A 922,746-nucleotide genomic window follows, 5' to 3' on the forward strand; every position below is an offset into this window, starting at 1 on the left:
CTCATAGCAGCCCTGCCCGGCGGATGTCCGCCTCGTTTGCGAACCGCGCGCTGCCATAGAGACGCCGGCGGCCGGAGCGACCCAGCAGCGTGTAAGCGCCAAGCGCCGGCGCACCAAACGCGAGCACGAGGCCGAACAGCGCGGCGCCAGCAAGCCGCCGCCCCTGCCCTGGCAGGCGTCCGTCGTACCAGGCCAGTGCAGCATCCGGCCAGGCATGAAACCCGGCATGAAGCGGATTGGCATGCTGGCTCGCGACGAAGAAAAACGACGCCGGCCAGAGGGCGAGGATCAGACCGGCAGCAGCAGTGGCCACAATCGCGAGCGTGACCAGCGCGCGCACCGCGTGATACCCGCCCCCCCTGGTGGTTGACCGTACCGTTCCGGTTGACTTTCCGATGTCCATGACCTGCTCTCCTTTCACCGGAAATCCGCCTGATGGCGATGCAGCGGATCGAACCAGACTTCCGTCATCGACCATCGCCGGCCGGTCTGCTCACCTGACCCGTCGAAAAGAGCCGTAGCCTCCATGTGCGCCACCACATCGATCGTCATGAAGAGCAGCCGGCGCAGTGCCGCGTCATCCCACGTCGAAGCTTCCGGATGTTCCTTCGCCATCAGCGCGAACCGCTCGATCGCGACCGGGGCGCTCGATGCGTGATAGCTCGTGATCGAACCCGAATGGCCCGTGGTCAGGAGTTTCAGAAAGTCGTACGCCTCGCTGCCGCGCAGTTCGGCGAGCAACACGCGGTCGGGACGCATGCGCATCGTGCTGGCGATCAGGTCCGCGGGCGTCACCCGCGCCTGAGCGTGACCACCCTTGCTGTAGATCAGGTGCACGCAGTTGTCGATGTGGCGGATGAAGAGTTCGCGCACATCCTCGATCGTCACGATGCGCTCGGTGGCCGGAATGTACCGGCACAGCGTCTTCATGAAGCTCGTCTTGCCCGAGCCGGTGTTGCCCACGATCGCGAGGTTCAGCCGCCCGCGCACCGCCCGCTCGAAGAAGGCCGGGAAATCACGCGCTTCGAGGTACCTGGCGAGTTCGCGATCGAGAGGCCGTAGCGCCGGCATCGCCTCATCAAGTCCAGCCGGGCGGCGCCACGTGGTGTGCGCGAACAGGCCCTCGCCTGCATACGTATCGAGCGTTTTCTCGCGCGAAGAGGGACGGCGGATCGTCACCGACACGGTACGCGGAGGTACCACCGGCGGGATCACGATCTGGATGCGCGCATCACCTGGCAGCAGCGCGGAGAGCTTCGCCTCCCGTGGCCGGTAGCGCCAGTTGCCGGGCAGCTGCGCGAACCACGCCGCGTCCGCCACGAGGTCGACGAGCGCGGTCTGGAAGCCCACGTCCGCGAGCTGCGTGCGCGCCTTCGCCACGTGCCGCGCTACCTCGTCCGGGCGGTCCCCGAGCACGGCAAGCGAATAATGGTATTCGCCCAGGACGAAATCGCCATTGATCAGGTCGTTCAGCGCCTGGTCCATCGCCTCGACCTGTGACACCGCGACGTCCTCGCCGGCAATCAGCTGGTTGCGCTGTCGCTCAAGCGCTTCCTTTGCCGTGGGACGGTCAAGGATCGTGAAGCTCTGCGTCTCGATGTACTCGAAGTCGCCGTAGAGCAGACCGTCGAGCATCCCGGGCTCCGTTTCTTCGGGGTAGTCCTTCAGGTCGAGCAGCGCCGCGTAGCGCGTTGCGCCCGGCATGCGGATCTCGACCTTCTCGGTGCGGAAGAAAAGTCTCGACGTCGGCAGTGCCTCGGCAATGCGGCCAGACGGCACCGGTACGGGCTCCCAGGCGGCGTTGACGAGGTAACCGAGGAACTCCAGTGCCGCCGAGAAACGCACGGGCCGCTGCGTGTGGTGGATCTGCTTCGCGTCGCGAACCTGGTTCCTGTAGACGCCAAGGGCCACCGGATCCCACGGTTTCAGGCCCGATTCGACCTGCGCGGCGAGTTCCGCCATCACCTTCAGCGCCTCATACTCGTCCCGCCTGATATCGTCGGCGGTGCGACGGGCTGCGTGACTGAAGATGCGCCCCAGACGTGTGCGGTGCGGCCGGTAGACGACCGTCAGGTACAGCTCGTTGGCCATCATCCGGTAGCCCGCAAAGCTCGCGTAGTACCGTGTGGCAAGCTCCTGGCAGAACGGGTTGCCGTAAGGCGTGGCGAAGTGGTCAGTCACGCGCCGGCGGAGCCGATGGGACCAGAGTCCCACATGGCCACCCGGCAGGCTGCGCACGAGCTGGTTGAACCCTTCGTGACGCACCACGATGTCACCTGGATCGGCCGCCTCGAAGGCAATGCCGGCGATCTTCCACACGCGCAGATAGTCGCCTTCCCGCGTGCGGATCACGTGGTCGGTCACGTGCGATGAGAACGGCACGAAGTCCGCGAGCACGACCTCGCGTTCGGCCACATCGATGAGGTGCGGTTGCGCAGCCATGTCAGCCCCTCCTTTTGACGCGAACCGGCACGTAGGCGTGCGCGCCCCACAAGCGGCGATTACGCTGGCGAAACGCCATACGAACGCACAGCACACACTGCGCAAGCCGCTGGTCGTCGTGCCGCGTGACCGAACGCATCGTCACGAACACCGGAACGAGGAGCAGCACGATGCCGACGCCCACCGGCGGGCTTGCGAGCAGCGCCCAGATCGCGGGAATCAGGATGCTGCCGCCCATCATCAGGAACGGCACAAGCGGCACGCCCCACAGCATCGCGGGTCGTGTGCAGCCCTTGAAGACGGGATCCCTGAGCTGGTCCATGTGCGCCTCCGGATCAGCTCGTCGGGATCAGCATCGCTGCGATCACCGTGGCGCAGCCCACGAACAGGCCGCCGATGAACACGTTGGCGATATCGCCAAAGCGCGCGTGCTGGAACATCATCTTGAAGCCCGCCCAGATGATTGAGATCGAGCACACCACTGCACCCACGCTGAGTAATGTGGTCTGGATCGTTGTCAGCAGGGTGTTGACCTGAGAGAGCTGCGCATATGCCGGCGTCACCGTCAGTGCCAGCAGGGGCGCAATCGCGAGCCCGCGCCGGACGGCTCGCGCCGACCCACGCATCCACGTCTCCCGTGGAATATTTCTCCATTTGATTTGTAGTCCTGATTTCATGGGCTGCTCCTGTTACACACATGGGTCTCGCTTGGTCAGAAGACGACCGCGCTTTCCTGCGCCATGTCGCCGGGTAGACCAGTCTGGCGATTTCGTCTGCGGCCCGTGGTCGAAGGCGTTCCATCCGGGATGCGCGACGGACCGGAACGCGCGCCCTGCGGACTGGACGGAATGACGCGAATGGGCGGGACGTCGGCGGCAGTCGCCGGAACCACCGGATCAGGGAGCGCAGCTTCGGCGACGACCCTCTGCACATAGCCCGTGCGAAATCCCGTGGAAAAGTCGCCGCTCGCGTAGCACGACAGCCCCGCGCGCAATGCGTCCTGCGCTCCTGCATACTCGTGCCGCGCGCGCTCGAAGCAGCCCTGGAGGATGGCCGCGCCGGCGGCGAGATTGCGGCACGGATCGAAGACGGTCTCCGGCGTCAGGCCGAACCGGATCCAGTTCGCCCGGTTTACCTGCGCGAGACCTGCGCTGTAATCCCACCCGGCCGCCTCCAGCTCGCGCGCCGTCGCAACGGCCTCGTTGAGGTTCGCTGGCTGGCGCTCGAGGCGGCCATGGACAACCCCGATCGAGTACGGGTTGAAACCCGACTCGACCCGCACGATGGCTGCCATCGTGGCGGGTGCCACGGCCGGCGCGCACTGCTGTGTCAGGGCCAGGAATGCGGTGAGTGGAATCATCCGCCACCTCCCTGACCGCCCGAGCTTTCGTACTCCCGCTCCAGAAAGAGACGTGCGGACTGGGTCGGCTCGTACGGGATAGCGGTACTGCCGGCTCCGTAGAACTCAGTGATCGTGCGGTCTGCGCCTCCCGCGTCCCACCACACCCGCGTGTACAGGGCGCCGTCGATTTCGACATTGATTGCGCCGCGCGCATTGCATAGCAGTTCACTCTGCTCAGGGCCGCCCCAGTACAGCAGGTCCTCGCGGCAGTACCCGGTGCCCGCAAAGATGTTCACCGCCGACGTCTCCTGCGAGCCACCTGCACCGAAGTCACACGCCGGAAAAGGATCGCCATGGCGCAAGGCTGCCCACAGCCTCTCGATCGGCGGGACACACTCGCCATACTGCTCAGGGCCACCCGGATTCGAGAGACACAGGATCACCTGGCAACCCCAGTCGTCGGCATGGGCAGTGCCAGGCGCCAGGATTGATGCACCGACGAATGCGGCGAGGACAATCAACCAGCGGCGCAACACCCGCAGCAGCCCGCGGCCGGCGATGGCAATGTCGAATGAGATGGCTGCGTCATGCATCGCACACCTCTGCACGACGAAGGGCAGGCATTGCACCGTTCCCGATTGCATCGAGCCGGCGAGCGAGGACCTCCAGACAGGCGACTACTGTCCGCGAGGATTCGGCTACCCGGACATCCTGCGCGGCTGGCCGGCCGCGCGGCACTGAGGAACCCGCGGCGCGCCCGACAGCTGTCAGGCAGGGCAGCCAGGCGTATCCGTGGGGAAAAGCCTGGTCTGCGATCAGCCATTCACGCAGCGTCGTTTCCATCACCTTCACCCACGCTTCTTCCATCGGTCCAGGGATTGCGACGACGGGCAGAAGCCCGACAAAGTGCAGTGCCGGATTCAGTCGCGCCCGGATGTTGCGGATCCCGTACGTGCCGTTGATCATTTCCGAGGCGCAGTCGACGCATTCCGGCGACATCGCTATGGGGCTCAGTACCGCGTCCACCAGCGCCTCTGCACAGACAGCGCGCAGGTCGGGCAGCACGGGAGTATCGATCAGGCACACGTCGAACCGCGGCGCCACCACGCATAGCAGATGACGAAGGTTCGCGTAGTAGCGGGTGCGGGCGGGATCGTCACGCGAGCGCAGACCTTCGACGGCGTCGCCGCTGAGCACGCGAACGCAGCCGCCGGGTGCGGGTCGGGCGCGCCAGGGCGGGTCCGGCACCGGGTTGCCGGACCCGATCGCATCATGCTGCCCGCCGGCGAGCATCTGTGCGCAGCGCGGCGGCTCGGCAAGGTCCAGTACCAGCACGCGCCAGTGATTGACGCGATGCAGGTGACGGGCAAGCAGGCAGGTCAGCATCGTCCTGCCCGAGTTACTCTTTGCCGAAATGATCAGAAGCGATTTCATGGTTCATCGTCCTCAGCGGCGCCCGCTGTCGATGAACCTGCGAAGAAAAAGGAACCCGCGGCGCCGGAGAGGCTGACCGCAGGCTCAACGGGGGATCATTGCATCAGCGCCAGAAAGCAGAAAAGCCTGCAGATGCAGGCTTTTTGCGAATGCGTCACGGCACACCACGTCGTCGCACAGACATCGAACTGCGGGGCCGCTAACGCGTACTCGGTCGTGCGGGGCACGTTGACCGGATCAGATTGTTGGCTTCAATCTAGATCAGCCCAAGACGCAATGCAAGCGCCCGGGAGAGCGTCTCCGCCTATCCATCTACCCACGTGTTCCATGGAGTTCTCTCGTGTTCCCAAAAAAATTTCACATCTTGGAGCTTCGACACCGACACCCGCCAGCGGAACGACGCCGCACAGTAAAATGCCGGCCGCCCGGGGCATTATCGCCCGAAAACAGGCTCGTGCGTTTCATGTTTCTTCGCCGGGAGGTAGCCCGCTGGCACCAACTTCCTTCATCCTGCCGGCAAGGGCTTGCGCGAGCGCTAAACGCGCTGCCGCGAGTTCCAGGTCGAAGCGTTGCGCCGGCCGCCGGGCTATGCGAAGCCGTCGGCAAACAACCTCGCGATCGGCATGCCACAGATAGACCATCCTCAGTATTTCCCGATGCGACGGATGCAACGTCTGCCATGCTTTCGTCACCAGCGCCGCATCGATCGGATCATAGGCACCGCGTGACACGTTTCCCCAGTTCTCAAGTCGACGGGCGAGGGGCGCCTCGGCGAGGTCGCGGCTCATGGCAACAACTCCGCATCGTCCCGGTGTTCCGGCTCCGGTGCCCGGTAACGCGCCGGATTCGCGAGAAACTGCCCGATGTCAGTTGCGCGCCAACCTACCATCCGGCCCCCCAGTGATATTGCCGACGGAAACGTGCCGACCCGCATGCGCCGGTATATGGTTGAGCGTGATAGCCCCGTCTTCGCTTCGACCTGCCGGCGGCGCAATATCGCCCGAGATTCGTTGTCTTCGACGGACATGACTTCCCTCCTGTGTTTTCTTTCCGGCCCGGATGGCCGGACCACACAGGGCATTCAAGCAGCGATTGCGTCCGACGGCCAAACCCGTCTTATCGTCGGGAGGCACCGTCGTGAAAGCCTGACCGGTCACCATGTGAGACGAACCCCAGTCGGTATCTTTAAGAGTTACTAAACGATTCAGGATAGGTGCATTACGAAGGAGAAACGACGATGATCGGTGGCGATCCGGGACAATAGCTCGAAAGCTACGTTGCGCAGCTCGTCGAGTCCGGGCGATACGGCTCAAAGTGAGGTGGGTCGCGAAGGCGTGTGTCCATCCGGGATCGCCAGACGTAGCCCGCCTCGCTCGACGCCTCGATACCCGCGGCCTGGCCGATGCAGACGGCGGCCGGACAAATCCGGCCGACGAAGTAGTCGACAGGCTTGACTTTTCCGCCTCACTGGCGCCGGCCGAACGGGCAAGCGTGCCAAGACATCAGCGGATCGACAGGGACGCCAGAACTTCGTCCTCATACCAGCGCCCAAGTGTTGCCTGACGACACGCTGTGTTATTGCATCGTAACGCCATGCAGCGTAAACGTCGATTCGCTTCGAAAGTAGTAGTCGTACCTAAGGGCCGCCGACGGATTCCCGCCCACGACACCAACACGCTGCCTGCTCCGACCTGTGGACTCGCCCCCACCTGTATGAATCGTCCGTAAGATCATTGTTGCCACCCGTTCGTACTGGACGTAGAACTGCGCTGCCCGTAACCGGTCCCGTTCCGGAGCCACGCGGTCCTCTCCCGTCACGCCGTTGAGAAAGAGCGACGCCGTATGAAGGCTCTGGACGGTGGCCGCCGCGGAAACGGCCCCACGAAGTACAACCCATTCGCGCTGCAGTTGGCCTGCCCTGCTCTACATGGTACCGTTTCGCTCATGACGAACCCCGGTGCTTTCGCCAGCAAGGGCTGCGGACTACGGGGACCATTCAAGCAAGTGGATCAAGCGACGGGCAAACCCGTCTTACCGTCAGAGCGCCCCGTCAGGATCGGGGTCGCGTGTGATGACGACTATCAGCTTCTTTTAGCCAGTCAGGCCGAATCGCAGAAGCGTACGTCTGTCCGCTGCGCGACGCTTCTCCATTGGGCTGGCCTTTTAGGTTTAATCGTTTGTCGATCGCATGCGCGACCACAGACGACTTGGGAGGATTGTTCTCGTCATAGCTCGACCAGAACGTGTGCATGATATCGAACATCCCGGACAGAATTTCGGTGATGAACGGTAGGTGAATTGTGATTCCGTCGGACTGCTCCGACGGCCCCGCGCTCGTGTACAGGCAAGCTTTCCACACTGGAATTATCGCACGTAGAGAGTCAATTTCCTCCTCCAGCCCTTCCTCGGTTGCGTGATGCAACGCTACCGTGCGCAGCAGCGCCTTCCCCATCTCAGCTAACTGTCGATCCTTTTCTCGCAACCGCTCGGTTAGCCGGCGGACATCGGCCTCGGCCCGGTCCACGCGCCGCTGCAATGTGTTGAAGGTAGCCCTTGAGACGATTCCGTCGCAAGCGCCTGGTGCCTGGCACGCGTTATGTGAGTGATCCATGATCGTCCTCATTGGCTGCAGCGTTATGCCGCATCACTCTCTGCCCCCCGACGGGTCCGCTCAAAACTTTCCCGCATGACCAGATGGGCCATCTCCTTCATCGACGGGCTTGGGCCTGTTGTGCAATGACGCGCCCTGCGTTTTTCTTGTTCGGTGACGCTTTGGTCCCACCGACGTAAAATCGGCTTATCTTCACAAACTCAGTAGGCGAGAGTTTAATCCGTCACTCCTAGCATCGGGGCGATGCCATTTTGCATTGACTTTTCCAAAATACCATGCTAAAGAGGGCGAAATATGTATGATTTGGATGCTCTCAAGAAATTTGACCTGATTATCGACGCACGAAGCCCGCGCGAATTTGCCGAAGACCATCTGCCTGGGGCCATAAACCTTCCGGTCGTCTTCGACGATGAGTATGCGGAAGTCGGTACTACTCATCGCACCAATCCGATGCGCGCGTATCAGATCGGTGTCGCCTACTCCCTAAAGAACATCGCCCGGCACCTCGAGCTTCCGTTTTTTCGGAGCGATCGACGAATGTCAGTCCTGGTTTATTGCTTCCGTGGTGGGAAGCGAAGCAAACTTTGGACAGACGCTCTGGAAACCATCGGCTACAAGGTCGACAGGCTGCCGACTGGTTGGAAAGGATATCGAAATTGGGTGCGTCAGACTCTCGAAGAGGTCCCCGCGCACTTGCAGTTCAATGTGCTCTCTGGCCCCACCGGATGCGGAAAAACTCGACTGCTACTCGCGCTACGGACGGCAGGTGCACAGGTCATCGATCTAGAGGACCTTGCCTCGCACCGCGGCTCGATCATTGGGGCAATTCCAGGGCGAGCCCAACCAAGCCAGAAATTTTTTGACAGCCTTTTGCTTGCCGAGATAAGTCGTCTGGACTCGGCAAAGCAGATCTGGATCGAAAGTGAAAGCAAGCGAATCGGTCACGTCCAATTGCCGACTGCGCTGTTCCATAGAATGCATGGCGGACGTTTATTCGCCGTCGAGACCCCGATGCGCGAAAGAATTGCAATGTGGCGTCGCGAGTATCCCCACTTCGAAAGAGACCCCACGGGCCTAGTCACACAACTTGGCCACCTAAAAGCACTCGTAAGCGGGGCGACACTACAGAAGTGGGCGTCGATGGCTGAACGCCGCGAGATCGAAGCTCTCTTCGAGAGCATCATGGTCGACTATTACGACCCTGCGTACACTCGCTCGACGAAGAAAAATTATTTGCATACGGAGCACGCCATCAAGATCCAACTTGAAACGCTTGACTCATCGTATCTCGCAAACGTCGCAAGACGTTTGATTTCTGAGAGTGACGCTCTGACGTCGCCTCCGCCTGAGTAAGACCTTCGTTCGTCGATTCATTATCGAAAACCAGAACGGCGAGAGAAGCGTCAACCAAAGCATTTGAAAGTAGCCACCCGGCAAAGTGGTTCGTTGCGCGGTGAGACTCTGATATGGCGTTTCACCGTCCTGATGGTGAGCATTATGGAAGCCGTTGTTCACGAGTAGGCAGTTCGACAACCAAAAGTCAACATCCCACGACGTAAGCGCAGTGCGCGAAATGTCAGCATCGAATCCGTAGTGCTGCATGTACCCGACTGCCTCAACGACAAACACGCTCACAACAGCGTATCCGATGTAGAAAAGCGCAATCTTCCATTGCAGAAGCGCGGCGAAGCCCAGCAACAATATTGCGAAAAGTGCATTTCGAAAAAGGCTATACGGTACCTTTCCCCCCGGATGGGAACGCCGCGAAAACGACGAGAGCAACCCCGCTGCATAGGAGCGTCCAACATGACACCATACCGTCGTGCCCAATGAAGCAGTCGAACCGAATTGCGGATTTCCAACATGTCGATGATGCAATTGGTGCGCAACCCGGTAATGCGGATAGCCGGCAATGACGAATGCCAGGTCACTAACGTGCTGCCATATTCTGGCTGGTCGGTGCGTAAGCTCATGCAGGTGTGCCATTGCGGTAGCGCTTAACACTCCGCACGCGACACCAAGTCCGACCAGTTCCACCCATGATGCAGTTGACGCACGGTACGCACCGATTCCGAGTGCCAAGGCCCAAGAGAAAGCAAACCAGCCAGGTACCTGATCTTCATCTGTTTTCTCGATGGCTTGTCCCGACTTGGGAGCTCCTCGCCCTATCGTTGCGTCCAGCGCGGGAACAACGAACAGGACCACAGCCACAAATGCCCAAGGGCGTCCGACAAAGAACAGGGCGCCTGCAGCCGTGGGTAAAGTGAGCGAGAGCCAAAACGCTCTACCCGAGTTACGCCAGAAGGTCATTCACTTCCGCGAACTTAACCGCTTCTGAGATGTGCGAAACACCAATCTTGTCCTTTATTTTTCTATAGTTTACGTAGACGGTCTGAACGGAGATGTCCATCTCGCGAGCAATGTCTTCCGCAGTAAATCCACTTCTAAGGTACCCCACTACACGGAGATCCATTTCAGTAATACCATGCGCCTCAAGGACCTCGCGTCTAGCCATTCGGATGGACCAATCGAGCAATTCCATGGCAAGCGCTCTGAAATACAATCGGTGCGCGGTCAGTCTATTTTCCCCGACAGCCTGGCTATCGTCTGATCCGATGTACAGAACACCCATACGCTCTGTGGCGCTGGCGTGGACCGGCACCACGATCCCGCTTCTGAAGCCGTGTTTGCTTGCCGCGACGAGCATTTCGCGCTGGCCTTGTGTTTCGGCGACAATCTCGGACCCCGTTATTGGAGCGGTGTTACTTCGCGCATACTCTAGAAACGGGTCAGTCATGTACCATTTATTGGCGTTATACATCTGACACCATTCCGGGCGGCAGCCAATGAGAAAGCGATGCGTCGCACGGATAGCCGTTGTCGCGCTGGGATGGAGTGAAACGAACACGTACGACTCACCGCCAAGCGCTGTGACGATTGATTTGACGCAACTTGCCAGTTCAGAGTCGTCCTTGGCGACCATGAGCTCCTCGAAGAGACTGCCAACTTCAGGGGGCGCCTGTTGGGCAATCATTTCCTCAACCTCCTCAACCCCTTCAGGCGCTTGCGTAGCTATTCGGCCACGCGATTTTCTACGAGGTGACGCCGAACTTCGTAATACAACGGAGCCAGTTCCTCCGAATACGGGTCCGCGTCTGCAAATCGGTGTAGATCGCCTAACGCAGAAATCGGCAGCACTTGAACAGATGCTGTTTGATCCCTTTCAATAAGCCGCCGTTCAAGCGAAAAACCGCGCGCCGTTTGGAAAAGGCTGAGCACGACGTGTTCCCCACCGAGATTGAGCCCGCGCTCAAAAACAAGACTCTTCATCATCGGCTCCGGCAGGGCGATTGCGATGACCACACGAAGAGCAGGCGATCCCTTCGGGATCGATTATCGAGACGCTCGTGATAAAGTCTTCAGATCCACAAGCGAGACATTCGACAATCAAACCGTCATACTCGGTGCCGCAGCACTGGCAAGTTAGGCGGTGAATCTCCCCCGCAGCGAGCACTTCCCAACAGTCTTCCATCGGGACGCCGCACTTAGGGCAAACAAAACCTAGTTCGGATATTACATTTGTCATGTTCGAAAGCTTTATGAAACAATTCGCGTTCCGACAAGTAATGACTTAGCTTAGCACTGTCCTATTTCGTCTGCGCAATCAGCCACAATTTGCCGGTGGTTCCCAATCAACTGGAGCGCCACCTCACTGCAACAGCACCGAACCAAGTCTGGAAGGAGTGGTATCACCTGTCTCGCGAAGACCGAGGGCTGGTGTACCGTCAAATTCTCGTAGCGAAATTTGCAATGCCAGATGAACTACACGAATCACCCTAGAATGGGAGCAAGGTACAGCGAAAGGAAAGCTCAATGCCTTTACGAATCAAGCTCGTGAGGCCGCCTGGCGCGTGCCCTTACCATTCACTATGGTTCCAACCGTACTGGAGAACCGGGGCGCCTTTGTCTGACTAGCAAGCAATTGCGTGCCTCGATGGCGTCCCGCATAAAATACCTGGCAGTACGACGCACGGTACGTTTATTGCACGGATGACAACATCGCACTCGGAGTACCAGAATAAGCCACTTCATCCTGGCCCGCGCCGTCCCGCCTCCATGCGGTTAGCGATCCATGCGTCAATCTCGCTTTCCAGCCATGCTACTCTGCCGCCGCCAATCTCCACCGGCCGTGGAAATTTCCCGACCGCCAGATACCGGTATAAAGTGCTTGCACCGAGGCCAACGCGGGTACGTACCTCGCGAAGGCGAATCAGGCGCACTCTCGCGCCAGCGCGTTCGACAATCTGTTCGTCCATTGTCCTGGCCCTCCCGACTACGTCCGGATAACCCCGGACATCGCCAATCTAGCTTGTCGCAGAAGGCGCTGCAAACTTGCGATGAGGAACAGGATTGCGGAAATCCGGAGCCACACTCCGAAGGCGATTTCCCCTGGATTCCCTGCTGTTCCCACTCTCCAGGGACGACGGGGCAATCCTCCCACCGGCAAGCCACCAGAGAGCGAAACTTCGCGATTTGCCCGAAACTAATCCTTGCGGCCCGTGAGAGATGCGTGCGCCAGGAAACCCTACCTGTTCGCAGCGGCCGCGCCGACAAGGCCTCAGACAATCCGCGCACGACATCAGGCTGCTTTCGCTTTCGGGCTGCAGTAAGCCACCCAGTCATCCATCATCTGCCTGCGTCGCTGGAACATGTCCCCTCGACGATAGGCGGCCTCAACCTTGTCGTCCACCGCGTGAGCGAGCGCCATTTCGGCCATTTCGTTGGGGTACGTTGTACATTCGGCGGCCCAGTCGCGGAAGGTCGAACGAAAGCCGTGCACGGTGAGGTCGGCGCGCTGCATGCGGCGAAGGACGATAAGCATTGCCATGTTCGACAGCGGCTTGCCCTTCTTCGCGCCCGGAAAGACCAGTTCTCCGTCCGTCTCATCAAGCAGGCGGCGAACCAGCGCAAGAGCCGACGCGGACAGCGGAACCCGATGCGGGCGCTCAGCCTTCATCCGCTCCGCAGGGATTGTCCACGTCGCGGCATCGAGATCGAACTCGCTGCGTATCGCGCCGATCACTTCGTTGGTCCTGCCCGCAGTGAGAATCACGAGTTCCAGCGCGCGTGCTGCGAGACCATCCTGAGCCTTGAGAGCCTTCATGAATGCGGGCGCTTCGCCGAAGGGCAACGCGGGATGGTGCCGAACCTTGCGCACCCTGATGCGCGCAGGCAGGATTTTGTCGAGATGGCCTTTCCATCGTGCCGGGTTCTCTCCCTCCCGATACCTGTGCGCGGTTGCCCAGTCAAGCACCGACTCGATGCGCCCCCTCACGCGACTGGCCGTCTCGGGCTTCGCCTCCCAGATGGGTTCGAGAACACTCACGACGAGCGTTGTATCGATATCGCGCACGGAAAGCTGGCCGAAAAATGGAGAAGCGTAAGTGGCCAGGGTGTTCTCCCATTGCGTCACGTGCTTTTCATTTTTCCACCCTGCACGGTTGGCCTTGATGAATGCCTTGGTGCACTCATCAAACGTCTTGTTATGTGCGGCCATCGCAAGCTGCTGCGCGCGTTCGGCACGGCGCGCCTCGATCGGATCGACACCTTCGAAAAGCATCTTCCGGTAGCGGGCTGCGAGCTCGCGTGCATCGGCAAGCGAGACGACATGCAGTGGCCCCAGGCCCATCTCACGCAACCGGCCCTTGCGCCTGAAGCGGTAGACCCATGAGCGCGTACGCGCCACCGACACCTGAAGGTACAGACCACCGCCATCGCAGTAATGGCCAGGCTGCTTCAGACGCGCGACGCCGAGCGCGGAAAGACGGTGGATGGAGCGTGAAATCGTGCTCATGACTGCCTCCTTTCTACCCATACTACTACCCATACTTTTGTTTGCGATTGGGTGGTATGGAGCGGGAAGGTCCGGCACAAGAAAAAACCCCGGAAGGCCCATGCGGCGGCCTTCCGGGGTTTGGCCCGGGACATTGCGAGATGCCCCGGGAGGTGCTCCTGGCGGAGACGGAGGGATTCGAACCCTCGATCCAGGTTTTGGCCCAGATGCTCCCTTAGCAGGGGAGTGCCTTCGACCTCTCGGCCACGTCTCCCAAACTTTCTGTCGCACAGGGAGTCAGTGCGACGAAGCCAAGATCATAGCGGGCCGGGCCGATAAGGTCAATGTCTGACGAACATTATTTGTGCCAACGTGGCGTCTCATCACGCAATTCATTCACATGAACGCCACAAAACAGACGGGACGCTCCAGAGCGCCCCGTTTTTCCCGCCATTTATGCCTGATCGAGTTCGAAGGCCTTATGCAGCGCGCGTACCGCGAGCTCCATGTACTTTTCGTCGATCAACACCGAAATCTTGATCTCCGAGGTCGAGATCATCTGAATGTTGATGCCCTCTTCCGACAGCGTGCGGAACATCTTGCTGGCGATGCCGACGTGCGAGCGCATCCCGACGCCGACCACCGACACCTTCGACACCTTCGGGTCGCCCAGCACCTGCTCGGCCTGGACGTGCGCCTTTACCGTGCCGGTGAGGATTTCCATTGCACGCGCATAGTCGCCGCGGCCAACCGTGAACGTGAATGCCGTCTTGCCCTCGACGCTCTGGTTCTGGATGATCATGTCGACATCGATATTCGCGTCCGCCACCGGGCCGAGAATCTGATACGCGATGCCCGGCTTGTCGGGCACGCCCATCACGGCGATACGAGCTTCGTCGCGCTGGAACGCGATACCCGAGATGACTGCTTTTTCCATGGTCTCGTCTTCTTCAAAAGTAATCAGGGTGCCCGACTTCATTTCTTCGTCGAGTGGCATCAGCGGATCGGTCAGGCTCGACAGCACGCGCGTTTTCACCTGATATTTGCCGGCGAATTCCACCGAGCGGATCTGCAGCACCTTCGAACCCAGGCTGGCCATTTCCAGCATTTCTTCGAACGTCACGCGGTCGAGCCGGCGCGCTTCTTCAACGACGCGCGGGTCCGTCGTGTACACACCGTCGACGTCCGTGTAGATGAGGCACTCGTCGGCCTTCAGCGCGGCCGCGACCGCGACTGCCGACGTGTCCGAGCCGCCGCGGCCGAGCGTCGTGATGTGGCCGTCCGGGTCAATGCCCTGGAAGCCGGTGATCACGACCACCTTGCCGGCTGCGAGGTCTTGCATGACGCGCTCGCCGTCGATGTCGCTGATGCGCGCTTTCGTAAACGCGCTATCGGTCTTGACCGGCACCTGCCAGCCTGCGTAGCTGACCGCTTCGACGCCGGCTTCCTGCAGCGCGATCGCGAGCAGACCCGAGCTGACCTGCTCGCCGGTGGCGGCGATCATGTCGAGTTCACGCGGGCTCGGTTGAGTCGTGATTTCTTTCGCGAGGCCAAGCAGGCGATTGGTTTCGCCGGACATTGCCGACGGCACGACGACCATCTGATGGCCGGCCTTGTGCCATTTCGCGACGCGCCTGGCGACGTTCTTGATGCGCTCGACCGAGCCCATCGAGGTGCCGCCGTATTTGTGTACGATGAGTGCCATTGTCGTTCTGAACTGGAAGAGAAACCGCGCTGGCGCGCTGGAGACGACCGCACAGAAAGCACAGGGGCGCAACGTCTCGTGAACGGCGGCAAAGTGTGTGGCGGCGTAGATGCAGCACGCGTGCAGCACGCGCGGATTTGCCCGGGATGAAATCGCAAATGGCTGATCGGAATTGAACGGCGACGACGGATCACGCACGCCTGCCGGCACTAACGACCGATAGCGACAAAAGCGACGGCGAAATCGGGTCGGGCAAACAAGCTAAAGTACCTGATTAGTCGCAAAAAGACAAGACGCAACGAGCGCTCAAATGCGTCGAATCAGGCCTGCAATGGCCTGTTTTATCGTTGATTTGCGCCCTGTTTCACGCTTTCGACATCTGCACGCACGGCTTGCGCGACTGTCCGACCGACGCTCAGGCGATCAGCAGATCCTCGCGCCAGACGATTTTCACGCACGCTTCGCGCTCCGGAGATGCGTCGCGCACAGTCCCGCGATTCACGCCGATCAGTGGCACGAACAGCAGTTCATCGCCAACGTAAAGCAATGGCACGTCGCGCTTCCATGCGGGAATGCCGCGCTCCTGAAACAGCTTCTTCAGCGTGCGGCTGGGCGTGTTCGGCACACCGATGCGCATGCGTTCTCCGCCGCGGCGAGCCCGCACGCTTAGAGATGCTCGTTGCAGGACGCTGACGGGAACCATGTCGCATGCTTCGTTACGTGGCGCTGCGTGCGCTGCGTCGGCTACGTCGGAAGCAGCGGCTGCATCCACCGTCGCGAACACGAACGTGCCGCGCCATTGCGGCAAATGCCAGATCTCTTGCCCTTGCCACGCGAGTTCACTGATCTCGCGCTCGACGAGCGCGGTTTCGTCGGCGGGTTCGCTGCTATCGCCGGCTTCCCAGTAGACGAGGCCGCGATAGCTGCGCAACGCATGCCCCGCATGATCGATGCGGAGCCGATGTCCGTCCTGCCCCGCAGCCACTTCGCGCAACTGCCGCAGTGCATCCGCGACACGCGCGCTCGATGCCGCGACGAAGCCGAGCGTACGCATCCAGTAGCGCAGCAGATTCAGCGCGCGATCGTCGTCGAGAGCGAGCAGCGCGTCGTGCGCGAGGGCGCGTCCTTCATCGCGCGACGCGCTTTCCATGTCGGCGCGCGCGAGCGTGTCGAGCAATCGCTGCGCCGATGCCGAATGCGCGGCCGTGCGCGCGAGCGCATCGCGAAAGCCCGGGAAGTGCACCGCGAGCACCGGCATCACCTGATGACGCAAGGCGTTGCGCGCATAACGCGTGTCCGCGTTCGATTCGTCGTCGATCCAGCGCAGCTTGCGCGCGCTCGCATAGTGTTCGAGCTGCGCGCGCAGCAGATGCAAAAGCGGCCGCACACGTGTCGTCGACGCACCTGTCGGCAGCGTGCCGGGCGCCATCGCCGCGAGACCCGCGAGCCCCGCGCCGCGCAGCAGTTGCAGCAGCACGGTCTCGGCCTGATCGTCCGCATGCTGCGCAAGCCATAGCGTGCCAATGCCGTGCGTTGCGCACATCGCTTCGAGCGCACGATAACGCGCGTCGCGTGCCGCGGCCTCGATGCTCAGGCCCGGCGCGCGCGAAACATCCACGCGTCGCGCGTCGAATTCGACGCCACGTTCGCGCGCGAAAGCCTCGCAGTGCGCGAGCCACGTATCGGCATGTGGACTCAAACCATGATGCACGTGCAGCGCGATACAGCGCGACGCACCCGCGACGCGCACCGCCGCATCGAGGAGCACGCTCGAATCGACGCCGCCGCTGAATGCGACCGCAATGCGCGCGTTCGAATCGAGCCCGGACAGCGCGGCGCCGAGCGCCTCGATCACGAGGCGCTCGGCGGATGAGTCGGCGGTGGTGGTCACGTCGTTAGCGCGGAAAGCGCCGGTGGACGAAAGAGACAGGCCAACGCGCGGGCTTATGCGCCCGGCGTCGTTTCCTTGAATTTGCCGTACGCCATCAGCCGTTCGAAACGGCGTTCGCGCAGGTCGTTGGTGCTCATACCCTGGAACTGGCGCAGCGAATCGGCGAGCGCACGGCGCAGCATCGCCGCCATGCCCTTCGGATCGCGATGCGCGCCGCCGAGCGGCTCGTTGACGATCTTGTCTATCAGACCGAGCGCCTTCAGACGATGCGCGGTCAGGCCGAGCGCCTCCGCTGCTTCCGGTGCCTTGGCGGCGCTTTTCCACAGGATCGATGCGCAGCCTTCCGGCGAGATCACCGAGTAGGTCGAGAACTGCAACATCAGCACGCTGTCGCCCACCGCGATAGCGAGTGCGCCGCCCGAGCCGCCCTCGCCGATGATCGTCGCGATCAGCGGCGTCTTCAGCTCGGCCATCACGTACAGGTTGCGGCCGATCGCTTCGGACTGGCCGCGCTCTTCCGCGCCGATGCCCGGGTACGCGCCCGGCGTGTCGATGAACGTGAAGATCGGCAGGCCGAACTTCTCGGCGAGGCGCATCAGCCGCTCGGCCTTGCGATAGCCTTCCGGACGCGGCATGCCGAAGTTGCGCAGCGCGCGCTCCTTGGTGTCGCGGCCCTTCTGATGACCGATCACCATGCACGCCTGGCCGTTGAACCGCGCGAGACCGCCGACGATCGACAGATCGTCCGCGAAGTTGCGGTCGCCATGCAGTTCATGGAAATCGGTAAACAGCTCGCTCACGTAGTCGAACGTGTACGGACGCTGCGGATGACGGGCGATTTGCGAAACCTGCCACGGTGTGAGGTTCGCATACAGATCTTTGGTGAGCTGCTGGCTCTTCTTGGACAGCCGCTCGATCTCTTCCGAAATATCGACGGCCGAGTCGTCCTGCACGAAGCGCAATTCTTCGATCTTCGCTTCGAGTTCAGCGATCGGCTGTTCGAAATCCAGAAACGTGGTCTTCATTGGTTGTAATCCTTGGACTTACCGGGCAGCGCGTATTCTAACCGCGTGTGCCGATGTCAAAACCATTTCTCAACTATCGATATCATATACGCGATAGTTTTTGAAACGGCTTCGTTTCCTGTTCTTCTTTAGTAGTCGACCGGTAACGGATCGAGACTACGCCACATGTACCAGGTCGCCACCGTGCGCCACGGCTCCCAGTTCGCGGCAACCTCGCGCGCTTCGCTGCGCGTGACGGGTTCGCCGCTGAAATAGTTGACGCTGATCGCGCGGATCAGGCCGAGGTCGTCGAGCGGTAGCACGTCGGGACGCGACAGGTTGAAAATCAGGAACATCTCCGCGGTCCAGCGGCCGATGCCGCGAATCTGCGTGAGTTCGGCGATCACCGCCTCGTCGTCCATCGACGTCCACTTGCCGACGTGCAACGCGCCCGACACGAAATGCCTCGCGAGATCGAGCACGTACTCGGCCTTGCGTTTCGACAAACCGCACGCGGTCAGCTTCTCGAGACCGAGCTTGATGAACTGCTGCGGCACGAGCTTCGGACACGCGACTTCGACCCTCGCCCACACGGCCTGCGCCGAGGCGACCGAGATCTGCTGGCCGACCACCGAGCGCGCAAGCGTGACGAAAGGATCGCCACGACTCAGCAAATGCACGGGGCCGAACTTCGGAATCAGCTTCTTCAAAATGCGATCGCGCTTGACGAGATCCGCGCACGCCTTGTCCCAATACGCGGGACGCGTGACTTCAGGCGCGAGACCGCCGATCTGCACCGGCACCGCGACTTCGTTCGCGAGCGATGCGACACCGGCCGCTTCGCCGCCCGCGCTGGCCGTGCTCGCCGAGGTGGCCGAGGTGGCCGACACGCGCGTCTTGCGCACGACTTCGCCCGCGTTCGTATCGCGCGCGAGTTCCTGCACGTCGCCGGCGAGCTCGGCCGCGAGTTTGGCCGGCAACGCACCGTTGCCCTTCGCACGCGACGTCGTTTTCGCGCGTTTCGCAGGCGCGTGCGCAGCTTCAGTGGCCGCGCCATTGAGCGAGCGTTTGACTGCGCTCTTCTTTGCCGCGGTCGAGTCGGCTTTCGCCGCCGCCCCGCCCGCTTTCGAGGGCGCTTTGTCTACCGCGCCGCCGCCCGCACGAGTCGACTGAGCTGCGGCAGCCGATGCTGCGGCAGCCGACGCTGCGACAGCCGATGCCGCGGCTGCCGCACTGGTTTGAGACGCCGCGCGTTTAGCCGGCGTCTTCGTGGCCGTTGCCATCCTGCCTCCTGCCTGGCGAGTCGTTCAGAGGGAAGTACGAGGTGCGCTCACACGCGCCGCCACTCGGTCAGCCCGCCGGGTTTGTCTTCAAGGGCAACGCCGGCATCGAGCAATTCGGCCCGGATCCGGTCTGCTGCCGCATAGTCCTTTGCCTGCTTGGCGGCGATACGCGCGGCGATCTTCGCTTCGATCGCGGCGGGCTCGAGCGCGCCTTCGGCTGCAGCACCCGCTGCCTGCTGCAGGTATGCACGCGGTTCGCGTCCGAGCAGCCCGAGCACCGCGCCAAGCGCGCGCAATTGACGGGCCAGCGCGGGGTCGCGCGTGCGGTTCACTTCGGTGGCCAGCTCGAACAGCACCGACACGGCCACCGGCGTGTTGAAGTCGTCGTTCATTGCCGCCTGGAAACGCTGCGCGTGCGCTTCGTTCCAGTCGAGCACGGCGCTATCGGGCGTCACGTCTTTCAACGCCGTGTACAAACGCGCGAGTGCATTGCGCGCGTCGTCGATATGTACGTCGCTGTAGTTCAACGGCGAGCGGTAATGCGCGCGCGCGATGAAGAAACGCACCACCTCTGCATCGTACTGCGCGAGCACTTCGCGAATCGTAAAAAAATTGTTCAACGACTTCGACATCTTCTCATTGTCGATCTGTACGTAGCCGTTGTGCATCCAGTAATTGACGAATGTTTGTCCGGTCGCGGCCTCACTTTGCGCGATCTCGTTTTCGTGGTGCGGAAACTGCAGATCCTGGCCGCCGCCGTGAATGTCGAACTGTTCACCGAGCAGCGTGCAGCCCATCGCCGAGCACTCGATGTGCCAGCCGGGACGACCGCGCCCGTACTTCGAATCCCAGCCGCTGTCGGCCGGTTCCTCGGGCTTCGCCTGCTTCCACAGCACGAAGTCGAGCGGGTCCTGTTTCGCGTCGTTGGCCGCGACGCGTTCGCCAGCGCGCAGGTCTTCGAGCGACTTGCCCGACAGCTTGCCGTAGCCTGCGAATTTGCGTACCGCGTAGTTGACGTCGCCGTCGCTCGCCTGGTAGGCGTAGCCGTTTTTCTCGAGCGTCTCGATCATGCCGAGCATCTGCGGAATGAAGTCGGTCGCGCGCGGCTCGATGTCCGGACGCTCGATGCCGAGCGCGTCCGCGTCTTCATGCAGCGCGGCGATGAAGCGATCGGTCAGCGATTTGATGGTTTCACCGTTCTCGACTGCACGCTTGATGATCTTGTCGTCGATATCGGTAATGTTGCGCACGTAAGTCACGTTGTAGCCAAGCGCACGCAACCAGCGCTGCACGATGTCGAACACGACCATCACCCGCGCATGACCGACGTGACAATAGTCGTACACGGTCATCCCGCAGACGTACATCCGCACGACACCTTCGCGCAGCGGCACGAAAGTCTGTTTGTCACGCGCGAGCGTGTTGTAAATGCGCAGAGATTCCATAGAGAGCGGTGCGTGGGCCGAAAGAAGTCCGCATTGTGCTTCATGCGCGCCGCGACCCGCGAAACGAACAGGATAACGGGTGCATCGCATACAGCTGAAACCGGCGCACCTCGTGCGGCGATCAGGCTGCAGACGAGGCTGCGAACCGGGCGGAGACGGCCACGAGTGGCGAAAAGACAGTCGGCGGTTCGACGGAACGCGCAGACCTTTTGTTAGAATGGCTCGGAGTATAACATCCAGACCTAAGCCTATGAAACACTCCAGCGGCCGCGCGCACAGCGCTGCGACCCTCGCCGCGACTGCGTTTGGCAACGTTGTCGGTGGCGTTACTTTCGAAGCGGCGCGTGCCCTCGCGTGGCGCGTCACCGTCGTTGCCGCACTTGCCGCGGTGCCGGTCGCGAGCGCTTACGCGCAGAAGACCGCGGTGATGCCGCAAGGCCCCGCCGTGCGTGACAATACGCCGGAAATCGACGCGTCGATCGCGCAGAAAAACTGGCAAGCCGCGCTGACCCAACTCGATGCGCGCGTCGCCGCGAATCCGCGCGACGCACAAGCGAAGTTCAAACGCGCAAACGTGCTCGTGCACCTGAATCGCGACGACGAAGCGATCACAGCGTTCACCGAACTCACGCAGCTGTATCCCGAGTTGCCCGAGCCGTACAACAACCTCGCCACACTCTTCGCGAGACAAGGCCGTCTGACCGAAGCGCGCGCAGCGCTCGAGATGGCCACCCAGGTCAATCCGAACTACGGCCTCGCGTTCGAGAACCTCGGTGACCTCTATCTGCGCCTCGCCGACGCCGCGTACCGTCGCGCGGAGAGCCTCGGCAAGGCGAGCCCGAGGACCGCGCAGCGTCTCGCGGATATCCAGAAGGTCGTGTCGCCGGCAACGCCCCCTGCCGCGGCGTCACAGCCTGCCGCCGAGCAGACGACCGTGCCCGCCGCGCACCCCACGTCGAACATCACGGACAGCCCGAGCTTCCAGTTCGGCGGCCCGAATGGCTCGCTCGCCATGCCGCCGTACATGGCGCCGTCGCGCTGAGCGCCGGGCTCGTTGCCTGCCGCAAGTTTTCTCCAACCCCGAGGACTTTCATGAAATGGTTGATGTTGGCGCTCGGCAGCGCCGCCCTGATCGCAAACGCACCCGCCTTTGCGCAGTCCGGTTCGCAGGCCGCTCATCCTTCCGTGCTGCTGAAGACGTCGGAGGGTGACATCCGCGTCGAGCTGTATCCCGAGAAAGCGCCAAAGACGGTCGCCAATTTCCTCGACTACGTGAAAGCCGGCCAATATAGCGGCACGATCTTCCATCGCGTGATTCCGGGCTTCATGATCCAGGGCGGCGGCTATACGCAGAGCTTCGTCGAGAAGCCGACGCGCGCGCCGATTCCGCTCGAGAGCCGCACCGGTCTGAAGAACACCGCTGGCACGATCGCGATGGCGCGCACCAGCGACCCGAATTCGGCCACCGCGCAGTTCTTCATCAACACGGTGGACAATGCCAATCTCGACTACCCGAATCCGGACGGCAACGGCTACGCGGTATTCGGCAAGGTCACGAGCGGCATGGACGTCGTGAAACGCATCGAAGCCACGCCCACCACCACGCGCGGCCCGATGAGCGATGTGCCGCAGAAGCCGGTCGTGATCCAGTCGGCGACGGTGGTGAGCAAGTAAAAACGAACGGGCAAGCAAACCCGCGCGGCCGAACCCCGGCCCCAACCAACGCCCCGGCGCGGCCGGTCGTCAGCACATGACGACGCGCCGCGCCTTTAATCCACCTGTTCATCAAAGGATTCCATCATGGTTGAACTGCATACGAACCACGGCCTCATCAAACTCGAGCTGAATGCCGAAAAGGCGCCGAAGTCGGTCGAGAACTTCCTGAACTACGTGAAGGCCGGCCACTACGACAACACGGTGTTTCACCGCGTGATCGACGGCTTCATGATCCAGGGCGGCGGCTTCGAACCCGGCATGAAGCAGAAGCCGACGGCCGAGCCGATCACCAACGAGGCGAACAACGGTCTGAAGAACGAGAACGGCTCGATCGCGATGGCGCGTACCAACGACCCTCATTCGGCGACCGCGCAATTCTTCATCAACGTGAACGACAACGACTTCCTGAACCACTCGTCGCCGACGCCGCAAGGCTGGGGCTATGCGGTGTTCGGCAAGGTCGTCGAAGGCATGGACGTGGTCGAGAAGATCAAGAAGGTCAAGACCGGTTCGAAGGGCTTCCATCAGGACGTGCCGGTCGATGATGTCGTGATCGAAAAAGCTGTCGTCGTCGGCTAAACCGTGAGTGAGTCGCGCCTCATGCGGGCGTCGACTCCTTTGAACTGAAATCAGGCACCTTCAATGCTGCAAGAGACGCCGCTGCGAAGCGTCGCCGCGGGCGTACCAGGCGAGGGCCGACGCCCGCACGCCGCGCGCCCTTTTTTCTTCCTCTCCGATCTGCATCTGAGCGAGGCGGTTCCGCGCACGGTCGCCGCGTTCGAGCATTTCATCCGCGTGAGCGCGGAAGCGGCCGACTCGGTGTTCATCCTCGGCGACCTGTTCGAGTACTGGGTCGGCGACGACATGCTGAGCGAGCCGTTCGTCGCCCATATTGCGGCGCTGCTGCACACGCTGTCCGAGCGCGGCATCGCGCTTTACATCATGCACGGCAACCGCGACTTTCTGCTGGGCAAGCGCTTCATGAAAGCGGCCGGCGCGATCTGGCTGCCCGATCCGTTCGTGATTACCGCGTTCGGCACGCGCATTGCGCTCGCCCATGGCGATGGTCTGTGCACCGCGGATCGCGGCTATCAGTTGTTCAGGTGTTTCGCGCGCAATCGACTCGCGCAGATTCTGTTTCTCGCGTGGCCGTTTCGTTGGCGTCGCAAGCTCGCCGAGAACATGCGCTCGAAGAGCGAGCATGGCCGCACGCGGCCGATGCCGATCAAGTATGACGTGACCCCGCAAGGTGTCGCCGCGCTGTTCAGGAAATCGAAGACCGCGACGATCATTCATGGGCATACCCATCTGCCCGCGCGGCATCGCGAGCCGGGCGGCACGCGCTGGGTTCTGCCCGACTGGGATCTCGATCACGGGGAGCGCCGGGGCGGCTATCTGAAGATCGATGCCGACGGGATTCGAGCGTTGCCGCTGGATTGACCTCGTGGATACGGCGTGCGCTTCGCGCTGCCGAGGCGCCGATACCTAGCGCTCCCCCGCCAGCCCCTCCACCTTCCCCGCGATCGCCGCCGATAGCCGCCGCAAATCGAGCAACGCCGCATCCGCGCCTTGCAGACCTTCGAGGCTCGTGCCGAGCCGCTCGAGCGCATCGACGATTTCATCGATACGTCGCGCCTGAGTAGCCGCATGGTCGATCAGACCGTGAATCGCGAGCGAAACCGGATCGTCCGCGTTGGGCGTGATGCCGTATGCGCAAAACGCGCTGATTTCGCTGCCGCGCTTCGCATCATGCGCGGCGTTGTTCGCATTCGGATTTGCACCGTTCGCACCGTTCGCAGCCGCCGCGGCCGGCACGATGATCCGCGCCGGATTGCCGAGCGCCGTGCCACGCGCGGGCACCGGCTTCGTCACGACCGCGTTCGATCCGATCTTCGCGTCCGCGCCGACGGTGAAGCCGCCGAGCACCTTCGCGCCCGCACCGACGATCACACCACGCTCGAGCGTCGGATGCCGCTTCGCGCCGCGCGTGAGCGACGTGCCACCGAGCGTCACACCCTGGTAGATCGTGCAGTCGTCGCCGATCTGCGCGGTCTCGCCGATCACGACGCCCATGCCGTGATCGATGAACACGCGCCGCCCGACGCTCGCGCCCGGATGAATCTCGATGCCGGTCATGAAGCGCGCCATCTGGGACACGAAACGCGCGAGCCAGCGGCGCTTCGCGCGCCAGCACGCGTGAGCGATCCGATGCAGCGCGAGCGCGTGCAGCCCCGGATAACACGTGAGCACTTCCCATGCGCTGCGGGCGGCGGGATCGCGCTCGCGGATGGTGGCGATATCTTCGCGAAGTCTCGTGAACATGGCAGGGACTGTATTGTTGGGGGAAAACCGTCTGCGTGAGCGAATCCGCGCGGTTTGCGCATGCGCGGGACTCTGCGTTTCGCGCCATAGCCAACGGCATCGCTGCCGCTTAGCACGGCGGCAGCTTTGCTTCTAACGTTTCGTGGATTGTAGGGCGATTGCGCGAAACCTGCCGGAAGTCCCCGTCACCTGCAAGGTTGTCGTCAGACGAAGGCGGCGCATCAGGTGCGCCGTCACGGGCTGGTCAACGGACCGTCAGCCGGTCCGTCTGGTCTTGAGCAGGATGTGCTTGGCGATGCCGCGCACGATGTTGACCTCCTCGCGCTCGAGGCCCGAGCGCGCGAAGAGCCGCCGCAGCCGTGACATCAGCTTCTTCGGATTGGCCGGATCGAGAAACTCGAGCGCGACCAGTGCGCTTTCCAGATGCGCGAACATGCTCTCGATCTCGTCGCTAGCCGCCATCTGCGCGCGTGGAGCGGCGGATTCGGCCGGCGCCGCGTGTGCTCCCGCGGTGGGTGCGCCGTCGCTCGCTTCGTCGGCGCCGAGGTACGCGGTGCGTAGCTCGTAGGCGAGCACCTGCACCGCCTGCGCGAGATTGAGCGAGCTATAGGCCGGATTGGCCGGAATATGCGCGATCGCGCTGCATCGCTCGACGTCCTCGTTCGACAAGCCCGTGCGTTCGTTGCCGAACACCAGCGCGATCTCGCCGTGCATCGCCTCTGCGTGCGCGGCGGCGGCAGCCGCGCGCGGCGTCCATTGCGGCGGACCGTATTCGCGCAGCCGCGCGGTCAGCGCAATCGACCAGTGCACGCCAGTCAGTGCATCGGCGAGCGACGGCACCACGTGCACGGAGGCGAGTACGTCGTCGGCGCCGCTCGCCATCGCGATCGCTTCGGGGTCGTTCTGCACGTTCGGCACGCGCGGCGACACGAGCACGAGCCGCGAAAAGCCCATCGTTTTCAGCGCGCGCGCCGCGGCGCCGACATTGCCCGGATGGCTGGGCTCGACCAGCACGAAACGCGTCGACGTGAAGCCGCCGCGCAAATCGGCCACGGCGGGGTCGGAGGAATGGTGGGTGTGATCCACGATGAAACTCGGCTGGCTAGGACTCAAGACGCGTATGGTAGCGCCAACGGGCACCTATGCCGAATCAGACGCACGCGCGAGCCACGCGCGCGGACGAGGGTGCACCATCGGACCGGCACTGGCGGGCGCCTGTGCGGTACATCAGCCGCACGTGAGCGAGCATGCGCGAGGGCGCCCGGACTCAGGTAAAATACCGCTTTTCGCGTCCGGCGCCGACGTTTGCTGAAGCTTGCGTCGAACCGGTCGCACCGTTCTTATTCAATTCGTCTCCGTCGACGGAATGCTCTCCGGTTTGATAGCCGGTCTGCCCGTTCCGTGCTGTTTTTGCGTCGTTGCGGCGCCCGTCAGCGCAGTTTCGCGCTTATTTACCGGCCGGCAGCCGTGCTGCCCCGGAACAAGGATCAGTTTATGCATCCCATGCTCAATATCGCTGTGAAGGCCGCGCGCCGCGCAGCTCAGATCATCAACCGCGCATCGCTCGATCTCGACCTGATTCAGGTCAGCAAAAAGCAGCACAACGATTTCGTCACGGAGGTCGACAAAGCGTCCGAAGCGGCGATCATCGAAACGCTGAAGACCGCTTATCCCGATCACGCCATCCTCGCCGAAGAGTCGGGCAAGTCGGACCACGATTCCGAATACCAGTGGATCATCGATCCGCTCGACGGCACCACCAACTTCATCCACGGCTTCCCTTACTACTGCGTGTCGATCGCGCTCGCGCACAAGGGCGTCGTCACGCAGGCCGTCGTCTACGATCCGACCCGCAACGATCTGTTCACCGCATCGCGCGGCCGTGGCGCGTTTCTCAACGATCGCCGCATCCGCGTCGCCAAGCGTGACCGCCTGGCCGACTGCCTGATCGGCACCGGCTTTCCGTTCCGCGCGCAGGACAGCCTCGAATCGTACGGCCGTCAGTTCGCCGAGATGACCGAAGCCTGCGCCGGCCTGCGCCGTCCGGGCGCCGCCGCGCTCGATCTGGCCAACGTCGCGGCCGGCCACATGGACGGCTTCTTCGAGCAGGGCCTGAACGCATGGGACGTCGCGGCGGGCAGCCTGCTGATCACCGAAGCCGGCGGCCTGGTCGGCAACTACACCGGTGATTCGGAGTTCCTGCACGTCGGCGAAGTCGTCGCGGGCAACCCGAAGGTCTACGCGCAGATGATTCCGATCCTGTCGCGCTACAGCCGCACGCGCCAGCAGTCGGCGTAAGGTGCGCCGCCGCGGCCGGTCCGCGGCAACGCATAACGGTTGCAGAGAAAAGCGGCCTCGGCCGCTTTTCTGTTGGCGGCGCTCCAGTGTGCGGAGTGTCGTGCTAAAAAGCGGGAAGTCATTCGGGGCGGTATTCCGGCGGGACCGTTCCCTGCTCCATGCCGCTTTGACCCTGCCCGACTTTCGCCCCGGGCGCAGCCTCCAATCTGCCCCATGAAAAAAGGCTTCCATACGATCATCGCGGCACAGTTCATTTCGTCGCTGGCCGACAATGCGCTGTTGATCGCCGCCATCGCCCTGCTTTCCGTGATGCGCTCGGCCGCGTGGGTTACGCCGCTGCTGCAGATTTTTTTCACGATCTCGTACGTGCTGCTCGCGCCGTTCGTCGGCGCGTTCGCCGATTCGATGCAGAAGCGTCACGTGATGTTCATCTCCAACGCGCTGAAAGCGAGCGGCTGCCTGATGATGATTCTGGGCGTTCATCCGATGATCGCCTACGGCGTGGTCGGCTTCGGCGCAGCCGCGTATTCGCCCGCCAAGTACGGCATCCTCACCGAGCTGCTGCCCGCCGGAAAGCTCGTGCAGGCGAACGCGTGGCTCGAATCGGCGACGGTGCTGTCGACGATCGCCGGCACGATGCTCGGCGGTGCGCTGATCAGCACCGTCGTCGAGCATTTCATCACGCGTGCGCATATGCCGCTGATCCGCTCGGCCGCCGATCTCGCGATGGGCGCGGTCATGCTCACCTACGCGATCGCCGCCGCGATCAACATCTTCATTCCGGACACTGGCGCGCGCTATCCGAACCGGCTGACCGAGCCGAATAAGCTGGTCGGCGATTTCCATCACTGCTTCCGGGTGCTGTGGGCCGACAAGCTCGCGCAGATCGCGCTGTGGGTGACCACGCTGATGTGGGGCGCCGCCGTGACGATGCAACTGCTGGTGCTCAAATGGGCGAACGTGAACCTTGGGCTGTCGTTGTCGAAGGCGGCGGTGATGCAAGGCGTGACCGGCTTCGGCATCGCGATCGGCGCGGCGGGCGCGGCCGCGCTGATTCCATTGCGCCACTCGCTGAAGGTGTTGCCGGTCGGCGTGCTGACGGGCGCGGTGGCGATCGCGATGGCCTTCTACAACAAGGACCTGTTCCCGGCGGGCGCGGGCCTGCGCTTCGGCACGCACGTCGCGCCCTACTACATTCTGCTGGCCTATCCGCTGATGATCGTGCTCGGTGCGTTGTCGGGCTTTTTCATCGTGCCGATGAATGCGATCCTGCAGCATCGCGGCGCGACGCTGCTGTCGGCCGGTCACTCGATCGCCGTGCAGAATTTCAACCAGAACCTCGCGGTGCTGCTGATGCTCGGCGTGTACGCGCTGCTGCTCACGGCGAAGATACCCGCGCAGTGGATCATCGTCGTGTTCGGCACCTTCATCACGCTGCTGATGTGGCTCGCGAAACGCCGCAGCGCGGCGAACGAACGCAGGGTGGACATGCGGGCGATGATCGAGGAATGAATGCACCACGGTGCTCCAGCAATGACAGCGCGAGGCTCGGCTCGACGGCCGTAACCCGCCGCGACGGCGTGCAACCCCCGCTTTGATCGAATAGGTCATGCTGACATTCAGCTCTTGTGTTGGGCATCGTCCGTTCGCCCAGGGTCCGCTCGCCGCGCCGGCGGGTTAAACTCACGCCCTGAGCATCTACCGCAAGAAGACACGAAGGATGGGTATTCAAACCGCAGCGGCCAACGACGTCGCACAACACACGCCGATGATGCAGCAGTACCTGCGCATCAAGGCGGAGCATCCGGGCACGCTGGTGTTCTACCGGATGGGCGACTTCTACGAACTCTTTTTCGACGACGCCGAAAAAGCCGCGCGCCTGCTCGATCTGACGCTCACGCAGCGCGGCGCGTCGGCGGGCAATCCGATCAAGATGGCCGGCGTGCCGCATCACGCTGTCGAACAGTATCTGGCCAAGCTCGTGAAGCTCGGCGAATCGGTCGCGATCTGCGAACAGATAGGCGACCCGGCCACCTCGAAAGGCCCGGTCGAGCGCAAGGTCATGCGCGTGGTTACGCCTGGCACGCTGACCGACGCCGCGCTGCTGTCCGACAAGAGTGACGTCTATCTGCTCGCGCTGGGCGTCGCGCACAATCGCCGCGGTGTCGCCACGAGCGTCGGTCTCGCGTGGCTCAATCTCGCGAGCGGCGCGCTGCGCCTCGCCGAAGTCGCGCCCGATCAGGTCGCCGCCGCGCTGGAGCGCATCCGTCCCGCGGAAATTCTGGTCGCCGACGCCACCGCCGATTCGACCAGCTGGACACCGCCTGTCAACGCCAGCGCGCTCAAGCGTGTACCGGCCTGGCACTTCGATATCACCTCGGGCACGAAGCGCCTGTGCGACCAGCTCGAAGTCGCGAGCCTCGACGGCTTCGGCGCGCATTCGCTCGGCTGCGCGTGCGGCGCGGCCGGCGCGTTGCTGCTGTATGCGGCGTCCACGCAGGGCCAGCAACTGCGCCATGTGCGCAGCCTGAAGGTCGAATACGAATCCGAATACATCGGCCTCGATCCGGCCACGCGCCGCAACCTCGAACTCACGGAGACACTGCGCGGCACCGAATCGCCGACGCTGTGCTCGCTGCTCGACACCTGCTGCACGACGATGGGCAGCCGCCTGCTGCGGCACTGGCTGCATCATCCGCCGCGCGATTCGGCGGTGGCTCAGGCGCGTCAGCAGGCGATCGGCGCGTTGCTCGATGCGCCGCCGGGCGCCGACCTCGATACATTGCGCAGCGCATTGCGGCAGATTTCGGACATCGAACGGATCACCGGACGTCTCGCGCTGCTGTCGGCGCGGCCGCGCGATCTGTCGAGCCTGCGCGATACCTTCATCGCGCTGCCTGCATTGCGCGCGCAGCTCGCGGCGGTGGCCTCGAACGCGGATTCGCTCGCGCGTATCGACGCGGCGCTCGAACCGCCGCACGCGTGCGCCGATTTGCTGAAGCTCGCGGTCGCGCAAGAGCCGGCCGCGATGGTGCGCGACGGCGGCGTCATCGCGCGTGGTTATGACGCCGAGCTCGACGAACTGCGCGATATTTCGGAGAACTGCGGACAGTTCCTGATCGATCTCGAAACACGCGAACGCGCGCGCACCGGCATCAGCAATCTGCGCGTCGAGTACAACAAGGTGCACGGCTTCTATATCGAAGTCACGCGCGGCCAGACCGACAAGGTGCCGGACGACTATCGCCGTCGGCAAACGCTGAAGAATGCCGAGCGCTATATCACGCCCGAGCTGAAGACCTTCGAGGACAAAGCGCTGTCCGCGCAGGAACGCGCGCTCGCGCGCGAACGCGCACTGTACGACGCGTTGTTGCAATCGTTGCTGCCGTTCATTCCCGACTGTCAGCGCGTTGCGCTCGCGCTCGCCGAACTCGATCTTCTGGCCGCGCTCGGCGAACGCGCTCGCGCGCTCGACTGGGTTGCGCCGACGTTCTCGGCGAACGCGGGTATCGACATCGAGCAAGGTCGTCATCCGGTGGTCGAGGCGCAGGTCGAGCAGTTCATCGCCAACGATTGCTCACTCGCGACCGAGCGCATGCTGCTGTTGATCACCGGTCCCAACATGGGCGGTAAGTCGACTTTCATGCGCCAGACCGCGCTGATCGCGCTGCTCGCTTACGTGGGCAGCTATGTACCAGCGCGACGCGCGGCCTTCGGACCGATCGACCGCATCTTCACGCGCATCGGCGCGGCCGACGACCTCGCCGGCGGCCGCTCGACCTTCATGGTGGAGATGACCGAAGCCGCCGCGATCCTCAACGACGCGACACCGCAAAGCCTCGTGCTGATGGACGAGATCGGCCGCGGCACGTCGACGTTCGACGGCCTCGCGCTGGCGTGGGCGATCGCGCGCCACCTGCTCGCCCACAACGGCTGCTACACGCTGTTCGCGACGCACTATTTCGAGCTGACGCAACTACCCGCGGAGTTTCCGCACGCGGCCAACGTGCATCTCTCGGCAGTCGAGCACGGGCACGGCATCGTGTTCCTGCACGCGGTCAACGAAGGGCCCGCCAATCAGAGCTACGGTCTGCAGGTCGCGCAACTGGCCGGCGTGCCGAACGCGGTGATCCGCGCGGCACGCAAGCATCTCGCGCATCTGGAGCAGCAATCGGCCGCGCAGCCCGCGCCGCAACTCGATCTGTTCGCGACGCAGCCTGCCATGCTCGCCGAAGATGCGGACGACGACCATGAGGCGGCGGGCGACGCAACGCCTGCGTCGCCCGCGATGCAGACACTCGTCGAGCGTCTGCGCGGCATCGATCCGAACGATCTGCGGCCGCGCGAAGCGCTCGATCTGCTGTACGAACTGCATGAACTGGCCGTCGCGCCGGATGCGGACCACTGACACGCCGGGACACCCGCCGCGCCCGCGCCGGCTTCGCGCGGCGCTGCGCCACGTGCTCGCACCGGCAGGCGGCATCGTCGTGCTCGTGGCAGTGTGCGCATGGACCGCGCCGGCGCACGCCGAGGCCTCGCGCTTCGCGTTCGCGGTGATTTCCGGCACGATGCACAGCCCCGCCGACGAAGCCGCCACGCAACGGCTGCTCGAGGCGATCGGCCGCGAGCGCGACGTGCGCTTCGTCGTCTACGACGGCAATCTGAAGGGGCCAAAGGAAGTTTGCCGCGACGCGCTGTTCGAGCGCCGCCACGCGTTGCTCGACAGCTCGCGCACTGCCCTCTTCTTTATCCCCGGCCAGCATGACTGGGTCGATTGCGGCACGGCGGAAGGCGGCGGCTTCGATCCGGTCGAGCGGCTCGACCAGTTGCGGCAAACGCTGTTCGCCGATCCAACGTCGATGGGGCAGAACCCGATCGCGTTGACGCGCGAGAGCGAGGTGTCGCGCTTCCGCCCGTTCCGTGAAAACGTGCGCTGGGTGGTCAACGAAAAAACGAACGACAAAGCGGACACCAAAGCCGGCGACATCGTCTTCATCGGCCTGAACGCGCCGGGTCCGAACAACCACTACCTGAGCGCGGGCGGCCGCAACGGCGAGTTCGAAGATCGCGTGATCGCCAACGCATTCTGGCTCGAGCACGCGGCCGAATACGCGAAGCGCCGCGACGCGCGCGCGATCGTCGTGTTCATTCAAGGCGACTTCGACCCGGAGCGCTACGAGCGACCCGAACGGTTCGCCTGGCTGCACTTCGCACATAGCTCGCGCCGCGACGGCTTTCTGGAATTCAAGCGCAGTCTGGTCAAGCTCGCGCAGATTTTCCCCGGACCCGTGGTCGTCATTCATGCAGACGACGACCGGCCGGCCGGCGGTTTCGTCATCGATCAGCCGCTACGCAACGACAAGGGGATGGTCGTGACGAACCTCACGCGCATTGCGCTCGCGCCGCATGATCGTCTCAACCAATGGATTCAGATAGAAGCGGATTTCGGCAGGAAGCCGCCGTTCAGGGTCAGCGTGCGCGACGTGCCGAAGCAGATGCCGCTGCCCACCACGCCGCCGGTCTTGCCGCCCGCATCGCCGCGCGACGAATCCGGCGCGTCGATGCCGATTGCGCCGGAGATGCCGAATGTGGAAGGTTTCGGGCCGGCGTCGGAATTGCCGCCCGTATTGCAGAGACCTGGAGAGTCGCAGGAGCAGCAGCCGCGCATCCCGTCCGACCAGGGCGGCAGCGACTATGGGCCCGCTATCTCGATGCCGCCGGGGTCGATACTGCCAGCCTCGCCTGCGTTGCCCGCATCGGTGCCGTCTGCCCCCGCGACGACACCGCGCATGCCCGCAAGCTCAGTGCAGGGTCGGTTTTGACCTGTCTTCTTCGTCCTCGTCTTCATCGTCGTCGAGAACTTCGAGGCCGTCCGCGCCATGCGCGTGCTCGTGCTGAATTTCGTCTTCAGTTGCCGGACGCACGTCTTTGACGGTCAACGCGAAACGCAGCGCCATGCCGGCGAGGGGATGATTGCCGTCGAGCACGACCTTGTCTTCCGCGACGTCGGTCACCACGTACACCAGCGCATCGATTTCCTCGTCGCCATCTTCGGGGGTGCCTTCGAATTGCATGCCGACTTCGAGCGGTTCCGGGAAGCGATCGCGCGGCTCGATCTTCACAAGCTCGGGATCGTATTCGCCGAACGCGTCTTGCGGCTCGAGCTGGATCTGGGTCTCGAAGCCAGCCTCGTGGCCGTCGAGCTCTTCCTCGATCTTGGGGAACGTGCCATCATAGCCGCCGTGAAGATAGACCATCGGCTCTTCGCTTTCCTCGATCAGATTGCCCTGCGCATCCGACAGTTTGTAGGCGACCGACACGACGGTGTTCTTTGCGATTTTCATTCGATTCTCCAAAATACAACTCACATTATACGATGCCCAGGCGGCCCACTCACCTCCCGGCCGATGCAGGTTCGGCAAGCAATTCGCCGTCTACTGCAAAGCCGGCCACGCGGCCCATTCTTCCGCCCTCGCCCGACGTTCCGACCGCACTTCTCGGCCATCTGAGCCCGTCGCAATTCATGCGCCGCTACTGGCAGAAAAAGCCGTTGCTGATCCGTCAGGCGATTCCGGACATCGAAGCGCCGCTGTCGCGCGACGAGTTGTTCGAGCTGGCCGATCGGGACGACGTCGAAGCGCGCCTGATCACGCACTTCCGCAACAAATGGCAGCTGGAGCACGGGCCGTTCGCGCCCGACGAACTGCCGTCCGTCAAACAGCGCGCATGGACACTGCTCGTGCAGGGCGTGGATCTGCACGACGACCGCGCGCGCGCGTTGCTCGACCGTTTCCGTTTCGTGCCGGACGCGCGTCTCGACGACCTGATGATTTCGTATGCGACCGATAGCGGCGGCGTCGGCCCGCACTTCGATTCCTACGATGTGTTTCTTTTGCAAGTAAAAGGCAAGCGCCGCTGGCGCATTAGCGCGCAGAAAGATCTGACGCTGCAGCCCGGCTTGCCGTTGAAGGTTTTACAGCACTTCGAGCACGAACAGGAGTGGCTACTCGAGCCCGGCGACATGCTGTACCTGCCGCCGCACATCGCGCACGACGGCATCGCCGAGGGCGAATGCATGACCTGCTCGATCGGTTTTCGCGCGCCCTCCGAAAGCGAGCTGACCGCGCAGTTCCTCTACCACCTGGCCGAGCGCGGAGAGGCCACGGGCAAGGCGGGCGCCCTTTATCGCGACCCACGGCAGGCCGCCGTCGAACAGCCGGCCGAGTTGCCCGCGGCGCTCGTCGAACGGGTGGGCGCGATGCTTGCTCAAGTGCGATGGAATGAGCAGGACATTGCGTCGTTCCTTGGCACGTACCTCAGCGAACCCAAGCCGAGTGTCGTCTTCGATCCGCCGCAACGGCCGCTCAACGAAGCCCGTTTCATCGGCGCGGCGTCGAGATCCGGTCTACGGCTCGATCGCAAGACTAACCTGTTGTATGAACGACGTTTTTTCTTCGTAAATGGAGAAGAAATATCGTGGATCGGCGCGAAAAAATGGCTGTTTGAACTCGCAAATCTGCGGTGCATGAGTGCGATACGCTTTGTAACACTATCGCACGATTCATCGGTGACAGCACTGCTACACGAGTGGTATTGTGCGGGCTGGATACAGGTAGGCGAGATTGCGTAACTCTGCCCGCCTGTTATACCGTACGGTGAAATTTTGTATGAGAAAGACAACGTATTGACCCGCATTTATCGACTGTCAGTACGAAAGTGCATATAATTTCCGCCCAAGCCGTAGGGAAGATTCCAGCTCGTCAAAAGAGCATCTCCACCAGCGGCCCAGGTCGGTGTTGGAGCACATTACCGGTTTTATTTTGCGCTGTTGCTTACCTTTAAACCATAAAAGGACGTGATCATGAAGAAATCCCTCCTCGTAGCATCCCTGTTGGCAGTTGTGGCACTCGCTGCATGCAACAAGAGCAACGATCAGGCTGCTGCACCGTCGGAAGCTGCGTCCGCACCGGCGGCAGCATCGCCTGCTGAAGCAGCATCGCCGGCAATGGCAGCATCGCCGGCCGAAGCAGCATCGCCGGCCGAAGCAGCATCGCCGGCAATGGCAGCATCGCCGGCTGAAGCAGCATCGCCGGCAGCAGGCGCAAGCCAGTAAGCCGCAACGGTTCGGCGCTGTAGCGGCGCTCCCGCTACAGCGCCTGCGCATGAAACGTTTGGAGGCTGGCCGGAAACGGCGCGGGCCGCAAACGGGAAAAGAAAAACGCCACGGATTCACATCCGTGGCGTTTTGTCATTCAGGGCCGCTTTCCGCTGCGGAGCTCGTCGCATGTGTGGAACACATCCCCTATCGAACCGGCGCCGCTGGCCCAGCGCTCTCCTCAAAGAACTCACGCACCACGTCGATCTCGCGGGTGCGCTTGAACGGCGGCAGACTCTGCCAGATGCGGCGGCCATAAGGTTTATCCACGAGACGTGTATCGCAGATCATCAGCACGCCCCGATCGGTCTCCGCGCGAATCAGCCGGCCGGCGCCCTGCTTCAGCGTGATGACGGCCTGCGGCAGCTGATGCACGGCGAACGGGCTCAAGCCCTTCTTCGTCAGCGCGTCGAGCCGCGCGGCCAGCACGGGATCGTCCGGCGGCGCAAACGGCAGCTTGTCGATCACGACCAGCGACAGCGCGTCGCCGCGCACGTCCACCCCTTCCCAGAAGCTCTGACTGCCGACCAGGATCGCATTGCCGTAGGCGCGAAAGCGGTCGAGCAGTTCGGTGCGGCTCGCATCGCCCTGCACGAGCAGCGGATAGTCCCAGCCGCGCGACTCGATCGCGTCGCGCAGCTTCGCCGAGATACGATCCACCGCGCGCAGCGTCGTGCACAGCATGAAGACGCCGCCGCCCGAGGCTTCGATCGCGGGCAATGCGGCATCGAACACGGCGTCGGTGAACATCGGCGATGACGGCTGTGGCAGATTGCGCGGTACGTACAGAAGCCCTTGCGATGGATAGTCGAATGGGCTCGGCAATGTCATCGAGCGCTTCGAGTTCAAGCCCATCTGCGCCGCATAGTGCGTGAAGTCGCCGCGCACCGACAGCGTCGCCGATGTGAAGATCCACGCGCGCGGCACGCCGGCGCGCTGCTTCGCGAAAATCGGCGCGACCGACAACGGCGTTTCGTGCAGCTGCACCGTGTGCGAGAACACCTCGATCCAGCGCACCTTTTCATTCGGATCGGCGCGCTCCGCGCTGGCGTCACCCTCGCGGGTCGCAACCGCGTCGCGTTCTGCACTCGTGGGTGGCGTGGTCCAGCCGCTCAGCACGTCCTGCAACTCGCGCGCGCGACGCAAACACGCGCCGAGCGATTCGGCTCGCTCGGCCTGGCCCGCCAACGCCGAGGTCAACGCGTCGAGTTCGGCCTCGAGCGTCTCGAGCGCGGCGAACAGCGGGTGATCGTCGGGCAGCTGGCCGATCGACAGACGCACCGAGTCTTCCTTGAACGCGAGCCGCACGTCGCGCGCGGCGCGCTCGAGCGTCGCGCCGAGCTTGACCCAATCGACCGCATCGCGTGCGTGACCGAGGCCCTCGGCGACCGAATCGCGTGCGAGTTCGAGAAACTGCGCGGTCGATAGCGTCTCGCCGAAAAACAGCGTCGCGGTTTCGGGCAGCTGGTGCGCTTCGTCGAAGATGACCGTATTCGCAGTCGGCAGCAGCTCCGCCATGCCGGTATCGCGCAGCATGATGTCGGCGAAAAACAGATGGTGGTTGACCACCACGATATCGGCCTGCTGCGCTTCGCGGCGCGCCTGCATCACGAAGCAGTCCTTGTAGTGGGGACACTCCTGGCCGAGACAGTTGTCGCGCGTCGACGTGACCATCGACCACACCTGCGCCGTTTCCGGCACGCTCGCGAGTTCGGCCTTGTCGCCGGTGCGCGTGATCTTCGCGAAGCGCACGATGTCCTGCAGATACGAGGTCTCCTGGCGCGACGGCAGACGGCCGTTGTCCGCGGTGCGTTGCAGGTAGTAATGGCACAGGTAGTTCGCGCGGCCCTTCAGCATCGCGACCGACACCGGCACCGCGAGCGCGTCGCGCACGGTCGGAATGTCGCGCTGGAACAGCTGATCCTGCAGATGCTTGGTGCCGGTCGAGACGATCACCTTGCCGCCCCACAGCATGGCCGGCACGAGGTACGCATAGGTCTTGCCGGTGCCGGTACCCGCCTCTACGATCAACGTATTCTCACCACCGTCGACGCCATCGGCTTGCGCGTTGCTCCCGGTCGACTCAGAGACGGCTTCAGCGCCGGCCTGCTGCAGGCGCCGCGCCGGGCGCTTCTGCGTCTCGAACATCGCGGGCTCGGGCATCGCGCGGCCCGACGCCTCCATCGCCGCGGCAACCGCGCGCGCCATCTCGATCTGCGACGCACGCGGCCGATAACCGTCGATCTGCCGTGCGAGCAGACCGTTGTCGGCGAAGATGTCGTCGAGCTCGCTCGCGCGGCGCCGATTCAGCGACACACCTGGCACCGGTGCTGCCGCGCGCGGCGCGGGCGTGCCCGAAGCAGATGCGTTGTCCGGCGCGGCCCGGGATGAAGTGTCATGCGATGAATTCAAGGCAAGCGTTCCTGCTAAGTCCGGCTCGCGCGCTGCGCGCCCGGCGCCTGCCAGGCCGCGAACTCAGGCGCGCGCGTCCGGTTCGAGCTGCAATTGCAGCAAGATGATGGTGTCCTTGACTTTAAGTTTGCGCTTTTTCAGGCGCTGCAACTCGAAGTCGTCGATGCCGGGTTCATCCGACATCCGGTCGATCAACCGGTCGAGTCCACTGTGCTCCGATTCCAGTTGCAGAATGCGGTCGCGAAGTGTGTTTGCGTCGATGACGTGATGACGATCGCGCATGCTCGCCTCCTCTGGTCGGCGGCACGAACCGCGTGCGCGCGGTCCGATGCCTGAGGTTGCTGTCCGCCTCAAAACGCATTACGACGACTACGGCGGCCCTGGCCACGACGGCCCCACGGCTTACTCTACGATACAGCCACTACAGCACGCTTACTGTTGCTCTTGTTGCTGCTTTTGCTGCTCTTCGAGCTGTTGCTGCTTCAGCTCGTCCTGACGCTTCTGCTCGGCCTTCTCGGCGGCCTGCTTTTGACGTGCTTCGACATCGAGCTTGTGCTGCGCGGCCTCGGCCTGCTTCCGCTCGAAAGTCTCCTGTTTCTGCTGGCGCTCCGCGGCCTTTTGCGCGCCCTGCCGATGCGCTTCCTCCAGCTTGCGCTGGTAGTCGCTCTGCTTCTGGTCGTAGGCCTTCTGATTGGCCGCCGCCTGCGCAGGCGTGACACCACGCTGCGCCTGATCGAGCGCGTGCTGGCGCTGCTTCTCCTCGTAGGCCTGCGCATTGGCTTCGTGCTGCGGAGCCGCGGCGTTACGCTGCGCCTGATCGAGCGCGTGCTGACGTTGCTTCTCCGCGTAGGCCTGCGCATTGGCTTCGCGCTGCGGCGCCTCGGCGTTGTGCTGCGCCTGATCGAGCGCGTGCTGACGCTGCTTTTCCTGATACGCCTGCTCGTTGCGCGCGTCTTCGGCGGCACGTTGCGGCGCTTCCGCCTCGTTTTGCGCGCGTCGCAACGCGGTGCGTTCGTCGCGTTCACGGGCGCGCTGCGCACGCTGCTCGGCGTCGAGCGCGAGCTGTTCCTTGCGGATGTCCGCCTGCACGCTGCGCATCGCGTCGCGCGCGCGGTTCAGACAGTGATTGACGAAGAAGCGGCTGTAGCAGTTGTGTTGCGCGACAGCGAATTGATAGTTGTTGTCGTCGGTGCGCTGATTGAGCACCTGTTGCCGCTCGTCGAACGACTTGTCCAGCACGGCTACGTCACTTGCGCTTTGAGGGCCGTCGGCGGTTGCGGCGGCTTGCGCGCCCGAGGCCGCGACGGGCGCCGTACCTTGCGCCGGCGTCGTGCTTTGCGCCGCGGCCGACACCGGCACGACGAGCGCTGCGGCGATCACGCACGACGCGGCAGCCGTTAAAGCCGACCGACCGAACGAGCGCAAAGAAACCAGCGGCAATTGAGACGAACCCGGCAGTAAACCCGGCAGTGAACCTGACGCCAGCGAAGAGACCAGGCGGTTGAGGGACAAGGAGATTGGCAACGTCGTAGAGGGTCAACGGAACATGCCCGAAATTCTAACACCCCACGGTTGAGCCCTTTGGCATTTATGGCAAAATGCCCCGCTCTAGCAACCTGGTCGCGGCGCACGCCGGGCCTGTCCCGATTTGCCGCCCGCGCGCGGCCCATCACTGAGTCCGCAGGAACACCAAGACCTTATGACGGAAACCGTAGCACTCAAGATCATCCAGCGCATCGCCACCGAACTGTCCGTCCAGCCGCGCCAGGTCGCGGCCGCAGTGGAACTTCTCGACGAAGGCGCGACCGTTCCGTTCATCGCCCGTTATCGCAAGGAAGTGACCGGCAATCTCGACGACACGCAACTGCGCAATCTCGAGGAGCGCCTGCTCTATTTGCGCGAGCTGGAAGACCGGCGCGCGGCGATCATCGCGAGCATCGACGAACAGGGCAAGCTCACCGACGAGCTGCGCGGCGCGATCGAAGGCGCCGACAGCAAACAGGTGCTCGAAGACCTCTATCTGCCATACAAACCGAAGCGCCGCACGCGCGCGCAGATCGCGCGCGAAGCCGGCTTGCAGCCGCTCGCCGACGCGCTGCTCGGCAATCCACTGCTCGATCCGCAAGCCGAAGCCGCGGCGTACGTGGACGCGGACAAAGGCGTCGCCGATGTGAAGGCCGCGCTCGACGGCGCGCGCGACATCCTCTCCGAACAATTCGGCGAGACCGCCGAACTGCTCGGCAAGCTGCGCGACTATCTGTTCAACCAGGGCGTGGTGTCGTCGAAGGTCGTGGAAGGCAAGGAAACCGCGGAAGAGGAGAAATTCCGCGACTACTACGACTACGCCGAAACGATCCGCACGGTGCCGTCGCATCGCGCGCTCGCACTGTTCCGCGGCCGCAATGCCGGCGTGCTGATGATCAAGCTCGGCCTCGGCGAAGAGCTCGACGCGCAGGTGCCGCACCCGGGCGAAGCGCTGATCGCGCGGCACTTCGGCATCGCCAATCAGAACCGCCCCGCCGACAAGTGGCTCTCAGACGTGTGCCGCTGGTGCTGGCGCGTGAAGGTGCAGCCGCACCTCGAAAACGAGCTGCTGACCAATCTGCGCGACGAAGCCGAACACGAAGCGATCCGCGTGTTCGCGCGCAATCTGAAGGACCTGCTGCTCGCGGCGCCGGCTGGTCCGAAGGCCGTGATCGGTCTGGATCCGGGCTTGCGTACCGGCGTGAAGGTGGCGGTGGTCGACCGCACCGGCAAGGTGCTCGCGACCGACACGATCTACCCGCACGAGCCGCGCCGCGACTGGGACGGCTCGCTCGCGAAGCTCGCGCGAATCGCCGCGCAAACGCAGGCCGAGCTGATCAGCATCGGCAACGGCACCGCGTCGCGTGAGACGGACAAGCTCGCGAGCGAACTGATCGCGCGTCACCCGGAGCTGAAGCTGCAGAAGATCGTCGTGTCCGAAGCCGGCGCGTCGGTGTACTCGGCGTCCGAGCTTGCCGCGAAGGAATTCCCCGCCATGGACGTGTCGCTGCGCGGCGCGGTGTCGATCGCGCGACGTCTGCAGGACCCGCTCGCCGAGCTCGTCAAGATCGAGCCGAAGGCGATCGGCGTCGGCCAGTATCAGCACGACGTGAACCAGCGCGAACTCGCGCGCTCGCTCGACGCGGTCGTCGAAGACTGCGTGAATGCGGTCGGCGTCGATGCGAACACGGCGTCGGTCGCGCTGCTCGCGCGGGTGTCGGGTTTAAACGCAACGCTCGCGCGCAACATCGTCGACTATCGCGATGCGAACGGGCCGTTCCCGTCGCGCGAGCATCTACGCAAGGTGCCGCGTCTCGGCGACAAGACCTTCGAGCAGGCTGCCGGCTTCCTGCGCATCAATAACGGCGAGAATCCGCTCGACCGTTCGTCGGTGCACCCGGAAGCGTATCCGGTCGTCCAGCGCATCCTCGCGAAGATCAGTAAGCAGGTCGGCGAAGTGCTCGGCAATCGCGATGCGTTGCGGGGACTGTCACCCACCGAATTCGTCGACGAGCGTTTCGGTCTTCCAACCGTGCGCGACATCCTGGTCGAACTCGAGAAGCCGGGCCGCGATCCGCGTCCCGAGTTCAAGACCGCGACGTTCCGCGAAGGTGTCGAGAAGGTCAGCGATCTGATCCCGGGCATGGTGCTCGAAGGCGTCGTGACGAACGTCGCGGCGTTCGGCGCGTTCATCGACGTCGGTGTGCATCAGGATGGCCTCGTGCACGTGTCGGCGATGTCGACGAAGTTCGTGAAGGACCCGCATGAGGTCGTGAAAGCCGGTCAGATCGTCAAGGTCAAGGTGCTCGAAGTCGACGTGAAGCGCCAGCGTATCGCACTGACGATGCGTCTCGACGACGAACCCGGTGCAGCGGCCGCGCGCAGCGGCGGCGGTGCGCAGCAGGATCGCGGTGGCTCGGGCGGCAGCTTCAATCGCGGCGGAGCGGGACGCGGTGCGCCGCAACGCTCGCGCGAACCGGAGCCGGGCGGCGCGATGGCGGCTGCGTTTGCGAAGCTCAAGCAGAAGTGAGCGTCACGGACCGGAGCACGTCGTCGCACGCGCTCCGGTCCGTGACATGACTGCGTCGCGCGCTCAACCGCTTGCACGCGCGCATGAACAAAAAGCCCACGCATTGCGTGGGCTTTTTGTTTGCGCTCCCGCACGTCACGCGCGAGCCGTCAAATCTCGATCTTCGTTCCCAGTTCCACGACCCGGTTAGCCGGGATGCTGAAGAAGTCGGTCGGCTTCGCGGCGTTCTGATGCATCCACGCGAACACACGCTCGCGCCATACCGACATGCCCGGCAATTGCGTCGGCACCACCGTTTCGCGCGCGAGGAAGAATGACGTGTCCATTATTTCGAAGGTCATGTCGTGCGTGCGGCCGACGTCGAGCAGCACCGCCTTCACGTCGGGCGTTTCGTTAAAGCCGTAGGCTGCCTTCACCAGCCACAGGCCACCGTTCATGTCCTTCACGGTCACGCGATCGGCGTCCTTCACGTACGGAATGTCGCGCGTGACGAAGGTCAGAAAGATCGTGCGCTCGTGCAGCACCTTGTTGTGTTTCAGATTGTGCAGCAGGCTCACCGGCACCAGCGAATCGCTGCCGGTCAGATAGATCGCGGTGCCCGACACGCGATGCGGCGGATGCGCGAGCAGGCCTTGCAGGAACGGCATCAGCGGAATGCCGTCGGCGGCCGTGCGTTCCTTCACGATCATCCTGCCCTTGAACCACGTCATCAGCAGGAAGAACAGCAGGCCGCCGATGCACAGCGGCAACCAGCCGCCCTCTTCGACCTTCAGCAGGTTCGCGCCGAAAAAGCCCAGGTCGACCATCATGAACACGCCGATGATGAGCCCAACCAGCAGTTTGTTCCAGTTCCACACCTTCACCATCACGACGCAGGCAAGGATCGTCGTGATTACCATCGTTGCCGTCACCGCGATACCGTACGCGGCCGCCAGATTGTCCGAGCTCTTGAACGCGATCACGATGCACAGGATGATGAACAGCAGCATCCAGTTCACGACCGGCACATAGATCTGCCCGATCGCGAGTTCGGACGTGTGCAGGACCTTCATGCGCGGCACGTAGCCGAGCTGGATCGCCTGGCTCGTCAGCGAGTACGCGCCCGAAATCACCGCCTGCGACGCGATCACCGTCGCGACCGTCGACAGCACGACGAGCGGCAACAACGCCCAGTCCGGCGCGAGCAGGAAGAACGGATTTTCGATCGCCTTTGGGTCGTGCATCAGCAGCGCGCCCTGGCCGAAGTAGTTCAGCACGAGCGAAGGCATCACGAGCACGTACCACGCCATGCGGATCGGCTGCGCGCCGAAGTGGCCCATGTCCGCGTACAGCGCCTCCGCGCCGGTCAGCACCAGCACGACCGAGCCGAGCACCACGTAGGCCTGCAGCACGTGCGCGGCCATGAACGTGTACGCGTAGTAGGGATTGAGCGCCTGGATCACATTCGGCGACTGCATGATGTGCCACAGGCCGAGCACGGCGAGCACGAGGAACCAAAGCGTCATGATCGGCCCGAACAGACGGCCGACCGTGGCCGTGCCGTGCCGCTGGATCCAGAACAGCACGATCAGGATCACGACGGTCAGCGGAATCACCAGATGCGCCAGATGCGGCGCGGCGATCTGGAGACCTTCGACCGCCGAGATCACCGAGATTGCCGGCGTGATCACCGCGTCGCCGTAAAACATGCAGGCGCCGAAGATGCCGAGCATCATCAGAAGGCCGGCCATTTTCGATTTCTGATCGACCGAGCGCATCGCCAGCGCCATCAGCGCGAGGACGCCGCCCTCGCCGTTGTTGTCGGCGCGCATCACGAACAGCACGTACTTGACGCCGACCACGATCACGATCGCCCAGAACAGCAGCGAAATAACCCCAAGGATCGACTGATCGGTCAACGGGATGCCGTGCGACGGACTGAAGGCTTCCTTCAGCGCGTACAACGGGCTCGTACCGATGTCGCCGAACACCACTCCGATCGCGGCAATCGCAAGGGAAGGCAGTGGCTGTTTGTGTACGTGATTGTTATCTGTCATGGACGCGAGGAAATCCGTTCCCGGGCGGAAAAAACGACCGCTATTTTAAACTGCCCATCCGGTACCGCCCGGCTTGTTGTGGATACGCCACGTGGATGTCCGCGCAGTGTAGCACTGCGATATGGACGCGCCTGTCGCGGTGCGGACGTCCTGGCGCCGCGCGTGACGCATAAAAAAACGGAGCCCGACTGGGCTCCGTTTTCTGACACCGCGATGACGCGCGAGATCCGATGCGACAAAGCGTGAGGCGCGCGGCTTCGCGTCAATTGTCCGACGCCTCATCGGCCTGGGCGATGCCGCGCTTGATCCACGCGCCGAGGTTATGCGGACGCACCGTGTCCCACTCCTCGAACGGCTGATGAATCCACGGGTTGGTCGGCAGATACTGCACGTGGTAATCGGGCTTCACCTTCGAGCAACCCTTGTACCACAGCACGGCCGAGCGCACCGCGGTGATGGCCGGATAGCGTTCCTTCAGATGCTGCTGCACGCGCGCGAGCGTGACGCCCGAATCGACGAGGTCGTCGACGAGCAGCACGTTACCGTGCAGTTCGCCGCGCGTCATCGTGATGTATTGCGCGATGTCGAGTTCGCCCTGCTGCGTGCCCGCTGCCTCGCGATAAGAGCTCGTTGCCAGAATCGCCAACGGCAGATCGTAGATGCGCGACAGCTGGTCGCCGACGCGCAGACCGCCGCGCGCGAGGCACAGGATCTTGTCGAACTTCCAGCCCGATTCGTGCACGGCAAGTGCGAGCACCTCGATCAGCCGGTGATATTCGTCCCAGCCGACCCACAGGTTCTTGTCGTCGTTGCGCGGATCTTTCATCGCGATCATGGGTACACCTTGCATCGCTTAGACCTTGAACGGATGACGCAGCAGAATCGTTTCGTCGCGGTCCGGACCGGTGGAGACCATGTCGATCGGAATGCCCGCGACTTCCTGCACGCGCGTCAGGTACGCACGCGCGTTGGCGGGCAGCTTGTCCCACTCCTTGATGCCGACCGTGCTTTCCTTCCATCCCGCAAAGGTTTCGTAGACCGGTACGCAGCGCGCGACTTCCGTCGCGCCGCGCGGCAGCAGATCGACGTTGTGGCCGTCGATCGTGTAGCCGACGCACAGCTTCACTTCGTCGAGACCGTCGAGCACGTCGAGCTTGGTCATGCACAGCCCCGTCACACCGTTGATCTGGATCGAGCGACGCAGCGCGGAGACGTCGAGCCAGCCGGTGCGGCGCGGACGGCCGGTGACCGAGCCGAATTCCTTGCCGACGGTGGCGAGTTCGAGGCCGATCGGGTCCTGGCGCGAGGCATTGTCCGCATCGTACAGTTCGCTCGGGAACGGGCCCGAACCGACACGCGTGCAGTACGCCTTCGTGATGCCGACGATGTAGTTGAGCTTCTGCGGACCGACGCCCGCGCCCGCCGTCGCGGCACCCGCGACGCAGTTGCTCGAGGTGACGAACGGATAGGTGCCATGGTCGATGTCGAGCAGCGTACCCTGCGCGCCTTCGAACAGCAGATTGCCGCCGTTCGCGTTGACGTCGTAGAGACGGCGCGACACGTCGGTGACCATCGGCTTCAGTCGGTCGGCGTAGCTCAGCATCGTGTCGAGCGTTTGCTGGAAGTCGACCGCGGCGGCGCCGAGGTACTGCGTGAGCACGAAGTTGTGATAGTCGAGGTTTTCGCGCAGACGCTCGGCGAAGGCTGGCGCGTCGAACAGGTCCTGCACGCGCAGGCCGCGGCGCGCGACCTTGTCTTCGTAGGCCGGGCCGATGCCGCGGCCGGTCGTGCCGATCTTGCTCGCGCCGCGGCGCGCTTCGCGGCCCTGGTCGATCGCGATGTGGTACGGCAGGATCAGCGTGGTGGCTTCGGAAATGAACAGGCGCTTCTGGACGTCGATGCCGGCGGCTTCGAGTTCGCCGATTTCCTTGAACAGCGCTTCCGGCGACAACACGACGCCATTGCCGATGTAGCACGCGACGCCGGGATGCATGATGCCCGACGGAATCAGACGCAAGATGGTTTTCTTGCCGCCGATGATAAGCGTGTGACCGGCATTGTGACCGCCCTGGAAGCGAACGACGCCCTGAGCGTGGTCCGTCAGCCAGTCGACGATCTTGCCCTTGCCCTCATCACCCCATTGGGTACCCACGACGACGACGTTGCGCCCGGGGTTCACATTCACTGCGCTGGCAGACATGTTGTTTCGTAAGCTGGTTAAAAACGTATTTTACCTAGGTTCGCGGAAGCTTCCGGAATTTTTCCGTTTCCGCTCAACGGTATGCACGTTATGTTGAGTATTGGGAGGGATGCGCGGCCGCGAAGAGTCGCTCGACCGCGCGCGATTCGGGCGGTGGTTGCGCCGCCCTCGGGCGAACGTCGGGGGACGGGTCCCCGGCAGCGTAGATCGGAACGCGCGGCTCAAGCGCGCGGTTCAACCACCCATGCGCCATTGCGCTCGACCAGCACCCGGTCGAACGCGAATTCATCGAGATCGTGCTTGTGGCCAGGCAGCGCCTGGATGACCACTTCACCGCCATCGCGCAATGCCGCGACCGCCACGCGCAACGCTTCGTCGTGCCGCCACGGCGCGAGGATCGCGCTGCTGCGCGCTTCCACCGGCGAGATCCGCGCGACTTCGCGCAGATCCAGCGAAAAGCCGGTTGCCGCGCGAGCGCGGCCATAGGCCTGACCGACGTGGTCGTAACGGCCGCCGCGCGCGACCGCGTTCGGCACGCCGTCCACGTAAGCGGAGAACATCACGCCGCTGTGGTACGCGTAGCCGCGCAGATCGGCGAGGTCGATCATCACTTCGGCGCCGTCGACCTGGCTCGCGAGGAACGCGAGGTCGTCGAGCGCGCGGGCGATCGCCGGTGAATTCGGCAGACGCGCGCGGGCCTCTTCGAGCACCGACGCGTCGCCGTACAGCGTCGGCAGCGCGCGCAGCGCATCGCGAATCACCGGCGAGAATTGCGCGGTCATCTCGACCAGACGCGGCACGTCCTTGCCGGCCAGCGCGTCGTAGAGCGCCTGGCCGAGTTCTTCGGCGGCCGGCTCGGCTTCGATCAGCGCCGCCAGCACGCCCGCGTGACACAAGTCCAGACGCACCTTCGCGAGGCCGGCGAGACGCAGCGAGTCGAGCATCAGCTGCTGGATTTCGAGGTCCGCTTCGAGCCCCGCGTGGCCGTAGATTTCCGCACCGATCTGGATCTGCTCACGGGTCGCATGCAGGCCGCGCGGGCGCGTATGCGCGACGTTGCCCGCATAGCAAAGACGCGTGACGCCCTGGCGGTTCAGCAGATGCGCGTCGATGCGCGCGACCTGCGGCGTGATGTCGGCGCGCAGACCGAGCGTGCGGCCCGACAGCTGATCGACGAGCTTGAAGGTGCGCAGATTCAGATCGTGCCCACCGCCCGTCAGCAGCGACTCGAGGTATTCGAGCAGCGGCGGCATCACCATCTCGTAGCCGTACGAGCGGAAACGGTCCAGCAAATGACGCCGCAATTCTTCGATCTTGCGGGCCTCCGACGGCAGCACGTCGGCGATATTCTCAGGAAGCAACCAGGTCGACATCGATACAGTCCTACGGCGTTGAACACGGCGTCTTGCAGCGCCGATGATGAGTGTGAATGACGTAGAGCGGCTTGATTCTGGCGGCTGACACAGACGCCCGGGCGGCGCTTTGCGGCACGCGCGCGACGCGCGGCGGCGTGGCCGGTCAGTACGCGTTTTGCTCGGGCCGGCAAAACACGCCGCAACACGCGGCGTTCGTCAGACAAGCAAGCCGGCTTCAGGTCGCGATGAACAGTAGAACCAGCCCGAGCAACATCACGATGAGCCCTCCGACACGAATCTGATGCGGCGGTCGTTCCGCTATTTTACGGAACGTGTCGCGCCAGGCGGTTGGAAAAACGAACGGAAACATCCCCTCGATAATCAGCATCAGCGCGATCGCGAGCAATAACGAACCAGCTATGTCCATGCGAGTGAAGCGGCCGCGATGCGGATGCCGCGGCCTTCGGTAATCAGCGTTTGCGCGCAGCAGGCGCGGAAGCGTCCGGGGCGACGCCGCCGGTCGGGCTACGCATGAAGCGGAAGAACTCGCTACTGGAGTCGACCACGATCAGGTCGCCCGGCTTGAAGGTCTTCCGGTACGCCTGCATGCTTTGATAAAACTGGTAGAACTGCGGATCCTTGCCGAACGCTTCGGCAGCGATCTCCGCGGCCTTTGCATCGCCTTCGCCGCGAATGCCCTGCGCCTGCGCGAGGCCGTCGGCGAGCACCGCCTGCTGCTTCGCGAGCGCGTCCGCGCGGATCTGGTTCGCTTCGGCGGCGCCCTTCGCTCGCTCGTCCGCCGCGACCTGCTGGCGCGCGGCGATCATGCGCTTGAATACCGAGTCGGCCACCGCGGCCGGGAAATCGACGCGCGTGAGTTGCACATCCACGACCGATACGCCGAGCGATGCCGCGCCCTTGTCCATCGCACCGCGGGCCTCTTCGGCGACCGCCGGTTGTTTGGCGAGCGCGTCGGACAGCGTGAACTTGCCGAACGCGTCGCCGAGCGCGCCGCGCGACAGCAGCGCGAGCCGGTCGGGCAGACTCTGCGGATCTCCCTTCGTTTCGGCGATCAGCTTCAGCGGATCGGTCACCCGGAACTTGATCACCGGGTTGACCAGCAGATCGGCTTTGTCGGACGTCACGTAATGATCTTCGTCGGGTGCGTCGAGCGACTGGATGCGATTGTCGACGAACACGACCGTTTGCAGCGGCGGCGGCAGCTTCACGTGCAGCCCCGGGCCGAGCAGCGTGGGCGTCGCGTCGCCGCGCGCGGACAACACAGCCATATGCCGTTGATCGACGACGAACACCATCGACGATGCCGCGAACAGCACGATGACGACCGCGACGACGAGCGCAATGATTCGGTTCATATTCTTGTGCGCTCCTTATTGAACGTCGTCTTCGCGCATGCGATTGCGGAACGCTTCGCGCGAGCGCAGCGACGCGGCGCTCGGCCGGCTCGCTGGCGCAGGCGCGGAAGCAGCGGGTGCGGATGCGCCATCGGCGGCGGAGCCTGCCGCGGCACCGGTCTCAGCGGCCGACGCGGCCGACGCGGCCGACGGCGCGGCCGCACTCGCCGCTTGCGGCGCGCCCGCGACAGCAGGACCCGAAGCGGCGGCGCCCGCCGCCGCGGCCTGGCGTTCGCGGTTCTGCTCGACGAGCCTGTCGAGCGGCAGATACAGCACGTTGTTGCCGTTCTTCGCGTCGACGAACACCTTGGTCGCGTTCGCGTAAATCTGCTGCATGGTTTCCATGTACAGGCGGAAGCGCACGACGGCCGGCGCCTTCGCGTATTGGGCGTAGACCTGGTTGAAGCGCTCGGCCTCGGCCTGCGCCTGCGCGACCGTGGTCTGGCTATAGGTTTTGGCTTCCTGGACCTGACGATCGACGTCGGCCTGCGCGCGCGGCAGAAGATCGGCCGCATAAGCCTGCGCATCGCGTTTCGCGCGTTCGTTTTCGTCGTGCACCTTCGCAGCGTCGGCGAACGCCGGTTGCACCTGCTCGGGCACCTGCACGCTCTGGATCGTCACGCCCGTGACTGCCAGACCGGACTGGTACTGATCGAGCGATTGCTGGATCGCCGCGATCAGCTGCTGGCGCAAAGTTTCGTGATCCTGATCGAGGATATCGCTAGTGCTCTGCGCGCCGACGATGCCGCGCACCGCCGCCTGCGCGGCGTGCATCACGCTCTGATCGGGATCGACGCTGCGAAACAGAAAGTCGTTGGGATTGCGCACCTGGTACTGCACGGCGAAGCGCACGTCGACGATGTCGCCGTCGTGCGTGAGCATTGACGCGTCCTTCACGTTCGCGAGACGCACCACATTGCTACGGCCGATCTCGACCTGGCGGATCTGCCCGACATTGACGAACTCGTGGGACTCGAACGGAAACGGCAGACGCCAGTGCACGCCCGGCGCCGCGGTATAGCGATACTTGCCGAACTGCAGCACGACGGCCGCCTGGCCATCCTGCACGACGAACACGCCGCTGCCGAGATAGATCGCGATCAGCACGCCGATCACGATGCCGACGCCGATGCGCGCGCCACGGCCGTTGTCAGGACGGCCACCGCCGACACCGCCGCCCCGGCGCCCGAAAATCCGGGACAGACGGCGATTGAAATCACGCCACATTTCGTCGAGATCGGGCGGACCTTCACCGTCGCGTGCCGGTCGCTTCGGATCGTTCGGCCGTTGCCGGTCGCCGTTGCCGTCGCCCCGGCCCCAACGCGGATCGTTCAGTGAAAGCAAGGCGCGCATACGCAGCCAGATACTCCGCTCGTTGTAATCGTTCACCTGTGTTCGTTCACCAGAGTAGACAGCGGGTCAGTGCAATTGGAACGGGTCAGTGCCCGAGTTCTGGAACCTTGTGGTCGTCGCGCAGTTGCGCCGCGCGGTCATCTTGCGACGCATCGAACGGCATGTCGGCAAGCGGTTCGGCTGTAGCGATTTCGGCGATGGCAGCGCGCAATGCATCCAGCCCCTGCCCGGTGCGCGCGCTCAAAAAGACGCGCGAAATATTACCATACTCGTCCCGCTCGACCGCGTCGCCACGGGCTGCCAGCTCTGGCACCGCGTCGATCTTGTTGAACACGAGCACCTGACGGATCGTGTCCGCGCCGATCGCGTGCAACACCTCGTTGACCTGATCGATCTGGTCGAGCCGCACCGCGCTCGATGCATCGACGACATGCAGCAGCAGGTCCGCGTGAATGGTTTCCTCGAGCGTCGCGCGGAACGCGGCGACGAGCTGGTGCGGCAGCTCGCGGATGAAACCGACGGTATCGGACACCACCACCTGCCCCGCTTCGTCGCCCAGATACACGCGCCGCGAGGTGGTATCGAGCGTGGCGAACAACTGGTCGGCGGCATACGCCTGCGCCTTGGTCAGCGCGTTGAAAAGCGTCGATTTGCCGGCGTTCGTGTAGCCGACGAGCGACACCGACATCGTCTGGTTGCGATCCCGCGCCCGGCGTTGCGTGCCATGCTGGCGGCGCAGCTTGTCGAGGCGGATCTTGAGCGCCTTGATGCGCTCGCCGATCAGCCGGCGGTCGGTTTCGAGCTGCGTCTCGCCTGGACCGCGCAATCCGATACCGCCCTTCTGACGTTCGAGGTGGGTCCACGCGCGAATCAGCCGGGTCGACAGATATTGCAGCTGCGCGAGTTCGACCTGCAGCTTGCCTTCGTGGCTGCGCGCGCGCTGCGCGAAAATATCGAGGATCAGACTGGTGCGATCGACCACGCGCCGATTAAGCGCCCGCTCCAGATTGCGCTGCTGCGCAGGCGCCAGAGCATGGTTGAAGATCACGAGTTCGATGTCGTTTGCTTCGCACGCAAGGCGCAATTCTTCGGCCTTGCCGCTGCCGACGAACATCTTCGCGTCGGGACTGGAACGGCGTCCGGTGAGGGTGACCAGGGGGTTCGCGCCCGCGCTTTGCGCGAGCAGGCTGAGTTCTTCGAGACTGGCTTCGAAATCGATCTTGCCGAAGTCGATGCCAACGAGCGCTGCATTGATCAAATTGGAGGGTATCAAAATGACGCGGCCGGGAGTGATCGCCAACGGGCGACAGTGTGCCGGCCGCGGCGAGGGTTAGGACTGTTCGGAATCCGGGTGGAAATTCACCGGACGGGCAGGCACGACCGTCGAAATGGCGTGCTTGTAGACCATCTGGGTGACCGTATTCCGGAGCAACACGACGTACTGGTCGAACGATTCGATGTTCCCTTGAAGCTTGATGCCGTTGACCAGGTAGATCGACACCGGCACATGCTCTTTACGCAGTGCGTTCAAAAACGGGTCTTGTAACAATTGCCCTTTGTTGCTCATAGCAAACTCCGTATTTTTTTGCAGGTTGACTGAATTGACGGCGAAGAAAAAGAGATCCGCCGCCAACCGCTACACTATAGCTGATTTTCATTTCGACGCGCGGGCCCGGGACTCCCGGCCAAACCCAGCATACACGCGGGTTTCAGCCCAGGTTTAAGACCAGCTTCAGCTTGCTTCAGCCTTTGTCCGCGTAAGGGTTCGTCGACGATCTGAACTCTATTCGCAATGGAGTCCCCGTCAGCTTGAAAGTTTCCCGGAAGCGATTTTCGAGGTACCGCTTATACGTGTCGGTGATCGCGTCGAGCGCATTGCCGTGAATCACGATAATCGGCGGATTCTGTCCGCCCTGGTGTGCGTAACGCAGCTTCGGACGCACTGGACCGCGACGGCGCGGCTGCTGGAATTCGACCGCCTCGATCAGCGCGCGCGTCAGCTTCGGCGTCGGCAGCTTCGACATCGCGGCCGTGTACGCGTCGTCGACCGAACGCATCAGCGGCCCGATTCCGGTTTTTTCCGCGGCGGAAATGAAATGGAATTTGGCGAAGTCCAGAAATTTTAGTTTGCGTTCGAGGTCGGCTTTGGTGCGCTCGCGCACATGCGGATCGAGACCGTCCCATTTGTTCACGCCAACCACCAACGCGCGGCCCTGCTCGACGACGAAGCCAGCGATGTGCGCATCCTGATCCGAGATGTCCTGACGCGCGTCGAGCAGCAGGATCACGACGTTCGCATCGGAGATCGACTGCAGCGTCTTCACGACCGAGAACTTTTCGATCGCCTCGAACACCTTGCCGCGGCGGCGCAGGCCGGCCGTGTCGATCAGCGTATACGGCTTGCCGTTGCGCTCGAAATCGACGTAGATCGAGTCGCGCGTAGTGCCGGGCATGTCGAACGCGATCACGCGCTCTTCGCCGACCAGCGCATTGATCAGCGTCGACTTACCAACGTTCGGCCGGCCGACGATGGCGATCTTCACGCCGCGCGCTTCCTTGTCTTCCTCGTTCTCTTCCGGCTGACCGGCATACGCGACTTCGAGCGCCTCGTTGATCATGTCGGTGACGCCGTCGCCGTGCGCGGCCGAAATCGCGCGCGGATCGCCGAGACCGAGTTCGTAGAAGTCGGCCGCGACGTTGGCGTACTTCATGCCCTCGGCCTTGTTCACAACGAGGAAGATCGGCCGGCCGACCTTGCGCAGATAGTCGGCGATCGACTTGTCCTGCGGCGCGAGACCGTTGCGCCCATCGACGATGAACACGACGACGTCCGACTCCTCGACCGCCTGGCGGGTCTGGCGCGCCATCTCGTGCAGGATGCCGTCTTTCGCGACCGGCTCGAAGCCGCCGGTGTCGACGACCAGATACGGCCGCTCGCCGGCGCGTCCTTCGCCGTAATGGCGATCGCGCGTGAGACCGGGCAGGTCGGCAACCAGCGCATCACGCGAACGCGTAAGGCGGTTGAACAGCGTGGATTTCCCCACATTGGGGCGCCCAACGAGGGCAATAACGGGTTTCATCTGATGTTGTTCACGGTGAAACGCGGGATCGCAACCGATCGCGCGCGTAGCGACGCCAGGCGGCCGCCACGGGGTGGCGTTCTGACGAAATTATCACGAATTCAGCCTGCTCCGGATGCGCGATCGATATGCGCATCCAGGCGGACGGGCGTGGGCTGCACAGACGCCGCCGGGGGCGCCTGCTTCAGACCGGGCTGCTCGACGGCTGACGCGCTCGTGTTCGAGGGCGTCTTTAATTTGCAAGGCCGTCGACGAAGCGCACGCGCCGCCTTGCATGCCGGCGGCCACAGCCTCGATCCGACTTGCCGGACCAGCCCGTCCGGCGATTTTTTCTATTGAGCCTGCCCGATCACGCGACGGGCAGCATGGCAACCCGACGCAGGAGCCGCACGCCAAAGCCGGCGCAGACTTCAATTAAAAAGCGCGCGGCCGGCAAAGCCGGCCTGCGCGCCCGACATCATTTATAGCGATCAGCGCGGACGATAGCCGAACAGGCCGCCGTCGCGCGTCTGTACGACCAGCGTGTCGCCAGCCAGCACCGGCGCCGCGGTAATCGCGCTGCCGTCGGTCTTCACTCGTGCGACAAGCGTGCCGTCGACGGTCGACAGGAAATGCACGAAGCCCTTGTAGTCGCCGAACACGGCCGCGCGGCCGAGCAGCGTCGGCACGCTCAGGTCGCGGTTCTTCAGCGTGTCGTTCTTCCACAGCACCGAGCCGTTGCTCACGTCGAATGCGGACACGACCGACCAGTCGTCGGCGGCGACCACGCTGCGCTCATCCTGCGCGAGGCCGCTCGTGCTCGAGAACGGCTTGCCCCACAGCGCGCGGCCCGAGTTGGCGTCGAAACAGCCAATCTGGCCCTGGAACGTCACCGCGCAGGTCTCCGAACCCACCAGCGTGGGCGGGCCGGTCACGTCGTTGATACGCTCGACCTCGGTCACGCCCTTCGGATATGACACCGGCGTTTGCCAGTAGGCGTCGCCCGTCTGCAAGTTGATCGCGGCGAACGAGCCGCCCGGGAAGCCGGCCAGCACGGCCGCGTCACCTGCGAACGTCATGCCCGACGACACGCGCAGGTTCAGCGGCACGGCGCGGTTGCGGAAGTTCCACTTCTGCTCGCCGGTTTGCGCGTTGAACGCGACGATCTGGCCGTCGATCGTGCGCACGATCACGAGGCCGTTGCCGACGAGCGGCGGCGTAATGATCTCGCCCGGCGCCTTCGCGGTCCACAGCTGCTTGCCGTCCGCGCCTAGCACGTACACGTCGCCCTTCAAGCCACCGACCGCGGTGAGCGTACCATCGCTGCCGACGCCCGCCGACAGATCATCGTGCAACTTGACGCGCCACACGTCCTTGCCCGTTTGCGCGTCGATCTTGGCGACCGTGCCATTCGTGCCGGCAGCATACACGGCATTGCCGACCGCAACCGGCGAGAACAGGTAGCGGCCCGCCTTGCCGACGCTCGCCGACCAGGACTGCTGCACGTCGAGCACGGGTTTGAACTCGGTGAGCGGCGTCGGCACACGGCGCTCGTCTTTCGTGGATGAGCAAGCCGCCAGCGTGAGAACGGTCATCGCACAGATAACGGGCACGGCGTAACGTTTCAGCAGATTCATCGGTGGACGAAGCATTCGGGAAATTGGATTAAAGGAGACCGCCTTGCGGTCGTGGCTCGCGGCGCGCCGCGCGGGACGCTCAGCCGCCAAGCGCATCCAGCTTGAACTGGATCAGCTGGCGCGCCGAACTGTCGCTGTTCGACAGCGAGTCGAGCGCGAGCTTGTAGGCCGCGCGCGCGTCGTCGCGCTTGCCCTGGGCGGCGAGCAGGTCGCCGCGGCGGTCCGCCACGACGCCCTTGAAGGCATCGGATTGTGGCTCGGCCAGGAGCGCGAGGCCCTGGTCGTATGCCTTGTCGTCGAGCAGCAGCGATGCCATGCGCAGCTTCGCGATCTGCTTGAACTCGTCGTCCTTCGCGTGATCGATCGTCCATTGCAGCTGCGCTTTCGCGCCGGCTTCGTCGCCAGCGGCGTACAGCGCCTTGGCGGCGCCCAGCGCGGTCATCTGCGCGTAGGCAGTGCGGCCGAACTTGTCTTCCATGTCGGCGGCGACGCGCGCAATCTGCGCCTTATCGCCCGATGCCTCGGCTTGCTGAACCTGGTCATACAGCACCGCGGCTTCCGCGGCCTGACGACGCTGCCAGAAATTCCAGCCGTTCCAGCCCGCGCCTGCCAGCAACACCACCAGCACGATCCACGTGGTCGCATTGCCCCACTGCGTCCACCATGCCTTCAGACTTTCAATCGATTCTTGTTCGTCGTGGTAACTCATTGCCCGGCGATTTCCTCATTCTTGCTACGTGTGCGTGTCGAGCCAGCCGGCCCAACGACATCGCGATCAGTCGTCGCCGTCTTCGGCGGATGCAACCATCGCATTGATTAGATATTCGGTCAAGTCTTCGGCGGGCACGTTCTGTTGCTCGTTCTTACCGCCGTGGGCTTGCGTATCGCGCAGCGGTTTCACGCCGACCGTGCCGTTGGCGATCTCATCTTCGCCGAGCACGACCGCGAACGCGGCGCCGCTCGCGTCGGCGCGCTTCATCTGCGACTTGAAGCTTGCCGACTGACCGTCCGCGCTGCAATGCAGGATCACGTCGAGACCGGTATCGCGCAGACGCTCGGCGATGATGAACGCCTGCTCGCGCGCGGTGTCGCCCTGATGGACCACGTACACGTCGCAACCTTCGTCTTCCGGCACGAGGTGTTCCTCCTTCAGCAACTCGAGAATCCGCTCGACACCCATCGCCCAGCCGCACGCAGCCGTCGGCTTGCCGCCGAGCTGTTCGATCAGCGGATCGTAGCGGCCACCCGCCGCGACCGTGCCTTGCGCGCCGAGTTTGTCGGTCACCCACTCGAACACGGTCAGATTGTAGTAATCGAGACCGCGCACGAGACGCGGATTGATCGTGAACGGAAGGTTGTTCGCCTTCAGCAGACGCTGCAGAGCTTCGAAGTGCGCGCGCGATTCTTCCCCAAGAAAATCGATCAGGTTCGGCGCGTTCCGCGCGAGTTCCTGCAGCGCAGGATTCTTCGTATCGAGCACGCGCAGCGGGTTCGTATAGAGACGGCGCTTCGCGTCTTCGTCGAGCACGTCAATGTGCTTTTCGAGATACGCGATCAGTTCGACACGATGCGCGGCGCGCTCTTCAGCGAGGCCCAACGAGTTGATTTCGAGCTTGATGCCAGTCAGGCCGAGGTCGTCCCACAGACGCTGGCACATCATGATGATTTCCGCGTCCGCATCCGGACCCGCGAAACCGAGCGCCTCGACACCGACCTGGTGGAACTGGCGATAACGGCCGCGCTGCGGACGCTCGTGACGGAACATCGGACCGATATACCACAGACGCTTCGGGCCATCGTACAGCATGTTGTGTTCGATCGACGCGCGCACCACGGCCGCCGTGTTTTCCGGGCGCATCGTCAGGTTTTCGCCGTTCAATGCGTCGGTGAAGCTGTACATCTCTTTTTCGACGATGTCGGTCACTTCGCCGATACCGCGTGTGAACAGCTGCGTATGCTCGACGATCGGCGTGCGGATATTCTGGTATCCGTACGAACGCAGCATCGACTTGACGGTGGTTTCGAAAAATTCCCAGAGCCCGGCTTCCTGCGGAAGGATGTCGTTCATGCCCTTCACGCCAGACAGCTTCTCGAGCTTTTTCTTCTGTTCAGTCATCTGTGTTTCGATAGCCGGTATTTAGTTGAGCGCGTCGGCGCGGCCATAGCGGCGCTCGACGTAGTCGCTCACGATTTGCTGGAATTCTTGCGCGATGTTCTCGCCGCGCAGCGTCTTCACCTTTTCGCCGTCGACGAACACCGGCGCGGCCGGATTCTCGCCCGAGCCCGGCAGGCTGATGCCGATATTCGCCTGCTTCGATTCGCCCGGACCATTGACGATGCAGCCCATCACCGCGACGTGCATCTGCTCGACGCCGGGATACTGGTCGCGCCACACCGGCATCTGCTGACGAAGGTAGGTCTGGATCTGCGACGCGAGTTCCTGGAACAGCGTGCTCGTGGTGCGGCCGCAGCCGGGGCACGCGATCACCATCGGCGTGAACGACCGGAGGCCCATGGTCTGCAGAATTTCCTGACCGACGATCACTTCGCCTGTGCGCGACGCGCCCGGTTCCGGCGTCAGCGAAATACGGATCGTATCGCCGATGCCCTGCTGCAGCAGAACCGACAGCGCCGCAGTCGACGCGACGATGCCCTTCGAGCCCATGCCCGCTTCGGTCAGGCCAAGATGCAGCGCGAAATCGCAACGGCGCGCGAGTTCGCGGTACACGGCAATCAGATCCTGCACGCCGCTGACCTTGCACGACAGGATGATCTGGTCGCGCCCGAGGCCGAGTTCGACCGCACGTTCCGCCGAGCCGATCGCCGACTGGATCAGCGCTTCGTACATCACGCTTTGCGCTTCCCACGGAGTGGCGCGCGAGCCGTTTTCGTCCATCATCTTCGCGAGCAGGTCCTGGTCGAGGCTGCCCCAGTTCACGCCGATGCGCACCGGCTTGTCGTATTTGACCGCCGTCTCGATCATCTGCGCGAACTGCGTGTCGCGCTTCGCGCCGTGCCCGACGTTGCCCGGATTGATCCGGTACTTCGACAGCGATTCCGCGCAGCCCGGATAGTCGCGCAGCAGCAGGTGGCCGTTGTAATGGAAGTCGCCGATGAGCGGCACCATCACGCCCATGCGGTCGAGTTGCTCACGGATCGCCGGAACGGCCGCCGCCGCTTCCGGCGTATTCACGGTGATACGCACCAGTTCGGACCCGGCTTGCGCCAGTTCCTTGATCTGGATAGCGGTGCCGATCGCGTCGGCGGTGTCGGTGTTGGTCATCGACTGCACGCGCACCGGCGCATCGCCGCCGACGGTCACGAGCTGGCCGCCCCATCGGACGTTGACCGCATGCGACTTGCGCCGCATCGCGGGGCCGCCGAACACCGGCTCGTCTGAAACGATCTTGCTACAGGATTGGGATTGAGCTTCGGTTTGCATCGAAAAACCCATTTACGCCGCACGCGCTATGCAAAAACGCAGCGCCTGAATTGAAAAAGCGCCGCGGACCGGTTGACCGCGGCGCGTACCGTATCTGTCAAGGCAGCGCAAAGCGCGCCACGTTGCCCTTGGCTGTCGCATATTTCGACGGATCGACCGGCTGGCCGTCGAGCGTCACCGACTCGAGACCCGCCTTGTTGCCGACCGTGACCTTGAACGGACCGACACCCGTCACTTCCTTCGGATCGCCGGCATGCACGAGGCCGGAGAACAGTTCCTTGCCGTTCTTGTCACGCACGCTGAACCAGCTGTCCTGCGTCACGCGCAGCGCGACGACCGCCTCGCCGAGCGCTGGCGTGACCGCCGGTGCCGACGCGTTCGCCACGACCGCCGGTGCATTTGCGCTCTCCATGGCGGCCTGTGCCTGAGCCTGCGAGCCGGCCTTCGGTGCCGCGGCCGTCGGTGCCGGCGTTGCCGCTGTATTCGCTGCCGGGGCCGAGCCCGGCGCGGTGCCAGTGGCAAGCGGAGCCGGCATCGGCGTTGCCGACGCAGACACCGCATTATCCGCGCTCGCCGCGTTGTCAGCCGTGGCCGCCGCGTCCGGCGCCGATGCCCCTTCCGCCGCCGTCGCCGGACCCTGAGCGACCGCGCCCGAAGCCGCCGTGTCGCTGATAGTCGAACTATTCGCGCTTGCCTTCAGGCGCGCGAGCCACGCGGACGAATCACCGCCGTTAGTGCGCCACATCCCGAGTGCGATGACCGCGACGACGATCGCGGCAATGCCCCACAGCCACGAACGGCTCTTATGCCCGCTGTCGCCGAGCGACAGCGAAACCTTGCCGCGCGGCAGATCCTTGCCCGATGACGCCGGCATCGACAGATTCGGCGCCGGCACGCCCTTCTCGCGACGCAGCGCCGCCGTAAAAGGCGCCGGATCGGCGCCCAGCATTTTCGCGTAGCTGCGCACGACGCCGAGTGCAAACGTCGTGTCCGGCAGATGGCTGACGTCGCCCGCCTCGAGCGCGCTCAGCTTGACGACCGACACCTTCAGCCGCGCCGACACGTCCTCGATAGTCCAGCCTTTCGACTCGCGCAACTGGGTCAAGCGCGCGCCAACCGCTGCCAACGAATCAAGGGCCGGCTGCACGACAGGCTGGACCACCGCCCTTGCAACGGGTGCCGGATGGCCATCGCTCGTGTCTGTCTCGTGCGGCTGCGGGTGCTGCGGCTCACTCATCCCAAATCCTTTCGCGTCGATTCTTTTAATCGTGCGACCGGACGGGCTCGAGCGTCACGTCCAAATCGCAGACCGTTTATAACAAAATGTGCGGCTTTGTGTACCGCTCCCGATCGATTCTGCAAACTTTCTTTTAATCGCCGGTGGCATGGGAGCTTTTTTGCGCTCGCGGTGCTTTCCGCCGAACGCCGACGCCCTGCCACCCCTCGCGATTACACGGCGCGAACCTCGATCACCTTCGCCGCCTTCCCGGTGCGCTCAGCAAGACGCGTGCGGTCTTTCACCGCGCCGGCCAGCTGACCGCAGGCAGCATCGATATCGTCGCCGCGGGTCTTGCGCACAGTGGTGACCACGCCAGCGTCCATCAACACCTGCGCAAACCGCTTGATCTGTTCCGGCTTCGAACGGATAAGGCCCGATTCGGGGAACGGATTGAACGGAATCAGATTGAACTTGCACGGCACGTTACGCGTGACGGCGAGCAACTCGCGCGCGTGCGCCTCGCTGTCGTTCACGCCATCGAGCATGCAGTATTCGAACGTAATGAAATCTCGCGGCGCGACTTTCAGATAGCGCTCGCACGCCGCCATCAGCTCGTGCAGCGGATACTTTTTGTTGAGCGGCACCAGCACGTCGCGCAGCGCGTCGTTCGAGGCATGCAGCGACACTGCGAGCGCCACGGGCAGATCCGCGCCGAGCCGGTCCATCATCGGTACGACGCCCGAAGTGGACAACGTGACGCGCCGGCGCGACAGGCCGTACGCATTGTCGTCGAGCATCAGGCGCATGGCCGGCACGACCGCGTCGTAATTGAGCAGCGGCTCGCCCATCCCCATCATCACGACGTTCGTGACGACGCGCTCGCCCTTGCCGTCGCCCCCCATCGCGCGGCCGCCGGCATCACCACGTGACGCGCGCAGCACAAACTCAGCCATGCGTAACTGGCCGATGATTTCGCCGGTGGTGAGATTGCGGGAGAACCCCTGCTTGCCGGTCGAGCAGAACCGGCAGTTGACCGCACACCCAGCCTGTGACGACACACACAGCGTGCCGCGCGTTTCTTCGGGGATGTAGACGGTTTCAACGGCGTTGCCGTTTCCGACGTCGATCAGCCACTTGCGTGTGCCGTCCGACGAAACGTGGTCGCTGACGACGCCCGGCATCGTGATCGCGGCGCGCCCTTTGAGCTTTTCGCGCAAGGACTTCGCGAGATCGGTCATGCCGTCGAAGTCGGCAGCGTTGTATTGATGAATCCAGCGCTGCAATTGCTTGGCGCGAAACGGTTTCTCGCCCAGGCTGTCGCAATAGGCGACGAGCCCTTGGGCGTCGAGGTCGAGAAGGTTGACGGAGGGACTGCTCGTCATATCGAATCCTGCCATTTCATTGCGAGACTACGTTCATGCAACAAGCTGCATGAACGCCGTGCCCGTTCGCGCCCATTCCTGCTGCTTTTACCTTACTACTTTGCCGTGCAACGCGCGCGATTCATGCGATAAAACAATTCGGCTGCACGAAACGCGCCAGGCGGACACGGCTTGCGACCGAGGCCAGTGCCTGACCTCAGCGCGAGGCGCTCAACGCGAGTAGACGTTGACTTGGGGGAAGAAGAATGCGATTTCAATCGCGGCCGTTTCCGATGCGTCCGAGCCGTGCACCGCGTTGGCGTCGATGCTGTCCGCGAAGTCGGCACGGATCGTGCCCTTTTCTGCCTTCTTCGGGTCAGTCGCACCCATCAGATCACGGTGTTTCAGGATCGCGTTTTCGCCTTCCAGCGCCTGCACGACCACCGGACCCGAGATCATGAATTCGACGAGGTCCTTGAAGAACGGACGTGCTGCGTGCACGGCGTAGAACTTCTCGGCGTCAGCACGCGACAGATGAACCATGCGCGATGCCACGATCTTCAGACCAGCGTTTTCAAAACGGGTATAGATCTGGCCGATCACGTTCTTGGCCACTGCGTCCGGCTTGATAATCGACAGGGTGCGCTCGATCGCCATAAAAACTCCAAAAAATTAAGAAGTTACAGATTCAAATGAATCCGCTATTGTAGCATGTTCCCCGTGCGCCATTGCGATTGAACCCTTACAGCACTGAAAGAATCAAAGCAAAGGGCGCGAAATACTGGTAGCGTAGGCCATGTGGGCGACTGGAGGTATTGAAACTCCGTGCTGCCGCGCTAATCTTACGGATGAACGGTGCGCCCGCCGGCGCTTCGCAAATTGCCGTATCACCATCACGAAACACGCTTCCGAGGTAAGGAGAGATCATGAACGAACATCCGTATATGTTTGGCCGCAACGGCGCGGTCAGCACGGTCGAAACACGCAACCGCGTGCTACGGAATACCTACTGGCTGCTCGCGCTGTCCATGATTCCGACCGTGCTCGGCGCGTGGGTGGGTCTTGCCACCGGCTTCTCACTGTTCGCCGCCACCAGCCCCGCCATGAGCATGCTGGCATTCTTCGCGATCGCCTTCGGCTTCATGTTCGCGATCCAGCGCACCAAGGACAGCGCCGTCGGCGTCTTCGTACTGCTCGGCTTCACGTTCTTCATGGGGCTGATGCTGTCGCGCATTCTCGCGTTCGTGCTCGGCTTCTCGAACGGCCCGTCGCTGATCATGCTCGCTTTTGGTGGCACCGGTGTGATCTTCGCGGCCATGGCGACCATCGCCACGGTCAGCAAACGCGACTTCTCGGGCCTCGGCAAGTGGCTCTTCATGGGCGTGATCGTGATCCTGCTGGCTTCGGTCGCGAACGTGTTCCTGCAACTGCCGGCGCTGATGCTGACGGTTTCAGTCATGGCAATCGTGATCTTTTCCGCCTACATCATGTTCGACGTGCAGCGCGTCGTGAACGGCGGCGAGACGAATTACATCACGGCGACGCTGGCGATCTACCTGGATCTGTACAACGTGTTCGTCAATCTGCTTGCGCTGCTCGGCATTTTTGGCGGCAACCGCAATTAAGTTTGCCCGGCCGTGCGGCGTGCCCCACGCCGCACTCGACGCTCAAATTAGAAGCCCATAACGATTGCTCGTTATGGGCTTCTTCATTACCTGACCACCCGGCGCATGGCGTGCAGCGCGACCGGACGCCAACCGGGTGCCACAGTCACACCGTCAACCACGCGAAACCTTCGCTCTGCGACGCAACCACCACCTCCGTGGGAGCCGCGTCAAGCACGCCCGCCAGCGCCGCCTGCGCAAGTTCCGGCAGATTGTTCTGCTGGCTCAGATGCGCTGCGACCAGATGCCGCAAGCGCGAGCGGTCGAGCGACGCCAGGATTTCAGCTGCCGCGTGATTGTTCAGATGCCCGTGATTGCCGCCGATACGCGCCTTCAGCGACGGCGGATAACGACTGCCCGCGAGCATCTGCACGTCATGATTGCATTCGAGCACGAGCGCGTCGCAGCCACTCAGCACCGCGCTGATATGCGGCGTGGACGTGCCCACGTCGGTGAGCACGCCAAGCCGGCTCGCGCCGTTCGAGAACACGTATTGGAGCGGTTCGCGGGCGTCGTGCGGAACGGTATAAGGGAGAACGCTGAGCTCTCCGATCGATACCGCCTCGTCGCCCCACAGCACCTGCAGGTCAACATCGGCTTCGTCGGCGCCCACCGCGCGCGCGGTGCCCCAGCTCATGTACAGCGGAATCGACCACTTGCGCGCCAGCGTCAATGCGCTGCCGATGTGATCGCTATGTTCATGCGTAATCAGGATCGCGTCGAGGTGCTCGGCACTCGCGCGGAGCCGCGTCAGACGCCGCTCGACTTCGCGCGCGGAAAAACCGCAATCGAGCAGCACACGCGTGGTGACCGCACCGCTGCGCGCCTCCACCAGCAGCGCATTGCCTTCACTGCCGCTGCCGAGACTTGCGAAGCGCACGACCCGCCTTAGTTCAGTTGCGCGTGCAGCAGCGACACGATGCGCTGCGCGTCCGACGACGTGTCGATCTGCCCATTCGCGTCGACGACCGCGACCTGCGTCACCGCGTCGCCCTTCGCGCGCACGTTGACGAGGAATTCCTGGCCCGGCTTGCGCGTCGAATTGCCGCTGTAGAACAGTTTGCCGAACAGGCCTTCCTTCTTCAGTTCCTGCATCGAATCCGCGTAGCGCACGTAGTAGATGCCCTTCTCGCGATCGCGGTTATCGACCGTAAAGTTGGTGCGATCGAGCGCGAGGCCCACACGCAGCCAGGCACGGTCGAACGACTCCTGCAGATCGAGCGTCGACGCACCCGCGTTCTGCTCGATCGTGGTCGGCGCGGCGGCGGTGCGCGCGTCGGTCAGCAGCTGCTTCGATTGTGCTTCAGTCAGGCCGAACTTCTGCATCAGCTTGGCGAGAAACAGCGCCTCGAGCGCCGGATCACGCGGACGCTCTTCCCAGCGCGAAGACGTCTTGTCCTGCCCGGTCATCACCTCTTCCATCGCGCTGTGCGTGATCGAGATATCGGTCGCGCTGTCCGGACCGCGCGATACCAGCGTGCGGAAACTGTCGCGGGTGCCCGACGAATAGGCGAAGTCGATGACCTTGCCGATCGTGCGGCGGAACCAGTCGTCCGGAATGTTCGCGCGGTTTTCCGCCCAGTCGGTCGTCATGATGCCGGTGGCCGGCGCATCGGTCTTCAGCACGAAGCCGTTTTCCTGCCAGAACTCCTGCAGCTGCGGCCAGAGCTGTTCCGGGGAACGGCCGTCTACCACCAGCCAGCGACGGTCGCCGTCGCGCTCGATATGCATGCCGAGCGGATCCTGCGCGTTCGGCTGACCTTCGGTCGCGTTGCCGGCCGCCGTGACAGCGCGCGTCGGCGTGCCACCAAGCGCCAGATTGGCCGGCGGTGCCACATAGCGCTGGTCGTTCGGCGACGTGCTCAGATCGCTCGGCACGGCGAGCGGCGGCGCGCTCGAGGTCGCCTTGTAGTTGACGCGGTCGGAAGCGAACCAGTCGTTCAGCGTGTCACAGCCGGCGAGCGTCGACAGGGCAAGCGCCAGCGCCGCCATGCGGGTTGCGTGGAGGGAAAGTGCGGAACGTTTCATGAGGTCCTTCGTGATGCTGGAACGCGATGCCTCGTTCGATCTGCCGGGAACGTGGGCTGAAGCGACGTCGGTTAATGAAATGCCGGTGGCGGTCTTGCGTGGGCAGCGGGACGGTCGGCCCGTTCAGCCGAGCAGGCCCGCTTCGCGCAGCGCGCCGCGCACCACTTCGTGGTATTGCGCGTCGAGCGGCGTGAGCGGCAGGCGGATGCCGCCCTGCACACGCCCCAGTTGCTGCAGCGCCCACTTCGCCGGAATCGGATTCGCTTCGGCAAACAGGTACTTGTGCAGTGACAGGAGTTTCAGATGAATGTCGCGCGCGGTCTTCACGTCCGCGGCGAGCGCGGCCTTGCACAGTTCGCTCATTGCGCGCGGCGCGACGTTCGCGGTGACCGAAATATTGCCGTGACCGCCGAGCAGCATCAGCGCGATCGCGGTGGGGTCGTCGCCGCTATAGATGCCGAAATGCGCCGGCGCCGACTTGATCAGATGCGCGGCGCGGTCGATGTTGCCCGTGGCCTCCTTCACGCCAACGATGCCCGGCACCTGTGCGCAGCGCAGGATGGTCTCGTTGCTCATGTCGGCGACGGTGCGGCCCGGCACGTTGTACAGAATCACTGGCAGATCGACGGTTTCGGCGATCTTCGCGAAATGGCGGTAGATGCCTTCCTGGGTCGGCTTGTTGTAGTACGGCACGACCTGCAGCGTGGCATCCGCGCCGACGTCCTTCGCGTGTTGCGTGAGTTCGATCGCCTCAGCGGTGGAATTGGCACCCGCGCCCGCGATGACAGGAATGCGTCCAGCGGTATGCTCGACCGCGGTCTTGACCATCAGCACGTGTTCTTCGACCGACAGCGTGGCCGACTCGCCGCTCGTGCCGACCACGACGAGCGCATTCGTGCCTTCCTCGACGTGCCAGTCGATCAGTTTGCGAAACGCCGGCAGATCGAGGCTGCCGTCTTCGAGCATCGGAGTGATGATGGCAGGAATGCTGCCGCGGATCTGAACGCCGTCCTGGTGACCGCTGTGGTTGCCGTTAGTCATGAAACGCCATGAATATGATCAGGTAAACCGCGATTGTAGCGGATTAGCCAGCCAACTCGTAACAAGGTGGCGCTGTTGCCCGTGCGGGATCATGCGCCCGGGCCGTTTCCCGAACCGCGCAGATGCGCTGAATGTAGGCCGGACGCGGCTCGGCGAGAAATCCGTCCTGAAATGCGATCACCCGCAGGTGGCCCCGCACGGTGTCGAGCAGTTCGCCAGGCGCGAGCAAAAACGCCGGATTGGAGGGTTTGCCGACGCTTTCGTTTCCTTGCGCGAAGGTCTCGTAAACCAGTACGCCGCCGGGCGCGAGCGCGCGCAGCAACTGCGGAAAAAGCGGCCGGTGCAGGTAGTTGGTGACCACGACGGCGGCGAACGCCGCATCGGCCGGTAGCGGCCACGTCGCGCCTTCGAGATCGGCCACGAGAGGTGTGACGAGCGGCGCGTCGCGCAGCAGGTCGAGAGCAGCCGCGTCGCGATCGATCGCGGTGACCGGATGGCCGAGCGACGCAAAAAAGCGCGCATGCCGCCCGGCCCCCGACGCGACGTCGAGCACCGCGCCGCCCGGCGCGATCAGGTGCGCCCAGTGACGCACCCAGCGCGACGGTTCACCGAGGCCATGCAAGCCACTGGTAACGGGCGTGCTCATCGCTGCACCGCGGTGCGTCGGGTGCGCATCAGTTGTACGACAGCCCCATCGCCTCACGGACGTCGCGCATCGTTTCGGTCGCGAACCGGCGTGCCTTGTCGCAGCCATCGGCGACGATCGCGCGCAACAGCGACGGGTCGTCCATGTACTTCTGCGCGCGCTCGAGCATCGGCTGCTGCTCGCGCAGAATCCCTTCGACGACCGGCTGCTTGCAATCGAGGCAACCGATGCCTGCCGAGCGGCAGCCCTTCTGCACCCACTCGTGGGTCGCTTCGTCGGTATAGACCTGATGCAACTGCCACACCGGGCACTTGTCGGGATCCCCCGGATCGGTGCGGCGCACGCGCGCGGGGTCGGTCGGCATCGTACGGACCTTCTTCGTGATGGTTTCCGCGTCTTCGCGCAGGCCGATCGTGTTGCCGTACGACTTCGACATCTTCTGGCCGTCGAGACCCGGCATGCGCGACGCCTCGGTCAGCATCGCCTGCGGCTCGACGAGGATGATCTTGCGCGAACCTTCGAGATAGCCGAACAGACGCTCGCGATCGCTCATCGACAGGCTTTGCGATTCCTGCAGCATCGCCCGCGCGCGTTCGAGCGCTTCGTCGTCGCCTTCCTGCTGATACGCGTTGCGCAACTCGTGATACAGCTTCGAGCGCTTGCCGCCGAGCTTCTTCGCGGCTTCGTTCGCCTTCTCCTCGAAGCCCGGCTCACGGCCGTACAGGTAGTTGAAACGACGGGCGATTTCGCGCGTCATCTCGACGTGCGGCACCTGGTCTTCACCGACCGGCACGAGCGAGCCGCGATACAGCAGAATGTCCGCCGCCATCAGCACCGGATAGCCGAGGAAGCCGTAGGTGGACAGGTCCTTGTCCTTCAGCTTTTCCATCTGCTCCTTGTAGGTCGGCACGCGTTCGAGCCAGCCGAGCGGCGTGCTCATGCCGAGCAGCAGCGCCAGCTCGGCATGCTCGGGCACCTTGCTCTGGATGAACAGCGTCGCCTGCGCCGGATCGATGCCGGAAGCGAGCCAGTCGATCAGCACGTCCCACACGTTCTTTTCGATCACTTCGGGCGTTTCGTAGTGCGTCGTCAGTGCGTGCCAGTCGACCACGCAGAAGAAGCAGGGGTATTCGGACTGCAGCCGCACCCAGTTTTTCAGCACGCCGTGATAGTGGCCGAGGTGCAACGACCCGGTGGGCCGCATACCGGAGAAGATACGGTCTGGGAACATGGTTATTTAGAAAAGCGAAACAAGTGGAGTCAGAATTGCGGTGATCGCGCTATACCCGAGCGTCACGAGTGGCCTCAACCAGAAACGCGTGAGCGTACCCGTCATCACCAGCGCCATCACGATGAAAAAGCCGTACGGCTCGAGCCGCGACAACGCGATCGATTGCTTCGGCGGCAACAGGGCCATCACCACGCGGCCGCCATCGAGCGGCGGCAGTGGAAACAGGTTCAGCACGCCGAGCACGAGATTGACGCCGACGCCCGCGCCCGCCATGCGCGTGAAAAACGGTTCGTTGACATTGAGCCCCGCGAGCGCAACGCCGAACACGCCCCAGAACAGCGCCTGGATGAAATTGCACACGGGCCCGGCCGCCGCGACCCATAGGCTGCCCCAGCGCGGGTTGCGCAGATTGCCGAACGCGACCGGCACCGGCTTCGCATAGCCGAACACGAACGCGCCGCTCGTTGCGAAGTACAGCAGCAGCGGAATGGCGATCGTGCCGAGCGGATCGATGTGCCGCATCGGGTTCAGCGACACGCGGCCGAGCACGTACGCGGTGTTGTCGCCGAGCCAGCGCGCGACGTAGCCATGCGCAGCCTCGTGCAGCGTAATCGCGAAGATCACCGGCAGCGCGTACACCGCAATCGTCTGTATCAGGGAAGAATCCATAGCTCGCTATTGTAACAATGCGCTCGCGCGTGTCTGTCCGCTTTCGCTCACGACGCTCACGCCGTTTCCTCGAGACCGAACGGCGCGAGCGAGCCGCGCCCTGCCCGCACCAGCACCGGCTCCAAGCCGGTCAGATCGATCACTGTCGACGGCTCGCACACGCACGCGCCGCCGTCGATCACCAGATCGAGCTGCTTTTCGAGCCGCGCGCGGATTTCCTCGGGGTCGTTCAGCGGCTCGGTTTCGCCGGGCATGATCAGTGTCGAGCCGAGCAGCGGCTGGCCGAGCTCCTCGAGAATCGCGAGCGTGATCGCGTGATCCGGCACGCGCAGGCCGATCGTCTTGCGCGACGGATGCGACACGCGCCGCGGCACTTCCTTGGTGGCCTGCAGCACGAACACGTACGGACCCGGGGTCACCGACTTAAGCAGCCTGTACTGCCAGTTGTCCACCATAGCAAAATTGGCGAGCTCCGACAGATCACGCACGAGCAGCGACAGTAGTTGCTTTTCGTCGAGTCCGCGGATGCGCCGCAGACGTTCGACCGCATCCTTGTCGTCGAGACGGCAGGCGAGCGCGTAAGTCGAATCGGTCGGCAAGGCGACCACGCCGCCGCCGTTGATGATCTGCACGGCCTGCTTGACGAGACGCGGTTGCGGATTGTCGGGGTGAAGTCGAAAGTATTGGGACATGGAGACTCACGATGGCGGCAGACGAACTGCGGCGGATGGGCTGCGGCGAGCAGAGCGCGTGCCGCATCCAGCCGGCCCCCGCGCGCGCCGTGCCGCTCCGGCACGGCGCGCGGTCACAGCCAGCGTTCCCAAACGGGCTTCAGATCGGCGGGTAGCGGCGGCAGTGCACCGAGTTCGATGCGGCCTTCGCCAGGCGCATGGAAGTCGGAACCGCGCGAGGCCTCGAAGCCATAGCGACGCGCGACGTCCGCATATTCGCGGTACTGGTCGGGCGTGTGGCTGCCGGTCACGACCTCGATCGCCTCGCCGCCGAGGTCGATGAATTCGCCAAAGAACGCGTCGAATTCAAGTTGCGAATATGCGTAACGACCGGGATGCGCGACGATCGCGACGCCGCCCGCGGCCTGGATCCAGCCGAGTGCGTCGGCGAGCCTGGCCCAGCGGTGCGCGACGTAAGCCGGCTTGCCGTCGCCGAGATAGCGGTCGAACACTTCCTGGGTGTTTGCGCAGTGGCGGTGCTCGACCAGGAAGCGCGCGAAATGCGTGCGCGACATCATTTCGGGATTCGATACGTAATGCAGCGCGCCCTCGTACGCGTCTGGAATGCCGAGCGTGGCCAGTTGCTCGCCGATTGCTTCGGCGCGCGCGGCGCGGCCGTCGCGCGTGCGGGCGAGACCGTCGATCAGGATCTGGCTGCCCGGATCGATGCCGAGTCCGACGATATGCACGGTGCGCCCCGCCCACGTGACGGAAATCTCGACGCCGCTCAGGTAATCCATGCCGAGAGCCTCGGCCGCGGTGCGCGCCTCGTGCTGGCCGCCCACTTCGTCGTGATCGGTGAGCGCCCACAGCGTCACGCCGTTAGCGTGCGCGCGGCGCGCGACGTCGGCCGGCGCGAACTGGCCGTCGGAAACGGTGGAGTGGCAGTGAAGATCGGCGTTCATCGTGGTCCTGGAAGGGTTCTGCGGTCATTTTACTGCAATGCAGTAAGGGGCCGCAGGGGTATCTCGCGACGCCAGTGCCGGTTGCCGGCGTGCCGCGAGGTCAAGACCAGTCAGCGCCGATCCCGCGACCTCCGGGCGACCCACGAGCGCCGTTTCAAACGACGCTTCAGGCGCGGTGTCAGGTGCAGAACCCCTCGATCAACGCGGCGATCTGCTCCGGCTGGTCGTGATGCAGCATGTGCCCCGCGCCGTCGATGATCTTCTCGCGCCAATCGGGAAACGCCTGGAAACGCGCCTTGAATTCGTCGACCGGAATGTCGCCGGCGATCTGCGCGAGCGTCGGCGAGCCGGCGGCCTCGACGTGCAGCACCTTCGCGCTGACCTTACGCCACACCGCCATCACCTCGTCGAGGCGATACAGCGTCGGGCCGCGGACCTTGTGCGCCGGATCGGCGAGCAGCATGAAGCGCCCTTCGCCATCCGGCTTCGACCAGTGCTGCGCGAGAAACTGCGCACGCCGCGGATCGAGGCGCGGATTGGTTTTGATCAGGCGCGCGGCGACCTCGTCGAGCGACGCGTAGCGCTTGAGCTGCGGTGGATCGCGCAATTCGTCGAGCCAGTTGAGCAGGCGCTTCGGCGCCTGCGCCGAATGCGATCGCGCGAGCCCGAAGCCTTCCAGATCGACCACGCGCCGTACCCGCTGCGGCCGCACGCCCGCATACAGGCACACGACGTTCGCGCCCATGCTGTGACCGACGAGGTTCACCTGGCCGTCGGGCGCGTAGTGGTCGATCAGCGCGTCGAGATCGCCGAGATAGTCCTGCACCCAGTAGCTGCCGCCGCCGCGCTCGGCGACCGGCCAGTCGGACAGACCGAAGCCGCGCATGTCGGGCGCAATCACCTGCCAGTCGCCACCGAGCGCGTCGACGACGAACTGGAACGACGCGCCGACGTCCATCCAGCCGTGCAGCATGAACAGTATCCGCGCATCGGGATGGCCCCAGCGCCGCACGTGCAGCCGGACGCCGCGCGCGGCAACGAACTCAGAGCGGGATGTATTCATGAACGGCGCACCCGTAAAAAAGAATGGTCGTTCGATTATAGGAACAGCGGCGCAAGAAGTGGTAACGGTTTATTGACGCGATGCTCGGTCGTCCGTTGCCTGCATGGCTTGCTGCGCATCCTGACTCGCGAGCGCGGCGAGTTCGGCATCGTCGAAACCAGCGTCGCGGCGCGCTTCGAAATTGAACGGGCCACGCAGTTTCGGCGCGTGATACTGGTCGGCGAGACGCAGATAGGTGTGGTGCGGATCGAGGCCGTCCGCGTCGCACAGGTGACGAAACCAGCGGTTGCCGATCAGCACGTGGCCGATTTCATCGCGCAGGATCACGTCGAGAATCGTCGCCGACGAGTGATCGCCGGCCTGCTGCAAACGCGCGCGGATCGGCGGCGACGCGTCGAGGCCGCGCGCTTCGAGCGTACGCGGCACGAGCGCCATGCGCGCGAGCACGTCGCCACGGGTGCGCTCGCACATGTCCCATAGGCCGCCGTGCGCCGGGAAGTCGCCGTACGCGTGGCCATATTCGGCGAGACGCGCGGCGAGCAGCGAGTAGTGATACGCCTCTTCGGCGGCGACTTTGAGCCAGTCGGTATAGAACCCGGCGGGCATGCCGGGGAAACGCCAGATGGCGTCGAGCGCCAGATTGATCGCATTGAACTCGATGTGCGCGAGCGCGTGGAGCAGCACCGCGCGGCCCTGCGGCGACTGCATGCTGCGTCGACCGAGTTGGCGCGGTTCGACCAGTTCGGGCCGTTCGGGGCGGCCCGGCAGGCCAGCGGGCTCGGCGAGATCGAGGCCGGAGTCACAGAGCGCGCGACCGTCGAGTACCGCAGCGTACAACTCGCGGGCCGCCGCGGCCTTCGCGGCCGGATCCCGCTCGCGCAACGCGGCGAGCGCGGCGCGGCGCGCGCACGGCGGCTCGTCGTGAGAATTCGATGCGGGAGAAGCGACAGAAACGGGCGAAGCGGCGGACGTCATGACAAACAGATCGGCGTTGGAGGCGGTAAAGACGACGGACAGACGGCGGCTGAGCCGCGCGCGAGCGGCCAAGCGGCTCATGCACACAACCGTTTACAATACCCGATTCGACCAACCGGCGCGCTTTCGGGCACGCCCGTCAGTTGGCGACGCAAGACCGCCAACCTCGCACCGCACCGGCTGCGCGCCGCCCCGCGCATGCGTGGCAACCGATCAGACCATCATCGTGCACAGGATCGGAGTCACCGAAGGCCCGGCTCTGACCAACAAGGAGACATTGTGACGATTTACAAGCTGGGCGAAGCCGCCCCGATCATTCATGAAAGCGTGTTCGTCGCGGATTCGGCGAACATCATCGGCAACGTAACGCTCGAGGAGAACGCGAGCGTGTGGTTCGGCGCGACACTGCGCGGCGACAACGAGCCGATCACGATCGGCGCCGGCAGCAACGTGCAGGAAAGCGCGGTGCTGCACACCGACCCCGGCTATCCGCTGACGGTCGAGTCGAACGTGACGATCGGCCATCAGGCGATGCTGCACGGCTGCACGATCAAGGAAGGCGCGTTGATCGGAATTCAGGCGGTGGTCTTGAATGGCGCGGTGATCGGCCGCAACTGTCTGGTCGGAGCGGGCGCCATCGTCACCGAGGGCAAGGTGTTTCCCGACAATACGCTGATCCTCGGCGCGCCCGCGAAGGCGGTGCGCGAACTGACGGAAGCGGATATCGCCAACATGCAGCGCGGCGCGGCAAGCTATGCCGGGCGCCGCGAGTATTTCAAGGCGCGGCTCGTACGCATCGGCTAGACGGCCGGCGCGCGGTGCGCAAAGGCGCGGCGTCATGCCGCGTCATTCCAGCGAGGAAAAGTTGTGAGCGACCAGTTGCAAAAATTCATGTTCAGCGCGGCGCCGGTGCGCGGCGAGATCGTTTCCCTGCGCAATACCTGGCAGGACGTGCTGACGCGCCGCGATTATCCGGCGCCCGTGCGAACGATTCTGGGCGAAATGATGGCCGCGTGCGCGCTGCTGTCGGCGAACCTGAAGTTCGACGGCACGCTCGTCATGCAGATTTTCGGCGATGGCCCGGTCAAGATGCTGGTCGTGCAGTGCAGCTCGAACCTGACGATGCGCGCCACCGCGAAGCTGTCCGGCGAAGCCGCCCATACGATCGACGACACGACCTCGCTCATCGATCTGGTGAACGCGAGCGGCTACGGCCGCTGCGTGATCACGCTCGACCCGGCCGCCAAGCAGCCCGGCCAGCAGCCGTACCAGAGTATCGTGCCGCTGTCGGGCGTGGACGGAGCGCTGAAGTCGATCGCCGAGGTGCTCGAGCACTATATGCATCACTCCGAGCAGCTCGACACGCGCATGTGGCTCGCGGCGAACACCGAGCGCGCGGTCGGCATGCTGCTGCAGAAACTGCCGGGCGACGGCGGCATCGTCCCGCATCCGGGCGAGCTCGACGCAGATACGTGGGAACGCGTGTGCACGCTCGGCGGCACGCTGTCGCACGACGAGCTGCTGAAGGAAGAACCTGAGACGGTGTTCCGACGCCTGTTCTGGCAGGAAAACGTCCAGCATTTCGAGCCGGTTACCGCGCGCTTCGAATGCACGTGCTCGCGCGAAAAAGTCGGCGCGATGCTGAAGATGCTTGGCCGCGATGAAGTCGACAGCGTGATCGAGGAACGCGGCCACGTCGAGATTCACTGCGAGTTTTGTAATCAGCGCTACGAGTTCGACCCGGTCGACGTCGCGCAACTTTTCGTGGCCGGCGGACTCTCACAGGGTGTGACGCCGGCAGCCGCGCAGCGGCACTAGACCGCGCTTTCGCCGAAGCGGAGTACGTGCCCGTGAACTGATCGGGCTCTTCAACGCAAGTCCTGACCGCGCCGCCCCATGCCTCGTCACGGCTCGGGCGGCGCGTTGCTTTTGAGCGCGGCGTTGATACTTTGGCAGGATGCATGCGGCGCTGCGCGTTGGAAGACGCTTGCTCGAGCCTCGGACCGATGGAGATTCGACCATGAAGCACACGCTTTCGGTGATCCTTGCCGTCCTCACGGGCAGCGCGGTGCTGGCCGGCTGCTCGATCGATCCGCGTGGTCCAGCGCCGATTCTGAGCCGTCTGCCGCCCGATCAGGCCGAAGCCATCAGTGATACGCAGACGCTGACACCGGAGGAACGCGCGCGCTATGACGCGATCGAGCAACAGGTCATGTTCGAACAGAATCAGACAATGGCCGCGGACGCCGCCGCGCAAGCCTGGTCGCGCTATTACTCGCGTTCGCCGCCCGTGAGGTTTTCCGCGGGCTTCTCGAGCGGCGGCTGGGGACGTGGCTGGGGAACCGGGATCGGCGTCGGGTTCGGGCCGTATTGGGGCTGGTAGGGCGAACACGGCAGCATAAAAACAAAAAAGCGCGGTTCAAGATGAACCGCGCTTTTTTTGCGCCTTCCTGCGAGGCCGATGCGAAATATCGAACCTCAGTGCACCGGCTTCTTCTCCTTCGCAGCCGGTGCCTTCCCGCCATGCTTGCGATCCGGCTTCGCGCGCGACTCCGGATTCGGCACCACATGCAGCGGCGCGGCCGACACCTCACCGCGCGTCGAGGTGTTCGCCGACGGCGTATTCGCCAACGGCAACGGCTGGTTCGGCGACACGAACTGCACGAACACTTCGCCGTCCTTGACCATGCCCATTTCGTAGCGCGCCCGCTCTTCGACCGCGGCCGTGCCATTCTGCAGGTCCTGCACTTCGCCCTGGATGCGCTCGTTGCGCAGCTTCGCGTCGGCATTCTTCTGCAGTTGCTGCGCGAGTTGTCCCTGCAACTCATGCACGCGCAGCCAGCCGCCGTGCCCCCACCAGAGCGGGTACTGGATCAACGCCAGCAGAACGATCAGGACAGCAGTGACAAGCCGCATGAAGTAAGCACAATAAATACGCGCCGCCCTGCGCTATACGCAGGGCGGCGAGGTCAATCAGAAACGAAGGATAACCGGCTCATCGATCGGCGTGAACAATCTGGCGAAGACCGCTTAGCGCAGATTGTAGAAGGCCGACTTGCCCGGGTAGCTCGCGATATCGCCGAGATCTTCCTCGATACGCAGCAGCTGGTTGTACTTCGAGATGCGGTCGGAACGCGACAGCGAACCTGTCTTGATCTGGCCGGCGTTCAGACCGACTGCGATGTCCGCGATCGTCGAGTCTTCAGTTTCGCCCGAACGGTGCGAAATCACCGCCGTGTAGCCCGCGCGCTTGGCCATTTCGATCGCCGCGAAGGTTTCCGTCAGCGTGCCGATCTGGTTGATCTTGATCAGGATCGAGTTCGCGATGCCCTTCTCGATGCCTTCCTTCAGGATGCGCGTGTTCGTCACGAACAGGTCGTCGCCGACCAGCTGGACCTTGTTGCCGAGCTTGTCGGTCAGCGTCTTCCAGCCTTCCCAGTCGCCCTCGTGCATGCCGTCTTCGATCGACACGATCGGGAACTTGTCGGCGAGGTTCGCGAGGTAGTCCGCGAATTCCGTCGACGACAGCTGCAGGCCTTCGCCCGCGAGCTGGTACTTGCCGTCGTGGTAGAACTCGCTGGCCGCGCAGTCGAGCGCGAGCAGCACGTCTTCACCGGCGCGGTAGCCTGCTTTCTCGATGGCTTGCAAAATAGTGGACAGGCATTCCTCGTTGCTGCCGAAGTTCGGTGCGAAGCCGCCTTCGTCGCCGACTGCCGTGCTCATGCCGCGGTCCGACAGGATCTTCTTCAGCGCGTGGAACACTTCGGCGCCGCAGCGCAGTGCTTCGCGGAAGCTCGGCTGGCTGACCGGCACGATCATGAATTCCTGGATGTCCAGGCTGTTGTTCGCATGCGCGCCGCCGTTGACGATGTTCATCATCGGCACCGGCAGTTGCATGGCGCCCGAGCCGCCGAAGTAGCGGTACAGTGGCAGACCGGCCTCCTCGGCCGCGGCCTTCGCGACGGCCATCGACACGGCCAGCATCGCGTTCGCGCCGAGGCGCGACTTGTTGTCGGTGCCATCGAGCTCGAGCAGCGTCTTGTCGAGGAACGCCTGCTCGGAAGCGTCGAGACCCATGATCGCTTCGGAGATTTCCGTGTTGATGTGCTCGACGGCCTTCAGCACACCCTTGCCGCCGTAGCGGCCGGCTTCGCCGTCGCGCAGTTCGATCGCTTCGCGCGAGCCGGTCGACGCGCCTGACGGCACGGCCGCGCGCCCCATCGTGCCTGACTCGAGCAGCACGTCGCATTCGACGGTGGGGTTGCCTCGCGAATCGAGAATCTCTCGACCGATGATGTCTACGATAGCACTCATGGTTTCCTCAAAGGATGACGTTGAATTCTTTACTGTGACCTTGCATCGCGCTGTCGAACCGGAATTGGCGCTTTAGCGCCTACTCCGGTCCCATGCAAAGCGCCTGCCGGTCTCCCCGACAGACAGCTCGCGCGCCGATACGTTCGACGACCATTATGCGAAAACGCCGCGGGTCGATTATCGAGGGCAATCGTGACACGCGGCGCACACCTGAATCAGTTGAAATCGCTTTCGAGGAACGGCCCGCGCTTGACGGCCCGGTCGAGCGTGACGAGCGTCTCGAGCAGGTCGGCCATGCGATTGAGCGGCACCGCGTTCGGCCCGTCCGACTTCGCTTGCGCCGGATTCGGGTGCGTTTCCATGAACAGACCAGCGACGCCGACCGCGACCGCGGCGCGCGCGAGCACCGGCACGAATTCGCGCTGGCCGCCCGAGCTCGTGCCCTGACCGCCCGGCAACTGCACCGAATGCGTCGCGTCGAACACGACCGGCGCGTTGGTCTCGCGCATGATCGCGAGCGAACGCATGTCCGACACGAGGTTGTTATAGCCGAACGACACGCCGCGCTCGCACGCCATGAAACGGTCTTCGGACAGACCCGCTTCACGCGCGGCGTCGCGCGCCTTGTCGATCACGTTCTTCATGTCGTGCGGCGCGAGAAATTGGCCCTTCTTGATGTTGACCGGCTTGCCCGAGCGCGCGCACGCGTGGATGAAGTCGGTCTGACGGCACAGGAACGCGGGCGTTTGCAGCACGTCGACGACCGACGCCACCTGCTCGATCTCGTGTTCGGCGTGCACGTCGGTCAGCACCGGCAGACCGAGCTGGCGCTTCACTTCCGACAGGATGCGCAGACCTTCGTCCATGCCCAGACCGCGAAACGACTTGCCGCTGCTGCGATTGGCCTTGTCGTACGACGATTTGTAGATGAACGGAATGTCCAGCTTCGCGCAGATTTCCTTCAGGCGGCCGGCCGTGTCGATCGTCATCTGTTCGGATTCGACGACACAGGTGCCGGCGATCAGGAAAAACGGCTTGTCGAGCCCGATTTCGAAATCGCCCAGTTTCATGCTTTCTCCTCGACCCTCGACTGCTGATGCGCGAGCGCCGCTTCGACGAACGACTTGAACAGCGGATGACCGTCACGCGGCGTGGACGTGAATTCCGGGTGGAACTGCACGCCGACGAACCACGGGTGCATGCTGCGCGGCAATTCCATCATTTCCGGCAGATCCTCGCTCGGCGTACGGGCGCTAATGATGAGGCCGCCGCCTTCGAGTTGGGGCACGAAACGGTTATTCACCTCATAACGGTGACGATGACGCTCGTTCACATCCGTGCCGTAGATCTCTTCGGCGAGCGTGCCGGGTTTGATCGGGCAGCGCTGCGAGCCGAGGCGCATCGTGCCGCCGAGGTCCGATTCTTCCGTGCGTTTCTCGACGCGGCCTTCGCGGTCGTACCATTCGGTGATCAGCGCAACCACGCGGTTCTTCGTTTCCTGATCGAACTCGGTGCTGTTCGCGTCCTTCAGGCCGACGACGTCGCGCGCGAATTCGATGACGGCGAGCTGCATGCCGAGGCAGATGCCGAGATACGGCACCTTCGCTTCGCGCGCATGGCGGATCGCGGCGATCTTGCCTTCGGTGCCGCGACGGCCGAAGCCGCCCGGCACGAGCACCGCGTCGAGATGCTTGAGGCTCTCGACGCCTTGCGTTTCGATCTCTTCGGAGTCGATGTACTCGATGTTCACGCGCGTCGACGTATGCATCGACGCATGACGCAGCGCTTCGATCAGCGACTTGTACGACTCGGTCAGATCGACGTACTTGCCGACCATGCCGATCGTCACTTCGTGCTTCGGGTTCTGCAGCTTCTCGACGAGGTCCGACCACATGGACAGGTCCGCCGCCTTCGGCGTGAGCTTCAGCTCTTCGCAGATGATCGCGTCGAGACCCTGGTCGTGCAGCATCTGCGGAATCTTGTAGATGCTGTCCGCGTCCCACACGGAAATCACCGCGTCTTCGGGCACGTTCGAGAACAGCGAGATCTTCGCGCGCTCGTCGTCCGGAATGCGGCGGTCGGCACGGCACAGCAGCACGTGCGGCGAAATGCCGATTTCGCGCAGCTTCTGCACGCTGTGCTGGGTGGGCTTGGTTTTGAGTTCGCCGGCCGTGGCGACCCAGGGCACCAGCGTCAGGTGCACGAAGCACGCGCTGTTGCGGCCGAGGCGCAGGCTCATCTGGCGCGCGGCTTCGAGGAACGGCAGCGATTCGATGTCACCCACCGTGCCACCCACTTCGACGATGGCGACATCCGGCTCGCCGCACGTCGCAGACGCTGCGCCGCGCTCGACGAATGCCTGGATTTCGTTCGTGATGTGCGGGATGACCTGCACGGTCTTGCCGAGATAATCGCCGCGGCGTTCCTTGCGGATTACCGACTCGTAAATCTGGCCCGTGGTGAAGTTGTTGGCCTTGCGCATCTTCGTGCTGATGAAGCGCTCGTAGTGGCCGAGGTCGAGGTCGGTTTCCGCTCCGTCTTCAGTCACGAACACTTCGCCGTGCTGAAACGGGCTCATCGTGCCGGGGTCGACGTTGATGTAGGGATCGAGTTTGAGGAGGGTGACTTTAAGACCGCGCGATTCGAGGATCGCGGCGAGGGAAGCGGCGGCAATACCCTTGCCGAGGGAAGATACTACGCCGCCGGTGACGAAAACATATTTGGTCATCGCTGGATGCTCGCGGGAAAAACGGATTATACCGTAAAGGATGGTCCCGACCCAGCAAAAAACGGCCGACCCACGCGTGCCGAGGCCGCCTCGCGTGGCAGCCGGCGCAGCGGTTTGGGGCCCGCTTCGTGCGCGCAGCACGTCAGGCGGTTCGCTCCAGCTCACGCAGCATGCGTTGCACCGCGCGCGCGGTTTCGATCGGCTTTTCCATCGGATACAGATGGCTGCCCTCGATCCACTCGACATGCCCGCCGGTCACGCGTCGCGTCGCGTCGAGCCCGGACTGGCGGATTTCCTTCGAGCGTGTCCCGGCGATGAACCCGACCGGCACCGGCGCGCCGCGCGCGAGCCGCGCGCCGAGCGTATGCGGCAGCGTCCGGTAGATCTGGTATTCGATGCGACGATCGAACGCGAGCACCCGGGTGCCGTCGGGCGAACTCTGCGGAATGCCGAAGTCGATGTAGTCGGACAGCATGCGCTCGTCCCAGCGCGCGAACGCGGGCTTCGAATGGAAGTGCCGCCATGCTTCGTCACGGCTCGTCCATTGCGTGCGCCGCTTGCGCGTCGCGGCGGCGGGCGACAGCCGCTCGTCGAGCCCGGTCCATTGCGACACGCGCAGCATGCTGCTGCGCCAGCCGGCGATCACCGGCGAGTCGAGCATCACGACGCCCCTCACCCACTGCGGCTTTTTCAGCGCCGCCATCAGCGACAGATAACCGCCGAGCGAATGCCCGACGAGCCACACCGGCTGCTCGTACTTGCGGGCGATATCGTCAAGCAGTTGCTCGACCAGATGGGGCCAGTCCTGCGTGACCGGAAAGCGCGGATCATGGCCGATCCGCTCGATCGAGCGCACGTCGTAGTCGTCGGAGAGCTCGGCGAAGATCGTCCGGTAAGTCGAGGCCGGAAAGCCGTTCGCATGCGAGAAATGGATGATGTTTTTCAACTGCGGCGATCTCCGTTGTGTTTTTCACGCGTGGGCGGTGCTTTGCCTGTGCCGCTGCTTATATCGCTGCTTGCGCCTGTTGTCTGCGCTGTTGCGCTCATCGGGCCGCGACGCGCTCAGGGCTCCATCCAGTAGCGGCGCTGCGTGTCCCGATAACGCTCGAGCGTTATCGCGGCGCCCTCCTCACCGCGCGCGCCCGGATCGACGTCGACCCTCACGGCGCCATCGCGATCGCTGCGCCCGAGTTCGATATGGCGCGCCGCGTAGCGCGCGAACACGCCCGCATTCGGATGATGGAAGCGATTCTCGTAGCCTACCTGAAATAACGCGATGGACGGATCGATAGAGTCGAGGAACGGCTCGGTCGACGACGTTTTGCTGCCATGATGCGGCACCATCAACACTTGCGCGCGCAGCATAGCGGGATCGCGCGCGAGCAGCGCGCGTTCGGTCGGCGCTTCGATGTCGGCGGTCAGCAGGGCCGTGAAACGCGGTGCTATCGCACCGACGAACGCCGCCGCCTGGCTCGCGTTGGTGGGCGGCAACGTGCTGACCCTCAACACGCAGCAATGCTCGTTCGCCTTGCCCGTGAGTGCCCCGACGTCAGGCCACAGCACGGCGAACTCAACACCATCCCACTGCCAGCGCTGCCCTGCCACGCACGGCAGCGTCTGCGTGCCATGCTGTTTTGCCTTCGGCCACAGCGGATTGTCCGGCTCCAGAGCAGCCACCAGCTGACGCACCTCGATCGCATCGAAAACGGCAGGGGCGCCGCCCGCATGATCCGAATCGGCGTGACTGATCATCAGCGTATCGAGCGTCGTCACGCCTTGCGCCCGCAGGAACGGCACCACCACGCGCTCGCCAGCGTGGCTCGATTCCGGACCGGGACCCGCATCGAACAGCAACGCGTGATGCGCGGTCTGCACGAGCACCGACGAGCCCTGCCCGACATCGAGCGCAGTCAGACGGAACGCGCCTGATGGCTCGGCGAGTGCGCCGCTTGCGCTGGGCATCAGCAGCGGCAGCCACGACAGCGGCGCCGCCCAGCGCAGTGGCCAGCCGCGCGGCGCGAGACACCACAGCACACCGAGCGCCGCCGCGGCCAGCGCCCACGCATGCGGCTGCGGCAGCCACCACAGCGTCCAGCGCGGTCCCGACGCCAGTTGCAGGCCGGCCGCGAGACCATCGAGCAGCGTGTGCGCGGCGCGCCACGCGAACGCATCGAGCGGCGCGGGCAATGCGACGCCCGCGAGCACCGTCGGCGTGACGAGCAGGCTCACCCAGGGAATCGCGAACGCGTTCGCGAGCGGACCGGCGAGCGGAATTTGCGCGAACCAGTAGGCGGTCAGCGGCGCCAGCGCGACCGTCACCGCGAACTGCGCGTGAGCGGCGCTGCGCAACCGTTCGGCGAGCACGCGCAGACGCCGGATCGATACGGGACGCGCCGCGCTGCCCTCCTCGTCTTCATGATGACGGGACGCCAGTGGAACCCGCACGCGCGGCCGCCCCGACATCGCGAACAGGATCGCGCCGACTGCGCAAAACGACAGCCAGAATCCGGCCGACACGACCGCCCACGGATCGACCAGCAGCACGAGCCCGAGCGCCCACGCGAGCACCGTGGAGCGCGCTAGCTGCCGGCCGCCGACGAACGCCAGCGCGACGAGCGCGGCCATCCAAAGTGCGCGTTGCGCTGGCACGTTGAAGCCCGCGAGCGCGGCATGCAGTGCGGCGAACATCGCACCCGCCGTCACGCCGACGAGCTGCGCGGGCAAGCGCAGCGGCCAGTTGCGGCCGAGCCACCCCGAACGTCTCCAGATTGCCGCCGCGAGCCAGCCGGTCAGCCCCGCGACCAAGCCGAGATGCAAGCCCGAAATCGCCACCAGATGACTCGTGCCGGTGCCGCGCATCAATTGCCAGTCGGCGGGGCTCACTTCGTCCTGCGCGCCGATCGCGAGCGCGACGACGATGCCGCGATGCGGCGCATCGGCAAGCACCGTGTCGATACGCGCACGCAACCCGGCGCGCCAGCGGTCGACCAGCACGGCGAGCCCGCGCGCGTGACCGGTCAGGCGCCGCGCATGGTCCGGCACGCTCACGTAGCCGGTCGCGCGGACGTTGCGCGCGAGCAGACTCGCCTCTGCATCGCGCACGCCGAAATTCGCGTTGCCGTGCGGGCGCTTCAGGCGCACGGTCAGACGCCAGCGTTCGCCCGGTTCGAGCCGCGGCGCCGTGGCGCCGCGCGCGATCCAGGCTAGCTGGATCACGCGCGGGAAAGCGGCGAGCCGCGCACCGTTCGTATCGACGTCGAACAGGAAGCGCGCGCCTTTGTCGTCACGCGTCGGCAATCCCTTGATCGTGCCGACCACCTCGATATCGCGCCCTTCCCACTCGTGCGGCAGGCTCACCGCGAGCCGCGTTTGCGCGCGCACGGCCGCGTAGCCGAAGCCGACGCAGATCGCCGCGCACCACACCGCGCCCCAACCGGCCACCCGCCGCATGCGAGCGTCGCGCCATACGCGGGGAGCGAGCTGGTGCGAGAAGCCCCGCTCGTATTCGCGCTGGAGCGCCGCACCGGCCGCACCTGTCACACCTGTCACACCTGTCACACCCGCGGCCGCAGCCGCTGCGCCGCCACGCAAACCCCACACCGCAACGCCGGCCGCCGTGCAGCCGACCAGTATCAACGCGCACCATGCGCCTGTACCCGGCAACACCGCCTGTCGCTGCAGCCAGACCACCCCCAACGCAAATCCACACCAGACCGCCCGCATCCGCCCTCCGTACCCGCTGGCGCCGGGCCTCGTCACCGCGCCAGTGAACGGGCAGCAGCGAGCCCGCCGGGCGTGGGGATCGCCCGACGCGAACCCTTTCGATCAACGGAATCGATTATGCAGAGGAAAGCGCCAGTCGCGGCAGCGCGGCGAGCGCGTTAGCCGTTGTGCCAAGGGCGGCTGCGTCGGAAGTGACACCGCGCAGTCGTGCGAGGCTCGCGCCGATCGCCGGAATCTGCTCGGGTGAATTGCGCTGCCTGTACATCCACGACGGTGCGATATCCGGCGCGTCGGTCTCGACGACCAGCGCATCGAACGGCAGCTGTTCGGCGAGTCGCCGGATCTGCCGGGCGCGCTCGAACGTGAGGTTGCCGCCGAACCCAAGATGCATGCCCTGATCGATGTACGCCTGCGCCTGCTGGAAACTGCCATTGAACGCGTGCGCGATGCCGCGATGAATCTGATGCCGGCGCAGCCCTTTGATGACCTGATCCTGCGATTTGCGCACATGGCAGATGACCGGCAAATCGAATTCGCGCGCGAGCTGCAACTGGCCGTTGTAGAAAAACTGCTGGCGCGCATCGTCGAGGCCGTCGACGAAATAGTCGAGCCCGATCTCGCCGATGCCGACGAAGCGCGGATCGTCGAGACTCGCCTCGATCTCCATGCGCAACAGGTCGAGGTCGGCATCGACGGCGTGCGGCGTGAACAGCGGATGAATGCCGAGCGCGTACGCGCCGCCGTCGACGCGATGCGCGAGCTCGCGCACCGCCGCGAAGTTCCGTGGCCCGATCGCCGGAATCACGATGCGCGACACCCCCGCATGGCGCGCGGACGCCGCAACCGCATCACGGTCGGCGTCGAACTCCGAAGCGTCGAGATGGCAGTGCGTGTCGATCCACATGAGTTATCTCGCTGGCAAGAGGACGGACCGTGCCGGCCCGCACTCAGACCGGCACTGGCGGCTCTTCGTGCAGCACGCCGTCGCGCAACCGCATGATGCGATCACAGCGGCCCGCCAGCTCCGGGTCGTGCGTGACGATCACGAAGCTCGTCTCGAGCGTGCGCGACAGTTCGAGCATCAGGTTGAAGACCGTGTCGGCGGTGCCGCCGTCAAGGTTACCGGTCGGCTCGTCGGCGAGCACGCAGGCGGGCTTCGTGACGAGCGCACGCGCGATCGCGACACGCTGACGCTCGCCGCCCGACAGCTCGCCCGGCCGATGCTTCGCGCGATGCCCCATGCCGACGCGCTCCAGCACCGCCATGGCCTCGCGGCGCGCGACTTCGGTCGTCTCGCGACGAATCCGCAGCGGCATCGCGACGTTATCGAGCGCGGAAAACTCCGGCAGCAGATGGTGAAACTGATACACGAAACCGAGCGCGCGATTGCGCAGGTCGTTGCGCTCGCGCTCGGAGAGCTTCGTGAACGGCTTGCCGAGCACCGACACGTGGCCCGCGCTCGGGTCGTCGAGACCGCCGAGCACGTGCAGCAGCGTGCTCTTGCCGGAGCCCGACGCGCCGACGATCGCGAGCTTCTCGCCGCGCCGCACGGCGAGTTGCGCATTGTTGAGCACCTGCACGTTCAGCCCGCCCTGCACGAACGCTTTGGAAATGCCGGTGGCTTCGAGCACGAACGGATGCGACGCGGAGTCCTGAGCGGTCATGGATGAATCGGTTGAGGGATGGACGAGGCGGTCATTCATAGCGCAGCGCCTCCGCCGGACGGACCTTCGCGCCGCGCCAGCTCGGATAGAGCGTCGCGAGCGCCGACAGCACGAACGCGATGAGGCCGATGCGCGCGACGTCCGCCGGAACCAGCTCGGACGGCAGCTCGCTGATGAAGTACACCGACGGCGGCAGGAATTGCACGCCGAGCAGATGCTCGATCATCGGCACGAGCCACGGAATGCTCCACGCGATCAGGCAGCCGAGCGCGACGCCGGTCGCCGTGCCGATGAAGCCGATCGTCACGCCCTGCACGACGAAGATCTTCATGATCGAGCCGGGCTGCGCGCCGAGCGTGCGCAGGATCGCGATATCGGCCTGCTTGTTGGTCACCGTCATCACCAGCGACGACACCAGATTGAACGCGGCCACCGCAATGATCAGCGTCAGGATGATGAACATCATGCGCTTCTCGATCTGCACCGCCGAGAACCAGGTCTTGTTCTGCTGGGTCCAGTCGCGGATGTACAGATCGCCCGACAGCGTGCGCGCGAGCTGATGCGCGACTTCCGGCGCGCGCTGCATGTCGGTGAGGCGTAGCCGCACGCCGGTCGGCGCGGGCAGCCGGAATAGCGCCTCTGCGTCCTTGATGTTGATCAGCGCGAGCGTGCTGTCGTATTCGTAATGGCCCGACTCGAAGATGCCGACCACCGTGAACTGCTTCAGGCGCGGCAGCATGCCCGCCGGCGTGATCGTGCCTTCGGGTGCGACGAGCGTGATCTTGTCGTTCAGCTGCACGCCGAGATTGGCCGCGAGATCGGCGCCGAGCACGATGCCGAAGCCGCCGGGCACGAGGTCGGCCAGCTTGCCGCCTTTCATTTCCTTGCCGATGTCGGACACTTCAGGCTCGAGCGTCGGCTCGATGCCACGCAACGCGACGCCGCTCACCGCGTCCTGGCGCGTCAGCAGCGCCTGGGCCTCGACGTAGGGCGCCGCGCCGATCACCTCCTTGTTCTGGCGCGCCTCCTTCGCGGTCAGCTGCCAGTCGGGCATCGAACCGGTCGGCGAAAAGATCTCGACGTGCGCGAGCACCGACAGCATGCGGTCGCGCACCTCTTTCTGAAAGCCGTTCATCACCGACAACACGACGATCAGCGCCGCGACGCCAAGCGCGATGCCCGACATCGACACCAGCGCGATGAACGAAATGAAGCCGTTACCGGTCGTGCGTTTGCCGGCGCGTGTGTAGCGCCAGCCAATCTGCCATTCGTAGGGAAATTTCAAGCGAATCCTTTTGTGCGTTCTTCGACTGTATGTCGGGACCGGCGGACATCGACGTCCGCCGTGCGGCCCGAGCGTCGTGATCGTTGGGCTCGCGGCGGCGCGGATCGTTCCTCGCGCGCCCGGCCGCGGTGCGGCTCTGCCGGCGCATAGAGGCGCGGCGCCGCGGTGCGCCACCCTGCCGGGTCCGGCGATCAAGCGCGAAGTTTGCCACACAATGCCGCCGGCTCGCGCAAAGGACGTGCCTCGGCCGCGCCATCGACGAACCGGCCGCGCTTCGTCGAAATACTCGCACCGTTTGCCCTACAATGCGCAGCATCATGCCTGCCGACCGCCTCCATCTTCTGCTGCCCTTCGCGCTGCCTGCCGCGGCCGACGCCTCCACCGCGCTTCACGACATCCAGTGCCCCGCTCTCGACAGGCTGATCGCGCGCGCGACGCTGATCGAACGCGTGATCGGCGAGGATTTTCAGCGCACGCTGCCGCACGAGCGCTGGGTCGCGCGACAATTCGGCGCGCTGCCCGACGGCGCCTCGGCCGCCGCCGACGAAGCCCCGCTCGCGCCCTACATGCTGCGCGCCGACGGCGGCGAACCCGGCAACGCGACGTGGGCCTGCGTGCAGCCGGTACACGTGCACATCGCGCACGACCATCTGGTGCTGATCGACCCGGCGTCGCTCAATCTGTCGGACGCCGAAGCGAGCACGCTGCTCGCGCTTGCGCGTCCGCTGATCGAGGAACTCGGCGTGCGCATCGAGGCGCCCAAGCCAATCCGCTGGTATCTGTCGAGCGACGCTTTCGGCTCGCTCGCGGGCGCGTCGCCGTTGCGCGCGAGCGGCCGCAACATCGAGATCTGGTTGCCGCACGAAGCGCATTCCGGCGAACGCTCTCGCGCGTGGATGAAGCTGCAGAATGAAGTGCAGATGGCGTGGTTCGAGCATCCGGTCAACGAAGCGCGGGAGGCGCGCGGGCTGCCGGCCGTCAACTCGATCTGGTTTCACGCGCAAGGCGCCGCGCGGAGCGTGCGCAGTCCGTTCGCGCAGGTGCTGTCCGATGCCGCCGCAACGCGCGGTCTCGCGCTCAGCGCGGGCGTCGCGACAGGCGCGCCGCCGGCGTCGTATCGCGAACTGGCCGCGGCGCTGCGCGGTACCACCAACGGCAGCGGCGCAACGCTCGTCGAACTCGACCCCTTCTCCGCGCCCTACATCGAACAGGACTGGGCGCGCTGGAACCAGGCATTCGCCGCGCTGCAGACCGACTGGTTCGCGCCCGCGCTCGCGGCATTGCAGTCGGGCGAACTCGCCGAGCTCGGCCTTACGCTGTGCGGCGACACCGGCTCGGTGACGCTGACGGTCACGCGCGGCGATCTGCGCAAATTCTGGCGGCGGCGCGTGCTGGCCTCGCTTTTCATCGAATGATCCACGGCCCTTCCGCATGACCCGAATCGTTACACGCCCCTGTTCCCCCGTCGACGCCGAAGTGTTGACCCGCTGCGGCCTGCATCCGGTGCTCGCGCGCCTGTACGCAGCGCGCGGCGTGTGCCTGCCCGAGGACGTCGAAACCGGCCTCGCGCGGCTCGTGCCGCCCGCCGAACTGAAGGGCTGCGACGCGGCCGCCGCGCTGCTCGCCGACGCGCTCCAGCAGCAGCGCCGCATGCTGGTCGTCGCCGACTACGACTGCGACGGCGCGACCGCCTGCGCGGTCGCGGTGCGCGGGCTGCGCATGTTCGGCGCGCGCATCGACTACCTGGTGCCGAACCGCATGGAGCACGGCTACGGGCTCACGCCGGACATCGTCGAGCTGGCGGCGCGTAGCGCGGCCGGCAAGCCCGATCTGTTGATCACCGTCGACAACGGCATCGCAAGCGTCGACGGCGTCGCGGCGGCCAACGCCCTCGGCATCGACGTGCTCGTCACCGACCACCACCTGCCCGGCGACGAACTGCCCGCCGCGCGCGCAATCGTCAATCCGAACCAGCCGGGCTGCACATTCCCGAGCAAGTGCCTCGCCGGCGTCGGCGTGATGTTCTACGTGCTGCTCGCGCTGCGCGCCGAACTGCGCCGCCGTGGGGCGTTCGGCGACGCGCTGCCCGAGCCGCGCCTCGACGGCCTGCTCGATCTGGTCGCACTCGGCACCGTCGCCGATGTCGTGAAGCTCGACGGCAACAACCGCGTGCTGGTCGCGCAAGGTCTGCAGCGCATCCGCCGCGGCCGCATGCAGCCTGGCATCGCCGCGCTGTTTCGCGCCGCCGCGCGCGACGCGCGCAACGCCTCCGGCTTCGACCTCGGCTTCGCGCTGGGACCGCGCCTGAACGCGGCGGGTCGGCTGTCGGACATGTCGCTCGGCATCGAATGCCTGACCACCGACGACGTCGGCCGCGCATGGGAACTCGCGCAGCAGCTCGACACGATGAACCGCGAGCGCCGCGAAATCGAGGCCGGCATGCAGCAGCAGGCGCTGGACGACCTGTCGACGGTCGATCCCGACGGCGCGACCACGATCACGTTGTTCAATCCGGGCTGGCATCAGGGCGTGATCGGCATCGTCGCGGGACGGCTGAAAGAGAAGTTCCACCGCCCGTCGTTCACGTTCGCGCCGGCCGACGGTACCGGCGTGCTCGTCAAGGGCTCGGGGCGCTCGATCGCGGGCTTCCATCTGCGCGACGCGCTCGATCTGATCTCGAAGCGCGAGCCGGACCTGATCGTCAAATTCGGCGGCCACGCGATGGCCGCGGGCCTGACGATCGCCGCCGCCGACGTGCCGCGCTTCACCGCCGCGTTCGAGGCGGTCGGCCGCGAATGGCTGTCCGCGGGGGCGCTCGCACGCACGATCGAAACCGACGGCGAGCTCGAAGACGCGTACTTCACGCCGCAATTCGTCGAGATGCTCGACGCGGCCGTCTGGGGCCAGGGTTTTCCGGCGCCGGTGTTCTCCGGCGAATTCGAGGTCGCCTCGCAGGCGTTGGTGAAGGACAAGCACCTGAAGCTGCAACTGCTGCGCGGCCGCCAGCGCTTCAACGCGATCTGGTTCAATCACACCGACACGCTGCCCGCGCGCACCACCGTCGCCTACCGGCTCGCGAGCGATACATGGAACGGCGTGTCGCGCGTGCAACTGATCGTCGAGCACGCGGTGAGCTGAAATCTTCCGCAAAATCAATCGCGAACACGCGCTGGGTCGCCCGCGAGGCTCCGGCGCGGCGTGCCGATCGGCTATAATTTCTGCTTTTTACGCAGAATAGAAGATCGACATGGAAGCGGAACGTCTCAACGCGATCGAAGCCTCTCTGGCCGACCTGCGCAAGCGCGCGGACGACCTACGGGGGTATCTTTGACTACGACGACAAAGCACTGCGTCTAATCGAAGTCAACCGGGAACTCGAAGACCCGGACGTCTGGAACGACTCGAAGCACGCCCAGGCGCTCGGTAAGGAAAAGAAGCTGCTCGACGACACGGTCGGCAAGCTCACGTCGATCACGAACGACGTGCGCGACGCTCAAGACCTGTTCGCGATGGCACGCGAAGAAGCCGACGACGACACGCTGCTCGCCTGCGAGGGTGACGCCCAGGCCATCGAGGCACGCGTCGCCGACATGGAATTCCGCCGGATGTTCGCTAATCCGGCCGATCCCAACAACGCCTTTCTCGACATCCAGGCCGGCGCCGGCGGCACCGAGGCGTGCGACTGGGCGTCGATGCTGCTGCGCCAGTATCTGCGTTATTGCGAGCGCAAGGGCTTCAAGACCGAAGTGCTCGAGCAGACCGAAGGCGACGTCGCCGGCATCAAGAACGCTACGATCAAGATCGAAGGCGAATACGCGTACGGCTTCCTGCGTACCGAAACCGGCGTGCACCGGCTCGTGCGCAAGTCGCCGTTCGACTCGTCGGGCGGTCGTCACACGTCGTTCTCGTCGGTGTTCGTGTACCCGGAAATCGACGACTCGATCGAAGTCGACATCAACCCGGCCGACCTGCGCATCGACACGTACCGTGCTTCGGGCGCGGGCGGTCAGCACATCAACAAGACCGACTCCGCGGTGCGTATCACGCACATGCCGTCGGGCATCGTCGTGCAGTGCCAGAACGACCGCTCGCAGCACCGCAACCGCGCCGAAGCAATGGCGATGCTGAAATCGCGCCTGTACGAAGCGGAAATCCGCAAGCGTCAGGCCGAGCAGGACAAGCTGGAAGCCGGCAAGACCGATGTGGGTTGGGGCCATCAGATCCGTTCGTACGTGCTCGACAACAGCCGCATCAAGGATCTGCGCACCAACGTCGAAATCAGCAATACGAAGAGCGTGCTCGACGGTGACCTCGATCCGTTCATCAGCGCGAGCCTGAAACAGGGCGTCTAGGCGCGCACGGCGCGGCCCCGTTCACCGATCGGGACCGCGCCTTCTTCGTTGCTGCTTTTGCGTTGCCTCCACGCTATTTATTCGCCGTTTTTCCAGTACCGCCTGAGGTTTTTACACTGACTGGCTTCCCGCCAGCGGAGCACTCCGCGGCGGGCCACCGAATACCAAATCATCATGACTGAACCGACCCAGCCGACTGTCGTGCCCGAAGCGGACGACAACAAGATCATCGCCGAGCGCCGCGAAAAGTTGCGCGAACTGCGTGAGCGAGGCGTCGCCTATCCGAACGATTTCCGTCCCACGCACCACGCCGAAGATCTGCAGGCGCAGTACGAGCACGCCGACAAGGAATCGCTCGAAGCGCATCCGCTCGAAGTCGCGATCGCTGGCCGGATGATGCTGAAACGCGTGATGGGCAAGGCAAGTTTCGCAACCGTACGCGACGGCTCGGGTCAGATCCAGTTCTTCGTCACACCGGCCGACGTCGGCCAGGAGACCTACGACGCGTTCAAGAAGTGGGACATGGGCGACATCGTCGCCGCGCGCGGCGTGCTGTTTCGCACCAACAAGGGCGAGCTATCGGTGCGCTGCACGGAGCTGCGTCTGCTGTCGAAGTCGCTGCGTCCGCTGCCGGACAAGTTCCACGGTCTCGCCGACCAGGAAATGAAGTACCGCCAGCGCTATGTCGATCTGATCGTCACGCCGGAAACGCGCCGCACGTTCGTCGCGCGCACGAAGGCGATTTCGTCGATCCGCAAGTACATGGCCGACGCGAACTTCATGGAAGTCGAAACACCGATGCTGCACCCGATTCCGGGCGGCGCGGCGGCCAAGCCGTTCTCGACGCACCACAACGCGCTCGACATGCAGATGTTCCTGCGCATCGCGCCGGAGCTGTACCTGAAGCGGCTGGTGGTGGGCGGCTTCGAGCGCGTGTTCGAGATCAATCGTAATTTCCGCAACGAGGGCGTATCCGTACGCCACAACCCGGAATTCACGATGATCGAGTTCTACGCGGCCTACACCGATTACAAGTGGCTGATGGACTTCACCGAGCAGCTGATTCGCCAGGCGGCGATCGATGCGCTCGGCATGGCCACCATCACTTATCAGGGCCGCGAGCTCGATCTGTCGAAGCCGTTCCATCGGCTCACGATCACGCAGGCGATCCAGAAATACGCGCCGCAATACACGAACGAGCAGCTCGCCGACGGCACGTTCCTGCGCGCCGAGCTGAAGAAGTTCGGCGTCGATGCGTCGCAGCCGCAGTTCCTCAACGCGGGCGTCGGTTCGCTGCAACTGGCGCTGTTCGAAGAGACCGCCGAGTCGCAACTGTGGGAGCCGACCTACATCATCGACTACCCGATCGAGGTGTCGCCGCTCGCGCGTGCGTCGGACAAGGTGGCAGGCATCACCGAGCGTTTCGAGCTGTTCATCACCGGCCGCGAAATCGCCAACGGGTTCTCGGAGCTCAACGATCCGGAAGATCAGGCCGCGCGCTTCAAGAAGCAGGTCGACCAGAAAGACGCCGGCGACGAGGAAGCGATGTTCTACGACGCCGACTACATCCGCGCGCTCGAGTACGGCATGCCGCCGGCGGGCGGCTGCGGTATCGGCATCGATCGTCTGGTCATGATGCTGACCGATAGCCCGAGCATCCGCGACGTGATTCTGTTCCCGCATTTGCGTCGCGAAGACTGAGCGACGCTGGGCGCGAGCGCTCGTTGTGCTTCGCGCAATGCGATGGTTTGAAGAGCGCCCGGTTGATGCCGGGCGTTTTCTTATGCGCGCGCTTTCGCTTTGCGGGACCGTTTTCTGCTTCTCCTCGTTTGTAACCAGCGGTAAAAGCTGCTCGTTCGCGCGCAAGTCGCCGCGGACTCAATGGTCTTAGAAGTTTGTTGACACCAAAGCGCACCGCGTGAAGGGCGCCTACCCACGCCCGAGGGCGCCACCTGAGCGGTTACAAATAGAAACGCTGCCCGGATCGAATTGCCCGACACTCAGTCTCACAAGAAGTCGGCTCTGTCAGAAACGGAGGCCCTACATGGACAACCCTACTCATCAACCCACGCAGCCACGTCGTCTTCATCCCTTGATCGCGGTGGCCGCCGGCGCGGTGCTCGTCGCGAGTCTCGTCGCTACCGCGGCGATCACCGGCGTGTTCCCGAAGGCGTCGGGCAACGGCGCACAGAACGATCAGACGCAGGCCGCGCAGGTCAGCACACAAGCGCCGGGCGTCGTCGATTCGGCCGCGCCGGTCAAGCCATCTGCGCAACAGCGGCAGGATCAGGATCAGCAAGCGGCGCCGGCCGCCCCTGCCGCCGCTCCGACCCAGCAGCAATACGCGCAGCAACAGCAAGCACAGGCCGCGCCGCAGTATGCGCCACAGCCCGAGCCGCAAGCGGCGCCGCAGTATGCGCAGCAGCCGGCGCCGCATGCCGCTTATTGCTCGACTTGCGGCACCGTCGTCGCGATCTCGGCGGTTCGGCATGAAGGACATGGCACCGGCATTGGCGCGGTCGGCGGTGCGGTGGCCGGGGGCGTCGTCGGTAATCAATTCGGCGCCGGCGGCGGGCGTACCGCGATGACGCTGCTCGGCGCGCTGGGCGGCGGGTTCGCCGGCAACTCGGTCGAAAAACATCTGCGCAGCACGACGTCGTATTCGGTGCGCGTGCACATGGAAGACGGCAAGACGCGCTACTTCACCTATAGCGAGCCGCCGCCGTTCCGCGACGGCGAGCGCGTGCGCGTTCAGAACGGCGGCCTCGTCGCCGACTGAGCTCGGCGCCCAACGTTCGTCGACGCACCATGAAAAAAGGCGATTCCATCGGAATCGCCTTTTCTTTGGAGTTCAATGCACCCGTTCGAACACGCGTTCAATAATCCGCGTCTTCGATCCATGCCGCCTGAATCGCTTCGAGAATCTTTTCGCTCGAACGGTTCGGATCGTCGTCGAAGCCTTCGAGCTCGGTCACCCAGCGGTGCAGGTCGGTGAAACGCACCTGCTGTGGATCGACGTCCTGATGCTTGTCCGTCAGAGCCATCGCGATGTCTTGCGTATCGGTCCACTTCATGGCGGCACCCTCCTGTTAGTGATTTTCCTTCGCGTGATTGATCGAGTAACGCGGAATTTCGACGACCAGATCCTGCTCGTCCGGCATGACCGCCTGACACGACAGGCGCGAAGCCGGTTCCAGCCCCCATGCCTTGTCCAACAGATCGTCCTCGTCTTCCTCGGATGGCGTCAAGGCGGCGAAACCCTCACGCACGATTACGTGGCACGTCGTGCACGCGCACGACTTCTCGCACGCATGCTCGATTTCGATACCGTTATCGAGCAGGTTGTCGCAGATACTCTTGCCGGGAACGGCGTCGATCACCGCGCCTTCCGGGCACAGTTCGACGTGAGGCAGCAAAACGATTTGAGGCATACAGTTTCCGTTTGGGTCTGAGGCACGGCGGCTGCCAGCAATGCCGCGTGCAGGCTCCGTACAATTTTACTGGCGCCACGCGGACTTTTTAAGTCCGCGCGGGCGCGATCGGTGGTTCGTGGGGGGCGCAGTTCGTGCGTGGCCTGAGCGCAAGTCGCGTGCACGTTGCTGTCGCTACGCTCGCCCGTTCAGATCTCGTCGAGCTTGCGGCCCGACAGCGCGCGGCGAATTCCCTTGTTCATGCGGCGCGCGGCGAATTCGTCGGTGCCTTCGGCGAGCGCCTTCGTCGCGGCTTCGATGGTGCCGACGTCTTCGCCTGGCGCGACGTTGCGCAGCGCGGCGAGCAGCGCGTCGAGTTCGGCGCGTTCGCTGTCGTCGAGCAACTCGGCGTCGGCGGCGAGCGCCGCGTCGGTCGCTTCGACGAGACGCTGCGCTTCGACCTGCGCCTCGCGCAGAGCGCGCGCCCGCATGTCGATTTCAGCCGTCGAAAAGCTGTCTTCGAGCATGCGCGCGATGTCGTCGTCGGCGAGGCCATACGAAGGCTTCACGACGACCGATGCCTCCACGCCCGACGCCAGCTCGCGCGCAAACACCGACAGCAGGCCGTCGGCGTCGACCTGATAGGTCACGCGAATGCGCGCGGCGCCGGCGGCCATCGGCGGAATGCCCCGCAGCTCGAAGCGCGCGAGCGAACGGCAATCGCTGACGAGCTCGCGCTCGCCTTGGACGACGTGAATCGCCATCGCGGTCTGGCCGTCCTTGAAGGTCGTGAAATCCTGCGCGCGCGCGACTGGAATCGTCGAGTTGCGCGGAATGATCTTTTCGGTGAGGCCACCCATCGTCTCGACGCCGAGCGACAGCGGAATCACGTCGAGCAGTAGCCATTCGTCGCCTTCCGCCCCGCGGTTGCCGGCCAGCAGATCGGCCTGGATCGCGGCGCCGAGTGCGACGACCTGATCCGGATCGAGATTGACGAGCGGCGGCTGGCCGAAGAACGCCTCGACTGCGCGGCGGATCACCGGCATACGCGTCGCGCCGCCGACCAGCACGACGCCCTTGATTTCCTTCGTGGTGACCTTCGCGTCGCGCAGCGCCTTTTTTGTCGGGCCCAGCGTGCGTTGCACCAGCGCGGCCGTGATGGTCTCGAAAGTGGCTTCGTCGATCGTCAGATCGAGCGCGGTGCCGTTGGCAAGCGTGAGCTCGAGGGTAGTGTGCGACGCGCTCGACAGCGCCTCCTTGGCCTCGCGCACGCTATCGAGCAGCAGGCGCACGTCGTGCGGCGCGAGCGTCTGCGACGCGATGCCGGCCTGTTCGAGCACATGGCGATATAGCGCATGGTCGAAGTCGTCGCCGCCGAGCGCGGAATCGCCGCCCGCCGCGAGCACTTCGAAAACGCCCTTGGTGAGCTTCAGGATCGACAGGTCGAAGGTGCCGCCGCCGAGGTCGTAGACCGCGTACAAACCTTCCGCGCCGTTGTCGAGACCGTAGGCGATCGCCGCAGCGGTCGGTTCGTTGAGCAGACGCAGCACGTTCAGCCCCGCGAGGCGCGCGGCGTCCTTGGTCGCCTGGCGCTGCGCTTCGTCGAAGTACGCGGGCACCGTGATTACCGCGCCGACGAGCTCGTCGCCGAGCGTGTCTTCGGCGCGCTGGCGCAGCGTCGCGAGAATTTCAGCCGATACCTCGACCGGGCTCTTCACGCCGTCGACGGTGCGGATCTGCACCATGCCGGGTGCATCGACGAAGTCGTACGGCGCGTTTTCGGCGCCCTCCACCTCGGCCTTGCCGCGGCCCATGAAGCGCTTGACCGACACGATCGTGTTGCGCGGGTCGGTCGCGGCTTCGGCCTTCGCCCGGCGGCCGATGCGACGGCCGCCCTGCTCCAGGTAACGCACCACCGACGGCAGCAGCACGTGCCCGTCTTCGTCGGGCAGCACATCAGGCACGCCGCTGCGCACGGCGGCGACGAGGGAGTTCGTGGTGCCGAGATCGATACCGACCGCCAGACGCCGCTGGTGAGGCGCCGGCGCCATGCCGGGTTCGGAGATTTGCAGTAAGGCCATCTGGATCTTCTCGGGGACGTTGTGCCCCGTCCTGAATGTTCGCGTTGCTGGGGTGATGCCGCGGCTCGCGGCCGCTCTGGTTTTTTGTTTGTCGCTTACTACGTCGCTGCCTACTGTTGCTGCTTGCCCGCGCCGCGCTTTTGCGCGCGTCGCGCGAAACCGCGCTAGCCTTCGAGCCGCTCGATCTGGGCATCGATTTCCGACGCGACGCGCTCGATGAACATCAGCTGCCGCACCGCCTCGCCCGCCGCCTGATTCGCGCCGTGATCGAGCGATGCGCCGAGCTTGTCGAAGCGCCGACGCTCCTCGTCGCGCAACTCGATGAGCAGCGCGTCGAGCGCGTCGACGTTCTTCGCCGCGGCCGCGTCCTCGATGTTCTCGCGCCACTCCATCTGCTGCATCAGGAACCCGGGCTCCATCGCCGTGTTGTTCTCCGCGCCGACATTGATGCCGCGCAACGACAGCAGGTAGGTCGCGCGCTTGAGCGGATCGCGCAGCGTCTGATAGGCCTCGTTCGCGCGCGTCGCCCACTGCATCGCGATGCGCTTTTGCGCATCGCCGGCCGCCGCGAAGCGATCCGGATGCACCTGCGCCTGCACGGTGCGGTACGCGTGATCGAGCGTGCTCGCGTCGAGCGCGAATTGCGCCGGCAGACCAAACAGATCGAAGTGGCTGTCGTTCAGCGAGGCCATCGGATTAAAGTCCGTTGATGAAAACTGGTATGGAGACGTCGGGCCTTGTCAGGCGTGACCGGTTCAGTGGAGCGCGGATCAAACTAAAAAGGCGGCCCGCGCCGCCTTTTATCCGCCGCACGCGGAAGGTAACGAATCTAGACGCGGAACGACTCGCCGCAGCCGCATTCGTCTTTCACGTTCGGGTTGTTGAACCTGAAGCCTTCGTTCAGCCCTTCGCGCGCGAAGTCGAGCTCCGTGCCGTCGATATACGCGAGACTCTTCGGGTCGACGACGACCTTCACGCCGCCCGTCTCGAACACCTGGTCTTCCGGCGCGAGTTCGTCCACGTACTCGAGCTTGTAGGCGAGGCCCGAGCAACCGGTGGTGCGCACGCCGACGCGCAACCCGATGCCCTTACCGCGGCGGGTCAGATACCTCTGGACGTGCTGTGCTGCCTTTTCGGTCAACGTAATTGCCATAACGTTTCTCAGTTGCCAGAGTGCGCGGCGCGCGTGTTCGCGCCGCGCTCCCCGGTTGCTTCTTTCTTACCCTGTTGCTCAGGCGGCCTTGCCGTCTTCGACAACCGCTGCTTCGCCGTGGCGCTGCTTGTAGTCGGCGACCGCTGCCTTGATCGCGTCTTCCGCGAGGATCGAGCAATGGATCTTCACCGGCGGCAGTGCCAGTTCTTCGGCGATCTGCGTGTTCTTGATCGACATCGCCTGGTCGAGCGTCTTGCCCTTCACCCATTCGGTGACGAGCGAGCTCGATGCGATGGCCGAGCCGCAGCCGTAGGTCTTGAACTTCGCGTCTTCGATGATGCCGTCCGCGCCGACGCGGATCTGCAGCTTCATCACGTCGCCGCAGGCCGGCGCGCCGACCATGCCGGTACCGACCGTGTCGTCGTCCTTCGCGAAGGAACCGACGTTGCGCGGGTTTTCGTAGTGGTCGAGGACCTTGTCGCTATAAGCCATGATTACACTCCTTGATTCGTTTCAACCTGCAATGCGATGAACGTTCGATGTCCGCTTCGTCCAGCCGGCGCGTCAGTGCGCGGCCCACTGGATGGTCGACAGATCGATCCCGTCCTTGTGCATTTCCCACAGCGGCGACAGATCGCGCAGCTTGGAAATCTTCGACTTCAGCAGGTTGATCACGTAGTCGATTTCCTGCTCGGTCGTGAAGCGTCCCACCGTGAAGCGGATCGAGCTGTGCGCGAGTTCGTCGTTGCGGCCAAGCGCGCGCAGCACGTACGACGGCTCCAGCGACGCCGATGTGCACGCCGAGCCCGACGACACCGCGACGTCCTTCACCGCCATGATCAGCGATTCGCCTTCGACGAAATTGAAGCTGATGTTCAGGTTGTGCGGCACACGCTTTTCCATGTCGCCGTTCACATACACTTCCTCGATTTGCGACAGGCCTTTCAGCAGCCGGTCACGCAGCATGCGGATGCGCTCGTTTTCGGTCGCCATCTCTTCACGCGCGATACGGAACGCTTCACCCATGCCGACGATCTGGTGCGTGGCGAGCGTGCCCGAACGCATGCCGCGCTCGTGACCGCCGCCGTGCATCTGCGCCTCGATACGGATACGCGGCTTGCGACGCACGTAAAGCGCGCCGATGCCCTTCGGGCCGTAGGTCTTGTGCGCCGAGAACGACATCAGGTCGACCTTCAGCTTCTGCAGATCGATCTGGATCTTGCCGCTGGCCTGCGCCGCGTCGACGTGGAAAATGATGCCCTTCTCGCGCGTGATCTCGCCAATCGCCTCGATGTCCTGGATGACGCCGATCTCGTTGTTGACCGACATCACCGACACCAGAATCGTGTCCGGGCGCAGCGCCGCCTTGAACGCGTCGAGGTCGATCAGACCGTCGTCCTTGACATCCAGATAGGTGACTTCGAAACCTTCGCGCTCGAGCTCGCGGGTGGTGTCCAGCACCGCCTTGTGCTCGGTCTTCACCGTGATGATGTGCTTGCCCTTGCTCTTGTAGAAGTGCGCGGCACCTTTCAGAGCGAGGTTGTCCGACTCCGTCGCACCCGAGGTCCAGATGATCTCGCGTGGATCGGCGTTCACGAGCGCGGCCACCTGCTCGCGCGCTTCCTCGACTGCGCGCTCGGCGGTCCAGCCATAAGCGTGACTACGCGACGCGGGATTGCCGAACTGCTCGCGCAGATACGGGATCATCTTGTCCACCACACGCGGATCGATCGGCGTCGTGGCGCTGTAGTCCATGTAGATAGGCAGATGGAGAGAGTCGTTATTCATCAATTGCTCCGGGGACGTCAAGTGCTCTGGCTTCTGGGTTCGATATGGGCCTGCGGCGAGGGTTTTCTATTGCGTGCCGCGCTTCACGAACCGGCCATGTTGAAAACGGAATTGGGACCCTTGGGCGCCACGCGCACGGGTTCGACCGCCGGCGCGTCGTTGCGCCTGTCGCGCAGCACCGCCGGCGTGCCTTCGCGCGAACGCTGCTGATCCGCCAGATCCTTCAGCGAAACCGAATCGAGGTATTCGACCATTTTCTGGTTCAGCGTGGACCACAGCTCATGCGTCATGCAGTGGCCGTCGTGCTGCTTGGTGCCTTCGCATGTGCCCTTACCGCCGCACTGGGTGGCGTCGAGCGGTTCGTCGACCGCGATGATGATGTCGGCCACCGTCACCTCTTCGGCACGGCGCGCGAGATTGTAGCCACCGCCCGGTCCGCGCACGGATTCGACGATTTCATGACGGCGCAGCTTGCCAAACAGCTGCTCGAGATACGACAGGGAGATGTGTTGGCGCTGGCTGATACCCGCAAGCGTCACCGGGCCCTGCTCCTGGCGCAGCGCCAAGTCGATCATCGCCGTGACGGCGAAACGGCCTTTCGTGGTGAGTCTCATATGATGTGGGAACCGCAATTCTCGACAAGTTTGGTCAAGTATAAATACATGAGCGATTTAGTCAAGTATGGGTGGTAAATTTTGTGTCATTCGCTTAATTGATCGCCATACGTCGACGCCGCGCCCCCCACCCGTGTGGTGCGTCTGCGTTCTTCGCCCGATGCCTACGCGAGCAACTGCGGGCGCAGCGCGGCGATCAGCCCGCGGCAGGCTGCTTCGCACTGATCGAGCACCAACTCGAAGCCTTCCGCGCCGCCGAAATACGGATCGACAACCTCTCGCGCGCCGCTCCAGCGGCCATCCGACTCAGGCACGAACTCCATCAGCAGACGGATCTTGTCGCGCTGTGCGGGCGGGCACAGTTGACGCAACGCGGCGACGTTTCGGTCGTCCATGGCAATCAGCAGATCGAAGCGCTCGAAGTCCGCGACCGTGATCTGGCGGCCGCGCAGCGCGTCGAGCGCATAGCCGCGCTGGCGGGCCGCGTGTTGCGCACGTTCGTCGGGCGCCGCGCCGATGTGCCAATCGCCGGTGCCGGCCGAATCGATCAGGATGCAGTCCGCAAGCTTCACCTCGTCGACCAGATGACGCATCACGCCCTCCGCCGTCGGTGAACGGCAGATATTCCCGAGGCAAACGAAACAGATGGACACAGTTTTCATCAGGGATTTTCGACGCTCGAGACGCCGCGCGTGAGGTCGTCAGACAGTCAGCGGACTGCGCCGCGATTATACAAATCTCGACAGATTCGCGCCGAGCGGGGCGCAGCCAGCAAGATCAGCGGCTTCGGAGCGTCGCGGTCCGCCGCGCCGGCTTACGATGCCTCGGCGAGCGGCGTCGCCGTGGCGGCACGCATCGGCTTGGCCGGCAATGCCGACGCCGTGTCGATCATGCCGTACGACACCGCGCGTGCGAGTTCGGCGGTCAGATGGTTGGCGTCGAGCGGCATCTGCGAAGCGCGCGAAGCGGTTTGGCCGTTGACGTGCAGAAACGCGAGCACCGCGAGCGGTACAACGATGGCTAGGGGCCAGTACACCGATATTGTCTTTTTCATGATGTGTTTTTCAATTAGGGGCGCATGAGCTTATGACGCACTATGCCCTAACGAAATGCTATAGAAATTCACAATCGGGAAAAACCCGCCCGCGCGAGATAGATCGTTGCTTGATACGAAACAGTCAATTGAGACCTCTTTCGGGAACCATTGGCGCATCGCTGGCACACAAAAGTAAAGCTTACAAACGCATACAAAGCCGCCGCGACGGACGGCGACAATGACGGTCTTATTCTTACCCTTACATTTCTTTGCACCACAAAATGAAACGCATTGCATCTCTCGTTGGCCTGATGGCCGCCGCGCTGCTCGCCGGCTGCGCGGCCTATCCGGACGGCACGCCGATGTACGGCAACGGCTACGGCGCCTATAGCGGCTACAACGGTTATGACGTTTCCGCATACGCGCCGGGTGCCGCGGTCGTGCCGCAAACCAATGTGTACCTGGGCTACGGCGATTACGGTCCGGGACGCTACTACGGCCCGGCGCCGGGCTCCGGCTATCGCGGCTATCCGGATCGCGGTCATCCGAACGACAACGACTGGCACCACGGCGATCACGGCAACGGTCATGGCAACAATGGCGGCGGCCCTGGACAACCGCACGGCGGCCCGCCGCCGCAGGGCGCAGCGGGCGGTCCGCACGGCCCTGGTGGCGCCAATGGCGGCCCGCACCCCGGCGCGGGCGGCCCGCCGCCGGGCCAGCCGCAAGCCGGCAACGGCGGTGGACGAGGCAACGATTTGGGGAGAAATGCGCCCGCGCGTCAGCCGGGGCAGATGACCGAACATTGAAGACGGAGCGGCGCTGAAGCATCCCGCCGGCTTCTTCGCCCATTTCGACGGCTGCGCGAGCGCGCAGCCGTCAAATCAATCCCAATGCCGCCCGCTCAGCCAATATGGCTACGCTGCGCGGCATACAACTCGCGGAACGTACGACCCACCGGCGCCGGCATGTCGCGCGTATCGGTCCAGCCCGCGCCGCCGAGCGGCAGTTTGGCGATCGACCGATTGCGCCCACCCATGCGCTCCAGCACGCGCACGGCGAGTTTGGTAAAGAGCGCATAGGCATCGGGATGCAGCGCGAGCCAGCCCCACAGCGCCAACCCGGCGCGCTCCGTCCACGGCCGCAGGTGTCGCTCCATCTGCTTTTCGCGCAGCTTGCGCAACAGATCGGACAGCGGGATACCGACCGGGCACACGCTATTGCATTCGCCGCATAACGTCGCCGCTTGCGGCAGGTCGAGCGCCTTGTCGATGCCGACATAGCTCGGCGTCAGCACCGACCCCATCGGCCCCGGATAGACCCAGCCATATGCGTGCCCGCCGACCTTCTGATACACCGGGCAATGGTTCATGCACGCGCCGCAGCGGATGCAGCGAAGCATCTCCTGGAAGTCGCCGCCGATCAGCCCTGTGCGGCCACCGTCGACGAGCACCACGTACATATGCTCGGGCCCATCCTGATCGCCCGCGCCACGCGGCCCGGTCAGCATCGAAAAATAGTTCGAGGTGGCCTGACCGGTTGCCGAACGCGGCAGCAGGCGCATAGCCGTCGCGAGATCCTCGAGCGTCGGCAGCACCTTCTCGATGCCGGTGACAGCGACATGCACGCGCGGCATCACCGTGCACATACCTTCGTTGCCCTCGTTGGTCACGACCGCGACCGAGCCCGTTTCCGCGATGATGAAATTGCCGCCCGTCACGCCCATGTCCGCGCTCAGAAAATGCGGCCGCAGCATCTCGCGCGCCTCACGCGTCATGTCGGGAATCTCGGTAAGCCGCGGCCGGCCGTGCGTCTTCGCGAACAGGTCGGCGATCTCGTCCTTATCCTTGTGAACGACCGGCGCGATGATGTGGCTTGGCGGCTCGTTGTCGTTGATCTGCAGGATGTATTCGCCAAGGTCGGTTTCGATCGACTGCACGCCCATCTGCCCGAGCACTTCGTTCAGACGCATTTCCTCGGTGACCATCGACTTGGTCTTGATCACCTTCTTCACGTCGTGCTTGCGCGCAATGTCGCCGACGAGCCGCGCGGCCTCCTGCGTGGTCTCCGCGAACAGCACCGTCACGCCGCGCCGGGTCGCCTCGCGCTCGAAGGTTTCGAGCCACACGTCGAGATTCTCGAGCGCGCGATCACGGCGCTCCTTGAGCGCGGCCCGCGTCGCGGGGAAATCGATCGCGGTCATCGCGCTCGCGCGCGCCGACACGAACTTCGTGGACAGCTTGGTCAGGTTCTGCTGCAGGCGCTGGTCGGCGAGTTTCTGACCGGCGCGAGCCTTGAACTGCATCGATTGGACTTGCATGGCGGCCCTGATGAGATCGGATTGAAACGCGCGGCGCATTCGCGCCCGACGCAATGCGTGACAGACAAGATAAACGTGACGCGAACAATGGCGGTGTTCGCCGCGCGGGGATTACACGTCGCCGGCCAGCACCTGTGCGATATGCAGCACGCGCGTTGTCGAGTCGCCGTTGCGGCGCAGCCGCCCTTCGATATTCAATATGCAGCCCAGGTCGCCGAGCACCACCGCACCGGCGCCGCTCGCGGCGATGTTCGCGCACTTTTCGTCGACGATCGCGGTCGAGATATCGCCGTATTTGACCGCGAAAGTGCCGCCGAAGCCGCAGCAATGCTCGCAGCCTTTCATCTCGGTGACCGCGACGCCGACCTGCGCGAGCAGTTCGCGCGGCTGTTCCTTGACGCCCAGTTCGCGCAAGCCCGAACACGAGTCGTGATAAGTCACCTGTCCCGCGAACTCGCCCGGTTGCAACTGCACCTTCGCGACGTTGACGAGGAAATCCGTCAGCTCGAACACCTTGCCGCGCAGGCGGCCGAAACGGTTCATCAGTTCGGGATCGTCGCGGAACAGGTCGCCGTAGTGCGCGCGGATCATGCCGCCGCACGAGCCCGACGGCACCACCACATAGTCGAACTGTTCGAACTCGCGCAGCGTTTTCTCGGCAAGGTCGCGCGCGAGGCGGCGGTCTCCCGAGTTATACGCAGGTTGCCCGCAACAGGTTTGCGCGGGCGGCACTACGACCTCGAAACCGGCGCCTTCGATCAGCTTGATGACGGAGAAACCGATCTCGGGACGCATCAGGTCAATCAGGCAAGTGATGAACAATCCGACTCGCATGAGCCCTCCTTGCGGGGAAACGTCCCTGATTATCCGCTGTTTGCCGGTGCAATACCAACGGCCGGAAGGCATAGGAAGCACGCCGCGCCGGATTGGAAGCGCGCCTCGAAGCGTTCGCTTTTTTCACAATACGAGATACAATCAGTTTTTCGCTGTTTGACGCATCCACCGATTCTCATATGAGCGATACGAACCCGGATCCCAAAACTTCGATCCAGGTGATCGAACGCATGATGCGCCTGCTCGACGCACTGGCGGCGCATAGCGACCCGGTCAGCCTGAAAGAACTGGCCATCCGCACGGAGCTGCATCCATCCACCGCGCACCGCATCCTGAACGATATGGTGATGTGCCGGCTGGTCGACCGTTCAGACCCCGGCACCTACCGTCTTGGCATGCGCCTGCTCGAACTGGGCAATCTCGTCAAGGCGCGCCTGTCGGTGCGCGACGCGGCGCTCACGCCGATGCGCGAGCTGCACCGCGAGACCGGGCAGACCGTGAACCTGTCGGTGCGTCAGGGCGACGAAATCGTCTATATCGAACGCGCGTATTCGGAGCGCTCGGGCATGCAGGTGGTGCGGGCGATCGGCGGGCGCGCCCCGCTTCATCTGACCTCGGTCGGCAAGCTGTTCCTCGCGGCCGACGAAGCCACCCGCGTGCGTGCCTACGCAACACGCACCGGTCTGTCGGGCCACACGCAGAACAGCATCACCGATCTCGCGAAACTCGAGCGCGAGCTGTCGCATGTGCGCCAGCAGGCCTGCGCGCGCGACAACGAGGAACTGGAGCTGGGCGTGCGCTGCATCGCCGCCGGCATCTACGACGATACCGGCAAGCTGGTCGCGGGACTGTCGCTGTCGGCGCCGGCCGATCGTTTGCAGGATTCATGGCTCGGGCAGTTGAGCCAGACCGCGTTGATGATTTCGGAATCGCTCGGCTACCGGCCGCAGCCACAGCAGGACCATGCGCACGGCGGGCACGGCTCACATGGCTCGCACGGCCAGCATTAGTGAAGGGGGCGGCCGCCCAACCGCCGTTGCACCCTTTGCCCTCCCGCCGGCGCCATGAAAAAAGCCTCGCATCCGCGAGGCTTTTTCTTTGCACGTCAGCTGCAGCCGGACTGACTACCACCGGCTGAGTATGCGTTGCGGCTTCAGGTACCCGGACCGCCGGCATCGGCGCTCGTGATACGCGGCTGGTCGCCGCCGTTGTCGAGCCACGTACGCAGACGCGTCGCGTCCGCGAAACGCGAGTACTTGCCCGACGAATCGAGCAGCACCAGGATCATCGGCCGGCCGTGGATGGTCGCCTGCATCACGAGACACTCGCCCGCTTCGTTGATGAAGCCGGTCTTCTGCAGACCGATGTCCCACGTCGGGTTGCGCACCAGCGCGTTCGTGCTGTTGTACGCGAGCGTGCGCTTGCCGGTGTACACCTCATAGCTGTGATCGGTCGAGAACTTGCGGATCAACGGGTACTGATACGCCGCGTTGACCATCTTCACGAGATCGCGCGCGCTCGACACGTTCATGCTCGTCAGACCGGTCGGGTTCTCGAAGTGCGTGTCGTTCATGCCGAGCTGCCTCGCCTTCGCGTTCATCGCCGCGAGGAACGCCGGACGGCCGCCCGGGTAGTAGCGCGACAGCGCCGCCGCCGCGCGGTTTTCCGACGCCATCAGTGCGATGTGCAGCATGTCCTCGCGCGACAGCACCGAGCCCACCGACAGACGCGAACCGGTGTTCTTCTCGTAGTCGCGGTCTTCGTCGGTGACTTCGATCTGATCGGTCATCGGCTCTTTCGAATCGAGCACCACCATCGCCGTCATCAGCTTGCTGATCGATGCGATCGGTACCACCGCGCGCGAGTTCTTGTCGAACAGCGTCTCGCCGCTGTTCTGGTCGATCACATAGGCGACGCTCGAGCGCAGCATCAGCGCGTCCGGCGTCTCGTGCAGACCAAACGCCTGGCCGACGCTCGGCTGGCGCGGCTCGTACGCGACGCGTCGCATCACCGAACGGTGTCGGCCGTTTGCCGTGAACGTGACGCGCTTGCGTTTGACGCCGGCGTGCGGGGCATCTTCATCCGCCGCAGCGGCTTTCACGGCCTCACCCTTGCCGGCTTTCGCCGCATGGCTCGACACCTTTGCGGTGGCGGCCGCCTGCGCAGGCTTCCTGGCAGTGTTAGCGTGTTTGGAAGTTTTTGCGGATGCAGCAGACGTAGCTGCGAAAGTGCTGACAGGCGTAGCGAACGCCGCTGCGACGGCCAGCGAGACGGCCACCGATAGAGCGGTGCTGCGCGCCGCGCCGTGGAGCACTTTTAGCGACGAAAACATGTCGGTTTTCATGGGTGTTCGATAGGGAGCGGCGAGAGGTTTCCGCAAGTGTAGTAAAGCAACGAAAAATTAGCAATTTGAAGCACTTATACGCGCTCCTTAAACCGGCTTGTCAGCTCCGATCGCGAAAACACGAATAAGTGCCGCGCCTCGATCGAAAAAAACGATCGTCGTGAGCAAGCCTCGCCATCGCCGCCCGGCCCAATCGAGCAGATCATTGCAGGATAACGGCAATTTTGAGACAACCTTGATCCGGGGAAATACTGTCAGAGCACAGGCCGAAACTACTGCGCCGCGCCATGAAGGCGTTGCGAGCGTGCGACGGACTTTTTTAAGTAAGTGTCTGACGAAAGTCGCTAACGCGCGTTCGACCGCCATCGTTCTTTAACGTTCCTTGTCATCTTGTGGTTTACATCGAATTGATGATGATCGGTTTTTCAAGGGCGAATTGCTGCCACACGGAAAAATAATCTCCCGACGGCCTGCTGAACGGTTGGTTTATGTCGCACCAGCACGGTGCAACGAGCAATCGTTCCGCGTCATATTAATGACATGCCTACTGTATAACCTATTGTTTTGTCGGCGTTTTCTTAACATTGTGCGATGCACAAAAACCGCTTGACATTCCTTGTAGGCATCCTAAAATGGGAACCATTGCTGCGATGCACAATACATCGCGGTCCGGGGAGACGATGAACCTGCGTCTCGCCACCCACCCAATGCGGTCCGCACAGACCGGCCGCAATCCAGGAGCGTAAACCATGACTCTGCTGACCCCTGAGCAATTCGCCGCAGCCCAGAAAGCCAACTTCGAAACCCTGTTCGGCCTGACGACCAAAGCATTTGAAGGTGTCGAAAAGCTGGTCGAGCTGAACCTGCAAGTTGTGAAGTCGACGCTCGCCGAAAGCCAGGAAAATGCCCAACGCGCGCTGTCCGTGAAGGACGCGCAGGAACTGCTGGCACTGCAAGCAAGCCTCGCGCAGCCGGTGGCTGAAAAGGCGCTGTCGTATGGCCGCCATGTGTACGAAATCGTTTCGGCAACGCAGGGGGAATTCACCCGCGTCGCGGAAGCGCAATTCGAAGAGCAAAACCGCAAGGTTCAGGCGCTCGTCGAAAACGTCGCCAAGAACGCACCGGCCGGTTCGGAAACCGCTGTCGCCGTGATGAAGTCGGCTATCACCGCCGCCAACACCACGTACGAAACGGTCCACAAGGCAACCCGCCAGGCTGTCGAAATCGCCGAAAGCAACTTCAACGCAGCTGCAACGGCCGCTTCGAAGGCAGCTTCGCAAGCCGCTGCGCAAGCATCGCGCGCCGCCGCCAAGAAGGCCGTCTAAGCTTCCACGCGTCAACACGCCAGGCTTTATGCCTCGCGTCGTCTTTCACGCCGGCCCAGCCTATGCGCTGCGCCGGCGTTATCGCAAGCAACAGCGTCGTGCCGTTGCCGCTTATACGGTTTGATGAGCCGAACGCTCCGATACGTTGCAATGGCGTATCGTTTGCCCGGCCGCCAAGCCGGGATTTTTTTGCCCGCCACTGGCCGCCACGAAAACAGAAACGGCGCGCTCCGCCATGGAGCGCGCCGTTTTTCTTTGCCGTACGGCTCGACCGGCTTTGCCGCGCCCGCATGTCGTCATGCAGGCGCGGTGCACCGCGTTACTTCTTCTTGACGGGTGGCAGATCGGTACAGACGCCTTCATACAACTCGGCCGCCATGCCGATCGATTCGCCGAGCGTCGGATGCGGATGGATCGTCTTGCCGATATCCGTTGCGTCCGCGCCCATCTCGATCGCGAGACAGACTTCGCTGATCAGGTCGCCCGCGTTCAGACCGACGATACCGCCGCCGATCACGCGATGCGTTTCCTCATCGAACAGCAGCTTCGTGAAGCCCTCGTCGCGACCGTTGGCGATCGCGCGACCCGATGCGGCCCACGGAAACACCGCCTTGCCGAACTTGACGCCTTCGGCTTTCAGCTGGTCTTCCGTCTTGCCGGCCCAAGCCACTTCCGGATCGGTGTAGGCCACCGACGGAATCTGCAGCGCGTCGAAGTACGCCTTCTCGCCATGCGCGGCTTCCGCCGCCACGTGGCCTTCGTGCACGGCCTTGTGCGCGAGCATCGGCTGACCGACGATGTCGCCGATCGCGAAGATGTGCGGCACATTCGTGCGCTGTTGCCTGTCGACTTCGATGAAGCCGCGATCCGTCACCGCGACACCGGCCTTTTCCGCGCCGATCCGCTTGCCATTCGGCGAGCGGCCGACGGCCACCAGCACGAGGTCGTAGCGTTGCGGCTCGGCCGGCGCCTGCTCGCCCTCGAACGACACGTAGATGCCGTCGTCCTTCGCTTCGGCGGCGATGGTCTTGGTCTTCAGCATCACGTTCGCGAAACGCTTGCTGTTGTACTTCTCCCAGACCTTGACCAGATCGCGGTCCGCGCCGGCCATCAGGACGTCGAGCATTTCGACCACGTCGATGTTCGCGCCGAGCGTCGAGTACACGGTTGCCATTTCGAGACCGATGATGCCGCCGCCGATCACGAGCATGCGCTGCGGAATCTGGCGCAGTTCGAGCGCGCCGGTCGAATCGACGACCCGCGGATCTTCCGGAATGAACGTCAGCTTCACCGCTTCCGAGCCCGCTGCGATGATCGCCTGCTTGAACCTGACGACCTTCTTGCCGCCCTCGGTCTGCACTTCCATGTGGTTCGGATCGACGAACGCACCCGTACCGACCACCACTTCGACCTTGCGCGCCTTCGCCATGCCGGCGAGACCGCCGGTCAGCTTCCTGACCACGCCGGACTTGAAATCGCGCAGCTTGTCGAGATCGATCTGCGGCTTGCCGAACGTGATGCCGTGGGCGGCAAGATCAGCCGCTTCGTCGATGACGAGCGCAGTGTGCAGCAGCGCCTTCGACGGGATGCAGCCGACGTTCAGACACACGCCGCCGAGCGTCGGATAGCGCTCGACCAGCACGGTCTTCATGCCGAGGTCGGCGGAGCGGAACGCGGCCGAATAACCGCCGGGGCCCGAACCGAGCACGAGCATGTCGCACTCGATGTCGGCGCTGCCCGAATAGCTGCCGGCTTGCGCAGCCGCTGCGGCGGCCTTCGGCGCCGCAGCGGCAGGCGCCGGCGCGGGAGCCGCCTTCTCGGGCGCTTTCGGCTCCGCAGCGGCCGCAGCCGCGCCGCCCGCCGTTGCCTCGACGAGCGCGATGACCGTGCCCTGCGAGACCTTGTCGCCCGGCTTGATACGCACTTCCTTGACGGTGCCGGCGGTATCGCTCGGCACTTCCATCGACGCCTTGTCGGATTCGAGCGTCAGCAGCGACTGCTCTTTTTCGATGGTGTCGCCCGGCTTGATGTTGACTTCGATGACGTCGACGTCCTTGAAGTCACCGATGTCCGGCACTTTTACTTCGACGAGACTCATGGTGTCCCCTTCTCTTATTGATCGATGATGAGCGCGCCTTCGCGCACAGCGCACGTGAGCGCGAACGCGCGGACGGCGCGACGCGGATCGGTCGAAACCATCCGCGCCCGCGCCGGCGGACCTCACCAGCCGGTCAAAGAATCACACGCCGGAAATCGGCAAGAATCGAACCGAGGTATGCGTTGAAGCGCGCGGCTTCCGCTCCGTCGATCACGCGATGGTCGTACGACAGCGACAGCGGCATGGTCAGGCGCGGCTCGAACAGCTTGCCGTCCCACACCGGCTTCATCGCGCTGCGCGACAGGCCGAGAATCGCGACTTCAGGCGCATTGATGATCGGCGTGAAGTGCGTGCCGCCGATACCGCCCAGCGACGAGATCGAGAAGCAGCCGCCCTGCATCTGGTCCGGCTTCAGCTTGCCCTCGCGCGCGGCCTTCGACAGGTCGGCCATTTCCTTCGCGATGTCGACGAGGCCCTTCTTGTCCGCGTCGCGAATCACCGGCACCATGAGGCCGTTCGGCGTGTCAGCGGCAAAACCAATGTGGTAGTACTGCTTGAACACCAGGTTGTCGCCGTCGAGGCTCGCGTTGAAGGTCGGGAATTTCTTCAGGGCCGCCACGCAGGCCTTGATCACGAACGCGAGCATCGTGAACTTGACGCCCGCCTTCTCGTGTTCCTTGTTCAGCTTGACGCGCAGCGCTTCGAGCTCGGTGATGTCCGCCTCGTCGTTGTTCGTGACGTGCGGGATCATGACCCAGTTGCGATGCAGGTTCGCGCCCGAGATCTTCTTGATGCGCGACAAAGGCTTCGGATCGATCGGACCGAACTTCGTGAAGTCGACCTTCGGCCACGGCAGCAGATTCAGCTCGCCACCGCCGGCGGCCGGCGCAGCCGCACCAGCCGGCGCCGCGCGCTGGCCCGTCATCACGCCCTTCACGAACGCCGTCACGTCGGCCTGCGTAATGCGGCCCTTTGGACCCGTGCCCTTCACCTGGCCGACATCGACGCCGAGTTCGCGCGCGAACTTGCGCACCGACGGCGACGCATGGCTCGGATGACGCGAGCCGCCTTCTCCAGCCGGGATCAGCGGCGCCTGCGCGAGCGCGGACGGCGCGGCCGGTGCCGGGGTCGGCGTGGCCGGCGCGTCGAACGGCTTTTCAGTCGGCGCCTTCGCGGCCGGTGCCGGGGCGGGTGCCGGGGCAGCGCCGCCTTCCGCTTCGATCACGACGATGACCGAGCCTTCCGACACGGTATCGCCAACCTTGACCTTCACTTCCTTGACGACACCGGCGGCCGAGCTGGGCACATCCATCGTCGCCTTGTCGGATTCGAGCGTGACGAGCGACTGTTCCTTCTCGACACGATCGCCGACCTTCACCGCGATCTCGATCACGGGGACGTCTTTGTAGTCGCCGATATCCGGCACCTTGATTTCCTGCACGCCGCCTGCCGCCGCGGGTGCGGGCGCCGCAGCGGGAGCTGCCGCCGGCGCAGGAGCAGGAGCCGGTGCGGCAGCCGGCGCGGGCGCCGCGGCAGCGGCGTTGGCGCCTTCGAGCACGATGATCAGCGTGCCTTCGGACACCGCATCGCCGACCTTGACCTTCACTTCCTTGACGACGCCGTCGGCCGAGCTCGGCACGTCCATCGTCGCCTTGTCGGATTCCAGCGTCACGAGCGATTGCTCTTTTTCGACGGTGTCACCCGCCTTCACCAGCACCTCGATCACAGGGACGTCCTTGTAATCGCCGATGTCCGGCACCTTGACTTCGATCGCTTGACTCATTGTTAGTGTCTCCTGGGCCGCGCACGCCGCCGGCCCCTCGCGATGAGGAGCAAGCGCGTGCATCGTGGCACACGGGTGATGCGTTAGACGGTCATCGGGTTGGGTTTGGCGGGATCAAGGTTGTACTTCTTGAGCGCCTCGGCGACCACCTTGCGTTCGATCGTGCCTTCGTCCGCCAGCGCGTTCAGCGCGGCGACCGTGACCCAGTAGCGATCGACTTCGAAGAAGTGACGCAGCTTCTCGCGCGTGTCCGAACGGCCGTAGCCGTCGGTGCCCAGCACGACGAACTTCTGCGGCACGAACGCGCGGATCTGCTCGGTCAGCGCGCGCACGTAGTCGGTCGATGCGATGACCGGACCCGGCGCATCCTTCAACAGCTTCTCGACGTGCGACAGCTTCTTCTCTTCGGTCGGGTGCAACAGGTTCCAGCGCTGCACTTCGTGACCTTCGCGCGCGAGCTCCGTGAAGCTCGGCACGCTCCACAGGTCGGCGTTGACGCCCCAGTCGTTTTTCAGCAGGTCGGCCGCGGCGATCACTTCGTTGAAGATCGTGCCCGCGCCCATCAGCTGCACGTGCGGCGCCTTTTTATCGGCTGCGGTCTTGCTGAACGCGTACATGCCCTTGATGATGTCGGCCGCCACGGTCTCGCCCTGCGGGATCGCCGGGTGCTCGTAGTTCTCGTTCATCACGGTGACGTAGTAGTAGACGTCTTCCTGGTCGGCGACCATGCGGCGCAGACCGTCCTGCACGATGACCGCGAGTTCGTAGCCGAACGTCGGGTCGTAGCTGATGCAGTTCGGCACCGAAGCCGCCCACATCAGCGAGTGGCCGTCTTCGTGTTGCAGGCCTTCGCCGTTCAGCGTCGTGCGGCCCGCCGTGCCGCCCAGCAGGAAGCCGCGCGAGCGCATGTCGCCAGCGGCCCATGCGAGGTCGCCGATGCGCTGGAAGCCGAACATCGAGTAGAAGATGTAGAACGGGATCATGATCTCGCCGTGCGTCGAGTACGACGTCGCGGCCGCGATCCAGTCGGCCATGCCGCCGGCTTCGTTGATGCCCTCCTGCAGGATCTGACCGGTCTCCGACTCACGGTAGAACATCAGCTGGTCGGAATCTTCCGGCACGTACTTCTGGCCGTCCTGATTCCAGATACCGATCTGACGGAACAGTCCTTCCATGCCGAACGTACGCGATTCATCCGGCACGATCGGCACGACGCGCTTGCCGAGCGCCTTGTCCTTCAGCAGGATGTTCAGGATCCGCACGAACGCCATCGTCGTGGAGATCTCGCGGCCTTCGCCCGTGCCCTTCAACAGCGGCTCGAATGCCGACAGTTCCGGCACCGGCAGCGACTCGGCCTTCTGACGACGCGCCGGGAGATAGCCGCCCAGGTCCATGCGCTTCTGGCGCATGTATTCGAGTTCCTTCGAGCCTTCCTCGAACGTCAGGTACGGCACATCGACGATCTGCTCGTCCGTGATCGGCAGACGGAACTGGTCGCGGAACTTCTTCAGCTGCTCCACCTGCATCTTCTTCTGCTGGTGGGTGATGTTCATCGCCTGGCCGGCTTCGCCCATACCGTAGCCCTTGATCGTCTTCGCGAGGATGACGGTCGGCTGGCCCTTCGAATTCGTCGCTTCCGTGAACGCCGCGTAGATCTTGTGCGGATCATGGCCGCCGCGGTTCAGATTCCAGATGTCGTCGTCGGACCAGTCGGCGACCAGCGCCTTCAGTTCCGGCGTGTTGAAGAAGTGTTCGCGCACGAACGCGCCCGACTCCGACTTGTACGTCTGGTACTCGCCGTCGACGACTTCCATCATGCGGCGCATCAGCGCGCCCGACTTGTCGCGCGCGAACAGCGCGTCCCAGCGGCTGCCCCAGATGACCTTGATCACGTTCCAGCCGGCGCCGCGGAATTCGCTTTCGAGTTCCTGGATGATCTTGCCGTTGCCACGCACCGGACCGTCGAGACGCTGCAGGTTGCAGTTGATCACGAACACGAGGTTGTCCAGACGCTCGCGACCGGCCATGCCGATCGCGCCGAGCGATTCCGGCTCGTCCGTTTCGCCGTCGCCGAGGAAGGCCCAGACCTTGCGGCCGTCGGTCTTCGCGATGCCGCGCGCCTGCAGGTACTTCATGAAGCGCGCCTGGTAGATCGCCATGATCGGGCCCAGGCCCATCGACACGGTCGGGAATTGCCAGAAGTCCGGCATCAGCCACGGATGCGGATACGACGAGATGCCCTCGCCGCCGACTTCCTGGCGGAAGTTGTCGAGCTGCTTGTCGGTCAGGCGACCGAGCAGGAACGCGCGCGAGTAGACACCCGGCGACGAGTGGCCCTGCACGAACACGAGGTCACCGCCGTGCTCGGCCGACGGTGCGTGCCAGAAGTGGTTGTAGCCGACGTCGTACAGCGTGGCGGCCGATGCGAACGACGCGATGTGGCCGCCGACGTTGGTTTCCTTGCCGGCGCGCAGCACCATCGCCATCGCGTTCCAGCGGGTGTACGAGCGGATACGGTGTTCGATGTCCTGGTCGCCGGGGTTCTTGGCCTGGCGCGCGACCGGAATCGTGTTGATGTAAGGAGTGTTAGCAGAGAACGGCAGATGTTCGCCGTGCACGCGTGCGAATTCGATCTGTTTTTCGATCAGGTAGTGGGCACGGTCAGGGCCTACTGCAGAAATCACGCCATCCAGCGCTTCCAGCCATTCGCCGGTTTCCTGGGGATCGTCGTCTTTATCGGCGGCGACATATTTCATGACTTCGTCGGGTACAGCGGACATGCTCGTCTCCTGGGTATGGGGAACGCACTTTGAACAGACGACGCGGACGCAGGAACGGCCGCGGCAGCTCCGGCCGATTGTAATAAGGGTCCCGACGTCAGCGCAACCAAATTTTCAAATTACGAGATCAATTCTCATAATGCGGAAAATTGCTGCAACGCAACCTGGTTTGACTGCCGATCGACTGATCCGCCGGCTAGTTTGCACCGATTAACTGCACTTTCCGTGCTTTTTTGCGCCATTTGTCGGGGACGTGCTGAGCTACAATGCCACGCATGTTGACCGAACGGCTCTTCTCTCGCTCGGCGCGCACCGCGGGTTCGCCGGCGGATTCGTCGCCGTCCTCGCGCTGGCACCACGGACCCTGGTGGTCCAATTCCTATTTGCTGACGCCGCTCCTGTCGATCCTGGTGTTCCTCGTCGTCATGAGCCTGATTCTGTGGAGTCTGAACCGGCGCGAGCAGCAACAGCAGGAAGACACGCTGTACCGCAACGTCGCGTGGGCGCAGCAGCAGATCCGCCTGTCGATGACGGGCGCGCAAGAGCAGATCCAGGCACTCGCGCGCGACCTCGCCGCCGGCCATGCCGACGAGCATTCGTTCCAGGTGAGCACCACGGACATCATGCAGGGGCATCCTGAGATCCTCTACATGAACTGGTACACGGGCCAGCAGCAGCCGCGCTGGCCCAACGCCGCGCCGCCGGTGCTCGGCCAGCGGCTCGCGCGTCCGAACGACGCGCAGATGGACGAAGCTGTCAAGGCCGGCTTCGCCGAGGCGCGCAACACGCGCCGCCAGGTGTACTCGCCGCTCATCTACGACGACCTCGGCGACGGCTTCATCACGCTGCAAACGCCGATCTTCCGCGACCGCGATTTCCTCGGCACCATCGCCGCGGTGTTCTCGGTGGAAGGCATTCTGAAGCGCGACATCCCGCCCGAGCTGTCGGCCAAATACAAGATCTCGATCATCGACGCGAACAACCGCGAGTTGACCACCACGTCGACCCGCCCGCGCCTGCCGCGCGACATGTTCTACGACCTGCCGCTCGACCCGCCGGGCCAGGGCATTTCGGTGCGCGTGTACGCGTTCCCGCAGATCACCAACTTCACGAACAACACGCTGGTGTGGCTGGTGGCCGGCCTCTCCTGCTTCGTACTGTGGAGCCTGTGGAGTCTGTGGAAGCACACGCGCCAGCGCTTCGAGGCGCAGCAGGCGCTCTACGCGGAAGCGTTTTTCCGCCGCGCGATGGAAAACTCGGTGCTGATCGGCATGCGCGTGCTCGACATGCACGGCCGCATCACGCACGTGAACCCGGCGTTCTGCCGCATGACCGGTTGGGACGAAAGCGACCTCGTCGGCAAGAGCGCGCCGTTCGCCTACTGGCCGCGCGACGCGTACCCCGAGATGCAGCGTCAGCTCGACATGACGCTGCGCGGCAAGGCGCCCTCGTCCGGCTTCGAGCTGCGCGTGCGGCGCAAGGACAGCTCGACGTTCCACGCGCGGCTCTACGTGTCGCCGCTGATCGACAGCTCGGGCCGCCAGACCGGCTGGATGTCGTCGATGACCGACATCACCGAGCCGAAGCGCGCGCGCGAAGAGCTCGCCGCCGCCCACGAACGTTTCACGACCGTGCTCGAAAGCCTCGATGCGGCGGTGTCCGTGCTCGCCGCCGACGAAGCCGAGCTGCTGTTCGCGAACCGCTATTACCGGCATCTATTCGGCATCCGCCCGGACGGCCACCTCGAACTCGCGGGCGGCGGCTTCGACGCCTCGCAGGCGTCGTCCGATTCGATCGACATGGTCGACACCTTCGTCGGCCTGCCCGCCGCCGCGCTGACTGAAAGCGCCGCCGACGCGCAGGAAATCTACATCCCCGGCATCCAGAAGTGGTTCGAGGTGCGACGCCAGTACATCCAGTGGGTCGACGGCCATCTCGCGCAGATGCAGATCGCGACCGACATCACGACCCGCAAGCGCGCGCAGGAACTCGCGCGCCAGCAGGACGAAAAGCTGCAGTTCACGAGCCGCCTGATGACGATGGGTGAAATGGCCTCGTCGCTCGCGCACGAACTGAACCAGCCGCTCGCCGCCATCAATAACTATTGCTCCGGAACCGTCGCACTGGTTAAATCCGGTCGAACGACGCCCGACAATCTGCTGCCGGTGCTCGAAAAGACCGCGCAGCAGGCGGTGCGCGCCGGCATGATCATCAAGCGTATCCGCGAGTTCGTGAAGCGCAGCGAGCCGAAGCGGCAGGCCACGCGGGTCGCGGATATCGTCGCGGACGCGGTGGGTCTCGCCGAAATCGAGGCAAGGAAGCGGCGCATTCGCATCGTTACCGATCTGCGCTCGCGGCTGCCGGTGATCTACGTCGATCCGGTGCTGATCGAGCAGGTGCTCGTGAACCTGCTGAAGAACGGCGTCGAAGCGATGGCCGAAGCGCGCCCGAACGCGGTCGACCCAGTCATCCGCGTGGTCGTGCGACTGGAGAGCGGCTTCGTCTGCATCAGCGTCGTCGACCAGGGGCCCGGCGTCGACGAAGCGACCGCCGAGCGTCTGTTCGAACCGTTTTACAGCACCAAGTCCGATGGCATGGGCATGGGGCTGAACATTTGCCGTTCGATTATCGAATCGCACCGCGGCCGTCTGTGGGTGGTCAACAACGTCGAATCCGACGGCCACATCACGGGCGCCACGTTCCATTGCAGTCTGCCCATTGGGGAGCCTGACGGCCCGAGCAACGGCGGGTCCGAGGCGCCGATACCACAAACCGTTACGGGAGAGCTATGAACAGCCCAGTCACCACACAGGAAACCGTCTTTGTCGTCGACGACGACGAGGCCGTGCGAGATTCGCTGCGCTGGCTGCTGGAGGCGAACGGCTACCGCGTTCAATGCTTCTCGAGCGCCGAGCAGTTCATCGACGCATGGCAGCCGCATCAGCATCCGGGCCAGATCGCGTGTCTGATCCTCGACGTGCGGATGTCCGGCATGAGCGGGCTCGAGTTGCAGGAACGCCTGATCGCCGACAACGCGTCGCTGCCGATCATTTTCGTGACGGGCCACGGCGACGTGCCGATGGCGGTGTCGACGATGAAAAAAGGCGCGATGGACTTCATCGAAAAGCCGTTCGACGAAGCCGAACTGCGCAAGCTCGTCGAGCGCATGCTCGACAAGGCACGCAGCGAAAGCACCAGCGTCCAGCAGCAGCGCGCCGCGGCCGAGCGCCTCGGCAAGTTGACCGCGCGCGAGCATCAGGTGCTCGAGCGGATCATCGCGGGCCGCCTGAACAAGCAGATCGCCGACGACCTCGGCATCAGCATCAAGACGGTCGAAGCGCATCGCGCGAACATCATGGAAAAGCTGAACGTCAACACGGTCGCCGATCTGCTGCGACTCGCGCTGTCGAACAAGCCGCAAACGGCGCAGTAACAGAGGCACGGGCGGCCTTTCGTTCGGAGGGGCCGTTGGTACGTGGCCGCCATCCGTGGCGGTTGCGTCGCCGGTTCGCGACGGCCTGACCGACGCCGAGTCCGGCGTGCGGGTGGCGTGCGAGCGGCCTGCCCCGCCGCTCGCAGTGCGCTTCCTGGCCGCCACAGGACCGCCGCCTCACCTCCCGGACGCTCCCACGCGCGCCGCGCGCCCCGAATCCACTGCGAAAGCGCGCTGCCGCGCCGGTATAATGTCGGACTTCGCGGCGGCGCCTTGCCCGAACCGGCAGCGCGCCTGTCGCAGGGCGACGGGGCTCCGTCAGCCAGCCGAAGCACGCCGTCGCGCGCCCCTCCGCGCGAGCGCTTCGCCCGCCTGCCAAACCGTCTGTCCCGACCTGATTCCCGATCCCAATCTCGACCCAACGTTCGACCGACCATGACTGCCAAACTGATCGACGGCCTCGCCCTCTCCAAGACCCTGCGCGCCGACGTCGCGGCGCGCGCCGCCGCCCTGACCGCCCGCGGCCATCAGCCGGGCCTCGCCGTGATTCTGGTCGGCGACAATCCGGCCAGCGAAGTGTATGTGCGCAACAAGGTGAAGGCCTGCCACGACAACGGTCTCGGCTCGTCGTTCGACCGCTATCCGGCCGATCTGCCCGAAGCCGACCTGCTCGCGCGCATCGACGAGCTGAATCGCGATCCGGCCATCCACGGCATTCTCGTGCAGTTGCCGCTGCCGAAGCACATCGACAGCCACAAGGTGATCGAGGCGATCGCGCCCGAGAAGGACGTCGACGGTTTCCACGTCGCCAATGCGGGCGCGCTGATGACGGGTCAGCCGCTGTTCCGTCCGTGCACGCCGTACGGCGTGATGAAGATGTTCGCGGCCTACGGCATCGATCTGAAGGGCGCGAACGCGGTCGTGATCGGCCGCTCGAACATCGTCGGCAAGCCGATGGCGCTGCTGCTGCTCGAAGCTGGCGCGACCGTCACGATCTGCCACAGCAAGACGCGCGATCTGGCCGCGCACACGCGCAACGCCGACGTCGTGGTCGCCGCAACCGGTCTGCGCAACATCCTGACCGCGGACATGGTGAAGCCGGGCGCGACCGTGATCGACGTCGGCATGAATCGCGACGACGCCGGCAAGCTGTGCGGCGACGTCGACTTCGCGGGTGTCAAGGAAGTGGCCGGCCATATCACGCCGGTGCCGGGCGGCGTCGGCCCGATGACGATCACGATGCTGCTCGTCAACACGATCGAAGCGGCCGAGCGCGAGGCGGACGCGGCCAAGGCGTAACCGCCGGGCGGTGAGCGCGAGGCGGAGTGAGGCGACTCATCCGTCTCGTCCACCGGGTCATCACCCGCCCTTCTCTCTCGCAGAACCACCGCCTCCTTACCGCGTCGCCGGATCCCGCGGCCCACGCCCCGTCCCAACGCGCGCCCAACGCGCCGCAACATCTGTTAATTTGTCAGCCGATGGATTGGAATCGGCGCCCCCGCCCCAATAATGTCCGTAGCCGGTGCCGCCATGCGCCGTGCGCCGGGCGTCGAGCGACCCAGCACGAGACGGCACGCGCGAGCGCCGCACCGCCCCCTTCACCCGCGTCAGACAGGAAGCCTTATGTCCACTACCGCCACGCATCAAGACAACCCGCTCCTCGATTTTTCCGATCTGCCGCGCTTTGGCTCCATCCGACCCGAACACGTGACGCCCGCCCTCGACGTGCTGCTCGCCGACGCGGCGGCCGCCGTCGAGCGTGCCGCGTTGCCGGCCACGCCCGCGTCGTGGGCCGACGTCGTCGAACCGGTCGAGCGCGCCACCGAGCCGCTGTCGCGCGCGTGGAGCGTGATCGGTCATCTCAATGCCGTCGCCGATACGCCCGAGCTACGCGCCGTGTACGGCGAGAACCTGCCGCGCGTGACCGAGTTCTGGTCGAGCGTCGGCCAGAATCTCGCGCTCTACGAGAAGTACAAGGCACTGAACGCCAGCGACGAATTCGCATCGCTGAACGGCGAACGCAAGAAGATCCTCAGCAACGCGCTGCGTGATTTCCGTCTGTCGGGCGCCGAGTTGCCGGAAGACCAGAAGCCGCGTTTCGCCGAATTGCAGGAGCGCCAAGCGGCGCTGTCGAAGGCGTTTTCGGATCACGTGCTCGATGCGACCAACGCGTATGCGTACATCGTCGATGCGGGCAACGAAACGCAACTGGCGGGACTGCCCGAAGACGTGATCGAAGCCGCGAAGGAAGCCGCCGAGCGAGACGGCAAGACTGGCTACAAGTTCACGCTGCACTTCCCGTCTTATTTCCCGGTCATGCAGTACTCGGAAAACCGTCCGATGCGCGAAGCGATGTATCGCGCCTATGTGACGCGCGCGTCCGAGCTCGGCGCGCAATACGGCAACGGCAAGACCGAGTGGGACAACACCCAGGTGCTCGCCGACGAACTGAAGCTGCGCGCCGAAGAAGCGCAGATGCTCGGCTACGGCAACTTCGCCGAAGTGTCGCTCGCGCCGAAGATGGCCGAATCGCCGGCGCAGGTAATGGCCTTCCTCGAAGACCTCGCGACGCGCGCGCGTCCGCATGCCGAGCAGGACTGGAAAGAGCTGCGCGAATTTGCCGCGAGCGAACTCGGCATGACCGATCTGCAGCCGTGGGACATGACGTTCGCCGCCGAGCGCCTGCGCCAGAAGCGCTATTCGTTCTCGGAAAACGAAGTGAAGCAGTACTTCCCGGAAGACGCGGTGTTCAAGGGCCTGTTCAAGGTCACCGAGACGCTGTTTGGCGTGCGCATCCGCCGCGACGAAGCGGCCGTCTGGCATCCGGACGTGCGCTTCTTCCGCGTCGAGAATCAGGACGGCGGCCTCGTCGCGCAGTTCTATCTCGACCTGTATGCACGCGAAGGCAAGCGCGGCGGCGCCTGGATGGACGACGCACGCGGCCGTCACAAGCTCGCGCACGGCGCGGTGCAAACACCGGTCGCGTATCTGACCTGTAATTTCTCGGCGCCGGTCGGCGGCAAGCCCGCCTGCTTCACGCACGACGAAGTGATCACGCTGTTCCATGAGTTCGGCCACGGCTTGCATCACATGCTCACGCGCGTCGATGAGCTCGGCGTGTCGGGCATCAACGGCGTCGAATGGGATGCGGTCGAGCTGCCTTCGCAGTTCATGGAGAACTTCTGCTGGGAGTGGGACGTGCTGTCCGACATGACCTCGCACGTCGATACCGCGAAGCCGCTGCCGCGCGAGCTGTTCGACAAGATGCTCGCCGCGAAGAACTTCCAGAGCGGCCTCGGCACGCTGCGGCAGATCGTGTTCTCGATGTTCGACATGCAACTGCATACCGGCTTCGACGCGAACGGCGCGAAGAGCGCCAACGAACTCGCGCGCGAAATCAACGAACGCTTCCACGTCGTGCCGCAAGCGCCGTTCTCGCGCTGGCCGAATACGTTCAGCCATATTTTCGCGGGCGGTTACGCGGCCGGCTACTACAGCTACAAGTGGGCCGAAGTGCTGTCGGCCGACGCGTACGCGGCGTTCGAGGAAGCCGCGCAAGCCGCGGGCAGCGTGCTCGATCAGTCGACCGGCATGCGTTATCGTCGCGAGATTCTCGAAGTGGGCGGCAGCCGTCCGGCGATGGAATCGTTCAAGGCGTTCCGTGGCCGCGAGCCGAATATCGATGCGCTGCTACGGCATAACGGCATGGCGCCGGATGCCGCGCACTGAGCGATTGAAACGTCGCGATGATCGTTCGTTCGGCCTGGATGCGATGGCGCTGAATGAACGATGCCGGTAGAAAAACCGGCGGTCTGCTCGCGTAGGCCGCCGGTTTGTCATTGATGCGCGAGATATGTCGCTACGCGCGATGCAGCTTGAAATCGACCTGCTCAGGCCGCCCTTCGAGCGATAACGACACGCTCGCGGCCGGCGCGCGGCCGACCACCCTGCCCCGGCTCACCACCACGAGCCGCGCGGCGCGCAGACGGATCGCCTCGAGCTCGTCGCGCGCATCGAGCACGACGAGATTGGCCGCGCATCCGGGCGCGATGCCATAGTCTTCCAGACCGAGAATGCGCGCCGCGTTCACGGTCACCGCGTCGAAACAGGCGTGCATGCCGTCGACGCTGGTCATCTGCGCAACATGCAGGCCCATCTGCGCGACTTCGAGCATGTCGGCCGAACCGAGGCTGTACCACGGGTCCATCACGCAGTCGTGGCCGAACGCGACCGCGATGCCCGCGGCCAGCATCTCCGGCACCCGCGTCATGCCGCGCCGTTTCGGGTACGTGTCGCTGCGGCCTTGCAGCGTGATGTTGATCAGCGGATTCGCGATCGCCGCGACGCCCGACTCGCGCATCAACGGCAACAGCTTGCTCACGTAGTAGTTGTCCATCGAATGCATCGACGTCAGGTGCGAACCGGCGACACGTCCGTGCAGGCCGAGCCGGTGCGTTTCGGCCGCGAGCGTTTCGATGTGGCGCGATAGCGGATCGTCCGATTCGTCGCAATGCATATCGACGCGCAAGCCCTTTTCGGCCGCGTACTCGCACAGCATGCGCACCGACTGCGCGCCGTCGGCCATCGTCCGCTCGAAATGCGGAATGCCGCCGACCACGTCGACGCCCATGTCGATCGCGCGCTTCAGATTATCGAACGCGCCGGCGCTGCGCAGCAGACCGTCTTGCGGGAAGGCGACCAATTGCAGATCGAGATACGGCGCGACGCGGCGCTTCACTTCGAGCAATGCCTCGACCGCGAGCAGACGCGGATCGCACACGTCGACGTGGCTGCGGATCGCGAGCAGGCCGCGCGCGACCGCCCAATCGCAATACTGCATCGCGCGTTCGATCAACGCTTGCTGCGTGAGCTCGGGCTTCAGCTCGCCCCATAGCGCGATGCCTTCGAGCAGCGTGCCCGACGCGTTCACGCGCGGCAAACCGTACGACAGCGTCGCGTCCATATGGAAATGCGGGTCGACGAACGGCGGCGTGACGAGCGAACCGGCCGCGTCGATTTCGTCGCGCGCGCTCGCGGCCAGGTTCGGCTCGATGGCGACGATACGGCCCGCGTCGATGCCGATGTCGATTGGGGACTGGTGATGCGGGGACAGCTGGGCGGCACTGCGCGGCAGCGTCGCGTGGCGGATGATCAGATCCATGTTCGCTCCGGTTGATCGCGTTCGGACTCGCTACGATTCTATCGGCGCCAGAAAAATTCGGGCACCGATGCGTACCGGCGCGCAGGCCGAAATCCGTACCGGCTGCGCGCGATGCGACGCGCCTATACTCGCCGTTTCGGCCATGCATTGACGGAGCGTACAGATGAAAACGATCGGCGTGATCGGCGGAATGAGCTGGGAGTCGTCCACCGAGTATTACCGGCTGCTGAACCGCCACGCGAAGGCGCGGCTCGGCGGCCATCACAACGCGCGCAGTCTTCTGCTGACCGTCGATTTCGCGTCGATCGAGGCGAACCAGCGCGCCGGCGACTGGCACGCGCTCGGCGAACAGATGGCCGACGCCGCGCGCCAGCTCGAACGCGGCGGCGCCGACCTCGTGATTCTTGCGACGAACACGATGCATCGCGTGTGCGAATCGATCGAGCAGGCGATCACGGTACCGTTCCTGCACATCGCCGATCCGACCGGCGCGGCGCTGCGCGCGGCGGGCGTCGAGCGGGTGGGCCTGCTCGGCACGCGCTACACGATGGAGCAGACATTCTATATGGGCCGGCTGCGCGAGCGCTATGGACTCGACACGCTCGTGCCTGATGAGGACGAGCGCGCGGACGTGCACCGCATCATTTACGACGAGCTATGCCACGGTAACGTGGCCGACGCGTCGCGCAAGGTTTATCAACGCGTGATCGAGCATCTGGCCGCGCGTGGCGCGCAGGCGGTGATACTCGGCTGCACCGAGATCACGCTGCTGATCAAGCCCGAAGATTCGGTGCTGCCGGTGTTCGATACCACTGCGTTGCATGCGCAGGCGGCGGTGGAGTGGGCGATCGGGGCGGAGTGAAAATGGGCGCGGGGCTCTGGTTTTGCGCCGGAAGGAAAACAGATTCGCCTCCCTTTGGCAGTGAGAGAAGGCGCGAGTCGAAAGCGATAGATCGATACTGAGAACGTCCCGTGCATAGACGTCGGACCGCACGGAACTGTCCGCAACTGGCAACAAGCCGATTATTCGCTCAGAACACGCTGGATCTCGTCGAGAAAAGAGGCGGTTGTGTAGCCCCAGCCTTCGGGACGAAACCCCCTCCTGAACACCTGTTTGAAAGTGGCGTCCAGGTCACTCGGATGTTCGCTCCTGAACGAGTCAATTTCGCGAACCAAATTTTCATAATCGTAAGGGCTGTCTTTCTTGTAACACGCGACAATTTCTTGCACGTTCTCCCCGAACAGGTCGAAGTCCTGGCCGAAATACACATTAAAAATATGCTCCATTGCTGGATAGCGCTCGGAGTAACTCATTGATTTCTCATTCAAGGTAGGCGGTAAGGACGTAATATGGCATGCCGTTATAGGTTTCGTATTTCAGGACGACGAACACCTGGTTCATGCGCGTGAATGTGCCTGTTTCCCGCGTCACTCCATATCCAATGTCGCCTGAGACGACTTTGGTTACCATGATCGTCGCGCTTCGAGTCGAAGACTGCGCCCACGTCCTGATTCTTCCAGCATTGGCATCCACTGCTTCAGAAATGGCACGTTCGGCCTGCTCGAGATTTGTAAATGACGACACGATGTCTCGCCCGGACTCGCGTTTCAGCCGCTCCCTGAGCCATGCTTCGTTCTTACCAACATGCTTCTGGAGCGTGTGCCCTCCGAGCCTTGGATTGAGCGCTTTCGCCTCGTGCATTTGCAGATGGATCCGGCCCATCGTAACGCTGGCCGCACGTGCAGCCTTGATCGAGCCAGCAAAGCCGAACGGCACGGCCATATCGATAGACAGGCCGATCTGGTCTGCCATGTCAGGGCTGACCCGCATCGCCTCTGCCAGCTTCGCCGTGCCCTGCTGAGTCAGGCTGGCGGTATCGCGCCCTGTCCAGACCTGACGCAGGCCCGCCGCGGCCGTGTCCGAACCATGCGCCCCGAACACTACACACCCGGCCTTGCTTGCCATCGTCGGTTCGGGCAACACGCACAGCGCTGCCGCTCCGGCCATTTCAAGCACCCCGCCGACAACCTGCAAACCGCCCCACAGACGGTTGGAAAGCATTTCGGTCGGGCTAATCGACTGGCGAGCCAGTACGGCCGACAGTTGCGGGGCGCTCAGCACCACGCGCACGCTGTCTGAATCCTGTTCATATGACATCTGAAACCTACTCTTGGTCGTTGGGACGACCACGCTAACCGTCGGCTTAGAGATCGGATATGGGCGATGGATGATTCTTGCGTCCCATCGGTCAACGAAGATTCGGATACTGACTCGCGCTCGGCGAACGGATGGCCAACGCCGCGCGCCAACTCGAACGCAGCGGCGCCGATCTCACGATCTTCGCATCGAGCCGGAAGATCCAGTGCTGCCCGGCTTCGATACCGCCGCGTTGCATGACGAGGCGGCGGTGCAGTGGGCGATTGGAGGAGAGAGACGATGGGCTCGAGGCCTCGATCCCGCGCGAATCGTGTTGCATCTATTCACGCGCACAGCATACGCAGCAAGCGCCACAAGCAAAACGTAGCGCCGAAAGTCAAAAAGCCCGCATGGCTTGCGCGATGCGGGCTTTCAACAATGCTTTGGTTGCGGGGGTAGGATTTGAACCTACGACCTTCGGGTTATGAGCCCGACGAGCTGCCAGACTGCTCCACCCCGCGTCAGAGAAAAAAGAGTATATCGGATCGCTGACACAACGTCAAATGTTGGCGCGAAATACATATCGAGTGCGGTCGAGCAAGCGGCACATTCGCGCGGCGCGATGCGTCGCACGCGCTACGAAACATCGCAACGGCAAGTTGCACACTCCCCGCTCGCGCACGCGATAAGATGCGGGACTACCGCGAATCGGAGCAACTGGCCGGGACTTCATTCATCGAGCCTCGCCCGCGCGAACGCAACAACGCAAGAAGCTATCTTCATCGTTGAGCGGAACTTGATATGACGTATCCACCCGATGCAATTCTTGCTGCGCTGCCCGTGAAAATCTCTTTGCTCAAGTTGCGCAGGCATCGGCACCCATGCACGAGGAATCAACACGGCATTTAAATTTTTCTGCTGGGAGCACGGTCGCTCATGCTCATGCGTATTGCGCCGTGAGTCGTCCCTTCGTGCTTCCAATCGATCATCTATTTGCGTAAGCGGGGATACGCGTTCACGCGATACACCATTTCTTTCAATCAAGACTGTTCATCTTGCTGCGCGCGGTGTGCGGCTTTCCTGCTCGGATGAACGCATCTTCCTGCGGCGGCTGTTGCTTTATTTGCGCGACCACGGTCAACGCCGCTCACCGGATTTGCGGACGGCAAATTTAAAGACATAAAAACGATTGGCGAGCTTTGCAACTGGCTATGCCCGGAGGAAGCTGTGGGCCTGAAGTAACATCGGCTATAACCGCCCTGCCGATAGTGGCCACATCAGTGTGACCGCCATGACACTTCTATCTTTGGTCTTGCATCCTTCCAGGCGTGTCATCTCAGGTTCCCGGTATCGCGGCGCTTCGAAGGTCGCGGCTTCGCGCGCGAAGGGTTGAGCAACGCAATCGACCACGTCTTTAGCACGCTGCAACTGCATTGCGCAATGGCGAATTACCGGCCCGACAATCTGCGCAGCGCGCGACTCCTCGAGCCGCTCGGCTTTGAAAACGAAGCCCTCGCGCGTGCGTCTCTGAAGATCGACGGCGCGTGAGCCGATCATGTGCTGACATCGCGAATCAACTCGCGCGACTGACGCCGATAGCCATGCAAGCGCCGCAGCGCGCCGCGCGGCCCTTGCTGCGCGACCACCGCCACCGCCTGAAACGCGACCGGCGCAAACACCAGCCCGAGCAAGGTCGCCGTCACGACGCCGCCGAACACGCCCGTACCGATCGACCGGCGGCTTTCCGCACCGCCGCCGCTCGCCAGCACCAGCGGCACGACGCCCAGCAGGAACGCCGACGACGTCATCACGATCGGGCGAAATCGCGCGCCCGCCGCGCGTATCACCGCGCGCGTCAGCGGCACGCCGCGTAGGCTCAGGTCGCGCGCGAATTGCACGATCAGAATCGCGTTTTTCGCGGACAAGCCGATCACTGTGATCATCCCAACCTTGAAGTAGACGTCGTTCGGCATGCCGCGCATCAGCATCGCCGCAATGGCGCCGACTACGCCAAGCGGTACGACCATCAACACCGCGAGCGGAATCGTCCAGCTTTCGTATAGCGCGGCCAGCGCCATGAACACCGCCAGCAGCGACAGTCCGAGCAGCAACGGCGTCAGCCGCGCCGCCGCACGTTCTTCGCGCGCCGCATCGACCCAGTCGAACGCGATGCCCGCAGGCAAGCTCGCCGCGAGCCGCTCCATCGCCTCCATCGCCGCCCCCGAACTGACACCGTTCGCCGCACGGCCGTTCAGATCGAGCGACGGATAGCCGTTGTAGCGCGTCAATGCGACTGGCCCGATGGTCCAGCGGCGCGTCGCAACCGACGACAGCGGCACCATCGCGCCCGACTGGTTCGGCACCGACAACGCCAGCAGATCGGTTTCCGTCATCCGCGTCGACGCATCGCCCGCCACCAGGACGCGGCGCATCCGGCCACCCGCCGGAAAATCGTCGACGTAGTACGAGCCAAAGGTGCTGCCGAGCACGTCCGCAATCCGGTCGAACGATACGCCGAGCGCGTACGCCTTCGCGCGGTCCACGTCGAGTTCGATACGCGGCGCGTCGGGCAGATCCTCGAAATGAATCGACGCCAGCGACGGATCGGCCTTCGCGCGCTCGGCAAGCTGGTCGCGGGCGGCCTTCAACGCGTCACGGCCCAAGCCGCCGCGATCTTCGAGCCGGAACGTGAAGCCGTCCGAATGCCCGACGCCCGGCACCGACGGCGGCAATTGCGCCTGCACGTTGCCGTCGAGAATCCGGCTGAACGACCGGTTCAACGTGTCGCGCAGCGTCATCGCATCAACGCCGCGCTGGCCCCAGTCTTTCAGCGTGACGAATGACATCGCTACGTTCTGTCCGCTGCCCTCGAAACTCCAGCCGATCACGCTTGTCACATTCGCCACCGCCGTTTGCATGCGCAAAATCGACTCGGTTTTTTCGACGACGGCGAGCGTGCGCGCCTGCGTCGCGCCGGCCGGCAACTGGATCATCACCTGCAACTGGCCCTGGTCTTCGACGGGCAGGAAGCCGCCCGGCATCCGCCAGTACAACGCGCCGCACAGCAGCAGCAATACGGCATACACCGCGAGCAGCGGGCCGACCCTGCGCATCGCGGCGGCCGTCATGGCCCGGTAGGCGCGCGACGCGCGATCAAAGCCCTGTTCGAAACGCGTCGAGAGGCGGGCCGCAACGCCACGCAAACCGCGTCGCGCGTCACGCTGACGGACCGATTGCGCAGGCGCGCTCAGCAGGTTCGCGCACAACGCGGGCGTCAACGAAAGCGCCATGAAAGACGACACCAGCATCGACGCAATCATCGCGACCGCGAATTGCCGGTAAATCCCACCGACGCCGCCAGGAAAGAACGCCATCGGCACGAACACGGCGGTCAGCACCGCCGTCACGCCGACGATCGCACCGCCGATCTGTTTCATCGCTTTCAATGTCGCGTCGCGCGGCGCCATGCCCTCTTCGTCCATCACGCGATGCACGCTCTCGACCACCACGATCGCGTCGTCGACCAGAATGCCGATCGCCAGCACGAGGCCGAACATCGTGAACACATTGATCGACAAGCCGAATGCGTACATCGTGACAAACGCACCCATCAGCGTGACCGGAATCACCACTGTCGGCACCAGCGCGTAGCGCAGATCGCGCAGGAACAGCCACATCACGAGAAACACCAGCAAGATCGCCTCGGCCAGCGTGATCAGCACTTCGCGAATCGCAACGTTGACGAAGCGTGCGCTATCGAACGGCACCTGAACCGCGACGCCCGGCGGCAAACGGTTCGCCAGTTCCGCGAGCCGCGCCCGAATCGCGTCCGATGTTTCGAGCGCGTTGCCGCGCGGCCCGAGTTGAATCCCGACCGTCGCCGACGGCTTGCCGTTCAGGCGCGACCAGAACGTATAGTTGTCGCGGCCGATCTCGACCCGCGCGACGTCGGCAAGCCGCACGGCCGAGCCGTCGGGGTGCGCTTTCAGCACGATCTGGCCGAATTCCTCCGGCGACAGCAACTGCCCTTTGACGTTCACCGACGCGCTCAGCTGCTGGCCGTCCACCAGCGGCGCGTCGCCGAGTGTGCCTGCCGCGACGCTCGCGTTTTGCGCGGCAATCGCGGCGTTGACGTCGGACGCGGCGAGGCCGAATTCGCGCAGCTTCATCGGATCGAGCCAGACGCGCAACGCTTCGTCGGCGTCCCACAGTTGCGCGGAACCGACGCCCGGCGCGCGCTTCAGTTCGCGCATGATGTCGCGGCTGAGGATGTCGCTCAGTTGCGCGGAATCGCGCGTGCCATCGGTGGATGTCAGCGCGACCAGCATCAGGAACGTGTTGGCGGCCTTGAAAACGCTGATACCCTGCTGCACCACCTGTTGCGGCAAACGCGGCTCGACCTGCTTGAGCCGGTTCTGTACGTCCATCATCGCGATATCGGGGTTGGTGCCGGGCGCGAAGGTCGCCGCGATTTCAAGGTTGCCGAGGCCGTCGCTGGCGGTTTCGTAGTAAAGCATCCCGTCGGCACCGTCGAGACTTTCTTCGATGATGCTGCCAACGTTCGCATCCACGGCTTCCGTCGATGCACCCGGATAGACGGCATCGATCACGATACGCGGCGGCGCGAGTCGTGGATATTGCGCGACCGGCAGTTGCGTCAACGCGAGCGCGCCCGCGATGATTACCGCAAGCGCCAGAATCCACGCAAAGACCGGTCGGTCGATAAAAAAGGCGGCCAAGGCATGCTCACGCGTGTGGGTTCGGTGCGAGCGCGACCGGCGAAGCGAACACCGGCGCATCGGCGAAACGGGCCATATGGAATGCATCGACCAGCTTGCCGTCGCGCATCGCGAACGCTGGCGAGCGTCCTTCCTCGACGAAACCGAAGCGCTGGTACAGAGCGATCGCGCGGTGGTTGTCGACGAACACGGTCAACTCCAGCCGACGCAGGCCGAGCAGCGTATCCGCGCACTCGACGGCCGCCGCGAGCAGCGCCGTGCCGACGCCGCGCCCGACGTAATCGTCATGCACGCAGAGACCGATTCCCGCGCAATGCGCCATCCGGTGCATGCGCGGCAACACGTCGATCATCCCGACCACGCGACCGCCCGCCTCCGCGCACAGTCCGAGCGTGTTCGCGGGCATTTTTTCGAGCCAGCTCCCGACCGTCGCGTTCGAGCGATACGGCGTCTGCAACGTGCCATGCCGCGCGCCGGGGCAGTTCATCAACGAAGTGATCGCGTCGAGGTCGGACACTTCGCGGGCGCGGATAACCACATGCGCCGTGTCGGGTTTCAACGAGACGTTCATACGGCCGCCTCGATTTCCGCTTGCAGATGACCCATCGGCGCGCGTAAGCGGCCCATGAACACCGAGTCGATCAGCCTGCCGTCGCGCAGCACGGCGCCGCGAAGGGTCGCTTCGTGCGAAAAACCGAACTTGCGATACAGCGCAATCGCGCGATGGTTGTCGGCGAACACGTTCAGCTCGAGACGGCGCAGCCCGTACCAGTTGTCGGCGGCATCGATCAGTTCGGCCATCAGCCGCGTGCCGACGCCCTTGCCCTGCCAGTCGTCGTGCACGCTGATACCGAGCCAGCCGCTATGCGCGCGACGCAGCGCGCCCGGATGCAGATCGGCCGCGCCGACCAGCGTATCGCCCACCAGCGCTGCAATCGCCATCGACGGCGCCGCGAGCTTCGCGAGCCAGCCTTGAGTCTGCTGCAAGGTCGGATACGGACGCATCGGGTTCTGGCGCATCACACCGGGGCATGAACGCAGCGCGTGGAATTGCGCGGCGTCGTCCGGATGCAGCGGCCTGATGCCGATCTCGAACGGTTCGGCCCCGAACCGTGTCGTGCTCTCAAATATTGTCGTTGGTTCTGTCATTGTTATGGCGTTCAGTCTGTCATCGGAAACTCACTCACAGCGTCAGTTCGAACGAGCGTGCCAGCAAGCCGGGTAATTTCCAGCCGCCGGTCTGCCGCTCGCCCTCCGTTCCATCGTTCAGCAGCAGTTCCGGCTGGGCGTCGAGACGTTCGAGTTCGCTCGACAGCAAACGGTACAGGCTGTCGTCGAAACGCATCGCGTCGACCGGCGCGACGATCTGGCCGCGTTCGACCCAGAACGTCGCGAAACGCGTCATGCCGGTCAACCGGCAATTCATCCGGTCAGAAAAATTCACGTACCAGAGATTGCCGACATACAGCCCGGTATCGAGTGCGGCAAGGATATCGGCGGCGTCGAGGTCGCCGCCAGCCATCGCCAGCGACTCGGGCGTTTCGCTGGCGAGCGCGCCGTTCGGCGTCATTCCGTATTCGCGCGCGCTACGGGCGTTGGTCAGTTGCCCGGCATTGCGGCCGTCGTGAATCAACGGCACGCTGTCGCGCTGATAACCGTCTTCGTTGAAGCGCGGCGTGATATTCAGGCTCAGGTCTTCGGTCATCGACACGCGCGGATCGAGCGCGGCTTCGCCCCTGTGCAGCCGGTAAAACGGACTGCGCGCGGTGGCGTTCGCGCGCGCGGAAAACCCGCCCCACGACGCCGTGCCGACCAGTTCCTGCATCGCCGACGGCGCCAGATACGTGCGATACCGCCCCGGCGACAACGCGCGCGGCGTGTGTCCAAGCACCGGCAAACGTGCGGCGGCCTGTTCTACCTTCGCGGCGAACACGCTGTCGTCCCAGTGGTCGCCGGTGTACGTGCTTTTGATCGCACGGCCGCTCGGGTCGTACAACGACCAGCTAAAGCTGAAGTTGCTGACTTCGTACCAGCCGCGACTGCCGCGCGACGACGAGAAGCCGCGCACCATCGAGCCACCTGCATAGAAGCCGACGAAATCGAGTCCGCGCGCGCTTTCGGTGGCGATCCGCAACAGTGCGTCGGGCGCGGGCAGCTTGCCGCTGCGGCGCGTCGATTGGGTCCATTGGGTGGCGTCGTACAACAGATGCGGGTCGTCGGGCGCATCGCGCAAGCCGTCGCGCAAGGTATTCAGCGCATCGGCGATATCGCGCAGGTCCGTCGCTGGATCGCCGCATACCGTGAAGCTCGAATACGCCTGCCTGGCGCCGTCGATCAGGCGGACGGTCAGTTTGCCTTGCGACACCTGGCCGATCTGCCGAACCTTGCCACCGTTGAAGCGGATAAAGTCGGATTGCTCCGCCGACAGCCGCGTCAACGCCACTTCGTCGCCGCTGAGCAACGTGTCGATCGCATCGGCGAGCAGCGCGAAATGCGCGTGCCAATCCGGCGACTGCGCGTTCGAGGCGAAATCGAAGCCGCTCGATGCATTGATTGCATGGGTTGTAGTCATCGCGCGCCTCCGAATACATCGACATGCGTGAACACGCACGGCGGCGACGCATGGCCGACGCGCACCAGCTGCACCGGTTCGCCTTTGCCGCACATCGACGTGCCGAACACTTCGCGCGTGCCGGCATTGCCGACCGCGCTCAGGCTGCGCCAGAAATTCGCGGATATGCCGCGATAATTCGGTTGCTTGACGATTTGCGTGAGCTTGCCGTTTTCGATCAACTGGCCGAACTCGCAGCCGAATTGAAACTTGTTGCGGTGATCGTCGATCGACCACGACGTATTGGTGCGCATCAGGATGCCGTGTTCGATGCCGGAAATCATTTCGCTCAGCGTGCTGGTTCCCGGTTCGATATTCAGGTTCGCCATCCGGTCGATCGGCGCGCGATTCCAGCTCGACGCACGCGAATTCGCGACGCCCGCCATCTTTGCGCGCTGTTGCGACAGCGCGCCACCGAGCGGACGTTCGAGCACGCCATCGCGAATCAGATACTGTTTGCGCGCTTCAGTGCCGTCGTCGTCGAATGCGTACGACGCGGCTTCTTCGCGCAACGACGGATCGAATGTCACGTTGAGCAGTTCGGAGCCGTAACGGTAAGTGCCGAACATCTCCGGCTTCACGAAACTCCATCCGGCGAAGTTGCGTTCGTCGCCGAGAATCCGGTCGAGTTCGAGCGGATGCCCGATCGATTCGTGAATCTGCAACATCATCTGATCGGGCATCAGCAGCAGGTCGCGCGGACCAGCCGGACAGTTCGGCGCGGCCAGCAAGGTCAGCGCGTCGGTGGCGAGCCGCACGCCTGCGCCGTCGAACGCGTAGCGGTCCAGCACTTCGACGCCGCCTTGCGCGAGCGTGCCGTAATTGCCGCCGAGCGTGCGCACCTGCGTGTCGCCGTTCGCGTGCGCCGCGACGCTCATTTCCGGCATCACGAGGCAAAAGCGCTGGTCGATTCGCGCGCCGTCGCTGGTCAGATAAACCTGTTCGGTGCGCGTGATCTGCACGGATGCCGTGCGCTCGACGATCCGGTCGTCGATTTTCGCGGCGGCGCATTCGTGCGCGAGACGCGCGAGCCATTCGCCGCGCGTCGGCAGCGGCTGGTCGGCATTGGGCGAGACATACGCGCCGCTGAGCGCTTCGCGCGACACCGCGCGATGGTCGATCAGCGATGCGCCGGCGCTCGCCAGCGCACGTTGCGTCGCGATATCGAGCGCAGCCTGCAAGCCCGCGATGGACAGATCCGTGCTCGCCGCATAGCCCGCGCCCGCGCCGGCCCACGCGGTCAGCATGGCGCCGCGTTCGCGCTGCGTGCGCAGCGGTTGCGCGACGTCGTTGCGCACTTCGTGGTCGTCGATCTGCTCATCGCAAATCCGTAAGGACCAGAACGCCGCGGTGCTCTTCAACGCACGGGCGGCCTGCGTCCAGCGCGATTCACTCATTGCAGCACCTCGGGTTCGTCGTGCTCCGGCGCGATCATCGACGCGGCGAGCAACGACTGCGTATAAGGATGTGACGGCGCATGCAGCACGTCGAGCGTGTCTCCCGCCTCGACCACGCGACCGTTCTTCATCACGATCACGCGATGCGCCATCGCACGCATCACCGCCAGATCATGGGTGATCAATAGATAGCTTAACCGGTACTTCTTCTGCAAGCCCGCCAACAACTTAAGCACCTGTTGCTGGATCGACACATCGAGCGCGCTGGTCGGTTCGTCGAGAATCAGCACTTCCGGTTCGACCACCAACGCACGCGCGATCGCTATGCGCTGCCGCTGCCCGCCGGAAAACTCGTGCGGATAGCGCAGCATCGATTCTTGCGGCATGCCCACTTCTTCGAGCATCGTCCCCACCCGCGCGCGGCGCGTGCGCGCGTCGATTTCCGGCCGGTGCACCTCGATCCATTCCCCGACGATCTGCTCGACCGTCATGCGCGGCGATAGCGACCCGAATGGGTCCTGAAACACCACCTGCATCCGCGAGTACAACGCGCGGCGCGAGTTCGCGCCACGCAAAGCCGACAACGGCGCGCCGTCGATATGGATATGACCGGCGGCGGGCCGTTGCAGACCGAGCAGCGTCGCCGCCAGCGTCGATTTTCCGGAGCCCGATTCGCCGACCACGCCGAGCGTCTCACCGCGACGCAGCGTCAGATCGACGTCGTGCACTGCGCGAAACGTCGAACCGCTGAACAGCGAGCGCCAGCCTTTCGCGGCCGTCCGGTAATCGACCGCGAGGCCTTGCACCTCGAGCACCCGACGCGCGTGCGGTTCGATCGGCTCGATCTCGCGCTGCGGTTCGCTGTCGACCAAGCGCTGCGTGTAAGGATGCTGCGGCGCTGCGAACAGCGCCTGGGTCGTATTGGTTTCGACCAGCACACCCTTTTCCATTACCGCCACGCGTTGGGCGAAGCGGCGCACGAGATTCAGGTCGTGCGTGATCAGCAGCACCGCCATGCCGCGATCGGCAGCTTCCTGTTCCTGCAACTCGATCAGCAGATCGACGATCTGCTGACGCACGGTGACGTCGAGCGCGGTAGTGGGTTCGTCGGCGAGCAGCAGGCGCGGACGGCACGCGAGCGCCATCGCGATCATCGCGCGCTGGCGTTGTCCGCCGGATAGTTGATGCGGGTAGCTGTCGATCCGCCGTTCCGGCTCGGAAATGCCGGTACGGCGCAGCAGTTCGATGCCGCGGGCGCGCGCCGCGTTCGACCACAAACCCTCGTGCAAACGCAGGCTTTCGGCGATCTGCTGACCGATCGTGAACAGCGGATTGAGCGCGGTCATCGGCTCCTGAAACACCATCGCGACGTCGGCGCCGCGAATCCCGCGCATCTGCTGCTCGGTTTTCTGCAATAGATCGACGCCGTCGAGACGGATCTGGCCGCTGGTCTGCGCATGTTCGACGAGGCGCAGGATCGACAGCGCCGTGACGCTCTTGCCCGAACCGGATTCGCCGACCAGCGCAACCCGCTCGCCGCGCCCGATCGTCAGATTCAGTTCGCGAACCGCGACCTTGTCGCCGAAACGGATCGAGAACGTGTCGATTTCCAGCAAAGGCTTGTGCAACGTTGCGTCGCCCATCACTTCCTCCCGCCGAACGCCGACCCGCGCGAACGCGTGTCGAGCGCATTGCGCAACGCGTCGCCCATGAACGTCAGCAGCAGCAACGTGATCACCAGCGCGGCAAACGCAGATACCGAAATCCACCATGCGTCGAGGTTGTTCTTGCCCTCCTGAAGCAGTTCGCCCAGGCTCGGCGTGGGCGGTGCGACACCCAGCCCCAGAAAGTCCAGACTCGTCAGCGACAGAATCGCGGCGCTCATCCGGAACGGCAGGAAGGTGATCACCGGCGTCATGCTGTTCGGCAGCAGATGACGCCAGATGATCTGCCAGTTGCTCAAACCCATCGTGCGCGCGGCGCGAACGTAATCGAGCGAACGGTTGCGCAGGAATTCGGCGCGCACATAGTCGGACAACACCAGCCAGCCGAACATCGACAGCAGGATAAACAGCAGCCACAAACTCGGCTCGAAGATCGACGCGAAGATGATCAGCAGATACAGGTCCGGCATCGAACTCCATACTTCGATCAGGCGCTGCCCGATCAGGTCGGTGCGGCCGCCGTAAAAGCCTTGCAACGCACCCGCCAGCACGCCCAGCACGATACCCGACACCGTCAGCGCAAGCGCCATCAACACCGACAGCCTGAAGCCGTACAGCAATCGCGACAGCACGTCGCGGCCGTATTGATCGGTGCCGAGCCAGTTGGCCGCGGACGGCGACGCCGGAAACGGCCGGGTCGCGAAGTAATCGATCGTGTCGTAGTGGTAGTGATTCGGCGGGTAGATCGCGAAGTTGCCTTTCTCCGTCAACTGCTTGCGGATAAACGGATCGAGATAGTTCGCGCGGGTCGGAAAATCGCCGCCGAACAGCGTTTCCGGATAGTCCTTCACGATCGGAAAATAGTCATGGCCGTCGTAACGGACCATCAGCGGCCGGTCATTCGCGAGCACTTCGCCGAGCAGGCTCAGCACGAACAGCGTCACGAACACGATCAGGCTCCAGTAACCGAGCTTCTGCCGGCGGAAACGCTGCCATACGCGTCGCCCGGGTGACAGGGACACCGGCAACGCGCCGGGCGGCAGCTTATCGGTCCAGGCTGTTGAACTGGATGCGGGGGTCGACGAGGACATAGCAGACGTCAGCAATGAGTTTGGTCACGAGACCAATCAGCGTGAACAGGAACAGCGAACCCAGCACGACCGGATAGTCGCGGCGGATCACCGAGTCATAAGACAGTTGGCCCATGCCGTCGAGCGAAAACAGCGTTTCGATCAGCAGGTTGCCGTTCAGGAAGGCGCCGATAAACGCAGCGGGCAACCCGGTCAGCAGCGGAATCGCGGCGTTGCGCAATACGTGCTTCCACAGCACGTCACGCTTGGGCGCGCCTTTCGCCCGCGCGGTCAGCACGTATTGACGACCAATCTCTTCGAGAAACGTATTCTTGGTCAGGATCGTGACGATCGCGAAGTTGCCAACCACCGACGCCGTCACCGGCAACACGATGTGCCATAGATAATCGAGCACCTTGCCGAACGCGCTGAGTTCGTCGAAGTTATCGGACGTGAGGCCGCGCATCGGGAAGACCTGCCAGAACGTGCCGCCGCCAAACAGCATCAGCAGCAGCACGCCGAACACGAAGCCTGGAATCGCGTAGCCGGTCAGCACCATCACGCTGGTGGCGGTATCGAAGCGCGAGCCATTGCGCACCGCTTTCGCAATCCCGAGCGGCACCGACACGATGTAGGTCAGCACGACCGTCCATAACCCGAGCGTGATCGACACGGGCAGTTTCGAGCGGATCACCGCCCACACGCTCTGATGGTGATAGTAGGACTGGCCGAGATCGAAACGCGCGTAGTCCCTCAGCATCTTCAGATAGCGCGTCAGCGGCGGTTTGTCGAAGCCGAACTGCTTCCTGATCTGCTCGATCTGCTGCGGATCGACGCCCTGGCTGCCGTGATACGCGCTGCCGCCGCCTCCGCCTTCGCCGCCGCGCTGCTGGCCGTGACGCAACTGCGTCATCATCTGTTCGACCGGGCCGCCCGGCACGAACTGCGTCACGAAGAAAGTCAGCGTAACGACGCCGATCAGCGTCGGGATCATCAGCAGCAGACGTTTGATGATGTAGATAAACATAAGCCCCTCACTTCGCCTCGGCGGTATTGGCCGCAGCGGACGGCGGCTTGCGATACCAGTAGCTGACGATCCAGTCCTCGCCCTGGAAACTGACCGGCGTCACCGACGGGTAGCCGAGCGCGCTTTTGTACGCGATCCGCGTATCCGGCGCGAAATATTCGGGCACCAGGTAATAGCCGTTGATCAGCACGCGGTCGAGCGCATGGGTCGCGGTTTCGAGTTCGTTCAGCGTGCTCGCGCGCATCACCGCGCGCACCAGCGCATCGACCGCCGGCGACCTCACGCCCGGATAGTTCTCCGAGCCGACCTGCGATGCCGATGCGCTGCTGAAACGACGCTCCAGTTCTGAACCGGGAATCGTCACGCGCAGATAGACGAACGTCGTCATATCGAACTCGAAGTTGTCGATCCGCTTCTGATACAACGCACTATCTATCTCGCGCATATGCGCGTCGATGCCGAGCAGTTGCAGGTTGCGCATATACGCCAGCAGTACGCGATCCATGCCAGGCTGATCGTCGATGATTTCGATCGACATCGGGTTGCCGTGCGCGTCGCGCAACTGGCCGGCGCGCACCGTCCAACCCGCTTCGGCGAGCAGGCCGCGCGCTTCGCGCAGGTTCTCGCGCAACGTGTGCGGCGCAATCGTGTCGGCCTGCCTGACCATTGGACCGAACACGGCCGCCGGCAAACTCGCGCGATACGGGTCGAGCAGCGCGAGTTCGGCATCGGTCGGCACGCCTTGCGCGGCGAACGGGCTATCGTCGAAGTAGCTGTTGGTGCGCCGGTACTGGCCGTAGAAGGTCATCCGGTTCAGCCAGTCGTAGTCGAACGCGAGTGCAAGGGCATGCCGCACCCGCACATCCGAAAACATCGGCCTGCGCGTGTTGAACATCAGCCCCTGCATCTGCGCGCCGTGATCCGGAAAGAGTCTGCGCTGCAACGCGCCGTTCTCGAAGTTCTTGCCGATATAACGGCGCGCCCATTGCATCGAACTGTATTCGACCATCACGTCGGTATCGAGCGCTTTCAGCGACTCGAGCTGCGTGTAATGATCGTGATAGAGCTTGAACGCGACGCGCGCGAAATGGTACATGCCGCGCCGCGACGGCAAATTTGCGGCCCAGTAAGCCGGATTGCGACGGTAGACGATCTGCGTGTCGTTCTTGCGCTGCTCGATCAGATACGGGCCGCTCGACACCGGCGGCACGTTGGTCAACTGATCGAACGCGATGCGCGTGCCGTTGGCTTGCATTGCCCACTTGCGCGAGAAAACCGGCAGGTCGCCTGCGATCAACGGCGCGTCGCGTTCCACGTGCCTGAAGTCGAAGCGCACCCGCGACGGGTCGAGCACCGTGGCGCGGCTGATCACCGCGAACTGCGAGTTGAACACCGGCGATGCCTGCGGGCTGGTCAGCGTATCGAACGAATACTTGACGTCGTCGGCGGTGATCGGATCGCCGTTCGAAAAGCGCGCTCGCGGGTCGATATGAAACACCGCTGATTTGCCATCCGGCGCCACCTCGACGTCGTCGGCGATCAATGCGTATTCCGACGCGAGTTCGTCCCAGCTGCGCTGCATCAGCGTATCGAACATCAGATGCAGGATGTCCGGCGCCGGCGCACCACGTGTCAGGAAAGGATTCAGCGAATCGTAGCTTTGCGCTTCGTCGTAGTTCTGGAAAACCAGCGTGCCGTCGGTCGGCGCATTCGGGTCGGCGTAATCGAAATGCGTGAACCCGGACGGATACTTCGGCGCGTCGTATTGCGCGATCGACGCCCTCGCGAACGCGGGCGCCGTCGTCAACGGCACGACCAGCAGGCCCGCGACGAGCGTCACCGCAACCTGCGCCGCGAGCATCTTAACGACGCGCGCGCGCGGGCCTCGAAACCTGTCGGTTGTCATCATGCGTGTCTGGACGCAATCGGCTCGTAGCCGATGCGCGATGCTTCGAAACCGCGCGGGCGGCGGCGGGTAGCCACCGCTCGCGCGGTTCCGGGTTGAAGGCCGGATGGGTAAATTGCGAAGGCCGGAAGTTCGCGTCGAAGCTGAGCTTATTCGTCGTCGTTACTCGTCGTGGTTACTCGTCGTCGGACGGTGTGGTCTTGAACGAGAACTGAACTTCGCCGACATACGGCTCGGCATTCTTCTCGCACTTGTACGCCTTGCCTGCGGCAATCACGGCTTCGTTGAACACCGACGTCGGCGGCGTGACGCGCATGATCTTCACGTCGCTGACATTGCCGTCCGTACCGATCGTCAGATGCGCGATCACGTCCGCCGAAATACCGTCCGTCAATGCCTTGCGCGGAATCACCGGCTGCACCGACTGGCAATGACCGCGGCCGTCCACCACGCCATGCAGCGCGGGCGGCGCCGGCGGCGCGGCCGGTGCCGGAGCGGGTGCCGGCGCAGGCGTCGGCGAGGCGATCGCCGGAGCGTTCGGAGCCGGATTCGCCGTGGGCTGGATCACCGGCTGCGGCGTCGGTCGCGGCGGCGGCGGCGTCGGGGTCGGCTTCGGTATTTCGTGCTTCGGCTGCGCTTTGGGCGGCGCCGGCGGCGGCTCCAGCTTCTTCACCTCGGGCGGCGGCGGTGGCGGAGGCGGCGGCGCAATCTGCACGCGCATCTCCTTCGGCGGCGGAGGCGGCGGCGGCTGGAACTTCATGTGCGACACGCCCAGAATCACCAGCGCCTCGACCAGCACCGCAACGCCGATCGCCAGCTTCATGGGCATGCGACCGTGATGCGCCGGCGTCGTCGATGCCCAGAGTGCACCGTCAAGGCGGTTTTGCGGATCTTTCATGTCGATGGCCGGTGAACTCATGTCGTCGGGTTCGTGGCCAATGCAACCGAACTGATGCCCGCCGCGCGCACCAGGTCCATCACCTTGACGATATTCTTGTAGCTCGTGCCTTCGTCGCCGGCAATCGCGACATCTACTTTCTTCGAGTCGTGAACCAGACCTTGCAGACGCGCGGTCAGTTCGTCAGGCGTCACGGGCTTCGAATCCAGATAGATTTCATCCGTCTTCGTCACGCCGATCGATACCTTGATGGTCTGCTGCAACTGCTCGGCGGTGCTCGATTGCGGCAGGTCGAGCTTGATGCCTGCGCCCTGGATCATCTTCAGCGTCGCGAGCATGAAAAACACCAGCAGGAACATCATGATGTCGATCATCGGGATGATCTCAATGCGCGCTTTCTCTTCACCGCCGAGGTAATGGCTGCGATGGTTTCGCATGGTCCGTCTCCTTGAGTGCCGGCGTCAGACTGCGAAGCGCGATACGAGCAGCGACTTGATGAGGTCGAACTGGTTGACCGTCATCCGGATACGCTTGTTGAAGTAGTTCAGGAAGATCACGCAGATGATCGCGATGGTCAGGCCGCACGCAGTGGCCGTCAGCGCGTGACCGATGCCGCCCGTCACACCGTTCGGGTTCGCGGTGCCGCTGGTGCCGAGCACGTTGAACGATTCGACCATGCCGATGATCGTGCCAAGTAGACCCAGCAACGGGCCGAGCGTCACGGCCGTATCGAGAATCCACAGGTTACGGTCGAGACGCGGCAACTGGAACATGATCGTTTCCTCGATCTCGCGTTCGACCACGGCTTCGCTCTTGCCCTTCACTTTCATCGCCGACTTCACGAGTTCGCCTTGCACGGTCTGCTTGTAGTGCTCGGCCACTTTGGCGGCATCGTCGGGATTGGCTGCATCGACGAGTTTCAGGTCATGTTCGAGGGTCCTGCCGGCACGCACGGCACGCGAGAAGAACATGAATCGTTCGATGATGATCGCGATGCCGAGCAGGAAGATGAACGCGAGGAGAGGGATCAGACCCATCGACTGGATCGAGTAGTTAATGAGGGTATTCAGCACTGCGGACTCCGGTTAGTACAGGCTCAAGCGGCCGTTGAATAACGGTAGGTTTCGAGATGCCGGCTGCCTTGTGAGTCGCCGGCTAAAGGCCCGCCATCTATGCAAAGCCCGTACCAGGTCAGGCGACTGGTTTCTCCGTAACGAACGTCGCCAGTCCTTACACGGGACGCTTTGCCTTTTATTTCATGGACTTGCCGAGCGCGACAAAGATCTCGCATGCCCGCGGCTTGCGTGGCGCTCGCGCACGCATATAGCAAAACAAATTGATTTTTGTAATTAGAGTAAGTCCGTTTTCCAAGACTGATTCTGCCAAAGCCTTTAATTCTCTATTGCAGAAATGGTGCGAAAAGTCGCACTTGAAGCGTTTTGGTGCAATCTCAGAATGCCTATAGACAATTTCATTACATATACCTTTCATATTACTTTCGATTTAGTATGGCGATAGGCACCAATTGAAGACCAGCTACCACCCACAAATGCCTACGCGTAGCGCGAAGCAACCTTACAGAATCGCTTTCTTACACTTATTACCGTTCATTTCAACGGCACATTAATCGCCCAGAATTAGGGAATTTAATTGCCATGGATCATTTTTTATTTAATGCACCAATTCTGTAATTAAGCATTCTTACGGTGCGTAAGCTGCACCAAATGGTAATTAAAATAAGCCGTCTAACTTTATTTTTTTCTAATGGAAACTTTCCTGCGTTCTGTTACGCGCGAGGAATGCCTTATTTCCAGGCACTACCCGCGCGACACAATTTTTCGTAACTCTGAATTCCTAAGCAAATCAATCGCTTCGATGCATTTGCGGAGGCCGCTCAAGGCCTTTCCGACGGTCCGCGACCTCACACATGGCATATCTCGTGCTCTTGCTGCGCTCGCTTCAAGACCAAGGCGCGCGCGTCCGACACGATCGGCGACGCACCCTGGACGGGATGTGCGGGACGGCGCGGGGATGCGCCGGACAGCGAAGAACTCGCTGACGTCAACGCACTGCATCGCACGCGCAACTCGCGCCTGCGTTTGCGTGATCGTTCAACGGAAGTGGCCTTAACAACAAGAAGGAGCGCAAGTGAAACAAAAGCGATTGGCCTCAGCCATCAAAAGAATCATCGGAGCCGAGCTGGTGTTGACAGCGGCGTTCGTCCCGCTGGCACACGCACAAAGCCAACCTGATACAGCGGCCGTTCCGACGGCCGCAAGCACGCCAGCGGCGACTCCCCCCGCCGTCAGCAAGCTCGAAAAAGTAGAAGTCACCGGTTCGCTGATCCGCACATCGGACAAGACCGGCAACGTCGAAGTCCAGACCGTTACAGCAAGGGATATCCAGCAAAGCGGCTACACGACCGTGGCCGACTTCCTGCGCGGCATGTCTGCCAACTCCGCGTCCAGTTGGGGTTCCACCACGATGAACGGCACGGCGCCGGGCGGCTCGGGGATCGCATTGCGCGGTCTGTCCGAGAAGTACACGCTGGTGCTGGTCGACGGCCAACGCGTCGCGAACTACGCACAGGCGGTGAACTTCACCGACACGTTCTTCGACGTCAACACGATCCCGCTGAACATCGTCGATCACATCGAAATCGTGAAGACGGGCGCCGTGTCCGCATACGGTTCCGACGCGATTGCCGGCGTGGTCAACATCATCACGAAAAAGAACTTCCAGGGTCTTCAGGTCGACGGGCAGCTCGGCAAGGCACAGCATCCGGGTAACGCTCAGGGCAACTTCAGCGTGCTCGGCGGCTTCGGCGACCTGAACTCGGATCGTTTCAACGTGACGGCAGCCGCCAGCTACTATCGCGATTCCGGTTCGACGCTCGACCAGCGCGACATGACCAAAAACGAAGACTTCAGCCAGTACCCAGGTGGGTCGGCGGGTCCTCTGGGTCCGAACCAGCAGTCATTCTGGCAACTGCCGGACGGCTCGACCGCCGCGTTGAGCCCATGCCCTCCGGGCAGCACTAACGCGGCGGGCGCATCGTGCGTGTACAAGAACGCGAACACGTACTCGCTGATTCCACAGACGACGCGTCTGAACGCGAAGGTGCGTGGCACCTTCAAGATCAACGACGACATACAGGCTTACGCCGACTTGTGGGCGAGCCGCAACGAGACGGTCCAGTACTTCGGCAGCCCGGCCATCAGCAGCGTGTCGAACGTGTTCAATCCAGTGACCGGCTCGGTGTCGCAACTCGACCGCACGGTGTCGGCGCTGAATCCGTACAACCCGTACGGTGTCGATACGCCGATCAACCTGACCTTCCCGGGCATTGCGCAGCGCGCAGACACGGCATCGACGTTCTGGAAGGCCTCGACGGGCGTGAAAGGTTCGTTCACCACGCCGAAGGCCGGCGACTGGGACTGGTCGGTGGACTATGGTCATTCGCAGAGCACGGTCGACACGACGTACTCGAACATGATCAACACGGCCGCGCTTGAAAACCTCCTCGGCCCGAACGGCGGCTACAACTTCGCGAACCCGGCATCGACGCCGAACGGTCTGAACGGCCTGTTCCAGAACGACTACCAGCAGGCGATCTCGAAGCTCGACAGCGTGACGGCGAAGACCTCGACCGGCAATCTGTTCAACCTGCCGGCTGGCCCGGTCGGCATCGGTTTCGGTACGGAATTCCGTCACGAAAGCTCGCTGATCAACCCGCGCACGTACTCGTCGCAAGGGATCGTCGTGCCGGCGAACGTTCAGTCCGTCGACGGCGAACGCAACATCGCGGCTGTGTATTACCAGATCGATATTCCGATCATCCACAACCTGACGTTCACGCAAGCGGGCCGCTACGACCACTATAGCGACTTCGGCGGCGCGTTCTCGCCGAACTTCGCACTGCGCTTCCAACCGGTCCAGATGCTGACGACGTACGCGTCGTACAGCCGTGGTTTCCGCGCGCCGACGCTGATCGAAAACTCGCAGGCAACCTACCTGGCTCACCAGAACCTCGTCGATCCGAACGACCCGAGCGGCGTGCCGACCAAGCACTTCACGACGGAACAGATCAACGGCAATCCGAACCTCCAACCGGAGCACACCAAGAACTACAACATCGGCTTCCAACTGTCGCCGGATGCGTCGACCGATATCGGTGCAGCGTTCTACAAGATTCATATCGACGGCGTGATCGGTACCGACGATCCGAATGCCGTGCTGGATGCCAACGACCCGTCGAGGGTCGTGCGCAATCCTGACGGCACGATCCGCTACATCTCGCAACAGTTCATCAACCTCGGCTCGCTGGATACCGACGGCTTCGACATGAACTTCCGCAAGTCGGTCGGCACGAAGTACGGCACGTTCACGCTGTCGGGCGACTGGGCGTACGTGTGGCACTTCAAGCTGAACAGCCCGGGCGCTGCAACGCAAGACTTTGCGGGTAACAACCTCGCGCTGCTGCAACCGTTCGGTGCGTCGAATCCCCGCTGGAAGGGCAACACGAGCCTGACGTGGGATTACCGCAAGATGACCACGACGCTGAGCTGGCAGTACACGGGTCCGTACACCAACGCAGTGGCAGCCGAGTTCGGCGACGGTGGCACGGGTTCGGTGGCGTCGTATAGCCAGTTCAACCTGATGATGACGTATCGCGGCTTCAAGAACTGGACGATCTATGGTGGCATCCAGAACATCTTCGACAGGACGCCGCCGTTCGACGTGGAGTGGCAATCAACGCCGGACATCACCGGCTACGACCAGTCGCTGTACACGAATCTGGGCCGCTTCTTCCAGATCGGTGCGACCTACCGCTTCTGATCGTCGCAGCGGGCTTTATCGCAGGACCGTAGGTCTCCTCTTGCCTCTTCTTCGTTGTTGAAGAGGATTGGCGGCGGTGCCTCGCGCACCGCCAGCTTTTTTGCTATTCGGATGCCACTTGAAATACGCAATGAAACCGATTCACGCCACTCGGGCGGCGTTGGCCGCGTCGGCGCTCGCCCTTCTCTCTCCCGCCCACGCCGTGACGATCCCGCCCGGCGTCACGCTCGCAGCCACCCAGGAACTCACGCGGCAAACACCCGTCGAGGCAGAATCGATCGACCCCGCGCATATCGAATCCTGGGCCGCTAATACCATCGGCCTCGACCTGTTCGAAGGCTTGACGCGAATCGCCGCCGACGGTGCGGTCGTGCCGGGCGTCGCGCAATCGTGGAGCCGCAGCGCGCCCGATACATGGATCTTCAAGCTGCGCCACGACGCGCGCTGGAGTAACGGCGAGCCGGTCACGGCCGCCGATTTCGTCTATTCATGGCAACGCGTGGTCGATCCGAAGACCGGCTCGAAATACACGATCCTGGTCGAGTTCGTGAAGAACGCGAAGGCGATTCTGGCGGGCAAGGCGCCGCTCGCGAGTCTCGGCGTGCGCGCGGTCGATCCGTACACGGTAGAGGTCAAGACCGAAGACCCGACCGCGTTCTTTCCCCAACTGACCGCAATGTCGACGATGGCGCCGGTGAACCGCGCGACGGTCGCGAAGTACGGCGACGAATGGACCCGTCCCGGCCACATGGTCAGCGACGGTGCGTATGCGTTGAGCGACTGGCAACCGGGCAACCGTCTCGTGATGGTGAAGAACGACAAGTACTGGGATGCGAGCAAGGTCGCGATCACGAAAGTCACCTATCTGCCGATCGAAAGCGACGAAACGGCAATGCGGATGTATCAGGCCGGCCAGTTTGATTACACATATTCGATTCCGTCCGGCATCTATAACCAGGTCAGCAAGCAGTTCGGCTCCGAACTGAAGACCGGGATGTTTATCGCCACCTACTACTACTCGCTGAACAACGCCGACCCGGCCTTCAGGGACAAGCGCGTGCGCGAGGCGCTGTCCATGGTGATCGACCGCAACCTGCTGACGTCCAAACTGACCGCAAGCGGCGAGTTGCCGCTGTACGGCCTGATTGCAAAAGGCACGCAAGGCGCGGCGCAATTCCAGCCCGACTGGGCCGCGTGGCCGATGGCGAAGCGCATCGAAACCGCGCGAGACCTGCTGAAACAGGCGGGCTATTCCGCTGCAAAGCCGTTGACGTTCACGCTGACATACAACACCAACGACCTGCACAAGAAGGTCGCGCTATTCACGACGTCGGAATGGCGCACCAAGCTCGGCGTCAACGTAAAGCTCGAAAACGTCGAGAACCGCGTGCTGCTGAAAATGCGCCACGACGGCAAGGTGCAGGCGTCGCGCGACGGCTGGTTCGTCGACTACAACGACGCGATGTCGTTCTTCGATCTGATCCGCTGCAACAGCGTGCAGAACGACCAGCACTACTGCAATCCGAAGGTCGATGCGTTGATCGATCAGGCGAACCAGCAGATGGACGAAGCGAAGCGCACCGCGATGCTAACGCAGGCGCACGACATCGCGATGAACGACTATCCGCTGATTCCGATGTTCCAGTACTCGGCGGTGCGGCTCGTGAAATCGTATGTGGGCGGCTATTCGCCGACCAACTACGTCGATCAGCGGCAGTCGCAGGACATGTACATCATCAAGCACTGAGCGCAAGGAGCCTTGCCATGCTGGCTTATACATTGCGCCGCGCGTTATGGGCGATCCCGACGATTCTCGCCGTGATCACCGCGTGCTACCTGCTGCTGCACCTGACGCCCGGCGGCCCGTTCGATTCGGAGAAGCATCTGTCGGCGGCCGTGCTTGCCAATCTCGACGCGAAATACCACATCGATCAGCCGCTGTGGAAGCAGTATTTGCTGTACATCGACTCGCTGCTGCACGGCGATCTCGGCGCGTCGTTCCGTTACACGGACTGGTCGGTCAGCGAACTGGTGTGGAAAGCCCTACCGGTCAGCCTCGGCGTCGGCGGCATTTCGGTGCCGATCGCGCTGGTGATCGGTGTGGCGCTCGGCACGGTTGCGGCGGTGCGCCGCAATGGCGTGATCGACTATGGCGTGATGTTGCTCGGCAATCTGGGCGGTGTGGTGCCGCCATTCATCCTCGGCCCCGTGCTGGTGTGGGTCTTCGCGATCCTGATCAAGCGCGGCGAGCATGGTCTGCTGCCCGCTGGCGGTTGGGGTGACGGCGACTGGCACTACCGCGTATTGCCGATCGTACTGCTCGTGATCATCAACGTATCGACGATTGCGCGCGTGATGCGCGGCAGCATGATCGAAGTGCTGTCCGGCAATTTCATTCGGACCGCGCGCGCGAAAGGTCTGGCCGGCCGCACCATCGTCTTGCGTCATGCGCTGAAACCGGCGCTGATGCCGGTCGTATCGCTACTCGGCTCGCTGTGCATTTCGTCGATCACCGCCGCGGTCGTCACCGAATCCGTATTCGCGCTGCCCGGTCTCGGGCAACTGGTCGTGAACGGCGCGATCAATCGCGACTACACGCTGGTGCTCGGTCTGGTCGCATTGATTACGGCATTCGCGGTCCTGTTCAATCTGCTGGTCGATCTTGCTTACGCATGGCTCGATCCGCGCATCCGGTACTGACATGAAGATTCGTCGATTCAACCTGGCCGCGCGTGCGTTCGTCGCGCCGCCGGCCGATGCGGCGTCCGCAGGCGGCTGTATGTCCGGCGGCATCGTCACGAAGGCTTCGCGCGGACCGTTCGCGATTGCCGGTATGCGCTTTTTGCGTAATCGCGCGGCATTTGCAAGTCTCGTAATCCTGCTGCTGATCGTCGTCGCATGCTTTGCGGGGCCGCTGTCTCTGCCCAACAATCCGGTCGACAGCGACTGGGGATCGATCAGTCTGCCGCCGTCGTGGCTCGGCATGCATCTGTTCGGTACCGACGAACTCGGTCGCGACCTGCTCGCGCGCACGCTGGTGGGCGGGCGCGTATCGCTCGAAGTCGGGTTGCTCGGCACGCTGGTGTCCGGACTGATCGGCGTCGCGTGGGGCGCGACAGCCGGCTTCATGGGCGGACGCGTCGATGCCGTTATGATGCGCGTCGTCGACGTGATGTACGCGATTCCGTACATGCTGATCGCGATCATGATGATGACGCTGTTCGGCCGCGCATTCTATCTGGTCGTGCTGACCATCAGCGCGTTTTCGTGGCTCGATATGGCGCGCGTGGTGCGCGGTCAGACGCTGTCGCTGCGTTCGCGCGAATTCGTCGACGCGGCGCGTGCGACTGGCGTCAGCACCCGCGCCATCATCGCGCGGCATATCGTGCCGAACCTGATCGGCGTGGTGGTGGTGTATGCCACGGTCACAGTGCCGTCGATCGTGCTGACGGAATCGGTGCTGTCGTTTCTCGGACTCGGCGTCCAGGAGCCGATGACGAGTTGGGGCGTGCTGATCGAAGACGGTGCCCAAAAACTCGAATCGATGCCGTGGCTGCTGCTCTGCCCAGCCGTCATGCTGTGCGTGACGCTTTATTGCGTGAACTTCGTCGGCGACGGTCTGCGCGACGCTCTCGACCCCAAGGATCATTGACATGGCGCTACTCGAAGTGAAGGACCTGAGTGTGCGCTTCACGCGCCGCGAAGGACCGCCGGTCGATGCGGTCCAACGCGTGTCGTTTTCGCTCGACGCGGGCAGCACGCTGGGCATCGTCGGCGAATCGGGGTCGGGCAAGAGTCAGACCGTGATGGCGCTGCTCGGTTTGCTGTCGTCGAACGGCAGCGTGTCGGGCACCGCACTGTATCGTGGCGAAGACGGCGGCGATCTGCTGACGATGAACAACGCAGCGCTGAACAGGATTCGCGGCAACCGGATCGGCATGGTGTTTCAGGACCCGATGACGGCGCTCAATCCGTTTTTGACCATTGAACGGCAGATGACGGAATCGCTGCAATTGCACAAGAAGCTGTCGCGTCGCGAAGCGCGTCGGCGTGCCATCGAGGTGCTCGACACGGTGCGGATTCCCGATGCCGCACGCCGCATCGGCATGTATCCGCATGAGTTTTCCGGTGGTATGCGGCAGCGCGTGATGATTGCGATGGCGTTGCTGTCCGAACCGGAAATTTTGATTGCAGACGAACCGACTACCGCGCTCGACGTCACCGTTCAGGCGCAAATCATCGAATTGCTGCGCGAACTGAATCGCGAGCGCGGCACGGCAATCGTCCTCATCACGCACGACATGGGCGTGGTCGCCGGTTTGTGCGATACCGTGATGGTGATGTACGCAGGGCGCACGGTCGAGCAGGCAGACGCGCGCGCGCTGTTCGCCGCGCCGACCCATCCGTACACGATTGGCCTGCTGAACGCGCTGCCGCGCATCACCGACGACGACGACCGCCCGTTGCAAACCATTCCGGGCAATCCGCCTTTGCCGGGGCAAATCGGCGCGGGCTGCGCGTTCGCACCGCGTTGTTCGTTTGCAGACGATACTTGCCGCACCACAGTGCCCTCGCTCGACGCGCGTAGCGATCTGGCGGGTGCATTGCGCGCGTGCCACCGTCCGGTTCCAGCCATTCTGGGGGCCGTTCGATGAACCAGCATTCCGCTTGCAACAGTACCGAACCGCTGCTGTCGGTGAACGAACTGAAGGTGCATTTCAGCGTGCCGCGCGGCAAATTACCGTGGTCCGGCAAGGCCACGCTGCGCGCTGTCGACGGCGTGTCGTTCGATGTACGGCGCGGCGAAACCGTCGGGCTGGTGGGTGAATCCGGTTGCGGCAAGTCCACGCTCGCGCGCGCGATCGTCGGTCTTGCGCCTGCGTCGGGCGGCAGCGTCAAGCTTCATGGCGTCGAAACCGTGCAAGGCGCGAAGCGCGATCTCGGCATCTTGCGGCGCGACGTGCAGATGATCTTTCAGGACCCGCTGGCGTCGCTCGATCCGCGCATGACGATCGAGCAGATCGTCGCGGAGCCGTTGATCACGCATCGGCCCGATGTCGCGCGCGCCGATGTGCGCGCTCGCGTGCTGACCATCCTCGAACGCGTCGGCCTGAATGCGCAGCATCTGCGGCGCTATCCGCATGAGTTTTCGGGCGGGCAATGTCAGCGCGTCGGAATTGCACGGGCATTGATCAGCGAGCCGCAACTCGTGATCTGCGATGAACCGGTGTCCGCGCTCGACGTGTCGATTCAAGCGCAAATCGTTAATCTATTGCGCGACTTGCAACGCGAACTGTCGTTGTCGCTGCTGTTCGTCGCGCACGATCTGGCCGTGGTGAAAGCAATCAGCCATCGCGTGATGGTGATGTATATGGGGCGCGTGATAGAGTTCGGCGAAAAACGCGCGGTGTACGCGGCACCTGCGCATCCCTATACCCGTGCATTGCTGTCGGCCGTACCGGTTCCCGACCCGACCGTCGAGCGCGCGCGACGGCATCTGCTGCTTCAAGGCGAGATTCCGTCGCCCTTGCAACCGCCGTCGGGATGCGCGTTCCGCACGCGCTGCCCCGCCGCGATCGACGCATGCGGCGATGCGCAACCGCAAGCGGTTTCCCGGCAAGGTGATGGACGGCGGGTTGCGTGCATCCGGGTTCCCGTTCCTACCGAATAGCGCCTGTTTCATGGGCGCGAGTTCAACAACCGGGACAGCGGCGAAAGCCCACGCTCGACCGGCCCGAACTGATGGCCTGGTGATGGGCCAAAAGCAAAAAGCCCGTTCAAGTTCCCATGAACGGGCTTTGTCTGGCGGAGTGGACGGGACTCGAACCCGCGCCCCCCGGCGTGACAGGCCGTATCATATAGGCTGCGACGCCGGACTGGCATGGCGTGTGACTCCCGAGTAACGGAACACCACTCGTGAAATGGTATATCGATACGTATATCAGGACCACATCAAGTCAAATATTTATTGAAAATCAACAGCTTGTGCAACCGATGAAAATCGCCACCTGGAACGTCAACTCCCTCAAAGTCCGCCAGCAACACGTCATCGACTGGCTCGCGAGCAGCGGCACCGACGTGCTGTGCCTGCAGGAACTGAAGCTTCCCGACGAAAAGTTTCCGCGCGCCGAACTCGAGGCGGTCGGCTATCGAAGCTGGTACGCGGGTCAGAAAACCTATAACGGTGTCGGCATTCTGGTGCGCGAAGGTTTGAACGTCGACGAAAGCAGCATCGTGCGCAACATCCCCGGTTTCGAGGACCCGCAGCAGCGCGTGATCGCGGCAACCATCGACGGCGTGCGCATCATCTCCGCGTATTTCCCCAACGGCCAGGCGCCCGGCACCGACAAGTTCGCGTACAAGCTGCGCTGGCTCGACGCGCTGCACGACTGGCTCGCAACAGAGATGACGCTGCATCCGAAGCTCGCCTTGCTCGGCGACTACAACATCGCGCCCGACGATCGCGACGTGCACGATCCGAAGGCATGGGAAGGTCAGAATCTGGTGTCGCCCGAGGAACGCGCGGCGTTCGTGCGGCTGATCGGCCTCGGCCTGCTCGACGCGTTCCGCCAGTTCGAGCAGCAGGAAAAAATCTATTCGTGGTGGGACTACCGGATGATGGCGTTCCGTCGCAACGCGGGACTGCGCATCGATCACATCCTGCTGTCGAAGGCATTGGCCGACATCTGCTCGGCGTGCGACATCGACAAGGTGCCGCGCAAGTGGGAGCAGCCGTCGGATCACGCGCCAGTGTTCGCGCAGCTGGGCTGATCCGGAATACGGCGACGAAACGAGGCAGCGCTGCCTCGCGTCCCTATTGCTTCAAGCGCCGCCCAGCACACCCCACAAGAACCCGAACACCATCGCATCATGCTCGGCCTGCTCCAGCTCATCGGAGCCGCCGTGGCCGCCTTCCGTATTCTCCCGATACCACACGTGCTGCGCGCCCAGCGCCTGCATGCGCGCGGCCATTTTGCGCGCATGGCCGGGATGCACGCGATCGTCGGCGGTCGACGTCGTGAATAGCACCGGCGGATACGCGACACCCGCCGCGAGGTTGTGATACGGCGAATACGCGGCGAGCGCACGCGCTTCATCGGGTTCGTCGGGGTCGCCGTACTCGTCGATCCACGAGGCGCCCGCATGCAGCAGGTGATAGCGGCTCATATCGAGCAACGGCACCTCGCAGACGACCGCGCCGAATAGCTGCGGCCGCTGCACCATGCAGGCGGCCACGAGCAAACCGCCGTTGCTGCCGCCCTGAATGCCGAGCTGCGCGGCGCTCGTCACGCCGGTCGCGATCAGCGCCTCGGCGACCGCGATGAAATCATCGAACGCACGCTGGCGATGCTCGCCTTGCGCCGCCGTGTGCCAGCGCGTACCGAACTCGCCGCCGCCGCGAATATGCGCGACCACGTACACGCCGCCGCGTTCGAGCCAGCCGATGCCCTGCCCCGTCAGATAGCTCGGCAGCAGCGGAATCGCGAAGCCGCCGTAGCCGCTCAGCAGACATGGGCGCGGCGGGCTTTCATCGCCCGGCGATGACTGCGCTTCCTTCGGCCCAATCACCGTGTAGGGTACGCGCGTGCCATCGGCCGATACCGCATGTCCGCGCGTCACCGCAACGCGCGTCGCGTCGAACTGCGTCGGCCAACGATCGAGCAACTCCCATTCGCCAGGCTCCTCGAACGCGAGATCGGAGAGCCAGTAGGCGGGCGGTTGCAGATAATCGTCGGTGTCGACGAACACTTCGTCGTTCAGTGTCGACTCGACCGGCGACACGTCGACCTGCGCATCGCCGCGCGACGCGAACACGCGCTCACGCCACTGCCAGGTGCCGTCCTCGCGCTGCGACGGCGTCCAGATCAGCGTCTTGCCGCGCACGTCGTCGAGATACGACACGATCAGATGATGGCGCGTATGCGACCACTCGCAGGCCGAGGTAAGCGGCGTCGGCGTGAAGAGCGGCGTCACGTCGCGCTCGCCGCGCAGAAACGCGTCCTCGCGAATCGCGAGCAGCGCGCCACCCGGATAGCGTGCGAGATTGCCGTCCCACTCGCACTCCCAATCGAGCCGCGGCTCGAGCAACAGCCAGCCCTGCCACGCCCCCACCGCGACGTGCGACGGCACTTCGTAACGATGCCAGGCGTCGCTAGCGTCGTCGAGGTAATACGTGTGCGAATCGAAAAAATCGACGCTGCTCGTCACCGTATGCCGGCGATCGACCGGATCGTAATGCGCCTCCACGCCGATGTCGCCAAACTCGCCGCGAAACACGACGGGCGCATCGGCGAGCGCCGTACCGCGGGTCCAGCGCCGCACGTCGCGCGGATAACCGGAGCGCGTCAGCGTCTTGCGCCCATTGTCCCAGCCGACGTACAGCGTATCGTGATCGATCCACGACACCGTGTGCTTGCCCGCCTTCGCAATCGCGAAGCCATCGTCGACGAAACGCCGCGCGTCGAGATCGAACTCGCGCACGACGAGCGCATCCGAACCGCCCGGCGACATCGTGATCAGCGCGCGGTCGCCGTCCGGATAAAGGATATCGAGATCGACGCAGACCCACGGCGTGCCGTCGGCTGCGCCGAGCGCGTCGAAGTCGAGCAGGTTCTGCCACACCGGCGCGCCGTTGCGCCATGCGGCCCACACGGTGCGTCGCCAGATACCGCGCGGATTGCGCTCGTCCTGCCACAAATCGTAGGCCCAGTCCTTCCAGCGATCCGGAATCACCGGACGCTCGCGCGGCAGATAGGCATCGGCGAGCCGCCGTCTGAGCGAGTCGAACGACTCGCCGCTGCACCACGCCACGCGGGTGCGCGCATTCTGCGCGTCGACCCATGCGAGTGCGTCAGCGTCGTACAGCTCTTCGAGCGACAGGAAAGGATCGGGGGAAAGCGGCCACCCGAACGGGGCGGGAGAAGCTGAAGAAGCTGGCATCGTCGGCTGTTGGATCGGAACAGCGTTGATTATGCCTCGTGCGCGGTGGTTGACGGTTTGCCGCGGGGGTTTGCCGCGGGGCGCGATGCAACAACGACGAAGGCGGCCTGAGCCGCCCCCGCCTGCCATGCAGCATCGCTCAGAACGAGCGTGTCAAGGCTCCAGATTGAGCTCCTGAATCTTGCGCGTAATCGTATTGCGCCCGATGCCGAGCCGCTCGGCCGCCTCGACCTTGCGGCCGCGCGTGAAGTCGAGCGCCTCGCGGATCACGGCCGCTTCGAAGCGGCGCGCGAGTTCGTCCATCACGTCGGCCGCGTTTTCGCGCAGCATGCGCGCGACTTCGGTGCGCAAGCCACCTTCCCATGCGCTCAGCGCGGTGGCGACCGACGCACCGGCCGCCCCACCCGGATGCACGAGCGCGCCGCCGTTCGTGGCAGCGAGCGGCACGCCGCCCGCGATTCCCGCATGGGTCGCCACGGTGCCATCCGTCGTCGCGCCGGCAGCGGCGCCCCCACCAGGCTCGCTCCCGGCGCCGTGCGCGGGACCGAGATCGGGCGGCAGATCCTTGGTTTCGATCGTCTGCGCGGGCGCCATCACCGTGAGCCAGTTCGCGAGGTTCTCGAGTTGCCGCACGTTGCCCGGAAACGGCAGCGACGCGAGATACGCGACCGCCTCCTCGGACACGCGCTTCGGTTCGACGCCGAGATCGCGCGCACTCTTTTGCAGGAAATGCCGCGTCAGCAGCGGGATATCCTCGTTGCGCTCGCGCAACGCGGGCAAGCGCAGACGGATCACGTTCAGACGGTGATACAGGTCCTCGCGAAACAGTCCCTGCCGCACGCGCGATTCGAGATTCTGGTGCGTCGCCGCGATCACCCGCACATTCGCGCGCAACGGATTGTGGCCGCCCACGCGATAGAACTGCCCGTCCGACAGCACGCGCAACAAACGCGTCTGCAGATCGAACGGCATGTCGCCGATTTCGTCGAGAAACAGCGTGCCGTTCTCGGCCTGCTCGAAGCGTCCCTGGCGCATCGCCTGCGCGCCGGTGAACGCCCCGCGCTCATGACCGAACAGTTCGGACTCCAGCAAATCCTTCGGAATCGCGGCCGTGTTCAACGCGATGAAGGGGCCGTTCGCGCGTGGGCTATGTCGGTGCAACGCACGCGCGACCAGTTCCTTCCCGGTGCCTGATTCGCCGGTAATGAGCACGGTGGCCGCCGAATGCGACAGGCGGCCGATCGCGCGAAACATGTCCTGCATCGCGGGCGCCTGGCCGAGCATCTCGGGCGCTTCGGCGACGCGGTCGTCCCACGTCTGCTCGCCGCGCATGCTTTCGTCGACCGCGCGGCGAATCAGCTCGACGGCCTTGTCGACGTCGAACGGCTTCGCCAGATACTCGAACGCGCCGCCCTGGAATGCGGCGACCGCGCTATCGAGATCCGAGAACGCGGTCATGATGATGACCGGCAAGCCCGGCACCTTGTCGCGTACGGTTTGCAGCAACTCCAGCCCGGAGCCGCCAGGCATGCGGATATCGGAGACCAGCACCTGCGGGCTGTCGTGATCGAGCGCGGCCGACGCTTCGCGCACGTTCGCGAAGCTGCGCGTCGCGAAGTTCTCGCGCGCCAGCGCTTTCTCGAGCACCCAGCGAATTGATTGATCGTCGTCTACTATCCAGATCGGCTTCATATAGGTCGGTCAGAAGTCTTGAGGTGCTTGTGTTATCTAGAGATCGAGCGGCAGCAGAATCTGAAACTCGGTATGGCCCGGCCGGCTGTCCACCTCGATCAGACCTTCGTGCTGCTGCACGAAGGTCTGCGCTAGCGTGAGACCGAGACCGCTGCCGTCCTCGCGCCCCGACACGAGCGGATAGAAAATGCGGTCGCGAATCTCTTCGGGAATGCCTGGGCCGTTGTCGATGATATGCAAGTCCAATGCCAGCTTGCACAGGCGTTTTGAAATCGTGACCTTGCGCGCGATGCGCGTGCGCAATTCGATGCGCGCATCGCCCTGCGAGATCCGCTCGCGCAACGCCTCGGCCGCATTGCGCACGATGTTCAGCAGCGCCTGGATCAGTTGCTCCTTGTCGCCGCGCAGATCCGGCACGCTGACGTCGTAGTCGCGCTCGATCGTCAGGCCGCGCGGAAACTCCGCGAGAATCACCTGACGCACGCGCTCGCACACCTCGTGAACATTCACGTCGCCGACGATATGCGGATGCCGGTGCGGTTCGAGCAAGCGGTCGACCAGCGTCTGCAGACGGTCCGACTCCTTGATGATGACCTGGGTGTACTCGCGCAACTCGTCGCGCTGACGTTCGCCGAGTTCGAACTCGAGCAGTTGCGCGGCGCCGCGAATCCCGCCCAGCGGATTCTTGATTTCGTGCGCGAGATTGCGGATCAGATGCTTGTTGACGGCCGTCAGGTCGTTGATGCGCTCTTCGCGGTCGGTGCGCAGATGCCGCTCGTTCTCGAACAGTTCGAGCGACACGTAGTCCTGCGCGCTTTCCAGAAAACCGACGATCGCATGCACGTGCAGCGGCTCATGGCCGGGACGCTCGAGCACGGCGTCCAGATGCGTCGCGTGAAAACGGTGCGCGGCGATCGCGGTGATCGTCGCGACCAGTTCGTCCGCGTTCGAGAAGATGTCCGGCCACGCCATCTGCGTGAGTTGCTTGCGAGACAACTCCAGCATCGACTCCGCCGACGGATTCGCGAACGCGACGCGCAGCGTGCGCTTCTCGAGCACCAGCAAGACGGTCGGCAGCGCCTCGAAGCCTGGCAGCAAGCCAGAACTCACGAGCTGCATGTCGTCCGACAGCGTCTGTTCGTGTCCTTTCCTTGCCTTGATCAGATTCTTGAGAACCATCTTGCAGTCTGGCCGGTAGGAGATGGTGATAAATCAGGAGTGCTGCTTTATTGTGCTTCACCGAATGCCGTGTTGCCCGCGCGCGGCCGGCCATGCGTGCGGCCTAACGAAAAAGGGACGGCGCCGCCGTCCCTTCGTGACCGATCGCGAGCGTCGGGCAAAGCGCTTCGCCGGGTGAAGGGCGAAGCGCCATGGCCGCTTACAGCGAGTAATACATTTCGAATTCGATCGGGTGCACCGACTGACGATAACGCTGCAGTTCCGTCGTCTTCAGTTCGATGTACGCGTCGAGCATCGCATCCGTGAACACGCCGCCGCGCGTCAGGAACTCGCGGTCCGCGTCGAGCGAGTCGAGAGCCTGGTCGAGGCCCGCGCACACGGTCGGGATCTTTGCATCCTCTTCCGGCGGCAGGTCGTACAGGTTCTTGTCGGCGGCTTCGCCCGGGTGAATCTTGTTCTGTACGCCGTCCAGACCCGCCATCATCAGCGCGGAGAAGCACAGGTACGGATTCGCCAGCGGATCCGGGAAGCGCGTTTCGATACGGCGGCCCTTCGGGTTCGACACGTGCGGAATTCGGATCGATGCCGAACGGTTGCGAGCCGAGTAAGCGAGCTTGACCGGCGCTTCGAAGTGCGGCACGAGACGCTTGTACGAATTCGTACCCGGGTTCGTGATCGCGTTCAGCGCGCGAGCGTGCTTGATGATGCCGCCGATGTAGAACAGCGCGAATTCCGACAGACCTGCGTAACCATTGCCCGCGAACAGGTTCTGGCCGTCCTTCCAGATCGACTGGTGAACGTGCATGCCCGAACCGTTATCGCCGACGACCGGCTTCGGCATGAACGTTGCCGTCTTGCCGTACGTGTGCGCGACGTTTTGGATGATGTACTTCAGTTGCTGCGTCCAGTCGGCGCGCTGCACCAGCGTCGAGAACTTCGTGCCGATTTCATTCTGGCCCATGCCCCCCACTTCGTGGTGATGCACTTCGACCGGAATGCCGATCTGTTCGAGCAGCAGACATATTTCCGAACGGATGTCCTGGAACGAATCGACCGGCGCGACCGGGAAGTAGCCGCCCTTGGTGCCCGGACGGTGGCCGGTGTTGCCGCCTTCGAATTCCTTCGCCGACGACCACGGTGCTTCTTCCGAACCGATCTTCACGAAGCAGCCCGACTGATCCGTGTTCCACTGGACCGAGTCGAAAATGAAGAATTCCGGTTCCGGACCGAAGTACGCGGTGTCGCCAAGGCCCGAGCTCTTCAGGTACGCTTCGGCGCGCTTCGCGAGCGAGCGCGGGTCGCGCTCGTAGCCCTTGCCGTCAGCCGGTTCGACGACGTCACAGGTCAGCACGAGGGTCGATTCTTCGTAGAACGGGTCGATGAAGGCCGTGTTCGCGTCCGGGACCAGCAACATATCCGATGCTTCGATGCCCTTCCAGCCGGCAATCGACGAACCGTCAAACGCATGGCCGCTTTCGAACTTGTCTTCATCGAATGCCGACACCGGCACCGAAACGTGTTGTTCTTTGCCGCGCGTGTCGGTGAAACGGAAGTCGACAAACTTGACGTCTTCGTCCTTGACGAGTTGAATGACGTCGGCCACGGATTTACTCATAACCTATCTCCTGATTAACAATTTCGGCGGATTCAGCCGCCGCCCAATCTAGCTGACCCATCCCGGCACGTCCACTTATATGGCGTCGCGGGCGGAAAATTCTGCCGGGATAAATCGATCGGCACCAATAAAGCAGATAGTGTGCCACCTCTGGACCTCGGATGGGCCAATCCGGCGCACACCATTGCGCCGCTGACGTTTGCCGGCCACGCACGAGGCGAGAGCAGCCTCGCAAACAAACGTGCAGGCATCGCAACGCACCAATCTCGCACATTCACCGCTTTGGAAACGACGATCACTACCATTTTGGTGCATGCAGCAGGAAATGCACCATATTTGCGCATCGAGGTTGGGACGGCGCCCGCGACTGCCTGGCGCCGTCCAGTCTACACAGGTCTGTGCGCTGCCTGCAGCGCGCTAGAATGATCATTTGGTCCGAAGGAGATTGACGCTCATGAGCACGCTCGAACAGCTTTACGCGAAGGCGGACGCCCGCCGCACCGAGAACCAACTGCCCTACGCGGGCGCGGTATCGCCGGCCGAGGCGTTCGAACTGCTGGAACTCGATCCGCGCACGCGTCTCGTCGACGTGCGTACCCGCGCCGAGCTCGACTGGGTGGGCCGGCCGGTGATCGGTGATGGCCAATACGCGCATGTCGAATGGACGCGCTATCCGGGCGCGGTGCCCAATCAGGAGTTCGTGCAGCAACTCGCGCAGGTCGCCTCGCCCGACACGCCGGTGCTGTTCCTGTGCCGCAGCGCCGCGCGCTCGAAGCTCGCCGCGATCGCCGCGACCCAGGCCGGCTTCACGAAGGCGTATGACCTGCTGGAAGGCTTCGAAGGCGACAAGGACGGCCAGGGGCATCGGAAGACGGTGTCGGGATGGTGTTTTCGCGGCTTGCCGTGGATCGGAGCCTGATGACGCGTGGCGCACTGCCCGCATCGGCGGAAGCCCGTGGCGCGGCGCTGAAGCACGCCGATTGAAACGGTTCGCGCCGACCACGCATTGATTGCATCGTCGGCGCGGGTTGTGACACTGCGATGTCGCGGTTCGCGCCAACCTAACCCTCAGGCGCGGACCGCTTGTTTCGTCGAGCGCCGCGCGCGCGGCGCTCCATTGTGTTCAGGGCGCGGCCGAAATCCCGAACACGTGCAACTTGCCCGCGCTGACCTGTTTCGGCAGCGTGACGCTCGCCACGAGCTTGCCCGGCGGCATCGCGATAGTCTGCCCCACCGCCACCGCGTTATCGAGCGGGCCGCCAGACAAGACGAAGCTCGCGCCACCGAAGGAGAACGGTTTGCCCGGCACCGCGCCCGCCGCCGTCAAGACCTGCGACGAGTAGCTGAACAGCGAGCCGTCGAAGTCCGCACCCAGACCATCGGTATTCGGTGCTGCCGTCGCTGCCGATGCCGGGGTTGTTGAATGCGTCGGCCACATTCCGCGCGAGCGGCACGCCATACGAAGGGGGTGCGTCCGCCGCGCTCGTCCCCCACCGGGAGGGAGACGAACCCATCACGAAGTTCAGCGTGGCGCCGTTGGCGAGCGCCTCGATGTCGAGCCACGAACCATGGTGGGCCGCACCGTTGACGCTCAGGCTCTGCACATACTTCGCGCTGGGCGCACCGGGCGCATGGATACGCAGCGTCTTGCCGTTGCCCAGATGAACGGTGATCGACGCAAACTGCGGACTGCCGATCGCGAGACCGCCGACACCCGGTATCTCCGGATAAAGACCCAACGCCCCCCACACGTACCATCCCGACACCGCGCCGAGGTCGTCATTGCCGGGCAAACCGTTCGGCCCTGTGCCGAAGGCGCTCGCCATGATCTGCTGGACCACGTTCTGCGTGCCCGACGGCGAACCCGCCCAGTTATATAGCCACGGCACCTCGAAGGTCGGTTCGTCGCCCATATAGAAATTGGGCAGACTCATCCCCTCGTTCAACACCGTAAAGAACGCGTTCAGGCGCGACACCGCCGCCGTGTTGCCGCCCACTTGCGCAAACGGTCCGACCGGGTTGAACGGCACCATCCACGTGTACTGCCCGGCATTGCCTTCGACATAGTTGTTGGTGCTGCTCTGCGTCTGGGCAATCCAGCTTCCGTCCGAGTTGCGCGCGGCGATCAGAGGCGGCGGCAGCGACGTGTTGAGCAGGTTCTGCCAATAGGCCGAGCGGCTCAGCAGCATCTTCTGGATCGTTGAATTGCCCAGTTGGCCGGCAAACTGCGAAATGGCGAAATCGCTGCTCGCGTATTCGAGCGTCGACGATGCCTGCCCCCATTCGCCATTCGTGATGTAGCCGAACTGCAGATAACTGGCGCGGCCGCCGTTCGTGGTCACGCCATTGCACGCCGTTCCGGGAACGTTGGCCATCTTGATCATGTGCTTCAGCGCGCCCGAGGTATCGAACGCTCGCGCGCCGAATGCATAGGCGCCCGCCACGATCAGCGAGCCGGCGTCGCCGGGCATCACGCCATCCTCGACGTTGTCGTTGACCCAATGCGGAATCGCGCCGCACTGATCCGCATCGTTGACTAGCGACTGCGCCATATCGCTGGTTTTCTGAGGAAACAGCGTGGCTTTGAGCGCAATCAGCGAGCGATAGATGTCCCAGCCCGAAAAGCTGGTGTACTGCGCCGCGTGGCCCGCGCTAACCGTATGGACCTGCTGGTCGAAGCCGATATATTGGCCGTTGGAATCGCTGAATACGCTCGGCGCCCACAGCGCGTGATAGAACGCCGTATAAAACTTCGTCAAGCGCGGACGTGTCCTGACTGCTCACCTGAATCGTATTGAGGGCCCGCTCAGCTTCACGGCTTACCCGTGGCCGCTGCCGCCGCTGCTGCTGCCGCCGCTTCAGGCTCGACGATATCGCCACCGAGCAGATGCACTCCCTCTCGCAGTTTCACGAACGCCGCGGCGACGGCTTCCGGTTCACCCTTCACACCCAGATCGATGTGATGCCGCGCATACACGCCGCCGCGCTCCGCATCCCCGACGCTCGGCAGGCTGAACACCCGCACGCCCGGAAAATCGCGCTCGATTTTCTCCATCAGCGGCGTCACGCGCGACTCCGGCAACTCGAACACCAGCAGCGATTTTTCAGCGTGCGGCGTCGTGTGATGCAGATGCGCGTACTGCGTGTCGAGCACCCACTCGATCATCGGCCAGGCCATCACCGGGAAACCCGGCACGAAATGGTGTTGGCGGATCGAAAAGCCCGGAATCTTGTTGTAGCCGTTCGGAATGATGTCGGCGCCCTGCGGGTACGTGCCCATATTCAGGCGATGCCGGTTCTCGGGCGAGTTCAGATCGAGCGGCGCCGGCGAGTTCGCCGGATACATGTCGCGGATACGCTCCTGGATCAGCTTCGCGGCTTCCGGATGCAGCTCGAGCGGCACGCCGAGCGCGGCCGCCGCGCACTGGCGCGTGTGGTCGTCCGGTGTCGCACCGATACCGCCCGTCGAGAACACGATGTCGCCCGACGCGAACGTGCGCCGCAGCGTCGCCGTGATGCGCTCCGGATCGTCGCCGATGTACTCCGCCCAGCCGAGCGACAGCCCGCGCCCGCGGAGCAACTCGATGACCTTCGGCAGATGCTTGTCGACGCGTCTGCCCGACAGGATTTCATCGCCGATGATGATGACGCCAAATGCCATTGCCGCCTCTTTCGTTTGATCAATAGGGAACCGGCGCGACCTCGCGCGCGCCACCAGGCGCTTCCGCCCGCATGCGCTGCAGCGCGCGCAGGCAGTAGTTGCCGAACCATAGCGCCGAGAACACGAGGATGAACGCGTAAATCCAGATCGTCACCGTCGTGATCACCGGGAACAGCACAATCAGCCATACCGACGACGCCCACAACAGCGTCGGCAGCGAACCTAGCAGGCCGCTCACGATACCGATCAGCAGCAACGGCAGCCGGTGGCGCCGCACCAGTTCGCGCCGCTCGTCGCGCGTCGCATGCAACGAGAGCGCGTCGTAGGTCATCACGCGATACGTGAGCCATCCCCACAGCAGCGGCGGAATCAACGCGAAGAACGGCGGCACGAGCCACAGCGGCAACGTGACGATCAGCAGCGCCAGACACAGCAGCGTGGTCCAAAGCGCCTGACCGAGGCTACCGTACCACGTTCCGCCGTGGCGCATCTCCAGCCCGGTGAACTGGCGGGCCGCGAGAAAGCGGATCACGGCCGGCATCGACAGCATGGCGATCAGCAGCAGCACCGTGACGACGATCAGCGGGATCGCCATCGCAATCACGATGAACGGCGCGATGACCGCGTGCAGCGTCGAAAAACCGAGCACGTCGAACAGATGATAAAGCGTGGCGGTGAAGGACCAATCGTCGAGCCAGGTGCGCGTCGCGCCGGTCAGCGTCTGCCAGAAGAACCACAGGAGTACGCCCCAGCCGACCGTCGCGACGATAAACGGTTTGAAGGTCAGCCAGAGCATGCGCGGATGCAACGCGCTTGCGAGTGCGCGCCCAAACGAGCGCAACAGATCATTCATGCGAGCCAGTGCCTGCGAACGAAACGATGGACGGGAGAATCGCGCCGCGCCCGGGCCAGGCATGCTGGGGCACTGGAGGGTGCGCTCGAACGTGCACAGCATAAACCAAGGGAGGCGCCGCCGGCGGAAGTGAGCAGCACGGCGGAGTGCGCGCTCGAATGGATCCGCAGTGGACTCAGAACGGACTTTGAACCGACTCAAACGGCAGCGGTGTCGTTGCCGGGTGCGCGGCGCTTCGATACGAGGCGATGCGCGATGCGCACGAAGGCGAACCAGTGCTGCGCCCAGAATCCATCGCCATAGCGGCGGCCTTCGAGCTGATCGCTGATACCGGTCGGCTCCGTGTCGCGGCTCCACGACACGCTGCGGAACAACATGTCCCACCACGGGAACAGCACGCCGAAATTGCAACCGTAATTGAGCCCTTCATGACCGTACCCGATCGCGTGGTGACGGCGGTGGAACGCCGGGCTGACGAGCAGCCGCTCGCCGAGCCAGCCGTAATACAGGCGGATGTTCGCGTGCTGCACGCTTTGCGCGAGATTCGTGATCGCAACCAGCACGACGAACTGCGACGGCGGCACACCGATTGCGAGCGCGATCATCGCGAAGAACGACGCCTGCAGCAGATCGTCGAGCAGATGGTTGCGATCGTCGGACCACAGCGACATCTGCCGCTGACTATGGTGTACCGCATGCAGTTCCCACCACACGCCGAAGCGGTGCTGCCAGCGGTGATACCAGTAGCCGGCGAAATCGAGTACGAGCAGATACATGACGAACGTGACGAGCGGCTGCGTGGTCACGCCGGGCCACAGGTTGTCGAAGTTCAGGTTCGCGATGCCGTGCAGCCGCAGCCAGCCTTGCACGTTGTCGAAGAACGGTTGCAGCGCGAAGAAAAAGAACAGGTTCAGAATGCCGAGCTTGGCGATCCACGTGTACAGCACGTCGACGCGCACGGCCTTGCGGTTCTCCCATTGCTCGACCGGGCGCAGCGCCTCGAGCGGACGCAGGATCGCGTACATCGCGAGCACCTCGAGCACACCGACGATGAGCCAGTACAGGCTGTCGTAGGTGTCCTCGTCGTAGTCCATCAGATCGAACCGGAACAGCAGCGGCTGCACCACGTCGACGTACAGCCACGTCTGCGCGGCTGAAACGAAGCTGTCGAGTGAGGAGAAAATCAGATGGAACATAATGCTGGCCTGTTACTTCATCCTTGGTGGCTCGTGGCGTCCTGGCTCTGCCCTGTTGCCCTCAGGCACTGTCGGGCGCCCTCAGGCCCCTCAAGCGCCGTTCGGCGCCGTCACCGGCGCGCGGTCGAAGAAATAGATGCCGTGCGGCGAGCGGCCCACCGCAATGGTCTGGATCAGCTTGCGCGTGTTGAGATCGATGATGCCAACGTGCTTCGCGAAGCGGAAGGTCACCCACAGATAGCGTTTGTCGGCGGAAAGTTCCATATCGTCCGGTCCCGGCATCAGGCCGGTGATGTCGCCGACGTTGGTGAGCGTGTCTTCGTCGATGATGCTGATCGTGCTAGCGACGCGGTTCGACACCGCGACATGCTTGCCGTCGGCGAGCGAGCGGAAATTGTGAGCGCCCTTGCCCGTGTGAATCGTCTTGACGACCTTCTGGTTGCGCCAGTCCACCACGGCGACGCAGTCCTCGCCGGTCATGCCGACGAGCAGGTACTTTTCCCCCGGCGTCATCCACAGACCCGCGGGCACCTTGCCGACCTTCATCTTCCATTTGACGGTTTGCGTGGGCAGGTCGATGGCGGCGAGCTCGCCCGAGATCTGCAGCGAGACGAACACCGTCTTGCTGTCATTCGAGAACGCCATGTGGCTCGGCATCACCGCGAGCGGCAGCCGTGAAGCCAGCGTCATCTGGTTTTTCTGGTTGTCGTAGTGATAGATGTCGCGTCGATCGAGCCGCAGTCCCGTAGTGACGAGCCACTTGCGATCAGGCGAAAAACCGATCTGATAGGGATCTTCGATGTTCTCGACCCAGCGCTGTAACTGCCCCGTTTTCGGATCGACGAACATCAGGCTGTTCGACACCGAATTGGCGACGATCAGCGAGGAATTGTCCGGCGTGGCCATCAGGTGATGCGGTTCCTTGCCCGTGGGCACGGTGCCGATGACCTGGCGGCTGTTCTCGTCGATCAGGCTCAGCGTGGCCTCGCCGGAATTGAGCACGATCACGTTATTGGCGTGCGCCGCCGGAGAAAAAAAGCCTGCGGCGGCGACCAGCACCGCGGTCGCGGCGAACGTGGCACTCAAGCCGGGAAGAAAAAATTTACGCATGAAAACTCGCTTCGGAGAACAACGGTCATTGTAGAACGTTTGCCGGTCCGGACGGTTGACGTAAGTCACTGGCGACGACCGAAAAATGACGGGTGCGATGAAGCGCGGCCGCGTGCGGGAGGTTTCGTCCGCCACGTCCGGTTTGATGCTCGCGCCGTGGGTTTTCGAGTGAGGAATCAATGTGCTCTCCCTGTCAGGGTCAATCATGCATCAGCCACACGTTAAAATCGCGCAAATGATTAGCGGGAACAATAAGAATACTCCTCTTTCCTTATCAATAAAAACCTAGCCGTATTAATATATTTTTTAGCCCGATTGAATTTCGGAGTTGGCTGATATCTGAATTGCACGCGGACATCGGAGAATTCTCCATACGCGCCGCCCCGGTAGCGCCTCCCCCATGAATCCCGAGCGCACATCGCCGGCCTGACGCGCGCTCGGCCAGATAACGCAAGCCTTACCAATGACCGGCGTTTTTGTATTTTCAATATTTTCAAACCCACCAGGCAATAACTTCACGTCAAAGTCGGAATAAGCGCTGCGTGCCACTAAGCACAATAATGCGGAGGATTTTTAATTGATGAACAAGAATATTTCGATAATTCGCCATACCACGTCTCAAATAAAAGTCGCAGCGCCGCGAACTGCCTGCCTGCAAACACACCGTGCTTCCGCGCGCCAGAAAAGCATCGCCCGGGCGGTTCGAAGTACCGCGGGTGTTGCAATAGCGGCGGCGGCCCTTTACGTCACGGAAGCGACAGGCGCCGGCGTCGATTCCGTCGAGGTAGGCACGGCCAGCGCGCCCGGCGACATCGCGGTCGCGATAGGTGCACAGGCCACCGCAAGCGGCAACTCATCGCTGGCGGTCGGCTCGCAGGCGAACGCGCAAAACGACGGCACGATCGCGGTAGGGGCGAACGCCACGGCGCACGGCGATAGCGCCGTCGCCATGGGCCTCTCCTCTTCCGCACAAGGCGAAGGCGCGAGCGCCTTCGGGCCTTATGCGAATGCGCAAGCGGAACGCGCGACCGCGGTCGGTCTGAACGCGTCGGCGCTTGGCGTCGACTCGGTCGCAGCGGGCTCCGGTTCAATAGCGGCGCACTCGGCCGCCTCCGCGTTTGGCTCCCTGTCCACGGCAACCAGCGTCGGATCGACCGCGCTCGGCTATGTCGCTCAGGCCGGAGGCGCCAGCTCGCTCGCCGCCGGAGCATGGGCCTCGGCGCTCGCGGACTCGAGCGTCGCGCTTGGCAGTAATGCCGTCGTCAGCGGCGTCGGCGCCATCGCCCTCGGCGTTGCCGCGCAGGCACGCGGCGCCTACGCCAGCGCAATCGGCTTCGGCGCAACGGCCGCGGGAGCCGGCGCGACCGCGCTCGGCAGCAACGCAAACGCGAGCGCCGACAATAGCGTCGCGCTAGGCGCCAACGCCAGCACCACGACGGACCTGTCGCAAAGCGCGTTTGTGCCCGTGGGAACGGGCGCCACCCCGATCGCGGCCTCCAGCGCGACGGGCGAAGTCTCGCTCGGCTCGGCGAACAATGAGCGTCGCCTGACCAACGTCGCCGCGGGCGCCGCGCCCACCGACGCGGTCAACGTGAGCCAGTTGAGCGCGGTCGACAACAAGGTCGATGCACTCGCTCAAAGCAGCGCGCTGCATTACTTCAGCGCTGCTGACCCGGCTGACGGCTCCAACGAGGCGCTCGCAGACGGCACGCACGCGCTTGCCGTGGGCAGCAACGCCAGCGCTATGGGCAGCAACGCAACCGCATTCGGCACCAGCGCCAGCGCCAGCGCAACCGACTCGACCGCGATCGGCGCGGGCGCCGTCGCCGGCACGGCCGACGCGACCTCGCTGGGCGCGTCAGCGTCGGCCTACGGCTCCGGTGCGACGGCGCTCGGCTCGAACGCCACGGCGAGCGGCGCCGGCGCCCTCGCGCTCGGCTCCGGTGCCAGTGCAGCCGCCGACAACGCACTTTCGCTCGGATCTAACTCGAGCGCGCTAGTTGCAAACTCCGTCGCGCTCGGCCAGGGCTCGATCGCCGATCGCGCGGGTACCGTGTCGGTCGGTTCAACGGGCAACGAGCGCCAGATCACCAACGTCGCGGCTGGCACCGCCGACACCGATGCGGTCAACGTCGCCCAGCTGAAAGCGGTGAGCGACCAGAGCAGCGCGACCGCAGCGAAGCTCGACGGCGCGGTCATGTACGACACGAACGCCGACGGCAGCATCAACCGGAACAGCGTTACGCTCGGCGGCGATACCACAGAGGGCACCGTCATCCACAACGTCGCAGACGGCGTACAGGCGTCCGACGCGGTCAACCTCGGTCAGCTGAACGCGGCGCTCGAAGGCGCGATCAATAACGCGACCATCGGCTCGGCCGACGCGTTGTTCAGCGCGGCAGGCGATAGCGCGACTGAGAGCGCGCAGGCGTCCGGCGCGCACGCGATTGCGGCCGGGGCGAACGCGCGGGCGAGCGGCGTCAATACGGTCGCCGAGGGTGCGAACGCAGAGGCGGCCGGCACGAACGCGATTGCCGTCGGAGCGAATGCACAAGCAAGCGGCACCAACGCGGCAAGCATCGGAGCGAACGCCATCGCCAGCGGCAACAACGCGACGGCGGTCGGTGCCGCGGCCAGCGCGAGCGCCGACAACGCGGTGGCGTTAGGCCAGGGCTCCATCGCCGACCGAGCGAACACGGTATCGGTTGGCGCGGCGGGCCAGGAACGCCAGATCGCCAACGTCGCGGCCGGCGTGCGAGGCACCGACGGGGTCAACGTCAATCAGTTGCAGCAAAGCGTGAGCGGCGCGATCAGCGCGTCGAATCGCTATACCGACGACCAGATCCGCTCAGCCCGTCGGGACAGCTACGGGGGCACGGCATCGGCGCTCGCGATGGCAGCTTTGCCGCAAGCGGTCCTGCCGGGACACGGCATGGTCGCCATGGCGGGTGGCACGTACGGTGGTCAATCTGCGCTCGCAATCAGCGTGTCGCAGTTGTCGGACACCGGCAAATGGATCTACAAGGTCCAAGGCAGCACCGACTCTCGCCGACAGTTCGGCGCATCGATCGGCGCGGGGATGCATTGGTGAAATCAGCTCGTGCGAACGTATCGGACCGAGTCCGGCCGCGACGGTGCTCAGAGGACGCTCGGTGTACCCCGCGCGCACCGGTGCGCGGGCCCGCTCATCGGCCGCGGTGCACACCCAGTGTCCAGCGTCCGCGAGCGAGCGCCCTGGCTTTAGCGCTGCATCGACTCCCACACCTTGTGCAGGCGCTTCACCGAAACCGGCATCGGGGTGCGCAACTCCTGCGCAAACAGCGAGATGCGCAATTCTTCGAGCAGCCAGCGGAATTCCGCAAGCCGCGGATCCACGACGCCGCCGCGCTGCGACACCGCGCGCTGATAGTGCTGCAGCAGCGGCTGGAATTCGGCGAACTGGCGCGCGTCGCGTATGGCGTCCGCGCGCAGCTTGTCGATACGCAGCGCCATCCCCTTCAGATAACGCGGGAAATGTGCGAGTTGGGCATACGGCGTATCGACGACAAAACGCTTGCCGATCAGCGCATCGAGCTGATTCTGCAGATCGGTGTACGCGGCCGCGAATGGCTTCGCCTGCAGGAGCTTCTTCGTCAGGCTCGTGTATTCGCCAAGAATCTGACCGACCAGCCGCGAAATTTCCTGCGCGAGCAACGTGAGGCGGCTACGCCCTTCGTCGCGGCGGACATGGAAGCTCGCATGGTCGTCGGGCAGCGGATTCTGCAGACACGCGCGGTCGAGTGCGGTGTCGATCAGCTGATCGCGCAGTTCCTCCTGCGTGCCGCGCGGCATGAACTGCATGGCCATTTCGCGCAGGCCCGGCAGATTCTTCTCCAGATACTTGATCGGCTCCTTCAACTGCAGCGCGAAGAGCCGACGCAAGCCCGCCCGATGAATCCGCGCGGCTTCTTCCGGCGAATCGAACACCTCGACGTCGCAATGGGTGCCACGGTCCACGAGCGCCGGGTAGCCAAACAGCGTCTGACCACCACGGCGAATTTCGAGCAACTCGGGCAACTTGCCGAAATTCCACGTGGTCAGGTTTTCATAGAGCGCGGTGGCTGGTGCGCCTTCGGGTGTCGCGGGTTGCGGCGCGGCAGCGCCCTTGCCGCGCAACGCGCCACTCTGAGCCAAATCTGGAGAGCGTGCAGGTGCCGCAACACCACCGCCGCCCGCGTCGGCCAAGGCGGCGCCCGCCGCGCCCGAAACGAGCTTCTGGAAATGCTGCTGCGCCTGAGCGCCGAGCTCGGCGCGCAGTTGCGACAAATTGCGCCCCATCGCGAGCTGCCGGCCATGTTCGTCGATGACCTTGAAGTTCATGAACAGATGCGCGGGCAGCGTCTCGAGCTTGAAGTCGGACTGCTTCATCGCGACCTGGGTCTGCTCGCGCAGGTCGGCGATCAGCGCCTCGAGCAAGCCTCCTCCTCCGAAGCGCTGTGCGCCGTGCCGTTCGGCGAAGCCCGCCGCGTACTCGGGGAGCGGCACGCAATGCCGACGCAGCTTTTGCGGCAGCGACTTCAGCAGCATCTGCGCCTTCTCTTTCAGCATCCCGGGCACGAGCCACTCACAGCGGCGCGCGTCGACCTGGTTCAGCGCGTACAGCGGCACTGCGAGCGTCACGCCGTCGCGCGGCGTGCCCGGCTCGAAGTGATAGGTCAGCGCCATCTCGATGCCCGCCATCGTCAGCCGCTTAGGGAACAGATCCGTCGTGACACCCGCCGCCTCGTGCCGCATCAGATCGTCTCGGGACAAATACAACAGCCGCAGCTTGTCCTCCGCCTGGCCGCTCTTTTCGACCTCGTCGCGATACCAGCGCTCGAACGCGGCGCCGGTATGGATGCCGTCCGGCAGCGCCTGATCGTAGAACGCGTAGATCAATTCGTCGTCGACCAGCACGTCCTGGCGGCGCGACTTGTGCTCGAGCTGCTCGATGTCGGCGAGCAGCTTGCGGTTGTGCGCGAAGAACGTAAGCTTCGTGTCGAACTCCCCTTCAACAAGCGCACCGCGAATGAACAGCTCGCGCGCCCGCGCCGGGTCCTGCTTGCCGAAGGCGACGCGCCGCCGGTGATAGATCGGCAGGCCGTACAGCATCGCGCGCTCGAACGCGGACACCTGCGCCGCGCGCTTTTCCCAATGCGGCTCGGACAACGACTTCTTGAGCAGATGCGCGCCGACCTTCTCGACCCACTCCGGCTCGATTTTCGCGATACAGCGCGCGTACAGACGGCTCGTTTCGACGAGTTCGGCGGCCATCACCCACTTGCCTGCCTTTTTCACGAGCGCCGAGCCGGGCCACAAATAGAACTTGATGCCGCGCGCGCCGAGGTAGTACGGCTCGTCGTCGGCTTTCAGGCCGATGTTGCCGAGCAGACCGGTCAGCAGCGCCAGATGGATCTGCTCGAATGTTGCCTCCGCTTCGTTCAGCCGCCAGCCGTGCTCGCGCACCACCGTCAGCAGCTGCGAGTGGACGTCGCGCCATTCGCGCAGCCGCAGTTGCGACAGGAAGTTCTTGCGGCACTCGTCCTGCAGCTGCCGGTTCGATTTCTTGTGCGCGATCGCTTCGTCGAACCAGTTCCAGATCTTCAGCCACTGCAGGAATTCGGAGCGCTCGTCGGCGAACCGGCGATGCGCCTGGTCCGCCTGCTCCTGCGCTTCGATCGGGCGATCGCGCGGGTCCTGCACGGACAGCGCACTCGCGATGATCAGCACTTCCTTCAGCGCCTGCTGGTCGCGCGCGGCGAGGATCATGCGGCCGACGCGCGGATCGAGCGGCAGTCGCGCGAGTTCGCGGCCGAGCGGCGTCAGGTGGGTGTCGTCGTCGACGGCGCCGAGCTCGTTGAGCAACTGGTATCCATCGGAAATCGCACGGCCCGGCGGCGGTTCGATAAACGGGAAGGTTTCGATCGCCGTCAGATGCAGCGACTTCATGCGCAGAATCACCGAAGCAAGCGACGAGCGCAGAATTTCCGGATCGGTGAAGCGCACGCGGCCCTGGAAGTCGCTGTCCTCATACAGACGAATGCAGATGCCATCGGCGACCCGGCCGCAACGCCCCGCGCGCTGGTTCGCGGCGGCCTGCGAAATCGACTCGACCTGCAATTGCTCGACCTTGTTGCGATACGAGTAGCGCTTCACGCGCGCAAGGCCGGTGTCGACCACGTAGCGGATGCCGGGTACCGTCAGCGAAGTTTCGGCGACGTTGGTCGCGAGCACGATGCGGCGCGCGTTCGACGGGCGGAACACGCGCTCCTGCTCGGCGGCCGAGAGCCGCGCGAACAGCGGCAGGATCTCCGTGTGGGGCGGATGATGTTTGCGCAGCGCCTCGGCGGCGTCGCGAATCTCGCGCTCGCCGGGCAGGAATACCAGTACGTCGCCGGGGCCTTCGCGGCACAGTTCGTCGACAGCGTCGACGATCGCCTCCATCAGATCACGATCAGTCTCGCGCTGCGTCTTCGGGCGCTCGCGGCCAGACGAGGTTGCACCCGAGGTCCCTTGCGCCGCCTTGACCGCCGGGCTGTCCTCGACGACCGGACGGTAACGTACCTCGACCGGATACATCCGGCCGCTCACTTCGATCACCGGCGCGGGTTTGTCGTCGCTGCCGAAATGACGCGCAAAACGGTCGGCGTCGATTGTCGCCGAGGTGACGATCAGCTTCAGGTCGGGACGCTTGGGAAGAATCTCCTTCAGGTAGCCGAGCAGAAAATCGATGTTGAGGCTGCGCTCGTGTGCTTCGTCGATGATCAGCGTGTCGTAGGCATTCAGCAGCGGATCGGTCTGCGTTTCCGCAAGCAGAATGCCGTCGGTCATCAGCTTGACCGATGCGCCCGGCGCGAGGTTGTCGTTGAAGCGCACCTTGTATCCGACCACTTCGCCGAACGGCGTGCCGAGTTCCTCGGCGATACGGCGCCCGGTCGCCGACGCGGCGATCCGGCGCGGCTGCGTATGGCCGATCAGACCATTGCCGCCGGCACCGAGACCACGGCCAAGCGCGAGGCAGATTTTCGGCAACTGCGTGGTCTTGCCCGAGCCGGTTTCGCCCGACACGATCACGACCTGATTCTCCGCGATCGCCCGCGCGATCTCGTCGCGACGACCGGAGACAGGAAGCGCTTCGGGGAACGTGACCGGTGGAATCGGATTCGGCTCGACGACCCGCAACAGCCGCGCTTCGCGCGGCGCGCGAGGTTGTTCCTTGCGCAGCTCGCCCGATTGTTTGTCGCGCGATCCGTGACGTTGCTCGCCGCGGGTCGATCCGCGTTGCTCGCTACGTGGCCCGCGATCTCCCTGTTCGTTGCGAGACCCACGACGCTGTTCAACGCGAGGCGTGTCCGAGCGCGCGTCGCGGATTTCATTGCGCGGCTCGCTTTGCCGCGCATCACCTCCCTCGTCGAGAGCCTGCTGGCCATGCTCACCGCGAGGCGCGGCCGAAGGCGTATTGCGGCGCTCGCCTTGCGGCCCACCCCTCTGCCCGCTTTGCGGCCCATCGCTCTGCTGCTCACGGGCCGCGTTATGAAGCGCAGTACGGAATTGGCCAAGCTGCTCGCTCAACGAAGCGCCACGTTGCTCGCCACGAGCCCCACCGCCCCGCTTCGCACCAGACGTGTCATCCGATTCATCGCGGGATTCACCGCGCCGTTCGTCATGCGCGCCAGCGTGCTCTTCGCGACCTTTTCGACCTTCACCGCCCCCTTCAGGCGGCACCTTTCGCGCAGACGCGCCCGCCCCCCGACGCGCGTCACGCGCCTGATCGGGTTTCGCATCCTGCGCTGGGCGGCGCATCGTGTCGCCGGGGTTGGCCGGCTCGCCGGCCGACGCCGGTTTCTCGTTCGCCCCAGCGGGACTTTTGGGTACATTCGACATGGGGGCGCATTATAATCCCCGGCATGAATTCCCAAACCGACCTCGTCCCCGCGCCCGCGAGCGTCCCGGCCCCCGCCGACTCGCCGGAAACCCTCGCCCAGCACGCGCAATTCGTCGACTGGATGCGTTCCGTCGCCCCGTATATCCACGCGTTCCGAAACAAGACATTCGTCGTGGGTTTCGGCGGCGAAGTGGTGCATCAGGGGCTGCTGAATGCGCTCGTGTCCGACATCGCGCTGCTGCAGGCAATGGGCATCCAGATCGTGCTCGTGCATGGCTCGCGCCCGCAGGTCGAGGAGCAGATGAGCCTGCACGGCGTCGAATCGGAGTTTTCACACGGCATGCGCATCACCGACGCGCGCGCGCTCGAGTCCGCGAAGGAGGCGGCCGGCGAAGTGCGTCTCGACATCGAAGCCGCGATCAGCCAGGGTCTGCCGAACACGCCAATGGCGCACGCGCACATCAGCGTCGTATCGGGCAACTTCGTGACGGCGCGCCCCGTCGGCATTCTGGACGGCGTCGACTTCCAGCACACGGGCCTCGTGCGCAAGATCGACGCGGATTCGATCCGACACTCGCTTGCGAGCCGCAAGCTCGTGCTGCTGTCGCCGCTCGGCTTCTCGCCCACCGGTGAGGCATTCAATCTGTCGATGGAAGACGTGGCCTCGGCCGCGGCGATCGCGCTGCGCGCCGACAAGATCGTGTTCCTGACCGAAACGCCGGGCCTGATGGAAACCGGCGAAAGCGGCACCGAGCTGATCCGAGAACTGTCGCTCGACGACGCCTACAAGCTGCACGAAAGCGGCGAAGTGACCGGCGACGCCGCGTTCTACCTGAAGCATTCGATCCGCGCCTGCCGCGGCGGCGTGCCGCGTGCGCACATCATCCCGTACGCGCTCGACGGCAGCCTGCTGCTCGAACTGTTCCTGCACGATGGCGTCGGCACGATGATTTCGTACGAGAACCTCGAAAGCCTGCGCGAAGCAACGCCGGACGACGTCGGCGGCATTCTCGCGCTGATCGAGCCGCTCGAAACAGACGGCACGCTGGTACGGCGCGGCCGTCACCAGATCGAACGCGATATCGACCATTTCTCGGTGATCGAGCACGACGGCGTGCTGTTCGGCTGCGCGGCGCTGTATCCGTATCCGCAGGAGCGCATCGGCGAAATGGCGTGCCTGACCGTCGCGCCCGAAGCTCAAGGCACCGGCGACGGCGAGCGCCTGCTCAAGCGCATCGAACAGCGCGCGCGGGCACGCGGCCTCACGCGCATTTTCGTGCTCACCACGCGCACCGAACACTGGTTCCTGAAGCGCGGCTTCGTCAAGGTTACGGTCGACGACTTGCCCGAAGACCGCCGCCGACTCTATAACTGGCAGCGCAAATCGCTCGTGCTGATGAAACAGCTTTGAGTACTTCGTGATCGCCCCCATCTGATCCGAACCGGCGTCTGCCCGCCCCACATCGATGACAGGAGAAGCACAGCATGACTCGTATGGTTCAATGCGCGAAGCTCGGCAAGGAAGCCGAAGGCCTCGATTTCCCGCCGCTGCCGGGCGAACTCGGCAAGCGGATCTACGAAAGTATCTCGAAGGAAGCCTGGCAGAGCTGGTTGAAGCAGCAGACCATGTTGATCAACGAAAACCGCCTGAACATGGCCGATCCGCGCGCGCGGCAGTATCTGATGAAGCAGACCGAAAAGTTCTTCTTCGGCGAAGGCGCGGATACCGCGTCGGGCTACGTGCCGCCGTCGGCCTGAGCTTGCATCGTCGAGGACGACACGACACAACGCGTCGCCCAACCCGAGCAAACACACGCCTGAAAGTCCGCGCCGCGAGCGCGGATTTTTTTCGCGCCAACATCGGCCGCGCATCGCGCCCGCCGCTCGCATCGTCTTCGCCTCAAAAAGCGCTCGCCAATGTTCTAAGCGGTCTGTTTTTCAGGGCCGTTCCGACCCCGCCAGATCTCCCGTCCCGCAACGGATCGAGTCACATTGGCGGCCCTGCCTCGCAGCACCGATTTGCATGATCCTCTGGCATCGTGCTAACATGTGCCCTCGTTTCAGCCGCAATTCACCTTCATTCGTGTTCTTTCAAGTTGGTTCATCGTGTGTTTTTCCGCGCACGCGCCATCCTGAATTGAACTGTTTTTAAACAAGAAGGCTCGTCGGTCGTTTCCCCGCCTAAAGCGGAAAATTCAAGACCGGCCTTTTTCGTTTCAAGCCTTCAGTGGCGCATGGGTCAGTTTCCCGCCAGCCCCGCGTCCCTCATGCATCTGCCCCCCTTCCACGGCCACGCAGGTGCAACAGTCAGCACAATCTAGTCGAGTGTTTTTTCGCGAACTTACCGCGAGGCACGGGCGTTTGCTTCTTTTCGCCATCCGTTGCGCCGCCGGATAACCGGTGCCGCGAATAGCCTCGCCTTGCTCACGAAATTACACTTCCCAGCAACCGTGGCGGAACGCATCACGAGTTTCGTCGCAGTCATTGGAGTTTCAACCTTGACCGCTCCCAGCAACGGCTTCTGGCGACATCACAAACCGGAACAGCGTCTTTCCCTCGACGACATCACCGTCGTCGATCACTCCCTCCTGAAACGGGCCGTCGGCGCCATGGCGCTCGGCAACGCGATGGAATGGTTCGATTTCGGCGTGTACAGCTACATCGCGGTCACGCTCGGCAAGGTGTTCTTCCCCTCGTCGAGCCCTTCGGCGCAACTCATTGCGACCTTCGGCACGTTTGCCGCGGCGTTTCTCGTGCGGCCGATCGGCGGCATGGTATTCGGGCCGCTCGGTGACCGCATCGGCCGTCAGCGCGTGCTGGCAATGACGATGATCATGATGGCCGCGGGCACCTTCGCGATCGGCCTGATCCCCAACTACGCGACGATCGGCATTCTCGCGCCGGCGCTGTTGCTGCTTGCGCGCCTCGTGCAGGGCTTCTCGACCGGCGGCGAATACGGCGGCGCCGCGACCTTCATCGCCGAATTCTCGACCGACAAGCGCCGCGGCTTCATGGGCAGCTTTCTCGAGTTCGGCACGTTGATCGGCTACGTGCTCGGCGCGGGCACAGTCGCGCTGCTGACGGCGACGCTGTCGAACGACGCGCTGCTGTCCTGGGGCTGGCGCGTACCATTCCTGATCGCCGGACCGCTCGGCCTGGTGGGTTTGTACATCCGCATGAAGCTCGAGGAAACGCCCGCGTTCAAGAAACAGGCCGAAGAGCGCGAAGCCGAGGACCGCGCGCTGCCCAGCCAGTCGTTGCGCCAGCTGCTCGTGCAGCAGTGGAAGCCGCTGCTGCTGTGTGTCGGCCTCGTGCTGATTTTCAACGTGACCGACTATATGGCGCTGTCGTATCTGCCGAGCTATCTGTCCGCCACGCTGCACTTCAACGAAACGCACGGTCTGTTCCTCGTGCTGCTCGTGATGATCCTGATGATGCCGATGACGCTCGCCGCCGGCCGTCTGTCCGATGCGATCGGCCGCAAGCCCGTGATGCTGCTCGGCTGCGTCGGTCTGTTCGCGCTGTCGATTCCCGCGCTGCTGCTGATCCGGATGGGCACGGTGCTGCCGGTGTTCGGCGGCCTGATGATTCTCGGCGTGCTGCTGTCATGCTTCACCGGTGTGATGCCGTCGGCGCTGCCGGCGCTGTTCCCGACCCGGATCCGCTACGGCGCGCTCGCGATCGGCTTCAATATCTCGGTGTCGCTGTTCGGCGGCACGACGCCGCTCGTGACCGCATGGCTCGTCGACCGGACCGGCAATCTGATGATGCCCGCCTACTACCTGATGGGCGCATCGCTGATCGGCATCGTGTCGGTACTCGCGCTGCGCGAAACGGCGCGCAAGCCGCTGCTCGGCTCGGGTCCATGCGTCGCGACGCGCGCTGAAGCGCACGCGGTGCTGCGCGATGAGCGCGAGGCCGAGGAGATGGATGAACGGTTCGCGGCGGCTGCGACCGCGCGTGCCTGACCTGCGCAGTCATCACGTCAGGCGTAGTTTCTGAAGCGGGCCGGCGACATTCGCCGGCCCGCTTTTTTACGTCAGCAGCGAATCGAACGTCGCGCCAACCTGCGCGCCTTCGACGGTCAGCATGCCCGCGCACACCGGCAGCCTGAAGCGCCGCGGCCCCGCGCTGCCAGGATTGACGTACAGCACGCCGTCGCGCTCGGCGATCGACGGCTTGTGCGAGTGGCCACTCACCACGACGCGAATGCCATCGTGCTGCGGCACGCAGCCCAGCTCGGCGATGTCGTGCACGACCAGAATCGTCACCTGCTGGATCGTCAGCCGCGCATGCGTCGGTAGAGACGCGGCCCAGTCACCGGTATCGTTGTTGCCGCGCACCGCGGTCAGCGGCGCGATCCGCGCGAGCGCGTCGAGCACGTCCGGGTTGCAGATATCGCCCGCGTGAATGATCGCGTCGCAGCCGTCGAGATAGCGCAACGCTTCGGGACGCACGAGGTTGTGCGTATCCGAGATGAGCCCGATGCGGGTAGCGGTCGAAGGTGAGCGATGTGAAGCCATGCGCAGTCTCACTCCGTCTGCGGCTGCGCCAACTCTCGCGCCGCCGCCTGAGCACGGCGCTGCCCAGCCAGCATGCGCCGCGTCAACCCCTGCACGACGACCGACACCACCGCCGCGCACGCAAACGCCGTCGCCACACCGTACTGCGGCAGCAGCATCGCCGTCACCGCGAAGAACGCCGCGAACGAGCCGCGCCCGACCACCATGCCGCGCATCAGCAGCGCCACGAAGTCCGCGCCATGCGCACGCTGCGCCGACACCGCGAGCACGATGCCGAGCAGCGGAAACACCGACACCACGCCACTCCACGCGGCGCCCATCGATGCCGAGGCAGCCGTCACCGCGAGCGTCAGCAATGCGCCCGCGAGCATCCGCACGGCCAGATCCGCACGCCCGACGCGCGCCGCCGGCACATGGCCCGTCGCGCGCGGCAAGCAGCTCTGCGACACCGCGACGGCCGCGCACGCCGCCGCCAGCGCCCACCCAAGCGAGCCGGGCATCCGCACGATCAGCAGTCCCGCGCCGAGCCAGCCGGCCATGCCCGCGACCAGTGCGAGCGGCCAGTCGAAGCGTCGGCAGCTCCATCCATAAGCAAGATTGAATGCCTCGGATGCGGCGATCGCCGCAACCGACGCCGCCGACGCCTGCGCCGCGAACGCCGGCCCGCGCTCGACTGCGAGCAGCAGCATGATCGGTCCGGCGACGACCGGCAGTCCCGCGAGCCATCCCGCGACCGACGGCCCCCAGACGCGCGCGGCCGCCGTCAGCGCGGCGAGAAAGGCCGGCACCAGCACGAGCTTCAGCGCGAGCAGCATGCTCAGGCCTCCAGCACGTGTTCGATGCGACGGTCCGGTACGAACCACCATGCGGCGGCGAGCGCGTACAGCACGGCCGACGCCCACGGCACGACGAACGCGAGCCCGATGCCGGTCAGGTAAATGACGACGGAGACCTTGCCCTTGAAGTCGTTGCCGAGCGCTTTGGCCAACGTCGAGTCGTGTCCATGCTGAGAAATCAGCGTGCGCGTCAGGATGAAATACGCGATCGCCGCCATGAACAGCACGATGCCGTACATCGCGGTCGGCCACGCGGCCAGATGGTTTTCGCCGACCCAGTGCGTCACGGCCGGCAAGAGGGATAGCCAGAACAGCAGATGCAGGTTCGCCCACAAGACCTTGCCGTTGACCTTCTGCACCGCATGGAACATGTGATGGTGATTGTTCCAGTAAATGCCGACGTAGACGAAGCTCAGCACGTATGCGCAGAACACCGGTACGACCGGGCGCAGCGCCGCGAGATCGTGGCCTTCGGGCACCTTCAGCTCGAGCACCATGATCGTGATGATGATGGCGATTACGCCATCGCTGAAGGCTTCGACGCGTCCCTTGCCCATGCGAGTCCCGAAGATCGATGCGGTGGGGCGCACAGCCCGCCTTCGCCTTGCGCGCGGGCCGCGCCGCTGCCGATTATCGGTGATGGTGTGAGGATTTGTCGATGCGCGAGAGCCGGCCGCGCGGATGGCTCGATCCGCCGCGGCTCACGGATAATGGACGGCGAGCCACACACTCGGCTCGGTGTCGCTCGTCCATGCGACGCGGTGGCGGCAATGCGCCTCGATCAGCACGTGATCGCCGGGCTTCATCGGATGCGGCTGGGGGTCGTTGTCGAATTCGAGCATCGCCGCGCCGGTGAGCAGCACGACCCATTCGGCGCGCGGGCTGTCGTACCAGAAACCGGGCGGACTCGCCTGCCCGGTCGAGACGATCCGCTCGATCGTCACGCCGCCCCGCTCGACGAGCGCGTCGACCTGCTCCTCGGGTGTCGTCCCCAACTGTGCGACGGCGTCGAACAGGTTGCCGCTGTTACGTGCGGGTTTGAGCGAGCTTGTCATCAGCGTGTCGCGCCAGCGTCAAGACAGTTCATTGCATCGGCTTGAGCCCATCGAGCAGCGTCGGCACCAGTTCGCAGATGGTCGGATGCACGTGCATCGCGTATTGCAAAGTCGGATACGGCGCGCCTGCCGTCATGATGTCGACGAACGTATGGATCGCCTCGTCGCCCTCGATGCCGTGAATTGCCGCGCCGAGTATCTGTTTGCTGTTCGCATCGACGAGCGCCTTCATGAAGCCGTCGGTTTCGCCACGCTCGCGCGCACGGCCCACGCGCGACATCGGCATCGTCGCGATCAGCGCTTCGCGGCCGCTGTTGCGCACCTCCTGCTCGGACATGCCGACGCGCGCGAGCGGCGGATCGACGAACACCGCATACGTCATGATCCGCGTGTCGACGCTGCGCGCGCCGCCGTCGAGCAGGTTCGCCGCGACGATCTGATAGTCGTCGTAGGACGTATGCGTGAACGCGCCGCGGCCGTTCACGTCGCCGATCGCCCACACGCCCGGCACGCTGGTGCGCAGCTGGCCGTCGACGATGATCGTGCCGTGCCGGTCGGTCTCGATGCCGGCGACGTCGAGGCCGAGGTCGTCGGTGTTCGGCCTGCGGCCGGTGGCCAACAGCAGATGCGACGCCTCCATGGCCGGGATGTTCTGCTCGAAGCCGATGCACACGTCGTTCGCGCGATGCGCATGCGGCTCGACGCGCGTCGGCTGCACGCCGAAATGAAACTCGACGCCCTCGCGCGCGAGCACCTTCTGCACCGACTCCGCGAAATCGGCATCCTCGCGGTTCAACACGCGCTCGCCGCGCACCAGCACGCTGACGCGGCTCCCGAAGCGGCGAAACACCTGCGCGAATTCGAGCGCGATATAACTGCCGCCGACGATCACCAGATGATCGGGCAACGCGGTCAGTTCGAGCAGCGTCGAGTTCGTGTAGTACGGAATCCGCTGGATGCCTTCGAGCGGCGGCACGACGGCGCGCGTGCCGGTGTTGATGAAGATTTCGAACGCGCTGAGCTCGTCCAGCAATTCCCCGTCGCGCCCGCAGATAGCGAGCGTGCGCGCGCCGGTGAAGCGTGCGTGGCCGTTGATCACCGTGATGTTTTCCGTGCCGCGCAGCCATTTTTCGACGCCGCTGCGCGACTCTCCGATGATCCGGTCCTTGCGCGCCTTCACGGCCGCCAGATCGACGCCGACCGAACCCACCTGCACGCCGAGCTCCGCCGCATGGCGCGCCACGTGCGCCGCGCGGGCGCTCGCCACATAGGATTTGGTCGGCGTGCAGCCGACGTTCACGCAAGTGCCGCCGAACTCCGCGCGTTCGATCACCGCGGTGCGGCGCCCGCTTTGAGCGAGGCGCACGGCGAGCGGCGAACCGCCTTGTCCGGTACCGATCACGACTGCATCGAAGTGCTGTGCCATGGCAACTCTCCCCGGCTGGGTGCAGGTCGTAGCATCTTACGCTCAGTGCCACGCGCTGCCATGTCATGTCTGATTGTGCGGGCGCTTTGGCGACGGCCCGTCTTCCCACGCGCCGCGCGCGAGGCGGCGCCAATCAGTTTGGATTACTGCGTAGGCTGCGCGGGAAATCTCAGGCGTGGCAATGAACCGCGCAAATCAACTCGCGCGAACGTTGCAGTGCGGCCTGCGCGCCGCGCGCCGCGAACACCCAGCCGACCTGGCCGAGATTGAAGTCCTGCGACACCATCACCTGCATCAGCGCGACCATCGGCAGTACGACCGCTGGCCGGTAAAGCTGGTTTCTGATCAACTCTGACATCACGACCCCCAAACGCGGGGCGCCGCTTCGGCACCGCGCACCAATAATGTTTCGATGGGGGAATTTTAGGGAGTGCGTCGCCGCCGATAAATAGCGGCAACGCGAAGTCACTTGTTCGGCAATCTGAACAATCGCGTCAGGACGCCTTCGCCATGCCGATCAGCTGCGCGTCGTACAGCGTGCGCGCATACGCGCTCGCGCCGACCGGCCGGCTGTACAGATAGCCCTGCTGCTTGTCGCAATCGATCGCGCGCAGGAACGCCGCCTGCTCGGCGGTCTCGACGCCCTCGGCGGTGACGTTCATGCCGAGCGAGTGCGCCATCGCGACGACCGCCTGGGTGATCGCGACCGAATCGCGATGATCGGGCAGCCCCGCGACGAACGACCGGTCGATTTTCAGGTTATGCAGCGGAAAGCGCTTCAGGTACGACAGCGACGAATAACCGGTGCCGAAATCGTCGACCGAGACGCGCACGCCCATTGCGTTCAGCGCGCTCAGCATCGGCAGCACGGTATCGCTGTCGCTCATCAGCAACCGCTCGGTGATCTCGAGTTCGAGCGCGGCCGGTTCGAGCCTGGACTGCGCAAGACAACGTTCGATGCGCTCGAGCAGCCCGTCGTTGAACTGCCGCGGCGACAGATTGACCGCGACGGTCAGATGCGGCGCGAGCGAGCGCCGCCACTGCGCGACCTGCTGGCAGGCGTGCTCGAGCACCCAGTCGCCGATCTCGACGATCAGCCCGGCATCCTCGGCGACCGGAATGAATTCGCCCGGCGACACGTTGCCCAGCTCGCTGTTGTACCAGCGCAGCAGCGCTTCCGCACCGATCGTGCGGCCGCTCTGGCTATCGACGATCGGCTGGTACACGAGGCTCAGCTCGTTGGCCGCGAGCGCGCGCCGCAGCGACTGTTCGATCGTGAAACGCCGCTGCAGATGCTGGTTCAGCTCGGCGGTGAAGAACTGGAAGTTGTTGCGGCCGCGCTGCTTCGCGTGATACATCGCCGAATCGGCGTTGCGCATCAGCGTCGCGACGTCCTGGCCGTCTTCGGGAAACAGGCTGATGCCGATCGACGCGCCCAGGTAGTACTCGTTGCCCGCCACCGCGAACGGCACCGCGATCATGTCCAGAATGCGGTGCGCGAGGCCGATCAGCTCGCCGGTATTGCCGTACGCACTGGCGACGATCACGAACTCGTCGCCGCCGACGCGCGCCAGCGTGTCGCCGCGCCCGACGCAGGCCGACAGCCGTTCGGCGACGCTGCACAGCAACGCGTCGCCGGCTTCGTGACCGGCGGTGTCGTTGACCTTCTTGAAGCCGTCGAGATCGACGAACAGCACGGCGACGCTGGTGAGCTCGCCGTCATGGTCGCCGGCCGCGCGCGGCGCGAACAGGTCGCGCATCCGCTCGGTCAGGTAGGCGCGGTTGTAGAGGCCGGTCAGCGAATCGCGCGTGGCGAGGTACTTCAGCTGAAGCTGCGCCTCGCGCACCGGCCCGATGTCGGAAAACGAAATCAGCACGGAGTCCGGCTCGCTGTCGCCGGGCCGCAGGATCGGCACGACGTTCTGCGTGATCCACACGACTTCGCCGCCGATCAGTTCGAGGCCGACCGTCACGCCGAGCATCGGCTTGCCGGTCGCAAAGACCTCCGAGACTGGACGGTTGACTTCGCCGATGACCGAGCCGTCCTCGCCGAACGCGCGTGTCATCACGGTCCGCATGCTGCTGCCGACGACCTCCGGTGTCACGTGCAGCATGCGCTGCGCACTCGGATTGCAGGCGAGCACGATGCCGGTGCGCGACTGCACGACGATGCCCTCGCTGAGATGATCGACGACCAGCCGGTGACGCTCCTCACTATGCGCGAGGCGCTGCGCCATCGCGTCCTGATGGACTGCGAGGCCCACGCTGCTGCCGATGTCGCGCAGCATCGCCTCTTCCTCGGGGGTCGAACAGCGGGTGGCGCGGTAGTAGACGGCGAACGCGCCGAGCACGATGCCCGCGTCGTTTTCGAAGGGCACGGACCAGCATGCGCGCAAGCCGTGCGGCAACGCGAAATCGCGGAAGTTTTCCCACAGCGGATCGGATTCGATGTCGTCGACGATCACCAGACGCCGCTCGAACATCGCCGTGCCGCACGAGCCGACGCGCGGACCGATCGCCGCGCCCTCGATCGCGGCGCTGTACGCGGGCGGCAGCGACGGCGCGCCGCCGACGCGCACATGCACGCCGTCCGGGTCGAGCAGCAGGATCGAGCAACACGCGCCGTCGCCGAGCAGCGCCTCGGCGCGACGGCAGACTTCGTCGAGCAGTTCGGGCAGCGGCGTGTTGCGGGTGATCAGCCGCAACACGCTGCGCTCGGACGCGAGTACCTCCTCGGCCCGTTCCGGCCGATAGCGGCCGCCCTCCGGCGCAGCTGTCGTCGTGCCACGTGATGTTGCTTCGCAAAGCATAGTTGCGCCCCCCCAACCCAACATCGGCAAGTTAGTGTACGCGGCACACCCGGGTTTACGCTAAGTCCAGCGTGAAAATCTGCCATGCATCGCGTGCGGACGGCTCCGGTGTGGCGTGCCAGCATCGGTTGATGCCGGTACGACGGGCGACGGCAGTGCTGGCGCAGTCTGTTCGTGGCCCGCAGGCGCCGCAGCGGCTCGACGCTGGGCCGGCAGTTGCGCGACGACCGGGTAGTCGGCCGCAGGGCCCGCGCGCACGTTGGACCCGCTGTTCGTTATAGGCCTGTGACTGCGCGCTGGCCGCGCCGGGTAAAGTCAGAAGGCCCGCTGCCATGCAAAGACCGATCACGAGTCGTCGTTGCATTCGTTCTCCCTCTTTCAATGGCCGCCTTTGACCACCCCGGCCCAAGTGCCCCCACTTCCAATATATAGACGTTGCGCCTACTTCATGACACGCGAAGGTGCGCGAGCGCCGACCTGGGCCGGCAGCCCGCGCGGCAACATCTGGTAACGACCCGCCCGAATTCCCGCATTGTTCGGACGTCCGCGAGGCGCGCGACCGGTCGATCATCGGCGGCATGATCAACCGATGCACCGCCCGGACCCTGATGACCCTCTTCCGCCCCCTCCTGATCGCCGGACTGCTGCTCGCGCATCCGTACGCCAACGCTGCGAGCTTCGATTGCCAGCGCGGCCGCTCGCCGGCCGAGCGCATGATTTGCGGCGACGCCGCCCTGTCGACGCTCGACGACACGTTGGGCCAACTCTACTGGAAGGCACGTCGGCGAGTCGCCCAGCGCCGCGCGTTCATCGACGACAGCGACAGCAAGTGGGGCTGGCGCGAAGCGAACTGCCGCGACGCCGCGTGTCTGCGGACGTGGTACGCGACGCGTATCGACGAATTGCAGCGACTGCTGGCGAGCCTGCCGAGCGGCGCGCGGCACGCGGCGTCCGTGGATGCGGATGCGCACTCCGACCCGTCGACGCTGCAATGCACGGCCGCGCAGCCCGACCTTGTGGTGAACGAGCAGTGTGCGAGCGTGATCGGGCAGTCCAGCAAGCGGTGGAAGTATCAGCCGCGCGATGCCGACTGGTTCTGCGGCGTGGCCACGCTCGAGGCGGCGGACATGGCGCCATCGCAATCACAACCGCAGGTGCAGGCGAGCGTCGGGCAATGAGACGGCGGAACGCGCTGACTACGACAACAATCAGCCCGTGCGCCGGATCAATTGCGCGCCGGCGGCAGTTGCGCCGGGACGCTCAGCCGGCGGCCGACGGCTCGCCGCCCTCGCTCGTGCCGAACAGCTCCGCGCAAAGCTGCGCGCCGATTTCACTCAGCGACGCGGCCCCGGTGCCATCGTCGTGGAACATCGTATCGACGAGACCGCTTCCCGAGAGCGCTGTCAATTGCCGCCGCAAGCTGCTCATCGGCACGCCGGCCTGCTTCGACAGCTTCGCGAGCGACCACGCGCGCCAGGGTGTCTCGCGATGCGCGCGCCATAGCTGCGCGAGTATCGCGGCGAGTTGCGGGTCGATGTCGTCGTCATCCATGTCGGTCTACCTGTCGTGATGTGTCGTTTTGCATCGCCGTAGCGCCTGTCACGCCATCGCCGTAGCCAGCTCACCGAGCGTCTTCAACGCCGCTTCGGCCTGCGCGGTCCACGGATAGCTGTAGTTGAGCCGGATGAAGTGCCGGAAATCGTTGCGCGTCGAAAACATCATCCCCGGCCCGACCGTGATCCCGCGTTCGAGCGCCGCCTGATAAAGCCGCATCGAATCGATCGCAACGGGCAACTCGACCCACAGTACGTAGCCGCCCCGCGGCGTCGACACGCGCGTGCCGACCGGGAAAAAGCGCAGCACCAGCGCGCTCATGATGCTCGCCTGCTGCCGGTACACGCGGCGCAGGTGCCGCAGATGACGGTCGTAGCCGTCCTGACGCAAATAATCGGCGACCGCGATCTGGGGCACCGACGGCGTCGTCAGCGTATTCAGGAACTTGAGCTTCTCGACCTGCGCGCGATAGCGCCCCGGCAGCGCCCAGCCGATCCGGTACGACGCCGTCAGGCTTTTCGAAAACGACGCACAGTGCAGCACGAGCCCCTGGGTGTCGAAGGTCTTCAGCGTCGACGGCCGCGTGTCGCCGAAATACAGCTCCTGGTAGACATCGTTCTCGATCGCCGGAATCTCGTGCGCGGCCAGCAGTTCGACCAGTTGCCGCTTGCGCTCGTCGGACATGCAGAAACCGAGCGGATTCTGGAAATTCGGCATCACCATGCACGCGGCGATTTTCTGCCGCGCGATCGCCTTCGCGAGCGCGTCGATGTCGATGCCGTCGACCGGATGCGTCGCCACCTCGATCGCGCGCATGCCGAGGCGCTCGATGGCGTGCAGCATCGCGTAGTAGGTCGGCGACTCGACCGCGACGGTGTCGCCCGGCTTGGCGACCGCCTGCAGGCTCAGGTTGATCGCCTCGGTCGCGCCGAGCGTGATCACGATTTCGCCCGGATCGACCGGCAGACCGTTTTCCGCATAGCGCCGCGCGATCTGCCGGATCAGCTCGGGGTTGCCCGGCGGCAGATCGTCGATCAGATTCCAGCTCGCGTGCCGCCGCGCGATCGCGTTGGCGTACTGGTTGATGCGCCGCCACGGGAACAGCGACGGATCGGGATACGGCGAGCCGAACGGCACGGCGTCGTGCGCGCGGATGCTGCGTAGCGTCGACAGCACGAGCCGGCTCACATCGACCGTCGCGGGCACCGGCGGCGGCGCGGACTCGCGACCCGCGCGGGCCGCGGCGGGCGCCGGCGCGAGCGCCCGCGCGGCCGCGTCGCGCACGAAATAGCCCGACTGCGGCCGGCTCTCGACGATGCCGCGGCTCTCCAGCAGCGCATACGCGTGCAGCACCGTCTTGATGCTGACGCCGTGCTGCTGGCTCGCCTGACGCACCGACGCAACCCGCTCGCCGGCCGCGAACACGCCGCGGCGCACGGCTTCGGTGATTTCGTCGGCGAGTTTTTCGTAGAGCTTCATGCGATTCGGGTGGATTCGGGCGGCCTCAGGCATCGTCGCGCAACTGTACTCCTATTCTTTCCGATTTTCTGTATCCAACGTGGTTTGTGGAACACAGTACGCTCTCCAGCATTGGGCTGCAAAGCCTGTCGAATCTGTCCACCGCCACGTCATGAAGAACGAAACACAAGCCGAAGCCCGCATCGAGCCGTACAAGCACCCCGCCGCTGGCTGGGGCGCGCTGAAGTATGTCGCCATCAATCTGGTCAAGGAAAAGGTCGCGGGCCGCAACTACCGCACGCTGCTCAAGCAGAACCAGCCTGACGGCTTCGACTGCCCCGGCTGCGCGTGGCCGGATCGCGAGCACGCGTCGACATTCGAGTTCTGCGAAAACGGCGTGAAGGCCGTGGCCGCCGAGGCCACCGGCAAGCGCGTGACGCCCGCGTTCTTCGAGCGGCACAGCGTCACGGAGCTGATGACGCAATCCGACTTCGAACTCGAGCAGCACGGCCGCCTGACCGATCCGCTCGTCTACGACGCCGCGCGCGACCGCTATGTGCCGATCGGCTGGGACGACGCGTTCGCGCTGATCGCGAGCCATCTGAAGCGTCTCGACGATCCTGACCGCGCCGCGTTCTATACCTCGGGCCGCGCGAGCAACGAAGCCGCCTTCCTGTACCAGCTGTTCGTGCGCATGTACGGCACCAACAATTTTCCCGATTGCTCGAACATGTGCCACGAGGCGACGAGCCGTGGCCTGCCGCACACGGTCGGCATCGGCAAGGGCACGGTCACGCTCGATGACTTCGAACACGCGGATACGCTGCTGATCTTCGGCCAGAATCCGGCCACCAACCATCCGCGCATGCTCGGCGAGCTGCGCGAATGCGCGAAGCGCGGCGCCACGATCGTGTCGATCAATCCGCTGAAGGAGCGCGGCCTCGAACGCTTCGCGAGCCCGCAGCATCCGGTCGAAATGCTGACGATGGGCAGCACGAAAATCAGCTCGGTATTCATCCGTCCGAAGGTCGGCGGCGATTTCGCGCTGATCAAGGGCGTTGCCAAACGCGTGCTCGAACTGGATGACGAAGCGCTCGTGTCGGGCCTCGAGCGCGTGCTCGACTTCGGCTTCATCGCCCAGCACACAGTCGGCTTCGCTGCCTTCGCCGACGATCTGCGCGCCGAGCGCTGGGACACGATCGTCGCCGAGGCAGGCGTGCCGCTCGATGAGGTGCTGAAGCTCGCCGATATCTACGTGAAGGGCCGCGCGGTGATTTCGACCTGGGGCATGGGTCTCACGCAGCACAAGAACTCGGTCGAGACGGTACAGCTGCTGTCGAATCTGATGATGATGCGCGGCAATATCGGTCGGCGCGGCGCGGGGCTGTGCCCGGTGCGCGGCCACTCGAACGTGCAGGGCGACCGCACGGTCGGTATCGAGGAAAAGCCTGCTGAAGCGTTTCTCGACAAGCTTGGCGCAGCCTACGACTTCGCGCCGCCGCGCGAGCACGGACTCGACGTCGTCAACACGATTCAGGCGATGCTCGACGGCAAGGTGAAGGTGTTCATCGGGCTGGGCGGCAATTTCTCGATCGCGACGCCGGACACGCCGCGCACGTGGGACGCGATGCGCGCATGCGATCTGACCGTGCACGTGACGACGAAGCTCAATCGCAGCCACCTCGTGCATGGCCGCGACGCGCTGATCCTGCCGACGCTCGGACGCACCGAGATCGATGTTCAGAACGGCGTGGCGCAAGGCGTCAGCGTCGAGGATTCGATGAGCATGGTGCACATCTCGTATGGGATGAACAAGCCGGCGTCGGACAATCTGCTTTCCGAAGTGGCGATCGTCGCGCGCATGGCGCATGCGACTTTGGGCAGCGGCAAGGTGGACTGGCTCGCCCATGCGGCCGACTACGCGCTGATTCGCGACGGCATCGCGAAGGTGATCGACGGTTTCGACGACTACAACGAGCGTCTGAAGAAGCCGGGCGGCTTCCATCTCGGCGTCGCATCGCGCGATCGCATCTGGAAAACGCCGAGCGGCAAGGCACAGTTCATCGTCCACGCGATCGCGCTCGACACGCCGATTCATCAGGCGAAGAAGCAACATGGCGAACGCCTGATGACGTTGATGACCACCCGCTCACATGATCAGTACAACACGACGATTTACGGTCTCGACGATCGCTATCGCGGCGTGTACGGACAGCGGCGCGTGCTGTTCGCCAACAAGGACGATCTCGCGATGCTCGGGTTCGCGGCTGGTCAGCGCGTCGATATCACGAGCGTGTGGGCCGATGGCATCGAGCGACGCGTGGACGGTTTTCTGCTCGTCGAGTACGACATTCCGCGCGGCTGCCTCGGCGCTTATTATCCGGAGACGAATCCGCTGGTGCCGCTCTCCTCGGTCGCAGATGGCGCGGGTACGCCGACGTCGAAATCGATTCCGGTGTTGTTGACGGCGTCGATGGTGGAGGATGCCGCGGAACTGGCGGCTTGAAGTCAGCTCTGCTTGTCGCGCCTGCCGCGCCTGCCGCGCGGCGTACCTCACACGGTCTTCTTCGCCAGATCGCGATGCGTCAGATACAGACGTAGATCGAATTCGATCTGGTGGTAACCCGGCTGCATGAACTCGCACAGACGATAGAACGCTTTGTTGTGATCGTTCTCCTTCAGATGAGCGAGTTCGTGCACGACGATCATCTTCAGAAACTCCGGCGCCGCGGCCTTGAATAACGACGCGATGCGGATTTCCTTCTTCGCTTTCAGCTTGCTGCCCTGCACCCGCGAAATGCTCGTGTGCAGGCCGAGCGCGTGACGCATCACGTCGAGTTTGCCGTCGTAAGTGACCTTGTCGATCTGCTCGGCGTTGCGCAGGTGTTCGCGTTTGAGTTCCGCGCAGTACTCGTAGAGCGCGCGGTCGGTTTGCACCTCGTGCGTGCTCGGGTACTTCTGCGCGACGTAGGAGCCGAGCTGATCGGCGGCGATCAGCTTTCTCACCTTGTCTTGCAGAGGTGCGGGGTAGCCGGTGAGGTATTTGAGGGGGGACATGAAGGCGGAGTGAGGTTGGCGGGGGTGATGTTACGCATGGTCCGGCCTGGCGACAAGTTTGATCCTTTCCGGACGACTTAAGGCGCGTAGGCGTGCATGTTGTCGATGATTTCACCGCCTGATTCAACGCCTCCATCGTCGTGCAAGATGGCGTTGTCGTCACCGCGCAATTGATTCGCTCGCTTCATCGCATCAATCACCCTGCATGCTTGACGTCGAGCGACTACAAGAAATCCGACTTCGCTGAGGCGGTACGGCTTACGGCAGAGGGAACTGATCCGGCCTCACGCACAAACGCTGCTTCACTTCGGGGTGATATATCGAGAGGATGCCAAGCGCACAGCCCCGAGGCGGTTGGCGACATTCTCTGTCAGTTCATCACCTGGAATGGCGTCAAGCCGCCTATGGCGCAAATATCGGAGGAGAAGTAAGCGCGTAGATTGATGACGCGACGTAGGCTGCGCATGTCGTGCCCGAACTTGATGTGTTCGCGCTTCCATCGTGACGCGGATGCCTGATCCAGGGAATCGGCTCGCTCGCACGCGGGCCGCTCATTTGTGTGGAACGTTCACGCCCGTAATCCAATCAGGGCGCCGGCTTTGTGCTCACACTCGAGGCGGCGAATAGCGCCGGCTAAACGCTTGTGAACTCTAGTGGTGGATGACGCGTCGCAAATGCCGACACGTTCACCGGTGCGCAAATGTGCGACGTGTGGCTGCGTCCTCATGGAGCGAGTGCACCGCAACCTGTCCCGGTCACATTGAATGAGTCTGGCGGGAACGACGCGTTAGCTACCTCAGAAAATTCCCGCCTAACTACCTCCCCGCACAGCTTCAGTATGGGATCGAGGCCCTCGTCGTGCGTTACGTATTTTCGAGGCCCGATTCTGCTTGCTGGCGAGCATTTGGAGAGCGATGTCGACGGCCCGTCGATATGTGTGGAGGCGAAAAAACGGATGCAGGCTGATGTTCGATGGTGTCGACCTGCCATTCGGAGTTAGCGGTCTTCATTCGCCTGTGAGTGATCCTATAGCAGCCGTCGGACGTCCTCGCCTTCCAGCCAAGCTGCCGTCTGCAGCAGACCTGCGCGTCGCGCCCGCTCGATCAGTTCGTCACCTTCCCAATGTGGATGGCGCTTGCGCGCACGCAATTCGCGGAACGCCCCGGCTGCACGCTTTTCGTTCAGGTCGATCAGGTCGCGCACAAACGAGTCCGGGTGAATGACCTCGATCGCGAGGTCGTCACGCAAATGGTCAACGGCAAAATCCTTCAGGTTGAATGTCACGATTGCATCGGCGCGCGTTGCAATGGCCGTCATCGCAACATGCCGGTCCTTCGGGTCGACGGGCAGCACTGCCTGGGAATCTGGTGGCACGTTCTGGACGAGCGCGTCCGGGAACGCCCGATCCATCGCGGCGCACGCTATCGATTCGTGCGGCCGCGTCGCCCGTCGTACCGCGCTCGTCAAGTCGCGAGACGAGGTTGGCCATCCAATCCGCATGGATGCGATCCGACCACCTTGGGTTGTAAAAACCGTGGTCGGCGAGCGTCAGCAATACATCGCGGGTGAACATCGGGAACAGCACGCATGCGTCCAGGACCACGGTAAAACGGTCAAAGGCCAGCCTCACAGGTCGTAACCACCCATCGCTTCACTTTGCGCCACCATCTCATCCATTGCCGCCTTACGTTCCACCTGCATGGTCGCCTTGTACGCAAGAACGTCATCCATACGGACACGGCGGTGTCGCCCAACCTTGCGGAATGGCAAATCGCCCGCCTCGAGTCGGGCAATCAGATACGGACGCGACACGCCGAGCATGTCGGCGGCCTGCCCCGTAGTGAGTTCGCTGTCGGCCGGATAAAGCAGGAAGGTCTGCTGGCTAGCCATCATCGCGAGCACTTTGGACAGGATGCGCAGCGTCGCCGGCGGCACATCAATGCGCGCGATGTCGCCGTCCTCCCCCTCCTCTACCAATGCCACCCGCGCCGCGCGAGCACGATCCAGTGCTTCGCCCATCAGATGGCTGGCGCTCGCAAGCAGCGCGACCTGGTCGTCGGTCAGCTCGATGCGATCGGGGGTGGCAGTGATCATGGAAGGCTCCTAATTGCGTCTTTAATCATACGCCGAATGATGCACTAACGCAATAAACGAATCAAACGAAATAAAGTAAACGACAAGCTAAAATCCCGCCGGTGCAGTTCACGAAAGAGCTTCAGATATCCAAGAATCCCTGCACGACTCTCAAACCGCTGGCGGGCGGCAATCCATACGTACTCATTTCCGTTCCGGAACGCGCACTGATCGAACTGGCGCGTCATATCGGCAAAGGACAATCGTTGGAGGAAGCGATCAACCTGATGCCTTCCCTGAGAAATGTCCGGTCGCCGCCCTCGAGCAATTCATGACGCACTGCAAGCGCTGGTTCGCGACCCGGGCAAGACCAGAAACTATCGGTGGGGCGCAGACCTGCAACGATACGTGGACCGACCTGGCGCCGGGACACGTTGGTCCAACGTGAACAAAGACGGCGAACGTCTTACGCTAAATCCAAAATGAAGAAGCCGATCCCTACCAGCTGACCGTCGACCCCGTCGTCGATTTCACGAGCGGGTATCAAGGCGGCAAGTGGTCGGCCCTGTGGGAAGATTTCTACTGCGACTGGCGTGGTTACTGGTTTAATCAGCGCATCGAGCCGCCAAGCTGGATTATTGGTGACGAAGTTATTGCGACTGGTGCGAAAGGGATCCTGTTCAGGTCACGTCTGTCGCCGGAAGGAGTGAACCTGCTCCTTTACGTGGATGAATTGGAGCCGGCGGATCGACTTGAAGTGCACGATCCACAGGGTTCGCTTCCCCGGGACCAGCGGTCCTGGACGTAGAAACCCCTGCCCGTGCTCATCATCGATGAACTTCGCCCTCAAACCGCTGCATCCGCCTCACGATGAAGAACTTCCACGACCTGATCGCCGCCAAGTACGAGCGAGCGACGTCGATCCTGACATCGAATCTCGACTTCAGCGAAATGGGGCGCCGCGTTCCCCGACTACCCCATCCTCGGCGGTTGCCAAATCGGGCAAAAAACCGCATTCTTGAAGCCGTTCGAATCTGCGCATTCTGCGCGTTTCTCCTGGCTCCTTTACGCCGCCCCGTGACACTCGGCGTGAAGCGGGCACAGCCCGCACGCGAAGGCGGCATCGAAGCCAGGTTGCCGCTCGACAGCGCTTCGCGCCGGTCGGGTGCCGGGAGACGGCAGCTCAAGAGCGCTCCGGGCTTCCCTCGGGAGCGTCTGAAGTAACAGAATTTTGGACGGCTGCGCATCGGAGTTCCTGCATGGCTCACGATCTGATTCCTTCGAACGCGACGATCAGGGCGATCACGCGCGGATATGCTCCGCAGCGCCTTTCGGAGACAGGCCCGCAAGCGGAAACCCACCACGACCTCGCGCGCTATTCTTCAGGCGTCACTTGGCATCGGAAAGGCAGGGCCTGATGGACGGCAAGTTGATGGGCCTGGCGCTCAATGCCCCGCGAAAGAGGCCGCAGACGCTCAAGCGCTATGGCCTTGCCTTGGCGTTGGCGGGCCTGGCGCTCGTCATCCGCGGGGCGCTTCCAGCGCCGGAAGGCACGGCCATCTACCAGCTTCCGCTCGCGGCGGTGGTCCTGAGCGGATGGTTCGGCGGTCGCGGGCCTGGGCTGGTCGCGTTGCTGGCCTGCGTGGCGGGCATCCTGTACTGGTTCATCCCGCCTGCCGATTCGTTCCACCTGCCGCCGGAATACACGCTGGGCTTCGTCATATTCATCGGCCTGGGTGCGTTGCTCGTCGAATTCAGCGGCGCACGGCGGCGCGTCGAGCTCGCTCTCCAGGCGAGCGATGAGCGATTCCGCGTGCTGGCGGAATCATCGCTGACCGGCATCTACCTTACGTACATGGAGCGCTTCTCGTACGTGAACCCGGCCTTTGCGAAGATGTTCGGGTACACGGCCGATGAAATCGTGAACGGGCTCGGTACACGCGATCTGGCCTGCCCCACCGACCGCCCGCTCGTGGAGGAGAACATGCGTCGGCGCCTGGATGGCGAGGTCGACGAGCTTCGCTACGAGTTCCGCGGGTTGCGCAAGGACGGCTCGGAATTTCCGGTCGAAGTTTATGGCCGCCGCATCACTTACGGCGGCAGGATCGGTGTGCTGGGTACGCTCATTGACAATACCGAGCGCAAGCACGCGGAACACGAGCTGCGCGAAAGCGAGCAACGCTACCGAACCCTGTTCGAGAAGGCCTACGACCCGATATTCCTCGAGAACGATCGCGACGAGATCCTCGAGGTCAACGAGCGAGCCTGCACGCTCCTCGGCTACTCGCGCGATGAATTGCTGAAGATGACGGTATCCGACCTGCAGGCACCGGAAGTCCGCGGCCTCTCCGGGCAGGTCGTTCGCGATGAGATCGCCCAGCATGGCAACGCGACCTTCCAGGCTGTCGACCTGCACCGCAGCGGACGCCGGATCCCGGTCGAGGTGACGAATTCCGGCATATCCGATCGCGGCGAGAACCTCATCCTCTCCGTTGTGCGCGACATCACCGAACGCAAGCGCGCCGAGGAAAACCTGCGCGCGAGCGAAGCGCGCTTTCGCACGTTCGTCGACCATGCGACCGACGCGTTCTTCCTCCACGATGAGCGGCTGACGGTGGTCGACGTCAACCGCCAGGCGTGCTTGAGCCTCGGCTACAGCCGGGACGAGCTGATCGGGATGCAGCCGAGCGCTTTCGACGTCGGTCTCGACGAGACCTCGATCATCCGCTTGGGGGAGCGCGTCGCCGCCGGCGAAACCGTCACCTTCGAGACGCTGCACCGACGCAAGGACGGTGTCGCGTTCCCGGTCGAAATCCGCGTCCGCCGGTTCCAGCAGGGCGACGACCTCTATCGCCTGTCGCTCGCCCGCGACATCAGCGAGCGCAAGCTGGCAGAGAAGGCGCTGCGGGCAAAGGACGACGCGCTGCAGGCGGCGCGCACCGAGCTCGCTCGAGTGTCGCGGCTGACGACGCTCGGCGAGCTGACGGCGTCGATCGCTCACGAGGTCAACCAGCCGCTGGGAGCGATGGCCATGAGCGCCGGCGCATGCGCGCGCTGGCTCGCGGCCGAGCCGCCCGCCACGGCGAGGGCGCGGGCGTCGTTGGACAACATCGTCGCCGACGCCAAGCGGGCGGGCGAGGTCATCGCGCGGATTCGCGCGCTCACGAAGCGTGAGGATCCACGCAAGGATCGGCTGGACGTCAACCAGAACGTCCTGGAGGTGCTCGCGCTCACGGCACAGGAGTTGCGCAGCCGCGACGTCGTCGTTCGCACCCGGCTCGAGGCAGAGCTGCCTCCGGTCGTCGGCGACCAGGTCCAGCTGCAGCAGGTGCTTCTCAATCTGATCGTGAACTCGATCGACGCGATGAGCGACATCCACGACCGTCCGCGCCGGTTGACCATTGTTTCGCGGCGAGACGGCGACAAGGCCGTGGTGGTCGAGGTCCGCGATGCGGGTACCGGGCTCGACCCCGGACGCGCCGAACACGTCTTCGAGGCGTTCTACACGACGAAGACGGAAGGCCTGGGCATCGGCTTGTCGATCAGCCGCTCGATCGTGGAGGCGCACGGCGGGCGGCTGTGGGCGAGCGCGAACAAGCCTCACGGGGCGGTTTTCCAGTTCTGGCTGCCGGTAACCGAGGATGGATACTCATGAACGCCATGTCGAACGCTCTACCCGAATACGTGCGAGCCTCGGTCCCGAGGCCGCCCGGCGATCGCCAGCCTTGGTACAAGAACACGGCGCCGTCGTACGCGGGCATCTTCCTGTGGGTCGGGTTCTACCTGCAGCTCGCAAATGGAACGATCAGCCAGATGGGCCTGGGCCTTGCGGTTGTCGCACTGATCGCCGCGGGCTTGCTTTGCTTCGGCCTTTACTACTACGCGCCGGCAATGCTGGGAATGCAGACCGGGCGGCCGTTGTACATCGTCGGCACTTCTACGTTCGGGACACGCGGCGGGTACCTGGTGCCCGGTCTGCTGATGGGTCTGTTGCAGCTTGGCTGGTTTGCCGTCGCTACCTACGTGGCGACCGATTTCATCATGAAGGGCTTGCACCAGACGTCCGCGGTCCTGTTCACCGTCGTGGCCGTGCTGTGGGCCTATGGCTTCGCGTTCGTCGCGATCAAAGGGATTTCCTACGTGGCGCGAGCGGCGCAGTTCCTGAACTGGGTGCCACTCGTCATGATCGTCATCGTCGCCGTCGCCACCGTCGGCGGCGTGCCGAACTTCCATCCGAAGGAGCATCATCCCTGGCGCGGGTTTGCTGCCGTGCTCGAAATCGTGATCGGCTTTTCCGCCGCCGCCGGAGCTGCAGGGGCAGACTTCGGAATGAACAACCGCGATCGACGGGATATCGTGCGCGGCGGGCTCGTCGGAATCGCACTCGCGATCGTCGTCGCCGGCGCATTGCCTTTGCTGTCGATTGCGGGAATGCATGGCAGAGGCGGCACCAGCTATGACTACGCTGACGCAATCGCCAGCGTGGGAGACGTCGCACCGATCATGTTCTTCCTTTTCGCGGCCGCGACCGTCGTGCCCACGTGCTTCTGCGCGTTCATCGCTTCCAATAGCTTCGCGACGATGCTGCCGCGAATCCCGAAGACGGCCTCGACGCTGGTCGGTGTCACGATCGGCGCGCTGCTGGCCGTCACGCACGCAGCGCAGAATCTCATCGGCTTTTTCGTCATCGTGGGCGCTTCGTTCGGGCCGATTTGCGGCGCGATGGCCGCCGACTACCTGCTCGCGGGCAAGCGCTGGTCCGGTCCGCGTGCGGGCATCAACTGGGCCGGGTACATCGCCTGGGCGCTCGGGTTCATCGTCGGAATTCTCAACCACATTCCCGGTGTGCCCGCAGCCTTGGTCGCTGCCGTTCATCCCGCGGGGCTCTACGCCTTCGTCGTCGGTTTCGCAGTCTATTGGGCGTTGGCCAAGGCCGGGCTTCGGCCTGCGGTGGTACCGGAGTTTCAATGCGCCGGAAACGTGGAAAGCGCAGCTCTTGTGGCCGAGAAGGGACCGTCATGACCGAGGAGCGCGCAGTCGTCTTCGTCGAATATTTCAGCCAGGCTGCCGGGCTGGCGCAGCTATACCAAGGTACGGCCACGTGCCGCCGGAATTGGACTTGCGTAGTGATCCTGCACCTTGCGCTGCCTGCAGCAAGGTTCGCGCGGCAGGTCCACGGCAGGCAGGTCGGCATACAAGGCCAACGGCACGCCGGTGCGCGACGTGCTGCAGCGCTGCACCCGAAGCATGGTCACGCCAGCCTCGACGCTCGCCGCCCCGCGTATCAGTGAGAGCACCCCATCGGACTCACCTGATGAACTCGCCGCTCCACCGGTCACGGCCGCTCCAGAACGGACACTGCGGACAGATTTCGCCTTCCGGATAGTCGATGCCTTCCTCCTGCGGGGGCACCCGATGATGCGATCGACGGCGACGACCGAGCGCGCATCATGCTGTTCAATGAACCGGACGACTGCCTCGGTGATTTCCGGATCGGTTCTCGCATCGGACGTTTCACAGAACCACCGCTCAACAGGATCAGAATCCGCGCCTTCGTACGCGACAACGCCGAGCGCAACCTTTGTCGCCCGCCTGTCATCGGGCCCATAGAAGGCCACCGTTGCGACCGGGTAGCCGCAGAAGCCCTTGCGGCTTTTTTTCGCGAGCCTGTCCCGGTACCACTGCGCTTTCAATGTCATGTCGCCTCCGTGCCTCCGCGCGACTGGCCGATGCGACTACGGCATCAGCGGTAATCGGGGGCGCTTCAGAAAACGGAAAATAAAGCACGTTAGCGACGGACGAACGTCGCCAGACGACCCGCTTCGGCCGTTGGACGCCTCACCATGTAGACGGCAGCTTCCGAGGCGCAACGGTCATCCGTGCCTCCGCGGCTGCCGGCAGGCTCTCGGCCTTTACCTTCGGTCGCGGATCGCAAAGATCGGGTCTCACGGCTTTGTCCGGTGGCGTTGGCGAGCCGGAAAATTGTCGAGAGATGGGCCACGCTGAAGGCACCCGCATGAAGTCTGATGGAGGTGCGGAGGGGCACGAACCAGGAGCGCCTCTGCAGCGAACCCTCCGCGGCACGGTTCGGGTCGGCCTTGGCCACGGCGCCGAAGCCGCGTCGGTGGCGCGCCAGGCCCCACCCATTCGACGGCACAGTCCGAGCAGCGTGCAGGTTCTCGCCGCGGCCCTCCGACCCAATCCCGATGGCGCCAGGTCGCCGAGGTGTATCCTGACGAGACGCTTGCGGCGGTAGAACGTTGCAGCCCATAGCGATGCCGTCGCACCACTTGCTTTTCGAGCGCACTCGGCCCGTTCAGGCGGACGGATGCTAACGTCCTCTTAACTCAAGAGTAGGCAGCAGTCTGACGGCAGAGTGCGACAGATAAACGCCTACGTATGGTTCCGGCGCGATGCGTAACAGCTTTCAATTCTTGTGGGACGATGGTGAACGCGTCTTCTCTCGAGGGCGGCGCCCGGGCGATGGCGATGGCAACAACCTCCTGATTGCGCGGCCCGCCGCCGAACATCCACCACTCGGCATCCTCGAACGCCTCGCGCACGAATTCGGATTGAAGGACGAACTCGATGGCGGGTGGGCAGTGCGGCCACTGGAGCTGGTGCGCGAAGGCGGCCGGACTCTGCTGGTGCTCGAGGATCCGGGCGGTGAGCCGCTCGCGCAGTTGCTCGGCGCGCCCATGGAGGTGGGACGTGTGGTGCGGCTCGCTGTGGGCATCGCCGCGGCGCTCGGCAAGCTGCACCAGCGCGGCCTCGTCCATAAGGACCTCAAGCCGGCCCATATCCTGGTGAACTGCGCGGACGGCCAGGCGCGGCTCACCGGCTTCGGCATCGCCTCGCGGCTGCCGCGCGAACGACAGGCGCCCGAGGCGCCCGAGACCATCGCCGGCACGCTCGCCTACATGGCGCCCGAGCAGACCGGCCGGATGAACCGCTCGATCGATTCGCGCAGCGACCTCTATTCGTTTGGCGTCACGCTCTATCAGATGCTCACCGGCACGCTGCCGTTTACGGCCGCCGACCCCATGGAATGGGTGCACTGCCATATCGCCAGGAAGCCGGTGCCGCCTGGCGAGCGGTTGGAGACGGTCCCCGCTCCGCTCTCCCAGATTGTTATGAAGCTGCTCGCCAAGACGGCTGAGGCGCGCTACCAGACCGCGGCCGGCGTCGAGCGCGACCTGCAGCACTGCCTGGCCGATTGGGAGCGTCAGCACCGCATCGATGACTTCCCGCTGGGCGAACACGACACCCCCGACCGGCTGCTGATCCCCGAGAAGCTGTATGGGAGAGCGCGCGAGATCGAAACCCTGCTCGCGTCCTTCGACCGCGTCGTCAAAGGCGGCGCCCCGGAGTTGATACTGGTGTCCGGCTATTCCGGGATCGGCAAATCCGCACTCGTCCATGAGCTGCACAAGGTGTTGGTGCCACCGCGCGGGCTCTTCGCCTCCGGCAAGTTCGACCAGTACAAGCGCGACATTCCCTATTCGACGCTGGTGCAGGCGTTTCAAGGCCTGGTGCGGCCGCTTCTCGGCAAGCGCGATACCGACCTGGCGCGCTGGCGCGACGCGTTGCTGGAAGCGCTGGGCCCGAATGCACGGCTCATGACCGACCTCATCGCCGAACTAAAGCTCATCATCGGCGACCCGCCGCCGGTCCCGGAGCTCGAGCCACAGCAGGCGCAACGCCGTTTCCAGCAGGTGTTCCGCCGCTTCATCAGTGTATTTGCCCGACCGGACCATCCGCTCGCGCTCTTTCTCGACGATCTGCAGTGGCTCGACGCGGCGACGCTCGACCTGCTCGAGGATCTGCTGACCCGGTCGGATCTGCAACACCTGATGCTGATCGGCGCTTACCGGGACAATGAGGTCGATGCCAAGCATCCGCTGATGCGCAAGCTTGAATCAATCAAAAACGCAGGCGCGAAGATCGACGAAATCGCGCTTGCGCCGCTCGCCCGTGCGCACATAGAGCAGTTGATCGCGGATGCCCTTCACGGCGAGTCGAAACGCGCCGCGCCGCTGGCGCAGCTCGTGCATCTAAAGACCGCGGGCAATCCGTTCTTCGCGATTCAGTTTCTCTACACGCTCGCCGAAGAGGGCTTGCTCCGCTTCGATCACGACGCAGCACGCTGGGTCTGGCATCTCGATCGCATTTACGCCAAGGGTTACACCGAGAATGTCGTCGACCTCATGGTTGGCAAGGTGACCCGCCTGCCGGCCGACACGCAGCGGGCGTTGCAGCAGCTCGCGTGCCTCGGCAACGTTGCCGCGACCGCGATGCTTTCCTCCGTTCTCGCGATCCCGGAGGAGCAGGTGCATGTAGCTCTATGGCCGGCAGTCCGTCAGCAATTGGTCGAGCGCCTGGAGGGCTCCTACAAGTTTGTTCACGACCGGATTCAGGAAGCCGCCTATTCGCTGATCCCGAAAGCCTCGCGCGCCGCGGCGCATTTGCTGATCGGCCGGTTGCTGCTGACGCACACGCCGCCGGAACAGCGGGAGGAGGCGATCTTCGAGATCGTGGGTCAGCTCAGCCGAGGCGCGGCCTTGATCACGTCGCGCGACGAGCGGGAGCAACTGGCCGAGTTCAACCTGCTCGCCGCCCGGCGCGCCAAAAGGTCGACAGCCTATGCCTCGGCGCTCACCTATCTCAACACCGGTGCGGCGCTGTTGGCGGAGGATAGCTGGGAGCGCCGGCGCGATCTGACCTTTGCGCTGGAGCTGAACCGGGCCGAATGCGAATTTTTGACCGGCCAGTTGCCGGTCGCAGAGGAGCGATTGGCGGCGCTGTCCAATCGCGCCACGACAACGGTCGAACAAGCCAGCGTCGCGTGCTTGCACATCGACGTCTTCACGACCCTCGATCAGAGCGGCCGGGCGGCCGCCGTTGGTCTCAACTACCTCCGGCAGGTCGGTATCAATTGGTCACCCCATCCGACGGACGAGGAAACACAACACGAATATGAGCTGATCTGGTCGCAACTTGGTAGCCGCCCGATTGAGGCGCTCCTCGACTTGCCCTTGATGAGCGACCCGGCATCGCTGGCCACCGTCGATGTATTAATCAAGTTCTGGGTGGCAGCCATGTTGACGGATGCAAACCTGGCTTCCCTGTCGATTTGCAAGGCGGTCAGTTTGAGCCTCGAGCGCGGCAACTGTGATGCTTCATGTTTCGCCTATGTCGTACTGGGCAGGATCGCGGGACCGCGTTTCAACGACGATAGAGCCGGATTTCAATTCGGTCAACTCGGCTACGAGCTCGTCGAACGACGCGAGCTCAGGCGCTTCGAGGCGAGCACGTATGTTTGCTTCGCGGGCTTCGTCCTGCGCTGGATGAAACACGTGCGGGCTTGCTTTGATCTACTGCGTCGCGCTTTCGAAGCAGCAAACCGGAACGGCGATCTCACATACGCGGCTTACGCAAGGAACCATCTGAACACGAACCTTCTGTTCGCTGGCGAGCGGCTATCTGAGGTGCAAGCCGAAGTCGAAGATGGCCTCGCCTTCGCCGAGAAGGCGCGGTTCGGCCTCGTCATTGACATCATCGCAGCGCAGCTCGCATTGATCCGGATGCTGCGCGGCTCGAAGTTGAAATTCGGCTGCTTTGATAACGAGCATTTCAATGAGCTTGAGTTCGAGCGCCATCTGGCGGCTAACGAGGCGCTGGCGCTTCCCGAATGCTGGTATTGGGTTCGAAAACTGCAGGCTCGCTTCTTTGCGGGCGACTATGCGACCGCCATGGCCGCCGCAGAGAAAGCGCAGGGGCTGCTCTGGACTTCATCCTCGTACTTCGAGGAAGTCGAATATCACTTTTACGCCGCGCTGACTCGAGCCGCCGCTAACGATTCCGCAGAAGCGGACGAACGACAGCAGCAACTCGCCGCCCTCGCCGCGCATCACACGCGACTGCTGCTTTGGGCGAAGAATTGTCCGGACAATTTCGAGAACCGCGCGGCACTGGTGGGCGCAGAGATCGCTCGCATCAAGGGCCGCGACGCCGATGCGATGCGTCTCTACGAAGAGGCGATTCGCTCCGCGCGAGCGAACGGTTTCGTAAACAACGAAGCGCTCGCCAATGAGCTTGCGTCCCGCTTCTACGCAACGAGAGGATTCGAGAGGTTCGCGGACGTTTGTCTGCGGGCCGCCCACTCCTGCTACCTGCGTTGGGGCGCCGACGGCAAAGTGCGGCAACTTGAGGAGATGCATCCGCGCCTTAGGACGGAAACCCTCGCGCCCGGCCCAACGAGCACGATCGCGACCCCAGTCGAACACCTCGACCTTGCGACCGTAACCAAGGTATCGCAGGCCGTCTCGGGTGACATCGTCCTGGAAAACCTGATCCATACCCTAATGCGCACGGCGATTGAGCAGGCGGGTGCCGAGCGCGGCCTGTTGATTTTGTCGGACGGCGGCGGACAGCGGATAGCAGCGCAAGCGTCGACCGGCGGCGAGACTGTCCTCGTGCAGCTGCGCGACGAGCCCGTGAGCGCGGCGTCACTGCCGGAGTCGGTCCTCTACTATGTCGTGCGCACCCGGGAGAGCGTCATTCTCGACGATGCCGTGGCCGAGCCCCCGTTTGCGACCGATCCTTACATCCGTCAGCATCGTGCCCGTTCGATTCTCTGCCTGCCCCTGATGAATCAGGCCAGGCTGACCGGCGCGCTCTACCTCGAAAACAGTCTGACTGTCCGCGTGTTCAGCCCGGCCCGGATCGCCGTGCTGAAGCTGGTGGCCTCGCAGGCCGCGATCTCGCTGGAGAATGCCCGTTTGTACCGCGACCTCGCGGAACGCGAAGCGAAGATCCGGCGCCTCGTCGACGCCAATATCATCGGCATCGTCGTCTGGAATGCCGGAGGTGACATTCTTGAGGCCAATGACGCATTTCTTCGCATCGTGGAATACGACCGCGAGGATCTCGCCTCAGGTCGCGTGCGCTGGACGGACTTGACACCGCCGGAATGGCGTGAAAGCACCGAACGAGCCCTGGCAGCGGTCGGGGAAACGGGGCGCGCCCAGCCTTACGAGAAGGAGTACATCAGGAAGGACGGCAGCCGCGTGCCCGTCATGATCGGTGGGGCCAGTATCGAAGCAGGTGGCAAGGAAGGTGTCTCGTTCGTGCTCGACCTGACCGAGCGCAAGCGCGCCGAGGAAGAAGCGCGCGAAAGCGAACGGCGCTACCGCGAAGTGCAGACGGAGCTGGCGCACGCAAACCGCGTGGCCACAATGGGCCAGCTCACGGCCTCGATCGCCCATGAGGTCAACCAGCCGATCGCCGCGATGGTCACCAGCGCCCAGGCGGCGCTGCGCTGGCTCGCCGCCCAGCCTCCTGACATGGAGAAAGTCCGGCAGGGCCTCGGCCGTATCGTCAACGACGGCAATCGGGCGGGGGACGTAATCGGCCGGATTCGTGAGCTGATCAGGAAGGCGCCACCACGGAAGGAACGGATGGACCTCAACGAGGCGATCCGCGAGGTGATCGAGCTCACGCGTGGCGAAGCAACGAAGCGCGGCGCCTCGGTGCAGACGCAACTCGCGGGGGGCTTGCCGCATATCGAAGGCGACCGAGTGCAACTGCAACAAGTCCTCCTCAATCTGCTTATCAACGCGATCGAGGCGATGAGCGGGGTCAACGATGGCGCACGAGAATTGATAGTCACCACTGGGACAGCCGACGCTGGCTGCGTGCTCGTGGCAGTGCTCGATTCGGGGCCGGGCTTTGCCGCGGACAGAGCCGAACACGTTTTCGCCCCGTTCTACACCACGAAGTCCGCCGGTTTGGGGATGGGACTGTCAATCTGCCGTTCGATCATCGAAGCGCACGGCGGCCGATTGTGGGCGAGCGCGAACGTGCCGCGCGGCGCTGTCTTTCAGTTCACCGTGCCGGTTTATCCAGAACCTTCATCGTGATTGCACGCAGCACGAGCACTTTTCTGGCGGTTGCGGTCCGCGAGCCGGCTGAGCCGGCGATGCGGCAGCTAGGGTCGATCGGCCAGCGTCCGCTGTCTGGCTCGAAGCCGACGTTGCAATGTCCGCCGCGGCGCGCCTACGAGTGTCTCAAGATGGCCGACTCCGAATATCTCACCGCCCGTCGATGCCATCTTGTGTCGCAAGAATTTGACGGCGATCTGGCAATTGGCCGCGGGCGTCGAAGCGGGTCATAAGCCCGCGATCCGGATGAGTCCCACGGAGATCGTAGCGTTTGCAGACGGCACCGATCAGTTGCTGGCCGGCAAGCGAGCTTTCCGGCCAGCGGCATTTTCGCTGTTCGAAACGTCGAAGGACGCTCAATCGTTTGCCCGGAGCGCGGTCGGGCGCGACTTACTACCGATCGTGCGAATCGTCGACGGGTGTGGCACCGCCTACCTGCGGGCGCTGGCGCAGCGAGTTACGCCCGAGTCAGGCGCCGACTACGTGATCTCGACCGTGCTCCGTGCGAAGGGACTGGAATGGAAACGGGTGAAAGTAGCCAATGATTTTCGCTTCAGGACCGTTGACGGGCGCCTGACGCTGGACGAGGACGAGATGCGCCTGCTTTACGTGGCCGTCACGCGCACAGCATGTGCTGGACATCTCCGAGCTACGCGAGAGCTTTTACGGTTGTTCAACTCGCGTCGGTGACTGCGCAGGCCTGCTCCGTGCCAGTATGGCTTTCAACGCCGATGCTTTGCGCTGCTGGCGGTGGACGCCGACGCCGCCCCTCAAGGCAATACCGTGGTTGGACGACATCTGCTTGGGGACGCTTCAGAAAACGGAAAACAGGCACGGTAGCGACAGAACGATCTGTCGCAAATCGACCCACTTCGGACCTCGGAGCCGGCGGGAAGTCAACGGCAGCTTTGAAGGGTACAACGGCCATGTGCGCGGTCTCGTCGCACGGCAAGTGCTCGGCGCGCTCATGACGCTAAAGTACCTCGCCGCCGCTCCATCCATCAACCATTAGAAATGCTGTCTCATACCTGCGTACGACGCGCTTACCGTGACGGCTCCCGTCACATCGCCGCCAAGACTCGAACACTCGCCCATGGACGCCTCTATGCATCCGAAAGTATGAGCGCGTTGTGCCCACGGAGGACTGCAGCGACCGTTCGTAAGATGGTTTTATTTTCGTCGTCCGTCTACCTTGATTCCATGGAGTTTGAGATTTCATTTCGCATCTGCATCCAGTGAAGTTCACGATGAGCAGGAGCGGAAGGAGAGTTGGTCCAGCTGCGTCGAGACGATCGGATGTCGGCGGTAGCGACCAGCGTCTTCTACGCGGCCGGCGTCGAATGTGGCTACCTAATCTGTCGCACTACTGCACAAGGAATTCCTCGCTACTTACTCAGGTAAACGAACAACAGAGTCTGACACAACGCACCCAATGGAATCAGTTGCTTAGCGAGGCCGTAATCACGTCCCGATGAAATACAGTTTCCACACAAAACGCAGCTCGACCCGATTCGCGCAGAGATCTTGCGACAGGAGGGTTTGACACAAGCGGTGGCGCTACAAGGGGGACATGGGCGCCGACACTTTCACCCACTGCCGATCCCGCACGCCACTCAACAAGCAGGAAATCGTTACAACCGCAAACCTTCAGAAACGTAACAATGTGCCGTAAGCACATATGCAAACGTTTGCTTAACGCTTCACCGAACCTTGGAGCATTCCTTGGAGTTCCGTCCGGATATATGCGGCTCCCCTGGCGCCGCGCTCGGAAATCGCCTTGCGCCGATGAGCAAAGCGAGGTGTCATTCAGCGATCTGCGCACCATCGCCGCACCGGTGCATGAGTTTACGTCGCTTTGCGAACGTTGGCAGTCGTGCCCACGACCGTATGCGCCAGCCCCAAGTCGGCGTCCACGTCAATACGGCACGTCGCGCCGAAGCGCCAGGTCTTGGTCTGATGCATCTCAGGGCCGCGCTCGCCGCCCTTGTTCGTCGTCGAACACGGCGTGGCAATCAGCATCGCATCAACCGCCGTGCCTTCCTATAGGCGTCAGGGCTCAGTGGCGTGTGCTCATTTATGCGCATCAACGCTCCGACGGCAAACGGCGGGGTGGCCCTTCGCCCAGGCTTGCGCGTGCGGTGCAATCAGCGCCATCAATTCTTTCCACGCGCGAGGTGCGCCTTATCTCGTCGAGAAGCGCGCTTGTGCGTGCTGTGCGTCGATTGGTCAGGTCAGCATTCGGGTCGGTTTGTCTCACACGTCCTTTCGTGCCCGGCATGCGCCGGCTCCAACATCAAAGTCCAGGCGAGCTTTGGACTCTATCTATCGCTGTCCCACTCCATCGCCAAAAGGAAGGTGTCTATGAAAAAACCGAATCAAGACGCGACTCAAACGATAACGGAATACGCAGCGGCAGAAATCGGTCGGGGCGACGAGGGAGGCGCCCTGTTCGACGTGTTGTCGTCCCTAAAAAGCAACATGTCGCGCCGCAACTTCCTGCAGGGACTCGGAGCGCTTGCTCTGACGGGATGCGGCGCCGGCTCGGGGTCCGACAGCGATACGGGAGCAGCGAGTGCAGCGCGCAGCCAGCAGGCAGTCGCAAACGCACAGGCAATCGTAAACGGACCGTCTGGAAGCAGTTCATTCGTCCATCCCGGGCTGCTCCATACGCAAGCCGATCTGAACCGGATGGCCCAGAAGGTGGCAGCCAAGGCTTCGCCGTGGATCGACACCTGGAACCTGATGCTCACAAGCCCTTACGCCAGCACGTCATGGAAGCCCAGTCCCCAAGCGGTCATTTATAATGCCATGCCCGGCTACGCGGACAATTGCGGGTATCTGTACAACGACGTCGCCGCCGCCTATGCCAACGCGTTGCGCTGGAAGATTGCCGGAGACACGACGGCCGCCAATACGGCGGTGGCCATCATGAACGCCTGGGCGTCGACGCTGACGCAAATCGCCGTGTCCAACGGTAACTACGGCGGCTTCTTGCGGGCGGGGCTCCAGGGTTACGAGTTCGCCAACGCCGCAGAATTGATGCGTGACTACCCGGGCTGGGCGCCGGCGGACTTCGCGGCGTTCCAGAACATGATGCTCAACGTGTTTTATCCGTTGAACGGAGGTGTCGCCAGCGGGACTGGCGCGGCCCTCGCCGTCTACGCAAGCTGGGATCTCCTCGCCACCGCAATGGTTCTAGCGGTAGGTGTCCTCTGCGACAACCAGACGATCTTCAACCAGGCGATCAGCTACTTCCAGCAAGGCCTTGGCAACGGCGCCATCGAGAATCTGGTCGTTCACCTTCATCCTGGCTATCTGGGCCAGACCCAGGAGGCTGGGCGCGACCAGGGACACGATACACTCAGCATTGCCGTGTTAGGTCCCATCTGCGAAATGGCGTGGAACCAGGGCACCGACCTGTACGGCTACGACAACAACCGGGCCTTGGCTGCCAGCGAATACGTCGCGAAGGGCAACCTCATCCAGTCAGGCACGACCTACTATTCCGTGCCGTTCGCTCCCTATTACTGCCCTACCAACAGTGCGTACGACACCGTCTTTTCGACCTCAGCTCAGGGCAACCTCCGGCCGGAATGGGCGCTGATTTACAACCATTATGTCAACCGGAAAGGCATTGCCGCTCCATACTGTCAGAAGTTTGCGACCTCGCACTCGCCGGAAGGCGGACTTGGCACTGGCGGCAATTCTGATCAGTTGGGCTATGGCACCTTGACCTTCCAGCGCGACCCGATTGCTCAAGGGACACCGCCCTCGGGCCTGACCGCGCCGACGATTGCCGGCCAGATCGTCCTGTCCTGGTGGGGAACCGCCTATGCGACCAGCTACAACGTCTACCGGAGCACGACGTCCGGCGGCCCCTACACGCTTGCCGGGAGCGGTATTTCCGATCTTCTGACGTATACCGACGCCAACCTGCCCGCAGGCGCTTACTACTATGTGGTGACCGCGATCACGCCGTCCGGCGAAACGACGCAGTCAAGCGAAGCGATGGGCGTGAGTGGCACGCTGCTATACACCAACCTGACTTTCGACCAGGGGAGCGGCACCACCGCCTCCGATGCGACGGGCAATGGCAATAACGGCACGCTGCTCGGCGGCGCAACATGGGCGGCCGGCAAGCACAACACCGCCGTGCAGCTCAACGGGAGCGGCGCCTATGTCACCCTGCCGGCCGGCTTCATCTCAGGCATCAACGACTTCACCATCGCGGCCTGGGTGTACTGGAATGGCTCCTCGAATTGGCAGCGTATTTTCGACTTTGGCAACAACAGCACTCGTTACATGTTTTTGACACCGCGAAGCGATAGCGGCAAGGTGCGGTTTGCGATTACGGACAGCGGCGGTGGGAATGCCGAGCAACGTATCGACGGCACTGCGGCGCTGCCGATGTCGCAATGGGTGCATGTCGCGGTGACGCTGTCCGGTGCGACTGGCACGTTGTACGTCAATGGAGCCGTTGTCGGAACCAATACCTCGATGTCACTTTCGCCGTTCCAATTGCGAGGTACGACGAACAACTGGCTGGGACGTTCACAATTTAATGACCCGTATTTCAGCGGTCTGATCGACGACTTCCGTGTCTATAACGGCGCCATGAGCGCCAGCGACATCGCCACGCTCGCCTCGTCCTGAGGTAGGTAGCATCGCACCGGCTTTTCGCGAGCCGGTGCGATCGGCTTCAGGAAAATGGCCAATTGGGGCAGACCACGGGCGCCAGTGTCGGCGTGGTGTACGGACCGCGAGTGCCTGATGCCAACGGGCTCAGCACAGCACAGATGAGCGCTGCGTCGTCGTTCGTTGGCTATGACTGCGGCCGGAACAGGGGTGTGCGCGCTGCGCGCAGTGCAACGCATGCTGCGCTGCGCTGGCAGATCACGCCGTGGCACCGGCAGACGCGGCAGGGGGCTTTGCCAGCCGGGTGAGTTGTGGCCGTCGCCACGCTCGCCGCATACCGGCAATGGGCCGCTTTCGAGGGGTAGCGGACGTACGAATGTCCTCGTGCGAGACCGGGCGAACGGCGCTTCCTGGCCGCACCCGGCCGGATGGCGACCGTCTCAGTTCGCCCCCACTCCGGGCCAAACTCCAGCGGCGAAATGAAACTACCTTCCGCAGCGAGACGAGTAAGCACCTCGCGACGGCCGTCCGCAACACGACGCCCGCGTAAGGCATGATCGGGAATCGGGCTACCTGGTTCTAACTCGCTGGCAATCAATCATTAGACGCCGATGGGCCAGCCTGCCGAGGCAGCTTCCTGGCCACGTTCCAGGGCAACAGTTCGTCGATGTGGTTAATGGGATGGTCAGCGATATGGGTCAGGACGTATTCAAGGTAGGCGCGCGGGTTGATCCCGTTGAGCTTGCATGTGCCGATCAGACCGTACATCGCGGCTGCCCGCTCGCCTCCGCTGTCGGAGCCGGCGAACAGGAAGTTCTTGCGGCCCAGACTCACACAGCGCAGCGCGTTTTCGGCCAAGGCGTTGCTGATCTCAGCACGACCCTCTTCGCAGTACAGCGCGAGCGCGTCCCACTGGTTGAGCGAGTAACGGATCGCTTTGGCCAGTTCGGATTTCTTCGACAGCGTTGCGAGCTTGTCCGTCATCCACGTCTTGATGGTCGCGAGCAGCGGCACGCTTTTCTCCTGCCGCAGGCACAGCCGTTCAGCAGCGGGTTTGCCACGGATGTCCGCCTCGATGCCGTAAAGTCCACCGATCAGTTCGAGCACCTCTCGGGTCGCCTCGGTAGGCGTTCGGGCATGCACGTCGTAGAGGTACCGTCTCGCGTGGTCCCAGCATGCAGCTTCACGGATCTTGCCGCTCTCGTACAGTTCGTTGAAGCCACTGTAGGCGTCGGCTTGCAGGATGCCCTCGAATCCAGCGAGATGGGTCTGGGGGTGGATGCCTTTGCGGTCGGGCGAGTAAGCAAACCACACCGCGGCCGGTTCGGTCGAGCCCGAACGGGTGTCATCGCGCACATACACCCACAGTCGCCCGGTCCTTGTCTTCTTCTTGCCCGGCTCGAGCACCGGGATCGGCGTGTCATCCGCGTGCAGCTTCGACGGTGCCATCGTGTGGCGGCGAAGCGCCTCGGTCAGCGGCACGCAAAGGGCCTCGCACTGGCCGACCCAGCGTCCCATGCTGGCCGGATCCAGCTTCACGCCGTCGCGCGCGGCAATCTGCGACTGCCGGTACAACGGCGCGTGGTCAGCGTACTTCGAGACGAGGATGTCGGCCAGCAGGCTCGGATGGGCAATGCTGCGCGTGATCGGCAGGCCGGGCATGGACGGCTGCGAGAAGTGGTGGCCGCACGGACAGACCGTCTTGCGCCGGATCGTGCGAATCACCTTGAACATTGCCGCGACGCGGGCGAGCTGCTCGGACACGTCTTCTCCGAGCGGCTGCATGGCGCTGCCGCACTTCGGGCAGGTCGCGTCGGCGTCGAGTACGCGTTCTTCGCGTGGCAGATGCGGCAGCAGCGCTTCTTTCGGCGATGCGTCGCCCACAGGCGTGCTCGCGCTTGATTCGTGGGCGCGTCGCACATCAGCGACACCACGCTCACCGGTCAAGTCCTCGAGCGCGGTTTCGAGCCGCGCGACCTCCCGGTCCAACTGCTCGGACTTGCGGCCGAACTGCATGCGCTTGAGCTTGTCGATCTGCGCCTTGAGCTGCCCGATCTCCAGATCGCGCTCAGCAAGCTGGGCACGGGCCTCGACCAGCAAGGCCCGCAGAGTTTCAACATCGTCAGGAAGTTCGGCGCCGTTCGACATGCGGCGCAGTTTACGAGCCTTCCTCGCGGTTTACAACATCGACAGCGCAGCCGTACGACGCGGCTGCCGCCAATCGATGCCTTCGAGCAACATCGACAGTTGCGCCGCCGTCAGATGGACCTTGCCGCCATCGGCGTGTGGCCAGACGAAGCGACCATGCTCAAGCCGTTTCGCGAGAAGCCAGAGCCCGTCCTCGCTCGCCCACAGAACCTTCACGAGATCGCCAAGCCGCACGATATTCAACATACCGATCGCAAATTGTTACGATCGCATACCGCTGGCATCCCGCCTACGGCCAGGAATACAGGCTGGTCCGCCGTACCGGGCGCCGCGGCAATCAGATGGTTCACCTCGACGTTCCGCAACAGATCTCCCGCGAGCTGCCAGCCTGGATGCTCGATGCGTCGATATGCTCGGCAATGTCGCTCGGCGAACCGCAAGTGAGCGCCGAAGCGCTGGCCTTCCTGTACCGCGTCCTGTCTGATCGAAAGCGCCACTCCGTCGAAGGAGGATCATCGAAACCTCTGTCAACGGAGGGCCATTCCGATGAGACGACCGCAAAGAGAACCCGGCGTACAACTTCCGCTGGAACTGCATCGAGATCCAACCTTCAACGCAGCCATAGTTGGGAATCGACGGGAGGAAGTGATCGACGCGCTCGCGGCACTTCTGCTGGAAGCGCTGGGCAGACCCGTGAACACAAACGACTCAGGAGATCGCGATGAGCCAGAAGATTTCCGCTGAGCACCTCTGCCGCGGTGCAGTCGTTTATGTCCGGCAGTCAACCATGAGCCAGGTAGTGGAGCACACGGAGAGCCAGAATCGTCAGTACGCGCTCGCCGAATCTGCGCGAGCCATGGGCTTTGCTTCAGTAACAACCATCGACGATGATCTTGGACGTTCAGGGTCCGGCAGTGTCGAGCGGCCCGGATTCCAGAAGCTGGTCGCGTCAGTGTGCGCAGGATCCGTCGGCGCCGTGTACTGTCTCGAGGCTGCACGACTCGCGCGCAACGGCCGCGATTGGCACCATCTCATTGATCTTTGCGCACTGGTCGGCACGGTCGTGGTTGATCACGACGGTATTTATGACCCGAGGCTGGTCAACGATCGACTCCTGCTTGGACTCAAAGGAACGATGTCGGAGTACGAACTCAGTCTGCTGCGACAGCGCGGCATTGCCGCCCGTGATTCGAAGGCCCGGCGTGGGGAATTGCGCTTCGCGCTACCTCCCGGCTACTGCTGGAACGAGCTTGGGCAGATAGAGATGGATCCAGACGAACGGGTTGCCGAGTCCATCAGGGTGCTATTCCGTAAGTTCCGCGAACTTGGCAGTGCCCGTCAGGTGCTGCTATGGGCCATACAATCCGACGTGAAGCTGCCCGTAACGCGGCACGGCCCCGCCGGCATCCGGATCGAATGGAGCCGGCCTGCATATCATACGGTTGTCCAGATCCTGGAACATCCGGTTTATGCTGGGGCGTATGTGTTTGGAAGGACGACCCAACGCACTGCCGTCGTCGACGGACGGGCTCGCAAGACTGAAGGCCACTCCAAACCGATGAAGGACTGGAGCGTCCTGTTGCGAGACCATCACCCTGGGTATATCACGTGGGATCAGTTCGAGGAGCATCAAAGGATGATTGCCGAGAACACACACATGAAGAAGCGGGCTTCCCGCCGATCTGCTCGTGGCGGACGCGCATTGCTGACTGGCCTGGCGCGATGTGGCCGATGCGGTCGAATGATGCGGGTGAACTACGGCATGAGAGCCGGTCACGCGCATCGCTATTACTGCCGCGGCGACGAGGCACATGTCGGAGCGATTCTCTGTATCGGAATCGGTGGAGTACGTGTCGACAAGGCGGTGGCGGCCGCGATTATCGAAGCCGTTTCGGAGCATGCAGTGGAAGCAGCCATTCGTGCTGCACAGCAAACATCGCGCGCAGATGACGATGTGCGTCGCGCGTTGGCCTGCGAGATCGAGGAAGCGCGCTACGACGCATCTCTCGCCGCACGCCGGTATGAGGTTGTCGATCCGATGAGGCGGTTGGTTGCGCGCGAGCTTGAAGCGCGCTGGAATGCGGCCCTCGAGCGTGTCGCTCACCTCGAAGAGCGCGCAGCGCTTCTGGACCGCGAGGTCGCAAGTCGGCCCGCGATCGACCAGGCACAGCTGATGACGCTCGCACACGATCTCCCAGCGACGTGGAATGCACCGGGCACTGACATGCGGACAAAGCAGCGGCTGACCCGTATTCTCATTCATGAAGTCGTGATTGATCTGGACGACATCACGAATGAAGCGGTCGCAACCGTTCACTGGACGGGTGGTCGGCACACTGAGCTACGCGTCGCACGGGTAAATGTTGGTCGATATCCATCCAGCCAACACTTCAGTGCTGTTGAGGTCATGCGCAAGCTCGGTGGGCAGTGGCCGGACAGGGAGCTTGCGGTGACCATGAACCGCATGCGATGCAAATCGCCAGACGGCAAGACCTGGACCACGGTCCGTGTTACCGAACTGCGCGAACGGCTAGGAATTGCGCCATTCGATCCAAGGGCATCGCATGCGGAGACGATCAGCGTGGAAGAGGCCTCACGACGACTGGGAATCTACGGGAGCTCGATCCACCGCCTGATACGTGAGGGAATACTGCCGGCGACCCAGCTCATGCCCTCGGCGCCCTGGCAGGTTCCTGTTGCTGCACTCGATTCCGAAGCCGTCAGGGAAGGTGTACGGGCTATCAAGGAACGGCGCCCACCTCACTTCAAGGCCCGACAGGAAGCAGATAAGTCACTCAAACTGCCCGGCTTTTAACCAAAGGATGCACTATGTCACGAGACTCCCCCGGCGTCCCCGGAAGATGAACACGTTGCCATCCAGCGGATTCTCCTCGAGCGCCGTCTGCACCCTCGCCGCCAGCCCCTGGAACCCGCAGCGCTTATGTGGTGCACCACATAAGCGATGTTATGCGGAGTTGCCGGTTATGCGCAGGCGAGATGAATTTCTGTTCCACAAGCTGGGGGAGATCGCTGTTTAGGGAACTTGCTTACTTTGCATAACGGGAGCCTTCTGAGGGCGCCGCCATGCTGGCGGTCGAAGGAGGTTTGGCTATGACTGCCCTGAACAATTCTTACGCGGCACAAATGCACGCCCTGACTCCTGGTGCGCTCGGATCGTACCTCGATGAGTTCGCCTCGGAACTCGCACGCAAGGGTTATGCACCAGTGACTATTTCCGGGTACGCCGCATCGATCGCGCATTTTGGAGGCTGGATTGAACGCCGCCATATTGCTGTTGAAGCGATCGATGACCAATGCGTAAAGGCTTTTGCCGCCCATCGATGTCGGTGTCCGGGCGCACGCCAACATCAGTCAGTCTCTCGCAAGTATGTTGCACGTGTTGCGCTATTCATCGGGTATTTGCGGCAGCGAGGCATACTCAGCCAGATCGGAGATCCCGTTCGCCCTGAACCGCCCGCTGCCCTCGGCGAATTCTGCAACTGGCTGCTCCATCATCGTGGCCTGTCCCCACGGACCATTGACCGGCATAACCGTTTGATCAGCAAGCTGCTGCCGGCGTTGGGCACCGACACGACGCGATGGGACGCTGCAATCGTACGTGATGTCACCACTGCAGAAGTGAAGCGCAACAAGATTCCCAATGCCAAGTGTGTCATCTCGGCTTTGAGGATGTATCTGCGGTTTCTCGCATCGGTCAGTCTATGCCGCCCAGCTCTGGACCTCGCGGTACCGACAGTTGCACACTGGCGGCTGTCGGCGCTCCCCAGGTATCTGGCGGAGGACGATATTCAACGTATCGTCGACTCATGCGATCTCGAAAGAGATACCGGTGTACGAGACCATGCAATTCTGCTTCTCCTGGCCCGTCTCGGTTTGCGTGGAGGTGACATCGTAAATCTACGTCTTGACGATATCGACTGGCGCTCGGCGCAGCTTCAGCTCAGGGGTAAAAGCCGTCGGGAAGTCCGGCTCCCGTTACCACAAGATGCGGGCGATGCATTGCTTGAGTATCTTGTGCGAGTTCGGCCTCCGACTCCTGTCGATCAGGTGTTCCTCTGCATGAATGCGCCGTGGCGACCATTCGCGACCTCTGCGACCGTGTGTTCGATCGTCGGCTTTGCGTTATGCCGTGCCGGCATTGGCGAACCTCCATCGAAGGGTGCGAATCTTCTTCGGCATTCTGTCGCGACATCAATGCTACGGGGAGGTGCCACCCTGGACGCTATCGGGACGGTCCTCCGGCATCGATCATCCCAGACAACAGCCCACTACGCGAAGGTCGACGTGGTGTTGTTACGCGAGATCGCGCAGCCTTGGCCTGGGGGTGTGTCATGCTAGCTACCGCCGTCAGCCGTTATGTCGAACTGCATCATGCTATGGGCTTCAAGTTTCATGCACAAAGTGGGCTCCTGCGAGGCTTCGCGGCATTCGCCGATGCACGCCAGGACGGATTTATTCGAACGCAAAGCGTTATCGATTGGGCGGGACAGGCGCCATCTGGCGCACAACGTCGAAATCGTCTGCTCACCGTACGACGATTCGCATTGGCCATGCAGGCAGAGGATCCACGCCACGAATGCCCGCCAGGTGATGTATTTGGCCGCGAGTCCCCCAAGCGGGGTATCCGGCACATATATTCCCGCTCCGATCTGTCTACACTGCTGGCAGCAGCGGCACAACTTGAACCTGCTAGATCGCTGCGCCCGGCAACGTACGTCACATTGTTCGCGCTACTCGCGGCAACAGGACTGAGAATCTCGGAGGCGCTCGCGCTGACGATCGACGACTTTACTGATGATGGGCTCGTCATCCGGGCGACCAAGTTCAGCAAGAACCGGCTGGTGCCGCTTCATGAGACCACCGATCTGGCATTACGCGCCTATCTTGCGAGACGTGCGCGAGTCGGCGCCTGCGATTCGAACTTCTTTGTCTCGGCTAATGGGCATCGCCTCTGCTACGACACAGTTATGTCTGTGTTTCTAAAGCTTGTCCGTTCAAGCGGACTACGCGAAGGTCCCGGCAAACCAGGACCGCGGATTCACGATTTACGCCACACATTTGCTGTGCGATCGCTGGAACAGTGCACCGGGGACCGACGCTCCATAGGACGACATGTGCTTGCCCTCAGCACATACCTGGGCCATGCCCACGTGGCAGACACGTACTGGTATCTACAGGCTACGCCGATCTTGACGGCACAGATTGCCGCCGCCGGCGAAGTCCTGTTCTCGGGAGATCGACTGTGACCAAGCTCGCACACCATCTCGGATGCTTTCTGCGCGAGCATCTACCGCGCGAGCGCGGGGCCAGCGCAAACACGTGCGATGCGTACGCATATGCCTTCCAGCTGCTGGTCTGTTTTGCGGCAAAGCGTATGCATACCCAGCCGTCCTTGCTGGAGATTGATCAGGTTGACGCTCCACTGATTCTCGCATTTCTGGAGCATCTGGAGAGTGAGCGACGATGCTCGTCAAGGACCAGGAACGCACGTCTCGCCGCGATCAAATCGTTCTTCCGCTATCTCGAATATCATGATGTTTCTTGCCTCGACCAGGCAAGGCGCATTCATGCAATCCCTCAGAAGAGAACCGACGAGACGCTCGTTGACTACCTGACTATGCCCGAGATGCAGTCGATCCTGGATGCCCCGGATTCGACGACTTCAATGGGTATTCGTGATCGTGCCATGTTGCATCTTGCCTTCGCGGCGGGCCTCCGAGTTTCAGAGCTGGTTCAGTTGCGGCTCGACCAGTTGGAGCTTTCGCCGCAGGCTGCGGTTCACGTCTATGGCAAAGGGAGGCGTGAACGTGTGCTCCCGTTATGGAAGCAAACCGCTACGGCAATACGTGCATGGCTCGCCGTGCGAGAGCAGGTGAGCGATCCAGAACTGTTTCTGAATGCACGCGGCGGTGCCATGACACGCGCCGGCTTCGAATACATCCTGGCCAAACATGCGAAGGCTGCCGTAGTACTCCAGCCATCGCTTGCGGCGAAACGCATCTCGCCACATGTGCTGCGACATTCCTGCGCGATGCATACCCTGCAGGCAACACACGATGTCCGAAGGGTTGCTCTCTGGCTCGGGCACGCCAGAGTTCAGAGCACGGAGATTTATCTACGCGCAGACCCGACAGAGAAACTGGAGGCGCTCGCCGCGACCGGAATTCCGAACCTTCGACGAGGTTGTTTCCGTCCGCCTGACGCTCTGATCGAGATGCTCAGAACGAAGCACTAGCCCATTATACGCAGCGTCACCCAGCCCACGGCCCCTTCTGACCCGTGTACTGCCGGCCAACTGCGCATAACCGGCAACTCCGCATAACAGCGCATGTCAGTGACGCCCGCCACCAGCCAGACGCGTGTACCCGTGGGTAGAGAGATCACGATCGCACGCTCCCCAGGACGACGCGTAGCGTGTCGGCGTCGACAACGCCGTCGACCTTGACTACCACGTCACCGAACCGGATCTCGATCGTCCCGGCTCGTGCAGTCCGGTTGCAGACGTCCCTTGCATCCGGTGGCATCGCCACGCGCGCCGGCAGCGTTTCATGAACCACCGCCACGGGAATCAGGGACATCGTTTCGGCCTGCAATTGCGCGCGATACCGACGCCGCCATGTGAACAGCATGTTCGCATTGATGCCATTCTCCCGCGCCAGCTTCGCGACCGACACACCGGGCTCACAGGCCGCGGCTGCAAGTCGGCGTCGAAACTCCGGATCATGGTTCGGGCGTCCCTTGCGGCTACCCGGCTTGACTTCCGACTCTGTCACAGTGATGTCCATCAAATCGAAAATGATGGGCACTACTTTGATGTCGGTCCTCGTCGCCGTCTACGACGGCCGTCGTGAGGTGCTTACACATCAACTACGCGCACGGAATTGGTGTCCGTCACGTAGTCATCGAGGGCTTCAGGGAGGAGAAAGCTTTGCGTACGATTGTCGCCTTGAACGAACCGTTTCATCTTGCTCATCCTTCGCTATCGGATGGCAAATTGTAGTGCTCCAAAATGCGTTTTGACACGATCTGGGCCATGAAGAGACACTCACGAGGCGCCACCGACTCGACACTCTATAGCGGCCGATCCACCCAGGAAGCGGTCTTACAGGTGTCCGTCGATCAATGCACTGACATCACGAGCGTGAATGCGGTACCGATGCGCTCTGTCCGAGCGCGGAAAGAGCGAAACTGCCAGCGCCGAAGCAGGTCTGAAACGGCCCGCGTACGTCAAGCCTATCTGCGACCTCTTCGTTTGCGGGAGCAAGAGACATCCCAGCGCCCGGTTGATCGATCGATTCCACAAGCTCCCGATGGGGCGACGCTAGCAGTCGGCTAGGGATAACGGCGACGGTGCGCCGCGATGACGCTTTCGTCTCCACGCTCGAACCGTACGAGTCCAACTGCGTGGTCTCATCCGCAGTTCGATCAGGCGGCGCAGCCTTGAGGCTGCCGCAAAGTGTCGTCACGACTATCAGGACGGCCTTCGTCAGCCTGTTCACGCCTGCCCCCGACGTTGCTTCGCCTTTCATCGTTCAACCTCCATCGTCCGACGGCGATACACACGACCTGCCTCGACAAATCCCTGCGGTGTTAGCTGAAAGCGCCGAGTGGAGCGGTAGCCGACCTACTCGACGCGCCCCCGCCTCTTGCCGCAACCGGAATTCTGGTCTGGCGGAAACATCCATCGGCGAGTGCAGCAACAGCAACAGCAGCATCAGCGCGATTTCATGGCCGCTGAAGCGGCGGCGCAACCTCGTAAGCGGCTTGGACGGGATGCTCATCGACATGGCTGGCTCGTGCGTGATCGTCATCGGGGCGAGTCTCCACCTCAGAAATTCAGCCCGATCGCGACCGCTTGTGTATCGATGAGAACGGGTGAATGAAGTGCGCGGTGAGTTTACGTCCAGTACTTGAAACTGGTCACGCTTCGCTCGTAGCCAGTCATGCCACGGCGCTCGCGTCGAATGCGCACGGGAGAGTTGTATTCTTCTAGCATTTGCGTGGCGGGGCGGCCTTGCGTCGGGACATGCGCCTTCCATTCGGAACGGTCGGCGACGGGAACAGCAGGCGAGGGCTCGGCGTTCTCTGGACTCTCTGCGGCCAGGCATTCGAGCGGCAATTGCGCATTCGCACCGACGACGAGAATGGCCTGCATCAGACCGGGCGTTCGAGACGCACACATTGCGGCTATTGCCACAATACACGCGGCAACGACATAGCTTGCCCGAATGCGAGGTAGTCTGATCGTGTGCATCTTGCGTTCTCCATCACGCGCGAAAGAAAGTCACACAGCGCGTTTTTAATTGACCAACGACGATAAATGTCTGACGGTTCAGGTTGTATTGCGTACATCAGAAAGGCCCGAAGCCAAACAAATCCGCGCAACGCGATTGAGCGCTTCGCTGGCGGGCACGCTCCCGAAACTGCTATCGAGCGTTTCCCTCAGGTGCGACGTCATAAAGTCGACGAAGGTTTTGATCTTCGCGTCGATATGATGTCTACATGAATAGACGACGAACACTCTCGTGCGTTGAAGACGACACTCAGGGAATAACTGAATGAGCTTTCCATTCCGGATGTCGTCAATCACGCAATGGACCGGCAATGCCGCGATGCCTGCGCCTGCCAGCGCCGCGAGACGGGTCGCCTCGGTGTCGTTGATGACGAACTGGCTGCCCGCTTCAGGTTCCGCGGACCTGACGAGGCTCAACCCGATGGGATGGTCGTCGGGTTTGGCGTTGAAGGGGATCGGCGTCAGCGCATGATCTTCGAGGTCGCTCGCTCTTTCGATCCGATGCGTCTGAAGAAAAGCGGGCGCGGCCACTAGCACACGTTCGCATTGCCAGATCAGCTTGCATACGTTGCGCGAGTCGGGCAGCGTCGGCGCGGACACGATGGAGACGTCCACCTCGTCTGCGATCAGGTTCGCCATACGCGGCAGGAACTTGAGATGCACTGAAACGGCAGGAAAACGCCTGCGATAGTCGATGATCGAGTGCGTCAACTGTCCGAGGCCGAGATCGGTTACGCAGTGAACGCGGAGTTTTCCGCGCGCGCGGGTGTGGGCGTCGCGTGCTTCGGCTTCGGCATCGTCGAGGTCGGCCAGGATCCTCTTGCACTTCTGGTAGTAGCGCTTGCCGGGTTCCGTCAGCGATACCCGACGTGTCGTGCGTTGCAGGAGCCGCGCCTGCAGCTGGTCTTCGAGTGACAGGACAGCACGCGATACGTTCCCCTTGCTGCAACTCATATGCTCCGCAACGACGCTGAAGCTTCCCGCCTCGACTACTCGGGAGAAGATGCGCATGCTCATGAACTTGTCCATGGAACCGTTCACCTCGTGCTGTCTGATTCGGGTCGCTCTTCAGCGCAATGAGACTTTCCCGCTTGGAAGAACGATAGACCGAGGCGAACGATTGAACCATCCCTACATTGGGATCGTCGCTTAATCCATGTGGTCAGCCGGCGATACGTTGGTATAGGTGTCGATCTTGCTGCGCAGACTGTCGCCAGCCAGCGGCATTTCGCCGGCTCGGTAGCCTGTCGCGTCGAACAGATCCAGTCATGGCAGAGAGAGGATATCAATGCCACCGTGCCTTTCCGACCATGCGGCGCGTTTATCAACCGAGGATCAAACATGACTGTCAAACACTACGTCATTGCCTTGCAACAGGCGTTCGTGACTGGAGAAGGGCTCGCAGAAGTCGGCGCGGTCGTTTCGTCGCATAGCGAGCGTTGCGGAACAGCGGGCTCGCGTCGACGCGGAGCGCAACGACCTTGTCGCGGAGCGCAGCCAATTCACCGACACATTTCCGGCTATGGCGCACGTTATGACCACCGGAATGTCCGCTTATCAGTGCGCCAGATGGCAGCTCAGGGTGGCGTGCTGCCGATCGGCGACGACAGTAGCACCTGCAACGCGGCGCCTTCGGGCGCTGTTTCACGTCCTGCAAGGGAATACAGCTTGAGCGATCGCTGATCGAGCAGCTACTGGGCCGCTGCTGTGAGCTTTAACCCGGGCCGCAAAGCTTGCGGCGGCTCTTGCTGACCTTTGCGCTGGTCGGATACCTGCTCGATGCCCTTCTTTACAACTTCTTCAAGAAACGTCAGGCGAGCCCGATAGTAGTCAGCACGCAGTTGCGCATCCAGCACCTGCTTCTCAGCCTGAAACAACTCCATGCGCAGATCGTTCAGCGCACGTTCAGCCTGCTTCTCTGGAGTAGGGGCGTGAGGCGAAGTCCAGTTAGCAATCCACCGCAGCATGGTGAAACCCTCTCAACGCCGCAGGTTGGTCTTGGCGAGCTCGATCACTTCGTCGCCGCGGCCGTTGATGATGGCCTTGAGCATGTAGAGGCTAAAGCCTTTGGCCTGTTCGAGCTTGACCGCCGGCGGCATCACCAGTTCCTGTTTGGCGGTCACAACGTCGACGAGCACCGGACCATTGTGCGCAAATGCCTTGCGCAGCGCCGGCTCGACATCCTCGGACTGCTCGACACGCAGACCGAGCACGCCCATCGCATTGGCCATCGCGGCGAAGTCGGGGTTCTTCAGGTCGGTAGCCGTATCCAGATAGCCGCTCGCCTTCATTTCCATCGCGACAAAGCCTAATGACGCGTTGTCATAGACAATGACTTTTACCGGCAGGCCGAGCTGAACGAGCGAAATGAAATCGCCCATCAGCATTGAGAAGCCGCCGTCACCAGACAATGAGATGACCTGGCGCCCCGGAAACGCGGCTTGTGCGCCGAGCGCTTGCGGCATCGCATTGGCCATCGATCCGTGGTTGAACGAGCCGATCAGGCGGCGCTTGCCATTCATGCCGAGATAGCGTGCGGCCCAGACAGTGGGCGTGCCCACGTCGGCAGTAAAGATCGCGTCCTGGGTGGCCAATTCGCTGATGAGCCGGGTCAGGTACTGCGGATGAGTCGGCCGCCCCGGCGCCGACGGCAGGGCGAGATCGTCAAGGTCCTGGCGCGCATTCGCGTAGTGCTTAAGCGTTGCGTCGAGGAAACGCCGGTTCGTCTTCGGCTGCAGTTTGGGCAGCAACGCGTCGAGCGTCTCTGCAACGCCGCCGACGATACCCAGATCGAGTTGCGCGCGGCGGCCCAGTGCGTCCGGATTGACGTCGATCTGCACGATCTTCGCCTGGCTCGGGTAAAAGTGCCGATACGGAAAATCCGTACCGAGCATCACCAGCACATCGCAGTTCAGCATCGCCTGATAGCCCGAACTGAAGCCGATGAACCCGGTCATCCCGACATCGAACGGGTTGTCCCATTCCACGTGCTCCTTGCCGCGCAGCGCGTGTACAACGGGCGCCCCCAGTTTATCGGCTAGTGCGACAACCTGGTCGTGGGCGTCCGCGCAGCCGCTGCCGCACAACAGCGTGATCGCCTCGTGGCGGTCGAGCACTTCTGCGAGGCGCTCGAGTCCTGCTTCGTCGGGCAGCACCCGGGCACGCATCGGCGGCGCCCAGTGCGCGGTTGGAACCGCTGCCTCCTGCAACGCGACGTCGCCAGGAATCACGATCACGGCCACACCGCGCTTGAGGATCGCCGCGCGCATTGCGCGGTGCAGGACCTGCGGCATCTGCGCGGGGTTGGTAACCAGCTCGACGAAATGGCTGCATTCCTTGAACAGTTCCTGTGGATGCGTTTCCTGGAAGTAGTTCAGACCGATTTCCGATGACGGAATATGCGCTGCGATGGCCAATACCGGTACGTGGTTGCGGTGCGCATCGAACAGGCCGTTGATCAGATGGAGGTTGCCCGGCCCGCAACTGCCCGCGCACACCGCGAGTTCGCCGGTGGCTGCGGCGTCCGCGCCAGCGGCGAACGCCGCGACTTCCTCGTGGCGTACGTGAAGCCACTGAATGCTCTTCATGCGGCGCAGGGCGTCGCTCAGACCATTGAGACTGTCACCGGTTACGCCCCAGATACGCTTCACACCGGCCTGTTCCAACGTCTTTGCCAGTTGGTCCGCTACGGTAGTTTTCGCCATGATGTTTCCCTGTTGTCGGTTGACGCCTGGAGCGGTATCGGGCAATGCAGGTTGAAGTCCAATATTTTAAGCGTGGGTGATTTCGATATCTTTCGGTAAATAACAGGATGCTTGGGAAACACTGATTTATCGGGCTCGGTCGTCATCGCTGACGGTCATTTCGGTGAAGCACTTCCCACAACACACGGCAGTAATATTCGGCCAATAGTTCACACGCTTCTGAACGTCTTCCTTCATCTCGCCGCATTCATCGCAGCGATCCAGGACACTGACCTGCAGCGGTCGGGAGCGCCACTGTTCGAGCGCCTTCATGTCAGCAGCCCTCGTGTTGATCTGCGGCGCCGATGGCGATGATGTTCGCGGCCATCTCCGCAGTTCTGCCGACGTTGGATCATCTCGGCGCAGCTCGAGCAATCTCTTTCGTTCGTGCTCATCGTGGCCCTCACTGGATACCGAAGGTGGCTAAGGTCAACAGTCCGGCGATACTCGTTCTTGTTCAGCCAGGGGACGAACGTGTAGCGTCGTACGCGTTGCTAGCGATATGAATCCGGTTATGCAGAACGTTTAACATGGCGCCCCTCAAATGAAATCGCAAAGTCCATGGAATCAAGATAAATGGACGACCCGAAGAAAGCCATTCTACGAACGGTCGCTGCAATCCTCCGTTGGCATAGCGCACTCATACATTTGGATAACTCGAGGCATCCGTGAATCTTGTGTTCGAGCCTTGGCCCCTTGGCGGTGATGTAACGTCAGCCGTTGCCCGTCAGACAATCATACGCAAGGATGAGACAGCAATTCCTAAGCAGGAGCAATTCCTGCCGTTCGTAGAATGGTCTTTTCTGTCTTGGGAGGTTAGTTTGATTCCATGGTCGCTGCCTTCGCGCAGCACACCTGCAAGGGCACCGTCTTCTTTGGTCAACGGTTTCGTCGGTCCTTCGGTCGGAGACCGTTGCGCTGGACCTGGTCTCCAAAGGCAACGGGGCGAAGGCTGTCAATCGATTTATCAGGTCGGGTTCGTCCAGGCTGCGCCCTTTGGCTTACGCCCGGAGTCTGGCAGAGCAAACGGAGATCGATTCGTGAGCACAGAAGACACAACTTGCACCGGAACGGACGTCAATCTGCCCGGTCAGCCCCGGTTACGCGAAGTGGCTACGCAGGTTGCTTATCAGGCGGCCAAACAGGCGCGCGATGACGGACTCACTGAACAGAAGCCGGGCGATGCAAAAATCGAGAAACTCATCGCGGCCAAGATTTGGCAGCCCGTGTATCAGGACCTTCGCTCCGCCTCGAACGTCGACGGCAATGTCGGCTCGCCCGATACCCAGTCATGATAGCGACCATACTTGATGCATTGCTGCCCGTCGCAGTCGCCATATGCCTGGGCTGGCTCGCAGGCAGATTGCGACTACTCGCTCACGACAACGCGCGAGTCCTCGCTGTGTTTGTCATTCGCTTTGCACTGCCGCTAGCGCTGTTTGAAGGTGCCGTCGAAACAACGCCTTCTAAGCTGGGAAACATTCCGTTGGTGGTGACACTCGCAGTTGGCTTGATGAGTATATTCCTGCTGGCACTCATGGTCGGCAAGTTTGCATTCAGGCACGACCTCAAAACGGCTTCCATTCAGGCGCTTGTTTGCGCCTTCCCCGACATGGCGTACTTCGGCGCGCCGATACTACTGGCCGTCTTTGGTCCCGAGGGCTTCATCCCGGTATTACTGGGCAACCTTGTAACGAGCCTGCTCATGTTGCCGCTGACGATTGTGCTTATCCAGGTGGCCGACACCAGCAGCGCAGCAAACGGGTCTCGAGGCATAGCATCGATTCTCCTGCACAGCATTGGAGCGGCGGTCACCAATCCGATGGTTTGGCTTCCTGTGTCCGGCGCAATCCTGTCTTTTCTGCATGTCCATCTGCCGCACCCGGTGATGGCGTCTGTCTCGATGGTTGCGAAATCGGCGGGAGGAACATCACTGTTCGCCTTGGGGCTCATGCTGTACGGAGAACCGTTCCGCATCAATGCGAACGTCTCAGTTAATCTGCTTCTGAAAAACTTCGCTCAACCGGTGGTCATGGGTGTCGCGGCATTGACGTCAGGACTCGGCGGAGCTCCCGCGCATCAGGCAATCATCACAGGTGCAGTTCCGACGGCAACCGCCGCAGCTATGTTTGCCCTGAAAAGCAAGACGTACGCTGCCAACGCTACTGCGACCATCCTCATCAGCACCATTCTCGGCATCGTTACGCAGGCAGCAATCATCGCATTCCTGCACTAATCCTTGACGCTCAACCAACCGTGCCCTCAGTGCGGTGGTAAGTTGGGAGCCCCAGGTGGCAAATACAAAAGAACGTAGAAGGAACGCTGTTGCGGATCGGCGACTACGAACCGGTCTGCCATAACTCACTCTGCGAACGACCGCGTCGGGTAATTTTCAAGTGCAGTTGCGGGTCGCGTGCCGCCAATTGCCCTCAGGCAGGGACCGGCCAGGAAGCGCCGGTCGCCTGTATCGCCAGGCAGACTCTCGGGTGAGCATTTTGCACCAGCAAGCGGCCGTTCGCTCGCCGACCTCATCCACGCAACCGCGGGCATCCGCAGTCCGCGCGGCCGCCTGGTCGCCTCGTCCTCTCACGTGCACTGACATGGACCCGACCGGCCCGCTCAGTGATGGTCGAAAAGCGCGAGTTGACCGCTCTTGTACATCTGCCGGACCTTCGTACGAAACGACGCCTTCGGCGACTTCTGGCACTCGGCAACAAGCGCGCCGATTGGTGTCGCAGTATCCTCCACCATCGTGTCAGTTTCCGTTACGCCGAGCTTGTCCACTCCCGCCACGTAGTAGACGACAGCGGGTCGGTAAGCTTCATCCACCGCCACGAAGTCCTCGCATTTCATTTTCAGCGGATTCATTTTTGTCGGGGCTTGCGCCCATGCCGGCATCACGATGACGGCTCCCAGAAGACAGGTGGCAGTCACAAAGCGCTTCATGTAACACTCCCAGACTCATGCGGGGGACGGCAAAGAAAGCCACCCGCTATTGATGACCCTCGGAAAGAACGAGGGAACTGACCGATTCGGCGATTCCGCAAGGTCTGCGTGCAGCGTGCGGAATTTCCTTCAAGCAGGATCGGCGCTGTCGGGAGTAAAGACAATTGGACTTTGGTATAGCTTGACCCTGACGGGGTCAAGGAATTTCCCCCCAACCAACTCATCTACTGCCGAATCCATCGTACGCAAACCGCGGACACGCTGTGCACGCCGCGCGGCCCACATTGCCGCGGGCATCGTTCGCTGCGGCACAAAACGATGTGCGCGGTTCAGAGAGTCGCCACGTCGTGCAGTACGCAGGCCAGAATCATCGCTTCCGCATTGATGGGCGTTGGGCGTGAGATCGGCTTGTAGACGGCGTCGCCGGGATTGATCGCTTGCCCGCTCATCGCGCAGAAGCCCGGCATGCGCGCGCGCCATGCGCCAGACCTGGTCGCCGAAACAGCCGCGCGTCGCATCGCGCCACGCAATCGTGGCCGTCGACGGCGTCGGCCGGTCGATCAGCGTCACCGCGGCGGTAAAGCATCCGTCGGCGCCGTGCGCCTTCTGACAGCGCTGCTCGGCCCCTTCCACAGCGGCCAACAGGCGCGAAGGCGTCCCCAGCAGACAGATGGTCTGCGCCCACGGATCCATCACGTTTGCGTTTGCCAGCATGTCGAAACTCCTTGCGAAAGCGATCGGGTTAGCATTGCTTCTGGACTTTGGGACGCGGCGAAGGGCAGCGCGCGCCGTTCTCTCCTGCGGTCCTAGCTGTCTCATCCTCGATGTCAGGCTGAAAGGCGAGAGCGGGCTGGCCTTCCAGCAGGCGATGGCGCGCGAGGCATTACATATGCCGGTGCTTTTTATATCTTTCGGCATCCCAACCGGTCGTCGGCTCTTCGATTGTGTAAGGAACTGACCGGGCCTGGTGCAGTTCGCGTCGCCTGGACAGATATCGACGCCCGGAGGCACGCAATCTTCGGAGGCGTCGAGCGCGACAAGAGTAAGAATTCGAGCAGCAGCAGAGGCAGGCAGGCAGGCAGGCAGGCGCGCCGGGCTGATCGAGCGGATACCGTTGCACTACAGAACCTGAAAGGCGGTGAATGCGCCGCCCACGAACACTTGCTGGGAGAAGATCTGCCAAAGCCCGCCCACTCGCACGCCAATCATGCACATGTATTGGAGTGGATTTGCGCCAACGCCCGGCTCCGGGTAGCCATTTGGAAAGCCGGCGATGTTGCTGTGCCCTGCGCCATAGACCATGAAAGGGGCGGCGCCTGCATGATTCGCGAAATCGCCGGCGCCAACGTTAGCATTCATTCCGCAGAGCTGCTGGGCCATGGTAGTGCCGACGTGCGGGTTCGGATGCCCCGGAATGCTGGGCGAAATATGAGCGCCATAGATCACCCCTCCCACGTCCTTCATGCAAAAACTGCAGCCGGTGAACTGTGTGGTGACCATCACGTCGGAGCCATCGAGACGTATACCGTCGATGGCGCCAAAGCTGGCAGCGCCCGGCGGTGGCCCCGGAATTACCACGATTCCTCTACCGGGGACGGCGGTCCAGTGCACGGCGCGCACGCTTGCTGCTGAAAAGCCGTACGCGCCTGCAGGAACCGGAACCCCCGCGACAGGCACGAACATGTAGCGATCCTGGGCCGCGTCGTAGGTGAAGTAAAAGTTCACGAGATTGCGGTCTAGCGCATCTGGCGCATAGCCCGTCGAACCGCGAACCATAATCTTGTTGTCTGTGAGAAACTGCAGTGGCGCGGCCGGGATAACGGTCGTCAGCAGATTTCTGCTGCCGTGGTCGCGCGCATGATGTGCATCCTCTACTATCCTGGCTTTCTGCAACAGGCGGCGATACTCAGCTGCCAACAATCCGGCACCGAGCGTCGTGGCCCGATTTGCGAGCGCATTGTTTCCAATGGCATGCCACAGGAGATAAATGACGCGTCGCATTTCGCGCTGGGCCTCGTTACCCGCGTTGTGCAGATTCTTCATCGACATCCCGTTTGAGAAATTCACGTAGCCGGCCTGGTGCGCGTTGGCCGGGGGATAGTGGTTCTGAATATAGGAACTGGCCAGAGCGTGCGCGCAGGCCTTCTCGGCGAAGGTCCCGATTGCCGAGGTTTGAATGAATCCAAGCGTGTCGTTGATCCTGACAGTCACGTCTTTCATGGCTATTCCCAAAGTGTCGTGTGCCGCAGCAATGGTCTCGCACCGATCCGTCCGCTCTCATGCATCTTTGACGCGAGTGGCGTAACAGCCCGACTCCTCTTGAACCCAAAAACCACAAGATCGTTGATATCAACTTCCCATCTCGACCTGGTTTTCGCGTCCAGATCGCTCGGGCAGAGGATGAGTAATCCGGGACGCATATCGCCACCCTCGCGGATCCTCGTGTAATTTTGCGTGCCTGGACGCCACGGTGATTCAAACCACGTGAACGAAATCCAGGTGCTTGTCCAGGATGTGAAGATGATCGCTCGGCGTCTGGATATCTTCTGTCACGGCGATCATCATCCCGTCCCTCCCCTCTCGCTTGAGGTTTTCGCGAACGGCGTCATTGTCACTGGCGGTAATGTTCACCTTCGACGACCGCTTGATCCCGATGGTGGGATTGCGCTTGCCGGTATGAAACGCAAAAGTGCACAGATCGGAGGTTGGGCTGGGGGTGAAGACTTTCCCCTTTCGCGCCTGGAAAGCCTGCTGGTTGACCAGATCCCCGCTGTGTTTGTTTTTGATGATGACGTCAGCGTTGTGGTAGTCGAGCACATAGGTCGCCACATCGGCGCATCCCAGCGCATTCTGAATCTGACTGATGTTGTGATATTCCTTACTTCCCACGTTCCAGCCGGCGATATAGAGCTCGTAGACCCTGTCACCACCGATCAACGCGACGGCGCGCGCGAACAATGTGTTTGTGCTGCCGCGCCAGCCCTGGGTTTTGTGGACGCCCACGAGCCGGTCGACGAGTACGCAGATAATCGCAGAACAGGTCGACATCGTGGGAAATGCGAGCGCTGTACCCTCTCCCGTCTGATCATCGTGAATCGACATCACGGTCCTGGTAACCGGCATGACATTCTCCTGAATTCCCCCTGCTGTCTTCGGTATCTGACCGGCCGGTAATCTCACGTAGCCCGGGCCACTGGCGCTCCCGCAGATGCCACGGCCTGCTCCCGTCACTCATGCCACGCCTCCAAGACATGCTGAAGCAGCCCCTGTCAGGCCGGCATCGCCGCGGGGCCGCTCGCTGCGTCAATCCGACTTCTCTTCCTCCTCGATCCAGGCTTTAGTGGGTCTGGTCCGGTTATCCGTCGCCACTACACCCACGCATTTGAACTTGCTGTTCTCACGTTCGAGGCAATTCTGCAGATTTTCGGCGTCCGTCGTCTTCGCATCGACCAGCATGCCGGGCGGGATGCAGCCATTCAGATCCTGAACCACGGGTTTCAGGGCTTCGTAGATGAGGCTGTAGCGGTTTCCCTTTTTCAAGGCCACGAAATTTTGCGGGCCCAACAGAAAGTCCTTCGCCTTCTGTGATTGCAGGGACATGTTGTGCAGCGCGGCGTGCAGGCTGGCTGCCTGAAAACAGTACGTGACGAACTGCGAGCAACTGATTCCCTTGCGACTGGAAAGCTTCACGCCCGTGATCCCGCGGTGCCAGGCTCGCACCGCGCGGACCAAAGAGTCGGCAGTCCAGGCTTCATTGGTCTGGCATTCATCTCCGCGCCGTCCGAAGGGAACGGTCGCCTTCACGACCTGTTGTTTCGTTTCGGCATATTTCACCATCCCAACCACCATGGGATCGTCGCTGCGCGTGGCCCATCTTGCGGCGAACCACGCTGCCGCCTCGGCCACGGCGGAGTTCCCGTAACGATAGACGAAGTACTTGATGTCGTCGTCGGTGACCGCTAGCGCGCCGACGGACTGCTGCACGACTCCCTGCAGGTTCCCGACGTCCTTGCTGTGGATGACGGTTTTTCCCTTGGCGTCAGCCACCCAGATCAGCGCATGCTTCGCTTCGTCGGTACTGTCGTCGTACTCGATAATGATGTCGCCGGGGGAAAAGTCCATATCTCGATCGGCTGATCAGAGCGGCCGTTGCTGTTGCGGAATGTGTGCCTGAACTGGGTACCTGAATTGCAGAGGCACCGTCATCGTATGCAGAGATCGGCCTTGACCAGAATCGCCGGGTTGATCCCGCCACTCTGGACGATCTGAACCACGATTGCACGCCCTCGCCCCGCCTCCGACGAATATTCAACGGGCTCCTCCACGACGACCCCTTCGCTAGCATCGATACTGTGACGAAAGCGCACCGCCTTGCCTTCCTTGGTGGTGGTCACCTTGAATTTTCCGTCACCGATATCTGTCACGGAATGGGTAATCTGAAATCCTGAGCATGGCGCAACCGTCCACGGTTTCGTGCCATAGACGAAGACCTGGTATAGAACCATTTCACCCGGGCCGGTTAGTGCGATCTCGGCAGGAAAGCCGTGCTCATCGTTGCTTTGTCCCAGGTATGTATCCACCTTGCTGGAAACATGAAAACCTCGATTGGCGAAACAGCCTGTGGCCTTTATCGGCGCGGATATGAGCTCGTTGCTATACACCCCCGCGAGATGCAAAAGATTGCCATCGGCAGATTCCCAAACCATCTTCACATCCATTCCGCATTTATCCTTCATCACCGTAAGCGGCACAAAGTGATCAAAACTGTAGTTGCAGGGATAACTGAAGACTGTCTTTGGAATGGTGATGGTTAGCCCAAGTTTGTTGGGTGTAGACATGTCCGCCCCTTCCGCTGAGTAGCACACGGGCCGCACTTAAGCCCGGATAAAAGGATAGGTAAACTGCACCGCCCAATCAACAAGATCAGACGTTTGGGTCTCGTCGACTCCCAAGCCGCCAGAGACGCATTTTTCCCGTTCCTATCGCTGCTCCTTCGCGACACTCTCCTCCAGGCCGCGCTTAACCTTCGCCACGTTGATCCTTCCCGCGCCCGGCGTATCGACAAGCGGCATATACGATGCAGGCGTGTGCAGCAAGCAGGCCTGCATCTCGTCGATCACGATCCGATCGCTTGAGTCGTACCCCATGCCCTCCAGCTGGCGCGTCAGCCCCTCCCCTCAACGCGCCAGCGAATTCTCGTTGCTGCGAAAGATCAACGGCCGCTCGGCCACGGGTTTGGGATGGCGCGCCACCTGCACCGCTTGCACGACTTGTCCGTGATGCGCCGACTTGGCGCAGACCGGATCGGCCGCGGCCGGGTCGCCGGTCAACATCCAGGCCTGGCAGCGGCAACCGCCGTGATCGCCATGCCGTTCGTCACAGTCGCGACATGGCTCGCGCATCCAGCCTTCGCCGCGAAACGCGTTGAACGCGTCGCTTTCATACCAGATCTGCCGGAGCGACATGTCACGCAGGTTGGGCAACGCAAGCCCCGGCAGCGAGCGCGCCGCATGACACGGCAGCGCGGTTCCATCCGGCGCGACACCGAGAAACACCGAGCCCCAGCCGTTCATGCACGCCTTCGGACGCTGCTCGAAATAGTCGGGGACGACGAACAGGATCCGGCAGCGCTCGCCAACCAGCTTGCGATAGCGGTTCACCGTGTCCTCCGCTTCGGCAACCTGCTCCGCGGTCGGCATCAACTGGTCGCGGTTGAGCATGGCCCAGCCGTAGTACTGCGTGTTGGCGAGTTCGAGGTAGTCGGCGCCGAGATCGAGCGCCATCTCGATGATCTGCCCGACATGCGGCAGGTTGAACCGATGCAGAACGCAGTTGAGCACCATCGGATAATCGTGCGACTTGATCAGCCGCGCGACCGCGCGCTTAAGCTCGAACGTGCGCGTGCTCGTCACGAAGTCGTTGAGCTCGTGCGTCGAGTCCTGCAACGACAGCTGGATATGGTCGAGTCCCGCGAGTTTGAGCCGCTCGATGCGCGCCGCGGTCAAGCCGATACGAGGTGATCAGGTTCGTATACAACTGGTTGCTAGTTTCGTGAATGTCGCCGGCGTCCTGCGAGCCGCACAGTCACGAAACTAGTGTCGTGAGTTGGAAGTTCGTTGCATTAATGTCCTGTACTGTCAGCGATGACGAAGTGCTGCTTAAAGAGCCGCTCGGACTCACGTAATCCTTCTTCGGTGAAGATGACAGACTTCGTTTTATTAACCGGGTCGCCAATGAGGCCTCGTTCGTAGAGCCGATTCAGCACATCCCAGTCGAAGCCCTTCCATGCCCGGTTGTGATCGTGCAGGGTCAGGTAAAGAAGTGCGAGGGCGACTTCGTCGATCGCGTCGGTATTGATGTTCATCGCGCGCGTCCTTCGACCTTCTGGACCCGCACGCAAAACCGTTCAAGGCTGGTCAGGATCTCATCGGCCGACTTGCTCCAGGCGAAGGGATGGGGATTTGCGTTGTAGCCTTCAAGGTAATGGCGGATGGCGTCTTCGAGTTGGCGGGTCGAACGATGCGTGCCGCGTCGAAGGTACTTCTCTGTGAGCGTGGCGAACCATCGTTCAACCTGATTGAGCCACGACGCCGAGGTCGGCGTGAAATGAACATGGAAGCGAGGATGGCGAGCGAACCACGCCTTGATCGAGGGCGTCTTATGCGTGCCGTAATTATCCATCACCAGATGCACATCCAGCGACTGTGGAACGTTGGCTTCGATCGTGCGCAGGAACTGCAGAAATTCGCTGCTGCGATGGCGTCGGTGCAACTCCCCGATCACTTCACCGGTGGCGATGTCCAATGCCGCGAACAGCGTGGTCGTGCCGTGACGCATGTAATCATGGGTGCGCCGCTCGGGAATGCCCGGTGCCAACGGCAGGATGGGCTGCGTGCGGTCCAGCGCCTGGATCTGGCTCTTCTCGTCCACGCACAACACCATGGCCTTGAGCGGCGGATCGAGGTAAAGCCCGACGATATCGCGAACCTTGTCGACAAACAGCGGATCGCTGGAAAGTTTGAAGGTCTCCTGCCGGTGCGGCTGCAACCCGAAAGCTCGCCAGATCCGGGTCACTGCCGTTTGCGAGAGGTTCATCTCGCGCGCCATCGTACGCGTGCTCCAGTGCGTGGCCACCGCAGGGACAGACTCGAGCGTCTTCGCGATCACTGCGTCGACGCGCGAATCATCGATCGTTCGGGGCGCGCCCGGGCGCGGCGCGTCGAGCAATCCATCCAGACGGTCTGCAACGAAGCGCGCGCGCCACTTGCAAACAGTCTGCTGACTTACACGCTGTGCCTTTGCGACCATCCGGTTGTCCATGCCATCGGCACAGGCCAGCACGATGCGCGCTCGCAAAGCCAACGCCTGCGCTGTCTTGCGTCGCATCGTCAACGCCTTAAGCTGTTCGTGCTCCGATTCGCTCAGCACAAGCTCCGCCTTAGGTCTTCCGCTCATCGCCACGTCCTCATACCAGTGCTACACAAGACACTTTAGTACGCAGCGAACATATTTCAATGAATTTTTAACTCACGACACTAGCAACCAGTTGCTTATATCTATTGGTCGGGGCGAGAGGATTTGAACCTCCGACCACCTGCACCCCATACTGTCGCTCGAACTTACACCGATTCGGAGTCAGCCTGCCACGCCACCAATACGAATTATCTTTGCGCCCGCCTTCAGCTTGTCTAGATAGTCCGCCCACAACTGCATCATCACTCGGCGCTCCCTGATGAACTTAGTCCGGTTATACGCCGAGCCAAGATTGTCCGGTACGGCATGTGCGAGTTGGTGCTCGATCACCTCTGGTTTCTGCTCCAGTTCCTCGTGCAGGATGGTACGGGCCATCGCGCGAAAACCGTGGCCGGTAATTTCCGTTCGGGTGTCGTAACCCAGTCGTCTGAGTGCGGCATTTATCGCCGCTTCGCTCATCGGACGCAACGTCGAACGAGCGCCGGGAAAAACAAAACGCCCTTTACCGGTCAGTGCCTGCAACTCTCGCAGGAGAGCCACAGCTTGGGTTGCAAGTGGCACCAAATGTTGAGTCCGCGTCTTTGTCACTAGATAGCGCCACTCCCCCTTATCCAGGTCGAATTGCACCCACTCGGCCCGGCGAAGCTCGCCAGGCCGCACGAACAGCATCGGCGCAAGCTTGAGCGCGCAGAGCACGGGAAACGTCCCCGAGAAGCCATCGAAGGCCCTGAGCATTTCCGCCACCTTCGCGGGTTCGGTCAGCGCAGCAAAGTGCTTTTCTATTGGAGGCGGAATCGCCCCGATCAGGTCTTTTGCCGGATCGCTTTTTTGCCTTGCCTTCCTTGATCGCATATCGGAAAACGTGGCTGATTTCACTGCGTACCCGGTGCGCTGAATATCGCGCACCCCTACTATCGATCCGCTTGAGCACCACCAGAATCTCGGGCGCGTCGACCTCGGTGATAGGACGCTTGCCCAGCCAGGGGAATACGTCATTTTGCAGACGGGCGAGTGTCTTTTCGTGCTGACCGATCTGCACAACCGACTTGCGCTCCTCCAGCCAGTCGCGGGCTACACCCTCAAATGAATTGTTGGCGTTGAGCCTTGCGGCGCGCTTATCAGCCTTTTTAAGTCGCTCGGGTCGATCCCGGCCGCCAGTTGTTCACGCGCCGCACTTCGCTTCCTGCGCGCTGCCGCGAGCGATACGTCAGGGTACACACCTAGCGCTAAACGTCGTTCTCTACCACCGAATCGGTATTTGAGGCGCCAGTATTTCCCTCCCGACGGCGCAATCTCCAGATACATCCCGCCACCGTCAGTCAGTCGATAGGCCCTCTCGCGAGGGGCTGCGCTACGCACAGCAATGTCAGTCAGGGGCATGAAGACCTCCTGGGGGCATTTTTCGCAAGGACGTCGGCTACTCACCAACATTCCCCCTAAGATGTCCCCACATGCCCCCGGATGTCAATGGAACTCCGCGAATTTTCTGGAAAACAAAAAACCCTCGAAGCATTGCTGCATCAAGGGTTCAAGGAATTTACAGGAATCAGGTGGAATACTTCTTGGTGCCGGGGACCGGACTTGAACCGGCAAGCCCGAAGGCGGCGGATTTTAAGTCCGCTATGTTTACCAATTTCATCACCCCGGCAGAGGTGGCAATCGCGCGTGGTCGCGAATTCTACCATCGCCTCGCAGCAGCCCCAAAAAAGCGCCCGACACCCGCATTCATCCCAAAGTCACAAACGTTGCCGATAATCCGCTCACGAAAACGATTACAGCGGGCCGAAAACCGATGACGCCGACGATCAAGGATGTCGCCGCCCACGCGGGCTTTTCCATCGCCACGGTATCGCGCGCGATCAACGCGCCGCACACCGTGAACCCCGTCACGCTCGACAAGGTACGTCAGTCGATCGACGCGCTGAACTTCCGCCCGAGCCCGCTCGGCCGGCAATTGCGCGGCGAGCGCACGCGCCTCGTCGGTGTCGTTCTGCCGACGCTCGCGAACCCGGTGTTCGCCGAATGCCTGCAAGGCATCGACGATCTCGCGTCAGCGCAAGGCTATCGGCTGATGCTGATGACCACGCAGTACGACGTGGACCGTGAACGTCACGCAATCGAAACGCTGCGCGAGCATCGCGTCGAAGGACTGATCCTGACCGTCGCCGATGCCGACACCCATCCGCTGCTCGACGAACTCGACCGCGACGGCCTGCTATACGTGCTGATGCACAACGACACGGTGCGCCGCCCATCGGTGTCGGTCGACAATCGCCTCGCCGCCTACGACGGCGTGCGCCGGCTCATCGCGCACGGCCATCGCCGCATTCTGATGCTGGCCGGCTCGTTCGCGGCCTCGGATCGCGCGCGTCAGCGTCATCTCGGCTACACGCAGGCGATGCAGCAGGCCGGCCTCACGGCCGCGCCCGCGCTCGAAGTCGATTTCAACGCCGACGAACTCGCGCCGTCCGTGCTCGCGCACCTGACGCACGGCGCAAACCGTCCGACCGCCCTCTTCTGCAGCAACGATCTGCTCGCGATGGTCGTGATGCGCGGCCTGCGCCGCGCGCGTCTGAGGATTCCGCAGGACATGTCGATTCTCGGCTTCGACGGCCTCGCAATGGGCGAACTGCTGTCGCCGGCGCTCGCGAGCATCTGCGCGCCGAATCGCGAAATCGGCTGTGCGGCGTGGCAGCGCTTGCTCGCACGCATCGGCGGCGTGCGCGACGAGCGCGCGTTCTGCACAACCTCCCGCGCGTTGACGCTGCCGCATAGCTTGCGCGAAGGCGCGACGATCGCGGCGCCCGGCTCGCACGCGAATCTCGACGAAGCGTCGCCGACCCACGTCCCGAACGCTGCGGCCGCCATCGAAAAGCCGCTCGCATAAGAAGCCCAATGAAGGCACGCGCATACGCGCGCCCTAGCTGTCATCCCCAACCCTCGCAACCCATCCGACACAGGGAGACCCGCAGTGCCCCGCTCAACCTCACGCTTCGCATCCTCGCTCATACCGCTGTGGCAAAAACTCTCGCACGCCGCCGCGACTGCACTGCCGGCGAGCCTGCTCGTCGCCGGCGCGGCGCTCGTCGCGCTCGCGCCGCAAGCCGCGCGCGCCGACGAAACCGCGATCTGCTACAACTGCCCGCCCGAATGGGCCGACTGGGCGAGCCAGATCAAGGCGATCCAGCAAAAGACCGGCATTCGCGTGCCGTTCGACAACAAGAACTCAGGACAATCGATCGCGCAGCTGATGGCCGAGCAGAAAAGTCCGGTCGCCGACGTCGTGTATCTCGGCGTATCGTCGGCGTTCCAGGCCAAGGACAAGGGCGTGATCCAGCCGTACAAGCCCGCGCACTGGGACGACATTCCCGCCGCCCTGAAAGACCCGCAAGGCTACTGGTTCACGATCCACTCGGGCACGCTCGGCTTCTTCGTCAACAAGGACGCGCTCGAAGGCAAGCCGGTGCCGCGCTCGTGGGCCGATCTGCTGAAGCCCGAATACAAAGGCATGATCGGTTATCTCGATCCGTCGAGCGCGTTCGTCGGCTATGCGGGCGCGGTCGCGGTGAACCAGGCGCTCGGCGGCACGCTCGACAACTTCGAGCCGGGTCTCGACTGGTTCAGAAAGCTCAAGGCGAACGCGCCGATCGTGCCGAAGCAAACCGCGTACGCGCGCGTGCTGTCCGGCGAAATTCCGATCCTGCTCGACTACGACTTCGACGCGTACCGCGCGAAGTATAAGGATCACGCGAACGTCGAGTTCGTGATTCCGCAGGAAGGCACGATCTCGGTGCCGTACGTGATGAGCCTCGTGAAAGGCGCGCCGCACGAAGCGAACGGCAAGAAGGTGCTCGATTTCGTACTGTCCGACGAAGGCCAGAAGCTGTGGGCGCAGGCGTATCTGCGGCCGGTGCGCGCGAGCGCGATGAGCGCCGAGACGGCTGCGCAGTTCCTGCCAGCGAGCGAATACGCGCGAGCGAAGCCGGTCGACTTCGCGAAGATGGCCGACAAGCAGTCGAGCTTCGGCGAGCGCTATCTACAGGTGATGCATTGAACGAAGTCACGTTCCCGCTGCGCTGGCGCATCGCGTTGCTCGCGCCCGCGCTCGCGGTCTTCATCGCGTTCTGGCTGCTGCCAATGGTCGCGCTCGCGCAGCTCTCCGGCGGCGGCCATGCGTTCGCGACGTATCGCGCAATGCTGACGAATGCGCGTTACATGTCGAGCCTTGGCGCGACCGTCGTGCTGGCGGCGGCGGTCACGGCGGCCACGCTGGTGCTGTCGGTGATCGCGGGGCTGCTGCTCGCGCGTCGAGAGTTCGCCGGCAAGCGCACGCTGCTCGCGCTGCTGACGTTTCCGCTCGCGTTTCCGGGTGTCGTCGTGGGCTTCATGGTCATCATGCTCGCGGGACGTCAAGGGTTGATCGGCGCGCTGTCGCTGAAACTCGCGGGCGATCGCTGGGTGTTCGCGTATTCGATGAGCGGCCTGTTTCTGGGCTATCTGTACTTCTCGATTCCGCGCGTGATCGTCACCGTGATGGCTTCGGCGACCAAGCTCGATGCATCGCTCGAAGAGGCCGCGCGCTCGCTCGGCGCATCGCCGTGGCGCATCATGCGCGACATCGTGTTGCCGGCGCTGTCGCCCGGACTGATCGCGGCGGGCGCCGTGTGCTTCGCGACCGCGATGGGCGCGTTCGGCACGGCGTTCACGCTCGCCACCGACATCGACGTGCTGCCGATGACCATCTATACCGCGTTCACGCTGAACGCGAACATGGTGACGGCCGCGGGCCTGTCGATCGTGCTGGGCATCGTCACGTGGGCAGTGCTGGCGATCGCGCGCAGCGCGAGCGGTTCGGGCGTGGCGGCGAGCGCGTGAACGGCGCGTCGCCGCAGCCACGCGTTCGCGAACGCAACGACTACCTACCTATGAACTCAATCACCGCCCCTTCGCCGTCTTCGCAACCGGCAGCGGGACCGCGCGCGCGACGCGCGTGGCCTTCCACGCGAACATGGCTCGCCGCGGGTCAATGGTTCGTCACACTACTGCTGTGCGCATTCCTGATCGTGCCGGTCGTCATGTCGATCGTCGCCGGGCTGACGGTCAACTACTTCAAGGGCGTGTCGAGCGGACTCACGCTGCGTTGGCTCGTCGAAGTGTGGACCCAGTATCACGACTCGGTGTGGCTATCGCTCGAAGTGGCCGCGGCGACACTCGTCGTCACGCTGCTGACCGGCGTGCCCGCAGGCTATGTGCTCGCGCGCAGCAAGACGCGCTTCGCACGCATCGTCGAAGAGTTTCTGGTGCTGCCGATCGCGCTGCCCGGCCTCGCATCGGCACTCGCGCTGCTGGTGATCTACGGCGGCTTCACGGCGTTTCGGATGAGCGCGGCGTTCATCGTCGTCGGGCATGTGGTGTTCACGCTGCCGTTCATGGTGCGCGCGGTCGCGGCGGTCTGCGCGAGCAGCGATCTGCGCACGCTCGAAGAAGGCGCGGCGAGCCTCGGCGCGAGCTTCTTCACGCGCTTCGTCACGATCGTGCTGCCGAACGCGCGGCCAGGCATCGTCGCGGGCGCGCTCGCGGTGCTCACGCTGTCGATCGGCGAATTCAACCTCACGTGGATGCTGCACACGCCCGACACGAAGACGCTGCCGGTCGGCCTCGCCGACACCTACGCGTCGATGCGCATCGAGATCGGCAGCGCGTACACGATCCTGTTCTTCATCATGACGATGCCGCTGCTCGTCGCGATGCAATGGCTCGGCGTCGATGCGACCGGCCAGCGCAGCGCGTCGAAGAAGCGCGGCGCCGCCTCTTCCGCGAAGCCCATCGACACGCCATGAAACTGACCTCGGTTCCCATCACGCTCACGCAGTGCGCCAAAACGTTTCGCGGCACGCGCGTGCTCGAACCGATCGACCTGACCATCGGCGCGGGCGAAACCCTCGTGCTGCTCGGACCGTCGGGCTGCGGCAAGACGACGACGCTGCGCCTGATCGCGGGCCTCGAAACACCTGACGCGGGCGGACGCATCGCATTCGGCGACGACGACGTGACTACGCTGCCGATCGAAAAACGCGCGGTCGGCATGGTGTTCCAGAGCTACGCGCTGTTTCCGAACCTGACCGTGCGCGGCAACATCGGCTACGGTCCGAAGATCAAGCGCGTGCCGGCCGCAGTCGCGCGACAACGCGTCGACGAACTGCTCGGCATGATGCGGCTCATCGCGCACGCCGACAAACCGATCGATCAACTGTCGGGCGGCCAGCGTCAACGGGTGGCGCTCGCCCGCGCACTCGCGGTGCAGCCGCGCGTGCTGCTGCTCGACGAACCGCTGACCGCGCTCGACGCGCGTCTGCGCGACGCATTGCGCAGCGAGATGAACGCGCTGTTGCGCGAACTCGGCATCACGACCGTCTACGTGACGCACGATCAGGCCGAAGCGATGGAGCTCGGCGATCGCATCGTCGTGATGAGCGCGGGACGCATCGAGCAGATCGGTTCGCCGCGCGACATCTACTATCGTCCGGCCAATCGCACGGTCGCGCAGTTCGTCGGCACGATCAACCGTGTCGCGGGCGAGCCGCGCGACGGCATGCTCGCGACGAGCGGCGGCGCCGTGCCGTTGCCCGCGCATGCGTCGAACGCACGCGGTGCGCACGAAATCTTCTTTCGCCCCGAGGATGCCCGGCTCACCGACCCCGCGCTCGCGCAGCTGCGCGGCCAGATCGAAAGCACCGCGTTCCTCGGCGAACGCACGCGTCTGACGATTGGCGGTGCCGCGCCCGAGCCGCTCTTCGTCGACGTCGCGGGCCGCATCGAGCTTGCGCGCGGCACGCCAGTCGGCATCTCGATCGAACCGGACGCACTGATTGCGCTATCGTAGGTAAAAACAGCGCCGCATCCTGGCGCCCGACACGAAGCAACCCGAAGGACCTCTGTCATGCTGCTGGCTCAAATTAGCGACCTGCATATCAAGCAACCCGGCGCACTCGCGTATCGCCGCGTCGATACCGCCCCCTACCTCGCGCGCTGCGTCGACGCGCTCAACGCGCTCACACCGCGCCCCGACGCGGTGCTGATCACCGGCGACCTCGTCGATCAGGGCGACCCCCAGCAGTACGCGCGCCTGAAAACACTGCTCGCGCCGCTCGCGATCCCCTACTTCCTGATGGTCGGCAATCACGACGAACGCGACGCGCTGCGCGCGGCGTTTCCCGAGCGCGAGGAATTGCTGAGCGGCGGCGAGTTCGTGCAGTACGCGCTCGACGTCGGCCCGCTGCGCGTGATCGCGCTCGATTCGCTGGTGCCCGGTTCGAGCGCCGGCATGCTGTGCGACACGCGGCTCGCGTGGCTCGAGCGGCAGCTCGATGCGGCGCGCTGCAAGCCGGTCGTGGTCGCGCTGCATCACCCGCCGTTCGCGTGCGGCATCGGGCATATGGACGAGATCCGGCTCGACCGGGCGGCGTCGCACAAGCTCGCGGCGTTGATCGCACAGCATCCCAACGTCGAGCGCGTGCTCTGCGGGCACGTGCATCGGTCGATGTTCGTGCGCTTCGGCGGCACGATCGCGAGCGCGATTCCAGCGCCCGCGCACCAGGTGGCGCTCGATTTTCGCGAGGACGGACCGTCGGCGTTCGTGATGGAGCCGCCCGCGTATGCGCTCCATTACTACGATCCGGCGACGGGCATCGTCACGCATCATGCGTATGTCGACGCGGCCGACGGCCCGTATCCGTTCTACGACGCTGGCGCGTTGATCGACTGAACCACCGGACACACTTCGCAACCGCCTGACACCGGATGCGCGGGCGAGCCTCGCGCGGCCGTCAGCACGAACCCCGCCGCTCCGGTATGATCGGCACGCTTGAGGACCGCGCATGGGCCGGTCCGTCGATCCGCCCCTGTCATGTCCACTTCCGACGCTTCCACTTCCGCTTCCTCCGCCCGGTCGCTGCGCGGCGTGTTGCTGCTGCTCGCGACGATCGCCGGTGTCTCGGTCGCAAACATCTATTTCAACCAGCCGCTGCTCGATAACTTCCGCCAGTCGTTTCCGGGCAGCGCGTCATGGGTCGGCGCGGTGCCGGCCGTCACGCAGCTCGGCTACGCCGCCGGCATGCTGTTGCTCGCGCCGCTCGGCGATCGCTTCGACCGGCGTCTGCTGATCCTGCTGCAGATCGCCGGCATGTGCGTCGCGCTCGTCATTGCGGCGTCGGCACCGACGCTCGCGGTGCTGATCGTCACGAGTCTCGCGATCGGCGTGCTCGCGACGATCGCGCAACAGGCGGTGCCGTTTGCGGCCGAACTCGCGCCGCCGTCCGAGCGCGGCCACGCGGTCGGCACCGTGATGAGCGGCCTGCTGCTCGGCATCCTGCTCGCCCGGACCGCGGCGGGCATCGTCGCCGAATACTTCGGCTGGCGCGCGGTGTTTGGCGCATCCGTCGTCGCGCTGCTCGCACTCGCGGTCGTCATCATTTTGCGTTTGCCGAAGAGTCAGCCGACCTCGACGTTGCCGTACGGCAAGCTGCTCGTGTCGATGTGGCACCTGGTCACCGAGCATCGCGCGCTGCGCGAGGCGTCGCTGACCGGTGCGGCGTTGTTCGGCGCGTTCAGCATTTTCTGGTCGGTGCTCGCGCTGCTGCTCGCGGGCGCGCCGTTTCATCTCGGGCCGCAGGCGGCAGGGCTGTTCGGTATCGTCGGCGCGGCCGGCGCGCTGGCCGCGCCGCTCGCCGGCAAGTTCGCCGACCGGCGTGGACCGCGCGCGATCATCACCGTGTCGCTCGTGCTGGTCGTGATCGCGTTCGTGATCTTCGGTGCGTCGGCGAAGAGCATCGCGGGCCTCGTGGTCGGCGTGATCATTCTCGACATCGGCGTGCAGGCCGCGCAGATTTCGAATCAGTCGCGCATCTACGCCTTGAAGCCCGATGCGCGCAGCCGCGTGAATACCGTGTACATGGTCGCGTATTTCATCGGCGGGGCGCTGGGCTCGGGTGTCGGCGCGATCGTGTGGCCGGTGTTCGGGTGGGTCGGCGTGACTATCGCGGGGATCGCGTTTGCCGGGCTCGGCGCGTGGAATCATTTGCGGTTGCCGGCGCGAGCTGGGCATTGATATCAGCCGGAGAATCGTCTGTAATGAACGACACGTGGCTCGATCTCGCTCGGTTCATCCGCGAAATGCGCACTCCCGCCGGGCTGCCTCTCGACGACAAGCTGACCCGTGACATGGATCTGTATCACGATCTGGATTGGGAGCCGGCGAAAATCGTCGAGGTGATGCAGGCATGGGCTGGGCGCTTCCATGTGGACCTGCGCGATTTCGACGTCGCTTACCACGTTCCATCCGCCAACATGCGAAAGCGCGACATCGTTGTGGCCGCGTTGAAGTCCCCGTTCAGTTCCAGCGCGCGAGAATTGCTCGGCGGACGTTCGCTTACCCTTGGGATGCTCGAAGAAGCGATGAAGCGCGGAGTGTGGAAACAGGACTAGAAACGCCAACTACGGTCGAGTCGTTACACCCCGCCACCCCGCCCCAACGCATACTCATGCAGCGCATCGAGCACGCGATCGAACTCGAACGATTTGTCGTAAAAGTGCCGCACGCCATACTGCTCGCAGCGCTCGCGGTACGCGGGCAACGCGTGATTGGTCAGCACCGCCGCGAACATCGAATCGATCAGCCCCTCGCGCTGCAGATACGCGAGCACCGGCACGCCCGAGCCCTGCTTCAGCTGCAAATCGACGATCACCGCGTCGAACGCTTCGTCGCCGAGCAGCGCGATCGCCTGATCGGCGGAATCGGCATAAGCGGCCACGCGCAGCAGGCCCGACGCATCGATCGCCTCCACGAGGCTGCGGCGGATCAGCGGCGAATCCTCGATCAGCAGCACGCGCAACGGCGCGCGGCTGGCTGACTCGGTAGCGGGGTTCGGTTCGCTGTTCATCGGAATATCTCGATCGTCCGTCATTCGATCAGGCCATTCTTGATCGCGTAATACGTGAGGTCCGCGTTGTTCGCGAGACGCATCTTCTCGAGCACCCGCGCGCGATACGTGCTCACCGTTTTGACCGATAGATGCAGCTCTTCAGCAATCTCGGTCGGCAACTGGCCGGCCGCGAGCTTGCAGAAGATCTGGAATTCGCGCTCCGACAGCGCTTCATGCGGACGCCCGGCGGCAGGCTTGTCGAGATTGTCGGCAAGCGTATCGGCGACCGCCTCCGACAGATAGCGATGCCCGCGCGCGACCGAGCGGATCGCGCGCACGATTTCTTCCGGCTCGCAGTCTTTGTTCAGATAGCCGTTCGCGCCCGCGCGCAGCAGATTGATCGCGTACTGGCTCTCGGGATAGCCCGATAGAATCAGCACGCCCTGCTCGGGACGCACCTGCTTGATCACACGCAACGTGTCGATGCCGTTCTTGTCCGGCATCGCGATGTCGAGCAGCACGACGTCGAATGCCTGCTCGCGCACGAGGCCGATCGCTTCCTCGCCGGTGGCGGCCTCGGCGGCGACGCACATGTCCGGCTCGTCGGCGACGAACTGTCTGAATCCACCTCGAACGATCGCATGATCGTCAGCTATCAGCACTCGAATCATCGGTTGGGTTCCGTGCAAAGGGAGTCGCTCCGATGCGGACATTGTAATGATCCGGGGCCACGGCCGGACGCGGAATGCGAGGGCGGCTTCGCACCGCAGCTGCCGGCATTCCCGAGTTCGCCCGCGACCCGGTCCGTCGACGCTTCCTTGTCGCCTGGTGCGCTACTCGCGCCCCGCGAGCAGATCCGCCATATCGTCGGCATGCTCTTCTTCGACCGCGAGAATCTCCTCGAACAGCCGGCGCGTGGTCACGTCCTTCTCGCCAAGATACCGTACGATCTCGCGGTACGTGTCGATCGCGATGCGCTCCGCGATCAGGTTCTCGCGAATCATATCGGTCAGATCGGTGCCTTCCTTGTATTCCGAATGCGCGCGTGCCTTGATGCCGTCCGGCGCGAAATCCGGTTCGCCGCCAAGCTGCACGATGCGCTCGGCGATGCGATCGGCGTGCTCCTGCTCCTCGGTTGCGTGCTCGGCAAATTCCCTCGCGACCGCTTCGGAATTGATGCCCTTCGCCATGAAGTAATGGCGCTTGTAGCGCAGCGTGCAGACGATCTCGGTGGCGAGCGCGTCGTTGAGCAGCTTGAGCACCGTCTCGCGATTCGCACCATAGCTCTGCGTGACCGGACCATCCGACATATGCTTGCGCGCGTCCTCGCGGATCTTCTTGATGTCCATCACGAACGTGTCGCCAGATTGCTTCGCCATCGAACTTCTCCTTTATCCGGTATTGGCTGAATCGCGCCTCAGCACGAATCGCGCCTGATGCGCCCAGGGTGGAATGACGGCGCGCTTCGAACGCGGGCGCCTCAATCGGGGATTCAAACGCCGCGCGTTCACGCGCCTTGTTGACTACCTGTTCCTACATTGCGTACTTCGCTGCCTACCGCATGTTGCGTTCATCCGGCTCGCGCGGCTAGGTTCGAAACACGCCGAGCAGCAACGTGACCACGAACACGACGAGGAAGATGTAGAACAGGATCTTCGCGATTTCGGCCGCGCCGGCCGCGATGCCGGTGAAGCCGAACACGGCTGCGATGATCGCAATCACGAAGAAGACGATGGCATAGTGAAGCATGGCATTTCTCCCTTTTGTTGGCCTTCCAATCGACTACCAGCAAATCGCTCGCCTGCTGTGAGGGCGCGGCTTGCCGCCACTGCGATGGCCGCGCTAATCGATCATTTTCTTCGTCACGACGAAGCCCAGCACGAGGAACACCACGCACAGCACGACAAAGACGAAGAACAGGAACTTCGCGATCGCCGCCGCGCCGGCCGCGATGCCGGTGAAGCCGAGAAGACCGGCGATCACCGCGACGATCGCGAAGAACAGTGCCCACTTCAACATGATGGCTTCCTCCCGAAACATTGCATGAACGATCGGGTCCATGCTATCGATGCGCGGCGCCGCGCGCATTCCGACGCTCGCCGTTTTTCGTGTGAGAATCCGCTTACATTGGATTACGACGACATTACGCGCGCGGCTTCGCGCGATGCCGATGTCGATGCCGCTGCCGATGCCCTCTTTCTGGAGCCGAAAGTGTCGAATCTGCAGAACCCGCCGGAACAACCTGGCGCGCGCGCCACGGCGCGGCTCGCCGAGTGGATGCGCAATCGCAGCTGGGCGATCGCGATGACGGTGGCGATCGTGATCACGGTGGGAGGCCTCGTGATTCTGGAGACCGCGCGTCAGCGCATCACCGCCGAGTATGAGACCGCGCTTGAAGCGCGCGACGTCACCGTGCGACTGAGCACACTCGCGAGCGAGCTGTCGCGCCTCACCGCGCAACAAAACCAGTTTCTTCTGACGAAGGACGACGCATCCGCCCACGCGTTCTGCGCGAGCGCCGCGCGCATCCGCGACACCACCCAGCAGTTGGACCACTTCTATCGCGGCGGCCGCGCGGACAGCGCGGAACTCGCGAGCTTCACGCAGATTCTCGCGCTGATCGACGCGCGCATCGGCGCGGGCGCCGCCGCGATGCAGCACGCCGCGCCGCATCCGCTCGATCTCAGCGCATGCGGGAGCGCGAGCGACGTCAACCCGGCGGACGCGTCGTTGATCGACAGTACGCTCGCGCTGCTGCGCGACAACGAGGAGCGCCGCGCTCAGCACGCGCTGGCCGCGAGCCGCGCCGACCAGCGGCTGTCGACGCTGTGCGCGGCGGGTCTGTCGGCGCTGAACATCGTGCTGTTCATTCTGCTGTTTCGCAATCTCGGCATCCAGATCGACCGGCAGGCGCGCGCGCAGCGTCAGTTGATCACTCAGCAGGAGGAACTCGACCAACTCGTCAACGAGCGCACGCGGCAGCTCGAAGCGCTCGGCTGGCATCTGCAGGCGGTCAGCGAAAACGAAAAGACCCAGCTCGCGCGCGAGTTGCACGACGAACTCGGCGCGATTCTGACCGCATGCCGGATGGACGTCACATGGGCGCGCCGCAAGCTGAAGGACAGCGAGCCGGACATCGCCGACAAGCTGCAGCGCGCGCTCGCCAATCTCGACCAGGGCATCGCGTTGAAGCGGCGCATCATCGAGGACATGCGGCCGACCGTGCTGGCCAATTTCGGGCTCGTTACCGCGCTGCGCACGCTCGCCGACGAAGCCGCGCAACGCAACAACTGGACGCTCGAGCTGCACCTGCCCGCCGACGATATCCAGCTCGACGAGCAGACCGAAATCGCGCTGTTTCGGGTCGCGCAGGAATCGCTGACGAACGCCGCCAAGTACGCGCGGGCCTCGAAGGTCGGTATCGCATTGCGGGTCGGCGACGGCGAGGTCGCGCTGCATATCGCGGACAACGGCGTCGGCATCATGCCGGCCGACCTGAAGCGCACACATACGCACGGCCTGCTCGGCATGCGTCAGCGCGTGGCCGCGCATGGCGGGCGCTTCGACATCCGCCGTGGCGCGCAAAACGGCACCGACATCGACGTCGTGATGCCGAGCGCGAGCGCCGCGACGCCTTCGGTCGATCAGCCGCTGACGTCGCCCGCCACGCCGCCCACTTCGTCGCAAAGCCCCGTCTGACAGATGCTCGCCGCAGCGCCCCCAAGCCGTTGTAGGAGTGCGCCGACGCAAACACCGGAGCACGCCTACGACAAAATCGCGGCACGGCCGACAGCGCCGCCCCCCGCCCTTTTTTTACCATGCAATCAGACCGGTTCGAAACCGGATCGAGACCTGATCGACTGGCATGGCCCCGGTCGGACGACATCAACCGATGCATTCTCGACAAGGAGAAGTTTCATGACTCGACTGATCGCTTTGCTTGTGCTCGCAGGAACTGCCATGCTTGTCACCGGCTGCAACACGATGGCGGGCGCCGGCGAAGATATTTCGAAGGGCGGCCACGCCATCACGAACGAGGCGGAAAAGGCGAAATAAGCCGGCACATGGCAGCAGGATTTGCAAAGCCCGTCGCGGGATGCCGCTGCGGGCTTTTTTTTCGTGAATGATTGCGTGCTGGCTGGCACTCGACGCGACGCGTTTTCAGAACGCGATGAAACGGCACGGCGACCGCACCCTCGCGGATCGCCGTGCCGCCCCCCGGGCGCGCGGTGTATCGTTCGTGCTGCCCCCTCTTACGCGGTCCCTGCATGTCTTACCAACGTCGCGACCGGCATCGTGCCGCGACGGCCGGCGATTGCCGGCATCGATGGGCCCAACGTGCTGTCGTATGTCGACGTGCTGCGCGGTGCGCCGGTCGGCGCGCGCGTCGCCGTGATCGGCGCGGGCCTCGGCAAGACGTCGGGCTGGGTGCATCGCGCGACGCTCGCGCGCAACGGGGTGCAAATGCTCGGCGGCGTCGAGTATCGGGAGATCAGCGCGCGCGGTCTCAGAATCGCGCGTGACGGTGCCGACGCATGGCTCGACGTCGATACGATCGTCGTGTGCGCGGGGCAGGAGTCGTTGCGCGAGCTGTTGCCGTCGACGGTCGATGGCAACCACGACAGCGGCGGCCCGCGTTTTCATGTGATCGGCGGCGCGAAGCTCGCGACCGAGCTCGATGCGAAGCGCGCGATCCGCGAGGGCGCGGAGCTGGCGGCAAGGCTTTGACAGCGGGCGCGCGGTTCGACGAGAACCGCGCCGCTATCAGGCGCTGCGCTTCTTCCGATAATCGAACCAGAAAGACAGGCCGACGCTGATCAGAATCATGATCGTCGCGATTACCGTCGAGCGGGTGACCGGCTCGCCGAGCAGCAGCGCGCCCAGCGCGACCGCGACGACCGGATTCACGTACATGCAGCTGCTCGCGATGATCGGGCTCGTGTGGCGAATCAGATAACCGTAGGCGACGTACGCCGCCATCGTCCCAATCAACATCAGATACAGGAACGCGACGAGAGGCAGAAAATGCAGCTCGAACATCCGCTCGCCCGACGCCCACGCGACCAGCGTCGACATCGCGCCGCCGAGGCCGATCTGCAGCGAGGTCGACAGAAACAGGTCCGCCGGCAGCTTCAGCTGCCCGGCCAGATGCGCGCCGCCGGCCCAGAACAGCGCGCCGCACAGAATCGCGAGACTGCCGCCCGTCGAGCCCGGCGTGCTGTCGCCGTGACTCAGAATCACGATGCCGGCGAGCCCGAGCCCGACCGCGAACCATTCGCCGCGGCCGATCTTGCGTCCGGCGACGGCCGCGATCACGGTCGCGAACAGCGGCACGGTCGCGACCATCACGGCCGCGGTGCCGGTGCCGACCGTGCGCATGCCGTAGGCGAGCATGCCGCTCGACAGACCCACCAGCATGGTGCCGACGAGGCCCGCGTTGCGGATTTCGGCGAAGCTCGGCCAGATCGGCTTGCGGCGCGCGGCGAACACGAACAGACCGATGCCGGCGAACAGGTTGCGCAAGCCCGACATCAGCAGCGGCGGGAACGAGCCGAGCGCGACGTGCACGCCGAGGTACGTCGAGCCCCACACCAGATAAACGACGGCAAGCGCGAGCGCGATCCGCCCGTTGCGCGACTGCGGCAGACGCAGCGGCCAGCCGCGCGGAGAAAAAGCTGAACGTTGCAGCGACATGCTTCAGTCCGCCGTCGCCACTCGACCCGCGCGATGCGCTCGATGCCCGCGAGGCGCCGAGCCTGCGTCGATACCTTTCGGGCGGGATGGTGGGCACCGCATCGGCGATGCGGTCGGACGGGCGAGGCTGGCGGACATGTCGGTGGAACGGTAAGACGATGGGCGGCGCCGGAAGCGCCAGAAACGGCGGTGGCGGCGGCGTCGGTCAAAACGACACGATGCAACGCGGCCGCGCTGCGCGGCGGCAAGGTTGGCAAAGCCGCGGCGCGCACCGCATTATGCAGTAAGCGCCGAGAACACCACGCGAGGAATCGTAACTTTTGGGTTTCCTGCAACAGAAAAGCCGGGGACGCATCCCCGGCTTGCGGTCAGTGTCGGATCCGTTCGATGCGCGGCCGCGCATCGGCAGGATCGCCAGGCACCCTCGGCGCCGACTCAGTTGCCCATCGCGCCCGATGCCTCGTGCTTCATCGCGTCGCCGCCCTTTTTCATCGAGTCGTGCTTCATCGTGTCCTTTTTCGTGCCGTCCTTCGACATGCTGTCTTTGGACATCGAATCTTTCGACATCGCATTCTTCGACATCTCATCGTTGGACATCGCGCCGCTCGCCTGCGCGAAGGCCGCGCCGCCGCTTGCCAGCATCAACAACGCGATCGTGGTAACTGCAATCTTCTTCATGGGATGACTCCTTGGTGGTGGATGAATCGAAGCCGGCGAGAGCCGGCGTGCTTCCGAAGCCGCTGCCGCAAGCGCGCGTGCGCCCGCATGCGTCAGGAGCCTCCGAACCAGTTGTAGCCCTGGTCGACCCAATAGCCGCCGGGATACGTGTTGGTAACGAATATTTCGACGATGTGCTTCGGATTCTTGTAGCCGAGCTTGGTCGGCATGCGCAGCTTCATCGGATAGCCGTATTTCGCGGGCAGCCGTTCGCCGTCGTAGGAAAACGTCAGCAGCGTTTGCGGATGCAAAGCGGTCGGCATGTCGATGCTTTCGAAGTAGTCGTCCGCGCATTTGAAGCCAACGTACTTCGCCGTCGTGTCCGCGCCGACGCGCCGCAGAAAATCGCCGAATGGCGTGCCGCCCCAGCGGCCGATCGCGCTCCAGCCTTCGACGCAGATATGTCGCGTGATCTGCTCGGCATGTGGCAGCGCGTACAGTTCGGGCAACATCCACACGCGCTGGCCGGTCACGAGGCCGCTCAGCTTCAATTGATAATCTGAGCCGTCGACGTGCGGCACGTCGTCGATGCCGTAGTACGCGTTGAATGGAAACGGCCGCGTGATCTGCGCTTCGGTGTAGGTCGGCGCGAGCTGCTTCGGATCGAACAGCGCGGCCTGCGCGCGATCGTTCAGCCGCGACACGGCGGTGAGAAAACGGTTCACGGAAGCGTCGTCGGTCAGCGAGCAGCCGGTCAGCATCGACAGGCCGCCGAGCGTCAAGAGCTGCTTGCCGAACAGGCGTCGCGACGGCATCGCCAGTTCGCGCTTCGCATCGAGCAGGATCGACGCGCGGTCGAGCTTGTGGCTCACACGATGTGTGGATGGGTCCGCTGGTTTCTCTATCGGCTTGTTCATGATTCGGTATCCGTTTGGAATTCGCGTTGCGATTTCATGAGCGTGAGCATGCGCGTGGGTAGCCGCGGGCTCAACGTCCGCGCAACATCGCGAGCAACGAGCGCGGCACGAGCGCGACCATCGCCAGATGCACGGCGAGAAACGCGGCCAGCAGCGACATCGCGCTGAAGTGCACGATGCGCGCGTTGTCGTAGCCGCCCATCAGTTCGCGCAGCAGCGGAAACTGCACCGACTTCCAGATCGCGAGCCCCGATAGCACGAGCACGATCAGATCGGCGATCGCGAACAGGTAGGCGAATTTCTGCACCGCGTTGTAGACGCGTAGATCGCCATGCGACAGCTTCCCGCGCAACGCGGCGATGAAATCGCGCAGTACCGCGCGCGGCGTCAGCGGCAGGAACTTGCGCACGAAACGCCCGCTCGCGAGATTCAGCGCGATATACATGAGACCGTTGAACACCAGCAGCCACATCGCCGCGAAGTGCCATTGCAGCGCGCCGCCGAGCCAGCCGCCCAGCGTGATCGCGGTCGGGAAGCTGAACGCCGGGAAGATCGGCGACGCGTCGTAGATGCGCCAGCCCGACAGCATCATCACGATCGCCGCGAGCGCATTCAGCCAATGCGTGATGCGCAGCCACAGCGGATGAATGACGCCGCGCTTCGGCGCGGTGGGCGCGGCGGGTGCGCTGGGGCGCAAGGCGTGGGGTGTGGACATGGGGCTCTCCTCGAGCAGCGGTAGTGAATGCGGCGCGCGCGAGGTCGATCAACGGCACGCGGGAAGGTCGGTCGCTTGCAGCACGTCGCCGCTCGCGTCGCTTTCGACGAACGCGACCACGCCGAAGCGGCCGGCGGCGTTGGCGCCCGGATCGGCTTGCGCATCGACGCTCGCAGCGTGTACATCGATGTCCTGATGAATCCGCGCTTGACCGGAGACGAGTGGCACGGGCCCGAACCAGGCGCGCACGACGCGCTCGTGATGCAGCGTCGCGCCGCGGTTTTCGCCCGCGCCGACTTGCGTCGTCAGCGCGTTCTCGTAGATCGCGAGATAGGCGCTCAACGCACCCGTGGCGGCGGCTGCCGTCGTGCTGAACTGCGCATCGACATCGAACGCGCCGGGCGCACGCGGGCTCAGCGCAAGTGCGACGCTCGCCTGGGCGGGTTCGGCGACGAGCTCGTCGATGCGGCGCTCGAAACTGTCGCGTTGCGACCAGTCGCGCAGCTCGCGGCCCGCGACGAACACTTCCGGCGTATAGAGCGTGTGCGCGCCCGCGAGACGCGTCAGCGTTTGCTGACGTTCAGTGAAGCGATGCTGGGAAAAGCGGTCGGTCCAGCCGAGGCTGTTCCAGTAGTCGACGTGCAGCGCGAGCGGCACGATGCCGTGCGCCGCGCCGTCGCTTTTCCATTGACTGAGCCAGCGGTCGGCGGGCGGGCAGCTATCGCAGCCCTCGCTGCTGTAGAGCTCGACGAGCGCGACGCGGTGCGCGGGGCTGTGCGTGGTGCATAGGGGCCCGGCCGCGTCGGCCGCACTGATGCCAGAACCGCTCAGCAGAAAAAGCGCGAGGCCGACGGCGGGCGTCGAAAAAGTCGTAAAGCGCTGAAGTATCGAGCGATTGTGCGCGGTCGACATGACGTGCTCCGATCGTAATCTGCACGTTTGTCGAGCCGCGCGGCCGGTTATGACAAGCCTCTTTTAATTTTTTTTCCGGCGCGGGATGAGCCAGCCAAAGCTCGCCCGCGACTCAGTCGTAACTGACCACCACCGTCACGCGCGTGTCCGTATCGGTGCGCTTCGCGTTCAGCGACAGCACGCCGCCCGCGCGATCGACCGCGTAGTGGCCGTCGCGGGCCGTCGCGACGCGCCCGGTGCCATCGACGAAACGCGCCGCCACCAGATCGCGCGACTGCGTGCCGCCGTTCACTTCGAGCGCGACATCGGCCCCGCTGACGACGCCCGGCGGCGCGCTGAACGTCACCGTGCGCGAGAAGCGCTGACCCGCCACGCTCGCGCTACCGACGGCGACGCCAGGGGGCGCCGTATCCACGCTGATCTGTATCGGCGGTGCAACGATCATCCCCACGAACCGGATCACGCCGCCCGTCACCGTCGATGCCGCCGGCGCCGCCAGCGGCGCGGCGAGCAATGCCACCACCGCGACTGTGCGACCGAACGTTCGCCACCGCCTGCTTTCCGCTTTCATGTGCACCTCTTTGTCAATCGGCGCGAGTCGCCTCGCGCCATTCACGCGCCATCCCGCGAATCGCTTCGCTGGAGTGCGGCCTTCGCTGCACTTTGTTTAACGGCAATCCTTTGACTGGCTTGAACGCAATGCGGACCACACCGCTTTCTTCTCGCACCGCACAAAAACGGTCAATCGACGGGCGCGACGTCGCAAACGGGGCTGCGTGAGACAGCGTGCTAACATCAAACTTTCGTCTCGCTGCTGCCGCGCGGCCTCACGCTTTGTCGCCCGGCACCTCTCGATCGCTGTTCCCCAACACCTGGTCGTTTTGCCCGTGACTTCTCTGCGTCGTCCGACTTTCCGTGCTCTCGCCCGCTCGCGCCCATGCCGCGCAGGCGAGTGCGCGCGCGCGCGCGTCGCGTCGCACGGCCCCGGCGAGACGTCCCGAACGGTCCCGCTTCACGCCGCCCGGCGCCCTCGCTGACGCAGCCCGCCAATTCCCAGGGCCGCGTCGCCGGGCACCGGGCTCTCCCATTCGTCCACTCATCCGCCGACCACCCCATGGGTCGTTGCATGCGGCCATCCATGACCGCCTTATCCGGAGTCCTGATGATGAAGAAGATCAAAACCTGCTACCTGACCGAACTCGACGTGACCCGCCTCGAGAAATACGCGGCCACCGACGCCAAGTTGCAGCACATGCTCGACGATGTGCTCGAACGCGCGGTGATCGTCGACTCGCACGAGATCCCCGCCGACGTCGTCACGATGAACTCGCAAGCGACGCTGAGCGACACAGCGAGCGGCGAACAGATGACGTGGACCGTCGTCTATCCGCCCAACGCCGATTTCGCGCAAGGGCGCCTGAACGTGTTCTCGCCGGCTGGCCTCGCGCTGCTCGGCGCGCGCCGCGGCGAGAGCATCCGCTTCACGCCACCCAGCGGCGATCAGAAAGTGCTCAAGCTCGACAAAATCCTGTATCAGCCTGAAGCCGCCGACGATTTTTCACTGTAAGGCGGCCGTTCCCTCGCTGTAAGTTGCCCTGTCTGATGCGGTCTCGATTCAAGCATAGGAGATGTCTGGGGTTTCATCCGGACCAGTTTTTTTGAATCATTCAGACAGGTTGCCAAACCGCGGGCGGGCGGTGTATCGTGTGCGCTGCTAACGCGGGGGTCCTGCGTAGCGCGGAGCTGGAGGTCCGTGTTGCGTGGGTGAGAAATACCCTTTGAACCTGATCTGGATAATGCCAGCGCAGGGAAGCGTACGGATTTCGCTCCAGCCTCAAGGGCCTCACCTCTGCGCGATTTCCGACTACTTCCATCTCGGTCTCCTGCTTAGCCGCCCCACTTTGTACGGAGACTTATATGAACGCCAACCCGAAGTTTATTTCCGCCGAAGCCCACGTGGACGAGGCCGCCGTCGCGCCGTTGCCGAATTCGCGCAAGGTCTACGTGACCGGCTCGCGCCCCGACATCCGCGTGCCGATGCGCGAAATCTCGCAGGCCGACACGCCCGACAGCTTCGGCGGCGAAAAGAATCCGCCGATCTACGTGTACGACACGTCGGGCGCCTACTCCGACCCGGACGCCAGGATCGACATCCGCGCGGGTCTGCCCGCGCTGCGCGAGGCGTGGATCGAGGAGCGCGGCGACACCGAGCCGCTGACCGGTCTGTCGAGCAGCTTCAGCCGCGAGCGCGCCGCCGATCCGGCCACCGCGCAGCTGCGTTTTCCGGGACTGCATCGCACGCCGCGCCGTGCAATTGCCGGCAGGAACGTGACGCAGATGCACTACGCGAAGCAAGGCCTCATCACGCCGGAAATGGAATACATCGCGATTCGCGAAAACCAGCGCCGTGCCGAGTACCTCGAGACCCTGAAGACGAGCGGCCCGAACGGCGCGAAGCTTGCCGCGATGATGGGCCGTCAGCACCCCGGCCAGGCATTCGGCGCGAGCGCGTTCGGTCCGAACGGCCTCACCGAAATCACCGCGGAATTCGTGCGCGAGGAAATCGCGCGCGGCCGCGCGATCATCCCGAACAACATCAATCACCCGGAAAGCGAGCCGATGATCATCGGCCGCAACTTCCTCGTGAAGGTCAATGCGAACATCGGCAACTCGGCGGTGACATCGTCGATCGGCGAGGAAGTCGACAAGATGACGTGGGCGATCCGCTGGGGCGGCGACACGGTGATGGATCTGTCGACCGGCAAGCACATTCATGAAACGCGCGAATGGATCATCCGCAACAGCCCGGTGCCGATCGGCACGGTGCCGATCTATCAGGCGCTCGAAAAGGTCAACGGCAAGGCTGAAGACCTCAGCTGGGAAATCTTCCGCGACACGCTGATCGAGCAGGCCGAGCAAGGTGTCGACTACTTCACGATCCACGCGGGCGTGCGTCTGCAATATGTGCCGCTCACGGCGAACCGGATGACCGGCATCGTGTCGCGCGGCGGCTCGATCATGGCGAAGTGGTGTCTCGCGCATCACAAGGAAAGCTTCCTGTACGAGCATTTCGAAGATATCTGCGAAATCATGAAGGCCTACGACGTGGCCTTCTCGCTCGGCGACGGCCTGCGTCCCGGCTCGATCTACGACGCGAACGACGAAGCGCAACTGGGCGAGCTGAAGACGCTCGGCGAACTCACGCAGATCGCGTGGAAGCACGACGTGCAAGTGATGATCGAAGGTCCGGGCCATGTGCCGATGCAGCTGATCAAGGAGAACATGGACTTGCAGCTCGACTGGTGCGACGAAGCGCCGTTCTACACGCTCGGGCCGCTGACCACCGACATCGCGCCGGGCTACGACCACATCACGTCGGGCATTGGCGCCGCGATGATCGGCTGGTTCGGCACCGCGATGCTGTGCTACGTGACGCCGAAGGAACACCTCGGTCTGCCGAACAAGGACGACGTGAAGACCGGCATCATCACGTACAAGCTCGCCGCGCATGCCGCCGATCTCGCGAAGGGTCATCCGGGTGCGCAGGTGCGCGACAACGCGCTGTCGAAGGCGCGCTTCGAATTCCGCTGGGAAGACCAGTTCAATCTCGGTCTCGACCCGGACAAGGCGCGCGAATTCCACGACGAAACGCTGCCGAAGGATTCGGCCAAGGTCGCGCATTTCTGCTCGATGTGCGGCCCGCACTTCTGCTCGATGAAGATCACCCAGGACGTACGCGAGTTCGCCGCGCAACAAGGCGTCACCGACGACGAAGCGCTGAAGAAAGGCATGGAAGTAAAGTCGATCGAGTTCATGAAGCAAGGCGCGGAGATTTATCAACGGCAGTAAGCGGGTTGCGCGATTCGCGCGAACCAGCCCTGCAGTATCGAAGCCCGCCGGCATGGCGGGCTTTTCTATTCCGCCGCATCGAGCAGGCACGTTGCGTGCTCAGAGAAGGAAACATCTGTTTCCAACAACGAGCGGAGTCAGCATCATGAAATCGATCCGTCATCTCGGTACTCGTCTTGGTACGGTCGCAGCCGCCCTTTCACTTGTCGCGGGTCTCGCGGCATGCGGCGACATGTCTCCACGTACACGCGACACCGCGATCGGCGCGGGTGTCGGCGGCGCCGCTGGCGCGGCGATCGGTGGCAGCGGCTTGTCGACGTTGGGCGGCGCGGCGGTAGGCGGCGTCATCGGTAACCAGGTCGGCAAGTGAGCGGCAAGTGAGCGTTGCGTCCGATGACGCGTCTAACGATTCATACAGGAGAGCAAACGATTTTTTCGGACCACGATCCGGACTGCCGAGGGCGGCGGATGCGGTGCGCCCTCGTCCCGACAACGCGCGTGGAAATTGGCTGAAATATGGGGTTGCGGTTTTGCCACAGCGCTGCCGCAGCAAGAGCGTAAGCTCCTCATAACGACGTCGCGCAAGGCGGCATCGGTTCATCGAGGAGCGCGCCATGAAGTCCCGCGTCGTCACCCATCTTTGCGTGGTGCGCCTCTCGACGCCACGCGATTCGTCCAGTTTTTCCGCGAGATTCGCGCGTCCCGCCACCGCGATTTGCGTGGTCGCCTCGAGTCTCTTTTTTGCAGGCTGCTATTATCCCGCCGGCTACTATCCCGCCGGCTATTACCCGTCGTACTATTCGACCGCGCCCGCGACCACAGCCGACCAAACCGCGCCGGCGACCGATCAACAGCAGCCACCTCAAGCCCAGGCGCAAATGCAGGTCGCACCGCAAGACATGCCGCCCGGTTATGCGGTCCCCGCGCCCGTGTATGCGGCGCCGCCGGTTTACCCCGCCTACTATCCGCCGCCGGCTTATCCTTATCCCGCTTATTACGGCTACCCCGCCTACTACGGACCGTCGATTGCGATCGGCATTGGCGGTTATTGGGGCGGGCATTGGGGCGGTCATGGGGGCGGTCATGGGGGCGGCCACTCGCATTGACCTGTCCTCTTTCGTCGCGGAGCGCGCGCGCCGGCACTTCAACTGCCGGCGCGCGCGCTTCTTCATGAGTCGTTTTTCCGCACGTATCGCCCTCCGCCGCGCATACCCCGCCCGTACTTTCCCGGCTTGACGCGCCGGTAAGGCGCTCTATCCTTGGAAGGTTTCATGCAGCACCCGCTTAAATCGGGCGACGCCGCTTTGTCGAGGCCACTTGCGAGCGGCCGCCGTGTCAGAGCGACGCGCCGTCATGCGCAATCCCCCGCGTCGAATTACACAACAACGAAGGAGACGTGATGTTTCATCAACTACTCACTCCGGTTGGCAATTCGCTTTTTCCGTCGTTCATCGTCGCCGCGCTGCCGATCATCGCCGTGCTCGCGCTGCTCGGCTGGGCGCGCAGGCCCGCGTGGCAAGCGTCGCTCGCGGGACTGATCATCGGTTTGATCGTGGCGATTTTCGTCTGGCAGTTTCCGGTCGGGCTCGCATTCAACTCGGTCGCGGCTGGCGTCGTGTTCGCGATCTGGCCAGTGATGTGGATCGTGTTCACCGCGATCCTGCTGTACAACATCGCGCAGCGCTCGGGACGCTTCGAGGCCTTCCGCCTGTGGATGATCGACAACCTGCCGAACGACCGGCGCATCGTGCTCGTCGTGGTCGGCTTTTCGTTCGGCGCGCTGCTCGAGGGCATTTCGGGTTTCGGCACGCCGGTCGCGATCACGAGCTCGCTGCTGATCATGCTCGGCTTTCCGACGCTCGAAGCGCTGACCTTCACGCTGATCTTCAACACCGCGCCGGTCGCGTTCGGCGCGCTCGGCGTGCCGATCACGGTGCTCGGCGCGGTCACCCATCTGCCGTCCGATGTGCTCGGCAAGATGGTCGGGCGGCAATTGCCTTTCTTCGCGGTCCTGCTGCCCTTCTATGTGATCGCCGTGTACGCGGGCTTTCGCAACATGCTGCGGATCTGGCCGGTGCTGCTGGTCGCGGGCCTGAGCTTCGCGCTGACCCAGTTCGTCGTCTCGAACTTCATCAACTACAGCCTGACCGACGTGCTGTCGTCGCTGGTTTCGCTGATCCTCACCGTTGCGTTCCTGCGCGTCTGGAAGCCCGCCGTCGATCCGAAATTCGCGGTCAACGTCGATCGCATCAGCGAGGTGCGCGGCAAGATCGGCGGCGCACAGGGCTGGTATCCGTGGATCATCGTGTCGGTCGTCGTGATCATCTGGACGATCGCGAGGATCTTCACGATCGGCGACATCAAGGTGTCGTGGCCCGGTCTCGACAAGGCCGTGTTCATCACGCTCTACAACACGCCGTACGGCGCGGTCTGGGACTTCCAGCCGCTCGCGACCGGTACCGCGATCCTCGTCGCCGCGCTCATCACGGCGTTCGTCGTACGGCTCTCGCCCGCCGAGTTCGGCAAGGCGATCTCCGATACGTGGGTGCAAACGCGCATCGCGATCCTGACCGTGGCAACGATCGTCGGCCTCGCTTACCTGATGAACTACTCGGGACTCACCTACACGCTCGGTCTCGGCGTTGCGTCGGTCGGGCCGCTGTTTCCGCTCGTGTCGGCGTTCCTCGGCTGGGTGGCGGTGTTCCTGTCGGGCAGCGATACGTCGGGCAATGCGCTGTTCGGCAATCTGCAGGTGGTCGCGGCCAACCAGCTCAATCTGAATCCGGTGCTGATGGCGGCGACCAACTCGTCGGGCGGCGTGATGGGCAAGATGATCTCGCCGCAGAACATCGCGACCGGCGTCGCGACCACCGAGTTGAAGGGCAAGGAAGGCGTCGTGTTCGCCAAGACCTTCAAACATTCGATTCTGCTGACGGTGCTGCTTGGCGTGCTCGTCTGGGCGCAGCAGAACGTCCTGCCATGGATGATTCCGCATTGAGGTCGCGCCAGTAACGGTGCAATGCAATTCACATCTTTTCGGACGGCCGCCCGCGCATCGCGGGCGCCGTTTCCGATCCCATCCCCACTGCCGTTCCGCCGATCGCAATTTTTCTCACATATCGGCGAGAATTGCTCGTTTGGCGCGCGCCCTCGCAGCGCTTACCATCTACCTCATCGGACGCGGCCGTCTCCCGGATCTTGCCGTTTCATCCTGTACTGAAACGATTCGCGCGATCGCACTGTTACGATGAGCTGGCGTCCCGACTCAACTGCGCGCGGCGCCATTCCAATGAAAACCAGAAACCTGCTGCAACTGCTGATCCTCGCTGCCCTGTGGGGCGCATCGTTCCTGTTCATCCGCGTCGGCGTGACCGACTTCGGCGTCGCGCCGCTGATGGCGCTGCGCGTCGGCATCGGCGCCCTCTTTCTCGCGATCGTGCTGATCGCGCGACGGCCGCTGCAACAGTCCGCCACCGTGTTGCGCACGCACGCAGCGCCGCTGCTCGTGGTCGGTATCGTCAATTCGGCGGCGCCATTCTGCCTGTTCGCGTATGCCGAGCTGACACTGTCGGCGGGCGTCACGTCGGTGATCAATGCGTGCGCGCCGCTGTGGGGCGCGCTGGTCGGCTTCCTGTGGCTGCGCGACCGGCTCAGCGCACTGCGCACGCTCGGTCTCGTGGTCGGCTTTCTCGGCGTGCTGATGCTCGTGTGGGATCAGATCGCGGCGCCGGCCGGCTCGGCCGCCTCGCCGCTGAGCGTCGCGCTCGCGGCCGGCGCCGCGCTCGGCGCCACGCTGCTCTACGGCATCGCCGCCAACTACACCAAGCGTCACCTGACTGGTGTCGACGCGCTGACCGTCGCGACCGGCACGATGATCGGCGCGACGATCGTGCTGCTGCCGCTCGCGGTCATCTACTGGCCCGCCGCGCCGATCTCGCTGCGCGCGTGGGGCGCGGTGATCGCGCTCGGCGTAGCCTGTACCGGCATCGCGTACATGCTTTTCTTCCATCTGATCGCGGTCGCCGGGCCGACGCGCGCGATCACCGTGACCTTCGTGATTCCGATCTTTGGCATTCTGTGGGGCGCGTTGTTTCTCGGCGAGACGGTGTCGCCCGGCATGCTCGAAGGGTGCGCGGTGATTCTGGTCGGCACCGCGTTGGCGACCGGCGTAGTCAAGCGCTTGCCGTGGATGGGGACGCGGCGCGCGGATACCTGAGCGCACGGAGTCAATCGGCAACCGCGCCGGGTCGCGGCTTGCCGATCCGGTCACGTTACATCGGCTCACGCGCGCGCCGTTCGCGCGTCAAATGCATAGTCAAAAAAAACCGCCCGGATTTCTCCGGGCGGTTTCGTCGAACCGGCGGCGTCGGCCGCGAGGCTCTCGTATCAGTGCAGCTGGTCGGCCATCAGGCTCATGATCTGCTTGGCCTGCGAGCTTTCGTCGAGTTGCCCCTTGTCGTCGACCACGGCCACGCGGGTCTGGTTCGGCGTCACCGCGCGCACGTTCACGCGATACTGCCTGGCGACCTTCTCCTTCTTGCCGTGGAAGACCTGGCTCCAGAAGCCCTGCTCGGCCGATGACATATCCTTCGGATCGACGTAGCGCACGAAGTAGAGGCCGCGGCTCATGTCGCGATCGTCGACCGTGAAATTGCTGCGATCGAGCGCGAGGCCCACGCGCAGCCACGCGCGGTCATACGGCTCGGCGAGCGTGAGTTCGGTCGATGAGAGCTGCGCCGACGTGTTGTTGGCCGAATCCGCGTCTGGCATAGGCGGTTGCGCCGCGAGCGCGACGTTCTGCGCGACAACGGCGGCCGTCGCCGCGTTCGGCGCGATCTGCGTGCTCGCGGGCGACAGCTCGGCGTTCTGCGTGCCACCCGCGTTGCTACCCGAATCGGCCCGCGCGAGCGAGACCATCAGGCGCTTCAGATATTCCTGCTCGAGCGCCGGGTCGTTCGGCTTGGGTTGCCACTGGGTCGACTCGTTGTTCGTACCGGTGATCGCCTCACGCATGCCTTTCTGGCTGACGAACACATAGGTGCCGCCGTTCGGCGCCGCTTCCAGACGCGTGCGGAACTTGTTGCGCTCCGAACTCACGTAGCTGTTGCCCATCGCCTTCGACAGCGTGTTGCGGATAAAGCCGTCGTTGATCTGCGCGTGGGTTTCGTTCCAGTCGGTTTCCATCACGCCCTTGTCGCGCTGGTCGACGACGAGCAGGAAGCCCTGCTCCTGCCAGAAGCGGCGGATTTGCGGCCAGGCCTGATCGGGCGTTTTGTTGTCGATCACGAGCCAGCTCTCGGTGCCGTCGCGCTGGATGTGGATGCCCTGGACGGGCGGCACGACCGCGACCGCGTCGCCGGCCGGCGCCTGTGCCTGCACCTGTTTCAGCATGGACAGCGAGGTTTCGCCGCCCTGCGGCGGCAGCGAACGCTGATCGGCCGTCTCGTCGATCATGTTCGGCGGTACGGCAAGCGATACCTGCTTCGAACGGGAGTCGCTCCTATAGTCGATTTTGGTCGGCGACGAGGTGCCGCAGCCGGCGACCAGCCCGCCTGCCATGAGCATTACTGCAAACCGCTTGGTGAGACGAAAATCAGTCATGTTCAGGGAATCCTTCCGCTACGCCACGGCAAGTTTCCGTGGATCAACCCAACATTTTACCGGTCCCGGCGAGGCCTGTGCAAAAACTGGGGTTTGCCCGCGAATCGCCACATGCCACGGCTACGAAGCGACCACGGGAAAAAAGTCCGCGCCCGTCATGCTATTTGCCTTCTTATGAGGTAAATTTAACACTCAATAACACTTTCGGGTTGACCTTGGGAGTATTCCCAAGTCTTTGCCGGAGGCCCGCCGAATAAGGGCTTCCGGTCTGCATGCGGCTTGTTTTTAAACATGGCGCGCGGTCCTGTCCGCCGCGATGTGCAAAGACCAGAAAAAGCCAGCGCCAGGTTAATCGAGTTATCTCAATAAAAAATCCGGCGCCAAACGAGGAAGGCCTCATGTCCCAGTCCTGTCTCAATCCATCCGCGATCGCCTCGGCGATCGCCGTCGTCGCGTGCTGCGCGAGCTTCGGCGCGCATGCCGAATTGGGCGGCACGATGCCGAGCCAGGCGGTGTCGGGCGCGAGCGCGCCGCGCACGCTGCTCAATGGCGCACTGCGCGAGCGCACGTGGACCGACGCTGGCAATACGACCATCAACGAATACGCGACCAGCACCGGCCTGATCGTCGCCTACGCGTGGCAAGGCCCGACGATGCCGGATCTGCACGCGCTACTCGGCAAATACGGCGACTCGTACAAGACAGGCGCCGCGGCGGCGGCCGGCAGCGGCAATCTGCATTCGTCGCGGGTCACGCGCGCCGACGTGATCGTCGAGTCCGGCGGACCGATGCGCGGCTACGTCGGCCGCGCGTGGCTGCCGGCGGCTTTGCCCGCCGGCGTGACCTCCGACGACATCCAGTAACGCGTGCGCCCCGCACGCGTCGCTCGCGCCCCCTTCACGCCTGAGTTCCACCCGACGGATCGCCACGCCATGAAATCCGCCTTGCGTTTCCATGCCCTGCTTCTGATCGTCTGCGCGGCCCTCGTCGGCTGCGGCGGCGGAGGCGGCAGTTCCTCGTCCAGCTCGTCCGGCTCGGGCTCGACGCCGTCCGCGACCGCGCCGACCTCGTCGACCAGTTCCACGAGCGCGTCGAACACGACGCAGAGCGCGAACGTGCCGCAATCGACCACGCCCAACGTGCAGCTGGTCACGGTCGGCGTATCGCCCGGCGGTACGCGCAACATGCTGACGACGAGCGTCACCGTCTGCCAGGCCGGCACCAGCAACTGCGCGACAATCGACGACATCCAGGTCGACACCGGCTCGAACGGCCTGCGCATCCTCGCATCGGCGCTGCCGACGACCCTGTCGCTGCCGACCATCGCCGCGGGCGGCGGCGTGAGCGCCGAATGCGCGGTGTTCGGCAGCGGTTATGCGTGGGGCTCGATCCGGAACGCGGACGTACGCATGGCTGGCCAACAGGCGTCATCGATTCCGATCCAGGTAATCGCCGACAGTGCGCTGCCCGCCGCACCCACCGACTGCGCGAACTCCGGCGCGTCGCTGCTGACGGTGTCGAGCCTGCACTCGAACGGGATCCTCGGCGTGGGCCTGTTCCCGGTCGACTGCGGCAACGGCTGCTCGAACTCCGCATTGCCGCGCTGGTACTACAGCTGCACGGCGAGCGGCTGCACCGCAACCGCGCAGCCGCTCGCACAGCAGGTGACCAACCCGGTCAGCAGCTTCCCGCTCGACAACAACGGCGTCGTGATCGACCTGCCGGCCGTCGCCGATGCGGGCGCGGCCAGCGTGTCGGGCTCGTTGATCTTCGGCATCGGCACCCAGTCGAACAACACGCTGACGAGCCCGAACGTCCTGAAGGCGAACGCCGTGACCGGCTACGTGACGACGAACTCGGACGGTCAGACCTATGCGGTCAGCTATCTAGACAGCGGCTCGAACGGCCTGTTCTTCCACTCGACGCAGTTCCCGTTGTGCGGCTTCTGGTACTGCCCGACTTCGACGCAGTCGGCGAGCGCGTCGATCACCGGCATCGATGGCGTGTCGAGCACGGTGTCATTCGACATAGCCAATTCGAGCACGCTGTTCTCATCGTCGAACAACGCGTTCGACAATCTCGCCGGCAATTCGAGTCAGGGCTTCGGCTGGGGCTTGCCGTTCTTTTACGGCAAACGCATTTACACGGCGATTGCGGCGCGCAATACGTCGGCCGGCCAGGGGCCGTATTACGCGTTCTGAGGTTGATTGGGTTGGATGCGCAGCGATGGCGCGAGACGCGGACGGAACTCAGCCCGCCGCGCTGGCCGGTTGCGCGGCCGGCGCGGCCAGCTTTGCCGGCGCGAGCCAGCGGAATACGTCCAGCTCTTCGCCGTGGAACGTGCACTCGGCGGCGGCCGGCGTGCTGACCCTCTTCGGCTCGGCCTGCTTCGCGGCCACGTTGACGTCCGTCGCCGCTTGCGATGCCGATGCCGCGAGCGGCGCGGAGACCGCCACCTCCGACGCGCTTAGCCGGTGCTCGATCGTCCCCTCCACCACGACGCGCGAGCCGCGAATCGCGGCCCCGCGATGCGTGACCCGCAGCGTATCCGACGACATCCCCGACGACGCCTCGGCCAGCTTGCTGCGCATCAATTGTTCGCATGCGCCCGAGTTGCGGGTACCGATCGTGCAGGCCGCCAGCAGCGCCGCGGCGCTCGCGACACAGGCGATAGAGAGAAGGCGAATCTTCATCGATGTTCCGTTGTTCCAGGCCTCGGTCATTGTAGCTTACGACCCCATCGCCCGGCTTAGCGGCCGCCTGCCGCTTGACCTTGACGCGGCGCATCGGCATTGTGTTGACCGGTCGCGCCCTCGATGGCGCAGCCGGCAGCCCGGTTGCCCACATTGCGCGGCGAATTCAAAACGACTCTACCCCCGGTAACGATCTCGGCTTCTTCATGCTCAGCCTCGTCCTGCTCGCGATCGTCGCCTACGCCGCGACCAATATCGACAACCTGTTCGTGCTGCTCGGCTTTCTGACCGAAACGGGCGTGGAGCGGCGCCGTGTGGTCGCGGGACAGTACGCGGGCTCTTTGATCCTCGTCGCCGCGGCGCTCGTGCTCGCGGCCTTGCTCACGCGCCTGCCGGCCGGTTATGTGGGCCTGCTCGGCTTGCTGCCGATCGTCGTGGGCCTGCACAAGGCCTGGCAGCGCTTCGGTCCCGGCCACGCGCGGCGCAACGCCAGCGAAGATAGCGAGGACAGCCACGCAAGCGCCCCGCCATCCGTTCGCGGCTCATCGAGCTGGACCGTCGCGAGCGTCGCCATCGCCAACGGCTCGGACAACCTCGCCGTCTACGTGCCGCTATACGCGAGTCGTACACCCGCCGAGAACGCGCTGGTTTCGCTCGTGTTCGTCGTGATGATCGGGCTCTGGTGCGCGGGCGCGGCATGGCTGGTCGACCACCCGTTGCTCGGCGCGCCGATCCGGCGCTACGGCTCGGCGCTGCTGCCGCTGATCCTGCTCGCGATAGGCGTATCGGTGATGGTGAACAGCGATACGTTGCGACTTTTGTCCGGCGCGTGATCAACGCGGGGCGTCGACGAAGACTGCGCGGCACGCAACGGCTTCAGCTTGCCGCCTTCAGCGTCGTAGTCTTCGTCTGCCGATCCTGCTTCGCCAGTCTCAATTCGCCGGCTGGGTCGGTTGCACGTAAGTACGCACGCCCGCCAGCGGCGCGCCATAGCCGCCCGCGCTCGCGTTGTTCGGCAAGCCGTTGACCAGTTGCGCACGCGGATCGGTCGGATTCAGATTCAGCTCGCCCGCCTGCTGGTTGCCATGCGTCGGATACTCGCTGCCGCGCGCCGCCTGCGGCATCAGACCTGTACTGTTCTGCGGCGCGTTCATGTCGTTCTGCGCGCTGAGCCCCTGCGCGCCGACCTGCCCGGCGAACCCACATGCCAACGCCGCGCACGCGCAGATCCTCGCGAGGCCGGATATCTTCGCTACCCTTTTCATGTTCACCTCCTGCTCTGTGAATTGACGACGCCTCGTGAGCTCACCCCTGAATCGAGTGCCGCGCGAGCGTCCCACGGCACCTTCCATGCGAGCGGCCGCTCGCCCCCTTCTGCAGCCGAGCAGGCCGCGGCCCACTCCACCTCGGCCCTTGACGCTTTCTCAATAATATGTTCCCATTGCGCACTATGTACCGCGCCCAGACCTCCCTATCGCTACTACTAGCCCGCTCTACCGGGCTAGGTCTGCTGCTGCGCGCGTCCGCTTCTCTCTGATACACCGAAGCATCGCTTGAATCCCCAGTAACTGACCCAGCCCCGGTTTCCGACCGGCGGCCCAGTATCGCGTTTTCGTCGTCCGGTCGACACCCATTCCACGGTCTCTCCCCCGGATGATGAAAATGTTGAAAAACCCTGCTACCAAGTACCGTTCGTTCAAGCCGATCAATTTGACGGATCGCCAGTGGCCGTCGCGCACCATCACGCGCGCGCCGATCTGGATGAGCACCGATCTGCGCGACGGCAACCAGGCGCTGTTCGAGCCGATGAACGCCGAGCGCAAGATGCGCATGTTCAAGACGCTGGTGCAGATCGGCTTCAAGGAAATCGAAGTCGCGTTTCCGTCGGCATCGCAGACCGATTTCAGCTTCGTGCGCGAGTTGATCGAGGGCGGCCATATTCCCGACGACGTGACGATCGAAGTGCTCACGCAGGCGCGCGACGATCTGATCGAGCGTACTTTCGAATCGTTGCGCGGCGCCCCGCGCGCGATCGTCCATCTGTACAACGCGACCGCGCCGGAATTCCGCAAGATCGTGTTCGGCCTCGAAAAGAGCGGCGTGATCGAACTCGCGCAGAAGGCCGCGCGCACGATGAAACGCCTCGCCGACGCGCAACCGGACACGCACTTCACGCTGCAATACAGCCCGGAAGTGTTCAGCGGCACCGAACTCGAATTCGCGAAGGAAGTCTGCGACGCGGTGTTCGACATCTGGCAACCGACGCCCGAGCACAAGGCGATCGTCAATCTGCCGGCCACCGTCGAAATGGCCACGCCGAACGTCTACGCCGACCAGATCGAATGGATGCACCGCAATCTCGCGCGTCGCGACTCGCTGATCGTCTCCGTCCACCCGCATAACGACCGCGGCACGGCCGTCGCGGCCGCGGAGCTCGCGGTGATGGCGGGCGCGGATCGCGTCGAAGGTTGTCTGTTCGGCAACGGCGAGCGCACCGGCAACGTCGACCTCGTCACGCTCGCGTTGAACCTGTACACGCAGGGCGTCGACCCCGAGCTCGATTTCTCGAACATCAACGAAGTCGCGCGCACGGCCGAGGAATGCACGCAGTTGCCGGTGCATCCGCGTCATCCGTATGTCGGCGATCTCGTCTTCACCGCGTTCTCGGGCTCGCACCAGGACGCGATCAAGAAGGGCTTCGCCGCGCAGAAGCCGGACGCGATCTGGGAAGTGCCGTACATGCCGATCGATCCGAGCGACCTCGGCCGAACCTACGACTCCGTGATTCGCGTGAACAGCCAGTCGGGCAAGGGCGGTATCGCGTACCTGCTCGAGCAGGGCTACGGCGTCGTGTTGCCGCGCCGTCTGCAGGTCGACTTCAGCTCGGCTGTGCAGCGCTTCACCGACCAGAGCGGCCAGGAAGTCACGCCCGCGCAGATCTGGGAGCTGTTCCAGCAGGAATACGTGCGCACAGCCGAGCCGGTCCGCTATATCAGCCACAGCCTGTCCGAGCATGACGGCCGCGAGCACATCAAGCTCAACGTCGAAATCAACGGCACGCCGCGCGTGCTGGGCGGCGCCGGCAACGGCCCGCTCGACGCGCTGATGCACGCCTTCGACGTGCCCGTGCGCATCCAGCACTACGAGGAACGCGCGCTCACGCAGGGCGCCGATGCGCGCGCGATCGCGATCGCCGAAATGGCCGGCACCGATGTGGCCGGCAGCGCGTTCGGCGTCGGTGTCGATGCGAACCTGATCACCGCGTCGATCCGCGCGGTGATCAGCGGCGTGAACCGCGCGTATGCACGCGTGAACACGGATGCCCAGGAGCGCTTCTTCGACGCCGCGCTGAGCGACGCGACGGTGTGAGGCCAGCGTCTGCCGCGTCGAACGTGCGGCACGCCGCAGGTTCGACGGGCTGACGACAACCAAGAAGGGGCGTTTCGACGCCCCTTCTTTTTTAATGTGGATTTATCCGCGTCAACGTCGGCCGACGGTCAATGAAACACGTCCCGGCCGAAGTACTTCAGCGAAATCCGCTGATACGTACCGTCTTTTCTCATGCCGGCGAGCGCGTCGTCGATCGCCAGGCGCAGCTTCGGATTGCCCTTGCGGATCAGTACGGCCGACTTGTCGCTGCTATCGGGCGACGTATCGACCGCGACGACCTTGATCCTCGCCTCGGGCTCGCGCTTCCTGTAGTCGAGAAACGACAATGAATCGTTGACGGTCGCGTCGACGCGGCCCGCGAGGAGCAGCTCGATCGATTCGTCGAAGCCCTGCGCCGGAATCACCTGCGCGCCGTGCGCGGCCGCGATCCTGCCGACGTTGCTGGTCAGCGTATTGGCCGATTTGCGGCCCTTCAGGTCGTCGAAAGATTTGATCGTCGTGTTGTCCGATGCGACGATCAGCACCGCGTGCGACGTGATGTACGGGTCCGAGTAATCGTATTTGAGCTTGCGCTCGTCGGTGATCGCGACCTCGTTGATCACCGCGTCGTAGCGATTGACGTCGAGACCGGCGATCAGTCCTTGCCATTTGCCTTCGATGAATTGCGGCTTGACGCCGAGACGCTGCGCGATCGCGCTCCCAAGCTCGACGTCGAAGCCGGTCAGCTTGCCCGGCGTCGTCGTGGTAGGTGAACGGGGCGTACGTACCTTCGGTGCCGATCCGGAACACGCCCGATGCCTTGATCCGCGCGAGATCGTCGGCACTAGCCGGATGCGCGAGTGCTGCCTGCAACAGCGCAATCATCGCAAGTGAACGAATCGGCTTCATCGGACGGCTCCGTCTGAGTGCCTGCGCAGGTGGCGGACTGCCGCGTTTGGCGGGGAGTGCCGGCGTGCGGCCGGCTGTGTGGGCCGACTGTAGCAAACCGTCCGCGATTTTCAAAGCGCTTCGCGCGCGGTGCGTCGATCCGCACAGGTTAGCCGCTGCGCTCTTCCGTCAAGCATATGGCGCAGGCAAAAAGGCCCCGCAAGCGCTCATGCTTTCACGAGCCTTTGCGGAGCCTTTTCGCGGAGCTTTCGGTGTGGGTCGGCGTGTCGGCGCGCCGCTCAGTACGTCTCCAGATGCAGCCGCCCTTCCCGCTTCAGCTTCGCCCACAACGCTTCCCAATCGATCTGATGCTGCTCGCCGATATCCTTGAGCGCCTGCAGCACACCGTCCTCCATGCCCTTGAGGCCGCACACGTAGATATAGGTGTTGTCGTCCTTCAGCAGGTTCGCGACGTCGGCCGAACGTTCGCGCATTGCGTCCTGCACGTAGCGCTTCGCCTGTCCCGGGGTGCGCGAAAACGCGAGCGTGGTGTCGATGAAATCCTTCGGCAGATTCGTCAGCGGTCCAAAGTACGGCAGCTCCTCCTTGGTACGCGCGCCGAAGAACAGCATCAGCTTGCCGGTCGCGCCTTTGAGGCGCTTGCGGCGGCGATACTCGGTCATCGCGCGCATCGGCGCGGAACCGGTGCCCGTGCAGATCATCAGCAGATGCGAGTTCGGATGATTCGGCATCAGGAAGGTGCTGCCGAACGGACCGATCACGTTGACCACGTCGCCCTTCTTCAGATCGCACAGATAGTTCGAGCACACGCCGTCGATCGCGTCGCCGTGCTGCTGCGACACCCGCTTCACCGTCAGCGACACGTTGTTATAGCCGGGCCGCTCGCCATCGCGCGGACTCGCGATCGAGTACTGGCGCGCGTGATGCACGCGGCCGTCGGCGGCAGCTCCCGGCGGCAGAATGCCGATCGACTGGCCTTCGAGCACCGGAAACGGCATCGAGCCGAAATCGAGCACGATGTGATGGATGTCGCTCGACGTCGCGCTGTCGGTGAGCCGGTAGTTGCCGACCACCGTCGCGGTGGTCGGCGCCTTATGCGTGTAGAGATTCACGTACGGCTTCGCGGCCGACCACGGCGGCACGACCGCGCCGCGCACGGTATCCACTTCGATGCCGTCCGCTTCGGCGGCGCTGTCGCCCGCGGTGGACGCGGCCACCGGTTCTTCAGCCGGCACCGCCATCGTGTTCTGCTCCGGCAACACGTCCCACGTAAACTGCTCGTCGATCGAATACGCGTCGGCCTTCAGCACGGTGCGCCAGTTGTCGATCGCGCCGGTCGGGCACGGCGGCACGCAGGCCATGCAGCCGTTGCAGACATCGGCCTTCACGACGTAGTTGTTGTCGTCGTGCGTGATCGCATCGACCGGACAGGTCTCTTCGCAGGTATTGCAGCGAATGCAGATCTCCGGATCGATCAGATGCTGCCGCAGAACTTCGACCGATACTGGCCCGTTCATGACTTCCTCGCCTGCTTCAGTTGAAGCGCACGTATTCGAAATCGACCGGCTGACGGTTCACGCCCATCGCGGGCGGCGCGATCCAGTTCGCGAACTTGCCCGGCTCGGCGACGCGGCCCATCAGCGAGGCGACGAACGCGCGGTCTTCAGGCGTGGCGAGCCAGTTCGCTTCGTTGGCGGCCCATTCGGCTTCGCTGAGCACGCGGCCGTCCGGCGACACCCGCGTGCCGGCGAACGTGCCGATCTGCCGGTTGAACGCCTTGTGCGGCACCGTCATGCGAAAGTCGACGCCGGCCTTCTCGAGCACCTTGTTCCAGCGCCCAACGCCGGCAACCGAGTCCTTGATGTAATCGTCGCGCAGCACTTCGTTCATCGCGTTGAGCATCGGCACTTCGCGCTCGACGAGCTTGCCGTCCTGCACGTCGAGCAGCTTGTAAGCATGCTCGTTCAGGCGATGATCGTCGTCGCGCTTGCCTTCCTCGTAGCGGCCCTTCAGACCCGAGCTATAGAACGTCGCCGCGTTCGACGAATGATCGGCGCCGAACAGGTCGATCGTGACCGAGTAATGGAAGTTCAGATAGCGCTGGATGGTCGGCAGATCGATCACGCCGGCCGCGCGGATCTTCGCGACGTCGTCGGTGCCGAGTTCGTTCATCACCTGAGCGGTGCGCTGGATCACGCGCGACACGCCCGATTCGCCGACGAACATATGATGCGCTTCCTCGGTCAGCATGAACTTCGTCGTGCGCGCGAGCGGATCGAAGCCCGACTCCGCGAGCGCCGACAACTGGAACTTGCCGTCGCGGTCGGTGAAGTACGTGAACATGTAGAACGCGAGCCAGTCCGGCGTTTTCTCGTTGAACGCGCCGAGAATGCGCGGGTTGTCCTCGTCGCCGGAGCGGCGGCCGAGCAAGGCTTCGGCTTCCTCTCGACCGTCGCGGCCGAAGTAGCGATGCAGCAGGTACACCATCGCCCACAAGTGGCGGCCTTCCTCGACGTTGACCTGGAACAGGTTGCGCAGATCGTACAGGGACGGCGCGGTCAAACCGAGGTGACGCTGCTGCTCGACCGAGGCCGGTTCCGTATCGCCCTGCGTGACGATGATGCGGCGCAGGTTCGCGCGATGCTCGCCGGGCACGTCCTGCCACGCGGCTTCGCCCTTGTGCTCGCCGAAGTGGATCGTGCGATCCTGCTCGCCCGGCGTGAGGAAAATGCCCCAGCGGTACTCGGGCATCTTCACGTAGTCGAAGTGCGCCCAGCCGCCCGCATCGACGCTGACCGCGGTGCGCAGATACACGTCGTACCCGTGCGAGCCTTCCGGGCCCATGTCGCCCCACCATGACAGAAAGTTCGGCTGCCATTGTTCGAGTGCGCGTTGCAGCGCGCGGTCGTCGGCGAGGTTGACGTTGTTCGGAATCTTTTCGCTGTAGTTGATCGAGGACATGGTCGGTTCCCTGGGTCAATTCCCTGTTCGGAAGCTGCAGTGGCGAGAGGCGCGTATCGGCAGGCGGCGTCGTTTAGTCGGAGTGAGCGCGGCGCATCTCACACGCGCGACACATCGAATTGCGCCTTGCTGCCCTTGCCGTACACCTTGAGCGCACCCTTCTCGCCCACTGCGTTCGGCCGGTTGAAGATCCAGTTCTGCCAGGCGGTGAGACGGCCGAAAATGCGCGTCTCCATCGTCTCCGGCCCATTGAAGCGCAGATTCGCTTCGAGGCCGGTCAAGGCATCGGGCGACATCGCCGCGCGTTCTTCGAGCGCGATGCGGATTTCGTCGGCCCAATCGATATCGTCAGGCGACGCGGTGACGAGACCGAGGCGCTCCGCGTCGAGCGCCTTGACCGGCTGGCCGATCAGCGCGCGCGCCGCGTCGAGCGGCTCGGCTTCCTCGTAGAAGCGCCGCGCGAGCCGCGACTGATGCGTCACCATCGGATACAGGCCGAAGTTGACTTCCGACAGCGTGATCGCCGGCTCCCCGTCCTCGTTGTCGGGCAGCGCGGCCATGTAGATGCGATCGGCGGCGAACGCGAGTTCCGCGAACGTGCCGGCGAAGCATGAACCCGGCTCGATCAGCGTGAAGATGGAGCGCGACGACACGTCGAGGCGCGCGAGCGTGCGGCGCAGCATGCCGATCGTTTCGCGCACGAACCAGTGATCCCGGTGCTGCAGCAGCGTCGCATCGACCGCGAGCAGGTGGCGCGCGTCGCCTTCGGTCTTGAACACCCAGGTGCCGATGTCGAGCGCGTTGGTGCGCATCGAGAGGATCGCGTCGTCGAGTTCGCGGGCGAATTGCAGCGGCCACCAGTTGGCGCCGGCCGCGGCGATCGCGGCGATGCCGGTCGGTTGCTCGGTCTGTGGCGCGCGCGCGGTGAAGGTCGCCACACGTTTCGCGCGATCGATCGTGACGTCGACCGTCTGATAGCTGAGGCCAGCTTCGCGATCCGTGCGTTCGATGCGCGTGAGCGCGACGCCCGGCGCTCCGGCCGGACGATCGCTGTGCGCGCCGAGTTCGAGCGCGCGCGCCTGAATGGCCTGCTCGAACTGGTTCGGCTTCACGACTTCGTCGACGAGACGCCAGGCCTTCGCGCGTTCGCCGCGCACGCCCTCGACCACCGTGCAGAAGATATCCGCGCGATCGTGGCGCACCTTGCGCTTATCGGTCACGCGCGTGAGTCCGCCGGTGCCGGGCAGCACGCCGAGCAGCGGCACTTCCGGCAGCGACACCGAAGAGGAACGATCGTCGATCAGATAGATTTCATCGCAGGCGAGCGCGAGTTCATAGCCGCCGCCCGCGCACGCGCCGTTCACCGCGGCGAGAAACTTGAGCCCCGAATGGCGCGACGAATCTTCGAGCCCGTTGCGGGTTTCGTTCGTGAATTTGCAGAAGTTGACCTTCCACGCGTGCGATGACAGCCCCAGCATGAAGATATTCGCGCCCGAGCAGAACACCCGGTCCTTCAGGCTCGTCACCACCACCGTGCGGACTTCCGGATGCTCGAAGCGAATGCGCTGAATCGCGTCGTGCAGCTCGATGTCGACGCCGAGATCATACGAATTGAGCTTCAGCTTGTAGCCGCCGCGAATGCCGCCGTCCTCGGCGATGTCGACGCCGAGCGTCGCGACCGGACCGTTGAAGCTGAGCTTCCAATGCTTGTACTGCGACGGCTCGGTGCGATAGTCGACCGGCGCGGCCTGAGCAATGGCGGTGGGTGCTGTGGACATGGGGCGTCTCCTGACTGGACGATGCAATCTGTTTTTTGAACAATAGTGCATCGTCGTACCAGCGTAAAGCACTTTAGTGCATTTTTACGGGGAAACCCTGGCGCCCGCGATCGGTCAGTTCACGCGCGCCTCGTCGGGGACTTCCGCCGCGAGCCGCGCGGCGAGACGGTCGCGCAACTGCAGGTACGCATCGGCGAGCGTCTTTTCGCTGGTGTCGAACGACATGTCCGCGCGTCCGTACAGCTCGGCGCGCCCGGCGAGGATGCGCTTCAGGTCGTCCATCGCCTCGCGGTTGCCGGACATCGGCCGCAGATCGCCTTGCGCGACGACGCGGCGCATATGTTCCTCGGGCGTCGCCTGCAACCACACGGTGAAGCAGTGCGACAGCAGCACGTTGAACGTGCCCGCTTCCGACACGAGCCCGCCCGGCGACGCGATCACCGCGTGCGGATGCTCGTGGATCACCGCCTCGAGCGCGCGTTGCTCGTAGCGTCGATACGCGCTCGCGCCGTACAGCGAATGAATCTCCGACGGCGGACAGCCCGCGAGCTGTTCGATCACGCGCGTGAGCTCGATGAACGGCACCTTGCGCTCCTGCGCGAGCATGCGCCCGAGCGTCGACTTACCCGCGCCGCGCAGGCCGATCAGCGCGATGCGGTCCTTGCGGTGTGGGTCGCGCGGCGCCTGCGCGAACATCTCGGCGAGCGCGATGCGCGCGCGCTGCAGTGCCGCCTGGTCGCGCCCCCGCAGCAACTCGCGGATCAGCAGCCATTCGACGGACGCGGTGGTTTCGTCGCCGATCACCTCGGCGAGCGAGCAGTTCAGCGTGGCCGCGAGCTGCCGCAGCACCAGCACCGACGCATTGCCGACGCCCGATTCGAGGTTCGCCAGATGCCGCTCCGACAAACCGGTTTCGGCCGCCAGCGTCTTGCGCGTCATGCCGCGGCGCGCGCGCAGCAAACGCACACGCTCGCCCATCGCGGTCAGGAACGGATCGCGTTCTTCGCGCTCGCCGCCACGTTCGGCCGTGCGTTCACCCGCGCGCCCGGTGCGTTCGGCGCGGGCCGCGCCGTCGTCGGTTTCGTCCAACGGTGCGGGAGGGTACTTTTGATTCATGTTTTGCGACCTCGTGACTACGATACATGTACTATAGTGCTTGACACGCACCAAGTGAACGGTTTAATTTTCGCCAAAAGCTGATCCAATCACAAACACAGTCGCGCGCCGCCTTGGCATTCCGGCCGCGTCACGGAGACGGCGCCGCAATACGCATGCACCCAAGTTCCGGTGGCCGGCGATCCGGCGGCCGGCGACCCGGCGGCCGGCCTGCGTGAGCGCGCTTCTGGAGGCTCGCATGTCCCCACAGGAATTCCAGCGCCTGATCGCAGGCGTCACTGTGCAACTCGCCGGGCGGCCGCTCGACGCCGCGCTCGCGGACTGGCTGAACGACACCTGGCCCGCCAGCAGCCCCACCTTTCACGAACTCGCGAACGCATGCCGCAGCGGCGTCGCCGAAGGCTGGCTGTGCAACCGCGAGGCCGGCGGCATCCGCTACGGCCGCATCTTCAAGGCGCTGCCCGACACGCACGGCTTTTCCGTCGACGTCGTCGACATGCAGGACATTGCCGGGCCGCACCACGTCCATCCGCACGGCGAGATCGATCTGATCATGCCCGTCACCGACGGCGCGACGTTCGACGGCCATCCGGCCGGCTGGTGCGTGTACGGCCCCGGCTCGGCGCATCGTCCGACCGTCGCGAACGGCCGGGCGCTGGTGCTGTATCTGCTGCCGCAAGGGGCGATCGAATTCACGCGCGCGTGAGCCGCGAACAGATCACGATCACACAAGAGCCGGACCGTGTCCACGGATGGAGGAGACATATGGAAGCCCTGCTGGAAACGAGCGCACGCGAGCCGGTTGCGCCGCCGCCCCCGCTGTTCAACTTCGCGAGGCATCTGTTCCAGTTGAACGAAGCGCGCGCGGGCAAAGTCGCCTATATCGACGACGACGGCGCGACGACCTACGGCGAACTCGAACAGCGCGCGCGGCGCTGCGCCAGCGCACTACGTGCGCTCGGCGTGCATCCCGAGGAACGCGTGCTGCTCGTGATGCTCGACACCGTATCGCTGCCGGTCGCATTTCTCGGCGCGCTTTACGCCGGTATCGTGCCGGTCGTCGCGAACACCTTGCTGAGCGCCGCCGACTATACGTACATGCTGACGCACAGCCACGCGCGAGCGGTGATCGTATCGGAACCGTTGCTACCTAACGTGACGGAGGCGCTGAGCAGCATCGACGACGACGGCTGCCAACCGATCGTCTCGCAGCCTCACGCCTGCACCGAAGCGCCGCTCGGGGCGCCCCGCTTCGAAACGCTGGTCGACACCGCGCTACCCGCCGTCAAAGGCTGTGCAAGCAACGCGGACGACATCGCGTTCTGGCTCTATTCGTCGGGCTCGACCGGCAAGCCGAAAGGCACCGTCCATACGCACGCGAATCTGTACTGGACCGCCGAGCTGTATGCGAAGCCGGTGCTCGGCATCGTCGAGAGCGACGTGGTGTTTTCGGCGGCGAAACTGTTCTTTGCATATGGGCTCGGCAACGCGCTGACGTTTCCGCTGTCGGTCGGCGCGACCGCGATCCTGATGGCCGAGCGTCCGACCGCCGAGGCGATTTTCGCGCGCCTCGTCCGGCACCGCCCGACCGTGTTCTACGGCGTGCCGACCTTGTACGCGAACATGCTGGTGTCGCCCAACCTGCCCGCGCGCGCCGACGTCGCGATCCGCGTGTGCGCGTCGGCCGGCGAGGCGTTGCCACGCGACGTCGGCGAACGCTTCACCGCGCACTTCGGCGTCGAGATTCTCGATGGCATCGGCTCGACGGAAATGCTGCACATCTTCATGTCGAATCGCGCGGGCGAAGTCGAATACGGCACGACCGGGCGCCCCGTGCCGGGCTACGAAGTCGAGTTGCGCGACGAAGCCGGGCGGCCGGTGCCCGATGGCGAAGTCGGCGATCTGTTCATCAAGGGGCCGAGCGCGGCGCTGATGTACTGGAGCAATCGCGAGAAAACGCGCGCGACGTTTCTCGGCGAATGGATCAGAAGCGGCGACAAATATCGGCGTCTCACGAACGGCTGCTATGTCTACGCGGGCCGCAGCGACGACATGCTGAAAGTGAGCGGCCAATATGTGTCGCCGGTCGAGGTCGAGATGGTGCTCGTCGCGCATCCGGCGGTGCTCGAAGCGGCGGTGGTCGGTGTCGAGCATGGCGGGCTCGTGAAAACGCGCGCGTTCGTCGTGCTCAAGCGCGACTTCATGCCGTCCGACCTGCTCGCTGAGGAACTGAAGACCTTCGTCAAGGAACGGCTCGCGCCGCACAAGTACCCGCGCGATATCGTGTTCACCGACGATCTGCCGAAGACCGCCACCGGCAAGATTCAACGCTTCAAGCTACGCGAACAGTCATAGGTGATTCATTGATGCAGAACCGAGGTACCGCCCCTGCCACTTCCTCCGCGAGTGCCGCCAGCCGCCTTGCCGAACTGCCGGCGAGCGCGTCGCATGGACCGCTGCGCATCGAGTACCGCTGGGTCAACGAGCAGGCGAATGCTCAGCAGGACGATTCGCCGATCGCGGTATTCCTGCACGAAGGTCTCGGCTCGATCGCGATGTGGCGCGACTGGCCGCAGACGTTGTGCGCGCGACTCGGCATGCGCGGGCTCGTCTATTCGCGGCCAGGCTACGGACTCTCGACAGCGCGTGCGCCTGACGACAAATGGCCGGTCGATTTCATGACCGCCCAGGCGCGCGACATCCTCCCCACCCTGCTCGACGCGCTCGATATCGACCTGCGCCAACGCCAACGCATGTGGGTGATCGGTCATAGCGACGGCGGCTCGATCGCGCTGCTGTATGCGGCGCTGTACCCCGATGCGCTCGCGGGCGCGGTCGTGATCGCGCCGCACGTATTCGTCGAAGACATCTCGGTGCAAAGCATCGCCCAAACGAAGCAGCTTTACGAAACCACCGATCTGCGCGCGAAGCTCGCCCGCTATCACGCGGACGTCGATTCCGCGTTCTACGGCTGGAACGATATCTGGCTCGACCCTGCGTTCAGGCGGTGGTCGATCGTCGAGGCGCTCGCGCCGATCCGTCGACCACTGCTCGCGATCCAGGGCCACGACGACAACTACGGCACGATGGCGCAGATCGACACGATCGCCGCGCGCGTGCCGCACGCGCAACTCGTGAAGCTCGACGCATGCGGACACTCGCCGCATCGCGACGCGCCCGCCGCACTCAACGACGCCATCGCGGCATTCGTGCGCGCACAACGATAAGCGGCGCCCGTCTGTTACCGATACTTCATAAAAATTACACGGATCGCCGATTATGCTGCTGCATCGCTGACCTCGGCACATCGATTGCGAGGCATCCCTTCCCCGCCCGGAGACAGTGCCATGTCCTTCGTGTCGAAGCCGAGTCGTGCGCCCCGTCGCAAACGTTTGACGGGTGCCATCGCGGTGATCGCGCTGTGCGCGCTAGCGGGAGCGTGCAGCGACGACGCCCCGCCCGCCAGCACGAATACGATCAGTTCAACCGAATCATTCCGCCGCTGATCCCGGCGACCCATCGATCGCCCCGCCGCCGGCCGACTCCGCGCCGCCGACGCTGACGATCCAGACACCGGCGGCACCCGCATCCGAAGCCGGCACGGCGCTGTCCGCCACCTCGCCGCCGCTGGCCAGCCCCGTCATCCATACCGTCGATTGAGAATCGCGCCGCGCGCGGCGGCTAGCCTGCCTTCGCGCGTCCGACGCAGCATCGCCGTTTCAGTACCGCAATTTGTCGTCCCCGTGCCTTTCTCCTCCACCGAAGATCAAAGCCACCACCGCCCCAACCATGACCTCAAACAATCGTCGTGATTTTCTGCGCTCGGCCGCGCAAGCCGCCGGTTCCTTCACCGCGTTGAGCATGCTGCCGCCGGGCATCCGCAATGCGCTCGCGATTCCGGCCAACAACCGGACCGGCACGATCCGCGACGTCGAGCACATCGTCGTGCTGATGCAGGAGAACCGTTCGTTCGACCACTACTTCGGCACCCTCAAAGGCGTGCGCGGCTTCGGCGACACGCGCGCGATCAACCTCGCGAACGGCCAGCCGGTGTGGTATCAGCCGCAAACCGCCGACGCCAGCGGTGCCAGCTACGTGCTGCCGTTCCGTCCGGGCGCGCCGAACCTCGGCCTGCAATTCCTGCAGGATCTCGCGCACGACTGGGGCTCCACGCACGCCGCATGGAACGGCGGCCGCAACGATCAGTGGGTACCGTCGAAAGGCGCGACCACGATGGCCTACCTGACGCGCGACGACATCCCGTTCCACTATCAGCTCGCCGACGCATTCACGATCTGCGACGCCTACCACTGCTCGCTGATGGGTCCGACCGATCCGAACCGCTACTACATGTGGAGCGGCTGGGTCGGCAACGACGGCAGCGGCGGCGGTCCCGTGATCGACAATTCGGAACTCGGCTACGGCTGGTCGACCTTCCCCGAAGTGCTGCAGAACGCGGGCATCTCGTGGAAGATCTATCAGGACATCGGCACCGGGCTCGACGCGAACGATTCGTGGGGCTGGACGAAGAACGCGTACATCGGCAACTACGGTGACAACTCGCTGCTGTATTTCAATCAGTACCGCAACGCGCAGCCGGGCAACCCGCTATACGACAACGCGCGGACCGGCACCAACGCGGCCAACGGCGACGGCTACTTCGACATTCTGAAGCGCGACGTGCAGAACGGCACGCTGCCGCAGGTGTCGTGGATCGTCGCGCCCGAAGCGTACAGCGAGCATCCGAACTGGCCGACCAACTACGGCGCGTGGTACATCGATCAGGTGCTGCAGATCCTCACGTCGAACCCGGACGTGTGGAGCAAGACCGTGCTGCTGATCAACTACGACGAAAACGACGGCTTCTTCGATCACATCGCCGCACCGTTCGCGGCCGCGTCGAGCGCGAACGGTCTGTCGACCGTCGACATCACGCACGAAATCTATGCGGGCGACGCGAAGAACGTCGCCGGGCCGTACGGGCTCGGACCGCGCGTGCCGATGCTGGTGGTCTCGCCGTGGTCCAAAGGCGGCTACGTGTGCTCGGAAGTGTTCGACCATACGTCGGTGATCCGCTTCATCGAAAAGCGCTTCGGCCAGCAGCACAATCTCGGCGAATCGAACATCACGCCGTGGCGTCGCGCGGTGTGCGGCGATCTGACCTCCGCGTTCAACTTCGCGAATCCGAACGCGTCGGTGCCGTCGCTGCCGGGCACGAGCGGCTACGTGCCGCCCGACCAGAACCGTCACCCGGACTACGTGCCGCAACCGCCGACGGTGCAGACGGTGCCGAAGCAGGAAGCGGGCGTGCGCCCGGCGCGCGCGTTGCCGTACGAACTGTTCGTGCGCGTCGACGAAGGCTCGAACGGCAAGCTGACGATGCGCTTCGTCAACACGGGCCGCGCGGGCGCGGTGTTCCTCGTGTACGCGGCCAATAGCGCCGACGCGCCGCGCAGCTATACCGTCGAAGCGGGCAAGCATCTGCAGGACGCGCTGCTGCTCAACGCCGACGGCAGCTACGACTTCAGCGTGCACGGGCCGAACGGCTTCCTGCGCCGCTTCGCGGGCCAGGTGGTCGCACGGAACTGGTGGAAAGGTTCGGACACCGCACGGCCGGCCGTCGCCGACGGCTACGATGTCGCGAACGGCAATCTGCAACTGCGGCTCGAAAACGTCGGCAGCGCGCGTTGCCAGTTCACGATCGTCAACGCGTACGACGCGAGCCATGTGATCAAGCATTCGGTACGCGGCGGCGACACCGACAATCTGTACCTCGATCTGCGCAAAGCATACGGCTGGTACGATCTCGCGATCACCGTCGATACGGACCCGACGTTCGCGCGCCGCATCGCCGGTCATGTCGAGACGGCAAACAACAGCATGAGCGATCCGGCGCTGGGCGGCTGAGCGTCGTCGCTGTAACCCAACGCTGCAAAAGCAACGGCCGCTGGCTCTTCGAGCACAGCGGCCGTTTTTCATCCAGCTCTCGAACGCAAGCCCGCCATCGCGCGCGCGTCTACGATTCGAAATCGAGCCCGCCGATCAACGTAACCGGCTCACCCTGCGTGTGCGTGGAGAAATCGAGTTCGCGCGCCTGGGTCCACGCATTGAGCTTGCGCGGCAGCGCGGCCAGATATCTGGCGAAACGCGTCGCGCCCTGCTCGCCCATCAGCCTTTCTATTTCGTCGCTGTCCCAGGTCAGATACAGATTCAACGGATGCGGGTAATGACCGAGCTCATCGAGCGGCGTGGCGTGAATCCGCACGCGGGTGGGCTGACCCTGTTCGCCATGCGGCAACACGTCGGTGTGCACGGTCTTGGCGATACACGCGGCGATCGCCTCGGCAATGCGCGGCGCGAACTCCTGGTCGAAACGCATTGCACTCTCGGGGCGCATCCAATCTCTCCGCTGTGATTCCCATCGTGGGTTGGTCATCGTAGCAGACTCAGTTTTTCGCCGGTGAGATCGCGTCCGGACCGTGCGTCACCGCCTCGCGCAGCGTCTTGCGGATCACCTTGCCGGTGGCCGTCATCGGCAGGCTTTCGAGGAAGCGAATCTCGCGCGGATATTCGTGCGCGGCCAGACGCGTCTTCACGTGCTGCTGGATCTCGCGCACGAGTGCATCGTCGCCGACGAAACCCGCTTTCAGCACGACGAACGCCATCACGATTTCGGTGCGCTCGCGATCGGGGGCGCCGACCACGGCCGCCATCGCGACGGCCGGATGACGCAGCAGCGAATCCTCGATCGACGCCGGTCCAATCCGGTAACCGGCGCTCGTGATCACGTCGTCGCCACGACCGACGAAGCGAATGAAGCCGTCCGCGTCGCGCGTGCCGAGATCGCCGGTCAGCAGAAACCTGCCGCGGAATTTGTCGTTGGTGGCCGCAACGTTGCGCCAGTAGCCGAGAAACATCACCGGATCGGGCGCGGCCACCGCGATATCGCCGATCGCGCCGGGCGGCAGTTCGTTGCCGGCGGCATCGACGATCGCGACATGGTGCCCCGGCACCGCGCGCCCGATCGCGCCGAAGCGCGGCTCGAACAGCGCCGCGCACGACGACACCACGACGTTGCACTCGGTCTGCCCGTAGAACTCGTTGATCGTCGTGCCGAGTGCGTCGCGCCCAGAGCCGATCAGTTCCTCGCCCAGCGATTCGCCGCCGCTCGCGACCGATTGCAACGCGAGACGCAGATGAGCGGGCCGCTCGACGCCGCGCATCATCTTCAGCGCGGTCGGCGGTAGAAACGCATGGGAGACCGCGTGACGCGCGAGCAGATCGAACGCGGCGTGGCCGTCGAATTTCGCAAAACGGCGCGCCAGCACCGCGACACCGTGATGCCACGATGGCAGCAGCACGTCGAACAGACCGCCGATCCACGCCCAGTCCGCGGGCGTCCACATCAGCGTCGCGCGCGCGGGAAAGCCCTGCTGCGACATCTCGACGCCGGGCAGGTGCCCGAGCAAAGCGCGATGCCCGTGCAACGCGCCCTTCGGTTTTCCGGTCGTGCCCGACGTATAGATGATGATCGCCGGATCGTCCGCGGCGGTGTCGGCCGGCGTGAACTCGGCGCAAGCGCCATTCAACGCCTGCCAGAACGACCGCACGGGCGCGTCCGATGCTTCGTCATCCTGCTCGATATCGACACTGAACACGTGTCGCAACTCGGGCAGCGCGCCGCGAATTTCGTCGATCTTTTGCACGCCGGCGTGATCGGTGATCAGCGCGACCGCAGCGCTGTCGCCGAGCCGATGCTCGATCGCGTCCACGCCGAACAGCGCGAACAGCGGCACCGCGACCATGCCGGCCTTGTAAGCCGCGAGATGCGCGATGGCCGTTTCGATCGATTGCGACAGAAAGATGCCGATGCGCTCGCCGCGCCGCGCGCCCGCCGCGAGCAGCGCATTGGCGAAGCGGTCGGACAGGGCTTTCAGTTCGTCGAACGTATAGCGGGTCGCGCGGCCGTCGGCGTCTTCGTAGATTAGCGCGAGACGCCCCGAGCCATCGGCCCACTTGTCGCATGTGTCGACGCCGATGTTGTAGCGCGGTGGAATACGCCACGCGAATCTGGCCGTGAGCGAATCGTAAGTCTCGCCGTCGAGGTTCATCGGGTCTCCTGGATATCGTCGTTGTCGCTGCATGGCGTGATGCATGGTCCGTCGCTTGCTGCCTCTGCGCGCATGGCCGGTGTTCCGCAGTTTAGCCCACGACCTTGCGCACTCAGTTGATGCATTGCCGTGCGCAACTGAATTCGCCAGATACGACATAGTCCCGCTCATAATCGCCGACTCGTTGCGCTGAACTCAATGTTTTGCGACAACTCCTTGCGATTCAAGCCCTTTACATCTGACCTGTGCCGTGCCCGTCCAGGATCGTTACACAGGTTCGGCGCGCATGTTGCGCCGCACGATCGCTACCGGATGACATATGCGCAAGGCAAGGTTTGCATCGTTCTGGCATGGCCCGGAACTTTCTCCCTACGAGATCGCCTGTCTGAATTCGTTTCACGCTGTACGGCAGCGAGGTCGCGCTCTATAGCTACGAGCCGATCGACACTCTGCCGCCCGGCGTGATCGCGAAGGACGCGACCACGATACTGCCGCGCGACTCGCTGAACGACTTCCCGATTCACGGCGTGCCGTCGATGCAGCATTTCACCGACTATTTCCGCTTCGTGATGTTCACGAAGACCGATGAGATCTGGGTCGATACCGACATGCTGCTGCTACGCGATTTCGATCTCAACGTCAAGGGCGATCTGATCGGCCGGGAAACCCAGTCGAGCATCTGTAATGCGATTCTGAGGCTCGATCTGGATCAGCCGCGCTTGCACGAGGCGATCGAACGGGTCGAAGCGATGAAAGGCCGGGCACTGAAGTGGGGCGACACCGGCCCGCGTCTGCTGACCGCCATCTACGGCGTGAAGGCCGGTCTTCCCGAAAGCCTGTTCTATCCGGTGCACTTCAACGATTACTACAAGGTGTTCCTGCCGCGCTATTTCGACGAGTGCGCGGCGCTCTGTTCCAATGCGTACACGCTACCGGGTGGTCAAGATGGGCCTGTTCAAGCGCATCGGCCCCCCGTTGGGTCGCTCCTGCACCACGTGTTCGAGCAAACCGGCGCCAACACGCTGTTTCGCGAGTTTTATCCGGCGAGCGTGATGCAGGCGATGATCGACAACGCGGTGGAGAAAGTCGGTAGCGACGAAGGCGTGCGCAAGCTGCTGCGGGTCGGCGTGCCGATGGTCACGACGGCCATCGCGCGCAGACTTGGCGCCTGAGTTCGCAGCTTCAGTTCGCGCCGCCCCTGCCCGAGCCCTGCGCCTGCTCCAGCACGAAGTCGATGAACGTCGCCGCCGCGCGCGTGTGATGCCGATTCGGCATGTACAGCATGTACATGTGCGTGCCGAAGATGCTGAGCCGCCAGGCATCGAGCGCGGTCAGCACGGCGCCGAGCTTCAGATCGTCCTGCACCACGTAGTCGGGCACGAGTCCGACACCGAGACCGGCCAGGACCGCCTGGCGCAAAAATAGAAAGTTTTCCGAAATAATCGTCGGTTCGAGCAGGACTTCATGACGCTCGTCGCGCAAATACGCGGCGAGCCGCAACTGCTTGCCGATCACGGCCGCGGTAATCAGCGGCGCGGTGCGCAGGTCGTCGAGCGTCGCGGGCATGCCGTGTGTCCGCGCGAATTCGGGGGATGCGCAGGCCACGTACCGGACTGTCCCCATATCCCGCGCGACGAGGTTTTGCGGCGGCTCCGACATCACGCGCACCGCAATGTCGATCTCGTCGCGCATCAGATCCTCGACACGGTTCTCGAACATCACATCGAGCACGATACCCGGATACAGCCGCTTGAACGCGATCAGCCAGCCGGACATCACGAGCTGGCCATAGCCGCTCGGCACGCTGAGCCGCACGCGCCCCTGCAGGCTCTGGCCCAGTGTCGTCACCGACTCGCGCGCGGCCAGCAGCGCGTTGCGGATCGTGCGGCCGTGCTCGTAGAGCCGCAGACCGATCTCGGTCGGCTCGACGCGACGCGTGGTGCGTCGCACCAATTGCAGGCCGACCGAACGCTCGAGCTGATTCAGGTGATAGCTGACGTTCGCGCGGCTCATCTTGAGCCGGCGTGCCGCTTCGCTCAGATTGCCGGCGTCGAGGATGTCGACGAGCAGGGTCAGCGAGTTGACGTCCATCGCCCAGCCTTTGTCAAAATAATTTTGACAGTCTGTCAATCAACGGTGTCATTGTCAATGAACGTTGACCACTCCAGAATGGGACGATCCGGCGCGCCTCGCCATCCTCAAACGGAGACACCTACCGATGACCCTTTCCTCCTCAGCCGACGTCGTCACGCGCGAATTGCACGGCAAGGTCCTGCTCGTCACGATCGACCACGCGCCGGTCAACGCGCTATCGGCCGACGTGCGGCGCGGCCTGCTGGCCGCGATCGAAGCCGCCGACGCCGACCGCGCGGTCGAAGCCGTGCTGATCGTCGGCGCGGGGCGCAACTTCATCGCCGGTGCCGATCTTCGCGAGTTCGGCAAGCCGCCGGTGCCGCCTTCGCTGCCGGACGTGTGCAATCGCATCGAGGCATGCACGAAACCCGTGATTGCCGCGCTGCATGGCGCCGCGCTCGGCGGCGGGCTCGAAGTGGCGCTCGCCGCGCATTACCGGATCGCCGTCGACGGCGCGAAGCTCGGCCTGCCCGAAGTGCAGCTGGGTCTGCTGCCTGGCGCGGGCGGCACGCAACGCACGCCGCGTCTGATCGGCGCGCCGGCGGCGCTCGACCTGATGCTGAGCGGCCGTCACGCGAGCGCGAAGGAGGCGCTCGCGCTCGGCCTCGTCGACCGTCTCGGCGACAGCGGCGACATCCTCGCCGAAGGGCTCGCCTACGCGCACGAGCTGCTCGCCGCGCACGCGCCGGTACGCCGCACGCGCGACGCCGCCGCATTGATCGATCGCGCCGCGAGCCGCGCCGCCGTCGCGAAAGCGCGTGACGAAACCGCGAAGAAAGCGCGCGGCCTGTTCTCGCCGCTGAAAATCGTCGATGCCGTCGAAGCCGCGATCGAACAGCCCTTCGAGGAGGGCTTGAAGCTCGAACGCAAGCTGTTCCTGCAATGCCTCGACAGCCCGCAGCGCGCCGGCCTGGTTCACGCATTCTTCGCCGAGCGCGAAGTGCTGAAGGCGCCCGAAACGCGCGACGCGAAACCGCGCGCGCTCGAGGCGATCGGCGTGATCGGCGGCGGGACGATGGGCGCGGGCATTGCGGTCGCAGTGCTCGACGCGGGGCTGCCCGTCACGCTGATCGAACGCGACGAAGCGGCGCTCGCGCGTGGCCGCGCGCACATCGACAAGGTCTACGACGGGCTGATCGCCAGGGGCCGCCTCACCGCTGAGAAGAAAGCCGCGACCATGGCGCGCTGGAGCGGCAGCACGTCGTACGATGCGCTTGCTCACGCCGACCTCGTGATCGAAGCCGTGTTCGAAGATCTCGACGTCAAAAAGGCCGTATTCGCCGAGCTCGATCGCGTCTGCAAGTCTGGCGCGGTGCTCGCGACCAACACGTCGTATCTGGACATCGACACGATCGCAGCCAGCATCTCGCGCCCCGCCGACGTAATCGGCCTGCACTTCTTCTCGCCCGCCAACATCATGAAGCTGCTCGAAGTCGTGGTGCCGAAGCAGGTCAGCGCCGACGTCGTCGCGACCGCGTTCGAGTTCGCGAAGAAGCTGCGCAAGACGCCGGTGCGCGCCGGCGTGTGCGACGGCTTCATCGGCAATCGCCTGCTTGCCGTGTACCGCGCCGCCGCGGACGCGCTGATGGAAGACGGTGCATCGCCGTATCAGATCGACGCGGCGGTGCGGGCGTTCGGCTTGCCGATGGGCCCGTTTCAGGTGGTCGATCTCGCGGGCGGCGACATCGGCTGGGCGGCGCGCCAACGCCGCGCGGCCACGCGCGACCCGAACGCGCGCTACGTGCAGATCGCCGACCGCCTGTGCGAGCGCGGCTGGTTCGGCCAGAAGACCGGCCGCGGATTCTATCTGTACCCCGAAGGATCGCGCGGCGCCATGCCCGATCCCGAAGTCGAGGCGATCATCGACGCCGAGCGTGCGCGCGCGGGCATCACGCCGCGCAGCTTCACCGACGAGCAGATCATGCGCCGCTATCTGGCCGCGATGATCAACGAAGGCGCGAACGTCGTCCACGAAGGTATCGCGCTGCGCCCGCTCGACGTCGACGTGACCCTGCTGTACGGCTACGGCTTTCCGCGCTACCGCGGCGGTCCGATGAAATACGCGGATAGCGTGGGCCTGCCGACGATTCTCGCCGACATCCGCGAGTTCGCTAAGGAAGACCCGCTGTTCTGGCGGCCGTCGCCGCTGCTCGTCGAACTGGTCGAGCGCGGCGCGGATTTCGCGAGCCTGAACACGACGGCCTGAACCACCACGAATACTGACGGAACGACTGCGATGGATCTGAACTTCACTTCCGAGGAAGAAGCGTTTCGCGCCAGCGTGCTGGCGTTTCTGCGCGACAAGCTCCCGCGACGTCTCGCCGGCAAGGTGCACGGCGGGCGGCGTCTGACGCGCGACGACATGGCCGAGTGGCACGCGATTCTGAACGCGCAAGGCTGGCTCGCGAATCACTGGCCGAAAGAGTACGGCGGCCCGGGTTGGAGCGCAGTGCAGAAATTCATCTTCGAAAACGAATGCGCACTCGCCGGCGCGCCACGCGTCGTGCCGTTCGGCGTCAACATGCTCGGGCCGGTGCTGATCAAGTACGGCAGCGAGGCGCAGAAGCGTCACTGGCTGCCGCGCATTCTCGATGGTTCCGACTGGTGGTGCCAGGGCTATTCGGAGCCCGGCGCGGGCTCCGATCTCGCGTCGGTCAAGACGACGGCAGTGCGCGGCAAGGACGCGCAGGGCGAGCACTACCTCGTCAATGGCCAGAAGACGTGGACCACACTCGGTCATTACGCGAACATGATCTTCTGCCTCGTGCGCACCGCGACCGACGTGCGCAAACAGGAAGGCATCAGCTTTCTGCTGATCGACATGAGCACGCCGGGCGTCGAAGTCCGGCCGATCATCACGCTCGACGGCGAGCACGAGGTCAATGAAGTGTTCTTCACCGACGTGCGCGTGCCGGTCGGAAATCTCGTCGGCGAAGAAAACAAGGGCTGGACCTACGCGAAATATCTGCTTACGTACGAGCGCACCAATATCGCCGGCGTCGGCTTTTCCGTCGCCGCCTTCAACCGTCTGCGCAAGATCGCCGCGACACAGCTGCGCAACGGCCGGCCGCTCGCCGAGGATCCGGCGTTCGCGGCACGCATGGCGCGCGTCGAGATCGATCTCGAGAACATGAAGACGACCAATCTTCGGGTGATCGCGGCCGTGGCAGGCGGCGGCGTGCCCGGTGCCGAGAGTTCGATGCTCAAGATTCGCGGCACGGAGATCCGTCAGGAGATCTCGTCGCTGACGCGGCGTGCGATGGGCGCTTATGCGCAGCCGTTCGTCGAGCAAGCGCTGCACGAAGGCTTCGACGGCGTGCCGGTCGGCCCCGACGAAGCCGCGAGTGCCGCGTCGCAGTACTTCAATAATCGCAAGCTGTCGATCTTCGGCGGCTCGAACGAAATCCAGAAGAACATCATTTCCAAAATGATCCTCGGACTGTAAGAGGCGCACGTCATGAATTTCCAGCACACCGAAGATCGCCGCATGCTGGCGGATACGCTGAATCGGTTTATCAGCGAGCAGTACGGCTTCGCGACGCGCGATGAAATCGCACGCTCGACGCAAGGCTTCAGCACCGAATTGTGGGCACGCTTCGCGGAGCTTGGCGTGATCGGCGCACTGTTCGACGAAGCGAGCGGCGGTTTTGGCGGCGGCGGGTTCGATATTTCCGTGGTGTTCGAGAGCATCGGCCGCGGGCTCGTCGTCGAACCGTTTCTCGATACGCTGGTCGTCGGCCGGGCGATCGCTCGCAGCGGCAGCGACGTGCAGAATGCGGCGCTGGGTTCGTTGATCGACGGCTCGCGGATCGTTGCGCTCGCGCATGGTGAACCGGACAGTCATTACGAGCTTGCCCGGGTCGCGACGACGCGCGCGCGCCGCAGCGTAAATGGCAACAGCGGCGTGTGGACGTTGCACGGCGCAAAGGCCGTCGTTCAGCATGGCGAGCATGCTCAGGCGTTCCTCGTCTCGGCACGCACGAGCGGCGAGGACGATGCCGAAGCCGGCATCACGCTGTTTCTGGTGCCGAGGGACGCGACGGGTGTGAGCGTGCGCGGCTACCGCAAGATCGACGGAGGACGCGCGGCCGAAGTGACGTTCGACGACGTCACGCTCCGCGACGACACCGTGCTCGGCTCAGTGGATCACGGCTTTGCGACGCTCGAATATGCGGTGAGTTGCGGCGTGCTCGCGCTGTGCGCGGAAGCGGTCGGCGCAATGGACGTCGCGAAAGACTACACGCTCGACTATCTGCGCACGCGCCAGCAGTTCGGCGTGCCGATCGGCAGCTTCCAGGCGTTGCAGCATCGCATGGCCGATTTGCTGCTTGAAATCGAGCAGGCGCGCTCGGCGGTGATCAACGCGGCGGCGGCGCTCGACGGCGAACGAAACGCGCGCGAGCGCGCGGTGTCGGCGGCGAAGTACAGCATCGGCCGGATCGGCACGCGAGTCGCGGAGGAATGCATCCAGTTGCACGGCGGGATCGGTATGACGTGGGAACTGCCGCTCGCGCATTACGCGAAGCGGCTCGTGATGATCGATCATCAGCTTGGGGATGAGGATCATCATCTGGAGCGGTTTGTGGCGTTGGGGGCTCAAGGGCGGTGATTCGTGTGCGCTTGCGAATGCGAACGCGTGCCGGTGACAAGTCTGCCAGATTGCACTCGCCTATTCTTGAGGAGCTGAACGTGCCAAACGAATCAAAAAAAAGTTGAGCGATGCCGGATGGACTGCATTGCGGATGCGCGAGGGCGCTGTCCTTCGCTACGACAACGACGTAGCGAACAATTGCACCTTCGGGATAGGCACGCCTGCGTACTTTGGCCGATGCACCAATGACGAAATGCGGCGGCCGGTGACCTTGGCAGATGTCAACGCTCAACTCGCAACAAGGGTTCGTGCCGCGGAAGGTTCGGTCAAAAGCCGAGTTACGGATCATGAGCTAACGCAGCGGCGGTTCGACGCTCTCGTGAGCTATACCTATAACACGGGCGCAACCGGCGCCCGACAGGCGTTAGCGGTAGCAAATCGTGGGCAGAACGATGAAGTCGCAATCGAAATGGCACGCAACGTCTATGTACATCCTCGCGATGCCCACGGGCGACGGCTACCGGCAGTGCGAATGCCAGGCTTGGTAAATCGCTGCCGCGAAGAAGCGGCGCCGTTCCTGATGCAGGGCCGGCAATGAGACGGCTGTGTGTCGCGCTTGCGCTTGTTAGCAGTTCGGCACTGGCCGCCGCATCCACTCCAGCCGACGTCATCGCAACCCGCAGTGGACTGCCCGCCAGTGAGGTCGACGCGGCCCTGTCGCATTGCGACGCGAATCAGATGAGCATGAATCTGTGCGCGTGGCACGATCAGATCGTCGCGGAGCAGAAGCTGGAGCAGCTCGTCAAGGGCAAGGCCGCGGTGTCGGCGAGTTGCAAAGCGGCGATCGAGAAGAGGCTCACCGCGTGGAAAACGCGCCGTGACGCCAACTGCAAAAAATCGGCTTCGCGAGAATGGGGCGGCGGGTCGATGCTGCCCACGGCGGTCGCGATGTGCAAGACAGCCGAAACCGAGCGCATGAGCAAAGCAATCGAGGCTTCGGGATGCAGATGAGCGTGGGCGAAGCGTTGACAGCGGGAAACGCTGCCCCGCGCGACGGGCAAGAAAAAAGGACTTACGGCTTTCACCGTAAGTCCTTTTGATCTTTTTGGTCGGGGCGAGAGGATTTGAACCTCCGACCACCTGCACCCCATGCAAGTTTTTGTCGGTTCCACGGACTTCCAACGTCTTCCGGAATATGCCTTCAACCCATTGATTTTATAATGAATTATTAGAACACCTTGTCCCACAATTTCCACTACGATGCCCTGCAAGCCCCCGAATCTGTGGGGGCAATTGTGGGGGCAAAATTTGCCCACGGGAGAATGCAATGGGCACGCTCGCCACGAGGGAATTGCAAGCGCTAACGCCGGCAGACAATGGACGACGTCTCGCTGACGGACACGGTGTCTTTGGCGTGGTCCGCGCAGGGGCAAAGGGCATCTCCGTCCAATTTTCGCTGCGCTATCGAGCAGGCGGCCGGGTACGCGAACTCCGCCTCGGCACATTCCCGAAGTCGAGCCTTCGCCAAATCAGGGATGCCCGTGACAGTGCGCGCGCACGCATTAGTTGCGGAGAAGATCCGCTGGAACACAAACGCATCGAAAAGCTGAAAAAGCTAGCCGAGACGGGCGCAGAAGTCCGTAGCCTCGAGGGCAAGCTCGCACGGAAGACGTTCAGACAGCGATTCAATGAGTGGGCCTACTCCGCTCTGCAGAAGCGGGCCGACAAGGGGCAAGAAATCCGTCGCGCATTCGAAAAGGATGTGCTACCAGTGCTCGGCGACATGGCGATGGAAGACGTGCGTCGCGCTCACATCATGTCGTCACTTGATGCGATCATCGCGCGAGGCGCCAACCGCCTCGCCAACCGGACGCTCACAGATCTCAAGCAGTTCATGAAATGGTGCCAAGCGCGAGAATACGTTTCCGTCGATCCCCTGCTTATGGTCTTAAAGAAGGATGTCGGTGGTACAGACGGTGAACGGGAGCGAACGCTCTCGGATCATGAGATCAGTGCCCTACCGAACGCCCTTGAGTCCGCGAATTTGCCCAAAACGACAAAGCATGTGTTGATGCTGATCCTGGCAACCAACGCGCGTGTGGGCGAGGTCCTCAAGACACGCAAACGCGACGTCAACCTTGAACTGCGAATTTGGCGCGTGCCATTTGAGAACGCGAAGAACGGGGACGCTCACATCGTATTTCTGTCCGACTTCGCCGCGAAGCTCATGGGTGCACTCATCCAGCTGTCCGACAGCAAGGAATGGCTGCTGCCCGCCTACCGCCGCGAAGACAAACCCGAAACGCACATCGGCCTCAAAAGCATCACCAAGCAGGTGTCGGATCGCCAGTTGGTGTTCTATGAACGTGACGCACACGCCAACCGAACCGCTAAAACTAACTCTCTCGTTCTCGGCGACGAGAAATGGACGCCGCACGACCTGCGCCGAACAGCCGCTACCTTGATGCAGTCGATCGGCATATTACCCGCTGTGATCGACAAATGTATGAACCATCGCGAGCAGAACCGCATGAAACGCATCTATCAGCGGTATCCGTATACGGTCGAGAAACGCGCCGCATGACAACTGCTGGGTGCGCGGCTGGAAAAGTTGACGGGGCAAGGTGCACCCACCGAGCAAACTCAAGGGGACGCGTCGGCCGAAATTAGAGAGCACGCCACACCGGCCGGAGCGATCGACGTCGCGACGGTGGAATAATCGACGGCAATCTGCCCGGCGCGTTCTTGATATGTCCACTCGATCGTCAATCGGTGACGGGGACCCTTGTGTATACGGCTTCTCCGGCCGGTCGGGAGTGACGATACCGTCAGCCATACCGAAAAATCCAGTCGGCAGTTTTCAGCTCTGGACAGACTGCAACAGAGAATCCACGCGCACTTTCGTTCAAACATCGCGAACACAGGGCATCCGAATGCCGACTTCTTCAGGAATACCGTCTTCGATACCGTCAGGCACTTTCCAGCGCGATCCTGGCAAAGCTTGAAGAAGCCATGATCCCAACTGCGGCCATGTTACCGACCGGAAACGATGCAAACCGTGCTGCAACCCCGGCGAGCGCAGCGCAGCGGCCGCTCGACCGGAAGATGCTGCGCAACCACGACTGGCAAGTGTCTCAATCTTCAGCAGGCGCGATCAAACTCATGTCAAGGGCAATTGTGCGTATCGCGAAACCCCGCATCGGGGAGCCCGCGCGATTCTCAGAGCCGATCAGGACACGCTAGCACGCGTCGGGCTGAGTCGGAGTTCGCCTCCATGGCGGGCCGTCGTCCCGGCGCGCTCCACGTCGGCTTTCAAGGTACAACGGCCATTCGTCTACTCGCACAGGGAGACTGGAGTTCGGCCACAGCTGTCGTTCGTGTGTCGACGCGGACGTGCCTGCTTACCGCTGCTCACCGGTCGTTCATCGAGGAGCGGCGGCGAACAGCCGCTACCGAGTTCAACGAACGCGTACTTTCGACCCCATCCGGTCACTGGATCCCTCGCCCCTTCAATGGCAGCTTCCAGGGGCGGATTCAACCGGTCGATGCAATAGTTCGATGGAACCGTTCAGCCGGCGTTTCGTAATCCAACGTCTTCCTTGGACGCTCGTTCAGCCTTCGAGCCACGGCGTTGAGTTTGGCCTGTGAGTAGACCGACAGATCGATGCCTTTCGGGAAGTATTGTCTTAACAGGCCGTTGGTATTTTCATTCGAGCCACGTTGCCAGGGGTGTTTCGGATCGCAGAAATACACGGCAATGTCGGTGGCGATGGTGAACCGTTTATGGTCCGTCCTCGTGCCGATTCCTTTGCAGACTGTCGAGCTGGTTTGTCTTTCTTCGATGGGTATAACGCGTACTTGACAGAGCCAACGCTAAAATCAACGCCCTTCTTCCGTGCATGTTCAACGATTTCATCCAGCGTATATCCCTTCTTCCTCACCGCACCGATTACCAGACGCATCTCTTTCATCGCATCGGTAATAGAGACGCGCTGCTCGGCCTCTGGCTTGACCGGCAGTGATTCCAGAGTGCGGACAAGCTCATCCCATTGCGCCCGGGTATAGCTTTTCGCAACTGGCATGGCTCGCTCCGTCGTGCTCTCTTTATCCCATCTTGTTCACTCGGGAAGACCTCGTCAACACCTGTTTTTGGCCGGATTTTCGCTATCGGAACGTCATGGAATCAGACGGATCGCGTTGGAATAAAAGAAATATTTTGGACACGTCTGGCACGAGCAACGGACCGGGCCGATGTCCGGAAAGACGTAGCGAAGGGATTCCGGGCAAACTTCACGACGGCGCAGGCGCAGAACGATCACAGGCAACAGGCTGAATCGTTCTGGCCATCAGGATTCACACAATGGAACTGCGAGCCGATAGAGACACGATAGTCTCGCAGACTATATCCCTTACTCTACGAACTCCCGATAGCCCTGCCTGCATATCTTTGGGAAAGACCGGCGAGATTTTAGGAGATCAACAGCCGCCCGAAGCTGAATCGACGTTGCCGATTCAGCGCGTGCGATTACCGACTCCAGCCGCGGCCCTCGCAGACATCTGACATTCAGGTAGCGGCAGTGGACCGGATCACTACGCAGAAATCCGCCTGCCCAGTATGCAGACTCGTTCAATCGACATCCCGCACCATGAGATACGGTGTGCGGTCGAGCAAAGGAAGAACAGCGGATTCATGGGGTGCATCCCGCGGACGCATCTGGCCGCCTTACGGAAATTCCCGGCCAACCTCGCTGAAAGCGCTTGGCCGGAAGATAAAAACGGACATTGAAACGAGGTATGGCAGGATAGGCTTGCGCCGGTTTTTGGCGCCCAGGGGGCCAACGCTTGAATTCCAGAGGGTCGTCCGCGCTGCCTCCGCATCGTCATCGTGGTCGTACGCGTCGTATTCGTCGCCGACGCACTGAACTGGATGTCCAACACTGGGCCTACGCAGAACACGACAATAGGATATGGAATGAAGCTCTGACATCAATCAAAATTTTGCTCATTTCTTTTATGTCTAGGTGAGTAGCCCATGGGAATCGCACCCACAGACCCTCTCAGGTAGGGTCGAGAACTGGCGCGCGCACTGTAGGGCTTTCGCGGTCGACAAGCAGGCTCTTTCGTTGAGCGTGCCGATGGCTTACTGGGCCGACCGCGCCTTCAACGCAAAGCTCGCGAGAACGTGGAATGCGGCGGCATCGAGCGTCCACTTGCGGCATCCGGCACGCTTCGTCGTGCTGGCGACACTGCCGATGCTCAACCCTCACGGCGCGATCGACGAACTCGAACGCGCCGCCGGATTGCCCGGCGTCCGCGGCGTCTACATGGACACCAACATCAACAATCGCGGCCTCGACGACCCGCTGTTCGAACCGGTCTTTGCGCGGATCGAGCAACTGGATTTGCCGGTTTTTCTGCATCCGCAGCAGACTGTCGGCGGCGCACGGTTGGGCGACTTCTATCTGAGCAACCTGCTCGGCAATCCGTTCGACACGGCGATTGCCGGCTCGCACCTGATACTCGGCGGTGTGATGGATCGCCATCCCCGCTTGCGCATTACGCCGCCGCACGCCGGCGGCGCGTTACCGATCCTGATGGGCCGCATCGACGCGGGCCGGACGGTTCGTCCGGAAACGCGAAGACTGGCGCAAAAAACCGAGCAGCTATCTGCGCCGCTTCAGCTACGACACGGTCTCGCATTCAGGCCCTGCGCTGGACTTTCTGATTCAGAACATCGGTATCGACAGACTGCTGCTCGGCAGCGACTACTGCTTCGACATGGGTTATGAGCAACCGGTCACGTTTCTCGATCGTCTTGCACTGCCACCGGAGCAAAAGAACCTGATTCTCGGCGGCAATGCGGCGCAACTCCTGAGCATCTAGCGCACCCCACCCTCTCCAACCATGCAGGTCATTTGCTCGATCACAGAGGCAAGAATCATGGCGGTGGCATTAGCCGGGGGAGTGGGTCGCACTCTCGGCTTGTAGATCGAATCCTCGCGACGGACGACCGCGCCGCTCACCGCACAGCGCCCTTTCACGCGGGCGCGGCAACTGATCCACACCTGATCGACGTAGCGGCACCGCGTCGCGTCCTGCCAAAGCACGGCAATCGACGTGTCGGAAAGGCGCTCGATCACTTCGACCTGAATGTGCGACGACGGCGCATAAGTGGCGCGGCGAGACGCCGGCCGCGCAAGGTATGCGTCGCCCAGGCCCTCGCTCCGATATCCGGGCAGAAGCGCATGGATCACGTGGTCCCATACGGACGCCCCAATGTCGTTTATCGTGGCGTTTGTCTTTTCGCACGAAGCACAACGCGCTTCGTGACGGATGCCGTTCGCGCGATGCGTGTGAGGCATGAGCGCAATCGCTTCTGTTTCCATATGCCGTTCCTCGATGGGGTGAGAGGCAAACCAGGCGCCGACATCATTGCGCGGGTGAGGCGTCGTAATTGACCGGCACCCAGTCATACGCACTGCCATATTTCCTGATGTGCCCCAATCCGGGAAAAGCGATATGCGCGGCGCCGACGAGATAATGTTTGTCCGCGGCGAGCTTGAGCGCGTAGCGGCGCGAGCGCCGCGCCGCTACCGCGTCGGAGTCGTACTCGACGGACGCCGCAGGGTTGCGCAACTGGATCGCCGCGACATGAATGACATCGCCCCACACAAGCAGATCTTTGGAATCGCTCTCTACGAGATATGCCGTATGGCCCGGCGTATGGCCGGGAAGCGCAGCGGCCCGAATCCCGGGATCGAGTTCGAGGTCCCCGCTGAAGGGCTTGAAGCGGCCGGCCGCCACATAGGGGGCGACGGATGCGATTGCCGCATCGAAAAATGTGCTGAGAAAAGCGGGCCTTTCGTTTTGTTCGCCGGATTCAGCCAATAGTCCGCTTCGGTCCGGCTGGTCCGCACAACCGCATTCGGAAACACCATCGCACCGTTGGCGACGATGCCACCAACATGGTCTTTATGCAGATGCGTGAGCAATACCTCGTCGATCTGCCCGGGCTGATAGCCCGCGGCGCGCAGATTAGCCAGCAGGCGTCCGCAGCAGTCGCCATAGAGCACGCCCGCGCCGGTGTCGATAAGAATCAGCTTCGAACCGGTATTGATCAGAAAGGCGTTGATCGATCCTTGAACCGGTGCCTGCAAAAAATCGCGCGCGAGGTCACGTTCGACTTCAGCCTTCGGTACACCTTCAATTACCGTGTCGATCGGAAACGGATGCGTGCCGTCGAGCAATGCGGTCACTTCGAACTGACCGACCATCATCCGATAAAAACCTGGGCCCTGCGTTTTGACCTGCGGCGCAGCGGCAAACGCACTGTTCGGCCCCACCCCCGCTACGATGCTCAGTATCACGATGCACCACGCACCGACATTCGTGGATAATCCGCGCCGAATCAGCTTCATTACTTTGTTCCTCGTGGTTGGCTCCAGCATGGAAAAAGCATACGACGGCACGTTCGAAACCGTTGCTAATTTTTATTAATAGTCCTGAGCCAACGCGGTGATCAATGGCCGGCGGCAAGCACAACTGCTGATGCCGCGCTAGAGTGCGATATCGCAAGAGTCAGAAACCTAGGGAAATGCTGATTAATGTGCCGCCCGCGCGGCTTGCAGATGAAGCGGCGTCGAATTTTACGGATAACGAATCGAATCGGCGCTCATTTCGATGAATCTGGCTCGTAAACGAGCTTCTCTGCTCGCCTTTTTCACACGCAAGACGGATTGCTCCCATGAACCGATCGCAACAGATTTCGCGCAATCACCAGATTCGCCAGAGCGAACAGGCTGAACAGTTGCGCGGTGTTCTTCGCCAGGCCCTTGTATCGGGTCTTGTGATGGTGAAACAGGTTCTTGACGATATGGAACGGATGCTCGACCCGCGCCCGGATCTGCGCCTTGGTTCGTTCAACCGCGATCACCAGGTCCTTCAGCGGGCCTTCCGACATCGCCTTGATCTTTCCGCGCTTGACCGCGACGTGCCACTTCACTGCCTTGCCCTGCATTTCGTCGCGCTTGTCTACGCCAATGTAGCCCGCGTCGGCGAACGCTTCCTCCTCATGGCCGTGCAGCAGCAGATGGGCTTGCGACACATCCGACACGTTAGCCGCCGTGCCGACCACACTGTGGATCAGGCCCGACTCGGCGTCCACGCCAACGTGGGCTTTCATCCCGAAGTGCCATTCGTTGCCCTTCTTCGTTTGATGCATCTCCGGGTCACGGCTCTTCTCAGTGTTTTTGGTCGACGGTGGCGCTTCGATGATCGTCGCATCCACCAGCGTGCCTTCCTTCATCAGCAGTCCACGCTCACACAGCGAGATACCAATCTCGTCGAACAGCTTCCGTGTCAGTTCGTGCTCGGTCAGCAGACGCCGGAATTTCAACAGCGTGGTCGCATCCGGCACGTTCTCGACTGCCAGATCAATGCCGGCGAAAGCACGCAGTGCGACGCTGTCATACAGTGCGTCTTCCAGTCCTTCGTCCGACAGCCCGTACCACTGTTGCAGGAAGTAGATCCGCAACATCCGCTCCAGGCCAATCGGCGGACGGCCTCGCGCGCCCTTCGGGTAATGCGGCTCAATTGCCGCCAGCAAGCGCTGCCAAGGCACAATCTTCTCCATCTCCGCCAGGAAGCGTTGGCGCCTCGTCACGCGCTTCTTGCCTGCAATTTCCGCTTCCGCGAAGCCGATCTGCCTCTTCATCGTCGGGGGTCCGTTCCGTGAGTTGCCTTCTATAACGTCCTCGGCCACGTCAACGATGACAGCCAAGCCGCATTAATCAGTGTTTCCCTAGACTGAATCATTGAATGGACACTGCACCACGAACATGAAAATAGCCATTGCCGGCGGTTCAATAGCAGGACTCGCATGCGCGTTGACGCTGACGTGCACGGGTCACGACGTGCACGTCTACGAGCGTGCCACGGCGCCGCTTCGCGGTCGCGGCGGCGGCGTCGTGGTGTTGCGGCAAATGCTACGGTTTCTCGAACAGCACGGCCATCGGGTCCGCGCCATGTTGTCGGTACCCACGCACCGCCGGCGCTGGATCGATCGGAACGGTAACGTGATTCGCGAGGACCCCGAATTGCTGCCGTTTTCTTCCTGGGACGCCGTCTACCGGTCGCTATGCAGCATGCTGCCGCCCACCGCCATTCTCTACGGGCACACCGTCGAGAGTGTCGCTGAAGTTGCGGACAGCGTCGATATCCGATTCGCAGATGGCGCGGCACCGGTTCGCGCCGACATCCTGATCGCCGCGGACGGCACCGGTTCGCGGCTTCGCTCGATGCTGTTTCCCGATAGCGCTTCGTCGTATGCGGGCTACATCGCGTGGCGCGGCGTGGTGGATGAAAGCACGTTCAACCGCGCCGACATCGCGGATCTGGTCGAGAACATGACGCTCTTCCATGCGGCAAGCGAACTGTTCATGACGTTCCTGATTCCCGCGCTGGACGGCTCCCTCGAACCGGGCACGCGCCGCTTCAATTGGCTCTGGTACAGGAACGAAACCCATGCGGCGTCAATCGGGGCGTTTCTCACCGGCCGCGACGGTCTGCGTCACCATGCGTCGGTGGCGCCCGGCGAACTGTCGGAGCGATCGCTGGCGCACCTGCATCAGGCGGCGCTGGAGCGCCTTCCACGCACGCTGTCGCAACTGGTGGCCGCAACCGGAGCCCCCTTCCTGCAGGCGATCTCCGATGCGCTGAGTCCGTCGTTCGCCAAAGGCCGCATCGCGTTGGTCGGCGACGCCGCGTGCACGCTGCGGCCCCATACCGGCTCGGGCACGTCGAAAGCCGCCGATGACGCCGTGAGCCTCGCGCAAGCGCTCGCGGAGCCGGGTCCTGATGTCGCCCGGATACTCGCGGAGTGGGCCACGGTTCGACGTGCAGCCGTCGAACCCCTGCTTCTCAAGGGGCCGCGGCTCGCTCAATCGTTCGGCCTTGGTTCGCCATAATGCACGCACCGCCATTGCAGCAGACGCCTTCGCATAAGGCGTTGAGCATGCGCACCGCGTCCGACATCGGACTGAAATAGTCGACGTCCACAATCGCCGACTACAGGCACGCCTTGTTCATCGTTCGATTCCGCCAGTCATGTCGTCGACGCGAAAATAAACACGCTCGTTCGCCCCCGAAATACCGAAAGCTAAACAAAAATTAATATTTGACCTCGATTATTTTCGAGATAATTGCGCATCCCGCCGATTATCACCATCTGCTGATCTTGGCAACGCGAACCGGCAAGCGGCTGTAGCGAGACGAACAGAGGTGACGGATCATGCTTGACCATTCAGAAGCTTTCACTGCGACGGCATTCCGGCACAAGGACTCGCTGGGATGCGTTTCGAATCAACTGCACAAAGACCTTGAACTCGATACGGGCGAATTCGCGTTTTATCGCAAATGCAGGCGTCGCGAACAAACCAGCGAGGTAGCGACGCCCGCCTCGGATCGCGGGTTCCTGATCGGTGTTTCGCTGACAGCCGGCCATCGTAGGCGAATCATCTCGGGCAGTCGGTCGGCATTGCACGACTTCGAGAAGGACTCGGTCTACATTCGCAATTTCGAAGAGGACTACCGCGCGGACTTGCACGGCGCATTCGATTTCGTGCTGGTGGAACTCTCGCGCGCCTTTATCACGAATACCTGCTACGAGCGCAGCGGGTCCGCCATCGCGGGCTTCTCATCGCTGCCGGGCCGCAAAGACCCGATCTTCGGTCATCTGGCACAGGTATTGGCGCTCACGCTCGACAGCCCGGATAACGTCAGTCCGCTCTTCGTCGAGCAACTGGGCGTGACCATCGGCACGCATCTGATCGACCGGTATGGCAACGCGCCGGCTCAATCGAACAAGAAGAGCCGGCGGTTGTCGAGCCTGCATGAAACGCGCGCCAAAGATATGCTCCTCGCGAAGGCACAAGGGAGCGTTTCGCTCGAAAAAATCGCGAGCGCGTGCAATCTGTCGCGCAGCTACTTCATCCGCGCATTTCGCGAGACCACGGATCGCACGCCGCATCAATGGCTGTTGGAGCAGCGCATCGATCGCGCCCGGGATCTGCTGCGGCATTCCGACGGATCGTTGTCGGATATCGCGATTGCATGCGGCTTCTCGGATCAAAGCCACTTCACGCGAACCTTCTCGCAATTGGTCGGTATGCCCCCGGGTACCTGGCGCCGCCACGCACGCAACTGAATCGCGTGGCTCCCAAGTTCTGCTGCAAAGTTTTTTGATCAGACATTAGGCAAGCAGGGCGTGGCACGCCCTTCCCGCGGCACCGGACTTTCCTACAAAGCATCGCACTAACGTGCAAGACGCGCGGCCGTCGCCACGGTATGTTCGCTCATGCCCGAACCCGGCATCCGCGAATGCCTTCCCGCCCCTGGCATTCTTTCGTATCTGGCTCATTCTGAATCTGATAACGCGATGATCGAAATCGGCAGCTTTCTGATCGATCTGGAAATGCGCACTTTGCGGCAAAACGGCGAAGTCGTGCATGTCGGATCCCGCGCGTTCGACATTCTTGCCGTGGTCGCTTCCGCCGGTGGGCGCCTCGTCACGAAAGACGAGCTGATGAATGCAGTCTGGCCCGACACCGTTGTCGAAGAGAACAACGTACAGGTGCATCTCTCCGCACTGCGAAAGATACTCGGCCCGGACCGCGATCTGATTCTTACTGTACCGGGCCGCGGTTATCAGCTTCTCCAGCGGCAGAAGAGTGCCGCTTTCAACGAATCCGGTTCGCAGGCGGCCGGCGGAGGCGGTCTGCCGGCATCCAGCTCCGTGCTGCTGGGGCGTGACGCCTCGGTCGGCCTGATCCGCGCGATGCTGGCGCAAACGCATGTGCTCACGCTGGTCGGCGCCGGCGGCATCGGCAAAACAAGTCTCGCCATCGAAGCGGCTCGCCATACCTCGCCCGACTTTGCCGAACCCGTCTGTTTCATCGAACTGGCCGCGTTGAGTACGCCAGAGGCAGTGCTTGGCGCCATCGCCGAAAGCTTGGGAATAAACCTGTCCGGCCCGCATCCGGACATTGCGCAGGTGGCGTCCGCGCTTGGCCGGCGACGTAAGCTGCTGGTGCTCGATAACGCGGAGCATGTCATCAGCGCGGTAGCGCAAATCGTCGATGCGCTCGTTCTCGGCAACGACATGCTGCGCATACTGGTCACGAGCAGAGAATCGCTTCGCATCATGCCCGAGATGGTGTTCAAAGTTGATCCGCTGGCTGTGCCGCTGCCTCATTCCACCGATGTGGAGATTCTGCGGTGTTCTGCGGTAAGCCTGTTCCTCCAGCGTGCTAATTCGCTGCAAGGAACCGTATGCGCCGACAGCGCGGAAATCCGGCTCGTCGGCGAGATTTGCCGCCGGCTGGACGGCATTCCACTGGCGATCGAACTCGCGGCGGCCCGCGTCGTGGCACTCGGCGTCGAAGGCGTTTATCGCCGGCTCGACGACCGCATGGCGATACTCGGAGGTGGTTACCGGACCGCGCTGCCGCGCCATCAGACCTTGCGCGCGACGTTCGACTGGAGTTTCGCCATACTCGACCTGGCCACTCAGGCGCTCTTCCGGCGTCTCGCGGTCTTCAGCGGCAGTTTCACTTTCGAGGCGATGTGCGCGATCGCGTGCGACGAGGAGCACTCGATGGCGAACGCGATCGGCGGCATCACGGAGCTGGTAGCGAAGTCACTGGTCAACGTGGAGTTCGAGGGGCCGGTGGCGAAATACCGCCTATCCGAATCGACCCGCGCGTATGCCAGGGAAAAACTGCAGGCCGAAGGCGAGTTGCAGGAAATGACCTCGCGCAATGCGCGCTATCTCTCCTGCCTCTTTCAGGCGCAAACGGGCGGCGAATTGCGCAGCGACAACAGCAATCAGCCCGATCTCCAACAGACGCTCGACGATGCGCGCGTTGCCTTCGACTGGGCCTTCTCCCCCGATGGAGATCCGCGAGTCGGTGTCGAACTGGCGTCGAACCTGGTCAGTGCGCTGCTCCATTCAGGCCTGATCGAGGAGTGCTGCACGCGCGCCGCGCAAGCCGTCGAGGCACTCGACCGCCTGCCCCCTGGATCGGTGGACGCCGCACGCGAAATGCGCGTGCGCGCGGCGCTGGCGTCGGCCTTGCCCTATGTGCGCGGTCCGGTTTCACGGCCGGCGGAACTGTGGCGTGACGTCCTCGCGCTCGCGGTCGAGTCCGACGACAACACCTTTCGCATTCACGCGCTATGGGGCCTGTGGAACACGATGTTCTCCTTCGGCGACATCAATCAATCGATGACCTTCGCGAAGCAGTTTCACCAACTGGCAATGCAGCAAGGCACGCCGTGGCAGAAGATCGTCGCCGACCAGATCATCGCGATTTCGCAGCACTATCTCGGCCAGCACACGGAGGCGAAGCGAGGCCTGATGAGCGCCAGGCAGCGCCTTGCGCAGCTGCGCGGCGAAGCGCTGCGCGAGGGCCGCTTTGCCGTCGACCCGGTCGTCTTTTGCAGCGGCGTGCTTGCCCGGATCGCATGGCTCCAGGGCGACCCAGATGAGGCGACGGCGCTGGTCGATACGCTCGTCGACTCGGTTCGCTCGGAGACGATGGAACCTTCACTCACGCACGTGCTGGGTGCCGCCGTGATTCCGCTTGCGCTCATGTCCGGCGATTTACGGCGCGGCTCGCACTACATCGACATCATGCGATCTCAAGCCGCGCTCCACGGCTTCGCAATCTGGCTGGACTATTGCGACTGCCTGGCGGCCTACCGCGACATTCTCGACGGACGTACGGAACAGGCGTTGCCGGTCCTCGAAGCCAAGCTCGACGCGCTGATGTCACGCGGTTTCCGGCGCATGATCACGCCGTTTATCGTCGCGCACGCCGAGGCGTTGATCAAACAGAAGCGCGTGCCGGAGGCGGAGAACCGGCTCGGCGAAGCGCTGGATTTTTGCCAGAACAACGGCGAACTGTTCTTTCTGCCGGAGGTCTGGCGAGCACTGGGTGTCGCGGCACACGCCGAAGCGGAACTGCACGCTCGAACGAGCGAGACTCGCGCCAGTGGAATCGCCATCGCGTCCTGCCGATTTTCCAATGCGATCCAGCTTGCCCGCCAGCAGGACGCGAAAATGTGGCAGCTGCGCGCGTCCATGGGTATGGCGCGTCTTCTGGACGTGCAAGGTCGGTCGGAAGAAGCCGCTGAACTGCTGGCTCCGCTGGCAGACGAACTGGAAAGCGCTTCCTGCACGTCCGACATGCAGGCACTGCTCGAACTGCTCGCGTACCTGCGCGCGCGCCGTGGCCCGCGGCGCTCGTCGACCGCCGCCGGACGCGCGAACCGCGCCGTCGGCGTACTGCTTTACGACTGAATGAACGCCAGCAGATCCGCATTCACGCGGTCCGCGTGCGTCGTGCACAGACCATGCGAGGCGCCTTCGTAAATCTTCAGCTCGGCGTTCGGCAGGAGCTTCGCCGAACGCATTCCGGAAATTTCGAGCGGCACCATCTGATCATCGTCGCCCTGCAACACGAGCGCCGGCACCGTGACCTGCTTGAGGTCGCCGGTGAAATCCGTTTCCGAGAATGCCTTGATGCAATCGTACGAGGCTTTGATCGAGCCTTGCATTCCGGCCAGCCAGAACGCGTCGATCGTGCCTTGCGACACCTGCGCATCCGGACGATTGAAGCCGTAGAGCGGCAACGCCACGTCCTTGAAGAACTGCGAGCGGTTATTGCGCACGCCCTCGCGCATGCCGTCGAATATCGACATCGGCAGGCCGCCCGGATTCGCTTCCGTCTTCAGCAGGAACGGCGGCGCCGAAGCGATCAGCACGGCCTTGGCGACACGCTTCGCGCCATGGCGAGCGATATAGCGCACCACTTCGCCGCCCCCCATCGAATGGCCGACCATCACGACATTGTTCAGATCGAGCGTGTCGATCAGAACGGCGAGATCGTCCGCAAAGGTGTTCATGTCGTTGCCGTTCCACGGCTGCGACGAACGTCCGTGACCGCGGCGGTCATGCGCAATCACGCGATAGCCGCGCTCCGCGAGAAACACCATCTGCGCGTCCCATGCATCCGCGTTGAGCGGCCACCCATGGGAGAAGAGAACCGCTTGGCCCGCACCCCAATCCTTGTAATAGATTTGCGTGCCGTCCCGGGTGGTGAAAGATGCCATTGCGATTGCTCCATTCAATGTGGTTTGTCGGCATACACCGTTGTGCCATGCGCCATACGAGTACTCGGGTAAAAGGACGGATATGCCTACGCGGCAGCCGCCGTCAGCCGGCTCAGGTACCCATGGATCTGACTCACCACCGCAGCGCCGTCGCCCACGGCTGCTGCCACGCGCTTCGCGGACTCCGAGCGCACGTCGCCAACTGCGAACATGCCTGGCACGCTGGTTTCGAGCGGGTAGCGCGCGCTTGCTTCAGGCGAGCCATGTTCGCTGAGCGCGAATCCGGTGACGACAAACCCGCGGTTATCAAGCTCCACGCCGCTCGAGTTGAGCCAATCCGTCTTCGGATCCGCGCCGATAAAGAGAAACAGATGGCGCGTGGCGATCGCCTCATCGGTCTGTTCGTTTTCCTTACGGATATGAATCTTGACGAGTCCGGCTTCATCGCCTTCGAGCGCGCTTAGCGCGCAGCGCGTGCACAGCGTGACGTTGGGCAGCGAACCGATACGGTCGATCAGGTATTTCGACATACTCGCGTTCAGGTCGTTGCCGCGAATCAGCACCCGAATGCTGCGAGCAAAATTCGCCAGAAAGACGACCGCCTGTCCCGCCGAGTTGCCCCCGCCCATCAGCACGATATCCTGCCCCCTCACCAGCTTGGCCTCGATCGTCGATGCCCAGTAGTAGGTACCCCGCCCTTCGAAGCGCTGGAAATCCGGCACCGCCGGCTTTCGATAGGCGGCGCCGCTCGCCACGACGATGGTCCTGGCGCTGATGCGCTGACCGTCGAGCAGCGACAGCAGGAAGATGCCATCTTGCCGCCGCACGTCCATGACCTTGCCGGGAATCGCCAGATGCGCGCCGAACTTCAACGCCTGCTGGAACGCTCGCGCCGCGAGCGCCTGGCCGGAAATGCCGGTGGGAAAGCCGAGGTAATTCTCGATCCGGGAACTGGCGCCCGCCTGGCCGCCTGGCGCGCGCTGGTCGAACACCGCGACCGACAAACCTTCCGTGGCGGCATAGACGGATGCAGCCAGCCCGGCTGGCCCGGCGCCGACAATTGCGACGTCGTAGGTATGCGATTGCTCGAAGATCGGCACGAGTCCGAGGCATGAAGCAAGCTGCGCCTCGTCAGGCGCGCGCAGCACATAACCGTTGGGGCAGAACACCAGTGGGAAATCGGCCGGGCCGGTGGTCATGCCGCCCAGCAGCGTGATCGCCTCGGGATCGCTGCGCGCGTCGATCACCGTGGCCGGGTACGCATTGCGGCGCAGGAACCCTTGCAGTCCGACGAGCCGCGCGTCGTCGCCATTGCCGACGATGATCGGGCCGAGCCCTTGCTCGATCAGTCCGAGCCGCCGCAATATCAGCGCGCGCATGATGTGCTCGCCCAGTTGCGCGTCGGCAACGATCAACGCGCGCAGGCGGTCCGGTTCGATCACGAGCGTTTCCACATCCGTCAACGCGACGCCGTCGATCAACGCGGGCTTACCGGATAGTTGCGCCATCTCCGCCATGAAGTGCCCGTCTTGATGTTCGGTGACGAGCGTCGAGCGTCCGAAGCTGTCGCGCGAATAGATGCGCACACGCCCATGCAGCAGCACGAACAGGCCCAGTGCAACCTGCCCGGTCTCGAAGATCAGCTCGCCCGCCTTGAACGACATCGGCCGTGCGAAGCGTCGCAGGCTTTGAATCTCCGCCGCGGACAGACGTGGAAACATCTGATGCTGACGGTACTCCAGCGAAGAAAAGGGAATCTCGAGTTCCGACGGCGCCACGGCGTCGGAAGATAAGTCCGGTGTGCTCATAACATGGCCTCCTCTGGCACGTCGTCGTGATGACGGTATGGCAACGAATGGCATTTGGCATGAAGGCGCATATCGGCGCCGATGCCGACTCGGGTCTGGTGCATAGCCTGGTGGGTACATCGGCCAACGTATCGGACGTATCGCAAGCCCATGCTTTGTTGCACGGGCATGAGCAGGAAGCGTTCGGCGATTCCGGCTACACGAACGTTGAAAAGCGCGACGAGATGCACGGCAATCCTGTGCAGTGGCGTGTGGCTGTGAAGCGCGGAAAATCAAGGCAATGCGTGACGGTGCGCTGAAGGATCTGCTGATCCAGGTCGAGCGAACCAAGGCGCAGATTCGCGCATGGGTCGAGCATCCGTTTCATGTCGTCAAGAATCTGTTCCGCCATCGCAAGGTCCGCTACAAAGGTCTAGCCAAGAACACGGCGCAACTGTTCAGTCTGTTCGCCTTGGCCAATCTGGTGATCGCGAAGAACCGACTGCGCTCGACACATGGGGAAAGTCCGTCATGTGTATGAAAAACGCGAGCAGTTGGCCCGTATTCGAGCAAAACTCATCCCGTTCACAACAAAAATTCGTTCGCCGTTCTGACGCTTTCAAACTGACTCGTCGACAACGGTGGCGGCGAACCCATTGATCAGCGTTTCCCTTGAGTAGCCAATAGAGGAGCCCGACGCCGAAGCCGACTCCCAGCGAAATGATGTAACCCATGCTGTCCGTCCTTTGAATAACAATCTGTCAATTTGACCAGTCACATCCCAACACCAGTCCGCAGAAATTCAGACGGCGATAATTCGGATCCCACCGGTCCAGCACATCGGCATTCACCGTCCCGAATGTCGTGGCAGGACGATGCTCCATGCCGCGCGCGTAAGCTTCGATCAGCTTCTTCTTGAAGCCCGATTCGCGGGGATAGGCTTGCACGATTTCGTCCCGCTGCTGCGCGGTAAATTCGTCGTAACGGGCCCCCCGAATATCCATCTGCACGCCGGCGCTGACCATTGCGATCAAGGGCGACAAATGTTCCGGAATGCCAGGTGTCGTGTGCAATGCGATCGCCACCCAGACTTCATCGATCCGCTGATCGGCGACGGCGTACTGCCGCAGGAATTCGCGCGCCGCGTTCGCGCTGTCCACCTCGAACCGGTATGGCGAGTCTTGATACTTCGCGTTCAGCCCGGCGTTGTGAAACATCGCGCCGACATACAGCAGGTCGGCGTCGAAGGCCAGATTCTCGCGATACCCGGTCAGCGCACCGAACAGAAATGTCCTGAGCGCGTGGTGAAACATCAACTCGGACTCCGTGCCTCGCGTCAGATCAGTCGCCGCGCGGGCCATGGCACCGTCGGGAATATCAACGCCGGCAATGGTTTTCTTCATGTCAACTCCTCCGTGTCAGACATCCTTGCTCCGGCGCGCCTGCGCACGCGTGCCGGCCTGGCCTCGCAGCCGGGCGCGGGCCCATTCGAAGTCTTTGGCAGATCCTGTCCACGGCAGCGTAACGAATAAAACCTATAAAGACTTTGGCGGATTCTTAAAAAGACTTAAGCGACACAACGGTTATGCGAAATCCGTCAAATCGCCAGTTCATGGATGTGCTTCACGGCCATTGGATCAGCGCGTCCTTGCCGATCGGGTCGTCGAACGAATCGACGAGGACATCGGCGCCGGCCGCACGCGCCGCCTTGACCGCCTGATCGATATCGGTGACCAGATAGCCGGTTCGCTCATTGCCGAACGGATACGGAATCGGCGTTTCGAAGCCGAACACCGACAGCATGCCGACCGGCGTTTGCACGTACTGCGACGCGGTCTTGCTCGGCGTGGGCGTCACCGTGAAGCCTGACCTACGATCAGGGCAAGGAAATGGCGCGACATACCGAACTCACTGCCGCCACCGGCGTGCGCGTGTACTTCTGCGACCCGCACAGTCCGTGCCAACGCGGCACCTGCGAGAACACCAACGGGTTGCTGCGTCAGTACCTGCCCAAAGGTACGGATTTGTCCGTGTGCAGCCAGGATGAACTTGACGCCATCGCTGACAGCATGAATAGCAGGCCACGTGCTACGCACGCATTTCACTCGCCTCTGGAGGTCTTCGCACGCATGCTCGAAGCCGCTTCACTGCCTCCGCCTGCGTTTCATTAACCCCGTTGCGCTTCACCCTTGAAACCGCCATGGGAGGACATGCCGCACTCGCTTGAAGTGCGAGAAAAACTGAGATCCAGTCTATCGACGGTTTTGCCCAGAGTCCTTGTTGAACTCCTTAATCGTTCTTAAAAAATAACAACCAGGAAATTCGCGGCACGGCGCGTGGCGAACGGTCGCTCAGAACATTTCATATTTTCTGCAGGACTTTATTTGTGCGACGTTCCTACACTTCAGGTGCCGGATTCGGAAACACCCGTTTCACCGGCTGACAACTCAAAAGGAAAAGCCATGAAAGACGAACTGAAAGCAGCAGCACATCGCGCGGCGCCGCTAAAAACACCGAGTCGCCTGACGGAAGACGCGACACGCGACATCGCCCGGCCGTGAGCTTGCCGTAATCGTCGTTGTCCATTGACAGGTAGGTCTGGCGACCAAATGCATTCTTGTTCGAATTGCTGAAGGCACCCGTTCCCAAACTGACACCGCTCTCAATCCGGAATTCCATCCGGGTGCCACCGCCGAGATCCTCCACGCCGCGCAACCCGAATGAAGTGGCCCACGTGCCACTGTCGTTGAACGCATAGATATGTCCGGCATTACTTCCGTTTGCCGCGGGGTAGTGCGACGCATAGAGCAGCCCCGCATCCAGCACACCATAGAGCGTGACGCTGGATTGCGCATAAGCGACCCCGCCGCAAAGTAATGCGCCGCCAGGCAGCGCGCAAAGATACGGTATCTTCCGAATAGAAAAAGAGCACGGCACGATATTTGTCTCCATTTGTATTTATTTTCGATCGCGAAAAGCCTCAGCGATTAGGAAAGCGTTTGTCCGATTCGCGCTGCACAGCCATGCGTTCGGCAATCAGCCGATGCAGCAAGCGCGACCGTGCATATAACAGGGTGCCGCGCCGCAATAACCGAAAGGATTTAACCACAGTTACCGCGGCTAGTAGAGCGCTACCCAACGGCATGCCGTGCCGTAAGCTGGCGGACGGTACGGCCACGGTGGTGGGGTATGGGAGCAGCAGATCAGAAAACCCCTTTTAGCTTTGAAATTATATAAATCTGCGAAGGTGCCTTTGAGACGTATCTAATTTCAAGTCTTACTACACAGGATGGTTAAATGAACTGTAGCGGCTTCGGGCTCAGTGCGCCCCGCTCTTGCGCCCAATAGCAAGCTCGATGGAAGCGAGCAGAACTTCTTCCTCAAAGGGTTTGCGCAGGAAACTGACCGCGCCGTGCTCCATCGCCCGCCGCACCGTCTCGTCGTCGCCATGTGCGGACATGAACACGACGGGGATATGCCGGTGTTCCGCGTTCAGTTGCCGCTGCACTTCGAGACCCTGCATGCCTTGCATTCTAATGTCGAGCAAAACACACAAAGCATCGTCGACCATCCGGGAGGCAAGGAATTCCTCTCCCGATGAAAATGTCACAGTCGCGTAACCCACTGCTTTAAGAAGGTTTCCGACGCCACTTCGTACCGAGGCATCATCGTCGACGATGCAAACAAAGCTCATAGCTGCCAATACTCCAGTTGCGCCGACGTAGTAGCAGAGAAAAATATCCGGCGCGATATTTACTGCATCAGGATGCTCATCGCGTCCGGCGTATCACTTCCCACATCTGGGCGAGATCGATGAGCGTCTTCGCCTGCATCTTGCTCATCACCCGCCGCTTGTGAACCTTGACCGTGACCTCCTGCGTGCCGAGTTCATGCGCCATCTGCTTGATCATCATGCCTTTCACCGCCAGTTCGAACACGTCCATCTCGCGGGGCGTAAGCGAGGCGGCACGCTGTATGACGTCTGCGTTGAACGCACGCTCGGCGAGGTTGGCCTCGTCTTGGGCCAGCGCTCGCCGGACCGCCTCGATCAGTTCTTCATCGTCGATCGGTTTGGTCAGGAATTCATGCGCACCTGCCTTGATCGCACGCACCGACATCGGAATCGAGCCGTAGCCGGTCAGGAAAATAACGGGCACCTGGATGCCCTTTTGCGCGAGCTGGCTTTGCACATCGAAGCCACTCGTCGTTTTCAGGTTCATGTCGAGCAGGACGCACATCGGCACACTCGGCCATTCCTGCGACAACACCTCTGCGGGCGACGCAAAACTTCGGGCGCCGAAACCCGCTGATCGCAACAGCCGAATCAGCGCATTGCGCACCATTTCTTCGTCGTCAATCACATACACCAACGGTTCGAGTTCCGCAGGAACAGGCATTCCAGATTCCAGAATAAATTGGGTTTTGAGTGCCGTCATGGTACCTGAGACCCAACGCCGAACGCACCTGTCCAGTCCGCGGACAACACCATTTTCATCGCGATGCGACGGCTACCATCGCGAGCCTGCCGCCAGACGCCGGTGCGCCGAAAATGCGTCCATAAGGCTGCTCGTCAGCGGGCGCCAGACAGGTCGCTTTTCTCGTCAGCACTTCGTCTGCTTCATCCGATTCGTACAGCTTGAGCAATGCGTATTCCCGCGTCGTCTCGAGCAGGAAGTATTCCTTGGTCTTGCTATCGAAGGTCGTCATCAGAAAACACTTCGAAGCGAGGCCGACGATCGCCTCCGTCACGTCGTTGTGCGTCAGGCGTCCGCACGCGGCGACAGCACACGCGGCTTCGAGTGAAAACCGGGCCGGGAACACGCTGAGCCGGTGCAGCACTACGCGCTCCGTTGCGCTCAAAAGCTGGTAACTCCAGTCGAGCGCGGCCTCGAGAGTCTGCTGCCGCGGCGGCGCTGTCCGGCGGCCGCCGGTCAGGGACTGGAAGCGGTCGTCGAGTTCGGCGAGCAGCTTTCGAATGCCGAACACGGCCGCACGAGACGCCGCCAGTTCGAGCGCGAGCGGCACGCCGTCCAGCCGGCGGCAGATCGTCGCGACCATCTCGAGACTACTGCGGTCGTTCTCGACCGACGAGTTGAGCGCGTTCATCTGTGCAAGGAACATGCGCACCGAACTGCAGGCGAGTATGGCTTGCGGACTTGCGCCTTCGCCGGGCGTTTCGAGCGGTGCGACCCAGTAGAACTTCTCGTCGCGTGTACGCAGCGGCTCGCGGCTCGTCGCCAGAATCCTCAGATCCGCGCTGGCCTGCACGAGCAGTTCGCAAATGGTGGCCGCCGACTCGATCACATGCTCGCAGTTGTCCAGCAGCACCAGCAGCTTCCGCCCGCGGATCGCATCGACCAGCGCCTGCAGCGGCACGTCGCCGCCGGTATGCGGCACGCCCAGTGCTTGCGCAACCGTATTGACGACGCTCTGCGCGCTGTTCACCGAGGCCAGCGTGATAAAGCACACTTCCCGCTCCGATGCAGCCGCAATCGACCTCGCCACTGCAATGCCGAGTTGCGTCTTGCCGATGCCACCCGATCCAAGCAAGGTGACGATCGGCGTTCGCTTTAGTGCGCGGGTGGCGTCGGCAACCGCCTCTCCACGGCCGATCAACGGCGTGTGGCAAACCGGCAAACCGCTTGGCCGCACAAGGCTTGCATGAGACGCTGCTGCCGCGCCACAAGGATCAGCCGGCTCGGCCGCTTCGACCGGAATCGTCAGGCGGTAGCCGCGGCCGGAGAACGTGCGAATGACCTGCCTATCGGCGCCGAAGATCTTCCGCAGCGCCGATAGCTGCACGTGGATATTGTTTTCCTCCACCACCGAGTTCGGCCAGACGTGCTGAAGAATCTCGTCTTTCGTGACCGTCTTTCCCGCCGCGCGGATCAGCAGTTCGAGAATATCGAATGCGCGCGAGCCGACCTGAAGCAGCCGGTCCTCCTGGTACACTTCGCGCATTTCCAGCGACACTACGACTCGACCGATCTTGATCATGCTGCTCTCACGCGTGGTTGATTAGCGGGACGGGCACGTTCCGGCGATGGACCCATTGCAGCGACGAAGCCCATGCGTGGCTTGCGTCGTTAGAACCATACTAATTGGGAAAGTCATCCGAAACTATTATCCATAGGGATACGATGAGCGCCGCCGCCATCGCCCCCCAGCGCCGCCGACACCGGCCCCGGCCCTGCTGGTGGCGGCTTCCAGCGCGTTCGAAGCGGCTCGCCGCCGTCGTGGCATCAGACCAAGGTATGACCCCGTCATGCGTCCGGCTGAACGCAATCAGGGCGGCGCTCCGGGCCGTTCGCGCAGTCTCGTGCCGAACTCGCCTGCTGCGTGCGAATCGGCAAGCCATCGTGCAGCCGTGAAAGATCGGGACGGGCCGGACCACGATACTGGGTCCATCAACGCCTCGCCCATCGATTCAATTGCGCAGCCCGTCGCGGTCGGCGCCCGGAGAACACATCATGCTCGCCGTGAAAGCCACATGGTTTCGTCCCGCTTGCGGCTACGCGGCCGCTACCGTCTGTGTCGCGCTCGCAGCCTGGGGGGGCGCAAGCCCGCCGCCCACGCTCGGCATCATGCGCGCGCTCGACCAGACGGAGCGCGACACGCAGTTGCCGCTCGAACGGTTTGCGATCAAAGCAGGCAATGTGGCCGCCTCGTCCTCGCTGGCACCGCGGCCGCAGCGGCAACAGCCGCAGCAGACCGCGCAGCCGTCGCGGCCCAATCGACGCATCAGCGAGTATCTGCGCGGTCGGGCGATCAAGGCAGACACATCGCAACGGGAAAGCGGCGCGCACGGCTATTACCGGAAGATCGACAACTGGAAGAACTGGACGTAACGCGTCTTATCATTGCTCAATCGATCTCACACGAATCGTCGGAGGTATCCCATGATCGCCCCATCGCAGCAACCAGCCATGCTCACGCGACTCAATACAGCAACGAGAGCCACGCCGACCGCCGCTATCGCGGACCCGAAAATCTGGCGCTGGTATGCGGATCTGATGGCCGACCGGCGGCTCGTCTGCGAACACGATGGCGCACGCTGGGTCGTCGCCGTCGACGGAAGGCGCCTTGCCGACGAGCGCGCGTTCGAGGCCGCGGTCCACAGCGCCTATGCGATGGCGCGCGCGCTGTTGGCGCTGGACAGAACAAGAGCGGCCTGAGCCGCTCGCAAAAGAACACGGGAAGGAAGACGCCCTCTCTCAGACAGGCAATGAACGGCGCCGCCGCAGCGGCGCCTTCCGGCTCATTCCTCGTCGGGATAGACACCTGCCGACACGAGGCAAACAAAGGCAGTCGCTTTCAATACGCATTCCACCGAAGACAGCACGAATCCCAGCGGGAACACCCGATACTCGGCCGGCAATCCAAAGGCCACCGCCATCAGACCGATCGTACAAAGAAATGCGTAGGCAATCCGCGCCACCCGGCTGCCGACGAGCACGAAGCCGACCAGCGCGACCCACAATACCTTGGCCGTGACGCAGGCCACCGCGTCACGCGTGGATATGCTGACCCACATTTCGAACGGCAACTCGAACACCGACCAGACCGCGGTCGCAACGACGATCCGGCGCGTCCAGCGTCCGAGCACGGCCGGCGCAGCCGGTTCAGTTGCCCTTTCTGACACGTCCTGCAGCGCTGCATGCACGCGCCAGTCCGCTGCGTCGGCGCGCTCGGTGGCCGACATAAAGCCAGAATTGCTGCTGTTCATGTCGCGGTGTGACTCGTCCAGATATCGCATGGGGATGCTCCGGTGGTGCTCAGCGGTCTGCGCGCGGTGAGACGCGAGGAATGCGGCTTCGCTGCGTCGAGATCACGCGGCCTCGCCGGGTGGAAACCATTATTGGCCGACGTGGCGCGCCAATCTTTTCAGAACGCCTGCGACGTTTAGAAAATGCACTGCGCTGCCGGTACGCCGTGACCGTGTACCTGACGCGCGCCGCATCGGGCGTGCGAATCTGAAACGGACGGGCATTTGAACAAGTGCCGTGCGCGACGCCAGCCCATCCTTCGACCGTATGTTCCTCAACGAAACACCAGGAGACGGTCATGGCCAAAGGAAAAGCGATACGCATCTATAGCGAGCCTGCGGGCGGCTGGGGTGCGCTGAAGGCAACCGGCGAGGCGCTCGCGCTGCAAGGCGTGGCCGTGTCGGGCGCGAAGACGTTGCTGCGGTTGAACCAGCCCGAAGGCTTCGACTGTCCCGGCTGCGCGTGGCCGGATGCGAAGCACACGTCCTCATTCGAGTTCTGCGAGAACGGCGCGAAAGCCGTGGCCTGGGAGGCAACCGCCTTTCGCTGCACGCCTGATTTCTTTGCCGCGCATAGTGTCTCGGAGCTGACCGCCTGGGACGACTACGACCTCGAAATGGCCGGCCGCCTGACTCACCCGATGGCTTACGACAAAGCCACCAACCGATATCTGCCGATCGAATGGGACGACGCCTTCGCACTCGTCGCGAAGCATTTGAAGGGTCTCGACAGCCCGAATCAGGCCGACTTCTATACGTCGGGGCGCGCCTCCAACGAAGCCGCGTTTCTCTACCAGATCTTCGTGCGCGAGTTCGGCTCAAACAACTTTCCCGATTGCTCGAACATGTGCCATGAAGCGACCAGCGTTGGCCTGCCCGAATCGATCGGCGTGGGCAAAGGCACAGTGCTTCTCGATGATTTCGAGAAAGCCGACGCGATTTTCATCTTCGGCCAGAATCCTGGGACCAACAGCCCGCGCATGATGAGCGATCTGCATAGCGCTTCACGGCGCGGCGCGAAGATCGTGTCGTTCAACCCGTTTCGCGAACGCGCGCTGGAACGCTTTGCTTCGCCGCAGAATCCGGTGGAAATGGCGACGCTGGGCTTCACGCAAATCAGCTCGTTTTTCTATCAGGTTCGTGTAGGTGGCGACGTTGCGGTGCTCAAGGGAATGATGAAAGCGGTGATCGAGGCCGACGATGCCGTCCTCGCCGCCGACGAACCCCGCGTGCTCGACATCAAGTTCATCGAAGGACATACGCACGGCCTCGAAGATCTGCTCGCCGACCTGCGCGCCACCACGTGGGACGCGATCGTGCAGCAAAGCGGCCTGTCGCGCGACGGCATCCAGAACGCCGCCAACATCTACATGAACGCAAAGAACGTGATCCTGGTGTATGGCATGGGGCTCACGCAGCATCATCGCGGCACCGGGACGGTCCAGCAGGTCGCCAATCTGGCGCTGCTGCGCGGCAATATCGGCCGGCCCGGCGCAGGTGTATGTCCGGTTCGTGGACATTCGAACGTGCAAGGCAACCGCACCGTCGGCATTACGGAAAAGCCGTCACCGGCATTGATCGATGGGATCGAACGGGCCTTCGGTTTCCGGCCGCCCGCAGCGCACGGCCACGACGTGCTCGCCGCGATCGATTCGATGATGCGCGGCGACGCGAAGGTGTTCATCGCGCTCGGTGGCAATTTCGCCGCCGCCGTGCCGGATTGGGTCCGCGTACAGGCCGCGATGCGCGAGCTCGACCTGACCGTATACATCGCTACCAAACTCAATCGCAGTCACCTCGTGCATGGCAAGGACGCGTTGATTCTGCCCTGCCTCGGCCGTACCGAGGTCGATATCCAGGCCGACGGTCCGCAGTCGATTACCGTCGAAGATTCGATGTCGATGGTACATGCCTCAGGTGGACGCAACGAACCCGCCTCGCCGCATCTGAAGAGTGAACCGGCGATCGTCGCGGGGATTGCGCGCGCAACGTTGGGTCCCGACTCGCATGTCGAGTGGGAACATCTCGTCGCGAGCTACGACCGCATTCGCGACAAGATCGAAATCGTCTACCCGATTTTCCAGGCGTACAACGAACGCATTCGCGTGCCGGGCGGATTTCATCTGGCCTCGAGCGCGCGGGAACGTGTGTGGGCCACGTCCACGGGTCGCGCCAATTTCCTCGTTTTCAAGGGACTCGACGAAGATCCGGTTCAAAGCGATCCTGACGCGCTGTGGCTCACCACGATGCGCAGTCACGATCAATACAACACCACGCTCTACTCGCATTCGGATCGCTACCGTGGCGTGTTCGGTCAGCGCGACGTGATCTTCCTGAATCCGCGTGAATTGCAGAAGCGCAAGCTGCGAGCCGGCGATCGCGTGGACGTGTACGCGCTGTCGACCGATGGCATCGAGCGCGTGATCGGCGGTTTCATGGTGATCGAATACGGGCTGCCGGATGGCTGCTGCGGCGCTTACTACCCGGAAGCGAATCCGCTCGTGCCGCTCTATGCATTCGATCAGAAAAGCCGCACCCCTTCGTACAAATCCGTTCCGGTGAAGATCATGCGCGCCGCGGCGGCCGGGGCCCACTCCACACAACAGGCAGCCGTTACCGGTGCCACGCGAGCTCATCATGCATCTCAGTGACGTCCTCGACCTGTCTCGCGCGCAGTTCGCGATGACAGCCATTTTTCACATCCTGTGGCCGATTCTGACCATCAGCCTGTCGGCGTTTCTCGTTCTGATCGAAGTGCTGTGGCTGCGTACCGGCAACGTCGGCTATTACCGCCACGCGCGCTTCTGGAGCAAGCTGCTGGTGCTTAACTTCGCGGTGGGCGTAGTGAGCGGCATTCCGATGGAGTTTCAGTTCGGGACCAACTGGGCCGGCTTCTCGCGTTACAGCGGACAGTTCTTCGGCAATATTCTCGGCTTCGAGGGCGCGATGGCCTTCATGCTCGAAGCGGGCTTCATCGGCGTGATGCTGCTCGGCTGGGGCCGCGTGCCGCGTGGCGTGCATCTGTTCGCAACCTCGATGGTCGCGCTGGGCTCCAGCATCTCCGCTTTCTGGATCATGGTCGCCAATTCGTGGATGCAAACGCCCGCGGGCGTGACGGTCGAGAACGGCAAGATCGTGGTGACCGACTATGCCGCTGCGATCTTCAACCCCGACATGGTCTGGGGGTCACGCACATGTGGGTCGCGGCAATCGAAACCGGCATGTTTGTGATCGCCGGCATTTCCGCGTGGAATCTGTTCAAGCGACGCAATCCGGAATTCTTCGAGCGCTCGTTCAAGATCGCGCTGCTAATACTCGTTTTCGTCGCGCCAATCCAGATCTGGCTCGGCGATTCGAGTGGTGGCAGCGTATTCGCGACGCAGCCAGCCAAAGGCGCCGCAATCGAAGGACACTGGACCACGAACAAGCCCGGCACCGCCGCGTCGTGGTCGCTGCTCGCATGGCCGAACCAGAAAGAGCAACGCAATGACTGGTCCCTCGAAGTGCCCGGCATGCTGAGCTTTCTCGCCACGCACACGCTGGATGGCGAGGTGAAGGGCCTCAAGGACTTCGCACCCGCCGACCAGCCGCCGGCGCTGCCCTTACTCTATTACGCATTCCGCGTGATGGCGGGCATCGGCTTCGCGTTCATGGTGCTGGCGTTCTGGACCGCTTACGTCTTGCGCAAAACGCGCGGCAGTCTCGAACGCCTGCTCGAACAACGCAAATTGCTGCTCGCATGGGTGCTGTGCATTCCGCTGCCGTATGTGGCGGTCGAAGCCGGCTGGATCGTGCGTGAAGTGGGACGTCAGCCGTGGGTCGTCTATGGGTTGCTGCGCACGAAGGATGCTGTGTCGACCGTAGCCGCTTCATCGGTGACGCTGAGCATTGCGATGTTTTTCGCCTTTTACGTCGTGCTGCTCGGTACGTTTTTCGTGCTGGCACGCAACTGGCTGCATACCGGCCCGGACCTCACATTGAACCCGCCCGCGGCGGTCAAAGCCCAGGCGGCCGCGACCGTGACCCAGTACTAAATTCTTCCCGCTGCGAGAAAATCTCATGGACAGTTCCACACACACGATGCTCGCCGTCACCTGGTTCGGTCTTATCGGCCTGATGCTGGTGTTCTACGTCGTCACCGATGGCTTCGATCTCGGCATCGGCATACTTAGCCTGTTGCGCAAACGTCGCGAGGATCACGACGTGATGGTGCAGACGATCGGCCACGTCTGGGATGCCAACGAAACATGGCTCGTCGTGCTCGGGGGCGCGCTGTTCGGCGCCTTCCCAGCGGCTTACGCGATGCTTTTACAGGACCTGTATTTGCCGGTGATGTTGTTGATTGCCGGGTTGATCATGCGTGGCGCCGCCATCGAATTCCGTCATAGCGTGTCGCACGGTCCGATATGGGACAAGGTGTTCGGTATCGGCAGTCTGGTCGCCGCCATTGCTCAGGGCGTGATACTTGGCAAAGTGATCACGGGGCTGCTTCCGGGCGGTCTTAAAGGCGTGTTCGTCGCCGTATCCGCTATTGGCGTGGTAGCGGGCTATTCGCTGCTCGGCTCGACTTTTCTCGTGAAGAAGACCGTGGGATCGATCGAGCAATGGTCGCGGCGTCTCGCGTTGTTGAGCGGCTTTGTCACGGTGGCGGCAGCCGTGGTGGTGACTGTGGCGACGTGGTTCATCAGCGAGGTGGGACACGATCGGTGGACGCAGCCCGGCGTGTTTCATTTGCTGATTGCACTTGGGCTGGCTGCTGCGCTGACGTTTGCTTACATCATGGGGGCGCTGTATCTGGGCAGTTCGAACGGGCCGTTCCGGGCTTCGGTGGCGTTATTCGTGCTTTCGTTTGTTGGGTTGGCGGTGAGTCTTTTTCCGGACTTTGTCCCGGGGAAGTTGGGGATTATTGAAGCTGCTTCTGATGCTTCGACTCTCGTTTTTATGTTGACTGGGATTGGGTTGATTTTTCCCGTTATGATTGGGTATAACTTGTACCAGTACTATATTTTTCGGGGGAAGGTAGTCGGAGGGGCTCACGCGGGCGAGTGAGCGCCAGGGCGCGGTTGACCGTGGCTTTTTTTGGTTATTTTGCGCTGGCTCTTTTTGGGAGGTGGCGTTTTTTGACTTTTTTTTGTTTTTACTGCGCGTTTTGGTGTTTCCTGGCTTAGTGGTTTATTAGTGTTGCCCCCTGTGCGGACCTATCCGTGATTTTGTGTGCGAGGCTATTTAAAAATCCTTATCCGCGAGCGCGGGTAAAGCGCTCGCCAAACAGGATAGCAAACTCGTTCATTGCTGTTTTCCAGTCGAATGTGGCTCGCACGGACTTGGCCAGCACATTGCGCAGCGCCAGCCAGAGCAGCTTGATGGCGGCATCGTCGTTGGGGAAGTGTCCACGGGTCTTAATGATCTTGCGCAGTTGCATGTTCAGACTCTCGATGGCGTTGGTGGTGTACACGACCCGGCGGATCGCGGGCGCAAACACGAAGAATGGCGTGACGTGTTGCCACGCGCGCTGCCAGGATTGCACGATGGTCGGATACTTCGCGCCCCATGGTCCTTCGGCAAAGGACTGCAGCGCCTGTTGCGCGGCCTGTTCGCTCGCGGCTGCGTAGATCGGACGCAGCGCTGCGGCGACGCCCTTGCGGTCCTTGTAGCGCCCGTATTCCAGACTGTTGCGCATCAGATGCACGATGCAGGTCTGCACGGCCGTGCGCGGGTAGGCCGCGCCGATTGCCTCGGCTAGTCCCTTCAGTCCGTCGACCACCGCAATCAGGATGTCTTGGCATCCACGCGTCTTGAGTTCGTTGAACACCTTGAGTCAGAACTTCGCGCCCTCGGTCTGTTCGATCCACAGGTCGGGCACGTCACGCTGGCCATCGGCCTGAATGCCCAGCGCGAGATACACGGCCTTGTTGCTCACCACACCGTCGTCACGGATCTTCACGCGTAGCGCGTCGAAGAACATCACCGGATACATCGGCTCAAGTGGACGGCTTTGCTAGGCGAGCGTTTCAGCCATCACTTCATCGGTGACTGAACTGATGAAATCGGGTGACACCGCGGTGCCGTAGCTTTCTGCCAGAAACGCCCGGATCTCGCGCACGCTCTTGCCCCGGGCGTACATTGCGATGATGCGTTCATCAAAGCCCGTGAAACGGCGCTCCTGTCTGGGAATCAGGATGGGCTCGAAGCTGCCCTCGCGATCGCGCGGCAGATCAACCCTGACCGGACCGCGTTCGGTGATCACCGTCTTGCCGCTGGCACCATTGCGTTCGTTGGTCTGCCCAGAGGGTTGGGGCTTGCCCGCAGGGTAGCCCAGATGCATGTTCATCTCGGCGCCCATCGCGCGCTCGATGAGGGCCGTGTTAAACGCCAGCGTCAGGTCCTGAACCTCGGTGGGCGTCATCGGGCCCTTCACCAGTTCGTCGAGCAGACCTTCCGGCCTCTCAGGCAGCGGCCCTCGGGCCGCTGCCTGAGAGGCCACAGTGCGTTTCTTCTTCATGATTGGCATATCCATGACTTTCGCCCTTCATGATATATGCCTCGCCCACAAAATCGCGGATAGGTCCGCCGTCAGCTTCGCCTCGGCGATGTGCTCAAACTGTGCGCGCCTCCGGGATCCGTGCCCGTCCGAGACGTGCTCGACCCGACCGCGCCGAGGTGGACAGGATACGGTTAGCTATTCGAAGGAATTCCCGCGCACTGCCGTGAACTCACAATGGAGGACAACGAGAATTCGAAATGGGGTGGCAAACATTGAAGCACAAAGCCGAGGGTCGGCGCCGCCGCGAGACGAAGCGATCGGTGTGGGATGAACCGATCCGGCGAGCACGTAGTGCGAGACGGGATGTGCGATGGCAATGTTACTCACGCGGAGTGCGCGACGCGCCGGATGCCCCGGGGCCACTGCGGATAACGCGCCGCTGATCACTCATAGCACCGGCGGTTCAAGCGGCTTTGTTTGCCGCGGCAAAGAAAGTAAGTGCCCGCACAGGGGCAACGCTAATACAGCTAATAGACCACCAAGAATTCAAGAAAAGCCAACAACACCAAACCAACCCAAAGCCCACGGCAAAAACATCAAACCGAAACCGCCTCATTAACAACACACCGCAAAATCATAGCTCCAGCATTAAGCGGCGCCGGCCTGCAAGGCCTAGGCCTATAAATAGCATCACCAGCCCGAATGGCCCTCCCACTCATAGCACAAACCCCAGCCACACGCGCCCGGGTCGCGTGCCAAACCTGATCGCCATACGAGCACTGCGTCGGATCCCTCCACACTACAGTGGCAGTCGACTGCGTAGGCCGGTCGATAACATGCACCTGAACATTGAACCGTTCACCCATGACAGGCAAATGCGCGCCTTTGCACCCACCGCGCGCCGCAACAGCGGCCACATCGACTGCACCCGCATCGACATCGCCGGACAAAATCGATAACAACCCAAGGGTCTGCAGCCACGGATCGGTAAAACTCGCCTTCGTCAGCATGATGGCACTCCTGTATTAGTAAAACCCGTTGATCATCGAGACGGTCCCGCCAGAAATGGTCAGCACCGTTTGCCTCTATCCGCGCATTCGATTGCGCTCATGCACCGTCCTGTCTGTACGCCGGCATGGCATTGCCGCTCTGATTGCCATTGCCGTTGTTTTCCGTATTGCCCACCACACCCAATCCATCGAGCGGCGACCATCCATCGCTCATCACCCCGGCTCCGGTCTGCCGGAGAAAGCTTTCGCTCACTTCGAGAAACGCGTGAATCTGTTTAACGATCGACATTCGTCTTCATCCTCCAGCAATGCGGCGTCTCGCCGACCAGGCGCTTGAACACCGTCGTAAAGTGAGCCTGTGAACGGAAGCCGCAGCTCAACGCAACGTCGAGCACGTTATGCTTCGACTCGCGCAAAAGGTGTTGCGCATGTTCGATCCGGCGACGCAGCAGATATTCATGCGGACGCATGCCAGTCGCACGACGGAACTGCGACGCGAAATGCATCCGCGTGAGCCCTGTGCTGTTGGCGATATCCGCGAGTCCGATCGATTCGGACAGGTGCGCGTCGACAAACTCAATCGCACGGCTGAGGCGCCATGACGGCAACGCGCTCGCCTCGCGGGTCTGCCGATCGACCACGGTGAAATGCCGTGCGATCACGCGCGACACGATCGCGAGACTCACGCTGTCGGTGAAAACCTTGCCGAGCGCGGCGTCGTCCGACTGGGTGACGGCAAGCGCCTGGCCAAGACGTTCGAGCGCGGGGTCACGCACGAGTTTGGGATTGTCGACCCGGATATCGCCCGCGTGCGGGCGGCCGAACATATCTTCGAAGCATTCGCCGAGCACCTGCTGCGAAACAAACAGGTGCAACACATCGCCCGCCGACTCGAACACGGCACTGCACGCCACGTTCGGCGCGGTGATCTGCACGGCACCCGCCGTCATCCTGCCGCGCACGAGCGTACGGCCAGCATGGGAGAACGTCAGGGACGTGCACTTGAGATTCATCGCGATGCAATGATGCGCAGTGCTGCCAGGATTGACGACCTCCAGCGGCTGCGTGTCGTTGCGAGTCCAGCGCGACACGAGGATATCGCCGCGTTCGCGCGCCTCGCCATCTTCGGCACAGGGGAAACGCCATTGATGCTCCGTGCCGATCCGGCTCACCCGACTCTTCTGGACAACACCCACTGCGGGTTCGGCATATAACGTCGACGAGCTGATCATGATCTGGTCATCCGGGTTAAGTGGTGAATCAGTGCGGGTTAAGAGCGGCGCTGCATTGACTCCAAGGTATCGCACGGCAATGCGTCCAACTAGCTCTACATACGGTTGCCTGAAATGACCAATGGTTGGGTCGTCTCATATCCAGGTTTAGTCGTATCCCGAAGCGTGCAGCCGACGCTGCGCCGCGCCGGGCGGGGGTATGCCCCGGCGCGTGTCGGAATGATTGGAGAGCTGCCGTGTTCCTTGAACAGAAACGGTGAATTACCGATACCTGCGTATGACGTCAGGGCTGCGGAGGCTGCGCTTATGCAGCGATTTCACACACGACCCAACGCGATCAGGCACGCGAACTGCGCGCCGGCGTCGTCGTGACTTGTGGCGCCTTGATGCCGAGCGCTTCCGCCTTCAGCACAAAATCGGCAAGCGAGCGCGCACCCATTTTGCGCATCGCCTGGCCGCGATGAATCTTCACCGTGATTTCACTCAGGTTCATTTCGCCCGCGATCTGCTTGTTCATCAGACCGGTGGCGACAAAAGCCATGACCTCACGTTCACGCGTCGTCAACGAGTCATAGCAACGACGTAGATCCGCCACCGAACGGCTTGTCGCAAGTCGCTTCTCGTCGCTCGCCAATGCGTGCGCGACGGCGTCCAGCATGTCCTGATCGCGAAACGGCTTGGCGAGAAAGTCTTTCGCGCCGGCCTTCATCGCCTTGACCGTCATCGCAATATCGCCATGCGCGGTCATGAAAACGATTGGCATACCCAACTGACTCGCGGACATCTGCTCCTGCACGGCGAGCCCGCTTTGTCCTTTGAGGCGCACATCGAGGATCAGACAGCTCGGCACGTCTGGCACGTCGAACGCAAGAAATTCCTGCGCGGAACCGAAGGTTTCGACGCTCAGGCCCACCGAGCGTAACAGGTTGCTGACGGCGTCGCGCATCGACTCGTCGTCGTCCACGACATACACCATCGCGGCGCTCGCATTGCTGCCGGCGTCGGCGTTTGCCTCGCTGTGCGAATTACTGCTCATGACAACTCCCTCCATCAATGGGCAGAACGAACTGAAGCACCGCGCCACCCGTTGCCGGCGACTCCGCCCAGATGCGGCCGCCATGCGCTTCGACTATCGAGCGGCAGATCGACAAGCCCATGCCCATGCCGTCGGCCTTGGTCGTAAAGAACGTACTGAACAGACGTCCTGCGTCTTCTTCGCTGATGCCCGTGCCCGAGTCCTGCACGATCACCTGTGCCTGCCTTTCGTCGAAACTGCGCGTGGCGATCCGCAGCGTGCGTGGCCCGGCGACCTCCGCCATGGCCTGCACGCTATTCATGATCAGGTTGATCAGGACTTGCTGCAGTTGCACCCGATCGCAGCATACCGTGAGCGACGGCAGCGCGAGGTCAAGCCGCAACTCGACGCGATGACGCTCGAGATCGCGGCGCACCAGTGCGATCGACTCGCCGACGATGCCGTTCAGGTCCACTGTCGCCGGCAGACGTTCGTGCTTTCTCGCCATCGAACGGATTCGCTGAATCACCTCGTCCCCGCGTTTGGCGTCGCGAATCATCTGCGCGACCGACTGTACCGCCTCATTGATTTCCGGCGCGGGGCGGTTCAGCCAACGCAACGCCGCGCCGCCGCACGTGACGATCGCCGCGATCGGCTGCGTCACCTCATGTGCGATCGAAGCAGCCAGTTCGCCGAGCATGGTGATCCGCGTGACGTGGGCGAGTTCGTCGTTGGAACGCGCCAGCGCTTCCTGGGCCCGCTTGGTCTTGGTGATGTCCATCAGCGCGCCGACGTACTCAGTGTGGCCGGACTCCGTCGTGGCGGGACGGGCGACGAAGTGCACGTACTTGGTCTTGCCGTCGGGCATGACGAGCCGATGCTCGATGTCGACTAGCGATTCGCCGGCAGCAGCCTGTTCGAATACGCCACGCACGAGCGCGAGATCGTCGGGATGTGTTCGCGCAAAAATCACCTCTGGCGACGGCACGGTGTCGCGTGCGTAGTCGAAAATGCGATAAGCCTCATCGGACCACCACATCTCGCCATCTGGAAAGCGCACCGCGATACTGCCGGTGGCGCTCAGCCGCTGCGCGTCGCACAGGAAGGCTTCGCTGCGCTCGAGCGCCTGCTCCGCGTGCTTGCGGCCGGTGATGTCGTTGTTGGTCGCAAGTACGACACGTGGATTGCCCTTTGAGTCGCGCCACAACGCGGCCCGGCTCGAAATCACGACAACGCTGCCGTCACGCCGTACGCGCCGCAGCTCGCCATGCCAACGGTCAGAGCGCAGCAGTTCGGCGCGGATCTGTTCGGACGGAACCGGAAAGGACGTCTGCGTCATTTCCTGCAGCGACTGCCCGAGCGCCTGTTGCGCGGTCCAGCCATAGAGCGCCTCGGCGCCACGGTTCCAGAAGGTGATGCGATCGTTCATGTCATGCACGACGATCGCGTCGTGGGCGAGATTGAGCAGTTCGACCTGCTCCTGCAAGGTCGTGGTCGCAGTCAGGTTTCGCAAGGCGAGCATCGAGGTGGCGGCGATTGCCAGCAGGCTCACCGCGCAGCGCGCGACCGCGCCGCTCGAATACGCATCGTCGTGCGACATCACGAAGCCGAGCAATGTCAGCACGACGCAGCCCCACGCGGCCGTGACCGTGGTCGAACGGTTGCCACTCGAGGCAACCATCAGCACGACCACGACGTAGAAGACGGCAACCGCGATATCGAGCGGCGTCAGCGCGTCGATCGCAAAAACGACGAGCGCGATGACGGCGGCCAGCATCGACACGACATTCGCGTCGCGTGGCAGCGTTGGGAAGGCTCGGCGATAGGCTTTCATGACGGCCCGGGTCAATGGGCCGCCAGACGGCAGCGGAGCGTAGCAAATAACGGGAGCGTGGACATGGCGTTCGAAGCGGGCATTCGTTGACGAATACCGGCGGCCGGTCCGTCACGATGACAGCCAAAGCGGCTGTCAAAGCAGATGACATTCAGCCCTACCGGCGAGCGATAGCTTGCTATCTGAATAGCATCATGCGCGAGCCCGCGTCAATGGCGGTACTTATTTTTCCTTAAACCTTCCAAAATCATATCGGCGGCGGCCCCGCGCCGCCGCGAAAAGCCCATCTATCAATGGTGGCCGAAATCCTTACGGGCGATCGGAACCGCGCGGACCTTTGCGTACTGGAATACGGGCAACGCCTTGACCACGTCGCGCGTCGCGCCGGCCCAGACGAGCTTGCCGTTCACATAGTCCAGTTGCGACATCGGAATCGCCACGTCGTGCTGCGACACGCCGAGGAACTGGTGAGCCGCCACGATCCCGAACGAAACAGCGTCATCCGGCGCAATGATGATGTCGTGCAGCACGCCGACCTTCTCGCCGCTGTCGTTATAGATGCTGTTGCCGAGCAGGCTCTTCTTGACGCTCCAGCCTTCGATCACGAGTTGCGCCTGCTCGACGCTGATGCCGATCGGCTGCGCGCCCGCGATCTGCGCGTTTGCCTGCTGGCACACCGTGCCGAACGCCGACGCCGCCAGGAATACCAGTGCCCACTTTGCTTTCATGATGATTTTCCCCATGAGATGCGTTGATTGAAAACGGCTGATCGCAATGCGGTGACTGCTTCTAACGTGCTGCTTGCCGCGCTTGCTGACCGATATTCTCAACCCGTTTCGCTCGACATGTTTTCGAATTCGCACGATGGCGTGCATACCTTTTGCGTACGCACTGCGATCCGGCGCCGCGCCCGGCTCAGTGGGCACCCTGCGGCCGCAGCGTGACCGTGCAGGTCATGCCCATCGCGAGCTTGACGCCGGCGGGAATCTCGTCGAGGTGAATGCGCACCGGCACGCGCTGGGCGAGCCGCACCCACGTGAAGATCGGATTGACGTCCGCCAGCAGATCGCCGTTGCTGGTCGGGTTGTCGCGGTCGGCAATCCCGCTTGCCAGACTGTCGACGTGTCCCTGAATGTCCTTGCCGCCCGACATCAAGCGCACTACCGCGTGGTCGCCGACATGCACGTGCGGCAGCTTCGTCTCTTCAAAATAGCCGTAAACCCAGAACGAATGCGAGTCGATCAGCGCCATGCGTGCGGTGCCGGCCGTGGCGAAATCGCCGGGATACAGGTTCAGGTTGGTGATGAAACCGTCGGACGGTGCCCGCACTTCGCTGCGCGTGAGATTCAGCACGGCCGTCTGCTGCGCCACCACAGCCGCTTTGACGGCGGCTTCTGCCGCGCCGTAGGCCGCAACGTCGGCGGAATAGTCGGATGCGGACTGTTTGGCGACCGAGGCCGAATCCAGCCGAGTTTCGTCCGAGATCACGTCGCCCGCGACGTTGGCGCGACGCGCTGCCTCAGCGCGCTTCATGGCGAAGCTGGATTCGCTCGCCGCCATCCGCGCCCTGGCCTGAGCCATTTGCGCCTGAGCACGCAGCAGATCGGCGTCGGCCTGCGCGACCGCGTAGTGAAAGCGCGCCGGGTCGAGCAGGAACAGAATGTCGCCTTTACGCACCAGTTGGTTGTCCTTGACCCGCACTTCGCTCACCAGCCCCGACACGTCGGTGGCGACCTGCACGACCTGTGCGCGCACGCGCCCGTCGCGCGTCCACGGCGCAAACATATAGTCGAGCCACAGCATGCGAACCAGCACGATCGCCACCACGAGAAGCGTGAGCGTGAAACCTGCGCGCAGGATGGATTGCGTTTTCATCTTGGTGACCTGGCGTGAGCGTGAGCAGTCAGTGGATTCATGGGAATGGATGTCCGTCGGGGTTCATCGCCACAACAGCAGCGACGCGCCGCTGAACAGCGCAGCGAACATCGCGGCCCGGAACAGGCTCGGGTGCCACGTCAAGCGATAGAAGCCGAGCCTCGCCAGCACGAGGTCGAGGACGACAAAAAACAGCACGCAGCCCGCGAGAATCGGCAGCAGGCCGGGCACGAGCAATGAAAAGAGGTCAATTTCCCCGGGCATTGGCCACTCCCTGCGCTGCATGATCGGGCGGCGTCGACACGTAGCCGCCGCCCAGATCCTTCATCAGCAGCGCCCATGCATCGAGCCGTTTGGCCTGAATCGCCGCGAGGCTTTCTTCCTGTTGCAACTGTTCGTTCTGCGCCGCCAGCACGTTCAGGAATTCGGTGATGCCGCTGCGATAACCGGTGTCAGCAAGCTGGAAAGATTTGCGCGCCGAATCCAGCGTGTTCTCAACCGATGCCTGCTGCTGCTCGAGCGAGCGCAACGACACCACCTGCGCCGCGACGCCCTGCATCGCGTTCACGATGCTCTGGTTGTACGCGTCCACGGCGGCATCGCGGGAGGCCACCGCGACGCCGTAATTGCCGCGCCGCCGGCCGCCGTCGAAGATCGGCAGCGAGATCGCCGCGCCCACACCGTGGCCCATGCCGTCGCTATTGAGAAAGTTAAAGAAGCCGCCGAAGGTCGCCGCCGACCCCAGCGACGCTGTCGCCAGCAAGTTGATGTCGGGATAGAAATCCGCGTGCGCCGCGTCGATGCCCTTGTCCGCTTCGAGCACACGCCAGCGCCCCGCCACCACGTCCGCGCGATGCCCGATCAACTCGGCCGGCAACGATGCCGGCAAACTCACCGGCACGCTCAGCGCGAGGCTGGGACGGCGCAGCGAATCGCCGTAACCCGGCCCCTTGCCGGCGAGCCCGGCGATGCTGATGCGCTCGAGCGCAAGTTGCTGTTGCGCCTGCTGCACCCGCGTCGTGCTCATCGCGAGTTGCGTCTGCGCCTGGCTGACCTCGAGTCCGCTGCCGACGCCCGCGTGCCAGCGGCGCATCGCGATGTCGAGGGTGCGCTGCTGTTCGGTTTGCACGGCACGGTAGACGTCGAGCAGTGAATACTGCAGCGACAACTGGACATAGCTGCGCACCACGGCGGTCTGCAATTCGACCTCCGCGAAACGCGCGTCCGCGGCCGTCGCGTGCACATTGTCCAGCGAGCCTTCGCGAATCGCGCGCGACTTGCCCCACAGATCGAGATCATAGGAAAGGTCCGCCTGGATGCTGTTGCTCCACACCGTCGTGCCGCCCGGCGGCGCCGGGGTCGTGTAGCGCGCATAGCGCCGGCGCTCGAAGCTGCCGCTTGCATCGAGTTGCGGCAACTCGGCGGCGCCGGCGATCTGCGCCTGGAAACGCGCCGCATCGATCCGCTCTTCGACCGCGCGCAAGCCGGGATTGCCCTCAGTCGCGTCCTGCACCAGCGTGTCGAGTTGCGGGTCGTTCCATTGACGCCACCAGCCGCCCGCCGGCCATTTCGCGTCGGCTTGCGTGGCGCGCAGCGCGGCGCCTGGATCGAGCGTGGTCGGGTCGATCATCGATTCGTGCGTGTGAATCCCTCCGCTCGTGATGCAGGCCGAGAGCAACAGCGCAGAGGCGAGCGCGGCGGAAAGCGCCCGACAGGTTGCGCGCACAGGCAAGGCCAGACAAGGCGCTTTCATACCTGCACCTCCGGCTTTTGCCACAGCGTCAGGGTCTCGTCACGCAGCGTCAGTTCGGTGAAATGCAGCAGCGCCCGCATCCGGTAGCGCGTGAGTGTCATTGCGTCCACCGCGATGTTTTCGCCGAGCGGCAGCATGTCAAGCGCGCGCCGCGTCGCTGTCAGCGCGCCCTCGGCGGCCTGCGGCGTGGCCGCCGTGAACACCTCGGCGAGCGCCGCCAGCCAGGCGTCCTGCTCTGCGGGCCAGCCCGTCGGCAACGCCGCGCCGAGTTCGTGCGTATCGAGACGCATCTGGATCATCGAACGGCCGATCTCCAGCGCGGCGAACGCCCAGCCGATCAGATGATCGCGATTCACGCGCGCGTCGACCGGTGCCGACGCGATCTGCAGGATGAAATTCCGCAGGCTCAGTTCGAATGCGTACAGCAGGTCGTCGAGGTCGGCCTCGCGCGCGTCGTGCGTAATCAGTCCACGAATCTGCTTCATGTACTGCGCCGAGATCCAGTCGCCCGCGCGCGGCACGAGAACCGAGAACGCGACGGCGGCCACCGCGATACCGCACAGCAGCGCAAAGCCGGTGTCGAGATACGCGCTCGGGTTGTAGACCGTCGGATTGGTGATGCCGACAGTGAAACAGAAATAGAGGCTGAAGCCGAGCCCCAGAATCGCCGTCTTCGCGAACGTGTTCATATAACTGCCGACCATCACGACGATCGCCATCGACGCAGCCAGCAATTCGAACGTATCGATACGCGGCAGAATGAAGAAATTTAGCGCGAAACCGGCGAGCCAGCCGCCGAGGCAACCGCCGAAAATCTGCCAGCTCGCGACCGCGGGATTGGGCGCGAGCGCGAACAGCGCACTCGTAATCGCCACCGCGACGATCGCGGTCGCACCGCCCACCCAGCCTGACGCGATCCACGCCGCGCCGACCACGAGCACGGCCACCGCCGCGCGCGCGCCAGCAATCGTCGCGGACGTGCGGTTGGCGCTCGCGCGCGTTCGGCCGATGCGGCTGATCGCCTGAAGCACCGATTGCGGCCACGGCAGACGGCCGACCGTGCGTGCGTCCACGTAGCTTCGGCACATCACCCGCAGATCGGCGATCGAAAAGAACAGCGCGGCACCTGCGGTCGCAACGAACTGACGCTGATGCGGCGAGAGATCCGCAAGGGATTGCAGCAGGCGGCCCAGGTGCGCGGGCAAATCCCGCTCGAAAGCGCCGAGTTGGCGCGACAAAGTCCCGACCTGTTCCGTCGTGATTAGCCCCGATTGCGCCTCGTTCGGCACAATGGCGAGCAAGCCGTCGATCATTTCATCGGCTGCGGCGAGCGCGCGCGGATCGGCTTCGGCGGCGACCCTTGCCTTCAATTGATGCAGCGCATGAATCCACGTGACGGTGTCGAGAAAGCTCCGGTCGAGGTCGAGATAGACATGGTTGTGCAAACGGATCGACGGGTCCTCGAACACCGCCCCGCTGCGCAGACTTTCGACGCCGACTCGCTCGCGAATCAGAACGAGAAACGTGTCGAAGCCAGCGACGCTCGTCGCACGGTCGAGCATCGTGTGCATCGCATTCAGCAGGTCCGTGAAATTCTTGCGACTCGACGCATAGAGCTCAGGCACGACCGAGCGTGGGAACACCACCGCACTGATCACGCATGCACATGCCACGCCGATCACGACCTCGCTGACGGTGAACACGACGTTGTCGTAGACGCCGTAGGGATTGGACCAGACCGGTATCGCCGTGATCGCCGTGCCGTACCCGGTCAGCACGAAACCGTACGACTGGAAATTGCGGTAGTACGAGGCGCCGAACACACACACGCCGATCCATACGGCCAGTACGCCGAGAAATAGCAGCGGCTGCTGAGGAAAAATCGTGATGAGCAATAGCCCTGCGAAGCTGCCGCACACCATGCCCAGCCCACGATAGAAACCACGCGCGATCACCATGCCGCTTTGCTGATGCATCATCACGATGACGCAGGAGACCATCGCCGTGGCCGGCGTGCGCAGTTCGAGGCGCATGCAGAGGCCCATCGCGAGCGTCATCGCGATCGCCACCTTCGCGATATGCCGGAAGCGTGGGCCATCGTCCATCCAGTAGGTCTTGAGCTCCTCCCGCCATCGAGGCAGGGCGGCGCTGCTGGCATCTGCTTGCGGGGTCATAGGGTTCTCGTCTGTCGCTCGTCATGCACTCGTGGGCAGACACGCAGGCACCCTGGCCTCGTGATTACCGCGCTATTTGCTAGGTGTAGTCTGCGACAGGAGGAATGGCCGGCTTTGCGGATTCGCACGCTTTTTGCACATGCGCTGGGTGGTGAATGTAGTTGATGCGCCGCCTGCGAGCGCCGTTCGGGCGGGCGCCCGGGATTCCGGGCGCCCTGACATGCCGCAACCGTCCTCGCGCGGTTAGCGCAAGTTGGTGCGCGCCAGTTCGACGATCTCGTCGCCGCGTCCGTTGAGGATCGCGCGCAGCATATAGAGGCTGAAGCCCTTGGCCTGGGCGAGTTCGACGGAGGGCGGCATCGCGAGCTCGTGCTTGGACGTGACGACGTCCGCGAGCGCCGGGCCAGGATGGTCGAACGCCTGCTTCAGCGCAGCCGCCACATCTTCCGATTCCTCGACGCGGATGCCGAAAATGCCCGCGCCCTTCGCGATTGCCGCGAAGTCGGTCTTGGCGAGATCGACGTTGCTGTCGAGGTAGCCACCCGCCTTTAACTCCATCGAGACGAAGCCGAGCAGGCTGTTGTTGAAGCAACTGCGCCCCTGCGCATGCCGGAGTGCGCCGAGGCTGGTCGCCGCGCGCAACTGAAACGAACGGCATCCTTGCACGAGCGCCCCGTCCAGCGCCGCGACCAGACAGGCCTCTGCGTGCCGCACCATCATCTTGGACAACCCGTCGCGACGCGCGTTTCACACGCACTGCGCCAGCGAACGATGCCGCAGCGTCGCCTAGCCAGACCAGGCTAATCTTTGTATGATGCGTCCGAACATACTGGGTACTCAACAAGCCATGCCGAGAAAAGTACGGACGGTCGAGACAGCGCAGAGCGAGATGCATGAGCACGAGAAGCCCGTCACGCGCCGGCTCGCGCCTGAAGTACGGGAACGCCAGATCGTGCTGAAGGCCGTCGACCATTTCGCCACGCATGGCTTTTCCGGCAGCACCCGCGAACTCGCGCGCCAGCTCGGCGTGACGCAGCCGCTTCTGTACCGCTACTTTCCCAGCAAGGAAGCATTGATCGACCGCGTGTACGAAGAGGTCTATCAATGGGACTCGAGTTGGGAACACCTGATCAAGGACCGCTCGGTTCCAATCCAGGAACGTATGGTCAGGTTCTACTCGTCGTATTCCGAGGTGATCTTGCGACGCGAGTGGATCCGGATCTTCATCTTCGCCGGCTTGACGCGCGAAGGCATCAACTCCAAATATCTGGCTCGGCTGCGTGAGCGCGTCTTTCTGCCGGTCATGGCGGAAATCCGCTCGGCCTACGAGCTGCCCGCGCCCACCGGCGCGAAACAACGCGAAATCGATCTGGAGCTGATCTGGAGTCTGCACGCGAGCATCTTCTATCTCGGCGTGCGCAAATGGATCTACGGCCTGCCGGTCACGGACGACATCGAAGACCATATCGCCCGTCAGGTCGACGCATTTCTCAACGGCGTGCCCGCCGCGCTCGGGCACGCTTCGAAAGAGTTCGCCCGCGCGAAAACCAGCTCCAGGGCCTGACTCCGGCCCACCGCGCGGTCCGCATGGCTGCCCGCGCCGGACTCCGCGCCACACCTCGTAGCAACGCCGGCCAGCGGGCCGGCCGTCCCTTTCCGCTCTCATTGCACTCGTGCCGCCCGCGTATTTCAGGGTAAACACCTGCGATACGCCGCTTTCTCCTGCTCGTGCATTCACCTACAATTTATCCATCGATCACTAATCGATCGATAAATAGCAGGAGTCGAAGATGCCCGTTACAAAACTTGCCCACTACTCGATTCGCACCACCGATCTCGAGCAATCCTGCCGCTTCTACGAGCGGATCCTCGGTTTCAGGCAGGGCTACCGTCCGCCCTTCGACTTTCCGGGCGCATGGCTCTACAAAGGCGGCGATGAAGCCGACTTCGGCACGGTCCATGTCATCGGTACCGATCCGAACAATCCCGCCGGACTCACCGCATATCTGGGCGACAAGACGTTGCCCACGAGCGGAACCGGCACCGTCGACCACATCGCGTTTCTCGCCACCGGCGTCGAAGCAATGTGGGACACACTGAAGGCCGAAGGCATCGCCTGGCGCGATCGCACGGTGCCGAGCCTCGGTCTGCATCAGGTGTTTATCGAAGACCCGTCCGGCGTGACCGTCGAACTCAACTTCCCCGCCGAAGAAATCAGCCGCCTCACCGAAGTACAAGCGGCCATCGCACAATCCGCCGTCAACGCAGGAGAATGACCATGACCCAAAGTTCTGCGCGTAAAAGGGCGATCATCGTCGGCGGTTCGCTGGGCGGACTGTTCGTGGCCAATCTGCTGGTGCGCAACGACTGGGACGTCGACGTGTTCGAACGCGTTCCGGATGAACTGGCCGGGCGCGGCGCCGGTATTGTCACGCACCCCGAACTATTCGAAGCACTCGCGGCAGCCGGTATCGAATATGACGACTCGATCGGCGTCAAGGTGCAGTCACGCGTGACCTTCGCCCAGAACGGCGACGTGCTGTCCGAGCGCGATCTGCCGCAAACGCTGACCGCGTGGGGCAAGATGTACCACGTCTTGCGCGCCGCGCTTCCGGATGTTCATTACCACGCTGGCGGCACGGTCGCCTCGGTGCAGGACGGTCCCGATCAGGCGGTCGTCACGCTCGGCGACGGTACGGTACTGCATGCTGACATCGTGATTGCGGCAGATGGTTTCAAGTCGTCGATTCGTGAGCGTTTTCTGCCTGACGTCAGGCTTCAATACGCCGGTTATGTCGCATGGCGTGGCCTCGTCGACGAAGCCGCGCTGTCGCGCGAAACCCGCGACGCGCTGTTCGAGAAGTTCGCGTTTTGCCTGCCGCCGCGCGAGCAGATTCTCGGCTATCCGGTTGCCGGCCAGGGCAACAGCACGACGCCGGGCGAGCGCCGCTACAACTTCGTCTGGTATCGCGCGACCAGCGAAGATATTCAGTTGCCGAACCTGCTGACCGATGCGGCCGGCAAACGCTGGGTAGGCGGCATTCCGCCCACACTGATTCGCCAGGAAGTACTCGCCGACATGGAAGACGCGGCGCTCACGCTACTCGCGCCGCAATTCGGCGAAGTCGTGACCAAGGCCGCGCAACCGCTCTTCCAGCCCATCTTCGATCTCGAAGTACCGCAGATGGCGTTCGGCCGGATCGCCTTGCTTGGCGATGCCGCATTCGTCGCGCGGCCGCATTGCGGCATGGGCGTGACCAAGGCAGCCAGCGACGCCATGGCACTCGTCAAGGCGCTCAATGCGCACAGCGGCGTGCAGGACGCGCTCTCGGTCTATAGCAATGAACGCACCCAGGTGGGCGCAGCAATCGTGCAGCACGCACGCCACCTCGGCGCGTACATGCAGGCGCAATTGAAGAACGAAGTCGACCGTGAAATGACCGAGCGCTATCGCACGCCGGACGCCGTGATGCGCGAAACCGCGGTACCTGCGCGCTTCTGATATTCATTGCAGTGATGGCAGCTCCGAGTTGCTGTTGCTGCACCAAAGAGAAGCCGTTTCGAAAGGAGACAAAGTGGAACATGGCGCCCCAACCTATTCGATGAGCGCGCAGTACGCCGCCACCGACCCGCCGCCGCCTGCGGCGAATCCGCTGCTCGACGATCCGCGCTTTCGCACGCTCGTCCGCAAGCGCCGCACCTTCTCGTGGATCCTCACGGTCCTGATGCTGGCCGTGTACTTCGCCTTCATCCTCACGCTTGCGTTCGCGCCGGCGCTGCTCGGCCGGCCGATTGTCGAAGGTTATCCCGCGACATGGGGCATTCCAGTCGGCTTCGGCATGTTCGTCTTCACGTTCGTGCTGGTCGCGGTTTATGTAGCGCGCGCCAACACCTTGCATGACCACGCCGTGAATGAAATCCGGCAAGGAGTACAGCAATGAAACGACTCTCTCATTCGCGCAGTCCGCTCGTCAGCGCAATGTTGTCTGGCGCTTTCAGCGCGTTCATCGCATTGCCGGCCGCTGCCGCCGAAAGCGCGGCGCCGACGCGCTCGCACAATCCGATCGCAATCGGTATGTTCCTGCTGTTCGTCGCGTCGACGCTGTTCATCACCCGCTGGGCGGCGAAGAAGAACAACAGCGTATCCGACCACTACGCGGCGGGCGGCAAGATCACCGCGTTCCAGAACGGCTGGGCAATCGCGGGTGACTATATGTCCGCTGCGTCCCTGCTCGGCATTTCCGCGCTCGTCTTCACGAGCGGTTATGACGGCCTGATTTATTCGATCGGCTTTCTCGCCAGCTGGCCGATCATTCTTTTTCTGATCGCCGAGCCACTGCGCAATCTGGGCCGCTATACGCTCGCCGACGTGGTGTCGTACCGGTTGCAACAACGGCCGATTCGCGCCTTTGCCGCGTCGAGTTCGATCGTGATCGTGCTGCTCTATCTGGTCTCGCAGATGGTCGGCGCCGGCAAGCTCGTCGAATTGCTGTTCGGCTTCAACTACACGGCTGCCGTGGTCATGGTCGGCGTGTTGATGGTGGTGTACGTGTTCTTCGGAGGCATGCTCGCCACCACGTGGATCCAGATCATCAAGGCGGCGCTTTTGCTGGCGGGCGCCGCGTTCATGGGATTCATGGTCATGAGCCGCTTCGGCTTCAGCATGAATGCGCTGTTCTCGCAGGCAATTCTCGCGCACCCGAAACATGCGGCGATCATGAGCCCGGGCGGTCTCGTGTCGGATCCGGTGTCCGCTGTCTCGCTCGGTCTCGCGTTGATCTTTGGCACGGCGGGCCTGCCGCACATCCTGATGCGCTTCTTCACGGTGGGCGACGCCAAAGCCGCTCGCAAGAGCATTCTGTACGCAACGGGGATTGTGGGCATCGGCTACGCGCTGATCATCATCATCGGCTTCGGCACGATCGCGCTGGTGGCTACCGATCCGCAATACCACATCGCCTCGGGCGCGGTGATCGGCGGCGTGAACATGGTGGCGATCCATCTGGCGCATGCAGTGGGCGGCAACGTGTTTCTCGGCTTCATCTGCGCAGTGGCGTTCTCGACGATTCTCGCGGTAGTTGCCGGATTGACGCTCGCCGGTTCCTCGGCGGTTTCGCACGATCTGTACGCCAACGTGATCCGGCGCGGCGCCGCCACGGACCGCGAAGAAATGCACGTATCGCGGATCACCACGCTCGTGCTCGGCGTGCTCGCGATTCTGCTGGGCATCGCATTCGAGAAGCAGAACATCGCGTTCATCGTAAGCCTGACTTTCTCGATCGCGGCCAGCTCGAATTTCCCGGTGCTGCTGCTCTCGATCTACTGGCGCGGACTGACCACGCGCGGCGCGGTGACCGGCGGCTCGCTCGGTCTGATCTCGGCGGTGACCTTGACTATCCTCAGCCCGACCGTCTGGGTCCAGGTGCTCGGTCACGCGCATGCGATCTATCCGTACGAATATCCCGCGCTGTTCTCGATGATCGTCGCCTTCGCCGGCGTGGTGTTTTTCTCGATCACCGACACCTCGGCACGCGCAGCCCGCGAGCGTGCGTTGTACGGCAACCAGCTCGTCGACTGCGAACTGGGCATGGTCAAGCACGGCTGACACCCGACATTCGAAACCTATAACGGAGACTGACGCATGGATTGCAGCTGCTGTATTTCACCGAAGCGCCGGCGCTTGCTCGGAACGATGGCCGCACTCGCCGGCGGCCTCGCCTCGGGCGTGCCGGCCACGGCCGCCACCACGAATTCCGCCGCAGGCGTTGCAGGCAAAGCCGGCGCCGCGGGCAAAGGCCGCTCGATCGATATTCACGCGCACTACTACCCCGAGAGCTATTGCGAACTGGTGGGCAGCGAAGGCGCAAAGTTCGGCGGCAAATTCACGTGCAACGCAACCAGCTTCAGCTTCCAGACGCCCGCCGGCGGCCTCGGCCCCCTGCCGCTGAAGTTCATCAAGATCGACGAACGGCTCGCCGACATGGACGCCTCCGGTGTCGATATGCAAGCGCTGTCGTTGAGCGTGCCGATGGCGTACTGGGCCGACCGCGCCTTCAATGCAAAACTCGCGAGAACGTGGAACGCGTCGGCATCCGCGATACACGTGCAGTATCCGAACCGTTTCGTCGTACTGGCCACGCTGCCGATGCTGAACGCGCACGACGCGATCGACGAACTCGAACGCGCATCCGGGTTGCCGGGCGTGCGCGGCGTCTACATGGGGACCAACATCAACAACCGGGATCTCGACGACCCGCTGTTCGAGCCGGTCTTCGCACGCATCGAACAACTGGACCTGCCGGTGTTTCTGCATCCGCAGCAGACGGTCGGCGGCGCGCGACTCGGCGACTACTACCTGAGCAACCTGCTGGGCAATCCGTTCGACACCGCGATTGCCGGCTCGCATCTGATCCTCGGCGGCGTGATGGACAGGCATCCGAAGCTGAACATCACGTTGCCGCACGCCGGCGGCGCATTGCCGATCCTGATGGGCCGCATCGACGCAGGCTGGACGGTGCGCCCCGAAACGCGGCGGCTCGCACAGAAGCCGAGTAGCTACCTGCGCCGCTTCAATTACGACACGGTTTCGCATTCCGGTCCCGTGCTCGACTTCCTGATCCAGAACATCGGCATCGACCGGCTGGTGCTCGGCAGCGACTACTGCTTCGACATGGGCTACGAGCAGCCGGTCACTTTCCTCGATCGCCTCGACCTTCCGCCCGAGCAAAAGAATCTGATTCTCGGCGGCAATGCGACACACCTGCTGAAGATTTAACGCAGATCGCCCGCCCCTACCACGGCGGGCATCTGTTCGATTACCGAGGCGGGAATCATGGCGGCGGCATTCGCCGGCGTGCTGATTTTATTAATTGTCCTGAAGCGGGAAGCAGCCGCCAGTTCGTACAGGCATCATTCAGCCGTGACACGCCAAGATTCGATCAAACGAAAAGCCACCTTCAAAGGCCCACGGCTCGCGCAATCGTTCGGACCGGGTTCGCCATGACGCGTCAACGGCCGGCGTTTTCCTCCTGCCTCCCGCCAACCGTCGGGAACCCCTATACGTGCGGATGAGAAGCGTGAATGCATGAGTGACAGCGCGAGCCCAATGTAGGGCTAGCGCAAGGCCGCCGCGGATCGTATTGTTTCCACATCAGGCAAGACGTGTTGTCGGAATCAACCCGATCAAGAGGTCACAGCGGCTATGGACAGAATCTTCAGCATGCGCGTGTTTTCGCGAGTCGCGGAAACCGGTAATTTCAGCGCAGTTGCCAAACATATGGACTGCAGCGCCGGTAATATTTCACGCGCCGTGGTATCGCTCGAAGAGCATCTCCACACGCGACTCCTGCAGCGCACCACGCGCAGCGTCTCACTCACCGAGTGTGGCGAGCGCTATTACCGGCGCTGCAAGAAAATCCTCGCCGATATCGACGACGCCGATGCGGAAGCGAGCGACGCGCACACGCTGCCGCGCGGCAAATTGCGGGTGCATGCCGTGCCCGACATCGGCCTGAAACAGTTGACGTCCACTATTGTCGAATACCGGCACGCCTTTCCCGCGGTGTCGGTTGATCTGAAACTGCTGCCGCATATGGCGAATCTGATCGAAGACGAGTTCGACGTCTCGATCGTGTCCGCTTCGTCGTTACCGGATTCGCGCAATGTGAGCCGGCTGATCGGCCGGTGCGAGCGTATTCTGGTCGCCGCGCCGGACTACCTCACGCGGCATCCGATCCGCACCATCGCCGATCTGCCGAACCACGCGCTCATGCAAACCAGTTCGTCTTTCGATCCGCCCGCCGAGTGGCGGTCCGAGCTTGCCGGCGATGCCGTGGGTGAAACGGAGCCGGCCGGGCATTTCGTCGTCAACAATATGCAGGCATTGCGGGTTGCCCTGCTGGCGGGCGCCGGCGTGGGCGCCGTGCCGACCTATTCGGTTGTGGACGAACTCAGGGAGGGCAAACTGGTCCAACTGTTTCCAGAGTATCCACTTCAGACCACCAATGTGTTTGTGGTTTATTCGTCCCGTCAATTCGTCGATGCGAAGATAAAGACCTTCGTTGAATTTCTGGTCGTGGCTCTCAAACAGAAAATCGATTTGCGAATTACGAATCTGGCGCCGGCGGCCGTGCCCACACCCGCTCAACTGGCGTTTCAGCCTTGAAGGACAAGGATCTGAGAAAACCGCCGAATTAAATTATCGCTTGCAACTTCCAAACCTGAACGAAAATTAAAAACCCTCGTAAATAATTCCCGCGATAATCGCGGTACTCCGCTGGGTACTACCATCTCTTGATTTTGGCAACGCGAACGGGCTTGTCTTCCTGATTGCCCGCATTTTTCAGATTCGCATGGCTGAAGGCCTGCTTGCCGCGTGGTCACGTTTGAAGCGAAACCGGCATCCGATGCCGTCGCGTCCGCTGAGAACGGTTCGCAGTGCAAATTCGCATGACAACGTCCCGCAGTGAATCCTTCTGCGCCGAAATGCCCTACGCTTCAGTCATCCCATGTGAGCGCCCCGGCTCACCTGACACCAACATCCCACCGCGTGCCGTGCGCGCATGAAGCCAGGCAAGCTTCAGTCATCAGGAAACCGTTAGATGGATCGTCAGACTCGCCTTGCAGCGACCGTATACGTTCATCGTACTGGCCGTCCTGCTTTTCAGCCTCGGTCCGCTTGCGATCATGCGCACGCCTAAGGACATTTTCCCCAACATCGACATTCCGGTAGTCAGCATTGTCTGGTCGTGCAACGGCTTTTCCACCGAAGACATGGCGCACCGGATCACCTCGAACTACGAGCGCGCGCTGACCACGGACGTGGACGATATCGAACACATCGAATCGCAATCGCTCAACGGCGTCTCCGTCGTGAAGATCTTTTTTTCACCCCGGCGCCGACATCAATCGCGCGATTGCCGAGGCCGCGTCGAACTCGGCTTCGATCTTGCGCGTGCTGCCGCCGGGCACGCTGCCGACGAACATCATTACGTATAACGCGTCGACGGTGCCGGTGCTTCAACTGGGACTGTCGAGCAACACGCTTCCTGAACAGACGCTATACGACCTCGGCAACAGCTTCATCCGCACCCAGCTCGCGACCGTGCAAGGCGCGGCCGTACCGCTGCCGTTCGGCGGCAAGATCCGCCAGATCATGGTCGAACTCAATCCGCAGGCATTGCAGGCGAGAGGCCTCGCACCCGCGGACGTGGTCAACGCCGTGAATGCGCAGAATCTGATCCTGCCGGGCGACACCGCAAAGATCGGCACGAAGGAATACAACGTGCAGATGAACGGCAGCAGCAACACGGTCGCCGCGCTGAACAACCTGCCGATCAAGACGATCGGCGGCGGCGTGGTCTACGTGCGCGACGTGGCGCACGTGATCGACGGTTATGCGCCGCAAACCAATATCGTGCGCAGCGACGGCAAGCGCGCGGCGCTGCTGCAGGTGGAGAAAACCGGCAGCGCCTCGACGCTCACGATCATCCAGCAGGTCAAGGACATGCTGCCGAAGATCGCGGCGGGGCTGCCGAAGGCGCTGGTCATCACTCCGCTGTCGGATCAGTCGGCGTTCGTGAAGTCGGCGATCACCGGTGTGGTGCGCGAGGCAATGATCGCGGCGTGCCTCACAGCCGTGATGATCCTGCTGTTTCTGGGTAGCTGGCGCGCCACGCTCATCATCGCCGTGTCGATTCCGCTTGCCGTGCTGACCTCGCTGATCGCACTTTCCGCGCTTGGCGAGACCATCAACATCATGACGCTAGGCGGCCTCGCGCTGGCGGTTGGCATTCTCGTCGACGACGCCACCGTGGCGATCGAGAACATTACCCATCACCTCGAGAACGGCGAGCCCTTGCACGATGCAATCCTGAATGGATCGGGCGAAATCGCCGTGCCGACCTTTGTGTCGACCTTGTCGCCGCGGAACTATCGCTCAGGCTCACGCAGAACCGTTATCGGGCCGGCGCGGTGAGTTACCTCGATGTCGTCACCGAGCAGACCATCGCGCTCTCCAACGAGCGCACCGAAGCGCAAATTCAGGCGCGACGCGTGAAGGCAAGCGTGCAGTTGCTGAAAGCACTCGGCGGCGGCTGGGACCGCGCAACACTGGCATTGTCGCAAGGCACCGACTGATTTCGTAGCGGCGCCGCCTTGCGAATTGGGAAGATAGACCGCTTTGCCTTTGCGACACCCGATTTTCGCGAACGCGACTGACAACCCGCGCCGCATTCCATGCAACGACATCATCGTGATAGCTACCAGAGAGGTGAAAAAATGAGTCAGGACAACATCGTCATTTCCGCATTTTCGAGCCACGACGCCGCTGACGAAGCCGTCAAGGAATTGAGCCAGAACGGCTTCGACATGACCAAACTGTCGATCGTCGGCAACGGCTATCACTCCGAGGAACACGCGGTCGGCTTTTACACCGTCAGCGACCGCATCAAGTCGTGGGGCACGACCGGGCGCGTTCTGGGGCGGCATCTGAGGCCTGCTGCTGTCGCCGGCGCTGTTTCTCGTACCCGGTCTCGGTGTGGTCGGCCTTGCGGGACCGATCGTCGCCGCCGTGATCTCGGCACTCGAAGGCGCCGCGATCGGCGGCGGCGTGACCGCGATCGGCGCGGCGCTGCCGGAACTGGGCGTGCCGAAGAACGACGCCGTAAAATGGTTTGGACAACTCATATCCAAGTGTGAATCGCGCAGAAGAAGGCGCATCGCGGACGTAAATGGACCGCGCCCGCTACGGGAGCGGGCGCGTTCTTCGAGTGGCTATACGAAAGTAAGGCGTTGCGCGTGGAAATGCAGCTAGGCCGCTGCCGGCAAAGTGAAAACGAACACCGTTCCGCGTGGCTCGCCCGGGCCGGCCGTCAGTGTGCCGCCGTGCGCTTCGATGATGGATCGGCAGATGGCAAGCCCCATTCCCATGCCGGTTTTCTTCGTCGTGAAGAAGGCGTCAAAAATGCGCGATGCGATGTCCGCATTTATCCCGCTGCCGTTGTCTTTCACGGACACGACCACTGAGCCCTGATCGCCGACGTTCGACGTCACGCTGAGCAGCCGCTGCCGCGCATCGAGATGGCCCATCGCATCCGCGGCATTCATGACCAGGTTGAACAACACCTGCTGCAATTGCACCCGGTCGGCCATCACCGAACGGTTGGCGCCCAGATCGATTCGCACCACCAGGCCGCGTTGCTCGATTTCCGCCGCGGCCAGTTCGAAGACCTCGCGCACCACATTGTCGACATAAGTTGGCACGAAGCTCGGTTTGGCTTCCTTCGCGAGAGACTGCAACGCGCGGATGATGTCGCCCGCCCGCTTGCCGTCCTTCACGATATCGCGCAAGCCGTTCAACGCTTCAGGAATGTCCGGCACCGGCCGGTTGAGCCAGCGCACGCCCGCGCTCGCATTCGACACGATCGACGCCAGCGGCTGATTGATTTCGTGCGCGATCGATGCAGCGAGTTCGCCCATCGTCGTCGCACGCGACGCCTTCGCCAGTTCGAGCTTGGCGTTCTGCAACGCCAGTTCGGTCGTATGCCGGTCGGTCACATCCGTTACCACGCCGACAAAGCTGCTCACGCCCGAGGGCTCGCCGAGCACTTCGAGGTGCTTGAGCGTGCCGTCCGGTGAAACGATCCGGAACTTCTGCCTGAATGACGTGCGATTGCGCGCGGCCCGCTCGACGACTTCCTGATAGAGCGCGACGTCTTCGGGATGAATCCGGTCGAGAATCGTCTGGGTGCCGGGGCTGCCGGCGTCCATCGGCAGGTCGAATACGCTGTAAAGCTCCTTCGACCAGTAGCGTTCGGCTGTCAATGTGTTCCAGATGTAGCTGCCCGAGCGGCCGATTCTTTGTCCGAGCGCGAGGGCCTCCTCACTCATGCGCAAGGCCATTTCCGTTTCCTGGCGCCGCTTGTTTTCTTCGAGCAGTTCCGCGTAAAGGCGCGCCGTTTCGAGCGAAATGGCCGCTTGCGAGGCCAGCAATTCGAGCACAGACGTACGGCTTTCCGTGAACACGCCCGCGGTCAGATTGTTCTCCAGATACAACGCGCCGACGGCATTGCCCTGTTTGACGAGCGGCAAGCAGCACACGGAGCGAACCAGGCGTTTCGCAAAGGCTACGTCGAATGAAAAGCGCGGATCGCGTTGCGCATCTTCCACCACGACCGGCTTGCGCGTGCGCAGCGCCGTATAGAACACCGAAGCCGGCAGATCTTCACGCGTGAGCTGGTCGCCGCCCAGCGCCACCTGAACGCCGTGCGGTGCATCCTGCCCGCTCGCTTCGATAACCGGCATATTGCCCTTCAACAGGATCAGCATCCCGCTCTGCGCGCCAGCGTGCACGATGGCCAACGTAACGAGCGTGCGGATGAGTTTGTCGAGCACGATCTCCTCGGAGAGTGCCTGCGACGACTTTAAAGCGGCGACGAGATCGAACCGCTGTTGTGCATCGGCGATCTCGATCGAGGGACGCGACGCGACCGGCTGCTCGACCGACAATTGCGCTGGACGCCCGCTGCGCTCGAGTAGCTCGACTTTGGCCAGCGCGCCCCAACGCATGTAGCTGTCGATCGCGCGACGGCGATGGTGGCGCGCTGCGCTGAAAAGACCATTCGCCTCGCAGCACAGCGACGCCATCTCGTGAGCCAGCGCATTGCTGTGATTGAAGCCGCTTTCGGATGCCACGGCGGCGGCCTGCTCGTACAGCGCCATGGCCGCAAGCGGCGTGCCGTTCAGGCGCGCCACCTCGGCTTCGACCAGCAGCAGTTTGTCGCGGAAGGTCGCCGGGTTGAGTTGCGCCCAGGTCCTCACTCTCGCGAGATGTGGTTCGATCCGCGCGACGGCGTGAGCCGCCTCGCCTTCGGCGGAATAGACCTTCGCGATAGCGAGCGCGGCGTAGAGGTGATAGTCGAGCAGGTGAATGTGCGCGGGCGTCGCCCACTTGAGTTCGCCCGCTTCGGCAAGGCAATACAACGCGTTCTGATAGTCGCCGTGAAAGTAGCAGGAAACCCCTTTCAGCAGCCAGATCCAGAAGCGCAGCGTGGTCATCTGCGTGTCGAGCAGGTCGGAGTCGAACGTCATGCGTCCGTCGACCACGACGCCGAAATTGCCAGGCAGCCCGGGGCCGCCCGTCAAACTGTGCACGTAGCGTTTCTGCAGTTCGAGGATGTCTTCCACGTCCTTGAAGCGCACGCGTCTTGCGAACGAGAGGCCGAGATCGATTTCCCTGTCGACCTGCTCCAGTGGCGCACCGATCGTCAGCAGATCGGAGACGATGTGATTGCACGAATAGCAGCTCATGGTCAGATCGCCGCTGGGGCGCGCCGACTCGAAAGCGTTGCGCGCGCATTCCAGCACGTAGGGCAGCGGCTGGGTCCAGACGGCGATCGTATCGAGCGCAACCAGCGTGCTCGTGACTACCGCGTTGAAACCTCGCGTTTCGACCAGCGTGCGTGCCAGCCGCGAGAATTCGAAGCCTTCCTCATAGCGGCCGAAAAACTCTCCCACGTAGACGCCGAACCACGAAAGACAATGTGCGGAAGCCGCCGTGATGCCGTGATCGATCGTGAGCTGCACCATATGGCACAGATGCAGGAAGCCGAGCCGTTCGTTCACGAACGACGCCGGCGCATAGACGCTTGCCAGCAGGTTCATCTCCGATTCGATCTTCTCGTCACGCAAGATCGGCAGATCCGCGAGCGAGGCGATCGTGCGCGACGCGAGCGAATCATTGAGCCGGCTATACGCGGCCTCGACATCGGCGGCCTCCGGATAGCGCGGCAGGCAGGTGCCGAACAGCCTGACGCCCTCGAGCGCGGTTTCAACCGCGGCTTCGTAGTCGGACAGATGCTGTTGCATGTCGACTTTCAGCTTGTAGACCGATGCGCGCGCAACGATCGAGAGATCCTGGCGCAGCAGCTTCGCGATCTCCGTGCCGGCCGCATCGAAATTCGCGTTCAGGATGTAGCACTGCACGCGCAGCACGCCAATCTCATAGCCGAGCGATTGCACGTAGTCTTCGCCGCTTGCGTAGAGCAGCTTTTGCGCGACGTCGAGATAGCTCAGCGCGGACTGCATGGCGATCGCTTCTTTCGCGTGACGCGCCGCCTGCAGACAGATTCTCGCGAATGCCTTCGTCTCGCCCGAATCCAGATCGCGCAACGCGCCGGCCGCCTGAGCCCGTTCGATGTGGTGCGCGATGTCGAACGCCGAATTCTGCACGGCCCGCACGTCGAAATCTTCCATCAGAATGCGGGCGATGCGCGCATGCCCGACACCGCGCTCGTCTGCCGGAGTCAACGCGTACGCCGCCTCCTGAATCCGGTCGTGCGCGAAAGCAAAACCCATTCGGTCGGACACGACGAGACCCGCCTCGATCGCCGGACGCAGACGCCGCTCCAATTCCACGCCGCCGGCACGGTCGATCCGTACCAGCGTCGATCCGTCGAGCCGGCGCCCCATGAACGCAAGCAGCTTGAGCATGGCCTGGGCATCCCGAGGCAGGCGCGACAGGCGCGCTACCATCAGGTCGACTACGTTATCGGACGATTCATATTCGCCGATACGATCGATATCCCACGTCCATCTACCGGCCATGCCATCGTAGGCGATCAACTGCTGGTCGGCCAGCGCAAGCAGCAGTTGCTTGACGAAAAACGGATTGCCACCGGTCTTTTCGTGGACGACCGCCGCCAACGGATAGACGTGCGCGGCGTCGCAATGCAGCGCGTCGGCGAGCAAGGACATCACGTTCGCGGTATCGAGCGGCCCCACGGCGAGCGTGGTGACGCGCGCACCGGTGCTTGGCGGCGACTTGAGAAAGGCCTTGAACTTGGGCGAGCGGTCAACCTCGTTGTCGCGGTAAGCGCAGATCAGCAGCACGTGCCGGATCTCGACGGTCGCCACGAAGTTCGCGATGAAATTCAGCGTGGCGTCGTCGAACCAGTGCACGTCGTCGAAGAACAGGATCAGCGGGTGCGCTTGAGTCGCGAAGACGGACAGCAGACGCGTGATCAGCGCCTGAAAGCGCAGTTGCGCTTCCACCGGCGGCAGATCCGCCACATCGGGCTGCGCGCCGAGCACCAGCTCCAGTTCGGGAATGAAACCCACGATGAGTTTGCCTTGCAGCCCGATCGCTTCGCGCAGTACCTCGCGCCAGCGGTCCAGATCGCTATCGGTCTCGCCGAGAATGCGCTGGAACAGCGAGCGTATCGCCTGCATCAGCGGTGCGTAGGGCGCATTCTGCCCGTACTGTTCGAGCTTGCCCGAAGCGAAGAGCGTGGAGGTCTGCGCGGTAGCGCGGTGCACGCTGCGTACGAGTTCGGATTTTCCCGCGCCCGAATAGCCGGACACGAAGATGAGTTCGGCCGCGCCCTGCATCGCGTTGCGCTCGAAAGCGCCGAGCAGCGCCTTATATTCGACCGCGCGACCGAACAACCGATGCGTGACGGCGAGATTCCTGACGTTGTCTTCCGCGGCCGGTTCAAACGGAACGATGTGCTGCATCTCGTTCCAGTCGGCGAGACAGCGGCGCAGATCGGCCTCGAGGCTCGACGCGCTTTGATAGCGCTCGCCAGGGCTCTTGGCCAGCAGCCGGAGCACGATCGAACCGAGCACCGTGGGCAAGGACGCGCGATATTGCCGTGGATTGGCGGGCTGACGGGCGACATGGTTATAAACCCATTCGACGGCGTCGGCCGCCTCGAAAGGCAACTGGCCGGTCAGCAGTTCGTAGAGAGTGACGCCGAGCGAATAGAGATCGCTGCGCTCGTCGGCTTGACCTTCCGCACGTCGGGCCTGCTCCGGCGACATATAGGCGAGCGTGCCGTACAGCGTGTCCGACGATTCTGCCGAGGGATCGCCGGCCAGGTTGAATGTGTCGCGAAAGCCCAGCAGGCGCACCGTGCCGTCCGTGCCTTCCAGCAGGTTGGACGGCTTGATGTCGCGATGCAGGACGCCACGCGTATGCGCGAGCCGCAAAGCGTGCGCGGCGCCGACCGCGATGCGCAAAAACCGGCTGAGTGAGATCGTGCCGTCGGCCGGCGGCAGAACCAGCGCACCGCCGTTGTCTTCGTACACGAGTATCGGGCCGCGCGCGAGACGCACGAGCGCGAGCGGCCGCACAGCCCACGCCGAATCGAGTTTGTCGGCCGGGGCGAACTCCTGCTGCAAACGCCGGAATACGGCTTCGGAGGGCAGATCGGTGGGCACGGCAACCACCCACGACTGCGCGCCGTCCGGTGTTCTCGCCCGATAGCGCACGATGTTGCCGTCGACCAGCAGCGCTTCGAGCACGAGCTGATCGAACCAGACCTGATCGAAATGCACAGTGGCGCCGGCCTCAGGGGACGCCCCGCGAAATCCCTCGATAAATGCCTCTGTGCTCACTTCGCTTCTCCGTGTCGTTCGATGGCAATCGAAATGGAATCGAGTAACACGTCTTCTGCAAAGGGCTTGCGCAGAAAAGCCACGGCGCCGTGCTGCATCGCGCGGCGAACCGTTTCGTCGTCGCCTTGCGCGGACATGAACACGACAGGAATGTGCCGTTGCTTCTCGATCAGTTGACGGTGCACGTCGACTCCTTGCATGCCTCGCATTCTAAGGTCGAGCAATACGCACAGGGCGTCGTCGTCCACGATACGAACAAAGCTCATTGCTACGGTTTTCCCCTTGCGCCAACGTGACGGTTCGGCTCGGTTTCGGACGCGCTTTCTCCACGGCGTCCGGCGCGTCCGGATCCGGCTCATGCCCGGTTTTCTTTGCATGTTAGGTGCCGCTCCCAGCCTGACACTATCACACTTGGGTATAACGCCGTCATGCGGCGCGGCGGACCTGCCGAGCCCTATGTAGGATGGTCCGCTTGCGCCATATCTCTTACTGTGAGGCCGTGACGCGACGGCCCGACACCGGCCCGCACCGCCTTTGGAATCCGCCATGCCGGCCAGCCGGCAGGCGTTTTCGCCACAGCAGCGAACGGAGTCACAGTGGGCAAGATCGAGCGGAAGAAGACAGGGCATGGCAATTTATCCTGGACGGACGTCCGCCTGACCGAGCTGCCCGTGGACGCCCTGGCGCGGCCGCTCGAGGTTCTGCGCCTTTCGGTGATCGACCAGTGCAACTTCCGTTGCACCTACTGCATGCCGAAAGAGGTCTTCAGGCCGGGCTACCCGTTTCTGTCGGCTTCCGAATGGCTGTCGTTCGATCAGATGCATGCGCTGTGCAAGGCCTTTACGCAACTGGGCATCGAGAAGATCCGCCTGACCGGTGGCGAACCGCTGCTACGCAAAGGCATCGAACACCTGATCGAGCAGCGGCGCGTAGTTGGGCGCCTTGGTGTGCCAGTAGAGCTGCATCGTCAGACCGCCCGGCCATTGGATCACCGCGTCCTTGCCGATCGGGTCGTCAAACGAATCGACGAGGACATCGGCGCCGGCCGCACGCGCCGCCTTGACCGCCTGATCGATATCGGTGACCAGATAGCCGGTTCGCTCATTGCCGAACGGATATGGAATCGGCGTTTCGAAGCCGAACACCGACAGCATGCCGACCGGCGTTTGCACGTACTGCGAGGCGGTCTTGCTCGGCGTGGGTGTCACCGTAAACACGGCGCGCGGGGACGCCTTGCCGCCGAACGTCGCAAGGAAGCTGTTGACGAACGCGTCGAGGTCCGCCGAGGCGACATACACGTGAGTCGTGTCGTACTGCGGGCCCACGGACACGTCGGGGTGTTTCACCAGCGCGGCCTTGCCGGCCGGCACTTCCGGCGGCCCCGCATCGGCGAATGCGGATGAAACGGGCGCCAACCCGATCAGCAGCGCCGCGGACAGCAGCGCGACAGGACGGAACAGATGAGACAGATTACCCAATAGTGTTAGCAATGTTTGAACGATCGACCTCTGATCGAGGTGGCCACAGGGTGTGTTGTTTGCGAAGCGCGTGAGCCGCAACCTGGCGACTCACGTCGCTCCCCTGCGCATCCAGGCCAAAATCAAAAGAACGACGACGGGCAACGCAATGGCGATGAACGACAGGTTCACGAAGGCGAGCGCGCCGAGAATCGCCCCTCCTGCGAAGCCGGACATCGCCGCCAGCGTCCATTGGAGCCGCTCGCGAACCTGCTGCCCATGCCCGCCTCGCGTGCCCCGGTGAATCAACTCGATCACGTCCAGCACGATCTGTGTGACATTGCCGGTCATTACCGTGTTCGGCAGCCCGGTGACCTGCAACAACCTGCCGCGCGCATTCTGAACACCCATTGCCATGGTTCCCAATACGCCGCACACCAGCACCATCGCGGCAGTCGCATTCGTGATCGGCCGCGCCAGCACGATCGCTTTCGCGACGCCTCGCGCCAGAATATGAAGCTCATGCCCGCTCTCGTCCGCAGCCGTGTAGATGGTTTCGGCGACGTCGAACTCATGTTTGGTCAATTGCCGGGCCAGTTCCGCTATTTCATCATCCTCGAGCGTCCGGAAGATCAGCACGTTGCGCAGCAAACACTGCCTCTCGTCCACCTCGGCAATGACAGGTTCGGGCACCGACAACGGCCACAACACGACACCGCGCGACAGCAGATGTCGATGCTCAAGATCGAACAGTTCATTGCGCACGGCGATCTTTTTGCCCAGTTCGCCGACGTAGCAGACGATCTCGTACTCGATGGCGTCGTTGGTCGCGCGGCGCACGCTCACGATCGGCTGGGGTTCGTTCAGCACGTCACCGGCGCTCCTCGCAGCGTTTGACAGCGTCTCCAGCACGAGCGCGGGCCGGACCGACGGCTTGACCGGCAGCATCACGCTGATGCCGTGCGTATGCATCGGCTGGTTCGCGTTGACGATATTGGTGCGCGCCGCCACGCTGTTGGGAATCACGACGATATTGCCCTGACCGTTCAGCAGACTGGTCGCGCGCCAGTTGCTCTCGACCACTTTCCCTTCCACGTCGCCGATCGTGACCCAGTCGCCGAGGCGAAATGGCTGCGTGGCGTTCAGCACCACGCCGGAAAATACGTCGGTGAGCGTGCTCTGAATCGCGAGGCCGAGCACGACCGCCAGCGCCCCGGAGGTCGCGAGCAATCCGCGCACCGGCAGTTGCAACACAAAGCAAAGGCAATCGCACCGACCGCCGCCGCCAGAAACACGAGCGCGCCGAACACGTCCTGAAACAGCCGCTCTTTGTGCCAGGACTCGGGCAGCACGGTGCGATCCAGCACGATCGTCACAAGACGCGCGCCCTGCAGCCACCACACCACTTCCAGCACCTGCGCGAGCAGATGACGCAGCGGCTCGTCCGGCCAGGGCGCAGCGCGCAGCGGATTCATGCCCGAGCTGAACAGCACGTAGGTCGACAGGCCAAACATCAGCGCGCGCAAGGCAAGACGCCCCTGCTTGCTTTTGCTGTCCATGAAGCGCCAGGCGAGGAAATCGAGAACCAGAATGCCTAGTCCATACAGCACACCATCGGTGAGAGTCGGCATGAGGGTTCTCGCTCGCCTCGTGGTACGAACGCGCGGCGGTTAGAACGCGAAACAGCTACATCCCAGCGCGCCCCAGAAACCGTTCGAATCGCTGACCGGCACGTTTTTGCGCCATGCCCAGCCATGCGCATGGGCATGCACGCCGCACAGATTCACGCAGCCGTCCACACACGCCACCGCGGTCGGTTTGTAACGGCTGTAGCCGCCGAACTCCGCGACCGGCGACCACGACGGGCTGACCGGCAGATCAGGCGGTGCGAGCGGCGCGAAATCATCGGCCGCATACACGACCTTGCCGCCTACCACCGTCATTACGGATTCGAGGAATTTGATGTGGCTCTCGTCGACGGCAAAGTAATCGTCGCTGAGCACCGCGAAGTCCGCGAACTGGCCAGGCACCAGCGCGCCTTTGCGGTCTTCCTCATTCGAGAACCACGCACTGCCCACCGTGTATCGGCGCAACGCTTCCATGCGGTCCAGCTTGTTCTCACTCGAATACATCGAGGTGCCGCCCACTGTCTTGCCCGACACCATCCAGTACAGCGAAACGAACGGGTTGAAGCTCGCGACGCGCGTTGTATCCGTTCCCGCGCCGACGGGCAGGCCGGCATCGAGCATGTGGCGGATCGGCGGCGTGCGCTTGACGGCCTCTTCGCCATATTGCTGGATGAAGTACTCGCCTTGAAAGGCCATGCGGTGCTGGATCGCGATGCCATCGCCCAAAGCGCGCACGCGGTCGATATTCTGCTGCGTGATGGTCTCGCAGTGATCGAAGAACCAGCGCAGCCCGTTGAACGGAATGTCGGCATTCACGCGTTCGAATACATTCAGGAAGCGCTCGATCGATTCGTTGTAGGTCGCATGCAGACGGAACGGCCAGCGGTTTGCCACCAGCAGCCTGACGACGGCTTCGAGCTCGGCTTCGAGCGTGTCCGGCAAATCAGGCCGCGGCTCCAGAAAGTCTTCGAAGTCGGCGGCGGAGAACACCAGCATTTCGCCCGCGCCGTTGACGCGCCGGAAATCGTCGCCCTCGCCGGGCTTCGTCATCTTCACCCACTTCGCGAAGTCTTCGATTTCCTTCTTCGCGTTTTGTGTGAACAGGTTGTAGGCGATACGCACAGTCAGTTCATTGTGCTTCGCCATGTCCATGATGACGGCGTAGTCGTCCGGATAAGCCTGGTAGCCGCCGCCCGCGTCGATCGCGCTCGTCACGCCGAGCCGGTTCAGTTCGCGCATGAAGTGGCGGGTGGAATGACGCTGATCGTCCAGCGCGAGCTTCGGGCCTTTGGCGAGCGTCGCGTACAGGAGCCCCGCGTTCGGCCTGGCGATGAGCATACCCGTCGGATTGCCGCGCTTGTCGCGCTGGATCTCGCCGCCGGGAGGATTGGGCGTATCTTTTGTGTAGCCGACCGCGCGTAGTGCCGCCGAATTCAGCAAGGCGCTGTCGTACAGATGCAGGATGAACACCGGCGTATCCGGCGCAATCGCGTTGATTTCTTCGAGCGTCGGCGCGCGGCGCTCGGCAAACTGAAATTCGTTCCAACCACCCACCACGCGCACCCATTGAGGCGCGGGCGTGCGGGCCACCTGCTTGCGCAGCATGTCGAGCGCGTCCGCCAGCGACGGCACGCCGTCCCAGCGCAACTCCATGTTGAAGTTCAGCCCGCCACAAATGATATGCAGGTGGGAGTCGTTCAGACCGGGAATGACCGTGCGGCCTTTGAGGTCGACATGCCGGGTGGCGTCGTTCACGTGACGCATCACGGCATCGCGCGAACCCGCGGCGATGATGCGGCCATTCGCAACGGCGACCGAGTCGGCGAAAGAACGCTTATCATCCTGCGTGGCAATCTTGCCGTTGAAAAAGACAACTTCGGCCGGTGTCGGCGCGGAAGTGTTGGAAGTCATTGCGATCCTCATTAGGACCGTAGTCATGGACAGCGGCCGCTCGTCGCGTTTCGCATCCATGAGGTATTCAGAAGCAGAGTGCAGCCCACGTGCGGAATTCGGGACCCAGATGTTCCGCTCCCGAATTCCGCGCGATGTGTTTAATGCGCTGGTTACTTCACCTTAGCCGGCACCGGCGCCAGGATTTCGTGCTGCTGAGCCGTACGCTGAGCCGCCTTGTGCACCATCGTGTACGCGTAGTCCACGCCCATTCCGTACGCGCCGGAGTGTTCCTTGGCGATCTTCATGACCGCGTCGTAGGTCTCTTTGTGCCGCCAGTCGCGTTGCCATTCGAGCAGCACCTGTTGCCACGTGACCGGCACCACGCCGGCCTGAATCATCCGTTGCATCGCGAAGTCGTGAGCTTCCTTCGAGGTGCCGCCCGACGCGTCGGCGACCATGTAGATTTCGTAGTCGCCTTCGTCCATCGCGCACAGCGCGAACGTGTTGTTGCAGACTTCGGTCCAGAGACCCGCCACGACGACCTTCTTGCGGCCGGCGGCAGCCAGCGAGCCACGGACCTTCTGGTCGTCCCACGAATTCATCGACGTGCGGTCGAGCACCTTGTGATCCGGGAACACGTCCAGCAGTTCGGGGTACGTATAGCCCGAGAAGCTTTCCGTTTCCACCGACGTGATCGTGGTCGGAATGTTGAACACCTTCGCAGCCTTCGCGAGACCGACCACGTTGTTTTTCAGCGCCTGGCGGTCCATCGACTGGACACCGAAAGCCATTTGCGGCTGCTGGTCGATAAAAATGATCTGCGAGTTTGCAGGCGTCAGGACTTCGAGTTTCGGATTTGCCATGGCTTCGTGCATCCTAAAGGGCTGGTTAACATGGGAGGACATGTCGCACTCGCTTGACGTGCGAGAAAAACTGAGACTCAGTCTATCGACGGTTTTTCCCAGAGTCCTTGTTGAACTCCTTAATCGTTCTTAAAAAAATAACAACCAGGAAATCGGCGGCATGGCGCGTGGCGAACGGCCGCTCAGAACATTTCATATTTTCTGCAGGACTTTATGTGCGCGGCGTTCCTACACTTCAGGTGCCGGATTCGGAAACACCCGTTTCACCGGCTGACACCTCAAAAGGAAAAGCCATGAAAGACGAACTGAACGCAGCAGCACGTCGCGCGGCGCCGCTAAAAACACCGAGTCGCCTGACCGAAGACGCGACACGTGACATCGCCGCCGCGTTGACCACACTGCTAGCCGACGTGTTCGCGATCTATCTGAAGACGAAAAACTTCCATTGGCACATGTCGGGCCCGTACTTCCGCGACTATCACCTGTTGCTCGACGACCAGTCCGAGCAGATCTTCGCGACCACCGATCCGATCGCGGAACGCGCGCGCAAGCTCGGCGGCCGGACGCTGCACTCGACCGGCCAGGTCACGAAGCTGCAGCGCATTCTCGACAACAATGCGGAGTTCGTGACGCCAGCTGACATGCTCGCCGAATTGCGTGAGGACAATCTGGCGCTATCCGGCTACATGCGCGAGACGCATTCGCTATGCGACGAATATGGCGATGTCGCCACGGCGAGTCTGCTCGAAAACTGGATCGACGAAGCGGAGCAACGCGTGTGGTTCCTGTTCGAATCCGGGCGGAATGCGTAAAGCTGTATGACCCGGCATCGCGCACGTGGATAGGCGAACGCACGTGAGACGTGGCACGTGGGCGCGTCGCCGATCACCCTTCGAGCGTGGCGTGAAGCCGCGCTTCGAGAAACTGAATGAGCGCGTGCACTTTTCTGGAGTGACGGCGATTGGGCAGATACGCTGCATAGACGACTGCATCGCCTTGATGAGGACTCGCTTCGAAGTTCTCGAACAGGCGCAACAGGCGGCCCGCACGAATCTCGGCGTCGACGTGCCATTCGGGCAGCAACGCAATGCCGCGTCCCGCCATCACCGCCTCGAGCAGGACGTCGAGACTGTTCGACAACAGATGACCGCGCACCTCGACGCGCTGCGCCACACCTTCGCGCCGGAAGGCCCAGACCTGGCGAGTGCGATAGCCGCCACCGTAAGCGAAGCGAAGACACTCGTGCGCGTCGAGTGCCTGCGGTGTCCGAGGCATGCCGCATCGTTCGAGATAGTCGTGGCTGGCGACGACGTAGCGCGGATTGTCGGCGAGCTTTCTGACGATCAGATTGGCGTCGCGATCTTGCAGGCCGATCCGGATCGCGACGTCGATCCGCTCGAGCGCGAGATCGACGAAGTGATCCGCGACGACAACGTCGAGGAATACACGCGGATTGTCGGAGAGGAAAGCCGCGAGGTGCGGCGCGAGCCGCAAGCGGCTGTAGGTTGACGGCACCGAGATTCTGAGCGAGCCGACCGGCGACGCGCCGCTGTCGAAGACGCTCTCGTCAGCTTCGGCCAGATCGTCGAGCACCTTGCCGATCTGTTCGACGTACGCAATGCCGGCGTCCGTGAGACTGACCTTTCTGGGCGTACGGGTTAGCAGCGCGGTCCCCAGCGAGGCCTCCAGCGCGTCCATCAGTCGTGTGACCGAGGAGGTGGCCACGCCGAGACGTTGTGCGGCCTTTGAAAAGCCGCCGGCGTCAGCCACTTCCAGCAACGTTTTCACGGCAAGGAACTTGTCCATGTTCGGTCTCAGCGATATTGCAGTTGCAAAGATGGTTGCGATAAACGCAACACGGGGTTGCATTTTATCCCCATTCACCGAGCCTCACGCAACATATAAGCTGCATCCATTAACTAGCGAGGGGTGCAACATGCAAGCCATTCAAGTCGACGTCTATTACGACTTCATTTGTCCGTGGTGCTGGATCGGCCAACGGAATCTCTCCGCGGCGCTCGCGGAATCCGGCGTCGGCGCGGCTGTTTCGATTCGCTATGTGCCGTTCGAATTGAATCCTTCCATGCCCGTCGAAGGAACGGACCGGCGCGCCTATCGAACCCATAAATTCGGCACCTGGGCGCGCTCGCAAGTCATGGATGCGCAGGTGACGGCCGCCGGTCTGACAGCAGGCGCGCCGTTCGACTATGGCAAGGTGCTGCGCACGCCGAATACACGTCTCGCGCACCGTCTGATGCGGTTTGCTCAGGACCGCAATGAACCGCTTACGACTGCCGCGCTTTATCAAGCCATCTACGCCGCCTATTTTTCCGAAGGCCGCGACATCGGCTCGCTCGACACGCTCGTCCAGATCGCAACCGAGCACACGCTCGATGCGGGCGAGGTTCGCGCGTATCTGCTCTCCGCTGCCGGCAATCCGGAGATCGACGCGGCGCGCGAGCAGGCCGACAAGCTCGGAATTCAGGCCGTGCCGACCATGGTGATCGACTGCAAGGCAATCAGCGGCGCGCAGCCGCCCGTCGTGTTTGCCAATGGGCTGCGCGCGGCGGAACAAAGGAATGCAGCATGAGATCGTTCGAAAAACCACGTGCCGTCGTAATCGGCGGCTCGCTCGGCGGACTGTTCTCGGCCACCGCCTTACGCGCAGCCGGCTGGCAGGTCGACGTGTTCGAGAGCTCGTCGAATCAGCTCGAAAGCCGCGGCGGCGGCATCGTACTTCAGCCTGACGTGCTGGACGCACTCCGGTTCGCAGGCGTTGTGTTGCCCGATCCGCCCGGCGTGATGTCAGGCGAGCGCATCTATCTGGACCGCGACGACAATCGCGTCGAACAACTGTATATGCCGCAGATGCAGACGTCGTGGAGCCTGCTGTACCGCGCCATGAAAAATGCGCTGCCCGCGGATTGCCTGCACACGGGCGAGACCTTTGTTGATTTCCGCATGGAAGGCGAGCAGATCGTCGCGCTGTTCGAGAGCGGCCGCAGCGAGCAGGCAGATTTGCTGGTCGGCGCCGACGGCATACGTTCGACGCTCAGACGGCGCCTGCTGCCCGAGGTCGTGCCTGCCTACGCGGGCTATGTCGCGTGGCGCGGACTCGTCGAGGAACCGGACTTGCCGTTGCGTGCAGCGAACATACTGCGTGACCGGTTTACTTTTCAGCAAGGCGACGGGCACCCGGCGCTCGCCTATCTGATTCCGGGCGAACACGACTCGAGCGTGCCTGGCGAACGCCGGTGGAACTGGGTGTGGTATCGCAAATATAGCCGCGAACAGCTCGACGAGTTGCTGGTGGACCGCCACGGCGTGGCGCGCGCGTTTTCGTTGCCGCCAGGCGCGACCAAGCGCGCCGACATCGACCAGTTGCGGGATGACGCGCAGGCGCTGCTCGCGCCGACGTTTCGCGCGCTCGTCGATAGCACCGACGATCCGTTCATGCAGCCGATCGTCGACCTGCGCGCGCCGAAGATGGTGTTCGGCCGCGCGGTGCTGCTCGGCGACGCCGCATCGGTTCCGCGTCCGCATACGGCGGGCAGCACGGCGAAGGCCGCGGCCAATGCCCATGCTTTGGCGCTGGCGTTGTCATCGACATGGCAGAACGGCGCAACGATCGATTCAACCCTCAAGCGCTGGGAGAACCAGCAATTGCAACGCGGCCGGCTCATGACCGATCTGGGCATTTCGCTCGGCGGCCGGCTGATGAACATCGCCCGCTGAGCACACATTTTCCGTTTTTTCTTTTAGGGAGTTGCAATGTCAACCCAACCATCCATCACGGCGGGCGGCGCCGGCCATGTCAAGCTGACACGCGGGCTGATCGCTCTGTTCGCATTCTGCTGCGGCGCGATCGTCGCAAACCTGTACTACGCGCAGCCGATCACCGAATTGATCGCGCCGGACATTCACATGTCCGGCGGCACAGCCAGCCTGATCGTTTCGCTGACGCAAATCGGCTATGCGTTCGGCCTGTTCTTCCTCGTGCCGTTGGGCGACCTGCTGGAAAACCGCAAGCTGATGATCATCACCGCGCTGGTCTCGATTGCAAGTCTCGGCGCGGCGACGGTCGTGCATCAGCCGGGCTGGTTCCTCGTGATTTCCTTGCTGATCGGCTTCAGTTCGGTCGCCGTGCAGATTCTGATCCCGCTCGCCGCGCATCTCGCACCCGACGAGTCGCGCGGCAAGGTGGTCGGCACCATCATGAGCGGCCTGCTGCTCGGCATTCTGCTGTCGCGCCCGATCTCCAGCGTGGTGGCCGGCCACTTCGGCTGGCGCGTGGTGTTCGGTGCCGCGGCTGTGCTGATGGCCATCGTCACCAGCGTGCTCACGCTGACCATTCCGCGCCGCCAGCCTGATCACCAGGCCACTTACTTCGAACTGATCGGCTCGCTCGGCCATCTGGTCCGCACGATGCCGGTGCTGCGCCACCGCTCGCTGTATCAAGCGCTGATGTTCGCTTCGTTCAGCCTGTTCTGGACCGCGATCCCCATCCAGCTGACCCGGCAGTTCGGGCTCTCGCAAACCGCCATCGGCATCTTCGCGCTGGTCGGGGCGATCGGCGCAACCTCCGCGCCGGTGGCGGGACGTCTGGCCGACGCGGGGCATACGGTGCGCGCGACGCTGATTGCGCTGGTGGTGGGCGCACTCGCTTACACGCCGGCGTTGATCCATCCGACCTGGGGCGTGATCGGGCTCGTCGCAACCGGCATCGTTCTCGATTTCGCCGTGCAGATGAATATGGTGCTGGGTCAGCGTGAAATCTACGCGCTGCATGCGGCAAGCAGAAACCGGCTGAACGCGTTGTATATGACCAGCATCTTCGTCGGCGGTGCGTTCGGCTCGGCGCTCGCCAGCCCGCTCTACGAACACGGTGGCTGGACGTTGGTCGCGAGCGTCGCGACGGCCTTTCCGATCATTGCACTGATCCACTATCTCGCGATCGGCCGTCCGCACGCCGCACGCATTGCATGACGGCATTTGGGGCAAACCGGGCGGTATGCCCTCCGGATTAACAAGATTTCAGCCTGGTTTCAGGAATTCCCGTGACGGTCACGATACGCTAGCCAGCATCGTCACGCACCTGAACGACGTTCAATCGTTTAAAAAGGAATCACCATGTCGTCTCTTTCCCCTTTGCTCAACGGCTACGATCTGCCTGGACTGCACTTGCCGAACCGCGTCGTGATGGCGCCCATGACCCGCTCGCGCGCACCGTTGCGCGGCCGTCCGACGGAAATGATGGCGGAATACTATGCGCAGCGTGCGTCGGCGGGGCTGATCATTACCGAGGCGACCAATGTGAGTCCTGCCTCGGCGTCCTTCGAGCTCACGCCGGGCATCATCACGGCCGAGCAGATCGAGGGCTGGCGTCACATCACGAGCCAGGTGCATGCAGCCGGCGGCCGCATCTTCATGCAGTTGTGGCATGGCGGGCGCGTCGGTTCGTTCGCACTGCTTGGCGGCGAGGCACCGCTCTCGCCCTCCGGCGTGAATGACGATCTCGACAAGTTGCAGGTGTGGGCGCAATTGCAGAACGGCCAGTACACCAGAATCCACGCCACGCCGTCGCGCGCCATGTCGCTCGACGAGGTGAAGCTTGCTATCGGCGCGTTCAGACAAGGCGCGGCCAATGCGATTGCCGCCGGCTTCGACGGCGTCGAAGTCCACGCGGCGAACGGCTACTTGCCGCATCAATTCCTGTCACCGACCACCAATACGCGCGACGACCGGTACGGTGGCTCGCTAGCGAACCGCGCCAACTTCCTGCGCGACATACTCACGGAGATCGGCTCGGTGGTTTCGCTCGACCGGGTCGGCGTACGCGTTTCGCCGTATGCGCAGTACAACAACGTGCGCGATGTGGATCCGGACGGCACCTACGACTACGTCGGCAAGATGCTCGACGAGTTCGGCGTCGCCTACGTTCACGCGGCGGACACGAACGCCTGGAGCGGCGCACCGGACCTGCCGCGCATCATCGAGCGTATACGCAAGGCGTTCTCCGGCACGCTGATGGTCAACGGCGGCATTGCCATCGACCAGGCCGACCAACTGATCCGCGACGGCCCGGCGGACCTGGTCGCGTTCGCGCGCGCCTATATCGCCAATCCCGACCTCGTCGAGCGCATTGCGACTCACGCGGCGCTCGCGACGCCCAAGGCGGCCGGCTGGTACGGCGGCGACGACGCCGGCTATATCGACTACCCGTTCGACGGCAGCGCCGGCCATAACGCACAAGCCGTATAAGCACGCGCCGTGCAGGCATGACGCATCTCCCGGCCGCGCGCACAGCCTGTGCGTGCGGATTCTTCGATTCATGACTTCAGTGACAGGTACGTGATGACGCACAAGTCTAGACTGTTGGCGATGGGCGGCGTGATCGTCGTGGCCGCGCTAACCGGCGCGCTGCTGTTGATGTGGAAGCCCGCCATTGCCCCGGTCAATCCTCCGGCGCCTGCGTCGTTCGACACGCAGACGAAGCTCGCGGGCGCGCGCGTGGTCGCGCTCGGCGACTGCATTGTCTGTCACACCGCGAAGGGCGGCAAACCGTTCGCCGGCGGCCTGCCGCTTGCCACGCCGTTCGGCACCATTTACGCGACCAACATCACGCCCGATGTCGAAACGGGCATCGGCAGCTGGTCGCTCGAAGCATTCACGCGAGCTGTGCGTTACGGCGTGGCGCGCGACGGGCACTTGTTGTACCCCGCGTTTCCGTTCATTCACTTTACGCGTATGTCCGATCGTGACATTGCCGCGGCCTACGCATACCTGATGACGCGCGAGCCGGTCAACGCGACCACGCCCGCGAACGATCTAATCTTTCCGCTGAACTTCCGGCCTCTACTGGCCTTCTGGAACGTGTTGTTCCTGCATCCCGGCGAGCAGGTGGCAGGCGCGTCGAAAGACGCCGAGTGGAACCGCGGCAAGCTGCTGGTGGATGGCCTCGGGCACTGCGCGTCGTGTCATTCGCCGCTCAATATGATCGGCGGCGAAAAGTCGGCACACGCATTCGACGGCGGTATCGTCGACGGCTGGGAAGCGCCCGCGCTCAATGCGCTCGGCGCGGCGCCGAAGCCGTGGACCCAGGAACAGCTCGTGACCTATCTGCGCAGCGGCCGCGCCAGCGAACACGGCGCGGCGGCCGGCCCGATGCTGCCCGTCACGCGCGACCTCGCTACCGTGCCTGAAGAGGACGTGCAGGCCATCGCCACCTACATCCTGTCGATTCAGAAGCCGCAGCCGGCCGTCGCCGGTGTGTCGTCCAACGCAGCAGCGCAAGGCGAGAAGTCACCGGAGGCCCAGCGCGGCGCACTGCTGTTCGCGGCATCGTGCGCCCAGTGCCACGGTCCCGCTGCACCGATGCAATCGATTGGCGAGCGCCCCACGCTCGCGTTCAGCACCGCCATCAATGCAGCGACGCCGCGCAACGCGGCTCAGATGATTCTCAGCGGCAACGGCTGGCACGGCGAGGACAGCATGAACTACATGCCGTCCTTCAGCGAAATCTACAGTGATCAGCAGATCGCCGACCTGGTGTCCTATATCCGCGCGACCTATTCGCAGCGCGGCGAGTGGAAGGACGTCGAGGAAACGGTGGTCAAAGTCAGAAAGGAGAATAACGCGCGATGATCAACCTTACCGTCAATGGCGTGCAGCACGTGCTGGATATCGATCCGTCGACGCCACTGCTCTACGCACTGCGCAATGACCTGCACCTGCACGGCGCGAAGTTCGGCTGCGGTCTTGGACAATGCGGCGCGTGCACGGTGATCGTGGGCGACAAGGCTGCATTTTCCTGCCTGATTCCCGTGTCGTCGATCGGCAGCCGCCCCGTGCGCACGATCGAAAGTCTCGGCACGGTCGAACATCCCGGCTCGCTGCAGAAGTCCTTCATCGAACATCAGGCCGTGCAGTGCGGCTATTGCATCGCCGGCATGATCATGCGCGCCCAGGCCCTGCTCGAGCGCAACCCGCGGCCGACCGAGAATGAACTGCGCGAACACATGGAGCCGAATCTTTGCCGTTGCGGCACCCACATGCGCATCCTCGCTGCGATCCGCGAAGTCGCGCACCTGCCCGCACCCGACGCTACGCCCACCCCGCCTGAAGGCGCGGTGACCCACGGAGGCACGCAATGAGCGTCAACGAAGACGATATTAACGAGGGACGCCGCCGCTTCATGATGTCCGGCGCGCTCGTGGTGAGCTTCAGTCTGTTCCCCGGTATCAAGGCCATGGCGCAGGAGGTGATCGCGGACGAAGGCGCTGCGGTACACGTGGCGAAAGCGACCGAAACGCTCGCGGGCAGTCTGAAGACCAATCCGTTCCTCGATGCATGGATCAAGATCGATCCCGCGGGCAAGGTGACTGTCTACACCGGCAAGGTGGAATTAGGCACCGGGGTACGCACCGCGCTGCTGCAGATCGCAGCCGAGGAGCTGGACATGGCGCCCTCGCTGATCACGTTTTTGACCGCCGATACGGGCGCCTCGCCGGACGAGGGACTCACGGCAGGCAGCCACACCATCGTCGACAGCGGCAGCGCCTTGCTGAACGCGTCTGCCCAGGTCCGCGGCCTGCTCGTCGATGCGGCGGCCAAACACTTCGGTGTCGAGAGCAGCGTGCTGACCGTTCAGGACGCCATCATCAAGGCACCCGACGGCCGCACGATGACTTACGGTCAGGCGGTCGGCGCGGTGGATCTCCATCGCATGGCGACGCCGGTGTCGCCGTTGAAAGACCCAGCCAGATTCGTGACGATCGGAACGTCATTGCCGCGCCTGGACATTCCGGGCAAGGTGACGGGCGGCCCGAGCTATGTGCAGGACATGTCGATGCCGGGCATGCTGCATGCGCGAGTGGTGCTCCCGCCGGTCTATGCTGCGAAGCTGCTGAAGACCAATACGCCCGACATTCTGAAGATGCCGGGCGTCGTCAAGGTGATCAGGGACGGCAGCATGCTGGCGGTGGTCGCCAAAGGCGAATGGCAAGCGGTGCAGGCGCAGCGCGCGCTGGCCACGGGAAGTCAGTGGAGCGCCGGACGCACATTGCCCGACCCGGCTGCAGTACACCGCGATCTGAAGACGATTTCCACGCAACACATCGAGATCGCGAATACGCACAATGCGGCCGGCACACCCGCCAAAACGCTGAGCGCGAAGTACACCAAGCGCTACATGATGCACGGTTCGATCGGCCCGTCCTGCTCAGTCGCGCAGTTCAAGGACGGCACCATGACGGTCTGGACGCACTCGCAAGGCGTCTATCCGCTGCGCGATGCGCTCGCGGAAATGCTGTCGCTGCCGAAAGAGAATGTGCGCTGCGTTCATGTCGAAGGATCGGGCTGCTATGGGCACAACGGCGCGGACGACGTAGCATCGCACGCCGCCTTGATCGCCCGCGAGATGGCGGGCCAACCGGTTCGTGTGCAATGGATGCGCGAACAGGAACATACCTGGGATCACTTCACACCCGCGATGGTCACCGAAGTGAGCGCGTCGCTCGACGCGAGCGGCAGCATCGTCAACTGGGACTACGCGCTGTGGAGCAGCTCGCACAACGAGCGGATCGTCAACGCGGGCCGGCTCCTTCCCGCGCGAATGCTGGAGAAACCGTTCGTGCCGGCGCCGTCGGTGCCGATGATGCAGCCCGAAGGCGGCGGCGACCGCAACGCGATTCCGCTGTACGCGTTCCCCAACATGCATGTGATGAACAACTTCTCGCCGACCATGCCGTTGCAAACGTCGGCGATGCGCTCGCTCGGCGCGCACATGAACGTCTTCACGATCGAGACGTTCATGGACGAGTTGGCCGCCGCAGCCGGCGCCGACCCCGTCGCGTTCCGGCTCAAGCATATGCAGGATCCGCGCGCCCGAGACGTGATCCGGCTCGCGGCCGAGAAATTCGGCTGGCCGCGCGCGCCCCGCAAGGCCAATCACGGCGTCGGCTTTGCGTTCGGCAAGTACAAGAACCTGATGTCGTATGTGGCGATGGCCGTGGAGATATCCGTGGTGCCCGAGACGGGCCAGGTGATTCTCGAACACGCCGAAGTCGCGGTTGACGCGGGGCAGATCGTCACCCCCGACGGCATCCGCAACCAGATCGAAGGCGGCGTGATTCAATCCGCAAGTTGGACACTCTATGAAGAATTGCGGTTCGACACATCTCGAATCCGCAGCTTCGACTGGAGCAGCTACCCGATCCTGCGGTATTCCGCCGTGCCGCGCAGTTTGAACGTGCATCTGATCAATCGGCCGGGTGCGCCCTTTCTCGGCGCCGCAGAAGCGTCGATGGGGCCGACCGCCGGCGCGCTCGGCAACGCGTTGTTCGACGCGACCGGAAAGCGCTTTCGCGACATGCCGCTGGGTGGCGATAGCCTGCGCCGGCTGACCGACGTTTAGAGAGCCCGCACGGCGCCGCCTGCAGCAACGGATGAATCTGCCTCGCGGACATAAGCACATGAAGTTTCTACAAGGAGCAAGGAAGTGATCATCGATCTATCGGGCAAGATCGCCATTGTGAGCGCGTCCAGCGGGGGCATCGGCGTCGCGATCGCTACGGGGATCGCAACGGCCGGCGCAGACACCATTGTCAATCTCCGGGAAACCCGGGGCGGTTCAATTGCCGATACCCGCCATCTTCGTATTCGACAGCCCCTTGAGGGCCTGAATGAAGCAGACCGAAGCGACCGGATACAGCAGCGTGACGACGTAGATCGCCAGCACGAAGATGGTCGGGTTGATCACCGTGTGATTGATGACTTCCGTCCCTGCTCTCCTTTATGACCTGCGCGCGACTTCGCCATCGCGGGACAGAAACGTGGCCGCGACGATATCGTCGGAGAGATCAATGTTCAGCGCGCCTTCCTTCGTGACAATCAGATTCAGGAAGTCGAGCAGATTGTGCGCGTAGAGCGACGACGCGTCGGCCGCGGCCATCGACGGGACGTTCGTGTAGCCGACGAGCGACACGCCGTGCTTCGTCACGACAAAGTCCGCTTCGTTCAGCGGGCAGTTGCCGCCGCGCCGGCCTTCATATTCGGCGCCACGTCCCGCCGCGAGAGTCCGTTGTGCCGTCTGTGGGCGCTACGTAGCGTTTGTCGTCAGCGACGCGACGGCATCGGGAATGTTCGGCAAAATGCTAGCCCCCTCCGAAACCTTCAGAAAACGGCATGTCGTTACCGGTGTGTGCGGTTGCCGTGGACATAGCACGCACCGGTAAACGCGCGAGCAAAGCCGTCCCGAACTGAGCAACGAACGCGTCCGGTACCCGTCCCCGAAAATTCCGCTTTGTTCCCGCGAGAGCCGTCCGTCCTGTGGGGGCAAACGTGGGGGCAAAATCGGCCCCAAACGAAAAAGGCTCTCAGAGCCGAAGCCATGAGAGCCTTATATCTATTGGTCGGGGCGAGAGGATTTGAACCTCCGACCACCTGCACCCCATGCAGGTACGCTACCAGGCTGCGCTACGCCCCGAACAGAAGAAAAATTATAACAGACACTTCATTCGATTAGAACCGCTCGACACGAACAAAGCGAACAAGTCCATGAACTAGTGGCCCAGCAGATCGATTACGTTTTGCAGTTCCTTGCGTAACTTCTCGATATCGACCGCAACCGTTGCCGCCGATGCCTGCACCTGACCCGCGACTCCGGCGGTAGCCTCACCCTCTTCGACCACCGCATCCGGCCCACCGCCGCCATGCGAATCGAGCCGGTTGCGCGCCCCGTTGATCGTAAAACCCTGCTCGTACAGCAACTCTCGAATCCGCCGGATCAGCAGCACCTCGTGATGCTGATAATACCGACGATTGCCGCGCCGCTTGACCGGCCTCAACTGGGTGAACTCCTGCTCCCAGTAACGCAGCACGTGAGGCTTTACCCCGCAAAGTTCGCTGACCTCACCAATCGTGAAGTACCGCTTCGCCGGAATCGGAGGCAAGACGACTTTTTCGATCGTCGCTGTCATCGTCAGTTAGCCGTGATGGGTTGCCCGAAAGCGCGCCAGTCAATCAGCGCGCGAGAAGCTCGCTTCGGCGCCGTTTTCGACGAGCGCCTTCAGTTTTTGACTTGCATGAAACGTCACCACGCGACGTGCCGCAATCGGAATCGCCTCGCCCGTCTTCGGATTTCTGCCGGGACGCTGCGGCTTGTCGCGCAACTGGAAGTTGCCGAAGCCCGACAGCTTCACGCTGTCGCCGCTCTCGAGCGCATCGCGGATCACCTCGAAGAAAGCCTCGACCATGTCCTTCGCTTCCCGCTTGTTGAGCCCGACATTGTCGAACAGCAACTCGGCAAGTTCCGCCTTGGTGAGTGTCGGCGTTTCATTGGAAACGACGGCGGATGATGTCGGAATATCTCGAATCATGGCGCTGCGTTGCGCCGTAAGAAGGGCTTCGAAATCACTCGAGTTCATTTCATTCATATCTATCAAATGGCGCGCCAAGCGTAAAACAATGGATGCGGAAACAGCCGTGCAATTGTTAAATGCGGGTTATCCGCGCAACCGTGCGCCATATACTCGAGCTAGACGTTCCACCAGAGTTTGAATAGCCAGATCGACCGTTTCATCCTGAAGGGTTCCGCCAGTATCTTGCAAGGTCACCCGGAACGCAAGGCTTTTCTCGTGCGCGGCCAGACCACCGGAAGTGTTTGATTTTGGACGAAATTCGTCGAAAAGTGCAACCTTCTGGACAGCCTTGCAGGCCGGTTCGGACTGGGCCTTCTGAAGCTCGTCGAGCAGCGCCTGAACCTCGATTTTCTGATCGACGACCACTGCGATATCACGTCGTACCGGCGGGAATTTTGAAACTTCCGACGGAATCGGCAATACCCGCTGCATTAATGCTTCCGCTTCGATTTCAAACAGAATCGGCGCATGCGGCAAATCATATTTTTGCATCCAGCGCGGATGCAATTCGCCAATCCAGCCCACTGCGCGACCATTCAATTCGATCCGCGCGCTGCGTCCCGGATGCAGCGCCGGATGCTCGGCCTGTACGAACCGCGCGACCGCCGGTGCGACCAGCGCTTCGAGGTCGCCCTTCACGTCGAAGAAGTCGACGGCACGCGTCGGTGCGCCCCACTGCTCGTCGAGCGCGGGCCCATAGGCGAGCGCGCCGATCATCTTCGGTTGCGCGAAACCTTCGACGGTCAACTCGCCGGCCTTGATCGACGGATCGTGCAGGAATACGCGACCTGCTTCAAACACGCGCACGCGGTCCGCCGCGCGACGGTTCAGATTCGTGCGCAACACATGAATCAGGCTGCCGAACAACGTCGTGCGCATCACCGACAGCTGGCTCGCGATCGGGTTGATCAGACGCACGGGGTTGCTGTTGCCTGCGAAGTCCCGCTCCCACTCGACGTCGACGAAGCTGAAGTTCACCGTTTCCGCGTAGTCGCGCGCGGCGAGCGCATGACGGATCGCGTGGATGGAGCGTTGCGTCTCGTTGGTCGCGCGCATTTCGCTGGTCGCGACCGGCGGGCGCGCCGGAATCTTTTCGAAACCGTGGATACGCGCGACTTCTTCGATCAGGTCCTCTTCGATTTCGATATCGAAGCGGTACGACGGCGGCATTACCGAGAACGTATCGCCGTCACGCTCGAACGAGAGGCCGAGCCGCGTGAAGATCTGCGCGATTTCATCGACACCGATCGCGACGCCGATGATGCGGTTCGCGCGCGAAACGCGCATCTTCACGGGCGCGCGCTTCGGCACGTTGACGATCTGATCGTCGACCGGACCCGCTTCGCCGCCGCAGATGTCGAGGATCAGCTGCGTGATGCGCTCGATATGATCGACGGTCGTCGCGTAGTCGACGCCGCGCTCGAAGCGATGGCCTGCATCGGTCGAAAAGTTGTACTTGCGCGAGCGACCACGAATGCTGTCGGGCCACCAGAACGCGGCCTCGAGATAGATGTTGGTGGTGTCGAGCGTGACCGCGGTGCTGTCGCCACCCATGATGCCCGCGAGGCTTTCGATATGCTGCTCGTCGGCGATCACACCGACCGTTTCGTCGAGCTCGACCGTGTTCCCGTTCAGCAGCTTCAGCGTTTCGCCCTTGCGGCCCCAGCGTACGTCCATGCCGCCGTGGATCTTGTCGAGATCGAACACGTGCGACGGACGCCCCAGCTCGAGCATCACATAGTTCGAGATGTCGACGAGCGCGGAAATGCTACGCTGGCCGGAGCGCTCGAGACGCTCGACCATCCATTGCGGCGACTTCGCGCGCGCATTGACGCCGCGGATCACGCGGCCCGAGAAACGGCCGCACAGATCGGGCGCGGAGATTTTCACGGGCAGCGTTTCGTTGAGCGCGACCGGAGCCGGCTTGATTTCGAGCGGACGCAGCGGCGCTCCGGTAATCGCCGACGTTTCTCGCGCGACGCCGAATACCGACAGACAGTCGGCCTTGTTCGGCGTCAGCTTGATTTCAAAAACGGTGTCGTCGAGATTGAGCGTGTCGCGGATGTCCTGGCCGATCGGCGTGTCTTCCGGCAGGATCATCAGACCGCTGTGATCTTCGGAGAGCTTCAGCTCGCGCGCCGAGCACAGCATGCCCTGGCTTTCCACGCCGCGCAGCTTCGACAGCTTGATCGCGAACGGTGCGCCGCCCTCTTCGGCCGGCGGCAGTTGCGCGCCGACCAGCGCGACCGGCACCTTGATGCCGGGCGCAACATTCGGCGCGCCGCACACGATGTTGAGCGTCGCGCCGGTGCCAGCGTCGACCTGACACACGTTGAGCTTGTCCGCATCCGGGTGCTTGACGACTTCCAGCACCTGGCCGACGACGATCTTCGAGGTCGGCGGCGCGGCCGTCCGCAGGTCTTCGACTTCGAGACCCGCCATCGTCAACGCGTGCGACAGCTCGTCGGTGGTCAGTTGCGGATCGACAAAAGTTCTGAGCCAGGATTCCGGAAATTGCATGGTTCTGTGTACGTTGTGATCAGGTTAGGTCCACGTCCGGCAGATGCTTCGTAAAGCCCGGTGGTCTTGCGCCGGTTCAGCGAGCTCTGCCGGGGACGCTCGCGGCGCGCACCAGGTGCGCTGCCGCGATTTATGCTTCGTCGCGCTCGCGCGCGCCGGGTCACGCGAATTGACGCAGGAAACGCAGGTCGTTTTCGAAAAACAGGCGCAGGTCCTGCACGCCGTAACGCAGCATCGTGAGACGCTCGAGGCCACTGCCGAAAGCGAAGCCGATGTAGCGCTCCGGGTCGAGACCCATGTTGCGGATCACAGTCGGATGCACCTGGCCGGAGCCCGAAATTTCGAGCCACTTGCCCGCGTTCTTGCCCGTTTCGAACTGCATGTCGATCTCGGCCGACGGTTCGGTGAACGGGAAATACGACGGACGGAAGCGCACGAGAATGTCGTCGCGCTCGAAGAATTTCTTCAGGAAGTCGGTATAGACGCCCTTCAGGTCCGCGAAGCTGATGTTCTCGTCAATCCACAGGCCTTCGACCTGGTTGAACATCGGCGAATGCGTCGCGTCGCTATCCACGCGATACGTGCGGCCCGGCACGATCACCTTGATCGGCGGCGTGTTGGTGCGCGCGTAGCGCACCTGCATCGGGCTCGTATGCGTGCGCAGCAGCAGCGGGCGGCCGTCGGCATCCTTGCCGTCGACGTAGAAGGTGTCCTGCATCGAACGCGCCGGATGGTTTTCCGGGCTGTTCAGCGAGGTGAAGTTGTACCAGTCGGTTTCGATCTCGGGGCCGTCGGCCACGTCGAATCCGATCGTACGGAAAATCTGTTCGACGCGCTCCCAGGTGCGCATCACCGGGTGCAGGCTACCCGCATTGGCGCCGCGGCCCGGCAGCGTGACGTCGATCGCTTCAGCAGCGAGACGCTGGTTCAGAAGTGCGTCGGCGAGCGCCTGACGACGTGCCGTCAGCGCGGCCTCGACCTGTTGCTTGACGAGGTTGATCCGTGCGCCTTCGGTCTTGCGCGTTTCGGGATCGAGTTTGCCAAGGCCCTTCAACAGCTCGGTCAGCGCACCCGCCTTACCGAGAAAGCGCGCTTTCTCGTTCTCGAGGGTGGTGATGTCGGGGGCTTCTGCGAAGGCTTTTTGCGCGTCGGCGACAATCTGGTCCAGATCCATTGATCCCATCATTTCAACGTCAGTGTTCTATCGAAACAAAACTGGTTCTACCAACAAAAACGGGGCTCGGTGAGGAGCCCCGTTTTTGTTGCAGCGTCACCGAGACTACCGGATGTTCGCTGCAACGAACCACGCAGTTTTAATTGCCAGAAGCGCAATCAGGCTGCAACGGCGGCTTTCACCTGCTGAACGATCGCAGCAAAAGCAGCCTTGTCGAACACAGCCATGTCGGCCAGCACCTTACGGTCCAGTTCGATCGACGCCTTCTTCAGGCCGTTGATGAACACGCTGTACGTCATGTCGTGCTGACGCACCGCCGCGTTGATACGCGTGATCCACAGTGCGCGGAACACACGCTTCTTGTTGCGGCGGTCGCGGTAGGCGTATTGGCCTGCGCGCATGACCGCCTGCTTGGCGATGCGATAGACGTTATTGCGACGGCCGCGGTAACCCTTGGCCAGCTTGATGATCTTCTTGTGACGGGCCCGTGCGGTAACCCCACGTTTTACTCGAGGCATGTTTCGCTCCTATGAGTGTCGGTTAAGGGTTAAGCGAACGGCAGCATTGCGCGAACGGAGTTCAGATCGGAATCATGAACTGCCGTGGAGCCGCGCAGATGGCGTTTGTTCTTGGTGGTCTTCTTGGTAAGAATGTGACGCTTGAAGGCCTGACCGCGCTTGACGGTACCGCCCGGACGCACCACGAAGCGCTTTGCAGCGCTCTTCTTGGTCTTCATCTTCGGCATGACAACTCCATTATTAGATGGACATGGGTGTGCGGTCGGCCAGATGGCCATTTCCCGCCCTTCGAAACCCATTCCACTTGGTATGCAGACCGCCGATACCGCCAGCGGCCGCTTTTCGGGAACCACTGCGCACTTGCATGCGCGACGTTCCGAAACCTTCCGACACCAAGCCGGACACCCAGCACAGCATCAAACAACCTTGCGCCGCCGGAGCGCGCGCCACATGGCACGCCGTCGCTCCGGCCAACTGCTTCGCGCTTACTTCTTTTTCTTCGGAGCGAGCACCATGATCATCTGGCGCCCTTCCATTTTCGGCATCTGCTCGACCTGACCGACTTCGTCGAGGTCGGTGCGCAGGCGTTCGAGCATGCGCATGCCGATTTCCTGGTGAGCCATTTCGCGGCCACGGAAACGCAACGTGATTTTCGTCTTGTCGCCGTCTTCGAGGAAGCGGACGAGGTTGCGCAGCTTGACGTTGTAATCACCGTCGTCGGTACCTGGGCGGAATTTGACTTCCTTGACCTGGATGACCTTCTGCTTGAGCTTGGCCTCGTGTTGCTTCTTCGCTTCCTGGTACTTGAATTTGCCGTAGTCCATCAAGCGGCAAACTGGCGGAACCGCTTGCGGAGCGATTTCGACCAGATCTACGTCCTGCTGTTCCGACATTCGGAACGCATCAGCGAGTTTCACGATGCCGAGCGGTTCGTTCTCGACGCCGACCAGTCGCACCTCGGGTGCTGTAATTTCACCGTTGATGCGGTGCGCAGACTTATCAGTAGCGATGTTACGTTTCCTCTAAAAATTAAAAAAAACGAGCCGGGTACCAAGTGGCTCAGTTGAACGACTGCACGTCCTGGCGCAGACGCTCAATGAAGGCGTCAACAGGCATTACACCCATATCGACACCACCACGGGCACGCACGGCTACCGTTTGCGCTTCACGCTCCTTGTCGCCGACCACCAACAGGTAGGGGACCTTTTCCAGCGTGTGCTCGCGTATTTTATAGCTAATCTTCTCGTTGCGCAAATCGGCCTCGACTCTAACCCCTTGTTTTTGCAACGATTGGGCTAGCGCCTGCGCGTATTCGGCCTGACTTTCCGCAATATTCATCACAACGACCTGCATCGGCGCGAGCCAAGCGGGCATTGCACCAGCATGGTGCTCGATCAGAATCCCGAGGAAACGCTCCATCGATCCGACGATCGCCCGGTGCAGCATGATCGGGCGACGGCGACTGTTGTCTTCGGCAACGTATTCGGCACCCAGCCGCTCCGGCAACACCATGTCGAGCTGCAGCGTACCGCACTGCCACGAGCGGCCGAGCGCGTCCTTGATGTGATACTCGACCTTCGGGCCGTAGAATGCACCCTCGCCGGGCAACTCTTCCCACGTGACGCCGCAGGCCGTCAGCGCCTCGCGCAGTCCCTGCTCCGCGCGATCCCAAGTTTCGTCGGTGCCGGCGCGCGCATCCGGGCGCAGTGACAGCTTGATCTCGACGTTATCAAAGCCGAAGTCGCGGTAGACGCTCATTGCCAGCGTGTTGAACGCGATCGATTCGCTGATGAACTGATCTTCGGTACAGAAAATATGCGCGTCGTCCTGCACGAAGCCGCGCACACGCATCAGTCCATGCAGCGCGCCCGACGATTCGTTGCGATGGCACGAACCGAACTCCGCGTAACGCAGCGGCAGATCGCGATACGAGCGCAGACCGTGATTGAACACCTGCACGTGACCGGGGCAGTTCATCGGCTTGATCGCGTAGTCGCGCTTTTCCGATTCCGTCGTGAACATGTTTTCACGATAGTTCTGCCAGTGGCCCGACGCTTCCCACAGCGAGCGGTCCATGATCAATGGCGTCTTGATTTCCAGGTAGCCGGCGTCGTTCACGCGACGGCGCATGTACTGCTCGACTTGCTGCCACAGCGTCCAGCCGCGCGGATGCCAGAACACCATGCCCGGCGACTCGTCCTGCATGTGGAACAGGTCGAGCTGCTTACCAAGCTTGCGATGGTCGCGCTTCTCGGCTTCTTCGAGCATGTGGAGATACGCTTCCTGGTCTTCCTTCTTCGTCCAGGCCGTGCCGTAAATGCGCTGCAGCTGCTCGTTCTTCGAGTCGCCACGCCAGTACGCGCCCGCGACTTTCATCAGCTTGAAGACCTTCAGCTTGCCGGTGGACGGCACGTGGGGGCCGCGGCACAGGTCCGTGAAGCCGCCATGCGAGTACAGTTTGATTTCGTCGCTAGCGGGGATCGATTCGATGATCTCGGCCTTGTACTTTTCACCGATGCTCTTGAAGTACTCGACCGCTTCGTCGCGGGACACCACGCGACGCGACACCGGCTCGTCCCTCTTCGAGAGTTCCTGCATGCGCTTTTCGATCTTTTCGAGATCTTCCGGCGTGAAAGGACGGTTATAGGAGAAGTCGTAATAGAAACCGTTGTCGATGACCGGGCCGATCGTGACCTGCGCTTCCGGGTACAGATCCTTCACCGCGTACGCGAGCAGGTGCGCCGTCGAGTGGCGGATGATATCGAGACCGTCTGCGTCCTTCTCCGTGACGATGGCGAGCGCCACGTCGTGATCGATCAGCATGGACGTATCGACCAACTCCCCGTCGATCTTGCCGCCGAGCGCGGCTTTCGCGAGACCGGGGCCGATCGAGGCGGCCACTTCGGCGACGGTCACCGGATGCTCGTACTGTCGAACAGAACCGTCAGGCAAACGTATCGAAACCATTGCGTTCTCCGTGGTGCCGACCGGCGGCGGCACATACAACCAGGGTCAAAAAGACAAAAAAAATGCGGCCCCGCTTTCGAGGGGCCGCATTCACATTTTATGCAAACTTCACTGGCGAAAGTGGTCCTCGACTAGCGTCGTTCCGAAGTGGTTTCGGTCAACGTTCGCGGTGTCATAACCGTATTCGCCTTTTTGCGCTCAAAGCGCTTACTGCAGTTTGCGAAACCCCAGCGAGGCCGGAATTTCATTTTCGTTGGTAGGCTCGATTGGACTCGAACCAACGACCCCCACCATGTCAAGGTGGTGCTCTAACCAGCTGAGCTACGAGCCTGAAGAAACGAGAGTATATGGGGTATAGCGCAGCTTGGCAAGTACTTTTATGCGGCGACTTTAATCCGTCGCGCCACTAGCGGGGCTTTTTCCAACCGCCCGCGCCTCAGTTCTTGCGCGTCGCGCGCACGACACCCGTGATCTCGCCCAGCAGCGTGCACGCGCGCTGAATCTGCGCGGAGCTCGACACCTCGACGGTAAATTGCATGAACGCGGCATTGCGGCGCGATTGCGTCTTTACGCCGATCACGTTCATCTTTTCCCGCGCGAATACTTCGGAGATATCGCGCAGCAGACCTTGCCGGTCCGTCGCCTCGATGCTGAGGTCGACCGGGTAGACGGAATGGCCGCGACCGCTCATCACGTCCGCCGACCACGCCGTCTGAAGCACGCGCTCCGGCGCGCGCTCCGCCATCCGGCGGAACGTCGCGCAATCGCTGCGATGAACCGACATGCCCTTGCCTCGCGTAACGAATCCGCAGATGTCGTCGGGCGGCGCCGGCCGGCAGCAGCGCGCGAGCTGGGTGAGCAACGCATCGACGCCGACCACCAGCACCCCCGTGGATGCGCCGCGCGCGACGCTCGCGCCGCTGCTGCGTTTCTCGAACTTCTCCGGCGCATCGACCTCGGGCTCGGGCGGCGGCGCATCCTGCAACGCCTGCTCGACGAGCCTCAGACTGAACTCCTCCTTGCCGACCACGGAGAACAGGTCGTCGGTGGTCTTGAAACCGAGCCGCGCGGCCAGTTGATCGAGATTGACCGAGGTCTTGCCTTCGCGCTGCAGGGTTTTTTCAACCATCGCGCGACCGTTCGCGATGTGCTCCTGTAACTCCACCGCGTTGAACCATGCGCGCACCTTCTGCCGCGCGCGCGGGCTTTGCAGATAGCCAAGTTGCGGATTAAGCCAGTCGCGCGACGGACCGCCTTCCTTCACCGCCACGATCTCGACCGTCTGGCCGTTCTGCAGCGGCGTGTTGAGCGGCACCATCGCGCCGTCGACGCGCGCGCCGCGGCAACGATGCCCAAGCTCGCTGTGCAGGTGAAACGCGAAGTCGATCGGCGTCGCGCCGTGCGGCAACGGAATCACGCGCGCCTGCGGCGTCAGCACGTAGATGTGATCGTCGTCGAGCGTGGCCTGGCGCAATTGCTCCCACGGTTGTGCCGAGCCCGCTTCGCCATGCTCGCCCTCGGAGACCTCGTCCTTCCACGCGAGCAGCTGTCGCAGCCAGGCGATCTTCTCGTCGTATTTCTCGCTCGCGGTGAACGTGCCGCCATAGCCGCGCGCACCCGCTTCCTTGTAGCGCCAGTGCGCGGCCACGCCGTATTCGGCGAAGCGATGCATTTCCTGCGTGCGGATCTGCACTTCGAACGCGCGGCCGTCGTCGCCGATCACGACGGTGTGCAGCGACTTGTAGCCGTTCGGCTTCGGCCGGGAGATGTAATCGTCGAACTCCTTCGGCACCGGCTGCCACAGGTTGTGCACGATGCCGAGCACGGTGTAGCAGTCCTTGATGTCCGGCACGATCACGCGAAACGCGCGCACGTCGTACAACTCGGCGAAGTCCAGCTCCTTGCCGCGCATCTTGCGCCAGATGCTGTAGATATGCTTCGGCCGACCGCTCACTTCCGCGCGGACATGCGCGGCGGCCAGCTCCTGCTGCAGGCGTTCGATCGCCTGCGCGACATAGCTCTCGCGCTCGACGCGCTTCTCGTCGAGCAGTTTCGCGATGCGCTTGTAGGTGTCCGGCTCCTCGAAACGGAACGCGAGGTCCTCGAGCTCCCACTTCAATTGCCAGATACCGAGGCGGTTCGCGAGCGGCGCGTAGATATCGAGCGTTTCGCGTGCGACGTCGGGCGACGGCGTGAGCTTCGCGGCCGCGTAGTAACGCAGCGTTTGCAGCCGCGACGCGAGGCGGATCAGCACGACGCGAATGTCCTGCGCGAACGCGAGCAGCATTTTGCGCAGCGCCTCGACCTGCACGCGGCGCGCAGCCTGCGCGTCACGCCCGGCCTCGGGCATCGCGTTTTGCGCCGCGCGCAAACTGACCGTGCCGAGCCGCAGCAGCTTGCGTACGTCGCCGACCAGTTGGGCGACTTCTTCGCCGAAGTTGTCGGCGATCACGCGCTCCGGATCGCGCAGATGCGGTGTCAGCGCAAACAGCGCAGCGGCCAGCACCGCCGGCGGATCGACGTTGAGCTTGCGCATGATCGACGCGGTGCCCGCCGCGTGATCCGCGAGCAATTCGCCCGACGACAGCCGCACCTCGCCCGCATGTTCGCGCACGAACGCCATCGCTTCGTCGAAGGAACGATGGGGATGAGGCGCGCTCGGAACGGTATCGGTGTTCATGGTGCGACGGCCCGCCGGGCCAGACGATTCAACGGAAAATCAACCACGGTGCTGCCGGACGGCCGCGACTCAGTTGCGCTGCGCCGCGATCACGACGATTTCGACGAGGCACTTCGGATTCGCAAGCTTTGCCTCGACGGTCGCGCGCGGCGGCGTGTCGCCCTGCGCGACCCACTCGTCCCACACGGCGTTCATGCCGGCGAAATGCGCCATGTCCGAGAGATAGATCTGCACCGACAGCAACAGCGACTTGTCGCTGTTCGCTTCGGCGAGCAGACGGTCGATGTGGCCGAGCACTTCGCGCGTCTGGCCGGCGATGTCCTGATCGTCGTCTTCGGCGATCTGACCCGCGAGGTACACGGTGCCGTTGTGCACGGCCATTTCCGAGAGACGCTTGCCGACGTGATAACGAATGACTGCCATGAAAAGTCCTGAGCTGAGGGGTTAATCGAACTACGTCCCACACGACACTGCCGATGAAATCGTCATGCGGAACTCAATATTATGACGCGTTCGCGGCCTAACCGATGAAGAACTCCCTCGCGAGCGCGATCTGGTCCGCCGCCAGGAACGCCGGCGCATGCCCGACGCCGGCGATCTCCACGCTCGATGCGGCACGCGCGGTCGACACCATCTTCGCGACCGTTTCACGCGACAGCAAATCCGACTGCTCGCCGCGCACCACCAGCACCGGCCCCTGGAACGACGCGAGCGAATGCCACAGCGCCGCCTCGCCAAGCTTCGCCGCTTCCTCGGTGACCGCCGCGAACGGCTGCGCGATGCGCGGGTCATAGCGCAGCACCCATGCGCCGTCCTCTTCGCGCAGCAACGGCGTATTGATTTCGCGCCATTCGTCCGGAGTCAGCGGTCCGAAGCTCTGCGCGAGCTGCGCGGCATAGTCAACGCCCTGCTGCAGCGTTTCGAAGCGTGCGGGCTTGCCAAGGTAATCGCCGATGCGCTTGACCGCGACCGGCTCCAGATGCGGCCCGACGTCGTTCAGCAGCAGCTTGCGGATTGGCGTGTCCGGCAGGCCGGCGAGCCCCATGCCGATCAGGCCGCCCATCGAGGTGCCGAACCAGTCGACGGTGTCGACGTCGAGCCGCGCGATCAGTGTGACCATGTCGGCGACGTACTGCGGCACCGCGTATAAGTTGGGGTTCGCGAGCCACGACGACAAGCCCCGGCCAACCACGTCCGGGCACACCACGCGATAGGTGTCCGCGAAGTTGGCGGCGAGGCGGTCGAAATCGCGCCCCGATCGCGTGAGTCCGTGCACGCACAGCAACACTCGGGGATTGTCCGGGTCGCCCCACTCGGTATAGGCGACGCGATGCAGGCCGGCAGCGCTCGCGCACCGCACGTAACGTTGACGCGGCGCGGGCCGCCCGGTGGTGGAAGCGGAATTCGTTGCGGTCATCTGGTGTCCTTGCAAAGACGCTGCGGATTGGGCTGCAAACGATTGTAAACCGCTTCGTCGCGCGGCAAGCGTCGGCCAGAAGGCTTAGGAAGGTCGATCCAACCGTCCGGCGCATCCGCCGCCGTGCGCCAAATACAGAACGGGCGAGACTCACGTCTCGCCCGTCCGGAACACACCGTTGCCGCCGCGCGGTCGCGCCGACGCGCGCAGCGGCGTTTCAACCCGCCTCAGCTCACCGCGCTCACATCGAGCGGCGCGCCGGTTTTCGCCTTGATTTCGTCGACGCTCACACCCGGCGCGAGTTCGGTCACTTTCAAGCCGTTTTCGGTCACTTCGATCACGCCGAGATCGGTGATGATCTCGTCGACCACACCCACGCCCGTCAGCGGCAGCGTGCATTCTTCGAGGATCTTGTGCTGATCGCCCTTCGCGACGTGCTCCATCAGCACGACCACGCGCTTGACGCCCGCGACCAGGTCCATCGCGCCGCCCATGCCCTTGATCATCTTGCCCGGGATCATCCAGTTCGCGAGATCGCCCTTCCTGCTGATCTGCATCGCACCGAGAATCGCGAGATTGATGTGGCCGCCGCGAATCATCGCGAACGAATCCGCCGAAGAGAAAATCGACGAACCGGGCAGCGTCGTCACCGTTTGCTTGCCGGCGTTGATCAGGTCGGCGTCGACTTCGTCTTCGGTCGGCGACGGGCCGATACCGAGCAGACCGTTCTCCGACTGCAGCCACACTTCGACGCCCGCCGGCACGTGGTTCGCGACCAGCGTCGGCAAGCCGATGCCGAGGTTCACGTAAAAGCCGTCCTGCAGTTCCTTCGCCGCGCGCGCGGCCATTTCGTCACGAGTCCATGCCATGATCAGTCTCCTTTCGCGCGGACGACGCGTTGTTCGATGCGTTTTTCCGGATGCGCATTCAGCACGATGCGCTGCACGAAGATGCCAGGCGTATGGATCGCGTCCGGATCGAGCTCGCCCACTTCGACAATCTCTTCGACTTCCGCGACGGTGATGCGGCCCGCCATCGCGCACATCGGATTGAAGTTGCGCGCGGTGCGGCGATAGATCAGGTTGCCGGCCTTGTCGGCCTTCCATGCCTTGACGAGCGCGACATCGGCGGTCAGCGAATGTTCGAGCACGTAGTGGTTCTCGCCGAACTGGCGGGTTTCCTTGCCCTCGGCGATCTGCGTGCCGTAGCCGGTGTTCGTGAAAAACGCCGGGATGCCCGAGCCGCCCGCGCGCAGCTTCTCGGCGAGCGTGCCTTGCGGCGTGAATTCGAGCTCGAGTTCGCCGGCCAGGTACTGGCGTTCGAACTCCTTGTTTTCGCCGACGTACGACGAGATCATTTTCTTGATCTGACGCGTCTCGAGCAGCAGGCCGAGGCCGAAACCGTCGACGCCCGCGTTGTTGCTGATGCAGGTGATGCCCTGCACCTTCGAATCGCGCAGCGCTGCGATCAGCGCCTCAGGAATGCCGCACAACCCGAAGCCGCCGACGGCGAACGTCTGCCCGTCCTTGACGATGTCCTTCAGCGCCTCGGCGGCGCCTGGATAGACCTTGTTCATCTGTATGTCCCTTCCTTTATGGAAACCCGAAACGTGTACGCAGGCCGCCGGATCATTGCGGCTGATATCGCAACGGGTGAACTTCACGTCGCCTCACGATACCGCTACGTCATTCTAGTCATCCGCGGCTTGAGCCGCATTGTCATCCGCCCGAAAGAGTACGCTGGGCCCGCCATGCGGCACAATACGCAAAAATACATAAGTACTTGCCGCCCCCCATGCCCGCCCTGGATTACCGCACTGCGTTTCACCTCGCGCCGATCGGACTCGTGCTGTCCCGCGAGCGAACCATCGAAGACTGCAACGACGAGCTAGCGTCGATATTCGGCTACGCGCGCCACGCGCTGATCGGTCAGTCGTTCCAGGTGTTGTATCCATCGGCGGACGAGTTCGAGCGGATCGGCGCGCGCATTCCGCCGATCATGACCGCGCAAGGCAGCTACGCGGACGACCGGATCATGAAGCGCGCGAACGGCGAGCTGTTCTGGTGTCACGTGACGGGCCGCGCGCAGCAGCGCACCGACCCGCACGCGGCGGGTGTCTGGACCTTCGAGGATTTGAGCGCAACCCGGCGGGTCGCGGTGGAACTGACGCCACGCGAGCGCGAAATCGCCGCGCAACTGGTGACGGGCAAGACCAGCAAGCAGATCGGCCGCATGCTCGACATCAGCCCGCGCACGGTCGACGTCTACCGCGCGCGGCTCATGCGCAAATACGATACGGGCAATGCGACCGAGCTGTTGCAGCGGCTGCTCGGGGATTGAGAGAGGGCGTTTGAAGCGCGCGACAGCGCTGTCAAGCCGCGCGCTCAGGCCGCCTTGACGAGCGCCGCGCTCTCGATGGCCGCGCGCAGTACGTCAGGCACCGGCACCGACTTGCCCGCCGCGTAGTCGATCCACACGCATCGCGCGGCGCCTCGCGCATAGAGCGTATCCGGCTCATCGGCGCGCAGGAGCTCGAAAGCCGTATCGAAGCTGCTGCGCCCCGGTGTCGCCACCGACATCCGGCCGATCACGTCGCCCGGATAGTGCAGCTGCTTCAGAAACTCCATCGACGCATTGACGATCACCGGCCCCTGCCCGTGCGCGCGCTGGCCGACAAAGTCCATGTGCTCGAACCAGGAAATCCGCACCTGCTCCATGTAGCGGAAATAAACCGTGTTGTTGACGTGACCGAAGGCGTCCATGTCGCCCCAGCGGATCGGCATCGTCATTTCGAAAACTGCGTGAAAATCGCTCATCTGTACTTCCGTTCTTCCTTTTTCTGCCTGACTTTTGAAACTTTGGACGACCCGCTCACGCGAGTCCGAAGCCGTCGTCGGCGACGATCACCGAGCCGTTGATGAACTGCGATTCATCCGCCGCGAGCAGCAGGAGCAGCCCATCGAGATCCTCCGGCTTGCCGACCCGATGACGCGGCAGCATCGCCACGAGTTTCTGGCCCTGATCGGTCGACCAGTGGTGATGGTTGATCTCGGTGTCGATATACCCGGGGCAGATCGCGTTCACATTGATGCCGTGCTTGCCCCACTCGAGCGCCATCGCCTTCGTCATGTGGACGACCGCGGCCTTGCTCATCGAATACAGGCCGATTTGCGGCAGCACGCGCAAGCCCGCCATCGACGCGATGTTGATGATCCGGTACGACGGCTTCTGCGCGTTGCTGCCGCGCATGATCATGCGCTTGGCGACTTCCTGCGCCACGAAAAACGCGCCGCGCGTATTCGTGTCGAACACGTATTCGAAGTCCGCCGGCGTGACCTCGGACAGCTTCTGCGTGGTCGACACCCCCGAGTTGTTGACGAGGATATCGATGGTGCCGGCCTCGGTCTCCGCATGCGCGACCGCCGACTTGATGCTCTGATAGTCGGTCACGTCGAGCGACACGACGTGCGCGGCGCCGCCGGACGCCTCGATTTCCGCGCGCAGCTCCTTGAGCCGCTCGGTGCGTCGGCTCGCCAGCACGACCTTCGCGCCCGCCTGCGACAGCACCTGCGCGAAGCGCTTACCCAGCCCGCTCGAGGCGCCCGTAATCAGCGCGACCTTGCCTTCCAGATTGATCGAACGGCCCATTGTCTTTCCTTGTTCGGTTGTGGTGACAACTGCGGTTGACGGGTTCGGTAGGACCCGACTAAGGGTCTATACCGTATCGTAAAATAGTACGGTCGTGCTAATCTGTGGCTTTCGGGTTGCGGCGCGGGAATCGATCGCCCACAATACGAACCCGAAAAAAGCATTCTAACGGTAAGAGGAGCATCAATGACCCCCGCAAGTCTCATTGAGCAGTACGGCCCGCGCGAGTCGATGGAGTATGACGTCGTCATCGTCGGCGGCGGCCCTGCGGGCCTGTCGGCGGCCATTCGCCTGAAGCAGCGCGCCGCCGAACGAGGCGCTGACATTGGCGTGTGCGTACTCGAAAAAGGCTCTGAGATCGGGGCCCATATTCTGTCGGGCGCGGTGATGGACCCGCGCGCGCTGACCGAGCTGATCCCGGACTGGAAGGAAAAAGGCGCGCCGCTGACGGTCGACGTGACCGAAGACCGCTTCCTGTTCCTGTCGGAGACGGGCGCGAAGAGCGTGCCGACCTGGGCGCTGCCGGACAATTTCAAGAACCACGGCAACTACGTGATCAGCCTCGCGAACGTGACGCGCTGGCTGGGTCAGCAGGCCGAGGCGCTCGGCGTCGAGATATTCCCGGGCTTTCCGGCGGCCGAAGTGCTGTACAACGACGACGGCTCGGTCAAGGGCGTCGCGACCGGCAACCTCGGCATCGGCAAGGACGGCGAACCGACCGAAAACTTCCAGCTCGGCATGGAGCTGCACGCGAAGTACACGCTGTTCTGCGAAGGCGCGCGCGGCCACCTCGGCCGCCAGCTGAACGAGAAGTTCAAGCTGCGCGACGGCGTCGATCCGCAGGTGTACGGCATCGGCATCAAGGAACTGTGGGAGATCGATCCCGCGAAGCACAAGCCGGGTCTGGTGATGCACACGGCCGGCTGGCCGCTCGAAAACGACACCTACGGCGGCTCGTTCCTCTACCACATGGACAACAACCAGGTCGTGGTCGGCTTCGTGGTCGGCCTCGGCTATTCGAATCCGTATCTGTCGCCGTTCGAGGAATTCCAGCGCTACAAGACGCATCCGGCGATCCGCGCGATTCTCGAAGGCGGCAAGCGCGTGTCCTACGGCGCGCGCGCGATCACCGCGGGCGGCCTGATGTCGTTGCCGAAGCTGGTGTTCCCGGGCGGTGCGCTGGTCGGCGACGACGCGGGCTTCCTGAACGCGTCGCGCATCAAGGGTTCGCACGCCGCGATCAAGACCGGCATGCTCGCCGCCGATGCCGCGTTCGACGCCGTCCAGGCCGGCCGTCAGTCGGACGAACTGAGCGCCTACCCGGAAGCGTTCAAGACGTCGTGGCTCCACACCGAGCTGTATCGCGCGCGTAACTTCAAGCAGTGGATGAGCAAGGGTCTCTACCTTGGCACGCTGATGGTCGGTCTCGAGCAGAAGCTGCTCGGCGGCAACGTGCCGTGGACGCTGCATCATCAGCATTCCGATCACGAGATGCTGAAGCCGGCTTCGCAGTGCAAGCCGATCACGTATCCGAAGCCGGACGGCAAGCTGACGTTCGACCGGCTCTCCTCGGTGTTCATCTCGAACACGAATCACGAGGAAAATCAGCCGGCGCACCTGACGCTGAAGGATCCGACCGTGCCGGTCAACGTGAACTGGCAGACCTACGCGGGACCGGAGGCGCGTTATTGCCCCGCTGCAGTGTACGAGTTCGTGAAGAACGACGATGGCAGCGAGCGGCTCGTCATCAATGCGCAGAACTGCGTGCACTGCAAGACCTGCGATATCAAGGACCCGACGCAGAATATCGTGTGGGTCACGCCGGAAGGCGGTGGCGGTCCGAACTATCCGAATATGTGATTGATGTGCTGTCTGCCTGTGCGGCGCTGCGCGATAACCGGCAGCGTCGCGCAGGCAAATTCCGATAGCGCGCTCGCGCTTTCGTCTGCGCGCATTCTTGCGCGTTTCGTTGGTCCCCTTCCCTATTTTTTTATGGCGGCTCGTTCGCCGCCAATCGCGGGACCGCGTCAGGGTTACGGCGCGCTCGCCGCGATCTTCGGCGTGCTCACGGCCACATCGCCGCATTGCGCGCGATGGCGCAGCGCGTGATCGATCAGCACGAGCGCAAGCATCGACTCGGCGATCGGCGTCGCACGAATGCCGACGCACGGGTCGTGCCGCCCGAAGGTCTCGACGATCGCGGGGTTCCCCGCCTTGTCGATCGAACGGCGCGGCGTGCGAATGCTCGAGGTCGGCTTGATCGCGATCGACACCGTGATGTCCTGCCCCGTCGAAATACCGCCGAGCACGCCGCCCGCGTGATTGCCGACGAAACCTTCCGGCGTCAGCTCGTCGCCATGCACCGAGCCGCGTTGCGCGACGCTCGCGAAGCCCGCGCCGATCTCGACGCCCTTCACCGCGTTGATGCCCATCATCGCGTGCGCGATGTCGGCGTCGAGGCGGTCGAACAGCGGCTCGCCGAGGCCGACCGGCACACCGGAGGCAACCACGTTGATGCGCGCGCCGATCGAATCACCGTCCTTGCGCAGCGCGTCCATATACGCCTCGAGCTGCGGAACGATCTCCGCATTCGGCACGAAAAACGGGTTTTCGCGCACCTGCGCCCAATCGACGAACGGCACGTCGATCTCGCCGAGCGCGGCCATATAGCCGCGAATTTCGGTGCCGAACTTCTCGCGCAGCCACTTCTTCGCGACCGCGCCCGCCGCGACCGCTGGCGCCGTCAGCCGTGCCGACGAGCGCCCGCCACCGCGGTAATCGCGAATGCCGTACTTTTGCCAGTACGTGTAGTCGGCGTGGCCGGGGCGGAACGTTTCCGCGATGTTGCCGTAGTCCTTGCTGCGCTGGTCGGTATTGCGGATCAGCAGCGCAATTGGCGCGCCGGTGGTTTGACCTTCGAACACGCCCGACAGGATCTCGACCTTGTCTTCTTCCTGGCGCTGCGTCACGTGGCGCGACGTGCCCGGCTTGCGGCGATCGAGTTCGAACTGGATGTCGGCTTCGTTGAGCGCCATGCCCGGCGGGCAGCCGTCGATCACGCAGCCGATAGCGGGGCCGTGCGATTCGCCGAAGGTCGTGACAGTGAAAAGCGTACCGAGCGTGTTGCCGGACATGAGCGTCGTCCAAAGAAATACGGGGAGAACGCTATTATGCCAGCCCGCTCGTCTCGAAGCCGGGCCTGGCGACGGCGATGGCCGATCGGCCAGGGCGCACTCGGCCGAACGCGGGTGATGGCGGGCGAGCCCGCCATCTCGGCGTCCGCGCACCGGCCCACGGCTACTTGCGGGCGCCGCGCAGCTCGGTCACGATCCGCTGCAGCGTCTCCGGCGTCGCGAGCGCCGGGTCGATCGGCTCGCCGACGGCGAGGCTCAGCCGGCTCATCACACCTTTGCTGATCGGCCGCGGCCAGGTTGCGTCCACCGCGCGCGAAAACACGCTGCCCCACAGCCCGCGCAACGCCATCGGAATGACGGGCGCCGGCGTCCGCCTGACGATCTCGGCGACGCCGTGGCGAAACGGATTCAGCTCGCCGGTACGCGTCAGCTTCCCTTCGGGAAAGATACAGACGAGTTCGCCGTCCGCGAGCGCCTGCGCGCACAGGTCGTACGCACGCGCGAGCAGCGCCGCGTCCTGATGCGCGGACGCGATCGGAATCGCCTTCGCGTGCCGGAACAGCCAGCCGACGAACGGCGAGCGGAAGATCTGGTGGTCCATCACGAAGCGGATCGGCCGCGGGCTTTCGGCCATGATGACGATCGCATCGACGAAACTGACGTGGTTGCACACGAGCACCGCCGCGCCCTGCTCCGGAATCCGCTCCGCGTGCACGAGCCGGATCCGGTAGAACGTATGCACGAGCAGCCACGCGATGAAGCGCAGCAGGAACTCGGGCACGAGCGAATAGATGTAGCCCGCGACCACCACATTCAGAAGCGCGGTGACAAGGAAGATCGCCGGAATACTGAAGCCCGCGGCGGTCAGGCCCACCGCCATCAGCGCCGACAGGATCATGAACAGCGAATTGAGGATGTTGTTCGCGGCGATGATGCGCGCGCGATGGCTCGGCTGACTACGACTCTGGATCAGCGCATACAGCGGCACGCTGTAAAAGCCGCCGAACATCGCGAGCAGGAACAGGTCGGCGAGCACGCGCCAATGCGCGAGCCGCGCGAGAAATTCGCCAACGCTGAGCAGATGCCCCGCCGGCGGCAGCGCGTGGCTCGCGAAAAAAAGATCGATCGCGAACACGCTCATGCCGATCGAGCCGAGCGGCACGAGGCCGACTTCGATCCGCCGCTTCGAGAGCCGTTCGCACAACAGCGAGCCGATGCCGATGCCGATCGAAAACGTGGCGAGCAGCACGGTCACGACGTCGGGATCGGCGGACAGCACGTCCTTCGCGAAGTTGAAGAACGACGCGAGGAACGTCGCGCCGACGAACCACAGCCACGAAATGCCGAGCAGACCAAGAAACACCGTGCGGTTTTCGTGCGCGAGCTTCAGATTGCGCCACGTTTCGCTGACCGGGTTCCAGTTGATGCGCAACCCGGGCTGCGGCGCGGGCGTAGCCGGCACGAAGCCCGACACGGCGCGCCCGATCAGCGCGATCGCGATACACGCGCAAGCGAGCACCACCGCGCCATGCTCGGCGAACCCCGCGCCCGCGCCGCCGACGATCGTGCCGATCAGGATCGCGACGAAGGTGCCCATCTCGACCATGCCATTGCCGCCGACCAGCTCCGCCTGCGACAGATGCTGCGGCAGATACGAGTACTTGACCGGCCCGAATACCGTCGAATGCACGCCCATCAGGAACGTGCACAGGTACAGCAACGGCGCGCTGTGCAGCCAGAACCCCGCGCCGCCGACCAGCATCACCGCGATCTCGAAAGTCTTGACGAGGCGCGTGAGCAACGCTTTGTCGTACTTGTCCGCGATCTGGCCGGAAGTGGCCGAAAACAGCACGAAAGGCAGAATGAAAATCGCGGAGATCAGGAACGCCGCGGTTTTCGGGTCGACGCCCGAAAACCGCGCCGCCTGATACGTGACGAGCGACGTGAAGCCGATCTTGAACACGTTGTCGTTCATCGCGCCGAGAAACTGTGTCCAGAAGAACGGCGCGAAGCGGCGCTGGCCGAGCAGGCGGAACTGGGATTCGTGCGCTTCGTGCGCGCGAGCGGCGCGGCGGGCAGCGGGCAACGGACGATCGTTCATGAAGTCAGGAGAACGGCGCGGAAAAATGGCGATGACGCGGGCGGCACGGCCGGCAAGCGGATCGCCGCGACTCGCGCACGCGGCTCCCGCAATCCGTCCGCACCAGCTCCAGACACAAAAAAAGCGCCCGCTTGCGCGCGCGCCCTGTCGGCGGATTCGCGCTCGCGGCGACGGCCGGAGCGCGACCTTCGAGCCACGCGCATCAACGCGCCGGCTGCTGGTCCTGTCCTTCCTGCTCTTCCGGCCAGTCGCGGATATAGGCCTTCAGCATGCGGTTCTCGAACCCCTGCTCCTCGACCACCGCCTTCGCGACGTCGTAAAACGAGATGACGCCCATCAGCGTGCGGCTTTCCATGACGGGCAGATAGCGCACGTGATGCTCGAGCATCATGCGGCGCACTTCGTTGACGTCGGTTTCGGGCGTGCAGGTGAGCGGATGGTCGTCCATCACCTTGCGGATCGTCGAGGTGCCGACGCTGCCGCCGTTCTCGCTCAAGGTCAGAATGATTTCGCGAAACGTCAGCATGCCGACGAGGTCGCCGTACTCCATCACGACGAGCGAGCCGATGTCGTGCTCGGCCATGGTACTGACGGCGTCATGCAGCGTGGTATCCGGCGTGACCGTAAAAAGGGTATTGCCCTTGACTTTAAGAATGTCGCTGACTCGCATGATCTATCTCCTGATACCGCCAATCTTGCAGTGCATGAAATGTTTTTTCGATCCTATCGGAAAGGCCCATAAAAGGAAAGCGGCCCGCCAGCCAAGGCGCGGCGGGCTTCGGAGACTCGAATTCGTCTGACTTCCAGACTGCGAGCATGCCCCGCTCCCGGCACGAGCCGCAGGAACCCGCGGGAAAACCGCGCTTGAAGCGGCGCGCGCCAATGGTAGGATGGCCGCCCACCCCGATCTTTCGCGAGGCCGCTCGCGGCCCGCCGCCCACGATGTCCGCCAACCGTTTCGATACGCTTGCGCTGCACGCCGGCGCAGCCCCCGACCCTGCCACCGGTGCGCGCGCGACGCCGATCTACCAGACCACGTCGTTTTCGTTCCGCGACTCGGATCATGCCGCCGCGCTGTTCAACATGGAACGCGCCGGCCACGTCTACTCGCGCATCTCGAATCCGACCGTCGCCGTGTTCGAGGAGCGCGTCGCCGCGCTCGAAAACGGCGCCGGCGCGATCGGCACCGCGAGCGGCCAGGCCGCGCTGCATCTGGCGATCGCGACGCTGATGGGCGCGGGTTCGCACATCGTCGCGTCGAGCGCGCTGTACGGCGGCTCGCACAATCTGCTGCATTACACGCTGCGACGCTTCGGTATCGAGACGACCTTCGTCAAGCCCGGCGACCTCGACGCGTGGCGCGCCGCGCTGCGCCCCAACACGCGCCTGCTATTCGGCGAAACGCTCGGCAATCCGGGCCTCGACGTGCTCGACATCGCCGCGCTCGCACAGATCGCGCACGCGCACCGCCTGCCGTTGCTGGTCGACTCGACCTTCACGACGCCCTACCTGCTGCGCCCCTTCGAGCACGGCGCCGACCTCGTCTACCACTCGGCGACCAAGTTTCTCGGCGGCCACGGCACGACGATCGGCGGGGTGCTGGTCGACGGCGGCACGTTCGACTTCGAGGCTTCCGGCCGCTTTCCCGAATTCACCGAGCCGTACGACGGTTTCCACGGCATGGTATTCGCCGAGGAAAGCACCGTCGCGCCGTTCCTGCTGCGCGCGCGTCGGGAAGGCTTGCGCGACTTCGGCGCGTGCCTGCATCCGCAGGCCGCGTGGCAGCTGCTGCAAGGCATCGAGACACTGCCGTTGCGCATGGAGCGTCACGTCGTCAACACACGGCGCGTGGTGGAGTTTCTCGCCGGTCATGCGGCGGTCGAATCGGTCGCCTATCCCGAGTTGCCGACGCATCCCGACCACGCGCTCGCCAGGCGGCTGCTACCGCGCGGCGCGGGCGCCGTGTTCAGCTTCGACCTGCGCGGCGACCGCGCGGCCGGGCGCGCCTTCATCGAAGCGCTCACGCTCTTCTCGCACCTCGCGAACGTCGGCGACGCGCGCTCGCTGGTGATTCACCCGGCATCGACGACGCACTTCCGCATGGATGCCGCCGCGCTCGCCGCGGCCGGTATCACCGAAGGCACGATCCGTCTGTCGATCGGGCTCGAAGATCCGGATGACCTGATCGACGATCTCAAGCGCGCGCTGAAGGCCGCGCAAAAAACCGCGCAACCGGCGAGCGGCGGTCGTACCGCAACGCCGAGCAGCGCCTCACAACAGACCGCCACTGCCGCGCCCGCCGCCACGAGCACCCCCGCCCGCCCGGAGTCCGCATGATCGTCACCGTTCAAGGCAAACCGGCCTACGCCTACACCGGCGGCAAACCCTTCGAAGCGAGCCTGCCAAGCGCCGTGTTCATCCACGGTGCCGAGCACGATCACAGCGTGTGGGCGCTGCAAAGCCGCTACTTCGCGCATCACGGCTTCGGCGTGCTCGCGGTCGATCTGCCGGGCCACCGACGCAGCGCCGGCCCCGCGCTCGCCAGCATCGCCGCGCTGGCCGACTGGCTCGCTGCGCTGCTCGACGCCGTGGGCGTCACGCGTGCGTTCGTCGCCGGTCACAGCATGGGCTCGCTGATCGCGCTCGACTTCGCCGGCCGCTATCCGCAGCGCGCAACGCATCTTGCGCTGCTCGCCACCGCGCTGCCGATGACGGTCTCCGACGCGCTGCTCGACGCCGCGCTCAATCGCGAGCCCGAGGCAATCGGCATGGTCAACCAGTGGTCGCATTCGACGCTCGCCGCGAAGCCCTCGTGCCCCGGCCCCGGTTTCTGGCTGCACGGCATGAACCAGCGGCTGATGGAGCACGTGTCCGCCAGCGGCGAGCCGCATCTGTTCCACACCGACTTCACCGCCTGCCATACCTATGCGCACGGCCACGCTCGTGCGGCGCAGGTGCGTTGTGCCACGCGCCTGATCGTTGGCCGGCGCGATGCGATGACGCCGCCGCGCGCGGCGAAAGCGCTTGCCGATGCGCTCGCGCAGGCGGGCACGCCGGTCGACACCGTCACGCTCGATGCGGGCCACGCGTTGATGACCGAGCAACCCGACGCGACGCTCGATGCGCTGTACGGCTTCGCTTCGCGGCCGCCGCACGAAGCGGGCTGAAGGCGCGCGCGATGGCCGCTCGCCGCGCGCCTCGGCGCTCCGCGGGCGGCCGTCGGGAATGCCGTTGCGAATCGCCACCGAATCACTATCGAACGACCACGATACCCACGCCGAACCCGCCGCGCCATCTGCCGAATGGCCAGGTTGCGCCAGGCAGGCGATCGCCGGAGAATGATTGAAGCTGTCTTTTTCAGCCTCCGGAGGCCGTCATGGCTCATACAGCACATACCGATCACTTCGCGAACTTCGCGGAGTTTTATCCGTACTACCTGAGCGAGCATCGCAATCTCGTGTCGCGGCGGCTGCATTTCGTCGGCTCGCTCGGCGTCATTGGCTGCCTCGCGATGGCGCTCGCCACCGGCGACTGGCTATGGTTGCCGGCGGCCGTGGTGTGCGGCTACGGCTTCGCGTGGGTCGGCCATTTCTTCTTCGAAAAGAACCGGCCTGCCACCTTCCGTCATCCGTTTTACAGCCTGATGGGCGACTGGGTGATGTTCAAGGACATCTGCGTGGGGAAGATTTCGTTGTAGTTTTATCGGGGCGGCTCGAAGTCTGGCCGCCCTATCACGCTGCCTGGTGCGGCATCGAAGCCGCCGCGCGCTCGCCATCGCCGGGTCGCGCCGTCCGTGCCGCCGCGCGCGAGGCGAGCAACGCGGCAAGCGTCACCTTCAGCTGGTCGTTGTCGAGCGCGGCGAGCAGCATGCCGCCGTCCACGCGTGTGGAGTCGAGTTCGAGCTGATACGTAAGCTCCGCGCGGTCGATCACGAACAGGTCGTACAGCCGCTGCACGGTCACCTGCGCCGGGTTCGCGAGGAGCACGAAGTGCGGGTCGGTATGGTCCTCCTCCAGCCGCGCGATCCACTCGATCTCCTCGAGACGCTGCAACAGCATCAGCGTCGTATCCTTGTCGCGGCGAAGCATCCGAGCAAGCTCGGGCATCGTGTAGCCGCGTCTGCCGCCCTCACGCGCCTCGCACAGCCGCGCGAGCAATTCGAGCGAATCGAACAGATTGCTGCCATAGAACACAGGGCGGTGAAACTGACCGATGCGAATCGCCGGCAACGCCGATGCGATCATCGCGCCGGTCAGCGTGATGAACCAGCACAGGTACATCCACACCAGGAACAGCGGCACCGCGGCGAACGCGCCGTACACCGCCGTATAGGTCGGAATACGGCGCACGTAGTAGCCGAAGCCGCGCTTGGCGAGCTCGAACGCGAGCGCGGCGATCACGCCGCCGACCACCGCGTCGCGCCATTCGACACGGCAGTTCGGCAGATAAACGTAAAGGATCGTGAACGCGAGCATCGTGAACGGCAGCGAGGCGCTCGCGAGCGCCCATGCGATCAGCGGTGTGATGCGCTGCGCGGCGCTAAACGACATCGATTGCGTGAACACATACGACGAGATGGACAGGCTCACGCCGATCAGGATCGGACCGAGCGTGATGATCGCCCAGTACACGAGAATGCGCTGCGCGACGGGCCGCGCCTTGCGCACGCGCCAGATCACATTGAACGCGGACTCGACGGTCATCATCGTCATCACCGCGGTGACGAACAGGATGATCATGCCGATCGTGGTCAGCCCTTTGGCCTTCGATGCGAACTGGTTCAGATACTTGAAGATCTGATCGTTCAGTTGCGCGGGCATCAGGTGGTCGGCAAGAAAAAACTGCAGCGACACCTGGAACGAGCTGAAGATCGGAAACGCGGTGAACAGCGCAAACGCGACGGTGGCGAGCGGCACGAGCGCGAGCATCGTCGTGAACGTCAGGCTGCCCGCGACCTGCGGAATCCGGTCCTCGCCGATGCGTTGCGCCGCGAATTGCGCGAGCCGTTTGAGCGTGTCGAGATCGAAACGCACCCTAACCAACAAACCTGCCTCCTTGCTTGCTGAACCGTCAGACCGGGACTGCGGGAACTCCGCACGGCGTTTGGCCGAAGCGCCTGGCCGAACGGCTATGTACGGCCTGTGCAACTGACCGAACCCCTATAATACCTGTTCAATGATGAGGCCTATGAAAGACATTCTCGTGCTTTATTACAGCCGTCACGGCGCCACCCGCGAGCTCGCGCTGGCGATCGCGCACGGCGTCGACAGCGTCCCCGGCATGCAGGCGCGCGTGCGCACCGTGCCGGCGGTTTCCACGGTTTGCGAGGCGAGCGAGCCGGACATTCCCACCGAAGGACCACCGTACGTCGAGCTGCGCGACCTCGAAGAATGCGCGGGCCTCGCGCTCGGTTCGCCGACCCGCTTCGGCAACATGGCGGCCGCGCTCAAATACTTTCTCGACGGCACCACGCCGCAGTGGCTATCCGGTGCACTGTCGGGCAAGCCGGCCTGCGTGTTCACGTCGACCGGCAGCCTGCACGGCGGCCAGGAATCCACGCTGCTGTCGATGATGCTGCCGCTGCTCCATCACGGCATGCTGATCGTCGGCATTCCATACACGGAGAGCGCGCTGTCCACCACGCAGACCGGCGGCACGCCGTACGGCGCGTCGCATTACGCGCGCGCGGGCACGACCGGCCATGGCATCTCCGCCGACGAACGGACGCTGGCGATTGCGCTTGGTGCGCGCGTTGGGCGCACGGCGGCGTCGATGTCCGAAAGGCCGTGAGCGTAAAGCCGTGAACGAACCGGATCCGCAACCCACCGAACGCGATGACGCCCGTCGTGACGCGGGTGGCGCTGAACTCTCGGCCACGAACTCCGGGGGCCACGCGAACGCGGCGCCCGCAAGCCTCGCGGCCAACGCGTCGGCATCTACGACCGTCGTGCCCGTGCAACCCAAAGCTGCCGCCGCGCTCGTCGCCGCTTTCACACTGGTCTCGATGATCGTGCTTGCCGTCGCATGGGAATGGTGGCTCGCGCCGTTGCGCTCTGGCGGCTCGCTGCTCGTGCTGAAAGCGTTGCCGCTACTCTCCGCGTTGCCGGGCGTGTGGCGACGTCGGCTTTACACGATGCAATGGGCGTCGATGCTGATCCTGCTGTATTTCGCCGAAGGCGTCGTGCGTGGCTGGAGCGATCATGGCTTGAGCGCGCGGCTCGGCTGGCTTCAAGCGGCGCTCGCCATGATCTTCTTCACCTGCGCACTCGCGTATGTCGGACCGTTCAAGCGCGCGGCGAAACGAGCCGCGAAACAGGCCGCGAAACAGGCCGCGAAGCAGGCTGCAAATCAGGCTGCAAATCAGGCTGCAAAGCAAGCCGCCAGCGAACCGCCCCCGCCCGCCTGAGGCCCAAGCCCCAACACCGTCAACCGATCCACATGACCCACACCGCTTTTCTCGCCGCCTGCCGCGACGCCATCGGCGCGACTTACGTACTGACCGATCCGCACGACACCGCTCCCTTTCTGACCGACTGGCGCCGCCGCTACACCGGCGCGGCCTGCGCGGTGCTGTGCCCGGCCACGTCCGCGGAAGCCGCCGCGCTCGTCAGGCTCGCGGTCGAACATTGCGTCGCGCTGGTGCCGCAGGGCGGCAATACCGGCCTCGCGGGCGGCGCGACACCCGACGCGAGCGGCGCGCAGGCGGTCATCAGCCTGCGCCGCCTGAATCGCGTGCGCGACATCGATCCGCACAACAACACGATCACGGTCGAAGCCGGCGTGATCCTCGCCGACGTGCAGAAGCACGCCGAAGCGGCCGGGCGTCTGTTTGCGCTGAGCCTCGCCGCCGAAGGCAGCTGCACGATCGGCGGCAATCTGTCGACCAACGCGGGCGGCACCGGCGTGCTGCGCTATGGCAACACGCGCGAGCTATGCCTCGGCCTCGAAGTGGTGACGCCGCAAGGCGAACTGTGGGACGGCCTGCGCGGGCTGCGCAAGGACAACACCGGCTACGATCTGCGCGACCTGTTCATCGGCGCGGAAGGCACGCTGGGCCTGATCACCGCGGCGGTGCTCAAGCTGCATCCGCAGCCGGCCGCGCGCGTCACCGCGCTCGCCGCGCTCGCTTCGCCGCATGCGGCGCTCGATTTTCTCGCGCTCACGCAACGCGTCGCCGGGCCGCTCCTGACCGGCTTCGAACTGATGTCGGATTTCTGCCTGCGCCTCGTCGGCCGGCATTTCGAGCAGATGCGTTATCCGTTCGCCGAACCACATGCGCAGGTCGTGCTGCTCGAACTGTCGGACAGCGAAAGCGAAGTGCACGCGCGCACGCTGTTCGAGGGGCTGATGGAAACCGCGCTCGAACAAGGTCTCGTGGAAGACGCCGTGGTGGCGGAAAACCTCGCGCAGTCTCGCGCGTTCTGGAATCTGCGCGAGCACATTCCGCTCGCCCAGGCCGAGGAGGGCCTGAACATCAAGCACGACATCGCGGTGCCAATTTCACGCATCGGCCACTTCATCGAAACGACCGATGCGGCAATCGCGCAAGCCGCACCGGGCGCGCGCATGGTCACGTTCGGCCATCTCGGCGACGGCAATCTGCACTACAACGTGCAGGCGCCCGAGGGCGTCGATGCGAAGGCGTTTCTGCGGCAGTACCAGAGCCCGATCAACCGGATCGTCTACGACAGCGTCGATGCGCATCGCGGCAGCATCAGCGCGGAACACGGACTCGGCCAGTTGAAGATCGACGAAGCCGCCCGCTACAAGCAGGACGTCGAGGTGCGGATGATGCGCGCGATCAAGCAGGCGCTCGATCCGCTCAACCTGATGAATCCGGGCAAGGTGCTACGCTAATATCTGAAGCCTGCGCGATCCGGCGCGCAGGCGTTTTGCAGGAGTCGCGTCCGTGAAGATTCGCGTGCTGTCCGATCTGCATCTGGAAAACGACGAGCCTGAACTGATCCCGCATGCGCAGGCGGATCTCGTGGTGCTGGCGGGCGACATCCACAATCATGCGGCCGGCCCGCGCTGGGCCGCGCAGGCGTTCGACGACACCGTGCCGGTCGTCTACGTGCCGGGCAATCACGAGTACTACGACGGTGAATTCGGCGCGCTGGAGAGCGCGATGCTCGACGCGGCCGCGCAGGTCGACAACGTGCATGTGCTGAACAACGCCGCGCTGGTCGACAGCCAGGGCCGCTGGCGCGTGCTCGGCACGACGTTGTGGACCGACTTCGCGCTGTACGGCGCGACGCCGGATGCAATCGAGGAATCGATCGTCGCCGCGCGCCGGGTCATGCTCGACTATCGCGGGCTGATCCAGATGAACTGGCCGCACGACCCGCGCGACGCCGCGCGCGACTTCACGCCCGCCGATTCGCTCGCGCTGCACCGGCATGCGCGCGCGTGGCTCGAAAGCGAGCTTGCCAAACCGTTCGCCGGCCAAACGATCGTGGTCACGCATCACGCGCCGCATCGGCTGAGCCTGGCCGGGCGTTTTGCCGAAGACCGCGTGTCGGCGGGCTTCGTCAACCATCTGCCCGAGCTCGTGCGCGCGCCTGTCGCATTGTGGATTCATGGCCACACGCATACGTCGTTCGACTACGTGGTGGACGGCACCCGCGTCGTGTGCAATCCGCGCGGCTATTTCGACCGGCGCACGCGCCAGTGGGAAAATCCGCTGTTTGCGTGGGACAAGGTCGTCGAGATCTAGCGGGTGCTAGCGGGCCTCTTGCATCAGCTCAACCCGCCGCCGCTCACCGCTCGCGCCGCGGCGCATCCTGTGACTCGACCTCGACCGGCACGAGCTGCGGTTGCTGTTCGCGCATGCGGCGCAGCAGATCGCGCGACGCGGCGACGCCGATCAGTCCAAACATGACGGCCAAGCCGATCATCAGGTGCGTATCCATGAGTGTGTCGTCCTTCAGTGGTTGCGAGGCGCCGAACGGCGCCGAATCCAGCGCGTCCGGCCGGAGCGGCGACGCGTGAACGACACGTTAACAAATCGACTGCGCGGGAGAAGTAAAGAAATGTTGCGGCGCGGCGCGTGTGTAACAGGCTGTCACTCCGCGTGCCCACTCCGCGTGCCACACTCCGCGTGCCGCACTCCGCGTGCCGCACTCCGCGTGGCGCTCGAACGTCAATGCATGACGAGCAGACCGTTCAGGTCCGCGCGAACTGCCGCAACTCCTCCTGATCCGCCGCCAGCGTCGAAGGCAACTCGTCGCGCAGAAATTCGACCCACGTGCGGATCTTCGCATCGAGATACTGCCGCGACGGATACAGCGCATACAGATTCATCTGCTGCGACGTGTACCCGGGCATCAGCCACACCAGTTCGCCGCTGCGCAAACGGCTGATCGCCGAGTAGATCGGAATCAGCGCTACGCCCATGCCCTGGGCGACGGCCACGACCATCGCCTCGGCCACGTTCACCTGAAACGTCGCCGCGCCGAGCGAGACGACTTCCTCGCCGTTCGGGCCGTCGAAGGTCCATTTGTCCGGCGGATTCACCGGCGTCACCATCTGCAGGCAGGTGTGCTGCGCGAGGTCCGCAGGCGTTTGCGGCACGCCGCGCCGTTCGAGGTACGCCGGCGACGCGCACGCAATGCTGAACGCGCTGCCAAGGCGCTGCGACACGAGCCCCGAATCCGGCAGGCCGGTCGCGAGCGTCAGCGACACGTCGAAGCCTTCGTCGAGCAGATCGGGCATGCGCTGCGCGAGCGTCAGTTCGATATGCACGTCCGGGTAGCGCTGCTGGTAACGGCCCACGGCCGGCACCACGTAGTGCTGGCCGAAGCTCGTCATCGCGTGCACCTTGAGCTTGCCGGACGGACGCGCGTGCGCGTCGCTCGCCTCGGCCTCCGCCTGATCCACGTACGCGAGAATCTGCTCGCAGCGCTGCAGATAGCGCTCGCCAGCTTCGGTGAGCGCGATGCGGCGCGTGGTCCGGTTCAAAAGCCGCGTGCGCAGATGCGCTTCCAGATCGGAAACCGCGCGCGACGCGTAGGCCGTCGTCGTATTCAGATGCTGCGCGGCGCCCGTGAAGCTGCCCGCTTCGACGACGCGGACGAAAACGCGCATGTTTTGAAGCGTGTCCATACCTATCCTCAGAAATCGGCAGCGATTGTTACACGATCAGCAATGGCGATTGTCTCATGTCTGGTAAAAATGCCTTGCATCATTACCGGTTATTCCGCAATCGATCAAAAAATATAATTGCGCACAAGCTTCTATAGTCAAATTTGGAGGAAATCGTGCAGTCTCCGGTACCCAAAGGGATCGCCGCAGCCGCGGTTCTTACGATCCTATTAACAATCGCCGGATGCGCAAGTACCGGAGGCGTCGCGCCGCAAACGCACACGATCAATCCTGCGTCGCTCGATGCGGGCAACGCAATCCGCGCCGCCAACGCCGACGCGCAGTGGCCCGCCGCCGACTGGTGGCGCGCCTATGACGATCCGCAGCTGGACCAGTGGATCGCGGACGCGCAAGCCGGCAATCCCAGTCTCGCGGTCGCCCAGGCGCGCGTGCGTGAGGCGGCGTCGATGGCCGGCGTCGCGCGCGCGGCGCTCGCGCCGCAAGTCAACGGCAGCCTGTCGATCCAGCGCCAGCAGTGGGCCGACAACGTGTTCTACGGTCCGGGGCCGCTCGCGGGCGAGCAGTCGTGGAACAACACCGGCACGCTCGGCCTCGCGTATCACCTCGATTTCTGGGGCAAGGACAAGAACGCCGCCGAGCGCGCGCTCGACCTCGCGCACGCCAGCGCCGCCGACGCGCGCGCCGCGCAGCTCGAACTGCAGGCGAACGTCGTGCGCACCTATATCGAGATGTCGCTGAACTACGCGTTGCTCGACATCGCGAAGGCCACGCTGCAGCAACAGCAGCAGATCGTCGACCTCGCGAACCGGCGCCTGAAGGGCGGCATCGGCACGCAGCTCGAAGTGAGCCAGGCCGAGACACCGATGCCCGAGTACGAGCGCCAGATCGATGCGATCGAGGAGAAGATCGCGCTCGGCCGCAATCAGTTGGCCGCGCTCGCGGGCAAGGGTCCGGGCGCCGGCGACGCGATCCAGCGCCCGGCGCTGTCGCTCGCCGCGCCCGCTGGTCTGCCGGCCGCGCTGCCCGCGGATCTGATCGGCCACCGGCCGGACGTGGTCGCGGCACGCTGGACGGTCGCCGCGCAGGCGCGCGGCATCGACGTCGCCAAGGCCGGGTTCTATCCGGACATCAACCTGCTCGCCTCGATCGGCGGCTATGCGGCGATGGGGCCGCTGTTCCAGTTCCTGAAGAGTCCGTCGCATAGCTGGAGCGTGGGTCCCGCGCTGACGCTGCCGATCTTCGACGGCGGCCGGCTGCGCTCGCAGCTCGGCGCGGCGTCGGCGGGCTACGACGAGGCCATCGAGCGCTACAACCAGTCGATCGTGGGCGCGCTGAAGGACATCTCCGACCAGGTGATCCGCATCCGTTCGCTGACCACCCAGGCCGACGACGCCGACCGCTCGGTCGCCGCCGCGCGCAGGAACTACGAGCTGTCGCGCGAAGGCTACCGGCGCGGCTTGAGCGACTATCTGAACGTGCTGGTCGCGCAAAACCAGTTGCTGCGCGCGCAGGAAGGCGTCGCCAAAGTGCAGGCCGAGCGGCTCGGCGCGCATGCGTCGTTGATGACGGCGCTCGGCGGCGGTCTCGACGATCCGGCCAACGGTCCGCGGGATAACGAAACGTTGCCGGCGCATGGCAAGGGCAGCGGCGAGAGCAAGAGCGGCGCGGCGAGTAGCGACACGGCAACAGCGGATGCCAACGTCAACGCCAAGACCAACGCAGTCATCACCGCCACCACCGCCTCGCGCGCCCCGAACGCGCCCGCGTCCGAGTAAGGAAGGTCATGTCCTCCTCGCCCTCCCCGTCGAGCGCGCGCCCCGCCTCGTTCGCCGCGCTCTACGAAGCCGCCGCCCACTGGGCGCGCACCGACGGCCTCGTATGGATCTATCTGTTCAAGTCGCTCGCCGCGTGCTTCCTCGCGCTCGGCATCGCGATGAAGCTCGATCTGCCGCAGCCGCGCACCGCGATGACCACCGTATTCATCGTGATGCAGCCGCAAAGCGGCGCAGTGTTCGCGAAGAGCTTCTACCGGATCTGCGGCACGCTGGTCGGTCTCGTCGTGATGCTCGCGCTGATCGGACTGTTCGCGCAGCAGCCGGAGCTGTTCCTCGTCACGACCGCGATCTGGGTCGGCATCTGCACCGCCGGCGCCGCGCGCAATCGCAACTTCCGTTCGTACGGCTTCGTGCTGGCGGGCTACACGGCCGCGCTGATCGGCATCCCCGCTTCGCAGCATCCGGACGGCGCGTTCCTGAGCGCGCTCACGCGGGTCGCGGAAGTGGTGATCGGGATCATCTGCGCGGGTGCGGTCAGCGGCCTCGTGTTTCCGCAGTTCGCCGGCCTGCAGATGCGCGGCACCGTGCGTGCGCGCTTCTCGGCGTTCGTGGAGTACGTGTCGGCGTCGCTTGCCGGGCGCAACGACCGCGCCCAGATCGAGGCGACCAATGCGCGCTTCGTCGCCGACATCGTCGGGTTCGAGGCCGCACGCAGCATCGCCGTGTTCGAAGGCCCCGATTCGCGGATGCGCGGCGGGCGCCTCGCGCGTCTGAACAGCGAGTTCATGACCGCGTCGACGCGCTTTCACGCGCTGCATCAGCTGATGAACCGTCTGCGCGACAGCGGCACGCACGGCGCGGCGATCGCGATCGCCGCGCTCGAACCGTACTTCAAGGAGATCGCGCCGTTGCTCGCGAAGTCGGGCGAGCCGGTGCTGAGCGCGGCCGACGCCGCGCACGCCGCGGCCCAGCTCGACACCTACAGAAGCGAGTTGCCCAAACGCGTGCGCGCGACGCGCGACGAGCTCGAAACGCACCCCGACGCGCCGTTGCTCGATTTCGACACGGGCGCCGAGCTGCTGTACCGCTTCATCGACGACCTGCATGCGTACGCGGCGACCTACGCGTCGCTCGCCGTCGACAAGCACGCGCGCGAACGCTGGATCGAGCGCTACGAGCCGAAAACCAACGCGATCGCGGCCGGCGTCGCGGGCCTGCGCGCGGCCATCGTGATGATGGTGCTCGGGGCGTTCTGGATCGCCACCGCGTGGCCGAGCGGCTCGACGTTGACGCTGGTCGCAGCGGCCGTGTGCGCGCTCGCGTCGGCGTCGCCGGATCCGAAGCGCACCGCGTTCAAGATGGCCGGCGGCACGGTGCTCGCGACGCTGATGGGCATGATCGCGGTGTTCGGCGTGTATCCGCACATCGACGGCTTCGTGATGCTGTGCGTCGCGCTCACGCCGTTCCTGCTGCTCGGCGTGTTGATGACCACGCGTCCGACGCTCGCGGGCTACGGCGTCGGCTACTGCATCTTCTTCTGCTTCCTCGCCGGCCCCGACAACGTGATTCACTACGACCCGAGCGCGTTCATGAACGATGCGCTCGCGCTGGTGCTGTCGATGCTGGTGTCGTCGATCGCGTTCGCGGTGTTGCTGCCGCCGTCGACGCCGTGGCTGCGCAACCGCCTGCTCGTCGACCTGCGCCGCCAGGTGGTGCTGGCCGGCCGCGCGGGTCTGGCACGCGTGCGCTCGCGCTTCGAAAGCGGCGCACGCGATCTGATGTTCCAGATCAACGCGCTGTCGCAGAACGAGCCCGAAACGAAGCGCGACACGCTGCGCTGGCTGTTTTCGGTGTTGGAGGTCGGCAACGCGGTGATCGACCTGCGCCGCGAAATCGCGACGCTGCCCAACGAGCCGCGCTACCACCAAGCGGCACCGTGGCGCGTCGCGCTGCGCGCGCTGCGCGATGCGCTCGCGGCGCTGTTCGAGCGGCCGCGGCAGCAGCACTTCGCGCGCGCGCTCGCGGCGACCGCCGATGCGATCGCGCAAGTGCAGCAGCTGATGGCCGGCTTCACGCCATCGCGTGAAGAACGCCATCAGCTGTTGCGCATCCTCAGTCAACTGCATTTCATCCGTACCGCGCTGCTCGATCCGCAGTCGCCGCTTGCCTCGGCGATCGGCGCGCGCGCGGACGCATCAGAAGAAAAAGGAGTTCCTCATGCCGCGTGATATCGCCGTGCTCGATGCCTATGTGCCAGCCATTGTGCTGCTGTTCATCGCGGGCGCCGCGCTGACCTGGCTCGTCGATCGCGTGATCGCCTATACGGGCCTCTATCGCGTGGTGTGGCACCCCTCCCTGTTCCGGGCCAGCTTGCTCGTGTCCGTGTGCGGCCTTCTCGGCCTCGCCGTTTATCGTTGATCAGAGTCGAAACATGACCATCCGAAATCTTGTGGGCTTCATCGCGACAGCCGTCATTTTCATCGTCGCGATCGTGATTGGCCGCGTGCTGTGGGTCCATTACATGGACGAACCGTGGACCCGCGACGGCCGCGTGCGCGCCGAGATCGTCAACGTCGCGCCGGACGTGTCGGGCGCGATTGTCGATCTGCCGGTCAAGGACAACCAGTTCGTGAAGAAGGGCGACCTGCTGATGCAGATCGATCCGTCGCATTACCAGATCGCGGTCGAGCAGGCGCAGGCCGCCGTTGCCGCGCGCAAGGCCGAATTGCAGATGAAGCGCGACGACGCGCAACGGCGTGCCGACATGGATTCGCAGGTGGTGTCGAAGGAAAGCCGCGAAAACGCGACGCATACCGCGTCCGCCGCCGATGCCGCCTATCAGCAGGCACTCGCCGCGCTCGACGCCGCGAAGCTGAACCTCGAGCGCACGCGCGTGGTGTCGCCGGTCGACGGCTACGTGACGAACCTGTCCGTGTTCCGCGGCGACTATGCGAGCGCGGGCGCCGCGAAGCTCGCGATTGTCGATAGTCACTCGTTCTGGGTGTATGGCTACTTCGAGGAAACCAAGCTGCCGCACGTGCGCGTCGGCGATCAGGCCGAAGTGCGGCTGATGAGCGGCGGCACGCTGCAAGGTCACGTGGAGAGCATCTCGCGCGGCATCTACGACCGCGACAATCCGCAAAGCCACGAACTGCTCGCGGACGTGAATCCGACCTTCAACTGGGTGCGCCTCGCGCAGCGCGTGCCGGTGCGCGTGCGGATCGACTCGGTGCCGCCCGACGTGATGCTGGCGGCGGGCACGACCTGCACGGTGGTGGTGCGGCCGGGGACGGGCTCCGGCTCCTCGTTGGCCAACGCGAGCTGACGCCCGCGCCGCCTTTTATAGCCTGAACTGCCCCACCATCGCCTTCAGCCCGCGCGCCTGATCGTCGAGCGAGCGGGCCGCGGCGGTGGCCTCCTCCACCAGCGCGGCGTTCTGCTGCGTGCCCGAGTCCATCTGCGTGACCGCGAGACTGATCGCCTCGATACCGGCGCTCTGCTCGGACGACGCCGCCGAAATCTCGCCCATGATGTCGGTCACGCGCTTCACGGCCTTGACGACTTCGTCCATCGTCTGACCGGCGTCAGCGGCCAGCGTCGAGCCGTTGCCGACGCGCTCGACCGAAGCCTGGATCAAGCCCTTGATCTCCTTGGCGGCCGCCGCGCTGCGCTGCGCGAGATTGCGCACTTCCGCCGCGACGACCGAAAAGCCGCGCCCCTCCTCGCCCGCGCGCGCCGCCTCGACGGCCGCGTTCAACGCGAGGATGTTGGTCTGAAACGCGATCCCCTCGATCACGCCGATGATGTCGCCGATGCTGCGCGCGCTGTCGTTGATGTCGTTCATCGTCGCCACCACGCGGCTCACGACCGCGCCGCCCTGCTCGGCGATCGCCGACGCGTTGTTCGCGAGCGTGCTCGCCTGCTTTGCGTTGTCGGCGTTCTGACGCACCGTCGAGGTCAGCTGCTCCATGCTGCTCGCGGTGCGCTCGAGCGCAAGCGCCTGCTGCTCGGTACGCTGCGACAGATCGAGGTTGCCCATCGAAATCTGCGCGGACGCGGTCGCGATCGCATCGGCGCTCGACGCGATGTCGGCAACCGTCGTCGCGAGTCCGCTTTGCATGTCGGACAGCGCGAACAGCATGCTCGCACGGTCCTTGCCGCCGAGCGCGATGCGGTTCGACAGATCGCCCGCGGCGATGCGGCGCGCGATCTCCTTCGCGTACGCGGGCTCGCCGCCGAGCTGCGCGGTGAGCCGCCGCACGACCCACGCGGCGATGCCGAACGCGAGCACGATCAGTGCGAACGTCATCACCGCGATCATCACGAACGACGAGTGATAGATGAAACCGGACGCGTCGATCGTCGCCTTCGCGGCGGTGCCGCGCTGCGCGACGAGTTCGTCGACGAGCTTTTCGAGCTTGCCGGTTTCGACGAGCAGCGACACGTCCTGCGTGCCGACCTGCCAGTTCATCTGCGACAGATCGAGCGGCTGCGCTTTCACGAGCGTGACGAAGTCGCGCAGGTGACTGCTCCATGCCGCGACCGCCGCGGCGAACGCCTTCTGCGCGCCGACCGCCTTCGCGTCCGACTTATCGACGTACTGCTGGAGCGTGCCCATCTGCTCGTTGAGACCTGCGAGGCCGCGCTCGATGTCGGCCCCGAGTTCGTCGCGCTCCTTCGCGGTGGTCGCGGTGAGCAGCATCTTTTGCGCGCGGCTCGCGCGCAGCATGTGGCCGCGCGCTTCCTCGGCGGCGCGGCTCGCGACGTGGCCCTGGTCGTAGATCGATTGCGCGGACGCGTTCAGCCGGCCGATCTGCAGCAGCGAAAACACGCCGATCAGCAGCGTGCCGGCGAGCAGAATCGCAAACGCGATCCGCAGCGTCGCCTTGACCGACAGGCCGTTGAACTTCGTTGCCGCTGCGCTGTGTGCCACTGCTTTCATCATCCCCGTCCCCACATGTCGACGCGCCGGACGGTCGGTTCCGGCATCACCACTTATCTCTCCGGGTCTACGGCAGCGCGCCCCGCGATCTTGAATTTCGCTTGTGCAGGCCGGGGCGGGTCGTGCGCCGCTTGCCGTTCCCGGTTCCATGTTCGACGCGCTGCTTCGTGAGCCGCGCAAATCGCGAGCGCTTTATACCGTGGCCAAAAACTCGCCAAAAAAAGTTTCTTCAGGCAAAGAGCTGACGACTCGTCCTTTCACCGCCGAATGAAAAGTCATCCGCCCCCTTGTCCGATTCGCGACAAAACTTGTCCTTACAATTCGCTTCGGCCACATTAAACTTCGGCTAAATATTCAAAACGCCGGTTGCCGCGACGAAACGCCGTAGTGCTTCGCGGAACGCGCCTACGAGGCGTGCTGCCCGCACCGGTTTTCGGTGCCGATCTTTCATTCCACCGTTTTCCCGATCTTTTTTTCTAGCGTATGGAAACGAGCCTCGATAAAAGCGCCCTTGCCGGCGCATCCGCCACGGGGGCGAGCGCGTCCCCGGCCGCCGCTGCGCCGGCGGCCGCCAAGGTCCAGCGCACGGTGTATTCCGTGCTCGGTGCGATCAGCTTTTCGCACCTGCTCAACGACATGATCCAGTCGCTGATCCTCGCCATCTACCCGATGTTCAAGGACAACTTCTCGTTGTCGTTCGGGCAGATCGGTCTGATCACGCTGACCTACCAGATCACCGCGTCGCTGCTGCAGCCGCTCGTCGGCAGCTATACCGACAAACATCCGAAGCCGTACTCGCTGCCGGTCGGCATGGGCTTCACGCTGACCGGGCTGCTGCTGATGTCGGTCGCGCCGAACTTCGGCGTGCTGCTGGTCGCCGCGGCGCTGGTCGGCTGCGGATCGTCGGTGTTCCATCCGGAGTCGTCGCGAGTCGCGCGGATGGCCTCGGGTGGCCGTCACGGTCTCGCGCAGTCGTTGTTCCAGGTCGGCGGCAATGCGGGTTCGTCGCTCGGGCCGCTGCTCGCCGCGCTGATCGTGATTCCGCACGGGCAACGCAGCATCGCGTGGTTCTCGGCGGCGGCGCTCGTCGCGATCGTCGTGCTCACGCAGATCGGCCGCTGGTACAAGCGTCATCCGTCGGTCAGGAAGGCGCGCGGTCAGGGCGCGCACGTGACGCTGCCGCGTAACAAGATCATCCTGGCAATGAGCGTGCTGGTGTTGCTGGTGTTCTCCAAGTACTTCTATCTCGCCAGCATCAATAGCTATTTCACGTTCTATCTGATCGACAGGTTCCATCTGTCGGTGCAGGCCGCGCAGATCCATCTGTTCGTGTTCCTCGCGGCGGTCGCGGCGGGTACGGTGATCGGCGGGCCGATCGGCGACAGGATCGGGCGCAAGTACGTGATCTGGGTGTCGATTCTGTGGCGTCGCGCCTTTTACGCTGCTGTTGCCGTATGCGAATCTGTTCTGGACTGGTGTGCTGACGGTTGTTATTGGGGTGGTGCTCGCCTCGGCGTTCTCGGCGATTCTTGTTTATGCGCAGGAGTTGATTCCTGGGAAGGTTGGGATGGTGGCTGGGTTGTTCTTTGGTTTTGCCTTTGGGCTTGGCGGCGTGGGCGCCGCCGTGCTTGGGGAACTCGCTGACGCTACCAGTATTGCGTTTGTTTATAAGGTTTGTTCGTTTTTGCCGTTGATTGGGGTGCTCACTGTTTTGTTGCCGGATGTTGAGGGGAAGCGGGTTAAAGGGTGAGCGCGTGCCGCGAGGTTGGGGCTTTTTCCTTATCGTGTGGTGTTGGCCTTTCCTTGCTGACTTATCGGTCTATTAGCGTTGCCCCTGTGCGGGGCGGCACCTACTTTCTTTGCTGCTGCAAAGAAAGTAGGCAAAGAAGACAGCTCAAACCGCCAACTCTTAAGCGGGCCCCTCGGTCTGCATGAGGTAGTGGTGCATCTGGAATCCGTGCCCCCGCACATTCCGCCGTTCGTGACAAAGCCATCATCCCTCCCACTCCGCACTACGTGCGTCGCGGACGGGTCTGCCTGGGAAACCAATGGTTTGGCCCGCGCAGCGGGGGCCCTCGGCTGTGCCTCGGCGATGCGCCGAAACAACCAGTGGTTTTTGAGCGGGGTTTCGGCGCGCGTAGCGCCGCCGGAAGAATGACAGCCTTGTCACAAGCGCGGAATGTGCGGGAGCACGGATTCCAGATGCACCACTACCTCATGCAGACCGAGGGGCCCGCTTAAGAGTTGGCGGTTTGAGCTGTCTTCTTTGCCTACTTTCTTTGCAGCAGCAAAGAAAGTAGGTGCCGCCCCGCACAGGGGCAACGCTAATAGACCGATAAGTCAGCAAGGAAAGGCCAACACCGCCAGAACAACGAAAAAAACCCAACCCATATCCAGAAGAACAAAAAAACCAAAAAAAGCGCCGCCCCCGCCGGGGCATATAATGTCCCCCGAACTGCGCCTCAGCAAAAAAATGCCCGACCTCCTCTCGAATCTAAACCCCGAACAACACGCCGCCGTAACGCTCCCGAATGAGCCCGCCCTGATCCTGGCGGGCGCCGGCAGCGGCAAAACCCGCGTCCTGATCACCCGCATCGCGTGGCTGATTCAGCAAGGCCTCGCGTCCCCCGCGACCGTCCTCGCGGTGACCTTCACGAACAAAGCCGCCCGCGAAATGATGGCGCGCCTCTCGGCGCTATTGCCGATCGACACGCGCGGCATGTGGATCGGCACGTTCCACGGCCTGTGCAACCGTATGCTGCGCGCGCATCACCGCGACGCCGGGCTGCCCGCCACATTCCAGATTCTCGATACCGCGGACCAGCTGTCGGCGATCAAGCGCCTGATGAAGGGCCTCAACATCGACGACGAAAAGTACCCCGCGAAAAATCTCCAGTACTTCATCAACAACGCGAAAGAGCAGGGCCTGCGCCCCAAAGACGTCGACGCCACCGACAACTTCAACCGCAAGTTCGTCGAACTCTACGAAGCCTACGATCAGCAATGCCAGCGCGAAGGCGTCGTCGACTTCCCCGAGCTGCTGCTGCGCTGCTACGAACTGCTCGCGCACAATCCGCCGCTGCGCGCGCATTACCAGGCGCGCTTCAGGCACATCCTCGTCGACGAGTTTCAGGACACCAACAAGCTGCAATACGCGTGGCTGAAGCTGCTCGCGGGCCAGCACAACGCAATCTTCGCGGTCGGCGACGACGACCAGTCGATCTACGCGTTCCGCGGCGCGAACGTCGGCAACATGCGCGACTTCGAGCACGAGTTCAACGTGCGCAATCTGATCAAGCTCGAGCAAAACTATCGTTCGCACGGCCATATTCTCGATGCCGCCAACCAGCTGATCGCGAACAACTCGCGACGCCTCGGCAAGAATCTGCGTACCGACGCGGGTCACGGCGAACCGGTGCGCGTCTACGAATCGGCGACCGATTCGCAGGAGGCCGGCTGGATCGTCGAAGAGATTCGCGCGCTGATCAACACCGGCCTGTCGCGCAGCGAAATCGCGGTGCTCTACCGCAGCAACGCGCAGTCGCGCACGATCGAGCACACGCTCGTCAACGCGGGCATCGCGTATCGCGTGTATGGCGGCCTGCGCTTTTTCGAACGTCAGGAAGTCAAGCACGCGCTCGCCTACCTGCGCCTGATCGACAACCCGAACGACGACACCGCGTTCGGCCGCGTCGTCAATTTCCCGACTCGCGGCATCGGCGCGCGTTCGATCGAACAGCTCGCCGACGCGGCGCGTCTGTACAACTGCTCGATGGCCGCGGCGATTCCGTACGTCGCCGGCAAGGCCGGCTCGAGCCTCGCCGCGTTCGCGAACCTCGTCGGCAAGATGCGCGCCGACACGCAGCAGATGAGCCTGCCGGAGACCGTCGAGTACGTGGTCCGCGCGAGCGGTCTCGCCGACTTCTATCAGAACGAGCGCGAAGGCCAGGAGCGGCTCGAGAACCTGCAGGAACTCGTCAACGCGGCCGCCGCGTTTGTCAGCGAGGAAGGCTACGGGCTCGATACGCCCGCGCGCTCGATTCCGCTGCGCCCAGGAGCCAGCGCCGCGCCCGAACTCGCGGTCGCGACCGACGATCCGACCACGGTGGTCCTCGACGCACCGGGCATCGCCGATCCGGCGCAAAACCCCGACACGATGACGCCGCTCGCGGGCTTTCTGTCGCACGCATCGCTCGAAGCGGGCGACAACCAGGCGCAGGCCGGCCAGGAAGCGGTGCAGCTGATGACGGTGCACGCGGCAAAGGGGCTCGAATTCACCGCGGTGTTCATCACCGGCCTCGAAGAGGGGCTGTTCCCGCACGAGAACAGCGCGATGGAGGCCGACGGCCTCGAAGAGGAGCGGCGTCTGATGTACGTCGCGATCACGCGCGCGAAGGAGCGGCTGTACCTGTCTTTCGCGCAGAGCCGGATGCTGCACGGCCAGACCCGCTACAACATCCGCTCGCGTTTCTTCGACGAATTGCCGCAGGAAACGCTGAAGTGGCTGACGCCGAAGGTCGAGGCGGGCTCGCGCTGGGGCGGTCGCTCGGACAACGCCGGCTACGGGCGCGACTGGTTCGCGCGGCCGGGGTACGGCGGCGGTTCGGCGTCGACGGCGGCGGTGACCTCCGCGCCGGCGCCCGCGTTCGCGAACGAGCAACGCGCGGCCGACACGGGCTTCCGCGTCGGCCAGCAGGTGTTTCATACCAAGTTCGGCGAAGGCACGATCACCGCACTCGAAGGCAACGGTACCGACGCGAAAGCGCAGGTCCGCTTCAAGCGGCACGGCGAAAAGTGGCTGGCGCTGGCGGTGGCTAAATTGCAGGCGGTCGAATGAGCACGCCCTTGAATCTCAGCCACGATGGGCGGCGGCCGCTCGGCGTTCTGGCCGCGTTACCGCAGGAACTCGGCGACCTGATCGAAGCGATGCGCGCCGCGTCCGGCGTGCGCACGGTCACGCACGGCCAGCGTGACTACCACGTCGGCACCGTGCACGGCACGCCGTGCGTCGTCACGCTCGCGCGCGTCGGCAAGGTCGCGGCGGCCGCGACGGTCAGTGCGCTGATCCACGCGTTCGATGTCGAGGCGATCGTGTTCACCGGTGTCGCGGGCGGTGTCGGCGGCGACGTGCATGTCGGCGATATCGTCGTTGCGAGCGCGCTGATGCAGCACGATGTCGACGCGTCGCCGCTTTTTCCGCGCTTCGAGGTGCCGCTGCTCGGCATGTCGCGCTTCACCACCGATGCGGCGCTCGCCGACCGTCTAACCGCCGCATGCGAGCAGTTCGTCGCCGAGGAAGGGGCGGCCTGCGCGGCGCGCTTCGGCACGCGCGCGCCGCGCGTGCATCGCGGCTTGATCGTCAGCGGCGATCAGTTCGTCGCGAGCGCGGCGGCCGTCGCGGCGTTGCGCGACGCGCTGCCCGACGCGCTCGCGGTCGAGATGGAAGGCGCGGCGATCGCGCAGGTCTGCTACGAGTACGGCGTGCCGTGCGCGGTCGTGCGCACGATCTCCGATACCGCCGACGACCACGCGCCCGGATCGTTCATGTCGTTCCTGACCGGGATCGCGGGCACGTATTCGAACGCGATTCTCGCGCGCTTTCTCGGCACGCGGGACAGCGCGGGCTGAGCGCCCGCTGGTTCGTCCGCCTGGTCGCCCGCTGATCGGCCCGCTTATTCCTTCCTGCCGTCGCCGAGCGCGTCGCGCACCTGCTGCAGCGCGGCCGGATCTTCGATCGTCGGCAAATCGCCCGGCTCGCGCCCTTCGGCGAGCGCCGCGATAGCGCGGCGCAATAGCTTGCCGGAGCGCGTCTTCGGCAGCATCGATACCATCACCACGCGCGCGGGCCGCGCAATCGAGCCGAGATGGCGGTCGACCGTCATCGCCAGCTCGGCTTCGAGCCGCGCGCGCTCGCTCGGGTCGCCTTCTCCCTGCGCGCCGCGCAACACGACGAAGGCCATCGCCGCCTGACCCTTGACCGGATCGGTCACACCGACCACCGCGACTTCCGCGACAGCCGCATGGCTCGACAGCGCCTCCTCGATCTCGCGCGTGCCGAGGCGATGGCCCGCGACGTTGATGACGTCGTCGGTGCGGCCGAGGATCGTCACGTAGCCGTCCTCGTCCTGCACGCCCCAGTCGAACGTCGAATACACCTGCTGGTTCGGCACGCTCGACCAGTAGGTGCCGACGAAGCGCTTGTCGTCGCCCCATACCGTCGACATGCAGCCCGGCGGCAGCGGATAGTCGAGCGTCAGCACGCCTTTCTCGCCGGGCGCGCAGGGCTCGCCGGTCAGCTCGTCGCGCACGCTCAGGCTATAGCCGATCGAGGGCACGCCCGGCGAACCGAGCTTGGTCGGCAGTGCCTCGATGCCGCGCGGAATCGCGAGCATCGGCCAGCCGGTTTCGGTCTGCCAGTAGTTGTCGATCACCGGCTTGTTCAACGCGTTGGAGATCCATTCGGCGGTCGGTTCATCGAGTGGTTCGCCGGCAAGAAACAGCGTGCGCAGGCTCGACAGATCGGCTGCCTTCATCAGCGCCGGGTCCTGCTTCTTCAGCACGCGTATCGCGGTCGGCGCGGTGAACATCAGGTTGATCTTGTGGTGTTCGACGAGCCGCCACCAGATGCCGCCGTCCGGACGAATCGGCGTGCCTTCGTACATCACGGTGGTCAGCCCCGCGATCAGCGGCGCGTACACGATGTAGCTGTGGCCGACCACCCAGCCGACGTCGGACGCGGTGAACATGGTGTCGCCGGGCTTGCCCTCGAAGATGTATTCCATCGATGCCGCGAGCGCGACCGCATAGCCGCCGACATCGCGCTGCACGCCCTTCGGTTTGCCGGTCGTGCCCGACGTGTACAGCACGTACGACGGCTCGTTCGATTCGAGCCACTCGCACGGGACGTGGGCGTCGAAGAACTGTTCGCGCAGCGGCTCGTAGGCGACGAGGTAGGGTGCGTTCAGTCGCGCGGGCGCGAGCTGCCGGTCGATCAGCAGCACATACGGTGTCTTGTGCATGGCGCGCGCGAGCGCTTCGTCGACGAGCGGCGTGTAGTCGACCACCTTGCCGCCGCGCGCGCCGGCGTCGGCAGTGACGATCAGCACGGGCTTCGCGTCGTCGATACGCGCGGCGAGGTTCGGCGCCGCGAAGCCGCCGAACACGACCGAGTGGATCGCGCCGAGCCGCGCGCAGGCGAGCATCGCGAACAGCGCCTCGGGGATCATCGGCAGATAGATCAGCACGACGTCGCCGCGCTTCACGCCGAGCGAGCGCATGACGGCGGCCATCCGGTTGATTTCGGCGTACAGATCGGCATACGTGTAGTGCCGCTCGATGCCGGTTTCGGTCGATACGTAGACGAGCGCGTTCTGCTGCGAGCGTTCGGCCAGATGCCGGTCGACCGCGTTATGGCAGAGGTTCGTGCGACCGCCGACGAACCAGCGCGCGAACGGCGGCTTCGAGCGGTCGAGCACGGTGCCGAATGGCGTGTGCCAGTGAATGCGCTGGGCTTCTTCGCGCCAGAAGGCTTCGGGGTGGTCGATCGAGCGGCGGTGGAAATCGCGGTAGCGGGTCATCGGCGGCGATCCTCGTGCGGCGGGAGTGGACGGGGTTGGATGAAACGGAATCGCAAATTGCGCGCCCGGTGCGGCGCTGGTTATGCGCACAAGCATAGCCACGGGCGGGAGGGGGGGCAAGCTGGTTCGCCGTAAGGGCGAAGGGCAACAGAAGAAAGTCGTTGTTCGTCATTTTCATCCGTCGCCCATTTGTTGTTTCTGCTCCGCCAGGTAAGGTAGAGGCGATCAACGTGACAGGTCGTTTCCCCCAGATATTGAGGTTTGTATGTCCGATCGATACGCCTCGGAGCGTGGTAGTCCGCGTGTTCCAGCTTGCGCGAGGTCTCAAGTATTTCTAAACTTCAACGGTCGTTTTTTGACCATGAGTGGTCCGACTTCCCGTATCTATGCCGCCGTGTCCGGAAGAACGGATAGCGGCGGAAAATTCGATTATTCGTCGATGCGTCAGCGCAAAGATGGTGTGGGTCCAATTCCCCCGGCCAATATTGGATTGAGCCTTCGCAGATGTGGGAGAACCATTGGTACAACTTTGCCCCGCGTGCTGCCTGGGGTGATCATCGGATCACGATTCATGTCTATCCCGGAACACAGACGTATGGACGGGGCGGCTTTTTTATCCACGGCGGCACGCATGCGGGTAGCGCGGGTTGTATCAACCTGCATGCCGGGATGGAATCTTTCGTACGCGACCTGAAGGAGGCGGCTACGCCGTCGCCAGATTGCTACATTCCCTTGACGGTTAGGTACTGACATGCGGAAGTCCAGCATCGCCCGTTTTCTCGCTGGCGTAGTTCTGCTTGCCCTTGTCGTTGCGGTTGCTGCGTTTAACGTGATTAACCTGGACGAAGCGTATGGAAGCGGCGAGCCCTATTATTCGCGCACGACGAACATGGACAAGTGGAGCGATCCTTTGCCGGTGCTGGCTGTTGTCGACGGTGTTGCGGTTATCGTCATTGCGGTGGGTTTTTTGCTGTGGAGGCGGATGCGGGGCTAAGGCGAGGGTGGTGTTCTTTGCGGTGTTGGCCTTTCCTTTGCTGACTTATCGGTCTATTAGCGTTGCCCCTGTGCGGGGCGGGGCTTTTTTCGTTGTTCTGGCTTTGTTGGCCTTTCCTTGCTCACTTATCGGTCTATTAGCGTTGCCCCTGTGCGGGGCGGCACCTACTTTCTTTGCTGCTGCAAAGAAAGTAGGCAAAGAAGACAGCTCAAACCGCTAATTCTTAAGCGGGTCCCTCGGTCCGCATAAGGTAGTGGTGCATCTGGAATCCGTGCTTCCGCACATTCGGCACCAGTGACAAGGCGGTCATTCTTCCGGCGGCGCTGCGCGCGCCGAAACCCCGTTCCAAAACCACCGGTTGTTTCGGCGCATCGCCGAGGCGCAGCCGACGGCCCCCGCTGCGCGGGCAAAACCATTGGTTTCCCAGGCAGACCCCTCCGCGACGCACGTAGTGCGGAGTGGGAGGGATGATGGCTTTGTCACGAACGGGGAATGTGCGGCGGCACGGATTCCAGATGCACCACTACCCCTTCCAAGCCAAGGGACCCGCTTAAGAGTTGGCGGTTTGAGCTGTCTTCTTTGCCTACTTTCTTTGCAGCAGCAAAGAAAGTAGGTGCCGCCCCGCACAGGGGCAACGCTAATAGACCGATAAGTCAGCAAGGAAAGGCCAACAAAGCCAGAACAACGAAAAAAGCATAACCCCTGTCCACACCGGCCGCCGGCCGGCAAAAAACCTCGTCCAGCTATAATCAACCCTTCCCCGCCTCCAAAATCCTGCCTTTAACAGAAACATGAGCGACACCCCGAGCGACCCGACCTCGACGCTTGCAAAAAGCTTCGAACCCCACACCATCGAAGCCCACTGGGGCCCTGAATGGGAAAAGCGCACCTACGCCGCGCCCTCCTTCGACGCGAACCGCAAGGATTTCTCGATCCAGTTGCCGCCGCCGAACGTCACGGGCACGCTGCACATGGGCCACGCGTTCAACCAGACCATCATGGACGGCCTGACCCGCTATCACCGCATGCTCGGCGAGAACACGCTGTGGGTGCCGGGCACCGACCACGCGGGCATCGCCACGCAGATCGTCGTCGAACGCCAGCTCGACGCACAGGGCGTGTCGCGCCACGACCTCGGCCGCGAGAAGTTCGTCGAGCGTGTGTGGGAGTGGAAGCAGCAATCCGGCTCCACGATCACGAATCAGGTGCGTCGTCTCGGTGCATCGATCGACTGGTCGCGCGAATACTTCACGATGGACGACAAGACGTCGGCCACCGTGCGCGACGTATTCGTGCGTCTGTATGAACAGGGCCTGATCTATCGCGGCAAGCGCCTCGTGAACTGGGACCCGGTGCTGCTCACCGCCGTATCCGACCTCGAAGTGGTCAGCGAAGAAGAAAACGGCCACCTGTGGCACATCCACTATCCGTTGACCGACGGCTCGGGCCATCTGACCGTCGCCACCACCCGTCCGGAAACCATGCTCGGCGACACCGCCGTGATGGTGCACCCGGAAGACGAACGCTACGCCCACCTGATCGGCAAGACCATCACGCTGCCGCTGTCGAACCGCGAAGTGCCGATCATCGCCGACGATTACGTCGACCGCGAATTCGGCACAGGCGTCGTCAAGGTCACGCCCGCGCATGATTTCAACGATTATCAGGTCGGCCTGCGCCACAAGCTGCCGCAAATCGAAATCCTCACGCTCGACGCGAAGATCAACGACAACGCGCCCGAAAAATACCGCGGCCTCGACCGTTTCGAAGCCCGCAAGCTGGTGGTCGCCGATCTCGAGGCGCTCGGTGCGCTCGAATCGGTCAAGCCGCACAAGCTGATGGTGCCGCGCGGCGACCGCACCGGCGTCGTGATCGAGCCGATGCTGACCGACCAGTGGTTCGTCGCGATGAGCAAGCCGGCGCCCGAAGGCACGTTCAATCCGGGCAAGTCGATCACCGAAACCGCGCTCGACGTCGTGCGCAACGGCCAGATCAAATTCGTGCCGGAAAACTGGACCACCACGTACTACCAGTGGCTCGAAAACATCCAGGACTGGTGCATCTCGCGTCAGCTGTGGTGGGGTCATCAGATTCCGGCGTGGTACGGCGAGAACGGAGAAGTGTTCGTCGCCAAGACCGAAGAGGACGCGCGCGCGAAGGCCGTCGCGGCCGGCTACACGGGGGCGTTGAAGCGCGACGAAGACGTGCTCGACACGTGGTTCTCGTCCGCTCTGGTGCCGTTCTCGTCGCTCGGCTGGCCGAACGAAACCGAAGAGCTCAAGCACTTCATGCCGTCGTCGGTGCTCGTCACCGGCTTCGACATCATCTTCTTCTGGGTCGCGCGCATGGTCATGATGACCACGCACTTCACGGGCAAGGTGCCGTTCGAAACGGTCTATATGCACGGTCTCGTGCGCGACGCCGAAGGCCAGAAGATGTCGAAGAGCAAGGGCAACACGCTCGACCCGATCGACATCGTCGATGGCATCGACCTCGACGCGCTCGTCGCGAAGCGCACCACCGGCCTGATGAATCCGAAGCTGGCCGCGTCGATCGAGAAGAAGACCCGTAAGGAGTTTCCGGACGGCATTGCGGCGTTCGGCACCGACGCGCTGCGCTTCACGATGGCGTCGATGGCCACGCTCGGCCGCAACGTCAATTTCGACCTCGCGCGCTGCGAAGGCTATCGCAACTTCTGCAACAAGCTGTGGAACGCCACGCGCTTCGTGCTGATGAACTGCGAAGGCCACGACTGCGGTTTCGGCCAGCCGGCGCAATGTGGCGAATGCGGGCCAGAAGGCAATCTGCATTTCTCACAGGCAGACCGCTGGATCGTGTCGCAACTGCAGCGCGTGGAAGCGGAAGTCGTCAAGGGTTTTTCCGACTATCGTTTTGACAATGTGGCCAACGCCATATACAAGTTCGTATGGGACGAATATTGTGACTGGTACGTCGAACTCGCCAAAGTGCAGATCCAGACGGGGCAGCCGAACCAGCAGCGTGCCACGCGGCGGACGCTTTTGCGTGTGCTCGAAACGGTGCTGCGCCTCGCGCATCCGGTGATCCCGTTCATCACCGAAGCGCTGTGGCAGAAAGTGGCGCCGCTCGCGGGACGCTACCCGGAAGGCAAGGCCGAGGGCGAGGCGTCCATCATGGTGCAGCAGTACCCCGTCGCGGAGCCGTCGAAGCTCGATGAAGACGCCGAGCGGTGGGCGACCGACCTCAAAGCGGTGATCGATGCATGCCGTAATCTGCGCGGAGAAATGAACCTGTCGCCGGCGGTGAAGGTGCCGTTGCTCGCCACCGGCAATGCGGAGCGTCTTCGTACTTTCGCGCCTTACGCTCAGGCACTTGCGCGTCTGTCCGAGGTGCAGATCATCGCCGACGAGGCCGCGCTCGACGCCCAGGCGGATGGCGCGCCTATTGCTATCGTAGGAACGGACAAGCTCGTGTTGAAGGTCGAAATCGACGCAGCGGTCGAACGCGAACGCCTGTCGAAAGAGATCACGCGGTTGAGCGCCGAAATCGTCAAGTGCAACGGTAAGCTACAGAATCAGGCCTTCGTTGCGAAGGCGCCGGCGGCGGTCGTGGAACAGGAGCAGAAGCGGCTGGCCGATTTCGAAGCCACGGTCGGCAAGCTGAAAGCCCAACTGGCCCGCTTGCCGGCCTGACCGACGCGCCCGCCCCCTCAACGGCGGGCAAGGATTTAACCAGAGGACTCAGGGTATTCACATGCTAAAAGTTACGAAGGCGGTCTTTCCGGTAGCCGGTCTTGGCACCCGCTTCCTCCCCGCCACGAAGGCTAGCCCGAAGGAGATGCTGCCGATCGTCGACAAGCCGCTGATTCAGTACGCGGTCGAAGAGGCGATGGCGGCCGGCATCACCGAAATGATCTTCGTCACGGGCCGCAGCAAGCGCGCGATCGAAGACCATTTCGACAAGTCCTATGAGATCGAGGCCGAACTCGAGGCGCGCGGCAAGGACAAGCTGCTCGAACTCGTGCGCAGCATCAAGCCGAGCCACGTCGACTGCTTCTACGTGCGCCAGGCTGAGGCGCTGGGCCTCGGCCACGCCGTGCTGTGCGCCGAGAAGCTGGTAGGCGACAACCCTTTCGCCGTGATTCTCGCGGACGACCTGTTGTACGGCACGCCGCCCGTGATGACGCAGATGATCGAGGTGTTCGATCACTATCACAGCTCGGTGATCGGCGTCGAAGAGATCCCGCCGCAAGATACAAAATCGTACGGCATCGTCGACGGCAAGGAATGGGAAGACTCGATCATCAAGATGTCGGGCATCGTCGAAAAGCCGGAGCCGGGCGTGGCGCCGTCGAACCTCGGCGTGGTGGGCCGTTATGTGCTGAAGCCGCGCATCTTCGATCACCTGCGCTCCATCAAGCCGGGCGCGGGCGGTGAATTGCAACTGACGGACGCGATCCAGTCGCTGCTCGCCGACGAACAGGTGCTCGCGTACAAGTATCACGGCACACGTTTCGACTGCGGCAGCAAGCTGGGCTACCTGAAGGCGACCGTCGAGTTCGCCCTGCGTCACCCGGAAGTAGCCGCCGATTTCGAAGAATATCTGCGTACCCGCTCGCCGGTTCTCGAAGGCTGACGTCGAAAGTCCGGCTGAAACGAAGAAGGCGCTGTACCCTGAATAATGGGGACAGCGCCTTCTTTTTTACATCGGACCGACAGTTTTACCCAATGCAGCTCAACGACGCCGCATCAGAAACGTAAACACCTTGTCATGCGCCGAGCTTTCGACGATCTCGTTGCCGGTCTGCTTCGCGAACGCGGCGAAATCGCGCTGCGAGCCGGGATCGGTGGCGAGCACCTTGAGAATCTGGCCGCTTTCCATGTCGGCGAGCGCCTTTTTGGCGCGCAGGATGGGCAGCGGGCACATGAGCCCGCGCGCATCGACTTCCTTGTGAATCTGAATTTGCATCGACGATGACCTTCGGGACGGGGCGTCGCTGACGACGCCGGACAGAGGGTCAAATTCTACAGCAGGCGGAGCGGCGCCGCCGGGCATCGCCACGACGCCCATTTCCACGCGCGAGCCGTGCCGCGCGCCGTTACAGCGTCACCGCCTCACCGCTTTGCAGCGACTCGCGCAGCGCCACGCCGATACGCGTCGCTTCGAGCGCATCGGCGAGCGTCGCGCCACTCTGTGCCGCATCGCCCTTCCCCGGCCCTTTTTGCACCGCTGCAACGAACGCGCGTGCCTCGTGCAGAAACGCGTCCTCGAACCGGTCGAAAAAGTTCGGCGTGCACTCGTTGCGAATGCCGGTCGCGTCGTAGATCTCGACGCGGTTCGCGCGCGGATTGCGGCCGATCGTCAGCGCGCCCGCCGTGCCGATCACTTCGCTGTGCGTATCGTTGCCGTGCGCCTGGGTGCGCGACGCGTAGAACATCGCGAGCTTGCCGCCCTCGAATTCGCAGATCGCGACACCGTTGTCGACGTCGCCGAATTCGCGCAGACCCTCGTGCAGCGCGACCGTGCCCGCCGCGAACACGCGCGTCGCGCGCGGCTTGCCGAGCAGCCAGCGGGCGACGTCGATGTCGTGCACCGTGCAGTCGAGAAAGATGCCGCCTGAGGTCGCCGCGAAGCGCACGAAGAAACCGTCGTCGTCGTTTTTATCGGTGGTTTGCGAGCGCACGAGGAACGGCCGGCCGATCTGGCCGGCGGCGATTTTATCGAACGCGTCGCGGTAGCTCGGATCGAAGCGGCGCATGAAGCCGATCGTCGCCTGCAGGTGCGGATAGCGCGCCGCTTCGGCCAGCACGCGCTCGCATTCGGCGACATCGAGCGACAGCGGCTTTTCGCAGAACACATGCTTGCCGGCGCGCAATGCGTCGACGATCTGCTGCGCGTGCAGCGACGACGGCGTGACGAGCCATACCGCGTCGACGTGCGGATCAACGAGCAGGTCCGCGTAATCGGTGTAGAGACGCGGCTCATGCAGCGACCCATGCATTGCCCCATGCATCGCAGCACGCGCCCATGCCAGTTCATCTTCGAGCGGACTGCACGCGGCCGTGAGCGTCGCGCCCGGCACGCGATACGCGAGATTCTCCGCATGCCGCTTGCCAAGCCGCCCAAGGCCGACCACGCCGATCCGCAAGCGCTCCGTGGCGGGCTTCATCACGCTGCCTCGCCGAGTTTGATCGCACGGCCCTCGCGCCACGACCGCGTCGCGGCTTCCGCGAGTTCGAGCGCTTTCAGGCCATCCGCGACGGTCGTGCGCACCGGCTTGTCATGCGTGAGCGCGTCGAAGAAATGCGCGATTTCGAGCGCGTAGGCCGCGCGATAGCGTTCGAGAAAAAACGCCTCGGGCACGTCGGTCGATACTTCCGTCTTCGAGTACGCGGTGACTTCGGTGGGCCGAACGTTGCCTGCTTGCAGCATGCCGGTGCTGCCGAGCACTTCGCAGCGCTGGTCGTAGCCGTAGGCAGCGCGCCGCGCGGTGTTGATCTGGCACAGCCGCCCGCGCTTCGTGCGGATCGTCACCGCGGTCGAATCGATGTCGCCCGCGTCGGCGATCGCGGGGTCGGTGAGGCAACTGCCGGTGGCGTGCAGCGTGTCGGCTTCGTCGTCGAGAATCCAGCGACAGATGTCGAAGTCGTGAATCAGCATGTCCTTGAAGATGCCGCCCGAGTGCCGGATGTACTCGAGCGGCGGCGCGCCCGGATCGCGGCTCGTGACGACGAGCATTTCCGGCGTGCCGATCTCGCCCGTGTCGAGACGCGCTTTCAACGCGGAAAACGTCGGATCGAAGCGCCGCTGAAAGCCGATCATGCACACGACACCGGCGCGCTCCACCGCTTCTGCGCACATCCGCGCGCGCTCCAACGTGAGATCGACCGGCTTCTCGCAGAACACGTGCTTGTTCTGCGCGGCCGATTTGACGATCAGGTCCGCATGCGTGTCGGTGCTCGAACAGATCACGGTCGCACCGATCGATGCATCGCCGATCGCGCCGTCGCTATCCGCAACCTGCGCGCCATGCTGCGCGGCGAGCGCGGCGGCCGCCTCGCGATTCACGTCGACCACGTATTTGAGCCGCACGCCGGGCTGCCGCGCGAGATTCGCCGCATGGATCTTGCCGATGCGCCCCGCGCCGAATACGGCGACGTCGATCGTGTTTACCGCGTCAGTCATCGTAGCCTCCAGTGTCGTTGGATTCTTCAACGTTCAGTTCGAGCTTGTACGCGAGCGCGATGAAGAGCGCCTGGCACAGGCAGATCGTGCTGGTCAGCGAGCGGAACGCGAACGCGCTGCCCTCTTTCACGTACAGCTGCGTGCTGGCGTAGCGTGCGAGCGGCGATAGTTGGCTATCCGTAATGACGAGCGTCTTCGCCTGATGATGATGCGCGACGCGCAGACAGTACTGCGTCTCCTTGCCGTATGGGGCGAAGCTGATCGCAATCACCACGTCGCCCTTCCTGACACTGCGGATCTGCTCGCGATACATGCCGCCGAAGCCAGACACCAGATGCACGCGCTTGTGCGTGTGCTGCAACGCATAGACGATGTAGCTCGCGACCGGAAACGAGCGCCGCACCCCGATCACGTAGATGTTGTCGGCCTGTTGCAGCATCTTCACGGCGGCGTCGAACTGCTTGTCGTCGAGGCCCGCTTCGAGTTCTTCGAGGCCGCCGCGCGACGCGGCGATGAACTCGCGCGCGACCGCGCCGCCCGACAAGGTGCCGGGCTTCTCGTCGATCAGCTTGCGGATGCGCTGCTGATAGCTCGACGACGACACGCCCTGCCCCGTATACGCCTGACGAAACACCGCCTGCAGATCCGAAAACCCGGAAAAGCCGAAGCGCTGCGCAAAGCGCACGACCGCCGACGGATGCACGCCGCAACTCGCGGCGATATCGCTCGTGCGATCCATCATCACGCTCGAGCGATGCTGCTCGATGTACGTCGCGACGCTTTTCAACTGCCGCGGCAGCGACTCGTAGGTATCCGCGATGCGCTGCATCAATTCGTCGACGCTCGGCACCGCTTCTTCGGTGATCTGTTCCGCCATGACAGCCTCTCGGGGTTTCCTGCAATGCGGCAGACGCGCCCGCGGCCCGCCGCAACGTGCATCCGACGTTGCCGAGTATAGGCGGCCGCCCGGTCAAATGGAACGTATTTTCCATTTTTATTTCTCATGAAATTTTCTTTGCAAGGCTTCGGAAGATGACCTACTCTTGGTCGTGAGCGATGGCGCTTCGGCCTCGTTGTGTGGGTCATCGGAATGGAAAGCCGCCCGCCAGTCGCTCCCTCAATAACGAACGACAGACCGAGAAAGGTGGAGACAATGAGACTTTGCAGAGGCAAGGCAACGCTCAGGATTCTGGTAACGGCGTTGACGTTGGCGACGGGATTCGGCGCGACCTCGGCCGCCCGCGCGGCGGACGCGCACTTCGTGCTGATCAGCCACGCGCCGGATTCGGACTCGTGGTGGAACACGATCAAGAACGCGATCAAGCAGGCCGACGAGGACTTCAACGTTCAGACCGACTACCGCAATCCGCCGAACGGCGACATCGCCGACATGGCGCGTCTCGTCGAGCAGGCGGCCGCGCGCAACTACGACGGCGTGATCGTGTCGATCGCCGACTTCGACGTGCTGAAGAGCTCGATCGCGAAGGTCACCGAGAAGCACATTCCGCTCGTCACGATCAATTCGGGCACCGAGGAGCAAAGCGCGAAGCTCGGCGCGATCATGCACGTCGGCCAGCCCGAGTTCGCGGCCGGCAAAGCCGCCGGAGAAAAGGCCAAGGCCGCCGGCATCAAGTCGTTCCTGTGCGTGAACCACTACGCGACGAACCCGGCTTCGTTCGAACGCTGCCGCGGTTTCGCCGAAGCGATCGGCGCCAACTTCAAAACCTCGACGCTCGACACGGGCCAGGACCCGACCGGCGTGCAGTCGAAGGTCAGCGCGTTCCTGCGCAACCATCCGGATACCCAGGCGGTGCTGACGCTCGGTCCGCTGTCGGCCGATCCGACGCTGAAGGCGCTGCAGCAGATGGGCCTCGCCGGCAAGATCTGGTTCGCGACGTTCGACTTCGACAGCGACATCGCGAAGGGCATCCAGGACGGCACGATCCAGTTCGCGATCGACCAGCAACCGTACTTGCAGGGCTATATCCCGGTTGCCGTACTCGCGATCGTGAAGAAGGACCACACCACCGATCCAGCCAAAATCCGCGAGATCCTGCAGGCGAATCCGAAGTTCAAGGAGCGTCTTGCCACTTATGGGCTCACGCCGTCCTACGGGCCGCGCAATATCGGCTCGGGCCCGGGCTTCATCACGAAGGCCAACGTCGACAAGGTGCTGAAGTACGCCGGCCAGTACCGCTGAACGCACGGCAACGCATCGCATCGCGCGCCTGAGCCGCCGCGCCGGCGGCAAGGTTGAAAAGGCAGTGACCGGCGGGACGCATGGCGTCTTGCCGGCGCCCGCCCGCTCAGCGGATTCGCAAACGCCCACGGCATTGCGCCGACCCGCCGGTCGCGGGCGTATCAAGGAGAGCTTCAATGGGTGTCGCCGACCTGTTTCATCCCCATCACCGCAAGCAACCGCCGCCTGATCCGCAGGACCCGGCGAAGTCTGCTGCGACGACCGCCCCGCAATCCGCTGCCGTCGACGAACGCGTGCGCGAGGAATCCTGGTTCCGCCATCTGCTCGGCCGACCGGAATTCGCGGCGCTCGCCGGCACCGTGATGGTGTTCATCGTGTTCGGCGTGGCGGCCGGCAACTCGGGGATGTTCAACCTCGACGGCGTGATGAACTGGTCGCAGGTCGCCGCCTATCTCGGTCTGATCTCGGTCGGCGCGTGCCTGCTGATGATCGCCGGCGAGTTCGATCTGTCGATCGGTTCGATGATCGGCTTTGCCGGCATGATGGTCGCGCTGCCGACCATGTACTTCCACTGGCCGATCTGGCTCGCGATCGTGTTCGCGTTCGTCGGCTCGATGCTGCTCGGCGCGCTCAACGGCTATCTGGTGATGCGCACGCGCCTGCCTTCGTTCATCGTCACGCTCGCGTTCCTGTTCATACTGCGCGGTCTCACGCTCGCGCTATCGGTGATGTTCGCCGATCGCACCATCATCTCCGGCGTCGGCGACGTCGCGCGTCAGGACTGGTTCGCGCACACGTTCTTCCAGGGCGTCGCGTTCAAAGGTCTGTTCGTGTGGCTCGGCCACCTCGGCCTCGTGAAGCTGCTCGACAACGGCACGCCGCTCGTGCCGGGCATTCCGAAGGTGCTGCTGTGGTGGCTCGTGCTCGCCGTGGTCTGTGCGTTCACGCTCGCCAGGACGCGCTTCGGCAACTGGATTTTCGCGGTCGGCGGCGACGCCAACGCGGCCAAGAACGTCGGCGTGCCGGTGCGTCGCGTGAAGATTTCGCTGTTCGTGCTGACCGCGTTCTGCTCGGCCCTGTATGCAGTACTTCAGGTGTGCGACATCGGTTCGGCCGCGGCCGACCGCGGTTTGCAGGCGGAGTTCGAGGCGATCATCGCCGCGGTGATCGGCGGCACGCTGCTGACAGGCGGCTACGGCTCGGTGATCGGCGCATGCTTCGGTGCGCTGATCTTCGGCGTCGTGCAGATCGGCATCACGTACACCAACGTCGATTCCGACTGGTTCCGCGTGTTCCTCGGCGTGATGCTGCTGTTCGCCGTGCTGTTCAACCACTACGTGCGCGGCCGCGTCGCGGCATCGCGCTAGACGGAGGTTCCTGATGAGCACCCCCGAACAGAACACCGACGACATCATTTTGTCGCTGGAAAACGTCAGCCGTTATTTCGGCAACATCATCGCGCTGAACGACATCACGCTGCGCCTCATACGCGGCGAAGTGCATTGCCTGCTCGGCGACAACGGCGCCGGCAAGTCGACGCTGATCAAGACGCTCGCGGGCGTGTATCAGCCGAGCAAAGGCACCTACCGGGTGGACGGCAAACCGGTGCACTTCACGTCGCCGAAAGACGCGCTCGATCTCGGTATCGCAACCGTCTACCAGGATCTCGCGCTGGTGCCGCTGCTATCGGTCGCGCGCAATTTTTTCATGGGCCGCGAGCCGCAGAAAAAGCTGTTCGGCCTTCTGAACGTGATGGACCTCGAAACCTGCGCAACCACCGCGCGCGACAAGCTCGCCGAAATGGGCATCAACGTGCGCGACCCGCATCAGCCGATCGGCACGATGTCGGGCGGCGAGCGTCAATGTCTGGCGATTGCGCGTGCGATCCACTTCGGCGCGCGCGTGCTGATTCTCGACGAACCGACCGCCGCGCTCGGCGTCAAGCAGAGCTTCAACGTGCTGAAGCTGATCCACAAGGCGCGCGCCAAAGGCATCTCGGTGATCTTCATCACGCACAACGTCCACCACGCGTATCCGATCGGCGATTCGTTCACGCTGCTCAATCGCGGCCGCTCGCTCGGCACGTTCACCAAACAGACGATCAGCAAGAACGAAGTGCTCGACATGATGGCCGGCGGCGCCGAGATGCAGAAGATGATCGGCGAACTCGAAGGTGCGACGATCTGACCGATTCGCGCGGCACGTCCAGCCTCGGCGCGTTTCGCCCGGCTGGCCGACGCGCACCCACCGCGCACTGTTACTCAGGACTATTCATGGCTCACTCCAGCACCTCCAGCGGTAACGCAGCGGGCAGCCGGTTCGCGCCGGGGCGCGCCCGCGACATCGTGTGCCTCGGCCGGCTGGCCGTCGATCTGTACGCGCAGCAGGTCGGCGCACGGCTCGAAGACGTGTCGAGCTTCGCGAAGTATCTCGGCGGCTCGTCGGCGAACATCGCGTTCGGCTGCGCGCGGCTCGGGCTTGCCGCGGCCATGCTGGCGCGCGTCGGCAACGATCACATGGGGCGCTTCCTGACGGAGACGCTCACGAAGGAAGGCTGCGACGTGAGTCACGTGCGCATCGATCACGATCGGCTGACCGCGCTCGTGCTGCTCGGCCTGAAGGACCGTGACACCTTTCCGCTGATCTTCTACCGCGAGAACTGCGCGGACATGGCGGTCGACGAGGCCGACTTCGACGAGGCGTTCATCGCGTCATCGAAAGCGCTGCTGATCACCGGCACGCATTTCTCGACCGAGCAGGTCAATCGCACGAGCCGTCGCGCGCTCGACTACGCGCGCCGCAACGACGTGCGCACCGTGCTCGACATCGACTACCGCCCGGTGCTGTGGGGACTCACGGGCAAGGCCGACGGCGAGACGCGTTTCGTGGCGAGCGAAGGCGTCAGCGCGCATTTGCAGCGGATTCTGCCGCTGTTCGATCTGGTGATCGGCACCGAGGAAGAGTTTCGCATCGCCGGCGGCAAGACCGACCTCGCCGACGCGCTCGCGATGGTGCGCGCGGTGACGCCGGCCACGCTCGTGCTGAAACGCGGGCCGCTCGGCTGTCAGATCATCGACGGCGAGGTGCCTGCATCGCTCGACGATGCGCCGATTCATGGCGGCGTCGAAGTCGAAGTGCTGAACGTGCTCGGCGCGGGCGACGCGTTCGCTTCCGGCTTCCTGTCCGGCTGGCTGCGCGATCAGCCGCTCGACGCCTGCGCGCGCGCCGCGAATGCGAGCGGCGCGCTGGTCGTGTCTCGGCACGGCTGCGCCCCGGCGATGCCGACATCGGCCGAACTCGACTACTTCCTGCGCGAAGCGCAGGCCGATCCGCAACGCATGCGCCGCCCCGATCGCGATGCGAAGCTCGCAAGACTGCATCGCGTGTCGCCGGCACGCAAGGCGTGGCACGAGGTGCTCGGCTTCGCTTTCGATCATCGCAACCCGTTCTTCGAACTCGCGCAGCAGACCGGTGCCGACGAAGCGCGAATTGCCCGGTTGAAGGGCTTGTTCGTCGAAGCGGTCGCGCAAACCGAACGTGCATTGAACTTGCAGGGACGCATCGGCGTACTGATCGACGACCGCTATGGTCAGGACGCGCTGAATGCCGCGACCGGTCGCGGCTGGTGGATCGGCCGCCCGGTCGAACTGCCCGGCTCCGTGCCGCTCGTGTTCGACCATGGTCGTTCGATCGGCACCACGTTGATCGCGTGGCCGCAGGAACATGTCGTGAAATGCCTCGTGCAGTTTCATCCCGACGAGCCGATCGAGCAGCGGCTCGAACAGGAGGCGCAACTGCGCGCGCTGTATGACGCGACCCAGGCAAGCGGCCACGAACTGCTGCTCGAAGTGATTCCTCCGAAGCATGTGTCGCTGCCGCAGGGACCGGACATCGTATATCGCGCGTTGAAGCGCCTGTACAACCTCGGCATCTACCCCGAGTGGTGGAAGCTCGAACCGATGGACGCCGCGCAATGGCAGGCCATCGACGCGCTGATCGCCGGGCGCGATCCGTATTGCCGTGGCGTCGTGCTGCTCGGTTTGTCGGCGGCGGTCGAGCAATTGAGCGAGGGCTTTCGCGCGGCCGCGCAAGCGGCGACGTGCCGCGGCTTCACGGTCGGCCGCACGATCTTTCACGAACCGAGCCATGCGTGGCTCGCCGGTGAAATTGGCGACGACGAACTGATCGCGCGCGTGCGCCTCACGTTCGAAACGCTGATCGCCGCGTGGCGCGGTGCGCGCGGCGAACCGGCGGCGCATGGCACACCTCATCACGCTCATCAGGAGCAGGCAGCATGAACGAGCGCATCATGCATGACGACACCCCGTCCGCCAGCGGCGCGACGCAAGCGCACGCGCCTGCGCGCAACGGCGGCACGATTCGCCTGACGATGGCGCAGGCGCTCGTGCGCTATCTGGCCGCGCAACGCGTCGCCAGCGAAGACGGCACCAACGTCGAACCGCTGTTCGGCGGCGTGTTCGCGATTTTCGGTCACGGCAACGTCGCGGGCATCGGCGAGGCGCTGTATCAGCATCGCGACGCGCTGCCGACGTTGCGCGCGCACAACGAGCAGGCGATGGCGCACAGTGCGATCGCCTACGCGAAGGCGCACTTTCGCCGCCGCATGATGGCCGTGACGACGTCGATCGGCCCAGGCGCCACCAATCTGCTGACCGCGGCCGCGCTCGCGCACGTGAACCGTTTGCCGGTGCTGCTGTTGCCCGGCGACATCTTCGTGTCGCGCGCGCCCGATCCGGTCTTGCAGCAGGTCGAGGATTTCAACGATGGCGGCGTCTCCGCGAACGACGCGTTCAAGCCGCTGTCGCGCTACTTCGACCGCATCGTGCATCCTGCGCAATTGCTGAGCGCGCTGCCGCGCGCGATCCGCGTGCTCACCGATGCCGCGTTGTGCGGCCCCGTCACGCTGGCGCTGCCGCAGGACGTGCAGGCGCAGGCGTGGGACTTCCCGGAGGACTTTTTCACGCCGCGTGTCGTGCGCTTTCACGCACCCGCGCCGCGTAGCGACGATATCGACGCCGCGTGCGCGCGCTTGCGGCACGCGAAGCGTCCGTTGATCGTCGCGGGCGGCGGCGTGCTGTACAGCCGCGCGGCCGATGCGCTGCACCGCTTCGCGAGCGCGCATGGTGTGCCGGTCGCGGAAACGCAGGCCGGCAAAAGCTCGCTCGCGTGGAACGATCCGCTGAATGCAGGCGCGCTCGGGGTGACCGGCTCAGCGGCTGCCAACGCGCTTGCGCATGACGCCGACTGCGTGCTCGCGCTCGGCACGCGGCTGCAAGACTTCACGACCGGCTCGAACACGCTGTTCACGCAAGCCGACGTGATCGCGATCAACGCGAACGGATTCGACGCGCTCAAGCATCGCGGCTTCGTCGTCGAAGCCGATGTGAAACTCGCGCTCGCTGCGCTAACGGGGCCGCTGCATGGCTGGCACGCCGAGCGCAGTTGGACCGCGCGCGCACACAAGCTCGCGGCGAGCTGGCGCGACACCGTGCAAACGCTCACCCATGCGCCGCAACGCGACGCGGTACTGCCCTATGAGGGCGACGTGATCGGCGCGGTGCAGCGTTCGAGCGCGCACTCGCCGACCGACGACATCGTCGTCTGCGCGGCCGGCACGCTGCCCGCCGATCTGCACAAGCTATGGCGCGCGGGCCGGCCCGGCGCGTATCACGTCGAATACGGCTATTCGTGCATGGGCTACGAGATCGCGGGCGGCCTCGGCGTCAAGCTCGCGCGGCCCGAGCGCGAGGTGATCGTGATTCTCGGCGACGGCAGCTATCTGATGATGAACAGCGAGATCGCGAGCTCGGTGATGCTCGGCGCGAAGCTGATCGTCGTCGTGCTCGACAACCGCGGCTTCGGCTGCATCAATCGACTGCAACAGGCTTGCGGTGGCGCACCGTTCAACAATCTGCTCGACGATTGCGTGCACGCACCGGAAGGCGTGCCGCGCATCGACTTCGCCGCGCATGCGCGCGCGCTCGGCGCGCAAGCCGAGCATGCGCGCAATCTCGCCGAGCTCGAAGCGGCACTGCAACGCGCGCGCGCGGCGCGAGGCACGTACGTGATCAGCATCGACACCGACCCGGCTCGCACCACCGAAGACGGTGGCTGGTGGTGGGAAGTCGCGGTGCCCGAAGTGTCGACGCGCACCGAGGTGCGCGAGGCCCGCGCGAAGTACGACGCGCAGCTCGCCGCGCGCGCGGCGCCGCCCGCGACGCCTGCGCCGTCACAGGGCGCCGATCACGACTGAGAACCATGAGGACTCCGGCATGACTGCTTTCGACGTACGCATCGGCATCAACCCGCTGTCGTGGATGAACGACGACCTGCCGTCGCTCGGCGGCGAGACGCCGCTCGAAGTCGCGCTGACCGAGGGTCGCCAGATTGGCTATCAGGGCTTCGAACTCGGCAACAAGTTTCCTCGCGAGCCGCAAGCGCTGAAAACGCTGCTCGCGCAATACGACCTCGCGCTCGTGTCCGGCTGGTACTCGGGACAACTGGCCAGGCGCAGCGTCGCCGAAGAAATCGACGCGGTCGGCCCGCATCTGGAGTTGCTCGCGCAGAACGGCGCGACCGTGATGGTGTATGGCGAAGTCGCCGATTCGATCCAGGGCGCGCCGCGCCCGCTGTATCAACGGCCGCGCTTTTTCGGCGACGCGCAATGGGCCGGCTACGCGGCACGCGTCGATGAATTCGCGCGTTATACGCTGAGTCGCGGCGTGCGGCTCGCCTATCATCATCATATGGGCGCGTACGTCGAAACGCCTGCCGACGTCGATCAGTTGATGGCGCGCACAGGCGACGCGGTCGGCCTGCTGTTCGACGCCGGGCACATCACGTTGGCGGGCGGCGATCCGTTGGCCGTGCTCGACAAACACATCGCGCGCGTTTGCCACGTGCACTGCAAGGACGTGCGCCCCGCCGTGATGAAGCTCGCACGCAATCGCAACTGGAGTTTTCTCGATGCGGTGATCGCCGGTGCGTTCACGGTGCCCGGCGACGGCGCGGTCGATTTTCCGGCGCTGATCGACCGGTTGAAGCGGCACGGTTATTGCGGCTGGCTCGTCGTCGAGGCGGAGCAGGACCCGGTGGTCGCGCCGCCGTTCGACTATGCGCAGAAGGGATATGGAACTTTGCGGGCGCTCGTCGATGCGCCGCTCGGCAAGGAGGCAGCATGAGCTTATTAGTGAAGGCAGAGCGCGAAGGCCAGACGATCGCGCGCGTGACGCCGCAGTCGGCCTGCTGGCGCTATGTGGGATTCGCCGCGTACCGGCTCGGCGCGAACGAACTCGTCTACGTGTTCGAGCCGGCGCGCGAAGCGTGCATCGTCGTGCTCAGCGGCGCGGTCGATATCGAAACGCCGGGCACGACGTGGAGCTCGCTCGGTTCACGCGACAGCGTGTTCGAAGACGCGGCGCCGTACGCGGTGTATTTGCCGCCGAAGGTGCGCGCGACGGTGCGCGCATGCCGCGACGCGGAGATCGGTGTCGCGAGCGCGCCGGCCAAGGGCGAGTATCCGGCGCGGCTGATCGAGCCGGCGTCGATGAAGCGCTCGACGCGCGGTAAGTCGCTGAATACGCGTTACGTGTGCGACATTCTTCCGCACACCGAGCCGGCGGAATCGCTGCTGGTGGTCGAAGTGAGAACGCCGGGCGGGCACGCGTCGAGCTACCCGCCGCACAAGCACGACACCGACAATATCCCGCTCGAAAGCTCGCTCGAAGAAACCTATTACCACCGGCTCGATCCGCCGCAAGGCTTCGCATTCCAACGCGTGTACACCGACTCACGCGATATCGACGAATCGATGGCCGTCGAGGATCACGACGTCGTCATGGTGCCGCGCGGCTATCACCCGGTGATCGTGCCGTACGGCTACGACTCGTATTATCTGAACGTGATGGCGGGCAGCCGGCGGGTCTGGCATTTCCATAACGATCCGGCGCACGCATGGATCATCAACAAGGATGCTTGACTAACTTGTCCGTAGTTTGTCCGTAGTCGCGCGTCAGCCAACCCCGAGCCATTCGCGCATCACGTCGTCGCGCGACATAAACGACGCCAGCGCGCCGTCGAACACGATCTCGCCGTGCCCCATCACCGCGACGCGGCACGCGATGTCCCGCGCGATCACGAGCCTCTGCTCGATCAGCAACATCGCGACGCCACGCTCGCGCAGCGTGTGCAGACAGGCGGCGACCTGCTGCATCACGAGACTCGCGAGCCCTTCGCCGGGCTCGTCGATCAACAGCAGATCGGGATCTCCGAGCAGCGCCCGCGCGAGCGCGAGCATCTGTTGCTCGCCGCCCGACAGCGCGCCGGCGCGCGTGCGCTTGCGCCCGGCGAGCACCGGGAACAGCGCGTACGCGTCGTCGAGCGTGAAGCGCGGCGCGCGGCCGCGCGCACGCGATGCGGCAGCCGGCGCAATGCCGAGCAGCAGGTTTTCATGCACGCTCAGCGCGGCGAACACGTCGCGATGCTCGGCCACATAGCCGAGCCCGAGCCGCGCGATCTCGAACGTGCGCCGACCGGCGAGCGAACGCCCCGCGAAACGCAGTTCGCCCTCGCAGCGCACGAGGCCCATGATCGCGCGTGCGAGCGTCGAGCGGCCCGAACCGTTGCGGCCGACCAGCGCGACCACTTCGCCGGGCTCGATGCTCAGCGTGACGCCGTGCAACGCCTGGCTCGCGCCATACCACGCATTCAGGTCGCAAATGTCGAGCAGCGCGCTCATCGGCCTGCTCCATGGTCCGGTTCATCACCCGCCCGCGCGCCTGAGCCGACGTCGAAGCGTTCACCCAGATACGCGGCCCGTACCGCCGCGTCGGCGCGAATCGCGGCCGGCGATCCACTTGCGATGATGCGCCCTTGCACCAGCACCGAAATGCGATCGGCGATCGCGAACACCGCATCCATATCGTGCTCGACCATCAGCAGCGTGCGGCCGGCGGTGGTGTGGCGGATCAGCTCGATCGCGCGTGCCGCTTCCGCGCGGTTCATGCCCGCCGTCGGTTCGTCGAGCAGCAGCGTGTGCGCGCCGCCCGCGAGCGCGATGCCGAGGTCGAGCGCGCGCTGCTCCGCGTAGCTGAGCGTGCCGGCCGCGACGTCGCGGCGCGCGCCGAGGCCGACCGCGTCGAGCACGTCGGCCGCGCGCACATCGACCGCGGCCGTGCCGGTCAGACGCTGCCACCAGCGCGTGCGATCGCGTTCGGCAAGCTGCGCCGCGCAGCGCAGGTTGTCGAACACGGACAGCCGCGCGAACACGCTGGTGCTCTGAAAGCTGCGCGCGAGGCCACGGCGCGCGATCGCGGCCGGCGCGAGCCGCGTGATGTCCGCGCCGAACAGGTGGATACGCCCCGCGCTCGGCCGCGCGCCGCCCCCGATCAGGTTGAACAGCGTGGACTTGCCCGCGCCGTTCGGGCCGATCAGCGCGTGCCGCTCGCCTGGCTCGATCGCGAGATCGACGCCGCGCAGGATTTGCGTCGAGCCGAAACGTTTTTCGATGCCGTAGAGCGCGAGTGCGGGGATCATCGTGCGGCTCCGGGGAATCGTGCCGCGCGTGCGTGGCCCGTGATGCGCGCATGCGCGCGCAGCGCATGGCGCGTGGTCAGCGCAGCCAGAGCGGCGAGCGCAACGAGCGCCAGCGCAAGAGGAAGCGGCGACAGCGGCGGCGCGACGGTGACTTCGGTACCCGCGCCAGCGCCCGCACCTGCCCCGGCGCCGAACCATGCGCCGAACAACCCACCTGAAACCGCACCTTCGTCCGCGCCGAACTGCGCCGCATAGGCCCACTGCACCGCGAACACGATGGCCGCGAGCCACAGCACCCCCGCCGCCGCGCTCCAGCAATACGCGGCGCGGCAACGTCGCCAGCCGTTGGCGGCAATCCGCGCCGTCTGCCGCGGGGCAAAGCCGGCGAGCCCATCCGGCGCGGCCAGCACGACGACGACGAAAAACAGCCCGAGATAGAACAGCCACGCCCGCGTGACACTGGCGACCACCACGCTGAAAAACGTCAGCACGATCGCCCCCGCGACCGGCCCGAAGAACGCCGCCGTGCCCCCGATCACGGTCGCGATCAGCACCGCGCCCGAGCGCATCATGCCGACGCTCTCAGTCGATACGAGTTCGATATTGATCAGCCCGAGCGTGCCCGCGACGCCCGCGAAAAACGCCGACAGCACGATCACGCCATAGCGAATCCGCCGCGGATAGCAGCCGATCGCCGCCGCCCGCGCCGGGTTGTCGCGCACAGCGTTCGCGAGCCGCATGAACGGTGTGCGCGACAGCGCGAACATCGCGACACTGGCGACGACGCTCCACAGCGCGATCAGCGCATAGGCCTCGCGCGCCGGACCGAAGCTCCAGCCGCCGAGGGCTGGCCCGCTCGCGCGATCGATCGCGACGCCCGCCTCACCGCCGAACCAGCCCGGCAGCGTCCACGCGGCCGCGACGACGAGCTCGCCGAGACCGAGCGTGATCATCGCGAATGCGGTGCCGGCACGACGCGTCGCGATGAAGCCGAACAGCACGCCGCACAGCGCGCCGCCGATGCCGCCGACCAACGGCAGCAGCACGAGCGGCATGCCGCCCGCGTTGAACACCCGCGCGGCGATCAACGCGCCGAGCCCCGCATAAGCGGCGTGCCCGAACGACAGCAGCCCGGTCCCGCCGAGCAGCAGGTTGTACGACAGCGCGAACACGATCATCGTCGCGCTTTGCGCGAGATAGCCGAGCAGCCAGCTGTGCGGCCAGATGAAAGGCGGTACGGCCAGAAAGGCAACGAGCGCGAGCCACGGCGCGAGCGCACGGCCGCCCCCGCGAGGCGGCGCCTCGCTTTCCAGCGCGTCTGACGACCCGCCCCGCTTACGCATGATCGTCTCGCCGTCCGAACAGCCCGCGCGGCCTCGTCGCCAGCACCGCGACGAGCAGCAGGTACGGCAGCAGCGGCGCGAGTTGCGCGAGCGTCAGCGCGTCCCATTTGGGCGGCAGAACAGCGCCGGCGAGCGACACCACGTCGCCCAACGACAGATCGCTCGCGACCGCCAGCGTTTGCAGGCACCCCACCAGCAGCGACCCGACGAGCGCCCCGCTCAGCGACCCGAGCCCGCCGATCACGACCACGACGAACACGATCGAGCCGAGCGACTCCGCCATCGCCGGCTCGATGACGAACAGCGGCGCGCCGATCACGCCGGCCAGCGCGGCGAGCGCGGTACCGGCCGCGAACACGCCGGTGAACACGCGCGGCACGTCGTGCCCGAGCGCTTCGACGGCCTGCGCATGCGTGAGCGCGGCGCGCACGATCAAGCCCGTCTTCGACACGCGCAGCATCGCGACGAGCGCCGCGAGCATCGCGAGCGACACCGCCATCATGAACGCGCGGTAGCGCGTGAAGACCGCGCCGTACAGCGAGAACAGCGGACCGTCGAGCACCGCCGGAATCCTCGCCGACAGCGGACCGAGCCCCCAGCCGAGCTTGACGAGTTCGCCGAGCAGATAGGCGGCGCCGAACGTCAGCAGCAGTTCGGGCAGATGCCCGTGCCCGCGCACGCGCCGCAGCAGCCAGCGTTCGAGCGCCGCGCCGAGCAGACCGACGAGGAGCGGCGCAACCACCAGCGCGCTCCAGAAGCCGGCGCGCGCCGCCACCGAAAAGCCGACGTACGCGCCGAGCATATAGAAGCTCGCATGCGCGAAGTTGAGCACGCCGAGCATGCTGAAGATCAGCGTCAGCCCGGCCGACAGCATGAACAGCAACAGCCCGTAGCTCAGGCCGTTGAGCAGAGTGATGATGAACGACTGCACGCGTCTAGTCCGCCGGCCCGACGACGCACAACGGTTCGAGCGCCGCGCGCAGCTCGGCGGGCAGGTTCACGGGATGACGCGTCGCGCGATCCACGTAGACGTGCACGAAATGCCCTTGCGCGGCGGGTTCGGCGTCGCCATCACGAAATAGCCCCACCTCGTAGCGCACGCTCGACGTGCCGAGCCGCGCGACGCGCAAGCCCGCGTCGATGCGATCGGGAAACACGAGCGGCGCGAAGTAGTTGCACTGCGTCTCGACGACCAGCCCGATCGTCGTGCCGTGCTCGAAATCGAGTACGCGCGCGCGGATCAGATACTCGTTCACGACGGTGTCGAAATAGCTGTAGTAGACGACGTTGTTCACGTGGCCGTAGACGTCGTTGTCCATCCAGCGCGTGGTGATCGGCAGGAAATGCGGATACGCGGCGCGGCCGGCGGGGGCGGGTTTGTTCATCGGACGTGGCGGTTGGTGGAGGCGAGGATCACAGCGACTCGGTCAGCATGCGGCGATAGTCGTCGCCGCTCGCCTCGCGCGGATTCGTGCGATGACAATGGTCGACCAGCGCGCCCTGCACGACCTTGTCGAACATGCTTTCGTCGACGCCCATCTGCCTGAGGCCGGTCGGCAGTCCAAGCCGCGCCGTCATGTCGAACAGCGCCTGCGCGAGATCCGCATGCTCGGGCACCCCCATCACGCGACGCATGCGCGCATAGCGACGCTCGGCCACCACGCTCGGCGCGCGCTCGTTGAAGCGCAGCACCGCGGGCAGCACGACCGCGTTCAGCGTGCCGTGATGCAGCGACGTGCGGCCGTTCACCTTCAGGCCGCCCAGCGGATGCGACAGCGAGTGCACACAGCCGAGGCCCTTCTGGAACGCCATCCCGCCCTGCATCGACGCGCTCATCATGTTCAGGCGCGCCTCGCGATCGCGGCCGTCCGCGCACGCGCGCTCGATGCTGTGCCACGCGCGTTCGAGGCCGTCGAGCGCGATACCGTCGGCGGGCGGATTGAAGGCCGGCGCGAGGAAGGTCTCGATGCAATGCGCGATCGCGTCCATGCCGGTCGCGGCGGTCAGCCCCGGCGGCAGGCCGAGCGTGAGACCGGGATCGCACAGCGCCGATTTCGGCAGCAGATTCCACGAGTGAAAGCCGAGCTTGCGGCCGTCGTTCAGGATCACGATCGCGCCGCGCGCGACTTCGCTGCCAGTGCCGGCCGTGGTCGGAATCGCGATCAGCGGCGCGACGGCGTCGGTGATCTTCGCGCTGCCGCCTTCGATCGTCGCGTACTGCGTGAGCGGCCCCGGATGCGTGGCCGCGATCGCGACGCCCTTCGCGAGATCGATCGACGAACCGCCGCCCACCGCGATCAGCCCGTCGCAGCGCTCGTCGCGATACACCTGGGCGGCCGCGAGCACCATTTCCTCGGTCGGGTTCGACGGCGTGTCGTCGAACAGCGGCACGTCGCCGAGCTTCAGCGCGTCGAGTGCCTGCCGCGCAATGCCGGCCGCGACGACGCCCTTGTCGCTGATCACCAGAGGCCGCTCGATGCCGATGCGCGTGCACTCGGACGACAGTTGCGACAGTGCGTCGTAGCCCAGATGAATATGGGTCAGGTAGTAGATGTAGGCCATGCCGTTTTCTCCCTGAGCGTGCGCTCATTGACCGCCGATTGACGTGGATGATCGGTTCGGTGATGCGTCGATGGATGTGCCGAGTCGTGTGGTGTCGCGTGCGTTGTGGGCTCTCTCCATGTTGGCTGTGATTTCTGCGTCGTCTGTGTGCTGGCCAATGTTGCGGCTCGATGGGCCGAACGCCTCACTGCCCCGGCCGCTCGACGAATTCGAACGGCAACCCGCGTCGCCGCATCCATTCGCCGAGCGCCTGGCCGGTGCCCGCGCGCCACGGCCGCAGCTTCGCGGGCTCGACGAGCCGGTATTCGAGCAGCTCGGGCGACAGCGCGATCGTCCCATGCGCCTTCACGTGATACGCGATGATCAGCTCGTTCTTGCGAATGAATTCGTACACGCCGATCAGCTCGACCGACCCGGCGTGCAGCGAGGTCTCCTCCATCACTTCGCGCGCGATGCCCTGCTCCGGCGTCTCGCCGTTTTCGAGGAAGCCGGTGATCAGCGCGAACATGCCTTCGGGCCACGCGGCATTGCGCGCGAGCAGAATCTTGCCCTCGTACTCGACGATCGCCGCGACGACCGGCAGCGGGTTATTCCAATGGACGTAGCCGCACTCGGTATCGGGACAGCTCTGACGGACGCGGCCGCCCTCGTGGTCGGGGTCGGCGCGTTCGGTCAGGGGTTTCGCGCAGCGGGGACAGAATCGGTACTCGGTCATGGCGGGGGACGTCTCTTTGTTTCGTGTTTTCTGGCGGGGCGTAGTTGGGTGGCTTTGCGCGTGTGCCGAGTGGTGCATCGAGGCGCCGTTGGTAACTCGGGTTCCAGCAACCTCACGCGTCTTCCATCACGCGACGCACAGCTCACGCACGTCGGCGGCGAAACGCTCGACCGTGTCGGGCTGCGTGTCCCACGCGCACATCAGCCGGCAACCGCCCGCGCCGATGAACTCGTAGAACTTCCAGCCGCGCGCGCGCATCGCCTTCGCGGCATGCGGCGGCAACTGCGCGAACACCGCGTTCGATTCGCTCGCAAACATGATGCTCACGCCGGGGATTTCCTGCAACCGCGTCTCCAGCAGACGCGCCATCGCGTTCGCGTGACGCGCATTGCGCAGCCATACGTCGTTGTCGAGCAGGCCGAGCCACGGCGCGGAGATGAAGCGCATCTTCGATGCGAGCTGTCCCGCCTGCTTCAGCCGATAGGCGAAATCGTCGGCGAGCGCGCGGTCGAAGAACACCACCGCCTCGCCGACCGGCAAGCCGTTCTTGGTGCCGCCGAAACACAGCACGTCGACGCCCGCGCGCCATGTGATTTCCGACGGATGCACGTCGAGTGCGGCGACCGCGTTCGCGAAGCGCGCGCCGTCCATGTGCACCTTCAGATGACGACGCTTCGCGATCGCCGCGATGGCGCGCACTTCCTCGACGCTGTAGACGGTGCCGACCTCGGTCGACTGCGTCAGCGTGACGATCTTGGGTTTCGGATAGTGGATATCGGCGCGCCGCGTGATGATGGACTCGATCGCATCGGGCGTGAGCTTGCCGGCGATGCCCGGCGCCGTCAGCAGTTTCGAGCCGCCCGAAAAGAACTCGGGGCCGCCGCACTCGTCGGTCTCGATGTGCGCGAGTTCGTGGCAAATCACCGAGTGGTACGACTGGCACAGCGACGCGAGCGCGAGCGAATTGGCCGCCGTGCCGTTGAACACGAAGAACACTTCGCAATCGGTCTGAAACAGGTCGCGCAGACGGTCGCAGACCTGGTTGGTCCAGGAGTCGTCGCCGTAGGCCGGCTCGTGGCCGCTGTTGTTGGCGGCGATCAGCGCGTCGAGCGCTTCGGGACAGATGCCGGCGTAGTTGTCGGACGCGAAATGTTGCATGGTCGAGCGACGCGCCCTGCGACAGGCGCGAGGGAATGACGGAAAGCGGTCATTTTAGTGCGCCCGTGCGAGATTTGTTTTCGCGTCTTAGCTGCAACCGCAATCCGGCATGCGGCCACGGCGCGGGCCACGCGGCACGCGCGTCACTGCGATCAGGCCCGCCGCCCCCGCCAGTAGCGCGCCTGCGGCGAGCCACAGCGCCAGCGAAAACGACCCCGTGTGCGCGGCAATCGGCGCGGCCACCAACGGACCCGCGATCTGACCGATGCCATAGGCCGCCGTCGCATAACCCATCAGCCCGGCCGCGTCGTCGCCGCGCAGACGCCGCGCCTCGCGCATCGCGAATAGCGTGATCGCGGTGAACGGCAGGCCGATCAGGATGCTGCCGAGCGAGAACCCGCCCGCCGTCGGCCATACGATGCCCAGCGCGATGCCGAGCGCCTGCAGCAGATACGAGCCCGCGAGCAGCGCGCGGTTGTCCCAATGCACGGGCAAACGCGCGGCGAGCAATGCGCCGACGATCAGCGCCGCACCTAACATCGGCCAGAACAGGTCCGGCCACGCCGAGCCCGGCAACGCGTGGCGCGCGATGACCGGCAGAAAGGTCGCGGTGATGATGTAGCCGAAGCCCGGTATACCGTAGAGCAGAACCAGCCAGAACGCGTCGGCGCGGTGGACGGCATGGCTCGTCTGAATGCCGGCCGTACGAGGCGGCTGGTTTGCGCCGGCGCGCGATCCGGTGGCGGGCTTTGCGGTTGCGGAGCTTGCAGCGGCAGGCTTCGCTGTTCCCGCACGCCGCGCTTCGCCAAACACCGGCCACACCAGCACCGACAGCACCGCGCCGATCGCCGCAAAGCCGATCCATCCGACCACCGCGCCATAGCCACCCGCGATGCTGACCAGCAAGCCGGTGCCGACGATGCCCACGCCCGGCCCCGTATAGATGACGCCGCTCCACGCCTGCGCGCCCAGTTCGGCGAGCCGCCGCAAGCCCCACTGCGACGCGAACACGAAGGTCCATGCGCTGACCGCGCCGGCGACGAAGCGCACCAGCGCCCACGCCCAGAACTGGCCAGTGACGCCCATCGCGAGCGTCAGCAGCACGGTCGCGGCGAGTCCGACGCGCACCATGCGCGCGGGCTCGACCCGCAGCGCCGCGCACGTCATCGCGCCGGCGAAATAGCCGGCGTAATTGAACGACGCGAGCCAGCCGCCATGCTGGATATCGATCTGCGGCTGGCCGAGCGCGGCGCCGTGCAGCATCAGCGGCAGCAGCGGCGTGAATGCGAAGCGCCCGATACCGAGCGCGACGGCCAGCGTGACCATGCAGGCGAGCGCCGCGCGCCGGGCGGCGTGCGGCTCGTGGAAGCGCGGGTGCGCGTGGGAAGCAAGATCGTTCATGATCGGACGGTCAAACGGCGATGGTATGAATTCATACTAGCTTGACCTTTGAATCACGAAAAATGAATAATTAGAATGTTATTCATCGCCAGGAGAGAATCATGGATCTGGCCGCTCTGACCATTTTTCGCGCGGTCGTGCGCGAAAACGGCGTGACGCGCGCCGCGGCGAAGCTCAATCGCGTGCAATCGAACGTGACCACGCGCATCAAGCAGCTCGAGGAGCAGCTCGGCACCGAGCTTTTCATCCGCGACGGCCGCCGCCTCGTGCTGACGCCGGCCGGCGAGACGCTGCTGCCCTACGCGGAACGGCTGCTCGCGCTCGCCGACGAGGCGCGGCACGCGCTGCGCGAGGATCGTCCGAGCGGGCGTCTGCGTCTCGGCACGATGGAAAGCGTCGCGGCGACGCGTCTGCCGGGCCTGCTCGCGCAATATCACCAGCAATGGCCGGCCGTCGAACTGGAATTGGAGACGGGCACGACCGGCAGGCTGATCGAGCGGGTGCGCGAGTTCGAGGTCGATGCGGCGCTGATCGCGACGCCGCTCGATCCGGCCACGCTCGGCGATCTGTTCGAGACCGTGCCGATCTTCCGCGAGGAACTCGTGATGCTGACGCCGCGCGGTCATCGGCCGATCCGCGAAGTGCGCGACATCGCACTATCGACGCTGATCGCGTTCGAGCGGGGCTGCGCGTATCGCGCGTATATCGAGAAGTGGTATCTGGAGCACGGCACGCGGCCGCAACGGGTGCTGGAGCTCGGCTCGTATCACGCGATCGTCGCGTGCGTGGCGGCCGGCGCGGGCGTCGCGGTCGCACCGCGCTCGGTGCTCGATCTGGCGACCGACACGAGCAATATCGCGGTGCACGAATTGCCCGATATCGGCATGATCGATACGCTGCTGGTGTGGCGACGCGGGCATTTTTCGGCGGCGCTCAATGCGCTGCGACGCACGCTGGTGGCGTCGCAGGAAGGGGCGGCCGAGGTGGATGCGGTGGCGTCCGCGGATGCGAATGTGGTCTGATCGTCGAATCCGCCCCGGCAACAAGGTTCGACGCAACCCGGTCGGCTTCAGCAAAAGCGAAGGGGGCCACGCAACGCGCCGAACCTGCTGGCGCACCGCGTGGCCCCTTCGTCGAACCCGGCTCGACTTCGCGTCGAGCCGGACTCAACCGACCATCAGAATCAAAGCTGCCCTTCGACCCAGCCCTTGACGCCCGCGAGCGCCGCCGGCAGGTTGGCCGGCTCGGTACCGCCGGCCTGCGCCATGTCCGGACGGCCGCCGCCCTTGCCGCCCACCTGCTGGGCCACGAAGTTGACCAGTTCGCCCGCCTTGACCTTCTTGCTGGCGTCGGCGGTCACACCCGCGATCAGGCTGACCTTGCCGCCTTCCACCGACGCGAGCACGATCGCCGCGCTCTTCAGCTTGTCCTTGAGCTTGTCGACCGTTTCGCGCAGCGTCTTCACGTCCGCGCCTTCGAGCGTCGCCGCGAGCACATGCACGCCGCCGATTTCGATCGCCTGGCCCGCCAGTTCGTCGCCCTGGCTCGACGCCATCTTCGACTTCAGCGCGCCCAGTTCCTTCTCGAGCGCCTTCACCTGGTCTTGCACCTGGCCGATGCGCTGCGTGAGTTCCGCCGGTTGTGCCTTCAGCACGGCCGCGGCCGCGTTGACGCGCGCTTCGAGCTCCTGCACGTAGCGCACCGCGTTGTCGCCGGTGATCGCTTCGACGCGACGGATACCGGCCGCGACGCCACCTTCCATCACGATCTTGAAGAAACCGATGTCGCCCGAGCGATTCACGTGCGTACCGCCGCACAGCTCACGCGAGAAGCCGAGGTCGAGCACGCGCACTTCGTCGCCGTACTTTTCGCCGAACAGCGCCATTGCGCCGCCCTTCACCGCCTCGTCGTACGACATCACACGCACGATGCCGGGCGCGTTCGCCAGCACTTCGGCGTTGACGATTTCCTCGACGCGGCGGATCTGCTCGTCCGTCATCGGCGCGTTGTGGGCGAAGTCGAAGCGGGTCTTGTCGGCGTCGACGAGGGAGCCCTTCTGCTGCACGTGCGAACCGAGCACTTCGCGCAGCGCCTTGTGCATCAGGTGCGTGGCCGAGTGGTTGCGCGCCGTGCGGGCGCGGCGCACCGCGTCGATTTCGGCCTTGACGATGTCGCCGAGCTTCAGCGTGCCCTGCTCGAGCGTGCCGTGGTGGCCGACCACGTCGGCCTGAACCTTCAGCGTATCGACGACCGCAAAGCGCGTGCTGGCGTTGGCGAGCACGCCCTGATCGCCGACCTGGCCGCCCGACTCGGCGTAGAACGGCGTGTGATCGAGCACGACGACCGCCTGCTGGCCGGCCTGCGCCTGCTGCACCGACGCGCCATCGACGTACAGCGCGACGACCTTCGCGTCGTCGAAGACGATTTCTTCGTAGCCGTGGAAGGTGGTCTTCGCACCCGAGTATTCGAGACCCTGCGCCATCTTGAACTTGCCCGCCGCGCGAGCCTGCTCGCGCTGACGCGCCATCGCGTCGTCGAACGCGGATTCGTCGACCGTCACTTCGCGCTCGCGGCAGACGTCCGCGGTCAGGTCGAGCGGGAAGCCGTAGGTGTCGTGCAGCTTGAACGCGAGTTCGCCGTCGAGCGTCTTGCCGCTGGTTTTGCCACCTGCGGCGTCGAGATCGGCCAATGCGGCCTCGAGAATCGACATGCCGTGCTCGATCGTCTCGAAGAAGCGCTCTTCTTCCTGACGCAGCACGTCGGTCACGCGCTGCTCGGCCTGCTTCAGTTCAGGGTAAGCGTCGCCCATCTGCGCGACGAGGTCGGCGACGAGGCGATGGAAGAACGAACCCTTCTTGCCGAGCTTGTAGCCGTGGCGGATCGCGCGGCGCACGATACGGCGCAGCACGTAGCCGCGGCCTTCGTTGCCCGGAATCACGCCGTCGACGATCAGGAACGAGCACGCGCGGATGTGATCGGCGATCACCTTCAGCGAGTTGTTGCCCAGATCGGCCACGCCGGTTTCGCGGCCAGCGGCTTGAATGAGCGCCTGGAACAGGTCGATCTCGTAGTTGCTGTGCACGTGCTGCAGCACCGCGGCGATGCGCTCGAGGCCCATGCCGGTGTCCACGCATTGCTTCGGCAGCGGCGTCATGTTGCCCTGCGCGTCGCGGTTGAACTGCATGAACACGAGGTTCCAGATTTCGATGTAGCGGTCGCCGTCTTCGTCGGGCGATCCCGGCGGCCCGCCCCACACGTCCGGGCCGTGGTCGTAGAAGATTTCCGAGCACGGGCCGCACGGGCCGGTGTCGGCCATCTGCCAGAAGTTGTCTGATGCGTAGCGCGCGCCCTTGTTGTCGCCGATGCGGACGATGCGCTCGACCGGCACGCCCACTTCCTTCGCCCAGATGTCGTGCGCTTCGTCGTCTTCCTGGTAGACGGTGACCCAGAGCTTGTCTTTGGGCAGCTGGTAGACGCCGGTCAGCAGTTCCCACGCGTAGTGGATCGCGTCGCGCTTGAAGTAGTCGCCGAACGAGAAGTTGCCGAGCATCTCGAAGAACGTGTGGTGACGCGCGGTGTAGCCGACGTTCTCGAGATCGTTGTGCTTGCCGCCGGCGCGCACGCTGCGCTGCGCTGTCGTGGCCCGCGAATACGGACGCGATTCCGCGCCGAGGAACACATCTTTGAACTGCACCATCCCCGAATTGGTGAAGAGCAGTGTCGGGTCGTTGCCGGGCACGAGGCTCGACGAACGGACGATCGTATGGCCCTTCGATTCGAAGAACTTGAGGAATTTCTCGCGGATTTCAGCGGCTTTCATAGCGGGCGGGGGACGGTCCTGACGGTTCCTGACGGAGACTGGCGGTCGGTGGGATGCGCCAACTGTCTGTTTCTTTAAACGACTGATTATACGGGATCGGCAAGCGCGCGCGGCGCTGCGCGCCGCCTGGTTGGCGCTCGCTTGTCCGCTCGTCCGATCCGCGCCATGACGTTCGGCTGACTGCGCCCGCGAGCGCGAATCGCTTAAGATGACTTCCGCGAAACTTCGCGCGAAATAACGCATGGCAGCTCGCCGCGCGGCCTGCAACCATCAGGAGACATTCAGGAACATGGGCGCTCTCAGTCACATCCGCGTGCTGGATCTCACCCGCGTGCTCGCCGGTCCATGGTGCGCGCAGACGCTCGCTGATTTCGGCGCCGACGTCATCAAGATCGAACGCCCCGAGGTCGGCGACGACACGCGCCACTGGGGGCCTCCCTATCTGAAAACGCCGGACGGCGCGGACACGCGCGAGGCCGCCTACTATCTCGCGGCGAACCGCAACAAGCGCTCGGTCACGCTCGACATCGCGTCGCCCGAGGGTCAGCGGATCGTGCGCGAACTGGCCGCGCAAAGCGACGTCGTGCTCGAGAACTACAAGGTCGGCCAGTTGAAGAAGTACGGCCTCGACTATGAATCGCTCAAAGAGGTCAAGCCCGACCTGATCTACTGCTCGGTCACGGGCTTCGGGCAGACCGGCCCATATGCGCAGCGCGCCGGTTACGACTTCATCGTGCAGGGGATCGGCGGCTTCATGAGCATCACCGGCGAGCGCGATGGTCAGCCGGGCGGCGGCCCGCAGAAGGCCGGCGTCGCGATCGCCGACCTGATGACCGGCATGTACTCGACGATCGCGGTGCTGACCGCGCTCACGCACCGCGACCGCACCGGCGTTGGCCAATACATCGACATGGCGCTGCTCGACGTGCAGGTCGCGATGCTCGCCAACATGAACTCGAACTACCTCGCGAGCGGCCAGCCGCCGGCGCGCTGGGGCAATGCGCATCCGAACATCGTGCCCTACCAGACCTTCCAGACCAGCGACGGATGGATCATTGTCGCGGTCGGCAATGACGGACAGTTCCGCAAGTTCGTCGAAGTGGGCGGCCGCCCGGAACTCGCCGACGACGAGCGTTTCGCAACCAACCCCGCGCGCGTGCGCAACCGCGAACTGCTCGTGCCGATGCTCGCGGACATGGTCCGCCTGCAGGGCAAGCAGCAATGGATCGCGGCGCTCGAAGCGGCCGGCGTGCCGTGCGGGCCGATCAACAACCTCGACGAAGTGTTCGACAACGAGCAGGTGGTCGCGCGCGGTCTGCAGGTCGATCTGCCGCATCCGTCGGGCGGCACGGTCAAGCTCGTGCGCAATCCGATCACCATGACCGGCACGCCGCCGCAGGCGCTGAGCCATCCGCCGCTGCTCGGCGAGCATACCGAGCGGGTGCTGAGCGACGTGCTCGGATACGACGCGCAGACGATTGCCGAGTTGAAGCGCAAAGCGGTGATCTGATCGAGCAGGCGGCGAGACTCAGCGCATCGCCGTTAGCGAAGCCAGCCAGCCCCGCCCCTCGTCCCAATCGTCGAGACCGCTGTCGGCGTTGATGTGGCCGCGCGCGCCGATCCCGATCCAGCGGCTGCCCCACGCGTTCGCGCAGGTTTGTGAAAACGGCACGCCGCCATAAGGATCGTCGCTGCTCGCCACCACGATCGTCGCAAACGGCAGGCGGGTGAGCGGCACCGGCGCAAAGCCGCCCGCGTCCCTCGGGAAGTGCGCTTCGTCCGGATCGGGCACGGCGACCAGCAACGCGCCGGCCACCTTCGCGAGCTGCGCCGCGCTTGCGTACTGCGAGGCCCAGAACGCCGTGGTCAGGCAGCCGAGGCTGTGAGCGGCGAACACGACCGGCGCGTCCACGGCGTCAAGCGCGGCGGCCAGCGTACGGCACCAGGCGTCGCGCGAAGGGTGGTCCCAGTCCGGCATCTGCACGCGGACGACCGCGGGATCGAGCGCTTCCCAGCGCGTTTGCCAGTGGCCTGGGCCGGAGTCCAGATAGCCCGGCAGTACGAGTGTGGTTGGTTGGTGTTCGCTCATCGTGCTTCCCCGTGTTCGGCTTATCGCCCGCTCGCGGGATAGCGCGGCGGGCCGTCTACCGTATCACGCGTGCCACGCCGCCACCACGGGGATCGCTCGCGGGCTCGGGTGTCGTGCCGTCCACGCGGATCATCTGCACGTCGCCGTTGAACGACTGCTGCTCGACCGTAAAGCCGAGCGCCTTCAATTGCGTGGCGAGCTCATCCGGCGCGGGACGGTACGGCTCGAAGTAGATCGTCTTTGGCGGCAGCAGTTGATGATGGAAACGCATCGCGGCGAGCGCGTCCGTCGGTGACATGTCGAAGTCGTACAGATTCGTCATCACCTGGAAGATCGTCGTCAGGATGCGAGAGCCGCCGGGCGTGCCGATCGCTAGCGCGATCTTGCCGTCCTTCAGCAGCAGCGTGGGCGTCATCGACGAAATCGGGCGGCGGCCCGGCGCGATCGCATCCGGCTCGGCATCGGCGGCGCCGGGTGTCGACGCCGCGCCCGTCGCGCCAGCGACGGCTGGCTTGATCACGAAATCGTCCATCGCATCGTTCAGCAGGAACCCGCCGCCGTCCACCACGACGCCCGAGCCGAAATCGCCGTTCAGCGTGTAGGTGTTCGACACCGCGTTGCCCCATTTGTCGACCACCGAGAAATGCGTGGTTTGCGCCTTCTCCGTCGCCGCGCCGCCGTCGACACCGGGTTTCACCGTCGCGGCGGCCGGCGCTTCATCGGCTTTGACTTCGGCCGCGCGCTGCGCGAGGTAGGCGTCGTCGATCAGCTTCGCGACCGGCACCGGCGATGCGTCCGGGTCGCCGATATGGCGCTGCCGGTCCGCGAACACGCGATCCTCGATCTGCGCGATCAGATGGATGTACGGCGCTGAATTCAACGCAAGGCCGTCGAACGCCGGCTGCAGATCGGCCCGCATCTTCAGCATCTGGATCAGTCCGAGGCCGCCCGAGCTCGGCGGCGGCGCGGTGATCACGCGGTAGCCGTGCCAGTCGGCCGCGAGCGGCTCGCGCCACAGAGCCTTGTACTGGCTCAGATCCTGGCTCGTGATCAGGCCATGGCCGTACATCTGCGCGGCGATCATTTGAGCGGTGCGGCCCTCGTAAAACTCGCGGCCGCCGTCGCTCGCGATCCGTCCCAGCGTCTGCGCGAGTTCCGGTTGGCGCAGCATCGCGCCCGCCTTCAGGTTCGCGAAGTAGGCGTCGAAATTGGTTTTGCCGGCGAAACTCTTGGCGGCCGCGTCGCGTCGCTGCTGCAGCCGCGGGTCGACCTGGAAGCCGTCGGTCGCGTAATGGATCGCGGGCGCGAGCACCTGCTTCCATTTGAGCTTGCCGAAGCGCCGCTGCGCTTCCCACATGCCATCGACAGTGCCCGGCACGGCCGCCGCGCGATGCCCGACCGTGCTCATGCCCGGCGCCACGTTGCCCTTGTCGTCGAGGTACATGTCGCGGGTCGCCTGCTGCGGCGCGCGCTCGCGATAGTCGAGAAAATACGGCTTGCCGTCGACCAGCAGCGTCATGAAACCGCCGCCGCCGAGGTTGCCCGCATCGGGCCGCGTGACGGCGAGCGTGAAGGCCATCGCGACCGCGGCATCGACCGCGTTGCCGCCTGCGGCGAAGATCTGCTGCGCGGTGTCAGCGCTGTAGCTATCCGGCGCGGCGACTGCCGACGCATCGAGCGCCGGCTTCGGCCCCGGTGTTTTCGCGGCGGCGGACAGCGGCGCGGCCACGTTCACGGCAAGCGCGGCAAACCAGGCCGAAGCGAGCACACGACGGTTACGGCAAGAAAATCGGGCGCTAGCCAAAGCGCGGGCAAAGGGCGCGCGAAACGCGCCGTGCGTCGGGACAGACATCCGAGAAAACTCCGGCAACGAGGCGAGCATGGCGCACGAGCAGCGGAGCCTCGTGCAGGAAGATGAAGGACAGCGTGGACGGCTCGGGCAAGCCCGCCCCGCGCGAAGGCCCAGCACAGGCGCGCGGGCCGCGCAGCAGCGCATCCTAAGTCGGCGCGTCGCGCGTCGCCAACCCGTTTTACCTCCTGTTACAGCCCCGCGGGCCGGCTTGCCTGACTCCGGCAGCCGCGCCAAACCCACTGCGCCGTTGGCTGCGCGCCGCAACCACCTGCCGCGAACGGGCTCGTCAGGTAGAATTGACGGCTACACGGGCGCATTGCGCGCCCCCACGGACTCTCATCTTCTCGCATGAATATCGAACGCAACGACGCGCCCGCGGCATCCAATTTCATCCGCAACATCATCGACGACGACAACCGCACCGGCAAATGGAGCCAGCGCGTCGAAACGCGCTTCCCGCCGGAGCCGAACGGCTATCTGCACATCGGTCACGCAAAGAGCATCTGCCTGAACTTCGGCGTCGCGCGCAGCTACGGCGGCGTGTGCCATCTGCGCTTCGACGACACCAATCCGGAGAAGGAAAGCGTCGAGTACGTCGAGTCGATCATCGACTCGGTGCGCTGGCTCGGCTTCGAATGGGAAAAGGACCGCACCGAGCATCTGTACTTCGCGAGCGACTACTACGACAAGCTGTACGAGTTCGCGGAGCTGCTGATCCAGCGCGGCAAGGCTTACGTGGATAGCCAGTCGGCCGAGGAAATCCGCGCGAACCGCGGCTCGGCCACCGAAGTCGGCACGCCGTCGCGCTTCCGCGAGCGTTCGGTCGCGGAAAACCTTGACCTGTTCCGCCGCATGAAGGCGGGCGAGTTCAAGGAAGGCGAGCACGTGCTGCGCGCGAAGATCGACATGTCGTCGCCGAACTTCAACATGCGCGACCCGGTCATCTACCGCATCCGCTTCGCGCATCACTACCGTACCGGCGACACCTGGTGCGTGTACCCGATGTACGACTACACGCACTGCATCTCGGACGCGCTCGAAAACATCACGCATTCGCTGTGCACGCTCGAGTTCGAAGATCACCGCCCACTGTACGACTGGATCCTGAACGAACTCGCCGAGGCCGGTGTCTTCGGGCGTCCGCTGCCGCAGCAAATCGAGTTTTCGCGCCTGAACCTGACCTATGCGATCACCAGCAAGCGCAAGCTGCTGCAACTCGTCAACGAAGGCCATGTGGAAGGCTGGGACGACCCACGCATGCCGACCATCGTCGGCTTGCGCCGGCGTGGCTTCACGCCCGAGTCGATCCAGCTGTTCTGCGAGCGCATCGGCGTGACCAAGGTCGACTCGTGGATCGACATGAGCGTGTTCGAAGGCGCGCTGCGCGACGATCTCGACGAGAAGGCGCCGCGCATCGCCGCCGTGCTCGATCCGGTCAAGCTGATCATCGACAACTTCCCCGAACGCCTCACCGAGCCGTGCCACGCACCGGTGCATCCGCATCATCCGGAACAGGGCCTGCGCGAGTTTCCGATTTCGCGCGAGCTGTGGATCGAGCGCGAGGACTTCACGCAGACGCCGCCGAAGGGCTACTTCCGCCTGTTCCCGGGCAACAAGGTGCGGCTGCGCTACGGCTACGTGATCGAATGCACGCACGCGGACAAGGACGAGAACGGCAATATCGTCGCGGTGCACTGCAACTACTTCCCGGACAGCAAATCGGGCACCGAAGGCGCGAACAATTACAAGGTCAAGGGCAACATCCACTGGGTCAGCGCGGCGGCCGCGTGCCCGGCCGAAGTGCGCATCTACGACCGGCTGTTCAAGGAACCGCAACCGGACGCCGGCGGCCGCGACTTCCTCGAAGCGCTGAATCCGGACTCGAAACGCGTGGTCCAGGCCTACCTCGAAACCGGCGCGCGCCATGCGCTGCCGGAGCAGCGCTACCAGTTCGAGCGCCACGGGTACTTCGTCGCCGACCGCGTCGATTCGAAGCCGGGTAAGCCCGTATTCAACCGCATCGTCAGTCTGCGCGACAGTTGGGGCAAGCCGGCCTGAGCCCGCGCCAGCGAGGGCCCGGCGTCGCGGGCCCATCCGGGTTGCCGGATGTTTCGATCGACACTCACTGCGCGCTCGCCTGAGCGCGCCGGTCCGGGAGGTCCGATGAAGGTTGCAGGCCGCCACGGGGAAAGGTCTCAAGGCAGGGTTCGCGTCGCACGGAGCGCGTGCGGCTCACGCTTCCCGCGTCTGCTGCGCGGCATGCACAGCGTGCTGCTTACGCTGGCCGCCTGCGGCGTGCTCGCGTTCACCGGCCCCGCCCGCGCGGATGAACTGACCGGCACGCTGAGAAAGATCCACGACGACGGCGTCGTCGTGCTCGGCGTGCGAGAGGCGTCGATCCCGTTCTCGTACTTCGACGGCAAGCGCACGGTCGGCTACTCGCAGGCGATCGCGATGCAGATCGTCGATGAAATCAGGAAAACGCTCGGCATGGCGCAGCTGCGGGTTCACGAAATCACGGTAACGTCGTCGAACCGCACGCCGATGCTGCTGAACAACCAGATCGATCTCGAATGCGGCTCGACCACGCACACGGTCGAGCGCGAAAACGTCGCCGCGTTTTCAGACAGCTTTTTCCAGTACGCGGTGCGCATGATCACGCGCAGGAACAGCGGCATCACCGATTTCCCCGATCTGGCCGGCAAGCCGGTCGTGACAACCGCGGGCACGTCCGACGAGCGCCTGCTGCGCAGCCTCAACACCGACAAGCAGCTGAACATGCGCATCATGAGCGTGCGCGACCATCAGGACGCCTTCAACGCGATGAAGGACGGTCACGCGGTGGCGTTCGTGATGGACGAGCCGATCGTCTACGGTTTCAAGGCGACCGACCCGCATCCCGACGATTTCATCGTGACGGGCACGCCGCTTGGCTACGAGGTTTATGCGTGCATGTTCCGCAAGGGCGACGAGCCGTTCCGCGCGCTCGTGAATCGCGTGATCGTGCGCTCGCAGACGTCCGGCGACGCCGAGCGTCTGTATCGGCAGTGGTTCACGCAGCCGATTCCGCCGCATGGCATCAACGTCAATTTCCCGCTGTCGGAGCAGAACCGCGCGTTGTTCGCGCATCCGAACGACCACGCGCTCGATTGAAGGCGGCGTGCGCCGTCTATAGCGACCGGTGCAACTCCGTGAGCGACAGCGTCGTCTCGAAGAGCCGCGTCAGACTACGGCTCGCATAGCGCGGCACCTCTTCGATCGACGCCCAGCGGTAGTCGTCCATTTCGGGGATCAGCGTGCCGTCCGAGCGGCGCGGAAACAGCGACGTGCAGGTGCACGTGCTCAGATCGAGCTCGCCGGCACCCGCGCGCGCCGCGAACAGATGCAGGTCCTTGTCGCGCCGATAGACGAACAGGCCGAGATCCTTCAGCCGATCGGCCTCGAGCGCGATGCCGGTTTCCTCGACCATCTCGCGCAGCGCCGTCACGTGCGGCGCCTCGCCGTCCTCGCCCTGGCCTTTCGGGATGTCCCAGTGCGTCGTTTCGGTGGCGTGCGCGAGCAGCACGCGTCCGTCGGGATCGAGCAGCACGATCCCGCACGAGACGATTCGCGGGCTCATCGCGCAGCCTCACTGCATCGACCTCTCGCGCCGCGCTCACGCATGCTCAACGCTTCTGCAGCTGCCAGGCGCCACCTTCCTTGCAGAAGTTCGGACGCAGGTTCATCGATTGCCCTTTCGCATTGAGTACGACCCCGAGGGTGCGGCAGGTGCGTGCGCCTTCGGTCGAGGTGCTGTCCATCGAGATGGTCGCGTCGATCTTCACGCTATTGCCGGTGCCGTCGTTGACCCACGTGAAGCTCTCGCCGTCCTTCCTGTCATTGAGCGCGCTCATGACCGCATGCTTGATCGAGTCGTTGTCACGCTGTCTCATATAGGTGATCGGCGTGTCGCCCAGAAAGCCGAGGTTCGCCGCTTGCGCGCCGATCGCCGCGCCGAGCAGGAGGCTCGCGGCACTGAGGTGGAACAGCACACGGGTTCGCGTCGACATGTAGGACTCTCCTCGAAGTGTGCACGGCGCGCACGGGCGCACGGCGGCTTTTGATCCTGACCTCAAAAGCATAGCATGCACACTTCGGCAGGCAGCGCGCCATCGACGCGGCCATCAACGCGCGGCGGCCGTCCCCTGCAGGCGGAACGTGTTGACGACGTCGCGCAGCATCTGCGCCTGCTCCTGCATCGACTGCGCGGCGGCCGCCGCCTGTTCGACCATCGCCGCGTTCTGCTGCGTGGTCTCGTCCATCTGCACAATCGCGAGATTGACCTGCTCGATGCCGCGGCTCTGCTCGTCGGACGCGGCGGAAATCTCGCTGATGATGTCGGTCACGCGCTTCACCGCATCGACGAGCGACTCCATCGTGCCGCCCGCCTTCTCGACGAGCGTCTTGCCGCTGCCGACGCGCGCGACCGAATCCTCGATCAACGTCTTGATCTCCTTGGCCGCGTCGGCGCTGCGGCGCGCGAGGTTGCGCACCTCGCCCGCGACGACCGCGAAGCCGCGGCCCTCCTCGCCGGCGCGCGCGGCTTCGACGGCCGCGTTCAGCGCGAGGATGTTGGTCTGAAACGCGATGCTTTCGATCACGCCGATGATATCGACCACCCGCGCCGAGCTCGCCGCGATGCTCTGCATGTTCGCGACGACGTGCTGCACGGCCTCGCCGCCCTCGCCCGCGAGCTGCGACGCCGAGCGCGCCATGCGGTTGGCCTGCAGCGCGTTGTCGGCGTTCTGCTTGACGGTCGCCGTCAGCTGCTCCATGCTCGCGGCCGTTTCGCCGAGCGACGACGCCTGCTGTTCCGTTCGCGCCGACAGATCGAGATTGCCCGCGGCGATCTCTTCGGCCGCGACCGTGATCGTTTCGGTGCCGCCGCGAATGCGCCGGATCGCGTCGGCGAGGCGGCTTTGCATGCGCTGCATCGCGAACAGCATGCTTTCCTGATCGTCGCCGGCCAGCGTGACCGGGCACGACAGATCGCCGTCGGCGATCGTCTGCGCGACGCTCGCCGCATAGGCGGGCTCGCCGCCGAGACTGCGCTTCACGTTGCGGATGATCAGCACGAGCGCGACGGTGCTGAAGCTGCCGATCACGAGGATCGTCAGCAGATAGCGCAGCAGGTCGGCGCGGAACGCCGCGTCGATGTCGTTGACGTAGACACCCGAAATCAGGAACCAGTCCCACGCGGCAAAGCGCTTGACGAAGCTGATCTTCGGCACGCGCTCGTTGTTGCCGGCGAGGCGGCCCATGTAATCGACGAAGCCCTGCCCGTGCGCCTGCGCGACCTTGACCATTTCGACGAACAGCAGCTTGCCGTCGCTGTCCGCGTAGTGCGACATGTCCTTGTTGCGCAGATCGGCGAGCATCGGATGCATGATCACGACCGGCGTGGCAGTCGACACGATCATGTAGCCGCTGCCGGGGTAGCGCATCGCGGAGAGCCGCGCCAGCGCCTGCTGCCGCGCCTGTTCGGGGGTCAGCTCGTGCCTGGTCGGCGCGCTGCGCGTAGTCGGCGACGATGCCGTACGCGCTTTCCACGACGTTCTGCACCGCCGACTTGCGCTCGGCCAGCATCGTCGCGCGCGACTGCCATGCGGCCCAGCCGCCGAGGCCGAGCAGGCCGAGCCATGTAATCAGCAGCGCGAGCCAGAGTTTGGTGTTGAGGCTAAGTCGGTTCACGCTGATTCCCCCATCGCGGCGCGTCACACGGTTCTGTTGAATTAACGGCGCCGCGCGCGATTTCCTGAGTTGGGAAACACCCGAAGCGAGCCGTGCGAACACGCGACAACCTGGCAGCCACCGGGCGCGCAACATTGCACAAAAACAAAAAGGGTTACAGGCGCGAAACCTGTAACCCTTCGATGATTCTGGTACGGCAGGAGGGGCTCGAACCCCCGACCCTCGGCTTAGAAGGCCGATGCTCTATCCAGCTGAGCTACTGCCGTATGGATCGATATCTGCATGAAACCGGCACTCGCGGCGAGCCGCCCGATTTCCCACAAACTAAAATTCTAACTGACCTGCAACCAACCGGGCCCGGATTATAACCGATCGCCCGGCGCGCTCAGACCGGCTGCGGATGCAGCATGAACCAGCCGAGGAACAGGATCCCTGCGATCGCGCAGTACGCGCCGAACGACGCGAGACGTCCGCGGCCTTCGAAATAGCGCATCAGGAAACGCACGCTCAGGTACGCTGCGATCGCGGTCAGCACGCCGCCGAGCACCGCGTCGGCAAGCTGGCTCGGCGCGTGAAGCAGCTTCGGCAGTTCGAGTACGCCAGCCGCGAAAATGATCGGCGTGCCGAGCAGGAACGAAAACTCGGCGGCTTTCTCGGTGGTGAGGCCGGCCGCATTGCCGGCGATCATCGTCAGGCCACTGCGCGAGAAGCCCGGAATCAGCGCGCCGATCTGCGCGAGGCCGACGAAGAACGCCTGGCGGAACGTCAGCTTTTCCGGCGGTTGATGCGCGCGCGCGCGTTGCAGACGATCGCCGAACCACAGCAGCACGCCATTCACGATCAACGCAATCGCGACGATCCGCAAATCATGAAAAAGCGCCTCGAGGCGCTTTTCCAGCACGAGACCGACGAGGCCCGCCGGAATCGTACCGATGATCAGCGCCCACATCATGTGACCGTCGTCATTGCGGCGGCCGCCGAGCGACGCGAAGAAACCGCGCACCAGCGCGTACCAGCGCGCGCGGAAGTACCACAGCAGCGCGAACGCGGTGCCGAGATGCAAGGCGACGAGGAATGGCAGCAGTTGCGGTGCATGCTTGTCGATATGCATGTCGAACAGGGCTGGCACGAGCAGCGTGTGGCCAAGGCTGCTCACCGGGAACAGTTCGGTAACGCCTTGCAGCACGCTCAGAAAAATGAGAAACGACAGGTTCACGCGGCGGTCCTTGTAAGCAAAGTGTGGGGAACTGCGCGCCGCACAAAAGGGGGAGCCGGCGCGTCAAAGGCGCACCGATTATGCCTGGCTACACACCCAGCGCCAAGCGGTTAGGCCACATTCGGAGAGATATTGACGCGCCGCGTCACAACTCGACACCGTTGTTACGCGAGAGCAAGAAAGCGGGCGGCGGATTCGTCGCGCGCGTGCTGCGAAAGCAGGGAATGAAACCAGCGGATCAGCGCTTGAGAGAGTGGAAGAAGTAGTACGTGCTGGCGGTGAATATTCCGAATAAGCCCACCGCCATTGCCATTGCGAGATCCATGATGCCTCCTGAGCCGATTCGCCCGGGAGTCGGATGAACCGGACGCTCCGACGGATTATCAATAGGATTCGCCCTTTTCCGACACCCGCAATTTCCCGGGAAGGGTTTCCCCGTAGCGCAAAGCAGCGCAAAATCGCGGTTTCGCCGCGCGAGACGCAGCCGCAGCGAATGGCGCAAGACGCCGCTTCGATGCAGATGCAACGGCCGACCCACGCGGCCGCTTTGCGCGACCCTCAACCTCTATCTGGCTAGCTATTGACCATGCCCCTCTCCCCGGAACAGGACATTCTCGAGATCGCCCAGGACGCCTCGGTGCTCCGTTTTTCGCCGCAAGCCGGCGGCCGTCTGCTGTCGTGGACGATCGACGGCGAAGAGGCGATTCACTGGCCCGAGCACGCCGACTGGAGCGTGCCCGCGCGGATTCGCGGCGGCAATCCGCTGCTGTTTCCATTTCTCGGCCGTCATCGCGTCGACGGCAAGATCGGCTATTGGCGTGACGCGCGGGGCACCGTGCGCGAGCTGCCGATGCACGGCTTCGCGCGCGACCTGCCGTTCGAGCCTCACGCCGACGTGCATGGCGCCGGCCTGCGGATGGTTCTGACCGACAGTGAAGCGACCCGCGGCTCCTATCCGTTCGGCTTCCGCTTCGAGGCCGCCTACGAGCTCATCGATCCGCGCACGCTCGACGTGACGCTGACCACCACCAATACCGGCGACGCGCGCCTGCCCTACTACGCCGGCCATCACTTCTACTTCACGCTGCCGCACACGCAGCGCGCGCAGACGACGATCGAACTGCCGCGCACCGAGCGGTGCCGTCAGCTCGAGGACGGCTCGATCAGCCCCGCCGAGCCGGGCGAAGCGAGCTACACGCTCGACGAAGATCGCATCTACGACCGCTTCCATTGCCTGACCGGCACGCCCGATCGACCGGTAAGGGTCGAGGCGCCGGGCATCTATCGCGTGATCACGATCGATCTGCAGCGGCCCGGCTCGGTGCCCTGGTACGCGGTGACGACGTGGACTGAAACGCCGCAGTCGGACTTTTACTGCGTGGAGCCGTGGCTCGGGTTGCCCGATGCGATCCACAACGGCCGAGGTTTGCGCTGGCTCGAGCCGGGACAAACCGAAACGGCGGCACTGCGCATTACCGTCGAGAAGACCATCTGATACGCCGGCGCCGGCGGCGAGCCGCTCGAAGCGGCCGCCCGCCACTTCGCCCCCCTCGCCGGGGGGCGCAACACAAAACCGTTAGAATCGAACGCTTTGTCTGTCTGTGCCGCGTGATCGGGATCAGCGCGCGGCAGTGCTTTGCGAGGTCCAATGCTGGAAACGACAAGAATCAAACGACTCGGCTGCGCGGCATTGCTCGCGCTGCTCGCCGCGTGCGGGTCGGCGCCGGTGGGACCGGGCTACTACCGGGTCGAACGGGGCGACACGCTGTCGAAAATCGCGCGCGGCAACCGGCAATCGGTGCAGAACATCGCACGCTGGAACAACCTGACCAATCCCGACAGCATCGAGGTCGGCCAGGTGCTGCGCGTCGCGCCACCGGGCGGCGCGGCGTCGACGAGCGGCGCGATCCGCAGCGGCGGTGGCGGTAGCAGCAGTGGCAGCGCGAGCGCGGCGGCCGCGCCGCGTCCTGCGCCCGCGGACACTACGCCGGCGACCGCACCCGCGCCGATCTCGCTGGTATGGCCGGCCGACGGCACGGTGTTCCGCCGTTTCGACGGCGGCAACTCGAAGGGTATCGATATTGCCGCGGCGGCCGGCACGCCCATCGTCGCGGCGGCGCCTGGCACCGTCGTCTATGCGGGCAACGGTCTGCGCGGCTACGGCAATCTGCTGATCCTCAAGCACAACGCCGACTATCTGACCGCTTACGCGCATAACCGCGCGCTGTTGGTGAAGGAAGGCGAATCGGTCAAGCGCGGCCAGAAAATCGCCGAAATGGGCGACACCGATACCGATCGCGTAATGCTGCATTTCGAACTGCGCTACCAGGGCCGTTCGATCGATCCGTCGAAACAACTGCCACCGCGCTAGGCGGCGGGCGCGGGAACCCGCCGTGCTATAAACGCTCAATTCGAAGCGGCGTGGCTGCGCGCCACGCCCTTCCGTTATTTGCAAGGAATCTGAAATGAAAAGCCCATTGGCGCGCGTCGCGGCGGCTGCGACGATCAGTCTTGGCCTCCTGACGCTCGGCGGCCTCGGCGGCTGCTCGACCACGACCACGATGACCTATCTGCCGAGCGGCGACACCGGCTTCGCGATCAACTGCAGCGGCAGCGATGCCAGCACGAGCTGGGCCGAGTGCTACAAGCGCGCGGGCGAAACCTGCGGCAACTACGGGTACGACGTGGTTTCGAAAGACGTCGACAACGGCGCGACGTCGGGCGGCACGATCGGTGGGATTTTCGGCGCGAATGTGAAAAACCGTTCGATGGTCATCCGCTGCAAGCAGTAAAGGCAGCGCGCCGTGCGGCACGGGCGGCCGCCGAGCGGCAGAGCGTCACCGCTTAGCGGCGTCGCCAGCGCCCGGAGCGCGGATCGATGCGCGCGGCGAAGCGCACCAGCAACGCGAGCGCGATTAGCCACACGCCGACAAAAATGATCACCCCGGTCATGAGTCTCGCGCCGAAAAAAATAATCCGCCATCATCGGCCGCACATGTGAATTCGCGGTGAAGATCGCTGCGGCAGGTTAAACATCCGCGTAAATCCATTAAAAAAAAGCCCGGCACGAGGCCGGGCTAACGGGGGTTCGGCGCATATCGGCAAAGGACCGGTTCACCATGCGCCAGAACGAAATCTAACAATCCGCATTTCCAAGCGCAATGTATTAATTTTGCAGCCAATGTTACACGGCGTACGGATTCCGCAATCCGTGAATCGGAAATGTCGGAATCAGACCGGCTTAATGCGCCGCAGCTGGGATACTCCACACGCCAAATCATTCAAACCAGGAATGTCGGAGTATCGCACCGGTTAATGCTCCTGGGCTGTCGGCGGAAAGTCCCGCCAAACCAGCAGAGGAAAGAGGTCTGGCCGAATAACACTAACTCATTCGGCAATAACGCCGCTTTGGCTTGCGAATATTAACTTGGTGCGGAAACGCACGTAACGCATCGATTAGTCGCGGCAACTCTTCCGAATAAGCGCCGATACTTCTTCACAACAAATTCGCGAATAGTGAAATCCTTAACATTGACAATTCCGCCGACAATATTGAAACCGCATTCAAACTCGTTTCAGTTTGGAATATTCGGACGATTAATAGCCGGTGCTGATAGGCGGCACGCCTCGTGTGCCGCCGTCGTTGAATCCGCCGGCATCCAGGTTCAGAATCCGATTCAGTCAGCGCTGCATAAAAACCGCCCGGCACGTTGCGCAAGGCCGCCACGCGGCCCGCCGGTCCTTGCCAATAGTTTATAGTGACGGCCCCGTCCGACCCTGTCCACGATGACTTCCAACGACGCCTCCCAAAGCCCCCTTTATGCGAAGCTGCTCGGCGAAACCGCCAAGATCGGCTGGAGCGAACTCGAACGTTTTTTTGCGCGCGGCATACTGCTGCACGTCGCGCGCGACCTCGATCTCGTGAGCGTCGCCGAGGCAATCGCCAACGACGACACCACCCGGGTCGCCCAATGGTTGTCCTCCGGCCTCGTCGTGCGCGTTCAGTCGGAGACGGCCGCCGATTTCGCCGCGCGCGACCCCGAGCTCTGGGCCGTCGTCGTCTCTCCTTGGGTGTGCGTGCAGGAGCGCTCTTGAACGACGCGAGGACGCCCGATGCCGGTACGCCCGATGCCGGTACGCCCGACGCCGGTATGCCCCCCGCCGCGCGATCCGAAACCGCCGCACACCCAGCCAGCGCGCCCGCGCTGCCGGTGCGCTGGCATCGCCGGGTGCTCACGCTCGCGTTGCCGATCGTCCTCGCGAATCTGACGCAACCGATCCTCGGCGCGGTCGATACCGCCGTCGCTGGTCATCTGGACAGTGCCTCTTACCTCGGCGGCGTCGCGCTCGGCGGGCTCTTCTTCAACTTCGTGTTCTGGGGCTTCGGCTTCCTGCGCATGGGCACGACCGGCCTCGTCGCGCAGGCGCACGGCGCGGGCCGCAGCGACGAGTTGCGCAACACCGTCGTGCGCGCACTGCTGATGGCGGCCGCGATCGGCGCACTGGTGCTGCTCGTGCAGCAACCGCTGATCGACTATGCGCTGCGGGGCGATCGGCGGCAGCGACGCCGTGCAGCGGCACGCGCAGGTTTATTGCCACGCGCGCATCTGGGCCGCGCCGCTCGCGCTCGGCAACTACGTGATACTCGGCTGGCTGCTCGGCACGCAGCAGGTGCGGCTCGCATTGCTGTCGCAGGTCTTCATCAACAGCGTGAACATCGCCGCGGTGCTGCTGTACGTGTACGCGTTTCATTGGGGCGTGGCCGGCATCGGCGCGGCTACCGCGACCGCCGACGCGCTCGGCTTCGTGCTCGGGCTCGCCCTGCTATGGCACGGCAGGCCGCGCGGCCTGCCCGCGCTGAATCGCGCCGCCTTGTTCGACGCCGCCGCGCTGAAGCGGCTCGTCGTGCTCAATCGCGACATCTTCGTGCGCACGCTGTGCCTGCTGTCGTCGTTCGGCTGGTTCGCGCATCTCGGCGCGCGGCAAGGCGACGCGACGCTCGCCGCGAACGCATTGCTACTCAATTTCCAGACCTTCATGGCGTACGGGCTCGACGGTTTCGCGCACGCGGCCGAAGCGCTGGTCGGCGCGGCGATCGGTGCGCGCGATCGTCACGCGTTCGCGCAGGCGGTCAAGGTCACCGCGCTGTGGTCGGCGCTCGGCGCGATCGGCTTCTCGTGCGTGTACTGGGGCGCGGGCGCGTGGATCATCGAGCGGCTGACCGATCAGGCCGCCGTGCGTGCCGCGGCCGAAACCTATCTGCCGTGGGCGGCGCTGTCGCCGGTCATTTCGGTGTGGGGCTTCCTGCTCGACGGCGTGTTCATCGGCGCGACGCGAACGCGCGAGCTGATGATGTCGATGGCGGTGTCGCTTGCGGTGTTCGTGGCGGCGTCGTCGGCATTGCTCGCGTGGCACGGCAATCACGGGCTGTGGATCGCGCTGCTGATCTTCATGGCCACGCGTGGCGCAACGCTCGCGCGTTACCTGCCGGGCGTGTCGCGGGGGATCGCGGCCGCCTAGCGCGGTGCGCTGGGCACCGTTGGCTATTCGGCGGACGACAGACCGTTACGGCTTGAAACAAGCGCATACATATCGCATAACGAGCGCGTCCTGGAATGCTCTCAGCCCGTGCTCTCCGCGCGAACAGTCGGCACGGGTCAGAAGTGCCGGCGTGCCCGCGCCGGTGCTTCGCTTTGCCCGCCCTTTCCCGATCGTTTTCACGTCAACGAGCGCTCACTGTGCGACGGGCGCGGGCACCATCGCGGGCGGCCGATCGTCGGTGGGCACGCCGTGGTAGTCGGCGGGATCATGTGGTGGGCTGCCGCGATGCGCGGACGGATTGTCCGCACAGCCGGCGACGCCGGCGCACAACAGCAAGGCAAGAGTCAGAACGCGGGTCATTTTGCAATCGTCTCCGGGAAAAAGCGATGGCGGACGTCCGCCGGCGCGCCGAGAGTCTAACCGCAAAGCGCGTTCGGCGACGCCATCACACACCTTGTGCGTCGCTCGTTCCAATTCGTGAGATTTCGCCGGACCTGCGCTACTATGGGTTCATGGCTGGACCTACCGGGAGACTGCCATGGACGGTGAATCGATCGCGGGCCTGATCGGGCTCGCAATAGGCCTGATCGTGCTGGTGGCGTTGTCGATTTTCGAATCGCGGGCCTACCGGCGTGAACACGATGGCGAGGGCATGCTGCACCACTGGACGCATCAGCATCTACATATGCCGCATTGGAGGCGTCCAAGGCATTGATGCGGGTGATCTTCGACTCTGACCGAATGGCCTCTGGCCGCGGCACCGGCATGTCACGGTGCCTCAGTCGCGCGGTCCGCTGGGTGACGCGTTGACCGGCGTTGCGGCGCGTGCGCGCATCGAGGTCCGCTGGACGTGCGCAACGCCTTTCCGGTTCTTTGGGCATACCTACATCGAACGACGACGCTTCCTGCGTCGCTCTCTCCTTCTGCGCTTTCGTCCAAGGCCTCACTGCATCGAGCTTAACGGGTGATGGGCACATGCCTTGCTGGTTCCGATCCAGCAACAGACGTGCGACACGCGCGTCGATTGTCGCGGCGCGCGCGCGCCAAACCAGCGTGAAGATGCGGCCAGCGATTTCGCGGCCCCCTCAAAAAGGAGAACGCCATGACCGTCGGAACCATCCTGCTAATCGTGCTCATCCTGCTGCTGATCGGCGCGTTGCCAAGCTGGCCGTATAGCAGCGGCTGGGGCTATCGGCCGACTGGACTCGTCGGCGTCGTGCTGATCATCGTGATCGTTCTGCTGTTGATGGGGCGTATATAGCCCACCGCGAGGCCGGCGCGAGCCCGCTACGGTGAACGTCGTTGCCCGTGCGGTTGGGGCCGCCAAGGGATTGACGCTCCTGCCCGCACCCCCTATACTCCCGGATTCGTCGGAGCGTAGCGCAGCCTGGTAGCGCATCTGATTTGGGATCAGAGGGTCGTAGGTTCGAATCCTATCGCTCCGACCACGAAAAGCAGGTCGAAACCCGCGAAGCCTCCGGCTTCGCGGGTTTTTGCTTTTTTGGCTCGCGTTCACATGGACGCCGACAGCCGACCCGGCAGGCACTCGCCTTGCAAATCATCACCCGCGCATGCGACAGTGCTTGGGGCAGGTACCTCGCTGCGAAGACGCGCAAGCCCGCCGCAACGCCATCCCAAGCCGCTCAAAAAGGAGACTCCCATGGACCTGATCCTCTGGCGTCACGCCGAAGCAGAAGATGTCGCCGCGAGCGATCTCTCCCGCGCGCTCACCACGCGCGGCCGCAAGCAGGCGCAGAACGCCGCGAAATGGCTGCGCGCCCGTTTGCCCGACGACGCAGTCATACTCGCGAGCCCCGCCGTGCGCACCATCCAGACCGCCGAGACGTTGAGCGACCAGTACCGCGTCGTGCGCGAACTCGCGCCGAACGCGAGCGCGAACGACGTCCTGGAAGCGGCCGGCTGGCCCGGCGGGATCGCGCAAACCGTGGTGATCGTCGGCCATCAACCGACGCTCGGCCACGTCGCCGCGCAACTGCTCGGCGACAGCCGTGCGAGCTGGCCACTGAAAAAAGCCGGCATCTGGTGGATCGAGAGCCGCGAGCGCAACGGCGAAGATGAGGCGGTGTTGCGCGCCGCCATCAGCCCCGATCTGATCTAAGCGCGCGTGTCGCGCGACACCTCCGACATTACAGGCACCCACGCGAGGGCTTACGGGCAGTCATCCAATCGTCACGGCTTTGCCATGCGAGCGTCACCGCGCGTTACTACATTGGCGAAAAAAGAAATCCTCACTCTTTTCGACCAGGACAGCCAATGCGAGAACTGCCGACGCCCACCCTGCCCTTCGCCTCGCTTTTCGAACCGCGCCGTCTGCCACACGCCGAGGAAACGGTCACCGCGCAGCATCGCCTGCAAGTGTCGTGGGCGCGTACCGACGAAGAGCTGCGTGAAGCGCAGCGTCTACGCTATCGCGTCTTCGCCGACGAAATGGGCGCACGCCTCAGCGGCCCCGCGGGCCTCGACGTCGATGCCTTCGATTCGTACTGCGACCATTTGCTGGTACGCGATCTCGACACGTTGAAAGTAGTCGGCACGTATCGCGCTCTGCCGCCGCATCAGGCCGCGCGCATCGGCCGTCTATATGCGGAAAGCGAGTTCGACGTGTCGCGTCTCACGCATCTGCGCGCGAAGATGGTCGAGGTCGGCCGCTCGTGCGTGCATCCGGACTATCGCAGCGGCTCGGTGATCATGTCGCTATGGGCTGGGCTCGCCGCGTACATGAAGCACAACGGCTACGAGACGATGCTCGGCTGCGCGAGCGTCGCGATGGCCGACGGCGGCCACTATGCGGCGAACCTGTATTGCTCGCTGCGCGACAACGTGCTGACCGCGCCCGAATATCGCGCGTTCCCGCATACGCCGCTGCCGGTCGACGAACTGCAGACGGGTGCCGCCGTCGCGCCGCCCCCGCTCGTGAAGGGCTACTTGCGTCTCGGCGCGAAGATTTGCGGCGCACCGGCGTGGGACCCCGACTTCAATACCGCGGATTTCCTGACGCTGCTCCGTCTGTCCGATATCAACGCGCGCTATGCGCGGCACTTCCTCGGCGATGCGTTGCCGCGATAAGCTGCGCCGAGATACGAAAAAGCCCTGCATTTGCAGGGCTTTTTTTGTTCGTGCACACGCCGCGAATCGACGCGTGCGTCGATCCGCATCGCGTCAATCGTCCGTATAAACGACACGGTACGGAATCCCGACTTTCTCCCACTCCGCCGCCTCCTGGATCAGGCTGTAATCCGTCAACGGATTGTTGGCGACCCACTCGTTCGGCAAACGCACCTCGTAACCGCCGTTCGCCTGAGCAACCGTGATGCCCGGCAGGCCGACGTCCGCGCGTCGACGGCACAGCAACGCCGCGAGCCGCAGACAGAACAGCAGTGGCCATTCGACGTCGCGCGTCTGCGACAGCTTGCCGAGCTTGCCCGCGTGACCGAGCACGAGCGCGGCGAGGCGCGCCTGGTCGGTACGCGAAAAGCCCGGCATGTCGGCATTGCTCGCGATATAAGCCGAGTGTTTGTGATACGCGCTATGCGAGATCGACAGCCCGATTTCGTGTAGCGACGCCGCCCAGCCGATGAACATGCGGTTTTCCGCGCGGCGTTCCTCGTCCGGTTCGACGAACTGGTCGTAGAAGCTCGTCGACAGATCGCCGATGCGCCCCGCCTGCGGGCGATCGACGCCATAGCGGCGCATGAAGCCCTCGACCGTCACCGTACGCATGTCCTCGTGCTGCGAACGGCCGAGCAGGTCGTACATGACGCCGAGGCGCAGCGCGCCGTCGGTGGTGTCGACATAGTCGACGCCCAGTTCGTCGAACACCGCGATCATGATCGACAGCCCGCCCGCGAGCACCGGCACGCGGTCGCTCTTCAGCGCAATCAGTTTCAGCCGGTTGACGTTTTCGGCCTTGATCAGCGCGCGCTTGAGCCGCTCGAGGCCGCCGCGCGAAATGCCGTGGGTGACGCCCGCATCGTTGAAATTGTTCGCCTCGACCAGTTCGGCGAGCGCGCGCGCGGTGCCCGACGAGCCGATCGCCTGCTCCCAGCCGGTCTTCTTGTATTCGGCGGAAATGATCTGGATTTCGCGGCGCGCGGCGAGCTCGGCCTGGCGCATCGTGTACTCGTCGACGTTGCCGGCCGGGAAAAACGCGCGGCTATGGCTCACGCAGCCGATATACAAACTCTCCATCATCATCGGCGTGTAGTGCGAGCCGATGATGAATTCCGTCGAGCCACCGCCAATATCGACGACGAGCCGCTTGCCCGCGCTCGCCGGCACCGAGTGCGCGGCGCCCGCATAAATCAGGCGCGCTTCCTCGCGCCCGGCGATCACCTCGATCGGAAAACCGAGCGCGGCCTGCGCTTCGCCGAGAAATTCGCCCGCATTCTTCGCGATGCGCAGCGTATTGGTCGCGACCGCGCGCACGTGGTCCGGATGAAAATCGCGCAACCGCTCGCCGAAGCGCTTCAGCGCATCCCAGCCACGCACCTGCGATGCGCGATCGAGCATCTTGTCGCTCGATAGCCCGGCCGCGAGCCGCACCGGCTCGCGCAAGGCGTCGACCTGATAGATCTGGCTGCCCGCGTCGGTTTCCTCGACCCGGCCCACGATGAGCCGGAAGCTGTTCGAACCGAGATCGACGGCGGCGAGGAGATGAGGAAGATTGACCATCGGGTAAGCGTACTCCATGCGCGCGAGCGCGGCGGCTGCGGCCGAGGGCGTGACGGCGGACTCCGGCAGCGCCACGCGCCTGCCCGGCGCCTTCGGCGCATGGTGCGCGTCGCGGCCGGCCGCACTGTTCAAAGACGCCATTCTAAGCGTAGCAGCCTTCACGGTGTCACCTCGCGGCGCAGGGAGTTCGGTATCGTCGCATAGGTAGCGCGTCATATTGACGACAGACGACGATTACGGCATAAAATGTTAAAAACATCGCCGATGTCATCAGGACGTCATCAAACCGTGAGAATTTCCGAGCGTCTTTCCGTCTCCATTTCAGATATTCCAATCCCGCCGCCGATGTCCGTCCGCTATCCCCTATTGAATCGCGAGCTGGGCATTCTGGGTTTCAACGAGCGTGTGTTGGCGCAAGCCGCCGATCCCGCCGTCCCCTTGCTCGAACGTCTCCGCTTTATCTGCATCACCAGTAGCAACCTCGACGAATTCTTCGAAGTCCGCATGGCCGGGCTTCAGGAACAGATGGGCGACAACCCCGGCGCATTGTCGCCCGACGGCATGTCGCTGCTTCACATGTACGACCTCGTGGTCGAACGTGCGCAGAAGCTCGTGCATCGCCAGTACACCATGCTGCACGACACGGTGCTCACCGCGCTCGAACAGGAAGGCATCTATTTCCACGGCAACGAAGCCTGGAGCGACGCGCAGACCGAATGGGCGCGCAACTACTTCTTCAACGAACTGCTGCCGGTGCTCACGCCGATCGGTCTCGACCCCGCGCATCCGTTTCCGCGCGTGCTGAACAAGAGCCTGAACTTCGTCGTCGAGCTCGAGGGCAAGGACGCGTTCGGCCGTCAGGCGATGATGGGCATCGTGCAGGCGCCGCGCGCGCTGCCGCGACTCGTGCGCATGCCGCAGGAGCTGTCGGGTTATCCGCATGGCTTCGTGCTGCTGAGCTCGCTGCTCCAACACTTTGTCGGCGAGCTGTTTCCGAATCTCTTCGTGCGAAGCTGCAATCAGTTTCGCATCACGCGCAACAGCGAGCTGTTCGTCGACGAAGACGAAATCACCAATCTGCGCGTCGCGTTGCAGGGCGAACTGCCGGCGCGGCATCTGGGCAATGCGGTGCGGCTCGAAGTGTCGGCGGAAACGCCCACGCATGTGGTGCGGCGCCTGCTCGACGAAAGCGGTCTGTCGAACAAGGACTGCTACTACGTGAACGGCCCCGTCAATCTGGTGCGGCTGATGCAGCTGCCCGAGATGGTCGACCGGCCGGATCTGAAGTTCGTGCCGCACATTCCGTCGACGCCGAGGCAGATCGCCAACAGCGCGAGCATGTTCGATGTGATCGATCAGGGCGACGTGCTGCTGCATCATCCGTACGAGAGCTTCCAGCCGGTGCTCGAGCTGCTGCTGCAGGCGGCCAAGGACCCGAACGTGGTCGCGATCAAGCAGACCATCTATCGGACCGGCACCGACTCGCCGCTGATGGATGCGCTGATGCAGGCCGCGCGCAACGGCAAGGAAGTCACGGTGGTCGTCGAGCTGCTCGCGCGCTTCGACGAGGAAACCAACATCAACTGGGCCTCGCAGCTCGAAGCGGTCGGCGCGCACGTGGTCTACGGCGTCGTCGGCCACAAGTGCCACGCGAAGATGATGCTGATCGTGCGACGCGTGTCGGCGGGCGGCAAGTCGAGCCTGAAGCGCTACGTGCATCTCGGCACGGGCAACTATCACCCGCGCACCGCGCGCCTCTATACCGATTTCGGTCTGATGACCGCCGATCAGAAGATCTGCGAGGATGTGCACCATGTGTTCCAGCAGCTCACCGGCATCGGCGGCGAGCTGAAGCTGCACGAGCTGTGGCAATCGCCGTTCACGCTGCATCCGAAGCTCGTCGACGCGATCCGCAAGGAAGCCGAGCATGCGCGCGCGGGCAAGAAGGCGCGCATCGTCGCGAAGATGAACGCGCTGCTCGAGCCGACGGTGATCGCCGAGCTGTACGAAGCATCGCAGGCCGGCGTGAAGATCGATCTGATCGTGCGCGGCGTGTGCTCGCTGCAGCCGGGCGTGCAAGGGCTCTCCGAGAACATCACGGTGCGCTCGATCGTCGGGCGCTTTCTCGAACACCATCGCATCTACTACTTCTACGACGGCGGCAAGGAACAGGTCTATCTGTCGAGCGCCGACTGGATGGATCGCAATCTGTTCCGGCGCGTCGAAGTCGCATTCCCGGTCAACAACCGGCGACTGAAGCGGCGCGTGATCGCGGAAGGGCTGTCGGCGTTTCTCGGCGACAACCAGTCGGCCTGGTTGATGCAGAGCGACGGTCACTATCGCCGGCGCCGGCCGGGCAAGGCGTCGCGCAATGCTCAGATGAGTCTGCTCGGCAAGTTCTGTTCGTAGTCGCCCGCGTTTCGGGTGCTCGCCGCGACGGCGGGCACCCGACGATCCGCGCGCATAAAAAAACCGCCTTTTTCAGGCGGTTTTTTTATGCGTCGACCAGTCGTACGACTGCCGCGTTCAAACCTGTGCGGTTTGACAGCGCGCCGTCCGATACACCGGAAAGCGCACCGTGAACGTGCTGCCGCGCCCTTCTTCGCTCTTCACGTCGAGTTGCGCATCGTGCCGTTGCAGTACGTGCTTGACGATCGCGAGACCGAGCCCGGTGCCGCCCGTGTCGCGCGAACGGCTGCGATCGACGCGATAGAAGCGCTCGGTGAGCCGCGGGATATCGGCGGCCGGAATGCCGAGGCCGCTATCGGTGACCGAGAACACCGCATGGCCACCCTGCGCACGCCAGTTAACCTTGATCGAGCCGCCGTCCGGCGTGTAGCGGATCGCGTTCGTCACCAGATTGCCGAATGCGCTGAAAATCTCGGTTTCGACGCCGGTGACGGTCAGCGCTTCGTCGGCATCGAAGACGATCTTGTGATGATCGCTGGACAGGCTCTGCGCGTCGTCATGCAGATGCCGCAACACCGCGCGCATGTCGATCATCTGATCGCTCGGTGGCTTGTTGTCGCCTTCGAGCGTCGCGAGCACGAGCAGATCGCTGACGATATGACGCATGCGCGACGCCTGCTGCTCCATCAGCTCGAGATAACGCGCGCGCTCGGCTTCGCCCAACGGCAGCTCGCGCATCGTCTCGAGAAAGCCGGACAACACGGTCAGCGGCGTTTTCAATTCGTGCGACACGTTGGCGACGAAGTCACGCCGCATCGCATCGGTGCGCTCGAGCTCGGTGATGTCCTGCGACAGCACGAGCTTGCGATTGTCGCCGTAAGGAAACACCTGCACCGACAGCACGTTCTGGCGCTTGTCGCCCATGCCGCGCATGATCAGCATTTCCTCGTAGCGATGCGAATTCAGATAGCGCACGAAATCCGGATGACGCACCAGATGCGTGATGTGCTGACGCAGATCGCGCTTCGCATCGAGCCCAAAGTGGCTTTCGGAAATCGCGTTGCACCACTCGATCTGATCATGATCGTCGAGCATCGCGACACCGTTAGGCGACGCCTGGATCGCCTGGATGAAACGCGAATGCTGCTGCTCGACCTGGCGCACCTGGGCATGCCAGCGCTTCGCGAGCTTGTGCAGACGGTAATAGATTTCGCCCCAGATGCCGGGGGCGCTCGGCACTTCGCCGTACACCGGCGCGTCGAGCAGACGCCACAGACGCTGCTTGTGGAAGGTACTGAAGACGCTCTGTGCGAGCAGCAGGACGATGGCGAGAGCGAGCCCTGCCTTGACGTTCAGCAGTGCGCCGACCACCGCGCACAGAACAGCAAGCAGCACGACCGACACGATGGAGCGCGCCCAGATGATGTTCATGGTCTAGCGATCGAAGAGAAAATACAGCGCAGGAGGGAGGTACGGCGACACAGCGCCATGTGATGCAGCGCGCCGACGACGGCTATCAGGCGCTCTTCGCCAGCCGGTAACCGCTGCCGCGTACCGTTTCAATCATAGCATCGCACCCGGCCGGCTTGAGTGCCGCGCGCAGACGCTTGATATGTACGTCGACGGTCCGCTCTTCGACGAACACGTGATCGCCCCACACCTGATCGAGCAGTTGCGTGCGGCTGTGCACGCGCTCCGGGTGAGTCATGAAGAAGTGCAGCAGACGGAATTCGGTCGGGCCGAGATCGAGCTTGATCTCGCTGCCTTCCGCATGCGCGGCGACGCGGTGCGTGGCCGGATCGAGCTTCAGCCCGTTGATTGCGACCACGTCTTCGGTCAGCTGCGGCGCACGGCGGCGCAGCACCGCCTTGATGCGCGCCATCAGTTCCTTCGGCGAGAACGGCTTCGTCACGTAATCGTCGGCGCCGATCTCGAGGCCGAGCACCTTGTCCTGCTCGTCGCCTCGCGCGGTCAGCATGATGATCGGGATATGCTTCGTACGCTCGTTGTTGCGCAGATCGCGCGCGAACGAAATACCCGATTTACCCGGCAACATCCAGTCGAGCAGCACGAGATCGGGCAGTACGTCGCTGATCAGGTTGTGCGCCTGCTCCGCGTTGTACGCGCGAATCGGGCAGTGCCCGGCGTGTTGAAGATTGACCGAAATCAGTTCGGAAATGGCGGGCTCATCTTCAATGACGAGAATGCTGCTGGGCATCGGCACCTCTGTTCCTTATCTCTGGATTAGCTGAGCGCTTCGCGTTCGAGCGTGTCGCGCGACTGGTGCCGCACGTCGGTACCCTTGACGATGTAGATGATGAATTCCGCGATGTTCTTCGCGTGGTCGCCGATCCGCTCGATTGCCTTGGCGATGAACAGGAAGTCGAGGCCCACCGAAATCGAACGCGGATCTTCGGTCATATACGAAATCAGCTTGCGCACGAACGCGCGGAATTCCTCGTCGATCGCCTTGTCGTCGCGCACGATCTGCGCGGCGGCGACCGTGTCCAGACGCGCGAACGCGTCCAGCGCACGGCGCAGGATCGACACGGCCATTTCGCCCGACAGCTTGATCTCGGCGATGTTGATGGTGCGCGATGCGCCGTCTTCCATCAGACGCTTGGTGCGCTTCGCGATCTTTTCGGCTTCGTCGCCGGCGCGCTCGAGGTTCGTGATGGTCTTCGAGATCGCGATCAGCAAGCGCAGATCGCGCGCGGCCGGCTGACGGCGCGCGATGATGTTGCTGCACTCTTCGTCGATCTCGACTTCCATCTTGTTCAGACGGTCTTCGGCGACGATCACCTGCTCGGCGATGTCGAGGTCGAATTCGTTGAGCGCCTGCATCGCGTTGACGATCTGCGATTCGACGAGACCGCCCATTTCGAGCACCTTCGACGAAACGAGGTTCAGGTCGGCGTCGAACTGGCTGGACAGATGTTTATCCGACATGTCGTACTCCGTTGTATTGCCCGGCGGATTAGCCGAAGCGGCCAGTGATGTAGTCCTCGGTTTCCTTGCGGACCGGCTTGATGAAGATCTTTTCGGTGTCGCCGAATTCGATCAGTTCGCCGAGGTACATATAGGCAGTGTAGTCCGAACAGCGGGCCGCCTGCTGCATGTTGTGCGTGACGATCACCACCGTGTAGTCGCTCTTGAGTTCAGCGATCAGCTCTTCGATACGGCCCGTCGAAATCGGGTCGAGCGCCGAGCAGGGCTCGTCGAGCAGCAGCACTTCGGGGCGAATTGCAATACCGCGCGCGATGCACAGACGCTGCTGCTGGCCGCCCGACAAACCGTAGCCGCTCTGGCCGAGCTTGTCCTTCACTTCGTTCCACAGCGCCGCCTTGGTCAGCGCCCATTCGACGCGGTCGTCCATTTCCGAGCGCGACAGCTTCTCGAACATCTTCACGCCGAACGCGATGTTGTCGTAGATCGACATCGGGAACGGCGTCGGCTTCTGGAACACCATGCCGATGCGCGCGCGCAGCAGCGAAATGTCCTGGCGCAGGGTCAGCAGGTTTTCGCCGTCCATCACGATCTCGCCTTCCGCGCGCTGCTCCGGGTAGAGCGCGTACATCTTGTTGAAGGTACGCAGCAGCGTGGACTTGCCGCAGCCAGACGGGCCGATGAACGCGGTCACCTTGCCTTCGGGAATCTGCAGATTGATGTTCTTCAGCGCGTGATACTTGCCGTAGAAGAAGTTGAGGTCCTTGACCTCAATCTTCGGACGCGACGGCGTTTGTGCGTGAGCGCTGCTTTCGGGGTCGGAGCCCGCGGGCGCGGCGTGCCCGATCGGATTGAGTTGGGTTTCTGCCATGTTCATCGGATTCACTCCGCCCTTACTTGTTCGAGAAGATCGCGCGCGCGAGGATGTTCAGTCCCAGCACCGCGAGCGTGATCAGGAAGACGCCGGCCCACGCGAGAGATTGCCACTGCGCGAACGGGCTCATCGCAAACTTGTAGATCGTGACCGGCAGGTTGGCGACCGGCTGGCCCATATCGACCGAGAAGAACTGGTTCGACAACGCGGTGAAGAGGAGCGGCGCGGTTTCGCCGGCAATCCGCGCGACCCCGAGCAGCACACCGGTGACGACGCCCGCGATCGACGCCTTCAGCGTGATCGACAGCACCATCTTCCACTTCGGCGTGCCGAGCGCGAACGCGGCTTCACGCATCGCGCTCGGCACGAGTTTCAGCATGTTTTCGGTCGTGCGGATCACGATCGGAATCTGCAGCAACGCGAGCGCGAACGCGCCGGCCCAGCCGCTGAAGTGGCCCATCTTCGTGACGACGAGCGCGTAGACGAACAGACCGATCACGATCGACGGCGCCGACAACAGGATGTCGTTGATGAAGCGCGTGAGGTTCGCGAGCCAGCCCTTCTGGCCGTATTCGGCGAGATAGACGCCCGCCATGATGCCGATCGGCGTGCCGACGAGCGTTGCGAGCCCTACCAGCATCACGCTGCCGACGATCGCGTTGGCGAGACCGCCGCCGTCGGTGTTCGGCGGCGGCGTCGACTGCGTGAACAGCTCGACCGACAGACCGCCGATACCGAGACGCAGCGTCGTATAGAGAATCCACACGAGCCACAGGAGACCGAACGCCATTGCCGCGAGCGACATCGTCAGCGCGAGCGCGTTCGTCATGCGACGGCGTCCTTGCAGGCGCACGCGCATCGTTTCGAGCGTCGCGGGGTCCTTCAGACCCGGTATGTTCAGGGACGGCCCGCTCATTTCGCGCCCTCCCCTTTCTCAAGACGCAGCAGCATGATTTTCGAAATCGCCAGCACGATGAATGTAATCACGAACAGGATCAGGCCGAGTTCCATTAGCGCCGACGTATGCAGGCCCGGCTCCGCTTCCGCGAACTCATTGGCGAGCGCCGAGGTGATGCTGTTGCCCGGCGAAAACAGCGAAATATTGTCGAGCAGGTTGGTGTTGCCGATTACGAACGTGACCGCCATCGTCTCACCCAGCGCGCGGCCGAGACCGAGCATGATGCCGCCGATCACACCGCTCTTCGTGAACGGCAGCACGATCTTCCACATCACTTCCCACGTCGTGCAGCCGATACCGTACGCCGATTCCTTCAGCAGCACCGGCGTGACTTCGAACACGTCGCGCATCACCGCTGCGATGTACGGGATGATCATGATCGCAAGGATCACACCCGCGCACAGAATGCCGATGCCGATCGGCGGACCGGCGAACAGCGCGCCGACGATCGGAATGCCGCCGAGCACCGCGCCTAGCGGCTTCTGGAACCACACCGCGAAGATCGGCGCGAACACGAGCAGACCCCACATGCCGTACACGATCGACGGAATCGCGGCGAGCAGCTCGATCGCGATGCCGAGCGGCCGGCGCAGCCATGCGGGCGACAGTTCAGTCAGAAACAGCGCGATACCGAAGCTGACGGGCACCGCGATGAGCAGAGCGATGATCGACGTCGCGAGCGTGCCGTAGATCGGCACGAGCGCGCCAAATTGCTTGCTGGGCGGATCCCACACTGCCGTCCACAGGAACGCGAGACCGAACTCGCGAATCGACGGCATCGAGGCGACGACCAGCGACACGATGATGCCGCCGAGCAGCAGCAGCGTGACGATGGCGGAAAGGCGTGCGAGGCCGCCGAAGATCACATCGCCCGAGCGGCCAGGCGCTTTCTGCTGCGACGCGCTGCCAGGCGGAGTGGCCCGGCTCGTGCCGGACCCTAAATGAATATCGGACATGAGAGCCTGAGGGACCTGTTTCCAGTTGCCGGACGACACATGTCGGGCGGTCGGTGATGCATGCGGCGCATGCCGCGTGAAAGTCACAGGCCGCCCTCGCACGAGGACGGCCGGGGTGCTACAGGGCGCGGCCCCGATCGACCGCGCCAGCTTACGCCTGTTACTCGGCGAGCGTCTTGCCTGCCGAATCCTTGACCTTCTGCTTCCACTGCGTGCGGATTTCCGAGACGACCGACTGCGGCAGCGAGATGTAGTCCAGATCGTTCGCAGCCTGGCCGCCGTTCTTGAACGCCCAGTCGAAGAACTTCAGCGTTTCCGCGCCTTGCGGTGCCTTGTCCTGCGTCGTGTGCAGCAGCACGAACGTCGCGCCGACGATCGGCCATGCGTTCTTGCCCGGCTCGTTCGTCAGGATCTGATAGAACGACTTCGACCAGTCGGCGCCGGCCGCCGCTGCCTTGAACGTGTCGGTCTCCGGCTGAACCACCGCGCCGGATTCGTTCTTCATCGCGACGTAGTTCATGTGGTTCTGCTTGGCGTACGCCCATTCGACGTAACCGATCGCGCCCGGCAGACGCTGCACGAAAGCCGCGACGCCGTCGTTGCCCTTGCCGCCCGTGCCGGTCGGCCAGTTGACCGTCGCACCTTCACCGACCTTCGCCTTCCATTCCGGGTTGACCTTCGACAGGTAGTTCGTCCAGATGAAGCTGGTGCCCGAACCGTCGGCGCGGCGCACCACGGCGATGTCCAGATCCGGCAGCTTGACCTTCGAATTCAGCGCGACGATTGCCGGGTCGTTCCACTTCTTGATCTTGCCCAGGTAGATGTCACCGAGCACTTCACCCGACAGCACCAGCTCGCCCGGCTTGACGCCCGGCACGTTGACTGCCGGCACCACGCCGCCGACCACCGTCGGGAACTGGAACAGGCCTGCCTTCGCGAGTTCGTCGTCCTTCAGCGGAGCGTCCGACCCTGCGAAATCGACGGTCTTCGCCTCGATCTGCTTGATGCCGCCCGAAGAACCGATGCCTTGGTAGTTAACCTTGCCGCCGCCGGTCTTCTGATAAGCGTCGGCCCACTTCGTGTAAATCGGTGCCGCGAACGTGCTGCCCGCGCCGGTGATGTCTGCGGCTTGCGCTGCGATTGCGAAGAGCGCGCCAGCGACGCCAGCGAACACGGTTTGCATCAATTTCATGAGACCTCCAAGGTGGTGTGAGCGTGTGGTGTGAGCGTGAAACTCGAACACCGCGAAGCTTAGGGTCTCTTTATGACAAAAACGTGACTGATAATGAATCAGATGTGACAGTCATATTACCCCGTGAAAGGTGCCGAAGCCGCCGAATTGCCGCTGTGCCGATGCCCGTTGCATCGCATTTTTCAGGGTAGACGAAAAAGATGGGGCGCGAACGTTTGCGCTGCGCGCGGAGGTCGTTCTTGTGCGGGATGTGCCGTCCTTTTGGCGGCTGCGGAGTGGGGATTCGATGGGGTGAGGAATGAGCCTTCGTTGGGTGTGAAAGCCCGGCCACCCAGTTTATGGAGCCCGCTGAATCTTCTGCTTGCGACGCTCAGGCAGGCGGCAAGCGGCCGCCACCGCCCGCCGTCGACTCGGGAATCGATCAGGCCGTCGCTACCCGCACGGCTTCGGCAATCGCTTCAGAATGCTCGAGCGCGTCCGCGACGTTCTGCGCCTCCACCATCACGCGCAGTACCGGCTCGGTGCCTGACGCGCGGATTAGCACGCGGCCGCGGCCGTCGAGCGCGCCTTCGGCCACCTTGATCGCACTGCGGATCGTCTCGCTGCCCTTCCAGTCCGAGCCGGGCTTCATGCGCACGTTGATCAGCTTCTGCGGAAACAGGGTGACACCGTCGAGCAGATCCGCGAGCGATTTGCCGCTGCGCTGCATCGCGGCCAGCACGAGCAGAGCGGACACGATGCCGTCGCCGGTCGAATGGCGATCGAGAGACAGAATGTGGCCCGAACCTTCGGCGCCGAGCTGCCAGCCGTGCTCGCGAAGCTGTTCGAGCACATAGCGGTCGCCGACCGCGGCGCGCACGAACTTGACGCCGGCATTCTGCAGCGCGACCTCCACGGCCATGTTGGTCATCAGCGTGCCGACCGCTCCTTCCACGTGGCCGGCGGTCGCCATACGGTCCTTGACCAGCACGTACAACAGCTCGTCGCCGTTGAAAAGGCGGCCGGACTCGTCGACGACCTGCAGACGGTCGGCGTCGCCATCGAGCGCGATACCGAGGTCCGCGTGGTTCGCGCGCACCGCGCGAACCAGCGCATCCGGCGCGGTCGCGCCGACGCCGTCGTTGATATTGAAGCCGTTCGGCGAGACGCCGATCGGGATCACTTCCGCGCCGAGCTCATGGAACACGTGCGGCGCGACGTCGTACGCGGCGCCATGCGCGCAATCGACGACGAGCTTCATGCCGCGCAGGTCGTACGCGGCCGGGAACGTGCTCTTGCAGAACTCGATGTAGCGGCCACCTGCGTCATCGAGACGGCGCGCTTTGCCCAGTTGCTCGGAGGCCGCGCACGCGAGCGGCAGTTCGAGCTGCTCCTCGATCTGCGCCTCGACGTCGTCCGGCAGCTTGTTGCCGTCGGCCGAGAAGAACTTGATGCCGTTGTCGTAGTACGGGTTGTGCGATGCGCTGATCACGACACCCGCGGCAAGCCGCAGTGCGCGCGTCAGATAGGCGATGCCGGGTGTCGGCATCGGGCCGGCCAGCATCACGTCGACGCCGGCGGCCGAGAAGCCCGATTCGAGCGCGGCTTCGAGCATGTAGCCCGACACCCGCGTGTCCTTGCCGATCAGCACGGTCGGACGGGTGCCTGTTTTCGCCCATTGATCGGCGCCCGCGAGCACCTTGCCGGCCGCATAGCCGAGCCGCAACACGAATTCCGGCGTGATCGGGCCTTCGCCGACCTTGCCTCGAATGCCGTCCGTTCCGAAGTAACGACGTGCCATGTTTGTTCTCCCTGTCCGTGGCTGCGGGTTCAACCGCGCGCGCGGCTCTGCTTGTCCGCGTCGCGCAGGGTTGCCCATACTTTCAATGCATCGACTGTTTGCGCGACGTCGTGTACGCGCAGAATCGCGGCGCCCCGTTCGGCCGCGCACACCGCCGCGGCGATGCTGCCGGCCGCGCGCTCCGGCGCCGGCCGCCCCGTCACCGCGCCAATCATCGACTTGCGCGACATGCCCGCAAGAATCGGATACGGCGAAGCGGCGCGCGGGGCCGTGTCGCGCAGATGCGCGAGCAGCGCGTAGTTATGCTCGACGACGACCTTGCCGAAGCCGAAACCCGGATCGACGCTGATACGCTCGCGCGCAATCCCCGCCTGCTGCAACGTCGCGACACGCTCCTCGAGGAAGTGGCGCACTTCACCGACGACGTCGTCATAGTGCGGCTCGCCCAGCTGCATGGTCTGCGGCTCACCTAGCATATGCATGACACAAAGGCCGCAGTCGCTGTCGCGCACCGCGTCGATCGCGCCGGGCATGCGGAAGCCCCAGATGTCGTTGATCAGGTCGGCGCCCGCGTTCAACGCATGACGCATCACTTCCGGCTTGTACGTATCAACCGACAATGGCACGTTCGCGCCACGCAGTTGCTCGACGAGCGGCAACACGCGCTCCAGCTCTTCGTCGAGCGGCACCGGCGGCGCGCCAGGACGCGTCGATTCCCCGCCGATATCGATGATGTCCGCGCCCTCGAGCATCATGCGCTCGGCCTGGCGCAGCGCATCGCCGCGCGTCGCGAACTTGCCGCCATCGGAAAAGGAATCGGGAGTGACGTTCAGGATGCCCATGACCAACGGGCGTTCGAACGTCAGCTTGAAGCGGCCACACTGCAGCGGCTCTGGAAGGGGTGCGGAAGAGGAATCGACTTTCGACACGTAGCAATGCTTCACTTGGAACGGATAAATGCAAAACGGGCCGGTGTGTAGCACACCGGCCCGCACTTTCTACTGGCTGCAGATCAGGCCGGCGCGGTTGCGCTGCCCGGCTTGACTTCGGTGCCCGGGCTACCGCCCGACGAGGCGTCGCTTGCCGACGGCGGCGAGCTCTTCGGCGAACGCGGCGGACGGCCTGCCATGATGTCGTTGATCTGATCGGCGTCGATCGTCTCCCACTCCATCAGTGCGGCGGTCATCGCTTCGACCTTGTCGCGGTTCTCTTCGAGCAGGCGCCGTGCGAGATTGTACTGCTCGTCCAGCACATGACGGATTTCCGCGTCGACCTTCTGTTGCGTCGCTTCCGAAATGGTCCGCGTGAAGCCTCGGCCGAACGGCGAAGCGTCGTTCTCGTCGTCGACATAGACCATCGGTCCGAGCGCATCCGTCATGCCGAAGCGGGCAACCATCGCGCGAGCCGTCTGCGTCGCCTTGTTGAAGTCGTCCGACGCACCGGTGCTGATCAGGTTCAGGAACAGCTCTTCCGCGACGCGGCCGCCGAACAGGATGGCAAGACGGTCGAGCAGATATTCCTTCGAGTACGTTTCGTTGTCATGCTCCGGCAACTGCCATGTGACGCCCAGCGCACGGCCGCGCGGAATGATCGTGACCTTGTGCACCGGATCGGCCTTCGGCAACAGCTTCGCGATCACCGCATGACCCGATTCGTGATACGCGGTAGCACGCTTCGATTCTTCGCGGATCACAGCCGACTTGCGCTCTGGACCCATGAAGATCTTGTCCTTCGCGTCCTCGAAGTCCGTCATTTCGACGATGCGCTTGCCGCGGCGCGCCGCGAACAGTGCTGCTTCGTTGACGAGGTTTGCGAGATCTGCGCCCGAGAAACCGGGCGTGCCGCGCGCGATCACTGCCGCATCGACGTCGTTCGAGATCGGCACCTTGCGCAGGTGCACCTTCATGATGTGCTCGCGGCCGCGAATATCGGGCAGACCCACGTACACCTGACGGTCGAAACGGCCCGGACGCAACAGCGCCTTGTCGAGCACATCCGAACGGTTCGTCGCGGCGATCACGATGACGCCCGAGTTCGCCTCGAAGCCGTCCATTTCGACGAGCATCTGGTTCAGCGTCTGTTCGCGCTCGTCGTTACCGCCGCCCATGCCGGCGCCTCGATGACGGCCGACCGCGTCGATTTCGTCGATGAACACGATACACGGCGCGTGCTTCTTGGCCTGCTCGAACATGTCGCGCACGCGAGCCGCGCCGACGCCGACGAACATTTCCACGAAATCTGAACCTGAAATGCTGAAGAACGGCACCTTCGCCTCGCCGGCGATGGCGCGCGCGAGCAGCGTCTTACCGGTTCCCGGCGGGCCAACGAGCAACACGCCGCGCGGAATACGACCACCGAGCTTCTGGAATTTCTGCGGATCGCGCAGGAAGTCGACGAGTTCCGACACTTCTTCCTTGGCTTCGTCGCAACCGGCGACGTCGGTGAAATTGATTGCGTTGTTGTTCTCGTCGATCAGCCGCGCGCGCGACTTGCCAAACGAGAAGGCCCCGCCTTTGCCGCCCCCCTGCATCTGTCGCATCATGTAAAACCAGAAACCGATGATCAGGATCGTCGGCCCGAGGTAATACAGCACGGACATCAGTGCATTGGGTTCGTCGTCAGCCTTGCCGCTCACCTGTACGCCATACTTCATCAGATCGCCGACCATCCAGATGTCGCCGGGCGACACGATCTGGTACTTCTGGCCGTCTGCTGGAGTGACCGTGAGGTTCCGCCCCTGGACAATGACGTTCTTGACTTTGCCGTTCTTCGCGTCGTCCATGAACTGCGAATAGGAAACGCCTTCCTGGACACGGGGTTTGTCGAACTGCTTGAACACCGTAAACAGCACCAGTGCGATCACCAGCCACACTGCTGCTTTCGAAAACATATTGTTGTTCAAAGCACCACTCCTTCACTTAGACGGGCGCCTACATTTGCCTTGCGGCACCACGAAAGCATTCTAATCCAGTCCGCAGACCCCTGCCATAACGTTTCACTACCACGGAAATAGGGTAGCGGGCCGGCTTGACGCCCGTCTCCGGACGCATCGGGCTCATTATTGGCAGAGATGGAACCTGCTCGCCGCATCCCTATGCGGGACGCTTCAGATGCTTACCCAAAATAAATGTTTCTGACGATTTATCCCGCGACGCCTTCGGCTTGCGGGCCGCCACCACCTTGAATTGGCGTTTGAACTTTTCGACAATCTGACTGTATCCGCTGCCGTGAAAGCATTTGACTAAAAGGGCACCATCCGGCTCCAGGTGATTTTGCGCGAATTCGAGCGCGAGATCGCATAAATGCTCGATCCGCGCCGCATCCGCGATCGCCACGCCCGACAGGTTGGGCGCCATATCCGAAATTACAAGGTCTACCTGGCGCGCACCGACCAATTCTTCGAGCTGGACCAGCACCGAGTCTTCGCGGAAATCACCCTGGATGAAGTGCACGTCGGCCACCGGCTCCATCGGCAGAATGTCCACAGCGATGATCGTGCCGTCGATGCCACCTTCGCGCTCCGCGTTGCGCTGCGAGCCGCCCGCGAGCTTGTTGCGCACGTACTGGCTCCAGCTGCCCGGCGAGGAACCGAGATCGACGATCACCTGCCCGGGACGGATCAGCTTGTCCTGCTCGTCGATTTCCTTGAGCTTGTAGGCCGCGCGGGCGCGATAACCTTCCCGCTGCGCCATTTTGACGTACGGATCGTTGATGTGGTCGTGCAGCCACGCGGTATTGAACTTGTTTTTTGCCATTAAAGATTTAACTATTGCTGCGTCGGGTCGCGCTTTAGGGGATAATACGCGGTTAATTCGCGCGGCCCCCGCCAGACTGGCGGCGATCCGCGATTCTGTTGTTCTGACGCGCGCCCTGCTGAATCGAGTCGCCCGAATCGCTCGGCGATCGGACGAAAACGCAGGAGCCGCCATTTTAGTCGAGTCTTCCACTTTCCATGCCAGCCCTCAAAGTCTCTTCCGACCAACGCGCCGAGTTGCGCTCCCAGGCACATGCGCTCAAACCGGTCGTGCTCGTCGGCGCCGAAGGCTTGACCGACGCTGTGCTCGCCGAAATCAAGGTGCACCTCGCCGCGCATCAACTGATCAAAATTCGCGTGTTCGGCGATGAGCGCGAGGAGCGCATCGCTATCTACGAAGAAATCTGCGACGCGCTGAACGCTGCACCGATCCAGCATATCGGCAAGCTGCTCGTGATCTGGAAGCCAGAATCGGCACAGCCGGCGGCAAAAGCGAAGCGCGGCGCGTTGCCGAGCGCCCGCGAAGCGGCAGCCGAACAAACCCGGCCGGCCAAGGGACGCGCACCCCGCATCGTCAAGGTCGCCAAGCCGACCGACGTGCCGATGCGCAAGCCGCGAGCGAAAGCGGTGCTGGTGCGCGGCAATGAACGCGTGACGCAGGGCGGCAACATAAAGCGCGCGAAGAAGCGTCAAACCAGCGCGAAGCGTTCGCATCAGTCGAAGTAAGAGGACACGCGCCCGAGGTGCGGACCGACTCCGCACTGCGCATTGGCGGCCTTGAGCGCGAGGCCCGAAGCAGCGCGAATGAACCGTAGTTGGCCACCGGAATCGCGACGATTTGTCGCAATGTGAGGTTCATCGCGGGCATCGGCATCGACCCGGCGGCCATGGCACGCGCACCGTCACACCATCAGCCACCCGCGAGCTTCAGCCCGCCACCTTGCCCGTGACGCCGCGCGCGCCCTCTTCCTCGGCCGCGGCACCAACAGGCGCCGGCAGCAGCCAAACGAGCGCAACCCCTAGCAGGCTCTCGATCAGGTAGAACAGACTGGACACGCCATGCAGGATGCCGAAGCGCGTCGCATAAACGGAATGCCCGATGTCGCTGCCCGCCTCGAGCGCCGCCACGCGCATCGCGTTCATGAACGGCTGCAACGCGAAATAGCCAACCAGCACGCATACGAGCATACCGGCGAGCAGCCAGCGCAAGCGGCGATATGCGCCACTCCCGCGCCGCACGAGCAAATTGGCGAGACCGAGCAGCAAAATGCCGCACACGACGCCAATCACACCCTGAATACGAAACAGCTGCGCGGCGACGGCGCCCGCCGTCATCCGGTCGAGCGTCGTGAACAGCACGGGCGCAACCGTATAGCCGATAGTCAACAGACTACCGACCCACACCACCGTCAACAGGCGGAAAAAACGATGCGGCATCAAAGACACCGGCGCCACCCTCAGATGTAGCTGACCGCGATGATTTCGTATTCGCGCACGCCGCCCGGCGCTTGCACCGACGCGACGTCGCCTTCCGACTTGCCGATCAGCGCACGCGCGATCGGCGAACTGATCGAGATCAGGCCGTGGTCGATGTCCGCTTCGTCGTCGCCGACGATCTGGTATTTGACCGACGCACCCGACTCGAGGTCTTCGAGCTCGAGCGTCGCGCCGAACACCACGCGGCCGTCCGCTTCCACTTGCGACGGATCGATCACCTGCGCGCCCGCGAGCTTCGACTCGATTTCAGCGATACGGCCTTCGATGAAGCCCTGCTTTTCCTTCGCAGCGTCGTATTCCGCGTTTTCCGACAGATCGCCCTGGGCGCGCGCTTCCGCGATCGAGTTGATCACGGCCGGACGTTCAACCGATTTCAGGCGCTGCAATTCATCGCGCAGCATGTCTGCGCCGCGCTTCGTCAATGGAATAGTGCTCATAAACAACTCTGGAGGCAAAAAACGGCCATAAAAAAAATCACCGCGGTTAAGTGCATTCCGCGAAAGCCGCCGCCCGTGGACAAACCCGGGCCGCAGCACCTGCGGAACGCCGCTTAACCGCGGCACTTACATCTTGGACAGCTAGTCGAAGCCTTAGTTTAGGCGAGCATGGAGTCCTTGTAAATCATAGACTTCCAGGTTCTTCAGATAACGAAGACCCTCCACCGCCGCGCGTGCGCCCGACATCGTCGTGTAGTAGGTGACCTTGTTCGCCTGCGCGCTCATGCGGATCGAACGCGAATCGGCGATCGCCGCGCGCGTTTCGTCGACGGTCGTGAAGACGAGCGCGATCTCGCCGTTCTTGATCATGTCGACGATGTGCGGACGGCCGTCCTTCACCTTGTTGACGACCTTGACTGGCACGCCGGCCGCTTCGATCGCGGCAGCCGTGCCCTTGGTCGCGACGATCGGGTAGCCGAGCTCGTGCAGCATGCGCGCGACTTCGACTGCCTTCGGTTTGTCGGCGTCCATCACGGTCAGCAGCACCGTGCCCGATTCGGGCAGACGCGAACCCGCCGCGAGCTGCGACTTGAACAGAGCCTCGCCGAACGTCTGGCCGACGCCCATCACTTCGCCGGTCGAACGCATTTCAGGTCCGAGCACCGGGTCGACCGCCGGGAACTTGACGAACGGGAACACCGCTTCCTTCACGCTGAAGTACGGCGGCTCGACTTCCTTCGTCACGCCTTGCGCGGCGAGCTTCTGGCCGACCATCGCGCGCGCTGCGATCTTCGCGAGCGGCAGGCTGGTCGCCTTCGACACGTACGGCACCGTGCGCGACGCGCGCGGGTTCACTTCGAGCACGTAGATGATGTCGTCCTTCGAGCCGTCAGCCTGCGGTACCTGCTGGATCGCGAACTGCACGTTCATCAGGCCGACCACGTTCAGCGCCTTCGCCATCGCAGCGGTCTGGCACTTCAGTTCGGCCACGGTCGCCTTCGACAGCGAATACGGCGGCAGCGAGCAGGCCGAGTCGCCCGAGTGCACGCCCGCCTGTTCGATGTGCTCCATCACGCCGCCGATGAACACGGCATCGCCATCGGAAATGCAATCCACGTCGCATTCGATCGCGTCGTTCAGGAAGCGGTCGAGCAGCACCGGCGAGTCGTTCGACACCTTCACCGCCTCGCGCATATAGCGCTCGAGATCTCGCGGCTCGTGGACGATTTCCATCGCGCGGCCGCCCAGCACGTACGACGGACGCACGACGAGCGGATAGCCGATTTCGTCGGCGAGCTTCAGTGCTTCGTCTTCGGCGCGCGCGGTGCGGTTCGGCGGCTGGCGCAGACCGAGGTCCTGCAGCAGCTTCTGGAAGCGCTCGCGGTCTTCGGCCGCGTCGATCATGTCCGGCGACGTACCGATGATCGGCACACCGTTCGCCTCGAGGTCGAGCGCGAGCTTCAGCGGCGTCTGGCCGCCGTACTGCACGATCACGCCGACCGGCTTTTCCTTGTCGACGATTTCGAGCACGTCTTCGAGCGTCAGCGATTCGAAGTACAGACGGTCGGAGGTGTCGTAGTCGGTCGACACGGTTTCGGGGTTGCAGTTGACCATGATCGTTTCATAGCCGTCCTCGCGCATCGCGAGCGCGGCATGCACGCAGCAGTAGTCGAACTCGATACCCTGGCCGATCCGGTTCGGGCCGCCGCCCAGCACCATGATCTTCCTGTTGCTGGTCGGATTCGCTTCGCACTCTTCCTCGTAGGTCGAGTACATGTACGCGGTCCTGGTTGCGAACTCGGCCGCGCAGGTGTCGACGCGCTTATACACCGGACGCACGTTCAACTCGATACGACGCGCGCGCACGTCCGCCGGCTTCGCGCCGAGCAGCTTGGCCAGACGACGATCCGAGAAGCCGCTCTGTTTCAGATACTTCAGCTCCTCCTTCGTCAGGCTCGCCAGCGTGCGGCCTGCCAGCGCCTTTTCCTTCAGCACGATCTGCTCGATCTGTGCGAGGAACCACGGGTCGATCGCGGTCTCCTCGAAGATCTCTTGCGCGCTCATGCCCACACGGAACGCGTCGCCAACATACCAGATGCGATCCGGACCAGCTTCGCCGATCTCGCGGATGATCTCATCGCGATTGGCGGTCTTTTCATCGAGACCGTCGACGCCGACTTCGAGGCCGCGCAGCGCCTTCTGGAACGACTCCTGGAACGTGCGGCCAATCGCCATCACTTCGCCGACCGACTTCATCTGCGTGGTCAGGCGCGAATCGGCTTCACGGAATTTCTCGAACGCGAAACGCGGGATTTTCGTGACGACGTAGTCGATCGTCGGTTCGAACGACGCCGGGGTCTGGCCGCCGGTGATTTCGTTCTTGAGTTCATCCAGCGTGTAGCCGACCGCCAGCTTCGCCGCGACCTTCGCGATCGGGAAGCCGGTTGCCTTCGACGCCAGCGCCGACGAGCGCGACACGCGCGGGTTCATTTCGATCACGATCATGCGGCCGTCTTTCGGATTGATCGAGAACTGCACGTTCGAGCCGCCCGTGTCGACGCCGATCTCGCGCAGCACCGCGAGCGACGCGTTACGCAGGATCTGGTATTCCTTGTCGGTCAGCGTCTGCGCCGGAGCGACCGTGATCGAGTCGCCGGTGTGGATGCCCATCGGGTCGAGGTTTTCGATCGAGCAGACGATGATGCAGTTATCCGCCTTGTCGCGGACCACTTCCATTTCGTACTCTTTCCAGCCGAGCAGCGACTCTTCGATCAGCAGTTCGCGCGTCGGCGACAGGTCGAGCCCACGCTTGCAGATCTCTTCGAACTCGTCGCGGTTGTACGCGATGCCGCCGCCCGAGCCGCCCAGCGTGAACGACGGACGGATCACGACCGGATAGCCGCCGCTGCCAGTTTCCGCGGCGATCTTCGCCTGCACCTGCAGCGCTTCTTCCATCGAATGCGCGGTGCCCGACTTGGCCGAACCGAGGCCGATCTTCGTCATCGCGTCCTTGAACTTCTGGCGGTCTTCCGCTTTGTCGATCGCTTCCGGCGATGCGCCGATCAGCTCGACCTCGTACTTCGCCAGCACGCCGTGTGCGTGCAGGTCGAGCGCGCAGTTCAGCGCGGTCTGGCCGCCCATCGTCGGCAGGATCGCGTCCGGGCGCTCCTTCGCGATGATGCGCTCGACCACTTCCCACGTGATCGGCTCGATATAGGTCACGTCGGCCGTGTTCGGGTCGGTCATGATCGTCGCCGGATTGCTGTTGACGAGAATGACCTTGTAGCCTTCCTCACGCAGCGCCTTGCATGCCTGTGCGCCCGAATAATCGAACTCGCACGCCTGACCGATGATGATCGGACCCGCGCCGATGATGAGGATGCTCTTGATGTCTGTCCGCTTGGGCATAACGCTCTCGCTAATGTATTCCTGAATTCTTTCCATCGGCGCGCGCCGTTTTCACGTTGCGCGCGCTGTTTCGCGGCATGCCCGCCGCGTAGCGCCGCGGGCTGCGGCGGCCGCCGCGAGCCGTTTCCGGCTGGCCTCTGCGGCCAGCCTGTACTACTTCAAGCCGCTGCGCTCTTGCCGTTCTTGTGCGCGTCCATCAACGCGGTGAAGCGGTCGAACAGGTACGCGATGTCGTTCGGACCGGGCGATGCTTCCGGGTGGCCCTGGAAGCAGAACGCCGGCTTGTCGGTCAGCGCGAAGCCCTGCAGCGTGCCGTCGAACAGCGACACGTGGGTCACGCGCGCGTTGGCGGGCAGCGTGTCGGCATCGACCGCGAAACCATGGTTCTGCGACGTGATCACCACGCGGCCGTCTTCGAGATCCTTGACCGGATGGTTCGCGCCGTGATGGCCGGTCTTCATCTTCATCGTCTTCGCGCCGACCGCGAGGCCCATGATCTGGTGGCCCAGGCAGATGCCGAAGGTCGGAATGCCGCGCTCGATGAACTCCCTGGTCGCCGCGATCGCGTAGTCGCACGGCTCAGGGTCGCCCGGGCCGTTCGACAGGAACACGCCGTCGGGGTTGAGCGCGAGCGCGTCAGCGGCGCTCGCTTGCGCCGGCAGCACGGTGACATGGCAGCCGCGCTCGGCCAGCATGCGCAGGATGTTCTGCTTGACGCCGTAGTCGAATGCGACCACGCGGTACGTCGGCGCTTTCTGCTCGCCATAGCCCGTGCCCAGACGCCATTCGGTTTTGGTCCACTCGTAGGTTTCCTGGGTCGACACGACCTTCGCGAGGTCCATGCCGGCGAGGCCCGGGAACGAGCGCGCGAGTTCGATGGCCTTCGCTTCGTCGTCGGAACCAGCGAGGATCGCGCCGTTTTGCGCGCCCTTGTCGCGCAGGAGGCGGGTCAGCTTGCGGGTGTCGATGCCGGCGATGGCGACCACGCCTTCGTCCTGCAGATATTGCGGGAGCGTGCCCTCCATGCGGAAGTTCGACGCGAGAACCGGCAGATCACGGATGATCAGGCCGGCGGCATGGACTTTCGTCGCTTCGACGTCTTCGGCGTTCACGCCGACGTTGCCGATATGCGGGTACGTGAGGGTCACGATCTGGCGCGCGTAGCTCGGGTCAGTCAGGATTTCCTGATAGCCGGTGATGGCAGTGTTGAACACGACTTCACCGATGGTATGCCCGGGGGCGCCGATCGAATAACCACGAAAGACCGTGCCGTCGGCGAGCGCGAGTAGAGCGGGAGAAAATGACGGCAACACGGGAGACTCCTTGGGGGAACACCCTGTTGCCACCTGTCTATCCGATTGCAAGCCGCAGCGAAACACATCGTGGATGCGCGCGCAGACTCGCTCGCGAGTTGCCGGTGACGCTGCAAGGGGCGCGATGGGTCCATTGCGTGGACGACTCGGCTGGGTGTGGAGCCCTTCTTGCTAGCCCAATGGCGCGCGGCGGATGAACGGTATGGGGGAGGTAGGCGCTAGGGTGCGGGTGGATAAGCTCAAACCTTCAAATTATAGCCTGAATCCACTGTTCCCTCCAAATGGGAGATAGGACGAGGCGTTGAGGCGACGTGCCTGGGCGGACCTTCAAAGCCTTGCCGGGCCGCGCCGCCAGGTACTTGCCACGCCTGTCTATGCGGTTCTGTCGAGACACCACTATTGACGGGGACCGAACCGCCGTGGCGGCCCCTCCGGGTCCGACGCAAGACCTGGCGCGGCCGTTCAGGCCTCCTGTTCCGCGCGCATCTCGCCCGAACGGACAAGCTGCCGACCCGGCAACACGTACCAGATCGCACTCAGCACCTGCAGCGCGACGAGGATTTCCCACGCCCTCAGATGCGCGAGCGCCGGGTAATGCCCGCCGCTCGCCGGCCAGTGCGACAGCACCGCGCCAACGCGGATCTGGAAACCGAAGATCAGCAGAAAAATAATTAGCGTCAGCGTCGTGTTGACCCGGCCGATCATCTGCGGCGGGAAATGCCGCGCCATCACCGCGTAGCTCAGAATCCCGGTGCCGCCGAAGATGCCGTAGGCGGCCCACAACAGGCTCGCCGGCAACGGCGCGTTAAACATGATGAGCATCTGCGTCAGCACATATAGCGCCATGCCGATGCCGCAGAACGCGTACAGCGAGAGGCCGCGCCGCTCGAGACTACGCGCCGCCGCGCCGAAACCGACGCAGCCGGCCATCATCGCAAAGCCGAGAATCGACACGAGCGCCGCCGCCTGGTGCGGCTCGAAGCCTTGTACGTCGCGCAGCCATGCTCCGACCCACAACGACTGCATCGCGTAGAAGACGCCTTGCGTAACGACCGAGAACGACGCGATTTTCCAGAAAGCCGCGCTGCGCAGGATGTGCCACGTACCCTTGAACTGCGCGACGATGCTCGCCTGGCGATGCGTTTCGCGCACGTCCGGAGCGAGCGTCCATTGCGCGAGCGCAACCGCTACCGTCAACACACCGAGTCCGACGCAAACCGGGCGCCAGCTGGAAAAACCGAGCACCCACGTGAGCGGCGAACCGACCATCACGCCGCCGAAACCGCCGATCGCCATCACAAGCCCGTTCATCAATGGCAAACGCGCCACCGGAAAATGCTGCGCGAGCGCCTTGAACGCGGCGCCGAGGCACACCGACACGCCAACGCCGATCAGCAGCCGCCCGACCATCATCATGCCGAGACTGTGCGCGGCGCCGAATACCCAGATGCCGAGCGCGGCAAAAAGCAACGTGACGGAGGTCACGCGACGCGCGCCGAAGTGATCGAGCAGCACGCCAGCGGGGATCTGCGCGCCCGCGAAACCGAGGAAATACAGACTCGTCAGCACACCCAGATCGGCGGCTGACAGACCGAGATCGCGCGTGATGAACGGCGCGAAACCAAGATTGACGCCGCGAAACACGTAAGAGACGAAGTAGCCGGCGGAAAAAAGCAGAAAGACGCGCAGTTGGGTCGACGACATAAATCAGGAAGTAAACCTGGAAATGACCTCAAGAACCTCTCCCGAGATTCGGACGGATCAGGACGAACCGGCACCCCGCGGCCAACGCGGCCGAAGCACGACAATAAAGTAAATACCGCAAACGCGCAGGAATCGTCCGCGCAATGAAAAACGCCGTCACCCTGAGGTGACGGCGTTGGATGAACACGGTACGTGATCGGAGCGCAATCCATGCGCTGCCCCCGCAACGCATGTGGTCACTACCGTGAGAGCCGCTATTGGTCTATTTACCCTTCTTCTTCGCGTTGGCCACGGTCTTCGGGCGGCTCTCAGCCGCGGCCTTCGACGCCTTGCCGGGCTCCGAGGCCGAGACCTTCTCGACCTTGCCCTTGCTGGCAACGGGCGCCGCCGGCTTGTTACCCTTGCCGCCCGGCTCGGAGACCTTGACGACGGCGGAGTGGCCGCGCCCTTTCTTCTTATCGTAGCGCGATTCACCGTGTGTGTCTGCGACGTGGACGCCAATCTTCTGCACACTGCCGCCCTGCACGTCGGCGGCGATCTTTTCCGGACCCGGCTCGCTGGGTACCGGCTTGCCGACCGGCACGTGCAGCACGATCACCTGGCCGCGCGAAACCTGATCGCGATGCGTCCTGTTCCACGCCTTCAGCTGACCGACCGACACGCCGTAGCGCACCGCGATGGCCGCCATCGACTGATTGCGACGCACGCGGATCAGCATCTTGCGCGTGTCGGGTACGTCGGGTTCCATCGCGAGCACCGCGCTTTCGGCGACGTCGGCGCTGATGTCCTCGTCGTCGTCCGAGCCGCGCGGCACGACGATCGTCGAGCCCGGCTTCAGGCGCATACCGACCGGAATCTTGTTCACTTCCATCAGCGTGTCGGGGTCGACGCCGATCTTCTGTGCGATCGCCGCGGGCGTCGCGCGTGCATCGACCGTGTAGGTCGTCCAGGACGACAGCGAGCCCGAGTACGTTTTCAGATTGCGCTCGAACGCGGACGCGTTGTCGAAAGGCAACAGAATCTGCGGCTGCGTCGCGCCGAGAATCACCGGCTTCCTGAACGACGGGTTCAGCGAACGGAACTCGTCCGTCGACATGTTGGCGAGCCGCGCGGCGACGTCGACGTCGATGTCGTGCGAGGTCGTGACCGTCACGAAGTACGGGTGGTTCGGAATAGACGGCAGGGTGAGCCCGTACATCTGCGGGTTCATCACGAGGTTCTTGACCGCTTGCAGCTTCGGCACGTAGTTGCGCGTTTCGTTCGGCAGACGCAGGCTCATGTAGTCGGTCGGCAGACCCGCCGCCTCGTTGCGCGCGATCGCGCGCTGCACGTTGCCCTCGCCCCAGTTATACGCAGCGAGCGCGAGTTGCCAGTCGCCGAACATGTCGTGCAGGTTCGACAGGTAGTCGAGCGCGGCACTGGTCGACGCAAGCACGTCGCGGCGCTCGTCCTGCCACATGTTCTGCTTCAGGTTGTAGGTCCGGCCCGTGCCCGGCATGAACTGCCACATACCCGCAGCCTTGGCGACCGACAAAGCCTGCGGGCTATATGCAGACTCGATGAACGGCAAAAGCGCGAGCTCGGTCGGCATATGGCGCGACTCAAGTTCCTCGACGATGTGATACAGGTATTTCTGCGAGCGCTCGGTCATGCGCTGCACGTAATCGGGACGCTGCAGATACCAGTTCAGCTGCATGTCGACGAGGTCGCTCTGCAGGTCCGGCATCTGGAAGCCACGGCGAATGCGGCCCCACAGATCGGCGTCCTGGCTCGTCAACTGATTGACGGAGCTCTGGTCGACGTTGATGGTTTCTTTAGCGGTGGCGTTCTTGCGAAGGGCGTCGGCTACGGCCTGCTGGCTGGCGGGGTTAGTGGCGGTATTCGTCGTCGGTCCCTGACTCGCGCACGCGGCGAGTGTCAGGACCAATAACGCACTTAAGATAAATCGCATGAACGTCTCGGTTTCCACAAGGGCTGGAATTTGCAGCCGATAGTACGAAACGTCAACGTTTCCGTCAATTGGAAAATCAAGAAAAAAATCAACCAAATCTGGGGCTTGGCGAATTTTTCCGATTCATCGCGTGAAGAACCGCCGAATGCGCTCCGGATCAACGGAAGCGGTTCTTCCATTCGCGCATCAATGTGAAGGCCTTCAGCCGGTCAGACACCGTTTCGTGCAATCGTGCTTCGAGGTTCGACTGGATCGCCGGCTCGCCTGCGCGCAGGAACGGATTGACCGCGCGCTCGTGCGCAATCGTGGTCGGCAGCGTCGGCTGGTGGCGGGCGCGCAACTCGTTCGCCTTGTCGCGCCACGCCTGCAGTTCGGCATTATGCGGCTCGCAAGCGAGCGCGAAGCGAATGTTCGACAGCGTGTATTCGTGTGCGCAATGCACTTCGGTTGCGCCGGGCAGCGCGGCGAGCGCATCGAGCGAATTCAGCATCTGCTGCGGGGTGCCTTCGAAAAGGCGCCCGCAACCGCACGCGAACAGTGTGTCGCCACAAAACACGTGCGGCGTGCCGCGCGTATCGGCCGCCTGGAAATAGGCGATGTGTCCGCTCGTGTGACCGGGCACGTCGAGCACGCTGAATTCAAGTGCGGGTACAGCGATCGTCACGTGGTCGCCACTTTTGAGGCGATGTGTCAGGTGCGCGATCGCTTCGCCGGCGGGGCCGTAGACCGGCACGTCCTGGCCGTTCAGCAGATCGGCCACCCCGCCGACGTGGTCTTGATGATGGTGCGTGAGTAAAATAGCGCTCAGCCGCCAGCCTCGTTGGGCCAGACAGGCGCGCACAGGGGCGGCTTCGCCCGGATCGACGACGACCGCGTGGTGTCCGTCGGCAATGACCCAGATGTAATTGTCTTCAAACGCCGGGACCGGTACGTACTCGAGCGCATTCATAGGCGACGCATTTTTAATATGACTGACCGAGCGATTATAGACTGGCCCGCCTGGACCGATTCGCCGCCAGGCCGCTACGTGCTCGACTGGGAGCAAACCCAGCTCGATCGCGTGGTGTCGGACGTGTTCGGCTATCATGCGCTGCAACTCGGCCTGCCGCAGCTCGACGCGTTGCGCGAGAACCGCATGCCTTGCCGCGGCCTCGTGCTCGACGCGGCGAGCGGCGCGAGCGCGCCGTACACGTATCCGCGCTGGGCACGTCGTGGCAGCGTGAGCGGCATCAGCAGCGCGGGCAAGGCTGGCGACGCTGGCGACGACAACCCCGCGAACGCCGCGCGAGGCGCCCCTGGTCTGCACGCGCCGGCCGGGCGCAGCGCGGTCTGGTGCGACCTGCTCGATCTGCCGTTCGAAGCGCAAAGCGTCGACCTGCTCGTGATGCCGCATACGCTCGAATTCACCAGCGACCCGCATCGGCTGCTGCGCGAAGCCGAACGCGTGCTGGTGCCTGAAGGCCAACTGATCATCCTCGGCTTCAACTCGTTGTCGCTGTGGGGAGTACGGCAGTCGATCGGCAAGATGACAGGCCGCCCGTTCGTGCCCTCCGCCGTCGATCTGATCGCGTTCACGCGCCTGAAGGACTGGATCAAGCTGCTCGGCTTCGACCTTGAACGCGGGCGCTTCGGCTGTTATCGTCCGCCGCTCGCGAGCGATCAATGGCTCGCGCGTTACGGCTTCATGGAAGCCGCCGGCGACCGCTGGTGGCCGATTTTCGGCGCCACCTACATGATCAAGGCGATCAAGCGCGTGCGCGGCATGCGTCTCGTCGGGCCGCTCAAAGTGAAAAAGCCCGTGCTCGCGGCAGGCCTCGCGCCCGCCGCCACCCCGAATACACGAAACCACACCGAATGACTCCAGATCACATCGACATCTATACCGACGGCGCCTGCAAGGGCAATCCCGGCCCTGGCGGCTGGGGCGCGTTGCTGCGCTTCGGCAGCCAGGAAAAAGAACTGTTCGGCGGCGAGGCCAACACGACCAACAATCGCATGGAGCTGATGGGCGTGATTTCCGCGCTCGAGGCGTTGAAGCGCCCGTGCAAGGCGATCGTGCACACCGACTCGCAGTACGTACAGAAAGGCATCAGCGAGTGGATTCACGGCTGGAAGAAGAAAGGCTGGGTCACCGCGGCGAAACAGCCGGTCAAGAACGCCGATCTGTGGAAGCGGCTCGATGCGCTCGTCGCGCAACACGAGATTGAATGGCGCTGGGTGCGCGGCCACAATGGCCACCCGGAAAACGAGCGCGCCGATCAGTTGGCCAATCGCGGCGTGGCATCGCTCGCCGAGATGTAAAGAGCGTGCGCGCATCGGCAACACCGCGCGCCGCCCTCCCCGCTTTTTTTCCGCAATTTTTTCGAAGCAGGCTAATCCGACATGCGTCAACTGATCCTCGATACCGAAACTACCGGCCTGAACGCCCGCGGCGGCGACCGGATTCTCGAACTCGGTTGCGTCGAGCTCGTGAACCGCCGGCTGACCGGCAACAACCTGCACTTCTATATCAACCCCGAGCGCGACAGCGATCCGGGCGCGCTCGCGGTGCACGGCCTCACCACGGAATTTTTGAGCGACAAGCCGAAGTTCGCGGAGATCATCGACCAGTTCCGCGATTTCATCCAGGACGCGGACCTGATCATCCACAACGCGCCATTCGACATCGGCTTTCTCGACGCCGAGTTCGCGCTGCTCGGTCTGCCGCCAGTGAGCACGCACTGCGGCGAGATCATCGACACGCTCGCGCAAGCCAAGCAGATGTTCCCCGGCAAGCGCAATTCGCTCGATGCGCTGTGCGACCGCTTCGGCATCAGCAATGCGCACCGTACGCTGCACGGCGCGCTGCTCGACTCGGAACTGCTCGCCGAGGTCTATCTGGCGATGACGCGCGGTCAGGAAAGCCTCGTCATCGACATGCTCGGCGAAGCGCAGGCCGGCGGCGATACGCATGCGCCGCGTGTCGCACTCGACTCGCTGGAACTGGTCGTGATCGCTGCGAGCGACGACGAAAGCACCGCGCACGAAACCGTACTCGACGATCTCGACAAGGCGCTCAAAGGCGCGAGCGTATGGCGTCTTGAACCCGCGCCGGCAACTGATGAGCAAACTGCTTAAAAAAGACTAGACGAACCCTAAATTCCCTGACATAATTTCGATCTCTTCGGGTGGTTAGCTCAGCGGTAGAGCACTGCCTTCACACGGCAGGGGTCACTGGTTCGATCCCAGTACTACCCACCAGATTCTTGGTGTGTCGATCACCGAAGACAAAAGGGCTTACGCAGCAATGTGTAAGCCCTTTTTCTATTTGCCGGCAAATACGTCGCGTGCGCCATACGAGATATCGTTGGCTATAGAACCACGTCGTTCCGTAGGTTGGCGTGCGCCCCGCACTATTGCTATATTCGGCAAACGGGCATTCGCCCGGTCCGGCTCCGTCCGGTTTCTCCATCTTGAACCATCTCAGGGAGGCGCCACATGTTTGCAGTGCATCGCGCGCTCGCCCGCATGGTTCCACGACCGCCGGCCCGTCCGCCACGACCGATGCGACCTTGAAGCCGCAGCGTTGTCGCTGATGCGCCGCCGCCTCGGCAGGCGCACCGCGTTCATTCCAGACAGTCCGTTGTTCCGTTGCCGTTGTTTGCCGTCGTATTTTTTCGCGCCTTGCCGCGCGGATTCCGGCATCCGCTGGCTGTCTACCCCTTTTTCGCTTCTGACTGGAATCTCGGCGCGCTCGTGCTTCGCCGGGCCCAAAGCAAATGGCCAACAGAAAACTCGACTTTCGCGGACAAGCCTTCAAGGATATCCTCGGCTTCACCTTCCGTCACTGGGCGCAACAGCCGGGGCGCATCGTCGTGATCGCGGCGCTCGCGCTGTTCACGGCGGGCGCGGACATCCTGACGCCGGTCTTCGCCGGACGTCTCGTCGACGCGATCGCGGCCGGTCCGGCGTCGTCGGCGCCCATCTGGCATCACGCGCTCGCGGCCTTCGGCGCGCTCGCCGCGCTCGGCCTCACCGCGACGCTGCTGCGCCAGGGCGTGTACTTCAACATCATCCGCTTCACGCTGAAGATGATGAGCGAGATCGCCGCGCGCGCGTTTCATCGCGTGCAGCGCTTTTCGACCGACTGGCACGCGAACAGCTTCGCCGGCTCGACCGTGCGCAAGATCACGCGCGGCATGTGGGCGCTCGACCTGCTGAATGACACGCTGCTGATCGCGCTGCTGCCATCGCTGGCGATGCTGATCGGCGCGACCCTGCTGCTCGGCTCGCGCTGGCTCATGATGGGCATCGTCGTCGGCATCGGCTCGCTGCTGTATATCGGCGTGACCGTGACGGTGTCGCTGGGCTTCGTCGCGCCGTCCGCGCGTCTCGCGAACGCGTGGGACACACGCATGGGCGGCGCGCTCGCCGATGCGGTCAGTTGCAACGGCGTCGTCAAGGCATTCGGCGCGGAAGCGCGCGAGGAAGCGCGCCTCGCGCACGTGATCGGCAAATGGCGGCAACGCACACGCCGCACGTGGGTGCGCGGCACGCTCAACGGCGGCCTCCAGGGCGGCATGCTGGCCGCGATCCAGGCGGCGATTCTCGGCGTGGCGCTACTGCTGTGGGCACGCGGCGAAGCGAGCGTCGGCGACATCACGTTCGCGCTGACGATGTTCTTCATGCTGCAAGGCTATCTGCGTGACATCGGCATGCACATCCGTAACCTGCAGCGCTCGGTCAACGACATGGAGGAACTGGTGTCGCTCGAGAGTCAGCCGCTCGGCGTCGAGGATCGTCCCGGCGCCGGCGCCATCGCGATCCGCGACGGCGAGATCCGCTTCGAGCAGGTGTCGTTTCACTATGGCGCGCACAGCCGGCCGCTCTACGACGACTTTTCCATCCGCATCGCGCCGGGCGAGCGCGTCGGGCTGGTCGGTCATTCCGGCTCGGGCAAGACGACCTTCATCAAGCTGATCCAGCGCCTTCACGACATTTCGGGCGGGCGGATCACGATCGACGGCCAGGACATCGCGCAGGTCCAGCAAGCGTCGCTGCGCAGCCAGATCGCGATCGTCCAGCAGGAGCCGCTACTGTTTCACCGCTCGCTTGCCGAGAACATCGCGTATGGACGGCCCGGCGCGAGCCGCGCCGACATCGAGCGGGCCGCGCGGCTCGCGAGCGCGCACGACTTCATCGCCGCGCTGCCGAACGGCTACGACACGCTGGTCGGCGAACGCGGCATCAAGCTATCGGGCGGCGAGCGTCAACGCGTCGCGATCGCGCGGGCTTTTCTCGCCGACGCGCCGATCCTGATTCTCGACGAAGCCACGTCGAGCCTCGACAGCGAAAGCGAAGTGCTGATCCAGCGCGCGATGGAGCGGCTGATGCAGGGGCGCACGACGCTGGTGGTCGCGCATCGGCTGTCGACGGTGCGCGCGCTCGACCGGCTCCTCGTGCTCGACAAGGGCAACGTGATCGAGGAAGGCAGCCACGACGCGCTGATCAAACGCGACAACGGCTTGTACCGTCGCTTGTTCGAGCGTCAGGCGCTGGAGCTGATCAAGGGTCTCGGCGAGCCGGAGCTCGTGCGCGAGTCGGCAAAGGTCAAAGCCGACCGGGTCGACGATTCTGGCTTGTTGGTCGGCTAGCGCGACGCAGGCATGCACCAGGCTTCGCGGCAAACGATGCCACGCCTGGCGCCACCTGCCCCTGGCAATAGAAGGCCCGCAGCGCTACACCGCGCCGGCGGGCAACCCGATGCCGCGCGCCATTCCGGTCGCGGCAAACACCATCAGAACCAGCAGCACGGTCTGGATCACGCTGAAATGCGCGTAGGATCGCGCCTTCTTCAGATTCGGCGCCGCGCCGCTGCGGATCGACGCGCGCCAGCGCATCAGGCCGAGCATCGTGGGCACTTCGAGGATCAGGATCAGCACCAGCAACGTCATCTTCACGTGAAAGAGCGGCTGGTGCAGGTAGTAGTCGGCGCCCTTCTCATAGCTACCGAACATGCGCATCAGGCCGGTCACGATCAGCACCAGCGCGGCGATGCCCCAGCCTGAATCGGCGCGGAACACCGAACGCAACGCGGCGGGCACCGACGCGCGACGCAGCGACCACGTGCGTCTGAGAATCGACGCGAGCGCAAAACCATAAGCGAGCAGATGAAGGGCGGCAAGCAACCAGCGAACCAGCATGGCGACTCCTGCGAAAGACGCGATACGATCGATGAGTGTCCCACTCGCCCGCCTGCAGGCCGGGCGCCTTGATTGCATTATCGACGAAGCTTCGCTTCGGGATGCGTGCATCGGCCACGCGATGTGACCGATAGCACGAAACATGCAGCGTCAGACCTGGCGCAGCGTCGTGTCGAGCGCGCGGGCGGCGACGCGATCGCCTTCGGTCGTCAGCGCGGCGCGGAAAACGGTCTGCCGGTTATGACCCGCGGCGGCCGGCGAATCCCACAGCAACTCGACCTTCGGACGTACGCCGAACGCGCTGCGTGCAAGCGAGGGCGCCGCGACCGACCCTATCGGCGCCGCTGACGCGCCGGCCTTGCCCGCCGCGCCGAACGCGACCGCGGGCGCCGGCGCCGGCGTCGCGCGCGCATTGGAACCGCTCGCCCAGCGCACCGACAATTCGCGCGCATCGTATTGCCCCACCTTGCGCCGCTCAGCCCACACGACGACGGTGCGGGTCAGCGGATCGAGCGACACCGCATAGCGGCCGATCGCAAAGCGCCGCGCCGCCACATTGGTGCGCCACAACGGCAGCGGCCGGCAGATCCACAAGACGATCGCATACAGCACCGGCGCCGCGACGAGCCAACCGTTGCTGGCCGCGACCGCCTGCATCGCGCGACGCCAGCCTGCGCTCGCGACGAACGCGCCGACCGACCACAGCGCAAACAGAAACCCGAGGAACGCGAACAGGCGCAGCGCCTGACGCAGCCATTGCGGCAACGGATGGAACGGACGCTCCGCGACGGCGCGCGCGCCCGGCAAGAAGATCAGCAGGAACAGAAAAACGAGGTTGATACATGCCCACGGTGAAGACGCCATCGCGGTCAGCGCGGTGGTCAGCTTCATCTCGGACATCGAGAAAAACCAGCGGGCGGCGAGCACGAGACCGATGGCGCGCAACGTAAAAATCGTTCCGGCGCCGGGCGCGGCGTTCGCGCGCGTCTCCTTCGTTCTCGCCAAGGCATCCTCCTGTCGTCGGCGGCACCGCAGCCCAATTTGCGGCACGGCAATTATAGGGATATTACCGAGACTGGCTCGTTCGCGCCGCGCGGAAACCCGTATTTTCAGTTGTGCACCGACAAAAAACGCAGCGCGCATGCAACAACGCCCCGCCGGCGACGTGCCGGCGGGGCGTTCAGAGCAGCGAGGGAAGCGTGCAACGGGTTCCTGCCGCCAGCGTTTTATCTACCGCGAAACAACCGCGGCGAATCAATCGCCAATCAGCCCGCGTTGACTTCGCGCAGCACCGTGCGATGTTTGCGGCGCAGCAGCTCTTCATAGGTGGCGACGTAGTTCTGCGCCATCACCTTCGACGAGAAGCGCGCCTCGAACGCCTTGCGCACGCCAGCGCGGGGCAGCGTGTGCAGACGTTTGACGGCGGCGACCGCGCTGATTTCGTCCTCGACGACGAAACCCGACAAGCCGTTTTCGATCACTTCCGGCACCGAACCGCGATTGAACGCGATCACCGGCGTGCCGCAAGCCATCGCCTCGATCATCACGAGACCGAAGGGCTCCGGCCAGTCGATCGGGAACACCAGTGCACGCGCGTTGCCGAGAAACTCGCGCTTTTCAGCTTCGCCGATTTCGCCGATGTACTCGACGTGCGACAACGACATCAGCGGCTTGATGACTTCTTCGTAGTAGGCACGGTCGGCCTTGTCGATCTTGGCGGCGACCTTGAGCTTCATGCCTGCCTGCCCGGCGATGCGAATCGCCCTGTCAAGCCCCTTCTCCGGCGAGACGCGGCCCAGGAATGCGAGGTAGCCGGGCTCGACGTTGGGAATCGGCTTGAGCACGTCTTCCGGCAAACCGTGATAGACGGTTTGCAGCCAGTGCGCCTGCGGCAGCGGAATGCGCTGGTTGTCCGAGATCGACACGACCGGCACGTCATTGAACGTGTTGAAGATCGGCTGCAGTTCAGGCAGATCGAGACGGCCGTGCAGCGTCGTGACGAACGGCACAGGCTGACGCGCGAACAGCGAGAACGGGTAGTAGTCGATGTGGAAATGCAGCACGTCGAATTCGTCCGCGCGGCGGCGCACTTCTTCGAGCAGCAGCATGTGCGGCGCCATCACGTCGCGGATCGTCGGGTCGAGACGCAGCGCCTGCGGCCAGAAAGCTTCGAGCTTCGCCGAGGTTTGCGAATCACCGCTTGCAAACAGCGTGACGTCGTGGCCCTGCTCGACCAGCGCCTCGGTCAGATAGGACACCACGCGTTCCGTACCACCGTACAGCTTGGGAGGAACCGCCTCGTGCAGCGGAGCGATTTGAGCGATTCGCATATTGACGAACTCCTAGTAAAAAATCAGGCAAATGTACTGCATTTGGAAAAAGCGACTCGCTTGCTCGCCAGGGCAGTCTGGCCGGAAATGCCGGCGCGGGCCTGATTCTTTTGAGAAATCCTGCGATGGATCGCTTGGTAACGAGCCCGGACAAGTGGATCAGCGACTGGGCATGTGCGAGTAAACGCGCCCGTTGCACCGACGTTGACAAACTGTCAGAAAAATTGCCGGGCTAACGAGCACGCATTATGGATGCCCGGATTGTTGCAGCACCGCAGCATTTCAAAGTCTTTACGTTGTTACAAACGCGAAACACTTTGCAAACCCTTGTTTTCAAAGACAGTTCTACAGTATCCACGAGGTTTCGGGAGGCGCGGCGGTACCGTGTCTGCGAGCTCTCGCCCATCAACGTTGCCGGTAGGAATTGCAAAATTGCCGCAGCGCGGTTGAATGCAATCTGTAATTATATCTCGAAATTTTCCGCAATCTGCCTGAATGGCCCGTCGGCTGGTGTGTCGGGACGACGCAGATCGCGGAGGTCCATCGCGAAATCAATCGCGTCAAAGCCCGGATACACAGGGCGCAATCGCCTTTGCATGTTTACAATGCGAAGCATCGGCTTCACGGAGAGCCATACTTGTCCGTGTGGTCCGCGCATTGCATGCACAACCCACACATCGATCTCAGCTCAATTGGAACACTTGACCATCGCCCAGCGTAACGCCCAGAACGCCAAGCTCGCGAGCTATGCGCACCGGCCACTTGCGTTTCTCTTCCGCTTTATCCGCCGCCATCCGCTCGCGCATGCGATCGTGTTGTGCAGCGTGTTTGCGGCCGTGGGCTGTGCACTCGCTTCGCAGTACGCGATCAAACATCTGATCGACGTGCTCGGCGGCGGCAGGCATCATCCGGGACCGCTGTGGGGCGCGTTCGCGATCCTCGTCGGCCTGATCGCTGCCGACAACCTGTTGTGGCGGATCGGCGGCTGGTTCGCCGCGCACACGTTCGTCGCCGTGACGGGCGATTTGCGGCGCGACCTGTTTCAGTACCTGAGCGGCCACTCGCCGACCTACTACGCCGAAAAGCAGCCCGGCATGCTGGCAAGCCGGATCACCGCGACCTCGAACGCCGTCTACACCGCCGAAAACACCACCGCGTGGAACGTGCTGCCGCCGTGCATCGCGGTGCTCGGCGCGATCGTGATGATCATCGCGGTGAACCCGCTGATGGCCGCCGGCCTGATGCTGTGCTCGGCGATCCTGTCGGTCGTGCTGTACAAGCTCGCGGGCCGCGGTTCCGCGCGTCACCATAATTTCGCGACCAAGGCGGCATCGGTCGACGGCGAGCTTGTCGACGTGATCAGCAATATGGGGCTCGTGCGCGCGTTCGGCATGACTTTCCGCGAACAGCACCGCTTTGCTTCGACGGTCAAGTCGGAAATGGACGCGCGCCAGCAAAGCCTGCTGTACCTGGAAAAGCTGCGTCTGCTGCACGCCGTGGTCACCGCGCTGCTGTCGGCCGGCCTGCTCGGCTGGGCGCTATGGCTGTGGGACCAGGGCCGCGCGACCTCGGGCGACATCGTGCTCGTCAGCTCGCTCGGCTTCACGATCCTGCACGGCACGCGCGATCTCGCCGTCGCGCTCGTCGACGTCACGCAGCACGTCGCGCGACTCGCAGAGGCCGTGCGCACGCTGCTCGAACCGCACGGCATGCCCGATCGCGACGACGCGACCGAACTCGTGCCGCAGGGCGGCCGCGTCACGTTCGACGGCGTCACGTTCGCCTATCCGCGCCGCCGGCCGATTCTCGATCACTTCGACCTCGATATCGAACCGGGTCAGCGCGTCGGGCTGATCGGCAAGTCGGGCGCCGGCAAATCAACCGTGCTCGCGCTGTTGCAGCGCTTCTACGAGACCCAGGGTGGCGCGATCAAGATCGACGGCCAGGACATCGCGTCGATTACCCAGGACAGCCTGCGCCACGCGATCGCGCTGGTGCCCCAGGACATCTCGCTGTTCCATCGCACGGTGTACGAGAACATCGCGTACGGCCGCCCGGACGCGAGCCGCGAGGAAGTGCTCGCCGCCGCGCGCGAGGCGCGTTGCGCGGACTTTATCGAAGCGATGCCGGAAGGCTACGACACGATCGTGGGCGACCGCGGCGTGAAGCTGTCGGGCGGTCAGCGCCAGCGCATCGCAATCGCGCGCGCGATTCTGAAAAACGCGCCGATCCTGCTGCTCGACGAAGCCACGTCCGCGCTCGACAGCGCGTCCGAGGAAGCGATCCAGAAGGCGCTCGACCGCCTGATGGTCGGCCGCACCGTGATCGCGATCGCGCACCGTCTGTCGACGCTGAACAACTTCGACCGGATCATCGTGATGAGCGCCGGCAAGGTCATCGACGACGGCACGCCGGAAGAACTGCGCCAGCGTCCGGGCCTCTATCGCGACCTGCTCTCGAAGCAGTACGGCAAGGGCCAGACGCTGCATATCGGCGGCAAGAAGGTCGACGAACAGCACGTAGCCTGACGCACGCCTGGTCCACGCGCTGCGCATCGCTTGAAAAAAGCCGCTCCCTGGAGCGGCTTTTTGCTGTCTGGCTCGCGGCCCGGCTTGGCTTAGCCGGTCACGCTCTCGCGCGCCGCCCTCCTCCGCGCGGCGCCCGCCGCACCCGTGGCCGCGCGCGCTTTCCCGCTTCTGGCGCGCTTCGCGCCCTCGACGCTCTGCAGATCGCGCATGAAGTTATCGCGCCACACCGACACGTTGTTCTCGCGCAGCTGCGCCATCATGTCGCGATAGCGCCCCTGGCGCTCGGCGAGCGGCATGTCGAGCGCCCGCGCGAGGGCTTCGGCCATGCCGTCGATATCGACCGGATTGACGATCAGCGCGCCGTCGAGCTCCTGCGCCGCACCCGCGAAGCGCGACAGCACCAGCACGCCGGGATTCTCCGGATCCTGCGCCGACACGTATTCCTTCGCAACGAGGTTCATGCCGTCGCGCAACGGCGTCACATAGCCGACGTGCGCGGTACGGAACAGCGCCGCCAGCACCGAGCGCTCGTACTGCTTGTGGATGTATAGGATCGGCGTCCAGTCCAGTTCGGCGAAACGTCCGTTGATCCGTCCCGACTCGCCTTCGAGCTGTAGCCGGATGTCTTGATACGCGTGCAGGTCGGCGCGCGTCGGCGGGGCGATCTGCAGGAACGACACCTTGTTGCGCTGCGCGGCCGTATGCTCGAGCAGGCGCTCGAACGCGCGGAATCGCTCGACCAGCCCCTTCGAATAATCGAGCCGGTCGACACTCATGATCAGCTTGCGCGAATGCAGCGTCGCCTTCATCGTGCGCACCGGCTTGCCGCGTTCGCCCGCCTTCGCGAGCTCGGCGATCTCGTCCGGATAGACGCCGATCGGATACGCAGAGGCGCGCAACGTGCGGCCGAACGCATGCACACTCAGCGGTCCTTTCGCCGACGCGTCGATCGAGCCGCCCGCCTCGTTGATCACGTAGTCGCAGAACGCGCGCAGATCGGGACCGGTCTGGAAGCCGAGCAGGTCGAACGAACACAGCGCCTCGACGAGCTCGCGATGCGGCGGCACTGTCAGCAGCACCTGCGCGGCCGGAAACGGAATGTGCAGAAAAAAACCGATGCGGTTCTTCACGCCTGCCGAGCGCAGCGCCTGAGCGAACGGAATCAGGTGATAGTCGTGCACCCAGATCACGTCGTCTTCGCGCAGGAGCGGCACGAGTTGCTGCGCAAGCCACGCGTTGACGCGGCAGTAGCCTTCGAAGTCGTGCCGGTCGTAATGCAGCAGGTCGGATCGATAGTGGAACGCGGGCCACAGCGTCGCGTTCGAGAAACCACGGTAGTACTGGTCGTAATCGCGCCGCATCAGCGGGACGGTCGCGAAGGTCACCGGACCCCGCTCCTCGAGCTTGATCTGCGGCTGGCCGGAGGTCAGCACGTCGCCGCTCCAGCCGAACCACATGCCGCCGGTCTCCTTCAGCGCGTCGTACACGCCGACCGCCAGACCGCCCGCCGCCGGACCGCCCTCCGAAATAGGCGCCACCCGGTTCGAAACAATGATCAGTCGGCTCATGAAGCGCGATTCCCGATGCAGTATGTTGTTTTCGTTGAACGGGGCCGCCGGCGTCATGCGCCGCGCGCCGCCGCGACGATGGTTTCGAGCCAGTCGAGCAGCGACGACACCGATTCGACGCGCGTGTGCGCCATCGTTTCGCCCGCGCCGACCTTGATCGACAGACCGCCGCGCTCGTTGACGACCGCGAAGCCCTTCTCGTCGGTCAGATCGTCGCCGGCGAATATCGGCGTGCGGCCGGTGAACGGCAGCTCGTCGAGGAACGCGCGCGTCGCGCGGCCCTTGTCGACGTCCTTCGGCTTGATCTCGTAGACCATCTTGCCGGGCTGCAGCACGTAAGAAGCGGGGTAATCGGCGACGAGCCGCTCGGTCGCCTCGCGCGCGACCGGCTCGCGGTCCGGCGCGTTGCGGTAGTGCAGCGCGAGCGCCGCGCCCTTGATCTCGAGCAGCATGCCCGGATGTTCGTTGACGACCTGCGCGAGCACCTGCTCCATGCGCAACAGGCGCTCGTCGTGAAAGCCGATGCGCTGCGTGTCGCCATTCGCATCGCGCCGCTCGGCGCCGTGCAGACCCGCGACCGGCAGATCGGGCATGCCGAGAAAACTGTCGATGCTGTCGATGCCGCGCCCCGACACCACCGCGACCGCGCCATTCGTCAGACTGCGCAGTTCGCGCAGCAGGTCGATCACGCGCGGCTGCACCAGCACGCCGTCCGGTGTGGGGGCGAGTTCGACGAGCGTGCCATCGAAGTCGAAGAAAAATGCCGTCTCGCTCGGAGACAGAACAGCCGGAAGTGCTTGCATCGCCTGGGTTCGCCTTTCAGCCATCTATGGCCGGAAAAGTGTGCGCATCTTACCGCGCATCCGTCAATTTTTCGAGAAAGTAAGCTGGGACTCAAGCCCGATGGGCGATCTATCCATCCGCTTCTGTCGATTGCGTTCAAAAGCGCAACGATCGGGCTTCAACCGGCTTTCAGCAAGTTGCGTCAAATTGATTCGCAAATCGTGCGCCCGGCGCGCTGCGCGACGCTGGCGCCAATTTTGCGCTACAGTCGCTGCCACGCGGACCGTCGGTGTGATGGACATCGTTGCACGCTCTCAATCAATCGCGTGTCGCGCGCGAATCTTGCGCGGCATGATCGGGCGGCGGTGCGGCCCCCTGCTCCATCGATTCGCGTTGCCTGCTCTTCAATCGAGTCATTGAACCCTGCTTTGTTCCCGATCCTGCCACCCCAGCGCCAGCGGCCGAACCTGTCCCGCTCACGACCCAAGCGACTCACGCACCGCTTGATGCACGGGTTGGCACGCCGGCTTGCGGCGGCAACTGCGCTGGGCACGCTGGTCGCGCTCGCCGCGCTGACCGGTTGCACACAGCGCGCCGAGCCGTGGCAGTTGACCAACGTGACCGGCCACCTGCCGGATCTGGACTTCACCTTGACCGACGACACCGGCCGTCCCGTCAACGCCGCGTCGTTCAGGGGCCGCACGTCGCTGGTCTACTTCGGCTACACGCATTGCCCGGACGTCTGTCCCGAAACGATGGGCCGTCTGATGCAGGTGCTCGGCAAGCTCGGTCCCGATGCGCAGAAAGCGCGCATTCTGTTCATCACCGTCGATCCCGCGCGCGACACGCCGCGGGCCTTGCACGACTATGTCGGCGCGTTCGACGCACAGCACGCCGAAGGGCTGAGCGGCACCGACTGGCAGATCGAGTCGCTGGCCAAGCGCTATCGTGTCGCTTATCAGATGGAAAAGCGCGACCCGAACGGCAACTACGAGGTCACGCACAGCTCCGCCGTCTATGTGTTCGACAGCCGGGGCCGCGCGCGCCTGCTCGCCACCGATCACGACACGCCCGATGCGATCGCGCAGGACCTGCGCCGCATCATCGATGACCAATCCTGATTCTTCTTTGATCCCACTCCATTCCATCATGACGATCAAGCTCAAACCAATCGCTTCCCTCGCCTGCGCGCTCGCGCTGTCACTCGGCGCCGCGTCGGCCGCGCAAGCGGCCGATGCTCACGCGATCAGCATCAAGGACGCGTGGGTGCGCTGGCTGCCGAACAACCTGCCCGCGGCCGGCTATGCGACGCTCGTCAACGCGAGCGACAAGCCGATCGACCTCGTCGATGTATCGAGCGACGACTACGGCGATGCGATGCTGCATCAAACCGTATCGAACGGTTCGACGCAGAAGATGGTGATGGTCGACAAGCTGACGGTGCCCGCGCATGGCCAGGTCGCGATCGCGCCGGGCGGCTATCACGTGATGCTCGAGGACGCGAAGCACAAGGTCGCGCCGGGCGACACCGTGCGTCTGACGCTGAAGTTCTCCGACGACGAAACAGTGAGCGCGCCGTTCGCGGTCAAGTCGCCGGGCCAGACCAGGTAAGCGGCACGACGGGCCGCCGCCACCGCACGCGCCATCGCCATGAACCTGCTCTACTGGCTCGATCCCTGGGAGTTTTCGCCGACCGTCGTGATCGCGTTGCTGATCCCCGCGATCCTGTTCGTGCGCGGCGCGCGCAAGGCGCGGCTGTCGTTCGCGCGGCGTCTGTCATTCTGGTTCGGGCTGGTCGCGCTGTATGTCGTGCTGCATACGCGGCTCGATTATTTCTTCGAGCATGAATTCTTCATGCATCGCTTGCAGCATCTGGTGCTGCATCATCTCGGGCCGTTCTTCATTGCGCTGTCGTATCCGGGCGCGGCGTTGCGCGCGGGAATTCCGTTGCGCTGGCGACAGCGCTTCGTGCGGCCCGCGCTGCAAACACCGCTCGTGCGCACGGCGCTCAACGTCGTCATGCACCCGGTCGTCGCGGTCACGCTATTCGTCGGGCTGATCTATTTCTGGCTGCTGTCGCCGATCCATTTCGTCGCGATGCTCGACTGGCGGCTCTATCGCGTAATGAACTGGAGCATGGCGATCGACGGCCTGCTGTTCTGGTGGCTCGTACTCGATCCGCGTCCGGCGCCGCCCGCGCGTCTGTCTCCGGGCAAGCGCGTGCTCGTCGTGATCGCGGCGATTCCGCCGCAGATCGTTCTCGGCGCATTCATCTTTTTTACGACGCACGAGTTGTATCCGATCTACTCGATCTGCGGCCGCGCGTTCACGTGGCTGAGCCCGATGCGCGATCAGCAGATCGGCGGGCTCCTGCTATGGATTCCGGGTTCGATGATGAGCGTGGTCGGCGCGCTGATCGCGCTGCGTCACTGGATGCGGCTGTCGTCTCGCGGACGCCTGCGCGCCGAGCGGCATGCAAAAGCGGCGCGCGGGCTCACGCATGCGCCGTCGACGACCACGAACGTGCCCCGCTGAGCCGTTCGCGTTCACAGCGCGCGCATCCACACATGCGGGATGCCGTCTTCGTCGTGAACCTCCGAGACCGGCTCGAAGCCGAACGCACCGTAAAAGCCTTGCAGATGCGCCTGCGCGTGCAGACGGATCGGCGTATCGGGCCACTGCGCACGGATTTGCGCGAGCGAGCGTTCGAGCATCGCATTGCCGAGACCGATGCCGCGAAACGGCGCGGTCGTCAACACCCGGCCGATGCGCACATCGGCATCCGCCGCATCGGGCAACAACACGCGCAGATAGCCGGCCAACGGCGGCAGCGCCGCACCGTCGCCGGTGCCATACGCAAGCAGATGCCAGGCTTCGACGTCGAGCCCATCGATATCGCCATACACGCAGTTCTGTTCGACGACGAACACCGCGCTGCGGGCGGCCAGCATCTCATAGACTTCGACGCTCGTGAGGTTCCCGAACGGCTTCCAGCGCCATTCGAGCTGGGCGAGCCGCGCGGCGGCGGTGTGTTGCGCTTCAGTCATCGGTAGCTTTCAGGGTCAATGCGCGACAGCGCGGGCAACGATCCGCAATTATGCCGCGCGGCTCGTCATCGAGCATGCGCAGGTCTGGCATCCGGGCAGTCGACACGGCTGTATTCAGTCGCGAAAGCCGCGCACGCGTTCAGAACACCGCTTGCACGGGTCGCGCGAGACAGTCGGGGAGATTGCCGGGGCCGCATAGATGCAGCGCGCCGACGACCACCAGCGTGCGCTCGCGAACGTCCAGCAAGTCGCTCAGCCGCGCGGCCCACGCGCGATTGCGCACCTCGAGAATCGCCTGACGGATGCCGGCCAGATTGAACATCGGCGATTCGACGGCGATTTGCTGTATCGCGTGCAGATCGCCCTCCAGCCACGCCGCGTGCATCCGTTCGAGCGTGCGCTGCGGTTCGCCGCGGTCGGCCATCAGCATGTCGAGCGCCGCGGCAATGGCTTCGAGCGGAATCGATTCGAGCGCGACTGCGACGTCCCGCGCGGACTCGAGATAGCGATACGGCTTCGCCTGCGCGAGCGCCGAGCGCAACATGCGCGGCTCGACACCCTCGACGACCTGCTGCAGCAGCGTCGGCGCGACGATCAGCGCGGCCCACGGACGCAGTGTTTCAAGCGGCGCGAGCAGGCCATCGGTCGGCCACAGCGCCTGCAGTTGCGTCCAGGCTTCGTCGCGCATCCGGGGCCGCAGTTGCGCGGCGTCGGGGTGTGCGTCGGCTTTGAGAAACGGCAGGATCGTTGCTGGGTCGGACTCGAATACGAGCGCGTCGGCCCAGTCATAGGCTTCGGCGACCCATGGCGGCGTTCGACGGCTCGTCGCGGGAAACAGATGCATCGAGCCGAGCAGGCGGACCTGAGTGCCGGTGAGTTGGAAATACATACGGCTTCAATGAAAACGGGCGATGACAGTGGTGCGATTCTATCGCCCGGCCTGGATGAGGCGCGCCGGCGTGCGTTGCCCTTCCCGTGCGCGCGCCGGACACGCCGTTGAGCGGAATGCGCTGCCCCAATGAATGCGGGAACGCATCAAACGCCTGAACCCGATTATTGCCCGCTCTTTTTAAACGACTCGAGTTCGGTCGTATAGCGCTCGTTTCTCACGCCATTGCTGCCGTAATACTCTTCCACCGATTTCACCCAACGGCCGACTTCCGGCACATACCAAAACGCTTTATACGTGCGTCCCGTCGCCTGAACAGGACCGAGTTTCTGCGCATGCGTGATCATCGCGGTGTCGCCCTGCTCGACCTGGGTGGCTTGCGTGACCGTCTGCCGCGGCTCGAGTTGCGCGACCCAGTCGCCTTCGGCTTCGATCTTGATCGCCTGGAATTTGCCGGCGGGCACTTCGACGGTTTCCGTTCCGACCACCCGATACTGCGAGTTCCACTTCTGCGAAGCGAATACCCGGTTCGGATGCTGCCCGGCGTATTCGACCGTCCAGCTCTTACCCGGCGACAACGGAAACGCGAACGGCCGGTTCACGACTGTATCGGTGCCGTTCACGCTGCGCTCGCGGCGCCGGTCCGCTCCGGCGATCACTTCGCGTGGCGCCTGCGTCGAACCGGAGATCTTCGATTCGAAATAGATGTGCGATGGCGTCGCCCGCAGCACCGTCACCTGCTCGTGCGTCTGGTTCCAGCCCGATGGCCCTCTCTCGCTCGTCGATGTATATGTCCGGCGGTACGCCGCAAGAGAACTACTGCTTCCTGAACACCGCTGCCGTGCAGTCAATCAAATCCGCGCTCAATTTCTAATCGATTCGGAGGAACGTCTGCGGCACGCAGTCGGATCGACCGCTCCGCTCACCTTGATGACGACGATCGACGAGGCTGGCGAAGAGAGGAACAGAAAAAGAAAAGCCCCGACAAGTCGGGGCTTTCGCTTTACATCAAAGACTGGAGGCGCGAGCCGGAGTCGAACCGGCCTAAACGGCTTTGCAGGCCGCTGCATAACCGCTTTGCTATCGCGCCACAAGCGGACTGGAACCTGGACACGGGTTCGCAGATTTATCAGGTGATTACCAGAAGAACCGAAGCTCTGGAAGTTCAGAACGAGCGGCCTTCCAAACAAAAAGGGAAGCGCTGCTTCCCCTGATGTATGGAGCGGGAGACGAGGCTCGAACTCGCGACCTCAACCTTGGCAAGGTTGCGCTCTACCAACTGAGCTACTCCCGCATTGAACTGCTTCACCGCGCTGCTTTTTTACTTCGCCAAACAATGCGATGCTTCGAATACTGGAGCGGGAAACGAGGCTCGAACTCGCGACCTCAACCTTGGCAAGGTTGCGCTCTACCAACTGAGCTATTCCCGCGTTGTGCTGCATTTACCGCTACTGCTTTACTGCGTCTCCGGTGTCTCGCGTTGCGTGAATCGGAGAAACGAGATTATGGAGAATCGACTGAAACGTGTCAACCCCTTTGCCCGTCTGCTTTAAAGAAATATTTCTCTCGTAGTAGTGCGGGGTTCGAACACACTTTTGCGCCCCCCGTGCTCTTCTATTCACACCGTCACGCAATGCCGCCGCGCTCGCGAATCTGCGGCCACGCGAGCTTCATGTAGTACAGCATCGACCAGATCGTCAGGAACGCAGCCAGATAGATCAGCCACAGGCCCCACACGCGCGTGTCGACCGTCACGCCGCCACCGAGCGGCAGCGGGCCATAGAACAGCAGCATCGGGATCGCGACCATCTGGCAAGCGGTCTTGAACTTGCCGAGCGAGTTCACCGCGACGCTCTTCGACGCACCGATCTGCGCCATCCATTCGCGCAGGGCCGAGATCGCGATTTCACGTCCGACGATCACGAGCGCGATCGCGGAATCGATCCGCGTGAGTTGCACGAGCACGAGCAGCGCCGCGGTCACCATCAGCTTGTCGGCGACCGGATCGAGAAACGCGCCGAATGCCGAGGTCTGATTCCATTTGCGGGCCAGAAAGCCGTCGAACCAGTCGGTGAGCGCCGCCAGGATGAAGATCGTCGCGGCCGCGAGATTGCGGTGCGCGGGGCTCATCATCATGTCGGGCAAATAGAACACACCGACGACGAGCGGAATCAGCACGATCCGCAGCCAGGTCAGGAATATCGGGAAATTAAACGGCATGGGGCAGGCGCAGCGTCTGACGAGTGAGTTGCAATTGTGCCGTGTCACAGGGCCTGCCACAAGCAAGCGCGCCCAGGCATGGCCGCGCGGGGGCGGCAAGCGAGCCGCCCCCGGCGCGTGGTTCGCAGCCAGCGCATCCGCAGCGCCACGCCGCGGGCCCGACGAACCGTCGTTCCGATCACGGCGCGGCGTGGCCCGCCAATTCAATGCAGTTGCCGGTAGATCTGCTCGGCGAGCGCCTGCGAAATGCCTTCGACGCTCGCGAGATCCTCTACGCTCGCGGCCACCACGCCGCGCAAGCCGCCAAAGCGCGCCAGCAGGCGCTGACGCCGCTTCGCCCCTACGCCTTCGAGTTCTTCGAGCCGCGAGGTCTGGCGCGTCTTGCCGCGTTTGGCGCGCATGCCAGTGATCGCGAAACGATGCGCTTCGTCGCGGATCTGCGCAACCAGCATCAGCGCGGCGCTTTCCTTGCCGAGTTCGAGCGGCGTGCGGCCGTCCGCGAAAATCAGCGTCTCGAGACCGACCTTGCGCCCCTCGCCCTTCGCGACGCCGACGAGCATGCCAGTATCGAGCCCCAACTCCGTGAACACCTGCCGCGCGATCTCCACCTGCCCCTTGCCGCCGTCGATCAGCACGATGGTCGGCAGCACGCCGCCGGCCGCGGCCGGCTCGGCGGCATCGGCGGCGAGCGCGGGATCGGCGGCCGCGTCACTTTGCGATTCGGCGGCTTCGTCGCTCGCATTCGCGGCGGCCTGCGCGACCATCTTTTCGTAGCGGCGCGTGAGCACCTGGCGCATCGCCGCGTAATCGTCACCGGGCGTGATGCCGGCGATGTTGTAGCGGCGATACTCGGACGACTGCATCTTGTGGTGGTGAAAGACGACGCAGGACGCCTGCGTCGCCTCGCCCATCGTGTGACTGATGTCGAAGCATTCGATGCGCAGATGCGCGAGGTCGTCGCACTCCATGCCGAGCGTGTCGGTCAACGCGCGCGTGCGCGCCTGCTGCGAGCCCTGCTCGGAGAGCAGGCGCGCGAGCGCGAGCCGCGCGTTCTGCTCGGCCATCGCGAGCCACGCGCGCCGCTGTCCTTGCGGTTGACGCAGTACGGTCACCTTGTGGCCCGCCTGCTCGATCAGCACGTCGACGAGTTCGCGCGCCGGCGCGTGGCTGACCACCAGCACCGGCGGCACGCGATTGCCGAGGTAATGCTGCGCGATGAACGCTTCGAGCACTTCGGATTCGATGCCGCCTGGCGCGCGGCTTTTGCGGCGCTTCGCCGCGGGGCCGGACTCTGCGTTCCCGTCGGTGCCTTCATCCGCGCCGTCGTCGCTGACGGCGTCCGGGGTCGCTTCGGCAGCCTCGTCGATCGCGTCTTCTTCACTACCATCGGCGTCCTCGTCTTCCGACGGCATGTCCTGAGCGATCGCGAGCGCATCGGCCGAGGCGCTCGCCGCCGCGGCCGATGGCGCGACCGCTCGCACATCCGCCGATGCATCGTCCTGATCGCCGTCTTCTTCGAGCCCGCCTTCCTCCGCCGTCAACGCGCTCTCCACGTGCGTGGGAAAGTACGCCTTGTCGCCGAGATGTCGTCCGCCGCGCACCATCGCGAGATTCACGCACACGCGGCCGCCCAGCGCGACTACCGCGAGAATGTCGACGTCGCTGTCGCTGCCGACTTCGATTGCCTGCTGATGCAGCACCGTCGACAGCGAACTCATCTGGTTGCGCACCGCCGCGGCCTGCTCGAACTTCAGCTCGCTCGCGAAAGCATGCATCTTCTGCTCGAGCTCCTTCATCACCTCGCCCTGACGGCCGAGCAGAAAGCGCGACGCGTTGGCGACGTCGCGCGCGTAATCCTCCTCGCTGATGTTCGCGACGCACGGCGCCGTGCAACGGCCGATCTGATGCAGCAGACACGGCCGCGTGCGGTTGTTGAACACCGAGTCTTCGCAGGTGCGCAGCTGGAACACGCGCTGCAGGATCTGGATGCTCTCGCGCACCGCCCACGCGCTCGGGAACGGGCCGAAGTACTGGTTCTTGCGATCGACCGAGCCGCGGTAATAGGCCATGCGCGGAAACTTGTGGCCCGTCAGCTTCAGATAGGGATACGACTTGTCGTCGCGAAACAGGATGTTGTAACGCGGCGTGAGCGCCTTGATCAGATTGTTTTCGAGCAGCAGCGCCTCGGCCTCGGAACGCGTGACCGTGGTCTCGATGCGCGCGATGCGCGTGACCATCATCGCGATACGCGGCGACAGCTGGGTCTTCGTGAAGTAGCTCGATACGCGTTTCTTCAGATCGCGCGCCTTGCCGACGTAGAGCACCGCGCCACTCGTGTCGTAATAGCGGTAGACGCCGGGCAGATGCGGCAGTTGGGCGAGCACTGTTTTCGGCTCGAAGGTGTCGGGGGCGTCGCTGGCTTCGGGTTCGGTCATGCGGGATCGATTGGGGTGGGACTGTCTCGCGCTGCCTCGCCGCTTGCACCGATTGCACCGATTGCACCGATTGCGCCGCCGGGAGCCCGGCATCGTGCGCCGGGGGTCATGTCGCGTGTCGCCGATGCGGCCCGCATGGCGGACAAAGGGCGCGCGCGATCGCGAGCGAGGCTTTAGAATCGCCAGTTTAGAACATTCCGCGTTCGTTCGAACCCGCTCCGTTCGCCGGAGTCACCGAGCCAGCCGAGCCGCCATGTCCTCCGTCGCGCCCGATTCCGGATCACCCGCCGCCCCTGCCAACCCGATCGCCTGCGATATCTTCTGCGCGGTGATCGACAACTTCGGCGACATCGGCGTGTGCTGGCGCCTCGCGCGCCAACTCGCGCGCGAGCACGGCTGGCAGGTGCGCGTGTTCGTCGACGATCTGCATGCGTTCAGGAGGCTGTGCCCGTCGCTCGAGCTAGAGCGTGCGCGGCAGACGCTCGACGGCATCGTCGTCGAGCATTGGCACGAGCCGTCCCATGTTGGCGATACGCTCGAAGTCGCCGACGTCGTGATCGAGGCGTTCGCCTGCGAACTGCCGCCCGTCTATATCGCGGCGATGGCAGAGCGCGCGAGCGTGCCGCTCTGGTTCAACCTCGAATATCTGAGCGCCGAGGACTGGATCGCCGATTTTCATCTGCGGCCGTCGCCGCATCCGCGCTACGCACTCAGCAAGACCTTCTTTTTCCCCGGACTCGGCCCCGGCACCGGTGGCGTCCTGAAAGAGCGCGATCTCGACGCGGCGCGCGCCGCGTTCGAAGCATCGCCCGCCGCGCGCACCGACTGGTGGCGCAACGTCACGGGCCACGCGCCGCCGCCCGCCGACGCGACGGTCGTGTCGCTGTTCGCCTACGAAAACCCGGCCGTCGACAGCCTGCTCGAACAATGGGGCGACAACGCAAGCCCGATCGTGCTGCTGGTGCCCGAAGGACGCATTTCCGGCGCGCTGGCGCGCTTTTTCGGCCTACCGTCGTTTGCAGCGGGCACCCATGCGACGCTCGGCAACCTCAGCGCGCACGCGCTCGCGTTCACCGAACAGCCTGGCTACGACGCACTGCTATGGGCGAGCGACGTCAATTTCGTACGCGGCGAGGACTCGTTCGTGCGCGCGCAGTGGGCCGCCAAGCCGTTCGTCTGGCACATCTACCCGCAGGCCGACGACGCCCATCTGCCAAAGCTCGACGCCGCACTTGCGCACTACACCCGCACGCTCCCAGCTGACGCGCGCACCGCGCTCGAGCGCTTCTGGCACGCGTGGAACGGCGCTGGTCAGCCGGACTGGGCGGAATTCCAGCGCCACTATCCGGCCCTGAAACGGCGCGCCGCTGGCTGGGCGGTCGAACTCGCGCAAGTCGGCGATCTCGCCGGAAATCTGACCTCGTTCGCAAAAACTCAGTTAAAATAAGCGGTTATCCAACGGCCGACGACGCAAGCGCGGCCCGATTAGACCAACTACCCCATGGTCAGCCCGTCTGACCGGTCCCCTCGAAAAACACAGCACGCGTCCCAATCTTCCGGTCGGGCACGCGAATGTCAAAAAAGGGACGTATGTTTGGGCGTGTTGCAGATCGGCGCCACTCGTGTACACGCCCGAACAGGGTAAAAATCAGGTAACGGACAGGTGGAACGCCGAGGCATCACGCCCCCGGGTTTTCGCCGCGAGCCGGTCCCGTTTCACGCATCCGGGCTGCGCGGCCGCTTCCCGCGGCGCGCGGCAGGCGGTGGGCGAAACGCCGAAGCCGCTTGCGCCGTATGCCGTGAGCAACAGTTAAGCTATTTATCTCGTACAGGACAGTTTTATGAAGACCGCACAGGAACTCCGCACCGGCAACGTCGTGATGATCGGCGCAGACGCAATGGTCGTGCAAAAGGCCGAATACAACAAATCGGGCCGTAACTCCGCCGTCGTCAAGATGAAGTTCAAGAACCTGCTGACCGGCGCGGGCATGGAAACCGTGTACAAGGCGGACGACAAGTTCGACGTCGTCGTGCTCGAGCGCAAGGAAGTGACGTACTCGTACTTCGCCGACCCGATGTACGTGTTCATGGACGCCGACTACAACCAGTACGAAGTCGAAGCCGAAATGATGGGCGACGCGATGCACTACCTCGAAGACGGCATGGCTTGCGAAGTCGTGTTCTACAACGAGAAGGCGATCTCGGTCGAGCTGCCGACCACGCTGGTTCGCGAAATCATCTACACGGAACCGGCCGTCAAGGGCGATACGTCGTCGGGCAAGGTGCTGAAGAACGCCAAGCTGAACACCGGCTTCGAACTGCAAGTGCCGCTCTTCTGCAACATCGGCGACAAGATCGAAATCGACACGCGTACGCACGAGTACCGCAGCCGCGCCTAAGCGCCCGCCTGCGTCACCCCGCCAGCACCGGAGCCCTGCCGGCCTGCACAAAAAGCGCTCAATTTTTGGGCGCTTTTTCTTTTCTGTCGCGCCGTGTATGGTTTAGGAAAACTTTACCGGCAAATTTCTCAAAATTACCATCGCGACATCCGGATTTCGCATTGGGCGCGCGGCAAGCCCTTGATCGATTTCATCCACGCTCTTTGGCACGATCTCTGCTAGGTGGAGAGAGTAACGCGAGTATCGCTCATTTTCCACTCCTCGGAGAGGCACCATGAACAACGACATCGCTGAAGGTAAATGGAGACAGATGATCGGCAAGGCGAAGACCGCATGGGGCGAACTGACGGACGACGAGTTGACCAAGGCCGAAGGCCGGGCCGACAAGCTCGCTGGTCTGATTCAGGAACGCTATGGCAAAACCCGTGAACAGTCGGAACTCGAAGTGCGCCGGTTTTTCGATAGCAACCGGGATTTCTGACAGGACCAGTGAAGGAACTACAGGCGCCGGCCCGCGTGACTCAAGGCGCAGTGCCGGCGGCTGTCGTTTTTTCATCGCCCAGGGACCGTTCGTTTAGCCCTGTCATCGAGCCCCCAGAGTCCGCGGTGCGCGCCATCAGCGTTGGCGGCGCACCGGGCATTCAACCCATTCATAAAATTGCGCTCGCCATGCCACACGCCCTGATTGTTGAAGACGATCCCAATAGCCTGTCCGGTCTGTCGGCAATCCTCGCCGCCGACGGCTTTTCGGTCGACACCGCGACCACGCTCGCCGAGGCCCGCGGCGCATTGACGCGCTTCATCCCCGACGTCGTGCTCGTCGACCTGAATCTGCCGGACGGCAGCGGCCTCGATCTGTTGCAGCATCTGCCCGCGCATCCGCCGGGCGGCGCGCTTCCGGTGATCGTGATGACCGGCAATGCGACCGTCGAGAGTGCGATCGAGGGCTTGCGGCACGGTATCTGGGACTATCTGCTGAAGCCGGTCAACATTCCGCGCCTGCGCAGCCTGCTCGCGCGCATTCCGCGGCCTTATGAGCTGACCGAGGAGGTCCAGGCGCTGCGCGCGGCGCTGCGTCAGCTTGGGCGCTTCGGCTCGATGCTCGGTCGCAGCGGCGCCATTCAGCACGTGTACGACACGATCGAGCGTCTCGCGCCGACAGAAGCCGCGGTGCTGATCTCCGGCGAGGCTGGCACCGGCAAGCAGATCGCCGCGCGCACGCTGCACGACATGAGCCGCCGCCGCAAAGGCCCGTTCGTCACGTTCGATTGCCGCGGCGCGACCGCGGGCGGGCTCAATCGCTCGCTCGACAGCATGCTGTTCGGTCACGAACGCGGAGCGTTCGGCGGCGCCGAGCAGCGCGAGCCGGGCCTCTTCGAACAGGCGAGCGGCGGCACGTTGTTCATCAACGAAATCACCGAGCTGCCGCGCACGCAGCAGGAAGCGCTGTTGCGCGCGCTCGATTCGCAGACCTTCATGCGCGTGGGCGGTACCAGCCAGATCGTGACCGACTTCCGGCTCATCGCGTCGACGCGCAAGTCGCCGCGCGCGGCGGTCGCGGACGGCTCGCTGCATCAGGACCTCGCGCTGCGCCTCGAAGCCGCCGCGGTCATGCTGCCGCCGCTGCGCGAGCGTGGTGAAGATCCGCTGCTGATTGCGCAGGCAGCCGTCGACGAACTGAATGTGGAAGCGACCGCGCGCGGAACGGCCGAGGTCGCGAAGCAGGCGGCGCCGAATTTCCTGCGCGAATGCCTCGCGTACGACTGGCCGGGCAACGTGCGCGAACTGCAGGAGCGCGTGCGGCGCGCTTATCAGGCATCGGGCGACGTGATCGAGTCGTTGCGCGCCGACGAAGCCAGCACGGCGAACGGCCGCGATCTGAACGGCAGTCGCGTGCAGGTGACCGTCGGTACGCCCCTCGCGGACGTCGAAGAAATGCTGATTCGCGCGACGCTCGACGCGGTCGGCGGCACGCGGCATCGCGCGGCGTCGTTGCTGGGAATCAGCCCGAAGACGCTGTACAACAAGTTGCAGCGCATGCGCTTGAACTGAGCGATCGGATCGCGCGTGCTGCGGTTGTCAAGCAAAGCCTGACGGCGGCTCGCACCGTTCGAAGCTGATAAAAAATGGCGCCTTGAATTGCTTCAAGGCGCCATTTCCGTTTATGCAAACGTACTGCGCAGCAGCCTCTGCGCTTCGGCGTACCGTGGCTCGGCCATCAGCTTGCTCCACGTGAGCGCTTTACCGCGCGGCCGCATGCGCTTCAGCCGCCGCTGCGATTCCCTCGACGGCGTGACGCGCAGCGCGTCGAGCACCTTCTCCGCTTCGTCCGGCTGGTTGCAGATCAGCACCATGTCGCAGCCGGCCTCCAGGGCCGCTTGCGCACCTTCGGTCAGCGTGCCGCCCTGGCGCGCGGCTTCCATCGACAGATCGTCGCTGAAGATCGCGCCTTCGAAGCCAAGCTTGCCGCGCAGGATGTCCTGCAACCAGATGCGCGAGAAGCCGGCCGGCTTCGCATCGACCCGCGGATAGACGACGTGCGCGGGCAGCACCGCGCCAAGCGACAGACCGAGCCAGTCGTACGGCGCGACGTCGTTGCCGAGGATTTCTTCGATCGGGCGTTCGTCGACGGGCATCGCGACGTGCGAATCTGCCTGCGCGAATCCGTGCCCTGGAAAATGCTTGCCGCAATTGCTCATGCCGGCGAGCGCGAGGCCGTGGTTCAAACTCTTCGCGAGCAGCGCGACCACGCGCGCATCGCGATGGAACGCGCGATCGCCGATCACCTGCGAGTGTCCATAGTCGAGGTCGAGCACCGGCGTGAAGCTCATGTCGATACCGCACGCGCGCAGTTCCGCGGCGAGGATATAGCCGACCGCGGTCGTCACCTTGGTCGCGTGCAGCACGTCCTGGTCCCACAGCGCGCCGAGCTTACCCATCGACGGCAGCACCGTGAAGCCGTCGGTGCGAAAGCGCTGCACGCGGCCGCCTTCGTGATCGACGGCGATCAGCAGATCCGGGCGAATCGCGCGGATGGCATCGGTCAGCCCGACCAGTTGCGCGCGGCTCTCGTAGTGGCGCGCGAACAGGATCACGCCGCCGGTCATCGGGTGAGCGAGACGCCTTTTGTCATCGCGGTTCAGCGTTTTGCCGACCACGTCGAGCATCACCGGTCCGGGTGTGGTTTTCATCGAATTCCGCTGGAAAACTGTGAGACAACACAAACGCGACCGCCAGCGGCCGCGCTCAACCTTTTCATTCTGTGGCGGAACGGGCGGACGAAGCCCGCGACGCCGACGCCGCCAACGAACCTTCCGTATCGCCCGGCCGCTGCGTCTCCGCGATCACGAACGACACCGCGTAGTCGCGCTCGTCGCTGATCGTCACGCGCGCCGTGATGCCGCGCGCGTCGAGCCAGTCGGCCAGCTCGCCAGAGGCGACCACCATCGGCTCGCCGCTCGGCCGGTTCAGCGTTTGCAGCCCGCGCCAGCTCATCGGCCAGTGCATGCCGAGGCCGATCGCCTTCGAGAACGCCTCTTTCGCCGAGAAGCGCGTCGCGAGAAACGCGAGACCACGCGCCGCCGAACGGGCGTGGCGCGCATGGTACACGCGTAGTTCGTCGGGACCGAGCACCTTCTCCGCGAAACGGCCATTGGTGCGAGTCATCACCGCTGCTACGCGGCTGACCTGAACGATGTCGGTGCCGATTCCGTAGATTGCCATGCGTGCGTCCGTCGGCAGGTTGCGTTACGCTCGCGCGCCGAGACGCGCGGCGACCATGATCGCCTTCATCTCGCGCACCGCGTTGTCCCAGCCCGCGAAGATCGCGTGCGCGACGATCGCATGGCCGATGTTGAGTTCGACGATGCCGTCGATCGCCGCGATCTGCTGCACGTTCGTGTAGTGCAGGCCGTGGCCCGCGTTCACTTTGAGGCCGAGCGTCGCGCCGAATTCGACTGCTCGCACCATGCGCTCGTATTCGCGCTGCTGTTCCGCGGGATCATGAGCTTCCGCGTAACGGCCTGTATGCAGCTCGATCACCGGCGCGCCGGCTTCGTGCGCGGCGCGAATCTGCGTCTCCTCGGGGTCGATGAAGAGCGACACGCGCGAGCTCGCGTCCGCCAGTTGCTTGCATGCGGCGCGCACCGCCTCGAACTGTCCGGCGACGTCGAGACCGCCTTCGGTCGTCAGCTCCTCGCGCTTTTCCGGCACGAGGCAGACGTCGTGCGGTTGCACTGCGCACGCGATGTCGAGCATTTCCGGCGTGACCGCGCATTCGAGATTCATGCGCGTTTTCAGCAGCGGACGCAACTTGTGTACGTCGGCGTCGACGATATGCCGGCGGTCTTCGCGTAGATGCAGCGTGATCGCGTCGGCGCCGGCTTCTTCGGCCATCAGCGCAGCGCGGATCGGATCGGGATAGGACGTGCCACGCGCGTTGCGCAGCGTGGCGACGTGGTCGATGTTCACGCCGAGATCGATCGCGGTCGGCGAAGTCAGGAAGAAGCTCATAGGTTTTGCAGGTCGATCAGGATCTGGCGGGTGGCAAGCGGCGCGCCGCCGAGATAGGTGTTGAGCAGGAAGCGCATCAGCGTTTTGCTTTGCGCGACGGTCTGCGCTCGATGGTAATCGTCCTTTTCCATATCGAGCAAGGTTTGTCCCGACACTACCGGCCACTGCGCGGGCCATTCGTCCGATGCCTCGCGTACCCCGCGCTCGGGATCGAACACGTAGCGGCCGTCGGCGAGCACCGCTTTGCGTGCGACCGTGCGGTCGAGCGCCATCGCGTAACCGGTCTCGCGTAGCAGCACGCGTTCGAACGAGCGCAGCACCTGCACCGGCGGCTCATCGTGCGCGAGCCGCGTCAGCGTGACGACGTAGTGATGGAACAACTGAGGATGCGGGTCTTCGCGCGCGCAGAAGCGCACCAGCAGTTCGTTGACGTAGAAACCGCACAGCAGCGCGTCGCCGGTCAGCGGCAGCATGCCGCCGACCCATTCGGCGCCGGTCAGCGTGCGCATTTCGGACTTGCCCGACCACGCGAGCGACAGCGGCTGGAACGTTTGCAGCACACCGCGCAGCGCGGAGTGCGGGCGCTTCGCGCCCTTTGCGACCAGCGCGAGACGGCCGTGATCGCGCGACAGCACGTCGATGATCAGGCTGGTCTCGCGATACGGATAGCTATGCAGCACGAACGCGGGCTGCTCGGTGATCCGATATTCGGATGCGGGGGTGCGCGGCGCGCGGCGCGCCGGCGTTTTGCGTGGCTCGCCATCGTCGGCGGGTGCGCTTTTCGCGCTTTTTGGGCTTTTTGCGTCGGCCGACGCTTTCCTCGCGCTACGCGCGGGCCGAGACGGTTCGTGCTCCGGCTGATCCGAAGCCTCGTCTGAATTGAGCGTCATCCACGCGTCATTCGTACCCATACGCACGAAGCCCGGCTTCATTGTCGGCCCAGCCGCTCTTCACCTTGACGAAGGTTTCGAGGTACACCGGCCCGTCGAACAGCTTTGCCATGTCGAGGCGAGCCTCGGTGCTGATCTGCTTCAGCTTCGCGCCCTTCTGGCCGATGATCATCGCCTTGTGCATGTCGCGATCGACGAGGATCGTCGCGAAGATACGGCGCAGCCGCCCTTCGGTTTCGAACTTCTCGATCAGCACGGTGCTCGTGTACGGCAGCTCGTCGCCGGTCCAGCGGAAGACTTTCTCGCGCAGGATTTCGGCGGCAAGGAAGCGCTCGCTGCGATCGGTCAGGTCGTCCTCGCCGTAGATCGGCTCGCCTTCCGGCAGGAACGGCTTGACGGTGGCCATCAGACGTTTGATGTCGTCGGAATTTTTCGCCGACAGCGGCACGATCTCGTTGAACTCGCGCAGCGTGCTCATCTGCTGCATGAACGGGAACAGCGAGTCTTTATCCGACACGCGATCGAGCTTGTTCGCGATCAGCAGCGTCGGGACCTTCGCCGGGATCAGATCGAGTACCTTCTGGTCGTCAGGGCCGAAGCGGCCTGCTTCGATGACGAACAGGATCGCGTCGACCGAGGTCAGCGTCGACGTAACGGCGCGATTCAGCGAGCGGTTCAGGGCGCCGCTGTGTTTGGTCTGAAAACCGGGCGTGTCGACGAAGATGTACTGGGCGTCTTCGAGCGTATTGATGCCGGTAATGCGATGGCGCGTGGTCTGCGCCTTGCGCGAGGTGATGCTGACTTTCTGGCCGACCAGCGCGTTCATCAGCGTGGACTTGCCGACATTCGGGCGGCCGACGATCGCGACCATGCCGCAGCGAAAACCAGTGGGAGTGGGAGCGTTCATATTCGGACTACGGCAGGTTCAGTTCGGCGCGCGCGACGCGCACGCCGATTGCAATCAATGGCCCGCATCGGCGACGCGCGTTTGCACCGCGTCGGCGACGCCGGGTTCGTGTTCGGCAGGTGCCGGGGGCACCGAGACAACCGACGCGGGCGCGGCGGTCACGCTCGACGCAGCAGTCCCCGGCGCGGCCTCGCGGCTGCGCTGACGGTCTGCGCTGCGAGCGTGTGACGGCGTGTCGGCTTTGAGGTCGGGGGTTTGGTCCGCTGCGGGTTTTTCGGCCGGCTTGTCGACAGGTTTCTCGCCCGCGTGGATCGAAACCTTGTCTGCCCTCTCCGTCTTTTCGGACTTTTCGGCGCGCTCCGGCTTGTCCTGTCCGCTGTACTCCACATGCGCGGCACGAATTACAGCCAACGGCGCACCGGCGGGACCCGGCGCGGCACGCTCGGCCGCCGGTCTTTCAGCGGCTGATTTTTCCACGGAAGGTTTGTCGGCGTGCGCTTCCAGCGCGACAGCCGCGCGCCCTTCACCGCGCGCGCTCTTGCGATCCGGTGTGCGCAAATCCAGTGCGGCCTGTACGCCGGTCACGCCCGGCACGATTTCCTGCAGGGCATTTTTCGCGGCACGCGCGCCCTTCGAGCGCTTCGGCTTCGCGACCACGGCAGGCGCCGCGGCCATTACTTCGTCGAGCGCCTTCTTTGCGGCCGCCTGCTCCGCCGCGCGACGGCTCGCGCCGGAGCCAGACACCTTGACGTCCAGCTTCGGCACCGTACATTCCACTTCGAACTGCTGATTGTGCGCCGCACCATGCGTGGCGACGACCGTATAAGTAGGCAACGCGATCTTGTGGCCTTGCAGATACTCCTGCAGCAGCGTCTTCGCGTCCTTGCCAAGCGTGCGTGGGTCGATATGGTCGAGAATCGGTACGTAAAGGCGCTTGATGACCGTCTGCGCAGCCTCGAATCCGCCGTCCAGAAATATCGCACCGAGCACCGCCTCGAGCGTATCCGCGAGGATCGACGGGCGGCGGAAGCCACCGCTGCGCAACTCGCCCTCGCCGAGGCGCAGGCCTTCCGAAATATTGAGTGCCTGAGCAATCTCGTAGAGGGACTGCTGTTTGACCAGATTGGCGCGCACGCGAGACAGGTCGCCTTCGTCGAGTTTGCCGAAACGTTGGAACAAAAGCGCAGCCACCGCGCAATTCAGAACGGAGTCGCCGAGAAATTCGAGCCGTTCGTTATGCGTGGAGCTATGACTGCGGTGTGTTAGAGCCTGGCGCAGCAATTCCGCATTGCGAAATTCGTAGCGCAAACGGCTTTCCAACGGAGATAGGGGCATGGGCAGAGTATAACGCGGGCGCCTGACCCGGCGGAAACACGGGGCGCCAGCGGAAAAAGCGTGGTGAAACGACGTTACCGCGAATTCTTAAAGTAGCATGACAACACGCCGCGACCGAGATAACCGGGTGCCGGTTATTCGCGCGGCGTGTGAGAAGCGCTCATGAAGCGATCAATGCACGCGACTCACTGGAAAGGGCCGATGCGCCGCAGATCGCTGAAGTTCATCCAGATGAAAAATGCGCGGCCGACGATATTGCGTTCAGGCGCAAAACCCCAGTACCGGCTATCCGCGCTGTTGTCGCGGTTATCGCCCATCATGAACAAATTGCCCGGCGGCACTTTGCAGATCACGCCACGCGCGTTGTACTGGCAGTTGTCGCGATACGGATAATCTTCCGCACCAACGATGAACGGCGGCACCGCCGGATTATTCAGAATCGCGTTCTTGCGGCCGTCGATATCTTCCTGGAACTGCTTCGCATAACCGAGACGCTCTTCGTCGAGATAATCGGGCAACGGCGTTTCAGGCACCGGCTTGCCGTTGATCGTGAGTTTCTTGTCCTGATACTCGATCACGTCGCCGGGCAGACCAATGACGCGCTTGATGTAGTCGACCGATTCGTCTTTCGGATAACGGAACACCACCACGTCGCCGCGATGGACCGGACTGCCCTGCGTGATCCTCGTGTTGGTAATCGGCAAACGTAGACCATATTCGAATTTATTGACGAGGATGAAGTCGCCCACTAGCAGCGTCGGCACCATGGAGCCCGATGGGATCTTGAACGGCTCGATCACGAACGAGCGCACGACGAACACCACCAGAATCACCGGAAAAAAGCTCGCCGTATATTCGAGCCACCACGGCTGACGCAGCTTGTCGTCGCGCAGACGCGCGCGCGTTTGCGCGGCGTTTTCATCGGCGAAACGCTCGCCGATGCGTGCCTGCTGACGATCGAATTCGGCGACTGCGGCTTCCGCCTCGCGGCGCCGTTTCGGCAGGAAAACCAGTTTGTCCGCGACCCATGCGACACCCGTCAAAACGACGAGCACAAAAAGAATCAACGCAAAATTCATAGGGTTCCGTTATTCAACTTATTTGTCTTCGACACGCAGAATAGCGAGGAAAGCCTCTTGCGGGATTTCAACCGAGCCCACCTGCTTCATTCGCTTCTTGCCCGCCTTCTGCTTTTCAAGCAGCTTCTTCTTACGCGTGATATCACCGCCGTAGCATTTTGCCAGCACGTTCTTACGCAATGCTTTAATGTTTTCGCGCGCAATAATGTTCGAACCGATCGTGGCTTGAACCGCTACGTCGTACATCTGACGCGGAATCAGCTCGCGCATTTTCGCCGCCACTTCGCGACCGCGGTACTGGCTTTGCGAGCGGTGCACGATAACCGACAGCGCATCGACCTTGTCGCCGTTGATCAGCATGTCGACCTTCACGACGTCCGACGCGCGGTATTCCTTGAACTCGTAATCCATCGACGCATAACCGCGCGAAATCGACTTCAGACGGTCGAAGAAATCGAGCACGACTTCACCCATCGGAATTTCGTACGTAAGCTGAACCTGACGACCGTGATACTGCATGTTGATCTGGTTGCCGCGCTTCTGCGTACACAACGTGATCACCGCGCCGACGTAGTCTTGCGGCATGTACAGGTTCACGGTGACGATCGGCTCGCGCACTTCCTCGATCTTCGACGGCTCCGGCATCTTGGCCGGATTCTCGACCATCAGGGTCGTGCCGTCGCGCTGCAGGACTTCGTAGACCACGGTCGGCGCCGTCGTGATCAGGTCCATGTCGAACTCACGTTCGAGACGTTCCTGCACGATTTCCATGTGCAACAAACCGAGGAAGCCGCAGCGGAAACCGAAACCGAGCGCCTGCGACACTTCCGGTTCGTACTGCAGCGACGCGTCGTTCAGCTTCAGCTTTTCGAGCGAATCGCGCAGCGCGTCGTACTGATTCGCTTCGACCGGATACAGACCCGCGAACACCTGCGGCTTCACTTCCTTGAAACCCGGCAGCGGCACGGCCGCCGGCTGGTTCACGAGCGTAACCGTGTCGCCGACCTTCGCCGCCGCGAGTTCCTTGATGCCGGCGATGATGAAGCCCACCTGCCCCGCCGACAGTGATTCGAGATCCTTCGACTTCGGCGTGAACACGCCGATATGTTCAACCGGATACTGCGCGCCGGTTGCCATCAGCCGGATCTTGTCCTTCGGACGCAGCGTGCCGTTGACGATGCGCACCAGCATCACGACGCCGACGTAGTTGTCGAACCACGAGTCGATGATGAGAGCCTGCAGCGGCGCTTGCGGATCGCCCTTCGGCGGCGGCACTTTCGCGATCAGCGCTTCGAGCACGTCTTCGACGCCGAGGCCCGTTTTCGCGCTGCAATGCGTCGCGTCGGTCGCGTCGATGCCGATCACGTCCTCGATCTCGGCGATCGCGTTTTCGGGGTTCGCCGCCGGCAGATCGATCTTGTTCAACACCGGCACCACTTCGACGCCGAGTTCGATGGCCGTGTAGCAATTGGCGACGGTTTGCGCCTCCACACCCTGGCTCGCGTCGACGACGAGCAGCGCGCCTTCGCACGCGGACAGCGAGCGGCTGACTTCGTACGAGAAGTCGACGTGCCCCGGGGTGTCGATCATGTTCAGGTTGTAGAGCTGCCCATCGCGCGCGCGATACGACAGCGCGGCGGTTTGCGCCTTGATGGTAATGCCGCGCTCGCGCTCGAGATCCATCGAGTCGAGCACCTGAGCTTCCATCTCGCGGTCGGACAAACCGCCACAAATCTGGATGATGCGATCGGCGAGCGTCGACTTGCCATGGTCGATGTGCGCGATGATCGAGAAGTTACGAATATGATCCATTCAGTGCCGATCAAGCGAAAAGGCGCGCCCCGGACAATAGCGGAGCACGCCTTGTAAGTAGGTGAAAATCTTATCTATTTTAGCCGAAAAGCCCATCGGCCGGCGCATCTTGCGAAGCCCGGGCCTCAAGACGGCGTAGAGGATGCGAGAAAATTACCGCGCGCATCGCAGTGAGCCGCGGCAAAAATGCGCATGGATCGCGCGAAACCAGATGCCGCGCGGGTGCGTATCAGGATGCCGCCGCGACACGCGACGCATGTGCAGCCAATGCTGCCCGCACGGGCGCTTCGTCGAGATGATAGTGGCACAGTTCGACGCCATCGCAAACCAGCACCGGCACCAACTCGTTGTAACGCGCTTCGAGCAACGGATCGCTGTCGACGTCGATCACCGCCAGCTGCGCTCCGAACTCGGCCAGCATTGGCTCGAGCGCAGCGCGCATGTCCTCGCACAGATGGCACCACGCGCGCCCATAGAGCGTGAGCGATGCCGTCTTCGTCATTTCTGCGCGCTGCGCGGACGAATCGGCACGAACTGCGTGTTGTCGCCGCGACGAACCAGCAATGCGACCATCTTCTGCGAATCGAGGTGTGAGGTCAGCTCGTCGAACTGTTTCGTGCTCGTCACATCCGTATCGCCAATCCGCAGGATGATGTCGCCCTTTTGGAGCCCGACACGCGCGGCCGGACCGTCGACCGCATCGATCTGCACGCCGTTCTGAATCTTCAGCGCTTTCTGCTGATCGGCGGGAATGTCGCTGACCGCGATGCCGAGCGCGTTGGTCGCGCGCTGCTTCGGCGCTTGCGGCTTCTTCTGATCCGCCTTCGCGACCTTGTCCGGCTGCATTTCTGCGATCGTGACCGGCAGTTCGCGCGTTTGACCCTTGCGCCAGATCGTGATCGACGTCTTCGTGCCCGGCTTCGTATCGCCGACCATGCGCGGCAGGTCCGTCGCCGTGTCGACCGAATGTCCGTTGAACTTCAGGATGATGTCGCCCGGCTGCACGCCGGCCTTATCGGCGGGTCCGCCCGGCTCCACGCTGCTCACAAGCGCGCCCTGTGCCTTCGGCAAACCGAGCGACTCGGCGACGTCCTTCGTCACTTCACCAATCGCCACCGCGATGCGGCCGCGCACCACCTTGCCCGAACTCTTCAGCTGATCGGCCACGCGCATCGCCTCGTCGATCGGAATCGCGAACGAAATGCCCATGAACCCGCCGGTGCGGCTATAGATCTGCGAATTGATGCCGATCACCTCGCCCTGCATGTTGATCAGCGGACCGCCCGAATTGCCCGGATTGACGGCCACATCAGTCTGGATGAACGGCAGGTAGTCGCCGGTGTCGCGCCCCTTCGCGCTGACGATACCGGCAGTCACCGTGTTTTCGAGACCGAACGGCGAACCGATCGCGACGACCCATTCGCCGACGCGCACCTTGTTCGAGTCGCCGATCGTGATGGTCGGCAGGTTCGACGCGTTGATCTTCACGACCGCGACGTCGGTACGGTCGTCGACGCCGATCAGCTTTGCCTTGAATTCGCGCTTGTCGGTCAGCGTCACGTAGATCGTGTCCGCGTCGTCGATGACGTGCGCGTTGGTCATCACGTAGCCGTCCGCCGACAGGATGAAGCCCGAGCCTACCCCGCTGTTCTGTTCGGCGTCCGAGTTGTCCGGTGAATCCGGGCTGCCGCCACTACCGCCGCCGCCGCCCCCGTTATCACCCCCGTGCGGCGATTGCGGTGACTGCGGCAACGGAATCCCGAAGAAGCGCCGGAAGAACTCCGACATGTCGCCGTCGTCCATACCCGGCGGCAGGCCGCCGCGGGAACTACCGTTCGACACGCGCGTTGTCGTGCGAATGTTGACGACCGCCGGGCCGACCTTGTCGACGAGGTCGGTGAAGTCGGGCAGGTTGGCAGCGGGAGCCGCCGATGCCATATGCGGCACAAGCGGCAAACACGCTGCCACCACTACGGCCGCGAGGAATTTGCGCACCGAGAAAGTCGTCATATCGTAGCAAGCCGAGGGATTTCAGGATTCGGAAGGGTTACTTCGGAGCTTTGTATTCTATGGCAGACGCGAACTGCTGCAATGTGGTTTGGGGCACTTCACCGAGCAGGGTAATCCAGAAGTCGCCCTGACGCTTGACCAGTACGTGCGTCGCGCCGCTATCGCCCGTGCCTTCCTTACGCGTATTTTTCTCGACGGGCTCGACGAACACCGAAATCGCTGCGAGGCCGTCGGAAAACACGGCCTGGTCGACCGGGATCGGAGGCTGCCCCGCCTCGCGCGACGCCATCGGACGACGCAACTGGCGGATCATATGGAAGCCCGGTACCGACGGCATGATTTGCCAACCCTGCGCGGCCATGTCGACCGGCTCGACGGGCGGACGCACTACCGTCCAGCCCGTGAGATTGCGGATGCCGTTGACGATGCCCGTCTTGTCGACCGGCACGCCGATGCGGACCTGCGAAAACGACAACTGCTCGAGCACCTGACCGCTCGGGTCGAGCGTCTGCGCGCGCAACAGCAGACCGGACTTTTTGTCTGCCCACAGCTTGTACGCGAAGCGGTACGCGTCTTTCGGATCGAGTTCCATCACGAGGCTGTCGACGCCCGCGACGCGGTCGTCGTCAAGCATCTTCGGCTCGTAGACGGACAGCACCTGCTCGCCGTTCACCGACAGCAGCGCAGGGAATGAGTCCTTGTTCTGCCGTTTTTCGAAGACCACGATACGCCGCTCCGGCAAGAACGTGTACATGTCGTCGTTGTGACGGAGCATTTTGCGCGGCTTGCCGTCGAGGCTTTCGAGCTGCTCGAACTCGCCGTCCGTACGCGTGGAGTAATGTGCGATGCGCGACGTCTGCACGAAACTGCCGCGCTGATAGACGAACGCGCCCTCGTAGTTCTGCTGCTGGGCGGCCTGATGGATGCGATCGAGCAGTTCCGCGGCCGTGCGACGGGCGACGGCAGGATCGTCTTGTGCGAAGACCCGCGGTGCAGCGGACAACAACACGGCTGCGCAGAACAGAAATGCTGGCAACCGCCCCCAGATAGTCGTTATATTGAACCGCGGAGTCTGCATCAAACTATTGGCCCTGCGTGGAGACTGAGGCAGCGCGAATCACCGGCATCGAGCCTGCCATCGCCGGTTGTTGCGCGAATTGCTGATGAGCTTCGAGGTATTGATCGAGGCTCGCGTCGCGAATGATGTTGGAGTCTTGCGCGGGCACCGAGGCCATGGCGACACGCTGCACCGCGTCGCCGTGCGATTGGAGCGAAGCGAGCTGGGTACCCGGTCCACCCGGCACGCCCTGCAGCTGCGGCACGACGATCCAGGTCAACGTAGCGGCCGCGGCAGCGACGGCAAGAGCCGGCACGACTCTCCTGCGCAGCCCGAGCAGGCGGCGCGCGACCGATGCAGACGCGGCGGCGGGCGCCAGCACATGCGGCTCGCTTTCAAGACGCGCGGCAAACCCGCTCAGAAAGGCACTGCTCCGTGCGGGGCTGACTGCCAGATCGTCGGAACGTAGCGCGTCGCCGATCAGGTGGTAGCTTGACCAGGCAGCGCGATCATCGCCGCCCAGCTCCGCAAGAAACTTGTCCAGATTCAGATGCTCTTCGCCGAACAACTCACCGTCGACGAAAGCGGACAGACGCTCGCCGTGCGAGCCTGCTTGCGATTGCATCGAGACCGACCCCATGATGCTCTCCATCTTCCAAATACCCCGTAGTGACACCACTAATCCAGATATTGCACCGCTGCCCCGCCAAGCCAACTGGACGTTCGGAAACGTCTACCAACGCTTGCCTTCGGGTGTGTCAAGCAACGGTCGCAATTTTGCCGCAATGGCTTCGCGAGCGCGGAAAATTCGTGATCTGACTGTGCCAATCGGGCAACCCATCATCTCGGCGATTTCCTCGTAACTCAAACCCTCAATTTCTCGGAGAGTAATGGCGGTGCGCAATTCTTCCGGTAAAACCGCCATCGCAGCATTGACCGTCTCTGCGATCTGCTTGCTCATCAACATCGACTCAGGTGTGTTGATATCCCTTAGTTGGTCGGCATCGGAGAAAGTTTCAGCTTCTTCAGCATCCGCTTCGGTCGAGGTCGGCGCGCGCCGGCCCTGGGTGGCAAGGTAGTTCTTCGCGGTATTGACCGCAATCCGGTACAACCACGTATAAAACGCCGACTCGCCGCGAAACTGCGGCAGCGCGCGATACGCCTTGATAAAAGCGTCTTGCGCGACGTCTTCGACTTCCGCGGGGTCCCGCACGAGACGCGAGATCAGCCGGAGAATCTTGCGGTGGTATTTGGAGACCAGAAGCTCGAACGCGGCCTTGTCGCCCTTCTGGACGCGCTCGACCAGCACCTGATCAATTTCTTTTTCGCTCACCTGATAAATCCGTTAACTATAGGGCGCATGGCGGGGGACCATTGTAGCGTCCCCCTCGTGAGGGCACGTTACTACGGTAACAGCGGTTACAGTCGTTACAGTCAGGCGCCGGCCGCACGCCGGCCCAGCACGGAAAGTTCGCGGAAAACAGTGGACGGCAGCGCGTCCGCGGCGAGCAGCAGGGAGCGCCTGCGACCCGTCGGTGCGCGCATGAGGCCGCGCCTTCGACCACCCTCGGGATCGAGCTCAAGCACCAGCAAACGGCCGCTCCACTGCGCGCAACCGACCATGCGGCCCCGCGCGAGCAACTCACCCGCGTGGTTCCAGGCGGAAATCTCGCCCATCGCGACATGCAGCGCGATGGCCTGCGCCGCGTCATGCCTCGCCGCGCAGAGCATGAGCAGTGCTGCGACGGCGAGCGTCAACGGAGCGGCCTGCCAAGCGCCCACTCGCGGCGCGAGACAGGTATAAACGGCTAACGTCGCAATCAGCACGAACGCTCCCACCGCGGCACGCATTGCGATAGAGCGACGCAGCGTGATCCGCTGCGCTGCCCTACCCAACGTTGCCGGTGCGGGGGAAAGCGCCGGCGAAGCCGGCGTCGTGAACCGACGCGTCACCCGAGATCAGGCGATCCGGCGCGCTTGAACACCAGCGTGCCGTTCGTGCCGCCGAACCCGAACGAGTTCTTCAGCGCGACGTCGATCTTCATTTCCCGCGCGGTGTTCGCGCAGTAATCGAGATCACAGGCCGGGTCCTGGTTGAAAATATTGATGGTCGGAGGCGACACCTGGTGATGCACGGCGAGCACCGTGAACACCGACTCCAGACCGCCAGCGCCGCCCAGCAGGTGACCCGTCATCGACTTGGTCGAGTTGACGACCATGTTCTTCGCGTGGTCGCCGAACGCCCGCTTGATGCCGGTCGTTTCCGCCAGATCGCCGAGTGGCGTGGACGTGCCGTGCGCGTTCAGGTAGCTCACCTGATCGCCGTTGATGCCCGCGTTCTTCAGCGCTGCGAGCATGCAGCGGCGTGCGCCGTCACCGTCTTCGAGCGGCGCCGTCATGTGATACGCATCGCCGCTCATGCCGTAGCCGCCGATTTCCGCGTAGATCTTCGCGCCACGCGCCTTCGCGTGCTCGTATTCTTCGAGCACCATTACGCCGGCGCCTTCGCCCAGCACGAAGCCGTCGCGGTCCTTGTCCCACGGACGGCTCGCGGTAGCCGGATCGTCATTGCGTTGCGACAGCGCGCGCGCCGCCGCAAAGCCGCCGATACCGAGCGGCGACACGGTCGATTCCGCGCCGCCCGCGATCATCACGTCGGCGTCGCCATATTCGATCAGGCGCGAAGCCTCGCCGATGCAGTGCAGACCGGTCGTACACGCGGTAACGATCGACAGATTCGGACCCTTGATGCCGAACTTGATCGACAGGTGGCCGGAGATCATGTTGATGATCGAAGCCGGCACGAAGAATGGCGAAATGCGACGCGGGCCGCGATTGAGCAATTCGGTTTGGGTGATTTCGATCATCGGCAGACCGCCGATGCCCGAACCGACCACCACGCCAATGCGCTCCGAATTCTCGTCGGTGACTTCGAGGCCGCTGTCCTGCATCGCCTGGATGCCCGCAGCCACGCCGTAATGGATGAAGGTATCCATGTGGCGCGCTTCCTTACCGGGGATGTAGTCCTCGATATTGAAGCCCTTCACCTCGCCGGCGAAACGAGTCGAGAAGTTCGACGCATCGAACTTCGTGATATTGGCAATCCCAGACTTGCCGGCGACCAGATTGGCCCAGCCATCGGCAACATTATTGCCAACAGGCGAAATCAGCCCCAGGCCTGTAACAACAACACGACGGCGGCTCACGGTAACCCCTTTTTCATAGATGACAAAAAGCAAAAGCCACAGCGGCCACAGGAATCGCCCTGTGTGCCCTGTGGCTGTTTAAGTCGGCAATCGCGCGGAAAGTTGCGCTGTCAACATCGCTGGCTCCTGCGTGGCAAGCGGCGCGACGTATGGTGTGCCAATGGACACGCCCGATAGCGTCGACCCTGCTGGCGCCGGCAAGCGGCACGGCAGGGCGTCATGCGCGGCCCGTGCAGAAACGCAGGCGCGAATGACCTTAGGCCTTGACGTTTGCGCGAGCGTAGTCGATCGCTTGCTGAACGGTGGTGATCTTCTCGGCTTCTTCATCTGGAATTTCCATGCCGAATTCGTCTTCGAGGGCCATCACGAGTTCAACGGTGTCGAGCGAGTCGGCGCCGAGATCGTTCACGAACGACGCTTCGTTCTTGATTTCCGCTTCCGCAACGCCCAGTTGTTCCGCGACGATCTTCTTGACGCGCTGTTCGATATTGTCCATTACCCCTCCAAGGGAAAAGAAGTTCAAAAATACAGGTGCGCGCATTTTATCAGGTTTGACCCGGCAAAAAAGCGGCGCATCGGGTTCCTGTCAACGCATGCGCCTCGTGCTTTCCGCAAACGCATCAAGGCGCGGATAGTAACCGAAATTGGTTACTGCATATACATGCCGCCGTTCACGTGCAGCGTCGTGCCGGTGATGTAGCCCGCTTGCGGCGACGCGAGGAACGCGACCGCGTGCGCGATGTCTTCCGGGCTGCCGAGGCGGCCGAGCGGAATCTGCGTTTTCAGCGCGGTCTGCTGCTCTTCGGGCAGCGCCTTCGTCATGTCGGTATCGATGAAACCAGGTGCCACGCAATTGACCGTGATGCCGCGGCTGCCGATCTCGCGCGCGAGTGCGCGCGTCATGCCCGCGACGCCGGCCTTCGCGGCCGCGTAGTTGATCTGCCCCGGGTTGCCGGCCGAGCCGACCACCGACGTGATATTGATGATCCGACCGCCCTTCGCTTTCATCATCGGGCGCAGCACCGCACGCGACAGACGGAACACCGACTTCAGGTTGGTGTCGACCACGGCGTCCCAGTCGTCGTCCTTCATGCGCATCGCCAGTTGATCCTGCGTGATGCCGGCGTTGTTCACCAGCACGTTCAGCGCGCCGAATTCCTTGACGGTGCCGTCGATCAGCGCTTCGGCCGCGGCCGCGTCGTTGACGTCGAGCACCGCGCCGCGGCCGTTCACGCCCGCCGCCTTGAACGCTTCGGTGATCGCCGTCGCGCCGCTTTCGCTCGTCGCGGTGCCGATCACCGTCGCGCCCTGACGCGCGAGTTCCATCGCGATCGCACGGCCGATGCCGCGCGATGCGCCCGTCACGATTGCGATTTGCTTGTCGAGAGTCTTTTCCATCTGTCAGTCCGGATGCCCTTCAAATAGGGCTCATTGATTCTTGTTGATTCGTCTGTCGAGGGATGCCGCGCCAGCGCGGCATTGCTCTGTCGATACCCGTTCGCGAATGCGCGCTCAGTCTGCCGTCACGAGCTTCAGCGTTTCTTCGAGCGACGCCGGATCGAACACCGACGCGCCCACGAGATTGCCGTCGATGCGCCTGGTCAAACCCGCAAGGACCTTGCCCGGGCCGCATTCGATCACGTGCGTGACGCCCTGCGCTGCCATTGCCTGTACGCATTCGACCCAGCGCACCGCACCAGCCGCCTGGCGCACGAGCGCGTCCTTGATTTTGGCCGGTTCGTTGACCACGGCGACGTCGACGTTGTTGATGACGGGAATCGACGGCACCTGCACGTCGATGCTCGCGAGGTATTCGCGCAATTGATCCGACGCCGGCTTGAGCAGCGACGAGTGGAACGGCGCCGACACCGGCAGCGGCAGCGCGCGCTTCGCGCCCTTCGCCTTCGCGACTTCGCAGGCTTTCTCGACCGCGGCTTTGTGGCCCGCGATCACGACTTGCGCCGGCGCATTGAAATTGACCGCTTCGACGACGCCCGCCGCCGACGCTTCCGCGCAGACCGCGCGCACCGTGTCGTCGTCGAGGCCGAGAATCGCGGCCATGCCGCCTTCGCCCACCGGTACCGCGGTTTGCATCGCCTGCGCACGGAAACGCACGAGCGGCACCGCGTCGCGGAACGCAAGCGCGCCGGCCGCGACGAGCGCCGTGTATTCGCCAAGGCTATGGCCGGCGACGAGCGCCGGCGCCGGGGCGCCCGCCTGCTGCCACGCGCGATAGATAGCGTAGGCCGCGGTCAGCATGACCGGCTGGGTATTGGTGGTGAGATTGAGATCTTCGGCGGGGCCTTCGGCGATCAGCTTGCCGAGGTCCTGGTTGAGTGCGTCGGAGGCTTCCTGAACCGTCTCACGCACGATCGCGTAATCGGCGAATGCGTTGAGCATGCCGACCGCCTGCGAACCCTGCCCAGGAAAAACGAACGCGAATTTCATATCGTCCCCAAAATCTGTTTAATCGGATGTGGCGGCCGGCCGCGGCTGCCAGATGGCGCGCGGTGTTATTCCGGCCGCACGGGCGCCGCCAGCGACGCCCCGGAATGCGTCGTCCCGCTCAGTAGCGGATGACCGACGCGCCCCACGTGAAGCCGCCGCCGACGCCTTCGATCAGCACGTTATGGCCGCGCTTGATGCGGCCGTCGCGCACCGCGACGTCGAGTGCAAGCGGAATGGACGCCGCCGACGTATTGCCGTGCTCGCCCACCGTGACGACCATGCGCTCCTGCGGCAGGCCGAGCTTGCGGCAGGTGCTTTGCATGATGCGGATGTTGGCCTGATGCGGAATCAGCCAGTCGATCTGCTCGGGCTTCAGATCGGCTTTTTCCAATGCTTCGATCGCGACCTTCTCGAGCACGTTGACGGCAAGCTTGAACACCGCCTGACCGTCCATGTGCAGGAAGGCGCTGCCGGCGACCACGCCGCCATTCACGTTGCCCGGCGTGCACAGAATGTTCGAATGGCTGCCGTCCGCGTGCAGCGCGCTCGAAAGCACGCCCGGTGCGTCGGACGCTTGCAGGATCACTGCGCCGGCGCCGTCGCCGAACAGCACGCAGGTGGAACGGTCGTTGAAATCGAGAATGCGCGAGAAAGTTTCCGCGCCGACCACGAGCGCCGTGCGATGCTGGCCGCTGCGAATCAGGGCGTCCACCGTCGCCACCGCATAGGCGAAGCCGGAGCAGACCGCCTGTATGTCGAACGCGGCACCGTGATTCTTGATCCTGAGCTTGTTCTGCAGCAGGCAGGCGGTGCTCGGGAACACGAAGTCCGGCGTGGAGGTGGCGACGACGATCAGGTCGATGGACTGCGGATCGATGTCCGCCGCTTCGATCGCTCGCTGCGAGGCGATCAACGCGAGGTCGCTGGTCGTGACGTCCGGCTCGGCGAAGTGACGCGCATGGATGCCCGTGCGCGCGACGATCCATTCGTCGCTCGTTTCAACGCCTTGCCTGGCGAGACGCTCAGCCAGATCCTGATTGGTGACGCGGTTGGGCGGCAGACAGCTGCCGGTGCCCAGCACGCGGGAGTAGATTGTGGATTGAGCCATTATGCCTTCGAGGATTGCGCAGCGTAGGGCTCGGCCGGCTGGCCTGCGATCGGGCTTGCGTGACCCGCACCGCTTGCGTCGCGCGCCGCCTGTTCGAGAGAACTCGCGTTCTCTTCCATCGCTCGCGCAAGGCGCTCCAGCACGCCGTTTTTGACGGCATCATACCCGCGTTTGATAGCCCACTCAAACGCGTAGGCATCGGCTGAACCGTGGCTTTTGATCACGAGACCGCGCAAGCCGAGCAGCGCGGCGCCGTTGTATTGCCGATGATCGACGCGTTTCTTGAAGCGCATCAATACCGGCAGCGCGAGCACCGCCATCACCTTGGTCAGCCACGAACGGCCGAACTCTTCCTTGATGATGTTGGACAGCATCTGCGCGAGACCTTCCGACGTCTTCAGCGCGACATTGCCGACAAAGCCATCGCAGACGATCACGTCGACGGTGCCCTTGTAGATGTCGTCGCCTTCGACATTGCCATGAAAGTTGAGTGTACTCGCACGCAGCAGTTCGCCGGCGCGCTTGATGATGTCGTTGCCCTTGATGACTTCTTCGCCGATGTTGAGCAGGCCGATGGTGGGCCGCTCTTTTCCTTCGAGCGCGGACACGAGCGCGTGCCCCATCTCGGCGAACTGCAGCAGATGCTGCGGCTCGCAGTCGACGTTGGCGCCCAGGTCGAGCATCATCGTATAGCCGGTGGGATTAGGCAGGGCAAACGCGATGGCCGGGCGTTCGATGCCCGACAGCGTTTTCAGCACATAGCGCGAGACCGCCATCAACGCGCCGGTATTGCCGGCGGAAATGCAGGCTTGCGCCTCGCCTTCCTTGACGCGGTTCAGCGCCACGCGCATCGACGAATCTTTTTTCTTGCGCAGCGCGACCTCGACCGGGTCGTCCATCGCGACGACCTCGGTAGCAGGTACGACGGTCAGCGCCGGCAGATCCTGAGCCTTGAGCTTCTTCAGCTGCGCACGAATCGCACTTTCAATGCCGACGAGCAGCAACTGCGCGTCGGGATGCGAACGAACGAAGTTGACGGCAGCGGGAACGGTCACGGACGGGCCGTGGTCGCCTCCCATGCAATCTATCGTGAGCTTTACTGTCATGGAGTGCGACGAATTTCAGACACAAAAAAGCGGCAGTTGAATGCCGCCTTTTTGCCGAACCGGGAAAATGTCAAGCGAGCCGATCGCTACGCGAAACGCCACAGGGCGCATCGCAGTCAACGATTAGTCGTTCTTCGTCTTGACGACTTTCTTGCCGCGATAGTAGCCGTTCGGGCTAATGTGGTGACGTAGATGCACTTCGCCCGTGCTCGGCTCGACGGCCAGCGGCGCTGCCGTCAGGAAATCGTGCGAACGGTGCATGCCGCGCTTCGACGGCGACTTCTTGTTTTGTTGAACTGCCATGACTAAAACTCCAAAAAATTTTCCGAATTCTAACACAGCCCGACACGGACTTAACCACTGGCCGAATGGCCAATGCGCCCGCATCGCGCCCCCTGCAACTGTTTAGCGCTTCTTGCCGCCCGGTTCGTCGCGTTTCAGACTTTCGAGCGCCGCGAACGGATTGCGCCGCTCGCTGGACTGGTCCGGCTTGCTGGCATCGCCAGCTTCTTCCTGCGCGGCTTCGTCGCCCTCGCCTTCGCTACCGTCCGTGCCCGAGACAAGGCTCTCGTGCACTTCGGGACAGACCTCGTGTTTGGGCACGAGCGGCAAGGAAAGCAGCAACTCTTCTTCGATCAAGTCGATGAGATCGAACTGGCGCGAGCCGACGACCACCTCGACTTCATCCTCGTCCAGCGGAAACTCTTCGGCTTCCGCCTCCGTATTGACGATCCGGTAAGTTGCATCGACGTTGAACGCCTGCGAATACGGCGTCAAGCACCGCTGGCATTCGAGCCACGCGGCACCGTGAATCGCCAGCCGCAGATAAGGCTGGGAACCTTCGGTGCCATCGTCCTGCAATTCCGGCTGCGTCGTCCCTTCGGCCTGCCATGTGAACGCGGTGTCGCGATCTGGCGCTTCCGCCGGGACTTCGTTTAACATGCGCGGCAGTTGCGAGACGCGCACGACACCCGCGGCCTGACGCCCGCTCCGCGCAAATTCGAACAGATCGAGTTCATGCGGGTCGGACAGACCTGCAGGTTTGCCAGGATGTTGAGTCATGTGCGCTCCTGCGTCGGCAAGCATGTTGCCGGGGTGATTCGCGAAGGATGATCAGATCCGCCGCGGAGATAATCCGGTGTGCGGGGCAGCCAGTGGGGCCCGCGGCCGTTGCGTTCACCCTGCCGGGCTTTCTTCAACCTTCCGGCTGCCGAAAGCCGCTGAACGCACCGAGACCCTTCAAGCGTAAGCATACCGTGAAAAGCCCGCAATCATATCCGTTTTGTCTTTTCGAGTCAAACACTTAAGCCCGTACGTACGGGAGCCTCGCGCGACCCCGTACGACCCGCCGCTCCCGTTGCCCGCAAACTATGCCTGAATCCTCCAAACGCCCGCCACGCCTGATTCTGGCGTCGAGTTCGCGGTATCGCCGCGAGTTGCTCGAACGCCTGCGCGTGCCGTTCGACGTCGTCGTGCCTGCGATCGACGAAACCCCGCTCGCCGCCGAAACGCCCGAAGCCACTGCGCTGCGCCTCGCCGAAGCCAAAGCGCGTGCGGTCGCCCAAGGCCTCGCCGCCGACGAACACGCGCTCGTGATCGGCTCCGACCAGGTCGCCACCTACGACGGCCTGCAGATCGGCAAACCCGGCACGCACGACAGGGCGCTCGCGCAATTGCAGGCGATGCGCGGCCGCGACGTGTTGTTCCACAGCGCGCTGTGTCTGTTCGACAGCGCGACGGACAGCGCGCAAACGATCGACGTGATCACCCGCGTGCGCTTTCGCGATCTGCCGGACGCGGCGCTCGACGCCTACCTGCACGCTGAAACACCGTACGACGTGGCCGGCAGCGCCAAATCCGAAGGGCTTGGCATCGCGCTGCTGGAGACCATCCATTCCGACGACCCGACCGCGCTCGTCGGCCTGCCGCTTATCGCGCTGTCGCACATGCTGCTCGCGGCCAACTACCCGCTTTTGGGGGCCCGATGACCGGTACGCTATATCTCATTCCCAACACGCTCGGCGAAGGCGACGCAAGCGCGCTCGATCTGGTACTGCCCGCGCCCGTACGCGCCCGCGCCGCGTTGCTGCACTATTACATTGGCGAAAACGCCAAAACCACGCGCGCGTTCCTGAAGAAAGTCGGCCCCGATCGGCCGATTCAAGAAATCGAGATTCGCGAACTGAACGTCAATACGCCGGCCGGCGAAATCGACAAGCTGCTCGCGCCGCTGCTGTCGGGCACCGACGCGGGCCTCGTCTCCGAGGCTGGCTGCCCTGCAGTCGCGGACCCGGGCGCGCTGCTGGTGCGACGCGCGCACGAGCGCGGCGTAAAGGTTGTGCCGCTGGTCGGGCCGAGTTCGATTCTGCTCGCGCTGATGGCATCGGGGCTGAACGGCCAAAGCTTCGCGTTTCACGGCTACCTGCCCGTCGACGTCACCGAGCGCGCCAAACGTCTGCGCGATCTCGAGCAGCAGTCGCGCAAGAGCAAGCAAACGCAGATCTTCATCGAAACGCCGTACCGGAATCGCGCGCTGCTCGATACCTTGCTCGCGACCTGCGCGCCGTCGACGCTGGTCTGCGTGGCGGTCGATCTGACGCTGCCGAGCGAAGTGATCGCAAGCCGGAGCGTCGCCGACTGGAAAAAGAAGGCGGAGATCGACCTGCATAAGCGGCCGGCGATTTTTCTGATTCTGGCGGCCTGAACGTAGGCGCCGGCCAGGCAGCTGAGGGCGACCTGGGCCCGAAACTCACAACGCAAAGTCCGCGCGATCGGCCAAAACTGACCGCGCGGGCGTCTTTTTAAAACGGTGATTCAACGCAAATTCATTTTCGCGCCGAGCGCCATCGCCCGAACCGCGCCGGCGCCGACGGCCGCGCCGAATTTGCGGGCAACGCGATCCGTAATGCTCTCTTTCACCGTGTAATCGATGATATCCGGCGCCTTGAAGATCTCACGCGCGACGTAATCTGCATCGCCAAAACCGTCCGCGAGTCCAAGTTCGACGCTCTTCTGCCCCGTCCAGAATAGACCCGAGAACATGTCCGATGTCTCATGCAGACGCTTGCCGCGCCCTTGACGCACCGCGTCGATGAACTGCGCGTGGATCTGATCGAGCATAATCTGCGCATGTTCGTCCATCTTCGGCGTTTCGGGCGAAAACGGATCAAAAAAGCCTTTGTTCTCACCCGATGTATGCAGTCGGCGCTGAATCCCCAACTTGTCCATCAGGCCGGTGAAACCAAAGCCGTCCATCAGCACGCCGATCGAACCGACGATACTCGCCTTGTCGACATAGATCTTCTCCGCCGCCGCGGCCGCGTAGTAGCCGCCGGACGCGCACATGTCGCCGACCACGACGTACAGCGGAATAGACGGATATTTGCCGCGCAATCGCCGAACTTCGCTGTTGATAATGCCCGCTTGCACTGGACTGCCGCCCGGGCTGTTGCAATAAAGAATCACGCCGGCTGTATCGGAATCTTCAAACGCGGAATCGAGTGCAGTGTTGATATCTTCGGCGTTCGCACTCGCATCCGTTGCGATCTCGCCATCAAGCGAAACCATTGCCGTATGACGGCCAGTCGTGGCGACCCGCTCGCCCGAGAGGTTCAGCGCACCCCATACCGCCAGTGCGAGCACTGCGAGGAACACGAAGCGGAAGAAAATCCGCCAACGTCGCGCGGCGCGTTGCTCGTTGATCGCGGCGAGCGCGATGCGCTCGAGCGCGGCCCTTTCCCAGCCGGGCTGGTCGGCGGATGCACGGGAGCCGCCTCCCGAGGCAGGGTTCTTTTCGGGGGTCAAATTGTCGGACATGCGGGCAGTTGAAAAATGGAAGAGGAAATCAGCGCGTGACCGGCAGCAAATCGCCGTCAGGCAGCCAGAATACCGCACGGCCCTCGAGCGTATCGCGTTCCTCGACCTGCACGGGACGCAATCTGCCCCCGCGACACGGACCACCGACGCATTTGCCAGTATCCGGCGCGTAAATCGCGCCATGTGTCGCGCACATCAAGTATAAGCCGGACGATTCGAAGAACTGCCCTTCCTGCCAGTCGAGCTCCATCGGCACATGAGCGCAACGGTTCAAATAGCCGTAGGCGCAGCCATCATAGCGGACGAAAAACACCACGGCATCCTGCCCGCCGAGCCGCGCGTCGCGCCGGATGCCGTCGCCACCGTCGACCAGCTCGTCGGCCGCGCAAATGCGCACTGCCTGCGCAGCCGCGGCAGTAGGAGTATCCTCGCCGTCGGCGCTCATGCGTTCTCCCGCAGCCAACCGGACAGATCGCTGATGCTCGACGCCACGAACTTCGGTGACATCGCATTCAGCGAATTCGCCGGATGCGCGCCATAAGTCACGCCAATGCCCGCCACGCCGGCGTTGAGCGCCATCTGCAGATCGTGTGTCGTATCGCCGATCATGACCGTGCGCGCCGTATCCTGCCCCAATTCGCGGGTGAGCTCGTGCAGCATGGCCGGATGCGGTTTCGAGAAGGTTTCGTCAGCGCAGCGCGTGCCGTCGAACAGGCTCGTCAGGCGCGCCTGGTCCAGCGCGCGATTGAGCCCGACGCGGCTCTTGCCGGTCGCGACCGCGAGCAGATAGCCGACGTCGCGCAACTCCTGGAGCATCTCGCGCACGCCGGGGAACAGCTCGGTAGTCTGGTCTTTTACAAGAAAATGAAAGCGGTAACGCTCAGAAAGCCGCGGGTAGTCGGCCGGATCGAGCGTCGGCGCGGCAATCTGCAGCGCGTCGCGCAGGCCGAGGCCGATGACGTAGCTCGCGGCTTCGTCCGCGGGAACCGGCAGGCGAAGATCGCGGCACGCCGCCTGGATGCTGCGCGTGATATGCGCGGTGGAATCCATCAGCGTACCATCCCAGTCAAACACGATCAGATCGAATTGCTCTCTAGCCATGCAAGGTCGTCTCCGGGTTGAACCCAGTGCGTAGTTCGTTGAGTTGTTCTATAAAGCCGCGGCAGTCGGCAGGCAGCGGTGCCTCCAGCTGCAGCGGCGCGCCCGTCGCAGGATGCGTGAGCTTGAGCCGGTAAGCGTGCAGAAACATCCGCTTGATGCCGGGCTTCGCGTTGGCGCGCGCAAGCGCCTTGTTCAGCGCGAAATCGCCATATTTGGCGTCACCGACGATCGGTAGTGCCAGATGCTGCAGATGCACGCGAATCTGGTGCGTACGCCCCGTCTTCAGTTCCGCCTCCAGCAGCGCATATTCCGGCCAGCGCTCGACCAGATTGAAGATCGTGTGCGAAGCGAGGCCATCGGCCTGCACGCGCACGCGGCGCTCGCCGTCGGCGGTCAGGTACTTGTGAAGTGGCTCCTTTACCGCGCGGCGGCGACCCCAGTCGCTCGCCCATTCGCCGTGCACGCACGCGTAGTAGCGCTTGTCCATCCGGTTATCGCGAATCTGCTCGTGCAGATTGACGAGCGCCGCACGCTTCTTCGCGAGCATCAGGATGCCCGAGGTCTCTCGATCCAGTCGATGCACGAGTTCCAGGAATTTCGCCTGCGGCCGCGCCTCGCGCATCTGCTCGATCACACCGAACGCGACACCGCTGCCCCCGTGGACCGCAACGCCGGCCGGCTTGTCGATCACGAGCAGATGCTCGTCTTCGAACAGGATGTGAAAGCCCGGCGCGGGCACGGGGACGCGGGCTGCGGCCTGATTCGGCTGCGCGACGCGGATCGGCGGCACACGCACCAGATCGCCCAGTTCGAGCCGGTACTGCGCGTCGATCCGGCCCTTGTTCACGCGCACTTCACCGCTGCGCAGGATGCGATAAATATGGCTTTTCGGCACGCCCTTGCAGACGCGCAGCAGGAAATTGTCGATGCGCTGACCAGCCGAGCGGTCGTCGATTTCGATTAGCGAAACCTGGTCGCTTGAAACCGAGTCTTCGACCGCGCCTGCAACCGATCTCTGGGATGTTTTGCCTAACTCTTTCATTCTGAATATAATTTGCCCAGCAGTCCGCGACGGCCGGCGCAGTGTCCGGAATGCGGCGGATTGCGCGAGCGCAAGCGATAAACCGTTATTTTACTTGCGCCGGGGTCTGGTTGCTCGCCCTGAAAATGAGATGCAACAAGTTGCACGCACGAAGTCAGCTCCCGGCAGGGACGGCGCCCGCAGGCGCGTTCGGTCAAGGTCGGCTTCGACGGTAACGGAATTTTGGTAAAAAAGAATTTAGCTTTCAGCTTCGTGATCCGGGTGGTATGACGCCCAGCTGGACGAAGCTGCAAGTCGCGAAAATACGGCGTGCGCCCAAGGCGTCTTGTAGAAAGTACAAGACATGGCGACGTCAAAAGAAGGCGAGACACCCCCAGCAGGAAAAGACGCGCCGCCTGCGCGAACTTCCCGTTGCGGCATGACCGCGGACTTCGGCCCTTCGCTCGCGCGCCCATTTGGCGCGCCGGCTTCAGAGGGCGAAGACTTATGAAGGTCTGCTGGCTAAACGCGGCGTGTCAGGCCATGATTTGAAGCCGTGTTCGCATGTGCCCTGCGGCACCGTGCCCTTTTTTTATCGGGCTGGGCCCTCTCAGGCAATTCTCCCGCCATCTTTCCCGCTCCAGCGTGTTTGTGAAAACACAATAAGACGCGGCACGCCTACTCTCCCCGCTCTCGCGACTGACAACCGCGCAGCTGGACTGGCGAGGCCGCTCTGGAGCCGTTCAATGAAACGAATGTTGTTCAACGCGACGCAGCAGGAAGAGCTGCGCGTCGCCATCGTCGATGGGCAAAAACTCATCGACATCGATATCGAAACCGCCGGTCGCGAACAGCGCAAAGGCAATATTTACAAGGGCATCATCACGCGCATCGAGCCGTCGCTCGAGGCCTGCTTCGTCAACTACGGCGAAGACCGTCACGGCTTCCTGCCGTTCAAGGAAGTCGCCCGCCAGTACTTCCGCGATGGCGTCGACATGCGTTCCGCACGCATCCAGGACGCATTGAAGGAAGGTCAGGAACTGATCGTCCAGGTCGAAAAGGAAGAACGCGGCAACAAGGGCGCAGCCCTGACCACGTTCATCTCGCTCGCCGGCCGCTATCTGGTGCTGATGCCGAACAACCCGCGCGGCGGCGGCGTGTCGCGCCGGATCGAAGGCGACGACCGTCAGGAACTGCGCGAAACCATGGCGCAGCTGCAACTGCCGGAAGGCATGAGCATCATCGCGCGCACGGCCGGCATCGGCCGCAGCGCCGAAGAGCTGCAGTGGGACCTGAACTACCTGATGCAGCTGTGGCGCGCAATCGAAGCCGCGTCGCAAAGTGGCACGGCCGGCCAGCCGATGCTGATCTATCTCGAATCGAGCCTCGTGATCCGCGCGATTCGCGACTACTTCCAGCCCGATATCGGCGAAATCCTGATCGACACGACCGAAATCCATGACCAGGCCCGCGCCTTCATGGACATCGTGATGCCGGACAACGTCGGCAAGGTAAAGCGCTACCACGACGACGTGCCGCTCTTCTCGCGCTTCCAGATCGAGCACCAGATCGAAACCGCGTACTCGCGCACCGTGCCGCTGCCGTCGGGCGGCGCAATCGTCATCGACCACACCGAAGCGCTCGTCGCGATCGACGTGAACTCGGCGCGCGCCACCAAAGGCGCGGACATCGAGGAAACGGCCGCGCGCACGAACCTCGAAGCCGCCGACGAAGTCGCTCGCCAACTGCGTCTGCGCGACCTGGGCGGCCTGATCGTGATCGACTTCATCGACATGGAATCGGCCAAGAGCCAGCGCGAAGTCGAACAGCGCCTGAAAGACGCGCTGAAGCACGACCGCGCCCGCGTCCAGATGGGCAAGATCTCGCGCTTCGGCCTCATGGAGCTGTCGCGTCAGCGTCTGCGTCCGGCGCTGTCGGAAGGCAGCCACGTCACGTGTCCGCGCTGTAACGGCACGGGCCACATCCGCGATACCGAATCGTCCGCGCTGCAAGTGCTGCGGATCATTCAGGAAGAAGCGATGAAGGAAAACACCGCGGCGATCCACTGCCAGGTGCCGGTCGAAGTGACCGCCTTCCTGTTGAACGAGAAGCGCGCCGAAATCAACAAGATCGAGTCGCGTTTCAAGGTCAACGTCGTGCTGATCCCGAACAAGCACCTCGACACGCCGCACTACAAGCTCGAGCGTCTGCGTCACGACGACGCGCGCCTCGACGAGCCGCGCGCATCGTGGAAGATGGCCGAAGAAGCGGCCCGCGAACTCGAATCGGAAACCGGCTACAGCAAGCGCGCTGAGGAAGTGAAGCCGAAGCAGGAAGCGGCGGTCAAGGGCATCACGCCCGAGAAGCCGGCTCCGAGCGCGCCGGCCCGCCCGGCGGCTATCCCCGCTCCGGTCGCGGTGACGCCGGCCAGTGGCGGCTTCATCGGCTGGCTGAAGAATCTGTTCGGCATGCAGCCGGCTGCTCCGGCACCCGCGGCGCCGGCCACCACCGACAAGCAGGCCCGTCCGCAACGCGGTGAACGCACCGAGCGCGGTGAGCGCACGGGCGAGCGCGGCGGCGATCGCAACCGCAATCGCCGTGGCGGCGCAGGCGGTCGCGACGCGGCAGCGCGTGGCGAAGGCGTGACCGGCGGCCGTCAGGCGCAAGGTCAGCAGCCGTCGCCGCGTCGCGAGGAACGCGAAGGCCGCGAGGCACGCGAGGGCCGCGAACCGCGCGCGCCGCGTGAGCAACGCGAACCGCGTGACGCCCGTGAAGGCCGTGAACTGCGTGAGGCTCGTGAGCCGCGTGAAGCGCGTGAACCGCGCGAGGCTCGCGAACGCGACACCCGCGGCGCCGAGCGCGCGGAAGCCGTCGAAGGCACGGCACGCGGTGAGCGTCGCGAGCGTGGCGAGCGCGCTGAACGCGTCGAGCGTGGCGAGCGTCGCAAGCCGCAGGCGGAAGCCGCCTCGGCGCTGACGCAAACCGACACGCAAGCTGCCGACGAACTGGCGCGCAACCGCGCCGCAGCGGGTGAAAACGGCGTGCCGGTCGATCAGGAAACAGTCGCACGTGACGGCGAAGAGCGTCGTCGCCGCCGCCGCGGCCGTCGTGGTGGTCGTCGCGAGCGTGAAGAGGACGTGAATGGCAATCTCGCGGCGGATGTCGCGGAAGCCGAAGGCGACAACGTTGCCGCCAGCGACGAAGCGCCGGTGCGCACCCAGCAGCCGGTCGAGCACACGCCTGCAGCCAGCGAAGCGAAGGAAGTGACCCCGGTCGAAGTGGTGGTCGCCGCTGTCGCAACGGAAAGCGCCGTCGTGGCCGAACTGCATGCGGCAGCCGAAACGCCGGCTCTCGCCGCGGAAAATGCCGCGAAGACCGAAAAGGTCGTGCCGGTGGAAGAGGCCCCGGCGGCGTCGATCGAACCCGTGGCGGCGGAGCCGGCTCTCGAAGCGCCAGCGCAGGCAGAGCAAGCCGCGTCTGCCGCGAGCGAACCGGGTACGCCGGCCGCTTCGGTCGAACCCGCCGCGCATGCCGAATCCCCGGCAGTCGAGCCGGCCCTGGAAATGCAGCCGACCGTCCCGACCGAACCGCGAGCCGTCCCGGCTGCGCTCGACACCGCGGCTCCGGCCACGATCGTCGAGGCACCGGCAACCGTGCCGGCACCGCAGGCCGAAATCGTCGAGCCGCAACCGGTCGTCGCAACGGAACCGGCCGTGGTCGAACCGGCGCCCGTCGCCGCGGCCCCGCAGCCGGCCCCCGTCCGCAGCGCAGCCCCCGCCGCCGCATCGGCCGACGCCTTGCAGCCGATCCTCGAGCAGGCTGGCCTGATCTGGGTGAACACCGACGCCGACAAACTGCGTGCCGCGCAGGAAGCGGCGGCGCAGACGGTCAAGCCGCCGCGCGTGATCCGTGAGCGCAAGGCGCTGCCGCCAGACGACCACACGCCGATGCAACAGGTCGAAACGATCAAGCATCCGCAGTAAGCCGCGTCGTTGTTCGTGAAAAAGCCCGCCCTTTCCGGCGGGCTTTTTCTTTAGGCGGTCATTTGTCGCCGCGAGCCGCACCGCGCCGCTCCCCGTATACCCCGACAACGTCCGTCGCGCATCTGCCGCCACCGGCATTTCCGATAGAATCAAATCATCCCCGTCCGTTAAAGCACCTGACGAAGCATTTCATGTCACGACGCATCATCCCTGTTGCCGATCTCAGCGCGGCGCCGGTCATCACCGGCCCAGTGCAAACACCTAGCGGCGTGCTGCACGATGCGCTCGCGCGTCCGCTGCACGATCTGCGCATCTCGGTGACGGACCGCTGCAACTTCCGCTGCGTGTATTGCATGCCGCGCGCAGTGTTCGACAAGGACTATGCTTTCCTGCCGCACAGCGCGTTGTTGAGTTTCGAGGAGATCGAGCGGCTCGCGCAGTTGTTCGTCGCGCATGGCGTCGAGAAAATTCGCCTGACCGGCGGCGAACCGTTACTGCGCAAAAACCTCGAATTCCTGGTCGACCGGCTCGCCCAGTTGACCACGCCTGCGGGCCGTCCGCTCGATCTCACGCTGACCACCAACGGCTCGCTGCTCGCGCGCAAGGCGCGCAGCCTGAAGGACGCCGGCCTCACCCGCGTGACCGTCAGCCTCGATGCGCTCGACGACGCGCTGTTCCGCCGCATGAACGACGCCGACTTCGCGGTCGCCGACGTGCTCGATGGCATCGCCGCCGCGCACGCGGTCGGGCTCGCGCCGGTCAAAGTCAACATGGTCGTCAAACGCGGTACCAACGACGGCGAAATCGTCCCCATGGCGCGTCATTTCAAAGGCACGGGCGCGGTGCTGCGCTTCATCGAGTACATGGACGTCGGCACCTCGAACGGCTGGAACATGACCGAAGTGCTGCCTTCCGCCGAGGTCGTCACGCGCATCGCCGAGCATTTCCCGCTGGTGCCGCTCGAAGCGCACAGCGCCGCCGAAACTGCGCAACGCTGGGGTTATGTCGACGGCGGCGGCGAGATCGGCGTCATTTCGAGCGTCACCCGCGCGTTCTGCGGCAATTGCACGCGCGCGCGTTTGTCGACCGAGGGCAAGCTATACCTGTGCCTGTTCGCATCGACCGGACATGACCTGCGCGCGCTGTTGCGCGGCGGTGCGAGCGATGCCGGAATCGCCACCGCCATCGCCGAAATCTGGCAGGGCCGCGGCGACCGCTACTCGCAGCTGCGCGGCAGCCAGCCGGCCGATCAGGGCGAGCCGGCCAAGCGTCGCGTCGAAATGTCCTACATCGGCGGCTGAGCGGCCGACGCATGCCCATCCCCCGCGAACAGATCACTGGCCTCGTGCTCGCGGGGGGGCGCGGCACGCGCATGGGCGGCGTCGACAAGGGGTTGCAGCCGCTGCACGGCGAACCGCTCGCCGCTCACGTGCTGCGGCGCCTCGCGCCGCAGACCGGCCCGCTGATGATCAGCGCGAACCGCCATCCCGACACCTACGCGGCGCTCGGCGCGCCATATCGCGCAACGCTCGTCGCCGACACCCTCCCCGACTTTCCCGGCCCGCTCGCCGGCATGCTCGCCGGACTGCGCGCCGCCGGCACGGCGTACCTGCTGAGCGCGCCCTGCGATTCGCCGTGGCTACCGGCCGACCTCGCCGCGCGCCTCGCGGATGCGCTCGACGCGAACCACGCCGACATCGCAACGGTCACCACCGTCGACTCCGGTGGAGAAACCTCCCTGCACCCGGTATTCGCACTGATGCGCACCGCCGTCGCGGACGACCTGGCCGCGTTTCTGGCCTCCGGCGAGCGCAAGGTCCGCGCGTGGTACGCGCGCCACAAGACGGTCGAAGTCGTCTTTGCCGACGAGCGCGCGTTCTACAATGCCAACTCGTTACAAGAACTCGCCGACCTCGAACGCAATCGGGGCCCCGGCTGACATCCGCTCCGGCCGCACGGCAACAGCCGCGCCCGTCACCGGTCGCGACGCCCAGCCATTCATGACCACGCTCAACGACTTTTCCCGCTGCGTCGCGCAGTACGATCCTCATGCGCTACCCGTCCCGGCCGCTCAGGCGATCGTCCGGCAGTGGGCGACGCCGGTCGCGGCCGTCGAGCGCCTGGCGTTGCGCGATGCACTCGACCGCGTGCTAGCCGCCGACATCGTGTCGCCGATCGACGTGCCCGCGCACGACAACTCCGCGATGGACGGCTACGCATTCAATCACGCGGCGCTCGCGGCCGCTATGCGAGGCGGCGCGGACAGCGTCGAGCTGACGGTCGCCGGCAAGGCGCTCGCCGGTCATCCGTTCACGGGCCGCGTCTCGGCGAACCAGTGCGTGCGCGTGATGACGGGCGCCTGCATGCCCGCCGGTTGCGACACCGTCGTGCTGCAGGAACAGGTGGAGCGCGACGGCGCGGATTCCACGTCGATCCGCTTCGCCGCCAGCGCGGTGGCGGCGGGCGCGAACCGCCGCCGCGCCGGCGAAGACCTCGCGCGCGGCCACGTCGCGCTGCATGCCGGCCGCATCGTGCGCGCGTCGGACCTCGGCCTGCTCGCGTCGCTAGGCATTGGCGAAGTCAGCGTGCGGCGGCGTTTGCGCGTCGCGTTCTTCTCGACCGGCGACGAACTGCGCTCGCTCGGCGAGCCGCTCGACGCGGGCTCGGTCTACGACAGCAACCGCTACACGCTGTTTGCGATGCTGCGGCACCTGAACATCGACGCGCTCGATCTCGGCGTCGTGCGTGACGAGCCGGCCGCGCTCGAAGCCGCGCTGCGCAGTGCCGCGGCCAACGCCGACGTGGTGCTGACTTCGGGCGGCGTGTCGGTGGGCGAAGCGGACTTCACGAAGCAGCTGCTACAGACCTTCGGCGACGTCGCCTTCTGGAGTCTCGCGATGCGCCCCGGCCGGCCGCTCGCGTTCGGCCGCCTGTGGTCTGGCGCACAGCCCGGGCACGGCAAACCTGCGCTATTCTTCGGCCTGCCCGGCAACCCGGTCGCCGTGATGGTGACGTTCTATCAGATCGTGCGCGAAGCGCTGCTGCTGATGGCCGGCGCGACGCCGCGGCCGCGGCCGGTGATTCACGCGACGAGCCGCGTGGCGGTGGGCAAGCGCGCAGGCCGCACCGAATTCCAGCGCGGCATCGCCGAACAGGACGCGCACGGACACTGGCACGTGAGCCCGACCGGGTCGCAAAGCTCAGGCGTGCTGAGCTCGATGAGCGAAGCGAACTGCTTCATCGTGCTCGGCCACGACGAGGGCGACATCGACGTCGGCGATCGCGTGTCGATCATGCTGTTCGACGGTCTCATCTGACGTTCCAGGCGGCGCATCGATCGCACGACATCGGCACCACAGCAGCACTTCATCGACACTCCACCCACTATCGCTACTACGACACACGGGTTTGACTTACATGAAAAAACAGATCTCGTTCATCGCACCAGGACAGACGGCCAAAGCGCTGATCCTCGTGTATCTGACGTTCTCGGTGCCGATCGTGCTGCTCGGCGTGGTGGTCGCATTCGTGCGCTATGGCTCGGTCGAGCTGAGCACGGTGTTCAGCGCGCTGCTGCTGAACGCGATCCTCGGCTTCGTGCTGTTGTGGATCGCCTGCCACGCCTACAACTGGGTCGCGTCGCGCTTCGGTGGTATCGAAATCCATCTGGCCGACGCACCGGAAGAAGCGTAATGCCCGCGACGATCCGCGCCGCCAAGCCCGCGGATACCGGCGCGATCTTCGCGCTCACCTACGAACTCGCGCAGTTCGAGAACCTCACGCACATCTTCGTCGCGACGGAAGATAGCCTGCGCGACGCGCTGTTCGGCGCGCGGCCGTCGATCGAAGCGCTGGTTGCCGAAGACGCGGGGAGCATCGTGGGCTATGCACTGTTCTTCCACAATTTTTCGAGCTTCGCGGGCCGCCGCGGGCTCTATCTCGAAGACGTCTACGTGCAGCCCGCGCAGCGGGGCAGCGGGCTCGGCACCGCGCTTCTGCGACACGTCGCGGCGCTGGCGGTGGAGCGGCAATGCGCGCGCTTCGAGTGGACCGTGCTCGACTGGAATCAGCCGGCGATCAGCTTCTATCAGAAGATGGGGGCGACGGTGTTGCCGGACTGGCGCGTCGTGCGCGTGACGGGCGATGCGCTGGCGCGGCTGGCTGCAAGGGCCTGAATTCCAGCGCCTCGCCCCTCATTGCTCATCAGGCTCCGCATTCGACAGCGCATCGCCGAGCAACCCGCTCGCCTCGTCGCCCGGTAACGCCTCGACGTCGCGCAGCTTGCGGTTCATCATGCGCGTGCGCGTTTCCGCGGCCTCGATCGAACGCGTGACGGTTTCGAGCTGCGCCTTGGTCTTCGCGAGCACGTCGCCGAATTTGCCGAACTCCGTCTTCACCGCGCCGAGTACCTGCCACACCTCGCTCGAACGCTTTTCGATCGCGAGCGTGCGGAAACCCATCTGCAGACTATTAAGCAACGCGGTCAGCGTGGTCGGCCCCGCAATCGTCACGCGATAGTCCCGCTGCAGCAGATCCGTGAGTCCCGGTCGGCGCAGCACTTCCGCGTACAGGCCTTCGGTCGGCAGGAACAGCAGCGCGAAGTCGGTCGTATGCGGCGGCGCCACGTACTTCTCCGCGATCGTGCGCGCCTCCGCGCGAATTCGCACTTCGAGCGCGCGCGATGCTTCCTCGACCGCGACCGGATCGGCGCGCTCCTGCGCTTCGATCAGCCGCTCGTAGTCCTCGCGCGGGAATTTGGCGTCGATCGGCAGCCATACCGGCGTATTCGCGCCGCCGGGCTCCGGCCGCCCCGGCAGACGAATCGCGAACTCCACGCGATCGGCGCTCTTCGGCACCGTCGCGACGTTCTTCGCGTATTGATCGACGGTCAGCAGTTGTTCGAGCAAGGCTTCGAGCTGCACTTCACCCCACGTGCCGCGCGTCTTCACGTTGGTCAGCACGCGCTTCAGATCGCCGACGCCGGCCGCCAGCGTCTGCATTTCACCGAGGCCGCGATGCACCTGTTCGAGCCGGTCGGACACGAGCTTGAACGACTCGCCGAGACGCTGCTCAAGCGTTGCGTGCAGTTTTTCGTCCACGGTGCGGCGCATTTCCTCGAGCCGGGTCGCGTTGTTCGCCTCGATGTCCTTCAGGCGCTGCTCGATCGTCGCGCGCACTTCGGCGAAGCGCCGGTCGTTCGCCTCGGTTAGTTGGCCGAGTTGCAGGCTCAGCGTGTCGCCGAACTGCTTCAGCGAGCGGCCCTGCTCGTCGCGCGCCTGCTGCGCCTGCGCCTGCAGGCTGTGACGCACGGCGTCGAGCTGTTGCGCGAAGCCGTCGATCTTGCCGCCCTGCACCGTCGTCATGCTGCTGAACTGCGCGGCGAGCGTCTGCTGAAAATGCGCGAAGCCGCTGCTTTGCTCGGAGCGCGACACGCGCGCGGTCTCGGCGATGTCGTTGCGCAGTTGCCGCTCGAGCCGCTCGGCGGTATGCGCCTGCGCGTCGACGACGGCATCGACGCGTTCGTTCAGCATCTCGAACTGTTCGCGCTGCTCCGTGCGGTCGTGACCGCGTAGCAGCAAGGCCAGTGCGATCACGAGGGCAACCGCCAGCACCGCGACGGCCGCCACCAGAATCATTGTCATGAACGCGCCTTGCCGATCACGTCGGGGTTGATCGGATTCGGCGGCTGACCGGCGCGCGGTCCTGCGCCGAGGCCGGCGATCAGGTTGTCCGCGGCGAGATTCGCCATGGCGCGGCGCGTGGTTTCGGTCGCGCTCGCGATGTGCGGCGTCAGCACGACGTTCGGCACGTTCAGCAGCGCCGGGTGCAGCTGCGGCTCGCCTTCGAACACATCCAGACCGGCCGCCGCGATGCGCCTGTCACGCAGCGCGTCGGCCAACGCCGCATCGTCGACGATGCCGCCGCGCGCGATGTTGGTGAGCGTCGCGCTCGGCTTCATCAGCGCCAGTTCGGCCGCGCCGATCGTGTGGTGGTTGCCTTTGTTGTACGGCAGCACCAGCACGACGTGGTCGGCGCGCCGCAGCAGATCCTCTTTCGACACGTACTCCGCGTTCAGCTCGGCCTCGATTTGCGGCGCGACGCGCGAGCGATTGTGATAGATGACCCGCATGTTGAAGCCCTGCGCGCGCCGCGCGAGCGCCTGGCCGATGCGGCCCATGCCGATCACGCCGAGCGTCGAACCGTATAGGTCGCTGCCGAGGAAGCCATCGTAGCTCCACTTCTGCCAATGTCCGGCGCGCAGCCAGTGCTCCGATTCGGCGATGCGGCGCGCGGCGGCCATCATTAGCGCCCAGCCGAAATCGGCGGTCGATTCGTTCAGCACGTCCGGCGTGTTGGTGCCGAGTACGTTCGCCGCGTTGAACGCGGCCATGTCGAAGTTGTTGTAGCCGACCGCCATGTTCGACACGACGCGCAGACGCGGCGCCGCGGCGAGCACGCCCGCGTCGATCATCTCGCCGGCCGTCAGCGCGCCGTCCTTGTCCGCGAGACGGCGCTTCAGTTCGTCGGCGGGCAACACGTCGCCCTCGTTCCAGTCGACGTCGAAGTACTGCTTGAGCCGGTCGATCACGTCGGGAAAGATCGAACGGGCAACGAGGATTTTCTGCAATGCAAGTCTCCGTATCGCACGTCGAGGGATAGTCTCGGCGTTGCAGAGTCAGCGTTCAAAAAAGAGCCAGCCGGTCAGCGCGAACAACGGCACCAGCACCGCGCCGGACCAGCCCAGATACGCAAAAAAGCTCGGCATGCGCACACCGCGCGATTGCGCGATCGCCTTCACCATGAAGTTCGGCGCGTTGCCGATGTAGGTGTTCGCGCCCATGAACACGGCGCCGGCCGAAATCGCCGCGAGCGTGGTCGCGCCGGCGGTCATCAAGGTCTGCGCATCGCCGCCGGCCAGGTTGAAGAACACGAGGTAGGTCGGCGCGTTGTCGAGAAACGAAGATAGCAGGCCGGTCGCCCAGAAGTACATGATGTCGCGAGGCTCGCCTGACGGATCATTGACCAGATGGACGATGCCCGCGAACGCGCCGGCTTCTCCCGCGCGCAGGATCATGATGACCGGCACGATCGTCACGAAGATGCCGGCGAACAGTTTGGCGACTTCCTCGATCGGCGCCCACTTGAAGTCGTTGCCCGCGCGGGCCGCGCGCGGTGTCCACGCGAGCGATAGCAGCGTGACCACGATCAGCGCGGCGTCGCGCACGATGTTTTGAAACGCCACGTGCGTGCCGAGCACGTCGAATGTGATTTGCGGGCGCCACAGTCCGCTCATCAACACGAGCGCGATCACCGCGGCGAGCAGCACGAAATTGATCTTGCCGTCGATGCCGAGCGGCGCGCCGTCGGGCGTCGGATCGAGGAAAGCCGAACGCACTTCCTCGCGCTGGTGAAAGTAGTACGAGTCGAGTGCATAGAAAACGGCAAGTAGCATGCCGCTCACGAACAGCATCGGGGGCGCGAGATGCGTAGTGGTCCAGAAAAAGCTCACGCCTTCGAGAAAACCGAGGAACAACGGCGGGTCGCCGAGCGGCGACAGCGAGCCACCGACGTTCGCGACGAGGAAGATGAAGAACACGACCACGTGGGTCACGTGGCGGCGATTGTCGTTTGCGCGCAGCAACGGGCGGATCAGCAGCATCGCCGCGCCGGTCGTACCCATCACGCTCGCGAGCGAGGTGCCGAGCGCGAGAATCGCGGTGTTCAGCCGCGGTGTGCCATGCAGGTTGCCGCGCACGCAGATCCCGCCCGCGACGGTATAGAGCGCGCTCAGCAGGATGATGAACGGGATGTACTCGTCGAGCATGGCATGCGCGAGTGCGCCGAGCGCCGCGCTCGCGCCGAAGCTCACGGCAAACGGCACGATGAACGCGAGCGCCCACGCCGCGGCGATCTTGCCGAAGTGGTGATGCCAGAGGGCTGGCGCGATCAGCGGAACGATCGCGATCGACAGCAGCACACCCGCGAAGGGCAAGCCCCACAACGCCGACAAGCGCGCGCCGTCGAGGAGCGTCTCAGCCTGCACGGACGGCGAGCACAGCGCAAGCATCGACGCAACGGCGAGCCACCGGCCCGCGCGGCCCGCCTGCGAATTCATGCCGATACAGGCCGCGCGACGGCTTGCAACCGCACGCACGACAGATAACGCGTGTGTCGCGTATGCGCTGGCACGCCGCCGCGCGACGCGTTCAAGCATCCTGCACGACGATCGCATGCACCCGGTAGGGGCCGTGCGCGCCCAGCACGATGGTCTGCTCGATGTCGCCGGTGCGCGATGGTCCCGACACGAAATTGACCGCGCGCGGCAGTTCGCCGCGTTCCTTGCGGATCAGGTCGAACGCCTCTTCATGACTCGCGACGATCCGCGAGCCCGGCACGATCGCGATGTGCGTCTCCGGCAGCAGCCCGGCCGACGCATACGTCTCGGGACCGGACAGCAACACGAGCGTGCCGGTCTCCGCGGTCGCGCAGAAACAGCCGGTGAGACCGACCACGTCATTGTCTTGCGGTTTGCGAAATTCGACGGCGAGGCCGGCTGCGGCCCACGGCAGATCGCGCAGCGTTTGCCACGCGATGGCCTGCAACGGCAAACCGTGTTGCGTCAGATAGCGATGCGCGGCGGCGGGTACATCGGCGAAGGTTTGAACGGTGTCGACAGTACTCGCCATTTTCTGCGCTTCCTCGATGAAGCGCGCGCGCAGATCGGTGGGCATGTCCGGACGCGGGCCGACCGGATGACGCGCGAGATAGTCCGCCGCGGCTTCGCGCTCGGCGGCGCTCGGTTCGGGCTCGCGCCCTTGCGCGGCGCGGATGCGCGCCAGGATGTTGCGGCGGGCAATCGATGTGTCCATGGGCGAAATCCTCGTGTCGACGGCCGTGCGATATGGCGAGGATTATACCGGCCGCGCTCCGCGCAAACACCCTGGCCGAACGGCATATTACCGCCAGTCGATAGCGCGGCGACACTGTTCGCCGTGCCCCCGAACGCGAGCAGATCATGATCAGGCGATGAACCGAAAAGCAGTCCGCAAAGCGCGCTACCTGGCCGCCTCTTCTTCCGGCTGCGCGATGCCGAACACCTGGCGCAGATACGCGAGATACGCCTTGTCCTCGCACATGTTCTTGCCCGGCGAGTCCGACAATTTCGCGACCGGCTGACCGTTGCAACGAACCATCTTGATCACGATCTGCAGCGGGTTGTAGCCGAGGTCGTTGGTCAGATTGGTGCCCACGCCGAACGCGAGCTTGCAGCGGCCGCGGAAGCGCTCGTATAGCTGCAGCACCTTCGGGATGTCGAGCGCGTCGGAGAACACGAGGACCTTGGTGCGCGGGTCGCAACGATTCGCCTCGTAGTGTTTGAGCAGGCGCTCGCCCCAGTCGAATGGGTCGCCGGAATCGTGGCGAGCACCGTCGAACAGTTTGCAGAAGTACATGTCGAAGTCGCGCAGGAACGCCTGCATGCCGTACACGTCGGAGAGCGCGATCCCGAGGTCGCCGCGATATTCCTTCGCCCACATCTCGAAGCCGAAGATCTGCGAGTCGCGCAGCCGCGGACCGAGCGCCTGGCAAGCCTGCAGGTACTCGTGCGCCATCGTGCCGAGCGGTGTCAGGCTGTGCTTCATCGCGTAGAAGACGTTGCTCGTGCCGGCGAACTGCTCGCCGAGACCGTCCTTCAGCGTGAGGATCACTTCCTCGTGCCACTGCTTCGAGAAGCGGCGGCGCGTGCCGTAATCGGCGATCTTGCAGTCGGCGAACTCCGGACGAGCGCCGAGCAGTTGAATTTTGTCGAGCAGACGGCCACGGCCTACGTGATAGTCGGGCGTTTGCTGGGTGTTGCGGAAATAGACTTCGTTGACGATCGCGAGCACCGGAATTTCGAAGAGGATCGTATGCAGCCACGGCCCCTTGATGTCGATGTCGATTTCGCCATTGCCCTTCGGCGACGGCGTGATCGAAATGTACTTCTCGTTCAGATGGAACAACGCGAGGAACTCGATGAAGTCGCCCTTGATGAAGCGCATGCGGCGCAGGTAGTCGAGTTCGTCGTCGGTGAAACGCAGTTCGCAGAGCTTGCGCACTTCGTCGCGAATCTCGTCGATGTACGGCACCAGATCGACGTTCGGCGTGCGGCAGCGGAAGCGGTACTCCACGTTGGCGGCGGGGAAGTGATGCAACACCACCTGCATCATCGTGAACTTGTACAGATCGGTATCGAGCAGCGAAGTAATAATCATGATGGTACGAACTGGACCGCTGAAAAAACGAAAAGGGCTCACTGCACCCTTGCAACGGACGCGCTGAGCCGAGCGGCGCGCCAACCTGATGCATGTTACCCGAATGCGTCCGCATCCAGCGTGCCACCGGGCCTTCGCCGCCATTCCGCGGCCGCTCGCGGCACCCCATAAACTAATCACAAAAACATATAAGACGCACGGCCCGATGCTTTATGCGCCTGTTGACGTTACGTTACAATAGTTCTTTTGGCGTCCGCGCCCTCCCCGATTCCGCATGCAGGAGCTGCCTGAATGACTCACGTTGTGACCGAAAGCTGCATCAAGTGCCGCTATACCGACTGCGTCGATGTGTGCCCGGTGGACTGCTTTCGCGAAGGTCCCAACTTCCTCGCGATCGATCCCGATGAATGCATCGACTGCGCCGTGTGCGTGGCCGAGTGCCCGGTGAACGCCATCTATGCCGAAGAAGACGTGCCGGGCGACCAGCAGGACTTCATCGCGCTGAACGCCGACCTGGCGAAAGCGTGGCCGAGCATCACGAAGACCAAGGCACCGCTGCCGGAAGCCGAGGAATTCAAGGATGTGAAGGAAAAGCTCGCGCTGCTCGCGCGCTGAGCGCGAGCCGCCTGTCACCTGCCTTGGCCGTTCAGACTCAGTATCAGGATGAACGCCGAGGTATTGACAGACGTTTCAGCTGCCTCTACAATTTCGCTTCTCTGCTGTTGTTGTTCTGTTCCTCGATAGCTCAGTCGGTAGAGCGCCGGACTGTTAATCCGTAGGTCCCTGGTTCGAGCCCAGGTCGAGGAGCCAAGAATTGCAAAAGCCCGTTAATCAAGACGGGTTTTTTTATGTAGATCAAGTTGTACTGCTGTTCCTCGATAGCTCAGTCGGTAGAGCGCCGGACTGTTAATCCGTAGGTCCCTGGTTCGAGCCCAGGTCGAGGAGCCAAAAAATTTGAAAGGCCCGCATCCATGCGGGCCTTTTTGTTTTTGTGCCACGATTGGACAGCCTCACGCGCGCCGCGCGCCGTTATACGATGGCGACTTCACGGCGCACGTTTCGCCTCGCTCTGGCGCTGGCCCACTCCAGACACTCAACCGGCACGCTCATGAAATCCACCTCGCTACGCATCGCGCTCGCGGCCGCCGGCGCCCTGCTGCTTTCTTCGGCGCGCGGCGAAGAAATCGCCAGCGTCAATACGAATTTTCACGTTACCGGCTCCGACCGCGTGGTCGTGGAGGCCTATGACGATCCCATCGTGCAAGGCGTCACCTGCTACGTGTCGCGGGCGCGGACGGGCGGCGTCAAAGGCACGCTCGGCATCGCCGAAGATCCGACCGAGGCGTCGATCGCGTGCCGCCAGGTCGGGGAGTTGCATTTCACCGGCCCCGTCAAGCAGAAGGACGACGTGTTCTCGGTCAGCATGTCGCTGATCTTCAAGTCGCTGCACGTGGTGCGCGTGGTCGACACGAAGCGCAACGCCCTGGTCTATCTGACCTACAGCGACCGCGTCGTCAGCGGCAGCGCGAAAAACAGCGTGAGCGCCGTGCCGATGCCCACTGGCACGACGATTCCGGTCAAGTAAGGGCAAGTCAGGACAAGTACCGGCAATTGACGGCACCAAGGGCACGCGGCGCGGCGCTGCGCACCCGCCGCCGTACCCGACAACGACGCGTTAAACTGACCGGTCCAGCCAGACTTTCGTCATGACCGCCACCCCTCGTTTCCGCGATTCCGCCCGCTACTGGCGCACGCCGCTACTGCCCGGCGCGGATCTGCTCACCGCCGAATATCACGATCACGAGTTCGCGCCGCACTGGCACGACGCCTACACGATCCCGGTGATCGTCGCGGGTGCGGAATGCTATCGGTATAGCGGCGAGCACCATGTCGCCGAAGCGGGCAGCGTGCCGGTCATCAACCCGGGCGAGTTGCATACGGGGTCGAAGGCGGTCGAGGCGGGCTGGCGGTATCGCGTGATGTATGCGCCGGTCGGGTTCCTCTGCGCGCTGGCCGACGAAGTCGCCGGCAAGCCGCAGGCCTTACCGTGGTTCGCGCCCGGCGTGATCCGCGATTCCGATCTCGCGACGCGGCTCGCGCACGCCCACCGTCTGCTCGAAGCCGGCGACGACGCGCTCGCCGCCGAAACCGCGATGCTGGACGCGCTGTCCACGTTGCTGGTCCGCTATGCGCGGACGCGCCCCGCCGCCGCTCGCGTCGCCACCGACGACACTCGCGTCGCACTGATGCAGGAGCGTCTGACCGGCGACCTCGTCGAGCCGGTGACGCTCGCCGAGGTCGCGAAGGCAGCGGGTCTGTCGCCGTTCCACGCGGCGCGGCTATTCACCCAATCGACCGGCCTGCCGCCCCACGCGTGGCGCAATCAGGTGCGCCTGCAGCGCGCGCTCGCGCCGTTGCGCGCCGGCGTCCCGGTGACCGACGTCGCCGCCGCGAGCGGCTTCACCGATCAGAGCCATTTCACGCGGCATTTCCGGCGCATGTTCGGCGTGCCGCCGGGCCAATGGCAAGGAACGCAGCGCGGTTCGTAACGCGATGCGGCACCGCCGGCGCCTGCACCCGCGCGCCGTGAGCGTGCCGCCGCAATCCGTCAGCCCGTCATCAGCCATCCCCCCGCTACGCCGTAGCACCCCATCGGCAACCCGCCGCAAGAACGTACAAGTCCGAACGCCGGTCAGCCGCTATGCTTCCGACATCAAGGAGGCTTAGATTGACCGATTCCACCCAAGGCCAGCCCACCCGGGGCGGCCATCTCAAAGAATTCGCCGCCGGCGCGCGCGACATCATCCCGATGATGGTCGGCGCCGCGCCGTTCGGCGTCATTTTCGGCACGCTCGTGACCTCCAGCCCGCTGCATCTGTGGCACGGCCAGTTGATGTCGCTCGTCGTTTTCGCGGGCTCCGCGCAGTTCATCGCGCTCGGGCTGATCGCCGGGCATGCGAGCTTCGCCGTGATCTGGGCGACCACGCTCGTCGTCAATCTGCGTCACGTGCTGTATAGCGCGACGCTCGCACCGCACGTCGCGCATCTGCCGAAGCGCTGGCGTTGGGCGCTCGGCGCGCTGCTCACCGACGAAGTCTTCGCGGTCGCGTGGGAGCATTACCGGCATCGCGAGCCGGGCACGGTCGGCCCGTACTACTTCTTCGGCGCCGGCGTCGCGATGTATCTGAACTGGCAGCTATGGACCGTCGCCGGCCTGCTGTTCGGCTCGGCCTTCCCTGGCCTGCAGTCGCTCGGTCTCGACTTTGCGATGGTGGCGACGTTCATTGCGATCGTCGTGCCGCAGCTGGTCGCGCTGCGCTATATCGCGGCGGCCGTCACCGCCGGCACGCTGGCGTTTTTCTGGCAGGCGTGGCCGTACAAGCTCGGCCTGCTCGGCGCAGTGTTCGCGGGAGTCGCGGTCGGCGTGCTGCTGTCGATGTCGCGCCTGAACCTGCGTGGCGCGCGCCGTCCCGTGGAGGCCACGCGATGAACTACGTCGTTCTGATCGTCGGCATGGCCGCGATTACGTGGTTGATCCGCGCGGCCGTGTTCGTGCTCGGCGACCGGCTCGTGTTCCCGCCGCTTCTGCGCACCGCGCTTAGCTTCGTGCCGGTCACCGTGCTGACCGCGATCATCGTCCCGATGGCCGTGTCACCGCACGGCAACAACGCCGAGCTGAGCTGGCGCAATCCGCAGCTGGTCGGCGCGCTCGCCGCGATCGTCGTTAGCGCGCTGACGCGCCGGCCGCTGCTGACGATCGCAGTCGGTCTAGGCGTGTTCTTCGTCTGGCAGTGCGTGGTGCTGAAGTAAGCGCGCCCTGTCTCTACGCTCATCGACTCATCAGCGGTCCGTCGACACCTCGCCGCGTCGCGGGCCGCGCACTCCCCGTTCAAGCGACTCCCAAGCGGGCCATTGCCCGAAGCTTCCCTCCAAAGCGTCCGCGCGTCGCCGGGCCGCCCTCAAGTTTCCCGCCACCCCGCCGATATGCAGTCGAGGTCCGCTCATCGGGAGTCGTCCCGCTGGTTACGCGGCAACAGGCTGGAATCAAGCGCGTCGGCAACCGGCGTCGCATCGCCTCGGTCCGCGCGCGGCCGGGCGATCTTGCGACGGCGCGCCGCGCGCGGCCGCATTAAACGGGATAACACATGGGTCAAATCACCCTGAAGCTCAAGGACGAGACCGTCGCGTCGCTGCGCAAGGACTTCGAGGCCTTTTTACGGGTCTCGCTGAAGCTCGATCCGCAGTTCGCGACGCCGTCGTTCGAGGATTTCTTACGCGCCAAGCTGCTCGACAACATGGTGCCGCTCACCGAGCACGCGGTACAGCGGATGCTGCAAGGCGGCCAGTACGCGTGGGCCAAACGCACGCTCGACAAGGAATTCCCGGACGTCGTGTCGATCCTGATGCGGCAGGCGGGCGAGTTCGGCTTCGGTTTCGCGGCGCGCTCGGAATGGACGCCCGAGGAGCTCACCAAGCAATGCCGCGACTGGGCCGCCGCAATCGTCAAGGAGGCGGAAGGCGACGCGACGCTGGTCGACCCCCTCGCCTCGCAGATCAAGAGCACCGTGCAGGACATTCAGGCACTCGAGGAAGTGATGCAGACGCCGGCATGGCGGCTCGTCGAATCGCTGCGCCAGCGCGTCTACGAGGCGAAGGTCGCGTGCGAGACGAGCGTGGGCAGCACCGCGCGCGAGAAGCTCGGCGAACTGCGTGGGCTGTTGCGGCTAGGTATTTCGCACGGCACGTTCCAGAAGCAGGAAGCGCAGCAGATCATGGAGTATCTGCGGCTCTTGAAGCCGGAGATTTTCGTCGAGGAGCCGTACGACGTGTTCTCGCGGCTCGCGGCATGGCTGCGCAATTTCTTCGTGCCGCCGCCTCCGGTCGCGCAGCAACAGCAGCGGCAGTCGCGCTGAGCTTCCACTGACCCGCGCGGCGCGCGTCCCTTCGTCGGATAAACGCGCCCCCTGCCCGCGCGTCGATCCCAACGCGCGGTGCTAACCGCTCAATCCCACATCTTCCTGAGCTTCGCCGCGATCTCGATCTTCGCCTGCGCGGCCGCGGCGAGCCCCGCCGCGCTCGGCGCGCTCGCCACCGCAATGCGCGGCCATGCATAGGCGTCGAACAGCGGCAGCATCGGCGTGGCGATGAAGCGCGTGCGCGACGCCCACACATGGCGGTCGCCCAGATGCGTCTGGTTGTGCACGTAAAAGCGCTGCGGCACGACGATGTGCAGGTCTTCCTTCGCGCGCGTCATCGCCACGTAAAGCAGGCGCCGCTCCTCGTCGATTTCCTCGTCGCTGCCGGTGCCGAGATCGGACGGAATGCAGCCGTCGACGCCGTTCAGCACGAACACGTTGCGCCACTCCTGACCCTTCGCCGAATGGATCGTCGACAGGATCAGGTAGTCCTCGTCGATCAGCGGCACGCCGGATTCGTCGCTAGTCGCGTCGGGCGGATCGAGCGTCAATTCGGTCAGGAAGCGTTCACGCGACGGATACGTACCCGCGATGCTTTCCATCTGCAGCAGGTCCGCGTGACGGATCGCGGCGTCCTCGTGATTGCGCTCCAGATGCGGCTCGTACCAGCGCCGCACCATCTCGAACTCGGCGGGCCACGGCGTTTGCCGGCCGTACACGCCCGACATCAGCTTGACGAACGGATGCCAGTCTTCCTGCGTGCGCGCGGGCGGGGCAAACGCGGCCAGCACACCGCCCGCGGTCGCGACCGGATCGCCGCCGTCCGCGCGCGCGACGATGTCGTCGAGCACCTTCGCCGCGGTGGCCGGGCCGACGCCCGGCAGCAGCTGCACGACGCGAAAGCCGGCGACGCGATCGCGCGGATTCTCGGCCCAGCGCAGCACGGCGAGCACGTCCTTCACATGCACCGAGTCGAGAAATTTGAGCCCGCCGAACTTGACGAATGGAATGTTGCGGCGCGTGAGCTCGATCTCGAGCGCGGCGCTGTGATGCGCGGCGCGAAACAATACCGCCTGCGACTTCAGCTTCACGCCCTGCTCGCGCGCCTCGAGCACCTGCTCGACGACGTAGCGAGCTTGCGCGGCATCGTCGGCGACCGTGACGAGGCGCGGGCGCTGCGCCGACGCCTTGTCGGTCCACAGATTCTTGGTGTAGCGCTCGCTCGCGAGTTCGATCACCGCGTTCGACGCGGCGAGAATCGGCTCGGTCGAGCGATAGTTGCGCTCGAGCGTGACCTGCCTGGCGGGCGGCTCGAACTGCGTGGGAAAGTCGAGGATATTGCGCACCGTCGCGCCGCGAAACGAATAGATCGACTGCGCGTCGTCGCCGACCACGGTCAGGCCACGGCCGTCCGGCTTCATTGCCAGCAGGATCGACGCCTGCAGGCGGTTGGTGTCCTGGTATTCGTCGACCAGAACATGATCGAAACGCGCCGACAGATCGGCCGCGATGCTCGGCTCGGCGGCCATGTGCGACCAGTAGAGCAGCAGATCGTCGTAGTCGAGCACGCTCTGCTTCTGTTTGGCGTCGACGTATGCGGCGAACAGCCGGCGCAGATCGTCCTCCCACTCGCGACACCACGGAAACGCGCGGTCCAATACCTGGCCGAGCGATGAGCCGGTGTTGACGACCCGCGAGTAGATCGCGAAGCAGGTGCCCTTCGCCGGAAAGCGCCGCTCCTTCGCGGACAGTCCAAGCTCGTGGCGCACGAGGTTCATCAGGTCGGCGGAGTCTTCGCGGTCGTTGATCGTGAACGCGGGCGCGAGGCCGATCAGATCCGCGTATTCGCGCAACAGCCGCGCGCCGACACTATGGAAGGTACCCGCCCACGTGAGCCCTTGCGCGAGCGCGGCGCGTGGGCCGACGGTAGCGGCCGCGGCGCCCGCGATGCGGGTCACGCGGCGGATCATTTCGAGCGCCGCGCGGCGCGAGAAGGTCAACAGCAGGATGCGCTGCGGATCGGCACCCTTCACCACCAGATTGGCGACGCGGTGCGCGAGCGTGTTGGTCTTGCCGGAGCCGGCGCCCGCGATCACGAGCAGCGCGCCGGGCAGCGCGTCCGGCGTGTCGGTCCCGTATTCGACGGCTTCGCGTTGGGCGTCGTTGAGCTTCGCTAGCCAGGCGGCGGTATCGAACGACGGAGCGGATTCGGCGATGGTGGACACTGATCGGTTTCGCGGGTTGGATGGATCTTCAGAATGCGACGCACACTGTATATCCATACAACCTCATGCGACAAGCGCCCCTTTTTTCGGGCGCCTATCCGCCGGTCTACGCCCCGCACTACTGTTTCTTCGCGTCCTTCAGGTTGGCAGCAGCGCTGGCCTTGTCGGCGTCGGCCTGCGCGTCGGCTTTGGTCTTGTCCGCTTTCGCCTGGGCGAGCGCGGCTTTCTTGTCGGCCTCGGTCAAGCGACAGATGCCCGCGGCGCGCGCGCCTCGCAGACCCACGCGCCGCGGCATCCGGCAGGGCTTAGTGCTTGACGTCCGCGCCGTCGCCCTGCGCGGCAGCCTGCCCTTCCATGTTCATCTTCATTTCGTTATTGGCGGTCTGTTTGTCCGCCTTCTGGTTCAGCTTCGCGCCGCGCACCTGCTCCTTGTACTGGTCCTTCGCGGCCTTCTGCTCCGCCTTCAATTCCGCTTTCGAGGACTTCCTGGCCGCGCGATACTCGGCGTTGGCCTTCGCGTCGGCGTCGCGCTTCTGCACGAGCGGGTCGGTGGAGCCCGAAGCCGTCAAACGGGCCGGCGGCGGCGCCTCGACGCCTTGCGCGGCGGGTGCGCCCGGGACTTGCTGCATGCCTTGCGTCGAAGGCGGCACCTGCATGCGCTGGGCGCCAGCCGCGGACGGCGGCGCCATGCCGGCGGCGCCCTGGCTCTGGATCTGCGCCTGAGCGCCGATGCCTGCTGCCGGCTGCGCGGTCTGCGCAACGGCGGCCGTCGCGGCAAAAGCAGTGAGGGCGGTACCGATCAGGAGCGAACGAATCTGGGTCATGGCTATCCTCTCTGGAGTTGTTGTGACACGGGCGGACTCTCTGGCGTCGTGATGACGGAACGTCGCGCGCGCCTCGTCCGGTCTGTGCGTCGCTGGTTGGACGGCCGGGGAGCGATCCCGGAAGCCAGCGGGCTTTGCTGCTGAACTGCACTCTAGGAGTGAAATCCGTCCGGTGCGACCAGCGTTACGGAACGTTTCACTTTCCGACAACCGAATAACATCTACTTTCATTTGCTTGCGCGAAGGGCTCGCTGGATGGCCGCGCCGCCGCTCCGGGTGCGCTTGCTTTATGATGCGAACCCCAACGCGACCCCGTGCCAAAAGGTGCAAACGCCATGCCCAACCTCAATTTCACGCTGACCGGCGAATACGTCGAACTCCACAATCTGCTGAAGATCACGGGCCTCGCGGATAGTGGCGGCTCCGCGAAAATGATGGTTGCCGACGGCGCCGTGATGGTCGATGGCCGGGTCGAGACGCGTAAGACCTGCAAGATCCGCGCGGGCCAGGTCGTGCTGCTCGGCGATACGCGGATCGCGATCCACGAAGGCTGACGGCAGTCCGGAAAATCGCAGGACGGCACGCACCAGAATTGTGCGTCGTCCATCGACAGCGGCCGGGGGAGGCAATAAGCTGTCGGTTTCGACAGGTAAACGACGGACCGCGCGACGGACCGCGCCACGGGCGAGGAGTCGGCTGACCGGCTCGGCGCCGCGTCGCGGTTTTTTCCCGCCCGCTGCCCGGCCGCTCCAACGCCCGTCGGAGCGCGCGGCGAGATGCAATGCGGCGCCGTTCGCGCCCGCCTTTCGCTGACGCCACCGCTGTTGCCACCGCTGCCACTTTTCGCCGTCAGGCATTCGATGACTCAACCCAGCTTCGCCCGCGCGGCCAGCCGGCCGCCGACCCTATCCCGCCACGCGGCCGACACCGCGCGGCTCGCCGCGCCGCTCGCGATCGCGCAACTGTCGCAAATGGCGATGAGCGTCACCGACACGATCCTGCTCGGCTCGCTCGGCCCCGATGCGCTCGCCGCCGGCGGCCTCGGCGCGAACCTCTTTTTCGTCGTCGTTACGCTGCTGCAAGGCGTGCTGACCTCGGTCAGCGTCAGCGTCGCGCACGCGCGCGGCGCGCAGGACGACGGCCGCGTGCCGCATATTTACTGGACCGGTTTCGTGCTGTCGGTGCTGCTGTCGGTGCCGGCGTTCATCCTGCTGTCGTTCGCATCGAGGATCCTGCTCGCGGTCGGCGAGCCGGGCCTGCTCGCGCACAACGTCGGCCGATACGCGGCGGTGTTGCGCTGGGGCGCACCCGCGAGCTTGATCGGCGTCGGCCTGATGCGCTCGTTTCTGCCGGCGATCGGCGCGGCACGGCGCCTTTTGTGGGTGTCGATCGCGAGCGTCGGCGTGAACGGCTTCCTGAACTACGGGCTCATCCACGGCGCGTACGGGCTGCCGCGGCTGGGTTTTCTCGGCTCGGCGGCCGCGACCACGATCACCGTGTGGCTGACCGCGCTCGTGCTGATGGCGCTGCTGCATCTGCGGCCGCGCTTCCGCCATTTCGTCGTCGCGACGCGGCCGAAGCTGCCGTTGATGGGCGAATTGTTCGGCATCGGCTGGCCGGTCGCGATCACCTACGGCGTCGAGTCGACGCTGTTCCTCGCCACTGGCCTGATGGTCGGCCTGCTCGGCGAATCGCAACTGGCCGCGCATCAAATCGCGCTGAACGTCGCGTCGGTCGCGTTCATGGTCCCGCTGTCGATCGGCCAGGCGGCCAACGTGCGGGTCGGCTACTGGGCCGGCGCCGGTCAGCCGCTCGCCGCGCGCCACGCGGGCTTCGTCGCGCTCGCACTCGGCGTCGGCTTCATGTCGATGTCGGGCCTCGTGCTGATCACCGCGCCGCACTGGATCGTCGGCCTGTATCTGCATCTGGACGACCCGGCCAACGCGCCGACCATCGCGCTCGCCAGTTCGCTGCTCGGCGTGGCGGCGATTTTCCAGATCGTCGACGGGATGCAGGCGGTGGGCTCCGGTTGTCTGCGCGGCCTGAAGGACACGCGCGTGCCGATGATCGCCGCCGCGTTCGGCTACTGGGTGATCGGTTTTCCGACCGGCTATGTGCTCGCGTTTCACGCCGGTCTCGGCGCGCGCGGCTTGTGGTGGGGGCTCGCCGCAGGTCTCGCGAGCGTCGCGCTGCTGATGACGCTGCGTTTTCACAGACTGAGCCGGCGGCAGACGCCGACGGCCGCATCGGCCACGCCGCCCGCGCGCTCGGTTTGAGCGAAGTAGCGGCAAACCCCACTCCTGAAGCACTCCCTGCAAAAGGTAAAATGGCCGCCGCGGCACGCGAGCGCTTACCCGCGCTCACGCGCCACGACCGCACGACGGCGCGCCTCACGAAGGCAGGCGCCGGACTGGCGCCGCTCGCGCACTCACCATTGCCCGCTTCGCGTGCGGCTTCAATTGGCCGCCCGTTTTTGCCGCGCTTTCGCCACGGCGCTTGGCCGAAGCCGCCTCACCCGCTTTGGCGCGGCAAACGCCGCAACGCCAGCCGACACCCGGCCGCGCCGCAGCCCCGCTTTCCCGCGATACAACATAACCAAGGACCACCCGCCATGCTTGCCCGCGTCACCCGCCTGTTCCCGCTCTGGGCCGTGCTCGTCTCGGTCGCCGCGTACTTCTCGCCGGCCTCGTTTTCCGGCGTTGCGCCGCACGTCACCACGCTCCTCACGATCATCATGCTGGCGATGGGCGTCACGCTGTCGGCCGGCGATTTCCTGCGCGTGTTTTCGCGGCCCGCGCCGGTGATCGCCGGCATCGTGCTGCACTACCTCGTGATGCCGCTCGCCGCGTGGGTCATCGCCCGGGCGCTGCGCATGCCGCCCGAGCTGACCGCCGGCATGGTGCTGGTCGGCAGCGTCGCCAGCGGCACCGCGTCGAACGTGATGATTTATCTCGCGCGCGGCGACGTCGCGCTGTCGGTGACGATCAGCGCGCTGTCGACGCTCGTCGGCGTGTTCGCGACCCCGCTGCTCACGCGCCTTTACGTCGACGCGTCGATCGTCGTCGACGTGCACGGCATGCTGATGAGCATCCTGCAGATAGTCGCGCTGCCGATCGTCGTCGGTCTCGTCGTCAATCATCTGTTCGGCAAGCTCGTGCGCAAGATCGAACCGATCCTGCCGCTCGTGTCGATGGTCGCGATCGTGCTGATCATCGGCGCGGTGGTGGGCGGCACGCAGAAGAGCATCGCGTCGGTGGGCCTCGTCGTGATGGTCGGCGTCATCCTGCACAACGGCATCGGCCTGCTCGGCGGCTACTGGGGCGGCCGTCTGCTCGGTTTCGACGAAGCCGTCTGCCGTACGCTCGCGATCGAAGTGGGCATGCAGAACTCCGGTCTCGCCGCGACGCTCGGCAAGCTCTACTTCACGCCGCTCGCCGCGCTGCCGGGTGCGCTGTTCTCGGTCTGGCACAACCTGTCGGGCTCGCTGCTCGCGGGAGTGTGGGCGGGTCGCCCGGCGAAAGGCTCAACCCATCCCGATGGCGAGCGCGCGCTGCACGCCGAGCGCGTCTGAGTCTGATAGAGCGTCCGCGCGCCGCGGTTCGCATCAGGTGATGGATCACCGAACCGCGGCGCCCTCCCGACCGACGCGCGGCACTCTGCTGCGTTTGCAGACGAACGACGAACACGCGCCCCAATTCCCTTAGAATGGTTTTCTCGACAGCCTGCGCAGGCCTTCGCTGTCGCCACGCGAAAAGCTTGCAAAACAAGGGGAAAACAGCGTGCAGGGCCAATTCGAACAACATCGGCGGGCCACGCGCCGCCACTCGATAGTCAGCACGACGAGGCAATTTTTCCTGCTCTGTTGCGCGGCGGCATTTGTGACCGCCTGCGCGACGAGGCCGCCCGCCACCGCATTCGACCGCCAGCTCACGCACGCACTCCCCGCCACTGCGGATACGCCGCTGCGCGAAGCGCTCGCGCCGTTCGAGGCGAAGCATCCGGAGCAGTCGGGCTTTCGCGTGCTGGCGAACGGCACCGACGCGCTGCAGATGCGCATCGCGCTCGCGCGCGCGGCGACCAAAACCCTCGACATGCAGTACTACATTGCCAACGAGGACACCACCGGCAAGCTGCTGCTCGGCGCCGCGCTGTATGCGGCCGATCACGGCGTGCGCGTGCGCATGCTGGTCGACGATCTGAACTTCAAGGACATCGACCGCATCATGGCGGGGCTGAACTCGCACGACAACATCGAGATTCGCGTCTTCAATCCGTTCGGCAGCGCCCAGCAAGGCATGTTCGAGCGCACCACGAACGTATTCACGCAGATCGGCCACTTCACGCGCCGCATGCACAACAAGGCGATGATCGCGGACAACCAGCTCGCGATCGTCGGCGGGCGCAATCTTGGCGACGAGTACTTCAGCGCCAGCGAAACGCTGCAGTTCCGCGACATGGACGTGCTCGCGGCGGGCCCGATCGTCGCCGACGTCTCAGCAAGTTTCGACGACTACTGGAACAGCGACCTCGCCTATCCGCTGCGTGCGCTGAACAGGCAGAAATTCGACCAGAAAGAACTCGACCAGACGCGCGACGACCTGCGCCACCACTGGCGCACCCATGCCGATCCGTACAACGCGAAACCGCTGAACGCGACGCCGCTCGCCGCGCAGATTACGAGCGAGCAGCTCGGCCTCACGTGGGCGGGTGCGGAATTCTGGGCGGACCTGCCGGAGAAGATCGCGCATCCGTCGCCGGACTACGTCAGCCCGCCGCTCGCGCGGCTGCGCGAACTGATGCGCGACGCGCAGCACGACTTCCTGATCGTGTCGCCCTACTTCGTGCCGCACGCGTCGGGCGTGCAGGCGGCCGGCGAGCTCGCGCGCCGCGGCATCCGCATCGCAGTGCTGACCAACTCGCTCGCGGCTACCGACGCGGTCGCCGTGCAGGCCGGCTACAGCCCGTTCCGGGTGGCGCTGCTAAAGGCAGGCGTCGAACTGTACGAATTCAGGTCATACCAGGACACGCCGAACGTGGGGCTGGTCGGCTCGCGTTCGCGCGCGAGTTTGCATGCGAAGACTTATGTGATCGACCACCAGATTCTCGTCATCGGCTCGATGAACCTCGACCCGCGCTCGGCCAATCTGAACACCGAGCTCGCACTCGTGATCCACAGCCCCGAACTCGCGAATCAGGTCGCCGGCATCTTCGAGCGTGCCATCCAGCCCGATCACAGCTACCACGTGACGCTCGCCGACGCGGCCCAGCTCGCCTATCTGCGCTCGATCGGCGCGCCCCTGTCGCCGCTCGTCTGGACCGACGTCGAGAACGGCCAGACACGCACCTACATTTTCGATCCGCAGGCCGGTTTTTACCGGAATGCGCTAACGGGTCTATTCTCGTTATTGCCTGTCAACTCGGAACTTTGAGAAGCGGAGTCAACCATGACTGAAGACGTACGGATGGAGCGCGACACGTTCGGCGAAATCGCGGTGCCGAACGCCCGCCTGTGGGGCGCGCAGACGCAGCGCTCGCTGCAGAACTTCAAGATTTCGACGGAAAAACAGTCGCCCGAGCTGATCACCGCGCTCGCGGTGATCAAGCGCGCGGCCGCCGAGGTCAACCTCGGCCTCGGTGTGCTCGACGAGCAGAAGGCCCGCGCGATCATGCAGGCGGCCGACGAGATCATCGACGGCAAGCATCCGGACGAATTTCCGCTGGCGGTCTGGCAGACCGGCTCGGGCACGCAGACCAACATGAACCTGAACGAGGTGATCGCGAACCGCGCGAGCGAGCTGCTCGGCGGCGAGCGCGGCGAAGCGCGCAAGGTGCATCCGAACGATGACGTGAATCGCGGGCAGTCGTCGAACGACGTGTTTCCGACCGCGATGCACGTGGCTGCCGCGGATGCCATCGTCAAGCATCTGCTGCCCGCGCTGAAGACGTTGCGCGACACGCTCGACGGCAAGGCGAAAGCGTTCACCGACGTCGTCAAGATCGGCCGCACGCACCTGCAGGACGCGACGCCGCTCACGCTCGGCCAGGAATTCTCGGGCTATGTCGCGCAGCTCGAGCACGGCATCCGGCACGTCGAGTCGGCGTTGCCGCATCTGTACGAGCTTGCGCAGGGCGGCACCGCGGTCGGCACGGGACTGAACGCGCACCCGAAGTTCGCCGACGGCGTCGCCGCCGCGATCGGCAAGCTGACCGGTCTGCCGTTCGTGTCGGCGCCGAACAAGTTCGAGGTGATGGCAGCCGCCGACGCGCTGGTATTCGCGCACGGCGCGCTCAAAACGGTGGCCGCGAGCCTGAACAAGATCGCCAACGACATCCGCTGGCTCGCGAGCGGCCCGCGCTGCGGTCTCGGCGAGCTGTCGATCCCCGAAAACGAGCCGGGCAGCTCGATCATGCCGGGCAAGGTCAATCCGACCCAGTCCGAAGCATTGACGATGCTGTGCGCGCAGGTGTTCGGCAACGACGTCGCCGTGAACATCGGCGGCGCGAGCGGCAACTTCGAGCTCAACGTGTTCCGTCCGATGATCGCGCACAACGTGCTGCAGTCGGTGCGCCTGCTCGCCGACGGCGCGCACAGCTTCAACGACAACTGCGCGGCCGGCATCGAGCCGAATCACGAGCGCATCGATACCTTGCTCAACGAATCGCTGATGCTGGTGACGGCGCTCAATCCGCACATCGGCTACGACAAGGCCGCGCAGATCGCGAAGAAGGCGCACAAGGAAGGCACGACGCTGAAGGCGTCGGCGCTGGCGCTCGGCTATGTCACCGAGCAGCAGTTCGACGAGTGGGTGCGACCGAAGGATATGGTCGGACGCACCGCATGATGATGCGCTGCTTAGATCTTTCCCTGCGCGACTTCTTCCGGCTTCAGCTCGACGATCGCGTCGAGCGCTTCCTTCACGTCCATCGCGTACCTGGCGAGGCGTTTCTGTTCCTCGGTCTCTGGCAGGAAGGCGGGCACCGGCACCGGATGGCCGTTCTCGTTGACGGCGACCATGACGACGAGACAGTCGGTGGTCTGCAGCAGTTCGCCGCCTTTCGGGTCGCCCGCGTGCACCGACACGTGGATGTGCATGCTGGTGCGGCCCGTCGTGACGACGCGCGCGCGCAGCTCGACCAGATTGCCGACGAGGATCGGCCGACGGAAACGGATATTGCCGACGCTGACCGTCACGCAATAGCGCCCAGACCATACCGCCGCGCATGCGTAGGCGGTTTCGTCGATCCACTTCATCAGCGCGCCGCCATGCACCTTGCCGCCGAAGTTGACCGAGGTCGGCTCGGCGAGAAAGCGGAAGGTGGTTTCCGAACGGTCCAGCGGTGCGGTGGGAACAGTGCTCATCTTGACTCCGGTCAATCGGATGCATTGAAAGGAGGCGATTATACGAGCGCAATATTGCGCGCGGCGCGGCGTCGATTGGGGACGCGGCGCGAAGCGCGCCGATGGGCCGACGGTGGGCCTAGTTGTGGACGCTGATCCCTGTGTCGACGGTGCCGTACATGTTGATGCTGCCGCTGCCGGCCGACCCCGAGCCGGCTCCGCCCCCCGCGCAGGCGCTGGACAGCAGAACCGCCGCGGCGACGGCGAGAAGAGTTTTCATCACATCGATTTCCTGCAAGGACAGGCTTCGATTCTAGCCTGGTGGCTCGCGACGACGCGCAAACGCGGACCGAGCCGGACACGTCCGTCGCATTGATTGTTCACGCGAAGCTGAAACATCGAATACCCGATGCGCGTAGAGTAGGAATCGTGGCGGCGGGCTTTGCGATTGGACCGCGCTGACCTGTGCCGCCCATTCAGGAGACGCGCCATGACCGCCCCCCTCTTAGACGACCAGAACCACTTCCCTGGCCTGAGCCGCATCGGCGCGCTACTCGCCGATCCCGGCCGCGCCGCGATGCTGTGGGCGCTAATGGACGGCAGCGCCCGCCCAGCCGGCGAACTGACGATGATCGCGGGGCTGTCGCCATCGGCGGCAAGCGCCCATCTCGGACGGCTCACCGACGGCGGGCTGCTCGCGCTCGAAGTGCGCGGCCGACATCGCTATTTCCGTATCGCGTCGGCGGACATCGCCGCATCGATCGAAGCACTCGCCAACGTCGCGCAGGTCAGCGCGCCACAGCGCTGCGTGCCGCGTCCGGCACGCACCGTGCCACTGGAAATGCGCTATGCGCGCACCTGTTACGACCACATGGCAGGCGAGCTGTCGGTGCGCATGTTCGAGCGCATGCTCGAGCGCGGACTGCTGACGCAAGACGGCGCATCGCTCGAAGCGACCGCGCAGGGCGTCGCCCGCTTCGCCGACTGGGGCATCGACATGGCCGCGCAGAAGACCCGACGGCGGCGCTTCGCTTGCACTTGCCTCGACTGGAGCATGCGCCGGCCGCATCTGGGCGGCGCGCTCGGCGCGGCGTTGCTCGATGCGTGGTCGGCGCAGGGCTGGGTCGAGCGGACCGAGCGGCCGCGCGTGCTGCGCGTCACGCCGGCCGGCCATCAACAATTCGATGCGTTTCTGGCCGGATAGACCGTTCACCTGCCGGCGGCCCGACGCCGCGAGACCTTTTGTTACACGCCAGTGAACCCACCTTACAAATGAGCGATTCTTGAAACATAGGCGGCAAGTACAGTGACTTAACGGACCCGGCCCATTGCCACGTCCGTCGGAGATCAGTCATGACACACGCCAAGCAGCCCGTGCAGCATGCCGGGATCCGACGCCGGATGAGCGGCTATACGCTGATCGCGGCCGCCGTCGCGCTCGCGGCGCAGAGCGCCCTGGCGCAGCAAGCGACACCCACGCCACAAGCCGCGGCGGCCGTCGGGCCGGGCGGCGATCCGTCGGGCGGCGCTCCGTCGGGCGGCGATCCGCCGGGGCGCATCGCGCGGCTGAACTACACGGCCGGCGCCGTGACCACCGAGCCCGCCGGCGCGACCGACTGGTCGTACGCGCAGATCAACCGGCCGCTGACGACCGGCGACCAGCTATGGAACGACCAGAACGCACGCTCCGAGCTGCACATCGGCTCGACCGCGGTGCGCCTCGGCCAGAACACGAGCCTCGACGTGCTCAATCTCGACGACACGACCGCGCAACTGAAAGTCGCGCAAGGCACGCTATCGACGCGCGTGCGCGAGCTCGCGCCGGGCTCGTCGTATGAAATCGACACGCCGAACCTTGCGCTCGGCGTAAATGGTCCCGGCGACTACCGCGTCGACGTCGCGCCGGACGGCAGCAGTACGACCGTCACCGTCCGCAGCGGCAGCGCGATCGCGTACGGCGACGGCGGCCAGGTGCCGGTCGCGGCGGGTCAGCAGATCCGCTTTGCCGGCACCAGCCTGCAGCAGCTCGCCGACAACCGCGCGCCCGCTGTCGACGAGCTCGACCAGTGGGCCGCCAGCCGCGACGCCACCGAAGACCGCTCGCTGTCGGCGCGCTACGTGTCGCGCGACATCCCCGGCTACGAGGACCTCGATGCCAACGGCACATGGCGCGAGACGCCGCAGTACGGCGAAGTGTGGGTGCCGAACGCGACGCCGGCCGGCTGGGCGCCGTATCGCGACGGCCACTGGGTCTGGCAGGCGCCGTGGGGCTGGACCTGGGTCGACGACCAACCTTGGGGGTTCGCGCCGTACCACTACGGCCGCTGGGCCGAGGTCGACGGCACGTGGGCCTGGGTGCCAGGTCCGCTCGAAGCGGACGCGACGCCGGTCTATGCGCCGGCGCTGGTCGCATTCGTCGGCGACGACGACGGCGGTGTCGACTGGGGTGTGAACCTGGCGGTCGGCGGGGTCATCGCGACGGGCGTCGCGTGGTTTCCGCTCGGGCCGGGCGAGCGGTGGCATCCGCATTGGGGCGGTCACGACCGCTGGAGCGCTGGGTACTACAACCGCGTGAACCGCACGACGATCGTCAGCGACTACCGCCGCAACGTGAACATCCACAACACATACGTGAACTATCGCGTGCCGGGCGGTGTGACAGCGGTGCCGGCGACAGCGTTCGTGCACGGTCAGCCAGTCCGACGCTTTTCGCAGAAGGTCGATTCGGCGCAGTGGCGCAACGCGCGGATCAACCCGGGCGCACCGGGGATCGCGCCGCCGGTGCGCGAAAGCTTCGGGTCGGATCTGCGGCGCGCGAACTACCGGCCACCGGCGAGCGTCGTCGGCCGGCCGGTCGTCGCGACTCGCAATCCCGTCATGCCGGCCGCTTATCACGACGAACTCGCGCAGCGCTTCGCGCAAAGCGGCGGTCGGGTGCCCGGCGGCGGCCAGCCGGTCGTGCGCGCCGCGGTGCCGGCGCATATGACCGGCGCACCGAGCGCGCTGCCGATGGCGAATGTGCGGGTCGTGCAATCGCATGTGCCGGGACGTCCGCCGGGGATGGCCGCGGGTGCGCCTGGCGCGCCTGGCGCGCCTGGCGCACCCGGCGCAATGGGCGGTAACGGCCTGCATGGCGTCGAGCAGGCTGGCCAGCGGCCCGGCGAAGCCGGCGTCGTGGGGCCGCATGGCGAAGCGCCGCAAGCGCGTCCGGGCATGCCGCCGCAGATGGTCGGCAACCCGCGTCCGCCGCAGCCTGGCGAGAGCGGGCTCGCGGGCAATATGAGCCATCCGTCGAACGGTGTGCCGCGGCCGCCGCAAGCAGCCGGTGGGAATTCAGCCAACGCGGCGGCGTACGCACGGCAGCGCGGCGCGCCGCAGGAATGGGGCGCGGTCGGCAGGTCTCAGCCGGCATGGACGCAGCCGCATACCCCGATGGCGCAGCAGGCACCGCGCATGGCGCAACCAGGCGGCCCGCAACAGTCGCGCTTCGCGCAACAGTCCGGTGTGCCCCATCCGCCGGACAACCCGGCCGCGCAGCAACAGGCGCGTGTGCCAAACCGGCATCCGCCTGTGACGCAACAGGCGCCGCGCGCCGTCCCGCCGCAGCAACCGCGTCCCGAACCACAAATGCAGCAGGCGCAACAGCCGCGTGTCGAACCGCGTCCGCAGCCGATGCCGCAAGCCCCTCGGCCCGAACCGCAGTTCCAGCAGGCGCAGCAGCCGCATTTCGAACCGCGTTCACAGCCGATGCCGCAAGCCCGGCCCGAGCCGCGTCCGCAGATGCAGCAGCCACGCCCCGAACCGCGGCCCCAGCAGGTGCAGCAGCCACGTCCGCAACCCCAGCCGCAACCGCAACATGCGGAGCAGCACCAGGGCGGCGGCAATCGCGACGAGCATCACAAGAGCTGAGCAGGACGCCTGCCGTCCCGGCAACAAAAATTAAGCCCCGCGATGCAAACCATCGCGGGGCTTCTGTTATTCGACGACGACGAGGGCGAGCGCTACCGCCCCCGCCGACATCAGATCGCCATCGGCGCCGTCAGCGGCTCGTGATGCCGATAGCCGACCAGAGAGAAATCCGCAGGCTCGATCGTCTCGAGCCATTCCGGCTCGTACACGCCGGTCTTCGCGTAGTCGGGCACGCGATCGGAAATCGCGAGCCGCGGACTCTCGTACGGCTCGCGCTCGAGCTGCTGGTGCAGCATATCGAGCTGATTCTCGTAGATATGCGCATCGCCGATGAAATAGCTGAACCAGCGCGGCGTATAGCCCGTCAGCCGTCCGACCAGATGCAGCAGCGCCGCGCCCTCGGTCAGATTGAAGGGCGTGCCAAGCCCGACGTCGTTGCTGCGGATGTACAGGCACAGCGAAATTTCGCGGCGCGTAACGTTCGGCAGAAACTGGTACAGCAGATGGCAAGCCGGTAGAGCGATCTGGTCGAGCACGGCTGGGTTCCAGGCATGGAACAGAATGCGTCGATCGGCGGGATTCTGCATGATCGTGTCGAGACACTGGCGCAGCTGGTCGATCGCCTTGTAAAGCAGCACCTTCGAGCGGCCTTCTTCGTCGAACTGCGTGATCACGCGAAAACCGCGCGCCTGCGCGTCAGCGAGTTGCGCACTTGCGCTGGCGTCGAGCACCTTGTAGGCCGGCCACTGGCGCCATTGCACGCCGTAGACATCACCGAGATCATCCGGACCCTCGCGATACGGATTGGCGAGCCACTGCGCGTTCTGATTCGCGTTCCCGTCCCACACCTTGCAGCCGAGCTCGCGGAAATCCGCGGCGCTGCGCGAAGCACGCAGAAACCCGACCAACTCGCCGATCGCCGACTTGAACGCGAGCTTCTTCGTCGTGACCGCTGGAAAGCCTTGTTGCAGATCGAAGCGCAGCATCGCGCCGGCCATGCTGATGGTGCGGATGCCGGTGCGGTTCTCCTGCCACGTGCCGGTGTCGAGAATCGTACGGACGAGGTCCAGGTATTGTTTCATGCAGTTTCCTTCGGCGCGGCGCGAACCCGATCAGGCGCGCACACGGGTTTGAGCAAAACCCGATTCTAACAAGCGCGACCGCACGCCGCCGGGGCATGGCGCGCCGCATGGGGAATATCGAGGGAAATATCAGACGGAAAGGAAAACACCGCGGTACGCGATATACGGGCGGCAAACACCTGCATGCAAAAGTGCTTCGACGCGACGCTTGCCGGCTGGCGTCGCTGCGCCCGGAAGGCACAGTCAATCCGTCCGAACCGGCACAGCCCGAGACCCCCGGCGACGCGCCAGACGTTCACATGCCACGTCGCCAGTCTCGCCGCTCGCCCGCGCCGCCTACAGATGCTGCACCGACGCCGGCAAATCGCCGTGCGGCGGCGCCATCGGCTCACCTTCCATATGACGCATGCCGTGCGAGCACAACAGCCGGTACAGCGTTACTCGCGAGATGCCAAGTTCCTGCGCCGCGTCTCCGAGCCGCCCGCGATGCCGCAGCAACGCAAGCTCGATCGCCTGACGCTCGGCCGCTTCGCGCGCCTGCGCGAGCGACACCGGCACGATCTCGACGTATTCGGCAAGTTCCAGGTCGCGCGCGGTGATCGCGCGTCCCTCCGACATCACGATCGCGCGCCGCACCCGATTGATCAGTTCGCGCACGTTGCCGGGCCAGCCGTAGTTATGCAGCGCGGCGATCGCGTCGGGCGCGAAGCCACGCAGGCGGCGGCTCGCATCCTTCTTGAAACGTTCGAGCATGTGCCGCGCGAGCAGTTCGATGTCCTTGCCGCGCGCGCGCAGCGGCGGCTCGTCGATCTGCAGCACGCAGAGGCGGTGATAGAGGTCGGAACGGAAGCGCCCTTCGATCATCGCCGCGGTCATGTCCACGTGCGTGGCCGAAATGATGCGCACGTCGACGTCGATCGCGCCATGGCCGCCGAGCCGCTCGACCTTGCGCTCCTGCAGGAAGCGCAACAGGCTCGCCTGGCTTTCGAGCGGCAGATCACCGATTTCGTCGAGAAACAGCGTGCCGCCGTTGGCCGCCTCAACCCGGCCGATCTTGCGCTGGTTCGCGCCGGTGAACGCACCGCGCTCATAGCCGAACAGCTCCGATTGCAGAAGATGCGGCGGGATCGCACCGCAATTGATCGGCACGAACGGCGCGTTGCGCCGCGCCGAGCGTTCATGAATGGCGACTGCCGTCAGCTCCTTGCCGGTACCCGATTCGCCGGAGATGAACACCGGCGCGTCGGTCATCGCGACCTTGCGGATCGAGCGGAACAGCGCGAGCATCGCGTCGCACGAGCCGACCATCTCGCCCTCGGCGCCTTGCGAGCCGTCGTGCGACGCCGTTTCGCTCAGCGAGATCATGCCGTACGCATGACCGACCGAGTCGACAATACGGTCGCCAGAAGACGGCACCGTCACGTAATCGAAACAGTAGTCGCGTACGAGCCGGCGCAACGCGGCGTCCTGGAGTTGGCCAGGCGTAGTGGCAGCGACCCAGCCGACGTTTGGCATGGTCAAACAGGATTCAAAAGCGGCGATTTCGTGCGGCTGGAAATCACTGGACAGATCGAGCAGGCCGCCAGCAGCCGAGCCGGTGCGCACTGCCCGGCGCGCATCGCGCGCCGATCCCACGACTTCGACATGCCAGCCACGCTGCAGAAAACGCGTATTCAGTTCCGCGCTCGGGTCACGCGAAACGTAAATCAGTTGCCGCGTTGCGGGTTCCATTATTCAGATCCTCTCGCCAACGAACGTTAAGGACGACGCATGCACCTGAAATTGCGGTTCAGACACGCTGACTCGTCCAGGATTCGCGAATCGCAAAACCCGAACGGCCATTCCATTCCGTGCGGACAGCTGATCCCCAAGAAAGCGGCGTGTGTGTTCGAGACGGCCCGATATGGGCCTTTTTTAAATCTGAAGCTGTTTTCGAGAGCTTACTATACGCGCGCCGCTTCGAAAACAATTATGCGAATTTAATCGATTGACCCGTTGCCCATCAAGGCTTAGCGGCCGATCGCGATTTATTCAGCCGACAAATAAAACATTAGTGGAAGCGCTTTTCGTGGCGTTCTCGCGACAGTATTTCATACGTCGCGGATTAACGAATTACAGGTATTTTCTGCTGATCCGTTTCAGGGCTGCAACGTTTTTTCCCGATTTGGAACGCATTAGTCGTGTTTGCGCTGGTTGGCGCCAGACGTATCAATGGATTGCGAGCGATGGCACACGTTTCGCTAATTGGCGTGCACCAGGGAGACACATCATGCGACTCGCATTCCGTATCGATCTGATAAGCCGCCGCGCACCATACTTCGCGATTTGCGCAGCTCTCGCGTTCAGCGCCCTGCCGGCTAGTGCCGGCAATCCGACAGCGCAAGCCGCCCCGGCGCGATTCGCCACGCTGACGGATTCCAGCGATGCCGCCGACCCCGCCTCCACCAGCCTGCAAGCCACCGCGCCGGTTGCCTCGGAGGACGACAGCCAGATTGCCGCCAACCCGTCGACCTCGGCTGCCGATGCTGCATCCATGAACGATATTTCGCTCGACGACCAGATGCTGTCGCGGCAACGCGGCGGCGCGGTCGGCATGTTGATGGTCGCCGCGACGCCCCGGTTGATGCAAAGCGGCGGCAACCAGGTGACGTTGTGGGACGAGATCGCGCCACCCTCGCCGCTGCCGGTGCCCGTCGATGCCGCGCGCGCCGCCCAGGGCAACGTCGCGACATACCAGCGCAAGTAAGCAGGACGAAGCCACGAACAGACGGCAAATAACCAGGCAATGCAGGACCGGTGGCCGCGCGAGCAGTGACGCGCCCCACGACGGCGGGACACAGGCAACAAGAGAGAAGGGACCGGGACATGAGTACGAACCAACAGACGCCGCACGCCCTCGGGCTGCCGGCGGCGTCGTTCAGCAACGCTCCGGTCTTGCCGCGCGCCGCTTCGGCCGGCACCGCCCTTCTCGCCAGCGTCCTCGTCACCGCCTGCTTCACGAGCCATGCCTATGCCGAGCAGGTTGCCAATCCGGGCGACCTCGTCGTCGAGCGCAGCGTCACGCCGCGCGACGCGTTCGTCCCCGTGCCGCGCGACCAGGACCCGGTCGCCGTGCGCGCCACCACGTTCCCCGCCAACTCGTTCGATCCGACGATCGCGACGCTCGTCGGCGACACCGATCTGACGAACGCGCACGGCTCGAACGGCGTCGCCGCCGGCGGCGTACTCGGCGGCACCGGCATGCAGGCCGTCACGCAGATCCTCTCCGGCAAGGCGACCGGCAACACGATCCCGCTGAACTCGGGCGGCATCGGCGGACCGGCGACGGGCGTCGGCGGCACGATCAGCTCGTCGGTGACGGGCGCGCTCGCGCCGCTATCGAACGTGCTCGGCGGCACGCTCGGAGGTCTGAAATGAGCACATGCCTACGCCCCTCGCTGCGCTCGCGGCAAATTGCTGCGGCACGCCCGGCCCTGCGCGTCTGCGCGTGCCTGTGCATGGGCGTCGCTGCGTTCGTCGCCGGCGCGGCTCACGCGCAGGCGCAAGCGGTGCCCATCGTCGGCGCCATCGCGACGATCGGCACCGGCGCGGGCATGGGCGCGACGGGCGCGCTCATGGTCAACGAAACGGCTGGCCTCGACAACGCGCAGGCCAACCAGATCACGGTGACGAACGGCGCCGCGGTCGGCAACGCGAACGCGAGCGTGCAAAGCGCGTCGGTGGCCGCGAACGTGCCGCGCGCGCAAGCGTCGATCGAAGCCAATGCGTTTTCGAACACATCCGGCGCGGTGCTGGTGAACCAGTCGGCCGGAGCAGGGAATCTGCAGCGCAACAGCACCCAGATCGGGACTGCGGCGCTCGGAGTCGAGACCGTCTCGGATGGGGAGCTATCCGCGACGGCCCCGAAAAACGGCAGTCCGGGGCAGTCGAACGCGATTCACGGCGTGCGCGAGGCAAGCATTTCCAGCGATGCCTTGCGCAACGCGAACGGAATCGTGCAAATCAACCAGGCAGCCGGCGCCGGTAATGCCACGGCAAACAGTTTTGTGCTCCGTCCCCCGGCGGGCACTTTTTTTAACTGACCACACTTAAGTATCGGAGCGAATCATGAAGCGCACTCTTATTGCCACGGCCGTCCTCGTTGCCGCGTCCGGCAGCGTGCTTGCCGCGCCGCAGAAGGCCTACCTGTTCAATACGACGGTCGTCGGCGAGATGGTCGGCGTCGAAGGTCTGGTCGGACTGTTTGGCTGCGTGCACGTCTCCAGCACGGCTAACGCGGTGATCAACAACAATCAGACCGTCAACGTGAATGCGACGCTCGATCCGCAGGCGCAGACCTACACCAGCGGCAACGTGACCACGACCCTGAACAACAGCAGAACGTCGGTCAGGGGCGGCGGCTCGGCATTCGCGTTCACGACGCAAAACCATACGTCGTCGAGCTCGGGCTCGCAGGGCTTCGAAGCCTCCGGCGGCTATGCGTACGGCAGCCAGAGCGCGAGCGTGACGAGCGGCGGCTATGAAACCAGCCAGCAGGCAGCCGGCATCGCGGGCAGCTTCTCGCACACAAGTCAGAACTCGGGCGGCCATCTGTCGGCCGGCGGCTCGATCGGCGGCAGCTACAGCTATCAGGACCACAACACGTTCTCGCACGGCAGCGGCTCGTTCAGCGCCCGCGGCGGCCTGCAGGCCGGTTATCGCGAATCGAGCTACGCGAACTCGTCGGGCGTCGCCGGCGGCTTCGAAGCGAGCGAAGCGTCCGGGCAAAGCCGTTCATGGGGCTTCAGGGCGAGCGAAGGCTCCGGCTATGCGATGGTCGGCGAGCAATCGTCGGGCTACTCGCGCAGCCGCTCGTCGTCGAGCGACTCGTATGGCGCCGCCTGGGGCATCGACGCAGGCATGTCGACGACCGACGTGACGACGCGCGGCTCGATCACGCAGCACATCAACAACGAAGCTGCCGCCACGCTGAATGCAACCACCGGCACCAACGCAGCCAGCAACGTGTCGGGCAACCTCGGCATCAACATCGCGGAAGGCATCGACAACGCGCAGAGCAACGACGTGTCGCTCGCCTCGGTCGACGTCGGCAACGTGTTCGGCAACGCGCAGGCCTTCAACGTGCAGTCCTCGGGCGGCAGCGCAACGATCCACAACTTCAATCTGAACGCGTCGGTTGGCAACGGGTCGCTGTCGGGCGTGACGGGCAACGTCGGTGTGAACATCGCTTCCGGTATCGGCAACGCGCAGGACAACGCGCTTGCCGGCGCCGTGACGACGACCTCGCCGGGCAAGGCGCTGACCACCGCGATGGATGCGACGGACGACAACTCGCAATCCGCGACGATGTCCGTCCACGGGCAATTCCAGGGCACCGCGAGTCTGGGTGCCGATACGCTGAAAGGCGCCTCCGGAAACATCGGCGTGAACATCGCCGGCGGCGCGGGCAACTTGCAGCACAACGGCCTCGCCATCGCGGCGCTGAACAGCGGCAAGTAAGCCGACGACGCGGCGAGCGCGGGCAAGCAGAAGAAGCACAATGCAGTCGGAGGGGCGCGCCGGCAGCCATCGAAGCTGCCGGCGCGGATCGGGCAGGAGACCAGCATGACCGGGTTCAAGGGGTTCCCGGCGCTACCGTTCGCCGTAGCGCTGGCAGGGTGCGTGCTGTGCGCGGATTACGCCGCCGCACAGTCGAGCATCGACACGTCCACGTTCGCCGGCGTGCCGTTGACGAAGACGGTCCGTTCGATGAAGGACCTGCGCTACAACCACATCGTCAATCAGCAATTCGATTACAGTTGCGGCGCCGCGGCGCTCGCCACCCTCCTCAAGTACGGCTACGGCATCGATATTCCGGAAACCGAACTGATTCGCCGGATGATGGTCTTTTCAACCCCCGAAGTCGTCGTCAAGAACGGCTTCTCGATGCTCGACATGAAGCACTTCGTCGAGACCATCGGACTGCGCGGCCGCGGCTTTCGCGTCAACGTCGAAGCGCTCCACCATCTTCAGATCCCCGTGATGGTCCTGATGAACATCGACGGCTACGAGCATTTCGTGATCGTCAAGCATGCGCAGGACGGCCGCGTGTTCATCGCGGACCCGGCGCTCGGCAATCGCATCGTGCTCGAAGAGGACTTCGCGAAGACCTGGAACGGTCTCGTGTTCGCGGTCCTCGGCAAACCCTTCAGGGAGGATTCACCACTGTTGCAGGACAACGAGTCGCTCGCGCTGAAGCTGCGCGCCGCTGCGCTGGCAGCCGGCACCGCCGCGACTCCCTTTTTCGAGTACGGCTTGAACAAGGCAGACATGTTCTGATCCCGCCATGAAGTCACACTTCACACAGCTTGGGTTCGTGCTCTGCGCCGTCGCCTGCGGCGCAGGCGGCCTCGCCCACGCTTCGGAGGGCGCCGCCTCGCCACCGGCTCCCGAACTTTCGATACCGCCCGAGCCAGGCGCCGCGCCCCTGCGGGTGCAACTCGTCGGCGACGACGTGCTCGCGACCCAGACCGGCAAATACGCCGGCGCGACGATGATCTCCGGCTTCGTGCTGAACGTCATTTCGCAATGGCAGTTGCCCAACGGCGCGAGCGCGCTCGCCCAGGGATCGCTGAGCGCGGTGCAGAACGGCGGCGGCCAGCTCACGAGCTCCGTCAGCACGTTCGCCAGCGTGAGCGGCGGCGCGCACGGCCAACCAGGCGATTCGGGCGCCAACCCGAATGCCCAGGCGCGCGGCGGCCAGAGCGTCGGCGTCAATGGCGTGTCGCAGGTCACCCAGGTCGCGGGCGATCGAAACAGCGGCATCAACGCCGCGCTAATCGACTTCAACAACAGCGCCGTGACACTGACGGGCTCCGCCAACGCGCCGTCGGCATCGGCCAGCAATTCGACCGGCTCCGTGAAAGCCGGCATTTCGTTCGGCAGCAACGGCGTGAACGTGGCGCTGCAGACACCCGCTGGGCTCGCCACCCAGACCATCGCGCCGAGCAACGGGCAGATCGCCCAGTTGCTGCAGATTGCAGGCAATAACCAGCAAGTCGCCAACGCCCTGCAACTGCATCTGCAAACCCAGCAGATGTCGGCTTCGATGCTTCGTCAGTTAGGCGTACTGCAGGCACTGCAAAACAGGAGATGACGAAGCGGGCCGCCACCCGCCAGTTGCAGCAAAAGCAGTAAAGAAACGGCCGCGCAGTCAGCACCGCGCGGCCGGACCACCGGGGGAGCAAAAATGAAAAAAGTGTCATCGACCAGGGCACCGCGCATGGCTCTCGCGGCCATTCCGGCCGCCGTCATGCTGTGGGCTTTTTCTCAGTCGGCGAGCGCGCAGGCGCTCGCCGGTCAATCCGTGGAGGACCGTCTGAACACGCTGATGCGCGTCGTCGACGAGCAACAGCGGCAGATCCATTCGCTCGAACGGCAGGTCACCGAACTCGAGATGGCGCAGCGCGGACGGGGCGTGCCGGGCGCCGGCGCCCCCGCGGGCAGCAACACGGTGGCCGAGCAGCCCGGCGCCGACGGCCTGCCGGTGCCGCTGCCGCCGCTCGCGCAGATCGCGCCCGGCGCGCCCGCGCCGGCGGGCACCACCGGCACCGCGACCGGCGTGCCGGTCAATCCGCCGACGCCGGACGGCAGCAATGCAGGCAACGCCAGCGCCGGCGGCCTGCCCGCCGCCACGGACGGCAGCGGCGCGGTCGGCCGGACCCAGCGCGCGAACGAACCGGTGCGCACGCAGGCCGAGCAGGCGGTAGTGCAACGCGAGCATGCGCCGCTCTTCGACCACAAGCTGACGATGGACTTCGGCATCAGCGACACCTACTACGACCGTCGCCAGTTGCAGTTGTCGGGCTTCCTCGCGCTCGACGCGATTTTCCTCGGCAACATCAACCTCGGCCAGACCAAGTCGCACCAGGTGATGGCGGACCTCGACACGCGCTACGGCGTGTCCGACCGCATCAATGTCGACGTCGACGTGCCGTACCTGTATCGGCGCAGCACCTTCATCGTCGGCGGCGCGGGCGGCGCGGCGAGCACGCTGTCGGACGCGACGGTGTCGAGTCACGACATCGGCGACGTGAACTTCGGCCTCTACTACCAGTTCGTCAGGGAAACCAATGCCTTGCCGGACGTGGTCGGCAGTCTGCGCGTGAAGGCGCCGACCGGCAGCTCGCCGTTCGGCGAAAAAGTCGTGCAGGTCGACGCGGACAACACCAACCTCGTCGCGCCGACCAGACTGCCGACCGGCACCGGCTTCTGGAACATCACGGCGGGTCTGTCGGTGCTGAAGACCTACGACCCGGTCGTGCTGTTCGGTAGCGTTTCCTATACCTACAACCTTGCGCGTTCGTTCGCGGACATCTCGTCGGTGCAGGGACAAACCGAACCGGCGACGGTCAAGCTCGGCGACATCGTGCAGTTCGGCGGAGGCGTCGCGCTCGCGTTCTCCGACAAGGATTCGGCCAGCGTGTCGTTCACGATGGCGCTCGAACCCGCGTCGCAGACCAAGTCGCCGGGCGGCAGCTATCAGAAGGTGCCTGGCAGCGAAACCACGGCCGCGGCGATGAATTTTGGCCTGAACCACGTCGTGAACAAGCATCTGACCATCAACGGCTCGGTATCGATCGGACTCACACCCGACGCGCCGAACTTCGTGGTCGGCATGCGCTTTCCGTACACCTTCTGACGTGCCAACGATACGAGGTCGAACGTGCGTGAATCACCTCATCTGAACAGTGTGGCTTCCGTCGCGGCAGCGGGATCGCATCTGTCGCTCGCGGTGCCGAAGCAGCGCGCCGCAATGCCGTCCGCCGAGTCCGCGGCGGCGCCGGGCGTTCTCCCACCGGCAAGCAACGAAGCCGGCGGCCCGGCGAGCGCCGCGGTGCGCGGCGTCGAGCGACAGTTGCTGTACGTCGCGCGCACGCCCGACGAAACGCTGATCGCGCATCTGCAAAGCCGCGGCTGGCAGGTCGCGGCGGCGCGCTCGGCGCACGAACTCGGGCGGCTCGTGAAACCTGACATCGCATGCGCGGGGATCGTCGATCTGGCGAGCTTCGCGCCGCGCGACATCGGCGGGCTCGAGGCGAGCCTGCGTCAGCAGCAGATCGGCTGGATCGCGCTGGCGACCAACGAGCGGCTCGACGATCCGCTCGTGCGACGCCTCGTGCGCCACTACTGCTTCGACTTCGTGAAGCTGCCCGTCGCGCACGCGACGATCGACTATCTGGCCGGCCACGCGTTCGGCATGGTCGCGCTGTGCGACCCGGAACTTCCGCCGCCCGTCAGCGAAGCGGGCGACGAGGAAATGGTCGGCACCTGCGAGGCGATGCAACAGCTTTTTCGCACGATCCGCAAGATCGCGAACACCGACGCGAGCGTGTTCATCGCGGGCGAATCGGGCACTGGCAAGGAGCTGACCGCGCTCGCGATCCACGAGCGCTCGCCGCGCCGCAAGGCGCCCTTCACGCCGATCAACTGCGGCGCGATCCCGCATCATCTTCTTCAATCCGAACTGTTCGGCTACGAGCGCGGCGCCTTTACCGGCGCGAATCAGCGCAAGATCGGCCGCGTCGAGGCGGCAGACGGCGGCACGCTGTTTCTCGACGAGATCGGCGATCTGCCGCTCGAAAGCCAGGCGAGCCTGCTGCGCTTTCTGCAGGAAGGCAAGATCGAGCGGCTCGGCGGACGCGAATCGATTCCGGTCGACGTGCGCATCATCTCGGCGACCCACGTCGATCTCGACGGCGCGATGCGCGAGGGCCAGTTCCGTGCGGATCTGTTTCATCGCCTGTGCGTGCTGCGCGTCGATGAGCCGCCGCTGCGCGCGCGGGGGCGGGACATCGAGATTCTCGCGTACCACATGCTGCACAAGTTCAAGACCGACAACGCGCGCAAGATTCGCGGCTTCACGCCGTCGGCGATCGAGGCGCTCTACAACTACAACTGGCCCGGCAACGTGCGCGAGCTGATCAACCGCGTGCGCCGCGCGATCGTGATGGCCGAGAACAAGCTGATCTCGGCCGACGACCTCGACCTCGCGGGCTACACCGGGCAGGAAAGCATGACGCTCACGCAGGCGCGCGAGGCTGCCGAGAAGCGCGCGATCGAGGCCGCGCTGCTGCGCCATCGGCACCGGTTGAACGAGGCGGCGGTGGATCTGAATATTTCCCGCGTGACGCTGTATCGGCTGATGGGCGTGCACGGCTTGCGCGAACCGGGCAGCGCCGACGGCAAGGGAGCGCTCCCCGCGGACGGGCCGGCGCGGGCGTGAGCGGCGGGTACGCGTCGGTGTGGATCGACGGCTCGGGTAGAATCGCCCGGTTACCCTCCTCTTTCCATTCGATGACGACGCTCACCCTGATCGTCGCTCGCGCCAGCAACGGCGTGATCGGCCGAGACAACCAGTTACCCTGGCGACTGCCCGAAGACCTCAAATTCTTCAAGCGCACGACGATGGGCGCGCCCATCATCATGGGCCGCAAAACGCATGAATCGATCGGCCGGCCACTGCCGGGACGCCGCAACATCGTCGTCACGCGCGATGCCTCGCGGCGCTTTCAGGGCTGCGACACCGCGACCAATCTCGACGAAGCGCTCGCGCTCGCCGCGCAGGACCAGGCGCCGCAGGCGTTTCTGATCGGTGGCGCAGAGCTCTACGACGAAGGGCTGCGCCATGCGGACAAGCTGATCGTCACCGAAATCGCCGCCGACTTCGACGGCGACGCGACCTTCCCCGCGATCGACCCGCAGGGGTGGGAAGAAATCGCGCGCGAAGCGCATCACTCGAATGCGCCCAACGACTTCGATTACGCATTCGTCACGTATCAGCGCAAGGACGTCTGACGGCGCGCGCCGCGCAAGCGATAAAAAACGCCACGCAACGTTCAGTTGCGTGGCGTTTTCGTTTGATACGGAGCTGCGCTGGAACGCGCCGTGCGGCTTACTGCCCCGCGATCGTCATCCGCTCGATCAGCACCGAGCCGGTCTGCTTGGTGCCGCGCGTGATCGTATCCGCACCGACCGCGACGATATGACGGAACATCTCCTGCAGCGTGCTCGCGACCGTGATTTCCTCGACCGGATACTGGATCTTGCCGTTCTCGACCCAGAAACCCGACGCGCCGCGCGAGTAGTCGCCAGTCACGTAATTGACGCCCTGCCCCATCAGTTCGGTCAGCAGCAGACCCGTGCCGAGCTTCTTCAGCATCGCCTCGAAGTCGTCCTCGGGGCGCGTGTTCGAACTGAGCAGCGACAGGTTGTGCGAGCCGCCCGCGTTGCCGGTGGTCTTCATGCCGAGCTTGCGCGCAGAGTAGGTGGACAGGAAATAGCCCTCGACGACGCCGTCCTTCACGACCGAGCGCTGGCGCGTGCGCACGCCTTCCTCGTCGAACGGCGCGCTGCCCATCGCGCGCGCGACGTGCGGGTCTTCGACCACCTGCACGTGCGGCGCGAACACCGGCTTGCCGAGGCTGTCGACCAGAAACGAAGTCTTGCGATACAGCGCGCCGCCGCTCGTCGCCTGCACGAATGCGCCGAGCAGGCCCGCCGCGAGCGGCGCCTCGAACAGCACCGGCACCTTGCGCGTGTCGAGGCCGCGCGCGCCGATGCGCGCGAGCGCGCGCTGCGCCGCGTAACGACCGACCGCTTCGGGATCGGCGAGTTCGTCGGCGCTGCGCGTCGACGTGTACCAGTCGTCGCGCTGCATGTTGCGACCGCTGCCGGCGATCGGCGCGCACGCGACGTAGTGGCGCGAATACGGATAGCCGGCGAGGAAGCCGCGCGAGGTCGCCAGCACGAACTGCGAGTGCTGTGCCGACACGCTCGCGCCTTCCGAGTTCTTGATCTGGGGATCGGTCGCGAACGCGGCGTCTTCGGCGCGGCGCGCGATTTCGACCGCTTCGTCGGCGGACAGATTCCACGGGTGGTACAGATCGAGGTCGCGCGGCGCGGTTTCGAGCAGCTCCGCTTCGGCGAGGCCCGCGCAATTGTCTTCGGCGGTGAAGCGCGCGATGTTGTAGGCGGCCGCGACCGTGTCCTTCAATGCCTGCGGCGAGAAGTCCGAGGTGCTCGCGTTACCGCGTTTGTTGCCGATGAACACCGTCACGCCGACCATCTTGTCGCGGTTGTGCTCGATCGTCTCGACTTCGCCGCGCCGTACCGAGACGGACAGGCCGTCGCCTTCGGAGATTTCGGTCGCGGCGTCGGTGCCGCCGAGCGCCTTCGCGTGACGAAGGATGTCCGAGGCGATTTCCTTCAGCTCATCCTGGGTATGCGGAAAAAAGCGCTGCTTGACGTCCATGTCTGCTGCCATTGTGGTTGCCGTCCTGTTGGGGCCGCGCGGCCCGGATATGCGCACCGTATTCGGCGCGGGCGCGCGGGTGCGGGATAAATGCATCCCGCGATCATAGCAAGGTACGCGCCGCCGCGGGTCGGGCCGGCGCGGCAAGTTACAATACCGGCATGACACGCAAAACCCGCATTCAACCGATCGAATCCGTCGTCACGGAAGTCGACGAAAACGGCTACGATCGTCCGAGCAAGTCCCAGGTCAAACGCGAAATGCAGGCGTTGCAGGATCTGGGCTTGGAACTCGTTGCGCTGCCGAAAGACGCGCTCAAGCGCATGCCGATGCCCGAAAAGCTCGACGAAGCCGTGCGCGAAGCGCGCCGCATCACCGACCACGAAGGCAAGCGCCGCCAGATCCAGTACGTCGGCCGCGTGATGCGCTCGCTGCTCGACACCGAAACCGCCGCGCTGCGCACCGCGCTCGACACCTACAAGGGCATCAACAAGTCGGAGACGGCGAAGCTCCATTGGATCGAGCGCACCCGCGAAAAGCTGCTGGCCGACGACGCCGCGCTGACCGAGTTCATCCGCCAGCACCCGAGCGCCGACCCGCAGCAGGGCCGCACGCTGATCCGCAACGCGCGCAAGGAAGCGGAGCAGAGCAAGCCGCCGCGCTACTTCCGCGAGTTGTTCCAGTGGATCAAGAGCGCGGCCGGCACCGACGACGAAGCGCAAGACGCGCACGACCCCAACCTCGCCGCGGAAGACGACGATGACGACCGCGACGCCTGATCAACGTAAGCAACGTCAGCACCCCGACGAAATCGTGATCGGCCTCGTGTCGATCAGCGACCGCGCGTCGACGGGCGTTTACGAGGACAAGGGCATTCCGGCGCTGCAGGAGTGGCTCGGCGCGGCCTTGAGCTCGCCATGGCAGGTGGTCACGCGGCTGATCGCCGACGACGCGCCGACCATCTCGGCGACGCTGATCGAGCTGGTCGACGAAGTGGGCTGCGATCTGGTGCTGACGACCGGGGGCACCGGACCGTCGCGCCGCGACGTGACGCCCGAGGCGACGCTCGCTGTCGCGACCAGGGAGATGCCCGGCTTCGGCGAGCAGATGCGGCAGATCAGCCTGAATTTCGTGCCGACCGCGATCCTGTCGCGCCAGGTCGCGGTGATCCGCGAAACCGAACGACACGCCGCGCTGATCATCAACCTGCCCGGCCAGCCGAAATCGATCAGGGAAACGCTGGAAGGCCTGCGCGATGACGGCATGGTCAAGGTGCCAGGGATTTTCGCGGCGGTGCCGTACTGCATCGACCTGATCGGCGGCCCTTACGTAGAAACGAACGTCGACGTGGTCAAGGCGTTCCGGCCGAAGAGCGCGCAACGCGCGCCGCGGCAAGACTGAGGTTCGAGGTTCGTGGCCGGCCCGTGCAGGCCCGCGCTTTACTGAGCGCTCGCGGCGGCGTCCGGCGCCGACGGCACGAGGAAATGCTCGCGGTAGTACTTCAGCTCGTCGATCGACTCGTGGATATCGGCCAGCGCCGTGTGCATCGCGCGCTTCTGGAAGCCCTTGTAGATGACCGGCTGCCAGCGCCGGCACAGCTCCTTCAGCGTGCTCACGTCGAGGTTGCGGTAGTGGAAGAAGCTCTCCAGATCCGGCATCCAGCGCGCCATGAAGCGGCGGTCCTGGCAGATCGAGTTGCCGCACATCGGCGACTTGCCCGGCGGCACGTACTGGCCGAGGAACTCGCGGATCTGCGCGGTCGCATCGGCCTCGCTGACAGTCGACGCCTTCACGCGATCGATCAGCCCCGAGCGGCCATGCGTGTTCTGGTTCCACTCGTCCATCTTCGCGAGCGTTTCATCGCTCTGATGAATCGCGAGCACCGGACCTTCGACCATCCTGTCGAGCGTCGAATTCGTCACCACCACCGCGATCTCGATGATGCGGTCGGTGTCGGGCTCGAGCCCGGTCATTTCCATGTCCAGCCAGACGAGATTCATGTCGCTGCGCACGAGCGGCGGCTGTTCGGTGGATGCGAGGATGTCAGTCATGAAGGCAACCCTGAGGGCCGCGCGGCGGGCTTAGCTGGAAACCCGCGCGGCGCGGCATGTGTTCGTTTGAAATCGATTCGCGCGGTTCGAGCCGGGCCGGCCGCGCCAAAGCGCCGCCCTGAACTGCTACCCGGAGCTCTTGCGTTGAACCGTCGCGTTAAACCGTATCTCCGCCGCAAGGCGGGAAGAAACATATAATTCTCGCATAGATACCACGGAATCCCCGGATGCCTACCCTGTACTTCACCGCCCTGTTCGTCGTCGCCGTCGTCGCGATGGTCGGCACCAAACTCTGGCTCGCGTCGCGGCAGATCCGCTTCGTCGTCGCGCATCGCGAACAGGTGCCGAGCCAGTTCGCGAACACCATCGCGCTCACCGCGCATCAGCGCGCGGCCGACTACACGGTCGAGCGCACGCGGCTCGCGATGGTCGAGATCGTCGTCGGCGCGGCCTTGCTGATCTGGCTCACGCTGCTCGGCGGCGTGCAGATGCTCGATCTCGCGATCTCCGACTGGCTCGGCCGCGGCTACGTCGGTCAGATCGCGCTGGTTGCCGCTGTGATCGCGATCACGAGCGCGATCGACCTGCCGTTCGATTACTACCGGCAGTTCGTCGTCGAGCAACGCTTCGGCTTCAATCGCATGAGCAAAAGCCTGTTCTTTTTCGACCGCCTGAAGGGCGCGCTGCTCGGCATCGCGTTCGGCCTGCCGTTGTTGTTCGTCGTGCTGTGGCTGATGAACCGCGCGGGCAACCTGTGGTGGCTGTGGGCATGGGTCGTGTGGGTCGCGTTCCAGATGTTCGGCCTGCTGATTTTCCCGACCTTCATCGCGCCGCTCTTCAACAAGTTCGAGCCGCTGAAGGATGAAGCGCTCGTGACCCGCATCGAGGCGCTGATGAAGCGCTGCGGCTTCGCCGCGAAGGGCCTGTTCGTGATGGACGGCAGCCGCCGTTCGGCGCACGGCAACGCGTACTTCACCGGCTTCGGCGCGAGCAAGCGCATCGTGTTTTTCGACACGCTGCTCGCGCGCCTGTCGGGCCGCGAGATCGAAGCGGTGCTCGCGCACGAGCTCGGCCACTTCAAGCGTCGTCACGTGATGAAGCGCATGCTGGTCACGTTCGCGATCAGCCTCGCGATGCTCGCGCTGCTCGGCTGGCTGACGCAATGCGTGTGGTTCTACGAAGGGCTCGGCGTGCGGCCGTCGCTCGTCGGCGGCAATAGCGGACTCGCGCTCGTGCTGTTCTTCCTCGCGCTGCCCGTGTTCATGTTCTTCGTCACGCCGCTTGGCAGTCTCAGCTCGCGCAAGCACGAGTTCGAAGCCGACGCGTTCGCGGCGACGCAAACCGACGCGCACGATCTCGTCAATGCGCTCGTCAAGCTGTACGAGGACAACGCGTCGACGCTGACGCCCGATCCGATCTACACCGCGTTCTACTATTCGCATCCGCCGGCCTCGCAGCGGATCGACCGACTGCTGCAGCACGCATGAGCGGCCGCGCTCCGAAGAAGGCGGCGCGCGGCGCGTCGGCCACCGCATCCGGCATGCACGGCGCGCGCACGGGCGGCCTCGTGGTGGCCGCGCACGGCCGCCACTATCTGGTCGCTCCTGAAGACGGCGGCGCGTTGCTGCAATGTTTCCCACGCGGCAAGCGCAGCGAGGTCGCGGTCGGCGATCGCGTGATCTATGAGCCGACCTCGGCGGATCAAGGCGTGATCGTCGAGATCGGCGAGCGGCGCAATCTGCTGTATCGCTCGGATCAGTACAAGTCGAAGCTGTTCGCCGCGAACCTCGACCAGTTGCTGATCGTGCTCGCCACCGAGCCGCATTTCAGCGAGGATCTGCTCGGCCGCGCGCTCGTCGCCGCCGAGGCGAACGAATTGAAGCCGCTGATCGTGCTGAACAAGATCGACGTCACCGATGCTCTGGACGGCGCGCGCAAGCGGCTCGAGCCGTATCGCGCGCTCGGCTATCCGGTGCTCGAAGCGTCGATCCGGATGCAGCCCGAGGCGGCACGCGCCACGCTGACCGAACATCTGCATGGTCACGCGACGCTGCTGCTCGGCCAGTCCGGCATGGGCAAATCGACACTCGTGAACCTGCTGATTCCCGATGCCGAAGTCGCGACGCGCGAGATCTCGACCGCGCTGAACAGCGGGCGCCATACCACGACGTTCACGCGTCTTTATCCGCTGCCGCGGTCGGAGGGCACGACCGGCGTGAATGGCGTCAACGGCGCGGCCGGCGCGCTGATCGACTCGCCGGGCTTTCAGGAATTCGGCCTGCATCACCTGACCGAAGGCCGGCTCGAACGCGCGTTCCCCGAGTTCCGGCCGCTACTGCCAAACTGCCGTTTCTATAACTGCCATCATTTGCACGAGCCTGGCTGCGCGATCCTCGAAGCGGTCGCCGACGGGCGCATCCGCCGCGAACGGCATGCGCTTTATGCGCAGCTCGTGCACGAGGCGAGCCTGATTGTCCGCTGACATGAAGCTGATGCGCGCGCCGAACCTGATCATCGGACAGCATTGGGTCAACGTGCTGGAGACCGCGGGCATCGCTTGCGAGCTGCACAACCGCTATCTGAACGGGGCGCTCGGCGAGATTCCGGCCGACCAGTGCGCGCCGGAGTTGTGGCTCGTCGATGAACGCGATGAGGCGATCGCGCGGCGGCTGATCGAAGCGGCCTCGCGAGGACCGGCGCCGGGCGCGCCTCCATGGCAATGTCAGCAGTGCGGCGAGGTGCTCGAGGCGCAGTTCACCGTGTGCTGGCAATGCGGGACTGTGCGCGATCCGTTGAAGGGGTGAAGCGGCGTCGGGAATTGAAGAAGCCGGGCATTGCCCGGCTTCTTCTTGTGCTGCGCGCATGGCCTGGCCGCTTCAGGCGAGCCACACCGCGATGGTCAGCATCAACAGCAGGATCATCCACAGTACGACTGCACGCCACACCAGCCCCACTGCCGATTGCAGCGTGCGCGGCGTGCAGTCGTCGCCGACCTGCATCGGACCGCCGTCGCCGGTGGCGAGCGCGTCGAGGCTCGACGGCTCCGCGAGTGGCCCGGCCAGGCGCGCGCCGAGCGCCCCGCTGCCCGCGGCGAGCAACACGCCGTCGTTCGTATCGGGCCACTGCCGCGCATGGTTGCGCCACGCGTAAATCGCATCCTCGAAATTGCCGACGATCGCAAAGCCCAGCGACGTCAGCCGCGCCGGCACCCAGTCGATCACGAAGAACGCGCGCTGCGCGAAGCTCGAAAACGCGACGGTGCGGTCGTCGGCCGGCCGCGCCCATGCGCGCGCGAGATATTCCGCGCAACGGTACAGCACCGCGCCAGCGGGACCGACCGGAATCAGGAACCAGAAGAACACGCCGAACACATGACGATGCGACGCGACCACCGCGTGGATCAGCGTGTGACGCACGATCTCGCTGACCGGCATGTCGACGGTCTCGAGCCCCGTCCATTCGTTGAGAATTTCGCGCGCGCGTGGCACGTCGTCGTTGTTCAACGCGAGATGGATGTCGGTGAAGTAATGGCTGAACTGCCGGAAGCCGAGCGTGAAGTACAGCGCCACGACGTTCCACAGGAACGCGAGCATGAAGTGAATGTGATACAGCACGTAGTAGACGAGCGCGACCGCGAGCGTCCAGGGCACCACCACGACGAGCCACGCGAGCAGACCGTGACGTTGCTTGCCAGCATCGAATCCGTGCGCCGCCGACTCCGCATGGTATTGAAGCAACGCGGACAACGGATTGTTCGGCGACAGCGCGCGTACCTGTTCAATGATCAGAGCCAGCAATACGGAGAAAAAAGTCATGCGATGCGCCGTGCTTTTTAAGTTTTTTACGATTGTTTTATAACGATAGCACAGGGTCGGATGAGTCTGAACGCGGATGCTGACAAAGCGCCGACAAGTGCGTCGTTCGCGCAACTGTGCATCGTCGACGGGGCGATGCGAGTCACGTAATTTATGCGGCGAGGAACCGATACAGGTTGCGCAGCATCGCCGCCGTCGCGCCCCAGATGAAATGATGGCCGCCTTGCACGGCTGCTGGCGTGACCGTCTGCGGGTGGTGCGCGCCGCGCTGCTCGGCGGCCTCCGGAGCCACCGTCAATTCGCCGCGCGGATACGGCATCGCGAAGAAGCGGCGCTCTCCGCCCTCGTAGCGGAACAGGCGCTCTTCGTGGTTGGACGGGTCCATCAGGAACGCGAGCGGCACTTCGAAGACCTCGGCCACTTCGAGCGTATCGATCTCCAGCGAGAACGGCGGGTGCACAAGAGCGATGACCGGCGACACGCGAAAGCCGGTGCCAGTGAGATAGTCGGGCAACGCGCCGAGAACTTCGACGCGCGACGCGTCGAGGCCCACCTCTTCGCGCGCTTCGCGCAGAGCCGTAGCAGTCGCATCAGCGTCGAACGGTTCCTGGCGGCCGCCGGGAAAACTCACCTGACCGGCGTGATCGTTCAGATGGTCCGCGCGCTGCGTGAGCAACACGGTAAGATCACGCGCGCGCACGACGAGCGGCACCAGCACCGCGGCCACGCGCGGATCGAGGTCGGTATTGCGCCACGGCGCATCGGCAATTTTCTCGGGTGTCCAGGCAAGCTGCCGATCAAAGCGCGCCCGCAGTGCATCGGGCGTCAGACGCTCGCGCGCGACCGGTGGCAGATCGGCGCCTGTCGCGATGACAGGCAGAGTTTCGGGCTCAAAGACGGGGCGGATCAACGGGTCTCTCTGATGAGCGTGGACATGCCGCTATTTTGACCTGGCCAACAAAAAAGCACCCGCGAGGGGTGCCTTTTCTTACAGCATTTACGCTTGGGAAGCAGCGCGGTCTTTCGAGACCAGCTTTTCCTTGATTCGAGCCGACTTGCCCGAACGCTCGCGCAGATAGTACAGCTTCGCACGACGCACATCGCCGCGACGCTTGACGACGATGCTAGCCAGCAGCGGCGAATACGTCTGGAACGTACGCTCGACGCCTTCGCCCGACGAAATCTTACGGACGATGAACGACGAATTCAGACCACGGTTACGCTTGGCGATCACGACGCCTTCGTAAGCCTGCACACGCTTACGCGTGCCTTCAACCACGTTCACGCTGACGATGACCGTATCGCCCGGACCAAAATCCGGAATGGTCTTTTCGCCGAGAACGCGCGCGATTTCTTCCTGCTCGAGTTTTGCAATCAGATTCATCACTGACTCCTAGATCCATCTTGTCGGCGTTCGTACCTGCCTCACGCGCTTACTGCGTTGGGCTACGGCCCCGATAGAGGATGGGTTCACATCTGGCACCGCACACGCATGCACGGCACCGCCTTGTGTCCGCTCGAAAGACCGGGGCCTCAGGCCTTCGGCTCTTCCTTCGCGAGACTCGCGAGCCACGCCTCGTCGGCACGGCTCAGCATTCTGTTCTTTCTGGCCTTCACGATCAGATCGGGCCGCTTGTTCAACGTGTTGCGCAATGCTTCGCGCCGCCGCCACGCTTCGATTTCCGCATGATGGCCGCCGAGCAGCACATCAGGCACCCGCACGCCCTCGTATTCCTCGGGACGCGTGTAGTGCGGACAATCGAGCAGCACATCGACGAAGCTATCCTGCACCGCCGACTGTGAGTCGTTCAGCACGCCAGGCAACTGACGCACGACCGCATCCATCAACGCCATCGCGGGCAACTCGCCGCCCGACAGCACGAAGTCGCCAAGGCTTACTTCTTCGTCGACTACACGGTCCAGCAGACGCTGGTCGATCGCTTCGTAGCGCCCGCACAACAGGATCAGACCGGGTTCGGCCGCGAACTTCATCACGCGCTCGTGATTCAGTGTGGCGCCTTGCGGCGACATCATCACGACGCGCGCCGCGCCGATGCCCTGCTCCGACTGCGCCGCTTTCGCGGCACTGATCGCGTCTTCGAGCGGCCGGGCCAGCATAACCATGCCGGGGCCGCCGCCGTATGGGCGATCGTCGATCGTGCGGTAGTTGTCGGTCGTGAAATCGCGCGGATTCCACGTACGCAACCCATAGCGCTGCTGCTTCGCGGCCCGGCTGGTGATACCCCAGTCAGTCAGCGCGCGGAACATTTCTGGAAAGAGCGTCACGACATCGAACTGCATCGCTCTCCCCGCTCAACGATAGATTTCAATAGTCAGCTTCCCAGTCGACGACGATATGCTTTGCCTCCTGGTCCACCGTTTTGACAAAGACGCCGACGAACGGGATCAAACGCTCGCCTGCGATCGGCTTGCCGTTTTTGTCGGTAGCCGGATATTCGATGCGCAGCACCGACTGCGCGCCGTTGTCGATCATGCTGGCGACTTTGCCGAGGTAGAGCCCGGCGAGATTCACCACGTCCAGGCCGATCAGATCGACCCAGTAGAATTCGTCGGCTTCGAGCGCCGGAAATTCGCTACGGCCGATGTATACGCGAGAACCGCGCAAAGCCAACGCCGTATCGCGGTCAGCGACGCCACCCAGACGGGCGACCACGCTGTCGCTATGTGTTTTGGCCTGCAAGGACGGCGCCGATTTGCGCTCCTGGCCCTTCAGCAGCCACCAGCGCTTCGCGCTCAGCAAGACGTCGCCGCCTTGCCCGGCATCCGCATGCGCGGCTACCTTGACCCAGCCTTTGAGACCATAGGCGTCGACGATTGCGCCGACTTCGACCGCATCGGCCGGCCAGCTTGCCGCCGTTTCGATGCGCATTTCTGCAGCTTCGAAATCGGCGTTCGCGGCATTGGCTTGCGCCTCTTTCGCCTTGCCGTCGGTTCGTTCGACCGGCTTGCGGACGAATGCACCGAACGACGCCTGACCAGACGCCTTTGCGCGCGAAGCTGCCTTGACGCTACCAGAACTGCCGGAATCACGCTCAGACATCGAATAACCTCGACAACAACTTCGCAGCCTGCTTTGGCTTCTGCTTCAGTAAAACAAATTGCGCATCGGACTGCTCACGCGAGTTGCGCGAGCCGCCGGCCGAACCGCCGACGATACGCCTGCGGGCCGCCATATCAAGCAGCCGGCTGCGCCTTTTGCGCTTCCTTCACGAGACGTTCGACGGTCGGCGACAGTTGCGCGCCAACACCTTGCCAGTACGTCAGGCGATCCTGAGCGATACGCAGGGACTCGCCCTTCGTAGCGACCGGGTTGTAGAAACCGACGCGCTCGATGAAGCGGCCGTCACGACGGCTGCGCGAGTCGGTGGCGACGATGTTGTAGAACGGGCGCTTCTTGGAGCCGCCACGAGCCAAGCGGATGATGACCATACTAGAATCCTTGAAAACCGGGGTTCGGAACGACTGAAACACGCGATTATAGCGGGAAACCGACGCCATAACAAACACTTACCGGGATAAACTGCGGAACCGGGCTGCACCCACCCTCTACAAGAGGTGCGAGAACCCGCTTAAACGCCCGAATTACCTGAAGGAGCGCCTGTGCAACGCCAGCCGAAACTCCCGTTTCCGTTCGCCTCTTTTGCCTTTTTCGTACGCTTTGCTGGACTTTCGCGCACCTCGTGCAACCGGATTCTACGTGCGGTAGCGGCCGCGGTTATCGCCGCGCAGGCGTTGACGGCAATCGCCGCGCTGCCCATCGAGAAAATCAAGCTGCCGCCGGGCTTTCACATCGAAGTGTTGTCGGACGAGGTGCCGAGCGCGCGCGCGATGACGTTGTCGCCCAAGGGCATTCTCTACGTGGGCAGCGACGATGGCCATGTGTATGCGCTCGAGCTGCGGAACGGCCGCGTGACGGGTCACCACGTGATCGCGTCCGGGCTGCAGATGCCCGCCGGCGTCGCGTGGCGCGACGGCGCGCTGTATGTGTCGGCCGTGTCGAAAATCGTGCGCTTCGATGCGATCGACTCGCACCTGAACGATCCGCCGAAACCGGTCGTTGTCACCGACAAGCTGCCGACGGACACGCATCACGGCTGGAAATTCATTGCGTTCGGCCCGGATGGCAAGCTGTACGTGCCGCAAGGCGCGCCGTGCAACATTTGCCAGAGAGATCCGGACCGCTTTGCGATGATTGGCCGCATGAACCCGGACGGCAGCCACTACGAGGTCGTCGCGCGCGGCATCCGCAATTCGGTCGGCTTCGCGTGGCATCCGGTCACCCACGAACTTTGGTTCACCGACAACGGTCGCGACCTGCTCGGCGACGATATTCCGAGCGACAAGCTCAACCGCGCGCCGCTAGTCGGCATGAACTTCGGCTTTCCGTACTGTCACGGCGGCGACACGCCCGACCCCGAGTTCGGCAAGGATCATCCGTGCAGCGAATTCACGCCGCCAGTGGTCAAGCTTGGCGCGCACGTGGCGGCGCTTGGCATGCGCTTCTACGACGGCCCGATGTTTCCAGCCGACTACCGCAACAATATCTTCATCGCCGAGCACGGCTCGTGGAACCGCAGCAAGAAGGTCGGCTACCGCGTCGTGCGCGTGATCACCGACCCTGACGGCAGCCACGCACGCCAGCAGGTCTTTGCCGAAGGCTGGCTGCAACCCGGCGAATCGGTCTGGGGCCGCCCCGCCGACGTGTTGCCGCTGCCAGACGGTTCGCTACTGATCAGCGACGATACCGCCGGCGCGATCTATCGCGTCACGTATTCAGCGCCGTAACGCGCGGATGCACGCATGTCCGGCTGAACGGCTGCACTCACCTTGAGCCAGGTCCGGCGCATCCCGCCGCCCCGCTTTCAGCCTGGGCGATCGTCCTCCACGTGACCACCCGCGCGCCGCAGGCGTAGAATGCGCGTCGGCCCACGCCCCCGCGGCGCGCCGCTCCTTTCGACCGCCCGTCACTCTGCCCACGCGTTCATGCCCACCGCTGCCTCGACTTCCCCGCGCTTCAGATCCAAGACGCTCACCGCCGCGTTGGCGTTCCTGTTCGGCAGCCTCGGCGCCCACCGCTTCTATCTGTACGGCACCCGAGACATCTACGGCTGGGCGCATCTACTCGGCACGCTGGTCGGCATTCCCGGCGTGATGCTGCTGGTCGCGACCGAGCGCGCGTCGATCCTGGGCTGGGTGCTCGCGCCGATAGGCGCGGTTTCGCTGTTTGCCGCGTTTCTGGCGGCGCTCGTCTACGGGCTGCGTCCTGATCAGAAATGGGATGCGCAATTCAACACCCACACGCAACGCAAAAGCCGCTCCGGCTGGACGGTCATTTTCGTCGTGATCTTTTCGCTGCTGATCGGTGCGTTTCTGCTGATGACCGGTCTCGCGCTCGCATTCCAGACCTACTTCGAAAGTCAGGTCGAAGCGGCCAAAGCGATTTCGCAGTAATGCCCCGGTGGCGGGACCCGCAGACGTTCCTGCGCGCTAGAAAAGCCTCAGTTGCGGATTGTCGCGCGCCGGTGCGCTCACCTGCTCGGCGCGAGGCGGCTCGATCCGGCGGAAATGCGACATGTCGAGAATGCCGCGGTCGCGCCCGTTCAACCCTAACCGGTGCACGGCCTTGTGAAAGCGCTGCCTGAGCAGATCCGCCCATAAGCCCTCTCCCTTCATGCGGGTCGAGAACGAAGAATCGTAATCCTTGCCGCCTCGCATGTCGCGCACACGGCTCATCACGCGCTCGGCCCGATTGGGGAAATGTGCGCCCAGCCAATCCTTGAACAGCGGCGCGACCTCCCACGGCAGCCGCAGCACGATATAGCTCGCATTGCTGGCGCCCGCTTCGGCGCATGCTTCGAGCACGCGCTCCATATCCGGTTCGGTGACGAACGGGATCACCGGCGCGATGCTGACGCCGACCGGAATGCCCGCCTCGCTGAGCGTACGGATCGTGCGCAGCCGGCGCGACGGCGTGGCCGCGCGCGGTTCGAGCGTGCGCGCGATGTCGGCGTCCAGCGTGGTGATGGTGATCGCCGCCATGAATTGCCCGCGCTCGGCCATCGGCGCAAGCAGGTCGATGTCGCGCTCGATCAGCGATGATTTGGTGATCGCCGCGAACGGGTGGTTGCGCTCGCTGAGCACCTCGATCACACGACGCGTAAGACGCAAGTCACGTTCGGCCGGCTGCCACGCATCGGTGGCGACGCCGAGCGCGATCGGCTCGGGTACATAGGATTTCTTCGACAGTTCCCGCTCGAGCAGTTCGGGCGCGTTGATCTTCGCGTAGATGCGGCTTTCGAAATCGAGCCCGGGCGACAAGCCCAGGTAGCTGTGCGTGGGCCGCGCGAAGCAATAGATGCAGCCGTGTTCGCAGCCCCGGTAAGGATTCAGCGACACATTGAACGGAATGTCCGGCGACGCATTGCGTGTGAGGATGGTTTTTGCGCGCTCCTCGAACACCTGCGTGCGCAGGACCTTCGGCTCCCCGTCTTCGTCGGCCGTCTGCCAGCCGTCGTGGACGGCTTCGCGCTGGTCGACTTCGTAGCGGCCTTGCAGGTTCGTGACCGCGCCGCGTCCCTTGCGAGGCGCCGGCGGGGCGATCGGAAATTCGGGAATGTCAGGGGTGTCGGGGTCATCCACGGCGGGCCACGCAAAGCAAACGCAAACAGGAAGCGTCAAAGGAAAGCGGCGCAAAACACCTGTATAAATATACAGTGTTTACGCCGTTTGTCGAGCACTTCGTTGGTCGCTTGATGCGCGTCCAACCCCTCAGTGAACCGGCACCTACTCGCCCACCGCGATCGTCAGCGTCTCCTTGATTTCCTCCATCACCACATAGCTCTTCGACTGCACCGCGCCCGGCAGCTGCAGCAGGATGTCGCCGAGCAACTTGCGGTAATCGGCCATTTCGCCGATGCGCGCCTTGATCAGATAGTCGAAATCGCCCGACACGAGGTGGCACTCGAGCACCTCGGGGATCTTCTGCACCTCGCGCCGGAACAGATCGAACATGTTGCCACTCTTGTGATCGAGCGTGATCTCGACGAACACGAGCAGCGCCGCGCCCAGCTCGGCCGGGTTCACGCGGGCGTAGTAGCCGGTGATCACGCCGTCGCGCTCCATCCGCTTGACGCGCTCGATGCACGGCGTCACCGACAGACCGACCTGCTCCGCCAGGTCCTTCATCGCCATACGGCCGTCCTGCTGCAGGAGCCGCAGGATCTTGTGATCGAGCTTGTCGAGAGCCCGCACGGGCTGGCGCTGGGTACGCATGGTGTTTTTTCTAAAAATGATGAAAATACGATAACAAAACCTGTCTCACTATTAATAGTATAGCGGTTAACACTGGGCAAACGGCATTTCACCTCACATTGCAGCTCGCCGGATCGAATCAGATCGAACCTCCGACGAGCGCCTTGCCCTCACTCAATTTTTGGATATCTGGAGCAGCTATGCGAGTCGTCGTTTTGGGCAGTGGCGTCGTCGGCGTGACGAGTGCGTATTACCTCGCGCGCGCCGGTCACGAAGTGACCGTTATCGATCGCGAGGCCGGCCCGGCGCTCGAAACCAGTTTCGCCAACGCGGGCCAGATCTCGCCGGGCTACGCTTCGCCGTGGGCCGCCCCGGGCGTGCCGCTGAAGGCCGTCAAGTGGATGTTCCAGAAGCACGCGCCGCTAGCGATTCGCGTCGACGGCACCGCGTTCCAACTGCGATGGATGTGGCAGATGCTGCAGAACTGCACGGCGCCGCGCTATGCGGTGAACAAGGGCCGTATGGTGCGGCTGGCCGAATACAGCCGCGACTGCCTGCAGGCGTTGCGCGCCGACACCGGCATCGAGTACGAAGGCCGCACCGGCGGCACGCTGCAGGTATTTCGCACGCAACAGCAGTTCGACGGCGCCGCGAAAGACATCGCCGTGCTGCAGGAAGCCAACGTGCCATACGAGCTGCTGACGGCCGACGAACTCGCCAAGGCCGAACCAGCACTCGCCGCGGTGTCGCACAAGCTCACCGGCGGCCTGCGCCTGCCCGGCGACGAAACCGGCGACTGCCAGATGTTCACGACGCGCCTCGCGGCGCTCGCCGAGGAACTGGGCGTCAAGTTCCGCTACAACACGTCGATCGACGCGCTCGCGATGGCGGGCGGCCGCATCGCCGGCGTGCAGTGCGGCAGCGAACTCGTGCGCGCGGATTCGTTCGTGGTCGCGCTCGGCTCGTATTCGACGCGCTTCCTCGATGGCATAGTGAAGATTCCGGTCTATCCGCTGAAGGGCTATTCGATCACCGCGCCGATCGTCGACGCGGCTGCCGCGCCGGTGTCGACCGTGCTCGATGAGACCTACAAGATCGCGATCACGCGCTTCGATGACCGGATTCGCGTCGGCGGGATGGCCGAGATCGTCGGCTTCGACAAATCGCTGCGCCAGGCGCGCCGCGAGACGCTCGAGCTTTCCGTGAATGACCTGTTCCCGGGCGGCGGCGACACGTCGAAGGCGACGTTCTGGAGCGGTCTGCGGCCGATGACGCCGGACGGCACGCCGATCGTCGGCCGCACGCCGGTTCCGAACCTGTTCCTGAACACCGGCCACGGCACGCTTGGCTGGACGATGTCGTGCGGCTCGGGCCAACTGCTCGCCGACTTGATGTCGGGCAAGCAGCCTGCGATTCGCGCGGACGATCTGTCGGTGCATCGCTATCTCGGCGAGACCGCGGGCGAGCATCGGCCGGCGTATGCGTGAGTTTGAGTGCGTGCGCTGACGCGGCCCTGCCCGCGGCGCAGGCCACAACAAACAGCAGCCGGACAAACAAACGGCGCCTCGCGGGGCGCCGTTTGCATTTCAATGTGCTGCCGCGATCGCGGCCGGCATCGAGGCATGCTCAGAACTGGTCTTCCGACAAAGCCAGCACGCCCTCGCCCCCCTTCGCGCTGACGATCGCCACTTCGAGCGCCGCCGCCTGCGGCAGCACGTGCTCGGCGTAGAACCGCGCGGTCGCGATCTTCGCGTCATGAAACGCTGGGTCCTCGTCGCGCTTCGTCGCCGCGGCAAGCTGCGCACGCGCCATCTGCCAGCCGCCCAGCACGATGCCCGCGAGCTTCAGATAGGGCACGCTGCCCGCGAACACCGCATTTGGATCGCCCTTCGCATTGGCGACGACGAAATCGACGACCGCGCCAAGCGCGCGCTGGCCCTGCGCGAGCTGTGTGCGCATCGATGCGAACGCCGCGCCCTGCTGCGCGCCAAGCGCTTCAACCGTTTCGGCGACGCCAGCGAGCAGTTCCTTCGCGACCTTGCCGCCGTCGCGCAGCGTCTTGCGACCGATCAGGTCGTTGGCCTGGATCGCGGTCGTGCCTTCGTAGATCGGTAGAATGCGCGCGTCGCGGTAGTACTGGGCAGCGCCGGTTTCCTCGATGAAGCCCATGCCGCCATGCACCTGCACGCCGAGGCTCGTCACATCGATCGACAGCTCCGTGCTCCAGCCCTTCACGATCGGCACGAGGTATTCGTAGATCGCCTGATGCTTCGCGCGCGTCGCATCGTCCGGATGACGATGCGCGATATCGCAGTGCGAGGCCGCGACGTAGGCGAGCGCGCGCGACGCCTCGGTGAGGCTGCGCATCGTCGACAGCATGCGGCGCACGTCCGGGTGCTGGATGATCGCGACCGACTGCTTCGCGGAGCCGTCCACGGGACGGCTCTGCACGCGCTCTTTCGCATACGCGACCGCCTTCTGATATGCGCGATCCGAGATCGCGACACCTTGCATGCCGACCGCGAAACGGGCGGCGTTCATCATGATGAACATGTATTCGAGGCCACGATTCTCTTCGCCGATCAGCTGACCGAGCGCGCCACCGTGATCGCCGAACTGCAGCACCGCGGTCGGGCTCGCCTTGATGCCGAGCTTGTGCTCGATCGACACGCAATGCACGTCGTTGCGCTCACCGGGCGAACCGTCTTCGTTGACGAGAAACTTCGGCACAAGGAACAGCGAAATGCCTTTCACGCCATCGGGCGCGTTCGGCGTGCGTGCGAGCACCAGATGCACGATGTTCTTCGCCATGTCGTGCTCGCCCCACGTGATGAAAATCTTCGTGCCGAACAGCTTGAACGAACCGTCGGCCTGCGGCTCGGCGCGCGTGCGTACGAGCGCGAGATCGGAGCCGGCCTGCGGCTCGGTCAGGTTCATCGTACCGGTCCATTCGCCGGAAATCAGCTTGGGCACATAGGTCTGTTTTTGCGCTTCGCTGCCAGCGGTTAGCAGCGCTTCGATGGCGCCGTCGGTCAGCAACGGACACAGCGCAAATGATAGGTTCGACGCGTTGAGCATTTCGATGCAAGGCGTCGCGATCAGCTTCGGCAGGCCCTGGCCTTCGTAGTCGAGCGGATGTTGCACGCCCTGCCAACCGCCTTCGGCAAACTGGCGGAAGGCTTCCCTGAAACCCGGCGTCGCAGTGACCACGCCATCCTTCCAACTGCTCGGATTGCGATCGCCGTCGACGTTCAGCGGCGCGAGCACTTCGCCGCATAGTTTCGCCGACTCGTCGAGCACGGCCCGCGCGGTGTCGAGGTTCGCGTCCTCGAAGCCGGGCAGCTTCGCGATGTCTTCGAGTCCGGCCAGTTCTTTCATCACGAACAGCATGTCCTTGATGGGCGCCGTATAGCTCATTTCGGTTCTCCTCCCTTGATATGAAAAAAGGGCACGGGACTTGGTCGGTCCTGCGCCCTTCGCTTGCTTTCGGCGGCCTCTTTCAGGCGCCGCGGCGCTTAGCCGAGTTCGCTCACGAGTTCCGGCACGAGGGTGAACAGATCGCCAACCAGGCCGTAATCGGCCACGCTGAAAATCGGCGCTTCTTCGTCCTTGTTGATCGCGACGATGACTTTCGAGTCCTTCATGCCGGCGAGGTGCTGGATCGCACCCGAGATGCCGACTGCGACGTACAGTTGCGGCGCGACGATCTTGCCCGTCTGGCCGACCTGATAGTCGTTCGGCACGAAGCCCGCGTCGACCGCCGCGCGCGATGCGCCGAGCGCCGCGCCGAGCTTGTCGGCCAGCGGCTCGAGCACCTTCATGTAGTTCTCGCCATTGCCCAGACCACGGCCACCCGACACGATGATCTTCGCGCTCGTCAGTTCCGGACGATCGAGCTTCGTCACTTCGCGGCTCACGAACTGCGCGAGGCCTGCGTCGGCTGCCGCTTCGATCTTCTCGACCGCTGCGCTGCCGCCTTCGGCTGCAACTGCATCAAAACCGGTCGAGCGCACGGTGATGACCTTGATCGGATCAGCCGATTGCACGATCGCGATTGCGTTGCCCGCGTAGATCGGACGCTCGAACGTGTCGGCGCTATCCACTGCCGTGATGTCGCTGATCTGCGCGACGTCGAGCTTCGCGGCGATACGCGGCGCGACATTCTTGCCGTAGGCGGTAGCCGGCGCGAGGATGTGCGTGTAGTGCTTCGCCGCATCTTGCACAAGCGTCAGCACCGTTGCTTCGACGTTTTCCGCGAGGCCTGCGGCCAGCTGCGGCGCATCGGCGAGCAGCACCTTGCTGACACCAGCGATCTTCGCGGCCGCATCGACCGCGCCCTGCGCGTTATGTCCCGCGACCAGCACGTGAATATCACCGCCGATCTTCTGTGCCGCTGCGATCGTGTTCAGCGTCGCGGCCTTGATCGACGCATTGTCGTGTTCTGCAATTACCAGGTTCGTCATTTCTCGGGTCTCCTCACAGCACCTTCGCTTCGGTCTTCAGCTTCTCGACCAGCGTCTTCACGTCCGGCACCTTCACACCGGCGGAGCGCCTGGGCGGCTCGGCGACTTTCAGCGTCTTCAGACGCGGCGTGACATCGACGCCGAGGTCTTCGGGCTTGACCGTTTCCAGCGGCTTTTTCTTCGCCTTCATGATGTTCGGCAGCGTTACGTAGCGCGGCTCGTTCAGGCGCAGATCGGTCGTGACCACGGCCGGCAGCGTCAGCGACAGTGTTTCCGCGCCGCCGTCCACTTCACGCGACACCGTCGCCTTGCCGTCCGCCACGACAAGCTTCGACGCGAACGTCGCCTGCGGCAGATTCGCGAGCGCGGCGAGCATCTGGCCGGTCTGATTGGAGTCGTCGTCGATCGCCTGTTTGCCGAGGATCACCAGTTGCGGCTGCTCCTTGTCGACGAGCGCCTTGAGCAGCTTCGCGACGGCGAGCGGCTGCAGGTCTTCACCAGATTCGATCAGGATCGCGCGATCCGCGCCGATCGCGAGCGCCGTGCGCAGCGTTTCCTGCGCCTGCGCAACACCGGCCGACACGGCGATCACTTCGGTTGCGACGCCGGCTTCCTTCAGACGCACCGCTTCTTCAACCGCGATTTCGTCGAACGGGTTCATCGACATTTTCACGTTCGCGATATCGACGCCCGTACCGTCCGATTTCACGCGGACCTTCACGTTGTAGTCGACCACTCTTTTCACTGGCACCAGAATTTTCATGCACACGCTCCAAAGTTACGAATACGTCAACCCGATGAACATTATAGCGACTGCCCTCATGACAGCCGTGTCGCGGGCGCTTTGCGGGAGGATATCGCTCCTCAGCGGCGTAACGGCAATATCGAACGATCGTTCTATTTTAATCTCCAAAAAACCCGGGAGACAACCCCGGGTTCCGACTCAGACCTCTAATTTCGCATTGCCGTCGTGTTCTGCGAGGTCCGCGGGCGTTGCATCACCAGGAGGTGATCACCGAGCCGCCGAATTTGCTGTCGACGAACTGCTTCACTTCCGGCGAGTGGTACGCCGCGACGAGCTTCGCGACCCACGGCTTGTTCTTGTCCGTTTCGCGAATCGCGATCACGTTTACGTAGGGACCTTTCCGGTCCTCGATCGCGATAGCGTCCTGCGTTGGCTTGAGGCCCGCTTCCATCGCGAAGTTGGTGTTGATCGCGGCGGCATCGACATCGCCCAGCGAACGCGGAATCTGCGCCGCGTCAAGCTCGACGATCTTTAGTTTCTTCGGATTGTCGACGATGTCGAGCGGCGTCGCCTTCAGGCCCGCCTCGGCGCGCAGCTTCAGCAAGCCCTGCTTCTGCAGCAACAGCAGCGCGCGGCCGCCGTTGGTCGGGTCGTTCGGCACGGCGATCTTCGCGCCCGGCTGCAGTTCGGCGAGCGACTTCACCTTCTTCGAGTAGATACCCATCGGGTACGTGACCGTATCGGCGATACGGATCAGCTTGTAGCCGCGATCCTTCACCTGCGCCTGCAAGTACGGGTCGTGCTGGTAGCTGTTCGCGTCCAGATCGCCGCCCGCGAGCGCCGCGTTCGGCTGCACGTAGTCGGAGAATTCGACGATCCTGATGTTCAGGCCGTTCTTCGCGGCGACCGTCTTCACGACGTCCATGATCTGCGCGTGCGGGCCGCCGGTGACACCAACCTTGATCGTGTCTTCGGCATGCGCCGCGGTGGTGGCGAAGAGCGTTGCCGCGCCGAATGCGGCGGCCAGCTTGAGAATGAAGCGACGTTGCATGATGGACCTTTTCCGAATCTTTATTAGCGGGCTTCCAAACGCCCTTGTTTATTTGTGGCTCAGACGACGCACGAGCCAATCCCCAAACGACTGCACCAGTTGCACGAACACGATCAGTATCAGCACGACCGCGAGCATCACTTCTGGCAGGAAGCGCTGATAGCCGTAGCGGATGCCGAGGTCGCCAAGACCGCCGCCGCCGATCGCGCCGGCCATCGCCGAATAGCCGACCAGCGACACGAACGTGATCGTCAACCCGGCGACCACCCCCGGCAGCGATTCCGGCAACAGCACCTTGAAGACGATCTGGCTGGTGGTCGCGCCCATCGCCTGGGCCGCCTCGATGAGCCCGCGATCGACCTCGCGCAGCGCCGTTTCGACCAGACGCGCGATGAACGGCGCCGCGGCGATCGTCAGCGGCACGATCGCGGCCGCGGTGCCGATTGACGAACCGACGACAAGTCGCGTAAACGGAATCACCGCGACCAGCAGGATGATGAACGGCGTCGAGCGCACCGCGTTGACGATCACGCCCATCACGCGATTCAACGCGACGTTTTCGAGCACGCCCTGGCGGTTGGTCAAATACAGCAGCACGCCGAGCGGCACGCCGACCACAGCGCCAATCAGTCCGGAGACGCCCACCATGATGAGCGTCTCCCAGAACGACTGGACGAACATATCGAACATTTCACTCAACATGCGAGAGCTCCTCCACTACGACACCCTGCTCGCGCAGAAACGTGATCGCCTGCGCGACCTTGGCCGGATCGCCGCCCGCGAGGACCGCGAGCGAGCCGAACGCCTGCCCCTGGATTTCGTCGATCTGGCCGTGCAGGATGTTGAAGTCGAGCTCGTAGCGGCGAATCGTCTCCGACAGGATCGGCTGATCGACGCCCGAACCGGTGAACGCGAGGCGCAGCAGATGGCCGCTGCCGGTCTTCAACCGCTGCGCGACGCGCGCCTTCATGGCGGGCGGCAGCTCCTGCGCGATCACGTCGCCGATCAGCGCGCGCGTGACTTCGTGGTGCGGCTGCAGGAACACGTCGATCACCTTGCCCTCTTCGACGACGCGGCCCGCGTCGAGCACCGCGACGCGATCGCAGACCTGCTTGATCACGTCCATCTGGTGAGTGATCAGCACGATCGTCAGGTTCAGTTCGCGGTTGATGCGCTTGAGCAGATCGAGGATCGCGCGGGTGGTTTCGGGGTCGAGCGCGGAGGTCGCCTCGTCCGACAGCAGCACCTTCGGCTTGCTCGCGAGCGCACGCGCGATGCCCACGCGCTGCTTCTGCCCGCCGCTGATCTGCGCCGGATAGCGGTCCTTCTGCGCCGACAGACCGACGAGCTCGAGCAGCGGCAGCACGTTCGCCTCGATCTCGTCGCGCTTCATGCCGGCCAGTTCGAGCGGCAGCGCGACGTTCTCGTACACGGTGCGCGACGACAACAGATTGAAGTGCTGGAAGATCATGCCGATCTCGCGACGCGCGTCGCGCAGTTGCGCGGCGGGCAGCGTCGTCAGATCGCGGCCGTTGACGAGGATGTTGCCCTCGGATGGGCGCGTCAGCAGGTTGATCGTGCGCACGAGCGTGCTCTTGCCCGCGCCGCTGCGGCCGATGATGCCGAACACCTCGCCCGCCGGAATCGTCAGATTGACGTTGTGCAGCGCCTCGACCCACCCCCGGGACCCGGCAAACCGCTGGGAAACATTGCGTATTTCGATCATGGACAAACGAAAACGGCGGAGGCTGCCGGCGAGCATCGTGCTCCCGACATGCGGCCGCCGTTACTTTTATTGGGATTTGAGGACGTCATTCTACCGCAGCGACGACATGCCCTTTAATAATCAATTTCGATCTTTTCATAACCTGCGGGCATTAGAGCCGCGCCTTATGCACGAAGCTCACGCGCTTCGCGCCGCGACGACTATGATCGGGCCACTCTCCTTCAGCACAGGCCGCCGCCATGCAGACTTCTCCGAGCCACACCGTGCGCGCGAGCGCCGGCAGTCTCAATAAAGATGCGCCGCAGCGCGGGTCGGTGACGACCGGCGATGGCATCGAGTTGCCGCTGTATCGCTGGCGGCCGAACGGGCCCATACGCGCGACGGTCGCGCTGCTGCACGGCCTCGCCGAGCACGCCGGCCGTTACGCCGCCGTAGCGGGCCGGCTCAACGCGGCGGGCATCGAGCTCGTCGCGATCGATCTGCGCGGCCACGGCCACGCACCCGGCAAGCGCGCCTATGTGAAATGCTTCGACGACTACCTGCTCGATGCGCAGGCGCTGCTCGACGCCGCCGCGCAAAGCTGTGCGCCGTTATTCCTGATGGGTCACAGCATGGGTGGCGCGGTGGCGGCGCTGTATGCGATAGAGCGCCTCGACGCGAGCGGGCGGCGCCTCGCCGGTCTGATCCTGTCGAGCCCCGCGCTCGCGCCGGGCCGCGACGTGCCGAAGTGGATGCTCGCGCTAAGCCAGGTGATCAGCCGCGTCTACCCAACCTTCCCGGCGATGAAGATCGACCCTGCGCTGCTCTCGCGCCTTCAGCCGGTGGTCAAAGCCAACCTCAACGATCCGCTCGTGCATCACGACGCGATTCCGGCGCGCACGGGCGCCGAGCTGCTGCTCGCGATGGCGCGCATCGAACGCGGACGCGCGAGGCTGCGCATGCCGCTGCTCGTGTTTCATGGCACCGACGACAAACTGACCGAGCCCGACGGCAGCCGCGCGTTCGGCGAGCACGCGGGCTCGCCGGACAAGACGCTCACGCTGCACGAGGGTAGCTACCACGAGACGATGAACGACCTCGATCGCGATCGGGTGATCGAGGCGTTGGTCGAGTGGATCGAAAGGCGGGCGGTGGGACCGAGTTGACAAGACGCGGCGCTTGCTGGCCGTCGACTACCGCTTCCACTCCGGCGCACGTTTGTCGATGAAAGCCTGCACGCCTTCGAGCGCCGAGTCGTCCATCATGTTGCAGGCCATCGTCTGCCCCGCGAGCTGGTACGCGGCTTCGATACCCATTTCGAGCTGCCGGTAGAACAGGCCCTTGCCCGCGCTGACAGCTTCGACCGGCTTCGCGCAGATGCTCGCGGCGAGCCGCGCGACTTCGTCGTCGAGCGCATCGGCTGGGGCGACGCGGTTCACGAGCCCCTGCTTGCGCGCTTCGGCGGCGTCGATGAAATCGCCGGTCAGCAGCATTTCGAGCGCGGCCTTGCGCGACAGGTTGCGCGACAGCGGCACCGACGGTGTCGCGCAGAACAATCCGAGGTTCACGCCCGATACGGCGAAGCGCGCGGTATCGGCGGCGACCGCGAGATCGCACATTGCGACCAGCTGGCAGCCGGCGGCGGTCGCGATGCCATGCACGCGCGCGATCACCGGCTGCGGCATGCGCTGGATCGTCAGCATCAGCTTCGTGCAGCGCGCGAACAGCTGCTGGTAATAAGCAAGCGATGGCGCCGCGCGCATTTCCTTCAGGTCGTGCCCCGCGCAGAACGCGCGGCCAGCGCCGGCGATCACGACCACGCGGGCATCGGTCTTCGCGATCCCGGTCAGCGTCTGCTGCAGTCCGTCGAGCAATGCTTCGGACAGCGCGTTGAACGCATCGGGCCGGTTCATCGTCACGCGCACGACGCCCGCTACGCGATACGCGTCGTGTTCGATCGTGACCAGCGACGCGTCGCCGGTGCTGGCGGGACTGGCGTTCATGGCTCGCTCCTCGGTACGTGAATGTCGATTTTCGCTCGCTGGCTTTCGAGCCACTGTCGCCGCGTGCAGTCGGGCAACCTCAGATCTCCGCCAGCGACCGCACGTGCGCGACCACGCTGCGCCCGAGCGCCGACAGGTTGTAGCCGCCCTCGAGACAACTGACGATGCGCCCACGCGCATAACGCCGCGCGATCTCGCGCATCTGGTCGGTGATCCACGCGTAATCGTCTTCGACGAGGCCCATGTTGCCGAGGTCGTCCTCGCGATGCGCGTCGAAGCCGGCCGAGATGAACAGCATCTCCGGCCTGAATTCGTGCAGGCGCGGCAACCACAGCATATCGACCGCTTCGCGCACGGCCATGCCGCTCGAACGCGCCGGCATCGGCACGTTGCACATGTTGGACGCCTGGTTGTCGGCGCCCGTGAACGGATAGAACGGGTGCTGGAAGATGCTGCACATCAGCACGCGCGGGTCGCCCGAGAACGCGGCCTCGGTGCCGTTGCCGTGATGCACGTCGAAGTCGATGATGGCGACGCGCGCGAGACCATGCACGTCGAGCGCGTGGCGCGCGGCGATCGCGATGTTGTTGAAAAAGCAGAAGCCCATCGCACGCGCCGGCTCCGCGTGATGGCCCGGCGGCCGCACGCTGCAGAACGCGTTGTCGTAGCGGCCTTCGATCACCGCGTCGGTGGCGGCGACCGCCGCGCCCGCCGCGCGCAGCGCGGCCTGCCACGTGTGCGGATTCATCGTCGTGTCGGGATCGATCTCGGCGACGCCCTCGACGGGCGAGCGACCGCGGATGTAGTCGACGTGCGCCTGCGTGTGCACTCGCAGCAGCGCGGCCTCGTCGACGAGCGGCGGCGATTCGCGCTCGATCAGCGCGTCGATGCGGCTTGCGATCAGTTGATCCTCGATCGCCTGCAGGCGCGCGGGACACTCGGGGTGCCACTGCCCCATGTCGTGCAGCAGACAGTCGGGGTGGGAATAGAAGCCTGTTGCCATAGTTCGTGTTGTGCGTCTCTTCTACGGCGCGACGCATGAACTGCGCGCGCGGCGTGTCTCCGTCGAGCGGCGCGCGCCCCCGCGCGCCTCCATTCGTCAAGTTACCACACGACGCCGCTGTCGCCGATTCAGCACGGTTTTGCGGGAGCCGTCGGATATACTTCCCCGACCCGTTATTCGCCGTTTCGTTCCTGCCGCTTTCCGACTGCTTCCAGCCTTTCACGCATCGCGCTCACTGCTCACCATGACCGTCAAGCTTGCTCTGTCCGCAGGATCCCCACGCCACCGGCTTCGCCTCGGCACCCACGCCGCCTCACTGATCGTCGCATCGTGCATGTTCATCGCAGCAAGTCCCGCGTGGGCGCAAAGCGCCACGAGGAAAGCACCGGTGCAACTCGCGCAGAGCCAGCCGGTGCAACTCGCGCAGAGCCAGCCGCAGCAGCCGGTACCGCAAGGACAGACGTTCGAGGAAGAGATCATTCCGCAGCGCTATGCGCACAACGCGAACGTCGATGCGTTCATCAACGAGATGGTCGCGCGCTACGATTTCGACGAAGCGTCGCTGCACGCGCTGTTCACCGGCGTCAGCTACTCGGCGACCGCGGTGAAGCTGGTCACCCCGTCACCGACGCCGTCGGTCAAGAACTGGCGCTCGTATCAGGCGCGCTTCCTCGACCCGGTGCGCGTCAATGCCGGCGTGCAGTTCTGGCGCGAGAACCGGGCCACGCTGCAGCGCGCGTATCAGGAGTTCGGCGTGCCGCCGGAGATGATCGTCGGCATCATCGGCGTCGAGACGATCTACGGTCGCTACATGGGTAATTTCCGCGTGCTCGATGCGCTGACCACGCTGAGCTTCGATTATCCGAACACCGCGAATCGCGCGGACCGCCAGGCGACCTTCCGCAAGAATCTCGAAGACTACCTGGTGTGGACGCGCGACGCGCAGATCGACCCGAACACGGTGCTCGGCTCGTACACCGGCGCGATCGGCATTCCGCAGTTCCTGCCGAGCAGCATCGTCCAATACGCGGTCGACTACGAAGGCAACAAGCGCATCGATCTGCGCACGAGCGATGCGGATGCGATCGGCAGCGTCGCGAATTATCTGCGCCAGAACGGCTGGGAAAGCGGCCGGCCGGTGGTATGGCGAATCGGCTCGGACGCGGGCAGCCTCGGTGTCGCGCAGGCCGCGGCCAATGGGCAGCCGGAGCCGCACTGGCCGCTCGACCAGTTGCTGCGTGCCGGCCTCGTGCTGAACGAGCCGAACGTCGATATTGCTTCTGAAGCGGGCACCCCGGTCACGGTGGTCGATCTGCCGACACCGGGACGCGGCACCGAGTTCGTGCTCGGCCTGAAGAATTTCTACGTGCTCACGCGCTACAACCGCAGCTTCTTCTATGCGCTCGCGGTGTACCAGCTCGGTCAGAAGGTCAAGGCGCAGATGCAAGCGATCGACGCGGCGAATGCCGCAAAAGCGGCCAACAACGGCGCCGCGTCGCAAGGCCAGGCGGATCAGTCAAACTCAGATTCGCAGTGAGTCGCGGCGCGAGTCGTCGCGGACGCCTCGCGTTGAAGGACGTAAAAAAAGCGCCGGCTCGACCGGCGCTTTTTATTGGTTCGTGCACCCGCGAAGGCGCCGGCGACCCGCTTACGCGGGAAATACCCCCGTGGACAGGTAACGGTCGCCGCGATCGCAGACGATGAACACGATCGTCGCGTTCTCGACCTGACGCGCGATGCGCAGCGCGACTTCGCACGCGCCACCCGACGAAATGCCCGCGAAGATGCCTTCGACCGACGCCAGGCGGCGCGCCATCGCCTCGGCCGCGGATTGGCTGACGTTCTCCACGCGGTCGACGCGGCTGCGGTCGAAGATTTTCGGCAGATACGCTTCCGGCCATTTGCGAATACCCGGAATACGCGAGCCCTCTTCCGGCTGCGCGCCGATGATTTCGATCTGCTGGTTCTGCGCTTTCAGATACGTCGACACGCCCATGATCGTGCCGGTCGTGCCCATCGACGACACGAAGTGCGTGATGCGCCCTTCCGTGTCGCGCCAGATTTCCGGGCCCGTGCCTTCGATGTGCGAGGCCGGATTGTCCGGGTTCGCGAACTGATCGAGAATGATGCCCTTGCCTTCGCGCTGCATCTGCTCGGCGAGATCGCGCGCGTACTCCATGCCGCCTTTGACAGGCGTCAGGATGATTTCCGCGCCGTAAGCGGCCATGCTCTGGCGGCGCTCGACCGACAGATCTTCCGGCATGATCAGCACCATCTTGTAGCCGCGGACTGCGGCGCCCATCGCGAGCGCGATGCCGGTGTTGCCGCTCGTCGATTCGATCAGCGTGTCGCCCGGCTTGATGCGTCCGCGCGCTTCGGCCTTCTTGATCATCGACAACGCCGGCCGGTCTTTCACCGACCCCGCTGGATTGTTGCCCTCGAGCTTCGCGAGGATCACATTGTTGCGGCTACGGATCTCGTCGTCGGGAAGCCGGACGAGTTGTACGAGCGGCGTATTGCCGACCGTGTCTTCAATCGTTTGGTATGCCATATGGGGTCTAGCGATCGATGCGCGAAAGAGTGTCTTCAATCCATCGATTCTAAACCACGATCTCCGGCGCTGCCCTGCAGCCCTTCTGTTCGCATGGATGCATGGTGTTGCTACGCAAAAAGCCCGCGGCTGCGAGCCGCGGGAAAGCGTGTGTACCAATCGATGCAATGGAACGTTCGCGAACCGTGCGCGCCGCAAGCCGCTCGTCAGCATGGCACGCGCAAGGCTCGCGGCCGCTTACTTCTTCACCGCCACTGCGGCGGCGCCCTTCTGCGTGGCGGCGGACGCGGCCGTAGCGGCCGGCTCCTTGCCCGCCGCAGCTGCCGCAACCTGCGTGCTAGCAGCCGCGCCAGCCGGTCCAACAGCGAGACCCTCCGCCTGCAGGCGCTCGATGGTGTGCCCGCCCATGCCCTTGACGCGCTTGCCGAAATCCGCCGCGTCCTTGAACGGGCCGTGCGCGTTACGTTCCTCGACAATCGCTTTGGCTTTTGCCGGACCGATGCCCTTGATGCCGCGCAGCGCGTCTTCGTTAGCCGTGTTGACGTCGACCGCCGCATACGCGTGGCCGAAAGCGGCGAGCATCGCCGCGGTAACCAGTACTTTTCGAAACATATTGGAATCTCCCTGTTGCCACTGGCCGGCGACCATCACCGGCCAGGAGATTCCAGTTTAAAGAGGATGACGTACGAATCACACCTGGCCGAACAGCCAACGCACGTAACGATCGACACCTTCCTGCACGCTCAGAAACGGCGCGTCGTAGCCGGCCGTGCGCAGTTTCGACTGATCGGCCTGCGTGAAGCACTGGTACTTGCCGCGCAGCGCGTCGGGGAACGGAATGTATTCGATCAGCCCGCGTTGCACCTGATCCGCGAGCGACAGCACCGGCTCGTTGTTCAGCGCGCGCAGCGTGTTGACCACGGTGCTCGCGATATCGTTGAACGGCTGCGCGCGGCCGGTGCCGAGATTGAAAATGCCTGACTTCTCCGGATGATCGAAGAAGAACAGGTTGACCTTGACGACGTCTTCGACCGAGATGAAATCGCGCGTCTGCTCGCCGGCCGCATAGCCGTTGTACTCGCCGAACAGCTTGACCTTGCCCTCGGCGCGGAACTGGTTGAAGTTGTGAAACGCGACCGACGCCATGCGCGCCTTGTGCGTTTCGCGCGGACCGTAGACGTTGAAATAACGGAAGCCCACGATCTGGCTCTTCGCGGTGGGCAGCACGCGGCGAATCGCCTGATCGAACAGAAACTTCGAATAGCCGTACACGTTCAGCGGCTGCTCGACCTCGCGCTCCTCGACGAAGCGGCTCGAGCCGCCATACGTCGCCGCCGACGACGCGTACAGGAACTGGACGTTCTGCGCGAGGCAGATGTCCAGCACGTCGCGGCTATAGCGGTAGTTGTTGTCCATCATGTAGCGGCCGTCGGTTTCCATCGTGTCCGAGCAGGCGCCTTCGTGGAATATCGCGCGCACCTTGCCGAAGTCGCCGCGCCTGAAGCGCTCGACGAATTCGGTTTTGTCGAGATAGTCGTCGATTTCGCAGTCGACCAGATTCCTGAACTTGTCCGCACGCGTGAGGTTATCGACGGCGATGATGCGCTGTTCGCCGCGCTCGTTGAGCGCCTTCACGAGATTGCTGCCGATAAAACCGGCCGCGCCGGTGACGATGACGGTCATGGTGATCCTGCGGTAGTGAGCTTCGTTCAGTCAACGCCGCGCGGGGTCCGCTGGTCCGTCGGACGACGGCGCCCCGCGGGCTGCATCAGGAAAAGAGTTCGTCGTAGTCGACGGTGGCGGTGCCCAGTTTGCCGACCACGATGCCGGCCGCGCGATTCGCGAGTCCGACCGCGTCCCCGCCCGAACGAGCGAAAGACCCGCGCCGAGCATCGCGGCGAGTGTCGCGATCACGGTGTCGCCCGCGCCCGACACATCATACACTTCGCGCGCAACGGCCGACGCGTGCAGGATGCCATCGTCGGAGAACAGCGTCATCCCCTCCTCCGAGCGCGTCAGCAGCAGCGCCTTGAACTGGAGCTCGGCGCGCAGCTTCGTGACGCGCGCGATCAGATCTTCCTCGGACTTCCACTGTCCGACGACCTCGCGCAATTCCGCGCGATTCGGCGTGATCAGCGTCGCGCCGCGATAGCGCTCCCAGTCGTCGCCCTTCGGATCGACGAGCACCGGTTTGCCGGCCGCGTGTGCCTTCGCGATCATTTGCGTGACGTGCGTGAGGCCGCCCTTCGCGTAGTCGGACATCAGGATCACGTCGTACGATGGCAGCAGCTCGTCGAAACGCGCGAGGCCCGCGAGCAGCACCTCGTGTGCCGGCGAGTTTTCGAAATCGACGCGCAGCAACTGTTGCTGACGCGACAGCACGCGCAGCTTGATCGTCGTCAGCAAGGCCGGATCGCGTTCCAGATGCGGCGTGACGCCGCTTTCGCCGAGCAGCTGCACGATGCGCTCGCCGGGCTCGTCATGACCGACCACGCACAAAAGACCCGCCTGCGCGCTGAGCGCGACCGCGTTGCGCGCGACGTTCGCCGCGCCGCCCAGCCGATCTTCCTGGCGCTGCACGTGCACGACCGGCACGGGCGCCTCCGGAGAAATGCGGTTGACGTCGCCGAACCAGTATCGGTCGAGCATCACGTCGCCGACCACCAGCACGCGCGCCGCGTTGAGCTGCGCGCGCGGCACGACCGTGAGCTTCTGCGCCGTCGTGGACGCGGGCGCCGCGGGCATGGCCTCAGGCATCGACCGGAAGTTCAGAGGGTTGGGCATAGGGGCGTCCAATGGCGTGGTAGTCGATACCGAGCTCGGTCATCGCGTCCGGTTCGTACAGGTTGCGGCCGTCGAAAATCAGCGGTGTCTTCAGCACCGATTTCAGATGCACGAAATCAGGACTCTTGAACTCCTTCCATTCGGTCACGATCACGAGCGCGTCGGCGCCGATCAGCGTTTCGTCCTGAGTGCTCGTGAACGTGAGACGCGCCAGCTGCTCCGGCGCAGCGTGCAGATCCATCGCGAATACGCGACGCGCCTCGGTCACGGCGACCGGATCGTACGCACGCACGTTCGCGCCGCGCGCAAGCAACTCGCCGATCACGCGACGGCTCGGCGCCTCGCGCATGTCGTCCGTATTCGGCTTGAACGCGAGACCCCACACCGCGAACGCGCGGCCGCTCAAATCCTCGCCGAGCTTCGCGGTGATCTTGTTCACGAGCACGTCCTTCTGCTGGTAGTTCACTTCCTCGACCGCCTCGAGAATCCGCAGGTTGTGGCCGCTCTCGCTCGCGGTGCGAATCAACGCCTGCACGTCCTTCGGGAAGCACGAGCCGCCATAGCCGCAGCCCGCATACAGGAAGTGATAGCCGATGCGCGGATCGGAACCGATGCCGCGGCGCACCGCTTCGATGTCGGCGCCGACCTTGTCCGCGAGATTCGACATCTCGTTCATGAACGAGATGCGCGTCGCGAGCATCGCGTTGGCCGCGTACTTGGTGAACTCGGCCGAGCGAACGTCCATGTACAGCGTGCGTTCGTGATTGCGGTTGAACGGCGCGTACAGACGCTTCATCATTTCTCGCGCCCGCACGCCCGGTTCGTCTTCGTCGATACCGATCACGATACGGTCGGGGCGCATGAAGTCGTCGACGGCCGCACCTTCCTTCAGGAACTCGGGATTCGACACGACCGAGAAGCGATGCTGCGCGCTGCCGGTGAGCCCGCGTTTCGCGAGCTCTTCATTGATCACCGCGCGCACGCGCTGCGCGGTGCCGACCGGCACCGTCGATTTGTCGACGATCACCTTGAAACCATTCATCGTGCGGCCGATGTTGCGCGCGGCCTCGAGCACATATTGCAGATCGGCGGAGCCGTCTTCGTCGGGCGGCGTGCCGACCGCGATGAACTGCACGTCGCCGTGCGCGACGCTCGCGGCGACATCGGTCGAGAACGTGATGCGGCCAGCCGCGCGCGTGCGGGCGATCATCTCCTGCAAGCCCGGTTCGTGAATCGGCACGCCGCCTTTGTTGAGGATGTCGATCTTGCGCTGATCGACGTCGAGACAGAAGACGTCATTGCCGATTTCGGCGAGACACGCGCCGGTGACAAGGCCCACATAGCCGGTGCCGATAATGGTGATTTTCATACGCTTTCCGGTGGAAGGTTCCGGTAATGAATGCCGCTCATGAGGCCGGCGATAAACTCGTTGCGAAATTCGCGGAGCGGTTGCGTCGCAATGAACGCCGACGCGGCCAAAGCCGCCCGTGCGGCGTCAACTCGACGCGGTAATCGGCTCGACGCGGCGCGGTGCATAGGTTTCCCAACCGCTGCATCCGGGGCACTGCCAATAGAAAAGCCGCGCCCGGAAACCACAATTCTGGCACGTATAGCGTGGCAGATTCTTGGTGCGCTGGCGGATCAGTGTGTGCATCAGTTCGAGCTCGCTGCGCCGCGGCTCTTCCGCGACGGCCTGCTGCGCTTCGAGCAGACGCGTCATGCCGGCCAGATTCGGCGACTTCTGCATCTGCGTGCGCGCGAGCGCATGCGCGGCATCGGCGCCGCGCAGCGACGCGACGTGCTGATACGCGACGTCGAGCAGATCGTTGCTCGGATGACGGTCGACCCACGTGGTCAGCAGATCGGCGCCCTCCTGCGCGCGGCCGAGCGCTTCATACGCCTTCATGATTTTCTCGGCGACGAGCGGCAGATACGCGGGGTTCTGCTCCTCGACGCCGCGCCATTGACCGATCGCCGCTTCGGACGCGCCGCCGGCCGCGTCGACGTCGCCGAACAGGATCGTCGCGCGCACGTTGGTCGGGTTCGCCTTCAGCGCGAGACCGAGCTGATGACGCGCTTCGTCCGGTTTCTTCTGCTGCAGCGCTTCCTGAGCAAGTTCGCAATGGAACTGCGCGATTTCCTTCTCGAGCGACGGCGCGCCCATCGTTTCGAGATGTCGCGCGGTATCGATCGACTTGACCCAGTCCTTCTCGATCTCGTAGATCGTCAACAGCGCGCGTTGAGCGCCGAGTGCGTAATCGCCCGCCTGCAGCGAGCGGAAGGTTTCCTCGGCACGGTCGAGCAGACCCGCTTTCAGGAAGTCCTGGCCGAGTTCGTACAGCGCGTGATCGCGCTCACTGACAGGCAGGTCCGCGCGGCTCAGCAGATTTTGATGCACGCGGATCGCTCGATCCGTTTCGCCGCGCCGGCGGAACAGATTGCCGAGCGCGAAATGCAATTCGACCGTTTCAGGGTCGAGCTTGACGACCTCGATGAATGCGTCGATCGCCTGGTCGGGCTGCTCGTTGAGCAGGAAGTTCAGGCCGCGAAAATAGGACCGCGGCAGGTTCGCGCTCTCGGACAGCAGCGTCTTGAGGTCGTAGCGCGCCGCCATCCAGCCGAACGCGAATGCGACGGGTATGACCAGCAGCCACCAGAAGTCTAGATCCATGCGATTAATGCAAATGTGCGGGAAAGCGAAAACGAAAAGCCGCGCTCAGAGCGCCCGGCGCAACGGAGTTCAGATCAGCGGCGGCATCGGCGGCTGCTCGACGACGGCTGGAGTTTCGCGCGCCACGCGCAACTCGCGCCTGAGCCGGCCATTCTCCATGCGCAGACGTACGACGGCCGGCATCGCCGACACGAGCCCCGCAAGCAAGCCGATCACGAAAAACGCGAGACCGATCAGAATCAGAGGCGCCGACCAGACGTAGCCGGCGAGGAAATTCAGCGTAGCGGGTTGCGTGTTGGAGAGCGCCAGCACCAGCAGCAGCACGAACACCAGCACACGGATCAGCCAGACGATAAATTTCATGAATAGATCTCTTGACGGCAGTTGCGGGGTGACGCCGGCTCGATGACGCGTCGCGCCACGGTGTTGCCCGCGCCGAAGTGACCCGTATTGTAATGGATGACCTCGGGGCTGGGCAGCAAGTGGCGGGATGGCGCACTGACGGGTGATTCGCGAAATGCAAAGGCCGCACCGGAAGGCGCCCTCTTCTCAAACGATGGTCGAAAAAAAAAGCGCCCGAAGGCGCTTTTCTTGGTCTTTTGCCGACTGGCTTTGGCCGCTGACGCTAGCTATGCCACGCTGCAAGACGCACAGCGGAGTCATTAAAGGTCGTCATCCGGCTCTTCGGCCTTCAGCGGCTCGCCCGCGCGACGATCCACCCGCTCGCGCAATTCCTTGCCTGGCTTGAAGTGCGGTACGTACTTCTCGGGTACCAGCACCTTTTCGCCCGACTTCGGATTGCGTCCAACGCGGGAGGGACGGCGGTTGAGCCCGAAGCTGCCGAAGCCTCGAATTTCGATGCGATGACCTTTGGCAAGTGCCTCCGACATCGCATCGAGCATCGTCTTCACCGCGAAATCCGCATCCTTGAGAACAAGTTGCGGAAACCGCGTAGCCAGCTGGGCGACCAATTCCGATTTGGTCATACTGCAGCAGACCTCTCAGGCTTACTGGTTCTGGCCGTCGAGCTTGGCCTTCAGCAGCGCGCCGAGGTTCGTCGTGCCGGTAGCGGCTGCGCTCGAATCCGAAGCAGCGAGACCGCGGATGGCTTCCTGCTGCTCAGCCGAATCCTTCGCCTTGATCGACAGGTTGATGCCACGCGACTTGCGATCGATGTTGATGATCATCGCATTGACCTTGTCGCCTTCCTTCAGCACGTTGCGAGCGTCTTCCACGCGGTCCTGGGCGATTTCCGAAGCACGCAGGTAGCCTTCGACTTCACCCGACAGCTGGACCACAGCACCCTTCGCGTCCACCGACTTGACAGTACCGTCGACGACCGAACCCTTGTCGTTCATTGCAACGTAGTTGCTGAACGGGTCGCCTTCGAGCTGCTTGATACCCAGCGAAATACGTTCCTTCTCGACGTCGATGCCGAGAACGATCGCTTCCACTTCGTCGCCCTTCTTGTACTTGCGAACGGCTTCCTCGCCGGTTTCGCTCCACGACAGATCCGACAGGTGAACCAGACCGTCGATGCCGCCCGGCAGACCGATGAACACGCCGAAGTCGGTGATCGACTTGATGGCGCCGCTGATCTTGTCGCCCTTCTTGAAGTTGCGGCTGAAGTCGTCCCACGGGTTCGGCTTGCACTGCTTCATGCCGAGGCTGATGCGACGGCGGTCTTCGTCGATTTCGAGAACCATGACTTCGACTTCGTCGCCCAATTGGACAACCTTCGACGGAGCAACGTTCTTGTTGGTCCAGTCCATTTCCGACACGTGGACGAGGCCTTCGATGCCCGATTCCACTTCGACGAATGCGCCGTAGTCGGTGATGTTGGTGACCTTACCGAACAGACGCGTGCCCGACGGGTAACGGCGCGAGATGCCTTCCCACGGATCGTCGCCCAGTTGCTTGATACCGAGCGAAACGCGGTTCTTTTCCTGGTCGAACTTGAGGATCTTCGCGGTGACTTCCTGGCCAACCGACAGAACTTCGCTCGGGTGACGCACACGACGCCATGCGATGTCCGTGATGTGCAGCAGGCCGTCGATACCGCCGAGGTCCACGAACGCGCCGTAGTCGGTGATGTTCTTGACCACGCCTTCGACGATCGCGCCTTCCTTCAGCGTTTCGAGCAGCTTCGCGCGCTCTTCGCCTTGCGTTGCCTCGATGACAGCGCGGCGCGACAGCACGACGTTGTTACGCTTGCGGTCGAGCTTGATGACGCGGAATTCGAGCGTCTTGCCTTCGTACGGGGTGGTGTCCTTGACCGGACGCGTATCAACCAGCGAACCCGGCAGGAACGCGCGAATGCCGTTGACCATCACGGTCATACCGCCCTTGACCTTGCCCGTGATCGTGCCGGTTACGAGTTCGTTGTTGTCCAGCGCCTTTTCCAGCGACAGCCACGAAGCCAGACGCTTCGCCTTGTCACGCGACAGGATGGTGTCGCCATAGCCGTTTTCCAGCGCGTCGATCGCGACGGAAACGAAGTCGCCCGCCTGCACTTCTACCTCGCCCGCGTCGTTCAGGAACTCTTCGAGCGGGATGTAGGCTTCGGACTTCAGACCAGCGTTCACGACCACGAAGTTGTGGTCGACACGCACGACTTCCGCGGAGATCACTTCGCCAGCGCGCATGTCCTGCTTGGTCAGCGACTCTTCGAACAGAGCCGCAAAAGATTCGGTATTCGGGGTAGAGGTTTGCAGGTCGGACATAAAAATCAGAGTTTGCATGGTCTTCGCAACGCCTGGCTCACCGGACTGGTCAGCAACTGCGGCAAATACGCGAACGCCACGCGGGGTTAAAGGGTTAAAAAAACAACGCTTCGCGACCATCGCGAAGCACCTACCAACAACAGGACTGCCGCTGCCTGGCCACTACCGCATGACCGTTTCAGTTACGCATGCGGGACCAGCGCTTCATACCATTGCACCACCTGCTCGACCGCCTGGTCGACCGACAATGCGGAGGTATCAAGCAGTTTTGCATCCGCCGCGGGCTTGAGCGGCGCGGCCGCGCGCTGACTGTCACGCTCGTCGCGCTCACGCAAATCCCGGAGCAAGTCATCTATATTAGCAGAAAATCCTTTTTGGATCAATTGCTTATGCCGGCGCGTCGCGCGGGCCTCGACGCTCGCCGTCATGAACACCTTCAGCACGGCATCCTGAAAGATCACGGTGCCCATGTCGCGCCCGTCGGCGACGAGCCCCGGCTCCTTGCGAAACGCCCGCTGACGCGCCACCAGCGCGGTTCGCACCGGCGCGTGAACGGCGATCGCCGAGGCGCGGCTGCCCACTTCCTCGGCACGAATTTCGGTCGATACATCGACGCCGTCGAGCTGCGCGAGCCCCTCGCGAAACGTGATATGGAGGTCGTCGATCAGTTTGACAAGTGCGTCGACGTCGTCCGCCGCGATGCCGTAGCGCAGGCTCGCGAGTGCCGCGAGCCGGTAGAGCGCGCCGCTGTCGAGCAGGTGAAAGCCGAGGTTGGCGGCCACCATCGCGGCCACAGTGCCTTTGCCGGAGGCGCTGGGGCCGTCGATCGTAATGACGGGCGTCTGGTGAAAGGGACGGATCGGTTTCATCTAAAAATGTCGCACATCGGGCGATTCGCACACGAATCTGGATTGCATCAGGGTTGCGCGAGCGCCGTGAAGCGCTCGAAATAATCGGGGAACGTCTTGCCGACGCACTTCGGGTCATTGATGCGGATCGGCACACCGCCCAAGCTCACGAGAGAGAAGCACATCGCCATACGGTGGTCGTCGTAGGTGTCGATCGCGGCATTCGGGATGAGCTTTTCGGGCGGCGTGACGACGAGGAAATCCTCGCCCTCCTGCACCTTCGCGCCGACCTTGCGCAGCTCGGTCGCCATCGCGGCGATGCGGTCGGTTTCCTTGACGCGCCAGCTTGCGATGTTGCGCAGCGTGGTCGTGCCGTCCGCGAACAGCGCGGCGACCGCGATCGTCATCGCCGCGTCGGGGATCAGGTTGAAGTCCATGTCGATCGGATCGAGCTTGCCATGGTCGTTGCCGACGCCGCGCACTTCGATCCAGTCCTCGCCCATCTGCAGGTTCGCGCCCATCTTGATCAGCGCATCGGCAAAGCCGACGTCGCCCTGGATGCTCGCGCGGCCCACCCCTTCCACTCTCAGCGGGCCGCCGCCGAGCGCTCCCGCGGCGAGGAAATACGACGCCGACGACGCATCCCCTTCCACCATGATCGCGCCTGGCGACTGATAACGCTGCCCGGCCGGCACCACGAACTGGTGCCAGCCGTGACGCTCGACGTCGATGCCGAAGCGCGCCATCAGCTTGATCGTGATCTCGATGTACGGCTTCGAGATCAGCTCGCCGTCGACCTGCACGGTGGTGACGCCGCTCGCGGTGCGCAAGAGCGGCAGCGTCATCAGCAGCGAGGTCAGAAACTGGCTCGACACGTCGCCGCGCACGCGGATCGGCGCCTCGGCCGTGATCTGGGCGGGACGGATGCGTAGCGGCGGATAGCCTTCGTTCTGTTCGTAGTCGATCTTCGCGCCGATCTGGCGCAGGCCGTCGACGAGATCGCCGATCGGCCGCTCGTGCATGCGCGGCACGCCGTGGATCCGGTAGTCGCCGCCGTTCACGGAGAGGGCCGCGGTCAGCGGACGCACAGCCGTACCCGCGTTGCCGAGGAACAGGTCGGCCGTTCGCGCGGTGAACGCGCCGCGCGTGCCGGTCACGACGCAGGTGTCACCGTCGCGCTTCAGACGTACACCAAGCTTTTCGAGCGCGGCGAGCATCACGCGGGTGTCATCGGAATCGAGCAGGTTCGTGATCTTCGTCTCGCCTTCGGCGAGCGCGGCGAGCAGCAGCACGCGGTTCGAGATGCTCTTCGAGCCGGGCAGACGAATCGTGCCGGACGCACGGGAAAAAGGTCCGAGATCGAGGAATTCCATGATGTGTCCAGTTTCCGGTTATTTGGACGCGTCGCTGGCGGCCACGCCAGCCGCGCGCTGCTCCTGCCACTGACTGCGCGCGACGCGCGAGCGCGCGAACACCGCTTCGAGCGCGGCGCCGTCGCCGGCCTCGATCGCCGTGCGCAGGCGCGCGAGCACCGCGGTATACGCGTCGAGTTCGTCGAGCAGCGCCGCGCGATTGGCGACGCAGACGTCGCGCCACATCTCCGGACTCGACGCGGCGATGCGCGTGAAGTCGCGGAATCCGCCCGCCGCGAACGAGAACTTCAAAGCGGCGTCGGGCGAACTGAGGATCTGTTCGACGAGCGCGAACGACAGCACGTGCGGTAGATGACTGACCGACGCGAACACGCGGTCGTGCTGCTGCGGCGTCATGTCCCGCACCAAGGCGCCGGTGGCGCGCCACATTGCCGCGACGCGCTCGACCGCTTCCGGCGCGTTCTCCGGCAGCGGGCACAGCACGACGTTGCGGTTCACGTACAGATCGGGCAACGCGGCGTCGACGCCGCTCGACTCGCGGCCGGCGATCGGATGGCCCGGCACGAACTGGCCGATCCGTGCACCGAGCGCCGCGCGCGCGGCGGCGACCACGTCGGACTTGGTGCTGCCCGCGTCGGTGACGATCGTGTTGGCGTCGAGATGCAGCGCGATGCGTTCGAGTAGCGGCTGTGTCTGCGCGACCGGCGCCGCGAGCAGCACGAAGTCCGCGCCCGCTAGCGCGTCGCGCAGCGCGGCGTCGTCGGTGAGCGCCGCGGCGCCGTCGATCACCCCGAGCGCCAACGCGCGCTCGCTCGACGCGGACGTCCGTCCCACCCCAACCACCGTGCGTGCCCCGCCGGCCTCGCCGCGTTCACGCAACGCGCGCGCGAGCGATCCGCCGATCAGGCCGACACCGAAAATCACCAGCTTGTTAAAAGAAAACGCGGCCACGTCGCTCACACAATACGGACAATAAACGCGCCGCTCCTGCCGGCCGACGCGCGGGATCAAGGAGCAATGCTTACGCAGCGGCAGGCTCGGCAAGCGTCTTTTCGAGCGCCGCGAGGAACGCTCCGTTTTCCTCCGGCAGGCCGATCGTGATGCGTAGCCATTGCGGCAAACCGTAGTTGCCGACCGGTCGCACGATCACAGCCTGTTTCAGCAGCGCGAGATTCACCCGGGCGCCGGCTTCGTCGTCACCGCCGACGCGCACGAGCACGAAGTTACCTTCGGATGGCACGTATTCGAGACCGAGCTTGTCGAACGCCTCGGTCAGAAGCTTATAGCCCTGCGCGTTCAGCGCCGCGCTCTTTTCCAGAAATGCGCTGTCGTTCAGTGCCGCAATCGCCGCGGCCTGCGCGAGCGTATTGACGTTAAACGGCTGACGCAGTCGATTCAGCAGATCGGTCAAGCCGGGCTGCGCGATCGCGAAGCCGATACGCAGGCCCGCCAGGCCGAACGCCTTCGAGAAAGTGCGCGACACCAGCAGGTTCGGATAGCGGCGCACCCAGTCGATCGAGTTATAGCGCTTGTCCGCCGACAGATACTCGGTGTACGCCTCGTCGAGCACGACGACCACATGGCGCGGCACTTTGCCGAGAAACGCCTCGAGCGTCGGACCGTCGACGAACGTACCGGTCGGATTGTTCGGATTGGCGACGAACACGAGACGCGTGTCGTCGTCGATCGCGGCAAGCATCGCGTCGAGGTCGTGACCATAGTGCACGGCCGGCACGACGATCGCGCGCGCGCCGACGCCTTGCGTTGCGAGCGCATAGACCGCGAACGAATACTCCGAGAACACTACCGCCTGGCCCTTCTCGACGAACGCGTGCGCGGCGAGTTCGAGGATGTCATTGCTGCCGTTGCCGAGCGTGATCCACTCGGCCGGCACGCCGTAGCGCGCGGCGAGCGCCGCCTTCAGTTCGAAACCGTTCGAGTCCGGATAGCGGCCGAGGTCGACGATCGCCTGCGCCATCGCGCGCTGCGCGGATTCCGGCATGCCGAGCGGATTCTCGTTCGATGCCAGCTTCACGATGCTCGCCTCGTCGAGACCAAACTCGCGGGCCACTTCCGAAATCGGCTTGCCGGCGACGTACGGCGCAATCGCACGCACATAGGAAGGGCCGAAAGACGCTGTCATGAAAATCTCCGAACGACGATGGATCGTGAAATATGCGTTCGGGCAGCGCACTTGGCGCCGCCCGGACTGCGCTGCCAGCCCTTACCGGGCGCGTGGATACGAGCCGAGTATCTTCAGGAACGCGGCCTTCTCTCCGAGCCCGGCGAGCGCGGCGGCCACGGCCGGGTCGTCGCGATGGCCTTCGACATCGATATAGAAGTAGTACTCCCACGTGCCGACGCGCGCCGGGCGCGATTCGAAACGCGTCATCGACACGCCGTGGCGCGCCAGCGGCTCGAGCAGCTTGACCATCGCACCCGGTTCGTTCACGACCGACACAATCAGCGAGGTCTGGTCGTAGCCGCTCGGACCGGTCGGCTGCTTGCCGATCATGACGAAGCGTGTGCGGTTGTGCGGATCGTCCTGGATCAGCGCGTTGGTGACCTGCAGGCCGTAGTGGATCGCGGCGCGGTCGCCGGCGATGGCCGCGACGGTCGGATCTTCGGCTGCCATCCGTGCAGCTTCCGCGTTGCTCGACACCGCCTGGCGCTCGAGATGCGGCGCGTTGGTCGACAGCCAGCGCTGGCATTGCGCGAGCGCCTGGGCGTGCGCGCACACGCGCGTGACGCCGGCGAGCCCGTTTTGCGTGAGCAGGTTGTGATGAATCGGCAATGCGAGTTCGCCGCCGATGGTCAGCTGCGTTTGCAGCAGCAGATCCAGCGTGCGCGACACCGCGCCTTCGGTCGAATTCTCGACCGGCACGACGCCGTAGTCGGCGGCACCCGCCTCGACGGAGCGGAACACTTCATCGATCGACGGGCACGGCAGCCCTTCGATCGACTGACCGAAGTACTCATGCATCGCCTGTTCGCTATAGGTGCCGACGGGCCCGAGGTACGCGGCCTTGATGGTCTTTTCGAGCGCGCGGCTTGCGGCCATGATCTCGCGCCAGATCGCGCTGATGTGTTCGTCCGCAAGCGGCCCCGCGCTCATCTCCTGCAGGCGCGCGATCACCTGCATCTCGCGCTCGGGTCGGAACACCGGTGCGTTGAAATGCTTCTTGACCTCCCCGACTTCGAGCGCGACCGACGCGCGCTGGTTCAGGAGCGCGATCAGCTGCGCGTCGAGCGCGTCGATGCGATCGCGCAGAGGTTTGAGTCGTGTATTGAGTTCGTCGTCCATGCGTAAAACGGCTTTGCCGGGTAAATGATGGAAAAGATGCGCACGCCTGCCGGTCAGTGTGGCTCAGGCACTGCGCTGTTCGAATTCCTTCATGTATTCGACAAGCGCTTTGACGCCTTCGAGCGGGACGGCGTTATAAATCGACGCCCGCATGCCGCCGACGGACTTGTGGCCCTTTAGCTGCACCAATCCCCGCGCTTTCGCGCCGGACAGGAAATCTTCGTTGCGCGACTCGTCGACGAGAAAGAACGGTACGTTCATCCGGGAGCGCGAGCCACGCTCGACCTTGTTCAGATAGAAGCTGCTCGAGTCGATCGTGTCGTACAGCAGCTTCGATTTTTCGAGGTTGCGTGCCTCCATCGCCAGGAGGCCGCCCTGCTTCTTCAACCACTTGAACACGAGCCCGGCGATATAGATCGCGTAGGTGGGCGGAGTGTTGTACATCGAATTGTTCTCGGCGACGGTCTTCCATTCGAACGCCGACGGGCAGATCGGCATCGCGCGATCGAGCATGTCCTCACGCACGATCACGACCGTCACGCCGGCCATGCCGATGTTCTTCTGCGCACCGCCGAATAGCACGCCGTATTTGGCGATGTCCATCGGGCGCGACAGGATATGCGACGACGCGTCCGCGACGAGCGGAGTATCGCCGAGGTCGGGAATCTCGAAGGTTTCGACGCCGTGAATGGTCTCGTTGGTGCACATGTGCACGTAAGCCGGATCGTCCGACAGCTGCCATTCCGAGCGCGCCGGCGCGCGGGTGAAGCCCTCGGCTGTCTTGCCGGTCGCGGCGAGATGCACGCTGCCGTATTTCTGCGCTTCCTTGAACGATTTCTCCGACCACGAGCCGGTGATGACGAAATCCGCGCGCGGTTTCGAGCCGAGCAGGTTCATCGGCACGATCGCGTTTTCGCCGAGTCCACCGCCCTGCAGAAACAGGATGCGGTGGCTTGCCGGCACCCGCAGCAACTCGCGCAGATCGGTCAGCGCTTCCTCGTGGATCAACATGAATTCCTTGCCGCGATGGCTCATTTCCATCACGCTCATACCACTGCCTTGCCAATTCAGCATCTCGTCGGCTGCCTGGCGCAGCACTTCTTCGGGCATGGCCGCCGGGCCGGCGGAGAAATTAAAGACGCGCATGTGAGGTCCTGGAAGCGGGCGCGAAATAACGAAGTCGCGCGGGAATCGGCGAAAAGAACTGCGAAATGGCTCGCCGAAAAAGAAAATGGCCGTCTGCGCCAGTGCGCAAACGACCATTATCGCATTGTCGCCGCCAACCCGCCACGCCGGGTGGCCCAGCGGGCGCGACGACAGGCCGGCTGATCAGTGCAGCCTGCGAGCGGAATTTACTTGGCAGCCGGCTTGACCGATGCGACTTCCTTGTCGGCCTGGTCACGCGTTGCCTTGATCGATTCCGGCATGTACTTCTGCATCAGACCGTTCACGACGTCGCGGCCAACCTGGTCTTGCACCTGGATGAACTTGCGACCGGTCGGGCTCTTGTAGAACGTGGTCAGATCCTTGATTTCCGACGTGCTGTAGTACTTCGCGTACGCGTCGTACTGAGATTGCATCGCGTCCTGACGGAAAGAGTCGGTCGCGAACACCTGGCCCGCGCTGTCCACCAGCTTCGGCACCGCGTTCTTTTGCAGCGTCGGCACGGCGGCCTGCTTCTGCTTGTCCGTCATCGTCTTGTTCTCGGTCAGCGCGTCCGACAGGATTGCCGGAACGAGCTGCTTGGCCTGCATCTGCGCGCTGTTGCCGATTGCGCCAACCAGCTTCTGCGCATCGATGGCGTCGAGCAGCTCCTTGATGGCAGCTTGCTTGGCCGGATCAACCGGTGCTGCTGCGGCAGCCGGAGCCGCAGGCGCCTGGTTCTGCAGCGCTTGAGCCATGGCGAAGGTCGGCACGATGGCAGCCAGCAACATCAGTTGTTTGAATCGTTTTTGCATCACTACTCCCTAAGAGAAATTAACTTGAACTGCACGCCACACGGGAAAGCGTACCGGCCCGATACGCGGTGACCCGCAGCGTAGCTTCAACGTATTAACTGAGACTGAAAGCCGCTGGCACGGATCAAGCCGCGCCGCCGCCCTCACCGCCGTTATCACCTTCAGGGGAGCCGTCGGAATCGCTTTCCGACTCGCCCTCGGCCTCCGCTACCTGCTGCAGACCGGACAGCCTGGTCCCTTCGTCAAGGCTGATGAGTGTAACACCTTGCGTTGCGCGTCCCATTTCGCGAATTTCCGACACGCGCGTGCGAATCAGCACGCCCGTCGTGGTAATCAGCATGATCTGCGCTTCCGGGTCCACCAGCGTCGCGGCAACGACCTTGCCGTTACGCTCCGACGTCTGGATTGCGATCATGCCCTTCGTGCCGCGGCCGTGACGCGTGTACTCGGTGATTGGGGTGCGCTTGCCGTAGCCGTTCTCGGTTGCGGTGAGCACCGACTGTTGCTCGTCGTCGGCCACCAGCAACGCGATCACGTTCTGGCCGTCCTCGAGTTGCATGCCGCGCACGCCGCGCGCCTCGCGGCCCATCGGACGCACGTCGTTTTCGTCGAAGCGCACTGCCTTGCCCGAATCCGAGAACAGCATCACGTCGTGCTGGCCGTCGGTGATCGCGGCGCCGATCAGGTAATCGCCCTCATCGAGACCGACCGCAATAATACCCTTGCGCAGCGGCCGGCTAAATGCTTCCAGCGGCGTCTTTTTTACCGTTCCCAACGCGGTCGCCATGAACACGAACTTGTCGGCCGAGAACTCCTTGACCGGCAGCACGACCGTGATCTTTTCGCCTTCTTGCAGCGGGAACATATTGACGATCGGCCGGCCGCGCGAATTGCGCGAACCCTGCGGCACTTCGTAGACCTTGACCCAGTACACACGGCCGCGGTTCGAGAAGCACAGGATGTGGTCGTGCGTATTGGCAATGAACAGCGTGTCGATCCAGTCGTCTTCCTTCATGGAAGTGGCCTGCTTGCCACGACCACCGCGCTTCTGGGCTCGATATTCGGACAACGGTTGCGATTTCACGTAGCCCGCGTGCGACATCGTCACGACCATTTCCTGCGGCGTGATCAGGTCTTCGGTGTTCAGCTCGGTCGCGTTCAACTCGATCTTCGAGCGACGCGCATCGCCGAATTCGGCCTTGATGGACGTGAGTTCGTCGACGATGATCGCCGAAATGCGTTCCGGGCGAGCCAGAATGTCCAGCAGGTCAGCGATCTGCGCCATCACGTCGCGGTATTCGCCGATGATCTTGTCTTGCTCGAGACCGGTCAGTCGCTGCAGGCGCATCTGCAGGATTTCCTGCGCCTGCGTATCGGACAGACGGTAAAGGCCGTCGGTCTGCATGCCGAACGACGGGTTCAGTCCCTCCGGACGATAAGCTTCGCGACCGCCCGCCGACGCGTTTTCCGACTCGGCGCGTGACAGCATTTCGCGCACGAGCGACGAATCCCACGCGCGCGACATCAGCTCCTGCTTGGCGATCGGTGGTGTCGGCGCGGCCTTGATGAGCGCGATGAATTCGTCGATGTTCGCAAGCGCAACCGCGAGACCTTCGAGCACGTGACCACGTTCGCGCGCCTTGCGCAGTTCGTAGACGGTGCGCCGCGTCAGCACTTCCCGGCGATGCGACAGGAAGCACGTCAGCATTTCCTTCAGATTCAGGAGCTTCGGCTGGCCGTCGACGAGCGCGACCATGTTCATACCGAACGTGTCCTGAAGCTGGGTCGCCTTGTACAGATTGTTCAGCACGACCTCGGGCACTTCGCCGCGCTTCAGCTCGATCACGACGCGCATGCCGCTCTTGTCGGATTCGTCGCGGATGTCGGAAATGCCTTCGAGCTTCTTCTCGTTGACGAGCTCGGCGATGCGCTCAAGCAGCGAGCGCTTGTTCACCTGATAGGGCAGCTCGTCGACAATGATCGCCATGCGCTGGCCGCGGTCGATTTCCTCGAAGTGCGTCAGCGCGCGCATCACGACGCGGCCGCGACCGGTGCGATAGCCGTCGCGCACGCCGGCCACGCCGTAGATGATGCCGGCGGTCGGGAAGTCGGGCGCGGGGATGATCTCGATCAGCTCGTCGATCGTCGCTTCCGGGTTTTTCAGCAGATGCTGACACGCGTCGACGACTTCATTGAGGTTGTGCGGCGGGATATTGGTCGCCATGCCGACCGCGATGCCGGACGAGCCATTGATCAGCAGATTAGGGATGCGCGCGGGCAGGATGGCCGGCTCGTTCTCGCTGCCGTCGTAGTTCGGCACGAAGTCGACCGTTTCCTTGTCGATGTCGGCCAGCAGTTCGTGGCCGATCTTCGCCATGCGGATTTCGGTGTAACGCATCGCCGCGGCGTTGTCGCCGTCGACGGAACCGAAGTTCCCCTGGCCGTCGACGAGCATGTAGCGCAGCGAGAAGTCCTGCGCCATCCGTACGATCGTGTCGTAGACAGCGGTGTCGCCGTGCGGATGGTATTTACCGATGACGTCGCCGACGATACGCGCCGACTTCTTGTAGGCGCGGTTCCAGTCGTTGTTCAGCTCGTGCATCGCGAACAGCACGCGCCGGTGCACCGGCTTCAGGCCATCGCGGACATCGGGAAGCGCTCGCCCTACGATCACGCTCATCGCGTAATCGAGATACGAACGGCGCATTTCCTCCTCAAGGGAGATTGGCAGAGTCTCTTTGGCGAATTGATCCATTATCCGTATCTTTTACGTGCGAAGGCGGGGTTTCGCCGCTTCTTCGCGTAAGCATTGCAGGCGCAACGCATCACGCGATTCTAACATGCCACGAATCCACGCCCGACGAAGGTACGTATACATATTAGAGAGGCACCCGCCAACAGCTCGCCGATCGCACAATTTCAGTCTCGTCAGGCTCGATTCCTGCGTGGGACCAATTCGCCGCTCAGCCAGAGCCGGCGGACCGCTCAGACGAAAACATTTGTTGCGCATGCACCACAATTGGAGGGGGATTTGATCGGGGGCGGATTTTTTTTTCGTCGGAAGGGAACGATATGGCAAAATGCCAACGCACAAAGAGTCAGACACTGCTCGAAGTCTACACAAACGGTTTTTGTTCCGCACCAATGTTATACTTCGAGCAATGTATGACTGGTCTTCGTCAACAGGCTCGCAGTAAACCTGCGGTAATCTCAATTTCGAGAGGAGAAATATGAATAAACTTTCAAAGCTCGCGTTCATTGCAGCTACCGCAGTTATGGCTGCATCCGCCATGGCGCAGTCGGTGCCGGCGTCGCGACAAGCTACCAACGACAACTGGGTGAATGGTACTGGCGAATACGTGTGGATGAACGGCACGAACGAGCTTTGCTGGCGCGATGCATTCTGGACGCCCGCAACGGCTAACGCCAAGTGCGACGGCGCTCTGGTTGCTCAGGCTCCGACCCCGCCGGCACCGGTCCCTCCGCCTCCGGCTATCTCCAGCGAAAAGATTACGTATCAAGCTGATGCGCTGTTCGACTTCGACAAGGCAATCCTGAAGCCGGCCGGCAAGGAACGTCTGAGCGAACTGGCATCGAAGATCCAGGGCATCAACCTCGAAGTCGTCGTCGCTACGGGCCACACCGACCGTATCGGTTCCGTCGCCTACAACGACCGTCTGTCGCTGCGTCGTGCTCAAGCTGTGAAGGCCTTCCTGGTCAGCAAGGGCGTCGAAGCCAACCGTATCTACACGGAAGGCAAGGGTCCGCGCAACCCGGTTACCACCGGTTGCAACCAGAAGAACCGCAAGCAACTCATCGCCTGCCTCGCACCGGACCGCCGCGTGGAAGTCGAAGTTGTCGGTACGCCGAAGCAGTAAGCTGGAAAATTACCGCAGTATCGAAAGCCCCGCTTCGGCGGGGCTTTTTTTATGCGCGGGTGCCGCGACCTGACGTGATGCGCGACGCAGGAGCGTCCCGCTCCGCTACCAGCGGCTCGCAGCTTGCATCAGCGCCCGCTACCCGACGCGCTTTTGCCGCTCTTTCTCTCGCCCTATATACTCAGGGTTTATCCTCGAGCGTCCGCTCACCGCTTTCATCGAGGCAGCCTTCACCATGACCAACGCCGATCCTCACGAACTACAGAAATTCAGCGACCTCGCGCATCGTTGGTGGGACCCGAACGCCGAATTCAAGCCGCTGCACGAACTGAATCCGATTCGTCTAAGCTGGATCGACGCCCACGCCCATCTCGCCGGCAAAAAGGTGCTCGATATCGGCTGCGGCGGCGGCATCCTGTCGGAATCGATGGCAGGTTTGGGCGCTCATGTGAAGGGCATCGATCTGTCGACGCAGGCACTCGGTGTCGCCGATCTTCACAGTCTTGAAAGCGGTGTAACCGTCGATTACGAAGAAATCGCGGCTGAGGCGCTGGCCGCACGCGAACCGGGCACCTATGACGTGGTCACCTGCATGGAAATGCTCGAGCACGTGCCCAGGCCGGCCGCGATCGTCGAGGCCTGCAAGAATCTCGTGAAGCCGGGCGGCTGGGTGTTTTTCTCCACGCTGAACCGCAATGTCAAGTCGTATCTGTTCGCGGTGATCGGCGCCGAATACATCGCGCGAATGCTGCCGATGGGCACGCACGACTACGCGCGCTTCATCCGCCCGTCGGAGCTCGCCGGCTTCGTGCGCGCCGCCGAGCTGCGCACGGCGGACATCAAGGGCATCGTGTACAACCCGCTCAGCAAGCTTTTCGCGCTGTCGTCCGACACGAGCGTCAACTATATGCTCGCCTGTCGCCGCGACGCCTGAATTGCCCGAACCGCCCCGATCCGCCGTATCCGAAACGAACAATGAGCGACCCGACTCCCCTGCCGCAACGCGAAGACAACGACGACACGCTCGGCTTTTGCCTCGCCGTGCTTTTCGACCTCGACGGCACGCTTGCCGACACGGCGCCCGACCTCGCGGCCGCCGTCAACAAGATGCGCCACGACCGGGGGCTCGAGATGGTGCCGCTCGAGAAGCTGCGCCCGCTGGCTTCAGCCGGAGCGCGCGGACTGATCTGCGGGGCGTTCGGCATCGGGCCCGATCATCACGAATTCGCATCGATGCGCGAGGAGTTTCTCGCGAACTACGAAGCAGATCTGTGCATCGAGACGACGCTCTTTCCGGGTATCGCGGAAGTGCTCGACGAACTCGACGCGCGCGGCGTGCGCTGGGGCATCGTCACGAACAAGGTCGCGCGGCTTACCGAGCCGCTCGTCGCGCAACTCGGGCTCGAGGAGCGCGCCGGTTGCGTGGTGAGCGGCGACACGACCCCGCATTCGAAGCCGCACCCCGCGCCGTTGCTGCACGCGGCGCGTGAGCTGGACATCGCGCCGGAGCGCGTCGTCTATATCGGCGACGATCTGCGCGACGTGCAGGCCGGTTTTGCCGCCGGCATGAAGACCGTCGCCGCGGCGTACGGCTATTGCGGCAACGACATTCCGCCGACACGGTGGCACGCGCAACACGTCGTAGAATCGACGGCCGAGTTGCAAACCCTGCTGCGCGACATCGGCTGACAAAGTCAGACAGATCGGCTGAAGGTCCCGTCCGGCACTCTTGTTAACCATTTTGCACCATTCAGCAGCCACCAAAGACGCACGACGCGGCCCTCGATCTATTGTAAAATCTCCTTTGGCTCACATATGTGAGCAACGAACCGCGGGGGCGACCTGGTTTCGACAGGGGTTGCGAAGCGGCTAGGGCATGTCGAGGACCCGTCACCTCGTTAATCAATGGGAAAAACGTAACTGCAAACGACGATACGTTCGCACTGGCAGCCTAAGGGCCGCCGTCCTCTGCCTAGTTCACTGACGGGCTAGTGTCGCAAGACCGGTAGCAATACCGACAGAGGTCATATACGTCAGTTAAGCCTTGGCGGCGTCACGACGTCCGGGTCGAAAATTTAGTGAATCGCCGTAGCGCAGCGTGTTCGTCCGCGTCGCTGCGGTTAAATCAAAAGACAGAACTAAACATGTAGAACTGGTCGTAGAGGACTTCTGGACGCGGGTTCGATTCCCGCCGCCTCCACCAATATCTTGTTCAGCGATGTTCGCCGAAGTTCTTAAAACCCCGTTAGACTGGCGTCTGCGGGGTTTTTTTCGTCCCGTAGTGTCCGGAGAGGTACCCAATCATCCTGGGTACCTAGGGGGTAAAGCTAGGGGCACCTCGACACTTCCAGAATTCGGTACCCCCGACCGAACGACGATGTGAGACAGGCAATGGCGCTGACAGATATCCAAGTGCGAACGGCCCAGCCGCGCGAAAAGCAATATCGACTCGCCGACAGCGCGGGCATGTATCTGGAAGTGCGCCCGAATGGCGGCAGGTACTGGCGGCTCCAAGTATCGGTTCGCGGGCCGGGAAAAGACATACACGATCGGACCCTACCCGGATATCTCGCTAAAGGAAGCGCGGGCACGCCGGGATAGTGCACGCGCCACGCTATCGGATGGCGTAGACCCGTCTGCGGAAAAGCAAGCTGTAAAGCGCACCCTTCGCCTGAATGCGGAAAACTCCTTTGAAGCTGTCGCGCGTGAATGGTGGGCGGCATTCGCACCGACAATTTCTCCCTCGCACGCACAGCGCAACCTTCGCCGAATGGAGTTGCACGTCTTTCCGTACATCGGGAGCTATCCGATTGCTTCGCTGGAATCCCCTGCTGTCCTCGACGTGCTTAGGCAGATTGCGAAGAAAGACGCGCTCGAAACCGCGCACCGGGTGCGCGTGCTGGTCGGTCAGGTGATGCGGTACGCGATCAGCACAGGACGCGCGACCCGCGATATCGCCGCCGACCTGCGCGACGCCCTTCCCACCGCTCCGGAACGGCATCACGCTGCCGTCACTGATCCTGTTGGGGTTGGTGCACTGTTACGCGCCTGTGATGCCTACACAGGCACAGCGACAGTCACGGCGGCACTACGGCTTGCTCCTTTGCTGTTCCAACGACCAGGCGAACTGCGTCGGGCCGAATGGACCGAATTCGATCTCGAGGCGGCGCTGTGGACCATTCCTGCCACCCGGATGAAACGACGACTGGCCGGGAAAGAACACGGCTCCGACCATCTTGTGCCGTTGAACCGTCAAGCCGTTGCAATACTCCGCGATCTGCACATGCTTACAGGACGCTGGCGCTTCGTCTTCCCGAGCCTTCGTGGCACGGACCGTTGCATGTCGGACATGGCCCTGAGCAGCGCGTTCAAGCGCATGGGTATCGACGCCGACACCGCACTACCGCATGGATGGCGGGCAACCGCGCGCACGCTGGCGATTGAGGCTTTAGGCATCCCCGCCGAAGTGGTCGAAATGCAGTTGAGTCATACCGTGCGCGACTCCCTTGGCACGGCATACAACCGCGTGACATGGCTGGATGCACGCCGCGACCTGATGCAACAATGGGCGGATTACCTCGACAAGCTTAAATCTGACGCGACCGTCATTCCGATGAAGGCGGCGCGGTAGCCCGCCAAGCAAACCTTCCGTGCTTGCGCCGCCGATCAAAGCGCGGCGCGCGCGAACGCTGTAATCCCTTCGCGAATGCCAGTGTCCGACTCGCAACACCTCCATTTTTTTGGCCGGGCTCGCGGATCGATTCATCACGGTCGCCAAATTTTTTCGGGCCATGTTCGATAGCTTTCGCATCGTGCGAAATCTTTTGACGTCAACAACATAGCGATTGGTTGACTGATCAAGAATATCGGAAAGCTGATATTTCCTCGTAAATTCAAACACTTAGATAGAATATGGGGCTTGCATCGGGATAATCGTCTTGGCATAGTCGCACCTGTGCGGACGTTGGAGTACACCGAAGACTCCAGATGCAACGAGTAGACCTTCTGCGCGCGATGCCACGTCAGGCATTAATTAACTCCGTTAGGACAACTGAAAATTGTCCCGACGGGCAAACCTACGCTAATGAATGGGTGCGTCATTGAAAAAGACTGCAAATCAGCCTGGGCAGGCGGAAGATAAGAAAGCCGCCGTCGATGCCGAGCGCAAGCTCACGCTCGAAATCCTGCGCATGAAACGCGTGATGGAGATTACGGGTCTTAGTCGCTCGACAATTTACAAAAAATTGTCGGAGGGTCGATTCGCGCCAAAAGTCCAACTATCCGAGCGCTCGATCGGTTTTTATAATGCGGACGTTTTTGCCTGGCTAGAAAATCCGATGGGCTACCGCGCCCCGGAGGCCACAAATGGCTAAGAGCAAAACCAACCCGGTCGTCGTGGTTGGCGACGACTCTCGCGCTAAAGCCGTTCTGATGGGTGCGATTAGCTGCAGTGCCGCGCCTGATACGCGCGTGTTCCTGTTCGGCGGCGCTGCCGTTCGCATCGTCGTAACGGTCGATGAATTGACTTGGTTCGTCGTCGTCGATGTGTGCGCTGTGCTGGGTATCGCGAACCCGACGCAAGCGGTACAGCCCCTGGACGACGACGAGAAGGCTATGTTTAACATAGGGTTGCCGGGCGGTCCGACCAATTGCATCACGGAATCCGGTTTCTATGCGCTTGTGATGCGCTCGCGCAAGCCCGAAGCAAAGCGTTTCGCCAAGTGGGTTCGTAGTGAAGTGTTGCCGTCGATCCGCAAGACGGGAGCCTATACCATGCCCGCCGCGCCCGATCCCGTGCCTGCCGTGCCAACTCAGGTTACGGCAACGGGCGACCTCGCGTTGGTCCAAGCAGCCGCGACCCTGCTTAATTATTCGCCGTCTAGCAAGCTCGCCGCGCTCCAGCGTGTTGCCAAGAATCACGGTCTCGACCGGGGCTTGTTGCCGAGCTACACGGTCGATGCACCGGACCCGAATGCTACCTCCAGCGAGGTCACGAAGAGCGCGACGGTGCTGCTTAAAGAGACCGGCGTGGAAATGGGCGCGACAGCCTTTTATGTCGCCTTGGCGAGCCTGGGGTTCATGCGGAGGGATTCCCGCAAGACGAAGCCGAGCACGCGCCATCCGGACGGCGTTAAAGGCTTCTGGGTTATCGTGGGGCCGGGTCTCAAGTTCGGCAAAAACATCGCGTCCCCGCAATGCCCGCGTGAAGTCCAGCCGCACTGGTATGAGCATCGTTTCGCCGATCTGCTCGATATCGTGCGCAATGCTGACACGGAGGGAGCGTAATGCATTCCCGTGCTTGTAAGCCTGACGTGTTCGGATATACTGAGCACGTGCCTGAGACAACAGGTACCGGGTTTGACAGCCCGAACAATCGAAGCGCACAGCCGCGCATAGCGGCTTTTTTGTGCGTGTCGCCTTCGTGCGCCTTCTTCAATGGGCGGGCCTTGGCGGGGGCATCTTCGGATGCGCCGGTTCCTTCGGTTGCCGGTCTGTCAACCCTGCCTTGTGCCCGCCCACCCCATTTGACAGTGGGACGCGGATTAACCGCAAACCGAAGAGGTCGCACCACGCGCCAAGCTCCCGCTCGTCCTGAGCAAACTGAATCTACCCTCGAAATCGTCAACCGCGCCATGCGCGACGCCGCGACCGCGCCGACCGTCTACGACGCGTTGGACCTGGCCGGTCAAGCCCTTGTTCGCCTTGCCGAAATCGCCCGTGCGGAGGTGCGCCATGCATAAGCTGCCCTTCATCGAACGCGATCACGGCCCTGTGGGCGATGCGGTTGGCTCGTTGGACTACCAAGCTCGCGTGACCGTCGGCCCCTTTGTCGCGCACCTTGTGCGTACTCACGCGGTGTTTCAAGGCGTCGCCGCCACGGTCCGCATTGCACGCGCGCAGAGCCTTCGTGCTGAGCGTGGCGAGCCGGATTTGATTCATGCGACGACGGCGGACGCCCTGCTCGCGCTCGCTGAGGCGTCGTCCGACATGCTCGCCGAGCAAGCGGAACGCTTCGCCGAATGGATCGAGGTCGCCGCACTGGCCGATCCGGCAGAAGCGCGCCCTGCATCGGTAGAAGGCAAGGAGGCTACCGATGGTTGAAGCCCATCTGAACGAGGTCGAGCGCATCAAGGCAGCGCTCGCCTGTATTCCTCCCGACCTTGCCCACGAAGATTGGGCACGTGTCGCCGCTGCGTTGAAGGATGGGCTCGGCGATGCAGGTTTCGCGGTGTTTGACGATTGGAGCAAAGGAGGCAAGTCCTACGTCGAATCCAACGCCCGCTCGACGTGGAACTACTACAAGCCGGGCAGAGGAATCACTGTCGGGACGCTCTTCCACTACGCCAAGCGGCATGGCTATGCCGATGACGGCCTGCGCCACATACCCGACCGCGCGGAAGTTGAGCGCACGAAGGCTAAGCGCGCCGCCGACAACGAGCGTGCCGAAGCCAAGCGCGCCAGTGAAGCGGTTGAAGCGGCGAAGCGAGCGCAAGCTGTCTGGAAAGAGGCTTCGCCTGCTTTCAACGACCATCCTTACTTGCAGCGCAAGGGCCTTGCCGCCGTCGACACGCTGCGTGAGATCGACGCCGATGCCCTGCGCGCGCTCATCGACTACGCGCCGCAATCGTCCGGCAAGCCGCTGTCGGGCCGCATTCTCTGCGTGCCCGTGAAGGTCGGTTCGGACCTTTCGACGCTCGAATTCATCGACGGCGACGGTCGCAAGACGGCCCTGAAGGGTGGCATGAAGTCTTCCGGCTTTTGGTCTGTCGCGCGTATCCCGGATACGACCAATCGCATCCTCATTGCCGAAGGCGTGGCGACGGCCATGAGCGCTCACGCCTGCGCGGGATATCCGGCTGTCGCGGCGCTGTCGTGCGGCAATTTGCTGAAGGTCGTGCAGTCGTTGCGCACGACCCATCCTGACGCAATGATGATCGTGTTGGGTGATATGGGCAATGGCGAGAAAAAGGCGCGGGAAGCCGCTCAGGAGGTCGGTGGCGCGCTGGCTGTGCCGGACTTTGGGCCGGGCGCGGGCGAGGGTCTGACGGACTTCAATGACCTGCACGTGCTGCGTGGTGCTGATGCCGTGCGCGACGCCATCAACGCCGTTGCTGATGCGGCTGTATGCAAGACACAAAGCCTCGTCACGCCGCCGCCGTCAGAAGACAATAGCGGCCCGCACGCGCGCTACGTCGTGTCTGACGATGGCGTTCATTACGTCGGCGTCCGGCACGACAGCAAGTCCGAAAAAGACGTTGAATTGCCGCCGATCAAACTGTGCGACGAACTGCAAATCATCGGGCGAGGTGAGGACGATTCCGGGCAGAACTATCGGATTCTCCGTTGGCGCAGCCGTGGAAGCGGGACCGAGCGGAGCATTGCCTTTCCACTTGCCGAAGTCGGCGAGCGCGAAGGTTGGTCCCGTTTGCGTGGACTCGGGCTGGCAGTCTCCACGGGGCGGCAGAAGAACGAGTTGCTCGCCGAATTTTTGCAGGCGCACGGTAGCGACGAGCTACACCGCGTGACGGCGCTTGGCGGCTGGCAGCATGGCGGATACATCACTCCTTCCGGCGAAGTGCTTGGCAAGCCGAGTTCACCGGTTTTCTTCAACGGCGACCGGAGCGCGGCAGCGGCATATGTCTCCACGGGAACGGTCGAAAGCTGGCGTGAATCTGTTGCTTGCCTTGCCCATGGCAACACGCGGCCCATGCTCGCTATCGGCGTGGCGCTTGCGGCCCCGCTATTGAGCTTTGTGGATCTGGAGTCGGGCGGCATCCATCTTTTCGGAAAGTCCGGGTCCGGCAAAACCACTTCGGCAAAGGTCGGTGGGTCGGTATGGGGAGCACCCCGCCAACAGGGCTCATGCTGCTCGATGAGCCTAGGCCAAGGCACTGCGGATGCCGTCGCGCGGGCTTCATACGTGGTTTTCAACGGCGTGTCACGGATGCAAGGCGCGAGGGATGGCGGCAACCGCGATCAAGCCCGCTGGCGCGTTCTGGTGCTGTCCACGGGCGAGGTTGACCTTGCAGGGTTCATGAATGCAGGCGGGCATCGAGCACGCGCGGGTCAGGAAGTCCGGCTCGCGAGTTTGGCCGCGGATGCCGGAAAAGGTTTCGGCGCGTTCGATCAACTGAACGGATATGCCGATAGCGGCCTGCTTGCCGATGCCCTTGACGAGGCAACAAGGAGCAACCATGGCGCTGTTGGCCGCGCGTTCGTCCTGCATGTCGCCGCGAATCGCGAAGCCGTTGCGGCCCGTCTGCGTGTCGCTATCAAGCGCGTTCATGACGATCTACCCAAGGGCGCGTCGGGTCAGGTGCGGCGTGTGGCAGCGCGCTTTGCTCTCGTAGCCGACGCGCTTGAGATTGCGACGGAGATTGGTCTAACCGGATGGGAGCCCGACGATGGGCGCAAGGCCGTGATGCGCTGTCTTTCGGAATGGATGGCGGGCTTCGGTGTGGGTAATCGAGAAGACGAGCAGATGTTAGATCAGGCTGAGCAATGGTTCGGAGCGCACGCGTACACGCGCTTCGCAGACTGTCGCGAAGGGCTTGATCACGATATGAGCCGGATGGTTTTCAACAATGCCGGGTATCTGAAGAAAGACGACTTGGGCGCGACGTATTGGCTCGTGTTGAGAGGGGTGTTCGAAGCCGAAATTGCAAGCGGGTTTCACAAAACGGGTATGGGGAAGGTTTTAGCCCAGCACGGAATGCTTGTGCTTGATAAGCAGAACCGATGCACTACGACAAGCAAGATTCCTGGCATGCGCGGTGCGACCGATCGCTTCTACAAATTCATCAGCATCGTCCGCAAAATTGAACACGAGGATGATGACGTTCGCTAGCGCGTAGAAATATATGTGTGTAACCGGTGTAAGCGTGTAACCGATTCTTTTGAAGCCTTATCCATGGCGGATTTGGTGGTTACACACTAGTTACACATCGTTAGTCGCCCGTGTAACCGTCTTTGGTTTCTGACCGCCGGTTGCACACGTTTTTTTACCCGAGTGTAACCAATGTGCAACCCTGAATCCCTTGCTGCATAAGTCTTTGGGGCGTCGGTTACACAATTACACAGGTTACGCAGCCTTTCTCCGTACATAGCACTCACGTAGGAGTTTCCATGAATCCGAAAATCGTAAAAGAAGTCGGCGGGCATTATCTGATGTCGTCAGGCGCAGTTCTGCTTTTCGCCATCGAATCATCGGACGGAGGCGACCGTCCCGAGAGCGGCAAGGCCCGTGCACGTGAGGTAGCAGAGCAGGCAAGCTCTTCGGGCTGGCACGGACGTATGGTGATTTTCGCCAGGAAGATGTGTTGCTCTCACTCATTGATCGCGATGGATGGTCCGAGCGCGTGACCGAGATGGCTCAATCCGCACTGCGCGACGTGCCAACGGCCGAGCTTGTCCGCGTGCTGTCCAAGGTCGGGAAGCTCGCTCAATGACGAGGCGCGCTTTGAACCGGCGGAGGCTCGACAAGACCCATCTGTGGGCCGCATCGATCTTGCCGCTCGCATTCGATGCGTCGCGCGATCCAGATAACGGCGTGGTAGACCGGGCACGGGAAGCCGCCATAGTTGACCGGCTGCTTGACTTAGCTCGCCGTCACGGCTTCGATCAAGAGAGCGTCCTTCGCGACCTGATGGATCGCGGGGAACGGCCTTCCCGACTGATCCAGCTCACACGCAGAGCGATGGCAGCCATCCCCGTGGACGAGCTTTCCGACGCACTGCATGCCCCTGGGTAGCTGATGAAGTCTCGCTGCGCACACTCGGCGGCGCGTCGCCTGTTCGATTAGGCAAGGCGCGCCGGACGCAATATCGCCGCCGTGGCGGGCTTCGCGCGGGTGCGGTGATAGTCCGGCACGCCACGCACCATTCGAAAGGCGCGCAGGTCGCTTAAACGCGTCAGTACATCATCAATGAATTAGGATAACTAAATCGCTTAGGAAAAAACATGGGACACGAAAAACCAAAGCCATCGCCGGAAATGGTCGCACACGTAAAACGCCTTCGCCTTGCCCGCGAACTAGCGCTCGCCGTCGAACGGCGTAATCAGGTGCATAGTGACGCGTCTACCAGCAAGCCCAGCGCCGTGGCAAAACGCCTTGCCGCAAATCACGCAGTCCACGTCGCTGCGCACCGCATGCTTGCCGGAGGTTCTGATGAATGACTGTCGCCGGGAAATGACGCCGAAATTCGCCCGCCGCGCCGCCAGACTGCGCGCCCTTTGTGAGAAATTGGGCCTCAAGCCGCTTGACGAATCGCGGGTGCAGGCCATCTTTGAGCGCCGGGTCGAACGTCGCCGGAGGGACGATATTTATGCTGACTGCATGAGCGTGACGGCGACCGCGAAAGCCCTCGGCCTGCGTCGCGGCGACCTGTTCGAACTGTTCGTTCGCGAAGGCTGGCTGTATCGCACGAGCGACGACAGATGGCGCGCAACGGCGCAGGCGCTCACGGACGGAGTTGCTGTGATGCGCGGACCTTCTTCAATCGCGTGGCCGCAACTGACGCCCGATGGCCGGGCTGAAATCTCGCGCCGCCTCGCTCATGGGTGAATTTCATGCGACAGACCTGATCCCCTGAATTCGTAACTCAGCCTCGCAGTGAGCAGTGCTGTGATATCTGCGAAACGGCCCGTACTGGCGGGCCGCCAAGCGCGTGCTACAGGCCGCTGACGTCGGCGTGGGCGTGTACATGGAGCCGGTTTGGGCGGACAGATACGCTGCTGTTGAATAAAAACATAGCGGGGACAACCTCTTCATGCAGCTCTAGAACCTTTTTGTACTTGCCCTCGTTATGTTCGTTTTCCAACACAACAAAACAGACTTTTTCCAAGGTGCATACTAAAAACATATGGCCCATCTATCATCTTCCTTGCACTATCAAAAAACGACAAGACCCTACGAGAGACCTACCGTGAGCAAGTTCGCAAAACTGTTGAAGTTGGTTGTGTCCGCAACGAAGCGCCCGGAATTGCCGGAAGACCATACGGGGAGTCAGGCTTCAATGGCCGCGCAGCGCGCCACGGGCCAGGCCGAAGCAAATATGCAGGACGCGTTGAAGGCCGCGGCAACGGAAAGGAATGGCGCGTGCGACCGGCTGCTGAAGTTCCTTGGCCGCGCCTTTGGTTCAAGAACTGACCCGATGGCTACCCGACGCGCCCAACGGGTCGCAGTCAAGGCCGTGGCTTTCATGTCGAAGAACGAGGCGCTGTTCGCCACGATTGCCGACGCGGAAGCCAGAGCGTTCGACGCCCTCACCCGTACGTATGGCTCAATCGCGCTCGAATACCCGACAGACAAGCAGCTTGACGAACTGTACGGCCTGACACTGCGCCATGGCAGTCCAACGGCTCGCACGGACGATGAATCGACAGCCGCATATAAGAAATCGAGCTGGCCAGATTCGCGAAGCTTTGTCGAGCAGTAGCCGCCACGCTCACCAGCCGGATTGACGCCTTGAACGGTCGAGTCGGCAAGCCGTTAAATGCAACCGTCGGCACAGTGGGCTCTGGTCGGAAAATGGAACGCCGCGACCCCCAAAGACGATCACCCACCGCCTGCCAGGAGTCGGTCGGCGAGACCCTCAAAAGGAAGTGAGGCCCGTCATGAACATGCTAACCATCACCGCTCGCCAGCTCTTGTTGTATAGCCACACCCTCGCCTTCGCCTTCGCCATCGTGCGCGTGTTGCGGGAAGACGTGGCGCTGCTCACAGCTCGGCGCATTGATGCCGTCAGACTGGAAACCACCGGACGTACCATTGCAGGGTTGCTAGGCCTGCTCTGGATAACGGGCGTCGCTATGATCCTGCTTGGCACCGGCTTACACGTGGCTGTGCTGGTCTCCAAGCCGAAGCTGGCTGCAAAGCTGACAGTGGTATGCCTGCTGACGGCGAACGGCTTGCTGCTGCATCGAGTCGCGTTTCCGATGCTGACCACACCGCAGCGTCGCCCACGTCGGGCGGCGACGATATGCGTCTTGTTGGGGGCCATCAGTTCGGTGTCGTGGCTCTATGCGTCTTTTGTAGGCGTGGCGCGCCTTATCGCCCCGGCGATGTCCTATACGGGCTTCCTAGCCTTGTACGGGGTGGGGCTGGTGGGCGGGATCGGGACTGCGTTGGCGGTGGCGCGGCCGCGTGTGGAGCGGCTATTGGCTCCGTTGTCCGGCGGGGACGTGGTTGTCGGTTCGGCGCCAGCCGGACGATTGAGCTTGCCGCCTTTTTAGCGCAACCCCGAAATAGCGCCGCACGCAACGCCATCCGGTCGTTCAAGTCGAGCGCGGGCTTGGCGACCTACGTCTCAAGTTCCTGCCGACGATCAACCAGACGCGCGGTGAATTCCGGCGAGAGTTGCGCGCCGATCACGTAGCTGTCACGCTTGCCGATGCGGTCGTCGGCAACCGTCTGCCGACGACCATCGGCCCCGAGGAAAGACGTTTCCCCCAACGGTGGAAGCATGATTGCACCACGATCCGCCAACCTCTCGATGGCACGCTTACGATTCTTTAACGATTGTTGATGGTTATTTGCGGGCGCAATAGCTGTTGCACCCTTTTCTGTCGTCAGTCGGGCCCTTTATGCCGCCGTTTGCACCCTTTGCGACGGGTGCAATTTCTGCACCCTTTAGCCAATCTGCAATACGGAACGGACTGTGGGGCGTGTTGCCATTCGGTCGACAGCAATCCGGGCGCACTTGCATGTCGGTCAAGTCGCATGATTATTTGCGCATTTTCGACTTCGACATTGCCCGCCAAACGCTTGCTGGTTGAGGCATACAGGAACTCGGTACGATTTAAAACGAAGAGTTTGACCGGAATTTTCATGCACGGAGCGCGCGTGCGCGTGCGGGCGCGCGCGTGCCACGTTCAGACCGTCGAGGCAACCACGCCGGTTTGCAATTTTGATTACTGAAGTTGGAAAACGCTCAGCCGTGTCACGTTCGACGGGTGTGAGTATTGGGCCTTCTCAACCCGAATCGAAGACTTCCAATGAGCAAGCTTTCTCAAATCGTGTCACCCGATGCAGACCTCGCAGAGCAGCGCAACTTTTTCGATGCGGTGAAAAGCAACGCCTGCGTTCGTCTAGCGCTCAAGATATCCGCAATGCGTGCAGCGCTTGCCGAGGCGGACGGCGCACGTGGCGTCCTGGCTGAGCACGCGGCGCGCGGCGTCGTCGGCGAAGTCGCGCTGTGCGAGAGTCTGGCCACTGAGGTGTCTGCACTGAGCGGGATGGTGTCCGAGGCTCAGGTGGCGAATGCCGCATGCGACAAGTTCATCGCGGACGCGCGTAACCGGTTCGCCGCGCAGACCTGCCAGGCAGTTCGTACCACGCTCGACGGTGAGTGCGTGGAAATTCCCGGCCTCGAGGCAAAAATTCGTGGTTACGACCGCGCACGCGCCGAGCACCGCGAACGCCTTCTCGAAGCGGGTTTGGATAGCGAGCAGATTGACAGTGCGGACCTGCTGAAGCCCGGTGCAAAAGAGCTTGCCAACTGGCGGCGCGACCTTGCCGCGAAGCGCGATCAGGTTCTCCGTGCGAAGGCGTTTATCGCATCCGGACCGCTGTTCGATGTGACCTTGCTCGAAGGTGGCGCGCATGCCGTCGGCTGATCTTCTTTCTGGAAGCTCTTCGAGCCGCGTCCTGTCGTCGGACTGGGCCGTCCACTCTTCGACGGTCATTGCCGTCTTCTAGCCTAGCCATATGGCAATTCGACTTTCTGACCAGGCATGGCAGGAGATTGAGGTCTCGTATCGTGCGGGCTCGACCGCCAAGGCGCTTGCAAGACACTTCGGTATTTCGGCCAGTTCGATTTTTCACCGCTCGTCGGCTGAACGCTGGCGGGCAACCCCTCGCGCCGCCGCCACGCCAACACAGGCCGAGCGCATTGAGTTGGCCGTGAGCAAGCTCGAAACCATTCTGCAACGCATAGTGGAGGTTAGCGTATGACCAGATACGTCGGACCGCGTGATGGACTTCAGGTTGTTGACCTTGCCGAGGAACGGCCCGCACCGGCGAATCGTTTGTCCGCCGACGAAAAGCGCGAAGCCGAGTTGAGGGAGCCGTTGAAACGTTTCGTACGCAACCGTGCAAGCCCCGCTGAGCTCGAAGACCTGCGCTACCGGCTCATTCAGGCCCGCGTCGAGAACGGTTTTTCCGTCGAGGATGCGACGGCGCGATTCCGCGATGCGGGTGTGGCCGAGCCGGTCGCTTTGTCGGAAATCGAGTCGGGGCGGGCCGATACGCCGACGGGCTGGCGCTTTTTGAGGCAGGCATCCGAAATCTATGCGGTGTCGTCGGACTGGCTTATTGGCCTGTCCAGCGACATGACACTCGACGCGAAAACTTCCATGAACCTTGCGTTGCTGCGCGGCACGGAGGGCATCGTTACCGGCCTTCTGACCCAATTCGTTGCATCGATGGAACAGACCGCGCAGGCCTTGCAACTCAACACCGCCGAGGTATCGGCTCTCATCGTCGCTATCGATGACCTGACCGCGCGCTTCAAGAAATTCTCCGCGCATGAAGCGTTCGAAGACATGCCGGGCGGCGCGCCGGTCGTCGCCTCGCTGCAACGCCTGACGCGAAGTGCTGCGCCGCTTCGCCGACTGCATGGGAGGTTTGTCGAAACCGGAAAGTTGTTCGACGCTTTGCGGGCGGGCAAACTGAAGCCTATTCCGTGGCTGTCGGACGACGACATGGAGCTTAAGGGGTAGTGGCGAACGATGAGGATTTTAGTCCTCCTTCGGGCGGCTTTGGGAGTTCGGGATTCTCCGGTTGATTTCCATGTGTGCCCGCAGCAATTGCTTGCGGGTAGTCCAAGGGCGCGGTCCGGCCATCTGCGGCCGCTCCCCCACCGGCTCCTAACGTCACTCCTACGACCTGTGAACATCCGTTTGCGGACGCTCGTCAGCGCTCGCAGCCACGGCCATCAGCGGTAGCAGCGGCAAGCGCAAGGTGGCATGTTCGGAGATGCCGCACGTGTTACCACGGGCGAAGCGACTTTCAGATTCGCGAAATCCGTTCCTCTAATTTCATGGTGTCGTCGAGCCGGCCAAGTCTTCGGTAGCAGACGGCGAGGGACCTCAAGCTAGACTTCAGGCTGCCGTGATCGACCCGGCCATGCTTATCGCCCTGTTCCGCTTCCGTGACCGCGCGCTCGAACCACGACCGCGCCTCGTCGTACTTGCCGACGCTCGACAGGCAGTAGCCGACCGAATTCAGGCTCGCGCCCAGGCTGCCGTGATCGACCCGGCCATGCTTATCGCCCTGTCCCGCTTCCGTGACCGCGCGCTCGAACCACGGCCGCGCCTCGTCGTACTTGCCGACGCTCGACAGGCAGTAGCCGACAAAGTGCAGGCTCGTGCCCAGGCTCTCGTGATCGACGCGGCCATGCGCGTCGCCCTGTTCCTTTTCCGTGACCGCGCGCTCGAACCACGGCCGCGCCTCGTCGTACTTGCCGACGCTCGACAGGCAGGAGCCGACCGAATTCAGGCTCGCGCCCAGGCTGCCGTGATCGACCCGGCCATGCTTATCGCCCTGTCCCGCTTCCGTGACCGCGCGCTCGAACCACGGCCGCGCCTCGTCGTACTTGCCGACGCTCGACAGGCAGTAGCCGACAAAGTGCAGGCTCGTGCCCAGGCTGCCGTGATCGACGCGGCCATGCGCGTCGCCCTGTTCCTTTTCCGTGACCGCGCGCTCGAACCACGGCCGCGCCTCGTCGTACTTGCCGACGCTCGACAGGCAGGAGCCGACCGAATTCAGGCTCGCGCCCAGGCTGCCGTGATCGACCCGGCCATGCGCGTCGCCCTGTTCCGCTTCCGTGACCGCGCGCTCGAACCACGGCCGCGCCTCGTCGTACTTGCCGACGCTCGACAGGCAGGAGCCGACAAAGTGCAGGCTCGTGCCCAGGCTCTCGTGATCGACGCGGCCATGCTTATCGCCCTGTTCCGCTTCCGTGACCGCGCGCTCGAACCACGGCCGCGCCTCGTCGTACTTGCCGACGCTCGACAGGCAGGAGCCGACAAAGTGCAGGCTCGTGCCCAGGCTGCCGTGATCGACGCGGCCATGCTTATCGCCCTGTTCCGCTTCCGTGACCGCGCGCTCGAACCACGGCCGCGCCTCGTCGTACTTGCCGACGCTTAACAGGCAGGAGCCGACAAAGTGCAGGCTCGTGCTCAGGCTCTCGTGATCGACGCGGCCATGCGCGTCGCCCTGTTCCTTTTCCGTGACCGCGCGCTCGAACCACGGCCGCGCCTCATCGTACTTGCCGACGCTCGACAGGCAGGAGCCGACCGAATTCAGGCTCGCGCCCAGGCTGCCGTGATCAACCCGGCCATGCTTATCGCCCTGTCCCGCTTCCGTGACCGCGCGCTCGAACCACGGCCGCGCCTCGTCGTACTTGCCGACGCTCGACAGGCAGTAGCCGACAAAGTGCAGGCTCGTGCCCAGGCTGCCGTGATCGACGCGGCCATGCGCGTCGCCCTGTTCCTTTTCCGTGACCGCGCGCTCGAACCACGGCCGCGCCTCGTCGTACTTGCCGACGCTCGACAGGCAGGAGCCGACCGAATTCAGGCTCGCGCCCAGGCTGCCGTGATCGACGCGGCCATGCTTATCGCCCTGTTCCGCTTCCGTGACCGCGCGCTCGAACCACGGCCGCGCCTCGTCGTACTTGCCGACGCTCGACAGGCAGGAGCCGAGAAAGTGCAGGCTCGTGCCCAGGCTCTCGTGATCGACGCGGCCATGCGCGTCGCCCTGTTCCTTTTCCGCGACCGCGCGCTCGAACCACGGCCGCGCCTCGTCGTACTTGCCGACGCTCGACAGGCAGGAGCCGACCGAATTCAGGCTCGTGCCCAGGCTGCCGTGATCGACCCGGCCATGCTTATCGCCCTGTTCCGCTTCCGTGACCGCGCGCTCGAACCACGGCCGCGCCTCGTCGTACTTGCCGACGCTTAACAGGCAGGAGCCGACAAAGTGCAGGCTCGTGCTCAGGCTCTCGTGATCGACGCGGCCATGCGCGTCGCCCTGTTCCTTTTCCGTGACCGCGCGCTCGAACCACGGCCGCGCCTCGTCGAACCTCCCGATCGCGTACAGACCGGCCCCCACTGCATGTTGGTCGACCGCTGTCATGCCAAGTTCGCCGTCCCAGTCTGCCGGCTCCAGCCGGTAGCACAGGATGGCCCCTCCCAATTTCGCGTCCCCCGGCGCAGCAACGAGCTGCCGTACCAGAGTGAGAAAACGGGCCTTCTGCCGCAGCCGAACCCCCCGCAAGCTGGCAGCTAGCGCCTCATCCTGCGCTGAACACTGCACCAGGTATGAGCCGAGCAGCTGATGCATGCGCAATTCGGCACTGCCTTCAAGTAGGTGCAGATCAAGGCAGACGTCAAGCTTTTTTTCAAAGTCGGTTCGTACACCGGCGTACTCGAGTTCCAGATGGCCGAACAGTTCATCGCGGATAATGCGCTGCTGTGCAAGGAATGCTGCCGCATATAGCAGCAGGCGCACCGAAGCATCGACTGTCCTGAGGACGAGATCGAAGCTGCTACTCGCCTCCGGTGCCATGTCCAATCTGGCGGCATCCAGCCGTCCGCGACGCTGCTCGTACGCCAGTGCACGCGACGCCGGCACGATCTGCACCGGCAGCCCGCCAGATAGCGCCGCGAGGTCTTGGCCGAAACGCTCAGCGACGACCGCTCCGCCGACCTTTTCGACGAGTTCGAGGGACATCGCCGGCGAAAGCGGTGGGATAGAGAGGCTCGGCCACTCATCGCACCAGCGCTCGTTGACGGTCGTCACGAGCACGTGGCACGGCATGCCGCTGCGAGGAAGCCAGGGCTCTATGGCTTGTTTCGTCGACGGGTTGTCGAAGATCAGCAGCGTCGCGGCACCGTGCATCGTCAGTAGCGTTCGTTCGCAGCGATCGGCCAGCGGTAGGTCGGATGTGAATTCCAGCCCAAGGCTGTTGGCTCCGATGCGCGCCAAGTCGGCCATTTCCGTACCCGCGTTGATGAAGAAACGGCCTCCCGGGTACCTGTCACGGCCGAGCCGCGCGTACTCGCGCGCGAGTTCGCTCTTGCCAACACCGGGTGGTCCGTACAGAACGACGACACGCTCGTGAGCGGGGTTCCCGAGTTCACGAGCGATGTCGCCCAGCAGTTCCTCGCGGCCGAGAAACGGGACGTCGCCACGCGCCGCGACGTTGCTGCGAAAACGCGCTGGTTCCCGCGGCTCCATCGCCGGTGCAGGTGCAGCCGGCGATGCCGGATGGGCCCGTGGGCTCGGCAGTCGCCTTTCGTGCCCAGGATCGTGGGGAAATACGCTCGGGTCGACTGTCCAGACTTCGACGGGACTATCCTCGTAGCGAATCGGAAACACGCGCAGCGAACCGCTGTTCTCAAGAGTCACGTAGAGTGCCCGATTCGGCCATTTGCGCGTCTGGTATGCAGCACCGGCGGCGAAATGCAGTGTCGTTCCTGTAAGCGACGTGACCGTGTCGACGTCAGTCTCATGCAAGTGACCCCGCAATATGACGTCGACATGGCCTTGCAGGCTTGCCCTAACGTTCGACCGTTCGACATCGCTGAGCCAGTCGAGAGGGTGGTGGATCAGTGCCAAATTCAGATCGGCCGAGTGCGTCCCCAGCTCGGTGAGCGCAGCATCGAGGCAACGACGACCAAGCAGCAGCTTCGCATGATCATTGTCGTCCTGGCAGAACAGTGAGCTGTTCAGGCTCAGCACGGCAATGCGACGCCCACGTACTTCCATTAACTCGACAGGTCCGCAGGTCGAAGTATCCGGGAAGCGCCGAACCCCTGCGAAGTACTGCTCATGCCATTGGCTGAAAGCGCGCAATTTAAGGCTCAAGTGTGGCTTCGGCATATTCGGCGCAAAGTACGCGTCGGAGTCTTCGCGCGAACCGAGCGTTCGCGCGAGTCCCACACCCTGGCTCCGATCGACGTCGTGGTTGCCTGGAACGACGAACAGAGAGCGCCGCTCGACGTCAGCCGCGTCGAGTAACGCGTCGAAGAAGCGGGTCGCCTGCTCATATTCCTGCGGCTTGCCCGCCTGTGCGATGTCGCCGGTCGCAAATATCAAGTGGCAGCGCCGGCCGGCGTTGCGGTAATCGCGCACGGACTTGATCAGCGCACGCAACACCACGTCACTGTCGTACGTGTCGCCGCTTCGAAAGTGAAAGTCGGAAATGTGCAACCAACACAGGTCCATCTGGCACCTTGTTCGCAGAGCGAGAAAAGTGAATGATCATATCACTGTGCCATACGACCACGGCATCGGCTCCCAGCGAACGTCATTCAGCGCAGTCTCAACTGCTCGAAGCCCATATTGACCTCCGCAATAGCATTGACAGTTGCTTCAGCGTCAGATGCTGCAATTGCGGTATCGCGGTCGAAAGGTCGGCTTTGGGTCGAAGCCGGGGGAAAACGAAAAACACCCTGTTTTCGGGGTCGCTTTACCCTTCCCGCGTCGCTTCCAAGCTAATACAAGACGATCTGAAGGGTCGAGGTTTTAGACTCGGGCGTGTGGCTTGAGTTTTCACACGGCCTTGTTCGGTAGCGAACATATTTGGATGTCGACTATGGCTAAAGACGAGTCCATAGATGAAGGCGCGGCATGGCCGTTCCGCTCGTACACCTGCCGTTGGAGCCACGACGACCCGACCGTCGCCAATGGGTCGAGGCTGTGTGAAAACGCGAAACTACTCGGTTTTCGGGTGTCGCTTTACCCTTCCTGAGTTGCATCCAAGCCAACACAGGACGATCTGATGGGCCGAGTTTTTCGATGGGACCGTTCGGCGTGTGTTTTTCACACAGCCTCGGTCCGATAGGCGACCGACGCCTGGAGGTAAACAGGATGCTGGTTTCGTGCGACGCACCATGCAACACAAGCATCAAGCGCAAAACCGGTTTTTTCTTCCGCCCAATCGTGACGGGGCGTGCCGCCGATCACGTCCGAGGTGGTGGATAAGTGGGTAGCGATCGCAGGCTGTGGGTACTTTTGGGGGTACTTTATTAGCCGCAATTCTAGAATACCTTACGAACAAACGATAACGGACAACTATTTGGTGGACGCCGCGACCAAATACCTGGAACGTTCGCGATGAACGGCCCCCAAAAACCCCGGTAGCGTAACGCTGTCGGGGTTTTTTATTTTCGGCACCGTCCGCGACGCTTTGCGGGCCGGCCACACATCTCCCCTTCACTCAGCGGGGACGCACAACACGCCCCGGTAAATCCGCGGCCGCTGCTTATACTCGTAGCTCGAAGCGAGTCGTGATTCGCCAACCACGTCGCCAAAACAGGAGCCTGCGTCATGCGCAAGACCATCGCTCTGCTGGCCCCGCTCGCACTCGCCGTGCTACACGCCGGCGCCTTCGCCGATCCGCCCAAACTGTCCGACGGCCGCTTCGTCACCGCTGACGGCATGACGCTCCACACGTTCGACAAGGACACCAGGCCCGGCGTCAGCGGCTGCACGAGCAACTGGCCGGCGGCCACGGCGGCGCCGACCGACAAGCCGTCGGGCGATGCAAAGGGGGACGGCTTCAAGGAAATCCGGCACATCGCCAGGCCATAAGAAGCCACTCCGGCCGGCAACTGGGCCGCCATCGCCCCCGCCACAAAGCACAACGCCGACCCAAGGGCCGGCGTTGCGTCAAACCTCGAAGCTCGAGCGAAGCCCGAGCCAATTCTTATTCGTCTTTCGGGCACTGCAGATTGCAGCCATTCGGATCGCCCATGTCGCCGCGCTTGCGCGCCTTCGAGCGTTGGCCGTGCTGATACTTGTCCGACGGGGAGGACGCGGCGAACGGCATCTGCGGATGCTCGTTAATGCGGAATTCGTCGGTCAGGATGCCACCCGGCACGCCAGGCGAATTTTGCGCGTAAGCGATGGAGACGGTGGCACAGAGCACACCAGCCGCGGCAGCGGCGGCACATGCATGGAGAAGAGCTTTCATGTCGGTTCAGCGCAGCTTGGCGCGCGGTAAAGGCGGATACGAAGCCAAGAGAGTAGCCGAAACCGGCGCACTGCGCAGCCGCGCACGCCGAGCGCCACCGCTTTTCTGGTTACAGGCTCTTACTCCGCCGTTACGCGAGCGCGCCGCCGAGCCCCTCGTCCAGATCGACGAGCCTGCCGCAGTCGCACGGATCGTAGCCGGCGAGCTGCTCGACGCGTTGGTGAAACGCGCTGCCGCGCAACAGGTTGATCACCGTCGCGAGCGGTGCGCGAGAGAGGTGCGCGCGATCGCACGCGAAGTAATAGTCCTCGTCGACGATCGGAATGAAGTCGAGCCCGAAATGATGCGCGGCCGGTTCGACGCCGAAGCCTATGTCCACCATGCCGCTCGCGACGAACGCCGCGATCGCCGAGTGCGTCAGCTCGGTCGACGCATAGCCGTTGACGCGGTCCGGGTCCACACCGACCTGTCGCAGCGCGAGATCGAGCAGCATCCGCGTACCCGAGCCCGGCTGACGGTTGACGAAACGGATGTCGTCGCGCGCCAGATCGCCGAGCCCGCCGATCCGCTTCGGATTGCCCTTGCCGATGAACAGACCCTGCTTGCGTCGGGTCAGATGCACGAGCACATGGCGTTGCGGATCGAGCCAGCGCCGGTAGGTATCGGCGCACACCGCGCGGAACTCGCCGAGCGGCAGATGAAAGCCCGCCAGATCGCACTCGCCGCGCGCGAGCGCACTGACCGCCTCGGCGCTGTCGCGGTACTTGATCTCGACCGGCAGATCGTTGGCGACCAGCGCCGTAACAAGCGCGGCCACCGCGTAACCGTGCGACGCGTGGATGCGCACGTCATCGGCGGGGGGCGCAAGCCAGCGGTTCAGATCGCTCGCCACTTCGCTCGCGAGCGCCTGCAAATTGCCGTCGAGCCGCTCGCCGCAGAGCCGCTGCCCGCGCAGCACCGCGTGACCGAGCTCGGACAACACCGAGCCGCGCCCACGCTCTTTCGCGATCAGAGGACCACCAAACCGCTCCTCGATGCTGCGCAGCAAGCCCCATGCGTGCCGATAGGACAAACCCTTAAGCGCCGCGGCCTGCGCAATGCTGCCAGATTCATCGACGAGAGCGAGCAGCGGCACCACGTCAGACAGGCTGGCCTCGCGGCCATCCGCGCCCTTCACCACGAGCTCGACCTGACATTCGATCCTGACCATATATGTTTGACTGTTTCCTATTGCGCGCGCCGGTCGGCCCGCCTATCTTTCGGCTATACCATGTCGAATAAGCGAAGCATACGTGCATGCATTATGAATAACAAGTGCATATATCGCTTCGGAGGAGCCCCCCTTTGGACGATTCTCTCGCCACGGCGCCGGATCAGCTCGTGCAACGTCACGCGCAGCCGGGCCGCACACTCATCACGATCCTGCACGCGATCCAGGACGAACTCGGCTTTGTGCCACCCGCGGCGGTCGGACCGCTCGCCCGCGCGCTGAACCTGTCGCGAGCGGAAGTGCACGGCGTCATCACTTACTACCATCACTTTCGCACCTCGCCGGCCGCGCCCGTCACGGTGCAACTGTGCCGCGCCGAAGCGTGCCGCAGCATGGGCACCGAGGCGCTTGCCCAGCACATCGAGGCGCACACCGGTTGCCGCTTCGACACCGGTCACCATGACGGCGCAACGGTGGAACTCGAATCGGTGTACTGCCTCGGCCAATGCGCGCTGTCGCCGGCGATGATGCTCAACGGCACGCTGCACGCGCGCGTGTCGCCGCAAAAATTCGACGCGCTGTTCGCCGCTGCCCGCAAATGCGTGGAGGTGCTGGCATGACGCGCATCTATGTTCCGCGAGATTCCTCGGCGCTCGCGCTCGGCGCCGATGCGCTGGCCGAAGCCATCGCCAGCGAAGCCGCGCGCCGCGGCATTGCGATCGAACTGATCCGCAACGGTTCGCGCGGGTTGCTGTGGCTCGAACCGCTCGTCGAAGTTGCGACGCCCGAAGGCCGCATCGGCTATGCGAATCTCGACGTGGAAGACGTCGCCGCGTTGTTCGACGCGGGCTTCGTCGACGGCGGGGAGCATGCGCGGCGCGTCGGCGTGGTCGACGAGATTCCGTATCTGAAGAAGCAGCAGCGCCTGACCTTCGCGCGGATCGGCATCACCGACCCGCTGTCCATCGACGATTACGTCGCGCACGGCGGCCTCGAAGGCCTACGCAACGCCCTGCAAACCGACGGCGATGCCGCCTGCGAAGCGCTGATCGAATCCGGTCTGCGCGGCCGCGGCGGCGCGGCCTTCCCGGCCGGCATCAAGTGGCGCACGGTGCGCGGCGCGAAAGCCGCGCAGAAGTACGTCGTCTGCAATGCCGACGAAGGCGATTCCGGCACCTTCTCCGATCGTCTCGTGATGGAAAGCGATCCGTACGTGCTCATCGAAGGCATGATCATCGCCGGCGTCGTGACCGGCGCGACCGTCGGCTACATCTATGTGCGCAGCGAATACCCGCACTCGATCGCGACGCTCGAAGCTGCCATCGCCCGTGCGCGCACAGCCGGCTGGCTCGGCGACAGCGTGCTCTCGAGCGGGCAGCGTTTCGAGCTGTTCGTCGCGAAAGGCGCGGGCTCGTATGTGTGCGGCGAGGAAACCGCGATGCTGGAATCGCTCGAAGGCAAGCGCGGCATCGTCCGCGCAAAGCCGCCGGTGCCCGCACTCGTGGGTCTCTATGGCCAGCCCACCGTAATCAACAACGCGATCACGCTCGCCACCGTGCCGATCATCTTCGCGCGCGGCGCCGCGTTCTATAAAGACTTCGGCATGGGCCGCTCGCGTGGCACGCTGCCGTTCCAACTGGCCGGCAACATCAAGCGAGGCGGCCTCGTCGAACTCGCGTTCGGCGTGACATTGCGCCAACTGCTCGACGACTTCGGCGGCGGCACCGCGAGCGGCCGGCCGGCGCGCGCGGTGCAGGTCGGCGGCCCGCTCGGCACCTATCTGCCGCCAAGCCAGTGGGACATTCCGATGGACTACGAGGCGTATGCGGCGATCGGCGCGGTGATCGGCCACGGCGGTCTCGTCGTGCATGACGACACCTCGAACCTCGCCGAGCTCGCGCAATACGCGATGCACTTCTGCGCGCTCGAATCGTGCGGCAAATGCACACCGTGCCGGATCGGCTCGACGCGCGGGGTCGAGGTGATCGCGCGGATTCGCAACGGCGACACGTCGCCGCGTCAGGTGCAATTGCTGCGCGATCTGTGTGACACGATGGTAGCCGGCTCGCTGTGCGCGATGGGCGGCATGACGCCGTATCCGGTGCTGTCCGCGCTCGATCATTTCCCTGAAGACTTCGGTCTCGCCGCCGATCCCACTGCCGACCACGCCACCAAAGCGGCCGCGGCCTGACTCCAGGAGTTCACCATGTCCGACCAGTTCAACTCCCCTGCCGGCGCCCCGAAGGAAGTCCCCCTGGGGGGCGGCTGCGGCTCAGGCAACTGCGCGTGCAAGTCGCAAGCCCAGGCACGCGCCGCCAACGCGTTCGCCGACGACACCGACTACGGCACCCCCGCCCGCCACTCGGACGTCGACGTGACGCTCGAAATCGACGGCGAGGCGGTGACCGTACCGGCGGGCACGTCGGTGATGCGCGCGGCGGCTGAAGCTGGCGTCAACGTGCCGAAGCTGTGCGCGACCGATTCGCTCGAACCGTTCGGCTCATGCCGCCTGTGTCTCGTCGAAATCGAAGGACGGCGCGGCTATCCGGCCTCGTGCACGACGCCGGTCGAAGCCGGCATGAAAGTGCGCACGCAGACCGACCGTCTGCAGTCGCTGCGTCGCAACGTGATGGAGCTGTACATCTCCGACCATCCGCTCGATTGCCTGACCTGCCCCGCCAACGGCGACTGCGAACTGCAGGACATGGCGGGCGTGACCGGCCTGCGCGAAGTGCGCTACGGCTTCGACGGCGCGAATCATCTGAAGGACCAGAAGGACGAATCGAATCCGTACTTCACGTACGACCCGGCGAAGTGCATCGTCTGCAATCGCTGCGTGCGCGCGTGCGAGGAAACCCAGGGCACGTTCGCGCTGACGATCACCGGACGCGGCTTCGAATCTCGCGTCGCGGCCAGCGAGAACCAGCCGTTCATGGAATCGGAGTGCGTGTCGTGCGGCGCCTGCGTGGCCGCGTGCCCGACCGCGACCTTGCAGGAAAAGACCGTCGTGATGCTCGGCCAGCCCGAGCACTCGGTCGTCACCACCTGTGCCTATTGCGGCGTCGGCTGCTCGTTCAAGGCAGAGATGAAGGGCAACCAGGTCGTGCGGATGGTGCCGCACAAGAACGGCCAGGCCAACGAGGGTCATGCATGCGTGAAGGGCCGCTTCGCGTGGGGCTACGCGACGCACAAGGACCGCATCAAAAAGCCGATGATCCGCGCGACGATCACCGACCCGTGGCGCGAAGTCAGCTGGGACGAAGCGATCTCGTACGCGGCATCGGAATTGCGTCGCATCCAGGCGAAGCATGGCCGCGATTCGATCGGCGGCATCACGTCGTCGCGTTGCACGAACGAAGAGACTTACCTCGTGCAGAAGCTCGTGCGCGCCGCGTTCGGTAACAACAACGTCGACACCTGCGCGCGCGTCTGCCACTCGCCGACCGGCTATGGTCTGAAGACGACGCTCGGCGAATCGGCCGGCACCCAGACGTTCGCCTCCGTCGACAAAGCCGACGTGATCATGGTAATCGGCGCGAATCCGACCGATGGCCATCCGGTATTCGCCTCGCGTCTGAAGCGGCGCGTGCGCGAGGGTGCGAAGCTGATCGTCGTCGATCCGCGCCGGATCGACATCGTCGATACGCCGCACGTGAAGGCGTCGCACCATCTGCAATTGCGGCCCGGCACCAACGTCGCGATCGTCAATGCGCTCGCGCATGTGATCGTCACTGAAGGCCTGCTCGACGCAGCGTTTGTGGCCGAGCGCTGCGAAACCCGCGCGTTCGAACAGTGGCGCGATTTCGTCGCGCTGCCGGAGAACTCGCCGGAAGCGACCGAAGCGGCGACCGGCGTGCCCGCGCAACAGGTACGCGAAGCCGCGCGCATCTACGCGAGCGCCGGCAACGCCGCGATCTACTACGGCCTGGGCGTCACCGAACACGCGCAAGGCTCGACGATGGTGATCGGCATCGCGAACCTGGCGATGGCGACCGGCAACATCGGCCGCGAAGGTGTCGGCGTGAATCCGCTGCGCGGCCAGAACAACGTGCAGGGTTCGTGCGACATGGGCTCGTTCCCGCACGAGCTGCCCGGCTATCGTCACATTGGCGATCCGCTCGTGCGCACGCAGTTCGAAAACGCCTGGGCCGTCACACTGCAACCGGAACCTGGCCTGCGCATTCCGAACATGTTCGACGCCGCGCTGCACGGCAGTTTCAAGGGTCTGTACTGCCAGGGCGAGGACATCGTGCAGTCGGACCCGAACACGCATCATGTGGCGGCGGCGCTGTCGTCGATGGAATGCATCGTCGTGCAGGACATCTTCCTGAACGAGACCGCCAAGTATGCACACGTGCTGCTGCCCGGCTCGTCGTTCCTCGAAAAGGACGGCACGTTCACCAATGCCGAGCGCCGCATCTCGCGCGTGCGCAAGGTGATGCCGCCGCTCGCCGGCTACGCGGACTGGGAAGTCACGCAGTTGCTGTCGCGCGCGCTCGGCTACGAGATGGACTACACGCATCCGTCCGAGATCATGGACGAAATCGCGCGGCTCACACCGACCTTCCACGGCGTGTCGTACCAGAAGATCGACGAAATGGGCAGCATCCAGTGGCCATGCAACGAGGACGCGCCCGACGGCACGCCGACGATGCACGTCGACACCTTCGTGCGCGGCAAGGGCAGGTTCGTGATCACGAAGTTCATCGCATCGCCGGAGAAGGTAACGCGCAAGTATCCGTTGCTGCTGACGACCGGGCGCATTCTGTCGCAGTACAACGTCGGCGCGCAGACGCGCCGCACCGAGAATTCGCGCTGGCATGACGAAGACCGGCTCGAACTGCATCCGCACGATGCCGAGGAACGCGGCATCAAAACCGGCGACTGGGTCGGCATCGAATCGCGCGCGGGGCAGACCGTGTTGCGCGCGAAGGTGACGGAGCGGATGCAGCCGGGCGTCGTCTATACGACGTTCCACTTCCCCGAATCGGGCGCGAACGTGATCACGACCGACAGCTCCGACTGGGCGACCAACTGCCCCGAATACAAGGTGACCGCGGTGCAGGTGATGCCGGTCGAGCAGCCGTCGCAATGGCAGAAGGACTATTCGCGCTTCAATAGCGAACAGCTCGAACTGCTGAAGCAACGCGAGCTGGCCAATGCGGCCGCGGCCGTCACCGCGGGCAAGTGAGGCGAGCCATGGACAATCGGAATCTGATCGACATGGCGAACCGGATCGGCGACTTCTTCGAGTCGATGCCCGACCACGAGGAAGCGCTGACCGGCGTCGCCGAACACATCCGCCGCTTCTGGGAGCCGCGCATGCGGCGCGCGCTGCTCGCGACGCTCGACGAAGCGCCGGACACGTATGACATCGCGCTATCGGACTTCACGCGCGAGGCGATCGTCAGGTATCGCGAGAAGTTGACGCCGGCGCCGGCCCAGGCGCCGGCGGCTTAGGCTCGGGCCGTTTCCCCAATCAACCAGGCGCGGCGGCACGATCCGCTGGCGCGTGCGTGCCCATGCCACGCAACAGGCGGCGCCAATCACAACGTCGCCTGTTCCGATATCTCTCCCCCAACCGTAAACCACGCTTCGCAGTGCCGTACGAGACCGTGCAGGTCCGAGCCGGTGCGTCCGCGCGCGCTGATGTAGCCGTCGGGCCGCACCAGATAAAACGACGGCCGCGTGCGCCCATACGATTCGGACAACGCCGGGCCGCCGTCGCCGCTCGTATCGGTGACGCGCCAGATTCGCACCGCGTTCGGCAGCAGCCGCTCGACCTCGGCGGCGAGCTTTTCTACTTCGGGGTCCGGCGGCGGCGCATGTTTGGCGGCGGGATCGAGCGGCGTGCCATCGACGGGCAGCGGCGGCAACAGCAGAAACAGCGAGAAGAACGCCGGATCGTGCAGATCGAAAATGCAGCCGACGCCCGGCGCGCGCCCCAGCGGACCGTCGACGACGTGCACGAGCGCGTCGGGTGCGCGCTCGCCCGCGCGCGGGCCGCCGTCGAGCACGCGTTCGAGCGTCAGCGGACTGCGCCGGTACTGGATCGACAGCTCGCTGATCGTCGCGCGTGCGGCATCGCGCAGCGGACCGAACGTGGCCAGCACCGGCATCACGCGCTCGCGCAGCAGCTTCATCGGTCCGTGATCGGCCTCGGCCATCTGCGTGATGAAACCGGTCTGCCGCAGCACCTCGCGCTCGATCGGATGTCGCTCGGCGTGATACGTGTCGAGCAGGCGATCCGGCGCCGCGCCGCCGATCACGCGCGCGAGCTTCCAGCCGAGATTGAGCGCTTCCTGGATGCCGGTGTTCATGCCTTGTGCGGCCGCGGGGCTGTGTACGTGCGCGGCATCGCCGGCGAGGAAGATGCGGCCCACGCGCAGCCGGTCGACCATCCGGCTGTTCACGTGGAAGTACGCCGACCACGCCAGCTCCGACACGTCGACGCGCTCGCGCACGCGGCGCGCGATCAGCGCCTTGCATTGTTCGAGCGACGGCGCCGGCGCCCGCTCCAGCGGCGGCTCGCCGAGCACCGCGGGGGCCGGCGGCGCGGCGCTGCCGGACGGCTCGACCGCATGATCGGCGATCAGACGATGGCGGCCGTGGCCCATCGGAAACAGCGCGACGAGACCGTCGCCCGACGCGAAGATATGGAACTCGTCGTCGGGCCAGTCGGTTTCGGCATGCAGGTCGGCGAGCAGAAAGGTCTGGTCGAAGGTCTTGCCCTCGAAGTTCAGGTCGAGGCGATGGCGAATCGAACTGTGCGCGCCATCGGCCGCGATCAGATACGACGGGCGCATGGCTTCCGTGCGGCCGTCCGCGCGGCGCAAGGTCGCCTGAACGCTCGCGGAGCCTTGCATGAACGCCACGAGCTCGACGCCGCGCTCGACCTTCACGCCGAGCGTCGCCAGATGCTCGGTCAGGAGCCGCTCGGTCACCGACTGGTCGAGAAACAGCAGATAGGGATAGCGCGTGTGCAACGGGTCGAAATCGAGCTGCGCAAGCCGCATGCCGTTCGAAAACAGATTCGCCACGCGCGCGCGATGGCCGAGCTCGAGAAACGGTTCGACCAGCCGATGCTGCTCGAGCAGTTCGAGCGTACGTGCCTGAATGCCGATCGCGCGCGAGTAAGGGTTCGGCTGCGGTGCCTTGTCGATCAGGCGCACGGGGATGTGGGCGCGCGCGAGACTCATCGCTGCGGCAAGTCCGGTTGGACCGGCCCCGACGATCAGCACCGGCGACGCGTCGTAGGCGGCAGCGTCCATGCGGAACTCCGGAGGCAACAATGCGTTCTAGTGTACGCCGCAGCTCTTGCGCACACGGGTGCGCTGCATCAATCGCGCGTCGGCAAGACGGGTCGCGCGAGGGTTCCATCCGTCGTTGCCCATGAACTCACGCTGCGCGCAAATCCGGGCCGCTTGCGCAAGTATGGGAAAATGCGCCCTCAGTCTGATTGATCCAAATGCCCTCCCCGTCATGCAACCTGTATTTGACCGCGCGTTCGCGGCGCATCGTGACGGCCGCCTCGACGACGCCGAACGCGGCTACCGCGCCACGCTCGACCACGACCCCAGCCACGTCGACGCGCTGCATCTGCTCGGCGTGCTGCGCCACCAGCAGGGCCAGCACGCCGAAGCCGCGGCGCTGGTGCGGCGCGCGGTCGATCTGCGCCCCGAAGACGCGGCGCTGCAGCTGAACCTCGGCAATGCGCTGAAGGCGCTCGGCCAGATCGACGCCGCGATCGAGCAGTTCCGCAACGCGCTGACGCTCGCGCCGACCTTCCCGATGGCGCACTACAACCTCGGCAACGCGTACGCGTCGCAAGGCCGTCACGAAGACGCCGCCGATGCGTTCGAACGTTCGCTGCGCCTGCAGCCGAACGACGCGTCGTCGCACAACAATCTCGGCAACGCGCTGCACGCGCTCGGCCGTCACGCGGACGCGATCGCGTCGTTCCGGCGCGCGCTCGAGCTGCGCCCCGGTCACGCGGGCGCGCTGAACAACATGGGCATGTCGCTGAACGCGCTCGGTCGACCGAACGAGGCGGTGCCCTGCTTCGAGGCTGCGCTCGCCGCCGAGCCGCGCTTCGTCGCCGCGCACTTCAATCTCGCGAATACGTTCGATGCGACCGGCCGCCATGCGCGGGCAGTCGCGTCATTTGAAGCGGCGCTGCGTCTGCAGCCGAACCTGCCGCCGGCGATCTATGGCATGGGCAACGCGCTCGCGGCGCTCGGCCGTGCCGAACAGGCGCTGCCGTATCTGGAGCGCGCGGTCGGGCTCGATCCGCAATTCGCGCTCGCGTGGCTTGCGCTCGGCACCGCGCACCAGGCGCTCGGCGCGCACGCGGCCGCGGTGCGCGCGCTCGATCAGGCGTTGCGGCTGCGACCGGATCTCGCGTCCGCGCATATGAACCGTGCGCTCGCGTGGCTCGCGATGCGCGACTTCGAGCGCGGGCTGCCCGAATACGAATGGCGCTTGCAAACCGTCGCGCAACCGGTGATCCAGACGTTGCCCCGCTGGCACGGCGAGTCGATCGAAAAATACACGCTGCTGATCCATGCCGAACAGGGTTTCGGCGACACGCTGCAGTTCGTGCGCTTCGTACCGCTCGCAGCGCTTCGCGCCGCGCGCGTCGTGCTGGAAGTGCAGCCGCAGTTGGTGCCGCTCTTCGCGCCCGTCGCGCAGGCATGGCGCGTCTCGCTGATCGCGCAGGGCCAGCCGCGCCCCGCCGCCGATCTGCAGATTCCGCTCTTGAGCCTGCCGCTAGCGCTCGGCACGCGCTACGACACGATTGACGCGCGCACGCCCTATCTGAGCGTGCCGCCGGCCTATGGCCGCAAATGGCGCGGCTCGCTCGGCGGTCAGGCGAAGCGCAAGATCGGGCTCGCATGGTCGGGGCGCATCCAGCGCAACGAAACCCGCACGATGCCGCTCGCCGCGCTGGAGCCGCTGTTCGCACTGGATGGCATCGACTGGATCGTGTTACAGCCCGATCTGTCCGAGGACGACCGCGCGGCGCTCGACGCGCATCCGCGCGCGGCCGCGATCCATCGCTTCGACCACCGCATCGATGATTTCGCGGATACCGCGGCGATCATCGAGCGGCTCGACGCGGTGGTGTCGATCGACACGTCGATCGCGCACCTCGCGGGCGCGCTGCGCAAGCCGCTGTGGCTGATGCTGCCGTTCGCCGCCGACTGGCGCTGGTTCGACGGCGACACGCGCAGCCCGTGGTATCCCGGCGCGACGCTCGTGCGTCAGCCGCGGCCGGGCGCGTGGGATGAAGTCGTCGAGGTGGTCGCTAACGAATTGCGGCACGGGTAGCCACAGACCACGCGCCGCAAACAAAAGACCCCGCTAGCGCGGGGTCTTTTGTTTTCAGAACACGAAGTGAACCGTCAGGCCGCCCGATACTGATTGCGTGACTCCGGCGTGCGATACAGGAACAGGGTCGCGAGCAGACCGCAGATTGCCGCCACGCCGAGGACCAGGCCCGGCGCCGCCTTGTTGCTGGTCACGTGGATCAGCAGCGTGGCGATGGCCGGCGTGAAGCCGCCGATCGTCGTCGCGAGACTGTACGCGAGCGAGAAGCCAGCGGTTCGCACTTCGACCGGCATCACTTCGGTCAGCGCGACGACCATCGCGCCGTTGTAGCAGCCGTACAGGAACGACAACCACAGCTGCACGGCGAGCAGACGCGCGAACGACGGTTCGGCGACGAGCCATTGCAGCGCCGGATACGCGGTGAGGATCGTCAGGATCGTGAACGCTAGCAGCACCGGACGGCGGCCGATGCGGTCCGACAACGCGCCGGACAACGGCAGCCAGATCAGATTCGAGATACCGACGCAGACGGTGACGACGAGCGCGTCGATCGCCGACAGCTTCAGCACTTCCCTGCCGAAGGTCGGCGTGTAAGCGGTGATCATGTAGAACGACACGGTCGTCATGACGACCATGCCCATGCCGCCCAGCACGATCGGGTAGTTCGCGAGCATCGACTTCAGGATCTCGCCCATGCTCGGACGATGCTTGCGCGCCGTGAACTCCTCGGTTTCCTGCAGCGAGCGGCGGATGATGAACAGGAACGGCACGATCAGACAGCCGATCAGGAACGGCACGCGCCAGCCCCACGCGAACATCTGCTCGGCGGGCAGAATCTTGTTGAGCATCACGCCGATCAGCGCGGCGAATACCACCGCGACCTGCTGGCTGCCCGACTGCCACGAGCAATAGAAGCCCTTGTTGCCCTTCGTCGCGATCTCCGACAGATACACCGACACGCCGCCGAGCTCAGCGCCGGCGGAGAAGCCTTGCAGCAGCCGGCCGAGCAGCACCAGCACGGGCGCCACGAGCCCGATGGTCGCGTAGCCCGGTATCGTCGCGACCGTCAGCGTGCCGAGCGCCATCAGGCTCAGCGTGAGGATCAGGCCTTTGCGACGGCCGTGATGGTCGATGTAGGCGCCGAGCACGATCGCGCCGAGCGGACGCATCAGGAAGCCCGCGCCGAACACGGACAGCGACAGCATCAGCGACGCGAAATCGCTGCCGCCAGGAAAGTAGGTCTTGGCGATCGCGGAAGCGTAGTAGCCATAGACCATGAAGTCGTACATTTCAAGAAAGTTGCCGCTGACAACGCGGAACACTGTCTTGACCTTGGATTCTTCGGTGGTGGAAGCGGCGTGGGTCGCTGTAGACATGACACTCTCGGATAGGCCCGCCGCCCTGCCGGACGGATCGACGCGGACGGTGACGAGCGGGCAGTTGAAACGATCCACCGCGTTTGGCAAGCGGATGCCGCAGGCGGACGCACAGGTATAAGCAAGTGCGCCCGCGGGCGCCGCATTCTGCTGCTCACGGCGCTCATTCGATATGAGGGTAAACGCTGAGCTCGATGTCGGGCCGATGCCACGTAATGTTACTGCTGATAGGGTCGACGCGAAACGCATACAGTTTGCTTACGCGCGACACCCGCGGGCGGCGGTAGACTGTCCGCGCGAGGCCATTCAGTCGATTACGCCGATGCGAACCACCCCTGCTCTTTCCCTGCGCCCCGCCACGCTCGAGGACGCCGCGCTGATTGCGTCGATCCACAGCGCCAGTTGGCAGGCGACCTATCGCGGTCTGTTGCCCGACGCGTTCCTCGACGGCGAAGTCACGCGCGAACGCGCCGCCTATTGGGAAGCACGTCTCGGCGCGCCGGGCGGCGAGCGCCGCATCGTGCTGATCGCCGAGCTGGCCGGCGAGCCGGCCGGCTTCGTGTGTGTCGAGCGCCAGCCCGAGTCCGCGTGGGGCGTGCTGCTCGACAACCTGCATGCGCTGCCCGGTTATCAGGGCATCGGCGTCGGCAAAACACTGATGCACGCAGCCGTAGACTGGACGCGCGCGCAAGGCGAGGCACAGCTGTATCTGTATGTGCTCGAGGGCAATACGGCGGCGATCGGCTTTTACGAGCGACACGGCTGGCAGTTGGTCGGCGCGGAGCCCGATCAGATGGGCGGCGTGGATATCACCGCGTTGCGCTACGTGTACCGGTTGAAGGCTTGAACGCCGTGGTTGAGTGTGCGTGAAGCGCGTGGCGTCGCGGGGACGGCGCGCGCCGGCGGTGTTCCTGTTTTCGGAGTCATCTGAACGGTGGACGACGTAGTTTCAAGGCATGATTTTCTGTTGCCGATGGCTTCATCGGCCCCCTACAAATTCCGTCACTGCCGCACCGGTGAGCCTGTCCGAGACACCGGAAGAAACCGATGACCAGCACGCCGCTCATCCTGATCGAAGGCGCATTTGCGCTTCCCCCTCTCCGTGCGCTCGACCACCTGCCCGAACCGTTCGGCCGCGACTGGACGTTGCTGTCCGGCGCTCAGCGCTGGCGAACCGGGCTCGATTCGCTGTATGCCGCGCTGCTGCGCACGGTGTGCATCAGAGATCAGCAGTTGCTGTCGTATGGGCAGTGGGTGTCGATCGACGGCGTGCTGACCGACATGAAGCGGCCGGCAGAGACGCCCGTCGCGAACGCCACGCAGCCTGCCGGGGAACCGTCGCATACCGCGACGGCGGCGCATCCCGCTATGCAACGGAAGGTGCCTCAGGGTCCAATGCGAATCCCGCTCAAGGCCCGCTCGCCGCGAATCGCGCAGCGACGCACTGTGCGGCATCGGCGAACGGTCGCGGCGAGTGCCGGCGTAATCGGCTGCGTCGCGGTGCTGGCGTGGTGGATCGTCGATCAGCCTCTGGCGCCGCGGCATATGGCCTCCGACATGCTGAAATCGGCGCAAGCTCTGATGCCCCGTCGCGATGCGCCGGCGCCGGTAGAAAAGCGTCGTGCGCAGCATCTGGTTGCGAGTCCCGAGGCACCGGTGATTGCGGAGGCCGTCACAGCGGCTCCTGTGCCTCCGCCATTACCTGTCGACGTGACCGCCGCCGCACCCGCGCGCATCGTGGCTTTGCCTCAGGGCACCGCCACGCGACATGCGCCCACCCCGCGTGACGCGATTCGCTCGTCGCCTCCGCGTCGTGCGCTTCGCGTGCAAACGCGTCCGCTTCCGGTAAATCGCCATGCCGCGAATGACCCATCGCATGAAGCGCGCGTTCGTACCCGGTTCGGCGAAGACGGATACGCTGATGTAACGACGTTCGCCATGATGTCTTTGCGCGACGTCGCGCCGCTGCCGCGCTCCACCGTGTCGAACAATCTGCCGGTAAATAGCACCGAGTGGATGAACCACATATCGCAGCGTCGCGTCACCGAAATCCCGGAACAATTCGCGCAATGAGCGCCGCCGTTACTTCGACGCAGGCAAGCCCGCTTCCATCTGCTGCTGCAAGCGCGTGACCGCGCTCTGAAGCTGACGCAATTGCGCCTGCGCGTTGTCGCGCTCCGCGCGCAGCGCGAGCGCCTCGTCGCGCGTCTGCCGCTGCCGGTCGTCGACCTTCGCCTGCTGCGTGCGGGCGACGTCGAGATCGGTCTGCAGCCGTTGCGCCTGCTGCTGCGATATCGCGATGCTGCCCTGCAGATACGCATTCTGCGCCTGCAACCGCGTGCGATGAATCTCGACGTCCGCGAGTTGCTGCGTCTGCTGCGCGAAACCGGCGTAGACCGCTTCCGCGCGCTCTGCCGAATCGCTCCTGATCACGCGCCAGAAATGCTTGTTCTGAAACAACGCGACGTAGTACGTCATCCGCGGCGGATGGAAGAACAGGCTCGCACCGTAGCTGCCGTTGTAGGTCGTGCGCAGTTCGCTGAGGTTCGCGTCGTGGATCAACTGGATCAAATCGGCGACGTCGCCGCGCGCGGCGGCGGGCGTATTCGCGGACACCTCGGGCTCAGCGACGGACTGGGGGCCAGCCTCTCGCGGCGCCAACTCCCCTGGAGCCGGCCGCGTGCCCGCCAGCGGCGCGCTCACGCTGTCCTGCTGTGCCACCGCAACACCCGCATGCCACAACGCATAGACACCGGCGAGCAACATAGCGCGCCGGATAACCAAGGAGTACTTCATATGCCTGCTCCACGCCGATCCAGAATGACGTTGGATTATCGCGCGGATTTATCGCGACGCGAAGCTCGTGGGCACTGTATGGACACGCTCGAAATCGAGATAGACGGTTGGCGCAGCGAACCACTCCATCCAAAATCACAGTCGCAAAATAAAGACGCCACCCAGCTCGCACTCCTGATTATTTCGAGAGAAGAAAACGCACTGCCACATAACGTGGCAGTGCGTCAGAATGGAATGGCTCCGTCGGGCTGCGGAAAACAGCGAAAGCGCGGGACCGATGCGCAACCACGCCGCGGACTCAACCTCGACCGCGCACGCCGCACCAACGCAAACCCGCCATGCTTAAAACCGCGTCTCCCGCGCGACCCGCAGGAACGTATCGAGCAACGGCGTGCAATCGAGCAGCTCCGGTCCGCCCGCGCGATGAAACTCCGGGTGCCACTGCACGCCCATCACGAACGGCGCGCGCCGGTAGCGCACGGCCTCGATGATGCCGTCCGACGCCGACACCGCCTCGATATTCAGATCGCGGCCCAGCGTCTTTACCGCCTGATGGTGGATCGAGTTGACGATCGCGTCGCGCCGTCCGGGGAACATGTTCAGCAGCGTCGAGCCATCCGGAAAATGCACGCCGTGCCGGTGCTGATCGTAGTTTTCGTTGACGTGGGCGTTCGCGGTGGGCACTTCGGTCGCGATGTCCTGATATAGCGTGCCGCCGAACGCGACATTGATCAGCTGACAGCCGCGGCACACGCCGAGCACCGGCTTGCCCGATTCGACGAACTCGTGCAGCAGCTCGAGCTCGTACATGTCGCGCACGCGGTCACCGGGCCATTCGTGGCTGGTCGCCGATTCCGCATACGTCTGCGGCGACACGTCGGCGCCGCCTTGCAGCAGCAGGCCATCGAGATGCTTCGCATAGTCGCGCAGACGGATGTTGCTCGGGTGCAGCATGCCCTGATGACCAACGGTCGGGATCATGAACACCAGCACGTCGCGCGACATCACCCAGTGCGCGACCGATTCCTCCAGATACTGCAGTGTCTTGCCGCGCAAGCCCTTCGCGCCCGGTTCCGGGTGGAAGATGCGCGCCGACACGCCGATGCGCAGCGTGCGCTGCGTGATCCGCTGCCCCGCGCGATCGAACAGCTGCCGCGCGCGCGCCGCGATGATCCGGCCGAACACGCTCCACGCGGAGTCGCTCTGCTTCAGATAACGCGGTGGCGACGGCGGCAGCGCGTTGGGTGGCGGCGGGTGCGTGGCGCTGAAATCGGGTGCCGCGCCGAAACCGGGCGGCGGCGAGCCGGGCGCACGCGCCGCGGGTGCGGCGGCTGCCTCGGTGGCGATTTCGTCGTCGGTGGCGAGGTCCGCGGCGCTAATGCCGCCCGCGTGCGGCTCGCCGGCGGCCGCCGTCGGTTTGACGACTGGCTCGGGTTTCACCATGGTCGCGCGGCCGGCGTACGGACCAGCGCGCCGCGCTTCGCGCTCGTGCACCTTGGCTTCCTGCCGCGCGGTCGATTCGGCGGCGGCGCTGCGCGCCTCGGCCGCGTCGCGCAGCCGCGCCGTGCGCGGATCTTCGGGCGTTAGTGCCGATGCGCTGAGCGGATCGTCGGTCGACGACCTCGCGGTCGCCTCCTCGGCCGCCGGGCTCGTGTCTTTGGCGGCCGACTGGGTGGCATCTTCATGCGACGGAGGAAGCGAGGCGGCCGGTTCGGCCGGTGCGCTGCTCGGCGCGGGGGAGGCCGGCTGCGGACTGCCAGTCGTGCCGGCGTTTTCGGGTTTGTTTTCGCTCATGACTGTCGGACAGGCGCCTTACACGCGAACGGATGAATATGCCCTGATTATCCGTCAGTGCTGCAGGCCCCGCAAACCCGCACACAATTGCTCACATTGTTGCGAAGCGTTACACCGACCCCGCTAAGTCAAGGATCCGGCCGCTCTTCGAAGGTTTCCCGCAACGCGATCTGCATCGACGCATGAATCTTCACGCACCAGCGCCACACGAGCGCGAGCAGCAGCGCGGCGCACACGAGCACCGCGACGAGCAGGCCAGTCGGCGGCAGGATGCTGCCCGACAGCGCCGCCACCAGCAGAAACACGCCGATCATCGACACGATCGGCACGAGATCGGCGATCGCGTGACGCAGCGCGCTCGTGAAGCGTCCCGCCGTGGTCGCCTGCACGCTGACTTCGGCGAGCAGCAGCGCGAGCGACTTGGTCTTGCGATACACGGCCACGAGAAACGGCAGCGAAACGACGAGCGCGACGCTCCACTGCACGACGCGTTGCAGCGGCTCGTCGTCGAGCCAGTGCGCGAGCAGCCGGCCGCTATGCGGCGCGCTATACGACACGGCCAGGAAAATAGCCGCGACGAGCGCGAGATTCACCGCGATCTGCAATACGATCCGCCGCGTCATGCTGACGAGCGTCGGCTCGCCGCGCGCCGTGATCAAACTGCGCAGCCATTGCCCGTACATGCCGAACACGTTGGACAACGTGGCGGGCATCGCCTGCCCAATGCGGCGCGTGAGCGGATCGGCAACGCGGATCAGATATGGCGTCGTCAGCGTCGTCAATGCCGACACGGCGACCGCGATCGGATACAGAAACCCGCTCGTCACCTTCAACGTCAGACCGAGCGTCGCGATGATGAACGAGAACTCGCCGATCTGCGACACGGTCATGCCGACGCGCATCGAGGTGCGCGCGTCCTGCCCCGACAGAAACGTGCCGAGCCCGCACGACACGATCTTGCCGACGATCACCGCGAGCGTGATCACGGCGATCGGCCACCCGTAGTCGAGCATCACGGCCGGGTTCAGCATCAGTCCGATCGTCACGAAGAAGATCGCGGAAAACGCGTCGCGCAGCGGCGCGATCAGATGCTCGATCCGACGCAGATGACGCGACTCGGCCATGATCGCGCCGATCAGGAACGCGCCGAGCGCGATGCTGTAATCGAGCTTGACGACCAGCAGACAGAAGCCGAAGCAGAAGCCGAGCACGGACACGAGCATCATCTCGTCGCTGCCCGTGCGCGCGACGTAGTTCAGCGCGCGCGGCACGAGCAGCACGCCGACCAGCAGCGACACCGTCATGAACAGCAGCAGCTTGCCGAGCGTGACGGCCGCGAGCCCGGCCGACAGCTGCCCGGTCTGCGCGATGCCGGTCAGCAGCACGAGCATCGCGATACCGAGAATGTCCTCGACGATCAGAATGCCGAACACGAGCTGCGCGAAGCTTTCGCGTTTGAGTCCGAGATCGGACAGCGCCTTCACGATGATCGTCGTCGACGAGATCGCGAGGATCGCGCCGAGGAACAGCGAGTCCATCGGAGTCCAGCCGAACGCGCTGCCGATCTCGTAGCCGATCCACAGCATCAGCACGATTTCCGACAGCGCGGCGACGATCGCCGTCGCGCCGACCTCGAACAGCTTGCGCAGGCTGAATTCGAGGCCCAGCGAAAACATCAGGAACACGACGCCCAGCTCGCCGAGCGTCTGGATCGTCTGTTCGTCGTGGATCAATTGGAACGGCGGCGTGTACGGTCCGATGATCACGCCGGCCGCGATATAGCCGAGCACCACCGGCTGCTTCAGGCGATGGAACAGCACGGTGACGACGCCGGCCAGCGCCATCACGACGGCCAGATCCTGGATGAAGCCGATGCCATGGTGCATGAGCGCTTTTCTTACAAACGGTAATCTCGAAAAGCGCAGTGTAGCAAACGAACCGACCAGCTTTCTGGCGAATTCGCGTGCCACGTCGCGCCGCCAGTAGCAGGCCGCTCGGCCGCAAAACCTTGCTCTACAATGCGGACGGACCTTTCCCTTTGGCTCCGCACTGCTTCGCTCATGCGCCCGCGCTGCGCTCAACCGGATTTCTACCGACATCATGGCCACTGAATTCGCCCCTTTCCCGCCGCTTGCCCAGCTTGCCGCCGATCTCGCCGCCGGCCGCACGACGAGCCGCGCGCTCGTCGAAACCGCGCTGGACCGGATCGCCGATCCGGCTGGCCAGGGCGCCGCCGTCTTCATGCACGTCGACACCGACGCCGCGCGCGCCGCCGCCGACGCGCACGACCGCCTGCGCGCGGCCGGCACCGTGCTGTCGCCGCTCGCCGGGATTCCGGTGTCGGTCAAGGACCTGTTCGACATCGAAGACCAGCCGACCCGCGCGGGCTCCGTCGTGCTCGCCGACGCGCCCGCCGCGAAGGCCGACGCGGTCGCGGTCGCGCGTCTGAAGCGGGCCGGCGCCGTGATCGTCGGGCGGACCAACATGAGCGAGTTCGCGTTTTCCGGACTCGGCCTGAATCCGCACTACGGCCATCCGCTGTCGCCGTATCGGCGCGGCGTGAAGGGCGACGAGCGGATTTCGGGCGGCTCGTCGTCGGGCGCGGCCGCATCGGTCGCCGACGGCATGGCCGCGGTCGCGCTCGGCACCGACACCGGCGGCTCGATCCGCATCCCGGCCGCCTTGTGCGGGCTGACCGGCTTCAAGCCGACCGCCGCGCGCATCCCGAAGCAGGGCGGCGTGCCGCTGTCGTCGACGCTCGATTCGTTCGGGCCGATCGGCGTGTCGGTCGCATGCTGCGCGCTGGTCGACCGGATGCTCGCCGGGCTCGAGCCGCGCATCCCGGCCGCGCGGCCGCTCGAAGGCGTGCGCCTCGGCGTGCTGACCAATTTCGTGACCGACGGCGTCGAGCCCGAAGTCGCGCGCGCGATCGATACCGCGCTCAAGCATCTGGAGGCGGCCGGCGCGATCGTCAGCGAGGTGCGCTTCGCGCCGCTCGACCGGCTGCCGGAGATCAACCGCTTCGGCTTTTCGTCGATCGAGGCGTATGCGTGGCATCGTCCGCTGCTCGACAAGCATCGCGAGCAGTACGATCCGCGCGTGCTCGTGCGCATCATGAAGGGGCAGCCGGCCAGCGCGGTCGATTATCTGGACCTCGTCGCCGAGCGCAACGCGATGCTCGACGAAGCCGCGCGCACGCTGTGGCAGCGTTTCGACGCGGTCGTCGCGCCGACCGTGCCGGTCGTGCCGCCGCGCCTCGCCGACCTGCTCAACGACGACGACGCGTTCGGCCGCACCAATGCGCTGATCCTGCGCAATCCGAGCGCGTTCAACTTCCTCGATAGCTGCGCGCTGTCGCTGCCGTGCCATCTGCGCGGCGACGCGCCGGTCGGCCTGATGCTGGCGGGCGCACCGCACGCCGACGACGCGCTGCTCGCGATCGGCCGCGCGGCCGAGGCAGTGCTGAAAGCGATCCGGTAAAGCGCGCCGGGGTTGGCCGCCCGGCGCGGTCGCCGCCGCGCCAATGTTCAGGCAATCAGTGGCGCGGCCGGGGTTCGCGCTAGAATCGCGGGCACCCGCCCTTTCGTCTCCAGAGCAATCGAAGATCCATGACTAACGACTCCGCAATGCTGCGCCGCGAGCGCACCCTGCTGGTTCTGCTCGGCCTGATCTGCCTCGCCCTCGTGGGCGGTGCGTTGTATCTGCAGTTCGGCCTGCGCGAAGACCCGTGCCCGCTGTGCATCATCCAGCGCTATTTCTTCCTGCTGATCGCGATCTTCGCGTTCCTCGGCGCGCGCTTCAGGCACTGGCGCGGCGTGCGCCTGCTCGAAGTGATGGCGGCGCTGTCGGCGCTCGCCGGCATCGCGACCGCGGCGCGCCATGTGTACATCCAGGCGAATCCTGGCTTCAGCTGCGGCTTCGACGCACTGCAGCCGGTGGTCGACAGCCTGCCCCCCGCGCACTGGCTGCCGAGCGTGTTCAAGGTCGCGGGCCTGTGCGAAACCGCCTATCCGCCGATTCTCGGGCTGACGCTGCCGATGTGGTCGGGCGTCGCGTTTATCGTCGCGTTCGTCGCGCTGGTGCTGAGCCTGGTGCGCAATCGCCATCGGGTGTCCTGACGGCGGTCAACCTGGCCGAGCGAGCTTCGAACGCCGCCTGAAGCGCCGAACTCGCCGCCAGGACGCTTGCCGATTCGCATCGCCAATGACGCCGGACTTCGTGTTGCCCATGCCGGGCACCGAAGTCCGGCGTTTTTTCTGCGCGACGTTCCGCGATCGCGCGCCGTTCCTGTCGGTCCCCGCTCCGCGCACGCAACTTCTCGCCTCGGCGCGAATCGTACCCGGATCATGACCGCCGCCGCATGAGCTTCATGCGACACGGGAAATATTTTCGGGCCGGGGTAGTGCTATCTTCGGGTATGGATGGCGATCTACGTGCGCGAGGCCGGCTTTTTGCGACCCCATGCGTAACGCGCGCCCGGTCCGCACTGTCTTCCGATTCGCCATGACAACGCAAACCATCCGCTTCTACCACCAGGGGTCCGTCCGCGAGGTCGCGGGCGTGCCGGCGACGCGCACCGTGCTGCAGCACCTGCGCGAGGACTTGCGCTGCACCGGCACCAAGGAAGGCTGCGCGGAAGGCGACTGCGGCGCATGCACAGTCGTGATCGGCGAACTCGATGCGCGCGGCGACCTCACGTTGAAGGCGGTCAACGCCTGCATCCAGTTCCTGCCGACACTCGACGGCCGCGCCCTCTTCACCGTCGAAGACCTGCGCGCCGCGAACGGCGCGCTGCATCCGGTGCAGCAGGCGTTGGTCGACTGCCACGGTTCGCAATGCGGCTTCTGCACACCCGGCTTCGTCATGTCGATGTGGGCGCTCTACGAGAACCAGCCCGTCAGCGCCGGCCTGCCGACCCGCCATGAAATCGACACCGCGCTGTCCGGCAATCTGTGCCGCTGCACGGGCTACCGGCCGATCATCGACGCCGCGCAGAAGATGTTCGACTACGCGCAGCATCCGCGCGTCGCGCTCGATCGCGACGCGATCGCGGCCACGCTGCGCACGCTGCAACGCAAAGACACGTTCGAATACAGCGCGCCAGGCACCCGCGGCGGCGCCTTCGGCTCGCCCACCTTCCACGCCCCGCTCACGCTCGACGCGTTCGCGACGCTGCGCGCGCAGCACCCGGACGCGCGCATCGTCGCGGGCAGCACCGACGTCGGCTTGTGGGTCACCAAGCAGTTCCGGGATCTCGGCGATCTGCTGTACACCGGCAACGTCGCGGAACTGAAGACGATCGCGCGCGACGCGCAAACGCTGACCATCGGTGCGGCGGTCACGCTCGAGGACGCGTACGCGGCGCTCACCGCCGACTACCCCGAACTCGCCGAACTATGGACGCGCTTCGCATCGCTGCCGATCCGCAATGCGGGCACGCTCGGCGGCAACGTCGCGAACGGCTCGCCGATCGGCGATTCGATGCCGGCACTGCTCGCGCTCGGCGCCGACGTCGAGTTGCGCCGCGATCGCACGACCCGCACCGTGCCGCTCGACGCGTTCTACCTCGGCTATCAGAAGACCGCGCTCGCGGAAGGCGAATTCGTCAGCGCGCTGCGCGTGCCTCGCCCGGCCGGCGCGCTGCGGTTTCGCACCTACAAGGTGGCGAAGCGTTACGACCAGGACATCTCGGCGGTGTGCGCAGCGTTTGCGCTGCACGTCGCGGAAGATGGCACGATCCGCGCGGCGCGGGTCGCGTTTGGCGGCATGGCGGCGACGCCGAAGCGGGCCGCGCATGCCGAAGCCGCGCTCAACGGCGCGGCGTGGAACGAACCGACGGCCCGTCGCGCGATGGACGCGCTCGCCGCCGACTACCAGCCGCTCACCGACATGCGCGCGTCGAGCGCGTATCGGCTGAGGGTCGCGCGCAATCTGCTGTGGCGCTTCTACCTCGAAACGCGCGACGACGCGCCGCTCGCGCTCTGCGACGTGAACGCGTTCGCGTTCGAGGCCAACGCAGCCGTCGTGAAGGAGTCGCCGTGATGAACCGGACCGATGCCTTTATCGAACCCGCGGGCGCGCGTGCCGATCAACGCGAGGACGCGTCGATCGGCGTACCGCTGCCGCACGAATCCGCCGCGCTGCACGTGAGCGGCGAAGCGACCTACACGGACGACATCGCCGAGCTGCACGGCACGCTGCACGCGGCGCTCGGCCTGTCGCGCCATGCGCATGCGCGCATCGTGTCGATGGATCTCGACGCGGTGAGAAACGCGCCCGGCGTGATCGCGGTGCTGAGTGCCGACGATATCCCCGGCGAAAACAATTGCGGCCCGGTGCTGCACGACGATCCGATCCTCGCCGACGGCGAAGTGCTCTATCTCGGCCAGCCGGTCTTCGCGGTGATCGCCGAGAGCCACGAACTCGCACGTCGCGCCGCCGCGCTCGCGAAAAGCGACGACGTGATCCGCTACGAGCCGCTCGACGCGATCCTCACCGCCGCCGAAGCGAAAGCCGCGAAGCAGTTCGTGCTGCCGCCACTGCATCTGCGGCGCGGCGACCCCGACGCGAAGATCGCCGCCGCGCCGCATCGACTGGCCGGCAGGTTCGAGGTCGGCGGCCAGGAGCAGTTCTATCTCGAAGGCCAGATCGCCTATGCGGTGCCGAAGGAAATGGACGGCATGCTCGTCTACAGCTCGACGCAGCATCCGAGCGAGATGCAGCAGGTCGTCGCGCACATGCTCGACTGGCCCGCGCATAACGTCGTCTGCGAATGCCGGCGCATGGGCGGCGGCTTCGGCGGCAAAGAATCGCAATCGGCGCTGTTCGCGTGCGTGGCCGCGCTTGCGGCGCAACGCCTGCGTCGCCCGGTCAAGCTGCGCGCCGATCGCGACGACGACTTTCTGATCACCGGCAAGCGCCACGATGCAGTCTACGAGTACGAAGCGGGCTTTGACGAGCAAGGCCGCCTGCTTGGCGTGCGCGTCGAAATCGCATTGCGCGCCGGCTACTCCGCGGATCTGTCCGGCGCGGTCGCGACGCGCGCGGTGTGCCACTTCGACAACGCGTACTACCTGTCCGACGTCGATATCGTCGCGCTGTGCTGCAAGACCAATACGCAGTCGAACACCGCGTTTCGCGGCTTCGGCGGACCACAAGGCGCGCTCGTGATGGAGGTGCTGCTCGACGGCATCGCGCGCGAGCTGCGGCTCGATCCGCTCGACGTGCGGCTCGCGAATTACTACGGCGTCGGCGAACGCGATACGACGCCGTACGGACAACGCGTCGAAGACAACATCATCGCGCCGCTGACCGACGCGCTGCTAGATTCGAGTGACTACCGCGCGCGTCGCGCGGCACTCGCCGAATTCAATGCGAAGAGTCCCGTGCTCAAACGCGGCCTCGCGTTTTCGCCGGTCAAGTTCGGCATCTCGTTCAACGTGCCGTTCCTGAATCAGGCCGGCGCGCTCGTGCACGTGTACAAGGACGGCTCCGTGCTCGTCAATCACGGCGGCACCGAGATGGGCCAGGGGCTCAACACGAAAGTCGCGCAGGTGGTCGCGAATCAGTTCGGCTTGCCGTTATCGCGCGTCCGGGTGACCGCGACCGATACCTCGAAGATCGCCAACACGTCGGCCACCGCGGCCTCGACCGGCAGCGACCTGAACGGCATGGCCGCCGAAGCCGCCGCGCGGACGATCCGCGCGCGGCTCGCGGAACTCGCGGTGCGCCAGCTCGGCGGCGACGCGAACGACGTGCAATTCGCGCGCGGCAGCGTGTCGGTGAACGGCGGCGCGCTGCCGTTCGAACAGCTCGTCAACGCCGCGTATCTCGCGCGCGTGCAGTTGTGGTCGGACGGCTTCTACGCGACGCCGAAAGTGCATTGGGATGCGAAGTCGCTGACCGGTCATCCGTTCTATTACTTCGCGTACGGTGCGGCGGTGTCGGAGGTCGTCGTCGATACGCTGACCGGCGAGTGGAAGCTCCTGCGCGCGGACGTGCTGCACGACGCGGGCCAGTCGATCAATCCGGCGATCGATCTCGGCCAGATCGAAGGCGCCTTCATTCAGGGCATGGGCTGGCTCACCACTGAAGAGCTATGGTGGAGCCGCGACGGCCGCCTGATGACGCACGCGCCGTCGACGTACAAGATTCCAGCGGTCAGCGACACGCCCGCCGCGTTCCACGTTCGGCTCTACGACAACAGCAACGCCGAGCCGACCGTGTTCCGCTCGAAGGCGGTCGGCGAGCCGCCGTTGCTGCTGCCGTTTTCGGTGTTTCTCGCGATTCGCGACGCGATCGCGGCCGCAGTGCCGGGCGCGCGACATGCTCCGCCGTTGCGCGCGCCGGCGACGCCCGAGGCGATACTCGATGCGCTGGACGCTTTGAACGCGTCGGACGCGTCGCAGAACGCAAACCCGGTCGAACCCGCCGCGCACCCCGACAGCGCCGTCCCCCACACGCCACCCGCCGCGCCGACACCTGACGCGGCCCCCCACGGAGAATCGCCGGATGCAAGCCTGGCTCACTGACCTGCAACATCTGCTCGCGCATGGCGACGCCGCCGTGCTGGTGACGGTCGCGCGCGTCGAAGGTTCGGCGCCGCGCGAAGCCGGCACGAAGATGATCGTCACGCGCGAGGCGGCCAGGCATACGATTGGCGGCGGCCACCTCGAATGGAAGGCGATCGAGACCGCGCGCCAGGTGCTGCGCGACGGCATGCGCGCGCCGCACATGCGCCGGCTCGAACGCTTCGCGCTGGGGCCGAGCCTCGGCCAGTGCTGCGGCGGCGCCGTGATCCTCGCGTTCGAGCGGCTCGACGTCGGCGATCTCGGCTGGCTCACGTCGCTCGCCAAGCGCCTCGCGGCGGGGCAATCGACGGTGCGTAGCGTATCATTCGGCCCCGCGCCGGATGCGGTGATGCTGTCCGAGCCCGAGCCCGGCATCGACGGCGCCGACTGTCTGCTGTGGGACGGCGCCGGTTTCGACGACAGCAGCGCGCTCCTGACCGAAACGATCGCGCCGGGCGAATTCGCCGTCGTGCTGTTCGGCGCCGGTCACGTCGGCGCGGCGCTCGTGCGCGTGCTGGCGACACTGCCTTGCACGGTGCGCTGGGTCGACGAGCGCGACGCGCAGTTTCCGTCGCTCGATGCGCTGCACGCGCCGAACGTGACGATCGACGCGAACGACGCACCCGACGAGGCGATCGATCAGGCCGCGCCGAACACGTACTTCGTCGTGATGACGCACAACCACGCGCGCGATCTCGAACTGGCCGAACGCATCCTGCGGCGCGGCGACTTCGCGTTCTTCGGCATGATCGGCTCGCATACCAAGCGAAAGCAGTTCGAGCATCGGCTCGCGGCTCGCGGCATCGATCCGGCGCGGATCACGCGGATGAAGTGTCCGCTCGGCGTCGACGGCATCGTCGACAAGTCGCCCGAGGTCATCGCGATCTCGGCGGCCGCGCAGGTGTTGCAGGCCGTCGAGGCGAACGCGGGTGCGCGCCACCCGACGCAGGCGGTGTGATACGCGGCCTGCGCCGCTCGTTACCCAACACACAATTCCAAACCACGATGAACCCGACAACCGCTACCCCTGTTTCCTCCGTTACGCTCGCCGACAAAACCGCGCGCGCACCGAAGGCCGAGCTGCATATCCACATCGAAGGCTCGCTCGAACCCGAGCTGATTTTCGCGCTCGCGCAACGCAACGGCGTGAAGCTCGCCTACGACTCGGTGGAAGCCTTGCGCGCCGCCTATGCGTTCACCGACCTGCAATCGTTCCTCGACATCTACTACGCGGGCGCGAGCGTGCTGCTGCACGAGCAGGACTTCTACGACATGACGATGGCCTACGTCGAGCGCTGTCTCGCCGACAACGTCGTGCATAGCGAAATCTTCTTCGACCCGCAGACGCATACCGAGCGCGGCGTGCGGATCGCGACCGTCGTGGCCGGCATCGAACGCGCGCTCGCCGACGCGGAGAAGCGCGGCATGTCGAGCAAGCTGATCCTGTGTTTCCTGCGCCATCTGTCCGAGGACGATGCGCTCGCCACCTTCGACGAAGCGCTGCCGCTGTTCGAGCAGTACGAGCATCGGCTGATCGGCGTGGGGCTCGATTCGTCGGAACGCGGCCATCCGCCGTCGAAGTTCGAGCGCGTGTTCGCGAAGGCGCGTGCGCTCGGTCTGAAGCTCGTCGCGCATGCGGGCGAGGAAGGCCCGCCGTCCTACATCTACGAGGCGCTCGACGTGCTGAAGGTCGACCGCGTCGATCACGGCGTGCGCAGCATCGAGGACCCCGCGCTCGTCACGCGTCTCGCCGATACGCGCGTCGCGCTGACCGTGTGCCCGCTGTCGAACCTGAAGCTGTGCGTGTTCGACGACCTGACCAGGCACACGCTGAAAGACCTGCTCGATCGCGGCGTCGCGGTGACCGTCAATTCCGACGATCCGGCCTATTTCGGCGGCTACGTGAACGCGAACTATCTGGCGACGATCGACGCGCTGAAGCTCGACGACGCCGAGGTCTACACGATCATCCGCAACGGCTTCGAGGCGTCGTTCGTGACGCCCGAGGAACGCGCCATGCTGATCGGTAAGCTCGACGCGTATTGGCGGCACTGAGTGGCGGCACTGAGCCGCGCGCCGACGGATTTCAACTGACGGACCTCGACCGACGTCGGCGGCCGGCGGCTTCGCTTCGTTCGGGCAAACGGCAACGACCCGAACCGGGAAACCGCTGCCGCTGCCCGCGCCGCCCAGCTTTCAACATTCGGAGACAGCTTTTCCATGACTGAATCGGCTCATACCGCGCAAGCGGCGCAAGCGGCATTCCGCGCCCCTCTGCTGACCTTCAACGGCGATCCGGCGCACGCGCCGAACGCCGTGGTGTTTCACGAGGACGGTCTCCTGATCGTGGAAGACGGCCGCGTCGTCGCGGCGGACGCGTATGCGGCGCTCGCGTCGCGGCTCGCGCCCGGCACGCAGGTCGTGGAGCGGCGCGACAAGCTGATCGTGCCGGGCTTCATCGATACCCACATCCACTATCCGCAGACCGACATGATCGCGTCGCCAGCGCCGGGTCTGCTGCCGTGGCTCGACACGTACACGTTCCCAACCGAGCGCCGCTTCGCCGACATCGCGCACGCCCGCGACACGGCGAGCTTTTTCCTCGACGAACTGCTCGCCTGCGGCACCACGACCGCGCTCGTGTACTGCACGGTGCACAAGGAATCCGCCGACGCCCTCTTCGCCGAGAGCGAAGCGCGCAATCTGCGCATGGTCGCGGGCAAGGTGCTGATGGACCGCCACTGCCCCGCGTTCCTGCGCGACACCGCGCAATCGGGCTACGACGACAGCGCCGAGCTGATCGGCCGCTGGCACGATCGCGGCCGCCAGATGTACGCGCTGACGCCGCGCTTCGCGCCGACCTCGACCGAGGCGCAGCTCGAAGCATGCGGCGCGCTCGCGCGGCTGCATCCGGACGTGTTCGTTCAGAGCCACGTCGCCGAGAACACCGACGAGGTGAAATGGGTCGCCGAGCTGTTCCCCGGCCACCGCAGCTATCTCGACATCTACGATCACTATGGGCTCTTGCGCCGTCGCGCGGTGTACGGCCATTGCATCTACCTCGACGACGAGGACCGCAGGCGCATGGCGCAAACCGGCGCGCTCGCCTCGCACTGCCCGACCTCGAACCTGTTCCTCGGCAGCGGCCTGTTCGACTTCGACAAGGCCGACTCGGCCGGCCTGCCGATCGCGCTCGCGACCGACGTCGGCGGCGGCACATCGTTCTCGATGCTGCAGACGATGAACGAAGCGCACAAGGTTGCGCGCCTCGGCGGCCATCATCTGACGGCGACGCGCATGTTCTATCTCGCGACCGCCGGCGCGGCCGAAGCGCTCGATCTCGGCGACAAGATCGGCACGCTGAGGGACGGCTCGGAAGCGGACTTCGTCGTGCTCGATCCGCAGGCGACGCCGCTGCTCGCGCGCCGCACCGCGCGGCGCGAATCGCTCGAGGAGCTGCTGTTCGCATTCGCGCTGCTCGGTGACGATCGCGCCGTGTATGAAACGTATGCGGCCGGCAAGTGCGTGCATCGCCGCGACGACGCGCGCCAGCGCGTGCCGGGGCGCGCGAAGATCGCGGCTTGAGGCTGGCTCGAAGCTGCGTTGCCGCTGACTGGAGACGAGGCCCGCCTCAGCCCGCCTTGCACACCTCGTGCAACGCGTTGAGGCGCCGCACCGGATCCGCGACATACGGATTCGACTCGTCCCACGCGTAACCGGCGAGCACCGCGCAGATCATGCGGCGGATCGGCGTCACCTGTTCCGGGTAGTAGATGATGTCCTGCAGCTCGCCCGTGTACCAGCGCTCGACGAATGCGCGGAACGTATCAATGCCCTTGCGCAACGGCACGTCGTAATCGGCTGACCAGTCGATCGTCGCGCCGTCGAGCTGCCGGTTCAGCGCGCGCGCCGCCAGATGCGCAGAGCGCAGCGCGATCGTCACGCCCGAGGAAAACACCGGATCGAGAAACTCGCCCGCATTGCCGAGCAGCGCATAGCCCGGCCCATGCAGACTCGCGACATTCGCGGCGTAGCCGCCGATCTGCCGCACCGGCATCAGGAACGGCGCCTGCCCGATCAGCCGGTTCAGCGTCGGCTCCTGCCGGATCAGCGCGCGCAGCGTCGCCTCGCGCTGCGTTTCGGGCACCTCGAGAAAACTCGCCTCGGCGACACATCCCACCGAAGAACGGCCGCCCGCGAGCGGAATCATCCAGAACCACACGTCGCGACGCTCGGGATGCGTCGCGATGCAGATCTTGTTGCGATCGATGTCGTCGAGCGCGAGCCCGTCGCGCACGTGCGTGAACATTGCGGCGCGCGTCGGCATGCGCGTCGGCGCCTCCAGCTTCAGCAGGCGCGGCAGCACGCGCCCGAAGCCGCTCGCATCGAGCACGAAACGCGCTTCGACCCGATACGCGCCGGCACTTTCATCGACGACGTCGAGCACCGGTGCCGCGCCCGTGCGCACCGCGCTCACGGTGTGGCCGAACCGCACGTCGGCACCCTGCGCGGCCGCGCAGCGAATCAGCACGTCGTCGAACAGCGCGCGCTCGACCTGGTACGTGGTGCCCCAGCCCGGCGAATGCTTGTCGCGAAAGTCGAACGACGAGCTCTGGTCGCGATATACGAAGTGCGCGCCGTTCTTGTACTGGAAGCCCGCCTCGACGACGGCCTGCAGCATGCCGGCCTCTTCGAGGTACGCCATGCTTTGCGGCAACAGGCTCTCGCCGATCGAGAAGCGCGGAAAGTGCTGACGCTCCAGCACCAGCACCGAGCGGCCCGCCTTACGCAGCAGCGCGGCGGCCACCGCGCCGGCGGGACCCGCGCCGATGATCGCGACGTCGACCACGGTCCGCTTTGAAGAATCGCTGTTCAAATCACTCCTCCAACGGTTTGCGTGCGTTGCCGCGCCGTATGCGAGCCTCGCCACGCTTCGAACATCAGGCTCGCGCAGCTCCCGCCGAACCCGAAAGAAACCGACATCGCCGTGTCGATGCGCGCGTCGCGCGGCAAGCGCACGAGCGGCATGTCCCGCACTTGCGGCTCCGGCGTATCGACCAGCGCGGTCGCCGCGATAAAGCCGTCGCGCATCATCAACAGCGTATAGATCGCTTCGTGCGCGCCGCACGCGCCGAGCGAATGCCCGGTCATGCCCTTGGTCGACGAAAACGCGGGCAACCCTTGCGCCGATGCACCGAACACGTCGCGCAACGCGTGCAGCTCTTCGAGATCGCCGAGCGGTGTGGACGGCGCATGCGTGTTCACGTAGTCGGGACGCCGGCCCGCCTGCTCGAGCGCGCCGCGCATCGCGCGCGCGATGCCGGCCGCACGCGGCGCGACCATGCCCGCGCGATCGGTGCAATCGCCGAAGCCGCTCAGCTCCGCGTAGATGCGCGCGCCGCGCGCGAGCGCATGATCGAGCGCTTCGAGCACGAGCACGCCGCCGCCCGACGCGATCACGAAACCGTCGCGCTGCGTGTCGTATGGTCGCGACGCGCTCCGGGGCGTGTCGCTGAAGCGGCGCGACAACGCGCCCATCGCGTCGAACATCAGCGTCGTGTTGTCGTGCAGCGCTTCGCTGCCGCCCGCGAGCACGATCTGCTGGCGGCCGGTCTGGATCAGTTGCATCGCCTGCCCGATCGCGAGCGCCGACGTCGTGCATGCCGATGACGGCGAATAGCTGACGCCTTCGAGCCCGAACATCTGCGCGACGTTCGCCGACGCGGTGCTGCTCATCGTATGCGGCACCGTGAACGGGGGCACCTTGTCGACGCCGCGCGTTTGCGCGATCGCGAGCGCCGCGTCGTAGCTCGCCATCGTGCCGACGCCCGAGCCGATCACGACACCCGCGCGCGGCGACTGCAATGAAGCGAGGTCGAGCCTTGCATCGTCGATCGCGCGTCGCGCCGCGTGGCACGCAAAGCGCGCGGTGTCGCCCATGAAGCGTTCGAGCTTGCGCTCGAACGGCACCTCGTGCGCGACCGACGCCACGCCCGCGACTTGCGATGCAAACCCGCGCTCGCGCCACGCATCGATACGCTCGACGCGTGAGCGCCCCGCGCGCAACGCAGCGCAGACTTCGTCGAGCGTATTGCCGAGACACGACACGATGCCCATGCCGGTCACGACCACGCGTTGCAGGTCTGTGCTCATCGAACGCGCCGGAAAATCAGCGACGTGTTGATGCCGCCGAACGCGAAGTTGTTGCTCATCACGTACTCGGCGTCGATCTCGCGCGCGCCGCCGACGATGTAATCCAGCGGCGCGCAAGCCTGATCGAGGTGGTCGAGATTCAGGGTGGGCACGTACCAGTTGCGCTTCATCATCTCGATCGTCCACCACGCCTCGATCGCGCCGCACGCGCCTAGCGTATGGCCCACATAGCTTTTCAGCGAGCTGATCGGCATGCGCGCGCCGAAGGTCTGCGCGGTCGCGTGGCTTTCGGCGATGTCGCCGCGATCGGTCGACGTACCGTGCGCGTTCACGTAGGCAATCGCTTCGGGCGGCAATTGCGCGTCGCGCAGCGCGAGTTGCATCGCGAGCGCCATCGTGTCGGCGGTGGGTTGCGTCATGTGCGCGCCGTCCGAGTTGCAGCCGAAGCCGACCACTTCCGCGTGAATCCGCGCGCCGCGCGCCAGCGCATGCTCGTACTCTTCGAGGACGAGCGTCGCCGCGCCCTCGCCGACCACGAGGCCGTCGCGCGCGGCATCGAACGGACGCGGCGTCAGATGCGGCTCGTCGTTGCGCGTGCTGGTCGCGTACAGCGTGTCGAACACGGCGACCGCGGGACCCGACAGCTCTTCCGCGCCGCCCGCGAGCATCAGTGTCTGTTTGCCGGACTGGATCGCCTCGTACGCATAGCCGATCGCCTGGCTGCCCGACGCGCACGCGCACGAGGTCGGGATGATGCGGCCTTTGAGGTCCCAGAACAGGCTCACGTTGACGGCCGTCGTGTGCGGCATCATCTGCACGTAGCTGTTCGACGTGACGTTGCTCATCAAGCCGGTTTCGAGCATCGTGCCGAACGCGCGGATCGGCTGCACCGAGCCCGACGACGAACCGTACGCGACGCCCATGCGGCCATCCGCGATGCGCGTGTCGTCGGCGAGGCCCGCGTCGGCGAGCGCGAGTTCGCTCGCGCGCACCGAGTACAGCGACACCGGGCCCATCGAACGCACTTTCTTGCGCGGGTAATGCGCGGGGATCGTGAACTCGGGCAGCGGACACGCGAGCCGCGTATGCAGCGACTCGAAGTAATCCCACTCGGAGATGCGCCGCACCGCGTTCTCGCCGCGCTTCAGGCGCGCTTGAACCGCGTCCCAGCTATCGCCGAACGCAGTCACGCCGCCCATGCCGGTGATGACGACGCGCTTCATCAGACCATCCCGCCGTTCACGCCGATCACCTGGCGCGTCACATACGACGCGCCATCCGACATCAGAAAGCTCACCACCGACGCGACCTCGGCCGGCTGGCCGACGCGGTTCATCGGCACGGTCTTCAGCGCGTGATCGAGCGTCACCTGTTCGAGCAGGCCGGTTTCGATCAACCCCGGCGCGACGCAATTGACGGTGATGTTGCGCGACGCGAGTTCGACCGCGAGCGCCTTGGTCGCGCCGATCAGTCCCGCTTTCGCGGCGCTGTAATTGACCTGGCCGCGATTGCCCATCACGCCCGACACCGACGCGATCGTGACGATACGGCCGCCCTGGCGCGCGCGCACCATCGGCATCGTCAGCGGATGCACGACGTTGTAGAAGGCATCGAGGCCGGTTTCGATCACGACGTCCCAGTCTTCTTCGGTGAGCGCCGGAAACGCCGCGTCGCGCGTGACACCCGCGCTGCACACGATGCCGTAGTAAGGACCGTGCGCGGCGACGTCGGCTTCGAGCGCCTCGCGGCACACGGCACGCTCGCGCACGTCGAATTGCAGCACGCGCGCCGTGCCGCCCTGCGCGGCGATGCCCGTCGCGACCGCGTCGGCTTCGCTGCGTCCGGTGCGGCAATGCACGGTCACGGCGAAACCGTCGGCGGCCAACTTGTACGCAATCGCGCGGCCGATGCCGCGGCTTGCGCCGGTAACGAGAACTCGCCGGCTCATGAACTGATACTCCCTTCGATGAATGACTGAAAATCGGGCGGTTGAAACACCTTGATCACCGCTTCGGCACAGCGCGCGCCGCCGTCGTCGATCGTGCATTCGTAGGCACTGTGGCCTGCCTCGCTGCGCAGCAGCTCGCTCACGTGAACGCGCAAACGCGCGCCGCTTTGGAACACCGGTTGCAGCGCCTGATAGCTGCGCGAGCCGAGCAGCACGCCGGGACGCGCATGGCCGCCGCCGCGCATCGCGACGAGCGCGATGTGCGCGGCGATCGCCTGCGCCATCAGCTCGATGCCGATCCACGCGGGCATCGCGCCGGCGGCGTCGGCATACCATGCGTGCGGGTCGACGTCGGCGAAGGCGCTCAGCGTGGTGTCGGCGAACGTGTCGATCGCATCGAGCAGCAGCATGCTGCCGCGATGCGGGATGATCGCTTCGATCGGCTGACGCACGAGTTGCTCGACAGTGAGTGGCGGAGTCGTCATGCGCTTTACCGGGCGAGAATCAGGCTGACATTGCTGCCGCCGAACGCGAACGAATTGCTCATCGCGTACTGCGTGCCCGTGCCGCGCGGCAGATGGCGCGCGCCCGCGACGAGATCGAGCGCGGGCAGCGCGGGATCGGCCTCGCCGTCCCATAGATGCGGCGGCAGCGTCGCGTTCTCGCGCGCGAGCGTGAGCCACGCGAAGCCGAGTTCGGTCGCGCCGGCCGCGCCGAGCTGGTGGCCGGTCAACGGCTTGGTGCCGCTCGCGGCGACGCCGCCGGGGAACACGCGCGCCATCAGATGCGCTTCCATTTCGTCGTTCTTCTGCGTGGCGGTCGCGTGCAGATTCACATAGCCGACCGCCGAGGCCGCGATGCCCGCGTCCGCGAGCGCTTCGCGAAGCGCGAGTTCGCCACCGACGCCCTGCGGGTCCGGCGCCGAAATATGATGCGCGTCGCTCGATTCGCCGAGGCCCGCGAGCCGCACCGCCGCTTCGTCGCGGCTCATCAGGAACACGGCCGCGCCCTCGCCGACGTTGATGCCGCGGCGATTGCGGCTCATCGGATTGGTGCGCGCGCTGCTGGTCGATTCGAGCGACGCAAAGCCCTGCACCGTCAATTCGCATAGCGAATCGACACCACCGACGACGACCGCATCGCATAGCTGCAATTGCAACAGCCGACGCGCCGACGCGAACGCCTTCGCGCTCGACGTACACGCGGTCGAAATCGTAAACGCCGGCCCGTGCACGCCGAGCGCGGCGGCAGCGAACGGCGCGGCGGTGCCGATTTCCATCTGCCGATAGTTGAAGTTGGCCGGCAACTCGCCGGCTCGTGCGTGATAGACGAACGCGGTTTCGGCCGCCTCGATGCCCGACGTGCTGGTGCCGAGCACGACGCCGATGCGCTGCGGGCCGTAGCGCTCGCGCGCGGCTTCGAGCGCGGGCGCGATCTGCGCGAGCGCCGCGAGCAGCAGCCGGTTGTTGCGGCAGTCGTAGCGCGCGAGGTCGGGGCGCGGCGCGAGATCGAGCGGCGCGAGCACGCTGCCGACGAACGCGTCGCCGATGCCGGTATGCACGTTGCCCATGCCGGGCGAGCGCGCGGCGGCGAGCGCCGGCACGATCTCGTCGACGTCGCCGCCGAGCGCGTTGATCATGCCTAGCGCGTGCAAATAAACTGTTGGCGCTTTCATGCCGCCCTCCGTGGTTCCGATGACTTGCCCGAGCGCGCTGCCGATGGCATGCCGAGAGGCGCCAGCAGCACCGCCACCGCGATGCCGAGCGCGAGCGTGGTGCCGAAGCTTTTGAGCGCGGGCATCGCGCTCACGCCGAGCATGCCGAACGACAACAACGTGGTCGCCGCCGACAGCAGCACGCCGGTCCACACCGCGCCGAGATCCGCCTCTGCGCGCGCGCAGCCTTCGCGCAGGAACACCGCATAGTTTGCGCCGACGCCAAGCACCAGCATCAGCGCGAGCCAGTTGAACAGATTGAGCGGCACGCCCGCGTAGCCGAACACCGCCAGCGCGACGCCGACCGCGAACAGCACGGGCAAGGTCGTGGCGATACCCCCGCGCGCCCCGTAGCGCAGCATCAGCAGCACGCACACGAGCACGAGCGCGCCGCCGAGCCACCAGCCGCTATCCACGCGATACGCGCCGAACAGCCTCGACACGCTCGCGGCCTTATCGACGAACACGACGCCGGGCAGGCCGCGCGCGAGCGCGATCAGCGCGGGCTCGTTGCGCGGCGTCACGCCTTGCGGGATCACGACGGCCGCGTAGCCAGGTTGATGAGCCCGATTCTTGTCGTTCGATCCCACCGCGCCGAGCCACAGATGCCGATACGGCTGCGACCACGGCGCCGCGAGCCAGCGCTCGACGGTCAGCGGCGCGGGCGGCTGAGCGAAGCCGGCGAGCCACGCATCGGCGACTTCGTCCTTGAAGCCCGCTTGCAGCAGCGTCGCACGCAACGCGGCGGAGTCGCCGAACACATGCTGCGCGAGCAGCGCGCGATCCTCGCGCTGACGTTGCGCGGACGGCACGAACTGCGCGACCGACTGGTAGCCGCCGACGCTATCGGCGCTGCCGTCCAGCGCATCGAGCTTCCCACCGAGCGCTTCGGCGCGTTGCAGCACCGCTTCCTGGGTCGCGCCGCGCACGACGAAAAACTGCGCGCTGTTATCGACGCCGACCGCCTCGCGCACCGTGTCTTCCTGCGCGGCCAGCGACGCATCGCGCTGGATCAGCAGATGGATGTCGTCGTCGCTGCTCAGACGCAGCCAACCGGGCACCGACGCGATCAGCAGCAGCGCGGCGACCAGCCACGCGCGGCTGCCGCCGAGCGCATGCTGCCAGCGCGCGAGCAGCCGCGCCGCGCCCGCGAACAGGCGCCGAGGGCTGTGCTTCGGCGCGCGCGTGAGCAGCGCGGGCAGCAGCGACAGTACCGACGCGAACGCGGTCGTAATGCCCACCATCGCGAAGCACGCGATCTGCTTCAACGCGGGGAACGGCACCCACATCAGGATCGCGTAGCCGAGCAGGCTCGTCGCCAGCGCAACGCCCAGCGCGGGCCGTACCCTCCGCGCGCCGAGCCGCGCATCCCAGTCGCGGCCCGCGCCGAGATAGACGACGAAATACTGGATCGAGTAATCGACAGCCTCGCCGATCAGGCTCGCGCCGAACACGAGCGTCAACAGATGCAGCTTGCCGAAGATCAGCAGCGTCGCCGCGAGCGCGCAGACGATGCCGAGCGCGGTCGATACGAAGCCGAGCAGCAACAGACGCGGCGAGCGGAACACCCACATCATCAGCAGCGCGATGCCGGCGAGCGACGCGATGCCGATCACGTGCACCTCGCGTTCGGAAGCGCTGCGCGCGGCCTCGGCGTAGAACACGGCGCCCGTGCGTGCAACCGATACGTCGGGGAACGTCTGACGCAACGCGCTTTCCGCATTGGCGAGCGCCGCGTGTACCGCGCGCTGCGTCTTCGTTTCGTAGGCGGAGCCCGGCAGGGTCGCGATGACCAGCACGCTGGTCATGTCGCCATGCGCGTCGTGACGATGCGACACCAGCAGGTTGTCCTCGACTTCGAGATTCGACGTCGCGAGCGGCAGATTGCCGAGCCAGCGTTCGAGCCAGCCGAACGGATCGTCGGCGAGTTGCGTACTGAGGCCGCCTTGCAGCGGGCTGTAGATGCGCTGCGCGAGCATGTCGTGCAGCGTCGTCGCGCTCGCGGTCGCGAGCGCGGTGCGATCGGCCGGCGCGAGCAGGCCGAAGCGGTATGGCAGATACAGCGCCGAGATTTGCGACAGGTCGAACGGCGGCAGTTCGGCCGTCACCGATGCGAATGCGCCGCTCTTTTGCAGCGACGCGCCCAGCTGCTTCGCGGCCGCTTTCGCGTGCGCATCGTCGCGGCTCGTGACGAGCAGCACGGTGCGATCGCCGAGCGCGCTCGCGAGCGTGTCGACCGCTTTCTCGGCGACCGGGTCCGCTTCGGTCGCGGGCAGCAGCGCGAGCAGATTGGTTTCGAGCGGCGACGCTCCGGCGAAGCGCCAGCCGCAATACAGCGCCGCCAGCAGCGCGAGCACGAGCCATGCGGCGCGCACGCCCCACGCATGTTTCGCGGTTCGCTGCTGCGGCATGTCCATCACGGCGCTCCGAACAGGCTGCGCTCGTCTGGCGTCGGCTCGGCAACGGCCGTGCTGTTCGCGAACTCGAGCTTCGTCACGTCGCCGTTCGCGAGCGTGATGCGCAGGTTTTGCAGATAATCGCCGCCGCTCATGTCGAGGCCCTTGATCGATTGCGCGAGCTGCGGTTGATTCGGCGTGAGTCGCATGCGCCATTGCGCGGCGCTGCCTTCGGCGCTCACGTCGAACTGCGAGTACAGCGCCGACAGATCGCCGCCGAGCATCGCGCGCATCATCTTCGACACTTGCGCGACGCCGCGGCTGCCCTGCGCGCTATGCGTGCTCACGCGGCGGCCGCTGGCGTCGAGCTGCGCGACGCCAGCGTCGGTGATCACGTAGATGGCCTTGTACGGCGTGTCGATCCGCCAGATCACGCCGCGCTCGCGGAAGAACAGCAAGGTGCCGTTGCTGACGAGCGGCTGCTTCATCGCGGCAAGCGTCTGCGTCTGCGTGAATTGCGCGCGCACGCCCTTGGGCTGCGCGAGATGCGCGGCGATCTGCGAGACGAGCGCGGCGTTGGCGTTGCTGGCGGCGTTGGCGGCTGGAGCCGTATTGCTGGCGGTGGCCGCATCGGCCGACGCCGCTGCCAATGCAAGCGCCCCGATTGCGACGATCGCCCCCGCCAGCCGCGACACGAGCGCTCCCAGCCCGCACCGGTTCACCGTCCCCATACGCGCTCCAGCTTTTCGAATACGACCGGCGGCGACACGAACTGCAATTCCTCGGTGGCGGCATCGACGGCGACCTGGACCGTATAGCCCTTCGTGAGCCGCGCGCCCGATGCGCAATCGACGATTTCATAGCCTATTTTCAGGCGGTTTTCGTATTCGAGCAGTTGCGCGCGCACCTCGATCTTCTGTCCGTACACGGCGGCCCGCACGTACCTCAGATGCGCCTCGACGATCGGCCACAGATAGCCGGACGCCCGCATCTCGCGATAGTCGTAGTCGAACGCGCGCAACAGCGCCGCGCGGCCCAACTCGAAGTACTTCAGATAATTGCCGTGCCAGCACACGTTCATTGCGTCGACGTCGTGAAACGGCACTTCGACGGTCGCGCTCGCGGCGAGCACGTGCTGCGTTTTCGCGGGCTCGCTCATGCGTTGACTCCTTGGCGATCGGCAGCGGCACCGGCATCCACATGCGCCGCGGCACTCGTAACAGCGCGTGCGTGCCGCACATCGTTCAGATCATGGTCGGCCATTTGCGCCTCGCTCGGGGCTGGCCCAGAAATCGAAGAAATTGAACCATTGGTAAGGGGCCTTGCGGCAATAGTGTTCGAGGCGCAGCGCGTAGCGTTGCGCCCACGCTGCCAGATGCTGCGCGCGTTCGCGGCGCGGCAGCTCGATGCGCTCGGCGAACGGCTCGAAATACATGCGGTAACCGTCGCGTTCCTTCAGGCAGAAGAACAGGTAGACCGGACAGCCGAGCGCATGCGCGAGCACGTAGGGTCCTTGCGCGAACCGCGCGCTCGCGCCGAGAAATTGCGCGTCGGTGGTGCGTCCCGCCTCGCGCGCCGGCACCCGATCGCCGACGATCACCAGCAGTTCGCCCGCATCGATGCGCTGCTGCATCAGCACCGCCGTCTCGGGACCGAAGTCGCCGACTTCGAGCAGATGCCGCGCGAAGTCGCGATTCGACGACGCCAGCACCTCATTGAAGCGGCGCGCGTGCCCGGTGTAGACGACCGCCGTGACCTTCGCGTGTTCGCCGCGGATGGCGAGCGCGCGCATCATCTCCAGATTGCCGAGGTGCGCGCCGATTACGAGCGCGCCCTTGCCGCTCGCCATCAGTGCTTCGAACGCCGCAGGATCGTCGAACGTGACGTCGGTCTCGTCGACGCGGCCGGTCCATGCGGCGAGCTTGTCGAAGCCCGATTGCGCGAACGCGAGCATATGGCGATACGCGGACAGCCAGCCCGGGCGCGGCGTATCCGCCGACGGCGCGACCGCGCTCAGATGCGCGAAGTAGTTGTCCGACGCGGCGCGCGCCGCGCGGCCCGTCAGCAGAAAATACGCGACGACCGGATGCAGCCACAGCGCGGTAAAGCGGCGGCCGAACAGCTTGCAGCTCAGCGCGAGCAGGCTCATGCCGAGGCGGCTGCCGCGTTCGGCGATGCGCCACCAGGCTTCGGGCCGGGCTTCATCGGCGGCGTCGGCCAGCGCGCCGCGGCGCGGCATCAGCTTGTGCGCGAGCAGCATCGGCAGACGCCACAGCATCCCGAACACGAGCCGCGTATGGCTGCGGCTGATTCGGACGTTGTCCCACAGCACGTCGAAATGCGACACGCCGTCGGCCGCGTAGGTCACGCGCGTCGGGATCGAGCGGAACGCGGCGCGGCGCCAGTAGAGACGCACGAGGATCTCGATGTCGAAGTCCATGCGCGTGGGTAGTCGCACGCTGTCGATCAGCTCGCACGCGAGCGCGAGCGGATACAGACGAAAGCCGCACATCGAATCCCGGATCGTCAGCGACAGCGTCTCGATCCACACCCACACGTGGGTCAGATAGCGGCCGTACAGACGTGCCTTCGGCACGCTGTCGTCGTAGACCGGACGGCCGAGAATCACCGCGCCGGGTTCGGCGCGCGCGGCATCGATGAAGCGCGGCACGTCGGTCGCATCGTGCTGGCCGTCGGCGTCGATCTGCAGCGCGTGCGTGTAGCCCGCGGCGCGCGCGGCGCGCAGGCCCGCCATCACTGCCGCGCCCTTGCCGCCGTTTGCCGGCAGACGCAGCAGCGTCATCTGCTGTGCGTATTGCAGCGCGAGCGCGGCGAGTACCCGCTGGGTCGGCGCGTCGCTGCCGTCGTCGACGACGAAGATCGGCAGGCCGTGCACCGCGAGATGCGCGACGCTCGCTCCGATCGCGTCCTTGTGGTTGTAGATCGGAATGACGATGCAGGGCGCGAACGTCATCACGCGTCCTCCCGATGCACGAGCAAGCCCGACGCGCATTCGCGTCCGTCGAGCCGGTACGCGAACTGCACACGCCGGCGCGCGGCGTCATAGGCGAGCGTGAGCTCGAGCACCGCACCGGGCGACACCGGCGCCATGAACTTCAGGCGGTCGACCGACGCCACCTCTCGCACGCGCGGCCAATGCCCGGCCGCGAGCCGCGCTGCCCAGTCGACCTGCACGACGCCCGGCAGAATCGGCAGACCCGGAAAGTGGCCGGCGAAATGCTGGAGTGACTGCGGCACGCGCAGCACGTAGTGCAGCGTGTCGCCGACGCGCATGTCGCCGACGCGCATGTCGCCGACGCGCGTTTCGGCGAGCACTTCCATGCCCTCGGCGAGCGGCGCGAACGCGGCCGCAACCGCGCTCGCGGGCAGCTTGCCGCGCGCGTCGAATGGCAGGCTCACGCGAAAACGCCAATGACGCGGCAGCACGACCGCATCGAAGTAATCGGCCAGATGCCGGCGCAGCGTTTTCGCCAGCGCGACGCGGCCTTCGTCGCACAACGCAGCGCCGCCCGCTTCGGTCAGCGCGACCACCGCGCCGACGCGTTCGCGCGACGCGCCTATGAGCGGCACCAGCGCCGCCTGCGCGACATACGGATGCAGCGCGAGACGCGCCTCGAGTTCCGGCAGCGAGACCCGCTTGCCGCCGAGCTTCAGCACGCGGTCGAGGCGCCCTTGCAAGCGGAAGCGCCCGTCGGCATCGAACGCGATGCGATCGCCGGTGCGATGCCAGCCGTCGTGGTCGAGATGCGGCGAGCGCACGCACAGCGCGCCGTCGTCGTCGCGGCGCACCTCGGCGCCGGCGACCGGCTGCCACGCGTCGCCCTGATCCTGACGCCGCCACGCGATCCCGCCGGTTTCCGTGCTGCCGTAGATTTCGAGCGGCGCCGCGCCGTAGCTCGCCGCATAGGCCAGCGCGGCGTCGGCCGCGAGCGGGCCACCCGACGAAAAGAACGCGCGCGGCGCGGGCGTAAGCGCGGCGAAGCCCGGCAACGCGGGCCAGCGCGACAGCTGCGCGGGCGTCGACACCACCGCCGTCGCGCCGCATTGCGCGATGCGCGCCTGCAGCTGCAGCGGCTCGACGCCGATCGCGCGATCGAACGCGCGGCCGGCCGCGAGCGGCCACAACACGCGAAACAGCAAACCGTAGATGTGGTGATGCGGCACGCTCGCGAGCATCGTCGCGTCGCCGAGCAATGCGCCCCATTGCCGTTCGAGCGTGTGAACTTCGGCGTTGAATTGCGCGAGCGTCTTGCGGATCGGCTTCGGCGTGCCGCTGCTGCCGGATGTGTAGAGCGTCATCGGCGCATGGGCGTCGATCGGGTGGGCGGTGTGAGCCGTGCGATGCGTCGCTGCGACGAACGGCGGCAGATCCGCATCCGTCAGCAGGAAGTCGTAGGCGTGCGCGAGATCGGCGAGATAGCCCGGCGTTGCATTGGCCGGAATCACCGGCTCCTTGCCGCACGCGAACAGCGCGAACAATGCGCAGGCGAACTCGAACGGATCGTCGATACAGAGCGCGCAGCGCCGCGCGTCGGGCGTTCGCACGAGCTCGATCAAGCCCTCGACGCGCGCGCGAAACGCCGCGCGATCGAACAGCACGGCGCCATCGCGGCACACCGGTGCGGCGGACGTCGCAAGCGCGGGATCGGCCGACAACAGATCGTGCAACGCGAGCATCAGGCGGCCTCCGAATCCGCTCGCGCGGCGCGCGGCAGCACAAACAGACGTCGCCATACGTATTCGCCCGCCAGCAGCGCGCCGATCAGTGCATAGGCGATCGCGCCGTTGTACAGCGACCAGGCCGCGCGGCTCCAATAGAGCGCGGTGTAGACGGAAAACGCGCCGTTCAGCACGAAGAAAACGCACCAGACCTGGGTCACGCGCCGCGTATAGCGCACCGCACCCGGCGGCAGATCGGGACTGCCGAGGCGCGCAAATTTTTCGATCATCGACGGCCCGCGCACGAGCGTCGCGCCGAACGCGATCAGCAAACCGAGATTGACGAGCGACGGATAGAAGCGCAGCAGCAGCTCGCTATCGGTGACGACGATGGTCGCCGATGCGCAGCTCAGCATCGCCACCACGCTCCAGTCGAGCGTGGAAAGCTGCCGCAGCGACATCGCAACCGGACCGCCGCCGGCCCAGCGCTGCAGCCATAAAGTCACGAGCAGCATGCCGCCGACGAGACGCGGCGCGTCCCAGCGCCATGCACACAAGATCAGCGCGGGGTAAGCGAGTTTCAGCAGCACCTGCAGGACGGTCCTGCTCCAGTGAGGCCGCGCGCCGGATTCGCTTGCGGCGGGACGTGGCCGCGACATCTGCGTGCGCGGGTGCGCGACCGGCATCAGCCTTGCGCCGCGAGCAGCGATTCGACCGCGCCGATCACGTCGCCGACCGTGCGCACGGATTTGAAGTTCTCCGGCTTGATGCGGCGGCCGGTCATCTCCTGCAGCTTGATCGCGAGATCGACCGCGTCGATGCTGTCGAGATCGAGGTCTTCGAACAGGTGAGCGTCGGGCGTCACGCGCTGCGGCTCGATCGCGAAGTTTTCCTGAAAGATCGCGCGGATGCGCTCAAGAATCTCAGTCTCGGTCACGATTAACCCCCCTTCCTTGCGGTTTCGTTCGCAGCGTGCGCCGCTTCGCGCTGACTCTCGACCAACGCGGCAAGCGTGTTGATCGAGCGAAAGTGCTCGCGCGTGCGTTCGTCGTTCGCCACGATGGTCAATTGGTATTGTTTGCGCAGCACGATGCCGATTTCGAGCGCGTCGATCGAATCGAGACCGATGCCGTCGGAACCGAACAACGGGGCGTCGTCGTCGATATCGGCGGGGCTCAGGTCTTCGAGATCGAGGGCTTCGATCAGAAGCTTTTTAATTTCCAGTTTTAAAGAATCCATAGTCGAACAGGTGCTGGGTAATGTGGGCTTCTACGGCATTCGTCACGCTGCGCGCCCCGATGGCCGCGGTGGTGTCGTGCGCGGCCAGCTCGTCGACGCCAAGCGGCGCGAGCACGTTCACGCGCATCCGGAAAGCGCGCGCCGGCACGTCGTACCAGCGCATCTGCCGCGTGAACGCGGGCGGATCGCAATCCATCAATACCGGCACGATCGGCGCGCCGGCCTTCAGCGCCATGTGCGCGAATCCGCGCGAGAACGCGTGCAGCCGGTTCGGCGCCGGGCTGCGCGTGCCTTCCGGAAAAATGATCATCGTATAGCCGGCCGCGAGCTGCTTCGCGCCGGCCTCGACGAGCGCGATCGCGTCCGCGTTGCTCACGTATTCGGCCGCGCGCACGATGCCCCAGAAACACGGGTTGTGCCAGTGCGCGTGCTTCACGACGCAGCACGCGCGCGGCGTCAACGACAGCAGAACCATCACGTCGAGGTAAGTCGGGTGATTCGCGACGACGATCGCCGGCCCGCCCGCGCACAACGCCTCGGCGCCGGACACTTCGAGTTCCATCACGCCGAGACCGCGCAGCACCGCGACGAGCGCGCGGAAAAAACGGTGAATCACGACGGTCACCGCGCGCTGCCGCGACGCGCGATGCGGCCACAGCCACGCGAGCGGAAACACGAGTACCGAAAACAGCACGCCGCACACGCCGAACGCGACGAAAGCGAGGCCAGTCGCGCAAAAACGCCACGTGTAATCAAGCCGCGCGCTCATCCCACCTCCAGTGCCACAGCGCGCCGGCGCGCTGCCAGCGCGTGGGCCGGCCGGTTTCGAGGCAGTGCAGCAGCGCCTGGCTCTGGGTCGGAAAGCTCGGGGCGTCGCTCAACGCGGATCGCGGGTCGCCGCGTTGCTCGGCTACCTCCTCGTCAGCGCGGGTCAAAGAGCAAACAACGTGCCCAGCCGACGCATCTTTGTCGAGCAACACCGCGATCGCACCGCCGTGCACTTCGTCTTCGATCGTGCCGTACGCGAGATCGGCCGGTTCGTCGGCATACACGAGCAGCACCGGCGCATCCGGTTGCGTCGCGTATTGCGCGTACGCTTCGAGCAGCGCATAACCGAGCGTCTGCGCGCCAGCCGATACCGCGCTCGCGGCCGAGCGGTCGCCGCGCGCAATCCCGAACACGCCGGTCATCGCGTTCAACACCGACAGGCTGAAGGCGGTCGGCGATACCGGCTCGCCGGCGCTGATGCTGCGCAGGATGTCGGTGGTACGCCGCAACTCCCCGTGCCGCGAAGCGAACACCACGCGCGCGGGTTCCTGCGCGACGCAGTCGTGCGCGACCTTGAGCGCCACCTTGGACAGCGTGCTGAGACGCCGCCGCACGATCGGCTCGATGAAGCCGATATCGGGTGCGGCAGACGAGGTAGCCGGCCAGCTAGACCAGCGACCGACCGGAATGGTCCAGTGCAGATCGGGCATATTGGTGTTCGCGCGTGGAAACGGGAAGGGGCTCAAGCGCCTGACGGAATACACAGCCGTCACGGCGAGCGCCGCCGCGCGGATCGGGAAGTTCCAACCCGGGACCGACCAGTCTGCCTGTCAGGGAATGCAGCACCGGCGATCGGGCCCGATTTGTCAGGCGCCCCTGACAATCGGTGTAGTGGATAGCGGCTCGGGCTCCTTTTGTGGCCGAATAGTACCGGGTATTTTGAATCAGATCGGCGAGGAAAGACGTATCCATCTGTATCCGCGCCTGTCGCGCAACACATTGTTAGACGATTTGACAAGACTGGCTGCGACGACGCACCGGAAGGCGATCTCGTGCGTCGGCGCTGGCGCGACAACGCCGCCGGAACCGACGAAAAACCTTTCATTCGTCTTTCTTCGAATAAGCCGCAGAGCGAAGACACCGACGCCGCGTCGTCCGTGCAAACAACATTCGTGGCAACGATGCGCCCGCGCCTGCTATACTCCGGCCCTCATTGGGGAGTAGCCGCCCCGCGGCCCGTCCGCACCGCTTCGCCGGTGCGTCGCACGTGTGGTTCGCGGGGGCGCCTGTCAACAGACTTGGCCTGCACGGCCATGGCAGTCGCAGCCTCTGGCCTGGCGAGACCGATGATCCACACGCGCCGCAACAGGGCCCGGCGTGTCGTGGGTCGTCGCTCGTTCATCTTCGGCCCGAGGAATCCATTCAACGTGAATCAAGCTTTTCTGATTTCGACCGGAGCGGTCGCGCTCGCCGAGATCGGCGACAAGACGCAACTGCTATCGCTCGTGCTGGCCGCGCGCTATCGCAAGCCCGTGCCGATCATTCTCGGCGTGCTCACGGCTACGCTGATCAATCACGCAGGAGCCGGCGCGCTCGGCGCGTGGCTCGGCTCGATGCTGACGCCGACCATCATGCGCTGGGCGCTGGCGGCGTCGTTTATCGGCATGGGGCTGTGGATTCTCGTGCCCGACAAGCTCGACGACGAGGAAGCCAACACGAACCGCACGCACTTCGGGGTGTTCGGCGCGATGGTCGTCACGTTCTTCCTCGCGGAAATGGGCGACAAGACACAGATTGCGACGGTCGCCCTCGCCGCGCGCTTTCACGATTTCTTCGGCGTGGTGGCCGGCACGACGCTCGGCATGATGATCGCGAACGTGCCGGCGATCCTGCTCGGCGACCGCTTCGCGCATCGTCTGCCGACCAGGCTCGTGCACGGCATCGCCGCGGTGATGTTCGTCGTGCTGGGCGCGATGGCGTTGTTCGGGGTCGGGGTCTGAGCTACTGCGCGGCCTTCGGCGCCGACGCCGCGCCCGCGGGGGGCGTGGCCGCCGGCAGCGACACTTCGTTGGCGTCCGCGCCGCCACCGCCGCCGAGCGGAATCTTCACGGTGTGCACCGCGCCGTTGGCCAGCGGGAAATCAGCCAGCGCGCTACGCGCCAGATATGGCATTGCCCGCACCAGCGACGACTCCTCGCCGACATTGCGCGCCGTGACGTTGTAGACCTCCCGGCCGCTCGCGCGCTCGGTGATCCGGATGCCGAGCAGATGCGTGAACACCGGATAGCTCTGGTTCACGTACGTCGCCGGGAAAGGCCCCCACGGTCCCCACATATCGAACGGCCGGCCCCAGTAAGGACCGGGCCACGGGTTGTAGTAGACCGGCTGCGCGACGGTCACGATGTCCGAGCGGATGCCATAGGCGAGCTCGACCAGATAGCGCGCGTCGTCGTGCGAGACTTCGCGGAACGCGTGCAAGGCGAGCTCGTTCGCGACGATCCGCTCGTACGCGCTCAGCTCGAGATTGTTCTTCTGATCCTCGTGCCGCGTGAACGCATAGGTGCGCGTCGCGTCGCTTCCGCTCCAGTCCGAGAACGCCGTGACCTGCGTGGTCACGTAGGTCGTGCAGCCGGACAGCAGCGCCGTCAGCGCGACGAACAGCAGCGCGACGCGGCGGGTCCATCGATCGATGTTCATGGTCTGCCTCGTGATGCCTCTGATTGCATCTATTCTGCTTCAGTTAAAACTCTGCTTCAGTCGAGATTATTCCGTCGCGCGATCCGCTGCCCGGCGGACGATGCCGGCGCTCTGCCACGGGCGGCGCCCGATAATACGCTGACCTCGCCAGCCGGTAAAAGGTTCTTCCCCTGTCCGTCGAAAGCGGCAGCGCTACCCGGCGCCGAGACTCGGCCCCTTCCCTTCCGCACGATTGCCCGAGGCTTTGTACAATGAGTCGACCAAGCCCGGCTCGCGCGCCGTTTGCGCGCCCGACCGCTCGAGTACACCACCACAGAACGCCATGGCCGATACCGCAACGCCCAATGTGATCCGCCGCGCCGATTACGCGCCGCCCGCCTTCCTGATCGACACCGTCGCACTGGAGTTCGATCTGGTCCCCGAACGCACGGTCGTCAGGAACACGATGCACGTTCGCCGCAACCCGGATGCGTCGCGCGCCGCGCATCTCGAACTGATGGGCGAGCAACTGGAGTTCGTCAGCGCCGCGATCGACGGCAAGCCATTCCCGAACGCGCACCCCCACGAGCACGGCCTGCTGCTCGACGACGTGCCGGACAGCTTCGAGCTGACCCTCACCAGCATCTGCAATCCCGCGGAAAACACCACGCTGTCGGGGCTGTATGTGTCGAGCGGCAACTTCTTCACGCAGTGCGAGGCCGAGGGCTTTCGCCGCATCACCTATTTCCTCGACCGCCCCGACGTAATGGCGAGCTTCACGGTCACGCTGCGCGCGAGCAAGGCCGACTATCCGGTGCTGCTGTCGAACGGCAATCTTCTGGAACAAGGCGAGTTGCCCGACGGCCGCCATTTCGCGCGCTGGGAAGACCCGTTCAGGAAGCCGAGCTATCTGTTCGCGCTCGTCGCGGGCAAGCTCGTCGCGCTCGAAGAACGCGTGAAGACCGGCTCAGGCAAGGAAAAGCTGCTGCAGGTCTGGGTCGAGCCGCACGATCTCGACAAGACCCGTCACGCGATGGATTCGCTGATCCACTCGATCCGCTGGGACGAACAGCGCTTCGGGCTCGAGCTCGATCTGGACCGCTTCATGATCGTCGCGGTCAGCGACTTCAACATGGGCGCGATGGAGAACAAGGGGCTCAACATCTTCAACACGAAGTACGTGCTCGCGAACCCCGAAACGGCCACCGACACCGACTTCTCGAACATCGAGGCGGTGGTCGGTCACGAGTACTTCCACAACTGGACCGGCAATCGCGTGACCTGCCGCGACTGGTTCCAGCTGAGTCTGAAGGAAGGCCTGACGGTGTTCCGCGACCAGGAGTTCTCGGCCGACATGGCGGGCGGCGCCACCGACGAAGCCGCGCGCGCGACCAAGCGCATCGAGGACGTGCGGGTGCTGCGCCAGATGCAGTTCGCCGAGGACGCGGGCCCGATGGCGCATCCGGTGCGCCCGGAAAGCTACGTCGAGATCAACAACTTCTACACGATGACCGTCTACGAGAAAGGCTCGGAAGTCGTGCGGATGTATCAGACGCTGTTCGGCCGCGACGGCTTTCGCCACGGCATGGACCTGTACTTCAAGCGTCACGACGGCCAGGCCGTGACCTGCGACGACTTCCGTCACGCGCTCGCCGACGCGAACGGCCGCGACCTCGCGCAGTTCGAGCGCTGGTATAGCCACGCCGGCACGCCGCGCGTGTCGGTGCGCACGCGCTACGACGCCGCGCAGCAGCGCTACAGCGTGACACTGCGCCAGGGCTACGGCGATGCCGTGGCGGCCGCGCGCGAAACGCAGAAGGGGCCGCTGCTGATTCCGTTCGCGATCGGTCTGATCGGCAAGGACGGCCGCGATCTGCCGCTGCAGCTCGACGGCGAGGCGAACGCGTCGGAGTCGACCACGCGCGTGCTCGAATTCACGCAGACCGAGCAGACCTTCACGTTCGTCAACGTCGGGCAGGAACCGCTGCCGTCGCTGCTACGCAATTTCTCGGCGCCGGTGATCGTCGAATACGACTACACGGGCGAACAGCTCGCGTTCCTGCTCGCGCACGACAGCGATCCGTTCAACCGCTGGGAAGCCGGCCAGCGGCTTGCCACGCGCGAGTTGCTCGCGCTGGCCGCGCGCGCGGCCACGGGCGCGGCGCTGCAGTTCGACGACTCGGTGGTCGCCGCGTTCGCGCGCGTTTTGACCGACGAGACGCTCTCGCCGGCGTTCCGCGAGCTCGCACTGATGCTGCCGTCCGAAGCGTATCTCGCCGAGCAGATGGCCGAATCGAATCCGGCCGCGGTGCACGCGGCACGGCAGTTCGTGCGCAAGCGCCTCGCGAATGCGCTGCGTGACGACTGGCTGAAGGTCTACGAGCAGCATCGCACGCCGGGCGCCTATGAAACGACGCCCGAGGCCGCCGGTCATCGCGCGCTGAAGAATCTGGCGCTGTCGTATCTGACCGAACTCGACGACTCCGCGGACGCCGTGCGTCTCGCGGCCGCGCAATATGAAACCGCGAACAACATGACCGACCGCGCCGCCGCGCTGTCGGCGCTGCTCAACGCGGCCGCGCCGCAAGGCGGCAGCCCCGAGGCGCAGCACGCGCTCGACGACTTCTATCGACGCTTCGAGAAGGAGCCGCTCGTCATCGACAAATGGTTCGCGTTGCAGGCCACCCAGCGCGGCGGCACACGACATCCGGTGATCGATACGGTGCGCAAGCTGATGACGCATCCGGCCTTCAACCTGAAGAACCCGAACCGGGCGCGTTCGCTGATTTTCAGCTTCTGCGCGGCGAACCCCGCGCAGTTCCACGCGGCAGATGGCTCCGGCTACGCATTCTGGGCCGAGCAGGTGATCGCGCTCGACGCGCTCAATCCGCAGGTGGCCGCGCGCCTTGCGCGCTCGCTCGAACTGTGGCGACGCTTCACGCCGGCGCTGCGCGACAGCATGCGCGCGGCGCTCGAGAAAGTGGCCGCACAGGTCAAGTCGCGCGACGTGCGCGAGATCGTCGAGAAGGCGTTGGCGTGATGCCTCTCTGAGTTCCCGAGTCACATCGGAAAGCCGGCACGCGTTGCCGGCTTTTTTTCGCGTTGTTTTCAGCTGCGTTCACGCGCTCGTGTCGCGCCGTTAGCCGTTTGGCCGACTGTTCATCGGACCTCGCCGGGCAGAAAGTATACGTACAGGTTTGATGGTTTACATTTAACGCGGTACGTTATACGATTCGATGGTCACGACATTCGCAGACAAGGCCACCGCAAGAATTTTCCAGGGCAGGTTCGTGCATTCGTTGCCACGCTCGATCCAGGCGCTAGCGCATCGCAAGTTGCTGATGATCGACGCCGCGAGCTCCGTCTCGAATTTGCACGCGCCGCCCGGAAACCGGCTCGAAGCCTTGCAAGGTCAGCGCAGCGAGCAATGGAGCATCCGCATCAATGCGCAGTGGCGCATCTGTTTTCACTTCGTCGGCGAGGACGCGCTGAATGTCGAGATCATCGACTATCACTGACTACTGGGAGACCGACATGGTCATCAAACGCTCCGCGCTCAACAGCATCGATTTCTCCGACATCGATACGGGCGCGGCCATTGCCGAGATCCATCCGGGCGAAATTCTGCGCAGCGAGTTCCTCGAGCCGCTCGGCATGTCCGTCAACGCGCTCGCGCTCGCGCTGCGGGTGCCGGCGCCGCGCATCAACGACGTCGTGCGCGGCCGCCGCGCAATCTCCGCCGATACCGCGCTGCGGCTCGAGCGCTACTTCGGCGCCAGCGCGCAGTTCTGGCTCAATCTGCAAATCGCCTACGACCTGCGTGTCGCCACCGCCGCCGCCGGCGAGCAGATCGAACGGGAAATCGAACCGATGCCGCGCGCCGAGCGCCCGAAACTGCCCCGCGTGCCGGCCGGACACGCCCGGGCCGCGGCCCTCGCGGCCAGCGTCAGCGGCACCTTCTCGGCCAAGGCGCGCCGCAAGACCTGAAGCCGGCCGTGCAACCAAAAGCACGGAGCCGACACAAACGAGCGGTTAAAATCCCATCATTCTTCTAGCCTTCCGGAGTACAGCAATGTCTTTGCAACGTCGTACCACTCTCACGAAGTACCTGATCGAGCAGCAGCGCGAAACCAACAACCTGCCCGCCGACCTGCGCCTGCTGATCGAAGTCGTCGCGCGCGCGTGCAAGGCGATCAGCTACCACGTCAGCAAGGGCGCGCTCGGCGATGCGCTCGGCTCGGCGGGCAGCGAAAACGTCCAGGGAGAAGTGCAGAAGAAGCTCGACATCCTCTCGAACGAAATTCTGCTCGAGGCGAACGAATGGGGCGGCAACCTCGCGGGCATGGCCTCCGAGGAAATGGAACAATTCTTCCCGATTCCGGCCAACTATCCGAAGGGCGAATATCTGCTCGTGTTCGATCCGCTCGACGGCTCGTCGAACATCGACGTGAACGTGTCGATCGGTACGATCTTCTCGGTGCTGCGCTGCCCGGACGGCCATCAGGCCACCGAGCAATCGTTCCTGCAGCCGGGCACGCAGCAGGTCGCCGCGGGCTATGCGGTGTACGGCCCGCAAACGGTGCTCGTGCTGACCACCGGTAACGGCGTGAACTGCTTCACGCTCGATCGCGAGCTCGGCTCGTGGGTGCTCACGCAAAGCGACATGCGCATTCCCGTCGAAACGCGCGAGTACGCGATCAACGCGTCGAACGAACGCCACTGGTATCCGCCGGTTCAGCAATACATCGGCGAGCTGAAGGCGGGTAAGGACGGCTCGCGTCAGGCCGACTTCAACATGCGCTGGATCGCGTCGATGGTCTCCGACGTGCATCGCATCCTGAGTCGCGGCGGCATCTTCATGTACCCGGCCGACAAGCGCACGCCGGACAAGCCGGGCAAGCTGCGTCTGATGTACGAAGCCAATCCGATGGCATTCATCGTCGAGCAGGCGGGCGGCGCCGCAACCAACGGCGAGAAGCGCATTCTCGACATCCAGCCGAAGAGCCTGCACGAGCGCGTCGCGGTGTTTCTCGGCTCGAAGAACGAGGTCGATCGCGTGACCCGCTATCACCTCGAAGCGAAGAAGTGATCTCGAAAGAAAAAAATGCCTCAAGGGGCTTGTCAAGGCACTAAAGTAGTCCCTATAATTTCGTTTCTCCTGATGCCGGAATAGCTCAGACGGTAGAGCAGCGCATTCGTAATGCGAAGGTCGGGGGTTCGATTCCTCTTTCCGGCACCATCAAGTTTCAAGCAAAAAGCCCAGTCCTCGCGACTGGGCTTTTTGTTTTCTGGAGTCTGTGTAGGCGCTGTGTAGGCATTTCACGTCAACTAGATGTGTTTTCGGACGGCCAGGTTCTCGAATATTTCACGAACTGTCGGCCGAGCCTAGCCTGGTGCATCTGGCCGAGTTCGACCCTGCTCTGCCGTTTGCTTGTCCGTCGGCCGAATGGCCGCCTTGAGATGGGGATGCGACACAGCCTCCTGCCGGCATAATCGGGAAATCTGCCAGTGCCGACAAGTGGGGCCAAGCCGATTTCTATCGAGCATGCACCTGCTCGCCCGAGGCCATCGTTGACGCGTCCGTGCATTGAAGTCATTGATTAATCGGCTGATCCAGTCGTGCAGTAGTGAGCAAACTGTTCTGCGGAGAGCGCGAAACCCTTCTGCCTGGCGAGTTCCCAAGGACGTTCGCATTGGTGCGTGGATTCACACCAGGAATACCCAGCCGAACCAATACAACCATGTGCATCGCGATCTGCACCTACAACGGGTGACGGGCTGCTGGGCGGCGAGGCCGCGCAAGCGCTTAGCAAGCATGTCATCGTGACAGTGGCCCAGCAAAGAGAAAAGTAGTCTCGGCGCATAAAATGAGTCCCAGATTTGTGTGACGTCGGATTTTGGTCTTTTTGCCGTTTGCGAGTCGCGCAATAGCGCTTGTGGGCTAACCGGCAGCGAGCCGCTGCCGGTTCCGACCGCGCTCGATGCTAACGGCCAATCTGCTGTATCCCCGCCAGTCGCCAGGCCGGGTCGCCATGCCCGTGGCCCACGATGTTCCAGACCTCCTCAAACGGTTGCGCCGTCTGCGCGTCCTCGTCTTCCCGCATCTGGCCGTGAAAGCGAAGGCTAACCAGTGTTTCGCTGCCATTGTGTTCCGTGCTCAACAATTCCACGTCCAGCTGCGTGATTTCCGTATGGCTCGGCTGGTTGCCCCGATCTTCAAGGTCCCGCTTGATCACCGCGAACATTTCCGGGGTTGTCAGCTCGAAAAGGTCGCCTTGTTCGTTCTGGTCCCAGGCGCGTTGCAGACGCAGGAACAAGGTCCTGGCCGATGCCAGCAAGACCGCCTGATCGAGCCCGACAGGCAGTCCAGGCACTGTCGTTGTTTGTGCCGCTGCGGCGGGATTCATCGCTGTGCGCGGCCAGGCACCGAGATTCGTCTGAGGCGCCGCCTGCCCGCTCTGATTCATGAGCCAGGAGCCGTTCATGCGCTGCCCGTTCGCCGCGTCGTGCCCATAAGCGAGATCCGGACGGCGCCGGTTGGCAATGAAGCGGAACAGCATGATGCCGGCGACAATCACGAGGCCGATCACCACTACGCTCGACAGCATCTGGGCCAGCCCTTCACCCAGCCCCAACGACGACATCAGCGCGGCAATGCCGAGTCCTGCGGCCAGGCCGGCGAGCGGGCCCATCCAGCGGTTGGCTGGCTTCGCGGCAGCGGCCGCCGGCGCGGCCTGCTGCGCCGGTTGAGCTTGCTGGCTCCGTTGGCCTTGCCCGGACGGCGACGCCGTCTGCGACTGGCGGCCGACGCTACTACCACCGCCAATACGCTTCGCTTCGGCATGGTTGGATGCGACAGTGCCCGCGACGAGCACTAGCGCCATGGCCAGTACAGCGGTACCGCGCGTCACGACACGCGCAAGGCGTCGCAACTGATTGATTGTGTGCGAATACATAAGAATCTCTTTCGTGTAGGACAGAAACTTGCGAAGGTCGCCCGAACGCGTCTTTCCATCGCGGACCGCAAATAGCGAGCAATACCGCTCGTACGATGCCACCGTAGCCGTGCATGCATGGCTTGCTTAGACGGCATCAGGCTCAGCGCTCCAGGTGCACTCGCGTTGACTCGCGCGGCGCTTCGCGAGGCGCGCCTGGCGCCTGCGGACGATCGAAGAAACGGCGCGGGCAAGCGCGAGATCGAGGGCGCCGCGCCAGTCTTTCGCAATCGACGTCACCACGACCGGATTCGCACCGGGCACCTGCACCTGCACCTGGCAACGCTTATCGAGTCCGCGGCGCGGGCCGTTGACGTCGGAGAGATTGACGGTGGCCCGGGAAACCAGCCAGGCCATCCGGCGGAACACAAACTGGGTGCGTTGGCGCGCGAAGCTGCGCAAGCGTGCAGCTTCAATGTCGCAGGACTTGAACAGGACTTGCATGAGACCTCCATCAGAAACAGAAAGAAAAAGACGGGTTAGCGAAACAACGACCGCCGGGGCGGAAGCCTGTGTGCTTAGTCGTTGAAACCAGTTTATCGGTTTAACGCGCCATTACAATCCCCTTTCACCCAATAAATACTTGTCGCGTCTGCAACGTCACCCCAGTGGGCGCAAAGCAATTACAAACGACAAAACGCCGGAGCGAATGACGAATTCGCGCCGGCGCAAAAATGCAATGAAACGCTAATACTGGAACGGGATGGAATGCCGGTCTGCGCGGCTGAATGCAGGCCCGGTTGCAGACGATGAAGCGGCGCCGATGCCGCTCGCCGGAGGTCACCGGGCCGGGCAGTTGAAAGCGCCCGGCCATCCGGCTGATAGCCCATCAACTTCCTTTGTAGATCGAATGACCCGAGGCCACCTGGGTCGGTGCGCCGGAAGCGGCCGAGCCCGATTTCACGCCACCGTGGCCACTGAGTGCCTGCTGAGCCGCCACGCTTTTCAGCGCGCCCTGGAGGTGCGCCGGGTAGTGCGCGTCACTGTGGTTGCGGTCGTAGCCCGCCTGCTGCAACTGGACCAGTTCCGCGCGCACCTGCTCACGGGTGAGGGGGCCGTTGCTGCTAGCGGATGCCATCGTGGGCAGCGCGAGGACCGAAACGAGTGCGATAACCGGAATGAATGTTTTAGCCATGGTTAATTCTCCAATTTAAATTTCAGAAACAGAAAATACTGGGTTAGCGAAACAACGACCGCCGGGGGCGGAAGCCTGTGTGCTTAGTCGTTGAAGCCAGTTTATCGGTTTAACTCACCATTACAATCACCTTTCACCCAACAGATACTTTCCGCATCTGCAACGTCATCGGGGTACCTCGCGGCGCAAAGCAATTACAAACGACGAAACGCCGGAGCGAAACGAATTCGCCCCGGCGCAAGAATGCAATGAAACTGTCGCTAATACTGGAAGGGGGATGGAATGCCGGTCTGCGCGGCTAAGTGCAGGCTGCCGTCACGTGCGTTCGTCAGGCCGCTGGCCGCGACCTGCGCAGTCGTGGTGGTCTCGTGCAAAATCCAGGCCGGTGTTGGTTATCGCCGCAAGACGTTATTCATCGTGGCCCGGCGTCCTGCGACTGCGCGCCATCGAATCGCACCCAGTTGGGCGCACTGCCGGACAGCGGTGCGGCAGCCTACAGCAAAAGCAGCGTTGCCGAGACGACGCACGTCGGCACGACGGCAGCGAGCAACAGGCCGAGCAGGCTGACTGACTCATCATGGAATCCCTTGTGCACGATGGCGAGTCCTGCGGGATTCGGCGCGTTGGCGATCACTGTGAGACCGCCTCCAGCCACTGCGCCGGCCAGCAGCATGTACTTCGCCTGGTCCGGAAGGCCCGCGATCAGCGAGCCGAGATAGGTAATCGCCGCGTTGTCCATGATCGCCGTCAGGCCAAGCGCGCCGGCATAAAGTGCGTAAGCATCGAGCGATGCGACGACCGGCTGCAGCCACCATCGCTGCAAACCCCCGAGCACGACCAAGCCTCCGAGAAAGAATGCTACCAGCAGGCTCTCGCGCAACATCAGCGGCGACTGGTACTGCTCGTATGCCTGCGTGAAGCCCAAAAAGAAAAGCAGGAGGCCGATGAAGATAACCGGGTGATGGGCCGACAGCACCACCGCGACGAGAAAGCCGGCGTGTATCAGCGTGACGCCCGTCGGAACGGGAACCGCGGCGGCGGGCGCGTCGTTGCGCTCTGCGTGCTTCGGGAGCTTGCGGTGCATGAATAGCAGCAGGCCTGTTGCGTTGACCAGCACGGCAATGGCCGCCTTCCAGCCAAACTGCGCCGCCATAAACGCGCTGTCCCATCCCCAAGCGGCGGCAACCATCAGCACCGGAGGCGCGGCATAGGCGGTCAGCATGCCGCCGACCGACACGTTGACAAACAGCACCGCGAGCGTGAGATATTTCCAGTGCTCGGCGATCGGCGACCTGAAAAGCCGGTCTCGCAGGATCAGCGCTGCCAGCGTCATTGCGGCCGGCTCCGTGATGAACGAGCCGAGCAACGGAACGAGGGTCAGGGAAAGCCAGATGACGCCTGTTTCCGTCTTGACGGGAAGGACACGCGCGATGTGCGACACGAGCGTCGTGACCGCGTCGAGAATGGGCCGGCTCGCGGCGATCACCATGATCACGAAGACAAACAGGGCTTCGGTGAAGGAGCGCGATTCAGCATAGGCCACGGCCTGCGCAGAACCGGCCAGCGCGACGATAGCCAGACACAGGATCAGGGCCCAGAGGCCGAAGACGACTTCCACTTCGCCGAGAAAGTGAAACAGGCCCGCGTGGTGCGGGTGCCGGTGGGCCAGAACCTCGAAGCGTTTCGCAAGGAGCGTATGGAGCAGGGCCAGTCCGAAGATGACTGTGCCGGCGATTTCAACTGAATGTGGCATGTGTTCGCTTTGAATGGCGATGGAACGGACTCTGGAACGCACGCGGTTGGTGTTGCCGCCGGCCAGATCGCTGGCCTCGCTTTTAGGCAGCTCTCAGCGTAGCCACGACATCGTGCCGCGTATCGGTATCGACGCGGGCAAGCAGCCTGACCGTGTGGAGGCTGATCCTGAGCGCGTCGACTTCGAGAAAGTTTCCGGAGGCCGCCATGAGGTTTGTAGTGCAAATTAATTGTGTCAGTCCAGAATTCTGGCGGCAGGGCCGAGCGGCGCCTGGAATTCGTTGAACTTAAATTCTTATCGAGGGGCTAGCCGGACTCAATCGCCAGTTGACAGTTTCATTTGATCTATGAGGGTTGGCGGCCGAAATTCCCCTCGATTATGCGGGTGAAGCATGCGCGGCAGCAATTGGCGTGAGGCGTCTAACACGCTCAGCCATTCACATCTGATCGCCTGGCACGGACCCGTTGTTCAATGGAGTGTTACTCGGGCATCGCCGACGAATGGTGATTGAGGATCTTCCACTCCCCATCAACCTTCTTGTACACGAATGTATAGCGCGCATGCACCTTCTGATGCTTGCCGTTCTTCACCAGGTCGAACGTATAGACCCCCGTGTCCAGCGCCGAATCGTCGCTCAGCAAGCGGATCTCGCGGAGGTTGATCGTACCGTGCGGTTTCAGCTTCAGAAACTTCACGAAATAGTCCTTGATGCTGGCGGGAGTCGTGCGGACTTCATTGGAAACCGTTGGCTCCAGTACGGCATCGGGTGCGTACAGCCTGGCAACGGAGTCGGCGTCGCCCGTTGCGAGCGCCTCATTCCACCGATCGAACAGCGACGCGATTTCAGCTTCGCGCTGATTCGTCGGCGCCACGGCGATTTCGCGATAGACCTGCGGTACGAGGACTTCGCCTGCAAACACGCTAGTGCTGAAAACAACTGCGGCGGCGATCAAAATCTTCTTCATTTTTGCGTTCAATCCATTTAAACGAGAGCCAACGAGGAGTCGGGAAACTACAGCCACCAGGCGCCTTAGGCTACAAGGGAACCTTTCAGGTATCGCCGCCTGCCAACGGCCAGCCAGCTATGTCGTCAGTCGACCTGTCTGGGACGTATTGTGATATTAAACCCAATATTGATGCATTCGTCAACTATGACGCTAGGGAAAAGTTTTAGCCTCGTTGTTCGCAAACGCTTCGCGCGAACAGACGCCTGATGACGTTGCAAGCGCGGAAACTCACGCGTCGACGCGCACGACGCAACGCTACGACCAACATTCGAGCGCGATCCAGTTTGAAGAGGTTGAGCGGATTTCTTTAAAGAAGTGGACAGATATTCAGCGTCAAATCCACGCCGGACTTCCGCCATTCGATCGTGCAAATCGAATGTCTCTTGATGGCCGGACGCGGCTGATGTGACAGGCCGCATTCCTCGAAAGGTCGCGAAACAAGCCCTCTACGACATTACAGATCGCGCTTCTCATTCGGATCGCCGATGCTCTTCGAGAATCGCCTGAATGCGCCGGTGCGGTGGTTGTGGGGTCCTTTGCAAAGGACAGCGCAGACCGTCTCTCTGATATCGACCTGGTAGTCTTTTGTCTGGAAGGCGCAGGACATTCGTTACTTCAAACGATAATCAAGCAATTCGCGCCGTCGAAAATTCTTTTCACGTTCGACGGCATGCACGATTTGGACAGAGTGATAGATCGCCTCGCTAATGCGTTCCAGAACGGATCGTTTCAATCCAGCCCGCTGTGTCGAACGACCGAAAGGGCCGGGCCCGGACGGTCGACCCGTGTTGCTGCGGTTGCGCCGCAGCATCGGCGCCAACTTCCGTAGCCGATCCACTGCCGCCGTCAGGTTCGACGTTGTGCCAGTGGCCGTTTCCACGTGGACAAGCGGCGGTCAAACTCTTTGTGCGACCATCGGTGGTCGGTACGTTCTACTCCTGTAGACTGCCGCAATGACCCAAGAAATCGATTACCTCAATCCCAGCCTTCCTTCTGGCCTTCGGCGCGTGTCAATGCCCGTGGTCGATGCGACCCCCACAACGCTTGATGGATTCGGCAGGCTTGTAGCAGACCCGAGCGAGTGTTCGATCGAGATTGTGCAGTGGCCGGCAGTGGGTGCAAGGCCCGTTGACCCTGGTACCGGATCTGGCATGAAGGTGTGTTCACTCTCGAAGGAACCCAGCGGTTCTTTGACAAGCAGGGCGCCGTCCACGCGCGCGTCTCTGTCGACTTTGCCCGCGAGTTTGGTTGTCTCCTCGAGGCACCGATTGCCCGCGACGCCCAACTCCTTCGAGGCGGCGGCCTACAGCCGTAGCGCGAAGGGAACACCCGCTCCCGACCGCGGACATACGTCCTCGGTTCGCCAGTATCGCATCCCTTTATGAGAGTGATGAGGCACGCGCCACGCGCACGAAGTATCCCTGAAATTAACGGACGTCACCGACAGGCGAACAACGTTAGTCATCGTTCGTCAGGAGAACTGCGAAACGACGTGTCGATTCGAACGTGGAAAACGCAATGACCAGGCCGACGGTGATCGGCACTGCGAGGAAGGCGCCCGCGATGCCCCAGATCGACGACCACACCGCCAGACTGATCAGGATCACCGCGGGGCTCAGGTTCAGTGAGCCGCCCATCAGCCACGGGTCGAGGAGATGGCCGACCACGAAGTTCGCGAGCGTGAGCGAGATGAACAGCACGATCGCCGCGTTCCACTGGCCGAACTGCAGCGCGGCGAGCAGCGTCGGCACCGCGACCGAGATCCACGAGCCCGCATACGGGATGAAGTTCAGCAGGCCGGCCAGCACCGCCCAAAGCTCCGCGAATTCGAGTCCGACGAGCCGCATGCAGATCCAGCTCGCGATGCCAAGGATCGCGCCGAGCAGGGTCTTCATCGCGAGATAGACACCGATCTTCGAGTTGATCTCGTCGATTACCGACACGATCCGCGTCGAGTCGCCCGCGAAGTTCACGAGCTTGCGGCGGTATTTCGCGTGCTCGATGAGAAAGAACGTCGCATAAAGCAGCACGACGATGATCGCCGCGAGCAGCGACGACACCGACGACAGCGTGGCGGTTATGATCGCCTGCACGTTGACGCTCGCTAACAGGTCGCGGCGGATCGCAGCCCAGTTGGCCTCCGTTTCGATGTGCAGCAGCGCGGCGAACTTCGTAAACAGTACGAGCAGCGTCGCCTCGTACTTCGGCGCGACGGCCATCAGCCGGTCCCTGTCGGACAGCAGCAGGTCGACCGACAGGTAGACCGTGAAGAGCATCAGCGTCGCAGCGATCGCGTGGCGCAGGCCGTCCCGCAGGCGTGCACCGAGGTAGGGAATGCGGCGCAGCAGGTTGGCGAGACCGAAGACCACGTATGTCGCGATGATGCCGAACGCAATTGGGACCAGCACGGGGCGGCCGACATACAGTCCCCACCCGAGCAGTGTGGCGAGCACGGCCGCACATGTGCATTTCAGCAGACCCGGGTTCATGCGTTTCCTCGCGAGCAGCGCTGCCTGGCGGGTTGTGGGCCGCCGCGTCAGTCACAGCGGGACTTTTCGTCGGGTAGCGTCGGGTCGGTGGTGCGGCGCTTGCGCCGTCCTCGCCACAGCAGGCTGACGACGAGCGCGACGACACCCGCGCCGATCACGATCGCCATCGCAGCCGGCAGGTGCGAGCGGACCCACGGCACGTTGCCGAAAAAATACCCGGGACCCGCAAGTGAGCATATCCAGATCACCGCGCCGCCGGTCGCGAAGCGCACAAAGCGGCGAAACGGCATCTTCGTCGCGCCGGCGAGCGCGGGCGCGACCGCCCGGACGATTGCGATGAACGGAGAGTACAGCAGCAGCGCGGCGCCGTGACGTACGTAGAGCGCGCGCGTTCGCGCAGTCACCTTGTCGATCCAGCCGCTGCGCTTCGGGTTCCATACCGACGCGACGGCACGTGCCAGCGCATAGTTGAACACTTTTCCTGCAACCGCGGCCGCGACCAGCAACGGCGCGAGCCACACAGGCTGCAGCACGCCGACGGCAGCGAGCGCGCCGGACAGGAACAGGAGCATGTCCGCGGGCAGAATGACGAGCGGCAGTACGCCGACACTGCAGAAGACGATCGCCCCGAGGATTGCGTAGGCCAACGGCCCATGCTGGACCAGCAGCGCTTCGAGGTCCTGGTCCAGTTGCAAGACGAATTGCACGAACGTGGCCATGTGTGCCGGCTACGTGTCCGTTGGTGGAGGGGGAAGTATAGCGGCAAGCGCGCAGCAGTCCCGCACCGTGTGGTTGGCGGGCGCAATCGCGTTGCGCATCTTGACGTCGCGAGCAGCCGGCCACGGCTGTATGGTCGCATCTTTCGCGCGTTTCTCAACGCCGGACGCTGCCGGCGACGGAAACCGTCGGGGCAATGCTGTCGTGCCGGTCGTCCCGCCGTTCGCGTGCAGCCGCATCGCGAGATTTTGGCAGTACGCCAACTTTACCGGGTAGGGGTGAAAGCCGCGCAGACAGGGCCGCGCCGAAGTCAGCAGTGTGACAGCTTCCTGCTGGGCATTACCAGAGGGCAGAGACACATCAAGGAATCGGAAGCGCCGCGCAGAAATGAGTCTGTGATCGACCGTTAACTGATCGAAGCCGACATCTCAATGTCCTAATTACGACCTTTGCGAAGGGCCGTATATGGCGGAGTCCGGTCCGATGATGAAGCGACAAAGCCGCTCGCCGTCGCCCGGACTGTGACTGTCGCAAGCTGGCGTTTGCCGGGCGGGACTTGCATGCTGGAAAATGCCGCCTTTGCACGGCGCACGCCAGAAGCGTTCGTACGAAGCTGACGCGAAGCTTGGTGAAGAGCGGACGTCCCGGCGGCTACGCGGCGCCCGCCCCGCGCCCCGCGTGTGCCAACGCCAGCGCCAGCCTTGCCCCCGCCCCGGCATTGTTTTTCACGAGCGCGATGTTTGTCGCCAGGCTGCGTCCACCCGTCAGCGCCTTGATGCGAGCCCCGCGTCGACGAAACCTGGTGGCGGGAGGCGATCGGCTTCCTGCTCACGCCTTCGCATTGAAATATGAAAGCACGCTCCGTCCCGTCGAGCTGGAAACGCTTCTATGTCTTCGATGCGAAGAACAGGCCTGTCGAGGTGTTCGACCACGGCGCGTGGTCGCACTGGATGACGGAAAACGAACTGATCTTCCGCCGCACACTGCTGGACGACTACGGTGTAACGGTCACGACCCGCTTGCGTGGCGTGTCCAAACCGAAAACCGGGGAGGCTTTGCTGTTCGTGACGCGCGTCGCCGGAATGCAGGCGCAAGACAACAGGAGCTACGGAGCAAGTACGCTCGATGAGGCGCTGGAGCGGCATGAGCGCATCGTGCAGAAAATCCTCCGGATGCTGACCGCGCGGTGATCGCCACAGCGCGACGATTCTCCGCGAGACGCAAATGCCACAGAAGGCGCAAGGGCGTGTAGATTAGGATCTTGTTGCGACCCGCCACTGTGTCTTCGAATCGGTCGCCATCCGAACCAGTCCTGAAGTTGCACAGGAGCCGGCATGAACACGAAGCACAGCAAGAAAGGTCATCTCGAAGCCGCGGCGTCACACCACGAACAGGCCGCGCGACATCACCGCGAGGCGTCGCGGCATTTCGATGACGGTCAAGACTTTGCCCACGCCGCACATCAGGCGATGATGGCCCATGGCCATACGTTGCATGCGATCGATCAGGCACACGACGCTGGCGCGCACAGCGCCAATACGCCATCAATAACGCCTCCATCGACCGGCTCAGGCGCAAGTGCCGCGGACGTGGCAAAACATCATGCGGCGGCCGTGGAGCTTCACACGCAGGCGGCGCAGCATATGCGCCACGCCGTCAAGCTCTTCGATCAGGATCGTAGCGCGGCCTCCCACGACGCACAGCTAGCGCTCTCCCTTGCACTGCGCGCTTTGTCCCATGGCAACGAAGCAGCCAGACTATTTGTCAAGCTCGCTGCCAGTGGTGCATCGTGAGTTAAGGCCGGTTGAATTCAAGCCAGTCACAACTTATTTGGTGGAGTATTCGGAGTGGTGCGGTATCCGCTTATACCGATTCTTGAGCGCACCGAAAGCTGAATCGCTTTCTGCACGGCATGCACGCCGTACAGCACCAGGTTGTCGCGCGGATCTACGGTCGTGGGCCTGCCGCAAAGATCCGCGCATTGATAGGTATGGCGCAATCCAGCGCGCCACTCGCGACTAGGCCTTTCGCTCCACTCAGGTGAAGCCGGTAAGGAAAGGTGCTCAACCCGCGTAGCGCTGAAACTGGCTCGTTCAACTACACTTCGTCGCCTGAGCGGACGGGCAAGGAGGAACGCGCTGGTCATCTGGGAACGAGCTGTAGATGCGGTGCTGTGCGCGCTTAAACCGCGACCGCTAAAAGAGCCGCTGATGGATGTTGGATTCGCTCGTTGACAATGAGCTCAGGACTCAACTCTTGTTTGTTGAACGACCCAAACTGGGCCGAAACCAGAAGTTCCTCTCCCTGCTCGCGCGAGGCCACGCAAGTACTAGCGCATGGTATGCGTGACGTGGAAATAGATTTCAGGCGCCTCATCGCGGCCCGTCCTGCGCTTCGCTATCCGACGCATCAATGCACGCCTATGCGACCCACGTACGAGATTTGCCGAAACCGCCGCATTGGCATCGCGGAGCGCAGTGGCCAGTTCGTGCGCAAATACGCGTTGAAACACCGCCAGCGCTCCTTCATTTCCTCTACCACCCGTTGCGAATAGCCAGCGAGCGAGTCACGACAACCATTTGCGGTATCGCGCTCGAACAACTCATCCGCTATCCGCTGCGCCGCCGTTTGCCAGTTATCCCGATTCGCCGGTTCACCAGCCTCGGTGGGTAGTTTCGCATCGCACACTGGGAGCGCCATTTCGTCGGGCAAAGTCATCCCAGATGTCCCGCGCCACGCCTGCAACACGATCCGTAGCACACCGCACGTGGTCAGCCCGACATCGCCGTCGTTATAGAGGAAGCAGTACACGCACAACGTCAGCCAGCACACCAGCACGATCACACCGAAAGTCACGCGCGACAGCCGGCTCAGCACTCTCGCGCACCGCGAAAACAGAAACAGAACGGCAAACCATTCGGCGCTGATCGACCTCGACACGAAGTTCCAGCTCGCTTCGCGACGAAACATCGGCCGACGAACACCAGAAACGTCACCAGATACAGCGGATAGACGCGCGCAAACCGCTTGACGATAAACGATCGATAGTCGACCCAGCCGAACGCGGTCGCTCGCGAAGGAAGATACGTATAGGCAAGGATGAAGCCGCGCAGCATGAAAAAGATGTCAACACCCCAGACCCAGTTATCGATGAGTTGCACAATGCCCAGTGGCAGCCCCCTTCGTTGTCGGCAAAGTGATGAACGACGACGAGCAACGCCGCGAACGCACGCAGCCCAGTCAGGCCGTAGATCTTTCGCATTGAATTGCCCGGCGATCACGCAAGTGAGCACGACGCAGCGCCAGGTAAAAGAGGTGCGGCCACGCAATGCGCGGCTCCCAGCGGCAAATAGTGTTGATGCAACGATGTTGCGAGACAGACCTACCCGCCTCGCGCAGCCGGCCTTCGGTATCGGCTGTTTGCAGACTGATGCGGGTGTGGTTGCCGGTTCGCCCGACAACGGGTGAGAGGCCGACGGCAGCACGGCAATTGCATCGTATAAGTTCGCCGCAACGCGGTGTGTGCGCTAACACCCCACTTGATCGGTAAGGTCTCGAGGGTGCGCCGACGAGTCGCTTCGGGCCTGATACAGCCGTTTGCGGTCAGCGTTGCGCCGCGTCCGGCGCGACGTCGTGGTGCAACGCATGGCCAGCCTGGTCGGGAACGTGGAGCGGGTCGTACGACCGTGGCATCGCGAGGTTGCGCGCAACGACGGTTTCGGCCTGTGCGCTCGGCTGCTGGCGTGGCGCGCCGTATGCAGCTATCGCTTGCGCGGGTGCCGACGCGAACCACAAGATCCTGCCGGCGCATTCGATGCCAACCTGACGTCCGTTCCAGTAGACAGCGTTTTCCATCGCGACCTCTCCCCGAACATGAAGAACGTCATCATCCGCGCCGCGCCTCGCGTGTCCGTCTGCCAGCGCACGTCGAGCCATCAGTAGTCGCTTCAATCATAGGTGGCCCGGTGCGCTGCGCATGAGTTGTCACCAAATGAGGTCCTTTTGTCACAGCAATGCGGGAATGAGTTTGCCAACCAACTGTCAGTCAGTTGATTAGCGACAAAAATCTTTAAATAGTGCTTTGCGCCGTCAACGCGATGGGGAATGGGTCGTTTACAAAGAATTAGACCGCGAGTTATGCAATCGGCAAATTGCGTACGTTCAGTTCAGGAAAAGCGAAAAACCTGTCGATGCGGCAATGCACAAATTTGTCACGTTTTAGTCATGCGAAAATGTTAGATGCAGCGCAGCGACATTATCGAACGGTCGTGCTGAAACCTAGGCTGGGCAAGGCTCGAGAGGGACTGGCAGAAGGAGCGGTAAAGAGATGATTTCGCGCTGGCAATTAAGCGGATCAAGCAGACCGCGAAACGCAGGCGATAGTCAGACGATAAATTTTATTCAATCCCTCCGCTGGTGTGTCGGCTTGTGCCGTTAAAGCAACAGAGTGTGTATGACTCGCGTCGGACACTGGTGCGATGCAGGGAACGAGGCCGATAATCGATTCGCAAAGGAGAAAGATCATGGATGCCAAACCACCGAAGATTCCGACCCCGGACAAAGTACTTTACCCGGATCCGGAACCTGTGGCCGTCGAGTTTTTGGGAGCCGAGCTGCCCGAGCATGTTCGCGCTTTCTTTGACGAACAACGCAAATCGTGCGATCCGAAGTAACGGACCCCTGGCGCGGTGCAGCATTCGCGCTCGCTGATTTCACGTGCGGCGAATACTCGCGCCCTCATTACGCGTCCGACATCTCCGTCATGACGTTGGATCAGCTCGCCTGAGCACAGCAGTTGCACGGGGCCACGCGGCTCGAGCGCCTTCATACGCGCGTCCTTCTCTCGCCCACTTCGCCCCGACGATCCGTGTGAATCGACCCGGTGCTCGCAGGTTGCGGCGCATCATTTATTCTTCTGTTTTTCCGTCAACGGCCGCCCGGCCACGTCCACCTCATGAATCATTTGCATCGCTTCGGCGCGTCATGCGCGCTCGTCATCGCCGCCGCCTTCGCCTTCTCGCCCGCCCCCGCCCTCGCCGACGGCGACGACACCGCGCTCACGAGCCTGATCGCGCTGGTTTCGCAGCGCCTTGCACTCGCGGAACCGGTCGCACGCTGGAAGTGGGCGAACCACCAGCCGATCACCGATACGCCGCGTGAAAACGCGCTGCTCGCCGAGGTTGAAAAGCGCGCCGCGGCGGCAAACGTCGACCCGGCGTTCGCCCGCGCGTTCTTCCAGGATCAGATCGATGCGAGCAAAGACGTGCAGAACGCGCTCTTCGCGAACTGGCGTCGCACCCAGCCACCGCAAGGTCCCGCACCCGATCTCGCAACCAGCACCCGACCGCAGCTCGACAAGCTGACACAGTCGTTGATGGCGAGTTTGGCGCGCGTGCAGCCGCTGCGCGAGGCGGACGATTGTCCGTCGCGGGTCGCGCAATCGCTGGCTAACTGGAAGGCGCTGACGCGCTATGACTCTGCGCATTCGAGCGCGTTGACGCACGCACTAGGTCACGTGTGCGAGACGGGCGGAGTCGGCGCCACCGGCTGATTCCGGTAACGCCACGACGCGCGCACGTCGCATAAGCGTCACGCGACGATGCTCGACTCAGGGCTGTCACGCGACACGCTCAACGGCATCACGCGCAGGCCTCGCGCCAGATGGCTTTGCAGGATACGGTACGTCGAGAGTTCGAACGACCCGGCCAGCGTCGACGCATGCAGCTGCGCCGCCGCGACGAGCGACGGCGCGTGTCCGAGGTAGCGCCAGCGATCGACCACGTGGAAGATACCCTGCGCGTCCTCACGCTCCTCGAACACGATGGGCCCCTCGAACGGCCACGGCGCGTTCGCGGGATCGCTCTTCGTCACGCGCGGCAAGCGGTTGTGGCCCGGCCGCAGCGTTGCGATCCACTGCGCCTCCGCGAGCATCGCGCCGAGTTCTCCGCCAGTCGCGTGCCATTCGACGCGTCGCACGAGCTGCGCTAGCCGCATATCCTTCGACGAACGCCGCTCGCCAGTCAGATGCGAGCGCAGCCGCTGACGCACGCGCACGCTGCGACCGACATACAGCGGCGCATCGTCTTCGCCATAAAACGCATACACGCCACAGCCAGCCGGCGCGGTGTCGAGCAAATCTTCGGTGATGTCGCCGGCGAGCCGGTAGCGACGCGTCGTGCGCTCGATCTGCGCGCGCAGCGCTTCCAGCGGCACGAGCGTCGGCAGACGCTGCCAGAACTGCCAGATCAGATCGGCGTCGGCGAGCGCGCGGTGGCGGTCGGACGGCACCAGCGCATGGCGTTCGACCAGCGCATCGAGACCGTGGCGCTTTTCGCCGGGAAACAGCGCGCGCGACAGCCGCACCGTGCACAGCACGTCCGGATCGAACGCGATTCCCGCGCGACGAAATTCGCTGCGTAAAAATCCGCGATCGAAACTCGCGTTGTGCGCCACGAACAGCTTGCCGTTCAAACGCTCGAACAACGCGGGCGCGATCGACTCGAACGTCGGTGAGCCGCGCACCATGTCGTTCGTGATGCCGGTCAGCTGTTGGATGAACGACGGAATCGGCTGCTGTGGGTCGATCAGGCTGCTCCAGCGCGAGACGCCAGCCAGCCCGACTTCGACGACGCCAACCTCAGTAATGCGGTGCTCGCTCGTGGAGCCGCCGGTCGTTTCGAGATCTACGAAAACGATGGGTGCATCGAGTGCCGGTTCCGGCGAAAGCAGTTCAGACATGGGACAAGGGATTCGGGCGCATGAATTTGCGGCAAGTATGCACCAGTTGGACGTTGCGCATCCAGACAGCGCCGCGTGCGCAGCTGGAAACTGCGTCGGCACGGGCCGTCGATTTTGCGCTGAAATCCCGCAGACGCTTAAACCAGACCATTAATCCAGACGTAGTCAATTCGTTTCGATGGATTATCTTCCGACAATAATGCGTATTGTTGAACCACGCAGTTACCGAAGATCCGACCTGAGAGACATCTAGATAAAAATAAAAACCCTCGCGCGACGGCGAGGGTTTTTCGCTCCCGACTGCGCGGGCGGCGCGCCCAGCCCAGCGCATTTACAGCGGCTGAATGTTGGCCGCCTGCTTGCCCTTCGGGCTGGTCTTGACTTCAAAAGACACGCGCTGATTTTCCTTCAACGACTTGAAGCCCTCGCTGCGGATCTCCGAAAAGTGCGCGAACAGATCCTCGCCACCCACGTCCGACGTGATGAAGCCAAAACCCTTAGCATCGTTGAACCATTTGACGACACCAGTTTCCATTTCCTGTTTTCCCTCTGTGATTAATCCAAAGCGGGCGTTGCCCTCGAATCGATCTAACCCCGATTCAGTTGCCTATATCTGATCAAGACAGAAACAGCCAATCAAATTCGGCTTTGCCGTTATACGGGGAACAGAGAATGACCGTCAAGTAAACTTTTCATATGCGTTTAGCGTATAAAAAGATAAGACTTCAAACTACAGGGATATAGGTCGGCGCGTCAAATTTACCTTAACGAAAATAATCCGAGTCCGCAAACGGAAAAATTTGCGAAAATATGCAATACGAATGTAACAAAGTCTATCTTTGCGTAAGTGTTTGTCCGACTTGTTGCGGCGCCGCCTCACTCGCATGATGCAAGTCAGTTGTAGCGATGCGCTTCAGGAGGTTGCCATGCTGTCCAAGGAAATTCACCGTCTCTTCACCTGGCTCACTCATTCGCACGCAAAGGTCATATCAGACCAGCCCGCACAGATCGGGGATTCATGCGCCGTTTTCGACTTCGATCCGATGTGGCACGGAGACCACTGGCAGAACCTGCTCTCCTCGCCAATGGATGCGCGCCGTTATGTGATGGAAGACTGGAGCGTGCCCGCGCAGTCGGACTGGGACGACGCGGAAGGTACTGCGCCCGCTCATTAGAGACATTCGCGAAACTCGTCCGCCATAAAAAAAAGCGCGACTGGAAGGTCGCGCTGACAAAGGTTTGGAGATCTTTTTCGTCAACGAAAAAGTCTGCTTCGGAAAGCAGAAATTACAGTATAGCGGTCATATGCAAGTTCGATTATTCACACGATTAACAATCGTCTATTGCCGCAACAACAACAATCGTTTTCCCGCATTTCTGCCCGTTGTTTTTCCGCATCATTCGGTGTCGCGAATCAGCAACGCGCTTTAGGAAAATTCAGACGCCGAATCCGCCCAGTCGGCGCAAAGCCTTTATCCATAAGGCTCGAATGGCGATTAACGATCGTTTCTCCTCGCGTAATACTTTATTGCGAGAATCGGAACGCCAACTCCCGGAAGTGTCTCTCTACACTCTGCCTAATCGGAAACCGGCGCGGATCTGGTCAACGCGCTTTTCACGCGGATTCCGCTTCTCGCAGCGCTCGCGTGAAGGTCTCCCAAGCCAGGGTTTTATACCTCTCTCGCTCTTGGAGTTATATCAATGAAGAAGACACTCATGGTCGCTGCCCTGTCGGGCGTTTTCGTAACGGCAGCGCACGCGCAAAGTAGCGTCACCCTGTATGGCCTGATCGACGCCGGTATCACTTATACGAACAACCAGCATCCGAATCCGAGTAGTAACCAGCACGGCGCCAACGTGGCGATGACGAGCGGCTCGGTGAACGGCAGCCGTTTCGGCCTGCGTGGCGCTGAAGATCTGGGCGGCGGTCTGAAGGCCATCTTCACGTTGGAGAACGGCTTCGGCATCAATGACGGCACGCTCAAGCAGAACAGCCGTCTGTTCGGCCGTCAGGCCTTCGTCGGTCTGTCGAGCGACCAGTTCGGTGCCGTGACCCTCGGCCGTCAATACGACAGCGTGGCCGACTACGTCGGCCCGCTGGCACTGACCGGCACGCAGTACGGCGGCACGCAGTTCGCGCACCCGTTCGACAACGACAACTTGAACAACTCGTTCCGTATCAACAATTCGGCCAAATTCCAGAGCGCGAACTACGGCGGCTTCAAGTTTGGCGGCTTGTACGGCTTCTCGAACCAGGCTGCCGGCTTCGCCAACAACCGCGCTTACAGTGCGGGCGCGTCGTATAACTGGGGCGGCCTGAACGTTGCCGCTGCGTACATGCAACTGAACAGCAATGGCGCGAACAGCGCAGCCGCTGCGTTCAACTCGGGTGGCGCGGTGTCGGGCGACAACACGTTCTTCGCTCAGCGTCAGCAAACGTGGGGCGCAGGCGCCAACTACGCATTCGGCCCGGCAGCGGTCGGCCTCGTGTACTCGCAGACGAACCTGCATGGCTTGGCAGGTATCAGCGCGGCCAATTCGGGCATAACGGGCGGCGTCGGCTTCCCGACCAACAGCGCTCAGTTCCAGAACTTTGAAGCCAACGCCCGTTACGCGCTGACGCCGGCAATCAGCATCGCTGGCGCGTACACGTACACGCGCGCGAACCTCTCGAGCTCGCACGTGCACTGGAACCAGGTCAACCTGCAAACCGCGTACGCATTGTCCAAGCGTACCGACGTGTATCTGCAAGGCGTGTATCAGGCAGCAAACGAAGACTCGATCGTTAACGCCTACATCAATGGCGTGGGCGGTGCTTCGGGCAACAACAAGCAAGTCGCTGTGACCGCAGGTCTGCGTCACCGCTTCTAAGCACTGCGCAAGGACTGGCAGTAGAGAAGGCGCCGTTCGCGGCGCCTTTTTTATGTCCGTGCCGACGTGGTTTCTTGCCGCTTTGTGCGCAGGCCTGCGTGCGTGCACGTGAGCCCAGGTCCTCGCCAGAGGCCTAGCGGCCGCTATCAGGCAGCGGATACTTGACGTCGAGAATATCGATCGGCTGCGGACCGGCCGGCGTGAATAGCGTGACCGTATCGCCGACTTTAGCCTTCAGCAGCGCACGCGCAATGGGCGAAATCCAGCTTACGTGCCCGATGTCCAGGTCCACCTCGTCGACACCGACGATCGTCACCTGATGCTCTTCGCCGTCCTCGGTCGCATAGTCGACCGTCGCGCCGAAAAACACCTGGTCGACGTTTTCCTGCCGGCTGCTATCGACGACCTCGGCTAGATCGAGCCGCTTGGTCAGAAAACGGATGCGCCGGTCGATTTCCCGCAGACGGCGTTTGCCGTAGATGTAGTCGCCATTCTCCGAGCGGTCGCCGTTCGACGCCGCCCACGACACGAGCTTGACAACCTCGGGCCGCTCGACATCGATCAGATGCAGCAATTCATCACGCATACGCCGATGACCGGCGGGAGTCATGTAATTTTTGGTGCCGGCGGGCACGTCGGGCTGGGCGATGTCGAGATCGTCATCGTTGTCTTCGCTCGACTCTTTGACAAAGGCCTTGTTCATAATCATCCATTAACAGCAACTAGCAACAATCTCATAAAAGGTTACACGATCGGGCCGGCGACACAAATCGCCGTGATGGGCTTCCGTTTTTCAAATCTGTTGGCTATAATCTCGTTTCTGTGTGCGGCTGTAGCTCAGTTGGATAGAGTACTTGGCTACGAACCAAGGGGTCGTGGGTTCGAATCCTGCCAGCCGCGCCACCTTATTCGAGAGCGCCCTTACAGGGAGCTCTCAGGTTTCATCAGTTTTTACAGTAAGCATCACCGTTTTGCGTGCGGCTGTAGCTCAGTTGGATAGAGTACTTGGCTACGAACCAAGGGGTCGTGGGTTCGAATCCTGCCAGCCGCACCACCTATGAAGGGCCTTCCAACCGGAAGGCCCTTTGTTTTTTCTGGCGCACCATGCCGTGCCCGTCCGCCAGCAACTCATCGCGGCGGCGACTGGATATCCCCAATTTGCCCATCCGGGTGCGGCAAGTCCTCGACGACCCCGCCCACCGTTTGCTCGCTGATCGTCTCAGTCCGCATGCCGGTCAGTGCCTGGCGCTCGCGTAGCACGTCGTCGACGGTATCGCCGAAACGGCTCACGACAAACGCCCGCAGCAAAGCAATGCGCAGCGAGTCGCCCATTCCCTCCGAGGCTCGCTGCCCGCCCTTGAACTCAGCGACGCATACCGCGCCTTTATCGCTCTGCTCGCGCACGTCGAGCCGCATCGCGCGCTCGAGCACAACGGCAGCCGCCTCCCATGACGCGGAAGGCGTGAAACGCCCGTCCCACGGACGACCACGATCGTTGCCGCGGATCGCAACAGTCTCGCCGCTATCGGTAAAGTAGATTTCGCGCACGAAGTCGTGCAGGCTGCGCGCCACCCAGTAATCGAGCGCCACGTCAGCGAGGTCGGACACGTTCATCTGCGTTCCCCCTGGAGTTCAGGTGAGACCTGCCTTGAGTTGTATCCTGAGCCGCCGCACGAAAGATGCCTGACTGGCGAGAAGCGCCAGTCCAAGCCGCGCCGACGCCCAGCCGGAAGCCGTTCAGTAGTCCGCGCGCTCGCGGTCGACGCGCATGCCGCCGTCGTGGCGGTGATGCCCCTCTTCGCTCGGCCGCTCACGCGTGATGCGCATCACATCGGGATTCGTGCGCACGCGCCGCATCACATTGGCCAGATGCACCCGGTCGCTGACCTGGATCACGAAGCGCAGAATCGTGGATTCCTGCGACAGATCTTCGTCCATCGCGATATGGACGATGTTCGCGTCCGCCGATGTGATGTCGGCCGCTACGCGGGCGAACACGCCCTTGGTGTTCTTGACCAGTACCTTGACCGCGACATCGAACAGCCGCCCCGGCTGCGGCGCCCACGCGACGTCGATCCAGCGGCCCGGATCGCGCCGGTGGATACGCTGCGCGACGCGGCAGTCGGTGGTATGGATCGCCATGCCGAGACCGATGCCGATATAGCCCATGATGTCGTCGCCCGGAATCGGACGGCAACACGCGGACAGCTGCACCGACATGCCCTCGGTACCGGTGATGACGACCGGCGGCGCGTGCGGCGTCGAACCGGACTCGGAGCGCGAGCCGTCGTCGTCGGCGTCGCGCCCGCTCATCAGCACTTCGATGCGCTTGGCCATCACCGCGGCGACCCGCCGGCCGAGACCGATGTCCGCGAAAATTTCCTGACGGTTCTTGTTGCCCGTCCACTGCACGAGCTTTTCCCACGCCTCCGGCGTCACATCCGATAGTGCAAGGCCATAGCCCTTCAACGCCTGATCGACGAGACGCTCGCCGAGCTGCACCGACTCGTTCAGACGCATCGTCTTCAGATAATGACGGATCGCCGAGCGCGCCTTGCCGCTGCGCACGAAGCCGAGCCATGCGGGGTTCGGCTTCGAATACGGCGCCGTGATGACTTCGACGATGTCGCCGCTCTTCAGCTCGGTACGCAACGGCAACAGCTCGTTGTTGATCTTCACCGCGACGCACTGGTTGCCGAGGTCGCTGTGGATCGAGTACGCGAAGTCGAGCGCGGTGGCGCCGCGCGGCAGCGCCATGATCTTCGACTTCGGCGTGAACACGTAGACCGCATCAGGGAACAGGTCGATCTTCACGTGCTCGAGGAACTCGCTCGAATCGCCCGCTTCGCTCTGAATGTCGAGCAGCGACTTCAGCCACTGGTGTGCGCGCATCTGCACGTCGTTCAGATCCGCGCTGCCGTTCTTGTACAGCCAGTGCGCGGCAACGCCCGCCTCGGCGATCTCGTGCATCTTGCGCGTGCGCACCTGAAACTCGATCGGTGCGCCGAACGGGCCGACGAGCGTGGTGTGCAGCGACTGATAGCCGTTCACCTTCGGGATCGCGATGTAATCCTTGAACTTGCCCGGAACAGGCTTGAAAAGCGCATGCAACGCGCCGATGCAGGTATAACACTCGAGCGCGCTCTCGACGACCACGCGAAAACCATACACGTCGAGCACCTGCGAAAACGACAGCTGCTTGTCGCGCATCTTCTTGTAAATGCTGAAGATGGTTTTCTCGCGACCGGTGACTTCGGCGTCGAGCTTCGCGTCCGCAATCGCGCGCTGCACCGATTCGAGAATCTTGCCGACCACCTCGCGACGATTGCCGCGCGCCGCCTTCACGGCTTTTTCGAGTGTCGCGTAACGGTGCGGGTTGAAGTTCGCGAAACTCAGGTCCTGCAGCTCGCGATAGGTATTATTCAGGCCGAGCCGGTGAGCGATCGGCGCGTAAATGTCTAGCGTTTCGCGCGCGACACGGCGACGTTTCTCCGACGGCACCGCGCCGAGCGTGCGCATGTTGTGCAGCCTGTCGGCGAGCTTCACGAGGATCACGCGCACGTCGCGCGCCATCGCGAGCAGCATCTTGCGGAAGTTCTCCGCTTGCGCTTCCTCGCGATTGCGAAACTCCATCTTGTCCAGCTTGGACAACCCGTCGACCAGCTCCGCGACCTTCGCGCCGAAGCGCTCGGCGAGTTCCGCCTTGGTCACGCCCTGGTCTTCCATCACGTCGTGCAGCAGCGCCGCCATGATCGCCTGGGCGTCGAGATTCCAGCCCGCGCAGATTTCCGCGACGGCGACCGGATGCGTGATGTAGGGCTCGCCGCTCTGGCGATACTGGCCGAGGTGGGCTTCGTCGCTGAAGTGGAACGCCGCCTTGATATCCTTGATCTCTTCCGGCTGCAGATAGCCGGACAGCGCAGACGTCAGATTGGCGATGGAGACGACGTCATGCCGGCGCGGCTGCTCCGGCGTGGCGGTCGGCCCGAACAGATGGCGAAACGATTGCTCGAGGACCGCGTCGATGTACTTGCGTGCAGAGGACGGTGAGTCGGTGTCGTGCTCCGCTTCCGTGGCGGTGGGCGGGGTAGCACTCATGGTCGCCTCCGGTAGCGGTCAGGGTTGGACGCAGTTCTGCACGTTGAGCAATCCGGTGTGGCGAATACCGGCAAGTCGAAAACGAAAATCCGTGGGCCTTAGACCGGCACCTTCTTCAGCATTTCGACGCCGACCTGACCCGATGCGATTTCACGCAGGGCGAGGACGGTGGGCTTGTCGCGGCTTTCGATTTTCGGCGTGTGGCCTTGAGCGAGCTGACGCGCGCGATAGGTTGCGGCAAGCGCGAGTTCGAAACGGTTCGGGATCTGTTTGAGGCAGTCTTCGACGGTAATGCGGGCCATGTTGGGTTCCTTCTCAGTATGTTGCTTATTCTACCTTATGTGCTTGACACCACGCCGCGCTCACGCGTGCGGCAGGTGGATGCCGAGCTGCATGAAAAGCTGCGTGTGACGCGCGTACTGCGACGCGAAGCGCGAGCGCGTCGCGCCGACGAGGCACTGCAACTCCGCCAGCGCGCGATCGAAGTTCTCGTTGATCACGACGTACTCCGCTTCGGCCGCGTGCGCGATCTCGCCGCCCGCCGCGAGCAAGCGTCGCGTGATTACGTTCGGCTCGTCCTGGCCGCGCTTTTTCAGACGCTCTTCGAGCGCTTCGAGCGACGGCGGCAGAATGAAAATCTCCACCGCGTTGTTGAATTGCTTCTTCACCTGCTGCGCACCCTGCCAGTCGATTTCGAGCAGCACGTCATGGCCGTTTTTCATCTGCTCCTCGATCCACACGCGCGACGTGCCGTAATAGTTGCCGTGCACTTCCGCGCTTTCGAGAAACTCGCCCGCGTCGTGACGCTGCATGAAATCTTCGACGCTCGTGAAGTGATAGTGCTCGCCGTCCTGCTCCTTCGGACGCGGAGGGCGCGTCGTGTAGGAGATCGACAGACGGATCGCGTCGTCGCTCGCGAGCAACGCGTTCACGAGCGTCGACTTGCCCGCGCCCGACGGCGCGACGACCATGAACAGGTTGCCGGGATAAGCGCCGGCGTACGAATGGCGCGCCGCGCCGGTTTCGCGTGGATGGTGGTCGGTCATGATGTGGGGCGCTCCAGCCTTATTCGAGATTCTGTACCTGCTCGCGCATCTGTTCGATCAAGAGCTTCAGCGTCATCGAGGAATCCGCGAGTTCCTTCGCCGCCGCCTTCGAACCGAGCGTGTTCGCTTCGCGGTTCAGCTCCTGCATCATGAAGTCGAGCCGCTTGCCGACCTTGCCGCCCTTCTCGATCACGTGACGCGTTTCGTTCAGGTGCGCGGTGAGGCGCGACAGCTCTTCGGCGATGTCGATGCGAATGCCGTACATCGTCACTTCCTGGCGAATCCGCTCGTTGATCTCTTCGCGCGACACGATCGTCACGGCCGCATCCGGCGCGGCGATGCCGAGCGCTTCCTGCAGACGCTCGACGATTTTCTGCTGATGTCGCGCAATCAGCTCGGGCACGAGCGGGGTGATCTTCACGACGATCGTCTCCATTTCGGTGACGTTGGCGAGCAGCACCGTCGCGAGTTGCGCGCCTTCACGCGCGCGCACGTCGATCAGGTCCGCGATCGCCTGCTTGCCGCATCCGAGCACCGCTTCGCGCAGCGTCTCGGGCGCGATGCCGCTTTCGGCGAGCACGCCCGGCCAGCGCAGAATTTCGCCGGTGCGCAGACGGCCGGCTTCAGGAAACGTGCCGAGCACCGTGCGTTCCAGCTGCGCGAGTTGCGCGAGCGCGTCGCGGTTGATCGCGCCCGCGTTCGCCGACTGCTCGCTGCGCTGCAGATTCACGCGAATGTCGACCTTGCCGCGCGACAGCTTGTTCATCAGCATTTCGCGCAGCGTCGGTTCGACGACGCGCACGTCTTCCGGCATGCGGAAGTTCAGATCGAGAAAGCGCGAGTTCACCGTGCGCAATTCGACCGACACGCTGACGCCACCCGTGCCCGAGGCTGCCACGAGTTCGCGCGTGGCGCTCGCATAGCCAGTCATGCTGTAGATCATCGTATTTCTCGCGATTGCGGCCATGCGGTAGACGATGGCCTGAGAAGCGGATCGCCCGGCGTGTACGAGACGCGGGGCGGGGAATCGGCATTATCCCATTTTTGTCGCAGCCATCCGTATGGGCAACCGCCCTATCCGATCGGCGGTAAAATCAGGGTTTTTCCTCCGCCCTCCTCCAGCCGATCCCGACCCATTCCGACATGAGCAACGACACCCAACGCCCCAGCGGCCGCCAGCCCCACCAGTTGCGCGACGTGCGCATCACGCGTCACTACACGAAGCATGCGGAGGGCTCGGTGCTGGTCGAATTCGGCGACACCAAGGTGATCTGCACCGCGAGCGTCAGCGAGAGCGTACCGCCGTTTCTGCGCGATCGCGGCCAGGGCTGGCTCACCGCCGAATACGGCATGCTGCCGCGCGCCACGCATACCCGCAGCGACCGTGAAGCCGCGCGCGGCAAACAAACCGGCCGCACGCAGGAAATCCAGCGGCTGATCGGCCGCGCGCTGCGCTCGGTGTTCGATCTCGAGAAGCTCGGCGCGCGCACGCTCAATCTCGACTGCGACGTGATCCAGGCCGATGGCGGCACACGCACCGCGAGCATTACCGGCGCGTTCGTCGCCGCGCATGATGCGGTCGCCGGATTGCTTGCCACGGGCCGCATCGAAAGCTCGCCGATCCTGGATTACGTCGCCGCGATTTCGGTCGGCGTGTACGACGGCGTGCCGGTGCTCGACCTCGACTACGACGAAGACTCGCAGTGCGACACCGACATGAACGTCGTAATGACGGGAGCGGGCGGCTTCGTCGAAATTCAGGGCACCGCGGAAGGCGTGCCGTTCTCGCGCGAGGAAATGAATGCGCTGCTCGATCTCGCGAGCGACGGCATCAGCACGCTGATCGCGAAGCAGAAAGAGGCGCTGGGAGTGCAGCAGTGAATGAGGTTCGTCAGGACGGTGGCGGGAACAATGCTCACGGCGTAACGTCGGGAATGCCGCTGAAAAAGGTCGTGCTCGCGTCGAACAACGCGGGCAAGCTGCGCGAATTTGCGGCGCTGCTAGGCGCGGCCGGCATCGAGTTGATCGCGCAAGGCGAGCTCAACGTGCCGGAAGCGGAAGAACCGCATCCCACCTTCGTCGAAAACGCGCTGACGAAGGCCCGTCACGCTGCGCGGCTCACCGGCCTGCCCGCGCTCGCCGACGACTCGGGCCTTTGCGTGCGCGCGCTGCGCGGCGCGCCGGGCGTCTACTCGGCCCGCTTCGCGCAACTCGCCGGCGGCGAGAAAAGCGACGCGGCGAACAACGCGCGCCTCGTCGACGAACTGCGGGACGTGAGCGACCGCCGCGGCTATTACTACTGTGTGCTCGCACTCGTGCGTCACGCGGACGATCCCGAACCGCTGATCGCCGAAGGCCGCTGGCATGGCGAAATCCTGGACGCGCCGCGCGGCGAGCATGGCTTCGGTTACGACCCGTACTTCTATCTGCCGTCGCTGAACGCGAGCGCCGCCGAACTCGAGCCGGCGCTCAAGAACGCGAGCAGCCATCGCGCGATCGCGTTGCGGCAACTGCTCGCGCGTCTGTCGGAGGAAGCGTGATTCCGATCCGATCGACGCCGGCGGACCTCGGCAAGGGTGTCGTCAGTGCGTTCACGTCGCCGGGCAGCATCCGTTTGACGTCGCTGCCGCCACTTGCGCTGTACGTGCATTTCCCGTGGTGCGTGCGCAAGTGCCCGTACTGCGACTTCAATTCGCACGAGTGGAAAGGCGAGACGTTCCCGGAGAACGACTACCTCGACGCGTTGCGCGCCGACCTGGAAATGGCCTTGCCAATGATCTGGGGCCGCCAGGTGCATACGGTGTTCATCGGCGGCGGCACGCCTAGTTTGCTGTCGGCGGCGGGGCTCGATCGCATGCTGTCGGATATTCGCGCGCTGCTGCCGCTCGACGCCGACGCGGAAATCACGCTCGAAGCGAACCCCGGCACGTTCGAAGCCGACAAGTTCGCGCAGTTTCGCGCGAGCGGCGTGAACCGGCTGTCGGTCGGCATCCAGAGTTTCAACGAAACGCATCTGAAGGCGCTCGGCCGCATTCACGACGCGGCGCAGGCACGCCACGCGGTCGAAGTCGCCGCGACCACGTTCGACAACTTCAACCTCGACCTGATGTTCGCGCTGCCCAAGCAAACGCTCGCCGAATGTCAGGCCGACGTGGAAACGGCGTTGTCGTTTGCCCCGCCGCATCTGTCGCTGTATCACCTGACGCTCGAACCGAACACGCTATTCGCCAGGTTTCCGCCCGCGTTGCCCGACGATGACGCGTCCGCAGACATGCAGGACTGGATTCATCAACGCACCGCCGAGACCGGCTACGGGCGCTACGAGGTGTCCGCGTATGCGCAGCCGCATCGGCAGAGCAAACACAATCTGAACTACTGGCGCTTCGGCGACTATCTCGGCATCGGCGCGGGCGCGCATACGAAGCTGTCGTTTCCTAATCGCATCGTGCGCCAGGCGCGCTACAAACATCCGACCACGTTCATCGAGCAGGCCAGGGCTGGTGCAAGCGTGCAGGAAGAGCATGAGGTCGGGCCGCGCGATCTGCCTTTCGAGTTCATGCTGAACGCGCTGCGCCTGGTAGAAGGATTTCCGGTGCATCGGTTCATCGAGCGCACGGGCCTGTCGATCACGACGATCGAGCCGGCGTTGCAGGAAGCGGAACAGCGCAAGCTGATCACTCGCGACCACGAACGGATCGCGCCGACGCCGCTCGGCCAGGCGTTCCTGAACGACTTGCAGGCGCTGTTCCTGAAAGATCCGCAGTGATGGCGGGTCACCTAGACTCGGCAGCGAAGTCTTTTCAGGTTACAATTTGCGGCTTGGAGGTGTGGCCGAGTGGTTTAAGGCACCGGTCTTGAAAACCGGCGAAGGAGCAATCCTTCCGTGAGTTCGAATCTCACCGCCTCCGCCAAATTCAAGGCAAAAGCCCCGTACAGTCAAAGATTTACGGGGCTTTCGTTTTTTCGACCCACAAAATAACCCGCGTCGCGGTCGGCAACCTTGGTAGAGCGGTCTCGGCATGGGTGCGTCTCATCTTTCTTGGCAAGCGCCAGACTGAAGCACGTTTGAGGCAGCGCCGCCAGATGATCGAAGCCTGGACGGCACATATCATGAACTATTGATTAGCTGCTAATGCGCCGTCCACGATTCCAAGCCACGACATCTAATTCCCGCCCATTTCATCTGAAATCATCTCAAGTTCGCTTGCCCTATCGAACACCGACCGCAACATGAAATCGAGGCTCGTTCCCCGCGTAGTACCGAAAGAGCCTGATACGTGTTCGGCGAGAAATTTATAGTTACCATCCCGCCACGTGATCCATTCGTGCTGCACCTTGTCTAAATATGTCTTATCCTCGGGCGCGAGTTTTTTGTCTACATTCGCGAAAACGATATTTAGTCGTTTCGTTTGCACCGCAATCTCCGCAGTGACGCAATCAGCACTATTGGATGCTGCTTTACTGCATCGCGCGAATTGTTGTGAGTAATTTCGCTCCCCGGCATTGGCGACAGGGGATAGCAACACCCCAAAAAAACAGAGGATGTTTAAATTTTTCATAAATCATTAAGTTCCACTGGGAGTGGGTCAGTTTCACATCGGCGCTAACTAGCAGCCAAGTGCGCTGCTCTCATCGCACTTCAAATGCTCGATAATTATTGACATTTTATCGACTACTTGCGATTGGCATTTGATCTGCATTTCATCGCCACCATCCTTTGAGACTACCACACCATAGCTCGGAACTTGAGATTCGGTAGCATCATAATTCCTGAATACCGAGTATTCGTATCCCGCACTTATGAAGGAAATGCGCGTGTAATCTACGCTTGGCCGGACATAGTGATTATATAAAAATCCATGTTCACTTCCTTGTTTTGCGGAGTAGGACATCTCTATTTTTCCAACCCTCCCAAATCGATAAGCTATTGTTTGAGTGCGCTTATCCATGCACAAAGCGATAATTTTTGAAGTCGCGGTTGAGCAAGAAAAAACCCACAGATTCTGGTGACTCACATCGTGATGGCGTAGCTATAGCTACACTGCAAAGAGCGCCACCAAACAACATCATTGTGCAAATTACATATTTTATTGATCTCATTGTCCGCTTAGATCTCTATAATTTCTTGCAATAGTTGCATCGTAGCCTTGTTGAGCCGGACCGTTGTACCTAACTGAAAATCCATTAATCAGCACCACGAGCGTTAGTTTTTACTCACCATGTTGATCAAGCTCATCAACTGAATCCTCCACGCCATATTCTAGTCCATGCCGCGCTGCATTATTGAATGGTATATACATACTGCCTTTACAAATCTGATGGAATGCAGTCTGCCCATCTTTGGCGACGTATATTTCCCCGGGCACTAGCGCATTCGAAACTACGTAGGTGTAACGACCGCTCACGAATTTCAGATGACTCCCTAAACCATCGGGTAATCTTGATACATCCACAATGGAAATTTGTCCGCGAGGTGGCATTAGTTTGTTAGGAAATTTATATTCAATATTGCTATGCGTCCCGAAGCGGTACTGCACATATCCGCGATCGGGTGAAACGTTATCGGCCGCACATACAGATGCAATCTTTCTGGAATCTTGTAATTTGCAGCTAAAATACTCCACTTCACCTTGATGGCAGAGACTCGTCGCTCCAAGATAACTTGCGGGTTTGGCTGAAACCAAATCACTGGCAACTGTAATCGCCAGAACAATAGCCATTCTTACAGATTGCTTCATACGAGACCTCCCCATTGGTGGATCTCAGCGAAATTTCCTCTTCTGCCACCAATACTTTCCGTCTTCATATTATTTGGCTTTCCTTTGAATAGTCCGGGATTAATCACCTTGCTGACGGAATCGACGACATCTTGCGTATCGCCCTGGTCCGCGAGGCCGTAGAGACTATGGGCAACCCAAAAGAAACATGCTGATCGGACGGCGTACTTGACCTGCCCGACGCTTTCCGGTTCAGCCTCAAAATCAGCTGTCGCCTCTTGGGGCCACGCATCGGCGTTTGCTTTATGCCACTTTGTGAAGCGCTGATACCCTCCTCGATGCGTGAGCTGAATCATGCCGCGGCCACGATAGCGGCAACCGTCACCGCTTTCTGGCTCGCCATTACAATCTTGTCCCGCGTACACTCGGTTAGCGATAGCTTCCTCGTTCGCTGGATGGTCCTTGGTCCTTCCATATTCTTTCGCCTCTTCCGGATGTTTCAAGAAATAGGAGAATGTTCCGGTAGTAAGCGCCTCGGCAGCATAATTTAAGCTTTCGTTGTGTAGCAGCAAGGCTGAACCTGTTTCCTGCTTTACCTGAGCAAAGAAATGCTCTCTTCGGAGCGCATTATCCAATCTATACAACGTGATATGCGCATTCAGCTCATCAACAACTTCTTGAAGCGTGTTTGCTGATGCATTGGCGAAAATGTGCTGAAGCATTGACAACGTGAATTGAAACATCGATGCGAAATTAGCTCGAAGTGCAATAGGATGAATGTGAAAAACCTCCGGAGCGGGGAAGCCCGGTACTCTTGCCTTCACCTCATCCCACCACACGAGCTTATCGATCCGCTTCTGCTCTTCCTCGTGCTTCGACTTTGGCCCCGTCTGCTTCTCCAGTTCGGCGATCATCTGCTTCCATTTTGACGGGTTCGCCCACTCGCTCTCGTGCTTGACGATCAGCCTCGACGCCGCCTGCATCAGCCATGGGTACCCGCCACGCTCGGTCTGCGACAGCGTGCATAGCTCATCAGCTGCCTGCCTGCCATCGCCTTTCCTGAACAGGGCGTCGTACACCTTGAGCATCAACGGACTGAGATTCGAACGCGAAGCGAGGTCGGCAACATTGGCACCGCTCGCATAATCGACCCACTGCTGGGTGGTCGCAAAAATCGTATGCGCCGGATCATGGGCGTCTGACAGGCACTCGAAGTCGATCCACTTCTGCGCGAACTCCGGCGTCACCCGGCCGCTCGGGTGGTTGAAGTCGCACACCCAGCCGTCGACCGGTTGACCCTGCGCATTCACACCGTCGACGTGCCACCAGTTCACCGGGTAACCCGGGTCGGGATGCGGATGCGGCTCGGGGATCCGTCGATTCGAATCGCGCGCCAGTTCGGCGAGCGAATACACCTGAACCGCGTCCGTCTTTCTCGACTGCGGGTCAGCGCCGGGGACGAACTTATTGTCCGGCGTACGTTGATACAGCACCGTGCCCGGTGCGATCCGCAGGATCGTCGGCTCGTACGGCAGGCCCAGTGCCGCCCAGTCCTCCTTGTGCGGACCGTGCTGGTTGACCCATAGGCGCCCCTGCTTGAGGAACGACTGGATGCTGTCGTCGCAGAACACCTCGATGTGCGCCATCCGGGTTCCAGAGGTGCCTTGATTCAGCGAGTCGTAGCGGCCGAGGTGACCGATCAGGTCTCCCGCCTTGACGGAAATTCCGCCGCCTGTTCCCTGCGGATCGCCGGGGCTGCACGTCTGGTTCATTGCGACCACTATCCGGTCGAAGGTTGAATCCGGGATGCTCTCTTTCGCGACCGGCCCGCCATTCTGCGCGCCCAGGTAAATCCAGCCATTGATAGCCACGGAAGGCGCGACATAGCCGCCTGCCTCAGGCGGATACAGCGTTGCTCCATTCAGGTCCGTTACCTGGCCCCATGCTGCACCCTGTACCGTCGCCGTCTTGCTTATGCTGACGCTCGCACCCTGCGGCAGGATGCCAAGAACGGAGCCGTTGGGCGTCTTGCGCACATGCAAACCTACCTGCGCCGGGTCCACAGTTTGTCCAGCGCGCGGCGACGGTCTGTCCTGGGCGTACTGTGTAACCTGCCACTGCCGCGACCAGTACGCCGGTTTCTGCCGCTTCGGGAAATTGCTGTCGTAGTCGGCGTTCGACATCAGGTGCATGTACAGGCTGTAGAACGTCAGCTTCGAGTCGCGCGGAAACTCCATTTCGTGCCGCACGAGGGCAAAGCCCGTACTGTAGGGAGCCTGAAACGGCGCATTGCCGCCTTCCATTGCCAGCTCGCTGACCGGGTAGTCCTTGTTGGCGCGGTAAGCGATCAGCACGCCGTCCGCAATGCATCGCAATCCGGCGTCAAGGTCCAACGCCTGCCCCGCGCCGGCCTCGGTGATGTGAACCCCGCCGTGCCACATGCCCTTGCGGCTGACGAGATACGCGCCCGACGGCTCGCTTGCGGCGAGCAGCCGGTAGATATCGTGCTCATCGGTGAATTGGGCTGACGGTCGGGCATTGCCTTGCGCCTTGCGCAGGAAGGGAAAGGCAAATGCCAGTTGCTTGAGGCGGGGCGTTGGTGGCGTTTGTGGGTTATGCGGTACCGACTTGCTCGTCATGGACTCGGTGCACTCCGTATAGATGGGATCGCACCACCTTATGACGGATCGAGAGCCAGCATCAATGCGTCGCGCTCTGAATTTATGCAAACGATTGTGAAATGAAAATCTGCCGCTTCGCTGCAGCCGGTGGCCTTGGTTGTCCTCTACCGGTCGAGCTTGTATCGGGTCGAAGTCCGCCAGCCGTGCGCTGCCGTTCTTGAGTTTCCTTGGGCGTCGTACCGCCGTCGCGCTTCGTCGACAATGTGTTGCCATTCGGTTGGTGCGGCTTCGTTCCCGGCAAATCTCAACCAGCAGTTCGCCGAGGTCGTGGCGTTTCGTCGGGACGCCAAGCCCGCCCCGCATAAGACGCAATCCGTTGTGCAGCAGCGTCACGCGGGCCTTCGCCTCGCCGTATTCCGCCGAACCCGGCAGAATGAACCTCACGGACTGCTCAGCGGCGGCGAGCGCCATCACGAGGTGGGCGCGCTGCGGTTCCCGCGCTTCGGCACAGCTGCTTGTCGAGCTGGCCGCGCCAGCGCGCCGGGTTATCGCCGCTGCGGTGGCCGCGCACCGTCACCCAGTCGAGAACCGGTTCGATGCGCCCGCGAAGGCGCGACGCGTTTTGGGCTTTCGTCGCGCACATCGGCTCCAGCACCTTCATGACGAGCGCGGTTCGACGGCGGCGACCGGAAGTTCGCCGAATACCGGCCCGGCGTAGGTCGTGATGGTGTTCGTCCACTGATTGACCTGCTGCGCGTTCTTCCAGCCGTTGCGGTGAGCGTCGATATAGGCCGTCGCGCACGCGGCGAACGTCACGCCCTTTGCCTTTTCGACCTTCGCCGCCGTCCGCTCGCCCTGCCGGGCGTCGAGCGGATCAACGCAGTCAAGTAGCTGGCGGCAGGTTGGCGGGCGTCGGCCAGTCCGACAGTGTGCGAAGGTCCGAGACCCATGTAGCGGGCGCGGCCTTGGCGCATGTAGCGAAACAGCCGAGGCCTTGACGCCCGCCGTCGCGATTTGCAGATACAGGCCATTGCCGTCGCAGTAGTCGCCCGCCTCGGCGGTACGATCAACGAATGCGTGGGCAAGTCGGCTAACTGCCTTAGCAATGAGCCAGATTCCGTGGCACTCCAACGCCGTCAATTCTCATGAATGACGGGTTTTGTTTTTGCGACTCTGAAAACGCCGTCGGTTTGGAACGTGTTGAATTCAAACCGTCCGCCTGCTCAACACACTTCAGGCAGGCATCGAAATGCGAGTGGAGATTCGCGTATTCCGTTCCCACCATCACGAACTAAACCACCGCCACCGCCTCAACCTCGATCTTGAACCCATAGTGCAACTGCGGCACCGGCACGACCGCGCGCGCCGGCCTTGCCTCGCCGGCCCAGCCCGCATAGATCTGATTGAAGCTCGCCCAATGTTCGACATCGACGACATACACGCGCACCTGCACCAGTTGCGCGACGCTGCTGCCGACGCTTTCGAGCGCCGCCTTCACATTGGCCAGAACCTGTTCGGCCTGCGCGTCGAACGACGCATCGGCGAGCTTTTCGCCTTGCGCGTTGATCGGCAATTGCCCGGACACGAAGACGAAGCCATTCGCGACCGCGACATGACTGTAGTGGCCGCCGGGTTTCGCCAGCGCGGCCGGATTGTCGGTGTGGGGCAAACGTGAGGCGTGCGTGCTATCGGTCATCCACCACTCCAGAAGTGAAAATCTCGGAGCGATTCATCGCCGTGCTTCATTCAGCACGAACCCGCGCACGACGCAATACGCATCACGCGTCCGCCATCTCGAGCTTTTCGCGCGCATCCGCGCAACGACGATTCAGATCGCGATGCATCAATTGGCTATCGAGCAGAGCCGATACATCCGTCAAACCGTGATCAAAGCGCAACACGTATTCGATGTCGGTGTAATCGTAATAAGCGCCGCTGTCGGCCAGCCGTTGCGCTTCGGCGAAGGCGGCAAATTGCCGTTCGCCGTTCATCAGGTCTTTGATCGCCATGATTGCCGCTCCGAGGAACAGTGACTTCATCATAGCAATGCAAACCGCGACGCACGGTGGTGCGCGCGCAACACCAGGTGTTTTCCGGAGACGCGTCCGCTGAACTCACGCGTCGGCCGATGCCCACAGCCGCAATAGCACGATCGTCATCCAGTTTTCACGCCGTTTTCACAGCGCTCGCGCAGTGCTCACCCTCGATATCCGGACAACACGCTCACACAGCCGCAACCGGCGACTTCGTCCCGTGCCAACGCATCACGAGCATGCGTCCGACAAAGCACAGACAGCCCGCCACGCCGACCACGATACCCATGCCCTTCGGCGTGCCGTCCTGCCACAGTCCGACCGCGAGGCTCGACAGTGCGCCGAGCGCGAGCTGCACCGCGCCGAACACGGCCGCCGCGGCGCCCGCGTTGGCGGGATAGCGATGCATCAGATCGGTCGTGCAGTTGGCGGACAACACGCCCACCACGCTGACGACGAAGAACAGCCCGAACACTATCGACCATAGGCCGCCCCACCCCGTCAGCGACACGACGGACACGAACAGCGACGCGACGAAGCTCACGGTCGCCGCGAACGAGATGATCGGCACCGGCCCGAGCCGGCCGACGAGCCGCGTGTTCAGGTAATTGCCGAACATGATGCCGACGATGTTCAGCGCGAACAGGAAGCCGTAGTGCTGCGCGGACACGTGGAAATACTCGATGTATACGAACGGCGTCGCCGTGATGTACGCGAACATCGACGCGAACGCCATGCCGCCGCACAACATGTGTCCCCACGCGACCGGGTCGCGCAGCAGCGTGCCATACGCGCCGAACGACTTCAGCAGCGCCGACTGCGCGCGCATCTCGCGCGGCCACGTCTCCGGCACCTTCAGGAATGCGGTCACCGCGCACACGGAACCGAACAGCGTCAGCGCGACGAACACGGCGCGCCAGCCGCCCAGCAGCAGCAACTGTCCGCCGATCAGCGGCGCGAGCAGTGGACCGATCGCCGTGACGATCGCGATCATCGACAGGACGCGCGCCGCGTCGCCCGGCTCGTGCGCGTCGCGCGCGATCGCGCGAGCCAGCACCGACGCCGCGCCCGCGCCCAACGCCTGCACGAAGCGGAAACCAACCAGCGAGCCGATCGAGACCGACAGCGAGCAGGCGATGCTCGCGAGCGCATACATGATGATGCCGCCAAGCAGGATCGGCCGACGACCATACGTATCGGACAGCGGACCGTACAGCAGCATGCCGATCGAAAAGCCGAACATGAAGCTCGTGAGCGTCGATTGCGCGGCGCCCGTGCCGACCGCGAAGGCCTGCGCGATGGTCGGCAGGCTCGGCAGATACATGTCGATGGAAATTGGCCCGCACGCGGCCAGTGCGCCGAGCAACAGGATCAGCCGGCCATCGGGCCGGCGTCTGACGACGTGAGACATGGGAAATCCGGATGGAACGCCGCGCCGGCATCGGCAGCGGAACGGGTGAAGCGGGAACGGCCATCAGTTGACCGGCTCGATTGTACGCGACGGTTAATCCGCTGACGGCGCTCGTGGCCCGCTGCGTGGACGTTGCGCGACAGCGCCGCGCGGCGCAATCAGCCTCGATCGGTTAAGCTGCCGCCAGCATGCCCAACGCGCTTCCGTATGCGCAGCTTGACGGCCCGACATAAAAGCTCGACCTCGCGCAACGCCCTTCCCCTGATCCCGTTCCAACTCGCGATGACCGCCTTCCTGCTCATCTGGAGCCCCAAAAAATGGCCGTGGCCCGAGTTGCCCGACATCGCGAAACGCGTGGCGGCCGGCGACGCGGTGGCCGACGTGTGGGGCTGCGGCTTTGCGCGCGGCATCCTGCCCGGCGATCGCGTGTTCCTGCATCGCGTCGCGCAGGAGCCGAAGGGCATCTTCGGTTCGGGCTACGTGACGCGCGCGCCCTACGAAGTCCCCGACGCGTCGACCAAACGCGGCTACCGGCTGTGCATCGATTTCGTCTACGACTGGCTCGTCGATGCGCATCACGCGCCGGTCATCACGCGCGATCAGCTGCGTGTGCATCCGTTCTCGGTGCAGACGTGGGATGCGCAAAGCTCGGGCACGATCATCAAGCCGATCGCCGAAGGCGCGCTGGAGAAGCGCTGGGCCGAATTGACCGGCAGGCGCAAGCCGCCGACGATACCCGCACCGGGCAGCTAGGCGAAACACGCGCCGCCGCGACCGCCCGCCCGCACAGCCCGCCGGCGCCGACTCCGGTACAATTTCTCGATCGATCCCAGCATCGCGCGAAGTGTCCGCGGGAATCGTCCGAGGCCCTTTGCGCCGCTGCGCAACCCCTGCTCCCTATTCCAGCCATCGCCATGTCCAGAAACGAAACCCTCTTCGAACGCGCGCAACGCACGATCCCCGGCGGCGTGAATTCGCCGGTGCGCGCTTTCCGTTCCGTCGGCGGCACACCGCGTTTCATCGAGCGCGCGCAAGGCCCGTACTTCTGGGACGCGGACGGCCAGCGCTATACCGACTACATCGGCTCGTGGGGCCCCATGATCCTCGGCCACGTTCATCCCGAAGTGCTGGAAGCCGTGCAGCGCGCGCTCGTGAATGGCTTTTCGTTCGGCGCGCCGACCGAGTCGGAAGTCGAGATCGCCGAGGAAATCTGCAAGCTGGTGCCGTCGATCGAACAGGTGCGCATGGTGTCGAGCGGCACCGAGGCGACGATGAGCGCGCTGCGTCTCGCGCGCGGCTTCACGAACCGCAGCCGCATCGTCAAGTTCGAAGGCTGCTATCACGGCCACGCGGACAGCCTGCTCGTGAAGGCCGGCTCGGGCCTCCTGACCTTCGGCAATCCGACCTCGGCGGGCGTGCCGGTCGATATAGCGAAGCACACCACCGTGCTCGAATACAACAACGTCGCCGAGCTCGAAGAAGCGTTCAAGGCGTTCGGCAATGAGATCGCCTCGGTGATCGTCGAGCCGGTCGCTGGCAACATGAACCTCGTGCGCGCGACCCCTGAATTCCTGCAGGCGCTGCGGCGCCTGTGCACCGAGTACGGCGCGGTGCTGATTTTCGACGAAGTGATGTGCGGCTTCCGCGTCGCGCTCGGCGGCGCGCAGCAACTCTACGGCATCACGCCGGACCTCACCTGCCTCGGCAAGGTAATCGGCGGCGGCATGCCGGCGGCGGCGTTCGGCGGCCGGCGCGACATCATGGCTCACCTCGCGCCGCTCGGCGGCGTCTATCAGGCGGGCACGCTGTCGGGCAATCCGATCGCGGTCGCGGCCGGCCTGAAGACGCTGCAGCTGATCCAGGCGCCCGGCTTCTACGACACGCTCGCCGCGCGCACCACGCGTCTCGCGCAAGGGCTCGCGCGGGCGGCACGCGAAGCGGACGTGCCGTTCGCGGCCGATGCGCTCGGCGGCATGTTCGGCATCTACTTTCGCGAATCGATCCCGACGAGCTTCGCCGACGTCACGAAGAGCGATGTGCCGCGCTTCAACGCGTTCTTCCACAAGATGCTCGACGCGGGCGTGTACTTCGCGCCGTCCGCGTATGAGGCCGGCTTCGTGTCGAGCGCGCACGACGACGCGGTGATCGACGCGACGATCGACGCCGCGCGCGGCGCGTTCGCAGCGTTGAAAGGCTGAAGCCGGGCCCGAAGCAAAGGCCGCAACTCGCACGACCCAGACACCGCACCACAACGGACACCGATGTTCTCGCAAACCGATTTCGTCCACATGGAACGCGCGCTCGCGCTCGCGAAGCGCGGCATGTACACGGCCGACCCGAATCCGCGGGTCGGTTGCGTGCTCGTCAGAAACGGCGAGGTGATCGGCGAAGGCTTCACGCAGCCGGCCGGCCAGGATCACGCCGAAGTTCGCGCGCTGAAGGACGCGCGCTCGCGCGGCCACGACCTGCGCGGCGCGACCGCCTACGTGACGCTCGAACCGTGCAGCCATTTCGGCCGCACGCCGCCGTGCGCGAACGCGCTGATCGAAGCGCAGATCGGCCGCGTGATCGCGGCGATGGAAGATCCCAACCCGCAGGTCTCCGGCCGCGGTCTCGCGAGGCTGCGCGAAGCCGGTATCGAAGTGCGCTGCGGGCTGCTCGCGAACGAAGCGCGGGAGCTGAACATCGGCTTCGTGTCGCGCATGACGCGCGGCCGTCCGTGGGTGCGCATGAAAGTGGCGGCGTCGCTCGATGGCCGCACCGGCTTGCCGTCGGGTGAGAGCCAGTGGATCACGAGCGCGGCCGCGCGGGCCGACGGTCATGCGTGGCGTGCGCGCGCGTCCGCGATCCTGACCGGCATCGGCACTGTGCGCGAGGACAATCCGCGCATGACCGTGCGCGCGGTCGATACACCGCGCCAACCGCACCGCGTGCTGATCGACAGCCAGCTCGACGTGCCGCTCGACGCGCAGATCCTGGCCGGCGCGCCGACGCTGATCTTCTGCGGCGAGCTCGACGCGCGTCTCAAAGAACGCGCGAGCGCGCTGCGCGAGCGCGGCGCCGAGATCGTGCCGCTGCCGAACGCGTTCGGCAAGGTGGATCTCCCGCGCATGCTGAGCGTGCTCGGCGAGCGTCACGTCAACGAGCTGCACGTCGAAGCCGGCTACAAGCTGAACGGTTCGCTGCTGCGCGAAGGCTGCGTCGATGAACTGCTGGTCTATCTCGCGCCGAGCCTGCTCGGCGTGGACTCGATGAGCATGTTCAATCTGGACGCGCCCGACCAGCTCGAAGACCGCGTGAAGCTGAATTTCCACACGGTCGAGCGGATCGGCGACGATCTGCGGATCCTCGCGCGTTTCGCGCCGACAGCCTTACCCGGGACCGACACCGTGTCTCCCACCGTTTCGAAATGATCAAGGACTAGCACGATGTTTACAGGAATCGTCGCGGCCGTGGGCCGCATCGAATCAGTCAAGCCGCTCGGCACGGGCGGCGACGCGGGCGTGCGCCTGAACGTCGAGGCGGGCGGGCTCGACCTCGCCGATGTGCAGCTCGGCGACAGCATCACGATCCAGGGCGCCTGCATGACGGTGGTCGCGAAGACCGCTCATTCGTTCGAGGTCGACGTGTCGCGCGAGAGCCTGAACCGCACGGCCGGTCTCGGCGAAACCGGCGAGGTCAATCTCGAGAAAGCGCTGCGCGCGCATGACCGGCTCGGTGGACATATCGTGTCCGGACACGTCGACGGGCTCGGTATCGTCACGCGTTTCGCGCCAGTCGGCGAATCGCACGAGTTGCGCATTCTCGCGCCGCGCGACATCGGTCGTTATCTCGCGTACAAGGGATCGATTACGGTCAATGGCGTGAGCCTGACCGTGAACTCCGTCGTTGATCGCGACGACGGCTGCGAGTTTTCGATCAATCTGATTCCGCATACCGTGCAGGTGACGGCGCTCAAGCATCTGCACGACGGGGTAAAAGTGAATCTGGAGATCGATCTGATTGCGCGATATGTCGAACGGATGCTCAATGCGCCGCGCGATGGCGATCCATCCTCGACGTAACCTGGCCACTTGCCTCGAGACCGTTACGCGATACCAGGAGCGCATGCTCGGTGCGTATCGGCAAAGCGATCGATCTGCGCAGCAAGCCGGTTTGGGCGAGGCGAATCCGGGGCCGTGACCCAGCGCGCGTGCACGATCCGAAGCTGACATACCCAATGAAAGAGCCGCACCTGCTCCGTCGCTGGAATCCGCTGCGTGTGCACCTGACGAAAGCGTCGCTGATCCTTGCCTGCATCGTCGGTACGGGCGCAGCCAGTGCCACGATCACGTCGACACCGCACTTCGTGTCCGCGCGGAGCCTGGCCTGCACCTACGGATTGTCCAACGACGAACTGAAATCCGCCGGCGCTGCGGTCGCGCAGGCGCCGCGTCCCAATGCGATCGTGCGTGCATGGGTCGACGAACGTGGACAGATCAGCGACGCGGTCGTCGAAGTCTCGTCCGGCAATCCGGCGTTCGACAACCTCGCCCTTCAGGCATCGCGGCGTGCCCAGTGCAGCCCCTTCACGGGCATGGACAATCAGCCTGTGGCGGTCGAAACGAATTTCGTTTTCAATCTACCGCACGCGAGCGGCGATTCGGCTCGCTCCGGCGCAGGCGTGGCGGCAACCGCGAGCAACGCGGACTCCACACGACCGCCGTCTTCTCCCGCGGGCGCGACCGGTTCTTCGCTGTTGTCGACCGCCTTGCCGTTTCTACCCGGCCAACCGCTCGATGCCGCCGAACTGGCCAACCGCTTAGGCATCCCGGCCGGCTCGTCCAAAGCGAAGTTGATTGCGGACTGGGCGCAGAAACTGACAGCCGATCCGGACATTCAGCGCTACTACTTTTCGTCCGACAGCAATGCGGCTACGGCGGGTCCCGCTGTGCTCGCTCGCGCGCTAGGCGTGCTTGACGGCATGGCGCGTATCTCACAGCAGGACCGCGAACAGTTGATGAGCCTGACGACGCGCGCGCTGAACAACGCACCGCCCGATTGCGGCGGGCTCAAGAATCTGCAGCTGATCACGTCGCGCTATCTGTCGATGGATAAGGAGACCGACGCGGAACTGCAGGCGCACCTGCAGGCGATGTTCAACCTCGTCAAACAGTCGACGCAAACCACGCCGCTGCCGCAAGTCACGCCAGGACAACGGCTGCGCGGGCAACTGGCGCTGTCGGCGTCGCTCGCGGACGCGCTGAATCGCGACCCTTCCGAGGCCGATGATCTGGGGCTGTTGACGAGCGGCCGCCAAGGCGAGCTTTCGCCCGAGGCGTGGTGCAAGGCCATGCGCTTTTACCGCCAGGCGTTCGATAAAACGCCACAACCGGCGCGCGAATGGATCACGCTAGCGGAACTCGACAGCAGCAGACATTCGGCGGCGTCACTGATCTCGGCGCTGAAAAATTTCGCTTCGGCGGCGCCTCGACAACCGGCGTCGGCGCCGAAAGTATCCGACTACGCGGAGCTCGTCCGGCAACGCGTGCAGCCCAATATCGTCTGGAATGGCAAGACCGGGCATCGCGAAACCGTGGTCGAAGTGCACTGCACGTCGTCTGGCAGCCTCGAATCGGTAAAGATCGTTCGATCGAGTGGCGATCGGGCGTGGGACAAGGCCGCCATCGAGGCGGTCAAGCGCTCCGACCCGATGCCGCGCGATGAAAGCGGTGAGACACCACGGTCGTTCACGATCACGCTGAGGCCTGGCGTTTGAAGGGCGCTTCAGAAAGTTTCCGACCGCACCTGCGACTTCAGATCGAGCAAGCCTTCCTCATGCGTCGCCAACGACGCCTCGAGACGCCGCGCGCGCTTCGTCAGCTGAGCGATCGACGCGCGGCACCGCTGCGCGGCATGGCCGGACAGACTCAGCACGCACTCGCGAATCGCGTCGCTGAGCGCGGTGTGAAGGCGTCCGTAATCGACGCCCGCAACTTCGCGCACCGGTCCATTTGCGGCCGCACGCTCGACGACGATATCGTCGAAACCCACATCATCAGCGAGTTCGATGGTTGCGACCGAAGCGTCGGGCTCGATCAGATAATCGCCCAACAGCCTGTCTGCCTCGCGACGATACAGCTCGAAGATCGACTGCGACAGCGCGTTGCACAGCCCGATCACGTCATGCCGGGCGACGTGGAGCTGGTCAGCCACAACACACCATCGGCGCTATCGGTGAAGCGCCGCGTCAACGCGGCGTTGTCCGGCGTCACAACTCCTCGACGCTTCAGGAATTCGGCCGGCAGGATCACCGGCCGTTGGCAACGAAAGACGGCGGCCGTGTCGCCACGGCGCCGCCTCGTGCGATTACGCTTCGGCCGAAGCGCGCAGACGATGGACGAGCTGGTTGTCCTTACCCTGGACCAGCGGCGTGATCGTGAAGTTGAACTCGATCTCCTTGTACGTATCGGCCTTCAGGCCCAGCGCCGCGCCACCGCTTTTCTCGACGACCGGCGGAATCAGCTCTTCGCGCGTTGCATACGCGAAGTCGTCCCAGATCAGCGGATCGCCTTCGATGTTGAACTGCGTGGTCAGCTTGCGATGGCCATCGCTGCTGACGAAGAAGTGCACGTGCGCCGGACGGTTGCCGTGACGGCCCAGCACGTTCAGCAGCTGCTGCGTCGAGCCGTGTGGCGGGCAGCCGTAGCCTACCGGCATCAGCGTGCGGACCTCGTACTTGCCGTCGGCGCCGGTCTTAACCGCGCCGCGCAGGTTGAAGTCGCTCTGCGCGCCGGTCGGATCGAAGTGCGAGTAGAAGCCCTTCGAGTTCGCGTGCCAGCACTCGACAACCGCGCCGGCGACCGGCTTGCCGTCCAGATCCTTGACCGTGCCGCGAATCACGAGCGGGCCCGCGTCTTCGTCCGGGTTGATGTCGATCTTCGAGACGCCCTCGCGCAACGTCGCGCCGGCGACGTACAGCGGGCCTTCGATCGTACGCGGCGTGCCGCCTTCGAGACCGATCTTCTTGTCCTCGGCGTCCATGCGGATGTCGAGATACTTCTCGAGACCGAGGCCGGCCGCGAGCAGCGCCGCTTCGCCGTCCTGACCGAGCTTGTTCAGATAGTTGACGCCGGCCCAGACTTCGTCGGGCGTGATGTCGAGGTCATCGATTGCCTTGAACAGGTCGCCCAGCAGACGGAAAACGATCTGCTGGAAACGCGCGTTGCCATTCCCGGCATCGACGTTGGAAGCGGCTTTCAGCAGATCCTGCACTTCTTTGGTTTCAAATACTTTGACGCTCACGATGACTGTCTCCAGTTGGTATAGGGGGAAAAGATGGCTTTGGATGCGCTCGCCGTCAAAAGCGCCTGGCCCCTGGGCTCAGATGTCGCCGTCCCGAATCGACGACGGGTGACGACACAGAGGCGTCACCGAAATCTTCATGTACGGGAACAGAGGCAAGCCGGACAGAATGTCGTGAAGTTCGGCATTGCTCTCTACATCGAAGATGCTGTAATTCGCGTACTCGCCAACGAGGCGCCAGATATGACGCCACTTGCCGCTACGCTGGAACTCCTGCGAGTAAGCCTTCTCGCGGGTCTTGATTTCGTTCGCCACTTCGGCCGGCATGTCGACCGGCAGATGCACGTCCATTCGCACATGGAAAAGCATCGTTGAATCCTCCTGATCTAAATCCGTTTAGCGGGTGACCTTCATCAGCCCGTCTCGCGTGAATCGCTTGACCTTCGCCTCGTCGAGTTCGATGCCGAGACCCGGGCCGTTCGGCACGGTCAGTTCGAAGTCGCTGTAGTCGAGCGGCGTGGTCAGAATGTCTTCGGTGATCAGCAGCGGCCCGAACAGCTCGGTGCCCCATTGCAGATTCGCGAAGCTCGCGAACAGATGCGCCGACGCCACCGTGCTGAACGCACCTTCGAGCATCGTGCCGCCGTACAACTCGATGCCGGCGGCATCGGCGATCGCGGCCACGCGCTGCGCGGCGAACAGGCCCCCGCTCTGTTCGATCTTGATCGCGAACACATCGGCGCCGCCGTTCTTCGCGATCTCGAACGCGCTGTCCGGGCCTTGCAGGACTTCGTCGGCCATCAGCGCGACCGGGAAGCGGCGCATCAGTCGCGCGAGCGCCGCGGCGGACGCGACCGGCTGCTCGACCAGATCGCAGCCCGCGTCGGCCAGCGCCGGAATCGCCCAGGCGGCCTGGGTCTCGCTCCACGCCATGTTCACGTCGACGCGCACCGCGGCGCGCTCGCCGACCGCTTTCTTGATCTCGGCGACGTGCTTGATGTCGGTCTTCAGTTCCTTCGCGCCGATCTTCAGCTTGAAGACCTTGTGGCGGCGCACGTCGAGCATGTGCTCGGCTTCGGCGATGTCCTTCGCGGTATCGCCCGACGCGAGCGTCCACGCAACCGGCAGGCGCTCACGGCGACGGCCGCCGAGCAGTTCGCTCACCGGCACGCCGAGACGTTTGCCTTGCGCGTCGAGCAGCGCGGTTTCGAGCGCGCTCTTCGAGAAATGATTGACCTTGACCAGCTTGCCGAGGTGCGCCATCAGCGACTGGATCTGCGTCGCGTCCTTGCCGATCATCGCCGGGGCGAAGTAGGCGTCGATCGCGAGCTTCATTGCTTCGGGGCTTTCCGGGCCATAGGCCATGCCGGCGATCGTGGTGCCTTCGCCAATCCCGACGATGCCGTCGCTGCAGTACACCTTGACCAGCATCAGCGTCTGCCCGTACATCGTGGCGACCGACAGCTTGTGAGGACGGATCGTCGGCAGATCGACGAGGCGGGTTTCGATACGTTCGATGGTCGCTTGGGTCATGGCGGCTGCGGCGGGAAATGAGTTCATTGGATGTTTTTATACCCTTCGCCCGTTTGGCCCGTCCAATACTTTTCCTGTCCTTTTTCATACCTGCAGGGTATGGTGAGGTCAGCAAGCCCGGCCTTTCTATGGATTTTGCATTGCACCATGCAGGTGGGGCATCGAAAAAGAGGCCGTTTTTGCGCCTGAAACATGACTTGGGTCAATGTTCGATGCATGGAGAGCATGTTGTGTAACCAGCCGGATCGCGCAGTGAGTACTCCATCGTTCCGGACTGCGGCTCATGCGCGTGGGCAACACTCCCGCTACAACTCGCCGCGCGCGGCCAGCGCGGCGATGCGCTCGGCGGTGCGACACGCGATCGCCTGAATCGTCAGCGACGGATTCACGCCGCCCACGGTCGGAAACACCGAGCCGTCGCACACCCACAGGTTGCGGATGTCCCAACTGCGGCAGTCCGCGTCGACGACGCTCGTCGACGGATCGTCACCCATGCGCGCGGTGCCGTTCAGGTGGCAGGTGTCGTCGGTCTCGCGCCAGATCTCCTTGCCGCCGGCGGCCGCGAGCGCCTGCTCCATGAAGTCGAGCGAATGCGCGATGAGCCGCTTGTCGTTGTCGCACCATGAATAGGTGACGCGCGCGACCGGCAGCCCGTACTGGTCCTTCTCGTCGGCAAGCGTCACGCGGTTGCGCTGCTGCGGCAGCATCTCGCCGACGATCTTCAGCCCCGCCTGGTGGTTGTACTTGAGCATCTCCGCGCCGAGCGCGTCGCCCCACAAGCCGCGGCTGTTCTGCACCGCGACCCATCCGTTCGGCAGCGGACCCTGGCTCATGTAGCAGTAGCCGCCGAAAAAATCTTTGCCCTTGTCTTCGTAGTTCCAGTGCTCGGTGAGCGCGAGCGACGGCGGCCCCTTGTACCAGCGGATGTCTTCATCGAAGGTGCCGTAGACGGCCTGATTCGACTGCGCCATCAGGTTTTTGCCCAGGAGTCCCGAACTGTTCGCGAGTCCGTCGGGAAAGCGGCTGTTGGCCGACATCAGCAACAGGCGCGGCGTTTCGATTGCGTAGCCGGCCACCACCACGTGCTTCGCGCGCTGGAATCGCCAGTGTCCTTCGCGCAGATATTCGACGCCGGTGGCGAGCCCCGCGTCGTTGGTGACGACGCGGCCGACCATCGCCAGATCGCGCACCTCGGCGCCGGCTCGCAGCGCACGCGGGATCCACGTGACAAGCGCGCTTTGCTTCGCGTTGGTCGCGCAGCCGGACACGCAAAAGCCGCGGTACACGCACGGATGCGCGCGGCCACGCGGCGCGGAGAGGGTCGCGAGCGGCGTCGGGCTCCAGCCGATGCCGAGCGCCTCGGCGCCGCGCGCGAGCACCAGCGCCGCCGCGTTCAGCTCATGCGCGCGATACGGATAGCGCGGCCGCTTCGGCCCCCACGGATAGTTCACCGGTCCGGAGATTTTCAGCGCGTCCTCGACCTCGCCGTAGTAGTGCCACATCTCGCGCCAGTCGAGCGGCCAGTCGGCGCCATAGCCGAGCACGCTGCGCGACTTGAACCACTCGGGCCGAAAGCGCAGCGACACCATCGCGAAATGGACCGTGCTGCCGCCCACCGCCTTGCCGCTGTTGTTGTTGCCGAGCTTCAGCGGATTGTCGCCGTCGCAGATGCGCTCGTCGGTCCAGAACAGTTTTTCCTGATGCGCTTCGTCAGACGCGAACTCTTCGAGCGGACGCCACCACGCGCCGGCATCGAACGCGACGACCTTGAAGCCTTTTTCCGCGAGCCGGCACGCAAGCGTGCCACCGCCGGCGCCGGTGCCGACGATCGCGAAATCGACCTCCTCGCCGTCTGGGTACGTGCGCATCGGCACCCAGCCGCCGCGCTGGAACACGTCGGGTGCGCGGCCGTCCTTGCCGCGTGGCCGTTGCTGCGCGTCATCGGACACGGCGGTTCTCCTTCGCGGCCTGCTCATGGGTGTCGGGCGTCGCTTCGACCGCCTCCCACGGATCGCGCCGGTTCAGGTACATGCGCACATAGCCGCGCGGATTCGCCGGGCCGCCGAAGCCGATCTCGCTCCACGCGTGCGGGTGCGAGTAGTAGAGCCCGCAGATGTCGTGCAGCACGCGCTCGCCGAAGAACAGCTTCGACGGCATGCCGCGCCACGCGGGGTTCGTCAGTTCGCCGCGCTGCATCTCGCCGAGCAGCGCGATCTGCGTGTCCTCCGCGAGGCTCGCGAACGGCAGGCCGCCGCGCTCGCGGCACTCGGCATCGAGCGCGGCGAGGCCGATGCGCCAGGCGTCGCGCATCGGCGGCAAACGGGCGTCGCGGTAGCCGTCGTTGCCATTGCCGGCGAGCCGCGCGTCGAGCAGCGCGGCGAGCGGCACCACCGGTTGCGCATTCGCTTGCGGCACGATGCGGGCGCACAGCGACGTGACCGCGAGCCATTCGACCGCGTTGAAAAAGCGCGGCTCGAGCGGTGTCGCGAGGCGTTCGGCGATCACCGCGCGGGTGTGCGCGTCCCACGACGGCGTCGTGCGTTTGTCGAGCACGTCGTAGCCGGGATAGCGGGTGGCTCGGGTCGAGCGTGGTCGGTTGGTCATTTTTCAGTCTCCCGCAGACGCAGTGCGGCGAGCCCGGCGAGCCCCAGCGCGGAAAAGCTCGGCGGCGCGGGCAGCGGCGGCCCGTCGAACAGATTCTGGCTCCAGTTGCGCCAGCCGCCCTGACGACGCGCGAACCCGCGCGCGTGAAAGCCCGCGCCGACAAAGCCGAGCACGGTCGTGATGCGTAACCAGAGCCGCGTGTACCAGCGCTCGCGCGGAGCGGACAGCGCGGCATGCGCGAGCAGCGCGGCGGTGATGGGCGGAATGCTGACCGGCGCGTACATCGCGCGATGCTGAAACGCGCCACGAAAATGCAGCAGCGCGGCCTCCCCCACCGTGCCGACGAGACCCGCCGCGACCAGCAGACCGAGCGCCTGACCGGCCGGCATGCCGAGCAGTTGCGGGTCGTCTGCGGGCACGTCGCGCAAGCGTTCGGCGACGGCACCGAGCGCGCCTGACAGCAGCAACGCGCTCGGCGCGCCGAGCGGTGCCGCGTGAAACAGGTTGTTCCAGCTCCAGCCGCCCGGCCGCTTCATCACGTTGTAGAAATGGAAGCCCGTGCCGGCGATGCCCGTCGCCGCCGCGGTCAGATAGATCGCATGGCGCGCGCGATGCGTCTGGCCGCGACGATCCGCGCCACCATGCAGGCCCGCGGCGAGCGACAGACTCGCGCTGACGAGTGGCGTGAACATCGCGGGGTTGTCGAACGAGCCGCGGTAGTGCTCCATCGCGCTGTCGGCGAGCACCGACAGCGCGAGCAGCGCGGAGCTGTGGTTGAAGGTGCGGGCCGCTTCGACGTGTGCCTCCACCTCGGCGATGGGTTCGCTCGCGTGCACGCGCGCCGGCGCGCGCTGATGGCTGCGGGCGGCACACGTCGGGAACGTCACGGATGCCCGACGCTCGTGGTGTTGCGGGCCGCTCTCACGCCGTTCGCGATGCGACTCAGGTCTTCCCGCGCCGCGCGCGGCCAACGCCGCGACGGCCGTCACCGCCGCCGCCGTGTACAGCAATCCGGGTACGCGTGAAGAGCCCATCTATATCGCTTCCTTGTCGTGGCCTGCTTTATTTGATGAGGTAGCGCTCGGCGTCACCATGCTTGAACTCGAGCCCGCAACCGGGCCGCGACAGGTCCGGCTCCATCTGGCCGTCGCGCAAACGCGGCGCACCGTCGAACAGCATGGCTTCGATCCGGGCGTGGTCATGGAACCACTCCTGATGGCGCAAGCGCGGCGCCGCGCACGCGACGTGCAGATGCAGCGCCGGTGCGCAATGCGCGGACAGCGGCACGTGATACGCGTCGCACAGCGCGGCGGCCTGCAGAAAGCCGGTGATGCCGCCGCAACGGCTCGCGTCGGCCTGCAGCACGTCGACGGCCCCCGCCGCGAGCAGGTGGCGGAAGTCGTCGAGCGTGTAGCCGTATTCGCCGACGGCGATCTCCATGCCGGCCGGCACGCGCTCGCGTACGCCGCGCAGGCCCGCTTCGTCGTCCGAAGACACGGGCTCCTCGAGCCAGCTCACCTGGTGCTCGGCGAAACGTTGCGCGTAGTACAGCGCCCGTTGCGGCGTGAACGCGCCGTTCGCGTCGACGAACAGGCCCGCGCCGCCGATCGCCGCGCGCGCCGCCGCGACGCGCGCCGGGTCCTTGTCCGGCTCGCTGCCGATTTTCATCTTTACCCACCGGCAGCCGTCCTGCGCGACCCAGCCGGCGAACTGCTGCTGCAAGCGCTGGTTCGTATACGTGGTGAAGCCGCCGCTGCCGTAAGCCGGCACGGCCGGGCGCAACGCGCCGAGCAGCCCGACGAGCGGCACGCCGAGCAGCTTCGCCTTCAGGTCCCACAGCGCGCAGTCGATTGCCGAAATGGCTGTCGCGGCCAGTCCCGCGCGGCCGAGATTGCGCACCTGGCGTTGCAACCGTTGCCAATGCGCGCCGACGTCCAATCCGTCGTGATTCAGCACGCAGGCGGCGAGCGCGCCCTGGATCAGCGCGACGATGCAGGCATCGCTGTACGTGTAGCCGCTGCCGGTGTGGCCGCCCGCGTCGACCTCGACGACGACCAGCGTGGTCGCGTCCCACGCGAACGTGCCGTCGGCCTCCGGCGCGTCGGTCGGAATGCGGTACGCGCTCGCGCGCAGCGCGCTCACGGGCGCTTGCGACGAGCCCCCGCTCGTGGCGCCGCGCTTCATCGACGCGCTCCTTGCGCGCGCGCGTGACGCCCTTCATTGATGCAACAGCCGACGGTCCCCGACATTCCGGTCTCCAGGTGGTAGTGAGACGAAGCTGCCTGCTGCGTCGCAAGTACCGTTCCGCACTATTGCAATCCGTAAAGCGGGCCGCGCTGGAGCACACTTCGCGTTGCCGCCAACGCCACTCGCGCGCGCGCCCACCGTTTCGACGAGCATGGCAACCCCGCCCGGCTCGTCACAGTCGGCCAAACGGCCTATGTCGTCTGGCGGAGGCGACTTGGGCTCGCGCGTGGCGTAAAATACGCGCTTTCCCGAAAAACTCGCCAACATGACGCTCGCCTCCACCCAAGAGATCATTGCCGAACTGAAAGCCGGCCGGATGGTGATCCTCGTCGACGAAGAAGACCGCGAGAACGAGGGCGACCTCGTGATCGCCGCCGAGTTTGTCACTCCGGAAGCGATCAATTTCATGGCTCGCTACGGCCGCGGCCTGATCTGCCTGACGCTGACCCAGGATCGCTGCCAGCAGCTGAACCTGCCGCTGATGACCTACCGCAACGGCACGCAGTACGGCACCGCGTTCACGGTCAGCATCGAAGCGGCCGAAGGCGTGACGACCGGCATCTCGGCGGCCGACCGGGCCCGCACGATCGCGGCCGCGGTCGCGCCGGACGCCAAGGCCGAGCACATCGTGCAGCCGGGCCATATCTTCCCGATCATGGCGCAGCCGGGCGGCGTGCTGGTGCGCGCCGGCCATACCGAGGCCGGCTGCGACTTCACGAGGCTCGCGGGCCTCACGCCTGCCGCGGTGATCTGCGAAGTGATCAAGGACGACGGCACGATGGCGCGTCTGCCGGACCTGCTCGAGTTCGGCAAGGAGCACGGCCTGAAGACCGGCACGATCGCCGATCTGATTCACTATCGCAGCCGCACCGAGTCGATCGTCGAGCGTGTTTGCGAACGTACGATGCAAACCGCGCACGGCGCGTTCCGCGCGGTCATGTATCTCGATCAGCCGAGCGGCCAGCCGCACATCGCGCTGGTGCGCGGCACGCCGATGCCCGATCGCGACACGCCGGTGCGCGTGCACGAGCCGCTGTCGGTGCTGGATCTGCTCGAAGTCGGCGAATCCACCCATTCGTGGACGCTGGACGCGGCCATCCAGGAAATCGCAGAACGCGATCTCGGCGTGGTCGTACTGCTGAACTGCGGCGACTCGAAAGACCATCTGATCGACGTCTTCAAGGCGTTCGACTCGAAGGAAAAAGCGGACGCGCTGAAGCGCCGGCCGGTCGACTTCAAGACCTACGGCATCGGCGCGCAGATTCTGCGCGAACTCGGCGTCGGCAAGATGCAGGTGCTGTCGAACCCACGCAAGCTCGGCAGCATGTCGGGTTATGGTCTCGAAGTCACGGGCTTCATTCCGATGCCCGGCAGCAAAACGCAAGCCCCGCAACTCTGATCCGGCCACTCACGCGCCTCGCGCCCACTCAAACACTACGGAATTCATATGGAAATCGGACAATACCAACCGAATCTCGACGGCGACGGACTGCGCATCGGCATCGTCCAGGCGCGCTTTAACGAACCCGTCTGCAACGGCCTCGCCGACTCCTGCATCGAAGAACTCGAACGCCTCGGCGTGACCGGCGAAGACGTGCTGCTCGTCACGGTGCCGGGCGCGCTGGAAATCCCGCTCGCGCTGCAAAAGCTCGCGGAAAGCGCGCAATTCGACGCGCTGATCGCGCTCGGCGCGGTGATCCGCGGCGAGACCTATCACTTCGAGCTGGTTTCGAACGAAAGCGGCGCGGGCATCACGCGCATCGGCCTCGACTTCGGCATTCCGGTCGCGAACGCGGTGCTGACCACCGAGAACGACGAGCAAGCCGTCGCGCGCATGACCGAGAAGGGTCGCGACGCCGCGCGCGTGGCTGTCGAAATGGCGAACCTCGCGGTCGCGCTCGAGCAGCTCGGCGGCGATGACGACGAAGATGAAGACGAAGACGACGAGGAAGAGGCATGAAGAGCGCACGCCGACGCTCCCGCGAACTGGCCACGCAGGGGCTTTACCAGTGGCTGCTGTCGGGCTCGCCCGGCGATGAGATCGACGCGCAACTACGCGGCGCGCAAGGTTACGACAAGGCCGATCACGAGCACCTGGACGCGATCCTGCATGGCGTGATGCGCGATTCCGAAGCACTTTCCGCCGCGATCGCGCCGTGCCTCGACCGTCCGATCGATCAACTGTCGCCGGTCGAACGCGCGGTGCTGCTGGTCGCCGCGTTCGAACTGAAGAATCACGTCGACATTCCGTATCGCGTGGTCATCAACGAAGCGGTCGAGCTGACCAAGACGTTCGGCGGCTCGGACGGCTACAAGTACGTGAACGGCGTGCTCGACAAGCTCTCGGCGCAACTGCGCGCCACCGAGACGCAGGCGGCTCGCAAGAGCTGAGCGCGGCGCCGGTGGGGCCATGCCGCGCATCGGCTCCCTGCCACGTCGCACTGCACAGGGCGAAGCACCTCGATCGCCCGCAAGGACGGCGCTGCGCGCATCGATGAACGCATCATTTGATGGGTAGGCGCCGTCCTGCTTCTGAACTGGACTGACCGTATGAACTCCGTGACCGAACCTCTCGTGCGGCTTGCCGCGCGCGTCGACGCCATCCAGCCTTTCTACGTGATGGAACTGGCCAAGGAGGCCGTGCTGCTCGAACGCGCGGGGCGCGACATCATTCACATGGGCATCGGCGAGCCGGATTTCACGGCGCCCGAGCCGGTCATCGAGGCGGCCGCGAGCGCGCTGCGCCGCGGCGTCACGCAATACACGAGCGCGCTCGGCGTGCACGCGCTGCGCGATGCGATTTCCGCGCATTACGCCGAGTTCTACGGCATCGACGTCGATCCGGCGCGGATCGTGGTGACCGCGGGCGCATCGGCCGCGCTCTTGCTGGCGTGCGCGGCGCTCGTCGATCGCGACGACGAAGTATTGATGCCCGACCCGTGCTATCCGTGCAACCGCCATTTCGTGATCGCCGCCGAAGGCAAGCCGGTGATGGTGCCGAGCGGGCCGGCCGAGCGCTTCCAGCTGACCGCCGCCGACGTCGAACGCCTGTGGGGCGAACGCACCCGCGGCGTGCTGCTCGCGTCGCCGTCGAATCCGACCGGCACGTCGATCGAGCCGGCCGAACTCGAGCGCATCGTCAAGGCCGTGCGCGCGCGCGGCGGCTTCTCGATCGTCGACGAGATCTACCAGGGCCTCAGCTACGACGCCAAGCCGGTGTCGGCGCTGTCGTTCGGCGACGACGTGGTCACCGTCAACAGCTTCTCGAAGTACTTCAACATGACCGGCTGGCGCCTCGGCTGGCTCGTCGTGCCGCCCGCGCTGGTCAGCGCGTTCGAAAAGCTCGCGCAGAACCTGTTCATCTGCGCGTCGGCGCTCGCGCAGCACGCGGCGCTCGCCTGTTTCGAGCCGGCGACGATCGCGATCTACGAAGCGCGGCGCCTCGAATTCAAGCGACGCCGCGACTTCATCGCGCCGGCGCTCGAATCGCTCGGCTTCTCCGTGCCGGTGATGCCGGACGGCGCGTTCTACGTGTACGCGGACTGCCGTGGCGTCGCGCATCCGGCGGCCGGCGACAGCGCGGCGCTCACGAAGGCGATGCTGCACGATGCCGGGGTCGTGCTGGTGCCGGGCATGGACTTCGGCACGCACGCGCCGAAGGACTACATCCGGCTGTCGTATGCGACTGCGTATCCAAAGCTCGAAGAGGCGGTCGAGCGGCTGGCAAAGCTGTTCGGGCGGCATTGACGCATCGGGATTGATTCGGCAGCAACCGGCCTGCCAGACGCAAAAAAGGACACCCGAGGGTGTCCTTGTTTTCATGCGGCACGGCAACGTCTAACTCAAGCCCCCAGCTCCGACGCCGACGCCACGTGGCGCGTCGTCGAATTGGCGCTCGCATCGTCCTGATCGGCCGGCTGCGTGTGCACCGCCGACGTCGCCGGGCTCAGCGCGTGACCGCCTTGCAGCGTCACCTGAACGCGCTTGCCGTTGCCACCACTCGTCGCCGCGGCTGGCGCCGGCGTGGCCGACGCGGTCAGCACCGGAGCTTGCGGCGCATTGATCGGCACCTTACGGCCGCGCGCGACGTCGCGCAGACGACCGCGCTCGGCCATCACCTTCGCGCCGTACCCGCCGTCATCCGGCGCGGTCGAGCCGACGTACAGACGCAGGCCGCCCGGCAGCGAGCCGCCACGCGCGATGCAATCCTTCAGCACGAGCGCGCCGACCTTGATGTTCGCGAGCGGTTCGAGCGCCGCGCTTTGGCCGCCGAAATACTGGAATTTGTCCGAATGCACCTTCGACATCACCTGCATCAGGCCCTGCGCGCCGACGCCGCTCTCGGCGTACGGATTGAAGCCCGATTCGATCGCCATCACTGACAGCAGCAGCAGCGGATCGAGGCCGACTTCGCGGCCGGTGTCGAACGCGGCTTTGACGAGCTCGCCGACGGGCTCCTGAGCGACGCGATAACGCCGCGCGAGGTACGACGCGACGAGGTCCTGCTCGTGGCTCGACACGAGCACGCGGTCATCGCGTGCATCGGCGGACACGCGCTGCTGCGGAATCAGACGTGCGAGCGCGCTGACGCCCTGCATCGTGCGCGGATCGAGGCCGTTGAGCGCGGCGGCGCTCGTGCCCGACGTGCCGGCGCCGTCGAACGCGCCGTCGAAGCCGGTGGTGGCCGCGGTGAGGGTCATGCTGCCGTCGTTCGAGCCATCGGTGGGACTCGGCGTGGTCAGCATGTTCGGCGAATTGGCCGACAGCGATTCGTCGGAGGATGCGTCGGCGTTTCTGGTCGGTCCGATGGCGGGCAGCGGATTGCCTTGCAGCAGGCGGGCGGGGCCCGCTTGCACGGCGGCGGAAATGACCGGCATCAGACGCGCGGCGAGCGCGCCGCGCCAGGTCGGCATCAGCCACAGTGCGAGAGCCAGCACCACGGCGATCCCGCCGACAATGCTGAATAGGTGATGACTCAGTCGCGTCCCGCTGCGCAGCGCACCGCGCACAACCTGCGCAATACGCTCATCGGGACGCCACGATAACCAGGCGTTCATTCAGATCTCCCATCTTGCATGATCCGCGAACTCCGCCGGGACAAATCAAGCGGTACGGCGCGCTCGCAGAGTCAAGACATCGCGTGCTCTCTGGTTGGGCAGCAGCGACGTCGGGAAAACGGCAACATATACCGTTTTGGGAGCCATCTCAAAAACAGCCCACACATACTCGATGTGTATCGGGCTTGGCTCCCACGCGAAAAACCAGCGTTGGTGGACGCTGGTGAGGGACTTCAATAATGCCGTTCTACCCTGCAGGGAAGCAAAACGGTGACGCGTTGCGTCTGAGGACCGGGGGCGACGGTAAAAAGGTTAACGCCCTGCAACCAATGTGGACGGATTCTATGCACGGTTTTATAGATCGTCAACACTATAGAATATAAGAATTATAACTATTTGTAATTATGAACAGTGTTCAGTCACCCGAGAACCGCGCTCAATGCGCGTTTCGGGCGATCCGACCCTGGCTGTTTGGACCAGGCCATTTGGTTGATCTACGTGCGGTGGCTAACGCAGGTAAAATCGACAATCGTTTTTTGCGTCAGATAGGTACCAACGCCGTTCCTCCTGCCTCCCCGTCCTATGCGCCGTGCATGCGGCCCTGAACCGTCACAGATGAAATACAAAGACTTACGCGATTTCATCGGCCGCCTCGAGGCGATCGGTGAACTGTGCCGAATTTCGCAAAAAGTGTCGCCGAATCTCGAAATGACCGAACTTTGCGACCGTGTGCTCCGCGCGGGCGGCCCGGCTCTGTTGTTCGAGAACACCGAGCGGCACGCGTTCCCGGTGCTCGGCAATCTGTTCGGCACGCCGCGCCGCGTCGCGCTTGGCATGGGCATCGATGCCGAAGCGGGCGCGGGCGACCAGGCGGCGCTCGAATCGCTGCGCGATGTCGGTCGGCTACTCTCCGCGTTGAAGGAACCCGAGCCGCCGAAAGGGCTCAAGGACGCCGGCAAGCTGCTGTCGCTAGCGAAGGCCGTGTGGGACATGGCGCCGAAGACGGTCAACGCACCGCCCTGCCAGGAAATCGTCTGGGAAGGCAATGACGTCGACCTTGCCAGATTGCCCATTCAGACCTGCTGGCCCGGCGATGCCGGGCCGTTGATCACCTGGGGTCTGACCGTCACGAAAGGGCCGAACAAGAGTCGACAAAACCTGGGTATCTATCGCCAGCAACTGATCGGGCGTAACAAGCTGATCATGCGCTGGCTGGCGCATCGCGGCGGCGCGCTCGATTTTCGTGAGTTCGCGCTTAAAAATCCCGGCAAGCCGTATCCGGTGGCCGTCGTGCTCGGTGCGGACCCGGCGACGATTCTCGGCGCGGTCACGCCGGTACCCGACACGCTGTCCGAATACCAGTTCGCCGGCCTGCTGCGCGGCGGGCGCACCGAGCTCGCGAAATGCGTCACACCGGGCGTCGACGGTCTGCAGGTCCCCGCGCGCGCCGAGATCGTGCTCGAGGGCTTCATCTATCCGCAGGAAGGCGCGCCCTCGCCCGCCCCGGCCGGCGCACCGCCACGTCCGTCGAAGGGTGCGTCGGCCACGTACGAACACGCGCTCGAAGGCCCGTATGGCGATCACACCGGCTACTACAACGAACAGGAGTGGTTCCCGGTCTTCACGGTCGAGCGCATCACGATGCGCCGCGACGCGATCTATCACTCCACCTACACCGGCAGACCGCCCGACGAGCCGGCGGTGCTCGGCGTCGCGCTGAACGAAGTGTTCGTACCGCTGCTGCAGAAGCAGTTCACCGAGATCACGGACTTCTATCTGCCGCCCGAAGGCTGCAGTTACCGCATGGCGATCGTGCAAATGAAGAAGAGCTACCCCGGCCACGCGAAACGCGTGATGTTCGGCGTGTGGAGCTTCCTGCGGCAGTTCATGTATACGAAGTTCATCGTCGTCGTCGATGAGGACGTCAATATCCGGGACTGGAAGGAAGTGATCTGGGCGATCACCACGCGAGTGGACCCGACGCGCGACACGGTGCTCGTCGACCGCACGCCGATCGACTATCTCGATTTCGCGTCGCCGGTAGCCGGCCTCGGCTCGAAGATGGGGCTCGACGCAACCAACAAGTGGCCGGGCGAAACCGACCGCGAATGGGGCCGCCCGATCGTGATGGACGACGCGGTCAAACAGCGTATCGATAGCTTGTGGAACGAGTTGGGCCTCGGCCTGTAACGCGCGCGGGACAACACAATCAATAACGGATGGAGCGCTCGCGCGGATGCACGTTTTTTCAATGATGTCGGACGGCTTTTTTCTGTCCTTGTCGCTGTGCCTCGATATCGGTCTCGTCAACGTCGCGATCATTTCGCTGACGCTGTCGCACGGCTTTCGGCCGGGCTTCTGGCTCGGCCTCGGCTCGTGCGTCGGCGATCTCATTTACGCGACGCTCGCGCTCGCCGGCATGGCCGCGCTGCTGCAGTTCGAATCGGTGCGCTGGGTCGTATGGATCGGCGGCGCGGCGACACTCCTGTTTCTCACCTGGAAGATGGCGCGTGAAGCGATGTTCCCGGCCACAGCGCAAGCTGTTGCCGGCGAAGGCGACGCGGCTGCGCCGTATCAGTCGGCATGGCGCGGGTTTCTGCGCGGCGTGCTGCTCGCGGTGTCGTCGCCGTCGGCGATCCTGTGGTTCGCAGCAGTCGGCGGCGCGCTGATCGCGAAGGCCGGCGCAACGAGCCCGACAACCGCGCTGATCTTCCTCGGCGGATTCTTTCTGGGCGGCCTGTGCTGGACGCTTTTCATCTGCGGGCTCGGCAGCCAGGGACGCAAGCGCGCGGGCGCCGGTCTGCTGCGCGCGTGTCACGTTCTGTCGGCGCTGCTGTTCGCCTATTTCTCATACAGCGTGATCGTCAACGGGTATCGCGATCTGATCGTGCAGAGCACCGCGCAAGTGGCAAGCTGAAGCGGCTCGCGAACAAAAAAACGGCTCGCATCGGCGAGCCGTTTTTCTTCATGCGACTCGACGTGAGCCGCTCATGCGAGGTACTGCGCGAGCTTCGGCAGATCGACATTGCCACCGCTCACCACCACGCCGACGCGCTTGCCCTTCACCGGCACGACGCGGTTCAGCACCGCCGCCGCCGCGAGACAACCAGTCGGTTCGACGACGATCTTCATGCGCTGCGCGAAAAAGCGCATCGTCTCGATCAGTTGCGCATCGCTGACCGTTTCGATTCGCGCGACCAGCTGGCGGATGACCGCGAACGTGTAGTGGCCCAGATGGGTCGAGGCGGCGCCATCGGCAATCGTGCGCGGCGCGTCGATATGAACAATCTCGCCGCGTGCGAGCGACTGCTGGCCGTCGTTGCCCGCCTCGGGCTCGATGCCGATCACCGTGCAGGCAGGGCTCAGCGCGGCCGCCGACAATGCGCTGCCGCTGATCAACCCGCCGCCGCCAAGGCACACGAACAACATGTCGAGCGGGCCGGTTTCGTCGATCAGTTCTTTGACCGCGGTGCCCTGCCCGGCGATCACGTGCGGATGATCGTACGGCGGGATCAGCGTCATGCCGCGCTCTTCGGCGAGCCGGCGGCCGATTTCCTCGCGATTTTCCTTGTAGCGGTCGTAGGTGATCACTTCGCCGCCGTAGCCTTTGGTCGCGGCGACCTTGGCCTCGGGTGCGTCGTGCGGCATCACGATCGTCGCGTGAATGCCGGCGAGGCGCGCCGACAGCGCGATCGCCTGCGCGTGATTGCCCGACGAATAGGTCAGCACGCCCGCCTTGCGCTGCTCCGCGTCGAAATGCGAAATCGCGTTGTACGCGCCGCGGAACTTGAACGCGCCCATGCGCTGGAAGTTTTCGCACTTGAAGAACACCGACGCGCCAGTGCGCTCGTCGAACGTGCTCGATGTCAGAACGGGGGTGCGGTGCGCGACACCTTCGAGACGCGCGGCGGCGTCGAGGACGTCATCGAAGGTGGGAGCGGGAAGCGCTTGCATCGGCGAAACTCTCCTGGAGCGGTGGCGAAGCAGCCATTCTCCCAGCTTCCTCGATGCTTTGGAACGCCGCTCGCGCGAGCGCGCGACACCAGCCAGGAACGCCGCGGAAAGCAAAAACCAGCGACACAAAAAGAAACGACGTAACCCGGCACAAGCCGGCGTTACGCCGTCGACGTTCCCACGCGCGTCAAGCGCGCCCGCACTTCTTAATGACGATAGTACGAGTGCCCGTAACCGCGATAGTAGCCACGGTAGCCGTGGTAGTAGCCACGATAGTAAGGGCGGCCATAGCCGTAATAGCCTCCGACCACCACCGGAGCCGGTGCGAACACAACCGGCGGCGCGTACACCGGCGGAGGCGGCGGGGCGTAATAAACAGGCGGCGGCGCCGCATAGACCGGATAGGCCGGCGCGATCGGCACCCCAAGGCCGATACCGACGGAAACACCTGCCTCAGCGGCGCCGGTAAGTCCCAAGCCGAGTGCGGCTGCAACGACAAACGGAACGATCTTTTTCACTTCTATTCTCCTAGCGCGGCCTGCCAAGGTCGCCGACTGCGCATGCCTCGCATGCTGTGAAATCAATGTATCTAAAAAGCCCCGGCCGAAATGTTCACATTTGTTGCAAATTGCAAGGGCAAGCCGAAGCGTTTTGCCGAGCGCGGCGCGAGCGCGCCTACGCGCCGCCGCGACCAAAGCGAAATCAGCCGGGAATCAAGGGGTTGCACGCGGGCGACGGGCCGCGCGTCACAGGTCTGATCGAGCGCAGGGGTTTGAGTTCGCGCATCGGTAATCTTTAATTACAAATTCGCTTCAATCCTGACAGCCGGAAGAAAATTCCCAACAAAAAAATGCCCAGCTCAATTGCTCGAGGCCGGGCATTTTGTCACCTGCGAAGACCGCGCGACTAGCCGACCTTCACGTATACGAATTCGCGGGACACGTTGGGCGGCACGTATGCGCCGCTGATCCGCACGCGCGGCGTAAGGCGCTTTTTCTGATCCCACCAGCGACGGCGCTGGGCGCGCGTCAGGAACCGCAAGTGCTTTCGGTAAGAAAAAATACTCATCTCGACCCTCCCGAATTTCTGACTGCGAACGAAGTACGTAAAATACGACTGCCGAACCGGCTCATCGACCACTGTTCCTGTCATGTACGATTGTGAGCAGTTTTCACAACCGTGGGCGTCACGCCACCCGATGACCAACCGTTGGCGCCATATCGCCCGCAAACTCATCCGACGACCGCTGTCGAACCGTGCAAGGGGCCGGATCGCGGTCGCGCTTCGCCGGATGCGAGATACTGCTGCTTTCCCGTTCACACGATCCGTCTGGAGCAGGTGACCATGTCCCAGTCTTCCTTGCCGCGCGTCGGCTTCATCGGCGCGGGGCGGCTCGCGCGTTGTCTCGCGCTCGCGTTTGCGCGCGCCGGCTATCCGGTCACCGCGGTGGCGAGCCGCTCGGCCGATTCCGCGCGCCGGCTCGCCGCCCAGATCGCACACTGCGCGGCCACTGACGACCCGCAACAGGCCGTCGACGCCGCCGATATCGTTTTTTTAGCCGTTCCTGACGACAGCATCGGTACGACAGCGCACACACTCCGCTTTGGAGGCAATGCGGCAAGCCACCCCGGCAAAGCGCTCGTGCACTGCAGCGGCGCCTCGCCGGTCGAACTGCTCGCGCCAGCGCGCGATCAGGGCGCGGCGATCGGCGGCTTTCATCCGTTGTATCTATTTAGCGGCGAGCTCGCCGATCTCGAGCGTATCGTCGGCTGCTCGGTGACGATCGAAGCCGACGGCGAACTGAAGGAGACGCTGAACGCGCTCGCGCTCGCGCTGCGCTGCCATCCGCTGTCGATTCCGCCGGGCGGCCGCATGCTGTATCACGCCGCCGCGCACTACGCGGCGAGCTTCGCGCTCTGCAGCCTAGCCGAATGCGTGGCGTTGTGGCGCACGCTTGGCTTCGCCGAAGACGACGCGCTGCGCGCGCTGCTGCCGATGCTCGCCGGCACGATCGAAACCGCGCGCGACAAAGGCCTGCCGAACGCGCTCGCGGGGCCGGTATCGCGCGGCGATACGGGTGTCGTCGAGAAGCAGCTCGCGCTGCTCGAAGGCTTTGGCGGCGACCATGCCGCGCTGTATGGTCTGCTGACGCGCCGCGCGGTCAACCTCGCCCGACGTCGCGCAACGCCGGCCGCGACGATTGAAGCGATCTCCGAAGCTGTGGAAGAATCGCTGGGCCGCTCGCTGAATCAGGCCGCGGCAGGTGCAAGGGTCAAGTAAGCCGTGATAATGTGACGTCCGGCACGCCGGGCGAACCACGCGACGACCCGCGCCGCGCTTCGGGACCAACAGACGAGAACGCACAATGATCAAGGTCAGCATCCTCTACCCGTACCGGGAAAACGGCCGCTTCGACATGGACTACTACTGCGCGACCCATATGCCGCTCGCGGCGAAGCTGTTCGGGCCGGCGCTGAAAGGCTGGTCGGTCGACGCGGGCCTGAACGCCGGGCCGCCCGGCACGCCACCGCCTTACGTGGCCGCGGGACACTTCCTGTTCGATAGCGCGGACGACTTCTATAAAGTGTTCAAGCCCGCGTCCGAGCAACTATTAGCGGATATCCCGAACTACACCGACGGCGGCAACGGCACAACCCTGATCAGCGAGGTCCGGATTTCCGTGTGATGCCGGACAGACAGCCATCGGGAGGCGGCGCGCAATGACGTCGAACCTCCGGTTGGCTAACCGGGTAATTCCAGAAAACCGCCGGCACGCACCGATCGGGCGACGCCGGCAGCCCGCGGCCGGTCGGCGGCCGTCATCAGAAGCATAAGGACACGAGATGTTTGGCGATATCGCCCGTTTTCTGCTCAATACCGTTTTCACGCTGTGTTTGGCGCCGCGCTGCTGTTGCGCGCGTGGCTGCAGGTTGTGCGCCTGCCGCCGTACAACCCGGTCTCGAACGCCGTGCTGCAGGCGACCAACTGGATCGTGCTGCCGCTGCGGCGCATCCTGCCGAGCACGCGCAACATCGACTGGGCGAGCGTGGTCGCAACGCTGATCGCCGCGATCATCTACGTCGTCCTGATGATCGTGCTGACGGGCGCGGATCCGCTGACGCTCGTGCCGACGCTGCTGATCGTCGCGGTGCTCACCGCGATCAAGTGGGCGCTCAATCTGATCATCTGGATGACGATCCTGATGGCGCTGCTGTCGTGGCTCAATCCGCGTTCGCCCGCGATGCCGATTCTGTATCAGCTGACCGCGCCGTTTCTGAATCCGTTGCGCCGCGTGCTGCCGAAATTCGGCGGCATCGATCTGTCGCCGATCCTGCTGTTCGTGATCGTGCAGGTGCTGCAGATGGTCGTCACGCGCGCGGCGGTTCAGCTGACTTATTTTGTGATCTGAGCTGATTGCGCGGGAAAGTTGGGCTGACGCGCGGCGGCCGCTTGAGTCGGCGCGGCTTCTACACGGCTGCCGCGAAACCGCGGCTCTCCCCCGTCCGGAACACCGACACCGTCTGCCTCATCTTGCGCGCCTGCGTCTCGAGCGATTGCGCGGCCGCCGCGGCCTGTTCGACGAGCGCCGCGTTCCGCTGCGTGGTCTCGTCCATCTGCGTGACGGCCTGGCCGACCTGGTGAATGCTGCGGTTCTGCTCTTCGGAGGCCGTTGCGATCTCACTGACGATATCCGACACGCGATGAATCGCGGCCTTGATATCCGCCATCGTCGTGCTGACTTCGGCTGCCTGCTGCGTGCCGCCTTCGATGATCGCGACCGACGTCGTGATCATCTCCTTGATCTCCTTGGCCGCGCTCGCCGAGCGCTGCGCGAGGTTGCGCACCTCGCTCGCGACCACCGCGAAACCGCGCCCCTGCTCGCCCGCGCGCGCGGCCTCGACCGCCGCGTTCAACGCGAGAATATTGGTTTGGAACGCAATGCCCTCGATCACGCCGGTGATCTCCGAGATTTTCGTCGAACTGCCGCTGATATCACCGATGGTGCGCACCATGCCCTCGACGGCAGTGTTGCCGGTGTTGGCGACCTGTGCAGCCTCAGTCGCGAGCGCGCTCGCGTTGCGCGCGTTGTCGCTGTTGCGGGTGACGGTCTGCGTCAATTCCGACATGCTGGCCGCGGTCTGTTCGAGCGAAGCGGCCTGCTCTTCGGTGCGAGCGGACAGATCGATGTTGCCGCTCGCGATCTGCTGCGAAGCGATGCTGACCGACTCGGCGCTTTCGCGAATCGAACCGATCGTCGCCGCGAGACGCTCCTGCATGTGCGCGACCGCGCGCAAGATACTGCCGTCGTCGGCGGCGCCGGTGTGCAGTCGCTGGCTCAAGTCGCCGCCCGCGATCTGCTCGACGACCTTCGCGACTTCGGCCGGTTCGCCGCCGATCTGCCGCACGACCGCGCGCGTCACCAGCAGCCCCAGGCCGATCGCAACCGCGACGCCGACGACCGCGCAGCTCGCGATCCACCACGTCACCGAGCGAACCATCTCGACGCCGTTCGCGACACGTTGCCTGGCCAACTCATCCCGCACGTCGGACAGCTTGATCATCAGCGTGCGCAGCTTGACGTGCAGCGGGTCGGTGGTCGATTTGAGCTCGGCGAGCGCGCCGGTCTGATCGCCCTGATCGGCCAGCGCCATCACCTTCGCGACCGAACTCATATAGGCCGGATAGGCGGCGTCGAAGTCGCTCAGCAATTGCTTCTGCGCGTCGGTGGTCGCATGCTTGCGCTCGTAGTCGAATGCCGACAGGATCGCTGCTTCACCGCCGTGATTCAGGCGCACCGTATCGGCGCGGCCTGTCGGCTCCGGATTCAGGATGTACGAATAGAGGCGCCGGAAGTGCGAAGCCGCCTGCCACGCGGCGGTGCCGTCGTCGCGCACAGGCACGAATTCGCGGTCGTACATTTCGGTTTGCATCGTCGCGACTTCGCGCACCTTCAGCACACCGACCGTGCCGACGATGGCCGTTACGAACGCGCACAGCATCAACGAGCCGACAAGCTTCTGGCTCAGTTTCAGATTGGAAAGCCACTGCATCTTGGGAGAATCTCTTGATCGGGATGGGAAGCGCCGGGTTCGTGCCGGCTTGCGGGTGCGCAAGCGCACGGTGTTGGGCAGTATCCGGATTAACGGCAGGCGCAGACAAAGTCTGAAGGCTCGCGCCGTTCGAACCGCAGAAGCGAAAAGACGGGTCGGCTGCTCGTGCGCGCGAGCCATACCCCTGCCCAAACGGCCCAAAAGCCTGTAAAATCGCGAGTTCTGCGGGCGTCGTATAATGGTAATACCCTAGCTTCCCAAGCTAGAGCCGTGGGTTCGATTCCCATCGCCCGCTCCACTTTCCCGCTGAGTGTTCAGCGGAATCCAGCAAGAGCCGCCTCCCTGAAGGCGGCTTTTTTGTAGTGGCAACGGCCCGGCACAGCGCGCAAGCCGCGCAGCCCTCACCCTTGCAGCAGCATCGACGATGATCCACGATCCAAACGACTCCGGTCTCCCGGACGACGCCCCGCCCCCCATGAGCGCAACCGACCAGCCCGCTGGCAACGAGACGAACGACGTCGACGGCACGCCGGGTGCAACGCCGGCAGACACGCTTCATCACCGCCGCATCCGCAGCTTCGTCACGCGCGCAGGTCGCGTGTCGACCGGCCAGCGCCGCGCGCTCGATGAGTTCGGCCCGCGCTTCGTCGTGCCCTATGCACCACAACAACCCGACTGGACCGGCGTGTTCGGCCGCGAAGCGCCGCGCGTGCTGGAGATCGGCTTCGGCATGGGCGCCACCACCGCGGAGATCGCCGCGCAACGTCCCGACGACGACTTCCTGGGCGTCGAAGTCCACGAGCCCGGCGTCGGCGCGTTGCTGAAGCTGATCGGCGAGCAGTCGCTGACGAACATCCGCATCATCCAGCACGACGCGGTCGAAGTGCTCCAGCACATGATCGCGCCCGACAGCCTCGACGGCGTGCACATCTTTTTCCCCGACCCGTGGCACAAGGTGCGCCATCACAAGCGCCGGCTGATCCAGCCGAAGTTCGTCGCGCTGCTCGTGTCGCGTCTGAAGCCGGATGCGTATCTGCATTGCGCGACCGACTGGCAGAACTACGCCGAACAGATGCTCGAAGTGCTCGGCGCCGATCCGCTGCTCGAAAACACCGCCGACACCTACGCGCCGCGGCCCGACTATCGTCCGGTGACGAAGTTCGAACGGCGTGGCCTGCAGCTCGGCCACGGCGTGTGGGACCTCGTGTTCCGCAAGCGCGGCGCCGCGTGACGCGACGAGACGGCAAGCCAACGAAAAAAGGTCCGCACATACGCGGACCTTTTTCATCGCACGGCAAATCTCAATCGGCCCAGCTCAACCCGCCGCTATAACCGATCAGCAGGATCAGCAGGCCAAAGCCGATCCGATACCACGCGAACACCGTGAAGTCGTGCGACGCGACATAGCGCAGCAGCCAGCGGATGCAGACGAACGCACTGACGAACGCGGCCGCGAAGCCGAGCGCGAAGCTGCCGAGCGCGTCGGTGGTGAGCAGGTGCCAGTCCTTGTACAGCTCATAGGCCGTCGCGCCGAAGATGATCGGAATCGCGAGAAAGAATGAAAACTCGGTCGCGGCGCGGCGCTCGATGCCGAACAGCATGCCGCCGATGATCGTCGAGCCCGAGCGCGAGGTCCCCGGAATCAGCGCGAAGCACTGTGCGAGGCCAACTTTCAACGCATCGAGCGGGCTCAGATCGTCGATGCTGCGCACCCGCACCGCCGCGTCGCCGCGCGCGCGCTGGCGCGCCTCCGCCCACAGGATCACGACGCCGCCCGCGACCAGCGCAAACGCGACCGGCACCGGTGAAAACAGCACCTCCTTGATCGACTTCTCGAACAGCAGGCCGAGCACGACTGCCGGAATCGTCGCAATGATCACGTTCAGCGCGAAGCGGCGCGCCTCGGGCCGGCTCGGCAGCCCCACGATCACGTTGCCGATGCGCCGGCGAAACTCCCAGCACACGGCGAGAATCGCGCCGAGCTGGATCACGACATCGAAGGTCTTCGCGTGCTCGTCGGTGAAATCCAGCAGACTGCCGACGACGATCAGATGCCCGGTGCTCGACACCGGCAAGAACTCCGTCAAACCCTCGACCACGCCGAGAATCAGCGCCTTGCAAGCCAGTAACCAGTCCATCCGTGCCCCTTATCGCGGTAGGTTGTCGCAACGAAATGGGCCCGCACGGTCATGACTGGCATGCGCGGCCCACGTGGCCGCGCGTGCCAGTCATCTTTCGACGATCTGCACGCGTATGCCGTTTGTAAGGATCGTGATTGTACCGGGTTCGTAGTTGACGCCGGCAAATTGCAGTTGCTCGGGCTTGAACGTGTAGATCGGATAGTTGGTCAGCAATTGGGTCGCGAGCAGCGCCGCGGCCGCGTTGATCTGCTGCGTGTACATCTGCGCCTCGCCGCTCACGCTGACGTTGTCCACACTCGGCGACTTGAGGATCACCGAACGGCTCGCCGCGTCGTATGCAAGTTCACTCGACAGCGTGAACACGCCATCGACCGGCTGCTCCAGGAACGGACTCGCGAAACGCGCGTCGAGCTTCACCTGCACGCGGTTCGCATCGGGCAGCATGCCCACCACCGGATTGCTCAGCGCGACATCGAACACCTGCGACACCGTGCGCTGATACGGGAACTTGCGCTGCACGGCCTCCTGCACCTGCTTCTGCGAGAACGTGTAGTGCGACGGCATGAACGGAAACGTCGGGCTCGCGCAAGCCGCGAGCGACACAGTGATGCCAAGCGCGCTGCAGCCGGTCAGCGCAGCGCGCAGAAAGCGGCGCCGGGCCGGCGCTGCGGGTCGAGTCATGCGAAATCTCCTGTGGAAGCCCTTGCGGACATCGGCTTGCGTTGACGGGTGTGGTCAGCGACGGCGTTTACCGCATGCCGCGCGTCATGGATGGGATGCCGGTTGTGTTTGCGCCTCGAGTTGCGTAAGCCACGCGAGCGCTTCGCCGCGATTCGCGCCGCACATCTCGAGTTGCGGCTGCAGACCCGAGCAGCATGCGGGCCGCTCCGGCCGGCCGAAGATCGCGCAGCGCAGATCGTCGCCGAGTTGCACGCAGCGCACGCCCGCCGGCTTGCCGTTCGGCATGCCTGGAATCGGGCTCGAAATCGACGGCGCGATACAGCACGCGCCGCAATCGGGACGGCACGCGTGAGCGTCCACCCATGCACTGTTCAACCTTTGATCCACGTCATCTTTCCTGAACTCAAACCTTGGCAACGTATTGCCAGACCCGCATTGTGCCACTGCCTGTCCGTGCGACCTTTTTACACAATCGGGTCCCGTGGGCACGCACGTAAACTCGAAGCTGCTGACTGACCATGACACGCGGCACGCTGCGAGAGCCGCCCACCGTCCGACACCGCTCATGTCCCAAACCGACACCCTGTTCCGCCCCGACCTGCTCGCGCGCTACAGCGCGAACGGTCCCCGGTATACGTCCTATCCGACCGCGCCGCAGTTCCGCGAATCGTTCGACACCGCCGACTATCACCGCGCCGCCGCCGACCCGGGTGCCGCGTCGACCGATCTGTCTCTGTACTTCCACATTCCGTTTTGCGACACCGTGTGCTTTTACTGCGGCTGCAACAAGGTCGTGACGAGAAATCGCGCGCATGCGCGCCCGTACCTTGAGCGGCTCAAACGCGAAATCGGTTTGCAGGCCGCATGTTTCGATACGCAGCGGCCCGTCTCGCAATTGCATTGGGGCGGCGGCACGCCGACGTTTTTGTCGCGTGACGAGATGGCCGAGCTGATGGCCGCGACGCGCGAGCACTTCAAACTTCTGCCCGACGATCGAGCCGAATATTCGATCGAGGTCGATCCGCGCGAGGCGTCGCCCGATACGGTCGCGCTTCTGCGCCGCCTCGGCTTCAACCGGCTGAGCCTCGGCGTGCAGGACTTCGATCCGCGCGTCCAGCAGGCGATCAATCGCATCCAGCCGTTCGAGATGACCGCATCGGTGATGCAGGCGGCGCGCACGTACGGTTTTCATTCGATCGGCGTCGATCTGATTTACGGGCTGCCGCATCAAACCGTCGCGAGCTTCAGCCGCACGCTCGACACGATGCTCGAACTGGCGCCGGACCGGCTGTCGGTGTTCGCGTATGCGCACATGCCGCAGCTCTTCAAGATGCAGCGCCAGATGGATCCAGCGACGCTGCCGTCGAGCGAGGAGCGGCTGGCTCTGCTGCAACGGGTCGTCGAACGGCTGACTGAAGCGGGCTATGTGTACATCGGCGTGGATCACTTCGCGCTGCCCACCGACGAGCTCGCTCGCGCGCAGGCGCAGCGCACGCTGCATCGCAATTTCCAGGGCTATAGCACGCGGGCCGAGTGCGATCTGATCGGTTTTGGCGCCTCGTCGATCGGCAAGGTCGGCGACGTGTACGCGCAGAACGCGCGAGAGCTGCCCGCTTACACCGACTCGATCGATGCGGGCCGGCTCGCGATCGCGCGCGGCATCCGCCTGTCCGCCGACGACCGTCTGCGGCGCGACGTGATCACGCAGCTGATGTGCAACCTCGAACTGCGCTTCGACGAATTCGAAGCGGCGTACGGCATCCACTTCGCCGACACGTTCGCGCCGGAACTCGCGCGTCTGCGTTCATTCGAGGACGACGGGCTGATCTCGCTCGGCGCACGCAAGCTCGAAGTGCGAATGGCCGGCCGCACGCTCGTGCGCAATCTCGCGATGGTATTTGACCGCTATCTGGGCGAGCAGACGCTCACACGATTCTCGCGCACGGTCTGAGCACCGCTCGCCGCGAACGCGCTGTGGCGGGTGAAGGCAATCGACTTGCCCGTCTACCGATTTTCGGCCATAATCTATGTCTTCCTCGCGCGCTTAACTCCCGATGCGCGCGCTGCAGTATCTGCCCAGGTGGTGAAATTGGTAGACGCAGGGGACTCAAAATCCCCCGCCGCAAGGCGTGCCGGTTCGATTCCGGCCCTGGGCACCAAACACTCATCAACCGGTTTCAACGGTTGACCACGAAGCCCCGACAGCTAGCGCTGAGCGGGGCTTTTGTTTGCCATAGTCTCCAAGGGGTCACCAGCGATTACAACCCCCACCAGGGGGTCGTTTCGGGGGTTGCCACGACTCAAGCGCCCGTCGGATGGAAAACGCCCCCAGCAGCGGCGCGACAACCGGAGACGCAAACATGGCGCTGACCGATGCCACGATCCGTAACACGAAGCCGGGTGAAAAACAGCAGAAGCTGTACGACGGTGGCGGCCTGCTGCTTGTCACGCCAACGGGCAGCAAGCGATGGATTTTCAAGTACCGTTTTGCCGGAAAGGAAAAGAGCCTCGCACTTGGCGTCTATCCAGGTGTGCCGCTTGCCGATGCCCGCAAGCGTGGGGACGACGCCCGCGAAAAACTGGCAGCAAACATTGATCCGGGGAAGCCAAAAAGGCCGGGAAACGCGCCGCCCGCCTTGCTGCTGCCAATTCATTCGAAGCCGTTGCGCTCGCCTGGATGGAAGAGCGCGGTCAGTCCGTTGAAAGCGGGCAGTATGAAAAAACGCTTGCGCGTTTCAGGAATGACGCGCTTCCCTGGCTTGGCAAGCGACCCATCGCGGAAATTGACGCACCCGAGATTCTGGCGGTCCTTAAACGCGTGGATAGCCGGGGCGCTCGCTTTACGGCTCACCGTCTGCGCAGCGAAATAAGCCGCGTGTTCCGTTTCGCGATCCGATCCTGCATGAAGAACTGGAACACAAGCCCGAAGTGATCGAGCATCAACTCGCGCACGCTGTACCGGATAACCTTGGTTCGGCGTACAACCGCACAAAATTCATTCGCGAGCGCCGCGAGATGATGCAGGAGTGGGCCGATTACCTTGACCGGATCAAGGCCGGGGCCGAAGTCATTCCGATCAAAGGCGGGACGGTCGCCTGACTACCTCAGCGGGACAACCATTTGGAACAGCGCCGCCCGATGATGGAAGCGTGGGCCGTGCATGTTTGCGGCATGGAGGATTAGTTCAGAAGTGCGGCCCATAACACTTGCGCTGTGCCTTACAAGCTCGCACAAAAAAGCCGACTCGCAAGGATCGGCTTGTGCATTCGAGCGAGGCTCTATCGATATTCATCAATCTCAACCGTGCCGCCCATGGTTTCCATCATGGTGCGAATATCGTCGGGCACATCAGGCACGCGGTCGCCGCTCTCGTTGTCCCAATAGCAGAAGAAACGCATATGCGCGCCAGTGCGCTTGAGCAATTCGGGCAGGTCTGATCGGGGCAATGCCAAGCGTTCGACAAGATAGCGAAGGTGAGGCGCAAGAATATTACTCTGAACATGCCCCTTGCTATCCACACTCCATACACCAATTCGAGAGGGGTACTTGCTAGTGCGCCCAGATGGTGTAGTGCGGAATTGCCCCCGAACACTCTGCATGTCCGGTTCAACGCCAAAATAGTTTGTCCAGAATTCGGGCCGCTCCACGTCCTGATAGATAGTGAAAGAAGCATGTGCAAGTTGATGGGTCGTTACCATAACATTCCTTTAGGGTGTCCAACTGTGCATGTTGTCGATAATCACGCCGTTAAATTCCACGTCTCCATCGTCATGCCAGATTACGTTGTTGTCGCCGCGCAATTTGTTGTACTGCTTCATAGCGTGAAGCATGTCGCTGAACGTGTTTTGATCATATTCAAGCATCTTGGCGGCATAGCGTGGGTTATTGGTGCTCGCGGCGAGTTCAACGACATCGCCGCTCAACGCATCAGGCACATACTCAAACGGCTGCGCGTCGCCGAGCAGCGTTGATGCGCCTCTATCGCCAGCCCTGGCTGCGCGCGCAGCGTTCAGCCAGGTTTGCAAGGTGGCCGGATCATACTGGACAGACAGCACAGGTTCGCCGTCCGGGCGATTACCGGCCCTCGCTGCGATATCCCTCAACGGCGTGCTGCTGTAGGGTGACGGAAACAGGCTATCGCGAGGGCCTTTAATGGCAAGCAGGGCACCGCGGCGCACCTCTTCGAGAAGCGCAAGGATGACCCACCAGCCATCGGTGTCAGGGTTCCGGTCCCGTACATGATGAAAAAACAGCCAGTGACCGCCAATGAGATTCCTGACCAGTTTCCGGTCCTCCTCCCACTTCCTGTGATTCAGTTGGGCAATGTCAAGAAATTCCCGGGTCTCCGCACTGGCCCTCTGAAGGTCTGCGGCCTTGCCGAGACACGCTTTATAGTGCCATTCGTCGCAGATGACATAACAGGCACCCGGTGGCCGCTGGCAGAACAGCTCCACGGAGTGCATTTCAAATACGGACAGGGACATAGGTGTGTCGATGGTCTATCTGAAGTCGCTGCCGGGGTTGACAGCAGTCAGATAATTACCGTGCGACAGGCAGTCCGTACATGGGCGACAGCCCAAAATCCCCACGGCTCTCGATGAAACGGAAAAAAGCGCCCGCAGGAACATTGCGGTTTTTCGCGCCCGTAGCGCGGACGCTCGCGAGCAGCGACCGTACCGCTGGTCTATGACCTTTCCAGCCGCTGGCGGCACTCGCGCAGCAGATCATTCGCCCGAAGCCGCTGTTCGCGCCGATACGGCGCGTACGTCCGCGAGCGCATCCTCGAAGAGCATTCGAGCGAGGCTCTATCGATATTCATCAATCTCAACCGTGCCGCCCATGGCTTCCATCATGGTGCGAATATCGTCGGGCACATCAGGGATGCGGTCGCCGCTCTCGTTGTCCCAATAACAGAAGAAACGCATCTGTGCGCCCTTGTCTGCGAGTAGCTGGCGCAAGTCGTCTCGCGGCAACTTCAGGCGATCAATAAGATAGCGGAGATGCGGTTCCAGCGAGTCGCTATGAACGGCGGCTTTGCTTCTCACCCCCCACACGCCGGTACGCCCCGGCATGCTGCTCAATCGCCCCGACGGAGTCATAAACCGCTTCCCCTTGACTATCGCCGTGTCGGGCGGAACGCCGAAATATCTGGTCCAAACCTCGGGATCTAAATCATCCCCGGCTATTGAAAATGATGCATGTGCGAGTTGATGTGCGTTCATCGTATGAAGATCAGTTTGCATAGTCGTGCATATTGCCGATGATGTTTTTTCTAAATTCAACGTCCCCACTATCGTGCCAAATGACATTGTCATCGCCTCGCAGCTTGAGGTCATATTTCATCGCATGGACCATGTCGCCAAACGTGTCGCGGCCATACCCCAGCATCTTCGCCGCGTAGTTTGGATTGTTCGTGCTCGCGGCGAGTTCAACGACATCGCCGCTCAACGCATCAGGCACATACTCAAACGGCTGCGCGTCGCCGAGCAGCGTTGATGCGCCTCTATCGCCAGCCCTGGCTGCGCGCGCAGCGTTCAGCCAGGTTTGCAAGGTGGCCGGATCATACTGGACAGACAGCACAGGTTCGCCGTCCGGGCGATTACCGGCCCTCGCTGCGATATCCCTCAACGGCGTGCTGCTGTAGGGTGACGGAAACAGGCTATCGCGAGGGCCTTTAATGGCAAGCAGGGCACCGCGGCGCACCTCTTCGAGAAGCGCAAGGATGACCCACCAGCCATCGGTGTCAGGGTTCCGGTCCCGTACATCATGAAAAAACAGCCAGTGACCGCCAATGAGATTCCTGACCAGCTTCCGGTCCTCCTGCCACGTCCTACCATTCAGTTGGGCAATGTCAAGAAATTCCCGGGTCTCCGCACTGGCCCTCTGAAAGTCTGCGGCCTTGCCGAAACACGCTTTATAGTGCCATTCGTCGCAGATGACATAACAGGCACCCGGTGGCCGCTGGCAGAACAGCTCCACGGAGTGCATTTCAAATACGGACAGGGACATAGGTGTGTCGATGGTCTATCTGAAGTCGCTGCCGGGGTTGACAGCAGTCAGATAATTACCGTGCGACAGGCAGTCCGTACATGGGCGACAGCCCAAAATCTCCATGGCTCTCGATGAAACGGAAAAAAGCGCCCGCAGGAACATTGCGGTTTTTCGCGCCCGTAGCGCGGATGCTCGCGGGCAGCGACCGTACCGCTGGTCTATGACCTTTCGAGCCGTTGGCGGCACTCGCGCAGCAGATCATTCGCCCGAAGCCGCTGTTCGCGCCAATACGGCGCGTACGTCCGCGAGCGCATCCTCGAAGAGACCAAAAATCGACACCTGCGCAACCGTTGCCGCTTTGGAGAAAGTCGAATGCTTGTTGTGGGTCGGGCGCTGCCCGTCGTGGCAAGTAGCCAGCGGCCAGGAGCGGCGACAATGCATCTGCGCAGTCGCCAGGAGATTTGATTTGAGTCGCCTCCCCCTCGTTCCCTTTATAATCCGGCATGACTCCCTCCACTCCCCATGTAGCAACCCGACGAGCGGAACCGCCTACGCGATTCATCGGTTCGCCGATTCCGCACACCTCAGCGACCCATTCGCCTTCCACGCATTTCGAACGCACGCGCCACGAGCCGCACTGGTCGGTCGTATGAAAATACCCAAACGGCTTGCACCGCTTCTTGACGAAGGACTCATCGACGAAGTGATCGGCCAGTTGATGAGCGGCAAGGAAGCAACCGTCTACGTCGTGCGCAGCGGCGACTCGATGCGGTGTGCAAAGGTCTACAAGGACGCGAAGCAGCGCAGTTTCCGGCAAGCCGCATCGTATCGGGACGGCCGCAAGGTCAAGAACAGCCGGCAGGCGCGTGCGATGGAAAAAGGTACTCGCTATGGGCGCCAGATGCAGGAGGAGTTGTGGCAAAACGCCGAAGTCGACGCACTGTTCCGACTTGCCGACGGGGGCGTGCGAGTGCCGCAACCCTATATCTGTACCGATGGGGTGTTACTGATGGAACTGGTGGTCGACGCAACGGGTGACGTCGCGCCACGCCTCAATGACGTCCATCTGACTGAAGCGCGCGCCCTTGAACTGCACGCCCTGCTGCTCAACCAGGTTGTCCGCATGCTCTGCGCGGGTGTGATTCACGGCGACCTGTCCGAATACAACATCCTGCTGGCGGCTGATGGACCGGTGATCATCGATCTGCCTCAGGCCATCGACGCCGCCGCCAACAACGAAGCCGCCTCGATGCTCAAGCGTGACGTCGACAACCTCGCTGCGTACTTCGGACGGTTTGCACCGCAAATTCTCGGCGCGGATTACGGAACGGAGATCTGGGCGCTGTTCGAAGCAGCCGAGCTGAAAGTCGATGTCAAATTGACCGGCCGCATCGAGCTCGACACGCGACCAGTCGACCTCGATAGCGTGCTGCAGGAACTCGAAGAGACACGTCTTGACGAAGACGCGCGAGTGCGGCGACAGCAGGAACTGAGCGCGAACGGATAACCCGTGCTCGATGTACCCCGAAAGGTGCCCCGAAACAAGGTCTTCGACGAATGTTGCACCGGGAACCGGTTGCGCACCGTCAGAATAGTCGAGTTCGGCCAGTTTCCGTCGCTGGACCGAGCGTCGCGTTCGGTTGCCGCGCCACCGCAAATCCGTCCATGATTCGTCCCGAATCTAATTAAACAGCCATCGGCGCGTTAGCGACCGTCGCCAGTGCCGGCCCATGCGAGCCTGTCTGACCGCATTTTGATGTATGCCGGATCAGAGGACAGCGCGGGAGAGAGTTCACTCCAGGTTAACTCGGAAGGCGGCCCAAGATAAAGGATGGCGTCGAACTGCTCCTGCATCACAGGAGAGCGGACAGGATCGACATATATCTCCACCATGACGTCGTCGTGCCTAGTGAACATGGCGTGCGGATAATACGATCGAAAGCTCGCCTCTCCGAGCGGAGTGCCGAGAATGAGCGCAAGACTTGGCGTCAGCCAGGAGCTGACGTCGGACTGTAAAGTCGCCGGATCACCAAACACCGGGGTCCAAACAGAATAGACTTTGACGCCTTGGCTTTCCAGCAACGAAACGATGGTATTCGGCAACGGGTCGAATCGCTGCTCTGCCTTCTCTGGGAATTTCAATTGCCAGTACAGGTTCTTGCGCAAAAGGTGCATGCCGCCATAGACGACCAAAGCGCGGCGCTGCCTGGCCAGCACTTCACGTTGGATAATTTCAACCGCACAGGTGTTGCGGTCGCCCATGGCTTTCCAAGCCTTATCGAGATCGTCGGCGCTATTGATTTTCGACCAATCTATCGGCGGATCGCCTAACAAGATGCGAATCTGACGGTCTTTAGGGAGCGAGGCATTCACATCGCGGACTTCACGAAAAAGCCCTTCAAAGACAGGACGATCCCACACATCGTGGGGCTGCGTAGTGTTTTGCCAAGCTTGGCGGAGTTGATTTTCGGGTACGTCATCCCCCGCAACGAACCGGTCCATCATCTCCTGATAAAGAGAATTGCCACTTTCAACTACGATGTCGTTCACGATGTAAGCAAATCGGGGGTCCCGGATCAGCGAAACCCGAAAAGCATATGCTTGCTCACAGCCGTGGCCGCCGTCGCAAAGCGCGACGACATTGTGGGATTTGAAAGCGTCAAGAATAGCGGCGATCGGATCAATCGGACTTGCAGCTATTGTCATCGTGTGGGCTCCATCACTCTGGCGGCGAACGTTACGAATCGTTGAACAAGCATTTATGACGGTCGGACAGGCGGCAGGGTTCTGCGTGATGCATTTGGTTGGGTGTCTGGGTCCAATCAACGCGACCTTCCCTTGTGGGTCGACATGAGCTGGATGCCTTAAGCGGAAGTTGAGGTTGACCCGGTTCGACGGATAGATTTGCAGTTGAGTTGGATAGATTTGCAGTTGAGTTTAGTGCGGTGTGGCACCTCCCGATAAGATCAAATCGCGGGTTGTCGACGGCCGGGCGGCGGGTCGCCTGTCACGACCACGACGCTGCCTGGCGGTGGACAACCCGCGCGGCGATAAGCTTTGACCTTGCGCATGCAGGTTTTCGAACTCGAGCGGCGAACAGTAGCCGATGCTGCTGTGCAGGCGGCGTATGTTGTACCAGCTCTCCAGAAACGAGAACAGACGCCGCCGTGCCTGTTCGTGGGTCGCGAAGTGTTCGCGACAGAGCAGTTCGGCTTCGAGCGTGCCGAAGAACGACTCGCACATCGCGTTGTCGTAAGCGTCGCCGGCGGTCCCCATCGACGGTTGTACGCCGGCTTCTCGGCAGCGCCGCCCGAAGGCAATGGAGGTGTATTGACAGCCTTGATCGGAATGTAGAATCACACCGTCATGGCGTCGTTGCTGCAACGCCATGTCCAGCGCGCGTAACATCAGTTCGGTGTACAGATGGTTGGACATCGCCCAGCCGATGATGCGACGGCTGAACACATCCAGCACGACTGCCAGATAGAGGAATCCTTCACCGGTGGGTACATAGGTCGCATCTGCGACCCACAGCACGTTTGTCGCGTCGGCACTGAAGTGCCGGCGCACCAGATCAGGCGCACGCCGGGCGCCTGCGCGTGGCCGTGTGGTGCGCGGCCAGCGCCGCCGGCTTGCCCCGCGCAGACCCGCCATACGCATGAGGCGCGCCACCCGCTTGCGCCCCACGTGTACGCCTTCGCGCGCGAGTTGCGCATGGATACGCGGTGCCCCATACGTGCCGCGCGAGCTTGCATGGAGCGTGCGGATATGCGCGAGCAGTTGCGCATCGCTACGCGTGCGCATCGCGGGCTCACGCACCAGCCACGTGTAATAGCCGCTCGTCGAGACGCCGAGCAGCCGTGCCATCATCGCGATGGGCCAGCGGGCCCGGTTCGCTTTCATGAATCCGTACCGCCCTTCGGTGGAATGGATCCCGTCTCCCTCGCGAACCAGGCTGCCGCGTGAGAGAGGATGTCGCGCTCCATCTTCAGTTGCCGGACTTCGCGACGCAACCGTGTGAGCTCCTGCCGTTCGGCTGTGGTCAGACCGTCATGCCGCACACCTGTGTCGCGATCAGCCTGCGCCACCCAGTTGTAGATGGTCTGTGCAGTCGGCTCGAACTCCTTTTCCAGTTCCTCCGGCCTGCGTCCGGCCTTCACCAGCCCGACCATTTGTGCCCGAAATTCCGCCGGGTACGGGGTACGATGCTTGCCCATAATCGGCACCTCCTTCTCCAAAGGATAGATGTCCGTTTTTCTGGGTCAACTTCAAGTCAGCTCGAACGCGCCCTCCCGATCTCACCCGCCAGTGCATTCCCCAATACAGCTCCTGTCGATGATGATGGGCCGCCCGGTTTAATCGGCGATCGGCTCTTCATGCTCCATCGTATCGGCGGAATCAGCATTCTCGACCCGAGTCAAAACGAACTCGGCGACCGAGTTCCAGTGCCTCAATGCGGCCACGCGCCCGTTTTCCATCACGAACTCGAATGTCCTTTGTGGCCATTTCGGGTTGCGAAACTGAAGACCCTTGAGCGGAGTTAAAACTTCCGCAGGAGCCTCTGGAAAGTGCAGCATGAGCTGGTTGTCGCGCTGCAGCTTGATCGCGCACTTGGCGCCGAAAGCAGCCTGGTACGTGCCGGTAAGCTGCTTGAGCACACCTGACGCAGGCGCGTCCGGAATCCGGACGAACACGGCATCCGTCGCGTCGAGCCACAAACTGACGCGGTCGATATCGCCGAGTGGACTGGTCAGAAACGACATGGACCACGCGCCTTCGGCCTCGTCATCGTCGGTATCGAACCGGTCGTAGTGGTAATGATGCAATGGCAGCTTCGTTTGACGGAAACGAAACTGAAGCTGGAAATCGTTGAGTGAGATATGTAGTTGCCCGTAGGCAGGATGCTCGTAGCGACCGACGTAGTCTGCGAGATCGTGTGAGAACCGCGTGTCTGGAATTGCGCTTGGCCTTACCCGTTCGCGCGACTCGCGCATGTTCTGCTTTGCTTTCAAATGGAACTCGCGCAATGCATCCATCGAACTCGACTCACCCAGTCCCAGCAGGCGGTCGTAGACGTTGTAGCCGACGGCATTTCGCAGCATCGAGCAGTGGTCCCCGATCACGAACACGACTACGCCCAATTTCTCGCGCGGCAAATACGAGACCTGCGAATGGAAGGCGCGGAGATCGCCGCCATGACTCGCAAGCAGATGTCCCCGATACGAAGAGGTTTGCCGGCCCATCCCATAGATTGAATTAATCTCCGGCTCAAAACCAAGGACGTCGCCCAGCGGGTCCGGAAATGCGAGCCCAGGCGCCAAAGTAGCCTGCAGTATCTGCTCCGGAATCACCTTCTTTCCAGCCATCACCCCGTTGTTCATCAACACGGCCAGCCAGCGACTCATATCATCGAGGCTAGAGACGATGCTCCCCGCTGGACTCGACCAGTTCAACTCCGGATACGGTGTCTGCCAGAGCGCCTCACTATCGCGCCTCTCCGTGAACGGTACCGCGTGATTCGGATGAGCCAGCATGCCGGCAATGGTGAAAGCAGTCTGGGGCATACCCACAGGACTCAGAACCTCGTCGCGGACGAATTGATCCCACGACTTGCCGCTTAGCAACTCGATGATGTGGCCCACAGCCTCGTACATCATATTGTTGTAGATAAGCTTCGATCGAAATGGAGCGATAGGCTTCATGAATCGGATCCGGTCGAATAGTTCCTTCTTTGAGAACTCGGCTCTATGCAGGATCATGTCGTACCGGGGCACGCCGGTACGATGGCCGAGCATATCGCGTAGTGTCACCGCGGCATCGAGCGACTTGTCGTAAAAACGCAAACTCGGGACAACATCGCGGATCGGCTGATCGAAGGTCAGCGCGCCCTTTTCGACCAAAATGCCGGCGGCAATGGCCGTAAATAACTTGGTGTTCGACGCGATAGGAAACAAAGTTGACGATAAAAACGGCAGTCTGTTTGCATAGTCACGATAACCGTAGCCTCTCGTGAAGATGACTTTTTCGTCTTTTACAATACTGACGCCTATGCCGGGCGCGTTCCATTCATGCACCTGTGCTTTTATGTAATCGTCGAAATCGCCCAGATCGCTTAGCATCTACCGTCCTTTGATTCGAAGGTCAATTGTCGAGAGAGAGGTTGCTCTCATGCTCTTGCCCGATCGCTAAATACAGAGGAAAATCCGTCGCGCTCATTTGCCAAAGGATACTCAGGAAGCCTCTTTGGAGGCACTCACCCTGCCTTGAACGGTATGGCTTTTTGATGTGAAGCAGTGAAGACTGGAGCAAGTCAAAAACCGCAAGAAATTCTACAGGGAAAAATAAAAAAGTATTCGATTAGTGAACGCTAATGCCACGACTGCGTTCCTGAACGAACGGCCGTTATGGAGAAAATTGAACGACTTTTGCGGGTCGGGTATCGCCCATCGAGGTTGGCGCAGACTGATTTTCTCTTCACTTGAAAGGAGAGTCGAAATGGACGCGATCTTGAGATGGCCGAACAGACGGAAGACTGAGTGGTGATCGCCGGACAGCAATCGGACGCTGTCCGGTCAGGATGAGACATTCGACACACGTTTCTGATTCGTCGACAATCGGTGAATATAGACAAACCTCGACGGAAGACTTGAGATGATGCTGCGGCCGACAGAAATCCAAATTGAATCAACCCGGCTCTTGATCAAACCGTTCTCGGCCAACGACGCGGATGCTGCGTTCTCGTTCATCACCCCTTCGCTCACCCGTCACATGGCGTGGGAGCCGCCAGCATCCCGGCAGGATTTTGATGGTGTTTGGCGGTCCTGGGTACCGTCGATTGACGATGGGTCAGACTATGTGTTCGCGATACGTCAACGCGCCGACGGGAGTTTCCTTGGGTTAGCCGGGCTTCACCGCGTACGCACCGAGAGCCCGGAACTCGGTATCTGGATTCGTGAAGATCGTCATCGAAATGGGTTTGGTTGTGAAGCTGTGACCCTTGTTGCACACTGGGCAACGCGAACCATTGGTTGTGAAAGCTTTACCTATCCGGTTGCCGAAGAGAACCGTCCCAGCCGGCGCATCGCCGAATCGCTAGGCGGCGTCATTGTGGAAAGCCGCGCGACGCCAAAGTACAAGTCTGTGGTTTACAGAATTCCTCGCCAGCCAGTCGCAAGCGAGGTATAGGCGATTCTGCCTGTGGACTGGCTTCCGTCGGGCAAGATCGGCCAGTCAAGGTCAACGCCCAGATCGTCAACTGCGTGCGTGTCGGTCGACGCGAGTGTTAGCGACCCGATAACGATGAACTGCTCCAGCGTTCATACAATGCTGCGATATCCGTGGCACAGAGCAACTTCATCGACTTGCCGATCTCGTCCAGCGGCCAGTCCCACCAGTTCATCTCGAGGAGCATTCCGATCTCATCGTCCGAAAAGCGCTTTCGGATCGGCTTTGCCGGATTCCCGCCGATGATCGTATAGGGTTCAACGTCCTTCGTGACAACGGCGCAACTCCCGATCACGGCACCGTGACCGATGTGAACACCTGGCATGATCATCGCTTCGGAACCGATCCAGACGTCATTCCCGACAACCGTATCGCCGGCGGGTTCGAATGCATCGCAGGCGTCAGCAAACGCCGGTTCTTCCGTCATGTAGAAGAAGGGAAATGTGGTTACCCAATCGTTCCGGTGCCCCTGGTTGCCCGCCATCATGAACGTCGCACCACTTCCGATAGAGCAGAAGCTACCGATGATCAGCCGGTCGACACCTGTGCGGTCTGGCAACAGGTAGCGTGCACAGTCATCAAAGGAGTGTCCGTGATAGTAGCCAGAGTAGTAGCTGTAACGCCCCACGATGATGTTGGGATTGGTTACCTGCTCTGAAAGCGGCTTCCCCTTGAAGGGGCTGTCGAAGTAATTCTTCATAAAGGGACCACGCTGTAGTCTGGGCTGCGTTTATCGTTCGAGCACGCAGGTTACGAGGAAATCCGGTAGCGGCAAACCTGAGCCGTGCGGCAGAATCTTTCGTCAATGACGGTCGGGACCAGTCTCGCCGGTTTCAGCCAACTCCGGTCAGTCGACGCTGCCGCGTAAATTCGCGACAATCAGAGAGAATTCCGATCGCTCACGGCGCAGCGTCAAGTTCACATCCTGGCGTCAGCCAGTGGCCATCTACGCCCGGCGATCACATTCGAGCAGCCCGTACAGCGCGCTATCCGACACCTCATCGCCAACTATCCAGCGATCACGCAACAACCCTTCGCGGACAAATCCGAGCCGTTCGAGAAGAAGCGCCGAGGCTACATTTCGTGGGTCGATATCCGCCTCAATCCGGCGTAAATTCAGCGTGCCGAACGCGTGCTCGATCAGCGCGGAAACCGCCTCACTCATATATCCGTTTCCCCAATGCTTGCGTTGCAGACCAAAGCCTATCTCCGCGCGTCGGCATTGCTCGTCTGCATGAAAGAGAGCGCAATCACCGAGCACTTCGCCGGTTGTCTGCAACTCGACTGCACAGATGAAGTCTTGGCCGCCAGCTGACGTCTTCAATTTACGTGCGACTCGATCCGTTGCCTGATCCAGGGAAGTCATCGCCGGAAACGAAAAATAGCGCATCGCATCCGCGTCCGACCAGATCGCGAACAGTGGTTGCGCGTCTTCATGACGAAGCGGCCGCAGAACGAGGCGTGGGGTAGTCAGCGTGACGGGCTCGAATAATGGCATGACGGGGGCAGGGCGCCGGAAATAGATGACCCCATTAGAACATGTGGGCCGAGAGCCAACAACCGCACGCATCGAACCGCGTGGCAGCACAGCCTTTGTGCGGCCACTTTCGCGATTTACCTCTGTCGCTTACGGGTCGCGTGCTGCCGGTCATGACACGACACTTGTCGATCGCACAACGATTGGCAAGGTTCGGCCATGAAGGGTCATTCGACTCGGAGAATACAATCGGCAACAATCGGTGGCCGTTCGCGGCCGAAGCTACTCAGGGAGTGACGTGATGGCCGAAGCGCTGACGGATCTTAGTTCCTTTTCTTTCGTCCTCGCGGTTCCAAACCTCGAAGCCAGTGCCTCATACTTTCGGGACGCGCTCGGTTTTCGGCTGGACTGGCCCGACGGCACAGGTTGGAAGTTGGCCACGAGAGGGGGTGTGCGCGTCATGATCGGCCATTGCCCCGATGCCATGTTGCCTTCGGCAACCGGGGACCACAGTTATTTCGGCTACCTCCAAGTGGCGAACGCTGACGCACTTCATGGAGAACTTGTCGGTCGACGCGCCATCATCCTGCAACCTCCGACCGACAGACCGCACGGCATGCGCGAGTTCCTTGTCGGGACTCCGGATGGTCATCGAATGATGTTTGGTCAAGACCTGTCGTGACTCCGCGCATAAAAGGAAGCGACGACACAATGCTGATTGTTGTTGGCTTCACGGCTAGCTCGCACAAATTTTCTTGCGCTATGCCGACTGCATGAAGCGCAATTGGTGGCCGCCGCCGCGTGGGGCACAGCCCAGCCACTTTGAGACACTCGACCCCGCCGCTTAAACTGTTGTCAATCATTCCTCCTGAGGCGAAGAAAATGACAACTGAGATCGAACTCTTGAGGCCTACGACTGCGTTGCTGGCAAGCTACGTTTCGGCCCTTGAGGCGGGATGGTCACCTGACAATGTTCGTAAGGAGGTCGCTGCGCGCGAACAGTTGAATGCTATCGAGTTGAACGCAGAGGCATTCGTCGACGGGCTGGATGATCCGACCGCATCAGGCGGCCCGATTCCTTTGCCCGATGGCTCGACCGTTGCCCGTCTTCCAAGCATCATCCGATGGATTTGGGATGGCGATGTTAGCGGTGCGATCGGATTTCGTTGGCAGGCTGGATCTGCCGAATTGCCGCCGTATGTGCTCGGACATATCGGCTTCTCAGTCGTGCCGTGGAAGCGAGGCAACGGCTACGCCAAGCAGGCGCTCAATTTGATGCTTGGCGAAGCGAGGCTGCAAGGCTTGCCCTACGTGGAACTAACGGTTGATCCTGAAAATATAGCCTCACAGCGGGTGATCGCAGCATGCAGTGGTGTCCTGATTGACCGGTTCAAAAAGACCGCCGCCTATGGATTCGCGGAAACTCTTCGTTATCGCATTGAGCTAGACGACTGAGAAACCTGTCGGACCCTGTTCGGCCAACTCTGGAGATTGATCCGTCTCTGTTGGATCGGCGACAATTCAAGCCCTGCACACGCCTATACGATGGAGCACCATGAGTGGCATTCAGCTAAGCCGAGTGATCCGTGCCGACGCCGCCGATTTGATCGCCGCAAACTCAGCAAGTCAGGACTATCACCGGCCTTGGGTCGCATCCTTTACCGATCAAACGGGCTTCGATAACTGGTTTTCAGGTAGTCTCACCGGGTCGAACGTCGGCCTCATTGCGCGTGAAGTGGCATCGATTCAAATTGTCGGTGTGGTGAACATTAGCGAAATAGTAATGGGCGCTTTTCGCAGCGCCTATCTCGGGTATTACAGAATGTCGAACTTCGCCCGGGCAGGGTTGATGACGGACGCGGTACGGGCAGCTGTGATCTATGCATTCAGCGAACTTGGATTGCATCGGGTGGAGGCAAATATTCAACCAGGGAATATCGCGTCGATCGCACTTGTGCGGCGGTTGGGTTTTAAACAGGAAGGTTTTTCTCCTCGCTATCTCCGCATAAATGGCGAATGGCGCGACCACGAGCGATGGGCGTTGCTGGCCGATATGCCCGGTTAGACACAGCCGCCACTCAAAAAAATAATGTGCTCACGCAGAAATTGTTTTTGTGCCAATATTGACAGCATGGAACTTCGTAACGTCCCGAGCAAGGCTCACCACCATCATCACGGTCGCTATCCGCTGCGCCGTGGGTCGTTACGTCCATAGCAAGGAATTCGACCTCACGGTCCATTCCATGTGCAAACGACCAAGGCGCTTAAGGCGCCTTTTTTTTCTTTTTCCACCACGAAGAGCTGAAGATGACCGACTCGATAAGCTATCGCCGCGCAACCGTGGACGACATTTTGAAAATTTGCGAGTTGGGTCAAATCTTGAACGCGATCCACCATCAGGCACGTCCTGACGTCTATGCAAACGCCACTGAAGAGTTCGCTCGAGACAAGCCGCACTGGCTATCTAGCCTTCAGGGAGAAGATCGAGCCATGTTTCTCGCCGAGCATGGCAGCACGGCGGTCGGCTTTATCACCGTTCAAGTGATGCAGCCGACAAGTCCACTGTTGCAACCGTTGACCGTTGGCCGCATTGGCTCAGTCGCTGTTTTGGAACGACTGCGGGGACGCGGCGTCGGGAGCACGCTGATGAAACTTGCTGAAGAGTGGGCACGAAAAAACGGTGCCAACGACACGAGGCTGACCGTTTGGGCGTTTAATGAACAGGCGGTCGATTTGTATCAGGAACTTGGCTACGAGCTTCGTGCGTTCGAGATGGGAAAGCAACTGCCTATTGCTGGGGATATGCCAGTCGCATGAGGCGATGCTCGGCCACGAAGGGTCAGTCTATATTCGTGCATAGATCGTGGACAATTAATTGTTCACGTGAAACTTTTGAAACCTCTATTATCTGTTGCGTCTTTCCGAAAACGTTCTTGGAGCATTCAATGCGGATTAGAACCACCTATTTGAAAGTGTCGGACATGGAACGCAGTTCTGCTTTCTGGGAAAACCTGTTGGAACGCGCGCCGAACCGCAGGTCGGATAAGTGGACCGAATTCTCGCTCGGTGAAGTCCGCTTCGGGTTGCTGCTAAATGATTTTGGCGATGAGTTCGTCGGGAGCGGATGCGTTCCTGTGTTCGAATTTGACGTATCCGCCTTGCATATATTTCTGGATCGCGCCAAGGCTTTTGGAGCAACAGTCGCTCTCGACGGGCTAAACAATGAAGCCATGAAGAGCATTGTGTTGGTTAGCCCTGATGGCCATGAGTTCGAACTTTGCGCATGTCACGACTAATCGGTTGTTCTACCCCGAAAATCTAGGCCCGCGTTGCCCGTCGCGAGTGTCCGTTCCTAAGGGCGTCAACGGGCTCTTGTGGGTCGAACTCGGCCGACTGTAATATGCCCGGTTCGCCGATAAGCTTTCGCTCGCTCATTCTCGCAAATACGCACGCCCGGTGGTATTTTTGGTGATATCCGTACCGGCAAAATTCCTCAAACCCGCTCAAGCAAAGCGATAGCAGGGGGGTTTTCATCCCGGCCCTGCCATCAAACAATCTTCCCGATTCCCAATCGTCCGGAAGACATCGCCCGTCGCATCTGCCATCAAAAACCCTTTAGCCACACCGGGATCATTCATCCAGGCTGGTAAGCACGCCCTCGCCGCCTCACCGACGGTGGAAAGTACCTTGCGACACAGAGCCCGTAAATGATCAGCGCCGCGACCGTGTAGGACACGAATCGCGCCGCAAAGAACAGCAAGACTACGACGATCGCGGCCAGCAGCATCTCCAGTCTCGGACCGAGCGCCGACAGCTGCCCGCCGCGCGCTTCGAAGGCGGTCCCCAGCAAAATCAGCAACGGGATCAACGCGAGCACCATGTGGATCGGCTCGAGGATCGGATAAGCCACGAGCATCGTCATCGAAGCGAGCGCGTAGTCGATGCGGCTGTCCCGATGGCGGCGAAACACCAGATACGCGGACAGCAGGCAAGCAGCCAGCACCAACGCATGCGAAGCAATCGACAGCAACGTACCGGACACCGGCATGCCGACCGTCGCCGATAGCGTCTGCAGCGCGCCCCTCACGGCATTGTTCATCGGCGCGCCGCCACCGCTCATCGCCAGTGCCATGCCGTTCAGGCGCGGCATGTCCGACACGAAGTAGTGCCACAAAACGTCGAAGCCGAGGCGCGCTCCGGTGATTAACGTCAACGCAATCGCAACGACGCTCGCCATCACGAACGTCCGCCATTCGCGACGCAGCAACAGCAGGCCGGCGACGGCCAGGGGCGTGAGCTTGATCGCGATCGCAAAGCCAAGAAAGAGTCCAGCGGCATAACCTTTGCCACGCTCGATCAGCGCGAAAGTCGCAATCAACAGGAAGAACAGCAGTTCGTTCGATTGGCCGTCGTAGGTATCTTCGACGAGCGGAAAGCTCAGCAGCGCGACCGCCACCAGCAGCAGGTTCACGCTGCGCTCCGTGCCGCGGTACGCCATCGTGACGACGAGATACAAAGCCACCGAGAACAACAAGATCGACGCACTCACCCAGACGATTTTCGCGGCGAGCGGCGTCAGCAGCGCGAGCGGCGCAAACACCAGCGCGAACTGCGGCGGGTAGGCGTAGAAGATGTCGTCGCCCGTCGAGCGCGCGCCGATGCCCTGCAAAAACGCGATGAGCGCGTCGTGGTCGTACAGGCGCGCCGGGTCATGCAGCACGACGTTGAAGGCGTACAGGTAGAAATTGAAATCGCCGAAGGCGTCAGGGACGTTGCCACGAAACTTCGCGACGACGTGCAGGATACGCAGCGCGAGGCAGGCTACCGCAATCAGCAAAAGGAGCGCGGCACCCGCGCCGAAGTTCGACCTGGTCCGTACGGCGCCTGCGTTGAACATGGTGTCTCTCCGCGGTACGTCAATCAACGTGGGAGTTGCTGCGCCCTTGAGACCCGCGCTAGCGGGGGCGCACCAGCAGACCATGTCGCCGATACGGTCCGGGGATGGCCGGCATGGCCAGCCACGCCGGCTTCGTGCCGGACGACCGGACAGAGATTACCGATTCGCAAAAATCGATCTGTGCGCTCGCCCACACGAGACCGACCTATTTGGGGAACTTCGGCTCGTGAAGATCGTTCGTCGGCGGCGAATCGCCGTGTTCGCTGCGGAATGCCACGCACGTCGCGCCGATCGGCGCTTATCGGCTCGCGGCCCCCATGCCAGCGCGCGCAACCTCGCGGCGTCGCTTGATCACGTAGCCGCCCCACATCAGCACGAGCCATGCCGGCACCAGCCACACCGAGATCGACAAGCCCGGCGTCAGCGCCAGAATCACGAGGATCGGCGCCATGAATGCCAGGCAGATCCAGTTGCTGACCGGGAACCAGAACGAGCGGAACACCAGCGTTTCGCCCGCGGCTACCATCGCCTTGCGCGACTTCAGATGCGTGAGGCTGATCAGCGCCCAGTTCAGCACCGGCGCCGCGACCACCAGCGACATCAGCAGTCCAAGCGCTTCCGCCGGGATCACGTAGTTGATGATCACGCACGCGAACGTTGCGAGCGCCGACAGACCGATCGCCAGATACGGCACGCCTCGCCGGTCGAGCTTCAGCAGCGCGCGCGGCGCGTTGCCCTGTTCGGCGAGGCCGTACAGCATGCGGCTATTCGCGTAGACGCCGCTGTTGTACACCGACAGCGCCGCGGTCAGCACGACCACGTTCAGCACGTTGGCGGTCAGCGACGAGCCCATCTGCGAGAAGATCATCACGAACGGGCTGCCGCCCGCCGCCGCTGGGTGTAGAACGCTGTCGAAGGCAGCGCTGTGGCAGATTGCACGGCTAGACCGTACGGTCCGGTCTGGCAAAACCGGTAATTTTACCCGACCGATATTCCTCTGACATTCGGAGCCGCCCGCTTCGTTCTGCGCCGCACTTAAGCGCGCGGATTGTGATTGTCACGGGGATCGCGCCTGGGTATGTTGCCGAAGTCCACTTTTCATGCCGCGGAGCTTCACTATGTTGCCCAAACGTCTGCTTTGCGCCGCCGTGTTGTGCCTCTGTTTCGCGGGCATCAGTACGTCCGCGCTCGCGCAGACGGTGCCCGCCGCCCAGCAAACAGCCGATGACGCCGCGTCGCAGGCAAGCGGCCAGCCTGCGCCAGCGCCTGCCCCCGCTACTGCCAGCAAGCCGCCTGCCGCCGCGCTCGGCGGTCCGGTGCGCAACATCGTGCTCGTGCATGGCGCGTTCGTCGACGGATCGAGCTGGAACGGCGTGGTCGCGAAGCTGCAGCGAAAGGGTTATCACGTGAGCTCGGTGCAGAACCCGCTGACCTCGCTCGCCGACGACGTCGCCGCGACCCGCCGCGTGCTCGATCGCGAGAACGGTCCGGTGCTGCTGGTCGGGCACTCGTGGGGCGGCGTCGTGATCACCGAGGTCGCCGCGAATGCGCCGAACGTCGCCGGGCTCGTGTATGTCGCCGCGCTTGCGCCGCAACTGCACGAATCGGCGATGGACGTGATGAAGGCCGGCGGGCCGATGCCGGCCGGCCAGAGCATCAGCAAGGACGCGAACGGGTTCTTGTGGATCGACCGCGCGCGCTATCACGCCGATCTCGCCGCCGACGTGCCCGAGACCGTCACACGCGTGCTCGCCGCCGCGCAGGTGCCGATCGCCGCGAGCGCATTCGACGAACCGGTCGATCAGATCGGCTGGAAGGACAAACCGTCGTGGTACGTGCTGACGACGAAAGACCACGCGGTGTCGCCCGATCTGCAGAGAATGATCGCCGCGCGCATCGGCGCGAAGGTGGTGCCGGTCGCGTCGAGCCATCTCGCGCCGGTGTCGCACGCCGGGGCGGTGGCGGAGGCGATCGATCACGCGGCGCGCGAGTTGAGCCGGCAGCAGCAGTAAGCCGGCGGCTCGACGCCGCGCGGCTCAGCGCAGCATGAACGACATCGCCGACAGACAGTTCAGCATCCGCACCGCATGCTCGGCCGACGCCGCACTGAAGCGCAACCTCACGCCATCGACGCGCGTAAGCGTCGGCCATTGGCAGAACAGATCGGCGAGCCCGCTCGTTTGCACGCGCAGTTCGCAGTCGATCGTTCGCGGCTCCGCGCGCGTCGCGGCAGGCGCGCGGCCCGCTTCGACATGCTGACGGACCACGTCGCGCGCGGCGGCCCGCAGCGCCTCGCGCACGCTCGCGGGCGACCGCGTGACGCCGCTTGCTTGCCCGGTTGCGGTCTTCGTGACGATGAAACGCGCGCCGGGAAAACGCGACGCGGTTTCCTCGGCGAACACGTCGTCACCCGATAAAAGCACCACGCGCGCGCCATATTCTTCGGCGAGCGCACCGTACAGCCCCGCTTCGCCCAGCTCCACGCCGTTGAACGCCACGCCCGCGAACGCGAAGCTGTTGATCGTGTGCGCGAGGATGCCGCGCGTTTGCGCTTTCGCGTGATAGCCGAGCATGAAGACCAGCGCCGCACCGTATTCGAGCCCGGCCATCATGCCGAGCGTGCGCGGCTTGCCGAGCACGAGCTGGGCGCGCGGATCGAGCAGATCGGGCAGCAGGTTGCGAAAGCCGCCGTGCGAATCATTGACCCACACGTCGGTCGCGCCGCCCGCGAACGCGCCTTCGACGGCCGCGTTGGCTTCGAGCGTCATCCAGCGTCGCGCGGCTTCGTATTCGCCGTTGCCCGCGCGCGTCTGCTCGGCATGGAACACGCCGGCGATGCCTTCGATGTCGGTGGAGATCAGGACTTTCATCGCGCGGAATTCCTCAGCAGGTGGGCAAGGTCCGGCACGCTGTCGCGCAGCGACAGCCGCCGATGGCCGTCGCGACCGGTGACGGTCTCGGCGCTCCACAATGCATCGACGATCGCCTGCTCGACGCTGTCGGCGCAGGCGCGAAACAGCGGGTCCATACAGTGATCCGCGACCAGCGGCGGCAGCGCGACGAAGTCCGCGCCGTGCGGCACCGTGTACGCGGTCGAAAACGCCAGCGCGATATCGCCGCTGCCGTGGCCGTACACCGAGCCGGTGCGCGCGAGACCGGCCGCCGCGCGCAACGACAGGCGTTTCAGCTGGCGCGCGTCGAGCGGCGCATCGGTCGCGACGATCATGATGATCGAGCCTTGCTCGGGTTGCTCGGGGGTCGCGTGAGCAGCGGCACTGGCAGCATTCGCCGCCTCAGCGACGGCCGCGCGTTCGGCCAGCATGCGGCCGAGCGGCGTGCCGTCGATCGTCAGCATCGGCAGACGGCCGAAGTTGGCAAGCACGAGCGCGCCAACGGTGTAGTCGCGGCCCGCCGCACTGAACACGCGCGACGCAGTGCCGATGCCGCCCTTCAGATCGAAACACGACATGCCGCGCCCCGCGCCGAGCGCACCGCTCGCGACATCGGCGCTTGCCGCGTCGAATGCTTCGGTGAAGTGCTGTTCGGTCAGGGCAAGCGCCTGAATGTCGTTCAGGTAGCCGTCGTTGCACTCGAACACGAGCGGATTGAGCGTCGACCATTCGCGGCCGATGCGCGGATTCGCGCGAATCGCCGCGCGGATCTGCGCCTGCGCGACCGTACCGACGCCGAAGGTGTTGGTCAGCGCGATCGGCGTCTCCAGCGTGCCGAGTTCGTCGAGCTGCACGAGCCCGATGCTCTTGCCGAAGCCGTTGATCACCGACGCGGCGGCCGGCACCTTGTCGACGAACGGATCGCCGCGATGCGGCCGGATCACGGTCACGCCGGTTTGCAGCGCGCCTTCGGCAAGCGTGCAATGACCGACGCTGACGCCGTCCACGTCGGCGATCGTGCCGAGCGCTCCGGCCGGCAACGTGCCGATATGCGGCGCGCGCTCAGCCCAATGATGGTTGCTCATGCTCATGGCCGATCCAGCTTCGGATCGAGCGCATCGCGCAGACCGTCGCCGAGCAGATTGAACGCGAGCACGGTCAGGAAGATAGCGAGGCTCGGAAACAGCGCGATATGCGGCGCGGTCACCATGTCGGCGCGAGCTTCGTTGAGCATCGCGCCCCACTCGGGCGTCGGCGGCTGCGCGCCCAAGCCGAGAAACGACAGGCTCGCCGCCGTGATGATCGACGTGCCGATGCGCATCGTCAGGTACACGACGACCGACGAAATCGTGCCCGGCAGAATGTGCCGCGCCATGATCGTCCAGTCCGACGCGCCGATGCTGCGCGCCGCCTCGATATAGGTGAGCTGCTTGAGCATCAGCGTATTGCCGCGCACGAGCCGCGCGAATGCCGGAATGCTGAAGATCGCCACGGCGCAGATCACGTTGATCATGCCGTTGCCGAGAATCGCGACCACGCCGATCGCGAGCAGAATGCCGGGGAACGCGAACAGCACGTCGGCCACGCGCATCGTGATGCGATCCCACCAGCCCTCGTAGTAACCGGCAAGCAGACCGAAGAACGTGCCGATCACCGCGCCGATCGCCACGGACAGAAAGCCTGCCTCGAGCGAAATGCGCGAGCCGACGAGGATGCGGCTGAAGATATCGCGGCCCAGCGAATCGACGCCGAACCAGTGCGCGGCCGACGGCCCCGCGTTCAGCGCGTCGTAGTCGAAGAAGTTCTCGGGGTCGTACCGCACGATATGCGGCGCGATGATCGCGACCACGATCAGGAGCAGCACGAACACGCCGGCGGCCAGCGCGACATGCTGCTTGCGGAACTTGCGCCAGAATTCGCTCCACGGTGTGCGGATCGCGCGTTCGGAGGCAACGGGAGTGGCCGCATTCGGCCCGGTGGCGGTGGTGCTCATGCGGGCCTCACTTGAAACGGATGGTCGGGTTGATCACCGCGTACAGCACGTCGACGATCAGGTTGATGATGATGAATTCGAGCGAGAACAACAGCACCTCGGCCTGAATGATCGGATAGTCGCGCATCGACACGGCATCGACGAGCAAACGGCCGAGGCCCGGCCAGTTGAACACCACTTCGACGACGATCGAGCCGCCGAGCAGAAAGCCGAACTGCAGACCCATCATCGTGACGACGGGAATCAGCGCGTTGCGCAGGCAGTGCTTGATGATCACGAGCCGCTCGGGCACGCCCTTCGCACGCGCGGTGCGCACGAAGTCCTCGTGCAGCACTTCGACGAACGAGGCCCGCGTGAAGCGCGCCATCACGGCCGCGACCGCCGCGCCGAGCGTCAGCGACGGCAGCACGTAGCTGCGCCACGAACCGTCGCCGACGATCGGCAGCCAGCCGAGCTGCACCGAGAAAATCTGCATCAGCAGCATGCCGAGCGCGAACGCCGGAAACGAAATGCCCGACACCGCGAGCGTCATGCCCAGGCGGTCCGGCCAGCGGTTGCGCCACACCGCCGAGGCGATGCCGATCGCCATGCCGATCACGACCGCCCACACCATGCTCGCGATCGTCAGCCACAACGTCGGGAAGAAGCGTTCCGCGATCTCCTGGCTCACCGGCCGCTTGCTGCGCGTCGAAACGCCGAAGTCGCCATGCGCCATCCGCCAGAAGAAACGGACGAACTGCTGCGGCAGCGGCTTGTCGAGCCCGAGGTCGGAGCGCACGAGCGCCACGGTCGCCTCGTCCGCTTCAGGACCGGCGGCGAGCCGCGCCGGATCGCCCGGCAGCAGATGCACGAACAGGAACACCAGCACGGCGACGATGAAGAGCGTCGGCAGCAGGCCTAGCAGACGTTTGACGAGGAAGTTCAGCATGAAACCAGTCCGGCAAATGAGCGGCAATTGAGCGGCAAATCAGGCGGGCAACGAGGACTCGTGTGCGGCGGCGGCGCGGCGGCGGGCTGGGTGAACCGCCGCCTGCGCATGCCGCCTCGTCAGCTCATCACTTGATCGCGATCTCGTCGAAGTTGAACGAGCCGTCCGGCGCGACGTAAGCGCCCGACAGACGCTTGCTGCGCGCATACACGACCTTCTCCTTGACGAGGAAGATCCACGGCGCGTCGGCCCAGATGCGCTTCTGCGCGTCGGTGTAGAGCGCGGCCTTCTGCGTGCGGTCGGTCGTTTCGAGCGCCTGCTTCAGATCGTTGTCGACCGCGTCGTTCTTGTAGTACGACGTGTTGACCATCTTCGGCGGAATCGAGTAGCCCGCGAGCAGCGGGCTGATCGCCCAGTCCGCCTCGCCGGTCGACGACGACCAGCCCGCGTAGTACATCCGCACCGGCGCGGTCGCCGGGTCCTGCGCGCTTTCGACCTTGGCGACGCGCTGACCCGCTTCGAGCGCCTCGACGCTGGCCTTGATGCCGACCTGCGCGAGCTGCTGCTGCACGAACTGGATCACCTTCTGCGCAGTCGAGTAGTTATACGCGGACCACAGCGTCGTTTCGAAGCCGTTCGGATAGCCCGCTTCCTTCAGCAGTTCGCGCGCCTTCGCCGGATCGTACGGCCAGGGCCCAAGCTTGACCGCATAGTCGACGCCTTGCGGCACCACGCCGTCGGCCGGCGTCGCGTAACCGGCGAACGCGACCTTCGTCAGCGCTTCCTTGTTGACCGCATAATTCAGCGCCTCACGCACCTTCGGGTTGTCGAAGGGCCTCTGGTTCATGTTCAGGCTGATGTAGCGCTGGATGATCGACGGCGCCGCGATCAGATCGACCTTCGGGCTCGACTGCAGTTGCGCGGCCTGCTCGAACGGCACCTGGAACGCGAAGTCCGCTTCGCCGGTGCGCATCAGCGCGGCGCGCGTGTTGTTGTCGACGACCGGCTTCCAGTCGATCACATCGATCTTCGGATAACCCTTCTTCCAGTAGCCGGCGAACTTCTTCACGGTCAGGTCGCCGGCCGGGTCCCACTTCACGAGTTCGAACGGGCCCGTGCCGACCGGATGAAACGCGATGTCCTTGCCGTACTTCTTCAGCGCGTCCGGCGAGATCATCACCGCAGACGGATGCGCGAGCACGTTGATGAACGCCGAGAACGGCGTTTTCAGCGTGACGCGCACCGTGTACGGATCGACCACTTCCGTTTTCTCGATGCGGCTGAACATGTTGTAGCGCTTCAGCTTGTTGGCCGGATCGGTCACGCGGTCGAAGTTCGCCTTCACGGCGGCCGCATTGAAGTCGGTGCCGTCCTGGAACTTCACGCCATGGCGCAGCTTGATCGTATAGACGCGCGCGTCGGGGCTCGCCTCATAGCTGTCGGCGAGCACGTTGACGAGCTTCATGTCCTTGTCGAAGCCGAACAGCCCCTGATAGAACGATTTCGCGACCGCCTGTGACAGCGTGTCGTTCGCGTCGTACGGATCGAGCGACGTGAAGGTCGACGCGACGGCCATCACGGCCGTCGTTTCGGCGTGCGCCAGATTGCCCGCGAGCGTCGCGAACACCACCGCGCCGCCGCTGACGAGCGCGCGCAAACGAAACGGAGAGGACGGGAACAGCAGGTTCATGAGGTTGCTCCAGGCTGCGAGTTAAGGGTGTGACAGGGTCGTTATGGTTGGCTTGTGCTTCGGCTGCGGGTGCTGCGGGTTTTGCTTCGGGTCTTTTTGCTTTAACGCGATGCGGCGCTTCGCTCAATAAGCACCGCCGACGCGATGCTGCGCGACGAAATGATCCGGGCCCACCGCGACGAGCGGCGCGACGACCGGCTCGTCGTGCAGCGCGCGAATCGGGCTCGGAATATCGTCGGCGGCGAGCATGCGTTGCGCGTGACGGCGCGCGGGATCGGCGACCGGCACCGCGCTCATCAGCTTCTTCGTGTACGGATGCTGCGGCGCCTCGAACACCGCGCGACGCGGACCGATCTCGACGATCTGGCCGAGATACATCACCGCGACGCGATGGCTGACCCGCTCGACCACCGCCATGTCGTGCGAAATGAACAGATACGCGACGCCGAGCTCGCGCTGCAGGTCGAGCATCAGATTGACGATCTGCGCCTGCACGGAGACGTCGAGCGCGGACACCGATTCGTCGGCGATCACGACCTTCGGATTCAGCGCGAGCGCGCGAGCAATCGCGATACGCTGACGCTGCCCGCCCGAAAACTCATGCGGATAGCGGCGCGCGGCCTCGGCCGGCAAACCGACTTTCTCGAGCAGCCACGCGACGCGCGCATGCGCTTGCCCACCCTGCGCGACGCCATGCACGAGCAGCGGCTCCATGATCGAGAAGCCGACGGTCAAGCGCGGATTCAACGACGCGAACGGGTCCTGGAAAATAAACTGGATATCGCGACGCAGCGCCTGCAACGCGGGCCCGGTCAGCGAGCTGATTTCCTTGCCAGCGAATTCGATCGAGCCACTCTGACTTTCGACGAGCCTCAGCAGCGAGCGGCCCGTGGTCGACTTGCCGCAGCCCGACTCGCCGACCAGCGCGAGCGTTTCGCCGGGCCGCAGATCGAAGCTGACTTTTTCGACCGCATGCACACGGCCCGTCATACGGCCGAACAGGCCGCTACGGACCGGAAAGCGCGTGACCAGATCGCGCACGCGCAGGATCGGCGGCGTGTCGTCGCGCACCAGCGGCTGCGCTTCTTCGGCGACAGCCGCCGCCGGCTGCACCGCGGCATCGGCGCCGTTCGCACCGGCCTGCTCGACGCTCAGGATCGGAAAGCGCGCGGGCTGATCGATGCCGTGCATCGAGCCGAGCCGGGGCACCGCCGCGAGCAGCGCCTTCGTGTACGGATGCGACGGCGCGGCGAACAGCGTGTCAGACGCGCCCTCCTCGACCTTCTCGCCGCGATACATGACGAGCACGCGGTCGGCCACTTCGGCGACCACGCCCATGTCGTGCGTGATGAAGATCACGCCCATGTTCATCTCGTCCTGCAAGCCGCGAATCAGTTGCAGGATCTGCGCCTGGATCGTCACGTCGAGCGCGGTGGTCGGTTCATCGGCGATCAGCAGCGCGGGCTTGCACGACAACGCCATCGCGATCATCACGCGCTGCCGCATGCCGCCCGACAGCTGATGCGGGTAACGCGCCGCGACGCGCCTTGCCTCGGGAATCCGCACGATCTCGAGCAGACGCAAGGTTTCGGCGCGCGCGGCCTCGCGGCTCTTGCCCTGGTGCAGCGCGATCGCCTCGCTGATCTGATCGCCGACCGTGAAGACCGGATTGAGCGAGGTCATCGGCTCCTGGAAGATCATCGCGATGTCGGCGCCGCGCACCGTGCGCATCGTGCCGGACGACGCCTTCGCGAGATCGAGCACGCTGCCGTCGCGCCCCCGGAATGCGATGCTGCCGCCGGCAAGACGGCCGCCGCCATGCTCGATCAGCCGCATCAGCGCCAGCGACGTGACCGACTTGCCGGAGCCCGATTCGCCGACGATCGCGAGCGTCTCGCCGCGCTCGACCGTGAACGACAGATTGCGCACCGGGTTGAAGGTCGAATCGCCGCGGCGGAACGCGACCGTCAGATCGTCGACCGCGAGCACGCGCTGCGGCGGCAGGGTCTCGATAAGCGGGCTGGCGGTGTGCGAGGAAGTCGGCACGGTGGTTCCTTTGCTTTGAATTCGAACGCGGCTAACGGGGCCTCAGGCAGGTGGCGACACGCGCCAGCGGCTAGCCATAGATCGCCGTCACCGGCGCTTCGCCGAGCCGCGCGAAACCGCGGTACATACCCTCGGTATTGAACGGCAGCGTGACGTTGCCCCGCGCGTCGACGGCGACGAGGCCGCCGCGTCCGTCGATCTTCGGCAAGCGGTTCATCACGACGTCGTGCGCGGCTTCTTCGAGCGAGACCTGGCGATAGGCCATCTGCGCGGCGACGTCGTAGGCGGCGACCATGCGCATGAACATTTCGCCGGAGCCGGTGGTCGATACCGCGCAGGTCGCGTCGTCCGCGTAGCAGCCCGCGCCGATCAGCGGTGTATCGCCGACGCGGCCCACCTGCTTGTTGGTCACGCCGCCCGTCGAGGTCGCCGCGGCGAGATGCCCGTGGCGGTCGAGCGCGACTGCGCCGACGGTGCCGAACTTGCGATTCGGATCGATCGGCTCGTGCGGCGTCGGTTCGTCGCTGCTCGAAGCCGTGGACGCGAGCGTCGCGGCGTCGTGATCGAGCATCGGACGCTGCTGCTTACGGGCCAGTTGCCATTGGCGATAGCGCGCGTCGGTATCGAAGTAGCTGTTGTCGACGAATTCGAGCCCCTGCGCGGCCGCGAACGCTTCCGCGCCTTCACCGGTGAACAGCACGTGGTCGCTGCGCTCGAGCACGCGGCGCGCGGCGAGAATCGGATTGCGCACGCGCTTCACGCAACAGATCGCGCCCGCGTCGAGCGTGCGGCCGTCCATGATCGCGGCGTCGAGCTCGTGCGTGCCGGCCGCCGTGTAGACCGCGCCGTGGCCCGCATTGAAGAGCGCGCAGTCTTCGAGCAGCCGCACCGCTTCGCTGACCGCGTCGAGCGCGCTGCCGCCGTCGGCGAGCACGCGCTGGCCAGCGCTCAGCACCGCGTTGAGCGCCGCGTGATATCCGGTTTCGGCGCAGGCCGACATCGACGTGCGCAGGATCGTCCCGGCCCCGCCGTGAATGGCAATGACTGCGTTGGAGTTCATCGTTTGGATCGTGAAGTGCGGGTGGTTCGGGGAGTGCGGGGTGCTGTGATGGCTTTTGCTTCGGCATCCCTGGCTTTCGTGCTTCTGGCTTGGGTGCTGTCGGCCATTGCGCCGTCGCTGTGTTTTAGCCTTGCAGCCCTCGCGCGCGCGGCTTTGCTCAGGGCGCGCGCCGGCTCCTGCGCGGCGCCGGCAGCGCCCGACTGCGGATCGAACAGCCACGGCAGCACGAACTCGCTGACCTCGGCGGCCGCCTTGACCGAGCGTTGCGCGCGATACGCGACCGCGTCGCACAACGCCTCGATGACCGCGAGCACGGCCGAATCGGCATTCGACGCGAGACGCCGGTCGGTGCGGACATACAGCGACAGGTCCGCGAACCGCACGAGCGGCGAGCGCGGACCGTCGGTGAGCGCGAGCACGCGTGCGCCGCGTTCGGAGGCGCGGCGCGCGAGCTCGATCGTGTCCTCGACATAGCGCGGAAACGCGATGCCGATCACGAGATCGCCCGGGCCCGAACCCACGAGGTGTCGCGCCGCATGCGACGGCCCGCCGCTCAGCGCCAGCGAATGCACGTTGTCGTGATACGGCAGCAGTCCGTGCTCCATCAGGCTCGCGAGAAACGCGCTGGCGCCGAAGCCGATCACGAATACGCGACGCGCGGCGATGATCGCGTCGACGGCGGCGTCGGCGGTCGCGCGATCGATCGACGTACGCGTTGCGTGCAGATTGTTGGCGGCCTGCTCGAGCGACGCGTCGATCAGATCGTCACCGGCCGCGAGCGTTTCCTGCGCGCTGCGCAGCCGCTCGACCGGCGCGAGCGTCGCCTCGAAGCCACGCACGAGCGCCTCGCGAAACTGCGGATAACCGTCGAAGCCGAGCGCGCGCGCAAAGCGATTCGCGCTCGCGACCGACGCGTCGACCACGCTCGCGAGCTCGTCGATACGCATCGTCGCCGCGCGGAACAGATGGGCCAGCACGTACTCGCCCATGCGCTGGTGGATCGGCGTGAGCGTCGGCATCGCGGCGGTGATGCGCGCGGCAATGGCCTGCTCGGCGGGGTTCGACACAGCGGACGGGTGATGGATCATGCGAACGGACAGGCGCGGTTGTTCTGTGCGAACTGGATGAAATTATATTTACATGAAACACGCGCCGAAAAAAATTCATTTTCATTATTTCGAGGGTTTTCACCGACCGAAGGTCTTCAGACAATGGAGTTCAGCATCCACGCCATGCCGCACCCCGGTGAAAATCCATTTTCATCGGGGCGATGGGTGGCTTCACCGCGTGCCGCGCTCCGCCGCTCAGCACGCCGCCGCGCTCTGTTCGGGAATGCCCAGGAGCCGCGCCGCCGGCGACATCACGATGATCAGCGCCTGCACGACGAACGCGAGCGACGCCGCGACCAGACACACGTCGATGCTCCAGCGCGCGCTGAGCGCGGCGCCGAGCAGCGCGCCCACCGGCCGCGCGCCGTAGGTGGCGGTGCTGATCAGCGCGGACACGCGGCCGATCATCCGTTCGGGCGTGATCGCCTGACGCAGCGTGGTCGAGCCGACGACCCACAGGATTGGTCCCGCGCCGAGCAGGAAGAAGCTCGCGAGCGCGAGCCAGAACGATGGGACGATCAGCGTCGCCACCATCACGAGCGACGCAAGCAGCCCGCACGACGGTCCGACGATCAGCAGACGGCCGAATGCGAGACGCCGCACGACCGCGGGCGCGGCGAGCGCGCCGCAGACCATGCCGACCCCGTACGCGCCGAGCGTCACGCCGACCGCCGAGGCATTGAGCCCCAGCCGATGCACCGCGTAAGGCACATAGACCGCCTGCAGGATGAAGAAGCCGAGATTGAAGAACACGGCGGTCAGCAGCATCGGCAGCAGCAACGGATCGCGCAGCACGAAGCGCGTGCCGTCGCGCAGCTCCAGCATGAAGTGCCGCCGCGGCGCGGCCGCGCGCGGCGGCTCGCGCAATCCCGCCAGCAACGCGACCGCGAACGCCGACAACACCGCCGCGCCGCCATACGCCCAGCCCGCGCCGATCCAGCCGACCAGCACGCCGCCCAGCGCCGGCCCCGCCGAATACGCGACGCTGCGCGCGAGTTCGAGCCGGCCGTTCGCGCTCGCATAGGCGTCGCGCGGCACGATCGACGGCACCAGCGACGGCGCCGCAACGTTGTAGGCGACCGTACCCGTCGCGGCGACGAAGCCGAGCGCGGCGAGCAGCGGCAGGTTCAGCGCATGCGTGAGCACCAGCAGCAGCACGCACAGCATCGCGCACACACGCACGCTCTCGGCGAGCGTCATCAGCATGCGGCGCGAGCGGCGGTCGGCCCAGACGCCGAGCGGCATCGACAGCAACAGGAACGGCAGCGTCTGCGCGGTTTGCAGCAGACCGGTATCGCGCGCGTCGGCGCCGAGCGCGAACACCGCGACGAGCGGTGCGGCGGCGAGGCTGATCTGCTCCGCCGATTGCGCGCACAGGTTCGACCAGGCGAGGCGCTGGAATGCGCGGGGCAGACGTCGCGCATTGGACGGCGAAGACGATGAAGGGAAAGACGTGGCGGACATCGATGCACTCCCGAGGTTTTGACGTGAGGCATTCATCGTCGGCGCTCAGGGCCTGCGGGGCGCTCCGCTTCTTGCGGTGTTATTCTTCGCTCGCCATGAATCTCGAAAGCATTCTCTTTACTCAAGGTTTCGGTTCGCGCCGCCAATGCCGTGCGCTGATCGGCGACGGCCGCGTCAGCGTCGACGGTGCGATTTGCACCGATGCCGACGCCGATTTCGCTATTGATGGCGGCGCGTTGCGCTTTAGCGTCGACAACGTCGAATGGCCGTATCGCGAGCACGCGTATCTGCTGCTGAACAAGCCGATCGGCTACGAATGCTCGCGCGATCCGCAGCATCATCTGAGCGTGTTCAACCTGCTGCCGCCGCAGTTCGCCGAGCGCGGCGTGCAGTGCGTCGGCCGTCTCGATCAGGACACCACGGGCCTCCTGCTGCTCTCCGACGACGGCAAGTTCGTGCATCAGTTCACGTCGCCGAAACGCAAGGTGCCGAAGCTCTACGTCGCGACCACGCGCCATCCGCTCGACGACGCGCAGCTCGCCGCGCTGCGCGACGGCGTGCTGCTGCACGGCGAAACGAAACCCAGCGCCGCGCTCGACGCCCAGGCGCGCGACACTCACACGCTCGCGCTCACCGTGCTCGAAGGCAAATACCACCAGGTCAAGCGGATGATCGCGGCCTCGGGCAACCGCTGCGAGGCGCTGCATCGCGAACGGATCGGTGGGCTCGCGCTTCCCGCGGCGCTCGCGCCCGGCGCATGGCAATGGCTCGACGCAGCGGCTCTTGCCGCGCTGCGGGCCGGGTAAACGACTAGCCGCAACGAGGGCCCGCCTAAGCCCTTGATGCGCCGGAGAAAGCCCGCGCGCATTGCGGTGCACCGAACATAGGCCGTTGCGTTGCAGCATGCCGTTGCTTACATGCCGCCCTATACTCGTCTAAACAAACGACTACAAAGGTTTCAAGGAGGGGCGTCATGCAAATCGACGGCACGATGGCGATTTCGCACGCAATGATCGCGTTTATCTGCCTTGCGCTGCTGCTGGTCGGCGGATTGCTGGTCATCATGCGGCTGCGGCACAAGTACCATCCGAATCTGATCGGCGCATTGATCGGCGGGATGCTGTGCTTCCTGTTGCTGGAAGTGCTGCCTGCGCTGAGCTGATGCCGGTTGGACCGCGCAGCTCCTTTTGCGCGGCGCATTGATGCGGTGCGGCGGATACGCTTTGCGGGGCAACCCGGCCCTCGCGGGGCGGTATTTTGTTTCTGCTGCCGGCCTAGCCGCGTTTCCCGTTCGCCTCGCGCAAAAAATCCTCGACGCTCGGATAGCGCAGACGTACCCGCAATTCCTCCTTCAGACGCCGGTTCACGAGCCGGCGCGACTCGCGCATGAACGACAGCAGCATCGGATCGATCTGCTGCTCCGCCTGCTCTCTCGTGATGCGCGGCGGGCGCGCGAGCCGGAACGCATCGGCGACCGCGTCGAAATACTCCCCCATTTTCAGCGACGAATCGTCGGACGCGTGCAGTGCGCGCGCGGGCCGGCCATGCGTGGCGAGACGCACGAGGATCGCGGCGAGGTCGTCGGCGTGGATGTGATTCGTGTAGACGTCGTCGGCATCGACGAGCGCCGGCGTGCCTCTTTCGAGCCGCGCGAGCGGCAGACGGTTGCGCGCATAGATGCCCGGGATCCGCGCGATGCTCGTGGCGACGCTGCCGCGCGCCGTCGCGCGCCGCAACTGCCGCTCGGCCGACACGCGACGTTTGGCGCGCGCATTCGCGGGCCGCGGCGCGCGCGTTTCGTCGATCCACGCGCCGCCGCAATCGCCGTAGACGCCCGTCGTGCTCGCGTAAACGATGCGCACCGGTGCGCGCGAAGCGCCGGTCCGGCGCACCCCGTCGGGTACAATATCGGGTGTTTCAGCGTCCAGACCTGAAGCGCGCGCACGGCGCAACCGCGCGATCGGCGCGACGGACGACCTCGCCGCGCAAGCGTTCATGCGGCCCGCGGCACCTAAGGTCGCAAGCAGCGCGCGAGTGCGTCGATCGTCGTCGCCGGACTTCTGCGGCGGCGCGAGATGCAGCACCGTCGGCGCGAGGCGCGCGAGCCGTTTGAGGCTGCCGCGCGCGTCGAGATCGCCGACGAGCGGCATCACGCCCGCGGCGCGCAACTCATCGCAGCGCGCGGCATGGCTCGTCAACGCGAAGATACGCGCGCGCGGCCGCAACAGGGACACGCAGCGCATGCCGACGTCGCCGCATCCTACGATCAGCACGCGCGGCCGGCGGAAGTTTCGTGTCGCTTTCATGGTGGGCGCATTGTAGCGGTCACACGCAACAGGTACCGCGCGGTTGATCCGGCGGGTCCCATTACGATTCCGAATTTTCGATTCCGAACACTTTATGGCATTTAACGTCACGCTACGGCAAACCGGCCGGCAGTTTCAGGTAGAACAGGACGAACCGGTGCTCTCCGCAGCGCTGCGTCAAGGCATCGGCCTGCCGTACGGCTGCAAGAACGGCGCGTGCGGTTCGTGCAAAGGCACGGTCGTGAGCGGCGAGGTCGAACAGCGCGCGCACTCGTCGTCGGCGCTGTCGAACGACGAAAAGACGCGCGGCATGGCGCTCCTGTGCTGCGCGACCGCGTGCTCCGATCTCGAAGTCGACATCCGCGAAGTGGCCGGCGTCGGCGATGTGCAGGTCAAGAAGCTGCCGTGCCGCGTGAACGCGATCGAGCGCAAGGCCGACGACGTGATCGTCATGAAGCTGCAACTGCCCGCCAACGAACGTCTGCAATATCTGGCCGGCCAGTACCTCGAATTCATCCTGAAGGACGGCAAGCGCCGCAGCTATTCGATGGCGAGCGCGCCGCACGTCGAAGGCCCGGTCGAACTGCACATCCGCCACATGCCCGGCGGCGCGTTCACCGACCATGTGTTCAACACGATGAAGGAGCGCGACATCCTGCGCTTCGAAGCGCCGCTCGGCACGTTCTTCCTGCGCGAAGACTCGGACAAGCCGATCGTGCTGCTCGCGTCGGGCACCGGTTTCGCGCCGCTGAAGGCGATCGTCGAGCATGCGGTGTTCAAGAGCATGACGCGCCCCATGACGCTCTACTGGGGCGCGCGCCGCAAGAAAGACCTGTATCTGCTCGAACTCGCCGAGCAATGGGCGCGCGAGATTCCGAACTTCAAGTTCGTGCCGGTGCTCTCCGAGCCCGATGCGGGCGACGCATGGACGGGCCGCACGGGCTTCGTGCATCGGGCGGTGATCGAGGATCTGCCCGATCTGTCGGCCTACCAGGTGTATGCATGCGGCGCGCCGGTGATGGTCGAATCGGCGCTGCGCGACTTCACGCAGCATCACCAGTTGCCGGAAGACGAGTTCTACGCGGACTCGTTCACCAGCGCGGCCGATCTCGCGAACGCGGTCTGATTGCACGGCGGCAAATTCCCCCCGATGCAGCGCCAGTGCAAATTCATGGTTTACACCAGCGCTTTTCTTATCGTATTCTTTCGCGCATGAACCGCATCCAGTCCGAATTCCGACGTCGCCGCTCGCCGCTCCCCTAGGGACGCCGCTGGCTTCGTCACGGACTCGCGCCACACAAAACCTGGGCGCAAGCTGTTCGAATCATGAAAGCCACGGCATGCCGTGGCTTTTCTGTTTTTCCGGCCGCCGTTTTTATTGGCCAAATCGTCACCGTTTCTTCACCCTGCTCTTACCCTTTTGCCTGGAGCCTGCCGTCATGAATTTCAATGAGTATCCAATCGATTCGCTGATGTACATCACGAACCGGCCTGAAATCGTTTTCACGCACGGCAAAGGCTCGTGGATTTACGACAACAACGGCAAGCGCTACCTGGATTTCATTCAGGGCTGGGCGGTCAATAGCCTCGGCCACTGCAACGACGGCATGATCGAAGCGCTGAACCAGCAGGCCAAGCTGCTGATCAACCCGTCGCCGGCGTTCTACAACGAGCCGATGGCGAAGCTCGCGGGCCTGCTCACGCAGCACAGCTGCTTCGACAAGGTGTTCTTCGCGAACAGCGGCGCCGAGGCGAACGAAGGCGCGATCAAGCTCGCGCGCAAGTGGGGCAGGAAGTTCAAGGACGGCGCGTTCGAGATCATCACGTTCGACCACAGCTTCCACGGCCGCACGCTCGCGACGATGTCGGCCAGCGGCAAGCCGGGCTGGGACACGATCTACGCGCCGCAGGTGCCGGGCTTCCCGAAGGCGGACCTGAACGACATCGCGTCGGTGGAAAAGCTGATCAACGCGAAGACCGTCGCGGTGATGCTCGAGCCGATCCAGGGCGAAGGCGGCGTGATCCCCGCAACCCGCGAGTTCATGCAGCAACTGCGCGAGCTGACGAAAAAACACAACATCTTGCTGATCGTCGACGAAGTGCAAAGCGGCTGTGGTCGCGCCGGCACGCTGTTCGCGTATCAGCTGTCGGGCATCGAGCCGGACATCATGACGCTCGGCAAAGGCATCGGCGGCGGCGTGCCGCTCGCGGCGCTGCTGTCGAAGGCGGAAATCGCCGTGTTCGAAGCGGGCGATCAGGGCGGCACCTACAACGGCAATCCGCTGATGACCGCGGTCGGCTACTCGGTGATCTCGCAGCTGACGGCGCCGGGCTTCCTCGAAGGCGTGCGCTCGCGCGGCGAATATCTGCGCACGAAGCTGCTCGAACTGTCCGAGGAGCGCGGCTTCAAGGGCGAGCGCGGCGAGGGTCTGCTGCGCGCGCTGCTGCTCGGCAAGGACATCGGCAACCAGATTGTCGAGAAGGCGCGCGACATGCAACCCGACGGCGTGCTGCTGAACGCCGCGCGTCCGAACCTGCTGCGCTTCATGCCGGCGCTTAACGTGACGACCGGAGAAATCGACCAGATGCTGGCGATGCTGCGCTCGGTTCTCGACTCGCTGTAATCAACCACGGAGCGCACCGATGACGACGAACACGACGCTGTCGATCCGCCGCTTCGACGCGACCGATACCGAAGCCGTGATTGCGCTATGGCAGGACGTGTTTCCCGAGTATCGCGACGTGACGCGACCGCAGCGCAACCCGCGTCAGTCGATCGCCAACAAGCTCGCGACGCAACCGGAGCTGTTCTTCGTCGCGGTGCTCGATGGACGCATCGTCGGCACCGTAATGGGCGGCTATGATGGACACCGCGGCTGGTTGTATTCGCTCGCGGTCGACGCATCGCTGCGACGTCATGGCATCGGCACGCGGCTCGTCGCGCACGTCGAGAGCGAGTTGACGAAGCTTGGTTGTCCGAAGCTGAACCTGCAGGTACTGTCGTCGGCAACGGCTGAAATACGGGCGTTCTACGATGCGCTCGGGTATCGTACCGATGCGGTGATCAGCCTCGGCAAGCGGCTCGGCCAATACGCCGACGCGGCCCCGGCCAGTTGATTCGCGTCGTACGCCTGATTAAAGAAAGCCGCATGCGTTGTTTGACGCATGCGGCTTTTTCAATGGTTCTCCCGCAAGCAGCGCACATATCGGCGGATTCGGACAAATAGCAGATGGCGAGCAGTTGGATTGCCTAGAATCGTTTACGCACGAGACGACGCCGGCGCTGGAAAGACAGGTTTGCGGCGAATCGCGACCCTTCCCCCCGGGGGCGGCTCATGCGTCTGAGTCCCAACGCGTTGGAATCCTAAGGGGAATCTTCATGGCGACTTATGTGGTGCTCCTGCAATTTACGGATCAGGGTATCCGCACGATCAAGAACAGTGCAGAGCGAGCCGGGCAGGCGGCGGAAATGGCGAAATCTTTTGGCTGCGAAATGAAGCAGATCTACTGGACGTTAGGGGCATACGACGTTGTCTCGGTCGTCGAAGCGGCAGACGAGCAGAGCTTCCTCGCCTTCGGCTTCGCACTCGGCTCGGCCGGCAATGTCCGCTCGCAAACGCTGCGTGCGTTCACAAAAGACGAAATCAGTTCGGTTATCGGGCGACTCCCTTAATTCACGTCCCAACCAGAAAAATAAAACGCGCCCCGCGACATTGCATCGCGGGGCGCGTTGCAAGCCGGACGTGTGCGCCACCGGCGCGCACGTCCAACTCGTCACATGCTTATTCACCCACTCGTTCGCCCGCTCATTCGCCCAAATACGCGGCCCGAACCTTCGGATCGTCGAGCATCTGCTTCGCGTCGCCCGACATCGTGATCAAACCGGAGTCCATCACGTAGCCGCGATTCGCCGCCTGCAGCGCGAGCCGCGCGTTCTGCTCGACGAGCAGCACGGTCATGCCTTCAGAGGAAATCAGGCGCACCACTTCGAAGATCTTCTCGACCATGATCGGCGACAGACCCATCGACGGTTCGTCGAGCAGCAGCAGTTTGGGCCGCGAGATGATCGCGCGTGCCATCGCGAGCATCTGCTGCTCGCCGCCCGACAGCGTGCCCGCGTATTGCGATGCACGCTCCTTCAGACGCGGAAAGAAGCCGAACATGCGCTCGACGTCCGACTTGATGCCATCGTCATCGTTGCGCAGATACGCACCCATCTGCATGTTCTCGACGATCGACATGCGCGCGAAAATGCCGCGCCCTTCCGGCACCATCGCGAGACCGCGCTTCAGAAGCTCATGCGCGGGCAGGCCCTTGATCGACTGACCCATGTACTCGATGTCACCGGCCGCATACGCCTTCAGGCCGGTGATCGCCTTCATCGTCGTGGTTTTGCCCGCGCCGTTCGCGCCGATCAGCGTGACGAGTTCGCCCTGCCCGACCTCGAGGTCGACACCCTTGACCGCCTGGATGCCACCGTAGTTGACCTGCAGGCCCTTGATTTTCAACATTGCTTGCGTCGTGGACATCAGTGGACCCCCGCACCCAGATAAGCTTCGATCACCTTCGCATCCTTCTGCACGTCCTGCGGCAAACCTTGCGCAATCACCTTGCCGTAGTCGAGCACCGTCATCTGATTGCACAGACCCATCACGAGCTTCACGTCGTGTTCGATCAGCAGAATCGTCTTGCCGTCCGCACGGATCTTGTCGAGCAGCCTGGTCAGCTCGACCTTCTCGGTGGCGTTCATGCCGGCCGCCGGTTCGTCGAGCGCGAGCAGCTTCGGATCGGTCGCCAGCGCACGCGCGATTTCGAGCCGCCGCTGGTGGCCATACGACAGGTTGCGCGACGTATAGTCCGCGTACTGCGTAATGCCGACGTAGTCGAGCAGTTCGAGCGCGCGCTCCTTGATCTCGCGCTCTTCCTGGCGTTCGGCCGGCGTCTGGAACACCGCGCCGAGCAGACCGTGCTTCGTGCGCACATGACGGCCGACCATCACGTTTTCGAGCGCGGTCATGCCGCCGAACAGACGGATGTTCTGGAACGTGCGCGCAATGCCCGCCTTCGCGACCTGATAGACCGCGGTCGGCGTGTAGCTCTCGCCGTCGAGCTTGAACTCGCCTGAATCCGGCGTGTACAGACCCGTGATCACATTGAAGAAGGTGGTCTTGCCGGCGCCGTTCGGGCCGATCAGGCCGTAGATCTCGCCCGCGCGGATCTGCAGGCCGACCTCGGAAAGCGCCTGAAGGCCGCCGAAGCGCTTGTTGACGCCCTTCACCGACAGCCGGGTCGTCGCGTTGTTGCTTACGTTATCGCTCATGTCTTTTTCTCCACCGGACCTTATGCGCGCACCGGCTTCTTGCCGCCACGCTTCGCCAGCTTCGCAATCCTGTCTTCGTGCTTCGGCGCGGGCCACAGGCCTTCCGAGCGGTACAGCATGATCACGACCATCGCGAGGCCGTACAGCAACTGACGGATCACTTCGGTATCGACGATTTCATGGCCGAAGATCATGTTCTGCAGCGGACCCATCGTCGAGCGCAGGAACTCGGGGAACACCGCGAGCAGCACCGCCCCGAGGATCACGCCCGGAATGTGGCCCATGCCGCCGAGCACCACGCAGGCGAGCACCACGACCGATTCCCAGAACGTGAACGATTCCGGCGACACGAAACCCTGGAACGAGCCGAACATGGCGCCCGACAGGCCGCCGAACGACGCGCCCATCGCGAACGCAAGCAGCTTCACGTTACGGGTATTGATGCCCATCGCCTTGGCCGCGATTTCGTCTTCGCGGATCGCGGCCCACGCGCGGCCGATCCGCGAATGCTGCAGACGCGTACAGGTCCAGATCACGAACAGCGCGCACAGCACGAACAGGTAGTAGTACAGGTACACCGACGGAAACTGCATGCCGAACAGCGAGTGTGTCTGCGCGAGGCTGAAGCCGCCGACGGACACCGGATCGATCCCGGTGATCCCCTTCGGGCCGTTGGTGATGTTCACCGGACGGTCGAGGTTGTTCATGAAGATCCGCACGATTTCCCCGAAGCCGAGGGTCACGATCGCGAGGTAGTCGCCACGCAAACGCAGTGTCGGCGCACCGAGCAGAATCCCGAACATCGCGGCGAGCGCCATCGCGATCGGCGCGATGATCCAGATCGGCACGTGGATGCCGTTCGGCGCGAGATGCGCGATCCACGCGAATTGCGTCGCGAGGTGCGGTGAGCTCAGCAGCGCGGCCGTGTAGGCGCCGATCGCGTAGAACGCGATGTAGCCCAAGTCCAGCAGGCCGGCAAAGCCGACCACCACGTTCAGGCCCAGCGCGAGCATCACGTACAGCATCGCGAAGTCGAGCACGCGGACCCAGTAGTTGCCGCCCGCGGCGCCGATGACCATCGGCGCCGCGATCACGAAGATCGCCGTGAGAATACCGATAGTCAGCGTCTTCGTGCGGTTCTTTTCGGGGATGAGCGTCGTGGACGGCTCGATCGGTTGAATTGAGGTCATGATTGTTGACTCCTTGTGGCCCGGGATCAGGCGCGATCCGCGACACGTTCGCCGAGCAGGCCCGACGGACGGAACACCAGCACGACGATCAGCACGATGAACGCGAACACGTCCTGGTAGTTACTGCCGAACACGCCGCCCGTGAGGTCGCCGATATAGCCGGCACCCAACTGCTCGATCAGGCCGAGGAGCACGCCGCCGACCATCGCGCCGCCGAGATTGCCGATACCGCCGAGCACCGCCGCGGTAAAGGCCTTCAGGCCAGGGATGAAGCCCATGTAGAAGTGCGCGTTGCCGTATTCGGACGCGATCATCACGCCGGCGAGCGCAGCCAGCGCCGAGCCGATCATGAAGGTCGCCGAAATCACGAAGTTCGGGTTCACACCCATCAGACTCGCGACGTTCGGGTTCTCGGCGATCGCGCGCATGGCACGGCCGAGCCTGGTCTTGTGCACGAGCAGCAGGAGGCCGCCCATCACGAGGAACGCCGCCACGATGATCACGATTTCAGTCATCGAGATCACGGCGCCGGGCGTCGTGTCGGTGGCCTTGATCACGTTGATCGGGTCGGTGGGCAGCAGTTGCGGGAACGGCAGCGGATTGCGCGACCAGATCATCATCGCGAGCGTCTGCAGCAGAATCGACACACCGATCGCGGTGATCAGCGGCGCGAGACGCGGCGCACGCCGCAACGGCCGGTAGGCGACCCGCTCGATCGTGTAGCCGACCACCGCGCAGACCGCCGCCGCGATGATCAACGCGATCACGAGCGTCAGCACATTGCCGAGGCCGGGGAAGTGGTTCTGCAGCACACCTATGGCGGAGAGCGCAACCATCGCGCCCACCATCAACACGTCGCCGTGGGCGAAGTTGATGATGCCCAGAATGCCGTAAACCATCGTATAGCCCAGTGCGATGATGGCGTAGACACTGCCAAGCACCAGTCCATTCAGGATCTGCTGGATGAAGATATCCATTTAATGCTCCTTAGCCCGTGCGACTGGATTCGCGTTTTTCATCTGCCGGTGGGCGGTGATGCGCTACGAATCTCAACGGCACTGCGGGTACTGATGTAAAAGACCGGTAAGGGTTATCCGTTGCCGGCTTGCCCTGACGACCGTGATGCGGTCGCGAGCTCACCTTGGGCGGATGCAAAAACGGCACCGTTGGATGGTGTCGGTGCCGTCAGGCCGTACTTCCCGTCATCACATCTTTACGACGTCGAGCACTGCTTTCTTGCCGTCCTTGAAGTCGTAAAGCGTAATGGCGCCCTCTTTCAAATCACCCTTGTCGTCGAACGCGATGTGGCCGATTACCCCGTTGTAATCGGTCGAAGGCATCGCAGCCAGCACCTTGGGCGCCTCGATAGAATTAGCGCGCTTCATTGCATCGACGATCACGTACACAGCGTCATACGTGAACGGCGCGTAAATCTGCACCGGCGTGTGGAAGCGGTCCTCGTACTTCTTTTCGAAGTCCGCTCCATTGGTCATTTTCGAAAGCGCGAGTCCTGCTTCCGAACAGACCAGGTTTTGCACGGCGGTACCCGCCAGCTCACCTACCTTGTCGGTACACACACCGTCGCCGCCAAGGATTTTTGCCCTGATACCGAGCGCCGCCGCCTGCTTCGTAAAAGGCCCGCCCGTCGCGTCCATGCCGCCGAACATGATGGCGTCCGGCTGAACACTCTTGATCTTCGTGAGAATGGCCCGGAAATCCGTGGCCTTGTCGCTCGTCGCCTCCCGCGCGACGATCTTCGCTCCGCTCGCCTCGGCGGTCTTCGTGAACTCGTCCGCGAGACCTTTGCCGTAGGCGGTCGCATCGTCCACGACCGCGATGCGTTTGGCACCCAGCGCCTTCGTCGCGTAATTGGCGAGCGCCGGACCCTGCTGCGCGTCGGTCGCGACCACCCGATAGGTCGTCTTGAACCCTTGCTGCGTATAGGCCGGATTCGTCGACGACGGCGAGATCTCGACGATGCTCGCGTCGCTATACATCTTCGACGCCGGAATCGAGACCCCGGAGTTCAGGTGTCCGATCACCGCGACCACGTGATCGTCGACCAGCTTCTGCGCGACGGCGGTGCCGGTTTTCGGGTCCGCCGCATCGTCCTGCGCGTCGAGTTGCAGCTGGATCTTGCGACCGTCGATCGTCAAACCCTGCGCATTGATTTCTTCGACCGCGAGGCGCGCCCCATTTTCGTTGTCCTTGCCCAGGTGCGCGATGCCGCCCGTCAACGGAGCCGCATGACCGATCTTCACGATAGTCGCTTCGCTCGCGGTGGCAACCGCCGCGGCCCCCGATGCGCCCGTTCCCGCTTCGCCATCCTGTTTCTTGCCGCACGCGGTCAGCATCGCAACCGTGGCCGCGATGGACACGGCGTAAGCAAATTTGACTCGCATCAAGTAAGGTCTCCTGCGCCTTGCAAAATCCACTGTCCAGGACCTCAAGGCCTTGAGAACGCGCGCATTGTAACTCCAATTATGCAGGTGGCAATATTGTTGAACCGGTGGGGTTTTCCTGCATTGCAACCTGATTTTGAGAGCGAAATCCGTTAAAAGGCGCAACCTGGTTGCGATCCGTTTTCGTGCACCAGTTGCACCGGTGCCGAACCCGCTGGCATCAAGTGTTGCGGGCGCTCGGCGCGAATCCCGGATAGGCCGGGCTTTGCGTCGGGTATGACCATTTAGCGCGCGCTCGGTAAATTGCACCAATTCGGTGCATGCTCAATCCGTCTTAAAGCTTTTGCGAGCTTAAAACGGGGACGCATCGCGCCAAAATCGATAAAAGCCCCGATCACAATTCAAAATAATTTGTGCGCGAGACCACCGAAAGTTGACCGGTCATTCGATGTGGCACTTAATTTAATCGGAGGTTCGTCGGGCACGGGCATAAAAAAAGCGCGCCCACGGGCGCGCTTTCCTTTCAGTGTAGCTAACGGATTGTCAGGCTGGCAGACCGAGCCCGCGTGGCAGCGGAAACGCGATGTTTTCCTCGATGCCCTCGAGCGCGCGCACGTTGCGCACACCCAGTTCGCGCAAACGCGCGATCACCGCCTGCGCCAGCACCTCCGGCGCCGACGCACCGGCGGTCACGCCAATGCGGCGCTTGCCCTCGACCCAAACCGGATCGATCTGATCGGGCGAATCGACCATATAGGCTGGCACGCCGAGCTTCTCGGCGAGCTCGCGCAAGCGGTTCGAATTCGAGCTGTTCGGACTGCCGACGACGATCACGACGTCGCACTGCGGCGCCATGAACTTCACTGCGTCCTGGCGATTCTGCGTGGCGTAGCAGATGTCCTGCTTCTTCGGCTCACGGATGGACGGGTACTTGGCCTTCAGCGCGCCGATGATTTCGGCGGCGTCGTCGACCGACAGCGTGGTTTGCGTGACGAAGGCGATCCGCTCCGGATCGGCGAGCTGCAACGCCTGCACATCCTCGATGTCCTCGACCAGATGCATGCCCTCGGCCGCCTGGCCCATCGTGCCTTCGACTTCCGGGTGGCCCTTGTGGCCGATCATCACGATGTCGAAACCGTCCTGGCGCATCTTCGCGACTTCGATATGCACCTTGGTCACGAGCGGACAGGTGGCGTCGTACACCCGCAGCCCGCGCGACTCCGCCTCCGAGCGCACGGCCTTCGACACGCCATGCGCGCTGAAGATCACCGTGTTGCCCGCCGGCACTTCGTCCAGGTTCTCGATGAAGATCGCTCCCTTCTTGCGCAGGTCTTCGACCACATAGGCGTTATGGACGATTTCGTGACGCACGTAGATCGGCGAGCCATACAGCTTGATGGCCCGCTCGACGATCTCGATCGCCCGGTCGACGCCGGCGCAGAACCCGCGTGGCTGGGCCAGCAGGATCTCCGCTTCGGCAAGAGTCGTATCCGTGATGCTCATGTTTACAGAATCCCGATGATTTTCACTTCAAACGCCAGCGCCTGGCCGGCAAGCGGGTGATTGAAATCGAATAGGGCCGACGTTTCGCCAACTTCCTTCAGTACGCCGGCATAGCGCCCGCCGCCCGGCGCGTTGAATTCGACCAGGTCACCCGGGGAAAAATCCTCGCCGATCATGCTGTTCTCCCGCAGCGTGGCGAGGGACACGCGCTGGATCAGATCCGGATTGCGCGGGCCGAACGCCTGGCCCGGCGCTAGCTGAAAGGTCGAATGGCGGCCCACCTTCAAACCCAGCAAAATATCTTCCAGCGGCGGCGCCAGTTGACCGGCGCCGAGCAGCAGCGTGGCCGGCTTGTCGTTGAACGTGTTGATCACTTCGGCGCCATCGGCAAGGGAAAGCCGGTAATGCAGCGTGACGTGTGAACCGGGTTTCACCTCGGAAATATCGATGATGCTCATGCAATGCTCGCTCAGTCGAAGCGCTGCACGCGTGCGCCGCGGGGCAGTCGACGCGTGTGGCAAACCGTCGGCGTGCCGTGCGCAAAGTGTCTATTGTAAGCCACCTAGCGGGCGCCGGCTTGAGTCCGTCGCGCGCGAGGGCGGCACGGCCCGGCGGCGCATTGCGCCGCGTGCGCCGTCAACCTTACGCGGAGGACTCTATATATATGGCTGATTTCGCCAGCACAATCGACGAAACACCTGCGCCAACGCTGCGACGACCGAAGGCGCCGGCACGCGCCGGAGGCGGCGTGAAAGCCGCCGCGAATCGGTCGGCCGAGGCCCCGTCAAAAGCCGCCGACTCCACCGCCCGCTGCCGGCGGCAACTGTTTCGGGGTAAATGGCTCCGGCGCGACATGCCGCGCGAGCGACTGATCGAGCAGGGCCCCGACGTGCTGTCGGACACTGAAATGATCGCGCTCGTGCTCGGCTCTGGCCTGCCCGGTCACGACGTGTTCAGCGTCGCGCGGGCGCTGCTGGATCGCTTCGGCTCCCTGCGCGCGATGCTCGACGCGACTTATGCGGACTTCGACGGCATTCGCGGCATCGGCCCGGCGAAAAAAGCGCAATTACTCGCGATCATGGAAATGGCGCGTCGCTCGCTGGTCGACAAGATGCGCAAGCGCCCGCTAATGAATTCGCCCGAAGCGGTCGAAAGTTATCTGCGCCTTCTGATCGGCGGACAGCCGCAGGAGGTGTTCGTGTCGCTGTTTCTCGACGCCCGGCATCGGCTGATCCGCTGCGAGGAAAGCGCGCGCGGCTCGCTCACGCGGATGGCCGTGTATCCGCGCGAGATCGTGCGGCGGGCGCTCGCCGCGAACGCGGCCAGCCTGATCGTCGCGCATAATCATCCGTCCGGCGCCGTCGAGCCGAGTGCCAGCGACTGCCGCCTCACGCAGACGCTGCGCGATGCGCTCGCGCTCGTCGATGTGCAGTTGATCGATCATCTGGTGATCGGCGCGGACACCGTATATTCGTTCGCCCGCGCCGGCTGGCCGGGGCTCGCGCGCAAGCCCGCTCGAGCGCGGGAAGCGGAATGGCCGCCGTACGACGCAGCGTCCCGCATCGCAAATAAGGTTTGATTTTGCGGCTTTTTTTCTGCTAGAATTCCGGTTTGCCTATTTCCAACCCCCTGTTCCGAAGCCATCAAGGCGTTCCGCAAAGGTCAGGCAGCTGTGGTAGCGAAGTGTCTCCATGCAAATTCGGCGCAACTTCGCACACTTTCAGCGCGGCTCTTTTCGGGAAACTTTCACGGCGTTCGAACTCAGAATTAGCGTATTAGGAGTGCTCTCATGGCACGCGTATGCCAAGTAACTGGGAAAGCGCCGATGAGCGGCAACAACGTTTCCCACGCGAACAACAAGACCAAGCGCCGGTTCCTGCCGAACCTGCAAAACCGCCGTATCTGGGTGGAAAGCGAAAACCGTTGGGTGCGTCTGCGCGTTTCGAACGCCGGCCTGCGCCTGATCGACAAGAACGGTATCGACGCTGTGCTCGCAGATTTGCGCGCACGCGGTGAAGCCTAAGGAGTAAATCATGGCGAAAGGCGCACGCGACAAGATCAAGCTGGAATCGACCGCAGGCACGGGTCACTTCTACACGACCACGAAGAACAAACGCAACATGCCGGAAAAGATGCTGATCAAGAAATTTGATCCGGTCATCCGCAAGCACGTTGACTACAAGGAAACCAAGATCAAGTAATCTTGGCTCTCCAGCCTGACGAAGGCAAAAACATGAAAAGCCTCGCATTCGTGCGAGGCTTTTTTGTTTTTGCGCGGACCTCGCGATAGCTCCGCAAGGCGCGCGCGAATCGCCCTATTCCGTTTGGCCAGCTTTCGCCAGGGCGATGCGGCGCGTATCCTTTGTCGTTTTCGCGGCGTGCGGTTCGCGCGCCGTCATCGCAAAACGAAAGACGGAGATGTGGGCAATGGAATTCGATGTGGCGATTGTCGGTAGCGGTCTGGCTGGTTTGAGCGTCGCGCTCAATCTCGCGCAGACACGGCGCGTTGCTGTGATCGCCAAGCGATCGCTGACCGAAGGCGCGAGCGACTGGGCGCAAGGCGGCATCGCCGCGGTGCTCGATTCGGCGGACAGCGTCGAGAATCACGTGCGCGATACGCTGACCGCAGGCGGCGGCCTGTGCGACGAGGCGGCGACACGCTTTATCGTCGAGCATGGGCGCGCCGCGATCGAATGGCTGATCGGACAGGGCGTGCCGTTCACGAAAGACGAGGCCGCCGAACTGGGCTTTCATTTGACGCGCGAAGGCGGCCATAGCCATCGCCGGATCATTCACGCGGCCGACGCGACCGGCCACGCGGTCGTCGCCACGCTCAGCGAGCAGGTGCGCCAGCATCCGAACATCACGCTGTTCGAAGACCATCACGCAATCGACCTGATCACGTCCGAACGCCTCGGCCTGCCCGGCCGCCGCTGCCATGGTCTGTATGCGCTCGATCTGCAAAGCGGCCGCACCGTTACGATCGAAGCGCCGCATACGGTGCTCGCGACCGGCGGCGCCGGCAAGGTCTACCTGTACACGACCAACCCCGACACCGCGACCGGCGACGGCATCGCGATGGCATGGCGCGCCGGCTGCCGCGTGTCGAACATGGAATTCATCCAGTTCCACCCAACGTGCCTGTTTCACCCGTACGCGAAGTCGTTCCTGATTTCGGAAGCAGTGCGCGGCGAAGGTGGCATTCTGAAACTGCCGGATGGCACGCGCTTCATGCCCAATCACGACGAGCGCGCGGAGCTTGCGCCGCGCGACATCGTCGCGCGGGCGATCGACTTCGAGATCAAGAAACGCGGCATCGATTGCGTGTACCTCGACATCAGCCACCAGCCGGCCGCGTTCCTGCACGAGCATTTCCCGACGATCCTGGCGCGCTGCCTCGAGTTCGGCATCGACATCACGAAGGAGCCGATTCCAGTGGTACCGGCCGCGCATTACACGTGCGGCGGCGTCGTCACCGATCTGGCGGGCCGCACCGATCTCGCGGGTCTCTACGCAGTCGGCGAAACGTCCTGCACCGGCCTGCACGGCGCGAACCGACTTGCCAGCAATTCGCTGCTCGAATGCCTCGTGACCGGCCGCTCCGCCGCCAAGGCGATCGAAGCAGAAGGCTTCGCTGCCGCCGTTCACGCGCCGCTGCCGGCCTGGGACGAAAGCCGCGTGTCCGATCCGGACGAGGAGGTCGTGGTCGCGCACAACTGGGACGAACTGCGCCGGCTGATGTGGAACTACGTCGGTATCGTGCGCACCGACAAGCGACTCGAGCGCGCGAAGCATCGGCTCGCGTTGCTGCGCGACGAGATCCACGAGTACTACGCGAACTTCAAGGTGAGCCGCGATCTGCTGGAACTGCGCAATCTGGTCGATGTGGCGTCGCTGATCGTGGACAGCGCGCGCTCGCGGCGCGAAAGCCGCGGCCTGCATTTCAGCCGCGACTGGCCGTCGACATTACCCAAGGCGCTACCGACGGTGCTCACGCCGAAGTATGTACGCAGGCCGAATACCTGACAGCCTTGGGCCGAAATACACGCTGAAACGACGCCACAAACGACAAGGCCATTGCCGGTAAGCTCCGGCAATGGCCTTGTTAAGTCGTCACGAGTGTCGACTGTCGCGCTAAAACGCGCGGCGCTCAAACGATCCGCATCGAGTAGTCGGTCGCGCGCACGTCTTTGGTCAGTGCGCCAATCGACACGCGGTCCACGCCAGTCTCCGCGATCGTGCGCACGGTCTCGAAATTCACGCCGCCGGACACTTCGAGCACCGCGCGCCCGGCCGTGATGCGAACCGCGTCGCGCATCATGTCGAACGAGAAGTTGTCGAGCAGGATCGACTGCGCGCCATGCGCGAGCGCAGTTTCCAGTTGTTCGAGCGTTTCGACTTCGATCTGGATCGGCACGCCCGCATTCAACGCGAGCGCCGCGTCCATCGCCGCGCCCAAGCCGCCGGCCGCGGCGATATGGTTTTCCTTGATCAGAATGCCGTCGTACAGCGCGAGCCGCTGGTTCGCACCGCCGCCGATGCGCACCGCGTACTTTTGCGCGAGCCGCAAGCCTGGGAGCGTCTTGCGCGTATCGAGAACGCACGCGCGCGTGTGAGCAATCGCGTCGACATAGCGGCGCGTCGCGCTCGCCACGCCCGACAGCAGCTGCAGGAAATTCACCGCATTGCGCTCGGCGGTCAGCAGCGCGCGCACCGGCCCGCGAAGATCGCAGACCGTCGTGTCGGCGCTCATGCGGTCGCCCTCGCGGTAACGCCATTGAACTACGATGCGAGGATCGACCGCGCGCATCACTGCGTCGAACCACGGCACGCCGCACAGTACCGCTTCCTCGCGCACGATGATGCGCGCGTCGTGAACGTCATCGGCAGGCACGAGGCGGCCGGTCTGATCGCCGGTGCCGATATCTTCGGCGAGTGCATCGGCGACATTGCGTGCGAGCGCCGCGTCGAACGCCACGCCATATTGCGCGTGAATCGCCGCGAAAAGCGGCGACACTGCGTCGGCCCCTTCGCGCACCAGTACCTGCTCAGGCGCCTTCTCCACCACCTTCATTACGCTGCCCCCACATTCGAATACAGTTGCGCGTCGCGCGCGAGATCGCCGCTCGCCTGCACGCGCTTCTTGTGACGCGCCGCGAAATCGAGCATGCGATCGATAGGTAGACGCGCACGCTCGCCGATCCCACGCTCGACGAAGATTTCGTTGTGGCCGCGCTCGAGCACATCGGCCAGATTGGCGAGTCCGTTCATCGCCATCCACGGGCAATGCGCGCAGCTCTTGCAGGTCGCGCTGTTGCCGGCCGTCGGCGCGGCAATCAGCGTCTTGCCGGGCGCGGCGAGTTGCATCTTGTGCAGGATGCCGAGGTCGGTCGCGACGATGAAGTGCGTCGCGTCGAGCTTCTGCGCGGCGTCGATCAACTGCGTGGTCGAGCCGACCACGTCCGCCTGGGCGACCACGTTGGCCGGCGACTCCGGATGCACGAGCACCTTCGCGTGCGGATAATCGGCGCGCAGCAGATCGAGTTCGATGCCCTTGAATTCGTCGTGCACGAGGCACGAGCCCTGCCACATCAGCATGTCCGCGCCGGTCTTGCCCTGGATGAAGCTGCCGAGATGACGGTCCGGCGCCCAGATGATCTTCTCGCCGCGCGCATGCAGATCGGCGACGATCTCCAACCCGATCGACGACGTCACCATCCAGTCCGCGCGCGCCTTCACGGCCGCGCTCGTGTTCGCGTACACGACCACCGTGCGGTCCGGGTGTGCGTCGCAGAACGCCGAGAACTCGTCGACCGGACAACCGAGGTCGAGCGAACAGGTCGCATCCAGATCCGGCATCAGAATGCGCTTGTCTGGACTGAGGATTTTAGCGGTCTCGCCCATGAAGCGCACGCCCGCGACCACCAGCGTCTGCGCCTCGTGATCGCGGCCGAAGCGCGCCATTTCCAGCGAATCGGCCACGCAACCGCCGGTTTCGTCGGCGAGTTCCTGCAATTCGGCGTCGACATAATAGTGCGCGACCAGCACCGCTTTCTCGCGCTTGAGTAATTCGCGAATGCGCGCCTTCAGCGCCCGCTTTTCTTCCGCCGACGGCGTCTCGGGCACCTTCGCCCACGCCTGCCCAATCCCGCAGGTCGTGCCCTGCGCCTGAGGCCGATCGAATTCGACGGTCCTGATCGCCTGCTGCTTCATCATCTCCTCTGCCCTCACCTGGCCGCCGCGGCTTGCCGATCGCGCTACACGCGCAATGCATTTCCACGGCCCAAAAATGCAAAACCCCGCCAACGCGGGGTTTTGTGACGTCCTGAAATTTTAATGGATTTCAGGCATAGCGACGCAGTCGCATCGCGAAGTCTTGCAGCGCCTTGATACCGCTCTGCTCTGCGCGATGGCACCAGTCCTGCAATTGCACCAGCAATTGCTCGCGCGACGCGTTGGAGCGCTCCCACATTGCCGCCAGTTCGTTGCGCATGTCGATGTAGGTCTTCAGCTTCTGGCTGTTCGCGAAAATCTGCGGCAGCTGGAGCTTCTGCGGCTCGTTCAGGCCCGCCTCTTCCTTGTGGAACCAGCTGCGCGCACCACGCATCACCTGATACTTTTCGCGCGCGCCGACTTCCTTCAGATGCGCGAGCTCCTGGCGGTATGCGCGCTTGATCGCTTTCGCGTAACGCGCCATCACTTCGTAGCGGTTCGCGAGCACGGCCTGCAGCGTGTCCTGATCGAGCACGAGCTTGCCGGTGGTCAGGCGCGGCGTCGGTGCGACCTTCTTCACTTTGGCCAGACGAAACGCCTGCATGATGCGGATGTACATCCAGCCAATGTCGAACTCGTACCACTTGTTCGACAGCTTCGCCGACGTCGCATACGTGTGGTGATTGTTATGCAGCTCTTCGCCACCGATGATGATGCCCCACGGGATAATGTTGGTGCTCGCATCCGACGAATTGAAGTTGCGATAGCCCCAGAAGTGCGCGAGGCCGTTGACCACGCCCGCGGCCCAGAAAGGGATCCACACCATCTGCACGGCCCAGATGGTCAGGCCGACGACGCCGAACAGCGCGACGTTGATCACCATCATGAGGCTCACGCCAAGAATCGGGTACTTCGTGTAGACGTTGCGCTCCATCCAGTCGTTCGGTGTACCGTGACTGAACTTGCGCATCGTTTCTTCGTTTTTCGCTTCGGTGCGATAGAGTTCGGCGCCTTGGAGCAGCACCTTCCAGATGCCGCGCGTCTGCGGGCTGTGCGGATCCTCTTCGGTCTCGCATTTCGCGTGGTGCTTGCGGTGAATCGCGGCCCACTGGCCGGTCAGCATGCCGGTGGTCATCCACAGCCAGAAGCGGAAAAAATGACTGGCGATCGGGTGCAGATCCAGCGCGCGATGCGCCTGGCAGCGATGTAGATAGACGGTCACGCCGATAATCGTGATGTGCGTCACGATCAGCGTGTACACGACGAGTTGCCACCACGAGAAATGCAGTAGCCCGTGGGCAAGGAAATCGAGCAAAGAATTCAACAAGGTAAGTTACCTGCAGAACGAAAGATACGAAGCACACGCGGCGCGCGTGTCATGAAAGTGAAAGCATACAGCGGGATAGGACGATATTCTACTTGAACGATTCCAAGTGTTTGTAACAAATAGGGATTTTTTGTGCGCAATCAAGTCGATAGCAATTGCCTGGGCACTGGCGCATGCCTTGCCGCGGCGCGAAATGGGGCTTAACGGGTGCGGCATTGCGCCGCTTGCCTGACCGACGATGCGCACCTCGCGTTGCGGGAGCGCAATAGTGATGCCGTGCTCGGAAAAGAGACGCCAGATATTGCAGTTGATGGTTGTGAGCACGCCACGTGCCGCTCACCGCATCTTCGATCCAGAAACCCAACTCGAGATTGATGCCGTCCCGGCCAAAGCCGACCAGAAATGGCGTCGGCGCCGGTTCGCGCAGCACCCGCGGCACGTCGGCGGCGGCCTGGGCGAGCAGCGTCATCGCCGGCTCGACGTCGGATGTGTAGGCATCTGCACGGCCGCCCGCGCATAGCCGCGGGTCAGATACGACGACTGGTTCTGCACGACGTCGGTGATCAGCTTTTCGTTCGGAATCAGCGTCCTGATGCCGTCGAGTCCGCGCACCACGGTATAGCGTGTGCGGATCTGCGTGACGCGGCCCTGCAGGCCGCTCACGTTGATCGTGTCGCCGATCCGCAACGAGCGATCGAGAAGGGTGATGAAGCCCGATACATAGTTGCTCGCGATCTTCTGCATGCCGAAGCCGAGCCCGACGCCGAGCGCGCCGCCGAACACGCCGAGCACCGTGATGTCGATGCCGACGATCGACGGGCTGATCAGGATCGCCGCCAGCACGAAGGCCGCTCGGCCGACGCGCGCGACCACGACCTTCAGATTCGCGTCGAGCGTCTTCGTGCGCATCAGGCGATCTTCGAACCACGAGCCGAGCCACATCGCGACGATCAACGTGACGGCGACCCACGACAGCCCCGTGATCAGCGACAGCAGCGTCATATGCGCATTACCGACGCCAAAGCTCACGCTGTCCATCCACGCGATCACGGCGTTCTGAATGCCCAATAGCGTGAGTACCATGCCGATCCAAACGACTACCGACACGATCTTCTCGACGAGAAACAGCCACGGATGCTCGCCACCTTCGCGGTTGAACACCCGCCGAAGAAGAACACGATGTAGATCAGCCCAATGCCGGCGAGCGGCACCAGCGCCAGATCGAGCAGCGTGGTGTCCATGAACTGGCCGGCGATCGCCCGCGCGAGCCACACCAGTGCCGCGCCGATCAGCGGAAAAGCCGCCCGGTCGAGGCTTTCCATGCCGAAACGCAGGCTCTCGTAGCGCGTCGATTGCGGCCGCTTGATGCGCCGGCGCAGCGTCCGCGCGAGCAGCCACGCGACGAGCAGCGTCGCAAGCAGGATCGCGACCTGTCACAGCATCACGCGCTGACCGAAGTCGCGCGCGATGTCGCTGAACATGTGGGTAAAGTCGTATGCACGGATGTCGCCGGAATGGCCGGCGCGCGCGGATTCATCCGCCAATCCGCGCGCCGGCCTGCAGCCGGTTGCCTAGCTCTGGCGCTCGAGCACGGCGGCGAAAAAGCCGTCGGTCGCGTGGCGGTGCGGCCACAGCGACAGGTAGTCGCCCATCTCCAGCTCGATACGCTGCTCGGCAAGGACGTCGCGCACCGGCACCAGCGCGAAATCAGGATGATCGGCGAGGAACTGCTGCACCACCGCCTCGTTTTCGGCTTCGAGAATCGAGCACGTAGCATAGACGAGCCGGCCGCCCTTCTTCACGAGACGCGCCGCGCTCGTGAGAATCGACGCCTGCTTCGGCGCTAGCTCGGCGATCGACTCCGGCGACTGGCGCCACTTCAGATCCGGGTTGCGGCGCAGCGTGCCGAGGCCGCTGCACGGTGCATCGACGAGCACGCGGTCGATCTTGCCAGCCAGACGCTTGATCTTCGCGTCGTGTTCGCTGTCGATCAGCACCGGGTTCACGTTCGACAGGCCGCTGCGCGCGAGACGCGGCTTCAGCTTCGCGAGACGCCGCTCGGAGATATCGAACGCGTAGAGCCGGCCGGTCGAGCGCATTGCCGCGCCGAGCGCCAGCGTCTTGCCGCCCGCGCCCGCACAGAAATCGACGATCATCTCGCCGCGCCGAGGCGCGACCACCGAGCACAGCAGCTGGCTGCCCTCGTCCTGCACTTCGAGCCAGCCCTGCTGGAACGCGTCGAGCTTGGTGAGCGCCGGCTTGCCGACCACGCGCACCCCGAGCGGCGCGAACGGTGTCGCGCCCGCCTCGATGCCCGCCTTCGACAGCGCACCCAGCACGTCGTCGCGGCTCGCCTTGATCGGGTTCGCGCGCAGATCGAGCGGCGCCGGGTAGTTCAGCGCGGCGGCCAGCTGCGCGAGCTCGGCGGCCTCGAAGCGCGAGCTGAGCGCCTGGCTGATCCAGTCGGGCAGGTTCAGGCGAATCCGCAGCGGCAGGCTTTCCGGGTCGATCTTCGCCACGTGTTCGAGCCACGTCGCTTCGGCCTCGGTGACGAACGGCTTGAGCGCCGAGCGTCCCGCCGTCTGCATCAGGCCCAGCAGCGCCATGCGACGCGCGGGGCTGCCAGTGCCGCTTTCGGCCAGATGCGCGAACTCCATCCGGCGGCGCAGCACGGCGAACACCGCCTCGGCGATCACGCCGCGCTCGGCGTGCCCGAGCTTCGGATGCGCGCGGAAGAAGCGGCTCGTGGTGGCGTCGGCGGGGCCGTTCAGCCGCAGCACTTCGGCCAGCAGCGTTTCAGTTTGTCCAATCAGGAAACCATGCAATCTCATGCGCCCTCTCCGGCGGTGTGACCGGCAAAGAGCCATTGCGGCTCCGACGGCGTAAGCGTGACGCGCGAGCCGTCCAGAGCGAGACGCCCTTCGACGAACCAGCGCACCGCGCGTGGATAAATGATGTGCTCGGTGGCGAGCACGCGTGCGGCGAGCGTCTGTGCGGTATCGCCCGCCTCGACAGGCACCGCCGACTGCAAGACGATCGGCCCGTGATCCAGCTTTGATGTGACAAAATGCACCGACGCGCCGTGGAACCGCACGCCGGCGTCGAGCGCCTGCTGATGGGTCTTCAGACCCGGAAAGCTCGGCAGCAATGACGGGTGCACGTTCAGCATGCGCGCTGCGTAGTGGTCGACGAAGCGCTCGGTCAGCACGCGCATGAAGCCCGCGAGCACGACGAGGTCCGGCGCGATGGCGTCGATCTGCTCGGCGAGTGCCGCGTCGAAGCTGTCGCGATCCGGAAACTGGCGGTGGTCGACCACCGCCGTGGCGATGCCATGCGACGCCGCGAACGCGAGCCCCGCGGCATCGGGACGGTTGGCAATCACGGCGGCGACCCGCGCCGGCCAGCCCTCGCTCGCGCAGGCGCGCACGATGGCTTCCATGTTGCTACCCCGCCCGGAAATCAGGATGACGAGTTTTTTCATGCGCGGATTTTATCATTCGGCAATCGCCGGACCGCGACCGCGCAGCCGTCTGTTGCGCCAAGCGTTTATAATCGATTGTTTTGTGGCACCCCGCCCGCGCCCCTATTGCAATCGCAGCAACGCCTGCAACCCACTATCGTGAGAGTCTTCCGCGGCCTTCCCAATGCCGAGAGCCGCGCGCCGTGCGCGCTGACCATGGGCAACTTCGACGGTGTCCACCGCGGCCACCAGGCTCTGCTCGCCCACGTCCGCGCGGCCGCGAACGCGCGTGGCCTGCCCGTCTGCGTGATGACCTTCGAGCCGCACCCGCGCGAGTTCTTCAACCCGGCCGGCGCGCCGCCGCGCATCGCGATGCTGCGTGACAAGCTCGAGGCGCTGCGCACCAACGGGGTCGACCGGGTCGTCGTCGAGCACTTCAATCACACGTTCGCGAGCCAGTCGCCAGATGCGTTCGTCGAGCGGATCATCGTCAACGGCTTGCACGCGCGCTGGATCATGATCGGCGACGACTTCCGCTACGGCGCGAAGCGCGCCGGCGATTTCGCGTCGCTGCGGACGGCCGGCAAGCAGTACGGTTTCGAAGTCGAACAGATGGCGACGGTCGCCGATCCGTCGGGCGCGCGCATCTCGAGCTCGGGCGTGCGCGCGGCGCTGGTCGCGGGCGACCTCGACTCGGCGCGCGCAGCGCTCGGCCGCGACTATCTGATCAGCGGCCACGTCACCCATGGCATGAAGCTCGGCCGCGATCTCGGCTTTCCGACGCTCAATCTGCCGATCGCGCACAAGCGTCCGGCACTGGCCGGCATCTTCGTCGTACAGGTGCATGGCATCGCCGAGCAACCGCTGCCGGCCGTCGCGAGCCTCGGCCTGCGCCCCACCGTCGACGATTCCGGCCGTGTGCTGCTCGAAGTGCACCTGCTCGATTGGCACGGCGACGCGTATGGCAAACTCGTGCGCGTCGAATTTCTGAAGAAGCTGCGCGACGAGGAGAAGTTCGTCGATCTCGAAACGCTGACCGCCGCGATCGCGCGCGACGTCGCCAATGCGCGCGCATGGTTCGCTGCGGTCGGCGCCGGCACGCCGGGCAGCCGTTCCACCGGTTTCGCCACCTCGGCCACCGACCGAATTAGATAACCACCGCGGTTCGGGCCGGCGCGGCGCGCCGCACGAACCGTCGCCGCGCGCATCGAAGGGCGTCCGGGCTTCACGCGGAGCCGCCTGCCGGGCGCGTCCCACGCTCCTCGCGCAGCGCGCAATCCGCGCGCCGCTACGCATAGAAACGAATTCACCGCCACCCACATCATGAGCAACAAGAAAGCTGATTCGAAACCGCAGTCCCGCTACCCGGTCAACCTGCTCGACACACCGTTCCCGATGCGCGGCGACCTGCCCAAGCGCGAGCCGCAATGGGTCAAGGACTGGCAGGAACGCAAGGTGTACGACAAGATCCGCGCCGCCTCCAGGGGCCGCACGAAGTTCATCCTGCACGACGGCCCGCCGTATGCGAACGGCGACATCCACCTCGGTCACGCGGTGAACAAAATCCTGAAGGACATGATCGTCAAGGCGCGCAATCTGGCGGGCTTCGACGCGGTCTACGTGCCAGGCTGGGACTGTCACGGCATGCCGATCGAAATCCAGATCGAAAAGCAGTTCGGCAAGTCGCTGCCGGCGGCCGAAGTGATGCAGAAGGCGCGCGCCTACGCGACCGAGCAGATCGAGAAGCAGAAGGCGGGCTTCCGCCGTCTGGGCGTGCTCGGCGACTGGGACAATCCGTACAAGACGATGAACTTCGCGAATGAAGCCGGCGAAATCCGCGCGCTCGCGAAAATCATGGAAAAAGGCTACGTATTCCGCGGCCTGAAGCCGGTCAACTGGTGTTTCGACTGCGGCTCGGCGCTCGCCGAAGCGGAAGTCGAGTACAAGGACAAGACCGATCCGACCATCGATGTGCTGTTCAGCTTCGCCGAACCAGAGAAGACCGCGCAGGCGTTCGGCCTCGCCGCGCTGCCGCGCAACGAAGGCGGCATCGTGATCTGGACCACTACGCCGTGGACCATCCCCGCCAACCAGGCGCTGAACCTGCATCCGGAACTCGTCTACGCGCTCGTCGACACGCCGCGCGGCCTGCTGATCCTCGCTGAGGAACGCGTCGAGGCGTGCCTGAAGCTGTACGGCCTCGAAGGCACGGTCGTCGCGACGACGCCGGGCGAAAAGCTCGTGAACCTGCGCTTCAACCACCCGCTCGCGTCCGCGCATCCGGGCTACAAGCGCACCGCGCCGGTCTACCTCGGCGACTACGTGACGACCGAAACCGGCACCGGCGTCGTGCACTCGTCGCCGGCGTACGGCGTGGAAGACTTCGTGTCGTGCAAGGCGCACGGCATGGCCGACTCGGACATCATCAACCCGGTGATGGGCGACGGCCGCTACATCGAATCGCTCGCGCTGTTCGGCGGCCTGTCGATCTGGGCTGCCAATCCGCAGATCGTCGAGGCGCTGCAAGGCGCCGGCTCGCTGCTGCGCACCGAGAAGTACACGCACAGCTATATGCACTGCTGGCGCCACAAGACGCCGATCATCTACCGCGCCACTTCGCAGTGGTTCGCCGGCATGGACGTGAAGCCCAACGACGGCGACAAGACGCTGCGCGAGACCGCACTCGAAGGCATCGAGAACACGGCGTTCTATCCGTCGTGGGGCAAGCAGCGCCTCTTCAGCATGATCGCGAACCGCCCGGACTGGACGCTGTCGCGGCAGCGCCAGTGGGGCGTGCCGATGGCGTTCTTCGTGCACAAGGAAACCGGCGAGCTGCATCCGCGCACGCTGGAGTTGCTCGAACAGGTCGCGCAGCGCGTCGAGGAGGAAGGCATCGAGGCATGGCAGACGGTCGATCCGCGAGAGCTGATCGGCGAGGACGCCAACCTGTACGAAAAGAACCGCGACACGCTCGACGTGTGGTTCGATTCGGGCACCACGCACTGGCACGTGCTGCGCGGCTCGCACAAGGACGAGCTGCAGTTTCCGGCCGACCTGTACCTCGAAGGCTCGGACCAGCATCGCGGCTGGTTCCATTCGTCGCTGTTGACCGCGTCGATGCTCGACGGCCGCCCGCCCTACAACGCGCTGCTCACGCACGGCTTCACCGTCGACGGCGAAGGCCGCAAGATGAGCAAGTCGCTCGGCAACGGCATCGATCCGCATGAAGTCGCAAACCGCCTCGGCGCGGAAATCATCCGCCTGTGGATCGCGTCGACCGACTACTCGGGCGAGCTCGCGATCTCCGAGGAAATCCTGAAGCGCGTGACGGAAGGCTATCGCCGCATCCGCAATACGCTGCGCTTCCTGCTCGCGAACCTGTCGGACTTCGACTTCGCGCAGCACGCGCGTCCGGTCGAAGACTGGCTCGAAATCGACCGTTACGCGGTGACGCTGTCGGCGAATCTGCAGAACGACATCCTCGCGCACTACGAGAAGTACGAGTTCCACCCTGTCGTCGCCAAGTTGCAGACGTTCTGCTCGGAAGACCTGGGCGGCTTCTACCTCGACGTGCTGAAGGACCGCCTCTACACGACCGCGGCGGATTCGGTCGCCCGCCGCTCGGCGCAGACCGCGCTCTACCACATCGCGCACGGGCTGCTGCGCGTGATGGCCCCGTTCCTGTCGTTCACCGCGGAAGAAGCGTGGAAGGTGTTCCAGCCCAATAGCGAGACGATCTTCACCGAGACGTACCACGCGTACCCGGCCGTGCCGGACGCGGGCGCGCTGCTCGACAAGTGGACGCTGCTGCGCGCGGTGCGCGGCGACGTGACCAAGGCGCTCGAAGAGGCGCGGGTCGCGAACCTGATCGGCTCGTCGCTGCAGGCGGAAGTCGAAATCCGCGCGAGCGGCGCGCGTTACGACGCACTCGCGAGCCTCGGCGACGACCTGAAGTTCGTGCTGATCACGTCGGCGGCGAACGTCGTCAAGGTCGACAGCGAAGCCGATGAAGGCGTCGAAGTGATCGCGTCGAAGTACCTGAAGTGCGAGCGCTGCTGGCACTACCGCGCGGACGTCGGCGCGAACGCCGAGCATCCGTCGCTGTGCGGCCGCTGCTTCAGCAACCTGTTCGGCAGTGGCGAATCGAGGAGCGCGGCATAATGGCGAGAACCATGTCGAAAACGCGCACCGGAAGCAGTTCGCTCGCACCCTGGCTCGGCATCGCGCTGATCGTCATCCTGTTCGACCAGCTGACGAAAATCGCCGTGCGCAAGGTCTTCGCCTACGGTGTGCCGCACGAGGTCACGCCGTTCTTCAACCTGATTCTCGTGTTCAACCGCGGCGCCGCGTTCAGCTTCCTCGCGATGGCGGGCGGCTGGCAGCGCTGGGCATTCACCGCGCTCGGCGTGGTCGCGGCGCTCGTGATCTGCTATCTGCTCAAGCGGCATAGCGGGCAGAAAATGTTCTGCGCGGCGCTCGCGCTGATTCTCGGCGGCGCGCTCGGCAATGTGATCGACCGGCTCGCGTACGGCCACGTGATCGACTTCCTCGATTTCCACGTGGGCGGCTGGCACTGGCCGGCGTTCAATCTCGCCGACAGCGCGATCACGATCGGCGCGATCCTGCTCGTGATCGACGAGCTGCGGCGGGTACGCGGCACACGCTAACGTCGCCGACGTGATGCACGGTCGCGGCTGCGCGAGCCGTGCCTCAGGTCCGGTTTGAAGCGCGCGGCGACGACGGGCAACGCCCTCGCGCCGCCGCGCGATCACGCTTTGTCGGAGGCTTTCGTTGGCAACCGCAGAACTCGCAGGCAAACACCTCGTCCTCGGCATGACGGGCGGCATCGCCTGCTACAAGATCGCCGAACTCACGCGTCTGCTGACCAAGGCAGGCGCGACCGTGCAGGTCGTCATGACCGAAGCGGCCACCCAGTTCATCACCCCCGTCACGATGCAGGCGCTGTCGGGGCGGCCGGTCTTCACGAGCCAGTGGGACGGTCGCGTGCCGAACAACATGGCGCACATCGATCTATCGCGCGAAGCCGATGCGATCGTGATCGCGCCGGCGTCGACCGACTTCCTCGCCAAGCTCGCGCACGGCATGGCCGACGATCTGCTGTCGACGCTGTGCATCGCACGCGACTGCCCGCTGCTCGTCGTGCCGGCGATGAACCGGCAGATGTGGCAGAACCCGGCCACGCAACGCAACGTCGCGCAACTGCGCGCGGACGGCGTCGAGGTGCTCGGCCCCGATTCGGGCCCGCAGGCCTGCGGCGAAATCGGCGATGGGCGCATGCTCGAAGCGGCCGCGACCTACGAGGCGGTCGCGTCGTTCTTCGCGCCGAAAATCCTGTCCGGCCGGCGCGTGCTGCTGACCGCCGGGCCGACCTTCGAACCGCTCGACCCGGTGCGCGGCATTACCAATCGTTCGAGCGGCAAGATGGGCTTCGCGCTCGCGCGCGCCGCGCAGCAGGCCGGCGCCGATGTGCATCTGGTGGCCGGTCCGGTCGCGCTGGAAACGCCGTGGGGCGTCTTGCGCGAGGATGTGCAGACCGCGCAGCAGATGCACGACGCGGTGATGCGCGCGGTCGCGGAGGCGGACATTTTCATCGGCGTCGCGGCGGTGGCCGACTGGCGCGTCGACCACGTCAGCGGTCAGAAGATCAAGAAGACCGCCGAGCACGCGCTGCCGAGCTTTTCATTCGTCGAGAATCCAGACATCCTCGCCGCGGTCGCCGGGCTGCCGAAGCCGCCGTTCGCGGTCGGCTTCGCCGCCGAAAGCGACAACCTCGAAGTCCACGGCGAGGAAAAGCGCGCCCGCAAGAACGTGCCGCTGCTGATCGGCAATCTGGGGCCGCAAACGTTCGGGCTCGACGACAACGAAGTGATTCTGTTCGAAGCAGGCCGCGCGACGAAGCTGCCACGCGCCGACAAGCAGACGCTGGCGCGCGCGCTGATCGCGGAAATCGCGAAGCGTCTGCCGGCCGGCATCAGTCCGGTTGGCTGAACGAGCGAGCGGCCGTGGGCCCGTGTGGCCCTGCCATCTTTGCGCGGTTAGCCGACCGGAATCACCTGGAGCACTACTGCCATGACGCTACTCTCCGTGCTCGATCAAACACCGGTGATCGCCGGCCATTCGGTGGCGGACGCGATCGCCGCGACCGTCGAACTCGCGCAACTCGCCGACGACCTCGGCTACACGCGCTACTGGTGCGCCGAGCACCACGGCCTGCGCGGCGTGTCGAATCCCTGCCCTGAAGTGATGCTGGCGCGCCTCGGCAGCGTGACCAAACGCATTCGCATCGGCTCGGGCGGCATCATGCTGCCGTACTACAGCCCGTTCAAGGTCGCCGAGCAGTTCATGATGCTCGAGGCGCTGTTTCCGAATCGCGTCGATCTCGGCGTCGGACGCGCGCCGGGCGGCGACATGCGCACCGCGCAGGCGGTCGCCGCCGGCGCTTACAATCGCGGCGAGCATTTTCCGCAGCAGGTCGCCGAGCTGCTCGGCCTCATGCACCGCGCGCTGCCCGACGATCATCTCGCGCAGGGCGTGCTGCTGCAGCCGCAGATCGATACGCGCCCGCAGCTGTGGATGCTCGGCTCGAGCGACTTCGGCGGTTTGCTCGCGGCGCAGCTCGGCATCCGCTTTTCGTTCGCGCATTTCATCAACGCGCATTTCGGCAAACAGGTCGCGCTGGCGTATCGCGAGCGCTTCCAGCCTGGCAACGACGCGTCGCGGCCGTACCTGGCGGCCGCGGTCTTCGTGATCTGCGCGGATACCGAGCAGGAAGTCGCGGACCTCGAAAAAGCCGTCGATCTGCGTCGCGTGCAGATGGCGTATGGTCTGAACGAACCGATACCCTCGATCGAGCAAGGCATCGCGCAGGAATATGGCGAGCGCGAACAGCTCGTGATCGACCGCGAAAAGCCGCGCAGCATCATCGGCACGCCTGAGCGCGTGACCGAACGGCTCACGGATTTACAGCAGCAGTTCCAGGCCGACGAGCTGATGGTGCTGACCGTCGCCGGCAGCTATCGTGCGCGCTTGCGCTCCTACGAACTGCTCGCCGACGCGTTTCAGCTCGGCTCGAACCAGGCGGCTTGATCGCAAAGGCGTTGCCAGTCAGCCGCGTGCCCCTTCACCAATCTCACCCCCAACTATCGAACCTGAATGAAACTCGACCTGAAGATTCTCGATCAGCGCATGCGCGAACAGCTCCCCGCTTACGCGACGACCGGTAGCGCCGGCCTCGATCTGCGCGCCTGCCTCGACGAACCGCTGACGCTGAAACCCGGCGAAACCGCGCTGGTGCCGACCGGACTCGCGATCCACGTCGGCGACCCCGGTTATGCGGCGTTGATTCTGCCGCGCTCGGGTCTCGGCCATAAGCATGGGATCGTGCTCGGCAATCTGGTCGGCCTGATCGATTCCGATTACCAGGGCCAACTGATGATTTCGACGTGGAATCGCGGCGAGACGACATTCGTGCTGAATCCGATGGAACGCCTCGCGCAACTGGTGATCGTGCCCGTCGTGCAGGCCGGGTTCAATATCGTCGATGACTTCGAGGAAAGCGTGCGCGGCGCGGGCGGGTTTGGTAGCACCGGCAAGCATTGATCGATTGCTGCGACGCGGCGGCTGGCGCCTTCAGCGCACGCCGTGAGAAAAAACCAGAGCATAAAAAAACGGCGCGGGATAAACCCACGCCGTTCTGCCTTTGGTGTCCGGCCAGCTCAACGCAACGTCGGCCTGACTGACATCACTCGACTTCCACCGCCTCCGGATTCGGATTGCGCGGCGCCGGATGCTCGTCGAAGGTCAACTGCACCTTGTCGTCGGCATCGACGTCGACCGTCACGCGGCCGCCGTTCATCAGCTTGCCGAACAGCAGCTCGTCGGCGAGCGCACGACGGATCGTGTCCTGGATCAGGCGCTGCATTGGCCGCGCGCCCATCAGCGGATCGAAACCGTGCTTCGCCAGATGCTTGCGCAGCGCATCGGTGAACAGCGCATCGACCTTCTTCTCGTGCAGCTGATCTTCCAGCTGCATCAGGAATTTGTCGACCACGCGCATGATGATTTCCTCATCGAGCGAACGGAAGCTGATCGTCGCGTCCAGACGGTTGCGGAACTCCGGCGTGAACATGCGCTTGATATCGACCATCTCGTCGCCCGCCTCGCGGCGGTTCGTGAAGCCGATCACCGACTTGCCCATCGCCTCGGCGCCCGCGTTCGTCGTCATGATGATGATGACGTTGCGGAAGTCCGCCTTACGCCCGTTGTTGTCCGTCAGCGTGCCGTGGTCCATCACCTGCAGCAGCACGTTGAAGATGTCCGGATGCGCCTTTTCGATTTCATCGAGCAGCAGCACGCAATGCGGCTTCTTCGTGATCGCCTCGGTCAGCAGGCCACCCTGGTCGAAACCGACGTAGCCCGGCGGCGCGCCAATCAGCCGGCTTACCGCGTGACGCTCCATGTACTCCGACATGTCGAAGCGGATCAGCTCGATGCCGAGCGTGAACGCGAGCTGCTTCGCGACCTCGGTCTTGCCGACGCCGGTCGGACCCGAGAACAGGAATGCGCCGATCGGCTTGTCGAGCTTGCCGAGGCCCGCGCGCGCCATCTTGATCGCGGCCGACAGTGCGTCGATAGCCGGATCTTGACCAAACACGACGCTCTTCAGATCGCGGTCGAGCGTCTGCAGCTTGCTGCGATCGTCCTGCGACACGCTTTGCGCCGGCACGCGCGCGATCTTCGAGATGATTTCCTCGATCTCGTTCTTGCCGATCGTCTTCTTCTGCTTCGACTTCGGCAGAATGCGCTGCGCCGCGCCCGCTTCGTCGATCACGTCGATCGCCTTGTCCGGCAAATGACGATCGGTGATGAAGCGCGCCGACAGCTCAGCAGCCGCCGACAGCGCACCCGACGAATACTTGACGCCGTGGTGCTCTTCGAAGCGCGATTTCAGCCCGCGCAGGATCGCGACCGTCTGCTCGACGGTCGGCTCGGTCACGTCGATCTTCTGGAAACGACGCGACAGCGCCGCGTCCTTTTCGAAGATGCCGCGATATTCGGTGAAGGTGGTTGCGCCGATGCACTTCAGCGTGCCCGACGAGAGCGCCGGTTTCAGCAGGTTCGACGCGTCCAGCGTGCCGCCCGACGCGGCGCCCGCGCCGATCAGCGTATGGATTTCGTCGATGAAGAGAATGGCGTGCGGACGCTCTTTCAGTTCCTTCAGCACCGTCTTCAGACGCTGCTCGAAGTCGCCGCGATACTTGGTGCCCGCGAGCAGCGCGCCCATGTCGAGCGAATACACCTGGGCATCGGCCAGGATGTCCGGCACTTCGCCGCGCGTGATGCGCCATGCGAGCCCTTCGGCGATCGCGGTCTTGCCGACACCGGCCTCGCCGACCAGCAGCGGATTGTTCTTGCGGCGGCGACACAGCACCTGCACCACACGCTCGACTTCCGACTCACGTCCGATCAGCGGATCGATGCGGCCGTCCTTCGCCATCTGGTTCAGGTTCTGCGTGAACTGGGCGAGCGGCGTTTCCTTCTGCGCGGCGGCTTCGTCGGACTCGGCATTCGCATCGCTCGCCTTTGCGGCGTCCGAACTGCTCGTCTTGGCGATGCCGTGCGAGATGAAATTGACTACGTCCAGACGCGTGACACCCTGCTGCTGCAGGTAGTACACCGCATGCGAGTCCTTCTCGCCGAAGATCGCGACCAGCACGTTCGCGCCGGTCACTTCCTTCTTGCCGTTCGAGGTGGACTGCACATGCATGATCGCGCGCTGGATCACACGCTGGAAACCGAGCGTGGGCTGCGTGTCGACGTCGTCCGTGCCGGGCACGGTCGGCGTGTTGTCATGAATGAAGTTGCGCAGGTTCTGGCGCAGATCCTCGATATTGGCCGCGCATGCGCGCAGTACCTCTGCCGCCGTCGGGTTATCCAACAGCGCGAGCAAAAGATGTTCGACCGTTATGAACTCGTGCCTTGCCTGGCGCGCTTCCATGAACGCCATATGCAGGCTGACTTCCAGTTCCTGGGCAATCATGCTTCCTCCATCACACACTGCAGCGGATGCCCGGCCTGCCGTGCGTGGGTAACGACTTGCTCGACTTTGGTCGACGCGATGTCCCGCGTATAGACCCCACAAACTCCCCTGCCCTCGCGATGCACCTTCAACATGACCTGCGTTGCGGTTTCACGATCCTTATTGAAATATTCCTGCACGATCATCACGACAAATTCCATCGGCGTGAAGTCGTCATTCAGCAGCACCACCTTGTACATGGACGGCGGCTTGAGTTTCTGCTCCTGCCGCTCCAGTACGGTGCCGTCCTGCTTGTCCGGGATAATCGCCATACACCCATTCTAAACAACTAGGACAGGCCCGCAATCCTGTCAGAACCCGGCCGCCCGGCCGATGAGCCCGTTCGCTGCCACCCGGCGGTCACGACGCTGTCATGTTCGGCCTGGCCTGCGCGTTTTCGACGGGCCGATTGCGGTGCCGGCCCCGATCCTGTCATGCGCGGCGCGTGCTGCACCGCGGTCGGATCGAGTATCGCACAACCTGCCGGTACTGGCTGCGAGCGCTCGCCGCGCTGGGCGTCGGCGCCGCGGGCACAGTCAGCATGTGACTGGATTATGCGACTTTTCAAGCCACGCCGCTTGCGCCACCGCACATACGGAAGCGGTAAAAACCCTGGAAAGCGGCCTGTTTGCAACGCGACAACGACGTCTCAAAATTTTCTTGACACTCGAATAAAGAGCCCCAACAATCAAGCTGGCACTTTTTTCACCAAGCCATAATTTCGAAAAAATGCCGATGGTGAGCTTGTGAGGAGGGAACGACTGCTTCGCGTGGTCGTGGCTTTTCGAGGGCTCGTGGTAGTGACATGAGTTACAGGGGAAGTTGGAATGGCAACTGGTACGGTCAAATGGTTTAACGACGCAAAGGGTTTCGGATTCATCACGCCCGACGAGGGCGGCGAGGATCTGTTTGCACACTTCTCGGCCATCCAGATGAATGGCTTCAAGACGCTGAAGGAAGGCCAGAAGGTCACCTTCGAAGTCGTGCAAGGCCCGAAAGGTAAACAGGCATCGAACATTCAGGCGCCAGCCTGAAGCGTTTCGACACCCGTCCTTTTTGAAACCCGGCTCCGCGCCGGGTTTCTTTTTTGCGGCAGCTTTCTATTGCAACGGATTTTCCGGCCGGAAAGCCGCGCGAAAATTCCGGGTAAAAAAATACCCCGGCCGTTTGCTGGCGCCGGGGTTTTTATGCGAACCGCATAATCCCGGCGCGTCAATTACATATTTTCGATCATCACTTGCCCAAATGCCGAGCACGACACCTGGGTCGCGCCTTCCATCAGGCGGGCAAAATCGTAAGTAACGCGCTTTTGCAGGATCGATTTTTCCATCGAGCTGATTATCAGATCCGCCGCCTCGAACCAGCCCAGGTGGCGCAGCATCATTTCCGCTGACAGGATTTCCGAGCCGGGATTCACGTAATCCTTGCCCGCGTATTTCGGCGCCGTGCCGTGCGTCGCTTCGAACATCGCAACCGAATCCGACAGGTTCGCGCCCGGCGCGATTCCGATTCCGCCGACCTGCGCGGCGAGCGCGTCCGAGATGTAGTCGCCGTTCAGGTTCAGCGTGGCGATCACGTCGTATTCGGCCGGGCGCAGCAGGATCTGCTGCAGGAACGCATCGGCAATCACGTCCTTCACGACGACGTCGCCGCCGGTCTTCGGATTCCTGACTTTCATCCAGGGACCGCCGTCGATCAGTTCCGCGTTGAACTCCTTCTGCGCGAGCGCGTAGCCGTAGTCGCGAAACGCGCCTTCGGTGTACTTCATGATGTTGCCCTTGTGCACCAGCGTGACCGAGCGGCGTTCATTGTCGATCGCGTACTGGATCGCCTTGCGCACCAGACGCTCGGTACCTTCGCGCGACACCGGCTTGATGCCGATACCCGACGAATCCGGAAAGCGGATCTTCTTCACGCCCATTTCTTCGCGCAAGAACTTGATGATCTTCTTCGCCTGTTCGGATTCAGCTGGCCATTCGATGCCCGCGTAGATGTCTTCCGAGTTCTCGCGGAAGATCACCATGTTGGTCTTCTCGGGCTCGCGCACCGGCGAGGGCACGCCCATCAAATATCGCACCGGGCGCAGGCACACATAGAGGTCCAGTTCCTGGCGCAACGCGACGTTCAGCGAGCGGATGCCGCCCCCGACTGGCGTGGTGAGCGGCCCCTTGATCGACACGATGTATTCCTTGACCGCCTGCAGCGTTTCGTCCGGCAGCCATACGTCCGGGCCGTACACCCGGGTCGCCTTCTCGCCCGCGTAGATTTCCATCCAGTGGATTTTCTTCTTGCCGCCGTACGCCTTTTCGACCGCCGCATCCACGACCTTGAGCATGACCGGCGTGATGTCCAGACCAGTGCCGTCGCCTTCGATGTACGGGATGATCGGCTCGTCGGAAACGTTGAGCGAGAAGTCGGCGTTGACGGTGATCTTATCGCCACCTGTCGGAATCTTGATGTGCTGATACGGCATGATCGGACTCCAGTGAAAGCTGTGCAAAAGCTGATGGGAGACTGCGAAAGAGACGCCCTCGCCGCGCAATGCCGAACCGCCGCGAGCGGCCTGGCCGCTATTCTAGCCCACGTCCCACGCGCGACGCGGCTGCCCCTCGCTCCGGGTTTTCCAACATAGACGGCCTCTCGAACGCGCCACGCTCCTCTATAAGATAGAAGAATCTGCGTCCCGGTTTATGCATTATCATCGCGCCGTATCGCTCTGCCGTATCGCTCTCCTATGCGCCTTCTCGCCCTCAACAAGCCGTTCGGCACCATCTGTCAATTTTCGCCACACGAGACGCGGACGTCGCTTGCCGACTGGGTCAGGCTACCCGGCGTCTATCCGGCCGGCCGGCTCGACTCCGATAGCGAAGGCCTGCTGCTGCTCACCGACGACGGCGCGCTGCAGGCGCGCATCGCCGAGCCGCGTCACAAGCTCGTCAAACGCTATTGGGCGCAAGTCGAAGGCGCGCTCGACGACGCCGCGTTGAAAAAGCTCGCGCGCGGCGTCGATCTCGGCGACTACGTGACACGCCCATGTCAGGCGACCTATGTTGAACCGTCCAGCTCGCTGTGGGCGCGCACGCCGCCGATCCGCTATCGCGCCGCGGTCCCGACCACATGGATCGAGCTGTCGATCACCGAAGGCAAGAACCGTCAGGTGCGTCGCATGACGGCGGCGGTGGGTTTTCCGACGTTGCGTCTCGTGCGCGTCGGCATCGGTGCGCTTGACATTTTTTCACTCGGACTGCAACCGGGACAGAGCACGGAGTTGCGAACGAACTCGCCATGGGATGGCGTCACCTGAACATGATTTGACGATTGTTCGTTCATCGCCGCAACACCGCGTGCCGAACTCACGCACGCGCGAATCAGCCTGCACGTGCTCACTCCAAACCCGTTTCACGGCTGTGACAATCAAGCTAACTCGTTGTAGCAGCACGCAAAATAATGCGTGAAACGCAGGCCCGAAATGCGTGAAACAAGTGGGCTCGCCGCGAGCCTGCGCCACGCGGTTTGATCGCGTGTCATCACGATCAAAATATCCGCGCAATTCGCGTCAACCGCCGTACAACTCCACGCGTTATTCGACGCAGATGCCGCCGAAGCTATCCGGCATTCAGCCTTAAAGACATTTGCATACGCCGTTTTCGCGCGGCGAGTACGAAAGTCCGAACGCTAGCAGACGCGTCGAAAAATTTGTTCGATGCGGCTGTCAACCGAAAGGTGGATGGCACGTTTACCGACATGACTCTACATATGCCGGGTCATTTGGTTAATTAACTCAAGCTGAGGATTCACAAAATGAACAAACTGATCGCCGCTCTGGTCGCTGGCCTCTTCGCAACGGCAGCATTCGCACAAGCATCGGCACCGGAAGCAGCTCCGGCAGCTCCGGCAGCAGCTTCGTCGGCAAAGAAGACCACCAAGCACGCTCACAAGAAGTCGCACAAGAAGGCAGCAGCTGCAGCTTCGGCAGCTTCGGAGTAAGTTGCTTGTAAAAACGCAGTAAAGAACTAGCTTCATTGCCGTTCTTACGGCGTTGTAAGGCAGATCACCGCAAGGCGATCTGCCTTTTTGTTTTTGACGCGCTCGCGTAACATGCGCGAGTCAATTTCAGCAAGGAGTCTTGCCGTGCGATTTTCCATGCGCTCGTCGATGGCGCGTTTCGCCATTGCCGTAGCACTGCCGCTCGCGGCGCTGTCGTTCGTCGTCACCACGGCTCCCGCCCAGGCGCAGCAGATGCCGCCGGGCGCCAAGCAGCCGAGCGAGTTTCCGCGCGTCAAGCTGACCGCTGGCATGTTCGTGATCGACGCGGCCGTCGCCGCCAACGACGCGGACCGCGAACAGGGCTTGATGTATCGCACGAAGCTAGCGCCGAACGAAGGGATGCTGTTCGTGTTCAACGAGAACGCGGGCCACTGCTTCTGGATGAAGAACACGCTGATCCCGCTGTCGATCGCATTCATGCGCGCCGACGGCACGATCACCGACATCGACGAAATGCAGGCCGAGACCACCAACAACCACTGCCCGACGCACAACGGCGTGTTCGCGCTGGAAATGCCCAAGGGCTGGTTCTCGGCGAAGGGCATCAAGCCGGGCATGCAGGTCCAGGGCTTACCGCCGGTGCCGGGTGTCACGCAATAAGACCCTCACCGCCGGGCCGCGTGTTCGTGCAGCCCCGTAAATGGCCCCGGGGCGGCCTCTGAGCGGGGGCACCGTCCCGCCACGCTGTCCCGCGAAAAGCCGGCGTCTCAACCCGAGGCGCCGGCTTTTTTTCGCCCGCTCAGCCCCGCGCCACCAGCCTTCGCGCCGGCTGGCAGGATTCATGCAAAAGACCAATCGACGCGCTATCCTTGTAATCTCGATAAGGTAACGCCAGATAAAGCACCACTCAGACTCCCCGGGCGGCCCACGCGGTCGCCCGGCATGCGTTTCAGGCGCGCCATTACAAGGAGATTCACGTGCCCCGCAAGACTCCCATCGAGCGCTACCGGAATATCGGCATCAGCGCTCACATCGATGCCGGCAAAACCACCACCACCGAACGGATCCTGTTCTACACCGGCGTGACCCACAAGATCGGCGAGGTTCACGACGGTGCGGCGACGATGGACTGGATGGAACAGGAGCAGGAGCGCGGCATCACGATCACGTCGGCGGCCACGACCGCGTTCTGGAAAGGCATGGCCGGCAACTATCCCGAGCATCGGATCAACATCATCGACACCCCCGGGCACGTCGACTTCACGATCGAAGTCGAGCGCTCGATGCGCGTGCTCGACGGCGCCTGCATGGTGTACGACTCGGTCGGCGGCGTGCAGCCGCAATCGGAAACCGTGTGGCGCCAGGCGAACAAGTACAAGGTGCCGCGCATCGCATTCGTCAACAAGATGGACCGCGTCGGCGCGGACTTCTTCCGCGTGCAGCGGCAGATCGGCGATCGTCTGAAGGGGGTCGCCGTGCCGATCCAGATTCCGATCGGCGCGGAAGAGCACTTCCAGGGCGTGGTCGACCTCGTCAAGATGAAGGCGATCTACTGGGACGACGACAGCCAGGGCATCAAGTTCGAGTACCGCGACATCCCGGCTGAACTCGCGGCCACCGCGAAGGAATGGCACGACAAGATGGTCGAGGCCGCGGCCGAGGCGAACGAGGAACTGCTCGAGAAGTACCTCGGCGGCGAGCCGCTGAGCGAAGCCGAAATCAAGCACGGCATCCGCGCGCGCACGATCGCCAACGAGATCGTGCCGATGTTGTGCGGCAGCGCGTTCAAGAACAAGGGTGTGCAGGCGATGCTCGACGCGGTGATCGACTATCTGCCGTCGCCGGTCGACGTGCCCGCGATCACCGGTCACGACGAGCACGACAAGGAAATCGAGCGTCATCCCAACGACGACGATCCGTTCTCGGCGCTCGCCTTCAAGATCATGACCGACCCGTTCGTCGGTCAGCTGATCTTCTTCCGCGTGTACTCGGGCGTGGTCAACTCGGGCGACACGGTCTACAACGCGGTCAAGGAAAAGAAGGAACGCCTCGGCCGGATCCTGCAGATGCACGCGAACGAGCGCAAGGAAATCAAGGAGGTCTACGCGGGCGACATCGCCGCGGCCGTCGGCCTGAAGGAAGCGACCACCGGTGACACGCTCTGCGATCCTGATCATGTGATCATCCTTGAAAAGATGATCTTCCCGGACCCGGTGATCTCGCAGGCCGTCGAACCGAAGACCAAGGCCGACCAGGAAAAGATGGGCATCGCGCTGAACCGTCTCGCGCAGGAAGACCCGTCGTTCCGTGTGCAGACCGATGAGGAATCCGGACAGACGATCATCTCCGGCATGGGCGAGCTGCACCTCGAAATTCTGGTCGACCGGATGAAGCGCGAGTTCGGCGTGGAAGCGACCGTCGGCAAGCCGCAGGTCGCGTATCGCGAAACCGTGCGCAACAAGGTCGAGGACGTCGAAGGCAAGTTCGTCAAGCAGTCGGGCGGCCGCGGTCAGTATGGCCACGCGGTGATCGCGCTCGAGCCGAGCGAACAGGGCAAGGGCTACCAGTTCGTCGACGCGATCAAGGGCGGCGTGATCCCACGCGAATTCATCCCCGCCGTCGACAAGGGCATCCAGGAAACGCTGAAAGCCGGCGTGCTCGCGGGCTATCCGGTCGTCGACGTGAAGGTCACGCTGACCTTCGGTTCGTATCACGACGTCGACTCGAACGAAAACGCGTTCCGCATGGCCGGCTCGATAGCGTTCAAGGAAGCGATGCGCAAGGCGAAGCCCATCCTGCTCGAACCGATGATGGCCGTGGAGGTGGAAACGCCCGAGGACTTCATGGGCAACGTGATGGGCGACCTGTCGAGCCGACGCGGCATGGTGCAGGGCATGGAAGACATCGCGGGCGGCGGCGGCAAGCTGGTGCGCGCGGAGGTGCCGCTCGCCGAGATGTTCGGCTATTCGACGTCGCTGCGCTCGGCCACTCAGGGCCGCGCGACCTACACGATGGAGTTCAAGCATTACGCCGAGACGCCGAGCAATGTCGCCGAGGCCGTGATCAACGCGAAGAAGCAATGACGCTGACGCGGCGGCGTTGAGCGCGACAAGCCGAAGCCCGCTCCCTGTGAGCGGGCTTTTTTTATGGCGCCGTTTGCATCGTCGAGCCACGCACCCGTTTTTTGAACGTGCCAGAATGTTCATCAGCCATGCGGCACGCCCCTGAATCGTAAGACCGAAGCGAACGACTCGAACGCGGCACGCCAGCCTAGGAGGAGACACGATGAGCCACGATCACGAACATCCGCATTACCGGGCCGAGCACGACGCCGCCGAAGCCAGCCAGCAGATCGACTGGCGCGAACACGGCGTGAAGGTCATCCGCGGCGATCAGCTCGACACCAACACCGCGCAAACGCCGGGCATGAACCGCGCGGCCGCGATCAACGCGGCGCGCGTCGGCGCGCAGAAAATCTGGGCCGGCACCGTGACGATCCATCCGAATGCGAAGACCGGCGCGCATCATCATGGCGCGCTCGAAAGCGTGATCTACGTTGTGCGCGGCCAGGCGCGCATGCGCTGGGGCGAGCATCTGGAATTCACCGCCGAGGCCGGTCCCGGCGACTTCATCTTCGTGCCGCCCTATGTGCCGCATCAGGAGATCAACGCGAGCACCGACGAGCCGCTCGAATGCGTGCTCGTGCGCAGCGACAATGAAGCGGTCGTCGTCAATTTGAACATCGACGCGGTGGAGCAGCCGGAAACCGTCTACTGGGTCGATCCGATCCACAAGCATCCGCACGATCACTAGGGTCTGTTTACATATGGAACGCACGTGCGAATGCCCGCTATCGGCCGCAGGGCAAGGAGTAAGGAGCGCTGCGTGGCCGCGCCACGTGAGCGACGCACGACGCCGCCATGCGGCCGATAGCGGGCATTCCCCTGGAATGAAATTCAGAACTGGGGTTGCCGCGAGAAGGGCCGCTCGCTGCGTCATGCTCCTTGCGAATACGTCGAGTATTCGTGGCGTCGCAATCCTTGCGAGCGGCCCTTCTCGCGGCAACGCACGTGCGTTCCATATGTAAACAGACCCTAGCCGCTCATCAACCTATCCATTCATCCGCTCGTGCCACATGACGCCTAACGCCTCGCTGCGCCCTCGCCTCGTCGCGCTCTACGCGGTGCTGCTCGCCGCCAACCTCGGCGCATGGCTGTGGGCGCTGATCGCGTTTCGCCACTACCCGCTGCTGCTCGGCACCGCGCTGCTCGCGTATGGCTTCGGTCTGCGTCATGCGGTCGACGCCGACCACATCGCGGCGATCGACGCCGTTACGCGCAAGCTGATGCAAACCGGCATGCGACCGGTCGGGATCGGGCTCGCGTTTTCGCTCGGCCATTCGACGATCGTGATCGCGGCGACGATCGGCATCGCCTGGACCACGCATTCGCTGAATGGGCGCTTCGAGAGCTTCAAGGAAGTTGGTGGCACGCTCGGGACACTGGTTTCCGCGTCGTTCCTGCTGGTGCTCGCGGCGGTCAATCTCGTGGTCCTGCGCGACGTGTGGCGCCGCTACCGGCACACGCAACGTGGCGACGCTGCGACCACAGCGTCAGCCGATGCGCTCGCCCCAGCCGGGCTGCTGTCGCGCGCATTGCGGCCGCTGTTTCGGCTGGTCACGAAAAGCTGGCAGATGTATCCGGTCGGCGTGCTGTTCGGGCTCGGCTTCGACACCGCGACCGAGGTCGGCCTGCTCGCGATCGCTGCGTCGCAGGCCAGCACTGGCCTGCCGCTCTATTCGATCCTCGTGTTCCCGGCGCTCTTCACGGCCGGCATGACGCTTGTCGATTCGACCGACAACGTGCTGATGGTGCACGCATACGGCTGGGCGATGGACGACCCGAAGCGCAAGCTTTACTACAACGCGAGCATCACGTTCGTGTCGGCGATGGTCGCGATCGTGATTGGCGGCGTCGAGGCGCTGGGGCTGCTGTCGGATCGCTTCGGCTGGAGCGGCGGGGTGTCGGATGCGATCGTCGGAATCAACGATCATTTCGGCGCGCTCGGCTATGCGATCGTCGCGGCCTTCATGGCGTGCTGGATCGGCTCGGTGCTGTTTCATCGCTGGAGACGGCCGGATACGGCGGCACGATAAGTGGCCTAGCCTACCGAGAAACCGATCTACACCGTAGGTTTCCTTGAGAGTTCCACCTTGTGGAGTTCGAAACCGCATTTCGCACCGCGTTGCTCCGCCAATCCGTCCACAATCGCGGCCGCCCCTCGCGAGCACGCGTCCGGTAACCGTTGTGACGACGACACACCGCGCGTCATTTATCGGCCGATCGACTAGCGCGGCGCACCCCCGGTGCGCCAGAGCCGCGAGCAATCGCTTACACTGAGACCGCTCTGCACAGCGTTGCCCTTTCGCGATAGCGGCCCCCCTACATCCCATCGCCCATCGGAAGGCGCGCTGCCCCTCGCGCCGTCGCGCGGCTCGCGCGACGCCTCCGAACCAGCAACAGAACGGGTTGGACACGCCATCGATGAAAACGCCAGCGGACCGATTTCTCGCACCTGACGCATTGGACGCAGCCCGCCTCACAGCCGACGCCTACGGCAACCACGCCCTCGACGAGTTTGTCGCCGGCCGCATCACGCGCCGCGAGCTGCTACGACATGCGAGCGTGATCGGTCTGTCGCTTGCGGGTGGCGGCCTGCTCGGCGCGCCGCGAGCGCGGGCGCAAGGTGCACCGCCCACGTCGAACCAGACGATCCGCGTCGCGCATCTGACGCCGGCGGGGGCCGTCGATCCGCTGACGGTGACTGACGCCGCGAGTCTCGCGCTGCTGAACCAGACCGGCGAATTCCTGATCGACGACGACGGCGAGAAGCTGATGCTGAAGCCCGCGCTCGCGCTGTCGTGGAAGCCGAACGACAAGGGCGACGTGTGGACCTTCAAACTGCGCCCCAACGTGAAATTCCACGACGGCCAGAGCTTCGGCGCGAAAGACGTGGTCGCGACCTTCGACCGTCTCGCCGATCCCGCGAGCGGCTCGGCCGCGCTATCGGTACTAAAGGGCGTGCTGTCGAAAGGCGGCGCGAAGGTCGTCGATGAACACACGGTGGAGTTTCATCTCGACGCGCCGACCGGCAATTTCCCGTACTACGTTTCCTCGGATAATTACAACGCGGTGATCCTGCCCGCGAACTTCGCGGGCAACTACGAAAAGAGTTTCATCGGCACGGGTCCGTTCAAATTCGAAAAGTATCAGCCGAAGGTTGGCGCGTCGTTCGTGCGCAATCCCGACTACTGGGGCGAAAAAGCGTTACCGCAACGCGTACAGTTTTCGTTCTACGCCGACGAGCAGGCTCAACTGCTCGCGTTGCAAGGCCATCAGGCCGACGTGATGGGCACGTTCACCGTGCAGGGCGGCGCGGCCATCCTGAACAATCCGGACTACAAGGCGGTCGGCGTCAAGTCGAGCGCGCACCGCCAGATTCACATGCGCAACGACAGCCCGCTCTTCAAGGACAAACGCGTGCGTCAGGCACTCGCGTTGTCGCTCGATCGCGACGTGATCGTGCGTGGTCTCTTCAAGGGTCGCGCACAACTCGGCAACGACAGCCCGTTCGCGCCGGTGTTTCCATCGTCGGATGCGGGCGTGCCGCAACGCAAGATCGACGTCGCGAAGGCGAAGCAGCTGCTCGCGCAGGCCGGCGTGCCGAACGGTTTCGACGTCACGCTGACCACCGAAAAATACATGGAGATCCCCGACCTCGCGGTCGTCGTGCAGAACGCCGCGAAGGCGATCGGCGTGCGCATCAATCTGAAGGTCGAGAGCCAATCGCTCTACTACGGCGCGGGCACGCCGGGCAAATCCGACTGGCTCGACTCGCCGCTCGGCATCACCGATTACGGCCATCGCGGCGTGCCGAACGTGTTCCTCAACGCGACGCTGACGAGCAACGGCACATGGAACGCCGCGCACTTCAAGAATCCGCAATACGATCAACTGGTCGCGCAGTTCGTCGCGGCGATCGATCTCGCCACGCAAAAGAAAATCTCCGGGCAGATCCAGACGCTATTGCTCGACGAAACGCCGCTGATCATTCCGTTCTTCTACGATCAGCTGATCGCGATGCGCAAGGGCGTGAACGGCGTGCGCTTCACTGCGCTCGCGCAACTGTATTTCGATCGCGCGACGCTCAGCGCGTAAGCAGCGCGCGGTCCGCCTCGCTTTTCGCAGGAGAACTCACGATGTCGGCTCCGGCGCCCTCTCCCGCCTCGAATACATCGCGTATGCCGCGCGCGACGAACGGCAACGCGGGCCGCGTCGCGCGTTTTCTCGCGACGCGCGCGGGTCTTTCGCTGATCACGCTGTGGCTGCTGTCGGTGATCGTGTTCGCGGGCGGCCAGCTGCTGCCCGGCGATATCGGCCGCGCGGTGCTCGGGCCGCTCGCCGATGCGCGCGCGGTCGCCGCGCTCGATCATCAGCTCGGCGCCGACCGGCCGCTGCTCACGCAATACATCGACTGGATCACGCATTTCGTGCGCGGCAACATGGGGCTGTCGTACGCGTATCGCGAACCCGTCAGGCCGTTCATCGCCGATGCGCTCGGGCATTCGGCGAAGCTCGGTCTGCTCGCGTTCATCGTCGTCGTACCGCTCGGCATCGCGGGCGGCGTGTGGTCGGCGATGCATGCGGGGCGCTGGCTCGATCGCACGATCAGCATCGCCGGTTTGTCGGCGACCGTGGTGCCGGAGTTCGTGTCGTCGATCGTGCTGATTCTCGTGTTCGGCGTGTGGCTGCGCTGGCTGCCCATCGAGGCCTCATATCCGCCCGATGCGAGCGTGCTCGAACAGCTGCGGCATCTGGTGCTGCCGGTGCTGCCGCTCGTCCTCGTGTTCTTCGGCTACATCGCGCGAATGGCACGCGCGGGCACCGTCGAAGCGCTCGACGCCGACTACACGCGCACCGCCATCCTCAAGGGCCTGCCGCGCCACGTCGTGATCTGGCGGCACGTGCTGCGCAATGCACTGCTGCCGACGATCACCGTCGCCGCCACCCAACTCGGCTACATGATCGGCGGACTCGTGGTGGTCGAGACGCTGTTCCACTATCAGGGCATCGGCTCGCTGATCTACAACGCCGCCAAGGCGAAGGATTTTCCAATGCTCGAAGCGGGCGTACTGACGATCGGCGTCGTCTATACGCTTGCGAATCTGGTCGCCGATGCGCTGCACGTGCTGCTCAATCCGCGACTGCGGGTGAGGACCGCCGAATGAATACGACCGTGCCGCCGGCTTCATCGACGCCACCAGGCTCGCCCGCGCCAGGCGCACCGGGCTCCGAGCCGCGTTTCCCGCGCTTCCTCCTGCTCCTCGGTTCGCCGACCTTCATCGTGGGCGCGCTGATCGTCGCGTGGTGGATCGTCTGCGCGATCGCCGGGCCGTGGTTCGTGCACCTCGATCCGTACGCGTCCGATCCGCTCAATTCGCTGACGCCGCCCGATCGCACGCACTGGTTCGGCACCGATCAGCTCGGCCGCGACGTATTCTCGCGCGTGATCGTTGGCGCGCGCGACATCCTGACGATCGCGCCGCTCGCGACACTGCTCGGCACCGCGGCGGGCACCGCGCTCGGCCTGGTGGTCGGCTACTTCGACGGCTGGGTCGACGACGTGATCGGCCGCATGATCGACGCGGTGCTCGCGCTGCCGCTCGTGATCGTCGCGCTGCTCGCGCTCGCCGCGGTCGGTGCGTCGAACTTCACGGTGATTCTCGTGATCGGCACCACCTTCACGCCGATAACAGCCCGCACCGTGCGCGCCGCCGTGTTCGCAGAGCGGCATCTCGACTATGTGGCCGCCGCGCAGCTGCGCGGCGAACGCGCGCCGTACATCATGTTCGCGGAGATCCTGCCGAACGTGCTGCCGCCGATCGTCGTCGAAGCAACGGTGCGGCTCGGCTATGCGATCTTCGCGGTCGCGACGCTGTCGTTCCTCGGCTTCGGCATCCAGCCGCCGTCGGCCGACTGGGGGCTCGCGCTGTCCGAGTCGTACACATTGATGGCGGGCGGCGCGTGGTGGACCGTCGTGTTCGCGGCGGGCGCGATCGCGTCACTGGTGGTCGGCGTCAATCTGATCGCCGACGGCGTGCAGGGAGTGCTCGACCAATGAACGGCCCACCGCCCTCCTCGTTCGCCGCGTTCGACGTGTCGAAAAGCGATCGCACCGATGCGCTGACCGTGGTCGGCCTGACGGTCACCTACCGGATCCGCGGACGCGATCGCGAAGTGCTGCAGGACGTATCGTTTCGCGTGCGACGCGGCGAGGCGTATGGGCTCGTCGGCGAATCCGGTTGCGGCAAGTCGACCGTGGCAATGGCGACGCTGCGCTATCTGCCACGCAATGGCAAGGTGAAGGCCGGCAAGATCGTAATCGCCGGTGAGGACGTGCAGAAGCTGGGTGCCGACGCGCTGCGCAGCATGCGTGCGACGACCGTCTCGATGGTCTACCAGGACCCGGGGCGCGCACTGAATCCATCGCTGACGATCGCCCGTCAGGTTTCCGAAGCATTCGAGGCGGCCGGCGTCGCGCGCGACGAGGCGCTGCAACGCACGCTCGAGATACTCAAACGCGTCCGCATCGCGGCGCCCGAGCGCGTGATGAACAGCTATCCGCATCAATTGTCGGGCGGCATGCAGCAGCGCGTCGTGATCGCGATGGCGCTCGCGTCGAACCCCGCGCTGCTGATTCTCGACGAACCGACTACCGGCCTCGATGCGACCGTCGAAGCGGAAGTGCTCGACCTCGTCGCACGGTTGCGCGAGGAACTCGGCACCGCGGTGCTGTTCATCAGCCACAACCTCGCGGTGATCGGCCGCATGTGCGAACGCGTCGGCGTGCTGTACGCGGGCAAGCTGGTCGAGGAAGGCGCGACCCAGGACGTGTTCGCGCGGCCGCGTCATCCGTACACGGTCGGGTTGCTGCGCTGCCTGCCGACGGCCGGACGCAGCAAGGACAGCGAGCGGCTCGATACGATCGCGGGCGGCCTGCCTCTGCCGGGCTCGGTCACGCAGGGCTGCATCTATGCGGAGCGCTGCCGTCTCGCCGACGAGCGCTGCCGCCGCGACGCGCCGCCGCCCTATCGCCTCGGCGCCCGGCATGGCGATCAGATGGCGCGCTGCCACTATCACGAGCGTGCGATCGAACTGCCGCGTGCGACATCGAGCGCGGCGCCGGTGGCGGCCGCATCATCCAACGCGGCGCCGCGCGCGCCCTCTGGGCCGGTCTTGCGCGCCCGGAACCTGTCGAAAACATTCCACGTATCGGGCGTCCCGCTGCGCGCGGTCGACGACGTGTCGCTCGAACTCGCGAGCGGCGAGACGCTCGGCCTCGTCGGCGAATCGGGCAGCGGCAAGACAACGCTCGCGCGACTACTGCTCGGCCTGCTCGCACCCGATGCCGGCAGCGCGCTCGAACTCGACGGCGCCCCGCTCGCCGCGCGCGTCACGCGACGCAGCGACGAGCAGCTGAAATCGCTGCAGATCGTGTTCCAGAATCCGGACTCGGCGCTCAATCGCGCGCATTCCGTCAAGCGGCTGATCGGCCGTGCGCTCGCGCGCTTCACCGCGCTGCGCGGGCCCGAGATCGAAGCACGGCTCGCCACGCTGACGGACGCCGTGCGGCTGCCCGAGCGCTATCTGGACGCACGTTCACGCCAGCTTTCGGGTGGGCTCAAGCAGCGCGTCGCGATTGCGCGCGCGTTCGCCGGCGAACCACGCGTCGTCGTGTGCGATGAGCCGACTTCATCGCTCGACGTGTCGGTGCAGGCCGCGATTCTGAACCTGCTCGCCGATCTGCAGCGCGAGCGCAGCGTCAGCTACGTATTCATCTCGCACGATCTGCACGTGGTCCGCTATGTGTCGGATCGCATCGCGGTGCTCTACCTCGGCCGGCTGCTCGAAATCGGCCCGGCGGCGGCCGTGTTCGATGGACCGCAACATCCCTATACCGAGGCGCTGCTGTCCGCCGTGCCGACGCTGCCGGGCGACGGCGCGTGCGGCGAGGTGCATCAACGTACGCGTATCCGTCTCACCGGCGAGTTGCCCGGGCCCGGCGCGATGCCGTCGGGCTGCGTGTTTCACACGCGCTGTCCGCGCAAGCTCGGCACGATCTGCGAGCAGCAGGACCCGCCGTTTCTCGACGCGGACGGCGCCGCCAATCCGTCTTCCGCGCACCGGATTCGCTGCCATATTCCGGTCGCCACACTTCGCGAACTGCAAAGCGAGCCGCGCGACGACAACGCGAGCGGCCCGACGTATGGCGGCAACTCCGACGATGCGGCGGAAAACGCCAGCTAGCGTCGACTCGAACCTCATCGACGCACACCGCCCCTCTTAACGAATCCCGCGTCGGAACACGCTTTTGCGTCCGCGCGTTTCATCGTCGCAACGTTTTGAGGCGTTTTTCCGGCGTGCGCATCGCACATCCCGATATCGCCCGTGTCGCTTCAAGGCTTTGCGACGCGTGGCATGGATATCGCTAAATTAACAGCCAGAGATTCGAAGCCAAACCGGGCGCGCAACGCCGCGCATATCCGCACGACGAGCGTCACCACGCGATGGCGCGACCTCGCGCGATCAGCACGGCAGCGACGCACGGACAACTTCGACACAACGGACTGGGGGTTCGACAAGACCCGCGTGCAGGCAGGTCGGCCGGCGCTGGGACAGCTCGCGAAGGCGGCAGCGAGGTACCGTCCTTCGCTCTGGAGACCCGCGATGAAGACCGGAAAATCAGATCAGTACTACTGTGCAACGATGCGCGGCGCGGTGGTCCTCGCGGGGGTCGCGGTGTTGGCGGGCGGGACCGCGTACGGGGCGTCGACGGCCGTGATCCCTCGCTGGATTGTGCTGGCCGACCCGTCGCGGGCGCAACCCGGCGATTCAACGCCGCTGCTGCTCGCGCAGAACGACGGCGCGGCGACCGGCGCCGAGGCTGGCACGGCCACGGCCGCCGACGATGCCGCCTCGGTGTTTGCGCCGGCCGGCTGCGGCGGGCTCGGCGGTCCGGGCTGCGGGCGGCTCGGCGGCGGCAGTGGCAACGGCAGCGGTAATGGCGGCGCGGCGGGTTCGAGCAATAGCGGTGCTGGCGCAAGCGGCAACAGCGGCGCCGGGGCGGCGGGTTCAGGGAGCGGAAGTGGGAGTGGCGGTAAGGGAAATAGCGGTAGTGGTCGCGGCGGCGGAAGCGGCGGTGGCGGTGGCGGTGGCGGCGGTGGCGGCGGTGGCGGCGGTGGCGGAGGTGGCGGAGGTGGCGGAGGTGGCGGAGGTGGCGGAGGTGGCGGAGGTGGCGGCGGCGGAGGTGGCGGCGGTGGTGGCGGCGGAGGCGGAAGCAGCGGCGGCAGCGGGAGCGGCGGCTGCGGTTGCGGAGGCTCCAGCGGTGGCCCAGGTGGTGGCTTTGGCGGTGGCCCTAGCGGTGGTTTCGGCGGTGCGAATGGTGGTGGCTTCGGTGGTGGCTTCGGTGGCGGGTTCGGCGGAGGCTTTGGCGGAGGCTTCGGCGGCGGTCACGGAGGCAAGGGTGGCGGCAGTGGCAACGGTGGCGGGAACGGGCACTAGGCGTCGCCCGTTGCCCCGGGTAGGGAGTCCCCGCGCCCTACCCGCCGGCGACATGTCCCGGCATACTGTCCGCTATCCGCTGGCAACGGCGGTGATGTCCCGATCCCCCGGTCGGGCGTCACCGCCGGAGGCCGGTCGGAGCGGCCCGCCCGCCTTCGGCGCGCGCTGACGGAATGGCTCGGAGCGCGCGCGAGCCGCGCCTCGCGCCATCGCGCGAACCGCACCGCGAGCGGCGGAACACAACCTCCATTGCGTGCGAGTGTTATGGAACCAATCCGAGACGACCGCCTCATATCAAATTCACCGTTCGATATGAGGGCCCACAACATGCATAGAAGCGTCCCCCCCTCCGCGACCCGCACGGCAACCGCCGTGCTGACCGCTGCCGCCCTGGGCCTCGCATCGCTCGCCAATGCGCAAACACCCGCGCAGCCAATGGCGCAAACCTTGTCGCAAGCGGCACCACCGGTCGACCCGAGCTTCTCCGCCTACTCGCTCGTCCAGAGCTGCAAACAGCGCCACGACAACGTCGCGCAAGGGCAATGCGTCGGCGCGATCCGCGGCATCATCCACGGTTATCAATACGGCGTGCTGTTCCTCTCGCAACGAGCAACCCTCCCCGCCAACGAAACGCAGCGCGTGTCACTATGCCTGCGCGACGTGGCGGTGTCGTCGATCGTCGACGACTTCCTCGCCGATGCCGCCCAGGTGCCGGACGACGCGCTGCAGCACACCCCCGCCGAAGTCGCCGTGCTCGGCTCCGTGCATCAGCACCATCCCTGCACCTGAGCGCCGCGTCAGCGCGAGCGGCGTCATCGACGCCCACAGCGCTTCGAGCCTCGCGCGCCGCCGTTGCGCAACGGACGGCGGCCGCGCCGGCGCTTACAACATCTCCAGCGCACGCTTGCCGCGCGGCGGCTTGAAGTACGCGTCGAGCGCGGCGAGTTCGCCGGCTTCCAGCACCAGTTGCGACGCGCGATGGTTGTCCCGCACATGCTCGACGCGCGCCGCCTTCGGAATCGCGCAGACATTGGGCTTGCCCAGCACCCACGCGAGCGCCACCTGAAACACCGAGACGCCGCGCGCGTCGGCGATATCGTCGAGCGGCGAGCGTTTCGGCAGCCGCGCATGATCGACCGGGCTGTACGCCATCGCCGGCATGCCGCGCGCGGCGAGCCACGGCAACAGATCGAACTCCGGCCCGCGCCGCGCCACGTTATACAGAATCTGGTTGGTCGCGCACGCGTCGCCGCCTGGCGTCGCGACGAGTTCTTCCATGTCGTCGGTATCGAAGTTGCTGACGCCCCAGTGACGGATCTTGCCCGCGCGCCGCAGCGCCTCGAAGCCGTCGACGGTGTCCGCGAGCGGCACCGAGCCACGCCAGTGCAGCAGATACAGATCGAGCCGATCCGTTTTCAGACGCTTCAGGCTCTGCTCGCACGCGGCGATCAAGCCGCGCCGGCTGGCGTTGTGCGGATACACCTTGCTGACCAGAAACACCTTGTCGCGCAAACCCGCGAGCGCTTCGCCGAGCAGCGACTCGGTCGCGCCGTCGCCGTACATTTCGGCGGTATCGATCAGCGTCATGCCGAGTTCGATGCCGCAGCGCAGCGCATCGATTTCCGCCGCGCGTCGTGCCCGCTGCTCGCCCATTTCCCACGTGCCCTGCCCCAGTGCTGGCATGCGCTCGCCGCCCGGCAGGCTCACGCTTGCGATCTCGCTCGTCATGCTGACTCCTCGAAAGTGGCTCGATCCAGATGCGATACGCTGGCCCGCCGCCTCATCACGCAACGCATGCTACGAAAAACCTGGCGATGAGTTTAGCGGTTCCGCGGCCTCGCAACGGCGCGCCTGGCAAAAGCCCGCTATAACGGGACGCGCCGATGTTTTAAAATTGCCGCTTGCCCATCTTGCGTGAGCCCCATGACCTCTGCCTCGGAAGACCGCTGGCGCGACCTGCGCCCGGACCCGGAAAACGACACGCCGCTCTATCTGCAACTTGCCCGCAAGCTCGGCAGCGCGATCCACGAAAACCGCTGGAACGCCGGCGAGGCGCTGCCTTCGGAGCGCGTGCTGTCGGAGGCGCTCGGCGTGTCGCGCATCACGTCGCGCAAGGCGATCGCGCTGCTCGTGGAGCAGGGTTTGATCCGCCGCACCCAAGGCGCGGGCAGCTTCATCACGCCGCGCTACGAAGATCCGTTGTCGCGTCTGTCGAGCTTCAGCGAAATGCTGCGGCGGCGCGGCTTCACGCCGAGTTCGAAGTGGCTGTCGCGCGAAATCTCGCCGGCCAATCGCGACGAGGTGATCCAGCTGGGACTGTCGCCGGCCGCAGCGGTCACGCGGCTGCGGCGGCTGCGGCTCGCCGACGGCATCGTGATGGCGGTCGAGAATTCGACGTTCCCGGCCGCGGTGATTCCCGATCCACAGGCAATCGGCGACTCGCTGTACACGTATCTGGAGAATCGCGGACTGACGATCGTGCGCGCGTTGCAGCACTTCCGCGCGGTCAACGCGAGCGACGAGATCGCGCAGCAGATGAGCATCGCGCCGAACGAGGCGTTGCTGTTGATCACGCGCGTGGGTTATACGGCGGATCAACGCGCGATCGAACTGACGGACACGTACTGCCGCAACGATTACTACGACTTCGTGGCGGAGTTGCGAAAGTAAGCTGCGACACGGTGGGCGGTTAGGTACGCCGCGTTCCCAACCTGAACGCGCCGCCCGCTCCAACCGTCACGTCCACCGGGCTTCGTGCGCGCCGATGCGCGCCGGCGGCAGCGCATAAAACGCAGGCGTCTGCTCCAGTTCCTCCGCCGGCAACACGCCAAGCACACGCCCGAACTCCGATTGCACGCTCGCGACGCAATCGCGCACATCGTCGAGTGACACCTCGGGCGCCTGCTGCCCATCGGCCAGCAGCCCGAACGACCGCAGCCAACGCCCCGTCTGCGCAAGAGACACCTTCACATGCCAGCTGCCGCCCTCGCGAGCGCGCCGCGCGAGCGCGACCATCGCGCCGAACGCGGCCAGATAGCCGGTCGCGTGATCGAGCGCCTGACACGGCAGATGCCGCGGCTCGGCCGAACCCGCCGCCGCGCGTTCGGTCCACGCGATGCCGCTCGCCGACTGCACCAGACTATCGAAGCCGCGTCGCTGCGCCCACGGCCCTGTGTGCCCGTACGCGCACACCGAGACATAGACGATGCCGGGCCGCAGCCGCGCCAGTTCGTCCGGCCCGAAGCCGCGCGCCTTGAGCGCGCCCGGACGATAGGCCTGCAGGAACACGTCGGCATCGCGCGCGAGTCCGCGCAACGTGTCGCAGCCTGCCGCCTCGCGCAGATCGACGATTGCCGAACGCTTGCCGCGGCCGTTGTCGATCACGAGCGGCGCGATGTTCGGCAGATGCGGCCCGTTGATCGTCAACACCTCCGCGCCATGATGCGCGAGCGCGCGGCCGGCCACCGGTCCCGCGATGATCCGCGACAGATCCAGCACCCGCACACCCGCGAGCGGGCGGTCGATACCGGAGTCAACGTCAGCGGCGGCGTGGCGCGGCGGCTCGGCCGGGGCGTCGCCGATGCGCTCGATCTCGAACAGCGGCAAGCGCGCGATCGCTTTGGCCTGCTCGAGCGCGGCCCATTCGTCGGGCGTGCGAATCAAGGCGGCGCACAGGCCCGCGTCGGCGAGCGTTTGATCGAGCGTCGCGCCCTCCCAGCCGCGAATCGCGGCCGCCACCGAGGGCCGCCCATTGTCACAACCGAGCACCTCGAGCACGCCCTTCAAATGATGCGCAAAATTCGTATGCAGCTGGATCCAGCGGCCGTCGCCCGTTTCATAGAAGCCGGTGACCGGATCGCGCAGCGCGGGCGGCGGCCCATCGTCGATCCGCAAATAGCGTTCGCTGCGAAACGCCGCCAGCGCGCGACGCATCTGCACCGACACCTGTTGCAGGCGAGCGCTGCGCAAGCGCCAGTATTCGGCGGCGGCGAGGCCCGTCGCGGCGATGGTCGACGCCGCGAGGCTGCCGACACGGTAGACCGACGGCAAGCCGGGATCCGCGCCGGCGAGCGACACGGCGTGCAGCGCGACCGGATTGCAGCCGGCGAGGGTCCAGATGTGCTTGAGGGCGAGTTCGGGCGTCATGAGATCGGGCGCGCTGGCCGCGCGGACAGGAAGCAGGTACACCGAGTCTAAATTTGCGCCTTGCCGCAATCAATCTTGATTATGATAATCAACATATATTGATTTCTTCGGTTTATACGCACTTTTATGCCAGCCCCGATTTACCTGAGCGCCGCCGAAGCGGCCGCAACGCTCGGCGTCAGCGTGCCGACGCTGTACGCGTATGTGAGCCGGGGCATGCTCGGCTCGTCGCCGGATGCGCAAGGCAGGCATCGGCTCTACGATGCCGCCGAGGTGCGCCGCCTCGCGCGTCGCAAGGCGGACGGCAAACGCGCCGGCAAGGTCGCACAGAAGGTGCTCGACTGGGGCGTACCGGTGCTCGAATCGTCGATCACGCTGGTCGCGGACGGTCGGCTGCTGTATCGCGGGCACGATGCGATCGAGCTCGCGCGCAGTGCGTCACTCGAAGACGTCGCGGCGCTGTTGTGGGAATGCAGCGCGCGGCGCATCGCCGATGCGCCCGTCGTGCCGCTCGCCCCCGCGCAATGGGCCGCGTGGCTCAAGCTGTGGAGTGACAGCACGCCGCTCGATCGCGCGCTGGTGCTGCTGCCGGCCGCCGCCGCGCAGATGCCGCGCGTGTGGGCGCTCGGCCGCGATGCGCAGCTCGACACCGCGTGCGCCGTGATGCGGCTGCTGGCCGCCGCGATGCTGCCGGCGGCGCCGTCGAACGAACCGCTGCATCGGCAGATCGCGACAGCCTGGCGGGTGCGCAGCCGTCAGCAAAGCGGACTGCTGCGCGCGGCCCTGGTCGCCTGCGCGGATCACGAGCTGAACGCGTCGACGTTCACGGTCCGTTGTATCACGTCGACGGGCACGCACCTGTTCGGTGCGGTCGCGGGCGGGCTCGCGGCGCTTTCCGGGCCGCGTCACGGCGGCGAAACCGTGCGCATCGCCGCGCTGCTCGATGAGGCGTCGCGCTCGCCCGAGCTGGACCGCTATCTGGCGAACCGTCTCGCGCGTTACGAGCACGGCGCGCAAGGGCCGGTGCTGTCGGGCTTCGGTCATCCGCTCTATCCGGACGGTGATCCGCGCGCGCGGCTATTGCTGACGATGCTCGCCGACTGCGCGCCAGCCCGCTCGCCGCTCAACGAGGTGCTGCAGGTCGCGCGAGCGGTGCGCGACACGACCGGCGCGGAGAGCCGACGGTGGATTTCGCGCTTGCCGCGATCGAGCGCGTGCTCGGCTTGCGGAGCGGGGCCGCGTTCACGCTGTTCGCGCTCGGGCGGGTGGTCGGCTGGATCGCGCACGCGATGGAGCAGGCGCGCGATGGCCGGTTGATCCGGCCGCGGGCGCGGTATATCGGGGAGTATGAGGCGGGAGGTGCTGCTTAGGGGCCAGGAAGAGGCGGCTCGCCGTTCGCCCTGCATCAGACCACGCCCGGCCGACGCGCCAGCCAAGCCGGCATCGGCCAGCCGAATAGCAGCGTCGGCAACCTGCGTTCCGAGCCGCTCGCCAGCGCAAAACGCGCCCCGGCCCGCCCGGCGCTGATCCATGCCACCGATCCACGCGCCAACTCGATCGACTGCCCCGCCGCCAGCCAGTGATCCTCATGCTCGCCCTCGACGGTCAGCCAGACGTTGCCGCTGATCACCTTGAAAATCGTCGGACGCGCAACCCGCCAGGCCGTGACGGGCTCGCCATGTTCCAGCTCGAAAACTCGCACTTCTCGCATCGCCGTTCTCCTCGATGAACTTTCTGTTGTATCGATTATTGACGTGCGATGATCTGAGACCCATGCACAGTTCCGAACACTTTCATCGGAACTGTTCAGTCAAAAAACCGAACAGTTGGCATCGCTCGCGCGGCGCACGTTTAAAACTTTCGCGCTCGCAGGCCGGCGACAGAAGGCAAGCGTATGAAACTCGAAATCCAGCTCGATCGGGACAACGGCGTGCCGCTGACCGAGCAGATCGTCGCGGGCGTCTCGGCGTGGATCCGCTCGCGCAATGCGCATCCTGGCTCAAAGCTGCCGTCGATCCGCCAGTTCGCCGCCGACTTCGCCGTAAGCCGCTTTCCGGTGATCGAGGCATACGACCGGTTGGTGTCGCTCGGCTATGTCGACTCGCGCCACGGCTCCGGCTTTTACGTCGCCGATCGCCAACCGACGGACATGCGCTGCCAGGGCACTTCGGACCCGCGCCGCGCCGATGTCGAGTCGGACCATCTGCTCGAGCAATTCAACTTTCCGGGCGAGACGCTGAAGCTCAGCACCGGTTTCATCCCCGAAAGCTGGCGCGACATCGATGGCATTGCGCAGGCGATCCGCCACGTGTCGCGAACCGATCCGGCTAGCATGGTCGAGTACGCGACGCCACTCGGCAACCCGGTCTTGCGCGAACAGTTGCGCGGCCGCATTGGCCAGTTGGGCATCCAGGCAGACGCATCGCAGATTCTGATCACCAATGGCGCGAGCCAGGCGTTCGATCTCCTGGTGCGCTACATGCTCAAGCCAGGCGACACGATCTTTGTCGAGGACCCCGGTTACTACAACCTGTACGGCCTGTTGCGCCTGCACGGCATGAAGCTGATCGGCATTCCACGCACGGGCAATGGTCCCGACCTCGACGCGATGCAGGCGCAACTGAAGCTGCACCGGCCCAGATTGCTGCTCGTCAACACCGTGTTCCACAATCCGACCGGCACCACGGTCGCACCGCAGGTCGCATTCCGTTTGCTGCAAATGGCGCGAGAGCATGGCTTCCAGATCATCGAGGACGATATCTACGCGGATTTTCAGACCGAGCTCACCGACCGCCTGGCCACCCTCGACCAACTCGAACAGGTGATCTACATCGGCGGATTGTCGAAAACGCTGTCGTCTTCGCTACGGGTCGGCTGCGTGGTTGCGAGTCACGCGATCATCAAGGACCTGGTCGACATCAAGATGCTGACGAGCATCGGCTGTTCGCGCTTTGCCGAAGCGGTGGCGGTGTCGATGCTGGAGCGCGGCGCATATCGCAAATATCTGGAGCGACTGCGCCGCCAGATGCGCGGCGCGCTCGGCTCGACCGTCCAGACACTCGAAGATGCCGGCTGGGAGATCTTCGAAGAACCAGCGGGCGGCAAGTTCGTGTGGGCACGCGTGCCGCATGTCGCGGACGCCGAGCGGCTCGTTGAATGCGGCGTGCCCCTCGGAGTAACGGTGCTGCCTGGACAGTACTTCAGGCCGAACCGGGAGGTGAGCCCGTGGATCAGAATTCATGTGGCGTTTGGCAACGAGCCACGGGCGCAGGCGTTTTTTCATGCGGCGGCGCAGTTGCCGCCTGATGCGTGAACACGGCGCGGAGCGCGGCCGTGACGCAGCGCCGACACCCGCGCAACGCTGCGCCGCCCGCTGCGCCGGGACCCGCTTTTCCCTAGAATAGCGAGTCCCAGCCCGACCGAGCGCGCCCAGCCGCCTCATATGTCCACGACGCCGCCTCCGCCCGCCCTCGCTCCCGATATCCCCTCGGGTCCTTCGCCCCGCTCGCTGACCGTGATGCTGTGGCTGGTCGCCACTGGCTTCTTCATGCAGACGCTCGATTCGACGATCGTCAACACCGCGCTGCCCGCGATGGCGACAAGCCTCGGCGAGCTGCCGCTGCGCATGCAATCGGTGGTGATCGCCTACTCGCTGACGATGGCAGTGATGATCCCCGTGTCCGGCTGGCTCGCTGACAGACTCGGCACGCGGCGCGTGTTCTTCAGTGCGATCCTCGTGTTCGCGGTGGGCTCGTTGCTGTGCGCAAACGCGCATACGCTGAACCAACTGGTGCTCTTTCGCGTTCTGCAAGGCGTGGGCGGCGCGATGCTTCTGCCGGTTGGGCGGCTCGCGGTGCTGCGAACCTTTCCGGCTGAGCGCTATCTGCCGGCGTTGTCGTTCGTGGCGATTCCGGGGCTGATCGGACCGTTGATCGGACCGACGCTCGGTGGCTGGCTCGTCAAGATCGCGTCGTGGCACTGGATCTTTCTGATCAACGTGCCGGTGGGCATCGTGGGCTGCATCGCGACGTTTATCTTCATGCCGGATAGCCGCAACGAACACACGGGCAAATTCGACCTTGGCGGCTACCTGTTGCTGGTGGTGGGCATGGTGGCGATTTCGTTCGCGCTCGACGGCCGCACCGAGTTCGGCATTCAACATGCGACGGTGCTGGTGCTGCTAATTCTGAGCATGGCGTGCTTCGTTGCGTATGGGCTGCACGCGGTGCGCGAGCCCGCGCCGATCTTCCCGCTCGATCTGTTCAAGATCCACACGTTTAGCGTTGGGCTGCTCGGTAATCTGTTCGCGCGGATCGGCAGCGGCTCGATGCCCTACCTGATTCCACTGCTGTTGCAGGTGAGCCTCGGCTATAGCGCATTCGAAGCCGGGCTGATGATGCTGCCCGTGGCGGCCACGGGCATGGCGACGAAGCGCCTCGTGACGAAGCTGATTCTGAAGTACAGCTACCGGCGCGTGCTGATGGCGAACACGATTCTGGTCGGCCTGATGATGGCGAGTTTCGCGCTCACGAGCACGCATCAGCCCCTGTGGCTGCGGCTCGTGCAACTGGCGATCTTCGGCGGCGTGAACTCGATGCAGTTCACCGCGATGAACACGTTGACGTTGAAGGACCTCGGCACCGGCGGCGCCAGCAGCGGCAATAGCCTGTTTTCGCTCGTGCAGATGCTTTCGATGAGTCTCGGCGTGACGGTGGCCGGTGCGTTGCTGACAACCTTTACCGGGATCATGCAACGCGTGACCGGCGCCAATTCGCTGCCCGCGTTTCATGCGACGTTCCTCTGTGTCGGCATCATCACCGCATGCTCGTCATGGATCTTTGCGCAGTTGTCGCCGGAGATTCGCACGCCCGCGAAAAAGACCGATCCTTCGGAACGTACTTGAAAGCCGCACGAGCCAGGACGACGCATCCTCGTGCACTCGCGAACGGATTTCCGGGCATCGCTCCGCGCAGCACCCTCGCACAGCGTCGCCGACCCGCAACAGGGCGCGTCCCGCACCAGCGAAGTGCGCGTTATCGTCTTCGTACCGCGGCGGGCGCACAATGATTTCCTCGGAGCATTGCTGGTGGACGCTCGAGCTGTGTTCGAACACTCGCATAGTTCTTGCTCGTCTATCCTGTAAACTCTTGGTCTGCGCGCGCGAACTCCTGCCTGGCCCAGCAAGCGCCGCCATTTCCACACGACTGACACGATGAGCATGATCGAACTCGATCCTCCCGGCTTCCAGCCACCACGCCCGATGGCCGGCGACGAAGGCTCCCGGCGTACCGTTCTCTATGGCGGCTACACCGTTTTCAGCGTGTTTCAGCCGGTCTTTTCGGTATCGCACCGGCGCGCGATCGGGTATCACGCGTCGCTGCGCGTACACGACGAGCATGAGCGGCAAGTGCCCTCGCACGAAGTCTTTACGCAGGCCGCGCGACGCGGCGATCTGCTGGAACTCGGACGGCTGGCCGAATCGCTGCACCTCGGCAACTTCAACGCATTCGACAGCCACGACGAATGGCTCTTCCTCAGCCTGCATCCGGCCGCACTGATGGACACCAGTTACGGTGACGCGCTGCTTGCCAGCCTGAAGGCGCTCGGCCTGCCGCCGCAGCGCGTGGTGCTCGAAGTATCCGAACAGGCTGGCGGCGAAACCACGCGCTTCGCCGAAATCGTCGATTCGCTGCGCAAGTCCGGTTTCCTGATCGCTCTCGACGGCTTTGGCGCCAAGCATTCGAACATCGACCGGGTGTGGAATCTGCGGCCGGACATCGTCACGCTCGACCGCTGCATCCTCGCGCAAGCGAGCGAACACTCGCATATCGAGCGCGTGTTGCCGGGCCTCGTCTCTCTGTTGCACGAGTCTGGGCAACTGGTGCTGATGGGCGGTCTGAGCACCGAACGTGATGCGCTGATCGCGCTCGAATGCAATGTCGACTTCGTCCAGGGCGCATTTTTCGCGGGTCCGAGCGTCGAACCCGTCAAGCCGCAAGTTGCCGCTGGCCTGATGGATTCGCTCTCCGCTTCGCTGCGCGAACGCGTTGCCGCTCGAGAGAAAGCGCAATCCGCGCGGCTCGCGCCGTATGTCACGGCGCTCGAGGCAGCCGCCGCGCAGTTGGTTGCCGGGGAATCGATCACGCAGGCGACCGCACCTCTGCTCGCGCTCGGAGAAACGGCGCGCTGCTTTGTTTTGGACGGTTCGGGGCGGCAGATCGGCGACAACGTGCTGCCGCCGGGCCGCACATCGCAACGCGCAAAGCGCTTCAGCCCGCTGCTGCATTCCGAAGGCGCGAGTTGGGAGCGCCGCCCGTACTTCATTCAGGCGATGCGTCAACCGGGGCGGGTTCATCTGACGCCGCCGTATCTGTCGATCAACGAAGCGCATCTGTGCGTGACCGCCTCGATTGCCGCGCACACGTCGCATGGTACGCAGGTGCTATGCGTCGACATCAACTGGGAAGTCGCGGCTCACCGTAACTGACGCCCCCGTATGGTCCTTGATGCGGGCAAGCAGTTCCGTGACCGCATCACGGCCCAGCATCCGGTTGGCCGCCTGCAGATGCGCGGCGCTGGTCAGGATGCGCAGCGAGACGATTTTCGCCGAAAGGTCCGTTTTGCCATCCGTCACCACGTCGATTAACCCGACGATGTCGCCGTCGCAGAACAGTGCGATGCACACCGCACCCGCCATCGACACCACCTCGGCATGGCTCGCCTGTTGCGCGAGCGATGTGACTACAGCCATCCACTTCGGACCTGAACCCGGTTCGCGGTCGCATTGCGCTTCGGTTTCAGGCGTTGGCCCTTGTGCTCGAAGGGCCGGGTTGGCTGTGGGGAACGGAGGGGGCGGAGCGTACAAAGGTACGTCGCTGATCAGTTGCGGCGCATCGCTGAAAAGCTGTAGCAAGCCCGCCCGGTCTTGCGATTCGAGCGCCGCGCGCAAACGCTCGACGATTCGCCCATGCACCGCCGGATCGGGTCGCTCCAACGGCGCCCCCGCACGTCTCAGACGCTCCTTGGCGCGATGAACCATTTGCCGGCAAGCGGCCGGTGTGCGCTCGAGAATCGAGGCGATTTCCGCATAACCACACTCGAACGCTTCATGCAGGATGAGCGCCGCACGTTCGTCTGGCTTCAGATGTTCGAGAAGCAGCATCACGCCGTACGACATATCTGCCGCTCGCAACGCCAACTCCTCCGCCGATGGTGCGACCTCGTCGAGCCACGGCTCCGGCAACCAGCCGCTAGCCTGTGACGCACGCTCGCGCTGTACATGCCGCAGACGGTCGATCGCCGTGCGCGTGGTGAGCGTGGTGAGCCACGCGACCGGCGTTTGCACCGCCTGCGTATCGGCCAAGTGCCATTTGAGCCAGACATCCTGCACCACGTCTTCGGCCTCCGCGCGACTGCCGAGCATCCGGTATGCGAGTGCCAGCAGACGGGCGCGCGCGGCCTCGAAACTGGATGCCTTGTCGATTCCCTGTTCCGTCATGCGTAGACCTCCCGATGGTGCGTGGTGAAAAAGCGGCTGCATACCGGTGGCATGGCTCAGGCGCGCGTCATGCTCGGTATTCCTGAGCTTGACGCATGGGCAACCGGTGATGTGACAGCGCGGCGCAAAAAAATTCTCTGTCACAACGCCGGCGGCTGCTTCGTCAAATGAGCAACAACCGGCGCATGTCACGCGGCTTCTGATCCGTGGCGGCCTGCGCATCCCGGAATGCCCGCGCCATCCATCCTGAACGAGGAATCCATGCCTTCCAGTTACCCGTCTGTCTCCGGCCTCGGCCTTGTGCCCACGGTGATCGAACAGTCCGGCCGGGGCGAACGTGCCTATGACATCTACTCCCGCCTGCTGCGCGAGCGCATCGTCTTTCTTGTCGGGCCCGTGAACGAGCAGTCAGCCAGTCTGATCGTCGCGCAATTGCTGTTTCTCGAATCGGAGAACCCCGACAAGGATATTTCTTTTTACATCAACTCGCCCGGCGGCTCCGTGTATGACGGCCTCGCGATTTACGACACCATGCAGTTCATCAAGCCGGAGGTCTCGACCTTGTGCACGGGTTTTGCCGCGAGCATGGGCACCTTTCTGCTCACCGCGGGTCAACACGGCAAACGGTATGCGCTACCCAATGCGCGCATCATGATTCACCAGCCGTCGGGCGGCGGTCAGGGCACCGCGGCGGACATCGAAATCCAGGCCAAGGAGGTGCTGTATGTACGAGCGCGTCTCAATGCGATGATGGCCGAGCGGACCGGACGCAGCATCGAAGAAATCGCGCGCGACACCGACCGCGACAACTTCATGTCGGCGCTCGAAGCGAGGGAATACGGATTGATCGATGACGTGCTGGAAGCTCGCGCGACATGGAACAACGCAGGCCGTCGCGACACCCTGTAACGGAACTGACATCGAGCCGTCCGCTGGACCACCGGTTGGACCGCTGGCTGCAAATTCCCACCTACCGCTCGGTGCGAGCGCACCACAAAAGCTGCTCACCTTCGCTGGAATCGCTATCATGTCGCGATTCGTCGACTTCGACGACCGCTTCAATGGAGATACACATGGCGTCATCCAACGAAAACGTCAGCATGGCGCTGTTCTGCGACTTCGAGAATGTCGCGCTTGGCGTGCGCGACGCGAAGTACGACAAGTTCGACATCAAGCTGGTGCTCGAGCGCCTGCTGCTGAAGGGCAGCATCGTCGTCAAGAAAGCGTATTGCGACTGGGATCGTTACAAGAGCTTCAAAGGCGCGATGCACGAGGCCAATTTCGAGTTGATCGAAATTCCGCACGTGCGCCAATCGGGCAAGAATTCCGCCGACATCCGGCTCGTCGTCGATGCGCTCGATCTCTGTTATACGAAATCGCACGTCAATACGTTCGTCATCATTAGTGGTGATTCGGATTTCTCGCCGCTCGTGTCGAAGCTGCGCGAGAACGCCAAACAGGTCATCGGCGTCGGTGTGCAACAGTCCACCTCGGATCTGCTGATTGCGAATTGCGACGAGTTCTTCTTTTACGACGATCTCGTACGCGAAAGTCAGCGCGCAGTCGCGAGGCCCGAATCGTCGCGTCAGCAGCAGAACACCCAGCAGGCAGCCAAACGTCCGCCTGATGAAGAGAAGGCTCCGCCCAAGGAAGATCTGGAGAAGCGCCGCAGCAAGGCCGTTGAAATTGCGGTGCAGACATTCGACGCGCTCGCTTCCGAACGTGGCGACAGCGGCAAGATCTGGGCGTCCGTGCTGAAGAACGCGATCAAACGGCGCAAACCGGATTTCAACGAGACGTATTACGGGTTTCGCGCTTTCGGCAATCTGCTGGAAGAAGCGCAGGCGCGCGGGCTGCTCGAATTCGGCCGCGATGAAAAGTCAGGCGCGTACGTCTATCGAAGCACAGCCGTGAACGTTGCGAGTGAAGCGGCAAGTGAAACCATCGGCGAAACCGCGGCGGAGTCTGCCGAAACGGGGTCGGCTGAAGCGGTATCGGCCGAACAGGCGGCCCAACATTCGTATGAAGCGCAGGCGGCGCAAGCGGCCGCGTCCGAGTCGGGCGGCAAGCACAAGTCGCGGCGCAAGGAGCGCAACAACCGCAAGCTGGGGCGAGGTCAGCAGGAGGCCGGGCACGGCAAGCGCGGTCACCACGAAACGGCTGATGAAGAGCATGCGGCTACCGCTCCGGCTCTCACCGAACACGCGGAACCCGCCGAAGAGGTCGAGCGGCAGGAACCGCGTGAACACGCGCCGCTCCCACATGAGTTCGTCACTGAACCGATAACTGAAGAGTCCAAAGCTCGCGCTGTAACAGCGAAAGCGGATACAGCCGCTGAACAAGTCGTTTTCGGCCAAGGAACCGACCATTCCACCGACAGCGACCAATCGGCGCAGCGTCAAAGCGCCAAAAAGCGCGCATCGCGCAAAACGGCCGCGAAGAAAGTGAAGAAAAGCACGCCAGGCACGATCGAGGAAGTACCTGAGATCGCAGCGCCGGCCGCGCCCCCTCCGGAAGAAGGGTCTGAGGCCGCCAGGAAGGCAGCAGCCCGTAAAACGGCGTCCCGGAGCCGTCGCCCGCGCAAAGCGGCATCAACCGGCAGCGCGGAATAAGGAGCGGCACGGATTCGACGATCGTCGCTAAAAGCTACCGCCCAACCGTCCTTCGGACTTGAAATGCAGTACCGGCCGACAATGCAAGACAAGCAAGCCGGCCGGCCTCAGCTATCACCGCTCAGTAAGCCGGATAAGGCGCATACATGACGGGCGGAGACGGCGCGTAATAAGGACGGGGCGCGATGTACACCGGTTGCGTCGAATAGTAAGGCTGCGGTTGAACAATCGTCTCGCCCTTCGAGGTCATGCACTGGGCGTAGGCCGTGTCGTAGCGCGCCTGCATGCCGGTCGCCGAATACTGGGCGCCACTCGCGCCGTTCGCGCCCCCGATCAGCAGACCGCTGCCGGCGCCGATCGCCGCACCCGCGCCGGCGTTGCCCGCCGCGGCGCCGAACAGCGCGCCGATCGCCGCGCCGCCGAGCGTGCCGAGCGCCGCGCTGTTCACGCTGTTCGTGGTGGCCGCCTGCGCAGCGCCGGACGGATTCGTCGATTGATTTGCGTAGTCGCGGCACGCGTAGTCGTTCTGCTGGAACTGGCTGAGCGGCTCGCCGCTGCGCGGCATCGCGGCTATGCTCGGGCCGCTCGGTGGCGCCACTGCGCAACCGCCTAACGCGAGCGCGATGACGGCGGCGGGAATCGCCAGGCTGATCGCATTATTGCTGGGAATCATGGTGGTGCACTTCGGAGGATTGGAATTCAAACGTTAGGCTAATCGCGAAATTCCGTGGTTACGGCTCAGTTACAGAAAGTTTTTTGCCCGGCTGGCTGGCCTCGACCTTGCTGCGAGTCGCTGCGGCGATTGGTACGTTATATCAAGTAATGCTTGTAGATGAGCTGGCAATCAATTGACACAACGCCGGCCGCGCCGAACGTCGTACTCCAGCAACCGAGCACGACGACCTTCCCGAGCGCCGCGAACGCGCAGAACTTCCCGTACATGAACCATCCGCCGCCAGTGCCCGTCCTCGGCCAGTTCGGCGAAGTCGACGGGCGGGGACCGGGCTCATCGGCATCGGCAGATGTCCACGAATTCTGGCCCGACGATTAGCCGCAGGGCAATTTCACTTAGCGCCGCGCCCCGCCAAACCGCAGTTACCAACTGTGACAAACTTCTTTCAGAAGCGCGTAAGAAGCGCATCCGTCGGTGTAAGCAATACCAATCCCTCCCCTTCCAATCGCCTCCAGAAAGAAAAAGCCCTCGCGATGGAGGGCTTTCGTCTCTGGCTACCATCTTCAATCGCGACCGCAAGGATCACGACATCAGACGGCGAGCTGCAACCGGCAATTGTGCCGCGACAATAAAGTTTGGAACGTTCCGCAATAAAGTTTGGAAAGCAAAAGTCTCATGTTGTCGCAGACGGGCGGCAAATCGTCGGACTACTATACAAAATTTCGTATCGGAATCGCTCCATTCATACCCAGTTGCATACGACCCCCGCCTTATTAGGGCGTTGAGACTGCGTTGAAATCGTCATGAAAGGACATTTCTTGACTTTATTGTTCGTCGACGCCGGCAGCAGTGGTTGGGTAACCGCGCTCATCTCGAGCGCAAAAAAGCGTTGGCGCGATCAAAAGGTTTTCGATCTATCGTTCGCCGCTCTAGCACCCTTGAACTGCGAACCTTGTCAAGTTCTGTGCCTCATCGTCGCTAGTCGACCCCGAAGAGACATTCAGCTAGCTCGTAAGCGGTCGTTCACCTCGTACAAACGATGGGGTTACAGGCGTACAACCCGTCATATATCGGAAGAAGCACAAAGGGCGACGAGCGCTCGATTTGAGCCTTGCTACGGAACTGCCTCCATCCAGCCCGGATGGCTTTAACCGTTCGCGATGTTAAACCGCACTCAGCCTGCAACCAGTCGAAAAGTGCGGCTCGAATAAGTGCACGTTGCATCTGTGCAACGAGCCCAGGCGTGTCAACGCTCTCATCAAAGCGGAACCGTTGACGATGCAAGCGCCGCCTTGCGATGTCCACCGACTGTCCACGCAATCGCGGTCCCGATTGCGAGAGCTAACAGGCATGCAGTCGGAACAAGCATTGGTGCGACATGACTATTACTAACTTTGCCGACGTACGGCATCAGGTTCTGTGCGAAGAACCCTCCGAGATTGCCGATGCAGTTGATGGCGGCGACACTTGCCGCGGCTCGAGCGCCGGAAAAGAAGCGCGGGGGAAGCGACCAGAAACAAGGGTACAGCAGAGGAATACAGGCGCCACCCACACACAGGGCGATGAAGCGCAACGAGACCGTCGGCAATACGAGGCTGGAGGCAAAACATACAACGCCGATGCCTGCGACCACGACCATTGCTTTTAACACCACCTGTTCACGTTTGAGCTTCCCGGGAAGCCAAAGCAGAAGAAGTGTCGCGAGTGCCCACGGAATCATGTTGAGCAGGCCGTTGACGCTCGACGAAACGCCCCAGCTCTTGACCAGCGTAGGCAACCAGTACGTAACACCGTACAGCGACGTCGACATCAGCATGTAGGTCGCTGCAAACATAAGAACCTTTGGGTCAAGCAATGCGGCCCATGGCCGTGACTCTTTTGCCTCGGGGGACGCTTCGCGCTCGAGCGCTGCAACCACAATGTCCCTTTCGTCCCGCGAGAGGAAGTTCGCTTCCTTTACAGAGCTTGGCAGAAACTTAAGAGCAACGACAGCAATCAGTATTGCTGGAATGCCGGTCGCGAGGAATACCCATTGCCAACCCGCCAGTCCCAACGTCCCACCTAAGGAAAGGAGCAGCCCTCCGACCAGCGCGCCAAGCATGTTTGCCAGCGAACTGCCGAGGGTAAAAAGGCCAAGCACACGTGTCCGGTAGCTTTGAGGAAACCACTGCGTCAGGTAGTAAATGACGCCTGGATAAAAGCCGGCTTCAGCAACGCCCAGCGCAAACCGAAACGAGTAAAAAGCTGGCAGGGACCTGGTGAACGCCATTAGCACTGTAACGACGCCCCACGTAATCATGATGCGAGCGAGCCACGTCCGGGCTCCAAACCGATGTAGCGCCAGTGTGCTGGGCACCTCGAACAGCAGGTAGCCAATGAAAAACAGCGATGCTCCAAGGCCATACGCGGCTTCCGTCATGCCGAGTGCCTGAACCATTTCCAGTTTCGCGAAGCCGACGTTCTGCCGGTCGATGAATGCGATGAGAAACATGACAATCAGCAGCGGCATCAGCCGCCATGCCATTTTCTTCATTACCTGCCGCTCACGTGTTACGGACGTAGACATGTTCGCTCCAAGTTCCATGCCCGCTGCCGCTCGACTGGCGTTTCAAAAACGGTCAGTCAGACGAAAACAAGCAGATTGATATAGTCATGTATATGTTTGTATGTTTGAGGTCGGGCTGCAATGAGGTATAACCCGGACGAACGCATGCAAGCGAGCTGCAGCCGCAGCTGGCGACCAGTGATGTATTCGGCGAACGAGGTGTAGAGCCTGAAAGTCGCGGGAAAAATGCGACTTGCCGGGTGACAGAGAGTCAGTTCGCGGTTGTCGGTCCCCATGACGCCACCGAACGCGGCGAGGGAGTCGCGTTGTCAGCGAATATCGACCTGATACTGGAACGCTGCAGCAGCACCACGCGTGGTGCGCCATTCAATAGGCGTCCCGGCGAAATCGGATGCCACACGGTGAACAAGGATTACCGGGCTGCCAACGTCGATATGCAAGAGCGCTGCATCAGCGTCCGTCGCCTGTTCGACGTTCAGAATCTCGGTTGCGGATGCGACGATTTGGCGGCAAAGCCGCTCGTAGAGCGGATAAAGCAAATCTTCGAAGCCACCAAGGGGCAGAGTCGCCAGCGCTTCGAAACGGCTTCGTGGTAGCCATATTTCTTCCGACAAAACCGGTTGTCCCTCAATCAGTCGTACCCGCGAGAGATGAACAGCCTTCTCCGTCGCCTTCATCCGCAAGGTTGAGCGAATCGTCTCGCCTGGCTTGACGACCTCGCGGCTGAGCACCTTCGCCGTCGGTCGGACCGGCTTCCCGTCAGCTGACTTGAATCGGAAGAAGCGGAACAACGACGAATCAAAGCGCGGGCGGCGGACAAACGTCCCTTTTCCCTGGGTGCGGGTGAGTACCCCGTCAGCCACCAACAAATCAATGGCTTTCCGAAGGGTTCCGGTCGACACGTTGTAGAACTGGCTAAGTTCCGCCTCTGTGTCGATTGCCTTTTCTGGCGCCCATTCGCCCTCCGCGATGCGGCGCACCAAGTCATCGCGTAGCTGCTGGTATCGGGGCAATCGACCGTCTGGCTTGGCCGAGAACGATTGCATATCCATGATTCATATAGTTGTTCACAGGAATAGTCACTGTACAACATCTGCAGGAACAAGGGTAAATCCCCAATGACTTCTTCGTCGAGGCGCCTAAACTAAACATATAGTCATATATATGAATATATGAATTTACCTTGGAGACGGCGATGTTCACCTGGTACAAGCAAGGTACACCTCTCGAACGAAACACCTTCTGGGGATGTTTCGCGGGTTGGGGCCTCGATGCCCTCGATGTGCAGATGTTTACCCTGGCAATCCCCGCAATCATCGCAGCGTACGGCATCGACCACACGCAGGCGGGCGCAATCAGCGGCGTGACACTGGTGTCATCGGCGATGGGCGGCTGGTTGGCGGGCGCCTTGTCCGACAGGATTGGTCGGGTGCGGACGCTGCAGATTACGATTCTGTGGTTTGCCAGCTTCACGTTCCTCTGCGCCTTCGCCCAGAGTTTTCCTCAACTACTGGTCCTGAAGGCCCTGCAAGGGTTCGGGTTCGGCGGAGAGTGGGCTGCAGGCGCCGTGTTGATGGCTGAGACCATCCGGACGGAACACCGCGGCAAGGCCATGGGCGCGGTACAGAGCGCCTGGGCTGTCGGCTGGGCCGGCGCGGTGCTGTTGTATGCCGCAGCTTTTTCGTGGTTGCCGTCAGACACGGCGTGGCGTGTCATGTTCGGTGTTGGCCTGCTGCCCGCGCTTCTCGTCCTTTACGTCCGCCGCAATCTCCGCGAACCTGTGCGCGTTGAGCCGTCTCGCGCTAAACCAGCTGTTTCTGTGTGGGGGCAAATCGCGCAGGTATTCCAGCCGCGCGTCATCAAGACCACCGTTATCGGGGCGATTCTGGGCACAGGCGCACACGGCGGGTACTACGCCATCATGACCTGGCTGCCGACCTTCCTCTCCAAGGAAAGACATCTGTCGGTCCTCAACACCGGTGGGTATCTTGCGGTTGTTATCGTGGCTTTCTGGTGCGGCTGTATGGCGAGCGCTTACCTGCTCGACCGTATCGGACGGCGTCGCAACATCGCATTTTTTGCATTTTCTTGCATCGTCACTGTGCTCGCCTACGTGATGCTTCCATTGAGCAACACGCAGATGCTTGTTCTGGGCTTCCCGCTAGGCTTTTTCGCCGCCGGCATCCCGGCCAGCCTGGGCGCACTTTTCAACGAACTCTATCCTGCGGACATGCGCGGGACAGGCGTCGGCTTTTGCTACAACTTCGGTCGCATCGCCTCGGCGGGTTTCCCGGTGCTGGTCGGGTACATGAGCCATTCGATGTCGCTGGGAGCAGCGATTGGTATCGATGCCGCAATTGCGTACGGGCTGGCGATGGTTGCCGTGTTGCTGCTTCCCGAAACGCGCGGCAAGCGGTTGCGGCCGTCCGGCGTCGAGCAGGCTTCGCAACTGGTCGCCGACGCCGAATTAGCGCTTGACCATCCCCGGAGCCAGCGATGACCCAGGCACCATCCATCGCGCGGCCACGGCTGCCACGCGTTGACACGCACGCGCACGTGTTTGCCAGGACGCTGCCGCTCGCGGACGGACGGCGCTACGCACCCGACTATGACGCAACGCTGGACGCCTACCTGAAGCTTCTGGACGAGAACGATATTGGCAATGCCGTCCTTGTCCAGCCCAGCTTTCTCGGCACCGATAACAGCCATCTTTTAAAGGCGCTGACCAGCGACATTAGCCGGCTGCGAGGTGTAGCAGTCGTGTCCCCCGAAATTTCAGAAGACGACCTGCAGCGGCTGAACTGCCAGGGTGTGACGGGCGTGCGTCTGAACCTTGTCGGGCAGACGCTCCCCAAGCTGGGCTCGGCGCCATATGTAACGTTTTGGCGGCAGTTATCAAAACTAGGCTGGCATGTTGAGTTGCACAGGGAGGCCTCGGACCTGGCGCCGCTCGTCAACACTTTGCTGGATGAGGGCTTGCCAGTCGTCGTTGACCATTTTGGCCGCCCTGACCCGGACAGCGGCACACGCGACCCGGGGTTTCACGACCTGTTGGAGTTTGGCCCATCCGGCCGCGTGTGGGTCAAGATTTCGGGCGCCTATCGGTGCTCGGAGCCGGACTCGAGTTTCATGCGCGATGCCACGGACCAACTCATGGACGCATTTGGCGCCGAACGTCTGATGTGGGGCAGCGACTGGCCGCACACGCAGTTTGAACACGCGACGGACTACAGGCAGACGCTTGGCGCGTTTCTGGACTTACATCTTGCGCCTCCGCTTGTGGAGGCAATCCTGTGCTCAACACCGCACTCGTTTTACGGGTTCGACAAAGACCCCATGAGGGATATTGTCCCGACGACACCGAGTTCCCAACTCACTTCCTGAGGTCATCATGCAAGTCACCGGTATGTTGCACGGCGCCAGATTGCTGCAGTTCGTGGGTTTTCCGACACCCGAAATTCTGGGCCCGGACGCCAGCGAAGAGCAGATTCGAGCGATGCTGAAAAAACACGGGATGATTTTCATCAAGCCGGTTTTCAAGGGCGGCGTTGGCAAAAAGGGCAAGGCCGGTCTGATTGGCCGCGCGACTGACCTGACGACCGCCTTGAAGGAGAAGGAGCGCCTTTACTTCGTCGAGCATCACGTCGCCAACACCGTTTCAAAAGCCAACGGCGTGACGTTTGAGGCGGGTGTGCCGGCCGAGTACGAGGTCTATTTCTCGATTACCGACTCGACACACTTCCGCGCACCGACGATGACGCTCACACATCACGGTGGCGTCGACATCGAGGAATTGGACAAGTCGCAAGTTGTGCAGATTCCGTTTGACCCGCTCACCGGGCTCAAGGCGTTCGTCGTGGCGAACGCGCTTTCGACGCTGGGCGCACCCAAACAGATTATCTCGCCGCTTGTGCAGCACCTCCCCAAGTTGTGGGAGCTCTACCACGGGTTCGGAATGACGACCCTCGAACTCAATCCAATCCGGATGCGTGAGGATAGCAAGGGACGGCTGACACCCGTCGCCTGTGACTTCAAATGCGGCTTCGACCGTGATGACCCGCGCTGGCAGCGCCTTGACCTGCCCGCGCATCTCTTCGCAGTCGACTATTCAGACTTCGAACAGGAAATCAACCAGCTTCGCACATATCAAGGGCAGAGCGACGTCTACGTCATTAACGCGAAAGGCAGCATTCTCGCTCCGACGTTCGGTGGCGGCGCGAACTCCCTTGTCACGCAAATGCTCGGAGACGACGCCATCATCTCGTCAGACTTCGGCGGCAACCCACCCTACGAAAAGATGAAGGAAGTCGCCCGCATCTGCTTCAAGCACTGGATTGAGCAGAGCAATGTGCTGTTCATCATTGGTGGAAAGTCGAACAACACGGATATTTTCGAAACATTTCGCGCAATGGCCGACGCGTTACGCGAGCACTTCAGTCAGCACGGCCCGACGCCGCTCTATGTGGTGGTCGGCCGTGGCGGTCCGAATCTGGTTCGCGGAATGGGAGCATTGCGCGACACGCTCGATTCGCTGGGATTGCCGTACACCTTCTTCGGGTTTGACTCGGACATGAGCGAGGTCGTCCTGCATGCGAAGCAGGTTGACCAATGGATGAAAGCAGGCGGCCGTGAGCAGATTGCCGCGAAGCTGGGAATTGCGGTCAAACAGGCTGCCTGATCATCTCATCGACTGAGGAGAATCATTATGTACAAGCAGGGCATTGGCGATTTTAAATACTTCGTAGGAATTAGTTCGTTATCCCAAGTTGCAACAAAGGACGACCGCGTTTGCGTGCTCAACATTCTGGGCGGCGAGTCGAGCGATGTCACGCCCGTCGGTCATGCCTATTCCGGTGGCAATGTGGTGTTTGGCACGGCTCCGGGAAAGCGCGGCCAGGTACTGGAAACGGCACTTGGAAGCGTGCCGGTCTACAACAACGTTCTCGAAGGACTGAACGATGGCCACAGGTTCAACTGCGGCGTCATCTACCTCCCTCCTTCCGCTGCACGAGATGGCGTGGCCGAGCTTATCCGCGTCAACCCGGAACTGAAGAAGATTTTCATCGTCACCGAAAAGCTGGCCGTCAGTGACTCCCGCGAAATCCGCGCGATGGGTCAGTCCAACGGCATCGACATTTTTGGCGGCAACAGCCTCGGCGTAGCTGACACCTGGAACCAGGTGCGTATCGGCGGAGCGCTGGGCGGCGACAATCCTGAAGAGGCATTGCGACGCGGCTCAATTGCATTGTTCTCGAACTCGGGCAACTTCACAACGACCATTGCAACCTACCTGCGGATGGCCGGATGGGGTACGACAACAGCCATTTCAAGTGGCAAAGACGTCTACATTCAATTCGCGGCGCCCGAGTTCGCTGCGGCGCTGGCAAACGACGCGCGAAGCAAGGCCGCCGTTCTTTATGTTGAACCGGGCGGCTACTACGAGCTCGACGCCAACTTTACGAAGCCGGTGGTTGCGTGCGTCGTGGGTCGCTGGAAGTCAAAGCTGACCCGTGCTGTCGGACACGCGGGTGCTATGTCCGGAGGCGCGGACGACGCCGCATCGAAAGAACAATGGTTTCTCGATAAATTCGGGGTGTCAAGTGTGTTCACACCGGACAATCCGGCCGTGTCGGCAAAGGGTGCGCTTGTCACGAACATCGCGCACATACCCGCAGCACTCACGGCTGTGATGCGTGAAAACGCCTGCAGGCCAGATTTCGAGCCGGAAGGTAACCTCGCATTAAAACCGTGGTTTAGCAGTCACCGCGGATTGAGCCTGCCGCAGGCGCTCGATTTGCCTGTCGTGCAGGCCACGGCCCCATACGATGCCCAGATTGCCGCGCTCGACAAACAGGTTGGAGCTGTACCACCGCGACAGTCGATGAAGGATGCTTCTGGCGCGTCGCAGATGGACCCGAAGTCGCAGGTGACCAGTCTGTACGGCGTTTCGATGCTTGATGCGGCGCAGTACCCCCTTGAGACAAACGTAAGCCTCGCGCTGCTCCACGAACCCGGCGGGATGAACGACCGCGCGCTAATCAACGTCGCTGTGAGTGCGTTCCTGAACCTGTATGGACATCCTGCACTCGCGGCGGCGCAGGCTGCACGGGATGCCGGTAATGCACCGAACACTGTTCTTGCCGCCGCTGCGAGCATTATCGGGCCGCGCGGGCAAGTCGGGCCCCGCCAGGCGGTCCGCGCTCTAATCGACGCGTTCGCTGCGGTGAGGCTCGAGAACGCGACGGACGAAAATTTCGACTTTTCTCGCGCCCAAGTCAGCGACTTAAGCCTGTTCGTCGGCAGCGAACCTGATTTGCGGGCTCGCGCAATCCTGGACGGACTCAACGCCCGCGACGTCAAGTCGACGTTCGTGCGATATATCGAAAGCCTGCCTGGCGAACCGACTACTGACGCCGTACTGGCGGCCATTTGCGCGACGCTCGCATGGGGACCGCTAATGCGCAAACGCATTTCGCGCCTTTCGGCCGAGAGCCTTCCCTGGTGGATACAGCTGTTCGGTTCTTTAATCGGAGCGTCGGTGCCGTCGGATCAGCACTGCCCGGACAGCTTCTGCGGCGTCGAAACGAAAGCAATCCTGGAGCAGCGGTCGCTTGGTGAAACCGCCTTCAGCGCGTTGTTTGGATTGTCGCCAGGCACGAGCGACTTGTTTTCCTTCCAATTGCTGGTCGGTCTGCTGCTGTCAAATGGACCCGGAACGATTTCCGCGCAGGGTGCAAAAGGTGCGGTCTCTGCTGACGGTCCCGAAGACCCCGAACGCGTCCAGCTCAACAAGGCGTTAATCGGCTTCCTGACGCACAGCGGTTATACACACGGCGGAAATGGATTCGAGGGAATTGCATTTTTGCTCGACCAGTTCAGGGATAGTGGGCTGACTGACCCGGGCGACCCGGCTCACGGGCTCGATCTGAAAGCACTGGCGATGATGTACGTGGAAAGTTATGCCAAATACAAATCGAGCAAAAAAACGAGCGGCAGCCTCGACATTCAGAAGATTCCCGGCGTGAATCATCCGGTGTTTAAGGACAAGCCGGTCAACCACGATCCACGTGAAGTGTTCGTTCGGCAGTTGTTCGCCGAGCGCGGCGAATATAACATCTTCCACGACTTCTATCGGACGTTGGTGCAAAGTCTGTTCGACGCCGGGGTTTCGCGAAACGTCTACTGCGTCAACGTCGACGCGGTGATTGCCGCGTTGCTGCTCAAGATGCTCTGGCAGCCATATCGTGACGGAACCTATTCCCGCAACGCCTTGGAGACGGCCGCCTTCACTATATTTCTATACCCCCGCATGCTCGGTTGCGCGGCTGAAATCGACGACCATATGAACCGCGGAAGGAACATGGATACGCGGACACCCGCGTCGGAGTGCCGTTTCGTCGCGTAGGGGGATGACCCGGCAGCGCTAGACGTCCTTCTACGCTGCCGGGCTTACGCTCACATCTGTCTGATGTCCCTAAGTTGCGGCGGTCAAAACCGGTTCACTGCCTCTGATGTGTGCTGTACCCGGACCAAGGACATGCGCAAATCCGAACGTGAGGTTTAACGCGAACAGTCAGCAATTTCATCATTGACGTCTTCTGCCTGGCGGAAAGGAAGCTGCGTCAAGACCATCGTCTCGGCTCGTCGATTGTTGACGATCCAGGTCTTGTTAGCGAATGACCGAATGTGGCCGACTATCGCCTGATGCGCCCAGCGTTTGCCACTCCCAAGTGGCGCTCGACTTTCTCACGCACGGTCGCTGGCGAAAGGTTGGTCTCAGGTAGTTCCGCGGCGCGCACCACCCTCACGAGTAACCGGCAGCAGACCGCTGCCGGTTTCAACTACGCTCTCATCCGTCAATTTGCTGAATGCCGGCCAGTCGCCACGCCTGGTTGCCACGTGCGTCGCTGACCATGTTCCAGACTTCCCGGAACGGCTGGGCAGTCGGCGCATCGTCTTCCCGCATTTGACCGTAAAAGCGAACGCTAACCAGCGTTTCATCCGCATTGCGTTCTGTGCCAAGCACTTCCGCGTCAAGTTGCGTGACTTCCGTACGACTCACCTGGCGACCCCGAGCTTCGAGGTCCCGCTTGATTTGCGCGAACATCTCCGGCGTCGTCAATTCGAACAGGTCACCCTGCTCGTTCCGGTCCCATGCGCCTTGAAGGCGCATGAACAAGGTCTTTGCCGATACAAGAAACGCCGCCTGATCCTGCTCGAGTGGTAGTCCCGTTGTCCTCTCCGTGTCCGCTGCTCCCGTCGAACCCATCGCCGCGTTCGGCCAGCCCCGCGCTTGCGGGAACTGATTCAGAAACCGTGAGCCGTTCGTTTGCTGGCGGTTCACGGGACCGTGTCCATAGGCAAGATCCGGACGACGCCGGTTGGCGATAAAGCGGAATAGCATCACGCCGGCGAAAATCACCGCCCCGATCAGCAACGCATTCGACAGCATCTGCGCCAGCCCTTCGCCCAGGCCAAACGACGACAGTAATGCTGCAATCCCAAGGCCCGCAGCGAGACCAGCCAGCGGGCCCATTCAGCGGTTACCCGCTGCCGCAGCAGGCGCCTGCGCGGCCTGTTGTGCCGGCTGTGCCTGTTGGCTTTGCTGCGCTTGTCCAGGCGGCGACGCCGTCTGCGACTGCCGCCCGATGCTTTGACTCCCGCCTACGCGCTTCGCCTCGGCGTCGTTCGACGCCACGGCGCCCAGCGCCAGCAGCCCCGCCAGACCGAGCGCGGCCGTCCCGCGCGTGACTGCACCGGCAGCACGTCGTAATTTGTTGATGATTTGCGTGTACATAAAAACCTCTTTCGATGAGTCGCGAAACTGCCCGCAACGCGCTCCATTTGCGCGCGCAAATACATTACGAACAGTAATATTTTTAGCTGTGCAAGCTCGCCGCCGGTCGTGCCTTCGATCCATCAAAAGCGGCGTGAAAACCGTTGCCGTGGATGTAGTGCTCCAGTTGCCGGATGGTGTGTTCCTGCTCGGAAATCAGGTTCTTGATCAGGTCGCCGATCGACACCATTCCTGTCACCTGCCCTGCGCTGATCACAGGCAGATGGCGAATCCGATGTTCTGTCATGATCGCCATGCACTCGTCCGTCGTCTGCTCCGGGCTGACATAACGCACCGCCGTCGCCATGATGTCGCGCACAGGCGTATTCGTTGACGAGCGTTCCATCAGAACGATCTTCCGGGCGTAATCGCGCTCCGTCACGATGCCGGCTATGCGCCCGTCGTGCGTGGCGATGAGCGCTCCAACCTCCCTGTGAGCCATGATCGATATCGCGTTGCGAACCGAAGCGGATGCCTCGATCGACCACACTGTCCGGGAAGCTTTCGCACGCAGCAATTCTGCAACCGATGCCATATGTCACCTCTGTCAGCTTCATGAAACGCCCGCCGACGCTTCGGGGCGAGGTTTCAATCTAACTGAACCCATGCCAACATAAAATTCGTATTTTTATTGTTGATACTTCGAGAAAAACATATCTTTCCGTAATCGGTGGAGGGTTCGTGAATTTCAAGCATCTCTATTACTTTTGGGTCGCGGCTCGCGCGGGCGGCATCGTGCGCGCGGGCGAACAGTTGCACATCACGCCGCAAACGCTCAGTGGCCAGATCAAGCTTCTCGAAGAGGCGCTGGATAAGAAGCTGTTCAGGAAAACCGGCCGCACGCTCGAACTGACCGATGCGGGGCGCCTCGCGCTCGATTACGCCGACGAGATATTTTCGTTAGGTTCGGAACTCGAAAGCGCTGTGCGGCGCGAAAGCGAATCCGGTGCGCAAACGCGGTTTCGCGTCGGGATCGCGGATTCGGTCCCCAAGGCGATTGCGTACCGGCTGCTGGAACCCGCGCTAAGCGCGTCGGCGTCGCTGCGCATGATCTGTCACGAAGGCAAACTGCACGCGCTGCTCGCGCAACTGGCCGTGCACCGCCTCGATCTGATCATCGCGGACGCCCCCATTCCCGTCGACGTCAACATCAAGGCGTTCAATCACCGCCTCGGACGTTCGACGCTAAGCTGCTTCGGAACCCAGGCGCTGATTCAAAGCAGCAAAAAACGCTTCCCGATGTCGCTCGACAAGCTGCCTGTGCTACTGCCCGGCACGGAATCCGCCGTGCGGCGTAAGCTCGATCACTGGCTCGCCTCGCACGCCATTTCGCCGCGCATCGTCGGCGAGTTCGACGACGGAGCGATGACCATGGCATTCGGCCGCGAAGGCCGCGGCCTGCTGTTCGCGCCAACCGTGCTCGAAAGCCAGTTGCAGACAGAGCACAACCTGACGATAGTCGGGCAGATCAATTCGATCGTCGAGGAATTTTTTGCAATCTCTATCGAGCGCCACATCAGCCACCCGGCTGTCGCGATGATCATGGACGCGGCGCGTAGCGAACTGTTCAACGTTTAGGCGGGGCCGTTTCTGTGTAGCATGACCTCGCGATGCCGGCAACACCCTGGTTTGAGCGCGCTTGCGGCCCCTTACGTAGCGGGAACGCGGCGATCACCTCGAAGATCTCGATGCGAACGCACGCGTGTTCAATTCGATGATGACAATAGCTACTATCGCTATTCCATTAGAGCGATGAACAGATCGCTAATGTCCGCGAGAAGCTCGCATGCGTTTTATATCGAGTCGACGTCCATACGCGATCTATCCAAAGTTTGCGGCCGACGGCTCGCCTGATCAAACGGCCGGGCAGATGAAGGCTATGGCCGTTTCCGATGTGAAGGGTACGCCTCTCGCGATTGATACCCCGCATCTTGCGATGCTTCGTTACGTTGTCAGAGTCGCTCTTTATTCAGACTCCTGGACGCGCCCGGTGACACGGGCGGTTCCCTCATGTTGAAGCGGGAACAGCTCCTGCAAGCAACTTCGTGTCGCAGTCACCACCTTCTATCCGCTGGCGGCTAGCCAGCCTCATCTGTTGCGCGTTGCGCCGGAATTTCTTTTCGGGAGCGCGCCCATCTCAAGAATCGGTTACGTGAGTAACCCGGGCACCCCACGGGCATGTTCACTTCAAACCGCCCATACATCGTGTCCCGCGCTTTCCATGGTGATGTTGTCGGAACGCCTTTGCGGATCACTGACTTAAGCTGCGCCCCCTCGGGTATCACCCCGTCCTTCAGATAGCGCCACAACGCAATTGCGAGACGCCGCGCCAACGCGACGATGGCGATATGTCGGGCGCGGCGATTCAGTGGGAGCCCTGCGTTCGCTGGAAGAACCACCGTGTCAGCACACTGTCGGGCTGGTACCGCAGCCAGGACCACGCCATCTCGATGAGCAGGGCACGCACCCGTCGATTGCCCTGCTTGCTGATGCCCTGATCTGTGCGGCTCCCGCCACTGTCGTATGGCTGTGGTACGAGGCCAACGCACGCACCGACTTCACGCCGGTTGTGGAATGCCCGCCAGAACAGTTCGAGCGCAGGATGCAAGCAGGTCAGTCAAAGTCGAACATATCGAACAGTGACTTCTTCTTGCGGCGCGGATCGTAGTGCTTGCGCTGATCGCCGTGGTAAGAATCGTTGCGCCGTCCCCGCTGCTGATCATGGTGGCCGTCGCGGTCGCCGTAGCGCGCGTCGCGCTCGACCTGATTGCTTCTGTTGTCCGGTTCGGGCGTGTCCTGCATCTGGGTCAGCAGCTTGTCCAGCTCGCCGCGATCGAGCCATACGCCACGGCATGTCGGGCAATAGTCGATCTCGATGTTCTGACGCTCGGTCATCAGCAGATCGGGGGTCTTGCAAACGGGGCACTTCATTGCGTTGCTCCTTTCGTAACGTTCAACCTTTGTGCTGCCGGTCGGGGCGGCGTTCAACCGCCCCGATACTTCTGTCAGTCCGCTTCGTTCAGTTCGAGAAAGCCGAACCGCTGGTCTGCGTCTTTTCAGACCTTGCTTCGGAGCCGGCTTCACACTCCGCTTCCAAAACTGCCGCCTCGTGCTCGCGCTTGTCCTTTCTGCGCCGCGCCATCATGTTCATGCCTTCGACGAAGCCTGCGAACGCCATGGCCGTGTAGATGTAGCCCTTCGGCACGTGCGAACCAAAACCTTCGGCAATCAGCGTCATCGCGATCACCAGCAGGAAGCTCAGCGCAAGCGTGACGATGGTCGGATTGCGCTCGATGAACTTCGACAGCGGGCGAGCCGCGAACAACATCGCCGTGACAGCAGCGATCACTGCAATGAACATGATGGGCAGGTGATCCGTCATGCCGACCGCGGTGATGATGCTGTCGACGGAAAACACGAGGTCGAGCAGCAGGATCTGGCCGATGGCAGCCGTCACCGTCAGGCCGCCGACGCCCATCGCAGGATTCGTGTGCGCCTCGGTGTCACGGCTCACGTGATGGTGCATTTCACGCGTGGCCTTCCACACAAGGAACAGACCGCCCGCGAGCAGGATCAGGTCGCGCCACGAAAACGCGTGATCGAACACGGAAAACACAGGCTCGGTGAGACGCGCGATCCACGCGACGGTGCCCAGCAGGCCGAGCCGCATCAGCAGCGCCAGCATGATGCCGATACGCTGCGTGCGCGCGCGTTGCGCTTCGGGGAGCTTGTTGCTCAGAATCGAAATGAAGATCAGGTTGTCGATGCCAAGCACGATCTCCATCACGACGAGCGTCACGAGTGCAGCCCATGCAGCGGGATCGGCGGCCAGGGTCAGTAAGGATTCCATTTGCGAGCGTCGTTGTCCGGTTGAGAAGAAAACGGCTGATTACTGGGTCACAGCCTGTGGAAAGCATGATCGCCTGGCGCCGTATTCGAAAAAACCAGTGATAAGCTGACGGTTGGTTCGGTTTTTTCGAAGTGAGGCCACACATGCTCAACTACCGGCACTTGCACTATTTCTGGGTCGTCGTGAAGGAAGGCGGGTTTGCGCGCGCCGCCGAACGGCTCGACATGGCGGTGCAAACCATCAGCGCGCAGGTGCGCGAACTGGAAAAATCGCTCGGACATCAACTGCTGAAGCCCGCCGGACGCGGCGTCGCGATGACGGAAGCGGGACAGGCGGCGTATGCGCGAGCGGAGGAAATCTTCCAGATCGGGCGCGCGTTGCACGACGAAGTGCGCGAAGCGGCCAGCGGGACCGTCGCGCGCTTCGCGGTCGGCTTGACGGATGGCATTTCGAAGCTGGCCGTCCATGCCATTCTTGCGGGCGCGCTGGACACGCCTTCGCTACGGTTGCTCTGCCACGAAGGCGAAGCTGAAGACCTGCTGGCGGAACTGGCGCATCACCATCTGGATCTCGTGCTGTCCAGCCAGCCCGCGCCGCACAACTCGAATCTGCGTCTATCCAGCGAGCGCCTGATCGCTTCGCCGATCGACTGGTACGGGCCGGCCGCCATGGTGCGAAAAACGCATGTCGATCACTTTCCGCAATGCCTCGCGTCGCTGCCGGTGCTGCTGCCGACGGGGCACTCGTCGCTGCGTTCGCGCCTCGACCGCTGGTTCGAAGCGGAAGGCATCAGGCCACGCGTCGCGGGCGAGTTCGAGGACAGCGCGTTGATGGCGCTGTTCGCGTCGCGCGGCATGGGCGTGTTTCCGCTCGCGGCGTTCGGCGCCGAGCGCAACGATCCCATGCATCGCGGCTTGCGCTGGCTCGGCCGCTCGCCGGAAGTGAAGGAGGAAATACACGCGATCGTGTCGCGGCGCGGGCGGCATCATCCTTTGACGCAAAAGGTGTTGAGTGCGGCGCATGCGTGAGCGCGTTCGTGATCACGAAAAAGAAGGTTCGGTTTTTCCGAAGCTGCATTTCCGTTATTTCTGCTTTTTCCTCGACGCCTCCTCCCCGTACTCTTGAGCCGTACCCACGAAGGAGGTGTCTCATGCAAGTCCTGTTCAAGTCCCGCGACCGTGAAGCCGTCCGTCTGCGCAGCTTCGCGCGCCAACGCATCCGGTTCGTGTTTCGCCGCATGGACTGGCTGATTTCGAAGGCAACCGTCAGCATGTCAGACATCAACGGCCCGCGCGGTGGACTCGACAAACGCTGCCAGGTGCAGGTGCAGACGCCCGATGCGACGCCTGTCGTCGTGACGTCGATCGCCAGAGACTGGCGCGGCGCACTCGATCTCGCGCTGGCCCGCGCGGCGCGTTCGATCGTCCGCAGGCAGCAGGCGCGCATTGCGACTCGGGGTCCCCGTGATTTTGATGCCGTTTACGGGCGATGAACAAGGTACGCGCGAATTCCTATGAAGCCAGATAGCAAACGTCTTGTGCTGAAATAGCAACATTACATAAACCTTTCGGTTATCCGGTGTCAAAGGAGAGTTGAGGGTTCTATGTCACCGCAGTCATTCAGCCAGTTTCCACAGGAGACTTGTGAATGAAAAGAATTTTGCTGTTCCTCGCCACCAACCTCGCGGTGGTGTTGGTGCTTTCGATAGTAATGAATGTGTTGGGCGTCGGCCGCTTCTTGACCGGGAGCGGGCTCGACTTCAATGCGCTGTTCGTGTTCTCGCTGGTGATCGGCTTCGCCGGTTCCATCATTTCGCTGCTTATCTCCAAACCGATGGCGAAATGGGCAACCGGGGCGCGTGTCATCGATTCGCCGCGCGGTTCGACTGAGCAATGGCTGATCGACACTGTACGGGAGCTCGCGCAGCGTGCTCGCATTCGTATGCCGGAAGTCGCAATTTTTGAAGGCGCGCCGAACGCGTTCGCCACAGGGGCTTTCAAGAATTCAGCCCTGGTGGCTGTCTCCACCGGATTGCTGCAATCGATGAACACGGAGGAAGTGGAGGCTGTCCTTGCCCATGAGATTTCGCACGTGAGCAACGGCGACATGGTCACCTTGACGCTCATTCAGGGCGTGGTGAATACCTTCGTGATTTTCTTGGCCCGTGTGGTCGGGTACTTCGTGGACAAGACCTTGTTTCGTACCGAACGCGGTGTCGGTCCCGGGTTCTACATTACCGTTATTGTTTGCGAGATTATTTTCGGCATTCTCGCTTCGGCGATCGTCGCGTACTTCTCGCGCCGGCGCGAGTTCCGCGCTGATGCGGGCTCTGCGCAACTGCTGGCTTCTCCGCGACCGATGATCAATGCGCTGGCCCGCCTGGGTGGACTTGCACCCGGCGAACTTCCGCAATCCTTCAAGGCATCCGGCATCACCGACAAGCCGGGGTGGCTCGGGCTCTTCTCCACGCACCCACCGATCGACAGGCGTATTGCTGTGCTGCAAAGCAGGGCTGCGCGCGGAAGCACCGGCGCGCCCGCAAATTCTCAGCGTATCTAAAGGGAAGGCTTTCATGGACGAGAGCTATCAGATGTCCCTGGTCAAGCGCATCATCCTTGCATTTCTTCTTGGCGGGCTCGTAGTGCTGAGCTACGTAGTGCTGCACCTGTTCCTGGTGCCAGTGGCCTGGGCCACCATCTTTGCCTACGTGACCTGGCCCGCTTATCGCCGCTTGCGCTCGCTTATGCGCGGGAACGCCACCGGCAGCGCGATGCTGATGACGATCATTCTCTCGGTGGCGTTCATTCTGCCGTCAATCTGGCTGATCGTGCTGCTGCGTGACGAACTGACCGCGGCCTACCAGACCGTCGCCAGCTACCTCGCCAATGGGCCGCACAAACTGCCGGAATTGATTGCGCGCGTCCCGTGGCTCGGGCTGTGGCTGCAGGATCTACTGAATCAAGTATCGGCCGATCCGATGGTTTTGCGCGCGCAAATCGCTGAGTGGGGCCGGCAGTGGACCGGGGAGGTCGGCCAGTTAGTCGGCGGCGTGGGTCGCAATGCGACGAAATTGGGCTTTGCCTTGCTGACGCTGTTTTTTATGTACCGGGACGGCGAAAGCGCGTTGGATCAAGTGCGCCACATACTACGGCGTTTTCTGGGCGATCGCCTGGACGCCTATCTCGCTTCTATCGGCGGAACGACCAAGGCGGTCGTCTACGGGCTCGTGCTGACGGCACTGGCGCAGGGCGCGCTTGCCGGCTTGGGTTACTGGGTTGCCGGGATGCAGGCGCCGGTGTTGCTGGCTGCGTTTACGGTGCTGATCGCGTTGATACCCTTTGGCACGCCGTTCGTATGGGGATCGATCGGTGTATGGCTCCTCGTCACAGGAAAAACGATAGCCGGGGTCGGTCTTTTACTCTGGGGCGCACTGGTCGTTAGCTGGGTGGACAACCTGATTCGTCCGCTCGTGATCAGCAGCGCTACCCGGATACCGTTTCTTCTGGTCGTGTTCGGTGTGCTGGGCGGGCTTGCGGCCTTCGGCCTGGTAGGACTGTTTGTAGGTCCCGTCATCCTGGCGGTCCTGATGGCAGTGTGGCGTGGGTGGCTGGAGGAACAGGCAACCGTGGGCACTGGAACACAAGGCTAGCCCAACGCACTGCTGAAGTGATCAACTGCTTGCTGCAATCACTCACGGCGTGGGCAACGCGGCTAAAGCGAGATTTAGTCACGCTTATGTTCGCCAGTCGCGATCCGGCCACGCCGTTGCTTGCGAAATTTCTCGCATTGGCAACGGTGGCATATGCGTTCAGCCCTGTCGACCTTATTCCCGACTTCATACCCGTCCTCGGCATCTGACAGATCTGGTCGTCGTGCCGCTTGGAGTCTGGCTTTGCTTGCGTCTCATCCCGAAGGCTGTCTATCCAACACAATCGCGGAAAGGCCGAAGGCTGGCTAACTGACAACCCGGTAAAGCCAAGAAGCATAGTCGGTCTCGCGACAATTTTGGCTATTTGGGCACTCGGCGCCTGGTTACTGTGGCGTTGGCTTGCTCGCTGAACTGGTCGCACGCCTCGCACGTTGTGCGACAGCTGACGTAGCAATCGGTTGAATGTCCGGTCAAGCCAGTGCAACGGCCGGTCGAATGTCGCCACCACAAGTCAAACGAGTGTCCCTTGATGGCCGGAAAGAGCCCGCACGCGGTGATGGGTCAATATCGGCTGGCAGGGCCCCGGATATGGCAGCCAGGGGACTTGCAACGGTGATGGTCCTGCTATCACTATTGCGTGTACTGGGCTACAGATGCTTTTTGAGCTTCGGATAAGGACGGACGCCGTGAGTATTCTCTGCCGAGTCCAGATTGCCGTAACGATTTCCGGGGTTGTCACCGGATGCGTGTCGCAGCCAATTGGGCCGGCGGTAGCTGTGAAGCCGGGGCGCGACAAGCCATTCACCGTCTTTCTGCGGGACGATGCGCAGTGCAAACAGTATGCGAGAGAGCAGCTGGCGCGCGGCGTGGACACCCGCGCTCAGAGCGATGCCAACGTGTCACGGGCACAACTGAATGTGCAGCAAAGATACTATCTCGCGTACCTGGAATGCATGCGCGCGAAGGGAAATGAGGTGTCGGACGGTGCAGCGCCAACTACGCAGTCTGAATAGGCGATCTTCAATGTGTTGTACTTTCCCAGGTGCATCGGTTACGAGCCCATGCAATTTTCTGGGAAGACTTCCTTCAGCTTTTTGACAAGCGGCCTCGTTGCAAGGGAATTTCTTGACAAATCAGTGCATTGCGACATATTTCAAGCCGCGCGATGCGAAGTGACACCTTTAATTCGGACTGAGGCGAATTGACGTTTTTATTTCGTTCGGACTGGAAATAAAATCCTCAACTCGCGCTGTCAGATCCATTGCAGCGGCTTGATTTGCATAAGGCGACTTGGCGGCCGAAATACAGCCATTGAGAGAAGAAGAGAATCTTTCTAGCCATGTCCCTGCGACCGTGTAACCTGGACCCAGTCAGGCCGGGCTGTCGAACGGACGATGCCGGCGACGGCGACCGGCTCAAGTCGACCCACTGCTGCCGGTGACGCGGTCGCGCATCCACGGGCAGCTAACAGAGTGGTCCGGTCGTCTACGTCGGAGTTCCGAGGACACCAGTTCGCCCGTTGCCGACATTAGGGCGAGCCGGGTTCTGCGTCAGCAATCTGGAAAAGCTAACGGTTGTGACATCCAGCTGGACGCGCTTCCTGCATCAGCAAACTCACACTCTCACAGACGGCTCTGCCGTCTTACCCGGCGTTTCAAGGGGCGCGCGTTGCCTGTGACCGTATTGCGATTTACGGCAGCCGGTATTGGGGCGCGGCAAGAAAGGGACTTTAGGTGCGTTAAGACCGCGCCTAGAGCGGATCGAGCAGCGACTCGGTTCGTAGCATCCGATTCGTGGCCCGAAAGCGATGGTCAACATCACGTTTGTCCTGTCAAATCGCCCGCGAATGCGCCGTCTGTCATGATAGTGGAGCGATCGACCACGCTATAGCGCTGCTGTTTACGTGCGCGGCGAATGCCTCGAAGTTATACCGACAAGATCGGCACGGTCTGCAGGCCGTGCTTGCCGATTTGTCTTTGCATCTCAATGCCGCACGACGATGACGCCAACGAACCTTGCAAAATGCTAACAGGTACGCTCTAATAGGGAGGCCTGCCGCATTCTTGATTACCCCCTGGTCACTGACTCGAGGTCATAGTCATGCTTTTCATCCCGAGTTCTCGCCTCGCCTTTTTCGGCATTCCTGCATTAGCTGGGGCGCGTACGGGCGGGCATCGAAAATCCGAGGCCTTGAAGCCCACACGGAACCGCGCTAGCCGCGCGGATAAGTCAGCACTTCCTTCTGCCCGGCTCTCCGCATAAACCAAAAGTCAGTAAAGCGAGAGCCGGGCTCACCATCTTTCTGTTGACCACCGACGGTACTCCATCACGACTTGCGTGATGGGCGTCCGCCCGCGTGCCGAACAAACTCGAGATCCGTTGCGCTGCCTGTTCGCAGGTCTTTAGCCGCGCGACCGAACAGCGGCGGAATCGGATCGTCTTCGAAGGATCGAGAAGCCATGAGAACGCAAACAAAACGTCTGAATAAGACGCCGACGGTCAGGCAGGAACGCTCCGTCACAATCAGTGGCCAGGATTTGGCCTCGCAGTGGAACGTTTCGCAAAGCAGGCGCATCGGCTCTGTGAGCTATCAGACTGAACATCAGGGCTACCGTTTGACGGCCCGAGCAGAACCCGTGGAGAGTGCGTTGCACGCGGCCCATCTTGTGATCGAAGGGCCGGGCTGCCCGACACAGCGCTGCTTCCACGCGCTGGATTATTTCTACGACCCAGCGCAGGCCTTGCAGTACGCGATCCGATGGGGACGGATATGGGTCGACCACCGGCTTACGAAAGTCGCCCCACAGCGCGTCGTATCGGCAAGCCCGGCAAGCAGCGCCGAACTGCTTTTGAAAGAGGAGCGTACTAACCGGGCAGGTGATCATGAATGAATCGTCAGGCGAAAAAACACTCCGTTTTATTGCTCGGAAGGCAGGAAGTCCAACAGCGGCGCTTGTCTACTGGCTTGACGTGACGGAACCGTCTAGTGAGGCGAGCTTCACCGAGATAACCCGGCGCTTCGCTCCCCTGATGCAGGTCGTCTTTCCTGACGATCGACCCGGTGCGTTCGTCAACCGGAGCGCGTTGCTCGATATACAACATTTGGGAACCATCGATCGGCTCATTTTCCTGGACGGTTCGTGGCTCGACGTATGGAATGACCGCGATTGCGCGGATATCTGTAACCTGTATTCCAGCCGGAGGCACACATGTTGTCTGCCAAAAACATTTCGATCACGGCCATAACCGGCCGCATGGAAGGCCAGCCGGTCGTGTCCGAATCCGACATGGAACGACTCCGGGAATGTGCGCACCTGCCGACGGTGTCACCGACGCAGCGCGCCCTCCTGGACGCCATGGAAGCGACAGCCTTGTTTGTCGATTCCGCCGAGATACCACCGGACGTCGTCACGATGAATACAACGGTCGAATGTACGACCACCGACGGCACTGATACGCATGAATGGACGCTGGTTTACCCGCGCGAGGCCGACTATCAGCGTGGGCGACTGTCCGTTCTCTCGCCGACGGGCATCGCACTGTTGGGTGCGCGTTGCGGACAAGTCATCATGTGCCTTCCGCCGAGCGGCGTGCCGGTTCATTACGTCATCAGGAAGATCCTCCTGCAACCGGAGAGTCGTCGCTTATCAGGCTGATGATATCGGGAGGAGGCAACGAAGAAACTGCATAGCGTCGCTAGCGAGCGCCCCTCAGTTGGCCCCGTGTCGCCCGTTCACTTCCGTTTGATTCGGTTGGTCAAGGGTCAAGGGGGCGCTAGCATGACTGTCCTCAAGCTGCTGTCATTTTTCTCGCTGACGTTAGCGGTGATGTGGATGCTGGGTGGTGGCATCACCGTCTTTACGGCGGTCAATCACAAGATTGTCTACTCAAAACGCCGAGATGCACCGAAGAATGAGTGTCCGGCATCACTCCTGTTGCCATCACGGCCCTGTGGCCGAAAGGATTCACTTATCCGCAGTTCCGCGTCGCTTTCATACGCCAAGGCGAACCGCCGCAGGAGGCCACGGGGAAGGCCGAGATGCTCGCGTTGAGCATCGGGCGGGTTTCGGAGCGGACCAGCCGTTCGAGTGTGCGCTATATGGCTCGGGCGAGCGGCAGAAGCTGGCCGAACTCTGCCCGACGAAAGACGGTCACAAAAAAGCCCTCCAACGGAGGGCTTACATATCACCTACAGTTTCCAAAGTCTATTGCGCGGCACCTTGCCCGTTTTCCAAACTTTGTTGCCGTTTTCCAAACTTTATTGTCACGGAACAGGCAATCTCAAGCGAAGTTTTTCGCTGCGAAGTCCCAGTTGACGATGTTCCAGTACGCCTCGACGAACTTCGGACGCGCATTGCGATAGTCGATGTAGTAAGCGTGCTCCCACACGTCGATCGTCAGCAGAGCCTTCGCGTCGGTGGTGAGCGGCGTGGCGGCGTTGCTCGTCGACACGAGGTCGAGCGAACCATCAGCCTTCTTCACGAGCCATGCCCAGCCCGAGCCGAACGTGCCGACCGCGGTCTTCGCAAACTCTTCCTTGAACTTGTCGAACGAACCCCACTTCGCGTTGATGGCGTCAGCCAGCGCGCCGGTCGGTGCGCCGCCACCTTGCGGCGACAGGCTGTTCCAGAAGAACGTGTGATTCCACACCTGAGCCGAATTGTTGAAGATACCGCCCGACGACTTCTTGACGATCTCTTCCAGCGACAGGTTCTCGAACTCGGTGCCCTTGATCAGATTGTTCAGGTTGGTCACATAGGTCTGGTGATGCTTGCCATAGTGAAACTCGAGCGTCTCTTCCGACATGTGCGGAGCGAGCGCGTTTTTCGCAAATGGCAGCGGCGGGAGCGTATGTTCCATGGTGCTTTCCTTCTCTGTATCTGTTGTGGGGAGTCTGCGGATGACGCTATCGAGCACTCGATTGTAGGCGAGTTGGAATAACCCCGCAAACCAACGGCCTTTATGTCCGGCATGTCGAACACGCCGTGCGCAAGGCCCTTGAGAAGGGCGTGCATGGCGCGTGCCCGGCTCGTCGGAAGACAGTAAGCGGGCGTCACGCGCTCACCGGCGAAACGTCAGAAACCGTCGGTCAGACGCGCCTGCACGTCGGCGAGCGCGACATCGGCCGAGCCTTCGGCGAGATGCATCGTCAGACGACGTCCAGGTTTCAGCGACGACGGCGTGCGAATCGCCCGACCGCTTTGCGCATCGAGCACGGCCGCATAACCGCGCTCGAGCGTGCGCTGTGGACTCAGCACTTCGAGTCGCGCGCTGAGCATGTCGATGCGCGCGACCTGTCGTTCATGCCGGCGCGATAGCGCCGCATTCAGACGCTGCGCCAACACGTTGACGCGCGTGCGCTCGGCCGCGAGATCCGGACGCCAGCGTTGCCAGCGCATCTGCAGCAGCGAAAATCGCGCACGAGCGTCGCGCACCGGCCGGGCGCCCGCCGACGCGAGCCGAACGCGCAACTGCTGCAGATGCGTGCGCTGCCGAGCGAGCCGCTCGGCGGGCGACACGAGCCGGCGCGCCAGCCAGTCGAGCTGCTGCGCGCGCCGCTCCATCATGCGGCCGAACGCGCGCGCGAGCGTCGCGTGCCGATGATCGAGTTCGCGCAGCAGCATGACGCGCTGTGGACTGACGAGTTCGGCGGCACCGGTCGGCGTCGGTGCGCGTACGTCGGCGGCGAAATCGGCAATCGTGAAATCGGTCTCGTGACCGACGCCGCTCACCACGGGTATGACGCTTTCCGCAATCGCGCGCGCGAGCACTTCTTCGTTGAACGCCCACAGATCTTCGATCGAGCCGCCGCCGCGACACACGATCAGCACGTCGACCTCGCGGCGCGCGCCAGCCGCCTCGACCATCGCCGCGAGCTTCGCGCTGACGCCCGCGCCCTGCACCGGCGCCGGATAAACGATCACCGGAATATGCGGCGCGCGACGCGACAGCGTCGTCAGCACATCGCGCAATGCGGCCGCCTGCAACGACGTGACGATACCGATCGCGCGCGGATGCGTCGGCAGCGCGCGCTTGCGCTCGGCGGCGAACAGCCCCTCGGCCTCGAGTTGCGCCTTCAACCGCAGAAACGCTTCGTACAGACGCCCCTGGCCGGTGCGGCGCACCGCTTCGACATTTAGCTGCAGTTCGCCGCGCGGCTCGTACATCGTGACGAGCGCGCGCACTTCGATGCGATCGCCTTCGCGCGGCATGAATTCGGCGTACTGAGCTCGACCGCGGAACATCACGCAGCGCATCTGCGCCTGTGCGTCCTTGATCGAGAAGTACCAATGGCCGCTCGCGGCGCGCGTGAAGTTCGACACTTCACCCGCGACCCAAACGAGTGGAAACGAGCGTTCAAGCATCGTGCCGATCGCGCGATTGAGCGCGGAGACGGGAACGACGACCTCACCGCCAGGTGTGGCCGTAGAAGCAAAAGGATTTTCGGGGTTCATGCAAGGAATAAATAGCGCTGGCCGGACAGACGATAGACCGAGCGAAGAGCGGCGTCCAGCCGGAATCGCAGGATTGTTAAAAGTGTCCACATGGCGGGAACCGCCTGACGAATTCCGCCAGAACGCCCGCCAACGTCAATAAATTCCTGGCAGAGCCTTGATTTATATGGCGTTTGCATCTCGATAGCGAGCGAGTACTACGATCCAAAGCGCACGGAATGGCCCTTCGGGACGATCGGACAGCAGGTTCTCCACAAAGTTATCCACAGACTGTGAGCAACCGCACATAGCGTGGAGCGGCGTGCGTTGGACCTTACGCGACTTGCCGGGCGGGACGCCCGCGCGCTACAGTGCCGGGTTCGACGGTATGTCGATCGCGCAGCGCGGCGGAGAGCTTGCCGGCCCGAGGCCACTGGGCGCGGGCCCTTTCGGCGCGCCGCTCGCACCTCATTTTTCGACCCGTATTCGCATTCGATTGCCCGGAGAACCGCGTTGATGTTGACCCCGCGTAGTGCGCACGGCGCGCAGTCCGTGCTCGCAACCCGCCCATGAGCGAACTCAGCGACCGTTTCGGAGCGCGCCTCGCGCGCGAATGGCAGCAACGTGGACCGCTCGCCTGGGCACTGACGCCGCTCGCCTGCGTGTTCGGCGCAGTCGCGGCCGCGCGCCGCGCCGCGTTTTCGCTTAGCTGGCTCAAATCGGTGCGCGTCGGCGTGCCGGTGGTGGTGGTCGGCAACGTGACGGTCGGGGGCACCGGCAAGACGCCGACCGTCATCGCGCTCGTCGAAGCGTTGCGCGCCGCGGGCTTAACGCCCGGCATCGTGTCGCGCGGCTACGGCGCGCGCGTGAGCGCCCCGACCCAGGTCACGCCCGGTTCCTCGGCACGGGTCGGCGGAGATGAGCCGTTGCTGATCGCGCGCCGCACCGGCGCACCCGTGTGGGTCTGTCCGGACCGCGTCGCCGCCGCGCAGGCGCTGTGCGCCGCGCATCGCGACGTCGACGTGATCGTCAGCGACGACGGCTTGCAGCATTATCGCCTCGCGCGCGATGTCGAACTCGTCGTGTTCGATCACCGGCTCGGCGGCAACGGTTTCCTGCTACCGGCCGGGCCGCTGCGCGAGCCGCTGTCGCGCCGCCGCGACGCGACGCTGATCAACGATCCGTATGCGCGCACGCTGCCCGCGTGGCCGAACACGTTCGCACTGCAGCTCGCCCCTGCCGACGCGTGGCATCTCGACAATCCCGCACTGCGCCGCCCGCTTGCGCAATTCGCCGGTCAACGCGTGCTGGCCGCGGCCGGCATCGGCGCGCCGGAACGCTTTTTCGCGACAGTGCGCGCGGCCGGCCTCGCGCCCACGACGCGCGCGCTGCCCGACCACTACGCGTTCGAGCGCAATCCGTTCACCGACGTCGACGCCGACGCGATCCTGATTACGGAAAAGGATGCGGTAAAATTGGGGGCCTGGCACGACGCGCGCATCTGGGTAGTCCCGGTCGAAGCCGCGCTTGATCACCGCCTCACTGCATTAGTTGTGGAGAAAGTCCGTGGACGCTCGCCTGCTTGAAATCCTCGTCTGCCCGATCTGCAAGGGCCCGCTCAGCTACGACCGCGCCGCGCAGGAACTGATCTGCAACGCGGACAAGCTCGCCTATCCGATCCGCGACGGCATTCCCGTGATGCTCGTCGACGAAGCGAGGCAGACCGTCGAAGGCACGCCGGTCGATCTGAATCCAGGCTCGGTCGCCTGACCCGCCGCGTCGCGGCACCGAGGCGCCGCGACGTCTCGCTCGCGCGCGGGTCAAGGCAGGCTTCATCGATGCCACCGCCCCCTCCCCGCATGCGCTCCAATATCGATCCGCAGCCGTTTTCTCCGCTCCGGCTCATGTCCGACCCTGCGTGAGCGTCGCGCGCGCAGCCTCTTCCTCCGGCCTGATCGCCGCCCGTTCCTGATCCGATGATCCACACCACCCCTCATCCGTTTATCGCCGTCGTGCCGGCCCGCCTCGCGTCGACGCGTCTGCCCAACAAGCCGCTCGCGGACATCGGCGGCAAACCAATGGTCGTGCGCGTCGCGGAGCGCGCGCGCGAATCGGGCGCGCAACAGGTGCTGGTCGCGTCGGACGCGCAGGAAGTGCTCGACGCGGCGCGAGACCACGGCTTCGACGCGGTACTCACGCGCGCCGACCATCCGTCGGGCACCGACCGTCTCGCGGAAGTGGCGACGCGTTTCGGCTGGAGCGACGACACGATCGTCGTCAACGTGCAGGGCGACGAGCCGCTGATCGACCCGGCGCTCGTGCGCGGCGTCGCCGCGCATCTGGCAACGACGAGCGACTGCGCGATCGCGACGGCCGCGCATCCGATCACCGATCCCGCCGAAATTTTCAATCCGAATGTCGTCAAGGTCGTGCCCGATGCGCGCGGCGTCGCGCTGTATTTCTCGCGCGCGCCGATCCCGTGGGCGCGCGACGCATGGCAACCGCACTGGCCCAACGTCGCGTCGATGCCGACGCCGGCCGCGCCCGCCGTCGTATACCGGCACATCGGCCTGTACGCGTATCGCGCGAAATTTCTGCGCACGTACCCGAGCCTCGCGATCTCGCCGATCGAGCAGGTCGAAGCGCTCGAACAACTGCGCGCGATGTGGCATGGCGAGCGCATCGCGGTCCTCGTCACGCAAGACGTACCGTTGCCGGGGGTCGATACCCCCGCCGATCTCGCGCGCGTACGGGCCTTATTCGGGTCTTGAGCGCGGGAAGCCGTGGCATAATCGAACGGTTATGCGCGCCTCCCAGCGCAGGCGACACTCGGGTTATCCCGGCCGCGCCGTGCGGATCTTGCAGCGCCGTCGTATTCGACGTGCAGCGCGAGGTAGCCAACGGTAGCCGATGCGGAACTTGCGAGAATCGCCGGGAAGCATGCCGCGTCAACAAAGAATTCACATAGATCTGGAGATATCCATGCGTTTGATCCTGTTGGGTGCACCGGGTGCCGGCAAAGGCACTCAGGCCAACTTCATCAAGGAAAAGTTCGGCATCCCGCAAATTTCGACCGGCGACATGCTGCGCGCGGCCGTCAAGGCCGGCACGCCGCTCGGCCTCGAAGCAAAGCGCTTCATGGACGCCGGCGAGCTCGTCACGGATGAGCTGATCATCAACCTCGTGAAGGAACGTCTGCAGCAGCCGGACTGCGCGAACGGCTATCTGTTCGACGGCTTCCCGCGCACGATTCCGCAAGCCGAAGCAATGAAGCAGGCCGGTGTCGCGATCGACTACGTGCTCGAAATCGACGTGCCGTTCGACGAGATCATCGTGCGCATGAGCGGCCGTCGCTCGCACCCCGCGTCGGGCCGCACCTATCACGTGACGTTCAATCCGCCGAAGGTCGAGGGCATCGACGACGTGACCGGCGAGCCGCTGATCCAGCGCGACGACGACAAGGAAGAAACGGTCAAGAAGCGTCTGGAAGTGTACGAATCGCAAACCAAGCCGCTGATCGAGTACTACAACGGCTGGGCGAAGAACGGCGATACGTCGAGCTCGGTGAAGGCGCCCCAATATCGCCGCATTTCGGGCCTCGGCAGCGTCGATGAAATTCGCGCCCGCGCGTTCGACGCGCTGAAGTAAGCCGGCTTGGTCCAACCATTACCGCTGTTTTCGTTTGACCAAAACCCGCCCACGTTGGGCGGGTTTTTTTATCTGGCTCGGTGCGCAAACCAAAAGTGGCAAGAGGTGGGGAACGCCCAGCGGAACCAGTTAGGTTTCCATAGCGCTTGCATGCCGCCGCCCGCTTCGCTTTCCGCAGCGCAGCACAGCCGCTACAATCGATCGTCGTCGAAAAATGCTTCGCTCGTTACCGCACTGAACAACCGTAGCAAAGGAGAAGACATGGAAATTCGTGACAACGTGTTCCTGATCACCGGCGGCGCATCAGGGCTCGGCGCTGCCACCGCGCGCCTGCTCGTCGAGAACGGCGGCAAAGTCGTCCTCGCCGACCTGAATCTGGACGCGGGCGAGGCGCTCGCAAAGCAACTCGGCGGCGCTTTCGTCAAATGCGACGTGAGCCGGGAAGAGGACGCGCAACAGGCCGTCGAAGCCGCGACGAAGCTCGGTACGCTGCGCGGTCTCGTCAACTGCGCGGGCGTCGCGCCGGCCGCGAAGACCGTCGGCAAGGATGGCCCCCATTCGCTCGATCTGTTCACGCGCACGATCTCGATCAATCTGATCGGCACGTTCAACATGATCCGGCTCGCCGCGGTGCAAATGTCGAAGAACGAGCCGAACGCCAACGGCGAGCGCGGCGTGATCATCAACACCGCATCGGTCGCCGCGTTCGACGGCCAGATCGGCCAGGCGGCCTACTCCGCGTCGAAGGCTGGCGTGGTCGGTATGACGCTGCCGATCGCGCGAGACCTGTCGCGCAACGCGATCCGCGTGATGACGATCGCCCCCGGCCTCTTCGAAACGCCGATGCTGCTCGGCATGCCGCAGGAAGTGCAGGACGCGCTCGGTGCGATGGTGCCGTTCCCGCCGCGCCTCGGCAAACCGGCCGAATACGCGATGCTCGCCAAGCAGATCTTCGACAATCCGATGCTGAACGGCGAGGTGATCCGGCTGGACGGCGCGATCCGCATGCAGCCGAAGTGAGGATCGCTTAGCGATCGATCTGGTCGCCGATGCTAGGCCAAGGCCTGCATACGGCGATAAAAAAACGCCTGTGCATGTGCGACATGTGCAGGCGTTTGTGTTTTATGCAGCGTGAAAACGCGCGTCGCTATTCGCCGCCATCATGCCGCGTGCGCTGCCGCAATTCATGCAACTGCGACTCGACCACGGTGGCATCTTCCGCATCGGGGCGATCGCCGAGATAGCTTTCGAGGTCCTCGAGCGCGGGCCGTAGATAATCGAGCCGCGCATACGCGAAACCGCGATCCCGCACTTCCTCGATATTGTCCGGCAGCAGAATGACGAGCCGTTGCTGCACCGCGAGCAGACGTTGCCAACGCTCGGTCTGCAGATAGATCGCCTTCAGGTTGCGCAACATCCGCGCGACGATCTCGCGATGCGTGGCCGGTTGCAGCAGCATGCGTAGCGCGCGCCCGACCGAATCGCCAGCCGACGCGACGTACGGCTCGAGCATCTCGACCATCTGCGCTTCGGACAGCGAATGACCGGTGGTCGGATCGAGCATCACGTCGCCGTCGGGCATCGTCACGCGCAGCAGAAAGTGGCCTGGAAACGACACCCCACGCACCGGAACACCGAATTGCTCGGCCATCTCCAGATAGAGCACCGCAAGCGAAATCGGAATGCCGCGGCGACGTTTGAGTACGACGTTCAGATGGCTGTTGTCGGGGTCGTAGTAATCGTTCAGGTTGCTCGCGAAACCGAGTTCGCGGAAAAAGAAACGGCTGAGGATGCCAACCTTCTGACGGATGTCGGCATCGTCGGGCATGCGGCGCCGCAGCCGCAGCACCAGCTCGTCGATCTCGGCGAGCACCGACTGCAGATCGAGGTCGGGATAGGCATCCTGCGCGATCGAGAGCGCCGTCTCGGTCAGCGGCAGGCTCTCGTCTTCGGCGACGAGCGTACTGAAATAATCGAGAACCCGCGACATGGTGATCACTTCACTCGCCTTCTGAAATACGCGTACTTGAAGCCCATCAGCCAAAGCATACCGAAATACAGCGCGGCGAACAGCACGAGACACGCACCGAGCAACACCATGCGGCTGACCGGCTGGGTATGCATGCCGATCCAGTCGAAGCTGATCGCGAGCCAGCGCATCACGCCGGCGAGCACGAGGCACGCCCCGAGCAACTGCACGAAAAACTTGAGCCAGCCGCTCGACGGCATATAAATGCCACGTTTGCGCAGACCAATAAATAGCAGCAACGCATTGACGCAAGCGCCGAGCCCGACGCTCAGCGTGAGACCCGCATGCGCGAACACCGGCACGAACACGTAGTTGCTCAACTGCGTGACGACCAGCACGCCGATGCCGATCTTCACTGGCGTCTTGATGTCCTGCTTCGCGTAAAAGCCCGGCGCGAGGATCTTGATCAGGATCAGGCCGATCAGGCCGACTCCGTAGGCGGCGAGCGCGCGGCTCACCATCACGACCGCATTGCCGTCGAACTTGCCGTAGTTGAACAGCACCGCTGTCAGCGGCTGGGCGAAAAAGAACAGCGCGATCGCGCTCGGCGCGGCGAGCAGGAACGTGACGCGCAGTCCCCAGTCGAGAAGCGACGAATACTCATGCGAGTCGGCATCGACGTGCGCCTTCGACAGGCTCGGCAGCAGGATCGTGCCCAGCGCGACGCCGAGCAGCGCGGTCGGAAACTCCATCAGCCGGTCGGCGTAGTTGATCCATGACACCGCGCCGGGGCCGATGTGCGACGCGATGTTGGTGTTGATGATCAGGCTGATCTGCGCGACCGACACCGCGAACATCGCCGGCACCATCTTCGCGAGCACCCGCTTTACGCCGCGATGCGCGAGCGCGCGCAGCGGGTTCAGGCCGATGAGCGGCACCATGTCGATCTTCTTGAGGCCCGGCAGCTGCACGACGAATTGCAGCACGCCGCCGACGATCACTGCCCAGGCGAGCGCATAGACCGGCGTTTGCAGGCGCGGCGCGAGGAATACGGCGGAGACGATGAACGCGACGTTCAACAGCACGGGCGCGAACGCGGGCAACGAAAAGTTCTTGTACGTATTCAGCACGCTCGACGCCAGCGACGTCAGCGAGATGAAAATGATGTATGGGAACATGATGCGCGTCATCGCGACCGCAAGCTGGTACGCGTGGCCCTCGTGCGCGAGGCCCGACGCGACGACGAACACGACGCCCGACGCGCCGACCACGCCGATCACTGACAGCACGGCGAGCGCCCACGCGAGCACGGTCGAGGTCGCGTCGACGAGCGCCTTGGTGGCGTCGTGGCCTTGCTGGTTCTTGAACTCCGCGAGGATCGGCACGAAGGCCTGCGAGAACGCGCCTTCGGCGGAAATGCGACGCAGCAGGTTCGGAATGCGAAAGGCGACGTAGAAGGCGTCGGTGTATTGACTGGCGCCGAACGCACGGGCGATCAACGTTTCACGGGCCAGTCCGGTCACGCGCGACAGCAGCGTGAAGCCGCTGACCGTCAGCAGGGCTCGTAATAGATTCATGGGGCGCTTATTATACGGGTCCCGCCAATGCGGGCGACGAGCCAGAACGCGATTCGGACCGATTTGCCACGCGGACGTTCGCCGCGATCGGCTGGAAAGCGCGATTTTTTTGTGTTTTCTGCGGTCTTCCCGGCAGCGCCCCCGCCTTCCATCGGCGCCCTCGCAGGAGGGCCAGCACCTACGCGCCGACATGACGCCGCTCCGGTCATTGTGGCGCCGGCGCGTGTTTTCCGTTGTCACGTGCCTGATTTTGTTGCTATAATCGTCGGTTTCGAAGCTTGCTCAGTTTTCGAATGGTCTTCGGACGCGGTTCTCAGGTTGGCGCAGCGCCGTCTGTCAATACATCCGGATGCCTTGAAACACGGGCCCGCCTTCGCGTAGTTCGATCGATTTTTTCGACACTTTTGCGCCCTTGGGCAATCGCTTCCAAGGGTTCGGATCGAGAAGCAGCACCTCGCCTCATCATTGAAGGCCGGGTACTGGAAACAGGAACAGGATAAGGAACCGTCATGGCTAACTCCGCACAAGCACGCAAGCGCGCCCGCCAGGCCGCGAAGGCAAACTCGCACAACTCGGCACTGCGCTCGAAGTTCCGCACGGCTATCAAGGCTGTCCGCAAGGCAATCGACGCAGGCGATCACGCTAAGGCCGCCGAAATCTTCAAGGCATCGTCGAAGACCCTCGACATCATCGCCGACAAGAACATCGTTCACAAGAACAAGGCAGCTCGCAACAAGAGCCGCCTCGCTGCAGCCGTCAAGGGTCTGCAAGCGCCCGCAGCGCAGTAATTCCGGTCGGCCCGCTTCGGCGGGCTACCTCCTGTTTCCGCTGCACAAGAAGCCCGCTTTGGCGGGCTTTTTTGTTTTGGTTGAATTGCCAGCCACAAAAAAACCCGCTGCTTGCGGGTTTTTGTTTTTTTGCTTTTGCCGATCCGGTCGACTTACATCAGATGACGTGCCGTTTGGCTTGCGGCGCAGGCGCATGCTCGAGTTCCAGTTCACACGCCTCGGTGACCAGCAGGTCGTTGTCTTTCGCGAAGTTCATAACGAAATCGAAGGCCATTGGTTCGATGTCGCGCAGCCGCGAATCGAGAATCACGCATTTGAGGTCGCCGATCATGGTCGGCCGCACGTACAGCGAGTACTGCATATAGGCGTTCGGCCCCTTCCTCACGCCGGGCCCGAACGACGACATGACGCCCGCGAGCCGCTCCGACCAGTCGCTCGGCCGAAATTTTTTTCCGGTCGACGTAATGCCCTGAATGAAATATTCGATTGGAGCTGCTTCGGCCATGTAGAAATACCTGTGTGACTGCCCAGCGGAATGACGACCAACCGGCGACGCCAGTTATACGCTCGAACTCACCGCAAGCGGCATGTACGGCAAGCGCTTGCAGCCACCTGCGACGTGCGTGGGATCTGGCGCTAACGCAACAATGACGAACCGCACCACGAGAACCGCTGCGGCGAACCGGCTGAACCGCTCTGGCGTCTGTCATGACGGCCACGCCTTGACAGGCTTTCCGCGCCGCGCGAGCCGCGTTTCTTCATGCGAAACGCCGGCCTGCTGGGCTTTGGGATAACCCGCAGATTATAGCGCAGCGGGCCCTTTTCCGCAGCGCACACAAGCGCCTTCCGATGACCCCGCGAAGCCCGATACGACGCTTTCGAATCGCTTGCGGCGCCCTCCCGCCGACTCGTCAAACGAGGCGAAATCCTTTATGCTGCATGGGGTTACCACCAAACCGACGGCGGCACAGTCCGGCAACCCTGCCGGGTGAGACCGCCGTATTTGTTTCATGACCGCCAAGAAAATTCGCCACTACCTGCAGTTCAAGGACTTCTCGCTGGAAGACTACGAGTACGTGCTGGAGCGCGCGCGCATCCTGAAACGCAAATTCAAGAACTACGAGACCTATCACCCGCTGCATGACCGCACGCTGGCGATGATCTTCGAAAAGAATTCGACACGCACGCGCCTGTCGTTCGAAGCCGGCATCTTCCAGCTGGGCGGCCACGCCGTGTTCATGAGCACGCGCGACACGCAGCTCGGCCGCGGCGAGCCGATCGAAGACGCCGCGCAGGTCATCTCGCGCATGGTCGACATCATCATGATCCGCACGTTCGGCCAGGACATCATCCAGCGCTTCGCCGAGAATTCGCGCGTGCCGGTGATCAACGGGCTCACGAACGAATACCACCCGTGTCAGGTGCTCGCAGACATCTTCACGTACTTCGAGCATCGCGGTCCAATTCGCGACAAGACGGTCGCGTGGGTCGGCGACGCGAATAACATGCTGTACACGTGGATCGAAGCCGCGCAGATTCTCGGCTTCAGGCTGCGCCTGTCCACGCCGCCCGGCTACAAGCTCGACCGCGCGCTCGTCGCGGCGGAAAGCGCGTCGTTCTACGAGGAATTCGACGACCCGAACGAAGCCTGCACGGGCGCCGATCTCGTCACCACCGACGTGTGGACCAGCATGGGCTTCGAGGCCGAGAACGAAGCGCGCAAGAAGGCCTTCGCAGACTGGTGCGTCGACGCCGACATGATGGCGCGCGCGAATCCCGACGCGCTCTTCATGCACTGCCTGCCCGCGCATCGCGGCGAAGAAGTCAGCGCGGAAGTGATCGACGGACCGCAGAGCGTCGTGTGGGATGAGGCGGAAAACCGTCTGCACGTGCAGAAGGCGTTGATGGAATACCTGCTGCTCGGCAAGCTCAATCACTGAGCGAGCCGCTGGTCCATACACGCGCCGGAACCGCGGGCACAAAAAAGGCGCCGGGAGGAAACTCCCGGCGCCTTTTGCATTCGTCGGCGGCGACGCTCCGCGGGGCAACTCAGCGCGAAAAGAGAGAACTGCCGCTCACAGGCAAACTGGCTCCGCCTCCAGTTCCACGCCAAATCGCTCGAACACGTCGTGCTGGATCGCCCGTGCCAGCGCCAACACTTCCGTGCCGCTCGCGCCACCGCGATTCACCAGCACCAGCGCCTGTCGCTCATGCACGGCCGCCGCGCCCATCGCGCGGCCCTTCCAGCCGCATCGGTCGATCAGCCAGCCGGCCGCCAGCTTCACCCGCCCATCCGCTTGCACATACGACACGACTTCCGGCTCGCGACGCTTCAGCGCCTCGAACTGGGCGGCATCGATCACCGGATTCTTGAAGAAGCTCCCCGCGTTGCCCAGTTCGAGCGGATCGGGCAGCTTCGCACGCCGCACGGCGACGACCGCATCGAAAATGGCTTGCGCGGTCGGCTGCGCGGCCGCACCCTCGGCTTGGTCAGCGCTCGCCGCATGACCGCGCGCCGCCAGCTCGCGCGCGAGATCCGCATAGCCCGCGCGCGGCTGCCACGCCTTCGGCAAACGGAACGTCACCGACGCGATCACGAAGCGCTCGCGCCCTTCCCGCTTGAAAAGGCTGTCGCGATAGCCGAACCGGCACGCATCGCCGTCGAGTTCGACGGCCTCGCCGGTCACGAGCTCGATCGCCCGCAGCGACGCGAAGCGTTCGCACATTTCGAGCCCGTACGCGCCGATGTTCTGGATTGGCGCCGCGCCGACCGTGCCAGGTATCAGCGCGAGATTCTCGAGGCCGGGCATGCCCTGCGCCAACGTCCACGCGACGAACTCGTGCCACGGCTCGCCGCCAGCCGCCTCGACATACCACGCATCCTGATCCTCGCGCACCACGCGGCGCCCGCGAAGCGCCACCAGCAGCACGAGCCCGGCGAAGTCGCCGGTCAGCATGACGTTGCTGCCACCGCCCAGCACGAGGCGCGGCAGGCCCTCGACGCGCGGATCGCGCACCGCGGCGAGCAACTGTTCCTCACGCTCGATCAGGCACGCGAACTGCGCGCGCACGTCGAAGCCGAACGTGTTGTGGACCTTCAGCGGATAGCCGGCCATGAGGGACGCGACGGCGGGAGCGGCAAGAGCGGATTGGGACATCGGAATGGCAACAGGGCAACGACGGGAAGCAACAGGAATCGACGAAAAACAACCAACGACGCGCCTGACGACACGAGCGGCGCCGCCCGACGCGGGATCGCCCGCCGTCGCGACGCCGCGCGGCGGCCTTGGGCAAAAGAGAGCGGCGTCGGTAAAATGACGTCCGGTCCGTGATTATAGCGAGTGCCTCGCGCTCAGCCGACCGGCTGTGTCGCGCACTGCCGCACTATTGGGAGAAAGCAATGCCATCGTTTGACGTCGTCTGCGAAGCGAACATGATCGAAGTCAAGAACGCGATCGAGCAGTCCAACAAGGAAATTTCGACGCGTTTCGACTTCAAGGGGTCCGACGCGCGCGTCGAACACAAGGAAAACGAAATCACCGCGTACGCCGACGACGACTTCAAGCTCGGCCAGGTGAAGGACGTGCTGCTGTCGAAAATGGCCAAGCGCAACGTCGACGTACGCTTCCTCGACTACGGCAAGATCGAGAAGATCGGCGGCGACAAGGTCAAGCAGGTCATCAAGATCAAGAAGGGCGTCTCGGGCGATCTGTCGAAGAAAATCGTGCGTCTGGTGAAGGACAGCAAGATCAAGGTGCAGGCGAGCATTCAGGGCGATGCGGTGCGCATCACCGGTGCGAAGCGCGATGATCTGCAAAGCGTGATCGCGATGCTGCGCAAGGACGTGACCGACACGCCGCTCGACTTCAACAACTTCCGCGACTAAGCGGCACGACGCGCCTGGCTTGCAACGAGCCTCCCGCGGACCCGGAAGCGCTTCGCATCGGGCCATCGGGCCGGGCGAAGCGCTCAGCCCACTTCAAAGATCGTTGCCCGCCGCCGGACCGGCTGCCTTCTTTTTGTCGCCGATACGGCTCTCCTGCCCCCGCATCAGCTTCGCAATATTGCCGCGATGCCGCCACACGAGCAGCAGGCTCATCACCAGAACCGCGAGCGCGACGATGCGCGGCCCGAACAGAAACACGTAGAACAGCGGCGCGAACAGCGCCGAGCACAGCGCCGCGAGCGACGAGTAGCGGGTAAAGAACGCGACGATCAGCCACGTTAGCAAGGTCGCGACGCCGAGCGTCGGGTTGATCGCGAGCAGCACGCCCGCGGCGGTCGCGACGCCTTTGCCGCCCTTGAAGCGGAAGAAAATCGGATACAGGTGACCGAGAAACACCGCAAGCGACGCAATCGCGATCGCGCGCTCGTCGAGCCCGTAACGCGCGCCGAAATGCACGACCAGCCATACGGGCAGCCAGCCCTTGAAGGCGTCGCCGATCAGCGTCAGAATCGCGGCCTTCTTGCTGCCGCTGCGCAGCACGTTGGTGGCGCCCGGGTTGCCCGAGCCGTACGAGCGCGGGTCGTCGAGACCCATCGCGGCGCTCACGATCACGGCAAACGACAACGAACCGATCAGATAGGCAACGACAGCGACGATCAGGTTTTGCATCTGGGACTCTTATAAGGATCGCGGTCTGACATTCGATACCCCAACCGCAACAGGGCATGCCCGTCGAATCAGGGCGGCGCACATTTTACCGAACGCGTCCGCGCGAAAAACATTCAGGCAAACGTCAACCCGCTCATCGGCGTCAGTCCACGCTCGCGCATTGCACCGGCTTTGCCGCGAGCAGATCGGTGAGCACCTTCGGCTCGATGCTGACGAGAAAGCCGCGCCGCCCGCCGTTCAACCAGATTTTGTCCATCTCGAGAATGGTCGACTCGACATACACCGGCATCTGCTTGCGCGTGCCGAACGGCGACGTGCCGCCGATCAGATAACCCGAATGCCGGTTCGCGACCTCGGGCTTGCACGGCTCGACGCGCTTCGCGCCGATCTGCCGCGCGAGGTTCTTGGTGCTGACGGTGCGATCGCCATGCATCAGCACGATCAACGGCTTCGCGTGCTCGTCTTCCATCACCAGCGTCTTCACGACGTGATGCTCGTCGACGCCGAGCTGGCACGACGATTCCGCGGTGCCGCCATGCTCGACGTAGTCGTAAGGATGCTCGCCGAACGTGACGCCGTGACGGCGCAGCAGCTGCGTGGCGGGTGTTTCCGACACATGTCTGGATTTGCTCATCGGCGCATTGTAATGGCGAGTTTGCACAACGGCTATTTGCCGGATGGCCAATTGTGCGGGTTCGACACTTGTGGCACGATCGTTCGAAAATATGCCGGCATGGTGCGAGATACTGCGCGCAGGGCTACGAATTGGTAAAGAGGAGACAGTGTTGAAGCAGGCTTCATCCATTCGTTCCACGATCGATATCCCCGCGCTGCTCGCCGCCCTGCCCGCGCGCATCGGCGACATTCCGGCGCTCGCCGCCGCACGCGATCCGCGGCATGTCGCGCTGATCGAAGATGCGCGCCGCCTGACCAACGCGCAACTGCGCGAGGCCGTCGATGCGGCCGCCACGCTGCTGCGCGACTGGGGCGTGCGCGGCGGCGATCGCGTGATGATCGTCGCGGAGAACAGCATCGCGCAAATCGTGCTGCTGTTCGCGACCGCGAAGCTCGATGCGTGGGCGCTCGTGTCGAACGCCCGACTGTCGGCCGCCGAACTCGATTCGATCCGCGCGCATGCGCAACCGCGCGTCGTCGCGTATGCGCGCGAAAGCTCGCCCGACGCACGCCAGCATGCTGAGCGGCATCGAGCGACGCACGCACCCACGCTGTCGCCGGACATCGGCGCATGGTCGTATGCGGTGGACAGCAGCGTGCAAGCCGAAGCCGTCGAAGCCGCCAGCGACCGCCAATGCGCGGCGCTGATCTACACGACCGGCACCACCGGCACGCCGAAAGGCGTGATGCTGTCGCATCGCAATCTGCTGTACATCGCGGCCGTGTCGAGCCGGCTGCGCCAGGTCGGGCCCGACGACGTCGTCTATGCGGTGCTGCCGATCTCGCATGTGTACGGCTTCGCGTCGGTGTGCCTCGGCAGCCTGCATGCGGGCGCGACGTTGCGGCTCGCGCCGCGCTTCGTGCCGGAAGCGGTGCGCCTCGCCCTCGCCACCGAGCACGTCTCGATCTTCCAGGGCGTGCCGGCGATGCACGCGAAGCTGCTCGAACATCTGCACACGCACGGCCACGCATGGTCCGCGCCGCGACTGCGCTTCGCTTACTCGGGCGGCTCGCCGCTCGACGCCGCGCTGAAGGCGCAGGTCGAAGCCGTGTACGGTCTGCCGCTGCACAACGGCTACGGCATGACCGAAAGCAGCCCGACCGTGTCGCAGACGATGGTCGACGCACCGCGCGCCGATTGCTCGGTCGGCGAAGTCATTCCGGGCGTCGAAGTGAAGTTCGTCGGGCTCGACGGCGCCGAAGCCGCGCCGGGCGAGATCGGCGAGCTATGGGTGCGCGGGCCGAACGTGATGCTCGGCTATTACCGCAACCCCGAGCAGACCCGCGCGACCGTCACCGAGGATGGCTGGCTGAAGACCGGCGACCTCGCGCGGCAGGCCGCGGACGGCGCGTTGCATATCGTCGGGCGCAGCAAGGAGCTGATCATCCGCTCGGGCTTCAACGTGTATCCGGCCGAGGTCGAGCACGTGCTGAACGCGCATCCGCAGGTCGTGCAGTCGGCGGTGATCGGACGCGCGGTCGAGGGCAACGAGGAGGTGATCGCGTTCGTCGAACTGGTTTCCGGCGCGACGGTCACGCCCGCGGAGTTGATCGCGTGGTGCGGTGAGCGGCTCGCGCCGTATAAGCGGCCAGCCGAGCTGAAGGTGCTCGCGGCGCTGCCGGCCGCATCGACCGGCAAGATTCTCAAGCACCGGTTACGCGAGTTCGTGTGAAGCGCGCGGGCACCCGCGCGCTTCGCGTCGTGCTCACCCGCGCGGATGATGCTGCGCATGCAGCGATTTCAGCCGCTCTCGCGCGACGTGCGTGTAGATCTGCGTCGTCGAAATATCGGTGTGACCGAGCAGCAATTGCACGACGCGCAGATCCGCGCCGTGATTGAGCAGATGAGTCGCGAACGCGTGCCGCAGCGTGTGGGGCGACAACGGCGCATGGACGCCCGCAGCCTGCGCGTGTCGCTTGATGATGTTCCAGAACTGCTGGCGCGTCATGCCTTCCGCGCGTGTCGTCACGAATAGCGCATCGGCCGCGCGCGGGCCGAGGAGCGCCGGGCGCGCCTCGCGCAGATAGCGCTCGATCCACGCGTGCGCCTCTTCGCCGAACGGAACCAGCCGCTCCTTCGAGCCCTTGCCAGTGACGCGCACGACGCCTTCGTTGAGTCCCACCTCGACGGTTTTCAGTGTGACCAGTTCGGTCACGCGCAAGCCGCTCGCGTACATCAACTCGAGCATCGTGCGATCGCGCAAGCCGAGCGGCGTGTCGATGTCGGGTGCGCCGAGCAACGCTTCGACCTGGACCTCGCTCAACGTCGACGGAAATCGCGGCGGCTGCTTCGCCGAGCGGATGCGCAAGGTCGGATCGGCGGCCGCGCGATGCTCGCGCACCGCCCACGCGTAATAGCGGCGAAACACCGACAGCCGACGGTTCGCCGAGGTCGCCTTGTCCTTTTGCCGCGCCGCGCTGTAGGCGCTCAGGTCGGCTTCGCTCGCGGTGTCGAGCGAAGCATTGCGCGTGTGCGCGAGCCATTCGCAGAAGAGCCGCAAGTCGCGGCGATACGCGTCGAGCGTGTTGCGCGACAGGCCATGCTCGAGCCACAGCGCGTCGCAGAAGGCGTCGATCGATGCGGAGCTGGTCAGCAGCAGCGGTGATGCGGCGGCTGTGTCTTCGACGTGTACAGCGGTATTGGTGGTGGTGCTCGTGCTCATACGTACGGCACACCTTCATGCGCGAGCAACCAGCGCTTCACGTTGCGGAAGAAGCCGTCGCCGCCATCGTGCGCGAAGCCGCCGATGCCGCTCGAACTCACCACGCGGTGACACGGAATCACGATCGGAAAGAAATTGGCGCCGCACGCCTGGCCGACCGCGCGCGGCACGCTGCCGAGCTGCTTCGCGAGTTGTCCGTAAGTCAGCACGACGCCGGGTGGGATGTCGCTGATCGCCTGCCACACGCGCCGCTGGAACGCGGTGCCGCACTCGGCGAGCGGCAGCTCGAATTTCGCTGACGCGTGCTCGAGATAACGCTCGATCTGTTCGGCCACCTCGCGTGCGAGCGGCGTGTCGGGCGCGACGTTGGGCGTCGAGTCGGGCAGATAGACGATCTCGCGCACGGCTTCGCCTTCTAGCCGGACGCCGATCTTGCCGAACGGCGCATCGATCACTGCGTTGAACATGATTGCCTGCTCCTCTAGCGTGCCAGATTGCCGGCACCGAATTGCCACGACTTTACGCCGCTTCGAGCGCCCACTCCACATGCTCGCGCACGACCGCCGACGGATCGTCGGCTCGCTGCCTCAAAGCCAGCACGATCGCGCCACGGGCATCGAGGTCGAGACTTCCTGGCGCGGCGCGCAACGCGTTCCCCATGCCGACCGCGAGATTGCGCAGCCAGCTCTCGTAGCCGATGCGGCGAATCGCGCTGCCCTGCATGCGCGTATCGAACTCCTCGGCGCTCCACGCGAACAGTTCGACCAGCGACGCGCGATCGAGCCCGTGCCGCACGTCGAAATCGGCGACCGGTGCGGCCTGCGCGAACTTGTTCCAGGGACACACGAGCTGGCAATCGTCACAGCCGTACACCCGATTGCCGATCAGCGGCCGCAGCTCGAGCGGAATACTGCCCTTCAGCTCGATCGTCAGATACGAGATGCAACGCCGCGCGTCGACCTTGTACGGCGCGACGATCGCGCCTGTCGGACAGGCGCCGATGCAGCGCGCGCAGCTGCCGCAATGCGAGCCCGGCGTTTCGGGCGCGGCCTCGGGTGAGGTTTCGGCGTCGGTCGGCAGCGGGACGTCGACATAGATCTCGCCGAGGAAAAACAGCGAGCCGGCGTCGCGCTGCAGCAGCAATGTGTGCTTGCCGCGCCAGCCGATGCCGGCCTTCTGCGCGAGCTCGACTTCGAGCACCGGCGCCGAATCGGTGAACACGCGATAGCCGAACGGCCCGATCGCCGCTTCGATCCGGTCGGCCAGTTGTTGCAGGCGCTGACGCATCACCTTGTGATAGTCGCGGCCGCGCGCATAGATCGACACGACCGCCGTCGACGGGTCCGCGAGCCGCGCGTGCTCGGCCGCGCGCCAGTCGCGCGCGCGGGGTGTGGCGCGTGAGGCGGGTTGCGTTACGTCTTGCCGCATGCTTTCAGCCGCGCTTTCATGTCCCCCTTCATGCGCCCCTTCAGCCGCCTCTGCTTCCAGCGTCTGCGCAGGCAAATAGGCGATGCGCGCGGTGATCACGCGTCGCGTGCCGGCCACAAGCTCGGCCGGCCGCGCGCGTTTCATGCCGTGTTTGGCCATATAATCCATCTCGCCGTGGCAACCCGCTTCGAGCCACGCTGCAAGCGGCGCTTCGGCGGCCGACAGATCGGTATCGCTAATGCCGATCGCCCCGAAACCGAGTTCACGGCCCCACGTCTTGATGTCGAGCGCGAGCGCACGAAGCGCCGCCTCGTCGAAACGGGACGTTGCGCCAGAAGCTCGCATGGCATCATCGGCCGATGCGGGCGTGCAGGAAACAGGGGACTTCGGACTTCGGTTCATCACGCCATTTTACGAGAATGCCTGTCAATCCCGATCACGCGCCCCTACCGTCCGCTCCCGTGCTGCTCGAACGCTCTTTCGCGCTCGCGGAAGAAGCCGCCACGCAGGCGTTCGGCGCGCGCTTCGCACAGGCAATCGAAAGCGTGCGCGCGGCCTCGCATCAGGCACAGCCAGCCCAGCCTGGCGCTGTAAGCAGCCTCGCGTTCCACGGCCTGCAAGTCCAACTGGTCGGCGACCTCGGCGCCGGCAAAACCACGCTCGTGCGCGCGACCTTGCGCGGCCTCGGCCACACCGGCCGCGTGCGCAGTCCGACCTACACGCTCGTCGAACCGTATGTGCTCGAGCGGCCCGCCGGGGAACTCGCGCTCTATCACTTCGATCTGTACAGATTCACCGATCCGGCCGAATGGGCCGACGCGGGCTTTCGCGAATATTTCGACAGCGGCGCGGTCTGCCTCGTCGAATGGCCGCAACGCGCGGGACCGCTGCTCGGCGTGCCGGATCTCGTCTTCTCGCTCGGGCTCGTCGGCAACACAGACGCAAACGCGGACGCACGCGTACTCGTCGCACGCGCTTATAGCGAATCAGGAAAGGCATGTCTCGAAAGATGTTAATCAAACCATTCCATTCGATCGAATCGGCGGCGGGCGCAACGCATAACTGGCGGCGCCGGCAGATCCTGCGCGCGGGTGCGTCGACGCTGGTGCTCGGCCTCGTCGCTCCGCGTCTCGCGTTTGCGAGCTCGGTGCTCGGCGTGCGCGTGTGGCCCGCGCGCGACTACACGCGCGTGACGATCGAATCCGATCAGCCGCTGCAGAACACGCAGCAACTGCTGCAGGGACCGGACCGGCTCGTCGTCGATCTGAACGGCCTCGACCTCGATCAGGCGCTGAAGGAGCTGGTCTCGAAGATCACGCCAAACGATCCGCAGATTTCGTCGGTGCGGGTCGGGCAGTATCAGCCGCACGTGGTGCGTATGGTGTTCGACCTGAAAGGCTCGGTGAAGCCGCAGGTGTTCGCGCTGCCGCCGGTCGGCGCGTACAAGTACCGGCTCGTGTTCGACCTGTATCCGGCTGTCGCGCCCGATCCGTTGATGGACCTGCTCGCGCAGACCGAGCGCAAGCAGCAGGCGCTCAACGAAGAAAACAGCGCGCCGCCCGCGACGCTTGCCGGCCCCGGCACGGCGCCGCCGGTCGACAACAGCGAAGCGTTCTTCGAGCACTACGCGCAGAACGGTGGCGCCGGCAATGGCGCCGCGGGCGTACCGCATCCGCCCACGCATGGCACGACGGCGCCGTCCGCGCCCTCCGCGCCGCCTGCCGCACTGGCGCGCAACAAGGGTGGCAACGCCAACAGCAACAGCACCGCACGCGGTCTCGACAGCAACAACGACAACCTCGGCGACAGCGGCGACACCTACGCATTCACCACACCGAAGTCGAGCCGCAGCAACACCGTGCGACTGCTCACCGTCGCAATCGATCCGGGTCATGGCGGCGAGGACCCGGGCGCGATCGGCGGCGCAGGCACCTACGAGAAGCACGTCGCGCTCGACATCGCGAAGAAGCTGCGCGCGAAGATCGACGCGCAGCCGAACATGCGCGCGATGATGACGCGCGACGCCGACTTCTTCGTGCCGCTGAACGTGCGCGTGCAGAAAGCGCGCCGCGTCGGCGCGGACCTGTTCGTGTCGATCCACGCGGACGCGTTCACGACGCCCGAGGCGAAGGGCTCCTCGGTGTTCGCGCTGTCGGAGCACGGCGCGTCGAGCGCGGCCGCGCGCTGGATGGCGAACAAGGAGAACTCGTCGGATCTGATCGGCGGCATCAACATCAAGTCCGACGACGCCACCGTCAACCGCGCACTGTTCGACATGTCGACCACCGCGCAGATTCGCGACTCGATGCGCTACGGCAACTTCGTGCTCAAAGAGATCGGCGACATCAACAAGCTGCACAAGGGCTCGGTCGAGCAGGCCGGCTTCGCGGTGCTGAAGGCGCCGGACATTCCGTCGATCCTCGTCGAGACCGCGTTCATCAGCAATCCGGACGAAGAGCGCCGCCTGAACGACGACGCGTATCGCGACAAGATGGCGAGCGCGATCCTGACCGGCATCAAGCGCTATTTCGCGGCGAATCCGCCGCTCGCGAAGAGCCGCATGACGTGATGTCGGCACACGCGAGCCAATAACAAAAACAAAACGGCCCTCCGGCCGTTTTGTTATTCACGCTCGCAACCCGTGGCGCAACGGTTGCTCAGCGTGCCGGTATCAAGCGCTGCACGACCCAGCCGCCGAACACGTTGACCGCGAGCCCCGCCATCACGAGCAACGCGCCCGCCACCTGCATCGCAGACAGTTGCTCGCCGAGCAGCAGCGACGCCGACGCGAGCCCGACGATTGGCACCAGCAGCGAGAACGGCGCGACCTGGCTCGCCGGATAGCGCGACAGCAGACGGCTCCACAAGCCATAGCCGAGCAGCGTCGCGATAAACGCCAGATAGACGATCGCGAAGATCGACAGCGCGCTGATACCGGTCAGCGCGGCGGCGATCTCGCGCGGCCCTTCGAACACGAACGACGCCGCGAAAAACGGCAGCGGCGGAATCAGGCTCCCCCACACGACGAGTCCGACCAGATCGACCTTGCCGACCTTCTTCGTAACGATGTTGCCGAGTGCCCACATGCACGCGGCGCACAGCGTCAGCAGGAAACCAGCGACGGACATCGTGTGGCCGCCTTGCAGGCCGATCACCGCGAGCCCCGCCGCGGCGATCAGCAGACCCGCGACGTTCGGCAAACGGAAGCGCTCGTGCAGAAACAGCGCCGCGAAGATCAGCGTGAAAAACGCCTGCGCCTGAAGCACCAGCGATGCAAGCCCCGCCGGCATGCCGACGTACATCGCCGAGAACAGGAACGCGAATTGCCCGAACGAGATCGTCGCGCCGTAGGCGAACAGCCACCGCCACGGCATCTGCGGCCGCTTGACGAAAAACACCGCCGGCACCGCAGCGAGCGTAAAGCGCAGCGCGCCGAGCAGCATCGGCGGCACGCCATGCAGGCCGACCTTGATCACGACGAAATTGACGCCCCACGCGAGCACGACGATCAGCGCGAGCAGCAAGTCCCTGGGCGACATCCGGGTCTCCAAAGAAATGGTTCAATCTGGCAGTGTAACGGAGGCCGCAAATTCGCTTCGTTGCGCCTGCTCATGGCGAGCGTGCGCCGTTGCCATCGGCAGCGCGCGACGCGCAGTAGAATCGACCATTCGAGCCTTCTCCTTCACTTTCCCGTCGAGCCTGCCCATGACTTCCTCGATCAAAGCCGTCCTCAAACCGCACTTACGCGACATCGGCAATCTGACCGTGCGGCGCGTGCTGCCCGCGATGGCGGCGCGCCTCGTCGGCCCGTTCATTTTCTTCGACCACATGGGCCCCGCGACCCTCGAACCCGGCAGCGGCCTCGACGTGCGCCCGCATCCGCATATCGGCCTCGCGACCGTCACCTATCTGTTCGACGGCGCGATCATGCATCGCGACAGCCTCGGCTCCGAGCAGAAGATCGTCCCCGGCGACGTCAACTGGATGACGGCCGGGCGCGGCATCGTCCATTCGGAGCGAACGCCGCCGGAAGACCGCGCGCGCGGCCAGACGATTCACGGCATCCAGACCTGGGTCGCGCTGCCGCTCGCCGATGAAGACGCCGAGCCGTCGTTCGCGCATCACGCGGCGGCGAGCTTGCCGGTCGTCGAGCGCAACGGCGTGACGCTGCGCGTGATCGCGGGCACCGCGTTCGGCGCGGTGTCGCCGGTCGCGACGTTTTCGGGCACGCTGTACGTCGCCGCCGACTTCACGCCGGGCAGCGCGTTCGCGCTCGAACCGGAGCACGAGGAGCGCGGTGTATATCTGGTGGAAGGCGATCTGGAGATCGACGGCACGCCGCTCGAAGCGGGCCAGATGGCCGTGCTCGCGCTCGACGAAACCGTCACGCTCGCGAGCACGCACGGCGCGCGCGCGATGCTGCTCGGCGGCGAGAAGCTCGACGGCGAGCGCTTCATCGAATGGAATTTCGTCGCGAGCTCGCGCGAGAAGATCGAAGCCGCGAAGCTCGCGTGGACCAATCAGGAAATGGGCCACGTGCCCGGCGAAACCGAATGGATTCCGCTGCCGCAGCGCAAGTGACGGCGCCGGGCCGCGCGCGAATCACCGCATTGAATTCGCGCGATTCGGCCCCACCTAGCGCCTGTTCACAAACCGTTTCTATCGACGAGGACGCAATGGACACCACTCTGGCCACTTTCGAACAGGACGTCATCAAGGCGTCGATGCTGGCCCCCGTGCTGGTCGATTTCTGGGCGCCGTGGTGCGGCCCCTGCAAGAGTCTCGGCCCGATGCTCGAAAAGCTCGAAGCCGAAGCCGCCGGCAAATGGAAGCTCGTGAAGGTCAACGTGGACGAGAACCACGAGCTGGCCGCGCACTTCCAGGTGCGCAGCATTCCGCACGTGATCGCGTTCGCCGACGGCCAGGCCGTCGATCAGTTCGTCGGCGTGCTGACGGAAGGACAGCTGCGCGAGTTCCTCGACCGGCTCGTGCCGCAAGGGGCGCCGGCCGCGCGCATCGAAGCGCAGACCGCGCTCGCCGAAGGCCGCCGCGACGACGCCTACGACCTGCTGCAAGCGGCGCTCGCTTACGACCCGGGCTTCGACGACGCGCGCATGGACCGCATCGAGTTACTGCTCGAAGACAACCGCATCGATGAGGCCCGCAACGAAGTCGATCTGCTGTCGCCGAAAACCACGCAAGGCATCGACGCGCGTTTCAACGCGATCAAGACGCGGCTCGACGCAGTGGACGCCGCCGCGGACCTGCCGCCCACCGATGCGCTCGAAGCGCGTGTCGCCGGCCACCCCGACGATCTCGAAGCACGCTTCGATCTTGCGAATGCGTTTATCGCGCGACGCAAATACGCGCAGGCGCTCGAACATCTGCTCGCGATCGTGCAACGCGACCGCGCGTTCCGCGACGATATCGGCCGCAAGACGATGTTGTCGGTGTTCGATCTGGCCGCGCATCAGCCGGAGCTGGTGTCGCAGTGGCGGCGCAGGCTGAGCGCGTCGTTGTATTGATCGATTGTGATGTTTTGCCCGATGGCAGCCTGGGTCAGCGCGGTTGAAACCGCCGCCCGGGCTGCTACCTAAACCGTCGCCTTCTTCGCCAGCTCCCGCAACACGTACGCCGCGGCCGCAAAACCAAAGCTCGCGGTCACGCACACGCTGGAGCCAAACCCCGCGCAGTTCAAGCCGACCGGCCCCGTATGCCCCGGCGACGTGCTCACGTGCTCGGCTTCTTCATCGATATCGCAGACGGCCGCTTCCGGATAGATCAACGGCTCGTCGGAATACACGGCGTTCACCTTGAACTTCGCCTTCGGCCCGCGCGGAAAGCCATGCTGCTTGCGCAACTGCCCGCGCACCTTCGACAGCAGCGGGTCCTGGATCGTCAGCGCGAGATCGTCGATGCGGATCCGCGTCGGGTCGAGCTGACCGCCCGCGCCGCCGACCGTGATCAGCGGCTGCTTGCGCTCGACGCACCATGCGATCAGCGCGGTCTTCGTGCGCACGCTGTCGATCGCGTCGATCACGTAGTCGAAGCCGCCGCCGAGCGTGGCCGCGAAATTGTCCGGCTCGACGAAGTCCTCGATCAGCCGCACGTCGCAATACGGATTGATTGCCGCAATGCGTTCGGCCATCGCTTCGACCTTCGGTTTTCCGTAGTTGCCGTCGAGCGCGTGAATCTGCCGGTTCGTGTTGCTTTCCGCGACGTTGTCGAGATCGATCAGCGTCAGCGTGCCGAGCGCGCTGCGCGCAAGCGCCTCCGCGACCCACGACCCCACCCCGCCGATGCCGATCACCGCGACGTGCGCACCCTCGAATCCGGCGAGCGCGGGCGCGCCATACAGACGGGCGATGCCGCCGAAACGGCGCGCGCGGTCGGCGGTTTCGTTCGCGTCGAGGCTGGTAGTAAGATCGGATTGCGCGGTGGTGCTGGACATGATGGCAGGGCTCGAAAACACAGGTGGAACAAAGCAAGCGGCAGCGCTTTGGCAAATGGCCTTGGCAAATTGCTTTGGCAAATGGGGCGCGCAGCCCGTATTTTGCCTGAACACGTGAAAACAGCCGCGCAGGACCACGAGCAGCGACAACGTTGCAGGCTTGCGCTGGCGCAACATGCGCCGCGCCATACGTTGCTCCGCTCGTGCGCAAAAACCTGACGCCTTAGCTATACTTGGCCCACACTGTAGCGTTCGCATAAGAACATGATCTCACTCGCCGAGCTTCGAAAAAACTACTCGCTGGGCTCACTGGACGTTGCCGACGTCAACCACGATCCGTTCCGTCAATTCGACACGTGGTTCCAGCAGGCCATCGACGCCAAGCTGCCCGAGCCGAATGCAATGACGCTGGCCACGGTCGACGCGCGCGGCCGGCCTTCGGCACGCATCGTGCTCATCAAGGGCGTCGACGAGCGCGGTTTCGTATTCTTCACCAACTATGAAAGCCGCAAGGGCCGCGAACTGAACGTGAACCCCTACGCGAGCCTGCTGTTTCACTGGATCGAACTCGAACGCCAGGTGCGCGTCGAGGGCCGCGTCGTCAAAACGAGCGAGGCAGACAGTGACGCGTATTTCGCGTCTCGTCCGCTCGGCTCGCGGATCGGCGCATGGGCATCGAATCAGAGTCAGGTGATTGAAAGCCGTTCGCAGCTCGAAGTACGCGAACGCGAAATCAGCCTGCAATACGGCGAAAATCCTCCGCGTCCGCCGCACTGGGGTGGCTACCGTCTGGTACCCGACGCGATCGAATTCTGGCAGGGGCGGCCGTCTCGGCTGCACGATCGTCTGCTTTACACGCGCGCGGAAGAAAGCGCCAACTGGCTGATCGCACGCCTGTCGCCCTGACCGGTCGATGACCGGACGAATGAGGCCGGCGGCGGCGCCAACGTAGCGGCGCGCGTCGGCGGGATTGCGTTGCGCTGCCCGCGGAAGGCGCCGCGCCATTCGCGATCCACATAGCTTTGCTTTAAATCAACGAACACGGAGAGATCACATGTTCTGGGAGAAAAAGCTGGCGCAGTGGGTTGAAGATGTCAAAACCACAGCTAACCTGCCCGCACGCCTCGTGCTGTGGGACGGTCAGCAACACGACTTCGGGCAGTTCGCCGCGCCCCGGGTCACGCTACACGTGAAGAGCGCAACCGCGCTGCCCTATCTGCTCGAACCGAGCCTCGACAATCTTGGGCGAAGCCTATGTCAAAGGCAAGATCGACATCGAGGGCAAGCTGACGGACATCATCAATATCAGCTATCAGCTCGCGCGCAGCACCGTGACGAGCGCCGGCAAGCTCGCGCGCGTGCGGCGCTACTTCAATCACTCGAAGACGTCGGATAAGAAAGCGATCCAGTATCACTACGACGTCTCGAACGAGTTCTACAAGTTGTGGCTCGACGAGAACATGGTCTACTCGTGCGCCTACTTCGAGACCGGCACCGAAGACCTCGCGACCGCGCAGCTGAAGAAAATCGATCACATTCTGACCAAAATCCAACTGCAGCCCGGGCAGCGTCTGCTCGACATCGGCTGCGGCTGGGGCGCGCTCGTGCTGCGCGCCGCGCAGAAGTTCGGCGCGAAGTGCGTCGGCGTCACGCTGTCGCAGAACCAGTTCGATCTCGCCACCGCGCGCGTGAAAGCGGCTGGCCTCGAAAACCAGATCGAAATCCGCCTGCAGGACTATCGCGACATCAAGGGGCAGTTCGACCGCATCACGAGCGTCGGCATGTTCGAGCACGTCGGCCGCAAGAACCTGCCCGGCTATTTCCAGAAGATGCACGATCTGCTCGCCGACGACGGCATCGCGATGAACCACGGCATCACGTCGAGCGACGCCGATAGCGGCGAAACCGCGCTCGGCGGCGGTGAGTTCATCGACCGCTTCGTGTTCCCGGACGGCGAGCTGCCGCACATCAGCCTCGCGCTCGAAGCGATGCAGCGCGGCGGGCTCGAACCGGTTGACGTCGAAAGCCTGCGCCGTCACTATGCGCACACGCTCGACATCTGGGCGGAAAATTTCGAGGCCCACGCAGACCAGGCGCGCAAGCTCGTCGACGACGAAAAATTCCGCATCTGGCGCGTGTATCTGGCCGGCTGCGCGTATGCGTTCGAAAACGACGACGTGTCGATTTTCCAGGTGGTGTGCCGCAAAGCCGGCCGCAGCGCGAAAACCCTGCCGTGGTCGCGCCGCTACATGTACGAAAAACCGCTGTGACCCGGCTGTGACCCGGCTGTGACCCGGTTTGTGACCGGTCGCGCCGCGGCGGCGTGCATGAAGCGCGCGCCGCGGCGCAATTCTGATGAACAGCAGGCCGGACATTGATGGACCAGAGCAGGACGAGTGACGTTGAAGAGCCGTTGAACGGCAAGGACGGCAGCGCGGACGATGCGGCGCATCAGGCCACGCAGCAGTTCGATCTGTTCGGGATGCCGGTGGAGGCCGCGGCAGAAGCGCCGGCCATGTCCGCACGTGAAGCCGATTCGGCCGCAAGCGCTGCCGCGCAGCCAGAGCACAAGCGCACGCCGAAGACCGCAATATCCAACGCCCCCGCGTCGCTGTTCGAAGCCGACACCCCGCCCGACAGCCCCGCTCCTGAACCAGACTCCGCCCCGGCCTCCGCCGACGCCCCGAAAAAGCGCCGCAGCCGCGCCGTGCTCGCTGCACCGCCGTCGCCGGAGCTGCTCGCGCTCGCGGCGCAATTGCCGCCGCAGATCCACCTCGGCACGTCGACATGGTCGTTCCCGGGTTGGACAGGCATCGTCTACGGCGATGACTACAGCAACAGCAAACTGTCGCGCGAGGGCTTGAGTGCGTACGGCGCACATCCGCTGCTGAAGACGGTCAGCATCGACCGCTCGTTCTACCAGGCGTTGACGGTCACCGAATACCTGCGCTACGCGCAGCAGGTGCCCGAGCACCTCCGCTTCATCGTCAAGGCGCCGATGACGATCACCGACGCCACCGTGCGCGCCGAGCGCGGCGAGCCGGTGTCGCTGAACCCGTGCTTCCTGAACGCGCGGATGGCGCTCGACGATTTCGTCACGCCCTGCCTCGAAGGCCTCGGCGCAAAGGCCGGCGCGCTGGTGTTCCAGTTCTCGCCGCTGCCGGATCAGATGCTCGCGCAGCCGGCGGTATTCATCGAACGACTGGGAGAGTTTTTCGACGCGCTGCCCGGGCTGCCAGACGGCAGTTGCTACGCGGTCGAGATTCGCGACGCGAGCCTGCTCACGCCGCGCTTCATCCGCATGCTGAAGACGGCTGGCGTGCGCTACTGCGTCGGAATTCATGCGCGGATGCCCGATCCGCTGCGCCAGGCCGCGGCGCTCGCGTTGCTCGATGGCGAGCCGGCCGGTCCGCTGATCGTGCGCTGGAGCCTGCACGGCGGCTTCAAGTACGAACAGGCGAAGGCGAAGTACGAGCCGTTCAACCGGCTCGTCGACGAAGATCCGGCGACGCGCGCGTCGCTCGCCGAACTGGCCGCGCGTTACGCGCTCGCTGGTCAGCCGGTCGTGATCGCGGTCAACAACAAGGCGGAGGGATCGGCGCCGCTCAGCTGCGTGAAACTGGCCGAAGAAATCGTCGAAGCCTGCGTGCGTGTCACGCAGGGGCGCGGCGATAACGGCGACGAGGTGCCATCGCGAGCACAGGAACCGCAGTGACGAACAGCAGCGGGCGGTCTCACGCATCCGCCCGTTGCCGACTCCAATCCTCGCGCTGCGCCGTTAACCCGCCTTGATCCGATGCGCGAACTTCTGGCGGAATTTCGCGACTTTCGGCGCTACCACGAACGAGCAGTAGCCCTGATTCGGATGCTGCGCGAAATAGTTCTGGTGATAAGCCTCGGCGGGCCAGTAGTTGTCGCCGAGCGGCAGCACCTCGGTCACGAGTCTGCCGTCGTAGATGCGCTGTTCGCCGATCTCGCGAATCGCCTGCAGCGCGGTTTCGCGCTGCGCGTCGGAATGCGTGAAGATCACCGAGCGGTATTGCGTGCCGACGTCGTTGCCCTGCCGGTTCAGTTGGGTCGGATCGTGGATCGCGAAAAAGATGTCGAGAATCTCGCGATAGCTGATCTTGGCCGGATCGAAGTCGACCTTGACCACTTCCGCGTGACCGGTGTCGCCGTCGCAGACCTGCTCGTAGCTCGGATGGCGCGTGTGACCGCCCGCATAACCCGACTCCACCGCATTGACGCCCTCGACGCCCAGATACACCGCTTCGAGGCACCAGAAACATCCACCGCCGAGCGTTGCTGTCTCGTTCATAAGCTTCACCCCAGGATCAGATTCACACAATGATCGGCAGCCGGCCTGCGTAGCGCCGCCGTATCTGCCACCGCATCCGAATATATGGCCGAAAACGCGTTCCGAAAGGCGCAGTCAGGCACGAGTCAGGCACCCGTCGCGCAATGACCGCAAATCCGGCCGTGCAGATATCGAGTATAGAAACGCCGGCACGCGACGGGTGAATAACCGTGCCTCACGCACGCAAGCGCCGCGCCCGCGCCTCGATCCAGCTCGATCGGCAAATTTTCGGGTGCAGCCTTTCGAGGAGATCGCCGATGCAGCCGCCCGGCTGCCACGCACCGCACGCATCGTGGTGCGGCGCGCGCGGCGATTGCAGTTAAAATTGGCGGAAATCAACGATTTTCACCATGACTTTCGAAACATCCGCTTCCCGCCGCGCGGGTATACGCTTCAATTCGCGCCTTGATT

Annotated in this window: 795 protein-coding genes, 19 tRNA genes, 1 other RNA gene, 42 pseudogenes and 2 riboswitches (1 of these 859 running past the window's edge); of the genes and pseudogenes, 367 read left to right on the forward strand and 490 right to left on the reverse strand. The window is 63.8% G+C overall.

The window, feature by feature from the left end; genetic code table 11:
- The 11 genes from OKW29_RS27740 to OKW29_RS27790 form a co-directional block, all read right to left on the reverse strand.
- On the reverse strand, positions 1-5 hold the 5' end (the start) of the coding sequence (locus tag OKW29_RS27740; protein ID WP_429293346.1) for a type IV secretory system conjugative DNA transfer family protein. Its footprint begins 1,777 nt before the window's first position; only the first 5 of its 1,782 coding nucleotides appear in the window; the start codon lies at positions 3-5; its stop codon lies beyond the left edge, outside the window.
- The gene (locus OKW29_RS27745; protein WP_184067762.1) at positions 2-403 is read right to left on the reverse strand and encodes a hypothetical protein; all 402 of its coding nucleotides are present in this window, start codon (positions 401-403) and stop codon (positions 2-4) included. The genes OKW29_RS27740 and OKW29_RS27745 overlap by 4 nt, the downstream gene beginning before the upstream one ends.
- A 14-nt stretch (positions 404-417) precedes the next feature.
- The gene (virB11, locus tag OKW29_RS27750; RefSeq protein WP_429293347.1) at positions 418-2,442 is read right to left on the reverse strand and encodes a P-type DNA transfer ATPase VirB11; all 2,025 of its coding nucleotides are present in this window, start codon (positions 2,440-2,442) and stop codon (positions 418-420) included.
- A 1-nt stretch (position 2,443) separates the two neighbouring features.
- Positions 2,444-2,764 (reverse strand): type IV secretion system protein VirB3, encoded by a 321-nt coding sequence (locus OKW29_RS27755; protein WP_184067738.1) that lies wholly within the window; start codon positions 2,762-2,764, stop codon positions 2,444-2,446.
- Positions 2,765-2,777: 13 nt separating this feature from the next.
- Positions 2,778-3,119, reverse strand: coding sequence for a TrbC/VirB2 family protein (locus tag OKW29_RS27760; protein ID WP_184057238.1), 342 nt, complete (start codon positions 3,117-3,119; stop codon positions 2,778-2,780).
- Between the two features lie 35 nt (positions 3,120-3,154).
- Entirely contained in the window at positions 3,155-3,802 is a 648-nt protein-coding gene (locus OKW29_RS27765; RefSeq protein ID WP_429293348.1) for a lytic transglycosylase domain-containing protein, read from the reverse strand.
- A complete protein-coding gene (locus tag OKW29_RS27770) occupies positions 3,799-4,377 on the reverse strand; it encodes a hypothetical protein (RefSeq protein WP_429293349.1) in 579 nt (192 codons plus the stop codon). Before OKW29_RS27770 ends, OKW29_RS27765 begins: the two co-directional genes overlap by 4 nt.
- Positions 4,370-5,218: a ParA family protein gene (locus tag OKW29_RS27775; protein ID WP_429293350.1), complete on the reverse strand. Its 849-nt coding sequence runs from the start codon at positions 5,216-5,218 to the stop codon at positions 4,370-4,372. Before OKW29_RS27775 ends, OKW29_RS27770 begins: the two co-directional genes overlap by 8 nt.
- Before the next feature lie 461 nt (positions 5,219-5,679).
- Positions 5,680-6,006: a hypothetical protein gene (locus tag OKW29_RS27780; RefSeq protein WP_429293351.1), complete on the reverse strand. Its 327-nt coding sequence runs from the start codon at positions 6,004-6,006 to the stop codon at positions 5,680-5,682.
- On the reverse strand, positions 6,003-6,245 hold the full coding sequence (locus tag OKW29_RS27785) for an AlpA family phage regulatory protein (protein WP_429293352.1): 243 nt from the start codon (positions 6,243-6,245) through the stop codon (positions 6,003-6,005). Before OKW29_RS27785 ends, OKW29_RS27780 begins: the two co-directional genes overlap by 4 nt.
- 1,023 nt (positions 6,246-7,268) lie before the next feature.
- Positions 7,269-7,829, reverse strand: coding sequence for a hypothetical protein (locus OKW29_RS27790; RefSeq protein WP_184067720.1), 561 nt, complete (start codon positions 7,827-7,829; stop codon positions 7,269-7,271).
- Positions 7,830-8,123: 294 nt separating this feature from the next.
- Here OKW29_RS27790 and mnmH point away from each other — a divergent pair, with 294 nt between their 5' ends.
- Positions 8,124-9,182, forward strand: coding sequence for a tRNA 2-selenouridine(34) synthase MnmH (gene mnmH / locus OKW29_RS27795; RefSeq protein ID WP_429293353.1), 1,059 nt, complete (start codon positions 8,124-8,126; stop codon positions 9,180-9,182).
- On the opposite strand, the gene OKW29_RS27800 is transcribed toward mnmH, so the two are convergent.
- The 11 genes from OKW29_RS27800 to cysS form a co-directional block, all read right to left on the reverse strand.
- A complete protein-coding gene (locus OKW29_RS27800; protein WP_429293354.1) occupies positions 9,108-10,139 on the reverse strand; it encodes a fatty acid desaturase in 1,032 nt (343 codons plus the stop codon). The genes mnmH and OKW29_RS27800 overlap by 75 nt on opposite strands.
- A complete protein-coding gene (locus OKW29_RS27805) occupies positions 10,123-10,863 on the reverse strand; it encodes an autoinducer binding domain-containing protein (RefSeq protein ID WP_429293355.1) in 741 nt (246 codons plus the stop codon). The genes OKW29_RS27800 and OKW29_RS27805 overlap by 17 nt, the downstream gene beginning before the upstream one ends.
- Before the next feature lie 38 nt (positions 10,864-10,901).
- Complete coding sequence (locus tag OKW29_RS27810) at positions 10,902-11,192, reverse strand: hypothetical protein (protein WP_184057257.1); 291 nt, start codon at positions 11,190-11,192, stop codon at positions 10,902-10,904.
- Between the two features lie 725 nt (positions 11,193-11,917).
- Positions 11,918-12,145: a helix-turn-helix transcriptional regulator gene (locus OKW29_RS27815; protein WP_429293356.1), complete on the reverse strand. Its 228-nt coding sequence runs from the start codon at positions 12,143-12,145 to the stop codon at positions 11,918-11,920.
- A gap of 323 nt (positions 12,146-12,468) precedes the next feature.
- Positions 12,469-13,683 (reverse strand): tyrosine-type recombinase/integrase, encoded by a 1,215-nt coding sequence (locus OKW29_RS27820; protein ID WP_429294953.1) that lies wholly within the window; start codon positions 13,681-13,683, stop codon positions 12,469-12,471.
- Positions 13,684-13,842: 159 nt separating this feature from the next.
- Positions 13,843-13,936: transfer RNA gene (locus OKW29_RS27825), tRNA-Ser, on the reverse strand.
- Positions 13,937-14,116: 180 nt separating this feature from the next.
- Positions 14,117-15,367 (reverse strand): aspartate kinase, encoded by a 1,251-nt coding sequence (locus tag OKW29_RS27830; RefSeq protein WP_090800687.1) that lies wholly within the window; start codon positions 15,365-15,367, stop codon positions 14,117-14,119.
- A 415-nt stretch (positions 15,368-15,782) separates the two neighbouring features.
- Positions 15,783-17,258 carry a tRNA lysidine(34) synthetase TilS gene (gene tilS / locus OKW29_RS27835; protein ID WP_429293357.1) on the reverse strand — a complete coding sequence of 492 codons (1,476 nt, stop codon included), beginning with the start codon at positions 17,256-17,258 and terminating at the stop codon, positions 15,783-15,785.
- Positions 17,259-17,311: 53 nt separating this feature from the next.
- Entirely contained in the window at positions 17,312-18,283 is a 972-nt protein-coding gene (locus tag OKW29_RS27840; RefSeq protein WP_090800690.1) for an acetyl-CoA carboxylase carboxyltransferase subunit alpha, read from the reverse strand.
- Positions 18,284-18,411: 128 nt separating this feature from the next.
- Positions 18,412-19,545, reverse strand: coding sequence for a DNA-3-methyladenine glycosylase family protein (locus OKW29_RS27845; RefSeq protein WP_429293358.1), 1,134 nt, complete (start codon positions 19,543-19,545; stop codon positions 18,412-18,414).
- Positions 19,546-19,592: 47 nt separating this feature from the next.
- Positions 19,593-20,990 carry a cysteine--tRNA ligase gene (gene cysS, locus OKW29_RS27850; protein ID WP_429293359.1) on the reverse strand — a complete coding sequence of 466 codons (1,398 nt, stop codon included), beginning with the start codon at positions 20,988-20,990 and terminating at the stop codon, positions 19,593-19,595.
- A gap of 250 nt (positions 20,991-21,240) precedes the next feature.
- Between cysS and OKW29_RS27855 the strand changes: the two genes are divergently transcribed.
- From OKW29_RS27855 to OKW29_RS27870, 4 genes are all read left to right on the forward strand, one after another.
- Entirely contained in the window at positions 21,241-22,032 is a 792-nt protein-coding gene (locus OKW29_RS27855; protein WP_429293360.1) for a tetratricopeptide repeat protein, read from the forward strand.
- A 50-nt stretch (positions 22,033-22,082) separates the two neighbouring features.
- Positions 22,083-22,664: a peptidylprolyl isomerase gene (locus OKW29_RS27860; protein WP_184022474.1), complete on the forward strand. Its 582-nt coding sequence runs from the start codon at positions 22,083-22,085 to the stop codon at positions 22,662-22,664.
- 126 nt (positions 22,665-22,790) lie between these two features.
- On the forward strand, positions 22,791-23,285 hold the full coding sequence (locus tag OKW29_RS27865; RefSeq protein ID WP_090800697.1) for a peptidylprolyl isomerase: 495 nt from the start codon (positions 22,791-22,793) through the stop codon (positions 23,283-23,285).
- 63 nt (positions 23,286-23,348) lie between these two features.
- Positions 23,349-24,146, forward strand: coding sequence for a UDP-2,3-diacylglucosamine diphosphatase (locus OKW29_RS27870; RefSeq protein ID WP_429293361.1), 798 nt, complete (start codon positions 23,349-23,351; stop codon positions 24,144-24,146).
- Between the two features lie 45 nt (positions 24,147-24,191).
- On the opposite strand, the gene cysE is transcribed toward OKW29_RS27870, so the two are convergent.
- Together cysE and OKW29_RS27880 are read right to left on the reverse strand one after the other, a co-directional pair.
- Positions 24,192-25,028, reverse strand: coding sequence for a serine O-acetyltransferase (cysE, locus tag OKW29_RS27875; RefSeq protein ID WP_429293362.1), 837 nt, complete (start codon positions 25,026-25,028; stop codon positions 24,192-24,194).
- A gap of 255 nt (positions 25,029-25,283) precedes the next feature.
- A complete protein-coding gene (locus OKW29_RS27880) occupies positions 25,284-26,114 on the reverse strand; it encodes an RNA methyltransferase (protein WP_090800702.1) in 831 nt (276 codons plus the stop codon).
- 408 nt (positions 26,115-26,522) lie between these two features.
- Between OKW29_RS27880 and OKW29_RS27885 the strand changes: the two genes are divergently transcribed.
- From OKW29_RS27885 to OKW29_RS27900, 4 genes are all read left to right on the forward strand, one after another.
- Positions 26,523-27,326 carry an inositol monophosphatase family protein gene (locus tag OKW29_RS27885; RefSeq protein ID WP_090805360.1) on the forward strand — a complete coding sequence of 268 codons (804 nt, stop codon included), beginning with the start codon at positions 26,523-26,525 and terminating at the stop codon, positions 27,324-27,326.
- A gap of 213 nt (positions 27,327-27,539) precedes the next feature.
- Entirely contained in the window at positions 27,540-28,838 is a 1,299-nt protein-coding gene (lplT, locus tag OKW29_RS27890) for a lysophospholipid transporter LplT (RefSeq protein ID WP_429293363.1), read from the forward strand.
- Between the two features lie 208 nt (positions 28,839-29,046).
- Positions 29,047-31,734: a DNA mismatch repair protein MutS gene (mutS, locus tag OKW29_RS27895; RefSeq protein WP_429293364.1), complete on the forward strand. Its 2,688-nt coding sequence runs from the start codon at positions 29,047-29,049 to the stop codon at positions 31,732-31,734.
- Positions 31,700-33,148 (forward strand): hypothetical protein, encoded by a 1,449-nt coding sequence (locus OKW29_RS27900; RefSeq protein ID WP_429293365.1) that lies wholly within the window; start codon positions 31,700-31,702, stop codon positions 33,146-33,148. The genes mutS and OKW29_RS27900 overlap by 35 nt, the downstream gene beginning before the upstream one ends.
- Here OKW29_RS27900 and OKW29_RS27905 read toward each other — a convergent pair.
- Complete coding sequence (locus tag OKW29_RS27905) at positions 33,128-33,670, reverse strand: FKBP-type peptidyl-prolyl cis-trans isomerase (RefSeq protein WP_184067661.1); 543 nt, start codon at positions 33,668-33,670, stop codon at positions 33,128-33,130. The genes OKW29_RS27900 and OKW29_RS27905 overlap by 21 nt on opposite strands.
- Before the next feature lie 32 nt (positions 33,671-33,702).
- On the opposite strand from OKW29_RS27905, the gene OKW29_RS27910 reads away from it, so the two are divergent.
- Complete coding sequence (locus OKW29_RS27910) at positions 33,703-34,956, forward strand: JmjC domain-containing protein (protein WP_429293366.1); 1,254 nt, start codon at positions 33,703-33,705, stop codon at positions 34,954-34,956.
- A 231-nt stretch (positions 34,957-35,187) separates the two neighbouring features.
- The gene (locus OKW29_RS27915) at positions 35,188-35,439 is read left to right on the forward strand and encodes a hypothetical protein (RefSeq protein ID WP_429293367.1); all 252 of its coding nucleotides are present in this window, start codon (positions 35,188-35,190) and stop codon (positions 35,437-35,439) included.
- A gap of 189 nt (positions 35,440-35,628) precedes the next feature.
- Here the strand turns inward: OKW29_RS27915 and OKW29_RS27920 are convergent, their stop codons facing one another.
- The 3 genes from OKW29_RS27920 to OKW29_RS27930 form a co-directional block, all read right to left on the reverse strand.
- Positions 35,629-37,893, reverse strand: a complete 2,265-nt coding sequence (locus tag OKW29_RS27920) for an ATP-dependent DNA helicase (RefSeq protein ID WP_429293368.1) — start codon at positions 37,891-37,893, stop codon at positions 35,629-35,631.
- A 63-nt stretch (positions 37,894-37,956) separates the two neighbouring features.
- Positions 37,957-38,175: a DUF465 domain-containing protein gene (locus OKW29_RS27925; protein WP_013089766.1), complete on the reverse strand. Its 219-nt coding sequence runs from the start codon at positions 38,173-38,175 to the stop codon at positions 37,957-37,959.
- Between the two features lie 150 nt (positions 38,176-38,325).
- Positions 38,326-39,273, reverse strand: a complete 948-nt coding sequence (locus OKW29_RS27930) for a hypothetical protein (protein WP_429293369.1) — start codon at positions 39,271-39,273, stop codon at positions 38,326-38,328.
- A 319-nt stretch (positions 39,274-39,592) separates the two neighbouring features.
- Between OKW29_RS27930 and OKW29_RS27935 the strand changes: the two genes are divergently transcribed.
- Positions 39,593-41,947 (forward strand): Tex family protein, encoded by a 2,355-nt coding sequence (locus OKW29_RS27935; protein WP_429293370.1) that lies wholly within the window; start codon positions 39,593-39,595, stop codon positions 41,945-41,947.
- A 149-nt stretch (positions 41,948-42,096) separates the two neighbouring features.
- On the opposite strand, the gene OKW29_RS27940 is transcribed toward OKW29_RS27935, so the two are convergent.
- The 17 genes from OKW29_RS27940 to ndk all read right to left on the reverse strand — a co-directional run bounded on the left by OKW29_RS27940 (position 42,097) and on the right by ndk (position 61,681).
- Positions 42,097-43,983, reverse strand: a complete 1,887-nt coding sequence (locus tag OKW29_RS27940) for a potassium transporter Kup (RefSeq protein WP_429293371.1) — start codon at positions 43,981-43,983, stop codon at positions 42,097-42,099.
- 262 nt (positions 43,984-44,245) lie between these two features.
- On the reverse strand, positions 44,246-44,818 hold the full coding sequence (locus OKW29_RS27945; protein ID WP_429293372.1) for a phosphoribosyltransferase: 573 nt from the start codon (positions 44,816-44,818) through the stop codon (positions 44,246-44,248).
- Between the two features lie 18 nt (positions 44,819-44,836).
- A complete protein-coding gene (locus tag OKW29_RS27950) occupies positions 44,837-46,183 on the reverse strand; it encodes an adenylosuccinate synthase (protein ID WP_090800717.1) in 1,347 nt (448 codons plus the stop codon).
- A 221-nt stretch (positions 46,184-46,404) separates the two neighbouring features.
- Entirely contained in the window at positions 46,405-47,556 is a 1,152-nt protein-coding gene (locus OKW29_RS27955) for an ATP phosphoribosyltransferase regulatory subunit (protein WP_184067638.1), read from the reverse strand.
- Positions 47,557-47,773: 217 nt separating this feature from the next.
- Positions 47,774-47,965, reverse strand: coding sequence for a DUF2065 domain-containing protein (locus tag OKW29_RS27960; protein WP_090800720.1), 192 nt, complete (start codon positions 47,963-47,965; stop codon positions 47,774-47,776).
- 43 nt (positions 47,966-48,008) lie between these two features.
- On the reverse strand, positions 48,009-48,914 hold the full coding sequence (gene hflC / locus OKW29_RS27965) for a protease modulator HflC (RefSeq protein ID WP_429293373.1): 906 nt from the start codon (positions 48,912-48,914) through the stop codon (positions 48,009-48,011).
- Between the two features lie 15 nt (positions 48,915-48,929).
- Complete coding sequence (gene hflK / locus OKW29_RS27970; RefSeq protein ID WP_429293374.1) at positions 48,930-50,342, reverse strand: FtsH protease activity modulator HflK; 1,413 nt, start codon at positions 50,340-50,342, stop codon at positions 48,930-48,932.
- A 49-nt stretch (positions 50,343-50,391) separates the two neighbouring features.
- Positions 50,392-51,606, reverse strand: a complete 1,215-nt coding sequence (gene hflX / locus OKW29_RS27975) for a GTPase HflX (protein WP_429293375.1) — start codon at positions 51,604-51,606, stop codon at positions 50,392-50,394.
- Between the two features lie 30 nt (positions 51,607-51,636).
- Positions 51,637-51,873, reverse strand: coding sequence for an RNA chaperone Hfq (gene hfq, locus OKW29_RS27980; protein ID WP_006051315.1), 237 nt, complete (start codon positions 51,871-51,873; stop codon positions 51,637-51,639).
- A 175-nt stretch (positions 51,874-52,048) separates the two neighbouring features.
- Entirely contained in the window at positions 52,049-53,386 is a 1,338-nt protein-coding gene (der, locus tag OKW29_RS27985) for a ribosome biogenesis GTPase Der (RefSeq protein WP_184067628.1), read from the reverse strand.
- 470 nt (positions 53,387-53,856) lie between these two features.
- Positions 53,857-55,002 (reverse strand): outer membrane protein assembly factor BamB, encoded by a 1,146-nt coding sequence (gene bamB, locus OKW29_RS27990; protein WP_184067625.1) that lies wholly within the window; start codon positions 55,000-55,002, stop codon positions 53,857-53,859.
- A 79-nt stretch (positions 55,003-55,081) separates the two neighbouring features.
- On the reverse strand, positions 55,082-55,711 hold the full coding sequence (locus OKW29_RS27995; RefSeq protein ID WP_429293376.1) for a YfgM family protein: 630 nt from the start codon (positions 55,709-55,711) through the stop codon (positions 55,082-55,084).
- A 66-nt stretch (positions 55,712-55,777) separates the two neighbouring features.
- Positions 55,778-57,118: a histidine--tRNA ligase gene (gene hisS, locus OKW29_RS28000; protein ID WP_429293377.1), complete on the reverse strand. Its 1,341-nt coding sequence runs from the start codon at positions 57,116-57,118 to the stop codon at positions 55,778-55,780.
- A 21-nt stretch (positions 57,119-57,139) separates the two neighbouring features.
- A complete protein-coding gene (gene ispG, locus OKW29_RS28005; protein ID WP_429293378.1) occupies positions 57,140-58,456 on the reverse strand; it encodes a flavodoxin-dependent (E)-4-hydroxy-3-methylbut-2-enyl-diphosphate synthase in 1,317 nt (438 codons plus the stop codon).
- An 85-nt stretch (positions 58,457-58,541) separates the two neighbouring features.
- Positions 58,542-59,681: a helix-turn-helix domain-containing protein gene (locus OKW29_RS28010; protein ID WP_184022425.1), complete on the reverse strand. Its 1,140-nt coding sequence runs from the start codon at positions 59,679-59,681 to the stop codon at positions 58,542-58,544.
- 212 nt (positions 59,682-59,893) lie between these two features.
- Positions 59,894-61,045 carry a 23S rRNA (adenine(2503)-C(2))-methyltransferase RlmN gene (rlmN, locus tag OKW29_RS28015; RefSeq protein WP_429293379.1) on the reverse strand — a complete coding sequence of 384 codons (1,152 nt, stop codon included), beginning with the start codon at positions 61,043-61,045 and terminating at the stop codon, positions 59,894-59,896.
- Between the two features lie 210 nt (positions 61,046-61,255).
- The gene (gene ndk, locus OKW29_RS28020; protein ID WP_184067608.1) at positions 61,256-61,681 is read right to left on the reverse strand and encodes a nucleoside-diphosphate kinase; all 426 of its coding nucleotides are present in this window, start codon (positions 61,679-61,681) and stop codon (positions 61,256-61,258) included.
- 269 nt (positions 61,682-61,950) lie between these two features.
- Here ndk and OKW29_RS28025 point away from each other — a divergent pair, with 269 nt between their 5' ends.
- Positions 61,951-62,649, forward strand: a complete 699-nt coding sequence (locus OKW29_RS28025; protein ID WP_018417558.1) for a Bax inhibitor-1/YccA family protein — start codon at positions 61,951-61,953, stop codon at positions 62,647-62,649.
- 145 nt (positions 62,650-62,794) lie between these two features.
- Here OKW29_RS28025 and OKW29_RS28030 read toward each other — a convergent pair whose 3' ends face one another.
- The 10 genes from OKW29_RS28030 to OKW29_RS28075 all read right to left on the reverse strand — a co-directional run bounded on the left by OKW29_RS28030 (position 62,795) and on the right by OKW29_RS28075 (position 71,977).
- Positions 62,795-63,568: an MBL fold metallo-hydrolase gene (locus tag OKW29_RS28030; protein ID WP_429293380.1), complete on the reverse strand. Its 774-nt coding sequence runs from the start codon at positions 63,566-63,568 to the stop codon at positions 62,795-62,797.
- Between the two features lie 8 nt (positions 63,569-63,576).
- Positions 63,577-64,716, reverse strand: a complete 1,140-nt coding sequence (gene bamC / locus OKW29_RS28035; protein ID WP_184022417.1) for an outer membrane protein assembly factor BamC — start codon at positions 64,714-64,716, stop codon at positions 63,577-63,579.
- Between the two features lie 123 nt (positions 64,717-64,839).
- Positions 64,840-65,757 (reverse strand): 4-hydroxy-tetrahydrodipicolinate synthase, encoded by a 918-nt coding sequence (gene dapA, locus OKW29_RS28040; protein ID WP_184004131.1) that lies wholly within the window; start codon positions 65,755-65,757, stop codon positions 64,840-64,842.
- Positions 65,758-65,800: 43 nt separating this feature from the next.
- Positions 65,801-66,403 carry a class I SAM-dependent methyltransferase gene (locus OKW29_RS28045; RefSeq protein WP_429293381.1) on the reverse strand — a complete coding sequence of 201 codons (603 nt, stop codon included), beginning with the start codon at positions 66,401-66,403 and terminating at the stop codon, positions 65,801-65,803.
- 28 nt (positions 66,404-66,431) lie between these two features.
- Positions 66,432-67,634: a tryptophan--tRNA ligase gene (locus OKW29_RS28050; RefSeq protein ID WP_090800748.1), complete on the reverse strand. Its 1,203-nt coding sequence runs from the start codon at positions 67,632-67,634 to the stop codon at positions 66,432-66,434.
- Positions 67,635-67,640: 6 nt separating this feature from the next.
- A complete protein-coding gene (locus tag OKW29_RS28055) occupies positions 67,641-68,303 on the reverse strand; it encodes a site-2 protease family protein (protein ID WP_184067599.1) in 663 nt (220 codons plus the stop codon).
- A 56-nt stretch (positions 68,304-68,359) separates the two neighbouring features.
- Entirely contained in the window at positions 68,360-68,995 is a 636-nt protein-coding gene (locus OKW29_RS28060; protein WP_429293382.1) for an L-threonylcarbamoyladenylate synthase, read from the reverse strand.
- Between the two features lie 113 nt (positions 68,996-69,108).
- Positions 69,109-69,939 (reverse strand): 3',5'-nucleoside bisphosphate phosphatase, encoded by an 831-nt coding sequence (locus tag OKW29_RS28065; RefSeq protein WP_429293383.1) that lies wholly within the window; start codon positions 69,937-69,939, stop codon positions 69,109-69,111.
- A gap of 178 nt (positions 69,940-70,117) precedes the next feature.
- On the reverse strand, positions 70,118-71,002 hold the full coding sequence (locus tag OKW29_RS28070; protein ID WP_429293384.1) for an alpha/beta fold hydrolase: 885 nt from the start codon (positions 71,000-71,002) through the stop codon (positions 70,118-70,120).
- Between the two features lie 69 nt (positions 71,003-71,071).
- Positions 71,072-71,977: a ferritin-like domain-containing protein gene (locus OKW29_RS28075; RefSeq protein ID WP_429294954.1), complete on the reverse strand. Its 906-nt coding sequence runs from the start codon at positions 71,975-71,977 to the stop codon at positions 71,072-71,074.
- A 279-nt stretch (positions 71,978-72,256) separates the two neighbouring features.
- Between OKW29_RS28075 and OKW29_RS28080 the strand changes: the two genes are divergently transcribed.
- From OKW29_RS28080 to OKW29_RS28090, 3 genes are all read left to right on the forward strand, one after another.
- Positions 72,257-72,781 carry a gamma carbonic anhydrase family protein gene (locus OKW29_RS28080; RefSeq protein WP_429293385.1) on the forward strand — a complete coding sequence of 175 codons (525 nt, stop codon included), beginning with the start codon at positions 72,257-72,259 and terminating at the stop codon, positions 72,779-72,781.
- 63 nt (positions 72,782-72,844) lie between these two features.
- Complete coding sequence (gene hslO, locus OKW29_RS28085; protein ID WP_429293386.1) at positions 72,845-73,795, forward strand: Hsp33 family molecular chaperone HslO; 951 nt, start codon at positions 72,845-72,847, stop codon at positions 73,793-73,795.
- 202 nt (positions 73,796-73,997) lie between these two features.
- Entirely contained in the window at positions 73,998-74,360 is a 363-nt protein-coding gene (locus OKW29_RS28090) for a hypothetical protein (protein ID WP_429293387.1), read from the forward strand.
- Between the two features lie 95 nt (positions 74,361-74,455).
- On the opposite strand, the gene ftsB is transcribed toward OKW29_RS28090, so the two are convergent.
- The 9 genes from ftsB to OKW29_RS28135 form a co-directional block, all read right to left on the reverse strand.
- Positions 74,456-74,893 (reverse strand): cell division protein FtsB, encoded by a 438-nt coding sequence (ftsB, locus tag OKW29_RS28095; protein WP_429293388.1) that lies wholly within the window; start codon positions 74,891-74,893, stop codon positions 74,456-74,458.
- A 114-nt stretch (positions 74,894-75,007) separates the two neighbouring features.
- Positions 75,008-76,291 (reverse strand): phosphopyruvate hydratase, encoded by a 1,284-nt coding sequence (gene eno / locus OKW29_RS28100; protein WP_018417543.1) that lies wholly within the window; start codon positions 76,289-76,291, stop codon positions 75,008-75,010.
- A 215-nt stretch (positions 76,292-76,506) separates the two neighbouring features.
- Complete coding sequence (gene kdsA, locus OKW29_RS28105) at positions 76,507-77,361, reverse strand: 3-deoxy-8-phosphooctulonate synthase (RefSeq protein ID WP_429293389.1); 855 nt, start codon at positions 77,359-77,361, stop codon at positions 76,507-76,509.
- Positions 77,358-79,019: a CTP synthase gene (locus tag OKW29_RS28110; RefSeq protein ID WP_429293390.1), complete on the reverse strand. Its 1,662-nt coding sequence runs from the start codon at positions 79,017-79,019 to the stop codon at positions 77,358-77,360. The genes kdsA and OKW29_RS28110 overlap by 4 nt, the downstream gene beginning before the upstream one ends.
- A 142-nt stretch (positions 79,020-79,161) precedes the next feature.
- A complete protein-coding gene (locus tag OKW29_RS28115) occupies positions 79,162-79,965 on the reverse strand; it encodes an alpha/beta fold hydrolase (protein ID WP_429293391.1) in 804 nt (267 codons plus the stop codon).
- Positions 79,966-80,081: 116 nt separating this feature from the next.
- Positions 80,082-82,742: a DNA internalization-related competence protein ComEC/Rec2 gene (locus OKW29_RS28120; protein ID WP_429293392.1), complete on the reverse strand. Its 2,661-nt coding sequence runs from the start codon at positions 82,740-82,742 to the stop codon at positions 80,082-80,084.
- A 115-nt stretch (positions 82,743-82,857) separates the two neighbouring features.
- Positions 82,858-83,646: a TatD family hydrolase gene (locus OKW29_RS28125; protein ID WP_429293393.1), complete on the reverse strand. Its 789-nt coding sequence runs from the start codon at positions 83,644-83,646 to the stop codon at positions 82,858-82,860.
- A 43-nt stretch (positions 83,647-83,689) separates the two neighbouring features.
- Positions 83,690-84,406, reverse strand: coding sequence for a lipoprotein-releasing ABC transporter ATP-binding protein LolD (lolD, locus tag OKW29_RS28130; RefSeq protein ID WP_409340030.1), 717 nt, complete (start codon positions 84,404-84,406; stop codon positions 83,690-83,692).
- Between the two features lie 31 nt (positions 84,407-84,437).
- Positions 84,438-85,691 carry a lipoprotein-releasing ABC transporter permease subunit gene (locus OKW29_RS28135; RefSeq protein ID WP_429293394.1) on the reverse strand — a complete coding sequence of 418 codons (1,254 nt, stop codon included), beginning with the start codon at positions 85,689-85,691 and terminating at the stop codon, positions 84,438-84,440.
- Positions 85,692-85,996: 305 nt separating this feature from the next.
- Here OKW29_RS28135 and OKW29_RS28140 point away from each other — a divergent pair, with 305 nt between their 5' ends.
- The 5 genes from OKW29_RS28140 to OKW29_RS28160 all read left to right on the forward strand — a co-directional run bounded on the left by OKW29_RS28140 (position 85,997) and on the right by OKW29_RS28160 (position 92,822).
- Positions 85,997-87,106, forward strand: coding sequence for a regulator (locus OKW29_RS28140; RefSeq protein WP_184022388.1), 1,110 nt, complete (start codon positions 85,997-85,999; stop codon positions 87,104-87,106).
- Positions 87,107-87,122: 16 nt separating this feature from the next.
- Entirely contained in the window at positions 87,123-88,829 is a 1,707-nt protein-coding gene (recJ, locus tag OKW29_RS28145) for a single-stranded-DNA-specific exonuclease RecJ (protein WP_429293395.1), read from the forward strand.
- 109 nt (positions 88,830-88,938) lie between these two features.
- Positions 88,939-90,043 (forward strand): peptide chain release factor 2 gene (gene prfB / locus OKW29_RS28150; RefSeq protein WP_429293396.1). Its coding sequence is split into 2 segments (ribosomal slippage): positions 88,939-89,019 and positions 89,021-90,043, totalling 1,104 coding nucleotides; the frame shifts between segments, so codons are not numbered across the junction.
- A 174-nt stretch (positions 90,044-90,217) separates the two neighbouring features.
- Positions 90,218-91,744, forward strand: coding sequence for a lysine--tRNA ligase (lysS, locus tag OKW29_RS28155; RefSeq protein WP_429293397.1), 1,527 nt, complete (start codon positions 90,218-90,220; stop codon positions 91,742-91,744).
- A gap of 343 nt (positions 91,745-92,087) precedes the next feature.
- Complete coding sequence (locus OKW29_RS28160; RefSeq protein ID WP_429293398.1) at positions 92,088-92,822, forward strand: glycine zipper 2TM domain-containing protein; 735 nt, start codon at positions 92,088-92,090, stop codon at positions 92,820-92,822.
- A gap of 97 nt (positions 92,823-92,919) precedes the next feature.
- Here OKW29_RS28160 and iscX read toward each other — a convergent pair whose 3' ends face one another.
- The 10 genes from iscX to OKW29_RS28210 form a co-directional block, all read right to left on the reverse strand.
- Entirely contained in the window at positions 92,920-93,117 is a 198-nt protein-coding gene (iscX, locus tag OKW29_RS28165; RefSeq protein ID WP_027198111.1) for a Fe-S cluster assembly protein IscX, read from the reverse strand.
- 15 nt (positions 93,118-93,132) lie between these two features.
- Entirely contained in the window at positions 93,133-93,474 is a 342-nt protein-coding gene (gene fdx / locus OKW29_RS28170) for an ISC system 2Fe-2S type ferredoxin (protein ID WP_429293399.1), read from the reverse strand.
- 188 nt (positions 93,475-93,662) lie between these two features.
- The gene (gene hscA / locus OKW29_RS28175) at positions 93,663-95,534 is read right to left on the reverse strand and encodes a Fe-S protein assembly chaperone HscA (RefSeq protein WP_429293400.1); all 1,872 of its coding nucleotides are present in this window, start codon (positions 95,532-95,534) and stop codon (positions 93,663-93,665) included.
- 164 nt (positions 95,535-95,698) lie between these two features.
- Positions 95,699-96,226, reverse strand: coding sequence for a Fe-S protein assembly co-chaperone HscB (gene hscB, locus OKW29_RS28180; RefSeq protein WP_429293401.1), 528 nt, complete (start codon positions 96,224-96,226; stop codon positions 95,699-95,701).
- A 137-nt stretch (positions 96,227-96,363) separates the two neighbouring features.
- Complete coding sequence (gene iscA, locus OKW29_RS28185; protein ID WP_184022376.1) at positions 96,364-96,687, reverse strand: iron-sulfur cluster assembly protein IscA; 324 nt, start codon at positions 96,685-96,687, stop codon at positions 96,364-96,366.
- 78 nt (positions 96,688-96,765) lie between these two features.
- Positions 96,766-97,179, reverse strand: coding sequence for a Fe-S cluster assembly scaffold IscU (gene iscU / locus OKW29_RS28190; protein ID WP_184022374.1), 414 nt, complete (start codon positions 97,177-97,179; stop codon positions 96,766-96,768).
- Between the two features lie 72 nt (positions 97,180-97,251).
- The gene (locus OKW29_RS28195; RefSeq protein ID WP_429293402.1) at positions 97,252-98,475 is read right to left on the reverse strand and encodes an IscS subfamily cysteine desulfurase; all 1,224 of its coding nucleotides are present in this window, start codon (positions 98,473-98,475) and stop codon (positions 97,252-97,254) included.
- Between the two features lie 83 nt (positions 98,476-98,558).
- On the reverse strand, positions 98,559-99,089 hold the full coding sequence (iscR, locus tag OKW29_RS28200) for a Fe-S cluster assembly transcriptional regulator IscR (RefSeq protein ID WP_429293403.1): 531 nt from the start codon (positions 99,087-99,089) through the stop codon (positions 98,559-98,561).
- Positions 99,090-99,253: 164 nt separating this feature from the next.
- Positions 99,254-99,751, reverse strand: coding sequence for a low molecular weight protein-tyrosine-phosphatase (locus tag OKW29_RS28205; RefSeq protein WP_429293404.1), 498 nt, complete (start codon positions 99,749-99,751; stop codon positions 99,254-99,256).
- 152 nt (positions 99,752-99,903) lie between these two features.
- On the reverse strand, positions 99,904-100,143 hold the full coding sequence (locus OKW29_RS28210) for a hypothetical protein (protein WP_184067533.1): 240 nt from the start codon (positions 100,141-100,143) through the stop codon (positions 99,904-99,906).
- Positions 100,144-100,406: 263 nt separating this feature from the next.
- On the opposite strand from OKW29_RS28210, the gene OKW29_RS28215 reads away from it, so the two are divergent.
- Entirely contained in the window at positions 100,407-100,934 is a 528-nt protein-coding gene (locus tag OKW29_RS28215; protein ID WP_429293405.1) for a hypothetical protein, read from the forward strand.
- 95 nt (positions 100,935-101,029) lie between these two features.
- Here the strand turns inward: OKW29_RS28215 and OKW29_RS28220 are convergent, their stop codons facing one another.
- Positions 101,030-102,445 (reverse strand): lactate utilization protein B, encoded by a 1,416-nt coding sequence (locus tag OKW29_RS28220; RefSeq protein ID WP_429293406.1) that lies wholly within the window; start codon positions 102,443-102,445, stop codon positions 101,030-101,032.
- 111 nt (positions 102,446-102,556) lie between these two features.
- Positions 102,557-103,279 carry a (Fe-S)-binding protein gene (locus OKW29_RS28225; protein WP_429293407.1) on the reverse strand — a complete coding sequence of 241 codons (723 nt, stop codon included), beginning with the start codon at positions 103,277-103,279 and terminating at the stop codon, positions 102,557-102,559.
- Between the two features lie 179 nt (positions 103,280-103,458).
- Here OKW29_RS28225 and OKW29_RS28230 point away from each other — a divergent pair, with 179 nt between their 5' ends.
- Positions 103,459-104,289, forward strand: a complete 831-nt coding sequence (locus tag OKW29_RS28230) for an IclR family transcriptional regulator (RefSeq protein WP_090800805.1) — start codon at positions 103,459-103,461, stop codon at positions 104,287-104,289.
- Between the two features lie 143 nt (positions 104,290-104,432).
- Here OKW29_RS28230 and pbpG read toward each other — a convergent pair whose 3' ends face one another.
- Positions 104,433-105,623 (reverse strand): D-alanyl-D-alanine endopeptidase, encoded by a 1,191-nt coding sequence (gene pbpG / locus OKW29_RS28235; RefSeq protein ID WP_429293408.1) that lies wholly within the window; start codon positions 105,621-105,623, stop codon positions 104,433-104,435.
- Between the two features lie 749 nt (positions 105,624-106,372).
- Here pbpG and OKW29_RS28240 point away from each other — a divergent pair.
- Positions 106,373-106,948 (forward strand): phasin family protein, encoded by a 576-nt coding sequence (locus OKW29_RS28240; RefSeq protein ID WP_013089827.1) that lies wholly within the window; start codon positions 106,373-106,375, stop codon positions 106,946-106,948.
- Between the two features lie 319 nt (positions 106,949-107,267).
- Here OKW29_RS28240 and lpdA read toward each other — a convergent pair whose 3' ends face one another.
- The 3 genes from lpdA to aceE form a co-directional block, all read right to left on the reverse strand.
- Positions 107,268-109,046 (reverse strand): dihydrolipoyl dehydrogenase, encoded by a 1,779-nt coding sequence (gene lpdA / locus OKW29_RS28245; RefSeq protein WP_429293409.1) that lies wholly within the window; start codon positions 109,044-109,046, stop codon positions 107,268-107,270.
- 133 nt (positions 109,047-109,179) lie between these two features.
- The gene (aceF, locus tag OKW29_RS28250; protein ID WP_429293410.1) at positions 109,180-110,829 is read right to left on the reverse strand and encodes a dihydrolipoyllysine-residue acetyltransferase; all 1,650 of its coding nucleotides are present in this window, start codon (positions 110,827-110,829) and stop codon (positions 109,180-109,182) included.
- A gap of 83 nt (positions 110,830-110,912) precedes the next feature.
- Positions 110,913-113,609, reverse strand: a complete 2,697-nt coding sequence (gene aceE, locus OKW29_RS28255) for a pyruvate dehydrogenase (acetyl-transferring), homodimeric type (protein WP_429293411.1) — start codon at positions 113,607-113,609, stop codon at positions 110,913-110,915.
- Positions 113,610-113,884: 275 nt separating this feature from the next.
- Here aceE and fixL point away from each other — a divergent pair, with 275 nt between their 5' ends.
- From fixL to OKW29_RS28275, 4 genes are all read left to right on the forward strand, one after another.
- The gene (gene fixL, locus OKW29_RS28260; protein WP_429294955.1) at positions 113,885-116,401 is read left to right on the forward strand and encodes an oxygen sensor histidine kinase FixL; all 2,517 of its coding nucleotides are present in this window, start codon (positions 113,885-113,887) and stop codon (positions 116,399-116,401) included.
- Complete coding sequence (gene fixJ / locus OKW29_RS28265; RefSeq protein WP_062129599.1) at positions 116,398-117,042, forward strand: oxygen response regulator transcription factor FixJ; 645 nt, start codon at positions 116,398-116,400, stop codon at positions 117,040-117,042. Before fixL ends, fixJ begins: the two co-directional genes overlap by 4 nt.
- A 435-nt stretch (positions 117,043-117,477) precedes the next feature.
- The gene (folD, locus tag OKW29_RS28270; protein WP_090800818.1) at positions 117,478-118,341 is read left to right on the forward strand and encodes a bifunctional methylenetetrahydrofolate dehydrogenase/methenyltetrahydrofolate cyclohydrolase FolD; all 864 of its coding nucleotides are present in this window, start codon (positions 117,478-117,480) and stop codon (positions 118,339-118,341) included.
- Positions 118,342-118,665: 324 nt separating this feature from the next.
- On the forward strand, positions 118,666-120,771 hold the full coding sequence (locus OKW29_RS28275) for a M3 family metallopeptidase (protein WP_429293412.1): 2,106 nt from the start codon (positions 118,666-118,668) through the stop codon (positions 120,769-120,771).
- Between the two features lie 130 nt (positions 120,772-120,901).
- On the opposite strand, the gene OKW29_RS28280 is transcribed toward OKW29_RS28275, so the two are convergent.
- Positions 120,902-122,203: an amidohydrolase family protein gene (locus OKW29_RS28280; RefSeq protein ID WP_429293413.1), complete on the reverse strand. Its 1,302-nt coding sequence runs from the start codon at positions 122,201-122,203 to the stop codon at positions 120,902-120,904.
- A 163-nt stretch (positions 122,204-122,366) separates the two neighbouring features.
- On the opposite strand from OKW29_RS28280, the gene OKW29_RS28285 reads away from it, so the two are divergent.
- Entirely contained in the window at positions 122,367-123,065 is a 699-nt protein-coding gene (locus tag OKW29_RS28285; protein WP_184057359.1) for an aspartate/glutamate racemase family protein, read from the forward strand.
- Between the two features lie 161 nt (positions 123,066-123,226).
- Here OKW29_RS28285 and OKW29_RS28290 read toward each other — a convergent pair whose 3' ends face one another.
- From OKW29_RS28290 to OKW29_RS28305, 4 genes are all read right to left on the reverse strand, one after another.
- Positions 123,227-123,517, reverse strand: coding sequence for a contact-dependent growth inhibition system immunity protein (locus OKW29_RS28290; RefSeq protein ID WP_429293414.1), 291 nt, complete (start codon positions 123,515-123,517; stop codon positions 123,227-123,229).
- Positions 123,518-123,524: 7 nt separating this feature from the next.
- On the reverse strand, positions 123,525-124,361 hold the full coding sequence (locus OKW29_RS28295; protein ID WP_429293415.1) for an RNase A-like domain-containing protein: 837 nt from the start codon (positions 124,359-124,361) through the stop codon (positions 123,525-123,527).
- A 91-nt stretch (positions 124,362-124,452) separates the two neighbouring features.
- Positions 124,453-124,599 carry a hypothetical protein gene (locus OKW29_RS28300; RefSeq protein WP_429293416.1) on the reverse strand — a complete coding sequence of 49 codons (147 nt, stop codon included), beginning with the start codon at positions 124,597-124,599 and terminating at the stop codon, positions 124,453-124,455.
- Positions 124,600-124,784: 185 nt separating this feature from the next.
- Positions 124,785-124,861: transfer RNA gene (locus OKW29_RS28305), tRNA-Met, on the reverse strand.
- Between the two features lie 781 nt (positions 124,862-125,642).
- Here OKW29_RS28305 and OKW29_RS28310 point away from each other — a divergent pair.
- Complete coding sequence (locus OKW29_RS28310) at positions 125,643-125,888, forward strand: GNAT family N-acetyltransferase (protein ID WP_429294956.1); 246 nt, start codon at positions 125,643-125,645, stop codon at positions 125,886-125,888.
- A 5-nt stretch (positions 125,889-125,893) separates the two neighbouring features.
- Here OKW29_RS28310 and OKW29_RS28315 read toward each other — a convergent pair whose 3' ends face one another.
- From OKW29_RS28315 to OKW29_RS28370, 12 genes are all read right to left on the reverse strand, one after another.
- The gene (locus OKW29_RS28315; RefSeq protein WP_429293417.1) at positions 125,894-129,079 is read right to left on the reverse strand and encodes a multidrug efflux RND transporter permease subunit; all 3,186 of its coding nucleotides are present in this window, start codon (positions 129,077-129,079) and stop codon (positions 125,894-125,896) included.
- A 7-nt stretch (positions 129,080-129,086) separates the two neighbouring features.
- The gene (locus OKW29_RS28320; protein ID WP_429293418.1) at positions 129,087-129,650 is read right to left on the reverse strand and encodes a GNAT family N-acetyltransferase; all 564 of its coding nucleotides are present in this window, start codon (positions 129,648-129,650) and stop codon (positions 129,087-129,089) included.
- Positions 129,647-130,228 (reverse strand): GNAT family N-acetyltransferase, encoded by a 582-nt coding sequence (locus tag OKW29_RS28325; RefSeq protein WP_429293419.1) that lies wholly within the window; start codon positions 130,226-130,228, stop codon positions 129,647-129,649. The genes OKW29_RS28320 and OKW29_RS28325 overlap by 4 nt, the downstream gene beginning before the upstream one ends.
- A 34-nt stretch (positions 130,229-130,262) precedes the next feature.
- Positions 130,263-131,651, reverse strand: coding sequence for a TldD/PmbA family protein (locus OKW29_RS28330; RefSeq protein ID WP_429293420.1), 1,389 nt, complete (start codon positions 131,649-131,651; stop codon positions 130,263-130,265).
- Positions 131,648-133,087 (reverse strand): TldD/PmbA family protein, encoded by a 1,440-nt coding sequence (locus OKW29_RS28335; protein WP_429293421.1) that lies wholly within the window; start codon positions 133,085-133,087, stop codon positions 131,648-131,650. Before OKW29_RS28335 ends, OKW29_RS28330 begins: the two co-directional genes overlap by 4 nt.
- On the reverse strand, positions 133,084-134,730 hold the full coding sequence (locus OKW29_RS28340) for an ABC transporter ATP-binding protein (RefSeq protein ID WP_429293422.1): 1,647 nt from the start codon (positions 134,728-134,730) through the stop codon (positions 133,084-133,086). The genes OKW29_RS28335 and OKW29_RS28340 overlap by 4 nt, the downstream gene beginning before the upstream one ends.
- Positions 134,730-135,842, reverse strand: coding sequence for an ABC transporter permease (locus tag OKW29_RS28345; RefSeq protein ID WP_429293423.1), 1,113 nt, complete (start codon positions 135,840-135,842; stop codon positions 134,730-134,732). The genes OKW29_RS28340 and OKW29_RS28345 overlap by 1 nt, the downstream gene beginning before the upstream one ends.
- Complete coding sequence (locus tag OKW29_RS28350; RefSeq protein WP_429293424.1) at positions 135,796-136,848, reverse strand: microcin C ABC transporter permease YejB; 1,053 nt, start codon at positions 136,846-136,848, stop codon at positions 135,796-135,798. Before OKW29_RS28350 ends, OKW29_RS28345 begins: the two co-directional genes overlap by 47 nt.
- Before the next feature lie 7 nt (positions 136,849-136,855).
- Positions 136,856-138,754 carry an extracellular solute-binding protein gene (locus OKW29_RS28355; protein WP_429294957.1) on the reverse strand — a complete coding sequence of 633 codons (1,899 nt, stop codon included), beginning with the start codon at positions 138,752-138,754 and terminating at the stop codon, positions 136,856-136,858.
- Between the two features lie 175 nt (positions 138,755-138,929).
- Complete coding sequence (locus tag OKW29_RS28360) at positions 138,930-139,673, reverse strand: energy transducer TonB (RefSeq protein ID WP_429293425.1); 744 nt, start codon at positions 139,671-139,673, stop codon at positions 138,930-138,932.
- Positions 139,670-140,089 (reverse strand): ExbD/TolR family protein, encoded by a 420-nt coding sequence (locus OKW29_RS28365; RefSeq protein WP_121320625.1) that lies wholly within the window; start codon positions 140,087-140,089, stop codon positions 139,670-139,672. The genes OKW29_RS28360 and OKW29_RS28365 overlap by 4 nt, the downstream gene beginning before the upstream one ends.
- Before the next feature lie 24 nt (positions 140,090-140,113).
- Positions 140,114-140,725 (reverse strand): MotA/TolQ/ExbB proton channel family protein, encoded by a 612-nt coding sequence (locus OKW29_RS28370; protein ID WP_018417496.1) that lies wholly within the window; start codon positions 140,723-140,725, stop codon positions 140,114-140,116.
- 1,075 nt (positions 140,726-141,800) lie between these two features.
- On the opposite strand from OKW29_RS28370, the gene OKW29_RS28375 reads away from it, so the two are divergent.
- The 7 genes from OKW29_RS28375 (at position 141,801) to xth (ending at position 151,262) form a co-directional block, all read left to right on the forward strand.
- Complete coding sequence (locus tag OKW29_RS28375; RefSeq protein ID WP_429293426.1) at positions 141,801-144,491, forward strand: TonB-dependent receptor plug domain-containing protein; 2,691 nt, start codon at positions 141,801-141,803, stop codon at positions 144,489-144,491.
- Positions 144,492-144,621: 130 nt separating this feature from the next.
- Positions 144,622-146,238, forward strand: a complete 1,617-nt coding sequence (locus OKW29_RS28380; RefSeq protein WP_429293427.1) for a peptide ABC transporter substrate-binding protein — start codon at positions 144,622-144,624, stop codon at positions 146,236-146,238.
- A gap of 17 nt (positions 146,239-146,255) precedes the next feature.
- On the forward strand, positions 146,256-147,191 hold the full coding sequence (locus tag OKW29_RS28385) for an ABC transporter permease subunit (RefSeq protein ID WP_184022273.1): 936 nt from the start codon (positions 146,256-146,258) through the stop codon (positions 147,189-147,191).
- A 79-nt stretch (positions 147,192-147,270) separates the two neighbouring features.
- The gene (locus tag OKW29_RS28390; protein ID WP_429294958.1) at positions 147,271-148,143 is read left to right on the forward strand and encodes an ABC transporter permease; all 873 of its coding nucleotides are present in this window, start codon (positions 147,271-147,273) and stop codon (positions 148,141-148,143) included.
- Between the two features lies 1 nt (position 148,144).
- Positions 148,145-149,146: an ABC transporter ATP-binding protein gene (locus tag OKW29_RS28395; RefSeq protein ID WP_429293428.1), complete on the forward strand. Its 1,002-nt coding sequence runs from the start codon at positions 148,145-148,147 to the stop codon at positions 149,144-149,146.
- Positions 149,143-150,162: an ABC transporter ATP-binding protein gene (locus OKW29_RS28400; protein ID WP_429293429.1), complete on the forward strand. Its 1,020-nt coding sequence runs from the start codon at positions 149,143-149,145 to the stop codon at positions 150,160-150,162. Before OKW29_RS28395 ends, OKW29_RS28400 begins: the two co-directional genes overlap by 4 nt.
- 323 nt (positions 150,163-150,485) lie before the next feature.
- Positions 150,486-151,262 carry an exodeoxyribonuclease III gene (gene xth, locus OKW29_RS28405; protein WP_090800854.1) on the forward strand — a complete coding sequence of 259 codons (777 nt, stop codon included), beginning with the start codon at positions 150,486-150,488 and terminating at the stop codon, positions 151,260-151,262.
- Between the two features lie 51 nt (positions 151,263-151,313).
- Here xth and OKW29_RS28410 read toward each other — a convergent pair whose 3' ends face one another.
- The 4 genes from OKW29_RS28410 to glnA form a co-directional block, all read right to left on the reverse strand.
- Positions 151,314-153,431, reverse strand: coding sequence for a prolyl oligopeptidase family serine peptidase (locus OKW29_RS28410; RefSeq protein WP_429293430.1), 2,118 nt, complete (start codon positions 153,429-153,431; stop codon positions 151,314-151,316).
- Positions 153,432-153,584: 153 nt separating this feature from the next.
- Positions 153,585-155,123 (reverse strand): nitrogen regulation protein NR(I), encoded by a 1,539-nt coding sequence (gene ntrC, locus OKW29_RS28415; protein ID WP_429293431.1) that lies wholly within the window; start codon positions 155,121-155,123, stop codon positions 153,585-153,587.
- Between the two features lie 36 nt (positions 155,124-155,159).
- Positions 155,160-156,302 (reverse strand): nitrogen regulation protein NR(II), encoded by a 1,143-nt coding sequence (gene glnL / locus OKW29_RS28420; protein WP_429293432.1) that lies wholly within the window; start codon positions 156,300-156,302, stop codon positions 155,160-155,162.
- A 199-nt stretch (positions 156,303-156,501) separates the two neighbouring features.
- On the reverse strand, positions 156,502-157,917 hold the full coding sequence (glnA, locus tag OKW29_RS28425) for a type I glutamate--ammonia ligase (RefSeq protein ID WP_429293433.1): 1,416 nt from the start codon (positions 157,915-157,917) through the stop codon (positions 156,502-156,504).
- Between the two features lie 454 nt (positions 157,918-158,371).
- Between glnA and OKW29_RS28430 the strand changes: the two genes are divergently transcribed.
- Positions 158,372-158,836, forward strand: coding sequence for a rhodanese-like domain-containing protein (locus tag OKW29_RS28430; RefSeq protein WP_184022229.1), 465 nt, complete (start codon positions 158,372-158,374; stop codon positions 158,834-158,836).
- A 204-nt stretch (positions 158,837-159,040) separates the two neighbouring features.
- Here OKW29_RS28430 and OKW29_RS28435 read toward each other — a convergent pair.
- The 5 genes and pseudogenes from OKW29_RS28435 to OKW29_RS28455 all read right to left on the reverse strand — a co-directional run.
- Positions 159,041-160,716, reverse strand: a pseudogene (locus OKW29_RS28435) (GH92 family glycosyl hydrolase); the annotation flags it as partial.
- A 13-nt stretch (positions 160,717-160,729) separates the two neighbouring features.
- On the reverse strand, positions 160,730-161,578 hold the full coding sequence (locus OKW29_RS28440; RefSeq protein ID WP_429293434.1) for a competence/damage-inducible protein A: 849 nt from the start codon (positions 161,576-161,578) through the stop codon (positions 160,730-160,732).
- Between the two features lie 19 nt (positions 161,579-161,597).
- Complete coding sequence (locus tag OKW29_RS28445) at positions 161,598-162,431, reverse strand: EI24 domain-containing protein (protein WP_429293435.1); 834 nt, start codon at positions 162,429-162,431, stop codon at positions 161,598-161,600.
- A 197-nt stretch (positions 162,432-162,628) separates the two neighbouring features.
- Positions 162,629-163,627, reverse strand: coding sequence for a sterol desaturase family protein (locus OKW29_RS28450; RefSeq protein ID WP_429293436.1), 999 nt, complete (start codon positions 163,625-163,627; stop codon positions 162,629-162,631).
- 90 nt (positions 163,628-163,717) lie between these two features.
- A complete protein-coding gene (locus tag OKW29_RS28455; RefSeq protein WP_429293437.1) occupies positions 163,718-164,737 on the reverse strand; it encodes a beta-propeller fold lactonase family protein in 1,020 nt (339 codons plus the stop codon).
- 580 nt (positions 164,738-165,317) lie between these two features.
- On the opposite strand from OKW29_RS28455, the gene OKW29_RS28460 reads away from it, so the two are divergent.
- On the forward strand, positions 165,318-167,828 hold the full coding sequence (locus OKW29_RS28460) for a YadA family autotransporter adhesin (protein ID WP_429293438.1): 2,511 nt from the start codon (positions 165,318-165,320) through the stop codon (positions 167,826-167,828).
- Positions 167,829-167,977: 149 nt separating this feature from the next.
- Here the strand turns inward: OKW29_RS28460 and hrpA are convergent, their stop codons facing one another.
- Together hrpA and OKW29_RS28470 are read right to left on the reverse strand one after the other, a co-directional pair.
- Positions 167,978-172,327, reverse strand: a complete 4,350-nt coding sequence (gene hrpA / locus OKW29_RS28465; protein ID WP_429293439.1) for an ATP-dependent RNA helicase HrpA — start codon at positions 172,325-172,327, stop codon at positions 167,978-167,980.
- The gene (locus OKW29_RS28470) at positions 172,324-172,539 is read right to left on the reverse strand and encodes a hypothetical protein (protein WP_429293440.1); all 216 of its coding nucleotides are present in this window, start codon (positions 172,537-172,539) and stop codon (positions 172,324-172,326) included. The genes hrpA and OKW29_RS28470 overlap by 4 nt, the downstream gene beginning before the upstream one ends.
- A gap of 123 nt (positions 172,540-172,662) precedes the next feature.
- On the opposite strand from OKW29_RS28470, the gene argA reads away from it, so the two are divergent.
- The 3 genes from argA (at position 172,663) to proP (ending at position 176,608) form a co-directional block, all read left to right on the forward strand.
- Positions 172,663-174,051: an amino-acid N-acetyltransferase gene (gene argA, locus OKW29_RS28475; RefSeq protein ID WP_184070952.1), complete on the forward strand. Its 1,389-nt coding sequence runs from the start codon at positions 172,663-172,665 to the stop codon at positions 174,049-174,051.
- A gap of 74 nt (positions 174,052-174,125) precedes the next feature.
- A complete protein-coding gene (locus tag OKW29_RS28480; protein WP_026225286.1) occupies positions 174,126-174,398 on the forward strand; it encodes an oxidative damage protection protein in 273 nt (90 codons plus the stop codon).
- A gap of 740 nt (positions 174,399-175,138) precedes the next feature.
- On the forward strand, positions 175,139-176,608 hold the full coding sequence (proP, locus tag OKW29_RS28485) for a glycine betaine/L-proline transporter ProP (protein WP_429293441.1): 1,470 nt from the start codon (positions 175,139-175,141) through the stop codon (positions 176,606-176,608).
- A 66-nt stretch (positions 176,609-176,674) separates the two neighbouring features.
- Here the strand turns inward: proP and OKW29_RS28490 are convergent, their stop codons facing one another.
- The 7 genes from OKW29_RS28490 to OKW29_RS28520 form a co-directional block, all read right to left on the reverse strand.
- Complete coding sequence (locus tag OKW29_RS28490; RefSeq protein ID WP_429293442.1) at positions 176,675-177,163, reverse strand: metallophosphoesterase family protein; 489 nt, start codon at positions 177,161-177,163, stop codon at positions 176,675-176,677.
- Positions 177,164-177,171: 8 nt separating this feature from the next.
- A complete protein-coding gene (locus OKW29_RS28495) occupies positions 177,172-177,978 on the reverse strand; it encodes a hypothetical protein (protein WP_429293443.1) in 807 nt (268 codons plus the stop codon).
- Between the two features lie 2 nt (positions 177,979-177,980).
- A complete protein-coding gene (locus tag OKW29_RS28500) occupies positions 177,981-178,556 on the reverse strand; it encodes a TMEM175 family protein (protein ID WP_184022166.1) in 576 nt (191 codons plus the stop codon).
- A gap of 144 nt (positions 178,557-178,700) precedes the next feature.
- Positions 178,701-179,054: a cupin domain-containing protein gene (locus OKW29_RS28505; protein ID WP_429293444.1), complete on the reverse strand. Its 354-nt coding sequence runs from the start codon at positions 179,052-179,054 to the stop codon at positions 178,701-178,703.
- Between the two features lie 28 nt (positions 179,055-179,082).
- Positions 179,083-180,480: an FAD-containing oxidoreductase gene (locus OKW29_RS28510; protein ID WP_429293445.1), complete on the reverse strand. Its 1,398-nt coding sequence runs from the start codon at positions 180,478-180,480 to the stop codon at positions 179,083-179,085.
- Between the two features lie 169 nt (positions 180,481-180,649).
- Positions 180,650-180,838, reverse strand: coding sequence for a hypothetical protein (locus OKW29_RS28515; RefSeq protein ID WP_062129896.1), 189 nt, complete (start codon positions 180,836-180,838; stop codon positions 180,650-180,652).
- Between the two features lie 136 nt (positions 180,839-180,974).
- Positions 180,975-183,290, reverse strand: coding sequence for a putative bifunctional diguanylate cyclase/phosphodiesterase (locus tag OKW29_RS28520; RefSeq protein ID WP_429293446.1), 2,316 nt, complete (start codon positions 183,288-183,290; stop codon positions 180,975-180,977).
- 608 nt (positions 183,291-183,898) lie between these two features.
- Here OKW29_RS28520 and OKW29_RS28525 point away from each other — a divergent pair.
- A complete protein-coding gene (locus OKW29_RS28525) occupies positions 183,899-184,468 on the forward strand; it encodes a lysozyme inhibitor LprI family protein (RefSeq protein WP_429293447.1) in 570 nt (189 codons plus the stop codon).
- 82 nt (positions 184,469-184,550) lie between these two features.
- Here the strand turns inward: OKW29_RS28525 and OKW29_RS28530 are convergent, their stop codons facing one another.
- A complete protein-coding gene (locus tag OKW29_RS28530; RefSeq protein WP_090800890.1) occupies positions 184,551-184,841 on the reverse strand; it encodes a helix-turn-helix domain-containing protein in 291 nt (96 codons plus the stop codon).
- Positions 184,842-184,889: 48 nt separating this feature from the next.
- Entirely contained in the window at positions 184,890-186,323 is a 1,434-nt protein-coding gene (locus OKW29_RS28535) for a PLP-dependent aminotransferase family protein (protein ID WP_429293448.1), read from the reverse strand.
- Positions 186,324-186,474: 151 nt separating this feature from the next.
- Between OKW29_RS28535 and OKW29_RS28540 the strand changes: the two genes are divergently transcribed.
- Positions 186,475-188,808, forward strand: coding sequence for an FdhF/YdeP family oxidoreductase (locus OKW29_RS28540; RefSeq protein WP_429293449.1), 2,334 nt, complete (start codon positions 186,475-186,477; stop codon positions 188,806-188,808).
- A gap of 47 nt (positions 188,809-188,855) precedes the next feature.
- On the opposite strand, the gene OKW29_RS28545 is transcribed toward OKW29_RS28540, so the two are convergent.
- The 3 genes from OKW29_RS28545 to OKW29_RS28555 all read right to left on the reverse strand — a co-directional run bounded on the left by OKW29_RS28545 (position 188,856) and on the right by OKW29_RS28555 (position 191,453).
- Positions 188,856-189,359, reverse strand: a complete 504-nt coding sequence (locus tag OKW29_RS28545) for a M48 metallopeptidase family protein (protein ID WP_429293450.1) — start codon at positions 189,357-189,359, stop codon at positions 188,856-188,858.
- A gap of 1,026 nt (positions 189,360-190,385) precedes the next feature.
- Complete coding sequence (locus tag OKW29_RS28550; RefSeq protein WP_429293451.1) at positions 190,386-190,769, reverse strand: hypothetical protein; 384 nt, start codon at positions 190,767-190,769, stop codon at positions 190,386-190,388.
- 216 nt (positions 190,770-190,985) lie between these two features.
- A complete protein-coding gene (locus OKW29_RS28555) occupies positions 190,986-191,453 on the reverse strand; it encodes a helix-turn-helix domain-containing protein (protein ID WP_429293452.1) in 468 nt (155 codons plus the stop codon).
- Between the two features lie 101 nt (positions 191,454-191,554).
- On the opposite strand from OKW29_RS28555, the gene OKW29_RS28560 reads away from it, so the two are divergent.
- The 5 genes from OKW29_RS28560 to OKW29_RS28580 all read left to right on the forward strand — a co-directional run bounded on the left by OKW29_RS28560 (position 191,555) and on the right by OKW29_RS28580 (position 196,454).
- Positions 191,555-191,767: a type IV toxin-antitoxin system AbiEi family antitoxin domain-containing protein gene (locus OKW29_RS28560; RefSeq protein ID WP_429293453.1), complete on the forward strand. Its 213-nt coding sequence runs from the start codon at positions 191,555-191,557 to the stop codon at positions 191,765-191,767.
- Between the two features lie 230 nt (positions 191,768-191,997).
- Positions 191,998-192,240: an RES family NAD+ phosphorylase gene (locus tag OKW29_RS28565; protein WP_429294959.1), complete on the forward strand. Its 243-nt coding sequence runs from the start codon at positions 191,998-192,000 to the stop codon at positions 192,238-192,240.
- A 62-nt stretch (positions 192,241-192,302) separates the two neighbouring features.
- On the forward strand, positions 192,303-192,656 hold the full coding sequence (locus OKW29_RS28570; RefSeq protein ID WP_429293454.1) for a hypothetical protein: 354 nt from the start codon (positions 192,303-192,305) through the stop codon (positions 192,654-192,656).
- Between the two features lie 193 nt (positions 192,657-192,849).
- Positions 192,850-195,087 carry a PAS domain S-box protein gene (locus OKW29_RS28575; protein WP_429293455.1) on the forward strand — a complete coding sequence of 746 codons (2,238 nt, stop codon included), beginning with the start codon at positions 192,850-192,852 and terminating at the stop codon, positions 195,085-195,087.
- Positions 195,084-196,454: a hypothetical protein gene (locus tag OKW29_RS28580; protein ID WP_429293456.1), complete on the forward strand. Its 1,371-nt coding sequence runs from the start codon at positions 195,084-195,086 to the stop codon at positions 196,452-196,454. The genes OKW29_RS28575 and OKW29_RS28580 overlap by 4 nt, the downstream gene beginning before the upstream one ends.
- A 59-nt stretch (positions 196,455-196,513) precedes the next feature.
- On the opposite strand, the gene OKW29_RS28585 is transcribed toward OKW29_RS28580, so the two are convergent.
- Positions 196,514-197,131: a hypothetical protein gene (locus OKW29_RS28585; protein WP_429293457.1), complete on the reverse strand. Its 618-nt coding sequence runs from the start codon at positions 197,129-197,131 to the stop codon at positions 196,514-196,516.
- Between the two features lie 714 nt (positions 197,132-197,845).
- Here OKW29_RS28585 and OKW29_RS28590 point away from each other — a divergent pair.
- Positions 197,846-203,353 carry a trifunctional serine/threonine-protein kinase/ATP-binding protein/sensor histidine kinase gene (locus tag OKW29_RS28590; RefSeq protein WP_429293458.1) on the forward strand — a complete coding sequence of 1,836 codons (5,508 nt, stop codon included), beginning with the start codon at positions 197,846-197,848 and terminating at the stop codon, positions 203,351-203,353.
- Between the two features lie 207 nt (positions 203,354-203,560).
- Entirely contained in the window at positions 203,561-204,064 is a 504-nt protein-coding gene (locus OKW29_RS28595; RefSeq protein ID WP_429293459.1) for a hypothetical protein, read from the forward strand.
- 1,158 nt (positions 204,065-205,222) lie between these two features.
- Here OKW29_RS28595 and OKW29_RS28600 read toward each other — a convergent pair.
- Positions 205,223-205,414 (reverse strand): annotated as a pseudogene (locus OKW29_RS28600) (IS5/IS1182 family transposase); the annotation flags it as partial.
- Between the two features lie 321 nt (positions 205,415-205,735).
- Here OKW29_RS28600 and OKW29_RS28605 point away from each other — a divergent pair.
- Positions 205,736-208,027, forward strand: a complete 2,292-nt coding sequence (locus OKW29_RS28605; RefSeq protein WP_429293460.1) for a LamG-like jellyroll fold domain-containing protein — start codon at positions 205,736-205,738, stop codon at positions 208,025-208,027.
- 576 nt (positions 208,028-208,603) lie between these two features.
- Here the strand turns inward: OKW29_RS28605 and tnpC are convergent.
- Positions 208,604-210,157 carry an IS66 family transposase gene (tnpC, locus tag OKW29_RS28610; protein WP_429293461.1) on the reverse strand — a complete coding sequence of 518 codons (1,554 nt, stop codon included), beginning with the start codon at positions 210,155-210,157 and terminating at the stop codon, positions 208,604-208,606.
- A 30-nt stretch (positions 210,158-210,187) separates the two neighbouring features.
- Entirely contained in the window at positions 210,188-210,403 is a 216-nt protein-coding gene (gene tnpB / locus OKW29_RS28615; RefSeq protein ID WP_429293462.1) for an IS66 family insertion sequence element accessory protein TnpB, read from the reverse strand.
- 475 nt (positions 210,404-210,878) lie between these two features.
- On the opposite strand from tnpB (OKW29_RS28615), the gene OKW29_RS28620 reads away from it, so the two are divergent.
- Positions 210,879-212,972 (forward strand): recombinase family protein, encoded by a 2,094-nt coding sequence (locus OKW29_RS28620; RefSeq protein ID WP_429293463.1) that lies wholly within the window; start codon positions 210,879-210,881, stop codon positions 212,970-212,972.
- Positions 212,973-212,984: 12 nt separating this feature from the next.
- Here OKW29_RS28620 and tnpB (OKW29_RS28625) read toward each other — a convergent pair.
- A pseudogene (gene tnpB, locus OKW29_RS28625) lies at positions 212,985-213,083 on the reverse strand (IS66 family insertion sequence element accessory protein TnpB); the annotation flags it as partial.
- Positions 213,084-213,268: 185 nt separating this feature from the next.
- Between tnpB (OKW29_RS28625) and OKW29_RS28630 the strand changes: the two are divergent.
- The 3 genes from OKW29_RS28630 to OKW29_RS28640 are packed head-to-tail and all read left to right on the forward strand — an operon-like array spanning position 213,269 to position 216,413.
- Entirely contained in the window at positions 213,269-214,516 is a 1,248-nt protein-coding gene (locus OKW29_RS28630; protein ID WP_429293464.1) for a tyrosine-type recombinase/integrase, read from the forward strand.
- On the forward strand, positions 214,510-215,424 hold the full coding sequence (locus tag OKW29_RS28635; protein ID WP_429293465.1) for a tyrosine-type recombinase/integrase: 915 nt from the start codon (positions 214,510-214,512) through the stop codon (positions 215,422-215,424). The genes OKW29_RS28630 and OKW29_RS28635 overlap by 7 nt, the downstream gene beginning before the upstream one ends.
- Positions 215,421-216,413: a tyrosine-type recombinase/integrase gene (locus OKW29_RS28640; protein WP_429293466.1), complete on the forward strand. Its 993-nt coding sequence runs from the start codon at positions 215,421-215,423 to the stop codon at positions 216,411-216,413. The genes OKW29_RS28635 and OKW29_RS28640 overlap by 4 nt, the downstream gene beginning before the upstream one ends.
- Positions 216,414-216,558: 145 nt before the next feature.
- Here the strand turns inward: OKW29_RS28640 and tnpA are convergent, their stop codons facing one another.
- The 5 genes from tnpA to poxB form a co-directional block, all read right to left on the reverse strand.
- Entirely contained in the window at positions 216,559-216,963 is a 405-nt protein-coding gene (gene tnpA, locus OKW29_RS28645) for an IS66-like element accessory protein TnpA (RefSeq protein WP_429293467.1), read from the reverse strand.
- A 1,112-nt stretch (positions 216,964-218,075) separates the two neighbouring features.
- Complete coding sequence (locus OKW29_RS28650) at positions 218,076-218,333, reverse strand: hypothetical protein (protein ID WP_429293468.1); 258 nt, start codon at positions 218,331-218,333, stop codon at positions 218,076-218,078.
- A gap of 177 nt (positions 218,334-218,510) precedes the next feature.
- Complete coding sequence (locus tag OKW29_RS28655) at positions 218,511-219,500, reverse strand: LysR family transcriptional regulator (protein WP_429293469.1); 990 nt, start codon at positions 219,498-219,500, stop codon at positions 218,511-218,513.
- Positions 219,501-220,162: 662 nt separating this feature from the next.
- A complete protein-coding gene (locus OKW29_RS28660; RefSeq protein ID WP_429293470.1) occupies positions 220,163-220,354 on the reverse strand; it encodes a hypothetical protein in 192 nt (63 codons plus the stop codon).
- Between the two features lie 96 nt (positions 220,355-220,450).
- On the reverse strand, positions 220,451-222,175 hold the full coding sequence (gene poxB, locus OKW29_RS28665) for a ubiquinone-dependent pyruvate dehydrogenase (protein WP_429293471.1): 1,725 nt from the start codon (positions 222,173-222,175) through the stop codon (positions 220,451-220,453).
- A 1,079-nt stretch (positions 222,176-223,254) separates the two neighbouring features.
- Between poxB and OKW29_RS28670 the strand changes: the two genes are divergently transcribed.
- Both OKW29_RS28670 and OKW29_RS28675 read left to right on the forward strand, forming a co-directional pair.
- Positions 223,255-223,509, forward strand: a complete 255-nt coding sequence (locus OKW29_RS28670) for a hypothetical protein (RefSeq protein ID WP_429293472.1) — start codon at positions 223,255-223,257, stop codon at positions 223,507-223,509.
- Entirely contained in the window at positions 223,506-224,450 is a 945-nt protein-coding gene (locus OKW29_RS28675; protein ID WP_429293473.1) for an AEC family transporter, read from the forward strand. The genes OKW29_RS28670 and OKW29_RS28675 overlap by 4 nt, the downstream gene beginning before the upstream one ends.
- 383 nt (positions 224,451-224,833) lie before the next feature.
- Here the strand turns inward: OKW29_RS28675 and OKW29_RS28680 are convergent, their stop codons facing one another.
- Positions 224,834-225,160, reverse strand: a complete 327-nt coding sequence (locus tag OKW29_RS28680; protein WP_429292647.1) for an HdeA/HdeB family chaperone — start codon at positions 225,158-225,160, stop codon at positions 224,834-224,836.
- A gap of 129 nt (positions 225,161-225,289) precedes the next feature.
- Positions 225,290-225,874 (reverse strand): hypothetical protein, encoded by a 585-nt coding sequence (locus OKW29_RS28685; RefSeq protein WP_429293474.1) that lies wholly within the window; start codon positions 225,872-225,874, stop codon positions 225,290-225,292.
- 91 nt (positions 225,875-225,965) lie between these two features.
- On the opposite strand from OKW29_RS28685, the pseudogene OKW29_RS28690 reads away from it, so the two are divergent.
- Positions 225,966-226,070 (forward strand): annotated as a pseudogene (locus tag OKW29_RS28690) (DNA-binding response regulator); the annotation flags it as partial.
- A 209-nt stretch (positions 226,071-226,279) separates the two neighbouring features.
- On the opposite strand, the gene OKW29_RS28695 reads toward OKW29_RS28690, so the two are convergent.
- The 10 genes and pseudogenes from OKW29_RS28695 to OKW29_RS28740 form a co-directional block, all read right to left on the reverse strand.
- A complete protein-coding gene (locus OKW29_RS28695) occupies positions 226,280-227,380 on the reverse strand; it encodes a hypothetical protein (RefSeq protein WP_429293475.1) in 1,101 nt (366 codons plus the stop codon).
- Positions 227,381-227,635: 255 nt separating this feature from the next.
- Positions 227,636-228,283 (reverse strand): hypothetical protein, encoded by a 648-nt coding sequence (locus tag OKW29_RS28700; protein WP_429293476.1) that lies wholly within the window; start codon positions 228,281-228,283, stop codon positions 227,636-227,638.
- Between the two features lie 180 nt (positions 228,284-228,463).
- Entirely contained in the window at positions 228,464-229,282 is an 819-nt protein-coding gene (locus tag OKW29_RS28705; protein ID WP_429293477.1) for a hypothetical protein, read from the reverse strand.
- Positions 229,283-229,362: 80 nt separating this feature from the next.
- Positions 229,363-229,998 carry a hypothetical protein gene (locus OKW29_RS28710; protein ID WP_429293478.1) on the reverse strand — a complete coding sequence of 212 codons (636 nt, stop codon included), beginning with the start codon at positions 229,996-229,998 and terminating at the stop codon, positions 229,363-229,365.
- A 141-nt stretch (positions 229,999-230,139) separates the two neighbouring features.
- A complete protein-coding gene (locus tag OKW29_RS28715; protein WP_429293479.1) occupies positions 230,140-230,307 on the reverse strand; it encodes a hypothetical protein in 168 nt (55 codons plus the stop codon).
- 30 nt (positions 230,308-230,337) lie between these two features.
- Positions 230,338-231,196 (reverse strand): annotated as a pseudogene (gene pqqE, locus OKW29_RS28720) (pyrroloquinoline quinone biosynthesis protein PqqE); the annotation flags it as partial.
- A gap of 85 nt (positions 231,197-231,281) precedes the next feature.
- On the reverse strand, positions 231,282-231,524 hold the full coding sequence (locus tag OKW29_RS28725) for a DUF6429 family protein (RefSeq protein ID WP_187620085.1): 243 nt from the start codon (positions 231,522-231,524) through the stop codon (positions 231,282-231,284).
- On the reverse strand, positions 231,521-232,615 hold the full coding sequence (locus tag OKW29_RS28730; protein ID WP_026226240.1) for an IS630 family transposase: 1,095 nt from the start codon (positions 232,613-232,615) through the stop codon (positions 231,521-231,523). Before OKW29_RS28730 ends, OKW29_RS28725 begins: the two co-directional genes overlap by 4 nt.
- Positions 232,616-232,795: 180 nt before the next feature.
- Positions 232,796-234,013, reverse strand: a pseudogene (locus tag OKW29_RS28735) (tyrosine-type recombinase/integrase).
- Positions 234,014-234,196: 183 nt separating this feature from the next.
- Positions 234,197-234,281: transfer RNA gene (locus tag OKW29_RS28740), tRNA-Leu, on the reverse strand.
- A gap of 144 nt (positions 234,282-234,425) precedes the next feature.
- Between OKW29_RS28740 and OKW29_RS28745 the strand changes: the two genes are divergently transcribed.
- The 8 genes from OKW29_RS28745 (at position 234,426) to OKW29_RS28780 (ending at position 242,116) form a co-directional block, all read left to right on the forward strand.
- On the forward strand, positions 234,426-235,520 hold the full coding sequence (locus tag OKW29_RS28745; RefSeq protein ID WP_429293480.1) for a LacI family DNA-binding transcriptional regulator: 1,095 nt from the start codon (positions 234,426-234,428) through the stop codon (positions 235,518-235,520).
- An 84-nt stretch (positions 235,521-235,604) separates the two neighbouring features.
- The gene (locus OKW29_RS28750) at positions 235,605-236,687 is read left to right on the forward strand and encodes an ABC transporter substrate-binding protein (protein WP_429293481.1); all 1,083 of its coding nucleotides are present in this window, start codon (positions 235,605-235,607) and stop codon (positions 236,685-236,687) included.
- The gene (locus OKW29_RS28755) at positions 236,684-237,508 is read left to right on the forward strand and encodes an ABC transporter permease (RefSeq protein ID WP_187626599.1); all 825 of its coding nucleotides are present in this window, start codon (positions 236,684-236,686) and stop codon (positions 237,506-237,508) included. The genes OKW29_RS28750 and OKW29_RS28755 overlap by 4 nt, the downstream gene beginning before the upstream one ends.
- Positions 237,509-237,558: 50 nt before the next feature.
- Positions 237,559-238,473 carry an ABC transporter permease gene (locus OKW29_RS28760; protein WP_184063806.1) on the forward strand — a complete coding sequence of 305 codons (915 nt, stop codon included), beginning with the start codon at positions 237,559-237,561 and terminating at the stop codon, positions 238,471-238,473.
- Positions 238,470-239,516: an ABC transporter ATP-binding protein gene (locus tag OKW29_RS28765; protein ID WP_429293482.1), complete on the forward strand. Its 1,047-nt coding sequence runs from the start codon at positions 238,470-238,472 to the stop codon at positions 239,514-239,516. The genes OKW29_RS28760 and OKW29_RS28765 overlap by 4 nt, the downstream gene beginning before the upstream one ends.
- Before the next feature lie 57 nt (positions 239,517-239,573).
- Positions 239,574-240,398, forward strand: a complete 825-nt coding sequence (locus OKW29_RS28770; RefSeq protein ID WP_429293483.1) for a phosphodiesterase — start codon at positions 239,574-239,576, stop codon at positions 240,396-240,398.
- A 141-nt stretch (positions 240,399-240,539) separates the two neighbouring features.
- Entirely contained in the window at positions 240,540-241,739 is a 1,200-nt protein-coding gene (locus OKW29_RS28775; RefSeq protein WP_184022067.1) for an MFS transporter, read from the forward strand.
- A 23-nt stretch (positions 241,740-241,762) separates the two neighbouring features.
- On the forward strand, positions 241,763-242,116 hold the full coding sequence (locus OKW29_RS28780) for a DUF1493 family protein (RefSeq protein ID WP_429293484.1): 354 nt from the start codon (positions 241,763-241,765) through the stop codon (positions 242,114-242,116).
- A 23-nt stretch (positions 242,117-242,139) separates the two neighbouring features.
- Here the strand turns inward: OKW29_RS28780 and OKW29_RS28785 are convergent, their stop codons facing one another.
- The 5 genes from OKW29_RS28785 to OKW29_RS28805 form a co-directional block, all read right to left on the reverse strand.
- A complete protein-coding gene (locus OKW29_RS28785) occupies positions 242,140-242,571 on the reverse strand; it encodes a response regulator (protein ID WP_018421103.1) in 432 nt (143 codons plus the stop codon).
- Positions 242,572-242,591: 20 nt separating this feature from the next.
- Positions 242,592-243,224: a response regulator gene (locus tag OKW29_RS28790; RefSeq protein ID WP_013089872.1), complete on the reverse strand. Its 633-nt coding sequence runs from the start codon at positions 243,222-243,224 to the stop codon at positions 242,592-242,594.
- 162 nt (positions 243,225-243,386) lie between these two features.
- Positions 243,387-243,932 carry a ferritin-like domain-containing protein gene (locus OKW29_RS28795; RefSeq protein ID WP_184006110.1) on the reverse strand — a complete coding sequence of 182 codons (546 nt, stop codon included), beginning with the start codon at positions 243,930-243,932 and terminating at the stop codon, positions 243,387-243,389.
- Positions 243,933-244,140: 208 nt separating this feature from the next.
- A complete protein-coding gene (locus OKW29_RS28800) occupies positions 244,141-244,302 on the reverse strand; it encodes a DUF1328 domain-containing protein (RefSeq protein ID WP_006052455.1) in 162 nt (53 codons plus the stop codon).
- Between the two features lie 93 nt (positions 244,303-244,395).
- Positions 244,396-244,572: a DUF1328 family protein gene (locus tag OKW29_RS28805; protein ID WP_090805380.1), complete on the reverse strand. Its 177-nt coding sequence runs from the start codon at positions 244,570-244,572 to the stop codon at positions 244,396-244,398.
- 24 nt (positions 244,573-244,596) lie between these two features.
- Here OKW29_RS28805 and OKW29_RS28810 point away from each other — a divergent pair, with 24 nt between their 5' ends.
- From OKW29_RS28810 to fadH, 3 genes and pseudogenes are all read left to right on the forward strand, one after another.
- Positions 244,597-246,252 (forward strand): sensor histidine kinase, encoded by a 1,656-nt coding sequence (locus OKW29_RS28810; protein WP_429293485.1) that lies wholly within the window; start codon positions 244,597-244,599, stop codon positions 246,250-246,252.
- A gap of 219 nt (positions 246,253-246,471) precedes the next feature.
- A complete protein-coding gene (locus tag OKW29_RS28815) occupies positions 246,472-246,609 on the forward strand; it encodes an entericidin A/B family lipoprotein (protein WP_184022056.1) in 138 nt (45 codons plus the stop codon).
- Positions 246,610-246,834: 225 nt separating this feature from the next.
- Positions 246,835-247,281, forward strand: a pseudogene (gene fadH / locus OKW29_RS28820) (NADPH-dependent 2,4-dienoyl-CoA reductase); the annotation flags it as partial.
- A gap of 36 nt (positions 247,282-247,317) precedes the next feature.
- On the opposite strand, the gene OKW29_RS28825 reads toward fadH, so the two are convergent.
- The 6 genes from OKW29_RS28825 to OKW29_RS28850 form a co-directional block, all read right to left on the reverse strand.
- Positions 247,318-248,247 carry an EamA family transporter gene (locus OKW29_RS28825; RefSeq protein ID WP_429293486.1) on the reverse strand — a complete coding sequence of 310 codons (930 nt, stop codon included), beginning with the start codon at positions 248,245-248,247 and terminating at the stop codon, positions 247,318-247,320.
- 435 nt (positions 248,248-248,682) lie between these two features.
- On the reverse strand, positions 248,683-248,925 hold the full coding sequence (locus OKW29_RS28830) for a pentapeptide MXKDX repeat protein (protein ID WP_429293487.1): 243 nt from the start codon (positions 248,923-248,925) through the stop codon (positions 248,683-248,685).
- Positions 248,926-249,017: 92 nt separating this feature from the next.
- The gene (locus OKW29_RS28835; protein WP_429293488.1) at positions 249,018-249,821 is read right to left on the reverse strand and encodes a molybdopterin-dependent oxidoreductase; all 804 of its coding nucleotides are present in this window, start codon (positions 249,819-249,821) and stop codon (positions 249,018-249,020) included.
- Positions 249,822-249,891: 70 nt separating this feature from the next.
- Positions 249,892-250,536 (reverse strand): cytochrome b/b6 domain-containing protein, encoded by a 645-nt coding sequence (locus OKW29_RS28840; protein WP_429293489.1) that lies wholly within the window; start codon positions 250,534-250,536, stop codon positions 249,892-249,894.
- Between the two features lie 48 nt (positions 250,537-250,584).
- Positions 250,585-251,448 carry a DUF1223 domain-containing protein gene (locus OKW29_RS28845; RefSeq protein ID WP_429293490.1) on the reverse strand — a complete coding sequence of 288 codons (864 nt, stop codon included), beginning with the start codon at positions 251,446-251,448 and terminating at the stop codon, positions 250,585-250,587.
- A gap of 112 nt (positions 251,449-251,560) precedes the next feature.
- A complete protein-coding gene (locus OKW29_RS28850) occupies positions 251,561-252,019 on the reverse strand; it encodes a hypothetical protein (RefSeq protein WP_184071045.1) in 459 nt (152 codons plus the stop codon).
- 594 nt (positions 252,020-252,613) lie between these two features.
- Here OKW29_RS28850 and OKW29_RS28855 point away from each other — a divergent pair.
- The 6 genes from OKW29_RS28855 (at position 252,614) to OKW29_RS28880 (ending at position 259,513) form a co-directional block, all read left to right on the forward strand.
- A complete protein-coding gene (locus tag OKW29_RS28855; protein ID WP_429294960.1) occupies positions 252,614-253,015 on the forward strand; it encodes a GreA/GreB family elongation factor in 402 nt (133 codons plus the stop codon).
- A gap of 144 nt (positions 253,016-253,159) precedes the next feature.
- Positions 253,160-253,277: riboswitch (TPP riboswitch) on the forward strand.
- 88 nt (positions 253,278-253,365) lie between these two features.
- Positions 253,366-255,297, forward strand: a complete 1,932-nt coding sequence (thiC, locus tag OKW29_RS28860) for a phosphomethylpyrimidine synthase ThiC (RefSeq protein ID WP_429293491.1) — start codon at positions 253,366-253,368, stop codon at positions 255,295-255,297.
- A gap of 145 nt (positions 255,298-255,442) precedes the next feature.
- On the forward strand, positions 255,443-255,667 hold the full coding sequence (locus OKW29_RS28865; protein ID WP_184047976.1) for a glycine zipper 2TM domain-containing protein: 225 nt from the start codon (positions 255,443-255,445) through the stop codon (positions 255,665-255,667).
- Positions 255,668-255,911: 244 nt separating this feature from the next.
- Complete coding sequence (locus tag OKW29_RS28870) at positions 255,912-256,403, forward strand: hypothetical protein (protein WP_429293492.1); 492 nt, start codon at positions 255,912-255,914, stop codon at positions 256,401-256,403.
- A 293-nt stretch (positions 256,404-256,696) separates the two neighbouring features.
- The gene (locus OKW29_RS28875) at positions 256,697-258,295 is read left to right on the forward strand and encodes an L-lactate permease (protein WP_429293493.1); all 1,599 of its coding nucleotides are present in this window, start codon (positions 256,697-256,699) and stop codon (positions 258,293-258,295) included.
- A 291-nt stretch (positions 258,296-258,586) separates the two neighbouring features.
- Positions 258,587-259,513 carry a DMT family transporter gene (locus tag OKW29_RS28880; RefSeq protein ID WP_260336569.1) on the forward strand — a complete coding sequence of 309 codons (927 nt, stop codon included), beginning with the start codon at positions 258,587-258,589 and terminating at the stop codon, positions 259,511-259,513.
- Between the two features lie 170 nt (positions 259,514-259,683).
- Here the strand turns inward: OKW29_RS28880 and bamC (OKW29_RS28885) are convergent, their stop codons facing one another.
- Positions 259,684-260,898, reverse strand: coding sequence for an outer membrane protein assembly factor BamC (gene bamC / locus OKW29_RS28885; RefSeq protein ID WP_429293494.1), 1,215 nt, complete (start codon positions 260,896-260,898; stop codon positions 259,684-259,686).
- 398 nt (positions 260,899-261,296) lie between these two features.
- Between bamC (OKW29_RS28885) and OKW29_RS28890 the strand changes: the two genes are divergently transcribed.
- Complete coding sequence (locus tag OKW29_RS28890; RefSeq protein WP_018421123.1) at positions 261,297-261,761, forward strand: DUF2844 domain-containing protein; 465 nt, start codon at positions 261,297-261,299, stop codon at positions 261,759-261,761.
- A 69-nt stretch (positions 261,762-261,830) separates the two neighbouring features.
- Complete coding sequence (locus OKW29_RS28895; protein WP_429293495.1) at positions 261,831-263,099, forward strand: DUF3443 domain-containing protein; 1,269 nt, start codon at positions 261,831-261,833, stop codon at positions 263,097-263,099.
- 48 nt (positions 263,100-263,147) lie between these two features.
- Here the strand turns inward: OKW29_RS28895 and OKW29_RS28900 are convergent, their stop codons facing one another.
- Positions 263,148-263,591 carry a hypothetical protein gene (locus OKW29_RS28900; protein WP_187626585.1) on the reverse strand — a complete coding sequence of 148 codons (444 nt, stop codon included), beginning with the start codon at positions 263,589-263,591 and terminating at the stop codon, positions 263,148-263,150.
- A gap of 206 nt (positions 263,592-263,797) precedes the next feature.
- Between OKW29_RS28900 and OKW29_RS28905 the strand changes: the two genes are divergently transcribed.
- Positions 263,798-264,424, forward strand: a complete 627-nt coding sequence (locus tag OKW29_RS28905) for a cadmium resistance transporter (RefSeq protein WP_429293496.1) — start codon at positions 263,798-263,800, stop codon at positions 264,422-264,424.
- Positions 264,425-264,523: 99 nt separating this feature from the next.
- Here OKW29_RS28905 and OKW29_RS28910 read toward each other — a convergent pair whose 3' ends face one another.
- On the reverse strand, positions 264,524-264,856 hold the full coding sequence (locus tag OKW29_RS28910) for a hypothetical protein (RefSeq protein ID WP_429293497.1): 333 nt from the start codon (positions 264,854-264,856) through the stop codon (positions 264,524-264,526).
- 397 nt (positions 264,857-265,253) lie between these two features.
- Here OKW29_RS28910 and leuA point away from each other — a divergent pair, with 397 nt between their 5' ends.
- On the forward strand, positions 265,254-266,960 hold the full coding sequence (gene leuA, locus OKW29_RS28915; protein WP_429293498.1) for a 2-isopropylmalate synthase: 1,707 nt from the start codon (positions 265,254-265,256) through the stop codon (positions 266,958-266,960).
- Positions 266,961-267,088: 128 nt separating this feature from the next.
- On the opposite strand, the pseudogene OKW29_RS28920 reads toward leuA, so the two are convergent.
- From OKW29_RS28920 to OKW29_RS28940, 5 genes and pseudogenes are all read right to left on the reverse strand, one after another.
- Positions 267,089-267,869: pseudogene (locus OKW29_RS28920) on the reverse strand (amino acid ABC transporter substrate-binding protein).
- 278 nt (positions 267,870-268,147) lie between these two features.
- Positions 268,148-269,386, reverse strand: coding sequence for a benzoyl-CoA 2,3-epoxidase subunit BoxA (gene boxA, locus OKW29_RS28925; RefSeq protein ID WP_429293499.1), 1,239 nt, complete (start codon positions 269,384-269,386; stop codon positions 268,148-268,150).
- Between the two features lie 16 nt (positions 269,387-269,402).
- Positions 269,403-270,830, reverse strand: a complete 1,428-nt coding sequence (gene boxB / locus OKW29_RS28930) for a benzoyl-CoA 2,3-epoxidase subunit BoxB (protein WP_184071075.1) — start codon at positions 270,828-270,830, stop codon at positions 269,403-269,405.
- A 98-nt stretch (positions 270,831-270,928) separates the two neighbouring features.
- Positions 270,929-272,608, reverse strand: a complete 1,680-nt coding sequence (boxC, locus tag OKW29_RS28935) for a 2,3-epoxybenzoyl-CoA dihydrolase (protein WP_429293500.1) — start codon at positions 272,606-272,608, stop codon at positions 270,929-270,931.
- Between the two features lie 114 nt (positions 272,609-272,722).
- Complete coding sequence (locus OKW29_RS28940) at positions 272,723-273,724, reverse strand: helix-turn-helix transcriptional regulator (protein ID WP_429293501.1); 1,002 nt, start codon at positions 273,722-273,724, stop codon at positions 272,723-272,725.
- Positions 273,725-273,962: 238 nt separating this feature from the next.
- On the opposite strand from OKW29_RS28940, the gene OKW29_RS28945 reads away from it, so the two are divergent.
- From OKW29_RS28945 to OKW29_RS28955, 3 genes are read left to right on the forward strand one after another with little or no spacing between them, the layout of a single operon-like run.
- Positions 273,963-274,430: a DUF4863 family protein gene (locus OKW29_RS28945; RefSeq protein ID WP_429293502.1), complete on the forward strand. Its 468-nt coding sequence runs from the start codon at positions 273,963-273,965 to the stop codon at positions 274,428-274,430.
- A 59-nt stretch (positions 274,431-274,489) separates the two neighbouring features.
- Positions 274,490-276,079, forward strand: coding sequence for a benzoate-CoA ligase family protein (locus OKW29_RS28950; protein ID WP_429293503.1), 1,590 nt, complete (start codon positions 274,490-274,492; stop codon positions 276,077-276,079).
- An 11-nt stretch (positions 276,080-276,090) separates the two neighbouring features.
- On the forward strand, positions 276,091-276,951 hold the full coding sequence (locus OKW29_RS28955; protein ID WP_429293504.1) for an alpha/beta fold hydrolase: 861 nt from the start codon (positions 276,091-276,093) through the stop codon (positions 276,949-276,951).
- Between the two features lie 264 nt (positions 276,952-277,215).
- Here OKW29_RS28955 and OKW29_RS28960 read toward each other — a convergent pair whose 3' ends face one another.
- The gene (locus OKW29_RS28960) at positions 277,216-277,368 is read right to left on the reverse strand and encodes a hypothetical protein (protein ID WP_429293505.1); all 153 of its coding nucleotides are present in this window, start codon (positions 277,366-277,368) and stop codon (positions 277,216-277,218) included.
- Positions 277,369-277,513: 145 nt separating this feature from the next.
- Between OKW29_RS28960 and OKW29_RS28965 the strand changes: the two genes are divergently transcribed.
- Complete coding sequence (locus tag OKW29_RS28965; RefSeq protein ID WP_429293506.1) at positions 277,514-279,631, forward strand: phosphocholine-specific phospholipase C; 2,118 nt, start codon at positions 277,514-277,516, stop codon at positions 279,629-279,631.
- A 109-nt stretch (positions 279,632-279,740) separates the two neighbouring features.
- On the opposite strand, the gene OKW29_RS28970 is transcribed toward OKW29_RS28965, so the two are convergent.
- Both OKW29_RS28970 and OKW29_RS28975 read right to left on the reverse strand, forming a co-directional pair.
- Complete coding sequence (locus OKW29_RS28970; protein ID WP_090800962.1) at positions 279,741-280,121, reverse strand: DUF5594 family protein; 381 nt, start codon at positions 280,119-280,121, stop codon at positions 279,741-279,743.
- Between the two features lie 49 nt (positions 280,122-280,170).
- Positions 280,171-281,835: an acyl-CoA synthetase gene (locus OKW29_RS28975; protein ID WP_429293507.1), complete on the reverse strand. Its 1,665-nt coding sequence runs from the start codon at positions 281,833-281,835 to the stop codon at positions 280,171-280,173.
- A gap of 461 nt (positions 281,836-282,296) precedes the next feature.
- On the opposite strand from OKW29_RS28975, the gene OKW29_RS28980 reads away from it, so the two are divergent.
- Positions 282,297-283,007 carry a hypothetical protein gene (locus tag OKW29_RS28980; RefSeq protein ID WP_429293508.1) on the forward strand — a complete coding sequence of 237 codons (711 nt, stop codon included), beginning with the start codon at positions 282,297-282,299 and terminating at the stop codon, positions 283,005-283,007.
- Positions 283,008-283,017: 10 nt separating this feature from the next.
- Here OKW29_RS28980 and OKW29_RS28985 read toward each other — a convergent pair whose 3' ends face one another.
- Positions 283,018-283,926: a LysR family transcriptional regulator gene (locus tag OKW29_RS28985; RefSeq protein ID WP_429293509.1), complete on the reverse strand. Its 909-nt coding sequence runs from the start codon at positions 283,924-283,926 to the stop codon at positions 283,018-283,020.
- Positions 283,927-284,053: 127 nt separating this feature from the next.
- On the opposite strand from OKW29_RS28985, the gene OKW29_RS28990 reads away from it, so the two are divergent.
- The 6 genes from OKW29_RS28990 (at position 284,054) to OKW29_RS29015 (ending at position 291,143) form a co-directional block, all read left to right on the forward strand.
- Positions 284,054-286,174: a 3-hydroxyacyl-CoA dehydrogenase NAD-binding domain-containing protein gene (locus OKW29_RS28990; protein ID WP_429293510.1), complete on the forward strand. Its 2,121-nt coding sequence runs from the start codon at positions 284,054-284,056 to the stop codon at positions 286,172-286,174.
- A 30-nt stretch (positions 286,175-286,204) separates the two neighbouring features.
- The gene (locus OKW29_RS28995) at positions 286,205-287,413 is read left to right on the forward strand and encodes an acyl-CoA dehydrogenase family protein (RefSeq protein ID WP_429293511.1); all 1,209 of its coding nucleotides are present in this window, start codon (positions 286,205-286,207) and stop codon (positions 287,411-287,413) included.
- A gap of 12 nt (positions 287,414-287,425) precedes the next feature.
- Positions 287,426-288,577, forward strand: a complete 1,152-nt coding sequence (locus OKW29_RS29000; protein ID WP_429293512.1) for an acyl-CoA dehydrogenase family protein — start codon at positions 287,426-287,428, stop codon at positions 288,575-288,577.
- Positions 288,578-288,680: 103 nt separating this feature from the next.
- On the forward strand, positions 288,681-289,157 hold the full coding sequence (locus tag OKW29_RS29005) for a glycoside hydrolase family protein (RefSeq protein ID WP_429293513.1): 477 nt from the start codon (positions 288,681-288,683) through the stop codon (positions 289,155-289,157).
- A complete protein-coding gene (locus OKW29_RS29010) occupies positions 289,154-289,570 on the forward strand; it encodes a lysozyme inhibitor LprI family protein (protein ID WP_429293514.1) in 417 nt (138 codons plus the stop codon). Before OKW29_RS29005 ends, OKW29_RS29010 begins: the two co-directional genes overlap by 4 nt.
- A 316-nt stretch (positions 289,571-289,886) precedes the next feature.
- Complete coding sequence (locus tag OKW29_RS29015; protein ID WP_429293515.1) at positions 289,887-291,143, forward strand: tyrosine-type recombinase/integrase; 1,257 nt, start codon at positions 289,887-289,889, stop codon at positions 291,141-291,143.
- Positions 291,144-292,093: 950 nt separating this feature from the next.
- Here OKW29_RS29015 and OKW29_RS29020 read toward each other — a convergent pair.
- Together OKW29_RS29020 and OKW29_RS29025 are read right to left on the reverse strand one after the other, a co-directional pair.
- Positions 292,094-292,348: pseudogene (locus tag OKW29_RS29020) on the reverse strand (IS30 family transposase); the annotation flags it as partial.
- Positions 292,246-292,641 carry a hypothetical protein gene (locus OKW29_RS29025; protein WP_429293516.1) on the reverse strand — a complete coding sequence of 132 codons (396 nt, stop codon included), beginning with the start codon at positions 292,639-292,641 and terminating at the stop codon, positions 292,246-292,248. The gene OKW29_RS29025 and the pseudogene OKW29_RS29020, both read right to left, overlap by 103 nt.
- Before the next feature lie 1,053 nt (positions 292,642-293,694).
- On the opposite strand from OKW29_RS29025, the pseudogene OKW29_RS29030 reads away from it, so the two are divergent.
- Positions 293,695-294,093: pseudogene (locus OKW29_RS29030) on the forward strand (amidohydrolase family protein); the annotation flags it as partial.
- Positions 294,094-294,226: 133 nt separating this feature from the next.
- On the forward strand, positions 294,227-294,442 hold the full coding sequence (locus OKW29_RS29035) for an amidohydrolase family protein (protein ID WP_429294961.1): 216 nt from the start codon (positions 294,227-294,229) through the stop codon (positions 294,440-294,442).
- Here OKW29_RS29035 and OKW29_RS29040 read toward each other — a convergent pair.
- The 3 genes and pseudogenes from OKW29_RS29040 to OKW29_RS29050 form a co-directional block, all read right to left on the reverse strand.
- Complete coding sequence (locus OKW29_RS29040; RefSeq protein WP_429293517.1) at positions 294,439-295,044, reverse strand: DUF3331 domain-containing protein; 606 nt, start codon at positions 295,042-295,044, stop codon at positions 294,439-294,441. The two genes, OKW29_RS29035 and OKW29_RS29040, sit on opposite strands and share 4 nt — an antisense overlap.
- A pseudogene (locus OKW29_RS29045) lies at positions 294,989-295,977 on the reverse strand (MBL fold metallo-hydrolase). The gene OKW29_RS29040 and the pseudogene OKW29_RS29045 overlap by 56 nt, the downstream one beginning before the upstream one ends.
- 302 nt (positions 295,978-296,279) lie before the next feature.
- Entirely contained in the window at positions 296,280-297,272 is a 993-nt protein-coding gene (locus tag OKW29_RS29050; RefSeq protein ID WP_429292348.1) for an IS5 family transposase, read from the reverse strand.
- Between the two features lie 124 nt (positions 297,273-297,396).
- On the opposite strand from OKW29_RS29050, the gene OKW29_RS29055 reads away from it, so the two are divergent.
- From OKW29_RS29055 to OKW29_RS29065, 3 genes are all read left to right on the forward strand, one after another.
- A complete protein-coding gene (locus OKW29_RS29055; protein ID WP_429293518.1) occupies positions 297,397-298,524 on the forward strand; it encodes an FAD-dependent monooxygenase in 1,128 nt (375 codons plus the stop codon).
- Between the two features lie 323 nt (positions 298,525-298,847).
- Positions 298,848-299,762 (forward strand): helix-turn-helix transcriptional regulator, encoded by a 915-nt coding sequence (locus OKW29_RS29060; RefSeq protein ID WP_184074445.1) that lies wholly within the window; start codon positions 298,848-298,850, stop codon positions 299,760-299,762.
- A 231-nt stretch (positions 299,763-299,993) separates the two neighbouring features.
- On the forward strand, positions 299,994-302,918 hold the full coding sequence (locus OKW29_RS29065; RefSeq protein ID WP_429293519.1) for an ATP-binding protein: 2,925 nt from the start codon (positions 299,994-299,996) through the stop codon (positions 302,916-302,918).
- Here the strand turns inward: OKW29_RS29065 and OKW29_RS29070 are convergent.
- Positions 302,909-303,730, reverse strand: a complete 822-nt coding sequence (locus OKW29_RS29070; RefSeq protein ID WP_184074441.1) for an alpha/beta fold hydrolase — start codon at positions 303,728-303,730, stop codon at positions 302,909-302,911. The genes OKW29_RS29065 and OKW29_RS29070 overlap by 10 nt on opposite strands.
- Before the next feature lie 86 nt (positions 303,731-303,816).
- Positions 303,817-305,538 carry an FAD-dependent oxidoreductase gene (locus OKW29_RS29075; RefSeq protein WP_429293520.1) on the reverse strand — a complete coding sequence of 574 codons (1,722 nt, stop codon included), beginning with the start codon at positions 305,536-305,538 and terminating at the stop codon, positions 303,817-303,819.
- A 39-nt stretch (positions 305,539-305,577) separates the two neighbouring features.
- Here OKW29_RS29075 and OKW29_RS29080 point away from each other — a divergent pair.
- Positions 305,578-306,058, forward strand: a pseudogene (locus tag OKW29_RS29080) (IS5 family transposase); the annotation flags it as partial.
- A gap of 130 nt (positions 306,059-306,188) precedes the next feature.
- On the opposite strand, the pseudogene OKW29_RS29085 reads toward OKW29_RS29080, so the two are convergent.
- The 3 genes and pseudogenes from OKW29_RS29085 to OKW29_RS29095 all read right to left on the reverse strand — a co-directional run.
- Positions 306,189-306,251, reverse strand: a pseudogene (locus tag OKW29_RS29085) (DUF1427 family protein); the annotation flags it as partial.
- Between the two features lie 27 nt (positions 306,252-306,278).
- The gene (locus OKW29_RS29090; protein WP_429293521.1) at positions 306,279-306,920 is read right to left on the reverse strand and encodes a phosphohydrolase; all 642 of its coding nucleotides are present in this window, start codon (positions 306,918-306,920) and stop codon (positions 306,279-306,281) included.
- A gap of 223 nt (positions 306,921-307,143) precedes the next feature.
- A pseudogene (locus tag OKW29_RS29095) lies at positions 307,144-307,389 on the reverse strand (glyoxalase); the annotation flags it as partial.
- Here OKW29_RS29095 and OKW29_RS29100 point away from each other — a divergent pair.
- Positions 307,380-307,688: pseudogene (locus tag OKW29_RS29100) on the forward strand (IS30 family transposase); the annotation flags it as partial. The pseudogenes OKW29_RS29095 and OKW29_RS29100 overlap by 10 nt on opposite strands.
- 226 nt (positions 307,689-307,914) lie before the next feature.
- Here the strand turns inward: OKW29_RS29100 and OKW29_RS29105 are convergent.
- From OKW29_RS29105 to OKW29_RS29120, 4 genes are all read right to left on the reverse strand, one after another.
- Positions 307,915-308,469 (reverse strand): porin, encoded by a 555-nt coding sequence (locus OKW29_RS29105; RefSeq protein ID WP_429293522.1) that lies wholly within the window; start codon positions 308,467-308,469, stop codon positions 307,915-307,917.
- Positions 308,470-308,836: 367 nt separating this feature from the next.
- Positions 308,837-309,211, reverse strand: coding sequence for a response regulator transcription factor (locus tag OKW29_RS29110; protein ID WP_429293523.1), 375 nt, complete (start codon positions 309,209-309,211; stop codon positions 308,837-308,839).
- A gap of 76 nt (positions 309,212-309,287) precedes the next feature.
- Positions 309,288-309,953 carry a response regulator transcription factor gene (locus tag OKW29_RS29115; protein WP_429293524.1) on the reverse strand — a complete coding sequence of 222 codons (666 nt, stop codon included), beginning with the start codon at positions 309,951-309,953 and terminating at the stop codon, positions 309,288-309,290.
- 55 nt (positions 309,954-310,008) lie between these two features.
- Positions 310,009-311,514, reverse strand: coding sequence for an ATP-binding protein (locus OKW29_RS29120; RefSeq protein WP_429293525.1), 1,506 nt, complete (start codon positions 311,512-311,514; stop codon positions 310,009-310,011).
- A gap of 473 nt (positions 311,515-311,987) precedes the next feature.
- Here OKW29_RS29120 and OKW29_RS29125 point away from each other — a divergent pair, with 473 nt between their 5' ends.
- The gene (locus OKW29_RS29125; RefSeq protein ID WP_184073680.1) at positions 311,988-312,365 is read left to right on the forward strand and encodes a hypothetical protein; all 378 of its coding nucleotides are present in this window, start codon (positions 311,988-311,990) and stop codon (positions 312,363-312,365) included.
- Positions 312,366-312,416: 51 nt separating this feature from the next.
- Entirely contained in the window at positions 312,417-312,692 is a 276-nt protein-coding gene (locus tag OKW29_RS29130; protein WP_184073682.1) for a hypothetical protein, read from the forward strand.
- A gap of 83 nt (positions 312,693-312,775) precedes the next feature.
- Here the strand turns inward: OKW29_RS29130 and OKW29_RS29135 are convergent, their stop codons facing one another.
- Entirely contained in the window at positions 312,776-313,273 is a 498-nt protein-coding gene (locus OKW29_RS29135; protein WP_184073684.1) for a hypothetical protein, read from the reverse strand.
- 308 nt (positions 313,274-313,581) lie between these two features.
- Here OKW29_RS29135 and OKW29_RS29140 point away from each other — a divergent pair, with 308 nt between their 5' ends.
- The 3 genes and pseudogenes from OKW29_RS29140 to OKW29_RS29150 all read left to right on the forward strand — a co-directional run bounded on the left by OKW29_RS29140 (position 313,582) and on the right by OKW29_RS29150 (position 318,331).
- Positions 313,582-315,933, forward strand: coding sequence for an FdhF/YdeP family oxidoreductase (locus OKW29_RS29140; protein WP_429293526.1), 2,352 nt, complete (start codon positions 313,582-313,584; stop codon positions 315,931-315,933).
- Positions 315,920-317,316: pseudogene (locus OKW29_RS29145) on the forward strand (cytochrome ubiquinol oxidase subunit I). The gene OKW29_RS29140 and the pseudogene OKW29_RS29145 overlap by 14 nt, the downstream one beginning before the upstream one ends.
- 25 nt (positions 317,317-317,341) lie before the next feature.
- Positions 317,342-318,331 carry a cytochrome d ubiquinol oxidase subunit II gene (locus tag OKW29_RS29150; RefSeq protein WP_429293527.1) on the forward strand — a complete coding sequence of 330 codons (990 nt, stop codon included), beginning with the start codon at positions 317,342-317,344 and terminating at the stop codon, positions 318,329-318,331.
- A gap of 187 nt (positions 318,332-318,518) precedes the next feature.
- Here the strand turns inward: OKW29_RS29150 and OKW29_RS29155 are convergent.
- The 12 genes and pseudogenes from OKW29_RS29155 to OKW29_RS29210 all read right to left on the reverse strand — a co-directional run.
- Positions 318,519-319,793: pseudogene (locus tag OKW29_RS29155) on the reverse strand (IS256 family transposase).
- Between the two features lie 569 nt (positions 319,794-320,362).
- On the reverse strand, positions 320,363-320,776 hold the full coding sequence (locus tag OKW29_RS29160) for a DUF3331 domain-containing protein (protein ID WP_429293528.1): 414 nt from the start codon (positions 320,774-320,776) through the stop codon (positions 320,363-320,365).
- Between the two features lie 97 nt (positions 320,777-320,873).
- On the reverse strand, positions 320,874-321,065 hold the full coding sequence (locus OKW29_RS29165; protein WP_184073688.1) for a hypothetical protein: 192 nt from the start codon (positions 321,063-321,065) through the stop codon (positions 320,874-320,876).
- A complete protein-coding gene (locus OKW29_RS29170; protein ID WP_429293529.1) occupies positions 321,052-322,008 on the reverse strand; it encodes a helix-turn-helix domain-containing protein in 957 nt (318 codons plus the stop codon). The genes OKW29_RS29165 and OKW29_RS29170 overlap by 14 nt, the downstream gene beginning before the upstream one ends.
- Before the next feature lie 337 nt (positions 322,009-322,345).
- Entirely contained in the window at positions 322,346-323,044 is a 699-nt protein-coding gene (locus OKW29_RS29175; protein ID WP_184073691.1) for a response regulator transcription factor, read from the reverse strand.
- Positions 323,034-324,857, reverse strand: a complete 1,824-nt coding sequence (locus tag OKW29_RS29180) for a PAS domain-containing sensor histidine kinase (protein WP_429293530.1) — start codon at positions 324,855-324,857, stop codon at positions 323,034-323,036. Before OKW29_RS29180 ends, OKW29_RS29175 begins: the two co-directional genes overlap by 11 nt.
- 290 nt (positions 324,858-325,147) lie before the next feature.
- Positions 325,148-325,585, reverse strand: coding sequence for a PRC-barrel domain-containing protein (locus tag OKW29_RS29185; RefSeq protein WP_184073693.1), 438 nt, complete (start codon positions 325,583-325,585; stop codon positions 325,148-325,150).
- A 187-nt stretch (positions 325,586-325,772) separates the two neighbouring features.
- Entirely contained in the window at positions 325,773-326,732 is a 960-nt protein-coding gene (locus OKW29_RS29190; protein WP_429293531.1) for a biotin/lipoyl-binding protein, read from the reverse strand.
- Positions 326,733-326,795: 63 nt separating this feature from the next.
- The gene (locus OKW29_RS29195; RefSeq protein WP_184073695.1) at positions 326,796-326,996 is read right to left on the reverse strand and encodes a DUF1656 domain-containing protein; all 201 of its coding nucleotides are present in this window, start codon (positions 326,994-326,996) and stop codon (positions 326,796-326,798) included.
- Positions 326,980-328,485 carry an efflux transporter outer membrane subunit gene (locus OKW29_RS29200; protein WP_429293532.1) on the reverse strand — a complete coding sequence of 502 codons (1,506 nt, stop codon included), beginning with the start codon at positions 328,483-328,485 and terminating at the stop codon, positions 326,980-326,982. The genes OKW29_RS29195 and OKW29_RS29200 overlap by 17 nt, the downstream gene beginning before the upstream one ends.
- Positions 328,482-330,659: an FUSC family protein gene (locus OKW29_RS29205; protein ID WP_429293533.1), complete on the reverse strand. Its 2,178-nt coding sequence runs from the start codon at positions 330,657-330,659 to the stop codon at positions 328,482-328,484. The genes OKW29_RS29200 and OKW29_RS29205 overlap by 4 nt, the downstream gene beginning before the upstream one ends.
- Positions 330,660-330,902: 243 nt before the next feature.
- Positions 330,903-331,247: pseudogene (locus OKW29_RS29210) on the reverse strand (thiamine pyrophosphate-dependent enzyme); the annotation flags it as partial.
- A gap of 301 nt (positions 331,248-331,548) precedes the next feature.
- On the opposite strand from OKW29_RS29210, the gene OKW29_RS29215 reads away from it, so the two are divergent.
- The 8 genes and pseudogenes from OKW29_RS29215 to OKW29_RS29250 form a co-directional block, all read left to right on the forward strand.
- Positions 331,549-332,223: a TetR/AcrR family transcriptional regulator gene (locus tag OKW29_RS29215; protein ID WP_429293534.1), complete on the forward strand. Its 675-nt coding sequence runs from the start codon at positions 331,549-331,551 to the stop codon at positions 332,221-332,223.
- A 226-nt stretch (positions 332,224-332,449) separates the two neighbouring features.
- Entirely contained in the window at positions 332,450-332,935 is a 486-nt protein-coding gene (locus OKW29_RS29220; protein ID WP_429293535.1) for a VOC family protein, read from the forward strand.
- A 2-nt stretch (positions 332,936-332,937) separates the two neighbouring features.
- Entirely contained in the window at positions 332,938-334,161 is a 1,224-nt protein-coding gene (locus tag OKW29_RS29225; RefSeq protein WP_429293536.1) for an FAD binding domain-containing protein, read from the forward strand.
- Positions 334,162-334,261: 100 nt separating this feature from the next.
- Positions 334,262-334,600 carry a DUF485 domain-containing protein gene (locus OKW29_RS29230; RefSeq protein WP_429294962.1) on the forward strand — a complete coding sequence of 113 codons (339 nt, stop codon included), beginning with the start codon at positions 334,262-334,264 and terminating at the stop codon, positions 334,598-334,600.
- Positions 334,597-336,264, forward strand: a complete 1,668-nt coding sequence (gene actP / locus OKW29_RS29235; protein ID WP_429293537.1) for a cation/acetate symporter ActP — start codon at positions 334,597-334,599, stop codon at positions 336,262-336,264. Before OKW29_RS29230 ends, actP begins: the two co-directional genes overlap by 4 nt.
- 36 nt (positions 336,265-336,300) lie before the next feature.
- Positions 336,301-337,434 (forward strand): amidohydrolase family protein, encoded by a 1,134-nt coding sequence (locus OKW29_RS29240; RefSeq protein ID WP_429293538.1) that lies wholly within the window; start codon positions 336,301-336,303, stop codon positions 337,432-337,434.
- Positions 337,435-337,491: 57 nt separating this feature from the next.
- Positions 337,492-337,662 carry a hypothetical protein gene (locus tag OKW29_RS29245; RefSeq protein WP_429293539.1) on the forward strand — a complete coding sequence of 57 codons (171 nt, stop codon included), beginning with the start codon at positions 337,492-337,494 and terminating at the stop codon, positions 337,660-337,662.
- A 273-nt stretch (positions 337,663-337,935) separates the two neighbouring features.
- Positions 337,936-337,989: pseudogene (locus OKW29_RS29250) on the forward strand (hypothetical protein); the annotation flags it as partial.
- Positions 337,990-338,028: 39 nt separating this feature from the next.
- Here OKW29_RS29250 and OKW29_RS29255 read toward each other — a convergent pair.
- Complete coding sequence (locus tag OKW29_RS29255) at positions 338,029-338,151, reverse strand: hypothetical protein (protein ID WP_429295026.1); 123 nt, start codon at positions 338,149-338,151, stop codon at positions 338,029-338,031.
- Positions 338,152-338,154: 3 nt separating this feature from the next.
- Between OKW29_RS29255 and OKW29_RS29260 the strand changes: the two genes are divergently transcribed.
- The 4 genes and pseudogenes from OKW29_RS29260 (at position 338,155) to OKW29_RS29275 (ending at position 341,357) form a co-directional block, all read left to right on the forward strand.
- On the forward strand, positions 338,155-338,823 hold the full coding sequence (locus OKW29_RS29260; protein ID WP_429294963.1) for a substrate binding domain-containing protein: 669 nt from the start codon (positions 338,155-338,157) through the stop codon (positions 338,821-338,823).
- 440 nt (positions 338,824-339,263) lie between these two features.
- Positions 339,264-340,581, forward strand: a pseudogene (locus OKW29_RS29265) (efflux RND transporter permease subunit); the annotation flags it as partial.
- Positions 340,581-340,796 (forward strand): annotated as a pseudogene (locus OKW29_RS29270) (TolC family protein); the annotation flags it as partial. The pseudogenes OKW29_RS29265 and OKW29_RS29270, both read left to right, overlap by 1 nt.
- A 141-nt stretch (positions 340,797-340,937) precedes the next feature.
- A complete protein-coding gene (locus tag OKW29_RS29275) occupies positions 340,938-341,357 on the forward strand; it encodes a hypothetical protein (RefSeq protein ID WP_429293540.1) in 420 nt (139 codons plus the stop codon).
- 111 nt (positions 341,358-341,468) lie between these two features.
- Here OKW29_RS29275 and OKW29_RS29280 read toward each other — a convergent pair whose 3' ends face one another.
- Positions 341,469-347,054 carry a trifunctional serine/threonine-protein kinase/ATP-binding protein/sensor histidine kinase gene (locus OKW29_RS29280; protein ID WP_429293541.1) on the reverse strand — a complete coding sequence of 1,862 codons (5,586 nt, stop codon included), beginning with the start codon at positions 347,052-347,054 and terminating at the stop codon, positions 341,469-341,471.
- Entirely contained in the window at positions 347,051-347,431 is a 381-nt protein-coding gene (locus OKW29_RS29285; protein ID WP_429293542.1) for a response regulator transcription factor, read from the reverse strand. The genes OKW29_RS29280 and OKW29_RS29285 overlap by 4 nt, the downstream gene beginning before the upstream one ends.
- A gap of 372 nt (positions 347,432-347,803) precedes the next feature.
- Between OKW29_RS29285 and OKW29_RS29290 the strand changes: the two are divergent.
- Positions 347,804-347,929 (forward strand): annotated as a pseudogene (locus tag OKW29_RS29290) (GTP 3',8-cyclase MoaA); the annotation flags it as partial.
- A 45-nt stretch (positions 347,930-347,974) separates the two neighbouring features.
- Here the strand turns inward: OKW29_RS29290 and OKW29_RS29295 are convergent.
- From OKW29_RS29295 to OKW29_RS29320, 6 genes and pseudogenes are all read right to left on the reverse strand, one after another.
- Positions 347,975-348,532 (reverse strand): annotated as a pseudogene (locus OKW29_RS29295) (glyoxalase); the annotation flags it as partial.
- A gap of 90 nt (positions 348,533-348,622) precedes the next feature.
- Positions 348,623-349,522, reverse strand: a complete 900-nt coding sequence (locus OKW29_RS29300) for a YoaK family protein (RefSeq protein ID WP_429294964.1) — start codon at positions 349,520-349,522, stop codon at positions 348,623-348,625.
- Positions 349,523-349,549: 27 nt separating this feature from the next.
- Positions 349,550-349,750 (reverse strand): annotated as a pseudogene (locus OKW29_RS29305) (mechanosensitive ion channel domain-containing protein); the annotation flags it as partial.
- Positions 349,654-350,142: a hypothetical protein gene (locus tag OKW29_RS29310; RefSeq protein WP_429295027.1), complete on the reverse strand. Its 489-nt coding sequence runs from the start codon at positions 350,140-350,142 to the stop codon at positions 349,654-349,656. The pseudogene OKW29_RS29305 and the gene OKW29_RS29310, both read right to left, overlap by 97 nt.
- Before the next feature lie 39 nt (positions 350,143-350,181).
- Positions 350,182-352,050 carry an amidohydrolase gene (locus OKW29_RS29315; RefSeq protein ID WP_429293543.1) on the reverse strand — a complete coding sequence of 623 codons (1,869 nt, stop codon included), beginning with the start codon at positions 352,048-352,050 and terminating at the stop codon, positions 350,182-350,184.
- A 152-nt stretch (positions 352,051-352,202) separates the two neighbouring features.
- A complete protein-coding gene (locus tag OKW29_RS29320) occupies positions 352,203-352,895 on the reverse strand; it encodes a hydrolase (RefSeq protein ID WP_429293544.1) in 693 nt (230 codons plus the stop codon).
- 293 nt (positions 352,896-353,188) lie between these two features.
- Here OKW29_RS29320 and OKW29_RS29325 point away from each other — a divergent pair, with 293 nt between their 5' ends.
- Positions 353,189-353,707 (forward strand): Dps family protein, encoded by a 519-nt coding sequence (locus OKW29_RS29325; protein ID WP_429293545.1) that lies wholly within the window; start codon positions 353,189-353,191, stop codon positions 353,705-353,707.
- A gap of 73 nt (positions 353,708-353,780) precedes the next feature.
- On the opposite strand, the gene OKW29_RS29330 is transcribed toward OKW29_RS29325, so the two are convergent.
- Complete coding sequence (locus OKW29_RS29330; protein ID WP_184073715.1) at positions 353,781-354,701, reverse strand: LysR family transcriptional regulator; 921 nt, start codon at positions 354,699-354,701, stop codon at positions 353,781-353,783.
- A 130-nt stretch (positions 354,702-354,831) separates the two neighbouring features.
- On the opposite strand from OKW29_RS29330, the gene OKW29_RS29335 reads away from it, so the two are divergent.
- The 7 genes from OKW29_RS29335 to OKW29_RS29365 all read left to right on the forward strand — a co-directional run bounded on the left by OKW29_RS29335 (position 354,832) and on the right by OKW29_RS29365 (position 363,309).
- Complete coding sequence (locus OKW29_RS29335; RefSeq protein ID WP_429293546.1) at positions 354,832-355,485, forward strand: DsbA family oxidoreductase; 654 nt, start codon at positions 354,832-354,834, stop codon at positions 355,483-355,485.
- Complete coding sequence (locus OKW29_RS29340; RefSeq protein ID WP_429293547.1) at positions 355,482-356,630, forward strand: FAD binding domain-containing protein; 1,149 nt, start codon at positions 355,482-355,484, stop codon at positions 356,628-356,630. Before OKW29_RS29335 ends, OKW29_RS29340 begins: the two co-directional genes overlap by 4 nt.
- Positions 356,631-356,666: 36 nt before the next feature.
- Positions 356,667-357,881 (forward strand): MFS transporter, encoded by a 1,215-nt coding sequence (locus OKW29_RS29345; RefSeq protein WP_429293548.1) that lies wholly within the window; start codon positions 356,667-356,669, stop codon positions 357,879-357,881.
- Positions 357,882-358,025: 144 nt separating this feature from the next.
- Complete coding sequence (locus tag OKW29_RS29350) at positions 358,026-359,156, forward strand: alkene reductase (protein ID WP_429293549.1); 1,131 nt, start codon at positions 358,026-358,028, stop codon at positions 359,154-359,156.
- A 93-nt stretch (positions 359,157-359,249) separates the two neighbouring features.
- Positions 359,250-360,539: a c-type cytochrome gene (locus tag OKW29_RS29355; protein WP_429294965.1), complete on the forward strand. Its 1,290-nt coding sequence runs from the start codon at positions 359,250-359,252 to the stop codon at positions 360,537-360,539.
- Complete coding sequence (locus OKW29_RS29360) at positions 360,536-361,048, forward strand: (2Fe-2S)-binding protein (RefSeq protein ID WP_429293550.1); 513 nt, start codon at positions 360,536-360,538, stop codon at positions 361,046-361,048. The genes OKW29_RS29355 and OKW29_RS29360 overlap by 4 nt, the downstream gene beginning before the upstream one ends.
- Complete coding sequence (locus tag OKW29_RS29365; RefSeq protein WP_429293551.1) at positions 361,045-363,309, forward strand: molybdopterin cofactor-binding domain-containing protein; 2,265 nt, start codon at positions 361,045-361,047, stop codon at positions 363,307-363,309. The genes OKW29_RS29360 and OKW29_RS29365 overlap by 4 nt, the downstream gene beginning before the upstream one ends.
- 219 nt (positions 363,310-363,528) lie before the next feature.
- On the opposite strand, the pseudogene OKW29_RS29370 reads toward OKW29_RS29365, so the two are convergent.
- The 17 genes and pseudogenes from OKW29_RS29370 to OKW29_RS29450 all read right to left on the reverse strand — a co-directional run.
- Positions 363,529-363,630 (reverse strand): annotated as a pseudogene (locus tag OKW29_RS29370) (NAD(P)(+) transhydrogenase (Re/Si-specific) subunit beta); the annotation flags it as partial.
- Positions 363,631-363,687: 57 nt separating this feature from the next.
- Positions 363,688-363,972 (reverse strand): annotated as a pseudogene (locus OKW29_RS29375) (NAD(P)(+) transhydrogenase (Re/Si-specific) subunit alpha); the annotation flags it as partial.
- Between the two features lie 331 nt (positions 363,973-364,303).
- Positions 364,304-364,380 (reverse strand) — tRNA-Pro (locus OKW29_RS29380).
- A gap of 76 nt (positions 364,381-364,456) precedes the next feature.
- Positions 364,457-364,873: a MerR family transcriptional regulator gene (locus OKW29_RS29385; RefSeq protein WP_429293552.1), complete on the reverse strand. Its 417-nt coding sequence runs from the start codon at positions 364,871-364,873 to the stop codon at positions 364,457-364,459.
- A 39-nt stretch (positions 364,874-364,912) separates the two neighbouring features.
- Positions 364,913-365,329: an integration host factor subunit alpha gene (locus OKW29_RS29390; RefSeq protein ID WP_090800976.1), complete on the reverse strand. Its 417-nt coding sequence runs from the start codon at positions 365,327-365,329 to the stop codon at positions 364,913-364,915.
- 69 nt (positions 365,330-365,398) lie between these two features.
- Entirely contained in the window at positions 365,399-367,834 is a 2,436-nt protein-coding gene (gene pheT / locus OKW29_RS29395; protein WP_184071106.1) for a phenylalanine--tRNA ligase subunit beta, read from the reverse strand.
- A 160-nt stretch (positions 367,835-367,994) separates the two neighbouring features.
- Positions 367,995-369,008 (reverse strand): phenylalanine--tRNA ligase subunit alpha, encoded by a 1,014-nt coding sequence (pheS, locus tag OKW29_RS29400; protein WP_429293553.1) that lies wholly within the window; start codon positions 369,006-369,008, stop codon positions 367,995-367,997.
- A gap of 158 nt (positions 369,009-369,166) precedes the next feature.
- Positions 369,167-369,526: a 50S ribosomal protein L20 gene (gene rplT / locus OKW29_RS29405; protein ID WP_006052502.1), complete on the reverse strand. Its 360-nt coding sequence runs from the start codon at positions 369,524-369,526 to the stop codon at positions 369,167-369,169.
- Between the two features lie 29 nt (positions 369,527-369,555).
- On the reverse strand, positions 369,556-369,753 hold the full coding sequence (gene rpmI, locus OKW29_RS29410; RefSeq protein ID WP_006052501.1) for a 50S ribosomal protein L35: 198 nt from the start codon (positions 369,751-369,753) through the stop codon (positions 369,556-369,558).
- Between the two features lie 258 nt (positions 369,754-370,011).
- On the reverse strand, positions 370,012-370,536 hold the full coding sequence (gene infC / locus OKW29_RS29415) for a translation initiation factor IF-3 (protein ID WP_075643713.1): 525 nt from the start codon (positions 370,534-370,536) through the stop codon (positions 370,012-370,014).
- A 49-nt stretch (positions 370,537-370,585) separates the two neighbouring features.
- Positions 370,586-372,493: a threonine--tRNA ligase gene (thrS, locus tag OKW29_RS29420; RefSeq protein WP_429293554.1), complete on the reverse strand. Its 1,908-nt coding sequence runs from the start codon at positions 372,491-372,493 to the stop codon at positions 370,586-370,588.
- A 254-nt stretch (positions 372,494-372,747) separates the two neighbouring features.
- Positions 372,748-372,824, reverse strand: a tRNA-Val gene (locus OKW29_RS29425).
- Positions 372,825-372,929: 105 nt separating this feature from the next.
- Positions 372,930-375,173: a RelA/SpoT family protein gene (locus OKW29_RS29430; protein WP_429293555.1), complete on the reverse strand. Its 2,244-nt coding sequence runs from the start codon at positions 375,171-375,173 to the stop codon at positions 372,930-372,932.
- Positions 375,174-375,242: 69 nt separating this feature from the next.
- The gene (locus OKW29_RS29435) at positions 375,243-375,596 is read right to left on the reverse strand and encodes a RidA family protein (RefSeq protein WP_184071112.1); all 354 of its coding nucleotides are present in this window, start codon (positions 375,594-375,596) and stop codon (positions 375,243-375,245) included.
- A gap of 97 nt (positions 375,597-375,693) precedes the next feature.
- Positions 375,694-376,590: an alpha/beta fold hydrolase gene (locus tag OKW29_RS29440; protein WP_429293556.1), complete on the reverse strand. Its 897-nt coding sequence runs from the start codon at positions 376,588-376,590 to the stop codon at positions 375,694-375,696.
- Between the two features lie 227 nt (positions 376,591-376,817).
- Positions 376,818-377,459, reverse strand: coding sequence for a CoA transferase subunit B (locus tag OKW29_RS29445; RefSeq protein ID WP_184021841.1), 642 nt, complete (start codon positions 377,457-377,459; stop codon positions 376,818-376,820).
- A 2-nt stretch (positions 377,460-377,461) separates the two neighbouring features.
- Positions 377,462-378,166, reverse strand: coding sequence for a CoA transferase subunit A (locus OKW29_RS29450; protein WP_090800989.1), 705 nt, complete (start codon positions 378,164-378,166; stop codon positions 377,462-377,464).
- Between the two features lie 218 nt (positions 378,167-378,384).
- On the opposite strand from OKW29_RS29450, the gene OKW29_RS29455 reads away from it, so the two are divergent.
- Positions 378,385-378,930, forward strand: coding sequence for a LuxR C-terminal-related transcriptional regulator (locus tag OKW29_RS29455; RefSeq protein ID WP_429293557.1), 546 nt, complete (start codon positions 378,385-378,387; stop codon positions 378,928-378,930).
- Positions 378,931-378,974: 44 nt separating this feature from the next.
- Here OKW29_RS29455 and OKW29_RS29460 read toward each other — a convergent pair whose 3' ends face one another.
- Both OKW29_RS29460 and OKW29_RS29465 read right to left on the reverse strand, forming a co-directional pair.
- The gene (locus OKW29_RS29460; RefSeq protein WP_090800991.1) at positions 378,975-379,406 is read right to left on the reverse strand and encodes an acyl-CoA thioesterase; all 432 of its coding nucleotides are present in this window, start codon (positions 379,404-379,406) and stop codon (positions 378,975-378,977) included.
- A 55-nt stretch (positions 379,407-379,461) separates the two neighbouring features.
- Positions 379,462-380,238, reverse strand: coding sequence for an SDR family oxidoreductase (locus tag OKW29_RS29465; RefSeq protein WP_429293558.1), 777 nt, complete (start codon positions 380,236-380,238; stop codon positions 379,462-379,464).
- A gap of 186 nt (positions 380,239-380,424) precedes the next feature.
- Here OKW29_RS29465 and OKW29_RS29470 point away from each other — a divergent pair, with 186 nt between their 5' ends.
- The gene (locus tag OKW29_RS29470) at positions 380,425-382,098 is read left to right on the forward strand and encodes an electron transfer flavoprotein-ubiquinone oxidoreductase (RefSeq protein WP_429293559.1); all 1,674 of its coding nucleotides are present in this window, start codon (positions 380,425-380,427) and stop codon (positions 382,096-382,098) included.
- 173 nt (positions 382,099-382,271) lie between these two features.
- Here the strand turns inward: OKW29_RS29470 and aroC are convergent, their stop codons facing one another.
- The 3 genes from aroC to OKW29_RS29485 all read right to left on the reverse strand — a co-directional run bounded on the left by aroC (position 382,272) and on the right by OKW29_RS29485 (position 386,143).
- Entirely contained in the window at positions 382,272-383,372 is a 1,101-nt protein-coding gene (aroC, locus tag OKW29_RS29475) for a chorismate synthase (RefSeq protein WP_184063673.1), read from the reverse strand.
- A 163-nt stretch (positions 383,373-383,535) separates the two neighbouring features.
- Positions 383,536-385,473 carry an MFS transporter gene (locus OKW29_RS29480; protein ID WP_429293560.1) on the reverse strand — a complete coding sequence of 646 codons (1,938 nt, stop codon included), beginning with the start codon at positions 385,471-385,473 and terminating at the stop codon, positions 383,536-383,538.
- 202 nt (positions 385,474-385,675) lie between these two features.
- On the reverse strand, positions 385,676-386,143 hold the full coding sequence (locus OKW29_RS29485; RefSeq protein WP_429293561.1) for a CBS domain-containing protein: 468 nt from the start codon (positions 386,141-386,143) through the stop codon (positions 385,676-385,678).
- 272 nt (positions 386,144-386,415) lie between these two features.
- Between OKW29_RS29485 and OKW29_RS29490 the strand changes: the two genes are divergently transcribed.
- From OKW29_RS29490 to OKW29_RS29500, 3 genes are all read left to right on the forward strand, one after another.
- Positions 386,416-387,810: an O-acetylhomoserine aminocarboxypropyltransferase gene (locus OKW29_RS29490; RefSeq protein WP_429293562.1), complete on the forward strand. Its 1,395-nt coding sequence runs from the start codon at positions 386,416-386,418 to the stop codon at positions 387,808-387,810.
- On the forward strand, positions 387,807-388,640 hold the full coding sequence (locus OKW29_RS29495) for an alpha/beta fold hydrolase (protein WP_429293563.1): 834 nt from the start codon (positions 387,807-387,809) through the stop codon (positions 388,638-388,640). The genes OKW29_RS29490 and OKW29_RS29495 overlap by 4 nt, the downstream gene beginning before the upstream one ends.
- Before the next feature lie 209 nt (positions 388,641-388,849).
- Complete coding sequence (locus tag OKW29_RS29500; protein WP_184006183.1) at positions 388,850-389,170, forward strand: Mpo1-like protein; 321 nt, start codon at positions 388,850-388,852, stop codon at positions 389,168-389,170.
- A 34-nt stretch (positions 389,171-389,204) separates the two neighbouring features.
- On the opposite strand, the gene OKW29_RS29505 is transcribed toward OKW29_RS29500, so the two are convergent.
- On the reverse strand, positions 389,205-390,518 hold the full coding sequence (locus tag OKW29_RS29505; RefSeq protein WP_429293564.1) for a YihY family inner membrane protein: 1,314 nt from the start codon (positions 390,516-390,518) through the stop codon (positions 389,205-389,207).
- A 142-nt stretch (positions 390,519-390,660) separates the two neighbouring features.
- Here OKW29_RS29505 and wrbA point away from each other — a divergent pair, with 142 nt between their 5' ends.
- From wrbA to OKW29_RS29525, 4 genes are read left to right on the forward strand one after another with little or no spacing between them, the layout of a single operon-like run.
- Positions 390,661-391,263 (forward strand): NAD(P)H:quinone oxidoreductase, encoded by a 603-nt coding sequence (gene wrbA / locus OKW29_RS29510; RefSeq protein WP_090801006.1) that lies wholly within the window; start codon positions 390,661-390,663, stop codon positions 391,261-391,263.
- Positions 391,264-391,273: 10 nt separating this feature from the next.
- Positions 391,274-391,879, forward strand: a complete 606-nt coding sequence (locus tag OKW29_RS29515) for a DUF2069 domain-containing protein (protein ID WP_429293565.1) — start codon at positions 391,274-391,276, stop codon at positions 391,877-391,879.
- Positions 391,880-391,911: 32 nt separating this feature from the next.
- Entirely contained in the window at positions 391,912-393,330 is a 1,419-nt protein-coding gene (locus OKW29_RS29520) for an FAD-binding oxidoreductase (protein WP_429293566.1), read from the forward strand.
- Between the two features lie 52 nt (positions 393,331-393,382).
- Positions 393,383-394,189, forward strand: coding sequence for a metallophosphoesterase (locus OKW29_RS29525; protein ID WP_429293567.1), 807 nt, complete (start codon positions 393,383-393,385; stop codon positions 394,187-394,189).
- A gap of 43 nt (positions 394,190-394,232) precedes the next feature.
- Here OKW29_RS29525 and OKW29_RS29530 read toward each other — a convergent pair whose 3' ends face one another.
- Entirely contained in the window at positions 394,233-394,385 is a 153-nt protein-coding gene (locus OKW29_RS29530) for a hypothetical protein (protein WP_167544144.1), read from the reverse strand.
- 253 nt (positions 394,386-394,638) lie between these two features.
- Entirely contained in the window at positions 394,639-395,577 is a 939-nt protein-coding gene (locus OKW29_RS29535) for a LysR family transcriptional regulator (protein ID WP_429293568.1), read from the reverse strand.
- A 155-nt stretch (positions 395,578-395,732) separates the two neighbouring features.
- Here OKW29_RS29535 and OKW29_RS29540 point away from each other — a divergent pair, with 155 nt between their 5' ends.
- The 4 genes from OKW29_RS29540 to OKW29_RS29555 are packed head-to-tail and all read left to right on the forward strand — an operon-like array spanning position 395,733 to position 400,677.
- Entirely contained in the window at positions 395,733-397,352 is a 1,620-nt protein-coding gene (locus OKW29_RS29540; protein WP_429293569.1) for an efflux transporter outer membrane subunit, read from the forward strand.
- Between the two features lie 8 nt (positions 397,353-397,360).
- Positions 397,361-399,580 (forward strand): FUSC family protein, encoded by a 2,220-nt coding sequence (locus OKW29_RS29545; protein ID WP_429293570.1) that lies wholly within the window; start codon positions 397,361-397,363, stop codon positions 399,578-399,580.
- Positions 399,570-399,770, forward strand: coding sequence for a DUF1656 domain-containing protein (locus OKW29_RS29550; RefSeq protein ID WP_018421177.1), 201 nt, complete (start codon positions 399,570-399,572; stop codon positions 399,768-399,770). The genes OKW29_RS29545 and OKW29_RS29550 overlap by 11 nt, the downstream gene beginning before the upstream one ends.
- A 13-nt stretch (positions 399,771-399,783) precedes the next feature.
- Positions 399,784-400,677 (forward strand): efflux RND transporter periplasmic adaptor subunit, encoded by an 894-nt coding sequence (locus OKW29_RS29555; RefSeq protein ID WP_429293571.1) that lies wholly within the window; start codon positions 399,784-399,786, stop codon positions 400,675-400,677.
- A 15-nt stretch (positions 400,678-400,692) separates the two neighbouring features.
- On the opposite strand, the gene OKW29_RS29560 is transcribed toward OKW29_RS29555, so the two are convergent.
- Complete coding sequence (locus tag OKW29_RS29560; RefSeq protein ID WP_429294966.1) at positions 400,693-402,294, reverse strand: methyl-accepting chemotaxis protein; 1,602 nt, start codon at positions 402,292-402,294, stop codon at positions 400,693-400,695.
- Positions 402,295-402,777: 483 nt separating this feature from the next.
- On the opposite strand from OKW29_RS29560, the pseudogene OKW29_RS29565 reads away from it, so the two are divergent.
- The 3 genes and pseudogenes from OKW29_RS29565 to OKW29_RS29575 all read left to right on the forward strand — a co-directional run bounded on the left by OKW29_RS29565 (position 402,778) and on the right by OKW29_RS29575 (position 407,922).
- A pseudogene (locus tag OKW29_RS29565) lies at positions 402,778-404,044 on the forward strand (MFS transporter).
- 723 nt (positions 404,045-404,767) lie between these two features.
- Entirely contained in the window at positions 404,768-407,131 is a 2,364-nt protein-coding gene (locus tag OKW29_RS29570; protein ID WP_184028466.1) for a UvrD-helicase domain-containing protein, read from the forward strand.
- Positions 407,128-407,922, forward strand: a complete 795-nt coding sequence (locus OKW29_RS29575) for a 5'-methylthioadenosine/adenosylhomocysteine nucleosidase (protein ID WP_429293572.1) — start codon at positions 407,128-407,130, stop codon at positions 407,920-407,922. Before OKW29_RS29570 ends, OKW29_RS29575 begins: the two co-directional genes overlap by 4 nt.
- A gap of 44 nt (positions 407,923-407,966) precedes the next feature.
- Here the strand turns inward: OKW29_RS29575 and OKW29_RS29580 are convergent, their stop codons facing one another.
- Positions 407,967-409,871, reverse strand: a complete 1,905-nt coding sequence (locus OKW29_RS29580; protein WP_429293573.1) for a propionate--CoA ligase — start codon at positions 409,869-409,871, stop codon at positions 407,967-407,969.
- A gap of 751 nt (positions 409,872-410,622) precedes the next feature.
- Here OKW29_RS29580 and OKW29_RS29585 point away from each other — a divergent pair.
- The 3 genes from OKW29_RS29585 to galU all read left to right on the forward strand — a co-directional run bounded on the left by OKW29_RS29585 (position 410,623) and on the right by galU (position 415,479).
- Positions 410,623-410,865, forward strand: a complete 243-nt coding sequence (locus OKW29_RS29585; protein WP_184063607.1) for a hypothetical protein — start codon at positions 410,623-410,625, stop codon at positions 410,863-410,865.
- A gap of 791 nt (positions 410,866-411,656) precedes the next feature.
- Complete coding sequence (locus OKW29_RS29590) at positions 411,657-414,536, forward strand: valine--tRNA ligase (protein ID WP_187610877.1); 2,880 nt, start codon at positions 411,657-411,659, stop codon at positions 414,534-414,536.
- 61 nt (positions 414,537-414,597) lie between these two features.
- Positions 414,598-415,479 carry a UTP--glucose-1-phosphate uridylyltransferase GalU gene (gene galU / locus OKW29_RS29595; RefSeq protein ID WP_090801031.1) on the forward strand — a complete coding sequence of 294 codons (882 nt, stop codon included), beginning with the start codon at positions 414,598-414,600 and terminating at the stop codon, positions 415,477-415,479.
- A gap of 99 nt (positions 415,480-415,578) precedes the next feature.
- On the opposite strand, the gene OKW29_RS29600 is transcribed toward galU, so the two are convergent.
- The 4 genes from OKW29_RS29600 to OKW29_RS29615 form a co-directional block, all read right to left on the reverse strand.
- Positions 415,579-415,806, reverse strand: a complete 228-nt coding sequence (locus OKW29_RS29600; RefSeq protein WP_026225937.1) for a sulfurtransferase TusA family protein — start codon at positions 415,804-415,806, stop codon at positions 415,579-415,581.
- A gap of 136 nt (positions 415,807-415,942) precedes the next feature.
- On the reverse strand, positions 415,943-417,013 hold the full coding sequence (locus OKW29_RS29605; RefSeq protein ID WP_429293574.1) for a Gfo/Idh/MocA family oxidoreductase: 1,071 nt from the start codon (positions 417,011-417,013) through the stop codon (positions 415,943-415,945).
- On the reverse strand, positions 417,013-418,029 hold the full coding sequence (iolG, locus tag OKW29_RS29610) for an inositol 2-dehydrogenase (protein WP_429293575.1): 1,017 nt from the start codon (positions 418,027-418,029) through the stop codon (positions 417,013-417,015). Before iolG ends, OKW29_RS29605 begins: the two co-directional genes overlap by 1 nt.
- A complete protein-coding gene (locus tag OKW29_RS29615) occupies positions 418,022-418,906 on the reverse strand; it encodes a MurR/RpiR family transcriptional regulator (RefSeq protein WP_429293576.1) in 885 nt (294 codons plus the stop codon). The genes iolG and OKW29_RS29615 overlap by 8 nt, the downstream gene beginning before the upstream one ends.
- 276 nt (positions 418,907-419,182) lie before the next feature.
- Between OKW29_RS29615 and OKW29_RS29620 the strand changes: the two genes are divergently transcribed.
- The 7 genes from OKW29_RS29620 to iolB all read left to right on the forward strand — a co-directional run bounded on the left by OKW29_RS29620 (position 419,183) and on the right by iolB (position 428,228).
- On the forward strand, positions 419,183-420,229 hold the full coding sequence (locus OKW29_RS29620; protein WP_429293577.1) for a sugar ABC transporter substrate-binding protein: 1,047 nt from the start codon (positions 419,183-419,185) through the stop codon (positions 420,227-420,229).
- A 176-nt stretch (positions 420,230-420,405) separates the two neighbouring features.
- Positions 420,406-421,596 carry an ABC transporter permease gene (locus OKW29_RS29625; protein WP_429293578.1) on the forward strand — a complete coding sequence of 397 codons (1,191 nt, stop codon included), beginning with the start codon at positions 420,406-420,408 and terminating at the stop codon, positions 421,594-421,596.
- Between the two features lie 13 nt (positions 421,597-421,609).
- Positions 421,610-422,416, forward strand: coding sequence for an ATP-binding cassette domain-containing protein (locus tag OKW29_RS29630; RefSeq protein WP_090801043.1), 807 nt, complete (start codon positions 421,610-421,612; stop codon positions 422,414-422,416).
- 86 nt (positions 422,417-422,502) lie between these two features.
- Entirely contained in the window at positions 422,503-424,527 is a 2,025-nt protein-coding gene (locus OKW29_RS29635) for a bifunctional 5-dehydro-2-deoxygluconokinase/5-dehydro-2-deoxyphosphogluconate aldolase (protein WP_429293579.1), read from the forward strand.
- On the forward strand, positions 424,524-426,503 hold the full coding sequence (iolD, locus tag OKW29_RS29640; protein ID WP_429293580.1) for a 3D-(3,5/4)-trihydroxycyclohexane-1,2-dione acylhydrolase (decyclizing): 1,980 nt from the start codon (positions 424,524-424,526) through the stop codon (positions 426,501-426,503). Before OKW29_RS29635 ends, iolD begins: the two co-directional genes overlap by 4 nt.
- Before the next feature lie 19 nt (positions 426,504-426,522).
- On the forward strand, positions 426,523-427,431 hold the full coding sequence (gene iolE, locus OKW29_RS29645) for a myo-inosose-2 dehydratase (RefSeq protein WP_429293581.1): 909 nt from the start codon (positions 426,523-426,525) through the stop codon (positions 427,429-427,431).
- Positions 427,428-428,228, forward strand: coding sequence for a 5-deoxy-glucuronate isomerase (iolB, locus tag OKW29_RS29650; protein WP_429293582.1), 801 nt, complete (start codon positions 427,428-427,430; stop codon positions 428,226-428,228). Before iolE ends, iolB begins: the two co-directional genes overlap by 4 nt.
- Positions 428,229-428,261: 33 nt before the next feature.
- Here iolB and OKW29_RS29655 read toward each other — a convergent pair whose 3' ends face one another.
- From OKW29_RS29655 to OKW29_RS29695, 9 genes are all read right to left on the reverse strand, one after another.
- On the reverse strand, positions 428,262-428,987 hold the full coding sequence (locus OKW29_RS29655) for an ABC transporter ATP-binding protein (protein ID WP_429293583.1): 726 nt from the start codon (positions 428,985-428,987) through the stop codon (positions 428,262-428,264).
- The gene (locus OKW29_RS29660; protein WP_429293584.1) at positions 428,984-429,784 is read right to left on the reverse strand and encodes an ABC transporter ATP-binding protein; all 801 of its coding nucleotides are present in this window, start codon (positions 429,782-429,784) and stop codon (positions 428,984-428,986) included. Before OKW29_RS29660 ends, OKW29_RS29655 begins: the two co-directional genes overlap by 4 nt.
- Positions 429,781-431,127, reverse strand: a complete 1,347-nt coding sequence (locus OKW29_RS29665) for a branched-chain amino acid ABC transporter permease (protein ID WP_429293585.1) — start codon at positions 431,125-431,127, stop codon at positions 429,781-429,783. Before OKW29_RS29665 ends, OKW29_RS29660 begins: the two co-directional genes overlap by 4 nt.
- Complete coding sequence (locus tag OKW29_RS29670) at positions 431,120-432,058, reverse strand: branched-chain amino acid ABC transporter permease (RefSeq protein ID WP_429293586.1); 939 nt, start codon at positions 432,056-432,058, stop codon at positions 431,120-431,122. Before OKW29_RS29670 ends, OKW29_RS29665 begins: the two co-directional genes overlap by 8 nt.
- 4 nt (positions 432,059-432,062) lie before the next feature.
- Positions 432,063-432,512, reverse strand: a complete 450-nt coding sequence (locus OKW29_RS29675) for an acyl-CoA thioesterase (protein ID WP_429293587.1) — start codon at positions 432,510-432,512, stop codon at positions 432,063-432,065.
- 28 nt (positions 432,513-432,540) lie between these two features.
- Positions 432,541-433,689: an iron-containing alcohol dehydrogenase gene (locus tag OKW29_RS29680; protein ID WP_429293588.1), complete on the reverse strand. Its 1,149-nt coding sequence runs from the start codon at positions 433,687-433,689 to the stop codon at positions 432,541-432,543.
- 184 nt (positions 433,690-433,873) lie between these two features.
- Positions 433,874-434,404, reverse strand: a complete 531-nt coding sequence (locus OKW29_RS29685; RefSeq protein WP_090801064.1) for an NUDIX domain-containing protein — start codon at positions 434,402-434,404, stop codon at positions 433,874-433,876.
- A gap of 126 nt (positions 434,405-434,530) precedes the next feature.
- Positions 434,531-435,562, reverse strand: coding sequence for a threonine aldolase family protein (locus tag OKW29_RS29690; RefSeq protein WP_187628026.1), 1,032 nt, complete (start codon positions 435,560-435,562; stop codon positions 434,531-434,533).
- A gap of 87 nt (positions 435,563-435,649) precedes the next feature.
- Entirely contained in the window at positions 435,650-436,963 is a 1,314-nt protein-coding gene (locus OKW29_RS29695) for a YbfB/YjiJ family MFS transporter (RefSeq protein WP_429293589.1), read from the reverse strand.
- Positions 436,964-437,064: 101 nt separating this feature from the next.
- Here OKW29_RS29695 and OKW29_RS29700 point away from each other — a divergent pair, with 101 nt between their 5' ends.
- Positions 437,065-437,985: a LysR family transcriptional regulator gene (locus OKW29_RS29700; RefSeq protein WP_429293590.1), complete on the forward strand. Its 921-nt coding sequence runs from the start codon at positions 437,065-437,067 to the stop codon at positions 437,983-437,985.
- 161 nt (positions 437,986-438,146) lie between these two features.
- Here OKW29_RS29700 and alaS read toward each other — a convergent pair whose 3' ends face one another.
- On the reverse strand, positions 438,147-440,783 hold the full coding sequence (gene alaS, locus OKW29_RS29705) for an alanine--tRNA ligase (protein ID WP_429293591.1): 2,637 nt from the start codon (positions 440,781-440,783) through the stop codon (positions 438,147-438,149).
- Positions 440,784-441,072: 289 nt separating this feature from the next.
- Here alaS and OKW29_RS29710 point away from each other — a divergent pair, with 289 nt between their 5' ends.
- On the forward strand, positions 441,073-442,293 hold the full coding sequence (locus OKW29_RS29710; RefSeq protein WP_429293592.1) for a CaiB/BaiF CoA transferase family protein: 1,221 nt from the start codon (positions 441,073-441,075) through the stop codon (positions 442,291-442,293).
- Between the two features lie 18 nt (positions 442,294-442,311).
- Here the strand turns inward: OKW29_RS29710 and OKW29_RS29715 are convergent, their stop codons facing one another.
- Together OKW29_RS29715 and ggt are read right to left on the reverse strand one after the other, a co-directional pair.
- Positions 442,312-442,872 (reverse strand): RBBP9/YdeN family alpha/beta hydrolase, encoded by a 561-nt coding sequence (locus OKW29_RS29715; RefSeq protein WP_184061461.1) that lies wholly within the window; start codon positions 442,870-442,872, stop codon positions 442,312-442,314.
- Between the two features lie 55 nt (positions 442,873-442,927).
- Complete coding sequence (gene ggt / locus OKW29_RS29720) at positions 442,928-444,724, reverse strand: gamma-glutamyltransferase (RefSeq protein WP_429293593.1); 1,797 nt, start codon at positions 444,722-444,724, stop codon at positions 442,928-442,930.
- Positions 444,725-445,072: 348 nt separating this feature from the next.
- Here ggt and OKW29_RS29725 point away from each other — a divergent pair, with 348 nt between their 5' ends.
- The gene (locus tag OKW29_RS29725) at positions 445,073-446,782 is read left to right on the forward strand and encodes a glutamine--tRNA ligase/YqeY domain fusion protein (protein WP_429293594.1); all 1,710 of its coding nucleotides are present in this window, start codon (positions 445,073-445,075) and stop codon (positions 446,780-446,782) included.
- A 105-nt stretch (positions 446,783-446,887) separates the two neighbouring features.
- On the forward strand, positions 446,888-447,877 hold the full coding sequence (locus tag OKW29_RS29730; protein ID WP_429293595.1) for a transporter substrate-binding domain-containing protein: 990 nt from the start codon (positions 446,888-446,890) through the stop codon (positions 447,875-447,877).
- Between the two features lie 16 nt (positions 447,878-447,893).
- Here the strand turns inward: OKW29_RS29730 and OKW29_RS29735 are convergent, their stop codons facing one another.
- The 5 genes and pseudogenes from OKW29_RS29735 to OKW29_RS29755 form a co-directional block, all read right to left on the reverse strand.
- On the reverse strand, positions 447,894-448,343 hold the full coding sequence (locus OKW29_RS29735) for an NUDIX hydrolase (protein WP_184028381.1): 450 nt from the start codon (positions 448,341-448,343) through the stop codon (positions 447,894-447,896).
- A gap of 46 nt (positions 448,344-448,389) precedes the next feature.
- Positions 448,390-448,773 (reverse strand): hypothetical protein, encoded by a 384-nt coding sequence (locus OKW29_RS29740; protein WP_184071694.1) that lies wholly within the window; start codon positions 448,771-448,773, stop codon positions 448,390-448,392.
- A gap of 114 nt (positions 448,774-448,887) precedes the next feature.
- Positions 448,888-450,454 (reverse strand): annotated as a pseudogene (locus tag OKW29_RS29745) (methyl-accepting chemotaxis protein).
- Positions 450,455-450,643: 189 nt separating this feature from the next.
- Positions 450,644-450,720, reverse strand: a tRNA-Arg gene (locus OKW29_RS29750).
- A 119-nt stretch (positions 450,721-450,839) separates the two neighbouring features.
- On the reverse strand, positions 450,840-451,670 hold the full coding sequence (locus tag OKW29_RS29755; protein WP_184047739.1) for an undecaprenyl-diphosphate phosphatase: 831 nt from the start codon (positions 451,668-451,670) through the stop codon (positions 450,840-450,842).
- 586 nt (positions 451,671-452,256) lie between these two features.
- Here OKW29_RS29755 and OKW29_RS29760 point away from each other — a divergent pair.
- The 5 genes and pseudogenes from OKW29_RS29760 (at position 452,257) to OKW29_RS29780 (ending at position 457,190) form a co-directional block, all read left to right on the forward strand.
- Entirely contained in the window at positions 452,257-453,165 is a 909-nt protein-coding gene (locus OKW29_RS29760) for an aldose epimerase (RefSeq protein ID WP_429293596.1), read from the forward strand.
- Positions 453,166-453,318: 153 nt separating this feature from the next.
- Positions 453,319-454,041 carry a peptidoglycan DD-metalloendopeptidase family protein gene (locus OKW29_RS29765; protein ID WP_429293597.1) on the forward strand — a complete coding sequence of 241 codons (723 nt, stop codon included), beginning with the start codon at positions 453,319-453,321 and terminating at the stop codon, positions 454,039-454,041.
- Positions 454,042-454,135: 94 nt separating this feature from the next.
- Positions 454,136-454,462, forward strand: a complete 327-nt coding sequence (locus OKW29_RS29770) for a hypothetical protein (protein WP_090801089.1) — start codon at positions 454,136-454,138, stop codon at positions 454,460-454,462.
- A gap of 994 nt (positions 454,463-455,456) precedes the next feature.
- The gene (locus OKW29_RS29775) at positions 455,457-455,765 is read left to right on the forward strand and encodes a DUF2288 domain-containing protein (protein ID WP_090801091.1); all 309 of its coding nucleotides are present in this window, start codon (positions 455,457-455,459) and stop codon (positions 455,763-455,765) included.
- A gap of 56 nt (positions 455,766-455,821) precedes the next feature.
- Positions 455,822-457,190, forward strand: a pseudogene (locus OKW29_RS29780) (MATE family efflux transporter).
- Between the two features lie 213 nt (positions 457,191-457,403).
- On the opposite strand, the gene OKW29_RS29785 reads toward OKW29_RS29780, so the two are convergent.
- Complete coding sequence (locus OKW29_RS29785) at positions 457,404-457,571, reverse strand: hypothetical protein (RefSeq protein WP_167368601.1); 168 nt, start codon at positions 457,569-457,571, stop codon at positions 457,404-457,406.
- A gap of 178 nt (positions 457,572-457,749) precedes the next feature.
- On the opposite strand from OKW29_RS29785, the gene OKW29_RS29790 reads away from it, so the two are divergent.
- From OKW29_RS29790 to OKW29_RS29810, 5 genes are all read left to right on the forward strand, one after another.
- Positions 457,750-457,926, forward strand: coding sequence for a hypothetical protein (locus OKW29_RS29790; RefSeq protein ID WP_018421224.1), 177 nt, complete (start codon positions 457,750-457,752; stop codon positions 457,924-457,926).
- 387 nt (positions 457,927-458,313) lie between these two features.
- Positions 458,314-458,472 (forward strand): DUF3309 family protein, encoded by a 159-nt coding sequence (locus OKW29_RS29795; protein ID WP_090801093.1) that lies wholly within the window; start codon positions 458,314-458,316, stop codon positions 458,470-458,472.
- Between the two features lie 110 nt (positions 458,473-458,582).
- Positions 458,583-458,659: transfer RNA gene (locus tag OKW29_RS29800), tRNA-Pro, on the forward strand.
- A gap of 212 nt (positions 458,660-458,871) precedes the next feature.
- Positions 458,872-459,330 carry a SixA phosphatase family protein gene (locus OKW29_RS29805; protein ID WP_018421227.1) on the forward strand — a complete coding sequence of 153 codons (459 nt, stop codon included), beginning with the start codon at positions 458,872-458,874 and terminating at the stop codon, positions 459,328-459,330.
- Positions 459,331-459,485: 155 nt separating this feature from the next.
- A complete protein-coding gene (locus tag OKW29_RS29810) occupies positions 459,486-460,298 on the forward strand; it encodes a GNAT family N-acetyltransferase (protein ID WP_429293598.1) in 813 nt (270 codons plus the stop codon).
- Between the two features lie 93 nt (positions 460,299-460,391).
- Here the strand turns inward: OKW29_RS29810 and ppx are convergent, their stop codons facing one another.
- The gene (gene ppx / locus OKW29_RS29815; protein ID WP_429293599.1) at positions 460,392-462,044 is read right to left on the reverse strand and encodes an exopolyphosphatase; all 1,653 of its coding nucleotides are present in this window, start codon (positions 462,042-462,044) and stop codon (positions 460,392-460,394) included.
- Positions 462,045-462,248: 204 nt separating this feature from the next.
- Between ppx and ppk1 the strand changes: the two genes are divergently transcribed.
- The gene (gene ppk1, locus OKW29_RS29820; RefSeq protein WP_429293600.1) at positions 462,249-464,312 is read left to right on the forward strand and encodes a polyphosphate kinase 1; all 2,064 of its coding nucleotides are present in this window, start codon (positions 462,249-462,251) and stop codon (positions 464,310-464,312) included.
- A 117-nt stretch (positions 464,313-464,429) separates the two neighbouring features.
- On the opposite strand, the gene phoR is transcribed toward ppk1, so the two are convergent.
- The 11 genes from phoR to OKW29_RS29875 all read right to left on the reverse strand — a co-directional run bounded on the left by phoR (position 464,430) and on the right by OKW29_RS29875 (position 476,773).
- A complete protein-coding gene (phoR, locus tag OKW29_RS29825) occupies positions 464,430-465,743 on the reverse strand; it encodes a phosphate regulon sensor histidine kinase PhoR (RefSeq protein ID WP_429293601.1) in 1,314 nt (437 codons plus the stop codon).
- Between the two features lie 85 nt (positions 465,744-465,828).
- Entirely contained in the window at positions 465,829-466,530 is a 702-nt protein-coding gene (gene phoB, locus OKW29_RS29830) for a phosphate regulon transcriptional regulator PhoB (RefSeq protein ID WP_008922879.1), read from the reverse strand.
- Between the two features lie 26 nt (positions 466,531-466,556).
- Entirely contained in the window at positions 466,557-467,261 is a 705-nt protein-coding gene (gene phoU, locus OKW29_RS29835) for a phosphate signaling complex protein PhoU (RefSeq protein ID WP_184028343.1), read from the reverse strand.
- Positions 467,262-467,289: 28 nt separating this feature from the next.
- A complete protein-coding gene (pstB, locus tag OKW29_RS29840) occupies positions 467,290-468,135 on the reverse strand; it encodes a phosphate ABC transporter ATP-binding protein PstB (protein ID WP_429293602.1) in 846 nt (281 codons plus the stop codon).
- A gap of 16 nt (positions 468,136-468,151) precedes the next feature.
- The gene (pstA, locus tag OKW29_RS29845) at positions 468,152-469,048 is read right to left on the reverse strand and encodes a phosphate ABC transporter permease PstA (protein WP_429293603.1); all 897 of its coding nucleotides are present in this window, start codon (positions 469,046-469,048) and stop codon (positions 468,152-468,154) included.
- Positions 469,045-470,046, reverse strand: coding sequence for a phosphate ABC transporter permease PstC (gene pstC, locus OKW29_RS29850; RefSeq protein ID WP_429293604.1), 1,002 nt, complete (start codon positions 470,044-470,046; stop codon positions 469,045-469,047). Before pstC ends, pstA begins: the two co-directional genes overlap by 4 nt.
- 160 nt (positions 470,047-470,206) lie before the next feature.
- Positions 470,207-471,238: a phosphate ABC transporter substrate-binding protein PstS gene (gene pstS, locus OKW29_RS29855; RefSeq protein WP_429293605.1), complete on the reverse strand. Its 1,032-nt coding sequence runs from the start codon at positions 471,236-471,238 to the stop codon at positions 470,207-470,209.
- Between the two features lie 421 nt (positions 471,239-471,659).
- Positions 471,660-473,018 (reverse strand): phosphoglucosamine mutase, encoded by a 1,359-nt coding sequence (glmM, locus tag OKW29_RS29860; protein ID WP_184028331.1) that lies wholly within the window; start codon positions 473,016-473,018, stop codon positions 471,660-471,662.
- A 29-nt stretch (positions 473,019-473,047) separates the two neighbouring features.
- Positions 473,048-473,860, reverse strand: a complete 813-nt coding sequence (gene folP, locus OKW29_RS29865; RefSeq protein WP_429294967.1) for a dihydropteroate synthase — start codon at positions 473,858-473,860, stop codon at positions 473,048-473,050.
- Positions 473,861-474,030: 170 nt separating this feature from the next.
- On the reverse strand, positions 474,031-475,920 hold the full coding sequence (gene ftsH / locus OKW29_RS29870) for an ATP-dependent zinc metalloprotease FtsH (protein WP_018421239.1): 1,890 nt from the start codon (positions 475,918-475,920) through the stop codon (positions 474,031-474,033).
- Positions 475,921-476,110: 190 nt separating this feature from the next.
- Positions 476,111-476,773, reverse strand: a complete 663-nt coding sequence (locus OKW29_RS29875) for an RlmE family RNA methyltransferase (protein ID WP_429294968.1) — start codon at positions 476,771-476,773, stop codon at positions 476,111-476,113.
- A 197-nt stretch (positions 476,774-476,970) separates the two neighbouring features.
- On the opposite strand from OKW29_RS29875, the gene OKW29_RS29880 reads away from it, so the two are divergent.
- Positions 476,971-477,498 (forward strand): YhbY family RNA-binding protein, encoded by a 528-nt coding sequence (locus tag OKW29_RS29880; RefSeq protein ID WP_184028325.1) that lies wholly within the window; start codon positions 476,971-476,973, stop codon positions 477,496-477,498.
- Positions 477,499-477,699: 201 nt separating this feature from the next.
- Here OKW29_RS29880 and OKW29_RS29885 read toward each other — a convergent pair whose 3' ends face one another.
- The 7 genes from OKW29_RS29885 to gloB form a co-directional block, all read right to left on the reverse strand.
- Complete coding sequence (locus OKW29_RS29885; RefSeq protein ID WP_429293606.1) at positions 477,700-478,209, reverse strand: DUF4149 domain-containing protein; 510 nt, start codon at positions 478,207-478,209, stop codon at positions 477,700-477,702.
- Between the two features lie 20 nt (positions 478,210-478,229).
- Positions 478,230-478,706, reverse strand: a complete 477-nt coding sequence (gene greA / locus OKW29_RS29890; protein WP_026225947.1) for a transcription elongation factor GreA — start codon at positions 478,704-478,706, stop codon at positions 478,230-478,232.
- A 153-nt stretch (positions 478,707-478,859) separates the two neighbouring features.
- Positions 478,860-482,114 (reverse strand): carbamoyl-phosphate synthase large subunit, encoded by a 3,255-nt coding sequence (gene carB, locus OKW29_RS29895; RefSeq protein WP_429293607.1) that lies wholly within the window; start codon positions 482,112-482,114, stop codon positions 478,860-478,862.
- Positions 482,115-482,272: 158 nt separating this feature from the next.
- Positions 482,273-483,427, reverse strand: a complete 1,155-nt coding sequence (gene carA / locus OKW29_RS29900) for a glutamine-hydrolyzing carbamoyl-phosphate synthase small subunit (protein ID WP_429293608.1) — start codon at positions 483,425-483,427, stop codon at positions 482,273-482,275.
- 462 nt (positions 483,428-483,889) lie between these two features.
- A complete protein-coding gene (locus OKW29_RS29905; RefSeq protein WP_429293609.1) occupies positions 483,890-485,131 on the reverse strand; it encodes an MFS transporter in 1,242 nt (413 codons plus the stop codon).
- 262 nt (positions 485,132-485,393) lie between these two features.
- Positions 485,394-487,082, reverse strand: coding sequence for a transglycosylase SLT domain-containing protein (locus OKW29_RS29910; RefSeq protein WP_187627999.1), 1,689 nt, complete (start codon positions 487,080-487,082; stop codon positions 485,394-485,396).
- A gap of 157 nt (positions 487,083-487,239) precedes the next feature.
- The gene (gloB, locus tag OKW29_RS29915) at positions 487,240-488,031 is read right to left on the reverse strand and encodes a hydroxyacylglutathione hydrolase (protein ID WP_187627998.1); all 792 of its coding nucleotides are present in this window, start codon (positions 488,029-488,031) and stop codon (positions 487,240-487,242) included.
- Positions 488,032-488,049: 18 nt separating this feature from the next.
- On the opposite strand from gloB, the gene OKW29_RS29920 reads away from it, so the two are divergent.
- The 5 genes from OKW29_RS29920 (at position 488,050) to OKW29_RS29940 (ending at position 492,715) form a co-directional block, all read left to right on the forward strand.
- Positions 488,050-488,940: a class I SAM-dependent methyltransferase gene (locus OKW29_RS29920; RefSeq protein WP_429293610.1), complete on the forward strand. Its 891-nt coding sequence runs from the start codon at positions 488,050-488,052 to the stop codon at positions 488,938-488,940.
- Entirely contained in the window at positions 488,937-489,383 is a 447-nt protein-coding gene (gene rnhA / locus OKW29_RS29925) for a ribonuclease HI (RefSeq protein ID WP_184028269.1), read from the forward strand. Before OKW29_RS29920 ends, rnhA begins: the two co-directional genes overlap by 4 nt.
- Before the next feature lie 81 nt (positions 489,384-489,464).
- Positions 489,465-490,199, forward strand: a complete 735-nt coding sequence (dnaQ, locus tag OKW29_RS29930) for a DNA polymerase III subunit epsilon (RefSeq protein ID WP_429293611.1) — start codon at positions 489,465-489,467, stop codon at positions 490,197-490,199.
- 48 nt (positions 490,200-490,247) lie between these two features.
- Positions 490,248-490,322: transfer RNA gene (locus tag OKW29_RS29935), tRNA-Val, on the forward strand.
- A gap of 518 nt (positions 490,323-490,840) precedes the next feature.
- Complete coding sequence (locus tag OKW29_RS29940; RefSeq protein WP_429293612.1) at positions 490,841-492,715, forward strand: ABC transporter ATP-binding protein; 1,875 nt, start codon at positions 490,841-490,843, stop codon at positions 492,713-492,715.
- Positions 492,716-492,799: 84 nt separating this feature from the next.
- On the opposite strand, the gene OKW29_RS29945 is transcribed toward OKW29_RS29940, so the two are convergent.
- From OKW29_RS29945 to OKW29_RS29955, 3 genes are all read right to left on the reverse strand, one after another.
- A complete protein-coding gene (locus OKW29_RS29945) occupies positions 492,800-493,264 on the reverse strand; it encodes a DUF2214 family protein (RefSeq protein WP_184071647.1) in 465 nt (154 codons plus the stop codon).
- 150 nt (positions 493,265-493,414) lie between these two features.
- Positions 493,415-494,269: a hypothetical protein gene (locus tag OKW29_RS29950; RefSeq protein ID WP_429293613.1), complete on the reverse strand. Its 855-nt coding sequence runs from the start codon at positions 494,267-494,269 to the stop codon at positions 493,415-493,417.
- A 260-nt stretch (positions 494,270-494,529) separates the two neighbouring features.
- Positions 494,530-495,594, reverse strand: a complete 1,065-nt coding sequence (locus OKW29_RS29955) for a glycosyltransferase family 4 protein (RefSeq protein ID WP_429293614.1) — start codon at positions 495,592-495,594, stop codon at positions 494,530-494,532.
- A gap of 692 nt (positions 495,595-496,286) precedes the next feature.
- On the opposite strand from OKW29_RS29955, the gene OKW29_RS29960 reads away from it, so the two are divergent.
- Positions 496,287-498,122, forward strand: coding sequence for an ABC transporter ATP-binding protein (locus OKW29_RS29960; protein WP_184071643.1), 1,836 nt, complete (start codon positions 496,287-496,289; stop codon positions 498,120-498,122).
- Between the two features lie 89 nt (positions 498,123-498,211).
- Here OKW29_RS29960 and otsA read toward each other — a convergent pair whose 3' ends face one another.
- Positions 498,212-499,690 (reverse strand): alpha,alpha-trehalose-phosphate synthase (UDP-forming), encoded by a 1,479-nt coding sequence (gene otsA, locus OKW29_RS29965; RefSeq protein WP_429293615.1) that lies wholly within the window; start codon positions 499,688-499,690, stop codon positions 498,212-498,214.
- A 53-nt stretch (positions 499,691-499,743) separates the two neighbouring features.
- Positions 499,744-500,493, reverse strand: coding sequence for a trehalose-phosphatase (gene otsB / locus OKW29_RS29970; protein WP_090801136.1), 750 nt, complete (start codon positions 500,491-500,493; stop codon positions 499,744-499,746).
- Between the two features lie 486 nt (positions 500,494-500,979).
- Here otsB and OKW29_RS29975 point away from each other — a divergent pair, with 486 nt between their 5' ends.
- The 3 genes from OKW29_RS29975 to OKW29_RS29985 are packed head-to-tail and all read left to right on the forward strand — an operon-like array spanning position 500,980 to position 503,008.
- On the forward strand, positions 500,980-501,594 hold the full coding sequence (locus OKW29_RS29975; RefSeq protein WP_429293616.1) for an SCO family protein: 615 nt from the start codon (positions 500,980-500,982) through the stop codon (positions 501,592-501,594).
- Between the two features lie 28 nt (positions 501,595-501,622).
- On the forward strand, positions 501,623-502,084 hold the full coding sequence (locus OKW29_RS29980) for a copper chaperone PCu(A)C (RefSeq protein ID WP_429293617.1): 462 nt from the start codon (positions 501,623-501,625) through the stop codon (positions 502,082-502,084).
- 39 nt (positions 502,085-502,123) lie between these two features.
- Positions 502,124-503,008, forward strand: coding sequence for a cytochrome c oxidase assembly protein (locus tag OKW29_RS29985; RefSeq protein ID WP_429293618.1), 885 nt, complete (start codon positions 502,124-502,126; stop codon positions 503,006-503,008).
- Positions 503,009-503,019: 11 nt separating this feature from the next.
- Here OKW29_RS29985 and OKW29_RS29990 read toward each other — a convergent pair whose 3' ends face one another.
- From OKW29_RS29990 to uvrC, 8 genes are all read right to left on the reverse strand, one after another.
- On the reverse strand, positions 503,020-503,520 hold the full coding sequence (locus OKW29_RS29990) for a GNAT family N-acetyltransferase (protein ID WP_429293619.1): 501 nt from the start codon (positions 503,518-503,520) through the stop codon (positions 503,020-503,022).
- A gap of 139 nt (positions 503,521-503,659) precedes the next feature.
- Positions 503,660-504,409 (reverse strand): TraB/GumN family protein, encoded by a 750-nt coding sequence (locus OKW29_RS29995; protein WP_429293620.1) that lies wholly within the window; start codon positions 504,407-504,409, stop codon positions 503,660-503,662.
- Between the two features lie 164 nt (positions 504,410-504,573).
- On the reverse strand, positions 504,574-505,146 hold the full coding sequence (locus tag OKW29_RS30000; protein WP_429293621.1) for a hypothetical protein: 573 nt from the start codon (positions 505,144-505,146) through the stop codon (positions 504,574-504,576).
- Positions 505,147-505,425: 279 nt separating this feature from the next.
- A tRNA-Cys gene (locus OKW29_RS30005) sits at positions 505,426-505,499 on the reverse strand.
- Positions 505,500-505,627: 128 nt separating this feature from the next.
- A tRNA-Gly gene (locus OKW29_RS30010) sits at positions 505,628-505,703 on the reverse strand.
- A gap of 60 nt (positions 505,704-505,763) precedes the next feature.
- Positions 505,764-505,839 (reverse strand) — tRNA-Gly (locus OKW29_RS30015).
- A 196-nt stretch (positions 505,840-506,035) separates the two neighbouring features.
- Positions 506,036-506,629 carry a CDP-diacylglycerol--glycerol-3-phosphate 3-phosphatidyltransferase gene (gene pgsA, locus OKW29_RS30020; protein ID WP_062127799.1) on the reverse strand — a complete coding sequence of 198 codons (594 nt, stop codon included), beginning with the start codon at positions 506,627-506,629 and terminating at the stop codon, positions 506,036-506,038.
- Positions 506,630-506,832: 203 nt separating this feature from the next.
- Positions 506,833-509,064, reverse strand: a complete 2,232-nt coding sequence (uvrC, locus tag OKW29_RS30025) for an excinuclease ABC subunit UvrC (RefSeq protein ID WP_429293622.1) — start codon at positions 509,062-509,064, stop codon at positions 506,833-506,835.
- Between the two features lie 253 nt (positions 509,065-509,317).
- Here uvrC and earP point away from each other — a divergent pair, with 253 nt between their 5' ends.
- The 4 genes from earP (at position 509,318) to OKW29_RS30045 (ending at position 513,515) form a co-directional block, all read left to right on the forward strand.
- Positions 509,318-510,511 carry an elongation factor P maturation arginine rhamnosyltransferase EarP gene (gene earP, locus OKW29_RS30030; RefSeq protein ID WP_429293623.1) on the forward strand — a complete coding sequence of 398 codons (1,194 nt, stop codon included), beginning with the start codon at positions 509,318-509,320 and terminating at the stop codon, positions 510,509-510,511.
- Between the two features lie 394 nt (positions 510,512-510,905).
- Positions 510,906-511,463, forward strand: a complete 558-nt coding sequence (efp, locus tag OKW29_RS30035) for an elongation factor P (protein ID WP_008919334.1) — start codon at positions 510,906-510,908, stop codon at positions 511,461-511,463.
- A gap of 274 nt (positions 511,464-511,737) precedes the next feature.
- On the forward strand, positions 511,738-511,944 hold the full coding sequence (locus OKW29_RS30040; protein WP_429293624.1) for a CsbD family protein: 207 nt from the start codon (positions 511,738-511,740) through the stop codon (positions 511,942-511,944).
- 188 nt (positions 511,945-512,132) lie between these two features.
- The gene (locus OKW29_RS30045; RefSeq protein ID WP_429293625.1) at positions 512,133-513,515 is read left to right on the forward strand and encodes a sigma-54-dependent transcriptional regulator; all 1,383 of its coding nucleotides are present in this window, start codon (positions 512,133-512,135) and stop codon (positions 513,513-513,515) included.
- A 110-nt stretch (positions 513,516-513,625) separates the two neighbouring features.
- Here OKW29_RS30045 and nagZ read toward each other — a convergent pair whose 3' ends face one another.
- From nagZ to OKW29_RS30155, 22 genes are all read right to left on the reverse strand, one after another.
- Positions 513,626-514,654: a beta-N-acetylhexosaminidase gene (nagZ, locus tag OKW29_RS30050; protein ID WP_187616936.1), complete on the reverse strand. Its 1,029-nt coding sequence runs from the start codon at positions 514,652-514,654 to the stop codon at positions 513,626-513,628.
- A gap of 64 nt (positions 514,655-514,718) precedes the next feature.
- Complete coding sequence (acpS, locus tag OKW29_RS30055; protein ID WP_429293626.1) at positions 514,719-515,186, reverse strand: holo-ACP synthase; 468 nt, start codon at positions 515,184-515,186, stop codon at positions 514,719-514,721.
- Between the two features lie 24 nt (positions 515,187-515,210).
- On the reverse strand, positions 515,211-515,975 hold the full coding sequence (gene pdxJ / locus OKW29_RS30060; protein WP_429293627.1) for a pyridoxine 5'-phosphate synthase: 765 nt from the start codon (positions 515,973-515,975) through the stop codon (positions 515,211-515,213).
- A complete protein-coding gene (gene recO, locus OKW29_RS30065; RefSeq protein WP_429293628.1) occupies positions 515,972-516,886 on the reverse strand; it encodes a DNA repair protein RecO in 915 nt (304 codons plus the stop codon). The genes pdxJ and recO overlap by 4 nt, the downstream gene beginning before the upstream one ends.
- Positions 516,873-517,772, reverse strand: coding sequence for a GTPase Era (era, locus tag OKW29_RS30070; protein ID WP_026225953.1), 900 nt, complete (start codon positions 517,770-517,772; stop codon positions 516,873-516,875). Before era ends, recO begins: the two co-directional genes overlap by 14 nt.
- A gap of 54 nt (positions 517,773-517,826) precedes the next feature.
- A complete protein-coding gene (gene rnc, locus OKW29_RS30075) occupies positions 517,827-519,107 on the reverse strand; it encodes a ribonuclease III (protein ID WP_429293629.1) in 1,281 nt (426 codons plus the stop codon).
- A gap of 185 nt (positions 519,108-519,292) precedes the next feature.
- On the reverse strand, positions 519,293-520,186 hold the full coding sequence (lepB, locus tag OKW29_RS30080; RefSeq protein WP_184028065.1) for a signal peptidase I: 894 nt from the start codon (positions 520,184-520,186) through the stop codon (positions 519,293-519,295).
- Between the two features lie 18 nt (positions 520,187-520,204).
- On the reverse strand, positions 520,205-521,998 hold the full coding sequence (lepA, locus tag OKW29_RS30085) for a translation elongation factor 4 (protein ID WP_090801163.1): 1,794 nt from the start codon (positions 521,996-521,998) through the stop codon (positions 520,205-520,207).
- 229 nt (positions 521,999-522,227) lie between these two features.
- Complete coding sequence (locus OKW29_RS30090; RefSeq protein WP_184061411.1) at positions 522,228-522,500, reverse strand: glutaredoxin family protein; 273 nt, start codon at positions 522,498-522,500, stop codon at positions 522,228-522,230.
- The gene (locus tag OKW29_RS30095) at positions 522,497-524,008 is read right to left on the reverse strand and encodes a DegQ family serine endoprotease (protein ID WP_429293630.1); all 1,512 of its coding nucleotides are present in this window, start codon (positions 524,006-524,008) and stop codon (positions 522,497-522,499) included. The genes OKW29_RS30090 and OKW29_RS30095 overlap by 4 nt, the downstream gene beginning before the upstream one ends.
- A gap of 37 nt (positions 524,009-524,045) precedes the next feature.
- Complete coding sequence (locus tag OKW29_RS30100) at positions 524,046-525,086, reverse strand: MucB/RseB C-terminal domain-containing protein (protein ID WP_184071606.1); 1,041 nt, start codon at positions 525,084-525,086, stop codon at positions 524,046-524,048.
- Positions 525,087-525,090: 4 nt separating this feature from the next.
- Positions 525,091-525,705: a sigma-E factor negative regulatory protein gene (locus OKW29_RS30105; protein ID WP_429293631.1), complete on the reverse strand. Its 615-nt coding sequence runs from the start codon at positions 525,703-525,705 to the stop codon at positions 525,091-525,093.
- Between the two features lie 93 nt (positions 525,706-525,798).
- The gene (gene rpoE / locus OKW29_RS30110; protein WP_006051939.1) at positions 525,799-526,398 is read right to left on the reverse strand and encodes an RNA polymerase sigma factor RpoE; all 600 of its coding nucleotides are present in this window, start codon (positions 526,396-526,398) and stop codon (positions 525,799-525,801) included.
- Between the two features lie 101 nt (positions 526,399-526,499).
- Complete coding sequence (locus OKW29_RS30115) at positions 526,500-526,892, reverse strand: hypothetical protein (RefSeq protein ID WP_409259013.1); 393 nt, start codon at positions 526,890-526,892, stop codon at positions 526,500-526,502.
- Positions 526,893-527,014: 122 nt separating this feature from the next.
- Positions 527,015-528,271, reverse strand: coding sequence for a beta-ketoacyl-ACP synthase II (fabF, locus tag OKW29_RS30120; protein ID WP_184028047.1), 1,257 nt, complete (start codon positions 528,269-528,271; stop codon positions 527,015-527,017).
- 256 nt (positions 528,272-528,527) lie between these two features.
- Positions 528,528-528,767, reverse strand: coding sequence for an acyl carrier protein (acpP, locus tag OKW29_RS30125; protein ID WP_004197638.1), 240 nt, complete (start codon positions 528,765-528,767; stop codon positions 528,528-528,530).
- Positions 528,768-528,919: 152 nt separating this feature from the next.
- A complete protein-coding gene (fabG, locus tag OKW29_RS30130; protein ID WP_090801174.1) occupies positions 528,920-529,669 on the reverse strand; it encodes a 3-oxoacyl-ACP reductase FabG in 750 nt (249 codons plus the stop codon).
- A 114-nt stretch (positions 529,670-529,783) separates the two neighbouring features.
- Positions 529,784-530,719, reverse strand: a complete 936-nt coding sequence (fabD, locus tag OKW29_RS30135; RefSeq protein ID WP_429293632.1) for an ACP S-malonyltransferase — start codon at positions 530,717-530,719, stop codon at positions 529,784-529,786.
- Between the two features lie 118 nt (positions 530,720-530,837).
- A complete protein-coding gene (locus tag OKW29_RS30140) occupies positions 530,838-531,827 on the reverse strand; it encodes a beta-ketoacyl-ACP synthase III (RefSeq protein ID WP_429293633.1) in 990 nt (329 codons plus the stop codon).
- Positions 531,827-532,933 carry a phosphate acyltransferase PlsX gene (gene plsX, locus OKW29_RS30145; RefSeq protein WP_090801179.1) on the reverse strand — a complete coding sequence of 369 codons (1,107 nt, stop codon included), beginning with the start codon at positions 532,931-532,933 and terminating at the stop codon, positions 531,827-531,829. The genes OKW29_RS30140 and plsX overlap by 1 nt, the downstream gene beginning before the upstream one ends.
- Positions 532,934-533,056: 123 nt before the next feature.
- The gene (gene rpmF, locus OKW29_RS30150) at positions 533,057-533,236 is read right to left on the reverse strand and encodes a 50S ribosomal protein L32 (RefSeq protein ID WP_006401275.1); all 180 of its coding nucleotides are present in this window, start codon (positions 533,234-533,236) and stop codon (positions 533,057-533,059) included.
- Between the two features lie 102 nt (positions 533,237-533,338).
- On the reverse strand, positions 533,339-533,995 hold the full coding sequence (locus tag OKW29_RS30155; RefSeq protein WP_187627976.1) for a DUF177 domain-containing protein: 657 nt from the start codon (positions 533,993-533,995) through the stop codon (positions 533,339-533,341).
- A 308-nt stretch (positions 533,996-534,303) separates the two neighbouring features.
- Between OKW29_RS30155 and OKW29_RS30160 the strand changes: the two genes are divergently transcribed.
- Both OKW29_RS30160 and OKW29_RS30165 read left to right on the forward strand, forming a co-directional pair.
- On the forward strand, positions 534,304-534,921 hold the full coding sequence (locus tag OKW29_RS30160) for a Maf-like protein (protein ID WP_429293634.1): 618 nt from the start codon (positions 534,304-534,306) through the stop codon (positions 534,919-534,921).
- Positions 534,918-535,637 carry an SAM-dependent methyltransferase gene (locus tag OKW29_RS30165; protein ID WP_184027982.1) on the forward strand — a complete coding sequence of 240 codons (720 nt, stop codon included), beginning with the start codon at positions 534,918-534,920 and terminating at the stop codon, positions 535,635-535,637. The genes OKW29_RS30160 and OKW29_RS30165 overlap by 4 nt, the downstream gene beginning before the upstream one ends.
- Positions 535,638-535,747: 110 nt before the next feature.
- Here OKW29_RS30165 and OKW29_RS30170 read toward each other — a convergent pair whose 3' ends face one another.
- The 4 genes from OKW29_RS30170 to OKW29_RS30185 are packed head-to-tail and all read right to left on the reverse strand — an operon-like array spanning position 535,748 to position 538,892.
- Positions 535,748-536,749 carry a S49 family peptidase gene (locus OKW29_RS30170; RefSeq protein ID WP_429293635.1) on the reverse strand — a complete coding sequence of 334 codons (1,002 nt, stop codon included), beginning with the start codon at positions 536,747-536,749 and terminating at the stop codon, positions 535,748-535,750.
- Positions 536,750-536,777: 28 nt separating this feature from the next.
- Positions 536,778-537,194 carry a Rieske (2Fe-2S) protein gene (locus OKW29_RS30175; RefSeq protein WP_429293636.1) on the reverse strand — a complete coding sequence of 139 codons (417 nt, stop codon included), beginning with the start codon at positions 537,192-537,194 and terminating at the stop codon, positions 536,778-536,780.
- Complete coding sequence (locus OKW29_RS30180; protein ID WP_184027976.1) at positions 537,191-537,850, reverse strand: HAD-IA family hydrolase; 660 nt, start codon at positions 537,848-537,850, stop codon at positions 537,191-537,193. Before OKW29_RS30180 ends, OKW29_RS30175 begins: the two co-directional genes overlap by 4 nt.
- Positions 537,843-538,892, reverse strand: a complete 1,050-nt coding sequence (locus OKW29_RS30185) for an RluA family pseudouridine synthase (protein ID WP_184027972.1) — start codon at positions 538,890-538,892, stop codon at positions 537,843-537,845. Before OKW29_RS30185 ends, OKW29_RS30180 begins: the two co-directional genes overlap by 8 nt.
- Before the next feature lie 725 nt (positions 538,893-539,617).
- Between OKW29_RS30185 and OKW29_RS30190 the strand changes: the two genes are divergently transcribed.
- The 6 genes from OKW29_RS30190 (at position 539,618) to OKW29_RS30215 (ending at position 547,029) form a co-directional block, all read left to right on the forward strand.
- Positions 539,618-542,854, forward strand: a complete 3,237-nt coding sequence (locus OKW29_RS30190; RefSeq protein WP_429293637.1) for an Rne/Rng family ribonuclease — start codon at positions 539,618-539,620, stop codon at positions 542,852-542,854.
- A gap of 191 nt (positions 542,855-543,045) precedes the next feature.
- The gene (moaA, locus tag OKW29_RS30195; protein WP_429293638.1) at positions 543,046-544,155 is read left to right on the forward strand and encodes a GTP 3',8-cyclase MoaA; all 1,110 of its coding nucleotides are present in this window, start codon (positions 543,046-543,048) and stop codon (positions 544,153-544,155) included.
- 11 nt (positions 544,156-544,166) lie between these two features.
- The gene (gene mobA, locus OKW29_RS30200; protein WP_429293639.1) at positions 544,167-544,793 is read left to right on the forward strand and encodes a molybdenum cofactor guanylyltransferase MobA; all 627 of its coding nucleotides are present in this window, start codon (positions 544,167-544,169) and stop codon (positions 544,791-544,793) included.
- A 61-nt stretch (positions 544,794-544,854) separates the two neighbouring features.
- Positions 544,855-546,171 (forward strand): molybdopterin molybdotransferase MoeA, encoded by a 1,317-nt coding sequence (gene moeA / locus OKW29_RS30205; RefSeq protein ID WP_429293640.1) that lies wholly within the window; start codon positions 544,855-544,857, stop codon positions 546,169-546,171.
- A 100-nt stretch (positions 546,172-546,271) separates the two neighbouring features.
- The gene (locus tag OKW29_RS30210) at positions 546,272-546,547 is read left to right on the forward strand and encodes a hypothetical protein (protein WP_008923126.1); all 276 of its coding nucleotides are present in this window, start codon (positions 546,272-546,274) and stop codon (positions 546,545-546,547) included.
- Positions 546,547-547,029, forward strand: a complete 483-nt coding sequence (locus tag OKW29_RS30215) for a GNAT family N-acetyltransferase (protein WP_018421300.1) — start codon at positions 546,547-546,549, stop codon at positions 547,027-547,029. Before OKW29_RS30210 ends, OKW29_RS30215 begins: the two co-directional genes overlap by 1 nt.
- Positions 547,030-547,047: 18 nt before the next feature.
- Here OKW29_RS30215 and OKW29_RS30220 read toward each other — a convergent pair whose 3' ends face one another.
- The 5 genes from OKW29_RS30220 to pncB form a co-directional block, all read right to left on the reverse strand.
- Entirely contained in the window at positions 547,048-548,496 is a 1,449-nt protein-coding gene (locus OKW29_RS30220) for a DNA recombination protein RmuC (protein WP_429293641.1), read from the reverse strand.
- Positions 548,493-549,482 (reverse strand): 2-hydroxyacid dehydrogenase, encoded by a 990-nt coding sequence (locus tag OKW29_RS30225; RefSeq protein WP_090801203.1) that lies wholly within the window; start codon positions 549,480-549,482, stop codon positions 548,493-548,495. The genes OKW29_RS30220 and OKW29_RS30225 overlap by 4 nt, the downstream gene beginning before the upstream one ends.
- 48 nt (positions 549,483-549,530) lie before the next feature.
- Positions 549,531-550,922, reverse strand: coding sequence for a sodium:proton antiporter (locus tag OKW29_RS30230; RefSeq protein ID WP_429294969.1), 1,392 nt, complete (start codon positions 550,920-550,922; stop codon positions 549,531-549,533).
- A 139-nt stretch (positions 550,923-551,061) separates the two neighbouring features.
- The gene (locus OKW29_RS30235) at positions 551,062-551,724 is read right to left on the reverse strand and encodes a LutC/YkgG family protein (RefSeq protein ID WP_429293642.1); all 663 of its coding nucleotides are present in this window, start codon (positions 551,722-551,724) and stop codon (positions 551,062-551,064) included.
- Between the two features lie 186 nt (positions 551,725-551,910).
- Positions 551,911-553,107: a nicotinate phosphoribosyltransferase gene (gene pncB / locus OKW29_RS30240; RefSeq protein ID WP_184027904.1), complete on the reverse strand. Its 1,197-nt coding sequence runs from the start codon at positions 553,105-553,107 to the stop codon at positions 551,911-551,913.
- Between the two features lie 291 nt (positions 553,108-553,398).
- Between pncB and fdxA the strand changes: the two genes are divergently transcribed.
- From fdxA to OKW29_RS30280, 8 genes are all read left to right on the forward strand, one after another.
- On the forward strand, positions 553,399-553,722 hold the full coding sequence (gene fdxA, locus OKW29_RS30245) for a ferredoxin FdxA (RefSeq protein ID WP_090801209.1): 324 nt from the start codon (positions 553,399-553,401) through the stop codon (positions 553,720-553,722).
- 119 nt (positions 553,723-553,841) lie between these two features.
- Positions 553,842-553,917 (forward strand) — tRNA-Asn (locus OKW29_RS30250).
- A gap of 62 nt (positions 553,918-553,979) precedes the next feature.
- Positions 553,980-554,055: transfer RNA gene (locus tag OKW29_RS30255), tRNA-Asn, on the forward strand.
- A gap of 160 nt (positions 554,056-554,215) precedes the next feature.
- Positions 554,216-554,692, forward strand: a complete 477-nt coding sequence (locus tag OKW29_RS30260; RefSeq protein WP_429293643.1) for a CreA family protein — start codon at positions 554,216-554,218, stop codon at positions 554,690-554,692.
- A 121-nt stretch (positions 554,693-554,813) separates the two neighbouring features.
- Positions 554,814-555,656 (forward strand): helix-turn-helix transcriptional regulator, encoded by an 843-nt coding sequence (locus tag OKW29_RS30265; protein WP_090801211.1) that lies wholly within the window; start codon positions 554,814-554,816, stop codon positions 555,654-555,656.
- Positions 555,657-555,835: 179 nt separating this feature from the next.
- Positions 555,836-556,597, forward strand: a complete 762-nt coding sequence (locus OKW29_RS30270) for an AzlC family ABC transporter permease (RefSeq protein WP_429293644.1) — start codon at positions 555,836-555,838, stop codon at positions 556,595-556,597.
- The gene (locus tag OKW29_RS30275; RefSeq protein WP_429293645.1) at positions 556,594-556,917 is read left to right on the forward strand and encodes an AzlD domain-containing protein; all 324 of its coding nucleotides are present in this window, start codon (positions 556,594-556,596) and stop codon (positions 556,915-556,917) included. The genes OKW29_RS30270 and OKW29_RS30275 overlap by 4 nt, the downstream gene beginning before the upstream one ends.
- Before the next feature lie 335 nt (positions 556,918-557,252).
- Entirely contained in the window at positions 557,253-558,020 is a 768-nt protein-coding gene (locus OKW29_RS30280) for a DUF4088 family protein (RefSeq protein WP_090801217.1), read from the forward strand.
- 89 nt (positions 558,021-558,109) lie between these two features.
- Here OKW29_RS30280 and OKW29_RS30285 read toward each other — a convergent pair whose 3' ends face one another.
- From OKW29_RS30285 to OKW29_RS30295, 3 genes are all read right to left on the reverse strand, one after another.
- Complete coding sequence (locus OKW29_RS30285) at positions 558,110-560,305, reverse strand: ATP-dependent helicase (protein ID WP_429293646.1); 2,196 nt, start codon at positions 560,303-560,305, stop codon at positions 558,110-558,112.
- A 61-nt stretch (positions 560,306-560,366) separates the two neighbouring features.
- On the reverse strand, positions 560,367-560,492 hold the full coding sequence (locus OKW29_RS30290) for a hypothetical protein (RefSeq protein ID WP_429293647.1): 126 nt from the start codon (positions 560,490-560,492) through the stop codon (positions 560,367-560,369).
- A gap of 61 nt (positions 560,493-560,553) precedes the next feature.
- A complete protein-coding gene (locus tag OKW29_RS30295; protein WP_184027875.1) occupies positions 560,554-561,072 on the reverse strand; it encodes a hypothetical protein in 519 nt (172 codons plus the stop codon).
- A 335-nt stretch (positions 561,073-561,407) separates the two neighbouring features.
- Here OKW29_RS30295 and OKW29_RS30300 point away from each other — a divergent pair, with 335 nt between their 5' ends.
- The 5 genes from OKW29_RS30300 to fumC all read left to right on the forward strand — a co-directional run bounded on the left by OKW29_RS30300 (position 561,408) and on the right by fumC (position 567,914).
- Positions 561,408-561,626: an RNA-binding S4 domain-containing protein gene (locus OKW29_RS30300; protein WP_187627958.1), complete on the forward strand. Its 219-nt coding sequence runs from the start codon at positions 561,408-561,410 to the stop codon at positions 561,624-561,626.
- A gap of 306 nt (positions 561,627-561,932) precedes the next feature.
- Positions 561,933-563,348 (forward strand): MATE family efflux transporter, encoded by a 1,416-nt coding sequence (locus OKW29_RS30305; RefSeq protein ID WP_429293648.1) that lies wholly within the window; start codon positions 561,933-561,935, stop codon positions 563,346-563,348.
- 335 nt (positions 563,349-563,683) lie between these two features.
- Entirely contained in the window at positions 563,684-564,643 is a 960-nt protein-coding gene (gene panS, locus OKW29_RS30310; protein ID WP_429293649.1) for a ketopantoate/pantoate/pantothenate transporter PanS, read from the forward strand.
- 256 nt (positions 564,644-564,899) lie between these two features.
- On the forward strand, positions 564,900-566,501 hold the full coding sequence (locus OKW29_RS30315; protein WP_429294970.1) for a phospholipase D family protein: 1,602 nt from the start codon (positions 564,900-564,902) through the stop codon (positions 566,499-566,501).
- Positions 566,502-566,516: 15 nt separating this feature from the next.
- On the forward strand, positions 566,517-567,914 hold the full coding sequence (gene fumC, locus OKW29_RS30320) for a class II fumarate hydratase (RefSeq protein ID WP_184073786.1): 1,398 nt from the start codon (positions 566,517-566,519) through the stop codon (positions 567,912-567,914).
- Positions 567,915-567,925: 11 nt separating this feature from the next.
- Here fumC and OKW29_RS30325 read toward each other — a convergent pair whose 3' ends face one another.
- Both OKW29_RS30325 and OKW29_RS30330 read right to left on the reverse strand, forming a co-directional pair.
- On the reverse strand, positions 567,926-568,432 hold the full coding sequence (locus OKW29_RS30325; RefSeq protein ID WP_429293650.1) for an acyl-CoA thioesterase: 507 nt from the start codon (positions 568,430-568,432) through the stop codon (positions 567,926-567,928).
- 118 nt (positions 568,433-568,550) lie between these two features.
- Entirely contained in the window at positions 568,551-568,691 is a 141-nt protein-coding gene (locus OKW29_RS30330) for a hypothetical protein (protein ID WP_167368602.1), read from the reverse strand.
- Positions 568,692-568,901: 210 nt separating this feature from the next.
- On the opposite strand from OKW29_RS30330, the gene OKW29_RS30335 reads away from it, so the two are divergent.
- Together OKW29_RS30335 and OKW29_RS30340 are read left to right on the forward strand one after the other, a co-directional pair.
- On the forward strand, positions 568,902-569,615 hold the full coding sequence (locus OKW29_RS30335; RefSeq protein ID WP_184027858.1) for an ArsR/SmtB family transcription factor: 714 nt from the start codon (positions 568,902-568,904) through the stop codon (positions 569,613-569,615).
- Positions 569,616-569,764: 149 nt separating this feature from the next.
- A complete protein-coding gene (locus OKW29_RS30340) occupies positions 569,765-572,320 on the forward strand; it encodes a DUF6600 domain-containing protein (RefSeq protein ID WP_429293651.1) in 2,556 nt (851 codons plus the stop codon).
- A 110-nt stretch (positions 572,321-572,430) separates the two neighbouring features.
- Here the strand turns inward: OKW29_RS30340 and OKW29_RS30345 are convergent, their stop codons facing one another.
- Both OKW29_RS30345 and OKW29_RS30350 read right to left on the reverse strand, forming a co-directional pair.
- A complete protein-coding gene (locus tag OKW29_RS30345) occupies positions 572,431-573,402 on the reverse strand; it encodes a thymidylate synthase (RefSeq protein WP_429293652.1) in 972 nt (323 codons plus the stop codon).
- A gap of 336 nt (positions 573,403-573,738) precedes the next feature.
- A complete protein-coding gene (locus OKW29_RS30350) occupies positions 573,739-575,133 on the reverse strand; it encodes a sigma 54-interacting transcriptional regulator (protein WP_429293653.1) in 1,395 nt (464 codons plus the stop codon).
- Positions 575,134-575,671: 538 nt separating this feature from the next.
- On the opposite strand from OKW29_RS30350, the gene OKW29_RS30355 reads away from it, so the two are divergent.
- The 9 genes from OKW29_RS30355 (at position 575,672) to OKW29_RS30395 (ending at position 584,238) form a co-directional block, all read left to right on the forward strand.
- On the forward strand, positions 575,672-576,148 hold the full coding sequence (locus OKW29_RS30355; RefSeq protein WP_429293654.1) for a hypothetical protein: 477 nt from the start codon (positions 575,672-575,674) through the stop codon (positions 576,146-576,148).
- Between the two features lie 119 nt (positions 576,149-576,267).
- Positions 576,268-576,819, forward strand: a complete 552-nt coding sequence (locus OKW29_RS30360) for a hypothetical protein (protein ID WP_184027849.1) — start codon at positions 576,268-576,270, stop codon at positions 576,817-576,819.
- Complete coding sequence (locus OKW29_RS30365; RefSeq protein ID WP_429293655.1) at positions 576,816-577,484, forward strand: hypothetical protein; 669 nt, start codon at positions 576,816-576,818, stop codon at positions 577,482-577,484. The genes OKW29_RS30360 and OKW29_RS30365 overlap by 4 nt, the downstream gene beginning before the upstream one ends.
- Before the next feature lie 25 nt (positions 577,485-577,509).
- Entirely contained in the window at positions 577,510-578,901 is a 1,392-nt protein-coding gene (locus OKW29_RS30370; protein ID WP_429293656.1) for a hypothetical protein, read from the forward strand.
- A 105-nt stretch (positions 578,902-579,006) separates the two neighbouring features.
- Positions 579,007-579,720, forward strand: coding sequence for a C39 family peptidase (locus OKW29_RS30375; RefSeq protein ID WP_429293657.1), 714 nt, complete (start codon positions 579,007-579,009; stop codon positions 579,718-579,720).
- Between the two features lie 7 nt (positions 579,721-579,727).
- On the forward strand, positions 579,728-580,537 hold the full coding sequence (locus OKW29_RS30380) for a peptidase C39 (RefSeq protein WP_429293658.1): 810 nt from the start codon (positions 579,728-579,730) through the stop codon (positions 580,535-580,537).
- Positions 580,538-580,630: 93 nt separating this feature from the next.
- Positions 580,631-582,082, forward strand: a complete 1,452-nt coding sequence (locus OKW29_RS30385) for a hypothetical protein (RefSeq protein ID WP_429293659.1) — start codon at positions 580,631-580,633, stop codon at positions 582,080-582,082.
- A gap of 24 nt (positions 582,083-582,106) precedes the next feature.
- On the forward strand, positions 582,107-583,666 hold the full coding sequence (locus tag OKW29_RS30390) for a sigma 54-interacting transcriptional regulator (protein WP_429293660.1): 1,560 nt from the start codon (positions 582,107-582,109) through the stop codon (positions 583,664-583,666).
- A gap of 71 nt (positions 583,667-583,737) precedes the next feature.
- Positions 583,738-584,238, forward strand: coding sequence for a dihydrofolate reductase (locus OKW29_RS30395; RefSeq protein WP_429294971.1), 501 nt, complete (start codon positions 583,738-583,740; stop codon positions 584,236-584,238).
- A gap of 97 nt (positions 584,239-584,335) precedes the next feature.
- Here the strand turns inward: OKW29_RS30395 and pmbA are convergent, their stop codons facing one another.
- Entirely contained in the window at positions 584,336-585,706 is a 1,371-nt protein-coding gene (gene pmbA, locus OKW29_RS30400) for a metalloprotease PmbA (RefSeq protein WP_184047479.1), read from the reverse strand.
- Positions 585,707-585,855: 149 nt separating this feature from the next.
- Between pmbA and yjgA the strand changes: the two genes are divergently transcribed.
- Together yjgA and mog are read left to right on the forward strand one after the other, a co-directional pair.
- Entirely contained in the window at positions 585,856-586,473 is a 618-nt protein-coding gene (yjgA, locus tag OKW29_RS30405) for a ribosome biogenesis factor YjgA (RefSeq protein WP_184073814.1), read from the forward strand.
- Positions 586,454-587,095: a molybdopterin adenylyltransferase gene (gene mog / locus OKW29_RS30410; protein WP_429293661.1), complete on the forward strand. Its 642-nt coding sequence runs from the start codon at positions 586,454-586,456 to the stop codon at positions 587,093-587,095. The genes yjgA and mog overlap by 20 nt, the downstream gene beginning before the upstream one ends.
- A gap of 38 nt (positions 587,096-587,133) precedes the next feature.
- Here mog and orn read toward each other — a convergent pair whose 3' ends face one another.
- Positions 587,134-587,745 (reverse strand): oligoribonuclease, encoded by a 612-nt coding sequence (gene orn / locus OKW29_RS30415; protein WP_187619754.1) that lies wholly within the window; start codon positions 587,743-587,745, stop codon positions 587,134-587,136.
- Positions 587,746-587,972: 227 nt separating this feature from the next.
- On the opposite strand from orn, the gene OKW29_RS30420 reads away from it, so the two are divergent.
- Genes OKW29_RS30420 through OKW29_RS30430 form a run of 3 tightly spaced genes read left to right on the forward strand, consistent with a single transcriptional unit; the run spans position 587,973 to position 590,549 of the window.
- Complete coding sequence (locus OKW29_RS30420) at positions 587,973-589,232, forward strand: M48 family metallopeptidase (protein WP_429293662.1); 1,260 nt, start codon at positions 587,973-587,975, stop codon at positions 589,230-589,232.
- The gene (gene rsgA, locus OKW29_RS30425; protein WP_429293663.1) at positions 589,229-590,227 is read left to right on the forward strand and encodes a ribosome small subunit-dependent GTPase A; all 999 of its coding nucleotides are present in this window, start codon (positions 589,229-589,231) and stop codon (positions 590,225-590,227) included. Before OKW29_RS30420 ends, rsgA begins: the two co-directional genes overlap by 4 nt.
- 1 nt (position 590,228) lies before the next feature.
- Positions 590,229-590,549 (forward strand): DUF2007 domain-containing protein, encoded by a 321-nt coding sequence (locus OKW29_RS30430; protein ID WP_184006321.1) that lies wholly within the window; start codon positions 590,229-590,231, stop codon positions 590,547-590,549.
- Positions 590,550-590,621: 72 nt separating this feature from the next.
- Here the strand turns inward: OKW29_RS30430 and OKW29_RS30435 are convergent, their stop codons facing one another.
- From OKW29_RS30435 to rpsP, 6 genes are all read right to left on the reverse strand, one after another.
- Positions 590,622-591,560, reverse strand: coding sequence for a CobD/CbiB family protein (locus OKW29_RS30435; protein WP_429293664.1), 939 nt, complete (start codon positions 591,558-591,560; stop codon positions 590,622-590,624).
- A 151-nt stretch (positions 591,561-591,711) separates the two neighbouring features.
- Positions 591,712-592,470, reverse strand: a complete 759-nt coding sequence (locus OKW29_RS30440; RefSeq protein WP_429293665.1) for an NUDIX hydrolase — start codon at positions 592,468-592,470, stop codon at positions 591,712-591,714.
- Positions 592,471-592,557: 87 nt separating this feature from the next.
- Positions 592,558-592,944: a 50S ribosomal protein L19 gene (gene rplS, locus OKW29_RS30445; RefSeq protein WP_013090115.1), complete on the reverse strand. Its 387-nt coding sequence runs from the start codon at positions 592,942-592,944 to the stop codon at positions 592,558-592,560.
- Positions 592,945-593,093: 149 nt separating this feature from the next.
- Positions 593,094-593,861, reverse strand: coding sequence for a tRNA (guanosine(37)-N1)-methyltransferase TrmD (gene trmD, locus OKW29_RS30450; RefSeq protein WP_184027806.1), 768 nt, complete (start codon positions 593,859-593,861; stop codon positions 593,094-593,096).
- A 25-nt stretch (positions 593,862-593,886) separates the two neighbouring features.
- The gene (rimM, locus tag OKW29_RS30455; RefSeq protein ID WP_429293666.1) at positions 593,887-594,621 is read right to left on the reverse strand and encodes a ribosome maturation factor RimM; all 735 of its coding nucleotides are present in this window, start codon (positions 594,619-594,621) and stop codon (positions 593,887-593,889) included.
- Positions 594,622-594,755: 134 nt separating this feature from the next.
- A complete protein-coding gene (gene rpsP, locus OKW29_RS30460) occupies positions 594,756-595,010 on the reverse strand; it encodes a 30S ribosomal protein S16 (RefSeq protein ID WP_013090118.1) in 255 nt (84 codons plus the stop codon).
- A gap of 261 nt (positions 595,011-595,271) precedes the next feature.
- Between rpsP and OKW29_RS30465 the strand changes: the two genes are divergently transcribed.
- Complete coding sequence (locus OKW29_RS30465; protein WP_429294972.1) at positions 595,272-596,366, forward strand: PQQ-dependent sugar dehydrogenase; 1,095 nt, start codon at positions 595,272-595,274, stop codon at positions 596,364-596,366.
- Between the two features lie 198 nt (positions 596,367-596,564).
- A complete protein-coding gene (locus tag OKW29_RS30470; RefSeq protein WP_429293667.1) occupies positions 596,565-597,032 on the forward strand; it encodes an NINE protein in 468 nt (155 codons plus the stop codon).
- A 36-nt stretch (positions 597,033-597,068) separates the two neighbouring features.
- Here OKW29_RS30470 and OKW29_RS30475 read toward each other — a convergent pair whose 3' ends face one another.
- Both OKW29_RS30475 and OKW29_RS30480 read right to left on the reverse strand, forming a co-directional pair.
- A complete protein-coding gene (locus tag OKW29_RS30475) occupies positions 597,069-598,220 on the reverse strand; it encodes a PA0069 family radical SAM protein (protein ID WP_429293668.1) in 1,152 nt (383 codons plus the stop codon).
- 144 nt (positions 598,221-598,364) lie between these two features.
- The gene (locus OKW29_RS30480; RefSeq protein ID WP_090801287.1) at positions 598,365-598,853 is read right to left on the reverse strand and encodes an Lrp/AsnC ligand binding domain-containing protein; all 489 of its coding nucleotides are present in this window, start codon (positions 598,851-598,853) and stop codon (positions 598,365-598,367) included.
- A gap of 179 nt (positions 598,854-599,032) precedes the next feature.
- Between OKW29_RS30480 and OKW29_RS30485 the strand changes: the two genes are divergently transcribed.
- A complete protein-coding gene (locus tag OKW29_RS30485; protein WP_429293669.1) occupies positions 599,033-600,319 on the forward strand; it encodes a D-amino acid dehydrogenase in 1,287 nt (428 codons plus the stop codon).
- Between the two features lie 139 nt (positions 600,320-600,458).
- On the opposite strand, the gene OKW29_RS30490 is transcribed toward OKW29_RS30485, so the two are convergent.
- The 6 genes from OKW29_RS30490 to OKW29_RS30515 form a co-directional block, all read right to left on the reverse strand.
- A complete protein-coding gene (locus OKW29_RS30490; RefSeq protein ID WP_429293670.1) occupies positions 600,459-602,249 on the reverse strand; it encodes an acyl-CoA dehydrogenase in 1,791 nt (596 codons plus the stop codon).
- A 98-nt stretch (positions 602,250-602,347) separates the two neighbouring features.
- On the reverse strand, positions 602,348-603,295 hold the full coding sequence (locus OKW29_RS30495; protein WP_429293671.1) for an electron transfer flavoprotein subunit alpha/FixB family protein: 948 nt from the start codon (positions 603,293-603,295) through the stop codon (positions 602,348-602,350).
- Positions 603,296-603,308: 13 nt separating this feature from the next.
- Entirely contained in the window at positions 603,309-604,058 is a 750-nt protein-coding gene (locus OKW29_RS30500; RefSeq protein ID WP_184027740.1) for an electron transfer flavoprotein subunit beta/FixA family protein, read from the reverse strand.
- A gap of 235 nt (positions 604,059-604,293) precedes the next feature.
- Positions 604,294-605,091 (reverse strand): MetQ/NlpA family ABC transporter substrate-binding protein, encoded by a 798-nt coding sequence (locus tag OKW29_RS30505; RefSeq protein WP_429293672.1) that lies wholly within the window; start codon positions 605,089-605,091, stop codon positions 604,294-604,296.
- A gap of 48 nt (positions 605,092-605,139) precedes the next feature.
- Positions 605,140-605,793, reverse strand: coding sequence for a methionine ABC transporter permease (locus tag OKW29_RS30510; protein ID WP_184070708.1), 654 nt, complete (start codon positions 605,791-605,793; stop codon positions 605,140-605,142).
- A complete protein-coding gene (locus OKW29_RS30515; protein WP_429293673.1) occupies positions 605,783-606,817 on the reverse strand; it encodes a methionine ABC transporter ATP-binding protein in 1,035 nt (344 codons plus the stop codon). The genes OKW29_RS30510 and OKW29_RS30515 overlap by 11 nt, the downstream gene beginning before the upstream one ends.
- 239 nt (positions 606,818-607,056) lie before the next feature.
- On the opposite strand from OKW29_RS30515, the gene OKW29_RS30520 reads away from it, so the two are divergent.
- A complete protein-coding gene (locus OKW29_RS30520; protein ID WP_429293674.1) occupies positions 607,057-607,962 on the forward strand; it encodes a lysophospholipase in 906 nt (301 codons plus the stop codon).
- 27 nt (positions 607,963-607,989) lie between these two features.
- Here the strand turns inward: OKW29_RS30520 and OKW29_RS30525 are convergent, their stop codons facing one another.
- Together OKW29_RS30525 and OKW29_RS30530 are read right to left on the reverse strand one after the other, a co-directional pair.
- Positions 607,990-608,799 (reverse strand): enoyl-CoA hydratase, encoded by an 810-nt coding sequence (locus OKW29_RS30525; protein ID WP_184027710.1) that lies wholly within the window; start codon positions 608,797-608,799, stop codon positions 607,990-607,992.
- Between the two features lie 79 nt (positions 608,800-608,878).
- Positions 608,879-609,802 (reverse strand): histone deacetylase family protein, encoded by a 924-nt coding sequence (locus OKW29_RS30530; RefSeq protein WP_429293675.1) that lies wholly within the window; start codon positions 609,800-609,802, stop codon positions 608,879-608,881.
- A gap of 334 nt (positions 609,803-610,136) precedes the next feature.
- On the opposite strand from OKW29_RS30530, the gene mltB reads away from it, so the two are divergent.
- Positions 610,137-611,339, forward strand: a complete 1,203-nt coding sequence (gene mltB, locus OKW29_RS30535; protein WP_429293676.1) for a lytic murein transglycosylase B — start codon at positions 610,137-610,139, stop codon at positions 611,337-611,339.
- A gap of 111 nt (positions 611,340-611,450) precedes the next feature.
- On the opposite strand, the gene cysM is transcribed toward mltB, so the two are convergent.
- The 17 genes and pseudogenes from cysM to gyrA all read right to left on the reverse strand — a co-directional run bounded on the left by cysM (position 611,451) and on the right by gyrA (position 630,769).
- Positions 611,451-612,353 carry a cysteine synthase CysM gene (cysM, locus tag OKW29_RS30540; RefSeq protein ID WP_429293677.1) on the reverse strand — a complete coding sequence of 301 codons (903 nt, stop codon included), beginning with the start codon at positions 612,351-612,353 and terminating at the stop codon, positions 611,451-611,453.
- Between the two features lie 237 nt (positions 612,354-612,590).
- Positions 612,591-612,965 carry a ComEA family DNA-binding protein gene (locus OKW29_RS30545; RefSeq protein ID WP_090805416.1) on the reverse strand — a complete coding sequence of 125 codons (375 nt, stop codon included), beginning with the start codon at positions 612,963-612,965 and terminating at the stop codon, positions 612,591-612,593.
- A gap of 78 nt (positions 612,966-613,043) precedes the next feature.
- A complete protein-coding gene (gene rfaD, locus OKW29_RS30550) occupies positions 613,044-614,036 on the reverse strand; it encodes an ADP-glyceromanno-heptose 6-epimerase (RefSeq protein ID WP_429293678.1) in 993 nt (330 codons plus the stop codon).
- A gap of 85 nt (positions 614,037-614,121) precedes the next feature.
- Positions 614,122-615,098 (reverse strand): annotated as a pseudogene (gene rfaE1 / locus OKW29_RS30555) (D-glycero-beta-D-manno-heptose-7-phosphate kinase).
- Positions 615,099-615,102: 4 nt separating this feature from the next.
- Positions 615,103-616,506, reverse strand: a complete 1,404-nt coding sequence (locus OKW29_RS30560) for a UDP-glucose dehydrogenase family protein (RefSeq protein WP_429293679.1) — start codon at positions 616,504-616,506, stop codon at positions 615,103-615,105.
- 126 nt (positions 616,507-616,632) lie between these two features.
- The gene (gene lapB / locus OKW29_RS30565) at positions 616,633-617,808 is read right to left on the reverse strand and encodes a lipopolysaccharide assembly protein LapB (RefSeq protein ID WP_187628967.1); all 1,176 of its coding nucleotides are present in this window, start codon (positions 617,806-617,808) and stop codon (positions 616,633-616,635) included.
- A 69-nt stretch (positions 617,809-617,877) separates the two neighbouring features.
- A complete protein-coding gene (locus OKW29_RS30570) occupies positions 617,878-618,171 on the reverse strand; it encodes a LapA family protein (RefSeq protein ID WP_013090140.1) in 294 nt (97 codons plus the stop codon).
- A gap of 299 nt (positions 618,172-618,470) precedes the next feature.
- Positions 618,471-618,794, reverse strand: coding sequence for an integration host factor subunit beta (locus OKW29_RS30575; RefSeq protein ID WP_006050255.1), 324 nt, complete (start codon positions 618,792-618,794; stop codon positions 618,471-618,473).
- Positions 618,795-618,815: 21 nt separating this feature from the next.
- Positions 618,816-620,549, reverse strand: coding sequence for a 30S ribosomal protein S1 (rpsA, locus tag OKW29_RS30580; protein WP_008921410.1), 1,734 nt, complete (start codon positions 620,547-620,549; stop codon positions 618,816-618,818).
- A gap of 164 nt (positions 620,550-620,713) precedes the next feature.
- On the reverse strand, positions 620,714-621,400 hold the full coding sequence (gene cmk / locus OKW29_RS30585; RefSeq protein ID WP_184070721.1) for a (d)CMP kinase: 687 nt from the start codon (positions 621,398-621,400) through the stop codon (positions 620,714-620,716).
- Positions 621,401-621,447: 47 nt separating this feature from the next.
- A complete protein-coding gene (gene aroA / locus OKW29_RS30590) occupies positions 621,448-622,752 on the reverse strand; it encodes a 3-phosphoshikimate 1-carboxyvinyltransferase (protein ID WP_429293680.1) in 1,305 nt (434 codons plus the stop codon).
- A gap of 18 nt (positions 622,753-622,770) precedes the next feature.
- Complete coding sequence (locus OKW29_RS30595) at positions 622,771-623,712, reverse strand: prephenate dehydrogenase (RefSeq protein WP_184028740.1); 942 nt, start codon at positions 623,710-623,712, stop codon at positions 622,771-622,773.
- 61 nt (positions 623,713-623,773) lie between these two features.
- Positions 623,774-624,895 (reverse strand): histidinol-phosphate transaminase, encoded by a 1,122-nt coding sequence (hisC, locus tag OKW29_RS30600; RefSeq protein WP_429293681.1) that lies wholly within the window; start codon positions 624,893-624,895, stop codon positions 623,774-623,776.
- Between the two features lie 81 nt (positions 624,896-624,976).
- Entirely contained in the window at positions 624,977-626,056 is a 1,080-nt protein-coding gene (gene pheA / locus OKW29_RS30605) for a prephenate dehydratase (RefSeq protein WP_018421374.1), read from the reverse strand.
- A 63-nt stretch (positions 626,057-626,119) separates the two neighbouring features.
- A complete protein-coding gene (gene serC, locus OKW29_RS30610; RefSeq protein ID WP_429293682.1) occupies positions 626,120-627,202 on the reverse strand; it encodes a 3-phosphoserine/phosphohydroxythreonine transaminase in 1,083 nt (360 codons plus the stop codon).
- A gap of 206 nt (positions 627,203-627,408) precedes the next feature.
- Positions 627,409-628,014, reverse strand: a complete 606-nt coding sequence (locus tag OKW29_RS30615; protein ID WP_184027684.1) for a DUF2059 domain-containing protein — start codon at positions 628,012-628,014, stop codon at positions 627,409-627,411.
- A gap of 124 nt (positions 628,015-628,138) precedes the next feature.
- Positions 628,139-630,769 carry a DNA gyrase subunit A gene (gene gyrA / locus OKW29_RS30620; RefSeq protein ID WP_429293683.1) on the reverse strand — a complete coding sequence of 877 codons (2,631 nt, stop codon included), beginning with the start codon at positions 630,767-630,769 and terminating at the stop codon, positions 628,139-628,141.
- 475 nt (positions 630,770-631,244) lie between these two features.
- Here gyrA and ompA point away from each other — a divergent pair, with 475 nt between their 5' ends.
- The 14 genes and pseudogenes from ompA (at position 631,245) to OKW29_RS30690 (ending at position 644,126) form a co-directional block, all read left to right on the forward strand.
- The gene (gene ompA, locus OKW29_RS30625; protein WP_090801331.1) at positions 631,245-631,892 is read left to right on the forward strand and encodes an outer membrane protein OmpA; all 648 of its coding nucleotides are present in this window, start codon (positions 631,245-631,247) and stop codon (positions 631,890-631,892) included.
- 235 nt (positions 631,893-632,127) lie between these two features.
- Entirely contained in the window at positions 632,128-632,826 is a 699-nt protein-coding gene (ubiG, locus tag OKW29_RS30630; RefSeq protein WP_184027677.1) for a bifunctional 2-polyprenyl-6-hydroxyphenol methylase/3-demethylubiquinol 3-O-methyltransferase UbiG, read from the forward strand.
- A 41-nt stretch (positions 632,827-632,867) separates the two neighbouring features.
- On the forward strand, positions 632,868-633,581 hold the full coding sequence (gene gph / locus OKW29_RS30635; RefSeq protein WP_184011034.1) for a phosphoglycolate phosphatase: 714 nt from the start codon (positions 632,868-632,870) through the stop codon (positions 633,579-633,581).
- Positions 633,582-633,725: 144 nt separating this feature from the next.
- Positions 633,726-634,095: a transfer-messenger RNA gene (gene ssrA, locus OKW29_RS30640) on the forward strand.
- A gap of 263 nt (positions 634,096-634,358) precedes the next feature.
- Positions 634,359-634,809: pseudogene (locus OKW29_RS30645) on the forward strand (tyrosine-type recombinase/integrase); the annotation flags it as partial.
- Complete coding sequence (locus tag OKW29_RS30650; RefSeq protein WP_429294973.1) at positions 634,807-635,523, forward strand: tyrosine-type recombinase/integrase; 717 nt, start codon at positions 634,807-634,809, stop codon at positions 635,521-635,523. The pseudogene OKW29_RS30645 and the gene OKW29_RS30650, both read left to right, overlap by 3 nt.
- A 469-nt stretch (positions 635,524-635,992) precedes the next feature.
- A complete protein-coding gene (locus OKW29_RS30655) occupies positions 635,993-636,265 on the forward strand; it encodes a helix-turn-helix transcriptional regulator (protein ID WP_429293684.1) in 273 nt (90 codons plus the stop codon).
- The gene (locus tag OKW29_RS30660; protein WP_429293685.1) at positions 636,258-637,178 is read left to right on the forward strand and encodes a BRO-N domain-containing protein; all 921 of its coding nucleotides are present in this window, start codon (positions 636,258-636,260) and stop codon (positions 637,176-637,178) included. The genes OKW29_RS30655 and OKW29_RS30660 overlap by 8 nt, the downstream gene beginning before the upstream one ends.
- 447 nt (positions 637,179-637,625) lie before the next feature.
- Positions 637,626-637,994, forward strand: a complete 369-nt coding sequence (locus OKW29_RS30665; protein WP_429293686.1) for a hypothetical protein — start codon at positions 637,626-637,628, stop codon at positions 637,992-637,994.
- A complete protein-coding gene (locus OKW29_RS30670) occupies positions 637,987-640,740 on the forward strand; it encodes a DUF927 domain-containing protein (RefSeq protein ID WP_429293687.1) in 2,754 nt (917 codons plus the stop codon). The genes OKW29_RS30665 and OKW29_RS30670 overlap by 8 nt, the downstream gene beginning before the upstream one ends.
- 278 nt (positions 640,741-641,018) lie before the next feature.
- Positions 641,019-641,255, forward strand: a complete 237-nt coding sequence (locus OKW29_RS30675; RefSeq protein WP_429293688.1) for a hypothetical protein — start codon at positions 641,019-641,021, stop codon at positions 641,253-641,255.
- A gap of 748 nt (positions 641,256-642,003) precedes the next feature.
- On the forward strand, positions 642,004-642,456 hold the full coding sequence (locus tag OKW29_RS30680) for a phage antirepressor KilAC domain-containing protein (RefSeq protein WP_429293689.1): 453 nt from the start codon (positions 642,004-642,006) through the stop codon (positions 642,454-642,456).
- Between the two features lie 361 nt (positions 642,457-642,817).
- Positions 642,818-643,330 carry a hypothetical protein gene (locus tag OKW29_RS30685; protein ID WP_429293690.1) on the forward strand — a complete coding sequence of 171 codons (513 nt, stop codon included), beginning with the start codon at positions 642,818-642,820 and terminating at the stop codon, positions 643,328-643,330.
- A 178-nt stretch (positions 643,331-643,508) separates the two neighbouring features.
- Complete coding sequence (locus tag OKW29_RS30690; RefSeq protein WP_187613841.1) at positions 643,509-644,126, forward strand: hypothetical protein; 618 nt, start codon at positions 643,509-643,511, stop codon at positions 644,124-644,126.
- A gap of 67 nt (positions 644,127-644,193) precedes the next feature.
- Here OKW29_RS30690 and OKW29_RS30695 read toward each other — a convergent pair whose 3' ends face one another.
- Positions 644,194-644,358 carry a hypothetical protein gene (locus tag OKW29_RS30695; RefSeq protein WP_222944983.1) on the reverse strand — a complete coding sequence of 55 codons (165 nt, stop codon included), beginning with the start codon at positions 644,356-644,358 and terminating at the stop codon, positions 644,194-644,196.
- Between the two features lie 530 nt (positions 644,359-644,888).
- On the opposite strand from OKW29_RS30695, the gene OKW29_RS30700 reads away from it, so the two are divergent.
- From OKW29_RS30700 to OKW29_RS30710, 3 genes are all read left to right on the forward strand, one after another.
- Positions 644,889-645,509 (forward strand): hypothetical protein, encoded by a 621-nt coding sequence (locus OKW29_RS30700; RefSeq protein ID WP_429293691.1) that lies wholly within the window; start codon positions 644,889-644,891, stop codon positions 645,507-645,509.
- A 91-nt stretch (positions 645,510-645,600) separates the two neighbouring features.
- Positions 645,601-645,846 (forward strand): hypothetical protein, encoded by a 246-nt coding sequence (locus OKW29_RS30705; RefSeq protein WP_429293692.1) that lies wholly within the window; start codon positions 645,601-645,603, stop codon positions 645,844-645,846.
- 74 nt (positions 645,847-645,920) lie between these two features.
- Positions 645,921-646,613, forward strand: a complete 693-nt coding sequence (locus OKW29_RS30710) for a hypothetical protein (RefSeq protein WP_429293693.1) — start codon at positions 645,921-645,923, stop codon at positions 646,611-646,613.
- A gap of 289 nt (positions 646,614-646,902) precedes the next feature.
- Here the strand turns inward: OKW29_RS30710 and OKW29_RS30715 are convergent, their stop codons facing one another.
- Entirely contained in the window at positions 646,903-651,120 is a 4,218-nt protein-coding gene (locus OKW29_RS30715; RefSeq protein ID WP_429293694.1) for a tetratricopeptide repeat protein, read from the reverse strand.
- Between the two features lie 1,104 nt (positions 651,121-652,224).
- Between OKW29_RS30715 and OKW29_RS30720 the strand changes: the two genes are divergently transcribed.
- Positions 652,225-652,488: a hypothetical protein gene (locus tag OKW29_RS30720; RefSeq protein ID WP_429293695.1), complete on the forward strand. Its 264-nt coding sequence runs from the start codon at positions 652,225-652,227 to the stop codon at positions 652,486-652,488.
- 115 nt (positions 652,489-652,603) lie between these two features.
- Here the strand turns inward: OKW29_RS30720 and OKW29_RS30725 are convergent, their stop codons facing one another.
- A complete protein-coding gene (locus OKW29_RS30725) occupies positions 652,604-652,870 on the reverse strand; it encodes a hypothetical protein (protein ID WP_429293696.1) in 267 nt (88 codons plus the stop codon).
- Between the two features lie 130 nt (positions 652,871-653,000).
- Positions 653,001-654,080 carry a substrate-binding domain-containing protein gene (locus OKW29_RS30730; RefSeq protein ID WP_184070733.1) on the reverse strand — a complete coding sequence of 360 codons (1,080 nt, stop codon included), beginning with the start codon at positions 654,078-654,080 and terminating at the stop codon, positions 653,001-653,003.
- Positions 654,081-654,214: 134 nt separating this feature from the next.
- Here OKW29_RS30730 and OKW29_RS30735 point away from each other — a divergent pair, with 134 nt between their 5' ends.
- Genes OKW29_RS30735 through OKW29_RS30750 form a run of 4 tightly spaced genes read left to right on the forward strand, consistent with a single transcriptional unit; the run spans position 654,215 to position 659,540 of the window.
- Positions 654,215-654,700: an NAD(P)H-dependent oxidoreductase subunit E gene (locus tag OKW29_RS30735; protein WP_429293697.1), complete on the forward strand. Its 486-nt coding sequence runs from the start codon at positions 654,215-654,217 to the stop codon at positions 654,698-654,700.
- Positions 654,697-656,271, forward strand: coding sequence for a formate dehydrogenase beta subunit (locus tag OKW29_RS30740; protein ID WP_429293698.1), 1,575 nt, complete (start codon positions 654,697-654,699; stop codon positions 656,269-656,271). Before OKW29_RS30735 ends, OKW29_RS30740 begins: the two co-directional genes overlap by 4 nt.
- Positions 656,272-656,286: 15 nt before the next feature.
- Complete coding sequence (gene fdhF, locus OKW29_RS30745; RefSeq protein ID WP_429293699.1) at positions 656,287-659,271, forward strand: formate dehydrogenase subunit alpha; 2,985 nt, start codon at positions 656,287-656,289, stop codon at positions 659,269-659,271.
- 8 nt (positions 659,272-659,279) lie between these two features.
- On the forward strand, positions 659,280-659,540 hold the full coding sequence (locus OKW29_RS30750) for a formate dehydrogenase subunit delta (protein ID WP_184027626.1): 261 nt from the start codon (positions 659,280-659,282) through the stop codon (positions 659,538-659,540).
- An 86-nt stretch (positions 659,541-659,626) separates the two neighbouring features.
- Here the strand turns inward: OKW29_RS30750 and OKW29_RS30755 are convergent, their stop codons facing one another.
- Positions 659,627-661,351 carry an FAD-dependent monooxygenase gene (locus tag OKW29_RS30755; RefSeq protein ID WP_429293700.1) on the reverse strand — a complete coding sequence of 575 codons (1,725 nt, stop codon included), beginning with the start codon at positions 661,349-661,351 and terminating at the stop codon, positions 659,627-659,629.
- A gap of 211 nt (positions 661,352-661,562) precedes the next feature.
- Here OKW29_RS30755 and OKW29_RS30760 point away from each other — a divergent pair, with 211 nt between their 5' ends.
- Positions 661,563-663,410, forward strand: a complete 1,848-nt coding sequence (locus tag OKW29_RS30760; RefSeq protein ID WP_429293701.1) for a tetratricopeptide repeat protein — start codon at positions 661,563-661,565, stop codon at positions 663,408-663,410.
- 74 nt (positions 663,411-663,484) lie between these two features.
- Here the strand turns inward: OKW29_RS30760 and OKW29_RS30765 are convergent, their stop codons facing one another.
- Entirely contained in the window at positions 663,485-664,786 is a 1,302-nt protein-coding gene (locus tag OKW29_RS30765; RefSeq protein WP_429293702.1) for an MFS transporter, read from the reverse strand.
- 322 nt (positions 664,787-665,108) lie between these two features.
- Between OKW29_RS30765 and OKW29_RS30770 the strand changes: the two genes are divergently transcribed.
- Both OKW29_RS30770 and OKW29_RS30775 read left to right on the forward strand, forming a co-directional pair.
- The gene (locus tag OKW29_RS30770; RefSeq protein WP_018421404.1) at positions 665,109-665,633 is read left to right on the forward strand and encodes a GNAT family N-acetyltransferase; all 525 of its coding nucleotides are present in this window, start codon (positions 665,109-665,111) and stop codon (positions 665,631-665,633) included.
- Between the two features lie 200 nt (positions 665,634-665,833).
- Positions 665,834-666,859 (forward strand): hypothetical protein, encoded by a 1,026-nt coding sequence (locus OKW29_RS30775; RefSeq protein ID WP_429293703.1) that lies wholly within the window; start codon positions 665,834-665,836, stop codon positions 666,857-666,859.
- Positions 666,860-666,868: 9 nt separating this feature from the next.
- Here the strand turns inward: OKW29_RS30775 and OKW29_RS30780 are convergent, their stop codons facing one another.
- The 3 genes from OKW29_RS30780 to OKW29_RS30790 form a co-directional block, all read right to left on the reverse strand.
- The gene (locus tag OKW29_RS30780; protein WP_429293704.1) at positions 666,869-667,582 is read right to left on the reverse strand and encodes a DUF2968 domain-containing protein; all 714 of its coding nucleotides are present in this window, start codon (positions 667,580-667,582) and stop codon (positions 666,869-666,871) included.
- Between the two features lie 342 nt (positions 667,583-667,924).
- The gene (locus OKW29_RS30785) at positions 667,925-669,376 is read right to left on the reverse strand and encodes a gamma-glutamyl-gamma-aminobutyrate hydrolase family protein (RefSeq protein ID WP_429293705.1); all 1,452 of its coding nucleotides are present in this window, start codon (positions 669,374-669,376) and stop codon (positions 667,925-667,927) included.
- Positions 669,377-669,504: 128 nt separating this feature from the next.
- Entirely contained in the window at positions 669,505-671,262 is a 1,758-nt protein-coding gene (locus OKW29_RS30790) for a cation:proton antiporter (protein ID WP_429293706.1), read from the reverse strand.
- A gap of 214 nt (positions 671,263-671,476) precedes the next feature.
- Between OKW29_RS30790 and OKW29_RS30795 the strand changes: the two genes are divergently transcribed.
- The 7 genes from OKW29_RS30795 (at position 671,477) to guaD (ending at position 681,531) form a co-directional block, all read left to right on the forward strand.
- Positions 671,477-672,856 carry an amidase gene (locus tag OKW29_RS30795; RefSeq protein WP_429293707.1) on the forward strand — a complete coding sequence of 460 codons (1,380 nt, stop codon included), beginning with the start codon at positions 671,477-671,479 and terminating at the stop codon, positions 672,854-672,856.
- 128 nt (positions 672,857-672,984) lie between these two features.
- A complete protein-coding gene (locus OKW29_RS30800; protein ID WP_184070759.1) occupies positions 672,985-673,494 on the forward strand; it encodes a disulfide bond formation protein B in 510 nt (169 codons plus the stop codon).
- A 385-nt stretch (positions 673,495-673,879) separates the two neighbouring features.
- Complete coding sequence (gene xdhA, locus OKW29_RS30805; protein ID WP_429293708.1) at positions 673,880-675,418, forward strand: xanthine dehydrogenase small subunit; 1,539 nt, start codon at positions 673,880-673,882, stop codon at positions 675,416-675,418.
- Positions 675,418-677,907, forward strand: a complete 2,490-nt coding sequence (gene xdhB / locus OKW29_RS30810; RefSeq protein WP_429293709.1) for a xanthine dehydrogenase molybdopterin binding subunit — start codon at positions 675,418-675,420, stop codon at positions 677,905-677,907. The genes xdhA and xdhB overlap by 1 nt, the downstream gene beginning before the upstream one ends.
- The gene (gene xdhC, locus OKW29_RS30815) at positions 677,888-678,904 is read left to right on the forward strand and encodes a xanthine dehydrogenase accessory protein XdhC (RefSeq protein ID WP_429293710.1); all 1,017 of its coding nucleotides are present in this window, start codon (positions 677,888-677,890) and stop codon (positions 678,902-678,904) included. The genes xdhB and xdhC overlap by 20 nt, the downstream gene beginning before the upstream one ends.
- A gap of 47 nt (positions 678,905-678,951) precedes the next feature.
- Positions 678,952-680,001 (forward strand): adenosine deaminase, encoded by a 1,050-nt coding sequence (locus tag OKW29_RS30820; RefSeq protein WP_184027573.1) that lies wholly within the window; start codon positions 678,952-678,954, stop codon positions 679,999-680,001.
- Between the two features lie 165 nt (positions 680,002-680,166).
- Positions 680,167-681,531, forward strand: coding sequence for a guanine deaminase (gene guaD, locus OKW29_RS30825; RefSeq protein ID WP_429293711.1), 1,365 nt, complete (start codon positions 680,167-680,169; stop codon positions 681,529-681,531).
- A 46-nt stretch (positions 681,532-681,577) separates the two neighbouring features.
- On the opposite strand, the gene OKW29_RS30830 is transcribed toward guaD, so the two are convergent.
- The 16 genes from OKW29_RS30830 to OKW29_RS30905 form a co-directional block, all read right to left on the reverse strand.
- Positions 681,578-682,822: an NAD(P)/FAD-dependent oxidoreductase gene (locus OKW29_RS30830; RefSeq protein ID WP_429293712.1), complete on the reverse strand. Its 1,245-nt coding sequence runs from the start codon at positions 682,820-682,822 to the stop codon at positions 681,578-681,580.
- Complete coding sequence (locus OKW29_RS30835; RefSeq protein WP_429293713.1) at positions 682,819-684,099, reverse strand: beta-ketoacyl-[acyl-carrier-protein] synthase family protein; 1,281 nt, start codon at positions 684,097-684,099, stop codon at positions 682,819-682,821. Before OKW29_RS30835 ends, OKW29_RS30830 begins: the two co-directional genes overlap by 4 nt.
- Complete coding sequence (locus OKW29_RS30840) at positions 684,096-685,322, reverse strand: beta-ketoacyl-ACP synthase (protein WP_429293714.1); 1,227 nt, start codon at positions 685,320-685,322, stop codon at positions 684,096-684,098. Before OKW29_RS30840 ends, OKW29_RS30835 begins: the two co-directional genes overlap by 4 nt.
- Positions 685,322-686,047, reverse strand: a complete 726-nt coding sequence (locus OKW29_RS30845; protein WP_429293715.1) for a 3-ketoacyl-ACP reductase FabG2 — start codon at positions 686,045-686,047, stop codon at positions 685,322-685,324. The genes OKW29_RS30840 and OKW29_RS30845 overlap by 1 nt, the downstream gene beginning before the upstream one ends.
- Positions 686,044-686,532 (reverse strand): hotdog family protein, encoded by a 489-nt coding sequence (locus tag OKW29_RS30850; protein WP_429293716.1) that lies wholly within the window; start codon positions 686,530-686,532, stop codon positions 686,044-686,046. Before OKW29_RS30850 ends, OKW29_RS30845 begins: the two co-directional genes overlap by 4 nt.
- A 5-nt stretch (positions 686,533-686,537) precedes the next feature.
- A complete protein-coding gene (locus tag OKW29_RS30855; RefSeq protein WP_429293717.1) occupies positions 686,538-687,722 on the reverse strand; it encodes a beta-ketoacyl-[acyl-carrier-protein] synthase family protein in 1,185 nt (394 codons plus the stop codon).
- Positions 687,719-690,178, reverse strand: coding sequence for an MMPL family transporter (locus tag OKW29_RS30860; RefSeq protein WP_429293718.1), 2,460 nt, complete (start codon positions 690,176-690,178; stop codon positions 687,719-687,721). Before OKW29_RS30860 ends, OKW29_RS30855 begins: the two co-directional genes overlap by 4 nt.
- A complete protein-coding gene (locus OKW29_RS30865) occupies positions 690,178-690,888 on the reverse strand; it encodes an outer membrane lipoprotein carrier protein LolA (protein WP_429293719.1) in 711 nt (236 codons plus the stop codon). Before OKW29_RS30865 ends, OKW29_RS30860 begins: the two co-directional genes overlap by 1 nt.
- Positions 690,876-691,316 carry an acyl-CoA thioesterase gene (locus tag OKW29_RS30870; RefSeq protein WP_187628936.1) on the reverse strand — a complete coding sequence of 147 codons (441 nt, stop codon included), beginning with the start codon at positions 691,314-691,316 and terminating at the stop codon, positions 690,876-690,878. The genes OKW29_RS30865 and OKW29_RS30870 overlap by 13 nt, the downstream gene beginning before the upstream one ends.
- Positions 691,317-691,406: 90 nt before the next feature.
- Positions 691,407-693,131: a glycosyltransferase family 2 protein gene (locus tag OKW29_RS30875; RefSeq protein ID WP_429293720.1), complete on the reverse strand. Its 1,725-nt coding sequence runs from the start codon at positions 693,129-693,131 to the stop codon at positions 691,407-691,409.
- Positions 693,131-694,855, reverse strand: a complete 1,725-nt coding sequence (locus OKW29_RS30880) for an AMP-binding protein (RefSeq protein WP_429294974.1) — start codon at positions 694,853-694,855, stop codon at positions 693,131-693,133. Before OKW29_RS30880 ends, OKW29_RS30875 begins: the two co-directional genes overlap by 1 nt.
- On the reverse strand, positions 694,855-695,523 hold the full coding sequence (locus OKW29_RS30885; RefSeq protein WP_429293721.1) for a hypothetical protein: 669 nt from the start codon (positions 695,521-695,523) through the stop codon (positions 694,855-694,857). Before OKW29_RS30885 ends, OKW29_RS30880 begins: the two co-directional genes overlap by 1 nt.
- A complete protein-coding gene (locus tag OKW29_RS30890; protein ID WP_013090186.1) occupies positions 695,523-695,774 on the reverse strand; it encodes an acyl carrier protein in 252 nt (83 codons plus the stop codon). Before OKW29_RS30890 ends, OKW29_RS30885 begins: the two co-directional genes overlap by 1 nt.
- A gap of 2 nt (positions 695,775-695,776) precedes the next feature.
- The gene (locus tag OKW29_RS30895; RefSeq protein WP_429293722.1) at positions 695,777-696,076 is read right to left on the reverse strand and encodes a phosphopantetheine-binding protein; all 300 of its coding nucleotides are present in this window, start codon (positions 696,074-696,076) and stop codon (positions 695,777-695,779) included.
- Positions 696,051-696,845, reverse strand: a complete 795-nt coding sequence (locus tag OKW29_RS30900) for a lysophospholipid acyltransferase family protein (RefSeq protein ID WP_429293723.1) — start codon at positions 696,843-696,845, stop codon at positions 696,051-696,053. The genes OKW29_RS30895 and OKW29_RS30900 overlap by 26 nt, the downstream gene beginning before the upstream one ends.
- A complete protein-coding gene (locus OKW29_RS30905) occupies positions 696,829-697,554 on the reverse strand; it encodes a beta-ketoacyl synthase chain length factor (protein WP_429293724.1) in 726 nt (241 codons plus the stop codon). The genes OKW29_RS30900 and OKW29_RS30905 overlap by 17 nt, the downstream gene beginning before the upstream one ends.
- A gap of 493 nt (positions 697,555-698,047) precedes the next feature.
- Positions 698,048-698,261, forward strand: a riboswitch (yybP-ykoY riboswitch).
- 10 nt (positions 698,262-698,271) lie between these two features.
- Here OKW29_RS30905 and OKW29_RS30910 point away from each other — a divergent pair.
- Positions 698,272-698,844, forward strand: coding sequence for a TMEM165/GDT1 family protein (locus tag OKW29_RS30910; protein WP_429293725.1), 573 nt, complete (start codon positions 698,272-698,274; stop codon positions 698,842-698,844).
- A gap of 1 nt (position 698,845) precedes the next feature.
- Here OKW29_RS30910 and OKW29_RS30915 read toward each other — a convergent pair whose 3' ends face one another.
- Positions 698,846-699,541 carry a DUF4136 domain-containing protein gene (locus tag OKW29_RS30915; RefSeq protein WP_184070802.1) on the reverse strand — a complete coding sequence of 232 codons (696 nt, stop codon included), beginning with the start codon at positions 699,539-699,541 and terminating at the stop codon, positions 698,846-698,848.
- A gap of 322 nt (positions 699,542-699,863) precedes the next feature.
- Here OKW29_RS30915 and pepN point away from each other — a divergent pair, with 322 nt between their 5' ends.
- The 5 genes from pepN (at position 699,864) to OKW29_RS30940 (ending at position 704,759) form a co-directional block, all read left to right on the forward strand.
- The gene (gene pepN / locus OKW29_RS30920; RefSeq protein WP_429293726.1) at positions 699,864-702,560 is read left to right on the forward strand and encodes an aminopeptidase N; all 2,697 of its coding nucleotides are present in this window, start codon (positions 699,864-699,866) and stop codon (positions 702,558-702,560) included.
- Between the two features lie 196 nt (positions 702,561-702,756).
- Positions 702,757-703,038, forward strand: a complete 282-nt coding sequence (locus OKW29_RS30925; RefSeq protein ID WP_429293727.1) for a type II toxin-antitoxin system RelE/ParE family toxin — start codon at positions 702,757-702,759, stop codon at positions 703,036-703,038.
- A 16-nt stretch (positions 703,039-703,054) separates the two neighbouring features.
- The gene (locus OKW29_RS30930) at positions 703,055-703,507 is read left to right on the forward strand and encodes a HigA family addiction module antitoxin (RefSeq protein ID WP_429293728.1); all 453 of its coding nucleotides are present in this window, start codon (positions 703,055-703,057) and stop codon (positions 703,505-703,507) included.
- Between the two features lie 85 nt (positions 703,508-703,592).
- Positions 703,593-704,609 carry a class 1 fructose-bisphosphatase gene (locus OKW29_RS30935; RefSeq protein WP_429293729.1) on the forward strand — a complete coding sequence of 339 codons (1,017 nt, stop codon included), beginning with the start codon at positions 703,593-703,595 and terminating at the stop codon, positions 704,607-704,609.
- A 74-nt stretch (positions 704,610-704,683) separates the two neighbouring features.
- Positions 704,684-704,759, forward strand: a tRNA-Thr gene (locus tag OKW29_RS30940).
- A gap of 361 nt (positions 704,760-705,120) precedes the next feature.
- On the opposite strand, the gene OKW29_RS30945 is transcribed toward OKW29_RS30940, so the two are convergent.
- From OKW29_RS30945 to OKW29_RS30975, 7 genes are all read right to left on the reverse strand, one after another.
- Positions 705,121-705,384: a hypothetical protein gene (locus OKW29_RS30945; RefSeq protein ID WP_429293730.1), complete on the reverse strand. Its 264-nt coding sequence runs from the start codon at positions 705,382-705,384 to the stop codon at positions 705,121-705,123.
- Between the two features lie 120 nt (positions 705,385-705,504).
- Entirely contained in the window at positions 705,505-706,476 is a 972-nt protein-coding gene (locus OKW29_RS30950) for a Tim44 domain-containing protein (RefSeq protein WP_429293731.1), read from the reverse strand.
- A gap of 126 nt (positions 706,477-706,602) precedes the next feature.
- Positions 706,603-706,959, reverse strand: a complete 357-nt coding sequence (locus OKW29_RS30955; protein ID WP_184027342.1) for an HPF/RaiA family ribosome-associated protein — start codon at positions 706,957-706,959, stop codon at positions 706,603-706,605.
- 385 nt (positions 706,960-707,344) lie between these two features.
- Entirely contained in the window at positions 707,345-707,650 is a 306-nt protein-coding gene (locus OKW29_RS30960; RefSeq protein ID WP_429293732.1) for a DUF4148 domain-containing protein, read from the reverse strand.
- 493 nt (positions 707,651-708,143) lie between these two features.
- On the reverse strand, positions 708,144-709,403 hold the full coding sequence (locus OKW29_RS30965) for a putative Na+/H+ antiporter (protein ID WP_429294975.1): 1,260 nt from the start codon (positions 709,401-709,403) through the stop codon (positions 708,144-708,146).
- An 82-nt stretch (positions 709,404-709,485) separates the two neighbouring features.
- On the reverse strand, positions 709,486-709,611 hold the full coding sequence (locus tag OKW29_RS30970) for a PliI family lysozyme inhibitor of I-type lysozyme (RefSeq protein WP_429293733.1): 126 nt from the start codon (positions 709,609-709,611) through the stop codon (positions 709,486-709,488).
- 271 nt (positions 709,612-709,882) lie between these two features.
- The gene (locus tag OKW29_RS30975; protein WP_184070813.1) at positions 709,883-710,368 is read right to left on the reverse strand and encodes an SgcJ/EcaC family oxidoreductase; all 486 of its coding nucleotides are present in this window, start codon (positions 710,366-710,368) and stop codon (positions 709,883-709,885) included.
- A gap of 520 nt (positions 710,369-710,888) precedes the next feature.
- Between OKW29_RS30975 and OKW29_RS30980 the strand changes: the two genes are divergently transcribed.
- Positions 710,889-711,239 (forward strand): nucleotidyltransferase domain-containing protein, encoded by a 351-nt coding sequence (locus OKW29_RS30980; protein ID WP_429294976.1) that lies wholly within the window; start codon positions 710,889-710,891, stop codon positions 711,237-711,239.
- Between the two features lie 628 nt (positions 711,240-711,867).
- On the opposite strand, the gene OKW29_RS30985 is transcribed toward OKW29_RS30980, so the two are convergent.
- The 3 genes and pseudogenes from OKW29_RS30985 to OKW29_RS30995 all read right to left on the reverse strand — a co-directional run.
- Positions 711,868-712,899: an AI-2E family transporter gene (locus tag OKW29_RS30985; protein WP_429293734.1), complete on the reverse strand. Its 1,032-nt coding sequence runs from the start codon at positions 712,897-712,899 to the stop codon at positions 711,868-711,870.
- Positions 712,900-712,946: 47 nt separating this feature from the next.
- A complete protein-coding gene (locus OKW29_RS30990) occupies positions 712,947-713,618 on the reverse strand; it encodes a DedA family protein (RefSeq protein WP_187617165.1) in 672 nt (223 codons plus the stop codon).
- Between the two features lie 649 nt (positions 713,619-714,267).
- A pseudogene (locus OKW29_RS30995) lies at positions 714,268-714,399 on the reverse strand (pseudouridine-5'-phosphate glycosidase); the annotation flags it as partial.
- A 65-nt stretch (positions 714,400-714,464) separates the two neighbouring features.
- Between OKW29_RS30995 and OKW29_RS31000 the strand changes: the two are divergent.
- Both OKW29_RS31000 and OKW29_RS31005 read left to right on the forward strand, forming a co-directional pair.
- Positions 714,465-714,806 carry a hypothetical protein gene (locus tag OKW29_RS31000; RefSeq protein WP_429293735.1) on the forward strand — a complete coding sequence of 114 codons (342 nt, stop codon included), beginning with the start codon at positions 714,465-714,467 and terminating at the stop codon, positions 714,804-714,806.
- Positions 714,807-714,950: 144 nt separating this feature from the next.
- On the forward strand, positions 714,951-715,409 hold the full coding sequence (locus OKW29_RS31005) for a hypothetical protein (RefSeq protein WP_184053105.1): 459 nt from the start codon (positions 714,951-714,953) through the stop codon (positions 715,407-715,409).
- 616 nt (positions 715,410-716,025) lie between these two features.
- On the opposite strand, the gene OKW29_RS31010 is transcribed toward OKW29_RS31005, so the two are convergent.
- The 3 genes from OKW29_RS31010 to OKW29_RS31020 form a co-directional block, all read right to left on the reverse strand.
- Complete coding sequence (locus OKW29_RS31010) at positions 716,026-716,460, reverse strand: hypothetical protein (RefSeq protein ID WP_429293736.1); 435 nt, start codon at positions 716,458-716,460, stop codon at positions 716,026-716,028.
- 26 nt (positions 716,461-716,486) lie between these two features.
- Entirely contained in the window at positions 716,487-716,945 is a 459-nt protein-coding gene (locus OKW29_RS31015; protein ID WP_429293737.1) for a hypothetical protein, read from the reverse strand.
- 274 nt (positions 716,946-717,219) lie between these two features.
- Positions 717,220-717,471 carry a hypothetical protein gene (locus OKW29_RS31020; RefSeq protein WP_429293738.1) on the reverse strand — a complete coding sequence of 84 codons (252 nt, stop codon included), beginning with the start codon at positions 717,469-717,471 and terminating at the stop codon, positions 717,220-717,222.
- 668 nt (positions 717,472-718,139) lie between these two features.
- Here OKW29_RS31020 and OKW29_RS31025 point away from each other — a divergent pair.
- Positions 718,140-718,289, forward strand: a complete 150-nt coding sequence (locus tag OKW29_RS31025; RefSeq protein WP_018421453.1) for a hypothetical protein — start codon at positions 718,140-718,142, stop codon at positions 718,287-718,289.
- A 281-nt stretch (positions 718,290-718,570) separates the two neighbouring features.
- Complete coding sequence (locus tag OKW29_RS31030; protein ID WP_429293739.1) at positions 718,571-719,167, forward strand: chorismate mutase; 597 nt, start codon at positions 718,571-718,573, stop codon at positions 719,165-719,167.
- A 38-nt stretch (positions 719,168-719,205) separates the two neighbouring features.
- Here the strand turns inward: OKW29_RS31030 and OKW29_RS31035 are convergent, their stop codons facing one another.
- A complete protein-coding gene (locus OKW29_RS31035) occupies positions 719,206-720,354 on the reverse strand; it encodes an exonuclease domain-containing protein (RefSeq protein WP_429293740.1) in 1,149 nt (382 codons plus the stop codon).
- 331 nt (positions 720,355-720,685) lie between these two features.
- A complete protein-coding gene (locus OKW29_RS31040; protein WP_018421456.1) occupies positions 720,686-720,889 on the reverse strand; it encodes a cold-shock protein in 204 nt (67 codons plus the stop codon).
- 391 nt (positions 720,890-721,280) lie between these two features.
- Between OKW29_RS31040 and OKW29_RS31045 the strand changes: the two genes are divergently transcribed.
- Both OKW29_RS31045 and OKW29_RS31050 read left to right on the forward strand, forming a co-directional pair.
- Entirely contained in the window at positions 721,281-721,529 is a 249-nt protein-coding gene (locus tag OKW29_RS31045) for a hypothetical protein (RefSeq protein WP_429293741.1), read from the forward strand.
- A 526-nt stretch (positions 721,530-722,055) separates the two neighbouring features.
- Positions 722,056-723,225, forward strand: a complete 1,170-nt coding sequence (locus OKW29_RS31050; protein ID WP_429293742.1) for a porin — start codon at positions 722,056-722,058, stop codon at positions 723,223-723,225.
- Positions 723,226-723,358: 133 nt separating this feature from the next.
- Here OKW29_RS31050 and greB read toward each other — a convergent pair whose 3' ends face one another.
- Positions 723,359-723,928, reverse strand: coding sequence for a transcription elongation factor GreB (greB, locus tag OKW29_RS31055; protein ID WP_184023299.1), 570 nt, complete (start codon positions 723,926-723,928; stop codon positions 723,359-723,361).
- A 123-nt stretch (positions 723,929-724,051) separates the two neighbouring features.
- On the opposite strand from greB, the gene OKW29_RS31060 reads away from it, so the two are divergent.
- Positions 724,052-724,128 (forward strand) — tRNA-Arg (locus tag OKW29_RS31060).
- Positions 724,129-724,202: 74 nt separating this feature from the next.
- Positions 724,203-724,279: transfer RNA gene (locus OKW29_RS31065), tRNA-Arg, on the forward strand.
- Between the two features lie 74 nt (positions 724,280-724,353).
- Here OKW29_RS31065 and OKW29_RS31070 read toward each other — a convergent pair.
- The 5 genes from OKW29_RS31070 to OKW29_RS31090 all read right to left on the reverse strand — a co-directional run bounded on the left by OKW29_RS31070 (position 724,354) and on the right by OKW29_RS31090 (position 729,312).
- A complete protein-coding gene (locus tag OKW29_RS31070; protein WP_429293743.1) occupies positions 724,354-724,839 on the reverse strand; it encodes a phage protein NinX family protein in 486 nt (161 codons plus the stop codon).
- Between the two features lie 123 nt (positions 724,840-724,962).
- Entirely contained in the window at positions 724,963-727,323 is a 2,361-nt protein-coding gene (locus tag OKW29_RS31075) for a RelA/SpoT family protein (protein ID WP_429293744.1), read from the reverse strand.
- Between the two features lie 98 nt (positions 727,324-727,421).
- Positions 727,422-727,625, reverse strand: coding sequence for a DNA-directed RNA polymerase subunit omega (gene rpoZ, locus OKW29_RS31080; RefSeq protein WP_008921215.1), 204 nt, complete (start codon positions 727,623-727,625; stop codon positions 727,422-727,424).
- A 60-nt stretch (positions 727,626-727,685) separates the two neighbouring features.
- Positions 727,686-728,369, reverse strand: coding sequence for a guanylate kinase (gmk, locus tag OKW29_RS31085; RefSeq protein ID WP_090801453.1), 684 nt, complete (start codon positions 728,367-728,369; stop codon positions 727,686-727,688).
- Between the two features lie 19 nt (positions 728,370-728,388).
- Positions 728,389-729,312 carry a YicC/YloC family endoribonuclease gene (locus tag OKW29_RS31090; RefSeq protein ID WP_429293745.1) on the reverse strand — a complete coding sequence of 308 codons (924 nt, stop codon included), beginning with the start codon at positions 729,310-729,312 and terminating at the stop codon, positions 728,389-728,391.
- A 200-nt stretch (positions 729,313-729,512) separates the two neighbouring features.
- Between OKW29_RS31090 and rph the strand changes: the two genes are divergently transcribed.
- The 4 genes from rph to OKW29_RS31110 all read left to right on the forward strand — a co-directional run bounded on the left by rph (position 729,513) and on the right by OKW29_RS31110 (position 732,280).
- Positions 729,513-730,250: a ribonuclease PH gene (rph, locus tag OKW29_RS31095; RefSeq protein ID WP_429293746.1), complete on the forward strand. Its 738-nt coding sequence runs from the start codon at positions 729,513-729,515 to the stop codon at positions 730,248-730,250.
- The gene (rdgB, locus tag OKW29_RS31100) at positions 730,247-730,909 is read left to right on the forward strand and encodes an RdgB/HAM1 family non-canonical purine NTP pyrophosphatase (protein ID WP_409340050.1); all 663 of its coding nucleotides are present in this window, start codon (positions 730,247-730,249) and stop codon (positions 730,907-730,909) included. The genes rph and rdgB overlap by 4 nt, the downstream gene beginning before the upstream one ends.
- Complete coding sequence (hemW, locus tag OKW29_RS31105; RefSeq protein ID WP_429293747.1) at positions 730,906-732,135, forward strand: radical SAM family heme chaperone HemW; 1,230 nt, start codon at positions 730,906-730,908, stop codon at positions 732,133-732,135. The genes rdgB and hemW overlap by 4 nt, the downstream gene beginning before the upstream one ends.
- 55 nt (positions 732,136-732,190) lie before the next feature.
- Positions 732,191-732,280, forward strand: a tRNA-Ser gene (locus OKW29_RS31110).
- Positions 732,281-732,532: 252 nt separating this feature from the next.
- Here the strand turns inward: OKW29_RS31110 and OKW29_RS31115 are convergent.
- From OKW29_RS31115 to OKW29_RS31145, 7 genes and pseudogenes are all read right to left on the reverse strand, one after another.
- The gene (locus OKW29_RS31115) at positions 732,533-732,928 is read right to left on the reverse strand and encodes a lysozyme inhibitor LprI family protein (protein WP_429293748.1); all 396 of its coding nucleotides are present in this window, start codon (positions 732,926-732,928) and stop codon (positions 732,533-732,535) included.
- Positions 732,929-733,579: 651 nt separating this feature from the next.
- A complete protein-coding gene (locus OKW29_RS31120) occupies positions 733,580-734,107 on the reverse strand; it encodes a hypothetical protein (protein ID WP_429293749.1) in 528 nt (175 codons plus the stop codon).
- Entirely contained in the window at positions 734,104-737,178 is a 3,075-nt protein-coding gene (locus tag OKW29_RS31125) for a glycoside hydrolase family 19 protein (RefSeq protein ID WP_429294977.1), read from the reverse strand. The genes OKW29_RS31120 and OKW29_RS31125 overlap by 4 nt, the downstream gene beginning before the upstream one ends.
- Positions 737,159-737,523 (reverse strand): annotated as a pseudogene (locus OKW29_RS31130) (phage integrase central domain-containing protein). The gene OKW29_RS31125 and the pseudogene OKW29_RS31130 overlap by 20 nt, the downstream one beginning before the upstream one ends.
- 475 nt (positions 737,524-737,998) lie before the next feature.
- Positions 737,999-738,403, reverse strand: a complete 405-nt coding sequence (locus tag OKW29_RS31135) for a RidA family protein (RefSeq protein ID WP_090801464.1) — start codon at positions 738,401-738,403, stop codon at positions 737,999-738,001.
- An 82-nt stretch (positions 738,404-738,485) separates the two neighbouring features.
- Entirely contained in the window at positions 738,486-738,716 is a 231-nt protein-coding gene (locus OKW29_RS31140) for a hypothetical protein (RefSeq protein WP_090805429.1), read from the reverse strand.
- A gap of 214 nt (positions 738,717-738,930) precedes the next feature.
- Positions 738,931-740,151 carry a Bcr/CflA family multidrug efflux MFS transporter gene (locus OKW29_RS31145; RefSeq protein ID WP_090801465.1) on the reverse strand — a complete coding sequence of 407 codons (1,221 nt, stop codon included), beginning with the start codon at positions 740,149-740,151 and terminating at the stop codon, positions 738,931-738,933.
- Positions 740,152-740,433: 282 nt separating this feature from the next.
- Between OKW29_RS31145 and OKW29_RS31150 the strand changes: the two genes are divergently transcribed.
- The 5 genes from OKW29_RS31150 to OKW29_RS31170 all read left to right on the forward strand — a co-directional run bounded on the left by OKW29_RS31150 (position 740,434) and on the right by OKW29_RS31170 (position 745,909).
- The gene (locus OKW29_RS31150) at positions 740,434-740,904 is read left to right on the forward strand and encodes a hypothetical protein (RefSeq protein ID WP_090801467.1); all 471 of its coding nucleotides are present in this window, start codon (positions 740,434-740,436) and stop codon (positions 740,902-740,904) included.
- Between the two features lie 161 nt (positions 740,905-741,065).
- Positions 741,066-742,349, forward strand: coding sequence for a glutamate-1-semialdehyde 2,1-aminomutase (gene hemL, locus OKW29_RS31155; protein WP_184058077.1), 1,284 nt, complete (start codon positions 741,066-741,068; stop codon positions 742,347-742,349).
- Positions 742,350-742,412: 63 nt separating this feature from the next.
- Positions 742,413-743,564 (forward strand): bifunctional diaminohydroxyphosphoribosylaminopyrimidine deaminase/5-amino-6-(5-phosphoribosylamino)uracil reductase RibD, encoded by a 1,152-nt coding sequence (gene ribD, locus OKW29_RS31160; protein ID WP_429293750.1) that lies wholly within the window; start codon positions 742,413-742,415, stop codon positions 743,562-743,564.
- Between the two features lie 15 nt (positions 743,565-743,579).
- Positions 743,580-744,215, forward strand: coding sequence for a riboflavin synthase (locus tag OKW29_RS31165; protein WP_184058078.1), 636 nt, complete (start codon positions 743,580-743,582; stop codon positions 744,213-744,215).
- Between the two features lie 50 nt (positions 744,216-744,265).
- Positions 744,266-745,909 (forward strand): TonB family protein, encoded by a 1,644-nt coding sequence (locus tag OKW29_RS31170; protein ID WP_429293751.1) that lies wholly within the window; start codon positions 744,266-744,268, stop codon positions 745,907-745,909.
- Positions 745,910-745,917: 8 nt separating this feature from the next.
- On the opposite strand, the gene OKW29_RS31175 is transcribed toward OKW29_RS31170, so the two are convergent.
- From OKW29_RS31175 to OKW29_RS31210, 8 genes are all read right to left on the reverse strand, one after another.
- A complete protein-coding gene (locus OKW29_RS31175; protein ID WP_429293752.1) occupies positions 745,918-746,346 on the reverse strand; it encodes a hypothetical protein in 429 nt (142 codons plus the stop codon).
- 153 nt (positions 746,347-746,499) lie between these two features.
- Positions 746,500-747,435, reverse strand: coding sequence for a catechol 1,2-dioxygenase (gene catA, locus OKW29_RS31180; RefSeq protein ID WP_429293753.1), 936 nt, complete (start codon positions 747,433-747,435; stop codon positions 746,500-746,502).
- Positions 747,436-747,513: 78 nt separating this feature from the next.
- Positions 747,514-747,804, reverse strand: coding sequence for a muconolactone Delta-isomerase (gene catC / locus OKW29_RS31185; RefSeq protein WP_429293754.1), 291 nt, complete (start codon positions 747,802-747,804; stop codon positions 747,514-747,516).
- Between the two features lie 27 nt (positions 747,805-747,831).
- Positions 747,832-748,968, reverse strand: coding sequence for a muconate/chloromuconate family cycloisomerase (locus OKW29_RS31190; protein ID WP_429293755.1), 1,137 nt, complete (start codon positions 748,966-748,968; stop codon positions 747,832-747,834).
- Positions 748,969-749,273: 305 nt separating this feature from the next.
- Positions 749,274-750,917, reverse strand: a complete 1,644-nt coding sequence (locus tag OKW29_RS31195) for a GMC family oxidoreductase (protein WP_429293756.1) — start codon at positions 750,915-750,917, stop codon at positions 749,274-749,276.
- Positions 750,907-751,572, reverse strand: a complete 666-nt coding sequence (locus tag OKW29_RS31200) for a gluconate 2-dehydrogenase subunit 3 family protein (RefSeq protein ID WP_184053248.1) — start codon at positions 751,570-751,572, stop codon at positions 750,907-750,909. Before OKW29_RS31200 ends, OKW29_RS31195 begins: the two co-directional genes overlap by 11 nt.
- Positions 751,569-752,606: a hypothetical protein gene (locus tag OKW29_RS31205; RefSeq protein ID WP_429293757.1), complete on the reverse strand. Its 1,038-nt coding sequence runs from the start codon at positions 752,604-752,606 to the stop codon at positions 751,569-751,571. Before OKW29_RS31205 ends, OKW29_RS31200 begins: the two co-directional genes overlap by 4 nt.
- Before the next feature lie 28 nt (positions 752,607-752,634).
- Positions 752,635-753,756 (reverse strand): enolase C-terminal domain-like protein, encoded by a 1,122-nt coding sequence (locus OKW29_RS31210; protein ID WP_429293758.1) that lies wholly within the window; start codon positions 753,754-753,756, stop codon positions 752,635-752,637.
- A gap of 328 nt (positions 753,757-754,084) precedes the next feature.
- Here OKW29_RS31210 and ribBA point away from each other — a divergent pair, with 328 nt between their 5' ends.
- The 4 genes from ribBA to OKW29_RS31230 all read left to right on the forward strand — a co-directional run bounded on the left by ribBA (position 754,085) and on the right by OKW29_RS31230 (position 757,566).
- Complete coding sequence (ribBA, locus tag OKW29_RS31215; RefSeq protein WP_184023248.1) at positions 754,085-755,218, forward strand: bifunctional 3,4-dihydroxy-2-butanone-4-phosphate synthase/GTP cyclohydrolase II; 1,134 nt, start codon at positions 754,085-754,087, stop codon at positions 755,216-755,218.
- Positions 755,219-755,266: 48 nt separating this feature from the next.
- Complete coding sequence (ribH, locus tag OKW29_RS31220; RefSeq protein ID WP_013090228.1) at positions 755,267-755,779, forward strand: 6,7-dimethyl-8-ribityllumazine synthase; 513 nt, start codon at positions 755,267-755,269, stop codon at positions 755,777-755,779.
- Positions 755,776-756,210: a transcription antitermination factor NusB gene (gene nusB, locus OKW29_RS31225; protein ID WP_187614105.1), complete on the forward strand. Its 435-nt coding sequence runs from the start codon at positions 755,776-755,778 to the stop codon at positions 756,208-756,210. The genes ribH and nusB overlap by 4 nt, the downstream gene beginning before the upstream one ends.
- 159 nt (positions 756,211-756,369) lie before the next feature.
- Positions 756,370-757,566 carry a pyridoxal phosphate-dependent aminotransferase gene (locus OKW29_RS31230; protein ID WP_429293759.1) on the forward strand — a complete coding sequence of 399 codons (1,197 nt, stop codon included), beginning with the start codon at positions 756,370-756,372 and terminating at the stop codon, positions 757,564-757,566.
- 95 nt (positions 757,567-757,661) lie between these two features.
- On the opposite strand, the gene OKW29_RS31235 is transcribed toward OKW29_RS31230, so the two are convergent.
- Complete coding sequence (locus OKW29_RS31235) at positions 757,662-758,876, reverse strand: transglycosylase SLT domain-containing protein (protein WP_429293760.1); 1,215 nt, start codon at positions 758,874-758,876, stop codon at positions 757,662-757,664.
- 615 nt (positions 758,877-759,491) lie between these two features.
- On the opposite strand from OKW29_RS31235, the gene OKW29_RS31240 reads away from it, so the two are divergent.
- Positions 759,492-761,066, forward strand: a complete 1,575-nt coding sequence (locus OKW29_RS31240) for a UbiD family decarboxylase (protein WP_429293761.1) — start codon at positions 759,492-759,494, stop codon at positions 761,064-761,066.
- Positions 761,067-761,112: 46 nt separating this feature from the next.
- Positions 761,113-761,793 (forward strand): LysE family translocator, encoded by a 681-nt coding sequence (locus tag OKW29_RS31245; RefSeq protein WP_429293762.1) that lies wholly within the window; start codon positions 761,113-761,115, stop codon positions 761,791-761,793.
- A gap of 71 nt (positions 761,794-761,864) precedes the next feature.
- On the opposite strand, the gene OKW29_RS31250 is transcribed toward OKW29_RS31245, so the two are convergent.
- The 3 genes from OKW29_RS31250 to OKW29_RS31260 all read right to left on the reverse strand — a co-directional run bounded on the left by OKW29_RS31250 (position 761,865) and on the right by OKW29_RS31260 (position 763,898).
- Positions 761,865-762,830: a threo-3-hydroxy-L-aspartate ammonia-lyase gene (locus tag OKW29_RS31250; protein WP_429293763.1), complete on the reverse strand. Its 966-nt coding sequence runs from the start codon at positions 762,828-762,830 to the stop codon at positions 761,865-761,867.
- A gap of 206 nt (positions 762,831-763,036) precedes the next feature.
- The gene (locus tag OKW29_RS31255; protein ID WP_429293764.1) at positions 763,037-763,348 is read right to left on the reverse strand and encodes a hypothetical protein; all 312 of its coding nucleotides are present in this window, start codon (positions 763,346-763,348) and stop codon (positions 763,037-763,039) included.
- 388 nt (positions 763,349-763,736) lie between these two features.
- Positions 763,737-763,898 (reverse strand): hypothetical protein, encoded by a 162-nt coding sequence (locus OKW29_RS31260; protein ID WP_167368604.1) that lies wholly within the window; start codon positions 763,896-763,898, stop codon positions 763,737-763,739.
- Positions 763,899-764,174: 276 nt separating this feature from the next.
- Here OKW29_RS31260 and OKW29_RS31265 point away from each other — a divergent pair, with 276 nt between their 5' ends.
- The 3 genes and pseudogenes from OKW29_RS31265 (at position 764,175) to OKW29_RS31275 (ending at position 766,239) form a co-directional block, all read left to right on the forward strand.
- Positions 764,175-765,110 carry a Rossmann-like and DUF2520 domain-containing protein gene (locus tag OKW29_RS31265; RefSeq protein ID WP_429293765.1) on the forward strand — a complete coding sequence of 312 codons (936 nt, stop codon included), beginning with the start codon at positions 764,175-764,177 and terminating at the stop codon, positions 765,108-765,110.
- A gap of 85 nt (positions 765,111-765,195) precedes the next feature.
- Positions 765,196-765,516, forward strand: a complete 321-nt coding sequence (locus tag OKW29_RS31270; protein ID WP_429293766.1) for an EthD family reductase — start codon at positions 765,196-765,198, stop codon at positions 765,514-765,516.
- Between the two features lie 157 nt (positions 765,517-765,673).
- A pseudogene (locus tag OKW29_RS31275) lies at positions 765,674-766,239 on the forward strand (YggT family protein).
- A 58-nt stretch (positions 766,240-766,297) separates the two neighbouring features.
- Here the strand turns inward: OKW29_RS31275 and OKW29_RS31280 are convergent.
- Positions 766,298-767,881: a methyl-accepting chemotaxis protein gene (locus tag OKW29_RS31280; RefSeq protein ID WP_429293767.1), complete on the reverse strand. Its 1,584-nt coding sequence runs from the start codon at positions 767,879-767,881 to the stop codon at positions 766,298-766,300.
- Positions 767,882-768,105: 224 nt separating this feature from the next.
- Here OKW29_RS31280 and OKW29_RS31285 point away from each other — a divergent pair.
- Together OKW29_RS31285 and trmB are read left to right on the forward strand one after the other, a co-directional pair.
- Positions 768,106-768,179 (forward strand) — tRNA-Gly (locus OKW29_RS31285).
- Between the two features lie 126 nt (positions 768,180-768,305).
- Positions 768,306-769,112, forward strand: a complete 807-nt coding sequence (gene trmB / locus OKW29_RS31290) for a tRNA (guanosine(46)-N7)-methyltransferase TrmB (RefSeq protein WP_429293768.1) — start codon at positions 768,306-768,308, stop codon at positions 769,110-769,112.
- A gap of 70 nt (positions 769,113-769,182) precedes the next feature.
- On the opposite strand, the gene OKW29_RS31295 is transcribed toward trmB, so the two are convergent.
- The 3 genes from OKW29_RS31295 to OKW29_RS31305 form a co-directional block, all read right to left on the reverse strand.
- On the reverse strand, positions 769,183-770,019 hold the full coding sequence (locus OKW29_RS31295; RefSeq protein WP_187630797.1) for an undecaprenyl-diphosphate phosphatase: 837 nt from the start codon (positions 770,017-770,019) through the stop codon (positions 769,183-769,185).
- Positions 770,020-770,109: 90 nt separating this feature from the next.
- The gene (locus tag OKW29_RS31300; protein WP_429293769.1) at positions 770,110-770,703 is read right to left on the reverse strand and encodes a DUF1439 domain-containing protein; all 594 of its coding nucleotides are present in this window, start codon (positions 770,701-770,703) and stop codon (positions 770,110-770,112) included.
- 84 nt (positions 770,704-770,787) lie between these two features.
- Positions 770,788-771,090 carry a YkgJ family cysteine cluster protein gene (locus OKW29_RS31305; protein WP_429293770.1) on the reverse strand — a complete coding sequence of 101 codons (303 nt, stop codon included), beginning with the start codon at positions 771,088-771,090 and terminating at the stop codon, positions 770,788-770,790.
- A 178-nt stretch (positions 771,091-771,268) separates the two neighbouring features.
- Between OKW29_RS31305 and hemN the strand changes: the two genes are divergently transcribed.
- The 3 genes and pseudogenes from hemN to OKW29_RS31320 all read left to right on the forward strand — a co-directional run bounded on the left by hemN (position 771,269) and on the right by OKW29_RS31320 (position 773,802).
- Positions 771,269-772,654, forward strand: coding sequence for an oxygen-independent coproporphyrinogen III oxidase (gene hemN / locus OKW29_RS31310; protein ID WP_429293771.1), 1,386 nt, complete (start codon positions 771,269-771,271; stop codon positions 772,652-772,654).
- A gap of 123 nt (positions 772,655-772,777) precedes the next feature.
- Positions 772,778-772,862, forward strand: a tRNA-Leu gene (locus OKW29_RS31315).
- Between the two features lie 201 nt (positions 772,863-773,063).
- Positions 773,064-773,802 (forward strand): annotated as a pseudogene (locus OKW29_RS31320) (tyrosine-type recombinase/integrase).
- Positions 773,803-773,981: 179 nt separating this feature from the next.
- Here OKW29_RS31320 and OKW29_RS31325 read toward each other — a convergent pair.
- The 4 genes from OKW29_RS31325 to OKW29_RS31340 all read right to left on the reverse strand — a co-directional run bounded on the left by OKW29_RS31325 (position 773,982) and on the right by OKW29_RS31340 (position 776,712).
- Positions 773,982-774,401 (reverse strand): DUF4279 domain-containing protein, encoded by a 420-nt coding sequence (locus tag OKW29_RS31325; RefSeq protein ID WP_429293772.1) that lies wholly within the window; start codon positions 774,399-774,401, stop codon positions 773,982-773,984.
- Between the two features lie 9 nt (positions 774,402-774,410).
- Positions 774,411-775,187 carry a hypothetical protein gene (locus OKW29_RS31330; RefSeq protein WP_429293773.1) on the reverse strand — a complete coding sequence of 259 codons (777 nt, stop codon included), beginning with the start codon at positions 775,185-775,187 and terminating at the stop codon, positions 774,411-774,413.
- Between the two features lie 321 nt (positions 775,188-775,508).
- Positions 775,509-775,925, reverse strand: a complete 417-nt coding sequence (locus OKW29_RS31335) for a DUF4279 domain-containing protein (RefSeq protein WP_429293774.1) — start codon at positions 775,923-775,925, stop codon at positions 775,509-775,511.
- Positions 775,926-775,935: 10 nt separating this feature from the next.
- Positions 775,936-776,712 carry a hypothetical protein gene (locus OKW29_RS31340; protein WP_429293775.1) on the reverse strand — a complete coding sequence of 259 codons (777 nt, stop codon included), beginning with the start codon at positions 776,710-776,712 and terminating at the stop codon, positions 775,936-775,938.
- Between the two features lie 631 nt (positions 776,713-777,343).
- On the opposite strand from OKW29_RS31340, the gene OKW29_RS31345 reads away from it, so the two are divergent.
- Complete coding sequence (locus tag OKW29_RS31345) at positions 777,344-778,201, forward strand: PA4780 family RIO1-like protein kinase (RefSeq protein WP_429294978.1); 858 nt, start codon at positions 777,344-777,346, stop codon at positions 778,199-778,201.
- A 197-nt stretch (positions 778,202-778,398) separates the two neighbouring features.
- On the opposite strand, the gene OKW29_RS31350 is transcribed toward OKW29_RS31345, so the two are convergent.
- The 3 genes and pseudogenes from OKW29_RS31350 to OKW29_RS31360 form a co-directional block, all read right to left on the reverse strand.
- Positions 778,399-779,400, reverse strand: a complete 1,002-nt coding sequence (locus OKW29_RS31350; protein ID WP_429293776.1) for a hypothetical protein — start codon at positions 779,398-779,400, stop codon at positions 778,399-778,401.
- A gap of 363 nt (positions 779,401-779,763) precedes the next feature.
- Positions 779,764-780,911: pseudogene (locus OKW29_RS31355) on the reverse strand (IS3 family transposase); the annotation flags it as partial.
- Positions 780,912-781,049: 138 nt separating this feature from the next.
- The gene (locus OKW29_RS31360) at positions 781,050-782,813 is read right to left on the reverse strand and encodes a serine hydrolase (protein ID WP_429293777.1); all 1,764 of its coding nucleotides are present in this window, start codon (positions 782,811-782,813) and stop codon (positions 781,050-781,052) included.
- Positions 782,814-783,345: 532 nt separating this feature from the next.
- On the opposite strand from OKW29_RS31360, the gene OKW29_RS31365 reads away from it, so the two are divergent.
- Positions 783,346-783,879, forward strand: a complete 534-nt coding sequence (locus OKW29_RS31365) for a GNAT family N-acetyltransferase (protein WP_184023198.1) — start codon at positions 783,346-783,348, stop codon at positions 783,877-783,879.
- A 97-nt stretch (positions 783,880-783,976) separates the two neighbouring features.
- Here the strand turns inward: OKW29_RS31365 and catB are convergent, their stop codons facing one another.
- Together catB and OKW29_RS31375 are read right to left on the reverse strand one after the other, a co-directional pair.
- Entirely contained in the window at positions 783,977-784,618 is a 642-nt protein-coding gene (gene catB / locus OKW29_RS31370) for a type B chloramphenicol O-acetyltransferase (protein ID WP_090801522.1), read from the reverse strand.
- A 246-nt stretch (positions 784,619-784,864) separates the two neighbouring features.
- Complete coding sequence (locus tag OKW29_RS31375) at positions 784,865-785,416, reverse strand: GNAT family N-acetyltransferase (RefSeq protein WP_184072603.1); 552 nt, start codon at positions 785,414-785,416, stop codon at positions 784,865-784,867.
- Between the two features lie 280 nt (positions 785,417-785,696).
- Between OKW29_RS31375 and OKW29_RS31380 the strand changes: the two genes are divergently transcribed.
- From OKW29_RS31380 to OKW29_RS31400, 5 genes are all read left to right on the forward strand, one after another.
- Positions 785,697-786,077: a VOC family protein gene (locus OKW29_RS31380; RefSeq protein WP_184072605.1), complete on the forward strand. Its 381-nt coding sequence runs from the start codon at positions 785,697-785,699 to the stop codon at positions 786,075-786,077.
- A 200-nt stretch (positions 786,078-786,277) separates the two neighbouring features.
- Positions 786,278-786,850 carry a GNAT family N-acetyltransferase gene (locus tag OKW29_RS31385; RefSeq protein ID WP_018421033.1) on the forward strand — a complete coding sequence of 191 codons (573 nt, stop codon included), beginning with the start codon at positions 786,278-786,280 and terminating at the stop codon, positions 786,848-786,850.
- A 100-nt stretch (positions 786,851-786,950) separates the two neighbouring features.
- Positions 786,951-787,460, forward strand: a complete 510-nt coding sequence (locus OKW29_RS31390) for a GNAT family N-acetyltransferase (protein WP_429293778.1) — start codon at positions 786,951-786,953, stop codon at positions 787,458-787,460.
- 242 nt (positions 787,461-787,702) lie between these two features.
- Complete coding sequence (locus tag OKW29_RS31395; RefSeq protein WP_429293779.1) at positions 787,703-788,212, forward strand: GNAT family N-acetyltransferase; 510 nt, start codon at positions 787,703-787,705, stop codon at positions 788,210-788,212.
- A 128-nt stretch (positions 788,213-788,340) separates the two neighbouring features.
- The gene (locus OKW29_RS31400; RefSeq protein WP_018421036.1) at positions 788,341-788,691 is read left to right on the forward strand and encodes a VOC family protein; all 351 of its coding nucleotides are present in this window, start codon (positions 788,341-788,343) and stop codon (positions 788,689-788,691) included.
- 338 nt (positions 788,692-789,029) lie between these two features.
- On the opposite strand, the gene OKW29_RS31405 is transcribed toward OKW29_RS31400, so the two are convergent.
- Together OKW29_RS31405 and OKW29_RS31410 are read right to left on the reverse strand one after the other, a co-directional pair.
- Positions 789,030-790,292 carry a glycosyltransferase family 87 protein gene (locus OKW29_RS31405; protein WP_429293780.1) on the reverse strand — a complete coding sequence of 421 codons (1,263 nt, stop codon included), beginning with the start codon at positions 790,290-790,292 and terminating at the stop codon, positions 789,030-789,032.
- Between the two features lie 298 nt (positions 790,293-790,590).
- Positions 790,591-791,187 (reverse strand): annotated as a pseudogene (locus OKW29_RS31410) (amino acid permease); the annotation flags it as partial.
- A 223-nt stretch (positions 791,188-791,410) separates the two neighbouring features.
- Between OKW29_RS31410 and OKW29_RS31415 the strand changes: the two are divergent.
- Positions 791,411-792,304: an alpha/beta fold hydrolase gene (locus tag OKW29_RS31415; protein WP_429293781.1), complete on the forward strand. Its 894-nt coding sequence runs from the start codon at positions 791,411-791,413 to the stop codon at positions 792,302-792,304.
- Between the two features lie 24 nt (positions 792,305-792,328).
- Here the strand turns inward: OKW29_RS31415 and OKW29_RS31420 are convergent, their stop codons facing one another.
- The 9 genes from OKW29_RS31420 to OKW29_RS31460 form a co-directional block, all read right to left on the reverse strand.
- Positions 792,329-793,162, reverse strand: coding sequence for a M55 family metallopeptidase (locus OKW29_RS31420; RefSeq protein WP_429293782.1), 834 nt, complete (start codon positions 793,160-793,162; stop codon positions 792,329-792,331).
- Positions 793,159-794,274, reverse strand: a complete 1,116-nt coding sequence (locus tag OKW29_RS31425) for a P1 family peptidase (protein WP_429293783.1) — start codon at positions 794,272-794,274, stop codon at positions 793,159-793,161. Before OKW29_RS31425 ends, OKW29_RS31420 begins: the two co-directional genes overlap by 4 nt.
- Positions 794,271-795,176, reverse strand: a complete 906-nt coding sequence (gsiD, locus tag OKW29_RS31430; protein WP_184072618.1) for a glutathione ABC transporter permease GsiD — start codon at positions 795,174-795,176, stop codon at positions 794,271-794,273. The genes OKW29_RS31425 and gsiD overlap by 4 nt, the downstream gene beginning before the upstream one ends.
- A 7-nt stretch (positions 795,177-795,183) precedes the next feature.
- Positions 795,184-796,104 carry a glutathione ABC transporter permease GsiC gene (gsiC, locus tag OKW29_RS31435; RefSeq protein WP_090801536.1) on the reverse strand — a complete coding sequence of 307 codons (921 nt, stop codon included), beginning with the start codon at positions 796,102-796,104 and terminating at the stop codon, positions 795,184-795,186.
- Between the two features lie 127 nt (positions 796,105-796,231).
- On the reverse strand, positions 796,232-797,794 hold the full coding sequence (gsiB, locus tag OKW29_RS31440) for a glutathione ABC transporter substrate-binding protein GsiB (protein WP_429293784.1): 1,563 nt from the start codon (positions 797,792-797,794) through the stop codon (positions 796,232-796,234).
- Between the two features lie 123 nt (positions 797,795-797,917).
- Positions 797,918-799,840: a dipeptide ABC transporter ATP-binding protein gene (locus OKW29_RS31445; RefSeq protein ID WP_429293785.1), complete on the reverse strand. Its 1,923-nt coding sequence runs from the start codon at positions 799,838-799,840 to the stop codon at positions 797,918-797,920.
- A 70-nt stretch (positions 799,841-799,910) separates the two neighbouring features.
- On the reverse strand, positions 799,911-800,900 hold the full coding sequence (locus OKW29_RS31450) for an isoaspartyl peptidase/L-asparaginase family protein (protein WP_429293786.1): 990 nt from the start codon (positions 800,898-800,900) through the stop codon (positions 799,911-799,913).
- The gene (locus tag OKW29_RS31455) at positions 800,897-801,988 is read right to left on the reverse strand and encodes a MurR/RpiR family transcriptional regulator (protein ID WP_429293787.1); all 1,092 of its coding nucleotides are present in this window, start codon (positions 801,986-801,988) and stop codon (positions 800,897-800,899) included. Before OKW29_RS31455 ends, OKW29_RS31450 begins: the two co-directional genes overlap by 4 nt.
- A 216-nt stretch (positions 801,989-802,204) precedes the next feature.
- Positions 802,205-803,473: an MFS transporter gene (locus OKW29_RS31460; protein ID WP_429293788.1), complete on the reverse strand. Its 1,269-nt coding sequence runs from the start codon at positions 803,471-803,473 to the stop codon at positions 802,205-802,207.
- Positions 803,474-803,568: 95 nt separating this feature from the next.
- Between OKW29_RS31460 and OKW29_RS31465 the strand changes: the two genes are divergently transcribed.
- Both OKW29_RS31465 and OKW29_RS31470 read left to right on the forward strand, forming a co-directional pair.
- Positions 803,569-804,279, forward strand: a complete 711-nt coding sequence (locus tag OKW29_RS31465; RefSeq protein WP_429293789.1) for a pseudouridine synthase — start codon at positions 803,569-803,571, stop codon at positions 804,277-804,279.
- Positions 804,280-804,446: 167 nt separating this feature from the next.
- A complete protein-coding gene (locus OKW29_RS31470; protein WP_429293790.1) occupies positions 804,447-804,635 on the forward strand; it encodes a hypothetical protein in 189 nt (62 codons plus the stop codon).
- A gap of 112 nt (positions 804,636-804,747) precedes the next feature.
- Here the strand turns inward: OKW29_RS31470 and OKW29_RS31475 are convergent, their stop codons facing one another.
- Positions 804,748-805,779, reverse strand: a complete 1,032-nt coding sequence (locus tag OKW29_RS31475) for an SDR family NAD(P)-dependent oxidoreductase (protein WP_429293791.1) — start codon at positions 805,777-805,779, stop codon at positions 804,748-804,750.
- 94 nt (positions 805,780-805,873) lie between these two features.
- Here OKW29_RS31475 and OKW29_RS31480 point away from each other — a divergent pair, with 94 nt between their 5' ends.
- The 4 genes from OKW29_RS31480 to OKW29_RS31495 all read left to right on the forward strand — a co-directional run bounded on the left by OKW29_RS31480 (position 805,874) and on the right by OKW29_RS31495 (position 809,452).
- Positions 805,874-806,905 (forward strand): CDP-6-deoxy-delta-3,4-glucoseen reductase, encoded by a 1,032-nt coding sequence (locus OKW29_RS31480; RefSeq protein WP_429293792.1) that lies wholly within the window; start codon positions 805,874-805,876, stop codon positions 806,903-806,905.
- Between the two features lie 313 nt (positions 806,906-807,218).
- The gene (locus tag OKW29_RS31485; protein ID WP_429293793.1) at positions 807,219-808,403 is read left to right on the forward strand and encodes an acetylornithine transaminase; all 1,185 of its coding nucleotides are present in this window, start codon (positions 807,219-807,221) and stop codon (positions 808,401-808,403) included.
- Positions 808,404-808,422: 19 nt separating this feature from the next.
- Positions 808,423-808,896 (forward strand): GNAT family acetyltransferase, encoded by a 474-nt coding sequence (locus tag OKW29_RS31490; protein ID WP_187613338.1) that lies wholly within the window; start codon positions 808,423-808,425, stop codon positions 808,894-808,896.
- A gap of 262 nt (positions 808,897-809,158) precedes the next feature.
- Complete coding sequence (locus OKW29_RS31495; RefSeq protein WP_018421572.1) at positions 809,159-809,452, forward strand: GYD domain-containing protein; 294 nt, start codon at positions 809,159-809,161, stop codon at positions 809,450-809,452.
- Positions 809,453-809,585: 133 nt separating this feature from the next.
- Here the strand turns inward: OKW29_RS31495 and OKW29_RS31500 are convergent, their stop codons facing one another.
- From OKW29_RS31500 to OKW29_RS31530, 7 genes are all read right to left on the reverse strand, one after another.
- Positions 809,586-810,290 carry an ABC transporter ATP-binding protein gene (locus tag OKW29_RS31500; protein WP_026225995.1) on the reverse strand — a complete coding sequence of 235 codons (705 nt, stop codon included), beginning with the start codon at positions 810,288-810,290 and terminating at the stop codon, positions 809,586-809,588.
- A 17-nt stretch (positions 810,291-810,307) separates the two neighbouring features.
- Positions 810,308-811,099 (reverse strand): ABC transporter ATP-binding protein, encoded by a 792-nt coding sequence (locus tag OKW29_RS31505; RefSeq protein ID WP_184023151.1) that lies wholly within the window; start codon positions 811,097-811,099, stop codon positions 810,308-810,310.
- A gap of 20 nt (positions 811,100-811,119) precedes the next feature.
- The gene (locus OKW29_RS31510; RefSeq protein ID WP_184023149.1) at positions 811,120-812,289 is read right to left on the reverse strand and encodes an ABC transporter permease subunit; all 1,170 of its coding nucleotides are present in this window, start codon (positions 812,287-812,289) and stop codon (positions 811,120-811,122) included.
- Between the two features lie 26 nt (positions 812,290-812,315).
- Positions 812,316-813,266, reverse strand: a complete 951-nt coding sequence (locus tag OKW29_RS31515; RefSeq protein WP_018421576.1) for a branched-chain amino acid ABC transporter permease — start codon at positions 813,264-813,266, stop codon at positions 812,316-812,318.
- A 228-nt stretch (positions 813,267-813,494) separates the two neighbouring features.
- Positions 813,495-814,691 (reverse strand): branched-chain amino acid ABC transporter substrate-binding protein, encoded by a 1,197-nt coding sequence (locus tag OKW29_RS31520; RefSeq protein WP_429293794.1) that lies wholly within the window; start codon positions 814,689-814,691, stop codon positions 813,495-813,497.
- Between the two features lie 543 nt (positions 814,692-815,234).
- Positions 815,235-816,194, reverse strand: a complete 960-nt coding sequence (ispH, locus tag OKW29_RS31525) for a 4-hydroxy-3-methylbut-2-enyl diphosphate reductase (RefSeq protein WP_184006365.1) — start codon at positions 816,192-816,194, stop codon at positions 815,235-815,237.
- Positions 816,195-816,196: 2 nt separating this feature from the next.
- Entirely contained in the window at positions 816,197-816,652 is a 456-nt protein-coding gene (locus tag OKW29_RS31530; RefSeq protein ID WP_090801560.1) for an FKBP-type peptidyl-prolyl cis-trans isomerase, read from the reverse strand.
- A gap of 206 nt (positions 816,653-816,858) precedes the next feature.
- Between OKW29_RS31530 and radC the strand changes: the two genes are divergently transcribed.
- The 4 genes from radC (at position 816,859) to nadB (ending at position 820,220) form a co-directional block, all read left to right on the forward strand.
- On the forward strand, positions 816,859-817,773 hold the full coding sequence (radC, locus tag OKW29_RS31535) for a RadC family protein (RefSeq protein ID WP_429294979.1): 915 nt from the start codon (positions 816,859-816,861) through the stop codon (positions 817,771-817,773).
- A 210-nt stretch (positions 817,774-817,983) separates the two neighbouring features.
- Positions 817,984-818,217 (forward strand): 50S ribosomal protein L28, encoded by a 234-nt coding sequence (rpmB, locus tag OKW29_RS31540; protein WP_007180631.1) that lies wholly within the window; start codon positions 817,984-817,986, stop codon positions 818,215-818,217.
- Positions 818,218-818,227: 10 nt separating this feature from the next.
- Positions 818,228-818,395 (forward strand): 50S ribosomal protein L33, encoded by a 168-nt coding sequence (rpmG, locus tag OKW29_RS31545; protein WP_008919555.1) that lies wholly within the window; start codon positions 818,228-818,230, stop codon positions 818,393-818,395.
- A 226-nt stretch (positions 818,396-818,621) separates the two neighbouring features.
- The gene (nadB, locus tag OKW29_RS31550; protein WP_184023143.1) at positions 818,622-820,220 is read left to right on the forward strand and encodes an L-aspartate oxidase; all 1,599 of its coding nucleotides are present in this window, start codon (positions 818,622-818,624) and stop codon (positions 820,218-820,220) included.
- Between the two features lie 124 nt (positions 820,221-820,344).
- Here nadB and nadC read toward each other — a convergent pair whose 3' ends face one another.
- From nadC to purN, 6 genes and pseudogenes are all read right to left on the reverse strand, one after another.
- Complete coding sequence (gene nadC, locus OKW29_RS31555; RefSeq protein ID WP_429293795.1) at positions 820,345-821,268, reverse strand: carboxylating nicotinate-nucleotide diphosphorylase; 924 nt, start codon at positions 821,266-821,268, stop codon at positions 820,345-820,347.
- Positions 821,268-822,407, reverse strand: a complete 1,140-nt coding sequence (gene nadA, locus OKW29_RS31560; protein ID WP_187630486.1) for a quinolinate synthase NadA — start codon at positions 822,405-822,407, stop codon at positions 821,268-821,270. The genes nadC and nadA overlap by 1 nt, the downstream gene beginning before the upstream one ends.
- 130 nt (positions 822,408-822,537) lie before the next feature.
- Positions 822,538-823,734, reverse strand: coding sequence for a DesA family fatty acid desaturase (locus OKW29_RS31565; protein ID WP_429293796.1), 1,197 nt, complete (start codon positions 823,732-823,734; stop codon positions 822,538-822,540).
- A 6-nt stretch (positions 823,735-823,740) separates the two neighbouring features.
- Positions 823,741-825,158: pseudogene (locus OKW29_RS31570) on the reverse strand (mechanosensitive ion channel family protein).
- Positions 825,159-825,305: 147 nt separating this feature from the next.
- Complete coding sequence (locus tag OKW29_RS31575) at positions 825,306-826,565, reverse strand: RsmB/NOP family class I SAM-dependent RNA methyltransferase (protein WP_187619047.1); 1,260 nt, start codon at positions 826,563-826,565, stop codon at positions 825,306-825,308.
- The gene (gene purN, locus OKW29_RS31580; RefSeq protein WP_090801571.1) at positions 826,562-827,215 is read right to left on the reverse strand and encodes a phosphoribosylglycinamide formyltransferase; all 654 of its coding nucleotides are present in this window, start codon (positions 827,213-827,215) and stop codon (positions 826,562-826,564) included. Before purN ends, OKW29_RS31575 begins: the two co-directional genes overlap by 4 nt.
- Before the next feature lie 138 nt (positions 827,216-827,353).
- On the opposite strand from purN, the gene OKW29_RS31585 reads away from it, so the two are divergent.
- The 6 genes from OKW29_RS31585 to dut all read left to right on the forward strand — a co-directional run bounded on the left by OKW29_RS31585 (position 827,354) and on the right by dut (position 834,814).
- Entirely contained in the window at positions 827,354-828,349 is a 996-nt protein-coding gene (locus OKW29_RS31585; protein WP_429293797.1) for a bifunctional riboflavin kinase/FAD synthetase, read from the forward strand.
- A 168-nt stretch (positions 828,350-828,517) separates the two neighbouring features.
- Complete coding sequence (ileS, locus tag OKW29_RS31590) at positions 828,518-831,355, forward strand: isoleucine--tRNA ligase (protein ID WP_429293798.1); 2,838 nt, start codon at positions 828,518-828,520, stop codon at positions 831,353-831,355.
- Positions 831,355-831,861: a signal peptidase II gene (lspA, locus tag OKW29_RS31595; RefSeq protein WP_429293799.1), complete on the forward strand. Its 507-nt coding sequence runs from the start codon at positions 831,355-831,357 to the stop codon at positions 831,859-831,861. The genes ileS and lspA overlap by 1 nt, the downstream gene beginning before the upstream one ends.
- Before the next feature lie 124 nt (positions 831,862-831,985).
- Positions 831,986-833,203 (forward strand): bifunctional phosphopantothenoylcysteine decarboxylase/phosphopantothenate--cysteine ligase CoaBC, encoded by a 1,218-nt coding sequence (coaBC, locus tag OKW29_RS31600; protein ID WP_429293800.1) that lies wholly within the window; start codon positions 831,986-831,988, stop codon positions 833,201-833,203.
- 81 nt (positions 833,204-833,284) lie between these two features.
- Positions 833,285-834,301 (forward strand): LLM class flavin-dependent oxidoreductase, encoded by a 1,017-nt coding sequence (locus OKW29_RS31605; protein WP_429293801.1) that lies wholly within the window; start codon positions 833,285-833,287, stop codon positions 834,299-834,301.
- 66 nt (positions 834,302-834,367) lie between these two features.
- Entirely contained in the window at positions 834,368-834,814 is a 447-nt protein-coding gene (dut, locus tag OKW29_RS31610; RefSeq protein WP_018421593.1) for a dUTP diphosphatase, read from the forward strand.
- Positions 834,815-834,956: 142 nt separating this feature from the next.
- Here the strand turns inward: dut and clpA are convergent, their stop codons facing one another.
- Both clpA and clpS read right to left on the reverse strand, forming a co-directional pair.
- Positions 834,957-837,254, reverse strand: coding sequence for an ATP-dependent Clp protease ATP-binding subunit ClpA (gene clpA / locus OKW29_RS31615; protein WP_090801577.1), 2,298 nt, complete (start codon positions 837,252-837,254; stop codon positions 834,957-834,959).
- Positions 837,251-837,565, reverse strand: a complete 315-nt coding sequence (gene clpS / locus OKW29_RS31620; RefSeq protein ID WP_008919570.1) for an ATP-dependent Clp protease adapter ClpS — start codon at positions 837,563-837,565, stop codon at positions 837,251-837,253. Before clpS ends, clpA begins: the two co-directional genes overlap by 4 nt.
- Positions 837,566-838,120: 555 nt before the next feature.
- Between clpS and OKW29_RS31625 the strand changes: the two genes are divergently transcribed.
- On the forward strand, positions 838,121-838,327 hold the full coding sequence (locus OKW29_RS31625; RefSeq protein ID WP_007180614.1) for a cold-shock protein: 207 nt from the start codon (positions 838,121-838,123) through the stop codon (positions 838,325-838,327).
- 182 nt (positions 838,328-838,509) lie between these two features.
- On the opposite strand, the gene icd is transcribed toward OKW29_RS31625, so the two are convergent.
- Complete coding sequence (gene icd, locus OKW29_RS31630) at positions 838,510-839,766, reverse strand: NADP-dependent isocitrate dehydrogenase (RefSeq protein ID WP_429293802.1); 1,257 nt, start codon at positions 839,764-839,766, stop codon at positions 838,510-838,512.
- Positions 839,767-840,027: 261 nt separating this feature from the next.
- On the opposite strand from icd, the gene OKW29_RS31635 reads away from it, so the two are divergent.
- From OKW29_RS31635 to OKW29_RS31690, 12 genes are all read left to right on the forward strand, one after another.
- On the forward strand, positions 840,028-840,597 hold the full coding sequence (locus OKW29_RS31635; RefSeq protein ID WP_429293803.1) for a pseudouridine synthase: 570 nt from the start codon (positions 840,028-840,030) through the stop codon (positions 840,595-840,597).
- A gap of 497 nt (positions 840,598-841,094) precedes the next feature.
- Positions 841,095-841,280: a hypothetical protein gene (locus OKW29_RS31640; RefSeq protein WP_090801582.1), complete on the forward strand. Its 186-nt coding sequence runs from the start codon at positions 841,095-841,097 to the stop codon at positions 841,278-841,280.
- A 144-nt stretch (positions 841,281-841,424) separates the two neighbouring features.
- Complete coding sequence (locus OKW29_RS31645) at positions 841,425-841,940, forward strand: DUF192 domain-containing protein (RefSeq protein ID WP_184072659.1); 516 nt, start codon at positions 841,425-841,427, stop codon at positions 841,938-841,940.
- A 317-nt stretch (positions 841,941-842,257) separates the two neighbouring features.
- Positions 842,258-844,363: an elongation factor G gene (gene fusA, locus OKW29_RS31650; RefSeq protein ID WP_429293804.1), complete on the forward strand. Its 2,106-nt coding sequence runs from the start codon at positions 842,258-842,260 to the stop codon at positions 844,361-844,363.
- Between the two features lie 202 nt (positions 844,364-844,565).
- A complete protein-coding gene (locus OKW29_RS31655) occupies positions 844,566-845,093 on the forward strand; it encodes a cupin domain-containing protein (protein WP_090801585.1) in 528 nt (175 codons plus the stop codon).
- A gap of 322 nt (positions 845,094-845,415) precedes the next feature.
- A complete protein-coding gene (locus OKW29_RS31660) occupies positions 845,416-846,435 on the forward strand; it encodes a HoxN/HupN/NixA family nickel/cobalt transporter (RefSeq protein ID WP_429293805.1) in 1,020 nt (339 codons plus the stop codon).
- A gap of 388 nt (positions 846,436-846,823) precedes the next feature.
- Positions 846,824-848,497 (forward strand): ABC transporter substrate-binding protein, encoded by a 1,674-nt coding sequence (locus OKW29_RS31665; protein ID WP_429293806.1) that lies wholly within the window; start codon positions 846,824-846,826, stop codon positions 848,495-848,497.
- Between the two features lie 41 nt (positions 848,498-848,538).
- On the forward strand, positions 848,539-849,567 hold the full coding sequence (locus OKW29_RS31670; protein WP_260327827.1) for an ABC transporter permease: 1,029 nt from the start codon (positions 848,539-848,541) through the stop codon (positions 849,565-849,567).
- Positions 849,564-850,460 (forward strand): ABC transporter permease, encoded by an 897-nt coding sequence (locus tag OKW29_RS31675; protein WP_187620041.1) that lies wholly within the window; start codon positions 849,564-849,566, stop codon positions 850,458-850,460. The genes OKW29_RS31670 and OKW29_RS31675 overlap by 4 nt, the downstream gene beginning before the upstream one ends.
- Positions 850,457-852,646 (forward strand): ABC transporter ATP-binding protein, encoded by a 2,190-nt coding sequence (locus tag OKW29_RS31680; RefSeq protein ID WP_429293807.1) that lies wholly within the window; start codon positions 850,457-850,459, stop codon positions 852,644-852,646. Before OKW29_RS31675 ends, OKW29_RS31680 begins: the two co-directional genes overlap by 4 nt.
- Before the next feature lie 420 nt (positions 852,647-853,066).
- Positions 853,067-853,900 carry a hypothetical protein gene (locus tag OKW29_RS31685; protein ID WP_429293808.1) on the forward strand — a complete coding sequence of 278 codons (834 nt, stop codon included), beginning with the start codon at positions 853,067-853,069 and terminating at the stop codon, positions 853,898-853,900.
- Between the two features lie 327 nt (positions 853,901-854,227).
- On the forward strand, positions 854,228-854,689 hold the full coding sequence (locus OKW29_RS31690) for a Rap1a/Tai family immunity protein (protein ID WP_429293809.1): 462 nt from the start codon (positions 854,228-854,230) through the stop codon (positions 854,687-854,689).
- 93 nt (positions 854,690-854,782) lie between these two features.
- Here OKW29_RS31690 and OKW29_RS31695 read toward each other — a convergent pair whose 3' ends face one another.
- Entirely contained in the window at positions 854,783-855,628 is an 846-nt protein-coding gene (locus OKW29_RS31695) for an aldo/keto reductase (RefSeq protein WP_429293810.1), read from the reverse strand.
- 195 nt (positions 855,629-855,823) lie between these two features.
- Here OKW29_RS31695 and OKW29_RS31700 point away from each other — a divergent pair, with 195 nt between their 5' ends.
- Positions 855,824-856,570, forward strand: a complete 747-nt coding sequence (locus OKW29_RS31700) for a GntR family transcriptional regulator (protein WP_013090333.1) — start codon at positions 855,824-855,826, stop codon at positions 856,568-856,570.
- A 66-nt stretch (positions 856,571-856,636) separates the two neighbouring features.
- On the opposite strand, the gene OKW29_RS31705 is transcribed toward OKW29_RS31700, so the two are convergent.
- The gene (locus OKW29_RS31705) at positions 856,637-858,046 is read right to left on the reverse strand and encodes a CoA transferase (protein ID WP_429293811.1); all 1,410 of its coding nucleotides are present in this window, start codon (positions 858,044-858,046) and stop codon (positions 856,637-856,639) included.
- A gap of 126 nt (positions 858,047-858,172) precedes the next feature.
- On the opposite strand from OKW29_RS31705, the pseudogene OKW29_RS31710 reads away from it, so the two are divergent.
- Positions 858,173-859,416: pseudogene (locus tag OKW29_RS31710) on the forward strand (citrate/2-methylcitrate synthase).
- A gap of 35 nt (positions 859,417-859,451) precedes the next feature.
- Here OKW29_RS31710 and OKW29_RS31715 read toward each other — a convergent pair.
- Complete coding sequence (locus OKW29_RS31715; protein WP_184023083.1) at positions 859,452-859,757, reverse strand: DUF2917 domain-containing protein; 306 nt, start codon at positions 859,755-859,757, stop codon at positions 859,452-859,454.
- Positions 859,758-859,940: 183 nt separating this feature from the next.
- Between OKW29_RS31715 and OKW29_RS31720 the strand changes: the two genes are divergently transcribed.
- The 3 genes from OKW29_RS31720 to OKW29_RS31730 all read left to right on the forward strand — a co-directional run bounded on the left by OKW29_RS31720 (position 859,941) and on the right by OKW29_RS31730 (position 864,533).
- Positions 859,941-861,359, forward strand: a complete 1,419-nt coding sequence (locus OKW29_RS31720) for a PLP-dependent aminotransferase family protein (protein WP_429293812.1) — start codon at positions 859,941-859,943, stop codon at positions 861,357-861,359.
- A gap of 129 nt (positions 861,360-861,488) precedes the next feature.
- On the forward strand, positions 861,489-862,949 hold the full coding sequence (gene mdtD / locus OKW29_RS31725) for a multidrug transporter subunit MdtD (protein WP_184072681.1): 1,461 nt from the start codon (positions 861,489-861,491) through the stop codon (positions 862,947-862,949).
- Positions 862,950-863,258: 309 nt separating this feature from the next.
- Positions 863,259-864,533 (forward strand): EAL domain-containing protein, encoded by a 1,275-nt coding sequence (locus OKW29_RS31730; protein WP_184023079.1) that lies wholly within the window; start codon positions 863,259-863,261, stop codon positions 864,531-864,533.
- On the opposite strand, the gene OKW29_RS31735 is transcribed toward OKW29_RS31730, so the two are convergent.
- Complete coding sequence (locus tag OKW29_RS31735) at positions 864,489-865,544, reverse strand: sigma-70 family RNA polymerase sigma factor (RefSeq protein WP_429293813.1); 1,056 nt, start codon at positions 865,542-865,544, stop codon at positions 864,489-864,491. The genes OKW29_RS31730 and OKW29_RS31735 overlap by 45 nt on opposite strands.
- 24 nt (positions 865,545-865,568) lie before the next feature.
- Between OKW29_RS31735 and OKW29_RS31740 the strand changes: the two genes are divergently transcribed.
- From OKW29_RS31740 to OKW29_RS31750, 3 genes are all read left to right on the forward strand, one after another.
- Entirely contained in the window at positions 865,569-865,715 is a 147-nt protein-coding gene (locus tag OKW29_RS31740; RefSeq protein WP_429293814.1) for a hypothetical protein, read from the forward strand.
- Between the two features lie 90 nt (positions 865,716-865,805).
- On the forward strand, positions 865,806-866,453 hold the full coding sequence (gene clpP / locus OKW29_RS31745) for an ATP-dependent Clp endopeptidase proteolytic subunit ClpP (protein WP_429293815.1): 648 nt from the start codon (positions 865,806-865,808) through the stop codon (positions 866,451-866,453).
- A 164-nt stretch (positions 866,454-866,617) separates the two neighbouring features.
- The gene (locus OKW29_RS31750; protein ID WP_429293816.1) at positions 866,618-868,156 is read left to right on the forward strand and encodes an NYN domain-containing protein; all 1,539 of its coding nucleotides are present in this window, start codon (positions 866,618-866,620) and stop codon (positions 868,154-868,156) included.
- Positions 868,157-868,277: 121 nt separating this feature from the next.
- Here OKW29_RS31750 and OKW29_RS31755 read toward each other — a convergent pair whose 3' ends face one another.
- The gene (locus OKW29_RS31755) at positions 868,278-868,829 is read right to left on the reverse strand and encodes a glycine zipper family protein (protein ID WP_429293817.1); all 552 of its coding nucleotides are present in this window, start codon (positions 868,827-868,829) and stop codon (positions 868,278-868,280) included.
- Between the two features lie 159 nt (positions 868,830-868,988).
- On the opposite strand from OKW29_RS31755, the gene OKW29_RS31760 reads away from it, so the two are divergent.
- Positions 868,989-869,207, forward strand: a complete 219-nt coding sequence (locus OKW29_RS31760) for a hypothetical protein (RefSeq protein ID WP_429293818.1) — start codon at positions 868,989-868,991, stop codon at positions 869,205-869,207.
- An 880-nt stretch (positions 869,208-870,087) separates the two neighbouring features.
- Here the strand turns inward: OKW29_RS31760 and OKW29_RS31765 are convergent.
- Both OKW29_RS31765 and OKW29_RS31770 read right to left on the reverse strand, forming a co-directional pair.
- The gene (locus OKW29_RS31765) at positions 870,088-871,395 is read right to left on the reverse strand and encodes an MFS transporter (protein WP_429293819.1); all 1,308 of its coding nucleotides are present in this window, start codon (positions 871,393-871,395) and stop codon (positions 870,088-870,090) included.
- 308 nt (positions 871,396-871,703) lie between these two features.
- A complete protein-coding gene (locus OKW29_RS31770; protein WP_429293820.1) occupies positions 871,704-872,447 on the reverse strand; it encodes a GntR family transcriptional regulator in 744 nt (247 codons plus the stop codon).
- Between the two features lie 143 nt (positions 872,448-872,590).
- Between OKW29_RS31770 and OKW29_RS31775 the strand changes: the two genes are divergently transcribed.
- The 4 genes from OKW29_RS31775 to OKW29_RS31790 are packed head-to-tail and all read left to right on the forward strand — an operon-like array spanning position 872,591 to position 878,800.
- Positions 872,591-873,895, forward strand: coding sequence for an MFS transporter (locus tag OKW29_RS31775; RefSeq protein ID WP_429293821.1), 1,305 nt, complete (start codon positions 872,591-872,593; stop codon positions 873,893-873,895).
- A complete protein-coding gene (locus OKW29_RS31780; protein ID WP_429293822.1) occupies positions 873,892-874,779 on the forward strand; it encodes an amidohydrolase family protein in 888 nt (295 codons plus the stop codon). Before OKW29_RS31775 ends, OKW29_RS31780 begins: the two co-directional genes overlap by 4 nt.
- Before the next feature lie 7 nt (positions 874,780-874,786).
- On the forward strand, positions 874,787-876,073 hold the full coding sequence (locus tag OKW29_RS31785) for an ATP citrate lyase citrate-binding domain-containing protein (protein ID WP_184072701.1): 1,287 nt from the start codon (positions 874,787-874,789) through the stop codon (positions 876,071-876,073).
- Between the two features lie 27 nt (positions 876,074-876,100).
- Positions 876,101-878,800, forward strand: a complete 2,700-nt coding sequence (locus OKW29_RS31790; RefSeq protein ID WP_429293823.1) for a CoA-binding protein — start codon at positions 876,101-876,103, stop codon at positions 878,798-878,800.
- Positions 878,801-879,244: 444 nt separating this feature from the next.
- Here OKW29_RS31790 and OKW29_RS31795 read toward each other — a convergent pair.
- Positions 879,245-880,192, reverse strand: a pseudogene (locus OKW29_RS31795) (Tim44 domain-containing protein).
- Between the two features lie 82 nt (positions 880,193-880,274).
- Positions 880,275-880,766, reverse strand: a complete 492-nt coding sequence (locus OKW29_RS31800) for a CBS domain-containing protein (RefSeq protein WP_429293824.1) — start codon at positions 880,764-880,766, stop codon at positions 880,275-880,277.
- Between the two features lie 146 nt (positions 880,767-880,912).
- Here OKW29_RS31800 and nhaR point away from each other — a divergent pair, with 146 nt between their 5' ends.
- On the forward strand, positions 880,913-881,809 hold the full coding sequence (nhaR, locus tag OKW29_RS31805) for a transcriptional activator NhaR (protein ID WP_429293062.1): 897 nt from the start codon (positions 880,913-880,915) through the stop codon (positions 881,807-881,809).
- 680 nt (positions 881,810-882,489) lie between these two features.
- On the opposite strand, the pseudogene OKW29_RS31810 reads toward nhaR, so the two are convergent.
- The 3 genes and pseudogenes from OKW29_RS31810 to OKW29_RS31820 form a co-directional block, all read right to left on the reverse strand.
- Positions 882,490-882,827: pseudogene (locus OKW29_RS31810) on the reverse strand (transposase); the annotation flags it as partial.
- A gap of 17 nt (positions 882,828-882,844) precedes the next feature.
- Positions 882,845-883,162, reverse strand: coding sequence for a zf-TFIIB domain-containing protein (locus tag OKW29_RS31815; protein ID WP_187620112.1), 318 nt, complete (start codon positions 883,160-883,162; stop codon positions 882,845-882,847).
- A gap of 88 nt (positions 883,163-883,250) precedes the next feature.
- Positions 883,251-884,081 (reverse strand): TerC family protein, encoded by an 831-nt coding sequence (locus tag OKW29_RS31820; protein ID WP_429293825.1) that lies wholly within the window; start codon positions 884,079-884,081, stop codon positions 883,251-883,253.
- 143 nt (positions 884,082-884,224) lie between these two features.
- Between OKW29_RS31820 and OKW29_RS31825 the strand changes: the two genes are divergently transcribed.
- The 8 genes from OKW29_RS31825 (at position 884,225) to OKW29_RS31860 (ending at position 891,386) form a co-directional block, all read left to right on the forward strand.
- The gene (locus OKW29_RS31825; RefSeq protein ID WP_429293826.1) at positions 884,225-885,109 is read left to right on the forward strand and encodes a LysR family transcriptional regulator; all 885 of its coding nucleotides are present in this window, start codon (positions 884,225-884,227) and stop codon (positions 885,107-885,109) included.
- Positions 885,110-885,231: 122 nt separating this feature from the next.
- Positions 885,232-885,573 (forward strand): HPF/RaiA family ribosome-associated protein, encoded by a 342-nt coding sequence (locus tag OKW29_RS31830; protein WP_429293827.1) that lies wholly within the window; start codon positions 885,232-885,234, stop codon positions 885,571-885,573.
- A gap of 155 nt (positions 885,574-885,728) precedes the next feature.
- Positions 885,729-886,640, forward strand: coding sequence for a protease HtpX (gene htpX / locus OKW29_RS31835; RefSeq protein WP_429293828.1), 912 nt, complete (start codon positions 885,729-885,731; stop codon positions 886,638-886,640).
- A gap of 13 nt (positions 886,641-886,653) precedes the next feature.
- Entirely contained in the window at positions 886,654-887,730 is a 1,077-nt protein-coding gene (locus OKW29_RS31840) for an AI-2E family transporter (RefSeq protein ID WP_429293829.1), read from the forward strand.
- An 86-nt stretch (positions 887,731-887,816) separates the two neighbouring features.
- A complete protein-coding gene (locus OKW29_RS31845) occupies positions 887,817-887,939 on the forward strand; it encodes a YkvA family protein (RefSeq protein ID WP_409258999.1) in 123 nt (40 codons plus the stop codon).
- Between the two features lie 477 nt (positions 887,940-888,416).
- A complete protein-coding gene (locus OKW29_RS31850) occupies positions 888,417-888,743 on the forward strand; it encodes a hypothetical protein (RefSeq protein WP_187615560.1) in 327 nt (108 codons plus the stop codon).
- Positions 888,744-890,189: 1,446 nt separating this feature from the next.
- Positions 890,190-890,621 carry a hypothetical protein gene (locus tag OKW29_RS31855; protein ID WP_429293830.1) on the forward strand — a complete coding sequence of 144 codons (432 nt, stop codon included), beginning with the start codon at positions 890,190-890,192 and terminating at the stop codon, positions 890,619-890,621.
- A 318-nt stretch (positions 890,622-890,939) separates the two neighbouring features.
- Positions 890,940-891,386, forward strand: a complete 447-nt coding sequence (locus tag OKW29_RS31860; RefSeq protein WP_429293831.1) for a GreA/GreB family elongation factor — start codon at positions 890,940-890,942, stop codon at positions 891,384-891,386.
- Between the two features lie 625 nt (positions 891,387-892,011).
- Here the strand turns inward: OKW29_RS31860 and sodB are convergent.
- Entirely contained in the window at positions 892,012-892,590 is a 579-nt protein-coding gene (gene sodB / locus OKW29_RS31865) for a superoxide dismutase [Fe] (protein WP_013090345.1), read from the reverse strand.
- A gap of 215 nt (positions 892,591-892,805) precedes the next feature.
- Positions 892,806-894,185: an exodeoxyribonuclease VII large subunit gene (xseA, locus tag OKW29_RS31870; protein ID WP_429293832.1), complete on the reverse strand. Its 1,380-nt coding sequence runs from the start codon at positions 894,183-894,185 to the stop codon at positions 892,806-892,808.
- Between the two features lie 548 nt (positions 894,186-894,733).
- On the opposite strand from xseA, the gene lpxK reads away from it, so the two are divergent.
- The 5 genes from lpxK to OKW29_RS31895 all read left to right on the forward strand — a co-directional run bounded on the left by lpxK (position 894,734) and on the right by OKW29_RS31895 (position 898,832).
- Positions 894,734-895,750 (forward strand): tetraacyldisaccharide 4'-kinase, encoded by a 1,017-nt coding sequence (lpxK, locus tag OKW29_RS31875; protein WP_429293833.1) that lies wholly within the window; start codon positions 894,734-894,736, stop codon positions 895,748-895,750.
- Positions 895,731-895,934, forward strand: a complete 204-nt coding sequence (locus OKW29_RS31880; protein ID WP_007180583.1) for a Trm112 family protein — start codon at positions 895,731-895,733, stop codon at positions 895,932-895,934. The genes lpxK and OKW29_RS31880 overlap by 20 nt, the downstream gene beginning before the upstream one ends.
- Positions 895,935-896,140: 206 nt before the next feature.
- On the forward strand, positions 896,141-896,935 hold the full coding sequence (gene kdsB / locus OKW29_RS31885) for a 3-deoxy-manno-octulosonate cytidylyltransferase (protein WP_429293834.1): 795 nt from the start codon (positions 896,141-896,143) through the stop codon (positions 896,933-896,935).
- A 211-nt stretch (positions 896,936-897,146) separates the two neighbouring features.
- The gene (gene adk, locus OKW29_RS31890; protein ID WP_090801619.1) at positions 897,147-897,812 is read left to right on the forward strand and encodes an adenylate kinase; all 666 of its coding nucleotides are present in this window, start codon (positions 897,147-897,149) and stop codon (positions 897,810-897,812) included.
- A 261-nt stretch (positions 897,813-898,073) separates the two neighbouring features.
- Positions 898,074-898,832 (forward strand): 3-hydroxyacyl-CoA dehydrogenase, encoded by a 759-nt coding sequence (locus tag OKW29_RS31895; protein WP_429293835.1) that lies wholly within the window; start codon positions 898,074-898,076, stop codon positions 898,830-898,832.
- Positions 898,833-898,959: 127 nt separating this feature from the next.
- Here the strand turns inward: OKW29_RS31895 and OKW29_RS31900 are convergent, their stop codons facing one another.
- Together OKW29_RS31900 and murJ are read right to left on the reverse strand one after the other, a co-directional pair.
- Positions 898,960-899,802 (reverse strand): SirB1 family protein, encoded by an 843-nt coding sequence (locus OKW29_RS31900; RefSeq protein ID WP_429294980.1) that lies wholly within the window; start codon positions 899,800-899,802, stop codon positions 898,960-898,962.
- A 5-nt stretch (positions 899,803-899,807) separates the two neighbouring features.
- The gene (gene murJ / locus OKW29_RS31905) at positions 899,808-901,358 is read right to left on the reverse strand and encodes a murein biosynthesis integral membrane protein MurJ (RefSeq protein ID WP_429293836.1); all 1,551 of its coding nucleotides are present in this window, start codon (positions 901,356-901,358) and stop codon (positions 899,808-899,810) included.
- 509 nt (positions 901,359-901,867) lie between these two features.
- Here murJ and rpsT point away from each other — a divergent pair.
- Positions 901,868-902,146: a 30S ribosomal protein S20 gene (gene rpsT, locus OKW29_RS31910; protein WP_429293837.1), complete on the forward strand. Its 279-nt coding sequence runs from the start codon at positions 901,868-901,870 to the stop codon at positions 902,144-902,146.
- A gap of 157 nt (positions 902,147-902,303) precedes the next feature.
- On the opposite strand, the gene OKW29_RS31915 is transcribed toward rpsT, so the two are convergent.
- Positions 902,304-902,651, reverse strand: coding sequence for a DUF3579 domain-containing protein (locus tag OKW29_RS31915; protein ID WP_008923011.1), 348 nt, complete (start codon positions 902,649-902,651; stop codon positions 902,304-902,306).
- A 505-nt stretch (positions 902,652-903,156) separates the two neighbouring features.
- Here OKW29_RS31915 and argF point away from each other — a divergent pair.
- Positions 903,157-904,086, forward strand: coding sequence for an ornithine carbamoyltransferase (argF, locus tag OKW29_RS31920; RefSeq protein WP_018421631.1), 930 nt, complete (start codon positions 903,157-903,159; stop codon positions 904,084-904,086).
- 135 nt (positions 904,087-904,221) lie between these two features.
- On the opposite strand, the gene murB is transcribed toward argF, so the two are convergent.
- Complete coding sequence (gene murB, locus OKW29_RS31925; RefSeq protein WP_429293838.1) at positions 904,222-905,304, reverse strand: UDP-N-acetylmuramate dehydrogenase; 1,083 nt, start codon at positions 905,302-905,304, stop codon at positions 904,222-904,224.
- A gap of 242 nt (positions 905,305-905,546) precedes the next feature.
- Here murB and OKW29_RS31930 point away from each other — a divergent pair, with 242 nt between their 5' ends.
- A complete protein-coding gene (locus tag OKW29_RS31930; RefSeq protein WP_018421633.1) occupies positions 905,547-906,032 on the forward strand; it encodes a YajQ family cyclic di-GMP-binding protein in 486 nt (161 codons plus the stop codon).
- Between the two features lie 93 nt (positions 906,033-906,125).
- On the opposite strand, the gene plsY is transcribed toward OKW29_RS31930, so the two are convergent.
- Positions 906,126-906,761 (reverse strand): glycerol-3-phosphate 1-O-acyltransferase PlsY, encoded by a 636-nt coding sequence (plsY, locus tag OKW29_RS31935; protein ID WP_184023064.1) that lies wholly within the window; start codon positions 906,759-906,761, stop codon positions 906,126-906,128.
- Between the two features lie 142 nt (positions 906,762-906,903).
- Positions 906,904-907,395: a Cys-tRNA(Pro) deacylase gene (gene ybaK / locus OKW29_RS31940; RefSeq protein WP_090801630.1), complete on the reverse strand. Its 492-nt coding sequence runs from the start codon at positions 907,393-907,395 to the stop codon at positions 906,904-906,906.
- Between the two features lie 151 nt (positions 907,396-907,546).
- Between ybaK and OKW29_RS31945 the strand changes: the two genes are divergently transcribed.
- The gene (locus OKW29_RS31945) at positions 907,547-909,109 is read left to right on the forward strand and encodes a class I adenylate-forming enzyme family protein (protein WP_429293839.1); all 1,563 of its coding nucleotides are present in this window, start codon (positions 907,547-907,549) and stop codon (positions 909,107-909,109) included.
- Between the two features lie 33 nt (positions 909,110-909,142).
- Here OKW29_RS31945 and xerD read toward each other — a convergent pair whose 3' ends face one another.
- From xerD to queG, 3 genes are read right to left on the reverse strand one after another with little or no spacing between them, the layout of a single operon-like run.
- Complete coding sequence (xerD, locus tag OKW29_RS31950) at positions 909,143-910,099, reverse strand: site-specific tyrosine recombinase XerD (RefSeq protein WP_429293840.1); 957 nt, start codon at positions 910,097-910,099, stop codon at positions 909,143-909,145.
- A complete protein-coding gene (locus tag OKW29_RS31955) occupies positions 910,096-910,566 on the reverse strand; it encodes a methylated-DNA--[protein]-cysteine S-methyltransferase (RefSeq protein WP_429293841.1) in 471 nt (156 codons plus the stop codon). The genes xerD and OKW29_RS31955 overlap by 4 nt, the downstream gene beginning before the upstream one ends.
- A 52-nt stretch (positions 910,567-910,618) precedes the next feature.
- Complete coding sequence (gene queG, locus OKW29_RS31960; RefSeq protein ID WP_429293842.1) at positions 910,619-911,929, reverse strand: tRNA epoxyqueuosine(34) reductase QueG; 1,311 nt, start codon at positions 911,927-911,929, stop codon at positions 910,619-910,621.
- A 17-nt stretch (positions 911,930-911,946) separates the two neighbouring features.
- Between queG and tsaE the strand changes: the two genes are divergently transcribed.
- Together tsaE and OKW29_RS31970 are read left to right on the forward strand one after the other, a co-directional pair.
- Positions 911,947-912,543: a tRNA (adenosine(37)-N6)-threonylcarbamoyltransferase complex ATPase subunit type 1 TsaE gene (tsaE, locus tag OKW29_RS31965; protein WP_429293843.1), complete on the forward strand. Its 597-nt coding sequence runs from the start codon at positions 911,947-911,949 to the stop codon at positions 912,541-912,543.
- Positions 912,525-914,096, forward strand: coding sequence for an N-acetylmuramoyl-L-alanine amidase (locus OKW29_RS31970; RefSeq protein WP_429293844.1), 1,572 nt, complete (start codon positions 912,525-912,527; stop codon positions 914,094-914,096). The genes tsaE and OKW29_RS31970 overlap by 19 nt, the downstream gene beginning before the upstream one ends.
- Positions 914,097-914,184: 88 nt before the next feature.
- On the opposite strand, the gene OKW29_RS31975 is transcribed toward OKW29_RS31970, so the two are convergent.
- Together OKW29_RS31975 and OKW29_RS31980 are read right to left on the reverse strand one after the other, a co-directional pair.
- Positions 914,185-915,066: an EamA family transporter gene (locus OKW29_RS31975; protein WP_187616365.1), complete on the reverse strand. Its 882-nt coding sequence runs from the start codon at positions 915,064-915,066 to the stop codon at positions 914,185-914,187.
- 21 nt (positions 915,067-915,087) lie between these two features.
- A complete protein-coding gene (locus OKW29_RS31980) occupies positions 915,088-915,234 on the reverse strand; it encodes a hypothetical protein (RefSeq protein ID WP_429293845.1) in 147 nt (48 codons plus the stop codon).
- On the opposite strand from OKW29_RS31980, the gene OKW29_RS31985 reads away from it, so the two are divergent.
- Positions 915,233-916,108, forward strand: coding sequence for a pirin family protein (locus OKW29_RS31985; RefSeq protein ID WP_429293846.1), 876 nt, complete (start codon positions 915,233-915,235; stop codon positions 916,106-916,108). The two genes, OKW29_RS31980 and OKW29_RS31985, sit on opposite strands and share 2 nt — an antisense overlap.
- 95 nt (positions 916,109-916,203) lie before the next feature.
- Complete coding sequence (gene trxA / locus OKW29_RS31990; protein WP_090801643.1) at positions 916,204-917,052, forward strand: thioredoxin; 849 nt, start codon at positions 916,204-916,206, stop codon at positions 917,050-917,052.
- Between the two features lie 68 nt (positions 917,053-917,120).
- Here the strand turns inward: trxA and tcdA are convergent, their stop codons facing one another.
- On the reverse strand, positions 917,121-917,978 hold the full coding sequence (gene tcdA / locus OKW29_RS31995) for a tRNA cyclic N6-threonylcarbamoyladenosine(37) synthase TcdA (RefSeq protein WP_429293847.1): 858 nt from the start codon (positions 917,976-917,978) through the stop codon (positions 917,121-917,123).
- Positions 917,979-918,242: 264 nt separating this feature from the next.
- Here tcdA and pdxH point away from each other — a divergent pair, with 264 nt between their 5' ends.
- The 3 genes and pseudogenes from pdxH to OKW29_RS32010 all read left to right on the forward strand — a co-directional run bounded on the left by pdxH (position 918,243) and on the right by OKW29_RS32010 (position 921,693).
- The gene (gene pdxH, locus OKW29_RS32000) at positions 918,243-918,884 is read left to right on the forward strand and encodes a pyridoxamine 5'-phosphate oxidase (RefSeq protein WP_429293848.1); all 642 of its coding nucleotides are present in this window, start codon (positions 918,243-918,245) and stop codon (positions 918,882-918,884) included.
- Positions 918,885-919,032: 148 nt separating this feature from the next.
- Positions 919,033-920,248 (forward strand): annotated as a pseudogene (locus tag OKW29_RS32005) (class I SAM-dependent methyltransferase).
- Between the two features lie 107 nt (positions 920,249-920,355).
- On the forward strand, positions 920,356-921,693 hold the full coding sequence (locus tag OKW29_RS32010) for a DUF72 domain-containing protein (RefSeq protein ID WP_429293849.1): 1,338 nt from the start codon (positions 920,356-920,358) through the stop codon (positions 921,691-921,693).
- 63 nt (positions 921,694-921,756) lie between these two features.
- Here the strand turns inward: OKW29_RS32010 and msrA are convergent, their stop codons facing one another.
- Complete coding sequence (gene msrA, locus OKW29_RS32015; RefSeq protein ID WP_429293850.1) at positions 921,757-922,296, reverse strand: peptide-methionine (S)-S-oxide reductase MsrA; 540 nt, start codon at positions 922,294-922,296, stop codon at positions 921,757-921,759.
- A gap of 199 nt (positions 922,297-922,495) precedes the next feature.
- On the opposite strand from msrA, the gene OKW29_RS32020 reads away from it, so the two are divergent.
- Positions 922,496-922,744 (forward strand): hypothetical protein, encoded by a 249-nt coding sequence (locus OKW29_RS32020; protein ID WP_429293851.1) that lies wholly within the window; start codon positions 922,496-922,498, stop codon positions 922,742-922,744.
- Positions 922,745-922,746: the final 2 nt, after the last annotated feature.

The sequence above is a fragment of the Paraburkholderia sp. CI3 genome, assembly GCF_050436505.1.
GTDB lineage: Bacteria > Pseudomonadota > Gammaproteobacteria > Burkholderiales > Burkholderiaceae > Paraburkholderia > Paraburkholderia tuberum.

Excerpts from the sequence above, each read along its gene's own strand:
- OKW29_RS27760 (WP_184057238.1), bottom strand. The coding sequence starts at position 3,119 with ATGAAATCAGGACTACAAATCAAATGGAGAAATATTCCACGGGAGACG.
- OKW29_RS29435 (WP_184071112.1), bottom strand. The coding sequence starts at position 375,596 with ATGGCAGTCATTCGTTATCACGTCGGCAAGCGTCTCTCGGAAATGGCC.
- OKW29_RS30895 (WP_429293722.1), bottom strand. The coding sequence starts at position 696,076 with ATGGATTCTTTAAAACTGGAAATTAAAAAGCTTCTGATCGAAGCCCTC.
- OKW29_RS31190 (WP_429293755.1), bottom strand. The coding sequence starts at position 748,968 with ATGACCCAAGCGACCATCGAACGTATCGAAACCCGCCTCGTCGATCTG.
- OKW29_RS30545 (WP_090805416.1), bottom strand. The coding sequence starts at position 612,965 with ATGTTTCGAAAAGTACTGGTTACCGCGGCGATGCTCGCCGCTTTCGGC.
- rpmI (WP_006052501.1), bottom strand. The coding sequence starts at position 369,753 with ATGCCGAAGATGAAGACCAAGAAGAGCGCTGCAAAGCGCTTCGTGGTG.
- OKW29_RS27945 (WP_429293372.1), bottom strand. The coding sequence starts at position 44,818 with ATGATCGCGATGAAAGATCCGCGCAACGACGACAAGAACCTGTGGGTC.
- OKW29_RS30930 (WP_429293728.1), top strand. The coding sequence starts at position 703,055 with ATGGTCATCAAACGCTCCGCGCTCAACAGCATCGATTTCTCCGACATC.
- OKW29_RS28540 (WP_429293449.1), top strand. The coding sequence starts at position 186,475 with ATGAAGAACGAAACACAAGCCGAAGCCCGCATCGAGCCGTACAAGCAC.
- OKW29_RS29455 (WP_429293557.1), top strand. The coding sequence starts at position 378,385 with ATGCCCGCCCTGGATTACCGCACTGCGTTTCACCTCGCGCCGATCGGA.
- OKW29_RS30715 (WP_429293694.1), bottom strand. The coding sequence starts at position 651,120 with ATGGACCTGTGTTGGTTGCACATTTCCGACTTTCACTTTCGAAGCGGC.
- OKW29_RS31395 (WP_429293779.1), top strand. The coding sequence starts at position 787,703 with ATGACCGACTCGATAAGCTATCGCCGCGCAACCGTGGACGACATTTTG.
- OKW29_RS30220 (WP_429293641.1), bottom strand. The coding sequence starts at position 548,496 with ATGACAATGATTCTGGTGGCGGCCGTCGCGGTGCTGGCGGTTGCCCTC.
- OKW29_RS28285 (WP_184057359.1), top strand. The coding sequence starts at position 122,367 with ATGAAAACGATCGGCGTGATCGGCGGAATGAGCTGGGAGTCGTCCACC.
- OKW29_RS28705 (WP_429293477.1), bottom strand. The coding sequence starts at position 229,282 with ATGGACTTTTCCCCCGGCGACATCATTATCGAGTACGACGACAGTACC.
- OKW29_RS31265 (WP_429293765.1), top strand. The coding sequence starts at position 764,175 with ATGTCCCAGTCTTCCTTGCCGCGCGTCGGCTTCATCGGCGCGGGGCGG.
- OKW29_RS31045 (WP_429293741.1), top strand. The coding sequence starts at position 721,281 with ATGCTGTCCAAGGAAATTCACCGTCTCTTCACCTGGCTCACTCATTCG.
- OKW29_RS29205 (WP_429293533.1), bottom strand. The coding sequence starts at position 330,659 with ATGACCCCGCAAGCAGATGCCAGCAGCGCCGCCCTGCCTCGATGGCGG.
- OKW29_RS30780 (WP_429293704.1), bottom strand. The coding sequence starts at position 667,582 with ATGAAGTACTCCTTGGTTATCCGGCGCGCTATGTTGCTCGCCGGTGTC.
- OKW29_RS30305 (WP_429293648.1), top strand. The coding sequence starts at position 561,933 with ATGACTCAACCCAGCTTCGCCCGCGCGGCCAGCCGGCCGCCGACCCTA.
- OKW29_RS27955 (WP_184067638.1), bottom strand. The coding sequence starts at position 47,556 with ATGTCGACCTGGTTGCTTCCTGAGAATATCGCCGACGTGCTGCCGTCG.
- OKW29_RS30840 (WP_429293714.1), bottom strand. The coding sequence starts at position 685,322 with ATGAAGCGCGTCGTCATCACCGGCATGGGCGGCGTGACTGCGTTCGGC.
- OKW29_RS28215 (WP_429293405.1), top strand. The coding sequence starts at position 100,407 with ATGAAACGCATTGCATCTCTCGTTGGCCTGATGGCCGCCGCGCTGCTC.
- OKW29_RS29985 (WP_429293618.1), top strand. The coding sequence starts at position 502,124 with ATGAACCTGCTCTACTGGCTCGATCCCTGGGAGTTTTCGCCGACCGTC.
- OKW29_RS28710 (WP_429293478.1), bottom strand. The coding sequence starts at position 229,998 with ATGTCTACACCCAACAAACTTGGGCTAACCATCACCATTCCAAAGACA.
- OKW29_RS27905 (WP_184067661.1), bottom strand. The coding sequence starts at position 33,670 with ATGAAAATCGCAAAGAACACCGTCGTGTCGGTCGCCTACAAACTGTCG.
- xth (WP_090800854.1), top strand. The coding sequence starts at position 150,486 with ATGAAAATCGCCACCTGGAACGTCAACTCCCTCAAAGTCCGCCAGCAA.
- fixL (WP_429294955.1), top strand. The coding sequence starts at position 113,885 with ATGTTGACCGAACGGCTCTTCTCTCGCTCGGCGCGCACCGCGGGTTCG.
- OKW29_RS30690 (WP_187613841.1), top strand. The coding sequence starts at position 643,509 with ATGAACATGCTAACCATCACCGCTCGCCAGCTCTTGTTGTATAGCCAC.
- clpA (WP_090801577.1), bottom strand. The coding sequence starts at position 837,254 with ATGATTGCCCAGGAACTGGAAGTCAGCCTGCATATGGCGTTCATGGAA.
- rlmN (WP_429293379.1), bottom strand. The coding sequence starts at position 61,045 with ATGACGAGCAGTCCCTCCGTCAACCTTCTCGACCTCGACGCCCAAGGG.
- iscX (WP_027198111.1), bottom strand. The coding sequence starts at position 93,117 with ATGAAGTGGACCGATACGCAAGACATCGCGATGGCTCTGACGGACAAG.
- OKW29_RS30835 (WP_429293713.1), bottom strand. The coding sequence starts at position 684,099 with ATGAGCACAGACCTGCAACGCGTGGTCGTGACCGGCATGGGCATCGTG.
- rpsP (WP_013090118.1), bottom strand. The coding sequence starts at position 595,010 with ATGGTCATCATCCGCTTGGCTCGTGGCGGCTCCAAGAAGCGCCCGTTC.
- galU (WP_090801031.1), top strand. The coding sequence starts at position 414,598 with ATGCTAAAAGTTACGAAGGCGGTCTTTCCGGTAGCCGGTCTTGGCACC.
- OKW29_RS28555 (WP_429293452.1), bottom strand. The coding sequence starts at position 191,453 with ATGATCACTGCCACCCCCGATCGCATCGAGCTGACCGACGACCAGGTC.
- OKW29_RS31425 (WP_429293783.1), bottom strand. The coding sequence starts at position 794,274 with ATGAGCATGAGCAACCATCATTGGGCTGAGCGCGCGCCGCATATCGGC.
- OKW29_RS28845 (WP_429293490.1), bottom strand. The coding sequence starts at position 251,448 with ATGTCGACCGCGCACAATCGCTCGATACTTCAGCGCTTTACGACTTTT.
- OKW29_RS28785 (WP_018421103.1), bottom strand. The coding sequence starts at position 242,571 with ATGAACAGCGAACCGAACCCCGCTACCGAGTCAGCCAGCCGCGCGCCG.
- gyrA (WP_429293683.1), bottom strand. The coding sequence starts at position 630,769 with ATGGATCAATTCGCCAAAGAGACTCTGCCAATCTCCCTTGAGGAGGAA.
- OKW29_RS28985 (WP_429293509.1), bottom strand. The coding sequence starts at position 283,926 with ATGGACGTCAACTCGCTGACCCTGCTCGTCGACATCCTCGACGCCGGC.
- OKW29_RS31975 (WP_187616365.1), bottom strand. The coding sequence starts at position 915,066 with ATGTCGCCCAGGGACTTGCTGCTCGCGCTGATCGTCGTGCTCGCGTGG.
- catC (WP_429293754.1), bottom strand. The coding sequence starts at position 747,804 with ATGCTTTTCCATGTGCGAATGGACGTGCATCTGCCGGTCGACATGCCG.
- OKW29_RS30215 (WP_018421300.1), top strand. The coding sequence starts at position 546,547 with ATGCCCGCGACGATCCGCGCCGCCAAGCCCGCGGATACCGGCGCGATC.
- OKW29_RS28450 (WP_429293436.1), bottom strand. The coding sequence starts at position 163,627 with ATGTTCCATCTGATTTTCTCCTCACTCGACAGCTTCGTTTCAGCCGCG.
- OKW29_RS30695 (WP_222944983.1), bottom strand. The coding sequence starts at position 644,358 with ATGCTTCCACCGTTGGGGGAAACGTCTTTCCTCGGGGCCGATGGTCGT.
- OKW29_RS31670 (WP_260327827.1), top strand. The coding sequence starts at position 848,539 with ATGTCGGCTCCGGCGCCCTCTCCCGCCTCGAATACATCGCGTATGCCG.
- OKW29_RS29665 (WP_429293585.1), bottom strand. The coding sequence starts at position 431,127 with ATGCGTAAGCGGGGCGGGTCGTCAGACGCGCTGGAAAGCGAGGCGCCG.
- hemN (WP_429293771.1), top strand. The coding sequence starts at position 771,269 with ATGTCCCAAACCGACACCCTGTTCCGCCCCGACCTGCTCGCGCGCTAC.
- OKW29_RS30750 (WP_184027626.1), top strand. The coding sequence starts at position 659,280 with ATGGACAATCGGAATCTGATCGACATGGCGAACCGGATCGGCGACTTC.
- OKW29_RS31005 (WP_184053105.1), top strand. The coding sequence starts at position 714,951 with ATGAACACGAAGCACAGCAAGAAAGGTCATCTCGAAGCCGCGGCGTCA.
- OKW29_RS31500 (WP_026225995.1), bottom strand. The coding sequence starts at position 810,290 with ATGTTGAAAATCAAGGGCCTGCAGGTCAACTACGGTGGCATCCAGGCG.
- OKW29_RS30510 (WP_184070708.1), bottom strand. The coding sequence starts at position 605,793 with ATGTTGAGTGAAATGTTCGATATGTTCGTCCAGTCGTTCTGGGAGACG.
- OKW29_RS28905 (WP_429293496.1), top strand. The coding sequence starts at position 263,798 with ATGCTCAGCCTCGTCCTGCTCGCGATCGTCGCCTACGCCGCGACCAAT.
- OKW29_RS30520 (WP_429293674.1), top strand. The coding sequence starts at position 607,057 with ATGCAGACTTCTCCGAGCCACACCGTGCGCGCGAGCGCCGGCAGTCTC.
- OKW29_RS30045 (WP_429293625.1), top strand. The coding sequence starts at position 512,133 with ATGCCACACGCCCTGATTGTTGAAGACGATCCCAATAGCCTGTCCGGT.
- OKW29_RS30330 (WP_167368602.1), bottom strand. The coding sequence starts at position 568,691 with ATGAAAACTCTTCTCGCCGTCGCCGCGGCGGTTCTGCTGTCCAGCGCC.
- OKW29_RS31495 (WP_018421572.1), top strand. The coding sequence starts at position 809,159 with ATGGCGACTTATGTGGTGCTCCTGCAATTTACGGATCAGGGTATCCGC.
- lysS (WP_429293397.1), top strand. The coding sequence starts at position 90,218 with ATGACTGAACCGACCCAGCCGACTGTCGTGCCCGAAGCGGACGACAAC.
- iscA (WP_184022376.1), bottom strand. The coding sequence starts at position 96,687 with ATGGCAATTACGTTGACCGAAAAGGCAGCACAGCACGTCCAGAGGTAT.
- OKW29_RS27805 (WP_429293355.1), bottom strand. The coding sequence starts at position 10,863 with ATGATTGCCCAACAGGCGCCCCCTGAAGTTGGCAGTCTCTTCGAGGAG.
- OKW29_RS29000 (WP_429293512.1), top strand. The coding sequence starts at position 287,426 with ATGAATTTCCAGCACACCGAAGATCGCCGCATGCTGGCGGATACGCTG.
- pstB (WP_429293602.1), bottom strand. The coding sequence starts at position 468,135 with ATGAACATGGCAGAAACCCAACTCAATCCGATCGGGCACGCCGCGCCC.
- OKW29_RS30800 (WP_184070759.1), top strand. The coding sequence starts at position 672,985 with ATGACTAACGACTCCGCAATGCTGCGCCGCGAGCGCACCCTGCTGGTT.
- rpmB (WP_007180631.1), top strand. The coding sequence starts at position 817,984 with ATGGCACGCGTATGCCAAGTAACTGGGAAAGCGCCGATGAGCGGCAAC.
- OKW29_RS30430 (WP_184006321.1), top strand. The coding sequence starts at position 590,229 with ATGAAGCTGATGCGCGCGCCGAACCTGATCATCGGACAGCATTGGGTC.
- OKW29_RS29605 (WP_429293574.1), bottom strand. The coding sequence starts at position 417,013 with ATGAAGCCCGCCACGGAGCGCTTGCGGATCGGCGTGGTCGGCCTTGGG.
- OKW29_RS28360 (WP_429293425.1), bottom strand. The coding sequence starts at position 139,673 with ATGAGTTCACCGGCCATCGACATGAAAGATCCGCAAAACCGCCTTGAC.
- OKW29_RS29245 (WP_429293539.1), top strand. The coding sequence starts at position 337,492 with ATGGCGGCGGCATTCGCCGGCGTGCTGATTTTATTAATTGTCCTGAAG.
- OKW29_RS31575 (WP_187619047.1), bottom strand. The coding sequence starts at position 826,565 with ATGAGATTGCATGGTTTCCTGATTGGACAAACTGAAACGCTGCTGGCC.
- OKW29_RS29905 (WP_429293609.1), bottom strand. The coding sequence starts at position 485,131 with ATGTCGTCGACCCAACTGCGCGTCTTTCTGCTTTTTTCCGCCGGCTAC.
- rimM (WP_429293666.1), bottom strand. The coding sequence starts at position 594,621 with ATGTCTGAGCGTGATTCCGGCAGTTCTGGTAGCGTCAAGGCAGCTTCG.
- earP (WP_429293623.1), top strand. The coding sequence starts at position 509,318 with ATGTCCTCCGTCGCGCCCGATTCCGGATCACCCGCCGCCCCTGCCAAC.
- OKW29_RS30325 (WP_429293650.1), bottom strand. The coding sequence starts at position 568,432 with ATGAGCACTGTTCCCACCGCACCGCTGGACCGTTCGGAAACCACCTTC.
- OKW29_RS30100 (WP_184071606.1), bottom strand. The coding sequence starts at position 525,086 with ATGCAGACTCCGCGGTTCAATATAACGACTATCTGGGGGCGGTTGCCA.
- ribH (WP_013090228.1), top strand. The coding sequence starts at position 755,267 with ATGGAAATCGGACAATACCAACCGAATCTCGACGGCGACGGACTGCGC.
- OKW29_RS30990 (WP_187617165.1), bottom strand. The coding sequence starts at position 713,618 with ATGGCCACGTTCGTGCAATTCGTCTTGCAACTGGACCAGGACCTCGAA.
- OKW29_RS28965 (WP_429293506.1), top strand. The coding sequence starts at position 277,514 with ATGACCTCAAACAATCGTCGTGATTTTCTGCGCTCGGCCGCGCAAGCC.
- era (WP_026225953.1), bottom strand. The coding sequence starts at position 517,772 with ATGAACGCTCCCACTCCCACTGGTTTTCGCTGCGGCATGGTCGCGATC.
- OKW29_RS31485 (WP_429293793.1), top strand. The coding sequence starts at position 807,219 with ATGAATTTCAATGAGTATCCAATCGATTCGCTGATGTACATCACGAAC.
- OKW29_RS30570 (WP_013090140.1), bottom strand. The coding sequence starts at position 618,171 with ATGAAATTTATCGTCTGGCTGATCCGTGTGCTGGTGTTCGTGCTGCTG.
- OKW29_RS28775 (WP_184022067.1), top strand. The coding sequence starts at position 240,540 with ATGTCCACTTCCGACGCTTCCACTTCCGCTTCCTCCGCCCGGTCGCTG.
- OKW29_RS28340 (WP_429293422.1), bottom strand. The coding sequence starts at position 134,730 with ATGGGCGACGCAACGTTGCACAAGCCTTTGCTGGAAATCGACACGTTC.
- boxA (WP_429293499.1), bottom strand. The coding sequence starts at position 269,386 with ATGAACGGGCCAGTATCGGTCGAAGTTCTGCGGCAGCATCTGATCGAT.
- nagZ (WP_187616936.1), bottom strand. The coding sequence starts at position 514,654 with ATGAAAACCACACCCGGACCGGTGATGCTCGACGTGGTCGGCAAAACG.
- OKW29_RS30495 (WP_429293671.1), bottom strand. The coding sequence starts at position 603,295 with ATGACGAACCTGGTAATTGCAGAACACGACAATGCGTCGATCAAGGCC.
- OKW29_RS30885 (WP_429293721.1), bottom strand. The coding sequence starts at position 695,523 with ATGCCGGTCGCGCACCCGCGCACGCAGATGTCGCGGCCACGTCCCGCC.
- OKW29_RS30850 (WP_429293716.1), bottom strand. The coding sequence starts at position 686,532 with ATGACGACTCCGCCACTCACTGTCGAGCAACTCGTGCGTCAGCCGATC.
- OKW29_RS28800 (WP_006052455.1), bottom strand. The coding sequence starts at position 244,302 with ATGCTTCACTATGCCATCGTCTTCTTCGTGATTGCGATCATCGCAGCC.
- radC (WP_429294979.1), top strand. The coding sequence starts at position 816,859 with ATGGCTGATTTCGCCAGCACAATCGACGAAACACCTGCGCCAACGCTG.
- eno (WP_018417543.1), bottom strand. The coding sequence starts at position 76,291 with ATGAGTGCTATCGTAGACATCATCGGTCGAGAGATTCTCGATTCGCGA.
- rplT (WP_006052502.1), bottom strand. The coding sequence starts at position 369,526 with ATGCCTCGAGTAAAACGTGGGGTTACCGCACGGGCCCGTCACAAGAAG.
- OKW29_RS32010 (WP_429293849.1), top strand. The coding sequence starts at position 920,356 with ATGGACCAGAGCAGGACGAGTGACGTTGAAGAGCCGTTGAACGGCAAG.
- OKW29_RS31820 (WP_429293825.1), bottom strand. The coding sequence starts at position 884,081 with ATGGAATCCTTACTGACCCTGGCCGCCGATCCCGCTGCATGGGCTGCA.
- OKW29_RS31145 (WP_090801465.1), bottom strand. The coding sequence starts at position 740,151 with ATGTCTCACGTCGTCAGACGCCGGCCCGATGGCCGGCTGATCCTGTTG.
- bamC (WP_429293494.1), bottom strand. The coding sequence starts at position 260,898 with ATGACTGATTTTCGTCTCACCAAGCGGTTTGCAGTAATGCTCATGGCA.
- OKW29_RS29060 (WP_184074445.1), top strand. The coding sequence starts at position 298,848 with ATGCTTGACCATTCAGAAGCTTTCACTGCGACGGCATTCCGGCACAAG.
- OKW29_RS29730 (WP_429293595.1), top strand. The coding sequence starts at position 446,888 with ATGAAGGTTGCAGGCCGCCACGGGGAAAGGTCTCAAGGCAGGGTTCGC.
- trxA (WP_090801643.1), top strand. The coding sequence starts at position 916,204 with ATGGACACCACTCTGGCCACTTTCGAACAGGACGTCATCAAGGCGTCG.
- OKW29_RS29680 (WP_429293588.1), bottom strand. The coding sequence starts at position 433,689 with ATGGCCTACATCTACTACCTGACCCATATTCATCTGGGCTACGACGCA.
- OKW29_RS31700 (WP_013090333.1), top strand. The coding sequence starts at position 855,824 with ATGACCTCTGCCTCGGAAGACCGCTGGCGCGACCTGCGCCCGGACCCG.
- moaA (WP_429293638.1), top strand. The coding sequence starts at position 543,046 with ATGTCACGACGCATCATCCCTGTTGCCGATCTCAGCGCGGCGCCGGTC.
- OKW29_RS29885 (WP_429293606.1), bottom strand. The coding sequence starts at position 478,209 with ATGCCGCATCGTTTTTTCCGCCTGTTGACGGTGGTGTGGGTCGGTAGT.
- OKW29_RS31655 (WP_090801585.1), top strand. The coding sequence starts at position 844,566 with ATGAGCCACGATCACGAACATCCGCATTACCGGGCCGAGCACGACGCC.
- OKW29_RS29675 (WP_429293587.1), bottom strand. The coding sequence starts at position 432,512 with ATGAACAAACCCGCCCCCGCCGGCCGCGCCGCGTATCCGCATTTCCTG.
- OKW29_RS31790 (WP_429293823.1), top strand. The coding sequence starts at position 876,101 with ATGTACAAGCAGGGCATTGGCGATTTTAAATACTTCGTAGGAATTAGT.
- OKW29_RS28655 (WP_429293469.1), bottom strand. The coding sequence starts at position 219,500 with ATGGACAAGTTCATGAGCATGCGCATCTTCTCCCGAGTAGTCGAGGCG.
- OKW29_RS30855 (WP_429293717.1), bottom strand. The coding sequence starts at position 687,722 with ATGAAAGCGCCAACAGTTTATTTGCACGCGCTAGGCATGATCAACGCG.
- OKW29_RS31955 (WP_429293841.1), bottom strand. The coding sequence starts at position 910,566 with ATGTTCAACGCAGTGATCGATGCGCCGTTCGGCAAGATCGGCGTCCGG.
- OKW29_RS30700 (WP_429293691.1), top strand. The coding sequence starts at position 644,889 with ATGAGCAAGCTTTCTCAAATCGTGTCACCCGATGCAGACCTCGCAGAG.
- OKW29_RS27960 (WP_090800720.1), bottom strand. The coding sequence starts at position 47,965 with ATGGACATAGCTGGTTCGTTATTGCTCGCGATCGCGCTGATGCTGATT.
- OKW29_RS29775 (WP_090801091.1), top strand. The coding sequence starts at position 455,457 with ATGACTTCCAACGACGCCTCCCAAAGCCCCCTTTATGCGAAGCTGCTC.
- OKW29_RS30420 (WP_429293662.1), top strand. The coding sequence starts at position 587,973 with ATGCCTACCCTGTACTTCACCGCCCTGTTCGTCGTCGCCGTCGTCGCG.
- OKW29_RS28515 (WP_062129896.1), bottom strand. The coding sequence starts at position 180,838 with ATGTCAGAGTTGATCAGAAACCAGCTTTACCGGCCAGCGGTCGTACTG.
- tnpA (WP_429293467.1), bottom strand. The coding sequence starts at position 216,963 with ATGGACATCACTGTGACAGAGTCGGAAGTCAAGCCGGGTAGCCGCAAG.
- rfaD (WP_429293678.1), bottom strand. The coding sequence starts at position 614,036 with ATGACCGTCATCGTCACCGGCGCGGCCGGTTTTATCGGCAGCAATCTC.
- OKW29_RS29725 (WP_429293594.1), top strand. The coding sequence starts at position 445,073 with ATGAATATCGAACGCAACGACGCGCCCGCGGCATCCAATTTCATCCGC.
- OKW29_RS30945 (WP_429293730.1), bottom strand. The coding sequence starts at position 705,384 with ATGCGCCGAGACTACTTTTCTCTTTGCTGGGCCACTGTCACGATGACA.
- queG (WP_429293842.1), bottom strand. The coding sequence starts at position 911,929 with ATGAACCGAAGTCCGAAGTCCCCTGTTTCCTGCACGCCCGCATCGGCC.
- OKW29_RS28780 (WP_429293484.1), top strand. The coding sequence starts at position 241,763 with ATGAACGACACGTGGCTCGATCTCGCTCGGTTCATCCGCGAAATGCGC.
- plsY (WP_184023064.1), bottom strand. The coding sequence starts at position 906,761 with ATGCAAAACCTGATCGTCGCTGTCGTTGCCTATCTGATCGGTTCGTTG.
- OKW29_RS29715 (WP_184061461.1), bottom strand. The coding sequence starts at position 442,872 with ATGAGCGAACACCAACCAACCACACTCGTACTGCCGGGCTATCTGGAC.
- sodB (WP_013090345.1), bottom strand. The coding sequence starts at position 892,590 with ATGGAACATACGCTCCCGCCGCTGCCATTTGCGAAAAACGCGCTCGCT.
- aroC (WP_184063673.1), bottom strand. The coding sequence starts at position 383,372 with ATGTCCGGCAACACGCTCGGTACGCTTTTCACTGTCACGACCTTCGGC.
- OKW29_RS31720 (WP_429293812.1), top strand. The coding sequence starts at position 859,941 with ATGAAACTCGAAATCCAGCTCGATCGGGACAACGGCGTGCCGCTGACC.
- OKW29_RS29550 (WP_018421177.1), top strand. The coding sequence starts at position 399,570 with ATGCCGCGTGATATCGCCGTGCTCGATGCCTATGTGCCAGCCATTGTG.
- OKW29_RS29630 (WP_090801043.1), top strand. The coding sequence starts at position 421,610 with ATGAGCACCCCCGAACAGAACACCGACGACATCATTTTGTCGCTGGAA.
- aceE (WP_429293411.1), bottom strand. The coding sequence starts at position 113,609 with ATGTCCGCTGTACCCGACGAAGTCATGAAATATGTCGCCGCCGATAAA.
- OKW29_RS30915 (WP_184070802.1), bottom strand. The coding sequence starts at position 699,541 with ATGAACATCGATCGATGGACCCGCCGCGTCGCGCTGCTGTTCGTCGCG.
- OKW29_RS28850 (WP_184071045.1), bottom strand. The coding sequence starts at position 252,019 with ATGAAAGCGGAAAGCAGGCGGTGGCGAACGTTCGGTCGCACAGTCGCG.
- OKW29_RS31115 (WP_429293748.1), bottom strand. The coding sequence starts at position 732,928 with ATGAAAAATTTAAACATCCTCTGTTTTTTTGGGGTGTTGCTATCCCCT.
- OKW29_RS28060 (WP_429293382.1), bottom strand. The coding sequence starts at position 68,995 with ATGTCCCAATACTTTCGACTTCACCCCGACAATCCGCAACCGCGTCTC.
- OKW29_RS29200 (WP_429293532.1), bottom strand. The coding sequence starts at position 328,485 with ATGAAAGCGCCTTGTCTGGCCTTGCCTGTGCGCGCAACCTGTCGGGCG.
- OKW29_RS31030 (WP_429293739.1), top strand. The coding sequence starts at position 718,571 with ATGAATCATTTGCATCGCTTCGGCGCGTCATGCGCGCTCGTCATCGCC.
- OKW29_RS29555 (WP_429293571.1), top strand. The coding sequence starts at position 399,784 with ATGACCATCCGAAATCTTGTGGGCTTCATCGCGACAGCCGTCATTTTC.
- lapB (WP_187628967.1), bottom strand. The coding sequence starts at position 617,808 with ATGGATCTAGACTTCTGGTGGCTGCTGGTCATACCCGTCGCATTCGCG.
- OKW29_RS27865 (WP_090800697.1), top strand. The coding sequence starts at position 22,791 with ATGGTTGAACTGCATACGAACCACGGCCTCATCAAACTCGAGCTGAAT.
- OKW29_RS28825 (WP_429293486.1), bottom strand. The coding sequence starts at position 248,247 with ATGTCGCTGCAACGTTCAGCTTTTTCTCCGCGCGGCTGGCCGCTGCGT.
- OKW29_RS30560 (WP_429293679.1), bottom strand. The coding sequence starts at position 616,506 with ATGAAAATCACCATTATCGGCACCGGCTATGTGGGCCTTGTCACCGGC.
- acpS (WP_429293626.1), bottom strand. The coding sequence starts at position 515,186 with ATGGCAATCTACGGAATCGGCACCGACATCGTTCAGGTCAGCCGCGTA.
- OKW29_RS29685 (WP_090801064.1), bottom strand. The coding sequence starts at position 434,404 with ATGACCGAGTACCGATTCTGTCCCCGCTGCGCGAAACCCCTGACCGAA.
- OKW29_RS30235 (WP_429293642.1), bottom strand. The coding sequence starts at position 551,724 with ATGGACACATCGATTGCCCGCCGCAACATCCTGGCGCGCATCCGCGCC.
- OKW29_RS28675 (WP_429293473.1), top strand. The coding sequence starts at position 223,506 with ATGATAGCGACCATACTTGATGCATTGCTGCCCGTCGCAGTCGCCATA.
- OKW29_RS29495 (WP_429293563.1), top strand. The coding sequence starts at position 387,807 with ATGATCGTCACCGTTCAAGGCAAACCGGCCTACGCCTACACCGGCGGC.
- htpX (WP_429293828.1), top strand. The coding sequence starts at position 885,729 with ATGAAAAGAATTTTGCTGTTCCTCGCCACCAACCTCGCGGTGGTGTTG.
- OKW29_RS28195 (WP_429293402.1), bottom strand. The coding sequence starts at position 98,475 with ATGAATAACGACTCTCTCCATCTGCCTATCTACATGGACTACAGCGCC.
- OKW29_RS30900 (WP_429293723.1), bottom strand. The coding sequence starts at position 696,845 with ATGAGCGCGCGGCTTGATTACACGTGGCGTTTTTGCGCGACTGGCCTC.
- OKW29_RS31165 (WP_184058078.1), top strand. The coding sequence starts at position 743,580 with ATGTTTACAGGAATCGTCGCGGCCGTGGGCCGCATCGAATCAGTCAAG.
- gsiB (WP_429293784.1), bottom strand. The coding sequence starts at position 797,794 with ATGAACCTGCTGTTCCCGTCCTCTCCGTTTCGTTTGCGCGCGCTCGTC.
- OKW29_RS31845 (WP_409258999.1), top strand. The coding sequence starts at position 887,817 with ATGTTCGCCAGTCGCGATCCGGCCACGCCGTTGCTTGCGAAATTTCTC.
- OKW29_RS31340 (WP_429293775.1), bottom strand. The coding sequence starts at position 776,712 with ATGTCCCTGTCCGTATTTGAAATGCACTCCGTGGAGCTGTTCTGCCAG.
- OKW29_RS29710 (WP_429293592.1), top strand. The coding sequence starts at position 441,073 with ATGGGCGCTCTCAGTCACATCCGCGTGCTGGATCTCACCCGCGTGCTC.
- OKW29_RS30770 (WP_018421404.1), top strand. The coding sequence starts at position 665,109 with ATGCGAACCACCCCTGCTCTTTCCCTGCGCCCCGCCACGCTCGAGGAC.
- pbpG (WP_429293408.1), bottom strand. The coding sequence starts at position 105,623 with ATGAAAACCGACATGTTTTCGTCGCTAAAAGTGCTCCACGGCGCGGCG.
- ompA (WP_090801331.1), top strand. The coding sequence starts at position 631,245 with ATGAATAAACTTTCAAAGCTCGCGTTCATTGCAGCTACCGCAGTTATG.
- kdsA (WP_429293389.1), bottom strand. The coding sequence starts at position 77,361 with ATGAAACTGGGCGATTTCGAAATCGGGCTCGACAAGCCGTTTTTCCTG.
- xdhA (WP_429293708.1), top strand. The coding sequence starts at position 673,880 with ATGACAACGCAAACCATCCGCTTCTACCACCAGGGGTCCGTCCGCGAG.
- OKW29_RS28070 (WP_429293384.1), bottom strand. The coding sequence starts at position 71,002 with ATGAATACATCCCGCTCTGAGTTCGTTGCCGCGCGCGGCGTCCGGCTG.
- OKW29_RS29225 (WP_429293536.1), top strand. The coding sequence starts at position 332,938 with ATGACCCAAAGTTCTGCGCGTAAAAGGGCGATCATCGTCGGCGGTTCG.
- OKW29_RS31205 (WP_429293757.1), bottom strand. The coding sequence starts at position 752,606 with ATGGGCTCTTCACGCGTACCCGGATTGCTGTACACGGCGGCGGCGGTG.
- otsB (WP_090801136.1), bottom strand. The coding sequence starts at position 500,493 with ATGCAAGCACTTCCGGCTGTTCTGTCTCCGAGCGAGACGGCATTTTTC.
- OKW29_RS31985 (WP_429293846.1), top strand. The coding sequence starts at position 915,233 with ATGACTTCCTCGATCAAAGCCGTCCTCAAACCGCACTTACGCGACATC.
- OKW29_RS30485 (WP_429293669.1), top strand. The coding sequence starts at position 599,033 with ATGCGAGTCGTCGTTTTGGGCAGTGGCGTCGTCGGCGTGACGAGTGCG.
- acpP (WP_004197638.1), bottom strand. The coding sequence starts at position 528,767 with ATGGACAATATCGAACAGCGCGTCAAGAAGATCGTCGCGGAACAACTG.
- OKW29_RS30365 (WP_429293655.1), top strand. The coding sequence starts at position 576,816 with ATGAGCACATGCCTACGCCCCTCGCTGCGCTCGCGGCAAATTGCTGCG.
- OKW29_RS31715 (WP_184023083.1), bottom strand. The coding sequence starts at position 859,757 with ATGCGAGAAGTGCGAGTTTTCGAGCTGGAACATGGCGAGCCCGTCACG.
- OKW29_RS27785 (WP_429293352.1), bottom strand. The coding sequence starts at position 6,245 with ATGTCCGTCGAAGACAACGAATCTCGGGCGATATTGCGCCGCCGGCAG.
- OKW29_RS31400 (WP_018421036.1), top strand. The coding sequence starts at position 788,341 with ATGCGGATTAGAACCACCTATTTGAAAGTGTCGGACATGGAACGCAGT.
- der (WP_184067628.1), bottom strand. The coding sequence starts at position 53,386 with ATGAAACCCGTTATTGCCCTCGTTGGGCGCCCCAATGTGGGGAAATCC.
- phoB (WP_008922879.1), bottom strand. The coding sequence starts at position 466,530 with ATGCCCAGCAGCATTCTCGTCATTGAAGATGAGCCCGCCATTTCCGAA.
- OKW29_RS30375 (WP_429293657.1), top strand. The coding sequence starts at position 579,007 with ATGACCGGGTTCAAGGGGTTCCCGGCGCTACCGTTCGCCGTAGCGCTG.
- OKW29_RS28330 (WP_429293420.1), bottom strand. The coding sequence starts at position 131,651 with ATGACTACAACCCATGCAATCAATGCATCGAGCGGCTTCGATTTCGCC.
- OKW29_RS29440 (WP_429293556.1), bottom strand. The coding sequence starts at position 376,590 with ATGACCGCAACGAATTCCGCTTCCACCACCGGGCGGCCCGCGCCGCGT.
- OKW29_RS31675 (WP_187620041.1), top strand. The coding sequence starts at position 849,564 with ATGAATACGACCGTGCCGCCGGCTTCATCGACGCCACCAGGCTCGCCC.
- nadC (WP_429293795.1), bottom strand. The coding sequence starts at position 821,268 with ATGAAGGTGGTGGAGAAGGCGCCTGAGCAGGTACTGGTGCGCGAAGGG.
- hfq (WP_006051315.1), bottom strand. The coding sequence starts at position 51,873 with ATGAGCAACAAAGGGCAATTGTTACAAGACCCGTTTTTGAACGCACTG.
- OKW29_RS27765 (WP_429293348.1), bottom strand. The coding sequence starts at position 3,802 with ATGATTCCACTCACCGCATTCCTGGCCCTGACACAGCAGTGCGCGCCG.
- OKW29_RS31680 (WP_429293807.1), top strand. The coding sequence starts at position 850,457 with ATGAACGGCCCACCGCCCTCCTCGTTCGCCGCGTTCGACGTGTCGAAA.
- OKW29_RS29805 (WP_018421227.1), top strand. The coding sequence starts at position 458,872 with ATGGACCTGATCCTCTGGCGTCACGCCGAAGCAGAAGATGTCGCCGCG.
- OKW29_RS30660 (WP_429293685.1), top strand. The coding sequence starts at position 636,258 with ATGGCTAAGAGCAAAACCAACCCGGTCGTCGTGGTTGGCGACGACTCT.
- OKW29_RS27950 (WP_090800717.1), bottom strand. The coding sequence starts at position 46,183 with ATGTCTGCCAGCGCAGTGAATGTGAACCCCGGGCGCAACGTCGTCGTC.
- clpP (WP_429293815.1), top strand. The coding sequence starts at position 865,806 with ATGCCTTCCAGTTACCCGTCTGTCTCCGGCCTCGGCCTTGTGCCCACG.
- glmM (WP_184028331.1), bottom strand. The coding sequence starts at position 473,018 with ATGGCACGTCGTTACTTCGGAACGGACGGCATTCGAGGCAAGGTCGGC.
- OKW29_RS31860 (WP_429293831.1), top strand. The coding sequence starts at position 890,940 with ATGTTGTCTGCCAAAAACATTTCGATCACGGCCATAACCGGCCGCATG.
- OKW29_RS30155 (WP_187627976.1), bottom strand. The coding sequence starts at position 533,995 with ATGACTCAACATCCTGGCAAACCTGCAGGTCTGTCCGACCCGCATGAA.
- fixJ (WP_062129599.1), top strand. The coding sequence starts at position 116,398 with ATGAACAGCCCAGTCACCACACAGGAAACCGTCTTTGTCGTCGACGAC.
- OKW29_RS28900 (WP_187626585.1), bottom strand. The coding sequence starts at position 263,591 with ATGAAGATTCGCCTTCTCTCTATCGCCTGTGTCGCGAGCGCCGCGGCG.
- panS (WP_429293649.1), top strand. The coding sequence starts at position 563,684 with ATGCTTGCCCGCGTCACCCGCCTGTTCCCGCTCTGGGCCGTGCTCGTC.
- OKW29_RS29700 (WP_429293590.1), top strand. The coding sequence starts at position 437,065 with ATGGATCTGGCCGCTCTGACCATTTTTCGCGCGGTCGTGCGCGAAAAC.
- ispH (WP_184006365.1), bottom strand. The coding sequence starts at position 816,194 with ATGAGCATCACGGATACGACTCTTGCCGAAGCGGAGATCCTGCTGGCC.
- OKW29_RS29160 (WP_429293528.1), bottom strand. The coding sequence starts at position 320,776 with ATGCTGACGAAGGCGAGTTTTACCGATCCGTGGCTGCAGACCCTTGGG.
- gmk (WP_090801453.1), bottom strand. The coding sequence starts at position 728,369 with ATGACCGACCACCATCCACGCGAAACCGGCGCGGCGCGCCATTCGTAC.
- OKW29_RS31930 (WP_018421633.1), top strand. The coding sequence starts at position 905,547 with ATGCCATCGTTTGACGTCGTCTGCGAAGCGAACATGATCGAAGTCAAG.
- OKW29_RS27770 (WP_429293349.1), bottom strand. The coding sequence starts at position 4,377 with ATGCATGACGCAGCCATCTCATTCGACATTGCCATCGCCGGCCGCGGG.
- OKW29_RS30950 (WP_429293731.1), bottom strand. The coding sequence starts at position 706,476 with ATGTATTCGCACACAATCAATCAGTTGCGACGCCTTGCGCGTGTCGTG.
- OKW29_RS30190 (WP_429293637.1), top strand. The coding sequence starts at position 539,618 with ATGAAACGAATGTTGTTCAACGCGACGCAGCAGGAAGAGCTGCGCGTC.
- OKW29_RS29330 (WP_184073715.1), bottom strand. The coding sequence starts at position 354,701 with ATGGACAAGTTCCTTGCCGTGAAAACGTTGCTGGAAGTGGCTGACGCC.
- OKW29_RS28765 (WP_429293482.1), top strand. The coding sequence starts at position 238,470 with ATGAAACTGACCTCGGTTCCCATCACGCTCACGCAGTGCGCCAAAACG.
- OKW29_RS29660 (WP_429293584.1), bottom strand. The coding sequence starts at position 429,784 with ATGATCCCCGCACTCGCGCTCTACGGCATCGAAAAACGTTTCGGCTCG.
- pdxH (WP_429293848.1), top strand. The coding sequence starts at position 918,243 with ATGATCTCACTCGCCGAGCTTCGAAAAAACTACTCGCTGGGCTCACTG.
- OKW29_RS28410 (WP_429293430.1), bottom strand. The coding sequence starts at position 153,431 with ATGCCAGCTTCTTCAGCTTCTCCCGCCCCGTTCGGGTGGCCGCTTTCC.
- OKW29_RS28500 (WP_184022166.1), bottom strand. The coding sequence starts at position 178,556 with ATGGGCAAGGGACGCGTCGAAGCCTTCAGCGATGGCGTAATCGCCATC.
- cysE (WP_429293362.1), bottom strand. The coding sequence starts at position 25,028 with ATGTTCACGAGACTTCGCGAAGATATCGCCACCATCCGCGAGCGCGAT.
- OKW29_RS28660 (WP_429293470.1), bottom strand. The coding sequence starts at position 220,354 with ATGGAGTTGTTTCAGGCTGAGAAGCAGGTGCTGGATGCGCAACTGCGT.
- mnmH (WP_429293353.1), top strand. The coding sequence starts at position 8,124 with ATGTATGATTTGGATGCTCTCAAGAAATTTGACCTGATTATCGACGCA.
- OKW29_RS30725 (WP_429293696.1), bottom strand. The coding sequence starts at position 652,870 with ATGAAAGCTCTTCTCCATGCATGTGCCGCCGCTGCCGCGGCTGGTGTG.
- OKW29_RS31075 (WP_429293744.1), bottom strand. The coding sequence starts at position 727,323 with ATGAGTGCTACCCCGCCCACCGCCACGGAAGCGGAGCACGACACCGAC.
- OKW29_RS27870 (WP_429293361.1), top strand. The coding sequence starts at position 23,349 with ATGCTGCAAGAGACGCCGCTGCGAAGCGTCGCCGCGGGCGTACCAGGC.
- OKW29_RS31090 (WP_429293745.1), bottom strand. The coding sequence starts at position 729,312 with ATGATCTACAGCATGACTGGCTATGCGAGCGCCACGCGCGAACTCGTG.
- iolD (WP_429293580.1), top strand. The coding sequence starts at position 424,524 with ATGAACGAGCGCATCATGCATGACGACACCCCGTCCGCCAGCGGCGCG.
- OKW29_RS28365 (WP_121320625.1), bottom strand. The coding sequence starts at position 140,089 with ATGCGAAACCATCGCAGCCATTACCTCGGCGGTGAAGAGAAAGCGCGC.
- OKW29_RS27915 (WP_429293367.1), top strand. The coding sequence starts at position 35,188 with ATGAAGAAATCCCTCCTCGTAGCATCCCTGTTGGCAGTTGTGGCACTC.
- OKW29_RS28580 (WP_429293456.1), top strand. The coding sequence starts at position 195,084 with ATGAACGCCATGTCGAACGCTCTACCCGAATACGTGCGAGCCTCGGTC.
- OKW29_RS29360 (WP_429293550.1), top strand. The coding sequence starts at position 360,536 with ATGATCAACCTTACCGTCAATGGCGTGCAGCACGTGCTGGATATCGAT.
- OKW29_RS27925 (WP_013089766.1), bottom strand. The coding sequence starts at position 38,175 with ATGCGCGATCGTCATCACGTCATCGACGCAAACACACTTCGCGACCGC.
- OKW29_RS30040 (WP_429293624.1), top strand. The coding sequence starts at position 511,738 with ATGAACAACGACATCGCTGAAGGTAAATGGAGACAGATGATCGGCAAG.
- dnaQ (WP_429293611.1), top strand. The coding sequence starts at position 489,465 with ATGCGTCAACTGATCCTCGATACCGAAACTACCGGCCTGAACGCCCGC.
- OKW29_RS30730 (WP_184070733.1), bottom strand. The coding sequence starts at position 654,080 with ATGGTCAGGATCGAATGTCAGGTCGAGCTCGTGGTGAAGGGCGCGGAT.
- OKW29_RS29105 (WP_429293522.1), bottom strand. The coding sequence starts at position 308,469 with ATGGAGACAAATATCGTGCCGTGCTCTTTTTCTATTCGGAAGATACCG.
- tsaE (WP_429293843.1), top strand. The coding sequence starts at position 911,947 with ATGCCTGTCAATCCCGATCACGCGCCCCTACCGTCCGCTCCCGTGCTG.
- OKW29_RS30790 (WP_429293706.1), bottom strand. The coding sequence starts at position 671,262 with ATGCACCATGGCATCGGCTTCATCCAGGATCTGGCCGTCGTGATGGCG.
- OKW29_RS28815 (WP_184022056.1), top strand. The coding sequence starts at position 246,472 with ATGACTCGACTGATCGCTTTGCTTGTGCTCGCAGGAACTGCCATGCTT.
- guaD (WP_429293711.1), top strand. The coding sequence starts at position 680,167 with ATGACTGAATCGGCTCATACCGCGCAAGCGGCGCAAGCGGCATTCCGC.
- OKW29_RS31980 (WP_429293845.1), bottom strand. The coding sequence starts at position 915,234 with ATGGGCAGGCTCGACGGGAAAGTGAAGGAGAAGGCTCGAATGGTCGAT.
- OKW29_RS29120 (WP_429293525.1), bottom strand. The coding sequence starts at position 311,514 with ATGATCAAGATCGGTCGAGTCGTAGTGTCGCTGGAAATGCGCGAAGTG.
- OKW29_RS30175 (WP_429293636.1), bottom strand. The coding sequence starts at position 537,194 with ATGAGCGCCGACGGCGAGGATACTCCTACTGCCGCGGCTGCGCAGGCA.
- rpoZ (WP_008921215.1), bottom strand. The coding sequence starts at position 727,625 with ATGGCCCGCATTACCGTCGAAGACTGCCTCAAACAGATCCCGAACCGT.
- OKW29_RS30380 (WP_429293658.1), top strand. The coding sequence starts at position 579,728 with ATGAAGTCACACTTCACACAGCTTGGGTTCGTGCTCTGCGCCGTCGCC.
- OKW29_RS31855 (WP_429293830.1), top strand. The coding sequence starts at position 890,190 with ATGAGAACGCAAACAAAACGTCTGAATAAGACGCCGACGGTCAGGCAG.
- OKW29_RS31210 (WP_429293758.1), bottom strand. The coding sequence starts at position 753,756 with ATGAAGCGCGGCGCCACGAGCGGGGGCTCGTCGCAAGCGCCCGTGAGC.
- OKW29_RS28525 (WP_429293447.1), top strand. The coding sequence starts at position 183,899 with ATGACCCTCTTCCGCCCCCTCCTGATCGCCGGACTGCTGCTCGCGCAT.
- OKW29_RS29980 (WP_429293617.1), top strand. The coding sequence starts at position 501,623 with ATGACGATCAAGCTCAAACCAATCGCTTCCCTCGCCTGCGCGCTCGCG.
- hisS (WP_429293377.1), bottom strand. The coding sequence starts at position 57,118 with ATGACTGAACAGAAGAAAAAGCTCGAGAAGCTGTCTGGCGTGAAGGGC.
- icd (WP_429293802.1), bottom strand. The coding sequence starts at position 839,766 with ATGCCGTATCAGCACATCAAGATTCCGACAGGTGGCGATAAGATCACC.
- OKW29_RS28225 (WP_429293407.1), bottom strand. The coding sequence starts at position 103,279 with ATGCGAGTCGGATTGTTCATCACTTGCCTGATTGACCTGATGCGTCCC.
- OKW29_RS28230 (WP_090800805.1), top strand. The coding sequence starts at position 103,459 with ATGAGCGATACGAACCCGGATCCCAAAACTTCGATCCAGGTGATCGAA.
- OKW29_RS28350 (WP_429293424.1), bottom strand. The coding sequence starts at position 136,848 with ATGTTTATCTACATCATCAAACGTCTGCTGCTGATGATCCCGACGCTG.
- OKW29_RS29945 (WP_184071647.1), bottom strand. The coding sequence starts at position 493,264 with ATGCTGGTTCGCTGGTTGCTTGCCGCCCTTCATCTGCTCGCTTATGGT.
- OKW29_RS31895 (WP_429293835.1), top strand. The coding sequence starts at position 898,074 with ATGGAAATTCGTGACAACGTGTTCCTGATCACCGGCGGCGCATCAGGG.
- nadA (WP_187630486.1), bottom strand. The coding sequence starts at position 822,407 with ATGAAGCAGCAGGCGATCAGGACCGTCGAATTCGATCGGCCTCAGGCG.
- OKW29_RS31640 (WP_090801582.1), top strand. The coding sequence starts at position 841,095 with ATGAACAAACTGATCGCCGCTCTGGTCGCTGGCCTCTTCGCAACGGCA.
- OKW29_RS31420 (WP_429293782.1), bottom strand. The coding sequence starts at position 793,162 with ATGAAAGTCCTGATCTCCACCGACATCGAAGGCATCGCCGGCGTGTTC.
- OKW29_RS29175 (WP_184073691.1), bottom strand. The coding sequence starts at position 323,044 with ATGAGCAGTAATTCGCACAGCGAGGCAAACGCCGACGCCGGCAGCAAT.
- OKW29_RS31250 (WP_429293763.1), bottom strand. The coding sequence starts at position 762,830 with ATGCAAGCGCTTCCCGCTCCCACCTTCGATGACGTCCTCGACGCCGCC.
- OKW29_RS28110 (WP_429293390.1), bottom strand. The coding sequence starts at position 79,019 with ATGACCAAATATGTTTTCGTCACCGGCGGCGTAGTATCTTCCCTCGGC.
- OKW29_RS30860 (WP_429293718.1), bottom strand. The coding sequence starts at position 690,178 with ATGGACATGCCGCAGCAGCGAACCGCGAAACATGCGTGGGGCGTGCGC.
- OKW29_RS30160 (WP_429293634.1), top strand. The coding sequence starts at position 534,304 with ATGCCTGAATCCTCCAAACGCCCGCCACGCCTGATTCTGGCGTCGAGT.
- OKW29_RS29995 (WP_429293620.1), bottom strand. The coding sequence starts at position 504,409 with ATGTATTTCCAACTCACCGGCACTCAGGTCCGCCTGCTCGGCTCGATG.
- OKW29_RS29585 (WP_184063607.1), top strand. The coding sequence starts at position 410,623 with ATGCGGAAGTCCAGCATCGCCCGTTTTCTCGCTGGCGTAGTTCTGCTT.
- ispG (WP_429293378.1), bottom strand. The coding sequence starts at position 58,456 with ATGGGTTTTTCGATGCAAACCGAAGCTCAATCCCAATCCTGTAGCAAG.
- pdxJ (WP_429293627.1), bottom strand. The coding sequence starts at position 515,975 with ATGAGCTTCTTCCTGACTTCGCCGACCGCGATCGATCTCGGCGTGAAC.
- OKW29_RS28590 (WP_429293458.1), top strand. The coding sequence starts at position 197,846 with ATGCGTAACAGCTTTCAATTCTTGTGGGACGATGGTGAACGCGTCTTC.
- OKW29_RS28430 (WP_184022229.1), top strand. The coding sequence starts at position 158,372 with ATGAGCACGCTCGAACAGCTTTACGCGAAGGCGGACGCCCGCCGCACC.
- hscB (WP_429293401.1), bottom strand. The coding sequence starts at position 96,226 with ATGGCCTCGCTGAACGACAGCCACTTCGATCTGTTTGGTCTGCCGGCG.
- iolE (WP_429293581.1), top strand. The coding sequence starts at position 426,523 with ATGACTGCTTTCGACGTACGCATCGGCATCAACCCGCTGTCGTGGATG.
- catB (WP_090801522.1), bottom strand. The coding sequence starts at position 784,618 with ATGAAGAATTACTTCGACAGCCCCTTCAAGGGGAAGCCGCTTTCAGAG.
- OKW29_RS31360 (WP_429293777.1), bottom strand. The coding sequence starts at position 782,813 with ATGCTAAGCGATCTGGGCGATTTCGACGATTACATAAAAGCACAGGTG.
- fdxA (WP_090801209.1), top strand. The coding sequence starts at position 553,399 with ATGACTCACGTTGTGACCGAAAGCTGCATCAAGTGCCGCTATACCGAC.
- fdhF (WP_429293699.1), top strand. The coding sequence starts at position 656,287 with ATGTCCGACCAGTTCAACTCCCCTGCCGGCGCCCCGAAGGAAGTCCCC.
- OKW29_RS29390 (WP_090800976.1), bottom strand. The coding sequence starts at position 365,329 with ATGAATGAAATGAACTCGAGTGATTTCGAAGCCCTTCTTACGGCGCAA.
- OKW29_RS28455 (WP_429293437.1), bottom strand. The coding sequence starts at position 164,737 with ATGCGTAAATTTTTTCTTCCCGGCTTGAGTGCCACGTTCGCCGCGACC.
- OKW29_RS30385 (WP_429293659.1), top strand. The coding sequence starts at position 580,631 with ATGAAAAAAGTGTCATCGACCAGGGCACCGCGCATGGCTCTCGCGGCC.
- pgsA (WP_062127799.1), bottom strand. The coding sequence starts at position 506,629 with ATGCCGTTTAATTTCCCGATATTCCTGACCTGGCTGCGGATCGTGCTG.
- OKW29_RS28840 (WP_429293489.1), bottom strand. The coding sequence starts at position 250,536 with ATGTCCACACCCCACGCCTTGCGCCCCAGCGCACCCGCCGCGCCCACC.
- OKW29_RS29075 (WP_429293520.1), bottom strand. The coding sequence starts at position 305,538 with ATGAGCACACCGGACTTATCTTCCGACGCCGTGGCGCCGTCGGAACTC.
- OKW29_RS29115 (WP_429293524.1), bottom strand. The coding sequence starts at position 309,953 with ATGACGGCACTCAAAACCCAATTTATTCTGGAATCTGGAATGCCTGTT.
- OKW29_RS31350 (WP_429293776.1), bottom strand. The coding sequence starts at position 779,400 with ATGACAATAGCTGCAAGTCCGATTGATCCGATCGCCGCTATTCTTGAC.
- ntrC (WP_429293431.1), bottom strand. The coding sequence starts at position 155,123 with ATGAAGCCGATCTGGATAGTAGACGACGATCAATCAATTCGCTGGGTG.
- OKW29_RS30870 (WP_187628936.1), bottom strand. The coding sequence starts at position 691,316 with ATGAGCGAGCCCGCGAAAACGCAGCACGTGCTCGCCGCGAGCGCGACC.
- OKW29_RS28730 (WP_026226240.1), bottom strand. The coding sequence starts at position 232,615 with ATGAGCGGAAGACCTAAGGCGGAGCTTGTGCTGAGCGAATCGGAGCAC.
- OKW29_RS28770 (WP_429293483.1), top strand. The coding sequence starts at position 239,574 with ATGCTGCTGGCTCAAATTAGCGACCTGCATATCAAGCAACCCGGCGCA.
- OKW29_RS29740 (WP_184071694.1), bottom strand. The coding sequence starts at position 448,773 with ATGTCGACGCGAACCCGTGTGCTGTTCCACCTCAGTGCCGCGAGCCTC.
- rsgA (WP_429293663.1), top strand. The coding sequence starts at position 589,229 with ATGAGCGGCCGCGCTCCGAAGAAGGCGGCGCGCGGCGCGTCGGCCACC.
- ftsB (WP_429293388.1), bottom strand. The coding sequence starts at position 74,893 with ATGCGGCTTGTCACTGCTGTCCTGATCGTTCTGCTGGCGTTGATCCAG.
- OKW29_RS29765 (WP_429293597.1), top strand. The coding sequence starts at position 453,319 with ATGCTGGAAACGACAAGAATCAAACGACTCGGCTGCGCGGCATTGCTC.
- OKW29_RS27885 (WP_090805360.1), top strand. The coding sequence starts at position 26,523 with ATGCATCCCATGCTCAATATCGCTGTGAAGGCCGCGCGCCGCGCAGCT.
- OKW29_RS30820 (WP_184027573.1), top strand. The coding sequence starts at position 678,952 with ATGAACCCGACAACCGCTACCCCTGTTTCCTCCGTTACGCTCGCCGAC.
- OKW29_RS28445 (WP_429293435.1), bottom strand. The coding sequence starts at position 162,431 with ATGAATGATCTGTTGCGCTCGTTTGGGCGCGCACTCGCAAGCGCGTTG.
- OKW29_RS31840 (WP_429293829.1), top strand. The coding sequence starts at position 886,654 with ATGGACGAGAGCTATCAGATGTCCCTGGTCAAGCGCATCATCCTTGCA.
- OKW29_RS28335 (WP_429293421.1), bottom strand. The coding sequence starts at position 133,087 with ATGAGTGAATCGCGCTGGACGCAGGCCGCCCGTGCGTTGAAGAGCACC.
- OKW29_RS29240 (WP_429293538.1), top strand. The coding sequence starts at position 336,301 with ATGGATTGCAGCTGCTGTATTTCACCGAAGCGCCGGCGCTTGCTCGGA.
- OKW29_RS30515 (WP_429293673.1), bottom strand. The coding sequence starts at position 606,817 with ATGATCGAAATACGCAATGTTTCCCAGCGGTTTGCCGGGTCCCGGGGG.
- alaS (WP_429293591.1), bottom strand. The coding sequence starts at position 440,783 with ATGAAAGCCGCTGAAATCCGCGAGAAATTCCTCAAGTTCTTCGAATCG.
- OKW29_RS29450 (WP_090800989.1), bottom strand. The coding sequence starts at position 378,166 with ATGAACAAGGTCTATCCAGGCGCCGCCGAGGCGCTGAAGGACATCGTC.
- murJ (WP_429293836.1), bottom strand. The coding sequence starts at position 901,358 with ATGAATCTATTACGAGCCCTGCTGACGGTCAGCGGCTTCACGCTGCTG.
- OKW29_RS29040 (WP_429293517.1), bottom strand. The coding sequence starts at position 295,044 with ATGGCAGTGCGTATGACTGGGTGCCGGTCAATTACGACGCCTCACCCG.
- OKW29_RS27830 (WP_090800687.1), bottom strand. The coding sequence starts at position 15,367 with ATGGCACTCATCGTACACAAATACGGCGGCACCTCGATGGGCTCGGTC.
- OKW29_RS30615 (WP_184027684.1), bottom strand. The coding sequence starts at position 628,014 with ATGCAAAAACGATTCAAACAACTGATGTTGCTGGCTGCCATCGTGCCG.
- lspA (WP_429293799.1), top strand. The coding sequence starts at position 831,355 with ATGGCGAGAACCATGTCGAAAACGCGCACCGGAAGCAGTTCGCTCGCA.
- OKW29_RS29345 (WP_429293548.1), top strand. The coding sequence starts at position 356,667 with ATGTCAACCCAACCATCCATCACGGCGGGCGGCGCCGGCCATGTCAAG.
- OKW29_RS28205 (WP_429293404.1), bottom strand. The coding sequence starts at position 99,751 with ATGAAAACTGTGTCCATCTGTTTCGTTTGCCTCGGGAATATCTGCCGT.
- OKW29_RS27845 (WP_429293358.1), bottom strand. The coding sequence starts at position 19,545 with ATGGCAACGGCCACGAAGACGCCGGCTAAACGCGCGGCGTCTCAAACC.
- argA (WP_184070952.1), top strand. The coding sequence starts at position 172,663 with ATGAATTCCCAAACCGACCTCGTCCCCGCGCCCGCGAGCGTCCCGGCC.
- OKW29_RS31345 (WP_429294978.1), top strand. The coding sequence starts at position 777,344 with ATGAAAATACCCAAACGGCTTGCACCGCTTCTTGACGAAGGACTCATC.
- OKW29_RS27790 (WP_184067720.1), bottom strand. The coding sequence starts at position 7,829 with ATGGATCACTCACATAACGCGTGCCAGGCACCAGGCGCTTGCGACGGA.
- rpmG (WP_008919555.1), top strand. The coding sequence starts at position 818,228 with ATGGCGAAAGGCGCACGCGACAAGATCAAGCTGGAATCGACCGCAGGC.
- OKW29_RS28400 (WP_429293429.1), top strand. The coding sequence starts at position 149,143 with ATGAACCAGCATTCCGCTTGCAACAGTACCGAACCGCTGCTGTCGGTG.
- OKW29_RS28075 (WP_429294954.1), bottom strand. The coding sequence starts at position 71,977 with ATGACGTCCGCCGCTTCGCCCGTTTCTGTCGCTTCTCCCGCATCGAAT.
- OKW29_RS28570 (WP_429293454.1), top strand. The coding sequence starts at position 192,303 with ATGAAGAACTTCCACGACCTGATCGCCGCCAAGTACGAGCGAGCGACG.
- OKW29_RS30350 (WP_429293653.1), bottom strand. The coding sequence starts at position 575,133 with ATGGAACCCGCAACGCGGCAACTGATTTACGTTTCGCGTGACCCGAGC.
- folD (WP_090800818.1), top strand. The coding sequence starts at position 117,478 with ATGACTGCCAAACTGATCGACGGCCTCGCCCTCTCCAAGACCCTGCGC.
- fdx (WP_429293399.1), bottom strand. The coding sequence starts at position 93,474 with ATGCCTCAAATCGTTTTGCTGCCTCACGTCGAACTGTGCCCGGAAGGC.
- greB (WP_184023299.1), bottom strand. The coding sequence starts at position 723,928 with ATGAACAAGGCCTTTGTCAAAGAGTCGAGCGAAGACAACGATGACGAT.
- OKW29_RS31050 (WP_429293742.1), top strand. The coding sequence starts at position 722,056 with ATGAAGAAGACACTCATGGTCGCTGCCCTGTCGGGCGTTTTCGTAACG.
- OKW29_RS29055 (WP_429293518.1), top strand. The coding sequence starts at position 297,397 with ATGAAAATAGCCATTGCCGGCGGTTCAATAGCAGGACTCGCATGCGCG.
- OKW29_RS30370 (WP_429293656.1), top strand. The coding sequence starts at position 577,510 with ATGAAGCGCACTCTTATTGCCACGGCCGTCCTCGTTGCCGCGTCCGGC.
- OKW29_RS31625 (WP_007180614.1), top strand. The coding sequence starts at position 838,121 with ATGGCAACTGGTACGGTCAAATGGTTTAACGACGCAAAGGGTTTCGGA.
- iscU (WP_184022374.1), bottom strand. The coding sequence starts at position 97,179 with ATGGCTTATAGCGACAAGGTCCTCGACCACTACGAAAACCCGCGCAAC.
- OKW29_RS28050 (WP_090800748.1), bottom strand. The coding sequence starts at position 67,634 with ATGTTCCCAGACCGTATCTTCTCCGGTATGCGGCCCACCGGGTCGTTG.
- lolD (WP_409340030.1), bottom strand. The coding sequence starts at position 84,406 with ATGACCGCTCAGGACTCCGCGTCGCATCCGTTCGTGCTCGAAGCCACC.
- trmD (WP_184027806.1), bottom strand. The coding sequence starts at position 593,861 with ATGCAGTTCGATGTCGTGACGCTCTTTCCAGAAATGTTCCGCGCGCTG.
- OKW29_RS31025 (WP_018421453.1), top strand. The coding sequence starts at position 718,140 with ATGGATGCCAAACCACCGAAGATTCCGACCCCGGACAAAGTACTTTAC.
- OKW29_RS28395 (WP_429293428.1), top strand. The coding sequence starts at position 148,145 with ATGGCGCTACTCGAAGTGAAGGACCTGAGTGTGCGCTTCACGCGCCGC.
- leuA (WP_429293498.1), top strand. The coding sequence starts at position 265,254 with ATGTTGAAAAACCCTGCTACCAAGTACCGTTCGTTCAAGCCGATCAAT.
- pstC (WP_429293604.1), bottom strand. The coding sequence starts at position 470,046 with ATGTCCGATATTCATTTAGGGTCCGGCACGAGCCGGGCCACTCCGCCT.
- OKW29_RS27815 (WP_429293356.1), bottom strand. The coding sequence starts at position 12,145 with ATGGACGAACAGATTGTCGAACGCGCTGGCGCGAGAGTGCGCCTGATT.
- OKW29_RS28685 (WP_429293474.1), bottom strand. The coding sequence starts at position 225,874 with ATGCTGGCAAACGCAAACGTGATGGATCCGTGGGCGCAGACCATCTGT.
- lepB (WP_184028065.1), bottom strand. The coding sequence starts at position 520,186 with ATGAATTTTGCGTTGATTCTTTTTGTGCTCGTCGTTTTGACGGGTGTC.
- OKW29_RS28695 (WP_429293475.1), bottom strand. The coding sequence starts at position 227,380 with ATGAAAGACGTGACTGTCAGGATCAACGACACGCTTGGATTCATTCAA.
- OKW29_RS29695 (WP_429293589.1), bottom strand. The coding sequence starts at position 436,963 with ATGAACGATCTTGCTTCCCACGCGCACCCGCGCTTCCACGAGCCGCAC.
- OKW29_RS31280 (WP_429293767.1), bottom strand. The coding sequence starts at position 767,881 with ATGCAGTGGCTTTCCAATCTGAAACTGAGCCAGAAGCTTGTCGGCTCG.
- ybaK (WP_090801630.1), bottom strand. The coding sequence starts at position 907,395 with ATGAGCAAATCCAGACATGTGTCGGAAACACCCGCCACGCAGCTGCTG.
- OKW29_RS29460 (WP_090800991.1), bottom strand. The coding sequence starts at position 379,406 with ATGAGCGATTTTCACGCAGTTTTCGAAATGACGATGCCGATCCGCTGG.
- OKW29_RS29910 (WP_187627999.1), bottom strand. The coding sequence starts at position 487,082 with ATGCGATTTATCTTAAGTGCGTTATTGGTCCTGACACTCGCCGCGTGC.
- OKW29_RS30970 (WP_429293733.1), bottom strand. The coding sequence starts at position 709,611 with ATGGCGGCCTCCGGAAACTTTCTCGAAGTCGACGCGCTCAGGATCAGC.
- OKW29_RS31755 (WP_429293817.1), bottom strand. The coding sequence starts at position 868,829 with ATGATTCCCAGCAATAATGCGATCAGCCTGGCGATTCCCGCCGCCGTC.
- OKW29_RS29785 (WP_167368601.1), bottom strand. The coding sequence starts at position 457,571 with ATGACCCGCGTTCTGACTCTTGCCTTGCTGTTGTGCGCCGGCGTCGCC.
- OKW29_RS30335 (WP_184027858.1), top strand. The coding sequence starts at position 568,902 with ATGACCGCCCCCCTCTTAGACGACCAGAACCACTTCCCTGGCCTGAGC.
- ppx (WP_429293599.1), bottom strand. The coding sequence starts at position 462,044 with ATGGCGTCTTTGAACAGTGCGGCCGGCCGCGACGCGCACCATGCGCCG.
- OKW29_RS29135 (WP_184073684.1), bottom strand. The coding sequence starts at position 313,273 with ATGCGATATCTGGACGAGTCACACCGCGACATGAACAGCAGCAATTCT.
- OKW29_RS30935 (WP_429293729.1), top strand. The coding sequence starts at position 703,593 with ATGTCTTTGCAACGTCGTACCACTCTCACGAAGTACCTGATCGAGCAG.
- OKW29_RS29625 (WP_429293578.1), top strand. The coding sequence starts at position 420,406 with ATGGGTGTCGCCGACCTGTTTCATCCCCATCACCGCAAGCAACCGCCG.
- OKW29_RS28025 (WP_018417558.1), top strand. The coding sequence starts at position 61,951 with ATGAACGAACATCCGTATATGTTTGGCCGCAACGGCGCGGTCAGCACG.
- OKW29_RS29110 (WP_429293523.1), bottom strand. The coding sequence starts at position 309,211 with ATGAGCTTTGTTTGCATCGTCGACGATGATGCCTCGGTACGAAGTGGC.
- OKW29_RS28635 (WP_429293465.1), top strand. The coding sequence starts at position 214,510 with ATGCTAGCTACCGCCGTCAGCCGTTATGTCGAACTGCATCATGCTATG.
- OKW29_RS31140 (WP_090805429.1), bottom strand. The coding sequence starts at position 738,716 with ATGGCGATCAAAGACCTGATGAACGGCGAACGGCAATTTGCCGCCTTC.
- OKW29_RS29520 (WP_429293566.1), top strand. The coding sequence starts at position 391,912 with ATGACCCACACCGCTTTTCTCGCCGCCTGCCGCGACGCCATCGGCGCG.
- OKW29_RS28875 (WP_429293493.1), top strand. The coding sequence starts at position 256,697 with ATGTTTCATCAACTACTCACTCCGGTTGGCAATTCGCTTTTTCCGTCG.
- OKW29_RS29470 (WP_429293559.1), top strand. The coding sequence starts at position 380,425 with ATGACCCCCGCAAGTCTCATTGAGCAGTACGGCCCGCGCGAGTCGATG.
- OKW29_RS29530 (WP_167544144.1), bottom strand. The coding sequence starts at position 394,385 with ATGGATACGCACCTGATGATCGGCTTGGCCGTCATGTTTGGACTGATC.
- OKW29_RS31415 (WP_429293781.1), top strand. The coding sequence starts at position 791,411 with ATGTTGCCCAAACGTCTGCTTTGCGCCGCCGTGTTGTGCCTCTGTTTC.
- OKW29_RS28960 (WP_429293505.1), bottom strand. The coding sequence starts at position 277,368 with ATGACGGGGCTGGCCAGCGGCGGCGAGGTGGCGGACAGCGCCGTGCCG.
- OKW29_RS27775 (WP_429293350.1), bottom strand. The coding sequence starts at position 5,218 with ATGAAATCGCTTCTGATCATTTCGGCAAAGAGTAACTCGGGCAGGACG.
- OKW29_RS31480 (WP_429293792.1), top strand. The coding sequence starts at position 805,874 with ATGGCATTTAACGTCACGCTACGGCAAACCGGCCGGCAGTTTCAGGTA.
- pheS (WP_429293553.1), bottom strand. The coding sequence starts at position 369,008 with ATGGATCTGGACCAGATTGTCGCCGACGCGCAAAAAGCCTTCGCAGAA.
- OKW29_RS28355 (WP_429294957.1), bottom strand. The coding sequence starts at position 138,754 with ATGACAACCGACAGGTTTCGAGGCCCGCGCGCGCGCGTCGTTAAGATG.
- OKW29_RS29170 (WP_429293529.1), bottom strand. The coding sequence starts at position 322,008 with ATGATCAGCTCGTCGACGTTATATGCCGAACCCGCAGTGGGTGTTGTC.
- rnhA (WP_184028269.1), top strand. The coding sequence starts at position 488,937 with ATGACTCCAGATCACATCGACATCTATACCGACGGCGCCTGCAAGGGC.
- OKW29_RS29790 (WP_018421224.1), top strand. The coding sequence starts at position 457,750 with ATGGACGGTGAATCGATCGCGGGCCTGATCGGGCTCGCAATAGGCCTG.
- OKW29_RS27755 (WP_184067738.1), bottom strand. The coding sequence starts at position 2,764 with ATGGACCAGCTCAGGGATCCCGTCTTCAAGGGCTGCACACGACCCGCG.
- OKW29_RS30760 (WP_429293701.1), top strand. The coding sequence starts at position 661,563 with ATGCAACCTGTATTTGACCGCGCGTTCGCGGCGCATCGTGACGGCCGC.
- OKW29_RS28575 (WP_429293455.1), top strand. The coding sequence starts at position 192,850 with ATGGACGGCAAGTTGATGGGCCTGGCGCTCAATGCCCCGCGAAAGAGG.
- moeA (WP_429293640.1), top strand. The coding sequence starts at position 544,855 with ATGACCACGCTCAACGACTTTTCCCGCTGCGTCGCGCAGTACGATCCT.
- mltB (WP_429293676.1), top strand. The coding sequence starts at position 610,137 with ATGTTCATCGCAGCAAGTCCCGCGTGGGCGCAAAGCGCCACGAGGAAA.
- boxC (WP_429293500.1), bottom strand. The coding sequence starts at position 272,608 with ATGTCCACAGCACCCACCGCCATTGCTCAGGCCGCGCCGGTCGACTAT.
- OKW29_RS29485 (WP_429293561.1), bottom strand. The coding sequence starts at position 386,143 with ATGCGAGTCAGCGACATTCTTAAAGTCAAGGGCAATACCCTTTTTACG.
- OKW29_RS31510 (WP_184023149.1), bottom strand. The coding sequence starts at position 812,289 with ATGACCTCAATTCAACCGATCGAGCCGTCCACGACGCTCATCCCCGAA.
- OKW29_RS30105 (WP_429293631.1), bottom strand. The coding sequence starts at position 525,705 with ATGGGGTCGGTCTCGATGCAATCGCAAGCAGGCTCGCACGGCGAGCGT.
- OKW29_RS28795 (WP_184006110.1), bottom strand. The coding sequence starts at position 243,932 with ATGGCGAAGCAATCTGGCGACACGTTCGTGATGGACATCAAGAAGATC.
- OKW29_RS30775 (WP_429293703.1), top strand. The coding sequence starts at position 665,834 with ATGACCAGCACGCCGCTCATCCTGATCGAAGGCGCATTTGCGCTTCCC.
- OKW29_RS31785 (WP_184072701.1), top strand. The coding sequence starts at position 874,787 with ATGCAAGTCACCGGTATGTTGCACGGCGCCAGATTGCTGCAGTTCGTG.
- OKW29_RS29150 (WP_429293527.1), top strand. The coding sequence starts at position 317,342 with ATGGACAGTTCCACACACACGATGCTCGCCGTCACCTGGTTCGGTCTT.
- OKW29_RS27935 (WP_429293370.1), top strand. The coding sequence starts at position 39,593 with ATGACGGAAACCGTAGCACTCAAGATCATCCAGCGCATCGCCACCGAA.
- xdhB (WP_429293709.1), top strand. The coding sequence starts at position 675,418 with ATGAACCGGACCGATGCCTTTATCGAACCCGCGGGCGCGCGTGCCGAT.
- OKW29_RS29560 (WP_429294966.1), bottom strand. The coding sequence starts at position 402,294 with ATGAAAGCAGTGGCACACAGCGCAGCGGCAACGAAGTTCAACGGCCTG.
- OKW29_RS31260 (WP_167368604.1), bottom strand. The coding sequence starts at position 763,898 with ATGAGTATTTTTTCTTACCGAAAGCACTTGCGGTTCCTGACGCGCGCC.
- OKW29_RS31390 (WP_429293778.1), top strand. The coding sequence starts at position 786,951 with ATGAGTGGCATTCAGCTAAGCCGAGTGATCCGTGCCGACGCCGCCGAT.
- OKW29_RS31915 (WP_008923011.1), bottom strand. The coding sequence starts at position 902,651 with ATGGCCGAAGCAGCTCCAATCGAATATTTCATTCAGGGCATTACGTCG.
- OKW29_RS31800 (WP_429293824.1), bottom strand. The coding sequence starts at position 880,766 with ATGGCATCGGTTGCAGAATTGCTGCGTGCGAAAGCTTCCCGGACAGTG.
- ppk1 (WP_429293600.1), top strand. The coding sequence starts at position 462,249 with ATGTCCGTCCGCTATCCCCTATTGAATCGCGAGCTGGGCATTCTGGGT.
- OKW29_RS30530 (WP_429293675.1), bottom strand. The coding sequence starts at position 609,802 with ATGGCAACAGGCTTCTATTCCCACCCCGACTGTCTGCTGCACGACATG.
- OKW29_RS29070 (WP_184074441.1), bottom strand. The coding sequence starts at position 303,730 with ATGGCATCTTTCACCACCCGGGACGGCACGCAAATCTATTACAAGGAT.
- OKW29_RS29480 (WP_429293560.1), bottom strand. The coding sequence starts at position 385,473 with ATGAACGATCGTCCGTTGCCCGCTGCCCGCCGCGCCGCTCGCGCGCAC.
- OKW29_RS28090 (WP_429293387.1), top strand. The coding sequence starts at position 73,998 with ATGAAGCACACGCTTTCGGTGATCCTTGCCGTCCTCACGGGCAGCGCG.
- OKW29_RS31760 (WP_429293818.1), top strand. The coding sequence starts at position 868,989 with ATGAGCTGGCAATCAATTGACACAACGCCGGCCGCGCCGAACGTCGTA.
- OKW29_RS31505 (WP_184023151.1), bottom strand. The coding sequence starts at position 811,099 with ATGAGCGATAACGTAAGCAACAACGCGACGACCCGGCTGTCGGTGAAG.
- OKW29_RS30360 (WP_184027849.1), top strand. The coding sequence starts at position 576,268 with ATGAGTACGAACCAACAGACGCCGCACGCCCTCGGGCTGCCGGCGGCG.
- fumC (WP_184073786.1), top strand. The coding sequence starts at position 566,517 with ATGACTGAAGACGTACGGATGGAGCGCGACACGTTCGGCGAAATCGCG.
- OKW29_RS31330 (WP_429293773.1), bottom strand. The coding sequence starts at position 775,187 with ATGTCCCTGTCCGTATTTGAAATGCACTCCGTGGAGCTGTTCTGCCAG.
- hflC (WP_429293373.1), bottom strand. The coding sequence starts at position 48,914 with ATGAACCGAATCATTGCGCTCGTCGTCGCGGTCGTCATCGTGCTGTTC.
- OKW29_RS28550 (WP_429293451.1), bottom strand. The coding sequence starts at position 190,769 with ATGGATCGGGCGTTCCCGGACGCGCTCGTCCAGAACGTGCCACCAGAT.
- lplT (WP_429293363.1), top strand. The coding sequence starts at position 27,540 with ATGAAAAAAGGCTTCCATACGATCATCGCGGCACAGTTCATTTCGTCG.
- OKW29_RS28065 (WP_429293383.1), bottom strand. The coding sequence starts at position 69,939 with ATGAACGCCGATCTTCACTGCCACTCCACCGTTTCCGACGGCCAGTTC.
- ndk (WP_184067608.1), bottom strand. The coding sequence starts at position 61,681 with ATGGCGATCGAGCGCACCCTGTCGATTATCAAGCCGGACGCAGTGGCC.
- OKW29_RS28940 (WP_429293501.1), bottom strand. The coding sequence starts at position 273,724 with ATGAATCAAAAGTACCCTCCCGCACCGTTGGACGAAACCGACGACGGC.
- OKW29_RS30180 (WP_184027976.1), bottom strand. The coding sequence starts at position 537,850 with ATGGCTAGAGAGCAATTCGATCTGATCGTGTTTGACTGGGATGGTACG.
- OKW29_RS29770 (WP_090801089.1), top strand. The coding sequence starts at position 454,136 with ATGAAAAGCCCATTGGCGCGCGTCGCGGCGGCTGCGACGATCAGTCTT.
- OKW29_RS29875 (WP_429294968.1), bottom strand. The coding sequence starts at position 476,773 with ATGGCAAAAAACAAGTTCAATACCGCGTGGCTGCACGACCACATCAAC.
- iscR (WP_429293403.1), bottom strand. The coding sequence starts at position 99,089 with ATGAGACTCACCACGAAAGGCCGTTTCGCCGTCACGGCGATGATCGAC.
- OKW29_RS31365 (WP_184023198.1), top strand. The coding sequence starts at position 783,346 with ATGATGCTGCGGCCGACAGAAATCCAAATTGAATCAACCCGGCTCTTG.
- OKW29_RS27910 (WP_429293366.1), top strand. The coding sequence starts at position 33,703 with ATGCCCAGGCGGCCCACTCACCTCCCGGCCGATGCAGGTTCGGCAAGC.
- otsA (WP_429293615.1), bottom strand. The coding sequence starts at position 499,690 with ATGAGCCGACTGATCATTGTTTCGAACCGGGTGGCGCCTATTTCGGAG.
- gsiC (WP_090801536.1), bottom strand. The coding sequence starts at position 796,104 with ATGCTGAACTTCCTCGTCAAACGTCTGCTAGGCCTGCTGCCGACGCTC.
- OKW29_RS30140 (WP_429293633.1), bottom strand. The coding sequence starts at position 531,827 with ATGGCTCAATCCACAATCTACTCCCGCGTGCTGGGCACCGGCAGCTGT.
- OKW29_RS30525 (WP_184027710.1), bottom strand. The coding sequence starts at position 608,799 with ATGAACGCCAGTCCCGCCAGCACCGGCGACGCGTCGCTGGTCACGATC.
- plsX (WP_090801179.1), bottom strand. The coding sequence starts at position 532,933 with ATGACAGTAAAGCTCACGATAGATTGCATGGGAGGCGACCACGGCCCG.
- yjgA (WP_184073814.1), top strand. The coding sequence starts at position 585,856 with ATGACACGCAAAACCCGCATTCAACCGATCGAATCCGTCGTCACGGAA.
- iolG (WP_429293575.1), bottom strand. The coding sequence starts at position 418,029 with ATGACTGACGCGGTAAACACGATCGACGTCGCCGTATTCGGCGCGGGG.
- OKW29_RS28345 (WP_429293423.1), bottom strand. The coding sequence starts at position 135,842 with ATGTCCTCGTCGACCCCCGCATCCAGTTCAACAGCCTGGACCGATAAG.
- OKW29_RS28275 (WP_429293412.1), top strand. The coding sequence starts at position 118,666 with ATGTCCACTACCGCCACGCATCAAGACAACCCGCTCCTCGATTTTTCC.
- OKW29_RS28995 (WP_429293511.1), top strand. The coding sequence starts at position 286,205 with ATGGATCTGAACTTCACTTCCGAGGAAGAAGCGTTTCGCGCCAGCGTG.
- OKW29_RS28160 (WP_429293398.1), top strand. The coding sequence starts at position 92,088 with ATGGACAACCCTACTCATCAACCCACGCAGCCACGTCGTCTTCATCCC.
- mog (WP_429293661.1), top strand. The coding sequence starts at position 586,454 with ATGACGACCGCGACGCCTGATCAACGTAAGCAACGTCAGCACCCCGAC.
- OKW29_RS29795 (WP_090801093.1), top strand. The coding sequence starts at position 458,314 with ATGACCGTCGGAACCATCCTGCTAATCGTGCTCATCCTGCTGCTGATC.
- OKW29_RS31765 (WP_429293819.1), bottom strand. The coding sequence starts at position 871,395 with ATGTCTACGTCCGTAACACGTGAGCGGCAGGTAATGAAGAAAATGGCA.
- OKW29_RS29010 (WP_429293514.1), top strand. The coding sequence starts at position 289,154 with ATGAGACGGCTGTGTGTCGCGCTTGCGCTTGTTAGCAGTTCGGCACTG.
- OKW29_RS27860 (WP_184022474.1), top strand. The coding sequence starts at position 22,083 with ATGAAATGGTTGATGTTGGCGCTCGGCAGCGCCGCCCTGATCGCAAAC.
- OKW29_RS30480 (WP_090801287.1), bottom strand. The coding sequence starts at position 598,853 with ATGCGTACCCAGCGCCAGCCCGTGCGGGCTCTCGACAAGCTCGATCAC.
- rpsA (WP_008921410.1), bottom strand. The coding sequence starts at position 620,549 with ATGCAAACTCTGATTTTTATGTCCGACCTGCAAACCTCTACCCCGAAT.
- OKW29_RS29130 (WP_184073682.1), top strand. The coding sequence starts at position 312,417 with ATGATCGCCCCATCGCAGCAACCAGCCATGCTCACGCGACTCAATACA.
- OKW29_RS31385 (WP_018421033.1), top strand. The coding sequence starts at position 786,278 with ATGACAACTGAGATCGAACTCTTGAGGCCTACGACTGCGTTGCTGGCA.
- fabG (WP_090801174.1), bottom strand. The coding sequence starts at position 529,669 with ATGGAAAAGACTCTCGACAAGCAAATCGCAATCGTGACGGGCGCATCG.
- OKW29_RS29025 (WP_429293516.1), bottom strand. The coding sequence starts at position 292,641 with ATGCCAGTTGCGAAAAGCTATACCCGGGCGCAATGGGATGAGCTTGTC.
- OKW29_RS28975 (WP_429293507.1), bottom strand. The coding sequence starts at position 281,835 with ATGAACCTCGACGGCGAGACTTACGATTCGCTCACGGCCAGATTCGCG.
- hisC (WP_429293681.1), bottom strand. The coding sequence starts at position 624,895 with ATGACAGCGTCTTTCGGCCCTTCCTATGTGCGTGCGATTGCGCCGTAC.
- orn (WP_187619754.1), bottom strand. The coding sequence starts at position 587,745 with ATGACTGACATCCTCGCATCCACCGAACAGCCGCCGCTCGTGCGCAGC.
- OKW29_RS30490 (WP_429293670.1), bottom strand. The coding sequence starts at position 602,249 with ATGAGCTATACGGCGCCCATCAAGGACATGCTGTTCGTGATGAAAGAA.
- OKW29_RS29735 (WP_184028381.1), bottom strand. The coding sequence starts at position 448,343 with ATGAGCCCGCGAATCGTCTCGTGCGGGATCGTGCTGCTCGATCCCGAC.
- msrA (WP_429293850.1), bottom strand. The coding sequence starts at position 922,296 with ATGAACGAGACAGCAACGCTCGGCGGTGGATGTTTCTGGTGCCTCGAA.
- rpmF (WP_006401275.1), bottom strand. The coding sequence starts at position 533,236 with ATGGCAGTTCAACAAAACAAGAAGTCGCCGTCGAAGCGCGGCATGCAC.
- bamC (WP_184022417.1), bottom strand. The coding sequence starts at position 64,716 with ATGAAACGTTCCGCACTTTCCCTCCACGCAACCCGCATGGCGGCGCTG.
- OKW29_RS29355 (WP_429294965.1), top strand. The coding sequence starts at position 359,250 with ATGACGCACAAGTCTAGACTGTTGGCGATGGGCGGCGTGATCGTCGTG.
- OKW29_RS28460 (WP_429293438.1), top strand. The coding sequence starts at position 165,318 with ATGAACAAGAATATTTCGATAATTCGCCATACCACGTCTCAAATAAAA.
- OKW29_RS29230 (WP_429294962.1), top strand. The coding sequence starts at position 334,262 with ATGAGCGCGCAGTACGCCGCCACCGACCCGCCGCCGCCTGCGGCGAAT.
- OKW29_RS30435 (WP_429293664.1), bottom strand. The coding sequence starts at position 591,560 with ATGACTTTTTTCTCCGTATTGCTGGCTCTGATCATTGAACAGGTACGC.
- OKW29_RS29275 (WP_429293540.1), top strand. The coding sequence starts at position 340,938 with ATGAGTCAGGACAACATCGTCATTTCCGCATTTTCGAGCCACGACGCC.
- OKW29_RS30295 (WP_184027875.1), bottom strand. The coding sequence starts at position 561,072 with ATGACCCAGATTCGTTCGCTCCTGATCGGTACCGCCCTCACTGCTTTT.
- OKW29_RS28530 (WP_090800890.1), bottom strand. The coding sequence starts at position 184,841 with ATGGATGACGACGACATCGACCCGCAACTCGCCGCGATACTCGCGCAG.
- OKW29_RS29990 (WP_429293619.1), bottom strand. The coding sequence starts at position 503,520 with ATGACTGAAGCGCAACACACCGCCGCCGCGCGGCTCGCCCAGCTCGAA.
- OKW29_RS31455 (WP_429293787.1), bottom strand. The coding sequence starts at position 801,988 with ATGATCCATCACCCGTCCGCTGTGTCGAACCCCGCCGAGCAGGCCATT.
- lpdA (WP_429293409.1), bottom strand. The coding sequence starts at position 109,046 with ATGAGTCTCGTCGAAGTAAAAGTGCCGGACATCGGTGACTTCAAGGAC.
- OKW29_RS29920 (WP_429293610.1), top strand. The coding sequence starts at position 488,050 with ATGACTGACCGAGCGATTATAGACTGGCCCGCCTGGACCGATTCGCCG.
- OKW29_RS29580 (WP_429293573.1), bottom strand. The coding sequence starts at position 409,871 with ATGACCCGCTACCGCGATTTCCACCGCCGCTCGATCGACCACCCCGAA.
- ubiG (WP_184027677.1), top strand. The coding sequence starts at position 632,128 with ATGACCAACGCCGATCCTCACGAACTACAGAAATTCAGCGACCTCGCG.
- OKW29_RS30785 (WP_429293705.1), bottom strand. The coding sequence starts at position 669,376 with ATGAGCGAAAACAAACCCGAAAACGCCGGCACGACTGGCAGTCCGCAG.
- lepA (WP_090801163.1), bottom strand. The coding sequence starts at position 521,998 with ATGGATCATATTCGTAACTTCTCGATCATCGCGCACATCGACCATGGC.
- OKW29_RS31380 (WP_184072605.1), top strand. The coding sequence starts at position 785,697 with ATGGCCGAAGCGCTGACGGATCTTAGTTCCTTTTCTTTCGTCCTCGCG.
- OKW29_RS29575 (WP_429293572.1), top strand. The coding sequence starts at position 407,128 with ATGAGCACGCCCTTGAATCTCAGCCACGATGGGCGGCGGCCGCTCGGC.
- OKW29_RS28520 (WP_429293446.1), bottom strand. The coding sequence starts at position 183,290 with ATGCTTTGCGAAGCAACATCACGTGGCACGACGACAGCTGCGCCGGAG.
- OKW29_RS28510 (WP_429293445.1), bottom strand. The coding sequence starts at position 180,480 with ATGGCACAGCACTTCGATGCAGTCGTGATCGGTACCGGACAAGGCGGT.
- OKW29_RS28470 (WP_429293440.1), bottom strand. The coding sequence starts at position 172,539 with ATGCGAAACCCGATCAGGCGCGTGACGCGCGTCGGGGGGCGGGCGCGT.
- pncB (WP_184027904.1), bottom strand. The coding sequence starts at position 553,107 with ATGATTATTACTTCGCTGCTCGATACCGATCTGTACAAGTTCACGATG.
- ribD (WP_429293750.1), top strand. The coding sequence starts at position 742,413 with ATGTTCTCGCAAACCGATTTCGTCCACATGGAACGCGCGCTCGCGCTC.
- OKW29_RS31120 (WP_429293749.1), bottom strand. The coding sequence starts at position 734,107 with ATGAAGCAATCTGTAAGAATGGCTATTGTTCTGGCGATTACAGTTGCC.
- OKW29_RS29535 (WP_429293568.1), bottom strand. The coding sequence starts at position 395,577 with ATGGACACGCTTCAAAACATGCGCGTTTTCGTCCGCGTCGTCGAAGCG.
- OKW29_RS30500 (WP_184027740.1), bottom strand. The coding sequence starts at position 604,058 with ATGAAAATTCTGGTGCCAGTGAAAAGAGTGGTCGACTACAACGTGAAG.
- OKW29_RS27820 (WP_429294953.1), bottom strand. The coding sequence starts at position 13,683 with ATGAGCACGATTTCACGCTCCATCCACCGTCTTTCCGCGCTCGGCGTC.
- OKW29_RS28700 (WP_429293476.1), bottom strand. The coding sequence starts at position 228,283 with ATGCCGGTTACCAGGACCGTGATGTCGATTCACGATGATCAGACGGGA.
- rnc (WP_429293629.1), bottom strand. The coding sequence starts at position 519,107 with ATGCCCCTATCTCCGTTGGAAAGCCGTTTGCGCTACGAATTTCGCAAT.
- OKW29_RS30395 (WP_429294971.1), top strand. The coding sequence starts at position 583,738 with ATGACGACGCTCACCCTGATCGTCGCTCGCGCCAGCAACGGCGTGATC.
- serC (WP_429293682.1), bottom strand. The coding sequence starts at position 627,202 with ATGCGCGTCTTTAATTTCTCCGCCGGCCCGGCGGCCATGCCCGAAGAA.
- OKW29_RS29090 (WP_429293521.1), bottom strand. The coding sequence starts at position 306,920 with ATGAAGAAAACCATTGCCGGCGTTGATATTCCCGACGGTGCCATGGCC.
- OKW29_RS28010 (WP_184022425.1), bottom strand. The coding sequence starts at position 59,681 with ATGAGTGAGCCGCAGCACCCGCAGCCGCACGAGACAGACACGAGCGAT.
- OKW29_RS28380 (WP_429293427.1), top strand. The coding sequence starts at position 144,622 with ATGAAACCGATTCACGCCACTCGGGCGGCGTTGGCCGCGTCGGCGCTC.
- rplS (WP_013090115.1), bottom strand. The coding sequence starts at position 592,944 with ATGAATCTGATTGCAAAACTCGAGCAGGAAGAAATCGCGCGCGTTCTC.
- kdsB (WP_429293834.1), top strand. The coding sequence starts at position 896,141 with ATGATCCACACCACCCCTCATCCGTTTATCGCCGTCGTGCCGGCCCGC.
- virB11 (WP_429293347.1), bottom strand. The coding sequence starts at position 2,442 with ATGGCTGCGCAACCGCACCTCATCGATGTGGCCGAACGCGAGGTCGTG.
- OKW29_RS31665 (WP_429293806.1), top strand. The coding sequence starts at position 846,824 with ATGAAAACGCCAGCGGACCGATTTCTCGCACCTGACGCATTGGACGCA.
- tnpC (WP_429293461.1), bottom strand. The coding sequence starts at position 210,157 with ATGTCGAACGGCGCCGAACTTCCTGACGATGTTGAAACTCTGCGGGCC.
- OKW29_RS28620 (WP_429293463.1), top strand. The coding sequence starts at position 210,879 with ATGAGCCAGAAGATTTCCGCTGAGCACCTCTGCCGCGGTGCAGTCGTT.
- OKW29_RS28725 (WP_187620085.1), bottom strand. The coding sequence starts at position 231,524 with ATGAACATCAATACCGACGCGATCGACGAAGTCGCCCTCGCACTTCTT.
- clpS (WP_008919570.1), bottom strand. The coding sequence starts at position 837,565 with ATGGCGATTATCCCGGACAAGCAGGACGGCACCGTACTGGAGCGGCAG.
- mobA (WP_429293639.1), top strand. The coding sequence starts at position 544,167 with ATGCCCATCCCCCGCGAACAGATCACTGGCCTCGTGCTCGCGGGGGGG.
- OKW29_RS28280 (WP_429293413.1), bottom strand. The coding sequence starts at position 122,203 with ATGGATCTGATCATCCGCCACGCGACGCTGCCGCGCAGTGCCGCCCAG.
- OKW29_RS28320 (WP_429293418.1), bottom strand. The coding sequence starts at position 129,650 with ATGAACGTCTCGTTGAAACCCGACACGGCGCATGTGGTTATCCGCGCC.
- OKW29_RS29385 (WP_429293552.1), bottom strand. The coding sequence starts at position 364,873 with ATGACAGCGACGATCGAAAAAGTCGTCTTGCCTCCGATTCCGGCGAAG.
- OKW29_RS29185 (WP_184073693.1), bottom strand. The coding sequence starts at position 325,585 with ATGAAAGCAAAGTGGGCACTGGTATTCCTGGCGGCGTCGGCGTTCGGC.
- OKW29_RS29335 (WP_429293546.1), top strand. The coding sequence starts at position 354,832 with ATGCAAGCCATTCAAGTCGACGTCTATTACGACTTCATTTGTCCGTGG.
- OKW29_RS28055 (WP_184067599.1), bottom strand. The coding sequence starts at position 68,303 with ATGGATTCTTCCCTGATACAGACGATTGCGGTGTACGCGCTGCCGGTG.
- OKW29_RS28955 (WP_429293504.1), top strand. The coding sequence starts at position 276,091 with ATGCAGAACCGAGGTACCGCCCCTGCCACTTCCTCCGCGAGTGCCGCC.
- OKW29_RS30230 (WP_429294969.1), bottom strand. The coding sequence starts at position 550,922 with ATGCTTGCGCTGTGCTCGCCGTCCGTGCAGGCTGAGACGCTCCTCGAC.
- OKW29_RS30345 (WP_429293652.1), bottom strand. The coding sequence starts at position 573,402 with ATGAAACAATACCTGGACCTCGTCCGTACGATTCTCGACACCGGCACG.
- greA (WP_026225947.1), bottom strand. The coding sequence starts at position 478,706 with ATGAGCACTATTCCATTGACGAAGCGCGGCGCAGACATGCTGCGCGAT.
- thiC (WP_429293491.1), top strand. The coding sequence starts at position 253,366 with ATGAACGCCAACCCGAAGTTTATTTCCGCCGAAGCCCACGTGGACGAG.
- thrS (WP_429293554.1), bottom strand. The coding sequence starts at position 372,493 with ATGGTTTCGATACGTTTGCCTGACGGTTCTGTTCGACAGTACGAGCAT.
- OKW29_RS30275 (WP_429293645.1), top strand. The coding sequence starts at position 556,594 with ATGAACTACGTCGTTCTGATCGTCGGCATGGCCGCGATTACGTGGTTG.
- OKW29_RS30505 (WP_429293672.1), bottom strand. The coding sequence starts at position 605,091 with ATGCAACGTCGCTTCATTCTCAAGCTGGCCGCCGCATTCGGCGCGGCA.
- tcdA (WP_429293847.1), bottom strand. The coding sequence starts at position 917,978 with ATGTCCAGCACCACCGCGCAATCCGATCTTACTACCAGCCTCGACGCG.
- OKW29_RS30705 (WP_429293692.1), top strand. The coding sequence starts at position 645,601 with ATGGCAATTCGACTTTCTGACCAGGCATGGCAGGAGATTGAGGTCTCG.
- OKW29_RS30740 (WP_429293698.1), top strand. The coding sequence starts at position 654,697 with ATGACGCGCATCTATGTTCCGCGAGATTCCTCGGCGCTCGCGCTCGGC.
- OKW29_RS30280 (WP_090801217.1), top strand. The coding sequence starts at position 557,253 with ATGGGTCAAATCACCCTGAAGCTCAAGGACGAGACCGTCGCGTCGCTG.
- OKW29_RS28295 (WP_429293415.1), bottom strand. The coding sequence starts at position 124,361 with ATGTCATATGAACAGGATTCAGACAGCGTGCGCGTGGTGCTGAGCGCC.
- OKW29_RS28300 (WP_429293416.1), bottom strand. The coding sequence starts at position 124,599 with ATGCAACGCGGCGGTATCGAAGCCGGGCAGCACTGGATCTTCCGGCTC.
- OKW29_RS29615 (WP_429293576.1), bottom strand. The coding sequence starts at position 418,906 with ATGGCGGAACAGATCACCGAAGAAGCGGTGCCGAGCGTCGACGAATTG.
- purN (WP_090801571.1), bottom strand. The coding sequence starts at position 827,215 with ATGAAAAAACTCGTCATCCTGATTTCCGGGCGGGGTAGCAACATGGAA.
- poxB (WP_429293471.1), bottom strand. The coding sequence starts at position 222,175 with ATGGCGAAAACTACCGTAGCGGACCAACTGGCAAAGACGTTGGAACAG.
- OKW29_RS30185 (WP_184027972.1), bottom strand. The coding sequence starts at position 538,892 with ATGAAAGAGTTAGGCAAAACATCCCAGAGATCGGTTGCAGGCGCGGTC.
- gph (WP_184011034.1), top strand. The coding sequence starts at position 632,868 with ATGAGCGACCCGACTCCCCTGCCGCAACGCGAAGACAACGACGACACG.
- OKW29_RS30170 (WP_429293635.1), bottom strand. The coding sequence starts at position 536,749 with ATGTCCGACAATTTGACCCCCGAAAAGAACCCTGCCTCGGGAGGCGGC.
- OKW29_RS30865 (WP_429293719.1), bottom strand. The coding sequence starts at position 690,888 with ATGGGGACGGTGAACCGGTGCGGGCTGGGAGCGCTCGTGTCGCGGCTG.
- OKW29_RS28950 (WP_429293503.1), top strand. The coding sequence starts at position 274,490 with ATGGAAGCCCTGCTGGAAACGAGCGCACGCGAGCCGGTTGCGCCGCCG.
- efp (WP_008919334.1), top strand. The coding sequence starts at position 510,906 with ATGAAGACCGCACAGGAACTCCGCACCGGCAACGTCGTGATGATCGGC.
- cysM (WP_429293677.1), bottom strand. The coding sequence starts at position 612,353 with ATGGCATACCAAACGATTGAAGACACGGTCGGCAATACGCCGCTCGTA.
- fabD (WP_429293632.1), bottom strand. The coding sequence starts at position 530,719 with ATGAAATTCGCGTTCGTTTTTCCTGGGCAGGGTTCGCAGGCGGTCGGC.
- OKW29_RS31685 (WP_429293808.1), top strand. The coding sequence starts at position 853,067 with ATGAAGACCGGAAAATCAGATCAGTACTACTGTGCAACGATGCGCGGC.
- OKW29_RS28390 (WP_429294958.1), top strand. The coding sequence starts at position 147,271 with ATGTCCGGCGGCATCGTCACGAAGGCTTCGCGCGGACCGTTCGCGATT.
- OKW29_RS28810 (WP_429293485.1), top strand. The coding sequence starts at position 244,597 with ATGAACGATCGGGTCCATGCTATCGATGCGCGGCGCCGCGCGCATTCC.
- hscA (WP_429293400.1), bottom strand. The coding sequence starts at position 95,534 with ATGGCCTTACTGCAAATCTCCGAACCCGGCATGGCGCCGGCGCCTCAC.
- OKW29_RS30265 (WP_090801211.1), top strand. The coding sequence starts at position 554,814 with ATGACCGCCACCCCTCGTTTCCGCGATTCCGCCCGCTACTGGCGCACG.
- OKW29_RS30575 (WP_006050255.1), bottom strand. The coding sequence starts at position 618,794 with ATGACCAAATCGGAATTGGTCGCCCAGCTGGCTACGCGGTTTCCGCAA.
- OKW29_RS31750 (WP_429293816.1), top strand. The coding sequence starts at position 866,618 with ATGGCGTCATCCAACGAAAACGTCAGCATGGCGCTGTTCTGCGACTTC.
- ggt (WP_429293593.1), bottom strand. The coding sequence starts at position 444,724 with ATGTCTGTCCCGACGCACGGCGCGTTTCGCGCGCCCTTTGCCCGCGCT.
- OKW29_RS28630 (WP_429293464.1), top strand. The coding sequence starts at position 213,269 with ATGACTGCCCTGAACAATTCTTACGCGGCACAAATGCACGCCCTGACT.
- OKW29_RS30845 (WP_429293715.1), bottom strand. The coding sequence starts at position 686,047 with ATGAGCCGGCGAGTTCTCGTTACCGGCGCAAGCCGCGGCATCGGCCGC.
- OKW29_RS28585 (WP_429293457.1), bottom strand. The coding sequence starts at position 197,131 with ATGACATTGAAAGCGCAGTGGTACCGGGACAGGCTCGCGAAAAAAAGC.
- OKW29_RS28715 (WP_429293479.1), bottom strand. The coding sequence starts at position 230,307 with ATGGGGTACGACTCAAGCGATCGGATCGTGATCGACGAGATGCAGGCC.
- OKW29_RS31635 (WP_429293803.1), top strand. The coding sequence starts at position 840,028 with ATGCGCCTTCTCGCCCTCAACAAGCCGTTCGGCACCATCTGTCAATTT.
- OKW29_RS31705 (WP_429293811.1), bottom strand. The coding sequence starts at position 858,046 with ATGACGCCCGAACTCGCCCTCAAGCACATCTGGACCCTCGCCGGCTGC.
- OKW29_RS28865 (WP_184047976.1), top strand. The coding sequence starts at position 255,443 with ATGAAATCGATCCGTCATCTCGGTACTCGTCTTGGTACGGTCGCAGCC.
- OKW29_RS29955 (WP_429293614.1), bottom strand. The coding sequence starts at position 495,594 with ATGCGAATCGCTCAAATCGCTCCGCTGCACGAGGCGGTTCCTCCCAAG.
- OKW29_RS28880 (WP_260336569.1), top strand. The coding sequence starts at position 258,587 with ATGAAAACCAGAAACCTGCTGCAACTGCTGATCCTCGCTGCCCTGTGG.
- OKW29_RS28855 (WP_429294960.1), top strand. The coding sequence starts at position 252,614 with ATGAAGAAGATCAAAACCTGCTACCTGACCGAACTCGACGTGACCCGC.
- OKW29_RS28805 (WP_090805380.1), bottom strand. The coding sequence starts at position 244,572 with ATGTTGAAGTGGGCACTGTTCTTCGCGATCGTCGCGGTGATCGCCGGT.
- recO (WP_429293628.1), bottom strand. The coding sequence starts at position 516,886 with ATGGGTACGAATGACGCGTGGATGACGCTCAATTCAGACGAGGCTTCG.
- OKW29_RS31465 (WP_429293789.1), top strand. The coding sequence starts at position 803,569 with ATGAATCTCGAAAGCATTCTCTTTACTCAAGGTTTCGGTTCGCGCCGC.
- ribBA (WP_184023248.1), top strand. The coding sequence starts at position 754,085 with ATGACGCTCGCCTCCACCCAAGAGATCATTGCCGAACTGAAAGCCGGC.
- OKW29_RS28120 (WP_429293392.1), bottom strand. The coding sequence starts at position 82,742 with ATGCGGGCGGTCTGGTGTGGATTTGCGTTGGGGGTGGTCTGGCTGCAG.
- OKW29_RS30650 (WP_429294973.1), top strand. The coding sequence starts at position 634,807 with ATGCGGTACGCGATCAGCACAGGACGCGCGACCCGCGATATCGCCGCC.
- aroA (WP_429293680.1), bottom strand. The coding sequence starts at position 622,752 with ATGGAATTCCTCGATCTCGGACCTTTTTCCCGTGCGTCCGGCACGATT.
- OKW29_RS29350 (WP_429293549.1), top strand. The coding sequence starts at position 358,026 with ATGTCGTCTCTTTCCCCTTTGCTCAACGGCTACGATCTGCCTGGACTG.
- OKW29_RS31230 (WP_429293759.1), top strand. The coding sequence starts at position 756,370 with ATGAACTCCGTGACCGAACCTCTCGTGCGGCTTGCCGCGCGCGTCGAC.
- OKW29_RS28545 (WP_429293450.1), bottom strand. The coding sequence starts at position 189,359 with ATGTCCCCCCTCAAATACCTCACCGGCTACCCCGCACCTCTGCAAGAC.
- OKW29_RS29880 (WP_184028325.1), top strand. The coding sequence starts at position 476,971 with ATGCCAGCCCTCAAAGTCTCTTCCGACCAACGCGCCGAGTTGCGCTCC.
- OKW29_RS29255 (WP_429295026.1), bottom strand. The coding sequence starts at position 338,151 with ATGCACCCGCAATTTGCCGCGCGGCAGCGTGTGCGCGTCGCTCGCTTC.
- OKW29_RS29215 (WP_429293534.1), top strand. The coding sequence starts at position 331,549 with ATGCATGAGCACGAGAAGCCCGTCACGCGCCGGCTCGCGCCTGAAGTA.
- lpxK (WP_429293833.1), top strand. The coding sequence starts at position 894,734 with ATGAGCGAACTCAGCGACCGTTTCGGAGCGCGCCTCGCGCGCGAATGG.
- OKW29_RS31470 (WP_429293790.1), top strand. The coding sequence starts at position 804,447 with ATGCAAATCGACGGCACGATGGCGATTTCGCACGCAATGATCGCGTTT.
- aceF (WP_429293410.1), bottom strand. The coding sequence starts at position 110,829 with ATGAGTCAAGCGATCGAAGTCAAGGTGCCGGACATCGGCGATTACAAG.
- OKW29_RS31020 (WP_429293738.1), bottom strand. The coding sequence starts at position 717,471 with ATGGAAAACGCTGTCTACTGGAACGGACGTCAGGTTGGCATCGAATGC.
- OKW29_RS28990 (WP_429293510.1), top strand. The coding sequence starts at position 284,054 with ATGACCCTTTCCTCCTCAGCCGACGTCGTCACGCGCGAATTGCACGGC.
- OKW29_RS31515 (WP_018421576.1), bottom strand. The coding sequence starts at position 813,266 with ATGGATATCTTCATCCAGCAGATCCTGAATGGACTGGTGCTTGGCAGT.
- OKW29_RS31970 (WP_429293844.1), top strand. The coding sequence starts at position 912,525 with ATGTCTCGAAAGATGTTAATCAAACCATTCCATTCGATCGAATCGGCG.
- OKW29_RS30795 (WP_429293707.1), top strand. The coding sequence starts at position 671,477 with ATGGCCACTGAATTCGCCCCTTTCCCGCCGCTTGCCCAGCTTGCCGCC.
- OKW29_RS28440 (WP_429293434.1), bottom strand. The coding sequence starts at position 161,578 with ATGGCATTTGGCGTCATCATCATCGGCGATGAAATCCTGTCGGGCAGA.
- OKW29_RS30960 (WP_429293732.1), bottom strand. The coding sequence starts at position 707,650 with ATGGCTAAAACATTCATTCCGGTTATCGCACTCGTTTCGGTCCTCGCG.
- trmB (WP_429293768.1), top strand. The coding sequence starts at position 768,306 with ATGATCCACGATCCAAACGACTCCGGTCTCCCGGACGACGCCCCGCCC.
- OKW29_RS28910 (WP_429293497.1), bottom strand. The coding sequence starts at position 264,856 with ATGAAAAGGGTAGCGAAGATATCCGGCCTCGCGAGGATCTGCGCGTGC.
- OKW29_RS29940 (WP_429293612.1), top strand. The coding sequence starts at position 490,841 with ATGGCCAACAGAAAACTCGACTTTCGCGGACAAGCCTTCAAGGATATC.
- gloB (WP_187627998.1), bottom strand. The coding sequence starts at position 488,031 with ATGAATGCGCTCGAGTACGTACCGGTCCCGGCGTTTGAAGACAATTAC.
- rph (WP_429293746.1), top strand. The coding sequence starts at position 729,513 with ATGAGCAACGACACCCAACGCCCCAGCGGCCGCCAGCCCCACCAGTTG.
- nusB (WP_187614105.1), top strand. The coding sequence starts at position 755,776 with ATGAAGAGCGCACGCCGACGCTCCCGCGAACTGGCCACGCAGGGGCTT.
- OKW29_RS31530 (WP_090801560.1), bottom strand. The coding sequence starts at position 816,652 with ATGAGCATCATCGATATTTCCGAGGTGAAACCCGGTTCACACGTCACG.
- OKW29_RS28680 (WP_429292647.1), bottom strand. The coding sequence starts at position 225,160 with ATGAAGCGCTTTGTGACTGCCACCTGTCTTCTGGGAGCCGTCATCGTG.
- OKW29_RS30260 (WP_429293643.1), top strand. The coding sequence starts at position 554,216 with ATGAAATCCACCTCGCTACGCATCGCGCTCGCGGCCGCCGGCGCCCTG.
- OKW29_RS31245 (WP_429293762.1), top strand. The coding sequence starts at position 761,113 with ATGCACGTTTTTTCAATGATGTCGGACGGCTTTTTTCTGTCCTTGTCG.
- nadB (WP_184023143.1), top strand. The coding sequence starts at position 818,622 with ATGGAATTCGATGTGGCGATTGTCGGTAGCGGTCTGGCTGGTTTGAGC.
- OKW29_RS29285 (WP_429293542.1), bottom strand. The coding sequence starts at position 347,431 with ATGCAAAGAAAACCGGGCATGAGCCGGATCCGGACGCGCCGGACGCCG.
- iolB (WP_429293582.1), top strand. The coding sequence starts at position 427,428 with ATGAGCTTATTAGTGAAGGCAGAGCGCGAAGGCCAGACGATCGCGCGC.
- OKW29_RS30470 (WP_429293667.1), top strand. The coding sequence starts at position 596,565 with ATGCCCACCGCTGCCTCGACTTCCCCGCGCTTCAGATCCAAGACGCTC.
- OKW29_RS27940 (WP_429293371.1), bottom strand. The coding sequence starts at position 43,983 with ATGACAGATAACAATCACGTACACAAACAGCCACTGCCTTCCCTTGCG.
- folP (WP_429294967.1), bottom strand. The coding sequence starts at position 473,860 with ATGGGCATCCTGAACGTCACTCCCGATTCCTTTTCCGATGGCGGCAAG.
- OKW29_RS30985 (WP_429293734.1), bottom strand. The coding sequence starts at position 712,899 with ATGAACCCGGGTCTGCTGAAATGCACATGTGCGGCCGTGCTCGCCACA.
- pstA (WP_429293603.1), bottom strand. The coding sequence starts at position 469,048 with ATGAGCGGGCCGTCCCTGAACATACCGGGTCTGAAGGACCCCGCGACG.
- OKW29_RS30965 (WP_429294975.1), bottom strand. The coding sequence starts at position 709,403 with ATGCCACATTCAGTTGAAATCGCCGGCACAGTCATCTTCGGACTGGCC.
- OKW29_RS29220 (WP_429293535.1), top strand. The coding sequence starts at position 332,450 with ATGCCCGTTACAAAACTTGCCCACTACTCGATTCGCACCACCGATCTC.
- uvrC (WP_429293622.1), bottom strand. The coding sequence starts at position 509,064 with ATGACCGAACCCGAAGCCAGCGACGCCCCCGACACCTTCGAGCCGAAA.
- OKW29_RS31040 (WP_018421456.1), bottom strand. The coding sequence starts at position 720,889 with ATGGAAACTGGTGTCGTCAAATGGTTCAACGATGCTAAGGGTTTTGGC.
- bamB (WP_184067625.1), bottom strand. The coding sequence starts at position 55,002 with ATGAATCTGCTGAAACGTTACGCCGTGCCCGTTATCTGTGCGATGACC.
- OKW29_RS31235 (WP_429293760.1), bottom strand. The coding sequence starts at position 758,876 with ATGAACGCCTGGTTATCGTGGCGTCCCGATGAGCGTATTGCGCAGGTT.
- pstS (WP_429293605.1), bottom strand. The coding sequence starts at position 471,238 with ATGAAATTGATGCAAACCGTGTTCGCTGGCGTCGCTGGCGCGCTCTTC.
- OKW29_RS29655 (WP_429293583.1), bottom strand. The coding sequence starts at position 428,987 with ATGAGCGCGCTGCTCGACATTTGCGACCTGAATGCGTGGTATGGCGCG.
- OKW29_RS29430 (WP_429293555.1), bottom strand. The coding sequence starts at position 375,173 with ATGAACACCGATACCGTTCCGAGCGCGCCTCATCCCCATCGTTCCTTC.
- OKW29_RS31200 (WP_184053248.1), bottom strand. The coding sequence starts at position 751,572 with ATGACCAACCGACCACGCTCGACCCGAGCCACCCGCTATCCCGGCTAC.
- OKW29_RS31690 (WP_429293809.1), top strand. The coding sequence starts at position 854,228 with ATGCATAGAAGCGTCCCCCCCTCCGCGACCCGCACGGCAACCGCCGTG.
- OKW29_RS30285 (WP_429293646.1), bottom strand. The coding sequence starts at position 560,305 with ATGGATATACAGTGTGCGTCGCATTCTGAAGATCCATCCAACCCGCGA.
- OKW29_RS30875 (WP_429293720.1), bottom strand. The coding sequence starts at position 693,131 with ATGACGTTCGCGCCCTGCATCGTCATTCCGATCTACAACCACAAGGAC.
- OKW29_RS28325 (WP_429293419.1), bottom strand. The coding sequence starts at position 130,228 with ATGACAGAACCAACGACAATATTTGAGAGCACGACACGGTTCGGGGCC.
- OKW29_RS31770 (WP_429293820.1), bottom strand. The coding sequence starts at position 872,447 with ATGGATATGCAATCGTTCTCGGCCAAGCCAGACGGTCGATTGCCCCGA.
- OKW29_RS31325 (WP_429293772.1), bottom strand. The coding sequence starts at position 774,401 with ATGGTAACGACCCATCAACTTGCACATGCTTCTTTCACTATCTATCAG.
- OKW29_RS30665 (WP_429293686.1), top strand. The coding sequence starts at position 637,626 with ATGCATAAGCTGCCCTTCATCGAACGCGATCACGGCCCTGTGGGCGAT.
- OKW29_RS31735 (WP_429293813.1), bottom strand. The coding sequence starts at position 865,544 with ATGACGGAACAGGGAATCGACAAGGCATCCAGTTTCGAGGCCGCGCGC.
- OKW29_RS28045 (WP_429293381.1), bottom strand. The coding sequence starts at position 66,403 with ATGAGCACGCCCGTTACCAGTGGCTTGCATGGCCTCGGTGAACCGTCG.
- OKW29_RS27840 (WP_090800690.1), bottom strand. The coding sequence starts at position 18,283 with ATGAAGACCACGTTTCTGGATTTCGAACAGCCGATCGCTGAACTCGAA.
- OKW29_RS28835 (WP_429293488.1), bottom strand. The coding sequence starts at position 249,821 with ATGAACAAGCCGATAGAGAAACCAGCGGACCCATCCACACATCGTGTG.
- pheA (WP_018421374.1), bottom strand. The coding sequence starts at position 626,056 with ATGGACGACGAACTCAATACACGACTCAAACCTCTGCGCGATCGCATC.
- OKW29_RS31460 (WP_429293788.1), bottom strand. The coding sequence starts at position 803,473 with ATGTCCGCCACGTCTTTCCCTTCATCGTCTTCGCCGTCCAATGCGCGA.
- OKW29_RS31070 (WP_429293743.1), bottom strand. The coding sequence starts at position 724,839 with ATGAACGTGTCCGACCTCGCTGACGTGGCGCTCGATTACTGGGTGGCG.
- OKW29_RS28535 (WP_429293448.1), bottom strand. The coding sequence starts at position 186,323 with ATGAAGCTCTACGAAAAACTCGCCGACGAAATCACCGAAGCCGTGCGC.
- OKW29_RS29140 (WP_429293526.1), top strand. The coding sequence starts at position 313,582 with ATGGCCAAAGGAAAAGCGATACGCATCTATAGCGAGCCTGCGGGCGGC.
- rpsT (WP_429293837.1), top strand. The coding sequence starts at position 901,868 with ATGGCTAACTCCGCACAAGCACGCAAGCGCGCCCGCCAGGCCGCGAAG.
- OKW29_RS30925 (WP_429293727.1), top strand. The coding sequence starts at position 702,757 with ATGGTCACGACATTCGCAGACAAGGCCACCGCAAGAATTTTCCAGGGC.
- mutS (WP_429293364.1), top strand. The coding sequence starts at position 29,047 with ATGGGTATTCAAACCGCAGCGGCCAACGACGTCGCACAACACACGCCG.
- OKW29_RS28760 (WP_184063806.1), top strand. The coding sequence starts at position 237,559 with ATGAACTCAATCACCGCCCCTTCGCCGTCTTCGCAACCGGCAGCGGGA.
- phoR (WP_429293601.1), bottom strand. The coding sequence starts at position 465,743 with ATGAACATCATCTGGGCGCGCTCCATCGTGTCGGTCGTGCTGCTTGCT.
- OKW29_RS30675 (WP_429293688.1), top strand. The coding sequence starts at position 641,019 with ATGAATCCGAAAATCGTAAAAGAAGTCGGCGGGCATTATCTGATGTCG.
- OKW29_RS31000 (WP_429293735.1), top strand. The coding sequence starts at position 714,465 with ATGAAAGCACGCTCCGTCCCGTCGAGCTGGAAACGCTTCTATGTCTTC.
- OKW29_RS29445 (WP_184021841.1), bottom strand. The coding sequence starts at position 377,459 with ATGGCATGGACTCGTGACGAAATGGCCGCGCGCGCGGCGAAGGAACTG.
- OKW29_RS29365 (WP_429293551.1), top strand. The coding sequence starts at position 361,045 with ATGAGCGTCAACGAAGACGATATTAACGAGGGACGCCGCCGCTTCATG.
- OKW29_RS30905 (WP_429293724.1), bottom strand. The coding sequence starts at position 697,554 with ATGCCCGATCTGCACTGGACCATTCCGGTCGGTCGCTGGTCTAGCTGG.
- OKW29_RS31780 (WP_429293822.1), top strand. The coding sequence starts at position 873,892 with ATGACCCAGGCACCATCCATCGCGCGGCCACGGCTGCCACGCGTTGAC.
- OKW29_RS29500 (WP_184006183.1), top strand. The coding sequence starts at position 388,850 with ATGGCTCATACAGCACATACCGATCACTTCGCGAACTTCGCGGAGTTT.
- OKW29_RS27995 (WP_429293376.1), bottom strand. The coding sequence starts at position 55,711 with ATGAGTTACCACGACGAACAAGAATCGATTGAAAGTCTGAAGGCATGG.
- OKW29_RS29320 (WP_429293544.1), bottom strand. The coding sequence starts at position 352,895 with ATGGCAAATCCGAAACTCGAAGTCCTGACGCCTGCAAACTCGCAGATC.
- OKW29_RS31695 (WP_429293810.1), bottom strand. The coding sequence starts at position 855,628 with ATGACGAGCGAGATCGCAAGCGTGAGCCTGCCGGGCGGCGAGCGCATG.
- OKW29_RS30975 (WP_184070813.1), bottom strand. The coding sequence starts at position 710,368 with ATGAAGAAGATTTTGATCGCCGCCGCAGTTGTTTTCAGCACTAGCGTG.
- pepN (WP_429293726.1), top strand. The coding sequence starts at position 699,864 with ATGGCCGATACCGCAACGCCCAATGTGATCCGCCGCGCCGATTACGCG.
- OKW29_RS29810 (WP_429293598.1), top strand. The coding sequence starts at position 459,486 with ATGCGAGAACTGCCGACGCCCACCCTGCCCTTCGCCTCGCTTTTCGAA.
- OKW29_RS29050 (WP_429292348.1), bottom strand. The coding sequence starts at position 297,272 with ATGAAGAGGCAGATCGGCTTCGCGGAAGCGGAAATTGCAGGCAAGAAG.
- OKW29_RS29465 (WP_429293558.1), bottom strand. The coding sequence starts at position 380,238 with ATGGGCCGTTCGATCAATCTGGAAGGCAAGGTCGCGCTGATTACGGGC.
- recJ (WP_429293395.1), top strand. The coding sequence starts at position 87,123 with ATGACCCGAATCGTTACACGCCCCTGTTCCCCCGTCGACGCCGAAGTG.
- tnpB (WP_429293462.1), bottom strand. The coding sequence starts at position 210,403 with ATGTTGAATATCGTGCGGCTTGGCGATCTCGTGAAGGTTCTGTGGGCG.
- OKW29_RS28830 (WP_429293487.1), bottom strand. The coding sequence starts at position 248,925 with ATGAAGAAGATTGCAGTTACCACGATCGCGTTGTTGATGCTGGCAAGC.
- OKW29_RS28895 (WP_429293495.1), top strand. The coding sequence starts at position 261,831 with ATGAAATCCGCCTTGCGTTTCCATGCCCTGCTTCTGATCGTCTGCGCG.
- OKW29_RS31520 (WP_429293794.1), bottom strand. The coding sequence starts at position 814,691 with ATGCGAGTCAAATTTGCTTACGCCGTGTCCATCGCGGCCACGGTTGCG.
- OKW29_RS31300 (WP_429293769.1), bottom strand. The coding sequence starts at position 770,703 with ATGACTCGACCCGCAGCGCCGGCCCGGCGCCGCTTTCTGCGCGCTGCG.
- OKW29_RS29015 (WP_429293515.1), top strand. The coding sequence starts at position 289,887 with ATGGGCACGCTCGCCACGAGGGAATTGCAAGCGCTAACGCCGGCAGAC.
- argF (WP_018421631.1), top strand. The coding sequence starts at position 903,157 with ATGACCGCCAAGAAAATTCGCCACTACCTGCAGTTCAAGGACTTCTCG.
- OKW29_RS29620 (WP_429293577.1), top strand. The coding sequence starts at position 419,183 with ATGAGACTTTGCAGAGGCAAGGCAACGCTCAGGATTCTGGTAACGGCG.
- OKW29_RS28490 (WP_429293442.1), bottom strand. The coding sequence starts at position 177,163 with ATGGCTTCACATCGCTCACCTTCGACCGCTACCCGCATCGGGCTCATC.
- OKW29_RS31825 (WP_429293826.1), top strand. The coding sequence starts at position 884,225 with ATGCTCAACTACCGGCACTTGCACTATTTCTGGGTCGTCGTGAAGGAA.
- boxB (WP_184071075.1), bottom strand. The coding sequence starts at position 270,830 with ATGTCCTCGATCAACTACAGCGAAAAGATTCCGAACAACGTCAACCTC.
- dapA (WP_184004131.1), bottom strand. The coding sequence starts at position 65,757 with ATGACTAACGGCAACCACAGCGGTCACCAGGACGGCGTTCAGATCCGC.
- xerD (WP_429293840.1), bottom strand. The coding sequence starts at position 910,099 with ATGAGCACGAGCACCACCACCAATACCGCTGTACACGTCGAAGACACA.
- xdhC (WP_429293710.1), top strand. The coding sequence starts at position 677,888 with ATGCAAGCCTGGCTCACTGACCTGCAACATCTGCTCGCGCATGGCGAC.
- OKW29_RS29590 (WP_187610877.1), top strand. The coding sequence starts at position 411,657 with ATGAGCGACACCCCGAGCGACCCGACCTCGACGCTTGCAAAAAGCTTC.
- OKW29_RS29180 (WP_429293530.1), bottom strand. The coding sequence starts at position 324,857 with ATGAAAGCCTATCGCCGAGCCTTCCCAACGCTGCCACGCGACGCGAAT.
- OKW29_RS28890 (WP_018421123.1), top strand. The coding sequence starts at position 261,297 with ATGTCCCAGTCCTGTCTCAATCCATCCGCGATCGCCTCGGCGATCGCC.
- phoU (WP_184028343.1), bottom strand. The coding sequence starts at position 467,261 with ATGTCGGATAAACATCTGTCCAGCCAGTTCGACGCCGACCTGAACCTC.
- OKW29_RS30090 (WP_184061411.1), bottom strand. The coding sequence starts at position 522,500 with ATGACGAAGACGGCATCGCTCACGCTCTATGGGCGCGCGTGGTGCCAT.
- OKW29_RS30755 (WP_429293700.1), bottom strand. The coding sequence starts at position 661,351 with ATGGACGCTGCCGCCTACGACGCGTCGCCGGTGCTGATCGTCGGGGCC.
- OKW29_RS28240 (WP_013089827.1), top strand. The coding sequence starts at position 106,373 with ATGACTCTGCTGACCCCTGAGCAATTCGCCGCAGCCCAGAAAGCCAAC.
- OKW29_RS30210 (WP_008923126.1), top strand. The coding sequence starts at position 546,272 with ATGAAAAAACAGATCTCGTTCATCGCACCAGGACAGACGGCCAAAGCG.
- OKW29_RS30765 (WP_429293702.1), bottom strand. The coding sequence starts at position 664,786 with ATGTCTACAGCGACCCACGCCGCTTCCACCACCGAAGAATCCAAGGTC.
- pmbA (WP_184047479.1), bottom strand. The coding sequence starts at position 585,706 with ATGGCAGCAGACATGGACGTCAAGCAGCGCTTTTTTCCGCATACCCAG.
- OKW29_RS28790 (WP_013089872.1), bottom strand. The coding sequence starts at position 243,224 with ATGATTCGAGTGCTGATAGCTGACGATCATGCGATCGTTCGAGGTGGA.
- OKW29_RS28290 (WP_429293414.1), bottom strand. The coding sequence starts at position 123,517 with ATGAGTTACTCCGAGCGCTATCCAGCAATGGAGCATATTTTTAATGTG.
- OKW29_RS28125 (WP_429293393.1), bottom strand. The coding sequence starts at position 83,646 with ATGTGGATCGACACGCACTGCCATCTCGACGCTTCGGAGTTCGACGCC.
- glnA (WP_429293433.1), bottom strand. The coding sequence starts at position 157,917 with ATGAGTAAATCCGTGGCCGACGTCATTCAACTCGTCAAGGACGAAGAC.
- OKW29_RS29760 (WP_429293596.1), top strand. The coding sequence starts at position 452,257 with ATGCCCCTCTCCCCGGAACAGGACATTCTCGAGATCGCCCAGGACGCC.
- OKW29_RS27745 (WP_184067762.1), bottom strand. The coding sequence starts at position 403 with ATGGACATCGGAAAGTCAACCGGAACGGTACGGTCAACCACCAGGGGG.
- OKW29_RS27800 (WP_429293354.1), bottom strand. The coding sequence starts at position 10,139 with ATGACCTTCTGGCGTAACTCGGGTAGAGCGTTTTGGCTCTCGCTCACT.
- OKW29_RS31475 (WP_429293791.1), bottom strand. The coding sequence starts at position 805,779 with ATGAAAGCGACACGAAACTTCCGCCGGCCGCGCGTGCTGATCGTAGGA.
- OKW29_RS31335 (WP_429293774.1), bottom strand. The coding sequence starts at position 775,925 with ATGAACGCACATCAACTCGCACATGCATCATTTTCAATAGCCGGGGAT.
- OKW29_RS31490 (WP_187613338.1), top strand. The coding sequence starts at position 808,423 with ATGACGACGAACACGACGCTGTCGATCCGCCGCTTCGACGCGACCGAT.
- gsiD (WP_184072618.1), bottom strand. The coding sequence starts at position 795,176 with ATGAGCACCACCGCCACCGGGCCGAATGCGGCCACTCCCGTTGCCTCC.
- OKW29_RS30340 (WP_429293651.1), top strand. The coding sequence starts at position 569,765 with ATGACACACGCCAAGCAGCCCGTGCAGCATGCCGGGATCCGACGCCGG.
- OKW29_RS31450 (WP_429293786.1), bottom strand. The coding sequence starts at position 800,900 with ATGAACTCCAACGCAGTCATTGCCATTCACGGCGGGGCCGGGACGATC.
- OKW29_RS30720 (WP_429293695.1), top strand. The coding sequence starts at position 652,225 with ATGCGCAAGACCATCGCTCTGCTGGCCCCGCTCGCACTCGCCGTGCTA.
- OKW29_RS31135 (WP_090801464.1), bottom strand. The coding sequence starts at position 738,403 with ATGACCGATAGCACGCACGCCTCACGTTTGCCCCACACCGACAATCCG.
- OKW29_RS31125 (WP_429294977.1), bottom strand. The coding sequence starts at position 737,178 with ATGGCGCTCGCCGCCGCTGAGCAGTCCGTGAGGTTCATTCTGCCGGGT.
- OKW29_RS28650 (WP_429293468.1), bottom strand. The coding sequence starts at position 218,333 with ATGCAGGCCATTCTCGTCGTCGGTGCGAATGCGCAATTGCCGCTCGAA.
- OKW29_RS27855 (WP_429293360.1), top strand. The coding sequence starts at position 21,241 with ATGAAACACTCCAGCGGCCGCGCGCACAGCGCTGCGACCCTCGCCGCG.
- OKW29_RS29125 (WP_184073680.1), top strand. The coding sequence starts at position 311,988 with ATGCTCGCCGTGAAAGCCACATGGTTTCGTCCCGCTTGCGGCTACGCG.
- OKW29_RS31830 (WP_429293827.1), top strand. The coding sequence starts at position 885,232 with ATGCAAGTCCTGTTCAAGTCCCGCGACCGTGAAGCCGTCCGTCTGCGC.
- OKW29_RS27900 (WP_429293365.1), top strand. The coding sequence starts at position 31,700 with ATGAACTGGCCGTCGCGCCGGATGCGGACCACTGACACGCCGGGACAC.
- OKW29_RS29325 (WP_429293545.1), top strand. The coding sequence starts at position 353,189 with ATGAAAGACGAACTGAACGCAGCAGCACGTCGCGCGGCGCCGCTAAAA.
- OKW29_RS29635 (WP_429293579.1), top strand. The coding sequence starts at position 422,503 with ATGGCTCACTCCAGCACCTCCAGCGGTAACGCAGCGGGCAGCCGGTTC.
- xseA (WP_429293832.1), bottom strand. The coding sequence starts at position 894,185 with ATGAACCCCGAAAATCCTTTTGCTTCTACGGCCACACCTGGCGGTGAG.
- dut (WP_018421593.1), top strand. The coding sequence starts at position 834,368 with ATGAAACTCGACCTGAAGATTCTCGATCAGCGCATGCGCGAACAGCTC.
- OKW29_RS31150 (WP_090801467.1), top strand. The coding sequence starts at position 740,434 with ATGACCGCCTTCCTGCTCATCTGGAGCCCCAAAAAATGGCCGTGGCCC.
- OKW29_RS31775 (WP_429293821.1), top strand. The coding sequence starts at position 872,591 with ATGTTCACCTGGTACAAGCAAGGTACACCTCTCGAACGAAACACCTTC.
- OKW29_RS30670 (WP_429293687.1), top strand. The coding sequence starts at position 637,987 with ATGGTTGAAGCCCATCTGAACGAGGTCGAGCGCATCAAGGCAGCGCTC.
- OKW29_RS28495 (WP_429293443.1), bottom strand. The coding sequence starts at position 177,978 with ATGCTGCTCGCGCTGAAGCTCGTGCTGGTGCCGGCCTTTCTCGCCGCG.
- OKW29_RS29975 (WP_429293616.1), top strand. The coding sequence starts at position 500,980 with ATGCACGGGTTGGCACGCCGGCTTGCGGCGGCAACTGCGCTGGGCACG.
- cmk (WP_184070721.1), bottom strand. The coding sequence starts at position 621,400 with ATGAAACCGATCCGTCCCTTTCACCAGACGCCCGTCATTACGATCGAC.
- OKW29_RS31405 (WP_429293780.1), bottom strand. The coding sequence starts at position 790,292 with ATGTTCAACGCAGGCGCCGTACGGACCAGGTCGAACTTCGGCGCGGGT.
- OKW29_RS28385 (WP_184022273.1), top strand. The coding sequence starts at position 146,256 with ATGCTGGCTTATACATTGCGCCGCGCGTTATGGGCGATCCCGACGATT.
- glnL (WP_429293432.1), bottom strand. The coding sequence starts at position 156,302 with ATGGTTCTCAAGAATCTGATCAAGGCAAGGAAAGGACACGAACAGACG.
- OKW29_RS31035 (WP_429293740.1), bottom strand. The coding sequence starts at position 720,354 with ATGTCTGAACTGCTTTCGCCGGAACCGGCACTCGATGCACCCATCGTT.
- OKW29_RS31660 (WP_429293805.1), top strand. The coding sequence starts at position 845,416 with ATGACGCCTAACGCCTCGCTGCGCCCTCGCCTCGTCGCGCTCTACGCG.
- carB (WP_429293607.1), bottom strand. The coding sequence starts at position 482,114 with ATGCCCAAGCGGACAGACATCAAGAGCATCCTCATCATCGGCGCGGGT.
- OKW29_RS28505 (WP_429293444.1), bottom strand. The coding sequence starts at position 179,054 with ATGACAAGCTCGCTCAAACCCGCACGTAACAGCGGCAACCTGTTCGAC.
- OKW29_RS28970 (WP_090800962.1), bottom strand. The coding sequence starts at position 280,121 with ATGCGCCCCGAGAGTGCAATGCGTTTCGACCAGGAGTTCGCGCCGCGC.
- OKW29_RS28945 (WP_429293502.1), top strand. The coding sequence starts at position 273,963 with ATGTCCCCACAGGAATTCCAGCGCCTGATCGCAGGCGTCACTGTGCAA.
- OKW29_RS29165 (WP_184073688.1), bottom strand. The coding sequence starts at position 321,065 with ATGTCGATCGTTAAACAGATTCACGCGTTTCTCGAAGTGAGCGAAAGC.
- OKW29_RS31375 (WP_184072603.1), bottom strand. The coding sequence starts at position 785,416 with ATGCCATTATTCGAGCCCGTCACGCTGACTACCCCACGCCTCGTTCTG.
- OKW29_RS29545 (WP_429293570.1), top strand. The coding sequence starts at position 397,361 with ATGTCCTCCTCGCCCTCCCCGTCGAGCGCGCGCCCCGCCTCGTTCGCC.
- adk (WP_090801619.1), top strand. The coding sequence starts at position 897,147 with ATGCGTTTGATCCTGTTGGGTGCACCGGGTGCCGGCAAAGGCACTCAG.
- OKW29_RS29690 (WP_187628026.1), bottom strand. The coding sequence starts at position 435,562 with ATGCAACATTTCGCGTCCGACAACTACGCCGGCATCTGTCCCGAAGCG.
- OKW29_RS29570 (WP_184028466.1), top strand. The coding sequence starts at position 404,768 with ATGCCCGACCTCCTCTCGAATCTAAACCCCGAACAACACGCCGCCGTA.
- OKW29_RS30355 (WP_429293654.1), top strand. The coding sequence starts at position 575,672 with ATGCGACTCGCATTCCGTATCGATCTGATAAGCCGCCGCGCACCATAC.
- OKW29_RS30165 (WP_184027982.1), top strand. The coding sequence starts at position 534,918 with ATGACCGGTACGCTATATCTCATTCCCAACACGCTCGGCGAAGGCGAC.
- ileS (WP_429293798.1), top strand. The coding sequence starts at position 828,518 with ATGAGCAACAAGAAAGCTGATTCGAAACCGCAGTCCCGCTACCCGGTC.
- OKW29_RS28870 (WP_429293492.1), top strand. The coding sequence starts at position 255,912 with ATGAAGTCCCGCGTCGTCACCCATCTTTGCGTGGTGCGCCTCTCGACG.
- OKW29_RS29190 (WP_429293531.1), bottom strand. The coding sequence starts at position 326,732 with ATGAAAACGCAATCCATCCTGCGCGCAGGTTTCACGCTCACGCTTCTC.
- OKW29_RS28140 (WP_184022388.1), top strand. The coding sequence starts at position 85,997 with ATGCGCAGCATCATGCCTGCCGACCGCCTCCATCTTCTGCTGCCCTTC.
- OKW29_RS31900 (WP_429294980.1), bottom strand. The coding sequence starts at position 899,802 with ATGTCGCGGGTTCTCGATTATTTCAGTACGCTCGTCGCCGAAGACGAG.
- cysS (WP_429293359.1), bottom strand. The coding sequence starts at position 20,990 with ATGGAATCTCTGCGCATTTACAACACGCTCGCGCGTGACAAACAGACT.
- murB (WP_429293838.1), bottom strand. The coding sequence starts at position 905,304 with ATGTCCCAATCCGCTCTTGCCGCTCCCGCCGTCGCGTCCCTCATGGCC.
- mdtD (WP_184072681.1), top strand. The coding sequence starts at position 861,489 with ATGTCCACGACGCCGCCTCCGCCCGCCCTCGCTCCCGATATCCCCTCG.
- OKW29_RS31605 (WP_429293801.1), top strand. The coding sequence starts at position 833,285 with ATGACGCTACTCTCCGTGCTCGATCAAACACCGGTGATCGCCGGCCAT.
- OKW29_RS31730 (WP_184023079.1), top strand. The coding sequence starts at position 863,259 with ATGAGCATGATCGAACTCGATCCTCCCGGCTTCCAGCCACCACGCCCG.
- OKW29_RS30955 (WP_184027342.1), bottom strand. The coding sequence starts at position 706,959 with ATGCAAGTCCTGTTCAAGTCCTGCGACATTGAAGCTGCACGCTTGCGC.
- OKW29_RS27780 (WP_429293351.1), bottom strand. The coding sequence starts at position 6,006 with ATGAGCCGCGACCTCGCCGAGGCGCCCCTCGCCCGTCGACTTGAGAAC.
- OKW29_RS31240 (WP_429293761.1), top strand. The coding sequence starts at position 759,492 with ATGAAATACAAAGACTTACGCGATTTCATCGGCCGCCTCGAGGCGATC.
- wrbA (WP_090801006.1), top strand. The coding sequence starts at position 390,661 with ATGAAAGACATTCTCGTGCTTTATTACAGCCGTCACGGCGCCACCCGC.
- OKW29_RS29065 (WP_429293519.1), top strand. The coding sequence starts at position 299,994 with ATGATCGAAATCGGCAGCTTTCTGATCGATCTGGAAATGCGCACTTTG.
- hemL (WP_184058077.1), top strand. The coding sequence starts at position 741,066 with ATGTCCAGAAACGAAACCCTCTTCGAACGCGCGCAACGCACGATCCCC.
- OKW29_RS28745 (WP_429293480.1), top strand. The coding sequence starts at position 234,426 with ATGACGCCGACGATCAAGGATGTCGCCGCCCACGCGGGCTTTTCCATC.
- actP (WP_429293537.1), top strand. The coding sequence starts at position 334,597 with ATGAAACGACTCTCTCATTCGCGCAGTCCGCTCGTCAGCGCAATGTTG.
- OKW29_RS31295 (WP_187630797.1), bottom strand. The coding sequence starts at position 770,019 with ATGGACTGGTTACTGGCTTGCAAGGCGCTGATTCTCGGCGTGGTCGAG.
- OKW29_RS28480 (WP_026225286.1), top strand. The coding sequence starts at position 174,126 with ATGACTCGTATGGTTCAATGCGCGAAGCTCGGCAAGGAAGCCGAAGGC.
- OKW29_RS31815 (WP_187620112.1), bottom strand. The coding sequence starts at position 883,162 with ATGAAGTGCCCCGTTTGCAAGACCCCCGATCTGCTGATGACCGAGCGT.
- OKW29_RS31270 (WP_429293766.1), top strand. The coding sequence starts at position 765,196 with ATGATCAAGGTCAGCATCCTCTACCCGTACCGGGAAAACGGCCGCTTC.
- OKW29_RS28220 (WP_429293406.1), bottom strand. The coding sequence starts at position 102,445 with ATGCAAGTCCAATCGATGCAGTTCAAGGCTCGCGCCGGTCAGAAACTC.
- OKW29_RS28210 (WP_184067533.1), bottom strand. The coding sequence starts at position 100,143 with ATGAAAAAGACAATATCGGTGTACTGGCCCCTAGCCATCGTTGTACCG.
- OKW29_RS29310 (WP_429295027.1), bottom strand. The coding sequence starts at position 350,142 with ATGCCGACTCTCACCGATGGTGTGCTGTATGGACTAGGCATTCTGGTT.
- OKW29_RS29195 (WP_184073695.1), bottom strand. The coding sequence starts at position 326,996 with ATGCCCGGGGAAATTGACCTCTTTTCATTGCTCGTGCCCGGCCTGCTG.
- OKW29_RS29340 (WP_429293547.1), top strand. The coding sequence starts at position 355,482 with ATGAGATCGTTCGAAAAACCACGTGCCGTCGTAATCGGCGGCTCGCTC.
- OKW29_RS30880 (WP_429294974.1), bottom strand. The coding sequence starts at position 694,855 with ATGCTCGCGTTGCACGATCTGTTGTCGGCCGATCCCGCGCTTGCGACG.
- OKW29_RS29315 (WP_429293543.1), bottom strand. The coding sequence starts at position 352,050 with ATGACTTCCAACACTTCCGCGCCGACACCGGCCGAAGTTGTCTTTTTC.
- OKW29_RS30095 (WP_429293630.1), bottom strand. The coding sequence starts at position 524,008 with ATGACGACTTTCTCGGTGCGCAAATTCCTCGCGGCCGTAGTGGTGGCA.
- OKW29_RS30300 (WP_187627958.1), top strand. The coding sequence starts at position 561,408 with ATGCCCAACCTCAATTTCACGCTGACCGGCGAATACGTCGAACTCCAC.
- OKW29_RS29490 (WP_429293562.1), top strand. The coding sequence starts at position 386,416 with ATGTCCGCCAACCGTTTCGATACGCTTGCGCTGCACGCCGGCGCAGCC.
- pheT (WP_184071106.1), bottom strand. The coding sequence starts at position 367,834 with ATGCAATTTCCGGAATCCTGGCTCAGAACTTTTGTCGATCCGCAACTG.
- OKW29_RS28605 (WP_429293460.1), top strand. The coding sequence starts at position 205,736 with ATGAAAAAACCGAATCAAGACGCGACTCAAACGATAACGGAATACGCA.